This is a genomic window from Bradyrhizobium ganzhouense (genome assembly GCF_049949285.1).
In the GTDB taxonomy this organism is placed as follows: domain Bacteria; phylum Pseudomonadota; class Alphaproteobacteria; order Rhizobiales; family Xanthobacteraceae; genus Bradyrhizobium; species Bradyrhizobium ganzhouense.
Map to the genome: position 1 here is coordinate 113259 of NZ_CP181318.1, position 909435 is coordinate 1022693.

Below are 909435 nucleotides of genomic sequence, written 5' to 3' on the forward strand. Positions count from 1 at the left end.
TACGGCTACGCTTCGGCCGGCGGTGACATCGCCGAACGTGCGGCGATCTCGGGTGCGCTGTCGCTGTACCTGAACTTCATCAACCTGTTCACGCTGCTGCTGCAGCTCCTTGGCCAGCGCGACTAAGCGCCAGACCTGAGAGAACGGACACGAACCCCGGCCGAAAGGCCGGGGTTTTTGTTTGCCCGCGGCCTCTCCTCGGCAATGACGGGGTGTGGCAGCAATGCTGCCTCTTCCAGCGGCCCCAGGAAGCCTTTATTCTTCCCCCATGTCCGCACCCGAAATCAGGCCCACCCTTGAGGCCGACCTTCCCGCCATCACCGCCATCTATCAGCAGGCTGTCCGCGAGGGCACCGCGACGTTCGAGCTGGAGCCGCCCGACCTCGCCGAGATGACGCGGCGCTATCGCGCGCTGGTCGACGGCGGCTATCCCTATTTCGTCGCCATCCTCGACGGCCGCGTCGCCGGCTACGCCTACGCCGGCGCCTACCGGCCGCGGCCGGCCTATCGCTTCACGGTCGAGAACTCGATCTATCTCGATCCCGGCTTCCACCGTCGCGGCATCGGCTCGCTGCTGCTGGAGCGGCTGATCACCGAATGCGAGGCGCGCGGCTTCCGCCAGATGATCGCGGTGATCGGCGATTCCGCCAATGCCGGCTCGATCGGCGTGCACACCAGAGGCGGCTTCAAGATGATCGGCACGCATCCGAATGTCGGCCTGAAATTCGGCCGCTGGCTGGATACGGTGATGATGCAGCGGGATCTGGGCGAAGGCGCGAAGACAGTGCCGGGGAAGTAGGTTTCGTAGGGTGGGTTAGCGAAGCGTAACCCACCTCTTGTGTTTCCACGTCAACAGAAGTGGTGGGTTACGCCTTCGGCTAACCCACCCTACGGCACCACCCGCGCCGCTACACCACCGCCAGCTTCCGGTCGATCACCAGCAGCACGCGGTCGAGCTCGTGGCCGCGGCGCAGGATCAGTCCGGTCGCCGAAATCACGCTGTATATGCCCTGTTTGCGGGCCAGCCGCGGATCCTTCTCGATGCGATAGATCGGCACTTCGGAGGCGCGGCGATAGACCGAGAACACCGCGCGGTCCTTCAGGAAGTCGATGGCATAGTCGCGCCACTCGCCGTCGGCGACCATGCGGCCATAGAGATTGAGAATTCGGTTCAGCTCGAGCCGGTTGAACGTCACCCGGCTCAGTTGGGAATTCGCAGCGGCGGAGCGCGCCACTGCGCGCTGCTCGCTCGGATCGGCATCCTCCGGCGTCAAACTCATGCAGCGCCTCCTGTCGCATCAGCATGACCCGCCTCCGCGAAGACCGTCCCCGGAGCCGCGGTTCATGACAATTGCATGATTGCGCCAACTGTTCCCCGCCGCAAGAGGCTCTTGTAACGCTCTTGGAGGGCTGTTGAAGGACCGCGGCTCACTTCGCCGGCCGGTTGCGAATCATGACACACGCAACGGTGGAACTTCTCAGCGGCAAACCGTCACGGGAACGTTAGCAGGAATCACAGGATCGCCGCTTTTCCGCCCACCGCCCGCCGCCCTGCATTGCGAAAAGGCTTGTGTGCGTTGACCCGGTCCTTTCGGTTCCGGATTCCTCAGCCCCCAGCCCCCCGGGGTCGGACAGGATCGGGTCTGTACGCGCGACAAGGAGGGCCAACGCAAGTTGGTCCTTTTTTGTTTGCGTCGGAGTGTTGCTCTCCGCTGTCATTTCGGGGCGTGCGAAGCGCGAGCCCGGAATGACGAAACCAATTTCCTAGGAAGATCTGAGTGCGCTTCAGTGCAGCGACGTGTACGCCGCGCCCAGCATCGCACCGGGCTTCTCGCGGCTGCCGTCCTGGACATAGACCACCGCGCCGTCAACGCCATCGCGCGACGTCAGATTTTCGATCGGGACGGTCCAGGTTTCCGGATGTCCGTTCCAGTCGCCGACCTTGAGCAGATTGCGCACCACGTTGTGGTAGGTGATCTGCTGTCCGCGGTTCTCGCCGCGGCTGATCTCGATCGGCACCGATTTCATGATGGAGCAGATCCAGACCTCGCCATGCGAGATCGCCGGTTCGTTGCTCGCGGCCACCGACACGCTGATCTGCTTGCCCGCGAGCGACATCGTCACCGGCACGCTCATCACGCCCGTGCCCTTGTCGGTCTTGCCGATCGCGCTTTCGATGCCGGCACGGTCGCTGCCGATAACATGGGCTTCGCCGTTGACCACGACCTGCGGCGTATAAACCTCGCGGTCACCGCGCATGCGTGAATAGGCGCGCTGCCGCGCCGAGAAACGTGAATCTGCCAGCGTGTCCTTCCAGCCGAGATAATCCCAATAGTCGATCGGCATGCTGAGCGCGATGATCGAGGGATCCTTGGCGAGGTCGCCGATGACCTTGTCGGCGGGCGGGCAGGAGGAGCAGCCCTGCGAGGTGAAGAGCTCGACCACGGCGCGGGGATCGGCCTGGGCGGGACGGATGACGGCGACGATGGCGCAGATGCCGAGTGCTCCCGACCAGAGTGCGCCGGACCATCGCGAAACCAAATGAGAAGCCATCATTCCAGTCATGTCGAACGTCACATCTCGTATTCGGGGAGGGATATCCTATCGCCTGATGGTCACCGTAGTCTTACGGGCACGGCACATTCGACCGTCCGATGCGAAGTATTCGCCGGGCGGGCCCATCTGAAGCATGCCGTAATGCACGAAGGCGGCCTTGTGATAGGCCGCCTTCGTTTAACCTTCTACTCACGTCGCGGTGAGCCACCGTTCACAAATTCGCGCTCAGGCCGCGAGCTTGCGCAGCACATAGTGCAGAATGCCGCCGTTCCGGTAGTAATCGAGCTCGTCCAGCGTATCGATGCGGCAAAGCAGCGAAACGCGCTGCAACGAACCGTCGCCGGAGACGATCTCCGCGGTCAGCTTCTGGCGCGGCTTCAGGTCGCCGACGAGGCCACGCAGCGTGACCTTCTCGTCGCCCTTCAGGCCGAGCGACGACCACGAGGTGCCCTCCTCGAAAGTCAGCGGCAGCACGCCCATGCCGACCAGGTTGGAGCGATGGATGCGCTCGAAGCTCTGGCAGATCACGGCGCGCACGCCGAGCAGACGCGTACCCTTCGCGGCCCAGTCGCGCGACGAGCCGTTGCCGTATTCGGCGCCGGCGAACACCACCAGCGGCACCTGCTCCTGCTGGTACTTCATCGCCGCGTCGTAGATCGACATCTGCTCGCCGTCGGGCCAGTGCTTGGTGAGACCGCCCTCGGGAATGTTTCCATCCGCGCCCTTCAGCATGAAGTTCTTGATGCGGATGTTGGCGAAGGTGCCGCGCATCATCACCTCATGGTTGCCGCGGCGCGTGCCGTACTGGTTGAAGTCGGCGGGACGCACCTGATGCTCGCTGAGATATTTGCCAGCGGGCGAGGTGAGCTTGATCGAACCAGCCGGCGAGATGTGGTCGGTGGTGATCTTGTCGCCGAACATGGCGAGGATGCGCGCCTCGACGATATCGGTGACCGGCTCCGGTTCCTTCTTCATGCCGTCGAAGTAGGGCGGGTTCTGCACATAGGTCGACGACATGTTCCAGCGATAGGTTTCGCTCTCGACCGTCTTGATCTTGCGCCAGTTGGTGTCGCCCTTGAACACGTCGGCATACTTCTTCTTGAAGATCGCCGCGGTCACGAACTTCTTCATGAAGGCGTTGATCTCCTTTGACGTCGGCCAGATGTCCTTGAGGTACACCGGCTTGCCGTCCTTGCCTTCGCCGAGCGGTTCGACGGCGAGGTTCTTGGTCACGCTGCCGGCGAGCGCATGCGCAACGACCAGCGGCGGGGAAGCAAGATAGTTCGCCTGCACGTCCGGCGAGACGCGGCCTTCGAAGTTGCGGTTACCGGAGAGCACGGCGGCGGCGACGATGCCGTTGTCGTTGATCGACTTCGAAATCTCTTCCGGCAGCGGGCCGGAATTGCCGATGCAGGTGGTGCAGCCGAAGCCGACGAGGTTGAAGCCGACCTTGTCGAGATCTTTCTGCAGACCGGAATCGGCGAGATAGCCCGCGACCACCTGGCTGCCCGGGGCGAGCGAGGTCTTCACCCACGGCTTGGCCTTGAGGCCCTTGGCCGCTGCGTTGCGCGCGAGCAGGCCAGCCCCGATCAGCACGCTCGGGTTCGAGGTATTGGTGCAGGAGGTGATGGCGGCGATCACGACGTCGCCATGGCCGAGGTCATACTTCTCGCCTTCGACAGCAAAGCGCTTTTCCGGCTCTTCGGCCTTCTTGTACTCGCTGCTGAGCGCAAGCGAGAAGCCTTCGGCCACCGACGGCAGCGCGATGCGGCCTTCCGGGCGCTTCGGACCGGCCATCGAGGGAACGACGTCGGCGAGGTCGAGCGTCAGCGTTTCCGTGAACACCGGATCGGCCGACTTGGCGGTGCGGAAGAGCCCTTGCGCCTTCGCATAGGCCTGCACCAGCGCGACGCGCGCCGGAGCGCGGCCGGAGGTCTTGAGGTAATCGATCGCGGCGGCGTCGACCGGGAAGAAGCCGCAGGTCGCGCCATATTCGGGCGCCATGTTGCCGATCGTCGCCTTGTCGGCGACGGAGAGGTTGTCGAGGCCGGGGCCGAAGAACTCGACGAACTTGCCGACCACGCCGAGCTTGCGCAGCATCTGCGTCACGGTCAGCACGAGGTCGGTCGCGGTGACGCCTTCCTTCATCGCGCCCTTCAGCTTGAAGCCGACGACGTTGGGCAGCAGCATCGACAGCGGCTGGCCAAGCATGCAGGCTTCGGCCTCGATGCCGCCGACGCCCCAGCCGAGCACGGCAAGACCGTTGACCATGGTGGTGTGGGAGTCGGTGCCGACGAGCGAGTCGGGGTAGGCGACCTCGAAGGTGCCGGTCTTCTTGCCGACCGTCATCTTCTCTTTCTTGGTCCACACCGTCTGGGAGAGATATTCGAGATTGACCTGGTGGCAGATGCCGGTGCCGGGCGGCACGACGGAGAAGTTCGAGAACGCCGCCTGGCCCCACTTCAGGAACTCGTAGCGCTCCTGGTTCTGCTTGTATTCCTCGGTGACGTTCTTGGCGAAGGCCTTGTTGTCACCGAAGAAGTTCACGATCACGGAGTGGTCGATGACGAGATCGACGGGGACCAGCGGGTTGATCTTCTCGGCATCGCCGCCGAGCTTCTGCATCGCGTTGCGCATCGCGGCGAGATCGACCACCGCTGGCACGCCGGTGAAATCCTGCATCAGCACGCGCGCCGGGCGGAACGCGATCTCATGCTCCAGCGACTTCTTGCGCAGCCACTTCGAGACCGCGACGATGTCCTCTTTCTTGACCGAGCGTCCGTCCTCATTGCGGAGGAGGTTCTCGAGCAGGACCTTCATCGAATAGGGAAGTTTCGAAATCCCCTTCAGACCATTCTTCTCGGCCGTGGGCAGGCTGTAATAGACATAGGTCTTGGCGCCGACCTTGAGGGTCTTTTTGCATTTGAAGCTGTCGAGCGAGGTCATGTAGGAAATCCCAATTGTTAGTTATACCCGGCACAGGGTATTTTAACACCGTCAGCGAATCCGGCTGGGGTCGCTTGCAGGGGCAGGTTGAGTTGCTGCATCAAGTAGTTCCGGGCTTATAGAAGCTTTCTAACCGCGCCGCCACAGCCACAATCGAACCCAGCAAGTCGCGAGCCAAAAATTCTGATGCGCTACCCCAAGATTTCCTGAGGCCCGGCTTTGAACGGGTTGGTACCAGGCCAGATGCAGCTGTCCGGACGCGGGGTGACTTGCGTGCGGGGCGGCCGCGAGGTGTTTTCGGGGCTCGCTTTCGAGGCGGTCTCCGGCGAAGCCGTGGCGGTCACGGGGCGCAACGGATCAGGCAAGACCTCGCTGCTGCGGCTGATTGCCGGCCTGCTCATTCCGGCCGGCGGAACAATCGCGCTCGATGGGGGCGATGCCGAGCTGACGCTGCCCGAGCAGTGCCACTATCTCGGCCATCGCGATGCCCTCAAGCCCGCGCTGAGCGTGGCTGAAAACCTGTCATTCTGGGCTGATTTTCTCGGTGGCGAGCGCGGCGACGCCGCTGAAAGCCTCGCCATCGTCGGCCTGGACCACGCCACCGATCTGCCCGCGGCCTTCCTGTCGGCCGGCCAGCGCCGCCGGCTGTCGCTGGCCCGGCTGCTAACGGTCCGCCGCCCGGTCTGGCTGCTGGACGAGCCGACCAATGCGCTGGATGCCGCCGGCCAGGACATGTTCGGCGGGCTGATGCGGGAGCATCTCGGACGGGGCGGCCTGATCATCGCGGCGACACATGCCCCGCTGGGGATCAATTCGCGGGAGCTGCGGATCGGGGGAGTGGCGTGAGGCAGCCCGACCCTCAGTTTTCCAAGCGGCCGGGCTCGGCTCTCTCCGTTCCCTCCCCCCTTGTGGGGGAGGGGCAGGGAGGGGGGTGCCACACGGCAAGACCTAACCGTTCTAGCGTCGTAGCGACGGGCGCTCTGATGCTGGCGGACCGGAGACGACAGGCATCCCTCCCGGGGCTACCCCCCTCCCTAGCCCTCCCCCACAAGGGGGGAGGGAACGCAGTGTGCCCGGGGCTCGCGGCAGATGCTCTCCCAACCGCTGGGAGCCCCCCATGACCGCCCTCTCCGCCCTCATCCGCCGGGACATCAAAATCGCACTCCGCGTTGGCGGCGGGGCCTTGATTGGCGTGCTGTTTTTCCTGACCGTCGTCGTCCTGATGCCATTCGCGGTCGGGCCGGACCTGGCGCTGTTGTCGCGGCTGGGGCCGGCCATCCTGTGGCTCGGCGCGCTGCTGGCGAGCCTGCTGACGCTGGACCGGCTGTTCATGGCCGATCACGAGGACGGCTCGCTCGATTTGATCACAATGAGCCGGACGCCGCTGGAACTCGCATGCGCGGCCAAGGCGCTGGCGCATTGGCTGGCCGCGGGCCTGCCGCTGATTGTCGCAACCCCGGTGCTGGGCCTCTTGCTCAACCTCGACATGATGGCGACCGGCGCGGTGGCGCTGACGCTGCTGGCGGGCACGCCTGCGTTGACCTTTACCGGCATGATCGGCGCGGCACTGGCGGTGACGCTGCATCGCGGCGGGCTGCTCATGGCCGTGCTGGTGCTGCCGCTGTCGATTCCCGTCCTGATCTTCGGGGTTGCGGCCTCGCAGGCGGCGATCACCGGGCCATTGTCATTCGGCGCGCCCTTCTCGATCCTTTGCGCGCTGTCGCTGGTCAGCCTCGTGATCGGCCCGTTTGCGGCGGCGGCGAGCCTGAAACATGGACTGGACTGACCTTGACCCCGATCAACTTTCGCTGCGTGGTTCCGTGCTGATTGCGTGAGCCACCAGCGGTGATTATCAGGATACCATGACGCTGATCGACCTCGCCAACCCCACAAGGTTCCTCGCGCTGAGTGCGCGGGTGCTGCCGTGGCTCGCGGCCGCGACCGTCATCCTGCTCACGATCGGCCTTTATCAATCCGCCTATGCGCCCGACGACTATCAGCAGGGCGCGACTGTGAAGATCATGTTCATCCACGTGCCCAATGCGTGGCTATCGATGTTCGTCTGGGGCGTGATGAGCATCGCCTCGCTCGGCACGCTGGTGTGGCGGCATCCGCTCGCCGACGTCGCCGCCAAAGCCGCCGCACCGATCGGTGCCAGCTTCACCTTCCTCGCGTTGCTCACGGGCTCGCTGTGGGGCCGGCCGATGTGGGGCACCTATTGGGAATGGGATGCGCGCCTGACCTCGGTGCTGATCCTGTTCCTGATGTATCTCGGCCTGATGGCGCTGTGGCGCGCGGTGGAAGATCCCTCACGCGCGGCACGCGCCGCGGCCGTGCTGACGCTGGTCGGTGCGATCAATCTTCCCATCATCAAATTCTCTGTCGACTGGTGGAATACGCTGCATCAGCCGGCCTCGGTGATGCGCCTGGGCGGCTCGACGCTCGACAAATCGTTCCTGATTCCGCTCCTGGTGATGGCGGTCGCATTCACGCTGCTGTTCGTCACGCTTCACTTGGCTGCCATGCGCAACGAGATTTTGCGACGCCGTGTCCGCTCCTTGCAGATGATGCAGGCGAGCCAGAAAGCCGCATGATGATCTCGCTTGGTCCCTACGCGTCCTTCATCGTGACATCTTATGCCGCCGCGGCCGTCGTGGTTGCGATCCTGATCGGCTGGGTCGTGTTCGACTATCGCAACCAGACGCAGCGTCTGCGCGAGCTCGACCGCAGCGGCGTCACCCGCCGTTCGGGCCGCAGTGCCGTGGACACACCATGAGCGAGCGATCGACCCCGGCAGCGCCGCAACGCCGCACCTTCCTGATGGTGCTGCCGCTGCTCGCCTTCACCGCCCTTGCCGTGCTGTTCTGGTTCCGGCTCGGCAGCGGCGATCCGTCGCGGATTCCGTCCGCGCTGATCGGCCGGCCCGCGCCGCAGACCACGCTGCCGCCACTCGAAGGATTGCAGGCGGACAATGCGCAGATCCCGGGCCTCGACCCGGCCGCCTTCAAGGGCAAGGTCAGCCTCGTCAATGTCTGGGCGTCCTGGTGCGTGCCGTGCCACGACGAGGCACCGCTCTTGACCGAGCTTGCGAAGGACAAGCGCTTCCAGCTCGTCGGCATCAATTACAAGGACGCGCCCGACAATGCGCGGCGCTTCCTCGGCCGCTACGGCAACCCGTTCGGCCGCGTCGGCCTGGATGCCAACGGCCGCGCCTCGATCGAGTGGGGCGTCTATGGCGTGCCGGAGACCTTTGTCGTCGGCCGCGAAGGCACCATCGTCTACAAGCTGGTCGGCCCGATCACGCCGGAGAATTTCCGCAGCGTGCTGCTGCCGCAAATGGAGAAGGCGCTGGGGCCGGGATCTTAGTCTCGTGCCCCGGACGCGGCGCAGCACGAAGTGATGCACCGCAGAGCCGGGGTCCATATCGCCACGACCGCGCTTCTGGAGAGAGACTGGGTCCCGGCTCGCGCTTCGCGCGTCCGGGACACGAGACCGTCACCCCTTCCGCACATCTCCCGCCTCGGCCTCGCTGGTCTCCAGCGAGACCGGCTCGACGCCGTAGCGCTTGGTCAGCGGCATCTGGGCGATGGCGAAGATCATGGTCAGCGGCGTGACGCCGAACACCTTGAAGTTCACCCAGAAATCCGTGCTCTGGGTGCGCCAGACGATCTCGTTCAGCACCGCCATGCCGGCGAAGAACAGTGCCCAGCGCAGCGTCAGGATGCGCCAGCCCTGCGGCGTCAAATTGAACATCTGGTCGAACATCACGGCGATGAAGGAGCGGCCGAACAATAGCCCGCCGCCGAGGATCGCGGCGAACAGGCCGTAGATGATGGTCGGCTTGACTTTGATGAAGGTCTCGTCGTGCAGCACCAGCGTCAGCGTACCGAACACCAGCACGATCACGCCGGTGACGATCGCCATGATCGGGATGTGGCGCGTCACCACATAGGAGGCGATCATCGCCGCCACGATCGCGACCATGAAGGCGCCGGTCGCGGCGAATAGATTGAACTTCGCATTCACGAAGAAGAACACGAGCAGCGGACCGAGCTCGGTCGCAAGCTTGAACAGCGGATGCGGCTGGGTCTTGTCCATTCTCTAGCTTTCGATTCCGGCGATCGCGCGGGCGAAATCGCGCGCGGTAAACGGCGCGAGATCGTCGACGCCTTCGCCGACGCCGATGAAATGCACCGGCAGTTTGAATTTTTCGGCGAGCGCCACCAGAATGCCGCCGCGCGCGGTGCCGTCGAGCTTGGTCATCACAAGGCCGGTGACCCCGGCGGTGCGATGGAAAGCCTCGACCTGCGACAGCGCATTTTGACCGACGGTCGCATCCAGCACCAGCAGCACGGCATGCGGCGCAGTGTCATCCACCTTGCGGATCACGCGCACGACCTTCTCGAGCTCGTTCATCAGCTCGGCCTTGTTCTGCAAGCGGCCGGCGGTGTCGATCAGGAGCACGTCGATGGCCTGCTCCTTCGCTGCCGTCAGCGCATTGAAAGCGAGGCTCGCCGAGTCCGAGCCCTGCGCGCCAGCGATCACGGGCGTCCTGGTGCGCTCGCCCCAGACCTTGAGCTGCTCGATCGCTGCTGCGCGAAACGTGTCGCCGGCGGCCAGCATCACCTTGCGGCCTTCGGAGGCAAATTTCTGCGAGAGTTTTCCGATGGTCGTGGTCTTGCCGGAGCCGTTGACGCCAACCACGAGGATCACAAACGGCTTTTTCGCCGCGTCGATCTCGAGCGGCTTGGCGACCGGCGACAACACCTTTTCGACCTCGGTCGCGACCACGTCCTTGACCTCGTCGGCCGAGATCGCCTTGTCATAGCGCCCGGTGCCGACGGCATCTGCGATCCGCACCGCGACCGAGGTGCCGAGGTCGGCGCGCAGCAGCACGTCCTCGATGTCGTCGAGCATGGCGCGGTCGAGCTTGCGCTTGGTGACGAGGTCGGCAACCGCGGTCCCGAGCGAGGACGAGGTGCGCTTCAGCCCGTTGGACAGGCGGCGCCACCAGCTCAGCTTGGGGGTCTCTTGGGTGGTATCGTTCATGGTGGCGGTGTGTTAGCCGTTCCCGCTGTTAAACGAAAGTCTTGTCCGAAGGTCCTGCAATTGCTCGATGTTCCCGAATTGACCGCTGAGGAGATCCAGTCGCGCGTGCTCCATCGCGACGGGCTGATGCTGGTCATCGACAAGCCGGCCGGCCTGCCGGTGCATCGCGGCCCCAAGGGCGGCGCCAATCTGGAAGCCTCCTTCAACGCGCTCTGTTTCGGCCTGCCGCGGCCGCCGGTGCTCGCCCACCGGCTGGACAAGGACACCTCCGGCTGCCTCGTGCTCGGCCGCCATCGCAAAGCAACCGCGTCGCTCGGCCTCCTGTTCAAGCACGGCAAGATCGGCAAGACCTACTGGACCGTGGTCGAGGGCGGCCCTGCCGAGGACGAAGGCACGATCGACATGCCTCTAGGTCGGCTCAATGCCGAGCGCGGCTGGTGGCAGAAGCCTGACCCGGAGGGGCAGAAAGCCGTGACGAAGTGGAAGGTGATGGGTCGGGGCCACGGTTTCACCTGGGTCGCCATGGAACCGGTGACCGGCCGGACCCATCAATTGCGGGTGCATTCGTCGGCAACAGGCTGGCCGATCTTCGGCGATAACATTTACGGCAACGGCCCGCGTTTCGGCGAGCCGAAGCTGCACCTGCATTCCCGCGAGATCGTGGTGCCGATCTCCCGGAACAAGGAGCCGGTCCGCGTGGTCGCGCCCGCCCCGCCTCATATGCACGAAAAACTCCGCGCCTGTGGCTGGAACGGGGAATAGTGGCGGCCCGAAGGCATGGTTTACGAAACGTTCAGTGCTCGTGTCTAAAGATTGCGGTTGCTTAGAACAAGCTTCCGTCACCCGCTCAGGACGAGCAACGCGTCATGTCCACGGCCGAACTATCGATTATCGACGAGGTCGAAACCGCCATTCGCCTCGGCTCGGCCGAAAAGGGCCTCGAAACGGCCCGGCGCGTCACCGACCTGTTCCTGTCCTCCGCCGGAAATTTTGACGACGAGCAGATCGCGCTGTTCGACGACGTGCTCGGGCGCCTGATCGGCACCATCGAGCTGCGCGCCATCGCCGACATGGGAGCACGCGTCGCGCTCGCCGAAATCAGCGCCCAGCTTGCGCCGATCGCTCAGGCGCCGCCTTCCGTGATCCGCCGCCTCGCGAACAATGACGAGATCCGCATCGCCGGCCCCGTGCTGCAGGAGTCCGCGCGCCTCGACGACCGCGAGCTGGTGAAGATTGCCTCCAGCAAGGGCGAGCCGCATCTGCTCGCGGTCGCCGGCCGCTGGTGGCTGAAGGAGATCGTCACCGACGCACTGCTGGCGCGCCGTTACCCCAGCGTCAGCCGGCGTCTCGCCGCCAATCCCGGCGCGCGTGTCTCGGGCAACGGCTTTGCCGTCATCGTCGGACAGGCCGAGTCCGATCCTGAGCTCGCCGTCAGCGTCGGCGTCCGCGTCGACTTGCCGTCGGACCTGCGCCGTCAATTGCTGCGCTCAGCAACGGACACGGTTCGCACGCGATTGCTGTCGCGCGCGCCGCCCGATCTGTTCGATGAAATCCAGAGCGCGATTGCTGCCGTCACCGTCGGCGTCGAACGCGAGATGTCGGGTGTCCGCGATTTCGAGGGCGCCAAGCGCGCGATTGCGAATCTCAAGGCATCCGGCCAGCTCAACGAGGCGACGCTGCTCGGCTTCGCAAGGCACCGACGCTACGAAGAGGCTGTGGCGGCGTTGGCGGCCCTGTCAGGATCGACCGTCGAGGTGATTCGTCCGCTGATGCAGAGCCTGCGCGAAGACGGCCTGCTGGTGCCATGCAAGGCAGCGCAGCTGAGCTGGGAAACCACCGCCGCCGTACTCGAAAGCCGCTTTGCGACGGGTGCCATGAAGCCGGCGGATGCTGCGAGGGCGCAGAGCAATTTTGCCCGCATGTCGCCGGAGAATGCGCGGCGCACGCTGCGCTTCTGGCAGGTAAGAGCTTCGTAGACTGCTCGCGACTTAAGCACTCAGCATCCACACCCTCGGTGTCGTCCCGGCGAAGGCCGGGACCCATAACCACAAGGAGTAGTGTGGCGAAGATTCGTGCTCAGCTTCGTTGGGACAAGCACCCCTCGCGATCGATAGATCACGCGGTATGGGTCCCGGCCTTCGCCGGGACGACAGCTGAGTATGTGGTCAGCCGCTTACCATCACTGCCGGCGATCCTGAGCGGCACCACACTCCCCACGCGCTCGCCAGCGATCGCCACCGGCAGATAGTGCTCGGTGCGTCCCTGCCCCTCGCTCTCGATCAGCACCTCGCGCATCGCGCCGATCTCGGCCTGCAGCCGCTGGCGTAACGCAGCCTCGCCCACTGCGCGCAGCCGCTTCGCGCGTTGCTTGATCGCTGCCCCCGCGACCTGCGGCATCCGCGCGGCCGGCGTGCCGGGGCGCGGGGAATAGGGGAAGACGTGCAGAAACGTCAGGCCGCATTCCTCGACCAGATCGAGTGAACGCGAAAACATTTCCTCGGTCTCGGTCGGGAAGCCCGCGATGATGTCAGCGCCGAAGACGATGTCCGGCCGCAGCCGACGCACCTGATCGCAGAACGCGATCGCGTCCTGCCGCAAGTGCCGCCGCTTCATGCGTTTCAGAATCATGTCGTCGCCGGCTTGCAGCGACAGATGCAGATGCGGCATCAACCGCGCATCGTTGGCGATGGCATCTAACAGATCGGCGTCGGCCTCGATCGAATCGATCGAGGAGATGCGCAGCCGCTTCAGCTCCGGCACATGCCGCAGGATCCGCTTCGTCAACATGCCGAGCTTTGGTACGCCCGGCAGATCGGCGCCGTAGCTGGTGAGATCGACGCCGGTCAGCACGATCTCGGCATGCCCGCGCTCCACCAGCGCCCGCACCTGATCGACCACCGCGCCCATCGGCACCGAACGCGAATTGCCGCGGCCGTAGGGGATGATGCAGAAGGTGCAGCGATGGTCGCAACCGTTCTGCACCTGCACGAACACCCGTGGCAGGCCGCTCGCATAGCCGTCGATCAGATGCGGCGCCATCTCCTTCACGGCCATGATATCGCTGACGGCGACCTTCTCGTTTGTGCCGAGATCGAAGGCGTCGCGCGCCTCCCGCCACGCATCGCCGCGCATCTTGTCGTCATTGCCGACGACGCGATCGACCTCGGCCATATCAGCGAACATGCCGCTCTGCGTCTGCGCCGCGCAGCCGGTGACGACGATGCGCGCACCGGGCCGTTCGCGCTTCAACTTGCGGATCGACTGCCGCGCCTGCGCCACCGCCTCGTTGGTGACGGCGCAACTGTTGATGACAATGGTGTCTTCGAGCCCGGCGCCCTCCGCTTCGCGGCGGATCACCTCGGCCTCGAAGGCGTTGAGGCGGCAGCCGAAGGTGACGACCTCGACAGCCATTACCCGGCCGGCGCGAACAGCGCCGGATCGAAATTGCCTTCATATTCGAAGGTCGCGGTACCCGTCATCAGCACGTGGTCGTCGCGCTCGCGCCATTCGATGCCGAGCTTGCCGCCCGGCAGCGTCATCTCGACCTTGCGCTCGGTGCGCTTCAGGCGCGCAGCCGCAACCGCGGTCGCACAGGCCGCCGAGCCGCAAGCCCTGGTGAGACCCGCGCCGCGCTCCCAGGTGCGCATCGTGATGTGCTCGCGATCGACGATATGGGCGAGCGTGATGTTGGCGCGATCGGGGAAGATCGGATGATTTTCCAGCAGCGGACCAAAGCGCGCGAGATCATAGGCATCGACATCGTCGACCCAGAAGATCGCGTGCGGATTGCCCATGCTCACCACAGACGGCGAATGCAGGATCGGGTTGTCGATCGGCCCGATCTGCAATTCGATATAGCGGGTGTCGCGAAACTCTTCCGCCAGCGGAATGTCCTGCCAGCCGAATTTTGGCGCACCCATGTCGACCGTGTAGAGGTCCGGCGCAGGGCCCTGCCAGGCATTGAGCAGACCGGCCGCGGTCTCGAACGTGACCGTGGCCTGCCCGGTCTTCTCGAAGATGCGGCGGACCACGCAGCGCATTCCATTGCCGCAGGCGCCAGCTTCCGAGCCGTCATTGTTGTAGATGCGGATGAAGGCCTCGGTGCCGTCGAGCCGCGGCTTCTGGAGCACCATCAGCTGGTCGTAAGGCACGCCGCCTTGCGCGGACGCTACCGCGCGGGCATCGTCCGGCGTGACCTTCCCTGCGGAATCCCGCATGTCGACAACGACGATCTCGTTGCCGATGCCGTTCATCTTGGCAAATGCGTGGTTGTCCAGCGCGCTCATGAAAATTCCTGAATTCCGCCCGTCTTATATGGCGATCCTTGGCGGCTTGGCCAGTAATTTGGCTGCGGCAGCGGTTGGACTGCCATGACGCATCTGTCATGGGACGAATTCGACGGTCGCGTGTTAGAACGGCGCAGTTCGCGCGAACCGGGATGCGCGGCCGGGTTAAGGCCTTGGTGGGCAAGGTCTGGGGAGAATAAAATGAATACTTTTCGTCGTCTCGCTTTGGCCACGCTGATCCCGGTAGCAGCCTTATCGCTTGGCCTGTCCGGCGCTCTCGCGCAGACCCCGAGCCCGGCGCCCGCCGCGTCGGCCAGTCCCTCGCCGGCCCCGTCAGCCACGCCCTCCCCGGCCACAAGTGCCTCGCCTGCACCCGCAGCGACTCCTTCGCCGGCACCATCGCCTGCGGCCAGCGCCTCACCGAGCCCGGCGGCACCCCCGCCGGCCGCGGCCGCCAATCCCGCCCCGGTTCAGACCGCCGATCCCTTCGGCCTGGAGACCACGCTCGAGGCCAAGAAGGTCGTGATGGTCAAGGGCACCGCCAATTGGGATTCGGCCTTCGACACCCTGGTCGACGCCTTCAAGGCGCTGAACGCGCTGCTCGACAAGCAGGGCATCAAGCACGCCGGCAATTCGATGATCGTCTACACTTCGACGGACGACACCGGTTTCACGTTCCTCGCCGAGATCCCGGTCGAGCAGGATCCGAAGAACCTGACCAAGGACATGAGCATCGGCAAATCGCCCGAGGGCAAGGCACTGAAATTCGTCCATCGCGGTTCCTACGACAATATGGACAACACCTATGAGGCGATCACCAATCACCTCGACGACAAGAAGCTGGAAGCCAAGGACACGTTCATCGAGGAGTACCTCACCGATCCGCTCAAGACGGCCGAGGACAAGCTCGTGATCAACGTGTTCGTGCCACTGAAGTGAGACCGATGAAAAAGCCCACTGCCCTCGCCGCAATCTTCGCCGCCACCCTGCTGGCATCGCCCGCGCTCGCCGACGATTTTCCGTCCGCCATCACCGTCAGCGGCGAAGCGACCGTTTCGGCGGCGCCCGATCTCGCCCAGATCGATGCCGGCGTCGCCAATGATGCCAAGACGGCGAAGGAAGCGTCCGACGCCAACAACGCCGCGATGGGCAAGGTGCTGCTGGCGCTGAAGGGCGCCGGCATCGCCGAGAAGGATTACCAGACCTCGCGCCTGTCGCTGCAGCCGCAATATGCGCCGAACCGCTCGAACGGCGTCTCGCCCGTGGTCAGCTTCCGCGCCTCCAACCGCGTCACCGTAAAAATCCGCGACGTGACCAAGGTCGCCGGCATCATCGACACGCTGGTCAATGCCGGCGCGAACGATATCGGCAACATCTCGTTTGAAGTGACGCAGGCCTCAAAACTGCTCGACGACGCCCGCGTGCAGGCGGTCGCCGATGCCCGCCGCAAGGCCGAGATCTACGCCAAGGCCACCGGCGTCACGCTGGGCGCGCCGCTCATTGTCTCCGAAGGCGGCGCTCCCATGCCGCTGTTCAAGGGCCGCATGGCCGCAGCCCCGATGGCCGCGCCTGCTGCCGTTGCGCCGGGTGAGGAAACGCTGTCGGTTACGGTGAATGTGAGCTGGGCGATCAAGGCCGGGCAGTAAGGACGTAAGACGCACACTGCCGCAACACCAATAGTGTCGTCCCGGCGCAGGCCGGGACCCATAACCACAGGGAGTGGTTTGGCGAACGCTGGCAGTGATCCATCACAGCGCGGTACTGCTAGCGAATCATCACCGATAGATCACGCGGTATGGGTCCCGGCCTCCGCCGGGACGACAGCGGAGCTAAATCTCCACCACCTGCCCCGGCTTCATCGCCACGAACCGCTCCTGCGGAATCCTCGCGGCACCGAGCGCTTCCGCCAGCGCCTTGGCCGGCGCGTCGATCGCTTCATCGGTCAGCTGGAACGTGCCGTGATGATGCCCGAGCGCGGCTTGCGCGCCGCAATCATCTAGTGCCTTCACCGCATCCTCCGGGTTCATGTGCTGATCACGCATGAACCAGCGCGGCTCGTACGCGCCGATGGGAAGAATCGCCAAGCGTAGCGGACCATGCTTCTCGGCGACGCGGCGGAAATGTCCGCCATCGCCATAGCCGGAATCGCAGACGACGTAGATTTTCCCCGCAGGCGTCTCCAGCACAAAGCTCGCCCACAGTGCCTTGTTGCGGTCGAACATGCCGCGCGCCGACCAGTGCCGGGTCGGCACCAGCGTCACGGCGACACCATTGCCGAGCTCGACGCGGTCGTGCCAGTCGAACGCCTCCGCCTTGATCGTGGAGTCGGCGCTCCGCATCGTCACGTCATTGCCGAGCGGGGTGACCACGCGCGGCGCAAAATTCTTCGCGAGCCGCGACAACGTCGCGAGATCGAGGTGATCGTAGTGGCCGTGCGAGACCAGCACGATGTCGATCTTCGGCAAATGATCGAAGGCGATGCCGGGATCGTTGTGCCGCTTCGGCCCGGCAAAATTGACCGGCGACACCCGCGAGGACCAGACGGGATCGACGAGGATGTTGAGGCCGCCGGTCTGGATCAGCCAGCTGGCGTGGCCCACGAAGGACAACCGCGCCTTGCCACCAGCGACCCGCGCCGGCGGGGTGTCGGCATAGGGGCTTGGTGCCCAGTCGGGCCAGCTCGCGCGCTGCCCCCGGCCACCGAATTGCCAGCGCAACACCTCCCCGAGCGATCTCGGCGGCGCGCCGTCCGGATCGAAGAAGTGCAGGCCGTCGAAATGGTCGGAGACTGGGCCGTCATAGGTTTTCATGCGGGACATCCAGAAGGACGGGACGCCAACCAGCGCGCCGACACCGGCAAGCAATCCGAAAAGGCTGCGGCGGGTGATCGGCACGGGGCGGACTTTAGGGATGGTCGGGGCGGTAAGACATCACCGGCTATATGGGCGGGGTCGCCGAAAAAGGAACCCATCGCGGGAAACGCCCTGTTTTCAAGGCCTTGCCCTGGCAAAGGCGTCCCGCCACCCTAACTTTCCTTGACTTTTGGGCGCGAGCGGCGTTTAACCCCGCCACTTTCTCGGAAAGGCTTTCTTTTCGACCCGCCGCCTGGCCCTCGAGCCGGAGGTCAACGCCCGACAGCGCTATGCGCCCTCGGGCGCAAAGGTGTTTGGACTTTCTTCTCCCTCGCCCCGCTCTTGCGGGGAGAGGGTCGGGGTGAGGGGCTCTCTCCGCGTGTGGCGCGCGTGGATAGTCCCGTACCCCCTCACCCGCCGCGTAAGGACGCGGCGACCTCTCCCCGCAGGCGGGGCGAGGTAAAAAAGGACAATGGCATTGTTCGACAATCTGTCGGAACGGCTTGGCGGCATTCTCGATCGTCTGACGGGGCGCGGTGCGCTGACCGAAAAAGACGTCGACGCCGCGATGCGCGAGGTGCGCCGCGCGCTGCTCGAGGCCGACGTCGCGCTCGAGGTCGTGCGCAGCTTCACCGAACGCGTCCGCGAGCAGGCGATTGGTGCCACCGTCGTCAAGTCGGTCACGCCCGGCCAGATGGTGGTCAAGATCGTCCATGACGAGCTGATCAACACGCTCGGCGCCGAAAGCCAGACCATCGACGTCAATTCCGTGCCGCCGGTGCCGATCATGATGGTCGGCCTGCAAGGCTCCGGCAAAACGACGACCACTGCGAAGCTCGCCCGCCGCCTGGTCCAGCGCGACAAGCGCAAGGTGCTGATGGCCTCGCTTGACGTCTATCGCCCGGCGGCGATGGAGCAGCTGGCCGTGCTCGGCCGCGACCTCGACATTCCGACGCTGCCGATCGTCGCCGGCCAGCAGCCGCCGCAGATCGCGAAGCGCGCACTCGAAGCCGGCAAGCTCGGCGGCTACGACATCGTGCTGCTCGACACCGCCGGCCGCACCACGCTCGACGAAGAGATGATGGCGGAGGCCGCAGCGATCAAAGCTGCTGCAAACCCACATGAAGTGCTGCTGGTTGCGGACTCCCTGACGGGTCAGGACGCGGTCAATCTTGCGCGCGCCTTCGATGAGCGCGTCGGCCTCACCGGCATCGTGCTGACGCGCGTCGACGGCGACGGCCGCGGCGGCGCTGCGCTGTCGATGCGCGCCGTCACCGGCAAGCCGATCAAGCTGATCGGCACCGGTGAAAAAACCGATGCGCTGGAGGATTTCCATCCCGACCGTATCGCCGGCCGCATCCTCGGCATGGGCGACGTGGTCTCGCTGGTCGAACGCGCCGCCGCCAATATCGACGCCGAAAAGGCCGCGCGCACCGCCGAGCGCATGCGCAAGGGTCAGTTCGATCTCAACGACATGCGCGAGCAGCTGCTGCAGATGGCCAACATGGGCGGCATCAGCGGCCTGATGGGCATGATGCCCGGCATCGCCAAAATGAAGAACCAGATCGCGGCCGCCGGGATCGACGACAAAATCCTGAAGCGCCAGGTCGCGGTGATCGATTCCATGACGCGCGACGAGCGCCGTCATCCCGACCTGCTCAAGGCCAGCCGCAAGAAGCGTATCGCTGCCGGCTCCGGCCAGAGCGTCGAGCAGGTCAACAAGCTCCTGAAGATGCACCGGAACATGGCCGACGTGATGAAGGCCATGGGCTCCGGCAAGCGTGGCCCGCTCGCCGGCATCGCGCAGGCGATGGGCTTTGGCGGCGGCATGAAGCCGCCCTCGCCCGAGGAGATGAAGGCGTTGCAGGAAAAAATGCAGGGTGGCGGACAGGGTCTGCCCAGCCTGCCGAAGGATATGCCGGCAGGTCTTCGCACCGGCCTGCCGAACGTTCCCGGACTGACCGGGCTGAGCGGCAAGCCGACGCTGCCGGGCCTCGGCGGTTTTCCAGGCAAGAAGAAATGAGGAATTCGTCGCGAGGGATCGCACCGGTCTCACGCAACGCGGAATACCAATCAACCGAACAAAACGTACTTTGAAGGAGAACTAGATGTCCGTCGTTATCCGCCTCGCCCGCGCAGGTACCAAGAAGCGTCCCGTCTATCACGTCGTCGTCGCCGATTCGCGCTTCCCCCGCGATGGCCGCTTCATCGAGCGTCTCGGCTATTTCAACCCGCTGCTGCCGAAGGACAACGAGACCCGCCTGAAGCTCGACATGGACAAGGTGAAGGCGTGGCTCGCCAAGGGCGCGCAGCCCTCGGACCGCGTGTCGCGTTTCCTCGATGCCGCCGGCGTCAAGAAGCGCGAAGCGCGCAACAACCCCGAGAAGGCCGTGCCGCGCAAGGAGCGCAAGGCGCAGGCCGAAGCCGCTGCGAAGGGCTAAGGCTCATCCATGTCGGCGCTGATCTGCGTCGCGCGGATCGGCGCCGCGCATGGTGTGCGCGGCGCGGTCAAATTGTGGACCTTCACCGAAGATCCCTTTGCCGTTAAGCGCTACGGTCCGCTTCTCTCCAAGGATGGCAAGCGCCAGTTCGAGCTGGCGCAGGCCCGTGAAGCCAAGGACCATCTGGTCGCGACCTTCAAGGGCGTCACGACCCGCGATGAGGCCGAGCGCCTCAACGGAATCGAACTCTATGTCGCGCGCGAAAAGCTGCCCGCGACCGATGAGGACGAATACTACCACGCCGATCTGATCGGGCTCGCCGCCGTCACCACGGCAGGCGATGCGCTCGGCCGCGTGCTTGCGATCCACAATTTCGGCGCCGGCGACATCATCGAGATCGCGCCGCTCAAGGGCGCGACGATGCTGCTGCCGTTCACCAACGCAGTGGTGCCTGAGGTCGATATCGCCGGCGGCCGCGTCTTGATCGCGCTGCCTCAGGAGATAGAGGGCGACAGGGACGGAGACGAAGACCCCTCTCCGAGTCGTCCCGGCCTAGTGCGCAAATCGCACGGGGGCCGGGACCCATAACCACAGGACGTGGTTTTTGGCTAAGCTGATGGCTCCAGCCGTCGCAAAATTAACTGCGGTGGCTATGGGTCCCGGCCTTCGCCGGGACGACGGATTTTAGAAGCACGATGACCACCTCCTCATCCTGGCGCGCGACGGTGCTGACGCTGTTTCCGGAGATGTTTCCGGGACCGCTCGGCGTGAGCCTGGCCGGCCGCGCGCTGGCCTCGGGCCTCTGGGAGATCGAGGCGCGCGACATCCGAGCCTCCGCCACTGACCGCCACCGCAGCGTCGACGACACCCCGGCCGGCGGTGGCCCAGGCATGGTGCTCCGGGCGGACGTTCTGGCGGCGGCGATCGACGCCGTGGAAATTGCCCCGGACCGGCCAAAGCTGCTGATGAGCCCGCGGGGTCGGCCATTGACCCAGGCCCGTGTCGCCGAGCTCGCCCAGGGCCCCGGTCCCCTGATCGTTTGTGGGCGGTTCGAGGGGATCGACCAGCGGGTGATTGACGCGCGCGGCCTGGAGGAGGTCTCGATCGGCGATTACGTGCTGTCAGGGGGCGAAATCGCCGCGCTAGCCCTGATCGACGCCTGCGTCCGGCTGCTGCCGGGCGTCATGGGCAAGGAAGCCTCGGGAACCGAGGAGAGTTTTTCCGACGGCCTGCTCGAATACCCCCAATACACCCGGCCGCAGCTGTTCGAGGGGGTTCCGATCCCGGAGATCCTGACCTCGGGCGACCATGCCAAGGTCGCGGCCTGGCGGCGGGCGCAATCCGAGGCCCTGACGGCAGCCCGGCGGCCCGATTTATGGGCCGAAATCCCGCCCAAAGCCCCGAATCGGCCCGGACGCCAAAAAACGCCAAAAAACAAGACAGACGGGTGACAAACGCTCCGGCTTGCCTTATAGGAGCGGCCACATCCGCAATGGCTGGATAAACGAATTTCGCGCAGCCCCCGTTACCAAGGCTGGGCGCGCCGATGGAGATTTACCCATGAACCTGATCAAGCAGCTCGAGCAAGAGCAATTCGACAAGCTGTCCGCCGGCAAGGACATTCCGGAATTCGGTCCCGGCGACACCGTGATCGTCAACGTGAAGGTCGTCGAAGGCGACCGCACCCGCGTGCAGGCCTATGAAGGCGTCTGCATCGGTCGTTCCGGCGGTGGCCTCAACGAGAGCTTCACCGTCCGCAAGATCTCCTACGGCGAAGGCGTGGAGCGCGTGTTCCCGGTGATGTCGCCGATGATCGACTCGATCAAGGTGGTGCGCCGCGGCAAGGTGCGTCGCGCCAAGCTCTATTACCTCCGCAATCTCCGCGGCAAGTCGGCCCGCATCGTCGAGAAAACTGAGCACGCCAAGGCCGTCAACGAGTAAGCTTTCGCTTACCGACGAGTTTCGAAAAGCGCGGGGCCAAACGCCCCGCGCTTTTTTGTTGCGTCAGCCGTGCGCGTCAAAGCCCTCGCGCTTCCAAATCGGCCTGCTATATATTCCTGGAATGTTTCCAGATCTGACCAGCTTCGTCACCCCCCAGCGCGTCGTCATCGACGATCGCTCGCGGCTGCCTGGCCGGTTCTTCGGACGCTTCGCGACCTCGGCAACGTCAGAGCTTAGTCCCGCAGCTTAAAGGCTGCGCTGAAGACGATTGCCCCGCGCGAGCCCGCGCATTTCGCTGACACACATTGTTCGGAGCTGAAGCTCATGTCCAAGCCGACCACATTGTACGACAAGATCTGGAACGATCATCTGGTGCACGAAGCCGATGACGGCACCTGCCTGCTCTATATCGACCGCCATCTGGTGCACGAGGTGACCTCGCCGCAGGCGTTCGAAGGCCTGCGCGCCACTGGCCGCAAGGTGCACGCGCCCGAGAAGACGCTCGCCGTCGTCGACCACAACGTGCCGACCACCGATCGCACCAAGCCGAACCCGGATCCGGAGAGCATCGAGCAGATCAAGGCGCTCGCCGACAACGCCAAGGAATTCGGCATCGAATATTACAACGAGTTCGACAAGCGCCAGGGCATCGTCCACGTCATCGGCCCCGAGCAGGGCTTCACTCTGCCCGGCACCACCATCGTCTGCGGTGACAGCCACACGTCGACGCATGGCGCGTTCGGCGCGCTCGCGCACGGCATCGGCACCTCCGAGGTCGAGCACGTGCTGGCGACGCAGACGCTGATCCAGAAGAAGGCGAAGAACATGCGCGTCACCGTCGACGGCAAATTGCCTGATGGCGTGACGGGCAAGGACATCATCCTCGCCATCATCGGCGAGATCGGCACCGCGGGCGGCACCGGCTACGTGCTGGAATATGCCGGCGAAGCGATCCGCGCGCTCAGCATGGAAGGCCGCATGACGGTCTGCAACATGTCGATCGAAGGCGGCGCGCGCGCCGGTCTGGTCGCGCCCGACCAGAAGGCGTTCGACTTCCTGCACGGCCGCCCGAAGGCACCGAAGGGCGCGGACTGGGATGCGGCGATGCGCTATTGGGAGAAACTGCGCTCCGACGAGGGCGCGCATTTCGACCACGAGCTGCGGCTCGATGCAGCAAAACTGCCGCCGATCGTGACCTGGGGCACAAGCCCCGAGGACGTGATCTCGGTGACCGGCTTCGTGCCCGATCCGGACAAGATCACGGATGAGGCCAAGCGTCTGTCGAAGCACCGCGCGCTGAAATATATGGGCCTGACCGCGGGCACGAAGATCACCGACATCAAGCTCGACCGCATCTTCATCGGTTCCTGCACCAACGGCCGTATCGAAGATTTGCGCGCCGCCGCCAAGATCGCGGAAGGCAAGCAGGTCTCCGGCCATGTCAACGCCATGGTCGTGCCGGGCTCCGGCATCGTGAAGGAGCAGGCCGAAGCTGAAGGCCTGGACAAGATCTTCATCAAGGCCGGCTTCGAATGGCGCGAGCCGGGCTGCTCGATGTGCCTTGCGATGAACCCGGACAAGCTGAAGCCGGAAGAGCGCTGCGCCTCGACCTCGAACCGCAACTTCGAGGGCCGCCAGGGCTTCAAGGGCCGCACCCATCTGGTGTCGCCGGCGATGGCGGCGGCGGCAGCGATCGCGGGTCACTTCGTTGACGTCAGGGAATGGCGCTGAGCCGATCTCCAACATTCGCGTGACTGCGGCAAGACTCGCTTCAGGCCGCGCGACAAACAAAGGGCGCCTCGAGGGCGCCCTTTTTATTTGCCTGCCTACCAATAGCGGTACGGATAGTGCCAGCGGCAGATGCGGCGGGGACCGTAATAGGTCCAGACGATCCGGCAGCGGCGCGGATAGTGATAATAGGGATAGTAGCCACCGTAGTAATAGCGCCGGTGGAAGTGGCGATAGCCGTAATAGGAGCGATAGTAGCCGCCCCAGTGGCGGTGATAGCCATATCCGCCATAGCGGTGAAATCCGCCGTAGCGATAGCCGCCGCCGTGGAAGGCCGGCGCAGCGCGGAAACCGCCGCCATGAAAACCACCACCGTGGAAGCCGCCGAAATGCCCGCCACCACCATGGAAGCCACCGCCGCCGTGGAAGCCTCCACCTCCGCCATGACCGCCGCCACCACCGCCATAACGAACCTGCGTGATCACGTCGTCGGTCGCAGCCTTCGCCGCCGGCAGCGCCGTCGGATTGATGGGAGTCATAGCTTCAGCGCGACGCGCAGTCCCGGCCGACAGCATCAGCATGGCAACGGCCGCAAGTCCGAGCAGGCGCATCGAGCTTGTCCCGAGACAAGACATCCTCAGCATGGAATTCTCCCTGAATCCGGACAGCGAGTCGCGATGCTCGTTCCCGGCTCGCGTTACCCTTATTCGTTTGCTGTCGCTCCCAACATAAATTAGGGACAGCGACGTGAATGCCTCGTGAATGAACGACGTCCGCGCACCGCGCGTGACATCACCACCACGGCCCATAGCCGAACACGAACGGCGCAGGAACGCCGTAGGGATAAGGCCGATAGTAGACCGGCCGCGCGTAATAGTGCGGATCAGGGCGCGGAGTGTATCGCGCAACATCGTATTGCACGTGTCGCCGCCCATCGAACACCGCGCGGCCTGCGGACGCATCCGGCAGCTTCGTCACTCTCTGCGCGGCAGAAGCGGGAGACAGGCCTGCGGCAAGCCCAACAACAACGGCCAATGCAATCCATTTCGCCATCACGACCTCCACGCCCGCAGCATGCGGGCTTCACGAGGCCGTCTGCAAGTTAAAACAGGCCCGTCATGCGGGCCCGTTCTCAACTCGACCGACGCGGCGAACAGGCAAGTTCCTGCGCATCGGCGCAACATTTCAGGCGCCACGAAAACCAGCCGTCATCCACGCACGTATCTTCTGGTCGAGCGAATGCAGGAGATGGTCATGGCACAGTTTCGAGCATTGCGGATATCGCACCTCGCGATCACGGTGAGCGTCCTGCTCGGCGCGAGTTCAGCACTGGCCTCGCAAGGGCCTGGCGTCCATGGCGGCACGGCAAGTCCGCTGACGCAGCTCGTGATGGCGATCCTGGTCTATGGCGCCTCTGCGCTCGTCGTCGGTGCCGGGCTGATCGGCGCGCTGCGCAGGCACTGAGCGCGTATCAGCCGCGACGCCAGTAGCAGCTCATATGCGGCACGATCACCGTGCCGCTCGGCCGGAATTCCTGCACATAGGTGGCGTTGCACTCGCGGACCGCGTCCGGGCCCGGGTTGTAGCGCGGATAGACGCCGTCAGGCGTGTAGTAGGGCGTGACGCGGAGGCGGGTCTGGGGCCGCCTGCGCGGCGGCGGGACGTCGTCGGGCGAGGCGGCCTGGGCCATACGGACCACAGTGCCAGCAGTCTGCGCATGTGCGCCACCAACGCAAACTTGCGAAAACAACCCCATGCACAGTAGCGTCAGCGCTGTTTTTGCTCGCATTTTACCGCCCACCCGAACCATCCCCATCGAGGCCCCAAGCTCCCCGTTTTGGCGGCGCCCGTCAACCTCGCAGCCCTTATAAAGCCGGATGCATCGCTGCGGAACCCACGCTAAGACAGGCGCATGTGGACGGACCTGAAGGCGCCCTCGCTGGCCGAGATGGAAGTGACGGCGCACGACATTTTCGAGCGCCTGCCGGCGGAATTTCGAAGGCTGTGTGAGGGCCTGATCATCCGCGTCGATGACTTCCCCACCGAGGAGGTCCTGGACGAGATGGAATGCGAGAGCGAGTTCGACCTGCTCGGCCTGTTCCAGGGCGTCGGCCTGCCCCAGCAGAGCCTTGGCGACGTGGCGCGGCTGCCCAACATGGTCTGGCTCTACCGCCGGCCAATCCTGGACTATTGGGCCGAGCACGACGAAAGCCTCGGCCACATCGTCCGTCACGTGCTGATCCACGAGATCGGCCACCATTTCGGCCTCTCGGACGACGATATGGCGGCGATTGAGGCTCAAGAGACGGGTTAAGCAGACGAGATCTGCCCAAATCGGCCTAGGATTCGGCCCCCGATCGCGATAAATACGCGGTCCCTAACCACCCTCGGGAAGCGCAACCATGGACAAGTTCACCACGCTGGAAGGCGTCGCGGCGCCGCTGAAGATCATCAATGTCGACACCGACATGATCATTCCGAAGCAGTACCTCAAGACCATCAAGCGCACGGGGCTTGGCAAGGGGCTCTTCTCCGAGCAGCGCTACAAGGACGACGGCAGCGAGAACCCGGATTTCGTCCTCAACCAGCCCGCCTATCGCAATTCGAAGGTGCTGGTCGCCGGCGACAATTTCGGCTGCGGCTCGAGCCGCGAGCATGCGCCCTGGGCGCTGCTCGATTTCGGCATCCGCTGCGTGATCTCGACCTCGTTCGGCGACATCTTCTACAACAACTGCTTCAAGAACGGCATTCTGCCGATCCGCGTTGCCCAGGAAGACCTCGACAAGCTGTTCGACGACGCCGAGCGCGGCGCCAACGCGACGCTGACGATCGACCTGCCGAACCAGGAGATCCGCGGTCCCGACGGCGGCAAGGTCAAGTTCGAGATCGATCCGTTCCGCAAGCACTGCCTGATCAACGGCCTCGACGACATCGGTCTCACCATGGAGAAGAAGTCGTCGATCGACACCTACGAGGACAAGCTCAAGCGCGAACGCGCCTGGGCCTGAGTTCATATTTTTAAGCATGATCTATTCGGAAAACCGCTGCACACTTTTCCGGATCATGCTCTGATTTTCGTTCGAGCCCCGGCGCGTCAACCGCGCCGGGGCTTTTTCTTTGCCCGCGATATCCCGTATAGCTGCACGCATGCTGCCCGAGATCGTCACCTTCTGGCATGGCCCGATGGACGCGCTGCGCCAGACCTGTCTGCGCTCGCAGCTCGCTGCCGGTCACAAGGTCACGGTCTACAGCTTTGACACCATCCCGGGTCTTCCGGCGGGCGTCGGCAATGCCGATGCCGAAGCGATCTTGCCGCACGCGTTCTCTGAACGGCTGCGGCCGCCGCAGCCGGACGGCAGCTGGCGCGACTGGACCACGCTGCAGTTCAGCGACTTCTTCCGCATGAAGCTGATGGCGAAGAGTGCCGGTCTCTGGCTCGATGCCGACGTGCTGTTGCTCAAGCCCGTCGAGATCGATCCGGCAAAACCGTACTTCGCCTGGGAGCGGCCGCGCCAGCTCGGCAACTCCGTGATCTACCTGCCGCCGCAGCACGGCATCGTCGCGGCCTTCGAAGAGCTCATGGAGCAGGAGGAGTTGACGCCGAACTGGCTGTCGGTGCGCCACCGCATCACCTTTGCGATGCGTCGCCTGCGCGGCGGCTCGAACCGTCTCTCTGATATTCGCGTCGCGATCTTCGGGCCGGCGGCACTCACCGCGCTCGCGCGCCGCACCGGTGAGTTGAGATTCGCGCTGCCGAAGCAATCGTTCTACGCCGTGCACGCCGAGCCAAAACTGTTCTTCGATCCCTCGAGCTATCTCGGCCTCGTCACCAACCCTGACATCATCGGCCTGCACATCTCGCCCAAGGGACGAGGTGGCGAGAAGCCGATCCCCGGCAGCCTGTATGCGTGGGCGACGGAGCGGTTCAGCTGAGCTCTCTCCGCTGTCGTCCCGGCGAAAGGCGGGATCATAACCACAGGGAGTAGTTTGGCGAAGATCGGCAGTTCAGTACGCCTACTGCCCACAACCGAAAGATCACGCGGTATGGGTCCCGGCTTTCGCCGGGACGACAGCGGTGGTTGTTCGCGCGGCGCCGCGTCCGGGGTACGAGAGCGGCGTCTCTCACCTCATTCTCAATTTGATCCAGCGCAACGCGCTCCTGCACCATTGTGCCTAGTCTTGCTCTCATCGCATGACCCAATGGAGCTTCGCCATGAGCACCGCAAGCAGGCCTTATCCCATCGTCCAGGACCTCATCGAGTCCTTTGCCGGCTGGCTGAAGCATCGCCGCGAGCTGAGCGAGTTGCGGCAGCTCGATCGCTCCGATTTCGATCGCATCGCCAACGATCTCAGGATCGCGCCCGACGATCTGGAAGAACTGGTCCGCCATGGCCGGCACGCGGCCGACGAGCTGCCGCAAATGCTGGAGCAGCTTGGCATCAGCGCAGAACGGCTCGGACAGGCGCAACCGCTGTTGCTGCGCGACATGGAACGCGTCTGCTCGCTGTGCCATCACAAGGCACGCTGCAATCTGGAGCTCGTCACCGGCACGGTCGTCGAAAATTTCCACGGCTATTGCGGCAATGCCGCGACGCTGGAGTCACTCGACCGCGCCGACGTCGCGCCGCGCTAACGCGGCGCAACGAATCTGTTCCGCTTTAGAAATCGACTGACATGGACAGCCACAGCGTCCGCGGCATGCCGCTGATCACGTAGCCGGTCGGATTGCCGATCCAGTAGCGATTGTCGAATAGATTGGTAACGGAAGCGCGGAACGTCGTGGGCCGCCCCGCCAGACTGGTCGCATAACGCGCACCGATGTCGAAGGTCATCCAGGCCGGCACGCTTTGGATGTTGTCGGCGCTGACATAGGCCCGGCTGGTGTAGATCGTGCGCGCCGTCGCCGTCAGTCCGGGCAGGAATGGCGCATCCCACTCGATGCCGAGATTGCTCTGCCAGCCTGGAGCACCGATCGCATGATTCCCGTCGTAGAGGTGCCCATCGGTCTTCGTGAGACGCGCGTCGAGATAGGTCACACCGCCCAGAACCCGAAGGCCAGGGCCGATTTCTCCGAAAGTATTGAGCTCGATGCCGCGATTTCTCTGCTCGCCGTCGAGGCTGTAGATCTTGGTGATGGGATCAGTGACCCCGCTGGGCAGGCTGATCTGGAACGCCGCCAGGCTCGCGCCGAAACGTCCGAGATCGAGTTTGGTACCGACCTCGTACTGCCTGGTCTTGAACGGAGCGAACACCTGATTGGTATTAGCTGCGCCGGAGGGAGGCGTCGGCCCGGGCGTGAGACCTTCGATGTAGCTTGCATAGAAGGACACTTCCTTGATCGGCCGCACCAGCAGGGCCACGGAAGGCGATGTGGCGCTCTGATCGTAGTGGGTCGTTTCCAACCCACTGACAGTGTCGTAGCTGTTCGCGATGACCTGTTGCTGCCGGGCTCCGACGATCACCTGGAGCATTCCGTTCATCATCGACAGGGTGTCAGCAACACCAACGCTTCGAAGCCCAAGAAAGGCCGACTTGCCTTCCGGAAACGAAGATACCGGCGTACCCGGGCTCGCCAGGATTGTTGGTGTGTAGATATTCGTCAGATAGTTTCCGTAGTTGGTCTGACCGAGCCAATCCGTGCGGTTCAAGGCGCTGCCGCTGACAACCACCTCGTGACTGACCGGACCCGTGTCGAAACGGGCCCGGACACCGGCTTCGCCGGACACGCCCTCGGACTTTCCGGTCTGGAAGCGCGACGTTGACAGCGCATCGCCCGAGGTCGTGCGGAGCGTCGCTCCCGGCGCCTCGCGCTTGTCGTAACCGAACTGGTTGCCGCCGATGGCGCCAAACAGAGTGACGTTGTTCGACAAATCGTACTCGGCGCGCGTCAGACCCGTGAGACTCTTTGCTCGGGCATAGTCGAAGGGCTGCGCGAGGTTGATGCGAGGATCAGGCGCATTCGGCACCGCGATGCCCTTGACCGGCGTATAGCCACGAGCCGCCGCCTTCATCCAGTCGTCCTGATAGATGACGTCGGCCGACCATCGGAAGCGCTCGCCCCGATAGTCGACGCCGAGCGAGCCAACACCGTCACGCACCGATTGGCGATCGATCGTCGTGTTTCCGCCGTCGAACCCGCCATTGAACCGGACGCCCCATTCCTTCTGATCCCCGTAGCGGCGCGCCACGTCGACCTCCGTGCCGAAGCGGGCGTTCGACATGTAGCCAACGGTCAGGCGCGTCAGGTCGTCGTAGGCACGCTTGGTCACGACATTGACGCTGCCGCCGATGCTTCCCTGCGGGGCCATACCGCTGAGGAACGCCGCCGGGCCTTTGAGCAATTCAATGCGTTCGATCGGCGCCGGATTGATGCGATAGGCCGGCACGAGACCATACAGCCCGTTCAATGCGATCTCGCTGTTTTCGACACGGAAGCCGCGAATGGTCAGCGCGTCATAGCGGTTGCTGCTGCCGATTGCGGCACGTACGGACGGATCGGAATTGGTCAGAACTTCGGCGACGCTGGTCGCCTGCTGGTCGCGAATGGTCTTCTCCGTATAACTGGTGAGGCTGTACGGCGTTTCCATATAGTCTTTGTTGCCGAGCAGGCCGAGCTGGCCGCCTCGCGCGACTTGTCCGCCGACATACGGCACCGGCAATGCGGCACGCTGCGCACCGACCGTTGCGGCTGCGCTTGCCGCCGGCGCGCTCTGGCGTCCGTCGGCCTGATGCCTCGTGCGCGCTGAGTTCGACGCATGCTGTCTCCGGACGGGCGCAGCGCGGCGTTCCGGTGCGGATACGGTCACTGGAGGAAGCGACTGTCCGGGTCCCGCCGGCGGTCGAAGGTTGGATTGCTGTGCGAACGACGATGTCGTGGTCAACAGCACAGACACGCACACGGGCGCAAATGCGCGTGCGCAATTCAAGTCGCGAATCATAAAACCCCGACGTCTTTTCTTTTTGCCCCGTCTCATCGCGTCGATGAGACGGGGCGTGGAATAAGTGACGCGGAGCGTTTAGCCAAATGGAAGGCATCTAATGTTTTGAGAGTAATCCTGGTGCCTCGCGCAGAAGAGAACGTCATCGGCTGACGTTTTGATTCCACGCAACGACAAGCGCCGGCAAGCATGACGCCTTGAATCCCGCGTACATTCGCGCGACACGCCTCCGCGCAACATCGGCTCGAAGCCCGCATCGAGAGGCTGCGGTCCGGCGGATGCGAGTAATTGTCGCAGCTCGCCAGATGAGGGATTCGAAGCGCGAGATGAGGTTGCTCGATCGCTCCGATTTCGATCGGATCGCGAACGATCTCAGGATCGCGCCTGACGATCTGGAAGAACTGGTCCGCTACGGCCGGCACGCGGCCGACGAACTCCCGCAACTGCCGGAGCAGCTTGGCATCGACAGCGACCGCCTGCAGCGCGCGCAGCCGCTCCTGCTGCGCGACATGGAGCGGGTCAGCTCGCTATGCCAAAGCACGCTGCAATCTTGAGCTCGTCACCGGCACGGTCGTTGAAAATTACCACGGCTATTGCGGCAACGCCGCGACGCTGGAATCGCTTGATCGCGCTGACGTCGTGCCGCGCTGAAGCTGGGGCCCGTGGTTTCCCTGCACGAAAGCGGGATTTACTTCACTCTCAGCAGCGGACTTATATCAGCGGCGTCCACGACGCCGAGCATCCTTCCTAATTCGAACGCAAGCGGCAGGACCCAAAACGGAGAGTCGGGATCAAATGGCGCCGGCTCACCAGAGATGTTGTAGAGCGTCTTGGCGCAAACCTCTTCGAATGAATACTGAGCGAGAGCCAGCTGATCATTGCGCTGCTCCGCCGCCAATGTCTTTCGCCTGATCTCGGAAAACAGGACATGAGCCTCTTTGCGCCGCGAGCGATCATTCGCCAGCGCAATCAGCTTTCGAAGCGTTTCCTTGTCCGTGCATCGCCCCTCAAAGAAGATAAGCGGTGCGAGCATGGCCGCGACGGTCGGGCGGCTTGTCATGAAGACATCATATCTCAGCCTTTCCCCATCGCCGCGATCGCATCCGCGATCTCGATCGTACGCCGCGCCATGTCGGCGTGCAGGCGCTCCACCATGGCGCCATCGAGACGGATCGCGCCGCGCGAGACGTTCTCCGGCAGCTCGAACGCCGCGATGATCTTTCGGGCGCGCGCGATGTCTTCCTCCGGCGGCGTGAAGATCGCGTTGCAGGCCTCGATCTGCGATGGGTGGATCAGCGTCTTGCCGTCGAAGCCGAGATCGCGGCCCTGCGCGCATTCGGTGGCAAAGCCATCGGGATTGTTGATGTCGCTGTAGGGGCCATCGAGGATCTCGAGGCCGGCGGCGCGCGTCGCCAGGATGCAATGGGTGATCATCGGGATCATCGCGGCGCGGCCGGGCATCATCTTGATGCGGGTCTCGCGCGAGATGTCGTTCGGGCCGAACACGAAACCAGCGAGGCGCGTCTTCGGATCGCGGCCGGCCACGGCCAGCTCCTCGGCATGCAGCACGGCGCGCGCGGTCTCGATCATGGCCCAGACCTTCAGTGTCGGCGCGGCGCCGAGCTCGGCGAGATGGTGGCCGATGGTCTGGAGATCCTCGATGCTTGAAACTTTCGGAACCAGGATGCCATCCGGCGACGCCTTGGCCGCCATCGCGACGTCATCGGCCCACCATTGCGTGTCGAGGCCGTTGGTCCGGATCAGGATCTCGCGCCTGCCGAAACCCTTAGCCGCGATCGCAGCGGCAATGCCGTCGCGCGCCACTCCCTTGGCATCGGGGGCGACGGAATCCTCGAGGTCCAGGATGAGGCCGTCGGCGGCGAGATTCCGCGCTTTTTCAAGGGCGCGGGGATTGGAGCCGGGCATGAACAGATGGCTGCGGCGCGGGCGGGTCATGCTACGTTCCTTCCGGTTTGCTCGTCTCTATATTATGGCCGAAGCCGATAGCATCTGGCCTGCCTATTCGAAAGGCTTGTTCACGATACCGGTATATGATTAGGCATAGGCCATGATCACATTCCCGAAGCATTTGCTGGAAGGCTACAACGCCTTCGCCACTCAGCGGTTGCCGGCCGAGCAGAACCGCTATCGCGAGCTGTCGGTGAAGGGACAGTTCCCGGAAGTGATGGTGATCGGCTGCTGCGATAGCCGTGTCGCGCCGGAGACCATTTTCGACGTCGGCCCGGGCGAATTGTTCGTGGTCCGCAACATCGCCAATCTGGTGCCGGTGTATCAGCCCGACGGCAACGCGCACGGCGTTTCGGCCGCGCTCGAATATGCCGTGACGGTGCTGAAGGTGAAGCACATCGTCATCCTCGGTCACGCGCAATGCGGCGGCATCCGCGCCTTCGTCGACAAGATCGAGCCGCTGACGCCCGGCGACTTCATCGGCAAATGGATGCAGATGTTCATCAAGCCGGGCGAGGTGGTCGAGCAGCGCAACCACGAAACCATGGCGCAATTCGTCGAGCGCATCGAGAAGGCCGCGGTGTTCCGCAGCCTGGAGAACCTGATGACGTTCCCGTTCGTGCGCAAGGCCGTCGAGAGCGGCCAGATGCAGCTGCACGGCGCCTATTTCGGCGTCGCCGAGGGAACGCTGTTCGTGCTGGACCAGGCGAGCAAGGAATTCAAGAGCGCGCGGAGCGTGGTGTAGGCCGATTTCGTAAGCTGCCGCGTCAAACGAGATCGTCGCCCCGGACAAGCGCAAGCGCAGATCCGGGACCCATACGCCGCAGCAATAATTTTGCGAAGACCCGGAGTTACGAGCTTCGCGCCAAACCACGTCCTGTGGTTATGGATCCCGGATCTGCGCGCGCCTATGGCGCGCTTGTCCGGGATGACGGGAGAGAATTCCTTACGCCGCCTTCTTCTTCGCGCTGATCAGCTTGCGGTTGATCAGCACTTCCGCGATCTGGATCGCGTTGAGCGCGGCACCCTTGCGCAGATTGTCCGACACGCACCAGAGCACGAGACCGTTCTCCACCGTCGCGTCCTCGCGGATGCGGCTGATGTAGGTTGCGTCCTCGCCGGCCGCTTCATACGGCGTGGCGTAGCCGCCCGCCTCCTGCTTGTCGATGACGAGACAGCCGGGCGACTTGCGCAGGATATCGCGCGCTTCGTCCGCACTGATCGGATTCTCGAACTCGATGTTGACGGCCTCGGAATGGCCGACGAACACCGGCACGCGCACGCAGGTCGCGGAGAGCTTGATCTTGGGATCAAGAATCTTCTTGGTCTCCGCCATCATCTTCCACTCTTCCTTGGTATAGCCGTCCTCCATGAAGACATCGATGTGGGGGATGACGTTGAAGGCGATACGCTTGGGAAACTTCTTACTGACCAGTTCCTGGTTGGTGTAGACGGCCTTGGTCTGCGAGAACAATTCGTCCATGCCGTCCTTGCCGGCACCCGACACCGATTGATAGGTCGAGACCACGACGCGCTTGATGTTGGCCTTGTCGTGCAAGGGCTTCAGCGCGACCACGAGCTGCGCGGTCGAGCAGTTCGGGTTGGCGATGATGTTCTTCTTCTTGAAGCCGGCGGTCGCATCCGCGTTCACTTCCGGCACGATCAGCGGCACGTCCGGATCCATGCGCCAGGCGGAAGAGTTGTCGATCACGACCGCGCCGGCGGCGCCGATCTTCGGCGACCATTCCTTCGACACCTCGCCGCCGGCCGACATCAGGCAGATGTCGACATCGGAGAAATCATAATGTTCGAGCGCCTTGCACTTCAGGGTGCGGTCGCCATAGGAGACCTCGACGCCGACGCTGCGGCGTGACGCCAGGGCCACGACCTCGTCCGCGGGGAATTTGCGCTCATCCAGAATGTTGAGCATTTCCCGTCCGACATTGCCGGTCGCGCCGACGACTGCGACTTTGTAACCCATCGTTCACTCTCCGATGAAAAAGCCCGTTCCTGAAGCTGACGCTTAAACAGGAAGAGCAGCGCTTCTATGCGAGAACCGGCCTCAAGACAACGTTGGACCATGCCTGAAGGCCATGGATGCAGTCGCCTGAGGCCAGCACGGCCGCAACGCCCACCCAAATCCATTTAGCGCTCGCCAATTTCGCCGACGAAGTGGTCGGCACGCTGGCGCGCCTGTTCGCCTATGTGGGGACGCTGGCGCTGTTTGCCATCCTCGCGCTTGCGGGTCTCGGCCAGCTGCCGGATTTGCGCGACGATGAGCCCGCTGCGAGGCCGGGCTGGGCTGTCGCGGACCGGTCGCACCCGGCCTTTGCGCTCAGCCGGCTCGATTCATCAGAGAAAACAGCCTCTTACACCATCTTCAGGCATCCCGAAGGCGGCCGGCGCGACGTGATGCACTGGACTGGCGATGCGGACAAGCCCATGGCCGAGCTCGATATCTACCGGGAAGGCAGCGAATTCGACGTGACGCGGCCGGCGACCGCAGGCCTCGCCGTCCAGATGGGCCTGGGAGCGGCCACCGCGCTCGAGCAGGCCGGCCTGATCGACACCAAATTCGGCCCCGTCGTCCTGTTCCGGCCAACCGTCGCGGCGGATGGGACACCGGCCTGCCTCGGCTACCTCAAGCGCAACGAGGAGCCTGGCTTGCAGATCTCCGGCTTCTCCTGCCAGGGCGACAGCATGCCGGCCCGGCGTGCGGCGATCGCCTGCACGCTGAACCGGCTGACGCTGCTGACCTCGGGCAACGAGCCGAAGCTCGCGGAATTGTTTGCCCATGCCGAGCTGAAGCGCCGCGCCTGCGATCCCGCCGGCTCTGCCGACTGGCTGCTGGGCGCCGCCAACGCACAATTGCGTGGCGCGCTTTGATCCTTATCAAGCTCAAGTAGCTGGTATCCATGCAACTTTTGCCGGCACGCACGATTATTCCGGCGCGGTGTGACTGAATTGACCTAGTTGCGGCCACCCCGGCCGGGCTAGTATGGGGCGAAATCGACTGGCGGCTTGCCGCCTGAAGGGGACGTGATGAGCTCGAATTTCCTTACCGCGAACAAACTGGCGACATTGCTTGCGGCGGGCGCCGCGATTGCCGTGGCCTTCGCGACGCCGGCTTCGGCCGACACCAGGACCAAGCAGCAGCGCTATGACGATCGCGGCCGGCCCGTTTACGGCCCGAGCGGTCCCAATGCGGTCTATCAGCAGGGCCGCACCCGTATCTATGTGAGCAAGCGCTCCTGGCTCGACGGCGGCACCGAGGTCAATCCGGGCGATCGCAAGTTCAGCGACTACGCCTTCCCGCCGGCGGTGGGCTATCCGTCCTTCGCCCGCGAGAACAACAACCGCCCGATCGATCGCCAGCCGCTGCCCACGCCGTCCGATCTCGGCGGCTATCCGCAGAATTTCCCGCTGTACTGAGGCGGACGTATCGACCGAATCAAAAGGCCGGGCTCACGCCCGGCCTTTTTGTTTTTGGAAGGTGCGTCCGCTTCACGCGTTGGCCGCCGGATCGTAACGCCGGCAAAACTCTTCGATCGCCTCGGAGCGGAAATCGGCGAGGCGCTCGAAGATCAGCTCATCCGGCCAATCCCACCAGGCGATGCGGCGCAGGCTTTCCGCGACGGCATCATCAAAGCGCTTGCGGATCGGGCGCGCGGGGACGCCGCCGACAATCGTGTAGGGCTCGACATCGCGGCTGACCACCGCGCCCGCGGCGATCACCGCACCGTCGCCGACGCTCACGCCCGGCAGCAGGATCGCGGCGTGGCCGATCCAGACATCATTGCCGACGATGACACGGTCGCCGCGGCGATCCGCGAAGAAGTCGCGATCGCGGCTCGCCGTCGCGTCGTAATATTCGGGGACATAGGTGAAGCGATGCTGCGACGCGCGGCCCATAGGATGGTTCGGCGCGCCAATCCGCACCGAGTTGGCGATGGCGGTGAATTTTCCGATCAATGCATCGGCAACGTCGCAGTTCTCGCCGAGATAGGAGTAGTCGCCAAGCGAGGCATATTCGATGCGCGTGTGGCTGAGGATCTCGCAGCGCCGCCCGATCTGCGCTTCGCGCTGACGCACCGTTTCATGGATGATGGTTTCCGCGATCTTGGGGCGGGAAGAGGCGTCCATGAGGCGGGCTCCGATGACGGACCGTAGGGTGGGTTAGCCGAAGGCGTAACCCACCGCTTTAGTTTCCAAGGAGGCAGAAGAGGTGGGTTACGCCAAGCGGTCTGCGCTTCGCGCAGTCCGCAAGGCTAACCCACCCTACAAGAGCTGTGCCCGCCTCACGCGTGCAGCTTCTGCAATTCCTTCAAGATCGCTTCGCCCATCTGCGTGGTCGAGGCGGCCGTGGTGCCTTCCGACTTGATGTCGGCGGTGCGCAGGCCGCTTGCGAGCACAGCGGCGATCGCGGCGTCGACCTTGTCGGCGAGCGCGCCCATGTCGAAGGAATAGCGCAGCGCCATGCCGAACGACGAGATCATCGCGATCGGATTGGCGAGACCCTTGCCCGCGATATCAGGCGCCGAACCGTGCACCGGCTCGTACAGCGCCTTACGCTTCTTGCTCTTGACGTCGACTTCGCCGAGCGAGGCCGAGGGCAGCATGCCGAGCGATCCGGTCAGCATCGCCGCGATGTCGGAGAGCATGTCGCCGAACAGATTGTCGGTGACGATAACGTCGAATTGCTTCGGCGCCTTCACCAGCATCATGCCGCCGGAATCCGCGAGCTGGTGCTCGAGCGTGACGTCCGGGTATTCGCGCTTGTGGACCTGGGTCATCACCTCGTTCCAGAGCACGCCCGACTTCATGACGTTGCGCTTCTCCATCGACGTCACCTTGTTCTTGCGCTTCCTGGCAAGCTCGAAGGCGACGCGGCCGATGCGCTCGATCTCATAGGTGTCGTAGACCTGGGTATCGATGGCGCGCTTCTGGCCGTTGCCGAGATCGGTGATGGTCTTGGGCTCGCCGAAATAGACGCCGCCGGTGAGCTCGCGCACGATGACGATGTCGAGACCCTCGACCGCCTCGCGCTTCAGGCTGGAGGCATCGGCCAGCGCCGGATAGCACACGGCCGGGCGCAGGTTGGCGAACAATGCGAGATCCTTGCGCAGGCGCAGCAGGCCGGCTTCGGGGCGCACCTCGTAGGGCACCGCATCCCACTTCGGGCCGCCGACCGCGCCGAAGATGATGGCGTCGGCGGCCAGCGCCTTGGCCATATCGCCCTCGGAGATCGACACCTTGTGGGCGTCATAGGCGGAGCCGCCGACGAGGCCGGTATCGGTCTCGAATTTGGCGATCCCGGCCGAATTGAGCCAATCGATCAGCCGCTTCACCTCGCCCATCACCTCGGGGCCGATACCGTCGCCGGGGAGCAGCAGCAATTTATGGGTCGCCATGGTCGTTTCCTCTGAGATCGAAATTCGGCCGGAGTGCTAGAGCGGCGTTGCGCGCTTGGCAAGACACCATTGCCGCCGCGCGGCTGTGCAAAGCGGGCAGGGCCTGCCACACTGCACAGGCCGGAGTATCCCTTGCACGCCCCTGAGCGCCCCCCACCCGACGCACACACCGCGCGGCTGATCCTGACCCTGTCGCTGGCCGCGACGGTCGGGCTCGGCATCGGCCGCTTTGCCTATGCGCTGGTGCTGCCGGACATGCGGGAGAGCCTCGGCTGGTCCTATTCGGCGGCCGGTTTCATGAACACCATCAACGCCGTCGGCTATCTCGTCGGCGCGCTTGTGGCGTCCCGGCTGATCCAGCGCGTCGGCTGGGCGGCGGCAATCCGCGGCGGAACCCTGGCTTGCCTCGCCGCGCTTGCCACTTGCGCGCTGACCGGCAATTTCGTCGCGCTGAGCCTGGCGCGGCTCGTGCTCGGCCTGGGTGCTGCGGCCGGCTTCGTCGCCGGCGGCGCGCTGGCGGCGACCATCGCGCAGTCGCAGCCCGCGCGGGCCAATTTCCTGCTCAGCCTGTTCTACGCGGGGCCGGGCGTCGGCATTCTCGCCTCCGGGCTGATCGCGCCGTTCACGCTGCAGCATTTCGGCCCGGGCTCGTGGTGGATGGTGTGGTGGGCGCTGACATTGCTCTCCGCCGTGATGACCGTGCCGCTGTTCCTGATCCGCATCGAGAGCAGGGCGCGCTTCACGCAAGCCAGCCACGCCTCCTTCGCGATCCTTCCGGTGCTGATCTATCTCGCCGCCTATTTCCTGTTCGGCGCCGGCTACATCGCCTACATGACCTTCATGATCGCCTATGTGCGCGACAGCGGCGGCGGCGCCGCGGCGCAAGCGGGATTCTGGGGCTTGATCGGCATGAGTGCGTTCGTGACGCCCTGGGTCTGGCGCCGCGTGCTCGCGCTCGACCGCGGCGGGCTTGCGACCACCATCATTCTCGGCACCAACGCGATCGGCGCCGGCCTGCCGATGCTCGGACATTCGACCGCTTGGCTTGCGACCTCGGCGGTGGTGTTCGGCGTCGCCTTCTTCGCGGTGGTCGGATCGACCACCGCCTTTGTCCGATTCAATTATCCGCATGAGGAATGGCCGACCGCGATCGCGGCGATGACGATCTCGTTCGGCGTCGGCCAGACGCTCGGCCCGATCGTGGTGGGCGCGATCACGGATGCGCTGGGGAGCTTGAGTTACGCGCTGAATGTGTCGGCGGCATTGCTGGCGTTGGGGGCGGTGCTGGCGTTGTGCCAGCGGAAGGTGGGGCCGACGCCTAGCTCCCACTAAACGAATTATACCCCTGATCTTCCCAATAACCGCCCTTGTAGTCGTTGGTGACTTCCATCGAGATCACGTATTTCGGGTTCTTGAAGCCGAGCTTGGTCGGCACGCGGATCTTCATCGGGAAACCGTAGGCGCGCGGCAAAATCTCGCCCGCGTATTTGAACGTCATCTGGGTCTGCGGATGCAGCGCGGTGCGCATGTCCAAGGGCGAATTGTAGCCGTCCTTGTCGGCGCACTGGAACCAGACATATTTCGCGCGCGTGTCGGCGCCGATCAGTTTCAGGAAATCGCGCAGCGGCGTGCCGGTCCAGCTGCCGATCGCGCTCCAGCCTTCGACGCAGATGTGGCGGGTGATTTGCGTGAACTGCGGCAGCTTGGTGAGCTCGGGCAGCGTCCAGGACTTCTTGTTGTCGACGAGGCCGCGCACTTCGAGCTTCCAGGCATCGCCATCGACCTCCGGCGCATCGTCGAGATCGTAATAGGCGTTGAACGGGAACGGCTTTGTAATCGCGCTCTCGGGAAACGTCGGCGCCAGCGCATCGGGATTGAAGATGAAATCCTGCACGGCGTCGTTGAATTTCGACACCTTTGCCAGCAGCGCATCGGCGGACGAGGAATCGACCACGTCGCAGCCCGTGAGCAGCGTCAGCGCGCCGAGGCTGGCGCCGCCTGCGATGAAGCGGCGGCGGGTGACATCAGGCATCGTCTTGAGCGAGTCCTTGATCAGTAGCCGCTTGTCGACGCCGGGGATCAGGAATGAACGCTTGGCCATGTGTCTTCTCCCTCAGCGGCCGATGATCATCGCGCGCAGGCTCTTCGGCACCAGCAGCGCAAGCAAGACGTGGATGACGAGGAAGGCGCAGATCGCGGCCATGCAGAAGAAATGGACGTAGCGCGCGGTCGGGTAATCGCCGAACAGCGTGACCAGCCAATGCAATTGCACCGGCTTCCACATCGACAGGCCGGACAGCACGATCAGCACGCCGACCAATATGATGCCGGCATAGAGCGCGCGCTGCACGTAATTGTAGACGCTGAGATCGTCATGGCTGAGCTTGAAGGTCAGCGCCGCCTTGACGTCGTGGATCACGCCCGCCGGCGTGATCGGCAGCAGCTTCTTGCGGAACCGGCCAGTCGCGAAGCCAGTCACGAGATAGGCGAGGCCGTTAACCATCAAGAGCCACATCGCCGCAAAATGCCAGAGCAGGCCCCCGCCGAGCCAGCCGCCGAGCGTGTACTCGCGCGGGAAGCTGAAATTGAACAGCGGCGAGGCGTTATAGATCTGCCAGCCCGACAGGATCATCAGGATCATCGCGACCGCGTTGGTCCAGTGCATGACCCGGACCCAGGCCGGCTGTATGGTCTTGGCCGGGGTGGCACCCACATGCTCATCGACTGTGACTAGGCTCGACATGGTTCCGTCCTGTGAGATCGCGTTGACGATGATACGCCAGCCGCCTGCGTTCGTTACGCCCGCAAATCTGCGAATCTGACGACAGCTTCTCACAATAAAGCGAGCCAGGGGTACCCCCGGCTCGCCTTGCCGTTCATCCCTGCTCAGGGGGACTAAACAGGGTTGCGCGGTGTTAGGTCGCCGGCATCAGCACGGTGTCGACCACATGGATCACGCCGTTTGACTGATTGACGTTGGCGATCGTCACCATCGAGGTGCCGCCCTTGGCGTCGACGATCCAGGTCTTGCCGTCCTGCTTCTTGACGGTGAGTTCCTCGCCCTCGACGGTCTTCAGCTTCTTGCCGTCGGTGAGGTCGGAGGCCTCGAGCTTGCCGGCCACGACATGGTAGGTCAGGATCTTGGTCAGGGTCGCCTTGTTCTCAGGCTTGACCAAGGTGTCGACGGTGCCGGCCGGCAGCTTGCCGAAGGCGGCATTGGTCGGCGCGAACACCGTAAACGGGCCCTTGCCTTCCAGCGTCGGGACGAGACCGGCCGCCTTCACCGCCGCAACAAGCGTGGTGTGGTCCTTCGAATTGACGGCGTTCTGGACGATGTTCTTCGACGGGAACATCGCGGCGCCGCCGACCATGACGGTCTTTTCCTCGGCACGGGCCGGCGCGACGACGGTCGCGGTGATGGCCAGCGCGCTGAAGGCTGCGGCGGTGAGATAGGCAATGCGCTTCGACATGGAGAAACTCCCGATTGGATTGTGGCCGGCGATTGCCGGCGTTCGTTGGGGCAACAACGGCGGCTGCGACAGTTTGACGTGAGGCTGTCGCGCGTCGTTGATCCGAACTACGGGAGGGTCTGCGAAGTGGTTTCGAACAATAATTTATCGTGATGCGTGAAACTATGCGCGGGGGAGGCCGTGTGTGAGCGAACGCGCCACACACTCCGCTGTCGTCCCGGACAAGCGCAGCGCAGATCCGGGACCGGGACGACGAGGGGAGAATGACGCGCTCTGCGTCTCAATCCCTGTTGTGCGGCGTCTGAATGAACCCGCGATTGTGCGTCGGGCTGATCAGGAGCTCGTTGATGCAGACGCGCGGCGGCATGGACGCGATGAACGCGATGGTGCGGCCGAGGTCTTCGGATTGCAGCATCTTTGCCTGCTCCTCCTCGCTCGGCACCACCGGGCGGAGTTTCAGGATCGGCGTCGCCACTTCGCCCGGCATCAAACAGCAGGCGCGCAGGCCGTTGACGCATTCGTCCATGTTGAAGGAATGGGTCAGGGCCAGCACCGCATGCTTGGTCGTGGTGTAGGCCGGGCCCGGCATTTTCGAGACGTGGCGGCCGGCCCATGACGAGACGTTGATGATCGAGCCGTCCTGCTGCTTGCGCATCGTCGGCAGCACCGCGCGCATGCAATAGAGCACGCCGTTGAGATTGACCTGGACCAGCTTGTCCCAGCCGTCCAGTTCCATGTCCTTCCAGCTGCGCTTGGGGACATTGATGCCGGCATTGTTCACGAGCAGGTCGATCCGGCCGTGCCTGGCGACGATGTGATCGGCCGCCTTCTGGGCCTCAGTGGCGCTGGACACGTCCAGCGCAAGCGCCTCGGCGGTCCCGCCCGCCTTGCCGATCTTCGCGACCACGGTCTCCAGGGCGTCCTTGCGGCGGCCGGAGACCACGACGATCCAGCCGTCGGCCGCGAGCGCCTCGGCGCCGGCTTCCCCGATCCCGCTGCCGCCGCCCGTGACCCAGGCCACGCGTTTCCCGTTTTTTGCCATGCCAACTGTCTCCGTTGCTTCATTGGGGCGGTTTTTGCTAATCCAGCCCTCGGTTTTGACCGGCCTTGTTTGCCTTGCGGTCGAGGAAATCTTGCATGAACCAAGCAGCCAGTGCCAATCTGTTTTCCCGCCTGTTCGACGGCCTCGACGATCCCAAACGTCTCGCGATCGAGACGCAGGACGGCGCCCATATCAGCTATGGCGATCTGATCGCACGGGCAGGCCAAATGGCGAATGTGCTGGTCGCGCGCGGTGTGAAGCCCGGCGATCGCGTCGCGGTTCAGGTCGAGAAATCAGTCGCCAATATCGTGCTGTATCTCGGCACGGTGCGGGCCGGCGCGGTCTACCTGCCGCTCAACACCGCCTATACGCTGAACGAGCTCGATTATTTTATTGGCGATGCCGAGCCGTCGCTCGTTGTTTGCGATCCCGCCAAGGCCGAAGGGCTCGCCCCGATCGCGGCCAAGGTGAAGGCCAAGGTCGAGACGTTAGGGCCTGACGGCAAGGGCTCGCTGACGGATGCCGCCGAGACGGCGAGCAGCGAATTCGCGACCGTTCCGCGGGCGAGCGACGATCTCGCCGCGATCCTCTACACGTCCGGCACCACCGGCCGCTCCAAGGGCGCGATGCTCAGCCACGACAATCTCGCGTCGAACTCGCTCTCGCTCGTCGGCTACTGGCGCTTCACCGACAAGGACGTGCTGATCCACGCGCTGCCGATCTACCATACCCACGGCCTGTTCGTGGCGACCAACGTGACGCTGTTTTCGCGGGCGTCGATGATCTTCCTGCCAAAACTCGATCCGGACCTGATCATCAAGCTGATGGCACGTGCCACGGTGCTGATGGGCGTGCCGACGTTCTATACGCGCCTCTTGCAAAATCCCGCGCTGTCGCGCGAGACGACCAAGCATATGCGGCTGTTCATCTCGGGCTCGGCGCCGCTGCTGGCCGAGACTCATCGCGAATGGTCGGCGCGCACGGGCCACGCGGTGCTCGAGCGCTACGGCATGACCGAGACCAACATGAACACGTCGAACCCCTATGACGGCGAGCGCGTGCCCGGCGCGGTCGGCTTTCCCCTCCCCGGCGTCTCCGTGCGCGTGACCGAGCCTGAAACGGGCAAGGAGCTGCCGCGCGACGAAATCGGCATGATCGAGGTCAAGGGCCCGAACGTCTTCAAGGGCTACTGGCGCATGCCGGAGAAGACCAAGTCGGAATTCCGGCCCGATGGTTTCTTCATCACCGGCGATCTCGGCAAGATCGACGGCCAGGGCTACGTCCATATTCTCGGCCGCGGCAAGGATCTCGTGATCTCCGGCGGTTTCAACGTCTATCCGAAGGAAATCGAGAGCGAGATCGACGCCATGCCGGGCGTGATCGAGTCCGCCGTGATCGGCGTGCCGCATGCCGATTTCGGCGAGGGCGTCACGGCAGTGCTGGTCTGCAACAAGGGCGCCGATGTGACTGAAGCTGCGGTGCTGAAGGCGCTCGACGGAAGGCTGGCAAAATTCAAGATGCCCAAGCGCGTCTTCGTTGTCGACGAGCTGCCGCGGAATACGATGGGCAAGGTGCAGAAGAACGTGCTGCGGGATACGTACAAGGATATTTTTGCGAAGAAATAGGGGCGACGCTCTCGCGCCGTCATTGCGAGGAGCCCTTGCGACGAAGCAATCCAGACTGCCGCTGCGGATGGATTCTGGATTGCTTCCGCCTTCGCCGAAGGCTTCGGCGGACAAGTCGCTGCGCTCGCAATGACGGAGTTTGTGGCGACTACTGTCCGCCCACCAGGCTTATCACAAACCGGCTGCCGACGATAAACAGGTAGCAGCCGAACGCCATCTCCAGTGTGCGTTTCGACATCGCATGCGCGGCCCTCACGCCGAGCGGTGCTGTGACCAGGCTCATCGGCATCACCAGCACGGCCCCGATCAGCGAGACGTAGCCAAGCGCGAAGGGGATCTGCAGCGCGGAGACGCTCGGATAGGTCGCGGCTGCCGGCCAACCGGCATAGACGTAGCCGAGCGCGCCGGGGATCGAGATTAGCACCGCGAGCGCCGACGAGGTCGCGACGGCCTGATGAATCGGCCGGCCGTAGAACGTCATCAGCAGATTCGAGAACAGGCCGCCGCCGATGCCCATCAGCGTCGACAAGATGCCGACGCAGAAGCCGTAGACGCGCATCAACGGTCCCTGCGGCAAGTCGTCGCCGAGCTTCCAGGTCTCGCGCGCGAAAATCAGGCGCACGGCGGCCGAATAGGCGACGCAGACGAACACGATCTTGAACAGCCGCTCCGGCGCATAGCGCGCGATCACGCTGCCGGCGACGACGCCGATGACGATCGGCAGCCACCAGACGCGCAGGATCGACATGTCGACCGCACCACGCTTGTAATGTGCCTGGAACGAACGGATCGAGGTCGGGATGATCACGGCGAGCGAGGTGCCGACGCAGAGCGGCATGCGCACCTCGAGCGGCACGCCGGCGATGCGGAAGCATTCGTAGAACACCGGCACGAGAATCGCGCCGCCGCCGATGCCGAACACGCCAGCGAGGAATCCTGAGAGCGCGCCGACTGCGATCAGCAACAGCGCGAGCTCGACGAGCTCCTTGATATCAAGACCTGCAATCATCCGGACCTGCCCCGCAACCCCTCCGATTCGTCCGTTCGGAATGAGCCGCGCAGCAAGCTGTAGGCGATCCGATTTGCGTGGTCGACACGCCCTGCCTTCCGGCTGGGGTGGAATGCAGGATGTGCATATCCGCCGCCTGACGGAAAATCGATGCGTAAGGTGGAAATTGGAAACGACGCATCGCCCAGCTACGCGGCCTTGGCCGTCATGAACTGACTGGTTCGAACGGTGACCACCGATCGGTGGCTTAGAGCCGTTCCAATAGTGATTTCAATGCGCCTTGGCGGTCGTCGCAAGAGATGAATTTATATTCTATCCTTGGTCGGTGCACCATCGCTCTGGTATACCAAGCCCCTGATTGGCTTGTTGCATCAACGCCGTAGAGCTGAACCCAGGTTCCATTTATGGCGATTTGGTGATTGCGCAGGCGAAATCGACTCCGTAAATAGAACCGACCTCTCGCGATCCCCGCGTGCCCTCTGCTGGGCCGCCATAAACATCAAAAGCCCATGACCGCACGGATCGAACGACCGCTTTCCCCACACATGCAAATCTACCGCTGGACGTTGACGATGGCGCTGTCCATCGTCCACCGTGCCACCGGTATCGCCCTCTACGTCGGAACCCTGCTGCTAGTCTGGTGGCTGGTTGCGGCGGCCTCCGGCCCTGCCGCCTACGCCAACGTCCAGGCCTTCACCGGCAGCATCATCGGCCGCCTGATCGTGTTCGGCTACACCTGGGCGCTGATGCACCACATGTTGAGCGGCATCCGGCACTTCGTGTGGGACCTCGGCTACGGCTTCAAGGCCAATGAGCGCGAAGCGCTGACCTGGGGCGCACTGATCGGCGGCATCGCCCTGACGGTGCTGATCTGGATCATCGCCTACGCGATCGGAGGTGGACGATGAGCACTGCCGACACCCCGAAGCGCAGCATGCGCACCCCGCTCGGCCGCGTCCGCAATCTCGGCGCCGCGCATTCCGGCACATCCGATTTCTGGCGCCAGCGCCTCACGGCCGTGGCGATGACGCTGCTGATGATCCCGGTGATCGTGATCATCATGATGCTGCTCGGCCGCAACCAGGCCGGCGCCAAGCAGATCCTCGGCTCGCTGCCGGTCGCCATCATCATGCTGCTCTTCATCGTCGCCAGCGCCTGGCACATGAAGATCGGCATGCAGGTCGTGATCGAGGATTACGTCCACAACGAGAAGCTGAAGCTCGCTTCGATCATGCTCAACAATTTCTTCGCGGTCGCGGTTGCGCTCGCCTCGATCTACGCGATTCTCCAACTGTCATCCGGAGTGTAAGCCATGGCCAACGAGACGAATGGCAAGGGCAACGGCGCTCCCGCCACCAACGGCAAAGCCTATCCGATCGAAGACCACACCTATGACGTCGTCGTGGTCGGCGCCGGTGGCGCGGGCCTGCGCGCCGTGGTCGGCTGCAGCGAGGCCGGCCTGAAGACGGCCTGCATTACAAAAGTGTTTCCGACGCGCTCGCACACGGTTGCGGCGCAGGGCGGCATCTCGGCTTCGCTCGGCAACATGCACAAGGACGACTGGCGCTGGCACATGTACGACACCGTGAAGGGGTCGGACTGGCTCGGCGACCAGGACGCGATCGAATACATGGTGCGCAACGCGCCCGACGCGGTCTACGAGCTCGAGCATTGGGGCGTGCCGTTCTCGCGCACCGAAGACGGCAAGATCTACCAGCGTCCGTTCGGCGGCATGACCATGGACTACGGCAAGGGTCAGGCACAGCGCACCTGCGCCGCCGCCGACCGCACCGGCCACGCCATGCTGCACACGATGTACGGCCAGTCGCTGCGCCACGCGGCCGAGTTCTTCATCGAGTTCTTCGCCATCGACCTGATCATGGACGACCAGGGCACCTGCCGCGGCGTCATTGCGCTCAAGCTCGACGACGGCACGCTGCACCGCTTCCGCGCCCAGACTACGATCCTGGCGACCGGCGGCTACGGCCGCGCCTACGCCTCCTGCACCTCGGCGCATACCTGCACCGGTGACGGCGGCGGCATGGTGCTGCGCGCCGGCCTGCCGATGCAGGACATGGAGTTCGTGCAATTCCACCCGACCGGCATCTACGGCTCGGGCTGTCTCGTCACCGAAGGCGCGCGCGGCGAAGGCGGCTATCTCGTCAACTCCGAGGGCGAGCGCTTCATGGAGCGCTACGCACCCTCCGCAAAGGATCTGGCGTCACGCGATGTCGTCTCGCGCGCGATGACCATCGAGATCCGCGAAGGCCGCGGCGTCGGCAAGAAGAAGGACCACATCTTCCTTCATCTCGACCATCTCGATCCCGCGGTGCTCGCCGAACGCCTGCCGGGCATCTCCGAATCCGCAAAGATCTTCGCCAATGTCGACGTGACGCGCGAGCCGATCCCGATCGTGCCGACCGTGCACTACAACATGGGCGGCATCCCGACGAACTATCATGGCGAAGTCCTGACCAAGAAGGATGGCGACGACAACGCCATCATCCCGGGCCTGATGGCGATCGGCGAAGCCGCCTGCGTCTCCGTGCACGGCGCCAACCGCCTCGGCTCGAACTCGCTGATCGACCTCGTCGTGTTCGGCCGCGCCGCTGCGCTGCGTCTCGCCGAGAAGCTGACGCCGAACGCCAAGCAGCCCGAGCTGCCGGCGAATTCGTCCGATCTCGCGCTCGGCCGCCTCGACCATTACCGCTACGCCGCGGGCGGCACGCCGACCGCAAAGCTGCGCGAAGGCATGCAGCACGTGATGCAGAACAACTGCGCCGTGTTCCGCACCGGTGACATCCTGAGCGAAGGCCAGAACCTGATCGAGAAGGTCCACAGCGGCATCACCGACATCGCCGTGTCCGACCGCTCGCTGGTGTGGAATTCGGATCTCGTCGAGACGCTCGAATTCGACAATCTGATCTCGCAGGCGGTGGTGACGATGAATTCGGCCGCCAACCGCACCGAGAGCCGCGGCGCGCATGCGCGCGAGGACTTCTCCGCGCGCGACGACAAGAACTGGATGAAGCACACGCTGGCCTGGCTGGACGATGCCGGCAAGGTCAAGATCGAGTACCGCCCGGTTCACGACTACACCATGACCAACGACGTGCAGTACATCCCGCCCAAAGCGCGCGTGTACTGAGCGAACAGCGAAAGCTTTATCGAAATGGTTGAATTCGCACTTCCGAAGAACTCCAAGATTACCGGCGGCAAGACCTGGCCGAAGCCCGCGGGCGCGACCGACGTTCGCGAATTCCGCGTCTATCGCTGGAATCCGGACGACGGCAAGAATCCGAGCGTCGACACCTATTACGTCGACACCCATGATTGCGGTCCGATGGTGCTGGACGGCCTGATCTGGATCAAGAACCACATCGATCCGTCGCTGACTTTCCGCCGCTCCTGCCGCGAAGGCGTCTGCGGCTCCTGCGCCATGAACATCGACGGCCAGAACACGCTGGCCTGCACCCGCTCGATGCACGACGTGAAGGACGGCGCGGTGAAGATCAATCCGCTGCCGCATCAGCCGGTGGTGAAGGACCTGGTCCCCGACCTCACCAATTTCTACGCCCAGTATGCCTCGATCGAGCCGTGGCTGAAGACGACCTCGCCGACGCCGCAGAAGGAATGGCGCCAGAGCCACGAGGATCGCGAGAAGCTCGACGGCCTCTACGAGTGCATTCTCTGCGCCTGCTGCTCAACCTCGTGCCCGAGCTATTGGTGGAACAGCGACCGCTATCTCGGTCCCGCCGCGCTGCTCCAGGCCAACCGCTGGGTGTCCGATTCGCGCGACGAGGCCACCGGCGAGCGGCTGGACAATCTCGAAGACCCGTTCCGGCTCTATCGCTGCCACACCATCATGAACTGCGCCAAGGCCTGCCCGAAGGGCCTGAACCCGGCCGAAGCCATCGCCGAGCTCAAGCTCAAGATGGTCGAGCGCCAGATCTAAGCGCCTTCATGCTGCGATCCCGGGCCGGAATGCCCGGGACGTTCTGCCGTTGCTGCGATTTTGGGTAGAATTCACCCCAACCCGCGTTACGCGCGAACTCGAGAACCACAACCTCCGGTTCAAACTACAAGCCACTTCCTTCCCAGCGCGAGATTCTAGTAAGCTTCCGGTCGGGGGACCGGAGCGACCGTGCAGGGCGCACAACGCAACTCGCTGAGACTCTTGCAGTGGATGATGGCCGCATCCCTGGCGCTGCCGATTGCGCTGTTCGCCATCGCTTCCACGATCTCCTACAATTCGACGCACGACATCGCCGACCGTGAGATCGAGCGCACGGTCGATGTCGCGCATGAGCACGCGCTCAAGGTGTTCGAGACCATCGATCGCAGCCTCGCCGAGCTTAACGAGGTCATACGCGACCTTCCCGACGATATGATCCGGTCGCGGGAACCAGTGCTGCACCGGCGCCTGAAGCAGCTGACCGATGCGCTGCCGCAGCTCAAATCGGTCTGGATCTTCGACGCGAACGGAAAGTCGCTGGTCAACAGTCTCGCCTCGCCGCCGCCGGATCAGAGCTTTGCCGATCGTGACTACTTCTATGCCCATGTAGACCAGAACATCGGCACCTACATCGGCGCTTCGCTGACGCCGCGGCCACCCTACCAGGGCGCGCGCTTTTTCGGCGTCAGCCGCCGCCGCAACTCCGACGACGGCAGCTTCATCGGCGTGATCCAGGCGTCCGTTCTGCCGGAATATTTCGAGAGCTTTTACGCCAGGATCGGGACTGATCCCGGTAGCTTCTTCGCGATGGGACGCGCCGACGGCGTGCTGCTGGCGCATTTCCCGCGGCTTGATCGCGATTTCAGGCTCGATCCAAACGGTCCTGTCGGCCGAGGCATCGCAGCCCATCCCGATCATGGGCTCATGACCATCGCCTGGCCATCGGATGGGATCGAGCGGCGCATCGGCTACCGGCGCGTCGCCGAATATCCGATCTATGTCAGCGCCGGCCTCGAAACGTCGGCGATCCGCGCGCGCTGGCTCGCCACCATGAGCCAGCATCTTGTGTTCGGCGTGCCCGCGACCGCGCTGCTGTTCACCCTGCTGGCCTTCGCCTTCCGCCGCACCCAGCATCTCCAGACCGAGGCCGCCAAGCGGCGCGAGGCCGAGGAGGCGCTCAAGCACAGCCAGCGGCTGGAAGCGCTGGGCCAGCTCACCGGCGGCGTCGCGCACGACTTCAACAACCTCCTGACCGTGATCCGTGCGTCCGTCGATCTCTTGAATCGCCCGCAAATCAGCGAGGAGCGGCGGCAGCGCTACATCACCGCGATTGCCGAGGCGGTCGCGCGCGCGGCCAAGCTGACCTCGCAGCTCCTGGCTTTTGCGCGGCGCCAGACCTTGAAGCCCGAAGTGTTCGACATCGGCGATCGCATGCAGTCGCTGCGCGATATGCTCAGCACGCTGCTCGGACCGGCAATCGAAATTGTCACGGAGTTGCCGGCCGAGCCCTGCCTCGTCAATGCCGATGCCGGCCAGTTCGAGACGGCCATCATCAACATGGCGACCAACGCGCGCGACGCCATGCAGGGCAAGGGCCGGATCGTCGTCACCGTGCACGCGGCGGCGAATGTTCCGGACACGCTCGCGCACCTCTCCGGAAACCAGACCTTGAAAAATCCTGGCTTCGTCTGCGTCGCCGTCAGCGATAGCGGCATCGGCATTCCCGCCGCGCAATTGGGCCGCATCTTCGAGCCGTTCTTCACCACCAAGCGGGTCGGCCAGGGCACCGGCCTCGGCCTGTCGCAGGTGTTCGGCTTCGCCCGGCAATCCGGCGGCGAGGTGACCGTCATGAGCGAGGTCGGCCAGGGCAGCACCTTCTCGCTCTATCTGCCGCGCGTACCGGCGGATCGGTTGCCCCGGAGCCAGGCGCCGACCACCGCACCGGCCGTCGCGGGCAGCGGCATGTCGGTGCTGGTCGTCGAGGACAATATCGAGCTTGGCAATTTCGCCGCCGACGGGCTGACCGAGCTCGGCTACAGCATCACGCTGGTCGACAACGCCACCGACGCGCTCGCCGAGCTCGTCGGCGATGCCGATCGCTTCGATGTCGTATTCTCCGACGTCGTCATGCCGGGGATGACCGGCCTCGATCTCGCGCAGGCGATCCGCGATCGTTGCATCGGTGTGCCGATCGTGCTGACCACGGGCTATAGCGAGGCGCTGTCGCAAGGCGGCGGCGCCGGCCTCGATCTCGTGCAGAAGCCCTATTCGATCGAGGAGCTGTCGCGCGTCCTGCACCACGCTGCGCGGCTCAAGCGGGTGCCCCGCGGCGCCGCCGAGTGATCAGGCGGCGGCGAAAAAGGCGGCGTGAGGCACTCTCCGTCGTCCCGGGCTCGCTTCGCCCCCGGGACGACACCGAAATTGTAGCCCTCGGCAAAACCGGCTAAGCATGCGCCGCCTGCAACGAGGACCGCCTGCTTGACGCCCGACAATGCCCTTTCATCCGCGCCATTCGGCGCGTTTGCGCCGAACGCAGCGCAGGCCGCGATCATTCGCCTCGCGCAAGGATCGGGGCTGAAGCGCGGGGCGTTCCGGCCCTGGATGTCGCGGCTGGTCAATCTGCTGCGCGGCGGCCCGGTCGACGTGCAATATCAGGGCGCCTCGTTCCGCTTCTATCACCAGGGCAGCGCGACCGAACGCGGCGCGCTGTTCAACCCCGACTACAATCTCGACGAGCTCGATTTCCTGCGCCAGCACACGCAGGCCGGCGGCACGTTCGTCGATGTCGGTGCCAATGTCGGCACCTTCGCATTGGTCATGGCGCGGCATGTCGGCAGCAATGGCAAGGTGATCGCGATCGAGCCGCATCCGCTGACCTTTGGACGGCTCTCGTTCAACCATGCCGCATCGAACGCGACGCAGGTGCGCCTGGTGCAGGCCGCCGCGGGCGACAGCGACGGCGAGCTGATGATCGAAAGCGGCGGCGGCAATCTCGGCGCCACGCATGTCGTCACCGGCGCTGCCAGCAATGATGCGATCAAGGTGCCGTCGCTGCGACTCACGCGCATTCTGGAAGAGGCCGGCGTCGGCCAAGTCGATTCGCTCAAGATCGACGTCGAGGGTTTTGAGGACCGCGTGCTGATCGGCTTCTTCCGCGACGCACGGCAAGCGCTGTGGCCCCGCGCGGTCGTGATCGAGCATCTGTCACAAAACGAATGGCAACAAGATTGTATCGCCGACATGGTCGCGCGCGGCTTTACCATCGCGCGCAAGACACGAAGCAATACGTTCCTGTCACGCTGACGATGAACCACGGAGGTTACGATGATCGATCACCTGGGCCTCTCCGTCTCCGACTATGAGGGCGCGAAAGCGTTCTACAGCAAGGCCCTGGCGCCGCTCGACTACAGCCTGATCATGGAAGTGACGGCTGAACAGACCGGACACGCCGCGGCAGCAGGTTTCGGCGCCGGCGGCAAGCCGGATTTCTGGATCGGCGGCGAGGGCGCGATGAACAAGCCGGTGCATGTCGCGATCCTCGCGAAGGACCGCGCGACCGTCGACGCCTTCTACAAGGCTGCGATGGCCGCCGGTGGGCGCGACAACGGGCCGCCCGGCCTTCGCCCGCATTATCACGCGTACTATTATGGCGCCTTCGTGCTGGACCCCGACGGCCACAACATCGAGGCAGTCTGTCACGCACCAGAATAGCGCGGCGCAACGGGGAACATCGGCACGGCGTCATCGTTGTCGTTCTCCTGACAACTGATCTTTGTGATGCCGATTGAACCGCCCGAGATACCGCCATCGACACCCGGCACGCCCACCGAGCCACCGCCCGGAATTCCGCCGGGCAATCCGCAGCCTGAAATCACGCCGCCGGTGCGCGAGCCCGGCGAATCACCGCGGCCCGATGAATTGCCGGGTCGCATGCCTGAAGAGATTCCATCGCACGGACCGAACGGTCCGCTCACGCCGAATCCCGCGACGGATGCCAAATCGTCGCAGGATCAGATGTGAGACGAGAGCGATCACATGTGAGGCGATTGCAACCGGCGTCTGAATGCGCAATGAACGTTGTCATAGTGACGTGATTTGCGTGCAGAAATAAATCGGGCCGCGACCGCTTCGCCCGCCACAATGCGGCCTAACGCGTAGACGTTCATTCCAACACTTCGTCACACCAACACTTCGTCACACCAAGACTTCGTCAAAGAACCTTCCGGGGAAGTTGAACCACATGACCAACCTTCGTTTCGTGCTGCTTGCCACGACCGCTCTGACTGCGATGCAATTTGCAAGCTCCGCATCACATGCGCAAAGCGCGCCGCCGCTCGTGGTCGCGCAGGCCCAGCCAGAATTGGGCCCTGACGGAAAACCGAAGCAGCCTCCGAAGGAAGCGCCGAAGGGTCCGCCGCCCGCCGCGCACCCGGCAGCGCCGCCTCCGCCTGCTGCGCCCAAGGCACCGGCCGCACCGCCGCCGGCGGCTGCCCCGCCGCATCCGCCCGCCGCGCCTCCGCCCGCTGCTGCGCCGGCACGCCCGACGCCGCCGCCCCCGCCGCCCGCGACCCATCAGGCTCCGCCGCCACCCCCGCCGCCGCCTGCTGCACCCAAGGCGCCGACGCCGCCTCCGGCCGCGGCTCCGCAGCAACATGCACCGACACCGCCGCCTCCTCCGGCAGCAGCTCCGCAGCAGCACGCACCGACACCGACTCCGCCGCCGCCCGCGGCAGCACCGGCGCGTCCGGCTGCCCCGCTGACACCTCCGCCTGCTGCAGCCACGCCACCGTCAGCGGCCCCTGCGGCACGGCCTGCGCCGGCGGCAACGCCAGCTCCGACCGCAACGCCCACGCCATCGACCGCAGCGCCGGCAGCTCGCCCGGCCACGACGCCTGCGGCCCCGACAGCCACACCCACACCGTCCACGACGCCAGCGCCTGGCACTACACCGCCCGGACGCCCCGGCGCTCCGCCGGCCGCAGGAACACCGGCTCCGGGAACACCGGCTGCAGGTGGCACGCCGACGCCAGGTGGCACCCCGACGACCCCGCCCGGACGTCCGGGCGCTCCGCCGGCCGCAGGAACCCCGGCTCCGGGAACACCGGCTGCAGGCGCCACGCCGACGCCAGGTGGCACCCCGACGACGCCGCTCGGACGTCCGGGCGCTCCGCCGGCTTCAGGAACACCGGCTCCGGGTGCAACCCCGGCTCCGACGGCGACGCCGGCTCCCGGCGGCGCGGTGACGCCGCCCGGACGTCAGGGTGGAACACCGCCTGCGGCGCCGCAGGCGGGTGCCCTGCCCCGGCCCGCAGCTCCTCCGCCGGGCGTCGCGGCGCCGTCGGTAGTCCCTGCCACGGCGGCCGCTGCACCGCCGCCGAACCAGGCGCAATACGCGCCGCCGACGGTTCAACCGGCCTTCCGCGCAGCTCCGACAGTTGTCGCCCCGCTACCGCCTCCGCCGCCTCCGCCGCAGCGTGACCTGACGCCGCTTGCGTTCGGCGCGGGCGTCGTGGCCGGTGCCGTGATCGGCGCCACCATTGCCGACTACCGCAATCAGCGGCAGGAAATCGTCGAAGGCGGCCGCACCGTCTACACCGAGCCGGATCGCATCATCATCCGCGACCCGGGCGGGCAGGAATACGTCCGCGGCAACGATCTCTATCGCTTCCGCTATGGCGCCCGCGACATCCGCACCGAGACCATCGGCGGCGAAACCCGCACCGTCGTGATCCGTCCCGATGGCAGCGAGATCATCACCGTGGTCGGTCCGGACGGTTCGCTGCTGCGTCGAATCCGCAGGGACCCCGGCGGACGCGAGCTCGTCATCATCGACAACAGCTATCGCGATCCGCGCGCGGTCGGCGGCTTCTATGTCGACGTGCCGCCGCCGGTCGTGAACATCCCCTACGATCGCTACATCGTCGATGCCCAGGAAGCGTCGCCGGACGTGATCTACGAGACCATGGAGGCACCGCCGGTGCAGCGGATCGAGCGGCGTTATTCGCTCGATGAGATCCGCTACTCGCCGAACGTCCGCATGACGATGCCGAGCATCGACGTCAACACGATCAACTTCGAGACGGGGTCGTGGACCATTCCGCCGGACCAGGCGGCGCGGCTGCAGGCAATTGCCGACGGCCTCAACCGTGCGATCCAGCGCAACCCGCGCGAGGTGTTCCTGATCGAGGGACACACCGACGCGGTCGGCAACGACGTCGACAATCTGTCGCTGTCGGATCGCCGTGCGCAATCCGCAGCCGAATTGCTGACCCAGCAGTTTGGCGTGCCCGCGGAGAACCTGACGTCGCAGGGCTACGGCAAGCAGTATCTGAAGGAGCAGACCGACGGCCCGAGCCGCATCAACCGGCGCGTCACCGTCCGCCGCATCACGCCGCTGCTCAACGGCGGCCAGGCCTCGCTGCCGCCGCCCCCGCCCGGCGTCACGCCGCCGCGCTGAGGCGACGCCCACAAATGCAAAATGGCCGGGAGCAATCCCGGCCATTTTTGTTTTGGGGTCCGTAGCCCGGATGGAGCGAAGCGCAATCCGGGATTTCGACGCTCGGCAAGATTCCCGGATTTCGCTACACTCCATCCGGGCTACGAGGGCCTCAATCCTTGTCGTTCTCGAGCCTGAAGATCTGCGAGCCTTCGCTGCCCGACAGCAGTCCGGTCTTCGAATAGAGACCGAGCTTGGTGCGCGTGTCGGCGATGTCGAGATTGCGCATGGTGAGCTGGCCGATGCGGTCGGCGGGCGTGAAGGCGGCGTCCTCGACCTTCTCCATGCTGAGCCGCTCCGGCGCGTAGGTGAGGTTCGGGCTCTCGGTGTTGAGGATCGAATAGTCGTTGCCGCGGCGCAGCTCCAGCGTGACCTCGCCGGTGACGGCGCGTGCGACCCAGCGCTGCGCGGTCTCGCGCAACATCAGGGCCTGCGAGTCGAACCAGCGGCCCTGATAGAGCAGACGTCCCAAGCGCATGCCGCTGATGCGGTACTGCTCGATCGTGTCCTCGTTGTGGATGCCGGTGACGAGACGCTCATAGGCGATGTGCAAGAGCGCCATGCCGGGCGCCTCGTAGATGCCGCGGCTCTTGGCCTCGATGATCCGGTTTTCGATCTGGTCGCTCATGCCGAGGCCGTGACGGCCGCCGATGACGTTGGCTTCGAGGAACAGCGCAACGGGGTCGCTGAAAGTTTTGCCGTTCAACGCGACGGGCTGGCCTTCCTCGAAACGCACGACGACCTTCTCGGCCTTGACGTTGCAGTCGTCGCGCCAGAACGGCACGCCCATGATCGGGTTGACAATCTTGATGCCGCTGTCGAGGCTTTCGAGATCTTTTGCTTCGTGCGTGGCACCGAGAAGGTTGCTGTCGGTCGAGTACGCCTTCTCGGCGCTCATCTTGTAGGCGAAGCCTTGCGCGGTCATGAACGCCGACATCTCGGCACGGCCGCCGAGCTCGTCGATGAACTGCTGGTCGAGCCAGGGCTTGTAGATGCGCAAGGATGGATTGGTCAGCAGGCCGTAGCGGTAGAAGCGCTCGATGTCGTTGCCCTTGAACGTCGAGCCGTCGCCCCAGATGTTGACGCCGTCTTCCTTCATCGCCGCGACCAGCATCGTGCCGGTGACCGCGCGCCCGAGCGGCGTGGTGTTGAAATAGGTGATGCCGCCGGTCGAGATGTGGAAGGCGCCCGACTGGATCGCGGCGATGCCTTCGTGGACGAGCTGCATGCGGCAATCGACCAGCACGGCCTTCTCGGCGCCGAACGCTTCCGCCTTGCGCGGGATCTCGTTGTAGTCGGCTTCGTCAGGCTGGCCGAGATTGGCGGTATAGGCGTAGCAGCGCGCGCCCTTCTGCTTCATCCAGAGCAGCGCCGCACTGGTGTCGAGGCCGCCCGAAAACGCGATGCCGACTTTCTCACCCTTGGGCAGGCTTTTCAGGATCGTGGTCATGGCGCTTCCAATCGGGTCTCAGGGGGCTGATGGCAAAGGCTAATGGCTTGTGCGGTTTGACCGCGCGAATATCAAATTTCGCGAGGCTCAGCACGCATTTAATGGCTCAAATCGACGGGGCCGGGCCGGTCTTGCCGCCGAACAGGCGCTTGCGGAGCCGGTAGGCGGGCATGTTCAGTCGGGTCAGGGCGGCATCGACCGCCGCGTCCGAAAACCGGGTCCGTGGCCAGCGGTAGATCAGCGCGTAGCCGAACCAGATCACGACGAAGCTGACGAGGCCCGCGGTCGCGACATCAGTGAAGAAGTGCCCGCCAAAGGCCATGCGGAGCCCGCTGGTCGCGGCGCCGAACACCACCGCGCCGGCATAGGCGAGCGGCCGCCACGCCGGGGGCGCCAACGCGGCAGGAGCTATTGTCCAGAACGCGGTCGCGCCTTCGCCCGAGAAGAACGAGCAATTGCGCGCACAATCGCCGCGCGGATCCCACCACGCCACGAACTGCTGGTCGCCGGCAAACTCGGTCACCACCACCGGCCGCGGCCGGCCCCAATAGGTCTTGAAGGTGAGGTTGGTGAGAATGCCGGCCGACAGGATCATCGTGACGAGCAGGAACACGATCGCGCGCCCCGACACCATCAAGGGACGATCGGGCCGGATCATCTTGGCCACGAGTGCGACCAGCGGAGGCAACATGAAGGCCCAGGAGACCCACATCGCAGCGTCTCGCGCGACGCCGGCCCAGCTATTCAGCTTGACCGGAAACGTCTTGGTCTCGGGGTCGAAGAACAGCGCAGCGAGCTTGAGATCAAGCTCGGGATAGAGGCCGAAAACGACGCCGATCACGAGCCACAGCGCCAGGGCGATGAAGAGTCCAGTCCGGTTCATGGCGCGCGGTTTAGCGGAGGCGAGGAGAGATGGAAACCCCGGAATCGGCCGCGGCTGGCGATGCCGGCCGATCATGATGTTGTCGAAACGCAATGCGTCTCAGCGAGACTTGCCGTCACGGCGCGTCGGGCCGCGAATGCGATGGCAGCGGTGGAGGCGGCTTGCCTGGCGGCGGCGGCGGCAGGCGCCAGGCGCCGGCATTGCGGCCGGCGATCAGCCAGTAGACGAATCCGGCGACGATGCCCGCACCGGTCATGATCTCGAGGTGACGGCGCACGATGCCTTCGAACTGCAACGTGTCGGAGTGGAAGGGAACGAGGCCGAGATAGCAGGCGAGCCCGACGAGGCCGCCGCCGACGGCATAGGCGAGCGCACTGCGGATATAGAGCGCTTCGGTGATCGCCACGATCACAGCGGCCGGCACCAGCGCAAAGCCCGAGACGAAGATGAATCCGAAGCCGAGCAGGATGTCGATCGCTCCCTGATCGACGGGACCGGCGCCGAGATCGGAGAACTCCGGAAACAGCAGCGCACCGACGACGATCATGCCGCCGACGAAACAGGCGGCGAGAAAGCCGAAGAAGATGACGATGAGGCGGCCGATCAGGGACATGACGCAAAAACCACCACTGCCGTCATTGCGAGGAGCCCGCGACAAAATTACAAAGCAATTTTGCGCTGGTGCGACGAAGCAATCCAAACTGCTTCCGCGGCGACATTCTGGATTGCTTCGCTTCGCTCGGAGGCGACAGCGCGCACATATCTTACTAATCCGTCATAGCCATGGCGCGCAGCGCCTGGCGTTCGCGGGCCGAGAGCTTTTCGGTCTCCGACTTGAGCTGGCCGCAGGCGGCGAGAATGTCGCGGCCGCGCGGGGTGCGCACCGGCGAGGAATAGCCGGCGTTGAAAATGTATTCGGAGAATTTTTCGATCTGGTCCCAGTCCGAGCATTCATAGGCCGTGCCGGGCCAGGGATTGAACGGGATCAGATTGATTTTGGCGTGAATGCCCTTGAGCAGCTTCACCAGCAGCTTGGCGTCGTCGAGCGAATCGTTGACGCCCTTGAGCATCACATATTCGAAGGTGATGCGGCGCGCGTTGGAGGCGCCGGGATAGTCGCGGCAAGCCTGCAGCAGCTCCTTGATCGGATATTTGCGGTTGAGCGGCACCAGCTCGTTGCGCAGCTCGTCACGCACCGCATGCAGCGAGATTGCGAGCATGACGCCGATTTCTTCGCCGGCACGCACGATGTTCGGCACCACGCCGGAGGTCGACAGCGTGATGCGGCGGCGGGAGATGCCGATGCCTTCGTTGTCACCGACGATCAGCAGCGCATCGCGCACCGCGTCGAAATTGTAGAGCGGCTCGCCCATGCCCATCATCACGATGTTGGTGACGCGGCGCGTGCCGTCCTCGCGATCGGCCCAATCATTGAGGCGATCGCGCGCGACCATGATCTGGCCCACGATCTCGCCGGCGGTGAGGTTCCGCACCAGGCGCTGCGTGCCGGTGTGGCAGAACGAGCAATTCAAGGTGCAGCCGACCTGCGAGGAGACGCACAGCGTGCCGCGATCGGTCTCGGGGATATAGACGCACTCGACTTCATGCGCCTTCTCGACATTGTCGCCGCTTGGCAGACGCAGCAGCCATTTGCGGGTGCCGTCGTTGGAGATCTGCTCGGCCACGACTTCGGGCCGGTCCACGGTGAAATGCTGGGCGAGTTCGGCGCGAATGCCCTTCGAGATCGAGGTCATATCGTCGAAACTCTGGGCACCGCGGAAATAAAGCCAGTGCCACAATTGCTGCACGCGCATCTTGCGCTGCGCGGGCGCGACGCCGATGTCGCCGAGGCGATCTGCGAGCTCGGTGCGTGACAGACCGATCAGCGATGGCTTCGCCGGCGGCACATAGGTTTCGAGTGGAGTCTTCTCCACCAGGATTGCGTCGCGCGGCTCGGTCATCGGTTGCATTGAATGGACCTAATGGCTTGGTCGTTCCGGCACGGTCCAAAGGACCCGACCCGGAACTTCGAGATTCTCAGGTGCGCAATTGCGCGCCATAGTTCGATGCCGCGCATCGCCCCGGAATGACGGCGAAAAACTTGGAACCGCCTCTATATAGCAACCGGAACCGCCGATTGCGACCGTGGCTATTACTTAGCCCTAAAGGCTTAAGCCCGCAGGCTTAACGCCTGCAATCTTTATCGTCGGCAGTCTTGCGAAATCCGGTCGAGCGCCTGGGCGAGGCCCTTCAGCGAGAACGTGTCGGTCGTCTCCGTTCCCTTGGCCGAGACGCCCTTGACCACGAGATCGGCGGATTTGCGCATGGCTTCCACCATCCGCTCCTCTTCCGCTGCATTCTTGATCCAAAGGCCGTCGCCCTGCGTGTACATCGCAAACGCAGCGCCGCCGACCTCGACCGAGGATTCCGAGCCCGGCTTCAGCGCATAGCCGATCATGACCGAGACTTCATTGTTCACCTTCTCGGCCGGGCGGGTCGAGACGAAGGCATAGGCGGGATCGCGCGGCCGGTTCGGCGGATTGGTCTTCGACGACGAGGGCTTTGCCAGCGCAAAGCAGACCTTCTTGCCGTTGGGCGTCGCCGAATAGGCGCCCCAGGTGCCGAACTGGCCGATCAGGGTCGGCTCTGCGCCGCCCGCAACCGCCGCGGCAGGAGCAACCGGCTTGCTCTCGGGCTTGGCGGCAGTCTTGGCCGCCGTCTTGGCGGCAGCAGCAGCTGGCTTTGCCGCCGCCTTCGGCGCCGGTTGCGCCGTCTGCGCCCACGCGGAATCGGTGATTCCACAGGCCGCTACGCCAGTCATCAAAGCTAAAATCAGCACCCGCCACATGCTGGAGTGGTTCCCTCAATATTGTGACTGGAAGATGGCTCGGTCCTGCTTTGTCCCCGTCGCAGGGATAACCGGGAAAGTCCAATTTGGGAAGGCAGTTAGCGGTCAGACTTTGGATCGCGCGGCGCGTTGCTCGGACCATTGTGCATCGGTCCAGCGCAACAAATCTTCAGCGCCGGAACTCCGTAAATGTGCGCCACCGTCGATCACCACCATCTCGCCGTTGATATAGCCGGCGCGGTCCGAGACCAGGAAGCTGGCGAGATCGGCGAGCTCGCCGTGCTCGCCCGTGCGCCCCATCGGGTTTCGCGCGGTCCAGCCTTCGTCGCGGCCCTCGGGGCGGAGCTGACCCGATGCGCCGGCGGTCGGGAACGGTCCGGGCGCGATCGCGACGGTGCGGATGCCTTTCGGGCCCCACTCCACCGCGAGGCTCTTCGTCATCGCCAGCACGGCCGATTTCGCCATCGCCGAGGGAACCGTGAAGGCGCGGCCGGTGATGGTCGAGGTCGAGAGGATCGAGAGCACGACACCGTTGTGCTTGCCATCGATCCAGCGCTTCCCGGCGGCGAGCGTGCAGTACATCGCACCGTGCAGCGTCGGAGCCAGGATCGCGTCCGCGGCGCGGAACGACAGATGCTCGCTCTGCGCGATGAAGGTTGCGGCAGCGTTGTTGACGAGAATGTCGAGCGGTGCCTCGCGCCAGATCGTATCCATCATGTCATCGACAGCGCCGCCATCGCGAACATCGCACGCGATGGTCGTGACCTTGCCGCCGGTCTCTTTGCGCATCTCACTCGCAGTTGTCTCCAGCCGGTCGAGCTTGCGGCCGCAGATGATGATCTCGGCGCCGAGTGTGAGGAAACGGCGCCCCATCGCAGCGCCGAGGCCCGAGCCGCCGCCGGTGACGAGGATACGTTTGCCCCTGAGCAGACCTGTTTCAAACATCGTTTGAATCCTTCTCTTCCATCATTGCGAGCGCAGCGAAGCAATCCAGTGTCCGTACTGCGGAAATAGTCTGGATTGCTTCGCTGCGCTCGCAATGACGAGGATAGGCCCGTGCGCTCCTCAGACAAAGAATCCTGATTGTAGGGTAGCCCCAAATCCGGCAAAACCGGCCAACTATAATTCCGTCCCGAAACGCCAAGTTCTCTCAAGAAGGTGCCGCCATGAAAGCCATCCTCTGCTCGCAATATTGCCAGCCCGACGATCTCGTGCTCGCCGATGTGCCGGATCCGGTGGCTGGTCCCGGTGAAGCCGTGATCGCGATCAAGGCTGCGGCGCTGAACTTCTTCGACATCCTGATGATTCAGGGCAAGTACCAGATCAAGCCGCCGTTCCCGTTCTCGCCGGCCGCTGAAGTCTCGGGCGTGATCGAGAGCATCGGCCCTGGTGTCACTGACCTCAAGGTCGGTGATCGCGTGGTCGCCTCCTGCGGCCACAACGGCGCGCGCGAGAAGATCGCGCTGCCGGCGGCAACGATCGTGAAGATTCCCGACAATCTCGATTATGACCGCGCGGCCGGCATCATCATCATCTACGGCACCGCGCTGCATGCGCTGGAGGACCGCGCGAGCCCGAAGCCGGGCGAGACGCTCGCAGTGCTTGGAGCTGCGGGCGGCACGGGCCTCGCTGCCTGCGAGCTCGGCAAGTTGATGGGCCTGAAGGTCATCGCCTGCGCCTCGTCGGACGAGAAGCTCGAATTCGCCAAAGCGCACGGTGCCGAGCTGACGCTGAACTACGGCACGGAAGACCTGAAGGAAGGCTTGCGAAAACTCACCGGCGGCAAGGGCGTCGACATCATCTTCGATCCGGTGGGCGGCGCGTATGCCGAGCAGGCGCTGCGCTCGATCGCCTGGGAAGGCCGCTTCCTCGTGATCGGCTTTGCCGCCGGCGACATTCCGAAGATGCCGCTCAACCTCGCGCTGCTGAAGGGCTGCGACATCCGCGGCGTGTTCTGGGGTGCCTGGACCCGGCAGAATCCGGAAAAGAACCGCGCCAATCTCGAGAAGCTCGTGAAGTGGACGGCGGAAGGAAAGATCTCCTCCCATGTCGACCGCACCTTCCCGCTGGCGCAAACCGCCGACGCATTGAAGGTGCTCGCGGGACGCCAAGCCATGGGCAAGGTGATCTTGCATCCGTGAGGATGCGATAACGAAGACCGCCTCCGCGAGTCGTCCTGGCGAAAGCCAGGACCCATACTGCGGAATCTATCGGGAGCAGTCGGTCTGCAATACCGAACGACGAGTCTTCGTCAAAGCCCCCCTTGGGATAATGGGTCCTGGCTTTCGCCAGGACGACATCGGAGCGTGCCGTTGCGCCTCCGCTTCCTTCACGCCGCCCTTCAGGACGGCGCGCGCGGCTTCGCGATGCTCGATCGTGATGCGGCCAACTCCCGCTTTCTGCCGGAATAGCGCGCCGCCGTGTGGTAGAGCCTTTTCAACCACCATCGTCAAAATTGCGGTGCGTTCCGCGCCCTCGCCCAAATCAAACCCAAATATCTCCCGATTCGCGCCAACCGCCGTCGTTTTTTGGGCTGATTCAAATTGCGATTTACCGGTTCCAGTTTGCAGGGCGCTCCTGGACAACAACAAGAAAACTGAAACCGGCATTGCCCCGCGTTGCATCAGTATTGGGGAGCATCACCATGGAGACGACGGTCAACCGTCCGTCCGGGGGGTCGAGCGCGCTCGACTCCGATCAAGTCGCATTACATCAACCCACGGCGTCCTACATCCGTGCACGCGCCGCGCGCGCCGAACTTTCTCCGGATGATCCGATTCCACTCTTCCTGTCCGACCCGCTCAGCCCGCCGGATCCGCGCGAATTCGCGCCACGCGAATTGCGCACCGGAGCCAGGATCGTCCCCCGCATTCTCGCCGCCATCGTGGCGGCGGCGGCCATCGCGGTTCCGGTCGCGCTGTTTCAGTCCGAAATCAACCGGCTGCTCTCCGTCAACGCCAAGTCGTGGATGGGCGCGGCCGCGGACGAGGCCGCACCTTCGGCCAATCCGCCTACCGCACGGCAGAGTCCGGTCAAGGATGCCGCGCGCGTGACCACCGCGATGCTGGCGAGCGCTGACGCACGGGACATTCCTGCGTCAACGGCGCCGAGCCGCGAGGCGATCGCAACCGCCTATCAGACCGCGCTACAGGCTCAGGCGCCCGTGCCTGTACCGGCGCCCGTCGCTGCACAACCCGCGCCACCGCCGCCGGCCAAGACCCTCGACGCCGACACGCTGGCAGGGCTGATGACGCGCGCAAAGAGCCTGATCGGTATCGGCGACATCGCTGCGGCACGTCTGCTGCTCGAACGCGCGGCCAATGCACAGGATGCAGCGGCGGCACTCCTGCTGGCGCAAACCTATGATCCGGCCGTGCTCGGCACACGCGACACGCGGAGCGTCAATGCCGACGCCGCAGCGGCGCGCGACTGGTACCAGAAGGCCGCAGCACTCGGATCGCCTGAGGCGGAACAACGCCTCGCTCTTCTCTCGAACTAGAACGCCTCAGGGGAAATCATGCGTAACGCTTTGAAAATGGCGCTTGCCGCCATCATGACCATCTGTGCCTTCGCGGCACGCGCCGAACAGACCGAATATGATCCGGCAAAAGTCTCGGACGGCCTGAAGGCCATCTTCCAGTTCGGCTCGACCTCGACCAAGCAGGCGCTGAACGCCAATACCGTCACACTGATCACCGGCACGATCGGCGGCACCTATGTGCAGTTCGGCGCCGATCTCGCTTCCGTGCTCGACGATGGCAACAAGATCCGCGTGCTGCCGATCGTCGGCCGCGGCTCGGTGCAGAGCGTCGCCGACATCCTGTTTTTGCAGGGTGTCGATCTCGGGGTCGTGCGCGCCGATACGCTCGACTATCTCGAACGCAAGGGCTTTGCGAAAGACATCAAGCGGCAATTCACCTATGTGACGAAGCTCTACAACGAGGAGATGCAGGTGATCGCGCCGAAATCGGTCGCGACGCTGAAAGACCTCGAAGGCAAGACGGTGAGTGTCGACCTGCCGAACGGCGGCACCTTCGTCACCGCGCTCACTGTGTTCGAGCGGCTCGGGATCAAGGCGAAATTCGTCTATGTCGAGCAGCGCATCGCGATGGAGAAGCTGAAAGCGGGCGAGATCGATGCCGTGATCGTGGTCGGCGGCAAGCCGTACAAATCGGTCTCGACCTTCAGCAATGACGGCCGCTTTCACCTTGCGAAGGTCGCCTATGCAAAGCCGCTCCAGAGCGACTATCTGCCGGCGACGCTGTCGGCCAAGGACTATCCCAACCTGATCAAGGACGGCGAGAGCGTGGACACCATCGCGGTACCGGCGGTGCTCGCGGCCTATAATTGGGCGCCCAACACCGAGCGCTATCGCAAGCTCGCGCTGTTCGTGGACGCATTCTTCACCAAATTCCCGGCGCTTCAGAACCCGCCGTTCCATCCCAAATGGAAGGAGGTTTCGCTCGCGGCGCCTCTGTCCGGCTGGAACAGGTTGCCGGTGGCACAGCAATGGCTCGACCGGCACGGCGTCGAGCCGGTGACACAGCAACGCTTCGAGGCATTTTTGAAGCAGAGCCCAACGGCCGCAAAAGTGTCAGACGCGGACAGGGAAACGCTGTTCAGGCAATTCCAGGCGTGGGATGCGGAGAAGGCGCGGGCGGAGAAGAAGTAGCAACGCCTCGTCTCCACAAACTCACTGTCATCGCCCGGCTAGACCGAGCGATTCAGTACTCTGAGACGCCGGTGATTGAATCGAGAGGCCGCGGCGTACTGGATTCCCCGCCTTCGCGGGGAATGACAGCGGAATGCGTGGCGATAACTGCTACGCTGCTTCTGCTCCCGCCTCCGCCTCATCCGCCCCGCGCTTCAGCGCAGCGCGCGCCGCCTCGCGGTGCTCCGACGTGATGTGGCTCGCGACCATGCGAATGGCGGTGGCGAGCACGGCGGCATCATCGGTGAAGCCGAGGACCGGCATCACGTCCGGAATGAAGTCGAACGGCAGGATGAAATAGGCGATCGCACCCAGCAGCGACGCCTGGACATGGCGCGGCGTCTGCCGGTCGAACGCACAGTAATAGGCGGCGAGCAGATCTTCGGCGAACGGCAGATGCGCGGCGACGCGCTTCAGCTTGCGCCAGAAGCGGCGGCGCACGCTTTCACGATCTTCCGCGAGCCGATCAGCCGGCTCGAAGCCGACACTGTGTTCGGCGACCATAGTCGAAAACTCCCGTTCAGCCCGGCGTGGCCGTTGGCCGCATCCGATGTCGATCACAAGATGGGGATGCGCTCCGTCGCTGCAAGGCGTCAGCCCTGCGTCAGCTTGGCGATCGCGTTCATCGCCGTGGCGAGCGTGATATCGAGCTTAGTGACGCCGCCAGCGTCATGGGTCGACAGCACCACCTCGACCGTCTTGTAGACGTTGCGCCATTCGGGGTGATGATCCGTCTTCTCGGCGACCAGCGCCGCCCGGGTCATGAAGCCGAAGGCCTCGTTGAAATCCTTGAAGACAAAGGTCTTCCCGATCCCTTTGCCGTCCTGGACCTCGGCCCAGCCCGGGATACCGCCCAGCGCCTGCTTGCGTGCGTCTGCCGATAGAAGCTCTGCCATGATGGCCTCCGTTCAATGGAACTTTACCCTAACACCGTGCTTACGCCCCGGGTTCATGCGGGATTTCGCCGATCCGCTAACCATGACGGAGATGTAACCCTGCCGGACAAGAAATTTGCTACAATTGCGGGCGTAAATCGCCGGCCAAGATGAAACTGAGCCTGAAGCGCCTGTTTGGGAGATCGATGACCGGGGACTCGAACCTGGCCGAAACGCCCTCTCCGCCTTCGCCGCGATCCGCGGCGCGGAAGACGGCGCTCGTGTCTCTGGCGCTGGTGCTCGCCATCGTCGGCGCACTCGCCGGCGGCTACTATTTCGCGATGAGACCGGTGACGCTGAAGATCGCGGTCGGTCCCGCCAACAGCGACGACGTCAAGGTGGTGCAGACACTGACGCAGGCCTTTGCGCAGAGCAAAGGCTTCGTGCGGTTGCGCCCAGTCCAGACCGACGGCGCCACCGCCAGCGCGGGTCTGCTCGCCGAGGGCAAGGCCGACCTCGCCATCGTGCGTGGCGATCTCGATGTCCCCAAGAACGCGCAAGCCGTCGCGACGTTGCGCAAGAACGTCGTGGTGCTGTGGTCGGTGCCCGGCAAGGGCAAGAAGAAGGGCGCGAAGATCACCAAGATCGCGCAGCTCGCCGGCCGTCGTGTCGGCGTGGTCGGCCGCACGCCGGCCAACGTCAATTTGCTCAAGGTGATCCTGCAGCAATACGGCGTCGATCCCGCCAAGGTCGAGATCGTGCAATTCCCGGCGAGCGAAGTTGCCGAGGCGATCAAGACCCAGAAGGCCGACGTCTATCTCGCAGCCGGCCCCGTCAACAGCAAGATCACATCGGACGCGATCGCCGCCTCCGCCAAGGATGGCGGCACGCCGACCTTCCTCGCCATCGATTCGGCGGATGCGATCGCCCAGAACCATCCGGTCTATGAGGCATCGGAGATCCCCGCCGGCACCTATGGCGGCTCGCCCGATCGTCCCGAGGACGAGGTCAAGACCATCAGCTTCTCGCACCACATCGTGGCGCGCAAAGGCTTGTCCGAGACCACGGTTGCGGCCTTCACCCGGCAGCTCTTCGCGGTGCGCCAGCAATTGCTGACCGATTTCCCGCAGGCCGCGAAGATCGAGACGCCCGATACCGACAAGGACGCGGTGATCCCCGTGCATCCGGGCGCAGCCGCCTTCGTCGACGGCGAGGAGAAGACCTTCCTCGACAAGTACAGCGATTACATCTGGTGGAGCCTGATGGCGCTCTCGGCCACGGGCTCGATCGGCGCATGGTTCGCGGGCTATCTGAAGAAGGACGAGCGCGACAACAACAGCCATCTGCGCGAACGCCTGCTCGACATGCTCGCCGCGGCCCGCAAGAGCGAGACGGCCGACGAGCTCGACCAGATGCAGGCCGAAGCCGACGAGATCTTGCGCGACACGCTGCGCTGCTACGACCACGGCGCGATCGAGGAAGGCGCACTGACCGCCTTCAACATTGTGCTCGACCAATTCCACGCCGCGGTTGCCGACCGCAAGGCGGTGCTGTTCAGCATGCCGCAGAACCTGCAACGCACCGGCGCGCAGTTCCGGGCCGCCGGCAACGCATAAGCGCCTGCGCGCGTAATTGCCGCGTCACATTGTCCCAATATAGCCTCTAGCTTCATCCTGGCGACCGCTCGGCGGACCCGCCGCGCGATATCGAGAGCATCGCCATGAAGATCAAATTCTCCCGCCGTAGTTTCCTCACCTCCAGCGCCGGCGCGCTTGGCGCGATCGCGATGCCGCATCTGTCGCGGGCAGCCGACCGGCCGGCGGTCACCCACGGCGTGCAGTCCGGCGATGTCACCGTCGACGGCGGTGTGGTCTGGGCGCGGACTGACCGGCCCGCGCAGATGCTGGTCGAGGTGGCGACGACAGAATCGTTCAAGGACGCCCGCGCGCTGCCGCCGATCGCCGCCCTGCCCGAGAGCGACTTCGCCGCGAAGATGCTGGTGGACAATCTTCCGGGCGGTCAGGACATCTTCTACCGCGTCCGCTTCCGCGATCTCTCCCACACCGCGATCGAAGGCGAGCCGGTGGTCGGCCGCTTCCGCACCGCGCCGGCCGACCGCCGCGACGTCAGCTTCGTCTGGGGGGGCGACGTCGCCGGCCAGGGCTGGGGCATCAATCCCGATGACGGCGGCATGGTCACCTTCGCAGCCATGCGAAAACACCGGCCGGACTTCCTGCTGCATTCCGGCGACACCATCTACGCCGACGGCGTGATCCCCTCCGAGGTCAAGCTTGCCGACGGCAAGATCTGGAAGAACGTCACGATCCCCGAGAAGGCCAAGGTCGCCGAGACGCTGGACGAGTACCGCGCCGCGCACAAATACAATTTCACCGACGACAATGTCCGCGCCTTCAATGCCGAGGTGCCGATCTTCGTGCAGTGGGACGATCACGAGGTGACCAACAACTGGTCGCTGTCGAAGGATCTGCCGGCGGCCTACAAGGTCCGTGACATCTCGCTGCTCGCAGCGCGCGCGGGCCGCGCCTTCCACGAGATGTATCCGATGCGCGAGAGCATCGTCGAGCCGGGCCGGGTCTATCGCAAGATCTCCTACGGTCCGCATCTCGACGTGTTCGTGCTCGACGAGCGCAGCTATCGCGGCCCGAACGGCGCCAACCTCGAGACGGAGTACGGCCCGGCTAGCTATTTCCTCGGGCCCGAGCAGATGGCCTGGCTGAAGCGCGGCCTGCTCAATTCGCGCGCGACATGGAAGGTAATCGCCTCCGACATGCCGCTCAGCCTGATCGTCTATGACGATGCCACCAACAAGAAGGGCTCGGAAGCTTTCGCGCAAGGCGACGGCCCGGCGCGCGGGCGCGAGCTCGAGATCGCCGACATCCTGCGCTTCATCAAGACGGCGCCGATCAAGAACACGGTGTGGCTGACGGCGGACGTGCACTACGCCGCCGCGCATTATTACGATCCGAACAAGGCGCAATTCCAGGATTTCGAGCCGTTCTGGGAGTTCGTCTCGGGTCCGCTGCACGCCGGCACGTTCGGTCCGAACGAGCTCGACAACACGTTCGGCCCCGAGGTGCGCTTCATCAAGGCACCCGGCCCCGACAAGCAGAACCTGCCGCCGTCCGCGGGCATGCAGTTCTTCGGTCACGTCAAGATCGATGGCGCCTCGGGCCAGATGATTGTGACGTTGCGCGACCGCGCCGACGTCGCGCTGTGGTCGACCACGCTCGATCCGAAATTCGCGTGAGGCGACCGCGCCGTCACGCGCCGCGCGTCTGCAACGCCGCCTCCAGCGCATCGCTGGAGCACGGCTTCTGCAGCCGCGGACGTGCAGCAAATTGCTGGGGAATGCTGGTCTCCGCGCCGTAACCGGTGACGAAGACGAAAGGAATGTCCAGGGCTGCGAGCCGCTCGGCGATCGCAAAGCTCTTCTCGCGGATCAACTCGACATCGAGCAGCGCGAAGTCGGGCGCACGTGCCGCGATCGCATCAAGCGCCTGCGCCACCGAACCCACGGTGCGCACGCTCGTGACGCCAAAGCCGAGCAGGCGATCCTCGAAATCGATGGCGATGATCGGATCGTCCTCAACGATCAGAACATCGCCAGGAATTTCGGCCGAGCCGTCCGGGAAAGCGGGTATCATGATCCTGGCTGCTATCGAGGGCTGCATGTTTTCACCGATCTGGACAGCCTCATCCCGACGCCTGCGCCCAGCGCATCGGAGGGTTCCCGGAACGAAACTCACCACAGAACAGTTTTGACGTCGGTCCACATGTGCACACAACGGACGAACGGAACTGGCTAGTGTCGAAAGGGAGAGCAGAGGATTTGCGATGGATGTGCGTATCAGCAAGGCAAACGAGGTCGAGGGCCGACCCGCCAACAATCTGCTGCGGCGCCTGAATCCGGCGGACTACGCGCTGCTCGCACCCCATGTTGCCGTTGACGACGTCAGCGCGCACCATCTGCTCTACAGTCCCGGCGACGATGTCCAGGTCGTGCACTTTCCCTGCGGCCCGTCGCTTGCGACGTTTCTCGTCCCGAACGAAGACGGCCGCGATGTCGAGACCATTCTGGTCGGCCGCGAAGGCGCGGTGGGCGGCATCGTCAGCGAGGGATTTCTGCCGGCCTATACCCGCATCTGCGTGAAATTCGGCGGCCCGTTTGCGCGCATTCACGTCGGCAAGCTGGAGGCGGCCAAGGCGCGCTCGCCGTCGCTGCGCAACATCTTCGCCCGCTATGCCGACTGCATGCTGGCGCAGATTTTTCAGTCGACCGCCTGCAACGCCATCCATTCGATCGAGCAGCGCACGGCCAAATGGATCATCGCCGCGATGGAGCGGACCGGCGACGAAAGCAGCGTGCCGCTGACGCATGAGCAGCTCGCCACATTGCTCGGGGTGGGGCGCAGCTATGCGAGCCGCGTGCTGCAATCGTTCAAGGCCGACGGCGTGCTCGACACGCGGCGCGGCTCGATCCTGGTCCGCAACCATGACGGCCTGCGCCAGCGCGCCTGCCTCTGCAACGACGCCGTGAAGATGCACTTCGAGGAGGTGCTGCGCGGGGTCTATCCGACCGAGGAGCCGAACAGCGGCTCGGCGCAGGGCTGATCCAGGGCGCCGGCAGCCGATTTAAGGCCCAAATCGTCCCTAAGCCCCGGGGATTCCCGGGCAAAATTCAATCAACCAACCCCGAAAGAACGCATTGTTTTTTGGCGTTTTTTGCCTATATTGCGGCGCAAACGCACAGGCTAACCCGGTCGATATGGCCGGATTTCCTTTTTGGGCGTAGCAGGCCCCGTTTTCCACGTTTCCAGCGTTGTCCGTGAAGAGGTCCCGGCTTGACCGGCGAGATCGCGCTTAACCCATTGTCCGACCGCAAAGAAGCTCACTCATGAATCTCCGCAACGTCGCCATCATCGCCCACGTCGACCACGGCAAGACGACCCTCGTCGACAAACTCCTCCAGCAGTCCGGTACGTTCCGCGAGAACCAGAAGGTGACGGATCGCGCCATGGACTCCAACGACCTGGAGCGCGAGCGCGGCATCACCATTCTGGCCAAGGCGGCCTCGGTGCAGTGGAAGGACACGCGCGTCAACATCGTCGACACCCCCGGCCACGCCGACTTCGGCGGTGAGGTCGAGCGCATCCTGAACATGGTGGACGGCGCGCTGGTGCTGGTCGACGCCGCCGAAGGTCCGCTGCCGCAGACCAAATTCGTGGTCTCCAAGGCGCTCAAGGTCGGCCTCAAGCCGATCGTCGTCATCAACAAGGTCGACCGCCCCGACGCGCGCCCGACCGAAGTCATCAACGAGGTGTTCGACCTGTTCGCGGCGCTCGACGCCAGCGAGGAGCAGCTCGACTTCCCGATCCTGTACGGGTCGGCCAAGCAGGGCTGGATGGCCGAGAGCCCCGAGGGTCCGCAGGACAAGGGCATGGAGCCGCTGTTCGACCTGATCCTGCGGCACGTCGCGCCGCCGAAGGTCGAGGAAGGTCCGTTCCGCATGATCGGCACCATCCTGGAGGCCAACCCCTATCTCGGCCGCATCATCACTGGCCGCATCTCGTCCGGCGTGCTCAAGCCGAACCAGCAGGTCAAGGTGCTGCATGCCGACGGCAAGCTGGTCGAGACCGGGCGCATCACCAAGATCCTGGCATTCCGCGGTCTTGAGCGCACGCCGCTCGATGAAGCCGAAGCCGGCGACATCGTCGCCATTGCCGGCCTGACCAAGGGCACCGTCGCCGACACCTTCTGCGATCCGACCGTCGAAGTGCCGCTGCCGGCGCAGCCGATCGATCCGCCGACCGTGTCGATGTCGTTCATTGTCAACAACTCCCCGCTCGCCGGCACTGAGGGCGACAAGGTGACGAGCCGCATGATCCGCGACCGTCTCTTGCGCGAAGCCGAAGGCAACGTCGCGTTGCGCGTCGTCGAGGCCGCCGACAAGGACGCAATGGAAGTGTCCGGCCGCGGCGAATTGCAGCTCGCGATCCTAATCGAGACCATGCGCCGCGAAGGCTTTGAGCTCTCGGTGTCGCGCCCGCGCGTCGTTTACCAGAAGGACGAAGCCACCGGCGGCGCCATGGAGCCGATCGAGGAGGTCGTGATCGACGTCGACGAGGAGCACTCCGGTGTCGTCGTGCAGAAGATGAGCGAGCGCAAGTCCGAGCTGGTCGAGATGAAGCCGTCCGGCGGCAACCGTCTGCGCCTGGTGTTCTACGCGCCGACCCGCGGCCTGATCGGCTACCAGGGCGAACTGCTGACCGACACCCGCGGCACCGCGATCATGAACCGCCTGTTCCACGGCTATGCCCCGTACAAGGGCGAGATCCAGGGCCGCCGCAACGGCGTGCTGATCTCCAACGACCAGGGCGAAGCGGTGGCTTACGCCATGTTCAAGCTGGAAGACCGCGGCCCGATGATGATCGAGCCGGGCTGGAAGGTCTACAAGGGCATGATCGTCGGCGAGCACACCCGCGACAACGATCTCGAGATCAACGTGCTCAAGGGCAAGCAGCTCACCAACATCCGCACGACGTCGAAGGACGAAGCCGTGCGCCTGACCCCGCCGATCCGCATGACCCTGGAAAAGGCGCTCGCCTATATCGAGGACGACGAGCTCGTCGAAGTTACCCCGAAGTCGATCCGCCTGCGCAAGAAGCACCTCGACCCGAACGAGCGCAAGCGCGCCGAAAAGTCCAAGGAAGCGGTGGCGTAAGGCCACCGGTCTCGTGCCCCGGACGCAGCGCAGCACGATAGTGATGCGCTGCGGAGCCGGGGCCCAGCATTCTCACCACCTGCGCATCGCCATGGGTCCCGGCTCTGCGGAGCGGCGTTACACGCCGCACCGCGTCCGGGACACGAGAACGGCATATCTGGCCTGCTTCAGCGCGCTCAGCGAACGTGCTAGATCGCACCCATGTCCTTCCCTTCCTCCGTCGACGTCGCGATCATCGGCGCCGGTGCTGCCGGCCTCGGCGCAGCGCACGCGCTGCACGGCTCCGGCCTCTCCTTGATCGTGCTGGAGGCACGCGACCGGCTCGGCGGCCGCGCCTGGACCGTGCAGGCCTCGCCTGACGTCACCTTCGACGTCGGATGCGGCTGGCTACACTCGGCCGACAAGAACTCGTTCGTTCCAATCGCGCGCCAACTCGATTTCGAGCTCAACAAGGACCTGCCGCCCTGGCGCGAGCGCGCCTATGGCAATGCCTTTCCGCAAAGCGAGCGCGACGATTTCATGCGCGCGATGGACGCGTTCTACGAGCGGCTCTGGCAGGCCGCGCAGAAGGGCAAGGACGCGCCCGCGAGCCTGGGCCTCGAGCCCGGCAATCGCTGGAATCCCATGATCGACGCGGTCTCGACCTACATCAACGGCTGCGAACTCAAGGACATGTCGACGCTCGACTGGGACGCCTATGAGGACAGCGAGCTCAACTGGCGCGTCCGCCGCGGCTATGGCGCGCTCATCGCGGCCTATGGCGCGCCCTGCCCGGTGGCGCTGAACTGCAACGTCACCCTGATCGATCATTCGAACAAGTGCGTCCGCATCGAGACGTCGCAGGGCACGCTGACCGCGGACACGGTGATCGTCACGGTGCCGACCAATTTGATCGCCGATGAAGCGATCCGCTTCTCGCCGCCGCTTCCATCCAAGGTAAGCGCGGCAGCCGGCCTGCCGCTCGGCGTCGATGACAAGGTGACGCTCGCGCTTGACGATGCCGAAGCCTTTCCGAAAGAAGGCAATTTGCGCGGTGCCACCATGCGCACGGAGATGGGCACCTACCACATCCGCCCATTCGGCCAGCCCTGCATCGAAGGCTTTTTCGGCGGCAGTTTTGCGCGAGCGTTGGAAACTGCCGGCGAGGGCGCCATAACAGCGCACAGCATCGACGAAATCGCAGGCTTCCTCGGCAACGACATCCGCCGCAAGCTGAAGCCGCTGCACGAATCGCGCTGGGGGCACGATCCGTTTGCCAGAGGCTCCTATTCGCACGCGCTGCCTGGGCACGCCGGCGACCGCGCGGTGCTGGCTGCGCCGGTGGATGGGCGGTTGTTTTTTGCGGGAGAAGCGACGTCGCCGAATTTTTTCACGACGGCGCATGGAGCGCGGGATAGCGGCGAGCGGGCAGCGAAGGAAGTGCTGGCGGCTCTGGGCAAGTGTTAGGGAACGGCCTCGCTGCGGCGTCATCCTCCAGCGTCGTCCCGGCGAACGCCGGGACCCATACCGCGTGATCTATCGGTGAAGCTAGGTATCAGCATCGCTCGGTGATCCCTAAACTGCCAGCCTCCGCCAAACTTCTCCCTGTGGTTATGGGTCCCGGCGTTCGTCGGGACGACATCGAGTTTGTAGCTGCTGCGCTCGCTACTCAATCACCCTTGCCCGCAAATCCACATCCGGCACGAAGCACGCATCATACTTCCCAAAAATGCGATAGCGGTTGCGCGCGATGAGGCTGTAGACCGCATTCCGCAGCGGTTTCGGCACGGCGAACAGCGCCTGCGTCCAGCTCCAGCCTGGAAGATGCGAGAGCACCGTCAGCGCCGCATCCGACTTCATGAACACCTCGCCACCGTGAACCACCGCGTTGGTGTCGGGATCATCGGGATCGATGCCGAACGTCCGCGCGAGCCTCGCGCCGTAATCCGACTGGATCGGCGTGAAGCGAAACCGCTTCGCCGTATCGCGTTGCGCGACGAAGCGCACCCAGCGTGAGCAGAAGATGCAAACGCCGTCGAACAGGATCACGTCGTCGTCCGGCCACTTGCTCATCAGCGATTATCCAGCATCAGAAGCGCCACCAGCATCAGCACGATCGCCGGCCCGGTCTTCACCAGCGCGCCGAGCGGCTCGATCCAGAGATCCGGCGTCAGGATCGCTGCACCGACCATATAGCCGAGCGAGGCGATGATACCTGCAACGAGCCCGATCGCTGCCGTGCGGCGGAAGGCGATCAGCACGCCGATGCTCATGTCCATCAGGCTGGTGCCGATGGTGATGGGATCGACCAGTGCCGGCGGGAAGTTGTGCGCGGTCAAGATCCCGGCCGCGGCACGGTAGGACACGAACAGCGCGATGAAGCCGGAGACCAGCCAGAACGCGACCAGGCTCGCAAAGATCAGCGCCTTTATCAGGAACAGCCGCGCGAACCATTTGTCCTGGATGGTGGCGGGATGACGCCCGATCGCATCAGTCAACGTCTTCGGCGCAATGCCGGTCGCGGCAATCCACGCCGAGGGATCACCGCTCACGCCACGGCGCAGCTCGGTGATGGCCGTGGAGCGCATCGGGGGCATCCAGCCGAGAGTGTTGGCGAGATCGCCGATTTTGGCACCGAGATCGAGCATGAAGGGCGGCATCGCGACGTGTGGCCAGCCGGCCGTCCCGAACGCGAGCCGGAACTGCTTGGTGACGCCAGCCATCGTGATCGGCTCGGATTGCATCAGGTCCCAGTTCACCGCTTTCACGGACGCATCGTCGACATCGCGTGCGGCCAGCCAGGCGATGGTTGCGGAGATATCCTCGACCGCGACGGATTGGAATCGCGTTGCCATCTCCTTACCCGGCAGGTCGAGCGGGAAGGCGGCGAGTGCGCGCAGCATGGCACTGCCGCCATAGGCTGACGGTGCGACCACGAAACCGGGCCGCAGGATGGCGTGGGGAATGTTCGATGCCGCGATCAGACGTTCGGCCTCGCGCTTGGTCGTGGCGAACGCAGTACGATCTGCCTCGGGGATCCCGGGGATCGAGATTTGCACCAGCCGGATCGCACGGCCGCTGCCGGCGATCGCCTGAAGCAGGCGCGCGACAAAATCGCGATGCACGGCGTTGGTGTCGCTGCCGGGACCATCCTGGAGCACGCCGAGGCAGTTCACGACGACATCCACTTCATGCTCGCTCAGCAAGCGTGTCAGCGCGGTCGCGTCGAGGATGAGGATCGGCAGCTCGATATCGAGCGCGCTCATTGTCTGCGCCGGTGACAGGCGGCGCGCGAGACCGACCACGCGAAAGCCTCGTGTGCGCAAATCGTCGGTGACGAAGCGGCCGATCAGGCCGGAGGCGCCGAGCACCAAGATGGTTCGCTGGTTCATCGCGTCCTTCAAAACGGTTTTGCGATCATCAACCAGAGGATCGCCATCGTGGCGCCGAAACCGGGGAAACCGAACACGAACCAGCGGCGGAACAGGGTGTAGTAGCGCTCCGGCAGCGCGAGGCGCTGCCCGGCGGCCTTGCGCGCGAGATCGCGCATCTCGATCTGCATGAAGACGACGGGGACCCAGAACAGGCCTGCAAGGACGTACAGCGCGAGCGAGGCCAGCAGCCAATTTTCGGTGATTGGCGTCGCCGAGAGCATCATCAGCAGGCCGCCGGTGACGGGCTGCAGGATCACGGCCGACAGCGTGAAGATCGCATCCGCAATCACCACCACCGACGCCGTGCGCGCAATGAACGCCGCGTCGTTCGTGCGATGTGCCATCAGCATGAAAAAAGCGATGCCGGTTCCGGTGCCGAGGATGATGATGGCGCCGAGCACGTGCAGATATTTGACCAGGAAATACAGCGTCATGGCTTCTTGATCGCAACAGGTTTGGGCAGGTTCAGCGCGCGCGCAAGCTCGTTGCTTGCGGCCTGGACGCCAGCCTCGGTCTCGACCATCCAATGGCCTTCGCTGCCCGCGGCCGGCAGGATGCGAACATCGTCCTTGCCTCCGCCGCTGCGAAACGCATTCGCCAGCTCTTTCGAAAATGCCGGCGCGAAATAGCTGTCATTGGCCGCAACCAGCGATATGACAGGAATGCGCGCCGCCTTGCCGAATTCGGCCGCTGCCGCGAGAAGCGTATGTGGCGCGCAGACCTTGTTCGGTTCGTCATTGGCGTGACCGCCGCGTCCTGGCGCAAATACCGTGATCGCGGAGATCGCCTTCGGATCGGCACCCGCAAGTGCCAGTGCACCCCAGCCGCCTGCCGAGTGCCCGATCACGACCGCGGCATCCTTGCGGATAAAATCCTGCTTTTGCAGATAGTCCAGCGCGAGCGAGATTTCCTCCGCGGTGGCGCGGCCCGCGCGAGCGTAGTCCGCCTCGTCGCAGCCACCCTGGTCCTCGACATAGCGGCCACCGGTCGCGCCATGGCCGAGCCGCTCCGGCACCAGCACGGCAAAGCCGCGCGCGACGAGAAACGCTGCGAGTGCGCGATATTCCGGCTGCGGCATTTGCGCGCGACGCAACACGTTCTGCGTCGACGCATGTGCGATCACCGCGAGCCGGAACGGACCGGAACCGGCCGGACGAAACAGCAGCGCGCGGGCGGCAATGTCGGTATCCGGCGACGGCACCCGCCATTCCTGGCGGCGGAACGGCTCGCTCTCTGCGCCCGATGCCCCGAACGTGACCTGGGCACACAGAGGCTGCGCCGTCAGCAGGGACAGCAGAAGCAGGCGAGCAGGCGTGTCGAGAAGCCGCATGAATAGCCGAGGACGAACACGGATAACGCAGGTCAGATTAGTCGGAACGAATCACACTTGGCGGACTTTTCTGCGTTGCCATCGGCGTTCATTCGTTGAGACCGCGAAGTTTTGCACCGGCGCATGGCAGACCGCCGCCGCACGAAATGGCGTCTTGTCTTTTTTCGGCACAACATGGTTAAAATACTGATGCAGAAAGTCCACAGGTTAACCGATAATTAACGATAGGTCTTGCCGCCAGCGCGGCGACTTGGTTTGATCGCCTCCATGAGCACAACCCTGATCGAGGTCCGGCCGGCCAAAGCTGCAGATGCAACTGCGGTGGCGTCCACCCATGACGAAGCCTGGCGTTCCGCCTATCAGGGCATCATTCCCGGCGCCGAGCTGGAGAAGCTGATTAACCGTCGCGGTCCGCAGTGGTGGGACAGCGCGATCCGCAAGGGCAGCCGCGTCAGCGTGCTCGTGTTCGGCGACAAGATCGCAGGCTACGCCAACTACGGCCGCAACCGCGCCCGCAGCCTGCATTTCGACGGCGAGATCTACGAGCTGTACCTGCGCCCCGAGTTTCAGGGCCTCGGCTTCGGCCGCCGCCTGTTCACCGCGGCCCGCCGCGACCTCATGCAGAGCAATCTGAAGAGCATGGTGGTGTGGGCGCTCTCGGACAACGATCCGGCGACCGAGTTCTACCGGGCGCTGGGCGGCCGCATGGTGGCGCGCTCCTCGGAGCGATTCGGGCCGAAGGCGCTCGACAAGGTTGCCTTCGCTTGGACTAATTGAGCTGCTGAAAGCCTAATCGGCAGCGTTTCCCATCCGCCGATACCGCCCGCCTTTTGCGCCGGTGGTCGCTGGATTCATTATTTCACAAAAACACGATGGATCGGGGGGCCAAGCCCGCGTATGACAGCGCCAAAATCGCTGCCGGGCGAGATTTAACTTCGGCAAATAACGGAGCCTTTCTAATGCGTATCGATGCGGTCTCGATCGGAAAAAACGTCCCAGAGGACGTCAACGTCATCATTGAAGTCCCCGTGGGCGGCGAACCGATCAAATACGAGATGGACAAGGAAGCCGGCACGCTGGTGGTCGACCGCTTCCTCTACACGCCGATGCGTTACCCCGGAAACTACGGCTTCATCCCGCACACCCTGTCCGATGACGGCGACCCCTGCGACGTGCTGATCATCAACACCCGCGCCATTATCCCCGGCGCCGTCATGAGCGTGCGCCCGGTTGGCGTGCTGTTCATGGAGGACGAGGCCGGCGGCGACGAGAAAATTCTGGCGGTGCCGTCGTCAAAGCTGACGCAGCGCTACGACAAGGTGAAGTCGTATTCCGATCTGCCCGACATCACGCTGCAGCAGATCCAGCACTTCTTCGAGCACTACAAGGATCTCGAGAAGGGCAAGTGGGTGAAGATCACGCGCTGGGGCGGCCCCGAGGAAGCGCAGAAGCTGATCCTCGAAGGCATCGAGCGCGAGAAGAAAAAGAAGGAGTAAGCCTTAGGCCCCGGACACAGTCCGCTCCCTCGCCCCGCTTGCGGGGCGAGGTGAAGAAATCTACACCGACGGCTTCGGCAAACCCGCGATCGCACAAGCCGCGCGCAGCGTATTCACGAGCAGGCAGGCGACCGTCATCTGGCCGACGCCACCCGGCACCGGCGTCACCGCACCGGCAACGCCAAGCGCTTCCTGATAGGCGACATCGCCGACGAGGCGGGTCTTTCCGTCTTCCTTCGGAATGCGATTGATGCCGACATCGATCACGGTAGCACCCGGCTTCAGCCAGTCACCACGCACCATCTCCGGCCTGCCGACCGCGGCATAGACGAGATCGGCCTGCTTCACGAGCGCGGGCAGGTCGCGCGAGCGCGAATGCGCGATGGTCACTGTGGCGTTCTCGTTCAGCAGCAATTGCACCAGCGGGCGGCCAACCAGATTGGAGCGGCCGATCACGATGGCGTTCATGCCCTCCAGCGAAGGGTGCACGGTCTTGGTCAGGATGATGCAGCCGAGCGGCGTGCAGGGCGACAGCGCCTCGAAGCCGCCGGCAAGCCGGCCGGCATTGTTCGGATGCAGGCCGTCGACATCCTTGGCAGGATCGATGGCATTGATCACGGCCTCGGTGTCCAGGCCCTTGGGCAACGGCAATTGCACGAGAATGCCGTGCACGGCGGGATCGCGATTGAGCTTTGCGACCACTGCCAGCAGATCGGCTTGCGAGACGTCCGCCGGCAGCTTGTGCTCGAACGAGGCCATGCCGGCTGCCTGGGTCTGCGTATGCTTGGAGCGGACATAGACTTCGCTGGCGGGATCGTTGCCGACCAGAACCACTGCGAGGCCGGGCACCAGATTGTGCTCGCGCTTGACGCGGGCGACCTCGTCGGCGACGCGGGCACGAAGGTCCGCCGCGATGACTTTTCCATCGATGATCTTGGCCGTCATGTCAGTTCCTTATGCCTGTCTATTTGACCGAAGCGAGCTCGCGCAACGCCTCGGTAAGCCGTGCCGGATCACCCGCGATGGCGACCTGCTTCAGCCGCGACGTCGCCCCCGACAACAGACTGACGCTGGCCTTGGGCACGCCAAGCGATTTCGCCAGCAGCAAGAGCACCGCGCGATTGGCCTCGCCGCCATCGGCGATGGCACGCACGCGTACCTTCAAGACGCTGCGGCCGTCGGACAGCTGCTCGATCCCGTCGACGCCGTCACGTCCGCCACGCGGCGTCACGCGTAGCGCAATGCTGACGCCCGTGGTGGAGATGCGCCAAGGCTCCATCGAAGGTCCATCGAGGCTCAACCACGGTTCCGCTGGGCTACGGCACGTTCGGATAGACGTACTCGGCGAGATAGAGCTGGATCAGCCAAAGCACGAAGAAGGCGACGATCGGAGACAGATCGAGCCCGCCCATCGCCGGCAGCCTGCGCCTGATGGGGCCGAGGACCGGCTCGGTAATCCGATAGAGAAACTCCCAGACCGCGCCGACGAACTGGTTGCGCGTGTTCACGACATTGAACGCGATCAACCAGGACAGGATTGCCGATGCGATCAACAGATAGATGTAGAGATTGATGATCTGGATCAGAATGAAGACTATCGGGCGCATCAGCGAAACACTCTCTGGGCCAGTGTCATTGGGGCAGTGTTTGGGACGGTCATGGCTAGATATCGGTTCCCCCCGGCCCAAACAAGGGAAGTCGGTGCTAGGGACGGCTAAAACCGCCTTACACCCGTCCTTGACTTGACCTTGGCGGGGACTTAAATGGCGCCCGGTTGTCGGCCGCGTTTACCAGAGCGGCCAGCAAAGGGGCCATAGCTCAGCTGGGAGAGCGCGTCGTTCGCAATGACGAGGTCGGCGGTTCGATCCCGCCTGGCTCCACCAGCCTTCGCTCGCTTCGCGAGCTACGGCTCGGCAAGCCAGCCGAGCTCTTACGTAGCGAAGAGAGCGAAGGCTGTCCCGCCATAGCCCGCAGGGCGACGGCGGACCCTCTCCACAAATCGCGGGCCCCTACTTCCCCGTAAACCGCGGCGGCCGCTTCTCCATGAAGCTCGCGACACCCTCCCGAAAATCGCTGCCGTTCAGTGCCACCATCATCTCCCGGTTGGCCTCGATGGTTGCCTCGGCCAGCGTCTGGAACGGCACGTCGTAGAGCTGCCGCTTGATCACGGCCATCGCGCTCGGCGAGACGAAATCGGCGAGATCGCGGGCATAGGCGTAAGTTTCCTCGCGCAGCTTCTCGGGCGAGCAGAGCCGGTTGACCAGCCCGATCCGCAACGCCTCCTCGCTTGAAACACGACGCGCCGAGAGCAGCAGATCCATTGCGTTGGCATGACCGACAATGCGCGGCAGCATCCAGCTGATGCCGTGCTCGGCAATCAGGCCGCGCCGCGCGAAGGCCGTCGTGAACACGGTGTTGTCGGCGGCAAAGCGCAGATCGCAATAGAGTGCGTGGACAAGACCGATGCCGGCCGTCGCACCGTTGATCATGGCGATGACCGGCTTTCCGATCGACGGATAGAAGCCGTAGCGCGTCTGCCAGTCCGGCCGGCGGTTCATGTCGAAGGGCGGCAGGTTCGAGGCGCGCCTGACGTCGTTGGGATCGAGTCCTTTCAGCGCGTCCATGTCGGCGCCGGCACAGAACGCGCGGCCCGCGCCTGTCAGCACGATGACGCGGACATTGTCATCGGCGCTCGAGGTTTCCATCGCGTGGCGAACGTCGCGCTCCATGACAGGCGTCCACGCATTCATGCGATCGGGGCGATTGAGCGTGATGGTGGCGATCTTGTCGCTCACCTCATAAAGAATGTGTTCGTAAGCCATGGCGCTCTCCCTCTGTCTTCCGGCACGCGTTCGCCCGCGCTCGTTAGGAACGAGCCTAGCATATCCAATGGAGAGGCAAGGGCTTGCGCGGAGGCGCGATCACTCGGCGGCTTGCGCCAGCACTTGTCGGCGCGCCAGCCAACCCTTGACGAAATGATCGAGCCAGGCGCGTTCCGCGGCGTCATAGACGGCACGGTCCGCAAAATGATGATGCCGCTCGCGTGCACCGGGCGCGCTGAGGCCGTCATAGCCGCGCGTGGTCCAGCAATGCATCATCGCGTAGGTCACGTCGGGATGAAACTGCACGCCGAAGGCATTGCCGGTGCGAAACGCTTGGATCGGAAAATCATCGCCTTCCGCCAGCAATTCAGCGCCGGCAGGCAACTGAAATCCTTCGCGATGCCAGTGATAGACCTGCGCCGGCCAGTCCGGGCAGAGCGCGTGGCCAGCCGCAGTCGGGCGGATCGGGTAGTAGCCGATCTGGGTCAGCGCCTGCGCATGCGGCGCGACGCGTGCGCCGAGCTGCATCGCCAGCATCTGCGCACCCAGGCAGATGCCGAGGAACGGTCGCTGTTCGCGGAGCGGAATTTCGATCCAGTCGATTTCGCGACGAACGTAGTCGTCGGGATCGTTGGCGCTCATCGGGCCGCCGAAGACCACGGCGCCGGCATGCCGGGCGAGCGTGTCGGGCAGGGGATCGCCGAAGCGCGGCCTGCGAATGTCGAGACGATGGCCGAGCGCGCGCAGCGCGTTGCCGACGCGGCCGGGTGTCGAGGATTCCTGGTGGAGGACGATCAGAACCGGAAGGAGGGGCTCGGAGGCGGCCGCGCGCGGCGTCCTTCTTGGGAAGGGCACCAATTCTGCGCCACCAAACCTGTCCGTCCGAAACGACATGGCCTCTGCGAGTGCTATCGGTTCAAGCCGCCAGCATAGCTAAGCGACGGTTAACATCGTGTGAGTTTGCGCACACATGCCCCGATATCTAAGCAAGCTCCGGGCCACTACGGATGCCTCGGGCGGGCTCTAGTGTCTTTGCCGCTGGAACCGGCTGGTGGCGGACAGGATGAAGCCGCGCGGGAAGAAGCGCAGTGCGAACGGTACGATCTTGATGCCGAAACCGGGCAGCACTGCCCGTTTGTTCGCCATCAGGCCACGATAGGCCTGCCGTGCGACATCGGCGGCCGGGACATTGAGAATCGCCGTATCGTGCCCGGAGCCGACGCCGGCGCGCCCCTGGAATTCGGTCTGCACCGGCCCCGGGCACAGCACGGTGACGCGAACGCCGCGCGGCGCGAGCTCCGCCCGCAAGGCCTCGGTGAGTGAAATCACATAGGCCTTGGACGCGTAATACACGGCCATGCCGGGCCCCGGCAGAAAGCCCGCGACGGAGCCGACATTGAGCAGACCGCCTTTGTTCCTGATCAGCTGATCGGCAAAGCGCAGCGACAGATCGGTCAGCGCGCGGACGTTGACATCGATAATGCGGACCTGCTCGTCGCGGTCGCGCTCGATGGCATCGCCGAACACGCCGAAGCCGGCATTGTTGACGAGATTGTCGAGCTCGACCTCTTCGGCAGCGAGCGCAGCGGCGATTTTTTCGCCGGCATCGGCCGCCTGGAGATCGCAAGCGATCACGATCGGCTTCTTGCCGCACTTGGAGGTGAGCTCGTTTGCGAGCGCCTCGAGCCGGTCGGCACGTCGCGCCGTCAGCGCGAGCCGGTGTCCGTTCGCGGCAAACACACGCGCCAGCTCCGTGCCTATGCCCGCCGAGGCACCGGTGATCAATGTTACCAGCTCAGTCACGATCGCAGTCTCTTGAATTGAAGCTTTTTGGCCGCGTAATGGCGAGACTGGAGCATAGGCCGCGCGCGGCAGGCAAGCGGCACTGGCAGCATGGCCGCCTGAGCGGGCAACAGGGAGCAGGAAAAACCGCAGTTTTGCGGGGGAATCCGGAACCGGGCGGTCCGGCGACTACATTAAAGTTTCGTCATGTGGTCCATACAACCGGGAATCATGCCGCGTCGGCGATAGCTCAGCCGCCGACTGCGTTGTCATTGACCTGATCGCCGGCGCGGTCCGCGACGGCGTGCTTGAGATCGATCCGGTCGCGCTGGGAAATCCCGAGCAGGTCGGAGGCGCGCCAGACGACGTTGTCCTCGAACTCGGTGACCTGGCCGTCGGCATAGACCAGCTCCCACATCATCTGAACGATGCGCCTGCGGCCCTCTTCGTCGAGCGAGCGCATGATGACGCTGGTAAAGTGATAAAGATCGACCGCCTCGCCCTCGACCTGAGTCGCATCCGCAATCAGCCGGTCGGCCGTGCCCCGATCGAGCTTGAAATGGCTTTCGATCAGATTGTGCAGCTTGCTCTGCTCGGCCTGCGTCGGCTGGCCGTCCAGCGACACCACGTGGACCAGCAGCGCGGTGGCCGCCAGCCGATAATCGCTGTCGCCGAAGGCGCGGTCCTGGGCATGAGGAGCAACAATGTCGGCGATGAATTGGCGCAGGCCGTCGAGCATAAGATCCTACCGAAATCGATGACGCCGCAAGGAATGCGGCAGCTGTCAACATTATATGAGCGGGAAACTCAACCGGCGCAACGTGCGTCAGTTCCGCGCGCTGCATTACGTTTCGGCAATCTGGAGTGGGGGCGGTTGTCGACTTCCTCTGGTGTCGTCCTGGCGAAAGCCAGGACGACACCAACTACGGTATCTCGTACACCACCATCTTGTCGGCAATGCCGCGCAGCGCCGCCTGTTTCTGGATCGGCTTGATGGCACGCTGCTGCAAAACCTCGGCGACCGCTGGCGCGTCCAGCACCGGGCCGGTGATGTGGATCTCCTGCGCGGTCGACAGGCTCTGCACGCGCGCGGCGATGTTGACGGTCTGGCCGAAATAATCCTGCCGCTCATTGAGCATCACCGCGAGGCACGGACCTTCATGGATGCCGATCTTGACAATGAGATCGTCGGTGCCGCGCTGCTTGTTGAGCACGTCCATCGCCGCGCGCATCCGCAGGCCCGCGACGATCGCGTGCTCGGGACGGACGAAGGTCGCCATCACGGCATCGCCAATCGTCTTCACCACCGCGCCCTTCTCGGACGAGATGATCTCCAGCAACGCGTGGAAATGCGCACGCACGAGATCGAACGCGGCGAGATCGCCGACGCGCTCGTAGAGCGCGGTCGAGCCCTTCAGATCGGTGAACAGGAAGGTCAGCGACGTGATCTGGAGCCGCTGGTCGAGACTGAGATTGTCCGCCTTGAACACATCGCGAAAGGTCTGGTTCGACAGCATGCGCTTGGCGGTGAGGAACGGCTTGCGCTTGCCGATCAGGTGATGAAGCGCCTCGGCCGCGATGAACACCGACGGCAGCACGCGCACGCCGGCCTGGTTCTCCAGCGACAGCCGCAATGGCCCGGGCCGCATCGTCGTGGTTCCCGTCGGGGCCTGCACCTTGTTGTACATGATGGCGAGCTGCTGGCGGTCCTTGGTCGGCTCGCCCTGGACGTCGATGAAGTGCGCGGCGTGCGTCACCGGCTCGAAAATGATGATGAAGTCGCTCGGGAGTTGCAGCGACATGGTCGCCTTCTCGCCGGCCGGCAGCTCCATCGTATCCAACGTCACTTCATCGGCCAGCGTCGCAAACGATTCCTTGTTGAAGTCGACGCCGGAACTCCAGAACACCTGCTTGAAATACTCCCACACCGGAAGCGTGTTGGGGTCGTGCGCGGCGATCCGCCGGACGCGCGAATTGACGGTGAAGGAGACCTCGACCTGGTCGTCGACGGAAGCCTTGTAGCCGCAGGCGCAGAGCGCGCAGTGGTAATCGTCGGGCTTGAGCGCCTTCAACGTCGTATGGGCGCCGAGCACGCCGCCGCAGCCAGGACACAGCACGTTCCAGCCGAGATCGAACAACCCCAGCCGCGCCGCATGCAGGAAGGCGGAGATCGCGTGCTCTTCATCGACGCCGTGCTGCGTGGCGAAGTCGAGGACATTGACGCGGTTGAGTTCGTGATCCTCGCCGTCCTCGATGAGGCGCGCGATCGCATCGACCACCTTCGCGTCGGCGGTCTGGTTCAGAACGGATAACTGGGCCTGGATGTCGCTCATGACGCAACTCTATTTGGGGTGGATCACGCCAACGGCCAGAGCCTGTCACCGGCGCGTGATGCGGAACAGGGGTGAGTGGTCAGGCTGGGTCGTGACGACGCCATACGGAATGACCGGCGTCGCGTCCGCCAGTTCGACGCGGAACGCGCCGATCAGCCGGGCCAGCGCCAGCACGGACTCGGCCTGTGCGAACGGTGCGCCGATGCAGACGCGCGGGCCCGCGCCGAACGGCAGATAGGCGAAGCGATCGGGCGCCTCTTTCGACATAAAGCGTTTTGGAACGAACGCGTTCGGCTGATCCCACAGCTTCTCGTGCCGGTGCAGCAGCCAGGGCGCGATCATGATGACATCGCCCTTGCTGATCTCAGCTCCGCCCACATTGTCCTTGTCGCGCGCGGCGCGGGCGATCAGGAAGGCCGGCGGATAGAGCCGCATGGTCTCGTCGATCACGGCGCGGGTGAATTTTTGCCGATCGATGTCGGCCATGCTGTCGAGATGCTCGCCGCGGGTCTCGGACGCAACCTCCTCCTGCGTATCAGGATCGAGCGCCAGCAGATACAGCGCCCAGAACAGCGCGGTCGCGGTCGTCTCATGACCCGCCAGGATCATGGTCGCGACCTCGTCGACGAGTTGATCGTCCGAAAAACCCTTACCCGTTTCGGGATCGCGCGCCTCGTCCATGAGATCGAACAGATCGCGCGGCGGCGCGCCGTCCTTCTTGCCCGCCGCACGCCGCTCGGCGATCAGCATCGCCACGAACTCGACCCAGCGCTTGCGGAAGCGAGCCCGGGCCCGATCCAGGGGCGTCGGCCAGGAGACCGGCAGCACCATGTCGAGGAAGTGCGCCCGTGCAAGCCGTTCGCCATATTCCGTGACGAAGTTGCGCAAGGTCGGGCCATGCTGGTCCATGCCGAACGAGAACATCGTTCGCCCGGCGATCTCCAGCGTCATGCGCTGCATGATCTCGCGCAGATCAACCGGCTCGCTCGTGCGCGCATCCAGCTTCGCGATGGTCTCATCGAGCACTGCCGTCATATGCGGCACGAGATTGGCCGTAGCGCGCGGCGTAAAGGCGGGCGACAGCGTGCGGCGTTGAAATGTCCAAGAGTGGCCTTCGGCGAGCAGCAGACCTTCGCCGAGCACCGGACGCAGCATGCGGATGCCCGCCGGCGTCCGCGTGTAGTTCTCGTAATTGCTGAGCAGGACGTGCCGGATCGCATCCGGCTGGTTCAGGATGAAGCTCTTGTGCAGGAAGAGGCGGCCCTGGATGATCTCTTCCTCATAGGCGCGCTGCCCCCAGGTGGCGATCATGTTCTGCCTGATCACCGCAAGCCGGCCGAAAAACGACAAATTGTCCGGCGCGCGCGGCGGGGTCGGGGGGATGATGGGCCGACGCACATTGGCGATGTTCATGGCTCTCTCCCGCAGATCTCGTCGCAGTCAAGGCTGGCGCAGGCAAATAGCTAATAAGTCATCTCGGCAACCGCAATCCTGTTCTCGGAGGCCGGCCAGGCGCGTGCCACAATTCGTTCTTCGTTGAACTGGGCCACGACGTTACGCCGCCCCTCGCTGGCCGGAAGGCGCAAGGTTGCTGTCGCATCCGTGGGCACGCCCGGATGGACGTCGGCGGGCTCCCGGCCGTCGAACAGGACGGTGTCGCGCGGCAGGCCGAAATAGCCGCGGGGGCGCGACATGATCAGGACCGCACCGGCATCCTTGTCCGCGGGAGTGAGCGGGCGCGCGGCGCGCAAATGCACGACGTTGGAGGAGCGCGGGAAGGGGGAGCGGTAGAAATGCGTCGTCGGCGCGTCGGGTGAGGTCAGGACGATCTCGATCGGCGAGGTCGGATCGACCTCGGCCGCCCCCCAACGGCCGTCGGCGCCCGTCGTCGAGCGATGCATCACGCCCCTGCGCTCCCCGCTCTCGCGGTCGACATGGTTGACCTCCACCACCGCCCCGGCCACCGGGCGATTGGTCGGTACGCCGTCCACCGCGCCCGTAACCAATCCGCTGATGCGAACGGTCTGCTCCGGCGTGATCGCGATGCGCGCAGGCTCGCGGCCGGCGATGAACTTGTAGATCTCGCGGAACGCGCGCGGGTGATACGCCGTCTCGCGATGGTCGATCGTGCCGAGCACGAGATTGGTCGCGCCCTTCAGCTCCGGTCCCTCGGCGGTGACATTGGTCGCCACGCCCGGCTTGCCCATGAAGCGGCCGTCGGGTTGCGCATATTTGTCCATGCCGTCGCTGCGCAAAGTGAGGAAAGCTGTGCCCGGCGTCACCTCGCTGTCGCCGCCGTTCAAGCCGCGCAGGAACGGGCCGCGTCCGTTGAACTCGCTGCCGAGGAGATCATCGAGCGCAAACACACCGTGATTGGGCGTGCCGCACAGGACCGCGTGACTGACATCGGCGGCGCCGCCGTTCTTGATGACGTTGCGGATGGAGTTACCGCCGCGCGAATTGCCAACCAGCGCGACGCGCGCCGCGCCGGTGCGGCGTTTCAGCTCGGCGATGGCGGCGGCAAGCTCGCGGCGCTGATCCTCGGTCGAGGAGCGGTTGGCCTGTTCGACCGCATCGTCGGTGCGCGCCGTGGGATTGGTGAAATTGATCGCCATCATGCGGTCACGCGCGATGCCGTTGGATTCCATCCGCCACAGCGTCGTCATCCAGAGCGCGTCGTAGTCACCATTGCCATGAACGAACAGGATCGGCGGCACCTCAGGATTGTTGTCAGGATTCTTGGCCGCGGACGGCGCTTGCGCCAGCGCACCGTTGCGGAAGCTCGCAACCGCGAAAGCCAGGCTACCTGCACCCTGCAGGATCGTCCGTCGTGACAGCTTCATCTGCTTCTCCCCGTCAAAACCATGTCTTTGCACCGCTTATAGCGGCCTAACCACTGGACAGCGAAGGACTTTCGCGGGCATCACTGGACCTGCCGGAATCATTGAAGCCATTTCTGCCAGAGGACTTGGAAGGGGATATGACCGAGCAGACGAACCGCCAGAGACGTGCCGCCGACGGCATTACGGCCCCTCTGCGGTACACCGTGTTCCGGCGCATCTGGCTCGCGAGCCTGCTTTCCAATCTCGGCCTCCTGATCCAGGGCGTGGGCGCGGCCTGGGCGATGACGCAGATGGCGGCCTCCGCCGACAAGGTGGCGCTGGTGCAGACCGCCCTGATGCTGCCGATCATGCTGATCTCGATGCCGGCCGGCGCCATCGCCGACATGTATGACCGCCGTATCGTGACGCTGGTCTCGCTCATGATCGCGCTGACCGGCGCGACTGCGCTCACGATCCTGGCCGGGCTCAAGCTCATCACTCCCGAAACGCTGCTCGCCTTCTGCTTCGTCGTCGGCAGCGGTAACGCGCTGTTCGGACCGGCCTGGCAGTCCTCGGTCAGCGAGCAGGTGCCTCCCGAAGCCCTGCCATCGGCCGTCGCGCTGAACGGCATCAGCTACAACATCGCACGCAGCTTCGGTCCCGCAGTGGGCGGCGTCATCGTCGCCGCGCTCGGCGCGGTGGCCGCCTTTGCCTGCAACGCCATCCTCTATCTGCCGCTGCTGGTGGTGCTACTGCTCTGGCAGCGAACCACCGAGCCCTCGCGCCTGCCGCGGGAAAGGCTCAACCGCGCCATGGTCTCGGGCTTCCGCTACATCACCAATTCGCCGCCGATCAAGATCGTGCTGTTGCGCACGCTGGTGATGGGCCTGTGCGGCGGCGCCGTGATGGCGCTGATGCCGCTGGTCGCGCGCGACCTCTTGCATGGCGGCGCGCAGACCTACGGCATCATGCTGGGTGCCTTCGGCATGGGCGCCGTCGTCGGCGCGCTCAACATCCACGAGCTGCGCAAGCGCATGAGCGGCGAGTCCGCGATCCGCGCCTGCACGATCTCGATGGCGTTCGCGATGGCGGCAGTTGCGCTGAGCACCGAACCGGTGCTGACCGCGGCTGCGCTGGTGCTGGCCGGCGCGGTCTGGATGGCTTCCGTCGCGCTGTTCAATATCGGCGTGCAGCTCTCGGCGCCGCGCTGGGTCGCGGGACGATCGCTTGCGGCCTTCCAGGCCTCGATCTCCGGCGGCATCGCGATCGGCGCCTGGGGCTGGGGCCATCTCACCGACTATGCTGGCGTCGAGGTCGCGCTGCTGGTGGCCGCCGGTCTGATGCTGGTCTCGCCGCTCCTGGGAATCTGGCTTGCGATGCCGCGCGTCGGCGCCCGCAACGAGGACGCCGACGTGCTGGCCGACCCCGAAGTCAAGCTGTCACTGACCGGGCGCAGCGGACCGCTGGTGGTGGAGATCGAATATCGCGTCGCCCAAGAGAACGCGCGCGCCTTCCACAATGTGATGCAGGACGTGCAGCTGTCCCGGCAGCGCAACGGCGCCTATGGCTGGTCGATCGCGCGGGACATCGCCGATCCAGAATTGTGGACCGAGCGCTATCACTGCCCGACCTGGTTCGATTATCTACGCCAGCGCAACCGTTCGACCCAGTCCGAACGCGCGCTGCATCAGCAAGCGACCGATTTCCACATCGGCCCCGATCCGGTGCGGATCCGCCGCATGCTGGAGCGGCCGTTCGGCTCGGTGCGCTGGAAGGAAGAGACGCCCGACCGCGCCAACGCCGAGGTGCTGCCGGTGGTCGCGACTGCGGCGGGCAGCAGTACGTAGGCCTTACTGCCCGTGATCCGTCAGCACCTTGTCGCAGGCCTTGCTCAGCTTGGTGCGGTTCTGCTTCAGGCAGGCGAGCACGGCGCTATCGCCATTATTCATCACGGCACGGCAATGACGCGTGACGTCGCGCGCGCAGGCGTCCTGGCCGGGCCGCTGCTGCGCTGACGCGCCGGATGCGCACAGAATCAAGCAAACAACGAAGAGAAATCTGGTCATCGCGTAAGGCCTCGTACCCGGAAAATGTGAGCGCGAAGCTAGAGGGGCGCCGCCAATGCCGCAACGGCTTTGTTGACAGATGGACTGCTGCCCCGGCTTCACGCCGGGATGCATCATGCGGGGAGCTTGGGCTACGCAACGCCAAGTTTATGGCGTGTCCGCTTACTGGTTGTTCTGGGCGTCAACGACCTTGTTTGCGGCGCCGCCGCCAAGATCCTTTTCCACCGCAGCGCGGCAGCCCGCGCTCAGTTGGGACTTACGTTGCATCATGCACGCGGTGGTCTTCTGGACGTTAGGGATCTCCGACGCGCAGAGGCGGAAGGCGTCGCTATAACATGCCTGCTTCGTAGCCTCGGAGAAGGCGAAGCTCGAGCTGCTCGAGATGATCGAGACGATGGCGGCAAAGCCGAGAGCCAGGCTGGTGTCGCGGATCTTTGCCGTCAAGGACTTGATCAAGGGCTTGGCGGTGAACGACTTCGTCATTTGGAGCTCCCATTGGCGCCGCGTGAACGGGCCCATTGTTGATGGGAACGACGATGCACCAGGGGAACCGTTTCCACTGTGATGATGGTCACAGGCCGGATCCAAACCGTGACATCGGTCACTTTGGCGCACCCACCTGAAATTCCACCGCAACCGCTGTCGCGTTGGTGTCACGTTAACTGTTCCTTCGCATTAATGGCTGGGTGCGCGGGAGATTCCGCCGGTTTGGTTGCGTATTTGGAAAGAGTAGCGATGCGTAATGCGTTGGGCCTGATGCTGGCCAGTGTCCTTGCGGCGGTCGTGATCGCCGGAGGTTGGTATTTTTATTCCTCGCGCGCCGACCAGGGCGCTCCCAAGACAACAGCCGCCCGTGCCGCCGATCCCCTGCCGGCGCCGGCCAAGCTTGCCGCCAGGGACGACGTCGAGACCACTGCGGCGATCGCGGGCAAGCCCGCTGCTGTTGCCGCCGCACCCGCTCCTGCGCCCGCACCGGCAGTGGCACCGGTTCAGCAAACGACGACCTGCACCAATCCGAATGCGCTGGGCGTCTCGCGCGTGGTCGAGATCGACACCACCGGCGGTCCGGGCTTTGGCTTCGAGCAATTCAAGCAGTTTGATTTCCTCGCGGACAAGGAAGTCGTGCTGACCTTCGACGACAGTCCGTGGCCGCACAACACGCCGGCCGTGCTGAAGGCACTGGCAGATGAATGCACCAAGGGCCTGTTCTTCTCGGTTGGCAAGCACGCCACCTGGCATCCGGAGATCCTGCGCCAGGTTCTGGCCCAGGGCCACACGGTGGGCACGCACACCTGGTCGCACGTCAATCTCAACGGCAAGAAGATGACGGAGCAGCAGGCCAAGGACGAGATCGAGAAGGGGTTCAGCGCGGTGAAATGGGCCCTCGGCACCAATCCGTCGCCGTTCTTCCGCTTCCCGCAGCTTCAGCAGAATCCCGCGCTCGTGAGCTATCTCGGCAGCCGCAACGTCGGGATTTTCTCGACTGACCTCGACTCCTTCGATTTCCGCAAGGAGAGCACGCCTGACAAGATCATCAGCAACGTGATGACCAAGCTCGACAAGCTCGGCAAGGGCATCGTCCTGATGCACGACTTCCAGAAGCGCACCGGCGAAGCGCTGCCGACGCTGCTCGCGCGCCTCAAGGCCGGCGGCTACAAGATCGTGCAGATCAAGGCGAAGACGACGTTCGACTCGCTGCCCGAGTATGACGAAGCGGTGCTAAAGGAGCTGAAGGTGCCCGCGTCCAATGCGACGAACGCGCGCCCGGTCTCGAGCGTGGTGCAGACGATCTCGCAGCGCTAGGCGCGTCAGCTCGCCACTTCAGTAAGCATGATGGCCGGGCTCGCGCCCGGCCATTTGCGTTCAAGACGAACGACAGCTTACCAATAGATGCCGTAGCGATGCAGTTCGGCGATGACGCGGCGTTCGGTCCAGTATGGCTTGTGCTTCGGTTTGCTCACCCTTGCCGTCCTGGCGGGCTTGACGGGCTTGATCGTCGACGCTGGTGCCGCACCTGTGGTCGTGGCAGGCGCCGCCGCCACAACGGGCGAGGGGGTCGAGACTGCCGGCGGACGGTCCACATACTTCGGAGCTTGGGCGGCCGGAGCCACTTCGCTGGTGTGCGTCGCGGGGGCGACGGTCGTGGTGGCTTGCGGAGCGGAGGACTGCTCGGTCACCGGCGCCATCGACAGGCTGCGGTCGCCCGCAAACGCCGATGCGGAAACCAGGACCATGGCGGCAACCAGAATGATCTTGCGCATGTGAAATCTCCCCGTGTTTGCGTGACCGGGACACTAGGGGAGAGCCGCGCGAGGTTATGTGAGAGAGATCACGCAGATCGCCATCTTCGATTTCAGCAGCGCATCGCATTGACACAAGCGTCGAGCACAATCGCGCAGGGAGGTGGCTTGTGACGATCGGATGAATTGAGCGCTGGTGCCGCAAGAGGGACTCGAACCCCCGACCCCGTCATTACGAATGACGTGCTCTACCAGCTGAGCTATTGCGGCGAACCCTGCCGGGCCCGGGCGATGCCGGCCCCGATACGCGCGCTCCTGATATCGGGCATGGCCCGAATTGGCAAGGACAAGCGGCAGGCGAAATGGGCCTCACGCGCCCCAGCGGGACCAGAATCCGCGCCAACCGCCGGCCTGGACCTTGGGCGTGCCGATTTGTTCCGTAAATTCATCGCTCGGACCGTCGTCATCGATACCGGGATCATCCGGCGCGCGGATGATCGGGATGACGGCCTGGATCGGCGCCTGTGTGGGCTTGCCGAGGTCGGCCCGGGTCCGGAACACCGGGGTTGCTGCCACCGGCGATGATTCGGCGGCCTCAGGGGCCGGATTGACCGGCTCGGCAGGTGTCGCCACCGGCTCTTCCTTGGCCGCCGGGGGCGCGTTGTCCTGCGCGGCCGGAGCAGGGGCTGGGGTCTCGACCGGCGCGATCACGGCCGGTTCCGTCGGCGCCTCGCTGGCCACCGTCACCCGCTTCGGCGGCGGGGCCGCGAGCATGGCTTCCTCAAAGGCCGAGGACTCGATCGTCGTGCCCTTGCCCGACGGCAGGCTCGCCACCGGCGTCTGCCACTGGAAGGCGTCGAGCCGGCCGGTGACCGGGGAGACCGGACGCCAACGGTCGCTGACATAGCCGTCCGCGGTCCAGGCCGGGTCGTGACGGGCGCGCACCGCACGCAAGGTCCAGGCACGGGCGCGGCCGCCGTCGCCGTGCTCGGTGCGCTCAAGCTCGGCCATCAGCAGCGCCACCCGTTGGGTCGGATCGTTGACGTAAGGCGCCAGCACCGCGCGCGCGCGGGCGAATTCGGAGGCATCGATCGCGGCGCGCGCGATCGCGAGCTGTCCCTCGACATGGCCGGCCTTGTCGGCCGGCGTTTTCGCCGCGAGCGTCTCGACCCGCTGCAGTCGCTGCCGCGCGGCATCGCCGAGCCTTACATGCGCATACGCATCCGCAAGGTCGGGATGCGGATTGGCGAGCCAGGCGGCCTCGACCAGCTTCATAGCGCGGCGGACCTGATGCGCCTCGCTCTCGAATTTCGCGGCGAGCACCGCCGCCGGCACCAGGGTCGGCGCGAGCTTGACGGCTTCCATCACGCTCTCGCGCGCGACGTCGCGGTCCATCGTCTCCAATTCCAGCGCGCGCGCCGCCAGCAGCACGCCGCGCTGCCGGCGATAGCCTTGCTTGTCGATCAAGCCCGCGGACAAATTCGAATCCAGGATCGCGAGCGCGCCGCTCCAGTCGCCGCGCGCACAGCGGAAGCCGAGCACCGCATGCGAGGCCCAGGTCGAGGACGGCGACAGCTTGATCGCTTCCTCCGCGATCATCACGGCGCCGACTGCATCGTCGGCGCGCTGCGCCTCGATGAACAGACCCCGCAGGCCGAGCAGCCGCGTATCCTCGCGCTCGGCCATGGCGCGGAAGGCGCGCTGCGCCTCGTCGCGATTGCCGTCGAGCTGGGCCGATTGCGCGTGCAGGAGAAGCGCGAGCGGATCGTTCGGCGCGTGTCGCCGCGCCGCTTCGGCGTGCCGGCGGGCAAGCGCCGTGTCGCCATGGCCGATCGCGAGCAGGCCGTGGGTGATGGCGTGGCGGCCGCGGGCGTGACGCTTTTCATGGCGGCGGCGGCGCATCCGCCCCGGTGCGCGCCAGATCACGGTCAGGATGCTCCAGAGCAAGACGATCAGGACCGCGAATAGGCCGAGGCAGAGCACGAACACCGGAATGCTCGGTGAGGCCCGAAAACCGCCCCAGGTCAGCACGACGTCGCCGGGCTGATCGGCAACCCAGGCCGCGCCGGCGCCTGCGAGCGCAATCAGAACAAGGAAGAGGACGATGCGAAGCATAGCTATCCCTATACGCGCGGATTGTTGCGCGAGTCTTATTGAGCAGGCTTATTGACCGGGCTTGGCGAGACCAGCCAGGGCGTCGTCGGCGAATTTGCGGGAGGCCGCGAGCGCGGCATCGCGCGCGTCGGCCTTGTCGAGCCAGGCTTGTGCCGGCACGCGATCGGCCTCCGGCAGCGTCTTCAGCTCGCGGCGTGCCTCGACGAAATCGCTGCGTAGCGCCGCGGCCGTGACCCGCGTGACAATGGCGCCGCGGTCATTGCCGACGCCGTCGGTGCGCTCGATGCGGACGAGCTTTGACGCTCCCGCCTGAAGGCGCTCGACGATGCCGGCACTGCTGCTCGGCGCCTCCGGCGGCGGCGACAGCTTCGGCACGATGTTGAGGAGCTCGCGGGTCAGCGCGACCGGCGTTGGAATGCCTGACGCGGCAAACGCTTCGAGCGGCTTCAGCAGTTCGGGCTTGGTCGCGAACGACCGCGCGGCAGTGAGCTGCGCGTCGTAGGGATCGTTATGGCGAACGGCGACGTCGAGCAGCGTGGCGGCGACCACGTAGCGCAACGGCTTGTCGTCCATCACCCTGGCGCCGGCGATCTTTTCGCTCTGCTGCGCGAGCTCCGCGCGCGCGGTGGCGCTGGCGCGCTCGAGTTGGGAGATGCGATCGTCGAGGGCGGCAAGGCCGGACGAGGCCGCCGCATCGCGCGGCGCGGATTTCGCATCGCTCAATGCGCTCGCCGTCTTGTCGGATTGCGCGCGCAAATTGGCGATATCGCCGCGCAGGGTGCCGACGGATTTCTCCAGCGCATCGAGCCGTGCGACGATGGCCGGATCAGCGACGGGCTTGCCCGCTTTGGTTTCGACTGCGGCGACGCGTCCGCTCAGCGCATCGACCGTGGCACTCGTCACTTGCGGTGTGGCCGGCGGCGCCTGCACCGCGGGCCAGCCCAGCGCCCAGCCGACCGCGATCACGACCGCGGCGGCAGCGGCCCCGGAAAATGGCGCGATGACCCAGGGAGAAATGGCGCCCGATGCAGCGGCCGCTTGCGCCTCGCTATGCTCCGGCTCGGTCTTGGCTGTCTCGACCTTGGCCATCTCGACCTCAGAGTCTGCGGCGCCCGCCTGCTCGGCGTTGGCCTGCTCGGTCGAAGGCTGCGCCTCCGGCTCAACCGCCAAATCCTGCGGCTGGGTGGAGACTTCGGTCGCCTCGAGGTCGATGGTGGGCGGGGTGCGTTTGGCACGGCCGGACTCGGGGGCCAATCCTGCGTCTTCAGGCTTGTCGTCGGCCATCGTGACGGTTCCTCACACTTTCATACCAGAGACGAGCCCGATTGCCTCGGATTCGGCCCGTCCTCTTACGCCAAACGGGTCCGCAAAGCACGCTCCAAGGCGTCAAACAGGGCATTTTCGTCCGGGGTCGCGGCCACCAGGACCTGCGATGCCCCGGCATCACGCAGCACGCTGGCGACCGTCTCGGACAGGCAGCATTGCGGGATCGCCAGCGCCGAGATTTCGACGCCTTCGTCCCGGGCCGCGTCCAGGAAGGCTCGCGCACTGCGCCGGGAGTAATGCAGCACCGCCTCGATGCCATGCGCGGCAAAGCCGTCGCACACGTCGCGCGGCAGAAGCTTGACCGGAGCCATACGGTAGGTCGTCTGGGTAACCACGCTGAACCCTTCCGCGCCGAGCTCGCCGCCGAGATCCCGCGACAGGTCGGCGCCCGCAAGATAAAGCAGCGTACTCTTTTTCTTCAGCACCTTGTCGCGCGCGCTCTGCATCACCTTGTCGCGCAAGGAAGCGGCATCGCCGCCGGCGACGATCACATCCGCGAAACCGACTTCGCACGCCACGGAAGCCGTGTGCTCGCCGACCGCGAACAGCGGCAGCTTCAGCAGGCCGAGATCCCGCAATTGCGGCACGACGGCGCGGATCGCATTGGCCGATGTCACGATGATGGCGCTATAGCCCGCCTCGCTCTCGTCATGGAAAGCCACCGGCTCGAACTTGAGCACTGGCGCGAGCAGCACCACATGTCCCCGCGCGCGCAGATTTCCCGCCGTCGCCTCATTGTCGGGATGCGGCCGTGTGACAAGAATGGACATCGCTTGTGTTCCCGGACCGCGTGGCGGCGACGCATTCAAGGGATGGCGGCGCGTGACGATTGCGCAAGCCGACCCCGGAATGCTACCGCGTTACCAGAACTCTGCTTTACGGATGAGCGCAAGGGCGCAAATTGGATAACAATTCGCCAATGCTGGTACTAGGCATCGAGACCACCTGCGACGAGACCGCGGCGGCCGTCATCGAGCGCGCGCCTGATGGGAGCGGCAAGATCCTGTCCAATATCGTGCGGTCGCAGGTCGAGGAGCATGCCCGCTTCGGCGGCGTCGTGCCCGAGATCGCGGCGCGCGCCCACGTCGACGTCCTCGACGGCATCATCGACCGTGCCATGCACGAGGCCGGCATCGACTATGCCCAGCTCGACGGCGTCGCGGCCGCTGCGGGACCGGGCTTGATCGGTGGCGTCATCGTCGGACTCACCACCGCAAAGGCGATCGCGATGGTGCACGACACGCCACTGGTCGCGGTCAACCATCTCGAAGCGCATGCACTGACGCCGCGCCTGACCGACGGTGTCGAATTTCCCTATTGTCTGTTCCTCGCCTCCGGCGGCCACACCCAGATCGTCGCAGTCACCGGCGTCGGCCAATATGTGCGGCTTGGCACCACCGTCGACGACGCGATCGGCGAGGCCTTCGACAAGGTCGCCAAGATGCTGGGCTTGCCCTATCCAGGCGGCCCGCAGGTCGAACGCGCGGCAGCAAGCGGCGATGCGGCGCGCTTCGCCTTCCCGCGGCCGATGCAGGGGCGTCCCGATGCCAACTTCTCCCTGTCGGGACTGAAGACGGCGGTCCGCACCGAAGCGAGCCGGCTGGCTGAGATCGCGCCGCAGGACATCAACGATCTCTGCGCGAGCTTTCAGGCCGCAGTGCTGGATTCCACGGCCGACCGGCTGCGGGTCGGTCTCAGACTTTTCCGGGAGCAATTCGGCGCGCCGTGCGCGCTGGTCGCGGCCGGCGGTGTCGCCGCCAATCAGGCGATCCGCGGCGCGCTGTTTGACGTTGCCAGGGAAGCGCAGACACAGCTGATCATGCCGCCGCCCGCGCTCTGCACCGACAATGGCGCGATGATCGCCTGGGCCGGCGCCGAGCGCCTCGCGCTCGGCATCACCGATACGATGGAGGCGCAGCCGCGCGCGCGCTGGCTGCTCGACGCCAACGCGACCGCGCCGGCAGGCTACGGCAAGACGCGGGCGGGATACTAGCATGACCGCGTTCCAGTCCGTCGCGGTGATCGGCGCGGGCGCCTGGGGTACGGCGCTGGCGACGGTGGCCGCACGCGCCGGACGGAACGTGACGCTGTGGGCGCGCAACGCGGAGCATGCGACGCGGATCGCTTCGACCCGCGACAATCCACGGCTGCCGGGCGTGCAGCTCGCGCCTGACATCGTGGTGACGAGCGAGCTGTCGCTCGCCGCACGCGCCGACATGCTGCTGATCGCAACACCTGCGCAGCATCTGCGCGGCGCGGTCAACATGCTGGCCTCGCATGTCACGAAGGCTGTGCCGGTCATCGCCTGCGCCAAGGGCATCGAGCACGGCACCCACAAGTTCATGACCGACGTGATCGCCGAAGCCGCACCCCACGCGCAGCCCGCAATCCTGTCGGGCCCCAGTTTTGCCGACGACGTCGCGTGCGGCCTGCCGACGGCTGTGACGCTCGCGGCCAGGGATGATGCGCTTGCGAGCGGCCTCGTGCAGGCGCTGGGCTCCCCGACGTTCCGTCCCTATCACTCGACCGACATCCGTGGCGTCGAGATCGGCGGCGCCGCCAAGAACGTGCTGGCGATTGCGGTCGGCATCGCGGTCGGGCGAAAGCTCGGCGCTTCCGCGCAGGCTGCGCTCACGACCCGCGGCTTCGCCGAGCTGACGCGCCTCGGCCGTGCGCTCGGCGCGCGCAGCGAGACGCTCACCGGCCTGTCCGGTCTCGGCGATCTGATCCTGACCTGCTCAAGCCCGCAATCGCGCAATTTCGCGCTCGGGCTCGCGTTGGGCCGTGGCGAGCAGCCACCCGCCGGCAAGCTTGCCGAGGGCGAGTTCACCGCACCGGTGCTGATCGAACTCGCAGCTTCGCAAGGCATCGAGATGCCGGTATCAGAAGCGGTCGCTTCGATCCTGGGCGGCCGAAGCACGATCGACGCAGCGATCTCCGGGCTTTTGACACGGCCCTTCAAGGCAGAGGAATGAACATGGCGTACTGGCTGGTGAAATCCGAACCATCGGTGTGGTCCTGGGACCAGCAGGTCGCGAAGGGCGCCAAGGGCGAGGCCTGGACCGGCGTGCGCAATTACACAGCACGCATCAATCTCGTGAACATGAAAAAGGGCGACAAGGCGTTCTTCTATCATTCCAACGAGGGCAAGGAGATCGTCGGCATCGCGGAAGTCATCAAGGAGGCCTATCCGGACCCGACCGACAAGACCGAAAAGTTCGTCTGCGTCGACATCAAGGCCGACAAGCCCCTGAAGACACCGGTGACGATGGCGGCGATCAAGGCCGAGAAGAAGCTTGCCGATATGGCGCTGGTGAAATATTCGCGCCTGTCGGTGCAACCGGTGACGGCCGAGGAATGGAAGCTGGTTTGCAAGATGGGCGGGATGTAATTCGCTCCAATTGAAGGCCGACCTGTGACAGCTTTGTGATAGCGCGATAGCCCCGTCACAACCATTGATCTCCGCAGACAGAATTCCTAAATTCGGCGAAGGAACGGACGTTCAACAGGTCTTCTCGCGTCATGGCGATGCAGGAAAGGGACGGCGGCGAGCAATCGCCAGGGTCCACGGACAGCCCCACCGGGGCTCTTCCATTCCGTTCCCGACAAGATGCTTCATCGATGCTGGCGATGCTGCTGGCCGGCGCGGCGGTGATCGGGGTCATCATGGGATGGTTCTTGACCACGCGCGCGGAGCCCGACGCACCCGTCATCGCGCTGGTGCCGCAGGAGCAGGTGGCTGATGCCATCCCGACCCTCACCCCGGATGGCCAGCGGGTCGCGCAATCCGACAGCCGGCAATGCCGTTACCCCATCGCATTCATCACCGTGTCCACGCCGGGCAATCCGGCCGGCGGGACCGTCACGTTTCGCACCAGCAAATACCGCTCACCTTCGTTCCACGTCACCGACCAGCCGCAGAGAATTGCCCTGCCAAACCCGCTGCCTGACAGCGGCGGGCTCGACCCGCTGACCGCGGACGGTGACGCCAAGGGTTTGCTCGTATCCCTTTATCCGACGGCACGGATGGAGCCGGTCAGCGGCTCCAACACCGTCACGGTGCGATGGCCTGCGCGGCCGCCATGCAAGTGAGATTTGCGTGCACGTGAGATTTGCAAGTGAGTCTTGAATGCAGAATTTTCTGAACGCGCGCTTCATCCTCGCCTTCATCCTGATCGGCGTGGCGACGGCAGGGGTCAGCGCGCTGCTGTTCAATCCGCAGGTCGGCTTTTTCAGCTGGATCGGCTCGCTCTTCTCCGAGATGACCGCGCTGCGCTTCGTCGGCGTCGCGCTGACGATCGTCTCCGCGACCGGCGTCGGCTACATCGCTTCCCGCCTCGGAGCCGACCCCACGGCGTCGGGCTTCGTCCCGATCGGAAGCGGCTACACCTATGGCCGCAGGCTGACGACCGATTCCGCGACCGGCGAGACCCGGATGGTGACACGCACCGCGGACGACGCACTTGACGACCTCGACATGATGGTCGGGCTCGCATCGGTCAAGACCGAAATCAACAAGCTGCTCGCGAGCCTGGAGGTCGAGCGTCGGCGGCGCGAGCAGGGCCTGCCGGTGTTCGCAACGAGCCGGCACATGGTGTTCACCGGACCTCCCGGCGTCGGCAAGACCGTGGTGGCGCGCGCCATCGGCGACATCTATCGCTCGCTCGGCGTGCTGCGCAAAGGCCATTTGATCGAAGCCGACCGCAGCCAGCTCGTCGCGAGCTATGTCGGCCAGACCGCGCCGAAAACGCTCGACGTCTGCCGCTCCGCGCTCGACGGCGTCCTGTTCATCGACGAGGCCTACAGCCTGAGCGCGGCGGAATGGAAGGGTGATTTCGGCCGCGAGGCCATTGAGGCGCTGCTGAAATACATGGAAGATCACCGCGATCGCCTGGTCGTGATCGTCGCCGGCTATCCCGCCGAGATGCACCGGTTCATCGCCAGCAACCCAGGGCTTGCCAGCCGCTTCACCAAGACGATCGACTTCCCGCCCTACGACGGGCTCGAGCTGTGCGAAATCTTCCGTGCCATGGCGTCCGAGCAGCAATATCTGCTGCCGATCGGCTTCGAGGCGTCGCTCGCTCCATGGATCGATTCGCAACGCGACGACCCGCAATGGGGCAACGCGCGCTCGATGCGAACGCTGCTCGAAAAGACCCGCGAGGCGCATGCCCTGCGCACGTCGCGAGACCCCAATGCGAACGTCGCCGAGTTCGAACTCAGCGACATTCAATCGGCGATCCGGGACAGCTGACATGAAGACGTCAGCCCGCATCGTCGCGCTGCACGGCGCATTGTGGAGCGTCGATCCCTGGTATCGATGGTCCTGGTACGCGTGGCCCGCCGCAATGGCCGTGCTGATCACCGGCTGGATCCTGATCAGCAAGCCGGTCAATACCGGCGCCTGGGGCAATGCCGGAGCCTGGGCCAAGCCGATCGCGCAGAAGGCGGCAACGTCGACCGCCACCCCGGTTAAGACAACGACGATCAATCCTGTCGACCTCGAGATGATGAGTTGCTTTGCCAATCGCGGCACGGCCTCGGAAAGCGCCTGCACCAATTTGATCAATGGCGGCAAGATATCCGGCGCGAAGCTGGCGTCGGTTTATACCCAGCGGGGCTTCATGCGGCGCGACGGAGAGCCGGACAGCGCAATGTCCGACTTCAATGCCGCGCTGAAGATTCAGCCCGATTACGCCGCAGCCCTCAACGACCGCGCCTGGATTTACATGACTCGCGGAGAATACGACGCAGCACTTCAGGACCTGAACAAATCGGCCAGCCCGACGACCACCTGGCTGACAGCAGCCGTCGCTTACTACTATCGGGGCTTTGCCTACCTGCGGCTGAAAGACTATGCGAAGGCGGTGGCCGATCTGAACGAGGCGATCAGGCGGCAGGCCAACAATGCCGACTACTATTTGGCGCGCGGCGAGGCCCAGCAGGCTCAAGAAAACTATGACGCCGCCTTGCGCGACTTCGATGAGTTCAGCAAGCGCGCACCGAAAGATCCGCGCGGCCTGCTGGCGCGGGCCGTGATCTTCGAAACCACGGGCAAGCCGCGCGACGCCCTGACGGCGTTGGAAAGCGCGGTCACGCTGGCGCCCGACAACGATTTCGCCAGGTCGGAACGCGACCGGCTTCGTGGGCAAGTGAAGGACAATGATCCTGCGAAGAGCAATCCCGGCGAGCTGCCGCCGACCTGACGTTCACACCGCCGCGGTCGCGACGACCTCAGGTAAAAGCTGCTCCATCCGGGCTACGATATCCGTCCTTGCGCCTCCGGCAGCGTAAGCACCTCGCATGGCGAGGCGATGCCGCGCAGCTGATGCGGTCCGAGCGCGACCAGAGGCATGTCCGTCTCGGCGGCGAGCGCGCCCGAGACCAGCACGGTCCTGCCGAGCGGCTTGCACAGGCCTTCGAGCCGGCTGGCGAGATTGACGGCGGGACCGATCGCCGTGAAGTCCAGCCGATTGGCGGCGCCGATATTGCCCCAGAGCATCTCGCCGAGATGAAGCGCGGCACCAAACGCGAGCGGCGGCAGTCCTTGCGCGCCGCGTTCGGCGTTGAGATACGCCATCCCGGCTTCGGCTGCAGCTGCGGCACGCAGAGCGGCGTCGCAGGCGCGACGCGGTGACGCCTCGACCACCGGAAAGATCGCCAGCACGCCGTCACCGATGAATTTCAGCACCTCGCCGCCGAAGGCGTGAACGGCACCGGCAATGCGATCGAACCAGGCATCGAGCGCCGCGATGACATCGGCTGGCGAACTGGTTTCCGACAACGTCGTGAAGCCGCGCAGATCGGCATAGAGCAACGCAGCCTGGATGGTCTCGCCGAGGTCGCGCCGCAACGGCGCCGCCAGCACGCGCTCGGCGCTGCGCTTGCCGAGATAGGCCTCCAGCGTCGCCCGCAACGTAGCGCGCGCCGCGAGCACGGCGAGCGGTGTCGCGGCAAAACGCGCGGCCTGGCGCAATTGCTCGATGTCGTCGGCAGTGAAAGGGCGCGTCCCGATCCAGCCCAGCAACGGGCCATCGCGCCCGACAACGTCTTCGTGCACCTCGCCACCCGCGATGTCGCGCAGCCAGCGACGCCCGGCATCGGTTGGCGGATCGGGCGCGAGGCCGCCCGGCGCAAAACCAAGCGCCTCGATCACAGAGCCGCTTTCGGCACGCCACAGCCAAGTCCGCTTCGCGATCAGCGGATGCGGCACCTCAAGCGTCAGGCTGCCTGCCATAAGCGGCACACCGTCGGCGAGCAGGTGCGCGCCAAGTTCCGCAAGCAGGCGGTCGGCGCCGGGACTGTCCAAGGCGGCATCGACCAGCCAGGCGAGGGTCGGAGAGAGTTGCATGATCCGATGATGGCGAATGAGGGCCGGCTTTGTCACGGGCAATCCTTGACGGGGTGCTTTGGCGCCGCCATGTGCCAAGTTCACCTCAGGGATGATCGCCGATGACCGAGCAGTTCGTATTACGACGCGAGACCCAGATCGCAGCCCCGCGCGCCACCGTCTTCGCCTATTTGACGGATCCTGAGAAAATTCTGAGCTGGATGGGCTCGGATGCGACCACCGAGCCGCATCCCGGCGGACTCTATCTGCTCAAAGGCATCGGTCCACGTGCCAGCGTCGCCCGCGGCGCTTTCCGCGAGGTCGTGCCGGTGCATCGTCTGGCCTACACGTTCGGCTGGGAGGGCGGTCAAGAAGTGCCGCCCGGCTCGAGCCTGATCGAGATCGATTTGATCGAACGCGATGGTGGCACGCTGATGCGCATGACACATAGCGGGTTGCCGACTGAGGAACAGATGGCCGCGCACGCGAAGGGGTGGGCGCATTATCTGGAGAGATTGACCATCGCAGCCGCCGGCAACGATCCCGGTCCGGATAAGGGTATCTCTGACAAGATGTAGCTCTCGTAGGGTGGGCAAGGCGACCTGTCCGCCGTAGCTCGAAGAGCGAAGGCGGAAGCGTGCCCACGCATTTTTGCGACCGAGAGAGACGGTGGGCACGGCGCAAGCGCGCCTTTGCCCACCCTACGGAACCGCCGCTTAGACAGCCGCAGTCGCGACGACCTGCTGCAAAAGCTGCTCGCGCCTCGCCTGCGAGCGCTGGCCCTTCATCGTCGCGGCGAAGCGCTCCAGGATGCCGTCCTCGAAGGCGGTGACGATGGTGTCGTGGACATAGCTCTTACGGCAGATCGCCGGCGTGTTGGAGAGCTTGTCGGCCGCGGCGCGGATCGCGTCCAGCACCTGCTTCTTGCGGCCACGCTGGCTGGTCGCGGGCGTGATCCGCGACAGCGATTCCACGACGACGGCCGAGGCCATCAGCGTGCGAAAATCCTTCAGCGAAATCTTGATGCCGGCGATCTCGCGCAGGAACGCATTCACCTGCGTGGTGCTGACCGCGCGCACGATGCCGTAGGCATCGCGATACTGGAACATGCGCTTGCCGGGAACGCCGTTGAGGATGCCGATGGCGCGCACCAGCTTGGCCGCGTCGCACTCCTTGCGCACGGCCTTGCCGCCCTTCGCCTTGAAGGTCAGCACGAAGCTGTCGTCTTCCAGCGTGACGTTGGACTTCAGCATCGTGGTGGCACCGCGGGTGCCGTTGAGGCGGGCATAGGACTCGTTGCCGGGGCGAATCGCGGTGCGCGCGATCAGCTCGATCACCGCCGACAGCGCGAATTCGCGGGTCGGCTCGTCGCCCGACAGGAACGCCGACACCTTACGCCGGATCTTTGGCAGCGCGCCGACGAGCTTTTCCAGGCGATGCGCCTTGCGGTGCTCGCGGACCTTCTCCCAATCGGCGTGATAGCGGTATTGCAGCCGGCCCGCGGCATCGCGACCCACCGCCTGAAGATGCGTGCTCGGATCGGCCGAGTAGCGCACCTCGCGGTAGGCCGGCGGCACCGCCATGGCGTGGAGCCGGCGGATGGTGCGGGCGTCGCGGATATGGGCGCCGTTGGAGCGGACGAAGGAATAGCCCTTGCCGCGACGGATGCGGCGAATGGTCAGCTCGTTCTGATCGCCGAGCCGCAGGCCGAGCTCCTTGGCCAGCGCCTCGACCGTCGCCGCGGGCGCCGAATCGAACACTTTTTTGGGGCTGAGGCGGGTGGAACCGGCCGATTTCGGCCACTGTCCGAGGGCTTTGGCGAGCGCAATGGCAGCAGGATCGGCCGAAGCGGGCCGCATCGTCCCGAGATTCTGCTGATCCATCATAGTCTTAAGCCTTAGCCTGTCTGCTACCGGTCAATGCCGCTGTTCTGATTATTGTTCCAAGGGGTCTCTTTGGGACCCGGGTTGGCCATTTAGGGTGTTCCGAACGGCATTGCGAGTCCCGAATCAGTGAAGGGCGGTTCCTAAATACCGCCTGCGACGCATGGGCGCTCTGTGCAGGGCTATTCCGGGGATTTGGGTCAAGAGCCGAAAAGCTCTCCCCGGCCCGTTTCAGATTTGCGACAGCCGGCTTTGGCCGCTTGATTCTCCGCATGGCCGGCCGCTCACCGAAGGTCCAGCTTGTGCTCCTTGTCGGGTCCGGTTAGCCCGACGCATAATCGGTTCAACGATCAAGTCGGCTTGCGCATCGCCAGCGTTTGGCTTGCCGTATGTGGAGAGAAACATGTCCGAGAAGATTTACGACGTCCCCGCGGAATGGGCCAAGCGCGCCTGGGTCGACCAGGCCAAGTACAAGGACATGTACGCCCGCTCGATCGCGGACCCGAACGCCTTCTGGGCCGAGCAGGCCAAGCGCATCGACTGGATGCACGCGCCGACCAAGATCGAGAACGTCTCCTTCGCGCCCGGCAACATCTCGATCAAATGGTTCGAGGACGGCATCCTCAACGTCGCCCATAATTGCATCGACCGCCACCTGCACAAGCGCGCCAACCAGACCGCGATCATCTGGGAAGGCGACGATCCCTCGCAGTCCAAGCACATCACCTACAAGGAGCTGCACGACGAGGTCTGCCGGATGGCCAACATCCTGCGCACCCGCAACGTCAAGAAGGGCGATCGCGTCACCATCTATCTGCCGATGATTCCGGAAGCCGCCTACGCGATGCTGGCCTGCGCGCGGATTGGCGCGATCCACTCGGTGGTGTTCGCCGGCTTCTCGCCGGACTCACTCGCCCAGCGCATCAACGACTGCCAGTCCAAGGTCATCATTACCGCGGATGAAGGCCTGCGCGGCGGCAAGAAGGTGCCGCTGAAGGCCAATGTCGACGCGGCGCTCGCCAAGGCCGACGGCGTCGACTGGGTCGTCGTGGTCAAGCGCACTGGCGGCACGGTCGAAATGAATCCCTCGCGCGATCTCTGGTACCACGACGCCGCCAAGATGGTGACGACCGAATGCCCGGCCGAGCACATGCACGCCGAGGACCCGCTGTTCATCCTCTACACTTCGGGCTCGACCGGCCAGCCCAAGGGCGTGCTGCACACCTCGGGCGGCTATCTCGTGTTCGCGTCGATGACGCATCAATACGTCTTCGACTATCACGACGGCGATATCTACTGGTGCACCGCCGACGTCGGCTGGGTCACGGGCCACAGCTACATTCTCTACGGGCCGCTCGCCAACGGCGCGACCACGCTGATGTTCGAAGGCGTGCCGAATTACCCGGATAATTCGCGATTCTGGAACGTCATCGACAAGCACAAGGTCAACATCTTCTACACCGCACCGACCGCGATCCGCGCGCTGATGCAGTCGGGCGACGAGCCCGTGAAGAAGACCTCGCGCGCGAGCTTGCGCCTGCTCGGCTCGGTCGGCGAGCCCATCAATCCAGAAGCCTGGGAGTGGTATTACCGCGTCGTCGGCGACGACCGCTGCCCGATCGTCGACACCTGGTGGCAGACCGAGACCGGCGGCATTCTGATCACGCCGCTGCCGGGCGCAACCAAACTCAAGCCGGGCTCGGCGACACAGCCGTTCTTCGGCGTGGCGCCTGAGATCGTCGACGCCGACGGCAAGGTGCTGGACGGCGAGACATCGGGCAATCTCTGCCTGACCCGTTCATGGCCGGGCCAGATGCGCACCGTCTATGGCGATCACGCCCGCTTCGAGCAGACCTATTTCTCGACCTACAAGGGCAAATACTTCACCGGCGACGGCTGCCGGCGCGACGCCGACGGCTATTACTGGATCACCGGCCGCGTCGACGACGTCATCAACGTCTCCGGCCATCGCATGGGCACGGCGGAAGTCGAGAGCGCGCTGGTCGCGCATGAGAAGGTGTCGGAAGCCGCCGTGGTCGGTTACCCGCACGACATCAAGGGCCAGGGCATCTACGCTTATGTGACGCTGATGGCCGGCGTCGAGCCGAGCGACGAATTGCGCAAGGAACTCGTCACCTGGGTGCGTAAGGAAATCGGCCCGATCGCCGCACCTGACCAGATCCAGTTCTCGCCCGGCCTGCCCAAGACCCGCTCGGGCAAGATCATGCGCCGCATCCTGCGCAAGATCGCCGAGGACGAGCCGGGCAGCTTGGGCGACACCTCGACCCTCGCCGATCCCGCCGTGGTCGACGATCTCGTGAAGAACCGGCAGAACAAGAAGACGGCCTAAGCACGCTCCAGTGCCCCAGACGCAGCGCAGCGCCACCTGGCGGTGCGCTGCAGAGCCGGGGCCCATCTATCCACGCAGAAGGGCTGGGTCTCGGCTCTGCGGAGCAGCGTTGCGCGCTGCACCGCGTCCGGGACATGAGACCGCATCCCGCGCAAGCGCCCCCTGAAACAACCCCCGTTCACACCCTCACGCGTTTGTCAGGGCGGGCGCCGGCGCGGCCGTATCTTTCCCGCCAAGTGTTGTTTTCAAGTCATTTACTTTATTTCGAACTTTTCCTTTGTTCCCCCTGCTGGCTCGCCCTTGGCGGCCGCGCGTGGAAACCATCCGGTTAACAGGCGCGGTCAAGAATGTCTGGGCAGGCCGGCTATTGCCGGTTTTGCGTAAATTTGGACGATCCGTTCGGGGTAAGGGGAAAATTGATGTCGATGAAGATTGCACTGGCGCTGGCCGCCACCATCGGGGCTGGGATCTTGATGTCGACGGCGGCAGAGGCGCGGCCGGAAATGGTGGGGACGCACGTCGCCAACTATTCGCCCGGCACCATCGTGGTCAAAACCAGCGAGCGCCGGCTCTATCTCATTCTCGATGACGGCCACGCCGTGCGCTATCCGGTCGGCGTCGGCAAATCCGGCAAGCAGTGGGCCGGTACCACCCGCATCGACGGCAAGTACCGCAATCCGGCCTGGTCGCCGCCCGCCGAGGTGAAGCGCGACAAGCCGCAGCTTCCCGACGTCATCCCGGGTGGCTCGCCGCGCAACCCGATGGGCGTTGCGGCGATGACACTGGCCGGCGGTGAATATGCCATCCACGGCACCAACGTGCCGGGCTCGGTCGGCGGCTTCGTCTCCTATGGCTGCATCCGCATGCTCAACGACGATATCACCGATCTCTACAGCCGCGTCTCCGTCGGCACGACGGTGGTCGTGGCGCGCTGATCGTTGCAACCAGAACAGAGATTGAAAGAGCCGCGTTTCGACGCGGCTTTTTTTGTTACCAGAAACGCCAGCCGCGCGCGCACCAGCCGTCGCGATGACCGCCATTGTAGCTGCGCGCGAAACCGCCCGCGAGCATCGCCGCCGAGACGTTGGCGGTCCGTTTGGTCGCGACATCGGCGAGAACGCGCCCGTATTTCTCCGAGCCGAGATTGTAGAGGGTGACGCCGCCCTGTCCGAGCAGATTGCGCAGCGCCCCGGTGGCCGCTTCCGCCTTGTCCAGCTCGTCCCGACAGGACGCCTTCATCTCGGGCGCATCGATGCCGCGCAGACGAACCCTTGCGACGAGATCGCGCCCGTCGCGTTGATGCACGCGCGCAAGAAAGGTGTCGCCGTCGATCGTGCGGATGACGTCGATCGGCAGGTAGCTGTCGGGATTGCCGGACTGCTGCAGGATGATCTCGGCGTCCTGCGTGCGTTCGTCAGCCGGATGCGGAACGGGCCAGTTCGTCCCGTGCCGGAAGGCGAGCACCACCGCCACTACGATTCCGACCACGAACATCCACGGCAACAGCCCGGAGAAACGGCGGCCGAATGGCGAGCCGTTGTACGAAGACCGGTAGGAATGACTGGGGTCGAAGCGCGACATCCGCGCACGCTAGGGCTGAGTCGGCAACGCGGGCAAGAGAGCCTAGAAGTCCGAGGCGATGCCTTTGCGTTCCCAGTCGCCGTAGCGTGTGGGCTCGGGTCCCTTCGGCCCCTGCAATTCCTTCGGCGCCGCCCTGGCATCGTCTTTGGCGTGCGCCGCCGCTGCCCGGCGGCGCGCCTCAGCTTCGGCAAGCGCGCGTTGGGCTGCCGGCGGCAAGGTCTTGCGGTCGCGAGCGGGCGGCTGGTCGTTCATCGTCCGGGGTCCTAGCTCGGAATCGCGACATGCGCGACGTCCAATTACGCATTGCAGAAATGGCCGCGACGGGCTGAAATCGCCAGAGGCCATTCTTACATTTGGCATATTCGCATGCCACAGCTGGTGTTCTTAAGGCATGCGCCCATATCGGCGGAACTGCCGCTCGCTCAGAACCTTACTTCCGCATGCCATCTCAACGTTTTGCCCCTCCATCCGAAGTGCCCGGTCTTGCGGCGCGGCGGATCGCTGCCGACATCGTCGACGGCGTATTGCACAAGCACCGCACGCTCGATGACCAGCTCGACGGCTCCGGCGCCCATCCCGGACTGAAGACGCTCGCCGATCGCGACCGCGCGCTGATGCGGCGGCTGGTCGCGACCATCCTGCGTCGCCTCGGCACGCTCGGCCATGTGCTGTCGCGCCTGCTCGACAAAGGCATTCCCTCCGACGCACCGCGCGCGCAGAGCGCGCTCCTGATCGGCGCCGCCCAGATCCTCTGGATGGACGTGCCCGATCACGCCGCGGTCGATCTCTCGGTTCGCCTGGTGCAATCCGACCGGCGCGCCGCGCGCTATGCCGGCCTCGTCAACGCCGTGCTGCGCCGCTGCGCGCGCGAAGGCCAGGCGCTGGTCGAGGAGGTCGCCACGCAATCGCTGGACCTGCCGCCCTGGTTGCTGGCGCGCTGGAGCGCGCATTACGGCGAGGCGACCGCACGGGACATGGCGCTCGCGCTCGGCCACGAACCGTCGCTCGATCTCACCGTGAAGTCCGACGCCGCACAATGGGCGAGCCGGCTGCATGGCGAAGTGCTGCCGACCGGATCGGTGCGCACGCTGCTGCACGGCGCGGTGACGATGCTGCCCGGCTTCACCGACGGACAATGGTGGGTGCAGGACGCCGCCGCCGCGCTGCCGGTCCGGCTGTTCGGCGACATCAAAGGTAAATCGATTGCCGATCTCTGTGCTGCGCCCGGCGGCAAGACCGCGCAGCTGGTGCAGGCCGGCGCGCATGTCACGGCAATCGACCGCTCACCCGCCCGGGTTGCGCGCCTGCGTGAGAACCTCAACCGGCTGTCGCTCCAGGCCGAGACTGTCGTCGCCGACGCCGTGGAATGGGCGGGCCCGGTGGATGGCCTCGATGGAATCCTGATCGATGCGCCCTGCACCTCGACGGGGACGATCCGTCGGCACCCCGATGTTGCGTGGCTGCGCCAGGAGTCGGACGTTGCTGCGATGACCGTTCTCCAGCAGCGGCTACTGCGCAAATCCGTCTCGCTGCTCAAGCCCGGCGGGATGCTGGTCTACTGCACCTGTTCGCTGGAACCCGAAGAAGGCGAGCAGGCCGTCGCCACGCTGCTGGCCGCAGAGCCTGCGCTCCGCCGCGTGCCGATCGAGGCCAGCGAGGTCTTCGGGCTCGGCGAGATCATCACCCCCGAGGGCGATCTCCGGACCCTGCCGAGCCACCTGCCGCATGTCGACCCGAAGCTCGGCGGGCTCGACGGATTTTTCGCGGCCCGGCTCGTTAAATCCTGATTTTGCACCGGTTTTTCCCGAAGCGACCCTGATTCGGGGTCTTTCAAGGTGGTGTCCGCGGTCCGATTTTGGGATTAATAAGGATTCGTCGGAATCCTCTCCCCCTTCAAGGCAAGGCGTGTCGGTCGCTAAACGCAGACGTATCTCGACGCTGGTGATGAACCGCTTCGCGCGGAACATGCTCGCGCGCGCGAGCGGCGGCTCCGTTGCGCTGTCGCGGGTCTGGCCCGGCCGCACCGATCGGCTGATCATCGCGCCGCATGATCTGCGCACCGCGGATGCGACGCGCGCCGCCGAGATCTATGCCGGGCGCTTCGTGTTCGCCGGCAAGATCGTCAACTGCCACGGCCGCTCGATCTTCGATCTCGATCCGCCCTCGGAGGATTGGGAGGTCGCGCTGCTCGGCTTCGGTTGGCTGCGGCATCTGCGCGCCGCCGACACCGCGCTGACCCGAGCGAATGCGCGTGCGCTGGTCGAGGACTGGATCAGCAACCCCGCCAACAAGCGCCGGCCCGTCGCCCGCCGCGCGGATGTGCTGGCGCGGCGCGTGATCTCGCTGCTGTCGCAGGCGCCGCTAGTGCTCAACGACACCGACAACAAATTCTACCGCCGTTACTTGCGCGCACTCGCGCGCGAGATCCGCTTCCTGCGCTTCACCATGGTCAACATTCCTGACGGGGTGCCGAAGCTCCAGGTGCAGATCGCGCTGTGCTACACAACGCTCTGCCTCGCCAACCAGGCCCGTCACATCCGCAGCGCGTCGAAAAAGCTCTCCGACGAATTGCAGCGGCAGATTCTCCCCGACGGCGGCCACATCTCGCGCAACCCGGGCGCGCTGATCGAGCTGCTGATCGACCTGTTGCCGCTGCGGCAGACCTTTGCCGCGCGCAACATCGCGCCGCCACCGGCGCTGCTCAATGCGATCGACCGCATGATGCCGATGCTGCGCTTCTTCCGGCATGGCGACGGTAATTTCGCCCTGTTCAACGGCATGAGCGCGACGCCGTCGGATCTGCTGGCTACGCTGCTCGCCTATGACGACGCCCATGGCGCGCCGATGGCGAACATGCCGCACACCGGCTTCCAGCGCCTCGATGCCGGCCCGACCACGCTGATCATCGACACCGGCCCGCCGCCGCCGCCTGGCGTCAGCCACGACGCGCATGCCGGCTGCCTGTCGTTCGAGCTATCCTCCGGCATCAGCCGCATCGTCACCAATTGCGGCATGCCGACTACGGGCCGCGACAATTGGCGGCCGTTCGCGCGCGGCACCGCGGCGCATTCGACGCTGACTTATCACGAGACGTCGTCCTGCCAGTTCGTCGAGATGTCGGCGATGAAGCGGCTGCTGCACGGCGCTCCGATCACCAGCGGCCCCCATGAGGTCGAGAGCTATCGCGAAATCGTGCAGGAGGGCACGCTGCTCACGACCTCGCATGACGGCTATCTCGCCAAGTTCGGCGTGGTCCATCGCCGCGTGTTGATGATGGCCAATGACGGCGCGCGGATCGACGGCGAAGACACACTGTCGCCGCCGCAGGGCGCGCGCCTCAAGGGCGCCGATGCCGATTTCGCGCTGCGCTTCCATCTGCATCCCGCCGTGAAGGCGAGCCGGCTGTCGGATGCCCGCGGCGTCATGCTGGTGCTGCCGAACCGCGACGTCTGGACCTTCGAGGCGCTCGACGACAAGGTCGATCTCGAGGACAGCGTGTTCCTGGCCGGCAATGATGGCCCCCGCCGCACCGCGCAGATCGTGATCCGCCAAGACGCCCGCCAGGCGCCCTCGATCCGCTGGAGTTTTGTCCGCTCCACCGCCTCGCCGGCGGTCACCAATGCCCGCCGCAACGCGCGGCGAGAGCCGGAACTTCCGCTGTAAAGAGCTGCGATTCGGCCCTATCTGATCGTTGTGAATGGCCTTGAAAACTGCTATCGAGCGCTCGTTCGCGCGACTGGCGACCTTGGATGGAGCACCATCGGGAAGCGCGACACATATCCGCCGCGCGCCTGGGCATAGACACTCCTTAAGACAGAGGATCTTGCTCATGACTGACCATCCCCGCCGCGTCACCCGCGCCCTGCTCTCCGTCTCCGACAAAACCGGCCTGATCGAATTCGCCAAGGCGCTTGCCGCACATGATGTCGAGCTGGTCTCGACCGGCGGCACTGCGAAAGCGATCGCCGCCGCCGGCCTCAAGGTGAAGGACGTCTCCGACCTCACCGGCTTCCCCGAGATGATGGACGGCCGCGTCAAGACGCTGCATCCGAAGGTGCATGGCGGCCTGCTCGCGATCCGCGACAACAAGGAGCACGCCGAAGCAATGAAGGCGCACGGGATCGCGCCGATCGACCTCCTCGTCGTCAACCTCTATCCGTTCGAGGCGACCGTCGACAAAGGCGCGGGCTTCGAGGATTGCATCGAGAACATCGATATCGGTGGCCCCGCGATGATCCGCGCCGCCGCCAAGAACCATGACGACGTCGCCGTCGTGGTCGAGGCAGACGATTACAAGGCCGTGCTCGACGAGCTCGCCGCCAACAAGGGCGCGACCACGCTGAAGCTGCGCCGGCGCCTTGCCGCGAAGGCCTATGCGCGCACCGCAGCCTATGACGCTGCGATCTCGAACTGGTTCAACCGCCAGCTCGAAATCGATGCGCCCGATTTCCGGGCCTTCGGCGGCAAATTGATTCAGTCGCTACGCTACGGCGAGAACCCGCACCAGACCGCGGCGTTCTATGCGACGCCCGACAAGCGACCGGGCGTCTCGACCGCGCGGCAGCTGCAAGGCAAGGAGCTCTCCTACAACAACATCAACGACACCGACGCCGCCTATGAGTGCATCGGCGAGTTCGACACCAAGCGCACCGCGGCCTGCGTCATCGTCAAGCACGCCAACCCCTGCGGCGTTGCCGAAGGCGCGAACCTCGTCGACGCCTATCGCAAGGCGCTCGCTTGCGATTCCACCTCGGCCTTCGGCGGTATCATCGCGATGAACCGCGCGCTCGACGCCGACACCGCGCGCGAGATCACGAAAATCTTCACCGAGGTGATCATCGCACCCGACGCCAGCGAGGAAGCGATCGCCATCATCGGCGCGCGCAAGAACCTTCGTCTGTTGCTCGCCGGCGGCCTGCCGGACCCGCGCGCACCGGGCCTCACCGCCAAGACCGTGGCCGGTGGCCTGCTCGTACAGAGCCGCGACAACGCTGTTGTCGACGACATGACCTTCAAGGTCGTGACCAAGCGTGCGCCGACCGATGCCGAGATGCGCGACCTCAAATTCGCGTTCCGGGTCGCAAAACACGTCAAGTCGAACACCATCATCTACGCCAAGGATCTCGCCACCGTCGGTATCGGCGCAGGCCAGATGAGCCGCGTGGATTCAGCGCGGATCGCCGCTCGCAAGGCGCAGGATGCGGCCAATGAGCTGAAGCTCGCGGAGCCGCTGACCAAGGGTTCGGTCGTGGCGTCGGATGCATTCTTCCCGTTCGCCGACGGCATGCTCGCCTGCATCGAAGCCGGCGCCACCGCCGTGGTGCAGCCCGGCGGCTCGATGCGCGATGACGAGGTGATCAAGGCCGCCGACGAGCACGGCATCGCCATGGTGTTCACCGGCACGCGGCATTTCAGGCACTAAGCCTCACCACATGCGTAGCCCGGATGGAGCGTAGCGAAATCCGGGTTTCGCAACTCAGCGGCAGTGGTCCCGGGTTGCGCTGCGCTCCATCCGGGCTACGAGCTACTCCCGCACCCGCATCAGCAGCGCGAACCCTGTGACGAAAAACACGACCAGCACGGCCATACCAGCCTTCTGGCTGGCGGTTGCCGCGGTGATCACGCCGATCAGCAGCGGTCCGATGAAGGACGTCACCTTCCCGGTCAGCGCGAACAGACCAAAATACTGCGCGATGCGATCCTTCGGCGCGAGGCGGATCAGGAGCGTGCGTGACGCCGCCTGAAGCGGACCGCCAGCCGCGCCGATCAGGCAGCCCAGCACGATGTAGGCGCGCTCCGCGGCGGCAGCGAACATCGGGCCGCCGGGCTGGGGCGGTGCGACCTTGACGAACAGCACGCTGTCCTTGTCGACGAGCAGGATCGCGGCAACCGCGAGCAGCAGGATCAGCATGCTGCCGGCGATGACGCGCTTCGGACCGAGGAAATCGTCGAGCTTGCCACCCAGCCACGCACCGAATGTGCCGGCGATGGCGAGGATGATTCCAAACGTGCCGATCTGGATCGTGTGCCAGCCGAAGGTGCCTGCGGCATAGATGCCGCCGAACGCGAACAGCGACACCAGGCCGTCCGTGTAGATCATGTTGGCGAGCAGAAATGCCGCGAGCGATTTCTGTTGCGGCAAATCCTTCAGCGACCGCTTCAGGTCAGCCAAGCCTTCATGCAGCGCCTCGCGCACCGGACGCTTCGCCGGATAATCCGGCGTGAACAAGAACATCGGCGTCACGAAGATGATGAACCACAGCCCGGTCAACGGTCCCGCCGCACGATCGCCTTCATGGGTGGCGGGATCGAGCCCGAACAGCGGCGAGAAGCCGAGCAGCGTACGGCCGGTCTCAGGATTGGCGGCGAGGAAGCCGAGCACGATGATGAGGCTGACAATGCCGCCGATGTAGCCCGTGGCCCAGCCGGTGCCGGAGAGACGGCCGATGCGCTCCGGCGGCACCAGGGTCGGCATCATCGCGTTGTTGAAGACGGTGGCGAACTCCGCGCCGACGCTCGCAAGCGCGACCGCGATCAGCAGCGGTGGAATGATGGCGTGATCGCCGGGCTTGCCGATCCACAGCGCGCAGGACGCCAGCACGAGCACCGCGCCGAACGCAGCGATCCACGGCTTGCGGCGGCCCGAGGCATCCGCGATGGCACCAAGCACGGGTGACAACAGCGCGATCGCCATGCCAGCTGCTGCCATCGCAAAACCCCAGAGCGACTGGCCCGTGGCGGGATCTGGCGCGATGCTGGTGGCGAAATAAGGCGCGAACACGAAGGTCGTGATCAGCGTGAAATAAGGCTGAGCGGCCCAATCGAAGAAGATCCAGCTGACGACAGCGGCGCGCGGCGGATAGGTCCGCGAGGCGCCGCCCATGCACGCCCCCGGGGCAATCGTCGTCATCACGCTGTCCTCATCACAAACAGTTTTGCCTCTCTTAGCGCAATCCGTATAGCATTATAGCAACGCGTTTGAACTGGCCTGAAGGCCCCGCGGAAATATGATAATGGCGGCATTTTCGACACGGCGGACTTTTTTCGCACTCATCGCCACTCTGGCGTTTGGTCTTGCATCGGCCACCGCGCAGGATGCGCGGCGGGCCTATGTCCCGCCGGCGCTCGACACCGTGCACGCGATCCCCGCCGAGCACGGCATGGTGGTGGCGCAAGAGAAGATATCTGCGCGGGTCGGCGCCGACATCCTGCGACGTGGCGGCAATGCCGTCGACGCGGCCGTCGCGACTGGCTTTGCGATGGCGGTGACCTATCCGCGTGCCGGCAATATCGGCGGCGGCGGCTTCATGGTGATCCATTCCGCCGAGCGCAATAAAGACATCGCGATCGACTATCGCGAGACCGCGCCGGCGGCGACCACGGCGCAGATATTCCTTGGAGCCGACGGCAAGCCTGATCCCGCCAAGTCGCGCGATTCCGGACTTGGCATCGGCGTGCCCGGCACGGTCGCCGGCCTGGCGCTCGCACTCGAGAAATATGGCTCGGGCAAGTTCACGCTGGCGCAATTGCTCGAGCCTGCGATCGGGCTCGCGCGCGACGGATTTATCGTCACCGACGACATCGCCGACACCCTGCCGGGCTGGTACCCGCGGCTCGCACGCTGGCCGTCCTCGGCTAAAATTTTCGCAAAGCCCGACGGCACGCCGTTTGGCGAAGGCGACAGGCTGGTGCAGAGCGATCTCGCCGACACACTGGCGAATGTCGCATCGCAAGGGCCGCGCGGCTTTTACGAGGGTCCGGTGGCGGAGAAGCTCGCCAAGGCCGTGTCCGACGCCGGCGGCATCATGACCCCGGCTGATCTGAAGACCTATCAGGCCGTGATCCGTTCACCGGTGCGCGGCACCTATCGCGGCTATGACATCGTCTCGATGCCGCTGCCATCGTCCGGCGGCGTCGTGCTGGTGGAATCGCTCAACATTCTCGAAGGCTTTGAGCTCGCCGATTTGAAGCAGGGCTCACCGGCATCGCTGCATCTGCTGATCGAGGCCATGAAGCGCGGCTATGCGGATCGTGCGCGCTATCTCGGCGATCCCGCCTTCGTCAAGGCACCGATCGAAACGCTTACGGCGAAGACCTATGCGGCCGAACTGCGGGCGAATATCGCGACTGATCGCGCGACGCCGTCGAAAGAGATCGTTTCCGCCGCGCCCGCGCCGCCCGAAGGCAGCAACACCACGCATTTCTCCGTCGTCGACAGCAGCGGCAACGCCGTCAGCAACACCTATACGCTGAACTTCAGCTACGGCGTTGGCCTCGTTGCCGATGGCACCGGCGTGCTGCTCAACAACGAGCTCGACGATTTCACCGCTGCCGTCGGCGCCTCCAATGCCTATGGCCTCGTCGGCTATGAGCCCAATCTGCCCGGGCCCGGCAAGCGGCCGCTGTCCTCGATGTCACCGACAATCGTGCTGAAGGACGGCAAGCCGGTGCTGGTGACCGGCTCGCCCGGCGGCAGCCGCATCATCTCGACCGTGCTCCAGGTGATCGTGAACGTGCTCGACTACAAGATGGACGTGGCGGCCGCGGTGGCTGCGCCGCGGCTGCATCATCAATGGCTGCCGGACGAGGTGCGCGTCGAGCGCGGCTTTTCCGACGATGTGCTGTTCGAGTTGAAAGCGATGGACCATCTCATCGTCGAGCCGATGGGACAGACCTCGGCCAACTCGATTCTCGTGACGCCGAACGGACCGCTTGGCGCGCCCGATCCGCGTACGCGCGGAGCGGAAGCCGCAGGACAGTAACTTGGCCGCTGCATTGCACGATGGCGCGCTCCGGCTTGCGCTGGCTGCCGCGCGTGCTACCACCGTCGGACACAAGAAAATTGCCGGGGGAACGCACATGAGCACAGCCGATTCATCGCAGCGCATCGAACGCGCCGAGATCGAAGACACCAGCCTTCTCGCCTTCTATCGCGACATGAATGCGCCGGAGCGGCGCACGTTCTGGGCCTGCGCGTCGGGCTGGGCGCTCGACGGCATGGACTTCATGATCTACCCGCTGGTGATCGGCACCATCATCGCGCTGTGGAAGGTCGATGCGGCCTCGGCCGGTCTTGCCGGCACGGTGACGCTGCTGGCCTCCGCCATCGGCGGCTGGCTCGGCGGCTATCTCTCCGACCACATCGGCCGGGTCAGGACACTCCAGATCACCATCATCTGGTTCTCGTTCTTCTCGCTGGTCTGCGCGGTCGTGCAGAATTTCGAGCAGCTGTTGATCGCACGCGCCGTGCTTGGTCTCGGCTTCGGCGGCGAATGGGCCGCGGGCGCCGTGCTGATGGGCGAGGCGATCCGGCCGCAATATCGCGGACGCGCGGTCGGCTCGGTGCAATCGGGCTGGGCGGTCGGCTGGGGCCTCGCCGTGCTGTCGCAGGCGATCCTGTTCTCTGCTCTGCCGGCGGAGACGGCGTGGCGCTGGATGTTCGTGATCGGCGCGCTGCCGGCGCTGCTGGTGTTCTATATCCGCCGCTCCGTCACCGAACCCGAGATCGCTGCCGAGGCACGCGCGAAGCAAGCCGCGAGCGGCGACCGCCCTGCGCTCTGGGAGATCTTTTCGGGCCCTATTCTGAAGACTACGATTCTCGCGTCACTCGCCGCAACTGGCTGTCAGGGCGGCTACTACGCCATCACGTTCTGGGTGCCGCAGTTTCTGACCAAGGAGCGGCATCTGTCGATCGTCGGCTCGACCGGCTATCTCTCGACGCTGATCATCGGCTCCTTCATCGGCTATCTCGTCGGCGCCTGGCTCGCCGACCGGATCGGACGGCGCAACCTGTTCCTGATCTTCTCGATCGGCGCGATGGCGATCGTGCTGCTGTACACGCAGCTGCCGCTTACCAACGAGATCCTGTGGGTGCTTGGATTCCCGCTCGGTTTCTTCGCCTCGGGCTATTTCTCCGGCATTGGCGCGTTTCTGACCGAGCTCTATCCGACGCGACTGCGCGGCTCCGGCCAGGGCTTCTGCTACAATTTCGGCCGTGGCATCGGCGCGCTGTTCCCGTTCCTCGTCGGCGCGCTGTCGGCGTCGACATCGCTTGCCAATGCGATCGCGATCTTCGCGGTGGTGGCTTACGCGCTGTTCTTCATCGCCGCCTTCGCGCTGCCGGAGACGCGCGGGCGCGTACTGCACGCGGACTGACAAGTCCTCGCGGGGCGGTGAGGGGACTTACCGCCCCACCTGGTACGGCCCACCCCTCTCGAGGGCACGCGCATAGGCCGGCCGCGCGTGAATGCGCTCCAGAAATGCCATCGCCTTCGGATGGCCCTGCTCGAGCCCGCCGCGCGCTTGCGCTGCTTCAAGCGGAAAGCTCATCTGGATATCGGCCGCGGTAAACTCGCTGCCGGCGAACCATTCGCTCTTGCCCAGTTCGCCTTCCCAATAATCCATGTGCTGCTTGAGCTGCGGATTGACCAGCGCGGTGAGCGCCTGGTTCGAGACCTTGCGCACCAGCGGGCGAAGCAGCGCCGGCGCGCGCTTCGGCATCAGCGTGAACAGCAGCTTCAGCAGCAACGGCGACATCGCGGACCCTTCCGCATAGTGCAGCCAATAGGTAAAGCGCAGCCGTTCCGGCGTGTTCGGCGGCGGGATCAGCCGGCCATTGCCGTAGGTCGCGATGAGATATTCGATGATCGCACCGGACTCGGCGATGGTGTTGCCGTTGTCGGTGATGACGGGCGACTTGCCGAGCGGATGGATCGCGCGCAGCTCTTTCGGCGCACGCATGTCGGGCTGGCGCTGATAGCGCACGATCTCGTAGGGCACGCCCAACTCCTCGAGCAGCCACAGCACCCGCTGCGAACGCGAATTATTGAGGTGGTGGACGGTCAGCATCGCGAGATCCTCAGGGCTGGGCGTGGTCGGTCGGCCGCGTAGGTGCCAGCCCGGGACCGCAATGTCGAGCCATCCGGATGGATATTTTCACCCGGGTATATTGACGTTGGCAATTTACCCGGATATTAAGGTGGCCCACGTCTTCAATATGGCAATGATTTCAATGCAGAAAACTTTCACCGCCTTCCAGGGGCCGCGTCGCCTGGTGTCCGGGCCGGCGGGAGAGGTCGCGCTGGTCGTCAAGCGGGTGGCGCCACGGCCGGACGAGCCCATCATCATCTTCGAGGACGCCACGGGCCGATCGATCGACTTCGATTTGCGCGGCGGCGACCGCGAGGTGCTGGCGCGCCTGGCGAAGCTGATCCCGCCGCCAGTTGAGGAGACCGCTCGACCAACCGAACCGCGCGGCCGCGGCCGGCCGAAACTCGGCGTGGTCGCGCGCGAGGTGACGCTGCTGCCGCGACACTGGGAGTGGCTCGGCGCGCAGCCGGGCGGCGCTTCGGTCGCGTTGCGAAAACTCGTCGACGAGGCGCGGCGCGCGAGCGGCGACAAGGATCGCGAGCGGCAGGCGCGCGATGCGGCCTATCACTTCATGTCGACCATGGCCGGCAATCTGGCGCAGTTCGAGGAAGCTTCGCGTGCGCTGTTTGCAGATGACCGGCGGCGCTTCACCGGACTGATCGCCGACTGGCCGGCCGACATCCGCGACCACATCGTCAAGCTCGCCTATAGCGACCGCGCGTAAACCGCGCGCCGCTCTCCAACAACCCCATCGACGGCCAAGCCGCACGTGCGTCGCGCGGCAACGGCTTTGCACGCCCTGATGAAAGGCACATCCATGTCCGCTCCAAAACCGCTCTGGAAAAGCTTCCTGCGCTTCCTCGCGCCGTTGATGCTGAGCAACGCGCTGCAATCTCTGTTCGGTACCGTCAGCAATGTCTATCTCGGCCAGATGATCGGCGTGGATGCCCTCGCGGCGGTCTCGACATTCTTCCCGGTGTTTTTCTTCCTGTTCGCCTTCGTCATGGGCCTGAGCACCGGGGCCACCGTACTGATCGGCCAGGCCTTTGGTGCGGGCGAGCATGGGAGGATCAGAATTGTCGTCGCCACGACGCTCGCGGTCGGCCTGCTGCTCTCGATATCTGTCGGACTGGTCGGCGGGCTCTTCAGCCGGCCATTGATGATGGCGCTCGCGACGCCCGCGGACATTCTCGATCAGGCAAGCGCCTATGCCCGCATCATGCTGCTGACGATGCCGCTCGGATTCGTGTTCCTGCTAATGACGGCGATGATCCGCGGCGTCGGTGATGCGGTGACGCCGTTGCTGGCGCTGGCATTGTCGACAGCGATCGGCCTGATCCTGACGCCGATGCTGATCCGTGGCGCATTCGGACTGCCGGCGCTCGGCGTCACCAGCCCGGCCTGGGCGGCTGCGATCTCCAACGCAGTGACGCTCATCGTGCTGGCCGTCTACTTGCTGCGGAAAAAGCACGCGCTCGCGCCGGACGTCGCACTGCTGCGCCATATGCGGCTCAATCGCGCCGTGATCGGACAGATCCTCGGCATTGGATTGCCCAGTGCGGTCGGCATGGTCGTGATGGCGATCGCCGAGCTGGTTCTGCTCGGCCTCGTCAACGGCTTCGGCTCGGATGCGACCGCGGCCTACGGCGCGGTCAATCAGGTGATGGGCTACACGCAGTTCACTGCGATGTCGATTTCGATCGCGGTCTCGATCCTCGGCGCGCAAGCCATCGGCGGCGGCGATAGAGGCCGGCTCGACGGCATCGTCCGCATCGGCCTGACGTTCAACCTCGTGCTGACCGGCGGGTTGGTCACACTGATTTACCTGATGCCGCGCGCCGTGCTCGGCATCTTCATCACCGACAGCGCCGTGCTCGATCTGGCGAAAGGGCTGCTCTTCATTGCCCTGTGGAGCTCGGTGCCGTTCGGCCTTGCGACAACGTTTTCCGGCGCGATGCGCGCCGCCGGCGTTGCGCTGACGCCGATGCTGCTATCGATCTTCGCCATTGTCGCGATCGAGCTGCCATCCGCGGTGATCCTGAGCCGCACCATCGGCCTCGGTGGCGTATGGGCCGCCTATCCGATCGTGTTCTGCGCCATGTTCCTCTTGCAGATGGGCTATTACCTCCTGGTGTGGCGCAAGAAAGCGATCCGGCGCCTGATCTGATCGTCAAGATATTATGACCGTCATTAAACGGTGGACCTGTGGCGCGCCCTGCGCCACAATGGGCGAAAAGTGACGTCAGGGAGAACGAATTTGACCCGCACAGCCCCGCAGTTCCTGTTCGATTTCGGCAGCCCGAACGCCTATCTCAGCCATCTAGCGATCCCGGCGATCGAGCAGCGCATCGGCGTCAAATTCGAATATGTGCCGATCCTGCTCGGTGGCATCTTCAAGTCGACCAACAACAAGTCACCGGCCGAGACGCTCGCCGGCATCAAGAACAAGCGCGAATTCCAGCAGGTCGAGACCGAGCGCTTCGTCAAGCGCTTCAAGGTCCAGCCTTACGTCTTCAATCCTAACTTCCCCGTCAACACGCTGAACCTGATGCGAACCGCGATCGCGGCGCAGCTCGAGGGCGTGTTCGAGAAATACGTGGATGCTGCCTTCCACCACATGTGGCGCGAGCCGAAGAAGATGGACGACCTCGAGGTCGCAGCGAAGGCGCTAGAGTCCTCCGGTCTCGATGCCCAAAAGCTGTTCGCCCGCGCCCAGGAGCCCGAGGTGAAAGGCAAGCTGATCAAGAACACCGAGGAGGCGGTCGCCCGCGGCGCGTTCGGCTCGCCGACCTTCTTCGTCGGCAACGAGATGTTTTTCGGCAAGGAGCAATTGCGCGAGGTCGAGGAATTGGTGCTGGAGAAGTGATTTTCGGATCATAAGCAAATGAGCTAACTCTCTGGTGTCGTCCTGGCTTTCGCCAGGACGACGGAAGAAAAGCAATAAGGACAATCCCATGCGTATCCTCGTGGTCGGCGCCGGTGCCATCGGCGGCTATTTTGGTGGCAGGCTGTTGCAGGCCGGCCGCGACGTCACTTTCCTGGTCCGGCCGCGGCGCGCCAGCGAGCTCGCAAGCGACGGCCTCGTCATCAAGAGCCCGAATGGCGATGTGACGCTGAAGAATCCGCCGACCGTGCAGGCCGATGCGCTCAAGGAAAAGTTCGACGTCGTGCTGCTGAGCTGCAAGGCGTTCGACCTCGACGACGCCATCACCTCGTTCGCTGCCGCAGTCGGCCCGAACACCGCGATCATCCCGATGCTCAACGGCATGAAGCATCTCGACACGCTCGATGCGAAATTCGGCAAGGAGCGCGTGCTCGGCGGTCTCTGCGCCATCGCCGCGACCTTGAACGAGAAGCGCGAAGTGGTGCAGCTGCAGCCGATGCAGTCGATCAACTACGGTGAGCGCGACGGCAAATTGTCGGACCGCGTCAAGGCGATCGACGAAGCCTTCAAGAGCGGCATCAAGGGCGCCGCCGCAAGCCAGAACATTATGCAGGACATGTGGGAGAAGTGGGTGTTCCTGTCCTCGCTCGCCGCATCAACCAGCCTGATGCGCACCTCCGTCGGCAACATCCTCGCCGCGCCGGGCGGCCGGGACTTTTTGCTCGGCATGCTCGATGAAACCAGCGCGATCGCCACCGCGTCGGGCTACGCGCCGGGCGGTCCGTTCTTCGACCGCGTGAAGGGCAACCTCACCACCGAGGGTTCACCGATGACGGCCTCGATGTTCCGCGACATCAAGGGAGGCTTTCCCGTCGAGGCCGATCACGTGATCGGCGACCTCATCGCACGCGCCGATGCCGCCAAGGTCCCGGTGCCGAAACTGCGCATCGCGTACACGCATCTGAAGGCGTATGAGAAGCAGCGGGCAAGCTAGTCGTACTCACTCACCGTCCCGGATCTGCGCATCGCTTGTCCAGGACGACAGTGGAGTTTGCGACTACACCCAGCGCTATTTGAAATACGCGAGATAGTGCGCGACGGCGGTGATTTCCTCGTCGCTCATGTGATAGGCGACGTCGGCCATCGCGGCGCCGCCACCGCCGACGCGCTGGCTGGTCTTGTAGTCGCGTAGCGACTTGACCAGATATTCCTCGCGCTGACCTGCGAGCCGCGCGACGGCCTTGGTGCCGGCAAAGCTATCCGTGTGGCATGAGGCGCAGCGGCGGCCGAGGGCCACTTGCGTGCCTTTTTTCGACAGGTCCGGATCCTTGTCTTCCGCTGCCTTCGGCGGCGTCATGGCCGCGAAATAGGCGCCGAGACTGCGGACGTCCTCGTTGGTGATCTCCTCGGCAATCGGCTGCATCTGCTCGTTCTTGCGCGAGCCGGCGCGGAAGAACACGAGCTGCCATTGCAGGAATTGATCGGGCTGACCGGCCAGCGAGGGAATGTTCTCGGTCTGCGAGATACCGTTCTCGCCGTGACAGCCGGAGCAAACCGCAGCCTTCTCCTGGACGGCAGGATTGTCGGCGGCGCTTGCAGAGAGCGCGCCAAACATGAGGAGCGCAGCCGCGCTGATTGCGTGCGAGATGAACTGCCGGCGCATGATGAGGATTCCGATCTGTCGACTGCGTCATTCCGGGGCGCCTGAAAGGCGAGCCCGGAATCCATAACCACGAGTCGGGGTTATGGGTTCCGGACTTGCGCTGGCGCGCAATCCGGAACGACATCGAAGTTGAAATGAAAGAGGCTGCGGCGCCTTTCGAGCACCGCAGCCTCTCTGTCACGTCGCGCTACTTCTTGCTGTAGCTGATGCGATAGATCGCGCCGGCCCAATCGTCGGCGACGAGGATCGAACCGTCCTTGGCGAGGATGATGTCGTCGGGACGGCCGAGATAGCCCTGGTCACCTTCGATCCAGCCGGAGGCGAACACCTCCTTCTTGGCGTTCTTGCCGTCGGGCCCGACGATCACGCGCGTGATGTTGCCACCCTGGTACTTGTGACGGTTCCAGGAGCCGTGCTCGGCGATCAGGATGTTGTTCTTGTACTCGGCAGGGAATTGGTCGCCGGTGTAGAACTTCATGCCGAGCGGAGCAACGTGCGCGCCAAGATTCAGCACGGGCGGTGTGAACTCGGAGCACTTGTGGCCCATGGCGAACTTCGGATCGGGAAGGTCGCCCTGGTGGCAATAGGGATAGCCGAAATGCTCGCCCATCTTCGAGATCATGTTCAGCTTGTCGGAGGGCAGATCGTCGCTAACCCAGTCGCGGGCATTCTCGGTGAACCAGTACTTTCCGGTGCGCGGATCGACGTCGCCGCCGACCGAGTTGCGAACGCCGAGCGCCACGGTTTCAGCGTTGCCGGTCTTGGGATCGACGCGCCGGATCTGCGAGACGCTGGTCGGGGGAATGCCGATGTTGAAGGGAGGTCCGAACGGAATGTAGAACCAGCCGTCCTTGTCGGCCGCAAGGTACTTCCAGCCATGCGCGGCATAGGACGGCATGTCGTCATAGACGACCTTGCCCTCGCCGGGATTGTCGAGCTTGTTTTCGATGTCGTCGTAGCGGATCAGCTTGTCGACCGCGATGACGTAGAGCGCGCCGTCCTTGACGGCCAGACCCGTGGGCATGTTCAGCCCCTTGAGGATGGTCTTGACCTCTTTCTTTCCGTTGTTGTCCTTGATGGCATAGACGTTGCCGAGGCCAAACGAGCCGACGAACAGCGTGCCCTTGTCACCCCAGGCCATCTGCCGCGCGGCCAGCACGCCGGAGGCGTAGACCTCCATCTTGAAGCCCGCCGGCAGCTTCACCTTCTTGATGATGTTGGCGAGCTCGGCATCGGAGGCGCCGGTCGGCGGACCCGAGGGCGGCGCGAGGCCCTTCTGCGCCTCGGTCTCGTCGCCGAGGAACCAGTCATCCGGCGGATGGGTCCAGAAGTCCTTGGTGCCGGATTCGTACTTCTTCAGAGCCCGGTTCTTGTCCTGCTGCTGCGCGCTGGCGACGCTTGTCCCTGCGAGTAGGGCAACCGCTGCAAGCGCCAAGACGGATTGATGGAATTTCATCGCGTCACTCCCCTAAGGCAGCCGTCAGGGCTGCACGTTCTTTGTTTTGATGTTCGAATAGGCGAAGTCCGGAGTCTGTCGAACTGACAGACGCAAAAAGGTTAGCACATCTGCGAGCGGTGAGAAGCGCGTCGCGTGCGCTGCAGTTGCGCTCAATAAGGCGGCGACAACGGTCTCGCTGCAACGCGAAATCGCAATGACGCGCGCCTCATTTGCAGGCAACTAAATGGTCGACCAATCCAAAAACGCGAAAACAACCCCATGCACAGTAGAACGGCCAAGACCGGATGGTGCGCGGTGATACCTGCCACAGATCTGAAACATCGTGCGAATTGACAAAAGCGGCGACTATTTGGCGACGGGATACGGTCCATCGCCAAATTGCGTGTCGTGATAGAATTTCGCTCCCACCTCGCGCGCCAGAGAGCTGCGGAAATCGGTGCCAGCGCGCAGGCTGCGCAGCACATGGGCGAAATCGAACTCCGGATGCCAGCCCAGCTCGCGCCGTGCGCGGTCGTTGACATAGACGCGGTCGATCTCGGGAAAGAGCCGCCAGCCGCGCGACGCATAGAGCTGGGCGCAATCCGGATAGAGCTCGTGCACGACGCCGGCCACGTTGCGCGACAGCATAGCAAGGTGTTTTGGCTCGAACGGGGTTGTAGCCGAGACAATATAACGGCCAAAACCGCGCTCCGGACCGCGCTCGACGGCAAGCAGATGGGCGCTCACAGCGTCCGCTATATCCAGCCGTCTATAGAGCAGCTCGTTGGCCTGCGCATTCTCCAGCGCGTAAGCCGACCGCATTGCGGGATCGTCATCATCCTCCGGAAAGAACCGCGAGGTCCGCAACACGACGACCGGCAGCCCGCGCTCGCGAAAGAACAGCTCGCACAGGTTCTCCGCCATCAGCTTTGTGGCGCCGTAAATGTTCTTGGGCACCGACGGCAGATCCTCGGTGACCCACACCGCCGCCTGCCCGGCCTCGGGCCGGAGCTGCGAGCCGAACGCGCTGGTGGTGCTGGTGAAGACAAAACTCTTCACGCCAGCGGCGACCGCCGCCTCGAGCAGATTGAGCGTGCCGGTGACGTTGGTATCGACAAAGGCCTGCTTGCTGTGGGTCGCCACATGCGGCTTGTGCAGGGTCGCGGTGTGGATCACGGCGATGACGCCGTCCATCTGCGCCCGAACGAAGCCGGAATCGCCGATCGAGCCGACCGCATCGGTGAAGGGCGATGCCTTCAGGTCGATCCCGCGCGCCGGCAACCCTCGACGCCGGAGCGTCCGAAGAATGGCCTCCCCGAGGTGGCCAGCACTGCCGGTAACCAGAATTGTCATGTGAGACCAAAGCCAGCCGCCAGCGGTGTGGAAAACCACGGCCCGCCCTGATTTGGCTGGATGCTCGGGAAAAAATTGGAGCGGGCGAAGGGGCTCGAACCCTCGACCCCGACCTTGGCAAGGTCGTGCTCTACCACTGAGCTACACCCGCATCCTGTGTCGGTCGCGTGACGCGCCGGCAACGGCTGTCGTATGCCAAAAGCGGGCGGCGAATGCAACAGCTACCGACGGCATAGATTCGCTTTCGGAGCCCCAATATGAGCCCGAACCCGGCCGAATCGCCCGCAAACGCCCCGGAATCGCCGAATCGGCAGCCATGGATTGAAATTCGGCCGCCCTGGCCCAATTTTAGGGCCGACAACGAAGCATATGCGATGGCGACGTGCTAAAGACCCGCCATTCCAGACATCAGACGAGGGGATCCCGTGACGATCATCGACCAGGGTAACGGCGCGAGCCCGGCTGCAGCCGATCTGATCAAGGACACCACCACCCAGACCTTCGTGAAGGACGTCATCGAGGAATCGAAGCGCCAGCCGGTGCTGATCGACTTCTGGGCGGAGTGGTGCGGCCCCTGCAAGCAGCTTACCCCCGCGCTGGAGAAGGCGGTCAAGGCGGCCAAGGGCAAGGTCAAGCTGGTCAAGATGAACATCGACCAGCATCCGGCGATCCCGGGCCAGATGGGCATCCAGTCGATCCCGGCCGTGATCGCCTTCGTCAACGGCCAGCCCGCCGACGGCTTTATGGGCGCCGTGCCGGAGAGCCAGATCAATGCCTTCATCGAAAAGGTGACCAAGGGCGTCACTGCGCCCGGCGAGCCCAACATCGCCGAGATTCTGCAGGAAGCCGAGGCCGTTCTCGCCGAAGGCGACGCCGCAGCGGCCGCGCAGATCTACGCCGAAGTGCTCCAGTACGATTCGACCAACATCGCAGCGCTTGCCGGCCTCGCCAAATGCTATGTCACCTCCGGCGCGATGGAGCAGGCCAAGCAGACACTGGCCATGGTGCCGGAATCCAAGCGCAACGATCCCGCCGTGAAGGCCGTGCAGGCCGCGATCGACCTTGCCGAGCAGGCCGAACAGCTCGGGCCCATCACTGAGCTGGAACAGAAAGTCGCCGCAAATCCGCTCGATCATCAGGCACGCTTCGACCTCGCCACCGCGCTGAACGCGCAAGGCAACCGGGCCGCCGCCACCGAGCAGCTGCTCGCGATCGTCAAGCGCGACCGCAAATGGAACGACGACGGTGCCCGCAAGCAGCTGGTGCAGTTCTTCGAAGCCTGGGGCGGTGCAGACGAAGCGACCGTCGAGGGGCGCAAGCGCTTGTCGACGATCCTGTTTTCATAAGGAAAACGTCGTTATTGCTGGAGCATGACCTTGTCGGAAAACCGCTTCGCACTTTGCGCTAACGCGGCCCTCCGGGTCCGGATCGTGCTCTAGCGACGTCAGCGGGGACCAGATGCCGATCAACATCGAATATCGCGGCCCCGCCGACCTTCCGGAAATCATCCCGGTGTTTCCGCTGCCGGGCGCGCTGCTGCTGCCGCGCGGCCAGATGCCGCTCAACATCTTCGAGCCGCGCTACCTCGCGATGGTCGACGACAGTTTTCGCGATGGCCATCGCTTGATCGGCATGATCCAGCCGGACGCGGCGCATTCGCCGAAAAATTCCGACAAGCCGGCGCTGTTCCGTGTCGGCTGCGTCGGCCGGATCACCCAGCTCGCCGAATCCGGCGACGGCCGCTACATCCTCGAGCTCACTGGCGTCGCGCGCTTCAAGGTGATCGGAGAGCTCGGGGTGCTGACCGCCTACAGACAGTGCAAGGTGGACTTCTTCGCCTTCGTCGACGACTTCACCGCGCGCAAGGGCGAGGACGAGGTCGATCGCGAGGCGCTGCTGACGGTGCTGGCGGATTTCCTGAAGGCCAACAATCTCAAGGTCGACTGGGAAGGCGTCGAGAGCGCGCCCAACGAGGCGCTGGTCAATGCTCTGGCGATGATGTCGCCTTACGGCCCCGCCGAGAAGCAGGCGATGCTGGAAGCGCTGGATTTGAAGACCCGCGCCGAGATATTGATCGCGGTGACCGAGATGGATCTCGCCAAGAAGCGCACCAGCGGCGATCCACCGTTGCAATAGCACGGGCCTGCAGGACGCTACCGTGGCTCCCGTCGACCCAGCCAGATGTGAAGCGGAAGCATCAGGGCCAACGAGAATCCGGTGCCCAGGTGGATCCAGCTCATCCAGGGCCGTACCGCTTCTGATCCCAGGTAATAGAGCCCGAACGCCGTCGCGATCAGCACGGCGTTGAACGACGCCATGACCGATCCGGAAACGACATTCTTGCCGCTCCGCCAGGAGCGCAACAGGTGCACCGGAATGAGGGCGCCAAGCAGCAGCAGCGCCAGCATTGCGACACCGCCATGGATCATCAGCATATTGGCGGCGATCTGCTGCCATACCTCGTCGCCGGCAGCGTCCTTCTGCCAGTCCGCCACGAGCCAACCGGCGCCGGTCAGAATCAGCGCCGCGAACGCCGCGTAGATTGCGTAGCGAAATGATGTTCTAAGCCGCAAGGTGCACCGCGTGATGCCAGTCGGAGGTGATCTGAATGTCGCCGTCGGCCGGGATCAGCAAGGCGCCGGCCTGGTAATGTTCAAGCAGTTGGCCCGCATCGGTCCCGGAGATCATGACGATCTTGGTCAAGGCGTCGGCAATCATGCAGGAGGGCGCGCGAATCGAGACGCCGTCGATCAGACTTGCCGGCCTCTGAGTTGCGGGATCAATCACCGCCGAACAGCCCGGCTCACTGCTTTCGAATGGCTCGACGCGACGCGCCGTTGAGGCCAGGGCTTCATCTGTAACGTCGATGCGGCAGATCGATCGGCCTGGGTCGCGGGGATCGCGGACGTGAACTGCGCGCGGCTCCGCGCCAAAGGCCCGAAGGTCGCCACCCGCATTCACCATGCCGCCTGGAACGCCAAAATCGCGCAGCGCGGCCACCGCTCGGTCGACGGCGAAGCCCTTGGCTATGCCACCAAGGTCAATGGTGACATCGGTCGATCGAAAGCGGGCCTTGTGGTCCGGAAGCAGCTCAATCGCGTCGGCGAAGCCCGCAACCGGCGTCGACGCCGGCTTACCCTGCACGAGCGGCAGCAACCCCATCGTCTGCAACGCCGGTGCGATCGTGATATCAAAAAGCCCGCCAGAGCGGCGATGCAGCTCGACGGCGGTCTCCAGCACCTCGAACGTCCACGCATGAACGCTCAAGGGGCGAGTGCCGGCTTCGCGGTTGAGCCGGCTGACGTCGCTATCCGGCTCATGAAAGCTCATCAGCCGATGCACCTGCGCAATGGCGTCAAATGCGGCGTCGATGGCGCCGTCCATGTCGGACCTGCGAGCGCCCGCAACCTCGATTTCCACGAAGGTGCCGAGCAGCGGCCTTGCGCGACGAATGCTATCGGAGACGATTGCCATAGGCTGCCAATATTCTTTTCACGCCTTCGGTGACATGGGTCGATGACAGCGTCGCGCCGGCGATGTTCCTGATGTCGCCGTTGATCTTGAGCGCACTGCCGCTGGTCTTGCCGACGAATTGTCCGAGCCAGCTCGGGCTCCTGATGTCGCCGCCATAGGATTCCCGATATTCCAGGATCTCGATCTTGTGGACGGCACCCGCCGGGGTCAGCGACACTGCGTAGTCGATGAAGAGGTGCTTGCCGACGACCCGGTCGAACACGAAGAAGCCGACAACCTTGCCGCCGGCCTCGGCCTTCCAGACGCGGCCCGCCTGAACTTCGGAAAAATGTGTCGCGGACGGAAAGGCCTCTTTCTGCGCTTCCTCAATCGACAGATACCGAACGGCATAGGCGGGAGAGGCAGCAGACAAGATCGCTGCAGCCGGCAGGGAGTATCGAACCCAATTCATAGTCACCTCGTTCCTGGCCCTCTCATCAGGCCTCGCAATGTTGTCCCAAGCGACGCTGTCGGCATCAAAAGAAGAACCCGACGCCGCCGAGGAATGAATCCGAAAGCGCGCCGGTCGCGCTCTTGTCGATCACACGCTGGTAGGTCGCCTTCAGCACAATCTTCGGGGAGGGGAAGACCGCAAAGCCGGCGGTGTGATACTGCCGCTGTCCCTGACCGGTCGGCAGATTGGCGTCGGTACCGGCGAACCCGCCGGTTTGCAGGTTCATATAGGTATAGCGATAGAACGGCACCGCCTCCCACTCGCTGTTCAGGATGGTCCCGAGCGGCACGTGATAGGCGATCTCGCCGGAATAGCCGTACATCGACTTGCCGACATTGTTGGTGGGGTCGGAGTCGTTGTTGGCACGCAGATTCTCCGGATGTCCGAAGTCCACGCGGACATATTCACCGCGAAGCTCGAGGCCCGTGTCAGGCACGCGGTAGCGGAACTCGGCGTCGAACATCGCGAGGCTCGACTTGCCGAGGAAGTTGCCGAGATCATCATGCGCACCGCGCGGCGTCGTATTCGGCGAGAAATAGGCGCTGACGCTTCCCGCGAAGCCCGGCCAGAATGTCGGCGTGAAATCGAGTCGACCTGACACGGCGGTCGCATTGTTGAGCTGCTGGAAGTCGCCAAGCGGGGGCCTCGAAAACCCGAGCGCGTTCATGCCATCGATGCCCGCGGCATACGACGTGCCGGGAAGAGGGACAGTCTTTGCGGCGGTGCGATTGTCGAACGAGTCGCCGAAATCCTCGTTGCTGGTGCTGACCATCACCTGGTATTTGACGTCCTCGGTGATGGTTCCATAGACGCTGCTGGACGGGACCTTCCAGGTCGACGGAATCAGACCGTTGTAAAGCTCGGGCCGGCCGACACTGTAGAATTGCGTCGGCTCGTGATGCTGGTTGATGTATCCGATCGGGACGAGATCGACGCCCGGCGAACGCCAGTTGAATTGATCGATGATCTTGAAATCGACCCAGACCTGTTCGATCTCGGCGGTACCGTGCAGCTTGTCGTCGTTGTCGAAGCCTGCCCCCGCGTGCTCGAATTCGATCTCGGCGTTGAAGATGATGTTCGGCGTGATCGCATAGGTCGGCAGAAGAACGAATCTTTGCGCATCAAACCCCTTCTGCCACTGGCCGCCGGCGGCGGGATTTTGCACCGTGCCGAACTTGATCTCCCCGTATGCTCCGATGCTGAGACCCGCGACCGGAGAATCGGCGAGGCCAAGAATGGGTTTATCCGGTGAGGACGGTAAGGGCGGCAAGGCGCTCCACTCTTTCGAACCGGGCCTGCTCGACTTCTCGGACTGTTGCACATCAGGCTTGGCTTGCGTGTCCTTTGGTTCAGGCGCTGACGCAGCTGCGTTGGCACTCCTGACTGTGGCCGATTTTGCGGCTGGCTTTGCGCCTGCATCGGCCATCGGGCGATCCTGTTTCTGCTTCAGCTCGCCCTCGAGCTGCTGGATGCGCTGCTCCATCTTCTCGAGCTTCTTCAGCAACAATTCGTTCGAGCCGCCGTCCGCAGCGAAAGCCGTGCCAGAACTCACGATCGATATAGCGGTGGCTGCGAGCAAGACCGACCTGCCGCAATACCGGCGGCGTTCGAGTTGCGACGTGAGTGGACCGGCGGAAACGTCCGATGACATGTGAGCCCCCAAGGAATTGCGACATCCGGACGCAGGAAAAGCTGGCAAGCGCGCTCTTGGGAAGCGGAAACAGTCAGAAATGTTCAGTAGTGAAGCTAGAATCGCTCCACATTAGAATTAGAATAAGTCTACGGGCTTATGTCGCCCTGCGCCGAGCCGAGCAGACCATGCTGGAGGCGCCGGACCTCAAGACCCGAGCCGAGATCTTGATCGCGGTGACCGAGATGGATCTCGCCAACAAGCCCACCTCGGGCGATCCGCCGCTGCAGTGACCGCCTGAATACTCACGCAGCGCGGATAGCTGTCTTTACAGTTTGCCTGGCACCTCGCCGCAGCATTTTCGCGACGCTGGATGCAGGCATCGGCCGGCTGAGATGGTAGCCTTGGGTTTCAACGCACCTCTCTTGGCGGAGAATGTCCAGCTGCTCCTTCGTTTCGACGCCTTCGGCGGTCGTCGTCTTGCCGAGGCTGACCGCGAAACGAACCACGGCTCGCGCGAGATGCTGCGCCTCTTTGCTCGCGCTGGACAGGTCGTTGACGAAGCTGCGGTCGATCTTGATCTTGTCGAACGGGAATCTTTGCAGAAAACTCAACGATGAATAGCCGGTGCCGAAATCGTCGAGCGCGATTCGTACGCCGAGCTCGCGCAGTTGACCGAGTGTTGCGAACACAGCTTCGCTGTCATGCATGATCACCGTCTCGGTCACCTCGAGCTCGAGCCTGTGCGGCGCAACGCCCGAATTCGCCAGCGCGCCGATGATGACCGGGACAAGCTCCTTGCTCCTGAATTGAGCCGGAGACAGGTTGATCGCGATCCTGAGATCGGCAGGCCATTTGGCGGCTTCTGCACAGGCGGTCCTCAAGACCCATTCTCCCAGCGGCACGATCAAGCCGGTCTCTTCCGCAAGCGGGATGAATTCGCCGGGCATGACCAGACCTCGCTCCGGGTGATGCCAGCGCAGCAGGGACTCGAAGCCGCGGACTTCGCCGGTCGCGGCATCGAAGATTGGCTGGTAGTGAAGCTCGAATTCACCGCCGGCAATCGCATCCCGCATGTCGCGTTCCAGATTGCGTCGCGCATGCATGAGCTGATCGAGTTCAGGCTCGAAGAAACGGAACGCACCACGTCCGCCACTCTTGGCCGAGTAGAGGGCAAGATCCGCGCTCTTCATCAGAACGTCGGAATCCTCGCCGTCGCGCGGCGCGATGGCAATGCCGATGCTGGTGCCCACCGTGACCCGATGATCGCCGAGATCGAAGGGTTCGCAAAGCGCTTTTCTGATCTTCTCGGCGAGGGAGGCGGCCTCCACAGCCGGGTTGGTCACGTAGTCGATCACAGCGAACTCGTCGCCGCCCAGTCGGGCGATCAACGCGGTTTCCGTGCTGCAATCGCGCAGACGCGCAGCTACGGCGCACAACAGGGAATCGCCCGCCGGATGTCCTAGCGTGTCGTTGACTTCCTTGAAGCGATCGAGATCGAGCATGAGCACCGCAAGATCGAGACCGCCATTGCGCGTAACTGCAAGGGCATGCTCCATCCGCTCTCTGAGCAGCACCCGGTTCGGCAGATCGGTCAGCGCGTCGTGCTGCGCCATATGAGTGATCTTGGCCTCGGATCGGCGTTGCTCGGTGACGTCAAGATGCGTGGCCACCCACCCGCCGCCGGCCATTGGCTGCCGCATCACGCAGATCAACCGACCGTCCGCGAACTCGTCGATTCTGCTCGAGACTGCGTCGAACGGCAACGCGGCCAGTTTCGAGACGAATTGCTCGGCTGCGCCCTCGTTGGTACCACCCTTGAGGATACCGTTCACAACGCGATGCCGGATGATGTCGGCGTGCGGTGTCCCCGTTCTCAGCAATTCCGGCGGCAACTGGTAGAGCCGGGCATAACGCTCGTTGCAGACGACAAGTCGCTTCTCCGCATCGAACATGCAAACACCCTCAACCATATTGTTGATGGCGGTATCGAGCCTGAGCTTCTGCTCCTGGAGCTCTCTTTGCGAACCTTCGAGCTGCTGCCGGGCGATCGACAGCTGGCCGATGATTTCCTTGAACCTGCTGGTTCTGGTCGCAAGGTGCTGATCCGCCAGCACGCCGACAAGACTCATCCCCAGCACCGACAGTGCCACACCGGCGATCGCCACGGCGAGAAAGGCGGGCGAAAGCAACAATGTATCGTTGTTCAGCGTCGGGTCCGGAACGATCAGCACGGCCCCCATGGCCGTAAAATGATGCGATACGATGGCGAGCGTCAGCAGCAATGCGGCGACGAAGGTCCCCCACTTGCCACTACGACCCAGAGCGACCGCGAGTGCCGCGTAGCCGAGGACCATGCCAAGCGCGATCGAGACGAACACCAGACCCAGCGACCAGGTCACGTGGCCCGGCACTTCGAGGGCCCACATGCCGAGATAGTGCATGCTCGCGATACCAGCGCCGATGATGCCGCCGCCGGCAGCCGCGCGCCATCGGCCGGCGCTGCTGACGGCAACGCCAAAACCGGCCGACGTCAGGATCATCGCCACAGCGAGCGACAGCGCCGTCAGCGCGATGCCGTAACCGGTCGAGACGCCAGGCTCGTAGGCAAGCATTGCTACAAAATGCGTGGCCCAGATTCCGTAGCCGATGGCGGCGCCGGCGATCGCAATCCAGATCAGCCGCCTCTTGGCTCGCGATGCGATCGCGCGATGAAAGATGCTGACGGCGACGATGCTCGCAGCAAAGCAAATCAGACCGGCGAGCAAGACAAGCCGCCAATCATGCTCTGCCGTAAGGCAGGTAAAAACGCGGAACATCGAAATCGCTCCCTCGTCAATGCTTCGACAATTGATCCGAGAGGACTTTCTCCACGTTTAATTTTCTACAATGCCCGGTTGCATGCCTATCGTGAGGTAAACGTTGCTCGGCGATGACGCAAATGGGCGGTAATTTGGTGCGGGTGAGAGGTCCAATTCCCGTGAAACCACGTGGCCTGTATGCGCGGCGGGATAACGGCGGTGCAATCCTTCCGTCCAGGACAACACATCCCACTCAGCGATGATGACGGATGCGCTTTCGTCCGGTGAACATCGCGCGGACCAGGTTTTCGCGTTGAAGCATCCCCATCAGCACCACGCCCACGACGTGCAGCACGACGAGGATGATGACGGCGTCGGATGCGTAGGCGTGGGTGTCCTCGATCCACCACACGCCGAAGAAGGTGACGGTCACCGACAGCGCGCCCGTGATCGCCGAGACGGCGAGCGACAGCAGCAGCGCCACCAGCATCAAGGTGCCGGCCGGATTGAGCCCGATATAGCGGCCGGTGATGCCGCGGCGCAGATTCCAGAGATAGCCTGGCGCTGCGTGAAGCCTGACGCCGACCATGCGAAACCGCGAATAGCGACTTCCCAGAAAACCCCAGACGAGACGAAAGGCGAGAAGCCCGAGTACCGCATAGCCGACGATGCGATGAAGCCTGTCATAGATCGTCGGGGTGAACCACGCGACCACAACGCTGGCCGCGAGAGCCCAATGCCAGAGGCGCAGCGGGAGATCCCAGACCGCGACCGTTCGATCCGCGGGGGTCCGATTGGGCACCCCGCGCGTGTCTGGCATCGCTTTGTCGTTCAAGCCGTAGCTGCCCTCAAGGATGACCTGGTCAGATCACTTGGCGATCGTGTGCTTCAGGCTGAGATCTTCCGGGCTGTAGAACAGCTCGTAGAGCTTGCCTTCCTTGACGCCGTAGACCTCATAACACGAGCCTTCGATCTTGGAGCGCCGCACCTCGTAGCCGGCCGCCTTGGCCTTGGCTTCGGCATCGCTCGCCGGCTTCCACGACGCCTTGTCGAGCTTGGTGCAGTCTTTGAAACCGTCGGCCATCGCAGTCGACCCCACGCCGATCCAGACCGTCAGTGCAATGGCAAGAACACGAATGACTCTCACGAATGTCTCCTTCTCTGTCGTGTGCGCGAAGCGCGCCCGAAGGAAGCAAAGGAGGAGGTGAAGTCAATCGGGGTACGGAGCCGCGATGCCTTAGAGATATTCTAACGGGAGCCAAAAGATCAGCGCTCTCCGCAAGCAGTGCGCGTTTGCAGCAACGCTGCGGCCTTAAGTCTCATGACGTCAGTAGCCGGCCACTGCCATCACCACGACCACGCTCAGCGCCATCCAGCCAAAATGCCGGCCACGCGTCGCCCATGCGTTGGCGCAGGCGGAGAAGCCGAACACGCAGACCATGGTGATGACGATCCAGCGGCGCGCCGGCGCGGAGTCCATCCAGGGCGTCGCGATCAGGAGCACGCCGCACCCGATCCACGCGACGGTCGAGGCCTGCCAGACCAGGCGGATCAGGGTACGGAGCCGCGGTGGCTCGATCGTGGCGCGGGGAAAGACCTTGGTCTCGCCGAGGATGCCATGGATGAGGGCCACCACGATGGCGAGGAATCCGGCGCACTGGAGCAAGAGATCACGCATCAAGGTCTCCATACATATGTGTATGGTGGGATAGACTCTGGCGCGACACCTGTCAATACACTAGTGTACGGTCAGAATTTCGGAACCCGACATGACCGACCAGCTTTCCGCCGACGACTGGATCAGCCAGGGCATCAAGGCACTCACCAAGAGCGGCTTTACCGCGCTGAAGGCCGATCCATTGGCAAAGGCCATGGGCGTCTCCCGCGGCAGTTTTTACTGGCATTTTGCCGATCTCGGCGCGTTCCACGCGGCCGTGCTGAAACGCTGGCGAGAGATCGCGGCCGAAGAGATCATCGCCGGTGTCGAGGCCGACAGCGACGAGCCGCTGACGACGCTGCTGCGCAGGACCTTTGGCGCCCGGCTCGATCTGGAGCGCGCGGTGCGCAACTGGGTCGCGTTCGATCCAGCGGCACAAGCGGCCGTGCGCGCCATCGACCGGCGCAGGCTCGATTATATCGAGGCCCTGCTGCAACGACGCGGATTCTCCGCGGCCATCGCGCAGGCACGCGCGCAGATCCTGTACTGGACGTTTTTGGGCTATGCGCTCTCGAGCCCCCAGCTGCCGGCTGCACGGCTGCAGGGCCTGCTCGACGAGATCCAGCGGATGGTATCGGCATAGCCCGCGATGGGCGTGCGCAATTTTCTATGCTACAGGCAGCCGATCGCCGGAGACCACGATGAACGCGCCCACCGAACGCCCCGAAAACAGCGTCGATCCCAAACTGCTGGAGACCCTGGTCTGCCCGCTGACCAAGGGCCCGCTGGAATTCGATTCCACTAGGCAGGAGCTGATCTCGCGCAGCGCCAAGCTCGCCTATCCGATCCGCGACGGCATCCCGATCATGTTGCCGGAAGAGGCGCGCAAGATCGATTGAGCAATTCGCAGCCCGGATGGAGCGCAGCGAAATCCGGGGCACCGCAAATGACGCACCAAACCCCGGATTGCGCTTCGCTCCATCCGGGCTACGAATCGGCGCTACAGCGCCTCGCCCTTCAGCAATTTCGGGATCTCACCCGTCAAACCCGCCGCCTGGCGGATGAAGAGATTCTTCAGCGGCGGGGTGCGGTCGACGATGCCGAGGCCGATGTCGCGCACTGTGCGCAATAGCGTCGACTGGTTCGAGAACAGGAAGTTCAGCGAGTTGGTGGCCACCCCCATCGCCATGGTGTCGAAGCGGCGCCAGCGCTGGTAGCGCTCGAGCACGTCGGCGCCGCCGAGATCCATGCCGAGCCGCGCGGCATCGACCACGACCTCGGCCAATGCGGCGACATCCTTCAGGCCCATGTTGAGGCCCTGTCCGGCAATGGGGTGAATGACGTGAGCGGAATCGCCGACCAGCGCGAGGCGCTCGGCGACGAAGGAGCGCGCCACGAAATAGGACAGCGGGAACGCACGCGGCTTGTCGAGCGCCTTGATCTCGCCGAGATGCAAGCCAAAACGCTGCTCGAGCTCGCCGTGAAATTCCTCGTCGCTTAAGCCAATGATGCGCGCGGCCGCTGCGCGGCGCTCGGTCCAGACCAGCGACGATCGCTTGCCGGTCAGAGGCAGGATCGCAAACGGACCCGCGGGCAAGAAGTGCTCTTCAGCACGGCCTTCGTGATCGCGCTCGTGGCCGACGGTGACGACGATGCCGGATTGATCGTATTCCCAGCCATGGGTGGCGATGCCGGCACGCTCGCGCAACTTCGACTTCGCACCATCGGCCGCGACGAGCAGGCTCGCGGCAATCCTGCTGCCATCGCCGAGCGTCACATCCACGCCATCGGCGCTCGCGTCGTAGGACGCAACAATCGTCGCGCGGAGATCGATGCCTTCAGCTTCGGCGCGGACCACCAGTGCATCGATCAGGCGGCGGTTCTCGACCATATGCGCAAAGGGCTCGCCGGGGGCGACATCGCCGGCGAAATTCAGAAACGCCGGACGCGTGGCGTCCTCGAGCTTGGAATCGGTGACGACCATGTCGAGGATCGGTTGGGCCCCGGCCTTGACGTCGTCCCAGACGCCGAGCGCCTCGAACAGGCGGCGGCAAGCCGCGACGATGGCGGTCGCGCGGGGATCGCGGCTCGGCCGTGTGGCGAACGCAGGATCGGCGACGATGACGGGAATCTCGGGTCCGAGTCCCTGGCGCAGCGCCAGCGCCAGCGCCAGACCCGCAAACGCGCCGCCGCCAATGACTATGCTATTCTGTGACATACCAAATTCCCGGCCAACTCTTGGTCTTGCTAGCAGACTTGAGGTGGGCGAAACAGTGCGGTGAAACAAGGGCGGAACGGCCCAGATGTGTCATTCCGGGGCGGCTCTCGCCCGGACATGACGGCAAGAAAGCACCACCATGTCCAAAAGCCTGATCGACCTGATTTCGATCCTCGATATCGAGCAGCTCGAGGTGAATCTGTTCCGCGGCAACAGCCCGAAGACGAGCTGGCAGCGGGTGTTCGGCGGGCAGGTGATCGGACAGGCGATGGTCGCGGCCTGCCGCACCGTCGAGGGCCGGCTGCCGCATTCGCTGCATTGCTATTTCATCCTGCCGGGCGATCCGCAGATCCCGATCATCTACCAGGTCGAACGGCTGCGCGACGGCAAGAGCTATTCGACCCGTCGCGTCACCGCGATCCAGCATGGCAATGCGATCTTCTCGATCATGGTGTCGTTCCATGCCGAGGAAGAGAGCGCGTTCGACCACCAGGAGAAGATGCCCGACGTGCCGCCGCCGGAAAAGCTCACGGCGGAGGAGGTGGCGAAGCAGCCGATGTTCCGCGAGATGCCGGACTTCATCCGCCGCTACTACGAATCCGATCGCCCGATCGAGCTGCGCCCGGTCGAGCTTGGCCGTTACTTCGGCCAGAAGATCGAGGACGGCCGCATTCATGTCTGGATCAAGACGGCGGCCACGCTCCCGGACGATCCGGCGCTGCACATGTGCGCGCTCGCCTATGCCTCGGACTTCTCGCTGCTCGATGCGATCATGGCGCGCTATGGCCGCACGCTGTTCGACAAGCGCATGATGCCGGCGAGCCTCGACCACGCGATGTGGTTTCACCGCCCGTTCCGCGCCGACGAATGGCTGCTTTACGCGCAGGATTCGCCAAGCGCGCAAGGCGGCCGCGGCTTGACCCGCGGCTCGATCTTCAAGCCCGACGGTACACTGGTCGCCTCCGTCGCGCAGGAAGGCTCCGTGCGCGAGCGGAGAAGCTGATCGCCCCAAGCGCGATCAATCGCGCTCGGGGCTGGTCGGGTCGTGCTTACATCGCGCCGCGCGGCGCGAGCTCGGTCTGCGATGCGAACCAGTTCATGATCCAGCGATAGACCCACGGGATCGGGATGATGAAGCCGCACAGGATCGCGGCCACGATCCCCCGCCAGAGAATCCCGAGTCCGCTGCCCCTGAAGATGATCTCCCGACGCGTGCCCTGGATGTTGCGATACATCCAGCGCAGCTGGGCTGCGGCGACCCAGGCCCATCCGATGATGGTGATGATGGAGATCGCGAACAGCAGGTTCCAGCCGATATAGCCCAGCACCGAACCGGTGAAGCTGAGGCCGAGCGGTTGCCCGTTGGAGGCGATGTTCGCAACCATCCATTTGAGCAGCATCCAGTAGAGAACGATCTGGACGACGTAGAGCGCGGTGCTCAGGATCTGGCTGCCGGTGTAGCCGACGACAATCGCCACAACGATGAAGCCGAAGAACCATGGCACCAGCGCCATCGCACTACCGGTGAAGGAGAGGTTCGGCCGCCCCGGAACCTTCACGCAGGACACGATCCATTGCGTGTACCAGACGAAAAGCCACGGAATCGGGATGATGAAGCACGAGCCGATCAGCATCACCAGCGTGCGCCAGGTGAAGTCGAGGATGCCGAAATCGACCGACAGCGATCCGCCGGCAGTACTGCCGGCACCGGTGTAGCCGCCGCCCATCATCGGCGGGCCTCCGGCGGGAATGATCGGCGCGCCGCCACCTGTCATCAGACCGGGAATTTCGGCGGCCCTCTGCCAGCCGGCCATGCCCTCGGACCACACCAGCGTATCGCCGCGCACCACGCCCTGGGCGATCAGGTCGCGGAATTGCCCCTCCGGATAGGGCCCTTGCTGCTTGCCCTCGGATGCGTAGAACCAACTCGCCATGAAGCGCCCCCCAAAATACTTTTGTACCGCTGGGCAGGTGCGGGTTCACCGCATCCATGCCAAAAATGCATTGTGAAGGATGAACCGTTGCCCTGTACAGAGGCGGCCGTTCACATGACCGCCCTTGGCCAAACGTTTTTCCGCTTCAATCTGCAAGTTTTTTGTGCCATTTGCCCGGAAAGATGCCAGATTGACGCAGCGCCGGGGACATGCGGCGCGGCGCATCCCCGGGGAATAGGCCTGACCATGAAACTCGTCGTCGCGATCATCAAACCCTTCAAGCTCGATGAGGTCCGTCAGGCCCTGACGGCGATCGGCGTCCACGGCATGACCGTGACCGAGGTGAAGGGCTACGGCCGCCAGAAGGGTCACACCGAAATCTATCGCGGTGCGGAATATGTCGTGAACTTCCTGCCCAAACTGCGGATCGAGATCGCGGTCGCCTCCGACATCGCCGACAAGGCGGTCGGCGTGATCACTGCCTCGGCGCGCACCGGGCAGATCGGCGACGGCAAGATCTTCGTCACACCGATCGACCACGCGCTGCGCATCCGCACCGGCGAAACCGACAGCGACGCGCTCTAAACACCTCTTCTGTGATCGCACCGGGCAACGATGCCACGCGTGCGACGCCATCACCATGCCGGGGGAAATGACATGGCGGGATTGTTGCGCCGCGCAGCTCGTATGGCTGCGCCGATCGGATTTGCCTTGGTCATGGCCGCGCCGGCGCGTGCCGCGACGGGCGAGATCAACACCGCCGACACCGCCTGGATGATCGTCGCCACCGCACTGGTGCTGATGATGACGATCCCGGGACTTGCGCTGTTCTATTCCGGCATGGTCCGCAAGAAGAACGTGCTCGCGACCATGGCGCAGAGCCTTGCCGCGGTGACGATCATCTCCATCCTCTGGGTCGCGTTCGGCTATTCGCTCTGCTTCGTCGGCGGCGGCCCGTGGATCGGTTCGCTCGACCGCTGGTTTCTCGCCGGCATGACCATGGACAGCGTCAACCCGGCAGCGAAGACCATCCCGGAAGCGCTGTTCATGCTGTACCAGATGACGTTTGCGATCATCACGGTGGCGCTGGTCGCGGGCTCCGTCGCCGACCGGATGCGGTTCTCCGCCTATCTCTTGTTCTCCGTCGCCTGGTTCATCTTCGTCTACATTCCGCTGGCGCATTGGGTGTGGGGCGGCGGCTTCCTCGCCAACATGGGCGTGCTGGATTTCGCGGGCGGTCTGGTCGTGCATCTGTCAGCCGGCACGGGTGGTCTCGTCGCGGCGAAGGTGATGGGGCGGCGTCACGGCTACGGCACCGAAAATCTATCGCCGTTCGATCTCTCGCTCGCGGTGATGGGCACCGGCCTGTTGTGGGTCGGCTGGTTCGGCTTCAACGGCGGCTCGGCCGGTGCCGCCAATTCGCGCGCTGTGATGGCGATCATCGCGACGCATCTGGCGGCCTGCTCCGGCGCTCTGACCTGGGGCGCGATCGAATGGTCGACGCGGCGCAAGCCGTCGGTTCTCGGCATGATCTCGGGCGCGGTCGCAGGCCTCGGCACCATCACGCCGGCTTCCGGCTTCGTCGCACCGTGGCACGGCATCGTCATCGGCATCGCCGCAGGCGGGATTTGCTACTGGGCCTGCACCTGGCTGAAGCATCGCTTCAATTACGACGATTCGCTCGACGTGTTTGGCGTCCACGGCATCGGCGGACTGACCGGCACGCTGCTCGCCGGCGTATTCGCGACCAGCGCGATCGGCGGCACGGCCGGCCTGCTCGAGGGCCATCCGCAGCAATTGCTGATCCAGTTCTACGGGGTCGCCGTCACCTTCGTCTGGTCGGCGGGCGTGAGCTTTGTCCTGCTCAAGCTGGTCGGCCTGTTCGTGCCCTTGCGTGTCTCGCGCGAGCACGAGCTCGAGGGGCTCGACATTTCACAGCACGGCGAGGCTCTCCAGTAAGAGCTTGCGCAACACATAAGCACGTGCTTATGTGTTGCCATGATCGAAGCCGATATCTTCAAAGCGCTGGCGGACCCGACGCGCCGAAAGGTCTTTGAGAAGCTCGCTGGCGGAAGCCTGAATGCCAGCGCCTTGCGCGACGGTCTGGAGATCAGCCAGCCGGCGATGTCGCAGCATCTTTCAGTACTGCGCGCGGCAGGCCTCGTGCGCGAACAGCGGCAGGGCCGCTTTGTGAATTACGAAGTCGACCCGGACGGAATCGTGGCCATCGGGGCATGGCTTGCGCGCTATCGCGCCTATTGGCCGAAGCGCATGGACGCACTCGCCGACCTCTTGAAGGACATGGACCAATAAGGATCTGGATCAATGAGCGACGCAGCAAAGCCTGATCCCACCGATGAAGCCCTGGTACGCGAAGAAGCCTTGGTGCTCGAATATGAATTCGAGGCGCCGCCGGCCAAGGTCTGGCGTGCCGTGACCATTCCGGCCTTGCGCGAGCGCTGGCTGCCGGATTGCGACCTTGCGGGCGCCGAGCCGGAATCAACCATCGCAGGCGCAGAGGTGCGTTACCGGCTTCGCGATCCAGAGCCGCCGTTTCGCGAGAGCCACGTCATCTTCCGGATCGAGCCGAACGAGGACGGCGGCACCCGCTTTCGCATCATCCAGCAAGCTTGCGACGAACCTGCAAAGCTGCCGAAGCCAGCCAACAGCAATTGCTGCCTGATGCGCGCGGCGGCCTAACAACAAACCAACGTCATCACCTGCAGACATGGAGGTCGCCGATGCGCGACATGCTTCAGCTCGTCCCTATGGTCGTCGAACAATCCGCACGCGGCGAACGATCCTTCGACATCTACTCGCGGCTCCTGCGCGAGCGCATCATCTTCCTCAACGGCGAGGTCAATGATGCGATGTCAGGCCTCGTCTGCGCACAGCTGCTGTTCCTGGAGGCGGAGAATCCGAACAGGCCGATCAATCTCTATATCAACTCCTATGGCGGCGTGGTCACCTCTGGCCTCGCCATGTACGACACCATGCAGTTCATCAAGGCGCCGGTTCATACGCTGTGCATGGGCACCGCACGCTCGATGGGCTCGTTCCTGCTGATGGCCGGCGAGCCCGGTCACCGCGCAGCCCTGCCCAATGCGAGCCTTCACGTGCATCAGCCGCTCGGCGGCTTCCAGGGCCAGGCGTCCGACATCCTGATCCATGCCAATGAAATGCAGGAGACCAAGCGGCGCATCACCCGGCTCTATGCGCAGCATTGCGGGCGCACCGAGGCGGAGGTGGAACGGACCCTGGACCGCGACCACTTCATGACCGCGCAGCAAGGGGTCGAGTGGGGATTGATCGACCGGGTCTTTGCGGAGCGCGAGGCCGCCTGATGGTCCAGGTTGGTCGCGCGTATCCCGCGAGCACCCGTGAGCCGCTTCGTTATTTCGCAGTGCGGCGAGGGCCTTCGGCCACCATCTTCTGTAATTAAATACCTCCATGCTGCCCGACACGTGAGCAACAATTGTGTCGGCAGCCTGTCATGCCTTCTTTTTGATCAGGTATGACCATGGATTGAGCGCGACGTAATAGCGCACTGCACCGCAATACCCGTCAAACGCGAAAACCCCCGTTTTCATAGTCCGTTAGGCAAGCCGCCCGATCTGGCACGGCATTTGATTCTAAGGGTCCCGGCTGTGCCCGCGTAGTGAACTTCTCCCTCGTGGCGAACCAGTCGAGAAACGCCCGGCCACGTCCGGACCGGGCCCAAGCGGGGATAGGACCCATGAAAATTGTTATGGCGATTATCAAGCCATTCAAGCTGGAAGAAGTCCGTGACGCCCTGACCGCCATTGGCGTTCACGGTCTCACGGTGACGGAAGTCAAGGGGTATGGCCGTCAGAAAGGCCATACGGAAATCTACCGCGGCGCCGAATATGCCGTGAGCTTCCTGCCCAAGATCAAGATCGAAGTCGCTGTCGCCTCCGAGCAGGTCGACAAGACCATCGACGCCATCACGTCGGCTGCGAAAACCGGACAGATCGGCGACGGCAAGATCTTCGTCATCAACCTCGACCATGCGGTCCGCATCCGCACCGGCGAGGCCGACGCTGCGGCCCTTTGATTTCGCGCTCAACCAAAATTCAATCAGGAGTAAATGAAATGACGTTTAAGCGTCCCTATGGCGCGGGATTGGCGGCTCTCGCAGTCGGCCTGTTCGCTGCGACCGCAGCCTATGCCGAGCCAACGGTCAACAAGGGGGATAACGCCTGGATGCTGACATCGACAGTGCTCGTGCTGTTGATGACGATCCCGGGTCTCGCGCTGTTCTACGGCGGCCTCGTTCGTTCCAAGAACATGCTCTCGGTCCTGATGCAGGTGTTCTACACCGTCTGCGTCGTCACCGTGATCTGGGCCGTGTACGGCTACAGCCTCGCCTTCACCGGCGGCTCCGACTTCATCGGCGGCTTCTCCAAAGCCTTCATGATGGGCGTCACCACCGACTCGAAGGCCGCGACCTTCTCGGTCGACGCCAACATCTCGGAGCTCGTCTATGTGTGCTTCCAGATGACGTTCGCGGCGATTACGCCCGCCCTCATCGTCGGCGCCTTCGCCGAACGCATGAAATTCTCGGCGATCGCCCTGTTCATCCCGCTCTGGGTCACGCTGATCTACTTCCCGATCGCGCACATGGTCTGGTACTGGCCCGGCCCGGACGCGATCCAGGATGCGGCCAAGGCTCTGGCTGCTGCGGCTGACGGAGCGGCGAAGACCGCGGCTCAGGCCAAGCTCGACGAGATCAACGCCGACGCCGGCTGGATCTTCAAGAAGGGCGCGATCGACTTCGCTGGCGGCACCGTGGTGCACATCAACGCCGGCATCGCAGGTCTCGTCGGCGCTCTCCTGATCGGCAAGCGCACCGGCTACGGCAAGGAGCTGATGGCTCCGCACTCGCTGACCATGTCGATGATCGGCGCCTCGCTGCTCTGGGTCGGCTGGTTCGGCTTCAACGCCGGCTCCAACCTCGAAGCCAACGGCGGTGCTGCCCTCGCCATGACCAACTCCTTCGTCGCCACCGCAGCCGCCGCGCTGTCGTGGATGTTCGCGGAGTGGATCGTGAAGGGTCATCCGTCGGTGCTCGGCGTCATCTCCGGCGCTGTCGCGGGCCTCGTGGCCGTCACGCCTGCCGCCGGCTTCTCCGGCGTGATGGGTGCGATCGTCCTCGGTCTCGTGGTCGGCGTGGTCTGCCTGTTCTTCTGCACCGTCGTGAAGAACGCGCTCGGCTACGATGACTCCCTCGACGTGTTCGGCGTGCACTGCATCGGCGGCATCGTCGGCGCCCTCGGCACCGGCATCCTGGTCAACCCGGCCCTCGGCGGCGCGGGCATCATGGACTACACCGCGATCCCGCCCAAGGTCGCCGATTACGACTTCGCCGCGCAGATGATCTCGCAGGTCGAGGCCGTCTGCACCACGCTGGTGTGGTCGGGCATCGGTTCGGCGATCCTCTACAAGGTCGTCGATGTGATCGTTGGCCTCCGCGCCAATGTCGAGACCGAGCGTGAAGGCCTCGACATCACCGAGCACACCGAGCGCGCCTACAACATGTAACCGGTCCTCCCGGACGCGATCTCTCCTCGGGGATCGCGTCCACAACTACGGTTTGGGCACATACCCGGCAATGCCCCGACCGTTGAGGGGCTCCAGCGCAAGTTGGAGCCCCTTTCTTTTTGCGCCGCGCCTGGAAGAAAAAGATTGCCATTCGAGATCGCCGGCGCAGAAATAACGACCACAACAAACAACAAAACGGGAGGTCGTCATGCGTCTGGAAGGCGGATGCTATTGCGGCGAAGTACGCTACGTGGCCGAGGGCGATCCGATGATGCAGGCCCAATGTCACTGCCGCGAGTGCCAGTACATCACGGGCGGCGCGCCCAACACGTTCATCGCGATGCCGGCCGCAGGCTTCAGCTACATCACCGGCCATCCCAAGCAGTTCACCCGCAAGGACCTCGAGCGCGCCGTGACACGGGAATTCTGCGCCGAATGCGGCACCCATCTGGTGACCAAGGTTCCGGGACTGCCGGCCACGATCGTGAAGGTCGGCACGCTGGACGAGCCAAAACAGTTCCATCCGCAGATTGCGATCTACACCTGCGACAAGCAGGAGTTCCACGCGATCCCCGCCGGGATGACAACATTCGAGAAACTGCCGGCGCACTGAACGGACCTATATCCGGAAACTCGTCATGCCCGGGCTTGTCCCGCCTGCGCGGCCGAAGCCGCTTCGGCGAGGCGAAGGCCCGGGCATCCACGTTCTTGGTACGGCAGGAAAGGCCGTGGATGGCAGGTGACAAGCCCGGCCATGACGTCGCGTCCCGTGCGACGAGATGCGAGGGTCTTGAGACCCCCGCATCCCGTTGTTATCCGGCGTCATTATTCCCGCTCTGGACGGGCCGGCCGACCGATGGTTAATCGCGTCTTAACCTCGCCCTATCTATGGTGAACTGAACCGCTTCCCGCCGGCGCTTTCGTGCGACCGGCTGTTCCAAGAGTGCTGGCGCCCAGAATGGCTATGACCGCTTCATCCCGTGCGCCGCTAGCCGGTGGAAGCTCCGACAACGAACGCTCGCCCTTCGTCCGGCTGAACGAGCTGTTGGCGCCGCATCAACCCGGCAAGCCCTTGATTTCTCTTGCAGTCGGCGAACCGCAGCATCCGGTGCCTGACTTCGTCGGCCCGGTGCTCGCCAAGCACATCGCCGATTTCGGCCGTTACCCGATGAACCAGGGCACCGAGCCGTTCCGCCAGGCGGCGAGCGCCTGGTTGTCGTCGCGCTTCAGGCTGCCGCGGCCGCTCGATCCCAAGAGCGAGATTCTGGTCCTCAATGGCAGCCGGGAAGGGCTGTTCCTCGCCGCGATCGCAGCAGCCCGCTATGTCGGGCCGAAGCCCGGCAAGCCCGCCATCCTGATGCCTAACCCGTTCTATCCGGTCTATGGTGCCGGCGCCGGTGCCGCGGCTTGCGAGCCGGTCTATCTGCCGACCACCGTCGAAAACGGCTTCCTGCCTGATCTCGACGCCATCGACGAAGCAACGCTCGCGCGCACGGTGGCGTTCTATCTGGCGTCACCCGCCAATCCGCAGGGCTCGGTCGCGTCGCGCGATTATTTCACGCGCCTGAAGAGCCTCGCCGATCGCCATAACTTCGTGATCCTCAGCGACGAGTGCTATTCCGAGATCTACACCCGCGAAGCACCGGGCAGCGCGCTCGAATGTGCGGGCCCCGATTTCACCCGCGTGGTCGCGTTCCAGTCGCTGTCGAAGCGATCCAACCTGCCGGGCCTGCGCGTCGGCTTCACCGCCGGCGACAAGAAGCTTATCGGCATGTTCCTGGAGCTGCGCAACATCGCGGCGCCGCAGGTGCCGGTGCCGCTGCAGCATGTCGCGACCGTTGCCTATGGCGACGAGGCGCATGTCGAGGAGAACCGCAGGCTCTACCGGATCAAGTTCGATCTCGCCGACCAGATCATCGGCAATCGCTACGGTTATCGTCGGCCCGACGCCGGCTTCTGCGTCTGGCTCAATACGTCCGAGATCGGCGACGATGTCTCCGTGACTCTCAGGCTTTTCAAGGAAGCCGGCGTGCGCGTGGTGCCCGGTTCCTATCTGGCGCGGCGTCAGCCCGACGGCTTCAATCCCGGTGCCGGCTACATTCGCCTGGCGCTGGTGCAGGACAGTGAGACCACGGCGCAGGCGCTGCACCGGCTGGTCGAAACTCTGGGTTAGGCGGGCCCATGAGCATGTCGGCAATCGAACGTGTGATTCCCCTGGTCGGCCATCTGCCGCCCTCGATCCGCGAGGCGCTGAGCCGGCGCGTGCGCGAGCTCACCGGCTTCGGCCTGATCACGCTGTCGGGTGTCGCGTCCGCCGCGCTGATGACCTGGTCGGTGCAAGACCCGAGCCTCAGCCACGCGACCTCGCGGCCGATCCGCAACATTCTCGGCTATGCCGGCGCCATCGGCGCCGACCTCGCGATGCAGATCCTCGGCCTCGGCGCGATCATGCTGATCCTGACCGTCGCGGTGTGGGGCTGGCGCATGATGACCCATCGCCCGTTCGACCGCGAGGCGCTGCGACTCGGCTGCTGGATTCTCTGCACCGTGATCGCGGCGGGCTTTGTCAGCTGCTGGCCGCATGGTGGCGCCTGGCCGCTGCCGACCGGACTTGGCGGCGTGGTCGGCGATGCGCTGGTGCGCGCGCCCGCGGTGATCTTCGGGCCGCCCGGCGTGATCTATCGTATGGTGCTCGGAATCATCCTGTTCATCGCGCTGGCTGCGACCTTCCTGATCGCTTGCGGGCTTGGCGCACGCGAGCATGACGCCGAGCTCGCGGAGATCGAGGACGACGACCAGCCGCTCGACGAAGACGAGGAGAGCGATCGTGGCTCGGTGTCGCTGGGCTGGCTGTTCCACGCGCTGATGAGCACCAAGGCGCGGTTGATCTGGCTGTTCGGCGCTGCCTATCGCTCGCTGGTCTCGAGCGGATCGAAGACCAAGGCCGTTTCGTTCAGCCGGCAGGAACCCAATCTCGGCGGCCGCGCCGCGCCCTCGATCTCGCCGCAGTCTGAGGACGAAGAGCACGAGGACGAGCACGAAGAAGAGGAAGACGAGGAGGAGGAAGAAGAGGAGCCGGCCGCGCGCGCTCCGCGCAAGAAGGCCGCACCGAAAGCCGCTTCCAAGAAATCCTCCGACAAATTCGAGCTTCCGTCCGTGTCCGTGCTGGCTGCGCCCAAGGCCGGCGATCGCCAGCCGCTCAGCAAGGCCGAGCTGGAAGCCAATTCGCGTGCGCTCGAGGGCGTGCTTCAGGATTTCGGCGTGCGCGGCGAGATCGTGAAGGCCAATCCGGGTCCCGTCGTCACGCTGTACGAACTCGAACCGGCGCCCGGCATCAAGTCGTCGCGCGTGATCGGGCTTGCCGACGACATCGCGCGTTCGATGAGCGCACTGTCGGCGCGCGTCGCCGTCGTACCCGGCCGTAACGCCATCGGCATCGAGCTGCCGAACGCACATCGTGAAAAGGTCTATCTGCGCGAGCTGCTGGTCGCCAAGGAGACGATCGACACCGTTGCCAAACTGCCGCTCTGCCTCGGCAAGACCATCGGTGGCGATCCCGTTATCATCGACCTCGCGCGCACGCCGCACATGCTGATCGCCGGTACCACCGGCTCCGGTAAGTCGGTCGCCATCAACACCATGATCCTCAGCCTGGTCTACCGGCTGCGCCCGGATCAGTGCCGGCTGATCATGGTCGATCCGAAGATGCTCGAACTCTCCGTCTATGACGGCATTCCCCATCTGCTCACCCCCGTCGTGACCGATCCGAAGAAGGCGGTGGTCGCGTTGAAATGGGCCGTGCGCGAGATGGAGGAGCGCTACAAGAACATGGCCAAGCTCGGTGTGCGCAACATCGACGGCTACAACACCCGCCTGGGCGAATTGAAAGCCAAGGGCGAGGAGCCGACGCGCACGGTGCATACCGGCTTCGACAAGGAAACCGGCAAGGCGATCTACGAGGAAGAGAAGCTCTCGCTCGATCCGCTGCCCTACATCGTCATCATCGTCGACGAAATGGCCGACCTGATGATGGTCGCCGGCAAGGACATTGAAGGCGCGGTTCAGCGTCTCGCGCAGATGGCGCGCGCCGCCGGCCTGCATGTGATCCTCGCGACGCAGCGTCCATCGGTCGACGTCATCACCGGCACCATCAAGGCGAACTTCCCGACCCGCATCGCCTTCCAGGTCACTTCGAAGATCGACAGCCGCACGATTCTCGGCGAGATGGGCGCCGAGCAACTGCTCGGCCAGGGCGACATGCTCTACATGGCCGGCGGCGGCCGCATCAGCCGCGTGCACGGCCCGTTCGCCTCGGACGATGAAGTCGAGAAGGTGGTGCGCCACCTCAAGACGCAGGGCCAGCCCGAATATCTCGAGGCGGTTACGGCCGAAGAGCCGACCGAGGACGAGGACGGCGGCGCCGTATTCGACGCCAGCGGCATGGGCGCGGATGGCGGCGGCGACCTGTTCCAGCAGGCCGTCGCCATCGTCAAACGCGACCGCAAGGCCTCGACCAGCTACATTCAGCGCCGTCTGCAGATCGGCTATAACCGCGCCGCATCGCTGATGGAGCGAATGGAACTGGAAGGCATCGTCGGACCCGCCAACCACGCCGGCAAGCGCGAGATTCTGGTCGAGGAAGAAGACAGCCATATGTGAGGCGAGCCGCCTCAAAGTCCTATTTCACGCAAAAACGTTATCTGCTTTTGCCCGAAATCACGCTAAAACGACGCCCAGCCACACAGGACGACGCGTTGACCCAACATCCGGACATTCGATTCGCGGCCTCTTTCGCGGCGCGCAGCGCACGCGCGGCGGGCGTGCTGCTCGTCACCGCCGCGATGATGACCACAGCGTCGACGGCGCAGACCGTGCCCGTGCCGAAGCCTGCGCCGAAGGCACGCGACGCGGCCCCGCCGTCAGGCGGACCGTCGATTACAGGCGCGACGCAGGCGCCGCCGAATCCTGTCATCCCCGATCCGCGCCGCAACGTGCCGAGCAGCATCTTCCAGACGTTCGACGACAAGCAGAAGGCGCAGGCGGCCAAGGTCAGCGCCTACCTGTCCTCGCTGTCGACGCTGGTCGGAAACTTCGTCCAGGTCGGCCCTGACGGCAGCAAGACGCAGGGCGATTTCTACATCCAGAAGCCGGGCAAGCTGCGCTTCGAATATGATCCGCCGAGCCCGATCGACATCGTCGCCGACGGATCGTCGGTGGTGGTGCGCGACCGCAAGCTCGCGACCCAGGACGTCTATCCGCTGTCGCAGACGCCGCTGCGCTTCCTGCTGTCGGACCGCATCGACCTGATGAAGGACACCAACGTCGTCAACGTCACCGCCGACGATCTCTTCATCAGCGTCACCATCGAGGAGAAGCAGGCGCTGGTCGGCACCAGCCGCCTGCTGCTGATGATCGGCGCCAAGGACGGCCAGCTGAAGCAATGGACCGTCACCGATCCGCAGGGCTACGACACCACGATCGCGGTCTACAATCTCGATGCGAGCAAGAAGCTCGATCCCAATATGTTCAAGATCGACTTCACCAATTACAGCGTGCCGTCACCGGGGTAAGTCCCGTGGTGCCGTGGGGTGGGCAAAGGCGCAAAGCGCCGTGCCCACCATCTCTCCATTCATGCGAGAGAATTGGTGGGCACGCTTCCGCCTTCGCTCTGCGAGCTACGGCGGACGAGCCGCTTTGCCCACCCTACGAGACTGCTCCTGTGGACAAGCGTTTCGCCCACGCCAATCCATGCTAAGACGCAAATCCCATGCGTCTTTCCCTGACAACCTGGAACATCAATTCGGTGCGGCTGCGCATCGATCTGGTCGCGAAGTTTCTCAAGAGCGCGCGGCCGGACGTGCTGTGTCTCCAGGAGACAAAATGCATCGACGACGCCTTCCCGCTGAAGCGCTTCAAGCGGCTCGGCTACGAGCACGTCGCGCTGAACGGGCAGAAGGGCTATCACGGCGTCGCCATCGTCTCGAAGATTCCGTTCGAGTCCACGGACATCCGCACCTTCTGCGACAAGGTGGATTCGCGTCATATCTCGGTGTCGTTCGGCGAGAAGGCCAACATCGCAAAGCCGCTGGTGCTGCATAATTTCTACGTGCCCGCCGGCGGCGACATTCCCGATCCCGCGCTGAACGAGAAATTCGACCACAAGCTCCGCTTTCTCGACGAGATGAAGGCGTGCGAACCACTGCATCCGCGCGGAGAAGATCGCCACATCCTGGTCGGCGATCTCAACGTCGCGCCGCACGCGAACGACGTGTGGTCGCACAAGCAGTTGCTGAAAGTCGTCTCGCACACGCCGATCGAAACCGAAAAGCTGCAGGCCGCGCTCAGCGCCGGCGAATGGATCGACGTCGCGCGCGACCGTATCCCGATGTCGGAGAAGGTCTATACGTGGTGGAGCTATCGTTCCGCCGACTGGACCGTCGGCGACCGCGGCCGCAGGCTCGACCACATCTGGGTCTCGCGCGCGCTGAAAGACGCGGTCCAGGATTTCAAAATCTTGCGCGATGCGCGAAGCTGGGAACGGCCGTCGGACCACGTGCCGGTGACGGTGACGCTGGACGTTTAGGCCTTCGGAGACGACGATGGGCACGCCTGCACCGTCAGAGCACACGGAACCACCGGTTCGTGCATGGTGGAATTCCCGTTTCGTCGTCCCGGGATTGATGTTGCTGAGCACGATACCCTTCTGGTTCGTGCACACGCCGCCGCTGATCGATTTCCTCGCCCATATTGGCCGCTACCAGGTGCAGCTGCATCTGGCGGATTCGCCAGCGCTCCAGCAGAACTGGGATTTTCACTGGCAGCTGGTCGGCAATCTCGGCGTTGAATTGCTCGTCGCTCCGCTGGCACCGATGCTCGGTCTCGAACGCGCGGCCTGGGTGATTGCGCTGGCGCTTCCGCTCCTCATGATCTCCGCGATCGGGCGCATCAGCAGAGCGGTGCATGGAGAGCTCACGCCCTTCGCCATCGCGGCGGCATGGTTCGCGATGTCCTATCCGTTCCAGCTTGGCTTTGTGAATTATTGGCTTGGCTGTGCGCTCGCGTTTCACGTTTTCGCATCCTGGATCGAGACGACAGGGAAGAATGGCTCGGTGATGCAAGCCGCGCTGTTCGCGGCGGCCGCCTGCCTGGTCTGGCTCGCTCACGCCTATGGCTGGGTTGTCCTGGTCGTCCTCGTCGGCGCCTTCGAGCTCTGCCGCAGCTGGAATCGTGCGCCGGCAACGTGGCCTTCCATGGTGCTCGTCGTTTTGCGACGCGCCTGGCCCGTCATGATTCCCGCCGTGCTCATGATCGTCTGGCGGCAAGGCAATGGCGCCGCCGCGACGGGACATTTCTTTGACATCGGCACCAAGATCCTAGGACTGGTATGGACGCTGCGTGACCAGAATATCTGGCTGGACACGCCGAGCCTGCTGCTCGCCATCGGCCTGCTATACTTTGGAATCCGCAGCCGTGACGTCAGGGTGAATCCACCCCTGCTGGTCGGAGCAGCGAGCTTCCTCATTCTGATTCTGTTGATGCCAGGCCAGATGTTCGGCGCCGTCTATGCCGATGTCCGGCTATGGCCCATCTTCTTCATCGTCGGTCTCACCGCCATCGCACCCACCGACGGCATGCAGCGCGGCTCCGCTGTCATTGCCGGCATGGCGCTGGCTGTTTTTGCCATTCGCATCGTTGCCATGGCTGTTGGGTTTACGGCCTACGATTCCGGTTACGCGCAACATTTGCAGGCCCTGAACGACGTCCCGCGCGGCGCAAGCATCGCTGTCCTGACACGGCCACCGACCTGCGAGCGATGGCGTGCACCGCGTGTCGCGCATCTGGGGTCGCTCGCCATCGTCCGGCGGGACGCCTTCGTCAATTCGCAATGGGATGCATCGGGTGGCCAACAACTGCTGACACCGCTCCATGCGCGCGGCACCGCGTTCAACGCAGATCCGTCTCAGTACACCGAGGTCGCCCCAGGCGACTGCGACGGCGATCTGAGCGCCACGCTCGCGCAAAGGATCGCGCAAATTCCGCGCGATCGCTTCGACTATGTCTGGTTGCTCGACGTCGATGCGGCGCACCTGGCCGTCATGCCGGGACTGCGGCGGCTTTACCAGGACGATCGCAGCGCGCTGTATGAATTCAACAAGGGATGAAATCTGCGGGGGAGGGCCCGGCTAAATCCGCCCCGCTCAGGTAATCAGCTTCGCACCGGCCATCAGTATGTCGCTCGCGATCTGACTGGAGCGAACCGCGAATTCGTCGCGGAGGCGGAGTGCGGCGGCAGGGTCGCTTTCCAGCACACGCTGAAACAGGCTTCGCGCGACGCGGATGACGGAGGAATGCTCCAGCGCCACCGCGCCCGAGGGCCGCTTCATGGGCACGACCAGCGCGAGCTCGCCAATCAAGGTGCCGGGACCTGCGATCATCTCCGCGCCGGCGCCGTCATCGACGCGAAAGGCGCCGCGCTGGACCACGAAGCCGGCGTCGGCATCGTCGCCGAGATTGAACAGGATGTCACCGCGGACGAAATCACGCTGCTCGGAGCCGATCGCCAGCATGCGCAACGAGGCGTCTCCCAACAGGCGCAGTGTCGGGACACGCTCGAGCAGCGCTACGTCATCGTCGATCGACATTCCGGTCCGAGGCTCGTGGAACGCGCTAATTTACGTCGAATCGCGCGCTCCTGGAACGTATCACGGCACCAGCTTGTAGCCACCGGCTTCCGTCACCAGGATTTCCGGGTTGGCGGCGTCCTTCTCGATCTTCTGGCGAAGGCGGTAGATGTGCGTTTCCAGCGTGTGGGTGGTGACGCCGGAATTGTAGCCCCAGACCTCCTGGAGCAGGGTCTCGCGCGAGACCGGCATCTGGCCGGCCCGGTAGAGGAAGCGCAGGATTGCCGTTTCCTTCTCGGTGAGGCGGACCTTGCGCGCATTGGCAGCGGTCAGCATCTTCGAGCCCGGACGGAAGGAATAGGGGCCGACCGAGAACACCGCGTCCTCGCTGGCCTCGTGCTGGCGCAGCTGGGCGCGGATGCGGGCCAGCAACACGGCGAAACGGAAGGGCTTTGCCACATAGTCGTTGGCGCCGGATTCCAGGCCCAAAATCGTGTCGGAATCGGTGTCATGCCCCGTCAGCATGATGATCGGCGCCTTGAAGCCGCCCTTGCGCAGCGAGCGGACCACTTCGCGACCGTCGGTGTCGGGAAGGCCGACATCCATCAGTACGAGATCGGGGGCGTTGGCCTTTGCGGCGCTGGCGCCCTTGGCGCCGGTATCGACGGCGGAAGCTTCAAATTCTTCGTGTAGCGATAATTGCTCCACCAACGTGTCGCGCAGATCGGTATCGTCATCCACGATCAGGATCTTGCGGGCATTGGCCATGGGGGATCATCCTTTTGGAGTCGACCAGGCGCGCATGCATGCCGCACCCAGCCGTGATGGGAAGTTTAAAGGGTCGCTGTTTTTATTGTTGTTCGTGTTGAAGTAGTGGGCTGTTACCGATTCACAAGCCGGAATTACTCTAACCCAGAATAGCAGGGCGTTTAGATGAATGTCCTGTAATGAATTCGACACCGCGCGTTCACATGAAAACTAACGCCAATTCAGATGCTTATACCATGATTCGACGCGTCCAGCAGCTCTCGGCGATCCGCGTTAAGCCTGCCGCCGGCAATCCGCGCCGGGGCTGGCTGACGGCCGGGCAGCTGACGATCCCGGTGGCGCTGGGGCGCGGCGGTATTCTGGCCAACAAGCGCGAGGGCGACGGCGGCACCCCCAGGGGCAGCTTTCGGCCTCGACGATTGTGGTGGCGGGGCGACCGGCACAGCCGTCCCAAGACGTTTCTGCCCGCCCGGATCATCACCGGCGCGGACGCCTGGTGCGAGGACCCCGGCGATCGCCACTACAACCAGTGGATCCGGCGCGGGGAGGGCGAGGGCGGCGACCGGCTCAAGCGCGCCGACCAGCTCTATGACTTCATCATCGAAATCGACCACAACACCAGGCCACGCATCGCCGGCCGCGGCAGCGCCGTGTTCCTGCATCTGGCACGCGACAATTTCGGCCCGACCGCGGGCTGCGTCTCCATGACCAAGGCGGCGATGCTGCAATTGCTGCGGCTGATAGGACCAAGAACAAAAATCATCATCGGGTGAGGACACATGCTCGACAAGGATCAGATCGCCGCCGCCTCGCAGGTCCTCGTTCAACATTGGCGCGACGGCAGCAAGCTTGACGCGCTGGAGACGCGGCTTCGGCCGCAGAGCCGCGCTGACGGTTACGCCGTGCAGGCCGCGCTTGGCGGTGAAGTGTTCGGCTGGAAGATCGCCGCGACGAGCGAGGCCGGACAGAAGCACATCAATGTCGCAGGACCGTTGGCTGGCCGCATCATGCGCGACACCGTGATCGCCGACGGCGGCGCCGCATCGATGAAGGGCAACGCGATGCGCGTTGGCGAGCCGGAATTCTGCTTTCGCATGGGGCGCGATCTGGCGCCGCGGGCGGCACCCTATGGCATCGACGAGGTGCTTGCGGCCGTCGACACGCTGCATCCCGCAATCGAGATTCCCGACTCGCGCTTTGCCGATTTCACCAGCGCCGGCGAGGCGCAGCTCATCGCCGACAATGCCTGCGCGCATCTGTTCGTGCTGGGTGCCGCGACTGGAGCGAACTGGCGCGCGATGGATCTCGTCGAGGAGCGGCCGCAGATCACGCTGCGCGGCGAGCGCTATGTCGGTCACGGCAAGAACGTGCTCGGCGATCCCCGCGTGGCGCTGGCCTGGCTCGCCAACGAGCTGCGCGGACTCGGCATCACCTTGCGGGCAGGGGAGGTGGTGACGACGGGCACGTGCCATCCGCCACTGCCGATCCAGGCGGGCAATCATTTCGCAGCGGATTTTGGGGTGTTGGGAAAGGTGTCGGTGGGGTTCGAATAGGCCTCCACCGTCGTCCTGGCGAAAGCCAGGACGACCAAAAATGAATCCGCCGATGATTACCGATGCCCGAAGATCGCGCTGCCCACGCGCACATGGGTGGCGCCGAGCATGATGGCGGTGGCATAATCCGCGCTCATGCCCATCGACAAATTCTGCAAACCGTTGCGCGCGGCGATCTTGGCGGTCAGCGCGAAATGCGCCGCCGGCGGCTCGTCAACCGGCGGGATGCACATCAGGCCGGAGATCGTCAGCCGATAGGTGTCGCGGCAGCTCGCGAGGAAGGCGTCGGCCTCGCTCGGAGCGATGCCGGCCTTCTGCGGCTCCTCGCCGGTGTTGATCTGGACGAAGAGTTGCGGGTGCTTGTTCTGGGATTCGATTTCTTTGGCTAACGCCTGGCAAATGCTCGGACGGTCGACCGAATGGATGGCATCGAACAGCGCTACCGCCTCTTTCGCCTTGTTGGATTGCAGCGGCCCGATCAGATGCAGCGCGATGTCCGGGTAAACAGACGTTAACGCCGGCCACTTGCCTTTGGCTTCCTGCACGCGATTCTCACCGAACACGCGCTGTCCAGCGCCGATAACCGGAATAATTGCATCCGCCGCGAAAGTCTTGGACACCGCGATCAGCGTCACGGAGGCGCGATCGCGCCGCGCATCCTTGCAGGCGCGTGCAATCTCCGCTTCGACGGCGGCGAGCGCATTTGGTGAATCGCCGGTTACCGGCACGGCGTTTTCTTCTGTCATGACGTCGATCAACTGCAGGAGTAACGGAGGTAGTTCCAATTTTACCAAGTTCAAGAAAGAGTTTTTGAACCCTTCGCTTTACCTTGCCCGCGGGGTGGGTAGTGAAGATGGCCAACGTTAGTTTCAACCGCAAACGAGCAAAACTCAAGCAGGTCCTTGGCATCAGGGCCCGGCTTGCATTGCTCGCGGTGATTCTGGTCGCGCCGTTGATGCTCGATCGCATTCGTTCGCTTGAGGACACCCGCACCAAGCAGATTGCGCAGGCCACGGCCGAGTTCACCACGGTGGCAAGGCATAGTGCGGACGCGCAGCGCGAAGTGATCTCGTCGGTCGAGACCATCCTGAAATCGGAAGCCTTCATCCGCGCCTCCGCCGGCGGCGTCAGCAAGAGCTGCGACGTGTTGCGCGCGAGCCTGCCGACGAGCCTTCCCTGGATCCGCACGCTCCTGATCGCCGGCCAGGACGGCCGCATCCAGTGCGCGACCAACAACATGTATGTCGGCCTCGATCTCTCCGACCGGCCCTATTTCCAGCAGGCGCAGGAAACCGGCCGCTTCGTGCTGTCCGACTTCATCCTGTCGCGGCCGGTGCAGTCGCCGACCGTTATGGCGGTCTATCCGGTCTCCGCGTTCAGCGGCGTCGCCGACGCAGTCGTGCTCGCCACCGTTAACCTCGACTGGATGTCGAAGGTGATGAACAATCTGGGCGGCCGCGCCGGCATCACGGCGGTGCTGGTCGACAGCGCCGGCACCGTGCTGGCAGCGCCCGCCGACCAGCGCAGCGCGGTCGGACGTCCGCTCGACAACATGCCGCTGATGTCGGCGATTGCCGACATGGCCTTGCGCTCCGACCAGGACGAAGGCTCGCTGTCGTTTCTCGCCGCCGACGGCTCCCGTCGCGCGGTCAGCTACACCCGCATCGCCGGCACCAATGCCCGCCTGATCGCCAGCATCGACGAGGACAAGGTATCCGCCGCGGTCAGCCGCGACATCCGCACCGCCTATCTCCAGCTCGCCTTTGTCGTCGTGTTCGTGCTGCTCGGCGCGCTGATCGCTGCCGAGAAGCTCGTGATCAAGCCGATCGAGATGCTGGCCGACATGGCCAAGCGTCTTGGCGAGGGCGACCTGTCGGCCCGCGCGGCGCGCAACCGGCTGCCGTCCGAATTCGTGCCGCTGGCGCGCGCGTTCAACGCGATGGCCGCGCAGCTCAGCCAGCGCGAGCGCGAGCTGATCGCGACCAATGACCGGCTGACGGTGATGGCGTCGATCGACATGCTGTCGGGCCTTGCCAACCGCCGCGGCTTCCAGAGCCGTCTCGACTTCGAATGGATGCGCGCGCAGCAATATGGCAGCGAGCTCGCGCTGTTGATGATCGACGTCGACCATTTCAAGCTGTTCAACGACACCTACGGCCATCTCGAAGGCGATTCCTGCCTGACACGGCTCGGCGAGTCGCTGTCCGGTATCGCCGCCGACACGATGGGTTTTGCAGCGCGCTATGGCGGCGAAGAATTCTGCCTGCTGCTGCCGAACACCGACGTGAACCGCGCCGTCGAGATCGGTGAACTCGTCCGCGCTGCGGTGCTGAAGCTTTGCCTGCCGCACATCACTTCCGCCCACATGGTGGTCACGGTGTCGATCGGCGTTGCGGCGACACGGCCGAACGAGGCCTTGCGTCCGGGTGATCTGATCGAAGCCGCCGACGCTGCGCTCTACGCCGCCAAGCATCGCGGCCGCAACAATGTCGTCGAGCACGGCATTCTGCGGATCGAGGGCACTACCGCCGAAATCGCGATGGCGGGCTAGTCGCTAACTTGCAGCCTCGGCCCGACCGAGCTCGCTCTCCGTCACCACGCGATTGCGGCCGCCGCCCTTGGCGAGATAGAGCGCGCGGTCACAGCGCTCGACGAGATCGGCAATCGCTTCACCCACGCGATACTGCGCGACGCCGATCGACACGCTGATGCCAGGCAGCACTTCTCCGGTCGAACGACGCGTGATCTTTGCGTCCGTGATCGCGCGCCTGATGCGCTCGGCGATCTCGGCGCAAGCCGCAAGATCGGCATCCGGCAGCACCGCGATCAGCTCCTCGCCGCCATAGCGCGCCGGCAAATCCTGCGGGCGAACCTTTTCGCGCAACACCTTCGCCATCAGGCGCAGCACCTGGTCACCGACGCCATGGCCGAAATTGTCGTTGAAGGTCTTGAAGTAGTCGATGTCGAGCATCAGCACGCTGAGCGGCTCGCCCCAATCCGCAGTCGTCTGCGCCTTGCGCAGGAATTCATCCAGCGCCCGGCGGTTCGGCAGCCCGGTGAGCGTATCGGTCAGGGCGCGCTCTTCGGATTTGGTCAGCGAGTCGCGAATCACGTCGAGCTCGCGGGTCTTTTCGGCAAATCCCGCTTCAAGTCGGGTCGTCCGGGTGGCCGCCCGCGCCAGCTCGTTCATGAGCTGGGCGACCAGCGTCTTCGGATCGACGCCGGCCTGGCCCTGGTCGGCAACCTGGCTGATCGCCTGCATCTGGGAGCGATTGTCGGCAATCGCGGTGGCCAGAAACTCCTTCGCCGCGCCCATCAGGGCGTGCAGCCGCTCGGACGTGTGGACCACGACGGCGCTTACCTGGGGCGCGATATAGGTCTCGAACAGGTCCTGATTGGTCCGGCTGTCGAACGGGCGGTTGTGGTCGATCAGGAGGTCGATCGCGTTGCGCAAATCGTCGTGGCTGCCGGCATAATACTGGAACCAGATGGCGAAATTGGTCGGCGTCGGCGGAATCCGCTGTTCGGCCATGCTCCGCACCGCCCGTCCGGCGATGGACGCGGCATAGTCGTAATCGGGATCGTCGAAATCTGAGGCCATCGCCTGACGCGGGGTGCTGTTGGCGGCCAACCTCGCACCGACCCCTTAATCCGATCCCAATACCCTTATCCGTACTTTTGCGGAGCAGCATTGCGGGGCGCCACGTCCAGTGGCAACCCATTGACCCCCCGAGGACTTCTATGGCCTAGTCCGGCCTCTTCAGCCGGCCGAAACCACGAAAACGCAACGGTTCCATGACCTCCGAACGCTATAACGCCCGCGACGCCGAACCGCGCTGGCAACGCCAGTGGGACGAACAGGCGATCTTCGTCTCGAAGAACGACGATTCGCGGCCGAAATACTATGTGCTGGAGATGTTCCCCTACCCGTCCGGGCGCATCCATATCGGCCATGTCCGCAATTACACACTCGGCGACGTGCTGGCCCGCTTCATGCGCGCCAAGGGTTTTAACGTGCTGCACCCCATGGGCTGGGATGCCTTCGGCCTGCCGGCCGAGAACGCCGCCATCGAGCGCAAGGTCGCGCCCAAGGCCTGGACCTACGACAATATCGCCGCGATGAAGAAGCAGCTCCGCTCGATCGGGCTGTCGCTGGACTGGTCGCGCGAGTTCGCAACCTGCGACCCCAGCTACTACAAGCATCAGCAGAAGATGTTTCTGGACATGCTCGCCGCCGGCCTCGCCGAGCGCGAGAAGCGCAAGCTCAACTGGGACCCGGTCGACATGACCGTGCTCGCCAACGAGCAGGTGATCGACGGCCGCGGCTGGCGCTCGGGTGCCGTTGTCGAGCAGCGCGAGATGAGCCAGTGGGTCTTCAAGATCACGAAGTACTCGCAGGAATTGCTGTCCGCGCTGGATGGGCTCGACCGTTGGCCCGACAAGGTGCGGCTGATGCAGCGCAACTGGATCGGCCGCTCCGAGGGCCTGCTGATCCGCTTCGCGCTGGACCAGGCGACTACGCCTGCCGGCGAGAGCGAGCTGAAGATCTTCACGACGCGCCCGGACACGCTGTTCGGCGCGAAGTTCATGGCGATCTCGTCGGATCATCCGCTGGCGCAAGCTGCCGCCGCGAAGAACCCGAAACTTGCGCAGTTCATCGCCGACATCAAGAAGATCGGCACCGCGCAGGAGATCATCGACACCGCGGAGAAGCAGGGTTTCGACACCGGCATCCGCGCGGTGCATCCGTTCGACCCGAGCTGGAAGCTGCCGGTCTATGTCGCGAACTTCGTGCTGATGGAATACGGCACCGGCGCGATCTTCGGCTGCCCCGCGCATGACCAGCGCGACCTCGACTTCGTCAACAAGTACAATCTCGGCAACGTTCCGGTCGTGTGCCCCGAGGGCCAGGATCCCAAGACGTTCGTCATATCAGACACCGCCTATGACGGTGACGGCCGCATGATCAACTCGCGCTTCCTCGACGGCATGACCATCGAGCAGGCGAAAGAGGAAGTTGCGAAACGCCTCGAAGGCGAGCTGCGCGGCAACGCGCCGGTTGGCGAGCGCCAGGTCAATTTCCGCCTGCGCGACTGGGGTATTTCGCGCCAGCGCTATTGGGGCTGCCCGATTCCCGTCATCCACTGTCCCAAGTGCGACGTGGTGCCGGTGCCGGATGCCGACCTGCCGGTGGTGCTGCCGGAGGACGTGAGCTTCGACAAGCCGGGCAATGCGCTCGACCATCATCCGACCTGGAAGCACGTCACCTGCCCGAAATGCGGTGGCAAAGCTCAGCGCGAAACCGACACCATGGACACCTTCGTGGACTCGTCCTGGTATTTTGCGCGCTTCACCGATCCCTGGAACGAGAACGCGCCGACGACGCCTGCGGTCGCCAACCGGATGTTGCCGGTCGACCAGTATATCGGCGGCGTCGAGCACGCGATCCTGCATCTGCTCTACAGCCGCTTCTTCACCCGCGCCATGAAGGCAACCGGCCACATCGCGCTGGACGAGCCGTTCGCGGGCATGTTCACGCAAGGCATGGTGGTGCACGAGACCTACCAGAAGGCCGACGGCACCTGGGTGCAGCCGGCCGAGGTGAAGGTCGAGGTTGGCGGCAACGGTCGCCGCGCCACGCTGCTCAGCACAGGCGAGGACATCCAGATCGGCGCGATCGAGAAGATGTCGAAGTCGAAGAAGAACACGGTCGACCCCGACGACATCATCGCGACCTACGGCGCCGACGTTGCCCGCTGGTTCATGCTGTCGGACTCCCCGCCCGACCGCGACGTGATCTGGAGCGACGAGCGCGTCCAGGGTGCCTCGCGCTTCGTGCAGCGGCTGTGGCGGCTGGTGAACGACGCGGTTGAACTCGGCAAAGCCGCCCCGGCGACCCGGCCGGCCTCGTTCGGCGACGACGCGACCGCCTTGCGCAAGGCCGCACACGGCGCGCTCGACAAGGTCACGACCGGTGTCGAGCGGCTGCACTTCAACGTCTGCCTCGCCCACATCCGTGAATTCACGAATACGTTCTCGGAGGTGCTGCAGCGTCCCGGCCAGCCGGCGGCCGATTTGGCTTGGGCGATCCGGGAGGCCAGCCAGATCCTGGTCCAGCTGTTCTCCCCGATGATGCCGCACTTGGCCGAGGAGTGCTGGCAGGTTTTGGGCCAATCCGGACTGGTTTCCGAGGCCAATTGGCCGCAAATCGAACGTGATTTGCTGGTCGAAGACAGCGTGACCCTGGTGGTTCAGGTCAACGGCAAGAAACGGGGTGATGTCACGGTTGCAACAGCGGCCCAGAATCCGGAAATCGAGGCTGCCGTTTTGGCCCTCGATGCGGTAAAACTGGCGCTGGACGGCAAGCCCGTCCGCAAGGTGATCATCGTCCCCAAGAGGATCGTGAATGTTGTCGGCTAGGATCCGCATCGCAGCCCGCTTGCTGGCGGTGGCCGCATTGGCGGCGCTGACGGCTGGCTGCTTCCAGCCGATGTATGCCGAGCATACCGACGGCACCCCCGGCCTGCGTGAAAAGCTGATGGGCGTCGAGCTGCCGCCGATCGACAAGCCGAACGCCTCGCGCGAAGCCCGGGTCGGCGTCGAGGTCCGCAACGCGTTGGCGTTCAAGCTCTACGGCTCGGCCACGGGCATGCCGCCGACCCATCGCCTGGTGATCCGCTTCACCTCCAGCAAGTCGTCCTTGATTGTCGATCCCAACACCGGCCTGCCGAACAGCGAGAACTACGGCATCGACTGCCAGTACAACCTGGTCGAGGTCGTGACCGGCAAGTCGGTGATGACCGGCACGACGTTCTCGCGCGTGTCCTACGACATGCCCGGCTCCTACCAGCGCTTCTCCCGCAACCGCGCGGTGCGTGACGCCGAGGATCGTGCCGCCAACGAGATCGCCGAGAACATCAACACAAGGCTCGCCGCGTTCTTCACCGCAGGCACCTAGCCTGTCATTCCGGGGCGCCTGACGGGCGAGCCCGGAATCTCGATTCATATTGGGCCCGATGGTCGCGCTGCGCGGAAAAGAGATCGATGCCTTCCTCGCCCGTCCTGACGCGGGCCGTCCGATCATCCTGCTCTATGGCCCCGATGCCGGCCTTGTGCGCGAGCGCGCCGACGCGCTGATTGCGTCCGCCGTCGACGATCCCAACGATCCCTTCTCGCTCGTCAAGCTCGACGGCGACGAGCTCTCCGCCGAGCCGTCGCGCCTGGTCGACGAAGCCATGACCGTGCCGCTGTTCGGCGGCCGCCGCGCCATTCGCATCCGCGCAGGCTCGCGCAGCTTTGCCAGCGGCGTCGACACGCTGGCCGAGATGCCCGTGAAGGATTGCCGCATCGTGATCGAGGCCGGCGAGCTGCGCCCGGAATCGCCGCTGCGCAAGGCCTGCGAGAAGGCAAAGACCGCGGTGGCTATCGGTTGCTACCCCGACAACGAGCGCGACCTTGCGAAGCTGATGGAGGACGAGCTCCGCATCGCCAATTTGCGCATCACCCAGGATGCCCGCGCCGCGCTGATGTCGTTCCTCGGCGGCGACCGCCAGGCCTCGCGCAACGAGCTGCGCAAGCTCACGCTCTATGCTCACGGCAAAGGCGAGATCACGCTGGATGACGTGATGGCCGTCGTCGCGGATGCGTCCGAGTTGAAGCTCGATCCGATCGTCGACGGCGCCTTCGCCGGCCGGCCCGATATCGTCGAGACCGAATTCGCAAAGGCCATGATCGCCGGCACCTATCCCGGCGTGATCATCTCGGCCGCGCAGCGCCAGGCCGCGTGGCTGCACAAATCCGCGCTCGCGATTGCCGACGGCCAGCCTGCCTCAGCCGTGCTCGACGGCGGATATCCGCGGCTGCATTTTTCACGAAAACCCATGGTCGAAACCGCGCTACGCAATTTCAGCGTGGCGAGGCTCACCGCCATCATCGAGCAGCTTGCGACCGCAGCGCTCGACACCCGCAAGCAATCGACCCTCGCCGCCGCCATCGCCCAGCGCACGCTGATGGCGATCGCCGCGAATGCGAAGCGGCGGGGGTAAGACCGCACTCTCTCCACGTCATTGCGATGCGCGCGAGCGGCGAAGCAATCCAGGATAGCCAAATCCGTCATCCTGAGGTGCGAGCCGCGCGGCGCAACGCGGCGTGCGGAGAGCCTCGAAGGATGAACGGCCCCGATGCGGCCGGGCCGTCGCCCTTCGAGGGCCGCTGAAGAAGCGGCCACCTCAGGGGGACGGTGATAGAGATTCGAGGCGGCTACAGCGCACCCTTCGCCAGCCGCTTCATCACCTCGTCGAGCTGATCGAGGTTGCGGTAGTTGATCTGGACCGAGCCGCCGGGATCGCGATGATTGACGGTGACCTTGAGACCGAGCGCGTCGCTGACGCGCTTCTCCAGATCGATCGTATCAGGATCCTTTTCCTTGCCCGCGGTGGCGCGCGCCTTTTGCGGCTTGCGCTCCGGCACGCCCTCTTCATGCGCGAGCGCCTCAGTCTGGCGGACATTGAGGCCCTCCGCGACGATGCGCTTGGCGGCGGCGAGCGGATCGGGCACGCCGATCAGCGCACGGGCGTGACCGGCGGTCAGCTCACCGCTCGCGATGAAGGCCTGCACCTCGGCCGGGAGTTTTGTCAGCCGCATCATGTTGGCGACGTGGCTGCGGCTCTTGCCGACGACTTTTGCGATGTCGTCCTGGCTGCGTTTGAACTCGTTGGCGAGCGCGTGATAGCCCTGCGCCTCTTCCATCGGGTTGAGATCTTCGCGCTGCACGTTCTCGACGATCGCGAACTCCAGCGCATCGCTGTCGCTGATGTCGACCGGCACGATCGGCACTTCATGCAGGCCGGCCATCTGCGAGGCGCGCCAGCGCCGTTCGCCGGCGATGATCTCAAAGCGATCCTGCGCACCCTTCACGGGACGCACGACAATCGGCTGGATCACGCCGTGCTGCTTGATTGATTCGGAGAGCTCCTTGAGCTCGGTGTCCGAAAAGGTGCGCCGCGGGTTGCGCGGATTGGCCTTGATGAATTCGATCGGCACCTTGCGCTGCGCGCGCGGACGGTCGACATGCTGAGCCTCGCCGCCGACATCACCGATCAGACTTGCAAGACCCCGGCCCAGTCGCGAACGCGCTTCGTCGGCCATCGCCAGCTCCCTTGGATTCACGCTGCAGCACTCCAGAACTGAATTATCGAATCGTAGGGTGGGTTAGCACCGCAGATGCGCTCCGCGCATCTGCTCGGCGTAACCCACCTCCTCTGTTTCCGCGGAGATGGACGTTGGTGGGTTACGCCTTCGGCTAACCCACCCTACGGCACCGCTAATGCGAGACCCGCAGCTCGCGCTCACGCTGGATCACTTCGGTGGCGAGCCGCAAGTAAGCTTCGCTGCCGACGCATTTGAGATCGTAGACCAGCACCGGCTTGCCGTAGGACGGCGCTTCCGAAATGCGCACGTTGCGCGGGATCATTGTCTTGTAGACCTTCTCGCCCATGAACTGACGAACGTCGGCGACGACCTGGTTCGAGAGGTTGTTGCGCGAGTCGAACATGGTCAGCACGATGCCGTGGATCGACAGGTTCGGGTTGAGCGTCGAGCGCACCTGCTCCACCGTCTGCAGCAATTGCGACAGACCTTCGAGCGCGAAGAACTCGCACTGCAGCGGCACCAGGATCGCGTCCGACGCGGCCATCGCATTGACCGTGAGCAGGTTGAGCGAGGGCGGGCAATCGATCAGCACGTAGGTGTAATCGGCCTCCGGCGAGACGTTGTTGTTGAGCGCGCCGATCGCATCGCGCAGCTTGAAAGCGCGGCCGGGCGTGGTGCCGAGCTCGAGCTCGAGGCCGGAGAGATCCATGGTTGAGGGCGCGATATGCAGCCGCGGCACCGCGGTCGAGACCACCGCTTCGCGCAAGCTCGATTCGCCGATCAGCACATCATAGGTCGAGCAAGAGCGATTGCGGCGATCGATGCCGAGGCCGGTCGAGGCGTTGCCCTGCGGATCGAGATCGACGATCAAAACGCGCTCGCCAATCGCTGCGAGTGCCGTTCCGAGATTGATCGCTGTGGTTGTTTTTCCCACGCCGCCCTTCTGATTCGCCAGCGCCAGGATGCGCGGGTGACCATGCGGCACGTCGGCGGCTTGCTCTTGCTGCGGCTCGTCAATCACGGTCATCGAAATCCCCCACTCAACCCCTGAACGCTCACCCGCGCCGTTCAACTGAAGTCAGCTCGACGATCCACCCGTCACCCGTCCGACTTCGGTGGAGCTGCGGCTGAATATTCCAATATTTAGCGGCTTCGGTCAATTCAGCCTCTACATCTTGACCCTTCGGAAACAACGCCTTTGCGCCCTGGCGCATCAGCGGCTCCGCAAAGCCGATGAGTTGATGTAGCGGAGCCAGCGCGCGGGCGGTGACGCAATCGACGGGGCCGGTGATTCTATCCACATTATCCCCGATCTCAGCGAGATGTACGACCCCTGGAGATGTGGTGACGCGAATCGCTTCGCGCAAAAACGCGGCCTTCTTGGCGATTCGTTCGACGAGGTGGACGCTGCCGCCCGGCGTCCCGGCCATGACGCAGGCCAGCACGACGCCGGGAAAGCCGCCGCCGCTGCCGAGATCGGCCCAGCGCTTTGCGGCCGGCGCGAGATCGACGAGCTGAAGCGAATCGGCGATGTGACGCGTCCAGAGCTGCGGCAGGGTCGAGGGCGCGACCAGATTGATCTTGGCCTGCCACTCCCGCAGCAGTGCGATGTACCGATCGAGGCGAGCTTCCGTTTCATGTGAAACGGGAGCGAGCTTCAACGCCTCGCGCTTGTCGGCCGCGATGATGGAGTCGAGCGCCTGATCGTTGGCGCTGGCCTTGTCGATCTTCGGCTTGGTCGGTGGAGATTCGGATCGACGACTGGCGCCCTCGCCTGCTCCGGGTCGTAGGGTCAGCGGTTTGTCCCCGCCCGGTCCGCGCTGTTTCACGTGAAACGCCTATGCGATTGCCTTGGAAATCTTGCGCGCCTCGCGACGGAGATAGGCCGCGAGGATGCCGAGCGCTGCCGGCGTCATGCCGTCGATCCGGCCGGCCTGGCCGACCGTGAACGGCCGCGCCTTCTCCAGCTTGGCCCGGACTTCATTGGAGAGACCCGGGACGAGGCTGTAGTCGACCTCCGACAGCACCATCCCTTCGTCGCGCCGGAAGGCTTCGACGTCAGCGCTCTGGCGTTCGAGATAGACATCGTACTTGGCGTCGATCTCGAGATGGGTGGCGATGACGGGATCGATGGCGGACAGCTCCGGCCAGATTGCGCGGACCTGGCTCCAGCCGATATCCGGATAGGCCATCAGCTCAAAGGCCGAACGGCGCTGGCCATCCCGGTTCAGGGACAGCCCGTGCTTGATCGCCTCGTTCGGGGTGATGGTCAGCGACTTCGACAGCGTCCGCGCCGCATTCAGGGCGTCCATCTTGGCGCGATGATGCCGGGTTCGGCTACTCCCAACACAACCCAGCGCAATCCCCTTCTCGGTCAGGCGCTGATCGGCGTTGTCGGCCCGCAGGGTCAGCCGGTACTCGGCCCGCGAGGTAAACATCCGATAGGGCTCGCTGATCCCGCGGGTGACGAGGTCGTCGATCATGACCCCGAGATAGCCATCAGCACGGTCGAACACCGTCAGCGCAGTCCCGCCGGCGGAGAGTGCCGCGTTCAAGCCGGCCACGATGCCCTGTCCGGCGGCCTCTTCATATCCCGTCGTGCCGTTGATCTGCCCGGCCAGGAAGAGACCGCGCAGACGTTTGGTCTGGAGGGTCGGATCGAGCTCCCGGGGATCGATGTGGTCGTATTCGATGGCGTAGCCCGGCCGGACCATTTTCACCCGCTCCAAGCCGGGGATGCTGGCGAGGATCGCGAGCTGGACCTCCTCCGGCAGCGAGGTCGAGATGCCGTTGGGATAGACCGTGGTGTCGTCGAGCCCTTCCGGCTCCAGGAAGATCTGATGGCCGTCGCGGTCGCCAAAGCGGACGATCTTGTCCTCGATCGACGGGCAATAGCGCGGGCCGGAGCTCTTGATCTGGCCGGAGTACATCGGGGACCGATGAACGCTGGCCCGGATCACCTGGTGGGTGGCGGCCGTGGTCCGGGTGATACCGCACTGGATCTGCGGGGTCGTGATCCGCTCGGTCATGACCGAGAAGGGCTCCGGCGGCTCGTCTCCGGGCTGCATTTCGACCGCGGACCAGTCGATGGTGGAGCCATCCAGACGCGGTGGCGTCCCGGTCTTCAATCGTCCAAGGGTGAAGCCGGCGCGCTCAAAGGAGGCCGAAAGACCCATCGCCGGGGCCTCGCCGACGCGGCCGGCGGGCCAGTTCTTCTCGCCTAGATGGATCAGACCGCGGAGAAAGGTGCCGGTGGTGACGACCACAGCCCCTGCCCGGAGCTGCCGACCGCCCGCCAGGCGCAGTCCGGTGATCCGGCCATCGACCACGATCAGCTCGTCGGCCTCACCCTCGATGACGGAAAGACCTTCGGTCTCCTGGATCGCGGCCTGCATGGCGGCGGCGTAAAGCTTCCGGTCGGCCTGGGCCCGCGGACCACGGACGGCGGGGCCCTTGCGACGATTGAGAACACGAAACTGGATCCCACCGGCATCGCCAACGCGGCCCATCAGACCATCGAGCGCATCGACCTCGCGCACCAGATGGCCTTTGCCGAGACCTCCGATGGCCGGATTGCAGGACATCGCGCCAACAGTCGAGAAACGGTGCGTCACCAGAGCGGTCGCCGCACCCATCCGGGCGGAAGCGGCCGCGGCCTCACAGCCGGCGTGGCCGCCGCCAATCACGATGACGTCGAAACTCTCTCGCTCTGTTCGCATGCGCCGACTTCTAACTCAGCGGCAGGAAAGCCGGAAGTGGAAACTGGGTGAGCCGGTGTTTCACGTGAAACGGGGCGGCAGGAGAGCCGGCGCAGTTCTACGAAAACAACCCCATGCACAGTAGGAAGCGCGTTGGGATGGTTGCTGTTTCACGTGAAACAAGGTGACCACAGGCGCAGGTCGATGAGGCGCAGGGCGTTTGCTCCAGACCCCGTCATTGCGAGCGGAGCGAACCAATCCAGGTTGCCGCTGCGGGAACAGCCTGGATTGATTCGTCGCAAGGGCTCCTCGCAATGACGAGCTTAAGGCGCCGATCAAGGCTCACCCACGTTTCACGTGCAACAGAGTGAAGCCCCACCGCCCCGCGTTTCACGTGAAACACAAGCAATGGGACAAGCGCTAGTTCTACACTAAAGAACTAGCGCTACTTTCCGATGCAGAATTTCTGAAAAATGGCCCCAAGGACGTCCTCGACGTCGACCCGGCCGAGCAGACGGCCCAGGGCATAAGCGGCAGATCGCAGCTCTTCGGCGGCGAGTTCTTCGCCCTCTTCTACAAGCTCCAGACTCCGGCGCAAGCTGTCCGCGGCCCGACCCAACAGATCCCGTTGCCGGGCCCGCGTCACCAGGGCTCCCTCGGTGGTTCCGAAAAAGTCAGCCGCGAATTTGACGAGGGCCTCGACCAGCTCGGGAATGCCGTCACCTCGGCTCGCCGAGATCCCGAACTCGCCGGTTGACCCTGTTCGCCCGAGATCGATCTTGTTGCGGAGGATCCAGACCTGGCTACTGGGCAGATCGACGGCTCGCTCGCCCTCCACCAGCCATAGCACCAGGTCGGCGTCTTCGGCCCGCGCCCGCGCCCGGCGCACGCCTTCTTGCTCGACGGGGTCATCGGTCTCTCGAATGCCCGCGGTGTCGATGACGGTGACGGGATAGCCGTCGAGATCGAGCTGCACCTCGATCACGTCACGCGTGGTGCCGGCGTGGGGCGAGACGATCGCCACCTCACGGCGCGCGAGCTGATTCATCAGCGTCGACTTGCCGACATTCGGCTCGCCTGCGATGGCAACCACCAGGCCATCGCGCAGGCGTTCAGAATGTCCCTGTGTCGCAAGGACTTTTGTGATTTCGTCGTGCAGCGCTTTGATCGCTTTCACGGCCGGCGCCATCAATTCCGCGGGCACATCGCCTTCGTCGGAAAAATCAATGCCGGCCTCGATCAGCGCCGACGCCTCGATGATGCGCTCGCGCCAATCGCGCGCCCGATTGCCGAGCAGGCCCTGCAACTGCCGCAGTGCCTGGCGGCGCTGGCGATCCGTGTCGGCGTGAATGAGATCGTCGAGGCCCTCGGCCTCGGTGAGATCGAGCTTGCCATTCTCGAAGGCGCGCCGCGTGAACTCGCCCGGCTCAGCCGCGCGAGAATTCGGAATTATCGAAATAGCGGCGAGGAGCGCGGCGAGCACCGCGCGACCCCCATGGACGTGGAATTCGGCGACGTCCTCGCCGGTCGCACTCCCCGGCCCCGGAAACCAGAGTACGACCGCATCGTCGATCGGCTGGCCCGCGGCGTTCCGAAGCAGCCGGCGGCTGGCCTGCCGCGGCGCCGGTAGCTTGCCCGCGAGCGTCGTCAGCACCAGGCCGGCTTGCGGGCCCGAGACGCGTACCAATGCGATCGCGCTCGGCGGACGGCCGGACGACAGCGCAAAGATGGTCTGGTCTCGCGGGTGCATGGCCTATTTGTCCGGCTGGCGGGGAAAAGGCAAACGGCCGTTCTCGTGTAATCGAAACCCGTTTTGCTGCGTTCCAATTTGCAGCAATAGCAATATTGCACTGCAATATGGACCACAGCAGCTTGCTGCAAAAAAAATGGCTCCCGGCGGCTAGATCCGGCTGGGCCAGAGCTAAGTATTATTTTGATATATCAACGTACTAAGGGAAATTCGGCTCTGACGCGAAGTCCGCCTCAATGCTGCATTTTCCCCGCAGCAAAGCCGCACAAATAAATAAAAAGGGCGCCCGAAGGCGCCCTCAAAGCTCTTGCTGCACCCTGGATCAGGTGTTCATGGAGTCGAAGAACTCCGAATTGCTCTTGGTCGAGCGCAGCTTGTCGAGCAGGAAGTCGATCGCGTCCATCGTGCCCATCGGATTCAGGATACGGCGGAGCACGTACATCTTCTTGAGCACCTGCGGATCGGTGATGAGCTCCTCCTTGCGGGTGCCGGAGCGCGAGATGTCGATCGCCGGGAAGGTGCGCTTGTCCGAAACCTTGCGGTCGAGGATCAGTTCCGAGTTACCGGTGCCCTTGAACTCTTCGAAAATGACTTCGTCCATGCGGCTGCCGGTATCGACCAGCGCGGTCGCGATGATGGTCAGCGAGCCGCCCTCCTCGATGTTGCGGGCGGCACCGAAGAAGCGCTTCGGGCGCTGCAGCGCATTGGCGTCAACACCGCCGGTCAGCACCTTGCCGGATGACGGCACCACGGTGTTGTAGGCGCGACCCAAACGCGTGATCGAATCGAGCAGGATCACGACGTCGCGGCCGTGCTCGACCAGGCGCTTTGCTTTTTCGATCACCATCTCGGCGACCTGGACGTGACGCACCGCCGGCTCGTCGAAGGTCGACGACACGACCTCACCCTTCACCGAGCGCTGCATGTCCGTGACTTCTTCCGGACGTTCGTCGATCAGAAGAACGATCAGATAGCATTCGGGATGATTGTGCGTGATCGAATGCGCGATGTTCTGCATCAGCACGGTTTTACCCGTTCGCGGCGGCGCGACGATCAACGCGCGCTGGCCCTTGCCGATCGGGGCGACAATGTCGATCACCCTTGCAGACAGGTCTTTTCGGGTGGGATCGTCGATTTCCATGCGGAAACGCTGATTCGGAAACAGCGGCGTGAGGTTGTCGAAATTGACCTTGTGCTTGGCCTTTTCCGGGTCCTCGAAATTGAGCGTGTTGACCTTCAGCAGCGCGAAATAGCGCTCGCCCTCTTTGGGGCTGCGGATGTGGCCTTCGATGGTGTCGCCGGTGCGCAGGCCGAAGCGGCGGATCTGCGACGGCGAAACGTAGATGTCGTCCGGGCCCGGCAGATAATTTGCATCGGGCGAGCGGAGGAAGCCGAAGCCGTCGGAGAGCACCTCGACGACGCCCTCGCCGACGATGTCGGTTTCGGCCAGCGCAAGCTGCTTGAGGATGGCGAACAGCAGCTCCTGCTTGCGCATGGTGCTGGCGTTCTCGACCCCATTCTCTTCCGCGAACGAGACGAGCTCGGCCGGCGTCTTCGACTTGAGGTCCTGGAGTTTAATTTCCCGCATTGGGGTGGTCCTGTGGGGTAACCTTGGGAGGGGGTGCGAGGAGGCTCTGAAATGCGGACGCGAGAAGGTAAGGTCCGCAGGTCTGGGGCAAGGAGAGCGCCGGTGGGGGCTTCAAACCTGATGCGGCGTCCGGCCTTCAAAAAGCTCGGACACAACCACATCCGCCTGCGTTGGGTGGGATATCCTCAATATAGAAAATCGCTTCCCACTCCGCAAGCCGAAGCGCTGAGCGATCGTTCACGATTCCTGCCTAGAACGGCTTCACGATCACCATGATGACGATGATGATCATCAGGACGGTCGGCACCTCATTGATAATCCGGAAGAATTTCTGACTGTGCAGGCGCTTGTCGGCAGCGAAGTCCTTCACCCAGCGCGAAAAAAAGCCGTGGACCCCGGACATCGCCAGCACGAGTGCCAATTTTACGTGCAGCCAGCCGAAGGTGAACCAATGACCGGCCCAGGCGAGATAAAGCCCGACCAGCCAGGTGACGATCATGGCGGGGTTGATGATCGCCTTGAGCAGGCGGCGTTCCATCACCTTGAAGGTCTCGGACTGTTTCGAGCCGATCTCGGCTTCGCAATGATAGACGAACAGCCGCGGCAGATAGAGCATGCCGGCCATCCAGGCGATAACCGCGATCACGTGCAGCGCCTTGAGCCAGAGGTAGACGTCTTCAAACATGTCCGGCGTCCACCTTTGCGCCCAGCCGTTCAGCGATCTGGGGATAGTAAGAACTCGTTAAGGTCTCACCTGCACACATATCTCTCTGGAGCGCCCTTCTCCAATAAAGAATCTTAGATTCTTAGAGTCTGAGTCTAAGTGACAGTGGATTGGACTCACACAATGCCGTCCGCTGCTTTGCGGACGCTTGTTCACATCCATCAACATGTCCAACGTGGTTCCGGTCTGACCGGATAAGTCGCTCAGGCTCAAAGGCTTGCGCGTTTTAATCCGCGGTCTATCAAGAGACTTGTCCGCGCAATCCCGTTTCCCTCTCGGAAGGCTCCCGGAGTTGTTCCGACGGGCAGTGGTGTGAAGAAAATTGGCACTTGTCCCGCCCCTGGTGTCGCAGAACCCTTTCCGAGGCGTTAAGGTCCACAGAAATCCACAAACCACACCGCCCTCATACAAAGAGTTTTTGTGCCGACCTCGAGCAATTATTTCCATCTGCACCTCGTCTCCGACTCGACCGGCGAGACCCTGATCACGGTCGCGCGCGCCGTTGCCGCGCAGTACGCAAACGTCACCCCGGTCGAGCATGTCTATCCGCTGGTGCGCAGCCAGAAGCAGCTCGATCGCGTGCTCGACGAGATCGAGGAAGCGCCGGGCATCGTGCTGTTCACGCTGCTGGAGAAGGACCTGGTCTCGCGGCTCGAGGACAAATGCAAAAACATCAATGTTCCGAGCCTCTCGATCATCGGCCCGGTCATGCAATTGTTCGAAGCCTATCTCGGTGCTGCGACGACGGGTCGCGTCGGCGCACAGCACGTGCTCAATGCCGAATATTTCAAGCGTATCGATGCGCTGAACTACACGATGATCCACGATGACGGCCAGCACGTCGACGGGCTCGAGGACGCCGACGTCGTCCTGGTCGGCGTGTCCCGCACCTCGAAGACGCCGACGTCGATCTATCTCGCCAATCGCGGCATCCGCACGGCCAATGTGCCGCTGGTGCCGGGCATTCCGGTGCCGGCGCAATTGGAGACGCTGACGCGGCCGCTGGTGGTGAGCCTGCATGCGACACCTGAACGTCTGATCCAGATCCGTCAGAACCGCCTGCTCTCGATGGGTGCCGAATCCGGCAGCGGGAGCGACACCTACACCGACAGGCAGTCGGTTACCGAGGAGGTCGCGTTTGCGCGCAAGCTGAGCGCCAAGCACGACTGGCCGCTGCTGGACGTCACGCGGCGCTCGATAGAAGAAACCGCTGCCGCGATCATGAAGCTCTACAGCGATCGCCAGCGCAACCGGCCTTCGGAATAGTTTTCGAACATGGGACTTTGGCGCGGCACATCTCCGTTGATCCTGGCCTCGCAGAGCGGCGCACGCAAAATGCTGCTGGCGAATGCCGGGCTCGAATTTGAAGCAGTCACCGCTGACATCGACGAACGCGGCATTCAGGATGCTTCAAAACTTTCAAGCCCGCGCGAAATCGGCCTGTTGCTGGCGCGCGAGAAAGCGAAGGCAGTCTCGGCCAATCATCCCGGAAGCCATGTGATCGGCGCCGACCAGACGTTGGCGCTTGGCGAGCGTCTCTTCAACAAGCCCGCCGGCCGGGCAGAGGCGCTGGCGCAATTGCGCGATCTGGCCGGCCATAGGCACGAGCTGAATTCGGCCGTCGTCGTGGCGCGTGACGGCAAGATAGTTTTCGAGGATGTGTCGGTCGCTCACATGACGATGCGGCAGATGTCCGAGGCCGAGCTTTCAGCCTATCTCGATGCCGCCGGCGACGCTGTCACCACCAGCGTCGGCGCCTATCAGCTCGAAGGCCTCGGCATCCATCTTTTCGAGCGCATCGAGGGCGATCATTTCACTATTCTGGGCTTGCCGTTGCTGCCGCTGCTTGCGTTCCTGCGGCGCGAGCGGCTCATTGCGGTGTGACTGACAGGGATGGTGTTGCGCTGATGCGGATTCTCGGACTGACCGGCTCGATCGGGATGGGCAAATCCACCACCGCGAAACTGTTCGCGGAGGCCGGTGTGCCCGTCTACGACGCCGATGCTGCCGTCCACCAGCTCTATGAGGGTGAGGCCGCGCCCGCGATCGAGGCCGCCTTCCCCGGCACCACCGCGAACGGCAAGGTCGATCGTCCCAAACTGTCTGCGCGCGTGGTGCACGATCCGGCCGCGATCAAGCAACTCGAGCAGATCGTTCACCCCATGCTCGGGGCCTCCCGGCAGAAATTCTTTGCCGATGCCGAAGCCGCTAAGGTGCCGGTCGTGGTTCTCGACATTCCCCTGTTGTTCGAAACCGGCGGCGAGAAGCGCGTCGATGCCGTGGTCGTGGTCTCGACCTCGCCGGAAGTCCAGCGCGAACGTGTGCTGGCGCGGGGAACCATGAACGAAGCAAAACTCGACGCCATCATCGCCAAGCAGACGCCCGATGCCGAAAAGCGCAAGCGGGCCGATTTCGTCGTGGATACCTCACACGGACTCGAGCCGGTGCGCGCGCAAATCACGCATATCCTGGCCGAGGTCGTTAAGATGCCGCAGCGGCGGAGCTGATTCGCCGACTTACACGGCTTCTTATACGGCGCCTCAAAATCATGCGTGAAATCGTTCTCGATACCGAAACCACCGGCCTCGATCCGCTCCGCGGCGATCGCCTGGTCGAAATCGGCTGCGTCGAGATATTCAACCGCATGCCGACGGGACAGACGTACCACGTCTATATCAATCCCGAGCGAGATATGCCGGCGGAAGCCTTTGCCGTGCACGGGCTGTCGGCTGAGTTTCTGTCGACCAAGCCGCTGTTCCACGAGGTCGTCGACGCGTTTCTGGAATTCATCGGCGATGCGCCGCTGGTGATCCACAACGCCTCGTTCGACATCAGCTTCATCAATGCCGAGCTCGACCGGATCAAGCGTCCCGCGATCCCGCGTGAGCGGCTGGTCGATACGCTGCTTTTGGCGCGGCGCAAGCATCCCGGTGTGTCGAACCGGCTCGACGACCTCTGCTCGCGCTATTCGATCGACAATTCGCACCGCACCAAGCACGGCGCGCTGCTCGATTCCGAACTGCTCGCAGAGGTCTATGTCGATCTGGTCGGGGCGCGGCAGTCGCAGCTGCTGCTGGCGTCAGACTCCCAGGAGATTCGCGTCAATGCCGCTGGCGATGCGCCGCGGCGGCAGCGGTCTGTGCCGCTCGCGCCGCGGGTTTCAGACGCCGAGCGCGAGGCCCATCGGGCTTTCATCGCAACGCTCGGCGACAAGGCGATCTGGAACGAGTTCTTGCCCGCTCCAGCCGTGCCTCCTGCTGGCTAGCCTATCAGTTAGGCTTGGCCTGCCTGACCACCGGCGGCCATTTGCCGCTCCATGTTCTGGCGATAAAGACCGACGAAATCGACCGGGTCCAGCATCAGCGGCGGGAACCCGCCGTCGCGCACGGCGGTTGCGATGATCTCGCGGGCGAACGGGAACAGCAGGCGCGGGCACTCGATCATGACCAGCGGGTGCAGGTTCTCCTTCGGCACGTTGACGATCCGGAACACGCCGGCATAGGCGAGCTCGAACGAGAACATCACCTTGCCCGCGTTCTCGGCCTTGCCCTCGACCGACAGCGTCACCTCGAACTCGGCTTCGCTGAGGTTGTTGGCGCTGACATTGATCTGGATGTTGATCTGGGGCGCCTGGCTCTGCGGCTGGAGCGAGGTCGGTGCGTTCGGATTTTCGAACGAAAGGTCCTTGGTATATTGTGCCAGCACGTTGAGCTGGGGAGCCTGGGCCGCCTCGGGAGGGGTACCGTTACCGTTGGTCATCGAAGTGTCTCCTTACCCGATTTGGGCTGAATTTCGCGGCGGTTGGCTAACATAGGGCCGCCTCATTCCACAAGGACGAACGGCCCCGGAGGGTCGATCCGGGCCACGCCCACAACTGTGACGTTTGGCCCGCCCCGAACCCGAAATCGCACGTTAAACGCTTGAAGATGCGCGATTTCCGGGCAGGATCGGGTTTCCCCTTAAGCATAAAACGCGCTACACTCCGCGATGTGCCAAAAGGCGCCATTGGCCGGGCCAAATTTCGTGCCTACATCCGGCGGACGTGACGCGCGGACCCAAAATGGTGATGTAGACTTGCCGTTCCCGTATGGAACGGTCTACTGGCCGGATCGATTTTCCCGGCGACGGCCCCCTTCTCGAGAAGACCAGAAAGCGAATACCACGTGGACATCTACACCATCATTTTCCTGGCGCTGGCGGTCTTTATTTTCCTGCGGCTGCGTAGCGTGCTGGGGCAGCGGACCGGCAACGAGCGGCCGCCGTTCGACCGCACGGCTCGCAATGCGCTGGGTGGTGCCCCGGACAAGAACGTCGTGACCATGCCGGGCAAGGTGATCGACCAGGCGCCGGTGGCACCGACGGCCGAGCCGACCCCGCCCTCCGATCGCTGGAAGGGCCTGACCGAGCCGGGCACCGCGCTCGCCCAGGGCCTCGATGCCATCGTCGACAAGGATTCCACCTTCGATCCGCGCCACTTCATCTCGGGCGCCCGCGGCGCCTATGAGATGATTGTGCTGGCCTTCGCCAATGGCGATCGCCGCGCGCTGCGCGACCTGTTGTCGTCCGAGGTCTATGAGAGCTTCGACGCCGCCATCAAGGACCGCGAGAAGAACGAGCAGAAGACCGAGACGCGCTTCGTCTCGATCGACAAGGCCGAGCTGGTCGGCGCAGAGCTGCGCGACCGCACGGCACAGCTGACCATCCGCTTCGTCTCGCAGATGATCTCGGCCACCCGCGACAAGGCCGGCAACATCGTTGACGGCAGCGCCGACAAGGTCGCCGATATTACCGATATCTGGACTTTCGCCCGCGATACCACCTCTCGCGATCCGAACTGGAAGCTGGTTGGCACCGGAAGCGCGAATTAAGGTCTTTCTGAAGAACAGCGCGACGGCGCTTTGCGCAGGTGCCGTCGTGCTGGCTTCGTTTTCGCTTGGCGCCGAGGCTGCGCGGCGCCACTACCGCAGCCATTACCATCACCTTCCCGAAGTCGCCGCGATCCCGCCGCGCGCCTTGCCCTATCCGCAGCTCCCTCTCCCGTTCGAGATTCCCGGCGCGCAATATTTGCCGCTGGCCTGGACCGACGTGAAGGGCTGGAGCGACGACGATCATCTTGCGGCCTACAAGACCTTTCGCGCCAGTTGCCGCTCGATCAATGCGCAGACCGGCGCTCCTGAACAGAAGGCACTGGGCGGCTCGTTGAGCGAACCGTGCCGCGCCGCCAAGTCGCACGAGCCGGCCGACGACGCGCAGGCAAAGACTTTCTTCGAGGAGAATTTTTCGCCCCTGCGGATCTCGCGCCTCGGTGAGCCCGACGGCTTCGTCACCGGCTATTACGAGCCGGTGCTGGAGGGATCGCGCACCCAGACCGATGTGTCCAACGTCCCGGTCTATCGCCGCCCCTCGAACCTGTTCGTGCGCGGCTTCAATCAGGCCTCGGTCAGCCTGCCCAACAAGGGATCGGTCTACCGCAAGATCGGCCGCCGCAAGCTCGTGCCCTATTACGACCGCGGCGAGATCGAGGACGGCAAGATCGCCGGCCGCGGGCTCGAGATCGCCTGGCTGAAGGACCCGACCGATTTGCTGTTCGCCCAGATCCAGGGCTCGGCGCGGATCAAGTTCGACGACGGCAGCACCCTCCGGCTCAACTACGATTCCTACAACGGCTATCCCTACACGGCCGTGGGGCGTGTCCTGATCGAGCGCGGCATCATTCCGAGGGAAGAGATGTCGATGCAGAAGATCAGGGAGTGGATGGCGCAGAACCCTGACGGCGCCAAGGAGCTGCGGCGCCAGAACCGCTCCTACATCTTCTTCCACGAGGTCAATCTGTCCGACAAGGACGAGGCGGTCGGTGCGCAGGGCATCCCGCTGACCGCCGGCCGTTCGATCGCGGTCGACAAATCGCTCCATGTCTACGGCACGCCGTTCTTCATCGAGGGCGAGCTGCCGATCGAGTCCGACCGCGCCAAGACCCCGTTCCATCGGCTGATGATCGCGCAGGACACGGGCTCCGCCATCGTCGGACCGGCCCGCGCGGATCTCTATTTTGGCGCGGGCGCTGACGCCGGCCGTGTCTCGGGCCGGCTGCGCCATCCCATGCATTTCGTGATGCTGGTGCCGAAGAGCCTCGATCCCGGCGTGCGCGCGGCGCGGCTCCCGGTGCCGGATCCGCGACCGTCGGAGAAGATCGCAAAACTGTTTCCGCAGACCGGTCCCAAGGACCCGGCGAAGGGCGAGACCGTCGCAATTGCCGGCCCGGTGCCGCTGCCGGCGCCGCGTCCTGTGATAGAACCTGTCCGCGAACCGCGCAGGCACATGAAAAGTCGTCCCCACCAGCAATGAAGCGATCGTCCCGTCCGCCCGTGCTGGATCCTCCGCGTCCCTCGCCGCGCCGTCGTGTGCTCACCGAGGAAGATCGCGAACTGTGGGAGCTCGTTGCAAAACAGGTCAAGCCGCTGCGGAAGCATCGCGTGACGAAGCTGCACACCGCGCCGCGCGCCGAGCCTTCGCCTGCAGCGCAGGTTGCCAAGCCCGCGCTGTCGCCACGGCCGTTGGCTGCTACGGCCGCCCCGCGTCCATCAAAGCCGGCGATGCCGCCGCTCGCCCCGCTCGGCAAGCGCGAGCGCACAAAACTGTCGCGCGGCCGCAGCGAGATCGAGGCGCGGCTTGATCTGCACGGCATGACCCAGACGCGCGCCCATCGCGCGCTGACCGGTTTCCTGCACCGCGCCCATCACGACGGCCTGACCTTCGTGCTGGTCATCACCGGCAAGGGAAGGAGCGGCGGCGAAAGTGGCGTGCTGCGTCGGCAGGTGCCGGAATGGCTGAGCCTGCCGGAGTTCCGTGGCTTCGTGGTCGGGTTCGAGGAAGCCGGCATCGGCCATGGCGGCGAGGGCGCGCTTTATGTGCGGATCAGGCGGGCGCGGTTTTAACCGCGGGCTCGCTGCAACCTCTCCCGCAAGCGGGAGAGGGAGCGCACCTCCTAAAACGGACGCACGATTCCGACGCGAGGGATCAAGGTGATGATCAGGCCGAAGATATTGGTCTTCTGGTCCTCGGCCGGGATCAACGGCGCTTCCTTGCTGGCCGGCAGCATCTTCACCGCATGCAGGATCAGGAACATGCAGACCGCCCAGTTCGAGATCCAGCGCGAATAGTCGAACACCATCGCGAACATCACGAGATAGGCGAGGCTGACGCCGATCAGCGCCGCGATGACGAGACGACGGTGCGCCTCGTCGGCGAGCCTGCCGATCAGGTTCGCGAAGAATCGCCATAGCGGCGTGTGCAGCCAGATCAGCAGCGCGAACACGGGAATGCCGAGGCTGTTGTGGGGCAGGCGGCCCCAGGTATCGGAAATCTCCTTCGCCAGCGGCTGGTACCAGATGTAGCTGAACTGCAGCAGATCGGTGCGCGAGGGATCGACCATGCGGGTCTTCAGATACGCGACGAAATCCGCTTCGGGGATCGGCATCGTTCCGAGGAACTGCGCGGCAAAGAACAGCGCAGAGACTGCGGCGAGCGCGACGATGCCGAACGCGACATTGCTGCGATTGAGGCCGTAAGCGAGATAGTGCCTGGTCACGACGATGGTGATGATCGTCGGCACATACATCAAGAGATGAATGTGGTGGATCAGGACGAGGATGATCGAGAACAGCGCGGCCGTCGCCACGAACAGCAATGAGCGCGCCGGCATCAGCAGCAGGATGATCGCCAGTGCACAGCCATAGATGTCGAAATGGCCGAGCGTGTGCATGAAGTTCTTGAGGAAGAACGGCGATCCCGCGATGAAGACGAACAGGGGTAGCGTCTTCGCCGTGAAGCCGAACGTCTTCTGAAACAGTTTTGCGTATAGCCCGAGCGTCACCAGCCACGTCACCCCGCCGAGCGCGAACACGGACCATACCGGCACTTTGGTCGTGAACAGCGCGACGATCGCCCCGATCAGCGCGCGCTTGATGAAGCCGAAATGGTAGTCGACGAGGAGGTGGATGTAGGGAACGTAAGGCGGCAGCTGGATCTTGTGAACGAACACGCCGACGATCATTGTGGCGTTGATCGCGAGCAGAAGGCGCCAGGGGTTTTGCAGGACGCTAGCGGGCATGTGTCACCCGGCGCGCACAAAACTCCGCTGTCGTCCCGGACAAGCGAGCAGAGCGAGCGCAGATCCGGGACCCATAACCACAGGATGCCGTTTGAGCCGAGATCGGGGCCGCCATCTTGTTTCAACAATATCCGCTGGTGGTAATGGGTCCTGGCTTTCGCCAGGACGACAGCGGATAGATAGCTGACCCCGGCCGATTTACAAAATGAACCGGCTCAAATCCGCGTTCTTGGCGAGGTCGCCGATGTGCTTCTGCACGAAATCGGCATCGACCCGGACGGTCTCGCCGTTGCGGTCGGGGGCGGTGAAGGAAATCTCGTCCAGCACCCGCTCCATCACGGTCTGGAGCCTGCGTGCGCCGATGTTCTCGACGGTGGAATTGACGGCGACCGCGATGTCGGCCAGCGCGTCGATGGCGCTGTCGGTGATGTCGAGCGTGACGCCCTCGGTCTGCATCAAGGCAACATATTGCTTGATCAGCGAGGCCTCGGGCTCGGTCAGGATGCGGCGCATGTCGTCGCGGGTCAGCGCCTGCAATTCGACGCGGATCGGCAGGCGGCCCTGCAATTCCGGCAGCAGGTCGGACGGCTTTGCGACGTGGAAGGCGCCCGAGGCAATGAACAGGATGTGGTCGGTCTTTACTGCGCCATGCTTGGTCGAGACCGTGGTGCCCTCGATCAGCGGCAGCAGGTCGCGCTGCACGCCTTCGCGCGAGACGTCGCCGCCGACGCGGCCGTCGCGGGCGCAGATCTTGTCGATCTCGTCGAGGAACACGATGCCGTTGTTCTCGACAGCGCTGATCGCCTCCAGCGTCAGCTGATCGGTATCCAGCAGCTTGTCGGACTCTTCGTTGACCAGGATGTCGTGCGAGTTCTCCACCGTCAGCCGCCGCGTCTTGCTGCGGCCGCCCATCTTGCCAAAGATGTCGCCGATCGAGATCGCGCCCATCTGCGCGCCCGGCATGCCCGGGATCTCGAACATCGGCATGCCGCTGCCGGACGACTGCGTCTCGATCTCGATTTCCTTGTCGTTGAGCTCGCCGGCGCGCAGCTTCTTGCGGAAGGATTCCCGCGTCGCGGCGCTCGAATTGGCGCCGACCAGCGCATCGAGCACGCGCTCCTCGGCGGCAAGCTGGGCGCGCGCCTGCACGTCCTTGCGCTTGCGCTCGCGCACCTGGGAGATCGCGACCTCGACGAGATCGCGCACGATCTGTTCGACGTCGCGGCCGACATAGCCGACCTCGGTGAACTTCGTTGCCTCGACCTTCAGGAACGGCGCGTTGGCGAGCTTTGCCAGTCGTCGCGCGATTTCCGTTTTGCCGACGCCGGTGGGCCCGATCATCAGGATGTTCTTCGGCAGCACTTCCTCGCGCAAGGAACCGGTGAGCTGCTGCCGGCGCCAGCGGTTGCGCAGCGCGATCGAGACGGCGCGCTTGGCGTCGGTCTGGCCGACGATGAAACGGTCGAGTTCGGAAACGATTTCGCGGGGAGAGAAGTCTGTCATGGGACCTTAGCTAGGATTAGAAGCCGGCGGCGACAAGCCGCTTTTTTGACCGTCAGATGATCGGCGGACCGGATTGCCATTGCTTCACGGCCTCGATCGGGTGGATGAGCATCAGGACGTTGAGCGTCAGATTGTCGCGAATGTGCAGCGCCAGCATGATCTCGAAGGCGAGCCCGAGCACGACGGTTGCGGGGATCGGAAGCACCCGCGCGGTGAGGAACCCGAGCATCATGAACAGCGTGTCCGAGACCGAGTTGACGATGCTGTCGCCGTAATAATCCAGCGAGATCGTGCCGGCGCGGTAGCGCTCGATGATCACAGGCGAGTTCTCGACGATCTCCCAGGCGCCCTCGATCAGCATCGCGATGATCAGCCGTGCCGGCCAGGAGAGGCGCCGCGAGAACAGCAGCCACGTCAGCCCGTAGAACAGGAAGCCGTGCAGAACATGCGAAAAGCTGTACCAGTCGGCGATGTGCTGGGAATTCTCCGAGCTGTTCACCACGCCATGCCAGAGCTTGACATAGCCGCAGGTGCAGATCGGCACCCGCCCCATCGCAAACAGGATCGAAGCCTGCAACGCCAGCAGCAAGAGCGCGATGCCGACCCAGGCGAACGGCGGCAACGCGGGTTGGGTCGGACTGGCGCTGCGGGCCAATGCCATCCGCTCAGCCGGCCGTCAGCGCTTCGATGGTGACGTTGCGGTTGGTGTAGACGCAGATGTCGGCGGCGATATCGAGCGAGCGGCGGACGATGGTCTCGGCGTCCTTGTCGGTGTCGATAAGGGCGCGGGCCGCGGCGAGCGCATAATTGCCGCCGGAGCCGATCGCCATGACGCCCGCCTCGGGCTCGAGCACATCGCCGGTCCCTGTCAGCACCAGGGAGACGTCCTTGTCGGCCACGATCATCATGGCCTCCAGCCGCCGGAGATAGCGGTCGGTGCGCCAGTCCTTGGCGAGCTCCACGGCCGCCCGGGTCAATTGCCCCGGATATTGCTCGAGCTTGCTCTCCAGCCGCTCAAACAGGGTGAAGGCGTCGGCGGTGGCGCCGGCAAAGCCGCCGATCACGTCGCCCTTGCCGAGTTTCCGGACCTTTTTGGCATTGGACTTGATCACGGTCTGGCCGATCGAGACTTGGCCGTCGCCGCCGACCACCACCTTGCCGCCCTTGCGGACCGTCAAAATCGTGGTGCCGTGCCATACCGGCGAGCTGTTCTGGGATTCCTGCATAATAACCCTCGTTGTCTGGCCTGATTTAGGGGCTCCGGAGCGGGGGCACAACGGGCCGTTCCGGCCCTAGATTTCGCTCACCATAGGCGGAAGTGCTGCCCTGCCGAAGCGTTCCCGCAGTAGCGAAGGTGTCATTTGGCTGTTAATAGACTGGCGTTTTCGGCCCTCAAGCCAGGATGGAAACCAGCTTTCAATGCGCACCGCGACGATCAAGCGCAAGACCAAGGAAACCGACATCGAGGTCACCGTGAACCTCGATGGCACCGGCGTGGCCAATATTGCGACCGGCATCGGCTTTTTCGACCATATGCTCGATCTCCTCGCCCGCCATTCCCGCATCGACCTCACGGTCAAGGCGGTTGGCGACCTGCACATTGATCATCACCATACCACCGAAGACACCGGCATCGCGCTCGGCCAGGCGGTCAGGCAGGCGCTCGGCAATATGGCGGGCATCACCCGCTATGCCGGCGTGCACATGCCTATGGACGAGACGCTGTCGCGCGTGGTCATCGACATTTCGGGCCGCCCGTTCCTGGTGTTCAAGGCCGACTTCCCCCGCGACAAGATCGGTGAGTTCGACACCGAGCTGGTCCGTGAGTGGTTCCAGGCCTTCGCCATCAACGCCGGCGTGACTCTCCACGTCGAGACCCTATATGGCGAGAACAGCCACCATATCGCCGAGTCCTGCTTCAAGGGCTTGGCGCGGGCGCTGCGCACGGCGGTTGCGATCGATCCCAAGGCGGCGGGTGAAATCCCGTCCACCAAAGGCTCGCTTGGCGGCTGACATCTCCGTCTCGGCGGCCAAGCGCCGCCGGCGGCATCATTGAATTCTCGAGAACGGGGCATCGAAAATGCCTGTCTATACAGTTCATGCTCCCACCCCAGGCGGGGCCGATCTGCGCGCGACCGACAGATTCGTGTTCGTGCGCGACGGTTTCCATTTCTGGGCGATGGTGTTCGGCCCGTTCTGGCTGGCCTGGAACAGGCTCTGGCTGGCCCTGATCGGCTGGATCGTCTTTCTCGCCGCGTTCGATGCCGGGCTGCATAGCCTCGGCGTCGGCCGCAGCTCGATCTTCTTTGCCAACATCATCGTTGCGCTGCTGATGGGTTTCGAGGCCTCCAGCCTGCGCCGCTGGACTTTTTCGCGCGGCAGCTGGCGTCAGCTCGATGTCGTTGTTGCCGATGACGAGGACACCGCCGAGCGGCGCTTCTTCGAACGCTGGAGCCAGAAACAGCGCGGCATCGTCAACGATCAATGGGCCGTCGATCGCGGCGGCCCGCCGCCGACCCGCAACGTGCCGGGTCAGCAATTTTCCAACCCGCCGCCGATTCCGGCCGGCGGCATCATTGGATTGTTTCCAGAACCGGGAGGGTCAAGATGAGCGTCGCCATCATCGATTACGGTTCCGGAAATCTGCATTCGGCCGCCAAGGCGTTTGAGCGCGCCGCGCGCAGTATGGAGAATCCGCAGAAGGTGTTCGTCACCAGCGATCCGGACCAGGCCTATGGCGCTGACCGCTTGGTGCTGCCGGGTGTCGGCGCCTTCGCCGATTGCCGGCGCGGCTTGGACGCCGTCAACGGCATGGTCGAAGCGATCACCGAAGCGGTGCGCGTCAAGGCGCGGCCGTTCTTCGGCATCTGCGTCGGCATGCAGCTGATGGCGAGCCGCGGCAAGGAACATGTCGTCACCGAAGGCCTGAACTGGATCGGCGGCGACGTCGAGAAGATCACGCCGCGCGATGAAAGCCTGAAGATCCCGCACATGGGCTGGAACACGCTCGACGTGCTGCAGGAGCATCCGGTGCTGAACAAGCTGCCGCTCGGCCCCAAGGGCCAGCACGCCTATTTCGTGCACTCCTACCACCTCAACGCCGCCAACGAGGCGGACGTGCTCGCGCGCGCCGACTATGGCGGGCCCGTCACCGCGATCGTTGCCAAGGACACCGCCATCGGTACGCAGTTTCACCCCGAGAAGAGCCAGCGTTTCGGCTTGGCCCTGATCTCGAACTTTTTGCGATGGAAACCGTGATTCTCTTTCCTGCCATCGACCTCAAGAACGGCCAGTGCGTACGTCTCGAGCAAGGCGACATGGCGCGCGCGACCGTGTTCAATCTCGATCCGGCCGCGCAGGCGCAGAGCTTTGTCACGCAGGGCTTTGAGTATCTCCACGTTGTCGATCTCGACGGTGCGTTCGCCGGCAAGCCGGTGAATGCGCAGGCCGTCGAGGCAATGTTGAAAACCATCAAGATTCCGGTTCAGCTCGGCGGCGGCATTCGTGATCTCGCGACGGTCGAAGCCTGGCTCGAAAAAGGCATCACCCGCGTCATCATCGGTACCGCTGCGGTCCGCGATCCCGAACTGGTGAAGGCGGCCGCGAAAAAATTCCCCGGCCGCGTCGCGGTCGGGCTCGATGCCCGCGACGGCAAGGTCGCGGTCGAAGGCTGGGCAGAGACCTCGCAGGTCACGGTGCTCGAGATCGCGCAGCGTTTCGAGGATGCCGGCGTTGCCGCCATCATCTTCACCGACATCGCGCGCGACGGCCTGCTCAAGGGCCTCAACCTCGATGCGACCATTGCGCTCGCGGACGCCATCTCGATCCCGGTGATCGCTTCCGGCGGCCTCGCCTCGATCGACGACGTCAAGGCGATGCTGACGCCGCGCGCCAAGAAGCTCGCCGGCGCGATCGCCGGCCGCGCGCTCTATGACGGCCGGCTCGATCCCGCCGCCGCCCTCACTTTGATCCGCAACGCGCCACCCAGGAGCTGACATATGTTCAAGGTGCGCGTGATCCCCTGCCTCGACGTCAAGGACGGCCGCGTCGTCAAGGGCGTCAACTTCGTCGACCTGCGCGACGCCGGCGACCCCGTCGAAGCCGCGATCGCCTATGACGCCGCCGGTGCCGACGAGCTCACATTCCTCGACATCACCGCGACCCATGAGAACCGCGGCATCATGCTGGACGTGGTCCGGCGCACGGCCGAGGCCTGCTTCATGCCGGTCACCGTCGGAGGCGGCGTGCGCAAGGTCGACGACATCAAGACGTTGCTGCGCGCCGGTGCCGACAAGGTCTCGATCAACAGCGCTGCGGTGGCGCGACGCGAGTTCGTCAAGGAAGCCGCCGAAAAATTCGGCGGGCAGTGCGTCGTGGTCGCGATCGACGCCAAGCGGGTCAAGCGCGCGGGCGGCGGCGAGCGCTGGGAAATCTTCACCCATGGCGGCCGTAACTCGACTGGCATCGACGCCATCGAATATGCCCAGGAAGTGGTCTCGCTCGGCGCTGGTGAAATTCTGCTCACCTCGATGGACCGCGACGGTACCAGGCAGGGCTTCGATATCCCGCTGACCCGGGCGATCGCCGACAGCGTTCCCGTTCCCGTGATCGCCTCGGGCGGCGTCGGCAATCTCGACCACCTCGTCGATGGTATCCGCGATGGTCGCGCTACCGCGGTGCTCGCCGCCTCGATCTTCCACTTCGGGGAATTCACTATCCGTGAAGCCAAGGAGCACATGGCCCGGCGCGGACTACCCATGCGCCTGGATGCCTGACGACTCCCGTTCATAAAAGTGCTACATCAACCGGCGGGGACTGGCCCAACCGGCCAGACGCGCGTTTCGAGTATTCAGTATGCCGCGTTTCACGATCCACGATCTCGCCATCACCATCGATGCCCGCGCGGCCTCCGGTGGCGAGGGCTCCTATACCCGCAAGCTCCTCGACAAGGGCGCCGAACATTGCGCCAAGAAGTTCGGTGAGGAAGCAGTCGAAACCGTAATCGCAGCAGTCGAAAACGATCGCGATCATCTGATCGCCGAGGGCGCTGACCTGCTCTACCATTTCCTTGTGCTGCTCAAGTCGCGCGGCGTAAAGTTGGAAGAGGTGGAAACGGCGCTGGACAAGCGTACGAATATGTCCGGGTTGGAAGAGAAGGCGTCTCGCAAGAGCGGCAGCTAGCCGAGCTTTTACGGAGAAGGTCGCGTCATGGATATCCGCGCACCCGAGCAACAATATAATCCATACCGCGTCTATTCGCGCGAAGAATGGGCGCGTTTGCGCGACGATACGCCGATGACGCTGGAGCCGGGCGAGTTCGATCGGTTGCGTTCGCTGCACGATCGCCTCGATCTCAAGGAGGTCGAGGACATCTATCTGCCGCTGTCGCGACTGCTCTCGATCTATGTCGATGCGATGCAGCGCCTGTACTACGCGGAGCGCCAGTTCCTCAACATCCGCGACCGCAAGATGCCCTACATCATCGGCGTCGCCGGCTCGGTCGCGGTCGGAAAGTCCACCACGGCCCGCGTGCTCCAGGCGCTGCTGGCGCGCTGGTCGCCGCGGCCGAAGGTCGAGCTGATCACGACGGACGGATTCCTTTACCCGAAGGCCCTGCTCGAGCAGCAAGGCATTTTGCAGAAGAAGGGCTTTCCGGAGAGCTACGACCTGCCGCTGTTGCTCAACTTCCTGTCCGACATCAAGTCGGGCCGCCGTCATGTGCGCTCGCCGGTCTATTCGCATCTGACCTACGACATCGTGCCGAACGAATGGGCCGAGATCGACCAGCCCGATATCCTGATCGTCGAGGGCGTCAACGTGCTGCAGACCGGCAAGCTGCCACGCGACGGCAAGGCGGTGCCCGTGGTCTCCGACTTCTTCGATTTCTCGGTCTATATCGACGCCGACGAGGCGGCGCTGCGGCGCTGGTACATCAAGCGCTTCCTGGCGCTGCGCGACACCGCGTTCACCAATCCAAAATCCTACTTCAACCGCTATGCGCTGTTGTCGGACGAGGAGGCCACCGCCACGGCCACCGCGATCTGGGAGCGCACCAACCTCGCCAATCTCGAGGACAACATTCTGCCGACCCGCCCGCGTGCGACGCTGATCCTGAAGAAGGCCGCGGATCACGCCGTGGAGAGCGTGGCACTCAGGCGGCTGTAAACAGCGGTCTCGTAGGGTGGGCAAAGGCGCAAAGCGCCGTGCCCACCATCTCTCCGCAAAACCGGATATAATCCGTGGGCACGCTGCGCTTTGCCCACCCTACGATATCTGTGCTGGGGCGCGCCTGCCTCCACATCGTCATTGCGAGCGAAGCGAAGCAATCCAGAATCTTTCCGCGGATGCAGTCTGGATTGCTTCGTCGCTTTGCTCCTCGCAATGACGATGGAGAGAGCTCGGGCTACACCACAAGCTGCCGCGCGGCGGCCAAGCCGGCCAACGCCTCGTCGAGCTTTTCGCGATCGAGTGGCTTGATCAGAAATCCATTCATGCCCGCCTCGAAGCAGGCGTAGCGATCTTCCACCAGCGTGTTCGCGGTGAGCGCGAGGATGGGCGTGTGATGGCCGCCTGTGGTGGCCTCATGGGCGCGGATGCGTTTTGTTGCCTCGATGCCGTCGAGCTGCGGCATCTGGATGTCCATCAACACCAGATCATAGGGCGTGCCGGCCGAGCTGGCCGCAAGCCAGGATTCCAGCGCGGCCTCGCCATGGACCGCGATGACGACGCGGTGACCGAGTTTTGTGAGAAGCGACCGCATCAACAGCGCGTTGATCTCGTTGTCCTCAGCGACGAGGATCGAAAGACCTCTTGCGGGCGTTCTGATCGCGGCGGGCTCGACAGGCTCGGGCGCGAGATCGGGCGAGGCGACTTCCGGCGCCAGCGCGAGACGCGCGGCGAGGGAGGCTGCGCGCAACGGCCTGACCAGAAAGCCGGTGAAGGCCGGCGAAAGCTTGTCATGGCGCGAGCTCGGCGTCAGCAGCACGAGCCGCTGCGTCGCGTGCGCGCGGGCAACTTCGCCCAGGCGATCGGCCACAGCCGGACCGAGCGCACGATCGACCAACACCGCATGCCATGAGCGCTCCGGCAGCAGCGCTTCGGCAACAGCCGAGTCTGCGACCAGGCAGGTCTGGCCGCCCCAGCGTTCCAGCCGCCGCGCGATCAGGGACGCCTCGATGCCGTCAGCGACCAGCAGGATCGACTTGCCGGCGAGGTCCGGACTTGGAAACGCGGTTTGTCCGGCGTCGCCCTGTGACGGTGCGAGCGGGATTGCGACCTCGAAGGTCGAGCCCTGAGTCGGCGCGCTCTCCAGGGTGATGCGGCCGCCCATGCGCTTGACGATGCGCTCGCTGATGGCGAGGCCAAGCCCGGTGCCGCCATAGGTGCGGGCGATGCGGTCGTCGGCCTGCTCGAATTCGCGGAAGATGCGCTGCTGCGCGTCCGGCGCGATCCCGATGCCGGTATCGCGGACCAGAAAGCTGATCTCGTTCGGCCAGATGCCGGGCTCGACGATCAGCGCCACGCCGCCGCTCGCAGTGAATTTGATGGCGTTGCCGGCGAGGTTGAGCAGCACCTGGCGCAGCCGTGCGGCATCGCCAACGACTTCCAGCGCAAGGCGCTCGTCGACGTAAGCCGCGATCTCTAGGTTTTTCGCCTGCGCGCGCGGCGCCAGCAGCTCGGTGACCTCCTCGATCAAGGTCGAGAGCGCAAAGGGACGCTGGTCGAGATCGAGCTTGCCGGCTTCGATCTTGGAATAGTCGAGCAGCTCCTCGATCAGCGCCATCAGGGCTTCGCCCGAGGTTTTCACCGCCCTGGCGTAAGTCGTCTGCTCCGGCGTCAGCGTAGTGTCGAGCAGCAGCCCGCCCATGCCGATGATGCCGTTCAGGGGTGTGCGGATCTCGTGCGAGGCCATCGCGAGGAAGCGCGATTTGGCGCGGTTGGCGGCGTCGGCCTGGTCGCGGGCATCCGACAGCGCGCGTTCGGTCTCGGTGCGATCAGTGACGTCGCGGCCGACGCTCTGCAGCTCGGCGGGCTGGCCCGCGTCGTGCCGCACAAATCCTTCGCGCCAGGCGATCCAGCGCGCGCCGACGGGCGTTGCGATCTTCTGATCGTGGATGCGGGTGCCGTTGCTTTCGCGGGCGCTATCGCCCTGCTCCAGCACGTCGAAATCAAAGCGTGTGCCGACCAGCGCGCTGCGCGCCTGTCCGGCCAGCGCGCAATAGGCGTCGTTGGCAAAGGTGATGCGGCCCTGATGGTCGCGCAGCACGATCAGATCGCCCTGCGATTCGAACAGGCTCCGGGCGCGCTCTTCGGCTTCCTTCAGCTCCCAATTGCGGTCGATCAGCGCCTCGTTGTGGACGGCGAGCTTCTTCATCCGCTTGTTGACGAAACGCAGCCGCATGCTGAGCGTCGCGAGGCCAAGGCAGGCCAGCGCAAACAGGAAGCTCGCGCCGATCGCAAAGGTGTTGGGATCGTAGCCGGAATTCGGCGCGCGGCTGCCGGTGACGAAGCCATAAGCACCGCCGAACGTCGCCGAGAAGATCATGAAGGAGCGGATCGCGAAGGCAATTCGGGGGTACTGCCGCCTGAAGCGGCGCATGCGCACCTTGATCCGGAACGTCCGACCCATTGCCACCGACCCTTGTCCGAACCTGCCACCGCCGTGCGCGACGATGTCCCCACCGACCTTGCGAACAGTTTGAGGTTTTGGCGCCGTCTCGAAACAGGGTTGACGAGGTGTTAACGCCTTAGAGCGATGCGGCCTGGAGGGGGAGCGGATGGCCGCCGCGGGCGCCGACGATCAGGGCTGCCGCTTCCTTCTGCGAGAACGTCTTCGAGCGCACATAGATGCGGTAATCGGCCGGGCCATCAGCGGAGAGATAGATCACCGGACCGCCGTCGACGGGCTGCGCGGCAATCGTAATGAGGCGGGTCGACGGATTGCCCTGGCAGGCGCCCGGCTCGTCGCTTGCGCCATCGTCGACGATCGCGAAGTCGGCAGCGTCCGCATCGTCGGTGATTTGAACCCGCACCGTGGCCCGCTCCGGATCTTCGGTGAAGGCGACATGCACGCCGGCCGTCCAGAACAGGGATGTCAGCTCGACCGAGGTGTCGCCGAGGGCGATGCAGGGATGCGAGACCGATACGATCTCGTTGCGGGCGAACACCGCCGCCGCCAACAGAGGAACCACTGAGGCCAGGATCTTGAAACGCAACATGACACGCTACTCGCCGGGCCCGGACTGGAACTTGTGGGCCTTATGGTTTGCAGAGCGTAAAGGAAACTCGTTACCGCCGGGTTGATGCGCCGGATGATCATGCCAGCTGGCGTACATCCTCCGCGAGTGCGCGGTAGGACAGCGCTTCGGCGAGATGCAGCCGGCCGATCTTGTCGGCGCCGTCGAGGTCGGCGAGCGTGCGCGCCACCCGCAGCACACGGTGATAGCCGCGCGCCGACAGCCGCATGGTCTCGGCGGCATCGCGCAGCAGCTTTTGTCCCTGCGCGTCCGGCTTGGCGATGTCCTCCAGCACCGACGCCGGCGCCTCGGCATTGGTGCGGACCTGCGGCAGGCCGGCATCCGCATAGCGCGCGAGCTGGATGTCGCGCGCGGCTGCCACGCGCGCGGCGACTTCGGCGGAGCCTTCGGCCGGCGGCGGCAGGATCAGATCGGCCGCGGTCACGGCCGGGACTTCGATGCGAAGATCGATGCGGTCCATCAGCGGGCCGGAGATGCGCGCCTGGTAGTCGCCGGTGCAGCGATCGATGCGGCCGCGCTTGCAGGCATAACCCGGCTCGAACGCATTGCCGCAGCGGCAGGGATTCATGGCTGCGATCAGCATGAAGCGCGCAGGGTAAGTCACGCGGTGGTTGGCGCGGGACACCGAGACCTCGCCGTTCTCCAGCGGCTGGCGCAGCGAATCCAGCACGCGCGGATCGAATTCGGGCAGCTCGTCGAGGAACAGCACGCCCTGATGCGCCAGCGAGACCTCGCCGGGCTTTGCGCGCGCGCCGCCGCCGGTGAGCGCGGCCATGCTGGCGGAATGATGCGGCGAACGGAACGGCCGCTGCGACGTCAGCGCGCCGCCCTCGATCTCGCCGGCGACGGAGGCGATCATCGAGACCTCGAGCAATTCGCCCGGCGACAGCGGCGGCAGGATCGAGGGCAGGCGCGCTGCCAGCATCGATTTGCCGGCACCGGGCGCGCCGATCATCAGGAGGTGATGCCCACCTGCGGCCGCGATCTCCAGTGCGCGCTTGGCGCTCTCCTGGCCCTTGATGTCGCGCAGATCGAGCGGCGAGGCGACTGCCTCGTGCACCTTCGGCACGGGCCGGGACAGCACTTGCGTGCCCTTGAAATGGTTGGCGATCTGAATCAGCGAATGTGCGGCGACGATCTGGATATCCGGGCTCGCCCACGCCGCTTCCGAGCCGCAGGCCGCGGGGCAGATCAAGCCTTCTTCGCGCACATTGGCGCCGATTGCGGCTGGCAAAACGCCGGCCACCGGCGCGATCGAGCCGTCGAGGCCGAGCTCGCCGAGCACGGTAAAGCCGGTCAGCGCATCCGGCGGGATCGCGCCGATCGCCGCCATCAGCCCGAGCGCGATCGGCAGGTCGTAATGGCTGCCTTCTTTCGGGACGTCGGCGGGCGCGAGATTGACGATGATCCGCCGCGCCGGCAGCGCCAGCCCCGAGGCGATCAGCGCCGAGCGGACCCGCTCGCGCGCCTCCGACACCGCCTTGTCGGGAAGGCCGACGATGGCGAAGGCCGGCAGGCCGGGCGCGACCTGCACCTGCACGTCGACCGCGCGGGCCTCGATCCCCTCAAAGGCGACTGTCGAAACCCGCTGAACCATGCTGCTCCCCTCGCACAATTAGGGGTAGCAGAGCGGCATCGGTTTGACAAGAACAATACGGGAACGACGGCGCGGACGCCCCCCGATTCCTAACCAGCGGTAAACGGGACGAAGACACTAAGCTTCGACTATGCCTCGAATACGACCGGCTACGCTCAGCACATTCCAACGAATGTTCGCTACTCCTAAGGCTGCGGGATGGGCCGTGATCTAACGGGTGAACAATTCAAATGCTTGCAAATCGCCGCAGAAGCGAACGCCGGGTGTGCACGCGGCTGGCCAAGATCCACTTTGGCGCGGGGTCGCTGCCGAGGGACTGCACGATCACGGATATCTCGGACGGGGGTGTGAAGGTCGTGGCGGAATTCCTGGAAGTGCCGCCGCAATTCACCATCATCTTCGCACCCGATTATTCCCGCCAATGCCGCCTGCGCTGGCGCATCGGTTGCGAATTCGGTGCGGAATTCACCGACTAGTCTCCACCGGCGCATTTCCTTAACCGGACTTTAGCGTTAATCGGCAAAGCATCTCTGATCAGTCCGCCGGCGGTGATCAGAGTATGTCCAAGCGTTCGTCCCTTGCCTCTCCCCCGGCGAGATTTCTGCTTCCCGCGCTTCTGGTGCTCGCCCTCGGTGGCTGCCAGACGACGAGCCTCGAGGATGTGACCGGCGCACTCGGCGGCAGGTCTGAACCCGTCGCCACGGCCGACGGCAGGCCAGACATGGACGTCTTGCGCGAGCGCTATCGCGCCAAGCCCAGCGATCCCAATATCGTCCTCGAATACGGCAAGGCGCTGCGCGAAACCGGCCAGCGCGCCCAGGCGGTCGCCGTCTTCGAGCAAGCCGTGCTGGCCCATCCCAGCAGCAAGGCGCTGCTCGCCGGCTACGGCCGTGCGCTCGCTGACAACGGCAATTTCCAGCAGGCTTTCGACGTGCTGAGCCGCGCGCATACGCCCGAGGATCCCGACTGGCACATCCTGTCGGCTCAGGGCGCGGCGCTCGACCAGCTCGGCCGCAACGAGGAAGCGCAGCAATATTACGCCGCGGCGCTGAAGATCGTGCCCGACGAGCCGACTGTGCTGTCCAATCTCGGCCTGTCCTATGTGCTGCAAAACAATCTGCCGAAGGCCGAACAGGTGCTCGGCCGCGCCTATCAGCGCAATCAGAACAATGCGCGGGTCCGTGCCAATCTCGCGCTCGTACTGGGATTGCAGGGCCGCGAGACCGAGGCTGAAATTCTCGTGAAAGCAGATCTGCCGCCGGATCAGGCGGCGGCAAAGGTCGCGGCGCTGCGTCAATTGCTGTCGAAGAAGCAGCAGCAGCAGCGGGCGGAGAAATAATTCTCCGCCGCCTGGAGCCTTGTTCGTCCGAAAGCGCTCTTGAGCTTACGACGCCTTGCGATGCGGCGCGGATCCGCGTCCGGACCTGCCCTTCAGCTTCTTCAGCAACGGTCCGAGCAACGAGCGCTTCGGTTTCTTCACCTCACCGCGCCCGGCGAGCCGGTTGGCCATGTTCTGGAACAGCGCGGTGGTGCGGTGGCTCTTGGAGACCTCCGCGATCATCTGGCCGTTGTTGGCTGCGGTCGAGAACAGCTTTGAATCGAACGGGATCACCGCGAGCGGCTGGCTCTCCATGGTCTTGGCGAACGACTTGACGTCGATCTCGGCGCGCTTGTGCATGCCGACCTGGTTGATGCAGTAGAGCGGCGGACGGTCGTTCGGCCGCGCTGATTTCAGCACCGTCAGCATGTTCTTGGTGTTGCGCAGGTTCGCGAGGTCCGGCTCGGCCACGATCACGATGTCGTCGGCATTGACCAGCGCGCGCTTGGTCCAGGCCGACCATTGATGCGGTACGTCGAGCACGATGCAGGGTGTGGTCATGCGCAGCGTATCGAAGATCGCATCGAACGCCTCCGCGCCGAAATCATAGACGCGATCAAGGGTCGCAGGTGCCGCAAGGAGGCTGAGGCGCTCGGTGCATTTGGCGAGCAGGCGCTCCATCAGCGCCGTGTCCGGCCGGTCCTGCGACAGCACCGCGTTCGCAATGCCCTGCGCCGGATCCTGGTTGTAGTCGAGACCGGCGGTGCCGAAGGCGAGGTCGAGATCAATCACGACGGAATCGAGCGCGAGGTCGCGCGCGATGGTCCAGGCCACGTTGTGCGCGACGGTGGAGGCGCCGACGCCGCCCTTGGCCCCGACCACCGCGATGACGCGGCCGGTGATGATGGCTTCGGAAGCCGAGAACAAGCTGCAGATCGAGCGCACGACGTCGAGGGTCTCGACCGGCCCGACCACGTAGTCGTTGACGCCGCGACGCACCAGCTCGCGATAGGGCGCGGTGTCGTTGGGATTGCCGATTACGACCACGCGGGTGCCGGGATCGCAGACGCCAGCGAGGTCGTCGAGGCCCTCGAGGATGTCGCGCGTGCCGTCGGATTCGATCACGATGACGTTCGGCGTCGGCATCGTGTCATAGACTTCGATCGCCGCGGCGAGGCCGCCGCTCTTGGCGGTGAGATGGGCCTTGGCGAGACGGCGGTCCTGGCCAGCCGCGGTGATCGCGGCGAGCGTCTGCTCGGTCTCGCAAAAGGCCTGCACCGAGATACGGGGAACCGGCGCAATGTGTTCCTCGGGATGCTGCGGATCGTCCGCCTCTTCGTCGTGGATGCCCGTCATTTGCCTGTGTCGCTGAGTTTGGCCTTGTCAGCCTCGGGATAAGTGGTCGAGGTGGAAGCGCCCTTGCGGTAGCGGTCGAACGCGATGTCGCGCCGTGCGGTGTAGGCCGGCGTCTCCGCGCGCGGCTGCTCGAGGTCGGCGGGGTTGTCGATCATCGCGGCAAGATTGCGCTGGGTGGCGCAGCCGAAATTGAAGTAGGGCCGGTTCTCGTTGTAGCCGGGGTCGAGGATGGACGGCCCCACGTCTTCGGGCCACAACCCGCACGGGCCGGCCACCGCCGCGATCTTGGAATAGCTCAGCCGGATGGTCGGCAGCAGGGCGGGATCTTCGGGACGATAGGGATGCTGGACGATGGCGCGCGACGGCACGCCGCCGCTGCCGAGCACGGCGCGGATTTCGCGATAGGTCGCAGCCGCCGCGCGGGAATTCGTGGTGTCGATGGGCACGTCGACGACGACGGAGCCGGTGCCTTCACGCACCCAGTCCTGGGCAATGCCCATCACGTCGGCGTGCTGCGCGGTCGAGAGTCCGCCGCGCGCCTTGCCGACGAAGATCACGATCGAGCGCTTGCCTTCCTGCACCGCGATCGGGTGACGCATGCGGTAGTCGGTCGGCACCGTCTGGGTGGTGACGACCTCGCCCGTGGTGTTGCACGCACCCAGAACGACGGAAAGCCCCGTCAGTGCGAGCGCGATACGCAATTTGCGACGTCGATCGGTTGTCTTCGTCATCGCCTGGTCCCCTCTTGCCCCGTTTCTCGCCCGTGCCCCAAACAGTCCGCTCGCGTCAGTCGATGATGAAGCCGAAATCGCCCTGGTTGCCGTCCATCGGATCGACGCGGCGGGCGATGCCATAGAGGCGGTTCATGCGGCCGAGCAGCGCCGACTGCGCATCCGAGGACGGCGCGAAGCCGTCATCGGGCCGCGACAATTCCTTCTGGGCGACCGCGCGCACCACATAGGGTGTCACGATCACCATCAGCTCGGTCTCGTTGTTGACGAAGTCCTGGCTGCGGAACAGCGCGCCGAGGATTGGCACCTGGTCGACGCCGGGCAGGCCGTTGATGGCCTGCTTGGTCTGCTGCTGGATCAAACCGGCCATCGCCATCGAGCCGCCGGAGGGAATTTCCAGCGTGGTCTCGGCGCGACGGGTCTGGACCGAGGGGATGGTGATCGAGTTGGTCGTGCTCGAGGACAGCGCTTGCGACACCGTGATCGCGTTCTGGCTCGACAGCTCCGAGACCTCGGTCATCACCCGCAGGCTGATCCGGCCCTCGCTGAGCACGACCGGGGTGAAGTTCAGGGAGATGCCGAACTTCTTGTAGGTGATCTGGGTGGTACAGACATGCGTGGTCGGATCGCAGGAATAGCCTCCGGGAATTGGAAATTCGCCACCGGCGATGAAGGTCGCCGATTCACCGGAGATCGCCGTCAGGCTCGGCTCGGCCAGGGTGCGCATCACGCCGGCGGATTCCATCGCGCGCATGGTGGCGCTGACGGTGGCAACGCCCTTGGCGAGGCCGGCAACGCCGAGCCCGTTGCCGCTGACCAGCGGTCCGCCGCTGGCCGAGAACGGGTTGGAATTGTTGAAATTCACCACCGCGGTGCCGGCATTGAGGCTGGCGCTGAGATCGACGCCCAATTGCTTGACGATGTCGCGGCGCACTTCGCCGACGACGACTTTCAGCATCACCTGGTCGCGGCCGCGCACGACGATGTTGTTGACGACCTTGTCGGCGCCGCCGACGAGCTTGGCGGCGACGTCGCCGGCCTGCTGGGCCTCGACCGGGCTCGACACCGAGCCGGTCAGCATCACGCTGTCGCCGACGCCTTCGATCTGCACGCCCGGCAGCGATGAGCGCAGCGCCGTGCGCATGCCGTTGAGGTCGCGCTTGACCGCGATGTCGTACGACGCGACCTGCTGGCCGTCGGCGGTGAAGAACACCACGTTGGTCTGGCCGACCTGGCCGCCGATGATATAGGCGCGCTGCGCCGAGCGGATCACCGCATTGGCGATCTTGGGATCGGCCACCAGCACGTCCTTGACCTCGCGCGGCAGGTCGATGACGACCGACTTGCCGACCCCGAGCGACAGTGAACGCGTCCGCGCCGGTGCGATGGTCGCGACCGGCGATACGCCGAGATCCGGCGCCTGCATCGGCGCCTGGTCTCCGACCGGCGCGTCCGCAGCCCGGACGAGATCTGGGGCTGCGACCAGCCCCAGTATCAGCATTGCCCCTGCCCAGAACGAGCCGGCGCGCTTCCCCCGAATGCGCAGGCCCATCCGATATTCCCCGTAGTTCATCATGTCCCCATCACTTCTGTGACGTCAGTTGTCGCGTCTGCACGCCGTATCGGATCACGTTGACGCCGCCGAGCCGCTTCGCCTGGTCTTCGATCGCAACCTCCGACGCGTTGGCATCGGCGATGCTTCGCAGTGCGAGTGTGAGCGTGCCGCCCTGGCGCGAGGCCGAGAGCGTGGCGACCTGGTCGGGCCTGAGCTCGAGCGTAACGGTCTTGCCGAGCACGGTGTTCTGACCGTCCTTTTCCTTCGGCGCCTGATCGATCGCGAGCACGCGGATGTTGGTCAGGACGACCTCTGACAGGATCAGGTCATTGCCACCGGTCGAGCCGTTGGCGCCGTCGGGATTCTTCAGGCGTCGCGTCAGGACGATGTCGACGCGGTCGTTCGGCAGGATGAAGCCGCCGGCGCCGGTCTCGGCTGAAATCTCGGTCGACACGGCCCGCATGCCGGACGGCAGGATCGCGGCCATGAAGCCGGAGCCGTCGGCTCTCACCAGCTTCTGCTCGCGGATCGGCTCGCCCTGCATCAAGGGCACGCGCGCGATCGAGCCGGCGATCTGGGTCTGTGCGTCGGGCCTGCTGTCGCGGCGGATGAAGGCGCTGCTTGCGGTCGATTGCGGCCAGGTCTGCCATTGCAGATCCTCGGCCTTCACGGCCTGGCCGAGCTGAATGTCGGATTTGGCGACGAGCACCTCGACCGTCGGCAGCTTCTCGGCCACCGGGAGCGCGGGCGCGGGCTTGTTGTCGTAGCCGCTCGCCAGATATGCAGCGACGCCGCCGGCGCCCAGCGCGATGACGAGAACGACAATGCGTGCGGTGTTCATACGCTTCTACTCTTACGCGGGGCACTCGAACCGCACGTGGCGGGTTCCCCCGCGTCGATGAGTAGGGAGTAAAAGTATAAGGGGTGTTGCGAGACCGAGTGTGATGGTCAGTGATGCTGCTGGTTTTGGGCAGATGGTGAATGCCGCGTTAGCCGCTCGGCCGGTGGCCCCGTAGATTCACCCAAGCGCGCGCGTGCGTTCGCGTGAGGCGCGGGCCGTCATGGTGAATGGGTGGTTAGTGAAGCGCGACGTTAAGAGTGCCGTCCGCGACGACGGTGGCGGACCGTCATCCTGAGGTGCGAGCTCTTGCGAGCCTCGAAGGATGCACGGCCATGATGCCTCGACACCGCCACCAGCCGGGCCGTCGCCCTTCGAGGCTCGCCGAAGAGGCTCGCACCTCAGGGTGACGGTGATGGATTGAGTATCCGTGCGACGACGCGCGAGCCTCTACTTCGCCCGCTTCTGCTCGATCACGTCCCAGATCCTGGCCGCCACGTCCGGGCCGCCGAGCCGCGCGATGGCGCGGATGCCGGTGGGCGAGGTCACGTTGATCTCGGTGAGATTGCCGTTGATGACGTCGATGCCGACGAACAGCAGGCCGCGCTCGCGCAGCGCCGGGCCGACGGTGGCGCAGATCTCGCGCTCGCGCGGCGTCAGCTCGGTCTCCTTTGCCGCGCCGCCGCGGACCATGTTGGAGCGGAGGTCGTCGGCGGCCGGCACGCGGTTCACCGCGCCTGCGAACTCGCCATTGACCAGGATGATGCGCTTGTCGCCGAGCTTCACCTCGGGGATGAACTGCTGGATCACCCAGGCCTCCTTGAAGGTGACCGAGAACATGTCGAACAGCGAGCCGAAATTCATGTCCTGCGGCATCACGCGGAAGACCGCGGCGCCGCCATGGCCGTGCAGCGGTTTCATCACAACGGCACCGTGCTTGTCGCGGAACGCGTTGATCTCATCGAGGTCGCGCGAGATCAGGGTCGGCGGCATCAGCTGCGGAAAATTCATCACGAACAGCTTTTCGGGCGCGTTGCGCACCGAAGCGGGGTCGTTGACGACCAGCGTCTTCGGGTGAATGCGCTCGAGCAGATGCGTCGAGGTGATGTAGGCGAGGTCGAATGGCGGATCCTGGCGCAGCAGCACCACGTCAAAACTGTTCAGCGCCTCGCGCCTGGGCTCGCCGAGGGTGAAATGATCGCCGGGCTCGTCGCGTACGGTCAGGAGCTGCACCGGGGCGACGATCTCATCGCCGACCATCGAGAGCTTGTCGGGCGTGTAATAGGACAGGCCGTGGCCGCGCTTCTGCGCCTCCAGGAGCAGCGCAAAGGTGGAATCGCCCTTGATGTTGATGCGGGCGATGGGGTCCATCTGGACGGCGACGTTCAGTTTCATGGTCTGCCTTTCAGGTCGAGGCGTCGAATGCCGCCAACACATGGCGTGGAAGTGATCGCGGCGCAATCAGCATGGCGTCGAATCGCAATTCGAATTCCGCATGCTCGGGATGCGTGGCAAGCCAGCCCTGCGCGGCGTCGATGATGCGCTGCTGCTGGCGCGGCGTCACCGCATAGGCGGCCTCATCGAGACTGGCGCGCGCCTTGACCTCGACGAAGGCGATCAGGTTGCGACGCCGCGCCACGAGGTCGATCTCGCCATGCGCCGTGCGGTAGCGCCTGGCCAGGATACGGTAGCCCTTCGCCATCAGATAGGCTGCGGCGCGGCTCTCGGCCGAGATGCCGGTGCGGAACGCGGCGACGCGTTCGGGCGAGGCCACTTTTGATTCCGCTGCGTCCTTAGTCTTCGCCATCGCCGCCCCGCAAATCTCTTGCGAGCTCGAGCGCGCGGGCATAGACCTCGCGGCGCGGCCGCCCCGAGAGCGCGACTGCGTGCGCGACGGCGTCCTTGACGCTATGCGTTGCGAGCTGCTCGCGCAGGACATCGTCCAGCGCATCCGACGTCAGCACGTCGGCACCCGCGGCAGGCGGAGCGATCACCAGCACGAATTCGCCGCGCGTCTCCAGCGTGTCCGCCTCGCGCGCCAGCTCGTCGAGCTTCGCGCGCGAAATCTCCTCGTGCAGTTTTGTCAGCTCGCGGCAGATCGCGGCCTCGCGTGTGCCCATGATCTCGGCGAGCTCGGCGAGTGTGTCCTGCACCCGATTGCCGGATTCGAACATCACCAGCGTCGCATCGATGCGGGCAAGTTCAGTGAGGCGCGACCGCCGCGCGGCGGATTTCGCCGGCAGAAATCCCTCGAAGAAGAAACGATCGGTCGGCAGGGCCGCAACCGACAGTGCCGCCAGCACCGAGGATGGGCCGGGCAGCGCATAGACCGCGTGGCCGGCCGCGCAGACCTCGCGCACCAGCTTGTAGCCGGGATCGGAGATCAGCGGCGTGCCGGCATCCGATACCAGCGCGACCGAGCCGCCAGCGGCAAGCGCCTCCAGGATCTTCGGGCGGGCGGCCTCGGCATTGTGCTCGTGATATTGCTTGAGCTGCGCCGAGATGTCGTAGCGCTCGGTCAGGCGCCGCGTGATGCGGGTGTCCTCGCAGGCGATGACGTCGACCCCGGCCAGCGTCTGCAGGGCGCGCAGGGTGATGTCGCCGAGATTGCCGATCGGGGTCGCGACCAGATAGAGGCCGGCCGCCGGCCTCGGCGCCACGAGCCGATGGGCGTCAATGGAGAAACCGCGCGGGGCGGCGTCTGTGCCTTCAGGCGTATTTATCGGGGCCGGCTTTGCGCGCATAATGGATCGAACTTAGGCATGATCCCCGGGGCTGGGAACCGGTCCCTTGAAAAAGATCATACCGGGTGAGGGGCGAGGAAGGACTGGAATGTGATCCATCCGGCATCACATTCCCTAGGGAATGAAGCGTCTGCGCCATATTCGCGGCGGAAACCCCGCTTTGATGCTGGATGATGGACGGCGAACAGCCAGCCAGGAACCGAGGGCAGCCGCGTTAAGCGGTCATTATCCTTTTGTTTTGGTTAACTATTTGCCGACAATATGCCCGAATCCGCGGCTTCTGTCGCGGCAAGATTTGCTGTGATCGGCCGGTGACGGAAGATCAGAAGAAGAGCTGCCATGGTGGGCCCGCGTGATCTGAAGTCTCCCGTTGAGGGGCCCCGTCTCTCGGGCGCGACCCGGCGGAGTGCGCTTGGCCTGCTGCTCGGCACGCCGCTGCTGTCGGCCTGCGCCGGCGTACAGCAGAGCCTCAGCCAGTTTTCCAACCCGTTCTCGAGCTCCTCTCCGCCGCCGGCCCAGCCGGCCGGCCCGCCGCAGCAGGCGACCACCGCAGGCACCGGCGGCGTGAAGGTTGCCGTGATCCTGCCGCTCTCGGCTGCCGGCAATGCCGGGCTCGCCGCGCAATCCATGCGCAACGCCGCCGAGATGGCGCTGGCCGAGTTCCAGAACCCGAACATCCAACTGCTGATCAAGGACGACAATGGCAGCCCGCAGGGCGCGCAAGCCGGCGCGCAGCAGGCGGTCGACGAAGGCGCCGAGATCATTTTGGGGCCGCTGTTCGCACAGTCGGTCCCGGCGGTGGCGCAGGTCGCGCGCACGCGCGGCATCTCGGTGATGGCGTTCTCGACCGATTCGAGCATCGCCGGCCGCGGCGTCTATCTCTTGAGCTTCCTGCCGGAGTCTGACGTCAATCGCATCGTCGAGTATTCCGCCAGCATCGGGAAACGCTCCGTCGCCGTGCTCGTGCCCGATAACGCCTACGGCAACGTCGTTGAAGCCGCGGTGAAGGCCGCGGTGCCCCGGCGCGGCGGACGCATCGTCGCGTTCGAGAAATACGGCGCCGATCGGGCCACACCCGCGCGCACTGTCGCGCAGCAGCTCGGCAGCGCGGATGCACTCTTCATTGCCGATGACGGCGATGCCGTCGTCGCGGTGGCGGATGCGATGACCGCAGCGGGCGCGAATCTGCGCAACATCCAGCTGCTCGGCACCGGCCTCTGGGACAGCCCACGCGTCTATGCCAGCCCGGCGCTGCAAGGCGGCCTCTACGCCGCACCGGATCCGGCCGGCTTCCGCGCGTTCTCCGGCCGTTACCGCACCAAATACGGCGCAGAGCCGATCCGCACCGCAACGCTCGCCTATGACGCGGTCGCGCTCGTGGCAGCACTCGCGCGCACGCAGGGCACCACGCGCTTCTCGTCCGATGTGCTCACCAATCCCTCGGGCTTCGCCGGCATCGACGGCCTGTTCCGTTTCCGCGCCGACGGCACCAATGAACGCGGGCTCGCGGTGATGAAGGTGACGACGGGCGGCGGTGTCGCGGTCGCGGGCTCGCCGAAGAGTTTTGGGGCTTGATGGCTTCGTAGCCCGGATGGAGCGAAGCGAAATCCGGGATTGAGCAGCCGGAGAGACCGTTCCCGGATTGCGCTTCGCTCCATCCGGGCTACGGCAGTTCGCTACGCCGCCAGATCCGCGACAACCGCATCCAGCACCGGGAATCCGCTGCTCGTGACGCGCAAACGGCCCGTTGCGTCCACCGTGATCGCGCCTTCCTCACGCAAGAGCGCGATGCGTTTGGGGTCGAGCGGGCGGCCGGAGAGCGCGGTGTAACGCTCGGGGTCGATACCTTCGGCCAGGCGCAATCCCATCAGCAAGAATTCGTCGGCGCGTTCTTCGCTGTTGAGGAGATCGTCGGTGACGACGCCGTCGCCATTGGTCTCGACGCGCATCAGCCAGGCCTCGGGGCGCTTCTCGGTGGCGGTGGCATGGCGCACGCCGTCGATGTCGAGGCGGCCATGCGCGCCAGGACCGATGCCTGCATATTCCTCGCCGCGCCAGTACCCGAGATTGTGCCGGCACTCGGCACCGCGCCGGGCGTGATTGGAAATCTCGTAAGCGGGTAGCCCCAGCCTGTCGCAGGTTTCCTGCGTCACGTCGTAGAGCGCGCGTGCGACGGCTTCGTCCGGCGTCTTCAATTTGCCGGCCTGGTGCAGGCCGAAGAACGGCGTGCCTTCCTCGATGGTGAGCTGATAGAGCGACAGATGCTCGGCCGCCTCATCGATGGCGAGCCGCAGCTCATCGGCCCACATTGCCGGCGTCTGGTCCGGGCGGGCGTAGATCAGGTCGAACGAATAGCGATCGAATGAGCGGCGCGCGATCGCGACGGCATCGAGCGCTTCGCGCGCGCTGTGCAGGCGGCCCAGCGCTTTCAGCGAGGCGTCGTCGAGCGCCTGCACGCCGAGCGAGACGCGGTTGACGCCGGCGGCGCGATAACCGGCAAAACGCGTAGCTTCGACACTGGTCGGGTTTGCCTCGAGCGTCACTTCGACGTCGTTGGCAACTTTCCAGTGCTTGCCGATGGCGTCGAGCACGGCGCCGACGGTTGCCGGTTGCATCAGCGAGGGCGTACCGCCGCCGAGGAAGATCGAGGTGACCTCGCGGCCGGGCGAGCGCTGTGCGGTCGTTTCGATCTCGCGGGCGAAGGCGGATGCAAAGCGCGTTTCGTCGATCGCGGCGTGGCGAACGTGGCTGTTGAAGTCGCAATAGGGGCACTTCGACAGGCAGAACGGCCAGTGCACGTAGACGCCGAAGGCTTCCTTAGCGCGGCTCAAGGCAGATCTCCGCCAGTTTCACGAAGGCGCGGGCGCGGTGCGACAGGCCGAGGCCGAGCGGCGGCAGGCCGTGCTTCTCGATGCTGGTCATCTCGCCGAAGGTGCGGTCGTAACCATCCGGCAGGAACATCGGATCGTAGCCGAAGCCGGCGGTGCCGCGCGGCGGCCAGACCATCGTGCCGTCGACGCGGGCCTCGACCTCTTCGAGATGACCGTCAGGCCAGGCGACGCAGAGCGCCGAGACGAAATGCGATTTGCGCTTGTCGGGCGTGGTGGCGCCACGCTCCTGCAACAGGCGTTCGATCTGTGCCATCGCGGCAGCAAAATCTTTGCTCGGACCAGCCCAGCGTGCGGAGAAAATGCCGGGCGCGCCGTCGAGCGCATCGACCACGATGCCGGAATCATCGGCGAAAGCAGGAAGCTTGGTCGCCTGCGCCGCCGCCATCGCCTTGATCGCGGCATTGCTGCGGAAGTCGTTGCCGGTCTCTTCGGGCTCGGGCAGGCCGAGCTGGCCGGCCGATACCACCTCGATGCCGTGAGGCGCGAGCAGCTCCTTCATCTCGGCGAGCTTGCCGGGATTGTGGGTCGCGATGACGAGCTTTCCGGTGATTCGGCGGTGCATGGGCCTATTGACTACGCGACAGCGAGTTTCTGCAAGTCCACGAGGCGCGCGATGCCTTTTTGCGCCAAGGCGATCAGCGCCAGGAACTCGTCCTGCGTAAACGGCTCGCGTTCTGCGGTGCCCTGCACCTCGATGATGCGGCCATCGCCGGTCATGACGAAATTGGCGTCGGTCTCGGCTTCGGAATCCTCGGCATAGTCGAGATCCAGCACCGGCTTGCCCTGATAGATGCCGCAGGAGATCGCGGCGACGTTGTCGCGCATCACGTTGGCCTTGATCATGTTGCGCGTCTTCATCCAGTTGATGCAGTCGGCGAGCGCGACCCAGGCACCGGTGATCGAGGCGGTGCGGGTGCCGCCGTCGGCCTGGAGCACGTCGCAATCGACCGTGATCTGGCGCTCGCCGAGCGCTTCGAGATCGACGATGGTGCGCAACGAACGCCCGATCAGGCGCTGGATCTCGACGGTGCGGCCGCTCTGCTTGCCTGCGGCAGCTTCGCGGCGGGTGCGTTCGGAGGTCGCGCGCGGCAGCATGCCGTATTCGGCGGTGACCCAGCCGCGGCCCTGGCCCTTCAGCCAGGGCGGCAGGCGGTCTTCCAGCGTGGCGGTGACCAGCACATGGGTGTCGCCGAATTTCACGAGGCAGGAGCCTTCCGCATACTTGACCACGCCACGCTCAAGCGTCACGGGGCGCAATTCGTCGGGCGCACGGCGGCTTGGCCGCATGGGAAATCCTCCAAAACTCGCAGGTAAGGGCTATTCGCGGTGCTTGTAGGTGGGGTGAGGGTGGGCGGCAAGGGGAAAGGACAAGGCTTTTTCACCCCCGGTTTTCCACCCCGCAAACGCCACGCTTGTCAGAACCCTCAGGGATGGACAAATTATGAGTATCTGAGAGGAGTTACCGTCTGTGGCCCATCACGATCCGATCCATCTGATCGCGCCGCGCGCAGGCCTCGCCCAGCTCAACGAGCGTTCCCGCGACATCTTTCGTCAAATTGTCGAAAGTTACCTCGCCACCGGCGAGCCGGTGGGCTCGCGCAACATCTCGCGGCTGATCGCGATGCCGCTATCGCCGGCCTCGGTCCGCAACGTCATGGCCGATCTGGAACAGCTCGGCCTGATCTATGCCCCGCATACGTCCGCCGGCAGGCTGCCGACGGAACTCGGCTTGCGATTCTTCGTCGACGCGTTGATGCAGGTCGGCGATCTCAACGAGGCCGAGCGGCAGTCGATCCAGAGCCAGCTGACCTCCGTCGGCCAGGCGCAGTCGGTCGAGGCGGCGCTCGATCAGGCGCTGACGCGGCTGTCGGGTCTTACCCGCACCGCTGCTGTCGTTTTGACGCCGAAATCGAATACGCGGCTGAAACACATCGAATTCGTGCGGCTGGAACCAGAGAAGGCGCTGGTGATCCTGGTCGGCGAAGACGGCCAGGTCGAAAACCGCGTGCTGGCGCTGCCGCCGGGAGTTCCCTCCTCGGCCATCACCGAAGCCGGCAATTTCCTCAATTCGCGGATCCGCGGCCGGACGCTCGCCGAGGCGCGGCTCGAGCTGGAAACCGCGCTCGCAGAGGCTCGCGCCGAGCTCGATCAATTGACGCAGAAGGTGATCTCGGCCGGGATTGCGAGCTGGTCCGGCGGCGAGAACGAGGACCGCCAGCTCATCGTCCGCGGCCACGCCAATCTGCTGGAAGATCTGCACGCGCTGGAGGATCTCGAGCGTGTTCGCCTGCTGTTCGACGATCTCGAGACCAAGCGCGGCGTAATCGACCTGCTCGGGCGCGCCGAAACCGCCGAAGGCGTGCGGATTTTCATCGGCAGCGAAAACAAGCTGTTTTCGCTGTCGGGCTCCTCCACCATCATCTCGCCCTATCGTGATGCCGCCGGCCGCATCGTCGGCGTTCTGGGCGTGATCGGGCCGACGCGGCTGAATTATGCCCGCGTCATCCCGACCGTGGACTACGCCGCCCGCATCGTCAGTCGCCTGCTGGGGGGCTGACCGGCATTTGAGGCGATCACGGGCGCTTGATTTTCAGCGCCCGAAGCACGATATCCGGGCCAGCAAAATCCCGTAAGACGAGTTTGAAAAGAGAGCCGATGACCGATCGAGACCGGCAACCCGAAGACACGACTGCCGCGACCGGCGAGCCCGTGGTGTCGAAACCCTACATCATGCCCGACGATCCCGAGCCGGGTTCGGTGGAATTGCTGCAGAAGGAAGCCGCCGAGGCGCGCGACCGCATGCTGCGGACGTTGGCCGAGATGGAAAATCTGCGCAAGCGCACCGCCAAGGAGGTCGCTGACTCCAAGCTCTACGGCGTCACCGGCTTTGCCCGCGACGTGCTCGACATCGCCGACAATCTCCAGCGCGCGCTCGACGCCGTTCCGGCCGAGACCCGCGCTGCGGCCGATCCCGGCATGACCGCTTTGATCGAGGGCGTCGAGCTCACCGAGCGCTCGCTGCTCAACGCGCTGGAAAAGCACGGCGTGAAGAAGTTCGATCCGCAGGGGCAGAAGTTCGATCCGAACTTCCAGCAGGCGATGTACGAGGTGCCGGATGCGTCGGTGCCGGCAGGCACCGTCGTTCAGGTCATGCAGGCCGGTTACACCATCGGCGAGCGCGTGCTGCGCCCGGCGCTGGTCGGCGTCGCCAAGGGTGGCGCGAAGGCGGCGCCCGCGGCGAACAGCAACGAAGCGAACTGATTGATCTTCATCCCGAGGAGCGCGCTCGCGCGCGTCTCCTCGCCTTGAGGGTTTGTCAGACGTGCGCGCCTTACGCGCTGACCGCGATATCAGCAGACTGAATCCGCTTCACGCCGGCCTTGGCCATGTCAGCCCAGGCTTTTGCGAGCGAGCCCTGATTGTCGATGCCGCGGCAGGCGTCTTCCACGACATAGACCTCAAAGCCTGCCTTGCGCGCGTCGAGCGCGGTCCAGGCGACGCAGAAATCCGTTGCGAGACCCGCAACGAACACGCGCTTGATCTTGCGGCCCTTCAGATAGCCGGCAAGGCCGGTCGAGGTCTTGCCGTCGGCTTCGAGGAACGCCGAATAGCTGTCGACGTCCTTGTGAAAGCCCTTGCGGATGATGAGCTCGGCTTGCGGGATCGAGAGGTCCTTCGAGAGCGAGGCGCCGTCGGTGCCCTGCACGCAATGGTCGGGCCACAGCACCTGCTTGCCATAGGGCAGGTCGATGGTCTCGAACGGCTTCTTGCCGGAATGCACTGACGCGAACGAGACGTGGCCGGGCGTGTGCCAGTCCTGCGTCATCACCACGTTCGAAAACGCTTTCGCGATTCTGTTGATGACGGGCACGACCTGCTCGCCTTCCTTCACCGCGAGGCTGCCGCCCGGCAGGAAGCAGTTTTGGACGTCGATCACGAGCAGCGCGGAGGTGTCATCCGGCTTGATCGTGGCCGCTGCGAAAAGTGCTGATGGAGCAAGGCTCGCGAGCGCCGTGGTCCCCAGCGCCGCCAAGATTTGTCGTCGATCCAGCATCGTCCGCCTCCCCTCAAGGTTGATCCAATGGAGGCAAAGCCTAATTCCGTTCGTGTACGAACAAAAGCCCGAAAATGCAGCCGGCTTTGGTCAGGGCTTGGGCGTGCTCCTTATCTCGTCGTCCCGGCCTAGTGCGCAATTGCGCACTAGGCCGGGACGACACCGAGTTTGTGGGACGAGCGCGCCTAACCCTTCGGCTGGATGCCGTCGCGCACAGCGCGGAAGCGGGTGAAGGCGTCGGGCCACTGGTCGCGCGGGGCGCTGGCGATGATGCGCAGCGAGGTGCCGCCGCCGAAGCGGATCCACTGCACCACGGTCACCGGCGTCTTGTCCTTGCCGCTGACGCCGTCGATCCGGGTCTCAAAGCCCGGCTGGCCGTTGATGCGGATCGGCTCGGACATGGTGACGCGGGACTCGCGCACGCCGGGGATCTGGAGCGCGGCCTCCTGGGCGAAGCGGGCGCGGTCGTCGGCCTGCTGCGGGGTCGCGCCGATCAGGCCGAGGATGATGAACGGCTTCGATTCATAGCCCGAGCTCTCGTTGCCGTCGGCCAGGATGAGGCTCGAGCCCGGCACCAGCGTGCGGATGTCCTTGAAGCCGGCGAGATCGGTGATCTTGAACGGCATCAGCCCGATCTGCTCGTCAGCCGACACCTCCTTGCGGGTGGCGGCGGTCGCAAACATCTGCCGCACCGCCTCGTCGGTGTAGATCTTCGACGCGTTCTCGGGGACCTGCACCGCGACATAGCCGGAGAAGCCGGTGCCCGGCACGATCATCGAATAGCGCTTCACCGGGGTCGTGCCGGCCTTGCCGCTCTCGGTGGTGAAATAGGCAAGGCCCGCTTGCGTCTCGATCTTGTCCGGCTTGACGCCGTTGTTGCCGGCCGGATTGGCGTTGAAGGCGCCCACAACCTCGCCATAGGCGGCCGGCGGCAGCTCGGTGATCAGCACCTTGACGCTGCCGTCCTCGCTCTCAAAGCCCGGAAAGGTTTTTGCCGTGTTCAGCCCGACCAGCGGCACCATGCCGAGGCGCAAGCCAGGCGGGAAGACCGCATCGGCGGCGAACGCCGGAAGTGCCGTGGCAACGAGGAGGGCGAGCGCGGCGAGGGGGCGGGTCAGCTTCATGGGCACTCTGATTGGTTCACATTGAGGCCGTTCAATGGTCGGCGATTGGGCCGCTTTGTCGCGCGAAGCAGCCCCATGACGAGGCTGTCCGGCCGGTCGGCCTTTTAGCGGGTTTGGCGCGCCGGTAACAGGGCCGGGCCCATCACGGCGGCGGGGGCTGGCGGATCGCCGAACCTGTTAATATTTCCTCACCCGCAAGGGCGGTTGCGCCCGGATATGATCTTCCAAAACCCAATGTTTTCACGGCCGAAACTTGCGTTCGGTCCTTGCGGGCCCCTCCCCCCCTCCTATATGAGCGTCAACCATCGCAATATCGCGAATGTTTGATCTTAGGGGGTTTCGGTTCGGGTGCCTTCTGGGCCCAGCCAACCTGCCGCAAAAACAAGGATATCAGGACCATGGGAAAGGTCATTGGGATCGACCTCGGCACCACGAATTCGTGCGTCGCCGTAATGGATGGCAAGAACGCCAAAGTCATCGAGAATTCCGAAGGCATGCGCACGACGCCTTCGATCGTCGCCGTGACGGACGACGGTGAGCGCCTCGTCGGCCAGCCTGCCAAGCGCCAGGCCGTGACCAACCCAGAGCGGACGTTCTTCGCAGTGAAGCGCCTCATCGGCCGCCGCTACGACGACCCGATGGTCGAGAAGGACAAGAAGCTCGTTCCGTACAAGATCGTGAAGGCTTCCAACGGCGACGCCTGGGTCGAGGCCGACGGCCAGACCTACTCGCCCTCGCAGGTCTCGGCCTTCATCTTGCAGAAGATGAAGGAGACCGCGGAAGCCCATCTCGGCCAGAAGGTCGACCAGGCCGTCATCACCGTTCCCGCCTACTTCAACGACGCCCAGCGCCAGGCGACCAAGGACGCCGGCAAGATCGCGGGCCTTGAAGTGCTGCGCATCATCAACGAGCCGACCGCGGCGGCGCTGGCCTATGGTCTGGACAAGACCAAGACCGGCACGATCGCCGTGTACGATCTCGGCGGCGGCACGTTCGATATCTCCATTCTCGAAATCGGCGACGGCGTGTTCGAGGTGAAGTCGACCAACGGCGACACCTTCCTCGGCGGCGAAGATTTCGACATGCGCCTCGTGGGCTATCTGGCCGACGAGTTCCAGAAGGAGCAGGGCATCAACCTGCGCAACGACAAGCTCGCGTTGCAGCGCCTGAAGGAAGCGGCTGAAAAGGCCAAGATCGAGCTGTCGTCGACGACGCAGACCGAGATCAACCTGCCCTTCATCACCGCGGACCAGACCGGCCCGAAGCATCTGACGATGAAGCTCACCCGCGCCAAGTTCGAAGCGCTGGTCGACGACCTCGTCCAGAAGACCGTCGAGCCCTGCCGCAAGGCGCTGAAGGACGCCGGCGTCACCGCCGGTGAGATCGGCGAAGTCGTTCTGGTCGGCGGCATGTCGCGCATGCCGAAGGTCCAGGAAGTCGTGAAGCAGCTGTTCGGCAAGGAGCCGCACAAGGGCGTCAACCCGGACGAAGTCGTGGCGATCGGTGCCGCGATCCAGGCCGGTGTGCTCCAGGGCGACGTCAAGGACGTGCTGCTGCTCGACGTGACCCCGCTGTCGCTGGGCATCGAGACGCTGGGCGGCGTGTTCACCCGCATCATCGACCGCAACACCACGATCCCGACCAAGAAGAGCCAGGTGTTCTCGACTGCCGAGGATAACCAGAACGCGGTCACCATCCGCGTCTTCCAGGGCGAGCGTGAAATGGCGGCCGACAACAAGATGCTCGGCCAGTTCGACCTGATGGGCATTCCGCCGGCTCCGCGCGGCATGCCGCAGATCGAGGTGACCTTCGACATCGACGCCAACGGCATCGTCAACGTCTCGGCCAAGGACAAGGCGACTGCGAAGGAGCAGCAGATCCGCATTCAGGCCTCCGGCGGTCTGTCGGAAGCCGACATCGACAAGATGGTCAAGGACGCCGAGGCCAATGCCGCGGCCGACAAGCAGCGCCGCGAGGCGGTCGACGCCAAGAACCACGCCGATGCGCTGGTGCACTCCACCGAGAAGGCACTGGCCGAGCATGGTTCGAAGGTCGCCGAGACCGAGCGCCGTGCCATCGAGGACGCCGTCAGCGACCTCAAGGAGGCGCTGAAGGGCAACGATGCCGAGGCGATCAAGGCCAAGACCAACACGCTGGCCCAAGCCTCGATGAAGCTCGGCGAGGCCATGTACAAGCAGCAGGCCGAGGCCGATGCGGCCAAGGACCCTGCGAAGGACGACGTCGTCGACGCGGAATTCACCGAAGTCGACGACGAGAAGAACAACAAGAAGTCTGCATAAGCCCCGAGAGGGTATGATGCGGACGGCTTGGACCCCACACACTCTCAAGGCCTCCCCCTTCAGGGGGGAGGCCCTCGTGTCGGGCTCGACGGGACGAGTGCCCGTTACGATCAATCAATTCCCAGAAGCTATGCTCAACGCTGCCATGCAGCCCTCTGCCGCTGGGCGGAAGGCTGCCTATATCGTTGCGTGGCGACGTTGTTTCGCTCCGACTTGAATCGCGATTGGATAGACCGAGTTGAACATGTCCACGTCCGCCAAGCGCTGCTACTACGAAACCCTCGAAGTCGAACGCTCTGCCGACGATTCCGTGCTGAAATCGTCCTTTCGCAAGCTTGCGATGAAGTTCCACCCCGACCGCAATCCCGGGGACGACACCAGCGAGATCAAGTTCAAGGAAATCAACGAGGCCTACGAGGTCCTGAAGGACAAGGACAAGCGCGCGGCCTATGATCGCTTCGGCCATGCCGCTTTCGAGCAGGGCGGTCCGGGCGGCGGTGGCGCCGGTTTCGGCGCGGGCTTCGCCTCTTCCTTCTCCGACATTTTCGAAGATCTGTTCGGCATGGCCGGACAGCGCGGCCGCGGCGGCCGCGAGCGTGGCGCGGACCTGCGCTACAACATGGAAATCACCCTCGAGGAAGCCTTCGGCGGCAAGACCGCGCAGATCGAGATTCCGGTCTCGGTCACCTGCGAGGCTTGCTCGGGCATCGGCGCCAAGGCCGGCACCAAGCCCAAGACCTGCTCAACCTGCGGCGGCGCCGGCCGCGTGCGGCAGTCGCAGGGGTTCTTCACCCTCGAGCGCACCTGCCCCGGCTGCCAGGGCCGTGGCCAGATGATCGAGGACGCCTGCCCGTCCTGCTCGGGCCAGGGTCGCGTGACCCGCGAGCGGAATCTGTCGGTCAATATTCCGCAAGGCGTCGAGGACGGCACCAGGATCAGGCTCGCCGGCGAAGGCGAGGCCGGCGTCCGCGGCGGCCCGCCCGGCGACCTCTACATTTTCCTGTCGCTGGCCCAGCACCAGTTCTTCCAGCGCGACGGCGCCGATCTGCATTGCCGTGTGCCGATCTCGATGGTGACCGCCGCGCTCGGCGGTGAATTCGAGGTGCCGACCATCGACAAGGGCAAGGCCAAGGTGAAGGTCCCCGCCGGAACCCAGTCCGCCCGCCGGTTCCGCATTGCATCAAAGGGCATGCCGGTGCTGCGCTCGCGTCAGATGGGCGACATGTACGTCCAGGTCGTGGTCGAGACCCCGCAGAACCTCACCAAGAAGCAGCAGGAATTGCTGGCCGAGTTCGACAAGCTCTCCTCCGGCAACACCCAGCCGGAATCCGAGGGCTTCTTCACCAAGGTCAAAGATTTCTTCGGTAATCGGGCGAGTTGAGCCGTCTTGACCGTACCGTCTTCGGCCTATACCTGTTTATGACCATTTTCTGACACGCCGCGGTCACGCGGTCTCGTCCCGTCCGGTCCAGACATGCCATTGCCGTCGTCCGCGCGTGCGTTGAAGAAGCCCCGTCTTGATGACGAGGTGCGCTTTCTCAGATCGTGGATCGAAAAGCCCCTCCACATGGGCGCGGTGATGCCGTCGGGCAAGCTGCTCGCCCGGACCATGGCCCATTACGTCGACGTCAATTCGGAGGCTCCGGTGGTCGAGCTTGGACCCGGCACGGGCGCCATCACCTCGGCGCTGGTCGAGCGCGGCGTCGATCAGAAGCGCCTTGTGCTCGTCGAGTACAATCCCGGCTTCTGTGCGCTTTTGCGCGACCGCTATCCGCAGGCCAAGGTGGTGCAGGGCGATGCCTATCGCTTGCGCGACACGCTCTGGAACGTGCTGAGCGCGCCGGCCTCCGCCGTCGTCTCCGGCCTGCCGCTTGTCACAAAACCGATGCTGACGCGGCTGCGGCTCATTCGCGACGCCTTCACGGCGCTCGCGCCCGGCGCGCCCTTCGTCCAATTCACCTATGCGGTGGTGCCGCCAATCCCGAAATCGCTGCCCGGCGTGTCCACAGAGGCTTCGGAACGGATCTGGATGAACCTTCCGCCGGCCCGCGTCTGGGTGTATCGCAAGGACTAATTCCGCCGGCTTCCTCTCATGCGCGGCGGGCTCGTTTCGCCGAACGTATGGAAGAGGATGTCAGCCCCGAATATCCTGGTCATTCCCGGCTCGCTGCGCACCGGCTCGCATAACGCGAAGCTGGCGGCGGTTGCCGCCTATGAATTCGCCCAGGCTGGCATCGAAATCACCCGCATCTCGCTCGCCGATTTTCCGCTGCCGATTTACGATGGCGATCTCCAGGCCAAATCGGGCGTTCCCAAGCACGCGATCAATCTCAAACGCATGATCGGCGCGCATCATGGCGTGCTGTTCGTCTCACCTGAATACAACGCCTCGGTGCCGCCGCTGCTGAAGAACGCGATCGACTGGGTCAGCCGCGTGCAGGATCCGCACGAGGCGCGCGGCGACGTGTTCCGCAACCGCGCCTTCGCGCTTGCCGGTGCTTCGCAGAGCCGGCTTGGCGCCGCTCGCGCGCTGCAGGCGTTGCGCCTGATCCTGACTTCCTGCCACGCCAATGTGATCGCCAGCCAGTTCACGCTCGCCTTTGCCGACCAGGCCTATGACGATATGGACAGGCTCAAGAGCCAGGCCGATAGCGATGGGCTGAAGGAGATGGTGCGGCAGTTGATCGACATTTCCCAACGCATGATGTGAGGTGACATGACGCCAGCCGAAATCGCTCCGAAAGACCGCCTGATCGTTGCGCTCGATTTGCCCAGCGTCGATGCCGCGGAGGCGATGATCGCAAGGCTTGGCGACAGCGTCACCTTCTTCAAGATCGGCTATCGCCTTGCTTATGCCGGCGGCTTGCCGCTGGTCGCCAGGCTCGCCGACAAGGGCAAGAAGGTCTTTCTCGATCTCAAGCTGCACGACATCGGCAACACGGTGACGCAAGGCGTCGAGAGCATCACGAAGTTAGGTGCGACCTTCCTCACCGTGCACGCCTATCCGCAGACCATGAAGGGCGCCGTCGAGGGCCGTGGCAGCTCGAAGCTGAAGATCCTCGCCGTCACCGTGCTGACCTCCTACAACGAGGACGATCTGCACGCGGCCGGCTACCGGCTCGGCGTCTCCGAGCTCGTCGAAGCGCGCGCGCAGCAGGCACAGGTGCTCGGCATCGATGGCCTCGTGTCCTCGCCCGAGGAAGTCGGAAGCCTGCGCAAGATCGTCGGCCATCAGATGCATCTCGTCACCCCCGGCATTCGCCCGGCGGGTTCGGCAACCGGCGATCAGAAACGTATCATGACACCCGGCCGCGCGATTGTCGCAGGCGCGGATTATCTCGTCGTCGGGCGGCCGGTGGTGGAAGCCGCGGACCCCAAGGGGACTGCAGAAGCCATCCACGCTGAGATCGCGCAAGCGCTCGGCTGAGTAACAACCAAGGAGAAGAACAATGGCAAAAGGCTACTGGATCGGACGCGTCGACGTGAGCAATGATGAGGGCTACAAGCCTTACGCCGTCGCCAATGGTCCCATCTTCAAGAAATGGGGCGGCCGCTTCGCCGTCCGCGCCGGCAAGTTCACCACTGTCGAGGGCGCCAGCCGCACCCGCAACGTCGTGATCGAATTCCCGGACTACCAGACCGCGATCGCCTGCTACAACTCGCCGGAATACCAGGCCAACATCAAGGTGCGCCAGCCGCACTCCATCGCCGACCTCATCATCATCGAGGGCTATGACGGCCCGCAGCCGTCGGACGGTTGAGATCCACTGTCATTCCGGGGCGCCCAAAGGGCGAACTATGGTGCGCAATTGCGCACCTGAGAATCTCGAGATTCCGGGTTCGATGCTGCGCATCGCCCGGAATGACGGTTGCGTTGGTCCCCCCCCCTCGGTTGCCGGAACTGCATCCCGCCGCTACAACGGCCCTGAGAGGATCGCACCATGTCAGACATGCGCTTGATTGTTGCTGGAGCCGGCGGCCGGATGGGTCGCGCGCTGGTGCGGGCGATTGCCGACACCCAAGGCGCGGTGCTGGCGGGGGCGCTGGAGGCGCCGGGCTCGGAGCTGCTCGGCAAGGATGCCGGCGTGCTCGCAGGCCTGCCGGCCAATGGTATCAAGCTGTCCGCTGACCTCTGGGCGATGTCGAAAGACGCCGACGGCATCCTCGATTTCACCGTGCCGGCCGCGACCATCGCCAATGTCGCGATCGCGGCCGAGCGCGGCATCGTGCACGTCGTCGGCACCACTGGCCTGTCGGCTTCCGATAACGCCGTGATCAAGAGCGTCACCAATCGCGCCATCGTCGTGCAATCGGGCAATATGAGCCTGGGCGTCAATCTGCTCGCCGCAGTGGTCAAGCGCGTCGCCAAGGCGCTCGACGAGAGTTTTGACATCGAGATCGTCGAAGCCCATCACCGCATGAAGGTCGATGCGCCCTCCGGTACCGCGCTGATGCTGGGACACGCGGCCGCGGCCGGCCGCGGCATCTCGCTCGAGGACAATTCAGAACGCGGCCGCGACGGCATCACCGGCGCACGCAAGCAGGGCGCGATCGGCTTTGCCTCCTTGCGCGGCGGCACCGTCGCCGGCGAGCACAGCGTGACCTTCCTGGGTCCGTTCGAGCGGTTGACGCTGTCGCATCTTGCCGAGGACCGCATGCTGTTCGCGCACGGCGCGCTGAAGGCGGCGCTGTGGGCGCATGGCAAGAAGCCGGGACACTACTCGATGGCCGACGTGCTCGGCCTTGCCGACATCTGAAATTAGGTAACGGAAAGCAGTCAATGAGCGAACGTCTTCTCGTGCTGGTGCGGCACGGTCAGAGCGAATGGAATCTGAAGAACCTGTTCACCGGCTGGAAGGATCCTGACCTCACCGAGCTCGGCGCGAAGGAGGCCAGTGAGGCCGGCCGCAAGCTGAAGGCACAGGGCCTCGTGTTCGACGTCGCCTATACGTCGGTCCTCACGCGCGCGCAGCACACGCTCGATCTCATTCTCGACGAGCTCGGCCAGAAGGGCCTGCCGACATCGAAGGACCTCGCGCTGAACGAGCGCGACTACGGCGATCTCTCCGGCCTCAACAAGGACGACGCGCGCAAGAAGTGGGGTGAGGACCAGGTGCTGATCTGGCGCCGCTCCTACGACGTGCCGCCGCCCGGCGGCGAAAGCCTGAAGGACACGCTGGCGCGGGCACTGCCGTACTACGTTCAGGAAATCCTGCCTGGCGTGCTCAACGGCAAGCGCACGCTGGTTGCCGCCCACGGCAATTCGCTGCGCGCGCTGATCATGGTGCTGGAGAAGCTCTCGCCCGAAGGCATTTTGAAGCGCGAGCTCGCCACCGGCGTGCCGATCATCTACCGCCTCAATGCGGATTCGACGGTGGCGTCGAAGCTGGATCTGGCGTCGTAGCCGTTCGGGAGCTGGTGCGGAGCGGCGCAGAAAGGGCGGGCTTCCATGGACGGTTCGGCACGGAACGGAATCTCCCGACGTGAAGCCGCCAAGCTCGGCATTGGCCTTGGTTTGATGTCGGTCGCCGGCGCCGGAAAGGCGGCCCAGTCCTACGAGGTGATCCTCGAAGCCAAAATCATGGTGCCGATGCGCGACGGCATCAGGCTTGCCACCGATGTCTACCGCCCCGCGCTGAACGGGAAGGCGCTGCCCGGCCCGTTTCCTGTCATTCTCGAGCGGACCCCCTACGGCCGCAATATCGTCAGTCGATCCGAATTATCCGTCGCGGAGCCGAAGCCGAAATCGCGTGCCGAGGTCGCGGCGTTCTTTGCAAGGACCGGCTATGTCGTGATCTATCAGGACTGCCGCGGGCGCTATGATTCCGAAGGCGAGTTCGTCAAATATCTGAGCGATGGAAACGACGGCTACGATTGCTGCAAATGGATCGTGGCTCAGCCGTGGTGCAACGGCAAGATTGGCACCATGGGGCTATCCTACGCGGCTCATACCCAGGGCGCGCTCGGCTGCACCAACCCGCCAGGCATTGCCGCGATGTTTCTCGACAGCGGCGGCTTCTCCAATTCCTACCAGGGCGGGATTCGCCAGGGCGGAGCCTTCGAGCTGAAGCAGGTGACCTGGGGCTTCAACAACGGAATCGTCAGCCCAGCGGTTCAGAACGATCCGGTCCGGCTCGCCGAAATGAAAGCGATCGACCTGAAGGCCTGGTTCGCGCGCATGCCCTGGAAGCGCGGCCATTCTCCGCTGACGCCCGCTCCCGAATACGAAAACTACGTCTACGATCAGTGGGAACACGGCAATTTCGACGATTACTGGAAACAGATCGGCATTCACGCGGCCGGCTATTACGACCAGTTCAGCGACGCGCCGATGGTGCACATGTCGGCCTGGTATGATCCCTATCCGCGCACGGCGAGCGAAAACTACATGGGTCTCAAGGCCCGCAAGAAGGGTCCGGTCAGGTTGATCCTTGGCCCCTGGACACATGGCGACCGCTCGCTGACCTATGCAGGCGACGTCGATTTCGGGCCCGCCGCCACGCTCGACCGCAATCTGGCGCAGGACTATCTGAGCCTGAGATTGCGCTGGTTCGACGCCTGGCTGAAGGGCGAGCCCAACGGGGTGGCCGAAGAGCCGCCGGTGCGGATCTTCGTCATGGGAGGCGGCTCCGGCCGCCGCAACGCTGCAGGCCGGCTCGACCACGGCGGGCGCTGGCGCGCCGAAAAGGACTGGCCTATCCCGGACGCGCGCAATACGCCCTACCACCTGCATGGGAACGGCCGGCTGGCGCCGGAGCCGCCTGTGGCCGCAGCCGAGCCGCTGACCTTCGATTTCGATCCAGCGCATCCGGTGCCGACGATCGGTGGCACGGTGACTTCGGGCGCTCCCGTGATGGTTGGCGGGGCGTTTGACCAGACCGAGGGGCCGCGCTTCTTCGGCTCGCACGAGCCCTATCTTCCGCTTGCCGCCCGCCCCGACGTGCTGGTGTTCGAGACGCCGGTGCTCGATCGGGACATCGAAATCACCGGGCCGATCCTGGCTCATCTCTGGGTTTCGTCCGACCAGCCCGATACCGACATCACCATCAAGCTGATCGACGTCTATCCGTCGTCAGACGATTATCCGCAGGGCTTCGCCATGAACCTGACCGACGGCATCCTGCGGCTGCGCTATCGCAATTCCTGGGAGAAGCCCGAGCTGCTCCACCCGGGCGAACCCGTTGCCGTGACGGTCGAGGCCTTCCCCACCGCCAATCTCTTCAAGCGCGGGCACCGCATCCGGCTCGATGTCTCGTCGAGCAACTTTCCTCACTTCGACGTCAACCCGAACACCGGCGCAGCCGAGGGCAAGGGCCTCTCGCGCCGGGTGGCTCGCAACAGCATCTATCTGGACCGCGATCGCCCGTCGCACGTGGTCTTGCCGGTCATCCCCGAGCGATCGTGACCCGCTGGCGGTCGAAGCCGCAAGCGGGAGGCATCGAGGTGTGCGGCGATTACTGCGCGACTTGCCCGGCCTCCCAGCCCAGCATCGCCTGCTTGCGGGTGATGCCCCAGTGATAGCCGGTGAGCGTGCCGCTCTTGCCGAGCGCGCGGTGGCAAGGCACGACGAAGGAGACCGGGTTCTTGCCGACGGCCGCACCGACGGCACGTGAGGCCTTCGGCTTGTTGATGTTGCAGGCGATGTCGGAATAGGACACCGCGCGTCCCATCGGGATTTTCAACAGCGTCTCCCACACTCGCACCTCGAAATCGGTGCCGATCATTACCACCCGCAGCGGCTGGTCCGGCCGCCACAGTCTTGTGTCGAAGATGCGCTGCGCCAACGGCGCGGTGCCTTCGTGATCCTCAATGTAAGTTGCGTTCGGCCAGCGCCGCATCATGTCGGCCAACGAAGCCTTCTCCTCGCCGGGATCGGCGAAGGCGAGACCCGAGAGGCCGCGATCGGTCGCGATCACGATCGCGGTGCCGAATGGCGAGGGATGGAAGCCGTAGCGCAAGGTCAAGCCCGCGCCGCCGTTCTTCCATTCACCCGGCGACATCGCTTCGTGCGTAACGAAGAGATCGTGCAGCCGGCCCGGCCCCGAGAGGCCTGAGTCGAGCGCGGCGTCGAGGATGCTCGCGGAGTCCCGCAGCAACCCCTTGGCGTGGTCGAGCGTAAGCGCCTGCATAAAGGCCTTCGGCGTGATCGAGGCCCAGCGGCGGAACAGATGGTGCAGCTCATCCGGCGTGACGCCGGCCGCATCCGCCATCGCCTCGATAGTCGGCTGCGCGCGCCAGTTCTCCGAGATGAACGCGATGGCCCGGCGCACGGAATCATAGTCGCGCAGCGCGGCGTTCTGGGGGCCCGGCTTGGCCAGGCGCTGGTCATGTATGGCGAGTGTCATCATGACCTGAAATGTAGGCGCGGCGGGGGTGCGAAACCACCCGATTTCCGACGGCGCGTCAGGTTACGGGGTTGTAGGTCGGGCCGCGCTTGGCGGCGTTGAGTGCCTCAATCAAGCCCTTGTAAAAGCTTGCTTTTTCATCCGGCCCCAAAAAGCGGGCGATCTGGATCTGGTGGCCCCGCGAGATCAGATAGAGATGCTCGATGCCAAAATCCTCGTCGACTTCCATGTCGAGGCGGACCCAGAGCGGATTGAAGGTCCATTCGGCGACCTGGCCGCGATGGCTGACGCGCCGCACGCGCAATTCGGATGCAGTGACCGTGATCTCCTCACGCGCCCGCGCGCTGCGGAAATTGGCCTTGAAGGCCCACCAGACCACCAGCACGTCGAGGCCGAAAAAGCCGAACACCGGCCAGGCGCCCTTCATCAGGAAGACAATGCCGGTGACGAAGCTGACGACGCTCAGGAACAGCATCACGGCGAGAAAGCCGGTGCGGTTCAGCGAGCGATGCGGCGTCAGCAGCGCGGAGAAGATCTGCTGCTGGGCATGACCTTCAAGATCCTGGCGCTCAATTTCGTTGCCTGTGCTCATGGTCCCTCAGTATATCCCGATCATGGCGAAAATCACCCGCAAGCCGGCCCCGCGCAAAGCGGCGGTGCCGAAGAAAAAGGCAAAGGCAGCCAGCGCGAAGCCGAAAGCGCCGGCGAAGAAATCGATCAAGGCTGCTAAACCCTGGACGCCGGCCGAAGTTCATGAGGTCTTCAGCCGTTTCCGCGCGGCCAATCCCGAGCCGAAGGGCGAGCTCGAGCACGTCAATCCCTTTACGCTGCTGGTTGCCGTGGTGCTGTCGGCACAGGCGACCGATGCCGGGGTCAACAAGGCGACACGCGCATTGTTCGAGATCGCCGATACCCCGCAAAAAATGCTCGACCTCGGCGAAGAGTCCTTGCGCGAATACATCAAGACCATCGGCCTCTATCGCACCAAGGCGAAGAACGTGATCGCGCTGTCGGCAAAAGTGCTCAGCGATTTCGGCGGCGAGGTGCCGCGCACGCGTGCCGAGATCGAGTCGTTGCCGGGCGCAGGACGCAAGACCGCCAACGTTGTGCTCAACATGGCCTTCGGCGAGCACACCATGGCGGTCGACACGCATGTTTTCCGCGTCGGCAATCGCACAGGACTTGCGCCCGGCAAGACGCCGCTTGAGGTCGAGCTTGGTCTCGAAAAGGTGATACCGTCCGAGTTCATGCTGCATGCCCATCATTGGCTGATCCTGCACGGCCGCTATACTTGCCTCGCGCGCAAGCCGCGCTGCGAGGTTTGCCTGATCAACGATCTCTGCCGGTGGCCGGAGAAGACGGTGTGAGAACTACGTTCGGGTAAAGTGGTTTCGGGGGCCTATCGTGAGTCAGCAGGAACAAGCTTCGTCGCCGCCGCCGGCTCCCACACCGGCTCCGCCGCCCAAGCCAACGCAGCCGCCAGCGAGCTCGCTCTGGAGCCGGCTCGCGATCCCGCTGTTTGCCGTGGTCGTCGCGCTCGCCTTCGTCGCGCTGGCGACGCTGCGGTTCGACGAATGGGTCGGCAATGCCGTGGTTCAGACCACCAATGACGCCTATGTCCGCGCCGAGCTGACGCGGCTTGCGAGCCGCGTCTCCGGCGAGGTGCTGACCGTCGCGGTGACCGACTTCCAGCGCGTCAAGGCCGGCGATCTCCTGATCCAGATCGATCCCGCCGATTACGAGGCTCAGGTCGCGCAGGCCCAAGCCGCGGTCGCCGCCGCGCAAGCCGTGCTCGACAATCTCGCCAACCAGATCGAGCTGCAATATGCGACCATCGCGCAGGCCGAGGCCGCGCGCCTGTCGGCGGAAGCTCTGGAAGTCGAGGCCAAGCAGGAACAGGAGCGCCAGCAATCGCTGACGCAGACCGAATCCGGCACGCGGCAGCGGTTCGAGCAGGCGGTCGCAGGCCTTGCCAAGGCGCAGGCCGACGTGCGCGCCAGCCGCGCCGTGATCGCGGCCCAGCAGCATCAGCTCGAAGTTCTCCAAGGCACCAAGAAGCAGCGCGCTGCCGATCTCGACGCCACCAAGGCGACGCTGGCGAGCGTCAAGCTCAAGCTCGGCTACACCAAAATCACGGCGCCGTTCGACGGCGTCGTCGGCGAGCGCCAGGTGCAGCCCGGCGATTACGTCAATATCGGCACCAACCTCATCAACGTGGTGCCGCTGCCGAAGGTCTATGTGATCGCGAACTACAAGGAGACCCAGCTCACGCACGTGGTGCCGGGCCAGCCGGTCGAGATCACCGTCGACAGTTTCCCGCGCGAGAAGCTGCGCGGCAAGGTCGAGCGCATCGCGCCCGCGACCGGCGCGCAGGTCGCCCTGCTGCCGCCTGATAATGCGACCGGCAATTTCACCAAGGTCGTGCAGCGCATTCCCGTCCGCATCCAGTTCGACGAGAACCAGCCGCTGCTGGCGCGGCTGGTGCCGGGCATGTCGGTCGTCATCAGCATCGACACGAAGGGCGCGGATGGCGGAAAATGACGACGCCAGTCGCGGCCCCGTCTCGCGCGGCGGCGTCGCGCCACAGCCTCTGTTTGCCGTGGCAGCCGTGCTGCTCGGCTCGTTCCTCGCCAATTTCGACAGCCGCCTGACCACCGTCGGCCTGCCTGACTTACGCGGTGCGTTCGGGCTTAGCTTCGATGAAGGTGCCTGGCTCTCCACCGCCGGCATCGGCTCGCAGATTTTCATCGCGCCGGCTGTGGCGTGGCTCGCGACCGTGTTCGGCCTGCGCCGCGTGCTCGGCATCCCGAGCCTCGTCTATGCCGTCATCTCGCTGATCGTTCCCTTCGTGCGCGACTATACGACGCTGATCGCGCTCAGCGTCGTGCACGGCCTGCTGCTCGGCACCTTCGTGCCAGCGACGCTGATGATCGTGTTCCGTAATCTGCCGATCCGCTGGTGGCTGCCGGCGATCGCGCTCTATTCGATCCGCGTCGGCTTTGCGCTCGACACATCGAGCTCGCTGGTCGGCTTCTACGTCGACCATCTCGGCTGGCAATGGGTGTACTGGCAGAGCGTCGTGATCGCGCCCCTGATGGGCCTGATGGTCTATCTCGGCACGCCGAACGACCCGGTCAATCGCGCGCTGCTGCGCGAGGCCGATTGGGGCGGCATGCTGTTGCTCGGTGCCTCCGTCGGGATGATCTATGCCGGCCTTGATCAGGGCAATCGCCTGGATTGGCTCGGCTCCGGCACGGTGATGGCGCTGCTCGTCGGCGGTGGCGTGCTGTTCGTGGCCTTCCTCATCAACGAGGTGTTGGCGCGTCAGCCCTGGGCGCATGTGAACGTGCTGTTCTCGCGCAATGTCGGATTGTCGCTGGTCGTCATTCTGCTCTACACGCTGACCTCGCTCTCCAACTCGTCGCTGGTGCCGAACTTCCTCGGTAACGTCGTCCTGCTCAGGCCGGAGCAGAGTGGGCTCTTGCTGCTCACCTATGGCGCGCTGCCGATGTTCGTGCTGGTGCCTGCTTCGATCTGGCTGCTCCGCCATTTCGATGCGCGCGCGGTGACGGTGGTGGGATTTGCCTGCTTCGCGGCCGCCAATCTCTGGGGCACCCAGCTTACTCACGACTGGGCGCGCGAGGATTTTATCGGCATCGTCCTGCTGCAGGCCGTCGGCCAGTCGACGACGCTGCTGCCGCTCATCATCATCGCGCTATCGAACTCCGATCCGAGCCGTGCGACCTCGTTCGCCGCCTATATCCAGATCATGCGGCTCGGCGGCGCCGAGATCGGCGTAGCGCTGATGGGGACGTGGCTGCGCGTTCGCGAGCAGGTCCATTCCTTCTATATCGGCCAGAACCTCGAAGTCGGCGACGTCAATGTGGTGCGCGCGCTGAAGCAGCTCGCCGATCACTTCGCCGCCCACGGCGCCGGCTCGGCATCGGCGCGCGCCGTCGGCACGCTTGCGAGCTTCGTCGCGCGCGAGGCCAATGTGCTCGCCTATATCGACGGCTTCTGGCTCTGCTTCTGGCTGGCCATGGCCGCACTCGGCTTCATTGCTTTGATCACCCGCGCGCCGCCGGGCCCATTCACCCCGGCGCCCTTCGGCTTCGCCAAGATGCTGCTGCGAAAATGGGGGGTGTCGGTGACTTAGTCGCCGTCACCGCATCTGCCGCGCGGGCTCGATCAGCTCGGGCCGCGACCCGGACAGGCGCTTGTGCATGTGAACCATGAAGGCCATGCCGAAGATCGGCGTCGCCAGATTGACGATCGGGATCGAGACGAAGGCTGCGATGAAGAGGCCCGCGGTGAAGATGGTCGCGGCATTGTCGCGGCGCATCGCCTTGGCGTCCTCCGGAGAGCGGAAGCGCATTGCCGCGAGCTCGAAATATTCGCGGCCCAACAGCCACGCGGCGGCGAGGAAGAAGATCAGGAAACCGGCGCCGGCCAGGAACACCAGCGGCAGTGCGACCAGATAGACCAGGATGGTCAGCAGCGCGGTCTTGATGCCCTGGAGGATCGACTGGTTGAACGGCAGTGCCGTGCCCGGCCGCTCGGCCGGATAATATTCGCGTTCGACGACGTCGGCGACGTCGTCGACGAAGAAGCTCGCCACCAGCGAGGTGATCGCCGGCATCAGGAATACGCTGCCGAACACGACGCCGAGGCCGGCGGCGATCGAGATGATCCAGGTCAGCACCTCCAGCGACGAATGCCAGCTCGGCCCGAGCAGGCCTTCCAGCCACACCCCGCCATAGGTCGCGAACCAGCTCAGCAGCCGTTGCAACCCGATCGCGAGCACGACAATCAGCACCAGCGCAAGCCCGATCGATCGCCACAGGATCGAGCGCATCGGCGGCGACATCATTTGCGACAGCGCCTTGACGGCGGCATCCAGCATGGGAACCTCTCACTAAACCACCCGCGAGACGTAGACACCCCGGACCGCTTCGGCAAGGGAGGCTGACCCGGTCTGATTGCGTCATAAGCACCCTCACCCCTCGTTCTGAGGAGCTTGCCTAGCAAGCGCCTCGATGGATCGCCTGGAGCTGGCAGGACACGGCTACACCGTATCCAGCGCCTTGCCGCGCACGTTCGGGCCGAACAGCGCCATCGCGATCACCACGATCAGCATGGCCACGGTGATCAGGCCGAACACGCCGATGACGCCGGCCTCCTTCAGCATGTAGGCGACGATGAATCCGGAGAATGTCGCGGAGAGCCGGCTCATGGAATAGACGAGGCCGGACGCTTGCGCGCGGATCTGGGTCGGAAACACCTCGGTCTGGTAGGCGTGATAGGCGTAGGACATCGTCGTGTTGCAGGCCGTCAGCAGCACGCCGCAGACGATCAGCAGTCCCGGCTCGGTCAATTGCGCGAACGCCATGCCGAACACGATGATGGCGATACAGGCGCCGGCGATGATCCATCGGCGTTCGAACTTGTCGGCGAAGCTTGCGGCCAGCAGCGGCGCGATCGGATAGGCGAAGGCGACGATGAAGGAATATTGCAGGCTCTTGGTGACGGTGATGCCCTTCTCGACCAGCAGCGTCGGCACCCAATTGGCAAAGCCGTAGAAGCCGAACGCCTGGCAGAGATTGAACACCATGAACAGGACGACGAGCGGGAGATAGGGCGGACGGAACAGGTCGGCAAAGCCGATGCGTGCGGCTGTTTGCGTCGCTGGTCGTGCGAGCGAAGCTGCGGGGCCCGGCGCGGCGGCTCCGCCTCGGGCTTCCAGCGCCGCGAGGATGCGAAAGGCTTCCTCGGTGCGGCCATGACGCGCCAGCCAGAGCGGGCTCTCGGGCAGGAACAGCCTGAGCACCCAGATGATCATGCTGGCGGCGGCCCCGATCAGCACCACCCAGCGCCAGCCCTCGACGCCATAAGGCGCGAGCGGCACCAGCCACCAGGCGAGGAAGGCGACGATGGGCACGGCGATGAACATGATCGACTGGTTCACCGCAAAGGCGCGTCCACGAATCCGGCTCGGCACCAGCTCGGTGATGTAGGCATCGATGGTGATGACCTCGACGCCGATGCCGATCCCGGCGAGGAAGCGCCAGAGCAGCAGGCCTTCCGAGGAGGTCTGACAGGCCATGATCACCGATGCCGCCGTGTAGCCGAGGAGTGCGTAGGTGAAGATCGCGCGGCGGCCAAAACGGTCGGCGAGGAAGCCGAGGAAGAAGGTGCCGACGAACAGGCCGGCGAAGGTCGCAGCGACGAAGGCGCCGATGCCGGAGAAGCCGAAGAAGGCCGTTGTCGTCGTGCTCATCAATCCGCTGCGGCTGAGCCCCGGCGCGATGTAGCCGGTCAGGAACAGATCGTAGATCTCGAAACAGCCGCCGAGCGAGAGCAGGATGACGAGCCGCCAGACATAGCCCGTCGCCGGCATCGCCTCGAGCCGTCGCGAGATCTCGTCCGGTCCGGATGGCGCAGCGCCGAGTTCAAAGCCTGTGTCGATGCCGACAACGCTCATGATGTCCTCCCCGTGGCGCGCGGATCGCACGCTGATCCCGGCGGCTCATCTTTGTTTTTTGCGAGCCTTGTTCGTGAGTCTTGCCGGACCGCGCCATGTTGGCGGGTCGAGGGCGGAAATCCAGAAGAACATATCGATGGAAGCGTTCGAGATTTTCGAACTCGTCGGTCGTCTCCCTCTCCCCGCGAAGAGCGGGGCGAGGGAGCGCGCCGTCGTTGGAGAGGCATCACCCCGCCAGCGTCGCCTGCCACGCGCCCGCGCGCACCTGTTCGGCGATCAGCGCCAGCATCAGCCGCCGCATTTCTTCCATGGCGTAGGTCATCGGGCGGTTGCGCAGGCGGCAGAGATAGAGCGTGCGGGTGAGTTTCGGGGCGATCACTTCGCGCGCGACCAGGCGGCCGGCGGCGAGCTCCTCCCGCGCGAACAGCTTTGTCGCGATGGTGCAGCCGAGCCCTTCCACCAGCGCGCCGGTCATGCCCGTGATCGAGTTGGCGTGCAGGATCGCGCTGCCCTCCAGCCGTTTGAGCAGGACCGGATCGTCGAGCAGCGCGCGCGAGGACAGGCCAAGGCCGTAGCGCAGCAGGATCAGCGGCAGCCGGCTCAGCTCCTCGAAGCGGATCGGGGTCTTGCTCTTGCCGACCAGTTTTGGAATGCCGACGAGGAACATCTCCTCTTCGAGAACCGCTTCCGTAATCAGCTCCTTCTCCGACGGCGGATTGTAGACCAGCGCCAGATCGACATTGGAGATCATCAGATGCATCAGCGTCGCGCCCGATAGGCTCTCGGTCAGCGACAGCTTGAGCTTGGGATATTTGGTCAGCACCGTGCGCATCAGCTCGACGCCGATCGCCTTGACGCCGGAATTCGCCATGCCGATCGAGATCTCGCCGGCAATGACGCGGGCGCCCTCGCGCACCTCGGTCTCGGCTTCCGCCATCGCGCGCAGGATGATGCGGGCGTGCTCGTAGAGCCGTTCGCCGGCCGCGGTCGGGTCCATGCCGCGCGACTTGCGCTCGAACAGCGGCGTTGCGAACTCGGCCTCCAGATTCGAGATATGATGGCTGAGCGCGGATTGCGCGACATTCACCTGGTCGGCCGCGCGCGACAGGTTCCGTTGCTCGTAGACGGCGATGAAATAGCGGAGCTGGCGCGAATCCATGTCGGTCTGCGTTCTATAAGCGCGAAGGCAATCTTCGACAGATTATATTTTTAAGAAGGCTTGTGAAGGCCTAGTCTTCGAGCCGAACGGACAGGGAGTGATGTATGGCTGAGACCGGATTGCCGCTCGAAGGCGTGCGGGTCGTCGAGATGACCCACATGGTCATGGGCCCGACCTGCGGCATGATCCTCGCCCAACTCGGCGCCGAGGTGATCAAGGTCGAGCCGCCCGCCGGCGACAAGACGCGGAGCCTCGGCGGCATGGGCACGGCGTTTTTCCCGCTGTTCAACCGCGGCAAGCGCAGCGTGGTGCTGGACTTCGAGAAGCCTGAGGATCGCGACACCATGCACCGGCTGCTGGAAACGGCCGACGTGTTCCTCGAAAACTTTCGCGATGGCCAGCTCGAGAAGCAGGGGCTTGGCGCCGAAGAACTGCGCCGCCTTCATCCGCATCTGATCATCGCCGGTCACAAGGGCTTTCTGTCCGGTCCCTACGAGCACCGTCCCGCGCTCGACGAGGTCGTGCAGATGATGTCGGGGCTCGCTGCGATGACAGGCACCAAGGAGAAGCCGCAGCGCGTCGGCTCCTCCGCCAACGACATCATGGGCGGCATGTTCGGCGTGATCGCGATCCTGGCAGCGCTCTATCAGAAGCGCGGGAGCAAGCGCGACGGCGCCGATATCCGCATCGGCCTGTTCGAGAACTGCCTGTTCCTGGTCGCCCAGCACATGGTCGAGTACGAGATGACCGGCAACAAGCCGCGCTCGATGCCGGAGCGCGAGCACGCCTGGCCGATCTACGACATCTTCGATGCCGCCGGCGACGGCCGCATCTTCATCGGGGTCGTCACCGAGGGCCATTGGCAGGCGTTCTGCCGCGAGTTCGGCCTGACCGAGTTTCTCGACGATCCCACCTTGCGCACCACCACCGATCGCATCCTGGCGCGGCCGCGGATCCTCCCGCGCGTGGCCGAGATCATCCGGCAACGGGACGTGGCGGAGCTGTCGCAAAGGCTCGACGCGCTCAACATCTGCTTCTCGCCGATCAACCGGCCGGAAGACCTCCTCACCGATCCGCATGTGCTGCGGCCGGGTGGCCTCGTCACCAATATCACCGCCGACGGCAAGCCATTTCACGTGCCGACGCTGCCGCTTGAATGGAACGGCAGCCACTTTGGCGAAGGCCTGAAGGTCGCACCGCTCGGCGCGGACACATCGGCCGTTCGCGCCGAGATCGACAACAACGACGTTACGTCAAAAGCCGCTGGGAGGCGCGCATGAGCCGGATCGAGACCATCTACCCCGCGGACCGCGTTGCCTTACGCGAAGTCGGCCTGCGCGACGGGCTTCAGCTCGTGAAGAAGTTCCCGTCAACCGCGGCCAAGCAGCGCTGGGTGCGCGAGGAGTATGCGGCTGGCGTCAGGCATTTCGAGGTCGGCTCGTTCCTGCCGGCGAAGACCTTTCCGCAATTCGTCGATGTCCGCGATGTCATCGCGACGGTGGCGAGCCTGCCCGGCGCCCATGGTGTTGCGCTCGCGCTCAACGAACGCGGCGTCAACGAAGCGCTGGAATCGGGCGTCGGCGAGATCGCCTCGGTGGTGTCCGCAACCGAAGAGCATAGCCAGGCCAACGCGCATCGTTCGCGCGACTCCGCAATCGCCAATGTGAAGCGCCTTTGCGAGATGCGCGATGCCAGCGCCCACAAGCCGCTGGTGAACGCCGCGATTTCGATGGCGCTGGGTTGCTCGATCACCGGCGCGGTCGATCCCAAAGAGGTGCTGCGGCTCGTCGACAAATGCCTCGAGGCCGGCGTCGATTTCGTCGCGATCGCCGACACCGTCGGCTATGCCGGACCGAAGCAGGTGGGTGAATTGTCGCGCGCCGCGGTCAAGCTCGCGGGGAAAAAGCCGATTTGCATCCATCTCCACGATACCCGCGGCATGGGCATCGCCAACGCCGCCGCGGCGCTGGACGAAGGCGTCCGCATCCTCGACGGCTCGCTCGGCGGCCTCGGCGGCTGCCCCTTCGCGCCCGGCGCGACCGGCAATGTCGTGTTCGAGGACCTCGTGTTCCTGTGCGAGAGCAAGGGTTTTGCGACGGGCATCGATCTCGACCGGTTGATCGCGGTCCGCAAGATCCTGCGCGAGGAGATGCCGAACGAGCAGCTCTACGGTGGCCTCGCGCGGGCCGGGTTGCCGGGTGGGAGTGCTGCGAAGGCGGCGTGATCTTCGCCTCTCACCGTAAGACCGGGGTGAGGGAGAAGCCTCAGTCATGCCGATGCCCGTGCTTCCTTGCCTTGGGCGGTTTCCCTTCTCCCGTCGGAATCATCACCACACGCCCATAACGCACGCCACGCTCCGCGATGATGTGGTCGGCAAAGTGGCTGACCTCGGCAGCATCGCCCTTCAGCGCCGTCATCTCCATGCAATTGTTATCGTCGAGATGGACGTGCAAGGTCGCGAGCGCGAGGTCGTGATGGCCGTGGAATTCCTCCACCAAGCGCTTCGAGAGATCGCGCGCGGCATGGTCGTAGACATAGACGAGGCCGGCGACGCAGGGGCCGCTCTGCGCCGTGTCCTTGCTCGACTGCTGCAGCCCGGCGCGGGCAAGGTCGCGAATGATCTCGCTGCGGTTCTGGTAGCCGCGCGCTTCGGCTGCGGCATCGATCTCCGCCAAAAGATCGTCCTCGATCGTGATCGTTATCCGCTGCATCAGATAGTCCCCGCGTCTCGGCTGTGTCCCGTGAACCGTAGCCCGGATGGAGCGAAGCGCAATCCGGGACGGTGCCAATATGTGGCCAGGACCCCGGATTTCGCTTCGCTCCATCCGGGCTACGAAGGCCCCTATAACCGAGTCCCGCGAAGCCGCAACGCGTTCCCGACCACGCTGACCGAGGACAGCGCCATCGCGGCCGCCGCGATGATCGGCGACAGCAGCACGCCGAAGGCGGGATAGAGGATTCCGGCGGCAATCGGAATGCCGGCGGCGTTGTAGATAAAGGCGAAGAACAGGTTTTGCCGGATGTTGCTCATCGTTGCCTGCGATAGTTTTCGCGCCCGGACGATGCCGGTGAGGTCGCCCTTGAGCAGGGTGATGCCCGCGCTTTCCATCGCCACGTCCGTGCCGGTGCCCATGGCGATACCGACCTCGGCCGCCGCCAGCGCCGGTGCGTCGTTGACGCCGTCACCGGCCATCGCGACACTGCGGCCGGCCTTTTGCAGCTTGGTCACCACCGCGCTTTTCTGGTCCGGCAGCACCTCGGCTTCGACGTCGGCGATGCCGAGCCGCCGTGCCACGGCTTCGGCCGTGGTGCGGTTGTCGCCGGTCAGCATGATCACCTTGATGCCTTCGGCGGCGAGCGCTTTCAGCGCCTCCGGGGTCGAAGCCTTGACCGGATCGGCGATGGCAAACAGACCGGCGAGCCGGCCGTCGATCGCCATGTTGATGACGGTAGCGCCGTCGCCGCGCAGGCGCTCGGCCTCCGCGTCAAGCACGTTGGTGTCGATTCCGATCGATGTCAGATACTTTGCGTTGCCGAGCACGATGGTCTTGCCATCGACCTTGCCGGTCGCGCCCTGTCCCGTCGGCGAATCGAATCCTTCGACCTGGCTGAGCGCAAGCTGCTTCTCCTTTGCCGCGCGCACGACAGCGTCGGCGAGCGGATGCTCACTGGCGCGTTCGACGCTGGCTGCAAGCCGAAGGATGTCATCCTCGGCAAAGCCGCCCGCCGGGACGATCGCCACCACCTTGGGCTTGCCTTCGGTCAGGGTGCCGGTCTTGTCGACCACCAGCGTGTCGATTGTCTCCATCCGCTCCAACGCTTCGGCATTCTTGATGAGCACGCCGGCATGCGCGCCGCGGCCGACGCCGACCATGATCGACATCGGGGTCGCCAGGCCCAGCGCACAGGGGCAGGCGATGATCAACACACTGACGGCGGCGACGAGGCCGAAGGCGAGCCTCGGCTCCGGGCCGAACCAGGCCCAGGCCGCGAAGGCGATGATAGCAACAGCGATGACGGTCGGCACGAACCAGCCGGCGACGTGGTCCGCCAGCCGCTGGATCGGCGCGCGCGAGCGCTGCGCATCCGCGACCATCTGCACGATCTGCGACAGCAGCGTCTCGCGACCGACCTTCTCGGCCCGCATGATGAAGCTGCCGGACTGGTTGAGCGTGCCGGCGATGACTTTTGCGCCAACCTCCTTGGTGACAGGCATGGATTCGCCGGTCACGAGCGATTCATCGAGCGAGGAGCGGCCCTCGAGAATAACGCCGTCGACCGGCACTTTTTCGCCGGGACGTACGCGCAAGGAATCGCCGGCGTGCAGAGAGTCGATTTCGACCTCATGCTCATTGCCGTCGGTATCGACGCGGCGCGCGGTTTTTGGCGCGAGTTGCAACAGCGCCTTGATTGCGCCCGACGTGGCATCGCGGGCGCGCAGCTCCAGAACCTGGCCGAGCAAAACCAGGACGGTGATGACCGCGGCGGCCTCGAAATAGACGGCGACCGCGCCCTCATGGCCGCGGAAGGTCGCAGGGAAAATCTGCGGCGCGATGGTGCCGATCAGGCTGTAGACATAGGCAACCCCGGTGCCCATCGCGATCAGCGTGAACATGTTGAGGTTGCGCGTGACGAGCGATTGCCAGCCGCGGACGAAGAACGGCCAGCCGGCCCAGACCACCACGGGCGTCGCGAAGACGAGCTGGATCCAGTTCGACAGCACAGGCTCGATCCAGTTGTGCGGACCCGCGAGATGTCCGCCCATCTCCAGCACCACGGGCGGCAGCGCCAGCGCGCCGCCGATCCAGAACCGCCGCGTCATGTCGGCGAGCTCCGGATTCGGTCCGGTCTCCAGGCTCGCGACCTCCGGTTCCAACGCCATGCCGCAGATCGGGCAACTGCCGGGTCCGACCTGGCGGATCTCCGGATGCATCGGGCAGGTGTAGATCGTGCCCGCCGGCATCTCCGGCTCTGGCACCTTTTCCTTTGCGAGATATTTGGCGGGATCGGCAGCGAACTTCGTGCGGCAGCCGGCCGAGCAGAAATGGAAGGTCTCGCCGTGATGCTCAAAGCGGTGCTTTGACGTCGCGGGATCGACGCTCATGCCGCAGACGGGATCGAGGACCTTTGTCGCAGCTGCGCTGTGGTCATGACCGTGATGATGGGCATGATCGCCATGCCCGCTGCAGCAGGACGAGGCCGCAGGCTTCGGGGGCGCCGCGGTCTTGGCGGAGCAGCCGCATCCGGAATGCGTGTCCGCGTCGTGATGATGCTTGTGGTCCGCGTCGTTCATTTCCATGCTCCGGCCCTTGTACCAGGGTACTTGCAACCCATACCCGGTAGGGGTATATAGACCGCATGCGCAAGGACATCAAGGCATCCGTCGGAAAACGTCTTGGCCGGATCGAGGGCCAGGTTCGCGGCCTCTCGAAAATGGTCGAGGAGGATCGCTACTGCATCGACATCGTCACGCAGATCTCGGCGGTGCGTGCCGCGCTGCGCCGGGTCGAGGAAGAGGTTTTGAAAGACCACGTCGCCCATTGCGTCGAGCACGCCATCGCCAGTGGTGATAAGGCGGATCAGCGCGAGAAGATCGCGGAACTGATGGCGGTGATCGGGCGGGCGGAGCGGTAGGGTTTCCCTGTTGTCCCGGCGAAGGCCGGGAGCCATAACCCCAGGGAGAAGTTTGGCGAAGATCAGAAGTTGATCTCTACCGCGGTACAAAGGCCGCAGGTGACGGATAGATTCCGCGGTATGGTCCCGGCCCCCCCGTGCGCAATTGCGCACTAGGCCGGGACGACACCGAATATGTTGGACGGCGGTCGCGTTACATTTTTCCCGATGAGAGCTACGCTGCCCTCTCCCGCGAGCGCCCCCGGCGCCTCGGGCGGTACATCGCGATTCTCTTCAGCAGCAAAAAGTGCTCCGAGATGGTGACGCGTTCGACCATTTCGGCGGGCTGTGCACTTACTTGCTCAGCCGGAACTTCAGCCGGCGTCTCTTCGTCAGTCGCTTCAGGAACGAGCGGCGGCGCACGGAGCGTTTCTGGAAACACACCGAATGAGCCCGCTACCTCCTCGAGCGGCTTTTGCTTGTCGGCCCAGTGCAAGGCTGTGTAGTCGAAGCCGTGCACGATGGTGGGTTTGACCACTTCGAAATAGGGCGAGATGTCGAAGTCGCGGGGCATGTAGAGCGAGGAATCGCGGATGTGCAGAATCTCGCGGCGGGCGGCGCGGCTGCCGGCCTTGGTGATCTTCGGCAGGATCGGATAGCGCACCGCGTCGAACGCCTGCGCGATCAACGCCGAGCAGATGATCTTGGTCGGATCGCCCGACCCGATCGCAATCATGCGCCGCCGCCATCGCTGCGGGATCGGCAGTGGAAACAGGAAGCGCATCAGATCGATGATGTTCTTGGTGTCGTAGCCGAAGCCGATGCGGTTGATCGCATAGCGGCACACCGTGGTGCGGTCCTCATAGGACAGCCCGACGGGCCGGCAGACGCGGGTGTGGTAGGGGAAATACTTCGACAGCGGGGCGCAGGTGACGCCCTCGCCGATATTCGCCTCGATCAGCACATGCGGCTCGCCGCCGGGCTCAATGGCGCCCTCGATGGGGCCGACATAGAGCGCGGCATGCGACCAGGTCGACTGCGTCAGATATTTGATGATGCCGGAGATGCGGTTGTTGCCCTCGACCAGCAGCACGTCGCCGGGCTCGATGACGCCGCGCAGGTGCTCCGGGTCGCTCGGCGTGAACGGCTCGTAGCCCGGCACCTCCTTCGAGAGGTACGCGGCAATCAGCTTGCCGACTGAATCTAGGACCGTCCCCATGAACTCCCCCAGGCCTTTTCTGGCCATCTTTTTTTCCATCTGTATCATGGTCCAAACCTGTTGCAATTCAGTTCATGGCTCTGTGACTTCAAACACGATTGATTCACCATGATGGTTGCTGCGCAACATCAGATGCGGCAAGGTTCGCTGGCTGTTCCCGTTCGCCGCAAGTCCCCGGAAACCATGACATGACAATCACGCGCCGCAGCTTCCTATCGGCGTCCGCGGCCTTTGCCGCAACACCGATCCTGCGCGCGACCGCTGCGCCCTTGCCGCGCGATGCTGACATTGTCGTGATCGGTGCGGGTGCGGCCGGAATCGCTGCAGCGCGGCGCGTCATGGCGGCCAATCGCAAGGTCGTCGTGGTGGAAGCGGCGTCGCAAATCGGCGGGCGCTGCATCACTGACAGCACCACCTTCGACGTGCCGTTCGACCGCGGCGCGCGCTGGATGCACAATCCCGACACCAACCCGATGATCCGGCTGGCGCGCAGTGCCGGGCTCGATGTCTCCCCGGCCCCATCGGGCCAGAAGATGCGGATCGGCCGCCGCAATGCGCGCGCGGGCGAGACCGAGGAGTTTCTGGCGGCGCTGGTGCGCGCCAACCGTGCCATCGACGAGGCGGCGCGCGGCAAGCTCGATACGTCCTGCGCGTCGGTCCTGCCAAAGGATCTCGGCGATTGGGCGGGCGCCGCCGAATTCGTGCTCGGCGCGAGTTTTGCCGGCAGGGACCTGAAAGAGCTGTCGGCGATCGACAAGGCGCGCGCGCAGGACCGCAACGCCCCGATCGCATGCCGCCAGGGCCTGGGCACGCTGATTGCCAAGCTCGGTGAGCAGGCGCCGGTTGCGCTTGCGACCCCGGCAAGCCGGATTGTCTGGAGCAATCGCGACGTCAGCGTGGAGACCCAAGGAGGCAAGATCGCCGCGCGCGCGGCCATCATCACGGTCTCGACCAACGTGCTCACCGGCGGCGCGATCAAGTTCGCGCCTGACATCCCCAAGCGCACGCTCGATGCGGCGTCAAAGCTCACGCTCGGCAGCTACGATCACATCGTGCTGCAGCTGCCGGGAAATCCGCTCGGGCTCTCGCGCGACGACATCCTGATCGAGCAGAGCAACTCGACGCGCACCGCGCTGATGTTCGCCAATATCGGCGGCTCCTCGCTGTGCTCGATCGACGTCGGCGGTTCGTTCGGCCGCGATCTCTCTGAGCAGGGCGAGAAGGCAATGGCGGCCTTCGCGAAGGAGTGGATCACGAAGCTGTTCGGCAGCGAGGTGGCAGCCAACATACAGAAGACCGCTGTGACGCGCTGGAATGCGTCGCCCTATGTCATGGGCGCGATGTCGGCAGCCTCGCCCGGCGGCCAGTTGTCGCGAAAAGTCTTGACCGAGCCGATCGGCAACATGTTCCTCGCCGGCGAAGCCACGCATGAAACGCTGTGGGGCACGGTCGACGGCGCCTGGGACAGCGGCGAGCGCGCCGCGGACGCCGCGCTCCGCAAGATCGGTGCGCTGAAGGATGGGCCGGCCGAGGTGCCGACGCAGTCGACGAAGCGGCGGCGCGCACCGCGGCAGTAGAGCAACGAAGCCACAACAAACTCCGCTGTCGTCCCGGACAAGCGAAGCGCAGATCCGGGACCCATAACCACAGGGAGTAGTTTGGCGAAGACCCGGAGTTATCGCCTCGCCTGATCACCTCTCCCTGGGGGTATGGGTCCCCGCGTTCGCGGGGACGACAGCGGAGATTACCGCAACACCCCGTCCAGCACCGGCAGCCCCGCGATCACCGCGATCGCGATCAGCGCGTAGCAGATGCCGCGGAAGATCGTCTCGCTGGCGCGGCCGAACAGCGACGCGCCGAAGGCGACGCCGATCGCATAGACCGGGCCGACGATCAGCGACAGCACCAGCGATTCGCGCGAGATCAGGCCGGTCGTGGCATAGCTGACCATCGAGAAGAGATCGGACGCGCCGAAGAACAGCACGATGTTGGCGCGGGCCACGATCGGAGCAATGGGGCGGCCGAGCCAGTAGCCGACGATCGGCGGCCCGCCGGTCTGCGCCAGTCCGCTGCAGAAGCCGGAGAGGCCGCCGATGCCGACCGAAAGCCAGGCGTGGTCCTTGCCGCGATAACGCCAGCCCGACAGCAGCAGCAGAAGCAGCGCGGCGACGAAGCAGGAGATAATCCAGCGCGTGGTGACGGGCTCGAGCACGCTGAGGAAATAGGTGCCGACGGGCACACCGACCAGCGCGCCCAGCACGATCACGGCCGTCGCCTTGCGATCTGCTTTCCGCCATGCGTCTGGCAACAGCGGCGCGGCCGCGACGAAATCGATGACGAGGAGCAGTGCCGCGACCAGCCGCGGCCCAGCGATGCTGCTCGCCAAGGGCATGAAGATCAGCGCCGAGCCGAAGCCGGAGAAGCCGCGCGCGGTGCCCGAAACGAAAGCGATGGCGCAGAGCGCCATCGCGATGGTGAGGCTGACGTCCTTGGGAAGGAAGTCGGCAATCGTCATGCTCTCAACGTGCCGCCGGTCTTCTTGGTGACCTCTGCCACGATCTTCGCGGCAACAGCTTCGATTTCCTGATCGGTCAGCGTCTTCTCGCGCGGCTGGATCGTCACGGCGATGCCGATTGACTTCTTGCCGTCGTCGATGCCCTTGCCCTCGTAGACGTCGAACACGTTGACGCCGGTGATCAGCTTCTTGTCGACGCCTTGCGCGGCGCGCACGATGTCGCCGGCCTTCACAGTGCGATCGACAATGAAGGCGAAGTCGCGCGACACCGGCTGGAACGCCGAGAGCTCGATCAGCGGCTTGGCGCGGGTCGGCTTCTTCTTCGCTTCAGGGATACGGTCGAGGATCACCTCGAACACGACAAGCGGGCCGTCGGCGCCGAGCGCTTCCAGCGCGCGGGGATGCATCTCGCCGAAAGTGCCGAGCACGTTCTGCGGACCGATTTGGATCGTGCCGGAGCGGCCCGGATGCAGCCAGGCCGGACCGCCGGCGACGATCTGGAGCGCCTGCATCGGCGCGCCGGCCGCGGCCAGCACCGCCAGCGCATCGGCCTTGGCGTCGAAGACATCGGCCTGCGCCGAGCCCGACCAGTGCCGTCCCAATCGGTCCGACGACGCAAGGCCGCGGCGCACGCCGCTCGCGGCCATGAACTGATCCTGCGGGCGATCGCCCTTGAACACCTGGCCGACCTCGAACAGCACCACATCGCCAAAACCGCGATCGGCATTGGCTTGCGCGGCTGCGACCAGACCCGGCAACAGGCTCGGCCGCATGTCGGAGAGGTCGGCGGCGATCGGGTTGGCGACCTCGAGCTCGCGCTGGCCGCCGCCGAAAAGCTTTGCCGCAGGCTTTGTGATGAACGACCACGTCACGGCTTCGGTCATGCCGCGGCTCGCGAGCGCGCGCCTGGCGCGGCGGGTGCGGAGCTGCAGCGGCGTCAGCACCGGCTTGCGCGCATCCTCGCCGCGCTCGAACGGCGTCATCGGCACCTTGTCGACGCCGTAGATGCGGATGACTTCCTCGACGATGTCGGCCTTGCCATGCACGTCGGAGCGCCACGACGGCACCGCGACCTTCACCACGGGGCCCGGACCCGCCATCATGAAGCCGAGATGAGACAGGATACGCTTCATCTCGACCTGCGGCACCTCGATGCCGGAGAGACGCTTGACTTCGGTGAGCGGGAAATCGATCACGCGATCGTCGCCGAAGGTTTTGCCGACCACGACGTTCTCTGACGGCGTGCCGCCGCACAGCTCCAGCACAAGCTTGGTCGCGAGCTCCAGCCCCGGCACCATGAAGGCCGGATCGACGCCACGCTCGAAGCGGTAGCGCGCATCCGAATTGATGCCGAGCTTGCGGCCGGTCTGGGCGACGTTGATCTCGTTCCACAGCGCCGATTCGATCAGCACGTCGGTGGTGTTTTCGTCGCAGCCCGAGGCTTCGCCGCCCATGATGCCGGCAAGCGATTCGACGCCGTGCTGATCCGCGATCACGCAGATCGAGGGATCGAGATTGTAGGCGCGGCCGTCGAGCGCGAGCAGCGCCTCGCCGTCGCGGGCGCGGCGCACCACGAGATTGCCCACCACCTTCTTGGCGTCGAACACGTGCAGCGGACGCGCGCGGTCGAAGGTCATGAAATTGGTGATGTCGACCAGCGCGTTGATCGGGCGCAGGCCGATCGCGGTCAGCCGCTTCTGCAGCCAGTCAGGCGACGGGCCGTTCTTCACGCCGCGCACGAGGCGCAACGCAAAACCCGGGCACAGCACGGCGTCCTCGACCGTGACCTTCACCGGGCAGGGGAATTCGCCCTTGATCGGCTTGATCGAGGCGTCCTTGAACTTGCCCATGTCGGCGGCGGCGAGGTCGCGCGCGATGCCGTGCACGCCGGTGCAGTCCTGCCGGTTCGGCGTCAGATTGATCTCGATCACGGGATCGCCAAGGGCTGCCCATTCGGCATAACCCGCGCCGATCGGCGCGTCCGCCGGCAATTCCATGATGCCGTCATGGTCGTTGGAGATCTGCAGCTCGGCCGCCGAGCACAGCATGCCGCGGCTCTCGACGCCGCGGATGGTGCCGACGCCGAGCGTGATGTCCTTGCCGGGAATGTAGGTGCCGGGCGGCGAGAACACGCTGACGAGCCCGGCGCGCGCATTCGGCGCACCGCACACGACCTGCACCGGCGCGCCACCGTCGCCGGTGTCGACCATGCAGACGCGCAGCCGATCGGCATTGGGATGCTGCTCGGCCGAGATCACCTTCGCAATGGTGAAAGGCTTCAGTGCCTTCGCCTTGTCCTCGATGTTCTCGACCTCGAGCCCGATCATGGTGAGCTTGTCGGCAAGCTTTTCCAGCGGCTCGTCGGTGTCGAGATGATCCTTCAGCCAGGAGAGGGTGAATTTCACGAGCTCAGCCCTCCGGCAAGTGTCGGCACTTCGAGCGGCTTGAAGCCGTAATGGTTGAGCCAGCGGACGTCGCTGTCGAACAGCTGGCGCAGATCGGCGATGCCGTATTTCAGCATGGCGATGCGGTCGATGCCCATGCCCCAGGCAAAGCCCTGGTACTCGTCGGGATCGATGCCGCAGGCGCGCAGCACGTTGGGATGCACCATGCCGCAGCCGAGAATCTCGAGCCAGTCCTCGCCTTCGCCGAAGCGGATCTCGCCCTTGTCGCGGCGGCACTGGATGTCGACTTCGAGCGACGGCTCGGTGAACGGGAAGAACGACGGCCGGAAGCGCATGTTGATGTGGTCGACCTCGAAGAATGCCTTGCAGAACTCGTGCAGGATCCATTTGAGGTGGCCGAGATGCGAGTGCTTGTCGATGACGAGCCCTTCGACCTGGTGGAATTGCGGCGTGTGGGTCGCGTCCGAATCGATGCGGTAGGTGCGGCCCGGGCAGATCACGCGGATCGGCGGCTTCTGGGTGAGCATGGTGCGCACCTGCACCGGCGAGGTGTGGGTACGCAACAGCATGCGCGAGCCGTCCTCCTTCGGATGGAAGAAGAACGTGTCGTGCATCTCGCGCGCCGGATGGCCTTCCGGAAAATTCAGCTTGGTGAAGTTGTAGTCGTCGGTCTCGATATCGGGGCCTTCGGCGACCGAGAAACCCATGTCGGCGAAGATCGTGGTCAGCTCGTCCCAGACCTGGCTGAGCGGATGGATGCGGCCGACTTCGGCTGCCGCATCGCGCAGCGGCAGCGTGACGTCGACGGTCTCGGATGCCAGCCGCGCATCGAGCGCTGCGGATTTCAGCACATCGCGCCGTGCGGCGAGCGCCTCGGTGACCTTGTCCTTGGCCTGGTTGATCGCGGCGCCTTGGGTCTTGCGCTCGTCGGGCGACATCTTGCCGAGCGTGGCAAGCAGCGCCGAGATCGAGCCCTTCTTGCCGAGGGCTGCGACGCGCACCGCTTCGAGCGCGGCTTCATCGCCGGTGGCGGCGATCTGGTCGAGGATGGATGTTTCGAGCGTTGCGAGGTCGGACACAGTCAAATCCTTGCTGCCAAATTCGGCTGGGTTGTCGCCGCCCGAAGGCCGTAACGTCAAGCAAAAAGCCGGTCATTTCGGGCATGGGACCAGCTGGGTTGAACCTCGCGCGGGGGCCGGGCACCAAGGGGGATACGAGGAGACCTTTGCGATGCTTTCGAAATCCTGTTTCGCCGCTCTCGCCGTCGTTCTGTCGGTCGTAGGCCACCCGGCGCGTGCCATGGTCTGCATGGACAAATCCATGACGCTGGACGAGGTCGCCGACACCATCAGCGCGCAGAAGGGCTGCGAAAGCGCGATGAAGGTCTTCAAAGATTGCGAACTGACCGCGAGCGGCGATGTCGCGCTCGGTGCCGCCGTCGAAAAGAAATGCGAGGCGGACTTCAAGCCCGGCCTCAGCGCCGCGCAGACACAGGCCTACAAGCGCGAGATGGACGCATGCGACATCAAGTACCGGAATAAGTCCGGCACCATGTATCTCTCGTTCACGGCATTCTGCCGGGCGGAGGTCGCCCAGCGTTACTCGCAACGCGCGCTGAAGGCTGCGGGCCAGAAGGCCCGCTAGCGCCGGCCTAATTAGGCTGCGAGCGCAGCCTTGGCCTTCTCGGCGATCGCCTGGAACGACGCGGGCTCGTGGATCGCGAGATCCGACAGCACCTTGCGGTCCACGGTGATGCCCGACTTGGCGAGACCGTCGATAAATCGGCTGTAGGTCAGGCCGAACGGACGGACGGCAGCGTTGAGACGCTGGATCCAGAGCGCGCGGAAGGTACGCTTCTTGCGCTTGCGGTCACGGAATGCGTACTGCTGGGCCTTCTCGACGGCCGGCTTGGCAGCGCGGATGGTGTTCTTGCGGCGGCCGTAGAAGCCCTTGGCGGCCTTGTAGACTTTCTTGTGCTTGGCGTGAGCGGTCACACCGCGTTTGACGCGAGACATGACAAAAATCCTTCAGAGATGACTTAGGTTTCGGATCGCCGCGAAAGACGCGGCGCGGATGGCAATGATCGTGGACGCGATCAGGCGTTCGGCAAGAAGTACTTCTTGACGTTGTCGCCGTCGGTCTTGAACAGCACGGCGGTGCCGCGCAGCTGACGGATCTGCTTCTTCGTCCGCTTGATCATGCCGTGACGCTTGCTGCGATGAGCGAACATCACTTTGCCGGTGGCAGTCACCTTGAAGCGCTTTTTAGCGCCCGATTTGGTCTTCAGCTTGGGCATTTGGCTCTCCTAATGGCCACAGAATTCCGCCCGCGAAGGCGGCTGGCCGTCAAAAATGCTCGTTAGAGCGTTGATTGTGCTCAGGTTTTGCGAACAAGCGCGAAACCCGCACGGAACACCGCCACGGCAGCCCTTAATCAGCCGGGCGATGAAGGCCGGGCTTATGACAGAGAACGGGCGAATTGGCAACGATGAACCGCCAGAACCTGGCCGCCGACTATTCGGAATTGCTACCATCCTTGTCCAAGTCGTGTCGCTCGAAGCAGGACCAAAATGGCTCATTTTTCCCAATCCGTTTCGTCTGTTGTCGCCCGTCCGCGCTATCTGGCGCTGTTCGCCGTGCTTGCCGCGGCCGCTGTTCCATCGACAGCCGATGCCCGCATCGGCGGCTATGACGGCGTCTGGAATGTCACCTTCGCCACCACCCGGGGTAATTGCAGCTCGGGCTACAGCGTGCCCTTCACCGTGACCGGCAGTCGGGTGTCGTCGGCCGGCGGCGGCCGGGTGTCCGGTACGGTCAATCGTGGCGGTGCCGTCGCGGTCCAGGTGTCGGTCGGCGCCTCCCACGCCAGCGGCGGTGGCCGGCTTGGCAGCGCGGCGGGGGGTGGCTCTTGGCGCGGCATCATTTCCGGAGACCAGTGCAGCGGCACCTGGCAGGCGACGCGGACTTGAAAACAAAACGGCCCGCCGGAGATCCGGACGGGCCGTTGAAACTTCAACTGCAGTGAGCTGGCGCTCAGCGCGGCGCCAGGACCATGACGACCTGACGGCCCTCGAACCGGGCGTCCTGCTCGACCTTGGCGAGCTCGGCAACGTCGGTCTTGATCTTGTCCAGCAGCTTGGTGCCGATCTCCTGGTGCGCCATTTCGCGGCCACGATAGCGCAGGGTGATCTTGACCTTGTCGCCCTCTTCGAAGAACCGCAGCATCGCGCGCATCTTCACGTCATAGTCGTGATCGTCGATCATCGGGCGGAGCTTGATCTCCTTGATCTCGACGGTCTTCTGGCGCTTGCGGGCTTCGGCGGCTTTCTTCTGGGCGGAATACTTGTACTTCCCGTAGTCCATGATCTTGCAGACGGGAGGGCTGACATTTGGCGAAATCTCGACCAGATCCATGCCGGCTTCCTGGGCCATCTTGATGGCAAGCATCGTCTCGACGGTGCCTTTGTTGTCACCGGTCTGATCGATCAGCTGGATCTGCGCATTGCGAATATCATCATTGATGCGCGGCCCGTCTTTGGCGGCAGGGGCCGGGGCTCTATTGGGACGGCGAATGGGTGGTTCTCCAAAGTTGTGAAAGGAAGCGGCTACTGTGCAGGAAGATGCGTTTGCCGGCAAGCAAGTCGCCCTGCGGGGAGCGAAAAACCCTCAAATGCGAGGCATTTTGGTCACGCCCATCGGCACGGTGCTCGACTTAGACACCTTGCACCTGTTCCGCAAGCGTCCCAAAGGGCCAATACCAATATAGGGTTGCTTGGCGGAGTGCGCCCGGACCGCTCAAACCCCACAGCCAGAGTAAACGTTCCATGACCCCAGCAATTCCCGATGCCGTGCTCGACTTTATCGAATTGGGCGAAGGCCCGTCGGCGCGCCGGATCGCGGTGCGCCGACGCGCCGGCCAAGGGCCTGGCCTGGTCTGGCTTGGCGGCTTCAAGTCGGACATGCAGGGCGGCAAGGCGGTGGCGCTCGACGGCTGGGCCGGCGAGCATGGTCGTGCCGCGGTCCGGTTCGACTATTCCGGCCATGGTGAATCCAGCGGCGATTTCGCCGATGGAACCATCGGAAGCTGGCTCGAGGACAGCGTTGCGGTGTTCGAGCGGTTCTGCACCGGTCCGCAAATCCTGATCGGTTCCTCCATGGGCGGCTGGATGGCGCTGCTGCTCGCGCGCGAGATCAAGAAGCGTTCGGGAAACGCCTCGCTCGCGGGCCTGGTGCTGATCGCACCGGCGCCCGACTTCACCGAAGAGCTGATGTGGAAGAATTTTTCGCCCGAGGTGAAGAAAGAGATCGAGACCAAGGGTTTTTGGCTGCGTCCGTCCGAATATGGCGACGGCACGCCCTATCCGATCACGCGCAAGCTGATCGAGGAGGGACGCGACCATCTCGTGCTCGGCAGCGCCATCGATCTCGGCTGTCCCGTCCGAATTCTGCAAGGTGCGCAGGATCCCGACGTGCCGTGGCAGCACGCGTTTGCGCTGACGCATCGGCTGCCGGCCGACGATGTCGTGCTCACCATGATCCAGGACGGCGACCACCGCCTGTCGCGTCCGCAAGATATCGCGCGCATTCTTGCCGCGGTGGCCGAGATCGGATGACGTGCCTCTCAGCACTCAATGTCGTCGCCCGCGAAAGCGGGCGATTGGAGGAGAACTACGGCGGCGGCTTTGCCATCGGCTTGCGCTGCGCCAGCGCTGCCACCGTCGCTGTGCCGATCGGGCCCTGCTCGTCATAGAGCCAGCATTCGCCGATCGCCACACCGTCGGTGGCCTGGTGGTTCACAACGTCAAAACCGATCCAGTTCGTCACCGGCAGCCGGTGCAGGTAAATCGTCACGTCGCTGTTGATGTAGCCGAGCCCCTTGTCGCCAGCATTGGCAAACGGGCTCGCGAAGTCGGCGCCGGTGGCGACATGGACGAACGGCGTCATCGGCACGCCCGCAACGAGCTCGCGCACCTCGCTCATCCACAGCCGGCGCGGTCCGAGTGAGCCCATATGACCGACGATCGGCCGTGTCGTCCATTTGCCGTTCATGCCGAGCCTGGGATCGGTCGGCTTTGGAATATCGTCCGGCTTCGGCACGTCCCAGTTCGGCGCCGACCAGACATTGCCATCAGGGTTTTGCGTCCGCCGCAACAGCTGGCACGAGGCGCGCGCCATGCCGACGCCGCCGGAGACGAACTCCGCCTCGATCACGCGGATGCGCAGTCCGTCGCGCACCAGCCGCGTCGTCACTTGGATCGGCTTATCGATCGTCGGCAGCCGAAACATGTCGACGGTCAACCGTGCCGGCACGAATTCAGGACCGGAATGGCGCTCCTCGATGGCGAAGCCGAGCAGGCCGATGATGACGCGTCCGTGCAGCGATTTCGGATCCCACGGGCCGTTGGCAACTTCCGTCGGATGGAATGTATCGCCGTCGCGGGTGAAGAAAGGCATGTTTGTCATGACGCGCGACCTTGAAGGAACGGGTGGGGAAATCAAGGTCCACGATCCTCACACTCCGCTGTCATCGTCCGCGAAGGCGGACGATGCAGTATTCCAGAGACGGCAATGATTGAATCGAGAGGCCGCAGCGTACTGGCTGCCCCGCCTTCGCGGGGCGTGACAGCGGAGGGTTAGGAAGCGGCTTGCCACTCCACGCGCACGGCATCATCTTGCTCGCGGTCGAACATATTAAGCCTCAGCGCTGCGAACTCTTCATCGGACAGCAACTGCGCCAACGCCCACACGGCAGCCCCGCGCACCAGCGCGCTCTCATCATCCAGCAATCGCCGGGCCTCAACCGCCAGCATCACATCGCCCGAGTTACCGATCGCAATCAGCACATTGCGCAAGAAGCGATCGCGACCAATCCGCTTCACCGGTGACTTCGTGAACAGCGCGCGAAACGCGGCATCGTCGAGTCGCGAAAGCTCGGCAAGACCAGGCGCGCGCAATTCATCGCGCGCGGCGAGCTTGGCCTCACGTCCCTCCTGCGCAAACTTGTTCCAGGGGCACGCCGCGAGGCAGTCGTCGCAGCCATAGATGCGGTTGCCGATGGCTTTGCGAAATTCCGGCGGGATCGGTCCCTTGTTCTCGATGGTGAGATAGGAGATGCAGCGCCGCGCATCGAGCTTGTAGGGCGCGGGAAACGCCGCGGTCGGGCAGATGTCGAGACACGCCTGGCACGAGCCGCAATGGTCGATCTCGGCGCCGTCGCGCGGCAAGTCGAGCGTGGTGTAGATCGCGCCGAGAAACAGCCACGAGCCGAATTCGCGCGAGACCAGATTGGTGTGCTTGCCCTGCCAGCCCAGATGGGCGGCCTGCGCGAGCGGCTTCTCCATCACCGCCGCGGTGTCGACGAACACTTTCACCTCGCTCGGCGCCGTCGCGACCAGCCAGCGCGCCAGCGCCTTCAGCCGCTTCTTGATGAGGTCGTGATAGTCGTCGCCCTGGGCATAGACCGAGATCGCCGCGCGTGTGCGCTGTTGCAGGATTTTCAGCGGATCAGAGTCGGGGCCATAGTTGACACCGAGCATGATCACGCTGCGCACGTCAGCCCACAGCCCGCGCGGATCGACCCGGCGCTCCGGCTGGTTCGCGAGCCAGTCCATGTCGCCATGGCCGCCCGAGGCGATGAATTCGAGGAAATGCTTTCCGGCGTTCTCGATCGTGCCCGGCTCAGTGATGCCGATGCAGTCGAAGCCGAGCGCGCGCGCTTCGCGCGCCAGCGCCGCCTTTAGTTCAGTCGGATCGGAGTTCAGAAATCCAGGTCCACGTAGGTCCGCGACGCCGGCACGCCCGCCAGCCATTCGCTCAGCAGCGGACGGAACGACGGGCGGGATTTCACCCGCGCGTACCACGCCTTTGCTGCGTCGTCCTCGCTCCATGGCACGTCGCCCAGATAGTCGATCGCCGAGAGATGCGCTGCGGCGGCGAGATCCGCGTAAGTGGGCCGGTCGCCGGCGAGGAAGTTACGCGTCTGCGCCAGCCAGCCGATATAGGCGAGATGATAGCGCACATTGGCCTTGGCGGCGCGCATCACGTCGGGCGAGGGCGGCCCGCCGCCATTCTCCTCGCTCATGAAGCGCTTGTAGATGCGCTCGGTGACGAGCGGATGAGAGACTTCCTCGAAGAATTTTTCGTTGAACCAGGCCATCAGCCGGCGCACCTCGACGCGCTCGGCGATCGTCTCCGGCATCAGGCGCTTGGGGCCCATCTCGGCGCCATAGGCTTCATCGAGATACTCGGCAATGATGGCCGCGCCGGGGATCGGCGGCTGTTCGTCGTCCACCAGCAACGGTGTCGTGCCGGCCGCGTTGAGCAGCAGAAAGGCCTCGCGCCGTTCCCAGCCGCGTTCCTCGACCAGCTTCAGCTCGAGCCCGTATTCGCCCGCGATCAGGCGGATGAAGCGCGAATGCGGACAGAACGGATGATGGAACAGAGTAAACATGAAGCCTTTGACTATTTGATGGTGCTTAAGAATCCATCAATGTTTGTGCGGCGCCACACTAGTCCTTCAAAACCGCGAGGCAAGGCCGCGTTAGCGCATTTTGCGATTGCGAGCGAGGGGGGAATAGGCGAGAAGAACCCCGCTTTTCCAGCGGAAATGGACCGTAAATATGTCAGATGCAATACGGGCAGTGATCCTCGGCATCATCGAGGGTGTGACCGAGTTCCTTCCTGTCTCCTCCACCGGCCACCTGCTGCTAGCGGAGCGTTTCTTCGGCCTCGGCGAGGGCGCTTTCTGGGATTCGTTTACGGTTTTGATCCAGCTCGGCGCGATCCTCGCGATCGTCGTGCTGTACTTCAAGAAACTGTGGGACGTGGCGATCGGCATGTTCACCGGCGATGCCTCTGCGCGCCGCTTCGTGATCGGCGTGCTGGTGGCGTTCCTGCCTGCGGTGATCGTCGGTCTCATCGCCGGCAAATACATCAAGAGCGTGCTGTTCAATCCGTGGGTCGTGTGCTTCTCGCTGATCGTCGGCGGCGCCATCCTGTTGTGGGTCGATCGGCTCAATCTCAAGGCGCGCGAGCACGACGCCACCAAATTTCCGCTGTTGATGTATCTCTATATCGGCATGGCGCAGTGCGTTGCGATGATCCCGGGCGTGTCGCGCTCCGGTGCCAGCATCGTCGCGGCTATGTTCCTCGGGGCCGACAAGCGGGCGGCGGCGGAGTTCTCGTTCTTCCTCGCCATCCCCACCATGATCGGCGCGTTCGCCTACGATTTCTACAAAAGCCGCTCCGAGATGACGATGGACCATATGGGCATCGTCGCGATCGGCTTCTTGGTGTCGTTCATCACCGCGCTCATCGTGGTGAAGGCGTTCCTCGGATACGTCACCCGCCACGGTTTCGTGCTGTTCGCCTGGTGGCGCGTCATCGTCGGCACGCTCGGCCTGATCGCGCTGGCGCTCGGCCGTTAACCTTCGACAATCTGCTGACGCGCCTCAACGCAATATCAGCTTTTGACCGGTAGGCAGTGTCCGGAGCGGGTTGGCCCGCAGGCGGAGCTGAACGATGACCCTCGTCAGCGGCTGGGGGCGCTTCCCGGTCGTCGATAGCGAAGTGTTGCGGCCGCGGTCGTTCGAGGCCGTGGGTGCGGCTGTCGCTGATGTGACCGGCTCCGTGGCCCGGGGCAATGGCCGCGCCTATGGCGATGCCGCGATCGGCGCCGTCAGGACCGTCGCCATGACCGGGTTCGACCGGGTCAGATCGTTCGATCCAGTGACGGGCCGCATCCGCCTCGAAGGCGGCGTGCTGCTGTCTGACCTCATCGACACCTTTGGCCCGCGCGGCTTCTTGCCGTTCGTCGTACCCGGCACGCGGTTCGTCTCGGTCGGCGGCGCCATCGCGGCCGACGTGCATGGCAAGAACCATCATGGCGAGGGCGGTTTTGGCCGCTATGTCGACAGCATCTTGCTGCGCACCGGGGCGGGCGAGACCATCGAGGCCTCGCGCGAGCAGAATTCCGATGCCTTCTTCGCGACTGTCGGTGGGATGGGGCTTACCGGAGTCATCCTCGAAGCGACGGTGCGGCTGCGCCCCGTGGAGACCGGCTGGATCCGCGAGCGGGTGATTTCTGCATCCGATCTCGACGCTGCAATGCGCGCACTCGATGCCGGTGACTCCGCAACGTACTCGGTGGCGTGGATCGATTGCGCGGCGCGAGGGCGCGATCTCGGCCGCGCGCTGATCTATCTCGGCGAGCACGCCCGCGCCGACGAGCTGACTGAGGGCGCCGATCGCTTTCCAATCGGCAAACATCCCGGGCTCGCCGTGCCGATCGATCTGCCGTCGATGACGCTGAACCGATACAGCATCCGCGCCTTCAACGAGCTCTATTACCGCATGGGCACGAGGCGCGCCGGCGGCGACCGTGTGGTCTCGCTGTATCCGTATTTCTTTCCGCTCGACAGCATCGCTGACTGGAATCGCATCTACGGACGGCGCGGCTTCCTCCAGCATCAATGCGTGGTTCCGGAAGCCAGCGCGCGCGCCGTGCTCGGCGACATCCTCGATCGTGTCTCGAAGCGCGGCGATGCCTCCTTCCTCGCGGTGCTGAAGAAGCTCGGCCATGGTGATGGCCTGCTGTCGTTTCCGCTGCCCGGCTACACGCTGGCACTGGATTTCCCGATCAGGGGCGACATCCTGAATTTCCTCGACGAGATCGACCGTCTCGTGGTCGCCGCCGGCGGGCGGCTTTATCTCGCCAAGGATGCGCGCCAGTCGCGCGCGACGTTCGAGGCCGGCTATCCCGCGCTGCCGCGCTTCAACACGATCCGCAGATCGCTCGATCCCGCCAAAAACATCCGCTCAAAGCTTTCACAACGCCTGTTCGATGAGGTTTAAGCCGTGACGTCACGCAAGACCGTTCTGGTGCTCGGTGGCTCCTCCGATATCGGCCGCGCCGCGGCACGCGCCTTTGCCAGGGCCGGCTACGATGTCGGCCTCGCCGGCCGCGATGCCGCCGCGCTCGAGCCTGACGCCGCCGATCTGCGCGCGCGCTACAATATCGAAGCGAGCACAGGGACATTCGACGTGCTCGACACCGCCTCGTTCGATGGCTTTGTTGCCGGCCTTCCCGCGTTGCCCGACGTCGTCGTCTCGATCATCGGCCTCCTGGGCGTGCAGCCAAATGCCGAGAGCGATCTCGCGCACGCCACCACGATCATGCGCTCGAATTACGAGGGTCCTTCACTGATCCTCGGCCTGTTCGCCGAAAAGTTCTTGGCGCGCGGCAATGGCACGATCGTCGGCGTGTCGTCTGTGGCGGGCGATCGTGGCCGCGCCTCGAACTATGTCTACGGCTCGGCGAAAGCCGGCTTCTCCGCCTACCTGTCGGGCCTCCGCGCCCGCGCCAGCCGCGGCGGCGTGCATGTCGTCACTGTGAAACCCGGTTTCGTCCGCACCAAGATGACGGAAGGCATGAAGCTGATCGGCCCGCTAACCGTCGATGCACCTGTCGTCGGCGATGCGATCCTCAGCGCCGTCGAGAAGAAGACCGACGTCGTCTATGTCAGCGGCAAATGGCGTCTCGTGATGCTCATCATCAAGACGCTGCCGGAGGCGGTGTTCAAGAAGCTGAAGTTTTGAGCTGTAGCCGCGGCGGCGGTCTGCTCCTTCGCCCCGTTCTTACGGGGAGAGGGTCGGGGTGAGGGGCCTCTCTCAACACGCGAGGTCGTAGAGAGATCTGTACCCCCTCACCCGGATCGCAAGAGCGATCCGACCTTTCCCCGCAAGCGGGGTGAGGTTAAAAAATCACACGCTCTTGCGCTGGAACTGGCCCGCCGCACGAAAACGCCAGAGATATTGCGGGGCGATCGCTTCCAGCGAATCGGCTGATATGCCGAGGCCTTCCAGCGTCAGGCCGGCGGCCTTGGCCGCATCCGACACGACATTGTCGCGCTCGAGCAACGTGACCTGGTCCGGCGTCAGCTTCAGCGCGCCCGGCGCGAATTGCAGGAAGTTGGCCTGGAAGCGGGCGAGGCCGAACGGCAGCGGCACCAGCGTCGGCTTGCGGTCGGCGATGGCGACGATGGCCTCGATGATCTCGCGCATGGTCAGCACTTCCGCACCCCCGAGCTCGTAGGTCGCGCCCGCCTTGGCCTTGCCGTCGACGGCCTCCGCAATCGCGGTGGCGACGTCGCCGACGTAGACCGGCTGCATCTTCGTCTCGCCGCCGATCAGCGGCAGCACCGGCGACAGCCGTGCCAGCGCGGCAAAGCGGTTGGTGAACTGGTCCTCGGGGCCGAACATCACGGAGGGGCGGAAGATCGTGGCCGACGGCACGGCCGCCATCACAGCCGCCTCGCCGGCCGCCTTGGCCTTGGCATAGCGCGAGGGTGATTCGGCATCGGCGCCGATGGCCGAGACATGGATCAGCCTTGCGCCGACGGCGGCCGCCGCCTTGGCGACGGTCTCGGCGCCCTTGGCCTGGACGGCGTCAAAGGTCTGCCCGCCGCCCTCGGTGAGGATGCCGACCAGATTGATCACGACATCCGAATCACGCACCGCCGCCTCGACCGAGGCCGGATAGCGCAGATTGGCCTGGATGGTGTGGACCTGGCCGACCCTGCCGGAGGGCTGGAGGTATCCGGCGAGTTCCGGCCGCCGCACCGCGACCCGGACCCGGTAATCCCGCCGGCACAGCGCGCGGACGACATTCCGGCCCAAAAACCCCGATCCGCCGAAAACCGTGACGAGAGTTTCCAGATTCGATGCCATGGGTCAGATCCTGCAGGAAGAGTGCGTGTTATCAGGCTTGTATCGGCCCGGTTTGCAATGCGCAATCGGCATCCCGAACCATGAATTGACAACGGCGTCACTGAACCGTAGTAACCGCCTCCGTGCCCCAAACGGCATGCCCAGGTGGTGGAATTGGTAGACGCGCTGGCTTCAGGTGCCAGTGGCTTAACGGCCGTGAAGGTTCGAGTCCTTTCCTGGGCACCAGCTTTTTCTGGATATCCAGCATTTCCAGATAGATAAACCGCATCCCTGTGTTGCGTGACCCCGGCTAGGCAATGAAGGGCTGCGGCCCCGCCGATTGTTCTGGGACGGGTTTCCCTCGGTCATTCGCGCAGCGCATTCCGCCCGAATTGTCGGCGCCTACCATCCCGGACCTGATGACCGTCTGGCTTGCGCGGACGGCAGATTAGCGCTCATCTCAACGCGGACTTCGGCGATCGCTCATGCGATGTCGCGCGTCATTCGTGTGGATAGCGAGCCGTTCGCTCACGCCGCGCTGAACTGCCATTGCGATGTTACCCTTCCAGCGATCCATCTGCTCGATGTTTCACCGTTTCCAATTCGCACGACAATCTCCAGAGCCGAACGGCCGACATCAACGATGTTGAAGACGATTGGCTGCCCGTCGCGGTAACACAAGCGAAAGGCAGCGTGCGCGGGGCTGCCCCTGTGGATCATGCAACACAGGTCTGTGATTGATGTCCGACGCAAAACTCGGATAGCCTTCGAGAAGGCCTAACCCCGATCGGGAGTATGCTTCGTTGAAGAATGATCAAGCGCCAAGGCTTCTTCGACGTGATTTGCTTCGGCTGACAATCGTCGGTGCCGGTGCGTTAGGTGCCGGCCAGCTGTTGCCGACGGCGGCTTCCGCGAAGCCCGTTGATCTCGATCAGAAGCGCAGAGCTCGCTACAGACCTGACTCTCAGGAAGTCCGGAATTTCTATCGCGTCAACAGCTATCCTGCTCGATAGGAGACTTCCGTGCTGATCAGGAAGTCCGATCGTCGTCCGGAGCGTGCCAGGCTTTTCGATGCGGCGGCCGACGAAGCATCGGCGAAGTTGGACCGACGGACGTTCCTGAGGCGCTCCGGACTCACGGCTGGCGCATTGGCGGCGGTAGGTGAACTCGCGTTGCACGGCGTGCGGAAGGCCGAAGCCGGACCGCCACCGCCTGTCGGTGCGCCGGTCACGACCCGCAAGAACATCTGCACGCACTGCTCGGTCGGTTGCTCGGTGATCGCCGAGGTCTCAAGGGGCGTATGGATCGGGCAGGAGCCCGACTACGACAGTCCGATCAATCGCGGCTCGCATTGCTGCAAGGGTGCGGCAGTTCGCGACGACGTGTTGAATGAGCGGCGCCTGCGCTACCCCGTCAAGCTCGTCAACGGACAGTGGACACGCATCTCCTGGGAGAAGGCGATCGACGAGATCGGCGACAAGCTGCTGGACATTCGTCAGAAGGCCGGCCCCGACTCGGTGTATTGGCTCGGCTCCGCCAAGTTCACCAACGAGGCCGCTTATCTCAATCGCAAGCTTGCGGCGTTCTGGGGCACCAATAATTCCGATCATCAGGCGCGGATCTGCCACTCCACGACGGTCACAGGCGTAGCCAATACTTGGGGCTACGGCGCGATGACCAATAGCTACAACGACATCCGCAACGCCAAGACCATTTTGTTGATGGGTGGCAATCCTGCCGAGGCCCATCCGGTTTCCCTGCAGCACATTCTTGAAGGCAAGGAGCTCAACCGCGCCAACATGATCGTGGTCGATCCCCGGATGACGCGGACCGCTGCGCACGCGACCGAGTACGTTCGGGTTCGCCCCGGCACGCATATCGCCACGATCTACGGCATGCTGTGGCACATCTTCGAGAATGGCTGGGAAGACAAGGAATTCCTCAGCCAGCGTGTCTACGGCCTGGATGAGGTCCGAAAGGAAATTGCGAAGTGGCCTCCCAAGGAGGTCGAGCGTGTGACTGGCTTGCCCGAAGCACAGGTCAAACACGTCGCACAGCTGTTCGCGACGCAGAAGCCGGCCACGCTGATCTGGGCGATGGGACAGACTCAGTTCACCACCGGCACCGCCAATGTCCGCGCCAGTTGCCTGTTGCTGCTCGCCACCGGCAACATGGGGCAGCCTGGTGCCGGCGCCAACATCTTCCGCGGCCACACCAACGTGCAGGGCGCAACCGATCTCGGTCTCGATGTCACGTCGCTGCCGCTGTACTACGGGCTTGCCGAGGAGGCCTGGCGGCATTGGTGCCGGGTATGGGAGGTCGATTACGACTGGATGAAGTCGCGCTTCCCCGACAAGAAGCTGATGGAAACGCCTGGCATTCCCAGCACGCGCTGGTTTGACGCAACCTTGCTGCCAAAGAACCAGATCAGCCAGCCCAATCCGGTGCAGGCGATGTTCATCATGGGGCATGGTGTCAATACCATCACCCGGATGCCCGAGGCGGTGAAAGGCATCGAGAAGCTTGAGCTGCTGGTGGTCTGCGATCCCTATCCAACCGCATGGTCGGTGCTGTCGGAACGCAAGAACGGCACCTACCTCCTGCCGGCCTGCACGAGCTTCGAGATGGAGGGCTCGCGCACCAACTCCAACCGGTCCCTGCAATGGGGTGAAAAAATCGTCGATCCGGTCTTCGAGGCGAAGAACGACTACGACGTGATGTACATGTTCGCGCGCAAGTTTGGATTCGCCGACCTGATGTTCAAGAACATCAAGGTCGAGAACGGCGCAGTTTCGGCGGAGGACATCCTCCGCGAAATCAACCGCGGCGGATGGTCGACGGGCTATTGCGGACAGTCGCCGGAGCGGCTCAAGGCCCACATGAGGAACCAGCACAAGTTCGATCTGGTGACGCTGCGGGCGCCGAAGGACGATCCCGAGGTTGGCGGGGAATATTACGGCCTGCCGTGGCCGTGCTGGGGCACGCCGGAGTTCAAGCATCCGGGTACGCCGATCCTCTACAATACCAATCTTCCAGTGAAAGAGGGCGGCGGAACCTTTCGCGCGAGGTTCGGCGTCGAACGCGTCGTCAAGCGCAAGGTGATGGAGAACGGGCAGGAGGTGGAGCGGGAAGATCACGATAATCTTCTTGCCGAGGGCTCGTACTCTGTCGGCTCGGAGATCAAGGACGGGTATCCCGAGTTCACCCTCGGCGTGCTGAAGAAACTCGGCTGGGACAAGGACCTCACCCCGCAAGAGAGCGAGGTGATCGCGCGCATCAATCCGGCCGATCCCGACAAGGTGTCATGGTCGACCGATCTGTCCGGCGGCATCCAGCGGGTCGCGATCGAACACGGCTGTTCGCCCTACGGAAACGCCAAGGCGCGCATGATTGCGTGGAATCTACCTGACCCGGTTCCGATGCATCGCGAACCGATCTACACGCCGCGTCCGGACCTCGTTGCCGACTATCCGACCCTGCCGGATGCGAAGCAATTTCGGGTGCCCAATATCGGCTTTTCCGTGCAGAAGGCCGCTGTCGACCGCGCGATAGCGAAGCAGTTCCCGCTGATCCTGAGCTCGGGCCGTCTGGTTGAATACGAAGGCGGTGGCGAGGAAACGCGGTCCAATAAATGGCTCGCCGAACTCAAGCAGCACATGTACGTCGAGATCAATCCTGCGGACGCAGCCGAGCGCGGCATCGTCGATGGCGGCTGGGTTTGGGTGACGGGTGCTGAGAACAGCTCGCGTGCCCGGATGAAGGCGCTGGTGACGGAACGCGTCGGCAAGGGCGTTGCCTGGATGCCTTTCCATTTCGCCGGTTGGTACGAGGGAGCCGACCTTCGGGCGAAATATCCGGCGGGAACCGATCCCATCGTGCTCGGTGAGAGCGTCAACACGCTGACGACCTATGGCTATGATCCTGCTACCGGCATGCAGGAGCCGAAAGCCACGCTGTGTCAGATCAGGGCCGCATGAGAGGTTAGACCGATGGCACGCATGAAATTCCTGTGTGATGCGGACCGTTGCATCGACTGCAATGCCTGCGTGACCGCCTGCAAGAACGAGAACGAGGTGCCTTGGGGCATCAATCGACGTCGCGTCGTCACCATCAATGACGGCAAGCCGGGCGAGCGGTCGGTCTCGATGGCCTGCATGCACTGCACCGACGCGCCTTGCGCGTCGGTGTGTCCGGTCAAATGCATCTATCCGACCGAAGACGGCATCGTCCTGCACAACAAGGATCAGTGCATCGGCTGCGGCTATTGCTTCTACGCCTGTCCGTTCGGAGCGCCGCAATATCCCCAGGTCGGGAATTTCGGCTCACGGGGCAAGATGGACAAGTGCACCTATTGCGCGGGCGGCGGCGGACTGGAGGCGCCGGGCAGCGCCGAAGAATATGAGAAGTACGGGTCGAATCGCTTCGGCGAAGGCAAGCTGCCGATGTGCGCCGAGATGTGTTCGACCAAGTCACTGCTCGCTGGCGATGGCGACATCATCGCGCAGCTCTACGAGGAACGCGTCGAGAAGCGCGGCTATGGCTCCGGAGCCTGGGGTTGGACGACGGCCTACCATGAGGACGTCAAGACGTAAGGGGCTCAGCGCTCACGCGACGATCAGGCACGAAGATTGGGTATCCGTCATGACGGCTCTCGCACGCTTTCGCTTCGCAGCGCTCTTGTTGATGCTGTTCGGTCTCACGACAGCATCAGTGCTCGCTCAGAAGCTCGGTCCTGATGGGGCACCCAATCCGACCGCCAGCGTGACCAACCAGAGGACGCTTCTGGAGCAGGCGCCACGTATCCAGGGCCGGATCGACATTCCCGATGTCAAAGCCAGCGTATTGATGCAGCCGGCCGGACGGACCTGGGATTATTTCCACGAGGTCCTGCTGCACTGGGGCGGGGCGGTGGTGATCGTCGGCATGCTTGCAGTGCTCGCACTCGCCTATCTGATCATGGGCCGGCTTCGTATCGAGGCGGGGCGCTCCGGCCAGACGATCGTCCGCTTCAAGGCCTTCGAGCGGTTCGCGCATTGGCTGACAGCGGTTTCGTTCGTGCTGCTCGGGTTGACCGGCCTGAACATCACCTTCGGCAAGGTCCTGCTGCGACCTCTCGTCGGCCCGGATCTATTCTCGGACATTTCCCAGGTCGCCAAGTACGTGCACAATTTCACGAGCTTCGCCTTCGTGGCGGGCCTCGTTCTGATCACGGTGTTGTTCTTCAGGGACAATATCTTCAAGCGGGTCGATATTGACTGGGTCAAGCAAGGTGGCGGCTTCATCAAGTCGAAGCATGCGCCTGCAGGACGATTCAATCTCGGTGAGAAGATGGTCTACTGGCTGTCGGTCGCAGCCGGCCTCGCGGTATCAGCATCGGGATTCGTGCTGCTGTTTCCCTTCTACGGCACCAACATTGCGGACATGCAGATCGCGCAGGTCGCGCACGCCGTCATCGCGATCCTTTTCATCGCGCTAATCCTGGGACACATTTATATCGGCACGCTCGGCATGGAAGGCGCGTTCGAAGCGATGGGTACAGGCGAGGTCGATATCAATTGGGCGAGAGAGCATCATGATCACTGGCTCGCCGAAAAGCTTGAGGCGGAAGGCCGGCAGGCTTCCGCAACGCCGGCTGAATAAAGCGATGCCGTGCAGGCTATCCCGAACCGGATAATTCAGTTGGTGCGGCCGTCCGGGTCCCGCTTCGGCTCCCGCTCGCGCAAGTAATCATCCGTGGTGCGGACGGACGGGCCAGGTGCGCCGTAAGATTCAAAGCCCTGTTCAGCCACGAAGCCGACGCGGCAGTCGCCGCACATCTTGATGGCGTCGAGCCGTTGCGCCGACCCGGAATACATCCAGTGCTGGCCTTCGAGCTTCGCCACCACGCGCTCGATGCTGCTCTTGACGCCGAACGGCTTGCCGCAGCGGATACAGCAAAACGGCTCCTCTTCCTTGAGAACCCGGGTTGGTGCCCGGCTGGCTCGGAAGTCGATTTGCGGAACCAGCGTGATGACTTTCTCCGGGCACGTCGTGCGGCACAGGCCGCACTGGACGCAGGAGTCTTCGACGAACCGCAACGCCGGGCGTTCGGGGTCGTCGCGCAGGGCGCTCGTCGGACAGGCCGACACGCAGGATAGGCAAAGCGTGCAGCCGGCAGCATCGATCTCGACGGCTCCGAACGGCGCGCCGTCGGGCAACGGAATGACGTCGACCGGGGCAGGCGCCGCGCGGTGCAGTTCGGCCAGTGCAAAGCGCAGCACGTCGCGCTTGCCGCCCACGGCACGGAAGCTCGCAGGGCGCGGAGCCGGCGCGTCGGCCGGCGCGGCGCGGAGCGCTTCGATCAGATGGTCCGGATCGTCGGTCGCTATCACGGAAAGCCGGCCCGGGCCGAAGCCGAGCCCGGCAAGGATCGGATCGGCCAGCGCGATCGTCCGCGTCAATCCCGAGACGTCGTGGCGCGGGTTGGCGCGTAGCAGGAAGCGTACCGCCGATACGCCATATGCAAAGGCCGCGGCGATGCTCTCCAACCCGATTTGCGTGACCTCGTTGACCACAAACGGCAGCACGTTTGCGGGCAAGCCGTCGCCGAACCGCGCCAGCGCGTCGATCAGCGGCGTGCCATGGCTTTCGTCATGCACGAGGACAACGGCCCGCTCACCGCCGGCCTGTCGATAGGCGAGCAGCATGGCACGCAGCTTTCTGACCAGCGCGTCCTCCGCCGGTAACGCATAGGACGCAGCACCCGTAGGACAGGCCGCCGCACATTGGCCGCAGCCCGCGCAGATGTCGGCGTCGATCGCCACATGGTTGCCGGCAGGTGTGATCGCGCCGGCAGGGCAGGAATCGAGGCAGCGGGTGCAACCGGTCCGGTTCGAGCGCGAATGCGCGCAAAGTCCGGCGTCAAAGGTGATGTAACGCGGCTTCTCGAAGGTCCCGACGAGGTCGCGCGCTTTCAGCACGGCCTCGAGGATTGCCGAGCGGCTACCGGGATCAGCACGCAGATAACCGTCGCGCAAATCGGCGGGAAGCAGCGCGGGCTCACCGGTCAAGTCGAGGACGACGTCGCATGTCGAACGGGCATTATTGCGCGATGGGCCAAACGTCAGGACGCGACGCGAAGACGGGGCAGCTTCGGCGAAATCGTTGACCACCAATTGGAACGCGCCCAGATGTCCCGTGAGAGCACTTATCCGGCCCTTGGCGATCGGAAAATCAACGATGCGTGGCGGTGCGATCGCGGCTGGCGGCGCTATCAGCACGGTGACGTCGAGATGCTCCTTCAGCAAATCACCGGCCTCGATCGCGGCCTCGTCGCGGCCGTAGATCAGGATGATTCCGCTGCTTTCCAGCTGGACCATCGGCGCGGGTGCTGCCACTTCGGCCGCGGCGGCGAGCAGCGCGGCCATCTTCGGCCCAGCGCGGTCGGCATCGTCGGACCATCCGGCGGTCTCGCGGATGTTGGCGAACTGCATCGAATTCGCACGATTATTTTCGGCCGCGACCTGCGAAAACAGTGCTGCCTGCTGCGTGCAAGCGACTGTGAGCGGACCATCTTCGGCGGCGACAGCCTTGAATCGGCCGAGTTCGGCGCCGCAGAGCTGCGTCGCCGCCGTCACTTCACCGCGGCAGCCCTGGCGAATTGCGTCCACATCGAGCGGCATCGTCCCATCGCATGAGCAGATCAGGAGGCGCCTGCCGGTGTCAGATATGACGGTCACAATATCTCGCGGCTCCCAAAATAGAGCGGCCACCCACTGGCCCGTTCATCCCCGAAGTATATACTCCCGATATCGGAAAAGACGACGCCCGTATCAGGAGCGCACGATTACCGCTCTTGCCGGGGCCAGCTTCGCTCGATTGGATTCGGGAAACAGGAACCGCACCTCGATCTTGAGAGGGTACATTGATATCGACAAGTCTTGCACGCATTGCTGTCGGTGTCGCGATCGAACGGCGCAAAGCCAAGAGTGCGTGGGTCGATTTTCTGTGGCGGCCCGTCTCGGTGTTTGCGGGAGAGCCGTCCGCGAAGCCGTGGACTCCGATTGGAGGCGAAGGCGAGGTCACGTTGTTCTATGCAGGTGATGCCGTGATCGAGCTGCACCGGACCGAAACCACCAACTATCGCGAAAATCTCGCATCGGGCTCGCCCACGCTGTGGGTCAATTTGCGGCCCACCGGTTCCGAGCCGCCCTACGAACTGCTCGCGGTCACGGCCGATCCTGCGGAGGGCGAGGCCTTTACCGACGCAGGCAGCAATCTGGTCGAAGCCGTGCCGATGCCCGCCGGCATCTCCGAGATCGTCGGCCGTTTCATTGCCGAGCATCATGTCGAGCGTCCCTTCGTCAAACGGCAACGCAATCGTTAGCAAGGACAAGAGAGATCGGTGTCAGACAGTAACGTCTTCGTTCGCTGGGCACGGCTCAAGCAGGCTTCAAGAAGCCTGAACGCTGAACGTGCTCCGGCCGGCGGCGAGCAGGCGGCCGAGCCGTCCGTTGCGAATGGCGAGATCGATCCGCCTTTCGATCTCGCCAGCCTGCCGTCGATCGAATCGATCACCGCTCACACCGACATTGCGGCGTTCCTGCGCACCGGCGTTCCAGCCGAATTGACGCGCGCGGCATTGCGCCGAGCCTGGGCGGCCGATCCTGCAATTCGCGACTTCATCGGGATCGCGGAGAACCAGTGGGATTTCAACGACCCCAACGCAATTCCCGGATTTGGCCCGCTCGATCCCGCGGACAACGTCGCCGATCTTGTCGCCCGGATGTCGAAGGGGTTGGAGCCGGTGCGTGACGTGCTGGCGGACGTGCCGCCGCCGGCCAGGCTCATTCCGCAAGGCCGGCCCGATGCCGAACAGCCTGGCCTCGAACCGGCGACATCGGCCGCTCAATCGTTACCCGACGATACCGCGGAGCGACCCGACCCGGATCGGAATGCGCGCATTCTGCCCGACAGTCCTGCCGCCGGAGAGCCCCCCTCGCTGCGAACACGACGTCATGGCAGCGCGTTGCCACGTTAGCAGCCGGCAGGATTGTATGTTTTGCGCGACCGAACGATGATGGATCCAGCCTCGAAGACCGCTTCAGTGCATACCGTCGATGAGTTCGACCTCGCCCGGGCGCAGGAATATGCGCTGTTGGCGGCGTTGCTGACGCGCAGCCCGGACGCGCAGCTGCTGCGCAATATCTCCGCTTTGCGCGGCGATGCCAGTGCGATGGGCGTGGCGCACATGGCGCTGGCGGATGCAGCGCGCCGGACAGATGAGCAGGCCGCGGCGCGCGAGTTCTTCGACCTCTTTGCAGGGTTGGGTAAGGGAGCACTGCTGCCTTATGCCTCGCACTATTTATCCGAGACCCTGTATGGTCGTCCGCTCGCGCGATTGCGGGAAACTCTGGGGGGGCTCGGTGTCGAAAAGGCTCCGGAGCGTATGGAGCCCGAGGATCACGCGGGATTTCTCTGTGAGGTCATGGCAGGCCTCGCCAGCGGAAGCATTTTGGCGCCAGCGGGCGCCGAGCGCCTCTTCTTTGATCAGCATGTCTCTCGCTGGATCAGGCGCTTTTTCGTCGATCTTGAGCGAGCGAGCTCGGCGGATTTCTATGCGGCCGTGGGTGCGCTCGGGCGGACGTTCATCGACATCGAGGCGGAGGCCTTCGCGCTTCCGGGCTGAACACGGTGTTTTGTACGGGCGCTGCACGAATCCGGACAGAAACGTGCTAGACTGCAAAGGCAGGGATCAAAGAATGCGCGTTTTTATTATTGCCTGTCTGCTCGCTGCTGTTGTCGCACTCGGTGCTGCCAGCATCCTTGATCGTTTCGTGCAAGAAACGGTCACAACGGCGTTCGCCGAGTCGAGTGCCCGCGTTTAGCGGTCGTTATTGTTTGTTAAGCTTTCTGTTCTCCACATAGACGTGGGAGACGCCATATGCGCCAATTGCTGATTGCTTGTTTCGTCGTTGCAGCTTTGCTCGCAGCTACTGTCGTGATCTTCAGGGGGCAGCCTCGCGCGGTCGAGCTGTCCGCCGCGGCCATGCCGTCCTTGGTCGAGCTGCATGCCATGGCGGGTGTCCATCAGCTGCCGGACCAGGACATCGACGATCAGTCACTCATTTTCCCGACCCGGGTCAAGCAATAGCCTGCCCTCAAACCACGCTTCTCCCGACCCTCTCCGCCACCGACCTCTGCACAAAATACATCGCGACCAGCGTGATGATCGTCGTCGTGACGACGACGTAGCCGATCCGCTCGAAATGCAGCAGCGAACCGTCAGGTTGTTGCGAGATGATCGCAGCCGCAAGCACCGAGCCGAGCCCGCCGGAGAATTGCTGGAGCGAGGCGCTGACCGCGCTGAACGAGCCGCGCTGGCTCTGATCGGGGATCGCCGAGATCAGCGCCTGCGACGGGATCATGCGCGAGAAGATGCCGACGAACATCAGCACGTTGACGACGATCGCGGTCACCAGCGAGACGTGGCCGAGATGGGTGTAGATCAGCACCATGACGACGGTCATGGCGCAGCCGAACACGAAGGTCGGATATTTGCCGAAGGCGTCGCTGGCGCGGCCGACCAGCGGGCCGGTGACGATGCTGAACAGGCCGGAGACGAGATAGATCGTCGGCAGATGCGCGATGTCGATGCCGATATTGTTCACGGTGAACGCGCTGGAATACGGCATCAGCATGTAGCCGCCCGTCGCCAGCAACGTCGTGACCGCGAAAGCCAGCGTGTAGCGCGGCTGGAAGATGGTCGCGACCAGATGATGGAACGGGTTTCTGTCCTGCTTCAATTTCAGATGCCCGTCGACCGGTGCCATCGCGAAGGCGATGACGGCAATCGCCAGGATCGACAGGCCGACGATCGCAAAGAAGCAGACATGCCAATCCCAGCGATTGGCGAGAAACAGCCCGGCGGGAACGCCGAGCACCTGGCTTGCGGCGAAGGCGGTCTGGACGAAGCCCATCACGCGGCCGCGTAAATGCAGCGCGAACAGATCGGTGACGATGGCGAGTACGATCGATCCGATCACGCCGCCGAACAATCCGGTCACGATCCGGCCGAGCAGCAGCACGTGGTAGTTCTGCGCCAGCGCGCAGAGCAGCGTTCCGAGCGTGAAGCCGACATAGAAGAACAGCAGCAGCCGCTTGCGGTCGAACCGGTCGGCAAAGCCGGCGGCCAGGATGCCCGACAGTCCGGCGCTGAACGCATAGGCCGACACCGCGACGCCGAATTGCCCGGTCGTGATGTTGAGCGAGGGCATCAGGATGGCGCCGAGCGGCGACATGATGATGAAATCGAGGATGATCGTGAACTGGGCGAACGCGAGCAGCGCCACGAGGAGTGACTGGTAGCGCGAAAAGCCGCGCTGGCGTTCCTGCTGATCGTCGATCGGCGCGGCGAGCGTCTGGTCTGTCATGGCACCTGATGTGTGGTGAGAAGCTGGGCTCAGATAGGGTGGGCGCGGCCGATTTCCACGGGCGCGGGCCTTAAGTTCCGCTGGTATATCGCGCGGGTGCCGGATTGTGGGATCCCTGCAACAGGCTGGCCGCGACCCCTCCCGGCCGCCATTCGTCCGGCCGAATTAAGCCGCCCTTAGCGAATGCTCCCTAGGCTCGCGGCCGTCCATTTTCCTGCTCCCCGGCCGAACGCCGGTCATGCTGCGGTCAGTGGGGAGCGCTTTCGTCCGAAATTCCAAATTGTTCTTGGGCCGCCGGAAAAAGGAAAGGGCCGCCTACTCACGAGCGGCCGCAATCCGATCGATACAGGGGCTATGCGACGGCTTTGCCCAGCTTGGTCACGCTGTAAACCGCGGCCACGGTGCTATCGGCGAACTCATAAGCGCTGATATTTTTCCCGACCTTCTGTGGATCCAACTGTGCCATGTCGAGGACCAATCGGTAGCTCTTCATGATGTCGACCAGGTGTTTGCTCAAGAATGCCTGCGGGTTCGTACTCCAAATCAGCAATCCATCCTTGTCGACCGTCAGGAGCGCCCGGAGCCCGTAGAGCAACGGAACGATGTATCCATCAGGACAGGTGGATTGAGTAGTCTTCTCGTAGAAGGGTGTAGTTGGCTTGGAACGCAGGTACTTCGGATTTTTTTCGGCGGCTTTCTCGGGATCGTAAATCTTAACCGCCGAGATTTTGCCGAAGCTACCACCGGCCTTGTTGTAGGCGTTGGGAATATCCTCGAAGAGTATGTCGTATAGCTCTGGGAACGCGCCGGCGATCTGGAGAGCGCTCTTCACCGCCTTGTTGTGCAGTGTGTGCTCGTACCCACCTTGAGTTGGTGTGGAGACTTCGCCATGCTCCAGCAGCTTATTGAAGGCGGCCACGCAGACCGCCTTGTTGCGGTAGATCTGATTGGGATTGACACGGATCCCACCAGGAAGCTCCATTTTTGACAATGGGATCCAAGCCAAGGCGATGACGTCACGGACCTTAATGCGGCCGCCATCATTCGTTTTCCACTCGACCGCGTCGGCCAGTGAGTTCGGCAAGTGTTCCTTGAAAACGTCGTAGAACCCTTTTTTGTTTGCCTTGGTCTCCTCAGTCAGCTGCACGTTGTTGTTGCGCGCAGCTCCGATTTCGAGAAGTGAGCTACGAAAGGTCTCAACGAGATCTTCATCGTGCATATTTGCCGGCACCTGAACTTCAACCGGCATTTCGAACGCCAGCACATCGGCAATCTCGCCGATAGCATTCCGGTTCTCGGTCCAGGCAGTCCGGAAGTCGTCCCAATCCTTGATGCGATTCAGATCACGATCTGACAACCCTGCTTCGCGCAGGATGTGTCGCCCAGCGGCAAATGCGTTATGACCGCCGTCAAGGATTCCCTCACAATCGGGATCGACGAAACTGAACTGATACCGGTCGCGGTCCATCGCCTTGTAGGACGACGAGGCGAGCAAGATTCCCTTTGTTTTCGCCGGGAAAAGTTCGGGTTCCTTGAGGCTGCCCTCGATATCGGCAGTCACGGATCCCTTCTTTGCAGAGCGCGGATTGGCCGCAAGATCATCCGCGTCCAACAGCTGAATGACGGACTTCGGCGGAAGCAGCCCATAGAGCTTGCGCACAGGGCCAACCACCTGCTCGCCGCACTGATTGATCTTGATGGTAAGAGATTTATTCATGAGGTCCTCTGAGGTCATAGAGGACCGATCCCGGCAAAAGGGGGAAGCGCGGCACGGTCGCCGCCATTCTCACTATTCCGAAACCAGTCCAGGTTTCTATCCGGCTCCCATCCGGGAGCCAAAAACCAATCTGATGGATTCGGGGTGTGAATGCAAGGCCAGGTTGAAAGAAGATTGGCTTCTTCGCCCTCGGTCTAGCCTCCCGCGAATTAAGCCCGCCTTAGCGAATGCTCCCTAGGCTCGCGGCCGTCCATTTTCCTGCTCCCCGGCCTCCCCAGCCCTTGGGCCGGCCGTGTCGCGGTCAGTCAGAGCGTTTTCGGATGGAGCGGCCCGTCAGGCAGTACGATCGGAGTGAGGCCGCGCCGCAGGCCACGATGGCGCCTGCCCGCACCCTCGTCATCGATCTCGAAGCCGCCCTGCTGCGCTCCGAGCTGCTGATGGAGGCGCTGTTCTCGAGCCCCGCGCGCATGCTGGCCCGTTTTGGTGCGGGCGGACGCGCCGGGATGGCGGCGCTCACGGATATTCTGGCGCGCGCCGAGCTCGACTACGCCCACCTTCCCTATGATGCCGACGTGCTGAACCAGGCACTGGTGGCGCGCGTGCGCGGCGCGAAGATTTTCCTGGTCGCGGGCCGCTTCGCCGATCATGCCGCGGGCATCGCCGCGCATCTTGGTTTTGACGGCGTCGTGACCCCGGCCGATCTTGCTGCGGGCAGCAATCTGCCGTTCGATCGCGCCGCGATCGAACGCATCGAGCCCCGAAGCCGAGGCCGCGCCACTCTCAAGACCTGGGCGAAGGCGCTGCGGGTCTATCAATATGCCAAGAACACGCTGGTGTTCGTGCCCGTCATCACCGCGCATCAGATCAATGTCGCCACGCTCGGCTCGACGCTGCTGGCGTTCCTGGCGTTCTCGGCCTGTGCGTCGGGCGCCTATCTGTTGAACGATCTGCTCGACCTCGCCGCCGACCGTCAGCATCCGACCAAGCGCCATCGCGCGCTCGCGGCAGGCGACTTGCCGATCTCCTCGGCGCTAGCGGCGATCCCTGTGCTGTGGCTGTTCGCCGTCGCTGCCAGCCTCTGCATCTCCTTGACCTTCCTCGGCGTGCTCGCCGCCTATCTTGCCACCACCATTGCCTATTCGCTGGTGCTCAAGCGCAAGATGCTGGTCGATGTCGTCACGCTCGCTGGTCTCTACTGCTTGCGCATCGTCGCCGGAGCCGTCGCGGCCGGCGTCATGCTGTCGGAATGGCTGATGGTGTTCTCGCTGTTCGTGTTCACCTCGCTGGCGCTGATCAAGCGCTTCAGCGAGCTCAGCATGCGCCAGGGCGAGGGCCTCGCCGATCCCTCCAACCGCGACTACCGCATCACCGACCTGCACATCATCGCCGCGATGGCGGCGGCGAGCGCCATGAATGCGGTGACGGTGTTCGCGCTCTACGTCTCGTCCTCCGCGGTGACGCCGCTCTACAGCCGGCCCTGGATGCTCTGGCTGCTCGCGCCCTTGCTGCTCTACTGGTTCGGCCGCGCCCTGATGATCGCGCATCGCCGCGAGATGCCCGACGATCCCATCATCTACGCCTTCCGGGACAGCGCCAGCCGCACCACCGTGGCGGCGATGGTCTGCATCATGCTGGCGGCGATCTGATGAGTGTGACGACGTCGGGCCCCGGCGCGGCCAGCCGAGGCGGCTCGCTGACGATCTCGCCTGCGATCGTCGAGACCCTGGTGATCGCGGCGCTTGCTGCGGCCTTGTCCCTGCTGCGCACCGGTTTCGTGTTCGGCATTGAGAACAACCTGTTCCACTTTCCGATCGTGGCCGGGCTCGGCAACGCGCCGCAATTTCACGACGATGCGTTCATCCAGTCGCTGCGTTACTTCGCCTCCGGCGTCTGGATCCTGCTAAACGACACCCAGAAGGACGTTGGACAGACTGAGCTCCTGTTCTTCGTCCTGAACTATTTGTCGCGGCTATTGTCCTTCACCGGCTTCCTCTGCTGCGCCTCGCTGCTCGGAATCGTCACGCGGCGCGACAAGATCGTCTTCAGCCTGATTCTGTGCGCGATCGGATTCCTCGACGGTTACAGTCGGGCCGGCGGCATGGGCGGGCTGTTCGTCAACTATTTCACGCATTCGGAGATCGCCAACGGTACTGTCCTGCTCGCGATCTATTTCGCAGCGCGTCGGTGGTTCACATCGGCAGCCGTTGCGTGCGGCGTTACCTTCTTTGTCAATGCCTTCGTGGCCGTCTGGCTTGCGCCGCTGCTCGTTCTCGTCGCGGTCACCTCGATCCTCAGAGGTGAAACGACACTGCGAGCCGTCTGCCTGCGGACATTTGCGGGGCTGGTGATCTCTTTGCCCATTGCCTATCCGGTTCTGCACGCCGTTCTCGGCAATCCCGAGTTCGGAACGCCGCCCGGCTTCGACTATCCGGCCTATCTCCGCGAATATTACGGCGGCCATTCGCTGATCACGTCCGTGGCATTGGACGACATCTTCGTCATGGTGGCGGTGATCGCTGTCGGCGCCGCCGCCCTTGCCTGGTTCGGCGCCCGGGCGCGGGCGTTGCAGGCGGCCTATCTGGGAGCGATCCTGGTCTATGCGCTCGGCATCGTCATCCCGTCTCTCTCCGGGGCGAATCTCGTCCTCAATCTCCAGCTGCTGCGTTCGGGAACTCAGATTGACCTGCTGGCCGGGCTTGCCGTGGCGGCGCTCGCGACAAGCTGGTTGAGCAGCGACCGCGCGACCACCTTCCTTCCGGGGTGTCTGATCGTGCTTTGCCTCGGCATCAACGGGATCGCGGTCGCGCTCGTCGTTCCGCTGGTCCTGGTCATGAGCTTTCAGGGGTCGGTGACGGATGGCGCGCCCGTCGCGCACCGCCGGCTCGGCTATGCGGCCTTGGCCGTGGCCGGTGTGGTGCTGTGGCCGCTCGCGGTCTGGCAGAATGTCGTCGTCAATCGCTTCTTCAACGATGCGGTCGGCGAGTGGCGAGACGTCGCCAATTGGGCCAACGCTGCGACGCGTATCGATGCGATCTTCCTGCCGCCACCTCATCGTCCGGAGGTCGCAACGGCAGATCCCGCCGACCTGGCACTGGCACGGGCGACAATCTTCGAATTCGTGTCTCATCGCCGCATCTGGGTTGACTATAAGCGCGGCGCGGCCGCGATGTGGACACCATCCTATTACCGGATCTGGCACGACCGGATGGCCGAGACGGAGGCGCTCGAGTCCCATGCTGCACGGATGGCCTATGCCGTGGGACACGGCATAGGCTATGTCGTCGATCGTTGCGAGACATTGTCCTCGCAGCACGACGTGATCTTTCGAACGAGACGGCTCTGCGTCTGTGCAACCGAGCGCGCGCCGGCCGGCTGAGACAGGCGCCGCCGGCGCTTGCGCCGGTTGGGGCCAGCCGCTACATCGCGGCGCGCGGGCTACCGGCAGATATTCAGCCCGGCCGGCCCTCGCCAGTTCCCATTCCCGGCACTAATTTGATCCAGTGCTGATTCGATTGAGGGTTTGAAACGCCATGACCGTACGCCTGCATCGCGGCGACCTGCCTGATCTCACCCGCTACACCGGGGCGGTGGCGATCGACACCGAGACCATGGGGTTGAACCCGCATCGTGACCGGCTCTGCGTGGTCCAGCTCTCGCCCGGCGACGGCAGCGCCGACGTGGTGCAGATCCCCAAGGGCCACACCGATGCGCCGAACCTGAAGGCCCTGTTGGCCAATCCCGCCATTACGAAAATCTTCCATTTTGCGCGGTTCGACGTCGCGGTGCTGTACCAGAGCTTCGGTGTGATGACCGGGCCGATCTACTGCACCAAGATCGCCTCCCGCCTGACCCGCACCTATACCGACCGCCACGGCCTCAAGGACCTCGTCCGCGAGGTGCTCAATGTCGACCTCTCCAAGCAGCAGCAGTCCAGCGATTGGGGTTCCGACAGCCTGACCGAGCCGCAGCTGGCCTACGCCGCCTCCGACGTGCTGCATCTGCACGCCCTGCGCGAGCGGCTCGATGCCATGCTGGTCCGGGAAGGCCGCACGGCGTTGGCAAAGGCCTGCTTCGACTTCCTGCCGACCCGCGCCCTGCTCGACCTCCAGGGCTGGGAGGAGGAGGACATTTTCGCGCATTCCTGAGCGCTCTGGCGGCCGCTACGTTCAGGTTGCCGCCCCGTTTCGGACACTTTCGTAACGGCCTGTCCAAAGCTGATGTGCCCAAGGCTGCCTATTCCAAAGGCTGCATATTCCCGAGGTCGCGGGTACAATGGGGCGCCCTCGATTGGAGCCTTCTGACCAGGCAAGCGATGCCCCCGGAGCAGCGGTGAACTCGGCCCAGTTTTCCACCTACGACGCCGCGCTTGCGGCGAAGTTTGCCACCGCGGCGCGCCACAGCCGCCTGGTGCGGATTCTGCGCATCGCCGTGCCGGTGACCGTGGTTCTGGCCATGGCCTCGATCGTCGCGGTCTCGACCTTCCTCAACCCTTTCACCATGATCCCCGTGAAGGTCGATTCCGGAAACCTCGTGGTCACCGGCACCAAGATCACAATGGAATCGCCGCATATGTCCGGCTTCACGCCGGACCAGCGGCCCTATGAGCTCTGGGCCAAGACTGCAACGCAGGACATCACCGATCCAGATCACGTCGATCTCGCTGATCTGCGCGCGAAGGTGCTGATGGAAGACCAGTCGACCATGTTGCTCGATGCCCGCACCGGCCGCTTCGACAACAAGCAGCAGCAGCTCGATCTGCACAAGGACATCTTCCTGCGCACCTCGACGGGCTACGAGGCGCGGCTGAACTCGGCCTTCGTCGACATGGCCAAGGGCACGGTCTCCTCCGATGACCATGTCGACGTCAAGCTGACCAACGGCACGCTGACTGCCGATCGCTTACGCATCACCGAAGGCGGCGACGTCATCCGCTTCGAAGGCAATGTCGTGATGCATCTGGACAAGATCAGCACGGATGACGCGACGCCAGCGCCGGTCGAGCAGCCCGCGCCCGCGCCTGTGCCTGTGAAGTCCAAGAACAAATCTGCGAACTCAAAGTGATTTTCATGGCTCATTTTTTTCGTCGCAACGACAGCAAGCGTCGCGCCATCGTCGCAGCGGTCGCGCTTGGTGGCGTTGCGCTGATTGCGGCGGGGGCCGCCGTCGCACAAAGCACTATGCAAGGCGTGCCCAATGCGATGCAGGGCTTTTCGCAGAACCGCGATCAGCCGATCCAGATCGAGGCCGCCTCGCTCGAGATGCGCGACAAGAAAAAGGAAGCGACCTTCGCGGGCAATGTGAAGGTCGTGCAGGGCGATACCACCATGACCTCGAAGACGCTGGTGGTGTTCTACGAATCGAGCAGCGACAAGGCGGCCGCGCCGCAAGCTGCGCCGGCGCAATCCGCTTCTGCAAAAGGCCAGAAAGGGGCGCCGATGCAATCGGCGACACCGGGGCCGGGCGGCGCCTCCTCGATCAAGCGGCTGGAAGCGCGCGGCAATGTCGTCGTCACCCAGAAGGACCAGGTGGTCACCGGCGAGACCGCAGTGTTCGACACCAAGACCAACCTCATCACCATGCTCGGCGGCGTGGTGCTGACGCAGTGCCAGAACGTGCTGCGCGGCGACCGCCTCATGGTCGACATGACCACCGGCGTCTCCCGGGTGGAATCCGACAGCGGCAAGGTGCAAGGCCTCTTCATCCAGACCCAGGGTGGCGCGAACGGCAAATGCGGAACGCCGGTCGCCCCTGGCGCGGGCTCGCCTTTGCAATTGCCTGGTTCAGGTAAACAAAAGTAAATTCAAGAGCTTGGCTCAGATGCGGCCGATCCGAGGTTGAAGCTTGCTAGGTGAGACTGTATCTAGCGGCAGGGCTTTCGAAACGGGGTCCGCCGCTTTTCGGGCGTGTTTCACTGGGCATGAGACATCCCTACATTCATGCTGCGTCGGCGAAGCAAGAGGCCGGCGCGGCAGACCGCGCGAGCACCGCGCAGGATCCGTAGCAGGCTAGAAGGCGGGGATGGTCGATCTATTCAGCATGTTCCGTCGGCGCCCCGCCAAGCGCGGCCGGCCAGGATTTGCCCGTCAGGACATCACCGCGCTCGGTGACAGCGTCGGCGGCTTGGTGGCGAGCCCAGTGCGCGACGCGCCGCCGATTGCCCGTGACCAGCCTATGCAGGCCTCGGACCCCTATGGCGTCGAGGCGCCGCCGCGGGCGCGTCAGCCGGCCACTCAACCGCCCAAAGCCAAATCCAGCGCGAAGCCTGCCGCTAGGTCCAACGGCACCGGCGGACCGCAGCTGTTGCGGCGGCCGGGCTTCCTGGCTGTGCATAGCGTGGAAAAGAGCTTTGGCAGCCGCCAGGTTGTGCGCGGCGTCAGCATCTATGTGCGGCGCGGCGAAGCGGTCGGCCTGCTCGGCCCGAACGGCGCCGGCAAGACCACCGTGTTCTACATGATCACCGGGCTGATCAAGGCCGATCGCGGCGCGATCGAGCTCGACGGCCACGACGTCACCAAGTTGCCGATGTATCAGCGCGCGCGGCTCGGCATCGGCTATCTGCCGCAGGAAGCCTCGATCTTCCGCGGCCTCACCGTCGAGCAGAACATCCGCGCCGTGCTCGAAGTGGTCGAGCCCTCGCGCAAGAAGCGCGAGCAGCAGCTCGACTCCCTGCTCGACGAATTCAACATCACGCGCCTGCGGAAATCGCCGTCGATCGCGCTGTCCGGCGGTGAGCGCCGCCGCGTCGAGATCGCGCGCGCGCTCGCAACGCGTCCGAACTACATGCTGCTCGACGAGCCCTTCGCCGGCATCGACCCGATTGCTGTTGGCGACATTCAGGACCTCGTCCGCCATCTCACCAATCGCGGCATCGGCGTGCTGATCACCGACCACAATGTGCGCGAGACGCTCGGTCTCACCGACCGCGCCTATATCGTCTATGCCGGTGAGATATTGACTGAGGGCAGCCCGGACGAGATCGTCGCTGATCCGGATGTGCGCCGCCTTTACCTTGGCGAGGAATTCCGCCTCTAGCCCTTTTTTCCATTTCGTCAAGGCGTGTACATCGGGCCAGGACTAAGATAAGCAAGAATCGGACCAATTTTCGGGAACGGTTCTTGTTAGATGGCGCTTACGCAGAGATTAGAGTTCCGGCAATCGCAGTCGCTGGTCATGACGCCGCAGCTGATGCAGGCGATCAAGCTGCTGCAATTGTCCAATCTCGATCTCACGACCTTCGTGGAAGAAGAGCTCGAGCGTAATCCCCTGCTGGAGCGGGCCAATGACGAGGCCCCCGGCGGCGAAGCCCCGGCCGAGGCCGGCCAGTTCAGCGACCGCGATGGCGATGATTCAGGCAGCCAAGGTGACGGTCATGGTGCCGATGACGGCTTTGGCGGCAGCGGCAACGCCTTCGAGCCCGGCCAGGAAGAATGGATGAGCAAGGATCTCGGCACCCGCGCCGAGATCGAGCAGACCCTGGACACGGGCCTGGACAACGTCTTCTCCGAGGAGCCCGCCGAGGCGGCGGCGCGCAACGCCCAGGACGCCGCGCCGACCACCTACACGGAATGGGGCGGCGGCGCCTCCGGTGACGAGGACTACAATCTCGAAGCCTTCGTTGCCGCGGAAACCACGCTCAGTGACCATCTTGCCGAGCAGCTCTCGGTTGCCTTCACCGGCCCGGCGCAGCGCATGATCGGGCAGTACCTGATCGACCTCGTCGACGAGGCCGGCTATCTGCCGCCCGATCTCGGCCAGGCTGCCGAGCGTCTCGGCGCGACGCAAAAGGACGTCGAGGACGTTCTTGCCGTGCTGCAAAAATTCGATCCGCCCGGCGTCTGCGCGCGTAACTTGAGCGAATGCCTGGCGATCCAGCTCCGCGAGCTCGACCGCTACGATCCGGCGATGCAGGCGCTGGTCGAGCATCTCGATCTCCTCGCCAAGCGCGACATCGCCGCTCTTCGCAAGCTCTGCGGCGTCGATGACGAGGACATCGCCGACATGATCGGCGAGATCCGCCGCCTCAATCCCAAGCCCGGCATGAAGTTCGGCTCGGCGCGGCTGCAGACCATGGTGCCAGACGTCTATGTCCGCCCGGGTCCGGACGGCGGCTGGCATGTCGAGCTCAACAGCGACACCTTGCCGCGCGTGCTGGTGAACCAGACCTATTATTCTGAGCTGTCGAAGAAGAAAGGCAAGGACGGCGACAAGTCGTATTTCACCGACGCACTGCAGAACGCGACGTGGCTGGTGCGCGCGCTCGACCAGCGCGCCCGCACCATCCTGAAAGTTGCGACCGAGATCGTGCGCCAGCAGGACGGCTTCTTCACCCATGGTGTCGCGCATCTGCGGCCGCTGAATCTGAAGGCCGTTGCCGACGCCATCCAGATGCATGAATCCACGGTGTCGCGCGTCACCGCCAACAAATACATGGCGACAAATCGCGGCACATTCGAGTTGAAATATTTCTTCACGGCGTCGATCGCCTCGGCCGACGGCGGCGAGGCGCACTCCGCCGAAGCCGTGCGTCACCACATCAAGCAGCTGATTGATTCGGAAGCGCCGGCTGCGATCCTGTCGGATGATACAATCGTGGAACGCTTGCGCGCCTCGGGCATTGATATTGCCCGCCGCACGGTCGCGAAGTACCGCGAAGCCATGCGCATTCCGTCCTCGGTGCAACGCCGTCGTGACAAGCAGAGCGCTCTTGGTAACGTCCTTTCCACCGCAATGCCCGATCGCTCCCGCAACACCGAGCCGGCCTGATTGCGCTGGCGCGAAATCGCGCTACTCTCACTGTCCCACCAAGACCGATCCAAGCTGGGCACTTAAAACCAAGCGAGGCATCAGATGACTCTTCGAATCTCGGGCAAGAGCGTCAGCGTCGGCGACGCCCTGCGCGGCCGCGTCACCGATCGGACCGAAGAGGTCCTGCGCAAATATTTCGACGGCAATTATTCCGGCCACATCACGCTCAGCAAGGACGGCCTCGGTTTCCGCACCGACTGTTCGCTGCATCTCGATTCCGGCATTACGCTGGAAGCCGATTCGAACGCGCAGGACGCCTATGCCAGCGCCGACCAGGCGCTTCTGATGATCGAGAAGCGGCTCAAGCGCTACAAGAGCCGGCTCAAGGACCGTTCGGCCCGCAAGGCCCACGTCGCCTCCGCGGCGCTGGCCGCCATGGACGCCACGGCTTACGTACTGGAGGCCCCTGGCGAGGGTGACGATGAGGACGAGGTCACCGGCTACAGCCCCGTGATCATCGCCGAGGCCACGACGTCGCTGAAGCAGATGTCGGTCAGCGAAGCCGTCATGGAACTCGACCTCAGCGGAGCACCCTGCCTGGTATTCCAGCACGGTTCCTCGGGCCGGGTGAACATCATCTACCGCCGCGCCGACGGCAATGTCGGCTGGATCGACCCGCCGGGTGCCAAACCGGGCGGCTAGGGTGCCCCCGTATCAACCACAGGTCTTAACAATGACCGTGGCAAAGCCGCACGCGGGAGTTGGCACCGGGATTGCGTTGGAGTAGAAGCGCCCCACATCAGGATCGGGGCTAAGTCCGCCTCCTGCTTCACCTTCTTGACGCCGGCCGGGCTCGATCTGATCGAGCCGGCCAATTCGGAACCTGACGGTTTAATTCACCTCGGAACACTTCCATGCCGATTACCGATCTGGTCGCCCCGGAGGCGATTCTCCCGGCATTGAAGGTCAACAGCAAGAAGCAGGCGCTCCAGGAACTCGCGGCCAAGGCCGCCGAGCTGACCGGTCAGAACGAGCGCTCCGTCTTCGAGGTGCTGCTCCAGCGCGAGAAGCTCGGCACCACCGCGGTTGGCTACGGCGTCGCCATTCCCCACGGCAAGCTGCCCAAGCTGGAAAAGATCTTCGGCCTGTTCGCCCGGCTCGATCGCCCGATCGATTTCGAGGCGATGGACGGCCAGCCGGTCGACCTCGTCTTCCTGCTGCTCGCCCCCGAAGGCGCCGGCGCCGATCATCTGAAGGCACTCGCCCGCATCGCCCGCCTGCTGCGCGACCAGGACATCGCCAAGAAGCTCCGCGCTTCACGCGACGCCCAGGCGATCTACTCGGTGCTGGCGCTGCCGCCGGCGACCGCGGCGTAATCGCTCGCTACTGAGCGCGTAGCTCTCTCAACGCCGTCATTGCAATGACGATGCGGAAACATCATCGCGCAAAATGAAGCCGGGCACGCCTTCGTGCGAAGGCATCATTCCGGCAGGCCCGCCCGCCGCAGACCTTCGCCGTACCGCCAGGCATCGTCCGGCCGCCGGTAGGGTCCGAATATGGCTTCGAGGTTGGAGACGCGCTCGTCGGGATTGATGTGCAGCAGCCGGGCCACCGCCTTCTGCGCCGGCTCCATCTGCCCGGCGAACGCATCCGCCGCCGCACCGATGCGCAGCGCCGGCAACAATCTTGGCGTGCCGCGCAAGGCCGCCGTCGCCCAGGAGGACGCCTCGCCATAACGGCCGGCGAAGAAATGCGCGTGCGCCATCGCCACCTGCATCAGCGGCATCAAGGGATCGACGGGGCTGAGGCGCATCGCCAAAGCGAGATGCGACGTGGCTGCCTCCGGCTCGCCCATCCAGCTCTTGATGAAGCCGGCGAAGTAGCACGCCCACATCATATTGGGATTCACTTGAAGCGCCTGGTCGATGCAGGCAGCGCCGGTGTCGAGATCGCGCACCACATAGGCCAGCGCGCCGGCGCCGGTTGCCAGCGCGAGCGCATCGTCGCTGCCGAGACGAATCGCATGCCGCGCCAGCCGGTCGGTCTCGGCGATGTCGCGCGCGAGATCGTCGGTCGGCCACCGGTTGGTCCTGTCCTTGACGTAGCAATAGGCGGCCATGCCGTAGGCGGCCGCAAATTCCGGATCGAGATCGATGGCGCGCCGAAACATCTGCAACGCCTCGACATTGGCCTCGCGGATGGTGAAGCGGTAGATCGCCGCCGTGCCGCGCAGATAATATTCGTAGGCGCCGAGGCTCTCCGTCGGCTTGCGCTTGGCGCGCTCGATCGCGGAGTGCTCGAGCTTCGGCACCAGCAGGCCCACCACCTGCCGCGCGATCTGGTCCTGCAAGTCGAAGATATCAGCGAGCGCGCCGTCGAACCGGTCTGCCCACAGATGCGCACCGGTCGACGCATCGATCAGCTGGGCGGTGATGCGCACCCGGTCGGCCGATCTGCGCACGCTGCCTTCGAGCACGAAGCTGACGCCCAGTTCGCGTCCGATCTGCTTCACGTCGACGGAGCGGCCCTTGTAGGTAAAGCTGGAATTGCGCGCGATGACGAACAGCGAGCGAAACCGCGACAGCGTTGTGATGATTTCCTCGACGACGCCATCGGCGAAATACTCCTGCTGGGGGTCGTCACTCATGTTCTGAAACGGCAGCACCGCGACGGCCGGCTGGACCGGAAACGGAAGCGCTTCGGTCGCAGCGGAAGACGACGCAGCAATGGAGGCTTGGCTATCGAGGCTCACCGGGCCGACAAACCGATAGCCGTATTTCGGCATGGTCTCGATCCAGTGTTCGCCACCGGGCTCTTCACCGAGCGCCCGGCGCAGCGCTGCAATCTGGACCGGGAGATTGCTCTCTTCGACGATGAGGCCGGCCCAGGCGGATTTGATCAGCGCATCCTTGGAGACCGGCGCTCCCGCCCGCTCCGCGAGCACGCGGAGCACGGCGATGGCGCGCTGGCCGAGCGCGACGGGAGAGCTGCCCCGAAACAGGATCGCAGCGTCTCCATCAAGTCGGAACGGACCGATGATGTAACCCGTGGCCATGGGGTGATGCTTAAGAACTTTTTTAGAACGACACCATGACTTTCGGTCGAGCCGGGCGCAGAAATCAACCACCCTGATTATAGGGCTGTCTACCCTGGCCGGATTTCAGTCGCAAAATCAAGCAGGTGCCGCGCGTCGTCCCAATTTCCAGACGCGTGAAGTCGCCTGGCATTTTCGGTGCGCAATGGCCGCGCGACCGAACGACCAAAGAAAGGAAATCACACATGGCACTCGCACTCAATGACATCGCGCCGGATTTCGAAGCGCAGACGACCGACGGCGATATCCGTTTTCACGACTGGATCGGCGATTCCTGGGCGGTGCTGTTCTCGCACCCGAAGGATTTCACGCCGGTCTGCACCACAGAGCTCGGCACCATGGCCGGCCTCAAGAGCGAGTTCGACAAGCGCAACGTCAAGATCATCGGCATCTCGGTGGATCCGGTCGAGAACCACAACAAGTGGAAGGGCGACATCCAGAAGGCCACGGGCCATGCGGTCAACTATCCGATGATCGCCGACCGCGACCTCAATGTCGCCAAGCTGTTCGGCATGCTGCCGGCTTCTGCGGGCAACACGTCGGAAGGGCGCACGCCGGCCGACAACCAGACGGTGCGCTCGGTGTTCGTCATCGGCCCCGACAAGAAGGTCAAGCTGGTGCTGACCTATCCGATGACGACCGGGCGCAATTTCCGGGAAATTTTGCGCGTCATCGATTCCATGCAGCTCACCGCCAGGCTGCCGGTTGCGACACCCGCCGACTGGGCGCCGGGCGAAGATGTCGTGATCGCGGCGTCGGTCTCGGATGAGGATGCTGCGAAGCGTTTTGGCAGCTTCGTCACCGTGCTGCCCTATCTGCGCAAGACCAAGCAGCCGTCGCTCTGACCGCCGTCAAAGCAAAGCGGGCACGCCTTCGCGTGAAGGCATGCCCGCTCAAAACTCCATGACCTTCGCCGGCGCTGCTCGTGCGCTTCAGCAGACCGTCGGCAGCAGGCGCCGGACTTCGTCGAGCAGTTCGGGAATCGCCGTCTTGTCACCCGCGAGGTGCTTGAGCAGCGCACTCTGGAATAGACCGTCGAACAGCGCATAGAGCGCAGCCGGCGACGACGCCGGCCGCTTGCGGCCGAGCTCGGCATAGCGGGAGGCGATGCGCCAGATCATCGCTTCCAGGCTCTTGTCGATCTCGAGCACATCCTTGCGAAAGGCCGCCTCGAACATCGCCTGCGAGCGCAAATCGTACCACAGGCGGTGCATACGGGCTTCGTTCTGCAGCGTTGCTGCGAGCTTGGCGAGGAAACCCTCCGTCAATTCGTCGCGGCTCGCTGCTGTCGCGACGACATCGTCATATCGCGTCACGCACTTCGCCTTGTAGTGGCGGACGCAGCAGCAGATCAGGTCGAGCTTGTCGCTGAAATAATAGTGGAACACGCCGTGCGTGAATGCCGAGTTTTGCGCGATTTCGCGCAGGCTGGTGCGTGCGAAGCCGAGCTCTCCAAGCGTCTCTAACGCGGCCTCGGCAAGCTCGACGCGCCGCGCGTTGAACTTCTCGTCGCGCAGCACCTCGGCCGCATCAGCCACACGCCGGGCCGCTCCCGTCACCTGCCGCGCCATCTCGTCCCTTCCTCAGTCCCGTTCTTTCAAGGACTTATACCGCGTCGACCGCGGAATGCTCTATCCCCGAACAACCACTTCCTTTGACAACTGTCAAATTCGTTCTTGACAAGTGTCAAGATTCTGGCGGAGGTTCGCACCAAGAATTTGGACAGTCGTCAAGACGTCCGACCATGGAGGAACGCTTCGCTGGGTGCCGCCGAAAGGCCTGCGCCCATCGATCTGGTGCGCGCCGATGGGCGCAGCACGAAACGATCAATCACCAGCAACGGAGGAGTGCGTCATGAGTGGGAAGAGCCTTGCAGGCAGGAAAGCCCTGGTCACCGGCGGTGCGCGAGGAATCGGCGCGGCCATCGCGCAGGCGTTGGCGCGAGCCGGCGCCGCGATCATGATTGCCGACATCCTCGAAGAGACCGGCCGCGCCAGCGCAGCCGCTATCGCGAAGGAAGACGTCGCAACGGGCTTCGTCCAGCTCGACGTTACCGATGACGCCCAATGGGAGCGGGCGGTCGCCGCGACGGTCTCAACCCTCGGCGGCTACGACATTCTGATCAACAATGCCGGCATCGAGATCACGTCGCTGATCTCCGAGGTCAAGGCCGAGGACGCGCGGCGGATGTGCGACGTCAATATCGTCGGCACCGTGCTCGGCATGAAGCACGCATTCCGCGCGATGCGCCCGGGCGGGCCGGCCGGCAAGGGCGGCGCCGTCGTCAACATCGCCTCGGTTGCGGCAACGATCGCCTTCCCGAGCATCGCGGTCTATTCGGGCACTAAATCCGCGGTCGACCGCATGACGCGGGTCGGGGCGATGGAAGCCGGCAAGCTCGGCTTCGGCGTGCGCGTGAACTGCATCTATCCGGGCTTGATCCCGACCGACATGGGCATGCAGCTCGCCAACGACATCGTCAAGGTCGGGCTCGCGCCTGACGTCAACGCCGCAGTCGGCTCGGTGGTGGAGCAGACCCCGCTCGGCCGGCTCGCCGAGGTCTCGGACATTGGCGATGCCGCGGTGTTCCTGTGCTCGAACGAGGCGCGCTTCATCACCGGCATCGGCCTGCCGGTCGATGGCGGTATGGGCATGTAACAACAAAGCCGACAACAAGCATTTTGGAGGAACGCAATGAGCGAGAAGAAGCCCGTCATCGTCTATGGCGCTTCCGGCTATACCGGCCGGCTGGTCTGCGAATACTTGCGCGAATACAACATCCCCTTCATCGCCGCCGGCCGCAGCAATGAGAAGCTCAACGCCGCGATGAAGTCGAACGTGGCCGGCATCGAGACCGCCGACTACGAGGTGGTCAAGGTGCCGCACACCGTGGCCGCGTTGACTGAACTGTTCAAGGGCGCCTCGGTGGTGCTCAACACCGTTGGCCCCTTCGCCAAGTTCGGCGGCGAGGTCGTGCAGGCTTGCCTCGCTTCCAAGTGCCACTACACCGACACGACCGGCGAGCAGGACTGGCTGATCACGCTCGAGCACGAGTTTGGCACGAAGTTCGCCAATGCCGGGCTACTGCTGGCGCCGGGCATCGCGCAGATGTACACCACCGGCGAGATCGCCGCGCAGCTGTGCCTGGAGACGCCCGGCCTCGACACGCTTGATATCGCCGTGTTCTGGGGTGGCAGCCCGACCATCGCATCGACGCAGACCATCCTGGTCAACGCCGCGATGGCCAAGGCCTACTATCTGGAGCAGAACAAGTACGTCGAGCACCAGCCCGATGCCGGCCTCTACAACCTCGCCATCCCCGGCCAGCACGAGCTGGCGTTGGCGCTGCCCTGGGGCGGCACCTCGCACCCGGTGTGGTTCAAGCGCGATCCGCGCGTGGCCAACGTGAAGGTGCTGGGCGGCGTGTTCAATCGCGCGCTGATGCTGGGCGTGCCGCAGATCGTCGCCGCCGCGCTGGAGGCGACCAAGGACATGAACCCCGACGACCGCTACGCCGCGTTGGCGCAGACCGCCGCCGGTGTGATGAACACCATGCCGCCGCGCGAGAACCCGCGCGTCAACAAGTCCTTGGATTCGGTGTATGCCTCCGGCCCGTTAGGGCGCGCACACTGCATCATCTACGGCAACAGCAACTACAAGCAGACCGGCATGTTGCAGGCCTATGCCGCGGCGCACCTGCTGCAGCAGCCGCCAAAGCGCGTGGGCTTCGCCTCCGGCTGCCAGGCGTTCGGCCATCACGAGCTGCTCGGGCAATTGCGCAGCTTCGGGCTGGTCAGCAAGCCTGTTCTGACCGTGCACGATTAAGTCAATCGCGGGTGGCGCGGTCCTCCGCGTCACCCGCTGCCGCTTCGGGTGTTGATCATGCGCTTCATCGATTACCTCGACAAAGGGGCCTCGCTCGGCGCTGATGCGCCGTGCCTGACCATGGACGGACGCGACCTCAGCTATGGCGAGGTGCAGCGGCTGAGCTACCGCGTCGCGCGCGGGATCGCGCGATCGGGTATTGCCGCCGGCGAGAAGGTCGCAATCCTCTCCGGCAACGATCCGGTCGCGTTTGCTTGCGTGTTCGGCATTTCCCGCGCGGGCTCGGTCTGGTGCCCGATCAATCCGCGTAACGAGGCGGCCGAAAACCGGCTCATCCTCGAGCAATTCGACTGCAGCCTGTTGCTGTTTCATTCAAGCTTCGCACCGATGGTCGAGGCGGTGCGTGCGGAGCTGCCAAAGCTGCGCGCCCTCGTCTGCCTCGATGCTGAGTTATCCTTCGCGCCCTCGTTCGAGAGTTGGCTCGCCGGCCTCTCCGACGACCACTATCAACGCGGGACGGTCGACGATCTCGCGATGATTCCCGGCACCGGCGGCACCACCGGCAAGCCGAAAGGGGTCATGCTGGCGGGCCGCAATATCGAGGCCATGACGGCACTGACGCTGATGGGCTATCCCTTCAAGGGACGTCCGGTCTATCTCGCGCTCGCGCCGCTGACCCATGCGGCCGGCGTGCTGTGTTTCCCGATCATGGCGCTCGGCGGCCGCATCGTGATCATGCATCACCCCGACATCGTCGAATTCCTCGATCTGATCGAGCGCTACCGTGTCACGCACACCTTCCTGCCGCCGACCGTGATCTACATGCTGCTCGATCATCCGAAGCTCGACTCCGCGAAGCTCGGGTCGCTGCAATGCTTCTGGTACGGTGCGGCGCCGATCTCGGCCGCGCGGCTTGCGGAGGCGCTCCAGCGTATCGGGCCGATGGCGCAGTTGTTCGGTCAGACCGAAGCGCCGATGATGATCTCGATGATGGCACCTGGCGAGCATTACAATGCCGACGGCACGATCGCGATGGAGCGGCTCGCCTCGGCCGGGCGGATCAGCCCGCTGGTGCAGGCCGGCATCATGGACGGCGACGGCAATTTGCTGCCGACCGGCGCTCGCGGCGAGATCGTGGTCCGCGGTTCGCTGGTGATGGAGGGCTATTACAAGAATCCCGAGGCCACGGCGGAGGCCTCCGCGCATGGCTGGCACCACACCGGCGACATCGGCTACATCGACGATGACGGCTATCTCTATATCGTCGATCGCGCCAAGGACATGATCATCACCGGCGGGTTCAACGTCTACTCGATCGAGGTCGAGAACGCGCTGCGGGCGCATGAGGCGGTGCAGGATTGCGCCGTGATTGGGTTGGCGGACGAGAAATGGGGTGAGCGGATCGTCGCCGTCGTGCAGCCCCGCGCCGGCCAAAGCGTCGATGCGACGGCGCTGGCGGCCTTCGTCAAGCAGCGGATCGGCAGCGTCAAGACACCGAAGCAGATCGAAGTCTGGGACGATCTGCCGCGCTCCAAGGTCGGCAAGGTGCTGAAGCCGGACATCCGCGCGCGGCTGTCAGATCGCTCAGGCGAGTAGACCGTGATGGGTGTAGGTTGATCGAGTTCGGCCGCTCTCTCCGTTCCCTCCCGCCTTGTGGGGCCGGCATGCCCCGCAAGAACGGTGCCCGCGCTCGCGCCGGCTACGAAACCATTAAGGCGGCCAGTGGCAAAATCGGTGCCGAGCTCTTCGCCGCGTGCGCGACCAGCTAGTCCGAAAGCCGCTCCAGCACGTCGCGCACCAGCCCTTGCAGAAGATCGAGCTTGTAGGCCGTCATCGGCAATGGTTTGGCACCCGAGGTCGCCGCTTTCGCCGCTTCTGCGATCGATGCCGCATTGGTAACCTTGCCACTGAGCGCGACTTCTGCGGCGGTGAGGCGAAGCGGCACGGGCGCGACGCCGCCGGCAGCGAGACGCACGAGCTGGAACTTGCCGCCGGCGATCACGACGCGGGCGCAGAGCTCCACTAGCGGCCATTCCGCATAGGTCCGGCTGATCGCCCGCTTGTAGGAAGCGTGCTCGCCCGCAAGCGGAGCAGGCAGCGCAATGCTCTTGATCATCTCGCCTGCCGCGAGTGTATGATCGGCGTGCGAGACCGAGCCATCGCCGAGCAGGTCGGCAATCGTCAATCCGCTGCGCCGGTCCGTGGTGATGGTCGCATCATAGGCGAGCAGAGCCGCCGCCATGGTCGAGGGATGCGGCGCGACGCAGTCGCCGAGATCGAAGGCAACGCCATAGAGATGATTGCCTGTTCGGGCAGGGCAGGTGCTGCCGCTTTTCTTCAAACAATCGATGTCGGCCCGGCGGAAATACCAGCAGCGCGAACGCTGCGCGAGATTGCCGCCGAGCGTTGCAACCTGGCGCACCTGTGGCGTGGCGAGGCCTTGCGCGCTCGCCGCAATGCCGGGATAGGCAGCGGCGATGCGCGCGTCCGTCGCGATCGTGGCGATGGTGGTAAGTGCGCCGATCTGGGCTGCTCCGTCGGCGTCCCAGGTGATCGCCTTGTAGCCGGTGGCCGAGATATCGATCAGCATTCCCTGCGACACGCCGCTGCGGCGGCGTTCGCTGAAGTCGGTGCCTCCGGCGCGGAATTCAGGCGTGGGCTTGGCGGTCATGACGGCGACACTCATGCTGCATCCCTCCCTTTCAGCGCGGCCACCAGGCGATCGGGCCGGAACGGAATTTCGGTCAACCTCACGCCGATCGCATCGCGGATGGCGTTGGCGATCGCGGGCGAGGTAGGCACTGTGGCGACTTCGCCGATGCCGACGCTGCCGCCCGGCACATGCTCGAAACCGGCCTCGTCGAAATGCACTTCCAGTTTCGGCATGTCGGCAATCCCAGGAATGCGGTAATCCTCCATGCTGCCGCTCAGGATGTGGCCGCTCAAAGGATCGGTCTCCCGCGCTTCATAGAGTGCGTAGCCGATGCCCTGGATCACCGCGCCCGCGGCCTGGCTTCGCGCCAGCGTCGGCGCGGCGAGCTTGCCGATCGCGAGGCCCGTATAGGCGTTCAGCACGCGCACATGGCCGAGCCAGGTATCGACCTCGACTTCCATCACCTGCACCGAGCTCGGCACGCCGGCGCCGACCACCATGTGGTTCATCAGGCGCAGCACCCAACCGAACACCCGGCCCATGATGCCCGCCTCGTGCAGCGCGGGCCTGACGCCGGGCGGCGGCTTGCCGTCCTCCTGGCGTCTCGCCGAGACGGCGATGTTGGGAGAAGCCGCAATCATCTCGCGCCACGGCGCGTTCGAGCCCGGAGCAGGTGTGCGAGACGCGGTGCGCTTGATTTCCGCTTTCAGCTTGTCGATGGCGAACAAGGTCGGCGGCACCACCGAAGCGGTGACGCGGCTACCGCCGGAGCCCGGACCGGGCGGCAGGTTGGAGCGGCCGATGCGAACTTCCACATCCTGCGGCTCGAGATCGAACGCCTTCGCGACGGTGTTCGCGATCACGCTGCGCGTGCCTGTGCCGATATCCTGTACCGCGCAGCTTGCGACGATGCGGCCGCCCTCGACCGCGAGTTCGACCGAGGAGCCGGTCTGCCAGAGATAGAGCCAGTAGCCGGTGGCGACGCCGACGCCGCGCCGGTAGCGGCCGGTCTGCGAGGCGGCCAGCTTGCGGTTCTTCCAGACGTCGAGGCCGGCGGCCCAGTCGTACAATCGCTGGCGGTTGGGATCGGGGTCCCAGAGCTTGCGCAGGTGAATCGGGTCGACCTTCATGCGCAACGCCGCTTCGTCGACCGCCTGCTCCAGCGCAAAGGCCATCGGCGGACCGCCGGGGCCGCGGAACGGCGCGCCGGGCGGCAAATTGCTGAGCACGTCGAAGTCGACGAGCTCTTTTGCTTCGGCCGGATAGATCAGCCGCGCCAGGCCGGCGATCAGCGAGTTCACGGCGGCGCCGGTATCGGCATGCGCGGTGAGCGACAGCGCCTTGAGGCGGCCTTCCGTCGAAGGCAGCAAGGACAGCTTCAGCTCGGCGGCCGGACGATAGCCGGTGACGGAAAGCTCCTCTTCACGATCGAAGGCGACACGCACCGGCGCCTTCGCGGCGCGCGCAAGCTCGATCGCGGCGATGGTCTCCAGCCCAATGCTGCCCTTGGAGCCGAACCCGCCGCCGACATGATCGGCGATCACACGCACCTTGTCGTGCGGAAGGCCATAGCGCTTGGCGATCTTCTCCATGCTCTCGTGAATGGCTTGCGTCGAGATGTGCAGGGTGAGCTGATCGCCATCGAACCTGGCCACGGCGGCATGTGGTTCGAGGCTTGCGTGCTGTTGCGTCGAGACGCGGAAGGTTTCCTCGACCAGCAGCGGATTGCGTTGCTGGCGCGCCTCGTCAAGCCAGCTCTTGGCCTGCTTGGCTTTCTGCGAGAACGGCGCCGAAGGCCCGCGTACATTGCCCTTCCACGACACCGGAGCGCCGCCGGCGCCCTCGGACACGTTGCCGGCACGCTTGCGGTCCCTCTTTTCGAACACGACGGGCGCATCGTCGCGTCGCGCTGCATCGAGCCCGATCACCGCGGGAAAAGGCTCGGGCTTGAAGGTGATCGCGGCGATTGCCTTCAGTGCGGTGCGGCGATCCTTGGCCGCGACTGCTGCAATCGGCGCGCCGACGAACCGGATCATGTTGTCATCGTCGAGCAGCGGAACGACCGCGGCAACACCGGCAATGGCGCGCGCCGGCGCCAGATCAAGCCCGGTGATCCTCGCATGCGCGACGTGCGCGCGCAGGATGACGCCTTCGAGCTGGCCGTCATGGTGGATGTCGACGGTGTAGCGGGCCAGTCCCGTCACCTTGTCGCGGGCTTCCAACCGCGGCGCGATGGGATCGTTGCCGTCGAAGCGGCCCGAGCATGCTTCGGCGACGGCGCGATAGATGCCTTCATAGGCGCCGCAGCGGCAGAGATGTCCCGATAGCGTGGCGGCGATCTCCTCGCGCGAGGGTGTCGCCGCGCCCTTGGTCGCGCGCCAGCTGTCATGGAAGGCGGTGGCTTCGACGACAAAGCCGGGCGTGCAGAAGCCGCATTGCAGGGCGTCGTGCGCCATGAACGCCTTCTGCACCGGATGCAATCCGGCTGCTCCGACGCCCTCGATGGTCGTCAGCGATTTGTCGGCGGCCGCCTGCGCCGGCAACAGGCAGCTCACGACGGGTGTGCCGTCGAGCAGCACAGTGCAGGCGCCGCAGACGCCGGAGCCGCAGACGAGTTTGGTGCCGGTGAGGCCGCCATCGCGGATCACGTCGATCAAGAGCGCATCCGGATCGTCGGGTAGCACCAGAGGCCTTCCATTGATGGTCGTGGTGGTCATTTTCGAACTCCCGTTTTGCGTAGGGACTTCTTCGCGGACGGCGCCATCGCGCCGGCGATCAGCATGCGCAGCATGGTTTCGAGCTGTTTCAGGAACGCGTCGACCGGCTGCATGGAAGGGAAAGCGGATTTGGTGCCCTTGATCGCCATCTCGACGCAGCGCGCGAGCTCGCGCACGCTGACACCGCTTTCGAGCGTGAGCTTTCGCTTGCGGCACACCCGCGCGATCGTGGTTGCGATCTCGTCGGCGAAACGGTTGGAATAGCTCTGGTAGAGGTCGCGCGCCTGCGCGAGGTGCTCGGAAAACAGCTCGTCGGTATGGGGCGAGTCCTTGAGCGACGCGAGCAGCGACTGCATCCGCGCGCCGATCTCGGCGACCAGGATGTCGGCAAGCTCGAGGCCCGCTTCTTCCGCCGCCTTCGCTGCCGCGATTTCGGCAGCGAGCCCCTGCTCATAGAGCCGCTCGAGCACGGCGCGAAACAGCGCCTCCTTGGAGGCGAAGTGATGATAGAGCGCCTGCCGCGTCAGTCCGGCCTCCTCCGCCGCCTGCTCGATCGAGGAGCGGCGGAAGCCGTGGCGCCGGAACACGCGCATGGCGGCGTCGAGGATACGGTCCTGGGGAAGGGCCTTGGCCTGCATTTTGTCAGATTTTACAAATATGAATTAAATGTCAAATCACGGATTGATGACGGTCTCCTGCGCGCACTAGCTGAGGTCGCCCCGAATCGAAGCGGTATCCCGTCAGTGTCCGGAGGTGGGCTGCCTCCGAGGGGTGATCCGGATCGAGGGAACGATTGGGTTGCTTCGCGGCGCCTATCGTCAGGCCGCGCTGTGCGCGGACCCGTTGGCCGGCGATAGCGACGCGAAAACATCACCTCCCAAAGCAAAACGGGCATGCCTTCGTGCGAAGGCATGCCCGTCAAAACTCTAGTCGTGCGACGTGCGTGCGCTCAGTGCACGCTCACCGCTTGCAGCTCGTTGCTCCAGGCATTCGCCACTGCGGCTTCGCGGCTGTCGGTCAGCATGATCGGCGTGCCGTCGGCGGCGTGAAGCGCGAACAGCTTGAGGCCGGGCGCGATCTTCGGGGCCTCGGGGAACAGGCCGGGCACATCCTCGGAGCGGATCTGCTTCACATAGGCGATGTGGCCTTCGCCGAGGGTTGCCAGCGTCTCGGGCGAGACGGCCTTGGCTTCGTATTCGAACGCAACGTGACCTTCACTCATGGTCTCGACTCCTTCACAGAAACTAAGCGGTCGAGTCCGCTACTCGTTCCATTATTCGTGCTCATTGATAGCGATTGTCTTAACGATCCTCTCCGGTTCTGGCCGGGCAAGATCGACTGACAGCAGCCCGTTCTTCAGATCCGCACCCAGCACCAGCATCCCCTCCGCCAGCACGAACGTGCGCTGGAAGTGGCGCGCGGCGATGCCGCGATGGATGTATTGCCGGGTCTTGTCGTCCTGCTGCCGCCCGCGGATGACGAGCTGGTTTTCCTCAATGGTTACATCGAGTTGGTCGCGGGTGAATCCGGCAACCGCCAGCGTGATCCGCAAACGCTCGGGCTGGCCGTCCGACCGGTCGCACCTCTCGATATTGTAGGGAGGATAACCGTCGGCGCCTTTGACGACGCGATCGAGCACGCGCTCAATCTCGTCGAAGCCCAGAAGGAACGGACTGGATAACGTGGGAACACGAGACATAGTTTACAAAGTCCTCTCGAAGCGACTTTGGCATTTCAGGGCCCGGAAGCGGCGCCCCTTGGTCAGCAATATGGGCATATCGCCGTGTGGGTTCAAGCACCTAGCATGGGGCTGTGGATTCACTGTTTCCGGGGGCGTCCGGCTATGACGAATTTGCGGGGCGATTTATCCTAATGAAAACAGGGCCCCTTCTACTGTGCATGGGGTTGTTTTCGCCTCTTTTGCCGGCTGGTCCTATCGGAACCGGTCAGGCCTCGATCCGCGTCCGTCCGTCGCCGCTGAACAAATGCAGCTTTTGGCGTACCGCCGCGACCCGAATCTTCTCACCGATCGCCGGAGCCTCGGTTCCGGGGATGCGAACGATGACCTCGCCCGGCGGCAGCTCACCCGGCGTGGCGGCGACGCGCTGCTCGTCCTGGGCGCGCGAGCCGTAGATGAAAGTTTCGGCGCCGACGCGCTCGATCGCTTCCACCGTTAGCGGCAATGCGACGCCGCCGGCCGGGGTCTGGTCGGTGATGACAAAATCTTCCGGACGGATGCCGAGGATGCCGGCCTCATTCGCGCTGCCGCCAAGCTGCGATTTGATTTCCTCAGTGCGCGTCGACATCAGATTCATCGGCGGCGCGCCGATGAAGGAGGCGACGAAGGTCGTGGCCGGCTTCTCGTAGATGGCCAGCGGATTGCCGACCTGCTCGACCTGGCCGCCATTCATCACGACCAGGATGTCGGCGAGCGTCATCGCCTCGAGCTGGTCGTGGGTGACGTAGATCGACGTGGTGTTGAGCCGGCGCTGCAATTTGCGGATCTCGACGCGCATCGCGATGCGCAGCTTGGCGTCGAGGTTCGACAGCGGCTCGTCGAACAGAAACACTTTTGGCTGGCGCACGATGGCGCGGCCCATGGCGACGCGCTGGCGCTGGCCGCCGGAGAGCTGGCGCGGCTTGCGCTCCAGCATGGCCGAGAGCTCGAGCACGCGCGCGGCTTCCTCGACGCGGGTCTTGACCTCGGCCTCCTTCATGCCGCGATTGCGCAGGCCGTAAGCCATGTTGTTGAACACGCTCATATGCGGATAAAGCGCGTAGTTCTGGAACACCATCGCGATGTCGCGATCGGCGGGCTCGACCTGGTTGACGACGCGGCCGCCGATGTCGATCTCGCCGCCGGTGACGGTCTCGAGCCCCGCGACCATGCGCAGCAGGGTCGACTTGCCGCAGCCGCTTGGTCCGACCAGCACGCAGAACTGGCCGTCGCCGACATCGACGTTGACGCCCTTGATGGCCTCGAAGCCGCCGGTGTAGGTCTTGCGGACGTTGCGCAGGGTGACGTTCGCCATAACTCTCTACTTCTCCGTCTCGACCAGGCCGCGCACGAACAGTTTCTGCATGGCGACGACGACGAACACCGGCGGCAGCATGGCCAGCACGGCGGTCGCCATCACGACCGGCCATTCGGTCAGCGCGTCGGTGGTGGTGATCATCTTGCGGATGCCGACCTGGATGGTCTGCATGTCGTCGCGCGTGGTGATCAGCAGCGGCCAGAGATACTGATTCCAGCCGAGGATGAAGAGGATCACGAACAGCGCCGCCATGTTGGTGCGCGACAGCGGCAGCAGCGTATCCCAGAAGAAGCGGAGCGGACCGGCGCCGTCGATGCGCGAGGCTTCCAGGAGTTCATCCGGCACGGTCATGAAGAACTGGCGGAACAGCAGCGTCGCGGTGGCGGATGCAATCAGCGGCAGCGCGAGGCCCGCATAGCTGTCGAGCATATGCAGGTCGGCGACGATCTTGTAGGTCGGATAGATGCGCACCTCGACCGGGAGCATCAGCGTAATGAAGATGATCCAGAAGATCGGCATCCGGAACGGAAAGCGGAAATAGACGATCGCATAGGCCGAGATGATCGAGATCGCGATCTTGCCGACCGCGATCAGCAGTGCCATCACCAGCGAGTTCAGCATCATGTTGCCGACCGGCTCGCGGGTCGAGCCGCTCGTGCCGACGAAGATGGTCTGATAGTAGACCTCGAAGAAATGCCCGCCCGGCAGCAGCGACATCTGCCCGTTGGCGATCAGCGCGTTGTCCTGGGTCGAGGCGACGATCGCGATGTAGACCGGGAACGCGACGATCGCGATCCCGATCCACAGGATGATATGAGCGACGTAGCGTCGAAAGCCCTCTTGCTCGACCATCAGTAGGTCACCTTGCGTTCGACAAAGCGGAACTGGATTCCCGTGAGCACGATGACGAGGATCATCAGGATGACGGATTGTGCCGCCGAGCTGCCGAGATTTCCGCCGAGCAGGCCGTCGGTATAGACCTTGTAGACCAGCGTCACTGTCGATGTGCCGGGTCCGCCGCGGGTCATGGTGTCGATGATGCCGAAGGTGTCGAAGAAGGCGTAGACGATGTTGACGACCAGCAGGAAGAAGATGGTCGGCGACAGCAGCGGGAACGTCACGGTCCAGAACCGCCGCATCGGGCGCGCGCCGTCGATTGCGGCGGCCTCGAACACGCTCTTCGGAATGGCCTGCAGGCCGGCGAGAAAGAACAGGAAATTGTACGAGATCTGCTTCCAGGCGGCGGCCAGGATGATCAGCGCGGCGGCCTGGTTGCTGTCGAGCAATGGATTCCAGTCGACGCCGGCGGCGCGCAGATATCGCGCGAGCACGCCGAGCGAGGGATGCAGCATGAAGATCCAGAGCACGCCGACGACCGGCGGGGCAACCGCATAGGGCCAGATCAGGAGCGTGCGGTAGAGCATCGAGCCGCGCAGCGGCTTGTCCGCCATCACGGCGAGCAGCAGCGCGAAGGACAGCGACGACACGGCAATCGCAAACGAGAAGATGAAGGTCCGGACGATCGCTTCAAAATAGGCGGGGTCTTTGAACAGCTCGATGTAATTATCGAACCAGACGAAGTTCGACGAGAGACCGAAAGCGTCCTGGAGCAGGAACGACTGGATCACCGCCTGCAAGGCCGGCCAATAGAAGAAAATCAGAACCACTGCCAGTTGCGGGGCAACCAGCAAGTACGGCAATAGCTTTGATTGGAAAATCGCTTGCTTTTGCATGATGGGGTGGCGCCGGCGGGCCGCTGATCGTGCGGCACCGCCGGCGCCTTCGCCTTATTTCACGGCGGTCTTTTCGAACTGACGCAGCATCGTGTTGCCGCGCTCGACCGAGGCATCCAGCGCCTGCTTGGCGGTCTTCTTGCCGGCCAGCGCCTGCTCGATCTCTTCCGACCAGACGTCACGCAGCTGAACCATGTTGCCGAGGCGCAGGCCGCGGGAGTTCTCGGTCGGCTCCTTGTTGGTCAGCTCGAGCAGCGGGGTCTCGAGATAAGGCTGATCCTTGTAGAAGCCTTCCGCCTTCGCCTTTTCATAGGCGGCCTTGGTGATCGGCAGATAGCCGGAGGCCTTGTGGATGTAGACCTGACGATCGGTGTCGGAGAGGAACGTCAGGAACTTTGCGACGCCCTTGTATTCGTCGGCCGACTTGCCGCCCATGACCCAGAGCGAGGCGCCGCCGATGATCGAGTTCTGCGGCGCGCCCTTGACGTCAGGATAATACGGCATCGGCACGGCGTTGAAGTTGAACTTGGCCTGCGCCTTGACGTTGCCGAAGAAGGACGACGAGGTCAGGTAGATTGCGCACTCACCCGAGGTGAAGCGGCCTTCACCCTGGCTGGTGCGGCCGGCGTAGTCGTAGGTCTTGTCCTTCTGGAGCTCGACCAGCTTCTCGAGATGCTTGACCTGGAGCGGTCCGTTGAACTCGAGCACGGTGTCGAAGCCGTCGAGGCCGTTGGCCTTGCTGGCGAGCGGCACGTTGTGCCAGGCGGAGAGCTGCTCGAGATTGACCCAGGTGACCCAGGAGCCGGAGAAGCCGCAGGTCGGATGGCCGTTGTCGTGCAGCTTCTTGGCGACCTCGAACACTTCGGGCCAGGTCTTCGGGATCTCGGCGTTGACCTTCTTCAGCTCGTCGAGGTTGACCCACATCACGGTCGACGACGAGTTGAACGGGAAGGACAGCATCTCGCCCTTCGAGGTCGAATAGTAGCCGGTGATCGCGGACAGATAGTTCTTCGGATCGAACTTCTCGCCGGCGTCGGCCATCAGCTTGTAGACGGGCTTCACGGCGCCGGTCGCGGCCATCATGGTCGCGGTGCCGACTTCGAACACCTGCATGATGTGCGGTGCGTTGCCGGCGCGGAAGGCGGCGATGCCGGCGTTCATGGTGTCGGGATAGCTGCCCTTGTAGGTCGGGATGACCTTGTAGTCGCTCTGCGACGCATTGAAGTCGTTGGCGAGCTTGACGATGACGTCGTTGTTCGCGCCCGTCATCGCATGCCACCACTGGATTTCAGTCACGGCCAGCGCCGGCGAAGCCGTCATGCCAACCGCGATTGCAACAGCGGCAGCCGCCCCAAAATGTCGAAGAGCCATCAAGTAACCTCCCTTGGCCGTCAAAAAGATCGCTTGCGCTAGCAGCGCCATATGACGTTCACATGACTGTGTAAGCGGCCGAAACGAAAGCGGCAAGCGCCGGAAAAGGGAAGCCATCAAATAGGCGAACGCGCCGCGCGCAGCCTCCTCCGTTCGCGGTGCACACCAGTGCCCGCGCCGCACTGCGGCATTTGCAGATCTCTCTAAACCTCTCCCGCTTGCGGGAGAGGGAGCGCACCGCCGTGAAGGCTTAGCGCTTGCGCTCGGGCCCGCAGACCACGCCGCTCTTGACCATCGCGTCGATCTCCGCCTGTGAGTAGCCGAACTCGCCCAGCACCTCCACGGAGTGCTGGCTGAACTTCGGCGGCAGGCGGCGCAGGCTCGGCTTGCTGCGATCGAGCCGGATCGGCGAGGCCACACCCTTGTACCAGTCCTTCTCGATGACATCGCCGCGCGCGATCGTGTGCGGGTTGGACAATGCCTGGTCGATCTTCTGCACGGGACCTGCGGGCAGGCCTGCGGCGAGCAGGCGATTGCACAGCGGCTCGGCCTCGTGCTGGCTGAACACCGCGGCAAGCTCCGCGCGCAGCGCGTCGCGATTGGCGATGCGGTCCTTGTTGCGGGCAAAGCGCGGATCGGTGCCGAGCTCGGGCTTGCCGATCTCCTTGGCGAGCTTGCGGAAGGTGCCGTCATTGCCGACGCCGATGAAGATGTTGTCGGTTTTGGTCGGGAAGATCGCGTAAGGAACGAGGTTCGGATGCTCGTTGCCGGTAAGTCCCGGCGGCTTGCCATGCATGAAATAATTCGCGGTGTGCGGATGCATGATGGCGAGGCCGGTCTCGTACAGCGTCGTCTCCAGGAACTGGCCCTTGCCCGAGCGCTGCCGCTCCGACAGCGCCATCAGGATGCCGATCGCCGCGTAAAGACCGGTGGTGATGTCGACCAAGGGCACGCCGATCCGCATCGGCCCGCTCTCGGGCGAGCCGGTCGCCGCGATCATGCCGGTCATGGCCTGGATGATGGCGTCATAGCCGGGATTGCCGCCGCGCGGGCCGTCGGCGCCGAAGCCGCAGATCCGGCAATGCACGAGGCGCGGATATGTCTTGCTGAGCACATCGTTGCCGATGCCCCATTTCTCCAGCGTGCCCGGCTTGAAATTCTCGATCAGGACGTCGGCCGTCTCCAGCATCTTGAGCAGCACGACACGGCCGCCCTCGGAGGCGAGGTCGAGGCCGATCGAGCGCTTGTTGCGGTTGATGCCGACGAAATAGGCCGCGTCGTCCTCGTGGAAGGGAGGACCCCAGTCGCGTACCTCATCGCCCGCGGGTGGCTCGACCTTGATCACGTCGGCGCCATGGTCGGCGAGGATCTGGGTGCAGTAGGGACCGCCGAGCACGCGCGTGAGATCGATGACGCGCAGTCCGCTCATTGCGCCGGTTGCGGGTTCAGTCATGCCTTCGCTTCCCCTGTGTCGATAATTGACCACAGGCCTAGCGAGGTTCGTCCAAGCCAGCAATGGCTTGCCGCGTGGGGGCGTATGCGTCGCCGCGCAATCCCGCGGCATGGCAAATCAAGCGGAAGCGGCCGGCCCGAGGGGGATCTCGGGCCAGCCAATCCACCGTCAGATCAGACGACCGTCAGGCGAACGTCGACATTGCCGCGGGTCGCGTTGGAGTACGGGCACACCTGGTGCGCCTTCTCGACCAGCGCCTCGGCGTCGGCGCGGGACAGGCCCGGCAGCGAGACGGCCAGATCGATGTCGAGGCCGAAACCGCCGGCCGAGCGCGGGCCGATGCCGACCGTCGAGGTGACGGAGGCGTCAGCCGGGACCTTCGGGCCGCCCTGCGAGGACACGAACTTCATCGCGCCGATGAAGCAGGCGGCATAGCCGGCCGCAAACAGCTGCTCGGGATTGTTGCCGGCGCCACCGCCGCCGCCGAGTTCCTTCGGCGTGGTGAGCTTGACGTCGAGTGCGCCGTCGAGGGTCGCAGCATGGCCGTCACGGCCGCCGGTGGCTTTTGCGCTGGTCTTGTAGAGGACGTTCACGGACATTTTCGTCTCCCTTGGGGTCTTCGGGTTGGGGTGCATCCTCTATCGCAAACAATTAGATTGTGCGCAATTGAAATTTGCATGCCTCACATTTAATTGTTCGCAATTGAATGTCGGCCCGCCCGGTCCCACAATGCGGGTCAATCTCGTGAGATTCTCTATGGCCCGGAAATTATCGACCCTGGATCCGCAACGCCTCGACAACCAGATCTGCTTCGCCGTCTATTCGGCCGCGCATGCCTTCAACCGCGTCTACAAGCCGCTGCTCGACCGGCTCGGCCTGACCTATCCGCAATATCTGGTGATGCTGGTGCTGTGGGAGCGCGACGACGTGCCGGTCAAGGATATCGGCGAGAGGCTGTTTCTGGATTCGGGCACGCTGACGCCGCTGCTCAAGCGGCTCGAAGCCGCGCACCTCGTCAAGCGCACGCGCTCCAGCGAGGACGAGCGTCAGGTCCTGATCGCGCTGACGCCGCAGGGCCACGCGCTGAAGGACAGGGCGCGCAGCGTCCCGCAGTCGATCCTGGCCGCGTCGGACTGCTCGGTGCCGGAGCTGGTCGCAATGAAAGACGAGATCGTCGCGCTAAGGGACCGGTTGAATGCGGTGATCGGGGAGTAGGAATCAGAGGCGCTTCTTGGCGAACGCTCGGCCTGACGCTGACTTCAGGTATTTCTCGAATGCGACGGCCTGCTTCTCGTCGCTGAAAGCGATGTAGGTCTTGATGCGCCACGGGCCGTACTTTGATGTGTGGGGCACCTCGCCGGCGTTGTGCTTTGCGAGCCGGGCCCGAAGGTCGTCAGTGATGCCGATGTAGAAATGGCCGGAATCGAGGCTCTCGAGAATGTAGACATACTTCATCCTATCCCCCGCCTTGCGCAGTGGACGGATAGTATCTCAGGACGAGTATTTGCCGAGAGCCCGGCTTCGCCCTTCGGGCTACGCCGCGGCAGCCTTCGCTAGCTTCGCTACGATAGAGCGGAGCTGGCTTGCCGAGCCGAAGCTCGCGAAGCGAGCGAAGGCTGGTGGAGCCAGGCGGGATCGAACCGCCGACCTCTTGCATGCCATGCAAGCGCTCTCCCAGCTGAGCTATGGCCCCTTAAGTCCTGGGACGACCCTGGCGGGTCATTCCCGACCGGCGAGCCTGGTGACTCGCGCGGTGCACCCTTTTTCACAGATCAGGGCTGATCTCAAGTCTCTTCATCACCTCCGACATCACCAATGATGTCGGTCACGTCCTCATCGCCCTCTTCTTCGTCGGCAATGAAGGTCGAATCATCGTCATCGTCGTCGTCGAGGGTCTCGTCGACCTCGATATCGTCCTCGGATTCGGGGACGACGGCCTTGACCTTGCCGGTGTTCTCCTCGGCATCGGCCTCCTCGAGCGAGACCTCTTCGACTTCTGCCGGCTCCGGCGTGGTGTCCGCCGCGGCCGCATGACGGGCTTCGGCGCCGCGGGTGGCGCGCGCCGGCGCCACAGGCGCGATCGGGACCACTTCGCCGGTATAGGGCGAGATCACCGGATTCTTGTTGAGGTCATAGAATTTCTTGCCCGTCGTTGGGCAAATGCGTTTGGTTCCGAGTTCGGACTTGGCCACGGCAGAGGAATCCTGGGATGTCTGAAAAGCGGTGTTTCACTTGGCTAGTTGGCGGCCCGCTGTCAATAGCGCATTACGACAGAAAGACATGCTCGTGACGGCGGGGAGACCATGTGGTAGGTGCCCGCCAGCCTTTGAGTGCATCTAAGGACACAATCTTGACCCATTCCGACAAGCCGACGCCGCTGAAGTCGCGCTCAAGCGGCCCCCTGACCGGGAAAGTACGGGTGCCCGGGGACAAGTCGATCTCCCACCGCGCCCTCATCCTGGGCGCGCTAGCTGTCGGCGAGACCCGGATTACGGGTCTTCTCGAGGGCGAGGACGTCCTCAACACCGCCAAATCCATGCAGGCCCTCGGCGCCAAGGTCGAGCGCACCGGCGATTTCGCCTGGAAGGTGCAGGGCGTGGGCGTCGGAGGTTTTGCACAGCCCAAGGCGGCGCTGGATTTCGGCAACTCCGGCACCGGCTGCCGGCTGGTCATGGGTGCCGTCGCCGGCTGCCCGATCTCGGCCGTGTTCGATGGCGATGCCTCGCTGCGCAGCCGCCCGATGCGCCGGATCCTCGATCCGCTCGAAAAGATGGGCGCCAAGGTCGCTTCTGCCGCTGAGGGTGGCCGCTTGCCGCTGACCGTCCAGGGCGCGCGCGATCCGCTGCCGATCACCTACAAGACCCCGGTCGCCTCGGCCCAGATCAAGTCGGCGGTGCTGCTGGCGGGCCTGTCTGCGCCGGGCACCACGACCGTGATCGAGAACGAGGCCAGCCGCGACCACACCGAGCTAATGCTTAAGCATTTTGGCGCGGACATCACCTCGGTGGTCGAGGGCGCTCACGGCCGCCGCATCACGCTGGTCGGCCAGCCCGAGCTGCATGGCGCCACCGTCGTCGTGCCCGCCGATCCGTCCTCAGCGGCCTTTCCGGTTGTCGCGGCGCTGATCGTCGAAGGCTCCGATGTCGTTCTGTCCGACGTGATGACCAATCCGCTGCGCACCGGCCTGTTCACGACGCTGCGTGAGATGGGCGCCTCCATCGAGGAAAGCGAAGTGCGCGGTGACGCCGGCGAGCCGATGGCGCAGCTGCGCGTGCGCGCGTCAAAGCTGCGCGGTGTCGAAGTGCCGCCGGAACGCGCGCCGTCGATGATCGACGAATATCTCGTGCTGGCGGTCGCCGCCTCCTTCGCCGAAGGCACGACGATCATGCGCGGCCTACAGGAGCTGCGCGTCAAGGAATCCGACCGGCTCGAGGCCACCGCGGACATGCTCCGCGTCAATGGCGTGAAGGTCACTGTCTCCGGCGACGATCTGATCGTCGAGGGCCGCGGTCACGTCCCCGGCGGCGGCACTGTCGCCACGCATATGGACCACCGCATCGCGATGTCCGCGCTGGTGATGGGCTGCGCGTCCGATCAGCCGGTGACGGTCGACGACACTGCCTTCATCGCGACCAGTTTCCCGGATTTCATTCCGATGATGCGGTCGCTGGGGGCCGAGTTTTCATGAGGCCGCGGCCATGAGCGCAGCCTTCGATCGCGACGCCCTGCTGGATGCCTTCGATTCGATCGGCCGTGCTGCGGCCGACGCCGGAACCAAGCTTCAGATCGCGGTCTATGGCGGCTCTGCCCTCATGCTTGCCAGCAATTTCCGCTTCGCGACCGAGGATGTTGATGTTTCGAAGCTCGAGCGGCCGCTGCCTGATTGGCTTGAGAGGACAATTAGCGAGCTTGCGGCAAGAAATGGATGGGACGCCGACTGGTTCAACGATCAGGTCGTATTTCATCTTAGTCCGTTGGCGGATCGCGCCGCGGATCATCTCGAATTTGGCACATTCCCGCGCGACGGCACGTCACCGGGGCTTGAGGTCTCGGTGCCCTCCGCGGCATATCTTCTGGCACTGAAATTGAAGGCATTCCGGATCACGGATCCTGTTCGCGGGGAGACGGAACGGCTGGATATCTTGAATCTGATGAAAGTAGTTGGAATCTCGACCATCGAAGAAGCCATTGCCCTGCTCGGTCGGTATTTTCCGGTGAGCGCGGCTTCCTCTGAGAAGCAGCGCTTTCTGCTGAAGAATATGGACCTGGAGGGAGGAGCCGATGCGCCCAAATACCCTCGCTGAAGCAGTCGATCGCATTCGCGCCGGCGCGCCGCAGGACGCGACCCTGGCCGAATTCTTGGACACCTTCGACTTAGCGGGAACCAGCCGGGCTCAATACGACACGATCGAAGACGAGCCGGCCTTAACGCGGGACGATCGGCTTGATGCACTCGTCGGCGCGATCGCCGAATATCTGGCAAAGCAACGTCGTCTCGGCCGCGTACCGGCGTGGGTTTGCGATCCGGCGCGGCGCCTTGCCGAACCTTGGTTCACCGCGTCGTCTCCGTCCGACGCAATGCGTGAATATCTCACTTTTGCGAGCCCCGCCGAGTTCGCGTCCCGCAACATTTTTACTGAAGAGCGGCCATTGCGACGCGCGCGCGGTCCTCAAACAGCTGAGACACAGTGACATGATCATCGCTATCGATGGACCCGCGGCCTCGGGCAAGGGCACGCTCGGCAAGCGCCTCGCCCATCATTACGGCTATCGTCACCTCGATACCGGCGTGATCTACCGCGCGGTCGCCTACGCCCTGATGCAGTCCGGCCAGGATCTCCGGGACGAGGCGGCTGCGGTGCAGGCCGCGCTGGAACTCGATCCTGAAAAGTTCGGCAATCCCGCCCTCAAGACCCAGACGGCCGGCGAGGGCGCCTCCATCGTTTCGGCGATCCCCAGGGTTCGCGAGGTTCTGCTCGATTTCCAGCGGCAGTTCGCCGCCGGCCCGCCCGGCGCGGTGCTGGACGGCCGGGACATTGGAACCGTGATCTGCCCCAATGCCGACGTGAAGATTTTCGTCGTGGCTGACCCGAAAGTCCGCGCCCGCCGCCGCACGATGGAGGCGAGGGCGCGGGGCGAGGAGGCGGATGAGGCGGCGGTGCTGGCCGACATCATCCAGCGCGACGAACGGGACAAGAACAGGCCGATTGCACCGCTAAAACCGGCCGCAGATGCTTACTTGCTTGATAACTCCCAACTGGATATAGAAGGCGGCGTCCGGGCCGCCATCGACATTATCGAGGCCGTCCGAGCGGGCCGGTCGCGGGGTTAAGCCGCAGCCGTCATTGGAGGAAGCGCCCGCTCCCGCTCTTTGAGGTCGATACCCTCGGTCCCTGTTTGGGGCCGACGCGATCCAGGCTCCGGACACAACGATTTCCACGTATCGAACGTGCGGGCCCAGCCGGCCCGCTTGCGCTGTTCCGGTCTTTGGACCGGAGCAACGAGCGGTCGCTCGAAGGTTTTGTGGACCTTCCGACACTGCGCGTCCGATACGCCCAAAAACCCAACGGCCGGCAAGACATCCGCAACTGGAGAACAAATGGCTTCGACTTCCGCTGATACCTATAGCCCGTCGCGCGACGATTTCGCCGCGATGCTCGACGAGTCCTTCGCAGGTGGCAACCTGCAGGAGAGCTCGGTCGTCAAGGGCAAGGTGGTTGCAATTGAAAAGGACATGGCCGTCATCGACGTCGGCCTGAAGACCGAGGGCCGCGTCGCCCTGCGCGAATTTTCCGGCCCCGGCCGTGAGAGCGAGATCAAGGTCGGCGACGAGGTGGAAGTGTTCCTCGATCGCATCGAGAACGCCCTCGGCGAAGCCGTGCTGTCGCGCGACAAGGCGCGCCGCGAAGAGAGCTGGGGCAAGCTCGAGAAGGCGTTCCAGAACAACGAAAAGGTCACGGGCGTCATCTTCAACCAGGTCAAGGGCGGCTTCACCGTCGACCTCGACGGTGCCGTTGCCTTCCTGCCGCGTTCGCAGGTCGACATCCGTCCGATCCGCGACGTTGCGCCGTTGATGAACAACGCGCAGCCGTTCCAGATCCTCAAGATGGACCGCCGTCGCGGCAACATCGTCGTCTCCCGCCGCACGGTTCTCGAAGAGACCCGCGCCGAGCAGCGCCAGGAGCTGGTGCAGAACCTCGAAGAGGGTCAGGTCATCGACGGCGTGGTCAAGAACATCACCGATTACGGTGCGTTCGTTGATCTCGGCGGCATCGACGGCCTGCTGCACGTCACCGACATCGCGTGGCGCCGCGTCAACCACCCGACCGAGGTGCTCTCGATCGGCCAGACCGTGAAGGTCAAGATCATCAAGATCAACCACGAGACGCACCGCATCTCGCTGGGCATGAAGCAGCTGCTGGACGATCCGTGGCAGGGCATCGAAGCCAAGTACCCGCTGGGTGCCCGCTTCACCGGCCGTGTCACCAACATCACCGACTACGGTGCGTTCGTCGAGCTCGAGCCGGGCATCGAAGGCCTGATCCACGTCTCCGAGATGTCGTGGACCAAGAAGAACATGCACCCCGGCAAGATCGTGTCGACCTCGCAGGAAGTCGATGTGCAGGTGCTGGAAGTCGATTCCGTCAAGCGCCGCATCTCGCTCGGCCTCAAGCAGACCATGCGCAACCCGTGGGAGGTCTTCGTCGAAGGTCATCCGACCGGTTCGACCGTCGAGGGCGAGGTCAAGAACAAGACCGAGTTCGGTCTGTTCCTGGGTCTCGAGGGCGACGTCGACGGCATGGTCCATCTCTCCGACCTCGACTGGAAGCTTCCGGGCGAGCAGGTGATCGACAACTACAAGAAGGGCGACATGGTGAAGGCCGTGGTGCTCGATGTGGACGTCGAGAAGGAGCGTATCTCGCTCGGCATTAAGCAGCTCGAAGGCGACCCCTTCGCCGAGCCGGGCGATGTCAAGAAGGGCGCTGTCGTGACCTGCGAAGTGCTCGAAGTGAAGGAAAGCGGCATCGAGGTGAAGATCACCGGTACCGACTTCTCGACCTTCATCAAGCGCTCGGAGCTCGCGCGTGACCGCAACGACCAGCGCGCCGAACGCTTCGCCGTCGGCGAAAAGGTCGATGCCCGCGTGATCCAGTTCGACAAGAAGGCCCGCAAGGTTCAGGTGTCGATCAAGGCGCTCGAAGTCGCCGAAGAGAAGGAAGCCATCGCGCAGTACGGCTCCTCGGATTCGGGAGCGACGCTCGGCGACATCCTGGGCACCGCGCTCAAGAACCGCGACAGCAAGTAAGCGAAACGTAAGTTTCACTGACATCAGAGCCCCGGCGCAAGCCGGGGCTTTTTTGTTGCTATCGTCGTCCCGGCCTTCGGCGGGACGACAGCGGAGTATGTGGCAGCGTCCAGGGCCTACCCGGCCGCAGGCCTTGTTTTCTTCAAATTGCGCCGCAATTGATGTATCCAGACAAGCCATTGGTCACGTTGTGACGGCACAACGCCAAGCGGCCTTTCATTTGGAGATATTCCGATGTCGCTCGATTCGGACATCATCGTCGATCGCCGCAGGATCCGCCGCAAGCTGACGTTCTGGCGCGTGATGGCCGCGCTGATCGCGATCGCTGCGATCGCGGGCTTCGCACTGATCGCGACACCCGGCGCGCGCAGCAGCTTCGCCTCTGCAGGCTCAATCGCGCGTGTGCAGATCGATGGCCTGATCCGCAGCGATTCGGAGCGCACGCGGGCGCTGGAGCGGTTGGAGAATTCGCAGGCCGCCGCCGTGATCGTTCACATCAATTCGCCGGGCGGCACCACCGCCGGCTCCGAGCAGCTCTATGATTCCCTGACGCGCCTGAAGGCGAAGAAGCCGCTGGTCGTCGTGGTCGAAGGTCTTGCGGCGTCCGGCGGTTACATCACCGCCATTGCGAGCGACCATATCATCGCCCAGCAGAGCTCGCTGGTCGGCTCGATCGGCGTGCTGTTCCAGTTTCCGAACGTCTCGGAGCTCTTGAAGACCATCGGCGTCAAGGTCGAGGAAGTGAAGTCCACGCCGCTGAAGGCCGCGCCCAACGGTTTTGAGCCGACCAGCCCGGAGGCCCGGGCCGCGCTGGATGCGCTGGTGAGGGATTCCTATGCCTGGTTCAAGGATCTGGTGAAGCAGCGCCGTGGCATGGATGACACGCAGCTCGAAAAAGTCGTCGATGGCCGCGTCTTCACCGGACGCCAGGCAATCGATCTCAAGCTGATCGATCAGCTCGGCGACGAGAAAACCGCCGTGACCTGGCTCGAGGAGCAGAAGGGCGTCAAGAAGGGTCTCAGCGTGCGCGATTACAGGCTGGAGCCGCGCTTTGGCGATCTGCCGTTCCTCAGGACGGCGGCCGCCGTGACGCTGGAAGCGCTTGGATTCGGCTCGATTGCGCACCAAATCGCGCAAACCGGCGTCGTGCAGGCGGTCGATCGTGTCGGGTTGGATGGAATGCTGGCCCTGTGGCAGCCGGCTGCGTCGAATTGACCGGGAACAAGCGGGAACAACGCGAGTTTCAGAGCTTTTTCCCGCCCGGCGGGTAGCCGTGCAGCCTGCTTTTTCGGCATTTGTCACGCACTTTCGCGACGCTCAACCTTCATTTAGCGTCTTGACAGATCACAGTATTTTCACGGAAATGGTCATCCGCACGCTCCCGGGTCCTATCTCTCGATGATCAAATCCGAACTTGTTCAGCGTATCGCCGAGCACAACCCGCATCTGTACCAGCGGGATGTCGAGAACATTGTGAATGCGATTCTCGAGGAGATCGTAGCGGCACTCGCACGCGGCGACCGCGTCGAGCTGCGCGGCTTCGGCGCTTTCTCGGTGAAGCACCGCCCAGCGCGCGCCGGCCGCAATCCGCGCACCGGCGCCCATGTCCCGGTCGATCAGAAGAGCGTTCCGTTCTTCAAGACCGGCAAGGAAATGCGCGAGCGGCTGAATCGCGATCATCCGGATCCGGGCGCCCCGGACTAAAGTCTGTCGTCCGGGCTTAACCGAACGGCCGCATGATGCGGCAGCAAGCTTGATTCAAGACGAGCGCTCGCGATGCGAAAATTCCTGACCGCGCTGATCGTGATTCCGCTGGCCCTGATCCTGGTGACCTTTGCGGTGGCCAACCGGCATTTCGTCACCGTCTCCTTCGATCCCTTCATGGCGGCCGATCCGGCCCTGTCGGTCACGCTGCCGCTGTTCCTGCTGCTGATCCTGGTGGCTGCCCTCGGCGTCATCGTCGGCGGCTGCGCGGTCTGGTTTGGCCAGCGGCACTGGCGGCGCGCTGCGCGCCGGCATGAGGCGGATGCACGGGCCGCCCGGGACGAGCTGGCCGATCTGAGGGCCCGGACGGCCCCGGCCAAGCCCGAGCTCCGGCACCTCCCGGTACCCACCGGCGTGGGCCTTTACGGGGCCGTTGGGCGAGACAAGCAGCGCGCGACGTTGTAGAAGCGGCCCGACCGAAAAACCCGTTTCCCGGCCCCCGCTTGCGGCCTCCACCCGCTTTGAGACCATGTCCCTGCTCGTCAAAATCTGCGGCCTGTCCACGCGTGAGACGCTCGAAATAGCGCTCGACGCGGGCGCCGACATGGTGGGATTCGTGTTCTTTCCGCCCTCGCCCCGGCATGTCTCGCTGGAGACGGGGCGGGACCTCGGCCGGCAGGTGAAGCAGCGCGCGCTCAAGGTCGCGCTCACGGTCGATGCCGACGATGCCACGCTCGACAACATCATGGACGCGCTGTCGCCGGACATTTTTCAGCTCCACGGCAAGGAAAGCGTGGCGCGGCTGCGCGACATCAAGCAGAAGTTCGGCCGCCCGGTGATGAAGGCGGTGCCGGTCGCAACATCAGCCGATCTCGCCGTGTTGCCCGGCTATGCCGCGGTCGCCGACCGCATCCTGTTCGACGCTCGCGCGCCGAAGGATGCGACCCGGCCCGGCGGCCTGGGTGCGCCCTTCGACTGGCACTTGCTCGAACATCTCGATCTGAAACTGCCCTACATGGTCTCCGGCGGGCTTCACGCCGACAACGTCGCGGAAGCCCTCCGCGTCACCGGCGCCGGTGGCGCCGACGTGTCCTCGGGGGTCGAGAGCGCCCCAGGCGTCAAGGATCCCGAGCTGATCAAGGCCTTCATTCGCGCCGCGCGCGCCACCCAAGATGCAAGTCAAAAGTTGAGCGTTCGATGAACATCGTCAAACCAAACTCCTATCGCAGCGGCCCCGACGAGCGCGGCCATTTCGGCATCTTTGGTGGACGCTTCGTCGCCGAAACCCTGATGCCGCTGATCCTCGACCTGGAGAAGGCCTACAGCGCGGCCAAGGCCGATCCGGCCTTCCAGGCCGAGATGAACGGCTATCTCAAGAACTATGTCGGCCGGCCCTCTCCGCTCTATTTCGCCGAACGCCTCACCGAGCATCTCGGCGGCGCCAAGATCTATTTGAAGCGCGAAGAGCTCAACCACACCGGTTCGCACAAGGTGAACAACGTGCTCGGCCAGATCATGCTGGCGCGGCGCATGGGCAAGAAGCGCATCATTGCCGAGACCGGCGCCGGCCAGCATGGCGTCGCCACCGCGACGTTATGCGCGCGCTTCGGCCTCGAATGCGTGGTCTATATGGGCGCCGTCGACGTCGAGCGGCAGCAGCCGAACGTCATCCGCATGGAGATGCTGGGCGCAAAAGTCTTTCCGGTGCAGTCGGGCACGCGCACGCTGAAGGACGCCATGAACGAGGCGCTGCGCGACTGGGTCACCAACGTGCACAACACGTTCTACTGCATCGGCACGGTGGCGGGTCCGCATCCCTATCCGACGCTGGTACGCGACTTCCAGTCGATCATCGGCAACGAGACCAGGGCGCAGATGCAGGAGGTCGAAGGCCGCCTGCCGGATTCGCTGGTCGCCTGCATCGGCGGCGGCTCGAACGCGATGGGCCTGTTCCATCCGTTCCTCGACGACCCCTCGGTCGAGATTTTCGGCGTCGAAGCCGCGGGCCACGGGCTGACGCAGTTGCATGCGGCGTCGATCGCGGGCGGCCGTCCCGGCGTGCTGCACGGTAACCGCACTTATCTCCTGATGGATGCCGACGGCCAGATCCAGGACGCGCATTCGATCTCGGCCGGCCTCGACTATCCCGGCATCGGTCCCGAGCATTCCTGGCTGCACGAGATCGGCCGCGTCAATTATCTCTCCGCGACTGATGATGAGGCGCTCGCCGCGTTCCAGCTGCTCTCGAAGCTCGAAGGCATCATTCCGGCACTCGAGCCCGCGCACGCCATCGCCAAGGTGATGGAGCTCGCGCCGAAGCGGCCGAAAGACCACCTGATGGTCGTCAATCTCTCCGGCCGCGGCGACAAGGACGTCCCGCAGGTCGGCGACATCCTGAAGGGCAAGAGCAAGTGACCACACGTATCGACACCCGTTTCGCCGAGCTGAAAAAAGCCGGCCGCTCGGCCTTTGTCACCTATGTGATGGCCGGCGATCCCGATCTCACGACTTCGCTCAATATCGTCAAGGCGCTGCCCAAGGCGGGCTCCGACGTCATCGAACTCGGCATTCCCTTCACCGATCCGATGGCGGATGGCCCCTCGATTCAGGCGGCAGGTCTGCGCGCGCTCAAGAACGGCATGACCTTGAAGAAGACGCTGGAGCTGGTGCGCGGCTTCCGAAAGGACGATGACGTCACGCCGCTGGTGCTGATGGGCTATTACAATCCGATCTACATTTACGGCGTCGACAAGTTTTTGGCGGATGCCAAGACGGCCGGCGTTGACGGCCTGATCATCGTCGATTTGCCGCCGGAGGAAGACGACGAGCTCTGCATTCCCGCGCTGAAGGCGGGCCTGAACTTCATTCGCCTCGCGACCCCGACCACCGACGACAAGCGCCTGCCGGCGGTGCTCGCGAACACATCAGGCTTTGTCTATTACGTCTCTATCGCCGGCATCACCGGTGCAGCAGCGGCGGACGCGAATGCCGTCGGTGAAGCTGTCGCGCGCATCAAGCGGCATACCAAGCTGCCGATCTGCGTTGGTTTTGGCATCCGCACGCCGGAGGCGGCGCGCGCCATTGCCGAGAAGGCCGATGGTTCGGTGGTCGGCACCGCGCTGGTCGACGCACTCAAGAACAGCCTCGATGCCGAGGGCCGCGCAACCGCCAAAACCGTTAACGCCGTGGCCGAACTGACGGCGGCGCTGGCCCAGGGCGTCAGGGCTGCGAAACAAGCGGCCGAATAGGCCATAATTCCGCTGCCAGGGCGGACGACACGTCGGCTTGCCGGGCAAGGGCCCGCCCGCCATATAGTCCTTCAGGCGATCCCCTGCGGGTTCGCACATCGGAGCAAACCATGAACTGGCTTACCAATGTGGTCCGGCCGAAGATCCGCAACATGCTGCGGCGGGAGACGCCGGAGAATCTGTGGATCAAGTGCCCGGATTCCGGACAGCTCGTGTTCTACAAGGACGTCGAGGCCAACCAGTTCGTCATCCCCGGCTCGAACTACCACATGCGCATGGGCGCGGTGGCGCGGCTGAAGTCGATCTTCGACAACGAGACCTGGTTCGACGTGGCCGTGCCCGACGTCACGCCCGATCCGCTCAAGTTTCGCGACGAGAAGAAATACGTCGATCGCATCAAGGACGCGCGCGCGCGCACCAATCTGAACGATGCGGTCAAGGTCGGCTACGGCAAGCTCGAAGGCGCCGGTGTTGTCATCGCCGTGCAGGATTTCGATTTCATGGGTGGCTCGCTCGGCATGGCTGCCGGTGAAGCCCTCGTGCGCGGGCTCGAGCTCGCGGTCGAGAAGAAGTCGCCTTTCATCGTGTTCGCAGCAAGTGGCGGCGCGCGCATGCAGGAAGGCATCCTGTCGCTGATGCAGATGCCGCGCACCACGGTCGGCGTGCAGATGCTGCGCGAAGCAAAACAGCCCTATATCGTCGTGCTGACCAACCCGACCACTGGCGGCGTCACGGCGTCCTATGCGATGCTCGGCGACGTGCAGATCGCCGAGCCCGGCGCGCTGATCGGCTTTGCCGGCGCACGCGTGATCGAGCAGACCATCCGCGAGAAGCTGCCCGAGGGTTTCCAGCGCGCCGAATATCTGAAAGAGCACGGCATGGTCGACATGGTCGTGCATCGCCACGAGTTGCGTCCGACCTTGGCGCGGCTGTGCCGTCTGCTGACCAGGGCGCCGGCGCAGGAAGGCGCGTCGAAATCGGTGCAACCGGTCGTCAGCCCGGCGCAGATCGTATCGGCCCCCGAGACGGCGCCGGCTGCGCCCCACGCGTGAACGCGCCCTCTGACAGCGCAAAGCCGTCGCTCGATGCATTGATCGGGCGGCTGTCGGCCCTGCATCAGAAGCGTATCGATCTCGGGCTCGAGCGGATGCATCGCCTGCTCGAAGGGCTCGGCCATCCGGAACGCAAGCTGCCGCCGGTGATCCACGTCGCCGGCACCAACGGCAAGGGCTCGACGGTGGCCTATCTGCGCGCGACGCTGGAGGCCGCCGGCCTGCGCGTCCACGCCTACACCTCGCCCTATCTCGTCCGCATCAACGAATGTTTCCGCCTCGGCCGCGCCGGCGGCGGCGTGCTCGTCTCCGACGACGAGTTGCGCGCGGCGCTGGAAGAGGTCGAGCGCGTCAATGCCGGCGAGCCTGCGACTGTCTTCGAACTCAAGACTGCCGCCGCCTTCCATCTGTTCGCGCAAAATCCTGCCGACGCGGTGCTGCTCGAGGTCGGCCTCGGCGGCCGACTCGATTCGACCAATGTGGTCGATACACCTGCGGCCTGCGTGATCACGCCGATCAGCATGGACCACATGGATTTTCTCGGCGACACCCTGGCGTTGATCGCCGGCGAGAAGGCCGCGATCATCAAGCGCGGCGTGCCCGTGGTGTGCGCGGAGCAGACGGGCGAGGCGATGGCGGTGATCGAGGCGCAGGCCAAGCGCATGCGCGCGCCGCTGTTTGCCGCGAACGAGAGCTGGCACGTCAATGTCGAGCATGGACGTCTGGTTTATTCCGACGAGCGCGGCCTGATGGATCTCGCGGCGCCGCGCCTGTTCGGCCGCCATCAGTTCGACAATGCCGGCCTTGCGATCGCGACGCTGCGGGCGATCCCGACTTTCAAGATCAACCAGGCGGCATGCGAGGCCGGCATCGTCGGTGCCGAATGGCCGGCGCGGATGCAGCGGCTCACCTCGGGCGAGTTGCTCTCCTGGGGTCCGCAAGGCAGTGAGATCTGGCTCGACGGCGGCCACAATGCCGAAGGCGGCCGCGTCGCCGCCGCCGCGCTCGGCGACCTCGAGGAGCGCGTGTCGCGGCCGCTGGTTGTCATCGCCGGCATGATGGCCAACAAGGATGCGCAGGCGTTTCTGGCCAATTTTGCCGGCCTCACCCGCCACATCATTGCGGTGCCGATTCCGGACACCGAGAACGCGATGCCGGTCGATCGTCTTGCGGACGCAGTCCGCAGCCTCGGCATGCGCGTCGAAATCGCCCCCGGCGTCGAGGCCGCATTGCGCGCTCTGTCGAAGCTCGCCTACGAAGTGCCGCCGCGCATCCTGATCACTGGCTCGCTTTATCTTGCCGGCCATGTGCTGGGGCTCAACGGCACGCCACCTGCATAAGCTCTCGTGTCCCGGACGCGGTGCTGCGTGCAACGCTGCTCCGCAGAGCCGGGACCCAGAATGCCGCCACATAGGCCCCGGCTCAGCAGCGCACCACTAACGTGCTGCGCTGCGTCCGGGGCAAGAGAGAAGCCAATGCGTTTTGCCGCGATTGCCGACATCCACGGAAACTATCTCGCGCTGGAGGCGGTGCTTGCCGACATCCGCGCCCAGGGCATCGACGACATCGTCAATCTCGGCGACATGCTGAGCGGCCCGCTCGATGCGCAGCGCACCATCGAGATCCTGATGACGCTCGATGCCGTGCACGTGCTCGGCAACCACGACCGCCATCTGCTCGACCGTCCGCCGGAGAAGATGGGCTCGTGGGACCGGCCTGCCTACGACGCACTCAATGCCGCGCAGCTCGACTGGCTGCGCGCACAGCCGATGATTCGTGTGTTCCGTGATCAGGTCTTCCTGTGTCACGCGACACCCGAGAATGACGAAGTCTATTGGCTCGACACTGTGCACCCCGACGGCACCGTGGCGCTATCGCCGCTCGATCGGATCGAGCAATTCGCGCAAGGCGTCACGCAGTCGCTGATCCTCTGCGCCCACACCCATCTTGCCCGCGCCGTGCGCTTGCGCGACGGCCGGCTGATCGTCAATCCCGGCAGCGTCGGCAGTCCCGGCTATCGCGACGTGCATCCGTTCCCGCATCTGGTCGAAGCCGGCACGCCGCACGCGCGCTATGCGATCCTCGAACACGTTGGCAGTGCCTGGCAGGTCACGTTCCGCCAGATCGCCTATGACCATGAAACGATGGCTGCGCTGGCCCGCCGCAACAATCAGCCGGAGTTGGCGAATGCATTGGCGACGGGGTGGATGAAGTAGGGCAAAACAAAACGGCCGGCTGTTCGCCGGCCGTCGCACAAATCTAATCGGACGCGACGCGGATCAGACCGCGGAGGTGATCCACTGCTGGAGCTTCGCCTTCGGCGCTGCGCCTACCTGGCGGGAGGCCATCTCACCGCCCTTGAAGATCATCAGGGTGGGGATCGACATCACGCCGTACTTCGACGCGGTCTTCGGGCTCTCGTCGACGTTGAGCTTGACGATCTTGACCTTGTCGCCCATCGCGCCGGCGATCTCGTCGAGGGCGGGTGCGATCATGCGGCAGGGGCCGCACCATTCGGCCCAGAAATCGACGACCACGGGGCCGTTCGCCTTGAGCACTTCGGCTTCGAAATCGGTATCGGAAACCTTGCCAACGGCCATTGGAGTACCTCACTCGGTTGAAAGAGAATCGGCGCGACGTGGAATCGCGCCCGGGATCATGGGCCCAACCTATGAACGGCCCCTTGCCGGGTCAAGGACGCTCACGCCGACATGAAGGGATGCCAGCGCCGCGTCCAGCGCGGGGGCTGAAATCTCCATATATTCAAGGGCCTCTGTCCAGAGCAGGACGGCGCGGATCGGCTTTTGGGGATAGAGCCGCGACAGCACCGCCCGGTACAGCGCAAGTTGCCGGACATAGGCGGCGGGGGCTTCCGCAGCGCTTTTGGGGGCGGTCTGGTTGGTCTTGAAATCGACGATCAGAACCTCGTCCGGACGAACCACCAGCCGGTCGATCTGCCCCGACACCAGCGCCGGCGGGCGGCCCGGCCGGTCGAGTTTCCCGACGATGGCGACCTCCGCCCGGCTGCCCTCGGCAAACACCGGGGCAAAGCGCGGCTCGGCGATCAGGGCGAGCACCTTGTCGGCCAGCAAGACGCGATCGGCATCGAGCCAGTCGCCGGCATTGCGGGTCATGAAGCCAAGTGCGGCCTCGCGCCGGCGCGCGGCGGCGATGTCGGGCAGAGACTGCAGCAACCGGTGCACCAGCGTGCCGCGCTGCAGCGCCAGGGCGCGGGACTGGACTGATTCGCTTGATCGTACGCTGCGGCCTTCCTCGGCCGGCTGGCCGGAGGGACGCACCAGATCGTCGTCGATGGTCTCACGCGGCGCCGGTGTCCGCAGCCAGTCCGGCAGAGTGATGGTCCGGTCCACGCTTGTCGCCGGCGTGCCCAGCGCCGCGACGTCCTCCGGACGGGCGAATCGGGTCACCTTGCCGAGCGGCGTTTCTATCGTCTGCTTGTCCAGGCCGGAGCCGGTGAGCCCGGTGTCGATCAGGTCGTACCAGCTCAGCTTTCGGACGGTTCTCATGTTGCCGGGCAGGCAGCCGCCGACGATCAGCCGATCGGCCGCGCGCGTCATCGCGACATAGAGCAGGCGGCGATATTCGTCCTCGGTCTCCTCCAGCATCGCCTTGCGCGCGTCGGCGACGGGCTTGGGATCGTCCGCCTTGCGCCCGGCCCAGACCACGACCTCGCCACCATTGCCGCGCGGCACGTGGATCAGCCGGACCCGCTGCGAGTCCGCGGGCGACGACGTGGTGTCGACCATGAATACGACCGAAGCCTCGAGACCCTTGGCGCCATGCACCGTCATCACCCGCACCTCGTCGCGGGTGATTTCCATGTCGCGCTTCACCTCGGTGTCGGCCGAGCGCAGCCAGGCCATAAAACCCTGCAGCGAGGCCGGTGCCTTGCGCTCGCAGTTCAGCGCCAGTTCCAGAAACTCGTCGAGCGCGTCATTGGCCTCATGGCCGAGCCGGCGCAAAATACGCGCGCGGCCGCCGTCACCGCCGAGCAGCCAGGCATAGAAGGCGAACGGCGTCTCCTCGCGCGCACGGATCTCGCAGGCCTCGAGGCGTCGCAGCACGGTCGCGAACTTCTCGCTTCCAGCTGCATGCTCGCAGAGCGCGCGGCGCAGCGATCCCTTGCGGTCATGGGCGAGCTGGAACAAATCGTCGTCATCGAGACCGAACAGCGGGCTCTTCAGCGCCACCGCCAGCGCGAGATCGTCCTGCGGCAGCAGCAGCGCGTCGGCAAGATTCATCAGATCGATGATCGCGATGTGCTCGGTCAGCTTCAGCCGGTCGGCACCGGCGACGGGAACGTTGGCATGCTTCAGCGCCTGGATCACGGCGTCGAACGCATTGCCGCGCCGGCGCACCAGGATCAGCATGTCGCCGTAGCGTAAGGGCCGCCGCTCGCCCTCATGTCCCGTCAGCGTGCCGCTCTCGACCAGCCGCTTGATCTCGGCCTGGATGCGGCGGGCAAGCTTGACCTCGGGACTGGTGACGGCGACGCCGTCGAACGGCGCGCGCCAGCCCTCGATCTCCTGCCTGTCGTCGGCCTCGGCAAGATCCCACAGCTCGATCACGCTCGGGCCGGCATCGGCGAGCGCATTGTGCAGGGGATGGCCGATATCGACCGAATGGATGCTCTTGTAGATTGCGGGCTCGCGGAAGACGTGGTCGACCGAGTGCAGGATCGCGGCGCCCGAGCGGAACGAATAGGTGAACGCGACCGGATCGAATTTCAGCCCTGCGGCCGTGAACTTGCGGTGAAGCTCGCGCCGGCGCGTGTCGAATTCCCGGGGCTCGGCGCCCTGGAACGAGAAGATCGACTGCTTCTCGTCTCCGACGGCGAAGACCGTGCGGTTCAACCCTTCGCGCGCGCCTTCTCCGGCCGTGAACTCAGAGATGATGTGCGCGACGATGTCCCATTGCCGCGGGCTCGTATCCTGCGCCTCGTCGATCAGCACGTGATCGACGCCACGGTCGAGCTTGTAATGCACCCAGCCTGAGGAGATGCGGTTCAGCATCGCCAGCGTCTTGTCGATGAGGTCGTCGTAGTCGAGCAGCCCGCGTTCCTGCTTCTCGCGCCGGTAGTTTGCGGCGGCGGCCGTTGCGATGTGTAGCAGGGCCGCGGTGCGGTCGCGCATGGTCACCGCGCGGCGTCTCTCGATCAATCCACCGAGGCGGGACACTTCGTTCTCGAACATCTTACCAATCGCTTGGTTTTTTGTCGCGAAAGTGTTGGTAATCACAGTCGCACGTGGTGTTCGATCGGCATCAGTCAAAAAGACGCTTAGGTAGGCGTCTACTTGGTCGGAGCCTGAGTACGACAGTGCACCACGTAGTCGATCGGCCTGCTTTTTGTCTGCGTTGGTGCTGGTATCAAGAATCTCGGCGGTTTGAGCCCATCTTGTTCTTGGTAGATGCGGACCGTTTAGTATTTCGGTCTCGACGTCCTCGATGCGGTCGCTCGCATCAACACCCAGCACGACGGCCATCTGTTCAGCCGCGGCGCCGGCGTTGCCGGCATCGTCAGTCCAGGCCATGAAGTGGTCGCGGCTCAGGCACGCCTCGCGCACGACCTCCTTGAAAGTGACGTCGGCGGCGCTCGCCATTGCCGTCAGTAGCGCGCGGCCGGTGACGGTCTCCGGATCGCGCGCTGCCTCAAGCAGCACTTTCAGATTGGCGCGCTCCATCATGTCGGTCTGGTCGCGCTCGTCGATGACGGAAAAGCGCGCCGGCACGTTGGCCTCGAACGGAAACTGCCGCAGCAGGCGGGTGCACAGCGCGTGGATGGTCTGCACTTTCAGCCCGCCTGGTGTCTCCAGCGCGCAGGCGAACAGCTTTCGCGCTTCGCGGCGCAGCTTTGCGCTGGGATGCGGGATGCCGACGGCGCGGATCGCGGCATCAAGCCCGGTGTCGTCAAGTGTCACCCAATGACCAAGCGTGGTGAACACGCGCTCGGCCATGTTGGCGGCGGCGGCCTTGGTGAAGGTGATGCAGAGGATCTTCTCAGGCGGCACGCCGGAGAGCAGCAGGCGGATCACGCGCTGCACCAGCACATGTGTCTTGCCCGAGCCGGCGTTGGCCGACACGAAGGCGGACGCGGTCGGGTCGGAGGCCCGCGCCTGCCGCGCGCGCACTTCATCCGGGATGGGACGCGGAGCCTTTACCATTCCTCGATCCCCAGGCCGCCGGCCGCGGACCATTCCTTGATCCGGGCGAGATCGTCATAGGCGCCGTAGCGGTTCGTCCACATCGGCAGGTTCAGCGAGGTGTAGGGCTGGTTCTCGTCGTCGAAGGCGCGGATCAGCGCTTCCAGCTTGGCTCGCGCCTCCGCTGCAGCAGTGTCCGGCGGCTGCGGCTCATCGCCCGGTTTGTACTTGAGCTCGAGAATGCGCTCTTCGCCCGGCGGATTGTTGCCGCTCAGGCGGACATAGACGAGCTGACTGACGGATGCGCCGGCGTCGATGTCGCGGAAGCCTCCCTCGCGCAGGATCGCCGCTTCCAGCGTGAGCTGCGGCGACAGGCCCATGCGGACCTGCTTGCCTGTCGGTGGTTGGCCGGTCTTGTAGTCGAGAATGGCGTAGCCGCCGCCCTGGCGCTGCTCGATGCGGTCGGCGCGGGCGGTGAGAACAAAGCTGCGCTCATGGTCGAGCTTGATCGAGATTTCGCCGTGCGTTTCCGCGGTGATGGCCTCGATGACGTCACGCCGCGCCGTCTCCCATTCGCCAAACCAGCGCGCGATGCGCTGGAAGCGCGGCCACCACAGCGCCCGCGCCTCGGGCCGTTCCATCAGCGGTGTAAAATACTTCTCGCCGATCGCGCGCAGCACGCGCGCGGGATCGTCGGGCAGGCGCGCAGCATAGGTCTCCGTGAATTCGCCAAGTGCATCGTGGATTGCCGAGCCGCGATCGGCGGCCGAAAGCGGCATGTCGACGGGATCGAGCGCATCGAGCTTCAGGATGCGTTTGGCGTAGATCGTGTAGGGATCGCGCAGCCAGTCCTCGATCGCTGTGACCGACATCTTCAGCGGCCGCGTCGCGCGCGGCGGCCGTGGCTCCGGTTGCTTGACCGGCGTGACCTCGGCGGGCTGGTCCAGCGCGCCCGCGAACCGCACGTATTTTTCGCCAGCGCGAACCGCCGCCTTCCAGAGTTCGTCGCCCGCGACAGCCTCTAACCGGTGCAGGAAGCGCGAGGCCACCGCCGGCGCGCCGCCGGCCTTGGCGGAATGGGTGAGGATCACCTCGTCGCCGCCGAGCAGCTGCGCGAAGTCGTGCGCCGAGAGGCCGATACGCCGCTCCGGCAGATCGAGACCAAGCTCGTGCCGCATCGGGCGGCTGAGCCAGGGGTCGATGCGCGGTGCTGGCGGCCAGACGCCTTCGATCAGCCCGCCGATGATGATGCGGTCGGCCTGCATCAGGCGCGATTCCAGCGGGCCGTAGATTTGCAGCCGCGCGCCCGGCTTGTCCCGCCGCCGTACCGCGCGATCGCTGAACGCGGTCTGGAAGACGTCGGCGTAGTCGGGCAGCGTCACCATCAAGCCGCTGGTCATGCCGCCGCGCAGGAGATCGTCGAAGGCGCTGGCGAGCGCCAGGCCCTCGCGCTCCTCGAAGGCGAGCGGAATGCCCTGCTCGTCGCGCGACAGCTCGATCATGATCTCGCGGTGGCGATGCGCAAGCTCGGCGAAGTCGAACGGCTTTGCCGACGCGAGACTTTCGATCGGCGCCAATGCCTTTTGCAGGGCGTCGATCAGGGCCTGGATGCGATCGAGGTCCTCCGGCTTGAGGCGTGCGCGAGGTTCGGCGTGGTGCAAGGCGGAGACCTCGCTGCGCCACAGCTTTGCCAGCTCTTCACGAAAGCGGTTGAACTCGCGCAACAGGCCGCCAGTGCCTGCCGGCGGGCGGGTGCCGCGCAACACAGCGAGCTCCAGGCCTTCAATCGCCGCCTTCCACGCGCCGGGCGCGCGGCCAAGCCGGCACAGCGGATGCTTCAGCATCGCCAGCAGCGTCGGCGGCTCCAATCCCTTGGTTGCCGCTTCCGCCGCGAGGCGGGCAAAGACGCCGGCGGAGGTTTCCATCAAGACGTCGCCGCCGGAATCATCAAAGGCGAGATCCCACCGGGTCAGCGCGGCCATCACCCGCCGCGCCAGCGCGCGATCCGGCGTCACCAGTGCTGCCGATTTGTCGAGATGCCGCGCCTCGCGCATGGCGATGGCGATGGCGAGCGCCTCCATTTCCGGATTGGGGGCTTCGACCACCGCGAGATTGTTCATGCCGCCGGCAATCTTCGCGGCCACGTCCGGCTGCTTCAGCCGGTCGTGCCAGACTTCAGTCCTGGCGGAGGGGCGCATCGATTCGGAGGCCAGCAGGTCGCGACCGCCGTCGGCAGGCGGCTGGAGGATCTCGACGTCGCTGCGCCTGATGCCAAAGCGGTCCAGCAGCGCGTGCATGGCATATTGCGGATGGTTCGAGGCCGGATGCTCCGCGAATTTGCCGAGCGAATCGCGCACGCCGCCGATGGTGCGCCAGGCGTCGTCGTCGAGATCGGTGTCGAGGCCGGGCAGCACCACGGCGCCATGCGGCAGCGAGGCAACGGCATGCAGGAATTTTGCGGTGGCCGGCATCGAACCGGTCGAGCCGGCCGCGATCACGGGGCCATGGGGATGCGCGGTCAGGCGCTTGGCTTCCGCCGCGATCAGGAGGTCGCGTCGCGCCGCGGGCTCGATCCGGTTGATCTCGGCGAGATGGCTGGGCCAGGCGATGCGGGCGATGCGCAAGAATTCGAGCGAGTGCTGCCAGTAGCGATCGAGGTTATCAGGAACAAGCCCATCGAGCGCGCTCCAGTCGACGCCGCGCGTGACCATGTCGTCGATCAGGCGGGCGAGGTCGCCGGCCAGCGCCAGTGTCGAAGCGGGGCCGCCGACCACCAGCGGCGCCAGCACCGGGCCCTTGGCCCAGGCGGCAACGAGTTGCGCCAGCGTCAGCCGCCGTTCGAGCTCGCCGAGCCGCGGTGGAATCTCGATCGGCGTTGCGCCTGAAAACTGCTCGCCTTCGTCGGCGAAGGCGAGCTCGTCCTCGTCGATATCGCCGAGCGCAACGATGCGCGGCAGCACCACGGCCTCCGCCTTCATCTCGTCGAGGAAGATCTCCCGGACGACGCGCATCGCGCGCCGGGTCGGCAGATACAGCGTGGCGTCCGCGAGTCGCGCCGGTTCCTTGCGCGCCTCGAACCCGTCGACCAGCCGGCCGTCGAGCAGGGCGGTGACGATGGTGCGCAGGAATGGAACTGAGAGGGGAACGCTGAAAACGCGCATGAGCCGCCTGATTCGAGAATCAGGCGCCAATATAGGGAGGCGGACTCAAATGGACATGGGCCGGGGCGAAATCGTCCCCGCTGTTCGCTTTACACCGCTCTCGTGCCCCGGACGCGGCGCAGCACGCAGTGATGCGCTGCTGAGCCGGGGCCCAGGTCGCTTCGTTCCGCAAGTGCAGATGAAGTGGGTCCCGGCCCTGCGGAGCGGCACTTCGCGCCGCACCGCGTCCGGGACAAGAGAGCGGCCTACGCCACGCTCTCCAAAAACGCCTCTTCCGCGGCATGCACCGCATCCGGCGTGCCGACATGCATCCAGACGCCGTCGAGGCGGAGGCCGAACAGGCGCTCCTGCTCATTGGCGCGGTCGAACATTTTGGTCAGCGAGAACTCGCCTTGCGGCGCATCAGTGAAGATCGTCGGCGACAGAATGGCCGCGCCCGCATAGACGAACGGGACGATCTCTTTTTCCTTGCGCTTGCGAAGCGCACCGTCGGGCAGCATGCCGTAATCGCCGCGACCGCTATAGCCGATGCTGGTTGCCGTCGGCGCCATCAGCAGCAGGATGTCCATGCGCTCGGGGTCGAAGTTTTCCGCAAGCCGCGTCAGATTGGAGCGAACGCCGTCGATCCACAGCGTGTCGGAATTGACGTGATAGAACGGCGCATCGCCGAGCAGAGGCAGCGCCTTGACCACGCCGCCGCCGGTGCCGAGCACCTGGTCGCGCTCGTCCGAAATGATCACGCGTGGATGCTGGCGCGTTGCGGTGTGATCGATGATCTGGTCCGGCAGATAGTGCACGTTGACCACCGCCTCGGTCACGCCAGCCTGAGCGAGCTTGTCGAGCACGTGGTCGAGCAGCGGCTGGCCCGCGACCGGCACCATCGGCTTCGGCATCTTGTCCGTCAGCGGACGCATGCGCACGCCGAATCCTGCGGCGAGCACCATGGCTTTGGTCGGTTTGACGGACATGCTTCGCTTCTCGAACCTCTGAAATTCGCGTTTGCAGCAATCCTAGCACGGACCGGACTCGACCGCACTGCATCTCAACGGCCTTAACCACCCGCCGTGACGGTTGTACGACGTGTGTTGCCCTCACGCCCCGACGGCTGTGGAGCGCGACTTTTTCTTCTTGTCGCCTTGCTTGAGGAAATTGACGCCGATCTGGTCGCCATTGACCCAGGCCAGTTCGCAGCGCCGGTAGGCCAATCCGGTGGACGACAGGACGAGAAAAAATTCCTTCAGATGCAGACCTTCGACCGAACCGTCGATGGTCAGCTTGGCGCCGCTCTCGGAGACGTCTTCCATTGTGCATTCGCGCCGCCAGGTGCCGTCGATCCCCATCATCTGGGCCGGTACTCCACGTTCGAAAACAACCCGACTGTTCCCGCGCTGGTCCGTCTTGACCGCCATCTGCCCTTGCTCCAGCTCCAATCTGTGCGGCTGCCTGCGGGCGATGATACCGGTGCGACGGCTAACAGCCGGTAAACCGGTTCCGGCTCAGGACTGGGGCGGCGGGACGTTAGCGAGATACCAGTCGCGCAAATGCTCAAGGGCCGGATGCGCCAGCGAACGCTGCAGATAGGTCCATATCCGCGGCTGGTGGCGCAGATAATGCGGCTTGCCGTCGCGGCGGTTGAGCCGGGCGAAGGTGCCGAGCAGGCGCGTGTTGCGCTGCGCCGACATGATGGCATAGAGCTCGGCAAAACCAGCCGGATCGAAGCTTGCATCGTCAACGCGGCGCGCCTTGATGTAACGCGACAGCAGTGTCAGCTCGAGGGCTTCGGGCACGTCGATGCGGGCGTCCTGAAGTAGCGACACCACGTCATAGGAGTGCGGCCCGAGCACGGTGTCCTGGAAGTCGATCACGCCGACGCGCGCCACGCCGGTGCGGTTCGCAAGCCAGATCAGATTCGGTGAGTGGTAGTCGCGGATGATCCAGGTTTTTGGCGCGGCGAGCGGCTTCTTCAGCAGCTCGCGCCACATCGCGAAAAATTCCGCGCGCTTCTCGTCGCTCAGCGGTGCGTTGCGATCGGGCAGATACCATTCCGGCATCAAGCCGATCTCGATCAGCAGCGCGTCGGTGTCCCAGGCGGGAATGGCATGGGTTTGCCCGTCCAGCGGCAGCGTCTCCGGCAGCGTCTTACCGTGCAGCACGGCGAGCACGTCGGTCGCGGCTTCATAGCGCTCAGTGATCGGGCGTGGCGGATCGACTTCGATCACGCCTTCGCTGCCGAAATCCTCTGAGATCAGAAAACCGTGGTCGAGGTCGACATGGTGGATCGCTGGCGCCGAGATGCCTGCCGCGCGCAGGCCTTCGTCGATGGCGACGAACGGCTTGATGTTTTCCGCAAGATGCACCACGGCGCTGTAGGATTTGCCGTTGTAGATCGCGGCACCATCGGGGCGCTGCGGCGAGTTCATGAGGATGACGATTCCGTCGTCGCGGATCAGCCGCGCATAGGAACGCGTCGAGGCGTCGCCGGCCATGCGCTTGCGGCCTGCGTCGATATAGCCGGACGCGGCGAGGAATTCCCGCAGCGCCTTCAGCCGCGCGACAGTGGCGGCGGCCCTGCCATGGCCGGTGATGTCGGCGGCGCGCGCATTCGAGCCGAGCGCCGGGCGATGCGTCAGCGTGATGTCGATCCGGTCCGCGGGCATTGCCGAGGGCGCACGCTCGGGCCATTCGATCAGCACCAGCGTCGCATCCGGCAGCGGCGACAGCCCGATCTCCTCGAGCTCGCTCTCATCCTCGACGCGATAGAGGTCGGCATGCATCACGGCAAATGCCGGCAGCTCGTAGCCCTGCACCAGCGTGAAGGTCGGGCTTGGCACTTCCAGGTCGGCGTCATCGGCGAGGTAACGGATCAGGCTGCGCGCCGCCGCTGTCTTGCCGGCGCCGAGATCGCCGGTGAGCGTGATGACATCGCCGGGACCGACCAGCAGCGCGAGGTCGGCCATCAATTGCCCGGTCGCCGTCTCGTTGTGGAGCGCGACGGAGAATGTGGCCGGCGCGATCATTCGGCGGCGTCGCGATGCGCCGCCTGGTCGGTCGGGAAATCGCAGATCACGACCGTGCCTTTGCCGACGACCGAATCCACCTGCACCTTGCCGCCATGCAGCTCGACAAAGGAGCGCACCAGCGACAGCCCGAGCCCGGCGCCGCGATGACGCGAGCCCTGCGAGCGGCTTTCGAACCAGTTGAACACCTTGTCCTTCATGTCGGCGGGTATTCCAGGACCGGAATCTGTCACAATGAAGACCACGCTGCGCTCGGTGCGGCGCGCACTGATCCCGACGGTGGAATCCTGCGGCGAGAAGCCGACGGCGTTGGCGAGCAGATTATAGAGCACCTGCACCACGCGCTTCTCGTCACCGACGAAGCTGCCGACATCGGGCGCGATCTCGACCTTGAGGCGGATGCGGTCGGTGGCGAGCCGGTCCTGGATGCCCTCGGCGGCGAGCTCGATGGTCTTGCTGACGTCGACCGGGCCGAGCTCCAGCTTCATCGCGCCGGCGTCGATGGTGGCGAGGTCCAGGATGTTGTTGGTCAGCGCCAGCAGCGCATTGGTCGATTTGGTGACGTAGTCGAGATATTCGGCCTGCTTCGGGGTCAGCGGCCCGGTGGAGGGATCGCTGAGGAAATGCGCGAAGCCGATGATGGTGGTGAGCGGCGAGCGCAGCTCGTAGGAGACGTGGTGGACGAAATCCACCTTCATCTGGTCGGCGGTCTCCAGCGCCTCGTTGCGCTCACGCAGCGCGCGCTCGACATTCTCGGTGTCGGTGATGTCGAGGAAGGTCAGCATGGTCGCGCCGTCCGGCAGCGGACGGATCATGCCGTCGAGCACGCTGCCGTCCTTGCGCTCCAGCTTGATCGGCACGTCGGCGCGGTTCTCGATCGAGGTGATGGCCTCGCGGATCTGGCGCCAGACCGCGGGGTCGTCGAACAGCTGATGGCACCAGCCCTCGACAGTCTGGATATGCGGCTCCTCGCGCATGGCGTCGTTCGAGAGCTTCCACATCCGCAGGAACGCCGGATTGAACAGCTGCGCCTTGCCATTGCTGCCGAACACAGCGACGCCCTCGGCGAGACTGTCCAGGGTCTCGCGCTGGACCCGGATCATGCCGTCGAAGCGGCGGGCCAGCTCGAGGCTCTCGGTGACGTCGTCGAACAGATAGGTGACGCCGCCTTCGGGATTGGGCGTGGTGACGACCGACAGCGCGCGGCCGTCGGGCAAATACCAGGTGTCCTTGGCGGCCTCGACCGCGCGATAGGCCTCGTGCAGCTTGGCCTTCCAGGCGCGGAAGTCCGGCTGCTCCTGCAGTTTGCGCGCGGCGCGGAGCTGGTCGAGCACGCTGGAATCATCGGGATGGGCGTCGAGGAAATTGCGGTCGAGGTCCCACAGCCGCCGGTAGGAATCGTTGTAGAAGGCAAGCCGGCGCTGGCCGTCGAACACGGCAACGCCGGAGGAGAGCTGGTCGAGCGTGCGGCGATGCGCCTCCGCCATCCGCACCAGGGCCGCGCTCAGCGCATCGGCCTCGCTCGCGTCGATCGCGACACCGACGCTGCCATTGCCGACATTGACGGCCCGCACGTCGTACATGCGCCGCTCGCCGCCAGTCACGATCGGCAGCCGCGAGGTGAAGTGAGCTGCCTCCTTCAGTCTGCGCTCCATGGCGGTGCGGTCGGCGCTGTCGAGCAGCTCGAGCTTGCGCGCCTGGGCGTCGGCGATGCTGGTTGCTTCCGTGGCGCGCGCATAGGCCGGATTGGCGAAGGTCAGCGCGCCGTTCTCGCCCTTGGCCCAGATCGGCCACGGCGCGGCAGCGGCGAAACCGCGCAGCATCTCGGTTTCGTCGGAGAGCGCCTTGTAGCGCAGATTGGTCTCGGCCAGATCGCGGCGCAGGCCGGAGAGTTCGCGAATCCGAACAATGGCCTGGCCACCGATGGCGCGGCCGATCGCTTCCAGCGTGCGGCCGTTGGCGGTGGTCAGCATGAGCTGGAAGCCGTCACCGCGCTCACGCAGCGCATCGACAGCGTGATCCATCTGCAGCGCCGGTTCCGGCGGCAGCCAGGTTCCGAAGGCAAGTACGCGCTGCGGCGACGAATCGCGCGGCAGCACCATGGAGATGTCGCCCGAGATCTGCGCGCGATCGTCGCCAGCCGGCCAGGAGATCAGGACCTGCGGCTCGGCAAACAGCAGCGCGCCGAAGCGGTCCGACTGCAGCTGGAGTTCCCGGATCCGCGCGTGCAACGCCGCCTCAGTCTTGGCCTTGCCGACGCGCGTACGCATCAACAGGATCGCGGCCACCACCGAGAAGCCGAGCAGAGCCAGCGCGGTGGCCAGCACCGCGAGCTCCTGCCGGTTGAAGTCCAGCAATATCGAGAGTGTGTCGACGAGGTCGGCGGCCTCAGCCGGCGCAGCCGGCAGCAGAGCTGCGAGAGCACCTCCCAACAAGCCGTTGCGCGCCAACGAAGTGCACGACAACAGCGTCCGACGCATCGACACGATCACGCCTGACATAGTTGCCCCAAGACCGCACGAATTTGCGCGCGGCGACCCCCGCCGCACGCGAATCAAACGACAATACCCTCACCGTGACTCCACCGGTAAGAGTCCAGACCGTGAACGCAAAGGTGGCCCCAAAAAAATGCCGGGCGCGGGGTTCCAGCCCACGTAGTTCTTCGGGATGATTCGGTTGGGATTCCCGCGGGCTAGCGTGTCGTGCGGATTGCTTGCCACAAACTCGGTGCGCTCCCTCCCCCGCCTGCGGGGGGAGGGTTGGGGAGAGAGGGTGTCTCCGCAACGGGACGCTCCCCCAGAGCAAAGAGCCCTCACCCGCCACGCTCTGCGAGCGTGTCGACCTCTCCCGCAAGCGGGAGAGGTAAGAAAAACTAGCGCCCGGTCGAGCCGAAACCGCCGGCGCCACGATCGGTCGAGGACAGGGTCGGTACCGGAACCAATGCAGCCTGGACCACCGGCGCGATCACCATCTGCGCGATGCGCTCGCCGCGCTTGATCACGAAGGGGGCGGCGCCGTGGTTGATCAGGATCACCTTGATCTCGCCGCGGTAGTCGGCGTCGATCGTTCCCGGCGAATTCAGCACGGTGACGCCGTGCTTGGCGGCAAGCCCCGACCGCGGCCGCACCTGGGCCTCGTGTCCGGGCGGCAAGGCAATCGCAAGCCCCGTCGGCACCAGCGCATACTGGCCGGGCGCCAGCGTCATCGGCTCGCTGTCCGCCACCGCCGCCATCAGGTCGAGGCCGGCGGCTTCGGTCGTCTGATAGGCCGGCAGCGGCAGGCCTTCCGCGTGGGGCAGGCGCTGCAGTTCGACCGTGACTTTGCTGCTCAAGATGCCGGCTCCTGGACTTTGCCGGTCACGCTTTTGGCGATATGCGCGACCAGTTCGATGGCGACCTGTTCCTTGGTCATCACCGGCCAGGAATCAACTGTGATCTCGCCGTTGTTCTCAGCATTCTTGCTGATGAGGTGCACGGTGTTGCGATCGCCGCCCATCACGCCCGTGGCGGGCGAGACGTCGTTGGCGACGATCCAGTCGCAGCCCTTGCGGGCGAGCTTTGTCTTGGCGTTGTCGATGAGGTGCTCGGTCTCGGCGGCAAAGCCGATCACCAGCGGCGGACGCTTGTCGGCGAGTTTTGAGATCGTGGCGAGGATGTCGGGGTTTTCGACCAGCTGAAGCGGCGGCATGCCGGCCGAAGTCTTCTTCAGCTTCTGCTCGCCTTCATTGGCAACGCGCCAGTCGGCAACGGCGGCGGCGAAAATCGCGATGTCGGCGGGAAGCGCGGCCTGCACCTGCTCCAGCATCTGTCGCGCCGATTCCACACGCTTCACCGTCACGCCCTGCGGATTGTCGAGGTCCACGGGGCCGCTCACCAGAATCACCTCGGCGCCCGCGGCCTGCGCGGCGGCGGCAATGGCAAAGCCCTGCTTGCCGGAGGAGCGGTTGGCGATATAGCGAACCGGATCGATCGGCTCGTGGGTCGGACCTGCAGTGATCAGCACGCGCTTGCCGGCGAGCGGGCGCGGCACCGGCGGCCACAGCAGCCGCTCGGTGGCAGTGGCGATCTCGATCGCCTCGGACATGCGGCCGACGCCGGCTTCGCCCGCTTCAGCCATCTCGCCGGAATTGGGGCCGATCAGCAGGACACCGTCGCGCTGAAGCTGCGCGACATTGCGGCGCGTTGCGGCGTTGTTCCACATCAGCGGATTCATCGCCGGCGCCAGCAGGATTTTTCGGTTGGTCGCGAGCAGGATCGCGCTGGCGAGATCGTCGGCATGTCCGTTGGCCATCTTGGCCATCAGGTCGGCGGTCGCCGGCGCCACCACGATCAGATCGCAGTCGCGCGCCAGGCGGATATGGCCGGCGTCGAACTCGCTCTGGGGGTCGAACAGGTCATTATAGACGCGCTCGTGGGAGAGGGCGCTGACCGAGAGCGGCGTGACGAACTGCTCGGCCGCCTTGGTGAGCACGCAGCGGACCTCGATGCGCCGCTCCTTCAGCCTGCGGATCAGGTCGAGCGACTTGAAAGCCGCGATCCCGCCGCCGATGATCAGGGTGACGCTGGCCTCGGGGACGGCGCTGGAGCGCGCCGAGGCGGGCGCAGGAGATGCCTCGGGCGGTACCGCAAACGGCGTCAGCGGCTCCTCGCGGCCCTCGATCAGCTCCCGCAGGATGACCCGGACCTCTTCCTCGACCGACCTGTGGTTCTTGGCCGAGCGCAGCCGCAGGTAGGTTTTGACGTGTTCGTCGAGCTTGCGGATGGTCAGGCTTGCCACGACGCCCCTCTAGCACGGAATGATATCGATGCTATCACTGATGTGATTGCAGTGCAATCATAGATTCCGGACGGCGATCAGGATGCCGATGAAGGTCGCGGCGATGATCCAGAGCGCCACGGTACGCCAGCGGTTCTTGCGGCCCTCGCTGCGGCCCATTGCGGCGATGCTCTCCGGCGACAGCTGAATGCCCTCTCGCGTCATGGTCTCGAGCTGCTCCAGCACCGCGACCGAGCGCTGCGCGATATCAGGCAAGCGCATCAGCACGCGGGCGAGGTCGCCGCCGCCGGCGAGCGCGCCCTGCACGCGGCCGATCGGTCCGAGATTGCGCTCGATCCATTCGCGCACGACGGGATCGGCGACCTTCCAGATGTCGAGCTTGGGATCGAAACCGCGCGCCACGCCCTCGACCACGACCATGGTCTTCTGCAGCAGGATCAACTCGGGCCGGGTCGTCATGTCGAACAGGCCGGTGACCTCGAGCAGCAGCGTCAGCAAGCGCGCCATCGAGATTTCCTCGGCGGTGCGGTTGTGAATGGGCTCGCCGATGGCGCGGATGGCCTGCGCAAAATTCTCGACCGAGTGATGCGCGGGCACATAGCCCGCCTCGAAATGCACCTCGGCGACGCGGCGGTAATCGCGCGTGATGAAGCCGAGCAGGATTTCGGCGAGGAAGCGCCGCTCCTTCATGCCGAGCCGGCCCATGATGCCGAAATCGACCGCGACGAGACGGCCGGCATCGTCTAGGAACAGATTGCCCGGATGCATGTCGGCGTGGAAGAAGCCGTCGCGCAGCGCGTGGCGCAGAAAACTCTGGATCACCTTGCGGCCGAGATCGGGCAGATCGACCTGCGCCTCCGCCAGGCGCTTGTGATCGTTCAGCGCGATGCCGTCGATCCACTCCATCGTCAGCACGTTGTGCGTGGTGCGATCCCAATCGACCGTCGGCACGCAGAAGTCAGGATCGTCCTGAGTGTTCTCCGCCATCTCCGACATTGCAGCCGCTTCCAGCCGCAGGTCCATTTCCATAGCGACCGAGCGCGACATCGTATTGATGACTTCGATCAGGCGCAGCCGCCGCGCCTCGCTCGAATAGGTCTCGGCCTTGTGCGCAACGTAGAAGAAATCGGAGAGGTCGCGGCGGAAGCGTGAGGCTACGTTCGGCCTGAGCACCTTGACCGCGACCGCCTTGCGGACGCCGTCACGCAGCACCTCGCCGCGATGCACCTGCGCGATCGAGGCGGCCGCGACCGGCGGGCCGAGGCTCGCGAATACGTCCTTGAGCGGTCGCTCCAGCGAGGTCGCGATCGCAGCTTCTGCTTCGGCTTGCGAAAACGGCGGCAAGCGATCCTGGAGGCTTTCCAGATCACGCGCCATGACAACGCCGACGACGTCGGGACGGGTGGCGAGGAACTGCCCGAGCTTGAGGTAGGCCGGGCCCATCCGGGTCAGCGCACGCGACAGGCGCGGTCCGTGCTTTGGTCCGCGCCGTTCGATGATACGCGCAAGCTTCAGCGCAAGCTGCCCGGGCGGCGGCACCAGGCTCGGATCGACGGAGCCGAACACGCCCTCGCGGGCGAACACGAACGCGGCGCGGATCAGGCGCGAAATGTGGGTGATGGCAGAGATCACAAACGCCAGCCCGAATGCAATGCGACGATGCCGCCGGTCAGGGTCTGAAAGCTGACGCGGGAAAAGCCGGCGTCGCGGATCATGTCGGCGAAGGTGTTGGGCTTCGGAAACTTGCGGATCGATTCGACCAGATATTGGTAGGATTCGGCGTCGCCGGTCACCATGCGCCCGAGCGGCGGGATCACCTTGAACGAGAACAGATCATAGATCTTGTCGAGGCCGGGCATCTCGACGGTGGAGAATTCCAGGCACAGGAAGCGGCTGCCGGGCTTGAGCACGCGATAGGCCTCGCGCAGCGCCTTGTCGATCTGGGGCACGTTGCGAATGCCGAAAGCGATCGTATATGCATCAAAGCTGCGATCGGCAAAGGCGAGCGCCTCGGCATTGCCCTCGACGAAATCGACCTGGGTTTCGAGATGGCGCTTGGCGGCACGCTCGCGGCCCACCGCCAGCATGTCGGAATTGATGTCGCAGACGGTGGCATGGAAGCCCGGACCTGCCGCCTTGGTGGCCCGGAACGAGATATCGCCGGTGCCGCCGGCAACGTCGAGCAACGCAAATGGGCGATCGCTCCGCGGCGGGGCGAGCGCGTTGATCATGATGTCCTTCCAGACCCGGTGCAGGCCGCCGGACATCAAGTCGTTCATCAGATCATAGCGCGACGCCACGCTGTGAAACACATCGTTCACCAGCGTCTGCTTGTCCCCCAGGGGAACGTCTTTGAAGCCAAAATGCGTGGTTTCGCCCGGCCGATCCATTACTCTACTCCACGACGCCGACCATAGCGCGGCCGCCGCAATGGCGCTATCACACCGCCCTCATAAGGTGAATGCCTGACCATGCCTGAATTGCCCGAAGTCGAGACTGTCCGCCGCGGCCTTCAGCCCGTCATGGAGGGGGCGAAAATCGTCGTCGCGGAGGCCCGCAGGCCCGATTTGCGCTTTCCGTTCCAGCCGGACTTCGTGGCCCGGCTCCAGGGGCAGATCGTCACGGGGCTCGGCCGCCGTGCAAAATATCTCATGGCCGATCTCGGCTCCGGCGACGTGCTGCTGATGCATCTGGGCATGTCGGGCTCGTTCCGCGTCATCAAGCCGGACAACGAGGCCGCGCCCGGCGAGTTTCATTATCCTAGGGGTAAGGACTCCGCGCACGACCACGTGCTGTTTCGGATGTCCTCGGGCGCCGACATCGTCTTCAACGATCCGCGCCGCTTCGGTTACATGAAAGTGATCGCGCGCAACGCGCTCGAAGACGAGCCGCTGCTGCGCGACCTCGGCCCCGAGCCGCTCGGCAACGAGTTCGATGCCGCAATGCTGGCGCGCTCCTGCCAGGACAAGACCACGAGCCTGAAGGCCGCACTGCTCGATCAGCGCGTGGTCGCAGGCCTCGGCAACATCTATGTCTGTGAAGCGCTGCATCGCTCGCATCTGTCGCCGCGCCGGATCGCCGCGACGCTATCAACAAAGAAGAGCGAGCCGACCGATCATGCCAAGCGGCTGGTCGGCGCGATCCACACCGTGCTGAACGACGCCATCAAGGCCGGCGGCTCGTCATTGCGCGACCATCGCCAGACCTCGGGCGAGCTCGGCTATTTCCAGCATTCGTTCAAGGTCTACGACCGCGAAGGCGAGACCTGCAAGACACCGCGCTGCGGCGGCATCGTGAAGCGCTTCACCCAGAACGGCCGGTCGACCTTCTGGTGTCCGAAATGTCAGAAGTGACGTAGCACCGTAGCCCGGATGGAGCGCAGCGAAATCCGGGACCTTCGCGCGACGGATGCCGCTGCCCCGGATTGCGCTGCGCTCCATCCGGGCTACGAAAATCGAACCTTCAATTCGGACGACGAAACGCGAAGCGAAGCAATCCGGCCGGGCTGGTGGCCGGATTGCTTCGTCGCCCGGGCTCATTCACCGGATGGCGAAGAGCCCATTTGGCGCCTGAGCGATTGCCCCGCTCAGGACGCCAAGATTGTGGCTTCGTCCGCCGCGCGTTCAGCGACGACGTGCAACATCCCGTTCGCGGCCGAGATGACCTGGTCGATCAGCACATTGGTCGCCGAGATGTTCAGTCGGGTCTCGACCCACTGCCAGAGGCCGCGGATTTCCTCGGTCGACTTGCCATTTGGCGCGAATTCGCTGACGGCGAGGCCGCTGGCCAGCGAATCTTGGTGATCATTGCGCATCACGATCAGCGGGCGCGCAAGCACGTCCGCGAGATCGAGCGCGGCTTCCTCGGCGAGCGCGTTGGCCGCGTTGTCGATGCGCTGGCCGCGGATTGGCGTCTGGTTCAGCACGAAACTGTAGGGCCGCTTCCAGGCGCGCGCCACGCTCAGCGTCGAAGCGGTCGCTTCGATGTCGGCCACAGTCGGGCGCGACGGGATCAGGCAGAGGTCGGAATAGCGGATCGCGGCGGTGGTGGCGGCGCTGAGGCCGGCGGCGGTGTCGACGATCGCGAGCTGGAGACCGCTTTCGGCCAGCATCTTCAGCCGCGGCTCGAAATCGGCGGCGTGATAGATCGGCTCGACGACGATATCGTCATTGTTGCGGCGATGCGCCCAGTTGGAGAGGGTGCCCTGCGGGTCGGTCTCGATCAGGCGGACGGTGAAGCCGGCCTGCTTGGCCGCCAGCGCGAGGCCGATGGCAAGCGTGCTCTTGCCACTGCCGCCCTTTTGGGTGGCCAGTACGATCGTATGCATGGAAAGTTGAATCCTTTGGAGTGCCTGGGTCTAGGGGTAACGCCACGCGAACGTGCATCGCTTCTCGATGCTGAGCTCTTCTCGCTCAGGACGTGCCCTGCCCGATCCAAAGGGGACCGCGGATGTCCGAATCAACGGTAACGATGATGGCAGAATCGGGAATGCCAGCCAATCCGTACCAACACTGGACCCGTCATCGCGCGCATGATGTGCTCGCCGCCGTAGATAAGAAGGATAAGCGGCATGAGCAGCAACTGGCGCGACCGGACGGCAACCACCTTTGATTGCCAGAAGCTGCCGGCGGTATCGAGCCGCGGCATGGTGGTGAGCAATCACCCACTGGCCTCCAGCGCCGGGGCCGAGATGCTGGCGGCCGGCGGCAACGCCATCGATGCTGCGATCGCGACGCTGTTCACGCTGACCGTGGTCGAGCCGATGATGGTCGGCATCATCGGCGGCGGCATGGCCCATATCCGGCTCGCCGACGGCAGCCATCGCTTCATCGACGGCCAGAGCACCGTGCCCGCGGCGGTGCGCGACACCACTTACACCTCCAGGCCGGGTTCGGCTCACGACGTATTCGACACCGTCGGTGACGAGAACCTCAACGGCCCGAAGGCCGTCGCCACGCCAGGATCGCTGAAAGCCTGGTGCGAGACGCTGCGCCGGTTCGGCACCATGAGCCTCGCCGATGTCACGCAGCCCGCGATCAAGCATGCCGCGCGCGGCTATGCGGCGACGCCGTACTTGCACGAATGCATCAGCGAGAGCGCCGCCGAGATGCGCAAGGACAAGCCGATCGCGGCAATTTACCTGCCGAACGGCGAACCCTTGAAGGTCGGCGAGCGCGTGGTGCAGGCAGAATACGCCGAGACGCTGCGCCATATCGCCGACCATGGCGAGAAGGCGCTCTACCAAGGACCGCTCGGCGACATACTCGTCGACTACATGGAGAAGGCCGGTGGCTTCATCCGCCGCGGCGATCTCACCAATTACAAGACGGTCGAGCGGCAGCCGATCCGCGCCGACTATCGCGGCTGGACCATCCTTGGCCCGCCGCCGCCCGCGGCCTCCGGCGTGCATATCGCGCAGATGCTGAACATTCTGGAGGGCTACGACATCGGCGCCCTCGGCTTCGGCACGACGGAGACCATCCACTATCTCGCCGAGGTCCTTAAGATCGCCTTCGCCGATCGCGCCGCGGCCAGCGGCGATCCCGACTATGTCGGCGTGCCAGTGGAGCAGCTGACGTCAAAAGCCTATGCCGAGGCGCGCCGCCGCGCGATCGATCCGGCGCGGGCGCAGGCTTTTGGCGCCGGCGTGACGCAGCTCGAAAGCGCGCACACCACGCACATGACGGCGGCAGATAGCTTCGGCAACGTGGTCGCGACCACGCAGACCATCAACAATCTCTTTGGTGCGAAGATCATGATCCCGGGTCTGGGCGCCATCGCCAACAATTACATGAACCTGTTCGACCCGCGCCCGGGTCATGCGCTGTCACTGGCGCCGGGCAAGCGCGTCACGACCTCGATGTCGCCGATGATGGCGCTCTGCGATGGCAAGCTGCGCTATGCGCTGGGCCTGCCCGGCGGCAAGCGCATCTTCCCAAGCGCGATGCAGGCACTCGTCAACCTGATCGACCATGGCATGAGCTTGCAGGAAGCCGTCGAAGCGCCGCGGGTCTGGACCGAAGGCAATGCGCTCGAGGTCGAGCAGAAGATACCGGAGAGCGTGCGTACGAAGCTTACAGCGCTCGGCCACAAGGTTCAGCCGGTCGCAACGGTCGCGGGCGGCATGAACGGCATCGCCTTCCACGACGACGGCACCATGACCGGCGCCGCCTGCTGGCGCGCGGACGGCACGCCGGTCGGGATCTCTGGCGGCCTCGCCAAGAGCGGGGTGCGATTCAGGCTGGACTAGGTCTCGTGCCCCGGACGCTGCGCAGCGCGAAGCGGTGCGCCGCACAGCCGGGGCCCAGAAATTTCGTGCACCGAATTTGAGGCGGTATGGGTCCCGGCTCTGCGCAGCAACGCTGGTGCGTTGCAGCGCGTCCGGGACAAGAGGGTTACTTCCGCACGCAGATCACGCGCACGATGGCAGCTTTCGCATCGGTCGACGTGCCGTTCGCAGCGACGGCGTTCGCCTTCAGGAAATCGCGCACTGCATCAGGGGAAACCATCACGGCTTGTGATGCCGGGGCCGCCGTTGCAGGTCCCGCAATCATTGCCGGCTTCGACAGTGCAACGCCCGCGAATTTGCCGTCGCTGTCGATCGTCGGCCCGCCGGAAAACCCAACCGCAGGCGGCGGCGATAGTGCAGCATCGCCGCCACCGACCGATGCCAGCGCAGCCTTGACGCTCGACACGCCGGCCGCGCCGCCCTGGCTCTGCGGATCGGCGATGCCGATGACGTCGACGTTGGTTTTCACCGCTCCGCCGGCGAGGCTGAGCGGCTTCAATCCCCGCGCGCCATAGATGTGCAGCAGCGCGAGATCGTGCTCCTTGTCCTCGGCGAGACGATCGGCATTGCCGTAACCGCCGATGGTGATGGCGAGACAGGAATCCGTGACGAGACGGTCGGCCAGAATCGCACCGTCGTCGCTGACGACGATGCCGGTGCCGTACTCGACGGTTTTTCGCGGCGGCGGCCCTGGCTGCGGTCCCGTTGGAAACGCATTGAACGCACTCGACATCGCGATCACGACAGGCTCGACCGTGTTCTCGGTCGCCTGATCGTACAAGATCGTCATGATGCGGACTTCGTCGCCCTTGAAGGTGCCGCGCACGTAGAATTTCTTCAGGCCCTGCAATCCCGACAGCACGAAGAAGTCGGGCTTCACCACGGTGTAGTCGACCTTGCGTCCGGCCGGCTCCTTCTTCTCGGCCTCCGCGAGTTTTGCGGTCGTCGGGTTCGCCTCCTTGCGCCGGCTCAGCAGCACCTGCACCGTTCCGGTCGGCGAACTCCATTTCGAGCCGTTCGCATCTGTGGCCTGCTGCGGCACCAGTTTTGAGGGAATGCCGAGCCGCGCGCCGCTGGTCATCTCCGTCACGATTTTCCAGCCGACGCTGTCCTGCTTGCGTCGAGCGGTCTCGGCGAGCGCGGCGCGCTCCTGCGGATTGAGCACGCCGGTCGGCTTGCCGCCCTTGACTTTCTGGTACTCCTTGATGGCGTCGACCATGCGCGAGCTGACGTCGCCGGTAATCGCGCCATTATATTCGCCGACCCAGGCGAGATCGGACTGAAGCGACAGCCGCTCCGCCTGTGCCATCCCATCCGCGGTTTCCGACGGCGTTTGCAGGGCGGGCGGCTTGATCGGAACGGTCTGGACCACTTTCGGCTTGGTGCCGGGGAGCTGTGGCGTCGTCATCTGGGCGCTGGCGCCTGTGGCAGACGCCAACATCAGTGTTGCCGCAAGCATCGATCTCATGACAAATCCAGCCAGCCCATTGAACGCGCTGCCATTGAAGCACATCTCGTTGGTCGCGAACAATGTTGGGGTGGTTCAGGAGTAAGAGAAGGTGCTGAGCCCGGACGAACTCGAACGCTATGCCCGCCATATCGTGCTGCGCGATGTCGGCGGTCCCGGCCAGGCTGCGCTGAAGCGGGCCTCGGCGCTGGTGATTGGCGCCGGCGGGCTCGGCGCGCCGGCTCTGATGTATCTGGCTGCGGCCGGCATTGGCACGCTCGGCGTGGTCGATGACGATGTCGTGTCGCTGTCCAACTTGCAGCGCCAGGTCATTCACACCACGCCTGACATCGGCCGGCACAAGGTCGAGAGCGCTGCCGAGCGGATCGCGGCGCTCAATCCGCATGTCCGCTTCGTCGGTCACGCCACCTGGCTCAATGCCGACAATGCGCTGAGCCTGATCGGCGACTACGACCTCGTGCTCGATGGTTCCGACAATTTCTCGACGCGCTATCTTGTCTCGGATGCCTGCTTCTTTGCGAAGCGGCCGCTGATCACTGCGGCGCTGGGCACGTTCGACGGCTCGCTCACCACCATCCGCGCGCATGAGACAAACGAGCAGGGCGAATTCAACCCGACCTATCGCTGCCTGTTTCCGGAGGCGCCCCCGCCCGGCACCGTGCCGGCCTGCGCCGAGGCCGGCGTCATGGGCGCGCTTGCGGGCGTGATGGGCTCGATGATGGCGCTGGAGGCGATCCGAGAGATCGTCGGTTTCGGCGACGGGCTGGTCGGCCGCCTCCTGATGATCGATGCGCGCGCGATGCGCTTCGAGACGCTGCGCTATGCGCGCGATCCGGCCAACCCGCTCAATGGCGATGGTCCGGTCATGACTGACCTCAGCGGCCATCGCACCTGATTGAAGCCGCTACTTGGTCGCCGGCTTCTCACTGTCGAGATGCGCCATCTGATCGGCCGCATAGCGGGTGCCGGCGGCAACGTTCGGCGGGAAGGCCTTTGCCAACGCGGCCAGATGAGCCGGCGCCAGCGTTACCTTGGTCGCGCCGAGCGCTTCGGTGAGACGGGTGCGGGTGCGGGCGCCGATCAGCGGCACGATCTCCTTGCCTTGCGCGGCGACCCAGGCGATCGCGACCTGTGCAGGGGTTGCGCCGATCTCACCGGCGATCGCGCGCAGCTGCTCCACCAGCGCGAGATTGGTATCGAGGTTCGATCCCTGGAAGCGCGGCGTCATCAGACGGAAGTCCCTGCCGACCTTGCCGCTGTCCTTCGACCAGTGGCCGCTGATCAGCCCGCGCGCCAGCACGCCATAGGCGGTGATGGCGATGCCGAGCTCACGGCAGGTTTTCAGTATATCGCGTTCGATGCCGCGCTCGATCAGCGAATATTCGATCTGGAGATCGACGATCGGATGCACGGCGTGTGCGCGGCGGATGGTGTCGGAGCCGACCTCGGACAGGCCGATATGCTTGACGTAACCAGCCTTCACGAGATCAGCGAGACCACCGATCGTCTCCTCGATCGGAACAGTGGGATCGAGCCGCGCTGGCCGGTAGACGTCGATGTAGTCGGTGCCGAGGCGCTGCAGCGAATAGGCCAGAAAATTCTTGGTTGCAGTTGGCCGCGTATCCATTCCGATGAAGTCACCGGCGGGACCGCGCAGCGCGCCGAACTTCACGCTGATCTGCACTTTTTCGCGTGCGACATTTTTCAGCGCCTCCCGCACCAGCATCTCGTTGTGACCCATGGCGTAGAAATCGCCGGTGTCGAGCAGCGTGATGCCGGCATCGAGCGCTGCGTGCACCGTGGCGATGGCTTCGCCGCGATCGGCGGGGCCATAGACCTCGGACATGCCCATGCAGCCGAGGCCCAGGGCGGAGACGTTGGGGCCGGTCGAACCGAGTTTGCGCTGTTCCATGATGGCTCTCCTCGAAAAGGCGGCGGCTGATGGCGCCGCCTGACGAGCCAGATGTGCGCCTGCCTGATTGCCGCGATAAGCTGGACAATGCGGAATAGCTTGTTCACACTAGCGAACAATGGCCGATCCCGACCTGCGCGATCTCGACGCCTTCGTGGCGGTCGCCCGCACCCGCAATTTCCGCCGGGCGGCGGTCGAAATTCGCGTGTCGGTGTCGAGCCTTAGCCAGCGATTGCGGGATTTGGAGGAGCGCCTCGGCGTCCGCCTAATGAACCGCACCACCCGCAGCGTGGCGCTGACCGAGGCGGGGGAGCTTTTGCTCTCTCGGGTGGCTCCGGCGTTGCGGGACGTCGGCGATGCTCTGGATCAGGTCCGGGGCCTGCGCGAGGTGGCTTCAGGCCGCTTGCGTATCAACGCGCCGCCGCCGGCGGTGGATCTCGTGCTGGCGCCGATGGTCGGACCGTTTCTTAGCGAGCATCCGCAGGTCGATCTCGACATCGTCTCGGAGAGTGGTTTCGTCGATATCGTGAGCGGGGGCTACGATGCCGGTGTGCGCTATGGCGAGCATCTCGCGCAGGACATGGTGGCGGTTCCGCTGAGCGGCCCGCAAAGCTACGTCGTGGTCGCGTCGTCTGCCTACATTGCAAGGCGTGGCCGACCAAAGCATCCAAAGGATCTGCTCGAGCACGATTGCATTCGCGCGCGCTATTCGAGCGGCGTCATGCACGATCTGGAGTTCGAGAAGGCCGGCCAGGTCGTGAAAGTCGATCCGCCGGCAAAACTGATCTCGACCAATATGGGCCTTGCGATGCGCGCCGCGCTCGATGGCGTCGGCATCTGGGCGACGATCGATGGCTATGTCGGTGATGCCGTGAAATCCGGTGCGCTGGTCAGCCTGATGGAAGATTGGTGCGAGCCGTTTCCGGGCCCGTTCCTGTATTATCCAAGCCGGCGCCAGGTGCCGCCCGCTTTGCGGGCCTTTATCGATTTCGTCGCCGACTGGCGCAAGCGCAGCAAATAAACCTCAGAGCATGCTCGGCAGCACGCGATCCGGCGGCTTGTGGGCGTCGAGGAAGGTGCGGATGTTGATGATCACCTTCTCGCCCATCTCGACGCGGCCTTCGATCGTGGCCGAGCCCATATGCGGCATCAGCGTCACCTTGCCGGCCCTCGCGAGTCGCACCAGCTTTGGATTGACCGCCGGCTCGTGCTCGTAGACGTCGAGGCCGGCGCCGCCGATCTCGCCGCCTTCGATCAGCTTGATCAGCGTGTCCTCGTCGGTGACCTCGCCGCGCGCGGTGTTGACGATGTAGGCGTCCTTGCGGATCAGCTTCAGCCGGCGCGCCGAAAGCAGGTGATAGGTCGCCGGCGTGTGCGGACAGTTCACCGAGATGATGTCCATCCGCGCCAGCATCTGGTCGAGGCTTTCCCAATAGGTCGCACCGAGCTCTTCGGCGATCTTCGGCGCGACGGGACGGCGGTTGTGATAGTGGATCTGCAGGCCGAAGGCGCGGGCGCGCCGTGCGACCGCCTGGCCGATGCGGCCCATGCCGATGATGCCGAGGCGTTTTCCCCCGATGCGGTGGCCGAGCATCCAGGTCGGCGACCAGCCGGCCCAGGGTTTTCCTTCCGTCAGCACGGAGGCGCCTTCGATCATCCGGCGCGGCACCGCCAGGATCAGCGCCATGGTCATGTCGGCGGTGTCTTCGGTCAGAACCTTTGGCGTGTTGGTGACCGTGATGCCGCGGGCATGAGCGGCCTCGACGTCGATATTGTCGACGCCGTTGCCGAAATTGGCGATCAGGCGGAGCTTGCAATCGGGCTGATTGACGATGTCCGCGCTGATGTGATCGGTGACGGTCGGAACCAGGATGTCGGCGGTGCGCGCGGCTTCGGCGATCTGCTCGGCCGACATCGGTGTGTCGTCGAGATTGATGCGGGCGTCGAACAGCTCGCGCATCCGGGTCTCGATCGAGTCCGGCAGCTTGCGCGTCACCACGACGAGGGGCTTTTTCTTCACCGACATGTCCTGCCCTCATGAGGCGTTGCAGGCCGCCTCTGTCACCAAAGGCCGGCCGTTGAGGCCTCATTAACCCGGTTGTTCGACACTGCCCTGGCCGTGTCGTCCCCGGCGTTTCCTTCAAGCTTTCCCCCCACTTTCCGGCCGGAAAATCGGGGCAAACTGGTTGTTCAGATGTCCGTCCTCTCTAGCAGAAGGCCGGGCCAAGACAAGAACCACGGGATTGGCTTTGGGAACACCCGCGTGGGGCGGGAGCGGGGTTTGCACGGCAGGTTTTGGAATTTGGGGTGAGGACCTGGCTCAGGCCGAGGTCTTCGACAGGAGACGGGTTGATGGCGTTGGGGCGTTTTTGTTCGGTGATGGCGCTCGTTTGCACCTGGTTGAGCGCCTCGGTCAGCCCCGGGCACTCGGCCAAGGACAACACCCCTCAGACGGCCAGCGGCCTTCCGGTGCCGCGCTATGTCAGCCTCAAATCGGATCACGTGAACGTCCGTGCCGGCCCCACCAAGGACAATGATGTGGCCTGGGTCTACACCCGTTCCGGCCTGCCGGTTGAAATCACCGCCGAGTTCGAGAACTGGCGCCGGGTGCGCGATTCCGAGGGTGCCGAGGGCTGGGTCTATCATTCGCTGCTGTCGGGCCGCCGCACTGCGGTGGTCACCATGAAGAACAAGGACGACCTCGCGCCGATCTATGACCGCGCCGATGCCGACAGTGCGGTGGCCGCAAAGCTCCAGGCTGGCGTCGTCACGCAGGTGAAAAAGTGCACCACAAGCTGGTGCCACGTCACCGGCAACGGCTTTGACGGCTGGATCCAGCAGGAGCGCCTCTGGGGCGTCTACTCCGACGAGCAGGTCAATTGACGGCCTGAAACGACAATGGCCGGGACAAGCCCGGCCATGACGACAAGTTCAACGATTTTGGATCGATCTCAGCGCTTCTTGCGCAGGCGCACGACCATGTCGATGCGCGCGATCTCGTAGCCTTCCGGCACCTCCGGCATCTTGGACAGCGCCAGATGCGGATCCTCGATATCGACCAGCTCGTGGCTGTTCTCGAGGTAATAGTGATGGTGCGTCGTCACGTTGGTGTCGAAATAGGTCTTGGTGCCGTCGACGCTGACCTGACGCAGCAGGCCGGCATCGGTCAGCTGGTTCAGCGTGTTGTAGACGGTCGCGAGCGAGACCGGGACCTTGGCCAGCGTCGCTTCCTCGTAGAGCATTTCAGCCGTGAGGTGGCGTGCACCCTTGCCAAACAGCAGCCAGCCCAGCGCCATGCGCTGGCGCGTCGGGCGCAGGCCGGCAGACTGGAGCATTTCATTGACGTCGTGCCAGGGGCAGCCGGTCAGGGCCGGCTGGCGGCCGGACAGAAGGGCCGCCGCGTGGGCGTCGTCGTCGTGACGGGTGACGTTGTTTTCGCTCATTTCCAGAATTCGGGCACGCGTGAACACTATCTATTTGCAATATATGGACAGATAGATGCAGATGCAAGTTTCTCGCAACTAGAGTGGTTCTAATCAGCAGAGGAACCGAGCCGGGTCCCGGTCACTTTACCTTCGTGGGACCGCTTTGCCACCCGAAAAGGCCTGTGTTAGAGAGCGCGCGGTTCCGCTTAGCCGATTGTGGCGCGGCCGGGCATTGAGGCCAGGTTCGCATGTCCATCCGGGCTCTCGGCATTCGCGCCTGACGACGGCAATTGGCGTTGCTTTCCGAACGAAGCGGGGCCCATTTTTGCCAGAAACGCCGCTCAATCGGGGTTCAAACAGAGGCTTCCGCATGCTGAACAGGCGCAACGGTTACGAATACGAAGATCTGCTGGCATGTGCCCGCGGCGAGATGTTCGGCCCTGGCAATGCCCAGCTGCCGCTGCCGCCGATGCTCATGTTCGACCGCATCACGGAAATCAACGACAATGGCGGCGAGTTCGGCAAGGGCATGGTGCGCGCTGAGCTCGACGTGAAATCCGACCTCTGGTTCTTCGGCTGCCACTTCAAGAACGATCCCGTAATGCCCGGCTGCCTCGGCCTCGATGCGCTGTGGCAAATGGTCGGCTTTTTTCTGGGTTGGACCGGAGGCGAAGGTCGCGGCCGCGCGCTCGGCTTGAACGAATTAAAGTTCAGTGGCCAGGTGCTGCCGGAGGCCCGCAAGGTTGTGTACAACGTCGATATCAAGCGCGTGATGCGTTCAAAGCTCGTGCTCGGCATTGCCGACGGATGGCTTTCGGTCGACGACCAGATTATTTATCGCGCCAAGGATCTGAAGGTCGGCCTGTTCAAGCAGGGCACGAGCCTGGGCTAACGCGCATCACCAAGAAGACAACGATATAGGGCGAGGCTGTCATGAGGCGGGTTGTGGTCACCGGGATGGGTATCGTCTCGTCGATCGGAAACAACACCCAGGAAGTGCTTGCGAGCCTTCACGAGGCGAAATCGGGCATTTCTCGGGCTGAGAAATATGCCGAGCTCGGCTTCCGTTCGCAGGTGCAAGGTGCGCCGACGCTCGATCCTTCGACAGTGGTCGACCGCCGCGCGATGCGCTTCCTCGGCCAGGGCGCGGCGTGGAATCATGTCGCGATGGAGCAGGCGATCCAGGACTCCGGTCTGTCGCCTGAGGACGTCTCCAACATCCGCACCGGCATCATCATGGGCTCCGGCGGTCCCTCGGCGCGCACCATCGTCGAGTCCGCCGACATCACCCGCACCAAGGGACCGAAGCGCGTCGGTCCGTTCGCAGTGCCGAAGGCGATGTCGTCCACGGCCTCGGCGACGCTCGCGACCTGGTTCAAGATCAAGGGCGTGAACTATTCGATCTCCTCGGCCTGCGCGACGTCGAACCATTGCGTCGGCAACGCCTATGAGACGATCCAGATCGGCAAGCAGGACGTCATCTTCGCCGGCGGCTGCGAAGAGCTCGACTGGTCGCTGTCGGTGCTGTTCGACGCCATGGGCGCGATGTCCTCGAAATACAACGACACGCCCGCCACCGCTTCGCGTCCATATGACGTCAACCGCGACGGTTTTGTCATCGCCGGCGGCGCCGGTGTGCTGGTGCTGGAAGAGCTCGAGCATGCCAAGGCGCGCGGCGCGCGCATCTACGGCGAGATCGTCGGCTATGGCGCGACCTCGGACGGCTACGACATGGTCGCGCCGTCAGGTGAGGGCGCCGAGCGCTGCATGCGCATGGCGATGTCGACGGTGAAGACCAAGGTCGACTACATCAACCCGCACGCCACCTCGACGCCGGCAGGCGATCCGCCGGAAATCGACGCGCTCCGCCGCGTGTTCGGCGCCGGCGAAAAGTGTCCGCCGATCTCGGCGACCAAGGCGCTGACCGGCCACTCGCTGGGCGCGACGGGCGTGCAGGAGGCGATCTATTCGTTGCTGATGATGAACAACGGTTTCATCTGCGAAAGCGCGCACATCCAGGAGCTCGATCCCGTGTTCGCCGACATGCCGATCGTGCGCAAGCGCATCGACAACGTCAAGATCGGCACCGTGCTGTCGAACTCCTTCGGCTTCGGCGGCACCAACGCCACGCTGGTGTTCAGCCGGCTGGATGTGTGACGTCACTGTCGTCGACCGATAATTATTTCGTCATGGCCGGGCTTGTCCCGGCCATCCACGTCTTAGGTTCTGGCTGCAAAGGGCGTGGAAGCCCGGGCATGACGAAGAGCGGAGAGTAGTTTCGCGATGGAAGGTTTGATGCAAGGCAAGCGCGGTCTGATCATGGGCATCGCCAATGATCATTCGATCGCCTGGGGCATGGCGAAGACGCTGCATGCCCACGGCGCTGAGCTCGCCTTTACCTTCCAGGGCGAGGCTTTGGGCAAGCGCGTCAAGCCGCTGGCGGAATCGCTTGGGGTTGATCTGGTGCTGCCTTGTGATGTCGAGGACATCGCCAGCGTTGACGCCACGTTCGACGTCTTGCGCGAAAAGTGGGGCAAGCTCGACTTCGTCATCCACGCGATCGGCTTTGCCGACAAGAACGAGCTGAAGGGCCGCTATGCCGACACCAGCCGCGAAAACTTTTCGCGCACCATGGTGATCTCCTGCTTCTCCTTCACGGAGGTGGCAAAGCGCGCTGCCGAGCTGATGACGGAGGGCGGCAGCATGATCACGCTGACCTTTGGCGCCTCAGAGCGATCGATGCCGAACTACAACGTGATGGGCGTGGCCAAGGCGGCACTCGAAGCCTCGGTGCGCTATCTCGCCTCCGATTTCGGACCGCGCGGCATCCGCGTCAACGCGATCTCCGCTGGTCCTATCCGCACGCTCGCCGGCTCCGGCATCGGCGAGGCGCGCGCGATGTTTGCCTTCATGCAAAAGCACTCGCCGCTCCGCCGCGGCGTCACGCTCGACGAGCTCGGTGGCTCGGCGCTGTATCTGCTGTCGGATCTCTCCGGCGGCGTGACCGGCGAAATCCACTATGTCGATTCCGGCTACAACATCGTCCTGATGCCGAGGCCGGACGATTTGAGAACGCCGGATTAGCCCGCCGCGATCTTCTCCGCGCGCTGGAATGCCGGCCGCGCCATGCAGCGCGCGATATAGGCATCGAAGGCCGGGCGTGTCGGCACCATCTTGAACAGGCGCACCGCGAAATTCAGGCCCGAGCCGATCGTGATGTCGGCCGCGGAAAACTCCTCGCCGAGAATCCACGGCCCCTTTTCGAGCGCCGCTTCCAGCACGTCGAACACCTGCGTCGCGCTGCCCCAGGCCGCGGTCGAGGTCGGCACTTCGATCTTGGTGAAGATCTGGATGATCGCAGGCTCAATGCAGCTCGGCGAAAAGAACAGCCATTGCAGATAGCGCGCGCGGCGCGGATCGGTCACTTCTGGCGCGAGCTTCGTTTCGGGATAGCGGTCGGCGATATAAGCGCAGATCGCAGCGGCCTCGCCGAGCGCGGCATCGCCATCGCTGAGCGCCGGCACCTTGCCCATCGGATTGACCTTCAAATAGTCCGGTGCCTTCTGCGCACCCGTGGAAATATCGGTCAGCACGCGCTCATAAGGAAGTCCGCTCTCTTCCATCAGCCAGAGCGCCGAGAACGAACGCGAGCGAGGCGACCAGTAGAGCTTGATCATGGCATTGACCTTTCATTGGCACGAAGCGAGCAGAGGCAGATTCATGGCGCGCCTGTATCGAATCCGCAATGCACTACGCCTAGGTGCAGATGGTCCGGGGTTCGGCGACATCTTGGTCAATCTGTTTCGTCGCTGCGACAATAGCGGCGAATCGGCGCGACGATGATTGCGCCACTCAATCTCGGCCGGAATCAATGCTGCGGCTCAGTCTTCCTTGAGATAACCGGGCAGGCCCCGATCGAGCCTGTCCGCGACAAGTGCCCGCGTCCTCTCACGCAGCGCCGCATTGGCCGAAGCTGCCGCGGGTGGGTCAGGGAATAGCGAGTTGTCGAGCTTGGTGAGCGGGTCTTCGGTCAGTCGCATGCTTGCGGCGAAGTTGGCGCCGAAATTCACAAAGGGGCGCTTGATCTCCTCGTAGCTTCGCCCATCGATCAGCGTGATCGCAACATTGGCGAAAAGATGAGAGTGCCGGAGGATGCCGCCGAGGCCCTGATTGTAGGTGCCGATCCCGTTCAGCGTCATGTGCGTGTTCGGCAGCTCCGCCTTGAAAGTCGTCGCGACAAGATAGCGTTCGCAATTCGCGTTCGCGGTGAAGCTCCGCACGATCACGGGGAGGCGTTCTCCGGGATCGCGGATCAGGATCGTCTTCGGATTATAGAAGGGCTCGAAGACGCCCTTGGGATAGGCGATCCTGCGCAATGCGGGATCGTTGTTCGTTGCCGCGCGCACCCGCGCAAAGACGAGATCATCGAGGCCCCAGTCGATTGGGACCTCGCTTGCCTCATTCTCGAAGATCGTGAGGCCAAATTTCTGTACGGAGTAGTGGTCTCCGATCACCGAGATCACGCCAAGCCGGCACGGGCCGTTCTCCGCCGCGACCGGTTGCTTCGCAACTGGCTTGGCTTTCGGCGCCGCCTTCTTGGCAGCCGGTTTTGCCGGTGCGGGAGGCGCGGTGGTTGCGGGAGGGGTTTGCGCGACTGCCGAGCTCAAAAGGGACAGCAGCGCGATCAGCGAAACAGCAATTCGAGCCATGGATTCCGGGAGATCAGCGGCAGGAGGTCATCGGTCGCGCCAGACTAGGGTGGGATCGTGACAACCGCAAGCTGCGTCCAGAGGTCGGTGCCTACCCGGTGAGCCGCTTCCACCGGTAGTACTTCATCATGAACCCGTTCGATGGTTCGATCTCTTCCCCCTCGAACACAAAGCCCTCGCGCTCGTACCAGCGCCAGGCCTTTTCGTTCTCGCGAACGCAGCGCAGGTACATTTCATCCGGCATTTGCGTGCGCGTGAAGGCGAGCAGCTTCCGCCCGAGCGATTGCCCTTGATAGGCGGGCCCGACGAACAGCATGTCGAGGTAGAGCTTTGGCAGATGCAGCGCGAGCATCGCGGCGATGGTGCCGTCGTCGTCGGCGACGAACAGGGTCCAACCGTTCTCGATCTCGCGCCGGATGCGCGCGCGCAGGTTTGCCAGCAGGAATTCGCTGGCTTCGGCGAGCCCGGTCGAGACCCAGCTCTCCATCCAGACGCGGGCAATCTCGTCATATTCCTCAGTGCGCGCGAGGCGGATGATCGGATCAGGCATTGGTGCTCAAGCCCGTTGGCTACGCGGGGCCTGCCGCGGGCGCGCCTTGCCGGCCGACAGGCACACCACCTCGGAGATCTGGAGCAGCTGCCGCGCCAACGGGCTGGTCTTGCGCCAGACCATGCCGATGGTGCGCGAGGGCTCGGGGTCGAGGAATCGCGACAGCGAGACCGAGGCCGATCGCGTCTCCACCGACACCGCCATTTCCGGGATCAGGGTGACGCCGATGCCGGCGCTGACCATCTGGACCAATGTCGACAGCGAATTGGCATCCAGCATCTCGCGCGGCGGCGCCGACTGCATGTTGCAGAACGACAGCGCCTGGTCGCGGAAACAATGGCCCTCTTCGAGCAGCAACAGCCGCATCTCCCGCATCATCTCGCGCGACGGCACCGGCGTGCCCGCATCCGTACCTGGCCGCACCAGCAGGAATTTCTCCTCGAACAGGGCGACCTCGGTGAGCGAGGGTTCAGAGACCGGCAGTGCGACGATGGCGGTGTCGAGCCGGCCCTCGACCAGTTCCTGGATCAGCCGCGGCGTCATCGTCTCGCGCACGCGGATGTCGAGCTCCGGATGCATGCGCGTGAGATTCTTGGTGATCTTGGGCAACAGATAAGGCGCGATCGTCGGGATCATGCCGATGCGCAGGCGGCCCGCAAAACGGTCTTGCGAGGCGCGGGCGAAATCGCCGAGCTCATCGACCGAGCGCAGGATGTCGCGGACGCGCTGTGCGAGTTCCTCGCCGAACCGGGTCAGCGCGACCTGGCGCGCGCTGCGCTCCAGCAGCAGTCCGCCGAGCGCCTCCTCCAGTTCCTTGATCTGCATCGACAGCGCCGGCTGCGAGATGGAACAGGACTCGGCGGCGCGGCCGAAATGACCATGACGCGCCAGCGCGTCGAAATATCGCAGCTGGCGCAGCGTCACGTTGATCATCAGAAAATCCTATCGCAGCGATCACTAAAGTCAACTTCCCCTGATCGGATGCGGCGCCTAGAGTGGTTCTACCTGGTCAAAGGCGCCGTCGGACGCCACCAGAGGAGGTAATCATGGACGACACTTCGAAGTGCCCGTTTTCGGGCGGAAAACGCGTGCCAGCGAACCGCGACTGGTGGCCAACTCAGCTCAGCATCGAGATGCTGCACAAGAATTCCGGCCTCTCCGATCCAATGGGCAAGGAATTCGACTACGCCAAGGAATTCAAGACGCTCGATCTGAACGCGGTCATCAAGGACTTGACTGCCTTGATGACGGATTCGCAGGAATGGTGGCCCGCCGATTTCGGTCACTATGGCGGCCTCATGATCCGCATGGCCTGGCACAGCGCGGGCACCTATCGCATCACGGACGGTCGCGGCGGCGCCGGTGCCGGTCAGCAGCGTTTCGCTCCGCTCAACAGCTGGCCCGATAACGCCAACCTCGACAAGGCGCGCCGGCTGCTCTGGCCGATCAAGCAGAAATACGGCCGCAAGATTTCCTGGGCCGATCTGATGGTGCTCGCGGGCAACGTCGCGCTGGAGTCGATGGGCTTCAAGACGTTTGGTTTCGCAGGTGGTCGCGCCGACGTCTGGGAGCCGGAAGAGCTCTATTGGGGTCCCGAAGGCACCTGGCTGGGCGATGAGCGCTACAGCGGCGAACGCCAGCTCGCCGAGCCGCTCGGCGCGGTGCAGATGGGCCTCATCTACGTCAATCCGGAAGGCCCGAACGGCAAGCCTGATCCGGTCGCCGCGGCCAAGGACATCCGTGAGACCTTCTTCCGGATGGCGATGAACGACGAAGAGACCGTCGCGCTGATCGCGGGCGGGCACTCTTTCGGCAAGACCCATGGCGCGGGCGATCCGTCGCTGGTCGGTCCGGAGCCGGAAGCGGGCGCGCTGGAAGATCAGGGCCTCGGCTGGAAGAGCAAGTACGCGTCGGGCCTGGCGGGTGATGCCATCACCAGCGGTATCGAGGTGACCTGGACCGCAACGCCGACGAAGTGGAGCAACAATTTCTTCGAGAATCTGTTCAACTACGAATGGGAGCTGACGAAGAGCCCGGGCGGTGCGAACCAGTGGACCGCCAAGGGTGCCGACGCCATCATTCCGGACCCGTTCGACAAGTCGAAGAAGCATCGGCCGACGATGCTGACGACCGACCTCTCGCTGCGCATGGATCCGGCGTATGAGAAGATCTCGCGGCACTTCCTCGAGCATCCCGATCAGTTTGCGGACGCGTTCGCCCGCGCCTGGTTCAAGCTCACCCACCGCGACATGGGCCCGATCCAGCGCTATCTCGGCCCGCTGGTGCCGAAGGAGACGCTGATCTGGCAGGATCCGATTCCGAAGGTGAACCACGAGCTGGTCAGTGATCAGGACATCGCTGCGCTGAAGACCAAGATCCTGGCTTCGGGCCTCTCGGTTTCCGAGCTGGTCTCGACCGCCTGGGCGTCGGCCTCGACGTTCCGTGGTTCGGACAAGCGCGGCGGCGCCAACGGTGCGCGCATCCGTCTTGCCCCGCAGAAGGACTGGGAGGTGAACCAGCCGGCCCAGCTCTCCAAGGTGCTCGGCAAGCTCGAAGCGATCCAGAAGGACTTCAACGCCTCGGCAGGCGCCAAGAAGGTCTCGATCGCCGACCTGATCGTGCTCGGCGGTTCTGCCGCGGTCGAGAAGGCCGCCAAGGATGCCGGCGTCGACGTCAAGGTCGCGTTCACCCCGGGCCGCATGGATGCTTCGCAAGAGCAGACCGATGCAGCTTCGTTTGCGCCGCTGGAGCCGCGGGCAGACGGCTTCCGCAACTACGTCGGCAAGCGCCAACAGTTCCTGCACCAGGAAGAGGCCCTTATCGATCGAGCGCAGCTTCTGAAGCTCTCGGGCCCCGAACTAACGGTGCTCGTCGGCGGCCTGCGCGTGCTCGGTGCGAATGCAAATGGTTCGAAGAACGGCGTCTTCACCGCGAAGGTGGGCACGCTCTCCAACGACTACTTCGTCAACCTGCTCGACATGAGCACGCAGTGGACGCCGGCTGCTGACGGCTCCTACGAGGCCCGCGACCGCAAGACCAATGCGGTGAAGTGGACCGGCACGCGCGCCGATCTGATCTTCGGCTCGCACTCGCAGCTCCGTGCCTTCGCCGAGGTCTATGCCTCGTCGGACGCGAAGCAGCAGTTCGTGCAGGATTTTGCCAAGGCCTGGACCAAGGTGATGAACCTCGACCGGTTCGATCTCGCGGCGTGAGTTGCTTCACCTCTCCCGCTTGCGGGAGAGGTGACTTCTCGTAGCCCGGATGGAGCGCAGCGCAATCCGGGACACTGGTCCCGCATTCTGCTTCGCCTCATGCGGGCTACGGACTGCGGAGACGCGATACGTCAAGCACAAACAAAAAAGGGCGGCCGCGAGGCCGCCCTTGGTGTTTCTGGGGTCGCGGAGCGATTACTCGCCAGCCGCTTCGCGCGGGGCCTTCTCGCCGTCGCCGCCCTTGCCTTCGAGGTCTTCGCCGGTGGTCTGGTCGACGACCTTCATCGACAGGCGGGTCTTGCCGCGATCGTCGAAGCCGAGCAGCTTGACCTTGACCTTGTCGCCTTCCTTGACGACGTCGGAGGTCTTCTGCACGCGCGCCGAGGCGAGCTGGCTGATGTGGACGAGACCGTCCTTGGAGCCGAAGAAGTTCACGAAGGCGCCGAACTCCATCACCTTGACGACAGTGCCGTCATAGATCTGGCCGACTTCCGGATCGGATGCGATCGACTTGATCCACTTGATCGCGGCCTTCATCGCCTCGCCGTCGGAGGAGGCGACCTTCACGGTGCCGTCGTCCTCGATGTTGACCTTGGCGCCGGTCTTCTCGACGATCTCGCGGATCACCTTGCCGCCGGTGCCGATCACTTCACGGATCTTGTCGGTGGCGATCTTGAAGGTCTCGATGCGCGGCGCGTATTCGCCGAGCTCGGCGCGGGCGTTGGTGAGCGCCTTCGCCATCTCGCCGAGGATGTGGATGCGACCTTCCTTGGCCTGGCCGAGAGCGACCTTCATGATCTCCTCGGTGATGCCCTCGATCTTGATGTCCATCTGGAGCGAGGTGATACCCGCTTCCGTGCCGGCGACCTTGAAGTCCATGTCGCCGAGATGGTCCTCGTCACCGAGAATGTCCGAGAGAACCGCGAAGCGCTTGTCTTCGAGGATCAGGCCCATCGCGATGCCCGCGGTCGGCCGCTTCAACGGCACGCCGGCGTCCATCAGTGCGAGCGATGCGCCGCAGACCGAAGCCATCGACGAGGAGCCGTTGGACTCGGTGATCTCGGAGACCACGCGGATCGTGTACGGGAACTCGTGATGTGGCGGCAGCACCGGGTGGATCGCGCGCCAGGCGAGCTTGCCGTGGCCGATCTCGCGGCGCTTGGTGCCGCCGAGGCGGCCGGTCTCACCGACCGAGTAGGGAGGGAAGTTGTAGTGCAGCAGGAACGTCTCTTTGTACGTTCCCGACAGCGCGTCGATATACTGCTCGTCCTCGCCGGTGCCGAGCGTGGTCACGACCAGGCCCTGGGTCTCGCCGCGGGTGAACAGCGCCGAGCCGTGGGCTCGGGGCAGCACGCCGACTTCGGCGACGATGTTGCGCACGGTCTTGCTGTCACGGCCGTCGATGCGCTTGCCGGTGTCGAGGATGTTCCAGCGAACGATCTTCGCCTCGAGCTCCTTGAACACGGCGCCGATGCGCAGCTTGTCGTATTTCGGCTCCTGCCCTTCAGGGAAGTAGTGAGCGATCACCTTTTCCTTGACCTTGCCGACCGCCGCGTAGCGATCCTGCTTGACCGGAATGGCGTAGGCGGCGCGCAGCTCCTGCTCGACGAGGCCGAGCATTTCCTTCTCGAGCGCGGCATTGTCGATGACGGTGACTTCGCGCGGCTCCTTGGCGGCCTTCTCGGCGAGCTCGATGATCGCGTTGATGACCGGCTGGAAGTGGCGGTGACCGAACATCACGGCGCCGAGCATGATGTCTTCGTTCAGCTCCTTGGCTTCCGATTCCACCATCAGCACGGCGTCGGCGGTGCCGGCGACGACCAGGTCGAGCTGGGTGTCGACCATCTCGTCGAGCGTCGGGTTGAGGATGAACTCGTCATTGGCGAAGCCGACGCGGGCAGCGCCGATCGGGCCCTTGAAGGGCGCGCCGGACAGGGTCAGCGCGGCCGAGGAGGCTACCAGCGCGACGATATCGGGATCGTTCTCCATGTCGTGCGACAGCACGGTGGCGATCACCTGGGTCTCGTTGCGCCAGCCGTCGACGAACAGCGGACGGATCGGACGGTCGATCAGGCGGGAGACCAGCGTCTCCTTCTCGGTCGGACGGCCCTCGCGCTTGAAATAGCCGCCGGGAATGCGGCCAGCTGCGTAGGTCTTTTCCTGGTAGTCGACGGTCAGCGGGAGGAAGTCGACGCCTTCACGCGGCGCCTTCGCCGCGACGACGGTGGCGAGCACCACGGTCTCGCCATAGGTGGCGAGGACGGCGCCGTCGGCCTGGCGTGCGATCTTGCCGGTTTCGAGCTTGAGAGGGCGTCCGCCCCAGTCGATCTCGACTGAATGCTTATTGAACATAGAGGTCTTCTTTCATGGTTTCTCGAAAGAAGGGACGGCTCGAAAAACAAAAACCATGTCAAGATTGCAGGACGCTGATCGGAGCGGGCGATCAGCGTCCTGCGATCCTGCCATGGTTTTTGGATGTCGGATGGCGTCCATCCTTTCGGGTCATACGGGCACCTTGCCCGTTGCGCCCAGCCGCCGGATTGCTGCTGGACTGTCAGTCGGCACGCGCGCGAACACCGAACCGCGGTCTTCGCTCATCGTGCCCCCGGATGCGAAGCAGCCTTGGCCCGCACCGGACGTACGCGTGAGGCTCGATCAAAAACCTTAAAATAAGCGCTTTCGCTCGAAATCACGCGCAAAAACGCGCGCCGGTGGCGCGCGCAAGAACTCTTAACGACGAATGTTGTGCTTCTCGAGCAGCGCCTTGTAACGCGCCTCGTCCCGCTTCTTGAGGTAGTCGAGGAGCGAACGGCGAGTCGAGACCAGCTTCAAGAGGCCACGACGCGAATGGTTGTCCTTCACGTGGGTCTTGAAATGGTTGGTCAGGTTGTTGATGCGTTCCGACAGGATCGCGACCTGAACCTCCGGCGAGCCGGTGTCGCCGGCCTTGGTGGCATTCGTCTTGATGACTTCCGCTTTGCGTTCTGCGGCAATCGACATCGTCAATTTCTCTCGTTGCGACCGGTTGAGGCAGTCAAGCCGGTCAGGTTGAACACACGCTTGGGGATGATTTCGCCATTGCCGACTTCAGCAAGCGCCAAAAGACGGCCTGCTACCGTGACATAGACTGTGCCGCTACTTGTGGGCGCATCCCGTCCGCGCAACAAAACGGCCTGGCCCCGATGGAGCCTTGCCGCATCAGCCCGAGTGACGGCCAGTGCCGGGATGTCGTCCAGCGCGGTCTCAACGGGCATCAGCGCGTCGGCGAGGCTTCCCTCGCCGGACGCGGCTCTATCGCACAAAGCCTCCAGCTGATCCAGCGGAATCATGTCGTTTTCGCCAAACGGGCCGACCAGGGTCCGCCGCAGCGCGCAGATATGGCCGAAAGTGCCGAGAATCCGGCCCATATCGCGGGCGAGCGCCCGGACATAGGTGCCCTTGCCGCACTCGGCTTCGAACACGGCCCGGTCGTTATCCGGTTGATCGACAAGGGTTAAATGGTGAATTTCGACCGGCCGAGGCGCCAGTTCCACGATCTCGCCGTCACGGGCGAGGTCATAGGCCCGCTCGCCCTGGACCTTGATCGCCGAATAACGCGGCGGAACCTGCTCGATCACCCCGGTGAAGCGGGGCAGCAGGGCTTCGATGGCCTCGCGGGTCGGGCGCTGGTCCGAGGTCGCGGTGACCTGGCCTTCGATGTCGTCGGTGTCGCGCTCCTGGCCCCAGCACACGGTGAAGCGGTAGCGCTTGCGGCCGTCCATGACAAAGGGAACCGTCTTGGTGGCTTCGCCGAGCGCAATCGGAAGACCGCCCGAGGCGAGCGGGTCGAGCGTGCCGGCGTGACCCGCGCGCTTGGCATTGAACAGACGCTTGAGCACGGCAACGGCCTGCGTCGAGGTCATCCCGATCGGCTTGTCGAGCACGACCCAGCCGTGCACGTCGCGCCGGTCGCGGCGCGGCTGATTGCCCTTCTGCTTATTGGCGCGCGGATCGTTGTTGACGCGACGCGCCTCCTGATGCGGCTGAGCATCGCCGCCGACATCCGCAAAATTATTTTTCTGCAGGTCGCGCGTATCGGCTTCTTCGCTGCCGATCGTGCCGTGAGCCGGGTCCATCATCATTGCTCTTCTTCCCGATCCGAGTCCGGATCCTGTTCCAGGTCCTTCTGCACCGCAGGTGTTCGCAAAAGCTTCTCGATCCGTTCCGCTTCGTCGAATCGCTCGTCGACGCGGAAGCGAAGGTCAGGTGCAAATTTCAGGTTAACGCGCCGCGCGACTTCGCCGCGCAGGAATTTCTTGTTGCGATCGAGCGCAGTGATGACGAGCTCGGTGTCGCGGCCACCAAGCGGCATCACGTAGATTGTCGCGAGCTTCAGGTCAGGCGACATCCGCACCTCCGGCACGGTGATGATGTGGCCTTCGAGGTCCGCATCATGCACGCTGCCTTGCGCCAGAATCTCGGCTATCGCGTGGCGAACCTGCTCGCCGACGCGCAGTTGACGCTGCGAGCCGCCGGGCGCGGAACTTTTTTTCTGATGATGGCGCGGCATAGTCGAAAATCACCTTGTCGTGCCCGCGTTTGGGACACGAGCATTGTCATTTATCCTGTTGAAACGAATGCGGTGCGATGGCCGGAAAAAATCCGGCCATCGCACTCCCGCAATTTCAGCTCAAAAAGATCCGGGCGCTTCGGTAAGATTTGGACTTACAGGGAGCGCTGGATCGTCTCCACGCGATAACACTCGATCACGTCACCGGCACGCATGTCGTGATAGTTCTCGAAGGCCATGCCGCATTCCTGACCGGACTGGACTTCCTTCACTTCGTCCTTGAAGCGCTTCAGCGTCGACAGCTTGCCTTCGTGCACGACGACGTTGTCGCGGATCAGGCGCACATTGGCGCCGCGTTCCACGGTGCCGTCGGTGACGCGGCAGCCGGCAACCTTGCCGACCTTGGAGATGTTGAAGATCTCCAGGATCGAGGCATTGCCCAGCATGGTTTCGCGCAAGGTCGGCGCGAGCAGACCGCTCATCGCCTTCTTCACGTCGTCCACGAGGTCGTAGATGATGTTGTAGTAGCGGATCTCGATGCCGTTGCGCTTGGCGGCGGCGGCAGCCTCCTTGTTCGCACGAACCGAGAAGCCGATGATCGCGGCGTTGAAGCCTTCCGCGAGCGTCACGTCGGATTCCGAGATGCCGCCGACGCCTGCATGCAGGATGCGGGCGGCGACTTCGTCGGTGCCGAGCTTCTCCAGCGAGCCGAGGATCGCTTCCAGCGAGCCCTGCACGTCGGCCTTGATGATCAGCGGGAATTCCTTGCGGCCCGCCGTCTTCAACTGCGACATCATCTGCTCGAGCGAGCCGCGCATGCCGGAGATCGAGGCAGCCGCGTTCTCGCGCTTCTGGTGCGCGCGGTAGCTCGTGACCTGGCGGGCGCGGGCTTCGTTCTCGACCACCGCGAGACGATCGCCGGCTTCCGGCGGGCCGTTGAAGCCGAGCACTTCGACCGGGACCGAGGGACCAGCTTCCTGAACCGTCTCGCCCTGATCGGAGATCAGCGCGCGGACACGGCCCATTTCTGCGCCGGCGACGATGATGTCGCCGACACGGAGCGTGCCGCGCTGGACCAGCACGGTCGCGACCGGACCACGGCCGCGATCGAGCTTGGCTTCGATCACGGTGCCTTCGGCCGGGCGCTCCGAATTGGTCTTCAGGTCGAGGATATCGGCCTGAAGCGCGATCATCTCGAGCAGCTTGTCGAGATTGGTCTTGTTCTTGGCGGACACTTCGACGTCGACGACGTCGCCGCCGAAGGATTCCACCTGCACTTCGTGCTGGAGCAGCTCGGTGCGGACGCGCTCGGGCCTGGCATCGGGCTTGTCGATCTTGTTGATGGCAACGATGATCGGCACCCGCGCCGCCTTGGCGTGGTTGATGGCTTCGACGGTCTGCGGCATGACGCCGTCATCGGCCGCGACCACCAGCACGACGATGTCGGTGACCTTGGCGCCGCGGGCGCGCATCGCGGTGAACGCGGCGTGGCCGGGCGTGTCGATGAAGGTGATCTTCTTGCCGCTCTCGGGCGACAGCACCTGATAGGCGCCGATGTGCTGGGTGATGCCACCGGCTTCGCCGGACACCACGTTGGCATGGCGGAGCGCGTCGAGCAGCGACGTCTTGCCGTGGTCGACGTGGCCCATCACGGTCACGACGGGCGAACGCGTCTCGGTGTCGGTGGAATCGTCGGTCGCGTCGAACAGGCCTTCTTCGACGTCGGACGCCGCCACGCGCTTCACGGTGTGGCCGAGTTCTTCTGCGATGAGCTGCGCGGTGTCGGCGTCGATCACGTCGGTGATCTTGTGCATCGCGCCCTGCTTCATCAGCATGCGGATGACATCGACCGCGCGCTCGGCCATGCGGTTGGCGAGCTCCTGGATGGTGATCGCTTCCGGAATGACCACCTCGCGGATGAGCTTTTCCTTCGGCTCGTTCGAGGCGTGGCCCTTCAGACGCTGGGTGCGGCGGCGGAACGAGGCGATCGAGCGCTCGCGCACCTCGTCGGCATTGAGCGCGGTGACGACGGTCAGGCGGCCACGCTCTTTCTGCGGGCCGGGCTTATGGGTGGGTTTGGGCGCGACCACAGGACGCGCGGCGCCGCCGGGGCCACGACGGATCTGGCGCGGACCATCGTCCTCGTCCGGTCCGGCCGCGACTGCGGGAGCACGACCCACAGGGCCACCCGGCCGCGTCGTTGTGGTGGTCGCCGGACGGGCTGTCGTCGTCGCTCCGGGGCGCGTCGTCGCGGTCGGCGCGGGGCGCGGAGCGCTGGTTGCCGGGGCGGCCGCTGCGGGACGCGCGGCAGCCGGCTGCTCACCTTCGCCAAAACGCTTCTTGGCTTCGGTTTCGGCCTTGCGCTTGGCCTCGTCCTCGTGACGGTGACGCTCTTCCTCGGCCTTGCGGCGGGATTCGGCGGCTTCGCGCTCAGCGCGTTCGGCGGCCTCGCGAACCGTGCGGCGCTGGGCCTCTTCCTCGGCCTGGCGGCGCTCCTCGACTTCGCGCACCTTGGCGTCAGCGAGCGCGCTGGCGCGAGCGGAACGTTCATCCTCGGTCAGCGTACGCAGCACCACGCCGGAGCCGGCGTTGCGTTGCGGCGCAGGGCGTGATGGGGCGGGCGCAGGTGCAGCCGGCGCCGGCTTCGCAACAACCACGGGGGCCTGCGGCTCAGGGCTGCCGTCGATACGGCGCTTGCCGCGCTTCTCGACCACGACCTGCTTGCTGCGGCCATGGCTGAAGCTCTGGCGCACAGTGCCCGTTTCGACGCGCGGCTTGAGCGATAGCGTCTTGCTCGGAACGCTCAGCTTCTTGTCGTCAGGGGTCTTGGTATCAACCATTCAGCAGTCCTAATCCTGATTTATCAGTGTTGTGCGTTGCCGCACCGTCTTATCGGGTCGTCGTTATCTTCAGAAATCCTGGCCGGGCTTTTCGGCAATCTTGTCAGCGTCCGCCATCCGGTATCGGACCAGCATCTGGCTACGTGACAGGAATGACTTGCTCGCCGGGCCCGCGAGCAGGGCAGCATGTATCACATTTGACCGGGTAAGTGCCAAATCCAATTCTATCGATTTCAAGGCCGTGATGACCGGAATCTGCGGCTCGGCACCGCGATTTCCGGCATTTTGACGCGCCAGCATGTCCAATTTGCGGATTCCGTCCGCGGCCCCGTCGCTGGCGTGGATCAGGACCTCGACCGTGCCTTCCCGCAGGGCGCTTTCGACCTTGCCGAAGCCGGCAACGATCTGGCCCGCCTTGGCGGCAATCCCAAGGGCTTCGGTCACGCTCCGAACCAGGAGCGCATCGATGTCGTCGGGTAGCGTCAGGGGAATGCGCAGATCGCGCTTGAAGGCCTTGGTAAATTGGTGACGACGGACGGCTTCCGCAACCACCTGTCGCGATGCCGTGACCCACATGCCCCGTCCGGGCAATTTGCGCTTGAGATCGGGAACTATGTCGCCTTGCGGCGATACGACGAAGCGGATCAGCTCGTCGATCGGCCGGACCTCGCGGCTGACAGCGCACATGCGCATGGTCGCGGACCTTTCGGTCCGCGGTCCATGGTCGAGTTCGTTGTCAGTGCTGGCATGCATCCGGGCGACATTCTCCTTTGCCCTTAAGCCGGCTGATCTTCGGTCGCGTCAGCCTCTTCAGCCGGCTTGGCGAGGTCAGCCTCGGTGATCCAGCCGGCCTTGACGCGGGCCTGCATGATCATGGCTTCGGCATCGTCGCGGGAGACGCCGAGACCGTCGAGCGCGCCGGCGAATTTGGTCTGCTCGCCGCCTTCCTTGCGCTCGGTCCAGCCGACCAGATCGTCGGTGGCGCAGCCAGCGAGGTCCTCGACCGACTTGATGTCGTTCTCGCCGAACTTCACCAGCATCTTCGAGGTGACGCCGGGCACGTCCTTCACGGCGTCCTCGACGCCGAGTTCCTTCCGGCGGGCCTCGATCTCGGCTTCCTGCTGATCGAGATATTCGCGGGCGCGGTTCTGGAGCTCCTGCGCGGTCTCTTCGTCGAAACCCTCGATCCCGGCGAGTTCCTTGAGATCCACCATCGCGAGTTCCTCGACCGAAGTGAAGCCTTCGGACGCGAGCAGCTGGCCGACCACTTCGTCGACATTGAGCGATTCCATGAAGACGCGGGTGGAGTTCTCGAAGTCGGCCTGGCGGCGCTCCGATTCCTCCTGCTCGGTCAGGATGTCGATGTCCCAGCCGGTGAGCTGCGAGGCGAGGCGGACGTTCTGGCCGCGGCGGCCGATCGCCAGCGAAAGCTGGTTGTTGGTGTCGGGCACCACGACCTCGATGCGCTCGCGGTCTTCGTCGATGACGACCTTGGAGACTTCAGCCGGCGCCAGCGCGTTGACCACGAAGGTCGCGATGTCGGGCGACCAGGGAATGATGTCGATCTTCTCGCCCTGCAATTCGTTCACCACGGCCTGCACGCGCGAGCCGCGCATACCGACGCAGGCGCCGACCGGATCGACCGAAGAATCGCGGGAAATCACGCCGATTTTCGCGCGCGAGCCCGGATCGCGGGCGACAGCCTTGATCTCGACGATGCCGTCGTAGATTTCCGGTACTTCCTGCGCGAACAGTTTCGCCATGAACTGCGGATGGGTGCGGGACAGGAAGATCTGCGGACCGCGGGTCTCGCGGCGGACATCGAAGATGTAGGCGCGGACGCGGTCGCCGTTGCGGAACACTTCGCGCGGCAGCATCTCGTCGCGGCGGATGATGGCTTCACCGCGGCCGAGATCGACGATGACGCTGCCATATTCGACGCGCTTGACGACGCCGTTGACGATGTCGCCGATGCGGTCCTTGAATTCCTGATACTGCCGGTCACGCTCGGCCTCGCGCACCTTCTGCACGATCACCTGCTTGGCCGACTGCGCGGCGATGCGGCCGTATTCCAGCGGCGGCAGGGTGTCGGCGATGGTGTCGCCGACCTGGGCGCCGGGATTGGCGCGCTGCGCATCGACCAGCGAAATCTGGTTGGAGTGGTTCTCGACCTTCTCGACCACCAGCATGTGGCGCGACAGCCGCAGCTCGCCCTTCTTCGGGTCGATCTCGGCGTGAACGTCAGTCTCGCTGCCGTAACGAGCCCGCGCCGCCTTGGCGATGGCATCTTCCATCGCCGCGATGACGATGCCGCGGTCGATCGATTTCTCGCGGGCGACGGCGTCGGCGATCTGAAGCAATTCAAGTCGATTGGCGCTGACTGCCATGGCTAGTCTCCTTCGTCAGGCTCGATCTCGCCGCGCCGCGCGCGTTCGGCGGCAAGGCGATGTTTCTTCGTATTGGTCGGGGCCGGCTTCTTTTTCGGCTTAGTATTCTTGGTGATCTTCGCACTGATCTCCGCGTGCGGTGCCTGCGGCGGCTCGAGGCCGAGATCGCGGCGCATCTTGCGCTCCTCGGCCTTGCCGCGGCGCATGGATTCCGCGATCAGCTCATCGGTCAGCACCAGCCGCGCCTCGCCGATATCTTCCATCGTCAGGAGCACGTCGGCATCGTCGTTTGCCTTGGCGTCGTCGCGATGCAGATGCACGCGGTCGCCCTCGACGGCACCGAGGGTGCCACGGAACCGCTTGCGCCCCTCATGGGCAACCGCCATGTCGATCTTCACCAGATGGCCGGAATAGCGCTCGAAATCGGAGCGGCGCACCAGCGGACGGTCGATCCCGGGCGAGGAGATCTCGAGCCGATAGGCGCGATCGATGGGGTCGGCGACGTCGAGCACGGGCGACAGCGCCCGCGAGATCGCCTCGCAATCCTCGAGCTGCATCGAGCCGTCCGGCCGCTCGGCCATGATCTGGACGGTGCAGCCGGCTTCGCCGGAAATGCGGATACGCACCAAGCGATAACCCATGCCCTCGAGCACCGGAGTCGCGACCGCAGCCACCCGCGCCGCCGCGCCCGGCTCGACCACGAGCCTCGGCTCGGCCAGCAACTCGGCATCGGTGGAACCAGTGTTCGGTTCGGTCATATCAGGGGTCAAGGCGCTCGATAGTCTCGATGGTTAAGGCTTGGTTAAAACGTCAAAGCCCGCTTCGGAACTTTCCCGACACTCCGTCGGGCCGCATCTTCCGCCAAGCCGCGTTCAGGTAATAAAAAAGAGCGGGTCCTTTCGGGCCCACTCTCACTACGCGGATCGTATGAGAAGATGAATTGGCGCTGATATAGCCCTTTCCGCCCTCCCGGACAAGGCCCATCGCAGGCGGGTGCAGGCTTTTTGCGATCCGGCAGGCCCCCGGGAGCAACGCTTCTTTCATGAAGCGGGCCTAAATTTCCCGGTTGTGGGGCGGCTTGAGCCTATGGCGCGCCCACGGCGTGCCAGAATCGAGTTGCGTTCCATGACCGTTGCCACGTCGCTCATTCCCGGACTGGACGATATCGTCAAACGCGGCGATCCCCGGCGTCGTGGCGAGATCGCGAGCGCCATCGCTGCGCTGTTCTTTCAGGACGCCTCAAGACTCCGTCCCGAGCTCGTCGATCTCTTCGACAATCTCCTGATCGATCTCGTCCCGCATGCGGAGCTTGCCTCGCGCGTCGATCTCGCCGAGCGCTTCTCGCGGCTGGACAATGCACCGCCTCATCTGGTCGGCCAGCTGGCGCGTGAAAACGAAATCCTGGTGGCGGGCCCGGTGCTGCGCCATTCGCCCGTGCTCGATGAAGCTGCGCTCGTCGAGATCGCCCGGCTGAAGGGCCAGGGCCATCTGCTGGCGATGACGGAACGGCCGACCCTGTCGACTGTGATCACCGACGTGCTGGTCGAGCGCGGAGATCGCGATGTGGTGCGTCGCGCCGCCGGCAATGCCGGTGCGATCTTCTCAGCCGGCGGCTATTCGGAGCTGATCAAGCGCGCGAGCCAGGATGGCGTGCTGACGCTCAAGATCGGCCAGCGCGAGGATCTCTCCGGCGAGCGCCTCAAAGAACTCCTGGACGGCACGCTCGATGTCATTCGCCGTCGCCTCTCCAGCGTGGTCAATCCGACGCGCCAGGTCGAGATCAAGCGCGCCATGGCTTCGATCGAGGAAGCCGCGCTGCCGCCCGGCCCGCGGCGTGATTTCTCCGCCGCGCAACGTACGGTGCTTGGCCTGCATCGCGGCGGCCATCTCGGCGAAAGCGCGCTGCTCAGCTTTGCCAAGGCGCACAAATACGAGGAATCGGTCGCCACGCTCTCGGCGATGGCCGGCGTCAGGCTTTCGATGCTCGATCGCCTGATCGCGGGCGACCGCTACGATCCGATCCTGATCCTCGGCCGTGTCCTCAATCTCGGCTGGCCCACGGTGCGCGCGCTGATCCTGATGTGGTATGGGCCGCATCGCATGCCGGCCGATGCCGATCTCGAGCAGGCGCGCACGAATTTCACCCGCCTGATGCCGGCGACCGCCGAGCGCGTCGTGAATTTCTGGCGCAACCGGCGAACGATCTAGCGCCTGCGAAACCGCAAGTAAGCCGCCTTGCGCCCTTCGCGCGCGGCTTTTCGTCCATAGCGCGTCATGGTGTAGCCGGCCCAGGGCTGCCGAAAATCATCGGCGCGTTCCGCCAGCCACTGAAAGTCCGGTGCGCGCGCAAGATGCGAAAGCGTCCAGGCGCAGTAATCGTCGATATCGCAGACGAAACGGAATTCGCCGCCGCTCCTAAGCACGCGCGCCATGGCGACGATCGTCCGGTCCTGAACGAAGCGCCGCTTCCAGTGCCGCCGTTTCGGCCAGGGATCGGGATGGATCAGATCGATCCGTGATAGCGATGCGTCCGGCAGCCACGCCAGCAGTTCGGCGGCATCACCGGCGAACAGGCGGATGTTGGCGATGTTGGCGGCCTCGATCTGCGCGAGGATCTTTGCCATGCCGTTGACATAGGGCTCACAGCCGATGAAGCCGGTCGTCGTGAAGTTCTGCGCTTCCGCGGCGAGATGTTCGCCGCCGCCGAAGCCGATCTCGAGCCGCAAATCTTCGGCTGCCGGATCGAAGATCTCGGCGGCGTTCGCCGGCCTCTCCGTCGTGATGTCGAGCGAAAGATGCGGCAGCAGATGATCGACCAGCTCGGCCTGGTGCTGCCTGAGCTTGTGGCCCTTGCGCCGTCCGAAGAAGGCGCGCTCGCCGTCCGCGCGATCGGGATCTGATTTGCGTTCGCTCATCGCAGCGTCTGGTACAGGCGGTAAAGCAACCGCGCGCGCGGTTCGAGCGAGGAGACGTAGAGCTGCTCATAATGGGTGTGCGCGCCCTTGCCGTCGACGCCGAGCCCGTCGAGCGTGCCGGTATGCGGCGCGGTGAAATTGCCGTCCGAGCCGCCGCCGGTGTGGGTGTCGATCAGCTCGAAGCCGATCTCTGCGGCGATGGTCTTGGCGTGCTCATAGAGTGACGCGCCCGCATTGCCCTTTTCATACGGCGGACGATTGAGTTCACCGGTGACGGTGACGGTCACGCCGTCGGTCTTCGATGTCAGTCCGAGGATCTTGCCGACGAACTCTTCCGCATCGTTGACGCTCGGCACGCGCAGATCGACCTCGGCATAGGCATCTTCCGGCGTGACGTTGGGCCGCGTGCCGCCGCGGACCACGCCGACATTGATGGTGACGCCGCGCTTCAGATCGTTCATCCCTTCCAGCGTCTGGATGACATTGGCGAGCTCGCGCACGGCGCTGCGGCCGTCTTCGGGCCGCGAGCCGGCATGTGCGGGCACGCCCTTGATGTCGATCTTGAATCGTCCGACGCCCTTGCGTCCGGTGACGATCTTGCCGCCGTCGCGCGCCGGTTCCGTCACCAGCACGTGTTTGGCCTTGCGCCCTTCCGCCTCGATGAGCGCGCGCGAGGTCGGGCTGCCGATCTCCTCGTCGGAGGTGAACATGTGGGTGATGCCGAGCGGCGGACGATCGGGCGCCGCGCAAAGCTCACGAAAGGCGTGATAGGCGATGTAGGCGCCGCCCTTCATGTCGTAGATGCCGGGACCGAACGCGCTGTCGCCTTCGACCTTGAATGGCAGACGTTCGATGAAGCCCATGGGATGAACGGTATCGAGATGGCTGAGCACCAGGATACCGGGCCGGTCCTGGCCCCAGGTCGAACGCACCACGAGATGATCGCCGCAGCCATCGACGCCGGCGACGCGTTCGAGCGTGACGGGCAGATCGCGGTAATGGTCGGCAACCACGGAGACCAGCCTGTTGACTTGATCAGGCACTTCCGTCGGCGTCTCGATCTCCACCCAGCGGCGGATACCAGCGAGAATAGTTTGGGAATCGAACGAGTTTGAGTTCGCCATGGACGTATCTGTGCCTTCGAATCGCATCATCTAAGCGGAGGCGCGGTGAAGAGCGCCGACAAATGACGACATAGGCCAGATTTGGCGCAGTCTCAAATCGGAATGAGATGGCGAGTCAGCGCTTGTCCGGGCCTTCGCGGGCGGCGATCTGCTCGACGAGATCGACGATCGAACGGCGCAGCTTCGAATCGGCGATTCGGGTGAACGCCTTGGTCAGCGCGAGCCCTTCGGAGGTCGCGAGGAAGTCGGAGACATAAGTGGGCGATGCACCTTCCGCGAAGCCGCCGGGGCCGGCGACGCCGCTCGGTCCGCCCTCGAACAGGAACGACACCGGCACCTGCAGAATCTCGGCGATCTGCTGGATTCGGCTTGCTCCGACGCGGTTCGTGCCCTTCTCGTACTTCTGAATCTGCTGGAAAGTCAGGCCCAACGCTTCACCGAGCTTTTCCTGACTCATGCCCAACATGATGCGGCGCATGCGCACGCGACTGCCGACATATTTGTCAACAGGGTTGGGCGCTTTCGACATTTCCTCAGCCCTCCAAACACCACCGTCGGCGCAATGAAAGTATTGCCTGTGGTGACAGCAACGTCAAAACTTCACCCTCATTGGGGAAACATTGCGGAGAAATTTAGCAATGCACCGCTGTCTTGCGCAGCCGGCGCAGAATGAGGAGCCCGCGTGCAGTCTGTCAACCGTGGGACTACGGTTGTCAAAGGTTTCCGGCCGCCTCGCTGGAAAGCGCTAGCGACGGTGCGATCAGGGGTGCCGTTTGGCAACACGTCGTCGCACCGCCAAAATCACAGCCAGCGCGACGAGCATGGCTGCGGGGATGTCACCGACTCTCGCATAGATCGTGGGCGGGATTGCGGTGGGCAGGCTTGCATCCAAAATGCCTTCGATTCCGAGACCGAGGCTGGCCACCGTGCGTCCCACCGGATCGATCACGGCCGAGACGCCGGTGTTTGCGGAGCGCACCAGCGGTAGTCCGAGCTCGACGGCGCGCATCCGCGCCTGCTCCAGATGCTGGTACGGACCGGTCGAGATGCCGAACCAGCCGTCATTGGTGAGGTTCACCATCCAGCCCGGGCGCTCGTCGCGCGTCCCGACCTCGCCGGGGAAGATCGCCTCGTAGCAGATCAGCGGCAGCGCGGGCGGTGCCCCTGGTATCGGCAGCACGTGGCGCACCGTGCCGGGAATGAAGCCGCCGCGCATCCGCGTCAGTTGCTCGAAGCCGAGCTTCTCCATCAAATTCTGGTAGGGAAGAAATTCGCCGAACGGAACCAGGTGCAGCTTGTCGTAGACCGCAAGCACGCTGCCGTCGTGATCGATCACGTAGATCGAATTATAGGCCCGCGTGATCGGCGTGCCCGGCGGCAGATCGGGGGCGCGGACCGATCCGGTGATCAGCACCGTGCCCTTGGGCAGCAGCTCGGCGATTTGCGCCATCGCGTCGGCTTCGCGGGTCAGGAAGAACGGAAAGGCGGATTCCGGCCAGATCAAAATCGTGGCAGCGCTCACGCCGGTCGATTGCGGTCCGGAGGCGCGGTCCGACAGCGCGAGATATTTCTTCATCACCTCCGCCTTGGCGGAGTAGTTGAATTTCAGGTCCTGCTGCAGGTTCGGCTGCATCAGGCGAAGCTTGGCACCCGCAACCATCGTGGTCGGATGCAGCGCCATTCGGATGGCGCCGAAGATGCCCATGACGACCAGCAGCGCGACGGCGCCGGCCGGCACGCGCCACGCCAGGCTGCGGTCGCGGGTGCGGTCGATCAGCACCGCTGGGCTCGCGAAGATCGCGACGGTGAGGAACGTCATGCCCCACTGGCCGATCAGCGAGGCCGTCTGCGCCAGTTGCAGCGGCTCCGAGAGCGCATAGCCGAATGCGTTCCAGGGAAAGCCGGTCAGCACGTGCCCGCGCAACCATTCGCTGACGGTAAGGCTCGCGGCGAGCGCGAGAATGCGGGTGGCATCCTTGGTCCAGAGCAGGCGGGCCAGCGCGAAACCGATCGCGGTGAAAATGGAGAGATAGGCCGGCAGGCCCAGCACGGCGAACGGCGTCAGCCAGGCAAACACATCGGCGTCGACGAAGAAGGCGATGCCGATCCAGTAGAGGCCGGGGACGAAATAGCCGAGCCCGAACCAGTAGCCGGTCAGCGCCGCGGCGGGGACGCCGCGATATCGTCCGGCCCCGGCGCCATCGATCAGCCAGACCATCACGGGGAAGGTGATGAACAGCACCGGAAAGAAATTGAACGGGGCGAGAGCCAGCACCGACAGCGCACCGCAGGTCATCGCAAGCAGCGCGCGCTTCCACCCCCAGGTCAGGATGATGGCAAGCGCAATCTGCCGAAGTCGCTGAAACGCGCTCACTGCGGGCCGGTCCCGTCGGCTGGCGGCGGGGTCGGCGTGTCGCCGGCCGGCGGCTGACCGCTCTCGGGCGCGGCCTCGCGGCGGCGGCTCTCGCGCTGGGTGCGCGGCGCGGGGCGTTCCTTCCGCGTCGAGATGCGCAGCCGTTTGACGCGGCGCGGATCGGCATCGAGCACTTCGACCTCGTAATGGCCCGGGCCCGAGATCACCTCGCCGCGCACCGGCAGGCGGCCGACGAAGCTGACGAGATAGCCGCCGAGCGTCTCGACTTCCTCGCCGGCCTCGCCGGTGACGAAGTCCTCGCCGATCACCGTGCGCACGTCGTCGAGGCTGGCGCGGGCATCGGCGATGAAGGCGTTGTCGGGCAGCCGCACGATCGACGGCGGCTCGTCGCTGTCATGCTCGTCGTCGATTTCGCCGACGATCTGCTCGACGATGTCCTCGAGCGACACCAGCCCGTCACTGCCGCCATATTCGTCGACGACAAGCGCCAGGTGAATGCGCGTGGCCTGCATCTGCGCGAGCAGGTCGATCGCCCGCATTGACGGCGGCACATAGAGCAGCTTGCGGATGATGCGCGCGTCCTGCAGCGGCAGCGCGAGGTCCACGGCCTTCAAATCGAGCCCGGCCGGCAGCGGCTTCTTGCGCTTGGTCTTGGTGGCCTCGGACACGCGCGCACGCGCGGTCATGAAGGCGAGCAGGTCGCGGATGTGGACGATGCCGACGGGATCGTCGAGCGTCTCGTTGTAGACCACGAGGCGCGAATGGCCGGCGCTCTCGAAGCGGTCCATCAGTTCGCCGAGCGGGATGTCGCGCTTCACCGCGATGATGTCGGCACGATGCACCATGACGTCGGCGATGCGGCGCTCGTGCAGGCCGAGGATGTTGCGCAGCATCGTGCGCTCGACCGCGGAGAAGCCGGTGTCGTCGGGTGTCGTCGCATCGAGCACGACCTGGAGGTCGTCGCGCACCGATCCGGCCTTCCAGCCGAACAGCGTGCGGATGGCACGCAGCAGCCAGCCATCCGCCGTCGGGCGCATGACCTCGCCGGGCGCCACCACGGCCGGCAGATTGGCCGTGTTGCGCGGATTGTCGTGAATAGGCTCTGAGTCCGGCATCTCAGTGCGTCCCCGCGCGATCTGCATAGGGATCGGGGATGCCGAGCTGAGCCAGGATCTCGGTTTCGAGCGCTTCCATCTCTTCCGCGTCGGCGTCGTTCTCGTGATCGTAGCCGATCAAGTGCAGGAAACCATGCACGGCGAGATGGCTCAAATGATGATCGAACGGCTTGTGTTCCTCGTCCGCCTCGCGGCGCATGGTCTCGTAGGCGATCGCGATGTCGCCGAGCATGCGCGGCGCATCGCCTGGCTTCCATTCGCCCTCCGGCTGGAGCGCGGGGAATGACAGCACGTTGGTCGGCTTGTCCATGCCGCGCCAGTTGTTGTTGAGCGTGCGAATGCCGGCATCATCGGTCAGCATCACGGCCACTTCCGCGTGGGCAACGTCTTCGTCGACAGATTCGGCGGCGGCCGCAACGGCACGCTGGATCACGGCTTCGGCGTCGGGCTCGCTCTGCCAGCAATCGGCGACGACGAGGACCTCGGTCATGGGAAGGTTGGGATGTGACATTGTCTTTGTTCGGAACGAAAGGGCGCTTCGTCCGCGCCCGTAGGATCCGGCTTTTGTCCCGTCAGGATTTGTTGCCAGCGGGCGGCCGCTGCGGCTGCCCTTCGTAGGCGGAGACGATTCGTGCCACGAGCTCGTGGCGGATCACGTCCTCGGCTTTGAAACGAACTTGCGCAATGCCTTCGACGCCATCAAGCAGACGGGTCGCTTCGGCTAGCCCCGAGGTCTGGCCATTCGGCAAATCGATCTGCGAGGGGTCGCCGGTCACGATCATGCGGCTGTTCTCGCCGAGACGGGTCAGGAACATCTTCATCTGCATCGATGTCGTGTTCTGCGCCTCGTCCAGGATGATCGCGGCGTTGGTCAGCGTGCGGCCGCGCATGAAGGCGAGCGGCGCGATCTCGATTTCGCCGGTTTGCAGCGCGCGCTCGACGATGCGTGCGTCCATCAGGTCGTAGAGCGCGTCGTAGATCGGGCGCAGATAGGGATCGACCTTCTCGCGGAGGTCGCCGGGCAGGAAGCCGAGCCGCTCGCCGGCTTCGACCGCCGGACGCGACAGGATGATCTTGTCGACCTCCTTGCGCTCGAACAATTGCGCGGCGTGCGCGACCGCGAGCCAGGTCTTGCCGGTGCCGGCGGGGCCGATGCCGAATACGAGCTCATGGCGCTTCAGCGCGCGGATGTAGGAGTCCTGCGCAGCGGTGCGTGCGCGCACAGGGCGCTTGCGCAAGTTGATGCTGTCGAAGGCCGACTTCGCCGACTTTGCGTCGAACTCGAACAGCGACCCTTGGGCGATCACGGCGCGGATCGCGCCTTCGACCTCGCCCTGGTCGACATCCTGCCCCTTCACGGCGTGCGCGTAGAGCGTCTCCAGCACGCGGCGTGCCGCGTCGCAGCCGTCGCGCGTGCCGCCGATGGTGATGTGATTGCCCTTGGAGTCCACCACGACGCCGAGCCGACGCTCGATCTGCGCCAGGTTCTGGCCGTAGGGGCCGACCAGCGCGGATGCGGCGCGGTTGTCGTCGAAGTCGATGACGACCTGGGTCTCGGGTGGAACTTGCATGTCGCGGTCAAATTTGCGGCTGGGAGCGATAGAAGACGAATCCGATGCGCTTTTTGGCAAGGGTTCAGGCTCCAGTGGCGATGGATGATAAAGCGGGCTCGCGCGTGCGTGGCGTGGCGAGCTCGCCGAGGAAGCTGTAGCGCTCGAGGCTGTCGATCCGCACCGGCAGGATTTGTCCGATGATGTCGGGCGAGGCCATCACATGTGCAGGCTGAAGGAAGGCGGTGCGGCCGACGATCTGGCCGTCCTTGCGCGCCGGACGTTCGAACAGCACGTCGACCGTTGAGCCAATCGCAGCCTTGTTGAAGGCCGATTGCTGGCTGTCGATCAATTCCTGGAGCCGCTCCAATCGCTGGTCCATCTCGGCGGGGGACACCGTCTCCTGCATATCCGCGGCCGGCGTTCCCGGCCGGGCGGAGTATTTGAACGAATATGCGGCAGCGTAGCCGATTTGCGTGACAAGCGCGAGTGTGGCGAGAAAATCTTGCTCGCTCTCGCCGGGGAAGCCGACGATAAAATCTGATGAAAAAGCAATGTCTTGGCGCGCCGACCGGAAACGGTCGATGACACGCCGGTAATCATCGGCGGTATGTTTCCGGTTCATGGCGGCGAGAATCCGGTCCGAACCCGACTGCACCGGCAGGTGCACGAACGGCATCAGTGCATCGAGATCGCGATGGGCTGCAATCAAGCTGTCATCGACGTCGCGGGGATGACTGGTCGAATAGCGCAGCCGCGCGATGCCGGGAATCCCGGCCAGGCGCTCCAGCAATTGGCCGAGTCCCCAGCTTTTTCCGTCCGGTCCGTCGCCGTGATAGGCGTTGACGTTCTGGCCGATCAGCGTGAGCTCGCGCACGCCGTTGTCGGCGAGGCGCTTCACGTCGTCGATGATCTTTGCCACCGGGCGCGAGACTTCCGCGCCGCGCGTATAGGGCACCACGCAGAAGGTGCAGAACTTGTCGCAGCCTTCCTGCACCGTGACGAACGCGGAAATGCCGCGCGCGCGGATCGCATCGGGCCTGGGCTGGGCGAGGAAGCCGAATTTGTCCGCGGCTGGAAACTCGGTCTCGATTGCGCGGCCTTCATGACCGGCGCGCTTCAAGAGCTCGGGCAGGTGATGATAGCTCTGCGGACCGACCACGACGTCGACCGTGGGCGCGCGGCGCACAATCTCCTCGCCTTCGGCCTGCGCGACGCAGCCCGCCACCGCAATCTGCATGGTGCGGCCCTCGCGTGCGGCCTCGTCCTTGGCGACGCGCAGGCGGCCGAGCTCGGAATAGACCTTTTCAGAGGCCTTTTCGCGAATGTGACAGGTGTTGAGGATGACGAGATCGGCGTCCTCGGCGTTATCAGTCTCCACGAATCCTTCCGGAGCCAGCGTGTCCACCATGCGCTGGGCATCGTAGACGTTCATCTGGCAGCCATATGATTTGATGTGCAGCTTGCGCGGCGGCTTCATGGAACCCGGAATTGAGGTGGAGGACGGCTCTCAGATATAGGCTGGGGGCCCGAAAATCCAGCGATTGGGGCCTGAAAGGGGCGTTCCAGGCTACGACGCAGCCGAGAAGTGCGGAATCGGGAGATTTGGCGCCGGATTCAGCCCGTCAGGGCCTCCACTGCGGCCCGCCGGACCAGTTCAGGCAATTGATGCATGTCCGAGAAGGTCAGGTCGGCACCGGCCTCGCGCAGGGTCTCGGCATGGCCGGCCCCGCAATGGCTGCCACCGTAAAAGCCGAACACTTTCATCCCCGCCGCCCGCGCCCCGGCGATGCCGGCGAGGCTATCCTCGACCACGACACAGCGCTCGGGCGGGATGCCCATTTGCTTCGCCGCAAACAGGAACAGATCCGGCGCAGGCTTGCCGTTTGTCACCTGCGAGGACGAGAAGATGTTCGGCGCGAGACGGTCGTAGAGCCCGGTGCTCCCCAGGCTCACTTGCATGCGCTGATGCGAGCCGCTGGAAGCGACGCAGACGGCTTGCGTGACGACATCGAGTACGTGGTGAATGCCGCGGATCTCCTCGAGGCCGGCCTCGAATGCGCGGAACAGCTCGTCCTGCAGATCGCCGTGATAGGCCTCGGGCAGCTTGCGGCCGAGTTCGGTTTCGATCTCGAGATTGGCCTGTTTTGTCGAGCGGCCAAGGAAGCGCTCGGACACCTGCTCCGATGTGATCGGATAGCCGTGCCGGGTCAGCACGTCCGCATGCGCACGACAGGAGATCACCTCGCTGTCCACGAGCACGCCGTCGCAATCGAAGATGATGAGATCAACGGCCACTAGATCAAGACGTCGGCTTGTCGTCGTCGAGCGGAACGCAATAGAGCTCGAGCCGGTGATCGACCAGCTTGTAGCCGAGCTTGCGGGCGATCTCCGCCTGGAGCTTCTCGATCTCTTCCGAGGTGAACTCGATCACCTTGCCGTCGCGCAGATTGATGAGGTGGTCGTGATGGCTGTCGCGCATTGTCTCGTAGCGCGCGCGGCCCTCGCGGAAATCGTGGCGCTCGATGATGCCGGCATCCTCGAACAGCTTCACGGTGCGATAGACGGTCGAGATCGAGATCTTGTCGTCGACGGCGACACAGCGCCGGTACAATTCCTCGACGTCGGGGTGATCGACCGCTTCCGCAAGCACGCGGGCGATGACGCGGCGCTGCTCGGTCATGCGCATGCCGGTGGCGGCACAGCGCGCCTCGATGCCGGATGCCTTGGATGCGGGAGAAGGTTTAAGTCCAGTCATGTGATGTCTGCCTGACGGGCGCTTTCTGCCATCGATATTACGACAAGTCACGTCGCATCAGAAGTGCGTTCAATTGTTCCCCGTTGGCCTGCTTATAGTAGCGTTCGCGGCGCCCGACCACCACGAATCCGCCTCTGTCATAGAGCCGTCGTGCCGGCTGATTGTTCTCCTCGACCTCCAGAAATATCGTGCGCACGCCTCGCCCTGCGAGGTGACCGAGATGGGTCATCAGCAGCGTGCGGGAAAGGCCGCGGCCGCGATGGGACTGGTCGACCGCGACCGAGAGGATTTCGGCTTCGTCCGCACCGATCCGCGACACTGCAAAGCCGATCGTCTTGCGCCCCAGGCGCAAGCGGTGGACGAGCGTGTTGCGCTCGCTGAGCATGGTCTCGAACTCGCTTTCACCCCAGCCGTGCGCGAAGGAGGCGCGGTGGAGCTGCGCCAGCCGCGCCGCGTCGCGCGCGGACGCCGGTTCGACGGCAGCGGTGCCGCCGCGCCACCATTCCGAAAACCATCTCATCATGACGTTGCGGCTTGAGCTGCGAGCAGCGGCTGGGCCGCCGGCTTTGCATCGGGGGCCTTCAGATAGAACGGCCGCGCCGGATTGGTGTCGGGATTTGCCGCGGCGCCGAGCCAGGCGACCCAGCTGATGTCAGGCGCGGGCTGCGCGTCGACCGAAACAGGTTGCGGCACATCCTTCGGCCAGCGTTCGGCGAGAATCTTCGCAGCATTGCCGACCAGATGCGGCGCGCCGAATTGCGAGGCCGCGATCGCCTCGTCGATGGGAGCGACGGCCGGCCGCACCAGCAAACTGCCGTCGCCGGCGACGATCTGGAAATAGACGTGATCGTGTCGCGCATCGATCGCCGAGATCACCGGCGCCGGTCCGCTCTGGCCGACAATGGCGGCCGCATAGGCCGACAAGGTCGTCAGTCCGACGGCCGGCCGCTTGGCCGCGAGCGCAAGACCGCGGGCTGCCGAAATGCCGACGCGCAAGCCGGTGAAGCTGCCGGGGCCGACCGTGACCGCGATGCGGTCGAGCGCCGTGAAACCGAGATCGGCCGACTGCATCGCGCGCGCGATCATCGGCATCAGCGCCTCGGCATGGCCGCGCTTCATCAGCTGTTGCTCCTGCGCGAGGAGCTCACCGGCGTCGGTGTCGAGAACGGCAGCCGCGCACGCCTCCAGCGCGGTATCGATGGCAAGGATCAGCATCGAATCAGCTTAGTCGGTTCCGCTCCGGTTGAACCAGTGCAAGTTTGATTTCTCGACAGGCGCATGATCGGACCCGTAATTCTACGTACACGGGAACTGGCAAAATTTTCACGCCCTTCTTGGGAGGCGAATGCACGGATCTGCAACCTCTGGGATAGCTAAGTATTTGAAATATTTAAATTTTAAGAAAGCGTTAGGAATCAAATGCCACTTTCCGTGCATAGCAAAAAAGCGAGTCAACGACGACCCGGACGATGCATTTGGGCAAATCAGGCCGCGCGAGGTCCGGGCATTCGCAATGGGGTTCATTAATGTCTTTTTGGCGAAGCGGCTCCTCGGCACGGGAGGCTTTGGCTCAGGTCACAGCGCTCGGTAAATCGCAGGCAGTGATCGAGTTCAATCTCGACGGCACCATCATCACCGCCAACCAGAACTTCCTCGACGCTGTCGGCTACCGGCTCGACGAGATCAAGGGCAAGCACCATGGCATGTTCGTCGTGCCGGAAGTGCGCAGCAGCCCAACCTATCGCGAGTTCTGGGCGCGTCTCGGTCGCGGCGAACATCAGTCCGCCGAGTACAAGCGACTTGGCAAGGGCGGCCGCGAGATCTGGATCCAGGCGTCCTACAATCCGATCATCGACAAGGCCGGCAAGCCGGTGAAGGTCGTCAAGTTCGCGACCGACATCACCGCGCGCAAGATTCGCAGCCTGGAAGATGCTGGAAAGATTTCCGCGATCGGCCGCGCCCAGGCGGTGATCGAGTTCAATCTCGACGGCACCATCATCACCGCCAATGAAAACTTCCTGGCCACGTTGGGCTACCGGCTCGACGAGATCCAGGGCCAGCATCACAGAATATTCGTCGGCGCCGGCGAGCGCGACAGCGCCGCCTATCGCGAGTTCTGGGCCAAGCTTGGCCGCGGCGAATTCCAGTCCGGCGAGTACAAGCGCATCGGCAAGGGCGCCAAGGAGGTGTGGATCCTCGCTTCCTACAATCCGATCCTCGACGACGCCGGCAAGCCGTTCAAGGTGGTGAAGTTCGCCACCGACATCAGCGCGCAGAAGCTGTCGAACGCGAATTTCGCCGGCCAGATCGAGGCCATAGGCAAGTCGCAGGCCGTGATCGAGTTCGATATGGACGGCAAGGTCCTGACCGCGAACGAAAACTTCCTGGGCGCGCTCGGCTATGCGCTGTCCGAGATCGTCGGCCGGCATCACAGCATGTTCGTGGAGGCCGAACAGCGCGACAGCGACGCCTATCGCGCCTTCTGGACCCGGCTGAACGCCGGCGAATTCCAGTCCGGCGAATATCAGCGCGTCGGCAAGGGTGGTCGCGAGGTGTGGATCCAGGCGTCCTACAATCCGATCCGCGATCTCAACGGCAAGCCATTCAAGGTGGTGAAATACGCATCCGACACGACAGCGCAGGTGATCGCGCGCAAGCGCAGCGAGAAGGTGCGCAGCATGATGGAATCGGTCGCCGCCGGCGCCGAGGAGCTGAATGCCTCAGTGCGCGAGATCGCCGAAGCGATGACGCGTTCGCGCGAGACCGCATCGACCGCGGTCGATCGGGTCGAGGCGGCGGATCAGCAGGCGCAGCGGCTGACGCAGGCGGCTGAATCGATGAGCTCGATCGTGCAGCTGATCGGCAACATCACCGGTCAGATCAACCTGCTGGCGCTGAACGCCACCATCGAATCCGCGCGCGCGGGCGAGGCCGGTCGCGGCTTCGCGGTGGTCGCATCCGAGGTGAAGAACCTTGCCAATCAGGCCAAGCAGGCGGCTGACCGGATCGAGCAGGAGATCGGCAATCTGAACGGCATCTCGGGCGACGTCGTCTCCGCGCTGGACGCGATCAAGAGCGCGATCCAGGGTGTCAGCGAATACGTCTCGTCAACGGCCGCCGCCGTCGAGGAGCAGAGCACCGTCACCCAGGAGATGTCGACGAGCATGCGCAAGGCGGCCGAGGAAGCCGCGAATATTGGGCAGGCGGCGTAGGAAAATCTCGTAGGGTGGGTTAGCCGAAGGCGTAACCCACCACGTCTGCCGCGCAGGAAGGAGAAGAGGTGGGTTACGCCGAGCAGATGCGCTTTGCGCATCTGCAGGGCTAACCCACCCTACGGCACCGTGCCTACATCGGCCGGACTTCGACCACGTCAGGCACGAAATGCTTCAGCAGATTCTGGATGCCGTGCTGGAGTGTCGCGGTCGATGACGGGCAGCCGGAGCAGGCGCCCTTCATGTTGAGATAGACGATACCGTCCTTGAAGCCGCGGAAGGTGATGTCGCCGCCGTCATTGGCGACCGCCGGCCGCACGCGCGTCTCGATCAGATCCTTGATCATGTCGACCGTCTCGGCATCGGCCTCGTCGAAGAACTCGTCCTCGTCGTCGAGATCGACATCGGCTTGCGCAGCGCCATCGGCGAGCAGCGGGGCGCCGGACATGTAGTACTCCATGATCGCGCCGAGGATCGCGGGCTTGAGCTGCTGCCATTCACCGTTCGCCTTGGTGACGGTGATGAAGTCCGATCCATAGAACACGCCGCTGACGCCGGGCACCTCGAACAGCTTTTCCGCGAGCGGCGAACGTGCCGCCGATTCGCGGCTCGAAAACTCCATCGGGCTGCCGTCGACCACGACGCGGCCGGGAATGAATTTCAACGTAGCGGGATTGGGGGTGGCTTCGGTTTGAATGAACATGGTTTTCTCCAGACGTCGCCGGTTCAAGGCCGGCGCGTGCTCCATCCAGTAGCAGATGGCGACGGCGAACGCACGGTCAAGGGGATGGGCCGTCGTTTCGCTGTTATTTCAGCGGGTTAGGATGGTGCCGATCCTCCGCCGGAGGCTACGCCAGCGAATCCACGCTTCCGTCGCTCAGCGCACCTGAAATGACGGTCACCGGCACCGGAAACGTGCCGAGCGCGTGCGTGAGCAGCGCCACCCACGGGCCCGGCCCTTCCGCGCCGGGGCTGGCGGCGAGCACGAGCATGGCGATGTCAGGGTCTTCGTCGATCACCGCAAGCAACTGTTCCATCGCGGCGCCCTCGCGGATGAGCCGTTCCGGCGTGATCGCGGCAATGCCGTTGGCGCGGCCGGCGGCGCGGTCGAGCGCGGCTTCCGCCGCTTCATGCGCCTCGGCGCGCATGATGTCGGCGACACCCAGCCATTGCTGGTTCTGATCCTCGATCTCGATGATGCGCAGCATCACCACGCCGCCGCCGGCGCGGATCGCCCAGCGGCTGGCGTAATAGACCGCGCGATCCCATTCGGCGGTGTCGTCGACGATGACGAGGCATTTGGGCTTGTGACCCGGCTCGAAGCAAAGTCGCTTGCTGGTCATGCCTATCCCGGAAGGTGCACAGGGCGCATGCTGCCACGACGCGGCCGTTTTCGACAAGCGGCGTCGCTTAGGCCGAACGATCCCAGGGGATCGGCACCGGCGCCTTCGCGGCTGCAACACTTTCCGCGTCGCCGGGCGTCACCGCAATGATGTGCCGGTATTCGAACGGAAGCTCGGTTCCGTACCAGAACTCATTGTTCTCGGCCACGGAATGCGGTTGATTGGCGAGCATGCCGACATAGCCATCCGGTGTGTGCTCACGGATAATGACCCACATCCGTTCGACGGCGGGATATTCGTCGCCCTCTACGGTGATTTCGAAGATCAGCTTGGCGTAGTCACCCACTCGGAGCATCTTGCGGAGAGCAAGGTCCGGAATGAGAAAGGTCGCGGGAGCTTCGCGGTGACGCTGCTCGCCGTCGTCGAGGCGCCAGCCGTCTTGACGAAGGTCTGGCGCTCTCATCGATATATTCCCTCTAGCGCCGGCGGATGAAGCCGACGATGTCCTTGGAGAGGTTCATGGTCTCCTCGGCGAGGGCGCGGGCCCGATCGGAACCATCGTTCAGGATGGTATCGATATGGCTGGGGTCGGCGACCAGGCGCTTCATTTCGCCGGCGATCGGCGCGAGCTTGGTGACGCACAGCTCCGCCAGCGCGTTCTTGAAGCTGGAGAACTGGCCGCCGCCGAACTCGCTGAGCACGCTGGCTTTCGATCGGCCGGACAGCGCGGCGAAAATGCCGACGAGATTGTCGGCCTCGGGACGCGTTTCCAGGCCCTTCTCTTCGCTCGGCAAAGGCTCCGGATCGGTCTTCGCCTTGCGGATCTTCTGCGCGATGGTGTCGGCGTCGTCGGTCAGATTGATGCGCGAATTGTCCGACGCATCGGACTTCGACATCTTCTTGGTGCCGTCGCGCAAGCTCATCACGCGCGTCGCCGGCCCCTGAATCAGCGGTTCCGGCAGCGGGAAGAACAGTCCGTCATTGGAGCCGTGGCTGCGGATCGAGTCGCCGAAATCATTGTTGAACTTCTGCGCGATGTCGCGCGAGAGCTCAAGATGCTGCTTCTGGTCCTCGCCGACCGGAACGTGGGTGGCGCGGTAAAGCAGAATGTCGGCGGCCATCAGCACGGGATAGTCGAACAGCCCGACCGAGGCGTTCTCGCGGTCCTTGCCGGCCTTCTCCTTGAACTGGGTCATGCGGCCGAGCCAGCCCATCCGCGCGACGCAGTTGAAGATCCAGGCGAGCTCGGCGTGGCCGGAGACCTGGCTCTGGTTGAACACGATGTGCTTCCTGGGATCGATGCCGCTGGCGATGAACGCCGCGGTCACCTCGCGGGTGTTGCGCGCGAGCTCGGCCGGGCCGCCCCAGACGTCCACGCCTTGCGTGATCGCGTGCATGTCGACGACGCAATAGATGCAATTGTGGGTTTCCTGCATCTTCACGAAGTTGACGATCGCGCCGAGGTAGTTGCCGAGGTGCAGATTGCCGGTCGGCTGGACGCCCGAAAAAACCCGTTCAACGAATGGCATGGGGAGTGTTCCTGGAGGTATTCGGGCCGTCGTTTCCAACAGCGGCGCTGCCCCGTCAAGGGTAATTCGCGGGCCTAACGGTCAGGCGGGCCGCTTCAGGGCATTAACCGCCTCGCGCCAGGACGCCGCGCCGAGGATTTGCAGGAGCAGGCCATAGACGGCGATTCCGGCGCCAATCTGCAAGCCCAGCACGATCAAGCGGACGAGGCCGTGGGCCTCGACCGGCATCAGCCCCGTCGTCAGCCAGAGCAGGGCGCCCATGGCGGCAGCCGCAAGCACGATCCGCGGCAGCCGCGCGCGGGCGGCAGCGTCGACCGAGAAGCCGAATTCGCTGGTGCCGTTCCGAAGCAACGAGAATGCGCTGCTCCAGGCGCCGGCGGCGATGCTCGCGGCGATCCCGCTCGCGCCGAAGAAGTGCCCAAGCAGCACAGCGAGCGCGACTGCGACCACAAAGCCTTTGGCGGTTGCGAGCAGCGGCGTCATCGTGTCGTTGCGGGCAAAGAAGGCCGGCGACAGCGCCTTGATCAGCACATGCGCCGGCAGGCCCAGCGCCAGCCACATCAGTGCGTGTGCGGTCGCTGTACTATCCTCTGCGCCGAAGGCGCCATGCTCGAACAACAGCCGCACGATGGGTTCGGCCAGTACGGCAAGGCCCAGCGTGGCGGGCAGTGCGAGCCCGGTCGCAAGCTCCAGCGCGCGTGACTCCGCATGGGCCACCGCGTCGCGATCGCCGCTCCCAACCGCGCGTGTCAATTCCGGCACGAGCACCGTGCCCATGGCGACGCCGACAATCCCGAGCGGCAGTTCGATCAGGCGATTGGCGAAATAGAGCCAGGACACGGCGGACGGCGTCGCGGAAGCGATGATCGCGCCCGCCACCATCAGCCATTGCGGGCCCGAGCTTGCAATCATGCCGGGAATCGCCTTGGCGAAGAAGCCGCGCATCTCCTTGTCGAAACTTGCGCGCAACGGTGACGCGAGATGCGCACTTCGCTGTGACACCAGCATCAGGAGTTGCAGTAGGCCGGCAATGCCGACGGTCGCCGCCAGCATCCATGCGGCGAGGGACGCATCGGCGTGCCAGACAAGCAGCATCGCGATCGTCGCAATCAGCGCGATGTTGAACAGCAGCGGCGAGAACGCCGTGAGCGCAAATCTCTCTTGCGCGTTCAGCAGCCCCATCAGCACCGTGACCGGGCCGGCAAAGGCGAGATAAGGCAGCATCAGCCGCGCGTTCTGGACGGCGAGATCGAGCGTGGGGCTGCCGACGAAGCCCGGCGCGATGATCATGATGATCAGCGGCATCAACAGCGCGATCACGATGGAGATCACGATCAAGGCCGCGCTGACCGTGCCGAGCACGCGTCCCGCAAATGCGGCGGCGGCCTCTTCGCCATCGCGGTCACGGACGCGCAGCCAGGCCGGGATCAGCGCCGCATTGAGTGCCCCTTCGCTGAGCAGGCGCCGCACCACATTGACGAGCTGGAAGGCGGCCAGAAAGGCATCCGCCACGGCGCCGGTGCCGAGCAGCGCCGCGATCAGGGAGTCGCGGGCAAAGCCCAGCAGCCGCGAGGCCAGTGTTCCCGTCGAGACGGTCAGGAAGGAGCGGATCATCGGCTGTTATAATACCGTTGCTTGCTCGGGCCCGGCGGAACGTGATAGGCCGCCAGCTACATTTTCAGGCGGACAGGAAGCGGATTTTCCGCAACTCCGCAATCGGGCAACGGGATCAAAGTGAATGGCTGACGTGAAATATGACGTTCTCGGCATCGGCAACGCGCTGTTCGACGTGCTGGTCCGGACCGATGAAGCCTTTTTGGTCAAGCACGGCATGGCCAAGGGCAGCATGTCCCTGATCGATGAGGCGCGGGCCGCCGCGATCTATGCTGACATGGGCCCGGCGACCGAAGTCTCGGGCGGCTCGGCCGCCAACACCATCGTCGGCATCGGCAGCCTGGGCGCGCGTGCCGCTTATGTCGGCAAGGTCAAGGACGACCAGATCGGCAAGCTCTATGTCCACGACATCCGCGCCGCCGGCGTCGCCTTCAACACGCCGCCAGCGAAGGACGGCCCGGCCACCGGCTGCTCCTACATCCTGGTAACCGGCGACGGCGAGCGCACCATGAACACCTATCTTGGCGCGGCGCAGGATCTTTCGCCGGCCGACATCGATCCGGCCGAGATCGCGGCCGCCAAGATCGTCTATCTCGAAGGCTATCTCTGGGATCCGCCGGGCGCCAAGGAAGCCTTCCTCAAGACCTCCAAAATCGCCCACGAGGCCGGCCGCAAGGTGGCGCTGACGCTGTCGGACTCCTTCTGCGTCGGCCGCTATCGCGACGAATTCCTTGGGCTGATGCGCAACGGCACGGCCGACATCGTGTTCGCCAACGAGTCCGAGCTGCACTCGCTCTACGAGACCTCCGATTTCGACACCGCGCTCAAGCAGCTGCGCAACGACGTCAAGCTCGGCGTGGTCACCCGTAGCGAGAAGGGCTGCGTGGTGGTGACGCCGACGGATGCCGTCGCGGCTCCAGCCTCGCCGATCGCGCAGCTGGTGGACACCACCGGCGCCGGCGATCTGTTCGCGGCCGGCTTCCTGTACGGCCTCTCACGCGATCTGTCGCACAAGCAGTGTGGCGAGCTCGGTGCGCTTGCGGCAGCCGAAGTCATCCAGCACATCGGCGCGCGCCCGCAAGTCTCGCTGAAGGAATTCGCGCAGCAGCGCGGGCTGACGGTTTAGGGTAGGGCCGCCTCTCTCCCCGTCATTGCGAGGAGCGCAGCGACGAAGCAATCCAGAGTCTCTCCGCGGAGGCAGACTGGATTGCTTCGCTGCGCTCGCAATGACGATCGGCCTCACGCCGTCTTCGCCGCCTTCAGTCCCAACCGCTGCTCGACCGCTTCGCGCATCACGAACTTCTGGATCTTTCCGGTCACGGTCATCGGAAATTCGTCGACGAATTCGACGTAGCGCGGGATCTTGTTGTGGGCGATCTGGTCATCGCAGAAGGCGCGGACTTCCTCTGCGGTCAGCTGCTCACCTGATCTGACACGGATCCAGGCGCAAAGCTCTTCGCCGTAGCGGGTGTCGGCCACGCCGAAAATCTGCACGTCCTGGATCTTCGGGTGACGGTACAAGAATTCCTCGATCTCGCGCGGATAGAGATTCTCGCCGCCGCGGATCACCAGGTCCTTGATGCGGCCGACGATGTTGCAATAGCCCTCGTCGTCGATGGTGGCGAGATCGCCGGTGTGCATCCAGCCGTTGGCATCGAGCACGTCGCCGGTCTTTTCCTTCTCCTCCCAATAGCCCAGCATGACGCTGTAGCCGCGGGTGCAGAGCTCGCCGCGTTCGCCGCGCTTGACGATCCGACCTTCGAGATCGACGACCTTCACCTCGACATGCGGATGAATCCGGCCGACGGTGGAGACCCGCCGCTCGAGCGGATCGTCTGTCGCGCTCTGGAAGCTGACCGGGCTGGTCTCGGTCATGCCATAGGCGATGGTGACCTCGCGCATGTTCATCTCGGTGTTGACGCGCTTCATCACCTCGATCGGGCAGGGCGCGCCGGCCATGATGCCGGTGCGCAGTGATTTCAGATTGAACGTCGCAAACTCGGGATGATCGAGCTCCGCGATGAACATGGTCGGCACGCCGTACAGCGCGGTGCATTTCTCCTGCTCGATCGCGCGCAGCGTCGCGAGCGGATCAAAGCCCTCGCCGGGATAGACCATGGTCGTGCCGAGCGTGACGGAGGCGAGGTTGCCCATCACCATGCCGAAGCAATGATAGAGCGGCACGGGAATGCAGATGCGATCCTGTTCGGTCAGGCGCATCGCGCGGCCGGTGAAATAGCCGTTGTTAAGGATGTTGTGGTGCGTCAGCGTCACGCCCTTGGGCGAGCCGGTGGTGCCGCTAGTGAACTGGATGTTGACGGGATCGTCGAACTGAAGCGCCGCGCCAAGCGCGGCGAGCTGCTCGCGATGCTCGGCCCCACCCATGTGCGCGACGTCCTCGAAGGGGATCGTGCCCGATGCCGGGGGGCCGCCGATCTGGATCACCATGCGCAGGGCCGGCAGCCGCGCCGCCTGCAGCTGTCCGGGCCTCGCGCTCGCCAGCTCCGGCAGCAGCGTGTTGAGCATCTCCATGTATTGGCTGGTCTTGAACGCCGTCGCGGAGACGATCGCCGCGCAGCCGACTTTCTTCAGCGCGAACTCCAGCTCGCTGAGCCGATAGGCGGGATTGATCGTGACCAGGATCAGGCCGGCCTTGGCGGCGGCGAACTGGGTCAATGTCCATTCCGGCCGGTTCAGCGACCAGATGCCGATCCGCTCACCGCGCTCGAGACCAAGCGCGAGAAAGCCCGAAGCGAGCGCGTCGATGCGTTCGGCGAATTCGGTCCAGGTCCATCGCACGCCGTGGCTGGGTGAGACCAGCGCCTCCCGCGTACCCCAGCTCCGTACCGCATGGTCGAGGCTGCGACCGATGGTGTCGCCGAGCAGCGGCGTGTCCGAGATGCCGCAAACGTAGCTGTCGGCTTGGCTTGCATGAACGTCCGCCAAGTTCGCCTCCTCAAAATTGTTGCCTCGTGCCCGAAGCCGATGGCGTTGGGGCACGAGGTTATCCCTTGCCGCGAAGGCGCGCGCCTCATACTAAGGGGTTAGGCCGCTTTCTTCCCGCTGCCCGCATCGAGCCCGGCATAGACGCCACGCTCGAAGCCCGCGAACGCCTGCAGGCATTTCGCATCGGCAAACGGCAGCACCTGCATCAGGATCACGCCGGTGACGTCACGCGCCGGGTCGATCCAATAGTAGGTGTTGGCAAGGCCGGCCCAGGCGAGGCTGCCGGCGCTACGGCCCTCCGCGGTCTTGGCGGTGTTGATCATGAAGCTGAGGCCCCACTTCTTCGCCTGATCCGGATAGAGATCGACGTCGTTGGTGTAGGGCGGCGCCGCCGTCGTCATCTTGGTCATGTTGAGATCGCCCATCTGGTTCTGCCCCATCATGGCGATCGTCTCGGGCTTCAGCACCTGGTTGCCGTTGCCGCGGCCCTTGTTCAGGATCATCTGGGTAAATTTGATGTAGTCACCCGCGGTCGAATAGAGGCCGCCGCCGCCCATGTGGAATTCCGGGTTCTGCTCGAGCTCGAACGGGATCGCGGCGAGCTGGCCGTCCTCACCGCGGGCATGCATGCCGACCAGACGCTTGCGCATGTCGTCGGTGATCTTGAAGCCGGTGTCGGACATGCCGAGCGGCGCGAACAGATTGTCGCGCAGATAAGCATCGAGACGCTTGCCGCTGACGGCTTCGACGGCTTTGCCGACGAAATCGATATTGGTGCCGTATTCCCAGCGCGTGCCGGGATCGGTCATGATCGGCGTCTTCAGCGCGGCATTCTGGCAGGTGGTGATCGCAGGGATGCCGGTCTTCTCAAGATAGACCGCGAGATCGCCGTTCCACATGTTGTAGGCGAAACCGGCGGTGTGGGTCATCAACTGGCGCAGCGTGATTGCGCCCTTCGCCGGCCGTAGCTTTGGTTCGCCCTTGGCATCAAAGCCTTCCAGCACCTGCGGCTTGGCCAGATCAGGCAGCAGCGATCCGATCGGCGCATCGAGCGAGAGCTTGCCCTGTTCGACCAGCTGCATCGCGCCGGCACTCGTCACCGCCTTCGTCATCGAGGCGATCCAGAACACGCTGTCCGCAGTCATCGCATCCGGCTTGGACAGATCGCGCTTGCCGAACGCGCCCTGATACAGAACCTCGTTGCCGCTGGCGGCGATCGCAACAACGCCGGGAATCTCCTTGGCGTCGCTCGTCTTGCTCAGAATCCCGTCGATCTCAGCTTTGCCTTGCATACGCGTTTCCTTCGGTTTGATTATTGTTGGAAGCGATCGATTGTCCTCCCGCATCCGCTGCACGGCAAGCGTGGCCATATGCACCCTGTGGTCGCGATGTCGTGACTTGACGGTCCCTGCGTGGCGCGGGACGACTGATTTGCAACACGTCTTTACAATCTGCGGTGGATGGCCGCAGTTCGCCGTGACCATGGATGGGCTCAGGCGATATGTTTCGAGCGTTTGAAGCACTTGAAACATTTTGTGCGTTGCGGCGTTCGGCATCTGGCCCAATGGGCGGCTGACGTTAAGACTTGAAGCAAATTTGGCGGCCGCTTAACCGGCCGCGAGGGGACCTGAGATGATTTCGACCTGGAGCGAATGGAAGCGCTATCCCCGTCCCGGACGGGGCGACAATCTCGAAGCGCCGATCTCGCCCGGTATTTACGAGGTCCGCATCGCCGGCACCGGCGCGCTCTATTCCTTCGGTGCTGTCGACAATCTGGCGCAAGCGCTGGCGCTGCTGCCGGTCGGCTCGAAGTCCTGGTTCGGCCGCCGTGATACCTCCGATACGCCGGATCTCGAATATCGGACGTGTGCGACCTCCTCGAAGGCCGACGCCAAGGCGGCCGCCGAGCGAATGATCGGCCGGCGCGAGACCTATATGAGCGGCGCGGCGTAACCTTCCCGCTCCGAGTTTAGCTCCCAGCAGATGTGCGTTGCGGGACGGTGCATTGCGCGCCGTATGTCCCTATATTCGGGGCCGATCCGATCGCGCCCAAATGATCGCCCGAGGAGTAACGCCATGACGCCGACCGCCGCCGCACGCGCCCAGCACGCCACCGCCATCCTGCGTGACCGGTTGAAGGACCCTTCGCTGCTGAAGGAGGCCTGCTACATCGACGGCGCGTGGGTCGGCACGCCCGTCTTCGCCGTGAACAATCCCGCCACGGGCGTCGAGATCGCAAAAGTCCCGCAGCTTGGCGCGGACGATACCACCAAGGCGGTTGAAGCTGCCCAGCGCGCCTTTCCGGCCTGGGCCAAGCACACCGCCAAGCAGCGCTCCAACATCCTGCGCAAATGGTTCGAGATCATCACCGCCAACCGCGAGGACCTCGCGCTGATCCTCACCTCCGAGCAGGGCAAGCCGCTGTCGGAAGCGCTCGGCGAGGTCGATATCGGCGCCGCCTATATCGAGTTCTTCGCCGAGGAGGCCCGCCGCGTCTATGGCGAGACCATCCCGACGCAACGGCCCGATGCGCGGCTGCTCGCGATCAAGCAGCCGATCGGCGTCTGCGGTGCGATCACGCCGTGGAATTTCCCGAACTCGATGATCACGCGAAAAGTGTCGCCGGCGTTGGCCGCGGGCTGCACCGTGGTGCTGAAGCCCGCCAACGAGACGCCGCTTTCGGCCTTGGCGCTGGCCGTGCTCGCCGAGAAGGCCGGCATCCCCAAGGGCGTGCTGAACATCATCACCGGTGATGCGCCGCCGATCGGCAAGGTGCTGTGCGAGCATCCGGCGGTGCGCTTCGTCGGCTTCACCGGTTCGACCGCCGTCGGCAAGATCCTCTACCAGCAGGCTTCCGTCGGCGTGAAGCGGCTCGGCCTCGAGCTCGGCGGCAACGCGCCGTTCGTCGTGTTCGACGACGCCGACATCGACGCCGCAGTCGAGGGCGCGATGGTCTCGAAATATCGCAACATGGGCCAGACCTGCGTCTGCGCCAACCGCATTTACGCCCAGGACAAGATCTACGACGAGTTCGTCAAGAAGCTCTCGGCCAAGGTCGCGGCCATGAAGATCGGCGACGGTACGGAAGCCGGCGTCACGCAAGGCCCGCTGATCAACATGAAGGCGATCGACAAGGTCGAACGTCACATTGCCGATGCCGTCAAGCGCGGCGCCAAGGTCGTCACCGGCGGCAAGCGCAGCGAGCTCGGACGGTCCTTCTTCGAGCCGACCGTGCTCGCCGACGTCAAGCCGGACTCACTGGTGTCGCAGGAGGAGACTTTCGGCCCGCTCGCGCCGGTGATCCGCTTCAAGGACGAAGCCGACGTGATCGCGATGTGCAACGCCTCGCCGTTCGGTCTGGCTTCGTACTTCTACTCCCGCGATCTCGGTCGCGTCTGGCGCGTCGCCGAAGCGCTGGAATCCGGCATGGTCGGCGTCAACACCGGCCTGATCACGACGGAAGTCGCGCCCTTCGGCGGCGTCAAGGAAAGCGGCCTCGGACGCGAAGGTTCGCGCCACGGCATGGAAGAATATGTCGAGATCAAATACGTGATGATGGCGGGGGTGTAGCCCCCGTCGTTGTTGTCGACGATGCTTCTTCTCAAGGTGCGCTGATCCACGGACTGTTCGCGTCGGCGATGATGCTCTTCGCCCAATCGATGAACACCCGCACTTGCGGAGCTAAATGCTCGCGCGCGGGAAACATGATCGACAGCGGGCGATCGACGGGCCGTAGCTTGGGCAGGACCCGCACGAGCCTTCCGTCGTTCAGGTATTCCTTGACGACGCAGCCGGGCACCTGGATCAGCCCCATCCCTGCGAGAGCGCAGGCAACGAAAGCCTCCGTGTCGTTCACGAGGATGCCGTTTTCGAGGCGAAGTTCGCGCTCGCCGGTCCCCCGCGGGAGACGCCAGGGTATGGCGACATGGCCCCGGCCTGAAAAATAGTTGACCGCGCGATGGCGACGCAGGTCCTCGACACTTTCCGGAATGCCGAACCTGTCGAGGTAAACCGGTGACGCGCAGATCAACATGGCCATCTTGGCGAGAACGCGCCCAACGAGACTGCTGACCGGCAGGTCGCCAATCCTCAGAACACAATCGATGCCCTCCGCAATCAGATCGACCGGCTGATCGCTGACGCCGAGAATGAGGTCGATATCCGGGTATTTATTCTGGAAGTCCGGAAGATTGGGAATGATCAGCGGTCTCGCGATCGCGACCGGGATGTCAACCCGCAAGCGTCCCTTCGGCGCATCGCCCGCGCCGCCAAACAGGTTACGCGCTAGCCCGACCTCGTTCAGGATTGCGACCGAGCGATCATAGAACAACCGCCCTTCACTCGTCAGGGAGGTCTGGCGGGTCGTTCGATGCAGCAGTCTTGCACCGATCGACTTTTCCAGTTCGTTCACGGCGTTCGTCACCGTTGGACGGGTCGCGCGAAGGGCCTCGGCCGCGCGGGTGAAACTCTTGTTCTCCGCGACAGCCACGAAGACCCTCAATTGCTGCAGAAAATCCACGAATCTCCTCCGCCCGGGCCGATCAAGTCCGCCTTTAATTGTTATCAAGAAATATAACAATCAAGTTCGAATTTCATCACTTCTGACTAACAGAGGGTGAGGCTATGTCCGGAGCCGCCGAATAGTCCGGAAAGACAGCAGATGGCTCGCGTTGTTCGCTTTCACGAATATGGTGACGCCGATGTTCTCAAGATCGAGGACATCGAAGTCGCCGCTCCCGAAGCCGATGAAGTGCAGATCGACGTGCGCGCGATCGGGCTCAATCGGGCCGAGGTCATGTTTCGGCGCAACGCCTACGTCCAGCAGGCGCAGTTTCCCAGCCGATTGGGCTATGAGGCGGCCGGTGTCGTCAAAGCGGTCGGCGCGTCGGTGAGCGATTTCCGCCCGGGCCAGTCGGTGAGTGTCATTCCGACCGAAGACATGGCGCGATGGGGCACATACGGCGAAGTCATCAATATTCCGGCCCGCCACGTGGTGGCGCACCCCAAAAACCTCACCTTCGCGCAAGCCGCTGCGTCATGGATGCAATATGTCACCGCGTGGGGGGCGCTGATCGATCAAGCGAAGCTGAAGGCGGACGACGATGTGATCGTAACGGCCGCATCGAGCAGCGTCGGGACTGCGGCGTTTCAGGTCGCGCGCGCGGTGGGCGCGAGAGTCATCGCGACGACGCGGACCAGCGCCAAGAGCAAGGCGCTGCTGGACGCCGGTGCCCATTGCGTGGTCGCAACCGCCGAAGAGGATCTCGTCTCGCGGGTGATGGAGATCACGAGCGGCAAGGGAGCGCGCGTCGGATTCGATCCGATTGGCGGTCCCGCCATCGCGCAGTTGGCGAATGCGATGTCTCATCGGGGAATTCTGCTCGAGTACGGCGCCTTGAGCCCGGACACGGGCGCGTTCCCTCAGTTCGCCGTGCTCGGAAAGAGCCTCACGATCAAGGGATACCTATACAACGAAGTTGTCGATGACGACGACGTGCTGGCGCGCGCGAAGAGATTCATCTCGGAAGGCCTTTCATCCGGGACGCTGAAGCCGCTGATCTCCCGAAGTTTTGAGTTCGAGCAGATCCAGGAGGCGACGCGCTTCCTGGAATCGAATGAGCAGATCGGAAAGATCGTCGTCACGGTCTGAGACACCCAGCGCAGTTAGGGGTGATGGAATGACGAATTCGAACCACTGGCAGGCTCCCGGCCTGAACCGACGGAAAATCGGCGACTACATTGTCACCGCGATCGTCGACGGCATTGTCGCTGTGCCGTTCGACCTCCTATCCGGAATAGGACCTGATGAGGCGATGCGCATGACGGTGGCGACGGGACGTCATCCGTCGTCTGCTATGACCGTCAGCGCCTATCTGATCGAGGGACAAGGCCGGGCCATATTGGTGGATGGCGGGGGCGGTGGCATCAACGGTTGGGGAGGGCGGCTGCACGCGTCGCTTGCCGCGGCCAACGTCAACCCGCTTGCAATCGACCAGATCCTCCTGACCCATGCCCATCCGGATCACATCGGAGGCCTCGTCGGAGCCTTGCCGTCGGCACCCCTGTTTCCGAACGCCGAGATTGTGATGCACGACGCCGAATTCGCCTTCTGGTCGGATGATGCGAATCTCACTCAGGCGCCGGAGGCGATGACGCCGTTCTTTCACGCCGCCCGTAGCGTCTTCGAGGCCTATGCCGCGCGGCGCCGCACGGTCAGCGCAGGGCAAGTCGCGCCTGGCATCGTGATTGAGCATCTTCCCGGCCATACGCCGGGACATAGCGGCTACCGGATCGATGGCGGCGCGGCGTCCCTGCTCATCTGGGGAGACATCGTTCACTATCCGGATATCCAGGTGTCCAGACCCGAGGTGACGATTGCGTTCGACGCGGATCCGCAGGCGGCCGCAGCGACCCGAAAGAAAATCCTGGATAGGGTCTCCGCGACCGGAGAACTCGTCGCCGGAATGCACCTGAATTTCCCCGGCTTCGCGAGATTGTCGAGAACAGGACAGTCGTTCGAGATCCGTCATGAGCCCTGGTCTGCGGAACTCATCTGACGCGAGACGCGTCGGGCCTCTCCTTCGTCGTCCTGGCGTAAGCCAGGACGGCACCGAGGTTGTGGCGTGCAGTTTCCATGAAACGCGATCGCCCTACCGCCGCAACACCGCAATCGTCCGGTTCGCGAACGTCAGCCGCTCGGCCATGACCGATACGAAATAGGTCAGCAGCTTCTGGCTGAGCGCGGGGTCTTCTTCCCGGATCGCGCCGAACTGGTGGGTGTTCAGCACGTACAGGACGCTGTCGACCTCGGCCTGGATGGTGGCGCTGCGCGGCGTCTGTGACACCAGGCCCATCTCGCCGATCGTGGTGTAGCGCCCCAGGCTGCGCACGCGCGTGGTGCGGTCGTCGTCGGCGGGGACCATGATGCCGACGCGGCCGTCGAGGATGAAGTGCATGGAATCGGCGGGATCACCGGCCTCCACGATGACCTCGCCGGCCTCGACCTCGATGCGCTGGCAGCGGCGGATCAGCTCGTCGGCGTCGTCCTCGCTGTCGAGAATGCTTGCGAACCAGTCGCGCAGGCTCGCCGCTTCCTGCGCCAGGCCCTGGTGCTGCGAGATCAGTTCGTTCTCGCACCATTCCAGCGCGTGATCGAGCTCGGGAATGATGGTGACGCCGTCGCCGACGAAGTCGCTGGAGCGCAGCACCTTCTCGGCCGCGGCCGACAGATGCACGAGGATCAGCTCGACGCCGAGATCGGCTGCGCTGCGCTTGATCTGCGCGAAACTGTAGGCAGCCGAGGAATCCACACCGGTGACGAGCTTGAAGTCGAACAGCAGATAGCGGCACTCCGGACGCTCATGGAGCAATTGCTTGACGTGCTGGTAGAGCCGGTTGGCGGAGCCGAAGAACAGATAGCTCTGGAGATTGAGTCCCTGGATCTTGCCGCCATGGGCCAGCAGCACCTCCTGGTCGTCGCGCGAGCGGTCGAGCGAGGAGCGATATTCAGAGCCGTCAAAACTGTACTTGATCGATTCGACCCGCGCCGCGCTGAAGGCAAAGGTCGCGCAGCCGATGATGACCCCGATCAGGATGCCCGGCACGAAGCCCCAGGCCACGATGATAACGATGATGGCGACCAGCGACAGATATTCGAGCTTCGAAAGCCGCTTGCGCGACTCGATGATCCATTTGTGCAGCTGGTCGGCGCCGAGATAGAGGAGCAAGCCGCCGAGCACGAATTTCGGAATGAAGCCGAGCAGCTCGGGCGCGACCGCGAGCATCAGCAGCGACAGCGCCGAGGCGGTGAGGCCGGACAGCCGTCCGCGGCCGCCGCTGGAGAGGTTGAGGATCGAGCGGCTGATCGAGCTGCAGCCGGTATAGCCGCCGAGCACGCCGCTGAGGATGTTGGCCGCGCCCGTGACATTCAGCTCGCGCTCCAGATTGGCTTCGCGGTGCACGGCGACCTCGATGCCGGTGGTGTTGAACAGCGTGCTCGACGCCGTGACGAAGATGACGGCGACGAGATTGCCGAGCAGGTCCGGCACGGCAAACCAGGGATATTGGGCGAGTTCGTCGGTGTGCCAGGGCAGCATGAACGCGGCCTGCGGCGGCGGCTGAAACGTCCAGCCCAGGGACCGGGCCTGGTCGAGCGAGACACCCGAAATCCAGAACGCCACATGTGCCGTGATCACGCCGCCGACCAGGATGATCGGCAGACCGAACGGATTCCGCGAGCGGTGCCAGGTCAGGTACAGCACCAGCGCCATCGCGCAGGCGGCGCCGAGCTCCAGCAGCGTGGTGCCGTTGGCGAAGCGGGGCAGTGTCGAGAGCTGCACCGGGTAATTGGTGATGACCCTGATCGCACCGAGAGCGATGAGAAGTCCGGTGGCGCCGAGGAAGCCGCCGACCACGGGATAGGGCACGTAGCGGATGGCGCGGCCCATCCGCGTCAGGCCCAGCCCGCACAGCACGACGCCAGTGAGTATGGTCGACAGGCCGAGCGTGATCAGGACCGGCGAGAGCAGCGGTGCCGACGGATTGGCCGACTCGATGTGCTCGACCAGCGAGGCCGCCAGGATTCCTGTGACGGCGGCGGTCGAACTGTCCGGCGCGGCAATCGCGAAGGGCAGGGAGCTGCCGAGCCCGATCACGGCGGCAAGCACCGCGGAACTGATGAAGGTCGCAGCGATGCCGTAGGACAGATAGGGCGAGAGAGGGCCGGCGAAGATCAGCAGCGAATAGGACAGCCCGAACGTGACGGTGAGGACGCTCGCAGCACTTCCCCCCAACATATCATTCAGTGCACGCTTGACGGACGGATTGATCCCCGCGACCGGACCAAAGCCAATTGCCGGATCTGTCATGCCCTGAAACTCGCTCATGAAAATGCCTGCCCGGAGAGGTAGACGAGTGCGAGCCTAGCGCAACAGGATTCTTGCAAATATGAAGTATCCGACAGTTCTGCGGCGTTCCGCGTGTGAACGGTCGATCATATGGTCGATGGAAAAACCGAAATGCACACTCTGATGTCGTCCTGGCGAAAGCCAGGACCCGTTACCCCAGGGAAGAGTTTGGCGAAGATTGGTTGTTCGGGATTGGCACTGCCCGCGATCGAGACACCTCGCGGTATGGGTCCCGGCCTTCGCCGGGACGACAATAAACAGCGCGGCTAAATCTTCAGCTCCGTCCCCGTCACGCGCCGATACGCTTCCAGATACCGCTTGCTGGTTGCATCCACGACGCTCGCGGGCAGCGGCGGCGGCGGGGCGTCGCCGTTCCAGCGTCCGGCGCGGCGCTCGACGTCGAGATAGTCGCGCAGCGGCTGCTTGTCGAAGCTCGCTTGCGGCTGGCCGGGCTTATAGGCATCGACGGCCCAGAACCGCGACGAATCCGGCGTCATGACTTCGTCGATCAGGATGATGCGGCCGTCCTTGTCGCGGCCGAACTCGAACTTGGTGTCGGCGATGATGATGCCCTGCTCGCGCGCCAGCTCTTCGCCGAGCGTGTAGATCGCACGCGTCATGCTTTCGAGCGTGGTGGCGACGTCGTCGCCGACGACTTCGCGCATCCTAGCGATGGTGATGTTCTCGTCATGGCCGGTCTCGGCCTTGGTCGCCGGGCTGAAGATCGAGGGCTCGAGCTTCTCGCTCTCGACGAGGCCGGCCTTCAACTTTTCACCCGCAAGCGTGCCGGAGCCGGCATATTCCTTCCAGGCTGAGCCTGAGAGATAGCCGCGGATCACGCATTCGATCGGAAACACGGTGGTGCGGCGGGACAGCATGGCGCGGCCGAGGATTTCGGCACGATGGGCTTTAAGCGCCGGCACGGCTGCGATGATCTCGTCGGTGTCGGCGCTGATCATGTGATGCGGCACCACGCCTTCGAGCTTTCTGAACCAGAACCCGCTGATCTGGGTCAGCACCGCGCCCTTCATCGGGATGGTCTCGCCCATCACGACGTCGAAGGCGCTGATGCGGTCGGTGGTGAGCAGCAGCAGGCGGTCGTCGTCGACAGCGTAGATATCGCGCACCTTGCCACGCCCGATCTTGGTCAGGGGCAGGTCGCTGGACAGCATCGTGGTCATCGCAAAGCTTTCGCAGACTTGGCTTTCGCGCAGGAAATCCGGCCGCGCCGGACAGCGCGACCGGACACCGGATTAGCCTATTCCGGCAGCGGAATGAACTCATGTTCCTGCGGAACCGCGGTGAAGCGGCCGGTTTTCCAGTCCTGCTTGGCCTGCTCGATCCGCTCCTTGCTGGAGGAGACGAAATTCCACCAGATGTGGCGCGGGCCCTCCAATGCATCGCCGCCGAGAAACATCATCCGCGTGGCCTTCAGCGCCTTCACGGTGATGCGGTCGCCGGGCCGGAAGATCAGCAGCCGCGGCCCTTCGTAGCGCTCGTTCGCGATCTCGACCTCGCCATCGACGATGTAGATCGCGCGCTCCTCGTGGTCAGGGTCGAGCGGCACGGTCGCGCCGGCGACCGCCGTGACCTCGGTGTAGAACCAGGGCGAGACCATCTTGACCGGCGAAGTGATGCCGAAGGCGGATCCGGCGATCACCCGCGCGGTGAAATCGCGCTCGGAGATCATCGGCAGTTCGCCCGCCGCATAGTGCTGGAACGAGGGATCGATCTCTTCTGATCCAGCCGGCAGTGCGATCCAGCTCTGCAGGCCGAGCATCTTCTGGCCCGCGGCGCGCTGCGCGTCCGGCGTGCGCTCGGAATGCGCGATGCCGCGGCCCGCCGTCATCAGATTCATCGCGCCGGGCGCGATCTCCTGCACGTTGCCCTCGCTGTCGCGATGCATGATGGACCCGTCAAACAAATAGGTGACGGTGGCAAGCCCGATATGCGGATGCGGCCGCACGTCCATGCCCTTGCCGGAGACGAACTGCACCGGTCCGAAATGATCGAAGAAGATGAACGGCCCGACCATCTGCCGCTTGCCATGCGGCAGCGCGCGCCGCACCTCGAATCCATCGCCGAGGTCGCGGGTGCGCGGCACGATGACGAGATCGAGCGCGTCGCAGGACATGGGATCGCCGAGCACGGGATCGTTGGAGGGTTGCCAGCTCATGGTGGACTCCTGTTTGACTTTCTTGAATTCGATCATAGCAGAATTTCGCATCGCCGTCGCAACAATGCCTGAAGCACATCCTCCGCTGTCATGCCCCGCGAAAGCGGGGCATCCAGGACGCCGTGGCCCATCGATTCGGTCACAACCGTCTCGGAGTACTGGACCGCCCGGTCGGGCCGGGCGATGACAGTTGCTGTGAGGATGGTCCTTGAAAAACTGAGCCTGACGGACGATGTTCGGGCCGCTCACACTACTCACGCGCAGCATTCGATGACAACAGCCGCCCTCGATCTCGCCTTTCGCGCCGCCAGCGTCGCGCTGCTGCTGATGCTGGCGGCGTCGCTGTTACGGGACTTTCGCAAAGTGCTCACAGCTCGCCTCGGCGTGGCCTTCGCGCTCGGCTCGGCCGTGCATGCGGTGAGTTATTCGGTGGATGTCACGTCACGGATCCCGCTCTGGCATGCACCGCTGATCGCGTTGTCGACCGGCGACATCGTGGTGTTCTGGCTGTTCACGCGCTCCCTGTTCGACGACGAGTTTCGTCTCCGCTGGTGGCACGGAGGCATCTGGGCGCTGGTGGCGGCCTTCAGCTTCGCAGGCTGCGTCTGGATTGCACCCAGCGGCCATGTGCGGTTCTCGGTGACGGTGGTCAATCTGATCGTGCTTGGTTTCATCGCGCTGGCGGTCGGACAGATGATCGCATCCTGGCCGGCCGACCTGGTCGAGCGCCGCCGCCGCGTTCGCGTCTTCGTCGTCTGCGCAATCGCGCTGTACGGCGGGCTGAACGCGTTGCTCCAGATCGCCGTCGCCGGCCACCACGTCGGCGATGTCGCCGAAACCATCAATGCCGGCGTGCTTACCTGTACCGTCGCTGCGATCGTCTATGCCATGATGCGCGTTGACGGGGCGGATCTCTTTCCGGCAGCAGTGGAGCTCACACCGCCGATTGTTTTCAGTCAGCCTGCGGCCGATGACGCCGCCGATCAAAGGCTGATCGACGCCCTGATGCGGCTGATGGCGGACGACCGGATCTACCGCCAGGAGAACATCACCATCGGCGTGCTGGCAGGCCGGCTGAAGATTCCGGAATACCGGTTGCGCCGGCTGATCAACCAGCGGCTCGGCTATCGCAACTTCAATGTGTTCCTGAACAACCACCGCATCGAGGAGGCCAAGGCCGCGCTGGCCGACCCCACCCAGGCCGAGGTTCCCGTCATCACCATCGCGATGGACGCCGGCTTCCAGTCCCTCGGCCCGTTCAACCGCGCCTTCAAGGCGGTGACCGGGGTCACGCCGACGGAGTACCGGCGGCTCAAGGCCGATGCAGCCTAAGTTTTCTTAACCTCTCCCCGCCTGCGGGGAGAGGTCGAATTCGATCGCAGATCGAATTCGGGTGAGGGGGTACAGGTCGGCCGGCAGTCTCATGTAAGAACGGGGCGAGGGAGCGCAGTACGTCGTGGCGATGCGGTGATCTTAAGGGATTGGAATCACGTAGGAATTTCGAAATCGAACAGTCCTGATCAGTTTCGACGAGGTCGCTTTTCAAATCCGGCGAGCGTGGTTCGCCCGGATCCGGCCTGCTCTGCCGCACTCGTCCCGCAGCCGGAGAAAGCCCGTGACCCGTCGCCGCCAGATCGTCCTCCTCACCACCGCCATCGCCTGTGCCGGCCTCGCGCTCGGCGCGGCGCGGGCGCGTGACGTGCCCAAGGTTGCCACCGGCTTCATCGCCGACACGCTCTGCTCGGAGACGTTCGTCTCCGGCCTGGATCCCCAGCGCAACCTCGCCGAGACCACCGACGCGATGCCGGGCACCGGCCTCCTGACCTGGGCAATGAATTTGCAGATCGATCGCACCCGCAAGGATGTCACCGTGACGCTGTTCGGCATCGGCCGCAGCCGTGCCGTTTATCGCGAGGGGCTTGGCTGCACGCTCGAGCACGGCCAGGGGATCACCGACGTCGCGTTGCCGCCGGATGACAAACAGCCGGCGTTGCTCCCTGAGATCGCCGGTCCGGGTCTCGTATCGCCGCAAAGCGAGGAACTGTCGGCCGCGCTCGACCGCGCCTTCGCCGAGCCCGCGCAGCCGCCGTATCGCCGCACCCGCGCGATCGTCGTCATGAAGGCCGGCGGCATCATCGCCGAGCGCTACGCCGAAGGTGTCGGGCCGGAGACGCAGCTGCTCGGTTTCTCCATGACGAAGTCGGTGATGTCAGCGCTGACGGGCATCCTCGTGCGCCAGGGCAAGTTGAAGCTCGACGGGCCCGCGCCAATCGCCGCCTGGAAAAATCCGGATGACCCGCGCCATGCCATCACGGTCGATCAGCTGCTGCGTCACACCGCAGGCATTGCGCTCGGAAGCTCTCTGCAGGCCTCGCTCGGCTCCGTGCTCGAGCCGGTCAATGTCATGAAATACGTCGAGGACGACATGGCCACCTATGCCGCGAGCATGCCGCTCGCCACCGCGCCGGGCACGGTGTGGAATTATCACGACGGCAACACCATCATGATCGCGCATCTGATCCGCAACGCCGCCGGCGGCAAGCCCGAAGATGCGCTGCGTTTTGCGCGCCGTGAGTTGTTCGCACCGCTCGGCATGAACCACGTCACGCTCCAGCTCGACGGTGCCGGCACGATCGAGGGCTCCGGCGAGATGCTGGCCTCCGCGCGCGACTGGGCGCGCCTCGGCCAGCTCTATCTCAACGACGGCGTTGCCGGTGGCCAGCGCATCCTTCCCGAGGGCTGGGTGAACTATTCCGCGACGGCTACGCCAAATGCCTGGGTCGGCATCGGCGCCGGCTTCTGGACCAACCGGGGCGACAGCCTTGGCGCAAAGTTTCGAATCAAGCACGGCTGGCCGCGCGATGCCTTCTTCGCCAAGGGCACGATTGGGCAGTACACGATCGTGATCCCGTCGGAGCGGCTGGTGATCGTGCGCCTCGGCCGCTCGCCGAACGCGCCGCCGGACGCCGATGGTGTGTTCGATCTCGTGCGCGATGTCGTGGCGATAACGCGCGAGAAGGGGAAGCTGGCGGGCGCGAACTAGGCGGCTACTGCCGCCCCAGCTCCGTCGCCTTCGCCACGCGATCGAATCGCTCCAGCGTCATGATCGCATCGGCGAACTTGTCGGCCCGCGCATTCAGCACCGGCCGCGCCAGCGTCAGGAATTTTTGCTGCATCGCCTGCGCATCCGGGAACGATGTCGGCTCGCCCGAGGGATCGGCGTAGAGGCGCTCGTGCACACCATCATCCGTGGTGATGCTGACGCGCGCGCCAAAGGGATGGGTGCGGCCGACCTCGAGCCGGTCGTCCTGAACCACATCGAACTTGTCGGCGAGCGCGTCGATCGCGGCGTCGCCGAGGCGGTTGTAATCGTCCCAGCCGAACGAGCCCTGGTCGAGCGCGAGCGCGCCGGTGAAGAACATCGAGAACTGGCCGCCGACGATCGAGGTCGGATGCCGCTTGGTGGCGGCATCGCCGGTCAGCGTGATGCCGTTGCGGTGCAGGCCGATCTCGACGCGCTTGACCTGATCGGGCGTCAGATTGTGCTCGCGCCGCATCGCGATCAGCGCGTCGATTGCGGCATGGGTGTAGCGGCAGCTCGGATACGGTTTGACGCCGATCTTCATGGTCTCGTAGGTCCTGCCGAGCCCGGCGACCGCCTTGTCGGGATGCGCGTCGTCGGTGTAGCCGGCGAGCAGGCCGTGCTTGCCTTCGACCGATTCCGTCGCGCCGACGAAATCGTTGCGCGCCAGCGTTGCGGCGATCACGCCGTTCATCGCGGCAGCGCCGACCTGGTAGCGCTTGTTCCAGGCGCCGTTCATCAGGAATTGCAGCGAGCCCGCCGCCTGGCTGCCCGCGACGCCGAAGGCGGCGATGATCTGCGCCTCGGAGAGGCCGTACAGCTTGCCCGCCGCAGCAGCCGCGCCAAAAGTGCCGGCAGTCGCGGTCGGATGAAAGCCGCGCGCATAATGCGAGGTCGGGTCGAGCGCGTTGCCAAGCCGGCAGCAGACCTCATAGCCCGCGACGATCGCGGTCAGCACGTCGCGTCCGGAGGCGCCGACCATCTCGCCGACGGCGAACGCGGCCGGAACCACCGGAGCGCTCGGATGCAGCGAGGAATCCGCATGTGTGTCGTCGAAATCGAGGGAATGGCCGAGCGCGCCGTTGAGCAGGGCCGCCACCGCCGGTGTCCAGGTCTTGGCATCGCCGAACACGGTGGAGTCGCCCTTGGTGTCGAGCGCGAGCGCTTCCAGCATCTTCAGGATCGACGGGGTCGATTCCGCCTCGCTCCGCGCCCGGATGGCGCTGCCGAGGAAATCCAGCGTCAGCACCTTGGCGCGATCCAGCACCTCCGCCGGAATATCCTGATATTTCAGGTTGGCGACATAGGCGGCAAGCGTTGCGGTTTCGTGAGCCATCGTGTTTCCTCGTTTTGGCCGGCAAATTAGGCGGGCTGATTTTGCCTTTCAAGCGGCCTTGGGGCCGCGGGCATCAGCTATGCTTTGGGCTGGTTACGAGGATCGGGACGTTTGACGATGGCATTCGCAGGACAGCTGTTCGACTGGGTCGGGGCGCGAAAGACGCAATTGGGGCTGGCGGTCCGGGTCACGGTCGCGGCCACCGCGGCCTATGCACTTGCCACCGCTCTGCATCTGCTGTTGCCGCTCTGGGCCGTCCTCACCTCCATCATCGTGACCCAGATGAGCGTCGGGCGCTCGCTGAAGGCGACGCGCGACTACATGCTCGGGACGATCGGGGGCGCGGTCTATGGTGGCGCTATCGCAATCCTGATCCCCTACTCCAGCGAACTTGGTCTTCTGGGTTTGCTGGTGCTGGCCGTTGCGCCGCTTGCTTTTCTCTCGTCGCTCTATCCGAACCTGAGCTCTGCAACGGTGACGGCCGTGATCGTGCTCGTGCTTCCGAGCATGCATCACGCCGATCCCATGGCCTCGGCGATCGATCGCGTCAGCGAGGTTTCGGTCGGCGCCATCACCGGGCTTCTGGTCTCGTTCCTGGTACTGCCATCGCGCGCGGTACGGCAGATCCGCGCCAGCGCGGCAAAGCTGCTCGAGCTGATCGCGGAAGCTTTTACCGAGCTGCTCGCGGGCCTCACCCGCGGCCGCGACAACGATGCGCTGCACCGGATCCAGGACGGCATCGGCACCGCCATGGTGGGCATGAATGCGATCGGTGCTGAGGCCGAGCGTGAGCGTTCGGCGCGGCTGTCGGGCGGTCCCGACACCGGCCCGCTGCTGCGCACGATCCTGCGGCTGCGCCACGACGTCGTGATGATCGGCCGCGCCACCGTGGTGCCGCTGCCGGTCGAGGTGCAGGTCAGGCTCGCCGGCCCGCTGGCAGAAGTCAGCACGGCGATCCTGCGCTTCCTGAGAGCGGCGGCCGAAGCCTTGCGCGAGGGCGCCGGTGCGCCGCCGATCCATCCCGTGCACGTCGCGCTTCAGCATTATTCCGAGGCGGTCGCGGCCGTGCGCCAGGATGGCGTGATCCGCGGCCATCCCGGCGACACCGCCGAGCGCTTCTTCGCACTTGGCTTCTCGCTGGAGCAGATGCACCAGAATCTCTGCGATCTCGACCGCGTCGTCGGCGAATGGTCGGAGGCAGCAGTGGATGGGCCGGTGAAGGTCGGGGAGTGAGCTATCTTCTCGTCAGGCCCTTGCCTTGCAGGCGCCAGACGAGGAGATCGATGCGGTCCTGGCCGAAGAACGGCTCGTTTGCGAACACGAAGGTCGGCACGCCCCAATGGCCGGAGGCGGCATGATCCCTCTCGTTCTCCGTGATCACCTGCTCGTAGCGATCGGGATCGGCGCTGATGGCGGCATCCATCACGGCGAGATCGAAGCCGGCTTTCCCGGCGGCGCGCGCGAGGTGATCGCCTTCGTTCCAGCCCGCGACCGAGCCGTCCCACAGAACGCGCGCGATCGCGTCAGCGAACGCAAGCGAGCGGCCCTCGAGCTGCGCCATCGCACCCAGTCGGGTCAGGCGGTGGATATAGGGCTGCTCGGCCGCGACATCGAGCGTCGTCATGTCCTGGACGATAGGATCGGGCCGCGGAAAGCGAAATGGAATGCCCGCATGCTCGGCGACGCGGCGGCTATCCAGCACGATGTAGCGCGCGAATTGCGGGCTGGCCTTCTTGAAGAAACCGGGCACGCGCACCGCAATCGGATAGACCGGCCGCAGGTTGACCGCGAGATCATACTCCTCGACCAGCTTCAGCGTCCTCGGCAGCGCCAGATAGCTGTACGGGCTGCGAAAGGAAAAGAAGAGGTCGACGGACAGCGTCATCGCGCCGGCTCCACGATGCATCCCATAATGCTGCGGGCCACGAGCTTGTGGAACGGCGTGATGAGTGTGAGGTAAGTTCGTCCGAGGAAATTATTCGTCTTCACCAGAGTGGTCACCGTGACGTGGCGAAGCATCGCTTCGCCGGCGACATCAACCACGATACGGAAATCGAGATGATAGTCGTCGAAGCCGGCGACCAGCCGCTCCGGCGTCTCGCTCAGTACCGGAAACAGGCCAATGAGGCCGCCGGGCGCGTAGGCGCCTTCGCCCGATTTTTTCAAGCCGAAGGGCGTCACTAGGATGTTGCGCAAGCGCGTCAGCGCATCGACCCAGCGCGGCCCATGCAGCATCATTCGGGTGCAGGCCTCGCGGGCGCTCAATTGCGTCGCGCCGACCTCTGCACGAAACGCGTCGATGAACTGCGCGCCCGATAGCACCGCGCCGGCATCGACATTGGGGGTGATTTCGTGAACTTGTCCGGTCATCCCACCAGTTTGCGCGTCAGCATACGGAATCGCAAGATCAAGAGTCCGGCATAGACGAACGATCCGACCGACAATCCGACCCAGACGCCGACCGCGCCGAGGCCGGCGTGGAAAGCCAGTGCCCAGGCAATGGGGAAACCGACGCACCAATAGCCGATCGCCGCGAACACCAGTGTCATCCTTGTGTCATTGATGCCGCGCAGCGCGCCGGCCATGATGGTCTGCAGCGCGTCCGCAATGAAGAAGGTTGCGCCGACCAGCAAAAGTGTTGCGGTCAATTCGACGGTCGGCGCGCTGGCCTCGCTGCGGCCGAAGAACAGCCGTCCCAGCTCATAGCGGCCGAGGATGATGGCAACCGTCAGGCCTGCGACGAACGCGATCCCGAGCACGGCTGCGACGAGGCCCGCGCGTCGGACGCCGGCCGGCTCGTTACGGCCAAAGGCATGGCCGACCCGCACCGTCGCGGCCATGCCGATGCCGAGCGGAACCATGAACAGCACGGCCGTGACCTGAAGGGCGATCTGGTGCGCGGCCAGCGCAGTGGTCGAGATCAGTCCCATCAAGAGCGCTGCCGAAGAGAACAGGCCAAATTCCAGCAGGAGGGAGAACGAGATCGGCGCGCCGATCGCGATCAGCTCACGCATCAAGGGCCAGTCGATCCGCCACAGATGGGCTAGGAGGTGATAGTCGGCGAACGGCTTGCGCCACGCCGCGATGGCGAGCGCGGCGATGAAAGTGCCGAGATTGACGAGCGCCGTTGCCAGTCCCGCGCCGAACAGGCCGAGCTCCGGCAGGCCGAGCAGGCCATGGATCAGGCAGTAGACCAGCGCTAAATTCGCGGGGATCGCCGCGAGCGTGATCCACAGCGGCGCCTGCGGCCGGTTCACCGCGCTCATCATGCTGCGCAGCGCGATGAAGCCGAGTGCCGGCGCGATGCCCCAGGCGAGGCCATTCAGATAGCGCTGCGCGAGCGCGGCCGAATGCGGCGCCTGTCCGAGCGCAATCAGGATGTGCTCGCCATAGAGCGGCGAAGCCATCATCGGCAGCGAGATCAGCAGCGCGACCCAGAGGCCGGCGCGCAGGGACAGGCGGATGCGTCTGACGTCGCCGGCGCCGAACGCCTGCGCGGCCAGCGGCGAGACCGCAGCCATTAACCCAAGCCCAAATGTGAAGCTGACGAAATAGACGGTGTGCGCAAGTGCCGCAGCGGCGACCGCATCCTCGCCGAGCCTCCCGATCAGCGCGAGATCGCTCGTGATCATCGCGATCTGCCCGAGCTGCGTCAGCATCATCGGCACGGCCAGCCGCAACGTCTCGACGAACTCCTGCGCGAGATGGCCTTGCACGCCGGCCTGCGGCTGCTGCTGTGGTTGGATCGTGTCGAGCATGGCGGGTGAAATAGCACAGCCGCGCGACCAAAACATGGCTCTCGTGTCCCGGACGCGCGAAGCACGAGCCGGGACCCAGAAGCCACAGGCGCTGCGCTCGACCGCATGGGCCCCGGCTCAGCAGCGCATCACTGACGTGCTGCGCTGCGTCCGGGGCACGAGACCGGTATCAGATTGAAAGCCGCCTCAGCCCTTCCGTTCCGGCACGCGCCGGATTTTCGCACCCAGCGCGTTCAGCCGCTCGTCGATGCGCTCATAGCCGCGCTCGATCTGGTCGGCGTTGTTGATGGTGGAGGTGCCCTCGGCGCAGACCGCGGCGAGCAGCATGGCCATGCCGGCGCGGATGTCGGGCGAGCTCAGCGTCGCGCCATGCAGCCGGCTGGGGCCTGCGATGATGGCGCGATGCGGATCGCACAGCACGATGCGCGCGCCCATCCCGATCAGCTTGTCGACGAAGAACATCCGCGACTCGAACATCTTCTCGAACATCAGGATCACGCCTTCGCACTGCGTGGCGGTGACGATCGCGATCGACATCAGATCGGCCGGGAAGGCCGGCCAGGGCTGGTCCTCCAGCTTCGGCACGTGGCCGCCAAAATCGTCCTGGATTTTCAGCGTCTGGTTCGACGGCACGATGAGATCGTCGCCCTCGACGCGGCAGACGATGCCGAGCCGCTCGAAACCCATGCGGATCGAGCGCAGATGCTCGACGCCGGCACGCACGATGCGCAGGGGCGAGCGCGTCACGGCGGCGAGACCGATCAGCGAGCCGACCTCGATATGGTCGGGCTGAATCCGGTAGGTCGTTTCGCCCAGCGTCGCCGGACCATGCACGATCATGGTGTTGGTGCCGATGCCCTCGATCTTGGCACCGAGCGCGACCAGGAAATTGGCGAGGTCCTGCACATGCGGCTCGGAGGCGGCGTTGCGCAAATAGGTAACGCCATCAGCCGCGACTGCCGCAACCAGCGCGTTCTCGGTCGCGGTGACGCTCGGTTCGTCCAGGAACACGTCGGCGCCGGTGAGCTTGGGGCAGCGGAATTCCAGCCGGTCGGTCGCGGTGACTTTTGCGCCAAGCTGTTCGAACGCCAGCACATGGGTGTCGAGCCGGCGCCGGCCGATGACGTCGCCGCCTGGCGGCGGCAGCATCACCTCGCCGCAGCGCGCGAGCAGGGGGCCTGCGAGCAGGATCGAGGCGCGGATGCGTACGCAGAGCTCGGGATCGAGATCGGCGGCGCGGATGCTCTTGGCGTGGATATGAAGCGTGTTGCGGGCGGTCCATTCCGCGGCCGCGCCGACGGAACGGACCAGCTCGACCAGCGTCTCGGTGTCGCGGATCCGCGGCACGTTCTCCAGCGTCACCGGATGCTCGGTGAGCAGGGCAGCCGCGATGATCGGCAGCGCCGAATTCTTGTTGCCGGCCGGCTCGATCGAGCCCGAGAGCCGGTGACCGCCCTCGACGATGTACTGAATGGGCGCCACTTGGTTCTCTCCGTCCTGTTGCGATGGGGCGGGCTGCTTTGGAGGCGGAAACTACCGAGATTTGGGCACGGTAGCAATTCGGGCTTGATGGTCGTCACGAAGGAGGCGTGCTTCCCTCTCCCGCTTGCGGGGGAGGGTTGGAGTGGGGGTGCTTCCGCGATGGGGGTGTCGAAATCTACGGAGAAGACCCCCGCGAGGAGAGAGCCCCCACCCGGCGCTTCGCGCCGACCTCTCCCGCAAGCGGGAGAGGTGCAGCGAGCGCTAGATATCGATCGTCGCGCTCAGCGAGTGTTCCTGGATGAAGTCGCGGCGCGGTTCGACCACGTCGCCCATCAGCTTGGTGAAGATGTCGTCGGCCTCGTCGACCTCCTTGACCTTCACCTGCAACAGCGAGCGCGCATTGATATCCAGCGTCGTTTCCCAGAGCTGCTCCGGGTTCATCTCGCCGAGACCTTTGTAGCGCTGGAGCGTGACGCCCTTGCGGCCGGCGTCGGTGACTGCTTCGAACAGGTCGACCGGGCCGTAGACCATGTGCTCGACGTCCTTGCGCCGCAGCTTGCCAGGGCGGGCATAAACGTCCTGGAGCTTCATAGTGTATTCGTCGAGCTTGCGGGCTTCGACCGAGCCGAGGAAGGCGTCGTCGATGACCGCGGCTTCCTTGACGCCGCGCACCGTGCGCTCGAACTGGAAACCCTGGCCTTCCACGTACTGGCCGAGCCAGCCGCGCTCGACCTCCTCGGACTGATTGTCCAGGCGGCCGGCGATGTATTGCGCGGCCGCGGCGGCCTTCTCGGGATCGCCGTAGATCGCCTTGTTCAGCACGCCGGTGATCGCGGCCTGCTCGATCACTTTGCGATTGTAGCGGCTGTGCAGATTGCGCAGGACGCTGCGGACCGTGCGGGCGTCGTCGACCAGCGAGCGCAAATCGCGGCCGGTACGGTCGCCGCCGTCGCCGGGAATGAACACGCAGTCGTCGAGGCCTGTGTCGATCAGATAATCCTCGAGCGCCCGCTCGTCCTTCAGATATTGCTCTGACTTGCCACGCGAAACCTTATAGAGCGGCGGCTGGGCGATATAAAGATAACCGCCGTCGATGATGTCGCGCATCTGCCGGTAGAAGAAAGTGAGCAAGAGCGTGCGGATGTGGGCGCCGTCGACGTCGGCGTCCGTCATGACGATGATCTTGTGGTAGCGCAGCTTCTCGATCGAGAACTCGTCGCTGATGCCGGTGCCGAGCGCCGTGATCAGCGTACCGATCTGCTCGCTTCCCAGCATCTTGTCGGGGCGCACGCGCTCCACGTTCAGGATCTTGCCGCGCAGCGGCAGCACCGCCTGGAATTCGCGGTTGCGGCCCTGCTTGGCGCTGCCGCCTGCCGAGTCACCCTCGACGATGAAGAGTTCCGACTTGGCCGGATCCTTTTCCTGGCAGTCGGCGAGCTTGCCGGGCAGCGAGGAGACCGACAGCGGGCTCTTGCGCGTCAGCTCGCGCGCCTTTCGCGCAGCTTCGCGCGCAGCCGCCGCCTGGATCACCTTGCCGACGATCATCTTGGCTTCAGACGGATGCTCCTCGAACCAGGCCTGGAGCGCCTCGTTGAGCACGTTCTCGACCACCGGCCGCACTTCCGAGGACACCAGCTTGTCCTTGGTCTGCGACGAAAACTTCGGGTCCGGCACCTTCACCGACAGCACGGCCGTCAAGCCTTCGCGGCAGTCGTCGCCGGTCAGCGCGATCTTTTCCTTCTTTGCATTGGCCTCGGCATAGCCGTTGACCTGGCGCGTCAGCGCGCCGCGGAAGCCGGCGAGATGGGTGCCGCCGTCGCGCTGCGGGATGTTGTTGGTGAAGCACAGCACGTTCTCATGGTAGCTGTCGTTCCACCACAATGCGGCCTCGACGCCGATGCCATTGGCTTCCGCGCGCACCATGATCGGTGCCGGCACGATCGCCTTCTTGTTGCGGTCGAGATATTTGACGAATTCCTCGACGCCGCCGGAATAGTGCATCTCCTCGCGCTTCTCGACTGCGTGACGCATGTCGGAGAGGGCGATGTTGACGCCGGAATTGAGGAAGGCGAGCTCGCGCAGCCGGTGCTCCAGCGTGGCGAAATCATATTCGATGTTCTTGAAGGTCTCGGGGGAGGCGTGGAACGTCACCTCGGTGCCGCGCTTGCCCGGCGCATCGCCGACGACGGCCAGCGGTGCAACCGCATCGCCATGCGCGAACTCGATGTAGTGCTCCTTGTTGTCGCGCCAGATGCGCAAGCCGAGCTTGCTCGACAGCGCGTTGACGACGGAGACGCCGACGCCGTGCAAACCGCCGGAGACCTTGTAGGAGTTCTGGTCGAATTTTCCGCCGGCGTGCAGCTGGGTCATGATGACCTCGGCCGCCGAGATGCCTTCGCCCTTGTGGATGTCGACGGGAATGCCGCGGCCGTCGTCGCGCACGGTGACGGAATTGTCGGCATTGAGCACGACGTCGACGCGGGAGGCGTGTCCTGCCAGCGCTTCGTCGATGGCGTTGTCGACGACCTCGTAGACCATGTGGTGCAGGCCCGAGCCGTCATCGGTGTCGCCGATATACATGCCGGGACGCTTGCGAACGGCATCGAGCCCCTTGAGCACGCGGATCGATTCCGCCCCGTAATCGCTCGGATTTGAGGGCTCGTTTTCGGCAGGCGTCTGCCGAGCAGGTTCTGTCATGAGAGGCCTTCGAGATGTCGCCCGAATCAGCCGCGCAAAAGGCGCTGATTTGCAGGCTATTTGTGCCATGAAAGACCGCTTGCGCCTAGCGCAAAGTATCTTCCAGCAACCCTTTGAGAAAGTAGGGATTTTTGGCCGATTTTCAAGGCCTCTGAAGGCCGATTCCGGGCGCCGCAAAAAGCGCGATTCGGGGCTATTTTTCGCGTCGAAAATGACCGCATTTCCCCGGTGTGCGGGGGCTTGCGTCCGGGGCCTATCGCCGGGCGGAAACGCGCCCGCTCTCGACGTCAAAGACTTCGCCGCCGGCGCCGATCTCGGCAAACGCGGCCGGGTCCGCGCCGGTGAGCCAGACCTGCGCGCCGAGCTTGCACAGCTCCTCGAACAGCGCCGCGCGCCGGTTTGGATCGAGATGGGCGACGACCTCGTCGAGCAGCAGCAGCGGCACGATGCCGGTCATCTCGGCGACCAGCGTCGCATGCGCCAGCACGAGGCCGATCAAGAGCGCCTTCTGCTCGCCGGTGGAGGCATCGCGCGCGGGCATGCTTTTCGGCGCATAGATCACCTGGAGATCGGTCAGATGCGGGCCGTCGGTAGTGCGGCCGGCAATCGCATCGCGCGGGCGGTTGTCGCGCAGGATCTGGCGGTAGCGGTCCTCGACCGAGGTCGCGGTTTCGGTCAGCAGCGCGTTCTCCATCCAGCCGTCGAGCGCGATCTTTGCCGACGGAAACGCGGATGCCAGCGCGCGCGTGTTCAGCATGCCGGTCAGCCGCGCCGCGGTCTGGCCGCGCGTGGCGGCCACCGCGACCGCGAGCTCGGCGGTCTCGCGCTCGATCGCGTCACACCAATGGTCGTCGTAATTGCGCGTCTCGAGCAAGCGGTTGCGCGACCGCAGCGAGCGTTCGAGCGCGTTGATGCGGCTGGAATGCTCGCTGTCGATCGCGAGCACCAGGCGGTCGAAGAAGCGCCGCCGCTCGGAAGCCGCGCCCATGAACAGTCCGTCCATCGCCGGCGTCAGCCACACCATGCGGAGATGGTCGCCGAACGCGGCCGCCGAAGTCACCGGCTCGCGGTCGATGCGGCAGCGCCGGCTGACCGCGCTGTCCGCGCGCGGCGGCTCGATGCCGGTGCCGAGCGTTGCCAAGCCTAAAGCGCCCTCGACCTGCGCGGACACTGCCCAGGAGCCGTCGCCCTGGTTGTCGGCGACGTCCTCCAGCGTGGCGCGCCGCAGGCCGCGCCCGGGCGACAGGAACGAGATCGCCTCGATGCAATTGGTCTTGCCCGCCCCGTTCGGCCCGACCAGCGCCACCATGTCAGCCGCCGTCTCGAGCCCCGCCGCCCGATAATTGCGAAAATGCGTCAGCGTCAGGCGATGAATGCGGGAGGGGGTCATGGGATCCGCTTTTCGTCATGCCCGGCCTTGTGTCGGGCATCCACGTTCTTGGCTCTTAAGACGTGGATGGCCGGGACAAGCCCGGCCATGACGGATGTAGTTAGTACGTGGAGAGGCCGGTAGCCCTTACACCCGCATCGGCATCAGCACGTACAGCGCGCTCTTGTCGTCGCGGTCTTGCACCAGGGTCGGCGAGCCGGGATCGGCGAGCTTCAGGGTGGCGACGTCGCCTTCGATCTGGGCGGCGATGTCGAGCAGATAGCGGGAGTTGAAGCCGATATCGAGCGCGTCGGAGGCGTACTCGACCTCGATCTCTTCGGTGGCGCTGCCGGAATCCGGGTTGGTCACCGACAGCACCAGCTTGCCCGGCGACAGCGACAATTTTACCGCGCGGCCGCGCTCGCTGGAGATGGTGGAGACGCGATCGACCGCGTTCTCGAAATCCTTCTTGTCGACCACGAGCTCCTTGTCGTTGCCCTGCGGAATGACGCGGCCGTAATCGGGGAAAGTGCCGTCGATCAGCTTCGAGGTCAGGACCACATTGCCGATGGTGAAGCGGATCTTGGCCTGCGACAGCTCGATCGTGACCTCGGCATCGTTGTCCTCGATCAGACGCTGCACCTCGCCGACGGTTTTCCGCGGCACGATCACGCCGGGCATGCCCTCGGCGCCCTTGGGCTGGACCAGGTCGAGCTGGGCGAGGCGGTGGCCGTCGGTGGCGACGCCGCGCAAGGTCGCGGCCTTCGCGGTGCCGGCAGCGTGCAGATAGATGCCGTTGAGGTAATAGCGGGTCTCTTCGGTCGAGATCGCGAACTGGGTGCGGTCGATCAGCCGCTTGACGTCCTTGGCGGCGAGCGAGAACGAATGCGACAGGTCGCCGGCGGCGAGATCCGGGAAGTCGTTCTCCGGCAGGGTCTGCAGCGTGAAGCGCGAGCGGCCGGCGCGGATCGCGAGCACCGCGCGATCGCCGTCGGCTTCCAGCACGATCTGCGAGCCATCCGGCAGCTTGCGCACGATGTCGTAGAACATGTGCGCCGGCACGGTGGTGGAGCCGGCCGTGGCGGTTTCCGCGGGCAGCGTCTCGGTGACCTCGAGGTCGAGGTCGGTCGCTTTCAGCGACAATTTCGCGTTCTCGGCGCGGACCAGCACGTTGCCCAGGATCGGAATCGTGTTGCGGCGCTCGACCACGCGATGGACATGGCCCAGCGACTTCAGGAGTTGCGCGCGTTCGACCGTAACCTTCATTGCACTACTCGCCCGATCCCCAAAGACGGAAAAAGCCGGGCGGAGGAAAGCGCGCCGCGGCACCGAAGACCCCGGAAAGCCGGATCATCCAGCCAATATGACCAAAGCCGTCAGGGTCGCGCAAGGTGGCGCGGATGGCCCCCGGATTCAAGGGATTGGGGAGCAGTTCCCCACGATTTACAGGCGAAAACGAAGCCGCCGCCCAGGCATGGCCGGGGCGGCGGCAGAACGGCAGGAGCCGTAGGCGTTTATTCCTGAAGCTGGCGCTTGAGCGACTCGACCTCCTCGGACAGCGCATTGTCCTTGGAAACCAGTGCCTCGATCTTGCGCACGGCGTGCAGCACCGTGGTGTGGTCGCGGCCACCGAAGCGGCGGCCGATCTCGGGGAGCGAGCGCAGGGTCAGCGTCTTGGCCAGGTACATCGCCACCTGGCGCGGACGCACCACATTGGCGGTCCGGCGCGAGGACAGCAGGTCGGAGCGGCTGACATTATACTGCCGTGCCACCACGCGCTGGATGTCCTCGATCTTGATCCGCTTCGGCTCCTGCGGCCGGATCAGGTCGCGCACCTCGCGCTCGGCCATCTCCAGCGTCACCGGCTGGTTGTTGAGCTTCGAGTGCGCCAGCAGGCGGTTGATCGCGCCTTCGAGGTCGCGGCCGTTATGGGTGATGGTGCGCGCCAGATAATGCAGCACCTCTTCCGGCACGTCGAAGGTCGCATGATGGGCGCGGGCGGCTGCGACGCGCGATTTGAGAATGCCGTGGCGCAGCTCTTCGCCGAGCGAGCCCATCTCGACCACGAGGCCGCCGGCCAGACGCGAGCGGACGCGGTCATCCAGGCTTTCGAGATCGGACGGCGGACGGTCGGCCGCGATCACGACCTGACGGCCGGCATCGATCAGCGCGTTCAGCGTGTGACAGAACTCGGCCTGCGTCGACTTGCCCTGCAGGAACTGGAGATCGTCGATGACGAGCACGTCGATGCCGCGGAGCGCTTCCTTGAAGGCGAGCGCGGTCTGCGTCTTCAGCGCGGCGACGAAGCCGTACATGAATTTTTCCGCGGTGAGATAGAGCACCTTGCGCTCGTTGCCGGAATTGCCGGCCCAGGTCACCGCCTGCAAGAGGTGCGTCTTGCCGAGGCCGACGCCGGCATGGATGTAGAGCGGGTTGAACATGACGGGATCGCCTCGGCGGCCTTCGGCGACCTGACGCGCGGCGGCATGCGCCAGCGTGTTGGAGCGGCCGACGACGAAGCTTGCAAAGGTCAGGCGCGGATCGAGCGGCGAGCCGCCGAGCGCATCATGATTGGCGGAGACCGGCGCGGTCGCCGTCGAGCGCAGTTCAGCCGCCGGCGCACGACGCGTCTCGACCGGCGCGGGCGCTTCCTTCGGCTGCACCACGGGGCGCACCGCGGAGCGGACGGTGAGATCGATGCGATGCACTTCCGGCATCTCGGCCTGCCAGCACGTCAGCACGCGCTCGGCATAGTGGGCCTGGATCCAGCTCTTCAGGAAGCGGGTCGGCACCGAGAGACGCACGCTCTCCTCCTGCACGCCTTCGAGATCCATGCGCGCAAACCAGCTCGTATAGACGTCTTCGCCAACGTTCGAGCGCAGCCGATTCTTCACGCGTGACCAGCGATCCTGTTCCGATGTCGTCATCATTTGAGAACTTTTCTTGAGAGGTAAGTTTGCGTTGTGAACGCCATGCAGAGTTCCTGCCATCAGGGTTTCTGCAATGGCGCGACCTCAAGCGAGGCCATCGTCGGGCATAGCTCTGCCGTTCGGCGCGAACGCCGCGGTCAGATCAGCGATGTCAGAGATGGAGTGTTCGCGAGGTCAGCGCGTACTCGGCGCCCCGTCACACGCGGGAGGCTGGAGGTCCGACGGATCCAGAACGGCATCGGTGGAAATGGATGCTTGTTTCAATACCGCGTAGAGTCCGTAAGACATGATACCTCCCCGTCCTGCCGTGATTACTCACGGCAAGGTCCTGCGTGTCCTAGAAGACAACAGCGACTGAAGTCGCCGATGCCCCGCCCGTCTGCACTGTTCGTCCGCTCGGCTACGCCATCATGCGTGTCGGGGTAGCTTCATGACGTCCCTCATTTTGCGCCTGGCGCGAGCGAGATTGAGAAAAATCCCGCCTGGAGACATTCAGACAAAAAGCCACCGGTCCCACATTGCTGTAGGTTTTGATCCGACAATCGCTTGTTGAAGCGTCGCCTACGTGCACACCGCCGCCGATTTGCACGCCGCCCCGTTTCTAAAACCGCGCTGGTCTCAAGATCGTGGGCGCCGCGAACGACTTAAGGAATACACCAAGCGGAAAGACTCGCAACGAAATTGATTCACACTTGAGGCGTTTAAAATCTTGACCAGCGTTAACGCCGCGCACGAGTTGTTCACAGGCTTGAGAGCAAGTTTTTGGATTCGTGCACAGATTCGAAAATGCGACGCGTCATGTGACAATTCTCAGCCACGACCAAAAATTTTTTACAAAAGCGTCACGCGCGTGCCGTGTGCACGAATTTTCCAAATGCTTGGCGCTGCTATGTCGATAAGTGATTAGCGAGACATCGTTTTTTGAGTCTCGTTTCGCAGGGTAACCCCATCGCGAAGCATGTCCCGGGAAAACTACGGTGTGCAGAACTCGCGTGTGCGAGAATTCAACTTAAGCCCGCCCCGCAGCGGCTCTTCGCAGCGCAGTGAAAGTTTCCGCTGTTGCAAAAACAACGGCAGGCAAATTTACCGGCGCAGCATGGCGAAGACGACAAGTATCTTCCAACGGAAGCTTGGCCGCCCAAAGACCGCAAGCGGGAATTGTGACAGGCAACAAAAAGCCCGGCGCGAAGCCGGGCCGATTGACCTGTGCGATGTTCGCCTCAGCCGATCCGATGAGACGATCGGGTCGCGTTGACGAGCTTACTTGGCGAGCTTGGCGATCTGCGCGGTGAGGCGCGAGACTTTGCGGCTGGCGTTGTTCTTGTGAATGATGTTGCGCTGGGCGGCGCGCATCAGCGCGGGCTCGGCATTGGCCAGCGCCTTGACGGCGGCGGCGCGATCGCCGGTCGCGATGGCTTCCTCGACGTGACGCACGGCACCGCGCATCTGGGTGCGGCGCGACTTGTTGACGGCGGTGCGGCGGGCGATCTTGCGCGTCGCTTTCTTGGCGGAGGTAGTGTTGGCCATGGTCTCAATGTCCTTTGCGGGTACCGGTCGCGTCTTGGTCGGGTAGCGCCGGCAGCTTGACCGCGGAATCGACGCTCGGATTTAGGGTGTTCGGTTGCTGGGCCGTTCCCGGAACATGAGCGATAAGCCTTGCGGCCATCTCTGAGGCTCAAAAGAGCCTGCAACTGCTCAAAGAACAGCGGCGGCAGGATTGCGCCCACCGCCAGTTGGCGCCCTTATAGAGGGGGTCTTTGGCACCGTCAACGCTTTAGGGACTGGAAAAGCAGGCCCAAGGGCCCGCCGAGGGGGCCGTAACGCCCTGATGAGGTTGAATTTCTGCCGTCTCCCGGCTATTGCCTGACGGCATTCCGTCAGCGTTTCCAGGGGTCGTCCGACCGGATGGCCGTAGAGGGTAGGGCATGATCCGCGGCTTTTTCCGACTGATTGGCTTGTTGCTGCTCGCCGGCGGGTTCTTCTTCATGGTCTATGACGGTGCCCGCTGGGTGGCCGACCAGTCCCTGCGCTTCACCCGGTTCGGGCAGTTCTGGAACGATATCAACCAGGCCAGCCAGTCGGCCTTCCGGACCTGGGTCGAGGCCAAGGCGCCCTGGCTCTGGACCTCGGTGATCCGCCTGGTGCTGGACCAGCCGGTTTTCGCAGTCCTCGGCCTCCTCGGCATTTTGCTGATGATCCTGTTCCGCCCGCGCAAGCCGCTGATCGGCTATTCCCGGGATTGATCTTCAATTCCCGCCGGGATTGATCTTTCAATTCCCGCCGGGACTGACCTGAGACGAGGCGCGCGGCGTAACAACACTGCCGCTTGCTGCGTAAAGACTTATATTCCCCACTCGATCGCGAGCACGCCGCCTCAGCACCTGGCTCAGGCGCGCGAAGCTCGTTTCTTCGGAGATCCGATCATGCTGTTCATGCGCAAGACCACCGCACTGCCGAGCGCAGCTGACGCGCTGCCCGGTCGTGCGCAACCGATTCCGACCGCGAGCATCCATTTCGTCAACGGCGCGAAGCTCGCGCCGCCTTATCCGGCAGGTCTCGAGCAGGCCGTGTTCGGGCTCGGCTGCTTCTGGGGCGCCGAGCGCAAATTCTGGGAGCTCGGCGACGGCATCCATGCGACCGCCGTCGGCTATGCCGGCGGTCATACGCCGAACCCGACCTATGAAGAGACCTGTTCGGGACGCACCGGCCACACCGAAGTGGTGCTGGTCGTGTTCGATCCGAAGAAGATCTCTTACGAGAAGCTCCTGAAGACGTTCTGGGAGAACCACAACCCGACGCAGGGCATGCGCCAGGGCAACGATGTCGGCACGCAGTACCGAAGCGCGATCTACACTTACTCCGACGCGCAGAAGAAGGCGGCCGACGAGTCGAAGGCGCTCTATCAGAAGGCGCTCGGCGCGAAGGGTCTCGGCGCCATCACCACCGAGATCGCGCCGGCCGGCCCATTCTATTTCGCCGAGGACTATCATCAGCAATATCTGGCAAAGAATCCCGCCGGCTATTGCGGTCTGGGCGGCACCGGCGTCTCGTGTCCGATCGGGGTTGGCGTGAGCGCCTGATCCAAACGCAAGCTCTCGTCATGCCCGGGCCTTCGCCGCGCCGAAGCGGCTTCGGCCGCGCAGGCGGGACAAGCCCGGGCATGACGGAGTGTGCGGCTCGCATTGTCGCGCCCAAACCCCCCTCAACCCTTTGTTAACCATACCGGGTGCATCACTGAAGCTGTCTCGTTTTCAGGGATGGTCCGGTGCCGGTTGCACGCGCGTTTCGATGGTCGATCTTGGCAGCGTCCGCCGCGCTGGCCCTGGGCGGCTGCATGCAGACCACCGGCCCCGTCGCTTACGTGCAGACCCGTCCCGATCTCGACGCCATGGCCTATGGCCAGCCCTATAGCGCTCCGCAGCCCGTCGTCGTTGCCAACAGCGGCGGCGGCGCCATTGCCGCGCTCAGCAATTCCTTTGCGTCGGGTCCCGGCCCCGAGCCGGTCGCCTATGCGGCGCCGATGGTGGCACCACCCGTGCGCTACGACGCCTCCTATCACCTCGATGCCGGCGACAAGCTGCGCGTCGTGGTCTATGGCCAGGAAGGTCTCACCAACAGCTACGCCATCGATGCCGGCGGCTCCATCACCATGCCGCTGATCGGCGCGGTGCCGGCGCGTGGCCGCACCACCGCAGGGCTCGCTGGTGAAATCGCCGCGCGCCTGCGCAACGGCTACATCCGCGAGCCGTCGGTCGCTGTGGAGATCGAGTCCTATCGGCCGTTCTTCATCCTCGGCGAAGTCGCAGCACCTGGCCAATACCCCTACGTGCCCAACATGACGGTCGAGAGCGCAGTGGCGATCGCCGGCGGTTTCTCGCCGCGCGCCAAGCGCGACGTGGTGACTGTCACGCACACGGAAGGCGGCGGCGCCATGCGCGCCGTCGTGCCGCTCGGCACACCCGTCAGCCCTGGCGACACCGTGTTCGTCGGCGAGCGCTGGTTCTAGCTCGCTGTCATTCCGGGGCGCGACGAAGTCGCGAGCTATGGTGCGCAATTGCGCACCTGAGAATCCATCCCTCCACCGTCTCTGCCGCACAATGGATTCTATGACGCGCAATTGCGCGTCATAGCTCGCGCTACGCGCGCCCCGGAATGACGACGGAGTGTCACCTTCGAAAATCGAGCCGCCCGTTCGGAAAGCATCCGTCGATGCGCGTGGCATCGACAACAAGTCCGACCCATGGCCGCATGATCGCGGGATTGGTCAGGTTGATGTATTTCCCGACCAGACGATTGCCGCTCTCGCGGCGCGCATCGATCAGTCCGTGCCGTCGGCCACTGTCCCAATCGAACCGCAGGTAAATCCGCTCGCCCATGACGCGGACCTCCGCGCGGCCCTGCTTCCATGTCTCCGGCGTATCGCCGGCGATGGTCGGATCGGCGCCGCCGTTCCAGCGGCTCGCCCAGATGCCGTCGAGCGGGTCGGAGAGCGCGAGAACGGGAGCCCAACTCCCCGCATTGCCGTCGGCGGCATTGCCGGCCAGCGAGGCGGTTGCGGCATAGTCCATGACTTCGGAATTGCCGGGCTCCGGCACGTCCATGGTGCCGAAAGGATTGCGGATGACGAGGTTCGTGTTGGCCTGCTGCATGACGCTCTCCCGGCGTGACCTGGCTTGATCAGCCAGCTCTATCGCCGCGCGCCGCGATGCAGCCACCCGATTCCTGCTTCGAGAGGCGGCGCAACTCTCTCCTCTCGTCATTCCGGGGCGCGACGAAGTCGCGAGCCCGGAATCCATAACCCCGGCTTGTGGTTATGGATTCCGGGCCTGCGCCTGACGGCGCATCCCAGAATGACAGTGGTGAGAGGGCGCCCGCGCTACTTCGTCAAATGCTTCGCGAAAAACGCCATGCTGCGCGGCCAGGCGATATCCGAGCTGGCCTTGTCGTAGCTCGGCCGCTCGTCGCAATGGAAGCCGTGCTGCGCGCCGGGATAGATGAAGACCTCGACATCGGGCCGCTTTGCCTTGACGGTCTCGACGTCGGTCAGCGGAATGCCGGCATCCTTCTCGCCGAAATGCAGCTGCGTCGGCACCTTCGGTTTCTCGTCGGCAAAGCGCACGACAGCGCCGCCGTAATAGCCGATCGCGGCCGTCAGGCCGGTGAGCCGCGTCGCCGCGACAAAGGCGATGCTGCCGCCAAGGCAGAAGCCGATGATGCTGACCGGGCCGACGCTCTTCACCGCATCGATCGCGGCCTGGGTGTCGCGCAGCATCGCCTCCCAATCGGGATTGGCGACGAATTTTCGCGCCTCGGCGATCTCATCGGGCGTGTAGCCCGACTGGAAGCCCGGCGCGGTGCGATCGAAGATCGACGGCGCGATCGCGACATAGCCTTCGCCTGCGAGGCGGTCGCAGACCGAACGGATGTGGTGATTGACGCCAAAAATCTCCTGGATCACCACCACCGCGCCCTTCGGCGCGCTGGCCGGATCGGCGCGATAGGCGCCGAGCTGGAATTTGTCCGACGCTGTCAGCTTGATGTCTTGTCCCACGCGGGTTGTCCTTCTTGCTTGTCGATCTGAAATCTCAACTCCTAACCCTCATCCTGAGGAGCGCGTCAGCGCGTCTCGAAGGATAGAGGCCGAGATGTAGCAGCCGGGGGCCTTCATGGTTCGAGACGGCGCTCACGCGCCGCCTCACCATGAGGGGATAGGGCTCACTCCCACATCCAGTTCTCGCCGTAGTCCTCCTTCCATCCTGCCAGCCGTCCATGACGGAATTGCAGGAACAGGCGGTGGCGGTATGGCACCAATCCGCTGCCGCCGACGTCGCGAAGCGCAAGATAGATCTCGTTGCCGGGGCGCCCTTTGACGTATTGCAAGGGCTGTCCGAGGACGTGCGCGGTCTGCTCCGCATCCATCCCGAACGCCAGGGGCGTATTGTTCGACAAGGTGTCGACGAAGGGGCGGCGCAGCGGCACCGTCCCGAACGGCTCGGCTTGCACCGACGCTGCCATTGAGAGAAGCGCTGCGCCTGCAGCCAAGATTGCCCGCTTCATAGCCGTGATCCCTGTATGACCGCCTATCCCGGCAAGTTCTTCAGGAAAGGCACCACGGCGTCAACAAAAGCTTGGGGCTGATCGATGTTGACGGCGTGTCCGGCCGCGGGGATCACGACCTTTTGTGCGCCGGGGATTTTTGCCGCCATGTAGTCCGACGCCGCCAGGAACGGCGTGTCGTCGGCGCCGACCACGATCAGCGACGGCACCTTGATGTCGGGCAGCAGCTCCATCACTTTGGCATCGCGCTGGGTCAGCATGCCGCGCGCGGCCAGTGCCAGTCCCTTGGCGTCGCGATGGCTGGCGGTGGCGCGCTCGCGGGTCGCGGCTTTCAGCACGTCGAGGCCTTCACGATCGAGCTTGTCGGCGGTGGCGAGCGCGCGCGCATTCCAGGTCTCGCGCGCGTCGTCTTTCTTGAAGCCGGGACCGGTGTCGATGATCAGCAGTGCTCGCGTGCGGGTCGGATGGGCGCGGTAGAACGCGAGCGACATGTAGCCGCCGAGCGAGAGCCCGCCGATGATGGCGCGCCTGGCGCCGACGGCATCGAGGATCGCCGCCATGTCGCCGACCGTGAGCGCTTCGCTGTAGGCTTTGGGATCATCGGGATAATCGGACTGGCCGTGGCCGCGCATGTCCCACAGGATCAGCTTGTGGTCCTTCGAAAGTGCATCGACCTGCCCATGCCACATCGCCGAGGTCGAGGAATAGCCGTGGGTCAGCAGCAGCGGCGGCCCGTCGCCATGTACTTCGTAATAGATTCCGACGCCGTCCCGATTGATCCTTGGCATTGCACCCACCCTTGTTTTTCTAGGCCGTGAACCCATAAATCGGCCGAGCTGACGGCTCGCGAGAGTCCGCTATGCCCCGGTAGCGATCAAATTCCGTATCGCAGCGAAATGACGCGATGGGCCAGATGCAGACGCTCGACAGTAGCCCAATTCGACGCCGACGAGCATCGGGCTTCTGTCAAAAGATTGTCGCGGCATGGCCGTCGCATCTCAACATATCCTCGCATTGTCGCTCTCGTCGCAAATGTGGCCGGGCACGCCCCGGACCGACGGACCGAACCATATTGGAATGCCCTCCCAGACAATCCAGCAGCCGCCGGGGCCGGTATTGAATATATGACAGGGTGTGCCGTGTACTGTGATGCGCGTTCGCCCGGCTGCGAATTTCTCGCGAGCCATGGCGGTCGTTGTAAGCATGGTGATCGCGATCACTCCAGTTGCCAAGAGCTTGATTGTGGTCATCGCGCTTGTCCTTTCAACCCTTGATGGCGCTGCGACCTTAGCCTGTTTCCACAGCCAGTGAAGGACAGGATACGCTTGCTCGTCCGCATCCTGCCCGACGAAGTTCCCCGATGTTGCCCGTGGCGACGTCACGGGTCACTGCGCCTGTGGGATGCCGTGGTGCTTGAGCCAAGGTCGGCTAAGGGGCAGTCGCGTCATTTTGGGTCGGTTGGCTGGTTGTCCGCTTAGCCCCCAACAGCGAAGCTACAGCAGACATTCCGGGACCGCCGCTTCGGCCAACGCGACATTCCCGGCCTCGATTCATTACACCGAGATCATTACGCGGTAACGATGCGAGCCCATCCGCCGAGAACCGACAGTGTTGCTTGCAAAACCTGAACCAAAATCAATCGATGAAGACAAACTTTCATCGAGATCGCATTGAGATTCGCTCCCCAACCGTCGCTCGATACATGCCTCTTGGACATTTCAATCACTATGGAGGTAGCCCATGCCGATCGTGCAATTTACTCGTTTCAAAACCGACAAGCCCGACGAAATGATCCAGATTGTTAGGCGGGCGAAGACAATCTTCGAAAAACATGGTGCTGAATTTCTTCGGCTATCCCGTTTCCACACTGGCACGTGGGCAGGAGAGTTGCTGGTTGCGACGCGCTACTCCAGTTGGGAAGTTTACGGCAAAGTGCAGGAGGCCGTAGCAAAGGACCCGGAGTTCGCGCAGGTGCAGGCTGACGGAATGAAGATTGCCGAACTACAGGGCCGTAACATCGCTGTTGGCATCGATCTCTAGTCGGGGGCGCCGCCCAGCGAACGACGTTAAGTGCGAAGGCCGCTGGACATATTGCCAGTGGCCTTATTCAATTTCGATGGATTGCACAGGGTTACTCTGCCCTCGCCAACCAATGTCGGCTCAGGTCAAAAGCAGCAGTCAGCCGGCGCGGCCGAGCAGCCGCTCAATCATTTCGTCTCGCCCGCAGCCAAGCGTAGCCCCTCCAGGAAGAACTCTCGTTGCTTTTGGACACGCCAGTGTTCGGCTCTGGGAATTACCGCAGGGGTGATATCCCGCAGCCGCTCGATGATCGCTCGCGCCTCGTCGAGGCGCCCCAGATGCGCGCAACAGGAAGCCAGAAAGCGATAGCACGGCGGCCAAGTCGGGTTTTCCTGCAGCGAGAGGCGCATCATCATCGCCGCACTTTCCAGGCGGCCAGCGAAGAAGTGACCGACGGCGATCCCGAACGAAGCTGGGGCCGGCCGCAGTGGATTCAAGCGCAGGGAGTTTTCGAAGTGCTCGATGCCGAGGTCGATTTGTCCGGCCCAGAGCCTGAGCCATCCGCTCCGGAACCAGCCTATTGCAAAGCTCGGATTGAGCTCAAGAGACCGGTCGATCAAAACGATCGCCGGCTCGATATCGTGCTCGAAGTAGCCGACCACGAACGCGGCCTCGCCGAGGACATAGGGGTCATCACCGGAAGCTCGAAGCCCACGGCGAGCAAGTTCGATACTTTGTTGGCGTTCGCTTTCCGCGTCCCCGCCCCAGTCGTTCAAATGAAGATTTTGATGGCACTGAGCTGCCAGCACCAGCGCCGGTCCGTAATAGGGGTCGAACTCCATCGCTCGCCTGAGTAGATCGAGTGCGCGAAGCAATCGGTGCTTTTCCCACGCCATTGCCTCGGCGCGGGCGCGGAGAAAGAGGTCGTAGGCCGTGACGTGGGTGGTCTGTCGTTGAATCGATCGACGTATTTCGGCCGCCACCAGCGCGGGCTCGATAACGCCAGCAACAGCTATTGCGACCTTATCCTGAATGTCGAAAACATCATCGAGCGGACCGTCGAAGTGGTCGGCCCAGAGATGAGCGGCGCTGACCGCGTCGATCAACTGGCCGGTGATGCGTATGCGGCTTCCGGCCTTACGGACGGACCCCTCCAAAACATAGCGAACGCCAAGTTCGCGGCCGACTTGCGTCACGTCTACGGCACGACCTTTATACGTGAAGCTTGAGTTGCGCGCGACCACAAAAAGCCAGCGGATGCGGCTGAGCGCAGTGATGATCTCCTCGACCATTCCGTCGGCAAAATACTCCTGTTCGCGATCGCCGGACATGTTCTGGAACGGGAGAACGGCGATAGACGGTTTGTCTGGGAGTGGAAGGGCCGCGCTTGGTCCTTCGGTCGCCGCGCAATGCGCACCAGCGCGTACCGCGTAGGTGTGGACCGGCCTGGAGATGTTTTTGAGCAGCTGCACGCCACGATCCTCGAAGCCAACGTCCACTTTGCCTTCAACTTCGCTGTATACCTTTTCAGAAATCAGGATGCCGCCCCGATCGGCGATCCCCTCCAACCGGACAGCAATGTTGATCCCCTCGCCGTAAAGGTCACCGTCCTGGCCAACGATAACGTCACCAAGGTTAAGCCCGATACGTAACCTTAGCGGACTGCTGCCCGAGGCGAGATGGTCCTGCATCTCAACCGCGCATCTCATGGCGGATAAGGGACTCGCGAACTCTGCGAGCGCGCCATCGCCCGTTGTCTTGATCAGGCGGCCTTCGTGGCGGGAGAGGCAAGGCTCGATCAATTCTCGCTTGAACCGCTCGAACTCGGCGTAGGTGGCTTCCTCGTCGCGTTCCATGAGCGCGGAATAGCCGACCACATCAGCGGCCAGGATCGCCGCCAATCGCCTATGAACCCGCTGCTCAGTCACGGCACCCTCGAAACGACCAGACTAACCACGCCGGAGGGACGGCAAGCAGTTTAGCACTTTGTTTCGCTTCTGTGAGCGGTAATTACAGGACCAGTCGCAAGCTGCATTTGGCGACCTGCGCAAAGCCCAGAGACGGGCAAAGGCTTTGGGCTTGGGTTCGAGGTTCGTACGCAGTGGGACGGACTCCACGGCCAGGACCTTTGGGTTCAGAGTCGGCTTGGGGTCAATCGCGACAGGGCCGGGCCAGCAGCAAGTCCGACAATGTCCCTTATGCCGCCGGAAGCGGAAGTAAATTCAGAGCATTAGCAAGGCCGCGACCGGCCATTGCGGGTTGGTGGCGCTGCCCGAGACGTGATTCAAGCTCAAAAACCGGAGCCTCGAATCATGCGCTGCGAACTCAGCGATTACGAATGGACTGCCATCAAACCGATGCTGCCGAACAAACCGCGTGGGGTTCGGCGTGTGAACGACCGTCGCGTGCTCAGTGGCATCTTCCGGGTCCTCCGCTCAGGTGCTCCATGGCGCGACCTGCCCGAGACCTATGGTCCCCGCACCACTTGTTACAATCGCTTCGTGCGGTGGCGGCGTGCTGGCGTCTGGGACCGGATCATGGATGCGCTGGCCGCCAGTCATGATGCGGCGGTGCAGATGATCGATACCTCCGTCGTGCGCGTGTACCAGCACGGAGGTATCTCAGGCAACAATCACCAACCTATGGGGCGCTCGCGAGGAGGCCTCAAACTCGCAGCCAACTATCTGGCGTTCGTCAAGCTCGCATCAATCCGAATTTGGCTGCGCGCTAGCGAGTCCACGCCCTAGTTTCTCATTCATCCTAGCCCGCGTGGTTACTCGGAGGAAACCGTCGCGGTCGCGATAGCATGCATGCTGAACGCACTGCATGTTGTGTCCAGTCGCTAGCATCCGCGTCGTTGTCGCAACGCACAACAAGTAGCTGCCGAGATAGCTTCGATCGATCCCAAATTGCATTTGCCTCCGCGCGCGAACCCGATCATTCTCGCGCGCAAGGCGGCCGCCGATCCGGTGGGCGTCCGCTACACAAGTTGCCGCCGTAAGCGGCTTCATGCACCGGCAGGGGAAGACGCCTTATGCCAACACTCACGATCAACGGGCGGAGTATGTCCGTGGATGCGGCAAATGACACGCCGCTCCTTTGGGCCATCCGCGAACAATTGCAGATGACCGGCACGAAATTCGGCTGCGGTGCCGGCCTGTGTGGTGCCTGCACCGTGCACGTCAACGGCGAAGCCGTGCGGTCGTGCCAGACCATGGTCGGCGACGTCGCCGGCAAGAAGATCACCACCATCGAAGGCCTTTCCGCCAAGGGCGATCACCCCTTGCAGAAGGCGTGGGTCGCCGAGCAGGTGCCGCAATGCGGCTACTGCCAGTCCGGGCAGATCATGCAGGCGGCTTCGCTGCTGGCGAAGAACGCCAATCCGACCAAGGAAGAAGTCGTGGCCCATATGGACGGCAATCTCTGCCGTTGCATGACCTATTCGCGGATACAGAAGGCAATCATGCGCGCCGCCACCGAGATGCGCACCGCATCCGCCGCCGGCAACGAGCGGAGGCCCACATGAACAAGCACGTGAAAAACGTCACGTCAGGGACATCAGATCTCAGCCGCCGCTCCTTCCTGGTCGGCACCGCCGCCACCGGCCTCGTGCTCGGCTATGCCGGCGTGCCCGGCATCAGTGAAGCGCTCGCTGCGGCTCCTGCCAATTTCGAGCCGAGCGTCTGGTACGCGATCTCGCCCGATGGCCTGGTCACCGTGACCTGCGGCAAGGCCGACATGGGCCAGCACATCGCCTCCACCATGGCGCAGATCGTCTGCGAGGAGCTGGGCGCGAAGTGGAGCGATATGCGGGTCAACCTCGCCTCCAACGATCCAAAATTCAACGACCCCGTGCTGGGCGCGCAGATCACCGGCGGCAGCTGGTCGACCATGATGAGTTTCGACGCGATGAGCCGGGCGGGCGCCGCCGGACGCATGGCGTTGACGGAAGGTGCCGCGGCCGCGATGGGCGTGCCGGCAGGCGAACTCGCAGTGCGCGACTCCATGATCATGCATGCGAAGTCGAAGAAGCAGATGTCGTTCGCCGACGTCGTGAAGAGCGGCAAGGCGACGAAAACCTTCACGCCCGACGAGCTGAAGGCGATCAAGCTGAAGGCGCCGGATCAATACACCATGATCGGTGTATCGGTGCCGCAGATCGACATCCCCTCCAAGACCAACGGCACGGCCAAATACGGCATCGACGTGATGATTCCGGGCATGGCCTATGGCGCGGTGGTGACGCCGCCGGTGCGCTACGGCGCCACGGTGAAATCGGTCGACGACAGCGATGCGAAGAAGGTGCCGGGCTTCATCAAGGCCGTCACCCTCGACGACAAGACCCAGACGACGACGGGCTGGGTGGTTGCGGTTGCCAACACCTACGCCAACGCCAAGAAGGCGGCAGCGGCGCTGAAGGTCAGCTATGACGGCGGGCCGAATGCGAAGGCATCGAGCGAGTCGCTGCTCGAGGAGGCCAAGCGGCTTCAGAAGCTGGACGATTCCGGCCAGTTCTTCGTCAAGGACGGCGATCCCGCAGCAGCCCTCGGCACGGCGGCCAAGGTGTTGGAGGCGGAATACACCACCAGCATCAACATCCACGCGCCGATGGAGCCGATGAACGCCACTGCGGAGTTCAAGGGCGACATCCTGCACATCTATTCCGGCAACCAGTTCGCGACGCGCTCCGGTGCTATTGCGGCCGGTGCTGCCGGGATCGATCCAAAATTCGTGGTGATGCACCAGATGTGGCTCGGCGGCGGCTTCGGCCGCAGGCTGGACGCCGACATGATGGTGCCGGCGGTGCAGGCCGCGAAGGCGATTGGCAAGCCGGTCAAGGTGATCTACACGCGCGAGAACGACATGACGATGGATTTCTCGCGTCCGCTGACCTACCAGAAAGTGAAGGCCGGCTTGGACGGCGACGGCAAGCTCACAGCGCTCAGCCACGACGTGGTCTCGGCCTGGCCGACCCAGCGCTGGGGCATTCCCGACTTCCTGTCGCCCTCGGTCGACAAGAAGGGGCCGCTCGATGCGTTCGCGGTGAACGGATCGGACTTCTTCTACACGGTACCCAACCATCACGTGCGGGCGATCAAGAACGAGATGGCGCACAACGCCACCCCGTCCGGTCAGCTCCGTTCGGTGGCGCCGGGTTGGACCTTCTGGGCGGTCGAGAGCATGATCGACGAGGTCGCAAATGCTGCCGGCAAGGATCCGGCGCAATACCGCATCTCGTTGCTCGACGGCGCCGGCAAGAACGACGGCGGCGCGCAGCGGCTGCGCAACACGCTGCTCGCGGCGATGGGCCTCGCCGGCTACGGCACCAAGAAACTCCCCAAGGGAGAAGGCATGGGCGTGGCCTGCGTGTCGTCGCAGGAACGCGCGACCGCAAGCTGGACCGCTTGCGTCGCGCATGTCGCGGTGGCGCCGTCGGGCGAAGTGACCGTGAAGAAGCTCACGGTCGCAACCGATGTCGGCACGCAGGTGCATCCCGACAACATCCGGGCCCAGGTCGAGGGCGCGGCGCTGTGGGGCCTGTCGCTGGCCTTGTACGAGAAGGCGACGCTGAAGGACGGTGGCATCGAGCAGACCAATTTCGATGGCTACACGCCCTTGCGCATGAGCCAGATGCCGGAGGTCGCGGTTGCCGTGATTGCCAATGGCGAGAAGGCCACCGGCGTCGGCGAGCCCGCGGTAACGGTGGTGGCGCCTGCCATCGGCAACGCCATCTTCAACGCCTCCGGCGCCCGCGTCCGGGCGCTGCCGATCACGGCCGAAGCCGTGAAGGGGGCGATGAAGGCGTAAAGCCGGGACACCATCGCGAGGAAAAACGATCCGCCGGAGGATAACCTCCGGCGGATTTGTTTTAGCTCTCCCGAAAGGAATTGTGGACTTCACAAACCCGTGCGCTCGCTTGCGCGAATTCCGCAAATCAGCACTGAGTAGTCATCGCCGCCATCGGCATCCCTCCTGTGATCCGACCTCACCGTCGGAGGCTCAGCTAGTCGCATCCCTGCGTTCCGGGATGAGCCTGCAAGGCAGTACGCCTCGCGCAACAGAAAGGAATGGGCCATGGCAAATGGCACCAGATCGAAGACAGTTTTTGTGAATGCGTATGTCCGGTTACGCTACGGTAGATTGGAGCAAGTCTGCGCCCACTTCCGATCGCTTCCCGGTCAACTGTCCTTCGACTTTTGATGAGGGGAGGCACCGGTCTTCCCAGCATCCGCCGATGGCGGCGACTTGTTCTGGCTTGCTTCTCGCGGGGATTTGTCCAGGTTTTCCAGTGTTGTGTTGAATGCGTTCTCGAAATCGTCGGCTCCCTCACGGGCGGCCGGTCGAAATCCACCGATTTGAGATTTCCACTTCGCTATACGGTCAATCTAATGGGCTCAGAACTGATGAACAGGGTACCTACTCAGGACGAACTTCAGGAGCGGATGCAGTTTTACGCAACCGTTGGCCAAGGCATTTCGAACTGGGCACGAATGGAAGGGCGTATCATCAACCTTGCCGCTTACCTGCTCGACACCAATGTCCAAAAGGCTGGCGTCGTTTTCTACTCGATGAACTTCAATCTTTGGCTCAACGTAATCGACGATTTGTTGCTGCTGGATAAACACTTAACCAACATCAGAAAGAGGCATTGGTCGCCAGTTTCTTCCGAATTGCGCAAGCTGAACGATATCCGGGTCAGGCTGGCCCATCACACCACTTGGCAGGCTCCAGCGGCCGGCTCCGGGGTTTATTTGCGGCCAGCGCGAGAGGATCAGCGCTCCAGATCACGGGCGTATCCCATTCTTACAGCGGACGAAATTCTCAAGTTTACAAGTGACACAACCGATATCGGCCACAGGATTTTAGATGTTGAACAACAATTGCGCGCTGCGCGCATGACTATGTAGAGCTTCTTGCAATCATCAAAACGATCCGCGCCTTGAAGCGGATGTTCTACGGCACAGTGTGCATGCAGCACCTCGGCGCCGGTCTCACTGCTCGGTCACCGTACCAGCGAATAGCTCGTGCTGCGGCCGCCGGCGGCGTCCTTTTGAAGGACACCCTTCTCGATCAGGTCTTCGATGTCGCGGGCAGCGGTCGCTTGCGAGACCTTGACGATCTGGGCCCATTTCGAAGAGGTGAGCTTGCCCTCAAAACCATCGAGCAGGCGGTTCAACATCAGCCGCTGGCGATCATTGAGGGAGCGCGCGCGATGGCGCTCCCAGAACCTTGCCTTGAGCAAGACGTTTCCGATGATGGTTTCGGCGCCGTCGAAAGCGCGATCGAGACAGTCGAGAAACCATTGCAGCCAATTGGTGATGTCGAGCGTTCCGCGCTGGGTTCTTTCGAGGATGTCGTAATAGGCGTTGCGCTCTTTGCGGATTTGCGACGACATGCTGTAGAAGCGCTGCGCGCTCTGTTCCGAACGTGCGAGGACGAGATCGGTTATCACGCGCGCAATGCGGCCATTGCCGTCCTCGAACGGATGAATGGTCACAAACCAGAGATGCGCAACCGCGGCCTTGATGACAGGGTCTGATTCCCGATCGGCGTTGAACCAGTCCAGGAATGTTTTCATTTCATTGTCGAGCCGCTTGGCGGCGGGCGCTTCGAAATGAACGTGCTCGCGGCCGACTGGGCCAGAGACGACCTGCATGGCGCCCGACTGTTCGGTGCGCCACCCGCCAACGACTATTTTCAACATCCCGCTCCGACCTGTCGGGAACAGGGCGGCGTGCCAGCCGAACAAGCGCTCGGCGGTGATGGGCTGATCGAATTTCTGGGTGGCGTCGAGCGTCATATCGACGACGCCATCGACGTTTCGTTCGACATGCGTGAGCGCGCCGATATCGATGCCGAGCCGTCGGGCAATCGACGACCGGACCTGATTGCGATCGAGGATCTCGCCTTCGATCTCGCTTGATTTGACGACATCTTCCGTGAGCGTCTGGAGCGAGGCCTCTGCCTTCAAAGTGAAGCCGAGACTTTCCATCCGGCCGAGCAGGCGGCCCTGCTTGTGACGTACCTGGGCCAGCCGCGCCGCCAGCCGGTCTGCGCTCCACTGAAACGTCGGCCAGTCAGCTCTGTCGTGGATATAGACCATATTCTCTGCATCCTGTGACGAGTAAATGGGGCCTGATCTCGTCATGGTCAAGCTATTCTCGTCACTTTCCGATGAAAATGACTTGGCCTGTCTACTGTGCATGGGGTTGTTTTCGCCATTTTGCTGGAGCCGCCGCGGGACCCCGAATCCGTAAAATTGCGCGCAATTCCGGCAGGTTCCATTGAGCACGCCTCTTAAGGGCCGGAGAACCTGATCCGGCTTAGGCTGACGCCAAATACACTCCCGTGCTTTTGGGGAAGCCATGAACGCGCCAGCCAAATCCGCCGCCAAACGCCGGCTTCTGCTTGCCTCCGACCGGAGCGATGCGAGCACCGAGCTCGCCAGCATTTTGAAGGCGGTCGGCGATGTCTCGACGGTGACGACGCAGGAAATCCCCGAGCAGCCGTCGCGCGATCTCTCCGGCCTCGTGGTCGACATCAACCTGCGTGCGCCCGAGAGCGTGCAGCGGGTGCGCAACAAGCTGCGCGGCGAGGGCTATCGTTCGATGCCGCGTTTGTTCGTGCTGGCGGATGCCCTGCACCACGGCACCATGCAGGCCTGGGCGCTCGGAGCCACCGACACCATCTCGCGGCCGCTGCAGCCCGAGGCGATCCTGCAGCGCATCCGCGCCGCGTTCCCCGATACGGCGACCTATGACGCGACCGATCGCGGCAAGACGCTCAACCGCGGTGTCGAGGCGGCGCATGCGGTGCTGAAGAAGATGTTCGAGAAGCTGCCGCTCGGCGTGCCCCTGACGTTCGACGACGTCATCGCGGCCGAGAGCAAGATCCTGAAAGCGATCAAGCACTCCTCGCTGCGCGAATGGCTCACCACCGTCGGCTGCCATCATGTCGGCAGCTACCGCCACTGCCTGTTCGTCACCGGCTTTGCGGTGTCCTTCGCACAGCATCTCGGCATGCGCGAGGATGACCAGCGCCGACTGACCCGCGCCGCTTTGCTGCACGATGTCGGCAAGGCCTTCGTTCCCTCCGTGCTGCTCGACAAGCCCGGCAAGCTCACCGACGAGGAGATGGCCGAAGTCCGCCAGCATCCGCGCCGCGGCTATGATGCGCTCGCAGCGCAGGGCGGCTTCCCGCCGGAGATGCTGGATGTCGTGCTGCATCACCACGAATTCCTCGACGGCAGCGGCTATCCTAACAATCTGTCGTCGAACCAGATCAGCGACATCGTGCGGCTGACGACCATCGTCGATATCTACGCAGCCCTGGTGGAGAAGCGCGCCTACCGCATGCCCTTCACCCACTCGCGTGCGTTCACGATGATGGAAGGCATGGGCGGCAAGCTCGACCAGCAGCTGCTGCAGGCGTTCCGCCCGGTGGCGCTGGGATCGTTCTGATCCGGCGCCGCTATCCCAGCATCTTCCGCAACTCCGCCTTCGCCACCTTCTCCAGCGTCGAGCGCGGCATGTCGTCGACAAGCCTGATCTCGCGCGGCACCTTGAAGTCGGCGAGACCCGTGCGGCAGGCGGCCATCACGCGGTCCTGAAGATCCGGCGCTGCGCCTGCGACGCCGCCATGCGGGATGATGAAGACCACCGGCACCTCGTCCAGCATCGGATGTTTCTTGGCCACCACCGCGGCTTCGCGCACGCCGGGCACGATTGCGATCACCTGCTCGATCTCGGAGGCCGCGACGTTCTCGCCGCCGACCTTCAGCATGTCCTTGGCGCGGTCGCCGAACCTGATGAAGCCGTTCTCCAGCAGAGTGACGCGATCGCCGGTGATGAAGAAGCCGTGCTCGTCAAAGCTCTCGCGCGTCGCCTTCTCGTTGTGCAGATATTCGGCAAACAGCGACAGGCCGGGGATACCCTTGATCGAGAGATTGCCGGTGTCGCCGGCTTCGGTCGGCCGTCCGTCATCGTCGGTAATGCGGATCTGGTATTCCGGCGCGGCGCGGCCGATCGACATCGGGATGTTGGGCTGGTCGACCTCGCCGATGATGCCGTGGGTGATCGTCTCGGTCATGCCCCACCAGCCGATGATCTTGACGCCGAAGACGGCAAAGGGTGGTGGCTCGTTCACCGCCGTGCCCCACAGGCGGAATTTGTGATCCCGCGGGATCTCCTGCTCGAGCAGCGCCTTCATGCAGAAGGGGATCGTCGAGGTCCATGTCGAGCCGTGCTCGCGCGCGATGCGCCAGAACCGGCTCGCGGAAAACCGCGGCTGGATCACGCAAGTCGCCCCGACCCAAAGCGTCGCCAGCATGGAATAGGCCAGCGCATTGGTGTGGAACAGCGGCAGATAAGTCTGGTGCACGTCGCCTGCGTGAAGGTCTTCATGCGCCGCATTGATCTTGGCACCCCACAGCGCGTTGGCATGGGTCCAGAGCACCGCCTTCGGCCGCGATGTCGTGCCTGACGTGTACTGCACGCTGCATGGCGCGAGCGGATCGGTCGCGCGCTTCGGGCGGTCCGCGCTGTCGGCGAACAGCGCCTCAAAGCTGTCGCCGCGTGAAACGCTCTGCGCGGGCGCGGCGCCGGCGTCGTGTGAGGTCACCGCCATCCAGCGAATGTTGCGGCAGTTTTGCGCGACAATCTCCGCATAGGCCGGCTGCGTGATCGCAGCGACCGCGCCGCAATGGTCCGCGAAATATTCGATCTCCGCTGGCGCTGAGCGCGTGTTGGTGGTGACCGCGATGGCGCCAAGCTCGACGCAGGCAAACCAGGCCAGCAGCGCCTCGATGCAATTGTCGAGATGTATGAGCACGTACTCGCCGGGCTTGATGCCGCGCTTCGCGAGTCCGGCCGCGAGCGCGCCGACCCGCTCATGAAACTCGCCGTAGCTCCAACGCCGCGCCGGCGCCTCGAACGGTGCCCAGATCAGGAACGGATGTGAACTGCGCACCTCGGCGCGCATCTTCAGCAGCCACGGCACGTCGAGCCCGTCGAACGGGCCCACGATCCCGGCTGTATTTTGTTGAAGTGACATGAATCCTCCCGTGCTGCCTGCATCTTGATGGCGGCTGCGTTTTGATTATTGCGTCTTCCTGCCATCGGATAGCGTGGGGCGCAAATCGGGGGAGGAGCGGGGCCGTCAGCTCGTCTTGGCGCGCTAATCCTCGTACGACGAAATCTCGATCAGGCTGCCATCCGGATCCCGGCAATAGACCGAGCGCAGCGTGCCGCGGGAGCCTTGCTTGGGAACCGGGCCTTCCTCGATCGCGACGCCATGTGCCTTCAAATGCGCCACCACCTCGTCGGGCGTCGCCGAGGTGAGGAAGCACAGATCCTCGCTGCCGGCGGTCTGGTGGTCGGCGGTGAACCACTCCACCTTGTCGGCATCGCGCGGCCGGACGTTGATCTTCTGTTGACCAAACTGAAGCGATGTCCGCGGCGCTTTGCCGCCGCCGGGGTCCGACACCTTGACTTCCATGCCGAGGATCTTGCGATACCACGCGGAGGTCACTGCGACGTCGGCGACGTTGATCACGAGGTGATCGAGAGCCTCAACCTTGACCGCCATGCCTTATCCTTTCGTCGCCATGGACGTTGCGTACTTTCCGCGCGTGGCGGGCTTTGTTACAACGCCGCTGACGCCACGATCAAGAACAACGCCCCTTTTTAAGAACAACACTTGGGAGAACCCTTGAGATGATCACTCGCCGTTCCGCGCTTGGCCTGCTCGCCGCCAGCCCGCTTGCAGCCAGCCCGCTGTCGAAGGCCTTTGCAGCGGATTATCCGTCCCGGCCGGTGAAGTTCGTGGTCGGCTATCCGCCGGGCGGCGCCACCGACATCCTGGCGCGCTTGATCGGCCAGCGGCTGTCGGAGCGGCTCGGCCAGCAATTCGTGATCGAGAACAAGCCGGGCGCCGGCAACAATATCGGTACCGAATCCGTGATCAACGCCGAGCCCGACGGCTACACCGTCTTGCTGGTCAATCCGGCGAACTACATCAACGCCACGCTCTACGCCAATCTCAAGTTCAATTTCGTCCGCGACATCGCGCCGATCGCCGCGTTCCAGCGCACACCGAACGTGATGACCGTCAACAAGGACGTGCCGGCCAAGACCGTCGCCGAATTCATCGACTACGTGAAGGCCAGCCCCGGCAAGGTGAACATGGCCTCGTCCGGCAACGGCACCTCGGTGCATCTGTCCGGCGAGATGTTCATGTCGATGACCGGCTGCAAGATGCAGCACGTGCCCTATCGCGGCGCGGCGCCCGCGATCACCGACATGCTCGGCGGCCAGGTGCAGGTGATCTTCGACAACATGCCCTCGATCATCCAGCACATCCGCTCCGGCTCGCTTCGCGCGCTCGGCGTCACCACGGCACAGCGATCGCCGCAGCTGCCGGACGTGCCCGCGATCGGCGAGACCGTGAAGGACTACGAGGCGAGCGCGCTGTTCGGCATGGGTGCGCCGAAGAACATGCCCAAGGACATGATCGCCAAGCTCAACAACGAGATCAACACGCTCATGAAGGAGCCCGACATGACCAAGCGCCTGGTCGAGCTCGGCGGCGATCCGCTGGTCGAGACGCCGGAGGCGTTCGGCCAGGAGATCGAGGCCGAGACCGCGAAGTGGAAGAAGGTCGTCGAGTTCGCCGGTCTCAAGGTCGAATAACGATCTCAGGAATGACCGGAAATGGAGCCCCGCCGGAAGGCGGGGCTTTTTTGTTGCGTGGTTCCCGCTTGACGGGATGGCGTTTGGGTCTATACTAAACCTTATGGTTAAGTATCAAGACGAGACGCTCGATCGCACCTTTGCGGCGCTGTCCGATCCGACACGGCGGGCGCTGCTCGCGCGTCTCGGCGACAAGGACAGCCTGTCGGTGAGCGAGCTGGCGGCGCCGTTTTCGATTTCGCTGCCGGCGATCATGAAGCATCTCGACGTGCTTACGGATGCGGGCCTGATCGCGCGCGAGAAGACCGGACGCACGGTCTCCTGCCGGCTCACCGCGCAGCCGATGGAGCAGGCGATGAACTGGCTCAATCGCTACGCGCAATTCTGGTCCGAGAGTTTCGACCGCCTTGCCGCTTTTGTGGAGGACAAACCATGGTCAACGCAGCCGCCAACACCGCCGAACGCGCAACCGAAGGTCCAAGCCTCACGCTCACGCGCCGGCTCCGCGCGCGGCCGGAAAAGGTCTTTGCCGCCTGGACGCAAGCCGCGCAGCTAGTGCAATGGTTCGGGCCGCCGAACATGAAGCCGGCGACGCTGAAGGCCGAGCTCGATGTTCGCTCCGGTGGCCGCTACCGCATCTCCTTCACGCGCGAGGACGGCGAATATTTCGAGGCGGGCGGCCTCTATCGCGAGGTCGTGCCGAACGAGCGGCTGGTCTTCACCTGGGCCTGGCACTCGACGCCGGAGCGCGAATCGCTGGTGACGATCACGCTGAGGCCGGACAGCGCCGGCACGCTGATGGTTTTTCATCACGCCCAGTTCTTCGACGAGACCGCGCGCGACAACCACCAGCGTGGCTGGAGCTCGTTCTTCGACAAGCTCGACACTTTTGTCGCCTGACCGCAAGGAGGATATCATGCAGCCACATCAGATCGTCTCGCGCGAGCAATGGGTCGCCGCCCGCAAAGCCCATCTGGCCCATGAGAAGGAGTTGAGCCAGGCCCGCGAACGCCTGGCCGAGGAGCGCCGCGCATTGCCCTGGGTGAAGGTCGACAAGAGCTATGTATTCGATGGACCGAACGGCAAGGTCGCGCTCGGCGATCTCTTCAAGGGCCGCCCGCAGCTCGTGGTTCAGCACGTGATGTTCGCGCCCGATTGGGAGGCCGCCTGCAAGAGCTGCTCGTTCTGGGCCGACGGTTTTGAGCGCATGGTGCCACATCTGGCGGCGCGCGACACCACCATGGTCGCGATCTCGCTGGCGCCGGTCGAGAAGCTCGAGGCGTTCAAGAAGCGCATGGGCTGGAGTTTTGACTGGGTGTCGTCAGGCCACAACGACTTCAACTATGATTACGAGGTCTCATTCACGCGCGAGCAGATCGACCAGGGCGTCCCAAAATACAATTTCGGCACCACGCCGTTCTATGGGCCGGAGCTGCCTGGCATCAGCGTGTTCTATCGCAACGAGGCCGGCGAGATCTTTCACACCTATTCTTGCTTCGCCCGCGGCCTCGACATGATGAACGCCGCCTATCAATATCTCGACCTCACTCCGCTCGGCCGTCACGAGGAGGGTCTGCCCTATCCGATGGACTGGGTCCGCCTGCGTGACCAGTACGAGCCGCAGGCAAAGGGCGCGTGCTGCCACGGGTGAACTGATGCCGCGGTGAACCCTGCATCACCGTCACTCTGAGGTGGCCGCTCCTTCAGCGGCCCTCGAAGGGCGACGGCCGGGCTGCATCTCGGCCGTTCATCCTTCGAGGCTCCTCATGGGACGCGTTGCGCCCCATGCCTCGCACCCCAGGATGACGGGTTCGGCAGTATCGGCCCGCTCTATTTCTTCGCGTCAGCTTGCTCCGTGCCGGTACACGAGATCAGCATCGTGTAGGCGCGCGCATTGCCGGCGATGTCCGTTGTCTTCAACTCGCCTTTCGGCTCGGCCGTCTGGTACGGCACCACGGAATTGTCGAGGAAGTCGCGCAGCGCGCCGGTCTTGATGGCGAAATTGATGTTTTCCGGGATGCTGCCGGTTGCAACGGCGACCCGCAATCCATCGAGCTTTCCGGTGACGACGCCGACGATCTGACCAGTCGTGTCGAACAGCGGACCGCCGCTATTGCCGGGCTGCACCGGTGCACTGATTTGCAGGAAGCGCGAATCGTTGCGCATGCCGCTAAGCGAGCTCACAATGCCCGTCGTCACCGTGAAGTCCGAGGTCAGCAGTCCGTGGAAGGGAAAGCCGATCGCGACCACGGAATCGCCGGAGCGGATCGAGCGATCGCGGATCCGGGCAAACTCCTTGAATGTCGCGGTCGACGGCGCCTGCAACAAAGCGAGATCGTTGTTCGCGTCGCTCGAGACGACGCGCAACACCATCGCGGCCTCGCCGGTGAGATTGCCCTTGAGCTCACTACACCCGTCGATCACGTGGTTGTTGGTCACGATGTGCCCAGCAGCGCTGACCACGAAGCCGGTGCCAAAGCCCGAGCTATTCTTGGCGCCTTTGCCGGTTTTGCCGGCTGGCGGTGGGCCTTGCTTGTCTGCGGTGGTCGCCGGCCTCGCCGCCCCCTTGGTGAAATCGCCGGCCTTGCTGAGCCCGTCGGCCTTCACCTTGGTCACGCAATTGGCCAATGCCGCGATCACCGGCCCGGTCGAGGTCAGGTCGAAATTCAGAACGGCGTGGCCGGCTGTCGCCACCATCAGGCTCGCCTTCTGAAACGTACGCACGACATTGAGCGGCATGATGGCCGTGAGCATGTTGGACTGGTACGCGGTGGCGTAGAGCCTGGCCCGCTCCTGCCCGTCAAACGTCACATCGATCGCGGCGTTCTCGCCCTTGTTGAAGTGGTAGCCGGGACTCGCAAAGGCGAGCGACCATGTGCCGGCGGCATTTTGGCTCACGACGAGGATGACACCGCTCGCGTACGGCGTCGTTGCGGCACAATGCGAGAAGGCGCCCGTTTCATCATTGCTGAAGGCGCCACCGATCCAATTGCCGACATTGACGGAACCGAACGGTCCCGCCGCTTGCGCCAATCCGGCAAGACTCAGTTGCAACAGGGACGCAACGACAAACGACTTTAACCACATGACTTTCCCCCAGAACGCTTGGGTCGCATCTTATCTGCGCGGGCAGGTATCGCGCAACCGACAGTTGTCCGATCGGATCGCGTCCCTTGCGGACGACTTTCAGGCTTGCCTTTACTTTGTCGCGCGGTATACTTTGCATCACAAAGTGACTGGGCAAGCCGGTCGTGAACTGGGTGGAGCGGAGTTTTGGCGTTGCCGATGCGCGATCTGGACAAGGCGCTGGCCGACATCGTGGCGATCCGCAGCCAGATTGCGGCCGGTACGGCGTTCCGCGGCTACGGTCCGGCGACGATAGCTGCGACCGGCGCGGTCGCGCTTGTCACCGCAATCCTGCAATTCTGGCTGCTCAGCGATCCCACGACCGAGCCACTCGGCTTCTTTTTCGGCTGGTTCGTTGCGGCTGCGCTGTCCGGCCTGATGATCTGGATCGAGATGCGCGCGCGTTCGCGCCGTCATCATTCGGGCCTCGCCGACGCGATGATCCACCAGGCGGTCGAGCAGTTCTTGCCCGCGGGCGTCGCCGGAATCCTGCTCGCGGTGGTGATGTGGAAGTTCGCCGCCGAGACGCTCTGGCTCCTGCCGGGACTGTGGCAGATCCTGGTGTCGCTCGGCATTTTCGCCTCCATCCGCTCGCTGCCGCGCAGCGTGGCGTTCGCTGGCGCCTGGTACTTCATCTCGGGTTTTGCCGTGGTGGCGCTGGCGAGCCGGACTCACACGCTGTCGCCATGGACCATGGGACTGCCTTTCGTGATCGGCCAGTCGGTGATGGCCGCCATTCTGTATGTTGCGTCCGGAGAGAATGATGTCGAAGACTGACAGCGCGCCTTTCTCCTATGAAGGGCTCGATCGTGTGATCCACGAGAAAGCCAGGCTCGGGCTTCTGACCTCGCTGATGGCCCACCCGAAGGGGCTTGCCTTCGCCGATCTCAAGCAGCTCTGCGGCCTCACCGACGGCAATCTCAGCCGGCACCTCGCCGTGCTTCAGGAGGCCGGCCTGGTCGAGGTGACCAAGGGCTATGAGGGCAATCGCCCGCACACCACCTGCCGTCTGACCAAGACCGGCCGCCGACGCTTCCTCGACTATCTCGCCGTGCTCGAGCGTCTCGTGCGCGATGCCGCCAAGGCCGCCGGCCGCGAGGCACCGCCGCTTGGCCGCCTCGGCATTCTCCCGACCTGATCGTCCCCCCTTTTTTGACTGGAGACTTTGCGATGCAAAGTGACGTCACGTCCCCCAACGAGAAGCTTCATGTCGGCATCATCATGGACGGCAACGGACGATGGGCGACGCGGCGCGGGCTGTCGCGCGTGCGCGGCCACGAAGCCGGCGTCGAGACCATACGCCGCATCGTCGAGGCGGCGCCCAAGCAGGGCATCGGCACACTGACGCTCTATGCGTTCTCGACCGACAATTGGCGCAGGCCCAGGGCCGAGGTCGCTGCCCTGATGACGCTGCTGCGCTTCTATCTTGCCAATGAGGTGCAGAGCCTGGTGAAGAACGGTGTGCGGCTCAACGTGATCGGCCGCCGCGACCGCTTGCCGGACGGCATCGCCACGGCCATCGCGCGCGCGGAGGCCTCCACTGCCCAAGGCACCGCGCTGAATCTGCGCATCGCCGTCGACTATTCCGCGCGCGACGCCATTCTCAATGCCGCAGCGAAGGCTGCCGCGCTGACCAGCCTCACCCGCGAAGCCTTCTCGCAACTGGTCACCGGCGAGGCCGGCTTGCGTGACGTCGATCTCATCATCCGCACATCGGGCGAAAAGCGGCTGTCGGACTTCCTGCTCTGGGAAGGCGCCTACGCCGAGTTGCATTTCACCGAGCGGATGTGGCCCGAATTCGATGCGACCGATCTCGCCGCGGCCTTGGCCTCTTTCCGCGGCCGCGAGCGCCGCTTCGGCGGGTTGCAGGCGATCATGCCCGAGGAGGTGCCGTCACTCTCCCGTGCGTAACGCGACATGATTTGCCGCGTGGCACGGATCGTGCTCTAGTAGCTCCTGCGACAGGAGCCACTAGAGCACGATGCGCGCGGTTCTGGATTATTGCACCGGTGGAACTGAGCGGCAGGTTGTGGCCGGCACGCATCTGGTGACCGAAGGCGGGGCCTCCGGGCATCTCTATGTGCTGATGCAGGGGAAGCTCGAGGTGCTCGAGGGCGAAATGGTGGTCGCCACCATTGCCGAGCCCGGTGCTGTGCTGGGCGAGATGTCCGTGTTGCTGGGATTGCCGCATACGGCAACGGTACGGGCCTGCTCCGACACGGTCGTTTGCGAATTCGAGGATGCTGCCTCACTCCTCAAGCAGGAGCCGGAGCTCGCGCTGCTGCTCGCGCGCATGCTGGCGCAGCGGCTCAACGTCGCCAACACCTATCTCGCCGATCTCAAGCGCCAGTATGCCGGCCACGGCACGCAGCTCGCCATGGTCGGCGAGGTGCTGCAGAGCATGATCAACCTGCCGCCGCTCGAGGTCTCGCCAGGCTCGGATCGGCAATCCGACCCAAGGATGTAAGCCAGTCAGGTGGATTCTCGATAGTGGCGGCCGGTCGCTTTAGCGGCGCGTCGAGATCGATCCACTGCGCCGCGCCCGCCGCTAGCCAGAACGCCTTGTTCTCATCCAGGTCCAGCACGATGTGCGTCGGCGGCCGTCCCGGTTGCTTCCCCGCGTTGAACACCCAGGTCTGGCCCAGCCGATCGAACCATGAGCCGTCCTTGATGAAGGGCGATTGATGCACATGGCCCGAGATCACCATCGACGGCTGATACTGCATGATCCACTGCACCAGCTCGACATCGCCGAAGAAGCGCTTGCCGCCCCAGCTCGTCGGCGAATTGGCCGGCGGCGCATGATGCGCCCAGATCCATCGCTGCGGGCGATTGAGTGAGGCATCGCGCAGCTGGTCGGCGATGCGTTGCTTGACCAGCGGCCCGTCCCACCAAGGGCACACCGTGAACAACGTGTCGCCGATGGTCAGATTGTCGCCGTCGCAGGCGATGCCAAGCTCGCGCACTTCCGAGATCCAGCGCGAGATCTTCTCGCCCTCCGCATTGCGCTCGTCGAGATCGTGATTGCCGGAGCAAAGGATCACGCGGGTCTGCGCCGTGACCAGCGCGAGGTACTTCTTCACCACCACGATCTGCGCGCGGAAATCCACCATCGAGCCGATGTCCAGCACATCGCCGGCGAAGATCACAAGGTCGAATTGCGGCGCCGCGCTGACCAGCCAGTCGAGCTGCGGCAACGAGTAGTGCAGATCGGCCACGACCAGGCAGCGCATTGAGATTCCGTCGGCGAGAGCGTGAAAATATCTGGGAATTCCAAATTGTTATCAAGCAAGAAGCGGACCAGCGCGGCGGCCTCGTTCCGCTAAATCCGGCAAGGACGAAGCATGCTGCGACGCGTGGGACCGCGCAAGTGCAGGTGCGTCGCAGGACTGGACCGGATCGTCGAATTCTGGTGTCGTGGCGCGCCTTCAACGCGGGTAATCGCATGACCTCCTTCAAGACCATTCGTGCCCGTGCCGAGAAGCGCAAGGGCGGGCCCAAGGCACTCGACAGGCTGATGCCTGACAAGCCCGATCTGAAGGGGCTCGCAAAACTCGGCGACGATCGCATCCTCGCGGAGATGACCAGGCGGGTGTTTTGCGCGGGCTTCGCCTGGAGCGTGATCGACACAAAGTGGGACGGTTTCGAAGACGCCTTCCTGCGCTTCCAGCCGGCCAAGCTCGGCTTCCAGCCCGAAGATTATTGGGAAGGCCTTCTGCGTGATACGCGGATCGTGCGCAACGGCGCCAAGATCATGTCGGTACGCGACAACGCCGCCTTCGTGCAGGAGATCGCGAAGGAGCACGGCAGCTTCGGCAAGTTTCTGGCGAAATGGCCGCCGTCCAACGAGATCGGCCTGCTCGATCTCCTGACCAAGCGCGGCAGCCGGCTCGGCGGCAACACCGGCCAGATGCTGCTGCGCTTCGTCGGCTGGGACGGTTTCGTCACCTCGAAAGACGTCGTCGCCTGTCTGCGCGATGCCGGCCTCGACATCGCCGAAGAGGTCAAGTCGAAGGGCGATCTCGCCAAGGTGCAGGCGCAGTTCAACGCCTGGGCGGAGGAGACGGGGCTGCCCTACACCTATCTGTCACGCATCTGCGCGCTCTCGGTTGGCGAAAACCGGAGCGAGCACTAGCGCTCATCGATCAGATCGTGGACATCGTGTGGCGATCTCGCGCCGTCGGCGCGGCAGGCGCAATGCGCGATCACGAAATCCATTTCGCAGGAACATTTGTGCGCAGCACCCGTTCGGGAGTTTGAGCCAGGCGACACAGGGCAGGGAACACGCGCTCCGGCCAAACCTTGGTTCAAGCCATGAAACTCGAACGACAGAACGGAGCAGCTCATGAAGCTCACATCCGAACAGGTGAAGCAGACCGTCGACCAGCTCGGCGCCCAGGTGTTGCCCGACGAGCATCCCGCCATGCCCCAGCTGAACAGCATGTTCGGGGAACACACCTTCTTCGTCGACGAGATGGGACTGAAAGTTCTCGAACCAACGCCGTCGCTGAGCGCGGAACGTCAAACCGGTGAAGTCGTCAGCCTCGCCGACTGGAGCGATGCGGATCTGACGCGCCTGATGGCGCACGAGCCCGAGCCGACCGGCGTGATCGTGGTGTTCGAGCATGTCAGGCATTGAGATTGCGAGGATGAGGGCCGCGTACGGCCCTCATCCTGAGCCATGTTCTGCTTAGCAGTCTCCTCATTTCATATCGCGCAGACCATTCCGCGCGATGCGAGAAGAATGATGCGGGCCAAGCCGCGCCGCCGTGACGCGGGACACAGAAAAGAACAACCACCCTTCCAGCCACCTTTCGGGGTGTCGAAGGGTGGCTGGATCAGACCTATGGTGCGTCGCCGATATCAGATCCGGTCGTTGAGCAGGACGCCGGACAGCGAGGGGTCGGAGGGATTGGACGTGCCGCTCGATCCCGTCCCGCTGTAGGTCGAATCCGCAAGCGAGGCTTTCAGCGACTCCAGGAATTTCTCAAGCAGGTCCGCGGTCGAAGTGGCGGTCGACGAGCTGTCGGTTCCCTCGGAGGGCGGCGGTCCGCCTGCTCCACCTGGCCCGTGCGAGAACGCAGACTTGAAGATGCCTTGCAGCTCGGTGGCCTGCTGGTCGGTCAGCTTGCCGGACGACACTTCCTGCTGGATCAGATCATCGATCTTCGACTTGATGCCGTCAGGTCCGCTGCCGCTGGATTGATCGCTTGTCCCGTCCGATTGCAGGGAGGAGCCGATATCGTTGAGCGCGGAGGACAGCGCCGACTGATCGGACGCGCTGATCGTGCCGGAACTGACTTCCGATTGCAGCTCGTCTTGCAGTTGCTGCAACGGTGATGTGTGCTGGTGGTGATGAGTGGAGAGCGCCGAAATCGAGGTCATGGTTGCTTTCCGTGCTTTTGGTGGACTCGGGCTGGTATTGCCGAAGTCACATCCAGTCCTGGGTTCGCAGTCCTGAGTTCACCTTGGCGGTTGGATTTGCCCGGTCGGGCGATGGTAGGCACGGGAGCTGGCGCGGAGCCGTCGGAGCCGCGATCCGCCGGTTGCTCAATGTTGCCGTTGAATGATCAGAAATGTTCTGAAACAAAAATCCGGCGAGCGGCCATTCAGGCCGGAGGCGGATGCCGTCCGGCAGATCCGTTCGAAGTCACTGCAGGTTCAAACTCCTACTGCACCATAAAGCGCGAGTGATACGGTAGGTTGGCTGCGCCCACTGCCTTTGGTGCAACAGAGTTCGCACCGTAGAGGAAGTCCACCTCGGGTACCTCCTCATGAAGTTCGGAGCATAGCGTCTGTCCGAGTTTCGGCGGTGCGTAACTCGATACGACCACTGAGTTGAAACTGACAAAGCTCAGGAGTGAGCGGACCGCCCCGACGAGGTGGCTGCAGCACAGGCGACGCCATTCGGCGTAGTACTCTGCGGCAGCCGTCGGCAGCGTTTCCCGTCCGATGTCACTCAGCACGAGCCCATGCCGCTTCAATTCCTCGCGCAGGCGCAGCAGTCCGACGTCATGACTCATGCCGAACCTGCCACTGTGGATTTGATAGTTCAGGACGAGTCGGCTGTGCAGGTGAGAACCCAGATAGAAGAAGAGAAAATCGGGCAGCGAGCGCGCTACGCCGAACAGGCTTTCCCCGCCCGCAGCCGCCGTTATGTCATCCTGGATGTATACGGAAAGATTAAGAGCGCTCTCAATGCCAGCCTGCAGACTTGGCAGGTCGCTCCCCAGGAGGTCTCTCAGATGATGTGGTAAGCCTGCTTCGTTGGGAGCCGCCAGTCCGATGCCGGCCACTCGGGTTCGGCTCGTGGGCGGAAGCGCCTTGAGAGTTTCCTCGATCTTCGCGGCGAGCGCGCCGGATCCCTGCAAGGCGGAATATGGATGCGCAGCGTGGTGCTGCACCTCGCCGACGAAATCGATGACGGCAATATCGGCCGCGCTCTCGCCGAAGCTAACGCCGATCGAGAATGCTCCCTCGGGATTGAGGGAGAGGGGAATCGTCGGCGGCCCGACTCGACCACGCTGGGCCTCACCTTTCGAGACAAGGCCTTCCTGCTCGAGCGAACGCACGATGACAGATACGGTCTGTGCCGAAAGACCGGTTTTCTCACCGATCTCGAGGCGAGAAATTCCAGAGCTCTGCAACAGCAGTGAGAGTACAAGGCGTTCATTGTAGCTTCTCACGCTAGGCGCATTCAGGCCGCTCGCCCGATCTGCGATCCGCAGCGGGTTCGGTGGCGCAAATCGCATGTCAGGCAAGGAACTGCTCCTCTCTGAAGAACTCAGGCGGGATTTCACTCAGCGCTGAGACTCGCTAGGCCATCCGATCGCGTCGATCTCCTGCGCCAGCGCTGCCCCCAGCGCACGATGCGCCTCGGCGTTTAGGTGAAATCCGTCCGCTTCATCGCATTGGCATATCGCCCCCGCGTTGAAGAAATGCACGCCCAGGGAATCCGCCATGATTTCGAATTCAAGGGCAAGCTGTCGTGACTTCTCTGGTCCCCCTGCAAAGATTGATTTCCACTCCTTGATGTCGTCGAGCATTGGAGGAGGTGCAACGATCATGATCTCGGGTACGCTTCCTCCGGGCCCTGGCGCCAGTTCTCGTATGTCGTAAATCAGGCACCCCATTCCCATCGCGACCTCCGAAGGTGGCTTGTTGAAGCGCACCTTGAGGTCATTGGTGCCGAGCATGATGATCACGAGGTCGAGAATGGTGTGGCTCTGGATGCACGGGCGCAGATAGGTCCGGCCGTTCTTGTGCGCTCCCTCTATGGGATCGTCATGAACGGTCGTCCTTCCGCTCAGACCTTCCTCGACGACGTACCAGTTCGGCCCCAGCTCGGCCTGAAGCACACCCGGCCACCGGGTGTGTCGATCGAAGCGTTCAAGCGGCCCGCGACCCGGTATTTGGCCGTGGGTATTGGAGTCTCCGAAACATAGAACCGAACGCACCCGCATCGTCCTGAATCCCTGTGCTTTTTCGGCGCCATCATTGTCTTCGCAGTCAAGAATCTGCAACAGATCAATTGATCATTCAATCTGAATAACTATTGACACGGAGAGTGACGCTGTGCATCGTAGGCTCGCGGCGGACTGAAAAGCCTGCCAGCACAGGGAGTAGAACGCCAAGAGGCAAGCTCTTCGTCCAGAGGAGCCGATCCATCAACTTGAATGGATGCGACAACGTACGCCGTGCTGCGGCGGACGCGCGCTGACCTGCGCTCTGCTTTCCCTACCAAAGAGAATTGGCGCTTCCACTGCGTTGAAGGAGGGATTCATGCACCAGGGACTTAAGCTTCTCGGAATTGGACTTGTCGCCGCGACGTTGGCTGCCTGGACGCAGGCTCGCGCCCAGGAAGTCAACCTGATGAATGGGGTCACGCCACGGCCGGGCGATGAGCGCACGACGGCACCGAACCAGTTCAAGAAGGACGGGCCATGGAAGATCGGGATGAGCCATTTTGGCGTGAACGCCAACACCTGGACGGTCCAGATGGCGCATGACGCGGAAGCGGCCGCTAAGCTCGACAAGCGAGTTGGTCAATTCATCCTGCTCGACGCCAACATCAGTCAGGCCAAGCAAGTCGCCGACATCGAAGATCTGGTTGCGCAAAAGGTCGATGCGATCATCGTGACACCGCTGACGCCAACCTCTGCCGATGCCGGTATTGAAAAAGCCGTCGCCGCCGGCATTCCCGTTATCGTCCACACAGGCCTGACCGAGACAGACAAATACACTGTCGACATCCAGGGCGGAGGTGTCCACTTCGGAAAGGTGATGGGAGACTTCCTTGTCAAGCAGCTCGGCGGCAAGGGAAAGATCTGGGTCTTGCGTGGGCTTCCGGCGCACCCTGAGGATATCAATCGCTACAAGGGGCTTCTGGAAGCGATCAAAGGTACCGACGTCAAGATCATCGCCGAAGACGCCGGCAAGTGGCAATATGACGTCGGCAAGCAGGTCTGCGAGACCCTCTATCTGAATAATCCGCAGGTCGATGGCATCTGGTCATCGGGTGCCGATATGACCCGCGCCTGCGTCGATGTCTTTCAGCAATATGGCGCAAAGATTCCGCCTATCACTGGCGAAGGCAATAACGGCTTCTTTGCCAGGTGGATTGAGCTCGGCTTCCCTTCCATCTCGCCGGAGTATGGTCCGGAACAGGGTGCTGCCGGCGTGCGCGCCGCGGTCGCTCTGCTCGAGGGCAAGCAACTCCATAAGCGCTACATCTATGAGCCCGAAGGCTGGGATCTGGAGAAAGCCAAGAAATATTATCGCAGGGATCTGAGCGCGAATGCCTGGTTCCCCACGAGCCTGAGCGAGCAGGATCTGCAGAAGTACTACGGCAAGCACTGATCTCCGTTGGTGCCGGCGCCCATTTGGTGCGCCGGCATCCCTTCCACTTATTCCGCTTTGGATCGAAGCGATGACCATGCAGCCGCTTGTCCAGATGACATCCGTCTCGAAATCTTTCGGGGGGATTGCCGCGCTCGAGAACGTCGATTTTCAACTGCTTCCCGGATCCGTTCACGCGCTCATGGGAGAAAACGGCGCCGGCAAATCGACCCTCATGAAGATCTTGGCTGGCGTCGTTCAGCCCGACGGCGGCATGATTCGGAAGAACGGGCAGATCGTCCGCTTCGCCTCGCCTCGCGAGGCGCTCGATGCAGGTGTATCGACAGTGTTTCAGGAACATTCGCTGCTTCCCAATCTGTCGATTGCCGAGAACATGTTCCTTGGCAAGGAGCCAGTCACAAGGTTCGGCGTAACCGACAGGGCCCGGATGGAGCGGGAAGCGAAGGAGGTTTTGTCCGGCCTTGGCCTGAAACTAGATCCAGCGGCCCTCGTCGGAAATCTCTCGATCGCCGAGAGGCAGTTTGTGGAGATCGCCCGCGGCATTTCGGCACGCGCCGACGTGGTCATTCTCGACGAACCAACGGCCGCGCTCAATGCCGCGGACGTCGAAGTTCTCAATACTCAGATTCTGTCGCTCAAGAAGCAGCAGAAGGCTGTCGTCTACATCTCGCACCGCATGGAAGAGATATTCAAGGTCTGCGACACCATCACCGTGCTGAAGGATGGTCGCAACGTGGACACCGTGCCGGTTTCGTCAATCCGTCCCAAGCAGCTGATCGCGATGATGGTCGGCCGCGAGCTGAGCGAGCTATTCCCGCCAAGGCCGGATCAAACGCAGCGCGAGGTCGTTCTCTCGATTGAGGGGCTTCGACTGACTCCCGACGCGACGCCGTGTTCAATCGTGCTCCGGCGCGGCGAGATCGTCGCGCTTGCAGGTCTGGAAGGGCAGGGGCAGAGGGAGCTCGTCAGGTCGCTCGTCGGCGAATACGTGCCCCACGGCGGCAAGGTCGCCGTCAGAGGACGCGAGTTCGCCTTCCCGCTCTCAGAGGAGCGCGGCATTCGCGAGATGCAGGCGCTAGGCCTCGGCTTTGTGCCCGAGGACAGAAAGCTCGAAGGCTTGTTTCTTGATCTTTCGCTCGCGCACAATCTCACCATCGGACTGCACAGCCGGCATTTCGAACTGAAGCCGGCTGTGGCTCATCGCGAGGTGATTGCAAACTCGATGAAGAGCCTTTCCATAAAGGCTGCAAGGCCGTCGCTGCCGGTGAACGCGCTGTCTGGCGGAAACCAGCAGAAGGTTCTTCTGGGACGATATCTGGCCCTGGGGGCCGACATATTGATCATTGAAGAGCCGACACGAGGTGTCGACGTCGGCGCGAAAGCAGAGATCTACAAGCTCCTTCGCGACTATGCGAACGCCGGCGGTTCAGTCGTTGTCCTCTCGCGAGAGACCCTGGAGCTGATTGGGCTTTGCGACCGGCTATACGTGATCCATGACAAACATGTCGTTGCCGAGATGCCGGCCAAATCGGCTACCGAGCACGCCATTCTCGAAGCCGCCCTGCATGGTTGAGGGGAACACAACAGCGATGAGCCAACTTGGTCGCATGATTCTGGGAGCAAACTCGCGGGACGGGTTGTGGACGGTCCCGTTGATCGTCGCTCTAGCCTGTTGTGCAGGCCTGGCCTTCTCGACGGCTGAGTTCGCGAGCTCACAGAATATTCTCAACCTGATCGCACAGGCGGCGCCGCTCATCCTCGTGAGCATCGGACAGATGATCGTGATCCTTGTCAGAGGCCTCGATCTATCAGTCGGCTCCGTCGTAAGTCTGACCACGGGGATTCTGTCGCTTAATGTCCCGGTCTACGTTTCGGTGCCCGCGGTGATGCTCGCGGCCGCAGCGATAGGCCTCCTGAACGGGATCTCGGTAACCACGTTCAGAGTGCACCCAATCATCGCAACCCTCTCCATGATGGGCATCGTGCAGGGCGTTACGATGTTTGTCAGGCCCTCCGCTGGAGGCACAGTCCCACCGGAGATTCTTGCTCTCGTGAGCGGCCGGCTTTTTGGCATCTACATGCCGGTGATATGGGTGATCGTTGCAATATTGGTGGCGTGGAAGGTGGTGCACGGCTCCCGTTTCGGTTTGCACCTCTTCGCGATCGGCGGAGGCGAAACGGCAGGTACCTTCGGCATCGCCGAACAGCGCAATGTCCTCGCCGCATATGTCCTGAGTTCCTGTTTCGCCGCCGTGGCCGGCATCTTTCTGGCGGGTCGCATCGTTTCGGGGGACCCAAACATCGGGACGCAATATGCGGTCGACTCGATCACCGCCGTTGCGCTTGGCGGCACCCAGCTTGCGGGGGGAATCGGCAGCCTCCACGGCACTGTCATCGGCTGCGCGCTTCTGGCGGTCATCGCAAATGGCATGAACCTGCTCAACGTCTCAGCCTTCATCCAGACCATCGTGAAAGGTCTGATCCTGCTTGCCGTGATCTCGCTCCAGCCCCGCAAGACGATTGGCCTGTAGGTCATGAACAGACTTTCCAATCTGTCCCGCGCGGCTTTGCGAGTGCCGCCTTCCTATATCGTTTTCGCAGTGCTCCTTGTCACCCTGTGGGCGATGCGGCCCAACCTGATGAACGTCGCGATCCTCGGTACGTTTGCGCGTCAGGTCGTGCCGCTCGGTATCGTCGTTCTCGGACAGCTCCTTGTAATCTCCTCGCGCTCCATCGACCTGTCCGCGGGCGGTGTCATTCTGCTCGTCAACTATCTGATATCTTCCGGCCTTCTTTACGACTGGCCCGTTTGTCTGGTCATTCTTCTGTGCCTTGGTGTCGGGTTGTCGGCCGGTCTTGCGAATGGCCTGCTCGTGGGCAAGCGCAGAGCCTCCGCCGTCATCGTGACGCTTGCGCTGAACATCATTCTTATCGGATTGGTCGAATATCTCGCGAACGGCAAGCCGCCGGGAGATGTGCCGAAGTATTTCCGCGAGCTCTATAACCTGAGGTTCTGGACGCTGCCGGCCCCGGTCATCTTCTGGTTCGCGCTCGCCGGACTTATGAGCGCGTTTCTCGGTAGATCCGTGTTCGGCAGATTCGTCTGGTCGATCGGTAGCAATCCGATATCCGCACATTTCTCGGGCGTGCCCGTCGAACGCACGGTCGTGCTTGCGCACACGATCTGTGGACTCATGTCTGCCGTGGCCGCGCTGGTTCAGACGTCCTCGATCGCGGTCGGGAGCGTGCGATTCGGACCCGAGCTCGTCATGAACTCGATCGCGGCGACCATATTGGGCGGCGTGGTTTTCGGCCGACCTGCGCTTGTGTGGGGCCCGTTCGTCGGTGTCCTCTGCTTCGCCCTTCTGTTCGTGGTCATGACGACCATGGGCGTGCAGGAGCCAGGCAAGCTCATCGCTCAGGGGCTGATCATCCTTCTCGCCGCGATCTTCTACGGCGTTCGTTCCAAATCAAACTCATGAGGGACCGATGACGAAACGTATCCTGTGCTTTGGAGACTCGCTCACCTGGGGATGGGTTGCCGTCCCCGAAGGCTCGCCCACGACCCGTTTTCCCTATGTTGAGCGATGGACGGGCGTCATGGCCGCGAAGCTGGGACCCGACTACGAGATCATCGAGGAGGGGTTAAGCGCACGTACGACATCGATCGATGATCCGGCTGATCCGCGACTGAACGGTTCAGCCTATCTTCCATCAGCTCTCGCAAGCCATCTTCCGCTGGATCTCGCCATCATCATGCTCGGGACCAACGATACCAAGAGCTATTTCCGCCGCACGCCTTACGAGATTGCGGTCGGTATGTCGAAGCTGGCGGGACAGGTGCTCACTTCGGGCGGCGGAGTCGGCACCATCTATCCCGCGCCCAAAGTGCTCATCGTCTCGCCGCCGCCACTCGCCAAATTGCCGGACCCGTGGTTCCAGGGAATGTTTGAGGGAGGGCACGAGAAGACCATCGAACTCGCCAATCAGTATCGTGCGCTCGCCGCCTTCATGAAGGTCGACTTCTTCGATGCTGGAAGCGTGATCTCAACCGACGGTGTGGATGGAATTCACTTCACCGCCAAGAACAACGCGGACCTTGGAAGAGCGCTTGCCGGGAAGGTAGCCGATATCTTTGCCGCCACCGCGAAACGCGAGAAGGTCCTAACGTAATCTGTATCCACGCCAGACAAGATGGTGCCTCAACTCAAGGGATCAGTTGCCATCAGCCGCATTTGCGAATTGCGTCGCGGTCTCGCCGCGTGCGCTCCGTGGTCCCGCATGGGACGTTCCTCCCGAAACTGGTCATGACCTTCATGACCGAGCCCGCACTTCCCGCAAGTGCGGGCTTTTTTCGGAGCGCCGGCCGAACATGCGGTTTGGCCACCTGCATTCAAAGGTGCGAGCGTCTCTTCGAGGAGCGCATCCAGCTCAATCAAGGCACCTCTCTACGGACCGTCCAACAACTCCGCCGATCTGCCACTGACCCATCCGGATTTGACTTAGAAGGGAGCTGGCATAAGATCGAATGAAGGCGTCTTGTCGCCCGGTGCCCATCTGCCGAGAACTTCGCCAGGCGTAGGCCGGTGAGATGGGAAGTCGGAATCGGGAGGAGTTGTTGGGCACACAAAGCCAGGAAGCGTGGCATGCCCCCGCCCTTGCAGAGGATATCCGCGAGGATGTCTTTGCAGCGCAGCGGAAGCTGCGTACCCAGCTTCTTGATCGCGGTGCAATCCGCTACGCCCATGCGCGCGATCTGGCCGCCCACATGCTTCTTCATCTTGATGACCTGTCGGACTGCTGGTCGATCGCCACCAACTGGCTGCGGGCCGAACTTCGATGCCAGCGTGTCGACACCGGTTTCGGAATGCGCGAGGCAAGGGACTATTTCCCCGGTTTTGCGGAAGCAAAGGACACGAACTACGATGTTCCCTCGTTCGGCGGCAAAGCCGTCGACAATCGGGATGCCGCGATGCAGGCGATGTGGCTGGGTCCGCGCCCGGTGATCTTTGCCGATATCAAGCAGGATAGCCGCATCACGATGCGACTTCGGCAAAGGCTTTCGGGCGCCCGGACAAAATCAAAGTTCGCCTGGGCGCTTCGGACCGGACGCGGCGGCTACGGCCTGATCTGCGCCGATTGGACCGAGCATTTTGCCCCTTGGGAATCCGGCCTTTATGATTGCTTCGAGCAGACCGTTGTCGATGTCCTTAACCCGATCGTTGCCGTTGCCAAAGAGATTGCCGATCGAGACCCGACGCGTCGGAATGCGGAGGCGCAGGGTAGCTATCTATTGACCTCATCGATGGGCGTTTCAGCGACGGCCTGGCTGGCAACGCTTACGGACTCAGAAATCGAGGTTGCCAGGCTGGTTGCGAAAGGCCTGAGTTACAAGGAAATCGCCAGAATTCGCCGCAGGTCCTTTTCCACGATCGATCATCAGCTGCGAAGCATCCGGCAGAAGACCGGAGTTTCAAGCACCTCCGCCTTGGTCAGCCTGCTTGCGCGGACCGACGCGCTGATGGCCTGAAGAACCGCGGGCGTCGCGCGGACATAGGTCGCATTTCGTAAGGTCGGGCAGCGAACGTCTCCTCCTGACGAAAACCAGCATTCCCAAGATGCTAGATCGATGGAGCGGTGCTCCACGATCCTGACCGGCATCGCGAACCTTCGCGATAGATGGCTCCGCACGTCTCTTGGTAAACGCCTATTGCACGTAAATCATCGTGCCGCGCTGAACCATCTCAGACGGGTGGTTTTGCGAAGGGAAGGGCGGGGAGACGAAATGACGAGACAATTGCTCGCGGCAACATCAGGCGCGGACTTTGTGCCCGGCCTTGTGGCGTTTGCAGGCGGCCTACCCATCAAGACCGGGGCGGGCGATGTCGTCGGCGGGATCGGTGTCAGCGGCGCCAGCGAGGATCAGGACGAAAGCTGCGCGCAAGCGGGCCTCAATGCAGTTTCAGAAAGCCTGAACTGAGTGGCGTCATGATCGAGAACCCGTTTTACAGCCGCGAAACGCAAGGCGAGTTCAAGCTTTACGAACTCGGCAATTTCATCCTTGAAAGCGGCGAAACACTGCGCGGTACAAAGATGGCCTACCGCACATTCGGCAAGCTGAACGCAGAAAAATCCAACGCCATTCTGGTGACAACCTGGTTCTCGGGAACCGGCAAGGTGATGGAGGACGTATATGTCGGCCAGAACCACGCGCTTGATCCGGACCGGTACTTCATTGTCATCGTGGATCAGCTCGGCAGCGGCGTGTCGTCGTCGCCGCAGAACACCCCCGCGCCACAGGCGATGGCGAAGTTTCCGAAGCTGACAATTGGCGACGATGTCCGCGCTCAGCGCCAGATGTTGACAGACCTGTTCGGGATCGAACGGCTAGCCCTTGTGATCGGTGGTTCGATGGGTGGGCAACAGGTTTATGAATGGATTGTCGCTTATCCGATGATGGTTGAACGGGCGGCGCCGATTGCTGCGACGGCCCGCATTTCGCTGCACCAGCAGGTCTTTGTCGAAACTCTGCAAGAGGCGATCATGTCCGACCCTTGCTGGAACGGCGGCTGGTATGCCTCGGGCCTCGCTGTGCGCGAGGGCATGGACCGGATGGCGCGGATCGTGGCGACACTGGGCTGGTCTCCGCAGTTCTACCAGGAGGAACGTTGGCGCAGCATAATCGGCATGTCGTCGCTCGACGATTTCATCAACGGCGTGATGAAGGCCTACTTCGAGCCGATGGACCCTAATGTCCTGTTGTGCGAGATGCACAAATGGCAGCGGGCTAACGTGTCGCGGCACACCGCGGGCGACCTCGCCCGCGCCTTGGCGCGGGTCAAGGCAAGGACGATGGTCATGCCTATCAGCCACGACGGCTTTTTTCCCCCACACGAATGCGAGGCCGACTGTCGACTTGTGCCGGGCGCTCTGTTTCGAGTGATCGAATCGCCCGAAGGTCACATGGGCCTGAACGGATTCGAGCCGGGATACATGGAGCAGGTCGATCGTCACCTGAGTGAACTGCTCGCCATCTGACGATTTCGAAAATCGGTTTTGAACCGCCCCCGCGCTGTCGCTGCGGGGAACGGAGGGGCATGTCCCGACCATCGCGCCGGAGGACGCGTGCAAGATGCAACAGACCAAGGGCAAGGCGCTCAACGTCAGGGGCGCAACCAAGATCTACAGGACGCAATCGGGCGAAGTTCACGCGCTGAAGGACGTCGATCTGACGGTGCGGCAGGGCGAATTCATCGCCGTCGTCGGACCCTCGGGTTGCGGCAAGACCACGCTGCTCTGGTCGATCGCGGGATTGCACAAGCTGACCTCAGGCGCCATCGCGCTTGGCGAGGAATGGATCACCGGCCCGCATCCCAGTATCGGCATGATGTTTCAGGATGCGAATCTTCTGCCTTGGCGGACGATCCGCAAGAACATCGAGCTTCCGTTTGAGATTCGGGGAACGCGCCCAGATGCCGCGCGGATCGATACGTTCCTGCAGCGGGTCGGGCTAGGCGGTTTCGGCGACAAGATGCCTCGCGAACTGTCGGGAGGGATGCAGCAGCGCGCATCCATCGTGCGCGCGTTGGCCAGTGATCCCGCGGTCCTTCTGATGGACGAGCCCTTCGGGGCGCTCGACGCCTTCACCCGCGACGAGATGAACAAGCTGGTGGAGGAGATCTGGCTGGAATCCCGCAAGACGGTGATCCTGATCACCCACTCTATCGCAGAGGCGGTGTTTCTGGCCGACAAAGTTTACATCATGAGCGCGCGGCCAGGCCAAATCGCGCGAATGGTGGACATTCCGTTTCCGCGGCCAAGGTCTCTCGACCTGATGGAATCGCGCGAGTTCTTCGACCTCGTCAACATGATCAAGCACGACATTCAGCACCAACGGCCGGCCACGCCAGCTGCCGTCCTGGCACGATGAGGGGTACCACCATGAGCCAGACAACTCAGACCGGTGCCGGCATCGCGGGCGCAACGGGAATTGCCCGCGGGCTTGGCGACCAAGGGGGCAAAGAAGTCGCCGCGATCATCGCGGTGGCCCTGCTCGTCATCGGCGGAGGAGAGCTGCTTCTGCGTCTGTTCGAGGTGCCGCGCTACATCCTGCCCACCCCCTCGGCCATCGCCAGCGTGTTCTTCTCGCACGAGATCGCGACCATCTGCGAGCATTATTCCTACACGCTGATCGAGCTTTTTGCAGGCTATGCCATCGGAGCGTCGATCGGGTTGGTCCTGGCTGCGGTCATCACGCAATTCCCGTTCGTGGAGAAAGTGATCACACCCTACATTTTGTTGCTGGTGACCACGCCGATGCTGGCACTCGTGCCGCTCTTGATCCTGAACTTCGGCTTCGGATTTACACCGAGGGTCATCGCTGTCGCTCTTGCGGCTGGTCCGATGGTGATGATCAACGCAGCCACCGGATTTAGGCGCGTCGACGCGATGAAGATTGCGCTGGCGCGATCCTGCGGGGCATCGACCCTGCAGATCTTCACAAAGATCCGCATTCCGATGGCAATGCCGATGGTGATCGTAGGCCTGATGATCGGGGCGATCTTCGGCATGATCACCGCGGTTGGCGCCGAGATGTCGGGCGGTGGGTTCGGGCTTGGCAGTCGCCTGACGACCTATTCTTCAACGCTTCGAATGCCGGAGTTCTTTGCTTGCATCGTGATCCTCGCTGTCACCGGGATCACGATCTACGCCTTTTTCTTCTGGCTCGGAAAAAGGCTGGCCGGCTGGGAAAGCTGACCAGGAACGGGCGAAACGCCGCGCTCGACCCGGGAAATACAATCACTGCGGCCCAATCAACGAGGGAGGAGACCTTATGACTCACCAAATGATGACGCGTCGGCGGCTGCTGCAAGTCAGCGCCACCGGCCTTGTGACCACCACCGTTCTCGGCGGCTGCCTGCTGACCCCGGGTACGGCTCAAGCCAAACCCTACAAGTCGCCCTTCACCTGGATCTCGCCGCGCGGCACAGTCGAGGTGATGGACGACTACCCTTACTGGGTGGCCAAGAAGATGGGCTACTTCGGGGACCTCGGCGCTGAGACCGGTATGGAGCCAGGTCCTTCAGACGGGACCGCGGTGGTGAAATTCCTGGCGGTGCAACAGGCCGACATCGGTTTTCCCTCGCCGGGCGTCCTGTCGTTCGGGGTCAACGCGGGTATGGATCTTGTTTCGGTCTTCGGCAGCGGCTTTCTCGATCTCTTCAACGTCGCCTTCCGCAAAGGCGAGGGGGTCAAGGATCTGAAACAGCTCGAAGGCAAGACCGTGCTTGTGGGGTCGGCAGCTTGGCAGTCGATCTGCGACCCAATGTTTGCCGCCGTCGGCGTGAATCCCAAGAAGATCACCTATGTGGAGGCGGGCTGGCCGACCTGGACAACTGCGCTTGCCAGCGGACAGGGTCATGCCTGCCTCGCCTGGGAGGGTCTAAGGGCCGATCTGGGCGCGAAGGGTCTCAATTTCGACTACTGGCTGGGCATGCGCGGCTCACCCCTGCCGTCGAATTCGTTGGTCGTGCGCAGGTCCGATCTGCAGGATCCCGATCGGCTGACGTTCCTGAAGAAGTACCTGAAGGGCTGGGCTATGGGCAGCGAATTCGCCGACCGCAACCCGCGCGCCGCCGCAGATATCGTGTTCAATGCGTTGCCGACGACCAAGGCAAACTACGGTCCGCGAGCAGGCACTGAAAGCCTCATGCAGATCCACCGCACCTTCAAGGGCAACATGGCGGCACGCGCAGGCTGGGGAGAGCACAACATTCCGGCTTGGGATAGTTTCTTCAAGATCCTCAAGACCATCGGCCAGTCGAGTATCGACATCGATACCACCCGCTATGTCACCAATGAATTCATCGCAGGAGCGAATGACTTCGACAAGGCGAAGGTTCATGCCGATGCCGATGCTTATGCGCTGCCTAAGGAGCTCGCGGCGATCGACATGCCTGACGTCGAAGCGAAATTCTACAACAACGTGATCAACTGACAGAACCAGCGGCGCTGGCGGCGTGCGTACCGAAGCGTGGCGCGATCTCGGTCACACAAAGGACCGGGCACAGGCATCGGCCACGCCACCTCGCCGGGCACTTACCTCCCAGTGCCCGGCGAGGAGTTGGATTCGGGCCTGATGTCCCAAACAAAGAGACAATCGGAATGGCGCAATTCATCAACTCCAAGGAACACATCGTTCAAGAGGCACTCGACGGCTTGGTTGCCGCTTCTGGTGGCCAGCTAGTCAGGTTGGACGGTTACCCATTTGTACGCGTGATCGCTCGGTCGGATTGGGATCAGTCCCGCGTAGCCGTGATCTCGGGCGGCGGGTCTGGGCATGAACCAGCCCATGCTGGCTTTGTCGGCCCGGGCATGCTGACGGCGGCCGTTTGTGGCGACGTCTTTGCCTCTCCGTCCGTCGATTCGGTATTGGCAGGAATCCTGGCCGTGACAGGAGCTGCCGGCTGTGTCCTCATCGTCAAGAACTACACCGGCGATCGCCTGAACTTCGGTCTTGCCGCTGAGCGGGCACGTGCATTGGGCAGGAAAGTGACCATGGTCATTGTCCAAGACGATATCGCCATCCCGGACATCAGCCGCCCTCGCGGCATTGCTGGAACTCTCTTCGTGCACAAGCTCGCTGGCGCGGTGTCCGAGAGTGGAGGCGACCTGGAGGCAGTGACTGCAGCGGCGCGTCGCGCCGCGTCGAATGTCATGAGTATCGGGATGTCGTTGGACACCTGCACGGTGCCTGGTTCGCCCAAGGAAAGCCGAATCAGATCGGGAGAGATTGAGCTAGGGCTTGGCATTCACGGCGAAGCTGGTGCTGCGAAGTTTCCCTATCTTGGCGCACGTCAGGCGATGGCTGATGCCGTCGCAAGATTTATCCCAAGGATGAACGGGAATAGCTATGCGGCGCTTCTGAACAATCTCGGCTCCACGACGGCCCTTGAAATGTCGGTCCTTGCAGAAGAACTGCGGCAGTCCTCCATCGGTCCTTCGGTTTCCCATATCATTGGTCCTGCCGCGATGATGACGGCACTCGACATGCATGGCTTTTCGCTCACGCTTTATTCGCTGAGCGCCGAGGACGAAAAACTGCTGACCACGGAAACGCCACTGCGTACCTGGCCGGGGCTCAAGCCTTTCGTGGCACCTCGCATCGTGCCGTTGCCCGATGGGTTAGCTCGCCCGCGGCCAACTCCTTCCGCCGATCCAGCAACAGAGGAATTCCTCATCCGATGTTGCAAGGCGCTGATCGCCGCCGAGGCAGATCTGAACGCGCTCGATGCCAGAGCAGGAGACGGCGACACCGGAACAACCCTTGCGAGCGCGGCGAGCGCCTTGATCCAAAACATTGGTCAGCTTCCGCTGTCGGACCACACGCAACTCTATCGCGCATTGGGGCAGGAACTCAGCCAGACCATGGGGGGCTCTTCGGGTGTGCTGCTGGCGATCTTCTTCGCTGCCGCAGGGGATGCAGTATCAAACGGGCACGGCCTGATAGGCGCGCTCAAGGTTGGATTAGCAAGGATGCAGGAAGTGGGCGGCGCGCAGCCGGGTGACAGAACCATGATCGACGCGCTCCTGCCCGCCCTCGATGCCTTGCCGCAGGGGCTGGCCTACGCAGCCCGCGCCGCAAGAGAGGGGGCGAACCTGACGGTCACGATGTCCAAGGCGCATGCTGGAAGAGCTGCCTACATCAGCGCGGAACAATTGCTAGGGCATCCCGATCCTGGGGCGGAGGCCGTTGCGAGATTGCTTGAGAGCTTGTGCTAAGCTGTTCGCATCCTCCGGCGCTCAATACTCTCGTGCACGGCGGCGAGTTCGTCTTGATCGCCGGCGAGGATGGCCAGCCATGGATCGACGCGGCGCGAAAGCAGGCGGACAAACTGCGCATTGATCTCGTGGCGGTTCGCGTCCTGGCCATCACGACTTGGCACGACCACCTTTCTTCTTCTGCTTACCGGATGTCTTCGAAGGCTTCCGGCCCGGCTTTGCCGTTATCGTCGCATTCGGAACCTGGCTTTCGAACCGCGCAATGAGCCAGGCAGCGGCAGGGCCGGGTGGCGTATCGGCCCGATAGATGGCCTCGAGGCTATAGATGCCCCCTTTGGTGTCGGGCAAATCGAGATGAACCAATCGTCCTGAATCGAGATCTTCCTGCACCATCGGCACCGGCATGTTGCCCCAGCCAATGCCCGCCTTCAGCAGCATGTGCTTGGATCCGAGGTCGGCGAGACGCCATGTGCGCGGACTGACCACGGCGAAATCGGTCTTGCCCGTGAGGAGCGAACGGTCCGTCAATACGAGCTGAACGTGATCCCGTCCCGCCCCGGGCTTGTTCTTGCCAGCGCGCGCCAAAGGGTGATCCGGCGAGGCGACGGGGATCAGAACGACGTTGCCGACGCCGATGCGTTCGACGCCGGTCACGCCCGCGTCACCGGGCAGCGGTCCGCTCACCCCGATCGTCGCGACCCCATCGAGCAGCAGTTGTGTGACCCCGCCCAACGCCTCCATGTGCAGGCGGAGAGTGACGGTCGGAAACTCGGTGCGGAATGCCTTCAATGCATCGACGATGCGCGTAGTTGGCAGCATCACATCAAGCGCGAGATGGACCTCGGGCTCAAGGCCCTGAAGGAGGCCTTTCACCTTGGCGCGAAGCCCGTCGATTCCGTTAGAAACAGTTCGAGCCTCCGCAAGTACGGTGCGACCGAACTCGGTCAATTGAGGCTTCCTCGTCGATTCGCGGTCGAACAGCGTGACTCCGAGTTGCGCTTCAAGATTGGCAATCGAATAGCTGATCACGGAAGTCGCGCGGTTGAGCTTCCGGGCCGCCCCGGCAAAGCTCCCGACGTCGACGACGGTCAGAAACACCTTTAGCTGATCAAGGGTCGGCGTGCCGGGGTCGGTGCTCATATCTATTTTCTCGAACGTTTCGATCCATATTATACCAGTTATATCGATAAGAAAAATCGCTTTAGATCGGCGTCTCAAGAATTCAGGAGCGTCCGATGCCTAAAGTTCTCGTCCTCTACTACTCGTCCTACGGCCATATCGAAAAAATGGCCGAAGCTGTCGCGGAAGGCGCGCGCAGCGCCGGAGCCCAGGCCGACATCAAGCGCGTGCCGGAGACTGTTCCGGAAGCGATTGCCAAGGGCGCGCATTTCAAGCTCGATCAGGTTGCCCCGATCGCAACCGTGGCCGATCTGGAAAACTACGATGCGATCATCGTCGGGACCGGCACGCGCTTCGGGCGGATGTCGTCTCAGATGGCGGCCTTTCTCGATCAGGCCGGCGGCCTGTGGGCGAAGGGTGCGCTGCACGGCAAGGTCGGTGCCGCCTTCGCATCGAGCGCCACGCAGCACGGCGGCCAGGAAACGACGCTGTTCTCGATCCTCACCAATCTTCTGCATTTCGGCATGACGATCGTGGGGCTTCCCTACAGCCATCAAGGGCAGATGAGGGTCGACGAGATCGTCGGCGGTGCGCCCTACGGTGCCACCACGATTGCCGGCGGTGACGGTTCGCGCCAGCCGACCGAGACCGATCTGGCCGGTGCACGCCATCAGGGCGAACTGGTCGCCAGGACGGCAGCCAAGCTTTTCGGCTGATCGACAACAATCACCGCGGCGCTCGACCGGACTGCGTGCGCAAAACGAATTCAGGCTGACAGGAGATCATCATGACCAACGTCATCAGCGAAGCGGCAAAGGCCGTGGTTCGCCGTAACACCGAAGAAGTGCAGGGTGGAGGAAACTGGGCCTTGTTCAACGAACTTTTTGCGGAGGACTTCTTCGATCACACGCCACAACCCGGCGGCACCCGCGACAAGGCGGGCGTGCTCGTCCTCTACAAGCGGCTGCGCGAAGCTTTTCCCGATTTCACGCCGGAGATTCATTGGCAGCGCGTTGATGGCGACGTGGTCACCACCTTCAAGACCTATCATGGCACCCATCGGGGGAACTTCCTCGGCATTCCCGGCAAAGGCACCAAGGTCAGCTTCGAAACCGTCGATGCGATGCGCGTCATCAACGGCAAGATCATCGAGCACTGGGGCGTAGCGAACCTCTATTCGGTCATGCAGCAGGTGGGTGCGATCGCGCCTCTGCCGCAGGCCTGAGGGATTGGGTCACTTCTCTCGCTAAGCAATCGAGATCATCAGGAGAATATCATGTCTGTCGTCATCCGCATGCGGCGCACCGGCGAGCCGTCGGTCCTTGTTTCTGAGGAAGACGTTGTTGGCGTCCCCGGTCGAGGTCAGGTCAAGCTCCGACAGGAAGCGATCGGTGTAAACTTCGTCGACACAATGTTCCGCTCAGGAGCCTTCAGTGCCGACCTTCCGTTTGTGACCGGTGTCGAGGCCTCCGGCGTGATCACCGAAGCCGGCCCAGAGACCGACGGCTTTGCGGTCGGCGATCGTGTCGCCTATTTCTTCGCACCCGGTGCCTATGCCGCCGAGCGGCTCATCGACATCGCTCCCCTGGTGCATTTGCCGGCCGACGTGCCTTCCGAAATTGCCGCTGGTCTTATGACCAAAGGCGTGACGGCATGGCTGGCAGTCAAGAAGCTGCACGAGGTCAAAGCTGGCGACAGGGTTTTGGTTCAGGGGGCGACGGGCGGCGTCGGTACGTTGGTCACACGCTGGGCGAAGGCTCTGGGCGCAACCGTGGTTGCGGTGGGCTCACGGTCCAAACTTGCACGCATTTCGGCTGACGCGGATCACGTTCTCGCCTCCGACGAGGCCAACCTTGCTGACCGGATACGCGCCGTCGTCCCCGAGGGTGTAGACGTCGTCTACGAGTTCGTTGGAAAGGCAACCTTTGCGGCCTCCGTTCACAACGTGCGGGATGGCGGAGCAATCTTCACCATTGGCGCCGCCTCGGGTTCGCCCGACGTCGATCAGAAAATACTGACAGCGCGCGGCCTGAAGGTCAGCCACGCCAGCGCGGCCGCGACCGTGAAAGGCGCCATGCTCGCCCGGGCGGCGACTGAGGTCTTCAATCAGTGGAGAGACGGCATCTTCGGCGAGATAGAACTTCAGCGCTACCGCCTCGCTGATGCGGCACAAGCGCATGCGGACTACATCGCGCGCAAGATTGGCACAAATCCCATTCTCGTGCCCTGAGGCTGCGCGATGCGACCTCGGTCATCGGAGAACGGCACGCGATCCATCCGAGCCACGCGTGCATCCGAACTTACCTTGGGTATTCGAATGCCCGCGCAATCATCCAGAGCCTATAGAGGAGAGAACAGTGAGCGACATTCTGAAGGGCAAGGTCGTCGTCGTTACCGGCGCTTCGAGCGGGATCGGGCGTGCTATCGCGATCGGCGCAGCACAACACGGAGCGAAGGCTATCATCGTTTCCGATGTGACCGAAGCGCCGCGAGAGGGAGGTGAACCGACGGTGGCGGAGATCGAAAAACTCGGCGTGGCTGCTCGGTTTCATCGCACCGACGTCAGCAAACAATTTGAAAACGATGCGCTCGTGGATGCGGCGAGCGAGTTCGGCGGCGTCGACGTGTTCGTCGCTAACGCCGGTATCACATTGCGGTCGGATGGCGCGAACGTTCCTGAGGAAGATTACCGGCGGCTCATGTCTGTCAATCTCGACGGGGTTCTGTTTGGCGCACAAGCTGCGGCCCGGCAGATGAAGGCGCTCAAAAGGTCCGGCAGCATCGTGCTGATGGCGAGCATGGGTGGAATTGCCGGTGCGGGAATCACTGTCGCATATTCGACCAGCAAAGGCGGTGTCGTGCTTATGGCGAAAGCGTTAGCCGATGCTCTCGGGCCGGACGGGATTCGCGTGAACGCCGTGGCTCCCGGGACAATCGATACACACCTGCTCCGGACGACACCGGATATCGCGGAAGCGTCTGAAGGTTTTCGCCGGCGTACACCGCTTCGGCGTCTCGGCAAGCCGTCGGAAGTCGCCGATACCGTTGCCTATCTTGGCTCGGATCTGTCGAGCTACGTGACCGGTACTGCGCTTCTTGTCGATGGTGGACTGCTGTCGGTGATCTAGCCGCAACCGAATTGATTGGAAACCAGGACGTCCGCAATGATTGGACGGTTTCGGGTGGAGCGCGTGGCCCCACCCGAAAGCCGGACTAGCCGATTTTCACGCTCATGCCGCCGTCGGCCATGACCACTGAACCGACCATGAAACTCGCTCTGTCGGAAGCCAGGAACGCCACGACCTCGGCGATCTCGTTTGCCTCCGCGGCGCGGCCGATTGGCGCCTTGCCGCCGTGATTGGCCAGGAAGCCCTGTCCGTTTTCCATTTTGCCAGCCCAGATATTCGTTACCACATCGCCGGAGCCGACGGCGTTGACGCGAATGCCGTGTTCGATGGCTTCCAGAGCCAACGTCCGCGTCAGTTGCACCAGTGCACCCTTGGACGAGGTGTAGGCCGAGATCTGCGGGAAGGCGAAATAGGCGGCATAGGAGGCAATGTTGACGATCGCGCCGCTCTTGTTGGGTATCATCGCCTTCATGGCCTCGCGCGAATGCAGGAAGGCGCCGCTGACGTTCACCGACATGATCGCATTCCAATCGTCCAGGGTCATGTCGACCACGAGCTTGCTCATGATACGTGCGGCGTTGTTCACGAGAATGTCGAGCTTGCCGAAGTGCTCGATCGCCAGCGCGACGGCCTTGCTGGCGGCATCCTCCCGCGCGACATCCGCTACGAAAGGCACGATGCCGGGCTTCCTCAGACGCTCGACGTCGGGGTTGATGTCCTCAGCGATCACCTTGGCCCCGCGGGCATGCAACAACTCTGCAATGGAGCGGCCGATGCCGCTAGCGGCTCCGGTCACGATGGCGACCTTGCCTTCGACTTCATTTGCGGCCGTTAAGATGGCAGTCATTGTAGTCTCCTTAGCTTGCGGTTCTTTCGGCACGCTTGAGAGAGCGATAGGGGCTTCGATGCCGAATGATCGGAAGCTAGGAGGTGAACGCGCGAGATATAATCCGTTCTGGACCGCATGGGTTGTTTAGGTTCAGATACATAAACGATTCAATTCCTTGGATTTTTGAATGCGGGCTACCGGAAACACCGATCTTCGTGCCTTCGTCGCCGTCGCCGAGCAGGGGAACTTCTCCAAAGCTGCCGAACAACTGGGGCTCTCCCCGTCTTCTCTCAGCCAGATCATCCGCACCTTCGAAGAACGGCTGGGCGTTCGTCTGATCCATCGCACGACCCGCAGCGTCTCACTGACCGAAGCAGGCGAACGGCTGCTGCTGCGCATCAGGCCCGCTCTTGCCGAACTCGATGCGGCGCTTTCCGATGTCGGGCATTTCCGGGATCGGCCCGCCGGGATCGTGCGGGTCCGATGCTTGCGCCACGCCTTCCGGATCTACGTTGCGCCGATCCTTTCCGCTTTCCACGCGGCCTATCCCGACATCAAGCTCGATATCCTGGTGGACGACGCGATCGTGGATTTGGTCGCGGGCGGCTTCGACGTTGGATTTACCCTCGGCGAGGTTTTGGAAAAGGATATGGTCGGCGTGAAGCTCGGCGGCGAGATGCGACAGATTGCCGTAGCATCGCCCGACTACATTGCCCGCCACGGCCGTCCCGAAGCGCCGAAGGATCTGCATTCGCACAAATGCATACGCTGGCGCTGGTCGGGCCGGGTGACTCCCTATAATTGGGAGTTCTTCAAGGACGATGCTTGGTTCGAGGTCGAGGTTGATGGTCCGCTCATCCTCAGCGAACAGACCATGACCATTGACGCGGCGGTTCAGGGGATGGGAATTGCCTTCTGGATCGAACAGGAGCTCAAGCCCTTGATTGAGCAGGGCAAGCTTGTCGCGCTTCTTGAGGAGTACTCGGCCCCTTTTCCGGGATTTTACGTCTGCTATCCGCAGCAACGCCAGATGGCGCCCGCTCTTCGTGCCTTCATCGACTTCGTCAAGGCGAACGCAGCCGGGCGCTGATGCCAACTCGCCCGATTATGCGGCTGAGCTGAAAGGCCCGTCCGGAATTCCCGCGATTATCGGATCGGTCGCGCCCGACTAGTTTCCCCTCAGCACCGGCCGACAAGTCGGCCGTTCGCAGCTGAAAAGGGGAATCCCATGGTTCAGAAAGTCTGGCTCATCACTGGCATCGCGCGGGGGCTCGGCCATGCGCTCGCCAAGGCCGTGTTGGCCGGGGGTGACTTGGTGATCGGCACCACCCGCAGCGGCGAACAGCCCGTCGGCCTCGCCGCGGACAATCTCACGGTCCTACCACTGGAGATGACTGACCGCGATCAGATCGCGCGCACCATTACAGCGGCATTTGCTTGTCATGGTCGGCTCGACGTGATCGTCAACAATGCTGGATACGGCCTGCTCGGATCCATCGAAGCCTCGACCCCGGGCGAAGCGGATCACGTCTTCGCGGTCAATTTCTTTGGTCCGCTCGCACTCATTCGCGCGGCGCTGCCGCGGCTGCGCGAGCAACGGCGCGGGCACATCGTCAACATCTCCTCGATCGCCGGCATTGCGCCCACGCCCGGAGCCGGCCTCTACGCTGCCACGAAATCCGCTCTGGACAGCATGTCATACAGTCTGGCGCAGGAAGTCGCGCCGTTCGGCATCTGGGTGACCGTGGTCAATCCCGGGGCGTTCCGGACCGAGTTTCTGTCGATCCGTTCGGTGCTTCGCACATCCTGCAGCATCGACGACTACGCCGTCACAAGCGGGCGCGCCGTTGATGGGCTCCTGACCAGGGATGGGCGGCAGCTCGGCGACCCCGATCGCGGCGCCACGGCGATCATGGAGGCTGTCGAGTCAGACGAGCCGCCGCTGAACCTTGTGCTTGGCAGCGATGCGCTCGATCGAGCCAGGGGACGTCTCGACCGCTTCGAGGAAGACCTCATTCGCTGGGAAAGTCTCACGCTCAGCACCGATTTCACCACCCAAACAGGAGCCAACCGATGACCAAAGTGACAAATATCGCCTTCATTCGCGCAAAATCCGGCCAATCCGAAGAGCTGGGCCGCCAGTTGCTGGCGCTGGTCGCGCCATCTCGCCAGGAGGCCGGCTGCATCAACTACGACCTCCATCGTTCCGATGCCGACGCGGACATCTGGTGCGTCTACGAGAACTGGCGCTCTGCCGACGACCTCGCGACGCACTTCACGCTCCCGCATATGCAGGCATTCATCGCGCTGATTCCGACCCTCGTGGAAGGTGAGCTCGATCTGCGGCGCTTTTCGATGGTCTCGCTGCCGGCATCGCAAGACGCGTAACCATCAAGCAAGGAAGAACGGGAATTAGTCATGTCCAACATCAGAGGAAAAGTTGTCACCATCACGGGGGCCTCGAGCGGCATCGGCGAGTCGACGGCGAAACTGCTCGCTGCGAACGGCGCGCATGTGGTGATCGGCGCTCGCCGGATAGATCGTCTCAAGGCGCTGGCCGAGACCATCGCCGCCGCCGGCGGATCGGTTCGGATGCGTGCCCTCGACGTCGTCAGCCGTCAGGACACACAAGCATTTGTCGATTACGCCAAGGAGCAGTTCGGGCGTGTCGACGTGATGGTCAACAACGCCGGCGTCATGCCGCTCTCGCCGCTCGCCTCGCTCAAGGTCGACGACTGGGACCGGATGATCGACGTCAACATTCGCGGCGTCCTGCACGGCATTGCTGCCGTCCTGCCGGGGATGCAAGCCCAGGGTTTTGGGCAGATCATCAACGTCTCGTCGATCGGCGGCCTCCGCGTGACGCCCACGGCGGCGGTCTACTGCGCGACCAAATTCGCGGTCCGGGCCATCTCGGATGGGTTGCGTCAGGAGACCGATAAGATCCGTGTGACGGTCGTGTGCCCCGGTGTCACCGAGTCGGAGCTCGCCGAAAGCATTTCCGACGAAGTGGGCCGCAACGAAATGAAGACGTTTCGCCGGATCGCGATTCCCGCGGATGCCATCGCCCGGGCGATCGCTCACGCCATCGAACAGCCCGATGACGTCGACGTCAGCGAGTTGGTCGTTCGACCGACTGCAAGTCCTTTCTGATATCGGGAAGCTTGAGCGATGACATCGCACCTCTATGACAGACGCGTTGAACCTCCGGGTGCGAGCCCGGAGGGAACGACGTTTCGCGAGCAGAGCAGGCTCAGAGTGAGCGGCGGACGTTTGCTGCTGGCGGTTCCGAGAATCGTGTTTCCGCTGATCCTGGCACTGTTAACCGCCGCCGCAGCTGGATGAGGGAGCCGCGGAGAGATTCTAGTTTAGAGCCATCATGCGAGATGGCGCGCCACGGCAGATGAAGATGGGCACCATTGCTACGCCGTGGCGCTATGATGCAACGTTCAATTTTGCTCGACTGCTGCCCAGGGCGGACGTGAGCTGCCGATGATACTGCTATGATGATCACCCGGATTTTGGATGGGGCCACCGCCTAATTCCGCTGAACGCGCTGACGGGACATGGTTACACTAACCTTGCGACAGGACGGGAAGGAGGTACCGTGCCGAAAACGATCGCGATATTGGGCTCCGCCCTCTTCTTTGCGGTTGCGCCCACCACGGTGGCGGGGCTCATTCCATGGTGGATTACACATTGGGAGTTTCGGCCGCCCTTCTTCGATCTCGACGCAACGCGCGCCGTCGGGATCGTGTTGATCGTCGCCGGACTACCCGGCATTGTCGACTCGTTTGCACGCTTTGCGCTGCAAGGATTGGGCACGCCGGCGCCGATCGCACCGACGCAGAACCTCGTGGTGACGGGTCTTTATCGCTACGTGCGCAATCCTATTTACGTTGCCCTTGTCGCCGTCATTCTGGGCCAAGCCGCCTTGTTCGGCGACCAGCGCCTTCTTGCGTACGGTGCGTTAGCGTGGCTTGTCTTCCACGCGTTTGTCGTGTGGTCCGAGGAGCCGGCGCTCGTTCGTACGTTCGGAACGGAGTACGAGGATTTCCGGGCCAACGTCCCGCGCTGGATTCCGCGGCTCACGCCCTGGCGAGCCGCACGACGCCGGAATAATTCGTGACGCGGGCGCCGCCGCGGGAAGGGCGTGGTAGCGTGCCCTGTCGTGAACTGGCGCACCACTAAGAACAAAACGGCGAACTCATACATCATTGAAATATCTATAAACGCCCCCATTTCATCGACCGCATCAGAGGTACCGGACAGGTTTCCGGAGCAGCCGCGCATCAATGCGCGCAACGTCACCGATTGAGGTCATAACCCAGCAATTCCTCTCGCCTTCCCACCTTGTTGCAGTTCTCGTCGTTTGAAACGAAGTGAGAATGTTCGGATTCGGAGTAGCAGCGGTATAATGGTCGCGTATTGGGCTGAGCCGTCGAGTAAACGAAGCCGGCCGTGCGAAGAGGCTTGTAGCCACTTTGCTCACAGACGCCCTTCCTTGTTAGGATACGATCCAGAGGGCCGGCGGCCTTACTGATACATTCTTCGAGTTCAACAGTGGGTTCGGCGGGGTCGGCGGTGGTCATCATATAGCCAAGCTGGGCAACGAGACGGTAAGACGTGTAATTCCCGGGCACGGGTGCGATAGTGACCCAGTGGTCGTGATGGATTGCATCGTACCAGTGCGTGAGCATTTCACCCACCACGGGTTCGCCGGGCGCGCGAGACCAAGAGATGTCGACGGGCCGGAAGATCAAATAGCGCTTGGCGAAGCCTTCGCCCGGGCTAAGGTACATGTATGCGAGGAGCCAATGGTCGCCGAGTTGGTTGAGCCCCGTTTTTGCGTCGATGAGATCGGGATAGGAGATAAGTTCCAGACCGTCATGGCGTCCCCAGTCGCCACCCGTGACCAGCATGAGAGGCTGAGGAAAAAGGGGTGTGAAGTGCAGGCGATCGGCCGACACTTGAAGTCCGATGCCTCCTCGAGCCCAGTTTAAGCTAATCGTTTGATGCGTTGTCGTCCAATAGGCGACCCCGAGTCCATCGATGGGGCTTGATTTGCCGCCAACTCCTGGCTCCGACCAGGCACCGTTGAAGAACTTCTTCCACTGGCTAGCAGCCAGGTTGGAGGCCGGTGCCCGCGCGATAAATGTGTAACCGCCGTTCCATGATTGCCCGCCATTGCGCAAACAATAGGCGTAGTAATAACCATCTTCCCCTTTCACCACTGAAGGACAACTGTCGCCCGTGAACTTGCCGGCGACTGGCGGGTCAGTGCCCACGATGATCGGTCCTTCCATCTTCCAGGTAAGCCCATCGTCGGAGGAGGTCGCGATGGTCATGGATGCGTGCGTCTGCCCCTTCGCGTAGTTGCAGGCAGTTTCGTCGTGGACCCAACCGTAGAGCGTCTTGCCCACCAGTTCGACATGCTGGATCCATTGCCCGCAGGTAGCTGAACTGCCTGGCGGTCCCGCTTTCAGCACTGCGGTACCCGGACCGCTCATTTCGTAGGGGTGATGGCCGTCGATGGCCCAGCTGACCCCGCCAGCGGTGAAACCGCGGAACCGCCCGTCGGGCAGCCCGATTTCGGTAAACCAATTGTCCGCAATATCGCCGGCCGGTCCGCGGGCAACCAGAGGCGTTCCTACCCGGACTCTGATCTTGTCATTCAAGCCCACAACAATGTCTTCGGCGTGCACCACACCGGGTAGGAATGCGAGAAGCGACAGAATTACGTGCACCAAGCGGCTCATGTTTCGCCTCGCCATAACCCCAATGCCGTATCCCATCGGCGGATGTCCGGATGCCTCGCCGCTTCACTGCTGCCTACTAGGGTGACGGCATGAACCCGTTGTGAACGCACGAGTTCACGCGCGATCACGAAATCGCGCGGCGCCGGGATTGGTCACGGTAACGGATTGCAGCCATATCGCCCTGTTCACGCCAGCTTCAGGATAGGCCTGCGACGATGCCGGTCGGAGCTGAGCGTGGCACTAATACTGCTTGGACGGAACGTGAGAGTATCGAGTACCTGTTCTCGTTACACACTAACGGCCCTTTCCTTACTATTTTCGATTGGCTGCGGACTCGACCTTTGCCTTGAGGATCCGGGCGCGGGCGGCACCTTGCCCCAAAACCATTGCGATCCTGCGGCCGCGAGCCAAAGATTCTTGCTGGTCGATTGAACACAGTCGTTCTCCCAGGGGTACCGAAATGGATGGTTGCTTCCAGTGCTCTTTCCTACCTCCAACATCAGGAAAATTGCGGCGAGAGAGACCGGAACGGATCGGGCGCCTTGCGTGGTCGCGGTCAAGGAAGGTCGGCGCCCGTGTGGCGGTCGCTGGCCCGGCAGTCATCGCCGCTTTAATCGTTGCAAGCCTGATCGGCGCTAGCGCCGCGCATGCCGAAACGATCGGACAGCGGCCTTGTGATATCTACGCGGCCTATGACACGCCATGCGTCGCGGCGCACAGCACAGTGCGATCGCTCTACGCCAAGTATGACGGCGCGCTCTATCAGGTGAAGCGTGCGTCGGACAACGCGATTGAAAACATCGGCTTGCTTTCGGACGGCTACGCCAACGCGACGGCGCAGGATGCATTCTGCAAAAGCTCTACCTGCATCATTACGAAAATCTACGATCAATCACCCCACCACAACGACCTCGCGATCGCCTCCGGCGGACACTATAGGGGACCCGGTCCGGATGGTTCCGACTTCGGTGCCGCGGCGGACGCATTGCCTGTCACAGCAGGTGGTCACGAGGTCTACGGCGTCTCGATTTCGGCCGGGATGGGCTACCGGAACAACCAGACGTCGGGCGTTGCGGTCAAGGGAAAACCGGAAGGGATGTACATGGTTGCTTCCGGAACCCATTTCAATTCGGGCTGCTGTTTCGACTATGGAAACGCCGAGACGAGTGGCAACGACACTGGTGCCGGCCACATGGATGCGGTGAATTTAAGTAGAGACTTAGAGTGGCCCAATTGCCACCCCGGACCAGGGCCCGGGGTTCATGCCGACCTGGAAAACGGAATATTCCACTGGGATAAACGCAGCTGCAATCCGGCCGCGGAAATCAGTGGCGGACCACGACCCTTCATCTCGGCATGGTTGAAGAACAATGGCGAGACCAGATTTGCGCTGAAGTGGGGCGACGCACAGTCGGGCGGGCTCAACACCATCTATGCCGGCGTCCTTCCAAGCGGATACGCGCCGATGCACCAGGAGGGCGCCATCATCCTCGGCATCGGAGGCGACAACAGCCATGCCTCCATCGGCTCTTTCTTCGAAGGCGCGATGACGGCCGGTTTTCCCGGCGACGGCGCCGACAACGCGATCCAGGCCAACATTGTCGCAGTCCACTATGGCGCACCCACTGGCGTGTCCGAAACGCTGGCACCGGGCGCGGAAATCTCGCTGCAAGCGACCACACCATGCTGCACCGGAGACTATGTCCGCAACCAGAACGGCACCGCCGTCATCGCGCCGATCACGTCCACCAGCACCGGACAAGACAAGTCCGATTCGACTTGGATCGTCCGCCGCGGCCTTGCCGACGCTTCATGCATCTCGTTCGAGTCGAAAAACAATCCGGGCGACTTCCTGCGGCATCAATACAATGCGCTGCGGATCCAGTCGTTCGACGGCACCGACCTGAACCGCTCTGACGCAACCTTCTGTCCGCAGCCGGGCAAGGACGGGAAAGGACATTCGTTCCGCGCGCTAAGGTACCCGACGAAATTCATTCGCCACTACTACGGCAAGGTTTATATCGCGAGCAACAGCGGCACGAACCCCTGGGACACCACCGCTCTTTGGGCCAGTGACACCAGCTTCATCGTCGGCGCCCCCTGGTCGCCTTAGGACCGGGAATGCTCAGAGCGGATCGTCCCACCCAGCCGAATATATTGTTCGCAGTTCATTCTGAGTGGTGGAGATTTTGGCGCACCCGACACGATTCGAACGTGTGACCTTTGCCTTCGGAGGGCAACGCTCTATCCAGCTGAGCTACGGGTGCAGCGAGGGTTCATGTAGCCGATTGGCGAGGGGTGGGCAACCGGTCTCGCCGCGGCAATCGTCGCGCTTTAGGCCGATTTGCGCGGGGCCAGGCCAGGAACCGGACCGCTGACCGGCACATTATCCCGGCCGAGGCCTGCGAATTCGGCCAGGATACGTTCTGAGCAGACGACACGGTTGCGGCCGAGCCGCTTGGCGGCATAGAGCGCCTGGTCGGCCGCACCCAGCAGCCGGTCGGGGGCGCCGTCGGCCTCGCCGGGGATGTGACTGGCGACGCCGACACTGAGGCTGACATGGTTGCCGGCCCCATGGGCGCCGTGGGCGATCGCTAGGGCCATGACGGCACAGCGGATCTCCTCGGCGATGGCGCAGGCATCGTCGCAGCTCATGTCGGGCAGGATCAGCGCAAATTCCTCGCCGCCATAGCGGCTGGCGAGGTCGAGCGGACGCACCGCGTGGCGGCTGACGACGCGCGCCACCTCGCGCAGGCATTCGTCGCCGGACTGGTGGCCGTGCGCGTCGTTGAACAGCTTGAAATGATCGACGTCGACGAACAGCAGTGCCAACGGCTTCTGCGTCCGCTGCGCGCGCGCCCATTCGGTCATCAACATCTGGTCGAAGGAGCGGCGGTTCGACAGCCCGGTCAGCCCGTCCTTGGTGGCGAGCTCCTTCAGCGCCATCTCGGCGCGCTTCTGGTCGGTGAGGTCGCGCAGCGTCTCCACCACGGCGATTAGATTGCCGGCCTCGTCATGAATGGGGCCCGCGTCGATCGCAAGATAAAGCTGGCTGCCGAGTTTCGGCATCACGCACCAGTTCTCCGCGCTGAAGCCGAGCCCGTTATGGCCGCGTGCGGCATATTCCGAATAGAACTCCGGCAGCTGTTCGGGCCGGTCGAGCGCGACCAGATCGGCGAGGCAGGGACGCTTGGTCTCGTAGAAGGCCTGCCAGTGCTTGCTGGTGCCGATCACCTCGGAGGCGGCAACGCCGGTCAGCCGCTCGCACGCCCTGTTCCAGATCACGACGCGGCGCTTCGGGTCGATCACGAAGGTCGGCACCACCAGGTGCTGCATCAGCCGCACCGCGTAGGAATCCGCGACATCGATGGTTTTGGGTGACTTCGCCATCTCAGGCCACCGCCGCCACTGGCATGGTGTCGCCCGGGCCGAACAGCTCGCGCACCTCTACCGCCGGCTTCGGCTTGCTGAACAGATAGCCCTGCATCTCCGTGCAGCCGAGCGCGCGCAGCATCTCGCGCTGGGCTTCGGTCTCGACGCCCTCGGCGACCGTGGTCATGTTGCTGGCGGAGGCGATGTTCACCACCGCCTGCACGATCACGGGTGACCCGCTCGCATCGGCGATGTCGGCGACGAAGCAGCGGTCGATCTTGATCTTGTCGAATGGGAAGCGCTTCAGATAGCTCAGCGAGGAATAGCCGGTGCCGAAATCGTCGAGCGCGATGCGCACGCCGATCGAGCGAAGCTGGTGCAGGATCGAGAGGGCTGCCTCGTCGTCGCGGATCAGCACGGCCTCGGTGATCTCGAGCTCGAGCCGCCGCGGCTCAAGCCCGGAGGCGGCCAGCGCCCCCGCGATCCGCAGCGCCAGCGTGTCGCATTTGAGCTGGACCGGCGAGACGTTGACGGCGACGCGCACATGAGCAGGCCAGGTCGCGGCCTCGTTGCAGGCCGTGCGCAGCACCCAGTCGCCGATCTCGTTGATCAGGCCGGTATCCTCGGCGATCGGAATGAATTCGGCCGGCGAGACCATGCCGCGCTCGGGATGGCGCCAGCGCAGCAGCGCCTCGCAGCCGGAGACCTCGCCCGAATGCAGATTGACCAGCGGCTGGTAGTGAATCTCGAAGCCGCCGTCGATCAACGCCTGGCGCAGATCCTGCTCCAGGGTGAGGCGGGCCTTGGCGCTCGCATCCATCTCCGGCACGAAGAAGCGGTAGGTGCGCCGCCCTTCCGCCTTGGCGCCGTACATTGCGAGGTCGGCATTCTTGATGAGCTGATCGAGATCGGCGCCGTCCTGCGGCGCCAGCGCGATGCCGATGCTGGCGTCGGTGGAGAGCTGGTGGCCGAGGCAATGATAGGGGCGGCGGATCGCTTCATGGATCCGCGTCACGAAGGACAGCACGTCGGCGGACGATTCGATTCCGGTCTGGATCACGGCAAACTCGTCGCCGCCGAGCCGCGCGATCAGGTCGCCCGGCCTGAGGCAGGCGCGGATGCGTCCGGCAATCGCCTTCAAAAGCTCGTCGCCGACATGATGGCCGAGCGAATCGTTGATGCCCTTGAACTCGTCAACGTCAATATAGAGCAGCGCGAATTGCTCGCCGCCGGCGACCTTGCCCAGTTGCCGTTCGATCTGCTCGCGGAACAGCGTGCGGTTCGGCAGGTCGGTCAGCGCATCGTAATGCGCCATATGCGCGATCTTCTCGGCGGCCTTGCGCTGTTCGGTGACGTCCTCGATAACGTTGATGATGTAGCGCGGCTCACCGGCCTCGCCGCAGATGCCGATGCGCTTCGAGATGGTATGACGCTGGCCGTCAGCCTGGGTCTTCCAGCTTTGCTCCTTTTGCAACAGCCGCTCTGGCGATTGCAGCACGGCGTCGTCGTCGTGTGTGACGATCTCGGCGTCCGATTCGGGCAGGATATCGGCTGCCGTCTTGCCGACGATCGTCTTGCCGTCTTCACCGAAGATATCTTCGGCAATCCGGTTGACCAGCAGGTAGCGCCGCGTATGGGCGTCCTTCACCGTGATCTGCGACGGGATGTGGTCGATGATCTCGCGGAGGAAGGTGTAGTTGCGATCGCGCTCCTGCTCCAGGTTGCGCCGCTCGGTGATGTCCTCAAATGTAGCGACCCACCCGCCCCAAGAGAGCGGCGTGTTGGTGATCTGCAAAGCGCGGCCGTTGGGCAGCTCATGGATCCTGGAGGAGACCTTGCCTTCGGCGACAATCCTCATCACTTCGGCGCAAAAGGCTTCGACATCGCCACTCAACGCGCCACGCTCCTTGCGGTGGCACATCGCGTCCTTCATGTGGCAGCCAGGCTTGATGATATCGCTGGAGAGGCCGAACATATCGATATAGCGCCGGTTGCAAGTGACGATATGTCCCGAGGCGTCGTACAGGATCAGGCCCTGCGACATGTTATTGAGTGCGGTGTCGAGCCGTTGTCGCTCCGCTTCGAGGCGTCGCTGGGCCTCGCGGTTCTGCCGGTTGATCTGGCGGATGATCATGAAGAGGATCAGCGCGATCACGGCCGCTGAAAGCGTCGCGGTGGTGACCATGAAGCCGGTCTGCTGCCGCCAGTCGGCAAGCGCCGACGACATGGTGTTGGTGGCCACGATGACCAGCGGGAAATGCGTGAGCGACGCAGCCGAGCCGAGCTTCTCCTCGCCGTCCACCGGGCTCTTGACGCGCATCGTGTGCTGGCCGCCGCGGGTCAGCACCTTCTGCATCAGCGGCGCACTCTTGTAGCTGGTCCCGATCATCGCTTCGACATTCGGGTAGCGCGCCAGCATCACGCCTTCGCGGTCAAACAGCGAGATGGCCGCGCCATCGGCCAATGCGACCGAGGCGAAGAAGCGTCGATAGCTGTCGGGATCGATCCGCCGCACCAGCGCGCCGACGAAGGTGCCGTCCGGCAGGCTCAGCCGCCGCGCCACGACCGTGGTCCATTTCCCGATCAGGAAGCTGCGCACGGATTCCAGCAGCACCGGCTCCGACATCGCATTGGTTTTGAACGTCTGGAAGTAGGCGCGCGAGGAGACGTTGATCTTGGGCAGCGGCTGCGCGCGCGACCAGGAGATCAGGTCGCCGTCGGCATCGTAGATCGCGATGTCACCGAGATAGGAGACCGCGCTGACCTTGCCTCTCAGCATGCGGTGGGCCTCAGGCCCCGACATGCGCTCGCGGAACATTTGCGGCGAGGTGATCTCCGGCAGGTGCATCTGCCCGATCAAGTCGGCGGCGACGACGTCGGAATCCTCAAACTGCTGATCGAAGTGCCGTGCGATCAGCTGCACGGTGTTTTTCAGTTCGCGCTCGCGGTTGGTGAGCGTCTTCTCGCGAAACTCGCCGACAGCCATCGCGGTCACGGCGAAGATGCCGGCGACCAGCAACGCGCCCGAGAGCGTCAGCCACAGCACGGGTCCGCGCCGCATGGCAGCGTCCCAGCCGCTTTTCGCGGCTGAGAATATCGCAGCTGCCATCCCTGAAAAAACCTGGCGCATCCCACTCCCCTGGAGGAACAGAAATACTACGGACAGATGGCGCAATGCTTAGGAAAGCCGGTTACTCATGGCTTAAACCGGTTGCGGATTTATACGGATATCCACCCACGCGGGAATCGCGGCGTGTCACGCCACGGTTGTACGTGGCGCGCACGGCGCGCTGCGCTGCATCGTTAATCGAAGCTTAATGCGAAGCGCCCGCGCTCTTGTCGCCGCCGCCATTGCGCAGCCGCCCGACCACGCCGGTCGGGAAGAAATAGACGCTGGCGATGAAGAGCAGCCCCAGCCAGAGCAGCCAGCGGTCGGGATGGAGCAGGCCCGGCAGTAACGGTAGGCCGGCCTCAGACGCCGCCTTGGAGGCGACGCCCATCAGCGATTGCAGATAGTTCTGTGCGAGGATGAAGATCGTTGCGCCGATGATCGCACCGTAGATCGTGCCCATGCCGCCGATCACGACCATCAGGAGAATGTCCAGCATGATGGAGAAGCTCAGCGAGGTGTCCGGCCCCGCATAGCGCAGCCACAGCGCATTGAGGATGCCGGCACCGGCGGCGACGAGTGCGGCGAGGCAGTTGGCGTAGGTCAAGTGGAAGACGGTGCGGAAGCCGAGGGCCTCGGCACGAAAGCGATTCTCGCGAATCGCCTGGAGCACGCGCCCGAATGGCGAGTTCACCACGCGCAGCAGCGCGAGGATCATCAAGGCGGAGACTGCGAACACCAGATAGAAGGTGAGGATGCGGCCGTTGATCTCGAAGCCGAACAGGCTTTTGGCGATCAGCACGGTGCCGGGCCGGAGCAGTTCGGGCAGCTGGAAGCTGCGGCCGTCCTCGCCGCCGGTCAGCCAGGAGAGCTGCGAAGCGAGCACCTGGAAGGCGGAGGCGACCGCGAGCGTGATCATGGCAAAGAAGATCGCGGCCACCCGCAGCGAGAACAGGCCGATGGCCAGCGCAAGCAGCGCGGCCAGCGGCAGGCCGACGACGATGCCGGTGGCGACCGCGGTCCAGTTCGGGCCCATGCCGTACAGCGCGATCGCGATCGCGTAACTGCCGATGCCGTAGAACATGGTGTGGGCGAACGACACCGATCCGGTATAGCCGAGCAGCAAATCGTAGGACGCCACCAGCGCGGCGAAGACGCAGATCTTGGCCGCGACGTTCAGCGCTTTCGCACCCGGGAACAGGAACGGCGTTGCCGCCAGCGCCAGGATGATGACGACGAGGAGGAGCGTGAGCACACGGCTCCGCGGCGGATCGCCCGACAGGATCATCATCGGCTGGTCACCGCATAGAGGCCGCGCGGCCGCCACATCAGAATGGCGACCATCAGCAGGATGTTGGAGACGAGGGCGAGTTTTGGCACCAGGAAGCCGCCGTAATTGGCGACCATCGCCACCAGGATCGCGCCGATGAAGCAGCCGCCGATCGAGCCGAGCCCGCCGATGATGACGACGACGAAGATCAAGACGGTGAGCTCGTCGCTCATGGAGGCGTGGACCTGCTCGCGATAGAGCGCCCACATCACGCCGCCGAGGCCGGCCAGCGCCGATCCCGCCATGAACACGCCAAGGAACAGGCGGCGGATGCGGTAGCCGAGCGCCTCGACCATCTCGCGGTTCTCGACGCCGGCGCGGATCAGAAGGCCGAGCTTGGTGCGGTTGAGCACGAGCTGGATCGCGATGAAGACGGCAAGCCCGATCAGCGTCGCCAGCACGCGGTATTTGGCGATCGCGACGTCACCGAGGATGAAGGAGCCGCGCAGCGAAGTCGGCAGCGGCATCGGGATGATCTGCGGCCCCCACAGCGCATAGAGCGTCTGTTCGGCGACAATCAGGCCGCCCGTTGTCATCAGGATCTGCTTCAGATGCTGGCCGTACACGGGAAGGATCAGCACGCGCTCGACCACCAGCCCGAGCGCGCCTGATACCGCCATCGACAGCAGCGCTGCGGGCGCCAGCACCGCAAGGTTCACCCAGAGCGAATCCGCCTGCACCGAGGTTGCGAACGGCGCGAACACCAGCGTCGCGATGTAGGCACCGACCGCGATGAAGGCGCCGTGGCCGAAATTCAGCACGTCCATCAAGCCGAACACCAGCGTCAGACCAGAGGCCATGATGAAGATCATCATGCCCATCGCGAGGCTTGCCGCCGTCAGCGTCAGCCAGGTGCTGGGCGAGCCAATCAGGGGTATCGTGACAAGCGCGAGCGCGATGGGCAGCAGGATCGGCGCGATATCGCGCTTCGGCTTCGGCAGCGGATCGGTTGCGGCAAGGTCAGTCACTGATGCGCCTCCAGGCTCAGGCCGAGCAGCCGCTCCTGCAGCGGCACGTCGGCGGCGAGCGCCGCCATCTCGCCGCGGTGGACGATGGTGCCGTTGTCCATCACCAGCACGTTGTCGCCGAGCTCACGAGCGGCAAAGAAATTCTGCTCGACCAGCAGGATCGTCGCGCCCTTGCGCTTGATCTCCTTCAGGCACTCGATCAGCGCCATGACGATGGCGGGTGCCAGCCCCTTGGTCGGCTCATCGATCAGCAACAGCTTGCGCGGCTCAATGATCGCGCGCGCGATCGACAACATCTGCTTCTGTCCGCCCGAGAGGCTGCCCGCGCGCGACAGCCAGAACCGGCGCAGCGCCGGGAAGAAGCCAAAGATCCATTCCAGCTGCTGGTCGTCCATCATCCCGTCGCGGGCAGCGAGGACGAGGTTCTCTTTCACGGTCAGATCGGAGAACACGGCCATGCTCTCGGGCACATAGCCGACGCCGAGCCGGGCGATGTCGGGCGTGGCGCGGCTCTCGATGCGTTTGTCGCCGAGCGTGATCTCGCCGGAAGATGCCTGCCAGAGACCCATGATGGTGCGCAGCGTCGTGGTCTTGCCGGCGCCGTTGCGGCCGAGCAGCATCGTGACTTGCCCTTGCGGGACCGCGAGATCGATGCCCTGGAGGATGTGGTAGCGGCCGATATGCGTGTGCACGCTGGAGAGCTTCAAAAGGTCGGTCATGCGGCACCCTCTGCAACTTTCTTCGGGGCGACGCCGAGATAGGCTTCCTGCACGATCGGCGAGGCGATCACCTCGGCCGGCGGGCCATCTGCAACAAGTTGGCCGTTATGCAGCACGATGATGCGGTCGGCGAGCGAGCGCACCACGTCCATCTTGTGTTCGACCAGCAGGATGATCTTGCTCTTGTCCTGCTTGAGCTGCGCAATCAAGTTGAGGACAACCGGCACCTCGTCGATGCTCATGCCCGCGGTCGGCTCGTCGAACATGAAGACTTTCGGCTCCAGCGCGATCATCAGCGCCACTTCGAGCTTGCGCTGGTCGCCATGCGACAGCGCGGTCGCGGCGACGCCGCGGCGGTTGCCGAGCGCGACCTGGTCGAGGATGGCATCGGCGCGCGCAATCAGGTCGCGGCGGACCATCCAGGGCCGCAGCATGTCGTAATGCGTGCCGTTGGCCGCCTGCACCGCGAGGCGGACGTTCTCCTCTACTGACAGGTTCGGGAAGAGGTTGGTGAGCTGGAACGCGCGTCCGAGACCCGCACGGGTTCGCAGCGGCGCGGAGTGCTGGGTGATATCGGTGCCGTCGAACAGGATGCTGCCGCTGGAGGCGCGGAGCTGACCCGAGATCAGGTTGAAATAGGTGGTCTTGCCGGCGCCGTTCGGCCCGACGATCGCGGTGAGCTCGCCCGGGCGGAACGTGCAGGTGACGTTGTTGACCGCGACATGGCCGCCGAAGCGGATGGTGAGGTCGCGGGTTTCGAGAGTTAGCGCCATGGGTCTGGTAAATAATGAGAGGAGAATGCTTCCACGATCACACTGCGCTCCCTCCCCCGCTTGCGGGGGAGCGGTGGGGAGAGGGTGTTTCCGCGGGCGAGAACCCCCAAGAGGTGAGAGCCCTCTCCCGGCCTCTCCCGCAAGCGGGAGAGGTGAAGAAAGATCAGCGCTTGTTTTTAACCGGAACGTCCATGTCCTCGATCTTCAGCTCGCGCACCGGCTCGAGCACGGCCCAGGCGACGTTCGGATCAACGTTGACCTTGAAGTGATACATGCTCTGGAGCGCCTGATGGTCTTCCTTGCGGAACACCATCTTGCCCTTCGGCGTGTCGAACTCCAGGCCTTCCATCGCCGTGATCAGCTTCTCGGTGTCGGTCGACTTCGCCTTGGTGACGGCGGCGACGACGGACATCGCGGCTGCAAAGCCGCCCGCGGTGAAGAAGTCCGGCGGCGCGTTGAAGCGCTTCTGGTGCTCGGCGACCAACCAGTCGTTCACCGGGTTCTTCGGAATGTCGTAGTAATAATAGGTCGCGCCTTCCATGCCAGGCAGGCCCTTATAGGCGGCGAGCGCCGGCAGGATGTTGCCGCCGGTCGACAGCTCGATGCCGTAGCGCTTCGGGTCCATGTCCTGAAGCTTGGCCAGCGGATTGCCGGCGCCGGCCCAGATCACCCAGATCACCTTGCGGCCCGGCTTATCTTTCAGCGCATCAAACAGGCGCTGGCCGACCGCGGTGAAGTCGGTGGTCGAGGTCGGAGCGTATTCTTCCGCAGCGAGCGTCGCGCCGGTCTTGGCGAGCGCCTCCTTGAAGGCGGCGACACCGTCGCGGCCGAAGGCGTAGTCCTGCGCCAGGGTTGCCACGGTGACGCCCTGCTTGCCGATCGCGACCGCGTTCGAGATCGCGTCCTGCGACGAATTGCGCGCCGTGCGGAAGATGTAGCGATTCCACTTCTCGCCGGTAATCTGGTCCGCGACTGCGGGCTCGACGATCAAAATCTTCTTGTTCTCCTCGGCGACGGGGAGAATGGCAAGCGCGGCCGCCGACGAGGTCGTGCCGATCGCGATGTCGGCCTTGTCGTCCTGATAGGCTTCCGCGAGCGCGGCCTTGGACAGGTCCGGCTTGCCCTGGTCGTCCTTGGTGATGATGACGATCTTGCGGCCGTCGAGCATCATCGTGCCCTTGGTGGCGTATTCAAAGCCCATCTGCAGGCCGGTCTCGGTCTGCTTGGCATAGGCCTCCAGCGGACCGGTCTTGCCGTAGATCAGCGCGACCTTGAGGTCGTCGGCTCGCGCGGAGCTGTTCGCGGCCAATCCCATGATGGCGGCTGTGAGAATGAGCGATCGACGCACGGTGGTTCCTCCCAAAATGAATTGCCTTGATCACAGCGATTTGCACACATGTGCAAACATTGCAATTCCACCTTCCGGCGGAGCTTGCATGAAGCGCATGTGACAGTCGCTCGTTGTCAGGAGTCCGAGACTTCAGACAGGCGCTGTCTCGAAACTCAGACGGGTGGTGATCCCGACGCCAGCCCGAACTTGGCGAGCTTCTTGTAGAATGTCGCGCGCGAGATCCGCAGCATCCGTGCGGCCTCCGTGATCTGCCCGTTGCTGGCGGCGAGCGCGTGTTCGAGCGTCTGTTTCTCGAACTCCGCCTCGGCTTCGGCATAGGGCACGACCGAGCCGGTCATCCGCTGCGCCGGCGCGGGGTGCGCATCCGTGCTGCCCGGCAGGATGTGCGCGAAATCGTCGTCGGTCAGGCGTCCGGAATCGCTCAGGATCAGTGCGCGTTCCAGGATGTTGCGGAGCTCGCGGACGTTGCCGGGCCAATCGTAGCGCGCGAGCGCTGACAATCCGCTCGGCGTGATCTTCGCGTTGACGAAATCGCCGGAGGCGCTGATGTCCTCGATCAGCCGTGCGCAGATGTCAGGGAGATCGTCGAGGCATTTGCGAAGCGGCGGCAAATCGATCGAGAGCACGTTGAGCCGATAATAGAGATCGGCGCGGAAGGCGCCGTCGCTGACGCGCTTGCGCAAATCCACATTGGTCGCGGCGATGACGCGTACATCGACCTTGGTGATCTTGTCCGAGCCAAGCGGCTCGATCTCGCGCTCCTGCAACACGCGCAAGAGCTTCGCCTGTAATTGCAGCGGCATCTCGCCGATCTCGTCGAGGAACAGCGTGCCGCCGTCGGCAATGCGGAATTTGCCTTCGCGTCCCCTGCGATCGGCGCCGGTATAGGCGCCGGGCGCGGTGCCGAAGAATTCGGATTCGATCAGCGTCTCCGGAATCGCCGCAACATTGACGCTGACGAACGGCTTTTCCGCGCGCGAGGAGGCGTTGTGGATCGCCTGCGCCAGCAATTCCTTGCCGGTGCCGGTCTCGCCGGTGAGAAGCACGGTCACGCTTTGCCGCGCCGCGCGCCTGGCAAATTCCTTGGCCTGCGCGATCGCCGGCGTGGTGCCGACGAAATCCGCCAATGCGAAGCGCGCCGCGCGGACGTTGGACAATTGCCGCCGCGCCAACCTCAGATCGGCCTCGAGCTGGGTGACGCGCGCGAGCAGCGCTTTCAGGCTCTCGATGTGGTCATAGAGCACGAAGCCGATCGCGCCGATGACGTTGCGCTCCTCATCCTCGATCGGCATGCGCGTCACCACGAGCTGCTCGCCGCCGAGCTCCATGATGTCGAGCAGGATCGGCTCGCCGCTTTCGGCGACATTCCGCATCAGGCTATTCGGGATGATCTCTTCGATCGGCCGGCCGATCGCCTCCGCGGTCCGCTTGAGGCCGAGCGAGGTGAGGTATTTCTCATTGACGTAGATGACCTGCCCGCTGCGATCGATCGCGATCGCGCCCTCGCACAGATGCTCCAGCCGCTCGAACAGCGTCACCATCGCCCGTGCGCGGACATAGGCGGGATCGCTGACGTTGGAGGAGGAGTTGGACATTGGCGTGCCCCAGGGGAGGTCCGCATGTCTATTACCAAAAGCGCAGTAATTTCAAAGGGAAATCGGTGCGACGGGGTTAACGCCGATACCCACTCGCGCGCGATCTAGCTCCCGTCACCCTGAGGTGGCCGCTTCTTCAGCGGCCCTCGAAGGGCGACGGGCCCGGCTGGCAGCTCGGCCGTTTATCCTTCGAGGCTCCGCCCACAATGCTTCGCATCGCGGGCCTCGCACCTCCAGCGACAATGGCTTCGCCATTGCGCGGGGATGACGGAACGATCAGCGGATCGCGTGATCAAGGAAGACGCCCTACCGCCGATAGCCGCTCGCCCGCGAATAGCCCTGGCGGTTCTGCTGCATCGGGCGGGCGGAGACGCTGGCGCGGGACTCGCTCGAGGCGGGCGTGGCGAGCTTCAGCTCCTCCAGGAAGATCGGGCGGGCAAAATAATAGCCCTGCGCGTAGCGGATCTTGGTCGCGGCCTGGAGATAGGCGAGTTCCTCGTAGGATTCGAGGCCTTCGGCGATGACGGTCATGCCGAGCGCTTCGCTCAGGGATTCGATCGCCCGCAGAATGCCCTGGCTGCGCGGGCGCTTATGGATGTCGGTGATGAAGGAGCGGTCGATCTTGATCTCGTCGGCGGTGATGTCGGCGAGCGCCGACAGCGACGAATAGCCGGTGCCGAAATCGTCGATCGAGATGCCGACCCCAAGCTTGCGGAACATCGGCAGGATTTCCGACTGGAAGTGACTCTTGGCAACGAAGGCGTCTTCGGTCACCTCGATCATGAAGCGTTGGGGGAAGCCGGTGCCGTCCAGCGCCTGCGCGAAGCTGCGCATGAACTCGGGATTGCCGGCCTGCTTGGCGGCGACGTTGATGCTGATGGTCGATCCCGCGCCAAAGGTGTCGTTGATCAGGTCGATCGACTTGACGATCTCGGCCAGCACGAGATGGGTGAGCTCGTCGATCAGCCCGAGCTCGCTCGCCAGATTGATGAATGAGCCCGGCGCCTGGATCACGCCCTCGTCGTCGCGCAGGCGCACCAGCGCCTCGATGCCCTTCACGGCCTGGGTGCGGATGTCGACCTTGGACTGAAAGGCGCAGCAGAAGCGCTTTTCGAGAATGGCGAGCCGCAGCGACTGCTCGATCTTCATCCGCGCCAGGGCCTCGCGCTCCATGCCGGCGTCGAAGAACGCCGCCATTCCCTTGCCGTCATTCTTGATGCGGTACATCGCGATGTCGGCGTTCTGACGCAGTGTCTCGAAGCTGCGGCCGTGATCGGGATAGAGGCTGACGCCGACCGAGGTGGAGGCGAAGACCTCCGAATTGTCGATGAAGAATGGCGCGGTCAGCCGCTGCAGCGTCGCTTGTATGAATTCGGCGACTTCCTCCTGGCTCTGGATCGGCGAGAGCAGCAGCAGGAATTCGTCGCCGGAGATGCGCGACAGCATGTCGGAATCGCGCAGGTCGCGGCCGAGCCGCTTCGACAGCTCGACCAGCAGCGCGTCGCCGACGGTGTGGCCGTAATAGTCGTTGATGTGCTTGAAATTGTCGACGTCGAGAAAGGCGAGTGCAAAACGCTCGCCGCCGTGATCGCGTGCGAGCAGGCTGTTGGCGCGATGCTCGATCACGCGCCGCGAAGGCAGCCCGGTCAGCTCGTCGAAATAAGCCGAGCGAAACAGCTGGTCCTCGAAATTTTTCTGCTCGGTGATGTCTGCTGATGCCGAGATCAAGAGCTCGCGGCCGGCGAGCTGGACCGGCCGATGGGTCGTCAGCAGCACCTGGCGTGCGGCGCCGACCTGGAGCGCTTCTTCGGCGGTGACCGGCTGTCCGGCCCTCAGCGCGCGCTCGCAGGCCTCGCGGCGCTGTGCAAGGTCCGGCGACGGACGGCTGCCGTCCATGCCGAGCTGGGCAGCCGCGACGTCGTTAACCAGGAGAAGCTTGCCTTGCGCGTCCTGCACGGTCAGGCCGGCAGGCAGCATTCTAACGATTTCCTTGAGGAATCCGAGTTCGGCTTCGCTCGCGCCGTTATGTACATTATCGTTCATAGAATTCATGAATCTTGTTGTTTCAGCGCGACTTTACAATGAGCGCGATCATGCCCAGCTCCCTCTTAGGTTTGGTTAAGGGGTCCGAAGAAATACGGGGGTGTTTTGCGAGAAACTTGCGACGTTGCGACGCGCGCCGCCGATCGTCATTAACAGGAGGTCAACAGCGCTCGCGATAGCGCGAGCGTAGCGCGCGAATCTCTTTCGTTTGAATCGATGCGAGCCGTAGACGTCACCTCTCCCGTCGGGAGAGCTAACCCACCTTCACTCGCCCTTGGGGATGCGGCATTGCATGATGCAATGCAGTCCGGTCTTCAAATACGAGACTTCGGTCTTGCCGTCGAAGGCGGACAGCGCCGACTTCAGCAACTCGGTGCCGAAGCCGGGCTCCGAGATCTTGTCGATGCTCGGTCCTTCGGTTTCGTCCCACGTGATGGCCAGGCGATCGTCGCTGACGTTCCATGACACCTGCAGTAATCCGCGCGGTGAGGAGAACGCGCCGTATTTACCGGCGTTGGTGGCGAGTTCGTGAAACATCAGTGACAGCGTCACCGCAAGCTTCGGCGGCAGGAACAGCCGGTCGCCATTGAGGGTGAAGCGGACATGGCCGTAAGGGCCGAGCTCGGAGATCAGGAGGTCGCGGATGTCGCAGCCGGCTTTGTCGATCCGCGAGATCAGATCGTCGGTCGCGGCCAGCGAGCGCAGCCGCGGGTCGATCCGGGCCCAGACTTGCGGCTGGTCGTGCAGCACCTGGTGCAGCACGGCGTGCACGGTCGACAGCTTGTTCTTCAGCCGGTGCTGGAGCTCGTCGACCAGGACCTTGCGATAGTCTTCTTCCTCGATCAGGCGCTTGGAGATCCGTCGCTGCTCCGCCAGCATCGTGCGATAGTGCTCGACGCCCCAGATCGTCAGCGCGGAGACGCCCCAATAGAGAGTCAGCAGCGCGAACCGCGCGCGATCGGCAAACGCATCGCCGAAATTCACGACGACGCCGAGCACGCCGCCGACCAGCGCCGTCACAACGCCGATCCGAAGGCCTCCGAAGGCGGCTGCAAAGAACACGGCCGGAAAATACGGCGTGAAGAAGACGTCGGGGCGCACATGCGCGAGCCCCCAGCGCGCCAGGGTCGCGACCAGCAGGCAGGCCACCGCGAACGCAATGCTCAGGCCGAGCGAAGGCGGTGCCACGCCCTGCCAGCCCTTGCGGAATTCGTCGATCAGCTTCCTCATGCGCGGCCCGGTTGCGACAGAAGTCCGGAAATCGAGAGACGGGCCATGATGTTACGCATCTCGCATGCGCAAGCAAAGCTCGCCTTGTCGGGAGCCGGCAGGAATAGTGATTGTTGCGGCGCCGATTGTCGTGGAGACGTCATTGATCGGTGTCCGCCATTTGGCTTCAAATCATTCGAAAACAGGGAGATTCCACGGGCAGGCTTGACGGCAAGGTTGCGGTGATCACGGGTGCGACGAGCGGTATCGGATTGCGTACTGCGGAAGTCTTCGTTGCCGAAGGTGCCAAAATTGTGATCGCGGGCCGCCGTCTACCGGAAGGCGAGCGCTGGCGACGCAGCTCGGCGCTTCCTGCGTTTTCCGCCAGACCACCATCGATGTTCAGATGTGGAGAGGCATGGTGGGCACGCTTCGCTTTGCTCACCCTACGAAACCGGGTTTCCGTCATTGCGAGGAGCGAAGCGACGAAGCAATCCAGAGTCTTTCCGCGGAAAGATTCTGGATTGCTTCGCTTCGCTCGCAATGACGGCTGTGGCGCTAAACCGCCTTCACCCGCACCTTCAACCCATCCTTCGGTTTCGGGATCGGCCACATCTGCCAGTCCGGCTTGTAGCCGGGCTCCAGCGACACCTCGATATTCTGCAGGAAGTGCCGGGCAAAACATTTCGCCTGCATGTAGGCGAAGTGCAGGCCCAGGCACATATGTGCGCCGCCGCCGAACGGCACCCAGGCGAAGCGGTGACGGTTGCGCTGGGCCTCGTCCGTGAAGCGCAGCGGATCGAACCGATCCGGCTCCGGCCAGATGTCTTTCATATGGTGCGTGTAGAGCGGATTGACGCCGACCGACGTGCCGGCGGGAATGTCGTAGTTCCTGAACGTGAAGTCGCGCACCGCGCGACGTGGCATCGACGGCACCGGCGGCTTGATCCGTAGCGCCTCCTTGAAGGCCATCTCCGTGAACGGCATCTTTTCGAGATCGTCGAAGCTGCTCGGCGCATCCGGGGCGAGCCCGAGCGCAAAAACTTCCGCGCGCAGCCTGCTCTGCCACTCCGGATTGGCGGCGAGCTCGCCGATGAAGGACGTCAGCGACGAGGTCAGCGTGTCGTGCGCCGCCATCATCAGGAAGCTCATGTGGTCGATGATGTCCTGCTCGGACAGCAGCGCGCCGTCTTCATGAGTGGCGCGGCAGAGTTGCGAGAACAGATCATCGCCGCCGTGATTGCCGCGGCGCAGCGGGATCTGCTCGCGGAAATAGGCGATGATGCGTTTGCGTCCGTTGACGCCGCGCGCCATCTGGGTGCCGGGGAAGGGGCGGCGGATCGGCGCGACGGCGGCCGCGACCATATCGACAAAGGCGCGGTTGATCTCATCGACCTCCGGCCCGATGTCGGCGCCCAGGAACGACGTCGCGGCGAGGTCGAGCGTGAGCTGTTTCATCGCGGGATAGAGCTGCATCACGCCTGGCCTCGCCCGCCATGTTTGCACCCGTGCCGCAATGCCCTTGTCGAGTTCGGCGAGATAGGATTTCATCGGCCCCGATTTGAAGGCGATCGACAGCGTCTTGCGGTGCAGTCGGTGCTCTTCGAAATCGAGCAGCATCAAGCCGCGCGGAAACAGCCGTCCCAGCACAGGGTTCCAGCCATGCTCGGACGAGAACTGCTTCTGTTGGTCGAACATCACGAGCTCGTTGGCCTCGGGCCCGAGCAGCACCACGCTGGTCTCGCCGAATACATGGGTGCGATAGACCGGGCCGTATCTCCGTCCGTTCGCCTCGATATGGCCCTTGGGGTCGGCTAGCACCTGGAGGGTCTTGCCTATGATCGGCCAGCCCTCATCTCCCGGAATGTGCTTCAACTGATTGCGCTTGGGCGGTGTAGGCCCAGCTTGCATCGACATGACGATTGCTCCGGTTGGCTGACCGACAGGAATCGCGCGACCGCGGCAACAATTCGGCCTGCGCCAGGCTGACCAGGTCAGCATAGCACGGGCCGGGATGTCTTGCTTGTGAACGTCGCTACAAGTGTGGCACCGAAGCCTATCGCTTCGCCGCTTCCTTCTGCAGATCCGGCGCGTTGACGGCGGGAATGGCGACGCGTCCGGGGCCGGTCACCTTCAGCGCCTCGGCGGCTTTCTCGTTCTGCATGATCTTGGCCATCACGGCCTGGCCCGCACGCTCGAAGATCGCGCGGTTCTCGATCACGAATTTTTGCGACCTGCGCAGGCCATCGATGTAGCCGTTGATCTCCGGCACGACATAGCGCGCGACCATGTCCCAGCTTCGGCGCGTCGCTTCCGGATTGGCCCAGTCGTGCACGAAGCCGATGACGGCGCCGACGCCGCCGGACACGTCCATCACGTTCTTGATGGTTTTGACGAGATCGTCGGGCGTGCCGATGGTGGAGGCCGCGCCCTCGACGAAGGCGGTCTTGTCCACGGCCTCGTCGGGCGAGGAGAACGCCTCGAGGCCCGGCCGCTGCAGCGTCCCGACATTATATTCGTTGTGCCAGCGCATCAGCCCGGCGCCGGCCTCTTTGCGGGCCTGCTCGCGGCTCTCGGCGATGTGGAAGCTCAGCAGCACGCGCCAGTCGGCGCGGTTGACCGTGGTGCCGTGCTTCTTGGCGGCATCCTCGGCGAACTGCCATTGCTGCTGCAGCGACATCAGCCCCTGCGTCGTCATCGAGCCCAGTGAGATGATGCCGATGCCGTATTTGCCCGCGAGCGTCATGCCCGACGGCGAGATCTGCGAGGCCACCACGAACGGCATTTCCTCCTGCAGCGGCAGGATCTGCAGCGCGGCGTCGTTCATGGTGAACCAGTCGGTCCTGGCGGTGACGCGCTCGCCGTTGAACAGGCGGCGGATCACGCCGATCGCCTCGTCCTGGCGGTCGCGCTGCGTCATCGGGTCGATGCCGAGCGTGTGCGCGTCCGACGCCAGCGCGCCGGGGCCGGAGCCGAAGATGGCGCGGCCGCCGGTCATGTGGTCGAGCTGCACCATGCGCTGGGCGACGTTGAAGGGATGGTGATAGGGCAGCGACACCACGCCGGTGCCGAGCCTGATCCGCTTGGTGCGCTCGCCGGCCGCGGCCAGAAACATCTCGGGCGAGGCGATCATCTCCCAGCCGGAGGAATGATGCTCGCCGCACCAGAACTCGTCATAGCCGAGGCTATCCAACTGCTCGACCAGGTCGAGATCGCGCCGGAACTGAAGCATCGGATGCTCCCCGATCGGGTGATGCGGGGCAAGGAAGGCTCCAAACTTCAGGCGCGCCATGGCGTTCTCTCCGGCTGTCATTTTCTGTTTGTTAGGTCAGTGGAGGCTACGTGCACGGAGGCACGAACGCAATCGCGCGATGTCCCGTGCAGCGGAATGCAGGCATGCGCGGATACGACGCGAGGCGCGATGCTTCGTCTCCCTCTCCCCGTTCTTACGGGGAGAGGTAAAAGAAACTACCGCGTCATCCTGTTCCACGCATCCAGGCCGGCGATCTTGTACGCCTCGGCCAGCGTCGGATAGTTGAACGTGTTCTGGATGAAATAGTCGATGGTGCCTTTGAGGTTCAGCACGGCCTGGCCGATATGGATCAGCTCGGTGGCGCCTTCGCCCAGAATATGCACGCCGAGCAGCCGGCGGGTCTTGGTCGAGAAGATCATCTTCATCATGCCGCTGTTCAGCCCCATGATGTGGCCGCGCGAGGTCTCGCGGAAACGCGCGATGCCGACCTCATAGGGAATGCCGCGCGTCCGCACCTCTTCTTCCGTCAGGCCCGCGGTCGAGATCTCCGGCACCGAATAGATGCCGTAGGGGAAGAATTCCGGCGGCGCCAGGGGCTCCATGCCGAGCGCGTGGCAGGCTGCGACGCGGCCCTGCTCCATCGAAGTCGAGGCGAGGCTCGGAAAGCCGATCACGTCGCCGGCCGCGTAGATGTGCGGCACGCTGGTCTGCAAGGTCACGGGATCGACCGAGATGCGGCCGCGATGGTCGACGACGATGCCGGCCGCCTCGAGATTGAGCCGGTCGGTGGCGCCGACGCGGCCCGCCGCGAACAGCAGCATTTCCGTGGTGACGTGGCGCCCGTCGGAGAGGTTCGTCACGATGGTGCCTTGCGCGGTCTTCTCGATCGACGTGACCTTGGAGCCGAGCCGCAGCGCGACGTTGCGGTCGCGCAATTCGTGCATGAACTCGTCGATCAATTCCTTGTCGATGAAATCGAGGAAGGTCGGCCGCGGCTCGATCAAGGTCACGGGCACATCGAGTGCGCTGAAAATGGTGGCGTATTCGACGCCGATCACGCCGGCGCCGATCACAGCTAGGCTGCGCGGCAGCTTTGGCAACTCGATGATCTCGTCGCTGTCGAGCACAGTCTGGCCGTCGAACGGCACATAGTCCGGGCGGAACGGGCGGGTGCCGCAAGCGATCAGGATGAAGGCGGCGGACACAACCTTGGTCTCGCCGATCGCGCTGGTGATCTCGACCTCGTGCGGCGAGACCAGGCGCGCTTCGCCATTGGCGGTGCGGACGAGGTTGCGGCTGAACTGATGCTCGAGCACCTCGACTTCGTGGTCGAGTGTCTTCTGCAGCCGCGTCATCAGATCGCTCGCGGCGATGTCCTGCTTCACCCGGTAGGAGCGGCCATAGAAGCCGCGTTCGCGCCAGCCGGAGAGATTGAGCACGGTCTCGCGCAGCGTCTTGGAGGGGATCGTGCCGGTATGGACCGAGACGCCGCCGACCCGCCGGCCCTTTTCCACCACCAGCACGGCCTTGCCGAGCTTGGCACATTGCACCGCGGCGCGGCGCCCCGACGGGCCCGAGCCGATCACCACCATGTCGTAGTCGTACATCGGATTTGCTTCCAAAGGATTTGCCTTCAAAGCCTTGCAAAATCAGCGGGAACCGACATGCAGCAATCGGGCCACAGCGGCAAGTCCTACCTCTGAGGTAATCGCGCCGGTGACGCCGATCTGCGAGCCTCGCGCGCAAATAAATCGACGAGGGTTCGCGCGAAAATGCATCAAACCGTCACAAAGCCTGTCGATTCAACCCGCCGCTGGTGGGTGCTGGCGATTGTCGTCGCCGCGCAGTTCATGTTCGGCGTCGACGCCTTCATCGTGAACGTCGCGATTCCCACGATCGCGGTCGACCTGCACGCGACACCGGCGCAGATCGAATCCGTCATTGCGATCTATCTGATCGCCTATGCGACGCTGGTCGTCACCGGCGGCCGCCTCGGCGACATCCATGGCACCAAGAACGTCTTTCTCGCCGGCGTGCTCGGCTTCACGGCGACCTCACTGTGGTGCGGGCTGGCGCAATCCGGTGCGGAGCTGATCATCGCGCGGCTGGCGCAGGGCGCGACCGCCGCGCTGATGGTGCCGCAGGTTCTGGCCACGCTGCATCTGCTGTTCACGGACGAGTCGCGCAGCCGGGCCTTCGGCATCTACGGCATCGTGCTCGGGCTTGCCGGCGCCGCAGGCTTTTTGCTCGGCGGGCTTTTGGTGACGATCGACCTTGCCCACACCGGCTGGCGCGCGGTGTTTTTCGTCAACGTGCCTTGCGGGCTCGTCATCGCTTTCGCCGCATGGCGCATCATGCCGTCGGTGCCGCGCCGGGCCGGCACCAGGCTCGACATCAAGGGCAGCGTGGTGCTGTTCGCAGGACTGTTGTGCCTGATCGGCCCGCTGCTGTTCGGTCACGATGCAGGCTGGGCGCCGTGGCTGTGGGCCGTGATGGCGATCGGCGGCGCGATCCTGTTCGCGTTTCTGAAGCTCGAGCACGTCGTTGCGCGCGCGGGCATGCCGCTGATCGATCTGACGCTGCTGGCGGACACAGCTTTCCTGCGCGGGCTCGGCGCGGCCTTCTTTTTCTTCGTCGCCAATCTCTCGTTCTATCTGGTGATGACGCTGTTCATGCAGCGCGGGTTGAGGATCCCGCCGCTCGCCGCCGGCCTCGCCTTCGTTCCGCTCGCGCTCGCTTTCGTCGTGGCCTCGCGCCACAGTGGCGCGCGAGCAAGACATCGCGGCACCAAGGTGTTGATCGAGGGCTGCGCGTTGCAGATCGCGGGCCTCGCCGCGCTCGCGCTTCTCGCAGGCTTGATCGAAGCGCCGAGTCCGATCGCGCTTGCGTTCATCATGCTCATCTTCGGATACGGCCAGGGCTTGGTGATGGCGCCGCTCTCCGGCGCGGTGCTCTCAACCGTGAAGCCCGTCGCAGCGGGCTCTGCGTCGGGCATGTACGGCACCATTGCGCAGATTGGAAATGCGGCCGGAGTGGCCGCAATCGGTGCGGTGTTCTTTGCGGTGCAAGCGTTGCAATCAGCGCGCGCAGGATTTCTTGCCTCGCTCGCGCTGTTTGCGGCGTTAATCATGATCTGCGCCGCATTCCTGACGTGGATGCGCCGCGCATCTGCACGAAGTTAAGGCACTGCGGTTAATACGTGCGGAAATCTGCTGGATTTTGCGCGGTTCCCGGCATGTTGACAGCACACGGCCTTTTCATTTTGCACTGCAGCAACTATCTGGTCTGGGTAAACGTTGAAAGACGCCCACCAGGAATTTGCCGTGTCGCTAGCCCGTAATGTCAATCTGTTGAGACATCTGCCAAGGATGGATGGTCTGCACTTGCCCGACTTTGGCGCGAGCGCCGATGCTTCCAGTCCGCTGGAGGAAGTCACAGGTTTCGGCGACAATCCCGGAGCCTTGCGCATGTTCGCGTTCGTGCCGGCGCAATTGCAGAAGCCGCGCGCGCTCGTCGTCGTGCTGCACGGCTGCGGCCAGACGGCTTCTAGCTATGATCTCGGTGCAGGCTGGTCGACGCTCGCGCGTCACTATGGCTTTGCGCTGGTGATGCCCGAGCAGCAGCGCATCAACAACGGCAACACCTGCTTCAACTGGTTCAATTCGGAAGACACCGCGCGGGATAGCGGCGAGGCGCGCTCGATCCGCGAGATGGTCGCGCATATGGTTCTGACGCACCGCATCGATCCCAGGCGGATCTTCATCACCGGCCTGTCCGCCGGTGGCGGCATGGCCTCGGTGATGCTCGCGACCTATCCAGAAGTCTTCGCGGCCGGTGCGATCATCGCAGGCCTTCCTTACGGCATCGCGTCGAATTTGCGCGAGGCGCTGGACGGCATGTTTCATTCCCCGACGCGGCCCGAGCGCGAGCTCGGCGATTTCGTGCGGCGGGCGTCCAATCATCGCGGGCCCTGGCCGAAGATTTCGGTGTGGCACGGCAGCGCCGACCGCACCGTCAATCCCGGCAATGCCAACGAGATCGTCAAGCAGTGGCTCGATCTGCACGATCTGCCGACGACGCCGATGGCCGAGACCAATGTCGACGGCTATCCGCGCCAGGCCTGGTGGAACAAGGACGGCGAGACGCTGGTCGAATCCTACGCCATCACCGGCATGGCCCACGGCACGCCGCTGGGGCTCGCCGACAACGATCAGCGCTACGGCATCGAAGGCGCGTTCCTGATCGAGGCCGGCATTTCGTCGTCCTATCATATCGCCAAGTTCTTCGGTCTGACCGGCTGGATTCCGGACGCGGCGAAGAAGAAGGCAGAGAAGCCCGCGCTAACCTCCGCCCCGCATCTCGCCCGCTCGATCCGCGCCGCGGTTGCGGAAGAGCAGGCCGAGTCGAAGCGCGAGCAATCCCGCGGCTTCGATCTCGGCCAGATCATCACGCGCGCGCTGACCGCCGCGGGATTGATGAAGTAAGTCAGACCGCGAGCGAAGCATATTCCGCTGTCGTCCCGGATCAGCGCTTCGCTCGAATCAACACTGCGCGTTGTCCAGAGCTACGCTTGTCCGGGACGACAGCGGAGCTTGTGGCGGCGCTATCGCGCGCCAGGCCTACATCTCGCCGGTGATGAACGGGTTGGTCATCCGCTCCTGGCCGATGCTCGAGCCGGCACCGTGGCCACAGATGAAGCCGACGTCGTCGCCGAGCGGCAACAGCTTTGTCATGATCGAGTTGATCAGCGTGGCGTGACTGCCGCCGGGCAGATCGGTGCGCCCGACCGAGCCCGCAAACAGCACGTCGCCGACATGAGCAAACCGCAAGTCCTTGTTGAAGAACACCACGCTGCCCGGCGAGTGGCCGGGGCAATGCAGGATGTCGAACGTCAGACCACCGATCGACACGGTATCGCCCTCGTCGAGCCAGCGGTCCGGCTCGAAATTGCGCACGCCCGTCATGCCAAAGCGCGCGCCGCTTTCCACGACGTTGTCGAGCAGATATTTGTCCGCGACATTCGGGCCCTCGATCGGCACCTTCAGCGCGTCGCGCAATTCGGCTGCACCGCCGACATGGTCGATATGGCCGTGGGTCAGCCAGATTTTCTCGACGGTGACACCGGTCTGCTTGATCGCCTCGAGGATTTTCGGCACGTCGCCGCCGGGGTCGATCACCACGGCCTTCTTGCCGGGTTCGTCCCAGATGATGGTGCAGTTCTGCTCGAACAGCGTCACGGGGACGATGATCGCGCCGGCTTTGGCTTGCGAGGACTCTTGGGTGTCATTTTGCTCGGTCATGGGCTCACAATGCCGATTTTTGCTGCGCGGCCAAGCAAAATAGTCGTGGTTGGCCTGCGGAACAACCGCGCCCGCCGTCACACGGTCGTCCCAATTCGCGCGGCTGTTTGAACCGGAGCGTTGCTTCCGCGTTCTCTCGCGCAAGGACAATTTCAAGGCACAGATTTCCGGGTGGGTTTTCCGACATGGCTCAGGGCGGCGAGAACTGGTGGCGCGACGGCATCTTCTATCAGATCTATCCACGCTCCTTTCAGGACAGCGACGGCGACGGCGTCGGTGATCTCGCCGGCATTTCGCGGCGGCTGCCTTATGTGAAATCGCTCGGCGTCGACGCGATCTGGCTGTCGCCGATCTTCCCCTCGCCAATGGCCGATTTCGGCTATGACATCTCCGACTATACCGGCATCGATCCCCTGTTCGGCACGATGGCGGATTTCGATGCGCTGCTCGCGGCCGCGCATGATGTCGGCCTCAAGCTGATCCTCGACCTCGTGCCGAACCACACCTCCGACCAGCATCCCTGGTTCGTCGAGAGCCGCTCCTCGCGCGACAATCCCAAACGCGACTGGTACATTTGGCGCGATCCGGCCCCCGATGGCGGCGTGCCAAACAATTGGTTGTCCGAATTCGGCGGCAGCGCGTGGCAAGTCGATGCGGAGACCGGTCAATATTACTACCACGCTTTCCTCGCCCAGCAGCCGGACCTGAACTGGCGCAATCCGGACGTCCGCGCCGCGATCTACGACGTGATGCGGTTCTGGCTGGAGAAAGGCGTCGACGGCTTTCGCGTCGACGTGATCTGGCACCTGATCAAGGATGCCGAGTTTCGCGACAACCCGCCCAACCCGCATTATGTCGAGGGCCGGCCGCCGAACGAAAAAATCCTGACGCAATATTCGACTGACCAGCCGGAGGTGTTTGACGTCATCGCCGAGATGCGCCGCGTCACAAATGCCTATGATGCGCGCGTGCTGATCGGCGAGGTCTATCTGCCGCTGCACCGTCTCATGGCCTATTACGGCAACGACCTTACCGGCGCGCAGATGCCGTTCAATTTCGCGCTGCTCTCGACCTTCTGGAGCGCGCGCTCGATCGAAAAGATCATCGACGACTACGAGAAGGCGCTGCCGAAGGGCGCGTGGCCGAACTGGGTGCTGGGCAATCACGATCGCCCGCGCGTCGCCAGTCGCGTCGGCCCCGAGCAGGCCCGCGTTGCCGCGATGCTGCTGCTCACTCTGCGTGGCACGCCGACGCTATATTACGGCGATGAGATCGGCATGCATCAGCTCGCCATTGCGCCGGAGGATGTCCGCGATCCCTTCGAGAAGAACGTCCCCGGCATCGGGGTGGGGCGCGACGGCTGCCGCACGCCGATGCAGTGGGATTCGTCCAACTTCTCCGGCTTCTCGGAAGCGAGGCCGTGGCTGCCGTTGCCCGAGGATCATATCCACGAAAACGTCGTCAATCTCGAGGCCGACACGCGCTCGATCCTGAGCCTGTACAAACGCCTGATCGCGTTGCGCAGGACCTGCCCGCCGCTGGTCGCCGGCGACTATCATCCGATCGCCACGCAAGGCGATCTCCTGATCTACCGCCGCGAGGCCGAGGGCAGGGCGCTCATCATCGTGCTCAATCTCGGCCCCGAGCCGATCGCGGTGACGACCAGCGCGATCAGGTTCGGCAGCGAGATCTTGCTGTCGACGTTTCTGGATCGCGAGAGCGAGCGGCTGGAAGGCGTGCTGGATCTGCGCGGGAATGAAGGCGTGGTGGTAGCGCCACCGTAAGATGAGGGTGAAGCGGTTGCGTCATGCTCCGCTGTCGTCCTGGACAAGCGAAGCGCAGATCAAGGACCCATTACCCCAGGGCGTAGTTTGGCGAAGGCTGGTGGTTATCAGCTCGTGCTATGACAACCCCTTGGGGTAATGGGTCCCGGCCTTCGCCGGGACGACAGCGAGCGCGGAATCGGCTAATCTCCCTCCAATGGACAGCCCCGCCCGCAACATCACCCTTGTTCCGCCGCCTGACCGCCGCCAGTCGGAAACAGCGCTCGCGATCGCGCGCGGCACCGCGCGGCTGTTGCGCTCGCTAGGGTTCACTTGCATCAGCGAATTGCCGCTGCCGTCAGGCCGGCGCGCTGATCTCGTGGCGCTGAACGAGCGCGGCGAGATCTGGATCGTCGAGATCAAATCGTCGGTGGAGGATCTGCGGGCCGATCAGAAATGGCACGAATACCGCGCCCATTGCGACCGGCTGTTCTTCGCCTTCACGCAGGATCTGCCGTGCGAGATTTTCCCCGAAGGCACCGGCCTGATCATCGCGGACGCCTATGGCGCGCACATGCATTGCGAGGCGCCCGAGCACAAGATCGCAGCCGCCACGCGCAAGCAGATAACGGTGCGGTTCGGAATGGCGGCAGCGTTGCGGATCAACCGCCTGGTCGATCCGCAAGGGCATGCGGATTTTTGGGAGTAGTAGCGAGCGGAACTGCCGACCCGTCATCCTGAGGTGCGAGGCTTGCGATGCGTTCGCATCGCAAGGGGAGCCTCGAAGGATGAACGGCCCCGATGCAGCCGGGCCGTCGTCCTTCGAGGCTCGCCGAAGAGGCGAGCACCTCCAGCGACAACCGTTTCGCGGTTGCGCGGGGGTGACGGGGAGAGAGTTGTGATTACCGGAGTTACCTTGGCGCGCGCTTGGCCAAAATCCGCTGCAGCGTACGGCGGTGCATGTTGAGCCTCCGCGCCGTCTCCGAGACGTTGCGGTTGCACATTTCGTAGATGCGCTGGATGTGCTCCCAGCGGACGCGATCGGCCGACATCGGGTTCGCCGGCAGCTCGGATTTGTCCGTGCCGGTCGAAAGAAGTGCGGCGACGACGTCGTCGGCATCCGCGGGCTTCGAGAGATAATCGATCGCACCCATCTTCACCGCGGTGACGGCGGTGGCGATGTTGCCATAGCCGGTCAGCACGATGGCGCGGGCTTCGGGGCGCTTCTTCTTCAGCGCGGAGACGACGTCGAGACCGTTGCCGTCACCGAGGCGAAGATCGACCACGGCGAACGCCGGCGCAGACTTGCCGATCTGGGCGAGACCATCCGAGACGGTGTCACATGATGTCACCGCGAAGCCGCGCGTTTCCATGGCGCGCGACAAACGCTCCAGAAACGGCTTGTCGTCCTCCACGATGAGCAGCGAGCGGTCGGTCTGTTCGTTCAATTCGGCGATGGCGTTCAAGGTTTTGTCCTCTCTCCAGCACATCTATATATGGCGTCGCAATCAGGCGGTGCCAAGGCCGCCAATAGTCGATCCGCCCTCACGTGCGACGCAAGGTCGCGCCCTATCCTATTGTTTCTTCAAAGGTCTCGATAGTCTCAAAACGCTCCTTCGGCCACGCGATCTGTACCACTGCACCGTGTTCCGGGAAGGTCCGATTGGTAAACGAGACCTTGGCGCCGGTGCGTTCGAGCAGCGTGCGGGCGATGAACACGCCGAGCCCCAGCCCGCCGCCGGCATCCTGGGTGCGCCGTCGCGACAAATAAGGCTCGCCGATCCGCTTCATGAGATCGGGTGGAATGCCCGGGCCGTCGTCGGAAATTACGATCTCGATCGTCTCATTGTTCCACCATGCGTTCACCTCCACCGTGGAGTTGGCGAAATCGACCGCGTTCTCGATGATGTTGCCGACGCCATAGAGCACCGCCGGATTGCGCGATCCGACCGGCTCGGCCACAGCCGCGATCGCAATCCGCACCTTGATGTCGACGCCGAAATCGCGATGCGGTGCCACCACCTCTTCGATCAGCTCCGACAGCTTCATGCGGTCGAACGGCGCGCCGGTGGAGGACAGCTGGGTGATTTTGCTCAAAATGTCGCGGCAACGTTGCGTCTGCTCGCGCAACGTCTTGAGGTCCGCCGCGAAGACCGGATCCGTCACGGTCTTTTCCAGTTCGCGCGAAATCAGGAAGATGGTCGCAAGCGGTGTGCCGAGCTCGTGGGCGGCGGCGGCGGCCAATCCGTCGAGCTGGGTCAGATGCTGTTCGCGCGTCAGCACCAGTTCGGTCGCGGCCAATGCGTCGGCGAGCTTGCGTGCCTCCTCGGTCACCTGGAACGAGTAGAGACTGGTGACGCCGATCGCGAGCACGATCGAAAGCCAGACGCCGAGCAGATAGATCGGCGGCAGCACCACGGGATCTTCGGCATCCCACGGCAGCGGGAAATGGAAGAAAAACAGGATCGAGGCGCAGGCCACGGCCAGCAGGCCGAGAGCGAAAGTCAGCCGCGCCGGCAGCGCGGTGGCTGAAATCAACACAGGTGCGAGAAACAGGAACGAGAACGGGTTCTGCAATCCGCCGGTGAAGAACAGCAGCCCGGCCAGTTCCACGATGTTCAATGCCAGTAGCCCGGCCGCGTGAAGCGGCTCCAGCCGCTGCATCGGGTTGGCCACGGTTTGCAGAGCCAGGTTGAGCGCCGCCGACAGGCCGATGATGCTGACACAGGGGACAATGGCGACGTCGAACTCGAGCCCCTGCGCCACGATGAAGATCGCGGCGAGCTGGCCCAGCACGGCGAGCCAGCGCAGCCGCAGGATGGTGTCCAGGCGGATGTGTCGTTGCGACGGGCGGAAGTCGGAGGCGGTGGTCTCGGTCATGACAGGCCAATCTAGCGGTGCGCGTGTCCTATCACAAACACGCTGGCCCACTGATTCCAACGAGTTACAAGCCTTGGACCTACAAGCCTCGGGGTTACAAGCCTTGGAGTTACAAGCCTTGCACTCCGCCGCGCAATGGCCGAAGAACGCCCCTAGCATGACTGAGAACTCCAGGGCTTCAAGTCGGCCGACTGTCGCGGACAGCACATTGTCCGTGGCCATCGAGGTCGATCGCCTGGTCAAGCTCTACAAGCAGACCCGCGCGGTGGATGGCATCTCCTTTACGCTTCCCCGCGGCAGCATCACCGGGCTTTTGGGCGGCAACGGCGCCGGCAAGACCACCACCATCGCGATGATCATGGGCCTGGTGCTGCCGACCTCCGGCCGTGTGCAGGTGCTTGGGCATCCGATGCCCGAGGAAAGCGCGGCCGTGCTCGGGCGGATGAACTTCGAAAGCCCCTATGTCGACATGCCGATGCGGCTCACGGTGCGGCAGAACCTCACCATTTTCGGCAAGCTCTATGCGGTCAAGAACCTCGCCGATCGCATCGCGAAGCTGGCCGAGGATCTCGATCTCAACGACTTCATCGACCGTGCCAACGGCAAGCTCTCGGCAGGGCAGAAGACCCGCGTCGCGCTGGCGAAGGCGCTGATCAACCAGCCGGAGCTGTTGCTGCTGGACGAGCCGACCGCCTCGCTCGACCCTGATACCGCCGACTGGGTGCGGGCGCATCTTGAGCGCTACCGGCGCGACAACAACGCCACGATCCTGCTGGCCTCGCACAACATGCTCGAGGTCGAGCGGCTCTGCGACCGGGTCATCATCATGAAGCGTGGCCGCGTCGAGGACGACGACACGCCCGACGCCATCATGGCCCGCTACAACCGCACCACGCTGGAGGAGGTGTTCCTGGACGTCGCGCGCGGGCGGACCAATGGTGCCAGAGAGGACGCGGCGCGATGAGCGAGCTTTCCCTCAACCGCGGCATCTCGGCGCAACGCATCGGCGCGATGATCCTGCGCTACTGGTATCTGTTGATGTCGTCCTGGCCGCGGCTGCTCGAGCTGCTGTACTGGCCGGCGCTGCAGATCATCACCTGGGGCTTTCTTCAGCTCTACATCGCCCAGAACGCCAATTTCTTCGCGCGCGCCGGCGGCACCCTGATCGGCGCTGTCATCCTTTGGGACATCCTGTTCCGCGGCCAGCTCGGCTTCTCCATCTCCTTCCTGGAGGAGATGTGGGCGCGCAATCTCGGCAACCTCATGATGAGCCCGCTGAAGCCGATCGAGTTTCTGCTGTCGCTGATGGCGATGAGCCTGATCCGGCTGGCGATCGGCGTCATCCCGATGACGCTGCTTGCGATTGCGTTCTTTCATTTCAATGTCTACAGCCTCGGCCTGCCGCTGATCGCCTTCTTCTGCAATCTGATCTTCACGAGCTGGTCGGTTGGCATTTTCGTCTCGGGCTTGGTGCTGCGGAACGGGCTCGGCGCCGAGAGCATCGTCTGGACCTTGATGTTCGCGATCATGCCGCTCGCCTGCATCTATTATCCGGTCAGTGTCTTGCCCGGCTGGCTGCAATATGTCGCCTGGTCGCTGCCGCCGACTTACGTGTTCGAGGGGATGCGCGCACTCCTGATCGAAAATACCTTCCGGACCGATCTGATGCTGGATGCGCTAGCCATCAACACAGTGCTTCTGATTGCTTCTTTTTGGGCATTCCTTGCCCTTTTGCGCAGCGCCAGAAAGCACGGCTCGCTGCTCGCGGGCGGCGAATAGCTTCACTTTCCCGTGGATTTCGGCTGGTTTAGCCCTTTCGGCTACGTACATGTACGGAAGCATGCATTGACGCAATATTACGCATTCGGCAGTATGCTGCGATGCGAAGAGGAATTTGATCATGCCGATTGGTGAGTTTGGCGGCGTACCGCTCCAGGCTAATGAAGGCAGCCCGGTCCTGACGACGCCGATGTACTGGATGTACGAGATGGCGCAGGCCTCTCTCAATCCGGCACGCGCCGTCACCGATGCGACCAAGCTGCTGTTCCAAAACCCGCTGAATCCCTGGGCGCGCACCGAAGTCGGCAAGTCAGTCGCTGCGGCCTGCGAACTGTTCGAGCGCACCACGCGCCGCTACGGCAAGCCGGAATGGGGCCTCAACGACACCGAGGTCAACGGCATCCGCGTCCCCGTCGAGGTCCGCTCGGTCTGGGAAAAGCCGTTCTGCAAGCTGCTCTACTTCGATCGCAAGTTCGCCCGTCCGCTGCGCAGCCCGCAGCCGCGCGTGCTGATCGTGGCGCCGATGTCCGGCCATTACGCGACGCTGCTGCGCGGCACGGTCGAGGCCTTCCTGCCGGCGCATGAGGTCTACATCACCGATTGGGCCGACGCCCGCATGGTGCCCTTGAGCGAAGGCCGCTTCGATCTCGACGACTACATCGACTACGTCATCGAGATGCTGCATGTGCTGGGCGGCAATACCCATGTGCTGGCGGTGTGCCAGCCCTCCGTGCCCGTCGTCGCTGCCGTCTCGATCATGGAAGCGCGCCGCGATCCTTTCGTACCGACCTCGATGACGCTGATGGGCGGCCCGATCGATACCCGCCGCAATCCGACCGCGGTGAACCAGCTCGCGCAGGAGCGCGGCATCGACTGGTTCCGCAACACCGTCATCACCAAGGTGCCGTTCCCGCATCCGGGCATGATGCGCGACGTTTATCCGGGCTTTTTGCAGCTCAACGGGTTCATCAGCATGAACCTCGACCGCCACATGGACGCTCACAAGCGCCTGTTCGCCAATCTGGTGAAGGGCGATGGCGACCTCGTCGACAAGCATCGCGACTTCTATGACGAATATCTCGCAGTCATGGACCTCTCGGCCGAGTATTATCTGCAGACGGTCGACACCGTGTTCGTGAAGCATTCGCTGCCGAAGGGCGAGATGATGCATCGTGGAACCCGCGTCGATCCTTCCAAGGTGACGCGCGTTGCGTTGATGACGGTCGAAGGCGAGAACGACGACATCTCAGGTCTCGGTCAGACCGAAGCAACGCACACATTGTGTAGTGCGATCCCCGATCATCGCCGCGTTCATTACGTCCAGAAGGGCGTTGGACATTACGGCGTGTTCAACGGCTCGCGCTTCAAGTCGGAAATCGTGCCGCGCATCCATGATTTCATGGTCTCGGCTGCGAATCCGAGCTCGTTGCAGGCGCTTGCAGCTGAATAGAAAACGTTTTCAAGCGAAGTGGGTACCGGTTCGCGTAAAGAAAACGCGTCAAAACTAGAATCTGGAGGCATATCCGTTCCGATTTCATCGGAACGGGTGTGCCTCTAGACGAATTTCGGCTTTCCCGTCAGAAAGTCAGGCCCTGCCGAAGGCCCCGGGAGGGCTTGGTTCCCGCCAGATTCGAGGTATTTAGGTAGTCTTATAGGAGTGAGTCATCCCTCACCCCTTGGGGGTGCCACATGCGTCCGGTGGGGGCGAAAAAAGCGGGTTCCAACCCCAGTCTGTAGGGTCTCCCGGACGCCAGACCCCTGTATATTGGGCAAATGATTTGTTTTTGCGCCGAGCGCTTTCCCTGGCGGCGGTTATGGCAGAATCCGGGCGAACTCTTGCTCCCTGGACTGACAGACATGGCCACACGCGCGCTCCTCTATCGGCGGCCCCACGAACCGAAGACCCTCGTCATCACCCATGGATCGCAATTCTTTGCGATTCGGCTGCGCAGGCACCGTCGAGCGCGCCGTTACACGCTCAGAATTCATCCCAGCGACCGCGAGGCGATCCTCACGATCCCGCCGCGGGGCACGCTCGCCGAAGCCAAGGATTTTGCGCAGCGTCACGGTGCGTGGATCGCGGCTCGTCTTGGTCGTCTGCCGAAGGCCGCGCCGTTCCAGCCCGGCACAGTGATACCGCTGCGCGGTGTGTCCCACCGCATCGTGCATCGCGCCGGCGCGCGCGGCACGGTGTGGACCGAGACGCGCGACAGCGGTGAACGCATTCTCTGCGTCGCCGGCGGCCTCGAGCATGTCGATCGCCGTGTCAGCGACTTCCTCAAGCGTGAGGCGCGCCACGATCTGCAGCGTTCGGCGCAGACCCATGCCGCCGAGCTCGGCGTCAAGGTGAAGCGGCTCTCGATCCGCGATCAGTCCAGCCGCTGGGGCTCCTGCACCTCGGCCGGCTCGCTGTCGTTCTCCTGGCGCCTGATCCTCGCGCCGCCCTACGTGCTCGACTACCTCGCCGCGCATGAGGTCGCCCATCTCGTCGAGATGAACCACTCGGCCCGCTTCTGGCGCGTCTGCGGCAAGATCTGTCCGTCGATGGAGCGCGCCAAGAAGTGGCTCGATACGTACGGGAATGATCTGCACCGCTACGGGGTCGAGGATTAACCCAGCAAAAGCTGTCATCGCCCGCGAAGGCGGGCGATCCAGTATTCCAGAGGCCGTTGTTGTCGAACCGAGAGGCCGCGGCGTACTGGATTGCCCGCTTTCGCGGGCAATGACGACGGAGAGAGCGCGCCTTGCGCCACGTGGCCGATTTGCTCCGCCGCATCAACGCCTTCAACCAATCCACCACGCATCATGCCGGACCACGCCGCCTACTGTGCATGGGGTTGTTTTCGCGTTTTTGTCGTGAGGCCACGACGACGTCCGGCCGAAGCTTACCGATTTCCGCCAAACAGCCGGTCCATCAGCCAGCCATCAAGCCCCGCGGCAGCCTCCGGCCGCGCATTGGCGCGCGTCGGCGGTGGAGCGCGATAGCCGCCATTGCTGACCGGCGCCGGTGCGGGGCCAAGACCAGCTCCTGGCGCCGCCGCCTGTGTCGGCGGCGACACCTGCGATGAGATCTGTACAAGGTTCGCCGGCCCCCAATTGCTTTGCAGGTTCGGCAGGGCCGCCACCTGCACGCCCTCGTGCGCGGTGCGCATGAAGCGGGTCCAGACTTCCACCGGCAGGCCGCCGCCGGTCGCCTTCTTGGTCGGCGAGTTGTCGTCATTGCCGAGCCAGACGCCGGTGACGAGGTTCGACGTGTAGCCGATGAACCAGGCGTCGCGGTAATCCTGGCTGGTGCCGGTCTTGCCGGCCGCCTGCCAGCCGGGGATCTCGGCCTTCTTGGCGGTGCCGGAGATCAGCGTCTCCCGCATCATCGTGTTCATCATGCCGACATAGCGCGGCTCGATCACCTGGTTATGCTCATCGGCCGGCCGCATGTAGAGCAGCTTGCCGTCGAGCGTCCGGATCCGCGTCACCACATGCGGCGTGGCCGCGAAGCCGCCATTGGCGAACGGCGCATAGGCGCCGACCATCTCGACCACAGAGACTTCCGAGGTGCCGAGCGCGATCGAGGCGTTGGGCTCGAGCTTGGAGGAGATGCCGAGCCGGTGCGCCGTGCGCACCACGTTCTTCGGCCCGACCTCGAGGCCGAGGCGGATGGCAACGGTGTTGAGCGACATCGCCAGCGCCTGCGTCAGCGTCACCGCGCCGAAATATTCATGGGTGTAGTTCTCGGGCTTCCAGCCCTTGACCTCGATCGGCGCGTCCTGGCGGACGGTGTCAGGCGTCAGGCCCTGCTCCATCGCGGTCAGATAGACGAACGGCTTGAACGAGGAGCCCGGCTGGCGTTTTGCAGTGACCGCGCGGTTGTACTGGCTGTCGGAGTAGTTCCGGCCGCCGACCATGGCGCGCACCGCGCCGTCGGGCGTCATCGCCACCAGCGCGCCCTGGCTGACATTGAACTTCACGCTCTTGGCCGCGAGCTCGTCGATGACGGCGGTCTCAGCCACGGCCTGGAGCTTTGGATCGATCGTGGTCTCGACCTTGATGCTGTCGTCGATCTGGCCGACGAGGTCGTCCAGCACCTCGCCGATCCAGTCGGCGACGTAGTTCACGGTGCCGGCGCCGACCGGCTTCACATTGTAGGAGGGGTGGCCGATCGAAGCCTGGGCCTGCGCGTCTGTAATGAACTTGGCATCCGCCATCGCCGCGAGCACGATTTGCGCGCGCTGCTCGGCTCCTTCCGGATTGCGGTTCGGCGCAAGCCGCGAGGGCGATTTGACCAGGCCGGCCAGCATCGCGGCCTCGGCGATCGTCACGCTCCTGGCCGGCTTGCCGAAATATTTTTGCGCGGCGGCCTCGACGCCATAGGCGCCGGAGCCGAAATAGACGCGGTTGAGATAGAGCTCCAGAATCTCGTTCTTGGAATGCTTGCGCTCGAGCCAGATCGCGAGCTCCGCCTCCTGGAGCTTGCGCGCCATGGTGCGTTCCTGGGTCAGGAACAGGTTTTTCGCGAGCTGCTGCGTCAGCGTCGAGCCGCCCTGCGACACGCCGCGATGAAGCACGTTGGTCACGAGCGCACGCAGGATACCGACGGGATCGATGCCGAAATGCGAATAGAAGCGGCGGTCTTCGATCGCGATGAACGCCTTCGGTAGATACGGCGGCAGGTCCTTCAGCGACACGTTGGCGCCGGCCATTTCGCCGCGCTGCGCCAGCAGGCTGCCGTCCATGCCGACGATCTGGATCGTCGGCGGTCGCTTGGGAATTTCCAGCGACTGGATCGGCGGCAGATGGGCGCCAACCCAGATCACGACGCCGATCACGGCGATCACACCCCACAGGCTCAGCACGGCGCCCCAATAGAAGAGGCGGCCGAGGCCGGCGCTGAAGGATGATTTCGACCGGCGCTTGCTGCCGCCGCTCTTGGCCTGCGCCTTGCGCTCGCGCGGCGGCTCGTCGTCGGATGGTTCGGCTTTGCGCTTGCTGGCGGATTTTTTCGGTTTGTCGTCGCCGCCGCCGGGAATGCGATCGGCCGCGGTCAGGCGCAGATCGGCGAGCGCCGCGGGCAAGCCGAACAACGGCTCCTTCCGCCCACCCTTTTTCTTTCCCGACCCCATACGCAAACGCCCGGTCACCCCGCCCCGCCGCACGCTAGCGGTCGGGGTTTAAGGCCCGGTTACCCCGCCCTTAACGTCTGATTAGGAGGTGGGGCATTCCCAGGCTGCAGTTCCGCTCCTTCCACGGCAGAGCTAGGATCGCGGCCATCAAGAAGAGGGAACCCCACGCATGGGCCACATCGATCCGACCAAGGAGATCTTCGCGCAATTCCGGGAGAACGACCGTCCCGGCCCGATCCACATGCTCAACCTGGTGCGCCTGCGCAAAGAGGCGGCGTATCCCGATGGACGGAAAGCTTCCGGCGCGGAAGCCTATGCGGCCTATGGTCGCGAAAGCGGCCCGGTCTTCGAGCGCCTCGGCGGTCGCATCGTCTGGCAAGGCAGGTTCGAGCTGATGCTGATCGGCCCGCAGGACGAGCGCTGGGACCACTGCTTCATCGCCGAATACTCAAGCGTCGCCGCCTTCGTCGAGATGATCCGCGACCCCGTCTATCGCGAAGCGGTGAAGCACCGCCAGGCCGCGGTAGAGGATTCGCGCCTGATCCGGCACGCGGTGCTGCCGGTGGGGAAGAATTTTGGGGAGATACCGAAATAGGTCTCTCCAAATCGGCGATCTCTCTCCGTCATCCTGAGGTGCGAGTTCTTGCGAGCCTCGAAGGATGCACGGCCACGAGCCGGGCCGTCGCCCTTCGAGGGCCGCTGAAGAAGCGGCCACCTCAGGGTGACGGTGATGGATGGATGAAGCAAAAAAAAATCGGCGGCCATCAGGCCGCCGATCGCATTTGAGAATTCAGACGACCACTAACCCGCCGGACCTGCGTCCTCCAGGATCGGGCCGAACAGCTCCCAGCGCTCGCCGTTGAACTTCATCATCTGAAGCTGCTTGTTGACGCGGTAGTCGGTCGCCGAGGTGGTGGCCTTGATGCCGGGCAGTGCGGTGTCGGTCGCAAAGCCGTTCAGTGAAGTGGCCTGCTTCATGACGTTCTCGCGCGTCAGGTTGTCGCCGCACTGCTGCAGCACATGGACCAGCAGCTGCGCGGTGCTGTAGCCGTAGGTGTTGAAATTCGAGTCCTTGTCGCCGTCCGGATAGTACTTGGCCATGAAGTCGAAATACTTCTTCAGGCCCGCGTCGTCCTTCCAGGTCGGATCCAGCGGCTCCTTGCCGTAGTTCACGCTGATCAGGCCCTTGGCGGCATCGAGGCCGGCGGGCTTCAGCACCGCGCCGACCGAGGTGGCGTTGATGTCGACGATCTGGGTCGGATGCCAGCCCATCTCGGCGATTTTCTTGATCGCCTGCGCAGCCTGCTTCGGCGTCGTCGCGCTGTAGAACAGATCGGCGCCGGCATCCTTGATCTTGAGGATCTGCGAATCGACGGTCGGATCGGACACCTCGTAGGACGCTTCAGTTACGATCATCTTGGCGGCCTTGTCGCCGAGGCCGGCCTTGAGGCCGTTCAGATAGTCCTTGCCGAGGTCGTCGTTCTGATAGAGCACGCCGATCTTGGCGTCAGGATGCTCCTTCAGAATGTACTGGCCGTAGATGCGGCCTTCGACGAAGTAGTTCGGGTTGAAGCCCATGGTCCACGGGAAGTTCTTCGGATCAGTGAACCGCGAGGCGCCGGTCGCTGCGAACAGCTGCGGCACCTTCTTGGAATTGAGATATTTTTGCACGGCTGCGTTCACGGGCGTGCCGATGATCTGGAAGGTCAGCAGCACCTCGTCGCTCTCGACGAGCTTGCGGATCTGCTCCACGGCTTTCGGCGGCGAATAGGCATCGTCATACTGGATCAGGTTGATCTTGCGCCCATTGATGCCGCCCTGGTCGTTGATCATCTTGAAATAGGCGGCCTGGGTCTTGCCGATCGACGAATAGGCCGACGCCGGTCCCGAAAACGGCATGGTCTGTCCGACCTTGATCTCGGTGTCACTGGCGCCCGGATCGTATTTCTTCTGGGCATTGGCCGCAGAGATCGACAGCGCCAGGGTCAGCGCCGTTGCCGTGGCCAGATGCAGAATTCCATTCCTCATTCGCAATTTCCTCAGCTTGTTTATTTGCGGATGGTCTGCCGGGCGCACTGTGCGTCCGGCGCCATCGCTGAGGGCGAGTGTGGCGGAGTGGTTGCTGCAACGCAAGGTGGGGAGGTGCTGGCCGTTCGTAGGGTGGGTTACATAGCCCACCCTACGCAACGACTAGCCAGCCGGGCCTGAGTCCTCGATGATCGGTCCGAACAGCTCCCAGCGCTCGCCGTTGAACTTCATCATCTGCATCTGCTTGTTGACGCGGTAGTCGTTCGGCCCGGTGTTGATCTTGATGCCGGGCAGCGCAAAGCTCGGGGTGAAGTCCTTGATGTTGGCGACCTGCTTCATCACGTTCTCACGCGACAGGTCGTCGCCGCATTGCTTCAACACCTGCGTCAGCAACTCCGCCACCGAATAGGCGTAGGTGTTGACGGTGTTGAGCTTGTCCCCTTCCGGGAAATACTTGTCCATGAAGGCGAAGAAGGCTTTCACGCCGGGATCGTCCTTCCACTGGGGATCGCCCGGCTCCTTGCCGTATTGGGTCGAGATGATGCCCTTGGAGATGTCGAGGCCGGCCGGCTTCAATGTGGCCGAGATCGGACTCGCATTGATGTCGAGGATGTGCACCGGCGTCCAGCCGAGCTCGGCCACCTTCTTGATTGCCTGAGCCGCGAATTTCGGTGTCGAGGCATCGTAGAAAAGATCGGCACCCATCGACTTCAGCTTGACCACCTGTGAATCCACCGTCGGATCGGTGACCTCGTAGGAGACCTCGCCGACGATCATGCTGGCGGCCTTGTCGCCGAGGCCGCTCTTGAGGCCTGCGAGATAGTCGCGGCCCATGTCGTCGTTCTGGTAGAGCACGCCGATCTTGGCGTTCGGATGCTCCTTGAGAATGTACTTGGCGTAGATGCGTCCCTCGGAGATGTAGTTGGGATTGTAGGCGATAGTCCAAGGGTAGTTCTGCGGATCGTTGAAGCGCGCAGCGCCTGTCGAGGCGAGAAGCTGCGGGACTTTCTTGCCGTTGAGATATTTCTGCACGGCTGCATTGGCGGCCGTGCCGATGATCTGGAAGGTGAACAGCACTTCGTCGCCTTCGACGAGCTTGCGGACCTGCTCGACGGTCTTCGGCGGCGAATAGGCGTCGTCATACTGGATCAGGTTGATCTTGCGGCCGTTGATGCCGCCCTGGTCGTTGATCATCTTGAAATAGGCGGCCTGCGTCTTGCCGATATTGGCGTAGACCGAATAGGGGCCGGAGAACGGCACGGTCTGGCCGATCTTGATTTCGGTGTCGCTCGCGCCGGTGTCGTATTTCTTCTGGGCGAGAGCTTGACTGGCGGAGAACGCGAAGGCGAGCGCCGCCGTGGCAGCTAGATAGGCTCTGCGAGTCTTCATGTTGTTTGTTCCTCCTGGCGGAATTTTCCGGCCGACGGTCTTTTCCCGTTGGTTGCAACGGTCGCCATCGCTGCCGAAGAGTGTGGAGGAAGGGCAGGCGCGGCGCAAGGATCGCGGTGCCGCGCCAGAGCGTCTCAGGCTAAGGTCTTAGGCCAAGAGTTCAGGCCAGGAACAATGCAGCCAGTGCGATTGCGGCCGGCAGCGCCTGCACGATCAGGATGCGCGTGCTGACGGTCGCCGCGCCATAGGCGCCGGCCACGATCACGCAGAGCAGAAAGAACACCTTGATCTGGAACGCGAAGGCCGGGTTGCCGTGGACGAGACCCCAGACCAGGCCTGCGGCGAGGAAGCCGTTGTAGAGCCCCTGATTGGCCGCGAGCACTTTCGTGATCTCGGCTTTCTCGGGCGTATTGCGGAAAGTCTTCAAGCCAAGCGGCCTGTCCCAGAGGAACATCTCGAGGATCAGGAAATAGGCGTGCAGTGCGGCGACCAGCGCCAGCAGGATATTGGCGATTAGAATCAAGTTGAGCTCCCCCAAAAGCGTCAGCTTTCGGGTGGACGCTAGCATGGCCGGCATGGCAAGTGCGAACGTGTTTCGATGCAAGGTGTCGCGATGGCCGCTCGACCAACCAGGACTCCCGAACGTTTCGGCCTCGATCGGCTGGCGACGCCGATCGGGGTTGCGTTGCTCGCCACCGATGCCGACGGCGCGTTGCGCGCGCTCGACTGGGATGATTACGAGCACCGCATGCGCGAGCTCTTGCGCCTGCATCATGGCGCGGTGGATCTGGTCGATCGGCCGGCGCCGACCGGGATGAAGACCGCGCTGTCGGGCTACTTCGCGGGCGATCTCGGTCAACTCTCACGCATTGAATGGCGCATCGCCGGCACGCCATTCCAGCAAAAGGTCTGGACCGCGCTGGCAAGAATCCCCGCCGGCACCACGATGAGCTACGGCGCACTCGCCGCGAAGATCGAGATGCCCAAGGCCATTCGCGCCGTCGGTCACGCCAATGGCTCCAACCCGATCAGCGTGGTGTTGCCGTGCCACCGGCTGATCGGCGCGGATGGTTCGCTGGTGAAATATGGCGGCGGGCTGGAGCGGAAGAGGTGGTTGCTCCGGCATGAGGGGGTAGAGGTTTAGGTCTCCGCTCACACCGCCGGCTGAACCGCCTTGTCAGCGGCCATAACATGAGTGAGCGCGCTCTTGATCGCGGATTGCCGCGTCGGGGCGTTGATCTGCGCGCCCAGGAGGTCGGTGACGTAGAACACGTCGCGGGCGCGCTCGCCGAAGGTCGCGACATGGGCCGAGGCGATGTTGAGGTTAAGCTTCGAGATCGCGGTGGTCAGCTCGTAGAGTAGGCCGGGGCGATCGAGGCCGGAGACCTCGATCACGGTGTAGCGGTCGGACCATTGATTGTTGATGGTCACTTCCGGCTCGATCACGAAAGGCCGCGCCTTGCTGCGTACGGTGCGCCGCGCCACCACTTCGGGCAGACGCAGCTTGCCTTCCAGCACGTCCTCGATCATCTCGCCGATGCGGGTGGCGCGCCGGCCTTCGTCCTCGTCGCGGTCGTATTCCCGGGAGATCGAGATCGTGTCCAGCGCGCGGCCGTCGGTCGTGGTGTAGATCTGGGCATCGACGATGTTGGCGCCGGCTGACGCACAGGCGCCGGCGATGATCGACAACAGCCAGGGATGGTCGGCGGCGAAGATCGTCAGCTCGGTGACGCCGCGCACCTCGTCGAAGCCGACATTGATCGCGAGCTTGTGGCCGGCCTGTTCGCTCGACCGCACAAAGCGGGCATGGCGAATCTTGCGCGGCAGCTCGACCTTGAGCCAGTAGGCCGGATAGTGCCGGCCGACATAGGCGTCGAGCTCGTCCGCCGGCCATTCGGCGAAGGCGTGCCGGAATTCGGCGTAGGCGGCCGTGAGGCGCTTGCCGCGGTCGACCTCCGAGAAGCCGCCGGTCAGCACCGGTTCGGTCTCGTAATAAAGCGAGCGCAGCAGCTGCGCCTTCCAGCCGTTCCACACGCCTGGACCGACGCCGCGGATGTCGGCGGTGGTCAGGATGGTGAGCAGCTTCATCTGCTCAACCGACTGCACCACGGCGGCGAAATTCTCGATGGTCTTGCGGTCGGAGAGATCGCGCGACTGTGCCACCGTGGACATCGTGAGATGTTCCTCGATCAGCCAGGCCACGAGCTCGGTGTCGGCGGCGCTGAAGCCGAGCCGCGGGCAGAGCCGGCGCGCGACCTTGGCGCCTGCGATCGAATGATCCTCGGGCCGTCCCTTGGCGATGTCGTGCAGCAGCGTCGTGATGTAGATCACCGAACGATGCTCGGGACGAATTTTGCGCATCAGGTCGCTGGCGAGCGTGAACTCCTCGAAGCCGCCGCGCTCGATGTCCTGGAGGAAGCCGACGCAGCGGATCAGATGCTCGTCGACCGTGTAGTGATGATACATGTTGAACTGCATCATCGAGACGATCTTGCCGAAGGCGCGGATGAAATGACCGAGCACGCCGGTCTCGTTCATCCGCCGCAGCACGATCTCGGCGTTGTCGGAGGTCAGGATCTCCATGAACAGCCGGTTGGCCTCGGGATTCTCGCGCATCTGTGCGTTGATCAGGCCGAGCGAGCGCGTCACGTCGCGCATCGCGTCCGGGTGGAAGGCGAGGTTGTTCTTCTGCGCCAGGCGGAAGATGCGGATCAGATTGACCGGATCGTGCTTGAAGACTTCGGGCGCGGCGACGTTGATGCGGTTGTTGTCGACGATGAAGTCGTCGCTGTCAGGGACGCGCCGCTTCACGGGCGTGGGGCGAAGCCTCGCCATCATCCGGCTCAGCACCGGTGCGGGCTTGGCCTGCTGGTCCTCGAGCTTGGCGCAGAGGATGGCGGTGAGGTTGCCGACTTCCTTGGCGATCAGGAAGTAGTGCTTCATGAAGCGCTCGACGTCCTGCATGCCGGGATGCGAGGTGTAGCCGAGCCGGATCGCGATCTCGCGCTGGAGGTCGAACGACAGGCGCTCTTCGGCGCGGCCGGAGTAGAAATGCAGATTGCAGCGCACCGACCAGAGGAAGTCGGCGCAGCGGCGGAAGCTGCGATACTCCTGCGCGTCGAACACGCCGCGCTCGACCAGCTCGTCGGTGTCGCGGACGCGATAGACGTATTTTGCGATCCAGAACAGCGTGTGCAGGTCGCGTAGCGCGCCCTTGCCGTCCTTGACGTTGGGCTCGACCAGATAGCGCGACTGGCCGCCGCGGCGATGCCGCTCCTCGCGCTCGGCGAGCTTTGCGGTGACGAATTCGGACGCGGTGCCCTGCACCACTTCCTTGTCGAAGCGCGCGACCAGCTCGCCATAGAGCGGCTGGTCGCCGGTGAGGAAGCGCGTCTCCAGGATCGCGGTGCGGATGGTCATGTCGCCGCGCGCCTGCCGGATCGATTCATCGACCGAGCGTGTGGCGTGGCCGACCTTCAGCCCCATGTCCCAGAGGCAATAGAGGATCGCCTCAGCCACCTGCTCGCCCCAGGCCGTCTGCTTGTAGGGCAGGATGAACAGGAGATCGATGTCGGATTCGGGGGCCATCAGGCCGCGGCCATAGCCGCCGGTCGCGACCACCGCCATGCGCTCCGCGCCGCTCGGGATCGGCGAGCGGTAGAGATGCCGGGTCGCGGCCGAATAGAGGATGCGGATGATCTCGTCCTGCACGTGGCACAGCCGCTCGGCACAGCGGCGGCCGTGGCGGTCCTTCAGCAGGATCGCTTGCGCCGCGGCCCGCGCGGCGAGCAGCTCGGCCTTGAGCAGTTGTGCGGTCGCGGTGCGGAAGGTGTCCTCGCGGCCCTGATGCTTTTCCGCAAGCGCATCGACCGCGGCGGTGATCCGCGCGGTGTCGAAGCGATCATCCACCTGTGGCCTATGCTCGGTCGCAACGCTGTCCATGTCTCACCGGATATAAGAGGTGACAGGCGCTGTCACCCGCCATTCTCTGGCAATAGTTGTTCCATGCTGGAAAAGGCCGGCATCGAGCAAAATTGTTCTCAGGCCGCACGCTTTCGAGGGTGGGATTTTCTCGTTGACCTCTAGATATAACTCATTGAAAAACAATGAAGTTTTGGAGGAGGCTGGGCATGACCAACATCACACGACGTATTCTCTTGGCGGGAGCCGTTGCGCTCGCCGTGACCCCCGCGGCACGGGCTGCCGATCCGCTCAAGGAAATCCGCATCGACTGGGCGACCTACAATCCGGTGTCGATGGTCCTGAAGCAGAAGGGGCTGCTGGAGAAGGAGTTCGCCAAGGACGGCATCACCATCACCTGGGTACAGTCGGCCGGCTCCAACAAGGCGCTCGAATTCCTCAATGCCGGTTCGATCGATTTCGGCTCGACCGCGGGTTCGGCAGCTCTGGTTGCGCGCATCAACGGCAACCCGATCAAGTCGATCTATGTCTATTCGCGCCCCGAATGGACCGCGCTGGTCACGGGCAAGGATTCCAAGATCGCAAGCGTTGCCGACCTCAAGGGCAAGCGCGTCGCGGTAACGCGCGGCACCGATCCGCACATCTTCCTGGTGCGCGCGCTGCTCGGCGCGGGTCTCACCGAAAAGGACATCACCCCGGTGCTGCTCCAGCACGCCGACGGCAAGACCGCGCTGATCCGCGGCGACGTCGATGCCTGGGCCGGTCTCGATCCGATGATGGCGCAGGCCGAGGTCGAGGAGGGCGCAAAGCTGTTCTACCGCAAGGCGGACGCCAACACCTGGGGCATCCTCAATGTGCGCGAGCAGTTCCTGAAGGACTATCCGGACGCCGCCCGCCGCGTTCTCGCGGTCTACGAGGAAGCGCGGAAATATTCGCTGGCGAATTACGATGATCTCAAGAAGACCTTCATCGCCGTCACCAAGCTGCCGGAAGCTGTCGTGGACAAGCAGCTCAAGGAGCGCACCGAGCTCACCCACAGCCGCATCGGCGCGCCGCAGCGCGAGTCGATCCTCGCCGCCGGCCTTGCCCTGCAACAGGCCGGCGTCGTCGACGCCAAGGTCGACGTGAAGGCGACGCTGGATGCGTTGATTGACGATCAGGTGCCGCTGCCGACGAATTAGTTCGGCAAGCGCGCGCAACAAACTCCGCCGTCGTCCCGGGGCGCGAAGCGAACCCGGGACCCATAGCCACAGGGAGTGGTTTGGTGCAGCGTTAGTAACTCCGGGTCCCCGCAACCACATCTTCCTGTGGTTATGGTCCCGGATCTGCGCTTCGCTTGTCCGGGACGACAGCGGAGAGTGCAGAAAGAGTAGTGTTGCAATCTCACACGAGACGCGCTTCCTACCGGCCATGATCTCCGATGCGCCAGTTTTGCAGCAATCTTCGGAACCGGCCGAGAGCGCGGCCGCGCCGTCGCGGCTGTCGCGTTATGCGCGGCCGATGCTGGGGTTGCTCCTGCCCTTGATCTTCGCGCTCGGCTGGGAGCTCGTGGTCTGGCTCGGCTGGTCCAATGGCCGGCTGGTGCCGCCGCCCTCGCGGGTCTTTGCCACCATCGCCGATCTCGCCCGCTCCGGTGAGCTGCTCCGCCACATCGCTGCGACGCTGTGGCGTGTCGGGCTCGGCTTCGGTTTCGGCGTGGTCGCAGGCACGCTGCTCGGCGCCATCTCCGGCTATTGGTCGCTGGCGCGGCGGCTGCTCGATCCGACCGTGCAGGCATTGCGTGCGATTCCGTCGCTGGCCTGGGTGCCGCTGTTCATCCTCTGGCTCGGCATTTTCGAGACCTCCAAGATCGCGCTGATCGCGGTCGGGGTGTTCTTCCCGGTCTATCTCGGCGTGATGGGCGCGATCTTGTCGGTCGATCGCAAGATCGTCGAGGTCGGCCGCACCTTCCGTCTCTCCGGCTTCGCGATGATCCGCCGCATCCTGCTGCCCGCGGTGCTGCCGGCCTACGTCGTGTCCTTGCGTGTTGGCCTTGGTCTCGGCTGGATGTTCGTGGTGGCGGCCGAGCTGATCGGCGCCTCCGAAGGCCTCGGCTATCTCCTGCTCGACGGCCAGCAGCTCGGCAAGCCCGCGCAGATCCTCGCCGCCATCGTGATCTTCGCCATTCTCGGCAAGTTGACCGACTGGCTGATCGAGGTCTCTGCCGCGCCGTTCCTGCGCTGGCAGGACGCCTTCGGGCGCGCGAAGGGAGCGTAACGCGATGCTGGCGCTCGACCGGGTCAGCAAGACCTACCCCAACGGCGTGCAGGCATTGGCGCGCTTCACCGCCGAGATCAGGCAGGGCGAGATCCTCGCCATCATTGGCGGCTCCGGCTGCGGCAAATCAACATTGCTCCGCGCCATCGCCGGCCTCGATCGCGCCAGCTCCGGCACGGTGACGCTCGACAGCGAAGCGATCGCCTCGCCGCACGCCAAGATCGGCATCATCTTCCAGGAGCCGCGGCTGCTGCCCTGGCTCAGCGTCGCCGACAATATCGGATTTGGATTAGCCGAGCTGCCTTCGGCTGAGCGACGCGAGAAGGTGACGCGTGCGCTCGCCCGCGTTGGCCTTGCCGACAAGGCGCAGGCCTGGCCGCGCGAGCTCTCCGGCGGGCAGGCGCAGCGCGTCGCGATTGCGCGGGCGCTGGTGCCGCAGCCCGAGGTGCTCCTGCTCGACGAGCCGTTCTCCGCGCTCGACGCCTTCACCCGCCGGGACCTGCAGGATCATCTGCTTGACCTCTGGGCCGATACGCGGCCGACCTTGATCCTCGTCACGCATGACGTCGACGAGGCCGTTGTGCTGGCCGACCGCGTGCTGGTGATGCGGCCGCGGCCGGGCCGGCTGTTCGACCAGATCGAGATCAATCTGGGCCGGCCGCGCGATCGCAATTCGCCGCTGTTCGAGAATTTCAAGCGAAGTGTGCTGACGTCACTCGACCGTTCGCTCGACCGCAACGTGCCCGACCGTGACGCAACCCAGGGTCCCGGTCAGGCCATGTGGTGGTGACATTTTCGCTTCAAGCCGGTACATCGAGGGGCAATTTTCCGGGAGAGAACAAGATGGACGCCGCAGAACTGCGCCAGATGCAGGCCCCGATCAAGGAACGCTACAAGACCGATCCCAAGACCGCGATGATCACGCTGAGGGCCAAGGGCTCGACCGACAGCGAAGGCATCGCCTGCAAGGTCGAGACCGGCCGCGCCATCGCGCTTGCCGGCCTGCATCCGGCCACCGGCGGCTCCGGCCTCGAGCTCTGCTCCGGCGACATGCTGCTGGAAGCGCTTGTGGCCTGTGCGGGCGTGACGCTGAAATCGGTCGCGACCGCGATCGAGGTGCCGCTCAAGACCGGTAACGTCTACGCCGAGGGCGATCTCGATTTTCGCGGCACGCTCGGCGTCGACAAGGAGACCCCGGTCGGCTTCGCCGAGATCCGCCTGCGCTTCGAGGTCGATACTGACGCACCGCAGGACAAGCTCGATCTGCTGCTCAAGCTCACCGAGCGCTATTGCGTGGTCTACCAGACCATCAAGAACGGCCCGAAGGTTTCGGTGTCGATGCAGCGGGTTTAGATGTCGTCCCGGCGAAAGCCGGGACCCATTACCCCTGACGCCGATTGTCTTGCCCTGCTGATAACTCCGACCGTCTAACACAGCGAAGCCTGTGGTTATGGGTCCTGGATCTGCGCTTCGCTTGTCCAGGACGACAAAAGCAAAAATGCCCCCCGAACTCTCCTACATCCTCTTCCTTCTTCTGCGCATGGCGGTTGCGGCCGCCTTCGTGGTGTCGGCGTCGATCATTACCGAGCGCTCCGGCCCGGTGATCGGTGCGCTGGTGGCGACGTTGCCGATCTCGGCAGGGCCCTCCTACGTCTTCCTCGCGCTCGACCATGACGCCGCCTTCATCGCGCAGGGCGCGCTGTCGAGCCTTCCGGTCAACGCGGCAACGATCTTCCTCGGGCTGACCTACGTCGTGCTGGCGCAGCGACACAGCTTTGCCGTGAGTGCCGGAAGCGCGGTGGCGGTGTGGATCGTGCTGGCGTCCATCATCCGCCTGTTCGACTGGACCTTGACGGCCGGGCTCGCCGTCAACCTGGTCGCCTTCGGCATCTGCATTCCGCTGCTCGCAAAATACCGCCATGTGAAGATGCCGCTGGTGACGCGTCGCTGGTACGACATTCCGTTCCGCGCTTCGCTGGTCGCAACCCTTGTCGCGATCGTGGTCTCGACCTCGAGTTGGGTCGGCCCTCGCGTCTCCGGTGTGATCGCGCTCTACCCGATCGTCTTCACCAGCATGATGGTGATCCTGCATCCCCGCATCGGGGGACCGCCGACAGCGGCGGTGCTCGCGAACTCCGCCTGGGGCCTGCTTGGCTTCGGCATGGCGATCGCGGTGCTGCATCTGGGGGCCGCGAATTTCGGCTCCGCGGTTGGCCTCAGTCTGGGGCTTGCCACCTGCATCGTCTGGAATCTGACGCTGTGGTGGAAGGGGCGGAGGAAGCGGCTTGAACTTCGTAGGGCGGATTAGCGAAGCGTAATCCGCCATCTTCTCAGCCGCGGAAACAAAAGCGGTGGGTTACGCCTTCGGCTAACCCACCCTACGGCAGCACCGTCATTGCTTCGGCAGCTTCGCCTTCAACGCATACAACGCATCCAGCGCCTCGCGCGGGGACATCTCGTCCGGGTGCAGCGCCTTTACAGCGTCCATCAATAGCTCGGCCTCGCTCGGCGGTGCGGCTTCCGCGGCGGCACGCGAGGGCACGGCGAACAGCGGCAGATCGTCGGCGAGCGCGCGGGCGGTCTGGCCGCGGTCCTGGGCTTCGAGTTTCGCCAGCACCGATTTCGCGCGCGTGATCACCGCCGGCGGCAGGCCGGCGAGCTTGGCCACCTGAATGCCGTAGGAGCGGTCGGCCGAGCCCGGCAGCACCTCGTGCAGGAACACGACGTTGCCCTGCCACTCCTTCACCCGCACCGTCGCGTTGAACATCCGCGGCAGCTTGGCCGAGAGCGCGGTCAGCTCGTGATAATGCGTCGCGAACAGGGTGCGGCAGCGGTTGCTTTCATGCAGATGCTCGATTGCGGCCCATGCAATGGAGAGGCCGTCGAATGTCGCGGTGCCGCGGCCGATCTCATCGAGGATCACCAGCGCCCGCTCGCCGGCCTGGTTGAGGATCGCAGCCGTCTCGACCATCTCGACCATGAAGGTGGAGCGGCCGCGGGCGAGATCGTCGGCGGCGCCGACGCGCGAGAACAGGCGGTCGATGATGCCGATCCGCGCGCGCGTGGCCGGCACGAAGCTGCCGATCTGCGCCAGCAACGCAATCAGCGCGTTCTGGCGCAGGAAGGTCGATTTACCCGCCATGTTCGGGCCGGTCAGCAGCCAGAGCTGGCCGGATTTTTGCGCGGGGCTAGGCGAGAGGTCGCAGGCATTGGCAATGAATGGCTCGCCGTTGCGCTTCAGGGCCTGCTCGACCACGGGATGACGGCCGGCTTCGATCGCAAAGCCGAGGGAACCATCGACCTCGGGCCGCACGTAGTTTTCATCGACCGCGAGCTTGGCCAGCGACGTCGCAACGTCGAGCAGCGCAAAGCCTTGCGCTGCAGCGCGCAGATCGTCGCTGATATCGAGTGCCTTGGCGCAGAGCCGCTCGAAAATCTCAAGTTCGAGCCCCAGCGCGCGGTCGCCGGCGTTCGCGATCTTGGCTTCGATCTCGCCAAGCTCGGACGTCGTGAAGCGCACCTGCCCCGCCAGCGTCTGGCGATGAATGAAGGTGGCGTTCAGCGGCGCCGACATCAGCTTGTCGCCGTGCTGCGCGGTGACCTCGACGAAATAGCCGAGCACGTTGTTGTGGCGGATCTTGAGGCCTTTTACGCCGGTGTCGTCGGCGTAGCGGGCCTGCATCGAGGCGACAACCAGGCGCGAGGCATCGCGCAGGTTTCGCGCTTCATCAAGCGCCGGCTCGTAGCCGGCACAAACGAAGCCGCCGTCGCGTTTGATCAGCGGCAGCTGCTCGTCGAGCGCGCGGGCAAATTCGGCCGCGAGCTCGCGCGAGGGGCGCTTGAGTGCCGCCATCACCGCGGCGATCTCCTGTGGCGGCTGGTCGAGCTCGGAGAGCCGCGCCAGCACCTGATCGGCGGCGATGATGCCGTCGCGCAGACCTGCGAGATCGCGTGGGCCGCCGCGGCCGACCGAGAGACGGGCGAGCGCGCGCGACATGTCGGGCGCGCCGCGCAGGATGCTGCGGATGTCCTCGCGCGTGGCTGAATCCGCGACGAAGGCGCTGACGGCATCGAGCCGCCGCGCGATCGCCGGCGCATCGGTCAAGGGTGCGGCGAGCCGTTGCGCCAGCAGGCGCGAGCCCGCTGACGTCACCGTGCAATCGATGGCATCGAGCAGTGAGCCGCGGCGCTCGCCGGCGAGCGTTCGGGTCAATTCGAGATTGGCCCGGGTGGCGGGATCGATCGCCATGGTCGCGCCCGAGGCTTCGCGTGCGGGCGGCGACAGCGGCGGGTGCTTGCCGACCTGGGTGCGGTCGACATAGGTGACGGCGGCGGCAGCGGCCGTGGCCTCCAGCCGCGAGAGCTGCGCCAGCCCGTCCATGGTCGCGACGGCGAAATAGTCGCAGAGGCGCTTCTCCGCGGTGGCGCCATCGAAGACGTCGCGGGTCACCGGCGTGACCGCCGGCAGCTCGCGCAAGGTTTGTCCGAGCTCGTTATCACTATAAAGCGCGTCGGTGACGATGGCCTCGTTCGGATTGATGCGCGCGAGCGTCGCGGCGAGCTCGCCGCTAGAGCATTCCGTCACCGTGAATTCGGCGGTCGAGATGTCGATCCAGGCGAGACCAAAGCGGTCGCCGCCGGCGGACGAACGCGCGCGCGCAATCGCCAGCAGATAGTTGTTGGCGCGCGCATCGAGCAGCGTGTCCTCGGTCAGCGTGCCCGGCGTGACCAGCCGGACAACGCCGCGGCGCACGACGCTCTTGTTGCCGCGCGCTTTCGCAGCGGCGGGGTCCTCGGTCTGCTCGCACACGGCAACCCGGTGGCCGGCGCTGATCAGGCGATGCAGATAATCCTCGGAGCGCTCGACCGGCACACCGCACATCGGGATGTCGTTGCCCTGATGCTTGCCGCGCTTGGTCAGCACGATGCCGAGCGTCTTCGAGGCGATCTCGGCGTCTTCGAAGAACAGCTCGTAGAAATCGCCCATCCGGTAGAACAGCAAGAGGCCCTGATGCGCCGCCTTGATCTCCAGATACTGTTCCATCATCGGCGTGACGCGCGCGGCGGCTTCTGCCTGCGGCACGGCGGTAGGTTCGGGCTCTGGCGATTGGATGGGCTGTTGCATGGTCATGGGCGGCGCAACCTACAAAATTTCGCCTCCTGCTCCTATCGCTTTGGCCGGGGAGGGGAGGTTTTCCACGTTGTCCGCACCGCGGCATGCGCTGGCGGCGTGGATACCCCTCGGAACAAGCAAGAAACCGTCAATTGACCTGCCGCGGGCGCCCTCCTAAAACTCCGCCGACATTGAAGAATTTCGCCGGACCGCGGCATTCAGGGAGAACAACGATGCGTGACGTCTTTATCTGCGATGCCGTGCGGACCCCGATCGGCCGTTTCGGCGGCTCCCTTGCCAAGGTGCGCGCCGACGACCTCGCGGCGGCCCCGATCAAGGCGCTGATGGCCAAGCACCCCAATCTCGACTGGGCGCAGGTGGATGAGGTGTTCTTCGGCTGCGCCAACCAGGCCGGCGAGGACAACCGCAACGTCGCGCGCATGGCTCTGCTGCTTGCAGGGCTGCCGGACTCGGTTCCCGGCCAGACCCTGAACCGGCTCTGCGCCTCCGGCCTCGATGCGGTCGGTGCTGCGGGGCGCGCCATTCGCTCCGGTGAGATCGAGCTTGCGATCGCCGGCGGCGTTGAATCCATGACCCGCGCGCCGTTCGTGATGGGCAAGGCGCAGGAAGCCTTCTCGCGCTCGGCCGAGATCTTCGACACCACGATCGGCTGGCGCTTCATCAATCCGCTGCTCAAGGCGCAGTATGGCGTCGACGCCATGCCGGAGACCGGCGAGAACGTTGCCGAGGAATTCCAGGTCTCGCGTGCCGATCAGGACGCCTTCGCGATCCGCTCGCAGCAGCGCGCGGGTGCGGCGATCGCCTCCGGCTATTTCGCGGAAGAAATCACGCCGATCACCATTCCCGGCGGCAAGGCCGGCCCTGTGACCATCGACAAGGACGAGCACCCGCGCCCGGAGACCACGCTGGAAGGTCTCGCCAAGCTCAAGCCGATCGTGCGCAATCCCGGCACGGTGACGGCCGGCAATGCGTCGGGCGTCAACGACGGCGCCGCCGCGATGATCCTGGCCTCCGAGGCCGCGGTGAAAAAGCACGGCCTGACGCCGCGCGCCCGCATTCTCGGCCTTGCCTCGGCCGGCGTGCCGCCGCGCATCATGGGCATCGGCCCGGTGCCCGCGACCCGCAAGCTGATGGAACGTCTGGGCAAGAAGATTACTGATTTCGACCTGATCGAGCTCAACGAAGCCTTCGCCTCGCAGGGCATCGCCTGCATGCGCCAGCTCGGCGTCGCTGACGATGCCGATTTCGTCAATCCGCACGGCGGCGCCATCGCGCTCGGCCATCCCCTCGGCATGAGCGGCGCGCGCCTCGCGCTCACCGCGGTGCACGGCATGGAGAAGCGCGGCGGCAAGCTCGCGCTCGCCACCATGTGCGTCGGCGTCGGCCAGGGCGTCGCCGTTGCGATCGAGAAGCTGAATTAAGACTCTGTCCTCTCCCTCTCCCCGTTCTTACGGGGAAAGGGCAGGGGTGAGGGGCCTCTCTCCGCGGATGAGATGGCCGCGGGACCTGTACCCCCTCACCCGGATTGCTTCGGACGATGCTTCGCATCGCCGAGCGCAATCCGACCTCTCCCCGCAAGCGGGGCGAGGTGAAGAGTCTGAGTTCGCTCGCTTCTCTCGCGCCCCGATCTGAGAGGGAGAAAATGTCAGCATGATCATCGAGCGCGAGCAGGACGTCACGGCCGCCGCTCTAGCGGTGATGGAGCGGACGTCTGATCCGCGGATGCGGCAGATCATGGTCTCGCTCGTCAAGCATTTGCACGGCTTCGTCCGTGACGTGCGCCTGACCGAGAAGGAATTCCGCGACGCCACCGCTGTGATCGCCGAGCTCGGCAAGCTGACCACCGACACGCATAATGAAGTCGTGCTGATGGCGGGCTCGCTCGGCGTCTCGCCGCTGGTGTGCCTGCTCAACAATGGCGATCAGGGCAACACCGAAACCGATCAGTCGCTGCTCGGGCCGTTCTGGCGGCTGAACTCGCCGCGGGTCGAGAATGGCGGATCAATCGTCCGGTCCGAGACGCCGGGCGCGCCGCTGTTCGTCAGCGGCCACGTCGTCGACAAGGACGGCCGCCCCGTCGCCGGCGCGGAGGTCGACGTCTGGCACGCCTCGCCGGTCGGGCTCTATGAGAACCAGGACCCCGAGCAGGCCGACATGAATCTGCGCGGCAAGTTCACGACCGATGCCGACGGGCGCTTCGCCTTCCGCTCGGTGATGATGGTCGGCTATCCCATTCCCACCGACGGTGTCGTCGGCCGTCTGTTGGAAGCGCAAAGCCGCCACCCCTATCGTCCCGCGCATCTGCACGCCCTGATCTTCAAGCCGGGATTCAAGGTGCTGATCTCGCAGGTCTACGATCCCAACGACCCCCACATCGATAGCGACGTGCAGTTCGGCGTGACACAAGCGCTGATCGGCAAGTTCCTGCGCCACGAGACGCCGCACCCGACCGCGCGTGACGTTTCGACGCCATGGTATTCGCTCGACCACACCTATCGGCTCGAGGCCGGGGAGGCCGTGCTGCCGCGTCCGCCGATCAAGTAAGGCTTCGTGACGGATCGTGTCGGGTTCGCGGGAGGCCGCTAAACCTGCTTCCCTAGATTAGTTATATTCTATAATGATTGACGGAAGCGTTGACCGGCTGGACCAAAATGGCCGGGGAGGAGTTCGCCGATGACATTCATCTATCCCACTGACAGCAACAAGGCGCATCCGCTGCCGCTGTCGCCCGAATACAAGAGTTCGATCAAGCGCGCGCCGAACAAGCCCTTGATCCCGATGCGCCACACGCTGTCGGAACTGACCGGCCCGGTCTATGGCCACGAAACCGTGCGCGACGGCGACAACGATCTCACCACTCAGCACAAAGGCGAGCCGCTCGGCGAGCGCATCATCGTGCACGGCCACGTCCGTGACGAGGACGGCCGCGGCGTCCCGAACTCGCTGGTCGAGATCTGGCAGGCCAATGCCTGCGGCCGCTACGTCCACGTCCGCGATCAGCATCCGGCGCCGCTCGACCCGAATTTTACCGGAGCGGGCCGCACCCAGAGCGACGCCTCCGGCTACTATCGCTTCGTCACCATCAAGCCCGGCGCCTATCCCTGGGGCAATCACCACAATGCCTGGCGCCCCGCCCACATCCACCTGTCGGTGTTCGGCCATTCCTTCGTCACCCGCCTCGTGACGCAGATGTATTTCCCGGGCGACCCGCTGTTCCCGTTCGATCCGATCTTCAACTCGGTCCCGGACGAGAGGGCGCGGATGCGCATGGTCTCGTCGTTCGACCTGGAGAATACCAAGCCGGAATGGGCGCTGTGCTATCGCTTCGACATCGTGTTGCGCGGCAAGGATGCCACCCCCATGGAGAACCACTAACGTGCAGGACTCTGTGAAGCCCGATGGTATCACCCCATCGCAGACCGTCGGTCCGTTCTTCAAATATGGCCTGACGCCGACCGGCGATTACGCCTGGAACGACGCGTTCACCAATTCGACGCTGACGCCCGACGTCACCGGCGACCGCGTCCGCATCGAGGGCCGGGTGTTCGACGGCGACGGCGCCATAGTGCCGGATGCCATGTTGGAACTTTGGCAGGCCGACGCGCAAGGGCGCTACGCCGATCCGCAGGACAAGCGCGCGCTGCCGAACGCCAGCTTCCGCGGCTTTGCCCGCTGCGGCACCGACAAGGACGGCAATTATTCCTTCGACAGCATCAAGCCGGGCGTCGTGCCCGATCCCGACGGCAAGCCGCAGGCGCCGCACATCGTTCTGGCGGTGTTCGCGCGCGGCATGCTGCGGCATCTCTATACCCGCATCTATTTCAGCGACGAAGCCGGCAACGCCGCCGATCCCGTGCTGGGATTGGTCCCTGCCGACCGCCGCGCCACGCTGATCGCGGTGCGCGAGGCCGGCAAGCCGGTCTATCGGCTCGACCTGCGCCTGCAGGGCGACAACGAGACGGTGTTCTTCGACGTGTAGCCCCGACGTCGTCCCGGCGAAGGCCGTCCGGGACGACGAGAGGAGGGTGTGGCGCTTCCCCGAGTGTTCATGCAGTATGGCTGCGGCACCGGGGGGCGCGACTCATGACATCCTCACAACTGCCGGCGGTCGCTGAGCCCGGGTACCTGACGGCTGCGCTACGCAAGGCTGGTGCGCTGGACGCCGGCGCCGTGCGCGAAGTGAAAGTGCTGGATGAGCGTGACATCCTCGTGTCGCACATCACTCGGCTCGGCCTGCGCTATGTCGGGGAGTCCTCTGGTTCTCCGCAGACGCTGATTCTCAAGACGCCGCATCCCAATTTTGCCAAGACGCTCGCGCATGGCGGCCGGCACGAGGTGGCCTTCTATGCGAAGCTTGCACCGAAAATGCCCTCGGGGCTGATGCCGCGCTGTTTCGACGGGCGCTTCGACGAGGAGAGCACAGATTGGCATCTCCTGCTCGAAGACCTCACCGACAGCCACGAGATCGCGACGCAATGGCCGCTGCCGCCGTCGCGCGATCAGGCGATGACCATCGTCACGACACTCGCAAGCTGGCACGCGGCGTGGTGGGACCACGCCGGCCTTGGCGACACCGTCGGTACCTGGATGAGCCCTGAAGAGAGCGCGCAGCGTATGGAGATTTTCGCGGGCCACTACGATCGCTTTGCCGATCTGCTCGGTGATCGCCTGAGCGAGGAGCGCCGCATTCTCTATCGCCGGCTCATCGATCAGTCGGCCGGCCTGTCCGAGCGCTATTTTTCGCGGCGCCATCTCAGCATCACCCATGGCGACGCGCACAGCTGGAATTTCCTGCTGCCACGCGCCGGTGTCGTCGACACCGTGCGCATTTTCGATTTCGACCAGTGGCGCATCAACGTGCCGGCCTCGGACCTCGCCTACATGATGGCGATGCAGTGGTATCCGGAGCGCCGACAGGCGCTCGAACGTCAGCTGCTCAATCATTATCACGAGACGCTGCTCGCGCACGGGGTGGTCGGCTACACCCGAGGTGCGCTCGACCAGGACTATCGCCGGTCGGTGCTCTGGCACATCACCAAGCCGGTCTGGCAATGGGCGATCAACATCCCGCCGCTGATCTGGTGGAACAATCTGGAGCGGGTGATGATGGCGGTCGAGGATTTGGGGTGTGAGGAGTTGTTGTAGCGGACGGTGGAGCGCGACGGCGGCTCAACAATCCCGCTGTCGTCCCTGCCTAGTGCGCAATTGCGCACGGGCGCAGGGACCCATAACCACAGGGAGGAGTCGTGGCGCGAGCTGGCAACTCCGAGTCGTCGCCAAACCTCTCCCTGTGGTTGGGTCCCGGATCTGCGCTTCGCTTGTCCGGGACGACAGGGGAGATTGCCGTTCGACTGCAACTACTCCATCACCGCATGTTCCGGTGCTGCGGTCTGCTTGCGCAGCATGGCCTTGGTCGAGCCGATCATCAGCGCCAGCGGGATGGTGCAGAGGATGAAGAACATCACGAGCTGGTAATCGCGCGCAAAGGCGATGATCTGTGACTGGAGGCCCACGATCCTGTCGGCCATGGCGCGGCCGGCATCGGTCGAGAGGTTGATCATGCCGCTCACGTCGGGCATCTGCAGCGCGTGGTTGAACGGGTTGATGTGCTCGGACAGGATCGCATAGGTCTTGCGCGTACCCTGGGTCAGCTGGGCGATGACGATGGAGATGCCGACCGAACTCGCAACGTTGCGGAGCAGCGTCAGCATCGAGGTCCCGTCGGTCCGCAAATGGTTCGGCAGCGTCATGAAAGCGACCGTCGAGAGCGGCACGAAGACGAGGCCGAAGCCAAAACCCTGGATCACGCTGACGATGATGATCTCCGGCACCTGGGTCTGGTCGGTCCAGCCGGTCATCTGGAACAGCGACGCCGCCGTCAGCGTCAGGCCGGAGATGATCAGCGTGCGCGCCTCGATGTAGCGCATGATGCGGCCGACCATCATCATGGCAAAGAAGGTGCCGAAGCCACGGCTCGCGAGCAGGCCGCCTGCGGTCATGATGGGATAGCCGATGACGTTCTGCAGGTAGGGCGAGGCCAGCGCCATGGTCGAATACAGCACGAGCCCCATCACCGTCATGAAGATGCAGCCGGTGAGGAAGTTGCGATCCCGGAACAGTGCGAACTGGATGAAGGGACGTGAGGTCGTGAACGAGTGCGCGAAGAAGTAATAGAAGGCGATTCCCGAGACGACGAACTCGGTCACGATCTCGATCGATTCGAACCAGTCGAGTTGCTCGCCACGGTCAAGCGCAAGCTGCAGCGCGCCGATCCCGACCGCGAGCGCCGCAAAGCCGAACCAGTCGAATTTGAGGGTGGTATCCTGCTTGGTCTCGTCCATGAAGATGCTGAGTCCAAGCACGGTGATCGCGCCGAACGGCAGATTGACGAAGAACACCCAGTGCCAGGAATAGGTCTCGGTCAGCCAGGCGCCGAGCGAGGGGCCCATGATCGGGCCCATCATCACGCCCATGCCCCAGATCGACATCGCCTTGGCGCGTTCCTGCAGCGTGTAATAGTCGAGCATCACCGACTGCGACAGCGGCACCAGGGCTGCGCCGAACACGCCTTGCAGCAGGCGGAACAGCACCATCTGGTTGATGTCCTGCGCCAGCCCGCACAGCACGGAGGCGAAGGTGAAGCCGGCGGCGCAGATGATGAAGATGCGCTTGCGGCCGAAGCGGTTGGAAATCCAGCCTACCGGCGCGGTCATGATGGCGGCGGCGACGATGTAGGAGGTCAGCACCCAGTTGATCTGGTCCTGCGAGGCCGACAGCGTGCCCTGCATATAGGGCAGCGCGACGTTGGCGATGGTGGTGTCCAGCGCCTGCATGATGGTCGCCGTCATGGCGCAGATCGTCACCATGTTCCGGCGCAGGCCGGGGACCATCAGGGCAGGGTTGGACTCCGCCATCGGATCAGTCCTAGTCCTGATCTTTGTCTTGGCCGGCCGTCGCCGATAGGCCGAGCAGGCCGGCGAGCGAGCGCTTGTGGCCGGTGTCGATGGTGGCATAGACGCTCATGCCGGCCTTCAGCTTCTTCACGTATTTGTCGCTCTCGTCGAAATAGATCCGGACCGGCACGCGCTGCACCACCTTGACGAAGTTGCCGGTGGCGTTCTGCGGCGGCAGGATCGCGAATTGTGCGCCGGTGCCGGGCGACAGCGAGCCGATCTTGCCCTTGAAGACGTGGTTCGGGAACGCATCGACCTCGAGCGTGACCGCTTGTCCCTCGGTGACGTGGGTGAGGTCGCTCTCCTTCGGATTGGCGTCGACCCAGGGATGGGCGACGTCGATGATGGAGAACACCGCCATGCCGGCGGAGACGTAGCGGCCAAGCTGAATCTGCTCCACCTGCGTTGCCACGCCGCCCATCGGCGCCCGCACCACGGCGTGGTCGAGATTGCGCTCGGCGTTCTCGAGCTTGGATTTGGCCTGGGCGTAAGGCGGGAATTTCTCCAGGGGCAGGTCGGTGTCGCCGAGCAACTGGGTCTTGGCGGTCGAGATCTGCTGCTTGACGTATTGTGCGATCGAGCCCGACGTGACCAGCGCGTTCGAGGCGTTGTCGAGATCGAGCTGCGAGCCGTAGCTGTTCTTCACCAGCGCCTGCTTGCGCTCGACGTCGCGTTGCTTCAGGTCGACGCCCTTCTGGGCGAGATCGAGCATGTCGCCGTAAATCTTGATGTTGGCGCGGAGATTGTCATAGGTCGACTGCGCCTGCATCAGCTGCGCCCTGGCCTCGTCCACCGCGAGGCGGAACGGCACTGGATCGATCTCGAACAGCTCGTCGCCCTGCTTGACGAGCTGGCCCTCCTTGACGACGACTTTTTGGATCTTGCCGGAGATGTCCGGCGTCACCAGCACCTTCTGCGCACCGACATAGGCGTCGTCGGTGCCGACATAGCGGCCGCCATTGAGATAGAAGGTCAGACCGGCGATCACGGCCACGATCGGCAGCACCACCATCAGCAGGAAGCGGCGATAGCGGCGCAGGCCGGCGACGAAACGGCGGCGCGGGTCGGTGCCGGCCTTCTTGGTCGGCTTGCCGCTGTCGATCTTCTGCTCGGGCTGGAATTTGAGAACCTGATCAGCCATAGCGCTGCTCCTTACGCGCCTGTTCCGCTCCGCTATTCTGGATCGCGTTACGCACGTTTTCCTTGATGGTTTCGAGTTGGGTGAGGAGACGGTGGGCGTCAGCCGGGCTGATGCCGTCGAGCGCGTTCGCCGTGAGTTCCGATTTCAGGCCGCTCATCTTGCCGAGCAGTTGCCGCCCGGCCTTCTTCAGATAAAGGCGCTTGACGCGGCGGTCCGAGGCGTCGCTGCGGCGCTCGATCCAGTCGCTGTCGCACAGCTTGTCGATCAGCCGCGTCAGCGTGATCGGCTGCATCTCCAGCAGTTCGGCGAGTTCCGACTGTTTCATGCCCTCGCTGCGCTCGACCTTGGCCAGCACCGCCCATTGCGCGCGGGTGATGCCGAAACGCGAGGCCTCCTTGTCGGCATAGACGCGCAAGAGCCGGTGGAGCTCGCCGAGCGTGAACAGGAAGTTATGGTCGACAGACCCGCGGGTCATGAGTTTCGCCCCCCAATAAGCTTCGCTATAATAAGCAAGCTTATGATTATTTCATGGCGGAAGAATGCGGTGCTGTCCCGCAGCAAAAGCATGGCTGACCGCCGCAGCGCCGGTCGTGCTTTGGGTTCCCCGGCCGAAATGCTAGAAGGCGGGCCGAATGACCCTCGCAAAGCCGACATTTCCTGCGCCCGACCACGATCACGGCCGCTGCACCGCGGACGCGCTGGCGCATGCGGAAGCGGTTTGCGAGCAGCGGGCGCAGAAATTCACGCCGATCCGCCGCCAGGTGCTGGGTGCACTGCTTTCCAGCCATCGGCCGCTGGGCGCTTACGAGGTGATCGACGAATTGGCAAAATCGATGGCGCGACCGGCGCCGATCACGGTCTACCGTGCTCTCGATTTTCTGATGGCGAACGGCCTCGTGCACCGCATCGAAAGCCGCAACGCCTATCTCGCCTGCGCCGCCCACGACCATGACGCGACCTCGGCGGTCGCGTTCCTGATCTGCGAGCGCTGCGGTCTTGTCGGTGAAATTCCTTCAGCGTCCTTTGCCAAGGACCTCAACGCCGCCGCGCGAGCGTCAGGCTTCGCGCCAAAGCTGTCCGTGGTCGAGATCACGGGCATCTGCACCCATTGTCAGAAGACGTCTTGAAACAACAACGGCGCAAAGCCGGATTCCAGGAAGAAATGTCCTCACCTCAAGCCAACCCGTCCGCCGCGCGCCCCCTCAGTGCCGGCGCCATCGCCCTGATGCTGATGCTGTGCCTGACCTGGGCCTTCAACCAGATCGCGGTGAAGCTGGTGCTGCCGGATATCCCGCCGATGCTCCAGGCGATGATCCGCTCGATGGGCGCGCTGCCGGTGCTGTTCATCATGGGCAGCTTGCGCGGCGTCAAATTCTTCGAACGTGACGGCACGTGGAAGCCCGGCCTGATCGCCGGGCTGATGTTCGGCATCGAGTTCGTGCTGATCTTCCAGGGCCTGCGCCTCACCTCCGCGTCGCGCGCGGTGGTGTTTCTCTATACCGCGCCGTTCTTCGTCGCGCTCGGCTCCTATCAGGTGCTCGGCGAGCGCCTTGGCAGCACGCAATGGCTGGGGCTGGCGATCAGCTTTGCCGGTGTCGCGCTCGCAATCGGCGTGCCGCAGGCCAATGTCGATACGCACGTCCTGCTCGGCGATCTCATGATCGTCGCCGGCGCCTCGCTCTGGGCCGCAACCACGCTGGTCGCCAAGGGCACTCGGCTGCGCTTCGCCGCACCGGAGAAGGCGCTCGGCTATCAGGTCGCTACCTCAATCCCGATCCTGGGCGCGGCGGCGCTGCTGTCCGGAGAATCCATCACCCGCACCCCGTCGCCACTGTCGTTCGCGTTGATGGCTTTCCAGGCCATCTGGGTGGTTGGAACCACGTTCACGCTTTGGTTCGCGCTGGTGAAGACTTATTCGGCCAGCAAATTGTCGGCTTTTACCTTCATCACCCCTTTGTTTGGCGTGGTGGGTAGCTATTTCATCATGCACGATCACCTGAGCCTGGCTTTCGGGGCGGCAGCCGTCCTTGTAATTGCTGGGCTTTTTCTGGTTAACCGTCCGAGCCAAACGGCGGCGGCGCCAGCTGATGCATTGCTGAACGTCACCAAAACCTGATATTTGGACCCCATGAACAAGCTCGAAAACACCATCGATTCCGACGTCGCAGGCCCGGCTCCGCGTCACCGGACCACCCAGGTCAAGGTCGGCGACGTTGCCGTCGGCGGCGGTGCGCCGATCGTCGTGCAGTCGATGACCAACACCGACACCGCCGACATCGACGGCACCATCGCCCAGGTCGCAGCGCTCGCGCGCGCCGGCTCCGAAATGGTCCGCATCACCGTGGACCGCGAGGAGGCCGCTGCCGCCGTTCCGCACATCCGCGACGGTCTGGCCAAGCGCGGCATCACCACGCCGCTGATCGGCGACTTCCACTACATCGGCCACAAGCTGCTCGCGGCCTATCCGGCCTGCGCCGAGGCGCTCGCCAAATACCGCATCAATCCCGGCAATGTCGGCTTCAAGGACAAGCGCGACACTCAGTTCGCCGACATCATCGAAATCGCGAACAAGAACAACAAGCCGGTGCGCATCGGCGCCAATTGGGGTTCGCTCGACCAGGAGCTTTTGACCAAGCTGATGGACGAGAATGCCGCATCCGCCGATCCGCGCGACGTGCGCGCGGTGACGCGCGAGGCCATGGTGCAGTCGGCGCTGCTCTCGGCCGCGCGCGCCGAAGAGCTCGGTATGCCCAAGAACCGCATCATCCTCTCGGCCAAGGTCTCGGCCGTGCAGGATCTGATCGCGGTCTATCAGGATCTCGCGTCGCGCTCGGACTACGCCATCCATCTCGGCCTCACAGAGGCCGGCATGGGCACCAAGGGCATCGTGGCGTCTTCGGCCGCGCTCGGCATCCTCTTGCAGCAGGGCATCGGCGACACCATCCGCATCTCGCTGACGCCGGAGCCCGGCGGCGACCGCACCCGTGAAGTGCAGGTCGGCCAGGAACTGCTGCAGACCATGGGCTTCCGCACCTTCGTGCCGCTGGTTGCGGCCTGCCCCGGCTGCGGCCGCACCACCTCGACCACGTTCCAGGAACTGGCGCGCTCGATCCAGGATTTCATCCGCGACGAGATGCCGGGCTGGAAGACGAAATATCCGGGCGTTGAAGAGCTCAACGTCGCGGTGATGGGTTGCATCGTCAACGGCCCCGGCGAGTCCAAGCACGCCAATATCGGCATCTCGCTGCCCGGCACCGGCGAAGCGCCGGCCGCGCCGGTCTTCGTCGACGGCAAGAAGTTCCGCACGCTGCGCGGGCCGACGATCTCTGCCGACTTCAAGGCACTGGTGATCGACTACATCGACCAACGTTACGGCGCCAAGGTGCCGGCGCCCGCGGCGGAGTGATTTAACTCCGCTGCTGCTTCGCACTCAGCTGTCGTCCCGGCGAAGGCCGGGACCCATGACCCCAGGGAGAGGTTGTGGCGCGAGGTCGGCAACCCCGAGTCTTCACCAAACTACTTCCTGTGGCTATGGGTCCCGGATCGGCGCTCCGCTTCGCTGCGCTTGTTCGGGACGACGAGTTCAGTTTGCGGCGTAGATTGCGCTTCTGCCGCTAAGAGCTACCATGCTCCCAATCAAGATGATCGGGAGACACGCCATGAGCTCACTCGCCGGCAAGCAGGGTCCGCGCTACCGCCACACGGCGGACGACGGCGCACCTTACGAAACCATCGCGGTCGAAAAGCTCACCCCCATCATCGGCGCGGAAATCTCCGGTGTCGACATCGGCAAGCTCGTCTCCGACGATGCCCGTTCCAACCAGCAGATGGACGAGATCCACCGCGCGCTCGCCGAAAACCTCGTGATCTTCTTCCGCGACCAGGAGATCACGCCGAAGCAGCATCTCGCCTTCGGTCGCAAGTTCGGCGAGCTGCATTTTCATCCCGCCGCACCGCATGAGGACGAAGACCCGGCGCTGATGAAGATCTATGCCGACAAGAATTCGCCGCGCGCCAACGGCGAGGGCTGGCATTCCGACGTCTCCTGCGATCTCGAGCCGCCGATGGGCTCGATTCTCTACATCAAGCAGTGCCCGCCGCGCGGCGGCGACACGCTGTTCGCCAACATGTACGCCGCCTATGAAGCGCTGTCGGATCGCATGAAGGCCTATCTCGACGGCCTCACCGCGCTGCATGACGGCGAGCCGATCTATCGCGGGCTTTACGCGAACTACGGCGTCGCCGATCGCCCGTCCTATCCGAGCGCCGAGCACCCGGTGGTACGCACCCATCCGGTCACGGGCAGGAAGGCGCTCTACGTCAATCGCGGCTTCACCCGCCACATCAACGGCATCCCGCGCGACGAGAGCGACGCGATGCTCGCCTATCTCTACCAGCACGCCGAGAACCCGCTGTTCCAGTGCCGCTTCCGCTGGACCGAGAATGCCATCGCCTTCTGGGACAACCGCTGCACCCAGCACCGCGCGATGTGGGATTACTGGCCGCATACGCGCTCGGGCACGCGGGTGACGGTGAAGGGGGAACGGCCGGTGTGAAAATATCGTGGCGCATCACCGCCGCTATCGCTGTTTCGCTGATCCCGCTTTTGGTTTTGCCGGCTGACCAGGGCGAGGCGGCTGCTGCGCGCAAGGCCGCGAGAGCCAGGACCAAGCCGCCTGCGCCGGAGACATGCGAGCCGCGCAAATTCAAGATCATCCTCGATGTCGGACACACCTCGGAATCGCAAGGCGCGACCAGCGCGCGCAACGACGTGGAATTCGGCTTCAACCTGCATTTGGCGCGGCTGATCGGAGAGCACTTGAAATCGGCGGGCTTTGCCGCGACCCGCGTGCTGGTAACCGAAGGCAAGGCGCGGGCAAGCCTGCTCAAGCGTGTCGGCACCGCCAACGCCGCACATGCTGACTTTTTCCTGTCGATCCACCATGATTCGGTGCCCGACAAAATGCTCGAGGAATGGGAGTTCGAGGGCGCCAGGAGCCATTTCAGCGATCGCTTCAGCGGCCATTCGCTGTTCGTGTCCGAGCGCAATCCGCGTTTCGCCGCCAGCCTCGCCTTTGCCCGGCTGCTGGGCCGGGAGCTGAAGGAGAAAGGCCTGCAATACGCCACACAATACAGCCTGCCGCTGATGGGGCGTTATAGGCATCCATTGCTCGACAAGGATGTTGGGGTCTACCGCTATGACGGGCTCGTGGTGCTCTCGCAAACGATCAGCGCCGCGGTGCTGCTGGAAGCCGGCTCCATCATCAACCGCGACGAGGAGATGGCTATGAATTCGCCGGAGCGGCAGGAGCTGGTTGCGGCGGCCGTGGTGACGGCGATGCGGGCGTATTGCGAGAAGCGGTAATTTGCTGCGTTCGAGGCGCTACAGCGGCGCGCCCTGATACTCCCGGTTCGCCAGGCTTGCCTCCTCCAGGTCCAAATCGCGTTCGATTCTCCGTCGCGTCTCGTCGGTAATCTGCCCGTCGCGGAGCAGGTCGTGGATGAACTTGCGTTCGGCGGCGATCAGCTCGCGGGTCAGTGCGGTGCCGGCGGCGGAGACATCGTGGTGGGCGGGATCGAGTGAATCAGGAAGCTGGTTGACGCGGATCTCGTGGCGCGCGCGCAGGAGCCGCATCACTTCGTCCGACACCTCTTTTTCTTCGGTCAGCGCGTCCAGCGATTTCAGCGCGGCGTCGAGCGCCTCGCGCCGTGCCGCGATCTCGGCCTCGTGCTCGGCGACGTGCTCGTTACGGCCGGCTTCCGCGATGCCGAGCCAGCGAACCACCGGCGGCAGCGTCAGGCCGACGCCGATCAGGGTGATGAAGATGACGCCGAAGGCGACGAACAGGATCAGGTCACGATACGGGAAGGCGTCGCCGTCGGGCAGCGTGAACGGCAGCGCCAGCGCGGCGGCCAGCGACACCGCGCCGCGCACGCCGGTGAAGGCGAGCGCGAACGGCCATTGCCAGGGCGGCGACGGATCGCGTGTGCGCAGCGACTTGCTGAGCATCCGCGGCAGATAGGTCGCGGGGTAGAGCCAGGCGAAGCGCGCGAGAACGATGATGACCATGACCACAGCGGTCGCGATCATGATGTCGTCGAGCGGGAACGCTTTCGATTTCTCGTAAAGCGCGCGCATCTGGAAGCCGGTGAGCAGGAACAGCAAGCCCTCGATCAGATAGATGATGAGGTCCCAGAAGAAGATGCCTTGCAGGCGCGTCGACGCCGAAATCAGCAGCGGCCCGTTCCAGCTCACATAGAGGCCGCAGGCGACGGTTGCGATCACGCCGGAGCCGCCGACATGCTCGGGCAGCCAGTAAGAGACATAGGGCGTGATCAGCGACAGCGTCAGCTCGACCCGCGGCTCGCAGGACCATTTGCGGAAGCGCAAAGATAGCCAGCCGACTCCGATGCCGAAGGCGATTTCGCCAGCGACGATGAGGGCAAATTCGCCGGCCGCCAGCGGTAGCGAGAAATGCCCGACCATGATCGCAGCGAGCGCGAAGCGATAGAGGATCAGCGCGGTGGCGTCGTTGGCGAGGCCTTCGCCCTCGAGGATAACCAGGAGCCGGCGCGGCATGTTCAGCCGGCGCGCGATCGCGAGCGGCGCCACCACGTCGGGCGGCGCAACGATGGCGCCCAGCAGGAAGCCGATGCTCCAGGGCAGGCCGATCACGTAATGGGTGGCCGCCGCGACCAGCGCCGCCGTGAAGATCACGGCGCCGACCGCGAGCAGCACGATCGGACGCAGATTGTTCCTGAACTCGCGCCAGCTCATCGCGACGCTCGCCGAGTAGATCAGCGGCGGCAGCACCATCAGCAGCACCAGTTCCGGCGGCAGTTCCACCGGCGGCATACCCGGTACGAAAGCGAGGCCGACGCCGGAGAGCATCAGCAAAATGGCCGGCGCCAAGTTGAAGCGGCGGGCGACCAGCGCGGTGCCTGCCAGGACAGTGAGCAGGATAAGGAAGGTCTGGAATTTCGCTGCGATCATGGCCTGTCTTGGCCCGGAACCGGCCAAGAGGTCAATGCGAAGCGGCTTACACCAGCCGCTCGGCCACCATGCGCCCGATCCGCGCGAACACCGCCTCGATCTGCGTTGGGTTCGGCGTGCCGCCCTGGGTGTAGGCCGCGATCAGGATCGGTGCATCCGGTTTGGCCCAGGCGACTGCGATATCGCCCGACGCGTCCTTGCCGTTGTTGCCGGTCTTGTCGCCGATCTTCCAGCTGGCCGGCAGGCCGCCGCGCAACCGGTTCGCGCCGGTCTTGCAGCCCACCATCCATTCGGTGAGCTGGGCCCGCGAGGCCGACGAGAGCGCTTCGCCCGTGACCAGCCGCTTGAGATTGCCGGTCATCGCCACCGGCGTCGTGGTGTCATGGGGATCGCCGGGCGGCGAGCGATTGAGCTCGGGCTCGTTGTGGTCGAGCCGCGAGGTTGTGTCGCCGATCGATCGCCAGAACGCGGTGAGTGCGGCGGGGCCGCCGATCCGCGCGAGCAGCAGATTGGCGCAGGTGTTGTCGCTGAGCTCGACGATCGCCTTGCACATGTCCGCGACCGACATCGCGCCGGCCGACAGGTTTTGCTTCGCGACCGGCGCGTACTCCAGCAGGTCGGTCTTGCCATAAGGGATCATCGCAGCCAGCTTCTCCTCGCCGCGATCGACCCGCGCCAGCACGCAAGCCGCGAGCGAAGCCTTGAACGTCGAGCACATCACGAAGCGCTCGTCGGCCCGCCAGGCGAGCTTTGCGCCGGTGGCGAGATTCTCCGCGTAGACCCCGATCCGTCCGCCGCTCTCGCGCTCATAGGATTCGAGCTCGGGCGGTGCGTCCGCGCCGAGAGCCGGAGAGGCGGCCATCCAGCAGAGAGAGGCGAGCAGGGAACGGCGGTCGAGCAGCATGGGGGACTCTCGGGGGGAGGTGACAGAGCAACGACGTACGCACTATCCGCGCCCGTCATTGCGAGCGCAGCGAAGCAATCCAGTCTGTCACCGCGGCGGGATTCTGGATTGCTTCGCTGCGCTCGCAATGACGGAGAAATGCGAGACGATTGTGCCTGATTTCAGGCAGCGAAAGCCTCACTCCTTCAGATCATACCGATAGGATTTCGATACGATCTGCCAGCCGTCGGCGAGCTTCATGGCCACCAGATAATCCGTGAAAAAACGTGGAGGCAGCTGGCATTTGACCTTGATGAAGGCGGTCTTGTCGTCCGAGCGGTCGATGGTGACGATGAAATCTTCGCGCGGTTTGCCCTCCGCCTTGGCCGAGGCGCGCTTGCGCACGCGGTCGAGCCAGTCGGGCACGGTCAGCACCTGCAGCTCGCCCTTTTCCACCCAGCGCAGGTCGGCGGACGGATGGAAGATCGCACCGAGCTTTTCGGCGTCGCCCTCGTAAAGCCCGTCGAAATAGGATTGCACGACGGCTTCGACGCTCGAACGATTGTGGCTCATGGGTCATCCCCTTGAATGATGGCGCGGCGCGAATTTAGTGGCACGCATCGAATTGCGCTATGGGTGTCCTCCGCTATTTGTGCGAGGGCACCGTCATGACCGGATCAGAAACATCGAACGCTCGCATCCTGGCCGGCGAATGTTATTGCCGCGCCGTCCGCTACGAGGTGGCGGATGCGTTCTCCTATGCGTTGAACTGCCACTGTTCGAACTGCCGCCGGACCACCGGTTCCGCCTTCAAGCCGTTCGCGGGCATCGCGTACAGTCGGCTCCGCCTCGTCAAGGGCGAGGACCAGCGGATGATTTACGGGGACGACACCACCCACGACGCGCACTGCGCCCGCTGCGGCTCGCTGCTCTATTCGCGGGTCCGCGAAGGAAAATGGGCCCATGTCGCCATGGGAACCTTGGTCGATGCCCCCACGATCCGGCCCAGCGCCCACATTTTCGTCGGTTCGAAGGCGCCGTGGCACGAAATCACGGACAATCTGCCGCAGTATCGGGGGCACGTCGGGAACGACTGAGAAAACCCGGCGCGGGTGCGCTTGCCAGCGAACCGCCAACGCTCTGGGGCGACTAACAAAAAGGGAGTCCTCGGCATCTCGCGGCGCTGTCTTCGTGACCTCCATCACAAGCGCAGGCAGCGGATCTTGCTAAGGCTAATCCCTGAGGGTGTGAACTGCCCCGAGCATTTGGATGTCGTGTCATGCGCAATTTGTTCAGGCTTTGCCCGTTTCTCCTCGCTGCAGCGTTGATGTTCGGCGCCGGTCCCGCCTTTGCCGGAAAGCGAGTCGCGCTGGTGCTCGCCAACTCGGCCTATCAGCACGCGCCCTTGCTCGCCAATCCCGTCAACGACGGTGCGGTGATGGCGAAGACGCTGAAGGATGCCGGCTTCGATATCGTCGATTCCCGCCACGACCTGACGGCGCTCGACACGCGGCGCGTGCTGCGCGAATTCGCTGATTCAACCCGCGATGCCGATATCGCGGTCGTCTACTATGCCGGTCACGGCATCGAGGTCGAAGGCTCCAACTATCTGATCCCGGTCGATGCCAAGCTCGAGCGCGACACGGACGTCTATGACGAGGCGCTCTCGCTCGATCGCGTTCTGGTCGCAGTCGAGCCGGCGAAGCAGCTTCGCCTGGTGATCCTCGATGCGTGTCGTGACAATCCGTTCGGCAGAACCATGAAGCGCACGCTCGCCTCGCGCGGCATCGGCCGTGGTCTGGCCCAGGTCGAGCCGACCAGCTCCAATACGCTGATCGCCTATTCGGCCAAGGCCGGCTTCACGGCGCAGGATGGCGACGGCGCCAACAGCCCGTTCACGATCGCGCTGTCGAGGCATCTGACGACGCCGGGCCTCGATGTCCGCCGCGCCTTCGGCTTCGTGCGCGACGACGTGCTCAAGTCGACCGGCAACAAGCAGGAGCCGTTCGTCTACGGTTCGCTCGGCGGCGAAGACGTGCCGCTGGTGCCGGTGAAGGCGACGCCCGTGACCGCAGCGGCGCCCGCACCCGCGGTCAATCCGCAGGCCGACATGCGCCGTGACTACGAACTCGCGCTCCAGGTCGGCAACAAGCCGGCATGGGAAGCCTTCCTGGCCCAGCACCCGGACGGCTTCTATGCGAACCTTGCCAAGCTTCAGCTCGACAAGATCCAGGCCGAGCAGGTTCATGCGGCGGCGATCGAGAAGGCGAAGCAGGCCGACGCCGAACGCGACCGTCTCGCCGCGCTTGGCGCGCAGAAGGACGCCCAGGCCAAGGCTGCGGCAGACGCGAAAGCAGCCGAGCAGGCCCAGCTTGCCGCGCAGAAGGCCAAGGAGCAGGCGCAGCAGCAGGCCGCCGCCGCCGAGCAGCAGCGCGTCAATCTGGCCGCGACGGCACCGACCGCCGCGCCGGCCAGCACGGCGAGCCCTGCCGGCACCAATGTCGCTTCGCTGACGCCGGCCACCACGCCGGCCGATCTCAGCCGCTCGGTGCAGACCGAGCTTGGCCGCGTCGGCTGTTTCTCCGGACAGGCTGACGGCAACTGGAACACGTCCGCGCAGCGGTCGCTGTCGCAGTTCAACCGCTATGCCGGCACCAAGCTCGATGTGAAGGTCGCAAGCACGGATGCGCTCGACACGGTCAAGTCAAAGCAGTCGCGCGTCTGCCCGCTGGTGTGCGATCACGGGTTCAAGGCCGACGGTGACAAGTGCACCAAGATCGTCTGCGGTGACGGCTATGTGCTAAATGACGACAATGAATGCGAGAAGCAGCGTGCCGGCAAGGCGACCAAGCCTGCAACCGCCAAGCGCGACGACGGCGATGACCGGCCCGCACGGCAGCGTCGTCAGTCCGGTGGCGCGGCGGGCGGCATCGCTGCGGCCGGCGCGGGTCGCGCCTCGGGTGGCGGTGGTCAGATTTTTTGCAACGATCTGCTCTGCCGTCCGGTCCAGAAAGGCTGCCACCTCGTGTATCGCGGTGGCGGAGGCCCTCACGTTGATGCCAATGCCGAGGTCTGCAACTGAGGCGGCCGATTCCTGCGACGATGCCGCGGGAATCAAGTCGCGATCGCGCTCGCCGCGATGTTCACCGTCAGCGCCAGCAGCGCCGTGTTGTAGATGAAGGACACGATGCCGTGCGCCGTGGCGGTGCGGCGGATGGTCTTGTCGGTGATGCCGACGTCGGAGACCTGCGCGGTCATGCCGATCACGAACGAGAAATAGACGAAGTCCCAATAGTCAGCGTGGTCTTCCTTGTCGCCGCTCGGGAACTGCAATCCGCCCGGCGGATGGCGGTAATAGTCATGGGCATAATGCAGCGCGAAGGTCGTATGCACGGCGGCCCAGGACAGCGCGATGGTCGCGATGGCGATCGTCAGCTCCACAGTGCCACGGTGCGGCGTGCCTAGCTCGTAGACAATCGCGGCGATGCTGGCGAACGCGCCGATCGCCGTCACCAGCAGGATCACGAAACGGCCGTCGTCCTGCATCGCGGCGCTACGGCGGATGTGCTGGTGGTCGTTGCTCAGCATCATGCTGTAGACCAGCACAAGATAGATCGCGATCAGCGCATCCCAGCCGAACAACAGCCGCGTCACCAGCCGGTGCGAGCCGGGGACGAGCAGGCAGACGAGGATGCCGACGCCGAGCGAGATGAAGGTCCGCGGCCGTGCGTAGATCAACCGCATCGGCCGCGACATCTGGCGGAAGCGGGCGAGGACGGGGTCTTCTTTGTCGGTGGCCATGATGGCTCCAGCCCTCTCGCTCAACTCGCGTTGTCGCCGCATCGTAGGTGCGCTCTCTCCCCCGCTTGCGGGGGGAGGGTTGGGGAGAGGGTGTCTCCACAATCGAGAACCCCCCAAGAGGAGAGAGCCTTCTCCCGGCGTTTCGCCATAGCCGAGGCTTCGCCTCGGCGTCTTAAAAGGACGGCCGCTAGGCGGCCTATGCCTCTCCCGCAAGCGGGAGAGGTGAAGGAGCCCGGAGTTACTAGTTCTTGCGTTCGGCGACGAAGCGCGCTGCGGCTTGCAGCACGGCGGCGCGATCGCCGAAGATCGAGACGGCGCTGTCGGCGCGCGCCAGCAGATCACGCACGCGCTGCTTGGCGCCGTCGATGCCGAGCTGGGTGACGAAGGTGGTCTTGCCCAGCACGGCGTCCTGGCCCGAGGGCTTGCCGAGCGCTGCCGCGTCGCCTTCGACGTCGAGCAGATCGTCGGCGATCTGGAAGGCTTCACCGAGCGCGCGGCCATAATCGTCGAGCGCCTGATATTCCGCCTTCGAGGCTTGGCCGAGGATCGCGCCGGCGATGCAGCCATAGCGCAGCAGCGCGCCGGTCTTCATCTGCTGGATGCGCGCGACATCGATCGGCTCTCGGTCGCCAAAGCGGCCTTCACCGGCGAGATCGAGGATCTGGCCGCCGACCATGCCGCCGATGCCGGCGCAGCGCGCCAGCGCCCGCGTCAGCAACAGCCGTACATTGGCGTCGCGATGGATCTCGTCGCGGGTGACGATATCGAAGGCGATCGTCAGAAGGCCGTCGCCGGCGAGGATCGCCGTGGCATCATCGGTCTTCTTGTGCAGGGTGGGGCGGCCGCGGCGCAGGTCCGAATTGTCCATTGCCGGCAGATCGTCATGGATCAGCGAATAGCAGTGGATGCATTCGAGTGCGGCACCCACCAGCAGCGCCGCTTCGCGGGGAACACCGAACACGGCCGCGCTCTCGACCACCAGGAACGGCCGCAGGCGCTTGCCGCCATTCAGGCTCGAATAGCGCATTGCGTCCATCAGTCGCTTGGGACGGGCGATCTCATCGTGCAGGATGTCGTCCGACAGGAGGCGCCCGAGCAAGGCTTCGGTGTCATCAGCGGTCTTGTCCAGGCGTTTGGCGAAATCGGACGGGGACGTGCCGGTCATCAAGAAAGGCTCCAGAACAAAAATTCGGCGGGACAATCCTTTATGAGCCGGTCCCAGTCAATCGTTTGGAAGGCCTAAAAAGTGCTGGAAAAGGCCCGAATTATCACAGACTTAATGCCGGGCCGTGAGCCGCGTTTCATTTTGCGCCGGAAAGGTCGATTTGCGCATCGTCAAAATCCTGCTGCTGGCGCTCGCGGTCGTGGCCATCGCGCCCTATGTGGTCGCGCCGTTCTACCGCAGCGGTCATCCGGTTTCGACGCTGATGGTCTGGCGCTCGCTGACGGGCGCGCCGATGCATCGGGAATGGATCGATCTGGCGGCGATGTCGCCGTATTTGCCGCGCTCGGTAGTGGCGGCCGAGGACGCCCATTTCTGCAAGCACCACGGCATCGACTGGGGCGCGCTGCGCGAGGCCATCGACGATGCCAGGGAGGACGGCACCGCCTTCCGCGGCGCCTCCACCATCACCCAGCAGGTGGCGAAAAACCTGTTCCTCTGGCAAGGGCGGGATTTTGTCCGCAAGGCGCTGGAATTCCCGCTGGCGCTCTGGATCGATTTCGTCCTGCCCAAGCACCGGATCCTGGAAATTTACCTCAACATCGCCGAGTTCGGCCCGCAGGGCCAGTTTGGGGTCGAGACAGGCAGCGCCTACGCCTTCGGCAAGTCGGCGGCCAACCTCTCCCCCCGGGAGGCGGCCCTTCTGGCCTCGATCCTGCCGAATCCAGTCAAACGCAGCGCCAGGACCCCGGGGCCGGGTGTCCGGCGGCTGGCCGGGACCTATGTGGCCAGGGGGCAGGCCTCCTCGCTTTTGACCTGCTGGCGGGAAAATCGCTGATTTCGGGCCCTTTTCGGGCGGATTTTCCGGCCCAAGAGCCTAGCTTTACGGCCAGCCTTCCTCTATAAGCCCGGCCTTGATCGGCATTTCGCTCGCCCCGTTTGGGTGCTGAGCCGTCTCCTCGCGGACGATGCCCTGATGACACCAATCCCTAGAGGATATTGAAATGGCCGTTCCGAGAAGAAAAACCTCGCCGTCGCGCCGTGGCATGCGCCGCTCGGCGGACGCCATCAAGAAGCCGACCTATGTGGAAGACAAGGACTCCGGTGAGCTCCGTCGTCCGCACCATCTCGACCTCAAGACCGGCATGTACAAGGGCCGTCAGGTCCTGAAGAAGAAAGAGTCCTAAAGACTCTTCTCAGGCAGGGTTATCCTCAATCAGGATAGCGTGACCTGCCTGATTTCGGCCAATCCATGAGATATGACGGTGACGGCGGCGGAGCAGATGCTTCGCCGTCGCATTGTCTTGCCCGGACATATTGATCGAGAAGGCGCTTTGCCGATGGTCGGTTTCCCGCTGCTTCTGATTCCGCTCGCGGTCTACAACATCATTGCCTTCCTGATGCCCAGCGTGTCCTTCTCGGACGTGCTGTTCAAGGTGCCGATGATTACCGGCGAGACCTGGCCGGTGACGCTCGCCGACCTCCTGCTGGCGCTCGGCGTGCTGCTGCTGCTGCTCGAAGTGGTCAAGGGCGCGCGGCCCGGCGCGAAATTCCTGATGGATCATCTGCTGTCGCTGATCCTGTTCGGCGCGGCCGCGGCCGAATTCGTGATGTGGCCCAAATTCGGCAACTCCACTTATTTCCTGCTGGTGCTGCTGGCGATGGCCGATTTCCTCGGCGGCATCGCCCAACGCGCACGCCGCCGCATCACCTATGTTGCCGCAGAGACCGTGGCGGTGCCGCGCAAGGCGAAGCGTCAGGCCGAGGCGCCGGCACAAGCAACGGTGTTCGAGCCGAAGCTCGATCCCACGCCCGCACCGCAGCCTGAGCCGCCCGCACCTTCGGCACAATCGGTTGCCGAATCCGTTTTGATGGATCATCCCGCGCCGAAGCCGGGCATCATACCGTCGCCGGAAATTCCCTCGCCGCATTTGCAGCCGGGCAACGGCACGCCGTCCTCGCCCGAAGAGCCGCGCTGATCTTGCCGCAATGCCGGTGCGCTCCCTCTCCCCGCAAGCGGGGCGAGGTGAAAGGTCGCTGCGCTGATCGGCGCTACGCCATCTGGCGCGTGCGTGCGGTCACGCTGGGAAGCGGGCCTTTGCCGCCATAGGCCATGCGCGCGTCCTCGGACGAGCCGCGGCGCAGCCGGTTTGCTTGGGGCAGATGCTCGGCATTGGCGATCAGCTGGGTGACGAAGCTCGGATCGGGGCGCGTCAGCGGCACCTTGCGGACCAACTGCAAAACGGGCGTCAGCGGTACCAGCGCGGTACTCGCTTCCCGCGTTGCCTCTTCGATCTGGTCCACGTTCGCCATCGCAACACCGCTAATCCGGTTGAACTGGCGCGTTTTGGGACGCTCGCGCCGGTGCATGTGATGGTCTCGCAAGGCCTATGCCGGCCGAGCCTATTCTGTTCCAAGGCGCCCGAAAACGTGGTTTCCAAATTGTTTATGAACTTGGCCTAGGGTCGGAGACGAATCTGGCCGTATTCTGTGCCGGCTCAGGACTCCCCGCTGTCCCGAAACGAGGCGCTTTTGACCCCAGCATTGCCGCAAGCCTCCGAAATCCTGGCCGCTCTCGGCCAGGCCGTATTCGTCTGGGATCTCGCCAGCGACGCCATCGTCTGGGGCGAGCAGGCCGGTGTCATCTTCCCCGGCATTCCCCTCGAGCGCCTCGCGACCGGCGCCGAGTTCGCCAAGCTGATCGAGCCCGTGCAGACGCTGCGGAGCGCGGCGCTGGCGCAGACATCCGCCGTACATGGCACCGACGGCACGCCCTACCGGGTCGAATATGGCGTGCGCATGAGCGCCTCCGATCCCGTGGCCTGGATCGAGGAGACCGGCCGCTGGTTCGCCGGTGCCGACGGCCGTCCAATGCGCGCCATCGGCTCCGTCCGCATCAACAATGAGCAGCACGCCCGTGACGAGGAGCTGACCAAGCTTGCCCGGCTCGATCCCCTGACCGGCGAGTTCAACCGATCTCACCTGATCGCGGCGCTGGCCGAGGCAATCGAGGAGACGAGCCGCTTCCGCTCGACCGCAGCCTTCCTGCTGGTCGGCATCGATCATCTTGCCCGGGTCAACGACGCCTTCGGCTTCGACGTCGCCGATGCCGTGATCCTCGACGTCGCCAAGCGCATTCGCGTGCGCTTGCGCGGTGGTGACGTGCTCGGCCGCTTCTCCGGCAACAAGTTCGGCCTCATCCTGAAGAACTGCTCCGTCGACGACATGAACGTCGCCGCGGAACGCTTTCTCGCCGGCGTCCGGGATGAGGTGGTGCCGACCAAATCCGGCCCGGTCTCGGTCACCGTCTCGATCGGTGCGGTCAGCCTGCCGCGCTATGCCCGCAATACCGACGAGGCTATCAACCGCGCCCACGAGACGCTGGATGCCGCCAAGCGCCGCCGCGCCGGCTCGTTCGCCGCCTGGCGTCCGAATGCCGAGCGCGACGCGCAGCGCCGCGTCAACATTCGCGTCACCGACGAGATCGTCACCGCGCTCAACGAGCGCCGCATCAAGCTCGCTTATGAGCCGGTGGTATCGGCTGCCACGCGCGAGGGCGCGTTCCACGAATGCCTGGTGCGGATGGACCAGGGTGACGGACAGGTGCTGCTCGCGCCCGACATCGTGCCGGTCGCCGAACGGCTCGGCCTCATCCGCCTGGTCGATCACCGCGTGCTCGAGCTCGTGGTTGCCGAGCTCGCGGCCGCGCCCGACATCCGCCTCAGCCTCAACATCTCGCCGGATACCACGATGGATCCCGACTGGTGGGCCGGAATCGAATCGCTGATGCGCGCCCATCCCGGCGTCGCCGAGCGGCTGATCGTCGAGATCACCGAGACGGTCGCGATCCAGGACATCGACGACGTCCGCGCCTTCGTCGGCCGCCTCAAGAATTTCGGCAGCAGGATAGCGATCGACGATTTCGGCGCCGGCTACACCTCGTTCCGCAATTTGCGCAAGCTCGGCGTGGATATCGTCAAGATCGACGGCGCGTTCGTACAGAACATTACGCATTCCGCCGACGACCGCGCCTTCGTGCAGACCTTGATCGACCTCGCCCGCCGCCTCGACATCAAGACCGTCGCCGAATGGGTGCAGGACGAGGAGGCCGCCAACATGCTGCGCGACTGGGGCTGCGACTATATCCAGGGCCGCCTGATCGCGCTGGCGTCAACCGATCGCCCGTGGGGCGCGCCGCCGGATAGCGTGCTGCCCGCAGCGGGGTAAACTGCGTCCTCGCATCGCTCAGTGATGACGGGTTTGCGGCAAGCGCTCGCTATCCACATGCTGGCTGTCATCGCCCGCGAAGGCGGGCGATCGAGTACTCCGCGGCAGGAGTTGTGTGCACCAACTATTGCCGCGGCGTACTGGATGCCCCGGTCAAGCCGGGGCATGACAGCGGAGCGGGTGACGCGCTGCTACGTCACGCAAATGCCGGGCACCGCGACCTTCTGAAACAGATGCGGGCTCGCGACGGCGGAAGCGGGATAGACCGCAATCTTCGCGCGGAATTCGGGATGCGTGAATGCCGCACGGAAATGCGCGTTGGATTCCCATACCGCGTAGTTGAGATAGGTCGGACTGTCGCCGATGGCGCGGTGCAGCTGGGTTGAGATGAAGCCCGGCTGCCGCTTCATGAAGGCGGCATCGTCCTGCCAGCTCGTCAGGAAGCTGTGCTCGTCGGCCGCATCGAGCGTGAACAGGTTCACCAGCACCACGGGGCCGGCGTCGAGCGCGATCTGGCGGTCGATCGGGAAGCTCGGGTCGAGCGGGCGCATCTGGGGCATGACATCACTCCGTGCAATTTGGTATCATCATGTCAATCCGACAAGGTATGACATAGATATTTGACATGATAATGTCAATAAGGAATGATCGTTTCGAATGAGCAGAACCAAGCGAACCGCGGCGGGCGAGGCCCTGACCGGCCTCATCCTCGACCTGTTCCGGGCCAACGGCCTGCTTCTGACGGCCGGTGACCGGCTGGTGGCGTCGCTCGGCCTCACCAGCGCGCGCTGGCAGATCCTGGGGGCGATCGTCGATGCCGAGCGCCCCGAGCCGGTGGCCTGGCTGGCGCGAAATCTCGGCGCCAATCGCCAGAACGTGCAGCGTATCGTCAACGACCTCGAACGGGATGGCCTCGTCGTGTTCGAGACCAACCCGCATCATCGTCGGGCGCAGCTTGTGGTGCTCACCGACAAGGGCCGGCAGATCTACGATGCCGCCGGCCGCTTGCAGGTCCCGTGGGTCAATGGCCTGTCGGATGGATTGTCGGTCAGGGAGATCGAGACGGCTCACCGCGTGATCGGCGCCCTGCGCGATCGGCTCGAAGGAACCGGCGAGGACTGATCAAGCCACGCGGCGGACTGCGTTCAGCCGCTCGATGGCGCGCTCCACCTCCGCCGCAGGGCATGGCCTGCCGAAATAATAGCCTTGCACCGCGGTGCAGCCGCATTCGCGGACGAATTCGAGCTGCTCCACCGTCTCGACGCCTTCCGCCGTGGTCTCGACGCCGAGCACGGAACCGAGGCTTGCGATGGTGCGGACGATGGCAACGCTCTCGGGGCTCTCGCCGAGCGTGCCGACGAAGGAGCGGTCGATCTTGATGCGGTCGAACGGAAATTTGCGCAAATAGCTCAGCGAAGAATAGCCGACGCCGAAATCGTCGAGGCTGACCCGCACGCCGAGGGCGCGGAGCTGGTGCAGGATCTCGATCGTCGCCTCGCTGTCATCGAGCAGCGCCGTCTCGGTGACCTCGAGCTCGAGTCGCTGCGGCGGCAGGCCGGCTTCCGCAAGCGCGCTCGTCACCATCGCCACCAGTCCGCGCGAGCGGAACTGCACCGGCGACAAATTGACCGCGACGGTGACATCCGGCCATGAGGCCGCTGTGGCACAGGCTGTGCGCAGCACCCATTCGCCGATCGGAACGATCAACCCGTTCTCTTCGGCGATCGGAATGAACTCGGCCGGCGAGACGAAGCCGCGCGACGGATGCTTCCAGCGCAGCAGCGCCTCGAAGCCGGTCAGCTCGGTGGTGTCGAGCCGCACCTGCGGCTGGAACACCAGATGGAATTCGCTCGCTCCCAGCGCGCTGCGCAGGTCATGTTCCAGCGCGTGCCGGCTGCGCGCCTCTTCTTCCATTTCGGGCTCGAACAGCTGATAGGCGCCGCGTCCCTTGGCCTTGGCCTGGTACAGCGCGAGATCGGCGCATTTCATCAGCTCGTCGGCATCGAGGCCGTGGTCGGGCGCGATCGCGATGCCGACGGAGACGCCGACATGGATCGACTGGCTCTCCAGCGGCGGCGGGTGACCGATGATCTCGACCAGGCGTCGTGCAAGCCGCTCCGCCGATTGCGGCTGCGGTCCGCGCTGGAGCACGGCGAACTCGTCGCCGCCGAGACGTGCGACGGTGTCGTGCTCGCCGACATTCTCCTTCAGCCGCGACGCGACCCAGCGCAGCAACCGGTCGCCGGCGGCGTGGCCGAGCCGGTCATTGACGGTCTTGAAATTGTCGAGGTCGAAGCACAGCACGGCCATGGCGCCGCCGGCGATCGCGACCTGGTTCAATCCCTCGCCCATCTTCTCGCGGAACAGCGTGCGGTTGGGCAAGTCGGTCAGGGAGTCGTGCCGCGCCATGTGCGCGACCCGGGCCTGGGCCTTGTGACGCTCGGTAACGTCCTCATAGGTGACGACCCAGCCACCATGCTCCATCCGCTTGTGGTTGAGCTTGATGATGCGGCCGTCGCTCAAATGGCGGTGCAGCGTGTGCTCGCCCTCGCGCAGCCGCTCGACATAGTCGGCATAGATCTTGGCGGCGGTCGTGTTCGGATGGATGCCGAGATCGCAGCTGTGCTCCATGATCTCGCGCATCGAGACGCCTGGCTTCACGATGTCGGGCGATAGGCCGTACATCTCGATGTAGCGGCGGTTGCAGACGATCACGTGCAGGCTCGCATCGAGCATGCACAGGCCCTGGCTCATGTTGTTCAGCGCTGCGTCGAAGCGGCGATACTGCTCACTCAGCTCCTCGACCGCGCGTTCGCGCTCGGTGATGTCCTCATAGGTGGCGACGAAGCCGCCCTCGGGCAGCGCGCAATAGCGCACCGAGATCACAGTGTCGTTGGTCATGCTCCGCCGCATCGGCGAGGTGTCGCGGTTTGCGATCCGGATGCGGGCGGCTTCCAGGATCTGCTGCGGGCTGTATTCGGAGGCGAAGGCGCCGTTCGCCATCGAGCGCTCGATCAGCTCGGCGAGATGCGAGCCGGGCCTGCTCTCCTCCGGCGACAGCCGGTAGATCTGCTGATAGGTGGAATTGCAAATGCGCAGGCGCATGTCGCTGTCGTAGAACGCGAGGCCATGCGCCATGTTTTCGAGCGCGGCATCCAGCATGAGATTCTGCTGCTTCAGCGTCTCTTCGTGCTGCAGCCGCTCGGTGACGTCCTCATGCACCGTGACCCAGCCGCCGTCGGGCATGAACCGGGAGATGGCCTGTACCCTGCGGCCGTCATAGCGCGTCACGAGAACGGTCTTTGGGCTCCTGGTCTGGACGTCGTTCATCCGGGTATCGCGGAACTCGTCGCCGGACATGTCCGCCTTGTTACCGCGCGACAGCCAGTGCTCGATGGCCGTGCTGTGCGAGACGCCCGGTCTCACGATCCTGGGGTCGAGGTTGTAGAATTGCAGGAAGCGCTCGTTGCAGACGACCACGCGGCTGTCAGCATCATACATGATGAGGCCGTGCGACATGTGGGCGAGGGCGTGCTGGCTGCGCTCGGTCTGAAGTTGCAGCTCGGTCTCGAGCCGCGCGAGGCGGCTGACATCGTCGCAGATCGTCATCCAGCCTCCGCCGGGAAGCGGCTTCAGCTCGAGCGTGATGACAAGGCCGCTCGCGAGTGTCTGCCGGGTACGGAATGGCTTGCCGGCCGCGATCAATGCGATCCGCGCAGCGTAGAGTGCGTCGAGCTCGCTCGCCGGGATGTTGCCGAGCGCCACGCTGTGGGCGAGCACGTCGCGGTAGCGCGTTCCGAGTCGGACGATGTCGGCCGACATGTCGAACAGCTCGATATAGCGGCGGTTGACCAGCACGATCCGGTTGTCGGCGTCGTAAACGCAGACGCCCTGTTCCATGCCGTCGAGCGCAAGCTGGCTCAGTGCGAGCAGGCCGTCCTGGCCTTGCTCGCGGCGTTCACCGAGCTTGTTGTCGCGGGTCGACGTCATGGGACCAGTGGATCTCGGTGGCAATAGACTTAACGCAACGTAATTCAGCCACTGAGCGTAGCGAAGAGGCGGGAAAATTCCCTTAAGCGCCGTAGTTTACGGAGGGTGACCGGCGATACGAAGAGTGCAGGCCGAGCGCGTGCAAAGAACTACGGCCCGTAGAGCACCAGTTCCGTATCCGTGAGGTCGGCCAGCCGCGGGCGGTGCGGGCCCTTGAAATATTTGCGGCCGCGCCGCTCGGTATAGATACCGACAAGGCCGGGGACGGGCTCGTTGGAATCGACGATCACCGAGACCTTGCCGAGCCGCAACAGCAGCCGGCCGATGCGGCCGGCGCAGGCGGCGTATTCGGCAGCGCTGCGGCAGTAGATCAGCTGCATCGCCGGCGGTGCGATGAACCCGCGGCGGATGCGCACCGGTTGCAGAATGAAGGGGAAGACGCCCTTCGGCGTACGGCAGACCAGGCTGAGGCAATTGTAGCGCGCGTGCCGCGTCAGCAGCTCGGTCTCTTCGTCGGAGAGCCCTTCGATCTGCTTGGTATGCTGCGAGATGACCTCGATCTTGCTCCAGCGCGGGGCGCGCGACAGCGCCGGCACCGAGAAGAACAGGCCGCGGCAATAGGCGCGAAAGCCCTGCGTCTCGATGATCGGCCAGGTCCAGACGGCCGGGCTGATGTTGAGATAGGTCACGTGCTTGTGCCGCTGCGCGATCTTGGTCAGCAGCGGCGCGTAATTGCGATAGGCCGGCTCGACGTACCAGCTCGACAGGTTGCAGTGGATGGCGGTCTCCTCGCCATCCTTACGCGTCGTGTAGATCAGCAGCAGCACGCCGACAGGGGTGCCGTCATTGTCGAGCATGTAGCCGAAGCGCGGATAGCCCTCCGGCACCGGCCGGAAGGCCTGCCGTCGCAGGCCCTGGATCCAGTAATTGCGCGAGCGGCCGACGAAGCCGCGCGTCAACAGGTCCGCGACCGCATCGACGTCGGCTTCGGTGATCTCGCGGCATCGGACCTTGGTGTGGATCACGCTCGTCTTACCCGTGGTAATGATCGGCCTCTTACCTTAGCGCCAGCCTTCGCCGTGGGCGTCAGCCGGAGTTAGCGGCTGCATGCCCAGAATGTCCCGCACCTTTGCGGGCCACGCGGAGAGATCGGTGCCGTGGGTGTGGAACATCGCGACGGCCAGGCGATCCATGCCGAAGGCAACGCAGCCGGTGTGCGCGGGCTCGCCGTTGGCGTCCTGAATGCCCCAGGTCGTGCCGAAATGTTCGCGATGATAGTTGAAGCTCATGCAGGCGGTCGGCTGCTCTTCCGAACGCAGCGGGATCAGCAGCTCGAACTTGAGCTGCTGCTGTTTCTGGCTCACCGCCTTTATCTGGCCGACGCGACCGAAGAAGGGGTCGCTGGCATAGTCGACGCGGAAGGTCAGGCCGAGATCGGTCGCGATCGCCTGCGCGCGCACCATCCAGCGCTCGCGGAAATCGGCGACGTCATCGGGCGTGCCGATGCAGACATATTCGCGCATGCGGAACGATTGCAGCCGGTCGAGATGCCTTGACGGCTCGCGGCGGAAACAGTCGGCCGCGACGTCGAAGCGCAGGCCGCCCTTCGGCAAAGGTCCGCGGCTCGCCGCGATCGGATAGACGGGATAGCAGGCAGCGGGCGACAGCACGAGGTCGGCCGGCGACAGCGACGAGGTCCAGTCGCCTCCGGCATCGAAACGGCTCACCGCGGCGTTGATCTCGCGTTCGGTGCCATGCAGGCCGCAGACGCAGCCGAGCAGGTTCGGAAAGCTCTTGAGGTAGCCGGATTTTTCCAGCTGGGCACGGCTCATCACCGGCGGGAACCGCATCACCTCGGTGCCGGCTTCGCGGTTGCTGGTGATCAGCGCGGCGAGCTTCTCGACGATGCCCTCATAGAGCGCGGTACGGGCGTAGACGCCGTCCGAGCCCATGCGGTGGAACAGTTTTTCGGCGAGATGATCAAGCGGATCGACGATCTGCGGCGCGGTCTCGGGCGAATTGGGGAGAACAGCAATGTTCATGTTCGACTTCCTGTTATCTGCAAATGTTTTCGTTAGTCACGAAGGCTCGTCGGCACGCCGCTCATCAGGGTCGAGGTGGCGGCGTTGGCCAGAATGCGGTCGTTGTTGATCATGATCGGCGACGACAGCACGTCGCGAAGATGACGGCCCATCGTGAACTCGCCGTCGTTACGGTAGCCGGAGAGGCCGGCGGTGCGCATCGCATGCATCACGGTCTCGACCGCGAGCTCCGAGGCCTGCACCTTCAACAGCGTGATCGAGGACTGGAAGTCGAGCGAGCCGAGCGCGCGCTCGTCATGCTCGGCGCGGGCGAAGGCGTCGAGATTGGCCGATATCAATGCGCGCAGTTTGGCCAGCGACATTCTCGCGGCGGTGAAGTGCGCCGCCGCCGGCGGCATTTGACCACCGGAGCTGCGGGCCGCCTTGCGAACGAAAGCCTGCGCTCGCGTGACCGAGGCGGCGGCAATGCCGGCCCAGGTCGACGACCAGCACAGATGCGCGAATGGCGTCATGGTTTGGGCGTGGATCTTGTCGTAGGCTTCCGGGAACACGCGGTCGGCGGAGCAATCGACCTTCAGCTCGAAGCCGGTCGAGCAGGTGCCGCGCATGCCGAGCGTTTCCCAGCCCTGCGTCTGCTTCAGTGAATAGTCGTCCTTGGCGAGCGCCAGCAGAACCTGGTCGGAAGCCGCGGCCTCGGTGGCGCGGCGGGCGATGGTGACGAGGCCGTCGGCTTGGGCGCCGTAGGAGATCACGGTGGCGTCGCGTACCAGCGAGACGGTGTCGCCGGCGTGATCGACCGCGGCCGCGCTGGCGCGGATGTTGCCGCCGTTCTGGCCTTCGGTGGTGGAGGAGGCGAGCAGCCATTGGTCGCGGGCGACCCGGCGCATCATGGTTTCCATCCAGGGAATGCCGTGGCCGTGGCGCATCACGCAGGCGACCTTGGTCGTATGCATCGCGTAGATCATCGCGGTCGAGGCGCAGGCGCGTCCGAGCGTGTAGCAGATGTCGGTGACATCGTAGATCGAGGCGCCAAAGCCGCCGAACTCAACCGGGATCATGACGCCGAGCAGCTTCTGCTCGCGCGCGGTATCGAAAGCCTTGTGGGGGAAGCGGGCGTCACGATCGACGCCGTCGGCGTCGGCCGCAGCCACGGTGGCGGTGCGCGCCGCACGCTCGATCAAGGAGGGACCTTCGAGAAGGCTCGCTTGCGTCTCGTCGACAGTCAGGACTGCTTCACGCACGTTCATGCTCGTCCGCCTCCGTTTCGCCGTTCAAGAGCGCAGGCATCATTTTGCGATGCCGTTCGCGATCATCCGACCATCTTTGCTTGTGATTGGAGGCTACGGATTTAATTCAAATTCGTCGATGAAATAGAGGGTAAACGAACCGCAATTCCGAATGAACAGTTAAGACCCGGTTGGTTGCACCGCCGAGAATCCCGGTGTCGTGTTAGGAATTTGGAAGAAGCCGGAATTCCAGACAATCTGAGTCATCGTTTACTAAGAAACGCGAAGTAATGGTGCCGCCCATTGCGGGATCGGCCCGTGGTGCCCATCGTAACCGGCAAACGACCGACCTTTTATAGACAGATGGAAATTTGCCGATGCAGGCCTTCGATACCGATTTGCGCAATCGCATCACCAAGCTGGTGAAGGGCATCCTCGCGCAGAACTCGCTCACCGCCGATGTCACGCCGTCGACGAAACTCGTCGATGCCGGCCTGACCTCGATGGACATGGTCAATCTGATGCTGGGCGTCGAAGCCGAGTTCGACTTCACCATCCCTCAAACCGAGATCACGCCGGAGAATTTCCAGTCCGTCGAGACACTGGAACGCATGGTCGCGACCCAGCTGCAGCCAGCGACCGCGGCTTAGTTAAAACGACCGGTGTCGTCCCGGCGAACGCCGGGTCCCATACCGCGGAATCTATCGGCTGCGGATGGTCGCAGTCCCGAACGACGAGTCTTCACCAAATTTCTGACTGGGGTTATGGGTCCTAGCCCCCCGTGCGCAATTGCGCACTAGGCCGGGACGACATTGAGTGTGAGGCCCGCGCCGCCGCCCTTCATAGTCCGGCCGCCCCATCCCCGTTCCAAAACCGCCGCAAAACTGGCATAGCTTAACCATGTCGCACGTGGCGCACAGGGTGGAGCAGGCATGACGCAGGCGGTATTGGGCATCATCGGCGGCTCCGGCATCTACGATTTGCCGGGACTCGAGGGTGCGCACGAAGAGGTGATCAAGAGCCCCTGGGGCGAGCCGTCGGCGCCCGTGCGCCGCGGCACCATCGCGGGCCTGCCGATCGTATTCCTGCCGCGCCATGACAAGGGGCATCGCCTGTCGCCCTCCGACATCAACTATCGCGCCAATATCGACGTGCTGAAGCGCGCCGGCGTCACCGACCTGATCTCGCTGTCGGCCTGCGGTTCCTTCAAGGAGGAGATGCCGCCCGGTACCTTCGTTCTCGTCGACCAATTCGTCGACCGCACGCACAAGCGCGAGAGCTCGTTCTTCGGCAAGGGCTGCGTTGCGCATGTCTCGATGGCGCATCCGGTCTCGCCGCGGCTGCGCATCCATCTGGCGGCGGCCGCCGAGGCCGAGGGCATCGCGATCGCCCGCAGCGGCACCTATGTCTGCATGGAGGGGCCACAATTCTCCACCTACGCGGAGAGCATGACCTACAAGACGCTGGGCTATTCCGTGATCGGCATGACCAACATGCCCGAAGCAAAGCTCGCCCGCGAGGCCGAGATTTGCTACGCGACCGTCGCGATGGTGACCGATTTCGATTGCTGGCATCCCGATCATGACGCGGTCACCGTGCAGGACATCATCCGCGTGCTGACCTCCAACGCCGACAAGGCCAAGGCGCTGGTGGCGCGGCTGGCCAAAGATTTTCCGCGCGAGCACGAGCCGTGCCCGATCGGTTCGGACCGTGCGCTCGACACCGCGCTGATCACCGCGCCAGAGGCGCGCGATCCCGAGCTTCTGAAGAAGCTCGATGCGGTGGCGGGACGCATCCTGCGCGGTTGAGACGAAAGGCAGAATCCCATGAAGGTCGACGGTAAGCATTTCCGAAGCATCTGGCGCGAGCGCGACGGCTGGTCGGTCGGCGCGATCGACCAGCGCCGGCTGCCGCATGAATTCATCGTTGCAAAGCTGACCTCGTGCGAAGACGCGGCCGTTGCGATCCGCGACATGCTGGTGCGTGGCGCGCCGCTGATCGGCGCGACGGCGGCTTACGGCATGGCGCTCGCGATGCGCGAGGATGCGTCCGATGCCGGCCTCAAGCGCGCCTACGAGACGCTGGTCGTGGCGCGGCCGACCGCGATCAATCTGAAATGGGCGCTGGACGAGATGCGTGCGACGCTCACACCGATCGATCCGGTCGAACGGGCCGAAGCGGCGTACGCCCGCGCCGACGAGATCGTCGAGCAGGACGTCGAGATCAACCGCGGCATTGCCAGCAATGGCCTCGCGCTGATCGAGGCGATCGTCGCGAAGAAGAAGCCGGGCGAGACGCTCAACGTCCTGACCCATTGCAACGCCGGCTGGCTCGCCACCGTCGACTGGGGGACCGCGACCGCGCCGATCTATCTTGCGCATGAGCGCGGCATCAAGATCCATGTCTGGGTCGACGAGACCCGGCCGCGCAACCAGGGCGCTTCGCTCACCGCCTGGGAGCTCGGTCATCATGGCGTGCCGCACACGGTGATCCCCGACAACACCGGCGGGCATCTGATGCAGCATGGCATGGTCGATCTCGCCATTGTCGGCACCGACCGCGTCGCCGCCAACGGCGATGTCTGTAACAAGATCGGCACCTATCTGAAGGCGCTCGCCGCGCATGACAACAACGTGCCGTTTTACGTCGCGCTGCCGTCGCCGACGATCGACTTCGCGGTCGATGACGGCATTCGCGACATTCCGATCGAGCAGCGCAGCGGCACGGAGGTTACCGACATGACCGGCCGCACGGCCGATGGCCGATTGGAAACGGTGCGTATCGTGCCGGAGGGCTCGCCGGTCGCGAACTATGCATTCGATGTGACCCCGGCGCGCCTCGTCACCGGTCTCATCACGGAACGCGGCGTGCTGAAGCCGGATCGTGCCTCGCTTGCGGCCGCATTTCCTGAACGGATTGTTGCTGCGGCCGAGTAGGGCGTTTGGCGAAGAACGTTGCCCCGATCTCGTCATTGCTAGCGAAGCGAAGCAATCCAGAGTCTTTACCCGCGGAGGCAGTCTGGATTGCTTCGCTGCGCTCGCAATGACCGGGATGGACTACCCCAGCTTCAACCCCGTCGCCGCCTCGAGCTCGGCGATCGCCTGCGCGCCACTGGTGACCTTGATCGTGGTCATGCCCATCTCGCGCGCGGGCTTCAAATTGACGCCGAGGTCGTCCAGATAAACGCACTTCTTCGGATCGACCTTCAGCGTCTGGACCATGAGCTGGTAAATGCGCGGGTCGGGCTTGCGCAGGCCAATCTTGGCGGATTCGATGACGTGGTCGAACAGCACCATGACCTCGGCGACGTAGAGCGAGCGCCCGGTCATGCTGCCGATGGCGTTGGCCGGAAGGTTGTTTGTGATGCAGCCGGTCTTGAATCGCGTCTTGATGCGCTTCAACGCTTCGACCATCTCAGGGCGCAGATCGCCCTGGAGCAGAGGCAGCACGTCGCGCCCGCGCACTTCCGCACCGAGCGCGCGCGATTCCTCGGCGAACAGCTTGTCGAAGGCATCGATATCGACTTCGGCGCGTTCGAACTTCGCCCAGGCGTTTTCAAGGTGATTGGCGGCGTTGGTGCGCCGGATGATGTCGACGGGCAGGCCGCGCTCCTGCTCGAACCGCGAAAACGCCTCGAACGGCGAGCTCGTCAACACGCCGCCAAAATCAAAGATCACAGCCTCGATCGCCACTATCCTGCCCTCGTCAATTCCTTTCCAAGAGGGCTAGCATGCGCTATCCGCAAGGGCCAGTCCTGCCGACGCTCGAGCGTGTTCCCATGAAGAAGCTCGCTACTCTCATCGTGTCCGCGCTGCCGCTCGCCACGCCCGCTCATGCCATCGTCGGCGGCGGCACGCCGCAGACGGATGGTGTCGCGCGCGCCGTCGTCACCATCGTGGGCTCGCGCGGCAATTTCTGCACCGGCAGCCTGATCGCACCGAAACTGGTGCTCACCGTCGCGCACTGCGTACAACCCGGCGCCGACTACAAGATCGTCGATCGCAGCGTCGACGGCGCGCCACAGCTGCTGAACGTGCGCACTGTCGCGATCCATCCCGGCTTCAATATGCAGGCGATGCAGGCGCATCGCGCCACGGCCGACGTGGCATTGCTGCAACTGGAAATTCCACTGAAGGGAAAATCGACGGTGTCGGTCGGTATGCCGAATATTCCAATCCAGGTCGGCGGCCGTTTCACGATTGCCGGTATCGGCGTCACCGTGCGCGGCGATGGCAAGAGCGGCGGCACGACGCGCGTTGCCAGTCTCGCCGCCACAGGCCAGCCCGGCACGTTCCAGATCCGCCTGGTCGATCCGGTAACCAACGGTGTTCGCGAGGGAATCGGCGCCTGCACCGGCGATTCCGGCGGCCCCGTGTTCGAGGACAAGCCCAATGGCGCCGTGCTCGTCGGCGTCATCAGCTGGTCGACGGGGCCAAATGGTACCGCCGGATGTGGCGGATTGACGGGGGTCACGCCACTGACGCTCTATCGCGACTGGATATTGCAGACGGCGCGGAGCTGGGGCGCGGCGTTGTAGTTTGATCGCGACCTGATCTATGTCATTTTGCAGAGGAAGCGCGGTCGGCAACCATGCCGTCGCGGAGGAAACGCGTCGCCAGTCAAAGGCGGCCTGAAAAAGACAAGGCATAGAAGCAACAATGAATGTCGCTGTTCGCACTCACGCCACGGCCAAACAGGCTTCAGAACATTTCGACGTGCTGATCGTCGGCGCCGGCATCTCCGGCATCGGCAGCGCTTATCACGTCACCAAGCAGCTTCCGGGCACGAGCTACGTCATTCTGGAAACGCAGGCGACATTCGGCGGCACCTGGAGCACGCATCGCTATCCCGGCATTCGCTCGGACAGCGATCTTCACACCTTCGGCTATAGCTTCAAGCCCTGGGTCGGGCCGCCGATCGCAACCGCCGAGGAAATCCTCGCTTACATGAACGAGGTGATCGACGACAACGATATCGCCCGCCACATCCGCTACAAGCACAAGATCATTTCGGCGAGCTGGTCGAGCGAGCAGAATCTCTGGACCATCGAGGCGGTGACGACCGACGCCGGCGAGGCAAAGACCTTCACCGCCAATTTCCTCTGGATGTGCCAGGGCTATTATCGCCATTCCGAAGGCTACACGCCGGAATGGAAGGGCACGGACCGCTTCAAGGGACGTATTGTCCATCCGCAGACCTGGCCGGAAGACATCGATCTTAGGGACAAGAAGGTCGTCGTGATCGGCTCGGGCGCGACCGCTGCGACGCTGGTGCCGAACATCGCGGACACATGCGCGCATGTCACCATGCTGCAGCGCTCGCCGACCTATTTCCGCCTGGGCCGCAACGCCATCGAGATCGCCGAGGAACTGCGCCGGCTCCAAGTCGACGAGGCCTGGATCCACGAGATCGTCCGCCGCAAGATTTTGTTCGAGCAGGATGCGTTCACAAAGCTCTGTTTGTCCAAGCCGGAACAGGTGAAGAAGGAGTTGATCGGCCAGATCAGCGCTGTCCTCGGCCCGGACTACGACGTCGAGACGCATTTCACGCCGAGCTATCGCCCGTGGCGGCAGCGCATCGCCTTCGTGCCCGATTCCGATCTGTTCAAGGGCATTGCCAGCGGCAAGGCCTCGGTCGTCACCGACGAGATCGAATGCTTCGTCGAGAACGGCATCCAGCTCAAATCCGGCAAGCTGCTGGAGGCCGACGTCATCGTCACCGCGACCGGCTTCAACCTGTCGGCGCTCGGCGACATCGCCTTCGAGATCGACGGCAAGCCGCTCGCGTTCGGCGACACCGTGACCTATCGCGGCATGATGTTCACGGGCGTGCCGAACATGGTCTGGGTGTTCGGCTATTTCCGCGCCAGCTGGACGCTGCGCGTGGATCTTGTTGCGGACTTTGTCTGCCGGCTGCTCGGCCACATGAAGGAGAAGGGCAGCAAGAAGGTCGAGGTGAGCTTGCGCGCCGAAGACCACAACATGCCGATCCTGCCCTGGATCGATCCGGAAAACTTCAACCCCGGCTATATCATGCGCGACATGAACCTGCTGCCCAAGCGCGGCGACAAGCCGGAATGGCAGCACAGCCAGGACTACTGGACCGAGAAGGACGAGATCCCGAAGACGGATCTGGATGACAAGGCATTTGTGTATGGGTGAGGGGGCCTGGCGTCGCCACATATTCCGCTGTCGTCCCGGCGAAGGCCGGGACCCATAACCCCAGGGAGTAGTTTGGCGAAGGCTCGTGGTTTGGTATTGCTGTCGCCCAAAATCGAGAAATCACGCGGTATGGGTCCCGGCCTTCGCCGGGACGACACCGCCTGTTGAGTAAGCGGCGTCTCAATACATCCGCAGGTACGGCTACGAATTCCTTCGCGTCGCATTGGTGGCAATCGCCGCCGCGGCTGTGCGGTTCTCCACACCCAGCTTGGCGTAAATCTGCTCCAGATGCTTGTCGACGGTGCGCGGGCTCAAGCCCAAAATCTGTGCGATATCGCGATTGGTCTTGCCCTTGCTGAGCCAGGCCAGCACCTCGCCTTCGCGGGTGGTGAGGCCGAGCTCGCTGGTGAACTCCGGCGGCAGCGCGGTGCCGGATTCCTTGGAGAGCCGCAGCAGGAACTCGTTCGGCGCGGTCTCGCCCATGTAATAGAAGCGGAGTTGCGGATTGTCAGGCAGGGAAGCGGCTTGTGACTTCGCGCTGCCCTTGCCCTTCGTCTGTTCCAGCCATTGCAGCAGCGACGGCGGCAGGACGAAGTCGTCGGCCTGCGCGCCGTGATGATCGGCCAGCAGCTTCTGTGCCTGCGGCGTCGCCCACAGGATGTGGCCCTGGCGGTTGACCGCGAACAGGAAACGGCCGGAGACGTCGAGCGCAGTGCGCGCGCTCTGGGTCAGCCGCGCATTGCCGAGATGGACGCGGATGCGCGCCAGCATCTCCTCGATCACGATCGGTTTCGTCACATAGTCGACGCCGCCGGCTTCCAGCCCGCGCACGATGTGCTCGGTCTCGGCGAGGCCCGTCATGAAGATCACGGGGACATTGGCAAGGCCTGCGTCGCGCTTGAGCCGCCGGCAGGTTTCGAAGCCGTCCAGCCCGGGCATCACGGCGTCGAGCAGCACGATGTCGGGTGTGATCTGGTCGACGATGCGCAGTGCGCTCGCGCCGTCGAGCGCCACCATCACCGTCATCCCGGCGCCGTCGAGTGCGTCGGTCAGCAGCCGCAGCGTCTCGGGAGAGTCGTCGACAACGAGCGCGACGTCGCGCTTTTTCGGCTCAATGCTCATAAGCATGCAGTGTTTTCAATGTTGCCATGTACTGGTCGAGATCGAAGCGGTCGACCAGCGATCGCATCTCCGCGACGAAGTCGGCATGCTCAGGATGCTCGCTGCCGATCTCGTCCAGCTTCAGCTGAATCGCCTTGACGTAGCCGATCTGGCCGAGCCCGATCAGCGCCTCGATATGTCTGACCGGCGGCCGCGAGCCGCTGTCCGGCCGCCACAGCGGCACGACGATCTCGTCGGAGCCGTATTGCCATTCGATCTTGAGCAGTTGGCGAATGGTTTCCAGCAGCCGCGGGATGTCGATCGGCTTCATCAGATAGCCGTCGTGGAAAGGCTGTGCGAGCGGTGCGCCGTGCGCCTCCAGCGCGCTCGCCGACACCATCAGGATGCGCGCCTGGTGGTGGCCGTCGGCGCGCAGCTGTTCCGCCACGGTCCAGCCGTCCATGCCCGGCATCGAGATGTCGAGCAGGAACAGGTCGGGCCGGCAATGCTGCGCCAGCGCAAGACAGCCTGGGCCGTCGGCGGCACTGAGCAAGATAAAGCCGAGCGGCGTCAGCACCTCACGCAGGAGATCGCGATGCACCGGATCGTCGTCGGTGATGAGAATGGTCTTGCGCGCCCCGTGATAGCCGGAGACCGGCGCCTCCACCGGCGCGATGCGCCTGGGGTTGCTGACCTCCGATAGCAGCATCTTCACCTTGAACGTACTGCCGCGTCCAACGGTGCTGGCAACCTTGATGTCGCCGCCCATCACACCGGCAAGCAACCGGCTGATGGTGAGCCCCAGTCCCGTGCCCGTCTGCGGTTGCGACACTCCAAGCGCGCCGCGCTCGAACGGCGCAAAAATGCGTTCGAGATCGTCGCCCTGGATGCCGGGGCCGGTATCGGTCACCTCGAACTCTGCGACGGGACTCCGGTAGTGCACGACGAACTGGACGCTGCCGGTCTGGGTGAACTTGATGGCGTTGGAGAGGAGGTTGATCAGCACCTGACGCAGCCGCTTCTCGTCGGCATAGACCACCGTCGGCAATGTCGCCGGACGCCGGAACACGAAGTCGATCCCCTTGGCGCCGGCCTGGAGACGGAACATGCCGACGAGCTGGTCGAGGAACTCACTTAAGCGGACCTCGTCGCGAGAGAGATAAAGCCGTCCCGCCTCGATCTTGGAAATGTCCAGGATGCCGTCGATCAGGCCGGAGAGGTGATCGGCGCTGCGGCGGACGACGCGGACCTGGTCGCGCGGCTTGGTGTTGAGCGTCGCGTCCTGCTCCAGCAATTGCGCATAGCCGCTGATCGCATTTAGCGGCGAACGCAGCTCATGGCTCAGGCCCACCACATAACGGCTCTTGGCGAGATTGGCGGATTCGGCAACCTCCTTGGCGCGCTGGAGCTCTGCGTCGGTGCGCTTGTGCGCGTCGATTTCCTGGATCAGCAGCGTCGTCTGCCGCCGTGTCTCGGCCTCCGCCGCGCGGCGACTCTGCTGCGCCAGCACGAACAGCCAGGCGACCACGCCGATGATGATGCTGAGCGAGAAGAACACCTTCCATAGCACGTTGGAGACGAGCGAGTTCTCGCCATGCACGCTCGCCGACGTCTGCAGATAGATCAGCCCGAGCACCAGTGCGACGAGACCGGCGGAGACCACGAATACGCCGATATAGTGGCCGAACTGCGAGTTGATCCGTTGATAGATCGGCTGCGGCAGTATCCTGCTGAGCGCGTCCGAAAACTGTACCTGCGCCCGCGCATGCGGTTTGCAGAGGTCGTGGCAGCGTGCATCGAGCGAGCAGCACAAGGAACAGATCGGGCCGGCGTAAGCGGGGCAGGACGTCATGTCCTCCGGCTCAAAACTGTGTTCGCAGATACAGCACTGGATCGCCTCGATACTGGCCCAGCTCCGCTTCGGCTTGCGCGCGATGTAGAACTTGCCGTCGGTCAGCCACGCAATGATCGGCGCGGTGACGAAGGCCACCGTCAGTGCGACGAAGGCGGCGAGCGCCTTCATGGTCGGGCCGAACAGGCCGTAGAACGCCGCGATCGACACGATGATCGCGAGCGTCATGGCACCGACGCCGACGGGATTGATGTCGTAGAGATGCGCCCGTTTGAATTCCACTTGCGGCGGACGCAGGCCGAGCGGCTTGTTGATGACGAGATCGGACACCAGCGCGCCGACCCAGGCGATCGCGACGTTGGAGTACAGCGCGAGCGTCTGCTCCAGCGCCTTGTAGACGCCGATCTCCATCAGCAGCAGCGCCACCATCACGTTGAATACCAGCCAGACCACGCGCCCGGGATGGCTGTGCGTCAGGCGCGAGAAGAAATTCGACCAGGCGATGGAGCCGGCATAGGCGTTGGTGACGTTGATCTTGATCTGCGACAGCACGACGAAGAAGCCGGTCAGCGCCAGCGCGAGGTCCGGGTCCGACAGCACGTAGCGAAAGGCCACGAGATACATATGCGCGGGCTCGGCCGCCTCCTCGGGCGGCACGCCGTGGCTCAGCGCGAAGAAGGCGAGGAACGAGCCGGCCAGAAGCTTCAGCGCGCCGAGCACGATCCAGCCAGGCCCAGCGCTCATCAGGGCGATCCACCACGACGCTTTGGAGGTGCGGCGGTCGCGCGGCAGAAATCGCAGGAAGTCGACCTGCTCGCCGATCTGCGCCACCAGCGAGAACACGACGGAGGATGCGACACCGAACAGCAACAGATCGAAATGGCCGCCGAGGTCGCCGTGCTCGCCGGCGAATTTATGCCATTCCGTGAAGGAGTGCGGGCTCGCCCATGCGATCGCGGCAAAGGGCAGGATGTGCAGGACGACCCAGAGCGGCTGCGTCCAGAGCTGGAAGCGGCTGATCAGCGTGATGCCATAGGTCACGAGCGGGATGATTGCGACCGCGCTGATGAGGTAGCCGATCGGGCGCGGGATGCCGAGACACATCTCCAGCGCGGTCGCCAGAATCACCGCCTCGATCGCGAAGAAGATGAAGGTGAAGGAGGCGTAGATCAGCGAGGTGATTGTCGAGCCGATATAGCCGAAGCCGGCGCCGCGCGTGAGCAGGTCAATGTCGATGCCGCATTTGGCTGCATAATAGGCAATCGGCACGCCGCAGCAGAAGATGATGGTGGAGACGACGAGGATCGCGGCCGCGGCGTTGGTGACGCCGTAATTGAGGGTGATGGTGCCGCCGATTGCCTCCAGCACCAGGAAGGAGATCGCACCGATGGCGGTGTTGGCGACGCGGGCGGCGGACCAGCGCCGCGCGCTTTTGGCGGTGAAGCGCAGCGCGTAGTCTTCCAGCGTCTGGTTGGCGACCCATTGATTGTACTGGCGCCTGACGCGGTCTATTCGCTGCCGCCCTGCCACTTAAACCCACTCCCGAACTCGTCCGAACCTCTCGTGAACTCGCAAATCCCGTACCAAAAGCCTACGTCGGTATTTTGCGGTGCAGTATACGCGATCTTGCGTATGCTTGCGGTGCACAAATTCGAGCCATCCTCACGGCACCAATCGCGTGTCCTCGAACAAACAGTGGGGTGCTCATGTCAGACGAAACCAACAAGGGGCTGTTGTCGCCGCTCCGGCGCAAGTTATTGATGGGAATGGCGGCCGTGCCGGCCATCACGATGCTGCCGCGGGCGTCATTTGCCCAGGCCCCGGCGACCTCGGCGGTCAATACCACCGGCCTCGCGGTCACCGACACCGAGGTGACGGTCGGCATCCTGCATTCGGCGACCGGCACCATGGCGATCTCCGAAACCGGCTCGATCGAGGCCGAAAAGCTGGCCATCGAGCAGATCAACGCCGCCGGCGGCGTGCTTGGCCGCAAGATCAAGTTCATCCAGGAAGACGGCGCCAGCGACTGGCCGACCTTTGCCGAAAAGGCCAAGAAGCTGCTCGTCAACGACAAGGTCGCGGCGATCATGGGTTGCTGGACCTCGGCCTCGCGCAAGGCGGTGCTGCCTGTCGTCGAGCAGTACAACGGCATGCTCTACTACCCGACCTTCTATGAAGGCCTCGAGCAGTCCAAGAACGTGATCTACACCGGCCAGGAGGCGACCCAGCAGATCCTCGCGGGCCTGAACTGGATCGCCAAGGAGAAGGGCGCGAAATCGTTCTTCTTCATCGGCTCCGACTACATCTGGCCGCGCACGTCGAACAAGATCGCGCGCAAGCACGTGGAGAACGTGCTCAAGGGCAAGGTCGTCGGCGAGGAATATTATCCGCTTGGCAACACCCAGTTCAACTCGGTCATCAACAAGATCAAGCTGACCAAGCCGGACGTGATCTTCACTGACGTGGTCGGCGGCTCCAACGTCGCCTTCTACAAGCAGCTCAAGGCCGCCGGCATCGACCTCTCGAAGCAGGCGCTGCTGACGATCTCGGTCACCGAGGACGAAATCGACGGCATCGGTGGTGAGAACATTGCGGGCGCCTATGCCTGCATGAAGTACTTCCAGTCGCTCGACAATCCGAACAACAAGGCCTTCGTGCCGGCGTTCAAGAAGATGTGGGGCGAGAAGACCGTGATCGGAGACGTCACCCAGGCTGCCTATCTCGGCCCGTGGCTGTGGAAGTTGACGGTGGAGAAGGCGGGCTCCTTCGACGTCGACAAGATCGCGGCGGCTTCGCCCGGCGTCGAGTTCAAGGGTGCGCCGGAAGGCTATGTGCGCATCCACGAAAACCATCACCTCTGGTCGAAGACCCGCGTGGGCCGCGCCAAGCTCGATGGCCAGTTCGAGCTGATCTACGAGACCGCCGATCTCGTCGAGCCGGATCCGTTCCCGAAGGGCTATCAGTAAGAAGCGCGGCAACTGCCGCAGTTTCTCTCAAGCTCAAGCTGCTCCCTGGCGTGGATTGCAAGTCCATGCCCAAGACCCCCGCGTCGCGAATCTGCTCGCGACGCGGGACCCTATTCCCCGACGGAGGACATCGATGTTCGGCGACTACTCGCTTGGTGACCTTGGCTCCATCTTCGTCATGCAAGGTTTTGCAGGACTGATCCTGTTCTCTGTCTACGTGCTGATGGCGCTCGGTCTTGCGATCATCTTCGGCCAGATGGGCGTCATCAACATGGCCCATGGCGAGTTCATGATCCTCGGGGCCTACGTTACCTGGATGACCTCGAATTTCTTCCAGGCCTATCTGCCGAGCCTGTTCAGCGGCTACTTCTTCCTCGCGATGATCCTCGCCTTTGTCGCATCGGGTGCGCTGGGAATGCTGGTGGAATGGGTGCTGATACGGCATCTCTACAAACGCCCGCTCGACACGCTGCTCGCGACCTGGGGCCTCAGCCTGATGCTGCAGCAGGCCTATCGCTCCGTATTCGGCGCGCGCGAGGTCGGCGTCGAGCTGCCGCAATGGATGCTCGGCTCGCTGCACGTCACCGACAGCATCGAGGTGCCGATCAACGGCGTGTTCGTGATGTGTCTGACCGTGCTGATCACCATCGGCGTCGCTTATGTCATGTACAAATCGCGCTGGGGCCGCCAGGTCCGCGCGGTCGTGCAGAACCGCATCATGGCCGGCGCGGTCGGCATCAACACCGAAAAGGTCGACCGCTACACCTTCGGTCTCGGTTGCGGCATTGCCGGTGTCGCCGGCAGTGCCTTCACCATGATCGGCTCGACCGGGCCGACCTCCGGACAGCTCTACATCGTCGATACGTTCCTGGTGGTCGTGTTCGGCGGCGCGGCTAGCCTGATCGGAACCATCGCCTCGGCCTTCTCGATCTCGCAGACGCAATCCACTCTCGAGTTCTTCATGTCGGGCTCGATGGCCAAGGTGCTGACGCTGCTCGCCGTTGTCGGAATCCTGATGCTGCGGCCGCAAGGGCTGTTCGCCCTCAAGGTCCGCAAGTGAGAAACGGAAGGCTGATGCAATGACCGACAATCGGTTCTTCAATCGATCGGAGCTGATCGGAATTCTGGTGCTCGCGGTCTTCCTGGTGGTGGTGCTGCCGCTCACGCTCGACGTCTTCAGGCTCAACCTGGTCGCAAAATACCTGACCTATGCCTTCGTCGCGCTGGGGCTGGTGATCTGCTGGGGCTATGGCGGCATTCTCAGTCTCGGTCAGGGCGTGTTCTTCGGGCTCGGCGGCTACTGCATGGCGATGTTCCTCAAGCTCGAGGCGTCGAGCGTGGAGAACACCAAGATCCAGTCGACCCCCGGCATTCCGGATTTCATGGACTGGAATCAGATCACCTCGCTGCCGCTGTTCTGGAAGCCGTTTCACAGCCTCACCTTCACGATTGCCGCCATCATCCTGGTGCCCGGCATCTTCGCCCTGATCATCGGCACCGCGATGTTCAAGCGCCGCGTCGGCGGCACCTATTTCGCCATCATCACCCAGGCGGTCGCGGCCATCCTCACCATCCTGATCGTGGGCCAGCAGGGCTACACCGGCGGCATCAACGGCATGACCGATTTGCGCACGCTGAAGGGGTGGGACATCAGGCCCGACCACGCGAAGGTCGTGCTGTACTTCTTCGAGGTCGGATGCCTGCTCGTCTGCATCATGATCGCGCAATTCGTCCGACACTCCAAGCTCGGACGCATTCTGGTGGCGATGCGTGAGAAAGAAGACCGGGTTCGCTTCTCCGGCTACAGCGTAGCGAACTTCAAGATCTTCGCCTTCTGCATCGCGGCCGTATTTGCCGCGATCGGCGGTGCGATGTTCGCCCTTAATGTCGGCTTCATGTCGCCGTCCTTCGTCGGCATCGTGCCGTCGATCGAAATGGTGATCTACACCGCTGTCGGCGGCCGGCTGTCGATCCTCGGTGCCATCTACGGCACGCTGCTGGTCAATTTCGCCAAGACCAGCCTGTCGGAAACGTTCCCCGAATTGTGGCTGTTTGGCCTCGGCGGCCTGTTCATCGCCGTGGTTCTCGCCTTCCCGAACGGTCTTGCCGGGATCTGGGGCGACTATGTGCAGCCGCGCATCGACCGCCTGATCTCGTCGCGCAAACCCAAACCTGAAGGGTGGACCGACAGCTCGGTCGCCGACGGCGCCCCGGCCGAGTGAGGAGATCATCATGCTCGTAGGTCATCACGATGCCGATGCCACGCTGGCAGTGAGGAGATAGATCATGCTCGTCGGTCATCACGATGCCGATGCCACGCTGGCGGTGAGGAGATAGATCATGCTCGTCGGTCATCAGCCCAAGGAATTCCTGCTCGCGGTCGAGGCCCTGACGGTGTCGTTCGACGGGTTCAAGGCGGTCAACGATCTCTCCTTCTACGTCGACGAGAACGAGATCCGCGTCATCATCGGTCCCAACGGCGCCGGCAAGACCACCGTGCTCGACCTGATCTGCGGCAAGACCAAAGCAACGTCCGGCTCGATCCAGTTCCGCGGCAAGGAGCTGACGCGGATGAAGGAGAACGAGATCGTCAAGACCGGGGTGGGGCGCAAATTCCAGAACCCGTCGATCTACGACGATCTCACGGTGTTCGAGAACCTGGAGATCTCCTATCCGCGCGGCCGCTCGGTGTTCGGCGCGCTGACCTTTACCCGCGATGCCGCCGTGCGCGACCGAGTGCATGAGGTCGCGGAAATGATCTTCCTGAAGGACAAGCTGAACATGAGCGCTGATCTGCTCAGCCACGGCCAGAAGCAATGGCTCGAGATCGGCATGCTGCTGATCCAGGATCCGGACCTTCTGATGCTGGACGAGCCCGTCGCCGGCATGAGCGTCTCCGAGCGTGCCAAGACCGCCGAATTGCTCAACCGCATCATCAAGAACCGCTCGGTGCTGGTGATCGAGCACGACATGAAGTTCGTCGAGGATATCGCGCACAAGGTCACCGTGTTGCACCAGGGCCAGATCCTCTCCGAGGGAACGATGGAGAAGGTGCAGAACGATCCCAAGGTTATTGAAGTCTACCTCGGTCACTAAGGAGCGCGATGATGCTGGCAATTTCCGATCTTCACGTCGCTTACGGCCAGAGCGAGGTGCTGCACGGGCTCAACGTCAAGGTCGCGCCCAACGAGATCGTTGCGATCATGGGCCGCAACGGTATGGGCAAGACCACGCTGATGAAATCGCTGATGGGCATCCTGCCGGCGAAGAGTGGCTCGGTGACCATGGACGGCGCCGAGCTCGGCGGCCTGCCGAGCTATGCGCGCGTCGCCAAGGGCCTCGCTTATGTCCCGCAGGGCCGCATGATCTTCTCCACCATGACGGTGAAGGAGAACATCGAGACCGGCCTCGTCGTCTCTGGTGGGACCGAGGTGCCGGCTGACATCTACGAGCTGTTTCCGGTTCTGTTGGAGATGAAGGGCCGCCGCGGCGGCAATCTCTCCGGCGGGCAACAACAACAATTGGCAATCGCCCGCGCGCTCGCGACAAAGCCGAAAGTGTTGCTGCTGGACGAGCCGACCGAAGGCATTCAGCCATCGATCATCAAGGAGATGGCGCGCACGCTGAAGCGCATCCGCGACGAAAAGGGGCTGTCGATCGTCGTCTCCGAACAGGTCCTGAGCTTTGCGCTCGATATCGCCGACCGCGTGCTGGTGATCGAGAACGGCGCGATCGTGCGTGATGACCCGCGCGACAGCGTCGATGCTGCGCAGGTCTCGAAATATCTGTCCGTCTAACCAACCGTAGTAAAGGGGAGCTTCTCGATGCCAGAGACACTGATCAAGGTCGATCTCACCAAGTCGGCTTACGAAAATGACATGGTGCACAACCGCTGGCACCCCGACATCCCGATCGTGGCCTGGGTCAATCCCGGCGACGATTTCATTATCGAGACCTATGACTGGACCGGCGGCTTCATCAAGAACAACGATTCCGCCGACGACGTGCGCGACATCGATCTCTCGATTGTGCACTTCCTCTCCGGTCCGATCGGCGTGAAGGGCGCCGAGCCCGGCGACCTCCTTGTGGTGGACTTGCTCGACGTCGGCCCGATGAAGGAGAGCCTGTGGGGCTTCAACGGCTTCTTCTCCAAGCAGAACGGCGGCGGCTTCCTCACCGACCACTTCCCGTTGGCGCAGAAGTCGATCTGGGACATCAAGGGTCTCTACACCTCGTCGCGCCACGTGCCCGGCGTGAACTTCGCCGGCCTGATCCATCCCGGCCTGATCGGCTGTCTGCCCGATCCGAAGATGCTGGAGACCTGGAACAAGCGCGAGGCCGAGCTGATCTCGACCAACCCGACCCGCGTGCCGGGCCTTGCCAATCCGCCGTTCGCAGCGACCGCCCATGGCGGCCGTGCCAAGGGCGACGTCAAGGCCAAGATCGGCGCCGAAGGCGCACGCACCGTGCCGCCGCGCGAGCATGGCGGCAATTGCGACATCAAGGATCTGTCGCGCGGCTCAAAAATCTACTTCCCGGTCTATGTGCCCGGCGCCGGTCTCTCGATGGGCGACCTGCACTTCAGCCAGGGCGACGGCGAGATCACCTTCTGCGGCGCGATCGAAATGGCCGGCTGGCTGCATCTCAAGGTCGAGGTGATCAAGGACGGCATGTCGAAATACGGCATCAAGAACCCGATCTTCAAGCCGTCGCCGATCACGCCGAACTACAAGGACTATCTGATCTTCGAAGGCATCTCGGTGGATGAAGCCGGCAAGCAGCACTATCTCGACGTCCATATCGCCTATCGCCAGGCGTGTTTGAACGCCATCGAGTATCTGAAGAAGTTCGGCTACTCCGGCGCCCAGGCCTATTCGATCCTCGGCACTGCGCCGTGTCAGGGTCACATCTCCGGCGTGGTCGACGTGCCCAATGCCTGCGCCACGTTGTGGCTGCCGACCGAGATCTTCGACTTCGACGTGATGCCGTCGGCGGCAGGTCCCATCAAGCACATCACCGGCGATATCCAGATGCCGATCTCGCCGGATAAATGACGCAGCGCTCCCTCTCCCCGTTCTTACGGAGAGAGGTGAAGCGGACTAAGCGCGAAGGGATACGAGATGCCGGTCTATGAATATCTCTGTGACGATTGCGGTCCGTTCAAGGACCTGCGCCCGATGGCGGAATGCGACGATCCGCAAAACTGCCCGCACTGCGCGACGATGGCGCCGCGCGTCATCCTGACCGCGCCGAACTTCTTCTGCATGCCGGCCGAAAAGCGCAAGGCCCATGTCGTCAACGAGCGCAGCACGCACGCGCCGCAGACGCTCGCGCAATACAAGGCCTCGCACGGCCCCGGTTGCGGCTGCTGCTCGTCGGGCAAGACCGTGAAGGACAAGAACGAGTCCGACAAGAAGAAGCCGGCGCGGCTGGTGACCAAGACTAGAAGCGGCGCCAAGGGCTTTCCCACCGCGCGGCCCTGGATGATCAGCCACTAACGCCACGCGCCAACATCAAACGAATAAAGTACAGGAGCGGCCCAAATGCTTCACGGCGATATTTCCAGCAGCAACGACACCGTCGGCGTCGCGGTGGTCAACTACAAGATGCCCCGCCTGCACACCAAGGCCGAGGTGCTCGACAACGCCCGCAAGATCGCCGACATGCTGGTGGGCATGAAGGCCGGCCTGCCCGGCATGGACTTGGTGATCTTCCCGGAATACTCCACGCAAGGCATCATGTACGACTCCAAGGAGATGTACGAGACCGCCTCCGCGGTGCCCGGTGAGGAGACCGCGATCTTCGCCGAGGCCTGCCGCAAGGCCAAGGTGTGGGGTGTGTTCTCGCTGACCGGCGAGCGCCATGAGGAGCATCCGCACAAGGCGCCCTACAACACCCTGATTCTGATGAACGACAAGGGTGAGATCGTGCAGAAATATCGCAAGATCATGCCATGGGTGCCGATCGAGGGCTGGTATCCCGGCAATTGCACCTATGTCTCCGAAGGCCCGAAGGGGATGAAGGTCAGCCTGATCATCTGCGACGACGGCAATTTTCCTGAGATCTGGCGCGACTGCGCCATGAAGGGTGCCGAGCTGATCGTGCGGTGCCAGGGCTACATGTATCCGGCCAAGGAGCAGCAGGTCCTGATCTCCAAGGCGATGGCGTGGGCGAACAATGTCTATGTCGCTGTCGCCAATGCCGCCGGCTTCGACGGCGTCTATTCCTATTTCGGTCACTCCGCGATCATCGGCTTCGACGGCCGCACACTCGGCGAGTGCGGCGAGGAGGAGTACGGCATCCAATACGCCCAGCTCTCGAAACATCTGATCCGCGACGCGCGCCGCAACGGTCAGTCGCAGAACCATCTCTACAAGCTGGTCCACCGCGGCTATACCGGCATGATCAATTCCGGCGAAAGCCCGCGCGGCGTCGCGGCCTGTCCCTATGACTTCTACAAGAACTGGATTGCCGATCCCGAAGGTACGCGGGACATGGTCGAGGCGATGACCCGCTCGACTGCTGGCACGGCCGAATGCCCGATCGACGGCATTCCGAACGAGGCCGCGCCGAGCAATTACTAGGTCACGACGATGCCGCAGATCCGCAATGGGGCTCCGGAATCCTGCTTAGGGATGTGAATGGCTGTACACATGGTCGGACATTCTGACGCAGCTTTGTGTGCGCGGACTGGGAGCTGATGGTGTCAAAACGTGGCGCGGTTGCAACAACATGTGTCGAATCTGCCTAGGTTGCAGCCTCAGAGGCGGATTCTGACCGGCCCGTAGTTCAACCGGCCGCCCCCATGTCCTAGGTTCCCCACGGCGCCGCTGAGAGCGCCGTGAATAAGGGGCTGAATGTGGGGGCGGGGTTGCCATCGAGCGGGCAGGGTTGCGCACGCCGGAGTGGTGCCGCGGTTGGCGCGGCACTCTGGCTCAGCCTTGCCATGAGCGTGGCCGTTGTGGTGACCCCCGCATCCGCGCAGCAAATCTTCAACGGATCGCAGACCACGCCCAACGGTTCGGTCAACGGTGGTGGCGGCGTCTGGGACAACACCACGACCAACTGGACCAACTTCTTCGGCTCGACCAGCACGGCCTATGATCCCACGTCAGCCGGCACGCTGTTTGGCAGCAGTGGTCCCTCGACGCCGGCGACGGGCGGCACGGTTACGGTTACGCCAGGCGGTGTGCAGCTCACCAGCCTCGTGGGCTTCGACCTCACCGCTGATGGCTCGATCTACACCATCCAGGGCGGTGACCTCAGACTGGCCCCGGGCGGCACCACGTTCTTCACCAATGATGTGACCGGTACGGGGAATCCCTCGGCCGTGATCGCTTCCCGCATCGTCGGCACCGGCGGCATCTCCGTACAAGGGCCCGGTTTCCTGACCTTGCTCGGCGCCAATACCTATACCGGCGACACTTTCATCTGCACCTGCGGCTCACTGCAGCTTGGTGACGTGACCCATACCGCCAGCATCATCGGCGCCGTCACCAATGAGGGCTTCTTCAAGATCGTCAACGCCGACATGTCGGGTGTCACGTCGCTCACGAACGCTGTCTCCGGCGTGACGATGTTCCTCAATGCGACCTCCGCCAGCTCCATGGCGATCACCAACAATGGCCAGCTGTTCTTCGGTGATCCGACCGGGGTCGCCACCGCGACCGCGACGGCCGGACGGGCGACGATCACAAATGTTGGCGGCTTGATCATCTTCTTTAGTCAGACCAATGCGGGCTCGGCCAGCATCACAAACCAGAACAGCGGTACCACCGCATTTATCGATCAAGCTTCGGCGGGCTCGGCGACCATCGTCAATAAGAATTTCGGCGGCACGACGTTCGGTGCCGGGCCTGGCAGCACCGCGACCGCCGCCAATGCAACGATCACCAATGAAGCCCACGGCTTCACCGATTTCGGTACGTTCTCGACCGCCGGCAATGCGACGATCGTCACCAAGAGTGGCGGCCAGACCTCGTTCTTCGACAACGCCACCGGTGGCACCGCGCGCTTCATCACCACCGGCACCGGCATCGTCGATTTCGGCGGCGGCACCGGCCCGGCCGGCGACGGTCGCATCACCGCCGGATCGATCCAGGGTAGCGGCCTCTACTACATTGGCGGCGGCAATACGCTCGTTGTCGGCAGCAATAATCTCTCGACCGAAGTCAGCGGCGTCATCGGCGATTTCAATCCCTGCGGCTGCGGCGCCGCCGGTCCCGGCTTCCTGGAAAAGGTCGGCAGCGGAATGCTGATCCTCTCCGGCACGAATACGTACACCGGCACGACAACCGTGAATGGCGGTATCCTGCGTGTCGACGGCGACATCTCCGCATCCAGCCTGACCACTGTGAATGCAGGCGGCGCGCTCTACGGTGCCGGCATCGTTGGCAACACTGTCATCGCCAACGGTGGCATCTATGCGCCCGGCAACGGTGTCGCCGGCTCAAGCATGCAGGTTCAGGGCAATCTCGGCCTTGCGGCCGGCTCAGTTTATGCCGTGCAGGTGGGCAGCGTATCCAGCACGAGCCATGCGGTCGTTGCCGGCAATGTCGCGCTGAACGGCAACGTCGGCGTCGCGCTGTCGCCAGGCAGCACCGTGACGAAGCACTACTCGATCATGGATTTCACCGGCACGGCCACCGGCAATTTTGCCGGCGTGGCCGCGCCAGGGGGACTCATCGGCACGACGACCGTCGGATCGAACCAGGTCTTTCTCGACTTTACGCTGAACTATGGCGCGAAAAACGCGCTCAACATCAACCAGCAGAATGTCGCCACGACGCTTCAGAATTTCTTCAACGCCAACGGCGGCCTGCAAGCCGAATTCGCAGGGCTCAGCCCCAGCGGTCTGACGCAGGCCTCGGGCGAGCCGGCCACGGGATCGCAGCAGACAACGTTCAATGCGATGAACCTGTTCATGAGCCTGCTGACCGACGTCTTCGGCGGAGGACGCAGCGGTGCTTCCGGCGCGACGCCGTACGCCGACGAGACCAGCGCGACTGCCTATGCTGCATCCGGCAAGCGTCCGAGCGACGCCTTTGCCTCGATCTATCGCAAGGCGCCGTCGCCGACATTCGAGCAGCGCTGGGATGTCTGGGCGGCCGGGTACGGCGGCTCGCAGACCACCGACGGCAATGCGGCGCTCGGCTCGAACAACACCACGAGCAGCGTTTACGGCACGGCGGTCGGTCTCGATTATCGCTTCTCGCCATCGACGATCGCGGGCTTCGCGCTCGCCGGCGGTGGCACCGGCTTCGGCGTCAACGGACTGGGCTGGGGCCACTCGGATCTGTTCCAGGCCGGCGCGTTCGTTCGCCACAATGCCGGGCCTGCCTATGTCACGGCCGCGCTGGCCTATGGCTGGCAGGATGTCACCACCAACCGCATCGTCACGGCCGCCGGCACCGATCAGCTGCGTGCGCAGTTCAATGCCAACGCCGTTTCAGGACGTATCGAGGGTGGCTATCGCCAGGCGACGCCGTGGATCGGGCTAACGCCCTATGCCGCGCTCCAGGCTACAATGTTCAGCCTGCCGAGCTATTCGGAATTCGCCGTGGTGGGCAACAACGCCTTCGCGCTCAACTATGCCGCCAAGGACGTGACCAGCACCCGCACAGAGCTTGGCCTGCGGGCCGACAGATCGTTTGCCGCCGCCGGCGGCGTGCTGACGCTGCGCGGCCGCGCCGCCTGGGCGCATGATTTCAATCCGGATCGCACGGTCGGCGCGGTTTTCCAGACGCTGCCAGGATCGGCCTTTGTCGTGAACGGTGCCGCGCTGGCGCGCGATTCCGCGCTGACCACGGCGTCGGTACAGATGAACTGGATGAACGGCTGGTCCGCGTCGGCAACCTTCGAGGGCGAGTTCTCGAACGTCACGCGCTCCTACGCCGGCAAGGGCGTCGTGCGCTACACCTGGTAGGCTCTATCGCTTCTGCTGCGTTGGCTTGCGCGGCGGACGCGGGGCGGCGGCGGGCGCGGGCGTCCCGCTCATCTTGCTTGCGGCTTCACTGACGTCGAGTAGCGAGCGGCGGGTGTCCTCGAGGAAGCTTGCCGATTTCTTCTTCATGGTATCGGCGAGCTCGTGCAGCCCCCTCACCTTGTCGAACAACTCGTCGGCCTTGCCGTCGACGAAGCCGGGGACCACGCCCTCGATCTTCGTGACCGCCTTGTCGAAGCCCGCAAATGCATCGTCAACCTTGAGCATCACCGCATCGATCTGGTCACCCTTGCCTCTGAGGTCGGCGGTATGGTTTTCGAACGTGCGCAGGCCGTCCTTGATCGCCGGCGCGTTGCTGACGATGGTGCGATCGACGCTGTGGAGTGTGTCGACGATGGATTCAGCGTCGCTGAGATCGGCGGTCAGCACGGGAATGCCGTCCGAGTCCAGCGGCACCGGTGGCGCGGATGGGGCGCCGCCGATCAGTGAGACCGCCGCGACACCGGTAAGACCCTGGAACTCGATGCCGGCGACCGTGTCCTGGCGGATCGGCGCGGTGTTGTCGAGCGACACCAGCGCCACGACCTTGCGCGGACTGTCCAGCTTGATCGACAGGATCTGGCCGGCGGGCACGCCATCGAAATTGACCGGACCGCCGCGGCGCAGGCCGCTCGCGGAACCGCCTTCGAACACGACGCGCAACTGGCTGCGGCTCTGGATGGTGCGCCACTTCTGTAAGCCGAGCAGGCCGCCGAACGCTACGGCGATCACCGCCAGCGTCGTCGTTCCGATCACCAGATTGCTCGCGCGTGCCATGCGTGCGATTTTACGACCAAAGCGGGAAAGTTGGAAGGAGCCCGGATGGCCGCAATGTTAACGGGGGCGGGTTAACGACTTGTCCGCCCTACGCGGACAACTAATGTCCGGCGGCGTGCTTTGCCGCGGCATTGTTCAACACGATAAGTGCATCCACAGCGACGCCGGTTTTGGCATTGATCAGGAACGGATTGACGTCGATCGATGCGATCCGGTCGCCGGCATCGGCGATCAGGTTGGACAGGCCGACCAGTGCCTTCACGGCCGAGGCCTCGTGCAATGCCGGCTTGCCCCGATAGCCGCGCATCTTGATGCCGGCCTTGGTGCGGCCGATCAGGAGCCGCGCCTCGGCCTCGTCCAGCGGCGCACCGGCAAGGGCCACGTCCTTCATCAGCTCGATATCGATGCCGCCGGTGCCGAACAGCACGACCGGCCCCATCTCGGCATCGAGCGACGCGCCGACCACGAGCTCGAGGTCGGCCTTGACCTGCTGCGCGATCAGGATGCCGTCGAGCTTCGGCCTGCCCTTCAGCTTCCTCACCCGCGCGGTGATGTCGGAAAAGGCCTTCTTCACCTCGGCAGCGCTATTGAGGTTCAGCACCACGCCGCCGATGTCGGATTTGTGCAGGATCTCGGCGCTGACGAGTTTGGCCACGACCGGAAAGCCGATTTGCTTGGCAATCTTCACGGCCTCCGCCGCCGTCTGCGCGATTCCCTCCTTCGAGACCGGGATGCCATAGGCCTTCAGCAGCTTCTTCGAGGCGACCTCGTCGAGCGCGGCGCCGCTCGCCGATGCCAGCGCTTTCTCCAACACGGTGCGCGCGGCGGGCTTCGAGCTCGATACGATGTCGGGTACTTCCTTGCGTAGTCTGGCATAGGCGAGCAGCGATTTGATCGCGGTCACCGCGCGGTCCATGCCCTGCATCACCGCGAGATGTGGCAGCGATTTGCGCAGTCCTTTGGTAAACTCGGTGAAGCCGATCGACATCGCGCTGATATAGATCACGGGTTTTGCGGCCCGGCTCGCCATCTCGTTGACGATGCGCAAATTGCGCTCGCGCTGCTCGTGCGGCGCTTTTGGAAACTCGGCGTCGACGATGACGATGTCGATATCAGGGTCGTCGATCATCAGCTTGATCGACTTCATGTAGACCGAGGGATCGACCACCGCCGCAAAGCCGGCGTCGAGCGGATTGCCGACAATCGAGCCCGGACCGAGCATCTTCGCAAGTTCGCTGCTGACATGTGGGCTGAGCGGCGCGAAATTCAGGCCTTCTGCATAGAAGGCATCGATCAGCATCCCGCGCTTGCCGCCGGACAGTGTGACTGCGGCGAGCCGGTCGCCCTTGGGCACGGCGGCATGAACGAAGCATTCGGTGGTCTCGATCAATTCGTCGAGTCCGCTTACGCGGATCACGCCTTCGCGGGTTGCGATCGCGTCGAACGTCTCGATCGAGCCAGCCAGCGCACCGGTGTGCGCCATCGCCGCGGCGCGGCCGCCTTCCGATGATCCGAGCTTGAGCGCGATCACCGGCTTGCTCGCCGCACGCGCGGCCTTGCAGGCGTCGCGAAACGCTTTGGTATTGCGCACACCTTCGAGATAGACCACGATCACCTCGACGCTCGGATCTTCGGCGAAATAGCGCATCAGGTCGGGCGTCTCGAGCCCGGTCTCGTTGCCCGTCGTCACCATGTAGCCGACACCGACGCCGCGATCTTCCAGCGCCTGCCGGATTGCCATGACGATGGCGCCGGATTGGCCGGCGATTGCCACCGCGCCCCGCTCCATGGTGACGATGCGGTCGTCGATATTGGTGAAGAGCTTCTCGCCGGCGCTCAAATTGCCGAGGCAGTTGGGGCCGGTAACGGCGAGCCCGGTCTCGCGCACGGCCTGTTGCAGCTCCATGGCAAGCTTCTGGCTCTCCTGATCCTGCAATTCGCTGAAACCCGACGTGACGATGGTGGCGGACCGCGCGCCGGCAGCGGCGGCGTCGCGGATCACCTGCACGGCAAAGCGTGCGGGCACCAGCACCAAAACGTGATCGGGCTTCTCGGGGAGGCTCGCAAAATCCTTGTAGCAGGGCACGCCCCAGATGGTTTCGCGCTTGGCGTTGACCGGATAGAGCCCGCCCTCGAAGCCGTATCTGACCAGATTGTTCCAGATGCGCTCGGCGTAATTGCCCGGCTTGTCGGTCGCGCCCACCAGCACGATGTTGCGCGGATGCAGCATAGCGTGGATGCCCTTGACGATGTCGCTGGCATCGGGCGGCGGAGACCATGGGCGCGGCGAAACGGACGCGGCAGAGACCTTGGCTTTAGCGACCTGGGCTTCCATGGTGTGACCTCACCTGTTGTTCTTCTTGGTGGTGCGTCACGTGGTTGTATGGCGAGTTGCGCGGAGTGGCAACCGGCAGGGCTGCATGCCGCACGGCGGAATGCGCAGCGATGAATTCGGATCGCAATCGATGAATTCAATCGTCGGCTGGGGCGGGCCGATCGTGAACGCTCATCAATCGGTTCCAATCAGCGTGGCATGAAGGATGTAGCGCTCGGGACCGGGCGTGATGGCATCGAATGGCCAGCAGGTTGTTAACACCAATTCAAAATCCTGCGTTGCTAGATCAATGCCCGGCGCGTCGAAGCGAACTACGCTGGAGGCGTCCGCGCGATAGCGAAAGTGCTTGCCATCGCTGCGCGTGATCTCGATCACGTCACCGACGGCAACGTTCCGCAAGAAGCGGAAATGCGTGTCGCGATGCGCGGCATATACCGCAACACCGCGCTCGCCGGCATCAACTGTTTGGTCGATATGACCAGGGCCGAAGGCAAGCGCCTGGCCGCTCGTCCCAGCGAGCACGATGGCGCTGGCGCCGATCCGCTTCACCTCGATCCGCGCGATCGGCCAGGTATCGGCCCAGGACCATGGCTTGACCGCCTGGCCGGTCGCAACGCTCCTGTCGAATGCGCGCTCCAGCAATACCTGCGCGAGCCACGCCTTGGCGTGGATGTAGGCGCCGTCGCCGAAGAGGATCGTTCCGACAAGCGCCAGGACCAGAGGCGAGATGAGGCGGGACATTGTTTTCAAAGCCGTCATTGCGAGCGAAGCGAAGCAATCCAGAATCCTTCCGCGGCGGCAGTCTGGATGCTTCGCTGCGCTCGCAATGACGAGAAGAAAAAAGGCGCGCGCGGCCGTTGGTATCGGGACGGGCAGCCGCGCGCGCCAAGCAAGAGGAGTTCGGGGGGCTCCTCTCTCAAGCGGCATCAGTGAGCAAGTGCTGACGCCGGCTGAACACGAACAGGATCAGGGCGAGGACGATCATGATCAGGCCTGCGATCATCTTCAGCGCGGCCGAAGTCGCTGTCTTGGGCAGGCGGATCGCATCGGGCGTGACAGGAGCCGGACGCCTTGCCGCAGGCTGGCCTGCATCGGCGTGACGCTCGCGCAACTGCGTCGGCGTCAGCTGCGGCCGTTCGCCGAACACCTTCGCGAAATCCCAGCCCGCCGGCAGGTTGATCGGAAGCTCGCTGAGCTTGAGCGGCTGGCCTTCGGGACGGCTCGGCGTCTTGTCGACCGCGACGAGACTGGTCAGTCGCGTGACGATCTGATGGTCGAGCGCCAGCGCAAGGATCGTCTTGTCCGTGTCCTCCGGCGTCATCTCGCGGAGCGTCCGGGCCACCTCGGCATCGCCGATCTTGCGCCTGGCCCAGAGTTTTGACAGGCCCTTGCCTTCGGCGGCATTTTGCAGCGGCAGCGTCACCGACCACGGCCGGTCGCCGACGCGACCCTTGATCTCCAGCGAGCCTGCAAGGTTGTCGAGCTTTGCTACGAGCACCAGCGGCTCGTCGCGATAGATGTCGGGAATGATCGCGGGCGTAACGTCGGCCTTGGCGTCCGAGAATTTCGCGGTGAGGCCGGTCACGGCGGGATTCTCCAACTTGGCGAACAGGCCGCGCATGCGCTCCTCGACCTGCTCGACGGAGCCGATATGGGTGAAGGCGCCGCGGCCGAGCTCGGAAGCTCGCGTCATCAGATAAGTGTTGGGCGCGGAGCCGATGCCGACCATGAAGATGCGCGAGCGGCCGCGCATCGCGGTGATCGTCTCGAACAATTGCTGCTCGTTGCCGATCGCGCCGTCGGTCAGGAACACGATCTGGCGAACCATGTTGGTATCGCCGATCTTGTCGGTCAGTGCCGCACGCATCGCCGGCACCATCTCGGTACCGCCGCGCGCCTGCAATGCGCCGACGAATGACGTCGCTTCACCGACATGCGCGGTATCGGCCGGCACCGAGGCCGGAAACAGCACGTCCATGGTGTCGTCGAAACGGATCACGTTGAAGCGGTCGCTCGGCTGGAGGCGGCCGAGCGCATAGAGCAGGCTCGCCTTGGCCTGCTCGATCGAGGTGCCGCCCATCGAGCCGGAATTGTCGATCACGAACACCACTTCGCGCGGTAGCGGCTTCTGCGTTGCTTGCTCGGCGGCCGGCGGCGTGACGAAGGCGAGCAGATAGTCGGCATCGCCGACATGCTCGCGGAACAGCCCGACCGACGGCGCCTTCTCCGCCGCCGGCTTCCATGTCAGCTCGAAGTCGCGGTCGGCCGGCACGGTGCCGTCGGCAAGCGTCACGACGCGCGTCGTGTTGTCCGGGCTCTCGATCCTGACGTTGTGATGGTGGCTCTTGACCTCGCCAAGCGCAAAGCCGGCTTTCAAGTGCACCGTGATGCTGGTCGGATTGATCGGCGCATTCTTGGCCGGATCGAGCACCGGCGGCGAGAAGCGGTCACGGTCGGGCACCGGGTCTGAATTGGTCGCGCCCCAGCCGGAGCCGTCCTTGCGGAAGTCGACGCTTTGTACGATCGGCGCCGGATTGTAGCGCGGCCCGACCACGAGCGGCACGCGCAGCGAATATTCATTGCCGGACTGATGCACCGGCTCCTGATATTCGATCTGCACCAGCACGGTTTCGCCGGGACCGATATTGGCGACCGAGTTGGTGAAGATGTTGGGCCGCTCCTGCTCGGTGAGCGCGGCCTTTTGTCCGTTGCGGCGCGCCTGCTCGTAGATTGCGCGTGCCTGCTGACGCTCCTTGATGTCGCCGACGATGACGCGGTCGCCAACCACCATCTTCAGCGTGTCGACGGCGCCATCGGTGGCCAACGGATAGACATAGGTCGCCTCGACCCAATCCTTGGTCGGGTTGCGGAAGATCTGCGTGACGCGCGTGCGCAGCGTCGGGCCTGATACCGTGATGTCTACGTCGATTCCGAGACGGATGGCTTCGGTGTAAGCGCCGTCTTCCTTCAGGAGGAGGCTGCCGGACTTGGCATCGCCGGGCTGGAGCAGGCTTGCCTGCTCGGTCGTCGCCGACCAGCTCGGCGCGAAGCTCACCAGCAGGGCCACGAAGCTGACCAGGAGCACGGCAATGCCCTGCGCCAGGAGGAATAGTCCGACCTTGATCAGCCTGCCGAGCCAGGGGTGCCCGTTGCTGTCGACCGTATCGTAGTTGCTCATTTGGCCCGCTCCCGAAGGATGTTTGATGACGCCGAGCATCGGTCGGAAGGGAGCGATTTCGCGAGCAGAATGATCGGCAATGTTCCGCCGTGGCTGGCTCGGGCGGGCCGCCGCCTTGGCGACGATGTCCGGTTTTGTGCTGATTTGTCCGCCCTGCTAGACTGGTGCCCTTGAAGCGGGGCTAACGATGCAGACGCCGGATAAACTCAACGACGGTCAGCTTTCGGACGAGCAAAGCCGCGAGGTCGCGGAGACGATCCGCGAGGAAATCGCCAGACGCCGGATTTCGCGGCAGGCGCTGGCCGAGCAGGCCAAGCTCAGCCTGTCGACGCTGGAGAAGGCGCTCGGTGGCCGCCGCCCGTTCACGCTGGCAACTACGGTCCGGCTCGAGCAGGCGCTGGGCGTGTCCCTGCGCAAGAGCACCGTCGCGCCGTCGCCCGCGGCCGGCAACGATGTCGCGCCCGACAGCCTCGGCTCCTATTCGCATCGTGCGGTGAGCTGGCTCGAGGGTGTCTACATCACGCTGCGGCCGTCCTTTGGCGACAAGGATGCGATCTTCGCCTATCGCACCGAGATCGTCTGGGAGCCGAAGGTCTCTTCGCTGGTCTTCCGCGAGGGCGAGCGGACCGATGCGGCCTATGAGCACACCGGCGAGGTCGCGGTGCCGCATCAGTCGGGGTTCATCTACCTTGTCATCAACAAGCACGGCCAGCATCGTGTGATCACGGTGTCGCGGCCGACCGTGACTGGCGCGATGTATGGCATCATCTCGACGCTGCGCGCCGGCGCCGGCTCGCAACTGACGCCGGTCGCGGCGCCGATCGCCTATGTGCCGCTCAAGAATGTCCCGACGCCGTCGCTGGGGCGGGTCGCGCCTGCCGACGCAAACCATGCACTCTATCGCGATCATTTGCGCCGCACCGTCGACGAATCGTTCGCGCTCTTCCTGCCGGGATAGTTCGTCCTCGCGGCTTGCACAAAAAATAGCGGCCTTGCGGCCGCTATTTCCTCGAGCTGCGCACGCTCGTCGCGAACTAGCCGCTCGGCTCGGCGCTGATGATGGGACCGAACAGCTCCCACTGGCCGCTCTTGAATCGCCACATCTTGAGCTGCTCGATCGGCGCGAAGTCGGTGGCCGAGGTGTTGATCGTGATCCCCGGGATCAACGTGTCCGGGGTGAAGTCCTTCAGGCTGGCGGCCTGCTTCATCACGTTCTCGCGGGTGAGATTGTCGCCCGCCTGCTTGAGCACCTGCACCATGGTCTGGGCCGCGGCGTAGCCGTACACCAGATTGGCGTCCGAGATATTCGCGCCGGGCATGTACTTCTCGATGAAGGCCATGAACTTCTTCATGCCGGCATCGTCCTTCCACTGCGGATCCGAGGCGTCCTTGAGGTAGCCGGCCGAGAGCACGCCCTCGGAGGCTTCGAGGCCGGCGGGCTTCATCACTGCGCCGATCGAGACCGAGACGTCGGTCATCAGGTGCATCGGCTTCCAGCCGAGCTCAGCGATCTTCTTGATCGCCTGCGCCGCGAACTTGGGGGTCGCGATGTTCACGAAGACATCGGCGCCGGTGTCCTTGAGCTTGACGATATGAGCATCGATCGATGGCTCCGACGTCTCGTAGCTCTCTTCGGCCACGATCAGCTTCGATGCCTTGTCGCCGAACACGTCCTTGATGCCGGCAAGGTAGTCTTTGCCGAAATCGTCGTTGGCATAGAAGATCGCGACCTTCGCGTCCGGTCTCTCCTTCAGAATGTATTTCGCGAAGATCCGTGCCTCGACCCGGTAGCTCGGCTGGAAGCCCATGGTCCAGGGGAAGTTGTGCGGATCGTTCCACTTGCTGGCGCCGGTGGCGAGAAACAGCTGCGGCACCTTCTTCGAGTTGTGATACTTCTGTACGGCGGTCTGGGTCGGCGTGCCCAGCGCGTTGAACACCAGGAAAACCTCGTCGCTCTCGATCAGCTTGCGGATCTGCTCCACCGTTTTCGGCGGCGAGTAGCCGTCGTCATAGGAGATCCAGTTGATCTTGCGGCCGTTGATACCGCCCTGATCGTTGATCATCTTGAAATAGGCCTCCTCGGTCTTGCCGATGACGCCGTAGGCGGAGGCCGGTCCCGAATAGGCCTCGACATTGCCGATCTTGATCTCGGTGTCGGTGACGCCGGTGTCGTACGCCTTCTGCGCGGAAGCGCCCTGGGCGGTGAACAATGTCAGCGCCGTTGCCGCGGCAAGCAGGGGGAGTTTCTTGTTCATGAAAATTCCTTGGGGTTCTTGGTTGGAGCAGGCACGTCAGAAAACGAAAAAGCGCCCGCGAGAGGGGCGCTTTGATCAGGCGTTGGCGACTTTCTTGTCGACTTCGGAAGCGGCTGAGAATTCCTTGCGCAAGGTCGGCTTGTGGATCTTGCCGGTGGCGTTGCGCGGCAGCGCGTCGACGAAGCGAACCTGGCGCGGGCATTTGAAGCGCGCGAGATTGGCCGCGCAATGCGCAAAGACATCGGCCTCGCTCAGCCGCTGGCCTTGTTTCACAGCAACGATGGCGAGGCCGACCTCGCCCCATTGCGGGTCGGGAATGCCAATCACGGCCGCTTCCGCGATCGCGGTGAGCTGGTGCAGGACGTTCTCCACTTCAGCCGGATAGACGTTCTCGCCGCCGGAGATGTACATATCCTTCCATCGGTCGACGATGTAATAGAAGCCCTCGTCGTCAACGCGCGTGGCATCGCCCGTGTGCAGCCAGCCGTCGGTGAAGGAGGCTTTGTTCGCCTCCGGCCTGTTCCAATAGCCGGGCGTGATGTTCGGTCCCTTGACCCAGAGCTCGCCGAGCTCGCCGACATCGGCATCGCTGCCATCGGGGCGGACGATGCGGACTTCGGTGTGCAGCACCGGCTTGCCGGCGGAGCCGGCCTTGCGTGCGGCGTCCTCGCGATCGAGCACCAGCACGGCAGGCGACGTCTCGGTCATGCCATAACCCTGCTGGAGCGCGACCCCGCGCGCCTCCCACACCTTGAGCAGCGGCACCGGCATCGGCGCGCCGCCAACGCCGCAGACGATCAATCGCGAAAGGTCGGTCGTTGCGAAGGCCGGCTGCTGCGCCATGAACTGGTAGATCGCGGGCACGCCGAAGAACACGTTGATGCCCTGGGCGGGATCGTTGATCAGGCCGAGCGCCGCGCCGGGATCGAACGCGCGCATGATCATTACGGTGCCGCCGGCATGCAGCACGGGATTGGTGTAGCAGTTGAGCCCGCCGGTGTGGAACAGCGGCAGGACGGTGAGCAGCACCGAGGACGGCCCGATGCAGGCGGGACCGCCGAGATTGACGCAATTCCAGAACGTCATGCCATGCGTGATGGTCGCGCCCTTGGGGTGTCCCGTGGTGCCCGAGGTGTACATGATGGTCGAGACGTCGTCGAGCGTGACCTCCTCGGCGCGCTCCAGCGGCTTGGCAGAAGCGATGCCGGCCTCATAGGCGCCGCCGGGGCCAAGTAGCAGGCTGGTCGCGACGTTGCAGAGTTTTGCGACGGTCAGCGCCGTCTCGGCCAGATCAGTATCGTGGATCATCACCTTCGGCGCGCAATCGCCGGTGATGAACTGAAGCTCGGGGACGGTGAGGCGGGTGTTTAGCGGTACGAAGACGGCACCTAACCGTCCGCAGGCAAACTGCACCTCCAGCGTATCGGTCGTGTTCAATGCCAGCACCGCGAGGCGGTCGCCGCGTGAAATCTTCAGCGTGTGGCGGAGGAACGAGGCGAGGCGCGAGACGCGGGCGTCGAGCTGCGCATATGTGAAACGGCGCTGGCCCGCGAGGTCGATGGCCGCAACCTTGCCAGGCGAGCGGCGCGCATGATGAGCGATCCAGTCGTAGTAACGAACGGCCAACAATCCCTCCCTCGGCGGTCTTGTGCCGCCTGGCTTTTTGTTGCTTCGCACCATGCCCGGCGTGGCCCCGAGAGGCCAGCCGGAGTTTTGTGCAGCAGTCTTTTTTTGATTTGGAGTTGGCCTGCGAGGGGTGAAAACCGTCTTGCGTTGAGTTGCTAGGCTGAGGCTCGATCGGGGTAGGCTCGCGCATTCGACGCATTTTGCGGTTGGTGACCCAGCTTTTCGTATCGCTGAGACTTTCGAGTTGGCATTTCAGAGGGTACTTTGATCCTGTTGCCCTTACTGCGTGTAGAATGGATTGAAGAATAAAATGGAATATCAAGATACGTGGTTGTGGCAGCGGGCATTTGTTCAGCCCCGCACAGACGCGACCAAATCTGAGCAACAATACTTCCAGGAACGCTATTTCTCGATGAGGGAGAAGGCGGTGGCGTTAGTCGGTAGGATTCAGACCGATATGCCGAACATGACAGTCCATGACGCGTCTCATCTCGATTCACTTTGGGAGATGGGCTCAATTTTGGCGCGGGATAGGGTCGATCTCAATCCGCCGGAAGCTTTTGTGTACGGAGGCGCTATACTTCTGCACGACGCTGCGATGACTGTTGCGGCTTATCCAAACGGATTGGAAGGCTTGAAAGAAACGCTGGCGTGGAAGGATAGCTACGCGAGAATTGCTATGAACGCTCAGGATGCGCTGGGTGAATCTCCAAACGATAAGCTAATCGAGGATCTCGCGACGGCGGAAGCGCTTCGCATAATGCACGCACCGCAGGCTGAAAAGCTGCCGTCGATGTCTTGGAAATCGTCTTCAGGCGGCGATGAACTCCTGATTGATGATACAGAAGTCAGAAATTTTTACGGACCCAAGATCGGCCAGCTTGCCCATAGCCATTGGTGGCCTATCAGCCGGGTTGAGGACGATCTAGCAAATGACCTTGGTCCCCTTGGAGGGAGGACCGGAAATCGCATTGATCTAACCAAGATCGCCTGCCTTCTGCGAACGTCGGACGCTATGCATATTGATCGTCGTCGGGCGCCCGCATTCTTAAGAAAGCTTCTGAACCCGCGCGGCATATCTGAGCAACATTGGGCCTTTCAAGAACGAATGGCAGTGCCCTTCATTGACGAAGAAGCACTAGTTTACACTGCGGCTCCGCCTTTTGAGCTGAGCGTCGCTGACGCATGGTGGCTCGCGTATGACACGCTTCTACTCATCGACAAGGAGCTTCGTGGAGTCGACCATCTTTTGCAGAAGCGAAGCACAGGTCGTCTTAATGCAAATCGTGTGAGGGGAATTGATGGGCCGAGCGAGCTTGCAAAGCTTGTAGAAACAGCGGGCTGGGTCCCCGTTGACAGCACAGTCCGAGTCTCCGATGTGCCGAAGATAGTGTCGACGCTTGGAGGACGAAAGTTATACGGCGACCAACCGTCTGCGGCGCTCAGAGAATTGATTCAGAATGCGTCGGACGCTGTGTCTGTTCGCCGAAAACTCCAAAAGAGGTCCCAGACGTGGGGGCAGGTGACCATCAGCCTAGAGAGGCGCGGAGCCGAAACTTGGCTCGTCGTAGAGGATAACGGCGTCGGCATGTCGCCGAATGTCTTAACGGGGCCTCTAATCGACTTCGGCAACTCATTTTGGCGGTCGCCCTTAGCGGCTCAGGAGTTCCCCGGCATTCAAGCTTCTGGCCTCTCGGTTCGGGGAAAGTTTGGCATAGGTTTTTTCTCCATTTTTATGCTCGGAAAGAGAGTAACAGTCACCTCTCGGCGGTACGACAAAGCGTCCGACTCGGCCCGAACATTGGAGTTTCAGCACGGATTGGGATCTCGTCCGGTTCTCTATGAGACCAATCCGAGCGATTACCCGATGGATGGTGGAACTCGGGTTTCGGTTTGTCTTGATAAAGAGCCCACATTGCCAGCAGGGCTTTTGCACCCCGACAGGTATGGAAGCGCAACTCCACTACTGTATCTTGCTGCATCAATAGCGCCCAATCTTGACGTTGAACTTGTGGTCAAAGAGGGGGCGTCCGAAGAAAGCGTCGTTCGACCGAAGGACTGGCTTACTCTCGGCGAGAGTCAGTTTTTTGCACGCCTCTCAGCCTTAGCTCTTAACGAGAAAGACTCAAAAGGCGACGATCATTCGCGGTTGAGAATCCTGTCTCGTGATGGACAGATTTATGGTCGCGCGATGATCGAAACCGCACGGTCTGGGAGCGGGGCACGCGGCTGTATTACAGTGGGTGGTCTTCGCGCAAGAAATATTGGCTATATCTGCGGCGTTCTCGCGGGAAGAGAAGTTACAGCAGCTCGCAATGACGCACTGGCCTTGGTGCCTCCAGATGTCCTATCAGACTGGGCCACTCAGCAGGCCAATCTGATAACTCAAGCTCGAATTAGCGACGATGGAAAAGCGCGCGGAGCGCAAACGGTCCTGACTTGCGGCGGCGCAATTGGAGATTTGCCGATTGCGAGATTGAATGGTGATTGGCTCTCGACCAGCGACCTTATTGAACTTCTATCCAGTCGGGAACAGCTGGATGTCTATTTTGGTGAAGTTGAGTATGACTCAGACTCGGATGAGGTTCATCCGAAGGAATTTGAGAATTCTTTCGAAGAAGATCCGCTGGTGCTATTTGTGCCAACCGATTATGCAGGGTACAGTCGAATGAGCATATCGGGGTACTTCTCGGAGGTCCGTCAGATCGAAGCGCCGTCAAATCTCGAAGACCTTGTTCGCAGTCTAATTGGGCAAGCTTGGGATCCGTGGAGGAGCGACGAAGATGTTTCGGTTGGTTCCGTGAATGGGAGTGAGATCATCCGAGGAGTCGTAAGATACGAGAAAGATACTGATGGCGCCACTTAGGCGCATCCACAACAGCAGTTTAGCTCGCAGCAGTGTTTTATGCAGCTACTCCGCGCAAGTGAGTTGTGCGGCTGTCGGCCATGGTTCGCTAGAATAATCGCCGTCAGCGAAAGCGCCATGAAGAGCCCGTTCTATACCGCCGAGCACGACGCCTTCCGCGACATGATGCGGCGCTTCGTGGACAAGGAGATTGCGCCGTTCGCCCATGACTGGGACGAAGCGGGCGAATTCCCCCGTGCGCTCTATCGCAAGGCGGCCGAGATCGGTCTGTTGGGGCTTGGATTCCCCGAGGAATATGGTGGGATCGCCGCCGACCAGTTTATGAAGATCGTGGCCAGCCAGGAGCTGGCGCGGGCCGGGGCCGGCGGCGTCAGCGCCAGCCTGATGAGCCACACCATCGGCTCGCCGCCGATCGCACGCGCAGCGCGGCCGGAGGTCAAGGCGCGCGTGCTGCCGCAGGTGCTTTCCGGCGAGAAGATTTCTGCGCTCGCGATTACAGAGCCGGGCGGCGGCTCGGATGTCGCGAATCTGCGAACCCGCGCGCGGCGCGACGGCGATCACTACGTCGTGAGCGGGGAGAAGACCTTCATCACCTCGGGCGTGCGTGCCGATTATCTGACCGTTGCGGTGCGTACCGGTGGTGAGGGCGCCGGCGGCGTCAGCCTGCTCCTGATCGAGGGCGATACGCCCGGCCTGTCGCGCACCAGGCTGAAGAAGATGGGCTGGTGGGCTTCCGACACTGCAACGCTGCATTTCGATGATTGCCGCGTGCCGGCCGAAAATCTGATCGGCGAGGAGGGGCAGGGCTTCAAGATCATCATGCAGAATTTCAACAGCGAGCGCATGGGCATGGCGGCTGGCTGCACCGCCTTCGCCCGCGTCTGCCTCGACGAGGCTGTCGCCTATGCCAAGGAACGCAAGACTTTTGGCAAGCCGCTCGCCCAGCACCAGGTGATCCGCCACAAGATCGTCGACATGGCGCAGAAGGTCGCAGCCTCGCAAGCCATGCTGGAGATGCTGGCTTGGCGGCTGGAGCAGGGCGAGAGCCCGGTCGCCGAGATCTGCATGATGAAGAACCAGGCGACGCAAACCATGGCGTTCTGCGCCTCGGAAGCCGTGCAGATCTTTGGCGGCGCCGGCTTCATGCGCGGCATCAAGGCCGAGCGCATCTACCGCGAGGTCAAGGTCAACGCCATCGGCGGCGGCACCGAGGAGATCATGAAGGATCTCGCCAGCCGGCAGATGGGGCTGTGACTGAGGTGTCATTCCGGGGCGCGCAGCGTAGCGGAGGGAGCCCGGAATCCATCGAGCCGCAGATGCCGTAGAGGAATGGATTCCGGGCTCATCGCTGCGCGATGCCCCGGAATGACGAAGGATGAGACATGCTGTTTACCGCCGATCACGACGAGATCCGTCGTTCCTTGCAGAAATTCATCGCCAACGAGATCAATCCGCATGTCGATGAATGGGAGAAGGCCGACATCTTCCCGGCGCATGCGCTCTTCAAGAAAATGGGCAGCCTCGGCTTTCTCGGCCTGAACAAACCGGTCGAGTTCGGCGGCTCCGGCCTCGACTATTCCTATGCGCTGATGATGGCCGAGGAGTTAGGGGCCATCACCTGCGGCGGCGTGCCGATGGCGATCGGGGTGCAGACCGACATGGCGACGCCGGCGCTGGCGCGGTTCGGTTCGGACGAGGTGCGGCGCGAATTCCTGGCGCCCTCGGTCTCCGGCGACTACGTCGCCTGCATCGGCGTCTCCGAGCCCGGCGCAGGTTCGGACGTCGCCTCGATCAAGACCAGTGCGCGCTCGGACGGCGACGACTACGTCATTGAGGGCGGCAAGATGTGGATCACCAACGGCACTCAGGCCGACTGGATCTGCCTGCTCGCCAATACCGGCGATGGCCCCGTTCACCGCAACAAATCGCTGATTTGCGTGCCCATGAAGGCCAAGGGCGTCACCGTCGCCCGCAAGCTCGACAAGATGGGCATGCGCTCGTCCGATACCGCGCAAATCTTCTTCGACGATGTCCGCGTGCCCAAGCGCAACCGGATCGGCGAGGAGGGCAAGGGCTTTAGCTACCAGATGATCCAGTTCCAGGAGGAGCGGCTCTGGGGCGCGGCGGCCTGCCTGAAAGCGCACGAATACATCATCAACGAGACCATCGACTACACGCGCAACCGCAAAGCGTTTGGCCAGAGCATCCTCGACAACCAAGTCGTGCACTTCAAGCTCGCGGAGATGCAGACCGAGGTCGAGCTGCTGCGCGCGCTGATCTATCGCGCCGCCGAGCAGCTGGTCGCCGGCGAGGACGTCACGAAGCTTGCGACCATGGCCAAGCTGAAGGCCGGCCGGCTCGGCCGCGAGCTCACCGACGCGTGCTTGCAATATTGGGGCGGAATGGGCTTTACCAACGAGACGCCGGTCAGCCGCGCCTATCGCGACAGCCGCCTGACCTCGATCGGCGGCGGCGCCGACGAGGTCATGCTGATGGTCCTGTGCAAGATGATGGGTACGCTGCCCGGCAGCAAAGGAAATTCCCGATGATCACGCTCTATCATTGCGACGCCGCGCGCTCGTTCCGTCCGCTCTGGATGCTGGAGGAGATGGGGCTGCCCTATGAGCTGAAGATGCTGCCGTTCCCACCGCGGGTCTTCGCCAAGGAATATCTCGCGCTCAATCCGCTGGGCACGATTCCCTTCATGGTCGATGGCGACACCAAGATGACGGAGTCCTCCGGCATCTGCCACTATCTCGGCGTCAAATATGGCCCCACGCCGCTGATGGTGGGTCCCGAGGATCCCGCTTATGGCGCCTTTCTGAACTGGATGTATTTCAGCGACGCCACGTTAACCTTCCCGCAAACGCTGGTGCTCCGCTACACCCAGCTCGAGCCGGAAGAGCGCCGCAATCCGCAGGTCGCGACCGACTATGCAAAGTGGTTCCTGGGTCGGCTGCGCGCCGTGGAGGCAGCGACCGCGAATACTGAGGCCTTGTGCGCCGGCCGCTTCACCGCCGCTGACATTGTCATCGGCTATGCGCTTCGCCTTGCTACCAGCATCGGGCTCGCCAAGGATTTTGGGCCGAATGTCGCAGCCTATTGGGCGCGCCTGCAGCAGCGCGATGGTTTCAAGCGCGCGGTTGCCGCAGAGCAGAAGGCCGGCGCCGAGCAGAATGTTGCGCCGCGCGTGAGGGCGTAAGGCCCCATCGTCGTTCTGGCGAAAGCCAGGACCCATTACCCCAGGGAGTGGTTTGGTAACCGCGAGTCTTCGTCAAACTCCTCCCTGGGGTAATGGGTCCTGGATCTGCGCTTCGCTTGTCCAGGACGACATCCCTGCCAAAGTTCCGGGACGACTGATCGTCGTCCCGAAAATGGTAATCTTTTGCGCGTCATGACAGCGCTATCCCGTCGTGACAGCGCCCAAATTTCCGCTAAGGTGACCTCCGTCCGCAGCGGCCAAAGAGCCGCGCGAGGAGGACCCCCATGGAAGATAAAGGTCGCGAATCCGACCATTTGATGCTGATCACGCCGGAACGGGTGTTTTATGCCGGCCTGCTCGGCCGCCCTCGCAAGCGCATTCCCGGTTGCTGCCAAGTCTATGTCGCGGTGAAGGGCAATCTGCATCTGACGATCGATGACGGCCAAGCCACCGGCGAGCTGTTCGTCACCCTGCCGAACCAGCGGCACTCCATCGCCAGCGACTACCGCACTGCAATCAGCGTGACGCTCGAGCCAGAAAGCATGCCTGATGGTGTGATCGAGGCTTTGGCCCAGCGGCTGATGGGACCCGACCGGGCCGTCTATGCCCGAAAAATCCTCGCCGCCTACGCGCTGCTGCGTCAGCGCCGTTATGGCGACATCAACACCGCTGAATTCGACGAGATGTGCTTTGGCGAGGCGCTGCCACGCCGTGTGCTCGACCCGCGGGTCATGCGCGCTGTCGCCCGCATCGGGCGCTTCACGGGCGAGCCGGTGACGGCGGATACGTGCGCGGCCGAAGCAGGGCTCTCTGCTTCGCGCTTCCTGCATCTGTTCAAGGAAGAGACCGGCATCTCGTTCCGCTCGTTCCGCGCCTGGAAGCGTGCGCGGCATCTGTTGCACTTCGCCAATCAGGACCTCAACCTCGCGCATCTGGCGCAAGACATCGGCTATCCCGACTCGACCCATTTCAGCCATTCGATCCGCCGCTTCTATGGATTGAAGCCGCGCGCGATCTTCGTCGGCTCGCGCGACCTTGCGATCTATCGCAGCAGCGAGACGGTGAGGCTCGCGGAGGCGAGCTAGCACCGCTCTCGCTACGATAAGCGTGTCTTTAGCTAGCTTCTCCGCGCAAGAAGCCGTATGCCCGTGCATCACATGATCGCAGGCGTTGAATTCTCAACGTGCGAGACATGAGTGGTATGAGCGACAAGGCCGTCATCACCTGCGCGCTGAACGGCGTGCTCACCGACCCGAAGCAGCACAACGTGCCTGTGACGCCCGAGCAGATGGCACGTGAGGCCAAGGCTGCGTTCGATGCGGGCGCGTCCATCATGCACATCCATTTGCGCCAGCAGGCGCCGAACAAGGGGCATCTGCCGTCCTGGGAGGTGGCTGTCAGCAAGGAGATCCAGCAGGCGATCCGCGAGGCCTGCCCCGGCGTCATCATCAACCACACCTCGGGCGTATCAGGGCCGAACTACTCTGGCGCGCTCGATTGCATCCGCGAGACCAGGCCGGAGATCGCAGCCTGCAACGCCGGCTCGCTGAACTATCTGAAGGTCAAGGCCGACAATACCTGGGCGTGGCCGCCGATGATGTTCGACAACGCGGTCGAGAAGGTGAAGGACTATCTGGACGTCATGAACGCGGTCGGCACCATCCCCGAGTTCGAATGTTTTGACGTCGGCATCGTCCGCTGCGTCGGCATGTACCACCAGGTCGGCATGTACAAAGGCCCGCTCGAATACAATTTTGTGATGGGAGTCGCTTCGGGGATGCCATCGGATCCCGATCTGCTGCCGATCCTGATCAAGCTGAAGCGTCCCGAGGCGCATTTTCAGGTCACGGCGATCGGCCGCGAGGAGATTTGGCCGCTGCACCAGCGCTGCGCCGAACTTGGCGGACATCTGCGCACTGGCCTGGAGGACGCCTTCTACCTTGCCGACGGCAAGAAGGTGACGTCGAATGGCCAGCTGATCGAGGCCATCGCCGCCTGCGCCCGCCGCGCCGGCCGCGAGATCGCGAGCCCCGCCGAGGCGCGGAAGATATTTGGGACGAACAGGTAAGGTATCGCCTCACCCGTCATTGCGAGCGAAGCGAAGCAATCCAGAGTCTCTCCACGGATGCAGTCTGGATTGCTTCGCTACGCTCGCAATGACGAGCAGGATCAAGTCATGTCCATTCTCGAAAACACCATTTCCCCCGGGAGCACGGCCTTCCACGCCAACCGCGACGGCATGCTTTCGCTGATTGATCGCATGCGCGCACTCGAAGAGCGCACGCGCGCGGCGTCCGCGGCAGCAAAGGACCGCTTCCACAAGCGCGGCCAATTGCTGCCGCGCGAGCGCGTCGCGCTGGTGCTGGATCCCGGCGCGCCCTTTATCGAGCTGTCGACGCTCGCCGGCTACATGTTCGACGTGCCGGATGCGAGCAAGAGCGTGCCCGGCGGCGGCGTCATCGCCGGCATCGGCTTCGTCTCCGGCATTCGCTGCATGGTCAGCGCCAACGATGCCGGCATCGACGCCGGCGCGCTGCAGCCCTACGGCCTCGACAAGACGCTACGGGTGCAGGAGCTCGCGCTAGAGAACAAGCTGCCCTACGTGCAGCTCGTCGAAAGCGCCGGCGCCAATTTGCTGCGCTATCGCGTCGAGGATTTTGTCCGCGGCGGCAACATCTTTCGCAATCTCGCGCGGCTCTCGGCGGCGGGGTTGCCGGTCGTCACCGTCACGCACGGTTCGTCCACCGCCGGCGGCGCCTACCAGACTGGTCTTTCCGACTACATCGTCATGGTGCGCGGCCGCACCCGCGCCTTCCTTGCGGGGCCGCCGCTGCTGAAAGCCGCGACCGGCGAGATCGCCACCGAGGAAGAGCTCGGCGGCGCTGAGATGCACACGCAAATCTCCGGCCTCGGCGATTATCTCGCCGAGGACGATCGCGACGCCCTGCGCATCGCGCGCGAAATCATGGCGGCACTGGAATGGGAGCGGCCGGGCAGGGCGGCTCCCGAGTTCAAGCCGCCGCGCTACGACCAGGACGAACTGCTCGGCATCATGCCGATGGACCACAAGCGCACCGTGGACATGAAGCAGGTGATCGCGCGCATCATCGATGATTCCGATTTCACCGAGATGGCGCCGAACTACGGCCCCGCCACCGTCTGCGGCCATGCCCGCATCGAGGGCCAGGCCATCGGCATCATCACCAACAACGGCCCGCTCGATCCTGATGGAGCCAACAAGGCGACGCATTTCATCCAGGCCTGCTGCCAGACCCGCACGCCGATCCTCTATCTCAACAACACCACCGGCTACATGGTCGGCAAAGCCTACGAAGAAGCCGGCATGATCAAGCATGGCTCGAAGATGATCCAGGCGGTGACCTCGGCAACGGTGCCGCAGATCACCATCTATTGCGGCGCCTCGTTCGGCGCCGGCAATTATGGCATGTGCGGGCGCGGCTTCCATCCGCGCTTCTGCTTCTCCTGGCCCAATGCCAAGACCGCTGTGATGGGCGGCGAGCAGGCCGCCGAGACCATGGCGATCGTGACCGAGGCCGCCGCCGCGCGCCGCGGCAAGCCGGTCGAGAAAGAAAAGCTTGACGCCATGAGGGCGCAGATCATCGGTGTGTTCGATGGCCAGATGGACGTGTTCTCGACCAGCGCGCGCGTGCTCGACGACGGCGTGATCGATCCGCGCGACACCCGCGCGGTCCTGTCCGAAGTGCTCGCGATCTGCCGCGAGGGCGATGCGCGCACACCCCAGCGCATGCAATTCTCGGTGGCCCGGCCATGAGGAACGGATCAGTGCAGCACCGGCCGTTCTTTAAGGTCCTGGTCGCCAATCGCGGCGAGATCGCATTACGCGTGATGCGCAGCGCGCGGCAGCTCGGCCTCGGTGTGGTTGCCGTCTATTCGGATGCGGACCGCGATGCGCTTCATGTGCGGCAAGCTGATCAGGCGGTGCGAATCGGCGAAGCCCTGCCGGCGCAATCCTATCTCAACATCCCCGCGATCATTGCCGCGGCCAGGGCGAGCGGCGCGGATGCCGTGCATCCCGGCTATGGCTTCCTTGCCGAGAACGAGGACTTTGCAAAGGCCTGCAAGGATGCCGGTCTCGTCTTTATCGGCCCGTCGCCGCAAGCGATCGAGGCGATGGGCAACAAGGCTGGCGCCAAGGAGATCATGAAGAAGGCCGGCGTGCCTATCGTGCCCGGCTACCAAGGCGTCGATCAGGGCGATGAGGTGATGCTCGCGGAGGCCAAGAAGATCGGCTTCCCCGTGATGATCAAGGCCGTCGCGGGCGGCGGCGGTCGCGGCATGCGGCTCGTGACCGACGCCGCATCCTTCGCCGATGCCCTGCGCAGCGCGCGGTCGGAAGCGAAGGCGGCGTTCGGCGATCCCACCGTGATCCTCGAACGCGCGATCCAAAATCCCCGGCACATCGAGATCCAGGTGTTCGGCGACAGCCACGGCAACGCCATCCATCTCGGCGAGCGCGATTGCTCCGTGCAGCGGCGGCATCAGAAGCTGATCGAGGAGGCACCGTCGCCAGCGGTGACGCCGGAATTGCGTGCGGAGATGGGCGAGGTCGCGGTCGCGGCCGTGAAAGCGTTGCGTTACGAGGGCGCGGGTACGCTGGAATTCCTGCTCGACGCCAGCGGCGAGTTCTATTTCATGGAGATGAACACGCGCCTGCAGGTCGAGCACCCCGTGACCGAGGCGATCACCGGACTCGATTTGGTCGAGCTGCAGCTGCGGGTCGCGCGCGGCGAGCCATTGCCGGTGAAGCAACAGGACATCCGCTTCGCAGGTCACGCCATCGAGGTGCGGCTCTGCTCGGAAGATGCCGCGCAGGATTTCATGCCGCAGTCCGGCCGCATGGCGCGCTGGCAGGCACCTGACAACATCCGCGTCGAGCACGCGCTGCAATCGGGCTCGGAGATTCCGCCGTTCTACGATTCGATGATTGCCAAGGTCATCAGCCACGGCGCTACGCGCGAGGAGGCGAGAGGGCGGCTGATCGTCGGCCTGGAGCAGCTCACGGCGTTTGGCGTGACAACCAATCAGGCGTTCCTGATGTCGTGTCTGCGTCATCCCGGCTTTGCCAGGGGCGAGGCGACGACGGCGTTCATCGGCGCGCATCGCGACGAGTTGCTGGCGCCGAGCGCGGTCGCTGCATTCGATACGGCGCTGGCGGGCCTGCTGCTCTACGTGACGAATCCGCGCGCGCCGGCGTGGCGTAGTGGCCGGAGCTTGTCGGCTACGTTCCCGCTGCCGGCGAAAATCGAGATCGCGGGTCACGCGCATGAGCTCGACGTCACGCGTGAGCGCGACGGTAGTTACACGGTTGCTACCGACGGTCGCCAGGACAGGTTCGAGATCGATCAACTCGATCCCGACTTCATCCGCTTCCGCCATGACGGCGTAATGGACAGCGCAAAATTTCTGCGCGACGGCGATCGGCTCTATCTCCAGCACCGCGGCGTCTCGCTCGCGGTGACCGATCTCACCCTCGCCGCACCGAAGGCCGCCGCAAGCAATGGCGGCGACGGCAAGGTCCGCGCCGCCATGAACGGCCGCGTCGTCGCTGTTTTGGTCAAGCCGGGCGACCGCGTCACCACCGGCCAGCCGGTGCTGACGCTGGAGGCGATGAAGATGGAGCACGTCCACAAGGCCGGTATCGACGGCGTGGTGACGGGGATCGATGTCGCCGAGGGCGAGCAGGTGACCACGGGCAGGATCGTGGTGGAGATCGGGGTGGGGTAGGGCGCGCCTCAAACTCAACTCGTCGTCCCGGCGAAGGCCGGGACAACAGCGGAACTATTGGCTCCGCCCCGTCCCCTCATTCAACAAGCACGCCACCTGATGCCCGGCGCCCGCATTCATCAGGACCGGCCGCTCCGCCTTGCACCGCTCCATCGCAAACCGGCAGCGCGTGTGAAACGCGCAGCCGGGTGGCGGATTGACCGGGCTCGGCACGTCGCCGTCGACCAGCGGCGCGAGCTTCTTCGCCAGCGGATTGGCGACCGGCACGGAGGCGAGCAGGGCCTGCGTGTAGGGATGTCGCGGGTTGCGGAACAGCTCGTCCTTGTCGGCGATCTCGACGATGCGGCCGAGATACATCACGGCGACGCGATGGCTGATATGCGCGACCACGGCGAGGTCGTGCGCGATGAAGAGATAGGAGAAGCCGTGCTGCTTTTGCAGGTCGATCAGCAGATTGATCACCTGCGCCTGGATCGAGACGTCGAGCGCGGACACCGGCTCGTCGCAGACGATCAGGCGCGGCTCCAGCGCCAGCGCCCGCGCGATGCAGATGCGCTGGCGCTGGCCGCCGGAGAATTGATGCGGGAAATTGCGCATCTGGTCGGGCCGGAGGCCCACCTGCTCGAACAGCCTTGCGACGCGCGCTTCCAGCGCCTTGCCGGTCGCGAGACCATGGACCGCGATCGGTTCGCCGACGATATCGCCCGCGGTCATGCGCGGGTTGAGCGAGGCGAACGGGTCCTGGAATACGATCTGCATCGAACGGCGATGCCGACGCAGCGCCGTCTTGGACAGATGCGTGATGTCCTCACCGTCGAGGCGGATCTGTCCCGAGGTCGGTTCGACCAGCCGCAGCACGCTGCGGGCTACAGTCGACTTGCCACAGCCGGATTCGCCGACCAGGCCCAGCGTCTCGCCCGCGCCAAGCGAAAACGAGACGCCGTCGACCGAGTGCACGGTGCCGACTTGCCGGCGCAGCACGCCGGCGCGCACCGGGTAATACTTCCTAAGGTCGGTGACTTCGAGCAGTGCGTCGGTCATGCCACCTCCGCCACGTCAGCCGCGCGCCAGCAGGCGGCGAGATGGCCGCCGCCCCAATCGATCAGCGGTGGATATTCGGCCTCGCACCGCTTGACGGCAAGCTTGCAGCGCGGCGCGAAGGCGCAGCCTTTCGGCAGCCGCACCAGCGAGGGCACGGTGCCGGGAATCTCGTTCAGCCGCTCCTGCGCCGCGACGCCGGATGCCGGCACCGCGGGGATCGAGGCCATCAGCCCGCGCGTATAAGGATGCTTTGGCGCGGCGAACAATGCCTCGACGCTTGCTTCCTCGACCTTCCGGCCCGCATACATCACGATCACGCGCTGCGCGGTCTGTGCGACGACGCCGAGATCGTGCGTGATCAGCACGAGGCCGGTGCCGAGCTCCTTCTGCAGATCGAGGATCAGCGCCAGGATCTGCGCCTGGATGGTGACGTCGAGCGCGGTGGTCGGCTCGTCCGCGATCAAGAGCGCCGGCCGGCAGGCCAGCGCCATCGCGATCATTGCACGCTGGCGCATGCCGCCGGACAGCTGGTGCGGATATTCGCGCGCGCGCCGCGCCGGTTCGGGGATGCGCACCAGGCTCAGCATTTCGACCGCGATGGTCTGGGCCTCTTTCGAGGAGACCTTCCGGTGTAGTCGCACCGCTTCCACGATCTGATCTCCGATCCGCATCACCGGATTGAGCGAGGTCATCGGCTCCTGGAAGATCATGGAGATGCGATCGCCCCGGATCTTGCGCATCTCTGCCTCGTTCAACGCCAGCAGATCGGTGCCTTCGAGCGTGACGGTGCCGCCGACGATACGACCCGGCGGATCGGGCACCAGCCGCATCAGGGAGAGTGCGGTAACGCTCTTGCCGCAGCCGGATTCGCCGACGATCGCGAGCGTTTCGCCGCGGCTCACGGTGAAGGAGACGTCGTCGACCGCCTTGAACAGTCCCGAATTGGTGAAGAACACCGTCTTCAGGTTCCTCACGTCGAGCACGAGATCGGAGGTGTCAGCCATCAGCCGCGCTGCCGGGGATCGAGGATGTCGCGCAAGGCATCGCCGAACAGATTGGCGCCGAACACGGCGAGGCTGATCGCAATGCCTGGGAAAATCACCAGCCACGGCGCGGTGCGGACATATTCGGCGGCGGATTCCGACAGCATGCGGCCCCAGGACGGATAAGGCTCGGGAATGCCGAGACCGAGGAAGGACAGCGAGGCTTCGGTCAAAATGGTCGAGCCGAGCTGGGCGGTCGCGAGCACGATCAGCGGTGCCAGCGTGTTCGGCAGCACGTGGCGAAGCGCGATGCGCACCTCGCTCATGCCGATCGATTTCGCCGCTTCGACGAACGGCTGCTCCCGCAGCGCCAGCGTATTGGCGCGGGTGACCCGTGAGACGGTCGGAATCAGCGGAATGGCAATCGCGAGGATGACATTCGGCAACGACGGACCGAGCGCGGCGGTCATGATCAGGGCAAGGACCAGCAGCGGCAGCGCCTGCAGGATGTCGGAGATGCGCTGGAACACGAGATCGACCCAGCCCGAGAGATAGCCGGAGGTGAGGCCGACGATCACGCCGATTGTGCCGCCGAGCGCCGTCGAGCCGATGCCGACCGCGAGCGAGATCCGCGCGCCATGAATGATGCGGCTGAACACGTCGCGGCCGAAGGAATCCGTGCCCATCCAGTGCGCCAGACTCGGGCGCATCAGCGCGTGGGCGGAATCGACGCTCAGGGGATCGTAGCGTGCGATGAAATCGGCGAAGATCGCGGTCAACACGAACACGATCATGATGACGAGCCCGGCCGCGCCCAGCACGTGCCGCTGCGCCAGGAACAGCACGCGCCGCCAGCCGCCGGTGGCATGCGCACCGGCCCGCCTCAGTTCAACGTCAAAGTCGATCGCGGCCAAGCTGATCTCCTAATCCGTGTATCTGATACGTGGATCGAACACGGCGTAGAGCATGTCGACGATGAAATTTGCGCTGACCACCACCACGGCAATCAGCATCACCAGGTTCTGCACGATCGGATAATCCCGCCAGCGGATCGCCTCGACCAGGAAGCGCGCGACGCCGGGGATGTTGAACACGGTCTCGGTGACGATCAGGCCGCCGATCAGGAACGCGGCCTCGATACCGATCACGGTAATGACGGGCAGGATCGCGTTCTTCAGGGCGTGCTGATAATTCACGGCAGCGTCCGAGGCGCCCTTGGCGCGCGCGGTGCGGATATAATCCTGCCGCAGCACCTCCAGCATGGAGGAGCGCGTGATACGCATGGTCAACGCCGCGCTGCGGAAGCCGACGGCGGCAGCGGGCACGGCATAGGTCGCGAACGCCTCGAGCCAGGTGGCCGGATTGGGATTGAAGATCGGTATCTGGCCGAACATCGCCACCGACGCGGTGAGGATCAGCAGGCCGAGCCAGAACGAGGGCAGCGACAATCCGCTCAAGCTCACCACGCGCAGCGCGTAGTCGAGCCGCGTGCCCTGCTTGACCGCGCTGATGACGCCCAAGGGAATGCCGATCGACGCCGAGAACAGCAGCGCGAGACCGGCGAGCCGCGCGGTGATCGGGATCCGCGGCAGGATTTCCTGAAGCGCCGGCTTCTCCGAGACATAAGAGTAGCCGAAATCACCGCGCAGAAAGCCGCTGATCCAGTGCCAATATTGCACGATCAGCGGCTGGTCGATGCCGAGCTCTTTCTCCAGATTGGCCTTGTCTGCGGGATCGACGTAGCCAGCCGCCGCGAACAGGATATCGACGATATTTCCGGGCACGATGCGCAACAGGAAGAAGATGACGATCGAGATCCCGAACAGGGTCACGAGCATCAGGAACAGGCGCCGTACCAGATAGGCAAACATTCGCGCCCTCCCGCCGAGTTGTCTCGCCCGTTCGCTGCGCTACTTGTCCATCCAAAGGTCTTCGTACCGGTACCCATTATAGGAGCTGTTGGTCATCACAGTCACGCCCTTGACGTAGGGCTGCCAGCACGTGCCGGTGCGCGCGTGGAAGATGATCGGGCGAGCGACGTCCTCTTGCAATTTCTTGTCGATGTCCCACACCAGCGTCTTGCGCTTGGCGATGTCGGTCTCCTGCGATTGCACGTCGAACAGCTTCTCGATCTCCTTGTTGCAGTAATTGGTGTAGTTGCGCTCGGAGCCGCAGGAATAGTTCTCGTAGAAGGACTGGTCGGGATCGTCGACCGCGTTGCCGGTGAGGTTGAGCCCGAGCATGTAGTCCTTGCGCGCGATCTTCGGGAACCAGTTCGCGGTCTCGACCACGTCGAGCTCGCCGTCGATATAGATGCTCTTGAGCTGGTCGATCAGGATCACCGCGGGATCGCGATAGACCGGGATGTTGCGGGTCGAAACCTTGACCGCAAGATGCTTGTCCGGGCCGTAGCCGGCCTTCTGCATCAGCTTCTTGGCTTCCTCGCGGTTGGCGTTGATGTCGGGACCGTAACCGGGAATGGTCTCCAGCATCTCCTTCGGCATGCCCCACAGCCCGTTCGGTGGCGGCAGCATGGTGCCGCCGACGTCGCCCTGGCCCTCGAACATGATTGAGATGAACGCCTTGCGGTCCAGCGACAGCGCCATCGCGCGGCGGATATCGATATTGTCGAAGGGCGGCGCGGATGAGTTGACGATGATATTGGTCGCGACATTGTTCGGCTCGACCTCGCAGATCGCGTTCGGCGCCTGCGACTTCACGTCCTTCAGCAGCGGAATGCTCACCTCGGTCGGGAATGTCATGTCGAACTTGCCGGCGACGAAGGCGAGGATCGCGGTCGAGCGGTTCGGGATGATGGTGAACTCGATGCCGTCGAGATAGGGCCGGCCCTTGCGCCAATAGTCGGTGTTGCGCGTCAGCTTGATCGATTCATTGGCCTTGAACTCGACGAATTTGAACGGGCCGGTGCCGATCGGATGCGTGCGCATGTCGCCGGGCGAGACGTGGCAGGGATAGACCGGCGTGTAGCCGGACGCCAGCAGCGCCAGCAGCGACGGCTGTGGCCGCTTCAGATTGAAGGAGACCTCGAAATCGCCATTGATCGAGATGTCGTTGACCTGGTCGTACCAGCTCTTGCGTGGGTTCTGCCGGAACTTCTGCTGCGACTTGCCCATCAGCATGTCGAAGGTGCATTTGACGTCGGCCGAGGTGAACGGCTTGCCGTCGTGCCATTTGACGCCCTGGCGCAGCTTGAAGGTCAGCGTCTTGTTGTCATTGACCCAGGCCCAACTCTCCGCGAGTTCCGGCACGATGTTGTTCATCGTGTTCTGGGGCTCGTCCTGCTTGTAGATGACGAGGTTGTTGAAGACCGGCATGAAGGGAACATTGACCGAGTAGGTCGCGCCTTCGTGGATCGAGGCGTTGCCAGGGCTGTCGCGGTGATACATCCGCAGGATTCCGCCCTGTTTGGGCTCACCGGCGAATGTCGTGGTCGAAAACGCCAGCAAAGATAGCGCCGCCGTCGCGGCGAGCGCCCACACGCTCCGCATCCTCTGTCCTCCCTGGACATCAGCCTTTTTGTGGCCGTTTGTCAGGACGATAGCGACGCGGGTGCGGTGAGGCAACCGGCAAGGGCTGCTACTCTCTCGACAATTCGGATGACGGAAAGCCGCAGGCTCCGGTGTCGTCCCGGCGAAGGCCGGGACCCATACCGCGTGATCTTTCGATCTTAGTAGGTAGGAGTACCGAAACGCTAATCTTCGCCAAACTACTCCCTGGGGTTATGGGTCCCGGCCTTCGCCGGGACGACACCGAGTGTGCGGCGCCAGCTTGCGTAAGCAACGTGGCAGACGGGACTCACACAATCCGCGACGTCTTGTTGCCCCAATACCGGTCACGCAGCAGCCGCTTGTAGAGTTTCCCCGTCGGCAGCCGCGGCAATTCCTTCTCGAAGTCGACCGAGCGCGGCACCTTCTGCCGCGACAGCGACGCGCCGCAGAACGCGATCAACTCTTCCGCGAGCGCCTCGCCTGGCATCACGCCCGGCATCGGCTGCACCACCGCCTTCACCTCCTCGCCGAGATCGGGGTTGGGCACGCCGAATACCGCGGCATCGGCGACCTTGGAGTGGGTGATCAGCAGATTCTCGCATTCCTGCGGATAGATATTCACGCCGCCGGAGATGATCATGAAGGTCGCGCGGTCGGTGAGATAGAGGAAGCGGTCGTCGTCGACATAGCCGACGTCGCCGACCGTGCTCATGCTGCCGTCGGCCGAGCGCGCCTCCTTGGTCTTCTCGGGATCGTTGAAATATTCGAACGGCGATCCGGTCTTGAACCAGACCTGGCCGGGCGTGCCGGTCGGGCACGGCTTCATGTTCTCGTCGAGAATGTGGAGGTCGCCGAGCAGCACCTTGCCGACAGTGCCGCGATGGCTAAGCCATTCCTCGCTGTTGCAGGCCGTGAAGCCGAGGCCTTCGGTGGCGCCGTAATATTCGTGGATGATCGGCCCCCACCATTTGATGATGTCGTCCTTCACCAGCGCAGGGCAGGGCGCGGCAGCGTGGATTGCGATCTCCAGCGAGGACAGGTCGTAGCGTCCGCGCACCTCCTCCGGCAGCTTCAGCATCCGCGAAAACATCGTCGGCACCAGCTGGCTGTGGGTGATGCCCCATTGTTGCACGAGCTGGAGGTAACGCTCGGGGTCAAAGGTCTCCATGATGACCACGGTGCCACCCATGCGGATCGTCAGATTGACTGCAGCCTGCGGCGCGGAGTGATAGAGCGGCGCCGGCGACAGATAGACCATGCCCTCGCGGTAGTGCCAAAGCTTGGTGAGAAAATCGAACAGCGGCAGATTGTGCTTCGGCGGCTCTTCAGGGAGTGGTCGCAAAATGCCTTTCGGTCGTCCCGTCGTGCCGGAAGAATAGAGCATCGCAGTGCCGAGCCACTCGTCTGCGATCGGCGTCGTCGGCAGATCGGCGGTGACGTCCGCAAGGCCGACGATACGATCGCTCTCGCCCGGGCCGTCCGCGACGATGCAGAGCTTGATTTCTGGGCAGGCCTGAATCGCCTCGCGCGCAATGGCGAGTTTTGCCACCGACGTGATCAAAATCTTCGACTGGCTGTTGACGAGGAGATAAGCGAGCTCGCCCGGCGTCAGGAAGGAGTTGATGCAGGTGTAGTATAGGCCGGACCGTTCGCCCGCGCCGCAGGCTTCGAGATAGCGCGAATTGTTCTCCATGAAGATCGAGTAGTGATCGAGCCGCCTCAAGCCGTGCTTGCGAAACAGATGCGCCAGCCGGTTGCTGCGTGCATCGAGCTCGCGATAGGTGATGGTCTCGCCAGTCGCCGCCATGATGAAGGCGGGTTGCAGCGGGCGCAGGCGGGCGTGCAGACCTGGATACATCAGTCCTCCGGCTTTGGGATCATGCGGCGAGAAGCAGGATTTCTCGTATCTGCGCCGGGCTCTCGATCTTGCGTGGATTGCGAGGAATCCAGTTCGTGCGCATCGCCTGTTCGGCGATGGCGTCGAAATGCTCCGGCGAGACGCGGACGTCGGCTAGGCTGCGAGGCATGCCGAGCGAGCGGATGAAGGCATCGAGCACGTCGGCGGCATTATGGCCGGGAAATCCCATCGCGGCCGCGACGATCATCTGTCGCTCGGCGTTTGCGCTCGCGTTCCAGCGCATCACCGCCGGCAGCATGATGCAGGAGGTGTAGCCGTGCGGCACGCCGAAGGCCGCACCGAGCACGTATCCGATGCCGTGGCTCGCGCCCATCGGCACGCCGGCGGCGAGTGCGCCCATCGACAGCCAGGTGCCGATCTGCGCATCCATCCGCGCGTCGAGATCGGTGGGGTCGGCCTTCACCCGCGGCAGTGCGTCGGCGAGCATGGCAAGCCCCTTCACCGATTGCGCGTCGGCATAAGGATGGGTCTCGCGCGAGCAGATCGCCTCGACGCAATGGTCGACGGCGCGGATGCCGGTCGAGAGAAACAGCCATTCCGGCGTGTGCACGGTGATGGCGGGATCGAGGATGGTCGCGCGCGGCACCGTCAGCGGATGCCGCAGCATCTGCTTCACATGTGTGCTGCGGTCGGTCACGCCTGCGATCGAACTGAACTCGCCGCCGGCAATCGTGGTCGGCACGCTGATTTGGCGTACCGTCGGCGGCTTCATCTCCGGTGCGACGCCCTTGTGCACGCGGATATGCTCGATGCCGTCGATATTGTCGATGCCGTTGGCGAGGCAAAGCTGCACCGCCTTGGCGCCGTCGGTGATCGAGCCGCCGCCCACGGTGACGATCAGATCGGCGCCGGCCTCGCGCGCCGCGTTGGTTGCCGCGATCACCGCCTCGCGCGGTGTGTGTGCGGGCATGGCATCGAACAGCCCGGCGCAGCGCGGTCCCAGCGCCTGGACGATTTTTGCGATCTCGTTGGTCTGGCGGTTCAGCGTGCCCGAGACCATCAGGAAGGCGCGGTGGGTGCCGAGCCGGTCCATCTGCGCGACAATGGCCTTAGTCGCCGGATGGCCGAACACGACTTCCTCGATCGCGCCGTAAACGACACGTCCCTGATGCACGCCTGTCCTCCCCGGACAATTCGTCTTGTTTTGTATGAGGTAATCTAGCCGAGTGGTCAGCCTCCGTCATGTGCGAAGACGCTGGCGCTCTTTCGTCTCCCTCTCCCCGTACTTACGGGGAGAGGGCGGGGTGAGGGGCTCTATCGGCTGGGACGGTGACAGTTGGACTCGCGGAGAGTCCCCCTCACCCGGATCGCTGTCGCGCTCCGGCCTCTCCCCGCAAGCGGGGAGCGGCGAAGAAGGCCCTGTCAACCCCGTCATCCGGTTAGGACGTCGTGCCGGGCATTGCGTGCGCAATCGTCTTGAAGATTTCATCAGGGTGACCCATGTTGTGTCCCCCGCGGGTAGGCGCTTACCCTGCTTTCCGCGCGGCTCTTATGCGAGGACCTGGGATGACTGGACCGGACGGAAGCGAGCAATTTGCCAAAACGCACGATTTCGTTCAGCCCAGGCCCTATGTAGTGCCTTACGCCATAGCCGGCCTTCTCGCAGCCGCGTTCGCGCTCAGCGGTTGCGGGCAACCGACCTCGCAAGCGGCAGCACCTCCGCCTCCGCCGGTGACGGTCGCCCAGCCGGTCAAGCGCACCGTCACCGATTGGGATGAGTACACCGGCCGGTTCGAGGCGGTCGAGGAGGTGCAGGTGCGCCCCCGCGTCGGCGGCTTCGTCAACTCCGTCGAGTTCCAGGACGGCGCGATCGTGCATCAGGGCGATCTGCTCTACGTCATTGACCCGCGCCCGTTCGAGGCCGTGGCCGAGCAGGCGGACGGCCAGCTCTCCGACGCCCGCGCCAAGGTGGAGCTGGCCAAGCGCGAGCTCGATCGCGGCCTGAACCTGGTGCAGACCAGCGCGGTGTCCGAGCAGGTCGTCGACCAGCGCCGCCAGGCCCTGCAGGCCGCGCACGCATCCGTGACCCAGGCCGAGGGCGCATTGAAGGCCGCCCGGCTCAATATCGAGTTCACGCATGTGACCGCGCCGCTGACCGGCCGCGTCAGCCGCCATCTCGTCAGCCCCGGCAACCTCGTGCAGGGCAGCGACACCGGCACCTCGACGCTGCTGACCTCGATCGTCTCGCTCGACCCGATCTACGTCTATTTCGACATGGATGAGACGACCTTCATCAAATACAGCAAGCTCTGGTTCGAAGGTAAGCGCCCGAGCTCGCGTGACACCGCCAACCCGGTGCAGGTGACGCTCGCTGGCGAGACAAAACCGTCGCATGACGGCGCCATCAACTTCCTCGACAACCGCCTCGATGTCTCCACCGGCACGCTGCGCAGCCGCGCCGTGGTCAAGAACACCGATCTGTCGATCCTGCCCGGTCAGTTCGGCCGCGTCCGCCTGATCGGCAGCGCGCCTTACGAGGCGCTGCTGATTCCCGATGTTGCGGTCGCGACCGACCAGTCGCGCAAGATTGTGTTCGTGGTGAAGCCTGACGACACCGTCGAAGCGCGCCCCGTGGTGCTTGGTCCCCTCGATGACGGCTTGCGCGTGATCCGCGAAGGGCTGAACGCCGACGACCGCGTCATCGTCAACGGCATCCAGCGCGCCCGCGTCGGCGCCAAGGTCGCCCCGAAGACCGCTCAAGCGCCGGCCGGTGGCAAGTCATGAATCTTGGCCGTCTGTCCATCAACCAGCCCATCCTGGCGATGGTGCTGTCGATCGTGCTCCTGATCGTCGGCGCGCTCGCCTACTCCACGCTGCCGGTCTCCGAATATCCGCAAGTGGTGCCGCCGACCGTCGTCGTCACCACGCAATATCCGGGCGCCTCGGCGCAAACCGTGTCCGACACCGTCGCTGCGCCGATCGAGCAGCAGATCAACGGCGTCGAGGACATGCTGTATCTCTACAGCCAGGCGACATCGAACGGCCAGCTCACCATCACCGTCACCTTCAAGCTCGGCACCGACCTCGACAAGGCGCAGGTGCTGGTCCAGAACCGCGTCGCGATCGCGCAGCCGCAGCTGCCGGACGAGGTGCAGCGCAACGGCGTCGTCACCCGCAAGAACTCGCCCGACATTTTGATGGTCGTGTTCATGCTGTCGCCCGACGACACGTTCGACCAGCTCTATATCTCCAACTACGCGCTGCTTCAGGTCCGCGACCAGCTGCTGCGCATCGACGGCGTCGGCGACATCCAGATCTTCGGCGCGCGCGACTATTCGATGCGGCTGTGGCTCGATCCCGATCGTATCGCCAATCTCGGCCTGACCTCGACCGACGTAATTGCCGCGATCCGGGCGCAGAATGTGCAGATCGCCGGTGGCCAGATCGCCGAGCCGCCGATTGCGGACCGTGCCTTCCAGCCGAACCTCGTTTTCACCGGGCGCCTGAAGGACCAGAAGCAGTTCGAGGACATCCTGATCAAGGCCGGCTCGGACGGCCGCACGGTACGTTTGCGCGACGTTGCCCGCATTGAGCTCGGTGCGCTGGCCTATTCGACCAACAGCTTCCTGCTGCGCAAATCCGCCGTCGCCATGCTGGTGACGCAGCGGCCAGGATCGAATGCGCTCGCGACGGCAAAGAGCATCTCCGATACGATGGCGACGCTCAAGCAGGGTTTCCCGAAGGGGCTCGACTTCAATATCGGCTACAACCCGACCGAGTTCATCGCGCAGTCGGTCCACGAGCTGATCAAGACCATCTACGAGGCGATGCTGCTCGTGGTCATCGTCGTGCTGGTGTTCCTGCAAGGTTGGCGGCCTGCAATCATCCCGATCGTCGCGATTCCCGTGTCGCTGGTAGGCACTTTCGCGGTGATGGCGGCGCTCGGCTTCTCCATCAACAATCTCACGCTGTTCGGGCTGGTGCTCGCCGTCGGCATCGTGGTCGACGATGCCATCGTCGTGGTCGAGAATGTCGAGCGGCATCTCGAGCATGGCCTCAGTCGGCGCGACGCCGCGCTGAAGACCATGGAGGAGGTCGGCGGCGCACTGGTCTCGATCGCGCTGGTGCTGTGCGCGGTGTTCGTGCCGACGGCGTTCCTCGGCGGTATTTCAGGGCAATTCTTCCAGCAATTCGCCGTGACCATCGCGGTTGCGACCGCGATTTCCTGTTTCTGCTCGCTGACGCTGTCGCCGGCGCTGGCCTCGCAGATCCTCACCCCGCATGAGGAGAAGCGGCCGCCCGCCGCCTGGAATCTGCTCGCGCGCGGTTGGAATGCCTTCACGGGCGCCTTCAATCGTGTCTTCGATCGGCTCTCGCATGGCTATGCCGGCCTCGCCAATTTCGTGATCCGGCACGCGGTGGTGATGCTGCTGATCTATGTCGTGCTAATCGGCAGTGCCGGCTGGCTGATCGGGACCACGTCGCAGGGCTTCATCCCCGCGCAAGACCGCGGCTACGTCATCATCTCAGTGCAGTTGCCGGGGGCGGCATCGCTGGCGCGGACCACCGAGATTGTCCGAGAGATCGAGCGGATCTCGCTGGACACGCCAGGCATTATCCGCGTGGCCGCCTTCGCCGGCTTCTCGGGCGCGACACGAACACAGGCCGGCAATGCGGCGGCGCTCTTCCCTGTGTTCGATGAGCCCGAGGTGCGGCTGAAGAAGGGCCTGACCGCGAGTGCCATTACGGCCGAGCTGCGCAAGCGCCTCGCCGCGATCCAGGGCGCCTTCATCATCGTCATTCCGCCGCCCGCCGTACCCGGCATCGGCACGGGCGGCGGCTTCACCATCCGCATCCAGGACCGCCAGGGCCGAGGGCCCGAGCTGCTGGCATCCGCGACCGACGAGCTCGTCGCCGCCGCCCGCAAATCGCCCTCGCTCCTTGGCCCCACGGTGTTCTCGCCGTTCTCGGCCAGTACGCCGCAGCTGTTCGTCGACATAGACCGCACCAAGGCGCAGAAGCTCGGTGTTCCCATTGCGAACATCAACGACACGATCCAGACCTATTTCGGATCGACCTATGTCAACGACTTCAACCTGTTCGGCCGCACTTATCACGTCACCGCGCAGGCTGATTTCCCGTTCCGCAAAGAGCCCGCCGACCTCTCGCGGCTGCGCACGCGCAACGCATCCGGCGACATGGTGATGCTCGGCAGCGTGGTCGACTTCAAGGATGTCTCGGGCCCCGATCGCGTCGCGCGCTACAATCTCTACGCGGCGTCCGAATTGCAGGGCGAGCCGGCGCCGGGCACCAGCTCGACCACGGCGCTCAACGCCATCAAGAAGCTCGCCGACGACACCTTGCCGAGCGGCTTCACCTTCGAGTGGACCGACCTGTCCTATCAGCAGGTCTCCGGCGGTAACTCCGGCCTCTACGTGTTCCCGATCTGCGTGCTGTTCGTCTATCTCGTGCTCGCCGCGCAGTATGGCAGCTGGACATTGCCTTTCGCGGTGATCCTGATTGTGCCGATGTGCTTGCTCGCTGCCACCATCGGCGTGCGCATCATGGGCCAGGACGTCAACATCCTCACCCAGATCGGCTTCGTCGTGCTGGTGGGATTGGCGGCGAAAAATGCGATCCTGATCGTCGAGTTCGCGCGCGACATCGAGAAGGAAGGCAAACCTCGACTGGAGGCCGTGATCGATGCCTGCCGCCTGCGCTTGCGGCCGATCCTGATGACGTCCTTCGCCTTCATCCTCGGCGTGCTGCCGCTGGTGATCTCGTCAGGCTCCGGCTCGGAGATGCGGCAGGCCGTCGGCGTCGCCGTGTTCTTCGGCATGATCGGCGTCACGTTGTTCGGCCTGCTGTTCACGCCGATCTTCTATGTGGTGGTGCGGAACCTGGCCGAAGGGCGGAACGAGAAGAAGCCGGAGGCGGCGGCTCCATAAGTATTGGTGGTGGCCACCAACGCTTCAACATTCACGCTGTCGTCCCGGCCCCCGTGCGCAATTGCGCACTAGGCCGGGACGACACCATTTGTTTGGTACACATTGCGCCCATACCAACGGCCTACGCAAAACCAATGGGCACGCGCGCCGTTCTTCACTACACTCCGCGCGATTTCAGAACAGAACACTGCTGGGAGTTAACAGATGAAATCAGTACTTTTGGCCGCTGTCGCAACGTCGGCTCTGTTGCTGGCCGCGCCGGCCTCCGCGCAAGGCGTCAAGATCGGCATCCTGAACGATCAGTCCGGCGTCTACGCCGATTACGGCGGAAAATATTCGGTCGAAGCGGCGAAGATGGCGATCGAGGATTTTGGCGGCGAGGTGCTCGGCCAGAAGATCGAGATGGTCACCGCCGATCACCAGAACAAGCCTGATCTCGCCACCTCTATCGCGCGGCGCTGGTATGACGCCGACAATGTCGACATGATCACGGAACTGACGACGTCGTCGGTGGCGCTGGCGGTGCAGGACCTGTCGAAGGAAAAGAAGAAGATCGACATCGTCGTCGGTGCGGCCACGTCGAGCATCACCGGTTCTGCGTGCTCGCCTTATGGTTTCCACTGGGCGTTCGACACTCATGCGCTTGCGGTCGGCACCGGCGGCGCGTTGACCAAGGCCGGCGGCGACAGCTGGTTCTTCCTCACCGCGGACTATGCCTTCGGCTACGCGCTCGAAAAGGACACCAGCGAAATCGTCACCGCCAATGGCGGCAAGGTGCTGGGCTCGGTCCGCGTGCCCCTCAACTCCTCGGACTTCTCCTCCTTCCTGCTGCAGGCGCAGAGCTCGAAGGCGAAGATCGTCGGCCTCGCCAATGCCGGCCAGGACACCACCAACTCGATCAAGCAGGCGGCCGAATTCGGCATCGTCCAGGGCGGACAGAAGCTTGCCGGTCTGCTGATGACGCTCGCCGAGGTGAACGGTCTTGGCTTGCAGGCGGCGCAGGGCCTGGTGCTGACCGAAGGCTTCTATTGGGATCATAACGACACCACGCGGGCCTTCTCCGAGCGCTTCTTCCAGCGCACCGGAAGGATGCCGAGCATGATTCACGCCGGCACCTATTCGGCGACGCTGAGCTATCTGAAGGCGGTGAAGGCTGCCGGCACCAAGGACACTGAAGCCGTCGCCAAGAAGCTGAAGGAGCTGCCGGTCGACGACGCCTTCGCCAAGGGCAAGGTGCTCGAGAACGGCCGCATGGTCCACGATATGTATCTGTTCGAGGTCAAGAAGCCCTCGGAATCGAAGAAGCCGTGGGATTACTACAAGGAACTCGCGACCGTCCCCGGCGACAAGGCCTTCTTCACCGCCAAGGAAAGCGGCTGCCCGCTGACGAAGTAGCGGGAAGAGGCAACGCTGGCGCTACACTCTCGGTGTCGTCCCGGCCTAGTGCGCAATTGCGCACGGGGGCCGGGACCCATACCCCCAGGGAGGAGTTGCGGCGCGAGCTGGTAACTCCGAATCTTCGTCAAACGACATTATGTGGTTATGGGTCCCGGCCTTCGCCGGGACGACGGCGGAAGGTGTGGAGGCGCAGTCGCCTCACACCAATCTCAACACCACCGCCCCCAGAGCCCCCGCCCACAGAGCGATGGCGGCGAGGCCCTGGATCGCAAAGCCCGGGCCGCGCTTGGCGGCGGCCTGCGTATAGCCGATGAAATAGACGATGCGGCCGATGATCCAGACCGCGCCGATGCCGGCCGCGATCGCGTCGCTGATGTAGATCGCGAACAGCCAGAGCGACGGCAGGAAGATCGGCATCCATTCCAGCGTGTTCATCTGGATGCGGAAGGCGCGCTCGAAATCCGGATGGCCCGACATCGCCGGCACCTTGACGCCGGTCTTGGTGCGCGACCGCGAGACGTTGATGCAGGTGAAGAAGAAAAACAGGATGGCGAGCAGCGTGACGAGTGCGGTCAAATGGTACATCGAAGCCTCCGGCGGTCAGATGCAGCTCAATAGCCGGTCAGCTCGAGATAGCCAACGCCGTCATGCGTGCCGGCAAAGCTGATCGGCCCTTCCCAATAGGAGAACCCGGTCCCCATCCACGCCCCGGGATTGAGCGGCTTGCAGACAATCGAGAATGATCGTGACGGGATCGCGATCTGCCATTCCACCGGCAGCTTGCGGCCGGCGACGTCCGCCGTTGCTTTCGGCGTCATCTGGATGTCGCTACCCGCTATCATCTGCGTCCCGCCCGTGGCGCTGATCCAATTGCCGAACGGATAGTCCTTGCCGTCCTTCTGGCGCAGCCGGTACAGCATCAGCTTGTCGCCGGAGGAAAGATGCAGCGACAGCCAGTCCCAGCCGGTCTGGTCGGTGTCGAGCGGCTGGCTGCTCCATTCGCGGTCCATCCAGGCCTGGCCGGAGACATCGACCGGCTTGTCGTCGATGGTGAGCGTGCCGCGCGCACGGTAGAACGGCTGGCTGTAATAGTAGGATGCTTGCCCGCGTTCGGACTTGCGGCTGTAGCCGCCGTCGCCCTGCAAGACGACCGGGCGATCCGCTTCAAGCGTGAGCGCGTAGCTGAAATCGGTGCCGGATGCCTTCAGCGTGACCGGCGCCAGAGTACGATCGTCGGTGCGCTCAAGCCCCTTCATCTCCCAATCGTCGATCCACGCTGCGAACGGTTTTGCCTCGACGTTCGCCTGCCCGGTGCCGCCGCGCGAAAACAGCTCGTTGAAACGGTGGGTGTCGGCGCGCGTCACCGCAGCATGCGCCATCCAGATCTGCTGGTTGGCCCAGCCCTCGGCTTGCGGTCCCGGCTTTGCGGCCTGGCGAAACAGCGTCCATTGCAACCCGCAGGCCGCGCCGCTGCTATCGACGAGGTTAGCTGTCAGATACCACCACTCGATACGAAACGCCGGATGTGGCCCGTGATCGGCGGGGAAGGTGAATGACTTTCCAGCCGTGACCTTCGCAAAGCCATCGGCTGTCTCGCCGAGCCCGGCATAGCCTTGCGCATGTGCGCGACGCGCAAGGGCGAGCGCGGCGATGCCGCCGGCAAAGGCGCGCCGCGAGACCTTCTCAGCGCTCATTGGCAAACACCTTGACGAGGCTCGCCGGCTGCATCCGCGCCAGCCGGATCATCGGCAGCAGCGCAGCAAGTAGCGAGGCGACCAGTGCGACCGCAACCAGCTCGAGCAGTTGCAGTGGGAAGACATGGAACGGCAGCCGCCAGCCGAACGCCTTGACGTTGACGATCGCGATCAGGCACCACGCTACCAACAGCCCGAGCGGCACGGCGAGCAGCGAGGTGAACAGCGCCACCGACAGCGTCTTGGTCAGCTCGATCGCGGCAAGCCGCGGCCGTGTGATGCCGATCGCCCAGAGCGGTGCGAGCTGCGGCAGGCGCGAGTTCGCCAGTGTCAGCAGGCTGGTCAGCAGCGCGATGCCGGCGACGCCGAGCGTGAAGGCGTTCAGCGCCGACGTCACCGCAAAGGTGCGCTTGAAGATGCGGATCGATTCCGCCTTCACGGTCGCCTGGTCCGCAACGCTGCGGTCATCGAGCGTAAATTGCTTCTGGAGTGCCGCGATCAATCCCGGAATCTTGTCGCGCGGGACAATCAGGCCGATCCGCGTCTGTGGCGTTTGCGGAAACTGCCGGATCAGCGCCGCGACGTTCACGGCAAGCTGCCCCTTGGGGTTGCCGTAATCGGCATAGATGCCGACGATGTCGAGCTCCCAGGTCCCGCCCGGCGCAGGCACCTCGATGACATCGCCGACGCGGACGTTGAGGCGGCGGCTCAATTGCTCGCTGATGAAGGCGGCATTGCCGGGCACCAGTTGCGTCCAGGCGCGCGGCGCGGTCTCCAGCAGCGGCCAGCGCTCGCGATAGAGCGCGTGATCGGGCAGGCCGAGCAATTCCACCGGTTGGCCCTGCACCTGCGTCTCTGCACGCCCGCCCGACAGGATCGCCTGCACCTCGCTGCGATCCTTCAGCCAGTTGCGGATCGCAGTGCCTTGCGCGTTGTCGGCGGCGCTGATGTAGACGTCGGCGGCGAGCCGTCCATCGAGCCAGCCGACAAAGGTGCGGCTGAACGTTTCCACCATCGTGGACACCCCGACATTGACGGCCAGCGCGAGCAGCAGCGCCATCAGCGCCAGCGACAATCCCGAAAGCTGCTGCCGGCTGTCCGCCCAGAACCACAGCGCCAGCGGCCCGCGCGCAAAACGCTGGCCCGCGAGCAGCAGGATCTCGAGGAAGGCGGGCAGGATCAGCGCCGCACCCAGCATCAGCGCCGCCAGCAGACCAAAACCCGCGATCAGCGATTGCCCGTATTGGAGCAGCAGCAGCGCGATCGCAAACACGATGCAGGCAGCAAGACTTTGCAGGATCAACCAGCGGCGTTGTCGCTGCTGCCAGGCGTGCGGCTGCGCCGTCGCCAGCACCGGCATTCGGACGGCCTTGATCAGGCTGGTCGCGGCCGCCACGATCGCACCCGCAACACTGATGCCGATGCCTGCGAGCCACCATTCAGGCCGGAGCGTGAGCTGCCCAGGAATTTGCGCGCCATAGAGCCCGCGCAGCGATGCCGCGACATCAGGCAACAGCGCCGCCGCGATGACATAGCCGCAGACGAGCCCGATCAGGCCTGCGACCAGCGCCAGCGCCACTAGCTCGATCACCAGCACCGTGTTGACCAGCCGCGCCGAGGCGCCGCAGGCGCGCAAGGTGCGCAGCATCGGCAGTCGTTGCTCGAAGGCGAGGCCGACGGCCGAATTGACGATGAAGAGGCCGACGAAGAACGACAGCAGGCCGAAGGCGGTGAGGTTGAGATGGAAGCTGTCGGTCAGTCGTTCCAGCTCGGTCTCGGCGCTCGGCTCGACCCGCTGCAACTGATCGCCAATGATGCCTTGCAGCGGCGCCGGCTTGCCCTTTGCCTTGCCGATCAGCAACCGCGAAACCTGATCCGGCTTGTTCAGGAGCCGCTGCGCCACGCCGATATCGACCACCAGCACCTCTGGCACGAGCTGCGGCAGCACATGCAGCGGCGGCAGCTTTGCGCCGCTGCTGATCGCGGGCGTCGCGCCGTCTTGCTCGTGCAAATCGTTCAGCGTCTCCTGCGTCACCAGCGTCTGGCCGGGCGCGGCAACAAAGCTGCCGAGATCCGCCGCCCCGAGGCGCGGTGCGTTGCCGACGTCAGCGGGCAGCGTCACCGGCTCGATGCCGAGCAGCCGCATCGAGCGTCCATTGATCTGAACCCGGCTTTCCAGCACCGGCGAGACCGGCCAGCCCGCGCGGCGGAGTTTTATGAACAGCTCTTGCGGAAAGGTCGCCGCATTGGGCGCGACCAGCATCGCTGTGCGGACGCCACCAAACGTCGCCGCCGCGCGGTCATAGGCGCTGCGGGCCTGCTGGTTGATCGCCTGCACGCCACTCCACAGCGCGGTCGCCGCGATCAATCCGATCAGCAGCGTCGCGAACTGCATCTGGTGCCGTCGCCAATGGCTGAGCAGCACCGCGAGGACCCACAGCGCGCGCCTCATGCGATCCGCCCTGCATGGAGAACGATGTGACGGTCGAGCGTGCCGGCCAGATGCAGGCTGTGTGTCACCATCAGGAAGCCGCAGCCGGTGCGCGCGACGAGGTCGCGTGTCAGCGCCAGCACGTCGTCGGCGGTGGCCTCATCGAGATTGCCAGTCGGCTCGTCCGCGAGCAGCAGCGATGGTTTTGTCGCCAGCGCCCGTCCGATCGCGACCCGCTGCTGCTGGCCGCCTGATAATTGCTCTGGATAACGCTTGAGCAGGCTGCCGAGCCCGAGCCGTTCGGTCAGCTCCCTGGTCCAGGCCGCATCGTGCCGTCCGGCGATGCGCGCCTGGAAGGCGAGGTTGTCGGCGACCGACAGGCTCGGGATCAGGTTGAACTGCTGAAAAACCAGGCCGACCCGGTCACGCCGCAGCTCGGCGCGGCCGGCATCGGAGAGCCCGGTGACCTCGGTGTCCTCCAGGCGAATCGTGCCGCCATCGGCGGCATCCAGCCCGGCGATCAGGTGCAGCAGCGTGCTCTTGCCGCTGCCGGATTCGCCGGTCAGCGCGACGCGCTCGCCCGCCTTCAGGTCGAGATCGACGCCGCGCAGCACATGGACCGGCTCGGCGGCCGAGGAGAAGGTTTTGGAGAGGTTTCGGATGCTCAGCAAGATCAGTGCGCCAGACGGAATTAACTCAATGCTGCGTAGCACACTTGCCGTGGAAATGCCGGGGTTGCGTTGCCGTTCAAGCCGTTGTTAGCTCGCAAGACGGCCAAATCAAAAGTGCCGACAAGAAGACATACGGGGAGAACGATGAGCATTCAGGGAACGCCCAGCGCGGCGGGCAGGACGGCAGGGGTGTCCCAAGGGACCACAAAGGAAACGCCGAAGGGCGCCTGGACCGTCACTTTTCTCCTCTTTCTCTTCATGGTGGTGAACTTCGCGGACAAGATCGTCGTCGGCCTCGCCGGCGTGCCGATCATGACCGATCTGAAGCTCGAGCCTGCGCAATTCGGCATGCTCGGCTCCTCGTTCTTCATCCTGTTCTCGGTCTCGGCCATCGTGGTCGGCTTCATCGTCAACAAGGTGCCGACGCGCTATGTGCTGCTGACGCTCGCGGTGATCTGGGCGCTGGCACAGTTTCCGATGGTCGGCACCGTGTCCTTCACCACGCTGCTGATCTGCCGCATCGTGCTCGGCGCGGGCGAAGGGCCGGCCTTCTCGGTCGCCGCGCATGCGATCTACAAATGGTTCCCGGATGAGAAGCGTACGCTGCCGACCGCGATCCTGTCGCAGGGCTCGGCGTTTGGTGTCATCCTCGCCGTGCCCGCGCTGAACTGGGTCATCGTCAATCACTCCTGGCACTACGCCTTCGGTGCGCTCGGTGTCGTCGGCCTGATCTGGGTGTGTGCCTGGCTGGCGCTCGGCAAGGAAGGCCCGCTCGAGGACACGAAGGCGCTCGCGGCCAACGAGCTGAAAATTCCCTACATCCAGCTGCTGACCTCGCGCACCTTCCTCGGCTGCGTGATCGCGACCTTCGGCGCCTATTGGGCTCTGTCGCTGGGGCTGACATGGTTCACCGCGTTCATCATCACGGGTCTCGGCTTCTCGCAGCAGGAGGCCGGCTACATCTCGATCCTGCCCTGGGTGTTCGGCGCCACCATCGTCATCCTCACAGGCTGGATCTCGCAGGTCATGATGGCACGCGGCTACACCACGCGCATCTCGCGCGGCGTGCTCGGCTCGGTGCCGCTGATCATCGGCGGCCTGATCCTGGCGATGATGCCGCACGTTCAGGGCGCGGGCCTTCAAATCGCGCTGCTCGTCGTCGGCTCGGGCCTCTGCGGTGCGATCTATGTGGTCTGCCCGCCGATGCTCGGCGAATTCACGCCGGCTTCGCAGCGCGGCGCCATCATCGCGATCTATGGTGCGCTCTACACGCTCTCGGGCATCATCGCGCCGATGGTGATGGGCACCGTGATCCAGCGCGCCGGCAGCATGCTCAACGGCTACATGACCGGCTTCACCATCAACGCGGTGGTGATGGTCGGCTCCGGCGTCATCGGCCTGCTGCTGCTCTGGCCGAACACGGAAAAGGCCAGGCTGACGCGTGGTACGGCGCCGCGGGAAACCGAGCTGAAGGGCGTGGTGTCGCCGACGTAAGGGGGCTTCCGAACCCTGCCACAGCCACAATTGTCGTCCCGGACAAGCGCAGCGAAGCGGAGCGCTGATCCGGGACCCATAACCACAGGAAGCGGTCTGAGGCAAAGCCGGTAACTCCGGCTCTTCGCAAAATGATTGCTGCGGCGTATGGGTCCCGGCCTTCGCCGGGACGACAGCGAGAATGAGGCGCGCCCTTCACGCCTCACACGCAGCCGCCGCCTAATTCACCCCCTGCGCTCCACGAACGAGCTTCCCCGGCCGCTTTCCCGTCGCCTCGCCCTGACGCCGCGTCACCACGCCCGACACGATCGTGGCCTCATAGCCGTCGACATCCTGCAACAGCCGCCGCCCGCCGACCGGCAGATCGTAATGCACCTTCGGCGGATGCAGATGCAGCCGGTCGTAATCGATCACATTGACGTCGGCCTTGTAGCCGGGCGCAACAAGCCCGCGATCGGTCAGACCCACCGACAGCGCCGTCTTGCGCGACTGCGCCGCGACCACGAAGGGAATCGTAAGCTTCTCGCCGCGCTTGCGGTCGCGGGTCCAGTGCGTCAGCAGATAGGTCGGGAAGCTGGCGTCGCAGATGATGCCGCAATGCGCCCCGCCGTCGGAGAGGCCGGGCACTGACTGCGGATCGATCAGCATCTCGCGCGTCGCATCGAGATTGCCGTCGGCATAATTGAGGAACGGCACGTAGAGCATGCCCTTGCCTTCGTCAGATAGCATCGCGTCGTAAGCGAGTTCCTCCGGCTGCCGACCCTGCTTGCGCGCCTGCGGACCTAGTGCATTCTCCGGCGGCTGTTCGTAGTCCGGGGGATCGCCGAGCAAGAACATCTTGTCGTAGTTGGGCCGGAAGAACAGCGGATCGTCGGTCGACGTCGCCGTCTCGCTCAAAATCGCCTTGCGCACCTCGCTCTGATGCAGTCGCGCGAGCCGCTCCTTCAGCGGCAGATGCGCGATCGCCTTGTAGCTTGGATGGGTCTGGAACGGGTTGCGCGATAGCTCGAGGCCGAGCAGCAGGCCGACCGGGCGCGCCGCGATCTGCGCGGTGATGGAGAGGCCGCGCTTCGCCGCCGCATTGATCTCGTCCAGCGTCTGGCGCCAGCGATTGGGCGATTTGTCGTTCTGCGTGATCGAGAACGAGATCGGGCACCTTGTGCTGTCCGCCACCCGCAGCATCATCGGCAGATCTTCGTGGATGGTGGAAAGATCGAGCACGAATTGCAGCACGCTGCGGCCCTGGCTGTGCATCGCGCCGGCAATCGCGGTGAGCTCGTCTTCGCCTGCCTTCAAGGTCGGCGTGTAATCACCCGTCGAGGTGCGGTGGTTGAGCGTGCGCGATGTCGAGAAGCCGAGCGCGCCGGAGCGCACGGCCTCGCCGGCGAGCTTCGCCATCGCCGCATTGTCTTCCGCGGTCGAGGGATCGCGGCGCGCGCCGCGCTCACCCATGACATAGACCCGCAGCGCCGCATGCGGCAGCTGCGCGCCGACGTCGATGTCGAAATCGCGCTTGGACAGCCAGTCCATGTAATCCGGAAAGCTCTCCCATGCCCAGGGAATGCCGGCGCTCAGAACGGGCTCCGGAATGTCCTCGACGCCTTCCATCAGTTGGATCAGGCGGGTGTGGTCGGCCGGCTTGCACGGCGCGAAGCCGACGCCGCAATTGCCCATGATCGCGGTGGTGACGCCGTTCTGCGACGACGGCGTGATGTCCTGGCTCCACGTGACCTGGCCGTCATAATGGGTGTGCACGTCGACGAAGCCCGGCGTCACCAGCTTTCCGCGCGCGTCGATTTCTTCGGCGCCCTTGGCCTCGACCTTGCCAACCTCGCTGATCCTGCCGCCGGTGATGGCAACGTCAGCCTCGAACAGCTCGCCGCCATTGCCGTCCGCGACGGTGCCGCCGCGGATCACGAGATCAGGGGTGCTCATGGTGTTTCTTCCCGTTTGTTGTTGTTGCTTCTTGTCGTCCCGGCGAAGGCCGGGACCCATAACCACGACTTTTAGTTTGGCGAAGACTGGCAATGACCAGCTCGCGCCACAACTACTTTCGTGAGTATGGGTCCCGGCCTTCGCCGGGACGACAGTTGAGGTTGCAGCTACGCCGCAGCTTTCGCCCGCCGTTCCGTGAACGGCGACAGCACGACCGTTGCGACCATGAAGATCACGGAAGCGCCGAACACCCAGTGCGGTGCGCTCTGGTCCATGATCCAGCCGAACAGCAACGGGCTGACGATGCCGCCGAGATTGAAGCCGGTGGAGACGATGCCGAAGGCGCGGCCGGCTGCACCCGGAGGCGCAGCGTTGCGCACCAGCATGTCCCGCGACGGCGCGATCACGCCGGAGAGGAAGCCCGCGGTCGCCATCGTGGCGGTCAAGGCCCAGCCCGGCAGCGTGACCAGCGCGATCAGCAGCACGATGGCCGCATTGGCGGCAAAGCAGGCGGCGGCGACATAGCCATGGCGCTCGGTGTGGTCGGCGAGGAAACCGCCCGCGAGCACGCCGGCGGCGCTGCAGCCGAGGAACGCCGTCAGCGCGACGTTCGCGGCGGAATAGGTCGCGCCGTAGCCGCTCATCAGCGCCACCACGCCGAAATTGTTGATGCCGGCAACCGACAGGCTGAGCAGCATGAACAGCGCGGTCAGCGTGATCAGCGCCGGCGTGATGACGGCCTGCTTCGGCATGTCCGCGTTGCCCGGCTTGGTTTTGTGCGCGCCGGCATCGGGAATGTTCATGGCGACCAGCAGCAGCGCCACCAGCACGCCGATCGCGCCCGAGGCGATCAGCGCGCCGACGCCGCCGGACACCGCGATCAGTGCCGCGACGATCGCCGGCGCAACGGCGCCACCAAAATAGCCGGCAAAGGTGTGGATCGAGAAGGCGCGGCCCATCCGCGCCTCGTCCATGTGCTCGGCCAGGATCGCGTAATCGGCGGGATGATAGACGCTGTTGGCGAGGCCAAGCAGCACGGCGCAGGCGATCAACGAGGTGTAGCTCAAATGCAGGCGGAGCATGATCAGCGCGAGCCCGCCGAGCGTCAGCCCGCCAAGCAGGATTCTGCGCGCGCCAAAATGGTCGACGAGATAGCCGGTCGGCGCCTGCGTCAGCCCGGAGACGACGGCCGACACGGTCAGCGCGAAGCCGAGCTCGACATAGCCGACGCCAAGCTGGCCCTTGAGGAACGGGAACAGCATCGGCAGGACCAGCAGATGGAAATGGCTGACCCAATGCGCGATCGAAATCCCGGTCAGCGTGCGCAGCGCGCTGTCCGCCTTGCCCTGTTGCGGTGCGGCGAGAACGTCGACCATTGCAGTTCCGTTTCAGTCTCAGGAAGCGCGCAAACTATCGGGGACAGCGGTTATTTGTCCATGAACGCAGGCGCATGGCAGGTAGTGCGGGTGGGGGCGTGGGTATGAACGGTGGTGCAGTGAGGCACACTGCGCTCCCTCCCCCCTTGCGGGGGAGGGCGGGGGAGAGGGGTAGCCCAGCAAACGGTCTATCCGTCGTCGATGCAAGGATCGCCGCGCTCTCGAAAGAGTGTGCCGTGCGGCACCCCTCTCCCTAACCCTCCCCCGCAAGGGGGGAGGGAACGCACCGTTCGTGAGGCGAGCTTCATGCTCTCACAACGGCTCGTCATCATTCCCGTAACGATCGCGCTTTGGCGTGGCGATGTCGCCGTCCTCGTCATCGTCGTCGGTGTCGCGCCGCAGCTTCGGCTTCTTCGCCTTGTCGTCCGCGGTCTTCGCCTTCGGCGGCGCGCTCGGCTTGGCGGTCGTATTCCCGGTCTTGGCCATGACTGATCCCGGATGGTGATGCGTCATCCGATCCTACCCGCAAACGCTCCGCGGTTCCTGACTTATCTCAAGGCCGCGACGATGGTGTCAGGCGTGCACCACCGGCCCGCCCGCCTTCTTCCAGGCATCGATGCCGCCGGCGATATGCGCGGTGTTGGTAAGGCCGGCCTCCTTGGCGGCGGCAACAGCCATCGCCGAGCGCTCGCCGAAGGCGCAGAAGAACACGACGCGGCGGCCAGTGGCGGCCGCGACCTCACGCAGCATGCCGCCGGGCTTGAGGCTCTCCTCGACGCTCGGATAGGGCGTATGCAGCGCGCCTTCGAGCATGCCGTGCTTCATCCGCTCATTGGTCTCGCGCAGATCCACCAGCAGAATATCGGGCCGGCCGAGCGAGCGGATCGCTTCGACGGCGCTGAGCGCACGGCCCTCTTTCTCCAGCTCTTCCTGGTGCAGGCCGACCCGCATGTTGGCCGGCACCGCCACGTCCATCATCTTCGGATTGGGCAGCTTCAGGTTCGCCATCAGCTCGATATATTCGTCGACCGAGCGCACCTGGAGCCGTGGATTGTAGCGCTTCTCCTCGCCGATCGTGGAGACGGTGTCGCCCTTGTAGTCATGCGCCGGGAACACCATCGTCTCATCCGGCAGCTTCAGCAGCCGGTTGAAGATCGACTCGTACTGCGCGCGCGACGAGCCGTTCTGGAAATCGGTCCGGCCGGTGCCGCGGATCAAGAGCGTATCGCCGGTGAAGACGCGGTCGCCCATCAGATAGGAATAGGAATCGTCGGTGTGGCCCGGCGTGTACATCACGTCGAGCGACAGACCCTCGATCGTCACCTTGTCGCCGTCGGCGACCCGCATCGCTACCACGTCGGCCTTGGTCTGGTCGCCCATCACGGTCATGCAATGGGTGCGGTCGCGCAGCTCGCCGAGCCCGGTGACGTGGTCTGCATGCAGATGCGTGTCGACCGCCTTGACCAGCTTGAGGTCGAGCTCGCGCAGCAGCTGGCAATAGCGGTCGACCTTCTCCAGCACGGGATCGAGGATGAGCGCCTCGCCGCCGGGGCGGCTGGCAAGGACGTAGCTATAGGTGCCCGAAACGCTGTCGAAGAGCTGGCGAAAGATCATGGCAAGACCCGGCGTGAACTGATCTCGAGGATTCTACTACGCCGGGGGACGAGAAGAGAAGTAATGTGCTGTTGAAATAAGAAAATTTAGAAGATTTTTATTGCCCGAGAGGGGCTTTGGCGAAGCGTTCGGGCAGCCGGCGCCGGGACGACGGCGGAGGGTGTAGCCGGCAGCGTCCCTACGGCCGCTGACCTGCAATACCCGGATTGCCATCAACGCCCTTCAGCGTGACGCCGGTGCCGAGGCGCTCCTGAAACATCCGGCCCGAGCGCAGATATTTGCCGACGACGTCCCACACCGGTGCGCCCTGCTGGCCGTTGACCGAGGCCCAGCCCGCGACCTTGTAGTGCCTGCTAGCGCTGAGCGCCTTGCCATTGGTGAGCGTGAGCTCGGAGATGCGGCTGCCGATCGCGTTGGTGGGGTTGCAGGCGTAGCTGAGCCCGCCGGCGCGCACCATGTCGCCGCCCTGCTGGTAATAGGGATCGGCGTTGAAGAGATTGTCGCAGATGTCTTCCAGCACGTCCTTGATTTGGGCGCCGGTCATCTCCTGCACATAGGTTTCGGGATAGGTGATCGCGGTTTCCGCGAGCACATCCTCCATGGTCAGCGGCTGGCCTGAGAGCGCGGTGACGCCCCAGCGGAAGCCCGGCGACAGCGCGATCTCGGCGTCGAGCTCGGTGCGCAGCGCCGTGCAGATCAACTCGTCGATGGGGCCGGCGAAATTGTCGCGGCGATAGAGCAGACGGTCGGGCGTTGCAATCTTCTCCGACCAGTCGGTCACATGCGGCGCGCGCAGCTTTCCGATCAGCTCGGCCATCGCAGGGTCGGGCTTGAGTAGCTCGGAATAGACCGGCAGCAAATGATAGCGGACATCGCTGACCTTGCCCTTGTCGAGCGCGAGATCGAGCACGCCCAGAAATTTCCCGTTGGAGCCGGCATTGGTGACGAGCGTCGTACCGCCAGCGTTCTTCACGGGAAGCGGTTGCGGCACGGCATCATGGGTGTGGCCGCCGAGGATGACGTCGATGCCGGCGACGCGGCTCGCGAGCTTGAGGTCGACGTCCATGCCGTTGTGCGAGAGCAGGATGACCGCATCGGCCTTGTCGTTGCCGCGCAACGCATCGACATGCTTCTGCAGCTCTTCCTCGCGGATGCCAAAGCTCCAGTCCGGCGTGAAGCGCTTGGGATGCGCGATCGGCACGTAAGGAAAGGCCTGGCCGATGATCGCGACGCGATGGCCGCCGATCTCCCTGATGGTCGACGGCTTGAACACGCGCCCCGTCGCCTTGTCGAAGGCAGCGGCGTCGTTGAACGCGGCTTCCTCGGTCAGGAAGACGTTCTGCGCCAGAAACTCGCCCTTGAAGCGTTCGAGATTGTCGCGCAGCGCCTGCTCGCCATAGGTGAATTCCCAATGCCCGGTCATCGCCTCAATGCCGAGCAGATTGGCGACCTCGACCATGTCGCGGCCCTGCATGATGTTGGCGAGCCCGGTGCCCTGCCAGAGATCGCCGCCGTCGACCAGCATGGCCTGCTTGTCGCCGACATCGCCGCGCAGGCGGTCGATCAGCGTCTTCAGATGGGCGAAGCCGCCGAGTTTGCCGAAACGGCCGGCGGACTTCTCGAACTCGACACAGGTGAAGGCATAGGCGTCGGCGCTGTCGGGCCGGATGCCGAAGTGCTCCAGGAAAGCGCGACCGACCAGATGCGGCGGCCGTCCCGCCATCTCGCCAATGCCGATATTGACGCTGGGCTCGCGGAAATAGACCGGGTTGAGCTGCGCATGCGTGTCGGTGAGGTGGAGGATCCGTGCGTTGCCGAACCGCTCGATGTCGTAAATGCTCGCGGTCTCGGTACCGCGCGCGAACCGCGGCAGCACAAGCGATGCGGCAGCAACGGCTGAGCTCTTCAGGAAATCGCGGCGGCGGATCGCCATCCCTAATTCTCCGCGCCTATTCTCGGCAGTTCGACGGTTCCACTGTCATGAAGTCTAGCGGATTTCCATCGCCTTCCAGGCCTCTTTTTCAGAGGTCGCCTGGAAGACGGATGCTTTCGCCAGTGCTTCAGCCTCTTTGGCTGCGACCACGGCGCGGTCGAAATCGCCGCCATCGCCCGCCTTCTTGGCGGCCGCCAGCGTCGAGACGGTCGTGGTCCACTGGTTGCGCATGCCGGCTGCCTCCTTGGACGCAGCCTCCGCGGCAGCATAGGCCGCCTTGTAGTCTGCCTCGGTTGCCGCGCGCGCCATCGGCGCGAAGCTCAGGGCCAGCAACATGGCCAAGGTAAGTGACCGCTTCATGGCCGCGCTCCCGGTCCCGAAATCGGCAGGCCGTTGGCGACGTAGGACAGGAAGTATTCAACGTCGCGATATTCATCCGCCTGCGGCTCCAGCGGAACTGCGCGGGTCTGGCTGTTGCAAGTGATGAAGCGGCGGCTGGTGGTGCCCATGCCGCTCCATTCGGAGCGGTAGATCGGCATCGCGTTCAGGATGCCGAGCGCCGGCGCCAGGATCTCGGCGCGGATGCGCTCGCCAGGGCTCTGCACATGGCAGCTCGCGCAGGAGAAGTTCATCTGGCCGCGGCGGGTGTAGAAATAGCGCTTGCCGTTCTCGAACGCTTCCAGCGCGCGGGGATCGTCGGGAATCTTGATATCCATCGGCTTGCCGCGCGAGGTGAAGGCCATGTACGCCGTGAGCGAGGCCATCTCGTCCTTGACGTAGGAGTAGGGCGCCTCGCCATTGGCTTCGCGGCAACGATTGAGCGCGAGCTCGAGCGTGACGACCTTGCCTTCTTTCGTGTCGAAGTAGGGATAATTCTGGCGAATGCCGATGCCGCCGTTCGGGAAGCAATCGGCATAGGTCTTGCCGTTCTTGAACGGCGTCGAAAACATCTCCTTGCCGGCATCGAGCGCGAACTCGTAAGGCGGAAACTCTTCCTTCTCCTGCCACTGCCGCTTCATGTCCTCATTCATGGAATAAGGACCGTTAACGAAATCCTCGTGCTTCACGTTCGGAAACTTCCGGAAGAAGAAGTTCTGGAACGCTTTGGCATCGGCGACGGGATCGACCTTGTCGGCGGCAATCACGCGCGGAGAGGTGAGTGCGAGCGCGACCAGCGCGGCGCTCAACGAGCCAAGCAGGAGGGCAGTGCGGGCCTTCATCACGCGATCTTCGCGGTGGTCTCGTCGGAGCCACCCTTGTTGTCGGTCCAGGAGATCTTGAGATCGTCGCCCTTCTTGGCGCCCTTGAAGCTGAACTTGACGTAGGGGTCCTTGGAGATCGCGGTGCCCCAATTGGCGACGAACACGTCCTTGCCGTTACATGCGAACTTCAGCACCTGGATATAGTGCGCGGGAATCAGCTCGCCCTTGGAATCTTTGACCAGGCCGGTGTCCATGGGGTGCTGGATCAGCGTCTGCACCTCGGTGATGTCGCCGTTGGATGTTGCGCGGACGCGAATGCTGGATGCCATCTTGCTTCTCCTAGCCGCCGCAGCCGCCGACGGTGACCTTGACTTCCTTGGTCGCGCTGTAAAGCTTGCCGTCGGCTTCCACGATTGCGGTCACGTTGCTGGTCTTGGCCATCTTCAGGCGGTTGGCGATGCTTGGCATCGTGCCATCCGGAATCTTGTAGGATGCCGCCAGCGCGTTCGGGTTCTCGGCCACGAAGAGCGAGATCGAGGTGACCTTGTCCAGCGTCGTCGTCACCGCGATCGGCACCACGCCGCCATTCTCGGCAATCTCGGGCGCATCGAGCTTGACCTTGTCGGAGGGCTCGGCGGTGTTGCCATAGAGCGCCTTGATCGCGTCGGCCTCGTTCTTCAGCTTGAACGCCTCTTCCGGATATTTGTCATTGGCCGCGGCGCGTGCGGGCGCGAACGGCAGATTGCCGAGGCCGATCAGCGCGACGCAAGTCGCGCCCTGAAGGATCAGGCGCCGCGTCGGATGAGGGCCGGTATGTGCAGTCATCTCAAATCTCCTGGGCCTACCGTTAAAGCGTCTTCAGGAAATCAACGATCGCGTTGATCTCCTGGTCGGTCAAAAGCCGGTTGCGGCCGAACGGCGGCATCATGGTTTGCGGGTTGCGCTTGGTCTCGTCGAACAGGATTGCGACCAGCTCGTTGCGGTCGGGGTATTTTGCCTTGATGTCCTTCAGCTCCGGCCCGATCGTGCCCGGCAGATCGCCACCCTTGATGACGTGGCAGGTCAGGCAATTGCCCTTGCCGCGGTCGAAGGCGAGCCTCTCACCGTCGGCGATTGCGGACTGAGCCCAGGCCGGGTGCGCGGCGAGGCCCGTGAGGACGGCCAGCGCGAGGAGCAGGGCGGGCTTGCGAGGAAAGGCGGTCAAGGCGTCATTCCGAGGCTAATATGTCTGCAAAAGATAGTGTTCAAAAGCACAAAGGGCATGCCGTGACAATCAAGACTATGCAGGGCGCAAAATGGCGTTAATATCTTCCGCATTGCAACTGACGAGATAAATCGTTCATCAAGCCGGCTTTCACCGGCAAAGTCTGGGGCGTTTTGCCCTTGTTGCGTTTTCGTCTGCTTTCTCTTTTTCCGGGGACATGAATTGGCTGAATATGTCGTTGAATTTGGCAGGGACGGTGGGAGGGTCGAATCCGACGGCCGTCTCGATGCTCCGGCCTTCCATCGCAATCACGAACCGCTCTGGGCGGCGCTCGAAAAGCACCTCGCCGGGCGGTCGGGCGATGTGGTCGAGGTCGGCAGCGGAACCGGCCAGCACGTGGTCCATTTCGCCCGCCATACGCCCGATCTGGTCTGGTGGCCGAGCGATCTCAACCAGCGCCATGTGAAGAGCATCGAGGCCTGGCGCGTGCATTCGGGCCTGACGAACATCCGCTCGCCGCTGCGGATCGATCTTGTCGATCCCGACTGGTGCCCGGAGATGAAGAGCGGGCAGGGGCCAAATAATCTCGCGGCCGTGTTCTGCGCCAACGTCATCCACATTGCGCCCTGGACCGTGGCCGAGGGCCTGTTCGCCGGCGCTGGCCGTTACTTGCGGTCCGACGGCCAGCTTTTCCTCTACGGCCCGTTCAAGCGCGACGGCAAGCACACCGCACTCAGCAACGCCGTGTTCGACACCTCCTTGCGCGAAGGCAATCCCGAATGGGGCGTGCGCGACGTCAGTGATGTCGAGACGCTGGCGCGCGGTGCGGGCTTGAGGCTGGTCGATACCATCGACATGCCCGCGAACAATCTGACGCTGGTGTTTGGGCGCGGGTGAGACGCGAGCAGATGAGATTCGGAGCGTCGCCGCGATGAAGGTGCGCTCCCTCCCCCCTTGCGGGGGAGGGCGGGGGAGAGGGGTAGCCCAGCAAACGGTCTAACCATCTGCGACCGTGCCGCGCTCGCAATTCGAGAGAGTCCCCGAGTAAACCCCTCTCCCTGCCCCTCCCTCGCAAGGGGGGAGGGAATGAGAGAGCGGTGCCAGCCTCACGTCGTGATGCAACCAAAGCTTCGCGTTGTCGCCCTCACACCTCGCCGTCCTTCCACCCGATCTTCTCCTTCAAGAACTGAAAGCCGAGCACCTGGAAGCCGGCGCGTTCCTTGTTGTCCTTGCCGTAGCCGTGGCCGCCGGCGGCCGGCTCGTAGAACCAGGCCTCATAGCCCATCGCCTGCAGCTTTGCCGCCATCTTGCGCGCGTGGCCGGGATGGACGCGGTCGTCGCGGCGTGTCGTGGCAATCAGGATCGGCGGATAAGCTTGGCCGGGTTTGGCGTTGTGATAGGCGGAGTAGGTCTTCAGCCACTCCCATTCCTCGGGCTTGTCGGGATCGCCATATTCCGCGATCCAGCTCGCGCCCGCGAGCAGCTTTGTGTAGCGGCGCATGTCGATCAGCGGGATGGTGCAGAACAGTGCGCCGAAGCGTTCCGGATATCGCACCAGCATGTTGGTAATGAGGATGCCGCCGTTCGATCCGCCTTGTGCTGCGATTCGTTTCGGCTGCGTGACGCCACGTCGCACGAGATCGGCAGCCACGGCTGCGAAATCGTCGTGCGAAAGCCGCTTGCCGGCGTATCGCCCGGCATCGTGCCAGCGCGTGCCGAACTCGCCGCCGCCGCGCAAATTGGCCTGCACCGTGGTGCCGCCACGCTCCAGCCAGAGCTTGCCGAGCGACGAATTGTATTGCGGCTTCACCGCGAGTCCGAAGCCGCCATAGGCGCTCATATAGACCGGTGCATCGCCGGTCTCGCCTGCCGGGCCGGTCTGCACATAGGGAATGCGTTCGCCGTCGATCGAGATCGCCTCGTGCTGGGTCACCACGAGGCCGTCGGCGTTGAACGTCTTCGGCGCCTGCTTCAGCACCGTTGGACTTTCGACGCCGCGCTCGATCAGCAAGAGCGACGGCGGCGTGAGCGGATCCTGCACATTGGCGAGCAGGTCGCCATTGCTCTCGGATTCATGATGATCGAAGCGCCAGACATCGACGACGCCGATCCCGGGGAGCCCGCGCAGGGTTTCGCGGCTCCAGCCCGAGGCCGACGGCGTGCAGATCTCGAAGACCGGCCGCAGCTCGTCGAGAATGGACAGCAGCAGCTTGCCGTCGGCCCAGGAAAATCCCTGCAGCGCGCGGCGCGCGCTTGGCTCGAACAAGACGGTGAAGTTGCGATCGCCGGCCAGGAAGGCCGACAGCGACATGCCGAGGACACTGTCCGCGGCGTGGGTGACGCCGGCAACGGTCCACACCGAGCGCAGCTTGATTGCGAACCAGTCACGGTGAGCCTGCAGCCAGATATCGGAGGGAAGGTCGAGCTTGACGGTCGCGCCGGTTTCGGTGCCCAGCCAGACGTCGAAATTGAAGAAGTCGAGCCGGTCGATGAACCAGAACCGCGGCGTCTCGCCGGTGCGGTCGACCTCGCATGAGGCGCTCATGCGATCCGGCGTGGTCTCGAATACCACGCGAGCATTCTCGACAGGCTCGCCGCGCCGCCACAATCGCACCGTCCGCGCATAGCCGGAGCTGGTCGCCATGTCGTCGCCGCCATAAGCGCTCGACAACAGCAGCGTGTCGGCATCGACCCAATCGACGCCGCCCTTGGCTTCCGGCAGCGTGAAGCCTCCGGCAACGAAGCTCTTCGTGTTGAGGTCGAACTCGCGCAAGGTGACGGCGTCACTGCCGCCGCGCGACAGGCTCAGGATCGTCTGCGGCGCGTCGCCGGGCAGCGAGCTCGACCAGTTCAGAAGCCAGTCCTCGCCTTCATCCGCCGCGAGTTTGTCGATATCGAGTAGCGTCTCCCAGGAGGGTTCCGCTTTGCGAAATTCCGCCATCGTGGTCCGCCGCCACAGGCCGCGCGGATTTTTCGCGTCCTTCCAGAGATTGTAGAGCAGGCCGTCGCTGCGGCTGACATACGGAATGTTGTCCGATCGGTCGTAGATCGCCGCGAGGATGTCGCGGTCGCGTTCGAACGCCGCGCCGCCGAATTTGTCCAGCGTCAGGCGGTTCTGCTGCTCGACGAAATCGAGCGGGCGGGCGCCTTCGATCTCCTCCAGCCACAGCCAGGGATCGTCGTCGGGAGCGTTGAGCGTGGGCCTGTCGTCGACGGACATGAACGAAACTCCCTGAGATCGCGCGGCGGATAGGATTTGATCGGGCGCAGGCCGTCAAGAGCGCGGGCCGTGTATCATCGGCCCGATTGCGTCAGAGGCATGGCCTGCGCCCGTTTGCGCCGGTTGCCCGACCCCCTTCATCTCTCCATAGTGCCGGGAATCAACAAGGGCCTTCGGGCGGAAATGCCGATGCTGGACGTGACGACTGCCAACGAGATTACCGATGACGCGCGCGTGCGTGCCAATGTGGTGCGCCTTGCGGCAGCCCAGGCGCTGACCGGCGCCAATTCGGCGGTGATCTTCGCCACCGGCGCGATCGTCGGGGCCACGCTCGCGCCCGACATGTCGTTCGCGACCGTGCCGATCTCGATGTATGTGGTGGGCCTCGCTGCCGGCACGCTGCCGACCGGCGCGATCTCGCGCCGCTTCGGCCGTCGCGCGGCCTTTGTTGTCGGCACCGGCCTCGGCACGCTCACCGGTCTCATCGGCTCGTTCGCGATCCTGCACGCCTCGTTCTCGCTGTTCTGTCTGGCGACCTTCCTCGGTGGCCTCTACGGCTCGGTGGCGCAATCCTATCGCTTCGCGGCCGCCGACGGCGCCAGCGCGGCCTACCGGCCGAAAGCCGTGTCGTGGGTGATGGCGGGCGGCGTGTTCGCCGGTGTGCTCGGTCCGCAACTGGTGCAATGGACCATGGACGTCTGGTCGCCCTATCTGTTCGCCTTCAGCTTCCTGGTCCAGGCGGCGGTCGCGCTGGTTGCGATGGGCATCGTCGCCGGCGTTGACATGCCGAAGCCGGCGCCGGCCGATCTGCATGGCGGACGGCCCCTGCTCACCATCGTGACCCAGCCGCGCTTCATCGCGGCTGCCCTTTGCGGCGTCATCTCCTATCCCATGATGAACCTGGTGATGACCTCGGCACCGCTCGCCATGAAGATGTGCGGCCTCAGCCTGTCCGATTCCAATTTCGGCATTCAATGGCACATCGTCGCCATGTACGGCCCGAGCTTCTTCACCGGCGCTCTGATCGCCCGTTTCGGTGCGCCGAAGATCGTTGCCGCCGGCCTGCTGCTGGAAGCGGGCGCGGCCGGCATCGGTCTCTCCGGCATCACCGCGATGCATTTCTGGGCGACGCTGATCGTACTCGGCGTGGGCTGGAATTTCTCCTTCATCGGCGCATCCGCTCTGGTGCTGGAGACGCACCGCCCGCAGGAGCGCAACAAGGTGCAGGCCTTCAACGATTTCCTGGTGTTCGGCATGATGGCGATCGGCTCGTTCTCCTCGGGGCAGCTGCTCGCCAACTACGGCTGGTCGGCCGTGAACATGGTGGTGTTCCCGCCGGTCGTGCTCGGTCTCGCGGTTCTCTCTTTCGCGTCCTTTGCCCGCCGCCGCAGGGCGCGGCTGGACGCGGCGATGGGCGAGTTCCCAGACGCGATTTGAGTGGCAGGAGACTGTCAGCAACGTTGATACTTCGATCCCGGTCGAAGTGATTTTCGGGTGCGAGTTATTAGTTGATGCGTCATGGCCGGGCAAAAGCGCGAAGGGCGTCTTCACGCAAAATGTCCCGGCCATCCACGTCTTAGACGCGCGATCGAAGAACGTGGATGCCCGGGACAAGCCCGGGCATGACGGAGTAAGCAGCATGCTAGACAATCCACAGCACACAGCTCCCCACGACGAATCCTCTCTCCGCTACGAAGGCTGGCGCATCGTCGCGGTCTGCTTCCTGCTCGCGACCTTCGGCTGGGGGCTCGGCTTCTACGGCCAGAGCGTCTATGTCGCCGAGCTCCAGCGCGCGCGGGGCTGGCCGGCCTCGCTGATCTCGTCGGGCACGACGTTCTTCTATCTGTTCGGCGCGCTGCTCGTCGTCTTTGTCGGCGAGGCCGTCAGGAAGTACGGCCCGCGCCTTTGCCTGATCGCCGGCACGCTGGCGATGGCGGCCGCTGCGGTCGCGATCGGCGCGGTGCGCGAGCCCTGGCAGCTTTATCTCGCCGATGCCGTGCTCGCCTTCGGCTGGGCCGGCACCAGCCTCGCCATGATCACCAACACGATCAGCCTGTGGTTCGACCACAAGCGTGGCATGGCGATCAGCCTGGCGCTGAACGGCGCCAGTTTTGGCGGCATCGTCGGCGTACCGCTGCTGGTGACGATGATCAGCCATATCGGCTTCGGAAACGCGATGTTCGCCACATCAGGCGCCATGCTGGTGCTGCTCCTGCCGGTGATCTTGCTGGTCGTGGGCCGGCCGCCCGATCTCCATGGCTGGCATGGGGCGGCGAAAGCAAAACCGCAATCATCGGCAGAGATCCGCTCCCGCGCGCTGCGCGATGTCGGCTTCCTCACGGTGACGATTGCCTTTGCGCTGGTGCTGTTCGCCCAGGTCGGCTTCATCGTGCACCTGATCTCGTTCCTCGATCCTGTGATCGGGCGCGAACGCGCCGCCGTGGCCGTCGCGGTGCTCACTGCGATGGCGGTGATCGGCCGTGTCCTGTTCTCAATGGTGATCGACCGCCTCAACCAGCGGCTGGCATCCGCGCTGTCATTTCTGAGCCAGGCCGCCGCGCTGGGCGTCGTCATCAATCTGCACAATGATTACGTGCTGATCGCGGCCTGCGCCGTGTTCGGCTTCTCCGTCGGCAATCTCATCACCCTGCCGTCGCTGATCGTGCAGCAGGAATTCGATTCCGCCTCGTTTGGCGTGCTGATCAGCCTCAACACCGCGATCAACCAGGTGACCTACGCGTTCGGCCCCGGCGTGGTCGGCTTGCTGCGCGATTGGTCCGGTGGGTACGCGCTGCCGTTCTATCTCTGCATTGCGCTGGAGGTGATGGCCGCGGCGCTGATCATGGTGCGGGGGACGCCCCGCGTGAAGGTGGCCTAGAGTCGCGACGGCGTCTCAACAAACTCCGTCATTGCGAGGAGCCCTTGCGACGAAGCAATCCAGACTGTCTCCGCGGAAAGATTCTGGATTGCTTCGCTGCGCTCGCAATGACGAGGAGAGAGCGGAGCTCACCCCTCCCGCTGCTTCAGCAACCCCTCGACGTCCAGCCGCTTCGTGAACATCGCGAGCTTGCCATCCGCCCCGAACGGCCATTGCTCCCTCGGCTTGTCCCAATACAGCTCCACGCCATTCTCGTCGGGATCGCGCAGATACAGTGCCTCGGACACGCCGTGGTCGCTGGCGCCATCCAGCGCAATGCCGGCCGTCAGCACCCGGTGCAGCGCATCCGCCAGCGCCGGCCGGGTCGGATAGAGGATTGCGGTGTGAAACAGCCCGGTGGTGCCTGGTGGCGGCGGTGAGCCGCCCTTGCTTTCCCAGGTGTTGAGCCCGATGTGGTGATGATAGCCGCCGGCCGAGATGAAGGCCGCGCCCGAGCCCATCCGCTGCATCACCTCGAAGCCGAGCACGCCGCAATAGAAGCCGAGCGCCCGATCAAGGTCGGCGACCTTGAGGTGGACGTGGCCGATTCTGGTGCCGGGGGCGACGGCTGGGGTTTGCGCCATGGTGTTGCTCCGTTACTGCCATCCACATAGGTCCGGCTTCGGGACAGCGCTACTGGCTGATCCCGAAACCCATCGTTTCCGGAGACGAAACTACGACAGCTCCGGCACCTCGCCCTCGGGCAGCTCGAACTCAAACGTGTTCAGCGTCATCGATACCATCGTGTAATAGCCGCACAGCCCGATCACCTCGACGACGCCGCGCTCGCTGAGCAGCTTCACGGCCTCATCGTAGAGCCCCTTCTCGACGCCGTGGCCTTCGTGCAGCGACTTCGCGAGGTCGTAGATCATCTTCCCCTTGGGATCGTCGAACTCCGGCGTGCGGCGGTCGCGGATCGCGTCGATGATGTTCGGATCTATGCCGCCCGCAAGCGCGAGGCGCTTGTGCGCATACCATTCGTAATGCGCGGTCCAGTGCCGTGCCGTCACCAGGATCGCGATCTCCGAGAGCTTTGCCGGGAAGATCGTGTCGTAGCGCAGCACTTCGCCGAGCCGTGTGGCGTGACGCGCCATATCGGGGCTGTTGAGCCAGGCCATCATCGGCGCCGGCGGCTTGCCGCGTTTGCCGGCAATCGACTCGTCATAGGTCTGCCGCTGGCTCTCGTTCATTTCGCCAGGCGAAAGAAGTTTCAGGCGCATTCTCGTTTCCTCTTTGTTTTCAAGCACCGTCGCGGTCGCGACTATAGCGGATGACGCGACACGGAAGTGGTTGAATTCCGCAGTGCGATGGCCCAGAGTCGCGCCCAACAAGTCGATTGTGATTGATGGAAACGACCAATGACTGACTCCAAAACCAGTGAAGCTGAGAACGACGATCTCGAAACATTCCGCGGCGAAACGCGCGCCTGGCTTGAGGCCAACTGCCCGCCGGAAATGCGCAAGCCCGCGACGTCAGACACCGACGTGTTCTGGGGCGGACGCAACGCAAAGTTTTCGTCCGAGCCACAGCGCGTCTGGTTCGAGCGCATGCGCGACAAAGGCTGGACCGTGCCGGACTGGCCGAAGGAATACGGCGGCGGTGGCCTCAGTGCGGCCGAGCACAAGGTGCTGCGTTCCGAGATGGCGAAGATGGGCGCGCGCCCGCCGCTGTCGAGCTTCGGCATTTGGATGCTCGGACCCGCGTTGCTGAAATACGGCAACGAGGCGCAGAAGAAGGAGCATCTGCCGAAGATCGCGGCCGGCCTGATCCGCTGGTGCCAGGGCTATTCCGAGCCGAACGCCGGCTCCGATCTCGCCTCGCTGCAGACCCGCGCCGAAAGCGATGGCGACGATTTCGTCATCACGGGGTCGAAGATCTGGACCTCCTACGCCAACTACGCCGACTGGATCTTCTGCCTGGTGCGCACCGACTCGGCCGCGAAGAAGCACGACGGCATCAGCTTCATCCTGTTCGACATGACGTCCAAGGGCGTGACGACCAAGCCAATTCTCTTGATCTCCGGCTATTCGCCGTTCTGCGAGACCTTCTTTGACGGTGTCCGCGTGCCGAAATCGCATGTGGTCGGCACCGTCAATCGCGGTTGGGACGTCGCAAAATATCTGCTCCAGCACGAGCGTGCGATGATCTCCGGCATGGGCGAGCGCGGCGTCGGCCGTCCACTCGGCCAGATCGCGGCCGACTCGGTCGGCTCCGATGCGCTGGGGCGGCTCGACGATTCCATGCTGCGTGGCCGGATCGCGAGCTTCGACGTCGATGAGGCAGCCCTTGCGGCCTGCGCCGAGCGTGCCGTCGATCTCGCCAAGGCGGGGCAGGCGCATCCGGCGTTCTCGTCCGCGATGAAATATTACGGCACCGAGCTCAACAAGCGCCGCTACGAGATCCTGATGTCGGCCGGCGGCGTCGACGCGCTGGAATGGGAGAGCGAGCGCTCGCGCCAAGGTGCCCGCCCGCGCGCCTGGCTGCGCACCAAAGCCAACTCGATCGAGGGCGGCACGTCCGAGGTCATGCTCGGCATCGTCGCCAAGCGCATCCTGGATTTGCCGGGGGCGTAAGGCGCGCTCTCACCACCCGTCATTCCGGGGCGCGCAACGCGCGAGCCCGGAATCCATAACCACCAGTCGGGAGTATGGATTTCGGGCCTGCGCCTACGGCGCATCCCGGAATGACGAAGACAAATAGATTTCGAATCGGAAACAACCACCATGGCCCTCGTCCTCACCGAAGAACAATCGATGCTCCGCGACAGCGCGCGCGGGCTGATCAGCGACAAGGCGCCGGTCTCGCACCTGCGATCCTTGCGCGACAGCAAAGATCCCGCCGGCTTCTCCAAGGAGCTGTGGCACTCCTTTGCCGAGATGGGGTTTGCCGGCTTGCTCGTGCCGGAAGAGTTCGGCGGCAGCGGCCTCGGTTTCATGGAAGCAGGCGTCGTGATGGAGGAGATCGGCCGCACCTTGATGCCGTCGCCCTTCCTTGCCACCAGCGTGGTCGCGGCCTCAGCGCTGAACCGCGGCGGCAATGCCGCGCAGAAATCCGAGTATCTGCCAAAAATCTCGAACGGCTCGCTGCTCGCGACGCTCGCGATCGATGAGGGCGCAAAGCATCGCCCGCTGCAGACGAATTTGCAGGCCGTGCGCGCCGGCAACGGTTTTAAACTCTCGGGCGCCAAGGCACTGGTGGTCGACGGCCATGTCGCCGATCTCTTCATCGTCGCGGCGCGTACCGCTGGCTCGACCGGTGAGCGCGACGGCCTGACGCTGTTCCTGGTCAATCCCAAAGCCAAGGGCGTCGCGATCGAGCGCACCATCATGGTCGACGCGCACAATGCGGCGCGGATCGAGCTTGCCAATGTCGAGGTCAATGCCGACAGCGTGCTCGGCGAGGTCGATCAGGGCGCGGCGCTGCTCGACGGCGTGCTCGATATCGGCCGCGGCGCGGTCGCCGCCGAAATGGTGGGCCTCAGCGATGAAGTCTTCAACCGCACCGTCGAGTATCTCAAGAACCGAAAGCAGTTCGGCAAGCTGATCGGCGAATTCCAGGCGCTGCAGCATCGCGCCGCCGAGCTCTATGTCGACATCGAGATCACCCGCGCCGCCACGATGAAGGCGCTGCAGGCGCTGGATACCGATATCGCCAAGGCCGCCTCAGCCGTCGCCGTGGCAAAGGCGCGCGCCGGCACCACCGCCACCCGCGCGGTGCAGGAAGGCGTGCAGATGCATGGCGGCATGGGCATGACCGACCAGTTCGACATCGGCTTCTTCATGAAGCGCGCAAGGGTGTGCGAGGAGCTGTTCGGCGATGCGAATTACCACACCGAACAGCTCGCGCGGGCGCGGGGGTATTGAGGCGAGGGGTACAGTAGCGCCTGAATATCAGGTGTCGTCCCGGCGAAGGCCGGGACCCATAACCCCAGGGAGTAGTTTGGCGAAGACTCGCAGTTGAAGGGTCTTCGCGCGGTACTGTTAGCTGCGCTTATCGATAGATCACGCGGTATGGGTCCCGGCCTTCGCCGGGACGACACCGGAGAGTCCCGCGACCCTTACCGCATCGGCGGTGCATACTGCACGCCACCCGCGTTCCACAGCTGGTTCATGCCGCGCGGGATCTTCAGCTGTGATTTCTCGCCGATATTGCGCTCATACATCTCGCCGTAATTGCCGACGCGGCGGATGATGCGCACGGCCCAGTCCTTGGTCAGGCCGAGCTGCTCGCCGTAATTGCCCTCGGTGCCGACCAGCCGCATCACTTCCGGCTTCTTCGACTTCAGCGCTTCGTCGATGTTCTCCGAGGTGACGCCGAGCTCTTCAGCGTTGATCATGGCGTAGAGGGTCCACTTCACGATCATCATCCAGTCGTCGTCGCGCTGGCGCACGACGGGGGCGAGCGGCTCCTTGGAGATCACGTCGGGCAGGATCATGTGATCGCCGGGCTTGGACATGTTCAGCCGCAGCGCATAGAGCTGCGAGACGTCGGCGGTCAGCGTATCGCATTTGCCGGTGTCGTAAGCCTTCACCACGTCTTCCAGCTTGTCGAACTTCACCAGCTCATACTTCATGTTGTTGGCACGGAAGTAGTCGGCGAGGTTGAGCAGCGTGGTGGTGCCGGCCTGCACGCAGACCTTGCTGTCGGCGAGGTCCAGCGACGTCTCCTTGTTGCGGGAGCGTGGCACCATGAAACCTTCGCCGTCGTAATAGGCGACGGCCGGGAAGTAGAGATCGTAGTCGAGCTCACGCGACATGCTCCAGGTCGAGTTGCGCGAGAGGATGTCGACCTTGCGGCTCTGCAATTCCTTGAAGCGCTCGCTGGCGTCGAGCGGCACGAAGCGCGCCTTGCTCGGATCGTCGAAGATCGCAGCCGCCACCGCGCGGCAGAAATCGACGTCAAAACCGGTCCAGTTGCCCTTGTCGTCGGGGATCGAGAAGCCCGGCAGGCCCTTGTTGACGCCGCACAGCACTTCGCCGCGGCGCACGGTGCGCTTCAAGGTGCGGGTGTCGTAGAATTCGTAGGTGATGGCCAAGGCAGCGACCAGCACGGCGACCGCGAGCCCGATCAGCAGGCCGCCTCGAAATGTGCGCATCATGTTGCTCTCTCGAATTTATCGGGAAAAGGAATTCTGGAAGAGGCGGGATATTTAAAGTTCAGGCTTCTGCCGGATGACGACTTTGGTCCCGACCGGGACGCGATCGTAGAGGTCGGCGACGTCGTTGTTGACGAGACGGAAGCAGCCCGAGGATACCTTGGTGCCGATCGTATCAGGACGGTTGGTGCCGTGGATGCGGTAGACCGTGGTGCCGAGATACATGGCGCGGGCGCCGAGCGGATTGCCGGGACCGCCGGCCATGAAGCGCGGCAGATAGGGCTGGCGCTGGATCATTTCCGACGGCGGCGTCCAGTCCGGCCACTCCTTCTTGTTGGTGATGTTCACCAGCCCCTGCCACTGAAAACCGTCGCGGCCGACGCCGATGCCGTAGCGGATTGCGCGCCCGCCGGGCTGCACCAGATAGAGGTGACGCTCCGAGGTCGAGATGATGATCGTGCCCGGCGCCTCGGTCGTGCGGTAGTAGACGACCTGCTTCTGCCATTCCGGATCGAGCTGGTAGCTGTCGTCCGCGATCAGGCCCGGCTCGTCGCCGCGGTCGGGCTGCTGGGCGAAGGCCTGCGGCGCGGTCAGGATCAGGCCGATCACAGCCACAAACGCCCCGGTCAGGCGACGAAAATCCGTCATTTCAAGCTCTCCCCGCTGCAACAGCGCAAATCGTCAGGAACCATCTGAACTCAGGGGCAGCTTCGTGGCAAGTTCAAGGCGCTGCCCTCTGATATGTCACGAGAATGCTTTGGTTTTTTGACGAGGCCCGGCAATGCCCTGAACGGGGGGATGGCGCGAAAAGCCCAGATTGCTGCCGCGAAGGTAGTGCGCTCCCTCCCCCGCTTGCGGGGGAGGGCCGGGGAGAGGGTGTTTCCTCAATGGGACAATCCCGATGCGGAGAGAGCCCTCACCCGCCGCTGCGCGGCGACCTCTCCCGCAAGCGGGAGAGGCTCAGATCGAACTCGGGGCGAGATCGATTCCAACCAATTGGCGCTGGATGCCAGCTAAATCTGACTGGCCTCCGCCCCGATCCCAAGCCGCCGGACGATCTCGGCGCCCACGGCGCGGGCCTCGTTGCGCGAGCCGATGCGGGGGCTGCGAAACCGTCGTCCGGACTGCAACCGGATCGCCACGATGCAGTGCTCATCCTCGGACCGGCCGCGGCGCTCGACCGTGATCGCTTTCACGTTTTGCCCGTCGATGTGGTCCGCGCGCGGCGTGCCATTGCCCCACAGGCGTTCGACGCGGATATCGCCTTCGCGAATGATCCAGAAGGCGCCGGTCAGGAGATTGGCAAATCGATAGACGCCGAACGCGGCGACCACGCCAAGCGGCAGCAGCGTATAGTCGATCCATTGGGGCTGCAGGCCACGCCAGAGCCTGTAGGCATAGGGCGCGACACTCAGCGCGACGGCGATCAAGGCCGCGATCCGGATGTCTCTCTGGGAAAACGGCTCGACGGGGTCGCCAAGACGCATCTCGGGATTGCTGGCATCGAGCGGATTGATCGGGGCCTCGACGTCGGGAACATCGAATTGCGCCGCGATCCGGGCCACGGTGTCGCGCACATGCGTGACGTCGGAGAGAGGCGGCGATGTCAGGCGCTCGCCCGAGGCCAGCGTGAAGGCCAGCTGGAAGCGAGCCTTGGACGTCTTGCTGCCGGGAACCTGTAATCCGAGGATGTCGCCTTTCGTGACGATCCTGGTCTGGAGCTTCCCGAACGGACGTTGCCGTCCGATCAGGATTTCATCCGGCGTGATGATCCACACCACCGCCGGGGTCAGCATGACGGCGCCGACAAACGCGGCGCCCGCCAGCAGCGCGACCACGGAGATGATCACTTCGAGGATGTCGTGCGTGAACAGTCCCGGCGTGAAGCACAGCGCAACGGCCGCCGCCGAGCCGGCCACGACCAGCCGCTGCGCGATCGAGGAGCCTTCGCGAAGGCGGATATCGTTGCGGGTGGTCGCGTCGTCCATAGCGGCGGCTGATTTGTGTCGCGGCGAACCTCCACGGAGGGGGCCGTGGAGTCAAGCAACAACGCAGGGCCGCGGCATGCGGCATCAGCTGCTGGCGTTCAGCAGCTTGGCCACGGCGCGGTCGATCTCGTCATAGCGGCCTTCGCCTTCGTGCTGGAACACGATCTTGCCGCTCTGGTCGATGATGTATTGCGCCGGCCAATATTGGTTGCGGTAGGCGTTCCAGGTTTTGGAATCATTGTCCTGCGCCACCGGATAGGTGATGCCGTGGCGCTTCAGTGCGGCCTGCACATTGGAGGCGGAGCGCTCGAACGGGAATTCCGGCGTGTGCACGCCGACCACGACGAGGCCCTTGTCCTTGTACTTGGCGTAGAGGTCGGTGACGTGCGGCAGCGTGTTGACGCAGTTGACGCAGCCATAGGTCCAGAAGTCGACCAGCACGACCTTGCCGCGAAGGTCGGCGATGGTCAGTGGCTTCGAGTTGAACCAGTTGCTGATGCCGGTGAAGTCCGGCGCGGTCCCTTGGGTCGCGGCCGCGACGGTGATCGGCGCCGCGCGCGCGGCCTCGTCGCAGATGCCGGGGATGACGGCGCCGGTGACTGCGAAGCCGATCAGGGCGGCGGAGACGGCAAGCAGTTTGAAGGTCATGGACATGTTCTCCGTTGAGAGGTGAAGCGATCACAGGCCGATCTGGCCGGTGGGGTAGAAGCCGGTGAGCCACGCCACGATCAGCGTGTCGTACTGGAAGTAGGCGGCGAGCGCGAAGGCGATCACGACCACGCCAAAGCCCTGCTGCAGCCGCGGCGAGATGCGTGCGAGGCTGCGCACGCGCGTGGTCGCGGCCTGTCCGCCATAGGCGATCGCCAGCATCGGGATCGCAGCGCCGATCGCGTAGGCCACCAGCAGCGTGCCGGCCCAGGCCAGGTTCTTCGAGGTTGCGACCAGCGTCAGGATCGAGCCGAGCACGGGGCCGGCGCAGGGCGTCCAGACCAGGCCGAGCGTAGTGCCGAGCACGAGGCCGCCGAACGCGCTTTCGCGCTGCACGCCGCCGGCGGCGCCGAAATTGAGCCAGCCATTGAGCCGGATCGACAGCCACTCAAACGGCGCCGGCCACAGCATCAACAGGCCGAAGCCGATCAGCAGGATCGAAGCCGCCTCGCGCAACACATTCGGATCGAAATCGAATGCCCGCGTCAGCGCGCCGAGCAGCAGCGCGACCGCCGAGAAGGAGACGACGAAGCCGAGCGCGATCATCGCCGGGCGCAGATGCGACGTGCGCCCGATCGAGGCGCCGAGCAGGATCGGCAACATCGGCAGCGTGCAGGGTGCGGCGATGGTGAGGATGCCGGCGAGGATAGCGAAGAGGAGTTCGAGCATGGGGCACTCGTGATGGGGGTCACGAGGGCAGTTCGGGATGGAGGCGGGAATCGTTACGCGGCGTCACACGTTCGTGACGGGAGCGACCCTACCTACCCCCCAAATACAAAACGACCCGGAGGGGGGCATCCCGTCCGGGTCGCTGGAGGTCTTGGGAGGTTTAACGAAACCGTATGTGAGCTTTATAGGGACGAAGTTTTTCCGCCCCATGTTGTGGTTTGTTTCATTTGTTTCGTCGGCGGTAACTCTTTCGTGTCCCGGGATGGGGCCGGTAGTCCGGCCCTATCCCATTGAAATCCTTGGCCTCAGGCGGCGAACCGGTCGACGCCGCAAGTCTTAAGCAGATCGGCGAGCTGCTTGCGGGCGTAGAACATCCGGGTCTTCACCGTGCTCTGGGGGATGCCGATGATCTGCCCGACCTCCTCCACCGACTTCTCATGGTAGTAGACGAGGGTGATGATCTCGCGATGCGCCGGTGACAGTTTTTGCACGCAGGCGCGCAGGATGGCGCTGGTGTCGCTGCGGTCGAGCGAGGTCTCGGGCGTGTCGTTGCCGTCCGGGATCTGCCGCACGTCCTCCTGGTCGATGTCCTCGAACCGGCGCTGGCGCATCGCGGTCAGCGCCTTGAAGCGGGCGATCGACAGCAGCCAGGTCGAGACCTGCGAGCGGCCCTGGAACTGGCCGGCGGTCCGCCACACGTCCAGGAACACCTGGCTGACCAGGTCTTCCGCCGTGGTCGCGTCACGCACGATGCGCAGGATGAAGCGATAGACGCGCACGTTATGACGGCAATAAAGGATGTGCATGGACGTCCGGTTGCCGTCGGCAATGCTCTCAAGGAGCATGTCGTCCGAGGTCGCCTGAGCGGCAATGATGCCCTGGCTGGCTTGGGCGTTGATGGCGATGACGTTCGGCATTGACTTAGCTCCCCGTAGCGCCGCAACCGAGCGGCGTTTCCTTGGATCAAAGTGTTAATGAGCCAACGTTTCGGGACGTCTGCACGAAAAGCGGAAAATGGTTTCGTGCGCCGCCAAATTGTTTCGTCGGAAAGGCCGCGACGAAACATTCGAGGCAAAAAGGCGTGTAATTTCAATATGCGGAAAGTACTGGTGTGCGGATTTGGACTGGGAGGAACGAATTTCCGGGGCTTGCGTTTGGTCGCGCTACACCCTTCGCCGGGACGACGGCAGAGGGATGCCGCGTCCCTTACGCCTTTTCGCCCGCCGGCGAGAACAAATAGCCGCCGCCGCGGATGGTGCGGATCACGGCGGGCTTGGTCGGGTCGGGCTCGATCTTGCGGCGGATGCGCATGATGCGCAGGTCGACGGCGCGGTCGAAGGCTTCGGCGTCGCGCGCATTGGCCAATTCCAGCAGGCGCTCGCGCGAGAGCACACGCTTCGGATTGGCCGCAAACACTTTCAACAGCCCGAATTCGGACGCGGTCAGCGGATGCTCGTTGCCTTCGTCGTCGCGCAAGGCTTGCGCTTCGAGATCGAGCCATTTGGTGCCGAAGCGCACCAATTGATCCTTGTCGGATTTTGCCGCCGCCGTTTCCGCCGCCGCGACCTTCACCGGCGCGCTCCGCCGCAAGACCGAGCGGATGCGCGCCATCAGCTCGCGCAGCTCGCAGGGTTTTGCGACGTAATCGTCGGCGCCGAGCTCGAGGCCGACGACGCGGTCGATCGGGCTCGCGGTCGCCGTGAGCATGATGACGGGAACGTTGATGCGGCTCTTGAGGTCGCGAATGATCGAGAGGCCGTCTTCCTCGGGCATGTTGAGGTCGAGCACGACGAGGTCGGGCATGCTGCCGTCGATCGCGGTGCGCAAGCTCTTGCCGCCGTCGCACAGCGTCACGGTGAAGCCGTGCATCTTGAGGTAATCGCCGACCATCTCCCGAGCCGGGGCCTCGTCGTCCACGATCATGATGTGCTGGCTTTGTGTCATGTCACTCAGATCTCGGTACTCAAATCACGGCATCTCGGTCGCGGGCAGGGTGATGGTGAAGGTCGAGCCCTGGCCCGGCCCGTCGCTTTCGGCGGTTACCTCGCCGCCATGCATGTCGATAATACGCTTGACGATGGACAACCCAAGCCCCGTCGAGCTCTCGCCGCCGGTCGGTTTTGCGGATAGCCGCTGGAACCGGCCGAACAGGCGGCCGAGATCCTCCGGCGACAGCCCGGCGCCCTCGTCGCTGACGCGGATGACGGTGTTGTTGCCCTCATGCGTGACCGCCACGGTGATCTTGCCAGCGATCGGCGAGTATTTGATGGCGTTGCTAATCAAATTGTCGATCGCCTCGCGGATGCGGTCGGTGTCGCACATGGTGACGATGTTGGCCGGCGCGGTGACTTGGATGGCCTGCTGCTTGTTGACGGCGAGCGGCTGATTGGCCTCGGCGACCTCCTTCACTAGGGCCGCAACGTCGACCGGCTCGCGGCGGATGGTGATGTCGAAGGCGTCCGCCATCGCGTCAGAGATCAGATGATCGACCATCGTGGTCAGGCGCTTGGTGGCATCGCGGATGTGGTCGACCTGGGCGACCACGCCGCTCGCCGACGCGCCGGTCGAGATCAGCTCCTTCAGCATCTCGGTGCGGCCGAGGATGACGCCGAGCGGGTTCTTCAGATCGTGCGCGACCGTGCCCAGAATCTCGTTCTTGAAGCCGTTGGCGCGCTGCAGCCGCAGCCATTGCGCCGAGAGCCGGCGATTGGCCTGCATCAGCGCGCGGGTGCGCTGGGCGACGCGGTCTTCCAGCTGCGTGTTGGCGTCCTGGAGCTGCTGGTAGAGGATGACGTTGTCGAACGCGATCGAGAGCCTAGAGGAGAAGATCTCGACCAGCGAGCGGTCGGTCTCCGACAGGTCACGCTCGGACTGCAGCAGCACCACGACCTCGCGGCCAGATCCGGTGCGCAGGTAAATCACGCTGCGATGGTCGGCGAATTCGTTCTTGCGGCGCTGGAACGCGTCCTCCACCAGCTGGCGCAGATCAGGGTCGAGCGCCTTCGATGAGGTCGTGCCGATGAAGCGGCTGTAGCAGCCGCTGCCCGCGAGCACCGAGAGCTCGGGATCGACGCCGCCATTGTCGCGCAGGACCAGTATACCGGCGCAGTCGACATTGAGCAGCGAGGCGAGCTGGGTCAGCACGCCCTCGGCGAGCCGCTGCATCGACTTGAAGTCGTACAGTGTGGATGCGGCATCGATGATGATCTCGAGCCCGCGCCGCGTCTGCACCATGCGCTCGAGCTGCTGGTAGGAGCGCAGCGCGGCGGTCAGCGAGGTGAACAGCTTGTCGGCGGTGAGCTCGGTCTTGGCCTTGTAGTCGTTGATGTCGTACTGCACGATCACGCGCCGCTCCGGCGCCTGGCCTGGCTGTCCGGTGCGCAGGATGATACGCACGGTCTCGTTCTTGAGTACGTTGCGGATGTATTCGACCAGCTCGAGGCCCGCGACGTCGGTCTCCATGATGACGTCGAGCAGCACCGCGGCGATGTCGCTGTGCGCGGCCATCAGCTTGCGACCTTCCGCCGCGGAATGGGCGGAGAGGATTTCCAGGCCCTGGCCGTTCAAGCTGTAGTCCGAGAGCGCAAAACGCGTGCCGTCATGCACGGCCGAATCGTCGTCGATGACGGCGATCTTCCATTTCCGGGCGTCCATATCCTCCGACGCGGTACCGGTGTCGTCGATCAGGTGGAGGACATCGTCCTGTTCGGCCATTGCGAAGTCCCGTCGCTTTCTGTGCTTTGCGCGCCGCCCTTGGCGATCCGCGGCATGATAATCCGAAAGGTAGTGCCTTGTCCCAGCTTGGATTCCAGCATCATCCGCCCGCCGAGCTGCTGGGTGACGAGGTTATAGACGATATGAAGCCCCAGTCCCGTGCCACCTTCATTGCGCCGGGTGGTAAAGAATGGGTCAAAGGCCTGGCGCTGCACGTCGGGGGTCATGCCGGCCCCGTCATCGGCGAAGATGATCTCGATATCCTCGGTGCCGCGCGGCTTTGCTGCGATCGTGATGGTGCCGGCGCGCCCGTCGGCGAAGGCGTGGTTGGCGGCGTTGAGGAACAGATTGGTCAGGATCTGGCCGTAGGAACCGGGATAGCCGTCGAGCAGGAGCCCCTCCGGCACGTCGACCTGGAGCGTGATCGGCGAGCGCTTCAGCACGGGCCTCAAGCTCGCGATGATCTGGTCGGTAGCTTCGCTCAATGAGAACTGCCGCCGCTCGGCATGGGAGCGGTCGACCGCGACCTGCTTGAACGACTGGATCAGCTCGCCGGCGCGGGTGAGGTTGGCGACCAGTTGCTGCGAGGCGTCGCGCGAGGCCTGCACGAATTCTTCCAGCTGCGAGCGGCGCAGGCCGCCGTCGCCCTTGAGCTGGGCTTCGAAGATCTCGCTGCGCCTCGCAAAGCTCGAGGCCACGGTCAGGCTGATGCCGATGGGGTTGTTGACCTCATGCGCGACGCCGGCGACGAGGCCGCCGAGCGCTGCGAGCCGCTCGGCGTCGATCAGATTCTGCTGCGCGGTGTTGAGCTCGAGCAGCGCGCTCTCGGCCTTTTCCTTCGACGCCCGCAGCTCGTCCTCGGTCTGGCGCTTCGCGATCGCATTCTCGCGGAACACCTCCACCGCGCGCGCCATCGCCCCGACTTCGTCTCGCGCCTTGGTGCCCTGCACCTCGCGGCCGAGATCGCCCAGCGTGATCGCGCGCATCGCCGCCATGATCTGCTGCAGCGGCAGCCGGATCGACAGTGCGATCAGCACGCCGGCAGTCAGGATGATGCCTAGGAAGATCACGGCGATCGACAGCACCCGGCGCGAGATATCCGCCAGCGTGCGGTCAAACGTCTCCTGCGCCTTCTGCTCGCGCTGGCGCATTTTTGTCGAGAGGTCGTCGATGGCGCCGATCGCCTCGGCCTGGCTGGCGTCGATGGTGTTGCGCAGGAGTTCGGTGCGGCTCATCAGCTGCTCGGAGAGCTTTGCAAAGCCTTCGCGCAGCGCCATGGTGCGGGCGCTGAGCTTTTGCAGCGCCATGCGCTGCAAATCGTTGTCAGCCAGATCGATCATGACCGGAATGGTCGTCTCGATCGTCTCGGTGTTGCGGCGCGCATCGTCGGCGGCGCCGGGCGACAGCGACAGATAATAGGAGTTGGCTGCGACCAGCATCGCCGTGAAGGCCTCGCGCGACTTGCCGAGCGAGGGCCAGATCAGCGCGTCGCGATGGCCGGTGGCGCCCTCGATGATGGAGTACAGGCCCGCCATGTCCTTGGCCGGGCCCTGCACCTGCTCCTCATAGGTCCTGGCGATGGTCGCCTGCACGCTGCGCAGCTCGCCAAAGCCGTTGAGGAAACGGTCGGTGGTGCGCTCCAGCTCCTCGACCGAGCCCGACAGCATCGGGTCCTTGGCGGCGCGGTCGGTCAGCGTGCCGAGCACGGCCTCGCGCAGCAGCAGGATCTCGGCGAACAGGTCCGGGCTCGGCTGGTTGATGTAGCGGTGGATCAGGTTCTGCAGGCGTCCGGTCTCGCTTTCGAGCAGCGCCAGAATGCGATCGGATTCGCGCACCTGGCGGACGTCGTCCCAGGCCGAGCCCAAGACCTGCGCGCCGTTCCAGATCATCGCCACCAGCACGATCACCACGGCGGAGTTCAGCGCCGCGATCGACAGGATGCGCCAGCGGATCGGCACCGCCCGCAGCAGGCCGACCAGCCGCGCACGCATCCGCCCGATCGGGCCGTGCGGCCGCTCTGCGAGTTCGCTGTGTCCGGGCGCGATCAAGCAGCCTCACTCCACCTTGCGAATGCGTTCGATCAGCGCGGCCGCGGCGGGATCCTTCGCGGCCTTGGCATAGATGGGCGCCATCGCGTCCTCGAACGGCTTGCGGTCGATGTCTTTAATCACCGTGATGCCGGCGGCCTCGGCCTTGCGCTGCGACCGCTCCTCGAGATCGCGCCACTTCTCGCGCATGAACTTGCTGGAGCGCAGCGCGGCTTCCCTGAAGATGGTCTGGTCGTCGGCCGATAGGCTGCGCCAGGCCTTGAGCGAGATCACCAGGACCTCCGGGCTCATCGTGTGCTCGGTCAGGGTATAGTAGCCGGCATATTTGTAATGGTCTGTCGTCACGAAGGATGGCCAGTTGTTTTCGGCGCCGTCGATCAGATGGGTCGCGAGCCCCGTGAGCACCTGCCCATAGGGCAATTCGACCGGCTCGGCGCCGAGCGAGCGGATCATCTCGCTCATCAACTCCGATTGCTGCACCCGGATTCGCAATCCCTTGAGATCGGCGATGCTCTTCACGGGGCGGACGGCATTGTAGATCGAGCGTGCTCCGGAATCGTAGAAGGCGAGCCCGACGAAGCCATAGGGCTCGAAGCTGCCCAAAATCTCGTTGCCGATCGGCCCGTCCAGCACCTTCTGCATGTGCTCGATCGACCGGAACAGGAACGGCATGGCGAGCACGTTCATCGCCGGAACGAAATTGCCGATCAGGGCCACATTGGTCCGGTTGAGGTCGATCGCGCCAGCGCGGGTCTGCTCGATGGTCTCCTTCTCCTCGCCGAGCTGGCGGGAGTGAAACACCTTGATCTCGTGCCGGCCACCGGTGCGCTCGGCGATCAGCGCGCCCATGTAGCGCAGCGCCTGGACGGTCGGGTAATCCTCGGTCTGGGTGTCGGCGGCGCGGAATTCGCGCGCAGCAGCTCCCGTCGCGCAGATGGCGAGCAGAAGCGCGACGAAGATCACCCCGGTCCGTGAGAGTTCGGCACGGTTTAGCACTGGCACACTCAACCCCTCAGAGATGGAGTCTATGGCGGGACAAAAAGGTTCAATGCAATCTAAAGCGTTTTCAAGCGAAGTGGATACCGGTTCGCGTCAAGAAAACGCGTCAAATCAGGAATCTGGAGTCCGTCCCGATCGGAACGGGCTCCAGCAGATGATTATGGGAAGGCCATCTCGCCGGGGGCCCCGGAGCGATTGTGCGGCGCAGCCCGCCTTCATTCCCGGTTGAAACCGCTTGTGCCGCGCCTTAAGCAGGGTGCGGTCGCCTTTTGCCGCTTGATCCGGGAAGAGCCATCGTGACTTCAACATCGCGCCTTTTGCAGGTCGCCGCCGCCACCCTGGCCCTCGCCTTGAGCTGCGAAGCGCACGCCGCCACCGACATCGCGTGGTGGCACGCCATGTCGGGCGAGCTCGGCAAGCAGCTCGAAAAGCTCGCCTCGGATTTCAACGCCTCGCAGTCCGATTACCGCGTCGTGCCGACCTACAAGGGCAACTACACCGAGACGGTGACGGCTGCGATCTTCGCCTTCCGCTCGCGCAGCCAGCCGGCGATCGTCCAGGTCAACGAGGTCGCAACGGCCACGATGACGGCAGCCAAGGGCGCGATCTATCCGGTCTACAGCATGATGCGCGACATGGGCGAGCCGTTCTCGCTCAACGACTATCTTCCGGCGGTCTCCGGTTATTACACCGATGCGAGCGGCAATCTGCTGTCGTTCCCGTTCAACTCGTCGACGCCGATCCTCTACTACAACAAGACCATGTTCCGCGACGCCGGCCTCGATCCCGAGACGCCGCCGAAGACGTGGCCCGAGCTTGGCGCTGCTGCAAAACGGCTGCGCGACCGCGGCGCCGTCTGCGGCTTCACCACGTCCTGGCCATCCTGGATCCATGTCGAGAATTTGTCGGCGTTTCACAATCTGCCGCTGGCCACGCGCGCCAATGGCTTTGCCGGCCTCGATGCGGAATTGACCATCAACAACCCGGTCGTCGTGAAACACATTGCCCAGCTCGCCGAATGGCAGAAGACAAAATTGTTCGACTATAGCGGCCGCGGCCAGTCGGCCGAGCCGCGCTTCCAGAACGGCGAATGCGGCATCTTCATCGGCTCCTCGGCGACGCGCGCCGACATCAAGGCCAATTCGAAATTCGAGATCGGCTACGGCATGATGCCGTACTGGCCCGACGTGAAGGGTGCGCCGCAGAATTCCATCATCGGCGGCGCCACGCTGTGGGTGCTGCGCGACCGGCCGCGCGAGGAGTACAAGGGCGTGGCGCGGTTCTTCGCCTATCTGTCGCAGCCCGGTGTGCAGGCCGCCTGGCACCAGAACACAGGATACCTGCCGATCACCCGCGCCTCCTTCGAGCTGACGCGCGCGCAAGGCTTTTACGAGCGCAATCCGGGCTCGGCGATCTCGTTCGAGGAGATTACGCTGCATCCGCCAACCGAGAATTCGAAGGGCATAAGGCTCGGCTCCTTCAACCTGATCCGCGGCACGATCGAAGAGGAGCTGGAGCAGGCCTTCTCCGGCCAGAAAAGCGCGCAAGCCGCGCTCGATGCCGCGGTCGTGCGCGGCAACAAACTCTTGCGCCAGTTCGAGCGCGCCAGCCCTGAGCGGTAGCGGGTGGGATGGAAGCCTGGTTACTTGGAGCACGAGACCTTTCCACATCGTCATGGCCGGGCTTGTCCCGGCCATCCACGCCTTGGCCGCGGCTCGAAGAACGTGGATGCCCGGGACAAGCCCGGCCATGACGAACTCAAACGTATCAAGCGCGCGATGTCGATAACACTACCTCACTTCGCCGACGCGCAGTCCTTCCGCGCCTTTCGCTCCGATCCGCCGCAATGGCTGCCGGTCGCGCTCGACATCGTGCGCGGCCACGGCATCGACGTCAGCGCGCCGCATGTGTTCTCGACCGGCACCAATCTCGTGGTCGGGCTCGGCGAGACGCTGATTCTGAAAATTTTCCCGCCGCTGCTGCGTGCGCAATTCGTCTCCGAGCGGGGCTCGCTGATGCAGCTGAAGGGCCGGCTTCATCTGCCGATCCCCGAGATCGTCGCGGAGGGGATGCGCGACGGCTGGCCTTATCTGGTCATCACGCGCCTCGCCGGCACGCTCGGCTCGGAGGCGTGGCCGCAACTCGCGGAAGCGCAGAAGGAGCGCGTGCTGCGCCAGATTGGCGAGACCATTGCCGCCGTGCAGCGCGCGCCACTCGGCCCGCTCGCGCAAATCGAACCGCGCTGGAGCGACTTCATGCGCGCCCAGATGCAGGGCTGCCGTGCGCGGCACACCCGCCTCGGCCTTGCGCCGAAATTCCTGGCCGGCCTCGACGATCTGCTGCGTGACGCCGCGACGCTGATCCCGATGGACGCGCCGCCGGTGATCCTGATCGGCGAATACATTCCGGAAAACTTCCTGCTCGCCTGCCACGACGGCGACTGGTCGCTCGCCGGCCTGTTCGACTTCGGCGACGTCAGGGCCGGGTGGCGCGATTACGATCTGCTCGGCCCGAGCGCCTTCATGTCGGCGGGCCGGCCGGGGAGGGTGCGCAGCCTGCTCCAGGGTTTTGGTTACGAGAAGCTGGACTACGCGCTGAAGCGCCGCCTGATGGCGTTGATGCTGTTGCACCAGGCCAGTGACCTCAACAGCCACATCTGTATCGAGGGCTGGCAGGACAACGCGGACGATCTGGTCGCGCTGCAGGAGTTGATCTGGGCTGAGTAGGAGAGCGAAGGTCGGCGTCCCAACCACCGTCGTCGTCCTGGACAAGCGCAGCGGAGCGGAGCGCCGATCCAGGACCCATTACCCCAGGGAGGAGTCATTGCGCGAGGTTGGTAACCACGAGTCTTCGCCAAACCACTCCCTGGGGTAATGGGTCCTGGCTTTCGCCAGGACGACGGCTGAGGTCGACGAATCGCCCATCAAATAAGCCGATGCAAACAGTAGTCTATTTTATGAGCAAATTAGCATCTTTGTATGCAATTCCCATAGCCTGAGCGTTTGAGCTTCGCCCGTCAAACTCTTTGCTTTATTAGTAATATCAATGCATTAAGCCGCAGGTAAGGCCTCATTAAGCCTTGGCACGAACCTTGCGAATCCAGTTCCAACCAGAAACTTTTTGAGTTGGAGCATCCTCATGAAGCGCCGCGATTTCCTCAAATCCGTCTCCGGATTGGCCGCCGGCGCGGCGCTGCCGGCGATGCCACAGGTCATCTCCTCGGCCTATGCCGATGCGCGCTCGGAGACGCTGCTGATCGTCTCGGAGGGCGGCCCCAACAATCTCGACATCCATGGCGTCGGCACCAACGTGCCCGGCTATGAAGTGTCCTGGAATTGCTACGACCGGCTGATCAGCCACGAGATGAAGGTCGGTCCCGGCGGCGTGCCCTATTACGACCGCGACAAGTTCAAGCCCGAGCTCGCGGAGGAGTTCAAGATCGACGACATGTCGGTCACCTTCAAGCTGCGCAAGAACGCCAAATTCCACGACGGCACGCCCGTCACCGCCAAGGACGTGAAGTGGTCGCTCGATCGTGCGGTCAGCGTCGGTGGCTTCCCGACCTTTCAGATGAGCGCGGGCTCGCTGACCAAGCCGGAGCAGTTCGTTGTCATCGACGACCACACGGTGCGCGTCGACTTCCTGAAGAAGGACAGGCTGACGGTCCCCGACCTCGCGGTGATCGTGCCCTGCATCGTCAACTCCGAGCTCGTCAAGAAGAACGCAAACGAGAAGGATCCCTGGGGTCTCGAATTCACGAAGCAGCAGACCGCGGGCTCCGGCGCCTACAAGGTGACGAAGTGGACGGCCGGCACCGAAGTGATCATGGAGCGCAACGAGGATTGGGTCTGCGGTCCGCTGCCGAAGATCAAGCGCGTGATCTGGCGCATGGTGCCGCAGGCCGGCAACCGCCGCGCACTGCTGGAGCGCGGTGACGCCGACATCTCCTATGAGCTGCCGAACAAGGATTTCCAGGAGATGAAGGCGAACGGCAAGCTCAACGTGGTGTCGCTGCCATTCTCCAACGGCATCCAGTATATCGGCATGAACGTCACCAGGCCGCCGTTCGACAATCCAAAGGTCCGCCAGGCGGTGGCCTATGCGCTGCCCTATCAGAAGATCATGGACGCCGTGATGTTCGGGCTGGCGAATCCGATGTTCGGCGCGCCCAAGGACAAGCCGACCGAAGTCGCCTGGCCGCAGCCGCACAAATACAATACCGACATCGAGAAGGCGAAGGCGCTGATGGCGGAAGCAGGCCTCGCTGGCGGCTTCGAGACCACGATCTCCTTCGACCTCAATTTCGCCGGCGTCAACGAGCCGCTCTGCGTGCTGGTGCAGGAGAGCCTTGCCCAGATCGGCATCAAGACCACCATCAACAAGGTGCCCGGCGCCAACTGGCGCACCGAATTGAACAAGAAGGAGATGCCGCTCTTCACCAACGTATTCTCGGGCTGGCTCGATTACCCCGAATACTTCTTCTACTGGTGCTATCACGGCAACAATTCCGTCTTCAACACCATGAGCTACAAGTCGGCGGAGATGGACAAGCTGATCGACGGCGCGCGCACCGCGGCTGCCATCGGCGACACCGCGACGTACGATGCCGACGTGAAGGGCTTCGTCGATCTCGCCTACACCGACATGCCGCGCATCCCGCTGTACCAGCCCTTCGTCAACGTCGCGATGCAGAAGAACATCAGCGGTTACCAATACTGGTTCCACCGCCGTCTGGATTATCGCGCGCTGGCGAAGGGGTGAGGCGTCATGCTGATCGTCGGCGACGCATCGGCACCTGTCCGCTTCGTTGATTCGAGTGAGGCAGCCACCACTCTCTCGCTCCCTCCCCCCTTGCGGGGGAGGGTCGGGGAGAGGGGTGGCCACAAACTCAGACCTTCGTTGGGGCTACCCCTCTCCCTAACCCTCCCCCGCAAGGGAGGAGGGAACGCGACGGAGTGCGTTGCGCGATCTCATTTCAAAGCGAAGCGCGAGAGGACATCATCATGCTCACCATGATCGGCAAGCGCCTGATGTTCGCGATTCCCTCGCTGATCGGCGTCGTCATCGTCACCTTCCTGCTGACGCGCGCGCTGCCGGGCGATCCGGCGGCGTATTTCGCCGGCCCCGCCGCCACCAAGGAAGCGGTCGAGCAGATCCGCAAAAAGCTCGGCCTCGACAAGCCGCTGATCGAGCAGTTCTTCCGCTACACCAACGATCTCGCGCATGGCGATTTCGGCAACTCGCTCACGACAGGCCAGCCGGTCGCAGCCGAAATTCGCAACCGACTTCCGGCGTCCGCCGAGCTGACACTGCTCGGCCTGATCGTCTCTATCGTCATCGCCATCCCGCTTGGCGTGCTCGCAGCAACGCGACCAGGGTCATGGGTCGACCATTTATGTCGCATCACCACAACCGCGGGCGTCTCGCTCCCCGTCTTCTTCACCGGCCTGGTGCTGGTCTATTTCTTCTATTTCCGGCTCGGCTGGTCACCCGCGCCGCTCGGCCGGCTCGACGTCTTCTACAGCGCGCCGCCGACGGTCACCGGCTTCTATCTGATCGACACGCTGATCGCGCGTGACTTCGAGGCGTTTCGCTCGGCGCTCAGCCAGCTCATCCTGCCGGCGACGACGCTCGCGATCTTCTCGCTGGCGCCGATCGCGCGCATGACCCGCGCCTCGATGCTGGCGGTGCTGGCGAGCGAATTCGTCCGCACCGCGCGCGCCAGTGGGCTATCGCCGACGACCGTCATCGTCACCTATGCGTTTCGCAATGCCATGCTGCCTGTCATCACCACGCTCAGCATGGTGTTCTCGTTCCTGTTAGGGGCCAACGTGCTGGTCGAAAAAGTGTTCGCGTGGCCCGGCATCGGTTCCTATGCGGTGGAAGCGCTGATCTCGTCGGACTTCGCGCCGGTGCAGGGGTTCGTGCTGACCATGGCGGTGATGTACGTGCTGCTCAATCTCGTGATCGACATTCTGTACGGCGTGATCGATCCGCGCGTCAGGTTGGAGGGCTGAACCATGAGCTCCGTTGCGCCTGCCGTTGAACCCGTTGGTCCCGCCCGCACGTCGGGACTAACCGCGATCCTCGAACAGACCCGCTACGTTCTCAGCGAGAACAAGGTCACGGGCTTTGCCTTCGCCTTGTTGGTCGTGATCCTGATCGCCGCGATCTTCGGCCCCTATGTGGTGCCCTATGATCCGCTCGCCTCCGACACCGCCGCGGCGCTGAAACCGCCGTCCGCAGCTCACTGGTTCGGCACCGACCAATTGGGCCGCGACATCTTCAGCCGTGTCGTGGTGGCGACGCGGCTCGATACCTTCATCGCGGTCGCCTCCGTCGTGCTGGTGTTCCTGATGGGCGGGCTCGCCGGCATCGCCGCCGGCTATTTCGGCGGCTGGACGGATCGCATCGTCGGCCGCATCGCCGACACCATCATGGCCTTCCCGCTGTTCGTGCTGGCGATGGGCATCGTCGCCGCGCTCGGCAACACCGTGCAGAACATCATTCTAGCCACGGCCATCGTCAACTTCCCGCTCTATGCACGCGTTGCGCGCGCCGAGGCGAATGTCCGCCGCAATGCCGGCTTCGTGCAGGCGGCGCGTCTTTCGGGCAACGGCGAATTCCGCATCCTGCTGGTGCACATCCTGCCGAACATCATGCCGATCATGATCGTGCAGATGTCGCTGACCATGGGCTACGCCATCTTGAATGCCGCTGGCCTCTCCTTCATCGGCCTCGGCGTCCGCCCGCCGACCGCCGAATGGGGCATCATGGTCGCCGAAGGCGCGGGCTTCATGGTGTCGGGCGAATGGTGGATCGCGCTATTCCCCGGCCTTGCGCTGATGATCGCCGTGTTCTGCTTCAACCTCCTCGGCGACGGCCTGCGCGACATCGTCGACCCCCAGCGGAGGACGTGATGACCCATTTTCCGCGAAAATTCTTCAACGATTCCAACGCCATTCTACTGTGCATGGGGTTGTTTTCGAGCTCTTTGAGTGAGGGGAGGTATCCATGACCGCCCAACCGCTGCTCGACGTCCAGGATCTCACCGTCGAATTCACCACCCGCCGCGGCATCGTCAAAGCCGTGCAGCACGTCAACATCTCCGTCGCCAAGGGCGAGACGCTCGCCATCGTCGGCGAGTCCGGCTCCGGCAAGTCGGTAACGTCCTACGCGGTGATGCGTATCCTCGACCGCGCCGGCAAGATCGCCGAGGGCTCGGTGATGTTTTCGGGCATCGACGTCAAGGCCGCGACCGAAGACCAGATGCGCGACCTGCGTGGCCGCGAAGTCTCGATGATCTTTCAGAACCCGCGTGCGGCACTCAACCCGATCCGGAAAGTGGGTGACCAGATCGAGGACGTGCTGCGCACCCATGTGCAGCAGGCCCAGGTTGCCGATCGCGGCGAGAAGGCGATCGAGGCGCTCGAGCAGGTCAAGATCGCCCGCCCGCGCGAGCGCTATCACGCCTATCCGTTCGAGCTGTCCGGCGGCATGTGCCAGCGCGTCGTCATCGCGCTCGCGCTCGCCTGCAATCCGCAGCTGCTGATCGCGGACGAGCCGACCACCGGGTTGGATGTCACTACGCAAAAGGCGGTGATGGACCTGATCGTCGAGCTGACCAAGCGCCGCGCGATGTCGACCATCCTGATCACGCACGATCTCGGTTTGGCGGCCGCCTATTGCGACCGCGTCGTCGTGATGGAAAAGGGCCGCGTGGTCGAGACCGCCAAGGCCGCCGACATCTTCGCCAACCCGCAGCACCCCTACACCAAGAAGCTGATGCGCGCGACGCCGCGGCTCGGGGTGTCGTTGCGAGACTTGCTGCCCGAAGAGGAAGCCGTTGCTCCCACGGAGTCTGCTCCAGCGGCCGCAGCAGGCGCACAGGGCCAAAAACCCCTCCTGCTCATCGAAAAGCTGGTCAAGGAATATCCCCGCCAGGGCGCCACCGCGACGCTCGGAAAACTGTTCGGCCGCAAGCCGCCCGTCGAGCCTGATGTGTTCCGCGCGGTCGACGGCATCAGCTTCTCGATCGGCCATGGCGAGAGCGTCGGCCTGGTCGGCGAGTCCGGCTGCGGCAAATCGACCACGTCGATGATGGTGATGCGCCTGCTCGACCAGACCTCCGGCCTGATCCAGTTCGACGGCGAGGACATCGGCGGCATTGCGCCTGCCGCCTTCGCCCGGCTGCCGCAGCGCAGCCGTATCCAGATGGTGTTCCAGGACCCGACCGACAGTCTCAACCCGCGCTTCACCGCCGCGCGCGCGATCGCCGACCCGATCATGCAGCTCGGCGATATCAGGGGGCGTGACGCGCTCCGCGCCCGCTGCGAGGAGCTGGCCACCATGGTCGGTCTGCCGCACAATCTGCTGGATCGCTTTCCGCACCAGCTCTCCGGCGGCCAGAAGGCCCGCGTCGGCATCGCCCGTGCGATTGCGCTGCATCCCAAGCTCGTCATCCTGGACGAGCCGACCGCGGCGCTTGACGTCTCGGTGCAGGCGGTGGTGCTGAACCTGCTCCAGGATCTGAAAGCGCGCCTAGGTATGAGCTATCTGTTCGTCTCGCATGATTTGAATGTAGTGCGCTTGTTGTGCGATCGTGTCATTGTGATGCGGACGGGGCGGATCGTCGAGGAAGGTTCTTCCGAGAAGGTCCTGAGCGATCCGCAGGACGACTACACCAAGGAACTGCTGACGGCGATCCCGCATCCGCCGTTGCAGGTACACTGAGCGATTGTTTGGGAGCGTGATGGCCGAGCCGCTGGACGATTATATCGACGCCGTATCGAAAGCGCTGGCGCTGCCGATCGAGGAGGCCTGGCGGCCCGCGGTCCGCGCCAATCTCGAAGTGTCGCTCCGGCTCGCCCGCCTGGTCGACGAATTCGCGCTGCCGGACGAGACCGAGCCGGCGCCGATCTTCACGGCCTGATGCTGCCATGACCACCAAGCCAGAGATGACGGCCTCGGAGATCGCGAATGCGGTCGCGGGTCGCAAGATGTCCGCGCTCGATGCCACCGAAGTGGCGCTCGCGCGCATCAAGCAACACGACACCATCCTCAATTCCTTCACCGACGTCACCGCCGATCGCGCCCGCGCGAAAGCGCGTGCGATGGATGCCGACATCGCCGCCGGCAAGACCGTCGGCCCGCTCGCCGGCGTGCCCTTCGCTGTGAAGAACCTGTTTGATGTCGCGGGTCTGCCCACGCGAGCCGGCTCGAAGATCAACCGCGATCTCACACCGTCCAGGCGCGACGCGACCTTGATCGAGCGGCTGGAAGCGGCCGGGGCCGTGCTCGTCGGCGCGCTCAACATGGGCGAATACGCCTATGACTTCACCGGCGAGAACATTCACGACGGCCCCTCGCGCAATCCGCATGACACGACGCGGATGACCGGCGGCTCCTCCGGCGGCTCGGGCAGCGCCGTTGGCGGCGCGCTGGTGCCGATCGCGCTCGGCTCGGACACCAATGGCTCGATCCGCGTGCCGTCCTCGTTCTGCGGCATTTTTGGGTTGAAGCCGACCTATGGCCGGCTGTCGCGGGCGCGCTCCTTCCCGTTTGTGGCGAGCCTCGATCATCTCGGCCCGTTCGCACGCTCCGTCACCGATCTCGCGCTCGCCTATGACGCGATGCAGGGCCCGGATGCCGACGACGGCGCCTGCACCGCGCGCGGTCTGGAGCCGACGCTGCCGCTGCTCGCCAATCCGGTCTCGGATTTGCGTATCGCGATCGCCGGCGGGTACTTCCAGAAGAACGTGTTCCCTGAAGCCGTCGAAGCCGTCAGCCGTGTGGCCAAGGCGCTCAACGCGACCAAAGTCGTCGACGTGCCTGAAGCCTCGCGCGCCCGTGCGGCGGCTTATGTCATCACCACCACCGAAGGTGCCTCGCTGCATCTCGATCGTCTGCGCAAGCGCCCGAACGATTTCGATCCCGCCGTGCGCGACCGGCTGATCGCCGGCGCCATGGTGCCCGCACCGCTGGTCGACCGCGCGCAAAAATTCCGCCGCTGGTATCGCGCGCAATTCGCCGAGATCTTTAAGTCAGTGGACGTGCTGATCGCCCCGGCAACGCCCTGCACCGCGCCAAAGTTGGGCCAGGTGAATTTCACTCTCGACGGCGTCGAGCTGCCGGTGCGCGCCAATATCGGCATCCACACCCAGCCGATCTCGTTCATCGGACTGCCGGTGGTGGCAGTGCCGGTGCCGCTCGAGCCGCTGCCGATCGGCGTGCAGATCATTGCTGCGCCCTGGCGCGAGGACATCGCGTTGCGCGTCGCGCACGCATTGGAGCAGATGGGCGTGGTCGCCGCGCCGTCACCAAAAGGATTCTGAGATGGAGATCGATCTCCCCGACGTGATCGCGGAAGTCAAAGCCGCGTTCGAGCGCTATGAGCAGGCCCTGGTCAGCAACGACGTCGCTGTGCTCGGCGAGCTGTTCCGCAACGATCCCCGCACGCTGCGCTACGGCATCGGCGAAAATCTCTACGGCTATGAGGCGATCTCCGGCTTCCGCGCCGGCCGCTCGCCGGTCGGCCTCAACCGCCGCACCGCCAGGACGGTGATCTCCAGCTATGGCCGCGATACGGCTGTCGCCTCCACCCTGTTCTATCGCGACACGGCTCCCGGCAAGGTCGGCCGGCAGATGCAGACCTGGATTCGCTTCCCGGAGGGCTGGCGCGTTGTCGCTGCCCATGTCAGCATCATCGACGAGTCGAAAGAGACCTGACCGTATGACGCTTGACGATTTTCCGCCCGGGACACTGCCGGCCGAGCCGGTGGTGCCGCGCGTCGACCGTGCCTCGCCATCGGTGCAGAAGGTCACGCGCGCCGAGGAGCTGCGTCTTCAGCTTGCCGACGAGATCGTGCGTGGAACTCTCGCGCCCGGCGCGCCGCTGGACGAGACCGATATCGCGCGGCGCTTCAGCGTCTCGCGCACGCCGGTGCGTGAAGCGCTGCGGCAACTGGTCGCGAGCGGCCTGGTCGAGGCGCGACCGCATCGCGGCGCGGTGGTCGCGCAGCCGTCGATCGAGCGGCTGACGAGCATGTTCGAGGCGATGGCGGAGCTGGAGGCGCTGTGTGCCGGCCTTGCCGCCGAGCGCATGTCGGCCGCCGAGCGCCATGGTCTCGAAGCGATCCACGAAGAGCTCCGCGTTCTCAGCTACGCCGGCAATCCCGATCGCTTCCACGAGGTCAACGAGCGTTTTCATAACGCGATCTATGCCGGCTCGCAGAACGGCTACATCGCCGAGATCACGCTGGCGACGCGGGTCCGCGTGCAGCCATTCCGCCGCGCCCAGTTTCGCAATCTCGGCCGATTGGCAAAATCGCAAGCCGAGCACGACCGCGTCGTCGTCGCCATCATGCGCGGCGACAAGCAGGGCGCCGCGGCCGCGATGCGCGCGCATATCGAGCTGGTGCGCGGGGAGTATGAGATTTACGCGGTGTCGGTGTAGCCAACGCTGGGGCTACACCTTCGCTGTCGTCCCGGCGAAGGCCGGGACCCATAACCACAGGGAGTGGTTATGGGTCGAGCTGGTAACTCCGAGTCCTCGCAAAACTATTGCTGCGGCGTATGGGTCCCGGATCGGCGCTCCGCTTCGCTGCGCTTGTCCGGGACGACGGCGTTGTTGGGCTTACGTCGTCGCAGCTTCCTTCGTATATGCGCGCCAGCCGCCATACGCTGTGATATCGCGCGCCTCGCCAAGCACTTCCGGCTCGACGAGAAATCCCTTCACGCTACGGCCATCCGCAAGTCGAACCGTGCCGATCGCCATCGGCGCAGGAATCGCATTCACAAACTTGCCGAACGCCGACGACGACAGCGACCAGATCTCCAGCTCGATCGACGCGCCCTTGCCGGCCTCGACGCGCAGCATGCCGGGCTTTGGCGGCGTGGTTTGAAGCGCAAAGAGCTTGTAGTCCGGTGCGGTCTTGGTCACTTCGATCAAGCGCGCGCTCAGCGCCTTCAATTCGCCGTTGAGCGCCATGCCGGAGAGATGTGCACCGACCACCGCAATCGGAATCTCGTCGGCGCCGCTTGCGGTGAGCTGTGCGGGCGGTGCTTGCGCCACGCTTTTCGCACCAACCGTCAACTTCGTATCGGCATGGAACACGCGGCCGATGCTCGCGAGCAGCGCGTCGCGTCCCGCGGGCGCGAGCAGCGTGATCCCGAACGGAATGCCGTCCGCGCGCATTGCCGCCGGCACGGCAAGACCGCAGAGGTCAAGCAGATTGACGAAATTGGTGTAGGTGCCGAGCCGGCTGTTGAGCTCGATCGGATTGGCCAGCACTTGGGCCGTCGTATAGGCTGTCGGTGCTGTCGGCAGCACCAAGGCGTCGATATTCGCAAACGTTCGCTCGGCGATCTTGCGCAGACCCTGCAGACGATAGAGTGCGGAGAAGGTCTCCGCCGCTGTCAGCCGTGCGCCGGCCGCGGTGATCTCGCGTGTGACCGGATGGATCGAGTCCGGGGCCGAGGCGAGCAGATTTTTGATCACGAGATAACGTTCGGCAACCCAGGGACCTTCATAGAGCAACCGCGCCGTCTCGTAGAACGGCTCGAGGTCGAATTCGACCAGTTCAGCGCCGAGTGCGGTCCAGCGCTTCAAGGCTTCGCCGTAGGCGGCTTCCGCCTTCTTGTCGCCGAAGAAGATCAGCTGCCCGTTGCGCGGCACGCCCAGGCGCAGATTTGCCGGGAAGGGCGTGAGCCCGCCCAGCGGCCGGTCGCGCGAGAACGGATCGGCCTGATCGGGCCCAGTCATCACCGACAGCGCGAGCGCGGCATCATCCACCGTCAGCGCAAACACCGAAATGCAGTCGAGCGTGCGACACGCCGGCACGAGACCTGCGGTCGAGATCATGCCGAGGCTCGGCTTCAGCCCGACGATGTTGTTGAGCATCGCCGGCACGCGGCCGCTGCCGGCCGTGTCGGTGCCGAGTGACAGCGGCACGAGGCCCGCGCCGACGGCGGTGGCTGAGCCCGAGCTCGATCCGCCCGGAATGAGATCGTCACGGATCGAATTCCTGGGAATGCCATAGGGCGAACGCACGCCAACGAGGCCGGTCGCGAACTGGTCGAGATTGGTCTTGCCGATGATGATCGCGCCGGCGGCGCGCAGCCGCTCCACCGCGGTCGAGTCGTGCGCGGGCGTATAGGAGAAAGCCGGGCAGGCCGCCGTGGTCGAAAAGCCCAGCGCGTCGATATTGTCCTTCACGGCGACCGGCACGCCATAGAGTGGCAGGCCGGCGGCATCCTTCGCGGCAAGCTTTTCGGCCTCCGCGATCGCGTCCTTCTCGTCGCGCAGGCTGATGAAGATGGCGGGATCGTTGTGATCGCGAATGCGCTGATAGGTCCGCGCGACCGTCTGCGCCGGCGTCATCGTGCCCGCCCGATGCGCGGCCACGATCGCGGCGATCGTTTCAGGCTGCTCAGCCCCCATTTCAGCCTTCATGGCGATAAAACTCCGGCAACTTGCTTCACCCGGAATGAAGCAAGCGATGTGCCATTGTGTACATTATCCGGGCAGCGCGGCCGCTCCGGATATTATCGAAAGATCAGCAGCTTGTGGGATTTCTCGATGATCGATTGGGCGGCCGTGCCAAGGCCCTGTTGCGGGCATTTGCCCAAATCATGAGCAGTTCGGATCAAGTGAAGCCAGCGAGGATCTGAAGCAGCCGTTCCCGGTTGGCCTTGCCGATCTTGTCCTCGACATGCCGCTCGTGCTCGGCGGCGAGGCGCTTGAATTTGGCCAGCGCCGTCTCGCCTTGGCCAGTAAGATGCAGTGCATGCGAGCGCCGATCCTCTTTCGACTTGATCCGCTTCACCAGCTTGCGCTGCTCGAGGCTGTCGAGCAGATGCACCAGCCGGGCACGCTCGATGCCGAGGCGTTTTGCCACTGCCATCTGCGACAAGCCTGGATTGGCGCCGATCACGGTCAGCACCGAATATTGCGTCGGCCGGATGTCGACGTCGCCGAGCGTCTTGATGAAGTCCTGAAAGATCCAGATCTGGAAGCGCCGCACCGCGTAGCCGGCGTGGCCGACCAGGGCGTCGAGCCCGATATCGTCCGCGTCGATCCGTCGCGCCGCGCCATTGCCGGCGCGTTTGCGGGGGGAAGTCTGGGCTGCGCTGGCTGTCATATCGCGTCTCCTGCCGCGCGAGCTTAGCGCCTCGGGGGTCCTGGCGGAAGATTGTTGTTGACGACAACAATTGTCCTGCCCAACATTATGGCCAAAGCAGCCCGGAACGAGGCTGCGCCGATCCGGAGATCCGGGCGAGGAGGAAACCATGACGTCAGCCACTCGCGATGACGCTTCGAGCCTGTTCGCAGCGCCAAAGACCGTCGCCGAGCATCGCGCCGACGGCAGCATCGTGCTGCGCTCGCCAGATCCCTTGTGCGACAGCGCGCGCTGCGTCGGCGACTGGCTGGAGCATTTTGCGCAGCAGACGCCGGACACAATCTTCCTCGCCGAGCGTGACAGCGCCGATACGCCCTGGGCCACCGTGACTTACGCGGGCGCCCTGCGGCGCGTACGCGCCGCAGCGTCCTGGATCCTGACGCAGGGGCTCAGCGCGGAGCGCCCCGTCGTCATTCTCTCCGACAACAGCATCGACCACGCGCTGCTTGCGCTGGCCGCCCAGCATGTCGGCGTACCCTCGGCCGCGATCTCGCCGGCCTATTCGCTGATGTCCAGGGATTTCGACAAGCTGAAAAGCATGATCGCGCTGCTTGAGCCCGGTGCGATCTACGTTTCCGGCACCAAGCCGTTTGCAGCGGCGCTCGCTGCGATCAATCCGCTGCACAAGGCGCAGATCGTCAGTGGCAACGCTGGCGACGCCGATGCGCTTGCCTTCCGCGATATCGCGGCCACGGCCGAAACGCCGGACGTCGCAAAGGGCTTCGCCGCAGTGACGCCCGATACGATCGCAAAATTCCTGTTCACTTCGGGCTCGACCGGAACGCCCAAGGCGGTCATCAATACCCAGCGCATGCTGACCTCGAGCCAGCAGGCCAAGGCGCAGACCTGGACCTTTCTCGAACAGTCCGACGATCTCGTCATTCTCGACTGGCTGCCCTGGAGCCACACCTTCGGCGCCAACCACAATTTCAACCTCGTGCTGCGCAATGGCGGCTCGCTCTATATCGACGGCGGCAAGCCCGCGCCGGGACTGTTTGCGACGTCGCTGGCCAATCTGAAAAGCGTGATGCCGACGGTCTATTTCAACGTGCCGCGCGGCTTCGACATGCTGATTGCGGCGCTGCGCGGCGATGAGGAACTTTGCCGCCGCTTCTTCGGCGAGGTGAAGTTCGCCTTCTATGCTGGCGCAGCATTGCCGCAGAATCTGTGGGACGCGCTGGAAGAGCTTTCGATTAAGACTGTTGGTCGTGCGATGCCGATGGTCTCGGCCTGGGGCTCGACCGAGACCTCGCCGCTCGCAACCGATTGCCATTTCCTTGCCGAGCGTTCCGGCAATATCGGTGTGCCGATTCCCGGAACAGAGCTGAAGCTCGTTACCTCCGGCGACAAGCTGGAGGTACGGGTACGTGGCCCCAACGTCACGCCGGGCTATTGGAAGGCACCGGAGTTGACCAGGCAGGCCTTTGATGAAGACGGCTTCTATCTTATCGGCGACGCCGTGAAGTTCGCCGATGCCGATCGGCCGGAGCGCGGCTTGTTCTTCGACGGGCGCGTGGCGGAAGATTTCAAGCTCAATTCCGGCACCTGGGTCAGCGTCGGCACGCTGCGCGTCGCCGGCATCGCCGCGCTTGCGCCGTTGGCGCAGGACGTCGTTGTCACCGGTCATGGCGGCGACGAGGTGCGGTTTCTGGTGTTTCCGAACATCGCCGCCTGCCGTGCACATGCCGGCCTGTCTGAGACTGTAGGCGCGAATGATGTGCTCGCGCATGACAAGGTGCGGACAGCGATCGCGCAGGGGCTCTCAAAGCTGAAGCAGCAGGGCGCCAATTCCTCCGGCCACGCCACGCGCGCGCTGCTGCTCGCCGAGCCGCCGTCGGTCGACGGCGGCGAGATCACCGACAAGGGCTACATCAACCAGCGCGCGGTGTTGACGCGGCGTGCCGATGCTGTGGCGCGGTTGAACGATGATGCGTCGGGTGAGTGGATCGGGTGTAGGGCCTAGTTAGCGAAGCCACACTCCGCTGTCATTCCGGGGCGCGCCCCTTGGCGCGAGCCCGGAATCCATTTCACCGCAGGGGTGTTGCACGATGGATTCCAGGTTCGCGCTGCGCGCGCCCCGGAATGACGAGCGGGATACGCCAGCCATTCTGCCGCATTCTCGCGCTCGATTCTTTTGTTGCCGAAGCAACTAATTTGTGCGAACCGTTCCAGACAAGGATGACGGCGGGGAAACCGCTGCGCCTGATCTCGGAGGAAACAATGCTCGGCAGGAAGGGTGCCGCGGGCAAGCGCCGGCGTATGCTCAGGAACGACAGGGGATCGCACCCGGCGCGTGATCCGTCAGGCCTCGCTGCCGCCGGTCACTGCGCCGAGATTTTCGTGCAATCGGCGCAGCAGGTCGATCAGCACCTCGCGCTCGTCCTTGCTCAGACAGGACAGCAGCCGCCGCTCCCGTTCGAACGCCGCGACGATCACTTTGTCATGGGTGGCGCGCCCCTTCGCGGTCAGCGAGATCGAATGGGTGCGGCCGTCGTTCGGATCGGTGCGGATCGACACATGTCCGCGCTTCTCGAGGCCCGCCAGCGTGCGGCTCACCGGGCCCTTGTCGAAGCCGATGACGTGGCAGATGCGCGAGGCGGGAATGCCGGGCTCGATCGCCAGCAGCGACATGATCCGCCACTCCGTAACGTTGACGCCGAACTGCCGTTGATAGAACGCGGTCGCGCTGTTGGAGAGCTTGTTGGCGATGAAGGTGATGAACGCCGGGACGTAACGATCGAGATCGAGCGTCGGCCCGACTTCAGCGGGCGCAGGCTTTTGGCGGGATCTGGTCGAAGGCGGCATATCGGGAATCTGTCTCGCGGCGTGCCCAAAGACCTAAGGGCAAGCGGCGCCCTTTCACAAGATCAAAATGAGGGAGGACCTTCATGAGCGCAACAGGCTCGATCGCAAACGGTGTCCCGCATCTCGATGTCGATCCCTTCGACATGAACTTTTTTGCGGACCCCTATCCGACGCATGAGCTGCTGCGTGAGACGGGCCCGGTCGTCTATCTCGACAGATGGAAGCTCTATGGCGTGGCTCGCTATGCCGAGGTTCATGCGGTCCTGAACGATCCCACGACGTTCTGCTCCAGCCGCGGCGTCGGCCTGTCCGACTTCAAGAAGGAGACGCCGTGGCGGCCGCCGAGCCTGATCCTCGAGGCTGATCCTCCCGAGCACACCCGCACCCGCGCCGTGCTGTCAAAGGTGCTGTCGCCGACCGTGATGAAGGGGCTGCGCGACCGCTTTGCCGCCGCGGCCGAGGAGCGGGTCGACGTGCTGCTTGAAAAGCGCAGCTTCGACGCGATCACGGATCTTGCGGAGGCCTATCCGCTCTCGATCTTCCCAGATGCGCTTGGGTTGAAACCCGAGGGTCGCGATCATCTCATTCCCTATGCGAGTCTGGTGTTCAACGCCTTCGGTCCGCCGAACCAGCTGCGCCAGGACGCGATCGCGCGCTCGGCGCCGCACCAGGCTTATGTCATCGAGCAGTGCCAGCGCGACAACCTGACGCCGGGCGGCATCGGCGCCTGCATCCACGCCCATGTCGACGAGGGGGCTATCACAGCGATGGAGGCGCCGCTGCTGGTACGCTCGCTGCTCTCGGCTGGTCTCGATACCACGGTCAACGGTATCGGCGCCGCCGTCTATTGCCTGGCCCGCTTCCCCGATCAGTGGCAGCGCCTGCGCAGCGATCTTACGCTCGCGCGCAACGCGTTCGAGGAGGCCGTGCGCTTCGAGAGCCCGGTGCAGACCTTCTTCCGGACCACGACGCGCGAAGTCGAACTGTCAGGCGCGACCATCGGCGAGGGCGAGAAAGTGCTGATGTTCCTCGCCGCCGCCAACCGCGATCCCAGGCGCTGGGACAAGCCTGACAGTTACGACATCACGCGCCGGACGTCCGGCCATGTCGGCTACGGCTCGGGCATCCACATGTGCGTCGGCCAGTTGGTGGCGCGGCTCGAAGGCGAGACGATGCTCTCAGCCCTGGCGCGGCGCATCGCGAAGATCGAGATCACCGGCGAGCCGAAGCGCCGCTTCAACAACACGCTGCGCGGGCTCGACAGCCTGCCGGTGACGATCACGCCGGCCTGACGCTGTCGGCGACGAAAACAATAACGGGGAGGGACCAATGAAGAACTTGAAGTGGACGCTCGCGCTCGCGGCGAGCCTGATCGGTGGCGCAGCGAGCGCCGAGATATCTGACAACGTCGTGCGCGTCGGCGTGCTCAACGACATCTCCGGCATTTTTCAGGACACCAATGGCATGGGCTCGGTCGAGGCCGCGCGCATGGCGGCCGAGGATTTCAACGGCGGGGCTAAGGGCATCAAGGTCGAGATCGTTTACGCTGATCACCAGAACAAGGCCGATGTCGGCAACGCCATCGCGCGCAAATGGCTCGACGTCGAAGGTGTCGACGCCATCGTCGACGTGCCGAACTCGGCCGTCGGCCTCTCCGTCAACACGCTGCTGCGCGACAGCCGCATGACGTTCCTGGCGTCGTCGACCGCGAGCGCCGATCTCACCGGCAAGGCCTGTTCGCCGAACACCATCCAGTGGGTCAACGACACCTGGGCGACCGGCAACACCACTGCCGCGGCGATGATGTCGCGCGGCGGCAAGGACTGGTATTTTTTGACGGTCGACTACGCGCTCGGCAAGGGCATCGAGGCGGAGGCGCAGAAATACATCGAGGGCCACGGCGGCAAGGTGCTCGGCTCCTCAAAACATCCGCTCGGCACCTCCGACTTCGCCTCGTTCCTGTTGCAGGCGCAGGGCTCGAAAGCGCAGGTGATCGGCCTTGCCAATGCCGGCGGCGACACCATCAACGCCGTGAAGCAGGCGGCCGAGTTCGGCATCCAGCAGAGCGGCCAGAAGCTCGTCGCATTCCTGCTCTTCATCAACGATGTTCACGGCATGGGCATCAAGGTCGCGCAGGGCCTCCAGCTCATGGAGGCCTTTTACTGGGACATGAATGACGATACCCGTGCCTTCGCAAAGCGCTTCGCGGCGCGGCCCGGCATGAATGGCAAGATGCCGAGCGGCAACCAGGCCGGCGTCTATGCCTCTACACTCGCTTATCTCAATGCGGTCGCCGCGACCGGCAGCGACAATGCCAGGGACGTCGTGCCCGAGATGAAGAAGTTCAAGGGCAAGGACAAGTTGTTCGGCGACACCGCGATCCGCCAGGATGGCCGTGTCGTGCATCCGATGTATCTGTTCGAGGTGAAGAAGCCGGAGGAGTCGAAATATCCGTACGACTATTACAAGCTGGTCTCGACGATTCCCGCGGAGCAGGCGTTTCGCCCGATGGCGGAGGGTGGGTGCGAGCTGGTGAAGTAGGGAGGCGGTTGCTGCGGGTGCCGCTGCACCCTCTCCCCCTGTGGGAGAGGGTGGCTTCGCGCTAGCGAAGCCGGGTGAGGGGTTCTCTCCACGAGCACATCTCTTGCAGTGAATTCGCGGAAGCAACCCCTCATCCGGCGCTTCGCGCCACCTTCTCCCACAAGGGGAGAAGGAAGAAAAACAGTCACCCCACCACCTTGCTGCTTCCCTGCGTGATCAACCGTGCCGCGCGCTGGTCGCGGGCGTAGATCCAGAGCCAGCTGAGCGCCACGCTGAGGCGGTGGCGCAGGCCGATCAGGAAGTAGATGTGGGCGATACCCCAGATCCACCATGCGATGGTGCCGCGCAGCTTGATGCGACCGAAGTCGATCACCGCGAGACGCTTGCCGATCTGCGCGAGGCTACCGGAGTGCTTGTAGCGGAACGCGCCCTTGCTCTCGCCGCGCAGCCGCGCCTTGATGGTTTCGGCGACGTGACGGCCCTGCTGCTTGGCGGCCGGCGCGATGCCGGGTACCGGCTTGCCTTCCCAGGCGTTGATATTGATGGTGTCGCCGATCGCGAAGATTTCGGGATGGCCGGGGATGGTGAGATCGTCTTCGACCTGCACGCGCCCGGCGCGATCGGCCGGTGCGTCCAGCCATTCGGCGGCGGGCGAGGCGCGCACGCCGGCGGCCCAGATCCGGGTCTTGGCCTCGAGCAGCTTGCCGCCGAACACCACGCCCTCACGATTGATCTCGGTCACGGCCTGCCCGAGCACGACCTCGACGCCGATCTTTTCCAGCGAGGCCTGCGCATAGGCCGAGAGGTCCTCGGGAAAGCCTGCGAGCACGCGCGGACCAGCTTCGATCAGAACGACGCGAGCCTTGTGGGTATCGATGTTGCGGAAGTCCGCTGGCAGCGTGTGATGCGCCATCTCGGCGATGGTGCCGGCGAGCTCCACGCCCGTGGGCCCGGCGCCGACGATGACGAAGGTCAGCCGCGCCGCGCGCTTTGCCGGATCGGTCTCGCGCTCGGCGCGCTCGAACGCCACCAGGATGTGGCGGCGCAGCGTGGTCGCATCCTCCAGCGTCTTCAGGCCAGGCGCAAACTGCTCCCACTCGTCATGACCGAAATAGGCGTGGCGCGCGCCGGTCGCGAGCACCAAGGTGTCGTAGGGCACCTCGCTGCCATCATCGATCAGCACGCAACGTCGCTCGGCATCGACGCCGCTCACCGTGGCGAACAGCGTCGTCACTTCGCGGCGGTCGCGCATGAGATGGCGAACCGGCCAGGCGATCTCGCTGGTTGCGAGCGAGGCGGTCGCGACCTGGTAGAGCAGCGGCTGAAACAGATGGTGGTTGCGGCGATCGATCAGCGTGATCTCGACCGGCGCGCCCGCCAGCCGGTGGGTGGTCTCCAGCCCGCCGAAGCCGGCGCCGACGATGACGACGCGATGCGGTGTCGTGGTCATGATGTACCCTCGAATCTCGCTGCTTGATTTCCTCATTAAGTGCGGATTGGGAGCGGCAGTCCAATAGCCGTCATCAATCGGGGAATAGGCCTGATGTATCGATCGGGCGCGAAAAAGCGCCGCAGCCCTAGGCCGGCCTCGGTCGAAGTAAGTAGAATTATATTTCTTGCCATCGACGATTGGGGCGAAATATGGTGCAGGGGCGGGCGCTGAGCCATTGGCGGCGCGACAGATTTTGCGTTCAATAGAGACAGGCCCGGGGCGGCGATCACCTCGTTTCCGGGATCAATAATAAGGAGGGGAGTGGTTATGAAGACAGCATTCTGGCTGGCGGGTGCGGCTGCGCTCGCGCTGGCAGGCCCGGCGTTCGCCGGCGACACCATCAAGATCGGTTTCGTCTCGACGTTCAGCGGCCCGACCGCCGTGATCGGCAACGACATGCGCAACTCGTTCGAGCTCGCGCTGGATCACATGGGCCGCAAGATGGACGGCAAGCCGGTCGAGGTGATCTACGAGGACGACGGCCAGAAGCCCGATGTCGGCAAGCAGAAGACCGAAAAACTGGTGCAGTCCGACAAGGTCGATTTCATCGTCGGCTATATCTGGTCCAACGTGCTGCTGGCGTCGCTGAAGACCGCGGTCGACTCGCAGACCTTCCTGATCTCGGCCAATGCCGGCCCGTCGCAGCTCGCGGGCGAGCTGTGCAGCCCTTACGTGTTCTCGACCTCCTGGCAGAACGACCAGACGCCGGCCGCCATGGGCCTCTACATGAACCAGAAGGGCGTCAAGAGCGTGTTCCTGATCGGGCCGAACTACGCGGCCGGCAAGGACATGCTTGCGGGCGTGAAGAGCACGTTCAAGGGTGAGGTCAAGGGCGAGGAATACACGGTCTGGCCGAGCCAGCTCGACTTCTCCGCGGAGCTCTCCAAGGCGCGCGCCTCAGGGGCCGAGTCGATCTTCGTGTTTTATCCGGGGGCTGCCGGCGTGCAGTTCCTCAACCAATATGCGCAGGCAGGCCTAAAGAGCACGATGCCGCTCTACACCGCCTTCACCGTCGACGAGCTGTCGCTGCCGCTGCAGAAGGAGAATGCGCTCGGCGTTCCCGGCGCGCAGGAATGGGTCAACGACCTCCCCAACGAGCAGAACAAGCGCTTCGTCGCCGATTACCGCAAGAAGTACACCGGATTGCGTCCGACCTATTACGGTGCCCAGGCCTATGACGCGGCCCAGCTCATCAACAGCGCTGTGGTCGCGGTGAAGGGTGACACCAGCAAGAAGGACGCGATGAGGGCCGAGATGGAGAAGGCCAACATCAAGTCGCTGCGCGGCCCGTTCAAATACGGCAAGAACCACATCCCGGTGCAGAGCTTCTACCTGCAGGACGTGGTCAAGGACGGCGAAGGCCAGCTCTCGCTGAAGACCGTGGCGACGATCGTGGAGAACGACCAGGATCGCTTCCACGACAAGTGCGTGATGAAGTAAGTTCCCCCCCTCTCTCCCCCCGCAAGGGGGAGAGAGGCTCTCAGCTCTCTCTTCCGTCATTGCGAGCGCAGCGAAGCAATCCAGAATCCCTCCGCGGAAAGACTCTGGATTGCTTCGTCGCTGCGCTCCTCGTAATGACGACGATCCTACACCCGCGGCATGCTCGCGGGGCGTACCTCCCGGGCCTGCGCCGCGAGCCTGATCCCGGCATTCGCTGCGCCAAATCCCTGGTAGCTTCGTCGCTCAATGATCTCGAAGAAGAAGCGCTCGTCGAAGATGTGGGTGTAGACTTGGAAGAACTCGCCGTCGCCCTCGCGGTCGTAGAGGATGTGGTTGGCCCGAAGTTTTGCCATCACGTCGGGCGCCAGATCGTACTTGGCCTCGATGTCGTCGTAGTAATTGTCAGGGATATCCAGGAAGTCCGCGCCGCGGGCGCGCATCGCGGCGACGGTGGCAAAGATATCCTCGCACGCGAATGCAACGTGCTGCACGCCTGAGCCGAAAAACTCCGAGATGAAGCGCGCCGGCAGCGTGCGGTTGGCGGAGGAGCCGTTGAGCACGAAGCGCAGGCTCTGGTCGCCATTGATGACGGCCTGGCTCTGCACGAGACCCCGGGGGTCGGCGATCTCCATCTGCGGCAGGCGCTTGAGGTCGAGAATGCCGGTGTAGAACAGCAGCCAGGACAGCATCTCGTCATACGGCATCGACTGCGCGATGTGATCGATGGCGAGCAGCGCATCCGCGCTTGCGTCGCTCGCGACCGGCGCAAAGTCCGTGTCCCAGTTCTTGCCGGCCTGGTCGAGGAAATAGAGCAGGCTGCCGCCGACGCCGTGGATCGCGGGGATCTCCAGCTCGCCCGGCCCGACCGGCTGGTAGAAGGTGCGCGCCTTCAGCGTCTCTGCCCGTTGCATGGCAAGGCCTGCATTGTCGACGTCGAGCGCGATGGCGCAAACGCCGGGACCGTGCGTGACATAGTGCGAGTGTGCAAAGCCGTCGCTCTCGGAATTGATCACGAGCTCGACGCTGCCCTGCGACCAGCGCTCCACGGCCTTGCTGCGATGCTTGCCGGTCTTTCGGAAGCCGAGCTGTGAAAACAGATGCGCGAGCTCTCCGGCCTTGGTCTCGTTGACGGCGAACTCGATGAAGCCCGTGCCGCTGCTCCTGGCCTTCGGTGCCAAGGGCTCGCCGACGAGCTTTGGCCAATCCGGGGCGAGCTGGTCCTGCAACAGGATCAGCGAGCGCAGGCCGTCGACCGCGGTCTGCGCCGCCGAGCCGGCGCGGAACTGGTCGTTGAAGATCTCCAGCGACCACGGACCGGAATAGCCGGTCGCCGCGATCGCCTGCATGAACTCGCCGACCGGCAGGTCGCCCTGCCCCGGGAATGAGCGGAAGTGCCGGCTCCACGACAGGATGTCGAGCTCGAGCTTTGGCGCGTCGGCCAGCTGCACGAGAAAGATCTTGTCGCCGGGGATCGAGGCCATCGCCCGCACCGGGAAGCCCGGCGCCAGCGCGTGAAAGCTGTCGAGGATGACGCCGATCGCGGGATGATCGGCGCGGCGCACGATCTCCCAGGCGTCGCGGTAGTCGTTGACGTGGCGGCCCCAGGCCAGCGCCTCGTAGCCGACGCGCAAAGACCGCTTGGCGGCGCGATCGCCCAGCTCGCGAAAATCATCGGCCGCGCGGTCGATACCGCCGAGCGAGTGAGGGGAGACGTTGGAGCAGATCAGCAGCAGATCGGTGCCGAGTTCCTGCATCAGATCGAATTTGCGCTCGGCGCGGGCAAAATTGCGCGAGCGCTGCGGCTCCGGCATGCCCTCGAAATCGCGGAAAGGCTGGAATGCGCAGATCTCGAGATTGAGGTCCTTGCAGAGTTGCGCGACCTCACGCGGGCCGGAACCGAACGACAACAGGTCGTTCTCGAAGATCTCGACCGCGTCGAAGCCGGCCGAGGCGATGGCGCGCAGCTTTTCGTCGAGTGCGCCGGAGAGAGAGACAGTTGCGATCGAGCGCTTGGTCATGCTGCGTTGTCCTCCATGGCGCCGCCGAGGAAAAGCTGGCCGATCCGTGGATCGTTCAGGATGCGCTTTGCGCCGTCGATCATGCGGGTCTGACCGAGCTCGAGCACGATGCCGATATCGGAGATCTCCAGCGCCGAGCGCGCGTTCTGCTCGATCATCAGGATCGTGACGCCGCGGTCGCGCAAGGATTTGAGGATGTCGAACGTCTGCTGCACCATCAGCGGCGACAAGCCGATCGAGGGTTCGTCGATCAGAACGAGCTTCGGTTCGAGCAGCAGCGAGCGGGCGATCTCGAGCTGCTTCTGCTCGCCGCCGGAGAGCGTCGAGGCTTGCTGTGTCGACTTGCGGCGCAGCGCGGGGAACAGGTCGAGTGCGGCCTCGATGCGCGTCGGCAGGTCGATGCCCTTGCCGGCGGCGACGCCGCCGAGCTCGATGTTGTGGCGGACCGACAGTTCCGGAAAGATGTTGCGGCCTTGCGGCACGTAGCAGATGCCGGCGCTGAGCAACGTGCGCTGGCTCAAATTGGTGACGTCGCGGCCGGCAAAATTGACCTTGCCCTCGCGCAGCCTCAACAAGCCAAAGATCGCCTTGAACACGGTCGACTTGCCGGCGCCGTTGGGGCCGATGATCGTGGTGATTGTCCCCGGCGGCACCGAAAATGTCGTGCCGTTCAGGATCGTCATCTTGCCGTAGCCGCCGACAAGGTTGTGAACCGAGAGGATCGGATCGCTCATGGCTCGCTTTCCCTAATGTCCGAGATAGGCTTCGATCACGGCGGGGTTCTTGCGGACTTCATCCGGCCGCCCCATCGCGAGCACCTTGCCTTCCGCCATCACCATGACGCGCGAGCACAACGACATCACGAACTCCATGTTGTGCTCGATCACGACGAAGGTGGCGTTCTTTTCGCGGTTGATCGCGACGAGCCGTTCCTTCAGATCCGACAGCATCGTCGGATTGACGCCGCCGGCGGGCTCGTCAAGCAGCACCAGGCGCGGGCCGCCCATGAAGGCCATGGCGGCGTCGAGCAGCTTCTGCTGGCCGTAGGAGAGGCCGCCGGCAGGTTCCGCGGCGAGATGATCGAGCTTGAAGAAGCCGATCATCTGGTTGGCGGTATCAGTCAGCCCGGCATCGGATCGGCCGACGAGGCGCGAGGCCATGTTGCCCTGATGCTCCTGGCCCGCGAGAATCAGGTTCTCGCGCACCGAGAGTTTTGGAAACACCTGCAGGAGCTGGAAGGTGCGGCTGACGCCGAGCTTGTTGAGCTCGGAGGGGCGCAGGCCGGTGACGACTTTGCCGTCGAGCTTGACCTCGCCGCCTGATGGCGTGAGCTGGCCGAGGATGCAGTTGAACAAGGTCGACTTGCCGCAGCCGTTCGGGCCGATCAGGCCGAGGATCTCGCCCTCGCGCACGTCGAAAGAGACGCCGTCAACCGCGGTGATGCCGCCAAAGCTCTTCTTGATGTCGGTGACTTCGAGGACCGCACTCATTGCGCCGTCTCCAGGCGGGACTTTGCGACGGCGCGCAGTGCGGAGGCCGCCTTGGTGCGGCGCTCGGCGAGATAGCGGTCGAGGATTCCCAAAATGCCTGTCGGCGACCAGATCAGCAGTCCCATCACCGCGATCGCGTAGAGCATCAGATAATAGCCTTCCGTGAAGCGCAGCCATTCCGGCAGCAGCACCGCGATCATCGCCCCCAGGAAAGGACCGAAATAGAAACCGGCGCCGCCGACGATCACCATCATCAGGAGATCGAGCGAGAGCGACAGGTTGAACGGTACGGGGTCGATATATTGCGTCAGCGGCGCATAGAGCGCGCCGGCGACGCCGCCGAGCGCCGAGCCGATCGCGAATGCCATCAGCGTGTAGCGGCGGGTATCGATGCCGAGCGATTGAGCCCGCAGCGGGTTTTCACGCAGCGCCATGAAGGCGCGGCCCCAGGGCGAACGAATCAGCCACCAGACCGCGACGGACACGATCGCGAGCGAGCCGAGGCAGACATAGTAGAACGGCAGCGGCTTGTTGGTCGGGATGCCGAAAAAGTGGGGGCGCGGAATGTTGGAGATGCCGTAGATGCCGCCGGTCAGCCAGCTCTCGTTGCGGAACACCAGGAAGGCCAGCGTCGAGAAGGCGAGCGTGACGAAGGCAAGGTAGTGGTGCTGCACGCGCAGCGCAGGATAGCCGAGCACCCAGCCGACGCCGAAGCTCAGCATGATCGCAACCAGGATCGCGGCCGGCAGCGGCCAGCCATGCGTCGTCATGATCGCAGAAGCATAGGCGCCGATGCCGACGAAAGCGCCCTGCGCCAGCGAGACCTGTCCGGCATAGCCGAGCGTCAGGTTGAGTCCCATCGCGGCGATCGTCATCACCGCCCACTGGCTCAGGATGAACAGGCCGTAACGATTGAAGTTCATGGGCACGACGATCAGGCCGGCAATGACGATGAGGCCGAGCGCGATCTTCAAGGGTTTGGCGAAGCCGCTCATACCGTGCGCTCCTCGGCGCGGCCGAGCAGTCCTTGCGGCCGGAACAGGATGACGGCGATCAGAAAGATCATCGGCACGGCGGCGCGGTACTGCGTCGACACGTAGGCGGCCGCGAGATTGTCGAGCACGCCGATCAACAGGCCACCGGCGATCGCGCCGCGCACCTGGTTGAAGCCACCGACGATCGCCGCGATGAAGGCGGCCTGGCCGAGCACTTCGCCGCTCGAAAATTTTGCCAGATAGATCGGCGTGATCAGCAGCGAGGCCAGCGCGACCAGGAAGGCGTTGATCAGGAAGGTCAGCAGGATCATGCGCTCGACCGGCACGCCGATGATGCGCGCAACCGTCGGGTTTTGGGCTGCCGCCTGCATCTGGTGGCCGAGCGAGGTGCGGTTGAGCAGTGTGGTCAGGCCGAACACGGCAAGGATGGCGACGACGAGCACGCCGATGCTTTGCAGCGACACGGCGTGGCCGAGGATGGAGATGTCGCCGGTTGGCACGATCGACGGAAAGGGCGAAGCCTCAGCGCTGAAGAACTGTTTGACGGCTTCCTTGATGCCGATCGCCAGCGCCATGGTCGCGATGGCCAGCGGCAGCACGCCATGGCGCATCATCGGATCGACCAGCAGCATCTTGAAGGCCAGCCCAAGCAGGATCATCGACAGGAGGATGCCAAGGATGATCGCGAGCCAGAATGGCGCGCCGGCATGCATCGCCGCCAGCATCAAGAACGCCGGCAGCATCACGAACTCACCTTGCGCGAAATTGATGGTCTGCGAGGTCTGCCACAGCAGCGTGAAGCCAACCGCGACCAGCGCATAGATCGCGCCGGTGGCCAGTCCCGCGACCAGAAGATCGAACAGATTGGACATTATCCTCTCTCGTGTCCCTCACGCCGCTCTGTCGTCTCCCTCTCCCCATCTCTCTTTCTTCTCCCTCTCCCGTTCTTACGGGGAGAGGGTTGGGGTGAGGGGCTGTCTCCGCGAGTTCGATTGTCACCGTAGCCGCGGAAGCAGCCCCTCACCCCGCCCTCTCCCCGCGAAGGGCGGGGAGAGGGAGACGAAAGATCTCCCCCCGCGAAGAGCGGGAAGGGGAGGAAGAACGCCTCACTTCACCTTCGGCAGCACCTGCTTCACGACCTGCTTGCCTTCGACCACTTCCACCAGAAAACTCTGCCGATCGATGTCGCCGTTTGCATCGAAGGTGACGTCCATCAAAATACCCGGCTCGTCCGCGGCCTTGATGGTCAAGCCATGCAGCGTGTCGGCGAAGGCCTTGGAATCGACCTTGCCCATCTTCTCGGTGGTGGCCTTCACCATGTAGACGGCGAGATAGCCCTTCAGGCCGTTATGGTCGGGCACGTAATTGTACTTCTTGGAGAAGCGGTCACGGAATCCCTTGATCAGGTCGACCGGGGCATCCGTGGTGAGGCCGACATGGCCGCGCGCTCCATTGGCGGCATCGCCGGCGAGCTCGATCACCTTCTGGCCGATCAGCGTGGTCTCGCCCATCAACGGAGCGGTGACGCCCTGGCGCTTGAGCTCCTTGAGAATACGCGCGCTCTCTTCCTCGTTCAGATAGACGAACACGGCGTCGGGATTGGCGGCCTTGATCTTGCCGACGTCGGCGGCGAAATCGGCTTGTCCGGCTTCGGTCGAGAGATCGGCGACGACCTTGGAGCCGAGGCGCTCGAGCTCCTTGATCACGACGTCGCGGCCGCCGCGGCCGAAGTCGTTGTTGACCCAGACCACCGCGACCGACTTCGCCTTCATGTCGTCGTGGATGTACTTTGCGACCTTCGGCATCGAGGACTGCTGGCCGAACGAGGTGCGGAACAGGAACTTGTTGCCGGCCTGGGTCAGCTCGGCGGCTTCCCCGCCCATGATCTGCGCAATGCCGGCTTCGGCGGCGAGCGGGGCGGTGACTTTCACCGAGCCGGAATAGCCGGGCCCGAGCAGCACATAGGGCTCGGCGTCGAGCGCCTTCTGCACCTGCGCGCGCGCCACGCCGGGGTTGGACTGCGAGTCGGCATGGGTGACTTCAAGCTTGCGGCCGAGCACGCCGCCCTTGGCGTTGATCTCGTCGATCGCGAGATCGATACCGTTCTTCCAGTTGGTCCCGACGGTGGCGCCGCCACCCGAGAGTTCGGCGACGTCGGCCAGCTTGATCGCCTGTGCAAAGGCACCCGATGTCGTGATTGCGGTGAGCAGCGCGCCCACCAGTAGCGTTGATTTCATCGTCCTCTCCTCCCGGTTCAATTTTGCAAGCGGCCTTGTGTCCGGCCGCTTCGTCTCAAGCTGCCTGATAGGCGGCGCTGCGCGCGGCCATCACGGCGTCAAAGGCCTCTCCCATGACTTCGGTCGACGGGGCAAGGCCTGTGAACAGTTCGAAGGCGTCGGCAGCCTGGTAGATCGCAAGCTCCCTCCCGGTCATGATCCGCGCGCCCTTCTCTCGCGCTGCGGCGAGTAGCGGCGTGATCAGCGGAGAATAGACGGCGTCGGCAACCCACAGGCCCTGGCGCAGCAGCGCCGGCGCGACCGGGGTGTCCCGGTTCGGCAGCATGCCGACCGGTGTGCCGTTGACGAGGCCGGTTGCGCCGTCGAGCGCGTCCTCGACGCTCTTGGCCACCCGCGCGCCGCCATGCCTGGCCAGCAGCGCTGCGAGTTTTTCGGCCCGCGCCGGCTCGCTGTCGAAGATGCGGAGGTCAGCCACTTCCAGGCTCGCCAGCGCAAAGGCGATCGCCTTGCCGACTCCGCCGGTGCCGATCACGGCCACTGCATTTCCGGAAGGAGCGAGCAACGGCTTGACGGCGCGCGCAAAACCGGTGGTGTCGGTGTTGTGGCCGATCAGGCGGCCGTCCTTGGCGACGACGGTGTTAACCGCTGCCATGGTATCAGCAGTCGTGGCGAGCTCGTCGAGCAGCGGGACGACGGCCTCCTTGTAGGGAAAAGTGACGTTGACGCCGGCAAAGCCGAGCCGCCGCACGCCCTCGAGCATCATGCTGAGCCCGGTCGCATCCGCGCCGGCGACCTCGATGAGCTGATAATGGCCGCGCAGGCCAAGCGCCTCTGCGGCGCGCTCATGCATGGCGGGGGAGGCGGAATGGGCGATTGGCGCGCCGATCAGGCCGGTCAGGAGTTTTTTGGGGGCGATGGGTCCGCGGCTAGACATGATCCACTATCGTCTCTTGAGGCGCGCGTTGAGGTCCGGCCATTAGCGGGGAAATCCACGCTATTCCAAGAGGGACGATAGTCTTTCCCCTGCCTAACACAATTACCCATTTATCCGACAAACCTAACATCATGTTATCTTTTGCGCCCGCGCCCCGAGGCAGCCTTGCCGTTGCCGCGGGACGGCTCGACCGCGCGCATCTCGGCACGCAGGGACTCGATGAAATACTCGACATGGAGCGACAGCGGCGCGCCGTGCTTGACCGCAATATAGGTGTCGAACCGGGTCGGCTCGGTGATCTTCAAGAGCTCGATGCCGGGATAGCCGCCATGGGCCACCGTGAACTGGTCGATGATGGCAATGCCGAGCCCGGCCTTCACCAGCGCGCAGACCGTGGTGCCGAACCGCGCGCGGATGGTGATGTTGTACTCCAGCCGGTTGCGCGCAAAAATCTCGGCCATGATGCGGCCGTAAGGGTCGTTCGGATCGATGCCGATCAGCGGATAGCGGGTGATCTCGGCCGCGGAGACCTGCTTGCGGCCGGCAAGCTCGTGGCCGGGCGGCACGATGCAATAGAGCTCGCCCGAGGCGAGCGGCATGAAGTCGAGGCCGGAATGATCCAGCCGGTAGCTCATCGCCACGCACTCGCCGCGGCCGAGCATGAGATAGTCGATCGCTTCCTCGAGCTTGAGGATGTTGATGTCGATGCCGAGATCGGGATAGCGGCGGCGGACGCGCTCGATCGCGCGCGGCACCATCACCTGCGAGATGCTCGGCACCGAACCGATACGCAGCTCGGACAATCCGCCGCGGCCGATCTTGGAGATGATCTCGGAGAGGTCGTCGACCTTCTTGTAGACGCCATTGATCTGCTCGAAAATGTTCTCGGCTTCCGGCGTCGGGAAGTAGCGGCCGTTCTGGCGCTGGAAGAGGCGGATGCCGAGCGAGCGCTCGGTGTATTTGACCAGCCGGCTGATCCCGGGCGCCGACACGTTCAACAGCTTCGCCGCGCCGCCAATGGTGCCCGTCACCATCACGGCACGGATCACTTCAACCTGGCGCAGAGTCATCATGGTCTTGAAATATCCCTGGCATCCGAAAGACGATCGTGGCGGCGATCATCTCACGACAGCCGTGATGTCATCCAGCGGCAAGTGCGACTCTAGTGAAGGCGGATGAGGACGGGTAACGTCGCAGTCAGGGGTATTTCGACCAAAAGCAGCGCGCTCAAATCAAAAGACATCATCGCCCGATCGGTTGCATCGGCGCCGTCTGCTGCGGCCTGTGTGCTAGCCCGCAGGGTTTTCCGGTGAGGCGCTGTCGACGAGCTTGGGGCGCTCGCTTTGCAGCACGTCGCGCGCGAACTCTATGATCTTCTGCTTGTTTGTCGTATCGCGCACGGCGAAAAACACGCGGTTCAATTCCAGGCCGAGCACGCTGTTGAGGGCGATGTTCTCGTCTTCCATCGTGGCTTTCCCGCTCTAGACGCCATAGGTGTAACTTGACGTCACCTCCTCCACAAGTAGATCTTCGGTGCCAGTGCCCGCACCGGGAAATTACGGACGCGGTGAATTGAGGCAGTCCCCAAAGACGTGCTATACGGAACGGCGAGGGTCAGGAAACGCACCGATGTCCGCCGTGGATTATGGCCGGGAGGCGCTGGACTTCATCGAAGGGCTGGGAGCCTATGGCAAGGTCCCCGACGCGATGGACGCGCTCGCTGTTGCGTTTGGCCGCTACGGCTTCGAGCACATCATCGTCACCGGATTGCCAAATCCCGATCAGCGCTTTTCCCAGATGGTGCTGGCCAAGAAGTGGCCGGCGGAGTGGTTCAGCCTCTACACCGAAAAGAGCTACGACCGCGTCGATCCCGTGATCAGGAAGTGCCGCCACACGGTCAATCCGTTTGAATGGTCGGAAGCGCCTTATGACGCGGAGCTGGAGCCGGGCGCGGTGGAGGTGATGCGGCGCGCCGCCGATTTCCGTATGTCGCGCGGTTTCGTCGTGCCGATCCACGGCCTGACCGGGTATGAGGCCGGCGTCTCGCTCGGCGGCGTTCATCTCGATCTCAATGCGCGCAGCAAGCCGGCACTGCATTTGATCGCGATGTATGGCTTCGACCACATTCGCCGTCTGCTTGCCCCATCGCCGCATCCGTCGGCGCGCCTGACCCCGCGCGAGCGCGAGGTGATCGCCTGGGCGTCGCAGGGCAAGTCCGCCTGGGAGATCGGCGAGATCCTGAACATCACCCAGCGCACTGCGGAAGAGCACCTTGCAACCGCTGCGCGCAAGCTCGGCGCCGTCAACCGGACGCACGCGGTCGCGATCGCGATCCGCCAGAGAATCATCAATCCCTGAAAGCTTCGCCTATTGGGAAATTTCCCAATAGTCGATCTTGGCGTTTTCGCTGAGGCTGCCCCCATTTCAAGCCATGGGGGAGTTCATGATTCATGTCATTTCTGCCGAGAACCGGCACCTCTACGATGACGTGCTCGAGCAGCATTTCAGGGTACGTCACGAGATTTTCGTCGAAGAGCGGAAGTGGGAGGAGCTGCGCAAGCCCGACAGCCGCGAGGTCGACGCCTACGACAACGAGGACACGATCTACTTGCTGGCTCTCGAGAACCGCCGCGTTCTCGGCGGCTCCCGCCTGTATCCGACCACCAAGCCGACCATGACGAGCGAGGTCTTCCCCTATCTCGCTGCGGTGCGCGGCTGCCCGGTCGATCCGCAGGTCTGGGAGTGGTCGCGCTTCTTCGTGACGCGCGAGCGCCGCGACGGCGCGTTCAATCTGCAACTGATGGCGGCGGCACAGGAGTTCTGTCTCGATCAGGGCATCGAGCGGCTTTGCCTCGTCATGGAGACGTGGTGGCTGCCGCGCTTCCACGACATCGGCTTCGTCGTCACGCCGCTGGGATTGCCCGCACTGGTCGAGGACTCCTGGACCATGGCCGCGACCATCGAGATCCGCCAGGAGTCACTCGACGTCGTGCGCGACAGGATCGGGATGAAGAACCTCGTCCAACAGGACGGACCGCGTCTCGATTGCATCGCCCGTGCCAACCTTTGCGGCCGCACCGCCGCGCAACGAAAGAGCGCCTGAGATGTCGAACATGATGCGAGACAGCCAGATCATGGCGCAAACCAAGGACGAGAATCTCGGCTACATGTCCGACATGGCACTCGAGCTGGCGCAGATGGCCGAAGACACCGGCCTGGCGACGCTCGCCTACCTGTTCCGGATGGCGGCGCTGGAGGCCTCGACGGCCAATAGCGGGGTCAACGAGCCGGATGACCTCCCCCGCCAGATCACGTCGCACTAGAAATATCTTCATCCCGACGAGTGGCGCACCCTCTTCCCCGGAAACGGGGGAGAGGGTGATCGTTTGGGTGCGGCAGGCTGACCCACCCTGCGCGGCAGTCTTCTTGCAAGGCCGGTTTTGCACGGCCCGATTTTGATCGCATGCACCGGCATGCAACAAAGTGCATGCTTGGCGCGGAATCGCTCTTGCCTCGGAACGATACTGCCATTACCCATTTTTCCGCCTTGAAGAGGCAGGGGGAGCTCTTTCACTGATGGCGACTGTGTTCGAACATCGGCGCGCGTCTGCATGCGCCTGAAAGAGTTTTGATGCTGCTCGTCGTCGAACAGTTCTTGAACGGATTGCAGTTCGGCCTGCTGCTGTTCCTGCTCGCCGCCGGCCTGACGCTGGTGTTCGGGATCATGGATCTCGTCAACCTCGCGCACGGCTCGCTCTACATGATGGGCGCCTATTTCGCCGCGACCTTCGCGGCGTGGACCGGCAGCTTCCTGCTCGGCGCGCTGCTGGCGCTAGGTGCTACCCTTGTGCTCGGCATCGTGCTCGAAATGAGTGCGCTGCGGCATCTCTATGGGCGCGACCATCTCGACCATGTGCTCGCGACCTTCGGCCTGATCCTGTTCTTCAATGAAGCGGTGCGGCTGATTTGGGGGCCGGCGGGCCTCGCGCTGCCGTTGCCGGCCTGGCTCACGGTGCCGGTGCCGATCCTGCCCGGCATTCACTATCCGGCGTACCGCCTCGCCATCATCGTCGTCGCGCTGCTGGTGGCGCTGCTGCTCTACCTCGGCGTGATGCGCACCCGCATTGGCATGCTGATCCGCGCCGGCGCCTCCAACCGCGAGATGATCGGCGCGCTCGGCATCAACATCAAGCTGCTCTACACGCTGGTGTTCGGCCTCGGTGCGGCGCTCGCTGGGTTGGCCGGCATGATGCAGGCGCCGATTCTCACCGTGCAGATCGGCATGGGTGAGAACATCCTCATCCTCGCCTTCGTCATCATCGTGATCGGCGGCATCGGCTCGATCCGCGGCGCGTTCCTTGCTGCGATCTTCGTCGGCATGATCGACACGCTCGGCCGCGCCTTCCTGCCCAATCTGCTGCGGCAGGTGCTGAGTGGCGCCGCTGCCTCCACGGCCGCGCCCGCGCTGTCGTCCATGCTGATCTATCTGCTGATGGCGATCGTGCTGGTGGTGAGGCCGGAGGGGCTGTTTCCGGCCAACCGTCGATGAAGACTTTCTCGGTGAGCAAGGCCGTCACGGCCCTGATGCTGGCGGGCCTCGTGCTGCTGCCGCTCTATTCGTATCTGTCCGGCAACATCTTCATCATGACGCTGTTCACCCGCATCGTCATCCTGGCGCTGGCGGCGGCAAGCCTCAACCTCATCATGGGGTTTGGCGGCATGATGAGCTTTGGCCATGCCGCCTATCTCGGCATCGGCGGCTACGCGGTCGGCATGCTGGCGCAAGAGGGCGTGGGCTCCGGCTTCATCCAGTTTCCGGTCGCGCTCGCAGCGTCTGCGATCTATGCGCTGGTGATCGGCGCGCTCTCCCTGCGCACCCGCGGCGTCTATTTCATCATGATCACGCTCGCCTTCGCGCAGATGGCCTATTACGTCGCCTCGGGCCTTGCACGTTATGGCGGCGATGACGGCCTCACCGTCTACAAGCGCAGCGACTTCTCCGGGCTGATCAACCTGTCGAACCGCACCCAGTTCTATTATCTCTGCCTGGCCTGCCTGTTCGCGGTGATCTTCCTGATCTGGCGCATCGTCAATTCGCGCTTTGGCCTCGTGGTGCAGGGCCTGCGCTCCAATGAGCAGCGCATGCAGGCGATCGGCTTCCCGGCAAAGCGCTACCAGCTGGTCTGCTTCGTCATTTCGGGCACGATGTGCGGCCTCGCCGGCGCGCTGCTCGCCAACAACACCGATTTCGTCAGCCCGGCGGTGATGTACTGGACCCGCTCCGGCGATCTCATGGTGATGGTGATCCTGGGCGGCATGGGCACGCTGTTCGGCCCCGTCGTGGGGGCGGTGGTCTATCTGCTGCTGGAAGAGTTTCTGTCGCAGATCACCGAATATTGGGCGCTGATCATGGGCCCGCTGCTGCTGCTGATCGTGCTGTTCGGTCGTGGCGGCATCATGGGCCTGCTGGGGAGGCTCAATCGTGGCTGAACCGCTGCTCCGCGTCGAAAAGCTGGTGCGCCGCTTCGGCGGCATCACCGCGACGGATAACGTCTCCCTCGACGTCGCGAGCGGCGAGCTGCACGCCATCATCGGGCCGAACGGCGCCGGCAAGACCACACTGATCAGCCAGCTCACCGGGCATCTCGAACCGCATTCCGGCAGCGTTTCGCTGGGTGGGCGCGACATCACCTATCTGCCGGCCTATCGCCGCTGCGCGCTGGGCCTCGCACGCTCGTTCCAGATTACCTCGCTGCTGCTCGACTTCACCGCCGCCGACAATGTCGCACTCGCCGCGCAAGCGCATGCCGGCACCTCGTTCCGCTTCTTCGCCAATGCGCGCAGGGAGAAGGGCCTGCGCGATGCCGCCCATGCCGCGCTCGATCGCGTCGGGCTGGCTCATCGCGCCGATGTTCTGGTGTCGAAGCTCAGCCACGGCGAGCGGCGCCAGATCGAGCTAGCGGTCGCGCTCGCCAGCAAGCCGAAATTGCTGCTACTCGACGAGCCCATGGCTGGTCTCGGCGTCACCGAATCCCAGGGCATGGTGAAGCTGCTGCAAGAGCTGCGGAAAGAGGTCTCGATCGTGCTGGTCGAGCACGACATGCCCGCAGTGTTCGCGCTGGCAGACCGCATCTCGGTGCTGGTCTATGGCCGCGTCATTGCCTCCGGCGATCCCGCCGCGATCCGTGCCAACGAAGACGTCAAGCGCGCCTATCTCGGCGACCAGCACGTGGTGACGCATCATGGCTGATACGCTGCTCGACGTCGACAGTATCGAGACCTGCTACGGCCTCAGCCAGGTGCTGTTCGGTCTGTCGCTGTCGATCAAGCCTGGCGAGATGGTCTCGCTGATGGGCCGCAACGGCATGGGCAAGACCACGACAATCCGCTCGATCATGGGGCTGACACCGGCGCGTTCGGGCACGATCCGCTTTGCGGATACCGAAGTCCGGCAGATTCCGTCGTACCGGATCGCCAAGCTCGGCATTGGCCTGGTGCCTGAGGGCCGCCAGATCTTCCCGAACCTCACCGTGCGCGAGAATCTGATTGCGGCCGCCGCCGACCGCTTCCACAGCGCCAATCCCTGGACGCTCGCTGCGATCTACGTGCTGTTCCCGCGGCTCGCCGAGCGCGCCGCCAACATGGGCAACCAGCTCTCCGGCGGCGAGCAGCAGATGCTCGCCATCGGCCGCGCGCTGATGACGAACCCAAAGCTTCTGATCCTGGATGAAGCGACCGAGGGGCTGGCGCCGCTGATCCGCGAAGAGATATGGAACTGCCTGTCGCTGCTGAAGAGCCGGGGACAGTCGATCCTGGTCGTCGACAAGAACGTCGATCACCTCGCCCGCATCTGCGACCGCCACTTCATCATCGAGCGCGGCAAGACCGTGTGGAGCGGAACGTCGGACCAGCTGATGGCTGAGCCGGATCTGCAGCATAAATATCTGGGGATTTGAGCCCCCGCTCTCTCACCAATAAATCCCGTGCCGATGCAGTTCGCGGATCACGCGGGCCTCTGTCGACGGTTGGCGGCGCGGCCTGGTCACTTCGCTCGTGCTGACGACTGGCGTGACGGTGGGCCGAGCCGGCGTTACGGTCGGAGCCGTCGCGCCTTGTGGTGCTGCCGCCGGGGCAGCCAAGGCCGGTGTTGTGGTTGCTGTCTGGACATTTGCGGGCGGCGTTGCCGCTGGAGCCTGGGTTACCTGCGGCGCGACTGCTGCCGTCGTGGCAGGGGGCTCGGCCGCTTGCCGGCTCGCATCTGTCGTCGCAAGGCTGAGGCTCCGCGTGCCACCGGCAAAGGCCTGCGTTGCGAGCAACGACATCGCAGCAATCAGAATGAACTTGCGCATGGGACGAATCCCTTATCTGGTCAATCCACCTTACCCAATTGGGCGCTGGTCGGCCGCTAGATTTTGCGCGCCAAATGGTGCGTGCCGATGTTGATCAGCGTAGCCCGGCAGGACAATCGATAGATCAGGCTGAATAATCGACCCCACATGACCGAACTCCATTGTTCATCATGAAGGGCAATCATGGACCGGATGTCTTTCCAGCGGCTTTCGTCGCGTGCGGAAAATGGCTTCGTCGGGCGGCTATGAGATGTCGTCGGAACAGAATGGATGAAGCCGCCTCACGGGCGCGTGAGGCGGATCTTCGTCAAAACGCCTCGAAATATTCGCGATGCTCCCAGTCGGTCACCTCGGCCAGGAAGCGGTCGATCTCGGCGTTCTTGATGTGGGTGTAGTAGTCGACGAACTCAGGCCCGAACTTCTCGCGGAAGAACGGATCGTCCTTCAGCACGCTGACGGCATCCCGCAGCGATTTCGGCAACAGCGGCGCCATGGTCTCGTAGGGCGTGTCGGCGGAGGGGCCGGGATCGAGCTTGCGGTCGACGCCGTCGAGGCCCGACAGGATCTGGGCGGCCATATAGAGATAGGGATTGGCGGCAGGCTCGCCGACGCGGTTTTCCAGGCGCGTTGCGGTATCGCCCGCGCCACCGAGCACGCGGATCATCACGCCGCGATTGTCGCGGCCCCAGATCGCGCGGTCCGGCGCCAGCGAATAGGAGCGGTAGCGCTTGTAGCCGTTGATGGTCGGCGTGGTGAACACGGTGGCCGCATGGGCGTGATCGAGTAGCCCGGCGAGCCAGGCCTTGCCAAATGCGCTGAGTGGTTCGCCGCCTTCCTTGGCCGATCCCTTGGCCATGAACTGGTTCTCGCCGCTTGCGCGCGAGACGATCGATTGATGCAGGTGCCAGCCGCTTGCAAACAGGTTCGGCAGTTTCGGCCGGCACATGAAGGTGGCGTGATAGCCATGCCGGCGCGCGATCTGCTTCACGGCGCTGCGAAACAGCACCATGTTGTCGGCGGGCTCCAGACCCTTCTTCGGTGCAAAGGTGAATTCGCACTGGCTCGGCCCGAACTCGACCTCGACCGAGCGCAATGGCAGCCCGAGCGCGACGATGTCGCGCCGCAGGATCTCCAGCACGGGCTCCATCTGATCGAAACGCTGCTCGGTGAGGTATTGATAGCCGTGAGAGAGCAGGCTCACCGATGGCGGCGTGCCGGGTTGTCCCGCGTCCTCCGGGCGCATGTGCGGATCATCGAGCCTGAAGATATGGAATTCGACCTCGAGGCCCGCGACGAAATCGTGGCCGCGGCGGCCGAGCTCGTCGAGCACCTTGCGATAGAGGCCGCGCGTTGCGAACGGCACCGGACGACCGTCATTGAAATAGAGGTCGCACAACACCCAACCTGTGGCCGGCGCCCAGGGCAGCACGCGAAAGGTGGTGGGATCGGCGACCATCAGCACGTCGGCCGCGCCCTCCATCTCCTTCACACCGAACCCGCCGCCGGCGGTAAACACCGGAAACACCGTACGGTGCGAGGTGTCCTTGGCGAGCATCGTCGTGGTGATGGAGCAACCGCTTTCCAGCGAGGCGATCGCTTCTGAGGCGATGATGGTCTTGCCGCGCAAAATGCCGTGTTGGTCGGGGAAGGCGAGGCGGATGACCTCGAGGTTCTTTTCCTCGACGATGCGGCGCATGCGCGCTGCGGCGTCTGTCTGCTCGTCCGACCACAGCGCATGACGCGCGACGAAAGTCACTGTGTTGCTCCTTTAGTCCTCGCTGTCATCGCCCGCGAAGGCGGGCGATCCAGTGTTCCAGAGACGGCGACGTATCCACGAGAGGCCGCGGCGTACTGGATGCCCCGCTTTCGCGGAGCATGACAGCGGAGAATGTGGAGTCGCTGTCGCGACCCGCCAGCGGCGAACGACACTCTCACTCCGCCGCCGTCAGCCGATGCACGTTGTCGGCGATCTCCTTCGGCACCGGCGCGGTCCACGGCGCGCCGCGGCGGCGCTTGACGTCGACTTCCATCCAGTAGGTCTCCCAGCCGCGCGTCGGTCCGATGCCGTCCATCGTCGCCGGCCCCTGGATGCTGCGCGCATTGGCCTCGTCGAGGAACAGCATCGGCTTCTCGCCGCCGCCGACCTTCTCGATTTCCTGCCGCAGCAGGCGGCGATATTGCACGATCGCCTTGTCGCTCGAGCCGAGATGCTCCCTGGTGCGGTCCTGGATCGCGCCCATCGATTCCACCGCCCACTGGTCGTGGACGTTGATGTCGTTGCCCATGCCGGTATAGGTCGCGGTCTGCTGCTCATGCGGATCGAAGCCGTAATCGTTGCTGCGGTTCTTGCGCGACTTGTAGTCGGGCAGCTCGTAGAGCTCGAGCCGCTGGTCGCGCATTTTCTTCTTGTCGACCGGGTTCGAATAGCTGGTGAAGATCGCGTACCAGTAGCAGTTCTCGTCATCGACCGGCACGTGCCACTGCGTGATCGTCATCTCCGTGCTCATGGGAATGACGAAGCCGTGCGGAAAGAGCTGGTTGGTGACGCGCACATGCGTCCGCTCCTCGTCGATCTCGCGCAGCGCGATCAGCCGCAGGCCATATTCGGTGTGCTCGACATTGATGATCGGGCGATCGTATTCGCGCAGGATTTTCGTCATCGGCAGATCCGAACCGGCCGAGGCGCCGCGGAACTGCTTGCCGTAGGCGGTGGAGGTGTCCTCGTCCTCGAAGAAGCGATGCAGATAAGAGGCGTGCGCGGGATCGATGCCGACCTCGAGCGCTTGCAGCCAGTTGCAGGCCATGTGGCCCTTGAACGCAAAAATATGCGTGCCGGGCGCAACGAAGCAGTCGAGCTCCGGAAATGCCGGCGGGGCGCCTTCGCCGAGATAGGCCCAGAGGATGCCGCTCCTCTCCACCACGGGATAGGAGCGCTGGCGGATGTTCTGGCAGAGCTTTGAATCCTTCGGCTCGGCCGGCGTCTCGATGCACTGGCCGGTCGCATCGAACAGCCAGCCGTGGAAGGCGCAGCGCAGGCCGCCATGTTCGAGCCGCCCGAAGGCGAGGTCGGCGCCGCGATGCGCGCAATGGCGGTCGATCAGGCCGTAGCGCCCCGTCTCGTCGCGAAACAGCACCAGGTTTTCGCCGAGCAGTTTGACCGGACGGATCGGCCGCGCGCCCTCCAGCTCATCGACCAGCGCCGCCGGCTGCCAGTAGCTCCGCATCAGCTTTCCGCAGGGGTCCTTCGGCCCGGTGCGGGTGATCAGGTCGTTCTGCTCCTGGCTCATCATGGCGGTCGCGTCCTTTTCGAGAGGGGCGTTTTGTTCGCTTATTGAACGAATGGGCGAATTATGCCATGCTTTGGATTGGCAGCAAGCACTATTTTGCAGGACTTTCCCGAACCCATGCCCAAGCTGAAGCGGAGCGAGACCGACGAGCGCGCGACGGATTTTGTCGAAGCCCTCGATCGCGGCCTGCGCCTGCTGCAATGCTTCGGCACCAACGCTGGCCCGATGACCTTGAGCGATCTCGCTCGCGCCGCTGACCTGCCGCGTGCCACCGCACGGCGCATGCTGTTCACGCTCCAGCGCGGCGGCTTCGTTTCTGGCGACGGCAAGCTGTTCTCGCTGACGCCGCATGTGCTGACGCTGGCGGCGTCCTATCTGCGCTCGAACCAGCTCGTCGCCGTCGTGCAACCGGTGCTCGATCGCGTCGCGACCGCCGCCAATGAGATCTCCTCGCTCGCGGTGCTCGATGGCGACGACGTCGTGTTCATCGCCCGCAGCAGCCCGGCGCGGATGTTCTCCGGCGGATTGGAGATCGGCTACCGCCTGCCCGCTTTCTGCACCTCGGTCGGCCGCGCCATGCTCGGTCAGCTCGACGATGCCGATCTTGCCGCGCGCCTGAAGGCAGCGAAACGCGAGGCGCTGACGCCGCAGACAGTGACCGATCCCAAGACGCTGCTCGGGCGGATCGCCGCCGATCGCGCGCAGGGCTATTCGCTGGTCGACCGCGAGGCGGAGCCGCATTTCCGTTCGATCTCGGTCCCCGTTCGCCGCTACGACAATGTGATCGTCGCCGCCATCAACATGGGGGCCCATGTTGACCGTGTGCCGGCGCAGGAATTGATCGAGCGGTTCCTCCCGTTGCTGCGGGAGGGCGCGGAGTCCGTGCGGTCGCAGCTGCTGTAGCAACGATCATTGGCGCCGCGCGTCCGCGGGCCTATAATCTCGTCACGCAAGCCAACAGGGAGGACGCCATGAAACACACCATGGTTCCCAGTGATCGCGTGGAGCACGTCTGCGTCTACGGGCGCGACGGCGCGAAGCTCGGCACGATCGAGCGGCTGATGCTCGACAAGGTGACCGGCACGGTCGCCTACGCCGTGATCAAGACTGGCGGGCTGCTCCACACGCACCACCATTGTCCGGTGCAGTGGAGCGCGCTGAAATACGATCCCGCGCGGCAGGCCTTTCGTGTCGAGGTGACGCTGGACGAACTCGCCAGCGGACCTTGCGAGTTCGATGGCGACGAATTCGACTGGGGCGATCGTTCGCGGCCCTACGCGCACCCAAATTATTGGTCGATCTGACGGCGCGATTGCGTCAGGCGTCGCGCGCTGAGCCGCCTCACTTGGTCGCGGTGCGCCGGCGGGCTCGCTGTGTCAAAAGGCAAAAATGCCGCATGACACGCCTCTCATCGCCACCATCGTCGTCGGACTTGGACTCGCTTTCGTATTTGGAACCATAGCGCAACGGTTCCGCATTCCGCCGCTAGTCGGCTACCTGCTTGCCGGCGTTGCCGTCGGCCCGTTCACGCCGGGCTTCGTCGCCGATCAGGCGCTTGCGACCGAACTCGCCGAGCTCGGCATTATCTTGCTGATGTTCGGCGTCGGCCTGCATTTCTCGCTTCAGGATCTGCTAAGCGTCCGCAACATCGCGGTCCCTGGTGCCGTCGTTCAAATCGCCGTTGCGACGCTGATGGGGCTCGGCCTTTCATGGCTGATGGGCTGGAGCGTCGCCGCGGGACTCGTGTTCGGACTGGCGTTGTCGGTCGCGAGCACCGTCGTCCTGCTCCGCGCGCTCCAGGAGCGGCGCCTGATGGAGACCGATCGTGGCCGCATCGCGGTCGGCTGGCTCATCGTCGAGGACCTCGCGATGGTGCTCGTGCTGGTGCTGTTTCCGGCGATCGCAAGCCTTCAGGGCGGCAGCGGCGACAAGCCGGCATTCGAGCCGCTGGCCGCACAGGCCGGCTTCGGGCTTGCCGGCATCGTGATGCTGACCCTGGCCAAGATCATCGTGTTCATCGGGCTGATGCTGGTGGTGGGGCGCCGGGTGATCCCCTGGATCCTGCATTACATCGCACATACCGGCTCGCGCGAATTGTTCCGTCTTGGCGTGCTTGCGATCGCACTGTGCATTGCATTCGGGGCGACGAAGTTGTTCGACGTCTCGCTCGCGCTCGGCGCCTTCTTCGCCGGCATGATGCTGCGGGAATCTCCGCTCAGCGCGCGCGCCGCGCAGGAATCGCTGCCGCTGCGCGATGCCTTCGCCGTGCTCTTCTTCGTCTCGGTCGGCATGATGTTCGACCCAATGAGCGTGGTCCGCGAGCCCTGGCCGCTGCTGGCGGCGCTCGCGATCATCATGCTCGGCAAGTCGATCGCCGCGTTCCTGATCGTGATCCTGTTCCGCCATCCGGTCGCGACTGCACTCACGATCTCGGCCAGCCTGTCGCAGATCGGCGAGTTCTCCTTCATCCTGGCCGAGCTTGGCGTCGCCTCTCAGATCCTGCCGCGCGACGGCCGCGACCTGATCATGGCCGGCGCGATCCTCTCCATCATGCTCAACCCGCTGATGTTCGCGGCCGCCACCTGGCTCGCGCCGCGTCTCGATTCGCGGCGGAATTCGCCGGAAGCTGCAGCCGCAGTGCCTGAACCGATCCGGACCACCGACCTGATCGACCATACGATCGTGATCGGCTATGGCCGCGTCGGTGCGCTGGTCGGCGCGGCCTTGAAGCAACGGAAACTGCCCTTTCTCGTCGCCGAGGTCGGGGAGGGGGCGCTGGCGAAGCTGAAGCAGGGTGGCATCGAGACCGTGATGGGCAATGCCGCGCAGCCGGAAATCCTCGGTGCCACCAATCCGTCGCGGGCGCGGCACGTCGTGATCGCGATCCCCGAGGCGTTCGAGGCGGGGCAGATCGTGCAGCAGGCGCGCGCGGCCAATCCGGACATCCGCATCATCGCGCGGGCGCATGCAGATGCCGAGGTCGATCACTTGAGGGGGCTGGGGGCGGACGTCGTCATCATGGGCGAGCGGGAAATCGCGCGCGGCATGATCGAAGAGCTGGAGAGGAGATATCCGGATGCTGCCGAGCAAGATTCCCGCGCGCTCGCGGTTGGTTCGATCGTTTGACCTGATTACGCCTGCCGGCCGGGTCTACCACTTTCCGCCGCCGTCGTTGTTGCAGCGCGTGTTGAGGCTGGCGGTCGCGCATGCCGAGACGATTGCGATCTCCGCGGTCATCCTTGCGTTGATTTATGTCGCGGGCTTCGCCGCCGATGCGCTGGATCGTTCGGCGTTTGACGCGTGCAATGAACGGATCGGGATGCGTCGGGTGGGCTAGCGTCTGCCTCGTGAGAGGCGCAGTCGTGCCGCCGGGCAGGCTGGGCTCCCTCCCCCCTTGCGGGCAGGGCTATCGCATGTGGCCGAGGAGCTCAAAAAGAAAGGCATCGTTCCAGCCGGCGCGCTTGAGCTTGAGGCGCAAGGAGGTGGTGGTGTCGGGGTGAGCCCTGGCCACATTGAGGGCAAGTCTTCTGAGTACGGCAAGGTTGGCCGGGCCGTTGTCCTTGCGGTTGCGGGCCAGATCCTCGTCGAGGATGACATCGAGCGGCCAGTGCAGGCCGTTTTCGATGGTCCAATGGGTGCGAACAATGCGCAGAACCTCCGTGCGACTGTAGTTTTGGCTCATCAGGAAGTAGCGCTCGACGGCTTTGTCCTTGCCGCGCTTGCTGCTGATCTGCGCGACGGCTTTGAGGCCAGGGAAGTTGTGCGTCTTCTCCATGTCCTTGACCGGCACGACAAGCGCGCTACGCTTTTCCTTGCGCCCATGATCTGCATCGGTGGTGGCAACCGGCTTCTTGCCCTTGCGGGCCGCTGCGGCAATCGCCGCCTTGGCGTCGGCCAGCAGAGCGGGCTGGTTCTCCTTCACTGCCAGCACGTAATCGCCGCCCCGTGCCACGATCTGCTTGGCCATCTCGCGATGACAGTGCAGCGCATCGGCTGTCACGATGCACCCCTTGAGTTGCAGCAGTTCGAGCAATTGCAAGGCGCCGGCGGCTTCGTTGTTGTTCGGCGCCAGAACATTGGCCAGCGCCATGCGCGTCTGCGCCGCCCACGCCGTCACCATGATCGGCGGCATGTGGCTTTTGCCGCGCTCGTAGCCCCGCCGCAGCGCCTTGCCATCCAGTGCGATCACGCCCTGCGGCCGTGCGATCTTCGCGCCCTCGGCGAAGGCTTCCATAAAGCGCCGGAACGCTGTCTCGAACGCCTTTGGATCGAGCATACGGAACACGCGACTGAACGTGTCATGACTTGGCAGCCCATGCTTGAGCACCAGCACGTCCTGCCAAAGATAGGCCTTCAGCCGTGCAAACAACGCCATGTCGGTGCAACTCGTCGCTCCGCACAACGTCGCCATCAGCGCAATGAACAAAAGCTCTGTCAGATCATGCAGCGCATTGTCCGCCCGCGGGTCAGGCAGGTCTTCGAAGCACTCCGAGAATCGATCCATCGGCCGCTCCTGCCAATTCAGGAGCCTCCTTCAGAATCGATTTCTGTCCAAATCGCAATGCCTTACAGAGAACGCTCACATGCGATTCCCCTGCCCGCAAGGGGGGAGGGAACAGAGCGCGCGCTCGGTAAGAGGATTGCCCCAAAATCTCACCGCTCCGCCGCTTCGTGCTCCATGTCGCGGCCCGTGAGATCCTCGCCCTGCATGTTGGCGTATTCGCGCGCCATCTCGCGCATTAGAAACTTCGCCGGCACGTCGTGATAGGTGCCGCGGTCGTTGACATATTGCATGTAGGCGCGGCCTTCGCCGTTGAAGGGATGCAGCAGCGCATCGGAGTGGCCGTCGAAGTCGAGTGGCGCCACGCCGACCTTGGCGCAGAGCGTGTCGTTGAAGGTCGGCGTCGCCTTGCGCCAGGCGCCGTCGACATGCACTTCGGTAAAACCATGCCAGGTGAAGATATCCGTGCCCATGCTGGCACGCAGCTTTTCGGTGGTGAGATGGTTCTTCACATCGGCAAAGCCGACTCGGGCGGGAATGCCGTGGACGCGGCAAGCGGCGGCATAGAGCGATGCCTTGCCGACGCAATAGCCTTGCCCCGCAGCAAGTACGCTCGATGCGCGGAAGGTCTCGGCGACGCGCATGCTGACATAGGGGTTGTAGCGGATGCCGTCGCGCACCGCCTTGTAGAGCACGCTCGCCTTTTCCCGCTCTCTCGCGTCCGCGCGCACGGCGGTCTCGGCGAACTGCTGCACGGCGGGATGGTCGCTGTCGATGTACTCGCCGGGATCGGTGTAGAGGCGGCGGATGGTGTCGGGGAGGGGCTCGGTCATGCCTTCAGCCTAGCAGGTGATTTGCGCAGAACTCAAATCGTGTGGCGGCAGTACTCACTGCCGGTTGCGCATCCAGTCGGCAAGGCCGGACAGCGCCTTGTCGAGATCCTGCCGCGCGGTGGCATCAGTGACGGTCTCCTCCATCGCGCCGCGCATGCAAGTCAGCCATGCGTCGCGCTCGGCATCGCCGATGGCAAAGCCGAGGTGCCGCTGCCGCAGACGCGGATGGCCCTTCTCGACGGAATAGAGTTTTGGCCCGCCGGTCCACTCGGTGAGATAGCGCTTCAGCACGTCCCTGATCAGGCCGAGGTCGTCGGCATGCATGGCGCGGATGATCTCCGCCTCCGGCAGCATGTCCATGCGGTCATAGAAGCGGTCGACCAGCCGGTCGATCGTGGCCCTGCCGCCGATCCTCTCGAACATGGAGATTGTGATGTCGCTATCGGTCATGATGAATTCCGACCTACAGGGCCACGCTGCGCAATCCGAAACTGCGGGCCTCGTTTTGCAGCACCGGCCGCACCGCATCGATCAGCCGCGCAGCCGCGGCGTCGACGCTCAGCCCTGCCGTATCCACCACTGCCGTCGCACGTGAATATAGCGGCTCGCGGCTGAGCAGAATGTTGCGCAGCTCCGCCATCGCGGAGCGGTCGTCGGCCATCGGGCGCAAATCGCCCTGGCGGCGGACGCGGGCCATGTGCTCTTCCGGCTCGGCCTTCAGCCAGATCGTGTAGAACGACGACAGGATCTGGTCGAAGGTCAGGGGCTCGGAGACGATGCCGCCGCCGGTCGCCAGCACCATCAGCTCGTTGCGCGCGAGCAGCTGTTGCAGCGCCGCCTGCTCCATGCGGCGAAAGCCTTCCTGGCCGTAGAGCGCGATGATCTCCGCGACCGAGAGCCCGTTCTGCTGCTCGACTTCCTTGTTGAGCTCGACGAAGCTCCAGCCGACCTTTTTCGCGAGGATCTTGCCGAGCGTGGATTTGCCGGCGCCGCGCAGGCCGATCAACGCGATGCCGCAGAATGGCGCGCGCCGCGGCGCGGATGCACTGCCGCCGGCGAGCAGATCCTTGGCCTGCGCGATCTGCGCCGGCGTCGCCTTGCGCAGCAGATCGCGAAACATCTGCCAGTCCGGCGTCGGATCGGCTGAGGGAAGCAAATCTTCCAGATGCGCGCCCATCGCGTCGGAGACGCGGCGCAGCAGCACGATCGAGACGTTGCCCTTGCCGCTCTCGAGCTGCGCGATGTAGCGCTCGGAAATTCCTGATACCTTGGCGAGCACCTTGCGCGACATGCCGCGCAGCGCGCGCATGGTGCGCACGCGCTGGCCGAGCTGTTCGAGAAAGCGGGATTCGGCGTCGGGACTGTCGGTCATGAGCCTTCTTTAGCGGATGCCTTCTTGAACGGAGGTCCTGCGGCGCGTTTTAATGAAACATAGTGCCTGCTGGCATTGACAGCAAGCTGTCACAGTGTCTTTCTATGAATTATAATTCTAAATTCGGGGGAGACGACCGTGAGCGAGGGATCCTACAACGCGGTGACCTGGCTGCTCGACCGTAACGTCGAGGAAGGCCGGGGCAACAAGCTCGCCTTCGACGACACCGTCTCGCAGCTGACCTATGGCGAGCTCCAGCGCGAGACGCGCCGCGCCGCCAACATGCTGCGCCGGCTCGGCGTCCGCCGCGAGGAGCGCGTGGCGATGATCATGCTTGATACGATCGACTTCCCGATCGTGTTCCTGGGCGCGATCCGCGCCGGCATCGTGCCGGTGCCGCTCAACACGCTGCTGACCGCGGATCAATACGCCTACATCCTCGCCGACTGCCGTGCGCGCGTCCTGTTCGTGTCCGAAGCGCTCTATCCCGTTATCAAAGACGTCGTCGGCCGCATGCCTGATCTCGAGCATGTCATCGTCTCCGGCGCCAAGCAGAATGGGCACAAGCAACTCGCTGAGGAGATCGCGGGCGAAAGCGATCAGTTCACCACGGCTGCCACGCATCCGGACGAGCCCGCCTTTTGGCTCTATTCCTCCGGCTCGACCGGCATGCCCAAAGGCGTTCGCCATCTGCATTCGAATCTGCAGGCGACTGCGGACACCTACGCAAGGCAGGTGCTCGGTATCCGCGAGAACGATATCGGCCTCTCCGCCGCAAAACTGTTCTTTGCCTATGGGCTTGGCAATGCGCTGACCTTTCCGATGTCGGTCGGCGCCACGACCATTCTGAACAGCGAGCGCCCGACGCCGTCGCGGATGTTCGACCTCATGAACCGCTACAATCCGTCGATCTTCTACGGTGTGCCGACGCTGTTTGCGGCGATGCTCAACGACGACACGATGAAGAGCGAGCGCGGCGGCAAGTCCTTGCGCATCTGCACCTCGGCCGGCGAGGCGCTGCCGGAATCCGTCGGCAATAGCTGGAAATCGCGCTTCGGCGTCGACATTCTCGATGGCGTCGGCTCGACCGAGCTGCTGCACATCTTCCTCTCGAACGCGCCGGGCGACATCAAATACGGCTCGTCCGGCAAGCCGGTGCCGGGCTATGCAGTGCGGCTCGTCAACGAGGCCGGCCAGGACGTCGCTGACGGCGAGGTCGGCGAGCTCCTGGTCGATGCGCCCTCGGCCGGCGAAGGTTACTGGAACCAGCGCCACAAGAGCCGGCGCACGTTTGAGGGCCCATGGACCCGCACCGGCGACAAATATGTTCGCGACACCGATGGCCGCTACACCTTCTGCGGCCGCGCCGATGACATGTTCAAGGTCTCCGGTATCTGGGTCTCGCCGTTCGAGGTCGAGAGCGCGCTGATCACGCATCCGGCGGTGCTGGAAGCCGCCGTCGTGCCGGAAGCCGATCCGGAAGGCCTCTTGAAGCCAAAGGCTTTCGTCGTGCTGCGCCCGGGCGTGAAGACGGCGGATCTGCAGGAGATGCTGAAGGAGCACGTCAAGCAGAAGATCGGCCCGTGGAAATATCCGCGCTGGATCGACGTGGTGGATTCGCTGCCGAAGACGGCGACGGGCAAGATCCAGCGGTTCAAGCTGCGCGAGGGCGCGAATTGATGATGGGCATGCAGCGCACGGCTGTCACCGCAAACTCAACTGCGCTCCTTCCCCCGCAAGGGGGGAGGGAAAGACTGAGCCTGCGGAAGCATCTTGTCCGATCGCTGAAAGAAGACTGCGCATGACCAACCTCACCCCCACCGGCTTCCTCAGCATCGGCACGGCCAGCCTCGAATACAAATGGCTCGCGCCGCAATCCGCCGACACGCCGACGATCGTCATGCTGCATGAAGGCCTCGGCTCCGTCGGCCTGTGGAGCGATTTTCCGGAGAAGCTCCAGCAAGCGACCGGCGCCGGCATCTTCGTCTATTCGCGTGCGGGCTATGGCCAATCAAGCCCGGCGACGCTGCCGCGGCCGCTCGACTACATGCAGCGCGAGGCGCTCGACGTGCTGCCGAAAGTGCTGGACGCCATTCCCTTCAAACGCGGCCTGTTGCTCGGCCATTCCGACGGCGGCTCGATCGCGGCGATCTATGCCGGCGCGCATCAGGATCATCGCCTGCAGGGCATCGCGCTGATCGCGCCGCATTTCGTCGTCGAGGACATCTCGGTGAAGTCCATCGCCGCGATCAAGACCACGTACGAAACCACCGATCTCAAGGCAAAGCTGTCGCGCTGGCACAAGGATGTCGACAACGCCTTCTACGGCTGGAACGGTGCCTGGCTCGATCCGAAATTCCGCGATTGGGACATCTCGGAATATCTGGCCTACATCCGCGTTCCTGTCCTGGTCGTGCAGGGAAGGGATGACCAATATGGGACGCTGCGACAGGTCGAAATCGCGCAGGAAGAGTGCTACTGTCCGGTAGATTTGAGAATTATTTCAGACGCGGGCCATTCCCCGCATCGTGAAGCGCCCGGAGCGACGCTTGACGCGATTGAGCAATTTGCAAAAGCGGCCCTGCGCGACGATCAGGGACTCCAGGGGCGAGCCGCATGATCACGCGGAGGCGCATCTGTGAATGTGCCTTCACATGTGACCGGGCCATTGCCATGGCCGCGCTGGGCCTATGTGCCGGGCGAGACCGCCGAGGTCGATGCGGACTATGAGACGCTCGATATGGCCAAGGCGTTGGTGCCCCCGGCGTTCCGCGGCTACGTGCCGGCGCGCCATCCGGCATTGCGCTATGGGCTCGCACTGAACGACCGCGGCTATTTCTGGGAATCGCAGGAGGTGCTGGAGGCGCTGTGGGCCGCAGCCCCGCAAGGCGGCCGCGAGCGCATTTTGCTGCGGGCCTGCATCCATGTCGCCAACGCCAATCTGCGGCTGCGCATGCAGAAGGCGCATTCGGCCGCGCGCCTGTTTGGAGATGCCCTCACCGAATTGCGCGCACTGACCTCCCGCAAGGCGGCCCCGGCCGGCGACGGCTTCGTCGAGAGCTTTCCGGTGCCGGCGCTGACAGCCTTGCTCCAGGCCAAGCTCGGCCGCGCCCATCTCACCAAGGCCGACTGGATCGCGCTCAGCGCCATCGTGCGGTCGCAGCCCCTTGCATGAAACAAAGTGCATGTATCGGCGATTAGAGACTAGACGCGCTCACCAACATGCATTATTGTGCATCTAACGGTAAAACCAAGACGAGCTCAAGGGTGGCCCATGGCCGGGGAAGATCGGCGCCTCGCAGGCGGCGCGACATTCATCGATTTCCAGACCGAACCGTCCCGCTACAAGCACTGGAAGCTGGCGGTCGATGGTGACGTCGCGACGCTGACCATGGACGTCGACGAGAACGGCGGCCTGTTCGAGGGCTATCTGCTCAAGCTCAATTCCTACGATCTCGGCGTCGACATCGAGCTTGCGGACGTGGTCCAGCGGCTGCGCTTCGAGCATCCGGAGGTGAAGGTCGTGGTGATGCGCTCGGCCAAGAACCGCGTGTTCTGCGCCGGCGCCAACATCCGCATGCTCGCGGGCTCGACCCATGCGCACAAGGTGAACTTTTGCAAATTCACCAACGAGACCCGCAACGGCATGGAGGACTCTTCGGAGAATTCCGGCCAGCGCTTCATCACCGTGGTGAACGGCTCGGCCGCCGGCGGCGGCTATGAGCTCGCGCTTGCAACCGACCACATCATCCTCGCCGACGACGGCGCCTCCGCCGTCGCGCTGCCCGAAGTGCCGCTGCTCGCGGTCCTGCCGGGCACGGGCGGCCTGACGCGTGTGGTCGACAAGCGAAAAGTGCGCCGCGACCACGCCGATTTTTTCTGCACCATCGAGGAAGGCGTAAAGGGCAAGCGCGCCGTGCAGTGGCGCCTCGTTGACGAGATCGCACCGAACTCCAAGCTGGAAGCCAAAATCGTCGAGCGCGCCAAGGAATTTGCGGCCGCCTCGAAACGCGCCGGCAGCGGCAAGGGCATCGCGCTTTCCCCACTCAAGCGGACGATCGACGAGACCAGCATCCGCTATGGTTTTGTGACTGTCGATATCGACCGCGCCGCGCGCATCGCCACTATCTCGATCAAGGCGCCGGAGACGGCCGCCCCCGCCGACATCGACGGCATGATGGCGCAGGGGGCTGCATTCTGGCCGCTGCAAGTGGCGCGCGAGCTCGACGATGCCATCCTTCACTTGCGCATCAACGAGCTCGAGATCGCGATGCTGGTGTTCAAGAGCCATGGCGACCGCGCCCATGTGCTCGCATCCGACGCCTTCCTCGAAGCCAACAAGGCGCACTGGCTGGTCAACGAGATCCGCCACTACTGGAAGCGTGTGCTCAAGCGCATCGACGTCACCTCGCGCACGCTGGTGACGCTGGTCGAGCCCGGCTCCTGCTTCGCCGGCACGCTCGCCGAGCTCGTCTTCGCAGCCGATCGCTCCTACATGCTGATCGGAACGCGCCAGGGCGACAACCAGCCGCCGCCGTCGATCGAATTGTCGGCGATGAACTTTGGCCCCTATCCGATGAGCCATGGCCTGACGCGGCTGGAGTCGCGCTTCCAGGCCGATCCGGCCGATGTGGAGCGCGCAGAAGCTACGCTCGGCACCAGCCTCGACGCCGAGCAGGCCGAAGAGCTCGGCCTCGTCACCTTCGCGCTCGACGACATCGATTGGGACGACGAGGTCCGTGTGTTTCTCGAGGAACGCGCCAGCTTCTCGCCTGACAGCCTCACCGGCATGGAAGCGAGCCTGCGCTTCGTCGGCCCCGAGACGATGGAATCAAAAATCTTTTCGCGCCTGACTGCCTGGCAGAACTGGATCTTCCAGCGCCCGAACGCCGTCGGCGAGGAGGGCGCGCTGCGCCGCTATGGCAGCGGCCAGAAGCCGAAATTCGATATGACGCGGGTTTAACGATTTTTCTTGTCCCGGGCGCGCTGCGGCACGAAGTGACGCTGCGCAGAACCGGGACCCACGATGGACCAGACAATGGGTCCCGGCTCTGCAGCGCACCGCTTCGCGCTGCGTCCGGGACACGAGATCGCAAGGAGCACGGCCATGAACATGAACATCATGAACGTCGACTACTCGACCAAGATTCCGAACAACGTGAATCTCGCCGAAGACCGCCAGGTGCTGAAGGCGCTGGAAGGCTGGCATCCCGGCTACATGGATTGGTGGAGCGACATGGGGCCGGAAGGTTTCCAGGAATCGCTGGTTTACTTGCGCACCGCGTATTCGGTCGATCCGCGCGGCTGGGCCAAGTTCGACTATGTCCGCATGCCCGATTATCGCTGGGGCATTCTGCTTGCGCCGCAGGAAGAGAACCGCGTCGTGCCGTTCGGCGAGCACTTTGGCGAGCCGGCCTGGCAGGAAGTCCCGGGCGAATACCGCGCCATGCTGCGCCGCCTGATCGTGATCCAGGGTGACACTGAACCTGCTTCAGTCGAACAGCAGCGCCATCTCGGCAAGACCGCGCCCTCGCTCTACGACATGCGCAACCTGTTCCAGGTCAATGTCGAGGAAGGCCGCCACCTATGGGCGATGGTCTATCTGCTGCAGAAGTACTTCGGCCGCGACGGCCGCGAGGAAGCCGATGATTTGCTGCGCCGTCGCTCCGGCGATGCCGACGCGCCGCGTATGCTCGGTGCCTTCAACGAGGCGACGCCGGACTGGCTGTCCTTCTTCATGTTCACCTATTTCACCGACCGCGACGGCAAGATGCAGCTGCACTCGCTGGCGCAGTCGGGCTTCGATCCGCTGTCGCGCACCTGCCGCTTCATGCTGACGGAGGAAGCGCACCACATGTTCGTCGGCGAGACCGGCATTACCCGTGTCGTGCAGCGCACCTGCGATGCGATGCGCGAAGCCGGTATCACCGATCCCACCGATATCGCAAAAGTCCGCGCGCTCGGCGTGATCGATCTTCCGACCATCCAGAAGAAGCTCAACCTGCACTACACGTTGTCGCTCGATCTGTTCGGTTCGGAAGTCTCGACCAACGCGGCCAATGCCTTCAACACCGGCATCAAGGGCCGCTATCACGAGACCCAGATCGACGACGATCACCAGCTCAAGAACGCCACCTATCCGGTGCTGAAGTTCATCAACGGCGAGATCAAGCTGGTCGACGAGCCGGCGCTGACCGCGCTCAACATGCGCCTGCGCGACGATTACAGCCAGGACTGCATCAAGGGCATGTTGCGCTGGAACAAGGTGATCTCGACCGCGGGCTACGACTTCAAGCTGACCCTGCCGAACGTCGCCTTCCACCGCCACATCGGCGAGTTCAAGGACGTGCACGCCACGCCCGACGGCCTCTTGATCGACGACGCCACCTGGGCCAAGCGCAAGGACGAGTGGCTGCCCTCAACCGCCGACGGTGACTTCATCACCTCGCTGATGCAGGCCGTCACAGAAACCGGCAAGTTCGCGTCGTGGATTTCGCCGCCGAAAGTCGGCATCGACAACAAGCCGGGTGATTTCGAGTATGTGAAGATCGAGTCGTAATGGCTCTTTCTTAACCTCTCCCCGCCTGCGGGGAGAGGTCGACGCGCGCAGCGCGGCGGGTGAGGGGGTACAGGTACGTCGGCTGTCTCTCCCGCGGAGAGAGGCCCCTCACCCCAACCCTCTCCCCGTAAGAACGGGGCGAGGGAGCGCACCGAATGCGCCGCGCTAGCTCGCGTCGCCTACCCCGCGATCTCCAGCCCCGCATTCGCATACACCACGCCGCCATCGACCGCGATGGTGTTGCCGACCACATAATCGCCCGCCCGCGAGGCGAGGTAGATCGCAACGCCCGCCATGTCCTCGTCGGTGCCGATGCGCCGCGACGGGATCCGCTTGGCGACGTCGTCCGAGTGGTCGCGCGCAGCGCGGTTCATGTCGGACTTGAATGCACCCGGCGCGATCGCGGTGACGTTGATATTGTCCTTGATCAGCTTCGTCGCCATGCGCCGCGTCAGATGGATCACCGCGGCCTTGCTCGCGGCGTAGGAATAGGTCTCGCCCGGATTGACGAAGATGCCGTCGACGGAGGCGATGTTGATGACCTTGGCGGGCCGCTCGTGCGAGGCCGCCGCGCGCAGCGGCTTGGCCAAAGCCTTGGTCAGGAAGAACAGCGATTTGACATTGAGGTCCATCACCTTGTCCCAGCCGCTTTCGGGGAATTCGTCGAACTCCGCGCCCCAGGCCGCACCGGCATTGTTGACGAGGATGTCGAGCTTCGGCTCCAGCTTGATGATTTCGGAAGCGAGCTTGTCGCAGCCTTCGACGGTCGAGATGTCGATCGGCAGGGCGATGCACTCACCGTCATATTGCGCCGAGAGCTCTTTCGCCGTGGCTTCGCAAGGGCCCGCCTTGCGCGCGGTGATGTAGACCTTCGCAGCTCCTGCGCCGAGGAATCCGGCCGCGATCATCTTGCCGATACCGCGCGAGCCGCCGGTCACGAGTGCGATGCGGCCTTTGAGCGAAAACAGATCGTTGGACATGGTGCCTCCCTTGACGCTTTCCTTGGGTTGGCGACGTTTTGAGCGCCGCGGGGAGGGGAGTCAACTCGGTGTTGTCCCGGCGAAGGCCGGGACAACAGTCAAGCCGCAGCGAACCGGCGAAAGCCGTTCCACATCGCGGTTGCGGCGCCCGAGGTCAGCACCGGCAGAATGCGCGCGTCCTGATAGTTGCCGTTGAGCGAGACGCGCGACAGCGCGGTCATGTGGCCGGCGTTCTCGGCGAACAGCATGCCGGGCCGTGTCGTCACCGCGGTCTTGAAGCCGGCGGACGCGGCAAGTGTGAACTCACGTTCGCCCGCCGCATCGCGGTCGCCATAGGGATAGGCGAGATGCGCCACCTGGCGATCCAACGCCTGCTCGATCCGCACCCGGCTGACGGCCATCTCCTGCGCCGCGATCTCCTCGCTCTGCTTGGCGAGATTGCAATGGCTGATGGTGTGGGCGCCGATCGTGATGAGCGGATCGGCAGAGAGCCGCCTCACCTCGTCCCAGGACAGGCACAGGCTGCGGCACAGCGCTTCCATGTCGACGCCGTGCGCGGCGCAGAGCGCCTCGATCTCGCGCTTCAGATCGTGTTCGCCCGGTAGGGCCCGGAGCCAGTCGTGCAGGCGGTCGAACGCTGCCTGCTTGGCGGCTGGCGTGCTCGCATCGAGCCGCAGCGCGGAATGGCCGATCTGCACGTCGATCTGCTCGGCCTTGGCGATGACGGCCTCCAGCGCAATCCACCACAGCCGTCCGGTGCCATCGGCGAAGTCGCTGGCGACATAGATGGTCGCGGGCGCGTCAAATTCGCGCAGCACCGGAAGGGCGTGCTCCCGATTGTCGCGATAGCCGTCGTCGAGGGTGAAGGCGGCGATGCGGCGGTCGAAGCGACCCTGCAGCAGCCGTTCGTGCAGCTCGTCCATGCTGACGATGTCGATCTCGCGCGAGCGCAAATGGCACAGCGTCGCCCGCAGGAAATCGGGGGTGACCTCGAGATGCCGGTTCGGCTGGAACTCGCCCTCACGGGCCGGCCGCACATGGTGCAGCATGAAAATGGCGCCGACGCCCGACAACAGCGGGCGCAGCAGATGGTGCGCTCCGCTGAAATAGAGTGCTCCCAGCCCGGCGCGAATGACGTTGTTACGGAGTTGTTTCATGACCGGCTGGCCGCCCCTGGGCATTCCGCGGTCAACTTAGGGTGTGACCCTTGAAGAAAAAGTTATTCCAATTGTCGACACGTGGCCCTCGGAGCGCCGCCATTTCCGGTTTGACAGCCCGCCAAGGGTTTGTTTTGTCTCCGGTTCCAGAGTTCGGGTCGTCGAATGCAGATGCTTTTCAGGTGGGCCAGCAAATGGTGGCCAGGGCTGATTCCCCTGGCCGTCATGTGGGGATTTGCGGCCTGGAATAACACCTTGCCGGTCGAGGCCGACCTGTCGGCCCGCAGCTCGGCCGCGCTCAAGGACACCGTGCTGGACAAGACCCGGATCGCGGTGGACGGCCGTGACGTCAGTCTGGCCGCGGATGCCTTCTCCGAGGAGGGGCGCCGCGACGCCGTGACCACGGTCGAGATGGTTCCCGGCGTCCGGCTGGTCGATGACCAGACCCGCCTTGTTCCCGAGGCAAAGCCCTTCGTCTGGAGTGCCGAGCGTGACGTGGTGCGGGTGACGCTGTCGGGCTCCGCGCCGCTGCCATCGATGAAGGCGCGCCTGACCGAAGCCGCACGCAAGGAGGTCAACGGGACCGAGGTCACCGATCAGATGGGCCTGGCCCGCGGCGCGCCGGCTCGTTTTGAGCCGGCCGCGATGCTGCTGCTCGACCAGATCGGCAAGCTCAAGGACGGCAAGATCACGATAACAGACACCAAGGTCAATCTGTCAGGCATGGCGCGCGATCTCGGCGGCCGCGAAGCGATTGCAGCCGCGCTGAAGAACCTGCCCGAAGGCTTTTCGATCGCCGCCAACGAGATCAAGGCGCCGCCTTACATCTTCCAGGCCTACAAGGATCCGGTCGCCGCCACCGTGACGCTGACCGGCTACGTACCCGACAACAACGTGCACGACGCGATCGCGACCAGCGCGTCGCGAAAATTCTTCACCGAGAAGGTCGTCGACAATCTCAAGGCCAGCGTCGGTGCGCCCAGCTCCTTCAACACTGCGGTGGTCGCAGCGCTCGGCGCATTGTCGCGGCTGTCGACCGGCACGCTCGTGGTATCGGATCGCGAAGTGAAGCTGTCGGGCGATGCGCTGTACGAAGGTGCGGCCAACGACATCCGCGCAGGCCTCGGCAAGGACTTTCCGAGAAACTGGCAATACAAGCCCGAAATCACGGTGAAGCCCGCGGCGGGGCCGGTCGACGGCACCGTCTGCCAGCAATTGTTCTCGGAGCTGCTGGCCAAGGGCAAGATCCGCTTCGCGTCCAAGCGCGCCGACATCGATCCCGACTCCGCCGGCATTCTCGATCATCTGATCGAGACGGCGCTGCGTTGTCCCACCACCAATATCGAGGTCGCGGGCCACACCGATGCGGACGGCGAGGATTCCTTCAACCAGGCGCTCTCCGAGAAGCGCGCGCAGGCGGTGATCAATTATCTGGTCAAGGCGGGCCTGCCGGCGGACCGCTTCACCGCGGTCGGTTACGGCAGCACGCAGCCCGTCGCCGGCAACGACACCGACGACGGCAAGGCGCAAAACCGCCGCATCGAATTTCTGGTGAGGTGACGATGCCCTATCTCGTCTCGTTCCATATGGGCTGGCTGATCGGCTCGGCGCTGCTGGGCTTCTGCATGGGTTGGATCTCGGTGGTCCAGCGCGGCAACGGCACCTCGAAGGTGACCGCGCGCTGGCTCGCGGTGCTCGTCGCGGCCCTGGTCGCGGCCGCGTTCGCGCATGTGGTCCCGGGCCGCTTCGGCTACTGGCTCGACCTCGGCCTGATCCTGTTCGCCTGCTACCTCGTCGGTTGCACCATCGGTGCGTGGCTGCGTTATTGGGTGGTCTTGCGGAGCCAGCCGGCGGCCTGAACCGCGATCCGCTGGCGGGCGATCGATTGTCTCAAATTCCGATAAGTGACTGATCGGCATGCAGATCGCCGGCGTCGCGAGTTACTGCTTGACAACAATACGTACGTACGTATTATTCGCTCATGCCAAAGCCCTCGCTCAAAGACGCTATCCTCGACGCCGGCCTCAAAGTCATGTTCCGGACCGGCTATCACGGCAGCAGCGTGCGCGACGTCACCGCTGCGGCGGGCGCGCCGCAGGGGTCCTTCACCAACCATTTCCGCTCCAAGGAGGCGTTCGCCTCCGAGGTGCTCGACCGCTATTTCGACGTCACCAGGGGGCTGGTTGCCGAGGCCCTGGACGACACCTCCCTCACGCCGCGGGCGCGGCTGCGGCGCTATCTCGACATCATCACCGGCCGACTCGAGGTCGATGGCTACGGCCGCGGCTGCCTGATCGGCGATCTCAGCCTGGAGGCATCGGGCAGCAGCGAGCTGTTGCGCGCGCGTCTTGCGGCGATCTTCGCCGAATGGCGCGCGCCGTTCGCTGTCTGCATCAGGGATGCCCAGACCAGCGGCGAGATCGCATCCGATTTCGAGCCTGACGAGCTTGCCGACTTTCTGCTCGCGTCCTGGCAGGGCGCGATTCTGCGCATGAAGGTCGACCGCAATCCCAAAGCGCTCGAGCGTTTCAAGACCATCGCATTCCAAACCGTGTTCAAGGAGACGACATGAGCAAGCAGATCGAGATTCGTGAAGCGTCCGTCCTGGGAAGCAGCATAGCCTGGCGCGAGACAGGCGCGGAAGGTGCGCCAGTCGCGCTGTTCCTGCACGGCAATCCGACCTCGTCGCACATCTGGCGCAACATTTTGCCGCTGGTGTCGCCGGTCGCGCATTGCATTGCGCCTGACCTCATCGGCTTCGGTCAGTCCGGCAAGCCCGACATCGACTATCGCTTTGTCGATCACGTCCGCTATCTCGACGCCTTCATCGAACGGCGCGGCGTCAAGTCGGCCTATCTCGTCGCGCAGGATTGGGGCACGGCGCTCGCATTTCATCTGGCCGCGCGCCGGCCGGATCTTGTGCGCGGACTTGCCTTCATGGAGTTCATCCGTCCGATGCCCACCTGGCAGGACTTTCACCATACCGAACGCGCGGAAGAGCAGGACCACGCTGAGGCTGCGCGAGCGGTGTTTCGCAAGTTCAGGACGCCGGGCGAGGGTGAGGCCATGATCCTCGAGGCGAATGTGTTCGTCGAGCGCGTGCTGCCCGGCGGCATCGTGCGCAAGCTCAGCGATGACGAGATGGCGCCCTATCGCGCGCCGTTCCCGACGCCGGAGAGCCGCCGTCCTGTTCTTGCGCTTCCGCGCGAGCTGCCGATCGCGGGCGAGCCCGCCGATGTCCATGAAGTACTCCAATCCGGGCACGCCGCGCTGGCCGCATCATCCTATCCAAAGCTGCTGTTCTCAGGCGAGCCCGGTGCGCTGGTTGCTCCGGAATTCGCCGAGACGTTTGCGGCGTCGTTGAAGCACTGCACGCACGTTCGTCTCGGTGCCGGGCGGCACTTCCTTCAGGAGGATCACCCCGAGGCAATCGGCCGCTCCGTCGCCGGCTGGATCGCCGGCATCGAGGCGGTGCGTCCGCAACTTGCAGCCTGAGCAGACCGCTTCCTTCGCACTGCACGCTCGCGTCGGGCCCGCACCGGCGCGGGCCGCGACAGCACCCGCCTCTGTGATCTCGCGGCGCGACCGGTTGTCAGGTACCAGGCCTCAGCCGCGCGATTGCCGCGCGGCTATTTGTGCTGCAGCCGGCCGGAGCGGATCGCCCCCCTCTTTCAACACGCCGGCGCCGCCCATAGATTGATTTCGGCTTAAGGCGCGGCGGAACATTGTCCGGTCGAAATCATCAAAACTTCACTGCCCCTGCGCAGGATTGCCATGGAGATTCGCGTCAGCCTTGCCGCCGAAAGCGCCAAACCGTGCACCTTGAACCCGCAAACCTGCCTAAAATATTGAAGGCACGTGATTTTGTTCACATTGGCGAATTCCACTCCGCCGCAAAACGCGCTAGTGGAGGGGCGGGGGGCATGCGCGAGGCCGGAGCCGGCGGCAAGGGTTCGTTGAGGGCTCGTTCGTCAAGTGCCTGTGCGTCGTCCGCCTGTTCGCCGGCCACCCTGGCCGTTGCAGCGTTGTTCGAGGTCTAGATGCTGGAAGCCATACGCAGGGCGATGACGTTTCTGCGCCAGAAGCAAATCCTGCATAAGCTTGGAGTTGTGATCAGCGTCGCGGTCATCGGCATCGCTTGCTATGTGCTCTACCACATGCTGCGCGGCATCGACATGAACGAGGTGATCGAGGCGATCAAGAGCACCGAGCCGCGCCAGATTGCGATGGCCGCGCTGTTCGTCGCCGCAGGCTATTTCACGCTGACCTTCTACGACCTGTTCGCCGTGCGCGCGATCGGCCATACCCACGTGCCCTATCGCATCAACGCGCTCGCGGCCTTCACCAGCTATTCGATTGGCCACAATGTCGGCGCCAGCGTTTTCACTGGCGGCGCGGTGCGCTACCGCATCTATTCGGCCTATGGGCTGAACGCGATCGACGTCGCAAAAATCTGCTTCCTCGCCGGTCTCACCTTCTGGCTCGGCAATGCCGCCGTGCTCGGCCTCGGCATCTCCTATCACCCGGAGGCGGCCGCCTCGATCGACCAGTTGCCGCCCTGGCTGAACCGGGCGTTCGCGATGATGATCCTCGCAGCGCTGGTCGGCTATGTGGTCTGGGTCTGGACCCAGCCGCGGGTGGTCGGACGCGGCCCCTGGACCGTGGTGCTGCCGGGCGGTCCGCTGACGTTGCTGCAGATCGCGATCGGCATCATCGATCTCGGCTTCTGCGCGCTCGCAATGTACGTGCTGGTCCCCGACGAGCCCAATCTCGGCTTCGTCGTCGTTGCGGTCATCTTCGTCTCGGCGACGCTGCTTGGCTTCGCCAGCCATTCGCCCGGTGGGCTCGGGGTGTTCGACGCCGCCATGCTGGTCGGCCTCTGGCAGATGGACCGCGAGGAACTGCTCGGCGGCATGCTGCTGTTCCGGGTCCTCTATTATCTGTCGCCCTTTGTCATCTCTGTAATCTTGCTGACGTTTCGCGAGGTTATCATCGGTGCCCGATCGAAGCGCCTGCAGCAGGCGGCGCTCAAGCTCGATCCAGGCCCACCGCCTGAAGCCGCTTATGTGAGAAAGCGCAGCGACAGCGGCGCCTGACCGGCGCAAAAGGCAACAAGGAGAAGCCCGCCCCGATGGCGATCGACGCTCCCTCGTCTCCCACTGTGCAGCCCTGGTCCGACCGGCTGCGGCACTCGACCGTCATCCTGATCGCTGCCGCGCTGGCGCTGTCGGTCGTGGTCTCGCTCGGCGAATTGTCGGTGGTGCGGGCGGTGACGGTGTTCCTGTGCATCGCGGCCGCCGCCCTGATCCCCTGGCGGCTGCATGATACCGCTGCCTCGCGCGAGGACACCCGCCGCGTTAATCCGGTCGAAAGCGCGGCGGTGGCCGCGGTCGTCGCCGGCATGCCGGACCCCGCGGTGCTGCTCGATCGCGCCGGCCGCGTCATCCACCTCAATGCCGCCGCGGCCCAGCTTGCGCCGGCGCTGCGCAAGAACGAGCTCGCCCAATTCGCGCTGCGCTCGCCGGAGATCATCATGGCGCTGCGCGAGTCCATTGCGACCACCGAGCCGCGTCGCGCGACCTACCTCGACCATGTGCCGGTCGATCGCTGGATGGAGCTGATCATCACCCCGGTGCCGGTGCCGACCACTTTCGGCGGCGCCGACAAATGCATGCTGATGACCTTCCACGACCAGACGCCGCTGCGCCGGGTCGAGGAGATGCGCGCCGACTTCGTCGCCAATGCCAGCCATGAATTGCGCACGCCACTGGCTGCGCTCTCCGGCTTCATCGATACGCTCCAGGGCCAGGCCAAGGACGATCCCAAGGCGCGCGAGCGCTTCCTCGGCATCATGCACAACCAGGCCACCCGCATGGCGCGCCTGATCGATGATTTGCTGTCGCTATCGCGGGTGGAACTGTCGGCCCATGTGCGGCCGGACACGCTGGTCGATCTGCTGCCGATCATCTTCCAGGTCGCCGACGGGCTCGAGCCGCTGGCGCGGGAACGCCAGGTCGAGGTCGAGACCCATCTGCCGGAAGCGCCTGTCATGATCGCAGGCGACCGCGAGGAGCTGCTGCGCCTGTTCGAGAACCTGATCGAGAATGCGCTCAAATACGGCGCTTCCGGCGGACGCGTCATCGTGTCGTTGACGGCGACCCCGGCCACCGATGGAACTCAGGAAATCCGGGTCATGGTGCGCGATTTCGGCCCCGGCATCGCGCCCGAGCATCTGCCGCGCCTGACCGAGCGGTTCTACCGGGTCGACGTCGGCGACAGCCGTTCCCAGGGCGGGACCGGACTTGGTTTATCGTTGGTGAAACATATTCTTAACCGTCACCGCGGCCGTCTTCTGATCGAAAGTGTCCCTAAGCAGGGCGCCACTTTCACCGCCTGTTTTCCCCAGGCCAAGACTCCGGCTTCGAACTGAAACTCAAGCGATTTCAATCGCTTGAAGACGTCATCCGACTGTCACGAAACCTTCGTAAAAGCACAGCCGACCGCTCCTAAAGGGGCGGCGCGGGGAGCGCGATCGGGCGCTGATGGCGCTTCGTTCCCCTGTATGGAGACCAGCATGAATTTCATCAAGACGATCGTCGCTGCCGGCTTGGTCGCCGCAACGACGACGGCGGCTTTCGCTGCCGACATCACGGGTGCAGGCGCGACCTTCCCGTTCCCGATCTATTCGAAGTGGGCTGACGCCTACAAAAAGGAGACCGGCAACGGCCTCAACTACCAGTCGATCGGTTCCGGCGGCGGCATCAAGCAGATCCAGGCCAAGACCGTGACATTCGGCGCCAGCGACGCGCCGCTCAAGGCCGAGCAGCTCGAGAAGGACGGCCTTGCGCAGTGGCCGATGGTGATGGGCGCCATCGTTCCCGTCGTCAACCTCGAGGGCGTCAAGGCCGGTGAGCTGGTGTTCGACGGCGAGACGCTCGCCAACATCTATCTCGGCAAGATCACCAAGTGGGACGACGCCGCGATCAAGAAGCTCAATCCGAACGTGAAGCTGCCGTCGGACGCGATCACCGTGGTCCGCCGTTCCGACGGTTCGGGCACCACCTTCAACTTCACCAACTACCTCTCCAAGGCCAGCGCCGACTGGAAGAGCAAGGTCGGTGAGGGCACCGCCGTCGAGTGGCCGGTTGGCGTCGGCGCCAAGGGCAACGAAGGCGTGTCGGGCAACATCAGCCAGACCAAGAACTCGATCGGCTATGTCGAGTACGCCTATGCCAAGCAGAACAAGCTGACCTACACCGGCCTGATCAACAAGGCTGGCAAGCCGGTGCAGCCGACGGTCGAAGCCTTCCAGGCGGCCGCTTCCAACGCCGACTGGGCCAAGGCTCCCGGCTACTACGTCATCCTGACCGACCAGCCCGGCGACAAGTCCTGGCCGATCACGGCGGCGACCTTCATCCTCATGCACAAGGAAGCCACCGACAAGGCGGCCTCGCAGGAAGCCATCAAGTTCTTCCGCTGGGCCTTCAAGAACGGCGGCAAGGCGGCTGAAGAGCTCGACTACATCCCGATGCCCGAGAGCGTCGTGACCCTGATCGAGAAGACCTGGGCTGCCGAGATCAAGAGCTAAGCTCTTCTCCAAGCGCGGCGCGGCCTTCCAGGGCGCGCCGCGACCCACACGATTTCGACCCCGGATCAGCGTCGCGCTGCATCCGGGGCGCCGGACCGACAACAAGCGTATATAATTTGGTACAGGGGATCGGCGTGGCAGAGATGGCCGTTCAGAGCGATATCGTCGACGACGCCGGACCGTATGACCGCGCCAAGGCCTTGAGCGCATTCAAGCTCGGCGACGTCACCTTCTACTGGATCACGCGGCTCAGCGCGATCTCGGTGCTCCTCATCCTCGGTGGCATCATCCTGTCGCTGATCGTCGGCGCCTTCCCGGCGATGAAGGAATACGGCTTCGCGTTCCTGTGGACGCAGCGCTGGGCGCCGTCGGCGGATCCGCCGGTGCTCGGCGCGCTCGGACCGATGTACGGCACGCTCGTCACCTCTTTCATCGCGATGCTGATCGCCATTCCGGTTGGTCTGGGCATTGCCATCTTTCTGACCGAGCTCTGCCCGCAATGGCTGCGCCGCCCGATCGGCATGGCGATCGAGCTGCTCGCCGGTATTCCCTCGATCATCTACGGCATGTGGGGCTTCTTCGTGCTGGGTCCGTTCCTGGCCAACACGTTCCAGCCCTTCATGATCAAGATCTTTGACGGCGTTCCGGTGCTGGGCGCGATCTTCGCAGGTCCCCCGTCCTATCTCAGCCTGTTCAATGCCGCGCTGATCCTCGCGATCATGGTGCTGCCCTTCATCACCTCGATCTCGGTCGACGTGTTCAAGACGGTGCCGCCGGTGCTGAAGGAAGCCGCCTACGGCGTCGGCTGCACCACCTGGGAGGTCGTCCGCAGCGTGGTGATCCCCTACACCCGCGTCGGCGTCATCGGCGGCGTCATGCTGGCGCTCGGACGCGCGCTCGGCGAGACCATGGCGGTGACCTTCATCATCGGCAACTCGTTCCGCATCTCGGGGTCGATCTTCGCCCCCGGCACCACGATTTCGGCCGCGATCGCATCCGAATTCGCCGAAAGCGACGGTCTGCACCAGTCCGGCCTGATCCTGCTCGGCCTGCTGCTGTTCGTGCTGACGTTCTTCGTGCTCGCCGCGGCGCGGCTGATGCTGATGCGGCTGGAAAAGAAGGCGGGGAACTGACGCCATGAACCCGATCTATTCACGCCGCCGCCGCAAGGACATCGTCGTCCGCGGGCTCTGCATGGCCGCCGCCGCCTTCGGCGTGACCTGGCTCGCTCTGATCCTGATCACGCTGCTCTACAACGGGTTGGCGGGCCTGAATCTTGAGATATTCGTCGCGGACACTCCGCCTCCGGGCTCGACTGAAGGCGGCCTGCGCAACGCGATCATCGGTTCGGTCATCATGACCGTGATCGGCGTTGGCATCGGCGCGCCGCTCGGCCTGTTCGCCGGCACCTATCTCGCCGAGTACGGTCGCAACGACAAGCTGACCTCGGTGATCCGCTTCATCAACGACATCCTGCTGTCGGCGCCCTCGATCATCATCGGCCTGTTCATCTACGGCGCGGTGGTGGTGCCGATGCGCGGCTTTTCGGCGATCGCAGGCTCGCTCGCGCTTGCCGTCATCGTGATCCCGGTGGTGCTGCGCACGACCGAGGACATGCTGCTGCTGGTGCCGAACGCACTGCGTGAGGCGGCTTCCGCCCTCGGCCTGCCGCGCTCGCTGGTGATCAAGCGGATCGCTTATCGCGCCGCCCGCTCGGGCCTCATCACCGGCGTGCTGCTCGCGACCGCCCGCGTCGCCGGCGAGACCGCGCCGCTGCTCTTCACCGCGCTGTCGAACCAGTTCTTCAGCCTCGGCCTGACCAAGACGATGGCGAACCTGCCGGTCACCATCAACAACTTCGTCCAGAGTCCTTACGCCTATTGGAAGCAGCTCGCCTGGAGCGGCGCGCTGCTCATCACCCTGACCGTTCTTGCTCTGAATATTGGCGCGCGCATTCTTGGCGCCGAGAGGACCGCAAAATGAGTGATCTTTCCGTATCGATGAGCGCAGCGGGCGGCCTGCCCCAGTCGCCGGTGCTGCCCGAAGCGCCCGCCAAGGTGACGGTACGCAACCTCAACTTCTATTACGGCGAGCACCACGCGCTGAAGAACATCAATCTGGCGCTCGGCACCAACCGTGTCACGGCGTTCATCGGCCCGTCCGGCTGCGGCAAGTCGACCCTGCTGCGCATCTTCAACCGGATGTACGACCTCTATCCGGGCCAGCGCGCTACCGGTCAGCTGATGCTCGACCAGACCAACATCCTCGACCCCAAGCTCGACCTCAATCTGCTGCGCGCCCGCGTCGGCATGGTGTTCCAGAAGCCGACGCCGTTCCCGATGACGATCTACGAGAACATCGCCTTCGGCATTCGTCTCTATGAGAAGATCTCGAAGTCCGAGATGGACGACCGTGTCGAGAAGGCGCTGCGCGGCGGCGCGCTGTGGAACGAGGTCAAGGACAAGCTCAATGCCTCCGGCCTGTCGCTCTCCGGTGGCCAGCAGCAGCGCCTCTGCATCGCCCGCACCGTCGCGGTGCGGCCCGAGGTGATCCTGTTCGACGAGCCCTGCTCGGCGCTCGACCCGATCTCGACCGCCAAGGTCGAGGAGCTGATCCAGGAGCTGTCCGAGAACTACACGATCGCGATCGTGACCCATAACATGCAGCAGGCAGCGCGCGTTTCTGACAAGACCGCCTTCATGTATCTCGGCGAGCTGATCGAGTTCGACGACACCAGCAAGATCTTCACGTCGCCGACCGACCGGCGCACGCAGGATTACATCACCGGCCGGTTCGGCTGAGGAGACGGCACATGGGTTCTGAACATACCGCAAAGGCCTTCGACACCGACCTCCAGGAGCTCACGCGCCTGGTCGCCGAGATGGGCGGCATCGCCGAGCGCATGATCGTCGATTCCGTCGACGCGCTGATCCGCCGCGACGTCGCGCTCGGCCAGCGCGTTGTGACCATCGACGCCGAGCTCGATACGCTCCAGAAGAAGATAGAGGAGCGCGCCGTGCTCACCATCGCTCGCCGCCAGCCGATGGCGGTGGATCTGCGCGAGATCGTTGGCGCTATGCGCGTCGCCACCGATCTCGAGAGGATCGGCGACCTCGCCAAGAACATGGGCAAGCGCGTCGCGGCGCTGGAGACGGATTTCCATCCGCTCAAACTGTTCCGCGGCCTCGAGCACATGACCGACCTCGTGCAGCAGCAGGTCAAGTCGGTGCTGGACGCCTATGCCGCGCACGATCTGCCGGCGGCGATGGCGGTATGGAAAGGCGATGAGGAAGTCGACGCCATCTGCACCTCACTGTTCCGCGAGCTCCTCACCTACATGATGGAGGATCCGCGCAACATCTCGTTCTGCATCCATCTGATGTTCTGCGCCAAGAACATCGAGCGGATCGGCGACCACGCCACCAACATCGCCGAGACCGTGTTCTACATGATCGAAGGCCAGGCCATCACCGACAAGCGACCGAAGGGCGACATGACGACCTTCGCCACGACGGTCCCCAATACTTGAATCCTTAAGGAGCGACGACCCCATGGGCGCACGCATTATGGTGGTTGAAGACGAGGAAGCTCTGACCGAGCTGCTTCGCTACAACCTCGAGGGCGACGGCTATGACGTCGAGACGGTGATGCGCGGCGACGATGCCGACACCCGTCTCAAGGAGCACATCCCCGATCTGATCGTGCTCGACTGGATGCTGCCGGGCCTATCCGGCATCGAGCTGTGCCGCCGGCTGCGGGCGCGGTCCGACACCAAGCAGCTGCCGATCATCATGCTCACCGCGCGCGGCGAGGAGAGCGAGCGGGTAAGGGGTCTTGCGACCGGCGCCGACGATTACATCGTCAAGCCGTTCTCGGTGCCCGAGCTGCTGGCCCGCGTGAAGGGCCTGCTGCGGCGCGCAAGCCCCGAACGGCTCGCCACGGTGCTCGCTTTTGGCGACATCGAGCTCGACCGCGAGAAGCGCCGCGTGGCGCGCTCGGGCCGGCCGATCGATCTCGGCCCGACCGAATATCGGCTGCTCGAGTTTTTCCTGGAGCATCCCGGCCGCGTGTTCTCGCGCGAGCAGCTGCTCGACAGCGTCTGGGGCCGCGACATCTATATCGACGAGCGCACCGTCGACGTGCATATCGGCCGCCTGCGCAAGCTGCTCAATCTCGGCCGCGAGCAGGACCCGATCCGCACCGTCCGCGGCGCCGGCTATGCGCTCGACGATCGCTTTGCGAAGGCCGAGCAGGCCTAAGGCTCTTGCCAGCAAGCAAAGTAAAAGCGCGCCGAATGGCGCGCTTTTCTATTCCCCCTACCGTCCCGGCCTTGTGCCGGGACAAGGTTGCTTGAAGCTGAGCTTACCGCGGCGGCTTCGCCGGCGCCCGCCTGCGATCCGCTGCCGGCTGATACGCCACCCGCGAGTGCTGGGCGCAATAGGGCAGGCCGGAGAGCGCCTTGCCGCCGCAGAAGAAGAAATCCGCGCTCGAGGGATCGCCAACCGGCCAGTGGCAGGTCGCCTCGTTCAGTTCGAGCAGCGACAGGCGCTGGCTCATCGGCACCACGTTGTCGTAGGTGACCGGTTCAGCCTCGACCTCGACCTCGAAGGCCTGCGCCAGCGCGGTATTGCCGCGTGCAATGGGCCTGCTCACCCGCATCATGTGCTGCGCGGGACGCGCCTTGCGCGGCCGCGGAGCTGCCGAAGACGGGCTCTTGGCGCGGCCCGACAGGCCGAGCCTGTGCACCTTGCCGATCACGGCGTTGCGGGTGACATTCCCAAGCTCAGCGGCGATCTGGCTGGCCGAAAGTCCGGCCTCCCAGAGCTTTTTTAACTGCTCGACGCGATCGTCGGACCAGGTCAAAACCGTCATTGTAACCTTTCCTTCGCCGCGCGCCCGCCATCCTGGGTTCGCACAACGAATGCCTAAGCCTCGAAAAACCCGTGCCGCCGGAATCCCTTAAGGCTCGCCGGGCGCAGTGAGACGCCCGAACGTTTACGCCGGTACATGAGGACTTTTGGGATCAGAACCGCTGCACGAGATGTCGTATCTGACAAGCCAAACGCTACAATATGGCGTGACTCACGCGCAAGAGTCCGCCGACTCGCTTCCACATGTTCCGTGGCCAAAAACCCGCAAATCTGGCACCGCAAGACTACGGAATCAGAGTTTCGCGAGGCTTTCCGGGCGGCATTGACACCCGTGGTGCCAGGCATAAGATGGTGACGCGTGCCGCCCTTAAAAGGCGGCACGTTTCGTTTTCCGGACCAATGATGCGCTGCGCAACGCACGTTCAGGCCGTCCGAAACATCCAAAGAGACCATCATGACCAACAGCGCAGCGCCGCATTTGCTCCCCGTTTTCGCCAGGGCCGACATCGGCTTCGAGCGCGGCGAAGGCGTCTGGCTCATCGCAACCAATGGCGATCGCTATCTCGATTTCACCTCGGGCGTGGCGGTCAATGCGCTCGGCCATGCCCATCCCGCGCTGGTCAAGGCGCTGCAGGAGCAGGCCACAAAACTCTGGCACATGTCGAACCTGTTCCAGAGCCCGGACGGCGAGAAGCTCGCCGCGCGCCTCTGCAACGAGAGCTTTGCGGACTTCGTGTTCTTCTGTAATTCCGGCGCCGAGGCGCTGGAGGGTGTGATCAAGCTGGTCCGCCATCATCACTTCTCCAAGGGGCATCCGGAGCGCTACCGCATCATCACCTTCGAGGGCGCCTTCCACGGCCGCACGCTGGCGACGCTGGCGGCGACCGGCTCCGCAAAATATCTCGAAGGTTTCGGTCCGCCGATGGACGGTTTCGACCAGATCCCGCATGGCGACATCGAGGCCGTGAAGAAAGCGATCGGTCCGCAGACCGCCGGCATCCTGATCGAGCCGATCCAGGGCGAGGGCGGCGTGCGTTCGGCGCCTCCCGGCTTCCTCAAGGCATTGCGCCAGCTCTGCGATGAGAAGGGCCTGCTGCTCGCCTTCGACGAGGTGCAGACCGGCATGGGCCGCACCGGCGATCTCTTCGCCCATCGGCGCACCGGCGTCACGCCTGACGTGATGTCGCTGGCGAAAGCGCTCGGCGGCGGCTTCCCGATCGGTGCGGTGCTCGCGACCGCGGACGCGGCTTCCGGCATGGGGCCCGGCTCGCACGGCTCGACCTTCGGCGGCAATCCGCTGGCGATCTCGGCTGCGAATGCCGTGCTCGACGTCATGCTCAAGCCCGGCTTCTTCGACCACGTCCAGAGGATGTCGCTGCTGCTCAAGCAGAAGCTCGCTTCCGTGATCGACCGTCATCCCGATATCGTCAGCGAAGTTCGCGGCGAGGGGCTTCTGATCGGCATCAAGGCCGTGGTGCCCTCCGGTGACCTGGTCGCAGCGCTTCGCAACGAAAAACTGCTCACCGTGGGCGCCGGCGACAATGTCGTGCGCTTCCTGCCGCCCTTGATCGTCACCGAAGCCGAGATCGAGGACAGCGTCGGACGGCTCGAACGCGCCTGCACTGCGCTGTCCGGCAACAAGCGGGCGGCAAGCTGATGAGCAAGACGCCAAAGCACTTCCTGGATATCAACGAGCTGCCGCTGTCGGAGCTCAAGAGCATGCTCTCGGCCTCCTCCGCCATGAAGGCGAAGCAGAAGGCGCATCAGCCGGTCAAGCCGCTCGAAGGCAAGACGCTGGCGATGATCTTCGAGCGCCCGTCGACCCGCACGCGCGTCTCGTTCGATGTCGCCATGCGCCAGCTCGGCGGCGAGCCGATCATGCTCACCGGTGCCGAGATGCAGCTCGGCCGCGGCGAGACCATTGCCGATACCGCGCGTGTGCTGTCGCGCTATGTCGACGCCATCATGATCCGCATCCTCAATCATGAGGCCCTGCTGGAGCTCGCGGCGAACGCGACCGTGCCCGTGATCAACGGCCTGACGCGGCGCTCGCATCCCTGCCAGGTGATGGCCGACCTCCTGACCTATGAAGAGCATCGCGGCCCGATCGAAGGTCGCACCGTGGCCTGGACCGGCGACGACAACAATGTGCTGGCGTCCTGGGCTCATGCCGCCGAGCGCTTCAAATTCAAGCTCAATGTCGCAACCCCGCCGGAGCTCGCCCCGAAGAAGGTGATGCGCGATTTCATCAAGGCCACCGGTGCGCCGATCGTGCTCGGCACCGATCCCGAGGCCGCCGTGAAGGGTGCCGATTGCGTCGTCACCGACACCTGGGTGTCGATGGGCGACAAGGAAGGCGAGCACCGCCACAACGTGCTCAAGCCCTACCAGGTCAATTCGAAGCTGATGTCGCTGGCCAAGCCCGACGCGCTGTTCATGCACTGTCTGCCCGCCCATCGCGGCGAGGAGGTCACCGACGAGGTGATCGACGGTCCGCAATCGGTCGTGTTCGACGAGGCCGAAAACCGCCTGCATGCGCAGAAGGGCATTTTGGCCTGGTGTTTTGACGCGGTGAAGTAAGGCACGCGTGGTGTTAATCGTCGTCCTGGCGAAAGCCAGGACCCATTACCACCCAACCGTAGTTTGGCGAAGATCGGCAATTGCGATCTCGCGCCACAACTCCTCCCTGGGGTTATGGGTTCTGGCTTTCGCCGGGACGACACTGAGTTTGTCGTGCGTGCGTACGATCCATTCTGCATTCCGGATGCGCCCCTGCGCCCCCTTCCATTTTCACCCTCCGACCCCAGATAAAGCGCCATGGTTTCCCAATCCCCTGACATGAAAACCGGGCCAGAGGGCCCGGTTCGCGCGCCATCCGCGGTTCCGATCGATGACGCCGTGCTGCCCTACGAGGTCGACGCGCTCGATGTGCGCGGGCGGCTGGTTCGGCTCGGCCCCGCGCTCGACGAGATCCTGACCAAGCACGATTATCCCGCGCCCGTCGGCAAGCTGCTCGGTGAGGCCATCGTGCTGACGACGCTGCTCGGCTCGGCGCTGAAATTCGAGGGCCGATTCATCCTGCAGGCACAGACCGACGGGCCGGTGTCGTTTCTGGTGGTTGACTATCAGGCGCCGGATCGCCTGCGCGCCTATGCACGCTTTGACGCCGAGCGCCTCGGTGGCACCAGGGATTCCGGCACGCTGCTCGGCCGCGGCCATCTCGCCATGACCATCGACCAGGGGCCCGATATGAGCCGCTACCAGGGTCTGGTCGCGCTCGACGGCGGCAGCCTGGAAGATGCCGCCCACGAATATTTCCTGCGCTCCGAGCAGATCCCGACGCGCGTGCGCCTCGCGGTCGGCGAGGAGTGGCGCTCGAGCGACGGCGGCAAGCATCGCTGGCGCGCCGGCGGCATGCTGATGCAGTTTCTGCCGAAGGCGCCGGAGCGCGCGCGTCAGGCCGATCTGCACCCCGGCGATGCGCCCGAAGGCGCCAAGGTGCACAGCATCGCTGAAGACGATGCCTGGGTCGAGGCGCGCTCGCTGATCGAAACCGTCGAGGACGTCGAGCTGATCGATCCCGATCTCTCCGGCGAGCGGCTGCTCTATCGCCTCTTCCACGAACGCGGCGTGCGCGTGTTCAATCCGTTGGTGTTGAAAGCACAATGCTCCTGCTCGCGCGACGCGGTCGGCGCCATGCTGAAGAGCTTTTCGCCTGACGACCGCGCCGCCATGGTCAAGGACGACAAGGTCGTGGTGACGTGTGAGTTCTGCAGCTCGGTGTACGAGTTCACGCCGGATGAAGCGGGCGTCGAGGACGCGTAGGCGTCGGCACCGTCGCCCGCCTCTAATTCAACACCCGCTTGTTGTCCGGGCTATCCAGCGAAAACGTCGGCACGTCGATCTCGAAACGTTCGCCGCTTTCGCTGACCATCTGGTAGCGGCCGGTCATGAAGCCGGAGGCGGTCGAGAGCGGCACGCCGGAGGTGTATTCGAAGCGCTCGCCGGGGGCGAGCGTCGGCTGCTCGCCGACCACGCCTTCGCCCTTGACCTCCTGCTGCCGGCCGGAGGCGTCGGTGATGATCCAGTGCCGCGTCTTGAGCTGCACGGTCTCTTCGCCGGAATTGGTGATGACGATGGTGTAGGACCAGAAATAGCGCGAGCGGTCGGCCGACGACTGCTCCGGAACAAAGTTCGGCTCGACGGTCACTTCGATCTGGCGGGTCACGGCGCGGTACATGATTGCCATCATAACGAAAACCCGGCCGGGAACCAAACGCCGCAGGCGGCTTTCGCGACATCGTCCCGCCAGAATTCACGAAGAAGTAGACCCCAATGTGATCCGGCCGCTTTGCGAGGCGATGACTGGACCGGTACACTCCTCAAACGTCGCGATTTGCGGAAGGGTTTTTGGGCCCCGATGACCATTGCCGATCAAGTGACGGGATCGACGATCGCGGGAACCGCGGGTGCCAAGCCTGCGGACGTCAAGCCCGTGGAAGCCAAACCCGTGACCGCGGAGCCGCGCGCGCCGGCGATCACGCTGCCCGCCATCGGCGAGCGCGAGCTCAGGCTCGACCTGTTTCGGGGCCTCGCGCTATGGCTGATCTTCATCGACCATCTGCCGCCGAATTTGCTGACCTGGTTCACGATCCGCAATTACGGCTTCAGCGACGCCACCGAGATCTTCATCTTCATCTCCGGCTACACCGCCGCCTTCGTCTATGGCCGCGCGATGCTGGAGAGCGGCTTCGTCATCGCCACCGCGCGCATCCTGCGCCGGGTCTGGCAGATCTATGTCGCCCACGTCTTCCTGTTCACGATCTTCCTCGCCGAGATATCCTACGTCGCAACCAGCTTCGAGAACCCGCTCTACACCGAAGAGATGGGGATCATGGATTTCCTCAAGCAGCCCGATGTCACCATCGTGCAGGCGCTGCTGTTGCGCTTCCGTCCGGTCAACATGGACGTGCTGCCGCTGTATATCGTCTTGATGCTGGCGCTGCCGCTGATCCTGTGGTCGATGAAGTGGCGGCCCGACGTGACGCTCGCGCTCTCGGCGCTGCTCTACGCGGCGACCTGGGAATTCGACCTCTACTTCTCGGCCTATCCGAACGGCTTCTGGGCGTTCAATCCGCTGGCCTGGCAGCTGCTGTTCGTGTTCGGGGCATGGTGCGCGCTCGGAGGTGCACGACGCATGTCGCGCATTCTGGCGTCACCGATAACGATGTGGATATCGATCGCCTATCTCGTCGCGGCGTTCTACGTGACGTTGACCTGGTACGTGCCGCAGCTTGGCCATCTTATGCCGAAGCGGCTCGAGCAGTGGATGTATCCGATCGACAAGACCGACCTCGACGTGCTGCGCTTCACGCATTTCCTGGCGCTCGCCGCGCTCATCGTGCGATTCCTGCCGCGGGAGTGGCCGGGCCTGACATCGCCGTGGTTGCGGCCGCTGATCCTGTGCGGCCAGCATTCGCTTGAGATCTTCTGCCTCGGCGTCTTCCTGGCCTTTGCCGGCCATTTCATCCTGGCCGAGGTCTCCGGTGGACCGGGCATGCATGCGCTGATTAGTCTCTCCGGAATCCTGATCATGTGGGCGGTTGCCTGGGTGATTTCGTGGTACAAGCGCGTCGCTGACAAGAGCGGTGCGAAAACCAAAAACGCCGTCGGCAACGCCGATATGGCGGGAGGGGGCTGATGAAGGCGAAGGTTCTCCTGAGCCTGGTCCTGTTATGCGGGTGCCTCGCCGCGCCTTCGGCGCGCGCGGGCGAAGCTGTGCCTCCTGCGCCCGCAGCCTGCGAATTACCGCCCTATCTGCTCGCCACCGACAGCCAGCTCCACAAGGTCGCTGAGACCGTCAAGGCCGGCAAGCCGCTCGAGATCCTGGTGATCGGCAGCCGCTCCACCACCATTCCATCTTCGGAGGACAGCTCCTATCCGGCGCGCATGCAGGCCATTTTGAAGGACAAGCTGCCGCCTGCGGAGACCGTGCACGTATCCGTAGAAATACAGAGCAAGAAGACTGCGGAGGAGGCCGCCGGAACCTTCGTTAAGCTGATGGAAGCAAAAACACCTACTTTGGTCATCTGGCAGACCGGGACCGTGGATGCTATCCGGTCCATCGATCCCGACGATTTCCGCGGCGCCGTGACCGAAGGGGTCACTGCGTTGCAAAATGCAGGGGCTGACGTCGTCTTGATGAATTTGCAGTACAGCCCGCGTACCGAAACCATGATCTCGGCGCCGCCTTATCTCGATAATATGCGGGTGGTGGCGCAGGAGCATGATGTCCCGCTGTTCGACCGTTTCGCGATGATGCGGCAGTGGAATGACCAGGGTCAGTTCGACCTGTTCAGCCCCTCCCGCGGCCCTGAGCTCGCGAAGCAGGTCCATGATTGCATCGGCCGGGCGTTGGCACAGTTTGTGATCGACGCTGCCCATCTGGGCCCGGCCCAGCAGCAAAATTGAGGTCTAGCGTTAATGAGTTCTCTCCGCCCTTTTGGCCTGTCGACTTGGCTGGCCGCGCCCGCAGCGGCGGCGCTGCTGATGCTGACGCCCGTGTTGCGGGCACCTGCTCACGCTCAAGCCGCCCAGGCGACGCCCGCGCCGGCATCGCCGTCTCAGACGACCGTCGCCGCGACGTCGCCCGCCGATCAGCGCGGGCTTACCTCGCGCGCCATCGACAAGGTGAAGCAGGTCGCGAAATCCGCCGGTGACATTTTCAGCCGCGTGCCGTGTCTCGCGCCGAAGGGCATCTCGAAGACGATGGGCTCGCTGCCGCATGTCGCGAACAAGTTCGCCGCCGGCAAGCCTGTCGTGATCGTCGCGTTCGGCTCGTCGTCGACCGCGGGCTATGGCGCAAGCTCGCCCGACTTCAACTATCCGAACCGTCTTGCCGCGCAGCTGCGCCGGCAATATCCGACCGCCGACATCACCGTCATCAATGCCGGAATCGGCGGCGAGGATGCGCCCGAGATGATGAAGCGCCTCCAGAAGGAGGTGATCGACGTGCATCCGGATCTCGTGATCTGGCAGGTCGGCACCAATGCCGTGCTGCGTAATCTCGATCCCGGCGATACCGCCAAGATGGTCGAGGACGGCATCACCCGCATCCAGGCCGCCGGCGATGCCGACGTCGTCCTGGTCGACCCGCAATATTCACCGCGCGTCACCGAGCGTCCCGAAAGCGCAAGCAAGATGGTGAAGCTGCTCGGCAAGGTCGCCGAGCTCCGTCACGTCGGCATCTTCCCGCGCTTCGAGGTGATGCGCGAATGGCACGAGAAGCAGGCGCTCCCGGTCGAGAGCTTTGTCATCGCCGACGGCCTGCACATGAACGATTGGGGCTATGCCTGCTTCGCCCAGCTGCTCGGCGACGACATCATCCGCTCGGTGGGACAGATCAAGCTCGGCGTCAACGTGCCCGCGGACGTGCGGACGTACCGGCCGATGTGAATTGTCGTCCCGGCGAAGGCCGGGACCCATACCGCGTGATCTACCGCGTGATCTATCGATGGCGCGCGGCGTTCATACCGCCGCGTGATCGTCTACTACCATCCTTCGCCAAATTGCGCCCTGTGGCTATGGGTCCCGGCCTTCGCCGGGACGACAATAACCTCACGCCTTCTCCAGCGCCGCCGTCAGATCCTCGATCAGATCATCCGCATGCTCGAGCCCGGCCGAGAAGCGGATAAAGCCTTCGCCGATCCCGAGCTCGGCGCGCACTTCCGGCTTCAGCCGCTGATGCGTCGTCGTCGCCGGATGGGTGACGAGGCTCTTGGCGTCGCCGAGATTGTTCGAGATCTTTGCAAGCTTGAGTTCGTTGAGCACGCGGAAGGCAGCCGCCTTGCCGCCCTTGACCTCGAAGCCGACCAGCGTCGAACCGCCGCGCATCTGCTTTTTCACCAGCGCCGCCTGCGGATGATCGGCGCGGCCGGGATAGACCAGCCGTGCAATCTTGGGATGGCTCGCCAGCACGTCGGCGATACGCGCCGCAGTGTCGGTCTGCGCGCGCACGCGCACGCCGAGCGTCTCCAGGCCCTTGAGCAGGACCCAGGCGTTGAACGGCGAGATCGACGGGCCGGTCTGGCGCATGAAATTGTGGATGTGCTCGGCGATGAAGGCTTCCGAGGACAGGATGATGCCGCCGAGACAACGGCCCTGGCCGTCGATGTGCTTGGTCGCGGAGTAGACGACGACATCGGCGCCGAGCGCGAGCGGGCTCTGCCAGATCGGCGTGGCGAACACGTTGTCGACGACGAGCCGCGCGCCGCCGCTGTGCGCGATCTCGGCAATCGCGGGAATGTCGAGCACGTCGAGCGTCGGATTGGTCGGGCTCTCCAGGAAGAACGTCTTGGTGTTCGGCTTCAGCGCACGCTGCCACTGGTCGAGATCGGCTCCGTCGACCAGCGTGGTCTCGATGCCGTAGCGCGGCAGCAGGTCCTGAATGACGTAGAGGCACGAGCCGAACAGCGCGCGCGACGCGACGACGTGATCGCCGGCCTTGAGCGGCGCCAGGATCGCAGTCGTCACCGCCGCCATGCCTGTTGCCGCCGAACGCGCGGCCTCTGCGCCCTCGAGCTCGATCATGCGGCGCTCGAACATCGCGATCGTCGGGTTCGAGTAGCGCGAGTAGATGAAGCCGGGGTCCTCGCCCTTGAACCGCGCCTCGCACTCCTCGGCGCTGTTGTAGACATAGCCCTGGGTCAGGAACAGCGCCTCCGACGTCTCGCCATATTGCGAGCGCAGAGTGCCGGAATGGACCAGGCGGGTTTCTGGACGGTATTGCGTGGTGGACGCCGGGGACTTCGACATAGGCTCTCCTCTGCGTGACCATCGAAAATGGTCACAAAAAAACCGGCCTGGATAATTTCCACGGGCCGGGATCACAGAGGTCCCCGGCCTGTTTAGCGACTTATTTAACGTGGCTGCAAGCCGGCCGGCTCAAATCACCACGGGATAAGTGATGCTCATATTCCGCAATGCCCTTTTCGTCAAGGCGTCCATCGGATAGCCGTAAAAGGCTAGTATTTCCCGCATGTCCGGATGTATTTGACCCCCGATGAGGACCCCCGGTTGACGTTCACGGTTGCCGCCGACGCCAATGGTATCCTGCCCGACCGCATGATCGCGGCGATGGCGGACGCGGGCCTCATCCTGCCTGCCTACGATTTCGTCGAAAGCCAGATCCAGCCGGCGAGCCTCGATTTGCGCCTCGGTGACGTCGCCTATCGCGTGCGTGCGAGCTTCCTGCCCGGCCCCGGTGCCACCGTCGCCGAGCGCATCGACCAGTTGAAGCTGCACGAGTTCAGCCTCGCCGACGGCGCGGTGCTCGAGACCAACTGCGTCTACATCGTGCCGCTGCTGGAGAGCCTGGCGCTGCCGCCGGAGATCGTCGCGGCCGCGAACCCCAAAAGCTCGACCGGCCGGCTCGACGTCTTCACCCGTGTGATCGCCGATGGCACGCGTCGTTTCGACATGATCGGCGCCGGCTATCACGGCCCGCTCTACGCAGAGATCAGCCCGAAGACGTTTCCGGTGCTGGTCAGCGAAGGTTCGCGGCTGTCGCAGGTACGCTTCCGCACCGGTGATGCGATCCTCAGTGCCGACGCGCTTGATGCGCTGCATGCGTCCGAGCGTCTCGTCGACATCGACGATGCGGATCTGGCCGGCGGCGTCGCCGTCTCCGTCGATCTCTCCGGCGAGAAGGGCACGGGCTTCGTCGGCTACCGCGCCAAGCGTCACACCGGTGTGGTCGATGTCGATCGTCGCTCCGGCTACGCGGTGGAAGATTTCTGGGAGCCGATCTCGGCGCGTCCCGACGGCAGCCTGATCCTCGATCCCGGCGAGTTCTATATCCTCGCCTCGAAAGAGGCCGTGCAGGTGCCGCCCGATTACGCCGCGGAGATGGTGCCGTTCGATCCGCTGGTCGGCGAGTTCCGCGTGCACTATGCCGGATTCTTCGATCCCGGATTCGGCTATGCCGGCGCCGGCGGCCAAGGCGCGCGCGCCGTGCTGGAGGTGCGCTCGCGCGAAGTGCCATTCATCCTCGAGCACGGCCAGATCGTCGGCCGCCTCGTCTACGAAAAGATGCTGGCGCGCCCCGACGCCATGTACGGCCAGCGCATCGGCTCGAACTACCAGGCGCAGGGCCTGAAGCTGAGCAAGCATTTTCGGGTGTAGTGCAAGCTCCGTCCTCCGCCGTCGTCCCGGCGAAGGCCGGGACCCATAACCACAGGGAGTAGTTTGGCGAAGGCTCGTGGTTGCGAGCTTCCCGCAAAACTACTCCCTGTGGTTATGGGTCCCGGGTCTGCGCTTTCGCTTGCCCGGGACGACGGGGTAGAGTGTTGCGGCACCAACGATAACAACAAGCCGGGAGCAAACATGACCGCATCTGACGCCGCGCAGGACGCGCAATGGAAACGCTGGCGGGCGGTCGCCGATCTCTATCATGCCTACTTCACCGGGCTCATCCTCACCGTGGTCACGCGCCGCGGCACCGCGGATGCGGCCGAATTCGTCTTCCGCGTGTTCCGCCGTCAGCAGCAGGAGCGCTTCCTGCCGGGACTCGAAAAGCTTGGACTCAGCCGTCTGCCGCCGGCGGTCGCGGCTGCGCAATATCACTACCTCTCTAACTGGATCGGCGGCGTCCACGTCGAATACATGTATGAGAGCGACACCAAGGCCTGGATCCGTTATCCGCCGCCGCGCTGGATCTGGAAGGGCACCGCGATCTGTGGCGTGCCCGGCGAGGTCAGCCGCGCGATGTTGCGCGGCTGGCACGCCAACAACGGCGTCGCGCTCGGCGATCTCCGCCTGGGCTTCGTCTGCACCAAGCAGAGCGTCGACGGCCAGGATGGGCTCGAAGGTTACTACCATCAATACGATCATCCGCTCGAGCTCGACCAGCGCCTGGTCTTCGCACGGCACCTCGAAGCGCCGCTGTTCGACGCGAAGACGGCGCCAGCTCTGCCAGTGTCGAGCTGGCCGAAGCCGCGGCTCGAAAAGGCCTATCGTAACTACGCGATGGAATATGTGCGCACCGCAGCACCCGTGATGGTTCAGCTGTTCGGGCCGGAAGATGCCGGCTATCTGCTGCATCTCACCGGCAAGCTGATCGGCATGCAGTACTTCGATGAAGTCGCAGCAGCGCTGTCGATGAGCCGTGGCGGCGCCAACGAGTTCGCATCATTCCTCAAGGCACTGTTCGCCGCGCAGGACGACGCGGCCGAGGCAACGAGCTCTGAAGGCACGTTCGAGATCCGCCAGCAGAGTTGGAAGCTCATGGACGATGTCCCTGACTATCACCGCGCTTGCGCGAAAGTGCTGGAGGGCCTGTTCGAGGGGCTAGCCGCTGGATGTGGGCGACACATCGGCGTTCACCTGCGCCCGACCGCAGGCGGTCGTCCTCCGCTGGTCTGGACGATCGGGTAATTCCACCACTTGAAATGCGCTGTCGCAGGGCACGCCTGCGCCGGGCGCAGGAGGAATCGGCAATTGCCGTGCTAACAAACGGCTCGCCGCGCCCTATGCGCGAAGAAATCGATTGGCACACCTAGATATTGCTGCGCCGCATTTGGCGCCCGTGCCCGGGAGAGGAAATGTCCGACATCGCCGAAATCCCGGCCGTTGAAGAGGAGCGTCTGCTGCCGCCGCCCCCGCGTCCGGTGCGGAGCGCGCTGACTGACGGGCCGATCCTGCGCACGCTGCTCAGCCTCGCCTGGCCGAACGTGGTCGCGCTGTCGGCGGGCACCTGCGTGGTGATCGCGGAGACCTCCTATATCGGACGGCTCGGGGTGGAAGCGCTGGCTGCGATGGCGCTGGTGTTTCCGACCGTGATCCTGACCATGACGATGTCCGGCGGCGCCATGGGCGGCGCGGTCGCTTCAGCCATCGCACGTGCGCTTGGCGCCGGCGATCGCGATCGCGCGGGCACGCTCGCCGCGCATGCGCTGCTGATCGGCATCACCTTCGGCGTCGTCTTCATGCTGGGTATGCTGATCTTCGGGCCCCAGGTGCTCACGATGCTCGGCGGCCGCGGCACTGTGCTGACGCATGCGATCGCCTATACGCAGGTGTTTTTCGGCGGCGCGGTACTGCCATGGCTGCTCAACACCATGGCCGGCGTTTTGCGCGGCACCGGCAACATGAAGCTGCCGTCGCTTCTCATTCTCAACTCCGCGGTCTGGCAGATCGTGCTCGGTGGCACGCTGGGCCTCGGGCTCGGACCCATGCCGCAACTCGGCATGCGCGGCGTCGCCGCCGGCGCGCTGATCGCCTACTCCATGAACATTTGCGTGATGGGCTGGTATCTGTTTTCGGGCCGCGCGCGCGTCGTTCCAAAACTGCGGGGCTTGCGCATCCAATGGGCGATGTTCTTCGACATCCTGAAGGTCGGCGCGATCGCCTGCTTCTCGCCGCTGCAATCGGTGCTGACGATTTCGATCTTCACCCACCTGCTGGCGAAGTTCGGCACCGCGATCCTCGCCGGCTATGGCATCGGCGCGCGGCTCGAATTCCTGCTGACCTCGATCGCATTCTCGTTCGGCATCGCCTCGGTGCCGATGATCGGCATGGCAGTCGGTGCCGGTCGTATCGGGCGCGCCCGGCGCATCGCCTGGATCGCAGGCGCGAGTGCCTTCGTCGCTGTCGGTGCGCCAGCCTGCCTCGTGGCGCTGTTCCCCGACCTCTGGGTCAACATTTTTACGGACAGCGCCACGGTGCGCGCGACCAGCCACCAATATCTGTCGACGGTGGCGCCGTTCTACGCCTTCATCGGCCTCGCCTCGACGATGTATTTCTCGTCGCAGGGGGCGGCCAAGGTGATCGGCCCGGTGCTGGCGCAGACCGCGCGACTGATCTACATCGCGACCTGCGGCTGGTGGCTGTCGACGCACGATGCGACGGCGCAAAACTTCTTCTGGCTCGCCGCGAGCTCGATGGTCGTGCTCGGCCTGCTCTCATGCTCCAGCGTGGTGCTGACCCGCTGGGGGCCGCGCGAGAACAAGGTCGCTATCCGTCCTGCGCTGATGAGCTAGTCACGCTAGTGATGCTTGCGATGTCGGTGGCCGCCGCCGCCGAAATTCGCCATGCTCATCAGTTGCGGGATCATCGCCATCATCTGGCTGCCACCGGCTCCGCCGAGCATGTTCATCATGTCGCCGCCGCCCATGCCGCCCATGCCCATGCTGCCAAAACCGGCCGGCATCATGCCGCCACCCATCCCGCCCATCATGCCGCCGAGGCCGCCGCCGCCACTGCCGTCCATCATAGGGCCCATGGTCTGCATCAGCGCGGCGAAGCGGCGCTTACCCATCTTTGCCTTCATCATCTCCAGCATCGGGGCCATCTGGGTCATCATGTCCGCGCCGCCGGCACCTCCGCCGCCGCCGAGGAACTGCGCCTTGGCCGGTACGCTCGAAATCGAAAACAGCAGCAGCACGGCGGCTGCCTGGCAGATCAGCTTGTTCGCACCTCTCATGGCATGCTCCTCGCGTGCGTGGCGTCGCCGGGAGAGCGAGGCCAACCGGACGCACGCGGCCATGGTTACGGCTGAGGAAGCGATCGCTCTGTGAGGAAGATCACGTAGTAGCAGCGGGAAATGCCTTGTGCATCGTGGCTAAGGCCTCCTTGGTCTGCCCCTGGACGTAAGGCGCAAGCTCGTTCGGCAGCATATCAATGATCCAGACCAGGCGGCATCTCGCCTCGCCGTCGGCGATCACCTGCACTGAGGCGCTGTAGTGCTTCAGCCGCTCATTGTTGATCGCGTAGACGAGGCGCTGCCGCGCATCGTCGCAATCGACCAGCACCTCGCGCGCCACCGAGCCGTTCGCGAACGTGACGATGCGTGCATCACCGTCGAGCGTGCAGGCGGTGACGAAGCCCGGCACCAGCCGCCGAGGCAGCGCGCCGAAATCACGCACCGCATCCCAGACGTCGCGGGCGGGGACGGGAAGGGGGATGTCATTGTGGATGGAGGCCATGGGGAAGCTGTCCTTGATTGTGTAAGGTCGTCACCACAAGCAGCGTCATTGCGAGCGCAGCGAAGCAATCCAGAGATGTCTCTGCGGAAGCAGTCTGGATTGCTTCGCTGCGCTCGCAATGACGCGTGGAGAAATCTCACGTGCAAACCGCCTCGACATTGTTGCCGTCGGGATCGATCAGAAACGCCGCGTAATATGTCGGGCTGTAATCCTTGCGCGGACCCGCCCCGCCATTGTCGCGGCCGCCGCTCCTCAGGCCTTCGCTGTGAAACGCCTTCACCGCGTCGTGGTCCTTGGCGCGAAACGCGATATGCGCGCCGTCGGCCTTGCGTCCCTTGTTCAGATGCAGCCAGAGCGCCGGCTCGCCCTTCGGCCCGAAGCCGGCATAGCCGTCGCCGCTCGAGCACAGGACGTAACCGAGCGGGGCCAGCGCCGCGGTGTAGAAACGCGTGGCGGCGTCGAGGTCGGCAACCCGCAGTCCGATATGGTCGTACATGGTCATCTCCATTGCAAAGCGCGCCGCGTGGTGGCGCGCGCCGGAGACGACCCTAGTCAGTTGAGGGCAAGCTGCACTTGGAGAATCTTGCGCTTCCCCTTTGACGCCTGCCGGAATTTCGTCGGCGACATGCCGGCGGCGCGGTGGAAGGTGCGGACGAAGTTGGAGAGGTCGCCGAAGCCGACGTCATAGGCGATGTCGGTGACGGCGATGTCGTCGTCAGCGAGCAGGCGCGCCGCGTGCCGCAGCCGCGAGCGCACCAGATATTGATGCGGGGTGACGCCGAGCACGTTGGAAAACAGCCGCAGGAAATGGAACGGGCTCAAATCCGCCAGGCGCGCGGCTTGTTCGAGGTCGATCTCGGCATGCGAGTTGTCGTCGATCCACAACGCGGCCTCGACCGCGCGGCGGCGGTCGCGTGCCGTCGGTGCCACCTGCTTGCGCGGCTTGCCCGAGACCACATCGACAAAGCGGCTCGCAAGAATCTGGCCGACCTCGTCGAGGCCCAGATCGCTGTTGCCATCTGCCGCCGTCTGGGCGAGCTCGCCCAGCACCATCAACTGGGGCAGTGGCGGCGTGGCGCCGACCTGCCACGTCTCGCGCCGCCCGCCGAGCGCCTCGACCAGGTCCTCGCTGAAGAAGAACGACAGGCAGACGTCGCCGCAGACATGTTCATGCGTGCAGGTGTATTCGTCGCCGGGCGCGCCGACCAGCAGCGAGCCCGCGACAAGCTCGAAGAAGCCGGCGCGGCAATGGCAGCCAAAGCTTCCCGAACGGACATAGGCGATGGAATGACCGGTGCGGCACTCGGCAAACGGCTTGTCGCCCGGTCCCGCATCGCAGCGAAACTCGGAGACCGTCATCGATTGTGACGTCAGCAGCCTGGTCGCATCCATTTCACCTATCTAGGTGGGGGAGCGTGGCGGGGCAACGGGCAGCAGCACCTCGAACAGCGTCTTGCTGGCGATCGGATGGGCGCCCTCGAGCGCGAGCAACCGCCGCTTGGAAATCACCCCGCCGTAAGGCGAGATCCGGTCGGCGTAGCCGCCGGCCTCCAGCACCCGGTGGCAAGGCACGATGATCATGTAGGGATTCCGGCAGATCGCCTGCGCCACCGAATGCGCGGCGCCGGAAGCACCCAGCGCCTTGGCGATCTCGTGATAGGTGCGCGTCTCCCCGCGCGGGATGGTGCAGGCATATTCGTAGACCCGCCGGTTGAAGGCGGGCACGTCGCCGGCGTCCAGGCTGACGTCGGAAAAGTCGGGATCGCCGCCTTGCAGCAGGGTGACGATGCCCTCGATCGCCAGCTCTGTATTGAGCGGTACCGCCTGCTCGCGCGCCTCGGGATGGACCTGAAATATCCGGCGGCGGGTGTCGATCTCCCGCGCCTCCGGCAATTGCACGGCCACCACGCCGGAATTGCTCCAGACGATGCCGCAACGGCCTATGGCCGTGTCGAATATCGCGTAAGCACGCCCCACCATGCACACGCCCCACTCAGTGCACGCTTCTCCCCAGACATGACGATCATAACACCGCCACAATTCGGCGCACCTGGAATCTTACCGAGACGTTAACAACCGTCCGGCCTGACGCGCCAAAGCGCTTGGCGCCGGACACCGTCTCGGCTAATCAGGACGGGCGTGGAACACGCGCATTAGGCGGGCGTAGTTCAATGGTAGAACGGCAGCTTCCCAAGCTGCATACGAGGGTTCGATTCCCTTCGCCCGCTCCAAATCCCTAAATCGCATAGAATTCCCTGAGGGCATGGACATGCTCGAGACCGTCGCTATGGCCTGTGATCACGGGGGCTTTGGCCTCAAGGAAGCGCTGAAGGTCGCGCTGCCCGATGTGAAGTGGCTGGACCTCGGCACGGATAGCGCCGAGTCCGTCGACTACCCCGATTTCGCCGGCAAGCTGGCCGATGCGATCAGGGACGGCAAGGCCGCGCGCGGCATTCTGATCTGCGGGTCGGGCATCGGCATTTCGATCGCCGCCAACCGCCATGCGCACATCCGTTGCGCACTCGTCCACGATGTCACGGGCGCGCGGCTGTGCCGCCAGCACAATGACGCAAACGTTCTGGCGCTGGGCGGACGGATGATCGGCGAAGCCGTCGCAAAGGAATGCGTCGAAGCGTTCCTGAGCACGGCCTTCGACGGCGGTCGCCATCAAAAGCGCATCGACAAGCTGGGATAGCGGCTGTCCTTAGTTGGGTAAGCTCTGCAAGAAGTCGAGGAGCGCCGCGTTCACCTCTGCCGGCCGCTCCTGCTGCGTCCAGTGTCCGCAGCCCGGCAGCATCTTGATCTCGCGCAGTTGCGGCACCCATTGCTTCATGTTGGCGATGTGCTCGGCCGCGCCGGGGAAGGCGATGACCATGTCGTGGTCGCCGGCGATGAACAGCGTGGGCACGATCACCTTCACGCCCTCGAACGCGCCCATCAACTCCCAATTGCGGTCGATGTTGCGGTAGTAGTTGAGCGGTCCGCGGAATCCGCTGCGGGCAAATTCGCCGCCGTAATAATCGAGGTCGGCGGCGCTGAGCCATGACGGCAGCGGCACCTGCATTTTTGGCAGCAAGCCGTCCTTGCGCGAAACCATGCCGACGCCTTTTGACGGCTGTCCGCTCGCAGCGGCCATGGCGCGAATGGCGGTGACGCCCTCGCCGGAGCCGCCGAACAGCATCGCGGCGAGTGTTTTGCGCGGGTCCGCCTCGAACTCCGCTTCGGCGACGCCAGGCTCCTGAAAGTACAGTTGATAGAACTGGGCTTCCTCAGTCTGCGGCATCACGCTGGTCGGGCGCGCCGGACTGCGCGGGCGATAAGGCACACTGAGAATGGCAGCGGCGCGAAAGCGGTCGGGGCGCAGCCGCGCCGCATGCCAGGCGATCCCCGCACCCCAGTCATGGCCGACGATGATGGCGCTCTTTGCCTCGAACACGTCGAGCACGCCGACGAGATCGCCGGCCATATGGAAGATCGTGTACTGGTCGATCGCCTCGGGCTTGTCGCTCTTGCCGTAGCCGCGCATGTCGGGCGCAACCGCGTGGTAGCCGGCCGCGGCCAGCGCTTCGAGCTGGTGACGCCACGAATACCAGCTCTCCGGAAAGCCGTGGCAGAACAGCACCAGCGGGCCCTCGCCCTGTTCGGCGACGTTGAGGTTGATGCCGTTGGCCTTGATGATCCGTTGCGTCGGTCCGCTCATGTCATCGCCTCCCTGATGCATTGTCGTTTGGCGCATCCTAAACGTTGCTGCCCGGCGAGCAAAGATTCCAATATATTAGCCCCTCGATCCCGGCACGCACCGCCCCTCCGGCCTAAGCTCCTTCCGTCCGGCGGATGCGGTCCATGCGCCGGGCAATGTTCGGATCAGAGGACATGGACCAGCAAAAACTCGACAGGGCGATCGGTCGCCGATTGAAGATTCTGAGGACGCAGGCCGGCATGACCTTGAACGAACTCGCGAGCCGCTCCGGCGTCAGCCGGGCCATGATCGGGCGGGTGGAGCGGGCCCAGAGCAGTGCCACCGCGGCGCTGCTCAACAAGCTCTGTGCGGCGCTCGACGTCTCGCTCAGCGACGTCGTCGCACTCTCGGAGAAACCGCCGGAGCGGCTGACGCGGCTGGCCGACCAGCCGCAATGGCGTGACCCCGACAGCGGCTACCGGCGGCGTCATGCCTCGCCGGCCGATGCGGCAAGCGGCATCGAGATCATCGTCGTCGACCTGCCGGCCGGTGCGCGCGTGGCCTACAGCCCCTGGGGCCGCAACGCTTTCACCCAGCAGTTGCTGATGCTGGAGGGCGCGGTCTGCGTGCATATCGACGCCAAGGCGGTGCGGCTGCGAGACGGCGACTGTCTCGACTTCGACGTCATGCGCTCCGTGACCTTCGAGAACGAAACCAAACAGGATGCCCGCTACGTCATCATCACGCGGCGCGGCACGTCTTACGGGAAGATGTGATGTCGCTGATCGTACGGGACGCTACGCTCGAGGATGCCGGGGATATCCTCGCCATCTACAATTTTGCCGCGATCAACACCACGGCGGTCTGGACCGACGGGCCGGCCGATCTCGACTCGCGGCGCGACTGGATCCACGCACGGCAGCAGGCTGGCTATCCGGTGCTGGTCGCGATGAAGGGCAAGGACGTCGTCGGTTTCGCCTCGTTCGGCGATTTCCGTCCCTTTCCCGGCTATCGCCACACCGTGGAGAATTCGGTCTATGTCGACGAGCGGCATCATCGCGCAGGCATCGGCCGCAGCCTGGTGGCTGCGCTGATCGAGCGCGCCGTGGCGCTCAACAAGCACGCCATGATCGCTGGGATCGAGGCCCTCAATGCCGGCTCGATCGGCTTGCATGCCTCGCTCGGCTTCACCGAGGTCGCCCGCATGCCGGAGGTCGGCTGCAAGTTCGGCCGCTGGCTCGATCTCGTCTTCATGCAGAAGCTGCTTGCGAGCGATGTGAAGCCATGACGATGCAGATCCGCACCGGCGACACCTTCGATCCGCGCGTTGTCGCGCTGCTCGACCATCACGTCACGGCGGCGCGGGCGCAGACCGCACCGGGCAGCGCGCATGCGCTCGATCTCGCGGGGCTTCGCGCCAGTGATGTCGCGTTCTGGACCGGCTGGGACGGCGAGACGCTGGTCGCGACCGGCGCGCTGAAGACGCTTTCCGCCGGCCACGGCGAGGTGAAATCGATGCACACGCTCCAGACGACGCGCCGCCGCGGCTTTGGCGGTCTGATGCTCCGCCACATCATCGCCGAGGCGCGCAAGCGCGACATCAAGCGGTTGAGCCTCGAGACCGGCTCGTGGGACTATTTCAAGCCGGCGCACGCGCTCTATCAGGCGCACGGCTTCGTGCCTTGCGCGCCGTTCGAGGGTTATGTCGAGGATCCCAACAGTCTGTTCCTGACACTCGATCTGAGCGGCCGTTAAGACGCGGCGCAACCGGGGCTCGAAAAGATCGTCTTGCCCCTCAAAATGAGTTGCGTACCTCAAAATACCTCTGCTAGCCTTCAGGCATGGCCGAAGAGACCATCTCCGCCGCGCTGACGCTGAAGGACATCGCCCGCGAGGCGGGTGTCAGTTTGGCGACGGTCGATCGCGTCCTGCACAATCGCCCCGGTGTCCGGCCGGATACGGTCCGGCGCGTCCAGGAGACGATCGCGCGCAACGCCTTCCAGCCGCATGTGGCCGCAGCCGAACTTGCCCGCGGCCGCGCCCGCCGGTTTGCCTTCGTCATGCCGACGGGGGCGAACCCGTTCATGCAGCAGATCGAGGCCTATCTCGGCGAGATGTCGGCCTGGCTTTCGGCCCGCCGTCTCAGCGTCGAGTTGATCAATACGGATGTGTTCGATCCGTCCGTGCTCGCAGTCTCGCTCGAAACGCTCTCGGGCGATTACGACGGCGTTGCCGTGGTGGCGCTGGATCATCCCGGCGTTCGCGCTGCGATCAACGATCTCGTCGATGGCGGCACCAAGGTGGTGACGCTGGTCTCGGACGTGCCGTCGTCGCGCCGCCACCATTATGTCGGCATCGACAACATCGCCGCGGGCCGCACCGCCGGCGCGCTGGTCGGGCGGCTGGTCGGCCAGAAGTCCGGCAAGATCGCCATCATCGCGGGATCGCAGGGCCTGCGCGACCATGCCGAGCGCATTTTTGGCTTCAATCAGGTGATGGCGTCGGAATTTTCGCACCTCGACATACTGCCTCTACTCGAGGGGCGCGACGAGGACGACCGCTCCGAGCAGCTGATATCGCGGCTGCTCGACAAGCATCCTGACATCATCGGCCTCTACAATGTCGGCGCCGGCACGCAAGGCGTGGCCAAGGCCCTGACCGAGGCCGGCCGCGAGAAGCAGATCGTGTTCATCGCGCACGATCTCACCGCGATGACGCGAAGACTGCTGCTGCAGGGCACGCTGGATGTCGCGATCTCGCAGAACCCGGGGCACGAGGCGCGCGCCGCCGTGCGCGTGCTGCTGTCGCTTGCGCGTAACGAGCCGATCTTGAGCGAACAGGAGAATATCCGCATCGACATCTTGATGAGGGACAATCTGCCGTAGCCGCAAGGCGCGCGGTGCTTTGTGTTTTGAAGTGAGTGATTGCGGAAAGCGCGACGTCAGTTCGTGCACCGCGGCAGCGTGAACCGGAAAAGTGGTTTCCGAACAGATCACGCTCAAACGAAGAGGGAGGGACGAGTTTGTATCTCGGATTGGACATCGGCACGTCCGGTGTGAAGGCGGTGCTCGTGAACGAAACCGGCGCGGTCGTCGCGACGGCGTCGCGCGAGCTTGCGCTGTCGCATCCCGCGCCGCTGTGGTCCGAGCAGGACCCCGATTCCTGGGTCGATGCGGCGATCGGCGCGGTCGACGATCTCGCGCAGCATCACTCCAGTGAGGTCGCGCAAGTGCGCGGCATCGGGCTGTCAGGCCAGATGCATGGCGCGACGCTGCTCGGCGCCGACGGACGCACGCTGCGGCCTGCGATCCTCTGGAACGATGGCCGCTCGTACGCCGAATGCATCGAGCTTGAGCGCCGCTGTCCCTCGCTGCACGCCATCGCCGGCAATCTGGCGATGCCCGGCTTCACCGCGCCAAAGCTGCTCTGGGTGGCGCGGCACGAGCCCGATATTTTCAAACGCGTCGCAAAGGTGCTGCTGCCAAAAGCCTATGTCCGCTATCGGCTCACCGGCGAGATGGTCGAGGACATGTCGGACGCTGCCGGCACGTTGTGGCTCGATGTCGGCCGGCGCAGCTGGTCGGCGGAGCTGCTGCATGCCACCGGGCTCGACCTGCACCACATGCCGCGCCTCGTCGAAGGCAGCGAGGTGAGCGCAGTGCTGGCGGACGAATTCGCACAGCGCTGGGGCATGGCGAAGGACGTCGTGATCGCCGGCGGCGCTGGTGACAATGCCGCGAGCGCGATCGGGCTTGGGGCGATCGCGCCCGGCGATGCGTTTCTGTCACTGGGTACCTCAGGTGTGGTGTTCCGCGTCACCGATCGCTTTGCGCCGGCGCCGGCCTCGGCGGTGCACGCGTTCTGCCACGCGCTGCCGGGTCTTTGGCACCAGATGGGCGTGATGCTGTCGGCGGCCGCCTCGCTCGCCTGGCTTGCCGGCGTGATGGAGACTCCTGCAGCGGCCCTGCTGGCGCCGCTCGGCGAGCGCGTCGACGGGCCGAGCCCGGTCAAATTCCTGCCCTATCTCGACGGCGAGCGCACCCCGCACAACGATGCCGCCGCGAGCGGCGCCTTCGTCGGCCTGCGCGGTGTGACCGGCCGCAGCCAGATCGTCCAGGCCGTGCTCGAAGGCGTCGCCTTCGCCGCACGCGATAATCTGGCGGCGCTGAGCGCGGCGGGCGGAGCGATCACTGAAGTCGATCTCGTCGGCGGCGGCTCGCGCTCGCCGCTGTGGGCGCAGATCTGCGCCGACGTGCTCGGCATTGCGGTGCACCGCGTCGAGGAGGGCGAGGTCGGCGCAGCGCTCGGCGCCGCCCGGCTCGGCCGGCTGGCTGCGACCGGTGACGATCCCGCGCAAATCTGCACCCGCCCGCGACGGCTCGCCAGTTTCGTGCCCCGTGCCTCCGCAGCGTCCGCCTATGACGAGGCCTATCGCCGCTGGCGCGAGCTTTACCCTGCCTTGAAGGAGAGTCTTTAAGTGAACGCGTCAGCCAAATTCTTCGATGCCAGCGCACCCGTCGCCTTTGCCGGCAAGGATGCAGGAAATGCACTCGCGTTCCGCTGGTACGACAAGGATCGCATGGTTCACGGCCGCAGGCTGGAGGACCATTTGCGCTTTGCAGTCTGCTACTGGCATTCGTTCTGCTGGCCAGGCGCCGATCCCTTCGGCGGCGAGACGTTTCTGCGGCCCTGGCATCACGGCTCCGATCCGATGGCAATGGCGCGTGCCAAGGCCGATGTCGCCTTCGAGCTGTTCCGCCTGCTGGATGTGCCCTTCTTCACCTTCCACGATGTCGACGCGGCGCCCGAAGGCGCCTCGCTCGCCGAATCCGTCGCCAACCTCAACGGCATCGCCGATCTCTTCGAAGCGAAGATGGCCACGGCAAAAGTCCGCCTGCTCTGGGGCACGGCAAACCTGTTCACGCATCGCCGCTATATGGCGGGTGCCGCGACCAATCCGGATCCGGAGATCTTCACCTATGCTGCCGGTCAGGTCCGCGCCGCGCTGGAGGTGACGCATCGGCTCGGCGGCCAGAACTATGTGCTGTGGGGCGGCCGCGAGGGCTACGAGACGCTGCTCAACACCGATCTCAAGCGCGAGCTCGACCAGCTCGGCCGCTTCGTCTCGCTCGTGGTCGAGCACAAGCACAAAATCGGCTTCAAGGGCCCGATGCTGATCGAGCCGAAGCCGAAGGAGCCGACCAAGCATCAATATGATTTCGACGTCGCTACCTGCTACGGCTTCCTCGCGCGCTACGACCTGCTCAAGGACGTCAAGCTCAACATCGAGCAGAACCACGCCATCCTCGCCGGACACTCCTTCCATCACGAGGTCGCGCTGGCCGAGGCGCTCGGCGTGTTCGGCTCGCTCGACATCAACCGCGGCGACGATCTGCTCGGCTGGGATACCGACCAGTTCGCGATGAACGTGGGCGAGCTGGCGCTGGTGTTCCATGAGATCCTGAACCGCGGCGGCTTCACCTCGGGCGGGCTGAATTTCGACGCCAAGATCCGCCGTCAGTCGATCGACCCCGATGATCTCATTCATGCTCATGTCGGCTCGATGGACGCCTGCGCGCGGGCGTTTCTCGCTGCTGCGGACATGCTCGATGCCGGTGCGCTCACGGCGCCGCTCGCCGACCGCTATGGTGGATGGGCAGGCGCCGAGGGCCGTGCCATTCTCGGCGGCCAGCGCTCGCTCGCCGATCTCTCCGATCGCGCGCTGGGGCCGGGCTTCGACCCGCAGCCGCGCTCGGGACGGCAGGAATATCTGGAATCGCTGGTCAACCGTTACGTCTGAGGTCGCTGATGGCAAGTGCTGACACAACACCGGTGCTCGAACTCTCCGGCATCGGCAAAGAGTTCGGCGCCATCCGCGCGCTGCATAGCGTCGATATGCATGTCCGCCCGGGCGAGGTGGTCGGCCTGATGGGCGACAACGGCGCCGGCAAGTCGACGCTGGTCAAGATCATCGCCGGCAATTTCCGTCCAACCCATGGCGAGATACGCTTTGGCGGCAACGCGGTCCATTTCAGCCGGCCGATCGATGCCCGTGCGGTCGGGATCGAGGTCGTCTATCAGGACCTTGCGCTGGCCGACAATCTGACCGCCGCCGCCAATGTGTTCCTTGGCCGCGAGCTGAAGCGCAAGTTCGGTCCCCTCGCTTTGCTCGACCACAAGGCGATGGCATCGCGCGCGCTCGATTTGTTCGGCGAATTGCGCTCGGAGACGCGCCCCGGCGATCTCGTCAAGCAGATGTCGGGCGGCCAGCGCCAGGCGGTCGCGATCGCGCGGACGCGGCTCTCAAACGCGAGGCTGGTCATGATGGACGAGCCGACGGCCGCGATCTCGGTCCGCCAGGTCGAGCAGGTCCTGGGCCTGATTCACCGGCTGAAGGAGCAGGGCGTCGCCGTGATGCTGATCTCGCACCGCATGCCCGACGTCTTCGCGGTGTGCGACCGTGTGATCGTGATGCGCCGCGGCGAGAAGCGGGCCGACAAGCCGATCCACGAGACGTCCCCCGAGGAAGTCACCGCCCTCATCACCGGCGCGAAGGAGGCGGCGTAATGGCCATGCCCCTGGAATCTCCTGTCACGTTCTCCAACGTCGGCAAGACCAAATGGTGGCGGCGCGGCATCTTTGCTTCGCAGACCGGCTACGTGCTGGCGGCGCTCCTGGTGCTGATGCTCGTGATGCATTTTGCCAGCCCCTATTTCTTCACCGAAGGCAACATGCAGAACGTGGCGAAGAACTTTTCCTTCATCGCCATTGCGACGCTCGGAATCACTTTCGTCATCATCACCGGCGGCATCGATCTCTCCGTCGGCTCGATGATGTGTTTTTCTGCGATGATCACCTCCATGGTCATGGTCGAGCTGTCGGCGCCGGGATCGGCGTTCGTCCATTTGGCCGCCGACGGCAAGACTGTCGTCGCCAATGTGCCCGGATTGATCCTTGTGATCTCGGTGCTTGCGGGGCTGTGCGCCGCGTTGATCGTCGGGCTCGTCAACGGCTTCTGCATTGCGGTGCTCGGGCTGTCGCCCTTCGTCACCACGCTCGGCATGCTCTCGATCGTGCGTGGGCTCGCCTATGTCGTCTCGAACGGCCGCGGCAGCTTTCCGGGCGGGCCCGATGCCGATTATTTCTACGCGCTGACCTCGGGTGATGTGCTCGGCCTGCCCGCTCCTTTCATCTATCTGATGATACTCGCCGCCGTGATGGCGGTCGTGCTGCATCACACCAGTTTCGGCCGCCACGTCTTCGCGCTCGGCGGCAATGAGAAGGCAGCGGAGCTCACGGGCATCCCGGTCGTGCGGGTGAAGATCGAGGTCTACGTGATCTGCGCTCTCGCCGCGGGTCTCCAGGGCATCATCATCTCCGGCTGGCTCGGCTCGGCCCCGGCCAACATGGCGACCTCCTACGAGCTCAACGTGATTGCGGCCGCCGTGATCGGTGGCGCCAATCTGGCCGGCGGTATCGGCGGTCCGCTCGGTGCCATCGTCGGCTGTGTGTTGCTCGAAGTGATCCGCAACGGCCTCGTGCTCGCGCAGGTCAATTCCTACTGGCAGCAGACGCTGGTCGGCGTGATCATCATCCTTGCCGTGCTGGTCGACCGTATCCGCTCGCGCATGACTTAACCAGTTACTCCGGAAGGACAACGAAACATCGTCTATCCGCCTGCCGGGGCATCACATCACAAATGGATAGGCAACAAAGTGTGGAGGGAAGAAATGAAGAAGCTTCTGTTGGCCGGCGTGACCATCGCGATGATGGCGACCCCGGCATTTGCCCAGACCTACAAGTTCGCCGTCGTGCCCAAGGCGATGAACAATCCGTTCTTCGACGTGGCGCGCGACGGCTGCATGAAGCGAGCCAAGGAACTCGGCAATGTCGAGTGCATCTACAAGGGGCCGATCGAGCACGAGCCGGCGACGCAGGCGCAGATCATCCAGGACTTCATCACCCAGAAGGTGGATGGGCTCGCAATCTCGGTTGCCGACGTCGCGGCGATGACCAAGTCGATCGACGCAGCGGCTGCAGCCGGCATTCCCGTCATCACGTTTGACGCGGATGCGCCGGGTTCCAAGCGGCAGGCCTATATCGGCACCAACAACAAGGACTTCGGCGTCGCGCTTGGCAAGCAGCTGCTCCAGCTTCGGCCCGAGGGCGGCAAATATGCCATGGTCTCCGGTGGCCCGGGTGCCAAGAACCTTGCCGAGCGCGTCGATGGCGTTCGCGAAGCGCTCAAGGGCTCGAAATGGGTCGAGGTCCAGGGTTCGCCGACCTTCTGCAACGACGATTTCACGCTCGCGATCCAGCAGATGTCGGACCTGCGCACCGCAACGCCCGACCTTGCCGCGATCATCCCGGTCGGTGGCTGGCCGATGTTCGCGCCGGAAGGTTTCAAGGCTTTCGTCAACAAGAACAAGAAGGATATCGACGCCGGCAAGTTCACGCTCGTCGTCGCCGATACGCTGAAGATGCAGCTCGAACTGCTGCGCGACGGCTACTCCAACGCGCTCACCGGCCAGCGTCCGTTCGAAATGGGCGAGAAGTCGATGGACACCCTGCTGGCGATCAAGAAGGGCCAGAAGGTTCCGGAAGTGATCTATACCGGCCTCGACCTGGTGACGAAGGATAACGTCGCTCAACTGTTGAAGTAGGAATGTTACCAGCCCAACGTTCCTGCGCTGACCACCCTCTCCCCTTGTGGGAGAGGGTGGCTTCGCGTAGCGAAGCCGGGTGAGGGGTTCTCTCCGCGAATCCAGCTCGTATGATATGCGCGGAGAGAACCCCTCATCCGCCTTGCCTTCGGCAAGGCACCTTCTCCCACAAGGGGAGAAGGAAGGGAGCTCGCAAGGTGAATAAGATGAAAAAGGCGCGGCTAGCTAACAATCTCGACGTCACCGCAATCGGCCTCGGCTCGGCGCCACTCGGCGGCCTGTTTTCGGCCGTCAGCGATGCAGACGCGGAAGCCACCGTCGCGAAGGCCTGGTCGCTTGGCGTCCGCTTCTACGACACCGCGCCGCTCTACGGCTTTGGCCTCGCCGAGCGCCGCTTGGGCGCTTTCCTGCGCCAGCAGAAACGGGACTCCTTTGCCATCTCGACCAAGGTCGGTCGGCTGCTGCGTCCGGATGCAAGTTCGCCTGAGGATGATCACTACAAGGGCGCGCCGGCGCTGCGGCCGCAATTCGATTTCAGCTATGATGGCGTGATGCGATCGGTCGAGGAAAGTCTCGACCGCCTCGGGCTCGATCGCGTCGACGTGCTGCTCGTGCACGATCCCGACGATCACTATGACGCGGCCATCAATGGTGCCTTCCGCGCGTTGATGCGCCTGCGCGACGACGGTACGGTCAAGGCGATCGGTTCCGGCATGAATCAGTCGGAGATGCTCACGCGTTTCGCCGAAGCCGTGCCGGTCGACTGCTTCCTGCTCGCCGGCCGCTACACGCTGCTCGACCAGGGCGCGCTGGATGCACTGTTTCCGGTCTGCGCGGCCAAGAACATCGGCATCCTGCTCGGCGGCATCTACAACAGCGGCATTCTGGCCAATCCGCACACCGGCGCGAAGTTCAACTATCAGGACGCCGACGCGGCGCTCGTGGCGCGCGCGCTCGCGCTTGACGAACTCTGCCGCAAGCACGGCACCGAGCTGAAGGCCGCTGCGCTTCAGTTCTGTATGGCCAATCCGGCCGTGACGGTCGCCGTGATGGGCGCGCGCAACGCTGCAGAGGTCGCCGACAACATCGCAATGTCGGAGCGCGCGGTGCCGCAAGCCTTCTGGCAGGAGCTGCGTGCGAAAAACCTCGTCGACGCGCGATCGCCGCTGCCGGGCGGAGCATGACGCATGCTCATCGACGCCCACCAGCATTTCTGGGATCCCGCGCGCGCCGACTATCCCTGGATGGAGGCGCCTGAGCTCACGCCGATCCGCCGCGCCTTCGGCCCCGCCGATCTTGCTCCGCTCTTGAAGGCGAACGGCATTGACGCAAGCATCGTGGTGCAATGCCGCTCGTCGCTCGCGGAGACCGAGGAATTCTTGCGGACCGCGCATGCCACGCCCTCCGTCATCGGTGTGGTCGGCTGGGCCGATCTGACCGATGCCGCGCTCGGCGATACGCTTGATCGGCTACGCGGCTTGCCGGGCGGCGCAAAGCTGGTCGGTATCCGCCACCAGGTCCACGACGAGGCCGATCCCGACTGGCTGTTGCGCGCGGACGTCCAGCGGGGACTGGCGGCCGTGTTCGCCCGCGATCTCACTTACGATCTTCTGGTCCGTACCCGCGAGCTCCCCGCCGCGATCGCAACCGCAAAAGCCTTTCCGCAGGCACGCTTCGTGCTCGACCACGCCGCAAAGCCGCCGATCGCCGATGGCGGCAGTGCCGAATGGTCCGACCGCATCGCGTCGCTTGCGGCCTGCAGCAATGTCTGGTGCAAGGTCTCGGGTCTCGCGACGGAAGCCAAATGGACCGACTGGGACGCCGAGCGGCTGTTTCCGTTCGTCCAGCATGTCGCGAATTGCTTTGGCGAGGACCGCCTGATCTTCGGCTCGGACTGGCCGGTGTGCCTGCTGGCGGGCAGCTACGGCGAGATCAAGAGCGCGCTGGAGGCGTGCCTGGCGAAGCTGGGTGCAAGCGTGCGCGAGAAGGCGTTTGGGGTGAACGCGAAGCGGGCGTATCGGCTGCCAGTTAGCTGAGCCGCGAATTCGCTGCCCCTTCTCCCCCTGTGGGAGAAGGTGGCGCGAAGCGCCGGATGAGGGGTTGCCTCAGCAAACTCCAATGTAAGAGGTTCACTCGCAGAGAGAGACCCCTCACCCTAGTGCGTCCGTGTCTATGAGCGGAGCTGCCCTCTCCCACAAGGGGAGAGGGCGCAGCAATGAACATCGCTCACGCGCCAGCAGGCACCTGATCCAGAAATCCCGTGATGCTCTTGATCCGCCCGTCTTTCAGCACGGCGAAATCCGTGCCCTTGATCGGGCTGTCGACACCATCGGGACCAAGTCCCCACGAGAAGCGGACATGGTCGCCGTAGCCGTTGGGCTCGCCGATCAGGCTGAACTTGAAATCCGGAAAGCGCTGCTGCACGCCTGATATCAGGGCATCGATGCCGTCCCGGCCGTCCCCCTTCATCAGCGGATCGACATAGCTCGCATCCGCCGTCCAGTTCTCGCTGAGCAGCTCGCGGCGGCGATTTTGTGCGCGCTCGTTCCAGAGATCGATGTAGCTTTGGGCGATGGTGGCGTGGTCGGTCATGAGACTCTCCTTCGATAGCGCCGTGTGGTTCGGCTGACCTGACTATCGAAGCTTCGCACGCGAGGATCGATTACCTCGGAGATCATGCGGCCGCAAAAAAAAAGGAGCGCGATGATGGTCTCATCGCGCTCCTGTCGCATGTTGGTTCCGCGCGAATTTACTTCGCAGCGGTCACCATGATCTCGACCGTGTATTGCGGCGCGGCCAGCTTGGCTTCGACGGTGGCGCGGGCCGGGGTGTTGCCGGGCGACACCCAGCCGTCCCACACGGCGTTCATTTCCTGGAACGTCTTCATGTCGGTGATGTAGATCGTGGCCGACAGCAGCTTCGACTTGTCGGTGCCGGCCTTGGCGAGATGGCCGTCGATGGTCTTCAGGATGTCCTGGGTCTGCTTGGTCACGCTTTCGCCGGCCGCGTTGTTGGCGACGACACCGGCGAGATAGACGGTGTTGCCGTGCACGACGACCTGGCTCATGCGCGGGCCGGTTTCAAAACGCTGGATGCTCATTGGGGGGATCTCCTAGTGGGAATGGCGGCCCTGTCTAGCCCAGCACCCCGCGCGGTGCCACCCCGCCAGTGCATGCACCACGAGCAACGCATGCGTTCATTCAACGAAACTGGCTGAAGAAAGCCCAAATCGTCTCGGCGCCGTCGATATCGCCGTTCTGCGGCCCGAGCAGGCCGGTTGCGACCTTCATGATCTATCCCACCGCTTTCGCCGCCGCGCGGCCCGCATTGCGGCCCGAGAACAGACAGCCGCCGAGAAACGTACCCTCCAGCGAGCGATAGCCGTGCACGCCGCCGCCGCCGAAGCCGGCGGCTTCGCCGACCGCATAGAGGCCGGGAATGATCTGTCCCTCGCTGCCGAACACGCGCGAGTCGAGATCGGTCTCGAAGCCGCCCAGCGTCTTGCGGGTGAGGATGTTGAGCTTGACCGCGATCAGCGGCCCCTGCGCCGGATCGAGAATGCGGTGCGGCGACGCCGTGCGGATCAGTCTGTCGCCGATGTAACGCCGCGCATTGTGGATGTTCATCACCTGAGCATCCTTGACGTAAGGGTTGGCGATCTCGCGGTCCCGCGCCTCGATCTGCATCCGGATCTCATCGAGCTTGAGCAGATCATTGCCGGAGAGCTTGTTCATCTCCGCAACGAGATCCTCGATCTTGTCGCGCACGATGAAGTCGACACCATGGCTCTTGAACGCCTCCACCGGCGCCGGCGCGCCCTTGTTGGTGGCGCGGCGCAAGGTCATCCGCCAGCTCTTGCCCGTGAGATCCGGATTCTGCTCCGAGCCCGACAGCGCAAATTCCTTCTTGATGATGGCCTGCGTCAGGACGAACCAGGAATAATCGTAGCCGGTCGACATGATGTATTTGAGCTGGCCGAGCGTGTCGGAACCGGGGAACAACGGCGCCGGCAACCGCATGCCTGTGGCGTCGAACCACATCGAGGAGGGGCCGGGCAGGATGCGGATGCCGTGGCGCGGCCAGATCGGTGACCAGTTCTGGATGCCCTCGACATAGTGCCACATGCGGTCGCGGTTGATCAGCCGCGCGCCTGCCTTCTCGGTGATGCCGATCATGCGGCCGTCGACATGCTCGGGCACGCCCGAGATCATGAACTTTGGCGGCTCGCCGAGCCGCTTCGGCCAGTTCGCGCGCACCAGATCATGATTGCCGCCGATGCCGCCGGACGCCACGATCACGGCTTGCGCCTTCAGCGCAAACTCGCCGACGACGTTGCGTGACGAGCTCTTGCCGCGCTCGACATTGTCGGGCGCGAGAACGGCGCCGCTGACGCCGTCCACCGTGCCGTTGGTGATGGAGAGCGCGTCGACGCGATGGCGGAACTTGAAGATCAGCCGTCCGCTGTTGGCGGCCTCGCGCGCGCGGCGCTCGAACGGCTCGACGATGCCGGGGCCGGTGCCCCAGGTGACGTGAAAGCGCGGCACCGAATTGCCGTGGCCCATCGCGTCGTAGCCGCCGCGCTCGGCCCAGCCGACCACCGGGAAGATGCGATGCCCCATCGCGCGCAGCCAGTCGCGCTTCTCGCCGGCCGCGAACGCCACATAGGCCTCGGCCCATTTGCGCGGCCAAAAGTCCTCGTCGCGGTCGAAGCCGGCGGTGCCGAGCCAGTCCTGCATCGCGAGGTCGACGGAGTCCTTGATGCCGAGCCGGCGCTGCTCCGGCGAGTTCACCAGAAACAATCCGCCGAATGACCAGAACGCCTGGCCGCCGAGCGACTGCTCGCCCTCCTGGTCGACGACGATCACACGCTTGCCGGCATCGGCAATCTCGGTCGCCGCCACCAGTCCCGATAGTCCTCCGCCGACGACAATGACGTCAGCCTGCTCAGTCGAATGCCCGGCCATGAGTTCCCCCCTGTAGTTGCCCGGATTGAAGCCAGCGGTTGCAACTGAGATCAAGGGCTTGTCGCGTAAGACATCGTTAACTTGTTCCACTTTGGGATTGGGCGAGCCTGAGTGCAGCGCGGACGCAACACTGGATTTGAATTTGTTTTGAGTGAGCTGGCGTGCCTAGACAAAACCACGGAGTCGACCGACGCTAGGCGCGCATCACCACCTGACGCGCAGATTCGAAAACGACTGGGGCGGGGGCCAATGAAGTTTCTGATGGGGTTGCTTGCGGCGGTTCTCCTGGTCGCTTGCATGGGGGCGTCTCACGCTGTGGTCCGGATCGCGGATGACCGCGGCGGCCGGATCGGAACCTACGTCGACAAATACCAGGACCTGCGCCAGTCCGGCGACACCGTCATCATCGACGGCCTCTGCGCCTCAGCCTGCACCATCGTCCTCGGCGCCATCCCGCACGACCGCATCTGCGTCACCTCGCACGCGACGCTCGGCTTCCACGCCGCCTGGGATTTTGGCACCAATGGTCGCGCCGTGACCAACACTGAGGCGACCCAGATGCTCTACGCGATGTATCCCTCGCAGGTGAAGCGCTGGATCTCGCAGCGCGGCGGCCTCACGCCGCACATGCTGTTCCTGAAGGGCAGGCAGCTCCAGGCCATGTACAAGCCCTGCTATCTCGACGCGCAGGCTTCGGCGATCAAGCCCTCGGCCAGGTAAGCTCTCACACTCATTCACCGCTCTTGCTCTCCCTCTCCCCGCTTGCGGGGAGAGGGAGAGCACCACCACGTGATCTCCGCTGGTCCCGTTCCGCTTGCCCGCTCGCGCGCGAGCGCCTATTTCAAAGGCAGGGAACCCGATCCTTGTCATGGCTCAACCAGCGCAACCGGCACATTCGCTAGAGGACAATTCGCCCAATGCCGGGCGCACGTCTTCCGTGCTGTTGTGGGCCGGCGCTTGTGTCGGTGGGGTGATGGTGACCGGCGCGCTCGCGCTCTGGTTCCATTACGGCTCCCAGGTGTTCTTCGAAATGATCAGGACCGGCTTTGCCGCCTGCTTCTGATCCGCGACAGGAAGTTTTCGTTCATGAGCTCCACTGCCCGTCCGCTGGTGATCGCGACCGCCTTCGCCTCAAGCCTCGTCGTCGGTCTGCTGGTGCTGTTCTGGGCCATGGGCGGGGTCAGCAAGGTGGCGCAGCCGGCCGCGATCGGCGGCCCGTTCCAGCTCACCGATCAGGCCGGCAAGGCCTTCACGGACAAGAATCTCAAGGGCAAGCCGACCCTGATCTTCTTCGGCTACACCCATTGCCCTGACGTCTGCCCGACCTCGCTGTTCGAGATGTCGGAAGTGCTGCGGGCGATGGGCAAGGATGCCGACAAGGTCAACGCCGTCTTTATCTCGGTCGACCCCGAGCGCGACACGCCCGCGACCATGAAGGACTACCTCTCGAGCTTCGATCCGCATCTTGAGGGGCTGAGCGGCGATCCCGCCGAGACCGCCAAGGTGATCACCTCCTACCGGGTCTACGCCAAAAAGGTCCCGACCAAGGATGGCGACTACACCATGGACCACACCGCGCTGATCTACCTGATGGACCGCGACGGCCGTTTCGTCTCGCCGTTCAACCTGAAGCGGACCCCGGAAGAGGCCGCGACCGAGCTGAAGCGGTATCTCTGAGGCCTCCAGCTAACTGCAATCGGCGCTCGCGTTCCCGGCCGGATGGTCTATAAGGCCCTCCGATCCCAATGAAATTCGTTTATTTCCGGCCGATGGCTCCATCGCAACAGGCGAAATCGTCCAAATCTGCCCGTGGCTTGCTGAGGGGGCTGACTGTCGCGGCGTGCCTGCTCGCGAGCCTGCCCGGCGCACGCGCGCAGGCGCCTGCCAAGCAGCCGCCGGCGGCGCCTCAGGCCACGACCCAAGCCGCGCCTCAAGCCGGGCCTCAAGCCGCCCCCCAGGCCGTGCCCGGCTTCTGGGACCCGCGGCGGCGCCCGGAACGGCCCGACCTGTCGCGTCTGACCGTGATCCGCTTCCTGACCGAGACCGACTACCCGCCGTTCAACTACACCGGCGCCGACGGCAATCCGGCCGGCTTCAACGTCGATCTCGCGCGTTCTCTTTGTGAAGAGATCAAGGTCACCTGCACCGTGCAGATGCGCCGCTTCGAGACGTTGGTCGATGCGCTCACCTCGAACCGGGGCGATGCGATCATTGCGTCCATGGCGGTGAGCCCGCAGCTGCGCGCGCGCGTCGATTTCACCGATCCCTATTACCGCGTGCCGGCGCGTTTCGCCTCGCGCAAGGATGCGGTGATGCCGGAGATCCGGCCCGAATATCTCGAAGGCAAGAAGGTCGGCGTCATCGCGGGCTCCGCGCATGAGGCCTATCTCAAGGCGATGTTCACCGACGCCGAGCTGCACGGCTATCCTAACGACGATGCGTTGCGCGCCGCGCTCCGCAAGGGCGAGGTCGATTTCATCTTCGGCGACGCCATCTCGCTGGCGTTCTGGATCAACGGCACCGATTCCGGCGATTGCTGCGCCTTCTCCGGCGGCCCCTTCGTCGAGAGCCGCTTCTTCGGCGAAGGCATCGGCATCGCCGTGCGCAAGGGCAACGACGTGCTGCGCCAGGCGCTGAACTGGGCCCTGTTCCGTATCTGGGAAAAAGGCCGCTACACCGATCTGTGGCTGCGGTATTTTTCGGTGAGCCCGTTTTGAATTCTTCGCCTCTCCCCGCGTGCGGGGAGAGGCCGGAATTTGCGAGAGCAAATTCCGGGTGAGGGGACTCTCCGCGAGTCCAATTCTCACCGTCATTGCGGAAGCAGCCCCTCACCCCAACCCTCTGCCCGTAAGAACGGGGCGAGGGAGTAAGAGCGGCGACCGCCGCACCAACTTTTGCATTCTGCCCGGAAATCGCTATTTTCCGCGGCCCGGAGGCCCCTTGATGTCCGTTATCGATCCTAACATGAGCCCGAGCGATCTTCGTGCGCTTGCTGAACAATCCAACGCCTGGCCGTTCGAGCAGGCGAAGGCGATTGTCGCGCGCCTAAAGAAAAGCCCGAAGGACGAGGTGCTGTTCGAGACCGGCTATGGTCCGTCCGGTCTGCCGCATATCGGCACTTTCGGCGAGGTCGCGCGCACCTCGATGGTGCGCCATGCCTTCCGCGTGCTGACCGAGGACAAGATCAAGACGCGCCTGCTCGCCTTCTCCGACGACATGGACGGCTTCCGCAAGGTGCCGGACAACGTGCCGAACAAGGATCTGCTGGCGCAATATCTGGGCCGGCCGCTCACCGCGGTGCCCGATCCCTTCTCGAACGAGCATCCGTCGTTCGGTGATGCCAACAACGCGCGCCTGCGCGCGTTCCTGGATCATTTCGGCTTCGACTACGAGTTCGCCAGCTCGACCGTCTATTACAAGTCGGGCCGTTTCGATGCGACGCTGCTGAAGATGCTCGCCGCCTACGACAAGGTGATGGAGATCATCCTGCCGACGCTCGGGCCCGATCGCCGCGCCACCTATTCGCCGTTCCTCCCCATCAGCAAGACGTCAGGCGTGGTGCTGCAAGTGCCGATGATCCGCCGCGACGTCGCTGCGGGCACCGTGACGTATGTCGACCCTGACACGAACGAGGAAGTCGAGACGCCCGTCACTGGCGGCAACGTCAAGTGTCAATGGAAGGCCGACTGGGCGATGCGCTGGGTCGCGCTCGGCGTCGACTATGAGATGGCCGGCAAGGACCTGATCGATTCCGTAAAACTCTCCGGCGCGATTGCGAAGGCGCTCGGCGCCACGCCGCCCGAAGGCTTCAACTACGAGCTCTTCCTCGACGAGAAGGGCCAGAAGATCTCGAAGTCGAAGGGCAATGGCCTCACCATCGACGAATGGCTGCGCTATGCCTCGCCGGAATCGCTGACGCTGTTCATGTATCGCGAGCCGAAGGCGGCGAAGCGGTTGTTTTTCGACGTCATCCCGCGCCAGGTCGACGATTATCAGCAATTCATTGATGGCTTCCCCAAGCAGGATGACAAGCAGCAGCTCGGCAATCCCGTTTGGCACATCCACCACGGCCATCCGCCGCAGGGCGACATGCCCGTGACGTTCCAGCTTCTGCTGACGCTGGTGTCGTCGTCCAATGCGGAGAATGCAGAGACTCTGTGGGGCTTTATCGGCCGCTATCGTCCCGGTGTAAGCCCCCAGACGCATCCGAAGCTCGATGCGATGGTCGGTTATGCCATCAACTACTACCGCGACTTCGTTGCGCCGACGAAGCAGTTCCGCCAACCGACCGACGTCGAGCGCGCCGCGCTGCAGGATCTGCGCGACGCGCTGTCGCAGCTGCCGCAGGAATCCTCGGCCGAGGACATCCAGAACGTCGTCTACGAGATCGGCCGCCGCGAGCCGTTCCTCGACCAGGTCAAGAAGGGCAAGGACGGCCGCCCCGGCGTCACGCTCGACTGGTTCAACATGCTCTATCAGGTGCTACTCGGCCAGGAGAAGGGCCCGCGCTTCGGCTCGTTCGTCGCGGTGTATGGCGTGCAGAACGCGGTCAACATGATCGACGGCGCGCTGGCAAGGAGTGCGTGAGGGAGAGTTGCTCGTCGCTCCATACTCCGCTGTCGTCCCGGCGAAGGCCGGGACCCAAACCGCGTGATCTACCGAGGAATGGCGGTCTTCATACCGAAGAGAGCGTAACTGCTACTCTTCGCCAAACTTCTCCCTGTGGTTATGGGTCCCCTGAGTTCGCCGGGACGACACCGAGCGTGTGGCGGCTGCTGAACGTCTCCTCACTGGCTCGCCCACACGATCCTTGCGATCCAGGCGACATCACCCGCCGCCATCGTGCGCTCTCCTTGCGTCGCGTCCAGCGGCTGTAATTCCACTACCTTCGCCGAGCGGCGCCTGAGCACGGCGAGCATCACCTCGCCCGCCCTCGTCTTCACCACCACACGATCGCCCTTGCGGATCGGTGCGCCAGGCGAGACCAGGATGACATCGCCGTCGCGATAGGCGGGCGCCAGTGCGTCGCCGGAAATCTCCAGCGCAAAGGCGTGGTTGTCCTCGGCGGTCGGCAGCGCGATCTCGCTCCAGCCTTTGCCGGATGGAAAGCCGGATTCGTCGAATGCTCCGCTCACAGCGGCCTGCGCGAAGCCGAGCAGCGGCACGACGCGGCCGTCGCCGCTATCGTCGCCGATCAGCCTGGCGAAAATGTCGATCGAGGACTCCGCGGCCGCCAGTGCCTTCGCGATCGATTCGGTCGAGGGCCAGCGCGCGCGGCCGTCGGAGGTGACGCGCTTGGACTTGTTGAAGGTGGTGGGGTCGAGCCCGGCCCTCTTGGCGAGGCCGGATGACGACAGCCCGGCGCGCGCGGCCAATAGGTCCAGCGCGGCCCAGACCTGGTCGTGGGTCAGCATCCTCTGCGCTTTGGCCTGTTTGACCATGGAAGGTCCAGCCCGTCGCAACTCAGGAAAACTGTCCTCAAATCAACCGGTTTTCCGTTTTTCGCGCAAGGGGCGATGGCAAACTCTTGAGTTCGGAGGGAGCGGCCTTTACGGTCGCGCCGGGTTTTAGACCCGCAAGAGACGAAAAACCCCAAGAGACTCAAAGGGCTCCGCTAGCGGTGGTCAAGATCTACAAAATCTGTCCGGCCTCGGCCTGGCGCGAGGCGGAACGGCAGGGCGTGTACAGCGGCAGCGCGGATGACGCGCGCGACGGATTCATCCATTTCTCGACGGCCGCCCAGGTTCCGGAGACCCTGCGCAAGCATTATTTCGGCCAGCGCGCGCTGTTCCTGGTCGAGGTCGACGGCGACGCGCTCGGCCGCGAACTGCGCTGGGAGCGCTCACGCAATGAGGAGCTGTTTCCGCACCTCTATGGCGAGCTCGATCTCGGCGCGGTGCTCTCGGTGATGAACCTCAACATGCGCTCCGATGGCGGCCACGACACCCCGGAGCTTGCCCCGTGATCCGCGCTTTCGATGCATTCTCGCTGCCGGTGTTGCGCTGGCTCGATCCGGAAGATGCGCACCGGCTCGCCATCCAGGGCCTGCGCTTCCTGCCGCCGGTGAAGCCGCGCACCGATGATCCCAAGCTTGCGGTGCGCGCTTTCGGGCTCAACTTTCCCAACCCGATCGGCATGGCTGCGGGCTTCGACAAGAGCGCGGAAGTGCCCGATCCGCTGCTGCGGCTCGGCTTCGGCTTCGTCGAGATTGGCTCTGTCACGCCGAAGCCGCAGGCCGGCAATCCGCGTCCGCGGCTGTTTCGGCTCGAGCGCGACGAAGCGGTCATCAACCGCATGGGCTTCAACAATGACGGTGCCGAGGTCGCATTGCGCCGACTCGCCGCGCGCGCGGCGAACGGCGGCATCGTCGGCGTCAATGTCGGCGCCAACAAGGATTCGCCTGACCGTGTCGCCGACTACGTCAAGCTGATCGAGACCTTTGCGCCGGTGGCGAGCTATTTCACCGTCAACGTTTCCTCGCCGAACACGCCGGGCCTGCGCAATTTGCAGGAAGGCGCGCTGCTCGACGATCTGCTCGGCCGCGTGATCGACGCCCGCGAACGTGTCAGGCAGAAGGCCGGCGATACGCCGGTGCTGCTGAAGATCGCGCCTGATCTGAGCCTCGCCCAGCTCGACGACGTCGTGCAGGTCGCGCGCTCGCGCAAGGTCGACGGCATGATCGTGTCGAACACGACGATCGCGCGGCCGAGCACGCTGCGCGAGGAGATGCGCGCGAAAGCGCAGGGCGGCCTGTCGGGCCGGCCGCTGTTCCGCCTGTCGACGCGCATGGTCGCGGAGACCTATGTGCGCGTCGAGGGCGCATTCCCCTTGATCGGTGTCGGAGGCGTGGACTCCGGCGGAGCCGCGCTGACGAAGATCCGCGCGGGCGCGAGCCTGATCCAGCTCTATTCGTCGCTGGTCTACAAGGGCCTCGGCCTCGTCGACGAGATCAAGCGCGATCTGACGTCGACGCTGTTGCGCACAGGGCGGGATTCGCTGTCGGAGATCGTCGGTGCCGATGCGGCGACGCTGACGGCGGAAGACTGGCCGGGGATGTAAGCTCTTCGCCTCTCCCCGCGTGCGGGGAGAGGCCGGAATTTGCGAGAGCAAATTCCGGGTGAGGGGGACTCTCCGCGAGTCCAACTCTTACTGTCCTCGCGGAGAGTCCCCCTCACCCCGACCCTCTCCCCGCAGGCGGGGCGAGGGAGAAGAGAACGTCGCCCGGTATAGCGCCGGATACCGCGCGCCCTGCAATCCGCCGCGCGCGACATAGAACGCAATCAGCGCGCACCATAGCCCGGCATTGCCGTAGGATTGCAGCGCCCACCACACCCCTAAGAAAATCGCGAGCGAGGCCAGCATCAGATTGCGCATCTCGCGCGCCCAGGTCGCGCCGACAAAGATGCCGTCGAAGCCGAACGCGAACACGCCGGGGATCGGCGCCAGCACGATGAACGGCAGGAAGTCCCGCGCGGCGCGGCGGACGTCCTCGCTCGCGGTCATGAAATTGATCAGGTTCGGCCCGAACAGCGCGAACAGCACCGCGACGACCATCGCGAAGCCGAGGCCCCACAGCAGCACCAGCCGGGTCGAATCGGCAAAGCCTTTGGCATCGCGGGCGCCAAAGGTGCGGCCGCAGAGCTGCTGGGCGGCGTTGGCAAGGCCGTCAAGGAAGAAGGCGCTGACCAGCAGGAAATTGTTGAGCACGGAGTTCGCCGCCAGCGTGACGTCGCCGGCGCGCGCGCCCTTGGCGGTGAAGAACAGGAACACGGTGATCAGCGCCGCGGTGCGGATCATGATGTCGGAGTTGACAGCCAGCAGCCGCATCAGCTTGGCGCGATCGAACAGCGTTGCGCGGGGAACGGCAAAGCCGCCATGCGCATAGCGCCGGCAGACGATGACGCCGAGCACGAAACCGATGCCCTCCGACAGCAGCGCGGCGATCGCAGCGCCGGCGATTCCGGTGTCGTAGACCAGCACCAGCAGAATCGTCGCGGCCATGTTGATGAGGTTGATGACGACCTGAAGCGCGAGCGCCGGATTGGCGCGGGCCTGTCCGACCAGCCAGCCGAGAATGACGTAGTTGGCGAACGCGAACGGCGACGACCAGATCCGGATCATGAAATAGGTTTTCGCGGCGCGCGTCACGCCCTCGCTGCCGCCCATCAGATCGAACAGTGCGCCGGCCAGCGGCAATTGCAGCGCAATCAATGCGCCGCCGATCAGGCCGGCGACGATGAAGCTGCGCACCAGGATCACCGTCTGCTCGCGGGTCTCGCCCGCGCCGAGCGCCTGCGCGGTGAAGGCGAGCGTGCTCATGCGCAGGAAGCCGAACAGCCAGAACAGGCAGTCGAAGATGACGGAGGCCATCGCGACGCCGCCGAGCAGCGCGGCATCGTCGAGCCGGCCGATCGCGGTGGTCGAGACCACGCCGATCAGCGGCGTGGTGAGGTTCGCGACCATCGCAGGGCCCGCGATGGTGAAGACCTGGCGACTGCCGATTTTGGGATGAACGGGCGCGTGCATCAGCTTCGTCTACCCGACCAAACGCCCGATTGCACCATCACGGCCGACATGGTGCAATTGCATCGCCCGCGCTCTTCGGCTAGCGGCCGCGCGGCGAGCCGAACACGCGCATCAGCAGCCAGATCGGGATCACGATGACTGCGCCGAGCAGGAAGTAGCGCCACAGCCAGTTCACGGCATCGAAGCCGAGATCCCACAGCCGCTGGAACAGCAGGCGGATGCTGTAGATGATGTTCCAGGGATCGAAGCCGATCGCGGCCAGCACGACGCCGACCAGGATCGAGAGCAGCACCAGGCGAAACGCGACCGCCAGCGGCGAGCCGCCGAGAAAGCGGTGCAGGCCATCACTGCGGCCGGCCGGCAAATCTCTGACGTCGTGGGCCATCTCAAACTCCTTGGGCGGATTCGCCCGGATTATAGGTCACGGCGGGGGACATGGGGAACCCCGACCGGACCGTCAATCAGCTTACCGCGTTTTAATTGTAGCCCGGATGGAGCGCAGCGAAATCCGGGTTCGTGCAGCAGGCGAGAGGGGCCCCGGATTGCGCTGCGCTCCATCCGGGCTACGGCGTTGCTGTTTTCGGGCAAGCGGGAGAGGGGGCGCACCTGCCACGCCTCAAGCCTCAACCTCCGCCGCCTCCGCTTTCAACATTTTTTCCAGCGTTTCCAGTCGGTCGGCTTCCCGCGGCGGCTTGTCCCAGCGCAAGCGACTGATACGGGGAAAGCGCATCGCGACGCCGGATTTGTGCCGCGGCGAGCGCTGCAGCCCCTCGAAGGCGACCTCCAGCACCAGCCCCTTGTCGCCCTCGTGCACGACATGGCGGACGGGGCCGAACTTTTCGGTTGTGTTGCGGCGGACGAAGCGGTCGATCTGGAGCAGCTCCTCGTCGGTGAAGCCGAAATAGGCTTTTCCGACCGGCACCAGCTCGTCGCCGTTCTCGGTCTCGGTCCAGACGCCAAAGGTGTAATCGGAATAATAGGACGACCGCTTGCCGTGGCCGCGCTGCGCATACATCAGCACGGCATCGATGATGTGCGGATCGCGCTTCCACTTCCACCACTGCCCCTTCGGCCGTCCCGGCAGATAGGGCGCATCGCGCCGCTTGAGCATCACGCCCTCGACAGCGTCGGCATCCTCGCCCGCGCCGGCGCTCGCGGGATCGGCGCGCGCGGCGGTCAGCGCCTGCCAGCTCGCGAAGGTGATCGTCGCTGAGAGGTCGATGCGGGGGTTGTCGAGCTTTGCGATGAAGGCCTCGAGCCGTTCTCGCCGCTCGGCGAACGGCAGCTCGCGCAGGTCGTTTTCGTCATCGCCGAGGAGATCGTAGGCGCGGAGGTGGATCGGAAACTCCTTGATCAGCTTTGGCGACACGACCTTGCGGTTAAGGCGCTGCTGCAGAACGTTAAAGCTCTGTACGCGACCTTCGCGCAGGATCAGCAGCTCGCCGTCGATCGCGCCGGGCAGGCGCAGCGACGGCACCAGATCCGGAAAGCTCCGCGTGATGTCCTCGCCGGTGCGAGAATAAAGCCGAGCCGTGATCTGCCCGTGCTCGTCACGGCCCGCGACCGCCTGCACGCGGATGCCGTCCCACTTCCATTCGGCGACGTAGTCGGCGGGATCGAGGTTTTGGAAATCGCTGTCCTCGATCGCATGCGCCAGCATCACCGGCCGGAACGGTGCGGGATCGCGATTGACCGGCTTTTCGGTGCGCCCTTCCAGCCAGGCGAACAGGTCGAGATAAGGCGGCGCGAGACCCGGCCAGATCAGCTCGACCTCATGCGGGTCCTTGTCGCCGAGCGCGGCGGCCGCGGTCTTCGCCAGGCGCGCGGAGATGCCGATGCGCAATGCGCCGGTGACGAGCTTCAGCAGCGCCCAGCGGCCGGTCTCGTCGAGCTCGTCGAGCCAGCGTTCGAGCAGCTTTGGCAACTCGGTCTTCCCGAGCGTGCGGAGTGTGGTGACCACTTCGGTGAGGCTAGGGGGCGGCGGGTTATTGTGGGCGGCCATCGCCGCCTTCGGCCACATCAGCGCCACCGTCTCCGAGAGATCGCCGACGTAATCGTAGCTCAACCCGAACAGCACCTCATCCGTGCGCGACGCGATGAGGTCGCGGATCAGCGCGGGCTTGGCGTGCTTGAAGCTCAGCGCGCCGGTGAGCGCGGCCAGTGCATAGCCGCGGTCGGGATCGCCGACCTCGCGGAAATAGCCGGTGATCAGCCGCAGCTTGTTGTTGCGCCCGGGCTCATAGGCGAGGCGGTCCAGGAGTTCGGCGAAGCGGTTCATGCCTCGGCCTCGCCCCGAACCGGCGGCTCGCTTTCCTCCTCCTCGCCATAGCCGACGAGATCGAGCGGCTGTGCCCGCAAACCCTGCGACTTGCACCAATGCACCAGCGCGTCTTCCTGGCCGTGGGTGACCCAGATCTCGCCCGCGCCGGTTGCCGCGATCGTCGTGGTGAGACCGTCCCAATCGGCGTGGTCGGAGATCACCAGCGGCAATTCGACGCCACCCTGTCGCGCGCGGGCGCGCACGCGCATCCAACCCGAGGCGAAGGCGGTGACCGGGTCGGGGAAGCGCCGAGCCCAGATATCAGACGTCGCCGACGGCGGTGCGAGCGTGATGGTGCCGGCCAGCGCCGCCTTCTTCATGCCCGCCGCCGGCCGCAGCTCGCCGAGGCCGATGCCGCGGCTCTGGTAGTAGGACGTGATCTTCTCCATCGCGCCGTGCAGGTAGATCGGCGCGTCATAGCCGGCAAGGCGCAGCAGCGCGATTACGCGCTGCGCCTTGCCGAGCGAATAGGCTCCGACGAGATGCGCGCGCTCGGGAAACAAAGCGGCGGAGGCCAGCAGCTTCTTCACCTCAAGGGCCGCATCGCCATGGCGAAACACCGGCAGGCCAAACGTGGCCTCGGTAATGAAGACGTCGCAGGGCACCAGCTCGAACGGGACGCAGGTCGGGTCGGGCGCGTCCTTGTAGTCGCCGGAGGCGACGATGCAGGTGTCTTTGCAGGTGACGGCGATCTGCGCCGAGCCCAGCACATGGCCGGCCGGGTGGAATTTGACGGTGACGTCGCCGAGCCGGATCTCCTCGCCATAGCTGATGGCCTGCGTCGAGCCAGCAAAATTCTCGCCATAGCGCAGCCGCATCATGTCCAGCGTTTCCTGCGTCGCCAGCACCGCGCCATGGCCGGCGCGGGCATGGTCGGAATGGCCGTGGGTGATCACGGCCCGGTCGACCGGGCGGACGGGATCGATATGGAAGCCGCCGGATTTGCAGCACAGGCCGTCAGCAGTTGGCAGCAGGATGTCTTGCGGGCGCATGGCCTGATATATAGGTCGCACCACCGCATCTTCGAGTCATCACACGCTTCGCTTCCTGGTTCCCAATGCCGCTCCGCCTGTTTCTGACCTCCGGCGATCTCATGGCCGACCGCCGTTTCGAGTTCGCGCGCGACCTCCAGCTCAAGGGCGATTTGCCCGCCGCCGCCGATCTCATCGAACAGGCGATCGAGCTGGCGCCGAATTTCACCTCGGCCTGGTTCACGCTCGGCGAAATCCGCCAGCAGCTCGGCGAGCGCGACAAGGCGATCGCAGCATTCCGCAAAGCGCGCGAGTCCGACCCCGGGGATCAGCACGGCGCCGGCCTGCATCTGATACGGCTCGGCGACACAGAGATGGCGGAGATGCCCAAGGCCTATGTGCAGGCGCTGTTCGACCAATACGCGCCGCGCTTCGAGCACGCGCTGATCAACGATCTCGGCTATCGCGCGCCGTCGCTGATCTTCAAGGCGGTGCTGGCCGCGCGCGTCGCCGCGAAGAAGCCCGCGTTTTTCAAGCGCACCATCGATCTCGGCTGCGGCACTGGGCTTGCGGCGGCCGCGTTCGCAAAACAGGTCGATCATTTCATCGGCATCGATCTGTCGCCCGGCATGATCAAGGAGGCGCGCGCCACCGGGCTCTATGCCGAGCTCGAAGTCGCCGACATGATCGATGGCCTGCAGGGCAAGGCTGATGCAAGCGCGAATCTCGTCGTCGCCGCGGATGCGTTCGTCTATCTCTCCGATCTTGCGCCGGTGCTGACTGAGGCCAAACGCGTGCTCGCATCAGGCGGCGTGCTCGCCTTCACGCTGGAGACGCATGACGGCGATGGCATCGTTCTCGGTGAAGGCCTGCGCTATGCCCACTCGGCGGAATATGTGCGCGGTGCGATCGCCAAGGCGGGACTGAAGCTGCTGACGCTCGAGCCGGCATCACCGCGCATCGAGAACAACGAGCCGGTGCGCGGTCTCGTCGTCGTTGCCGAGAAAACTTGAGTCTAGGCGCTAAGCTTCCCGCAATTTAAGCGTCATTGCGTCGCTCAGCGACGAACTTCCTACTTGCGAGCGAAGCTGCGAAGCCAGCACAATGCGCGCACCAGGGAGAGAAACAACAATGACGAAGAATCCATCGCGGCGCGATGTCAGCGCCGCCGCGCTCGCCACCATTGCCGCATCCGTTCTGCCCGCGCCTTACGTCTGGGCCGCCGAGAAGAAATACGATGCGGGCGCCAGCGACACCGAGATCAAGGTCGGGCAGACCGTGCCGCATTCCGGTCCCGGCTCGCTCTATGGCGTGCTCGGGCGGATCGGCGAGGCCTATTTCCAGATGCTGAACGAGACAGGCGGCATCAACGGGCGCAAGATCAAGTTCCTCACCATGGACGACGCCTATAGCGCGCCGAAATGCGTCGAGGCGACGCGTCGCCTGGTCGAGCAGGAAGAGGTGCTCGCACTCTACGGCTCGCTCGGCACCGCGCCGCAGACCGCCGTGCACAAATACCTGAACTCCAAGGGCGTGCCGCAGCTGCTGCTCAACACCGGCGCGTCGAAGTGGAACAACCCGAAAGAGTTCAAATGGACGATGGCGGGCCTGCCGCTCTATCCGACCGAGGCGCGCATCCTGGCGCGCCACGTGGTCAGCGTGAGGCCGAACGCGAAGATCGGCATCCTCTACCAGAATGACGATTTCGGCCGCGACTTCCTCGGTCCGTTCAAGAAGGTGCTGGCCGATGCCGGCGGCACCGCATCGGTGATCATGGAGCAGACCTACGATCTCACCGATCCGACCGTCGATTCCCAGCTCATCAATCTCTCGAAATCGGGCGCGGACGTTTTCTACAACATCACCACCGGCAAGGCGACGTCGCAGTCGATCCGGAAAGTGGCCGAGCTCGGCTGGAAGCCGTTGCAGCTGTTGTCGGCCGGCTCGACCGGCCGCTCCATCCTCAACGCCGCGGGGCTGGAAAACGCCGCCGGCATCGTCGCCATCCGCTACAACAAGGAGGTCGGCCTGCCGAAATGGGAAAAGGACCCGGACGTGATGGCGTTCGAGGAGCTGCGCAAGAAGTACATCCCGACCATCGACCCCGACAACACCATCGCCTTTGCCGGCTACGGTCAGGCGGTCACCATGGGCGAGATCCTGCGCCGCTGCGGCGACGAGCTCACCCGCGCCAATGTGCTGAAGCAGGCCTCCACGCTCAAGGGCTTCCACTCGCCCTATTTCCTCGACGGCGTTACCTACGACTATACGCCCGAGGACTACACGCCGATGAAGACACTGTTCATCTCGATCTTCAGCGGCAAGGACTGGGACATCTCGGATAAGCCGATGTCGGAGTAGGGACCTCCCCACCCCTCGACGAACCCGCCCGCACGGCTTACCTGTGATGCCGTGCCGCCCCGCATCCTCAAAATATCGGCCGAGCCGGCCACCCTGCTGCCCGAGCGCTTCCAGGCGTGGTTTTCGGCTCGCGGCTGGTCGCCGCGCGAGCATCAGCTCGCGCTGCTGGAGAAGGCGCGTGAGGACCGCTCGGCCTTGCTGATCGCGCCGACCGGCGCCGGCAAGACGCTGGCCGGATTTTTGCCGACGCTGGTGGAGCTGAGTTCTCCACCCGCTGCTTCCACCAAGTCCATCGTCTCCACCGGCCGGGCCGTCCAGCGTAGCGCCGGCCTGCACACCCTCTACATCTCGCCGCTCAAGGCGCTCGCCGTCGACATTGCGCGCAATCTCGAACGGCCCGTCGCCGAGATGGGGCTGCCGATCAAGATCGAGACCCGCACCGGCGATACGCCGGTGTCGCGGCGCCAGCGCCAGCGCCGCTATCCGCCGGACATCCTGCTGACGACGCCCGAGCAGCTTGCGCTGCTGCTGTCCTCCGATGACGCGCCGTTCCTGTTCTCCTCGCTCAAGCGCATCGTGCTTGACGAGCTGCATGCGCTGGTGACGTCGAAGCGCGGCGATCTGCTCTCGCTGGGCCTGGCGCGGCTATGGCGTCTCGCGCCGCAGATGCGTGCGATCGGGCTATCGGCGACGGTGGCCGAGCCGGAATCGCTGGCGCGTTTCCTGGTGCCACAACCGAAAGACAAAGCCTGCTCCGCCGACATCGTCGTCGCCGGCGGCGCTGCGCCGCCGCAGGTCGAGATGCTCGACACAAGCGAGCGGCTGCCCTGGGCCGGCCACAGCGCGCGCCACGCGCTCCCGGAAATCTACGAGCTGATCAAGGCGAACAAGACCGCTCTGGTCTTCGTCAACACTCGCAGCCAGGCCGAGATGCTGTTCCAGAATCTCTGGAGCATGAACGACGACAACCTCGCGATCGCGCTGCATCACGGTTCGCTCGACGTCGCTCAACGCCGCAAGGTCGAGGACGCGATGTCGGCCGGCAAATTGCGCGGCGTGGTCTGCACCTCCTCGCTCGACCTCGGCGTCGACTGGGGCGACGTCGACCTCGTCGTCAATATCGGCGCGCCCAAGGGATCGTCACGGCTGATGCAGCGCATCGGCCGCGCCAACCATCGCCTCGACGAGGCCTCGCGCGCCGTGCTGGTGCCGGCCAATCGTTTCGAGGTGCTGGAGTGCCGCGCCGCGATCGACGCCATCGCCGAGAATGCGCAGGACACGCCGCCGTTGCGCACCGGCGCACTCGACGTGCTGGCCCAGCACGTGTTGGGGTGCGCCTGCGGTGAGCCGTTCTTGAGTGACGAGCTCTATGACGAGGTCCGCACGGCGGCGCCTTACTCAAGTCTTGCGCGGCAGGATTTCGACGACGTCGTAGATTTCGTCGCCACCGGCGGTTACGCGCTGAAAACCTATGAGCGCTTTGCCCGCATCAAGCAGGACAAGCAGGGCCGCTGGCGCGTCGCCAATCCAAAAGTGCGGCAAAGCTATCGACTCAATGTCGGCACTATCGTCGAGGAGCCGATGCTGAAGGTGCGGCTGGTGCGCTCGCGCGCAGGCGGCACCGGTTCGACCGGCGCGATCGCGCGCGGCGGCCGCGTGCTAGGGGAGATCGAGGAATATTTCATCGAGGGCCTGACCGCCGGCGATACGTTTGTGTTCGGCGGCGAGGTCGTGCGCTACGAGGCGCTGGCCGAAGACCAGGTCTATGTCTCCCGCGCCAACGACAAGGATCCGAAAGTGCCGTCCTATATGGGCGGCAAGTTTCCGCTCTCGACCTATCTCGCCGAGCGCGTGCGCCGCCTGCTTGATGACAAGCGCGCCTGGAACGGCCTGCCCGAGCAGGTGCGCGACTGGCTGTCGTTGCAGAAAGACGTCTCGCGCGTGCCCGGCGTCCGCGAGCTCCTGGTCGAGACTTTTCCACGCGGCAGCAAGCATTACCTGATCTGCTATCCCTTCGAGGGCCGGCTCGCGCACCAGACGCTCGGCATGCTGCTGACGCGTCGTCTGGAGCGGATGCGCGCCCGGCCACTCGGCTTCGTCGCCAATGAATATGCGGTGGCGATCTGGGGGCTGGGCGATGCCTCCTTCATGATCCGCAATGGCGAGCTCGATCTCGATGCGCTGTTCAATCCGGACATGCTTGGCGACGATCTCGAAGCCTGGCTCGCGGAGTCCGCGCTGATGAAGCGCACCTTCCGCAACTGCGCGCTGATCTCCGGCCTGATCGCGCGCCGCTTCACCGACGAGGACAAGAGCCGCCGCCAGGTGCTGTTCTCGACCGATCTCGTCTACGACGTCCTGCGCAAGCACCAGGCTGATCACGTGCTGCTGCGCGCCGCGCGCGCCGATGCGGCCACCGGCCTGCTCGATCTGCGCCGCCTCGGCGGCATGCTCGAGCGCATCCAGGGTCGCATCACCCACCGGGAACTCGACCATGTCTCCCCGCTCGCGGTCCCTGTGATGCTGGAAATCGGCCGCGAGTCAGTTTATGGCGAAGCTGGCGACGAGCTGCTGGCGGAAGCCGCCGACGAGCTCGTCAAAGAGGCGATGTCGTAGAGAATTTGCCAGTGAGGCGCGCTGATCCACCCACATCGTCATGCCCGGGCTTGTCCCGGGCATCCACGTCTTTCTTGCGAAGCCAAGAACGTGGATGGCCGGGACGAGCCCGGCCATGACGGAACAAGTTGCACTATCGATCACGTCAACGCTCGCGCTGGACGTTGCCGGCGTCTCGCTCCACACCGATCTCTCCGGCGCGCTGTTTTGGGACGAGCAGCGCCTGCTCGTCGTCTCCGATCTGCATCTGGAAAAAGGTTCCAGCTTCGCCACGCGCGGCGTGCTGCTGCCGCCCTACGACACGCTGGCCACGCTGAGCCGCCTCGCTGCTGTCATCTCCCGCCATAACCCAAAAATCGTCATCGCGCTCGGGGACAGTTTTCACGATCGCTCCGCGCATCAGCGTCTGTCCGCGGATGACCGCGACGCCGTCGCCGCGCTTCAGACCGGCCGCGACTGGATCTGGATATCAGGTAACCACGATCCGATGCTGCCGCGCGATCTCGGCGGCACCGTTGCCGATGAAGTCGCGATCGGCCAAATCACCTTCCGCCACGAGCCGACCGGCGCGCATGGCGAGATCGCCGGCCATCTCCATCCCAAGGCCCGCGTCTCCGCGCGCGGCCGCTCGATGGAGCGGCGCTGCTTCGCCAGCGACGGGATGCGCGCCGTGATGCCCGCGTTCGGCGCCTATGCCGGCGGTCTCAGCATCCGCGATGCAGCGTTCGCAAAGATCTTTCCGAAGAACGGTTTTGTCGCGCATCTGCTCGGCGACCGCCGCGTCCACGCGATCGCGGCGTCGCGGTGTTATTAGGCCGCGCTCCATTTGGGCTGACCACTCCCGCCACGCGCACAACTGCGCTCCCTCCCCCCTTGCGGGGGAGGGCGGGGGAGAGGGGTAGCCCGGGAGATGGTCTATCAGTGAGTCGTCGCGCGAACTGAGAGAGTCCCCGTGTGGTACCCCTCTCCCTAGCCCTCCCCCGCAAGGGGGGAGGGAACAGACCGACCTCTTGGCAACTACGCCGCCTTCGCCTGCACGGTCTCGCAAAACTCCGCCAGCCGATCCGCCAGCCGCAGCGTCGCGGAGCTGGCGTTCGGTGCGGCCATCAGCGCCACCTCGGTGCGGTTGATCGGCGCAAAGCCGTCCTTCGCCGTCAGCACGCGATGGTCGGCCTGGATCGACATCTCCGACAGAATGCTGAGGCCCATGCCGGCGGCGACGGCGGCCTGGATGCCGGCGAGGCTCGATGACGAATAGGACATGTGCCAGGCGCGACCGGCGCTTTCCAGCGCATGGATCGCGCCGGCGCGATAGAGGCAGCCGAGCGGAAATCCGATCAGCGGCACCGAGGATACGTTGACGTCGACCGGATGACTCTTGCTGGTGACCCAGTGCACCTCCTCCGGCCACACCGCGATCGCGCCCTTCGCGCCGGCCTCGCGCTTGAACAATGCAAGGTCGAGCTCGCCGCGTTCGAGATCGCGGGCGAGGTTCTTGCTCTGGTCGGCGCGCACGTCGAGCCGCAGATTCGGATGCGAGCGTGAGAACGCGCCCAGCAGCTTTGCCAGCCGATACGCCGCAAAATCCTCGGGGATGCCGAGCCGGATCGCGCCTTCGCCTTCGTCGCGCAGCACGTCGCGCGCCTCTTCCGCAAGCGTCAGCAGCCGTCGCGCATACGAGAGCAGCCGCTCGCCGGCCTCAGTGGGGCGCACGTCCTTGCCGTCGCGGTGCAGCAGCACCTGGCCGACATCCTCCTCCAGCCGCTTGATCTGCTGGCTGACGGTCGACTGCGTGCGGTGGACGCGCTCGCTCGCGCGGGTGAAGCCGCCGGCCTCGACCACCGAGACGAAGCTGCGCAGAAGCTCCAGATCGAGCATGGACGCCTCCATTCGAAAATCGACTGATTGTGAGTTAATCATTTAATTTCCAAATAGCAAGCTGCGTCCCTAGATCGAGGGCTCAGGAGAAATGCCCTCATGTCCCTCGCTCCCTCAATTTCGCTCCCCCGCAGCCGCTTCAACACGTTGCCGCTCGCCATCGGCGTGTTTTGCCTGCTCTGGAGCTATGCCTTCGTCGCCGGCAAGATCGGTGTCACCCATTGCCCGCCGCTGATCCTGCTCGCCGCGCGCTTCTCGCTGGCCGGCATCCTGATCCTCGGGGCCACGATGATCCGCGGCGACTGGTCGTTGTCATGGCGCGACGCGTTGATCTTCGCCGTGCTCGGCATCGCCAACAACGCGCTCTATCTCGGGCTCGGCTACACCGGCCTGCAATCGGTCTCCGCCGGCCTCGGCGGCCTGATCGTGTCCGCCAATCCGGTGTTCACGGCGGCGCTTGCGGCGCTTTTGCTCGGCGAGGGCATGACCTGGCGCAAGGCGAGCGGCCTCCTGCTCGGCATCATCGGCGTCACCCTGATCGTCTGGCATCGCCTCTCGGTCGGCACCGACAGCCTGCACGGCATTCTCTTCACCCTCGCCTCGCTCGCGTCGATCGTCGCCGGCACCATCCTGTTCAAGCTGCTTGCGCCCAAGGGAAGCCTGTGGATCGGCAATGGCGTGCAAAATCTCGCCGCCGGCATCGTGCTGACGCCGGTTGCGCTCACCCTCGCCGATGTTCATGCGATCGATGTCACCCCGAGCCTGATCGGCGCCTTCGCGTTCCTGGTGCTGGGCGGCTCGATCCTGGCCTACTGGCTCTGGTTTCATCTCCTGAAAGTGTGTGGCGCCACCGCTGCCAGCGCCTATCATTTCCTGATGCCGCCGCTCGGCATGCTGTTCGCCTTCCTCGTGCTCGGCGAACACGTCGAAGCCCGCGACCTGCTGGGGATCATTCCGGTGGCGCTCGGCATTTACCTGGTGACGCGCCCGGCAAAGCCCGTCGCGTAAGAGGAGCTTTCCATGCCTGTTTCCATCACCCTGATCGGCGGGCCCACCGCGCTAATCGAGATCGACGGCTTTCGCCTGCTCACCGATCCGACGTTCGATGCGCCCGGTGCTTATCAGCTGCCGCATGTGAAGCTGGAGAAGACCATCGGCCCGGCGATCAAGGCCGATGCGATCGGCCCGATCGATGCCGTGTTGCTCAGCCACGACCAGCATTCGGACAATCTCGACAATTCCGGCCGTGACTATCTGCTCAAAGTCAGGCGCGCGCTGACGACGGAAGCCGGCGCAAAACGTCTCGGCGGTCATGTCGAGGGCCTCGCGCCCTGGGCGACCACGCATCTGAAGGACGGTGACGGCAACACGCTGACCATCACCGCGACGCCGGCGCGTCACGGCCCGGCCGGCATCGAGCCGCTGTCGGGCGACGTCATCGGCTTCGTGGTGCAGTCGAGCCGCAAGGACACGAGCGCTGTTTATATCAGCGGCGATACCACCTGGTTCGACGGCGTCGCCGAAGTCGCGCGCCGTTTCAAATGCGGCGTGGTGATGCCCTTTGCCGGCGCTGCGCAAACCCGCGGGCCGTTCCATCTCACCATGGACACCAACGACACCATCGAGACCGCGCGCGCCTTCCCCGACGCGATGATCGTGCCCTTGCATACCGAAGGCTGGGCGCACTTCCGCCAGAACAGCGAGGATTTGCGCAAGACGTTTGACGTGCTGGGATTCGGAACGCGGTTGCGGTTGCTCGAGCCCGGCGTGCCGACGGTGGTTGAGGCGCCGTAGCCGTCATTCCGGGGCGATGCGAAGCGTCGAGCTCTGATGCGCAATTGCGCATCTGAGAATCCATCGCGCCACCAACTCCGCCGATCGATGGATTCCGGGTTCGCGCTTCGCGCGCCCCGGAATGACAACCCTCAATCCTTCCGAAACACGATCGACGCCATCCATCCCGTCATCAGCGCCATGGCCGCCGTGACGAGGCCATAGACCAGCCCGTTCTGCCGTGCGGTGTTCGCCACGAACTGCTCGAACCCGACCTTGACGATCTCGAACGCGGTCTCGGTCTTGCCGATGAACGCGCCATTCGCGAACAGCTTGATTTCGACCTCATAGGTCCCGATCGGGACCTCCGCCGGCAGCGGGATGCCGGTGCGGAACAGCGTCGGCGTCAGGAACGTCACCGCGCTCGCATCCTCGCGATAGAGCCCGCGCTGGGTGCGCAGGCGGATGAAGGCGGAGCGGAACGCGTCGTTCGGCACCACGTCGGCGTAATCGCCGCTGACGCGCTGGGTCAGCAGCACGTTGTTTAGCCCGATCTGCTGCCGCCGCGCGATCTCGGGCGAGGTGATGCGGTCGAACGGGCGGTTGGCGAACAGCGCCAGATAGCTCGGCACCTGCAGGAACTGCCGGTAGTCAGTGTTGATCCAGATGCCGAAGGTGCGCTCCTTGCGTCGCGTCACCATGTCGGCGCGCGGGCCCATCACGGTGACCACGAGGTCGTAAGCCGTGCGGTCGGCAGGCGTGGCGGCGTCCTTCTCCACCGAGCCGAACAGCACCAGCTCCTCGCCGGAATAGTTTGGCGTCACCGTGACGCGATGGTTGGAGACCGACACGATCAGCCGCTCGGCCCGCGCGGACGCGCCGAGCAGCAGGACGAGAAGCGATGCGAGAAGAACGCGCATCATCCGCTCACCCCGAGCTCACGGATGGTGAAGAGGTCCTCGGGGCGGATCACCAGCTCGACCGCGAAGCGGACACCGACCGATAGGATCAACAAGCCCAGCAGCAACCGCAGCTGCTCGCCGCGGATCTTCTGGCCGGCGCGGGCGCCGAATTGCGCACCGGTGACGCCGCCGACCATCAGGATCAGCGCCAGCACGGCGTCGACGAGGTGATTGGTCACCGCGTGCAGCATGGTCGCGAACAACATCGTGACCAGCGTCAGCACCATCGAGGTCCTGATCACCGTCGAGGTCGGCACCCTCAGGATATAGATCATGATAGGGACCAGGATGAAGCCGCCACCGATGCCCATGATCGCGCCGATGAAGCCGATCACGACGCCGATGATCACCACGGGGATGACCGACAGATAGATCTTCGAGCGCTTGAACCGCATCTTCAGCGGCAGGCCGTGAATCCAGTTGTGCGTTCGCCGTGGTGGCACGGCGCCGCGCCGGGTCCGCATCAATGCGCGCAGGCCCTCGGAGAACATCAGGCTGCCCACCGTGGTGAGCAGCACCACGTAAGAAAGCGCGATCATCAGGTCGAGCTGGCCGAGCGCGCGGAGCTGCGTGAAGGTCCACACGCCCAGCGCCGTTCCGCTCACGCCGCCGCACAACAACACGCTCGCCAGCGCCGGATCGATCGCGCGCCGCCGCCAATAGGTGAGGGCACCGGAAAATGACGAGGCCGCGATATGGCTCGCGACCGAGGCAACCGCGACCGCCGGCGTGATGCCGATGAAGATCAACAGCGGCGTCATCAGGAAGCCGCCGCCGATCCCGAACATGCCGGAGACGAAGCCGACGGCCGCGCCCATCGCCAGCACCAGGAACACGTTGACCGGAAGATCGGCGATCGGAAGGTAGAGCTGCATCGGACCCACGCTCCGGCGAGACGGATCGATTTCGCGGAGCGCTCGCAGGAAGGGCATGCCGCGCCCTTCATTAGCGGAATTTGGTGCGGGACGGGACCGGGAAATTTGCGCGTGGTGAATGAGAGTGACCGAGGCGCCTTAGCTCTCCAACGTCGTCCTGGCGAAAGCCATTACCCCGACTGGTTGTTGTCCCGACAAGCTGTGGCGACGGCGTCCGTCAACAACGACTGCTTGTGGCAACGGGTCCTGGCTTTCGCCAGGACGACGTAGAGAGAGTTGTCGTCAGAAACGGTTGAGTGACCGCTCTTAATGCGCGGCCGACGCCGACTTCTTCGTCGCAACCGGCTTCGGCGCGGGCTTGCCGGCCGCCTGCGGTGCGCTGTCCCAGCCGCCGGCGGGGGCCTGGACGTTGACGGCGTCGTCGGGCTGCGGCTCGGCGCTGAAAGTCTGGATCGCGAGCTTGGCAGCGGCGAGCGATTGCGGGTCGAGGCGCTTGGCGACGTCGTCGCGCTTGGTTGCTGCGTCCGCGTCGCCCTGCGCGGCCGCGAGGGTGAACCATTTGTAGGATTCGGCGAGGTTCTGTTCGACGCCGATGCCGCGGGCATAGAGGATGCCGAGGTTGAACTGGCTGTCGGCGACGCCGCGGTCGGCCGCTTTCCGGAACCACTGCGCCGCGCTCTTGTAGTTGGCGCCGCGTCCACCGCCGTCGGCGTCGAGCACCGCGAGATTGTGCATCGCCTTGGCGTTGCCGCGCTCGGCGGCCTGCGTGTAGTAGCGGCGGGCGATGTCGGCGTCTTTCTTCACGCCCAGGCCCTTTTCGTATAGCGTGCCGAGACGGAAGGTCGCGGGCACGACGCCGGCCTGTGCCGCGCGGTCGTACCACTTCGCCGCTTCGTCGTAATTCGCGGCCACGCCCTTGCCCTCGGCAAAGCGTACGCCGATCTCGTAGGCCGCGGTCGCATCGCCCTTCATCGCGGCGGTGCGCAGGCCCGGGCCGGCGATGCCGTCAGGCAGCTTCTCGCTCGGCGGCACCTGGACGACGCTGAGCCGCGCACGGCTCGCGCCCGACAGCGCGCCGGTCACGTCGCTGGCGGCCGCCGGTGGGGTCGGCGCTGCGGCAGGAGCGGGCGGAATTTCGACCGACGCCGTATTGCCGGAGCTCGTTGCGGGCGCCGGTGCGGCATTGTTCAGGGACTGCTTCCCGATCGGCGTCGGCGAGGTCATTGACGGCGTGACCTGCTCGGGCGTGGCGGGCTTGTTCTCGACCGGCGGCGGCGCCTGCGGCGCGGGCTGGCTCGTATTCTCCATCGCCTGCGGCGCCGGCTGCGTGCTGCCGCCTTCAAGCAGGTTCATCGCCATCTTGAAGGTGCCGAGCACGATGACAACCACGCTTGCGCCGACCAGCAGCGAGCGGATTTTTGACGTGATGGTCGAAGCGCCTTCCTGGCCTTGAACCTTGGCCTGGCCTTTGTCTTTGGTGCGAGCCGCGATCGCGGCTTTGACGCCGCGGGCGGGCTTCTCCGGCGGCTGCGCGGCGGCAGCTTGGGCGGCACGGCGCGCGGCCGCGATGAAGCTCGACGACGACACCGGCTCCTTCGGCGCGGCGGGGATTTCGCTGATCGCGCTTTCGGACGCGGCAATGCGCTCGGACGGCGTGGCGGGCCGGCCGTTCGGACGCGTGCCGGGCTCGAGCGGATGATCCGGCGGCAGCTCGGGCGCGATCGCGGCGCGGGCGGGCGCCGTGTGCGGCTCGAGGATCTCGCTGATGGCACGCGGCGGCACCGGCGGCGGTGCTGCGGGCGCGGCAGCATGGAATTCACGCGGCGCGGCGACGAAGGTGGAGTGCGCATGTTGCGCGGCGGCAGGATTTTGCAGCTCGGGCTTCGGATCGTATTTCGGCTGCTGTGGCTGTGGCTGCTGCTCGCGCGCCATCGGGGCCGGCTCAGCCGGTGCCGCCATCGACGTTTGCGCGGGCATGGCCGCAGCCATCGGCATCGGCGCAGGGGCCGGGGGCGCGGTACGCACCGCGCGCAGATCCCCCTCGATCATCGAGAGACGATCGACGACATGGCCGAGCGTGTTGTGCACGGCCTCCAGCGAATCCTGCGTGCTGCGGTTGGTTTCGGCCTGGCTGTAGCGGATGTCGGACAGCTCGCGCTTGAGCAGGTCGGCCACGCCGGAATCGGACGGTGGTGCGGAGCTTCGGCTTTCGGCGAGTGCGGAGTAGGTGGCCTGCTGCCGTTCCAGGTGGCGCAGGATGTCGTGCAGACCGTCCTCGACGCGGCTCAGGTTTCCGCCGCGCGAATCGGAATTGCTCTCGATCCGCTCCAGCAGATAGGAGACCCGCTGCTCGAGGTGAGCGAAGGTCGAGGCCGAGTCGTTGCCGACCTGCATGCGGTCGAAACGGTCGGACAGCGCGCGGATCGCGCTTTCCAGATGTTCGGTGCTCTCGGCCGGTTGCGGCCGCTCGCGCGTTTCCAGTGCGGCGGTGAGCGCGGCGATGCGCTGCTCCAGCACGGCGAAGCTGTCGCCGCGGTCTGAGGGGCGATTGACCTGGTCGACCTTGGACGACAGCAGCTGCACGTCCTCGGAAAGCCGTGCCAGCGCTTCGTTGGAGGCGACGTTCGAGACGATGCCGCGCAATGCCGAGATCGCGCCTTCGAGCTGGCGCACGGTCGAAGGGTCGTCATTGGCGCGCAGGATCAGATCGAGCTTGGCGCCGAGATTGCGAATCGCCTCGTCATAGCCGGTGAGCTGCTCGGCCGGTGTCAGCGTGCGCAGCACCTGTTTGATGTCGGCGAGTGCGCGCTCGATGCCCGAGAGCACCTGGCCGTCGGTGCCGTTGGAGCGGGTCTCGTCGATGCGACGGTGCAGCGAGCGGATCTCGTTCTCGATGGATTCGATCGCGCGGCGCGGCATCGCCTCGGTGATGGCGTTGCGGATCTCGGCGAGCTCTGCGCGGAAGCCGTTGATCGCCTGCTCGGTATTGTCAGGACGCTGCAGCGACTCGATCTGGCTCGTGATCTTGAGCAGATGGCGTTCGAGCGACGAGAAATCCGGCCCCGGCTGCGGTGGCGGCGGAGCATAGACAGGTGCAGGCGGCGCCATCGGTGGAACATAGGGAGTTGCGGAGGGCGCGATCGACGGTGCGGCGCGCGGTGGCACCTGACGCGGCGCAAAGCCGTCGAGCTCGCTCTGCCGTGCGGTGATCTCGGCAACCGCGACGTCGAACGACGCCGGGCTCAGGGGAGGCGAGCTGCGATAGACTTGGGCTGCTGCACGCTCGACCGCATCGGCCTGGCGCTGGCGCGTCTCGACCGGCGCGGGCCGCGGCGGCTGCGGCTGCTGCGCTTGTGGCTGCGGCTGCGGGGGTCGCGAGATCTGCGACAGGCGGGCATCGAGCCGCGAGATCGCGTCGTTGAGCTGGCGAGCGGCGCCCTGCTCGCGCGACACGTCTCTTTCACGAGAAGAGTCCTGGCGCGGCGCGGCGGGCTTCGAAATCCGTTCGATCTGCTGGGTGATCGCGTCGAGCCGCTGATGGATGTCGGCGACTTCGCGGCTCTCCTGGCTCGGCATCTGCTGAGCGCGCGGATCGGGACGCTGGTCCTGACGCGGGTCGTAAGGCCCGCGAAAGTTCGGCGGGGCAGCTTCGCCGAGCGTGGAGTTCAGCCAATCGTTGAGTGACATGCCGGCGCGACGCGCAGCAGCTTCGGCCCGCTCCCTGACGGATGGATCGATACCGTCAACACTCCACGATACGCGCGAATTCATGACTCTGTCCGGTTCCGACTCCGGCGCCCCACCCGGCGCCTCCAGTCTCCCCACGCGTGCCGGTTGCAAGACAATCGAATTCGGCGCGGGTCGTCTGCCTCGAAAACCGACTTTTTCCTGTTACGGTAAATAACGGGTTAAGGAACGCAGTCCCGGTGTCTTAAAGTTGGGCGGCGGGAACCGGGGGCGGCACCGCGTGAGGCTGCGTAGCCCGGATGGAGCGCAGCGAAATCCGGGTTTCTTGCGGCTTGCATCGGTCCCGGATTGCGCTGCGCTCCATCCGGGCTACGGGGACAGACAAAAATTTTCGCCGCGGCCTTCATCGGGCCGTCTCAGGGATAGACAGCGCCGCGTTCGGCGCTCTGCCTGAGCCGATTGTTGCTGACATGAAATGGTTGCTCGTGGCCGCGATGGCGGCCGGACTGGCGTCGTCCGCCTTTGCCGCTGATGCCCCGGCGGCAAAGCCCGTGGTCAAGGCGCCGGCACCTGCCGGGTTCAACTGGACCAGCTGCTATGTCGGCGTCCAGGGTGGTGGCTCCTGGGGCAAGAGCGAGCACGTCGCGCGCGCCGGCAACGCGTCCGGCTCCACGATCACAGGCACATTCAACCTGACCGGCGGCGTCGCGGGCGGAGCTTTCGGCTGCGATTTCCAGATCGAGAAGACGGTGGTCGGTTTCGAGAACGATGCGTCCTGGACCAACCAGCACGGCTCCGCGCCGGACATGCCGCCCTTCAACGGCGCGGCGACGAGCCGCACGCGGGAAAAGTGGATCGACATGTTTCGCGGCCGCGTCGGCTACGCGCTCGATCGGTTTCTGATCTACGGCACCGCCGGCGTCGCCTTTGCCGGCACCGATGTCTCCGTGTCCAATCCGGCGGGGCAAGTCACGGACTCCAAGACCCGCTCCGGCCTCGCGGCCGGGCTCGGCGGCGAATGGGCGGCGTGGACCGATAGCTGGGGCGCGGTGAGCTTCAAGCTCGAATACGTTCACGTCGATTTCGGCAGCAAGCGATATGTCGATCCGGCCGTCCCGATTGGCGCATTCACCGTCATCACGCGCGATGTCAGGCTGACTGACGATATCGTCCGCGCCGGCGTGAACGTGCGCTTCAACTGGGACAGCCCCGTCGTCACAAAAGACTAAAGCGGGTCGCCTAACCCTTGCCTTCGCGCTTGCCGTCGTCCAGCGGGACCACCGTGCCCTTGCCGCTCATCGCCGACAGCGCATCGAGCGCTTCCTCGCAAAAGTCCGCGACCATCTGCTCGTGCCGCGCGCCGAGGCGGAGCAGCAGCAGATTGCCGAGATCGAGCACGCCCGATGCCGTTCCTTCGGGAAAACGCTTTTTCAGGATCCGCTCGTAGTTCTCGTGCCGGTCGCGGTGATGCTCCAGGCGGTCCATCAGATCGGTCCGGATGGGCTCGATGTCGATGCTGTCGAGGGCATGCAGCCGGACCAGGAGGTCGTCTTTGATGGAAGGAGGGGTGCTCGGTCGCGCGGCCCAGTGCCGCAGCGCTGTTCGTCCTTCCGGAGTGAGCGTATAAATGAGCTTATTGGGCTTGCCGGATTGGACGACCTCACGGCCCTGGATGTAGCCGCGGTCGCGCAGCTTGGAGAGCTCGCGATAGATCTGCTGGTGGTCGGCCTTCCAGAAGAAGCCGACCGAGGAATCGAATGTCTTGGCGAGCTCGTAGCCCGTCATCGGACGTTCCGTCAGGCATGCGAGGATCGCGTCGCCCAGCGCCATGTGACCTGCCTCCCTGTGACCTTAACCAAGCAGCTTGACTTTATGCGTATCGACGCATATGCGTCAATGTGCATATAGGGTGATCCAAGGTCGGGGCGCAGAACCGACCAGAAAACCCAGCGGAATCAACCTCCTCGCTACTGTGCATGGGGTTGTTTTCGGGTTTTTGCCAGGGCCTTTGATCCAAGGCCTTTGATTCACGGGAGGACCTGACAATGACCGGTCTCGATTCCTGGTACGCCTTCATGAAGTCCCAAGATCGCAGCGAAGCTGCGAAAGCGCTCTGGGACCTGCTCCATCCTGACGCCGTGTTCGAAAGCCCCGTCGTGCATTCGCCGCAGCGTGGGCGCGACATCACTTTCAAATATCTTGCCAGCGCCGAGAAGGTGCTCGGCGGTCCCGGCTTCACCTATGTCGGCGAGTGGACCAACGCCAACGGTGCCGTGCTCGAATTCAAGAATGTCATCGACGGCATCGAGATCAACGGTGTCGACATCATCACTTTCGATGCCGAGGGACGCATCACAAATTTCAAGGTGATGGTGCGTCCGCTCAAGGCCATCAACATGCTGCACCGCCTGATGGCGGAGCAGCTCGCCGCCCAATCCTAGATTCCATCACTTCCAAGCCCATGTAACTTCAAGACTTGCCGGGAGACCGCAATGCCGATCTACAAAGCCCCCGTCGAAGATGTGAACTTCCTGCTCAACGACGTTTTCCAGATCGACCGCTACGACAATCTCGCCGGCTTCTCCGATGCGTCGAGCGACGTGCGCGAGGCGATCCTGGGTGAAGCCGCCAAGCTCTCCGAAGAGGTGCTCCAGCCGCTCAATCGCGTCGGCGACCTCGAAGGCTGCAAGCGCGCCGACGACGGCAGCGTCACCACGCCGAAAGGTTTCAAGGAGGCGTTCAAGCAGGTGGCCGAGGGCGGCTGGCTCGGTCTGTCGGCCCCGACCGAGTTCGGCGGCCAGGGCCTGCCGGTGACGCTGAGCCAGGCGGTCAACGAATTCCAGATCTCCGCCAACATGGCGTTCTCGATGTATGGCGGTCTCACCATGGGGGCGACCGCCGCGCTGATCGTTCACGGCTCGCCGGAGCAGAAGCAGACCTACGTGCCGAAGATGGTCGCCGGCGAGTGGACCGGCACCATGAACCTGACCGAGCCGCAATGCGGCACCGATCTCGGCATGCTCCGCACCAAGGCTGTGCGCCAGGCGGACGGCAGCTTCAAGATCACGGGCACCAAGATCTTCATCTCGGCCGGTGAGCATGACCTCGCCCCGAACATCATCCACCTCGTGCTCGCCCGCATCGAGGGCGCACCCGCCGGCATCAAGGGCGTGTCGCTGTTCGTGGTGCCGAAATTCCTGGTGAATGCCGATGGTTCGGTGGGGCAGCGCAACGGCGTCGTCTGCGGCTCGATCGAGCACAAGATGGGCATCCACGGCAATTCGACCTGTGTGATGAACTACGACGGCGCCACCGGCTGGCTGATCGGCGAAGAGAACAAGGGCATGCAGGGCATGTTCGTGATGATGAACGAGGCCCGCCTCGGCGTCGCCGTTCAGGGCCTCGCGCAGTCCGAGGTCGCCTATCAGAACGCGGTCGCCTACGCGCGGGAGCGCATCCAGGGCCGTTCGCTGACCGGCGTGAAGGCGCCGGACAAGCCGGCGGATCCGATCATCGTGCATCCGGACGTCCGCCGCACGCTGCTGTCGATCCGTGCCTTCAACGAAGCCGCGCGCGCCTTCGTGATGTGGACCGCGCTGAAGAGCGACGTCGCCCACCGCTCCGAGGACCCGAAGGATCGTCAGGCCGCCGACGACCACATGGGCCTGATGACGCCGGTGCTGAAAGGCTTCCTCACCGACTACGGTTTTGCCAATGCGGTGCAGGCGCAGCAGATGTATGGCGGCCATGGCTACATCGCCGAGCAGGGCATGGAGCAGTTCGTGCGCGATGCGCGCATCGCCATGATCTATGAAGGCGCCAACGGCATCCAGGCGCTCGACCTCGTCGGCCGCAAGCTGCCGCGCGACGGCGGCCGCGCCATCATGGCCTTCTTCGGCGAGGTCATGGCCTTCGCCAAGGAGAACGGCGGCGACGAGGCGCTGAAGCCCTTCATCGCCCCGCTTTCGGCCTCTCTCGGTCATCTCCAGCAGGCCACGACATGGCTGATGCAGAACGCGATGGCCAAGCCCGACAATGCGGGGGCCGCCGCGACCGACTATCTGCATCTCTTCGGCTTCGTCGCGCTGGGCTACATGTGGGCGAAGATGGCCAAGGTCACCCAGGCCAAGATTGCCGCCAGCGGGGCGACGCCCTATCTCTCGACCAAGCTCGTGACCGGCCGTTTCTTCATGGAGCGGATGCTGCCGGAGACCGCGGCCAATCTCGCGCGCATCCAGTCCGGCTGCGCCACCATCATGGAACTGCCGGCGGAAGCGTTCTGAGCCCGCTTCTGCGCTATCAAAATTCGAACAACAGATCAGGAGGGCGTCATGCCTGAGGCATTCATCTACGATCACGTTCGCACCCCCCGCGGCCGCGGCAAGGCGGACGGCGCACTGCACGAAGTCACGGCGCTGGCGCTCGCCACCGTGCCGCTGAAGGCGCTGAAGGACCGCAACAACCTTCCCGAAGACTCTGTCGATGACGTTATCCTCGGTGTAGTCGATCCTGTCGGCGAGGCCGGCTCCGACATCGCGCGCTTCGCGGCGCTCAAGGCAGGCCTCGGCGAAGCCGTCCCGGGCGTGCAGATCAGCCGCTTCTGTGCCTCCGGCCTTGACGCCGTGAACTTTGCCGCCGCGCAGGTGATGAGCGGCCAGCATGAACTCGTCATCGGCGGCGGCGCCGAATCCATGAGCCGCGTCGGCATCGGTGCCTCCGGCGGCGCCTGGCCGATGGACCCCTCGATGGCCGTGCCGGCCTACTTCATGCCGCAGGGCGTCTCGGCCGATCTGATCGCCACCAAATACGGCTTCTCCCGCGACGACGTCGATGCCTATGCCGTGCAGAGCCAGCAGCGTGCCGGCAAGGCCTGGGATGAAGGCCGCTTCAACAAGTCCGTCGTGCCGGTGAAGGACATTAACGGCCTCACCATCCTCGCCAAGGACGAGCACATGCGTCCCTCGACGACGATGCAGTCGCTGGCGCAGCTGCAGCCGTCGTTCACGATGATGGCGCAGATGGGCGGCTTTGACGGTGTCGCGGTGCAATCGCATCCCGAGATCGAGCGCGTCAATTTCGTGCACCACGCCGGCAACTCGTCGGGCATCGTCGACGGCGCCGGTGCGGTGCTGCTCGGCAGCAAGGAGGCGGGCGCGAAGTACGGCCTCAAGCCGCGCGCAAAAATCCGCGCGTTTGCCAATGTCGGCTCGGAGCCGGCGATGATGTTGACCGGCCCGGTCGACGTCACCGAGAAGCTGTTTGCGCGTTCCGGCATGAAGAAGTCGGATATCGACCTGTTCGAGCTCAACGAGGCCTTCGCCTCGGTGGTGCTGCGCTACATCCAGGCCTTCGACATCGACAACGCCAAGATCAACGTCAATGGCGGCGCGATCGCGCTCGGCCATCCGCTTGGCGCCACTGGCGCGATGATTTTGGGCACCGTGCTCGACGAGCTCGAGCGCACCAACAAGTCGACCGCCCTGGTGACGCTGTGCATCGGCGGCGGCATGGGCACCGCGACCATCATCGAGCGCGTCTAAGGGTAGGGGAGCAACCAACATGACTTACAAGAACTTCAAGGTTGAGACCGATTCCGACGGCATCGCGCTCGTCACCTGGGACATCCCGGGCCGTTCGATGAACGTGCTCGACGAGACCTCGACCAGCGAGCTCGACGCGATCGTCAAGGCAACCACCGCTGATGCCGCGGTGAAGGGCGTCGTCATCACCTCGGCCAAGGACGCCTTCTGCGCCGGCGCGGACCTCTCCATGCTCGAAGGCATGAACCAGGCCTATGCCAAGGTTCTGAAGGAGCAGGGCGAGACTGCCGCGAACCAGATGCTGTTCGAACAGAGCCGCCGCTTTTCGCAGGTGCTGCGCTCGATCGAAACGTCAGGCAAGCCGTGGGCGGCCGCGATCAACGGCCTCGCGCTCGGCGGCGGTTTCGAGATCACGCTGTGCTGCCACTATCGCGTGGCGGCCGAGAATCCCAAGACGCGTCTCGGCCTGCCCGAGGTCAAGGTCGGCCTGTTCCCCGGCGCCGGCGGCACGCAGCGCGTGCCGCGTCTGGTGCCGCCGCAGGACGCGATGACCATTTTGCTCAAGGGCGATCCGGTCGCGCTCGACAAGGCCAAGCAGCTCAACCTTATTCACGCCATCGTCCCCGCTGCTGATCTGATCAAGGCCGCGAAGGACTGGATCAAGGGCGGCGGCAAGGCCGTCGCGCCCTGGGACGAGAAGGGTTTTAAGCTGCCCGGCGGTCCGGTGTTCTCCAAGGCCGGCATGATGATGTTCCCGGCCGGCAACGCGATCTATCGCCGCGAGACTTACGACAACTATCCGGCCGCGCGTGCGATCATGAGCTGCGTCTATGAGGGCCTGCAGTTGCCGATCGACGCGGCACTGCGCGTCGAGTCGCGCTACTTCACCTCGGTGCTGCGCTCGAAGGAAGCGGCTGCGATGATCCGCAGCCTGTTCCTCTCGATGCAGGAGCTGAACAAGGGCGCGCGGCGTCCGAAGGACGTGCCCGCGACCAAGGTGAAGAAGATCGCCGTGATCGGCGCCGGCTTCATGGGCGCGAGCGTCGGCTACGTCTCGGCTCGCGCCGGCCTCGACGTCGTGCTGATCGACCGCGACCAGGAGAGCGCCGACAAGGGCAAGGCGCATGCGCAGAAGGTGATCGAGGACCAGATCAAGAAGGGGCGCGCCAAGCCGACCGACGCCGAGGCGCTGCTCGCCCGCATCACGCCGACCGCGGACTATGCCGCGCTGAAGGACGTCGACCTCGTGATCGAGGCTGTGTTCGAGGACCGCAAGGTCAAGGCGGAAACGTTTGCCAAGGCGCAGGAGTATCTCAAGCCCGACGTGATCTTCGCCTCCAACACCTCGACGCTGCCGATCACCTCGCTCGCCGAGTCCTTCAAGGACCAGGACAAGTTCGTCGGCATCCACTTCTTCTCGCCCGTCGAGAAGATGATGCTGGTCGAGATCATCAAGGGCAAGAACACCGGCGACGTCGCGCTCGCGACCGCGCTCGACTACGTCCGGCAGATCGGCAAGACGCCGATCGTGGTCAACGACTCCAGAGGCTTCTTCGCCAATCGCTGCGTCGGCCGCTACGTCGCCGAAGGCAACGAGATGTTCCTCGAAGGCGTGCCGCCGGCAATGATCGAGAACTGCGCCAAGATGGCCGGCATGCCGGTCGGCCCGCTCTCGCTGTCTGATGAAGTCGCGCTCGATCTCGGCCTCAAGATCATGAAGGCGACCGAAGCCGATCTCGGCCCCAACGCCATCAACCCCGACCAGAAGAAGCTGATGGTCGAGATGGTCGAGAACCAGGGCCGCCTTGGCCGCAAGAACAGCAAGGGCTTTTACGACTATCCCGAGAAGGGCAAGGGTCAGAAGAGCCTGTGGCCGGGCCTGTCCGCGCTGCAGCCGAAGCAGCTCGATCCTGACACGCTCGACATCGAGGAGCTGAAGCAGCGCTTCCTGGTCGTGCAGGCAGTGGAAGCCGCGCGCACGGTCGAGGATCACGTCATCACCGATCCGCGCGAGGCGGATGTCGGCTCGATCCTCGGTTTTGGCTTTGCGCCGTTCACTGGCGGCACGCTGTCCTACATCGACTTCATGGGCGCGAAGAAGTTCGTCGAGCTCTGCCACAGGCTCGAGGCGAAATACGGCTCGCGCTTCACGCCGCCGAAGCTTCTGGAGGAGATGGCCGCGAAGGGTGAAACTTTCTACGGCCGCTTCGCACCGAAGAAGGCGGCTGCTGCCTGATCGATCGCGTTCGCTTGAAACGAAAGGCCGGATCGTCGATCTGGCCTTTTTGTTTTCCAGCGCCATCATCACGGTTACATCGGATTAGTTCCCAGGTTGTGGAACTGGTCACAAAATCCGGGTAGGAACCGTGCCAGAGTCTCGCTGCCACACTGTCGCGCAATTGTCATAGGCGCGTCAAAGCGGCGCCGTTCTTTTGCTCGGCCCTGGCATCACTCTTGCTAACCAGTCGGGTGACGAACCCTTGGGACACTTGCCGCTCCATCGGCAAGTTGAAGACGAAAAAAGAAAGTGTCCTTGATGAACTCTTTGGTGCTGCGGAAGACCGCGCTCGCTCGCGATGTCTCCGCGAAATATGCCGTTGCGCCTGCGCTCGGCCGCGCTCTGCCGGCGCAAAAGCTCGCGCGTCTGCGTCGCAAGGGGCCGTTGTTCTGGGTCGCTATGGCGCTACTGGTGCTCTCGGCGGATTTTCTGCTCGCTCTCCTCGCCTGGCTGGCCGTCGACTTCGTCATGCGGTGAGACGTCCCGCGCGTAGCGCAGATAGGTTGTCGCGAAGTAGGCGAGCTGGGAGGCGGCAAGACAGATGGCTATGACGGTCACGCCCGCCATCATTCCGAATTCGTAAACGCGAAGAACGATCGCCGCGAAAACTGCGATAAAGGGCGAAAGCACGACCAGCGCCCAGATCCTGAAAACACAGCCTGTCGCTATTCCCGCCAATGCGCTTGCAGCGATCAGGACGATGGCAATCGTCAAGTTCAACCCCGATGCGAGTCCGAAAATTCTTCAATCAATTACGTCAAGCTCGCCCGCTTTGCGGGTACTGACAAGACAGCACCACTTACATTCGGCGAACAGTAGTTCATAAGTCTAATGAGAGGTATGATAGTCCGGCGAAAGGATTTCGCGACCGGCGTCGCCTTACTTACTGCCAATAAGAAAGGCCGGATCGCTTGATCCGGCCTTTTGGCTCGCTGCGTGTTGCGGGCGGTCACGCGGCCTGCGCCAGCCCTTCCTTCTTCAAGGCCTCCTGCACCTTCGGCCGTGCGGCGACGCGGGCCTTGTAGGCGGTGAGGTGGGGCATCGCCGAGAGGTCGAATTTCATCCGATCGGCCCAGGTCAGCATCGTGAAGAGATAGCCATCGGCGACCGAGAACTGCTTGCCCATGAGGTAGTCGCGGCCGGCGAGCTCGCTGTCGATGTGCTTCAGCTTGCCCATGACACGGTCCTTGAAGAACGCCTTGGCGTCGTCGTTCAGGGCCGGTGCGAACAGCGGACCAAAGCTCTTGTGCACCTCGGAGGTGAGGAAGTTCAGCCATTCGAGCAGCCTGTAGCGCTCGGAACTGTCGCGCGCGGGCGCCAGCGACTTGGCCGGGGCCTTGTCGGCGATCATCTGGACAATGACCGGGCCTTCGGTCACGATCTCGCCGCTGTCGAGGCCCAGCGCGGGGACCTGACCCTTAGGATTCACTTTCAGATAGTCGTCTCCGTTATCGAGCTTCTTGGCCCGCAGATCGACCTTGACCAACTCATAGGGCAGGTCGGCCTCCAGGAGTGCGATATGGGGGGACAGCGAGCAGGCGCCGGGCGAGTAATACAGTTTCATGGAATTTCCTCCTCTTGACGCTTGGTTGGGGCGAAAGAACGCCTACATGCACCTGCATGCAATAGTCAAGATTGATGCAGGTGCATCGAGTGGAGTAAGAAGCGGGCGACGAGTTTGAGCGGGACCATGAAACGTAAACCATCGACCGAGGCAACCAGTGCCTGGATCCGCCTGATGCGGGTGCAGAGCCGTGTGCTCGACTGTGTCGAGCAGGACCTAAAGAAGGCCGGGTTCCCGCCACTGGCATGGTACGACGCCCTGCTGGAATTGTCGCGTGCGCCGAGCGGAGAGCTGCGCCCGGTGGAACTCGAGCGGCAGATGTTGATCCCGCAATACTCCACCTCGCGCCTGATCGACCGCCTGGTCGATGAGGGGCTCGCCTCCCGGCGCGAATGCAAGATCGACAAGCGCGGCCAATTCGTCGAGATCACGGAGGCCGGCCGCGAGCTGCAGAAGCGGATGTGGGGCGCGTACTCGGCTGCGATCGAGAAATATGTCGGCTCGAAACTGTCCGATGCCGATGCCATCAAGCTCAGCGGTCTGCTCGACCGCCTGGGCTGCTCGTGCGGCGAGATGAAACTGCCGCCCGTCGTCAACGTCAACGAAACCTCGCCGTCGCGATGACCGCGCGGCAAACCAGCATGTCCGCGCGCCCGGTGGGTTCGCGGACCATCCCGTCACCCGCGCGCATTCGATCGAAGCGCTTCTGATTAGAGTTTGATATGGCGCGAGACCAGATCGATATGACGCCGCTGCAATCGCGCGACGAGCTCGTTGCGTGGTTCGAGGCCGGCTGCAAGGACCCGTCCGAATTCCGGATGGGCACCGAGCACGAGAAGACGCCGTTCACGCTCGAAGGCCACCGTCCGGTGCCTTATGAGGGCGCGCGCGGCATCGGCGCACTGCTCGAAGGCATGAAACTCCTGCTCGGCTGGGAGCCGATCATGGAGAAGGGCAACATCATCGGCCTCTACGACGTCACCGGCGGCGGCGCGATCTCGCTCGAGCCCGGCGGACAGTTCGAGCTCTCCGGTGCGCCGGTCGAGAACGTGCACCAGACCCAGAGCGAGCTGATGGCGCATCTGGCGCAGGTGCGCGAGATCGCGACCCCGCTCGGCATCGGTTTTCTTGGTCTCGGCATGACGCCATCCTGGTCGCGCGCCGACATCCCGGTGATGCCCAAGGGCCGCTACAAGATCATGACGAATTACATGCCGAAGGTCGGCCAATACGGCCTCGACATGATGTACCGGACCTGCACGGTGCAGACCAATCTCGACTTCTCGTCCGAAGCCGACATGGTCAAGAAGCTGCGCGTCTCGCTGGCGCTGCAGCCGGTTGCGACCGCTCTGTTCGCCAACTCGCCCTTCACCGAAGGCAAGCCGAACGGCTTCCTGTCCTTCCGCTCGGAGATCTGGCGCGACACCGACAATGCGCGCGCCGGCATGATGCCATGGGCGTTCGAGGACGGCATGGGTTTCGAGCGCTATGTCGACTATGCGCTCGACGTGCCCATGTACTTCGTCAAGCGCGGCGACGATTACATCGACGTGTCGGGCTCCTCGTTCCGCGCCTTCTTTGACGGCCGCAACAACAATCTGCCCGGCGAGCGTCCGACCCTGTCGGACTGGGCCAACCATCTCTCGACGATCTTCCCGGAAGTGCGGCTCAAGCGCTACCTCGAGATGCGCGGCTCCGATGGCGGCCCGTGGGGTCGTCTCCCGGCGCTGTCTGCGTTCTGGGCCGGGTTGCTCTATGACGACGTATCGCTCGACGCCGCCTGGGATCTGGTGAAGCACTGGACTGCGCCCGAGCGTCAGGCTCTGCGCGACGATGTGCCGCGCTTCGGCTTCAAGGCGCGGATCAAGGACCGCTATCTGTTCGAGATCGCCAAGGAATGCCTCGTTCTGGCACATGCGGGCCTGCGTCGCCGCGGTCGCATCGACGCGATCGGCCGCGACGAAACGCGGTATCTGGAGCCGCTCGATCGCATCATCGATTCCGGCCGAACCCCGGCCGAGGAGATGCTCGAGAAGTTCAACGGCGCCTGGAAGGGCTCGGTGGAACCAGCCTACACGGAATACGCGTTCTAGTTATATCGGCTACGACCAGGATTTAGGCCGTTCATCGCCCATACAGGTTTGCGGCGATCAAATGACCGGCCGAAAAACCTGAGCGCCGTCAATAACTCGAAAGCTGTTCCGATGGGGAAGGGCCGCCTGCCTGGGGCCGTCATGGCCAAGGTCTTGGCCAGCGTCGTGGCTTGCGTCACGCTACTCTCGCTCGCCTTTGCGAGCGGGCCTGCGCGTGCCCAGACCGCGTTCGACCGGCCCGGCGGTGATTATTTCAACACGCCGATCACGTCAGGCGATCCCGAGGATTGCGCGCTGCTGTGCGAGCGCGATCGCAAATGCCGCTCGTGGAGCTTCAGCTATCCCGACATCGACGGTGCCGCGGCGGTCTGCTGGCTCAAGAATACCGTGCCGCCGCGACAGCCCGCCAATTGCTGTATCTCAGGCGTGCGTGGCGCCGGCGTGATCGAGCCGCGCGTCGAGGGCGTGGAGACATCGATCGACCGCCCCGGCGGCGATCTGCGCAATTTCGACCTCAAGGAAGGCGAAGGCGAGGACGTCTGCAAGGCCGCCTGCACCGCCGACAACAAGTGCCGCGCCTTCACCTATGCGCGTCCCGGCTATACGGGCCGCGAAGCGCGCTGCTTCCTGAAAAAGGACATCAAGCCACCGCGGCGGAAGGCGGGGTTCACGTCGGGCGTGGTGAGATAGCGCGCGGCTGTCACCGCCGTCATTGCGAGCGTAGCGAAGCAATCCAGACTGGTTCCGCGGAGAGATTCTGGATTGCTTCGCTACGCTCGCAATGACGAGGAGGATGAAGCGGGCAATTCACTCCGCCGTAATCACCGTAATCTCCGGCCACAGCGCCTTCCATCGCGCGGCCTTGACTGCGTAACTCGCCGCGGAAAAATTCGGGCCTGGATTAGGCCGCGCGATCAGCCCTGCAACATCGTCAAAACCATGCGGCGCATAGACCTCGTAGCCCTCGCCTGCGCGTCTGACGCCGATCTGCGTGTTCTGTGTGAGGAAGCGGTCGATGCCACCCGTCGAGCACCTCAGGGGCGGATAGGGCAGGCCATGCTTGCCGGGGTACCAGAGATGCACGCGCGCCTGGTTGCGGGTTTCGATCTTGACGCCGAGATGTCGGAGACGCGCTTGCAGCGTGCGGATCACCGCGTCTTCCGCGTCCCAGGACGTGTCAGGATCGAAGTAGAATATGTCGTAATCGGCAATGCCGTGATCGATGGCGCGGCCGGTGAGGACATTCCACGCCGTTTGCACCAGGCACCCCGAGACCAGCCACGCATCCGGCAGCGCGAGGCGGTGGAGCTCGTCGATGATCGCAACGTTGATCGGGTTCTTCAGCGCCAACGCAAGGAAGCGCGCCTTATCCATTGCGCCACTCACGCGCCCTCGCGCGCATCATAATCCGCTCGCGCCGCCTTCGATGCCAGCGCGCGCCAACGCCGGCGCAGGAGCGGTTCGACGATCGCGCGCCTGGCCTTGGACAGACGGATCAGCACGATCGGATAATCGGCGTAGTGATCGGTGAAATAGAAGATCTTCGGCTGGCTTTCGACCAGCATCGCGCGCTCGTCGATCGGGACATCCGGCATCACCAGGCTGTCGCTATCTTCTTTCAGGCGCGCCAGCATCTTCTTGCGCACTTTCAGCGCCGGCGTGCCGTAGGAGGTGCCGTCCTCGACCTCCGGCCACGTCAGCGCGAATTTTCTGACGTCGTCGAAGGTCATGAGCTCGGCTCAGTGCACGGCGGTGAAGAACCGCGCGAGGCGGAAGCCGGAGAGCCAGGTCCAGACCGGCTGGCCGCGCATGCCGAGATCCCAGGAGCCGAGCACCGCATCGGCACGGCCGACGAGATTGTCGATCGGCAGCAGGCCGACGCCGCCGGAGCGCAGCGGCACGCGGCTGTCGGCGGAGTTGTCTCTGTTATCGCCGAGCACGAACAGATGTCCGGCCGGTACCGTCACTTCCTGCGTGTTGTCGAGCGGACCGTTGTCGCGCATCTTGAAGATCAGGTGCTTGACGCCGTTCGGCAGCGTCTCAACATAGCGGTAAGCGGGCTCGCTGCCGCCATTGTCGTCTTCGGCGGCACCAACGCCATCCGGCTTCAATTCGGCGGGGCGATCGTTGATGAAGAGCTGGCCCTGCCGCATCTGGATGCGGTCGCCGGGCAGCCCTACGACGCGCTTGACCCAGGCCTGCGAGCGGTCGCCGGGCCAGCGGAACACGACGACGTCACCTTGCTTCGGCGTTTCCGCAAAGACGCGGCCGGTTTCCGGCAGGTTGATCTGGATCGGCAGCGACGAGGTGCCGTAGCCATAGGGGAATTTCGAAGCCAGCAGGGCGTCGCCGATCAGCAGCGTCGGCTCCATCGAGCCCGACGGCACGTAGAACGGTTCAGCCAGCGCGCCCTTGGCGATGAAGACGGCGGCGACGATGCCGGCGAGCTGCACCAGCTGTCCGCCCCAACCGCTGCTCTTCCGCTTGGTGCTGACAGTTACTTTTTCAACGCTCATGCGCCCGTTCCACCCACCGTAATGCGTTCCATCAACAGCGACGGCTGGCCGACGCCGACCGGCACGCCCTGCCCGTTCTTGCCGCAGGTGCCGATGCCGGTATCGAGCGCGAGATCGTTGCCGATCATGCGGATGCGATGCAGGTCGGTCGGCCCGTTGCCGATCAGCATGGCGCCCTTCAGCGGCGCGCCGATCTTGCCGTTCTCGATCTTGTAGGCCTCGGTGCACTGGAAGACGTATTTGCCCGAGGTGATGTCGACCTGTCCGCCGCCGAAATTCGCGGCGAACACGCCGTTCTTCACCGACGCGAGAATCTCGGCCGGGTCGCGGTCGCCCGCGAGCATGTAGGTGTTGGTCATGCGCGGCATCGGCACGTGGGCATAGCCCTGGCGGCGGCCGTTGCCGGTCGGCTTCATGTTCATCAGCCGCGCGTTCTGGCGGTCCTGCATGTAGCCGACCAGGATGCCGTCCTCAATCAACACGGTGCGATTGGTCGGTGTGCCCTCGTCGTCGATCGACAGCGAGCCACGCCTTGAGGCGATGGTGCCGTCATCGACCACGGTGACGCCCTTGGCCGCAACCTGCTGGCCCATCAAGCCAGCGAAGGCCGACGTCTTCTTGCGGTTGAAGTCGCCCTCGAGGCCATGACCGACCGCTTCATGCAGCATCACGCCGGGCCAGCCGGCGCCGAGCACGACGTCCATCTCCCCCGCGGGAGCCGGAATCGATTCCAGATTGACCAGCGCTTCGCGCAGCGCGCCGTCGGCGGCGTCGCGCCAGGACTTGCTCTCGATGAATTCGGCATAGCCGGCGCGGCCGCCGTAACCCTTGCTGCCGCTCTCCTGGCGGTCGCCCTGGCCGGCGACGACGGAGACGTTGACGCGCACCAGCGGGCGGATGTCGCGATAGCTCTCGCCGTCGGGCCGCAGGATCTCGACCACCTGCCAGGTCGCACCCAGGCTGACGCTGACCTGCCGCACCCGCGGATCCTTGTCGCGCAAGTAGGCGTCGATTTCGGCGAGCAGCTTGACCTTGGTCTCGAAGCCCGGCGCGTCCAGCGGATTGTCGTCGGAATACAGCCGCACATTGGTGTGCGGGGGCGGGGCGGCAAAGCTGCCCGAATAGCCGCCGCGGACGCCGGCCACCGCGTCGGCGGCGCGAATCAGCGCCGGCAGCGACACGTCGGAGGAATGCGCATAGCCGACCGCATCGTCCTTCACGGCGCGCAGGCCAAACCCTTGCGAGGTGTCATAGGTCGCCTGCTTCAGCCGCCCATTGTCGAACATCAGCGCTTCGGTCTGGCTGTATTCCAGGAACAATTCGCCGTCGTCAGCGCCGGCAAGGCCGCGCGCGACCTCGTGGCGAACCTGGTCGCGGTCGAGATTGGCGCGGTCGAGCAGGGAGGTTGTGGCAGGGTTGGTCATCGATCACCCATTGTCGGAGAGATGTCGGGCAAGATAATGGCTTCGTAGCCGTTCGGCGAGAGGGCGGACCGTCACATTACCGAAACGACATGATTGAAATCATTGCCATATCCGAAACGCATATCGAAAGCTTCCACCGCGCGCTCGACACCGTGTCGCGCGAACGCCGGTATCTTGCATTCCTGGAAGCGCCGCCGATCGAATCAACGCGGGCCTTTGTTCTGGACAATATCGCGAATGGCCATCCCCAGTTTGTCGCGATTTCGGCGGGGGAGGTGGTTGGCTGGTGTGACGTGGTTCGCAAGGCGCGGCCAGTGCATGCGCATTGCGGCGTGCTCGGGATCGCCTTGCTGCCGCCGTTCCGGCGGCAGGGGCTTGGCGAGAGGCTGATGCTCAGGGCGCTCGCCGCCGCGCAGGCGGCGGGCATGACCAGGGTCGAGCTGACGGTTCGTGAGAACAATTTGAATGCGATCGCGCTCTACAAAAGGGTGGGCTTCGCCGTCGAGGGATTGTCGCGCAATGCCGTCAAGATCGATGGCGTGTATGAGAGCGTGATCCAGATGGCGGTCCTGTTCCAGGGCGACCAAACGACTTGAGGCCTCGGATCGTCGCGAGATCAGTTTCAAACGATCAGCTTAAGCCGATATTGATGAGTTTTGGCTATGTCGGCGCGTCCCTGCCAGTCTGCGAGACGCGACGCATGTGGAAGCCCTTCCTGCCGCTGGTTGATTTCATCGATCGGTATCAAGGCCTGATCATTGGCTTTGCCGTGCTGGGCTTCTTCCTGCTGCTCAATCAGGTCATCTACCGCCTGTTCTGGACCTCCTATCCCTCGCGCGAAGACTATCTCGCCGCTCATCCCGGCTGCGCCTCGGCGGATGGCGTTCTCTGCGCGACGTGTGGGCAGAAGGCCGTCAGCATGGCCGTGCGGGGAAGTGGCCGTATGTTCCGCTGCACCTGGTGCGATGCGGAGCTTTTTCGCGTCGACAGGGGGTAAGGGGCGCCCTACGGCAGCTTGTCGTAACCCTCGCCGAGCCCGTTCAGGCTGAGCGGGAAGCCGATGCCTTCCTCGGGCGTCTCGAAGATGATGAAGGTCGCGGTCTTGGCGCTGCGGAGCTGGCCGAGCAGCTTGTCGTCCATGACGACCTCGGCGACGCAGCCATTGGGCAGGCAGCGGACGAAGCCGGCGCGGCCGACGTCCTGGTTGTCGAGCTTCAGCCCGAGGCCGGAGGGCAGGAGGACGCCCAAGGGGGCGACCACCCGCATCAGGCGGCTCTTCTGGTCGGCGGTCTTGAGCACGATCACGGTGAGGCCGGCGTTGGAGCGGTCTTCCGCCACCACGCTCTGGATCAGGGCGCATTGCTCAGCCTGGGCGCCCGGCGGGGTGTCGCAGCGGATCTGCCAGTCGCCATGGACGGAGCGCACCGCGCCCTGCGCATGGGCGAGGCCCGGCAATGCAAGGAGAAGGGCGGCGGACAGCAGGCCGATCAGGACCGTGAGGCGGTTAGTCGTCCTTGCCATGCATCTCGAAAGCCCCATCGGGGTCGGTCCCTCTGCTCGCCCGGGTCGCTCGCGCTGGTGGACTGATACGGCAATGACGGCGTCTTGAAGGCAATTCCCAAGCAAATCCCGCGCCGCCTTGGCCCGCCACCGCCGGCACGAATCAGGTTCCTGCGCAACTGTCCGCCAGTGCGTACCGCGGGCAATTCAGCTGTCAAGGCGCGGCATCCCGGGAAACGGTATTTTTGTCTGATGTTGCTGGGAAATATCTTGCGGGTGATGGCTGACAGAGGGGGCTCAAGACTGCATTGCGATAGATCAAGAATTATGGTTTGAGAGGCTTGATTTCGGCGTTTGAGCGATCTGGCCCCAATTCCTCTTAGAGGTATTCTTGCGCGGCGGTTTGTCGGACGGGCGGGTCGAATAAGCATTTCCCGGAAATAGGGCAATGCACTTGGGGTGATTTCGTAAGGGGAGCGCGAGCGGCATGAGGATGTCGAAGAGTCGGGTGGGCCGGCATTTGCTGGGATTGGCCACCATCGCCTTGGTGGCGGCTGGCATCACGCTGGCGACGGGCGGTTCGGCATTTGCTGAGCTCGGGCAGCCTGAGCCGTGGGAATGGCACCTTCAGGCCTCCGGGTCTCCGGTGATGGACAATATCGTCTGGTTCCACGACTTCCTGTCCGTACTGATCATCGTGATCACGCTGTTCGTGCTGGCGCTGCTCGTGGTCGTGGTGGTGAAGTTCAATTCGAAGGCCAATCCGGTGCCGTCGCGGACCACCCACAACACGCTGATCGAGGTGGTGTGGACGCTGGTGCCGGTGCTGATCCTGGTCGGCATCGCGGTGCCGTCGTTCCGCCTGCTGTTCCTCGAGCTCGACGTGCCGAAGGCGGATCTGACCATCAAGGCCACCGGCAAGCAGTGGTACTGGTCTTACGCCTACCCGGATAACGGCAAGTTCGAGTTCGACTCGCTGATGGCCCAGGACAAGCAGCCCCGTCTGCTCGGCGTCGACAACGAGATGGTGGTGCCGGTCAACAAGGTGATTCGTGTTCAGGTCACCGGCGCCGACGTCATCCACGCGTTTGCGCTGCCGGCTTTTGGCGTCAAGATCGACGCCATTCCGGGGCGGCTGAACGAGACCTGGTTCAAGGCCACCAAGACCGGCATGTTCTACGGCCAGTGCTCGGAGCTCTGCGGCAAGGACCACGCCTTCATGCCGATCGCCATACGCGTGGTGAACGACCAGGAGTTCGCCTCCTGGGTCGAATCGGCAAAGAAAAAATACGCGAGCGGCGGCACCAGCACTTTCGCCTCCGCAGCCGGCCCGACGCAGTAAGCGCCGGGCGACGGCTTGAGGGACTGAAAGCGACATAAAGGGCGGGACCTCCAAAGGTCCGAATGGGACGCAAGGCAGGATTTGAAAATGGCAACCAGCGCAGCGGCACACGGCGATCACGCGCATGACCACGAGCACGCCCATCCGACCGGATGGCGGCGCTACGTCTATTCGACCAACCACAAGGACATCGGCACGATGTACCTGATCTTCGCGGTCATCGCGGGCATCATCGGTGCCGCGATGTCGGTCGCGATCCGTGCCGAGTTGATGTATCCGGGCGTGCAGATATTCCACGAAACGCACACCTATAACGTATTCGTGACCTCGCACGGCCTGATCATGATCTTCTTCATGGTCATGCCCGCGATGATCGGCGGCTTCGGCAACTGGTTCGTGCCGCTGATGATCGGCGCGCCGGACATGGCGTTCCCGCGCATGAACAACATCTCGTTCTGGCTGCTGCCGGCCTCGTTCGGTCTGCTGCTGATGTCGACCTTCGTCGAGGGCGAGCCCGGCGCGAACGGCGTCGGCGCCGGCTGGACCATGTATGTGCCGCTGTCGAGCTCCGGTCACCCGGGCCCGGCCGTCGACTTCGCGATCCTCTCGCTCCATCTGGCGGGCGCCTCGTCGATCCTCGGCGCCATCAACTTCATCACCACCATCTTCAACATGCGCGCGCCGGGCATGACCCTGCACAAGATGCCGCTGTTCGTGTGGTCGATCCTGGTGACGGTGTTCCTGCTGCTGTTGTCGCTGCCGGTGCTCGCCGGTGCGATCACCATGCTGCTCACCGACCGCAATTTCGGCACGACGTTCTTCGCACCCGACGGCGGCGGCGATCCCGTGCTGTTCCAGCATCTGTTCTGGTTCTTCGGCCATCCCGAGGTGTACATCCTGATCCTGCCCGGCTTCGGCATGATCAGCCAGATCGTCTCGACCTTCTCGCGCAAGCCCGTGTTCGGCTATCTCGGCATGGCCTATGCCATGGTCGCGATCGGCGGCATCGGCTTCGTGGTGTGGGCGCACCACATGTACACGGTCGGCATGTCCAGCGCGACGCAGGCCTATTTCGTCGCCGCCACGATGGTGATCGCGGTCCCGACCGGCGTGAAGATCTTCTCCTGGATCGCCACGATGTGGGGCGGCTCGATCGAATTCCGCGCCCCGATGATCTGGGCGGTGGGCTTCATCTTCCTGTTCACGGTCGGTGGTGTCACCGGCGTCGTGCTGGCGAACGCCGGCGTCGACCGCGTGCTGCAGGAGACCTACTACGTCGTCGCGCATTTCCACTACGTGCTGTCGCTCGGTGCGGTGTTCGCGATCTTCGCCGGCTGGTACTACTGGTTCCCGAAGATGACGGGCTACATGTACAACGAGACGATCGCGAAGGCGCACTTCTGGGTCACCTTCATCGGCGTCAACCTGGTGTTCTTCCCGCAGCACTTCCTCGGCCTGTCGGGCATGCCGCGCCGCTATGTCGACTATCCGGATGCGTTCGCCGGCTGGAACCTGATCTCGTCGATCGGCTCCTACATCTCCGGCTTCGGCGTGCTGATCTTCCTCTACTGCGTGATCGATGCCTTCATGAAGAAGGTCCCGGCGGGCGACAATCCTTGGGGCGCGGGCGCCACCACGCTGGAATGGACGCTGTCCTCGCCGCCGCCCTTCCATCAGTTCGAAGTGCTGCCCCGCGTGCAGTAAGCCAACTCCCGCGGCGCCCGAGACGGGCGCCGCGGCTCTGTAATGAAGCGAGTTAAATTAGTGTCCGTCCTCGACCACAACGCCCTCGACATCAATCCCCGCATCTCCGAGGCGGAGGTTGGCGACTACCTCGCGCTGCTGAAGCCGCGGGTGATGTCGCTCGTGATCTTCACCGCGCTGGTCGGGATGGCGATGGCGCCGGGACACTTCCACTGGGTGCTGGCGATCACCTCGCTGCTCTGCATCGCCGTCGGCGCCGGCGCGTCCGGCGCGCTCAACATGGCGCTCGAGGGCGACATCGACGCCAAGATGTCGCGCACCGCGAACCGCCCGATCCCGCGCGGCCGCATCACCCGGCCCGAGGCGATGGCGTTCGGCATGACGCTGGCCTTCTTCTCGGTGATGACGCTCGGCATCCTCGTCAACTGGATCGCGGGCGCGCTGCTCGCCTTCACCATCTTCTTCTACGTCGTGATCTACACGATGGGCCTGAAGCGCTGGACCGCGCAGAACATCGTGATCGGCGGCGCCGCCGGTGCGCTGCCGCCGGTGGTGGCCTGGGCCGCCGTGACCGGCAGGGTTGACGTCGAGCCGCTGCTGCTGTTCGCCATCATCTTCTTCTGGACGCCGCCGCACTTCTGGGCGCTGGCGCTGTTCCGCTCCGACGACTATGCGCGCGCCGGCATTCCGATGCTGCCCAATGTCGCCGGCCCCGACGCGACCCGTCTCCAGATCCTGCTTTACACCATCGTGCTGATCGCAGTGGCTGCGGCGCCCTGGGCGCTTGGCTATTTCGACGCGATCTACGGCGTGACCTCGCTGGTGCTCGGCGCCGGCATGCTGGTGCTTGCCATCAACGTCTATATCCGCCGCGAACGCAGCCAATCGTTGCGCGCGACGCGAAAACTGTTTGCCTTCTCGATCCTGTATCTGTTCGCGCTGTTCGCGACCTTGCTGGCCGAGGTCGTGTTCCGGGCACTTGCTCCGATGGTTGGGGGCGCATGAGGCAGGAATGGCTGACAAACCCGAGCCAGATGGAATCGTCCTCACCGAGGCGCAGAAGAAGAGCCGTCGTCAGCGCTCGATTGCGATCGCGCTTGCGCTCGGTGTTCTCGTCATCCTGTTTTTCGCCGTCACCATGGTCAAGGGACCGGCGGTTCTAGTTCGGCCAATGTGAGAGAGATGGATCGAGAACCGACTATATCGCAGGACGTGACCCCAAAGCCGGTGCGCCGTGGTTTGGGTCGTGACGCATTGGTCGCATCGATCTGCGGCGGCGTGGTCGCGCTGATGGTCGGTGCCTCCTATGCGGCGGTGCCGTTCTACAACTGGTTCTGCCGCGCCACCGGCTTCAACGGCACGACCCAGGTCGCGACCTCGGCGCCTGCCACGGGCCCGATCGCACGCAAGATCGCAGTGCGCTTCGATTCCAACGTCGCGCCCGGCCTGCCCTGGAAGTTCGAGCCTGAGCAGACCGAGGTTGAGGTCAATATCGGCCAGGTCACCACCATCTACTACACCGTGACCAACCAGGCCGCGCGCACCACCTCCGGGCAAGCCGCCTACAACGTCGCGCCGCTGACGGTCGGGTCCTATTTCGAGAAGATCAACTGCTTTTGCTTCACCGAGCAGACCATGGCGCCCGGCGAGAAGCGCGAGATGCCCGTGGTGTTCTATGTCGATCCGTCAATCGTCGACGACCACGACAATGACGGGCTCGGCACCATTACGCTGTCCTACACGTTCTATCCGGTGAAGGATCCGGTGGTGAAGCCGCTTGCATCCGGTGATGACGACAAACGTAAGGGAAATCTCCAGCCGCCGGGTTGACGCTCAGGGTTGGAATAAGGGGATAAGTGCCGGACAGGCACGGGATTGAGGAGACAGACCGCAATGGCTACCGCGCAAGGCAAGCATCACGACTACCACTTGGTCGATCCCTCTCCGTGGCCGGCGGTCGGCTCCGTCTCGGCCTTCATCATGGCGGTCGGCGCGATCACCTGGATGCACCACATGGTCTCGGCCGCGCCGATCATCTTCGGCATCGGTACCGTTGGCGTGCTCTACACCATGGCGAGCTGGTGGGGCGATGTGATCAAGGAAGCCCAGTACAAGGGCGACCATACAAGGGTCGTGCAGATCAGCCATCGCTACGGGATGATCCTGTTCATCGCCTCCGAGGTGATGTTCTTCGTTGCCTGGTTCTGGGCCTATTTCAACGCCGCATTGTTCCCGGCCGACGCCGTCCACGCCACCCGCGACGCCGTGTTCGGCTGCGGCCTTGGCACTGCGGCCGGCGCGTGCACCGCGCCGGGCACCTGGCCGCCGCATGGCATCGAGACCTTCGATCCCTGGCATCTGCCGCTGCTGAACACGCTGATCCTGCTCACCTCCGGCACCACGGTCACCTGGGCGCACCACGCGCTGCTCGAGAACGACCGCCAGGGCCTGAAGTACGGCCTGATCCTCACCGTCCTCCTGGGCGCGACCTTCACCTGCGTGCAGGCCTATGAGTACAGCCACGCGGCGTTCTCGTTCGGCGGCAACGTCTATGGCGCGACCTTCTTCATGGCGACCGGCTTCCACGGTTTCCACGTGCTGGTCGGCACGATCTTCCTGATCGTGTGCCTGGCGCGCGCCTATGCCGGCCACTTCACGCCGACGCAGCACCTCGGCTTCGAGTTCGCCGCCTGGTACTGGCATTTCGTCGACGTGGTGTGGCTGTTCCTGTTCCTGTGCATCTATGTCTGGGGACACGGCGCCGAGACCATGGCCCACGGCGCGCACTGAGCCGCAGCCAATCGATCTGGAAAGGGCGGCCGCAGGGCCGCCCTTTTTCTTTCCGATGGCCGAGGCCTAACTGAAACTGTGATAGACTTGCGTGTCATGAACGAAACCGCCGGCACACCCGAGACCCAATCCACCGTCCTGCAAAGCGCACTGCGCGGGCTCGCCTGCAAATGCCCGCGCTGCGGCGAGGGCAAGCTCTATGCGGGCTTCCTGACGCTCGCGCCATCCTGTGACCGCTGCGGCCTCGACTACGCCTTCATCGACGCCGGTGACGGCCCGGCGATCTTCATCATCATGCTGGCCGGTGCGATCGTGGTCGGCTGCGCGCTCGTCGTCGAGGTCAAGTACCAGCCGCCGTACTGGCTGCATGCGGTGCTGTGGCTGCCGCTGATCCTCGCCACCACGCTGCTGCCGCTGCGCGCCATGAAGTCGCTGTTGATCGCGTTGCAATTCCACCACAAGGCGGCGCCGGGCCGGCTGGTCGACCGCGCGAAATGAACGACGCTGCGCGCACGCCCCGCGTGGCCGGCTTCGCGCTGTTCACGCTTCTGCTGACCGCGGCGTTCGTCGCGCTCGGTGTCTGGCAATTGCAGCGCCGCACCGCCAAGCACGAACTGATCGCCGCACTCACCGAGCGCCTCGCAGCAGCACCCATCGCGCTGCCGCCGCCGGCACAATGGGCGGCGCTGACGCCTGCACGCGATGAATTTCGCCGCGTCAGCTTCACGGCGACCTATGCGGCTTCGCCGGATGCGATGGTCTATTCGTCCGGCTCCGCCGTGCGCAAGGATGCCTCCGGCCCCGGCACCTGGGCCTTCCTGCCGGTACTTCTGCCGACCGGCGAGATCGTCGTGATCGATACGGGCTTCGTCGAGAACACGATGCAGGATCGCAGCGTCGAGGATCGCGCCGTGAAGAAGCTCGTCACCGGTGCGCCGGTCGCGCTCACCGGCTATCTGCGCTTTCCGGAAGCACCGGGTTGGCTGACGCCGGCCGAAAACCGCGACAAGCGGCTATGGTTCGTGCGCGATCATCCGGCGATCGCAAGCGCGCTTCATTGGGGCGCGGTCGCGCCGTTCTACGTCGACCTCGAGCAGCCGGCGCCCGAGAACAACATTCCACGTCCGGGGCCGCTCGACGTGAATCTGAAAGACGACCATCTGCAATACGCGATCACCTGGTTCGCGCTCGCGGGCGCGGTGCTGATCGCATTTGCGGTCTGGGTGAGGGGACGGCGAAAGAGCGAACCCAGTCCGTAAGTTCCCGGTGCGAACCCGGTATCGCCCGGTCTTTATTATTCAGCCCATATTCACGAGGGTGATCCTAAGCGCCTCTGAATTTTTCCGTGGCAAACAGGATTGCTGGCGTGCGCGATTTCGATCAGATGGGACTTGTTGTCGATTGGGTGGATGCCTGCCGCAAGGGTGACCTTGCGACGCTGCTCGACCTCTATGCTGACGATGGCGAGGTGGAATGCGCGTGCAACGGCACGCATCGCTATCGCGGCCGGCGCGAGCTCGAAACCTATTGGGGACCGAAACTCAGCGCCTTCTCCTCGGCGGGCTTCGGCCTGGAGGAGATCCATCCCGCGCAGAGCGGCATCGATCTCGAATATTCCGTCGCGGGCGCGCTGCGCATCCGCGCCTCGTTTCGCTTCAGTGCGGAAGGCAAGATCCACAGCACGGTGTGCGAGCCGGCGCGGCAGGGCCCGCACGATTGCGGTGCGTGCTAACTGGTAATCGCGTTGCGGGCGTCCCCAAGCGGCAGGCGGCAGCGCACATAGGTTCGTTCGTCCGCGCGCAGGAGTGACAGCGATCCGCTGAGTGCGCGGACGCGCTCATGCATTCCGGTCAGACCGCGGCCGAACACGTTCTCAGCGGGAAAGCCGCTGCCGTCATCGGAGACTTCGACGGCGAGCGCATCGCCCGCAATGGTCGCCTCCACATGGGCGTTGACATGGGCGTTGCGCGCCCCGGCGTGACGCAGCACGTTGGTCAAGGCCTCCTGGATCACGCGGTAGACGGTCTGGGCCAGCGGCCCGTCGATCTCGTTGAGATCAGGGGCGATCGTCGCAGTAAGGCCGATATGCGGCGCCTGCCTGCGAAAACTCCGGAGCAGCGTCTGCACGCTGGCCTCGAGCCCCAATTCCTCGATGTAGAGCGGCCGAAGCCGGTCGAGGATGCGACGGTTGGTCTGCTGCAGCGCCTCGACCGATCGCATCACTTCTTGCGCGGAATTGCCGAGATTTCCCGTTTGCGGCGAGGCCTCGCTCAACGCGATCGTGCCGGCGCGGATGCTGAACAGCAGCGGCCCAAGCTCGTCGTGCAGCTCGCGGGCGAGATCGCGCCGCTCATTGTCCTGCAGCGACACCAGCCGATGCAACAGGTCGCGATTGTCCTGGCTCAATTGAACGAGTGTCGTTGCCAGCGCGTTGGCTTCCTCGCAGCTCTGTCGGATTTCCGGCGGGCCGGCGACCGGAATAGGCATCGCATAATCGCCGCGCCGGATGCGGGTGAGGCCCGCGCCGAGATCGTGCAGCGGACGTAGCGCGGATCCTGCGAAAAGATGGGCGATCGTTCCGGTCAATACCATCAGCACGGCGATGAGGCTCGTCAGGGCCAGAAGGCCGATCCATTTCTCGAACAGGTCGGCCGACAGGTCGGGCACGAAGACGATGTCGCCAACGCGCCTGCCGTCGATGATGACGGGAGATGCCGCGTCGATGTCCGGAATGGCGATCAGGTTCACGAACCATTGCGGTACGCCATGCACATCTCGCAGGCCGTCCCTCACGGACGGCGAGGGACCCTCCTCCACAGGACGGAACTGGATATCAGAGGAGGTGCCCAAAGAATTGACAAAGGCGTCGAGCATCTTCCGCGGATTGTCTGATGCGCTCAGGGTGCTGTTGAGCGCGACAGCGACTGTCCGGGTTGAGCTTCGACCGGGCTCATTCTCGTCGGCCAGTTGGCCGGCAGCAAAAGTCTGGAGTAACACGCCGCCCATGGCCAGCGCGGCAACAAAGCTCACGCCGAGCGGAAGAAATAGCTGGGTCCTGAATGAGAGTCGTTGCCACATTAGGTCAATTCTAACGCGCATTGGCGGGGTTTTCTCTTTCCATTTGTTCCCGCCGGTCTATGAGTCCAGAGAACAAGAGAGCGCGCGATGCAAGATACCGCCAAGCCGGCGACCAGGGTCCTGATCGTCGACGACCACCCCGTGGTGCTGTCAGGATGTCGCACCCTGTTTTCGTCCGACCATTCGATCCGGATCGATGAGGCGACCGACGCGAAATCAGGCCACCGCGCCTATATAAGCAAGCGGCCCGATGTGACCGTGATCGACATCAGCCTGCCCGATGTCTCCGGCTTCGAACTGATGCGCCGGATCCGCAAGGACGATCCGGACGCCAAGATCATCATGTTCAGCATGAATGATGATCCGGCCTTCGTGGTGCGCGCGGTGGAACTGGGCGCGCAGGGCTATGTCTCCAAGGGTGATGATCCCCGGATCCTGCTCAAGGCCGTGCGCAAGGTGGTCGCTGGCGACAACTTCATTTCGCCGCAGCTTGCGGAGGCCGTGACGTTCTCCGGCGCTGCGATCAAGGCCAATCCAGCCTCGCAGATGACGCCGCGGGAGCTCGAGATTCTCCGCCTGCTCGGTCGCGGCAACAAGATCGTCGAGGTCGCCGAGGCGCTTGGCATCTCCTACAAGACCGTGGCTAACACCACGTCCCTGCTGAAGCAGAAGCTGGGCGCCAAGAACCACTCCGACCTGATCCGGATCGCGGTGGAAATCGGGATGAACTGACACCGTCAGGAGCCGAACCGGCTGCTCCAGGATGCAGCGGGTTCGGCCGACGGATCGGTGCCGCGCGTCCGGGCAATGGGTGGACGACGGCTGATACCATCCGCCGACACAATGGGCCGGCGAGGCGTTCGTTCCTTATCCGCTGCATTGATTCGGGAAAAAGAGGCAACAGGACCGGCGGCCTGGCAGTTTAATGGTCGGCTCCGCCGGGACATATCGGGAAAAAATGGAACATTCGGCGTTGCGCGCCGTTTTTCTCCTTGACGATCTCGTGACAGGTGACGATAGCTCGAACGAACGATTTTCGGGGCAGGCGTCCCAACGCGGAAAACCGGGTCTGCACACGTCAACGACAGACCTTCCAAGAGAGGGGCTGCGGCATCGCCGCAGCCCTTTTTCGTTGGGATGGTGCGGCCCCGCAAAACACTCTATGGTGCCGCAAAGCCTCTGGCTATCAACTAGGAACATCATAAAATCAAAGGCTTAAGGCCCGCATTCAGGTCGGGGCGGCCTTTGGAGGGCAGTTTGACTCGTTATATTTCGACCCGGGGTGAGGCCCCTGAGCTTGGCTTCTGCGACGTGATGCTGACCGGGCTTGCCCGCGACGGCGGCCTGTATGTGCCGGTGACCTGGCCGCAGCTCTCGGTCGAGACCATCGCCGGTTTCTTTGGTCGCCCCTATTGGGAGGTCGCGGTCGACGTCATCCGTCCATTTGTTGGCGGCGAGATTTCCGACGCGGACCTCGGCCGCATGGCCAACGAGGCCTATGCCACCTTCCGTCATCCGGCCGTGGTGCCGCTGCGTCAGATGTCGCCGCATCAATTCGTGCTGGAGCTGTTCCACGGTCCGACGCTCGCCTTCAAGGATGTGGCGATGCAGCTGATCTCGCGGCTGATGGATCATGTGCTGGCCAAGCGCGGCCAGCGTACCACCATCGTGGTTGCGACCTCCGGCGATACCGGCGGCGCCGCTGTTGATGCGTTTGCCGGGCTGGAGAATGTCGACCTCATCGTGCTGTTCCCGCACGGCCGCATCTCCGAGGTGCAGCAGCGCATGATGACGACGACGGGCGCCGCCAATGTCCACGCGCTCGCCGTCGAGGGCAATTTCGACGACTGCCAGGCGCTCGTGAAGGGGATGTTCAACAACCATCGCTTCCGCGATGCGACGTCGCTGTCCGGGGTCAACTCCATCAACTGGGCCCGCATCGTCGCGCAGGTGGTCTATTATTTCACCTCCGCCGTCGCCGCCGGCGCACCGGCGCGCGCGGTGGATTTCATCGTGCCGACCGGCAATTTCGGCGATATTTTTGCAGGCTATGTCGCCAAGCGCATGGGTCTTCCCGTGCGAACCTTGCGCATTGCCGCCAACGTCAATGACATCCTCGCCCGCACGCTCAAGACCGGCATCTACGAAGTGCGCGAGGTGCACGCCACCGCCTCGCCGTCGATGGACATCCAGATCTCCTCGAATTTCGAGCGGCTGCTGTTCGAAGCCAGCAAGCGCGATGCGGCCGGCGTGCGCCGGCTGATGGATTCGCTGAAGCAGTCGGGCCGTTTCGTCCTGCCCGACGCCACGCTCGCTGCGATCCGCGAAGAATTCGACGCCGGCCGCGCCGACGAGACCGAAACCGCGGCTGCGATCCGCGCCGCCTGGCGCGAGGCCGGCGAGCTCGTCGATCCCCATACCGCCGTGGCGCTCGCGGTCGCCGATCGCGACACCACCGACACGACCGTGCCCAACATCGTGCTCTCGACCGCGCATCCGGCCAAGTTCCCTGACGCCGTGGATGCGGCCTGCGGCCAGCGGCCGCAACTGCCGGCCTGGCTCGACGGTCTCATGACCAAATCCGAACATATGAAGGTCATGAAGAACGATCAGGCCGAGGTCGAGCGGTTCGTGCTGTCGGTCAGCCGCGCCGCGAAACAGGGAGTTGCCGGATGAGCGTCGAAATCTCCAAGCTTGCCTCCGGCCTGACCGTCGTCACCGACAACATGCCCCATCTCGAGACTGCCGCGCTCGGCGTCTGGGCCGGCGTCGGCGGCCGCGACGAGAAGCCGAACGAGCATGGCATCTCGCATCTGCTCGAGCATATGGCGTTCAAGGGCACGACGGGGCGCTCCTCGCGCGAGATCGTCGAGGAGATCGAGGCGGTCGGCGGTGACCTCAATGCCGGCACCTCGACCGAGACCACGTCCTATTATGCCCGGGTGATGAAGGCCGACGTGCCGCTGGCGCTCGACGTGCTTGCCGACATCCTGGCCAACCCCGCCTTCGAGCCCGAAGAGCTCGAGCGCGAGAAGAACGTCATCGTGCAGGAGATCGGCGCGGCCCAGGACACGCCCGACGACGTCGTGTTCGAGCATCTCAACGAGCTCTGCTATCCCGACCAGCCGATGGGCCGCTCGCTGCTCGGCACCGCCAAGACCCTTCGCGCCTTCAACCGCGACTCGCTGCGCGACTATCTCTCGACGCATTACCGTGGGCCCGACATGGTGGTGGCGGCGGCCGGCGCCGTCGATCACAAGCAGGTGGTCGCCGAGGTCGAGAAGCGCTTTGCGAGTTTTAACGCGACGCCGGGGCCGAAGCCGCAGGCCGCTCAGTTCGGCAAGGGCGGCGCCAAGGTCGTGCATCGCGAGCTCGAGCAGGCGCATCTGACACTGGCGCTGGAGGGCGTGCCGCAGACGGACTCGTCGCTGTTCTCGCTCCAGGTCTTTACCAACATCCTCGGCGGCGGAATGTCATCGCGGCTGTTCCAGGAAGTGCGCGAAAAGCGCGGCCTCTGCTACTCGATCTACTCGTTCCACGCGCCCTATACCGACACCGGTTTCTTCGGCCTCTACACCGGCACCGATCCCGCCGACGCGCCGGAGATGATGGAAGTCGTGGTCGACATCATGAATGAATCGGTCGAGACCCTGACTGAGGCCGAGATCGCGCGCGCCAAGGCACAGATGAAGGCGGGCCTTCTGATGGCGCTGGAGAGCTGCTCCTCGCGCGCCGAACAGCTCGCCCGGCACGTGCTGGCCTATGGCCGGCCGCAGACGGCGCAGGAACTGGTGGCCCGGATCGACGCCGTCAGTGTCGAATCGACCCGCGACGCGGCGCGTGCACTGCTTTCGCGCAGCCGCCCTGCGGTAGTTGCATTGGGCAGCGGCAGGGGTCTGGACACGGCGGTGTCTTTTGCGGAAGGATTGACGAAGGCGCGCGCCAAGGCCCGGCTGCATTAGGAGCCGCGCTGGGCGACCCGCCCCGGGAAGCATCACCATGGCCCTCTTTCGCCTGCCATCCAGTGGACCTGCTGCTCTCGCCCCCCGCGGCAACGGGTTGTTGCTGCGTGCGCCGCAGATGTCGGATTTCCTGCAGTGGGCGCATCTGCGCGAGACCAGCCGCGATTATTTGACGCCGTGGGAGCCGATCTGGCCGTCGGACGACCTGACCCGGTCCGGCTTCCGTCGCCGCCTGCGCCGCTATTCCGAGGATATCGCCGCGGACCGCTCTTATCCCTTCCTGATCTTCCGCGAGCTCGATGGCGCCATGGTCGGCGGCATCACGCTGGCCAATGTCCGGCGCGGCATCGTCCAGGCCGGCACCATCGGCTATTGGGTCGGCCAGGCCCATGCCCATCGCGGCTACATGACGGCGTCGCTGCGGGTGCTGCTGCCGACGCTGTTCGGCGAGCTCAACCTGCACCGGGTCGAGGCCGCCTGCATCCCCACCAATGCGCCGTCGATCCGGGTGCTCGAGAAGTGCGGCTTCTCGCGCGAGGGGCTGGCGCGCCGCTATCTCTGCATCAACGGGGTCTGGCAGGACCATCTGCTGTTCGGCCTGCTGCACGAGGATTTTCGCGGCTGAACGCGTGCTATCGTCAGCTTTTTCCTGCCTTGGGATCGCCGATTTTGGCGATATAACCCGGAACCAATCGGCGATCGGCCGGGATTTTGTCATGGAGTACAGGCGTTGATGAACGAGCTTCGATCATTGCGGAAGGCGCTGCGGCGGGGTCCGTTGATCGCACTGGCGCTGTCGGTGTCATTCGTATCCATCTCGCCGGTCGAGGCGCAGTCGCTGACCGATCGCTTCAAGAGCCTGTTCGGCGGCAAATCCGACGAGCCGGCCAAGCCGGCGCCCGCGCCGGGCCAGCCGGCGGCCGATGACGATGTGGATTGTCCGCAGGTCACGGTGCGCGCCGGAGCGTCCACCTACGGGGTCGGGGCGACAGGCAAACCGGCCGTCGGCAACGACGTGCGTTTCCAAGCCTCGATCACCAAGATGGCGCGCGAATGTGTCCGCAATGGCAGTGAGATCACCGCGCGCATCGGCATCCAGGGCCGTGTCATCGCAGGCCCCGCGGGTGCGCCGAACTCCGTCGAGGTGCCGCTGCGCGTCGCCGTGGTGCAGGGCGGCGTTGGCGAGAAGGTGATCGCCTCGAAGGCCTACCGGACCACGGTCGAGATGTCCGAGAGCGGCAGCGTGCCCTTCACCTTCGTTGCCGAGGACCTGTCCTATCCAGTGCCGTCAGCCGCAGTCGCCGATACCTACATCTTCTATGTCGGCTTCGACCCGCAGGTTCTGTCGCCTGAGCCGAAGGCGCGCGGGAAGAAGAAATAGGGGCGGGACGGTCGGATTTCGCGGTCATGCCCCCAGCTTGCGGGAAGCCGACCGCTCTGCGTCATTGACCTGGATTATTGACCTCGCAGCAATTCGCGATCCAGCCTGGCGCGCGCGGTTATGAAGTCCATCACGGCGCGCATTGAGGGCAGCTCGATCAGGTCGGGGTGCGCAAGCAGCCACATGTCGGAAAGGCCGGCGAGCTTGCGCGGCGCGACCCGCACGAGTTCATCATGAGCGTCGCCGACGAAGCACGACAGCACGCAAATGCCGAGCCCGGCCTGAATGGCCGAAAGCATGTCGGCCTGAGAGGAGCAGCGCATGACGACCGTGCCGGCGCGTGTCACGTGATCGCTCCAGCGCCCGAGCTCGGCGTTGGCGCGGTCGTCGGCGAACGCGATGACCTGATGACCGGCCCAATCGCGGTGATGATCCGGCAGCCCGTTCCTTGCGGCATAGCTGCGCGCAGCATAAAAGCCGACGCCGAGCCGTGCGATCTTGCGCCCGATCAGATTCTCGTCGCCTGGCTGCGTGATGCGGATGACGAGGTCCGCCTCGCGCCGGCGCACGCTGACCGGAAATGGATGCGTGATGAGGTCGATCTCGATCTGCGGGTGACGCTGCAGAAACTCGCGCATATGCGGCATCAGCCAGTAGGCGGCGAGCGTCGGCCCGATCGAGAGCTTCACCGAGCCGCGCGTGGCGACGCCGCGCGCGCCGGCTGCGGCTTCCGCGCCTAGGGCCGCCGCAGCCATCGCGTCGGCGTGCCGCTTGAAACCCGTGCCTTGGGCAGTCAGCGCCAGGCCTTCATTGGTTCGGATGAAGAGACGCGTGCCGAGCCCGGCTTCCAGCGCCGCGATCTGGCGTGCCACCGTCGGGTGGCTGCTGCGCAGCCGCCGGGCGGCCATGACGTAGCTTCCGGTCTCGGCGACGGCGATGAAGGTCTTGCAGAAGTCCCAGTTCATCGCATTGCATCCCGTCTGTTCAATTATGACGTTTGGCCCGTTCAATATTGAATGGGCCGGTTCCGGGCGTCCAGTCGTATGATGCGACCGGTCGCAGGAGGAGCGGGATGAGATCTTTGCGCTTGGTGTTGATCCTATTGGTGGGCGTGGCGATGCGGTCGGTCCCGACGTTCGCCGCCGACGGCCCTTGGAGCTCGTTCGAAAAGAACACGCTCAATCCCGGCGAGCTATCGCAAGCGACGCCCGCCGACGTCGGCGTGCCCTTCGAACGGGTCTCGATTCCGAGCAACGGCCGCCGGCTCGACGGCTTCCTGGTCCGGGCAGAGGCATCCTGTGCGCCCGCGCTGGCCTTGCTCATCTTTCACGGCCGCAACGAGACCGTTGCGGATTGGATTGGTGTTCAGAAATTCCTCCAGGGCAAGTGCATCTCCTCACTCGTCTTCGACTATTCCGGGCACGGGAGAAGCAGTCCTCCGGGAACCATCGACAATATGAATGAAGACAGCGTCGCGGCGGTCGATGCATTCCTGAAGGCTTTTCCCTCCACCATGCGTCGCTGCCTGCTCAGCCACTCGCTCGGCGGCGGTCCGCTGCTTTACGCAGCGACGCACAGTGCAGCCATGCCCGACTGCGTCATCGTTGCGAGCCCGTTCTCGTCCCTGCGTGATGTCGCCATTCGCGGTGGTGCGCCCGAGCAGGTCATTCTGAATTTGCCGGATGTCTGGAACAATGTCGAAGCCGCGCGCAGCCTGTCGCTTCCCTTGCTCTGGGTTCACAGCCGAACGGACAAGACGATCCCCTTCGATCTCGGACAGCGGGTTTACGACGCGAAGGCGGGAGCGAAGGCTGCCGACGTGATCGAGGGCTTTGATCACAACGCCATCTACAAGGAGATGCCCGACGCAATCTGGTCGCCCATCATTGGGTTTGCGAAGGGAATGTGAGCGGTCACAGGCCGCTGGTCGGAAGGGCCCACCGCCAACAAAAAAGCCGGCGCTCATCGCGCCGGCTTTTTGATTGGTGAGGACGAGATCCCTCAGTTCAGCTTCTGCCGAACCTCGGTGATGCCCTTGGCGAGCAGATCGTCGGCGACCTGGCCCTTGACCGACTGCGACAGGATCGTGGAGGCGGCCTGGACGGCGGCTTCCGCGGCTGCGGCGCGAACATCGGCCACCGCCTGGGCCTCGGCGAGCGCGATCTTGCTCTCCGCGGTCTTGGTGCGGCGGGCGACGAAGTCTTCCACCTTCGCCTTGGCCTCGGTCGCGATGCGTTCGGCTTCGGACTTGGCGTTGGCGATGATGTCGGCAGCCTCGCGCTCGGCCGCGGCGCTGCGTGCCTTGTAGTCGGCAAGCACCTTGGCGGCTTCCTGCTTGAGGCGCGTCGCGTCGTCGAGCTCGGCCTTGATGCGGTCGGCGCGATGGTCGAGCGCAGCCATCGCCTTATTGAAGACCCCGAGATAGCCGAACACGACCATCAGGATCACGAAGGCGATGGCGACCCAGGTTTCAGGATCGAAGAACATATCGACTAACCCTTCAAGGACGCATCAACGGCGGCATTGACCGACGCTGCATCCGGAACGACGCCCGTAAGCTGCTGCACGATGGTGCCTGCCGCATCGGCCGCGATGCCGCGGACGTTGCTCATGGCGGTCGCGCGGGTCGAGGCGATGGTCTTCTCCGCCTCGGCGAGCTTGGCCGCCAGCTGCTCTTCCAGCGCCTTGCGCTCGGCGTCCGCCTGCGCATTCGCCTTGTCGCGGGATTCGTTGCCGATCGCCTGTGCCCGCGAACGCGCCGAAGCGAGCTCGCCTTCATAGGCCTTCAGCGCCGCGTCGGACTGGTCCTTCAGCGTCTGCGCCTCGGCGAGGTCACCCTCGATCTTGTTCTGACGCGCTTCGATCGCACCGCCGACCTTCGGCAGAGCGAGCTTGGACACGATCACGTAAAGCACGACGAAGAAGATCGCGAGCGACACCAGCTGCGAAGCATAGGTGCTGCTCTCGAACGGCGGAAAGCCTCCACCGTGACCGCCTTCGGTCTCGGTGTGGGCGCCCGCCGCCGGACTTTTCGCCCCGCCATGACTCTCAGCCATGGAGTACTCCTGTTGCTGTCAGGCGCGCCGCTTCGGTCGAAGCGGCGCGAAGAACGTCGTCCTCAGAGCGGAACGAACAGCAGCAGCAGTGCGATCAGCAGCGAGAAAATGCCGAGCGCTTCGGTCACGGCGAAGCCGAAGATCAGGTTGCCGAACTGGCCCTGAGCAGCCGACGGGTTGCGAACGGCCGCGGCGAGGTAGTTGCCGAAGATCACGCCCACGCCGACGCCCGCGCCGCCCATGCCGATGCATGCGATGCCCGCGCCGATAAGTTTTGCTGCTGCCGGATCCATTTTAGACTCCTTGGAAGATAGATTGGGTTTTGGGTGGAAATTCCCCGGACCGCTTAGTGTCCCGGATGAATGGCGTCGTTGAGGTAGATGCAGGTCAGGATCGCAAACACATAGGCCTGCAGGAACGCGACCAGAATCTCGAGTGCGTACAGCGCGACCGTGAGCGCCAGCGGCAGCACGCCGCCGAACCAGCCCAGCGCGCCGAGCGAGAAGCCGAGCATGGCGACGAAGCCCGCGAACACCTTCAGCGCGATGTGGCCGGCCAGCATGTTGGCGAACAGACGGACGCTGTGGGAGACCGGCCGCAGGAAGAACGACAGGATCTCGATGAACATCACCAGCGGCAGGATATAGCCGGGGACACCGTGGGGCACGAAGATCGAGAAGAATTTCAGGCCGTTCTTGGCAACGCCGTAGATCAGGACCGTGAAGAAGACCAGGAGCGCCAGCGCTGCCGTCACGATCAAATGGCTCGAGATCGTGAAGGTGTAGGGAATGATGCCGATCAGGTTCGAGACGCAGATGAACATGAACAGCGAGAAGATCAGCGGGAAGAACTTCATGCCTTCCGAGCCGGCGGTCGAACGGATGGTCGAGGCGACGAACTCGTAGGAGATCTCGGCGACGGACTGGAGGCGCCCGGGAACCAGCTGCGTACCGCTGGCAAGCATCAGCAGCGAAATGATCGCGACTGCCACCAGCATGTAGAGCGATGAATTGGTGAAGGCGATCGTTTGATTGCCGATATGGCCGATCGTGAAGAGAGGCTCGATGTTGAACTGGTGGATCGGATCGATTTTCATCGGCGCGGCATCTCTTGGTCTGCCGGGCTAGCCGGCGTGTCTCGGTCTGCCGGCCGGGCCGGCCCGCACCGGCGAAGCCGGCGCGAAAATTCCTCTCCTGTTCGGATCGGCTTTAAGAACCACCGCGCCTGTTCTGACCCGCGCCCGCCGTTCTCACCACATTCACCACGCCGGCCACGAAGCCCAGCAGCAGGAATACGATAAATCCGAAAGGCGACGTCGACAGCAAGCGGTCGAAACCCCAGCCAATCCCCGCTCCAACGACAACCCCGGCGACCAACTCGGAGGATAACCGAAAACCAAGCGCCATCGCCGAGGCTCTGGCCGCTCCGTCTCCACCGTCACCTGCGGGTTGCTCGGTCTTGACGTGGCGGCCGCGAAGTTCGGACAACCGCTGATCAAGACTCCCGAGCCGTTCGGAAAGCGCAGCTTCCTCGGGCGATCTATCGCGATCTCCATTCTCGCTGTGTCCCGTGTCTTGAGCCATGCCACGAAGACCCGAAACGCTGCGGTTGAATGGAAATTACGCCCGCCACCCTCAAAAGCCGCGCGGACCATACTGACCGCACATAATCAAGTCAAGCCAAGTCACGATCGCGTCGTGTTCGATTATGTATCTGATTTAATTGACAATATCGCCTTGCGCGCCAGCGCTGCACACAGCGTGACGCCGCACCGCAGCAGCTCTCCGCGCGATCCGCCGATATGGCCGGGATTTCGCCGCAGCTTTCGGGATCCAACGCACTGCCGCCGTCGTTGATTGCGCGGATGCGTTTTTTGGTGGCGGATTGGAGCGACCGAGCGATGCGCCGTCGCTCGCCCGGGTGTAGAATTCGAACGATGGGCCGCCGGCGCGTCGTGGCGGAGAGCGCGATGAGAGCAGTGAAATCATCCACAACATCATGGCTTGCGGCGGTGGCGATTGCCGCAGTGGTGACCACCAGCGGCGGCCCGGTTGCCGCGCAATCAGCCCCCGACGGCGACAACGGCCGCTACAGCATGACGCCGATCCCTGAGGGCGTGCTACGGCTCGACACCCGCACCGGCACGGTCTCGACCTGCACCAGGAATGACGCCGGCTGGGCCTGCTACGCCGTGCCCGACGAGCGCTCCGCACTCGATGCCGAGATCGGCCGGCTCCAGGCCGAGGTCGAGAAGCTGAAGGGACAGGCCGCCGGTCCGACCGTCTCCGGCAAGATCGACGAGGCGCTGCCGAAATCCGATTCCCTGAAGAAGGGCGAGCCAAAGGTCGCCGAGGGGGATCGGAAGATCGAGATCCCGCTGCCCAGCGACCAGGACCTTGATCGCGCCATGTCGTTCCTGGAAAAGGCGTGGCGGCGGCTGATCGACATGGCCAACCGCGTGCAGAAGGACGTGTCGGGGAAGATCTAACGACGCGGTGCCGTGGGCAAAGGCGCAAAGCGCCGTGCCCACCACCTTGATGTAGTTGCGTGGATTGGTGGGCACGCTTCCGCCTTCGCTCTTCGAGCTACGGCGGACAAGTCGCTTTGCCCCCCCTACGGCAGCTTTCGAGTTGAGAGACCTTTCATGACATCAGCCAAATCTGTCACGCGCTCGGCCCCATCGTCAGTGCAAGCCACCACGATCGTATCGTCGCTGCTCACCGCGCAGACGCAAGGTCGCGGCTTCACCGATCTCACCAGTGAGGTCGCGAAATTTGTCTCGGAAGCCCGTGCTCACGACGGCTCACTGACGCTGTTCATTCGTCACACCTCGGCGTCCCTGACGATCCAGGAAAACGCCGATCCCTCCGTGCTCGTCGATCTCACCACTGCGCTGTCACGGCTCGCGCCGGAAAATGTGCCGTGGACGCATGATACCGAAGGGCCGGACGACATGCCCGCGCACGTCAAGACCATGCTGACGCAGACGTCGCTGCATGTGCCGGTGCTTGGCGGCAGGCTTGCGCTCGGCACCTGGCAGGGAATCTATCTGGTCGAGCACCGCGCGCGCCCGCACCGGCGCGAAATCGTGCTGCAATTCATCGGCGGCAATAAATAATGTTCAAAAGCAAACCGGCCGCGGATCGCTCCGCGGCCGGCTGATCAGACGCGTTGTGACGCGATCAGGTCTTGGTGATGTCGACGTCCTTGGTTTCGGGCACGAAGATCAGGCCGACGATGAAGGTCATCGACGCGATCGCGATCGGGTACCAGAGACCAGCGTAGATATTACCCGTCGCGGCGACCAGAGCGACCGCAATCGGCGGCAGCAAACCTCCGAACCAGCCGTTGCCGATATGATAGGGCAGCGACATCGAAGTGTAGCGGATCCGCGTCGGGAACAGCTCGACGAGAGCGGCCGCGATCGGGCCGTAGACCATGGTCACGAGGATCGCGAGATAGGTCAGGACCACGATCAGCAGCGGCATATTGATCGCGGCCGGATCGGCGCCCTTGACCGGGTAGCCGGCTTCGCCGACTGCAGCGGTCACGGCGGTCGTGAACGCGGTGCGGGCAGCTGCGAACGCTTTCGGATCGGCGCCAGCGCCGTTCACGGAATCGAACGTCTTGCTGCCGACGACGACCTTGGCCAGGCTGCCGGGCGCGCCGGGCTCCAGCTTGAAGTTCACCGACGAGGCGATCAGCGCGTTGCGGGCGACGTCGCAGGAGCTGGTGAACACCCTGCCGCCGACCGGGTCGAACAGCACGTTGCAGTCCTTGGGGTCGGCGACGACGGACACCGGCGCATTGGCCAGTGCCTTCTCGAGCGCCGGGTTGGCGGCCGTTGTCAGCAGGCTGAAGGCGAAGTGATAGGTCACGGCGCCGAGCAGGCAGCCGGCCAGGATGATCGGCTTGCGGCCGATCTTGTCCGACAGCCAGCCGAAGAACAGGAAGCCGACGGTCGCGATCGCCAGCGCGATGATGAGCGCGATGTCAGCCGAGTTCGCCGGGACCTTGAGCGTGTTGACGAGGAAGACGCGCGCGTAGAACTGCCCGCCATACCAGATCACGGCCTGACCCGCGGTGAGGCCGAGCAGGGCGATCAGCGCGATCTTTCCGTTCTGCCAGTTGCCGAAGGCTTCCGTCAGAGGCGCCTTGGACGCCTTGCCTTCGTCCTTCATCTTCTGGAACAGCGGCGATTCCGACAGCTGCATGCGGATCCAGATCGAGATGCCGAGCAGCAGGATCGAGAGCAGATAGGGGATACGCCAGCCGCCCGAGAGGCTCGAATCGCTGAATGCATCGGCGCTCATGCTGTTGCGGACGATGTAGACAACGAGCAGCGACAGGAACAGGCCGATCGTCGCGGTGGTCTGAATCCAGGACGTGTAGAATCCACGGCGGCCCTGCGGCGCGTGTTCGGCCACGTAGGTGGCGGCGCCACCGTACTCACCGCCGAGCGCGAGACCTTGCAGAAGGCGCAGACCGATCAGGATGGTCGGAGCCAGCCAGCCGAGCGTCTGGTAGCCCGGTGTCAGGCCGACCAGGAAGGTCGACATGCCCATGATGGTGATGGTGACGAGGAAGGTATATTTGCGGCCGACGAGGTCGCCGACCCGGCCGAACACCAGCGCGCCGAGGGGGCGAACCAGGAAGCCCGCCGAAAAGGTCAGGAGCGCGAAGATGAACTGTGTATTGGCGTCGAACGCCGAATAGAACGCCTTGCCGATCTGGGCTGCGGTCCATCCATACAGATAGAAATCGTACCATTCGAACACGGTACCGAGTGAAGATGCGAAGATGACTTTTTTCTCTTCGCCGGTCATTCCCCGCGCCCCGACGCCGCCGGTGGCCGCTGCCATTGTCATAGTTGGACTCCCCGAATTTCGTTTCCTCGCGTCCCGGCTGTCCGGGCATGCCGGATCAACCAAGGTCTTGCCCCCAAGGTAACATCGGCGTGAAACCGGCCCCAATACGACTTTCGGCCTTGCGCACCGACACGCAACTGACGGTGTGGATGGACAGTGCCGCGCCGCGGCGCAGGGCTTGCGGATTAACCCCTTTCCCGCAAAGGAATAATGTGCCCTTGCATGCCACGGCCGGCCGGGGAAGAATTGACCATTGCGCCGGTCCGGACTACTGGCGCTGACGTGAACGACAGCAAGAGATCGATGAGCGCTCCCTCCACCCATCTCGTCATTGCCGATGACCATCCGCTGTTCCGCGATGCGCTGCGGCAGGCGGTGGCCGGCGTCCTGAGCACGGCGAAGATCGACGAGGCCGGGTCGTTCGAGGATCTGACGAAACTGCTGGAACAGACCTCCGACGTCGACCTGGTCCTGCTCGACCTCTCGATGCCCGGCATCTCCGGCTTCTCCGGGCTGATCTATCTGCGTGCGCAATATCCGGCCATCCCGGTGGTGATCGTCTCGGCCTCCGATGACAGCGCCACGATCCGCCGCTCGCTCGATTTCGGCGCCTCCGGCTTCATACCGAAGCGGTTCGGCGTCGAGACGCTGCGCGACGCCATCCTCAAGGTCATGGACGGCGACATCTGGGTTCCGGCCGACACTGACCTGTCGGCTGCCGCCGACCCCGACATGACGCGCCTGCGCGATCGCCTGGTGACACTGACGCCGCAGCAGGTGCGGGTGTTGATGATGCTGTCGGAGGGGTTGCTGAACAAGCAGATTGCCTACGAGCTCGGCGTCTCCGAGGCCACCATCAAGGCGCATGTCTCGGCCATCCTGCAAAAGCTCGGCGTCGAGAGCCGGACCCAGGCGGTGATCGCCGCCGCCAAAATCGCTGGCGGCCAGTGGAAGCAGGGCACGCCCACGGGGTGATGCGCTCACTCACGACCGCGCGGATGTCCGATCTTCAGGGCAAAGCGGAATGATTTGGCTCGTTCAGAGCATCACCGGTTTTGACCCATGGCCGACCAAACAGTGGGATGCTCTAACTCGACTTGGCATATCCGCGAGGATACCAAATGCCTCGCCAATTCGGGCTCTCCATATTTGGAAGGATGTGGCCTGCATCGAGCTTCGAAATATCTACGTCGGCTTGCAGGGCAAATGGCGGCATAGGTTCGCCACCGAAAACATCAAGTTGCACAATCTGCAAAGCATCGCTTTCGTTCCATGCCGTCACGCCATAGCCCAGTCCGTGACGCAAGTTGTCACCATCGAACTTCAACCAGAAGCAACGCAGTTTTGCTGACATCGGAAAATCACTCTGAAGGCACCTGACGGCCTCTCTTATATCATTGACCAGCCTGCCATGTCCCTGTTGGCCCAACCCGGAAGCCCGGCGACGTTCGTTTTTGCGCGGCTGTTGGAGGATAAGCGGACGTCGAGCGGATGTTCTTCAAGCATAGATTGTACGAGTACGTGCCCTCGTCGCCCACAAGTCCTGGGGCCGTTTGTCGGGCGAAACAGCAACGGCTCGGTCAATCGGCGCGTTCAAAAATATTCCACTTTACCGAAATTCGGATTTGTCGTATGTGTCGCCCAACCTGATCCGGCGAAAAGGGGCGGTCGTACGTCGTCACGAGCCGCGGATCGGGCTGCGGTGGACGCTGGGCAGCGCCGTCGCGGATGTGAGTTGCAGGGCGGGGCGATGGATTGAGCCGAACCCCGTGAGCATCTCGCAAGCCGCGTTGTACGAACGGCGCCTTGTCCTGCGAAGCCTCTTGGCGAAGCAGGATTGCTTGCGTACGGCAAAACCGTGTGGTCCCGGCCGTCGTCGCTACGGCCAAGCCTTGTGAATGCGGCATTGGCGTCAACCGGCGCGGTGTCGGCGAATTTCGTGAGGCGAGGGAGGCCAGAAGGAACTCGGCTCCCGGGAGAGCACGGCATAAGCCGTCCAACCACTGCGCAGGGAAGGCCGTGTGTTCGGCTTCACCTGTATGCCGCTGTGCAATTCTTTTTGCGCTACACGCGCACAGCGGACCGTGGGTGCCAGCCGGCACCCGGCCTTCCCTGCGCCCTTTCTTCGAGAGGGCGTGACGCGGAGAGCAAAACTCGGGCGGACTATGCCGCGAGAGGGCGAAAGTGCGCCCGTTGTTTGAGATGTGAATTGGAGAGCGACGGCCTCTCTACTTGCTGCGCTCGCAATGACGCGGTGAATGTCCCGAACGCTGTGTTGCTGGAGCAGGCCCGGCCGGCTCGGTCATCACGAGATCTTGCTCATTCGTGAAACCGGATGGCTACGGGGCAGCGATTCGGAAAGGCCGGCTTTGGATCGGCATGAGACCGCGTTTGCACGCCGCTTAACCGGGTTCCCTGCCGGCCTCACAACTTCTCACAACTCCAAACGCGCTTCCCGCGGCAGGCGCTGATAGTCAGTTTTCCGTCGATCCGATCTGACGATTCCGACAACCATCAACGAGGCAAGAGATCATGACACAGATTATCGACCAGCATCGGCGCCAGTTCCTCGGCATCGCAGCCGGAACCGTCGCCGTCGGTCTCGGCGTGATCGACCTCGCGCGCGCCGAAACCGAGCCGCCGCGATCCGCCGCGACGAACGCATCCTTCGGCACTATCAAGCAGATCAATGCCGGCGTGCTGAATGTCGGCTACGCAGAAGCCGGCCCGGCGGCCGGACCGGTCGCGATCCTGCTCCATGGCTGGCCCTACGACATTCACAGCTTCGTTGATGTCGCGCCGATCCTGGCGCAGGCCGGCTATCGCGTCATCATTCCCTACCTGCGCGGCTACGGCTCGACGCACTTCCTCTCCAGCGAGACGCTGCGCAACGGCGAGCCGGGCGCGCTGGCCGTCGACATCATCGATCTGATGGATGCGCTCGACATCAAGAAGGCCGTCCTTGCCGGCTTCGACTGGGGCGCGCGCACCGCCGATATCATCGCGGCGCTGTGGCCGGAGCGCTGCCGCGCGCTGGTCTCGGTCAGCGGCTATCTGATCTCCAGCCAGGCTTCGGGAAGCGCGCCGCTGCCGCCGGCGGCGGAGCTGCAATGGTGGTATCAGTTCTATTTCGCGACCGAGCGGGGCCGCGCCGGCTACGAGAAGTACACGCACGATTTCGCAAAGCTGATCTGGAAGCTGGCCTCGCCGCAGTGGAAGTTCGACGACGCCACCTTCGATCGCAGTGCGAAGGCCTTCGAGAACAAGGATCATGTCGCGATCGCGATCCACAATTACCGCTGGCGGCTCGGACTTGTTAAGGGCGAGGCGAAGTACGAGGAGATCGAAGAGAAGCTCGCGGCTGCCCCCATCATCAGCGTGCCGACGATCACGATGGAAGGCGATGCCAATGGCGCGCCGCATCCCGATCCCAGCGCTTACGCCAAGATGTTCTCGGGTCGCTACGACTTTCGCCTCGTCACCGGCGGCATCGGTCACAATTTGCCCCAGGAAGCACCGCAGGCCTTTGCCAAGGCCGTCATCGACGTCGACGGTGCCGCCTGAGAATTTTCGATGGCGGCGGCCTGTCTTATTCCGCCGCCACCATCTGCTGCGTGCGCCACTGTCCGAGCAAGGCGCGCAGCGAAGCTGGCTTCACCGGCTTGTTCAGCACCGCGATCTGTTCCTCGCGTGCGGCCGTCTGCACGGCGGGACTGCGGTCGGCGGTGATCAGGATCGCGGGGATGGTGTCGCCGAAGCGGCGGCGGATCTCGCGGATGGCGGCGACGCCGTTGCCGCGGTCGAGGTGATAGTCGACAAGGAGGCCGGTGACGCGCCGGCCGGCGGCTTCGATCGCTGATATCGCGCCTTCGGGATCGGCGACCGCGATCACCTCCGCGTCCCAGGCCTTCAGCAGCGTCCGCATGCCGTCGAGGATCGCGGCGTCGTTCTCGATGCAGACGATCAGCGCGCCGGAGATCGACGTGCGCGCCAGCGGCGTTGCACTGGTCACCGCCGCGGTCAGCGTCACGGCCTTCGCCGTTGGCACCGTCACCGAGAACAACGAGCCGCGGCTCGTGTTGGCGTCGATGGCGATGCCGTGGTTGAGCACGCGCGCCAGCCGCTCGACGATCGACAGCCCCAGCCCCAGCCCGCGCGCAATCCGCGCGCCCTGTTCGAGGCGGTGGAATTCCTTGAAGATCTCACCGCGCTTGGCCAGGGGTATGCCGACGCCTGTGTCGTAGACGCCAATCTTGAGCGAGGGGCCTTGGCGGCGGCAACCGACCAGCACGCGCCCGCGCGGGGTATATTTGATCGCGTTCGAGATCAGGTTCTGGAGCAGCCGCCGTAGCAGCAGCCGGTCCGATTCGACCGGCAGCGAGCAGGGTACGAAGGTGAGATCGAGGCCCTTGGCGCGCGCGATCGGGGCGAACTCGATCTCCAGCGAGCGCATCAGATCGGCCATCTTGAAGCTGGAGATCGAGGTTGCCATCGCGCCGGCATCGAGCCTGGAGATGTCGAGCAGCGCGCCGAGGATTTCCTCGATGGCTTGCAGCGATTCGTCGATGTTCTCGACCAGCCGCGTCTCCTCGCCAGTGTGCTGGCGCTCGACCAGGCTCGTGACATAGAGCCTTGCTGCGTTCAGCGGCTGGAGAATGTCATGGCTGGCGGCCGCGAGGAAGCGCGTCTTGGAGATGCTGGCGTCCTCCGCGCTGCTCTTGGCGAGCGCCAGCTCGGAATTCAGCCGGGTCAGCTCCTCGGTGCGGTCGCGTACGCGCTTCTCCAGCGTCGCATTGGCGCGCTCCAGCGCTTCCGCCGCCTCGAAGGTCGGCGTGACGTCGGTGAAGGTGATGACGAAGCCGCCGCCGGGCATGCGGTTGGTGAGCACCTCGATCACCATGTGGCGTTCCGGGAGGCGTTCGAGATAGGGCTCGCTGTCGGTGGTGTAGGCCACGAGCCGCTGCTCGATCATCGCCTCGCGGTCGGCCTGATCTGCGGGATCGCTGACGCCCATGAACTCCAGGATCTCGCGGAGCGGCGTGCCGAACTGGATGAAATGCGGGGGGACGTTGAGCAGATCGCCGAACTGCCGGTTGGAGCAGATCAGCTGCAAATCGGCGTCGAACACCGCGATGCCCTGGCGCACATGGTTGAGCGCGGTCTGAAGGATCTCGCGGTTGAAATGCAGCGCCGCATGGGAATCGTCGAGCAGTTTCAGCGCGGCTTTCGCGGATACGGTTCGCTTGCGCAGCAGCAGCGACATCACGAGGCGGGAGGACGCAGCCCCGATCGACGAGGCGATCAGGTGCTCGGCGTGCTGCAGCAGCTCGAAATCGGCGGGTGCTCCGGATTCCAGCCGCATGTTGCGCCGTGCCGAGAACGCCTCGAACGAATGCCGGGCGCGATCGGGCCCGAGATATTGCGCGACCGTGGTCTGGATGTCCTGCACCGTGATGGTGGTGCGCCAGCGGCGGAAATTCGGGGCGATCGGCGCGAGCGTGTTGGGCACGAACAGATCGGCCTGCACCAGCTCGATGGACGAGGGCCGCCGCGCCAGCGACAGCAGCACGTAGGTGAGGATGTTGAGCGAGAGCGACCAGACGACGCCATGCATCAGCGGCGGCAGGTCGGCGCCGAACAGCGCCTGCGGCCGCAGCGCCTCGATGCCGAACGGGCCGTGCTGCAGCAGCAGGATCCCTGCGGTCGAGGAATCCATGAAGCTCGGTATGAACAGCGTGTAGAGCCATACGGCGAAACCGACCATCATGCCGCCGATGGCGCCCCGCCCGGTCGCCCGCCGCCACAGCAGGCCGCCGAAGAAGGCGGGCGCGAGCTGCGCGATGGCGGCAAAAGACAACAGGCCGATCGCCGCGAGCTGGGTGTTGCCGAGCGCGCGGTAGTAGAAATAGGCCATCACCATGATGGCGAAGATCGCAAGCCGTCGCGACCGCAGCAGGAAATCGCCGAAATCGGTGGAGCCGGCGCGCCCTTCGGGCCGTCGTTGCAGCACCAGCGGCACCACGAGGTCGTTGGAGACCATGATGGAGAGCGCCACGCATTCGACGATCACCATCGCGGTGGCTGCCGACAGGCCGCCGACGAAGACGGCGACACTGAGCAGTCCCGCGCCGCCCTCCATCGGCAATGCCAGCACGTACATGTCGGGGTCGACCGCGCCGAACGGGAAGCTGACGAGGCCGGCGAGCGCGATCGGAATCACGAACACATTGATGGCGACGAGATAGAGCGGAAACAGCCAGCGCGCGCGGCTGACCTCGGCATCCGAGGAATTCTCCACCACGCTGACGTGAAACTGCCGCGGCAGCAGCATGACCGCGCACAGCGACAGCAGTGTCATCGTGAGAAAGTTGCCGATCGAGGGTGAATAGTCGATGGCGCGCACCGCCTCCGGCGTCTTCATCGCGCGCTCGATCAATTCGTGCGGCGAGAACATCCAGAAGGTGACGAAGATGCCGGCGCTGAGGAAGGCAACCAGCTTGACGATGGATTCGGTCGCGACTGCCAGCATCAGGCCGTGCTGATGCTCGGTGGCGTCGGTCTGCCGCGTGCCGAACAGCACCGCGAAGGCCGCCATCGCCAGCGTCACCATCAGCGCCATGTCGCCGAGGATCGGGATATGGGAGAACGCCTGGTCCTCGCTCAGGATGACTTCGAGCGAGGAGGCGACCGCCTTGAGCTGGAGCGCGATGTAGGGCACCGAGCCGATGATCGCGATCAGCGCCACGGTTGCGGCCACCGCCTGGCTCTTGCCGTAGCGCGCGCCGATGAAGTCGGCGATCGAGGTGATGTTGTGCGCTTTCGCAAGCTGGATCACGCGGCGGAGCACGCCGGCGCCGAGGCCGATCATCAGGATCGGGCCGACATAGATCGCGAGGAAGTCGGTCGAGGTGCGGGTGGCGAAGCCGACCGAGCCGAAGAAGGTCCAGGAGGTGCAATAGATCGCCAGCGATAGCGGATAGATCAGCCCGGACGCGCGGCCGTGGCCGGCCGGCGAGCGGCGGTCGCCATGGCTCGCCACCAGGAACAGGAAGCCGATATAGCCGAAGGCGGCAGCGATCACGCCCCAGTCGTGCAGCATGGCGAGCGTGCTTCTCCCATGGGCGCGGTAGCGCCCTATCGTCCTAAGGCGCTGGTCGCGCCCGATCTCATTTTCCCTGCAAATCTAGCGCGTTAGGCGGATGGAGGCGACAGCGAAATGCCCGGTGGGGGCGGAAACTGGGGTTGTCGTTAAGCACGGAGAGAGTCCCCGTGGGATACCCCTCTCCCTGACCCTCCCCCCGCAAGGGGGGAGGGAACGGAGGGAGCGTTGCTCGTTGCAACAGGGATCAAGCTCCGCGATGTACGGTTGCGCCTAAGCGATGTGAGGTGAGCAGACTGTCTCGCTCCCTCCCCCCTTGCGGCAGGGCTATCGCATGTGGCCGAGGAGCTCAAAAAGAAAGGCATCGTTCCAGCCGGCGCGCTTGAGCTTGAGGCGCAAGGAGGTGGTGGTGTCGGGGTGAGCCCTGGCCACATTGAGGGCAAGTCTTCTGAGTACGGCAAGGTTGGCCGGACCGTTGTCCTTGCGGTTGCGGGCCAGATCCTCGTCGAGGATGACATCGAGCGGCCAGTGCAGGCCGTTTTCGATGGTCCAATGGGTGCGAACAATGCGCAGAACCTCCGTGCGACTGTAGTTTTGGCTCATCAGGAAGTAGCGCTCGACGGCTTTGTCCTTGCCGCGCTTGCTGCTGATCTGCGCGACGGCTTTGAGGCCAGGGAAGTTGTGCGTCTTCTCCATGTCCTTGACCGGCACGACAAGCGCGCTGCGCTTTTCCTTGCGCCCATGATCTGCATCGGTGGTGGCAACCGGCTTCTTGCCCTTGCGGGCCGCTGCGGCAATCGCCGCCTTGGCGTCGGCCAGCAGAGCGGGCTGGTTCTCCTTCACTGCCAGCACGTAATCGCCGCCCCGTGCCACGATCTGCTTGGCCATCTCGCGATGACAGTGCAGCGCATCGGCTGTCACGATGCACCCCTTGAGTTGCAGCAGTTCGAGCAATTGCAAGGCGCCGGCGGCTTCGTTGTTGTTCGGCGCCAGAACATTGGCCAGCGCCATGCGCGTCTGCGCCGCCCACGCCGTCACCATGATCGGCGGCATGTGGCTTTTGCCGCGCTCGTAGCCCCGCCGCAGCGCCTTGCCATCCAGTGCGATCACGCCCTGCGGCCGTGCGATCTTCGCGCCCTCGGCGAAGGCTTCCATAAAGCGCCGGAACGCTGTCTCGAACGCCTTTGGATCGAGCATACGGAACACGCGACTGAACGTGTCATGACTTGGCAGCCCATGCTTGAGCACCAGCACGTCCTGCCAAAGATAGGCCTTCAGCCGTGCAAACAACGCCATGTCGGTGCAACTCGTCGCTCCGCACAACGTCGCCATCAGCGCAATGAACAAAAGCTCTGTCAGATCATGCAGCGCATTGTCCGCCCGCGGGTCAGGCAGGTCTTCGAAGCACTCCGAGAATCGATCCATCGGCCGCTCCTGCCAATTCAGGAGCCTCCTTCAGAATCGATTTCTGTCCAAATCGCAATGCCTTACAGAGAACGCTCACATGCGATTCCCCTGCCCCTTGCGGGGGATGGTTGGGGAGAGGGGTAGCTCCGGGGATAGTGCGGATGAGTTAGGGAGCAGCTAACAGCCTACTCCGCCGCCAGCGACTTCTCGCGCAGCCGCAGGCCCAGACGGTCCCACACCTGCAGCAGCGCTTCGGCGAGCTGATCGATCAGGCCATCGTCGTGATAGGGCGAGGGCGTGATGCGCAGGCGCTCGGTGCCCTTGGCGACGGTCGGATAGTTGATCGGCTGGATATAGATGCCGTGATCCTCGAGCAGCATATCCGAGGCCTGCTTGCACTTCTCGGGGTTGCCGACGAACAGCGGCACGATGTGCGTGTCGTTCGACATCACCGGCAGGCCGGCAGCATTGAGGATCGCCTTGACGCGCGCGGCGCGGTCCTGGTGGCGCTCGCGCTCCCAGCTCGAGGTCTTCAGGTGCTTGATCGCGGCGGTCGCGGCCGAGCAGATCGCCGGCGGCAGCGCGGTGGTGAAGATGAAGCCCGGCGCGTAGGAGCGCACGGCGTCGATGATCTGGCCGTTGGCGGCGATGTAGCCGCCGAGGCAGCCGAACGCTTTCGCCAGCGTGCCTTCGAGAAGGTCGATGCGATGCATCACGCCGTCACGCTCGGCGATGCCGCCGCCGCGCGGGCCGTACATGCCGACGGCGTGAACCTCGTCGACATACGTCATCGCATTATATTTTTCGGCGAGATCGCAGATCTTGGCGAGCGGCGCGACGTCGCCGTCCATGGAGTAGAGGCTCTCGCAGGCGATCAGCTTCGGCCGGTTTGGACCGGCCGCCTTCAACAGCGCTTCGAGATCGGCGAGATCGTTGTGGCGGAACACTTGCCGCTCGCAGCCGGACTGGCGGATGCCCTCGATCATCGAATTGTGGTTGAGCTCGTCCGACAGGATCAGGCAGTTCGGAATGAGCTTTGCGATGGTGGCGATGCCGGTCTGGTTCGAGACATAGCCCGACGTGAACAGCAGCGCCGCTTCCTTGCCGTGGAGGTCGGCGAGCTCGGCTTCGAGCTGTACCAGCGGATGATGCGTGCCGGCGATGTTGCGGGTGCCGCCTGCGCCGGTGCCGACGCGGGTTGCGGTCTCGACCATGGCGCCGACCACTTTCGGGTGCTGGCCCATGCCGAGGTAGTCGTTGGAGCACCAGATCACGACGTCGCGCTTGCCCTTTGGCGAGTGCCAAACCGCATGCGGGAACCGGCCGGCCGTGCGCTCCAGATCGGCGAACACGCGGTAGCGGCGCTCGGTATGGAGGCGATCAAGGGCGGAATTGAAGAACTGGGCGTAATCCATCGGTGCAACCTGGGACGGAACTGACCAAAAGGGCGCATCTACTTAGAGCTTTTCCAGCTCTAGTGTCTACGCGCTATCCCACATTTGGGCGTGAGGGGCATCTGGGCAAAATGCCCTATCGTGCGATTTGAAACTTGATCCCGATCAAGTCCCCGCGACCTGTAATGCTGCTTTGCAGCATCAGTCTGTTCCCTCTCCCCCGCAGCAGGGCGAGGTGAAGACAACGCTCACGTCGTCCTGAACCGGAGCACGCCGTCCCTGGTCTCGGCGGTCAGCCGTCCCTCGACAATCATGTAGTTGACGTGGGCAACGAGCTCGCCGGCGGCAAAGCCCATCTGGTGCTCGTCCAGCACGTGCTTGTTGAACACCACAGGCACCAGCGCGCGCGAGGTCTGCGGCACCTCGCGGCAGGCTTCCGCGATCAGGCGGCACCGCTCCTCGTGGTGGTCGGCGAGCTGCTTGATGCGGGTCTTCAGTCCGTAGAACGGCACGCCGTGGCCGGGCAGCACCAGCAGATCATAGGGCAGGGTGGTGGTGAGGCTCGCGAGCGACGCCAGATATTCGCCGAGCGAGTTCTGGTCGGGCTCGACGGCCCACACGCTGACGTTCGGCGAGATCTTGCTCAGCACCTGGTCGGCGGAGAGGAACAGCTTGTCGTCGGCGCAATACAGCATCACCTGGTCGAGCGCATGGCCGCCGCCGGTGATCACCTTGAAGCGGCGCGTGCCGATCACGACCTCGTCGCCGTGCGAGATGCGGCGGTAGGACGGCGGCAGCACCGAGACGCGCTTGAGATAATCCTGGCCGCGGCCGAGCAGCTTTTCGGTGAGCGACTCGTCCATGCCGTGACGGCGGAAGAACAATCGCTGCGCCTCGCGCCGCTCCTCGGTGCCGCGGTTCTGGTGATAGACCGATTGCAGATATTCGACCTGCGACATCACCAGCGGACAGTTGAACCGTTCGACGATCCATCCGGCAAGGCCGACATGATCGGGGTGCGAGTGGGTGACGATGAGGCGCGTGATGTTAACGCCCTTCAGCGGGCCCTCGAACAGTTTTGTCCAGGCCTCGATCGTCTCCTCGTTGCCGAAGCCGGCATCGACCATCGCATGGCCGTCGCCATCGGCGAGCAGATAGATGTTCACATGGTTGAGGCGGAACGGCAGCTTCAGCCGCGCCCATAATACGCCGGGCCTGACCTCCACGACCTCTTCGTGGCCGGGATGCTGGTCCCAGGGATAACGCAGGGCCTCGGCCGAGGACTGCACGGTGTCGGTTTTTGCGTTCATGCTACCGGCTTAAACCCAGCGCGGGCGGGGCGCCAGCCGAAAAAGGGCGCGCGGCGGCCATCGCATGGCCGTCATACCGGCAGATTTTCCGTAGCCCGGATTGCGCTGCGCGAAATCCGGGCCACGGGACGGCGTCCTTACGCCGCCCGCATGTTGTTGAGGAACGCGTCGATCTCTCCGCGCAGCATGTCGGCCTCGCGACGGAGGGCGTCCGACGCACTCAGCACCTCGGTCGCCGCCGCACCGGCTTCGGCCGACGCCGTGGAGACGCCGACGATATTGCTGGAGACTTCGCTGGTGCCGCCGGCCGCATGCTGGATGTTGCGGGCGATCTCGCGGGTCGCTGCACCCTGTTCCTCGACGGCAGCCGCGATGGTGGTGGTGACGTTGTCGATCTCGCCGATGATCCGGCCGATGCCCTGGATGGCGCCGACGGCCGAGGTCGTGACCTGCTGCATGCTGGCGATCTGGGTGCGGATCTCTTCCGTCGCCTTCGCGGTCTGGCTGGCGAGGCTCTTCACCTCGGAAGCGACCACCGCAAAGCCGCGGCCGGCCTCGCCCGCGCGCGCCGCCTCGATGGTGGCGTTGAGCGCGAGCAGATTGGTCTGCGACGCAATGGTCTGGATCAGATCGACCACGACGCTGATGCGGCTTGCGCTGTCGGCGAGGCTCTGCACCGTGGCGTCGGTGGCACCGGCTTCGTCGACGGCCTTCTTGGCAATCGCGGCCGAGGTGACGACCTGCTTGCTGATCTCCTCGATCGAGGACGACAGCTGCTCGGTGCCTGATGACACGGTCTGCACGTTGACCGAAGTTTCCTCCGCGGCCGAGGCGACCGCGTTCACCAACGCATTGGACTGATCGGCTGTCGTCGACATGCTCTGCGCGGTCGACTGCATCGAATTGGCCGACTGCGCGAGATTGTCGAGCGCGGAGCGCACCGTGCCCTCGAACTCGGCGATCTTGGCCTCCATCTGCGCAGCACGCTCGGCCTTGACGACACGATCCTTGTCCTGCTCGCTGGCAAGCGCCCGGGCCTCGATCATGCTGTCGCGGAATACCGTCAGCGTCTCCTTCATCGCGCCGATCTCGTCATTCTGCCGGGAGCGGACGATCTCGGTGTCGAGGTCGCCGGCCGAGAGCAGCTGCATGGCACGCTGAAGCTCGCGGATCCGGCGCAGGATGTTGCGGCCGACATAGAGCCAGACGAACAGGGCCGAGCCGACCAGCGTCAGCGCGCCCAGTGCCAGCACGCTCGAGGTCGCGAGCGAGATCTCCTGGCGCGCCTGGAAGGTCGACGCGTTGGTTTCCTTCTGTACACCGTCGACGAGCGCCTGCACGCTGATGCCGAGCCCGACATTGAGCTTGCGCGTCTCGTCCAGGATGGTCTGGCCGTAGTCGATGGCGTCGAGCTCTTTCTCGCGGATCTTGAACACGCCGGTCTTGCCCTCGCCGTAAGCGAACAGCTTTTGCGCGGCGTCGCGCACGGGCTGCATCGAGGGAAAGTTCGGAAGGTCCTCGAGGTTCGACTTGACGCGGTCGCGAGTCGCCTTGAACTCCTTCTCGATTGCTTCGAGCGTGTCGCTGTTGTTGGCCGAGAGCGCCGCCATCATGTCGGCGGCCATCAGATTGCCGTTGGCGGAGACGGTCGAGATCTGGGCGACGGTGCGGGCGGCTTCAGAGGCATCGTCCGCGGAGAGGTCGGCGGCGCCGAGGATTGCGCTCAGGCGCGTCTGCGCATCCAGCATTGCGGGGCCGGCGGCGCCGACGAAGGCGAGCTGTGCCTTTCGCAGCGCGTCATACTGTTTGTCGTGTAGCGCGCCGGTGTCGAGCCGTTCGCGTGCGGCCGACACCAGGCTCTGCGTCGCCTCGTCGATGCTCTTGACGGTGTCGCGTAGCGCGCTTGCGGTCTGCTGGTCGGCGCCGAGCTCGATGATCTCGCCGAGCTTGGCCATCGCGAGCTGCTGGATCTCCTGCACCTTCTTGGTGCGCTCCTTCAGCGCCTCGTCGGACGGCGATGCCAGCAGGCCCGGACCTTGCGCCGCGAGCGTTGCGCTCTGCGAGGCGAGCTGAAGGCTTGCGGAGAGGCGCGGGATGTCGCGGCCGCTCAGATCCATCATGGTCGACCCCAGATGGTTGAACACGAAGCCGGCGCCGGCTGCGATCACGAGGCCCATGCCTGCAATCACCGCGAACGCCGCAAACAGGCTGCCGCGCAGGCCCCATTTCGGCATTTTGAAACGAGGTTTGAAACGGCCAACGCTGAGACGGATCGCCATCGAAAATTCCCCCACGCCCTTAATCTTATAATTTCGCCGCGGAGTATCCTTGGCGCGGGTTAAAAAATCGCAAGTTGCACAATTGCTTGGCTAGTTCCGCAGAGCGAAAAAGAAAGGGCCGGCAGTGCTGCCGGCCCTTGATAGCGAAGGGATATTGTAAGGCGCGATCAGTAGCGCGCGACCATCGGGCTCGCCCAGTTGAAGCGGTAGTTGAGGCCGGCCTTAAAGGTGTGGTCGTCGGTGGTGAAGTTGCCGGTGCCGACCAGCGGACCCGCGGTGAAGTGCGCGTCGCCGAAATTGTAGTACTGGTACTCGGCCTTGGCCGACCAGTTCGGCGCGAACATGTATTCGAGGCCGGCGCCGACGGTGTAGCCGTTGCGGTGATCGCCCGTGATGATGAAGGCGGCCGGCACGCCGCCGATCGTCACCTTCTCGTTGTTGTCGGAATAGGCATAGCCGCCCTTCACGTAGACCAGGCCCGGGCCCCAGGTGTAGCCGACGCGACCGGTGATCGAGCCGAGGCCGCGCTGGTCGTTGGTGTAGGCCACGCCGCCCGGGAACACCGCGCCGACATTGCCGGAGAGCCAGGAATACTGAGCTTCAGCGCCGACCACGAAGTTCGGGTTGACCTGCCAGTCTGCACCAGCCTGCAGACCACCGAGGAAACGGCCGTTGCCGTTGTTGCCGGTGGAGAGGCCGTTGAAATTGTTGTCGCTCGAGAACGCGCCGCCGACATGCGCGCCGATATAGAAGCCGGTCCAGTTGTAGATCGGCGCGGCATAGGCCGGCGCCTTGTTGTAATAGGGGCGGGCGCCGAGATCGGCACCGATGGCCGGCGCAGCCGCGCCCAATGCCAGCAGCGCAACGGTCGCAAACAGAATCTTCTTCATAGTCCTAACTCCAACACTAAGGTCCCCGGCAAGCGCGCTGTCCGCGCCGCGTTGGTTTTGCAGATAGCTCGCTTTTAACGAAAATGCTGTCACATGCATGGCACAGCGGCGCCCAACCTAACTTATTGGGGGCTAAATGATTTTCGTGATTAATGCCGGCTTAAGAAGTGGTGAAGGAAGGCTTAACTCAGGAGCCGCCTGGTAACCTGCGCGCGCGTCTCGTTAACCAAGACGCCGCAGCACCTCGTCGCGCATCTGCGCGCGGAACGCCGCGCGCTTCGCTGGCCGGTCCTCCACGCGCACGTCGTGGCGATCGAAGATGTCGAACTTCTCCAGGATCGGATAGCGCTCGCTCGCCATCGCAAGCACGCGCAGCACCTTGGTCGCGGCCTGCGTCGGCCCGCTCACCTCCCAGCGCCGGATCGTGTCGGCACCGCTCTTTTCCGGCAAGGCACACAGTTTCGCCATGTCGGCCGCGGTGAGCTTGCGCGCGATGGCGTCGGAGAGGTCGGCGCGGAGTTGCTTCAGTTCAGGACCCGTCATGTCACCTCAAGACGCGAAGTCGTCGAAGCGCATGCAGTACCGCTGATTCGGGTCGATCCGAAGGCGGGCATGATCGTGGTCATGTGCCCGAGCCGGTGCGGCGTCATCGCGCTCCGGCACATTTCCGCGCACACGGAGTTATGAACGGCGGCCTATGGGAATTCTTCGATGAATGAACACATTGCCCAACAAGCCAGCAGCGAACGAAGGGATCAGTCATGACAACGACCAGGCTCGTCATTGCCGCACTCATCACGACTGGACTGCTTGCCGCGCCGTTCGCGGCTGAAGCGAAGAAGGTCCGATCGAGCAGACACCACTACAGCACGAGCGTGACGGCCCCGAGCTATGGCGGCGCCGGATCGGCGGCGGTGCAGCCGAGGGCGTCTTACGGGTCGTCCGGCCAGACGGTCGGGACGGTCACGGCGCCATCGATCGGAACGTATAATTGGCCCTCGGTCGGCGTCACCAACGCGGTCCCGACCTGGAGCAACACCAATCCGAAGTAAGAGGGCTAGTCTCTGCGCGAGGGACGTTGCAGCCTAGCCTTGACGGACGTGGCCTATGTTCCGCCTATCCGCCGAAGTGCAGGCTCACCTGGCGTCGGAACAGCACTCTCACATAGGGTGACGCTGCAAGGCCGGCTCAGGCGCGGAGGCGGCGGTGATCGATACCTCCAGCGGCGAACGCTGCGCGATCCACCGCCGATATTGTCGCGTCCGGAATGCGGTGGCGGCTTGTTGCAGGATCAATGCCCGTAGCGGCGACACCTTTGGATCCGGTCCTCGGCCTCGGCTCAATCGCCGCAACTGGAATTTGACGACGGCCATGTTCGCGAGCGAAGCCAGAGTCTTGTTCTTCCAGGTGATCGGCGGAAGCCGGGGCGCACTGTCCTTGCCGAGACGCCAGTCGCGCGGCAGATGCGGGTCGATCGCCAGCGCGGTGCCGATACCGACCATGTCGATCCCGCTGTCGAGCACCTCGTCGGCAACCGCGCGACGACGGATGCCTCCGGTGATCATCAGCGGCATCCTCGCCACCGTCTTGATGTCGCGGGCAAACTCCAGAAAGTAGGCCTCGCGGGCGAGTGTCCTTCCATCGCGCGACTGCCCCTGCATTGCCGGTGCTTCATAGCTCCCGCCAGAGAGCTCCACGAGGTCCACGCCGAGATGGTTGAGCATCTCCACCACTTGGTGAGCGTCATCGCTGCTGAAGCCGCCGCGCTGGAAGTCGGCGGAGTTGAGCTTGACCGCGACCGCGAAGCCCGCGGATACCTTGGCGCGAACGGCCTTCACGATCTCCAGCAGCAGCCGCGCCCGGTTCTCGAGCGAGCCGCCCCATGCATCCGTTCGTCGGTTGGCGAGCGGCGACAGGAATTGGCTGAGCAGATAGCCGTGAGCGGCATGAATCTCCACCCCGGTGAATCCGGCCTGCTCTCCCAGTTGCGCCGTTCGTGCAAACCGCCTGATGACGTCAGCGATGACATCCTCGGTCATCGCCTCCGGCACGGCGAAACGGTTGGACATCTTGCCGAGATCCATCGCGACCGCCGAGGGTGCAAACGTCTTCTGCCCAAGGTTGGCCTGCATCTGGCGGCCCGGATGGTTGATCTGAAGCCAGACTTGCGCGCCTCCTGCGCGGCCGATCTCGGCCCAGCGCCTGAACCTGTCCAAATGTCTGTCGTCTTCGAGCACGACACCGCCCGGACCCGTCATCGCGCGCCCGTCGACCATCACATTACCGGTGATGATCAGGCCGACCTCGCCATCGGCCCAGGATGTGTAGAGCCGCATCAATTCTTCCGACGGCGCCTGGTCCGCGTCGGCCATGTTCTCTTCCATTGCTGCCTTGGCGATACGGTTAGGGATGACCGAACCGTTGGGGAGCGTCAGCTTCTCGAACACTTTCATGGAACCCATCTCGTCGAAACCTTGTCTTGATCGTGGTCCGACCCTACCCTTAAAGTTAACTTTAAGGTCAACCCCCCTTCGAGGTTCGGCATGAGGATTGGAGAACTGGCGACCCGCAGCGGCCTGACCGCGTCGCGCATCCGCTTTTACGAAGCGAGCGGCCTGATCAGCGCCGTCGAGCGTGGCGCCAACAATTATCGCGACTACACGCCGGACGCTGTCTTGCTGTTGGAGATCATCACCAGCGCGCAGAATGCCGGGTTCTCGCTCGAAGAGATTCGCCGTCTGATGCCGCTGAGGTTCGATGCCTGTCGCCATGACGAGCTCGTCGGCGCGCTCAGGCGGAAGGTTGCCGAAATCGAGGCACTGCAAGAGCGTCTGGCAGAAAGCCGGGAACGCCTGCACGCCATCATCGAGACCATCGAGACCAAGCCGGAGGGGTTGAGCTGCGGCGACAATGCGAAGCGGGTGATGACCCGCTTCCGCAAACAGAGCGTGCCGGCGCCAAAGACGCGAAGAGCGCCCCGCACAAGGTCGTCCTAGCCGGAACGGTTCAACGTTAGCCTTCCGCGCTGCCTGCCGTGATCCCGAACACGAGGCAGGTCGTGGTCGCATGCGCGATCAGCCGGCCTTTGGCATCGGTAATGCGCGCTTCGGCGGTGGCGACGCGGCGGCCGGCATTGAGCACCCGGCCTTCGGTGCGGACTGTGCCGCTGGCTTCGCTCATGCCGCGCACGAACGAGATCTTGAATTCCAGCGTGGTGTAGCCGGTGCCCGCAGGCAGCGTGCTCTGCACCGCAAGTCCCATTGCGGAATCCAGCAGGATCGCGGCATAGCCGCCGTGAACCGAGCCGATCGGATTGTAATGACGCAGGCCCGGCACGCTATGGATCACAACGGCGCCCGGCTCGGCCGTGCAGTCGAACGGCTCGACTGTCTGCATGATCGGCGGCTCCGGCAATTGCCGTGCGAAGATGGCGCGGACGAAATCGAGCCCCGGCATCGACGCCATCACCTCAAGAGGCACGACACCGTATTCGGTTGCCTGCTTGCCGGAACTGCCGTCGACCATCGCTAGCCTCCACAGCGTCATGCCCGGACTTGGTCCGGGCATGTTCATTCTTCCGAAGGATGCGTTGGCGGGTCAAGACCGAGAGCGGATCTAGGCTCCCCGGCCGCCCTGCTGGCCGATCACGCAGCGCCATCCCGCCAGCCGCTCGGCCGGATGCTGGTTCATCCATTCGGCGAGCTGTGGCGCGCCCATCATGCAGGACTGCATCGAGACGTCGGCGAAGTCCGACGTGGTGACGATCTGCTCGTGGCAATTTCCTGGAGTCGAGAGACTGCAGAGCACAGCAATGATCTTGATCACGCCAGATTTCCCACGTCGCCGCCGGCCGCACGGCTGATCGTCGTCGTGTCCTGCCGCTCGCCAGCCGGATCGGCCGGCGGGAAAATGCTGTCGTAGATCGCGCGGGCCTCCTGGATGAGACGAATGCGCTCGCGCTCGGATTTCGAGATAAACTGAATAACCTGGCCCATGTCGGCCTCCAAATAGATCCTCGCTCCATCATCAGATGATGGAAATCATTCCATTCGAATATGGTGTGCCGGCTTCAGCTTTGCAGCTGTGCGGGCGGTCACAAGGGATAAAAAGGCCGTGACCGCCTTGCGCCTAAGGCGGACCGGGATACCAAAGCGATAGGCCGACCTTTGCAACGTATGTGTTCGGCCGAAGTCGCTTCGCGAAGTGTTGAGCGCCGCAATGAGATGGCGTGGCGGCACATTTTTGCGCGCGTGGCGTTGTAAGGTTGCTCAGTGCACGAGCGGTTCGACGAGGGAACGGCCGACGCGGCTGAGGGACCACGCCCGAAAGGATCAGCCATGAAGAAAATAAGAAACTCCGTTGCCGCCTTGATTGCTCTCGGATTTGCAGCATCGCCATTCGCCGCAAGCGCGCAGACGTCCGCGGTGGGCACACCAAACAACACGAGCGGAAGCTCCGGAGCGCCAGCAACGCAAGGCAGCGCGACGTATGGGAGTTCCGGACAGACCGTTGGGACCGTTACGGCACCATCGATCGGATCCTATAACCGGCCCTCGGTCGGCGTGACGAACTCGGTCCCCACCTGGAACAACACCAATCCGCAGGCCAGGTAGTCGCCGCAATCAACCGCTTCACGCCGCCGGCGCGCGCTCCTTCTGCCCCGGCACCGCCGCGAGCAACTCGCGTGTGTAGGGATGTTCCGGCGCGGCGAAGAGCTGCGCGGTCGGCTTCAGTTCGACGATGGCGCCACGCTGCATCACCGCGATGCGGTCGCAGATCTGGGCAGCCACGCGCAGATCGTGGGTGATGAACAGCATCGAAAGGCCGAGGCGCCCCTTGAGGTCTTCGAGCAGCCGCAGCACCTGCGCCTGCACGGAGACGTCGAGCGCGGAGACGGCTTCGTCGGCGACGACGATCTCGGGCTCGAGCGCGAGCGCGCGCGCAATGCCGATGCGCTGGCGCTGGCCGCCGGAGAATTCATGCGGATAGCGCTCGAGCGCGCCGGCGTCCAAGCCCACCATCTTGAGGAGATCGCGAGCGCGGTCGAATGCGACCTTCGGATCGGTGCCGGCCGCGATCGGGCCGTCAGCGATGATGTGGCCGATCTTGCGGCGCGGATTGAGCGAGGCGAACGGATCCTGAAAAATCATCTGGATGCGATGGCGCTCGGCACGCAGTCCCTTGCCCGAAAGCTGCGTGAGATCGGTGTCGCCGATCCGCACCGTGCCGCGATCGGCCTCGATCAGCCGCATCACCAGGCGTGCCACCGACGATTTGCCGGAGCCGGATTCGCCGACGAGGCCGAGCGTCTCGCCCTTGAGGATGTTGAAGTTCACCGCGCGCGCGGCATCGACGCGACGGTCTTCGCGAAACCAGCCGCCCGAGGTCACGTAGGTCTTGTCCAGCCCAATCACCTCGACAGCTCTCGCCTGATCGTCGAGCGGCGCGCGCGCCGGCGGCTGCATCGACGGCACGGCCGCAAGCAGCGCCTTAGTGTAATCGTGCTGTGGTTCGTTGAAGACGGTCGCGGCCGGGCCTTCCTCGACGACCTTGCCGTGCCTGAGCACCACGACCTGGTCGGCGATGTCGGCAACGACACCAAAGTCGTGGGTGATGAACATCACCGCCATGTTGCGATTGCGCTGGAGGTTGCGGATCAGTTTCAGGATCTGCGCCTGCGTGGTGACGTCGAGTGCGGTGGTCGGCTCGTCGGCGACCAGCACGGCCGGCTCGAGTGCGAGCGCCATTGCAATCATGGCGCGCTGGCGCTGGCCGCCGGAGAGCTGGTGCGGATAGGCACGCACGATGCGTTCGGGGTCGGGCAGGCCGACCTCGCGCGCCAGCGACAGCGCCTTCGCGCGCCGCTCCCTGGGCGTGAGCAGGCCGTGCGCCTCGAACATCTCCGCCATCTGGTCGCCGATCCGCATCAACGGATTGAGCGCGGTCATCGGCTCCTGGAAGATCATCGCGAGCCGGCGGCCGCGCAAATCGCGCCAGCCGTCATCATCGAGCTTGAGCAGGTCGCGCCCTTCGAACTGGATCTCGCCTGAGGTGATACTCACAGTATCGGGCAGCAGGCCCATCAGCGCATGCGCGCACATCGACTTGCCGGAGCCGGATTCGCCCACGACGCAGACGATCTTGCCGGGCCGGAGATCGAGCGAGACGCCGTCGACGGCGAAGGGACGTTCGGCGCCCTTGGGCAAGGCGATCCGCAGATTCTTGATGGAGACGGCGGGCGGGGCGGTCATCATCAGCGTCCCTCGCGTGACAGGCGCGGATTGAGCGCGTCGTTGAGGCCTTCGCCGATCAGGTTCAGTCCGAGCACCGAGATCAGGATCGCGACGCCGGGAAACACCGTGATCCACCAGGCCTGGCGGATCACGGTGCGACCGGCGCCGACCATGTAGCCCCAGGAGATCAGATTGGGATCGCCCAGCCCGAGGAAGGACAGCGAGGATTCCAGGAGGATTGCGGTCGCCACCATCAGCGAGGCCAGCACGATCACCGGCGACAGCGCGTTGGGCAGGATCTCGCGCAGGATGATCCAGGTGTTGCTCTGTCCGGTGACCACGGCGGCCTGGACATATTCGCGCGTGCGCAGCGACAGCACCTCGCCGCGGACGAGGCGCGCGACAGGCGGCCAGCTCACCACCGCGATCGAGGCCACGATCGAATAGATCGACGGCTGCAGAATCGCGACCAGCACGATCGCGAGCGCAAAACTCGGAATGGTCTGGAAGAACTCGGTGAAGCGCATCAGCGCGTCGTCGACCTTGCCGCCGAAATAGCCGGCCATGGCGCCGATGGGAACGCCGACGACCAGTGCGACCAGCGTGGACACGAGGCCGACCAGCAGCGAGACGCGTGCGCCAAAGATCATGCCGGCGAATACGTCGCGGCCAAGCGCGTCGGTGCCGAGCGGCACGGCCGCGAGCGTGAAGGGCGGGAGGAACGGCCGCTGCACCATGCGCCAGGGCGAGTTCGGGAACAGCAGCGGCCCGAACACCGCAACCGAGATGGCAAGCAGAAGGATGACGAGTCCGATGACGCCGCTCGGGCTCTTCAGCATCGATTTCCAAAACTGTTTCATGCGGCGAATTCGATGCGTGGGTCGACCAGGCGATAGACGAGGTCGGTGATGAGGTTGAAGATCAGCACCATGACCGAGCAGGTCACGAAGACGCCGAGCAGCAGATTGTAGTCACGCTGCAGCAGTGCGTCGTACATCAGCCGCCCGATGCCGGGCCAGGCGAACACGGTCTCGGTGATGACGGCGCCGCCGATCAGCGTGCCGGCATGCACGCCGGCGAGCGTCACGACGGGCAGCAGCGCGTTGCGCAGCACGTGGCGGCGCTGGATCACGGCATCGCTGAGGCCTTTGGCGCGGGCGGTCTTGACGAAGTCGAGCCGCTTCACCTCCAGCATCGAGGCGCGCGTCATGCGGGTGTAGGTCGCCATGAAGAACAGGCCGAGCGTCATCGCCGGCATGATCAGGTGCTTTGCGACGTCGACCACATGGGCAAGGCCGGTGAGGTTGGCGCCGACCGTCTCGTAACCGAAGCTCGGCAGCCAGTCGACCGTAACCGAGAACAGCAGGATTCCCATCAGCGCCACCCAGAAGATCGGCATGGCGTAGAAGATCAGCGCGAAGATGGTGATGGCGGTGTCGAGGAAGGTCCCGGCGAAGCGGGCGGCGAAGGTGCCGAAGAGAACCCCGAGCGCGAGCGAGATCGCGAAGGCGGTCAGCGTCAACAACAGCGTTGCCGGCAGCCGTTCCAGGATCAACTTCGACACCGGCGCCTGCTGGCGGAAGGAGAAACCGAGGTCGAAGGTCGCGATGCCCTTGACGTAAATGAACAGTTGCTCGGGCAGCGGCTTGTCGAGGCCGAACTTTTCGCGGAGCTGCTGGACGAAGACCTGGTCGCTGGCACCGGCCTCGCCCGCCATCACGACGGCGGGGTCGCCGGGTGCAAGCCGGATCAGGAAGAAATTGAGGACGACGATCGCGAGCAGGACGATCACGCCCTTCACGACACGCTGAGCGACGAAGGAGAGCATCTTAGAGAGACATATCTTGTAACGTGACCTGGAGCCGCGGTGATGGTGGGCTCCCTCGCCCCGCGTGCGGGGAGAGGGTTGGGGTGAGGGGGACTCTCCGCGAGGGTATCAGCAGTTGGATTCGTGGAGACTCCCCCTCACCCGAATGTGCGCTAAGCGCACGTTCGACCTCTCCCCGCACGCGGGGAGAGGTGAAGAAGAGAGCGGCGCTCACTTGTCGAGCCATGCGTCCTTGAAGCCGTCATTGACCCCGATCCCGGTGGTGATCAGGTTCTTGACCTTGCAGCGCGTGATGGTCGGGAATTGCAATTCCAGCATCCAGGCCACCGGCACGTCCTCGACCAGGATCTTCTGCGCCTTCTCGTAGATCTCCTTGCGCTTGGAGTCCGGGGTCGCGACCGCGCCGTCGGCAAACAGCTTGTCGATCTCGGGATTCGAATAGCCCTCGACGTTGTTGAACACCTGGCCCTTGGCGATGGCGCTGGAGACGTAGTTGCGCCCGACCCCGAGTGCGGGATCGCCGTACTGGTAGAGATAGGTGAAGGCGATGTCGTAATCCCAGTCGCCGATCTTCTGGTTGCCGCCGGCAACGTCGGTCGAGATGGTCTCGATGTTCATGCCGACGTCCATGAGGTTCTGCTTCACGGCTTCACCCCAGCGCTGCCAGGTCTCGCCATAGGCGAGCGGCAACAGTCGGATCTTCTCGCCCTTGTAGCCGGCTTCCTTCAGCAGCGCCTTGGCCTTGGCCGGATCGTACGGATATTTCGGCACGTCGTCGGTGTAGAACTTGATGGTCGACGCGGACGGGCCGGTCGCGACCTTGCCGAGCCCGTTCCAGATCACGTCCTTGGCGAAGTCGCGGTCGATCGCATACATGACCGCCTGGCGGACCCGCTTGTCGGCGAGCGGGCCCTGGCGGTTGTTCAGCCACAGCCACGCCAGCGGCGAGAAGAACTCCCAGCCCGCGCCGGTGACGCAGGTGTCCTTCAGCTTGGACAGCCGGGGCACGTCAAAGTTCTCGACCGAGCCGCCGGGCAGCACGTCGACCTTGCCGGTCTCATAGGCCACCGAACGCGCGGCGGCGTCGGGGATGATCTGCCAGTAGATCTCGTCGATATAGGGCTTGCCCTTCTCGTAATAGTTCGGGTTCTTGACCAGCCGAATGAACGAGCCCTTCTGCCATTCCTTGAACATGAAGGGGCCGGTGCCGACCGGCGCGTTGTTGTAGGGATTGGTCTTCCAATCGGTGCCGTCATAGAGATGTTTTGGCACCATCGGCATCGAGCCAACCTCGAAGATGCCGAGGAACGGGCCGAACGGCTGCTTCAGCGTGAAGACGACCGTGTAATCGTCGGGCGCCTCGACCTTGTCGACCTGCGCAAGGTTGTTGCGGGCGCGCGCGTGCGTCTGCTTGAGCATCTCGACCGAGAACAGCACGTCGGCCGCGGTGAAGGGCTTGCCGTCATGCCAGGTGACGCCCTTCCGGAGCTTGAAGGTGTAGGTCTTGGCGTCCTCGCTGACGCTCCAGCTCTCGGCGAGTTCCGGAAGCGGCTCGAGCTTGGGGCTGTAGCGCAGCAGGCCTTCGAAGATGTTGCCCGACACCATCTGGGTCGGACCGTTCTGAATCATCGCAAGCATCAGGCCGGGCGGCTCAGGCTGGATCACCGCGTTGATCACACCCCCCGTCTTCGGCTCTTGCGCCAGTGCCGAGGCCGTGAGGCCGCAAGCCAGGAGGAGACCAAGCAACACTCGTTTCGACATGTCGTATCTTTCTCAAGCGAGACCGGCCGCAAACGCTTCGCGACGTCCTCGCGCGCGAAGCCACGGCCGGCCCATCCCAGTCCCCATCCATCATCGAGGCTCACATAGTCTCATTCCGCGCCGCAAGATGAAAGTCTCAACAGTGTTCGCACAAAAAATGTACAGCACGTCCTGTTTTCACTTGATTCATTGTCCTGTCACGGAGACAAGTCGGCCCATGGACAACGCCACCCGCTCCGAACGATCCCGCAATGCTGCGCTCGAAGCAGCCATCGCGATCATCGCGCGCGACGGCCCCGGCCGGCTGACGCTCGATGCGATCGCGCGCGAGAGCGGCCTGAGCAAGGGCGGCGTGATGCACCAGTTCCGCACCAAGGAAGCGGTGCTGAAGGCGCTGCTCGAGCGGCAGATGGCGCATTTCGAGGAATTCTCGACCCGCTACATGGCGAAGGTGAGCGCAACCTCGGCGAATCCCAATCTGGCGACCCAGCTTGCCACCGTGCGGGAAGCGGCGACATCGCCGAATTCCGCCGCGCTGGCGCTCGTTGCGGCCATGGTCGAGAACCCCAGCCTGATGATGTTGCCGCGTGAGCGGGAGATGAAGCGGGTGGCGGCCATCAAGGCGGAGTCCGCCGATCCCGACCTCGCGCTGCTGCGCTGGGCTGCGGCGCGGGGATTGCTGTTGAGCTCGCTGTTCGGCATGTCGCCGCTCAGCAAGGACGAGCATGATCGCCTGTTCGCGCGTTTGCTCGACGATGGGCAGTGGGCCGGCGTCGAACAGCCGGCCAAGGAACGGCCGGCCAAGGAACAGCCGGCCAAGGAACAGCCGGCCAAGACACGCGTCGCCAAATCCGCGGCGCCTGCGGCAAAGGCCGCAACCCCGCGCAAACGCGCCTGATTCATCGTTAACAAAGTCCGACCGACCGCTGCCCAAAGCCGCGCCTGCGGCCAAATGCGCCAGGGCGTCGTCTTCGCACTTTACAAACCAACTGGTCGGTTTTATAAATGGAAGCACTGAGGCGGCCCAAGGCAACTGACATGGCCCCGGACGATGCCTTGGGTTGGCAATGGTGAGCGCCGCAGCCGCGTCTGGTCCCGCACGCGGCTGCGGTCGCCTTTGCCGTTCGACAAGCCGCAAGAGGAGTGCCTGGAATGGATCGCTCGATCGCGCTGCGCGGTCTGGGAACGCTGATGCTTGGCGTGGCCGTGACCGGCTGCGCCTCTGTCGCGCCCGTGCCCTATTCGGAGATGGCGTCCTCGGCCTACATGGCGCCGGACAAGTCGGACGCCTCCGGCCGCGTGCCTTACCGCTATTCCACGCCGGTCGACTGGCGCGCTTATAACAAAGTGATCCTCGAACCTGTCGTGGTCTATCGCGGCAAGGATCATCAGTTCGGCGACATGTCCGACCAGGACAAGGCGACGCTCGCCGCCTACATGCAGACCCGCTTCGCTGAGCGACTGCGTGGCCGCTTCATGCTGGTGCGCGAGCGCGCGCCGAATACCCTGCGGATAAGGCTGACGCTCACCGGCGCGGTCACCAACACGCCGGTGCTCGGCACGCTCTCCCGCTTCGACATGGCCGGCGCGGTCTACAACGGTGTGCAGGCGGCGCGCGACGGCGAGGGCATGATGACCGGCTCGGTCATCTACGGCGTCGAGATCTTCGATGCGTCGACCTCACGCCTGATCAGCGCCTACGTCACCAAGCAATACCCCGGCGCCTACGACATCAAGGCCAGCGTCGGCGCGCTCGCGGCCGCCAATGCCGGCGTCGACAAGGGCGCCGACGCGCTGATGGCGCAACTGAACTGACGCCGCAACCCAATCAACGAAAGGTGCCGCTGATGAACCTCCTCCTACGCTTCGTGCTGCGCGTCGCCATCACCATCGCGATGATGATTCTTGGCGGTCGCGTCGGCGCCGTCACGCCCAACGATCCCAGCGGCACCTGGCTCGTCGAGGATGGCCGCGCCCGCATCAGGCTCGAGCGCTGCGGCCCGTCGCGCGACCGCATCTGCGGCTTCATCGTCTGGATGAAGGAGCCGGCCGACAAGCGCGGCCAGCCTCTTCGCGACAAGGAAAATCCCGACCTCGACAAGCGCGCCCGTGCGCTGCTCGGCCACCAGTTGATCATGGGCCTGCAGGCGACGCCGGAGGGGCGGTTCGCCGGCGACATCTACAACGCCGAGGACGGCAAGTTCTATTCGGTCTCGCTCTGGCGCGAAACCGCCGACCGCCTCAAGCTCAAGGGTTGCCTGATCAAGCTGTTGTGCCAGACTCAGACCTGGCAGCAGACCCTCGACGTCCAGCCCGGCCAACTCATCGGCCTCACCGGCGATCTCAATGGTCCCCGTGCCGACAAGGAATGGGCGCAAGTGCCGCCGCCAAAGCCGATGCAGGCCAAGGCGAAGTAGGGGTAGGTCCGCACGGTCTCCCTCTCTCGGCCGAGTCCGGCAGCGTCGCCACGAATTCCGTCATTGCGAGCGCAGCGAAGCAATCCAGAATCCCTCCGTGGAAAGACTCTGGATTGCTTCGCTACGCTCGCAATGACGATGTGGAGACAGTTGTGTGCGAACCGGCGGTGGCGTTGCCGAGCGCGGCGTGCCAGATTGGTTCGCAATCAACACTAAGAAACATACCGGTGCCACATGACCGACCAATCATTTCCCGGTTCAAATCTACGTCCGTTGCACTTGCAGCTGGGCGCGCAGACCATTGCGGGCTTTGAAAGCGCAGGCACGGGACGCCCGATCCTGCTGATCCACGGCAATTCCTCCTCGTCCCGGATCTGGCAGAAGCAGTTGCAGGGGCCGCTCGGCGCCAAATACCGCGTGATCGCGATCGATCTGCCCGGCCATGGCGCCTCGTCGCCGCCGTCCGATCCGGAAAGGGATTATTCCGGTCATGGCTACGCCGCGGCGATCGCCGCCGCTGCCGGCGCGCTCGATCTCACGAGTGTAATCGTCGTCGGCTGGAGTCTCGGTGGTCATGCGGTGCTGAATGCGGCTGCGTCGCTGCCGATGGCGGCCGGGCTGATGATCTTCGGGACGCCGCCGATCGGCAGCGGGCCTGCGGGCTTTGCCGGCTTCAAGAACCTGTCGCCCACCGCCTTCACGGCCGCGCCGACCGAGGCTGAGATCGAGGAGTGGATGCATACGGCCTTCGCGCCGGGCTACACGCCGATTCCCGGCTTCGTCGGGGAGGATTTCCGCAGGACCGACGGCGATGCGCGCGCCTGTCTCGGCGCCGTCGCGCAGAGTGGCGGTCTTGTCGACGAAACCGAGATCGTGCGCAACCTGAAGATTCCGCTGGCGATCGTGCAAGGCGCGGAAGAGCAGATTGTCGATCTCGGCTGGCTGCAGCGCCTGGCCGCGCCGACCTTGTGGCGCGGTGCGGTTCAGGTCGTCGACGGCGCCGGCCACTCCACGCAATGGGAAAAGCCGGAGGCTTTCAACGCGCTGCTCGACGCGTTCGCGTCGGGGGTGTGACCGTCTTCATCTCAACCCAGCGCGCCGAAATCCTTCCAGATAGTGCTCGCGATCCGCGTCATTGGCCCACGGCAGCTGCGTCGCAATCCAGTCCAGTGAGATATTGGGCTGGGTGCGGCGGAGCTCTCCCAGCGCCATGCCCGCAAGCGCCTGGTCGCCGGTCATGCCGGCGGAGACCGCGAGCACGCGATAGGCGCCGGTGAGATCGCCGCGATGGCGGATCGCCTCACGCGCCAGCGCGATGGCCTCTTCATATTGCCGTTCGGTGAAGCGCGCATAGCCGGCGATGCCGTAATAGATCGCCAGCGACGGATCGCGCGGCGAGAGCCTGATCGCCTTTTGCGCCGCCTCGAACGAGTCGCCGGGTCGTCCGGCATAGGACAGCGCCAGCGCGTAATAGCCCTGCGCCAGCGAGAAGTTCGGATTGAGCGCGAGCGCCTGTTCGAACTCGGACAGCGCGTCGGCAAGCCGGCTCGTCGAGAAGCAGACGCTGCCGAGCGCGGCATGGGCCCAGGCATTCTCGTGGTCGCAGCGCATCGCGGCGAGCGCGGCGTTCTCTGCGATCGGCGCCGTCGTCGCAAGCTCCGCCCAGCCCAGATGCACGCCGAACATGTGGCTTGCCGCCAGCACCGCCAAGGCCTGGCCGTAATCCGGATCGATCGCGATCGCGCGCTCGAGCAGCTTTTGCGCCGCGGCGTGGTCCTGCGGCGTGATCCGCCAGTAATGCGATAGCGCCTGCATCAGCAGATCCCAGGCATCCAGGCTCGATGGTGGCTTTCGATGCGTACGAAAATTCTCCGCGGCGTGGATCTGCGGTTCGATCGCCGCGACGATTCGCTCGGTGATCTCGTCCTGCACGGCGAAGACATCGACCAGCTCGCGGTCATAGCGCTCGGCCCAGAGATGGCCGCCGGTGGTGGCGTCGTTGAGCTGTGCGGTGATGCGCACGCGGTTGTCCACCTTGCGCACGCTGCCTTCGACGATGTAGCGGACGCCGAGCTCCTCGGCGATCTGCTTGAGGTGGACCGCGCGGCCCTTGTAGGTGAAGGACGAGTTGCGGGCGATCACGATGAACCAGCGCTGCTTCGACAGCGCGGTGAGGATGTCCTCGCTGATCCCGTCGCCGAAATATTCCTGGGCGGGATCGCCGCTCATGTTCTCGAAGGCGAGCACCGCAATGCCTGGACGCTCGGTCGCGACGCGCGGGGAACCCGGCGTGAGCTCGGCCGGAACAGGCCTTGCTGCCACTTCTTCCCGGACTTCGCCGACGAAACGAAAGCCCTTGCGCGGGATCGTCTTGATCAGCCGCTGCGTCGCGCCGTCGTCGCCGAGCGCCTTGCGCGCGGCGTTGATCCGGCTGTTCAGCGCGGAATCCGAGACGATGCGGTCGCTCCAGATCTGGCTGATCAGATCGTCCTTGCTGACGACGCGGGCGCGTTCCGCGACGAGGTAAAGCAAGAGATCGAACACCTGCGGCTGCAGCGGCACGGTCGTCCCGGCGCAGGTCAGTTCGCGCAGGTCGCCGTCGAGCACGTTGTTTTCAAAGAGGAATCGCACGTTTCTGTTGTCTCAAGCAAAAATCAAAGTCGTCTCAGGCGAAAATCAATCGTCCGCGAAAGTCTTCCGCCGTCCGGTCCGGCATGGTGCAGAGACCAAACAGTGCCGATGCCTCGGCACAACGGAGCTTTCTATGACCCAACTCGATCATCAGGTGCATTCCATGAGCCCGGAGGTTGCGGGCTCACGCATTTTCAAGTTCATCGCCTTTCTTTACGGAATTGCGGCGTATCTCGTTTTTTTCGTTACGATTGTCTACGCGATCGGCTTTGTGATGGGGCTGGTGGTGCCGAAGACCATCGACACCGGGCCCGACACCCCGACGACCGAGGCCGTGATCATCAATCTGCTGCTGATGACGCTGTTCGCCGTTCAACACAGCGTGATGGCGCGCAAGCGCTTCAAGGCGTGGTGGATGCAATTCGTCTCCAAGCCGGTCGAGCGCTCGACCTACGTGCTGTTCGCGAGCCTGTCATTGCTCCTCCTGTTCTGGCAGTGGCGTCCGTTGTCGTCGGTCATATGGGACGTCGCCGATCCGGATCTTGCCGTGACGCTGGTCACGCTGTCGTTCGCGGGCTGGGTGCTGGTGTTCACCTCGACCTTCATCATCAATCATTTCGAATTGTTCGGATTGCATCAGGTGGCCAACCATCTCGTCGGCAAAGAGGCCGAGCCGCCGCGGTTCAAGACGCCGCTGCTCTACAAATTCGTCCGTCATCCGATCTATCTCGGCTTCATCATCGCCTTCTGGGCGGCACCGACAATGACCGCAGGCCATCTGCTGTTCGCGGCCGTGACCACGGCCTACATCTTCGTCGGCATCGCGCTGGAGGAGCACGATCTCGTCGATCTTTTCGGCGACGAATACCGGCAGTACAAACAACGGGTGTCGATGCTTATTCCCTGGCGCCGGTCAGTCTAGCCGCCGCGCGACGGGACTTCAGTTGTAATCCAAGGAATTCAATCCCAATTTCCATCTCAGGAGACGACCAAGATGAAACATGTCGGACACTGCTTCTGCGGCGCGGTCACGATCGAGGTCACGGGCGAACCAGCGGCGATGGGCTATTGTCATTGCCGCTCCTGCCGCTCGTGGTCGGGCGGGCCGGTGAACGCTTTCAGCCTGTGGAAGCCGGAAGCCGTGCGCATCACCGAAGGCGCGCAGAACGTCGAGACCTTCGTCAAGACGCCGCTGAGCCAGCGCAAATATTGTGGGAAGTGCGGCGGTCATCTCATGACCAATCACCCGCCGCTCGATTTGATCGACGTCTTCACCGCCACCATCCCGACGCTCGCCTTCACCCCCGGCGTCCACGTCAACTATTCCGAGACGGTGCTGCCGATGCGCGACGGCCTGCCCAAGCTGAAGGATTTTCCCGCCGAGTTCGGCGGCAGTGGCGAGATGATGCAGGAGTAGGAAGACTTCCCTCTCCACTCGCGGGGAGAGGGAGATCTTCGTTATCTCATCCCCGCGCGCCGAAATCCTTCGAGATAATGCGCGCGGTCCTCTTCCCGCAGCATCGGCAGCTCATGCGTGATCCAGGCGAGCGAGATGCCGGGCTGGGTGCGCCGCAATCCTTCCAGCGCGGCAGCGGCAAGTGCGGGATCGCCGGACATGCCGGCGGCTGCCGTGAGCACGCGATGCGCGCCGACGAAATCGGCCCGCTGCCGCATCGATTCCCTCGCCATCTGCATGGCGTCCTCGTAGTTGCGCCCGATGAACTGGGCGTAGCCCGCAACGCCGCAATAGATCGCAGCGAGCGGATCGCGCGGGCTGAGCTGCAGCGCGCGGCGTGCCGCGGCGTCGCCGTCCTGCCATCGCCCCGCGTAGCACAGCGTCACCCCGTAGAAGGCGTGCGCCATCGCGAAGTTCGGATTGAGCTTCAAAGCGAGCTCGAACTCCGCCAGCGCGTCGTCGAAACGGCGGCGGAACAGATAGGTATAGGCGAGGCCGTGATGGGCCCAGGCATCCTCGCGGTCGCCCTCCACCGCCGCAAGCGCCGCGCGTTCGGCGATCGGGACAGTCGCGGCCATGTCGGCCCAACCCATATGCGCGCCAAAAATGTGGCTGGTCGCGAGCAGGCCCAGCGCCTTGCCATAGGCGGGGTCGATCGTGATCGCCTGCTCCAGCAGTGCCTGCGCCGATGCATTGTCCTCGCGCGTGATGTGCCAGTAATGCGACAGTGCGCGCATCACGAAGTCCCAGGCATCGAGACTGCCCGGCGGCTTCTGCTGGGCGCGAAAGTTTTCGGCGGCGTAGAGCTGCGGTTCGATCGCGGCGACGATGGCTTCGGTGATCTCGTCCTGTACAGCGAAGATGTCGGCAAGCTCGCGGTCGTAGCGTTCGGCCCAGAGATGGCCGCCGGTCGAGACGTCGTTGAGCTGGGCCGAGATGCGCACGCGATCGCCGCTTCGCCGCACGCTGCCCTCAAGCACGTAGCGGACGCCGAGCTCGCGCGCGATCTCGTGGAGATGCACGGCGCGGCCCTTGTAGACAAAGGACGAGTTGCGCGCGACGACGAAGAACCAGCGCAGCTTCGACAGTGCGGTGATGATGTCTTCGCTGATGCCGTCGGAGAAATAGTCCTGCTCGCGATCGCCACTCATATTGGTGAAGGGCAGCACAGTGATCGCGGGGCGATCAGGCAGCGCAGGTGCCGTGTGCGACGTTGTGGCGCTGCGGCGCGGTTCCACCGGTGCCGCGGCGGACTTGGTCTCGACATCGCCGACGAAGCGAAAGCCCTTGCGCGCGATGGTGCGAATCAGCGCCTGGTTCGCGCCGCTGTCGCCGATCGCCTTGCGCGCAGCATTGATCCGGCTGGTTAAGGTCGATTCGGAGACGCTGCGGCCGTGCCAGATCTTGTCGATCAGCTCGTGCTTGCTGACGACCCGGTCGCGGTTTTCCATGAGATGGACGACGAGGTCGAAGACCTGCGGTTCCACGGACACGGGAACCTGCTCGCGGCTCAGCTCGCGCCGGTCGGTATCGAGAAGGTGGTCCCGGAACAGAAACTGCACGTCGAAAACTCGGGCCTCACAACGACTTCAGGCAAAGATGAAATCAAAATGGATTTCGCCTTGAAGTCTGTGAGTCCACCGGGAGGTCCGCCCGGTTCACTGCGACCGCTGGATAGCTGCTATGCTATTTGCGCGGAGGAATGCAACTTGAGTTTGATAGTGCAAGTGAAGAGGTGCGCTGAGTTAAAGTTTGGACGGGAATGAAGTGATGCAGGCGAGAGCGCGCACGCGATCACCTCGTCGTCGTCCTGGCCAAAGCCAGGACCCGTACCGCGGAATCTCTCGGGTGAGAGTGGTAGCAGTACAGAACAACGAGTCTTCGCCAAACCTCTGCTGGGGGTAATGAGTCCTGGCTTTCGCCAGGACGACATTGGTTGTGTGGTTAGGTCTGAATGTCCATTGCCGAACACCGCGGCCCGCGTAAGCTGCCTCCCACACATAAACAGCCGCAAAGAAACGCCCATGCCCGCCTTTCCCGCCGCGACCACCGTGCTCGACTCCATGCTGTTTCGCGATGCCTTCGGCACGCCTGCGATGCGGGAGGTGTTTTCCGACGTCGCGCTGGTTGCGCGCTATGCCGAGGTCGAGGTGGCGCTGGCGAAGGCGGAGGCGCGATGCGGCGTGATCCCGCAAGCTGCCGCCGACCAGATCGCGGCGCGGACCGATGTCACAGCACTCGACTTCGATCTGCTGCGGCAGGAGACCGACATCGTCGGCTATCCGATCCTCCCTTTGGTGCATCAGATGGTGAAGCAGTGCGGCGAGGCTGGCCGCTACGTGCATTGGGGCGCGACCACGCAGGACATCATGGACACCGCGGTGGTGCTTCAGTTGCGCGCCGGGCTCGAGATCATCGAACGCGATATCGCCGAACTACGAAAAATTCTCGCCGGTCTGTCCAGGCGTCATCGCGACACGCCGATGGCCGGCCGCACCCACCTCCAGCAGGCGCTGCCGGTGACCTTCGGCTACAAGACTGCGATCTGGCTCGCGATGTTCGACCGGCACGCCGAGCGCCTTGAGCAATTGAAGCCGCGGGTTCTCGTCGGGCAGTTTGCCGGCGCCGCCGGCACGCTGGCCTCGCTGGGCGACAAGGGGTTGGAGGTGCAGGAGGCGCTCTGCGCCGAGCTGCAGCTCGGCGTCCCCGCCTCCACCTGGCACGTCGCGCGCGACGGCTTTGCGGAAGCCGTGAATTTCCTCGCGCTCGTCACCGGCTCGCTCGGCAAGATCGCGCTCGACATCATGATCATGGCCTCGACCGAATTCGGCGAGGTCTACGAGCCCTTCGTCAAGGGGCGCGGCGCCTCCTCGACCATGCCGCAGAAGCGCAACCCGATCTCCTCGGAGCTGATGCTCGCAGCAAGCAAGACGGTACGCCAGCACGCCGGCTTGATGCTCGATGCCATGGTGCAGGATTTCGAGCGCGCCACCGGTCCGTGGCACGCCGAATGGATGGCGATCCCCGAAAGTTTCGTGCTGACCGCCGGCGCGCTCCATCAGGCGAAGTTCGCGCTCGCAGGCCTCATCGTGGACGAGGCAAAGATGAACGACAACCTCGCCCTTAGTCGGGGGCTGATTGTGGCCGAAGCGGTCATGATGGGGCTCGCGCCGCAGATGGGCCGGCAAGACGCGCACGACGTGGTCTATGACGCCTGCCGGCTCGCCAACGAGAAGGGCATCAGCCTTGCCGATGCGCTGTCGGCCGATCCGCGAGTCGCGGCCCAAATCGATCGTGCAACCATCGAGGCCCTCACTTCACCGAAGAATTACCTCGGTCTCGCGCCTGATATGGTCGACCGGGTGCTGAAATCGGCAACGCGTTGAAAACCAAACTGCGTGAAACTGCGTATCTTTCATGGTCCGCAAGACGCTCGCACACTTGTGTCTCGTGATGCTAGACTTAGATTAAACGAGAGATTCCGACAGAGGACACCGCATGACCGATCTCCGCGATTCCGCCACTCCCATCGATCCCGTGAAACTCGACCGGCTGGCCGAGGTGGCGGTGAAGGTGGGACTGGGCTTGCGGCCGGGACAGGACCTTCTCTTGACGGCGCCGGCGATCGCGTTGCCGCTGGTTCGCCGGATCGCTGCGCACGCCTACAAGGCCGGTGCCGGCATCGTGACGCCGATCCTCTCAGATGAAGAGATGACGCTGGCGCGCTATCGCCACGGCCACGACAACAGCTTTGATCGCGCCGCCAACTGGCTTTACGAAGGCATGGCGAAGGCGTTCTCGAACAACACCGCGCGGCTCGCCATCGTCGGCGACAATCCGATGCTGCTGTCGGGCGAAGATGCTTCCAAGGTCGCGCGCGCCAGCAAGGCCAATTCCATGGCGTATCAGCCGGCGCTGGAAAAGATTGTCAATTTCGACACCAACTGGAACATCATTGCCTATCCGAGCCCGTCCTGGGCGAAGCAGGTCTTTCCGGACGACTCCGAAGAGGTCGCGGTTGGCAAGCTAGCGGACGCGATCTTCGCGGCGTCACGCGTCGATCGCGAGGACGCCACGGCCAATTGGGCAAGTCACAATGCGGTGCTGCGCGAGCGCACCAACTGGCTCAACGGTCAGCGTTTTCGCGCGCTGCAATATTCAGGGCCTGGCACCGATCTCACCATCGGCTTGGCTGATGGCCATGAATGGGAGGGCGGCGCCTCGCTCTCCAAGAACGGCATCAGCTGCAACGCCAACATTCCGACCGAAGAGGTCTTCACCACGCCGCACTGCCGGCGGGTCTATGGCCATGTCGTGAGCTCGAAGCCGCTGTCCTATCAGGGCACGTTGATCGACAACATCGCGGTGCGCTTCGAGGACGGCAGGATCGTTGATGCCAAGGCCTCGCGCGGCGCGGAGGTGCTGAACAAGGTGCTCGACACCGACGAGGGCGCACGCCGGCTCGGCGAAGTGGCGCTGGTGCCGCATTCCTCGCCGATCTCGCAGAGCGGGTTGTTGTTCTACAACACGCTGTTCGACGAGAACGCGGCGTCCCACATCGCGCTCGGCCAGTGCTACTCGAAGTGCTTCATCAACGGCGCGCAGCTCACGCAGCAGCAGATCGCAGCCCAAGGCGGCAATCAGAGCCTGATCCATATCGACTGGATGATCGGTTCGGCCGAGACCGACATCGACGGCATTCTGGCAGACGGCAGCAAGGTGCCGGTGTTCCGCAAGGGCGAGTGGGCGAAGTAAAACTTCCGCTTACGCCGCCGCGTTGCGCAGCATCGGGTTGCTGTCGATGCTGAAACGGTTGAACAGTGTCGTGAACGGGCTGCCGTCGGTGGCCCGCACGATGGTGTCGGACGCCGCGACCGCCTCGTAGAGCGCGCCGACCGGATCGTCCGCGTCCGGCAGGTCGAGGCGCATGCGGATCTCCTCTCTCGCCTCGTTGATGTCGTCCTGATCGTCGCGTGTCGCCTCCAGCGCATCTGCGGCGCGCCGCATCTCCTGGAGATCGCCGCCGGCGGAAAATTTGAGGATGTCGAGCCAGTAGGGGCGGGCGACGACGAGCTGGATGAACGCCTCGAAACTCCCGGCGATAACGCCAGCGCGTCCCTCCGATGAGATGTAGAGCACATTTTGCGACGGCAGCAGCACGAAGGCGCCGCCAGAGCCATCGCTGCCGATCTGCCGGGGGCTTTCGACGCCGTCGATCGTGAACCAGGGCTCCTCGTCCTGCGCGAACGAGACATCGAGGCTACTGAGCCAGGCGACGACCTCGCCTTGGGCTGTCAGAACCTCTGGGGTCAGGGGCATCGATGGGGCTCCTTCTAGGTCGTTCCGCGCACTTTGTCGCACCCTGGAAAAGATGGGTTCATGTGCGCGAATTCGCAGGGAAATCTCGACGTTAACCGCTTCGCATCTGCAACTTGCGGCTGATTGTCGGTGCCTGCGTAAGGAAGAATTAAAAACCGCCTACTAGCGTTCCCAGCATCTTTCGAAACAATCCGGGATTAAGCCCGGTTAATCATATTGTACCTTCTGGGGAAGCAGATGTCGCGGGCATTGATTGAAATCGGTAGTTGCAACGTGGAACTGGAGCTGCGGCCGATCGAGCCGGCCTGGATCATCGAGGGCAACCCGGTCTCGCGCTCCCACATCCTGTCGACCAGCTCGGACGGCACCTCCTCGACCATCATCTGGTCCTGCACCGAAGGCCGCTTCAACTGGTACTATGATTTCGACGAGACGATCATGATCCTGGAAGGATCGATCGTGCTCGAAAGCGACGGCATGCCGCCGAAGCGCTACGGCGTCGGCGATGTCATCTTCTTCCGCGATGGTGCGCATGCCAAATGGCATGTCGAAGGCCACGTCAAGAAGATCGCCTTCTGCCGCAAGACCAACCCGGCTGTCATTGGCTTCATGATCCGCGTCGTCAACAAGCTGAAGCGGATGTTCCTCTCGCCCGGCGAGCGCCGCCCCGCAACCCTGATGGGTGCCGGCTAGTTTCTTTATCGCTTTCAAGGACGCTTCCCAGCGGCCACGACGGAAGAGGGGGCGGGACCAACATCCCGGCCCCTCTTTCGCGTCATGACGGCAGTTTGCGCGCGCCAGTTTGGGGGTGTCCCCACAGAGAGATTCCCAATGTGGAGAGAGCCCCCACCCGCAAGCGGGAGAGGTTGCAGCGAGCTCGGAGCCGACTGATTCAAGATCCATTCTATCTTAAGCCTTGCGCCGCGTCGCCCTCACATCCACCACCAGCCGCCAATCGGCCGCCGTGGCGGGCTTGACCTCGCCGAGCCAGTGAAAGGAATCATCCGTGATTTCAACGAAACTCCAGCGCGTGAGCTCGCCGGCTTCGGTCGTACCCTCCTGCACGATATCCTCGCCGCGCGGACGGCCGATCTGCTGACGGAACACACCGCGCCCAGGATCGAACCAGGAAATCCGCCACCCGGAAATGGAGGGATCGTAGACCCGCAGCGTCGTGCCGCACCAATTGCCGGCGATCGGGAAGGCCGGCGCACCCGCGGGACGGGGAATGATCCAGACGTCCTGGACGGCGCGCCCTTCCAGCACCCAGCCGAAATGGATTTCGCCGGCTGCTGTGTGCTTCGTTCCATCGGCGCCGCGGGCTGTGATCTCAGCGTCCCAGTCGCCGACGAAGCGGCCATAGAGCTGAAGCGCCGCCGCGTGTTCGGGGTTGGGTCCGTCGGCGTGCAGCAATCTCGCAAGGTCAGTCATGTCGATCTCCTGTTGTCTGGAGATCAGCACGATTGGCCGGCGGCCGACTTGGAGAAAATTGCGCGTCAGACCCCGTCGAGGATGATCACCGTCGGCGTCGTAGGAAGCGTATCCCGCGATATCCGCAAGGAACGCTCGGTGCGGCGGTCGATTTCGAACTGCTGGCCGATGCGGCGCATGAACTCGTCGAGCGGGGTGGCGAAGCGATGCATCGGTAGCACCACCGAGGCGCGCAAGCGCTTGGTGATCTCCGAGACGCCGTCGAGCGACATGGTGTAGGTGCCGTCGATCGGGACCATCACGATGTCGAGCCGCCCGATCTGGGCGAAGCGGCTCTCGTCGAGCTTGTGGTGCAGATGGCCGAGATGGCCGATGCAGAGGCCCGCGACCTCGAAGATGAAGATCGAGTTGCCGTCGCGGATCATGTCCGTGCCGGAATCGTCGCCAAAGTAGCGGCGGATGTCGGTCGTGACGTTGCGGATGAAGGTGTCGCCGATACGTTCAGACACGATGGCCGGCTTGCCGTCGTCGCCCCAGCCGTGCAGCACATGGGGAATGCGCTTGTCGGGATTGAGAGAATAGTGGGTGCTGTGGGCCCGATTCATGGTGACGACATCGGGCAGCCGGCCGACCTGATAGGCGCCGCTATAATCGGTAGCGATCCGCACGCCGCCCGGCGTGTCGATGAAATAGGTGGAGTGGCCGGCATAGGTGATCTCGACCTCGGCCGCAGCGGCCGCCTGCCGGAATGCGACCGGTACCGCGCGGGGCGCGGCATTCGCCATCGCGAGGCATTCGCTGCGCTGTGGCTGCTGGGCGAGGGCAGGTGTAGCCAGCCAGCCGAGCAACGTAAAGGCCGTCAGCAATAGTCGAAACATGCACAACCGTCCGCCGCTCATCGACGATCTGCTGAGTGTATCTACGAATTATCCTCGCGTCATGTGGAGCCAGCCAGCCGCGCCAATCCGCCGCCTGCCTCAATCAGTTTCACGGCCTTCTTGTCGAAGGATACGAAAGTGTCGGCTCCAAGCCAGTTGCCTTCGTGGGCGATGATGCCATCGGCGAAATCGCCCCCAGCATCGAGGAGCGCCAAGCCAGCTTCGGCCGCCGGCCGGTCGACGACCGCATTGGAGGCATTGATCAAGTGCCGGATCGAGGCCGCGATATTCACAGCTGAAGTTTTGTAGCCTCGCGAGAGGACCCAGACCAATTCGCACAATGCGGAAATCGAGATGGCGACTACGTCAGCCTTCTTGAGAAGGGCTTCGGCCGCCTTGCTCTGTTCGGCGTTATCCCCGACCAGAACCCGTACCAGGACGTTGGTGTCGGGTGTTATCTTCATCGCTTGCCGGCCCAGCCGTCGGCAATGATCTCGTTCATCTCTTCGATCGACAGCGACCGACCGTTCGTTTTTCCTTTCAGGAAGCCGAAGGCGTCCGAAATCTTTCCGGTGGGCCGAACGGCCTTCACCTCGACTCGCCCCCCCGGGAGCTTTTCTATCGAGATCTTGTCGCCCGGATGCACACCGAGGTGGTCCAGGAGATCCTTCCGCAAAGTAACCTGGCCCTTTGCCGTGACGGTGAGTGTGCCCATGGGATACTCGATGATTGATGTCACCTAAAAGTAAGGCAACTTAGCCTTACTTTCAAGGGCGCCGAACCGAGATATCTCACTCCCTGCGTGGGCTGAACTTCCAGGTCATCGCCACCAGCCCCGCGGTGATCAGGCCGCTGACGATGCCGGCGGTCGGGAGCGTGAGCAGCAGCGCGGCGGTGGCGGCCCAGCCGATCGAGGAGAAGGCTTCGGCGAAGGTCGCAAGCCGCGACGAGGTCTGGCGGCGGCGGAACTGGCTGCGCCGGGCCTGGACGCGGAACCAGAGCTGGATCGCGGTGGCGGAGGCCGCACCGATGATGATCGTGGCGGCCGTGACCGCAGCCTGGAATGGCGAGGCGAAAACCAGCGCCGCCACCAGCGGGCTGAAGATGACGGCGATCGCGATCAGCACCACCTCGATCTTGGCACGGATGACGCTCAACGGCGTCAGCGGCGCGGTCGCGACCAGGTCAGGCGCGTCTTCGCCGGAGATCGTCAGCCAGGCGAGCCCGCCGGCGAGCTGGCCCGCCGCCATCACGATGACGGGCGAGATCAGCGTCAGCGCTGCAGAGCTGTCGCCAAAGCTGCGCCATAGCAGCAGCGCCGGCGGCACCAGATAGAGCAGCTGCATCAGGGTCTGCGAGATCAGCCAGGGATCGCGACAGAGCAGCACGAATTCCTTTCGCCGCAGCGCCTGCTGCCGCGATCCGCCGCGGAACGGACGTTCCTTCGTGTGCTTGCGGCTGGATGTGCCGTAGGCGGCAGCATCGATCGCGGTGTCGGCGAAGCGGCCCGAGAAGATCGCCATCACGCATCCGAGCAGTACCAGCCCGAGGGCGAGGAGCAGCAGCAGCGCCTCGCTGTCGCCCATGGTCGCTCGTGCCGGCCACCACCAGATGCTGTCGACGTCCGGCGCGTGCGCGGCGAGCGTGCCTGAGGTCAGGATCGTGAAGCGCGACAGCGTGCCGTAGGAGATGATCGCCGCGACCTGGAGCGCGATGACGAAACCCGCGCCGATGATCGCAGCCAGGATCTGGGCCACGAAGCGCGTGCGCGCCGGGCCGATCAGGCGAAACAGGAGGATGGTGACGGCAATCGCGATCGCGGCAGCCGACAGGCCCATCGCGATGACGACGCCGAAGGCGGCAAGCCACCGCGCGCCGCCGCCGATCACCAGCACGTCGATGAAGGGCGTCGAGAACAGCAGCGCCATCGTCGTGACGGTGAGCGCGATCGCGGCGATACGCACCGAGAACAGATTGGCCAGTGTCGCCGGTGAGGACATGATGAGATCGAGATCGGCGCGGGCGTAGAACACCCGCGTCACGGATTCGATCGCCTGCGACAGCATCAGGGTCCAGGCGAGAAAGATCGTCGCCGAGATCACGATCAGCGAGGACTTGTCGAGCGGCAGTTGCAGATTGGCGAAGCGGCCGATCACCGCCCAGGCCGGCACATGCAGCAGTGCGGCGAAGAACAGCAGGCCGATCACGGCGGCACGGGCGCGCCTGCGCCGGCCACCCGTCATCATGCTGAACCATTCGCGCCAGGCGAGCCGAAGCTCGTGACGGGCAAACCACGAAAGAGCGGTCGCCGAGCTCATGCAGCTTCCTGGAGCGTCACCAGTGCGATGAAGAGATCTTCCAAGCTGGTGTCGGCATGACCGTTTTGCTGGCGCAGCTCGGTGAGCGTGCCCTCGGCGACCAGGCGGCCCGCGGCGATCACGCCGATGCGGTCGGCCATGCGCTCGGCCACCTCCAGAATATGTGTGGTCATGATGATGGTGCAGCCGGCCTGAACACGCTCGCTCAACAGGCCCTTCACATGGCGGGCAGAGACGGCGTCGAGGCCAGTCAGCGGCTCGTCGAGGATGATGAGGCGGGGATCGTGCACCAGCGCGCCGGCAAGCGCCACCTTCTGGCGCATGCCCTTGGAGAACCCTTCGCAGCGTTCGTGCCGGTGCGGCTCGAGCCCGAGCGAGCTCAGGAGTTCCTCGGCGACCGGTTTCGAAGCGGACGGCGCGATGCCCCAAAGGCCGGCGACGAATTCGAGATATTCGAGCGGGGTGAGCTTGTCGTAGATCATGGGCTCGTCGGAGACCCACGCCATCACCTGCTTGGCCGCGACCGGATTCTTGAGCGCATCGATCCCGAAGATCGAAACGCCGCCGTCATCGGGCCGCAGCAGGCCCGCAACCATGCGTAAAGTGGTGGTCTTGCCGGCGCCGTTGGGGCCGACCAGCGCATAGAATTCGCCGGCATGGATGGTGAGATCGAGGCTATCGACCGCCAAACGGTCAAAACGCTTCGTTAACCCTCGGACTTCGAGCGCCAAGCTGTCCGGCTTCATGACGGCCACACCATCCGGTTTTGCATCGGTCGCGACCATGACCCGAAGATGTTTCGGCACGGTGAATCGCACTGCCGCAAATTCCGGCATTTGTCTTGGACTAAAGGCAAGATACCTAACAAGTCACCGTTTGTTGACAGGGCTCGGGCGTTCAGGCTGAATTGGTGACGGGACAAAGGGCGGCTAACGCGGCGAAACGACTGCGTAGCCGCCGGACACAAGATGCGGCAAGGCGGTCGTCAAGAACCGCTGGTTGCATCGGGAGGACGCGGCGATGCTGGATTTCGTTCAGCAGCTGGTCAGCGGTGTTGCGCTCGGCTGTGTCTACGGCCTGATCGCACTCGGGTTCGTGCTCGTCTACAAGGCCACCGAGGTCGTCAATTTCGCCCAGGGCGATCTGATGATGCTCGGCGGCTTCTTCGCCTTCACCTTCATCGGCATGATGGGCCTGAACTACTGGATCGGTTTTGCCGGTGCGGTGGCCGCGATGGCGCTGTTCGGCATGCTGGCGGAGCGGATCGTGGTGCGGCCGATCCTCGGCTATCCGCAATTCTCCATCATCATGGCCACCATCGGGCTCGGCTATTTCCTGCGCTCGGTCGCCGGCATGATCTGGGGCACCGACGATTTCAAGATCGAGACGCCGTTCAGCCAGGGCGTGCTGCGCATCGGCTCGCTGGTGCTCGCTCATGACAAGCTCTCGGTGATCGCGGCGACGGTCATCCTTTGCGCGCTGCTCTGGCTGTTCTTCAACAAGACCACGCTCGGCACGGCGATGCGCGCCAGCTCCGAGAACATGCTGGCGGCCTATTACATGGGCATCCCGGTCAAGCGCGTGGTGTCGATCGTCTGGGCCATCAGCGCAGCGGTCGCGACCTGCGCCGGCGTGCTGCTGGCGCCGATCACCTTCATCCACTCCAATGTCGGCCTCGTGCTCGGCCTCAAGGCGTTTCCGGCCGCCGTGCTCGGCGGCTTCGGCTCGATCCCCGGTGCGGTCGTCGGCGGCGTCTTGATCGGCGTGATCGAGAGCATGGCCGGGTTCTATCTGCCGGAGGGCTGGAAGGACGTCGCGCCCTACCTCGTGCTGCTGGCCGTGCTGCTGCTGAAGCCCGAAGGCCTGTTCGGCCTTCACGCCCGCAAGAAGGTCTGAACGCATGCGCTTCCTGTTCAAGACCGACTATGAGGACGACATCAGGCTCTTCCCGCATTCCGGCTATGTCGTCTCCTATGGCCTCCTGCTCGCGGTGCTGCTGATCGCGCCCTACGTGCTCTCCAGCTATCTGATGAGCCAGCTCGTCTTCGTCTGCATCTACGCAACCGTCGGCGTGGCGCTGATGATTCTGACCGGCTTTACGGGGCAGGCCTCGCTCGGCCACGCCGCGTTCCTCGCGATCGGCGCCTACACGGCTGCATATTTGCAGAAATACAATGTGCCGTTCCCGGTCTATTTCCTCGCCGCCGGCGTCCTGACCGGCTGCATCGGCGCGCTGGTCGGCTTTCCGGCGCTGCGGCTGCAGGGCATCTATCTCGTCATCGCCACGATCTCGTTCGCCTTCATCGTCGAGGAGATTCTGGCGCGCTGGGAAAGCGTCACCAACGGCAATGAGGGCTTGCGGGTCAAGGCGCTGTCGCTGCTCGGCGTGACGGTCTCGCGCGACAGCCCGACCTTCTATTTCCTCTGCCTTGCGGTGCTGGTGCTGACCATCGTCGGCACACTCAATCTCTTGCGCTCGCCGACCGGGCGCGCCTTCGTCGCGATCCGGGACTTAGAGACCGCGGCGCGCAGCATGGGCGTCAACGTCGCACTCTACAAGGTGAAGTCGTTTGCGATCTCGGCGGCGATCACCGGCTTTGCCGGCGTGCTGTTCGCACACAAGCTCTCCTTCATCTCGCCCGAGATGTTCACGCTGCAGCTCTCGATCGAGTTCATCATCGTGATCCTGATCGGCGGCACCTTCAGCCTGCACGGCGCCGTGCTCGGCGCGATCTTCATCGTGATGATCGATCCGTTCCTGACCTATCTGAAAGACGACATGCCCGGCATCATCGCCGGTATCGCGGCGACGTTCGGCGCGGGCACGGCCACAGCGGCCAACATCGAGTCCAAGGTCGCGGCCTTTGCCTCGCTGAATGGCCTGAAGGGCGCGATCTATGGCATCATCATCATGCTGTTCGTGCTGTTCGAGCCGCTCGGCATCTACGGCCGCTGGCTGAAGATAAAACTCTTCTTCCAGCTATTCCCGCTCTACAAGCGCGCGACCTTCAAGCGGCAGAAGATCTACGTGAAGTCGGAGCGGAACCGATGAGCTATTTCCGCGCAGAGAACCTGTCGCTGCATTTCGGGGGCCTCAAGGCCGTCGATGCGGTGTCGTTTGCGGTCGAGAAGGGCGAGATCCTCTCGATCATCGGGCCGAACGGCGCGGGCAAGAGCTCGATCTTCAACCTGATCTCGCGGATCTACCGGCCGACCTCGGGCCGCATCTTTTTCGAGGATCAGGACATCACAGAACAACCGCCCTACGATATCGCAAAACTCGGCATCGCCCGCACTTTCCAGAACATCGAGCTGTTCGAGAATGCGACGGTACTGTCCAATCTCCTGGTCGGCCGACACCGGCATTCCACCACGCAGCTCTGGCAGGAATTGCTGTTCCTGCCGAGCGTGCGCGCGGGCGAGAAGGTGCACCGCCGCCGGGTCGAGCAGGTCATCGAGTTCCTCGATCTCGAACCTTACCGTGATAAATTGATCTCGGGCCTGCCCTACGGCGTGCGCAAGGTGATCGAGCTCGCGCGCGCGCTCTGCTCGGAGCCGAAGCTGATCCTGCTCGACGAGCCGTCCTCCGGCCTCAACGTCGAAGAGACCGACGATATGTCGTTCTGGATCCGCGACATGAAGAGCGAGCTCGGCGTCACCGTGCTGATGGTCGAGCACGACATGTCGCTGGTCAACCGCGTCTCGGACCGCGTCATCGCGCTGAACTACGGCCGCGTGCTGGCGATGGGCTCGCCCACTGAGGTTCAGCAGCACCCCGACGTCGTCGCCGCGTATCTGGGAGCTTGATGCATGGATGCGACCCCGGCGCCCGATATCATCTTAAGACTCTCCAACATCGAGAGCTATTACGGGCCGATCATAGCGATCCGCGGCATCTCGCTGGAGGTGCCGCGCGGCCGCATCGTCACGCTGCTTGGGGCCAACGGTGCCGGCAAGACCACGGTGCTGAAGACCATCTCGGGCATTCTCGATCCGCAAAAGGGCTCGATCGAGTTCATGGGCAAGCCGATCCAGCGCATGGAGGCCGATCGCATCGTGCGGCTCGGCCTCAGCCATGTGCCGGAAGGGCGTGAGGTGTTCCCGTTCCTCTCGGTGCTCGAGAATCTGATGATGGGCGCCTATCCGCGCGGCGATCGGGACGGTGTGGCGGAGGATATGGAGCGGGTCTACGGCTATTTCCCGCGATTGAAGGAGCGCATCAACCAGCCGGCTGGCCAGCTCTCCGGCGGCGAGCAGCAGATGCTCGCGATCGGCCGCGCACTGATGAACCGGCCGACGCTATTGCTGCTCGACGAGCCGTCGCTCGGCCTGTCGCCGATCCTGGTGAAGGAGATTTTCACCATCATCCGCCGCGTCAACGAGGAGCAAGGCATGTCGATCCTGCTGGTCGAGCAGAATGCCCGCGTGGCGCTGGAGACGGCGCACTATGGTTACGTGCTGGAGATCGGCCGCGTCGTGATGAACGACAGCTGCGACCGCTTGATGCATTCCCAGGACATCCAGGAGTTCTACCTTGGCGCCAAGGAAGCCGGCGCGCGCGGCGAGCGGCGCTGGAAAAAGAAGAAGACTTGGAGATGAAGAGCCTGGCGATGACGAACTAAGCGGCAACGAGGAGACGCGCATGGCCCGACCGGCGGTGCTGACGGTCGCTGATACGATCGCGAGGAGCTTTTTGCGCGCAGCGGAGGTGCGCGGCGACAGGCCTGCGATCCGCGAGAAGACGTTCGGCATCTGGCAGCCGACCAGCTGGCGCGAATGGCTGCAAATCTCCAAGGAGATCGCCTACGGCCTCCGCGCCATCGGCTTCATGCCCGGAGACGTCGCCTCGATCATCGCCAACGCGGTCCCGGAATGGATTTACGCCGACATGGGGATCCTGTGTGCCGGCGGCGTCTCGTCGGGCATCTATCCGACCGACGCGTCGGCCCAGGTCGAATATCTCCTCAATGATTCCGCGACGCGGGTGATCTTCGCCGAGGACGAGGAGCAGCTCGACAAGATCCTCGCCTGTCGCGCACGCTGTCCCAGCCTGCAACGGATCGTCGTGTTCGACATGGAAGGCCTCAGCGGCTTCTCCGACGACATGGTGATGTCGCTCGACGAGTTCCGCGCGCTCGGTCGCAACCACATGGTGGGCCGCGAGGCGCTGTGGCAGGAGATGATCAACGCCCCTCAGGCGGAAGATCTTGCGGTGCTGGTCTATACCTCCGGCACCACCGGCCCGCCCAAGGGCGCGATGCACTCCAACCGCAGCGTCACGCACCAGATGCGGCATGCCAACGACTTCATTCCGGCGCGCGAGGACGAGGACCGGCTGATTTTCCTGCCGCTCTGCCATGTCGCCGAGCGGATCGGCGGCTACTACATCTCGGTCGCGCTCGGTTCGGTGATGAATTTTGCCGAAAGTCCCGAGACAGTGCCGGACAACTTACGCGAGGTGCAGCCGACCGTGTTCCTCGCGGTGCCGCGCATCTGGGAAAAATTCTATTCCGCGATTACCATCGCGCTTAAGGATGCGACGCCGCTCCAGCAATGGGTCTATCGCCGCGCCATCGCGATCGGCTACCGCATGGTCGATTGCCGGATCGAGGGCAAGGCGCCGTCGCTGGCGTTGCGTGTCGCCAACCGCGTCGCGTACCAGCTCGCCTTCCGCAACATCCGCCGCATGATCGGGCTCGACCGCTGTCGCATCGCCTTCACGGGTGCGGCACCAATCGCGCCGGATCTGATCCGCTGGTACCTCGCGCTCGGTATCGACATGCATGAGGTCTACGGCCAGACCGAGAATTGCGGGGTCGCGACCATGATGCCGGGGTCGCGCATCAAGCTTGGCTCGGTCGGCACGGCGGTGCCCTGGGGCGAGGTCGCGCTGTCGCCCGACGGCGAGATCCTGATCAAGGGCGACTTCCTGTTCATGGGCTATCTGAACCAGCCAGAGAAGACGGCGGAGGCCATCGATATCAGCGGCTGGCTGCACACCGGTGATGTCGGCACCATCGACAATGAGGGGTTCGTCCGCATCACCGACCGGATGAAGGACATCATCATCACCTCCGGCGGCAAGAACATCACGCCGTCGGAGATCGAGAACCAGCTCAAATTCTCGCCTTACATTTCGGATGCCGTCGTGATCGGCGACAAGCGACCCTATCTCACCTGCCTCGTGATGATCGACCAGGAGAATGTCGAGAAGTTCGCCCAGGACCACGACATCCCCTTCACCAATTACGCCAGCTTGTGCCGGGCTAGCGAGATTCAGGACCTAATCTGGCACGAAATCGAAGGCGTCAATGCGAACTTCGCGCGCGTCGAGACTATCAAGAGATTCTACCTGATCGAACGCCAGCTCACCCCGGAGGACGAGGAGCTGACGCCGACCATGAAGCTGAAGCGCAATTTCGTGAACAAGCGCTACGCCGCCGAGATCGACGCGATGTATCTCGCGCGCGCGGTCGCCTGAGTCTCGCTTGGAAAACGGCGAAGGAGCGATGGCCACGCCCTTCGTGCAACATAGGCCTAAGGAGGAGACGTCAATGTCGAAATCGTTGAAAGCGTTCGGCCTTGCTGTGGGTGCGGTCGCGCTCACCTGTCTGCCGGCCGCGGCGCAAACCAAAGTCACTAACGAAGGCATCTCGGCGGGCGAGATCGTCATCGGCACTCATCAGGATTTGTCGGGCCCGATCAAGGTCTGGGGCGTGCCGGTCTCCAACGGCATGAAAATGGCGGTCGAGGAGATCAATGCGGCCGGCGGCATCCAGGGCCGCAAGATCAGGATGATCCTCGAGGACAACGGTTATGATCCGAAGAAGGGCGTTCTGGCCTCGCAGAAGATGGTCGAGCGCGACAAGATCTTCGTCATGATCGGCTCGATGGGCTCGGCGCCGACGCTGGCCGCGCAGGACATCCTGTTCGATGCCGGAGTGCTCCAGCTGTTTCCGCTGACGGCTGCCGAGTTCACCTTCAAGTTCGACCAGGCCAAGCCGCAAGAGCGGCTCAAGTTCAACAATTTGCTGCCTTACGTCGAGAGCACCCGGGCCGCGCTGAAATACATGATGGAGTGGAAAGGTTTTCAGAAGCCCTGCATCATGCATCAGGACGACGAGTACGGAAAGAACGTGCTCGACGGCTTCAATCAGCAGCTTGCCGCGATGAAGGTGCAGCCCGCCTCGATCACGAGCTACAAGCGCGGCGCGTCTGATTTCAGCGCGCAAGTGGCCAAGATGAAGTCCGACGGCTGCGACCTCGTCGTGCTCGGCACCGTGATCCGCGAGACCATCGGCGCGATGACGGAGGCGAGGAAGCTGGGCTGGGACGTCACCTTCCTCGGCGCCACGCCGACCAACGTGCTGGAGGTGCCGACGCTGGGCAAGGAGGCGGTCGAGGGCCTCTATGCGGCCTCGGGCTTCGAGATCCCTTATGAGGACACCGCCAAGGGCAAGGTCCACGACTGGCTGATCAACTACAAGAAGATGTTCAACACCGACGCCAACACGCAGGCGATCATCGGCTACAACGCGGTGATGACGTTTGCGTTCTACGCCGACAAGGCCGGCAAGGATCTGACCGGACAGAAGATGCTGGACTCGCTCGAGTCCGGCGAGAAATTCCTCGACATCTTCAACTCGCCGCCGACCAAGTTCTCCAAGACCGACCACCTCGCCAACACCATCACCCAGGTGCAGCAGGTCAGGGGCGGTCGCTGGGTGCTGGTGAAGGACAATCTGATGTTTTGATTTTTCGCCTCTCCCCGCGTGCGGGGAGAGGCCTGAATTTGCACAGCAAATTCCGGGTGAGGGGGCTCTCCGCGAGTCTAACTGTCACCGAATTCGCTGAAGCAGCCCCTCACCCCGACCCTCTCAGCGCGAGCGAAGCTCGTCGCGGCCCCGTAAGAACGGGGAGAGGGAGAGAAGAGCAACCCTACGGCCCCCCGCCCGCGGTGCCCGAGTTCACGGGCGCCAGCTCGTCTTCGCGGCAACGCCAGCCGTCGGCGGCCTTCACGAACGCAAAGGTCCGCTGGATCCGCAGGCGGCGCGTGACGTTGAAGGCCGCTGCGGAGCGCTCCTTGTTGGCGGCTCCCGGTTGCGGACGGCCGGTGCTGGCGTCCCAGCAGGTGCCGGTGCAGGTCGAGGCGACCTTGCTACAGGTGGTGAACGGCGCCAGCACGACCATCTCGATCTCGCCGGTGACCTGCGCCTCCTGATCCGTCACCTGGCTGTCGAGCGCATACACGCGGTTGATGCGGAGGAAATTGCCGCACGAATTGGCGGCGTGGATGCGCGCGGCGCAGAAATCGACGGCATCGGTGTCGGGCTCCCTGGCTGCCACCTGCCGGCCGAACACCTTCTTCGGATCACCCTTGGCGGCCGCGATCTCGTCGGTCTTGCGCTTTAAATAATCGGCGAGACAATCTTCCGCGGAGCCAAGCTCCTGGGGCGGCACGTTCTCCTTGCCGACCAGATTGCACTTGCGATCGCGCTCGCGCGTCCAGCGGCCGTATTCTGCGAAGGCAAAGCGTGCCGCGGTCGGGTCAAGCTTGCCGATCAGTGCGAGCACCTGGCTGTTGAGCTCGGTCTCGGTGAGCGCCAGCGACGGGTCTGCGCAGATCAGCGCGCCTGCCGCGGTGTTGGCTGCGAGACAGTCGAAATCCGGATCCCGCACGATCGCGGCGCGATCCTCGGTCACTTTGAGAAGGCAGGCCTTCACCCGCTCGAAATCCTCAGTGCGGATCGCGGTCTGGCCGACGATGCCGCAACCGAGATTGCGCTGGCGGATCCAGATCGCGTTCTCTTCGATCGCAGGCAGGCGATCGGGCAGGCGGGCGAGCCGCGCCTCGATTGCGGTGTTGAGCTTTTCGGCGGCGGCAGACAACTCGGGATCACCGCAGAACAATTGATTGCCGGGATCGCGGATCTGCTGGCAATTATTCCCAGCGAACAGCGGCAGCCGGTCGGCAACGGAGCGGTCGGATGTGCCGGATTGCGCGAAGCCTGGCGCTGCCGGCCAAGTCAGCAGCGCAAGCACAGTCAGCACGATCAACCGCATTCCAATTGTCCCCAGCATGGCCGCGGCTATGCTAGCGTCCCGGATCGCGCGGCGAAATGGGTTTGTGGCGGGTGGTTACACCCGGATCACCGCGCGTCGGCCTCGGCCGACACCATCGACACCCGCTGGCTCTCGCCCCGCACGGGTTCGCCGGCATATTTCAGCACGGCGGATTGATGGAGCACGTACAGCGGCTGGTAGTTGCGCGCGTCGTCATCCTCGACCATGGCCATGCGGCGGTTGTCCAGCATCAGCCAGTGGCCGTCGAGCTTTGCCGAGGCAACCGCATGGCCTTCGCCATTGCGGGTGTCGCGCACCACGACGAGGCGGAGGTCCTCAGCGGCGACACCGGCAAGCCGCAGCGCGGCCAGCTTGGCGATGGCGTAATCCTCGCAATCGCCGGCGCCGCGATCGAAGGTCTCGAGCGGCGAGCTCCAGATGTCCTCGGCGCCGTCATTTTCGGCGCGGATGGCGAGATTGATGGCGCGGTTGGTCTCGCCGAGCAGCGCGCGGCCGTCGCGGGTGCGGGCCTGGTCGACGATGGCGAGCAGCTTCAGCGCCGCGGGCGAGGCGCAATTGTCGCGGTCGCCGTCGCACAGCGCGAGCTGCACCATGTCGTCGTCGAGCTTCTCTTTCAGCGCGAACCATTTCTGCCGCAGGCCACCGGTGGAAATGGCGAAGGCGAACACGCCGAACGGCTCGGCCGATTTGCGCACAAGCACGCCTGCGCCGGGCGACAGCAACGTGCCGGCACGAACGTCGGCGGCCGATCCGCACAGGATCAATCCGCACAGGACAAGGATAGCGCGCCAGGCGCGCGAGCGAGCAGCGGTCTCCATCTGACATCCCCTTATCCGGCTTCGCCAGGTCCCCCTCGACCTTGACGTGCCGGGCTTGTTGCTTTCGCGGAGATAGTGCGAGGTGGGCCGTTTTGTTCTGCTTAATGCGCTTGGGCGGGGCGCCAAAACCACGGGGCAGGCTGAACCGGGCCTGCCCAATTCGCGTAAAGTTTTACGAGTCGCCGGCTCAGAGGTGCCTCGATGCCGCAAACAGATTAAATTACAGGCAAAAATTGTAGGTGTGCCGATTCTGCACCTATGGCTAATGACCCGCTATTTCACGGGTTCTGTTAATTGGATCACAGATTTAACTCCGTATTTGCCGCAGGATGTTGCGGGGCACTACGAAGAAAAGATGACACAAGTATCTGTGGCCAGATCTGCACAGATAATTACTTTGAACGACTGGAAATGTGCGCAATATACCGGGTTTGACTTAAAAATATTCGAAAAAATACTTCAGCATATCTGTGGATGTCGCCATAGGCATAGTCGTGGGCGACCAAGTGATGCGAAATCACACAAGCAATGGACGGTTTCGCTAAGGACTTGGTAATGCTATGCAAGCTTAGGCGCTCGATACTTACTTAGATTTTAACCCTTTTTACGGTGCCCGGTTGAATTACGCTGGCAAATTTGACGCCGCGCTCTCCTTGGATGGCCAATTAGATGGCCAAGGTTCCCGTTCGCCGGGCTACGGCCATGTCGATTCCTTTACCGCCAAGGCGCATGGCCACGTGCCCGAAGGCGCGATCGTCATTGCCGACCCCAACCTGATCTTCAACGGCGAGTTCAAGCGCACGGGTGTCGATCTCGTGCTGTCGCACGATGGCCATGAGTTCGTCGTTCACGATTATTTCAGGGGTGACAAACGCGCGGCGATCGCCTCGCCCGACGGCGCCCATCTCACCGGCGACATCGTCAGCGCGCTCACGGGTTACGTCCAGGTCGCGCAGGCCGCGCCCGGCGCCGCAGCGGCGCAGGTCATCGGCCACGTCACCAAGCTGACCGGCAGCGCGACTGCGATCCGCAACGGCGTCTCGGTCATCCTGAACAACGGCGACAACGTCGAGAAGGGCGACGTGGTCTCGACCGGTTCGGATTCAACGCTTGGCGTCACCTTCATCGACGGCACCGTGTTCGGCCTGTCCTCCAATGCACGGATGGTGCTGAACGAGATGGTCTACGACCCCAACGGGTCGAACAATTCCTCGCTGCTCAGCTTGGTCGCGGGCACCATCACCTTTGTCGCCGGCGAGACCGCCAAGCACGGCGACATGAAGATCGACACGCCGGTCGCCACCATGGGCATCCGCGGCACGGCCGTGCTGACCGAGATCAACTTCGTCGTTCCCTCCGGTGGCGGCGATCCGCAGCCGCAGGCGAACTTCCAGGTGCTGGTCGAACCGAACGGCACCACCGGCTCCTACATCCTGTTCGACAAGCTGACCCTGCTGCCGATCGCGACGGTCAACCAGGCCGGACAGATGATCCAGATCAGCGGTGGCAACGTCTCGGTCACCAACGGGCTGCTGTCGCCGGAGGTGCAGAAGCTGATCACGGACGTGTTCACGCTGAAGTTCACGGACAACAACACCAACACCAAGCTGACCACGAACTTCACCGACACGATCACGCAGAACGGCAACATCGTCCTGATCAAGACGGACACCGGTGCCACCGCAACCGCGACCTTCACCAACACCGTCAACACTGGCAACGGCCCTGGGCAGGGCGGGGCGGACAAGGGGGTCGACCGCATTCCCGGCCCGCCGACTGCGCGCAGCCTCGATCTCAACGGCAACGTGACGTCGATATTCAAGCTGACCGAGCACGTTAACGCGACCGGTGACCGCGCGGACACTACATCCGACGCCGTGCCTCCCGACACGATCTCCGGCCGGATCACCTTCGTCGACCAAAACCTGGGCGACCGGCCGACGGTGTCGGTGAATCTCGCTCAAGCGCCGAACTTCGTCTACCAGAACGCTGGCCAGCAGGATGTCACCGGCTCGCTCACCGCGCTGCAGAGGCAGGACATCGCAGCTACGCAGATCCAGATCAGCGTTGTTCCCGATGGTGGCAACAACAACAACGGTTCTGCGGTCTGGACCTACACGATCCCCGACCACGTCTTCGACTTCCTCGCGGCCGGCGAAACGTTGACGCTGACTTACATCGTCAGCATCGACGACAATTTCGGGGTCAACCCTGAAACCACCACCATCCCCATCACCATCACGATCACGGGCACCAACGACAAGCCTGTGATCACCACCAGCGTCCCGACCATCACCTTTTCCGGCGGCACCAGCGTCCCGGGCGGCCCGCTCACCACCAAGGTGCCGACGTCAGGCACGCTGACCTTCACCGATGTCGATCTCACTGACACCCACACGGTATCGGTGTCCAAACTCAGCGCGGTTCTGCCAGGCGGCACCGTGCCCCAGAGCATCTACAACTTCTTCGCCAATGATCTCTCGGTCTCGATCGCGTCCGGTCATGACAGCACCGGGTCCGGCACCGGAACGATCAATTGGTCGCTCGGAGATATCCCGGTCTACCTCGCCGACTTCATCCCGAAGGGCCAGGTGCTGACCCTGACCTACACCGTGACGGTCAAGGATTCGCAGGGCGCGACCTCGGACCAGACCATTACGGTCACGATCACCGGTACTGACGCTCCTGCCGTGGTGTGGATCGCGACGAATGCTCCGGGAGCTCCTTCGGGGGGCTTCTGGAAGGACGGTGCGAATTGGGAAACCGGCAACGCGCCGGCGATCGGTGACGACGTCATCGTCATCACCGATCAGCTGCATGGGCTGACGCCGTCCTATCCCGTCACCATCGACGCAGCCGCGTACGCCAATTCGCTGACGATGAACGACTTCGACACCAACGCGGGCCATAAGGCCCCGGAAGTGATCAACAAGAGTTCGTTGACGATCGCCACGACGCTCACGCTCGGCGCCGATTCAAAGCTCACCAATCTGGCGGCAGGCAGCATCTCGGTCGGCGGCAAGGCCGAGTTTTCGGGCACGAGCGTGCTCGCGAATGCCGGGTACCTGACGCTTGCGCACGGCGGCGATTTCTCGAGCGGGACGTCGATCACCAATTCCGGCACGATCGAGCTGTCGGGCGGCACGCTGACGACGCTAACCGAAATCCACAATGCAGGCGGCACCCTCAAGGTCGATGGCGGCACGACGACGCTGATCGTCAACGCTGCGACGGTCGACGGCGGCACCGTCACCATTTACGGCGCGTTGGAGCTCGACGGCACCAGCCTGATCGAGAACGGCACGCTGAACAATTTCGGCGCGGTCAACGTCAAGGGAGCGGCGGAGTTCGCCAACGAAACCGTCGACAACAAAGCCAGCGGCGCGCTTGAGGTGTGGGCAGATCATGCGCTGACGATCGACCAGGGCTCTCGCGTCAACAACGCCGGCAACGTCAAGGTCGACGCCAGCGGCAAGCTGACCGTCAATGGCGCAACGATCGACGGTGGCGCGATCGCTGTCCTTCCCGGGACGCCGGTGGTCGACGGCAGTCCGGGCGAAGCCGGCGGTAGCACGATCATCTTCGTGACGCCGAGTATCGGCACGGTTACGAACAATGGCGAACTCGACCTCACTGGCAACGGAGTGCTCAGCAACGGGATCCTCAAGAACAACGGCACCCTCAATGTCAGCGGCACCGGCAATGCGCTGAACGGCGAAACGGTCACCAATGCTGGCACCATCGAGGTGCTCGCAGGCGCACTCGCCATCGGTCCGGGGTCTGTGGTCGACAATTCCAGCGGCAACGTCATTGTCGATGCCGCGTTGACCCTGAACGGCGCCACGATCAGCGGCGGCACCATCAACAATTATAGCAGTACGTCGGGCGGCACGATCGCCGTCACCGGCGACAGCACGATCGACGGCAATGCGGCGCTGAACAAGGGCGGTGTCAAGGTCGCGAGCGACGTCACGCTGACATTCGGCGATGCGACGGTGTCGTCGAGCGGCATCAACAATGGCGGCACCGTCAAGGTCGAGACCGACAAGAAGCTGACGCTTGTCGGCGCCAGCCTGACCGGCGGTGCGCTCACCGTCGCCGGGACGCTCGCTTCGTCCGGTACCACCACGATCACCGATGCCAATATCTCGAATACTTATCTGATCGATGCGATCGGCGGCCTCTTGACGCTGGCCGCGACGACGTCCGCGCCTGTGATCACGAATGACGGCGGCACGATCCGGGCCAACAATGCCGAGCTCGACATCAACGGCGAAGCCGTCACCAACACCGGGACGCTGGCTGCGATCAACGACGGAACGCTGAAGCTGATCTCGAACAAGGTGACCAATACCGGTGGTACCGTATCGGTCGAACTTGGCTCGACGCTCGATCTCTCCAGCGCAATCGTCAAGGGCGGCACGCTGACCATTGCCGGCGCGCTGCAATCCACCGGCACGAGCGCCATCACCGACGCCGACATCACCAACACCGGCACGATATCAATCACCAGCGGCACGCTGACGATCGATCCGATCGTGCTCCATACGATCACCAACAGCCACCTGATCCAGGCCAATGGTGGCGAGCTCGACTTCTCCGGCGAGCACATCGTCAACACCGCCGATATCAAGGCGATCGGTGGCGGCATCCTGAAGCTCACCTCGCTGGCCGTCGCCAACGACGGCGGAACGTTCACGGTCGACGGTACGTCGAAGCTCTATCTGACCGGCGTTTCGATCAATGGCGGCAGCCTGAGCAATTCAGGCATTCTCTACGGCGTCTCCGGCCCCAACGCGATCTCGGCCGGCGTCACCAACACCGGCACCATCGAGGTGCAGGCGGGTACACTGAACCTCTCCGGCGGTCTTACCGGCGCGGGTTCGCTGGTCATCGATGACGGCGCGACGCTGGAGCTCGCGGGGGCGACAGCGCAAATCGTGACCTTCGCCGGCGGCACCGATACGCTTCAGCTCGACAAGGTTGCCGGCCAGAGCTTTACGGGCACCATCGCCGGCCAGTCGTCGAACGGTGGCACGTTCACGATCACGGGCGCGGCCGATATCACGACGTCAAGCGGCGACGCGCTCGACTTCACGGCGTCGGGCGGCACGCTCGGCAAGCCCGCCGGCATCGTTCTCACGCCCACCGGCGCACTGAAGGGCACAGCCAATGGCGTCGTCGTCACCCAGAACGGCACCGGGGCTATCTCGCTGACGGCAACAAACGACATCACGGGTCTTGCCGGCAACGGCATCACGCTGCGTGATAGCGCGACCGGCGCCGGCGGTATCACGGTCAATGATCTCACCGGCAAGGCAACCGGTACCGGTGCGGATTCGGTCGGCGTCCTCGTCGAGAATTTGAACGCCGCCAATGCCGGTGGCATCTCGATCACCCAGCTCGGCGGCGCCGTCGGTGGCGCTTACGGCATCGATGCGACGACGCAGGGCGACGGCGACATCACCATCGACGCCGGCGGCAGCATCACCGGCAGCTCGATCTACGGCATCCGCGCGCGTAGTTACGGCGCGGGCAGCGAGACCGTCACCACTGAGGCCGGCAGCGTCGTCACGTCAGGCAGCTCCGGCATCGTTGCGGTCAATCGCGCGATGTCGCTCGATGCGTCATCGACCAGCACGATCACGGTCAATGCCCACGGCTCAATCAGTTCAGGCAGCAGCCTGAATCAGGGCGGCAACCCGCCGGCCGGCATCCAGGCCGGCTACGCCGGTGCGACCACCGGGGCCAGCGCCAACACCGGCGTCAACGGCACGGTCGTCGTCAACAATTACGCTAACATTACTGCTGCGGCCGGCTCCGGCATCGACGCCTATAATTACGGGAATGGCGACGTTACGGTGAACAGCTTCGCCGGCACGACGATTTCCGTCGCCGGCACCCAGAGCTACGGTATCGAGGCCTCTGCCCAGAGCGGCGGCACCGGCAACATCACGGTCACGCTGGGCGCGAACGTCACGATCTCGGGTGCGACGGCCTATGGAATCAAGGCCTACAGCATCGATGCAGGCAACATCAGTGTCACGGTCGCGAAGGGCGACAGCATCACGTCCGGCAGCTCGGGCATCGTGGCGGTCAACTACGCGACCGGGATCGGAAGCGGTCTGAACAGCACCATCACCGTCGAAGCGAATGGCACGATCCATTCCGGCGCGACGCTGAACAACGATGGCACCACGCCCGGCGCGATCATCGCCGGCTACAAGCCGGGCGGCACCGCGGCTTTCTCGAGCGCGGTCAATGGCGACGTCATCGTCGGCAGTGACGCGACGATCACCGCGGATGCCGGCTACGGCATCGATTCGTTCACCTGGGGCGCCGGCAAGGTTACGGTCACGACCGGCACGACCTCGCAGATCACCGCCGCTGGCACCGCGATCGGCGCCTTCGACCATGGCGGTGGCGACGTCAGCGTCACCAATGAAGGCTCCGCGACCGGCGCGGTCGGCCTGTCCGCCCTTGCCACCGGCGCGGGTAACGTCACCATCGTCAATGACGGCCACCTCACCGGAACGAGCTCGACCGGCATCACGGTCACGCAGGATGCAGCGGGCGCGACCGGCTCGACGCACATCACCAACACAGGCTCCGTGGTCGGCACCGACACAGGCTCGGTGATCGGCGCCGCCGGTCACGCGGCGATCTCCATTCAGGAGAACACGTACGGCACCGCGCTGATCGACAATTCCGGCACCATCGGGCCCGACTCCGCGAGCGTGACCTCGACGACCTATGCCATCTTCGAGACCGGCGGCGCCATCACGATCAACAACACCGGCCACATCAACGGCAACATCTCGGTCGCAAGCGCCACGTTCGACAACGAGGCGAGCGGCACCTGGACGGTCTCCGGCACCAGCGTGTTCGGAAACCTGTCCTCGATCGACAACGATGGCGCCATCGATCTGCTCGATGGTGCCTCGATTTCCGGGTCCGGGCTGAGCATCGACAATTCCGGCGAGATCTACAGCTGGGGCACCACGTCGATCACCGGCACCATCACCAACACCGGCGCCATCGAGGTTCACACCGGGACCCTGTCGCTGTTCGGTTCGCTGTGGGGCGCAGGCTCGGTCACCATCGACGCTGGCGCGACGCTCGATGTCGACGGCGCGGTTTCGCAGACCATCACTTTCTCCGGCGGCGGTGCCGAGCTCCAGATCGACACTACGAGCTTCGGCGGATCGGTTGCCGGCTTCGCCGCGACCGACAAGCTCGACCTGTCGACCATCAAGTTCGACGGGGGCACTTCGGCAACCTACGACCCCGAAACCGGCGATCTCGTCGTCAGCGATGCCTACGGCCACAGCATCACGGTGAAGCTCACCGGCGGAGATTACAGCAACGCGCATTTTGCCGGCAGCAGCGACGGCCATGGTGGCACGCTGATCACGTACAACGCCACGGACGACAAGCCGACCTTTACCGTCGCCGAGACCTCGCAGAGCGCAGTCGTGACGGAGCAGCCGAACCTCACCGGCGCCACGACGACGATGGACCAGTCGACGCCGACTGGCGGCACGATCCATTTCACCGACATCGACCTGACAGACCGGCCGACGGCGACGATCACCGACCACGCCGTGACCGGGCTCGCTGCCGATGGTACAACGCCTCTGACGCTGACGCCGGACGAGGTCACGGCGCTTGAAAACGCGCTGTCGCTTCAGCTGACCGGCAAGAACAACGGCGCCGTCAGCTGGATCTATTCGATCGCCGACAGCACGCTGGATTTCCTCGGCGAGGGCCAGACCGCGAAGGTGGTCTCCACCACTACGCTGGACGATGGCCACAAGACCGACACGGCTCAGGTCACGATTACGATCACTGGCGCCAACGACGCGCCGGTGATCACGACCGGGACCAACGACACCGCCAGCGCAACCCTGCCCGAGACCAATGCCGGGCTGACCAAAAGCGGCACGCTGACGGTGTCCGACGCCGACGCGACCGATCACGTGACGGTGGCGCTCGACCACGTCACCGTCTATCTCGACGGCGTCTTGCAGGCGGATGGGATCGACGGGCTGACGAACGCGGACCTGTTGAACTATCTGACCGTGCAGTCCGGCGACATCCTCAACGGCACCGCCACCCACGCCCAGTTCTCGTGGGACTTCAATTCCGGCAACCAGGCGTTCGACTTCCTCGCCGCGGGCCATACGCTCTCGCTGCAATACGCCATCGTGCCCAATGACGGCCACACGGCGACCGGCACCGGCAATGGCATCGTCACCATCAACATCGCCGGCACCAACGACTCCCCGACGCTCGACAACGCGACGCTGGCCTCGGTCGCCGGCAACGACAGCAATCCGGCCGGCGACACCGTCAGTCATCTCTTCGCGGGCAAGTTCCACGACGCCGACGATGGCGCGAGCCTGAAGGCCGTCGCCGTGACGTCGGACTCGGCTGCGACCACCGAAGGTGTCTGGCAATACGAAGTCGCCGGCACCCATCAGTGGGTCGATATCGGATCGGTCGGCGATACGCATGCGCTGGTGATGGGCCCCGACGCGCTGATCCGCTTCGTGCCGGCCAACGGCTACACTGGCACGCCCGATCCGCTGGGCGTTCACGCCCTCGACAATACCTACACCGGCGCCATCACGACCTCCGCGTCACCGGCGACGATCGACATCACCAGCATGAGCACCGACGGTACGGCCCCGGTGTCGAGCAAGGCCGCGACGATCAGCACGGATGTGACCGCTCCTGCCAGTGGCCCCGTCATCGACACCGACAATTTCGTTGTCTCGCACAATCACGACCTCAACACCGACACCATCACCAATCTCTCGGTCGTCGACACCGATTCCAACGCCTCGACGGATAGCTTCACGGTCACGGCGGAGGCCGCGAATTCGCCAGCTGGCAGCGTCGATCTGTCGCCGATGACCGGCTTGCTCGCTGACATCAACACGGCCTTCCAGAACGGTGTCACTTACACTCCCGGCTCCCCGCCGCCGGACACCGACCGGATCACGCTCACGGTGACGGATACGACCACCGGTCTCTCCGATACCGTCAACTTCATCTTCAACGAGCACGGCAATACGGAGAACGGCATCACGCTGACCGGCACCAGCGGGAAGGACGTCATCTTCGCGACGACGACCGGCGACACGCTGTCCGGTGGCGGCGGCAAGGACCAGTTCGTCTTCGCGCCGGGCTCGGCCGGGTATGACGACGAGGGGCATCCCGTCGCCGACTACGCCCACACCATCACCGATTTCATCGAAGGCATGGACAGGATCGACCTGCGCCAGTTCTCGGGCGTCAGCTCCATCAGCAACCTCAGCATCACCCAGCAGAGCGGCGATACGTTGGTTGCGTGGCAGCAGCAGCTTGGCACGGGCGTTAGTTCGGTCACGGAACATGAGTCGCTGCTGCTGAAGAACGTGATCACCGCAAATCTCAAGGCTAGCGATTTCATCTTCCACATCACCTGATGGCCGCCGGACTGGCGAACGGCTGGCCTGCTGGCGACCGGCGCGTATCTTGACCGCGGCAAAAAATCCATAATTCTGCGCTACCAGGGAATGGCCAATCGCGCGCCGACGCTCCATGATCGGTCCGAGTATGTGACGCGCGGCAGGAAGCTCGATTGACATGAAACGTCTCAAAATCCTGCGCCGATGGTTTACGCGAAGATTCGGCTTTGCGCGGCTGGTGTGCCTTGCGCTGCTGATCGTATTCGCGGGCTTGCGCGTCTGGGATCCGCCGCCGGTCCAGGAATTGCGTCTGCGCACCTTCGACCTGTTCCAGCTGGTCGATCCCCGTCACAAGGCGGCGCGGCCGGTCACCATCGTCGACATCGACGACAGGAGCCTCGCCAGGTTTGGCCAGTGGCCATGGTCGCGCACGCGGATCGCGGACATGATCATCAACCTCACCAACAACGGTGCGGTGGCGATCGGCTTCGACGTGGTGTTCTCGGAACCAGACCGGCTCAATCCGGATCTGGTCGCCAACCAGATGCGCTATCTGGACGACGTCACCCGCACCAAGCTACGCGAGCTGCCGAGCAACGACCAGATCCTCTCGGAAGCGATCAAGCGGTCGAAGGTGGTGCTGGGCGAGACGGGACAGACGGCGATAACGTCGGAGATCGACAAGACGCTGCCCTTCACCGGCGTCGCGACGGTCGGCGAGGAGAATGCCGAGAAATTCCTGTACGAATTTCCCGGCCTGTTGCGCAACGTGCCAGTGATCGAGAAGGTCGCGGCCGGCCGCGGCCTGTTCACGATCAAGACCGAGCGCGACGGCCTGATCCGGCGCGTGCCGATGATCATGCGGGCCCAGGGCACTATCATGCCCTCGCTCAGCCTCGAGATCCTGCGGGTCGTCACGGGAACGCCGACGCTGCTGGTTCGTACCGACAAGACCGGCATCCGCGCCATCCGCCTCAAGGGCGTCGAGATCCCGACCGACAAGAACGGCCAGCTCTGGGTGCACTACGCGCGCCAGGACTCGTCGATCTACGTCTCCGCGGCCGACGTTCTCGACAATACGGTGCCGCCGAACAGGATCGCCGGCAAGCTCGTGCTGATCGGCACCTCCGCGGTCGGGCTGAACGACCTCAAGACCACGCCGGTGTCCTCGACCATGCCGGGTGTCGAGATCCATGCCCAGGTACTCGAAAGCGTGCTGAGCGGCGCGGTGATCTCCCAGCCGAACTACGCGCTCGGCGTCGAGCTGCTCGCCGCGCTGATCATCGGCGTCCTCGTCATCATCTTCACGCCGAATCTCGGGCCGGTGCGGCTGGTGCTCGCGGGCGCGATGTTTGCCGCGGTGCTGGTCGGCACGTCCTGGTTCTTCTACTGGAAGTACCGCTACCTCATCGATTTCACCTATCCGCTGTTGTCGACCACCGCGATCTACCTGACGTTCATCTTCTCGAGCTTCGTGCGCGAGCAGCGGCAGCGCGTGCAGATCCGCGGCATCTTCGCGCAATATATGTCCCCGGTGTTGGTCGAGCAGCTCGCGCAATCTCCGGAGAAAGTCGTGCTCGGCGGCGAGGAGCGCGAGCTGACGATCATGTTCTCCGACGTGCGCGGCTTCACCTCCATCTCGGAAAGCTACAAGCACGATCCGCAAGGGCTCATCACGCTGATGAACCGCTTCCTGACGCCGCTCACCGACGTCATCATCGAAGAGAAGGGCTACGTCGACAAGTACATGGGCGACGCCATCATGGCGTTCTGGAATGCCCCGCTCGACGATGCCGAGCACCAGGTCAACGCCTGCGAGGCAGCGATCCAGATGCTCGAGAAGATCGACGTCGTCAACAAGGAGCGCGAGCAGGAGGCCACCGATGGCGGCCATGTCTACATCCCGCTCAACGTGGGCATCGGCCTCAACACCGGCATCGGCGTGGTCGGCAACATGGGCTCCGATCTCAAGAAGAATTATTCGGTGCTCGGCGACAGCGTGAACCTGGCGTCGCGCCTGGAAGGCCAGACCAAGGAGTACGGTTTTCCGATCATCGTCGGCTCCCGCACGGCGCTCGCCGCCAAGGACAAGTTCGCGATCCTCGAGCTCGACTTCATCATGGTCAAGGGCAAGACCGAGCCGGAGGTGATCTATGCCATCGCCGGACGCGAGGATGTGATGCAGTCAGCCGCGTTCCAGCGCCTGCGCAACATCACCATCGAGATGCTTGGCTGCTATCGCAACCGCGACTGGCAGGGCGCACTCGACGCCATCGAGCGCGGCCGTCGCAGCGAGGATGCCGACACGCTGGATAAGCTGTTCAAGCTGTACGAAGCGCGCATCAAGGAGTTCAAAGTCAATCCGCCGCCGGAGGGCTGGACGGGCGCGTATGCGCTGCTGACGAAGTAGGGATGCGGGAGACATTCCAGCTGCTGCCTCAGTGATGGTGTCGTCCCGGCGCAGGCCGGGACCCATACTCCGCAGCAGAAGTTATTGCGCGAGATCGGAGTTGGCTGTCGTCGCCAAACCCAATTTCGTGGGTATGGGTCCCGGCTTTCGCCGGGACGACAGTGTCGTTTGACGCAGGCAGGCCTGCCGCCTCACTCCACCCCGATCGTCGTCAGGTCCTGGAACCAGTGCTGCGCCTGCACGAACTGCTTCACCTTCGGCGACAGCGCGTGCGGGTTGGTGTCGTGGACGACCCAGACCAGCACGGCGTCATCGACGATCAACGCATGCGCCTGGGCGATCAGATCGTCCTGCTTGGCGGTGTCGAAGGTCTGCTTGGCCTCGTTGATCAGCGCGTCAACCTTCGGGTTCTTGTAACCGCCCCAGTTGACGCCGACCGGCGCGATCTGGTCGGAGGCGAAGAAGCGGACGATGGCGTAGAGCGGATCTGAAGTGACATAGGCGATGTTGTTGGCGGTGATACCGGCGTTCATCTCGTCGGCCGCGCCTTTGCGCCAATGCGTATAGAGCGTCTCGAGCTCGACCACCTTGAAGTCGATGTCGATGCCGATCTCCTTGAAACTCTGTTGCAGGAACTCGTTCATCGGCAGCGACAGCATCTGACCGGTGCCGCCCTGCGCGATGATGAACGTCGTCTTCAACGGTTTTGCCTTGGAGTAGCCGGCCTCCTCGACCAGCTTCTTGGCGGCAGCGAGATCATACTTGATGTCGAAGCTCGGCTTGCCGAACCACGGGCTCGACGGGTCGACCTGGCCCTTGGCCGGTTTGGCGAGGCCATTCATCAGGCCGACGACCTCGTCACGGTTGATCGCGAGGTTGAGCGCCTTGCGCAACCGGATGTCGGTCCAGGGCGAGCCCGGCAACACGCTCAGATGATAGTTCCAGACATGCGGCGTGACGTTGTCGACGATCTTCATGCCGGCCGCTTTCAGCTGCGGCACGGCATCGGGCGCCGGCGTCTCGATCAGATCGACTTGCCCTGCGAGCAGTGCATTGGTGCGCGTCAGCGCCTCCGGCATCGGCACCAGCACGATCTTGTCGACCTTCGGAATGCGCTTGGCGTTCCAGTAGTCCGGATTCCTGCTGAGCTCGGCGAGCTCGCGCGGCACCAGTTTTGTCAATTTGAACGGTCCGGTACCGGAGGGCTGGCTGGCGAACTTGTCCCAATCCTTGCCGAGCTTGTCATATTGCGCCGGGCTCGACACCAGGAACCACAGCATTTGATAGGGAAAGAAGGAGTCGACCGTCTTGGTCGTGATCTCCACGGTGAAGTCGTCGATCTTGGCGTAGCTCGCGACGGAAGGCAGGCGGGTCTTCACCTGTGCGCTCTGCCGCTTGTCGAATTGCGGCGCCTTGTCGTTCAAGACCTTGTCGAGATTCCAGATCACCGCGTCGGCGTTGAACTCGCTGCCGTCGTGAAACTTCACGCCCTTGCGAAGCGCGAAGCGCCATTTGGTCTTGTCGGTGTCATCAACCTTCCATTCGGTCGCGAGGCCCGGCACCAGCTTGCCCGGGCGGTCGGCGACGTCCATTTCCCACGCCACCAGCGGATCGTAGATCGTGTACGCCGTGAACTGATAGGCGCCGGCGCCGCGATCGGGCTGGCCCGTCGTCAAAGGAATGTCCGCCATCGAGATGCCGTAGCGCACCACCGTTTCAGCGCGCGCCGGGATTGCGAATGACGCCAGCGCAAGCACGGCGAGACAAGTCGATAATCGGATACGCATGGCCCAAAGCTCCCAGGGAAAAGTCAGGGCCAAACTTGCAATCTTGATGCCAGAATAGGCAGCGCGGCTGCTCTGCCTTCCCGCGATCACAAGGACTTGTCGTCGCAGGGCTAATTTGCAGAATGAGTTTCTCCTTGGCATAGCCATTGCATACGTTTGCATCAAAATTAATCATCGAAAGCCGGAAGAGGACTAAGGCGATGCTTATCAAGACAACGACCCGCGCGGCGCTGATTGCTGCGCTGGCCCTGACGACCGCGGCCGCGTGGCCGCGCGCGGCCAGCGCCGAAACCGTGCTGCGCATCGGCATGACCGCTGCCGACATTCCGCGCACGCTCGGCCAGCCCGATCAGGGTTTTGAAGGCAACCGCTTCACCGGCGTCACCATGTATGACGCACTCACGGGGTGGGATCTGTCGTCGGCCGACAAGGCCAGCGTGGTGATCCCCGGGCTTGCCACCGAGTGGAAGGTCGACGATGCCGACAAGACCAAATGGACCTTCAAGCTGCGTCCCGGCGTCACTTTCCATGACGGCACGCCGTTCAATGCCGATGCGGTGGTCTGGAACGTCGATAAGGTCCTGAAACAGGACGCACCGCAATTCGACGCCAGCCAGGTCGGCGTCACGGCGTCGCGCATGCCGACGCTGGCGTCTGCAAAGAAGATCGACGACATGACGGTCGAGCTCACCACCAAGGAGCCCGACAGCTTCCTGCCGATCAACCTCACCAATCTGTTCATGGCGAGCCCGGCGAAGTGGCAGCACTTCTACGACAAGGCCGAAGGCGCCGACGCCAAGGCGAAGTCGCAGGCCGCCTGGACCGCCTTCGCCAAGGACGCCGCGGGCACCGGCCCGTGGAAGATGGCGAGCTTCACGCCGCGCGAGCGGCTCGAGCTGGTCAAGAACGCTGACTATTGGGACAAGGCCCGCGTACCCAAGATCGACAAGATGGTGCTCTTGCCGATGCCGGAAGCCAACGCGCGCACCGCAGCGCTGCTCTCCGGACAGGTCGACTGGGTCGAGGCGCCGGCGCCCGACGCGCTGCCCGAGCTCAAGCAGCGCGGCTTCAAGCTCTATGCCAACGAACAGCCGCACGTCTGGCCGTGGCAGTTCTCGCGCGTCGAAGGCTCGCCCTGGAACGACATCCGCGTCCGCAAGGCCGCAAACCTCTGCGTCGATCGCGAAGGTCTCAAGGACGGACTGCTTGCAGGGCTCATGGTGCCGGCGACCGGCACCTTCGAGCCCGGCCATCCCTGGCGCGGCAAGCCGGCCTTCGAGATCAAGTACGACAAGCCGGCTGCGCAAAAGCTGATGCAGGAGGCAGGTTTTGGTCCGAACAAGAAGCTGACGGTGAAGATCCAGACCTCTGCATCAGGGTCTGGCCAGATGCAGCCGCTGCCGATGAACGAATATCTCCAGCAGGCGCTCGCCGAATGCTATTTCGACGTGCAGCTTGACGTCATCGAGTGGAATACGCTGTTCACCAACTGGCGCCGCGGCGCCAAGGATCCCAGTGCCAACGGCTCGAACGCGACCAACGTCACCTATGCGGCGATGGACCCGTTCTTCGCGCTGGTGCGCTTCCTGCAATCGAGCATGGCGCCGCCCGTCTCGAACAATTGGGGCTTTATCAACAACCCCAAGTTCGACGAGCTGGTGAAGAAGGCGCGGCAGACCTTTGATCCCGCCGCGCGCGACGCCGCGCTCGCCGAGCTGCACGCAGCTTCCGTCGACGACGCAGCCTTCCTCTACGTCGCCCACGACGTCGGCCCGCGCGCCATGAGCCCGAAAGTCACCGGCGTCATCCAGCCGAAGAGCTGGTTCATCGACTTCTCGCCGATCTCGATGCAGTAGTGAGGCGAGCACGCTGGTAGGGCTCCCCTCCCCCTTGCGGGGAGGGGTTGGGGAAGGGGGGTCACACGGGCGGTCCCTGTGTGGCCACCCCTCTCCCTAACCCTCCCCCGCAAGGGGGGAGGGAACCCTCTCATCGCGCGTCCCTTACTGCAGCCCGCGCACCAATCGTGCGACATCACGTCAGGTCAACCAGTGCTCGCCTACATCGCCAGACGCATCGTCTATGTCATCCCGATCGTCATCAGCGTGGCGCTGGTGTGCTTTCTGCTCGTACACATCACGCCGGGCGATCCGCTGGTCGCGGTGCTGCCGGCCGATGCCTCGCAGGAGCTCGCCGCGCAGCTTCGCGCCGCCTATGGTTTTGACCGGCCGCTGCCGGTGCAGTTCGGTCTCTGGCTGCTGCGCGCGCTGCATGGCGATCTCGGCAATTCCATCGCAACCGGGCGCCCCGTGCTCGCCGAAGTCATGCGCGCGGTCGGCAACACCGTCACGCTGGCAATTGCGGCCGCCATCATCGGCTTCACCATGGGCATCCTGCTCGGCCTGATCGCCGGCTATTTCCGCGAGACCTGGATCGACAAGGTGGCAACGTCCTTTGCCATCGCCGGCGTCTCGGTGCCGCATTACTGGCTCGGCATGGTGCTGGTCATCATCTTCTCGGTGGAGCTGAACTGGCTGCCCGCAGTCGGCGCCGGGCCGAACGGCTCCAGCTCCTGGGCCTGGGACTGGGCGCATCTGAGATATCTCGTGTTGCCGGCGATCACGACGTCGGTGATCCCGATGGGGATCGTCACCCGCACCGTGCGCGCGCTCACCGGCGATATTCTCAGCCAGGATTTCGTCGAAGCGCTGCGCGCCAAAGGCCTGCATGAAACCGGGGTGTTCCGCCACGTCATCAAGAATGCCGCGCCGACCGCGCTCGCCGTAATGGGGCTTCAACTCGGCTACATGCTCGGCGGCTCGATCCTGATCGAGACCGTGTTCTCCTGGCCGGGCTCGGGCTTCCTGCTCAACTCGGCGATCTTTCAGCGCGATTTGCCGCTGCTGCAGGGCACGATCCTGGTGCTGGCCCTGTTCTTCGTCTTCCTCAATCTGCTGGTCGACATCGCGCAAGCCGCGATCGACCCGCGCATCAAGCGGGGCTAGCGATGAGGTGCCACACATTCAGTGTCGTCCCGGCGAAGGCCGGGACCCATAACCCCAGTAAGCGGTTGTGGAACGTGACGGCAACCACGAGTCCTCGTCAAACCATCATTCGTGGGTATGGGTCCCGGCCCCTCCGTGCGCAATTGCGCACTAGGCCGGGACGACGTTGGAAATTGCGCCAATGAGCGAGCTTCCGCTGTCCGCGACCGCCGACGCCGCGCTTCAGGCCGCGCCCGCCACCAAAGCGCGCGGCTATTGGGCGACCGTTGGACGCCGTATCGCCCGCGACAAGGTCAGCATGGCCTGCGCACTCGTGCTGCTGCTGATCTTCGTCTCCGCCATTCTGGCGCCGTGGCTCGGTCTCGAAGATCCCTACAAGGGCTCGATGATCCGCCGCCTTCGCCACATCGGCACAGTCGGTTATCCCCTCGGCACCGACGAGCTAGGCCGCGACATGCTGGCGCGGTTGATCTATGGCGGGCGGCTGTCGCTGGTCATCGGCATCCTGCCGGTCATCCTCGCCTTCTGCATCGGCACCTCGCTCGGCCTCGTCGCCGGCTATGTCGGCGGCAAGCTCAACACCGCGATCATGCGCACGATCGATGTGTTCTACGCCTTCCCCTCCGTGCTGCTGGCGATCGCGATCTCCGGCGCGCTGGGCGCCGGCATCCTCAACTCCATCGTGTCGTTGACCGTCGTGTTCGTCCCGCAGATCACCCGTGTCGCCGAAAGCGTCACCACCGGCGTGCGCAACATGGATTTCGTCGAGGCCGCGCGCGCCTCGGGTGCGGGGCCGTTCACCATCATGCGCGTGCACATCCTCGGCAACGTGCTGGGCTCGATCTTCGTCTATGCCACGAGCCTGATCTCAGTCTCGATGATTCTGGCGGCAGGTCTCTCCTTCCTTGGCCTCGGCACCAAACCGCCCGAGCCGGAATGGGGCCTGATGCTCAACACCTTGCGCACAGCGATCTACGTCAATCCCTGGGTTGCAGCATTGCCGGGCGCGATGATCTTCGCGGTCTCGATCTGTTTCAATCTGCTTTCGGACGGCCTGCGCAGCGCCATGGACATCAGGAACTAGGCCATGAGCGAGACCAACACCTCAGTCGCCATGCTGGAGCCGGTCGAGGACATCGGCGGCGTCGCGCAGCCGCTGCTCCAGGTCAACGGCCTGACAAAACATTTCCCGGTGCGTGGTGGGCTGTTCGCCGCTAAGCGCACCGTGCGCGCCGTCGACAACGTCTCCTTCTCGGTCGCCAAGGGCGAGACGGTCGGCATTGTCGGCGAATCCGGCTGCGGCAAGTCGACCACCGCGCGGCTCCTCATGCATCTGATGCCGCGCGATACCGGCGCCATCATCTATGACGGCATGACCGTCGGCCAGTCGCTGTCGCTGCGGGAACTCCGCCGCGGCATGCAGATGGTGTTTCAGGATTCCTACGCCTCGCTCAATCCGCGCCTGACCATCGAGGAATCGATCGCCTTCGGCCCGAAAGTGCACGGCATGGCCGATGGGGCAGCACGTACGCTGGCACGCGAGCTGCTCGGCAAGGTCGGCCTGCGTCCTGAAAACTTCGCCAACCGCTATCCGCACGAGATCTCCGGTGGCCAGCGCCAGCGTGTCAACATCGCGCGGGCCTTGGCGCTGTCGCCGCGGCTGGTGATCCTGGACGAAGCCGTCTCCGCGCTCGACAAATCCGTTGAAGCGCAGGTGCTCAATCTGCTGGCCGATCTCAAGCGCGAGTTCGGCTTGACCTATCTCTTCATCAGCCACGACCTCAACGTCGTCCGCTACATCAGCGACCGCGTGCTGGTGATGTATCTCGGCGAGGTCGTCGAGCTCGGCCCGGTCGACCAGGTCTGGGATCAGCCCGCGCATCCCTATACGCGTGCGCTGCTGGCTGCGATGCCGTCGTCCGATCCTGATAGCCGCACCGAGAAGCCGCCGATCTCGGGCGATCCGCCCAATCCGATTGATCCGCCGTCGGGCTGCCGTTTCCACACGCGCTGCGCGTTTGCGGAGCCGCTCTGCGCAAATGCTGCACCAAAGCTCACGGCCGTGGATAGAATGGGCCACGAAGCCGCGTGCTACATGGCGATACCGGGTTCAGGCCATAGCCGCGCGCCGGGAGAGGACATCGCATGACGAGACCAACGACAAAAGAGATCCAGGCGACGGCGCAAGTCGCCGGTATTCCCGTGAACGACGAGATCGCGACGCGCATCTCCAATTCCATCGGGCCCGCATTCGAAGGCTTCGCCGCCATCGCCGGCACGCTGCCGTTCGACCTCGAGCCTGCGCTCTATCCGCTCGCGCAGACGCAGAAGGTGTCGAAATGAGCACTGAGCCTGCCTTGATGACGCTCACCGAGGTCGCGCGTGCGATCGCGATGAAGCAGGTATCCTCGCATGAGGTGACGCGCGCGCTGCTGCACCGCATCGCGCAGTGGCAGCCGCATCTCAACGCCTTCATGTCGATCGAGTCGGAGGCGGCGCTGAAGGCGGCCGATGTCGCCGACGCCGACCTCGCCAAGGGCACTGTCCGCGGTCCGCTGCATGGCGTGCCGCTCGCGCACAAGGACATGTATTACGACGCAGGCCACGTTGCGACCTGTGGCTCGCTGATCCGCCGCGATTTCGTGCCGACGGTGACATCCACGGCTTTGCAGCGCTTGAAGGACGCCGGCCAGGTTCGCCTCGGCACGCTGCATCTGGCCGAGTTCGCCTATGGCCCGACCGGCCACAACGCCCATTACGGCGCGGTGCGCAATCCCTGGAACGTCGCGCATATCACCGGCGGCTCGTCATCAGGCTCCGGCTCGTCGGTCGCGGCGCGGCTGACTTATGCGGCGCTGGGCTCGGACACCGGCGGCTCGATCCGCATGCCCGCGCATTTCTGCGGCGTCACGGGGCTGAAGACCACGGTCGGTCGCGTCAGCCGCGCCGGTGCGATGCCGTTATCGCAATCGCTCGACACGGTCGGCCCGCTCGCGCGCACCGCCGAGGACTGCGCGCTGCTGCTGGCGCTGATGGCCGGTCCGGACCGCGAGGATTCGACCACAAGCCACGAGCCGCTGTCGGGCTATGTCGCGGCGACCAAGGGCTCGCTGAAGGGCCTCAAGATCGGCGTGCCTGCGTCCTTCTATGTCGACGATCTCGATAGCGAGGTCGCGCGCGTGCTGGACGAGACCATCGCGGTGCTCAAGCGCGAGGGCGCCGGCATCGTCAGGGTCGAGCTTCCGGATCAGCGGCAATTGTCGTCGGCAAGCCAGCTCGTGCTCGCGGCTGAAGCTGCCGCCTTCCACAAGCGCTGGATGATCGAGCGGCCGCAAGACTATGGCTCGCAGACACTGATGCGGCTTCAGAACGGCCTCGCCGTTCCCGCCATCACTTATCTCGAGGCGATGCGCTGGCGTGGCCCGGCCCTCGCCGCGCACAATGCGGCCGCGGCAGGCGTTGACGCGATCATCGCACCGGCATCGCCCATCCCGGCGCCGACAATCGAGGAGAGCGATGTCGGCGGCGGGCCGAACGCGCCGGCGCTGTTGCAGCGGCTGACGCTGTTCACCCGTCCGGTGAATTTTTTGGGCCTGCCGTCGCTCACCGTTCCCTCCGGCTTCACCAGGAGTGGCCTGCCGATCGGCATGCAGCTGATCGGCCGCTCCTTCGATGAAGCGACCTTGCTCACCATCGGCGCCGCCTTCCAGCGCGTCACCGATTATCACGACCGGGTACCCAAACTGCCGTCATGACACAGCTCGTCGAGATCTCAGGCCTCAACATCCGCTTCACGGGCGAGCGCACGGTCTATGCCGTGAACGATCTCAGTCTCTCGCTCGGTGATGGCGAGGTGCTGGGCCTGCTCGGCGAGTCCGGTTCGGGCAAGAGCGTGACCCTGCGTGCGCTGATGCGGCTGTTGCCGAAGAAGCGTACGCAGATCTCCGGCAAGGTCAACGTCATGGGCCGCGACGTGCTCGCAATGAACGACGAGGATCTGTCGGCGTTCCGCGGCCAGACTGTGTCGATGATCTTTCAGGAGCCGGCGCTGGCGCTCGATCCGGTCTACACCATCGGCGCGCAGATCGCCGAAAGCGTCGTGCGTCACGAAGGCAAGTCTCATGCAGAGGGGCGCGCGCGGGCATTGGAGATGCTCGAAATCGTGCGCATCCCGTCTGCAAAGCGGCGGCTGGACGCCTATCCGCACGAAATGTCCGGCGGCATGCGCCAGCGCGCGATGATTGCGCTTGCGCTCGCCTGCCGGCCCAAGATTTTGCTCGCGGACGAGCCGACCACCGCGCTCGATGCCACCGTGCAGATCCAGATATTGCTGCTGCTGCGCGAGCTGCAACGCGAGTTCGGCATGTCCGTCATCTTCGTCACCCATGACATCGGCGTCGCCATCGAGATCTGCGACCGCGTTGCGGTGATGTATGCCGGCCAGATCGTGGAGCAGGGCACCCTGCGCGACATCGTCCGCTCCCCGGTCCATCCCTACGCCAAGGGCCTGCTCGCCTCCACGATCCACGGCGCAAAGCGGGGCGCCCGCCTGGAGACCATCCCCGGCACCCCGCCATCGCTGTCTGAGAAGCCCCACAACTGCTCCTTCGCCCCCCGCTGCAAGCTCGCCGAGCCGCGCTGCCTGGAGCAATTGCCGCCGAGTGTCGAAGTCGGCCCCGGCCGGGCCGCGAGGTGTGTGCTGGCGGAGCCGGTGGCGGCGATCTAATTCGTTCGTTGTCCAGCTGAAGTCCATCCCTGCGCACAACTGCGCTCCCTCCGCCCGTGCGGGGGAGGGCGGGGGAGAGGGGTAGCCACGAACTCAGACCTCGCTTGCGGCCACCCCTCTCCCTGCCCCTCCCCCGCAAGGGGGGAGGGAATAAGGGTTCAGCGCGTCCCTAACGTCGTTTGCGGCTTCTCGGAAAATCCCCTTCGCCAGCATGCCGTTGTCACGATCCACCGGGCGCGTCGCGGCGGGGCCGTTCTACTGTGCATGGGGTTGTTTTCGCGATTTTTGTCTGAGCCGTCCGTCCGGGAACACTATTCAGACCCCATTCATCCCGATTGCGGTTCCATGCCGGCGTTCACGGAGAGGGACTTCATCTTATGTATATTTCTGGTCAAAGCCTTATCGTCATCCTGTTCGTCGGCCTGGTTGCCGGCTGGCTCGCTGGCAAGGTTGTGCGCGGCGCCGGGTTCGGCATCATCGGCGACATCGTGATCGGCATCGCCGGCGCGTTCGTTGCGACGTTCCTGTTCCCGAAGCTCGGCATCCATATTGGCGTCGGGCTGGTCTCTGAGATCATCTATTCCGCTATCGGCGCCATCATCCTGCTGCTGGTGGTCCGGCTGATCCGCGGCGGCGGCCGGTTCTAGCGGTTCGACCGATCGGAACCTTCCGCCTCTCCCCCGTGACCTGGGGGAGAGGCGCTTGTTGCTATAAAAAGCCGCAAAGACTGTGAAATACCGGACTTGCGGATCGGGCTGTCCGCGGTAGATGTGACGAGGGCCCGGATTAATTCGGTTGCGTTGCACACGGGAAGAACCCGATATTAATCCGGGGCGAGTACGCCTCCATTTGCCTTGGCAATCAGGGGTTTTGCCCCTTACCCGAAAGAGATCAGACTGATGGCAGCCGTTCCCGGCCTCCGCCGTTCAGAGCTCAGTGACGCGCTGCGTGCCTGCCGCACGGCGTTCGTCGGCGTCGGCTTCATGAGCTGCATGATCAACCTGCTCTATCTGACCGGGTCGATCTTCATGCTGGAGGTCTACGACCGGGTGCTGCCGAGCCGCAGCATTCCGACCCTCGTCGGCCTGATCGTCCTCGCCAGCGGCCTTTATATGGCGCAGGGCGTGCTCGACATGATCCGCAGCCGCATCCTGGGACGGGTGGGCACCGCGCTCGACGAAGCCCTGAACAAGCGCGTGTTCGACACCATCGTTCGCCTGCCGCTCTTGGTCGGCAACCGCAACGAGGGGCTGCAGCCGCTGCGCGACCTCGACAATGTCCGCTCGTTCCTCGGCGGCATGGGCCCGAGTGCGTTCTTCGACCTGCCCTGGCTGCCGCTCTATCTCGCCATCTGCTTCGCCTTCCATGTCATGATCGGCGTGACCGCTTTGGTCGGCGCCATCATCCTGGTCGGCTTGACCCTGGTCACCGAGTTCCTGTCCCGCCAGCCCGCAAAGGAAGCGATGGGCCTTGCCGCTCAGCGCAACGATCTCGCCCAGTCCAGCCGCCGCAACGCCGAGGTGCTGGTGTCGATGGGCATGGCCGGCCGGCTGAACGCGCGCTGGAGCGAGGCCAACGAAAAATACCTCGCCGGCAATCAGCGCGCGAGCGACGTCGCCGGCGGCCTCGGCGCGGTCGCAAAGGTGCTGCGCATGATGCTGCAATCGGCGGTGCTCGCGGTCGGCGCCTATCTCGTCATCCACCAGGAGGCGACCGCCGGCATCATCATCGCGGGTTCGATCCTCTCGGCCCGCGCACTGGCGCCGGTCGACCTCGCGATCGCGCATTGGAAATCCTTCGTCGCGGCGCGCCAGAGCTGGCACCGCCTCAGCCGGCTGCTGGAACAGATGCCGGCGCAGGCGATGCCGACCCAGTTGCAGGCGCCCACCAGCCGCCTCTCGGTCGAAGGCGTCGCCATGGTGGCGCCGGGCGACCAGCGCCTCATCGTGCAGGACGTCAATTTTGTGCTCGAAGCCGGCAACGGCCTCGGCGTGATCGGGCCGAGCGGTTCCGGCAAATCCTCGCTGATCCGCGCACTGGTCGGCGTCTGGTATCCGGTCCGCGGCAAGGTCCGGCTCGACGGCGCGGCGCTCGACCAATGGTCGAGTGACGTGCTCGGCCGCCACATCGGCTATCTGCCGCAGGACGTCGAGCTGTTCGGCGGCACCATCGCGCAGAACATCAGTCGTTTTGATCCGGAGGCGACCTCCGACGCCATCATCTCCGCGGCCAAGGAAGCCGGCGTGCATGAGATGATCATCAAGATGCGCGAGGGCTACAACACGCAGGTCGGCGAGCAGGGCACGTCGCTGTCTGCAGGCCAGGCGCAGCGTGTGGCGCTGGCGCGCGCGCTCTACGGCAAGCCGTTCCTGATCGTGCTGGACGAGCCCAACTCCAATCTCGATACCGAAGGCGACGAGGCGCTGACCCGCGCGATCCGCAGCGCGCGCGAGCGCGGCGCCATCGTCATCGTGGTGGCGCACCGGCCGATCGGCGTCGAGGCGGTCGATCAGATCCTGGTGCTGCGCGACGGCCGTATGCAGGCCTTCGGTCCGAAGGAGCAAGTGCTCGCCCAGGTGCTCCAGCCCCGCGTCGCGCCGCCGGCGCCGATCAAGATCGTCAGCGAAGGCGGAGTGGCCAAACCATGAGCACGATGACGGTTGGTGGCACGAAGCCCGCCGCGAAAAGGACGGTGCGGGAGTCGATCCGCTTTCACCTGATCCTCGGAATCTCGATTGTGCTGGTGCTGGGTCTTGGCCTCGGCGGCTGGGCCTCGACGGTGCTGATCTCCGGCGCGCTGATCGCGCCGGGCCAGATCGTGGTCGAATCCAACGTCAAGAAGGTGCAGCACCCGACCGGCGGCGTGGTCGGCGAGGTGCGCGCCCGCGACGGCGACGTGGTCAAGGCCGGCGACATCGTGGTGCGGCTCGACGACACCGTCACCAAGGCCAACCTCGCCATCGTCACCAAGAATCTCGACGCCGCGCAGGCACGTGCGGCGCGCCTCCAGGCCGAGCAGCGCGGTCTCGACAAGATTGAATTTCCGGCATCGCTGCTCGATCGCGGCGACGATCCCGACGTCAAGGCGCTGCTCTCTGCCGAAACCAAGCTGTTCGACGTCCGGGTCAACGGCCGGGCCGGCCAGAAGGCGCAGCTGCGGGAGCGCATCCAGCAGCTCAACGAGGAAATTGAAGGGCTCTCCGCGCAGGAGAAAGCCAAGGACAAGGAGATCGCGCTGGTGCAGCAGGAGCTCATCGGCGTTCGCGATCTCTATGACAAGCACCTGGTGCAGATCTCGCGTCTGACCACGCTCGAGCGCGACTCCGCCCGCCTCAACGGCGAGCGCGCGCAGTACATCGCCTCGCGGGCGCAGGCCAAGGGCAAGATCACCGAGACCGAGCTTCAGATCATCCAGGTCGACAAGGACATGGTGAGCGAGGTCTCCAAGGATCTGCGCGAGACCAACGACAAGAGCGGCGAGCTGATCGAGCGCAAGGTCGCGGCCGAGGACCAGCTCCGTCGCGTCGACATCCGCGCGCCGCAGGACGGCATGGTGCTGCAATCGACGGTGCATACCGTCGGCGGCGTCGTTACTGCCGGCGATGCGCTCATGCTGATCGTGCCGCAGGCCGACGACCTCCAGGTCGAGGCCAAGGTCAATCCGGTCGATATCGACAAGCTCCAGATCGGCCAGAAGACGCTGCTGCGCCTCTCCGCCTTCAACCAACGTACCACGCCCGAGCTCACCGGCGTCGTCAGCCGCGTCTCGCCCGACGTCACCACCGACCAGCGCACGGGCCAGAGCTACTATACCATCCGCGTCTCGCTGTCGGCGGAAGAGGTCGCCAAGCTCGGCGACTCCAAGCTGATCCCCGGCATGCCGGTGGAAGCTTTCGTCCAGACCGGCGACCGCACCATGCTGTCATACCTGTTGAAGCCGCTGCACGACCAGTTCATGCGGGCCTTCCGGGAGAAGTGACGCGCGAAAGCGCGTCATCCCGGAGCGCGCTTAGCGTGCATCCGGGATCTCGATCGGCAGACGCGATCTCGCAGGTTGGGCAAAGGCGAGGCGCCGTGCCCACTATTCCCTGCAAGACGACGAAGATCGTGGGCACGCTTCCGCCTTCGCTCTTCGAGCTACGGCGGACAAGTCGCTTTGCCCACCCTACGGCACTTTTTTCTTTGCTATAGTTCGACTCAAGCCCCAACAACCCGGCGGTCGAACAATGCAATCTCCACCCTCCATCGCCACAAAATCCTTCACCGACGCTGGCCTCGCCGTCGCCCGTCTCGAAGAAATCTACGAGCGCAACACAAAGTTCCTGCGCGACCGGTTCGAAGCCTATGTCTCAGGTGAGGCGATCACGACGCGGGTGCGGGCCTATTATCCCTTCGTCCGCCTCACCACCGCGACCCATGCACGGCTGGATTCGCGTCTCGCCTATGGCTTCGTCGCGGGGCCCGGCGTGCACGAGACCAGCGTGACGCGGCCGGATCTGTTCCGCGCCTATCTCACCGAGCAGATCGGCCTCCTGATCCAGAACCACGGTGTGCCCGTCGAGATCGGCGAGTCCACCGAGCGGATCCCGATCCACTTTGCCTATCGCCGCGACATCAACATTGAAGCCGCCATCAGCACCAGCGAGAATTCGCCCGTCACGCGCTCGCTGCGCGATGCGTTCGACGTGCCTGATTTGGCCACCATGGACGACTCGATCGCCGACGGCACGTTCGAGCTTCGCCCGGGCGCACCCGAGCCGCTGTCGCTGTTTCGCGCAGCCCGCGTCGACTACTCGCTGCGCCGGCTCTATCACTACACCGGCACCGATCCCGAGCATTTCCAGAACTTTGTCATTTTCACCAACTACCAGTTCTACGTCGATGCCTTCGCGCAGATGTGTCAGCAGCGGCTTCAGTCAGGTGAGGCTGGTCTCGAAGCTTTCGTCGCGCCCGGCAACGTCATCACGCGCAGCGGAGGCGCGACGATTGGCGACGCGCCCACGCGTATTCCGCAGATGCCGGCGTTCCATCTGGTCATGCCCGGCTACCGCGGCATCACCCTGATCAATATCGGCACCGGTCCGTCCAACGCGCGCAACGTCACCGATCACGTTGCGGTGCTGCGGCCGCATGCCTGGCTGATGCTCGGGCATTGCGCCGGCTTGCGCAACACGCAGCGGCTCGGCGACTACGTGCTCGCGCACGGCTATGTGCGCGAGGACCACGTGCTCGATCGCGAGCTGCCGCTATGGGTGCCGATCCCGGCGCTGGCCGAAATGCAGGTCGCGCTGGAGCAGGCGGTCGAGGACGTCACGGGTCTCGAAGGTTTCGAGCTCAAGCGCCTGATGCGCACGGGGACGGTCGCCAGCGTCGATAACCGCAACTGGGAGATCTCCGGGCCCGAAGTCATTCGCCGCATGTCACAATCGCGCGCAGTCGCGCTCGACATGGAATCGGCCGCGATCGCCGCCAACGGTTACCGCTTCCGCGTGCCCTATGGCACTTTGCTCTGCGTCTCCGACAAGCCACTGCATGGCGAGATCAAGCTCGCCGGCATGGCCAGCGAATTCTACCGCCGCCGGGTCGGCCAGCATCTGGAGATTGGCCTGAAGGCGCTGGAGCGGCTCAAGCAGCAGGAATCGGAGCGGCTGCATTCGCGCAAGCTGCGCAGCTTTGCCGAAGTCGCGTTTCAGTAAAGGACAACAGAACTGTCGTACGAACGCTGACGTCTCTGTGCGCACAGCGTCCCGGAATATTGATGCCGAGGCAGGGTTATCAATTGGTCCGGGGCCGCTTGAAATCGCACAGGAGATGGAGATGTTCACGAGGATGATCAGGCTCGTCACGCTGGGGACATTTGCGGCAGCATTATTGAGCTTGCCGGCGTTTGCAGCGGGTGGAGGCGGCGGTGGTGGTGGAGGCGGTGGCGGAGGTGGCGGCATCGATCCTTTTGCGAGTACCTATTCAGCTCCGAGCACGGCCCAACCGACCTATCCGAAGCGCTCGGGAACGAAGGCCACGCAAAAGAACAAGAAGCCCAACAACCAGTCCAGTATCGACGATCCCGCATTTGCGGCCGGCTACCGGACGGCCTATGACACCATCTACGAGCGCAACGACTATGCGACCGCGATCGCGCAGTTGAAGTCGCTTGGCCATGACGACCATCCGAACGTGGCCAACCTTATCGGCTACTCCTACCGCAAGCTCGGCGACTACGAGCAATCGCAGGTCTGGTACGAGCGTGCACTGAAGGCGGATCCGAACCACGTTCTGACATGGCAGTATTACGGGCTGTGGCAGCTCGAGCGGGGTAACCGCGAGCAGGCGCTCTATCATCTCAGCCGAATTGCAGCCATCTGCGGGACGGATTGCGAGGAGTACAAATCGCTGGCCGCGGCGCTGGAGAAGCCGACCGGGACTGCGCTCGCCTATTAGCGGGCCGCAGCTCGTCTTGCGGCCAAGGTGACAAGCCGCCAGATTTTTTGCATTGTCCCGTTCGGGGGTGCGAACGGGACAATGGGATGCCGCTGGCGCGCGACAAGATCATCGGCCATGACCTTGAACGGCTGGCCTTCCGCTTCACGATGATGTGTGAGGACGAGGTCGTGCAGTGTCAAATCAGCGACGCCGCGATGGACGAGCTTGCCGGCATGCAGGGCACCGAAAGCAGCGCGCGCCAGGCGCAGTTCCTGTCCCTGCGTGAGACCATCGAGCGTCTCGCCTCAGACCTCTACGACGAGGCGCCGCGATTCAGGGGCTACGTGGTACGGATTTTTACGCGGCATTTGGGAAGATAGTGCCCCAGTGTCGTCCTGGCTTTCGCCAGGACGACACTGAAGTTGAGGTGAAAGCTTTCGCTCTCCTTCGAGGAGTGCTGCGGCTACCCCTCCAGCTTCTTCAACAGCAACTTCAGCGCCGTCGCCGCGAACACCTGCATGTTGGCGAACCGGTCGTGACTGCCCGTCTCCAGCGTCATCACCTCGGCCGCGGGCCCCGCCACCGCCATGCAGCTATGGCCGGCGGCGTCGCCGTAACGGTTGCCGGTCGGGCCGGCTGCGCCGGTCTCGGACAGGCCCCAGTCGGAGTTGAAACGGCCGCGCATCTGTTCGGCCAGCAGTTTCGCGTAGGGCTCCGAGGAGGAGCGAAAGCCCTTCATTCCTTCGTCCGAAATATCCATCAGCACACGCCTGGCGTCGCGGGTGTAGACCACCGCGCCGCCGAGGAAATAGGCGGAGGCGCCGGGCACCGCGAGCAGGCTCGCCGCGACCAGGCCGCCGGTCGAGGATTCCGCGACCGCAATGGTCTGCTTGCGCGCGATCAGTTTTGCCGCGACCTGTTCCGCAATGCCGACGAGCTCTTTCATCTCGATCACCCCTCATTCCTTCGCAACTGAGCTCAGCCTTCCTAGCATATGACAGAAGCCTTGGCCGAGTTGCGGGCGGAGGGCAGGCCTGCTTGAATGGTAGACAAGACGAAGCGGCCAAGGGCCGCCCGCGACAAGACACGACGAGGAAACGTGAGAAGAGAGACGTCATGGCGTCCCTGATCGCCGGCGGGGTGGATTGCGACGTGCATCCGGCCGTGCCGCATCTGACCAGCCTGCTGCCGTACCTGAACGACTATTGGCGCGATCAGGTGACGACGCGCGGCATGGTCGATCTCGTCTCGCAATCCTATCCGAAGAACTCGCCGATCGTGGCGCGGCCCGATTGGCGCCCCGAGACTGGCAAGCCGGGCGAGAGCCTGGAGGACATGCAGCGCCATGTGCTCGATCCCTTCCAGCTCACGCACGCCATCTGCAACCCGCTTTACGGCGTGCAGATGGTGTTTTCGGAAGATTTGCAGGCCGCGTTCTGCGGCGCGCTGAACCAATGGCTCGCGAAGGAATGGCTCGACCGCGATTCCCGGCTGCGCGGCTCGATCGTGATCCCGACGCAAAGCGTCGAGAAGGCCGTTGCCGAGATCGAGCGCTGCGCCCAGGACAAGCGCTTCGTGCAGGTTTTGATGCTGGTGATGGGCGACACGCCGCTCGGCAAGCGCGCGCTGTGGCCGATCTACGAGGCGGCGGAACGACACGACCTCCCGGTCGGGATCCACGCCGGTTCCGCCTATCACAATCCGCCGACCGCGGTGGGCTGGGGTTCCTACCACATCGAGGATTATGTCGGTCAGGCCCAGGCTTTCCAGGCCCAGCTTACCAGCCTGATCGTCGAGGGCGTGTTCGCGAAATATCCGCGGCTGAAGATGGTGATGCTGGAATCCGGCGTCTCCTGGATCTCGCCCTATCTCTGGCGCCTGCACAAGTTCTGGCGCGGGGTGCGGATGGAGACACCCTGGGTCGATCGCGCACCGCTGGAAATTGTGCGCAGCAACATCCGCTTCTCGTTACAACCATTTGATGCGCCGCCGGACGAAGCGACATTAATTCGCCTGTTTGATCATATGCAGTCCGACGAATTGGTCCTATTCTCCACGGACTATCCGCACTGGCAGTTCGACGGCCTGGACGCGCTGCCTCAAGGTCTGTCCCCCGATCTCGTGCGCAAGATCATGATCGACAATCCGCATGCAACCTATCCCCGCCTGACGTGAGCGCGCTGCCAAAGGAGGCAAGGCGATGAATATCCAATTCCGCGAGAGCCTAGAGGCCGCTTCCCCCCCGACGACCAAGACCGCGATTGCGGACTGCGACATCCATCCGGCGCGCGCGACCCGGACCGAGCTTTATCCCTATCTCGCCAAACGCTGGCAGCATCACCTCGAGATCTACGGCGTTCATGCCTATCAAGGCATGATGGAAGGCCCGCCCTATCCGAAGGCGCAGCCCAATGCCTCGCGCCGCGATGCCTATCCGCCGGAGGGCGGACCGCAGGGCTCATCGCTGTCTTTCATGCAGAAGCAACTGCTCGACCCCAATAATGTGCAACTGGGCGTGCTCAATCCGCTCAACTCCGGGCAGGGCATCCGCAATCACGAGCTCTCGGCGGCGCTCTGCTCGGCGATCAACGACTGGCAGATCGACAAATGGACCAGCAAGGACAAGCGGCTGAAGGCGTCGATCGTCGTCGGCAATGAGGACGGCCTGTCGGCCGCTGCCGAGATCCGCGAACGTGCCGGCGACAAGAATTTCGTCCAGGTACTGCTGCTCAGCCGCAATGTCGAGCCGCTCGGCCAGCGCCGCTACTGGCCGATCTATCAGGCCGCGGAGGAGGCGGGTCTTCCGGTCGGCGTCCACGCCTTCGGCTTCGGCGGCAACCCGATCACACCGTCGGGCTGGCCGTCCTATTACATCGAGGAGATGGTGGGACACTCGCAGTGCCAGCAATCGGCGCTGGCGAGCCTGGTCTTGGAAGGCGTGTTCGAGCGCTTCCCGAAGCTGAAGATGGTGATGATCGAGGCCGGCTTCGGCTGGGCGCCGTCGCTGGCGTGGCGGCTCGACAAGGCCTGGCAGCGGCTCAGGAGCGAAGTGCCGCATGTAAAACGGCCTCCGTCAGAGTATATCCGCGAGCAGGTGTGGTGGACCACACAGCCGATGGAAGATCCGGAGCGGCGCGAGGATCTGTTCGACGTCATCAACTGGATCGGCTGGGATCGTCTGCTGTTCGCGACCGACTATCCGCATTGGGACTATGACGAGCCGTCGCGTGTGCTGCCGGCGGGCGTCAGCGACGCCAATCGCGAGGCGTTTTATCTTGGCAACGCGAAGAAGCTGTACGGGATCAATTGATGGCGCGGCATGTGATTGCCGCGGTCGATGAGCTTCCGCCGGGCACGCGAAAATTCCTGGAGATCGAGGGACGGCCGATCGCGGTCTTCAACATCAAGGGCGAGTATTTCGGCCTGATGAACCGCTGCCCGCATCAAGGCGCGGCGCTGTGCGAGGGGCCGCTGATCGGGCTCGCGCAATCCAGTGACCCCGGCGAGATCGAGTATACAAAACTCGGCGAGATCATCCGCTGTCCCTGGCACGGCTGGGAGTTCGATATCCGCACCGGCCAGTCCTATTGCGATCCCCGCCGCTTTCGCGTGAAGGCCTATCAGGCTCATGTCGAGCCGGGCGCGACTGTTGTGAAGGGACCGTATGTCGCCGAGACTGTCACGGTGAAGGTCGAGAGCGATTACGTGGTGGTGGAGCTGTAGTCTCTACTGTCATTCCGGGGCGATGCGAAGCATCGAGCCCGGAATCCATCGTGCGTCAGCAATGCTGGGAGAAATGGATTCCGGGCTCGCGACTTCGTCGCGCCCCGGAATGACGATCAATGTCCCGTCGCCGGCTCCGCTGCCGTGTCATACGTCGGCACAGCCCTGCCGCCGCCGCGATAGACGACCAGCGCCGCGATGATGCCGAGCGCAGCCGCGAACATCAGCCAAAGACCAGGCGCAGCCTTGTTGCCGGTGTAGTCGATCAGCAAGGTCGAAGCGAACGGCGTGAACGTGCCGAACAATGCCGCGGCGAGCGCGAAGGCCAGCGAGAAGCACGTCGTGCGCACATGGGCCGGGACGATCTCGACCAGTGCGCCGAGCATGGTGCCGCTGTACATGCCGAAATAGAACGAGAACATCATCTCGACCGCGAGCAGCTTGCCGAAGGTCGGCGCTGCCACCAGCCAGCTCAGCGCCGGATAGGCGGTGAGCAGCGCCAATGTGGCGATGGCGAGCAGCACCGGCTTGCGGCCGATGCGGTCGGACAGTGCGCCGCCAACCGGATTCCAGATGAAGTTCGTGACGGCGACCAGCAGCGTCACCAGCAGCGCATCCTGCGTCGACAGTTTCAGCACGGTCTTGCCGAAGGTCGGCGTGTAGACGGTGACGAAATAGAACGTCGTGGTGGTCAGGATCGCGATCATCATGCCGAGAATGACGATACGCCAGTTGGCAAGCGCGGAAGCGAACACCTCGCTCGCCGTCGGGTGCTTCTTCATCGCGAGGAAGGCCGGCGTCTCCTCCAGCGTGCGCCGCAGGAAGAAGATCAGGGGAATGATCAGGCAGCCGACGAAGAAGGGAATGCGCCAGCCCCAGGCGGCAACGGTGTCGGCCGGCATCACCTCGGACAGGATGTAGCCGAGGATCGACGCCACGAAGATCGCGACCTGCTGGCTCGACGACTGGAACGAGGTGTAGAAGCCGCGATTGCCGGGCGTCGAGATTTCCGCGAGATAGACCGACACGCCGCCGAGCTCGACGCCGGCGGAGAAGCCCTGCAGCAGGCGTCCGATCAGCACGATCACGGGCGCTGCAATGCCGATCGTGGCGTAGCTCGGGCAGAACGCGATCACGACCGTGCCGATGGCCATGATACCGAGCGTGACGATCAGGCCCTGACGGCGGCCGATGCGGTCGATATAGGCGCCGAGCACGATCGCGCCGACCGGGCGCATCAGCGCGCCAAGCCAGAAGACGCCAAAGGTGTTGAGCAGCGATGCGGTTTCGTTGGTGGAGGGGAAGAACGCCTTGCCGATCGCGGCGGCATAGAAGCCGAACAGGAAGAAGTCGAACTGTTCGAGGAAATTGCCGCTGGTTGCGCGCAGGATCGCGCCGACGCGCGACTTGATTGCGGGCGGATTGGTTGATGCTGCTGGTCCAGCCATTGACGTTGCTCCCCTGGAAGACGTGGCCGGACCGGAACTCATTTTCACGGCAAGGCGACAGATTGTTGCTGTGACAATCTGCCTAACCCCTCTCGCGCAGGGCCTTTCGAGTCAACCCATTTTGCTGCGGAAGCTGATGATTTTTCAGGCTTTATTCTGCGTTGCAGCGATCATCCATTGGCGGAACGCGGCAAGCTTGGGCGCTTCGCGGCGGCCCTCCGGCGAGACCAGGTAAAAGCCGGCATCGGCCGGCAGCGCGATCTTGAAGGGAACCACGAGCCGGCCCTTGGCGATGTCGTCGCTGACGTAGGAGGTCCGGCCCATCGCCACACCCATGCCGTCGATCGCCGCCTGAACTGTCACGAAGGTCATGTCGAAGGTGACGCCGGGTTGCCGCGAAATGTCGGTCGGCAGACCCGCCGCCGTCAGCCAGAGCCGCCAGTCGTCGCTGCTGTTGGTGTGGAGCAGCACGTAATCCCTCAGGTCCTCGGGCGTGCGTAGTGGCTGGTCGCAGCGCAGCAACGATGGACTGCACACCGGAAACAACTCGTCCGCCATCAGCCAGTCGGCGCGCAGGCCCGGCCACTGGCCTCGGCCATAGCGGATCGCGGCGTCGACATTGTCACGCTGGAAATCGACGAGGCTGGTCGAGGTGGTAATGCGGACGTCGATGCCGGGATGTGCCTCCTGAAAATCGGTCAGCCGCGGCAGCAGCCACTTTGCGGCGAGCGAGGCCAGCGTCGAGACCGTCAGCACCTTGTCGTCGTCCTTGCGCAGCAGCCGGTCGGTCGCAAGGCGGAGGTCGTTGAAAGCGGCGCGGACGCCGGGGAGGTAATCGCGCGCCTCCGGCGTCAGCGCCAGCGCGCGGTTCTGCCGGATGAACAGGCGGATGCCGAGCTCCTCCTCGAGCCGGCGGATCTGATGGCTGATTGCGGTTTGCGTCACGTTCAGCTCGCCCGCCGCCAGCGTGAAGCTGAGATGGCGCGCTGCGGCCTCAAACGCCCGCAATCCGTTCAGGGAAGGCAATCTGGCAGTCATTTGGCAGCATGATGCATGAGCTTAATTCATGCGAAGAGGTACAAATTGTCGTTTGTCGAAGGACGCGAGCAGGCGGATATTCGGTCTAAATTTAGCTCGAGGAGCTGAAAATGTCTACCTGTACTGACAATTCGATGACAAATCATCATGCACCCGGCCTGCTCTACCAGATCGGCGAGACGCTCCATGTCTGGCACGAGCGCTACCGGACCCGTCGCGAACTGACCAACTGGACCGCCCGCGATCTTCACGACGTTGGCCTGTCCTGGACCGACGTCGCGTACGAAGCCGACAAACCCTTCTGGCGGGCCTGATAGGCCGCCAGGCCGGCGCCGCCTGATCACAGGGGCGCCGGCGGTCCCTTTTCCTCTTGAGGCTCGTGTCATGAGCACCCTCCGCCTGGAAGACCTGAAGCAATATTCGGACGTGCTGCGCACCCGGAAGGGCGACGCAATCAACGTCCGCTTCATCGAGCCGCGCGACACCGAGGAGCTTCAGCACTATTTCCGCTCGCTCTCGACCCGCTCCCGCTACAACCGCTTCTTCGGCGCGCTCAGTGAATTGCCGAAGGGCCTGCTGAGCGAATTCCTCGATGTCGGAGCGCGCGAGCGTTTTACCGTTGTCGCGACAAAGATGGTTGACGGCTTCGAGACCATTGTCGCCGAGGCGCGCTACGCCTTCCACGTCGAGACGTCGACGCTCGAATTCGGCCTCTCGGTCGACGACCGCTGGCAGGGTCACGGCATCGCCACCGCGCTATTGAGAAATCTCGAATGCCGGGCCGCCGCGCTTGGCGCCGAGCACATCTTCGGCGACACGCTGCGCTCCAACCAGACCATGATCTCGCTCGCGCGCAAATCCGGCTTCGATTTCGTCAATCATCCTGACGACTGGAAGCTGGTGCGTTTCGACAAGGAGATCCACGTCGCGCCGAAGGACATTCCCTGCGCCAGCTGGCGCCTCGCAGCACTTTCCCGTCAGGCCGATAGCCCCTCAGCCTCGGCCTGACACCACTCCGAGCCCGGTTCTGGTCATTCAGAGCCGGGCATTTTTTTGTCCTTACGCACGATCCGTCATCCTGAGGCGCTCGTTCTGCGCTCTTCCGCAGAATGAGCCTCGAAGGATGAACGGCCCCGCTGCTTGCGACTCGCTTTCCCGGAGCCACAGTCGGGCCGTCGCCCTTCGAGGGCCGCTGAAGAAGCGGCCACCTCAAGGTGACGGTCAACGATCTTCGATCTGCTACCTCCCCGAAAACACGGCCTTCCGCTTCTCGATGAAGGCCTGCACCGCTTCCTTGTGATCGGCGGTCGTGGTCAGGCGGACCAGCCGTTCGGCTTCGTGGTCGCGGGCGGTCTCGAAATCGAACAGCAGGGCTTCGTCGAGATTGTCCTTCATGTAGCGCAGCGCAAGCCGCGGGCCTTCGGCGAGTGACTTTGCCAGGGCGAAGGCTTCGGTCTGCAATTTGTCGTCGGGGACGACGCGGTTGACGAGGCCGATGGCCTCGCAGCGTGCCGCATCAACCTTGTCGCCGGTGAACATCAGCTCGCGTGCCCGGGCGGTGCCGACGAGGCGCGTCAACAACCAGGCGATGCCGTAATCGCCGGAGAGCGCGATGCGCGCATAGCCGGTGGCGACGAAGGCCGATTGTGCGGCGATGCGGATATCACAGGCCATGGCGAGAGCAAGCCCGGCGCCGACCGCGGGGCCGGGAAGGGCGGCGATGGTCGGCTTGCGCACCGACACCAGCGCGCCGGTGAGCAGCCGCTGCCGCTCCTGCAGATCGGCGACGCGGTCTTCGAGCGACATCTCCAGCTTTTTGGGATCGCGATGCGCGCCCATGCCCTTGACGTTGCCGCCGGCGCAGAACGCCTCGCCGGCGCCGGTGATGAGCAGCGCACCGACATCGGGATTCTCGCCGCAGGTCCGGATCATCGTACGCAGCGCCGGCGTCAGCGTGTCCGACAGCGCGTTGCGTGCCTCCGGCCGGTTCAGCGTGATGACAGCGACCCGGTCGCGGATGACGCAGAGGAGTTCGTTAGTGCCGGTGTCGATGGTGGTTTCGGTGGTCATTGTCGCTCCCTACTCTTGTAGGGTGGGCAACGCGAAGCGTGCCCACCATTTGTTGTTCTCGTTATTGAGGGTGGGCACGGCGCTACGCGCCTTTGCCCACTCTACGGCAGTCGCGCTCAAAACTTCTCCACCCACGGCCGCAGCTCGAGCTCCCAGCTCCAGGCGCTGCGCGGCTGCTGCAGGACGTTCCAGTAGCTCTCAGCGATCGCGTCGGGATCGAGCATCGAATCCGGCTTGTCGGGTGCTTCCGTACGCGCGGCGCTGCGGATGCCGCCGTCGATGACGAAATGCGCAACATGGATGCCTTGCGGCGACAATTCGCGCGCCATGCTCTGTGCGAGTCCGCGCAGCGCGAACTTGCCCATCGCGAACGGGGCGGACTGCGCGTAGCCCTTCACGCTTGCCGACGCGCCGGTGAACAGGATCGCGCCATGCTTGTTTGGCACCATGCGCCTGGCGGCCTGCTGCGCCACCAGGAAGCCGCCATACCCGCTGACCGCGATCGCGTTGGCGACATCCGCCGGGACGAGATCGACGAACGGGCCACGCGCGCGGCCAGAGGCATTATAGACGACGAGGTCGGGCGTTCCGATCTCGCGCTCGACCAGGCCGAACAGGCGTTCGACCTCCTCTGGCTCGGTGGCGTTGCAGGCATAGGCCTTGGCACCGGTCTGGCTACAGAGCGCGCCGAGTTTTTCGATTTTGCGCGCGGCAAGGGCAACGCGGATGCCTTGCGCGGACAGCAGCCGTGCCAGCGAGGCGCTCAGGCCTTCGCCGGCGCCGACGATGAGGGCGATCTTGTATTTCGGATGTTCCATGGCGTGATCTCTCGGGGGCGGGACGCCGTTGATCTATGCACGGCCTACGCGGACAACCAGCCAGGCCGATCACAATTCCGCAGAGCGAATTGCTCCTTCACGGCGATCATGCCTCCCTGACAATTTGCGGCTTTATCGCCTCTCGCGATGGGAGCATGATCGACATCATCCCAAGCGGCAAGCAATAAGAATGCCGTCGGGCGGAAACGAAGAGGACGATCATGCACAAGCCGGTCACAGCGCAGCCGAAAAATGTCGCGGCGGCACCGTCGGGCCTGCTGGCGCCCGATACCACCGGCATGAATTTCTACCGTGCCGATCAGGCGCTGACGGACCTCCTGCGCATCCACCTGCCGGAGACGCTATTCCGCCACATCGAGCCGCACCTCGATCGCCTCGGCGAACTGGCCGGCGGCCGCCTCGACGACTGCGCACGCCTGGCCGACCGGCACACACCGGTGCTGCATCAGCGCGACAAGTTCGGCCGCGACGTGCAGTGGATCGAATATCACCCGGCCTATCGCGAGCTGGAGAATGCCGCCTTCGGCGAGTTCGGCATCCACGCGCTCTCGCTCCGCAAGGGCATCATGGGCTGGCCGGACAAATATCCTGTGGTGGCAAAACACGCCTTCACTTTTCTGTTCAACCAGACCGAATTCGGCATGGGCTGCCCGATCAACGTCACCGATGGCTGCGCAAAGCTGCTCGCGAATTTCGGCAGCGACGCACTGAAGGCGAAATATCTCGACGGCCTGACCTCGACCGACATGAGCAAGCTGACGCAAGGCGGTCAGTTCATGACCGAGAAGGAGGGCGGCTCCGATGTCGGCACGCTGACCACGCGCGCTGTGCAGGAGGGCGACCATTGGCGCCTCCACGGCGAAAAATGGTTCTGCTCGAATGCCGATGCGAAAGTGGTGATGCTGCTGGCGCGCCCCGAGGGCGCCGGCCCCGGCACGCGCGGCGTCAGCCTGTTCCTGATGCCGCGCTTCCTCGACGACGGTTCGCAGAACCACTACCGGATCGTGCGTCTCAAGGACAAGCTCGGCACCCGCTCGATGGCCTCGGGCGAGATCAAGCTCGAAGGCGCGATCGCCTATGCCGTCGGCAGGCTCGATCGCGGCTTCGTGCAGATGGCCGAGATGGTGAATTCGTCGCGGCTCTCCAACGGCGTCAAATCGACCGCGCTGATGCGCCGCGCCTATCATGACGCGATGACCGTCGCTAAGAACCGCGTTGTGTTCGGCAAGCGCATCATCGACCTTCCGCTCGGCCGGCGCCAGATGCTGAAGATCATGCTGCCGGTCGAGCAGGCGCTGTCGATGAGCTTTCTCACCGCCGATGCGCTCGACCGTGCCGAGGCCGGCAGCCAGGATGCGGCGGCGCTGCTGCGCATCCTCACGCCGACCCTGAAATTCCGTGCCACGCGTGATGCGCGAAAGGTCTGTGGCGATGCGCTCGAGATGCGCGGCGGCATCGGCTATATCGAGGAGTTCGCCACGCCGCGCCTGCTGCGTGATGCGCATCTCGGCTCGGTCTGGGAAGGCACCGGCAACATCGTCGCGATCGATGCGCTCAGGCGCGCCGTTGGTCGCCACGGCGCCGAGTCCGCGCTATCAGCCGATCTGCATGCCCGCCTCGACGATAGTGCCTCGGTGCCGCAGGCCTGGCGCGACAATTTGCGCGGCTTCGTCGATCGCGCCGTCGGCTTCGCGCGCGAGGTCGCAGGCAAGTCAGAGAACGAGGCCGACGCGCGGCGCGCAACGAGCCTGCTCTATCATGTCGCCAGCGCCGTTGCGCTGGCCTGGGAGGCGCATCGCATCCACGACATGCGCGGCGATGCGCGCCGGCTGCTGCTGTCGCGGCTGGTGATCGATCATCGCGTGGCGCCGAGCGATCCGTTCCGGCTGACGGAAAATGCCACGCAGGCGAAGATCGCAGCACTTCTACTCGGCGACAGCTCAGCCGGCATGAGCGAGGTTGGCGAACTGGTTCTGGCAGCGTAGGCTGCACGCCACGATCAAACAAGAAATGCGATAGGGAGTGCTCGATGAAGGCCGCCGTCCTCTATGAAGTCAATCAGCCGCTGGTCATCGAGGATGTCAGCCTGCCGAAGCCCGGCCCGCGCGAAGTGCTGATCCGCACGTCAGTCGCTGGGCTCTGCCACTCCGATCTGCACTTCATGGAAGGCCTCTACCCGCATCCGCTGCCCGCGGTGCTCGGACACGAGTCCGCCGGTGTCGTCGAGCAGGTCGGCTCCGACGTCACCTATGTGAAACCCGGCGACCATGTCGTCACATGCTTGTCCGTGTTCTGCGGCACCTGCGACAATTGCACCACGGGCCGCACCGTGCTCTGCACCGACACCACCGTAAAACTGCTGCCGGGCGCGTCGAACCGGATGCAGTGGAATAAGCCTGAGAAACTGCACCAGTTCCTCAACCTCTCGTCCTTTGCCGAACAGATGCTGGTGCACGAGAACGCCATCGTCAAAATCCGCAAAGAAATGCCGCTCGATCTTGCCGCGCTGATCGGCTGCGGTGTTATCACCGGCTACGGCGCGGTGGTGAACACGGCGAAGGTGACGGCGGGCGAGACCGTCGCTGTGATCGGCTGCGGTGGCGTCGGCATGGCCGCGATCAACGGCGCGCAGATCGCCGGCGCCGGCCGCATCATCGCCATCGACACCAATCCGGCAAAGCTCCAGCTTGCGACAAAGCTCGGCGCCACCGACATCATCAATCCTGCCGACGGCGACGTGGTGAAGCAGGTGCGCGATCTCACCAATGGCGGTGTGCATCATTCCTTCGAGGTGCTCGGCCGCAAGGAGACCGCCGAGCAGGCCTTCGGCATGCTCGCCTCCGGCGGCACCGCCACCATTGTCGGCATGATCCCGTTCGGCCAGAAGATCGAGCTGCACGGTTTCGACTTCCTTCGCGAGCGCCGCATCCAGGGCTCGTCGATGGGCTCCAACCATTTCCGCGTCGACATGCCGCGTCTGGTCGATTTCTATCTGCGTGGCCGGCTGCATCTGGAGGACTGGATCTCGGCCAAGCTGAAGCTGTCCGAGATCAACGAGGGCTTTGCCAACATGAAAGCCGGCAAGACGCTGCGCAGCGTGATTGTGTTTGATAGCTAGCGCTTTGAGTCCGTAGCCCGGATGGAGCAAAGCGCAATCCGGGGTGCTTATTCCATGCAAGTCCGTCCCGGATTACGCTGCGCTCCATCCGGGCTACGGAGCATCAATCGTCGAACATCTTCGGCGGCACGAACCCGCCGAACTCGCGCTCGATCAGCTCGGCCAGCTTCAGCGGCGTGCGGTCCTCCAGCCACGGGCCGACGATCTGGACGCCGACCGGCAGGCCGTCCGGCGCAAAGCCGGTCGGGATTGCCGTGGAGGGCAGTCCGGGCAGCGTGGCGATGCCGGGCCAGGCGAGCTGGTCGGGATAGACGTGCGGCTTGCCGTCGATGGTGATGCGCCGGGTTTCCTGGTCCGGCGAATGGTCGTGCGGATAGGCCGGCGTCGGCATGATCGGGCAGATCACAGCGTCGTATGTCTTGAACAGTTCCCGCCATTGTGCCCGCAGCCGCGTGCGTCCGGCGTTGGCCGCCACCCAGTCGCGGTGGCTGAGTGCGACGCCGCGCAGCCGCTCGGCGGCGAGGCTGTTGTCGCCCTCGGGAAGCGCCGCCGCAGCCGCCCTGGCGCCGGCATAGACGTCGGGCGCAAAACTCGCGGCCAGGAACGACAGCAGCATGCGCATATAGAGCCGCGAGGAGGCCGCGAAATCCGGCAGCAGCGGACTGCTGCGCTCGATCTTGACGCCGGCCTTGGCGAGATTGTCGGCGAGGGTATTGATGGTGCCGCGTACGGCGGTGTCGGTCGGCAGCACCGGATCGGTGTCGATCACCAGCACGCGGAAGTCCTTGAAGGCTGTGTGACGCGCCGCGGGGAGCTCCAGCTTGTAGGCGATACCTGCCTCGATCGGATCGGGCCCGGCCATCACGTCGAGCACCAGCGACAGGTCGGCTGCACTCCGCGCCATCGGACCAATCACCGAGAGGTCGCGCTCGAATGGCAGCGGCGGCGCCGGTGGCGCAACATGCCCACGCATGGCGACGAGGTTAAAGGTCGGCTTGTGTGCATAGACGCCACAATGGAAAGCCGGCACGCGCAGCGAGCCGCCGATGTCCGAGCCGATCGACAGCGGGCCGTAGCCTGCGGCAAGCGCCGCCGACGAGCCGCCGGAGGAGCCGCCCGGCGTGCGGCCAAGATCATAGGGGTTGTTGGTGGTGCCGTAGATGTCGTTGTAGCTCTGCCAGTCGGCGAGCACGAGCGGGACATTGGTCTTGCCGATGACGACGGTGCCGGCGTCCTTCACCCGCGTGACCGGCAGCGAGTCTTCCTTGGCAATAAAGTCCTTTTGCGCAGGAATACCCCACGTGGTGGGCAGGCCGGCGATATTGTAGGATTCCTTCACAGTCATCGGCAGGCCGAGCAGCGGCTTGCGCTCGCCGCGGGCAAGTGCCGCATCCGCGTCACGCGCCGCGCTCAGCGCGCGATCAAAATCCCGGACGCAGATCGCGTTGACCTTGCCGTCGTGACGCTCGATGCGGTCGATCGCGTCCTGCGTGAGCTCGACAGCGGAGACCTTCTTCGCCGTCAATGCAGCCGACAGCTCGACCGCGCTCTTGTAACTCCATTCCGATTTCGCCACGACATGCTCCTGCGCTTCACTGGAGGGATGATGCGCAGTTTTACCCGATGCCGCAACCGCCGTTTGATCGCGGTTGATCTGTCCTGAATGCTACCCGGGCAGCATTCGCTGCATGACGCGGTCGCGATAGATGAAGACATGCGCGAGCGCGGCCGCGACATGAATGGCGATAGTGACCAGCAGCGCCCATTCCATCGCCTGGTGGAGTCCGTCGATGGTGCGGCCGGCGGCTGGGTTGTCGGACGCGAGCATCGGCAACGGCACGAGATAGAAGAACGAAACGGACCATCCGCGAAAGGACGCAAACAGCCAGCCCGAGATCGTCGTCGCCAGCACCAGCGCGTAGAGCAGCCAGTGCACGGCCTCCGAAGACACGCGCTGCCAGGCGGGGAGAGAGCTCTCGGGCGTGACGAGGTGGGTGACACGCCAGACGAGGCGCAGAGCGGTCAGTGCCAGGATCGTGATCCCAATCGACACATGAAACGTCATGCCGGCGCCCGGGCTCATGCCCTTATGGATATCCGGCATGAGCCAGCCGATTGGGTATTGCACGGCCAGCATCACGACGATGAGCCAGTGGAAGACCTTGGCAGGCGTGGCGTATTGAAGATGGACGGTCATGTGGATCCTGGCGTTGAGCGCCCGCGCCTGTCAGGGCTGGAAGCCGCGTGCTGCTGCGTGGGTGAACGGATTGACCGGCCCGCTGCTCATGCGCGTGTTGCCGTCCGATTTCTGCCCCGGCACTGGAAAGGCGTAGCCGATGATGGTCTTCACCACGAGGCGGTCGGACGCCGGGGTCAATCCGTAGCCGACACCGAAATTCACATCGAACACGCCGGCCTTGAAGTCGGTGACCGCAAACAGCGTGTGCTGCTGGTCGGGGAGCTTGCTGAAATTCCCGATTTCGCCGAAATCGGCATAATATTCGAAGCCGGCGAACACATCGTTGCCGAAGTTGCGCGCCAGCCGGGCGGCGGGCGCGAAATCGGCTTCGCCCTTGCGGCCGAAGCCGATATCCACGATCGGGTTCACGATGAACTCATACTGCGAATTGCGCACGCCGATGATCGGGCGGATCTCCAGTCCCCATCGGGTCTGCGCGAATTTGGGCATTTCGTAGCTCAGCTCGAAATTCACGCCGTAGAAGAAATTGCGCTGCTCCGCATGCGGCGAGACGAACAGCGTGCGCAGCTTGAAGGCATCGGACAGGAATTGCCGGTCCTGCACGGCGAACGGCAGATAGAGCCCGAGCTCCCACCAGTCGGTCATGCCATAGGCGAATTCCGGCGTGCCGTTGAGGCTGTGGTTGGAGGGGAAGCCGCCCGGGAATGGCGGGTCCTTCTGTCCGAGCGCGACATAGTTGAGGTGCTGCTGGATCGTGAATTGGCCGATCGCGGCAATGCCGGCGTTGTAGACCTGGATCTCGTCGGTGGCGTGTGCGTCGCTTGATGCAAGGATCGAAGCGGCCAGGCTTGTCACCGCGACGGCACATGAACGGAGTCTCGTCATCGCCGTCGCCTACGCCGCCCCGATCAAGATCCCGACCGCCAGCACGATGGCGCCGCCGAGCACGATCTGGAACACCGCCTGCAGGAACGGCGTGTCCATGTAGCGCGCGCGGATGAAGGCGATCGCCCACAATTCGAAGAACACGACGATGCCGGCGATTCCCGTGGCGATCCAGAACGCATTGGCCCAGTGGTCGGGCACGAGATAGGGCATGGTGTGACCGAGCCCGCCGAGCGTCGTCATCGCGCCGCAGGTGATGCCGCGCAGCCAGGGCGAGCCCCGGCCCGTCAGCGAGCCGTCGTCGGACAGCGCCTCCGCAAAGCCCATGCTGATGCCGGCGCCGATCGAGGCGGCGAGGCCGACGAGAAAAGTCTGCCAGTTCTGGTGTGTGGCGAAGGCGGCGGCGAACAGCGGCGCCAGCGTCGAGACCGAGCCGTCCATCAGGCCGGCGAGGCCCGGCTGTACATATTGCAGCACGAACATCCGCCGCCGCGTGCGGTCTTCTTCCGCGCGCACGTCGGGCTTCAAAATCTCGTCAGTCAGCGTGACCGCGCGGTTCTCGTGATGCTTCTCCTCCTCGGCGAGATCGCCGAGCAGGCGGCGGACACCGACATCCTCGGCCTGCTCGGCGGCCTTCGCGTAAAAACGCTCGGCCTCGAGCTCCATAGTCTCGACTTCCTTGCGGATCGTGTCGAGCGGCAGGTTTTTGGTCAGCCAGATCGGACGCCGGCGCAGAAAGCCTTTGACGTCCTCGCGGCGGATCGGCGGCAGATGCTGGCCGAAACGCTCTTCATAGAGCTTCAGCAGGCGATGCCGATGGCCGCTTTCTTCCTCGGCCATCTCCTCGAAGATCTTGGCCGTGTCCGGGTAGCGTTCCCGCAGGTCCTCGGCGAAACTCATATAGATGCGGCTGTCTTCCTCCTCGGAGGAAATTGCCACCGCGAGCACCTCGCGTTCGGTCAAATCGGCAAAATTCTTCACTGACTGCGTCCGGTGTTGTTTAGAACGATTCTAAAATTGATATAGGCTGCAATTCGTTCAGGGTCAATTCACGCGAGCCGAGCGAACGCTTGCGAAGGGCCGTCACAAGGGCGCATGGAACCGGATTCCGACGGACAGGTTCAAATCTTTGAAATGTGGGTGGACGGGTGAATGATGGACAAGGTCAAGTTTCGTCTGAACGATCCGCGGTTGGCGCCGCGCCGCACCAAGCTCGAAATCCCCGGATGGGCGGGCAAGCGCGAACCTCGCGCGAATGGTTCGCGTGAGCAGGTCTGGCACTGCGTGCCCTTTTCCGAGGGCGCGCAATACGGCATCGAGCTGTTCTATCCCTATGATTTCGAGCTTCACGTCACGACCAGGGAGGGTCACTTGATCCTCGATGCCGATTGGGGCGAGCCGCCGGAAGGGGGCGCGGAATGGCCGCCGTTTCGCAAGTTTGGTGACGCCTTCTACACCTATCAGATCCTGCTCGATCTCAAGGTCGAGAAAGGTATGGCGATTCGCACCGAGCCGCACCCGCGCTTCTATGCCGATCCGACTGACACCGTGCCGATTGCCGTCCCTGCGCTGATCCGCAATTGGTGGCCCATGATGTTCTTTTGCGTCTTCAAGGCGCCGGCCGAGGGCCGAACGCACATCTTCCGACCCAACGAGCCCTTCGCGCAAATCATCGTGATTCCCGAGGAAGCGAACTTCGAACTCGAACCTATGGGCGAGGAGGAAGCGGCAGAGCGCGAGCTGCAGGCCCGCCGAATCTACACCAATCGGCCCAAACTGGCGGCCGGCACCGAATGGACCTCTTCGTCCGATACGGTGTTCGATGGCACTTACCGGCACTTGCATCGCGCGGCAAAGGAGAAAGCTCGTAACGAATAGGGTGGGTGACCATTCCTGGCCAATGCGCGATTTTTGCCTAACTTTCCCGATTTCTCGTCACCAAAAGCAAACAGGACCCGCAGGTCCTGTTCATCTCATTCCTGGCGTCGCGACCTCAGTAGTCGCGGCGATAGAAGCTGTGATGGTGGTGGTGATGATGGTGATGATGGTGGTGATAATACCGCCGATATCGCGGGACCACCACGACCGGGGCGTCGTAGTCGTAATAGCGACGACGATAGAAGCTGTGGTGGTGATGGTGATGATGATGGTGGTAGTAATACTGAGCGACCTGAACATTCTCGCTGGTTTTTGGTGGGGCCGCTTCATCGATCGCTTGCAGCAGGGCGCTGGCGTTTGCAATCGGCTCCAGCAGGTCGGCGTATGAGTTCGCCTGCAGGACGTCCGTCGGTGCGGGCGCTGCCTGGGCGGTACCGAGCGCTCCGAGCGCGGCCACCGCTCCCAATAGTCCGGCGATCTTCTTGTCCAATGTCGTTCTCCATAGTCGCCGGACCCAGCTCCGGTATCTCGCAACGTCAGACATTGCCGGATGTTCCCTGAACCGCCGATTAATGCCTTGTGGCGAGAGAGTGACGTCGCTTCAGGCTGTGGCGGCGCGGTGGAGAAATTGCAGCAGCAACCGGCTCACTTCGGCGGGCTGCTCCTGCTGCACCCAATGGCCGGCGCCGTCAACGAGATGGCAACCGAGCATTCTGGTGCAGCCGCGTCCCTGCATCGCCTCGAACACGCCTGGGCGCTGATAAGTGCCCCAGTCCTGCTTGCCCGAGATGAAGCACGAGGGCACGTCGATGCTGCGGCCCGCAAACAGCTGCATCTCGTTGGTGAGCATGCCCGTCGTGCCGTAGCGATACCACTGCAGCCCGCCCTGGAATCCGGTGCGGCCATATTCGGCGCTATAATAGGCGAGGTCGCTGTCCGGCAGCCATCGATTGGCGGCGATCGCGGCCGGCGAGGGCATCTCTTTCGCGACCGTCTCGGCCATGGTCTCGCCGAGGTCCATCACGTAATAGGTCGGCAGCTTTGCGAGCTCGCCTGCAGACCATGATTTCAGCGGATAAGGCTTGTTGTCGATCCAGTCCGCGCTCTTGTGATGATAATAGGCGCGCAGGAAATCATGCACGCCCTGCGGTGCGTGCTGCATGTCGGCGTTCGCCGCGCGCGTCGCGTAGTACCATTGATAGTGGATCCGCGGGCGCGGCAGCGCGGCGAGCTCGCGATGAACAGGGTCTTCGACCGCAGGCTTCGCGGGACTATCGACGGTGTTGAAGGGTAACGGCGGCGCTCCGCCGAACGGCGCGCTCATCAGCGTCACCGAACGAAACACGTCGGGCCGGATCAGCGCGCACCACGCCGCGACCGGGCTGCCGAAATCGTGTCCGGCAAGATCGACCTGCCTGTAGCCAAACGCCGACACCAGCGCGAGCGCATCGCGCGCGAGGTTGAGGAGAGAGAACGGCGTCAGATCGCCGTCGTAGTCCGCGGTCCAGCCGGTGGTGCGGCCATAGCCGCGCTGGTCGGGTGCGAGCACGTGATAGCCGGCAGCCGCGAGCACCGGCATCACCTTGCGCCAGGAGAACGCGAGCTCGGGAAAGCCATGCAGCAACAGGATGCAGGGACGGCCCCTGGTCTCGAAGCCGGCTTCGAGCACATGCATGCGCAAGCCATTGATGCCGTCGACGTACCGCGAGCGGATGCCTGCGGGGAGCGGGATGTCGGGGAGTGTTGTCATGATGTTTCCTCGTCATGGCCGGGCTTGTCCCGGCCATCCACGTTCTTTGTTGCCGTTGATTGTAAGAACGTGGATGCCCGGGACAAGCCCGGGCATGACGGAAAGAAAGTTGCTCTACATCGCCGCACACACGAACGCGTTGCGCTCAACGCGCGTCGCGCACGGATGGAATGACGATGTTGGAGAGGATGTCGATCGCGGCCAGCCCTTCCTTCGGCTGGCCGTATTGGGCAGCGGTGGTCATCATGACGAGATCAAGCTCGGGCACGATGAAGATGCGCTGGCCGCCCCAGCCGAAGGCGGCAATCCATTTGATTTCCTTGCCGCCGGCCAGCGAGCGGCCAATCCACCATTGATAGCCATAGAACTGCGTGCTGCCGAAAAGGCCGATCGCCTGGAAGCGCGGCGTGATCGATTGCGCGATCCATTCGGCGGAGACAACCTGTTGGCCGTTCCACTGGCCGCGATTGAGCACGAGCTGGCCGATCTTCGCCGCATCGCGCGGCCGCAAGCGCAGGCCTGAGGCCGCTGCGATCTTGCCGTTCTTATAGGCCTTCCACTCGAGATCGGCGATTCCGAGCGGCTGGAACAGCACCTCGCGGGCAAACGCCTCCAGCGGTTTGCCCGAGACGCGCTCGAGGATGTTGCCGAGCAGTTCAGTCCCGCCGCCATTATAGGTCCACAGCGCATCCGGCGGCGCGGCGACCGGCTTTGCGAGCACATAGCCGATCGGATCGGCTTCAAAGGTGAGATGCGGCTCATCATTTTTTGGATCAGTCCAGGCTCGCGCCTCGTCCCATTTGATGCCGGAGGACATCGTCAGCAGATGGCGCAGCGTGATGGCGTCCCATCCCGGTTGCTTCACTGCTGCGGTGTCAGGGAAGAATTTCAGAACGGGCTCATCGACGCTCGCGATGAGCTTGCGGTCGATCGCTATTCCCACCAGCAGTGAGGTCACGCTCTTGGTTGCCGAGCGCATGTCATGCTTCGTCGTTGCGGTGAATTCGTACTGGCCGTCGGGTTGTCCCCAAGGCTGGTCGTAGCCGGGAAAATATTGCTCGAAGACGAGCTTGCCGTGGCGCGCGACGACAGCCGAATGGACCGAGGTCGCGCGTTGCTCTAATCGTGCAGCGATGCCGCAGAGTTGCGCACCGTCCATGCCGACGCTGTCGGGCGACGCAGTTATCCAGCCGTCGTCGATTGACGATGGCGATCCGCAGGTGTCTGCCTGCACGGGAGTGGCTGAGACGGCGAACGCGAGCACGAGGCTCGCGCCGAGAATGCTGAGGCGGGGGAAGCGATCGCGCATCGTCTTTCTCCCCGCTGTCCCGGTACTACACCGCTGGCGGCACCGAAATCTTCACCGACGGCCGCTCCAGCATCTTCTGATGGAAGGCGTCGAGCTTGGGATAGGCCTTGCGCCAGCCGCAATCGGCGAAGCGGAAGTCGGCATAGCCGAGCACGCAAACGAGGCCGATCTGCGAGATGTCGAACGGACCGTTCAGGACATCGGGCATGTTCTCGAAGCGCGCCATGCCGGTCCAGGCCCGGTTCCAGTGGTCGTCCGACCACGCCTGCCATTGCAGGCCCTGCGGCCGCACCATCTTCTCGTAGCGGCACAGCAGCATGGAATCGAGCATGCCGTTGATCAGCGAGTGATTGGTCTTGGCCTTCCAGCGCCGCGGACCGTAATCCGGGATCAGGCTGCCGCCGGCCATCTCGTTGAGATATTCGACGATGACGTACGAGTCCAAAATCACGTCGCCGTCATTGGTGATCAGCACCGGCAGCTTCTTCAGCGGTGTGATCTTCGAATAGTCCTCGTTGGCCTGGCCCGGGGCGACGGTTGCAGGCGTGAATTCGATCTTGTCGATCAGCCCGAGCTCGATCGCGGCGATGCGCACCTTGCGGGCGAAGGGCGAGGCGGCGGAGAAGGAGAGTTTCATGGGGAAATGTCCTACGGGATGACCGGCAATTGGTTTCGTCATTGCGAGGAGCCCGCGACAAAATTGCGAAGCAATTTTGCGCTGGCGACGAAGCAATCCAGTCTGCTTCCGCGGAGAGGTTCTGGATTGCTTCGCTTCGCTCGCAATGACGGTGTTGCGACAGAGGTCGTCGCGGCTTACGCCGCAACGATCTCCTGGCGCTGCTCGCCGAGGCCTTCGATGCCGAGCGTGACGACGTCGCCGACATTGAGGAAGGTCGGCGGCTTCATGCCGAGGCCGACGCCGGGCGGGGTGCCGGTGGTGATGATATCGCCCGGCAGCAGCGTCATGAACTGCGAGACGTAGGAGATGCACTTGGCCATCGAGAAGATCATCGTCTTGGTCGAGCCGGTCTGGCGGCGCTGGCCGTTGACGTCGAGCCACATCGACAGGTTCTGCACGTCCTTGATCTCGTCCTTGGTGGCGAGCCAGGGGCCGACCGGGCCGAACGTGTCGTGCGACTTGCCCTTGGTCCACTGACCCAGGCGCTCGGTCTGGAAGTTGCGCTCGGAGACGTCGTTGCAGACGCAGTAGCCGGCGACGTAGTTCAGCGCATCGGCTTCCGAGATGTATTTTGCCCGCGTGCCGATGATCGCGGCGATCTCGACTTCCCAGTCGAGCTTGGTCGAGCCGCGCGGCTTCTCGACCTTATCGTTTGGGCCGGACAGCGAGGTGTTGGCCTTCATGAAGATGATCGGCTCGGTCGGAATGGCGGCGCCGGTCTCCTTGGCGTGGTCGCTGTAGTTGAGGCCGATCGCGACGAATTTCGAGATTCCGGTGACGGGCGCGCCGAACCGCGGCTTGCCGGAGACGGCGGGCAGCGACGCCGGGTCGAGGGCGGCGAGCTTCTTCAGCGAGTCCGGCGAATAGGCCTCGCCGGTGAAGTCATTCACATGCGCCGACAGGTCGCGCAACTGGCCGGATGTGTCGATCAGGCCGGGCTTTTCCGCACCCTTTTCGCCGTAACGAACAAGCTTCATTCTCGTTTCTCCCTTGGGATGGACTGATCGGTTAAATAGCTTCATGGAACAGGGCGGCGGGAAATTCAACCGCTCAAAAGGGGGCGCATTGCAGCCCTCTCAATTCGGTGGGCGGGCTGTCGGTCTCGTGCCCCGGACGCTGCGCAGCGCCAAGAGCGCGTTTACGCGCGTCTTCGACGCGCTATGGTGATGCGCTGCAGAGCCGGGGCCCATGCTGCGGCATTCTGGGTCCCGGCTCTGCGGAGCAGCGTTGCACGCTGCACCGCGTCCGGGACACGAGATCATCCTAACGGTTCGAACCTGAACGCATCCCCTTCCCGCCGGATATGCCCGGCCGAGAAATGCCCGCCGATCACCAGCGTCGGCGTATCGGCAAACCGGCCGAACAACGCGGCCCGCGTCGCGGCTGATTGTTTCTGGTCGGAATCCGCGGTCGAGGACCAGTCGAGATGCGCCATCTGGCAGGGGTGATGGGCGACGTCGCCGGTCAGCAGCCCCTGCTCGCCGTCGGACTGGATCAAGATGCTCATGTGCCCGGGGCTGTGGCCGGGGCTCGGGATCACGCTGATCTCGTCGCTGAGCCGATGGTCGCTCGGGATCAGATCAGCGCGGTCGGCATCGACGATCGGCTTCACGGAATCGTTAAAGACGGCCTGCTTGTCCGGTTCGGTCGAATGGTCGCGCCAATGCTCGTATTCGGCGCGGCCGAACACGTAACGCGCCTTCGGGAATGTCGGCACCCATTTGCCCCCGACCAGCCTGGTGTTCCAGCCGACGTGATCGACGTGAAGATGGGTGCACAGCACGGTGTCGATGCTGTCTGGCTCGAAGCCTGCCGCCGCCATCATCTCGGGGAATGGCGTGTTGCGGTTATTCCAGGTCGGGACGTTGCGGCCCTGCT

Annotated in this window: 836 protein-coding genes, 7 tRNA genes, 5 pseudogenes and 2 riboswitches (2 of these 850 running past the window's edge); of the genes and pseudogenes, 446 read left to right on the forward strand and 402 right to left on the reverse strand. The window is 64.1% G+C overall.

Features of this window, described 5'->3' with window-relative positions; genetic code table 11:
* Positions 1–126 carry the 3' end of a Bax inhibitor-1/YccA family protein gene (locus tag ACLFLU_RS00495; RefSeq protein WP_092233985.1) on the forward strand. 666 nt of this gene lie to the left of the window's left edge, so only the last 126 of its 792 coding nucleotides appear in the window; its start codon lies off the left edge, out of view; its stop codon occupies positions 124–126.
* 142 nt (positions 127–268) lie between these two features.
* The gene (locus tag ACLFLU_RS00500; protein WP_426410437.1) at positions 269–799 is read left to right on the forward strand and encodes an N-acetyltransferase family protein; all 531 of its coding nucleotides are present in this window, start codon (positions 269–271) and stop codon (positions 797–799) included.
* 109 nt (positions 800–908) lie between these two features.
* Here the strand turns inward: ACLFLU_RS00500 and ACLFLU_RS00505 are convergent, their stop codons facing one another.
* The 3 genes from ACLFLU_RS00505 to acnA all read right to left on the reverse strand — a co-directional run bounded on the left by ACLFLU_RS00505 (position 909) and on the right by acnA (position 5502).
* Positions 909–1280 carry a DUF2794 domain-containing protein gene (locus ACLFLU_RS00505; RefSeq protein ID WP_426410438.1) on the reverse strand — a complete coding sequence of 124 codons (372 nt, stop codon included), beginning with the start codon at positions 1278–1280 and terminating at the stop codon, positions 909–911.
* A 505-nt stretch (positions 1281–1785) separates the two neighbouring features.
* On the reverse strand, positions 1786–2565 hold the full coding sequence (locus ACLFLU_RS00510) for a DUF1223 domain-containing protein (protein ID WP_426410439.1): 780 nt from the start codon (positions 2563–2565) through the stop codon (positions 1786–1788).
* 216 nt (positions 2566–2781) lie between these two features.
* Entirely contained in the window at positions 2782–5502 is a 2721-nt protein-coding gene (acnA, locus tag ACLFLU_RS00515; RefSeq protein ID WP_426410440.1) for an aconitate hydratase AcnA, read from the reverse strand.
* A 243-nt stretch (positions 5503–5745) separates the two neighbouring features.
* Between acnA and ccmA the strand changes: the two genes are divergently transcribed.
* The 5 genes from ccmA (at position 5746) to ACLFLU_RS00540 (ending at position 8868) form a co-directional block, all read left to right on the forward strand.
* The gene (gene ccmA / locus ACLFLU_RS00520; RefSeq protein WP_426410441.1) at positions 5746–6348 is read left to right on the forward strand and encodes a heme ABC exporter ATP-binding protein CcmA; all 603 of its coding nucleotides are present in this window, start codon (positions 5746–5748) and stop codon (positions 6346–6348) included.
* Between the two features lie 271 nt (positions 6349–6619).
* A complete protein-coding gene (gene ccmB / locus ACLFLU_RS00525; RefSeq protein ID WP_426410442.1) occupies positions 6620–7288 on the forward strand; it encodes a heme exporter protein CcmB in 669 nt (222 codons plus the stop codon).
* A gap of 76 nt (positions 7289–7364) precedes the next feature.
* Positions 7365–8096, forward strand: a complete 732-nt coding sequence (locus ACLFLU_RS00530; protein WP_426410443.1) for a heme ABC transporter permease — start codon at positions 7365–7367, stop codon at positions 8094–8096.
* Positions 8093–8278 (forward strand): heme exporter protein CcmD, encoded by a 186-nt coding sequence (ccmD, locus tag ACLFLU_RS00535; RefSeq protein ID WP_426410444.1) that lies wholly within the window; start codon positions 8093–8095, stop codon positions 8276–8278. The genes ACLFLU_RS00530 and ccmD overlap by 4 nt, the downstream gene beginning before the upstream one ends.
* Positions 8275–8868 carry a DsbE family thiol:disulfide interchange protein gene (locus tag ACLFLU_RS00540; RefSeq protein ID WP_426410445.1) on the forward strand — a complete coding sequence of 198 codons (594 nt, stop codon included), beginning with the start codon at positions 8275–8277 and terminating at the stop codon, positions 8866–8868. The genes ccmD and ACLFLU_RS00540 overlap by 4 nt, the downstream gene beginning before the upstream one ends.
* A gap of 129 nt (positions 8869–8997) precedes the next feature.
* On the opposite strand, the gene ACLFLU_RS00545 is transcribed toward ACLFLU_RS00540, so the two are convergent.
* Both ACLFLU_RS00545 and ftsY read right to left on the reverse strand, forming a co-directional pair.
* Positions 8998–9600, reverse strand: a complete 603-nt coding sequence (locus ACLFLU_RS00545; RefSeq protein WP_148778471.1) for a septation protein A — start codon at positions 9598–9600, stop codon at positions 8998–9000.
* 3 nt (positions 9601–9603) lie between these two features.
* Positions 9604–10551: a signal recognition particle-docking protein FtsY gene (gene ftsY / locus ACLFLU_RS00550; protein ID WP_426410446.1), complete on the reverse strand. Its 948-nt coding sequence runs from the start codon at positions 10549–10551 to the stop codon at positions 9604–9606.
* A 60-nt stretch (positions 10552–10611) separates the two neighbouring features.
* On the opposite strand from ftsY, the gene ACLFLU_RS00555 reads away from it, so the two are divergent.
* Together ACLFLU_RS00555 and ACLFLU_RS00560 are read left to right on the forward strand one after the other, a co-directional pair.
* Positions 10612–11313 (forward strand): RluA family pseudouridine synthase, encoded by a 702-nt coding sequence (locus tag ACLFLU_RS00555; protein ID WP_426410447.1) that lies wholly within the window; start codon positions 10612–10614, stop codon positions 11311–11313.
* Positions 11314–11417: 104 nt separating this feature from the next.
* Positions 11418–12527: a DUF2336 domain-containing protein gene (locus ACLFLU_RS00560; RefSeq protein WP_426410448.1), complete on the forward strand. Its 1110-nt coding sequence runs from the start codon at positions 11418–11420 to the stop codon at positions 12525–12527.
* A gap of 139 nt (positions 12528–12666) precedes the next feature.
* Here the strand turns inward: ACLFLU_RS00560 and mtaB are convergent, their stop codons facing one another.
* Together mtaB and dapF are read right to left on the reverse strand one after the other, a co-directional pair.
* Positions 12667–13962 carry a tRNA (N(6)-L-threonylcarbamoyladenosine(37)-C(2))-methylthiotransferase MtaB gene (mtaB, locus tag ACLFLU_RS00565; protein ID WP_426410449.1) on the reverse strand — a complete coding sequence of 432 codons (1296 nt, stop codon included), beginning with the start codon at positions 13960–13962 and terminating at the stop codon, positions 12667–12669.
* Positions 13962–14837, reverse strand: a complete 876-nt coding sequence (gene dapF / locus ACLFLU_RS00570; RefSeq protein WP_426410450.1) for a diaminopimelate epimerase — start codon at positions 14835–14837, stop codon at positions 13962–13964. Before dapF ends, mtaB begins: the two co-directional genes overlap by 1 nt.
* Positions 14838–15038: 201 nt before the next feature.
* On the opposite strand from dapF, the gene ACLFLU_RS00575 reads away from it, so the two are divergent.
* Both ACLFLU_RS00575 and ACLFLU_RS00580 read left to right on the forward strand, forming a co-directional pair.
* Entirely contained in the window at positions 15039–15776 is a 738-nt protein-coding gene (locus ACLFLU_RS00575) for a GyrI-like domain-containing protein (RefSeq protein ID WP_426410451.1), read from the forward strand.
* A 5-nt stretch (positions 15777–15781) separates the two neighbouring features.
* Positions 15782–16483 carry an SIMPL domain-containing protein gene (locus ACLFLU_RS00580; RefSeq protein ID WP_426410452.1) on the forward strand — a complete coding sequence of 234 codons (702 nt, stop codon included), beginning with the start codon at positions 15782–15784 and terminating at the stop codon, positions 16481–16483.
* A 183-nt stretch (positions 16484–16666) separates the two neighbouring features.
* On the opposite strand, the gene ACLFLU_RS00585 is transcribed toward ACLFLU_RS00580, so the two are convergent.
* Positions 16667–17731, reverse strand: a complete 1065-nt coding sequence (locus ACLFLU_RS00585) for an MBL fold metallo-hydrolase (protein ID WP_426410453.1) — start codon at positions 17729–17731, stop codon at positions 16667–16669.
* 436 nt (positions 17732–18167) lie between these two features.
* On the opposite strand from ACLFLU_RS00585, the gene ffh reads away from it, so the two are divergent.
* The 6 genes from ffh to leuC all read left to right on the forward strand — a co-directional run bounded on the left by ffh (position 18168) and on the right by leuC (position 23802).
* Positions 18168–19712, forward strand: a complete 1545-nt coding sequence (gene ffh / locus ACLFLU_RS00590) for a signal recognition particle protein (RefSeq protein ID WP_426414185.1) — start codon at positions 18168–18170, stop codon at positions 19710–19712.
* A gap of 85 nt (positions 19713–19797) precedes the next feature.
* The gene (rpsP, locus tag ACLFLU_RS00595) at positions 19798–20130 is read left to right on the forward strand and encodes a 30S ribosomal protein S16 (protein WP_014438992.1); all 333 of its coding nucleotides are present in this window, start codon (positions 19798–19800) and stop codon (positions 20128–20130) included.
* 9 nt (positions 20131–20139) lie between these two features.
* Positions 20140–20718 (forward strand): ribosome maturation factor RimM, encoded by a 579-nt coding sequence (gene rimM / locus ACLFLU_RS00600; protein ID WP_426410454.1) that lies wholly within the window; start codon positions 20140–20142, stop codon positions 20716–20718.
* Between the two features lie 107 nt (positions 20719–20825).
* On the forward strand, positions 20826–21581 hold the full coding sequence (trmD, locus tag ACLFLU_RS00605; protein ID WP_426410455.1) for a tRNA (guanosine(37)-N1)-methyltransferase TrmD: 756 nt from the start codon (positions 20826–20828) through the stop codon (positions 21579–21581).
* A 109-nt stretch (positions 21582–21690) separates the two neighbouring features.
* Positions 21691–22071: a 50S ribosomal protein L19 gene (rplS, locus tag ACLFLU_RS00610; RefSeq protein WP_092233923.1), complete on the forward strand. Its 381-nt coding sequence runs from the start codon at positions 21691–21693 to the stop codon at positions 22069–22071.
* Between the two features lie 324 nt (positions 22072–22395).
* A complete protein-coding gene (gene leuC / locus ACLFLU_RS00615; RefSeq protein WP_426410456.1) occupies positions 22396–23802 on the forward strand; it encodes a 3-isopropylmalate dehydratase large subunit in 1407 nt (468 codons plus the stop codon).
* A gap of 95 nt (positions 23803–23897) precedes the next feature.
* Here the strand turns inward: leuC and ACLFLU_RS00620 are convergent, their stop codons facing one another.
* Together ACLFLU_RS00620 and ACLFLU_RS00625 are read right to left on the reverse strand one after the other, a co-directional pair.
* Positions 23898–24443 carry a hypothetical protein gene (locus ACLFLU_RS00620; protein ID WP_426410457.1) on the reverse strand — a complete coding sequence of 182 codons (546 nt, stop codon included), beginning with the start codon at positions 24441–24443 and terminating at the stop codon, positions 23898–23900.
* Between the two features lie 148 nt (positions 24444–24591).
* Positions 24592–24852, reverse strand: coding sequence for a hypothetical protein (locus tag ACLFLU_RS00625; protein ID WP_426410458.1), 261 nt, complete (start codon positions 24850–24852; stop codon positions 24592–24594).
* Positions 24853–25053: 201 nt separating this feature from the next.
* On the opposite strand from ACLFLU_RS00625, the gene ACLFLU_RS00630 reads away from it, so the two are divergent.
* Positions 25054–25263 carry a hypothetical protein gene (locus tag ACLFLU_RS00630; RefSeq protein ID WP_426410459.1) on the forward strand — a complete coding sequence of 70 codons (210 nt, stop codon included), beginning with the start codon at positions 25054–25056 and terminating at the stop codon, positions 25261–25263.
* A gap of 7 nt (positions 25264–25270) precedes the next feature.
* On the opposite strand, the gene ACLFLU_RS00635 is transcribed toward ACLFLU_RS00630, so the two are convergent.
* Positions 25271–25555: a hypothetical protein gene (locus tag ACLFLU_RS00635; protein WP_426414186.1), complete on the reverse strand. Its 285-nt coding sequence runs from the start codon at positions 25553–25555 to the stop codon at positions 25271–25273.
* 156 nt (positions 25556–25711) lie between these two features.
* Between ACLFLU_RS00635 and ACLFLU_RS00640 the strand changes: the two genes are divergently transcribed.
* The 4 genes from ACLFLU_RS00640 (at position 25712) to ACLFLU_RS00655 (ending at position 28432) form a co-directional block, all read left to right on the forward strand.
* Positions 25712–26113 (forward strand): metallopeptidase family protein, encoded by a 402-nt coding sequence (locus ACLFLU_RS00640; protein WP_426410460.1) that lies wholly within the window; start codon positions 25712–25714, stop codon positions 26111–26113.
* A gap of 88 nt (positions 26114–26201) precedes the next feature.
* Positions 26202–26807 (forward strand): 3-isopropylmalate dehydratase small subunit, encoded by a 606-nt coding sequence (gene leuD, locus ACLFLU_RS00645; protein ID WP_254147245.1) that lies wholly within the window; start codon positions 26202–26204, stop codon positions 26805–26807.
* A gap of 139 nt (positions 26808–26946) precedes the next feature.
* On the forward strand, positions 26947–27732 hold the full coding sequence (locus ACLFLU_RS00650) for a hypothetical protein (RefSeq protein WP_426410461.1): 786 nt from the start codon (positions 26947–26949) through the stop codon (positions 27730–27732).
* Between the two features lie 280 nt (positions 27733–28012).
* Complete coding sequence (locus tag ACLFLU_RS00655; RefSeq protein ID WP_426410462.1) at positions 28013–28432, forward strand: hypothetical protein; 420 nt, start codon at positions 28013–28015, stop codon at positions 28430–28432.
* Positions 28433–28457: 25 nt separating this feature from the next.
* On the opposite strand, the gene ACLFLU_RS00660 is transcribed toward ACLFLU_RS00655, so the two are convergent.
* Positions 28458–30605, reverse strand: a complete 2148-nt coding sequence (locus ACLFLU_RS00660; protein WP_426410463.1) for a TonB-dependent receptor — start codon at positions 30603–30605, stop codon at positions 28458–28460.
* A gap of 440 nt (positions 30606–31045) precedes the next feature.
* On the opposite strand from ACLFLU_RS00660, the pseudogene ACLFLU_RS00665 reads away from it, so the two are divergent.
* Positions 31046–31388 (forward strand): annotated as a pseudogene (locus ACLFLU_RS00665) (hypothetical protein); the annotation flags it as partial.
* A gap of 37 nt (positions 31389–31425) precedes the next feature.
* Here the strand turns inward: ACLFLU_RS00665 and ACLFLU_RS00670 are convergent.
* Both ACLFLU_RS00670 and ACLFLU_RS00675 read right to left on the reverse strand, forming a co-directional pair.
* Positions 31426–31797 carry a hypothetical protein gene (locus ACLFLU_RS00670; protein WP_426410464.1) on the reverse strand — a complete coding sequence of 124 codons (372 nt, stop codon included), beginning with the start codon at positions 31795–31797 and terminating at the stop codon, positions 31426–31428.
* A gap of 14 nt (positions 31798–31811) precedes the next feature.
* Positions 31812–32693: an HpcH/HpaI aldolase/citrate lyase family protein gene (locus tag ACLFLU_RS00675; RefSeq protein ID WP_426410465.1), complete on the reverse strand. Its 882-nt coding sequence runs from the start codon at positions 32691–32693 to the stop codon at positions 31812–31814.
* A 112-nt stretch (positions 32694–32805) separates the two neighbouring features.
* Between ACLFLU_RS00675 and ACLFLU_RS00680 the strand changes: the two genes are divergently transcribed.
* Positions 32806–33450: a carbonic anhydrase gene (locus ACLFLU_RS00680; protein WP_426410466.1), complete on the forward strand. Its 645-nt coding sequence runs from the start codon at positions 32806–32808 to the stop codon at positions 33448–33450.
* A gap of 201 nt (positions 33451–33651) precedes the next feature.
* Here ACLFLU_RS00680 and ACLFLU_RS00685 read toward each other — a convergent pair whose 3' ends face one another.
* Entirely contained in the window at positions 33652–34686 is a 1035-nt protein-coding gene (locus ACLFLU_RS00685; protein WP_426410467.1) for an aspartate-semialdehyde dehydrogenase, read from the reverse strand.
* Positions 34687–34802: 116 nt separating this feature from the next.
* Between ACLFLU_RS00685 and ACLFLU_RS00690 the strand changes: the two genes are divergently transcribed.
* The gene (locus tag ACLFLU_RS00690) at positions 34803–35591 is read left to right on the forward strand and encodes a hypothetical protein (protein WP_426410468.1); all 789 of its coding nucleotides are present in this window, start codon (positions 34803–34805) and stop codon (positions 35589–35591) included.
* A gap of 156 nt (positions 35592–35747) precedes the next feature.
* The gene (locus ACLFLU_RS00695) at positions 35748–36137 is read left to right on the forward strand and encodes a hypothetical protein (RefSeq protein WP_426410469.1); all 390 of its coding nucleotides are present in this window, start codon (positions 35748–35750) and stop codon (positions 36135–36137) included.
* Positions 36138–36209: 72 nt separating this feature from the next.
* Here the strand turns inward: ACLFLU_RS00695 and ACLFLU_RS00700 are convergent, their stop codons facing one another.
* Positions 36210–36848, reverse strand: coding sequence for a DapH/DapD/GlmU-related protein (locus ACLFLU_RS00700; protein WP_426410470.1), 639 nt, complete (start codon positions 36846–36848; stop codon positions 36210–36212).
* A 155-nt stretch (positions 36849–37003) separates the two neighbouring features.
* Positions 37004–38116 carry a 3-isopropylmalate dehydrogenase gene (gene leuB / locus ACLFLU_RS00705; RefSeq protein WP_326897751.1) on the reverse strand — a complete coding sequence of 371 codons (1113 nt, stop codon included), beginning with the start codon at positions 38114–38116 and terminating at the stop codon, positions 37004–37006.
* Positions 38117–38248: 132 nt separating this feature from the next.
* Here leuB and ACLFLU_RS00710 point away from each other — a divergent pair, with 132 nt between their 5' ends.
* On the forward strand, positions 38249–39448 hold the full coding sequence (locus ACLFLU_RS00710; protein WP_426410471.1) for a YbfB/YjiJ family MFS transporter: 1200 nt from the start codon (positions 38249–38251) through the stop codon (positions 39446–39448).
* On the opposite strand, the gene ACLFLU_RS00715 is transcribed toward ACLFLU_RS00710, so the two are convergent.
* From ACLFLU_RS00715 to ACLFLU_RS00730, 4 genes are all read right to left on the reverse strand, one after another.
* Positions 39435–40217: a molybdopterin-binding protein gene (locus ACLFLU_RS00715; protein WP_426410472.1), complete on the reverse strand. Its 783-nt coding sequence runs from the start codon at positions 40215–40217 to the stop codon at positions 39435–39437. The two genes, ACLFLU_RS00710 and ACLFLU_RS00715, sit on opposite strands and share 14 nt — an antisense overlap.
* 12 nt (positions 40218–40229) lie before the next feature.
* The gene (locus ACLFLU_RS00720) at positions 40230–40859 is read right to left on the reverse strand and encodes a cytochrome b/b6 domain-containing protein (protein WP_426410473.1); all 630 of its coding nucleotides are present in this window, start codon (positions 40857–40859) and stop codon (positions 40230–40232) included.
* A 172-nt stretch (positions 40860–41031) separates the two neighbouring features.
* Positions 41032–41586 (reverse strand): fasciclin domain-containing protein, encoded by a 555-nt coding sequence (locus ACLFLU_RS00725; protein ID WP_426410474.1) that lies wholly within the window; start codon positions 41584–41586, stop codon positions 41032–41034.
* A 280-nt stretch (positions 41587–41866) separates the two neighbouring features.
* On the reverse strand, positions 41867–42628 hold the full coding sequence (locus tag ACLFLU_RS00730; RefSeq protein WP_426410475.1) for an SDR family oxidoreductase: 762 nt from the start codon (positions 42626–42628) through the stop codon (positions 41867–41869).
* A gap of 95 nt (positions 42629–42723) precedes the next feature.
* Between ACLFLU_RS00730 and ACLFLU_RS00735 the strand changes: the two genes are divergently transcribed.
* Positions 42724–44253, forward strand: coding sequence for a malonate--CoA ligase (locus tag ACLFLU_RS00735; RefSeq protein ID WP_426410476.1), 1530 nt, complete (start codon positions 42724–42726; stop codon positions 44251–44253).
* Between the two features lie 148 nt (positions 44254–44401).
* Here the strand turns inward: ACLFLU_RS00735 and ACLFLU_RS00740 are convergent, their stop codons facing one another.
* A complete protein-coding gene (locus tag ACLFLU_RS00740; RefSeq protein WP_426410477.1) occupies positions 44402–45262 on the reverse strand; it encodes a sulfite exporter TauE/SafE family protein in 861 nt (286 codons plus the stop codon).
* A 509-nt stretch (positions 45263–45771) separates the two neighbouring features.
* Between ACLFLU_RS00740 and sdhC the strand changes: the two genes are divergently transcribed.
* The 9 genes from sdhC (at position 45772) to ACLFLU_RS00785 (ending at position 55674) form a co-directional block, all read left to right on the forward strand.
* On the forward strand, positions 45772–46170 hold the full coding sequence (sdhC, locus tag ACLFLU_RS00745; RefSeq protein ID WP_426410478.1) for a succinate dehydrogenase, cytochrome b556 subunit: 399 nt from the start codon (positions 45772–45774) through the stop codon (positions 46168–46170).
* Complete coding sequence (sdhD, locus tag ACLFLU_RS00750; protein WP_426410479.1) at positions 46167–46571, forward strand: succinate dehydrogenase, hydrophobic membrane anchor protein; 405 nt, start codon at positions 46167–46169, stop codon at positions 46569–46571. The genes sdhC and sdhD overlap by 4 nt, the downstream gene beginning before the upstream one ends.
* Positions 46572–46574: 3 nt before the next feature.
* Complete coding sequence (gene sdhA / locus ACLFLU_RS00755) at positions 46575–48410, forward strand: succinate dehydrogenase flavoprotein subunit (RefSeq protein ID WP_426410480.1); 1836 nt, start codon at positions 46575–46577, stop codon at positions 48408–48410.
* Between the two features lie 24 nt (positions 48411–48434).
* Positions 48435–49217: a succinate dehydrogenase iron-sulfur subunit gene (locus tag ACLFLU_RS00760; RefSeq protein ID WP_426410481.1), complete on the forward strand. Its 783-nt coding sequence runs from the start codon at positions 48435–48437 to the stop codon at positions 49215–49217.
* A gap of 189 nt (positions 49218–49406) precedes the next feature.
* Positions 49407–51560, forward strand: coding sequence for an ATP-binding protein (locus ACLFLU_RS00765; protein ID WP_426410482.1), 2154 nt, complete (start codon positions 49407–49409; stop codon positions 51558–51560).
* A 135-nt stretch (positions 51561–51695) separates the two neighbouring features.
* Complete coding sequence (locus ACLFLU_RS00770; protein WP_426410483.1) at positions 51696–52520, forward strand: FkbM family methyltransferase; 825 nt, start codon at positions 51696–51698, stop codon at positions 52518–52520.
* Positions 52521–52541: 21 nt separating this feature from the next.
* Positions 52542–52928, forward strand: a complete 387-nt coding sequence (locus ACLFLU_RS00775; protein ID WP_426410484.1) for a VOC family protein — start codon at positions 52542–52544, stop codon at positions 52926–52928.
* Between the two features lie 66 nt (positions 52929–52994).
* Entirely contained in the window at positions 52995–53237 is a 243-nt protein-coding gene (locus ACLFLU_RS00780; protein ID WP_426410485.1) for a hypothetical protein, read from the forward strand.
* A gap of 220 nt (positions 53238–53457) precedes the next feature.
* Positions 53458–55674, forward strand: a complete 2217-nt coding sequence (locus ACLFLU_RS00785) for an OmpA family protein (RefSeq protein WP_426410486.1) — start codon at positions 53458–53460, stop codon at positions 55672–55674.
* Positions 55675–55825: 151 nt separating this feature from the next.
* Here the strand turns inward: ACLFLU_RS00785 and argG are convergent, their stop codons facing one another.
* The 6 genes from argG to ACLFLU_RS00815 form a co-directional block, all read right to left on the reverse strand.
* Positions 55826–57163, reverse strand: a complete 1338-nt coding sequence (argG, locus tag ACLFLU_RS00790; protein ID WP_426410487.1) for an argininosuccinate synthase — start codon at positions 57161–57163, stop codon at positions 55826–55828.
* A 106-nt stretch (positions 57164–57269) separates the two neighbouring features.
* Positions 57270–58046, reverse strand: coding sequence for a phosphatase PAP2 family protein (locus ACLFLU_RS00795; protein WP_426410488.1), 777 nt, complete (start codon positions 58044–58046; stop codon positions 57270–57272).
* 115 nt (positions 58047–58161) lie between these two features.
* Entirely contained in the window at positions 58162–58659 is a 498-nt protein-coding gene (locus ACLFLU_RS00800; protein WP_426410489.1) for a hypothetical protein, read from the reverse strand.
* A 154-nt stretch (positions 58660–58813) separates the two neighbouring features.
* Positions 58814–60016 (reverse strand): 23S rRNA (adenine(2503)-C(2))-methyltransferase RlmN, encoded by a 1203-nt coding sequence (gene rlmN, locus ACLFLU_RS00805; protein WP_426410490.1) that lies wholly within the window; start codon positions 60014–60016, stop codon positions 58814–58816.
* A gap of 230 nt (positions 60017–60246) precedes the next feature.
* Entirely contained in the window at positions 60247–60894 is a 648-nt protein-coding gene (locus tag ACLFLU_RS00810) for an invasion associated locus B family protein (RefSeq protein ID WP_426410491.1), read from the reverse strand.
* A gap of 105 nt (positions 60895–60999) precedes the next feature.
* Entirely contained in the window at positions 61000–61839 is an 840-nt protein-coding gene (locus ACLFLU_RS00815) for an SDR family oxidoreductase (protein ID WP_426410492.1), read from the reverse strand.
* 221 nt (positions 61840–62060) lie between these two features.
* Between ACLFLU_RS00815 and ACLFLU_RS00820 the strand changes: the two genes are divergently transcribed.
* The gene (locus tag ACLFLU_RS00820; RefSeq protein WP_426410493.1) at positions 62061–63035 is read left to right on the forward strand and encodes an NADPH:quinone oxidoreductase family protein; all 975 of its coding nucleotides are present in this window, start codon (positions 62061–62063) and stop codon (positions 63033–63035) included.
* Between the two features lie 66 nt (positions 63036–63101).
* Here the strand turns inward: ACLFLU_RS00820 and ACLFLU_RS00825 are convergent, their stop codons facing one another.
* Positions 63102–63503, reverse strand: a complete 402-nt coding sequence (locus ACLFLU_RS00825; protein WP_426410494.1) for a hypothetical protein — start codon at positions 63501–63503, stop codon at positions 63102–63104.
* Between the two features lie 35 nt (positions 63504–63538).
* Here ACLFLU_RS00825 and ACLFLU_RS00830 point away from each other — a divergent pair, with 35 nt between their 5' ends.
* Positions 63539–64393 carry a hypothetical protein gene (locus ACLFLU_RS00830; protein ID WP_426410495.1) on the forward strand — a complete coding sequence of 285 codons (855 nt, stop codon included), beginning with the start codon at positions 63539–63541 and terminating at the stop codon, positions 64391–64393.
* A gap of 18 nt (positions 64394–64411) precedes the next feature.
* On the forward strand, positions 64412–65566 hold the full coding sequence (locus ACLFLU_RS00835) for a TAXI family TRAP transporter solute-binding subunit (protein WP_426410496.1): 1155 nt from the start codon (positions 64412–64414) through the stop codon (positions 65564–65566).
* 150 nt (positions 65567–65716) lie between these two features.
* Here the strand turns inward: ACLFLU_RS00835 and ACLFLU_RS00840 are convergent, their stop codons facing one another.
* Positions 65717–66109 (reverse strand): YkvA family protein, encoded by a 393-nt coding sequence (locus ACLFLU_RS00840; RefSeq protein WP_426410497.1) that lies wholly within the window; start codon positions 66107–66109, stop codon positions 65717–65719.
* 89 nt (positions 66110–66198) lie between these two features.
* On the reverse strand, positions 66199–66501 hold the full coding sequence (locus ACLFLU_RS00845) for a 4a-hydroxytetrahydrobiopterin dehydratase (RefSeq protein WP_426410498.1): 303 nt from the start codon (positions 66499–66501) through the stop codon (positions 66199–66201).
* Between the two features lie 149 nt (positions 66502–66650).
* Between ACLFLU_RS00845 and ACLFLU_RS00850 the strand changes: the two genes are divergently transcribed.
* Together ACLFLU_RS00850 and ACLFLU_RS00855 are read left to right on the forward strand one after the other, a co-directional pair.
* Positions 66651–68096, forward strand: a complete 1446-nt coding sequence (locus ACLFLU_RS00850) for a TAXI family TRAP transporter solute-binding subunit (RefSeq protein ID WP_426410499.1) — start codon at positions 66651–66653, stop codon at positions 68094–68096.
* Between the two features lie 104 nt (positions 68097–68200).
* Positions 68201–69748 carry an alkaline phosphatase D family protein gene (locus tag ACLFLU_RS00855; RefSeq protein ID WP_426410500.1) on the forward strand — a complete coding sequence of 516 codons (1548 nt, stop codon included), beginning with the start codon at positions 68201–68203 and terminating at the stop codon, positions 69746–69748.
* A 13-nt stretch (positions 69749–69761) separates the two neighbouring features.
* Here ACLFLU_RS00855 and ACLFLU_RS00860 read toward each other — a convergent pair whose 3' ends face one another.
* The gene (locus ACLFLU_RS00860; protein WP_426410501.1) at positions 69762–70145 is read right to left on the reverse strand and encodes a response regulator; all 384 of its coding nucleotides are present in this window, start codon (positions 70143–70145) and stop codon (positions 69762–69764) included.
* A 190-nt stretch (positions 70146–70335) separates the two neighbouring features.
* Between ACLFLU_RS00860 and ACLFLU_RS00865 the strand changes: the two genes are divergently transcribed.
* The 3 genes from ACLFLU_RS00865 to ACLFLU_RS00875 all read left to right on the forward strand — a co-directional run bounded on the left by ACLFLU_RS00865 (position 70336) and on the right by ACLFLU_RS00875 (position 74668).
* Positions 70336–71112, forward strand: coding sequence for a Crp/Fnr family transcriptional regulator (locus ACLFLU_RS00865; protein WP_426410502.1), 777 nt, complete (start codon positions 70336–70338; stop codon positions 71110–71112).
* Positions 71113–71395: 283 nt separating this feature from the next.
* Complete coding sequence (gene typA, locus ACLFLU_RS00870) at positions 71396–73222, forward strand: translational GTPase TypA (RefSeq protein WP_426410503.1); 1827 nt, start codon at positions 71396–71398, stop codon at positions 73220–73222.
* A gap of 201 nt (positions 73223–73423) precedes the next feature.
* Complete coding sequence (locus tag ACLFLU_RS00875) at positions 73424–74668, forward strand: flavin monoamine oxidase family protein (protein ID WP_426410504.1); 1245 nt, start codon at positions 73424–73426, stop codon at positions 74666–74668.
* 198 nt (positions 74669–74866) lie between these two features.
* Here the strand turns inward: ACLFLU_RS00875 and ACLFLU_RS00880 are convergent, their stop codons facing one another.
* Genes ACLFLU_RS00880 through ACLFLU_RS00895 form a run of 4 tightly spaced genes read right to left on the reverse strand, consistent with a single transcriptional unit; the run spans position 74867 to position 77965 of the window.
* Positions 74867–75274 carry a thiol-disulfide oxidoreductase DCC family protein gene (locus ACLFLU_RS00880; protein WP_426410505.1) on the reverse strand — a complete coding sequence of 136 codons (408 nt, stop codon included), beginning with the start codon at positions 75272–75274 and terminating at the stop codon, positions 74867–74869.
* On the reverse strand, positions 75274–76593 hold the full coding sequence (locus ACLFLU_RS00885; protein WP_426410506.1) for an SDR family oxidoreductase: 1320 nt from the start codon (positions 76591–76593) through the stop codon (positions 75274–75276). Before ACLFLU_RS00885 ends, ACLFLU_RS00880 begins: the two co-directional genes overlap by 1 nt.
* A gap of 8 nt (positions 76594–76601) precedes the next feature.
* The gene (locus ACLFLU_RS00890) at positions 76602–77069 is read right to left on the reverse strand and encodes a DUF2269 family protein (RefSeq protein ID WP_426410507.1); all 468 of its coding nucleotides are present in this window, start codon (positions 77067–77069) and stop codon (positions 76602–76604) included.
* On the reverse strand, positions 77066–77965 hold the full coding sequence (locus ACLFLU_RS00895) for a dienelactone hydrolase family protein (protein ID WP_426410508.1): 900 nt from the start codon (positions 77963–77965) through the stop codon (positions 77066–77068). The genes ACLFLU_RS00890 and ACLFLU_RS00895 overlap by 4 nt, the downstream gene beginning before the upstream one ends.
* Positions 77966–78232: 267 nt before the next feature.
* Between ACLFLU_RS00895 and ACLFLU_RS00900 the strand changes: the two genes are divergently transcribed.
* Together ACLFLU_RS00900 and ppa are read left to right on the forward strand one after the other, a co-directional pair.
* Positions 78233–78742 (forward strand): GNAT family N-acetyltransferase, encoded by a 510-nt coding sequence (locus tag ACLFLU_RS00900; protein ID WP_128963308.1) that lies wholly within the window; start codon positions 78233–78235, stop codon positions 78740–78742.
* A 182-nt stretch (positions 78743–78924) separates the two neighbouring features.
* Positions 78925–79461, forward strand: a complete 537-nt coding sequence (gene ppa, locus ACLFLU_RS00905) for an inorganic diphosphatase (RefSeq protein WP_426410509.1) — start codon at positions 78925–78927, stop codon at positions 79459–79461.
* A gap of 60 nt (positions 79462–79521) precedes the next feature.
* On the opposite strand, the gene folD is transcribed toward ppa, so the two are convergent.
* From folD to ACLFLU_RS00920, 3 genes are read right to left on the reverse strand one after another with little or no spacing between them, the layout of a single operon-like run.
* On the reverse strand, positions 79522–80406 hold the full coding sequence (gene folD / locus ACLFLU_RS00910; protein WP_426410510.1) for a bifunctional methylenetetrahydrofolate dehydrogenase/methenyltetrahydrofolate cyclohydrolase FolD: 885 nt from the start codon (positions 80404–80406) through the stop codon (positions 79522–79524).
* A gap of 19 nt (positions 80407–80425) precedes the next feature.
* Positions 80426–80740 (reverse strand): DUF167 domain-containing protein, encoded by a 315-nt coding sequence (locus tag ACLFLU_RS00915; protein WP_426410511.1) that lies wholly within the window; start codon positions 80738–80740, stop codon positions 80426–80428.
* A 37-nt stretch (positions 80741–80777) separates the two neighbouring features.
* Positions 80778–81068 (reverse strand): YggT family protein, encoded by a 291-nt coding sequence (locus ACLFLU_RS00920; protein WP_148752825.1) that lies wholly within the window; start codon positions 81066–81068, stop codon positions 80778–80780.
* Positions 81069–81268: 200 nt separating this feature from the next.
* Between ACLFLU_RS00920 and ACLFLU_RS00925 the strand changes: the two genes are divergently transcribed.
* Positions 81269–81344: transfer RNA gene (locus ACLFLU_RS00925), tRNA-Ala, on the forward strand.
* 126 nt (positions 81345–81470) lie between these two features.
* Here the strand turns inward: ACLFLU_RS00925 and ACLFLU_RS00930 are convergent.
* The 7 genes from ACLFLU_RS00930 to ACLFLU_RS00960 all read right to left on the reverse strand — a co-directional run bounded on the left by ACLFLU_RS00930 (position 81471) and on the right by ACLFLU_RS00960 (position 89241).
* Positions 81471–82283 (reverse strand): enoyl-CoA hydratase, encoded by an 813-nt coding sequence (locus ACLFLU_RS00930; RefSeq protein ID WP_426410512.1) that lies wholly within the window; start codon positions 82281–82283, stop codon positions 81471–81473.
* Between the two features lie 99 nt (positions 82284–82382).
* Entirely contained in the window at positions 82383–83177 is a 795-nt protein-coding gene (locus tag ACLFLU_RS00935) for a glutamine amidotransferase (RefSeq protein WP_426410513.1), read from the reverse strand.
* Between the two features lie 129 nt (positions 83178–83306).
* Positions 83307–84086, reverse strand: coding sequence for an SDR family NAD(P)-dependent oxidoreductase (locus ACLFLU_RS00940; RefSeq protein WP_426410514.1), 780 nt, complete (start codon positions 84084–84086; stop codon positions 83307–83309).
* A gap of 229 nt (positions 84087–84315) precedes the next feature.
* Positions 84316–84804: a TerB family tellurite resistance protein gene (locus ACLFLU_RS00945; RefSeq protein ID WP_426410515.1), complete on the reverse strand. Its 489-nt coding sequence runs from the start codon at positions 84802–84804 to the stop codon at positions 84316–84318.
* 184 nt (positions 84805–84988) lie between these two features.
* The gene (locus ACLFLU_RS00950; protein ID WP_426410516.1) at positions 84989–86398 is read right to left on the reverse strand and encodes an adenylate/guanylate cyclase domain-containing protein; all 1410 of its coding nucleotides are present in this window, start codon (positions 86396–86398) and stop codon (positions 84989–84991) included.
* Positions 86399–86443: 45 nt separating this feature from the next.
* Complete coding sequence (locus tag ACLFLU_RS00955) at positions 86444–87811, reverse strand: cytochrome P450 (protein WP_426410517.1); 1368 nt, start codon at positions 87809–87811, stop codon at positions 86444–86446.
* A gap of 50 nt (positions 87812–87861) precedes the next feature.
* Positions 87862–89241 carry a hydrolase gene (locus tag ACLFLU_RS00960; RefSeq protein ID WP_426410518.1) on the reverse strand — a complete coding sequence of 460 codons (1380 nt, stop codon included), beginning with the start codon at positions 89239–89241 and terminating at the stop codon, positions 87862–87864.
* A gap of 137 nt (positions 89242–89378) precedes the next feature.
* Here ACLFLU_RS00960 and ACLFLU_RS00965 point away from each other — a divergent pair, with 137 nt between their 5' ends.
* Positions 89379–91067 carry an MFS transporter gene (locus ACLFLU_RS00965; protein WP_426410519.1) on the forward strand — a complete coding sequence of 563 codons (1689 nt, stop codon included), beginning with the start codon at positions 89379–89381 and terminating at the stop codon, positions 91065–91067.
* A 3-nt stretch (positions 91068–91070) separates the two neighbouring features.
* On the opposite strand, the gene ACLFLU_RS00970 is transcribed toward ACLFLU_RS00965, so the two are convergent.
* Both ACLFLU_RS00970 and ACLFLU_RS00975 read right to left on the reverse strand, forming a co-directional pair.
* On the reverse strand, positions 91071–91286 hold the full coding sequence (locus tag ACLFLU_RS00970) for a hypothetical protein (protein WP_426410520.1): 216 nt from the start codon (positions 91284–91286) through the stop codon (positions 91071–91073).
* A 162-nt stretch (positions 91287–91448) separates the two neighbouring features.
* Positions 91449–91769, reverse strand: coding sequence for a hypothetical protein (locus tag ACLFLU_RS00975; RefSeq protein WP_426410521.1), 321 nt, complete (start codon positions 91767–91769; stop codon positions 91449–91451).
* 252 nt (positions 91770–92021) lie between these two features.
* On the opposite strand from ACLFLU_RS00975, the gene ACLFLU_RS00980 reads away from it, so the two are divergent.
* On the forward strand, positions 92022–93089 hold the full coding sequence (locus ACLFLU_RS00980; protein WP_426410522.1) for a polysaccharide deacetylase family protein: 1068 nt from the start codon (positions 92022–92024) through the stop codon (positions 93087–93089).
* A 77-nt stretch (positions 93090–93166) separates the two neighbouring features.
* Here the strand turns inward: ACLFLU_RS00980 and ACLFLU_RS00985 are convergent, their stop codons facing one another.
* From ACLFLU_RS00985 to ACLFLU_RS01005, 5 genes are all read right to left on the reverse strand, one after another.
* On the reverse strand, positions 93167–93547 hold the full coding sequence (locus ACLFLU_RS00985) for a hypothetical protein (RefSeq protein WP_426410523.1): 381 nt from the start codon (positions 93545–93547) through the stop codon (positions 93167–93169).
* A gap of 173 nt (positions 93548–93720) precedes the next feature.
* Positions 93721–93796: transfer RNA gene (locus tag ACLFLU_RS00990), tRNA-Thr, on the reverse strand.
* Between the two features lie 99 nt (positions 93797–93895).
* A complete protein-coding gene (locus tag ACLFLU_RS00995) occupies positions 93896–95641 on the reverse strand; it encodes a heme biosynthesis HemY N-terminal domain-containing protein (RefSeq protein ID WP_426410524.1) in 1746 nt (581 codons plus the stop codon).
* A 48-nt stretch (positions 95642–95689) separates the two neighbouring features.
* Positions 95690–96925: a COG4223 family protein gene (locus ACLFLU_RS01000; RefSeq protein WP_426410525.1), complete on the reverse strand. Its 1236-nt coding sequence runs from the start codon at positions 96923–96925 to the stop codon at positions 95690–95692.
* Positions 96926–96990: 65 nt separating this feature from the next.
* Entirely contained in the window at positions 96991–97737 is a 747-nt protein-coding gene (locus ACLFLU_RS01005; protein WP_426410526.1) for a uroporphyrinogen-III synthase, read from the reverse strand.
* 149 nt (positions 97738–97886) lie between these two features.
* Here ACLFLU_RS01005 and tsaD point away from each other — a divergent pair, with 149 nt between their 5' ends.
* From tsaD to ACLFLU_RS01035, 6 genes are all read left to right on the forward strand, one after another.
* Positions 97887–98960 (forward strand): tRNA (adenosine(37)-N6)-threonylcarbamoyltransferase complex transferase subunit TsaD, encoded by a 1074-nt coding sequence (tsaD, locus tag ACLFLU_RS01010; protein ID WP_426410527.1) that lies wholly within the window; start codon positions 97887–97889, stop codon positions 98958–98960.
* Position 98961: 1 nt separating this feature from the next.
* Entirely contained in the window at positions 98962–99942 is a 981-nt protein-coding gene (locus ACLFLU_RS01015; protein ID WP_426410528.1) for an NAD(P)H-dependent glycerol-3-phosphate dehydrogenase, read from the forward strand.
* Positions 99943–99944: 2 nt separating this feature from the next.
* Complete coding sequence (locus ACLFLU_RS01020) at positions 99945–100358, forward strand: EVE domain-containing protein (protein WP_426410529.1); 414 nt, start codon at positions 99945–99947, stop codon at positions 100356–100358.
* A 230-nt stretch (positions 100359–100588) separates the two neighbouring features.
* Positions 100589–101059 (forward strand): hypothetical protein, encoded by a 471-nt coding sequence (locus ACLFLU_RS01025; protein ID WP_426410530.1) that lies wholly within the window; start codon positions 100589–100591, stop codon positions 101057–101059.
* 37 nt (positions 101060–101096) lie between these two features.
* Complete coding sequence (locus ACLFLU_RS01030; protein WP_426410531.1) at positions 101097–102221, forward strand: AAA family ATPase; 1125 nt, start codon at positions 101097–101099, stop codon at positions 102219–102221.
* Between the two features lies 1 nt (position 102222).
* Positions 102223–103173, forward strand: coding sequence for a tetratricopeptide repeat protein (locus tag ACLFLU_RS01035; RefSeq protein ID WP_426410532.1), 951 nt, complete (start codon positions 102223–102225; stop codon positions 103171–103173).
* A 53-nt stretch (positions 103174–103226) separates the two neighbouring features.
* Here ACLFLU_RS01035 and ACLFLU_RS01040 read toward each other — a convergent pair whose 3' ends face one another.
* The gene (locus ACLFLU_RS01040) at positions 103227–104318 is read right to left on the reverse strand and encodes an adenylate/guanylate cyclase domain-containing protein (RefSeq protein WP_426414187.1); all 1092 of its coding nucleotides are present in this window, start codon (positions 104316–104318) and stop codon (positions 103227–103229) included.
* A gap of 101 nt (positions 104319–104419) precedes the next feature.
* Here ACLFLU_RS01040 and ACLFLU_RS01045 point away from each other — a divergent pair, with 101 nt between their 5' ends.
* Positions 104420–104875 carry an SRPBCC family protein gene (locus tag ACLFLU_RS01045; RefSeq protein WP_426410533.1) on the forward strand — a complete coding sequence of 152 codons (456 nt, stop codon included), beginning with the start codon at positions 104420–104422 and terminating at the stop codon, positions 104873–104875.
* A gap of 138 nt (positions 104876–105013) precedes the next feature.
* Here the strand turns inward: ACLFLU_RS01045 and ACLFLU_RS01050 are convergent, their stop codons facing one another.
* Positions 105014–106183, reverse strand: coding sequence for a DNA topoisomerase IB (locus ACLFLU_RS01050; RefSeq protein ID WP_426410534.1), 1170 nt, complete (start codon positions 106181–106183; stop codon positions 105014–105016).
* 400 nt (positions 106184–106583) lie between these two features.
* Here ACLFLU_RS01050 and acs point away from each other — a divergent pair, with 400 nt between their 5' ends.
* The gene (gene acs, locus ACLFLU_RS01055) at positions 106584–108530 is read left to right on the forward strand and encodes an acetate--CoA ligase (RefSeq protein ID WP_426410535.1); all 1947 of its coding nucleotides are present in this window, start codon (positions 106584–106586) and stop codon (positions 108528–108530) included.
* 419 nt (positions 108531–108949) lie between these two features.
* Positions 108950–109465, forward strand: coding sequence for a L,D-transpeptidase (locus ACLFLU_RS01060; RefSeq protein ID WP_426410536.1), 516 nt, complete (start codon positions 108950–108952; stop codon positions 109463–109465).
* Between the two features lie 55 nt (positions 109466–109520).
* Here the strand turns inward: ACLFLU_RS01060 and ACLFLU_RS01065 are convergent, their stop codons facing one another.
* Together ACLFLU_RS01065 and ACLFLU_RS01070 are read right to left on the reverse strand one after the other, a co-directional pair.
* Positions 109521–110111, reverse strand: a complete 591-nt coding sequence (locus tag ACLFLU_RS01065) for a thermonuclease family protein (RefSeq protein WP_426410537.1) — start codon at positions 110109–110111, stop codon at positions 109521–109523.
* Positions 110112–110153: 42 nt separating this feature from the next.
* Positions 110154–110363 carry a DUF1674 domain-containing protein gene (locus ACLFLU_RS01070; RefSeq protein WP_426410538.1) on the reverse strand — a complete coding sequence of 70 codons (210 nt, stop codon included), beginning with the start codon at positions 110361–110363 and terminating at the stop codon, positions 110154–110156.
* A gap of 188 nt (positions 110364–110551) precedes the next feature.
* On the opposite strand from ACLFLU_RS01070, the gene ACLFLU_RS01075 reads away from it, so the two are divergent.
* The 3 genes from ACLFLU_RS01075 to purH all read left to right on the forward strand — a co-directional run bounded on the left by ACLFLU_RS01075 (position 110552) and on the right by purH (position 115533).
* Positions 110552–111898 (forward strand): RsmB/NOP family class I SAM-dependent RNA methyltransferase, encoded by a 1347-nt coding sequence (locus tag ACLFLU_RS01075; protein WP_426410539.1) that lies wholly within the window; start codon positions 110552–110554, stop codon positions 111896–111898.
* Positions 111899–112055: 157 nt separating this feature from the next.
* A complete protein-coding gene (locus ACLFLU_RS01080) occupies positions 112056–113774 on the forward strand; it encodes a heparinase II/III family protein (RefSeq protein ID WP_426414188.1) in 1719 nt (572 codons plus the stop codon).
* A gap of 59 nt (positions 113775–113833) precedes the next feature.
* A riboswitch (ZMP/ZTP riboswitch) is annotated at positions 113834–113915 on the forward strand.
* Between the two features lie 25 nt (positions 113916–113940).
* Positions 113941–115533, forward strand: a complete 1593-nt coding sequence (gene purH / locus ACLFLU_RS01085; RefSeq protein WP_426410540.1) for a bifunctional phosphoribosylaminoimidazolecarboxamide formyltransferase/IMP cyclohydrolase — start codon at positions 113941–113943, stop codon at positions 115531–115533.
* Positions 115534–115635: 102 nt separating this feature from the next.
* Here the strand turns inward: purH and ACLFLU_RS01090 are convergent, their stop codons facing one another.
* Complete coding sequence (locus tag ACLFLU_RS01090) at positions 115636–117021, reverse strand: MFS transporter (RefSeq protein ID WP_426410541.1); 1386 nt, start codon at positions 117019–117021, stop codon at positions 115636–115638.
* A gap of 103 nt (positions 117022–117124) precedes the next feature.
* Here ACLFLU_RS01090 and ggt (ACLFLU_RS01095) point away from each other — a divergent pair, with 103 nt between their 5' ends.
* Both ggt (ACLFLU_RS01095) and ACLFLU_RS01100 read left to right on the forward strand, forming a co-directional pair.
* Positions 117125–118873: a gamma-glutamyltransferase gene (ggt, locus tag ACLFLU_RS01095; RefSeq protein WP_426410542.1), complete on the forward strand. Its 1749-nt coding sequence runs from the start codon at positions 117125–117127 to the stop codon at positions 118871–118873.
* Between the two features lie 97 nt (positions 118874–118970).
* A complete protein-coding gene (locus tag ACLFLU_RS01100) occupies positions 118971–120266 on the forward strand; it encodes an MFS transporter (protein WP_426410543.1) in 1296 nt (431 codons plus the stop codon).
* Positions 120267–120293: 27 nt separating this feature from the next.
* On the opposite strand, the gene ACLFLU_RS01105 is transcribed toward ACLFLU_RS01100, so the two are convergent.
* On the reverse strand, positions 120294–120959 hold the full coding sequence (locus ACLFLU_RS01105; protein ID WP_426410544.1) for a glutathione S-transferase family protein: 666 nt from the start codon (positions 120957–120959) through the stop codon (positions 120294–120296).
* Between the two features lie 148 nt (positions 120960–121107).
* Between ACLFLU_RS01105 and ACLFLU_RS01110 the strand changes: the two genes are divergently transcribed.
* From ACLFLU_RS01110 to panE, 4 genes are all read left to right on the forward strand, one after another.
* Entirely contained in the window at positions 121108–121704 is a 597-nt protein-coding gene (locus tag ACLFLU_RS01110; protein WP_426410545.1) for a DUF2239 family protein, read from the forward strand.
* Positions 121705–121797: 93 nt separating this feature from the next.
* A complete protein-coding gene (locus ACLFLU_RS01115) occupies positions 121798–123147 on the forward strand; it encodes an MATE family efflux transporter (protein ID WP_426410546.1) in 1350 nt (449 codons plus the stop codon).
* A gap of 90 nt (positions 123148–123237) precedes the next feature.
* On the forward strand, positions 123238–123846 hold the full coding sequence (locus tag ACLFLU_RS01120; protein ID WP_426410547.1) for a 2-hydroxychromene-2-carboxylate isomerase: 609 nt from the start codon (positions 123238–123240) through the stop codon (positions 123844–123846).
* Between the two features lie 88 nt (positions 123847–123934).
* Positions 123935–124858: a 2-dehydropantoate 2-reductase gene (gene panE, locus ACLFLU_RS01125; protein WP_426410548.1), complete on the forward strand. Its 924-nt coding sequence runs from the start codon at positions 123935–123937 to the stop codon at positions 124856–124858.
* A gap of 75 nt (positions 124859–124933) precedes the next feature.
* Here panE and ACLFLU_RS01130 read toward each other — a convergent pair whose 3' ends face one another.
* The 4 genes from ACLFLU_RS01130 to ACLFLU_RS01145 all read right to left on the reverse strand — a co-directional run bounded on the left by ACLFLU_RS01130 (position 124934) and on the right by ACLFLU_RS01145 (position 128469).
* Complete coding sequence (locus ACLFLU_RS01130; protein ID WP_426410549.1) at positions 124934–125527, reverse strand: c-type cytochrome; 594 nt, start codon at positions 125525–125527, stop codon at positions 124934–124936.
* A gap of 187 nt (positions 125528–125714) precedes the next feature.
* Positions 125715–126983: a PQQ-dependent sugar dehydrogenase gene (locus ACLFLU_RS01135; RefSeq protein ID WP_426410550.1), complete on the reverse strand. Its 1269-nt coding sequence runs from the start codon at positions 126981–126983 to the stop codon at positions 125715–125717.
* Positions 126984–127331: 348 nt separating this feature from the next.
* Positions 127332–128318 (reverse strand): NAD-dependent epimerase/dehydratase family protein, encoded by a 987-nt coding sequence (locus ACLFLU_RS01140; RefSeq protein ID WP_426410551.1) that lies wholly within the window; start codon positions 128316–128318, stop codon positions 127332–127334.
* Positions 128319–128394: 76 nt separating this feature from the next.
* A tRNA-Gly gene (locus ACLFLU_RS01145) sits at positions 128395–128469 on the reverse strand.
* Positions 128470–128743: 274 nt separating this feature from the next.
* Here ACLFLU_RS01145 and trxA (ACLFLU_RS01150) point away from each other — a divergent pair.
* Both trxA (ACLFLU_RS01150) and ACLFLU_RS01155 read left to right on the forward strand, forming a co-directional pair.
* Positions 128744–129664, forward strand: coding sequence for a thioredoxin (gene trxA / locus ACLFLU_RS01150; protein WP_426410552.1), 921 nt, complete (start codon positions 128744–128746; stop codon positions 129662–129664).
* A 112-nt stretch (positions 129665–129776) separates the two neighbouring features.
* The gene (locus ACLFLU_RS01155) at positions 129777–130454 is read left to right on the forward strand and encodes an LON peptidase substrate-binding domain-containing protein (protein WP_426410553.1); all 678 of its coding nucleotides are present in this window, start codon (positions 129777–129779) and stop codon (positions 130452–130454) included.
* Positions 130455–130471: 17 nt separating this feature from the next.
* Here ACLFLU_RS01155 and ACLFLU_RS01160 read toward each other — a convergent pair whose 3' ends face one another.
* The 4 genes from ACLFLU_RS01160 to ACLFLU_RS01175 form a co-directional block, all read right to left on the reverse strand.
* Complete coding sequence (locus ACLFLU_RS01160; RefSeq protein WP_426410554.1) at positions 130472–130891, reverse strand: hypothetical protein; 420 nt, start codon at positions 130889–130891, stop codon at positions 130472–130474.
* Positions 130881–131702, reverse strand: a complete 822-nt coding sequence (locus tag ACLFLU_RS01165; protein WP_426410555.1) for an FAD:protein FMN transferase — start codon at positions 131700–131702, stop codon at positions 130881–130883. Before ACLFLU_RS01165 ends, ACLFLU_RS01160 begins: the two co-directional genes overlap by 11 nt.
* Positions 131703–131772: 70 nt before the next feature.
* On the reverse strand, positions 131773–132243 hold the full coding sequence (locus tag ACLFLU_RS01170) for an FMN-binding protein (protein WP_426410556.1): 471 nt from the start codon (positions 132241–132243) through the stop codon (positions 131773–131775).
* A 64-nt stretch (positions 132244–132307) separates the two neighbouring features.
* On the reverse strand, positions 132308–133864 hold the full coding sequence (locus tag ACLFLU_RS01175) for a hypothetical protein (protein ID WP_426410557.1): 1557 nt from the start codon (positions 133862–133864) through the stop codon (positions 132308–132310).
* 230 nt (positions 133865–134094) lie between these two features.
* Here ACLFLU_RS01175 and ACLFLU_RS01180 point away from each other — a divergent pair.
* Positions 134095–134208: pseudogene (locus ACLFLU_RS01180) on the forward strand (LON peptidase substrate-binding domain-containing protein); the annotation flags it as partial.
* Positions 134209–134220: 12 nt separating this feature from the next.
* Here ACLFLU_RS01180 and ACLFLU_RS01185 read toward each other — a convergent pair.
* From ACLFLU_RS01185 to ACLFLU_RS01200, 4 genes are all read right to left on the reverse strand, one after another.
* Positions 134221–136734 carry an EAL domain-containing protein gene (locus ACLFLU_RS01185; protein WP_426410558.1) on the reverse strand — a complete coding sequence of 838 codons (2514 nt, stop codon included), beginning with the start codon at positions 136732–136734 and terminating at the stop codon, positions 134221–134223.
* Between the two features lie 235 nt (positions 136735–136969).
* A complete protein-coding gene (locus ACLFLU_RS01190) occupies positions 136970–137536 on the reverse strand; it encodes a cytochrome b/b6 domain-containing protein (RefSeq protein ID WP_426410559.1) in 567 nt (188 codons plus the stop codon).
* Positions 137537–137584: 48 nt separating this feature from the next.
* Positions 137585–137863: a PepSY domain-containing protein gene (locus ACLFLU_RS01195; protein ID WP_426410560.1), complete on the reverse strand. Its 279-nt coding sequence runs from the start codon at positions 137861–137863 to the stop codon at positions 137585–137587.
* Between the two features lie 180 nt (positions 137864–138043).
* A complete protein-coding gene (locus ACLFLU_RS01200) occupies positions 138044–138394 on the reverse strand; it encodes a hypothetical protein (protein WP_426410561.1) in 351 nt (116 codons plus the stop codon).
* Between the two features lie 91 nt (positions 138395–138485).
* Here ACLFLU_RS01200 and ACLFLU_RS01205 point away from each other — a divergent pair, with 91 nt between their 5' ends.
* Both ACLFLU_RS01205 and ACLFLU_RS01210 read left to right on the forward strand, forming a co-directional pair.
* A complete protein-coding gene (locus ACLFLU_RS01205; RefSeq protein ID WP_426410562.1) occupies positions 138486–139016 on the forward strand; it encodes a TetR/AcrR family transcriptional regulator in 531 nt (176 codons plus the stop codon).
* A 58-nt stretch (positions 139017–139074) separates the two neighbouring features.
* Positions 139075–139272 (forward strand): Trm112 family protein, encoded by a 198-nt coding sequence (locus tag ACLFLU_RS01210; RefSeq protein WP_426410563.1) that lies wholly within the window; start codon positions 139075–139077, stop codon positions 139270–139272.
* A gap of 101 nt (positions 139273–139373) precedes the next feature.
* Here ACLFLU_RS01210 and ACLFLU_RS01215 read toward each other — a convergent pair whose 3' ends face one another.
* Positions 139374–140591, reverse strand: a complete 1218-nt coding sequence (locus ACLFLU_RS01215; RefSeq protein WP_426410564.1) for a ubiquinone biosynthesis hydroxylase — start codon at positions 140589–140591, stop codon at positions 139374–139376.
* 139 nt (positions 140592–140730) lie between these two features.
* On the opposite strand from ACLFLU_RS01215, the gene tesB reads away from it, so the two are divergent.
* A complete protein-coding gene (gene tesB, locus ACLFLU_RS01220; RefSeq protein ID WP_426410565.1) occupies positions 140731–141594 on the forward strand; it encodes an acyl-CoA thioesterase II in 864 nt (287 codons plus the stop codon).
* Between the two features lie 46 nt (positions 141595–141640).
* Here tesB and ACLFLU_RS01225 read toward each other — a convergent pair whose 3' ends face one another.
* Entirely contained in the window at positions 141641–142525 is an 885-nt protein-coding gene (locus tag ACLFLU_RS01225) for a DUF4339 domain-containing protein (RefSeq protein ID WP_426410566.1), read from the reverse strand.
* A 246-nt stretch (positions 142526–142771) separates the two neighbouring features.
* Here ACLFLU_RS01225 and ACLFLU_RS01230 point away from each other — a divergent pair, with 246 nt between their 5' ends.
* The 13 genes from ACLFLU_RS01230 to ACLFLU_RS01290 all read left to right on the forward strand — a co-directional run bounded on the left by ACLFLU_RS01230 (position 142772) and on the right by ACLFLU_RS01290 (position 156249).
* Entirely contained in the window at positions 142772–143110 is a 339-nt protein-coding gene (locus ACLFLU_RS01230; protein WP_027535359.1) for a P-II family nitrogen regulator, read from the forward strand.
* A gap of 72 nt (positions 143111–143182) precedes the next feature.
* Positions 143183–144484 carry an ammonium transporter gene (locus tag ACLFLU_RS01235; RefSeq protein ID WP_426410567.1) on the forward strand — a complete coding sequence of 434 codons (1302 nt, stop codon included), beginning with the start codon at positions 143183–143185 and terminating at the stop codon, positions 144482–144484.
* 39 nt (positions 144485–144523) lie between these two features.
* Complete coding sequence (locus tag ACLFLU_RS01240) at positions 144524–144838, forward strand: ArsR/SmtB family transcription factor (RefSeq protein ID WP_426410568.1); 315 nt, start codon at positions 144524–144526, stop codon at positions 144836–144838.
* A 12-nt stretch (positions 144839–144850) separates the two neighbouring features.
* A complete protein-coding gene (locus ACLFLU_RS01245) occupies positions 144851–145225 on the forward strand; it encodes an SRPBCC family protein (protein ID WP_426410569.1) in 375 nt (124 codons plus the stop codon).
* Between the two features lie 41 nt (positions 145226–145266).
* Positions 145267–145869 carry an ATP-dependent Clp protease proteolytic subunit gene (locus tag ACLFLU_RS01250; RefSeq protein ID WP_038932646.1) on the forward strand — a complete coding sequence of 201 codons (603 nt, stop codon included), beginning with the start codon at positions 145267–145269 and terminating at the stop codon, positions 145867–145869.
* Positions 145870–146261: 392 nt separating this feature from the next.
* A complete protein-coding gene (locus ACLFLU_RS01255) occupies positions 146262–146600 on the forward strand; it encodes a P-II family nitrogen regulator (RefSeq protein ID WP_027535364.1) in 339 nt (112 codons plus the stop codon).
* Between the two features lie 38 nt (positions 146601–146638).
* The gene (locus ACLFLU_RS01260) at positions 146639–148087 is read left to right on the forward strand and encodes an ammonium transporter (RefSeq protein WP_426410570.1); all 1449 of its coding nucleotides are present in this window, start codon (positions 146639–146641) and stop codon (positions 148085–148087) included.
* Between the two features lie 208 nt (positions 148088–148295).
* Positions 148296–148700 carry a GFA family protein gene (locus tag ACLFLU_RS01265; protein WP_426410571.1) on the forward strand — a complete coding sequence of 135 codons (405 nt, stop codon included), beginning with the start codon at positions 148296–148298 and terminating at the stop codon, positions 148698–148700.
* 345 nt (positions 148701–149045) lie between these two features.
* Positions 149046–150260 (forward strand): aminotransferase class I/II-fold pyridoxal phosphate-dependent enzyme, encoded by a 1215-nt coding sequence (locus ACLFLU_RS01270; protein WP_426410572.1) that lies wholly within the window; start codon positions 149046–149048, stop codon positions 150258–150260.
* 8 nt (positions 150261–150268) lie between these two features.
* On the forward strand, positions 150269–152746 hold the full coding sequence (locus ACLFLU_RS01275) for a DNA translocase FtsK (RefSeq protein WP_426410573.1): 2478 nt from the start codon (positions 150269–150271) through the stop codon (positions 152744–152746).
* A gap of 182 nt (positions 152747–152928) precedes the next feature.
* Positions 152929–153657 (forward strand): outer-membrane lipoprotein carrier protein LolA, encoded by a 729-nt coding sequence (locus ACLFLU_RS01280; protein WP_426414189.1) that lies wholly within the window; start codon positions 152929–152931, stop codon positions 153655–153657.
* 197 nt (positions 153658–153854) lie between these two features.
* Positions 153855–154670, forward strand: a complete 816-nt coding sequence (xth, locus tag ACLFLU_RS01285) for an exodeoxyribonuclease III (protein ID WP_426410574.1) — start codon at positions 153855–153857, stop codon at positions 154668–154670.
* A gap of 16 nt (positions 154671–154686) precedes the next feature.
* Positions 154687–156249, forward strand: coding sequence for a hypothetical protein (locus tag ACLFLU_RS01290; RefSeq protein ID WP_426410575.1), 1563 nt, complete (start codon positions 154687–154689; stop codon positions 156247–156249).
* Between the two features lie 36 nt (positions 156250–156285).
* Here ACLFLU_RS01290 and ACLFLU_RS01295 read toward each other — a convergent pair whose 3' ends face one another.
* Together ACLFLU_RS01295 and ACLFLU_RS01300 are read right to left on the reverse strand one after the other, a co-directional pair.
* Positions 156286–156729: a cyclic nucleotide-binding domain-containing protein gene (locus ACLFLU_RS01295; RefSeq protein WP_426410576.1), complete on the reverse strand. Its 444-nt coding sequence runs from the start codon at positions 156727–156729 to the stop codon at positions 156286–156288.
* A 60-nt stretch (positions 156730–156789) separates the two neighbouring features.
* Positions 156790–157476, reverse strand: coding sequence for a response regulator transcription factor (locus ACLFLU_RS01300; RefSeq protein ID WP_007598630.1), 687 nt, complete (start codon positions 157474–157476; stop codon positions 156790–156792).
* Positions 157477–157679: 203 nt separating this feature from the next.
* On the opposite strand from ACLFLU_RS01300, the gene ACLFLU_RS01305 reads away from it, so the two are divergent.
* Positions 157680–158249, forward strand: coding sequence for a L,D-transpeptidase family protein (locus ACLFLU_RS01305; RefSeq protein ID WP_426410577.1), 570 nt, complete (start codon positions 157680–157682; stop codon positions 158247–158249).
* A 6-nt stretch (positions 158250–158255) separates the two neighbouring features.
* Positions 158256–159029: a 2-keto-4-pentenoate hydratase gene (locus tag ACLFLU_RS01310; protein ID WP_426410578.1), complete on the forward strand. Its 774-nt coding sequence runs from the start codon at positions 158256–158258 to the stop codon at positions 159027–159029.
* Positions 159030–159085: 56 nt separating this feature from the next.
* Here the strand turns inward: ACLFLU_RS01310 and ACLFLU_RS01315 are convergent, their stop codons facing one another.
* On the reverse strand, positions 159086–159775 hold the full coding sequence (locus ACLFLU_RS01315) for a YggS family pyridoxal phosphate-dependent enzyme (protein WP_426410579.1): 690 nt from the start codon (positions 159773–159775) through the stop codon (positions 159086–159088).
* A 107-nt stretch (positions 159776–159882) separates the two neighbouring features.
* Here ACLFLU_RS01315 and ACLFLU_RS01320 point away from each other — a divergent pair, with 107 nt between their 5' ends.
* Entirely contained in the window at positions 159883–161580 is a 1698-nt protein-coding gene (locus tag ACLFLU_RS01320; RefSeq protein WP_426410580.1) for a diguanylate cyclase domain-containing protein, read from the forward strand.
* A 3-nt stretch (positions 161581–161583) separates the two neighbouring features.
* On the opposite strand, the gene ACLFLU_RS01325 is transcribed toward ACLFLU_RS01320, so the two are convergent.
* Positions 161584–162630 carry a GGDEF domain-containing protein gene (locus tag ACLFLU_RS01325; RefSeq protein WP_426410581.1) on the reverse strand — a complete coding sequence of 349 codons (1047 nt, stop codon included), beginning with the start codon at positions 162628–162630 and terminating at the stop codon, positions 161584–161586.
* A gap of 194 nt (positions 162631–162824) precedes the next feature.
* Between ACLFLU_RS01325 and leuS the strand changes: the two genes are divergently transcribed.
* From leuS to holA, 3 genes are read left to right on the forward strand one after another with little or no spacing between them, the layout of a single operon-like run.
* The gene (gene leuS, locus ACLFLU_RS01330) at positions 162825–165449 is read left to right on the forward strand and encodes a leucine--tRNA ligase (RefSeq protein ID WP_426410582.1); all 2625 of its coding nucleotides are present in this window, start codon (positions 162825–162827) and stop codon (positions 165447–165449) included.
* Positions 165436–165987 carry an LPS assembly lipoprotein LptE gene (gene lptE / locus ACLFLU_RS01335; RefSeq protein ID WP_426410583.1) on the forward strand — a complete coding sequence of 184 codons (552 nt, stop codon included), beginning with the start codon at positions 165436–165438 and terminating at the stop codon, positions 165985–165987. The genes leuS and lptE overlap by 14 nt, the downstream gene beginning before the upstream one ends.
* 58 nt (positions 165988–166045) lie before the next feature.
* The gene (gene holA / locus ACLFLU_RS01340; RefSeq protein WP_426414190.1) at positions 166046–167074 is read left to right on the forward strand and encodes a DNA polymerase III subunit delta; all 1029 of its coding nucleotides are present in this window, start codon (positions 166046–166048) and stop codon (positions 167072–167074) included.
* Between the two features lie 214 nt (positions 167075–167288).
* Here holA and ACLFLU_RS01345 read toward each other — a convergent pair whose 3' ends face one another.
* The 7 genes from ACLFLU_RS01345 to hemJ all read right to left on the reverse strand — a co-directional run bounded on the left by ACLFLU_RS01345 (position 167289) and on the right by hemJ (position 175900).
* Positions 167289–168176, reverse strand: a complete 888-nt coding sequence (locus ACLFLU_RS01345; protein ID WP_426410584.1) for a ParB/RepB/Spo0J family partition protein — start codon at positions 168174–168176, stop codon at positions 167289–167291.
* Between the two features lie 175 nt (positions 168177–168351).
* A complete protein-coding gene (locus ACLFLU_RS01350) occupies positions 168352–169206 on the reverse strand; it encodes a ParA family protein (protein WP_426410585.1) in 855 nt (284 codons plus the stop codon).
* Between the two features lie 28 nt (positions 169207–169234).
* Entirely contained in the window at positions 169235–169975 is a 741-nt protein-coding gene (gene rsmG / locus ACLFLU_RS01355) for a 16S rRNA (guanine(527)-N(7))-methyltransferase RsmG (protein WP_426414191.1), read from the reverse strand.
* A gap of 42 nt (positions 169976–170017) precedes the next feature.
* Complete coding sequence (gene mnmG / locus ACLFLU_RS01360) at positions 170018–171898, reverse strand: tRNA uridine-5-carboxymethylaminomethyl(34) synthesis enzyme MnmG (protein WP_426410586.1); 1881 nt, start codon at positions 171896–171898, stop codon at positions 170018–170020.
* 424 nt (positions 171899–172322) lie between these two features.
* A complete protein-coding gene (gene mnmE / locus ACLFLU_RS01365; RefSeq protein ID WP_426410587.1) occupies positions 172323–173627 on the reverse strand; it encodes a tRNA uridine-5-carboxymethylaminomethyl(34) synthesis GTPase MnmE in 1305 nt (434 codons plus the stop codon).
* A gap of 322 nt (positions 173628–173949) precedes the next feature.
* Complete coding sequence (gene rho, locus ACLFLU_RS01370) at positions 173950–175215, reverse strand: transcription termination factor Rho (protein WP_166811593.1); 1266 nt, start codon at positions 175213–175215, stop codon at positions 173950–173952.
* A gap of 250 nt (positions 175216–175465) precedes the next feature.
* On the reverse strand, positions 175466–175900 hold the full coding sequence (gene hemJ, locus ACLFLU_RS01375) for a protoporphyrinogen oxidase HemJ (RefSeq protein ID WP_426410588.1): 435 nt from the start codon (positions 175898–175900) through the stop codon (positions 175466–175468).
* 459 nt (positions 175901–176359) lie between these two features.
* Between hemJ and ACLFLU_RS01380 the strand changes: the two genes are divergently transcribed.
* Genes ACLFLU_RS01380 through dnaQ form a run of 4 tightly spaced genes read left to right on the forward strand, consistent with a single transcriptional unit; the run spans position 176360 to position 179204 of the window.
* Complete coding sequence (locus tag ACLFLU_RS01380; RefSeq protein WP_426410589.1) at positions 176360–177205, forward strand: pyruvate, water dikinase regulatory protein; 846 nt, start codon at positions 176360–176362, stop codon at positions 177203–177205.
* A gap of 9 nt (positions 177206–177214) precedes the next feature.
* Complete coding sequence (locus tag ACLFLU_RS01385) at positions 177215–177823, forward strand: Maf family nucleotide pyrophosphatase (protein ID WP_426410590.1); 609 nt, start codon at positions 177215–177217, stop codon at positions 177821–177823.
* Positions 177824–177846: 23 nt separating this feature from the next.
* Positions 177847–178446 carry a dephospho-CoA kinase gene (gene coaE, locus ACLFLU_RS01390; protein ID WP_426410591.1) on the forward strand — a complete coding sequence of 200 codons (600 nt, stop codon included), beginning with the start codon at positions 177847–177849 and terminating at the stop codon, positions 178444–178446.
* Between the two features lie 41 nt (positions 178447–178487).
* The gene (gene dnaQ, locus ACLFLU_RS01395) at positions 178488–179204 is read left to right on the forward strand and encodes a DNA polymerase III subunit epsilon (RefSeq protein ID WP_426410592.1); all 717 of its coding nucleotides are present in this window, start codon (positions 178488–178490) and stop codon (positions 179202–179204) included.
* A gap of 8 nt (positions 179205–179212) precedes the next feature.
* On the opposite strand, the gene secB is transcribed toward dnaQ, so the two are convergent.
* On the reverse strand, positions 179213–179698 hold the full coding sequence (secB, locus tag ACLFLU_RS01400; RefSeq protein WP_426410593.1) for a protein-export chaperone SecB: 486 nt from the start codon (positions 179696–179698) through the stop codon (positions 179213–179215).
* Positions 179699–180102: 404 nt separating this feature from the next.
* Here secB and ACLFLU_RS01405 point away from each other — a divergent pair, with 404 nt between their 5' ends.
* From ACLFLU_RS01405 to ACLFLU_RS01415, 3 genes are read left to right on the forward strand one after another with little or no spacing between them, the layout of a single operon-like run.
* Entirely contained in the window at positions 180103–180807 is a 705-nt protein-coding gene (locus ACLFLU_RS01405) for a Tim44/TimA family putative adaptor protein (protein WP_426410594.1), read from the forward strand.
* Positions 180785–182284: a murein transglycosylase A gene (mltA, locus tag ACLFLU_RS01410; RefSeq protein WP_426410595.1), complete on the forward strand. Its 1500-nt coding sequence runs from the start codon at positions 180785–180787 to the stop codon at positions 182282–182284. Before ACLFLU_RS01405 ends, mltA begins: the two co-directional genes overlap by 23 nt.
* Positions 182281–182874, forward strand: a complete 594-nt coding sequence (locus tag ACLFLU_RS01415; RefSeq protein ID WP_426410596.1) for a Smr/MutS family protein — start codon at positions 182281–182283, stop codon at positions 182872–182874. The genes mltA and ACLFLU_RS01415 overlap by 4 nt, the downstream gene beginning before the upstream one ends.
* Positions 182875–182924: 50 nt before the next feature.
* Here ACLFLU_RS01415 and ACLFLU_RS01420 read toward each other — a convergent pair whose 3' ends face one another.
* The 4 genes from ACLFLU_RS01420 to hslV all read right to left on the reverse strand — a co-directional run bounded on the left by ACLFLU_RS01420 (position 182925) and on the right by hslV (position 186778).
* A complete protein-coding gene (locus tag ACLFLU_RS01420; protein WP_426410597.1) occupies positions 182925–184049 on the reverse strand; it encodes a hypothetical protein in 1125 nt (374 codons plus the stop codon).
* A gap of 198 nt (positions 184050–184247) precedes the next feature.
* Positions 184248–185552 (reverse strand): ATP-dependent protease ATPase subunit HslU, encoded by a 1305-nt coding sequence (hslU, locus tag ACLFLU_RS01425; protein WP_426410598.1) that lies wholly within the window; start codon positions 185550–185552, stop codon positions 184248–184250.
* 52 nt (positions 185553–185604) lie between these two features.
* On the reverse strand, positions 185605–186213 hold the full coding sequence (locus ACLFLU_RS01430; RefSeq protein ID WP_426410599.1) for a DUF2585 domain-containing protein: 609 nt from the start codon (positions 186211–186213) through the stop codon (positions 185605–185607).
* A 4-nt stretch (positions 186214–186217) separates the two neighbouring features.
* Positions 186218–186778 carry an ATP-dependent protease subunit HslV gene (gene hslV, locus ACLFLU_RS01435; RefSeq protein ID WP_426410600.1) on the reverse strand — a complete coding sequence of 187 codons (561 nt, stop codon included), beginning with the start codon at positions 186776–186778 and terminating at the stop codon, positions 186218–186220.
* A gap of 193 nt (positions 186779–186971) precedes the next feature.
* Between hslV and hisB the strand changes: the two genes are divergently transcribed.
* The 7 genes from hisB (at position 186972) to coaA (ending at position 191717) form a co-directional block, all read left to right on the forward strand.
* Entirely contained in the window at positions 186972–187565 is a 594-nt protein-coding gene (gene hisB / locus ACLFLU_RS01440; protein ID WP_426410601.1) for an imidazoleglycerol-phosphate dehydratase HisB, read from the forward strand.
* Between the two features lie 67 nt (positions 187566–187632).
* Positions 187633–188163 carry a DUF2628 domain-containing protein gene (locus ACLFLU_RS01445; RefSeq protein ID WP_426410602.1) on the forward strand — a complete coding sequence of 177 codons (531 nt, stop codon included), beginning with the start codon at positions 187633–187635 and terminating at the stop codon, positions 188161–188163.
* Positions 188160–188810 carry an imidazole glycerol phosphate synthase subunit HisH gene (gene hisH / locus ACLFLU_RS01450; protein ID WP_426410603.1) on the forward strand — a complete coding sequence of 217 codons (651 nt, stop codon included), beginning with the start codon at positions 188160–188162 and terminating at the stop codon, positions 188808–188810. Before ACLFLU_RS01445 ends, hisH begins: the two co-directional genes overlap by 4 nt.
* Positions 188798–189547 (forward strand): 1-(5-phosphoribosyl)-5-[(5-phosphoribosylamino)methylideneamino]imidazole-4-carboxamide isomerase, encoded by a 750-nt coding sequence (gene hisA, locus ACLFLU_RS01455; RefSeq protein ID WP_426410604.1) that lies wholly within the window; start codon positions 188798–188800, stop codon positions 189545–189547. Before hisH ends, hisA begins: the two co-directional genes overlap by 13 nt.
* Before the next feature lie 3 nt (positions 189548–189550).
* On the forward strand, positions 189551–190327 hold the full coding sequence (hisF, locus tag ACLFLU_RS01460) for an imidazole glycerol phosphate synthase subunit HisF (RefSeq protein WP_426410605.1): 777 nt from the start codon (positions 189551–189553) through the stop codon (positions 190325–190327).
* 79 nt (positions 190328–190406) lie between these two features.
* Positions 190407–190733, forward strand: coding sequence for a phosphoribosyl-ATP diphosphatase (locus ACLFLU_RS01465; protein WP_426410606.1), 327 nt, complete (start codon positions 190407–190409; stop codon positions 190731–190733).
* A gap of 27 nt (positions 190734–190760) precedes the next feature.
* Entirely contained in the window at positions 190761–191717 is a 957-nt protein-coding gene (gene coaA, locus ACLFLU_RS01470) for a type I pantothenate kinase (protein WP_426410607.1), read from the forward strand.
* A gap of 238 nt (positions 191718–191955) precedes the next feature.
* Here the strand turns inward: coaA and ACLFLU_RS01475 are convergent, their stop codons facing one another.
* The 3 genes from ACLFLU_RS01475 to ACLFLU_RS01485 all read right to left on the reverse strand — a co-directional run bounded on the left by ACLFLU_RS01475 (position 191956) and on the right by ACLFLU_RS01485 (position 196406).
* Entirely contained in the window at positions 191956–194181 is a 2226-nt protein-coding gene (locus tag ACLFLU_RS01475) for an ATP-binding protein (RefSeq protein ID WP_426410608.1), read from the reverse strand.
* Between the two features lie 118 nt (positions 194182–194299).
* The gene (locus tag ACLFLU_RS01480; protein WP_426410609.1) at positions 194300–194770 is read right to left on the reverse strand and encodes a hypothetical protein; all 471 of its coding nucleotides are present in this window, start codon (positions 194768–194770) and stop codon (positions 194300–194302) included.
* Between the two features lie 97 nt (positions 194771–194867).
* Positions 194868–196406, reverse strand: a complete 1539-nt coding sequence (locus ACLFLU_RS01485) for a YifB family Mg chelatase-like AAA ATPase (protein WP_426410610.1) — start codon at positions 196404–196406, stop codon at positions 194868–194870.
* Positions 196407–196636: 230 nt separating this feature from the next.
* Here ACLFLU_RS01485 and ACLFLU_RS01490 point away from each other — a divergent pair, with 230 nt between their 5' ends.
* Both ACLFLU_RS01490 and ACLFLU_RS01495 read left to right on the forward strand, forming a co-directional pair.
* Positions 196637–196882 (forward strand): PilZ domain-containing protein, encoded by a 246-nt coding sequence (locus ACLFLU_RS01490; protein WP_027534981.1) that lies wholly within the window; start codon positions 196637–196639, stop codon positions 196880–196882.
* An 83-nt stretch (positions 196883–196965) separates the two neighbouring features.
* A complete protein-coding gene (locus tag ACLFLU_RS01495; protein WP_426410611.1) occupies positions 196966–197745 on the forward strand; it encodes a tetratricopeptide repeat protein in 780 nt (259 codons plus the stop codon).
* 45 nt (positions 197746–197790) lie between these two features.
* On the opposite strand, the gene ACLFLU_RS01500 is transcribed toward ACLFLU_RS01495, so the two are convergent.
* The 7 genes from ACLFLU_RS01500 to rsmI all read right to left on the reverse strand — a co-directional run bounded on the left by ACLFLU_RS01500 (position 197791) and on the right by rsmI (position 204948).
* On the reverse strand, positions 197791–199080 hold the full coding sequence (locus tag ACLFLU_RS01500) for an AAA family ATPase (protein WP_426410612.1): 1290 nt from the start codon (positions 199078–199080) through the stop codon (positions 197791–197793).
* On the reverse strand, positions 199077–199811 hold the full coding sequence (locus tag ACLFLU_RS01505; protein ID WP_426410613.1) for a CpaD family pilus assembly protein: 735 nt from the start codon (positions 199809–199811) through the stop codon (positions 199077–199079). Before ACLFLU_RS01505 ends, ACLFLU_RS01500 begins: the two co-directional genes overlap by 4 nt.
* A gap of 55 nt (positions 199812–199866) precedes the next feature.
* Complete coding sequence (locus ACLFLU_RS01510) at positions 199867–201384, reverse strand: type II and III secretion system protein family protein (protein WP_426414192.1); 1518 nt, start codon at positions 201382–201384, stop codon at positions 199867–199869.
* 10 nt (positions 201385–201394) lie between these two features.
* The gene (gene cpaB / locus ACLFLU_RS01515; RefSeq protein WP_426410614.1) at positions 201395–202207 is read right to left on the reverse strand and encodes a Flp pilus assembly protein CpaB; all 813 of its coding nucleotides are present in this window, start codon (positions 202205–202207) and stop codon (positions 201395–201397) included.
* 447 nt (positions 202208–202654) lie between these two features.
* A complete protein-coding gene (gene gshB, locus ACLFLU_RS01520) occupies positions 202655–203599 on the reverse strand; it encodes a glutathione synthase (RefSeq protein WP_426410615.1) in 945 nt (314 codons plus the stop codon).
* A 10-nt stretch (positions 203600–203609) separates the two neighbouring features.
* A complete protein-coding gene (locus ACLFLU_RS01525; protein WP_426410616.1) occupies positions 203610–204011 on the reverse strand; it encodes a YraN family protein in 402 nt (133 codons plus the stop codon).
* Positions 203998–204948 carry a 16S rRNA (cytidine(1402)-2'-O)-methyltransferase gene (gene rsmI, locus ACLFLU_RS01530; protein WP_426410617.1) on the reverse strand — a complete coding sequence of 317 codons (951 nt, stop codon included), beginning with the start codon at positions 204946–204948 and terminating at the stop codon, positions 203998–204000. The genes ACLFLU_RS01525 and rsmI overlap by 14 nt, the downstream gene beginning before the upstream one ends.
* A gap of 339 nt (positions 204949–205287) precedes the next feature.
* On the opposite strand from rsmI, the gene ACLFLU_RS01535 reads away from it, so the two are divergent.
* Positions 205288–206523, forward strand: coding sequence for a penicillin-binding protein activator (locus tag ACLFLU_RS01535; RefSeq protein WP_426410618.1), 1236 nt, complete (start codon positions 205288–205290; stop codon positions 206521–206523).
* Between the two features lie 101 nt (positions 206524–206624).
* Here the strand turns inward: ACLFLU_RS01535 and hemW are convergent, their stop codons facing one another.
* The 3 genes from hemW to rph are packed head-to-tail and all read right to left on the reverse strand — an operon-like array spanning position 206625 to position 209126.
* Complete coding sequence (gene hemW / locus ACLFLU_RS01540; protein WP_426410619.1) at positions 206625–207779, reverse strand: radical SAM family heme chaperone HemW; 1155 nt, start codon at positions 207777–207779, stop codon at positions 206625–206627.
* Entirely contained in the window at positions 207766–208401 is a 636-nt protein-coding gene (rdgB, locus tag ACLFLU_RS01545) for an RdgB/HAM1 family non-canonical purine NTP pyrophosphatase (RefSeq protein WP_426410620.1), read from the reverse strand. The genes hemW and rdgB overlap by 14 nt, the downstream gene beginning before the upstream one ends.
* 11 nt (positions 208402–208412) lie before the next feature.
* Positions 208413–209126 (reverse strand): ribonuclease PH, encoded by a 714-nt coding sequence (gene rph / locus ACLFLU_RS01550; protein WP_148777231.1) that lies wholly within the window; start codon positions 209124–209126, stop codon positions 208413–208415.
* A 181-nt stretch (positions 209127–209307) separates the two neighbouring features.
* Here rph and hrcA point away from each other — a divergent pair, with 181 nt between their 5' ends.
* Positions 209308–210396, forward strand: coding sequence for a heat-inducible transcriptional repressor HrcA (gene hrcA, locus ACLFLU_RS01555; protein ID WP_426410621.1), 1089 nt, complete (start codon positions 209308–209310; stop codon positions 210394–210396).
* 98 nt (positions 210397–210494) lie between these two features.
* The gene (gene grpE / locus ACLFLU_RS01560) at positions 210495–211100 is read left to right on the forward strand and encodes a nucleotide exchange factor GrpE (RefSeq protein WP_426410622.1); all 606 of its coding nucleotides are present in this window, start codon (positions 210495–210497) and stop codon (positions 211098–211100) included.
* 70 nt (positions 211101–211170) lie between these two features.
* Here grpE and pncA read toward each other — a convergent pair whose 3' ends face one another.
* Together pncA and ACLFLU_RS01570 are read right to left on the reverse strand one after the other, a co-directional pair.
* Positions 211171–211893 (reverse strand): bifunctional nicotinamidase/pyrazinamidase, encoded by a 723-nt coding sequence (gene pncA, locus ACLFLU_RS01565; RefSeq protein WP_426410623.1) that lies wholly within the window; start codon positions 211891–211893, stop codon positions 211171–211173.
* 185 nt (positions 211894–212078) lie between these two features.
* Positions 212079–213017 carry a hypothetical protein gene (locus ACLFLU_RS01570; protein WP_426410624.1) on the reverse strand — a complete coding sequence of 313 codons (939 nt, stop codon included), beginning with the start codon at positions 213015–213017 and terminating at the stop codon, positions 212079–212081.
* Positions 213018–213415: 398 nt separating this feature from the next.
* Between ACLFLU_RS01570 and dnaK the strand changes: the two genes are divergently transcribed.
* From dnaK to ACLFLU_RS01615, 9 genes are all read left to right on the forward strand, one after another.
* Entirely contained in the window at positions 213416–215317 is a 1902-nt protein-coding gene (dnaK, locus tag ACLFLU_RS01575; protein ID WP_426410625.1) for a molecular chaperone DnaK, read from the forward strand.
* A gap of 244 nt (positions 215318–215561) precedes the next feature.
* A complete protein-coding gene (gene dnaJ / locus ACLFLU_RS01580; RefSeq protein WP_426410626.1) occupies positions 215562–216698 on the forward strand; it encodes a molecular chaperone DnaJ in 1137 nt (378 codons plus the stop codon).
* A 93-nt stretch (positions 216699–216791) separates the two neighbouring features.
* Positions 216792–217391 (forward strand): class I SAM-dependent methyltransferase, encoded by a 600-nt coding sequence (locus ACLFLU_RS01585; RefSeq protein WP_426410627.1) that lies wholly within the window; start codon positions 216792–216794, stop codon positions 217389–217391.
* 57 nt (positions 217392–217448) lie between these two features.
* Positions 217449–218027 (forward strand): NADPH-dependent FMN reductase, encoded by a 579-nt coding sequence (locus ACLFLU_RS01590; protein WP_426410628.1) that lies wholly within the window; start codon positions 217449–217451, stop codon positions 218025–218027.
* A 6-nt stretch (positions 218028–218033) separates the two neighbouring features.
* Complete coding sequence (gene pyrF / locus ACLFLU_RS01595) at positions 218034–218744, forward strand: orotidine-5'-phosphate decarboxylase (protein WP_426410629.1); 711 nt, start codon at positions 218034–218036, stop codon at positions 218742–218744.
* A 22-nt stretch (positions 218745–218766) separates the two neighbouring features.
* Positions 218767–219078, forward strand: coding sequence for a DUF1330 domain-containing protein (locus ACLFLU_RS01600; protein WP_426410630.1), 312 nt, complete (start codon positions 218767–218769; stop codon positions 219076–219078).
* A gap of 180 nt (positions 219079–219258) precedes the next feature.
* The gene (gene dapB / locus ACLFLU_RS01605; RefSeq protein WP_426410631.1) at positions 219259–220074 is read left to right on the forward strand and encodes a 4-hydroxy-tetrahydrodipicolinate reductase; all 816 of its coding nucleotides are present in this window, start codon (positions 219259–219261) and stop codon (positions 220072–220074) included.
* 23 nt (positions 220075–220097) lie between these two features.
* A complete protein-coding gene (locus ACLFLU_RS01610) occupies positions 220098–220721 on the forward strand; it encodes a 2,3-bisphosphoglycerate-dependent phosphoglycerate mutase (protein WP_426410632.1) in 624 nt (207 codons plus the stop codon).
* Positions 220722–220766: 45 nt separating this feature from the next.
* Positions 220767–222722 carry a CocE/NonD family hydrolase gene (locus ACLFLU_RS01615; RefSeq protein WP_426410633.1) on the forward strand — a complete coding sequence of 652 codons (1956 nt, stop codon included), beginning with the start codon at positions 220767–220769 and terminating at the stop codon, positions 222720–222722.
* 49 nt (positions 222723–222771) lie between these two features.
* On the opposite strand, the gene ACLFLU_RS01620 is transcribed toward ACLFLU_RS01615, so the two are convergent.
* Together ACLFLU_RS01620 and ACLFLU_RS01625 are read right to left on the reverse strand one after the other, a co-directional pair.
* A complete protein-coding gene (locus tag ACLFLU_RS01620) occupies positions 222772–223665 on the reverse strand; it encodes a methylated-DNA--[protein]-cysteine S-methyltransferase (RefSeq protein WP_426410634.1) in 894 nt (297 codons plus the stop codon).
* A gap of 55 nt (positions 223666–223720) precedes the next feature.
* Positions 223721–224254, reverse strand: coding sequence for a DUF2244 domain-containing protein (locus ACLFLU_RS01625; protein ID WP_426410635.1), 534 nt, complete (start codon positions 224252–224254; stop codon positions 223721–223723).
* Between the two features lie 22 nt (positions 224255–224276).
* On the opposite strand from ACLFLU_RS01625, the gene nth reads away from it, so the two are divergent.
* From nth to ACLFLU_RS01640, 3 genes are read left to right on the forward strand one after another with little or no spacing between them, the layout of a single operon-like run.
* Entirely contained in the window at positions 224277–225029 is a 753-nt protein-coding gene (gene nth / locus ACLFLU_RS01630; RefSeq protein ID WP_426410636.1) for an endonuclease III, read from the forward strand.
* A 37-nt stretch (positions 225030–225066) separates the two neighbouring features.
* Positions 225067–226203 (forward strand): HlyD family secretion protein, encoded by a 1137-nt coding sequence (locus ACLFLU_RS01635; RefSeq protein WP_426410637.1) that lies wholly within the window; start codon positions 225067–225069, stop codon positions 226201–226203.
* On the forward strand, positions 226190–227818 hold the full coding sequence (locus ACLFLU_RS01640) for an MFS transporter (protein WP_426410638.1): 1629 nt from the start codon (positions 226190–226192) through the stop codon (positions 227816–227818). The genes ACLFLU_RS01635 and ACLFLU_RS01640 overlap by 14 nt, the downstream gene beginning before the upstream one ends.
* A gap of 6 nt (positions 227819–227824) precedes the next feature.
* Here the strand turns inward: ACLFLU_RS01640 and ACLFLU_RS01645 are convergent, their stop codons facing one another.
* The 3 genes from ACLFLU_RS01645 to ACLFLU_RS01655 form a co-directional block, all read right to left on the reverse strand.
* Positions 227825–228565 carry a sulfate transporter family protein gene (locus tag ACLFLU_RS01645; protein WP_426410639.1) on the reverse strand — a complete coding sequence of 247 codons (741 nt, stop codon included), beginning with the start codon at positions 228563–228565 and terminating at the stop codon, positions 227825–227827.
* A 162-nt stretch (positions 228566–228727) separates the two neighbouring features.
* Positions 228728–230143: an MFS transporter gene (locus tag ACLFLU_RS01650; protein WP_426410640.1), complete on the reverse strand. Its 1416-nt coding sequence runs from the start codon at positions 230141–230143 to the stop codon at positions 228728–228730.
* 226 nt (positions 230144–230369) lie between these two features.
* Positions 230370–231302: a LysR family transcriptional regulator gene (locus tag ACLFLU_RS01655; RefSeq protein WP_426410641.1), complete on the reverse strand. Its 933-nt coding sequence runs from the start codon at positions 231300–231302 to the stop codon at positions 230370–230372.
* A gap of 104 nt (positions 231303–231406) precedes the next feature.
* Here ACLFLU_RS01655 and ACLFLU_RS01660 point away from each other — a divergent pair, with 104 nt between their 5' ends.
* Both ACLFLU_RS01660 and ACLFLU_RS01665 read left to right on the forward strand, forming a co-directional pair.
* The gene (locus tag ACLFLU_RS01660; RefSeq protein WP_426410642.1) at positions 231407–232582 is read left to right on the forward strand and encodes a CoA transferase; all 1176 of its coding nucleotides are present in this window, start codon (positions 231407–231409) and stop codon (positions 232580–232582) included.
* Positions 232579–233526, forward strand: coding sequence for a hydroxymethylglutaryl-CoA lyase (locus tag ACLFLU_RS01665; protein ID WP_426410643.1), 948 nt, complete (start codon positions 232579–232581; stop codon positions 233524–233526). Before ACLFLU_RS01660 ends, ACLFLU_RS01665 begins: the two co-directional genes overlap by 4 nt.
* A 40-nt stretch (positions 233527–233566) precedes the next feature.
* Here ACLFLU_RS01665 and nikR read toward each other — a convergent pair whose 3' ends face one another.
* Positions 233567–234013, reverse strand: coding sequence for a nickel-responsive transcriptional regulator NikR (gene nikR, locus ACLFLU_RS01670; protein WP_426410644.1), 447 nt, complete (start codon positions 234011–234013; stop codon positions 233567–233569).
* Between the two features lie 131 nt (positions 234014–234144).
* Positions 234145–236595: a heavy metal translocating P-type ATPase gene (locus ACLFLU_RS01675; RefSeq protein WP_426410645.1), complete on the reverse strand. Its 2451-nt coding sequence runs from the start codon at positions 236593–236595 to the stop codon at positions 234145–234147.
* Positions 236596–236660: 65 nt separating this feature from the next.
* Between ACLFLU_RS01675 and ACLFLU_RS01680 the strand changes: the two genes are divergently transcribed.
* On the forward strand, positions 236661–236936 hold the full coding sequence (locus ACLFLU_RS01680; protein WP_007598521.1) for a metal-sensitive transcriptional regulator: 276 nt from the start codon (positions 236661–236663) through the stop codon (positions 236934–236936).
* Between the two features lie 214 nt (positions 236937–237150).
* On the opposite strand, the gene ACLFLU_RS01685 is transcribed toward ACLFLU_RS01680, so the two are convergent.
* Complete coding sequence (locus ACLFLU_RS01685; protein ID WP_426414193.1) at positions 237151–238134, reverse strand: YiiX/YebB-like N1pC/P60 family cysteine hydrolase; 984 nt, start codon at positions 238132–238134, stop codon at positions 237151–237153.
* A gap of 188 nt (positions 238135–238322) precedes the next feature.
* Here ACLFLU_RS01685 and ACLFLU_RS01690 point away from each other — a divergent pair, with 188 nt between their 5' ends.
* Complete coding sequence (locus ACLFLU_RS01690) at positions 238323–239711, forward strand: flavin monoamine oxidase family protein (RefSeq protein ID WP_426410646.1); 1389 nt, start codon at positions 238323–238325, stop codon at positions 239709–239711.
* A gap of 167 nt (positions 239712–239878) precedes the next feature.
* Here ACLFLU_RS01690 and ACLFLU_RS01695 read toward each other — a convergent pair whose 3' ends face one another.
* From ACLFLU_RS01695 to pheS, 3 genes are read right to left on the reverse strand one after another with little or no spacing between them, the layout of a single operon-like run.
* On the reverse strand, positions 239879–240649 hold the full coding sequence (locus tag ACLFLU_RS01695) for a sulfite exporter TauE/SafE family protein (RefSeq protein ID WP_426410647.1): 771 nt from the start codon (positions 240647–240649) through the stop codon (positions 239879–239881).
* Positions 240646–243054 carry a phenylalanine--tRNA ligase subunit beta gene (gene pheT, locus ACLFLU_RS01700; protein ID WP_426410648.1) on the reverse strand — a complete coding sequence of 803 codons (2409 nt, stop codon included), beginning with the start codon at positions 243052–243054 and terminating at the stop codon, positions 240646–240648. Before pheT ends, ACLFLU_RS01695 begins: the two co-directional genes overlap by 4 nt.
* On the reverse strand, positions 243051–244133 hold the full coding sequence (gene pheS / locus ACLFLU_RS01705) for a phenylalanine--tRNA ligase subunit alpha (RefSeq protein ID WP_426410649.1): 1083 nt from the start codon (positions 244131–244133) through the stop codon (positions 243051–243053). The genes pheT and pheS overlap by 4 nt, the downstream gene beginning before the upstream one ends.
* A gap of 151 nt (positions 244134–244284) precedes the next feature.
* Here pheS and ACLFLU_RS01710 point away from each other — a divergent pair, with 151 nt between their 5' ends.
* Positions 244285–244698, forward strand: coding sequence for a hypothetical protein (locus ACLFLU_RS01710; protein ID WP_426410650.1), 414 nt, complete (start codon positions 244285–244287; stop codon positions 244696–244698).
* Between the two features lie 11 nt (positions 244699–244709).
* On the opposite strand, the gene rplT is transcribed toward ACLFLU_RS01710, so the two are convergent.
* Together rplT and rpmI are read right to left on the reverse strand one after the other, a co-directional pair.
* Positions 244710–245069 carry a 50S ribosomal protein L20 gene (gene rplT / locus ACLFLU_RS01715; protein ID WP_014490867.1) on the reverse strand — a complete coding sequence of 120 codons (360 nt, stop codon included), beginning with the start codon at positions 245067–245069 and terminating at the stop codon, positions 244710–244712.
* An 80-nt stretch (positions 245070–245149) separates the two neighbouring features.
* Entirely contained in the window at positions 245150–245350 is a 201-nt protein-coding gene (gene rpmI / locus ACLFLU_RS01720; RefSeq protein ID WP_007598540.1) for a 50S ribosomal protein L35, read from the reverse strand.
* A 273-nt stretch (positions 245351–245623) separates the two neighbouring features.
* Between rpmI and ACLFLU_RS01725 the strand changes: the two genes are divergently transcribed.
* On the forward strand, positions 245624–246022 hold the full coding sequence (locus ACLFLU_RS01725) for a hypothetical protein (RefSeq protein ID WP_426410651.1): 399 nt from the start codon (positions 245624–245626) through the stop codon (positions 246020–246022).
* Positions 246023–246086: 64 nt separating this feature from the next.
* On the opposite strand, the gene infC is transcribed toward ACLFLU_RS01725, so the two are convergent.
* Complete coding sequence (gene infC, locus ACLFLU_RS01730; protein ID WP_148778009.1) at positions 246087–246626, reverse strand: translation initiation factor IF-3; 540 nt, start codon at positions 246624–246626, stop codon at positions 246087–246089.
* A 251-nt stretch (positions 246627–246877) separates the two neighbouring features.
* Between infC and ACLFLU_RS01735 the strand changes: the two genes are divergently transcribed.
* Positions 246878–247666: an alpha/beta hydrolase gene (locus ACLFLU_RS01735; protein ID WP_426410652.1), complete on the forward strand. Its 789-nt coding sequence runs from the start codon at positions 246878–246880 to the stop codon at positions 247664–247666.
* Between the two features lie 55 nt (positions 247667–247721).
* On the opposite strand, the gene ACLFLU_RS01740 is transcribed toward ACLFLU_RS01735, so the two are convergent.
* The 3 genes from ACLFLU_RS01740 to ACLFLU_RS01750 all read right to left on the reverse strand — a co-directional run bounded on the left by ACLFLU_RS01740 (position 247722) and on the right by ACLFLU_RS01750 (position 250503).
* Entirely contained in the window at positions 247722–248516 is a 795-nt protein-coding gene (locus ACLFLU_RS01740; protein WP_426410653.1) for an acyl-CoA thioesterase domain-containing protein, read from the reverse strand.
* Between the two features lie 170 nt (positions 248517–248686).
* Complete coding sequence (gene queG / locus ACLFLU_RS01745; RefSeq protein WP_426410654.1) at positions 248687–249862, reverse strand: tRNA epoxyqueuosine(34) reductase QueG; 1176 nt, start codon at positions 249860–249862, stop codon at positions 248687–248689.
* Complete coding sequence (locus ACLFLU_RS01750) at positions 249811–250503, reverse strand: glutathione S-transferase family protein (RefSeq protein WP_426410655.1); 693 nt, start codon at positions 250501–250503, stop codon at positions 249811–249813. Before ACLFLU_RS01750 ends, queG begins: the two co-directional genes overlap by 52 nt.
* 169 nt (positions 250504–250672) lie before the next feature.
* Here ACLFLU_RS01750 and ACLFLU_RS01755 point away from each other — a divergent pair, with 169 nt between their 5' ends.
* The 3 genes from ACLFLU_RS01755 (at position 250673) to ACLFLU_RS01765 (ending at position 253649) form a co-directional block, all read left to right on the forward strand.
* Complete coding sequence (locus tag ACLFLU_RS01755) at positions 250673–251479, forward strand: undecaprenyl-diphosphate phosphatase (RefSeq protein ID WP_426410656.1); 807 nt, start codon at positions 250673–250675, stop codon at positions 251477–251479.
* Positions 251480–251573: 94 nt separating this feature from the next.
* Positions 251574–252905, forward strand: a complete 1332-nt coding sequence (locus ACLFLU_RS01760) for an FAD-binding protein (RefSeq protein ID WP_426410657.1) — start codon at positions 251574–251576, stop codon at positions 252903–252905.
* A gap of 3 nt (positions 252906–252908) precedes the next feature.
* The gene (locus ACLFLU_RS01765) at positions 252909–253649 is read left to right on the forward strand and encodes an SDR family oxidoreductase (RefSeq protein WP_426410658.1); all 741 of its coding nucleotides are present in this window, start codon (positions 252909–252911) and stop codon (positions 253647–253649) included.
* 165 nt (positions 253650–253814) lie between these two features.
* Here the strand turns inward: ACLFLU_RS01765 and ACLFLU_RS01770 are convergent, their stop codons facing one another.
* Positions 253815–254780, reverse strand: coding sequence for a complex I NDUFA9 subunit family protein (locus ACLFLU_RS01770; RefSeq protein ID WP_426410659.1), 966 nt, complete (start codon positions 254778–254780; stop codon positions 253815–253817).
* Between the two features lie 138 nt (positions 254781–254918).
* Here ACLFLU_RS01770 and ACLFLU_RS01775 point away from each other — a divergent pair.
* The 4 genes from ACLFLU_RS01775 (at position 254919) to ACLFLU_RS01790 (ending at position 260399) form a co-directional block, all read left to right on the forward strand.
* Positions 254919–255005: transfer RNA gene (locus ACLFLU_RS01775), tRNA-Leu, on the forward strand.
* Positions 255006–255781: 776 nt separating this feature from the next.
* A complete protein-coding gene (locus tag ACLFLU_RS01780) occupies positions 255782–258736 on the forward strand; it encodes a formate dehydrogenase subunit alpha (protein WP_426410660.1) in 2955 nt (984 codons plus the stop codon).
* A gap of 12 nt (positions 258737–258748) precedes the next feature.
* The gene (gene fdh3B / locus ACLFLU_RS01785; RefSeq protein WP_426410661.1) at positions 258749–259351 is read left to right on the forward strand and encodes a formate dehydrogenase FDH3 subunit beta; all 603 of its coding nucleotides are present in this window, start codon (positions 258749–258751) and stop codon (positions 259349–259351) included.
* A gap of 49 nt (positions 259352–259400) precedes the next feature.
* Positions 259401–260399: a formate dehydrogenase subunit gamma gene (locus ACLFLU_RS01790; protein WP_426410662.1), complete on the forward strand. Its 999-nt coding sequence runs from the start codon at positions 259401–259403 to the stop codon at positions 260397–260399.
* A 35-nt stretch (positions 260400–260434) separates the two neighbouring features.
* Here the strand turns inward: ACLFLU_RS01790 and ACLFLU_RS01795 are convergent, their stop codons facing one another.
* Positions 260435–262420, reverse strand: coding sequence for a 4Fe-4S binding protein (locus tag ACLFLU_RS01795; protein WP_426410663.1), 1986 nt, complete (start codon positions 262418–262420; stop codon positions 260435–260437).
* Between the two features lie 242 nt (positions 262421–262662).
* On the opposite strand from ACLFLU_RS01795, the gene ACLFLU_RS01800 reads away from it, so the two are divergent.
* The 5 genes from ACLFLU_RS01800 (at position 262663) to ACLFLU_RS01820 (ending at position 264891) form a co-directional block, all read left to right on the forward strand.
* Positions 262663–263124 (forward strand): DUF3305 domain-containing protein, encoded by a 462-nt coding sequence (locus ACLFLU_RS01800; RefSeq protein WP_426410664.1) that lies wholly within the window; start codon positions 262663–262665, stop codon positions 263122–263124.
* Between the two features lie 18 nt (positions 263125–263142).
* The gene (locus tag ACLFLU_RS01805; protein WP_426410665.1) at positions 263143–263778 is read left to right on the forward strand and encodes a DUF3306 domain-containing protein; all 636 of its coding nucleotides are present in this window, start codon (positions 263143–263145) and stop codon (positions 263776–263778) included.
* A gap of 36 nt (positions 263779–263814) precedes the next feature.
* Positions 263815–264426: a TorD/DmsD family molecular chaperone gene (locus ACLFLU_RS01810; protein WP_426410666.1), complete on the forward strand. Its 612-nt coding sequence runs from the start codon at positions 263815–263817 to the stop codon at positions 264424–264426.
* A 73-nt stretch (positions 264427–264499) separates the two neighbouring features.
* On the forward strand, positions 264500–264625 hold the full coding sequence (locus tag ACLFLU_RS01815; RefSeq protein WP_426410667.1) for a hypothetical protein: 126 nt from the start codon (positions 264500–264502) through the stop codon (positions 264623–264625).
* Between the two features lie 56 nt (positions 264626–264681).
* Positions 264682–264891, forward strand: a complete 210-nt coding sequence (locus tag ACLFLU_RS01820; RefSeq protein ID WP_426410668.1) for a hypothetical protein — start codon at positions 264682–264684, stop codon at positions 264889–264891.
* 7 nt (positions 264892–264898) lie between these two features.
* Here the strand turns inward: ACLFLU_RS01820 and ACLFLU_RS01825 are convergent, their stop codons facing one another.
* Together ACLFLU_RS01825 and ACLFLU_RS01830 are read right to left on the reverse strand one after the other, a co-directional pair.
* Positions 264899–266170, reverse strand: a complete 1272-nt coding sequence (locus tag ACLFLU_RS01825) for an MFS transporter (RefSeq protein ID WP_426410669.1) — start codon at positions 266168–266170, stop codon at positions 264899–264901.
* 352 nt (positions 266171–266522) lie between these two features.
* The gene (locus ACLFLU_RS01830; RefSeq protein ID WP_426410670.1) at positions 266523–267887 is read right to left on the reverse strand and encodes a hypothetical protein; all 1365 of its coding nucleotides are present in this window, start codon (positions 267885–267887) and stop codon (positions 266523–266525) included.
* 320 nt (positions 267888–268207) lie between these two features.
* On the opposite strand from ACLFLU_RS01830, the gene ACLFLU_RS01835 reads away from it, so the two are divergent.
* From ACLFLU_RS01835 to ptsN, 9 genes are all read left to right on the forward strand, one after another.
* Positions 268208–269533, forward strand: coding sequence for a UbiA family prenyltransferase (locus ACLFLU_RS01835; protein ID WP_426410671.1), 1326 nt, complete (start codon positions 268208–268210; stop codon positions 269531–269533).
* Positions 269533–271263: a hypothetical protein gene (locus ACLFLU_RS01840; protein WP_426410672.1), complete on the forward strand. Its 1731-nt coding sequence runs from the start codon at positions 269533–269535 to the stop codon at positions 271261–271263. Before ACLFLU_RS01835 ends, ACLFLU_RS01840 begins: the two co-directional genes overlap by 1 nt.
* A gap of 154 nt (positions 271264–271417) precedes the next feature.
* Positions 271418–272032, forward strand: coding sequence for a ribonuclease D (locus ACLFLU_RS01845; protein ID WP_234682484.1), 615 nt, complete (start codon positions 271418–271420; stop codon positions 272030–272032).
* Positions 272033–272216: 184 nt separating this feature from the next.
* Entirely contained in the window at positions 272217–272948 is a 732-nt protein-coding gene (gene lptC, locus ACLFLU_RS01850; RefSeq protein ID WP_426410673.1) for an LPS export ABC transporter periplasmic protein LptC, read from the forward strand.
* Positions 272949–272953: 5 nt separating this feature from the next.
* The gene (locus ACLFLU_RS01855) at positions 272954–273685 is read left to right on the forward strand and encodes an LptA/OstA family protein (RefSeq protein ID WP_426410674.1); all 732 of its coding nucleotides are present in this window, start codon (positions 272954–272956) and stop codon (positions 273683–273685) included.
* Positions 273686–273905: 220 nt separating this feature from the next.
* Entirely contained in the window at positions 273906–274919 is a 1014-nt protein-coding gene (lptB, locus tag ACLFLU_RS01860) for an LPS export ABC transporter ATP-binding protein (protein WP_426410675.1), read from the forward strand.
* A 90-nt stretch (positions 274920–275009) separates the two neighbouring features.
* Positions 275010–276650, forward strand: coding sequence for an RNA polymerase factor sigma-54 (rpoN, locus tag ACLFLU_RS01865; protein ID WP_426410676.1), 1641 nt, complete (start codon positions 275010–275012; stop codon positions 276648–276650).
* An 84-nt stretch (positions 276651–276734) separates the two neighbouring features.
* Positions 276735–277334 carry a ribosome hibernation-promoting factor, HPF/YfiA family gene (hpf, locus tag ACLFLU_RS01870; RefSeq protein ID WP_426410677.1) on the forward strand — a complete coding sequence of 200 codons (600 nt, stop codon included), beginning with the start codon at positions 276735–276737 and terminating at the stop codon, positions 277332–277334.
* Between the two features lie 212 nt (positions 277335–277546).
* Positions 277547–278008, forward strand: coding sequence for a PTS IIA-like nitrogen regulatory protein PtsN (ptsN, locus tag ACLFLU_RS01875; protein ID WP_008141251.1), 462 nt, complete (start codon positions 277547–277549; stop codon positions 278006–278008).
* 104 nt (positions 278009–278112) lie between these two features.
* On the opposite strand, the gene ACLFLU_RS01880 is transcribed toward ptsN, so the two are convergent.
* The gene (locus tag ACLFLU_RS01880; RefSeq protein ID WP_426410678.1) at positions 278113–279687 is read right to left on the reverse strand and encodes a winged helix-turn-helix domain-containing protein; all 1575 of its coding nucleotides are present in this window, start codon (positions 279685–279687) and stop codon (positions 278113–278115) included.
* 224 nt (positions 279688–279911) lie between these two features.
* Here ACLFLU_RS01880 and ACLFLU_RS01885 point away from each other — a divergent pair, with 224 nt between their 5' ends.
* A complete protein-coding gene (locus ACLFLU_RS01885) occupies positions 279912–280571 on the forward strand; it encodes a peroxiredoxin (protein WP_426410679.1) in 660 nt (219 codons plus the stop codon).
* Between the two features lie 87 nt (positions 280572–280658).
* Here the strand turns inward: ACLFLU_RS01885 and ACLFLU_RS01890 are convergent, their stop codons facing one another.
* The gene (locus ACLFLU_RS01890) at positions 280659–281297 is read right to left on the reverse strand and encodes a TetR/AcrR family transcriptional regulator (protein ID WP_426410680.1); all 639 of its coding nucleotides are present in this window, start codon (positions 281295–281297) and stop codon (positions 280659–280661) included.
* Between the two features lie 283 nt (positions 281298–281580).
* Between ACLFLU_RS01890 and ACLFLU_RS01895 the strand changes: the two genes are divergently transcribed.
* From ACLFLU_RS01895 to ACLFLU_RS01905, 3 genes are read left to right on the forward strand one after another with little or no spacing between them, the layout of a single operon-like run.
* Entirely contained in the window at positions 281581–282384 is an 804-nt protein-coding gene (locus tag ACLFLU_RS01895) for an SDR family NAD(P)-dependent oxidoreductase (RefSeq protein ID WP_426410681.1), read from the forward strand.
* A 36-nt stretch (positions 282385–282420) separates the two neighbouring features.
* Positions 282421–283551, forward strand: a complete 1131-nt coding sequence (locus ACLFLU_RS01900) for a DUF5938 domain-containing protein (RefSeq protein WP_426410682.1) — start codon at positions 282421–282423, stop codon at positions 283549–283551.
* A gap of 57 nt (positions 283552–283608) precedes the next feature.
* Complete coding sequence (locus ACLFLU_RS01905; protein WP_426410683.1) at positions 283609–285147, forward strand: AMP-binding protein; 1539 nt, start codon at positions 283609–283611, stop codon at positions 285145–285147.
* Positions 285148–285316: 169 nt separating this feature from the next.
* On the opposite strand, the gene ACLFLU_RS01910 is transcribed toward ACLFLU_RS01905, so the two are convergent.
* The 11 genes from ACLFLU_RS01910 to ACLFLU_RS01960 form a co-directional block, all read right to left on the reverse strand.
* Positions 285317–286237, reverse strand: a complete 921-nt coding sequence (locus ACLFLU_RS01910) for an FAD binding domain-containing protein (protein ID WP_426410684.1) — start codon at positions 286235–286237, stop codon at positions 285317–285319.
* Positions 286234–288921: a molybdopterin-dependent oxidoreductase gene (locus ACLFLU_RS01915; RefSeq protein WP_426410685.1), complete on the reverse strand. Its 2688-nt coding sequence runs from the start codon at positions 288919–288921 to the stop codon at positions 286234–286236. The genes ACLFLU_RS01910 and ACLFLU_RS01915 overlap by 4 nt, the downstream gene beginning before the upstream one ends.
* A complete protein-coding gene (locus tag ACLFLU_RS01920; protein WP_426410686.1) occupies positions 288918–289559 on the reverse strand; it encodes a TetR/AcrR family transcriptional regulator in 642 nt (213 codons plus the stop codon). The genes ACLFLU_RS01915 and ACLFLU_RS01920 overlap by 4 nt, the downstream gene beginning before the upstream one ends.
* A gap of 311 nt (positions 289560–289870) precedes the next feature.
* Entirely contained in the window at positions 289871–290143 is a 273-nt protein-coding gene (locus ACLFLU_RS01925) for a DUF1150 family protein (protein ID WP_097663320.1), read from the reverse strand.
* Between the two features lie 51 nt (positions 290144–290194).
* Positions 290195–290620 carry an Hsp20 family protein gene (locus tag ACLFLU_RS01930; RefSeq protein ID WP_014438749.1) on the reverse strand — a complete coding sequence of 142 codons (426 nt, stop codon included), beginning with the start codon at positions 290618–290620 and terminating at the stop codon, positions 290195–290197.
* Between the two features lie 247 nt (positions 290621–290867).
* Complete coding sequence (locus tag ACLFLU_RS01935) at positions 290868–291953, reverse strand: sn-glycerol-3-phosphate import ATP-binding protein UgpC (protein WP_426410687.1); 1086 nt, start codon at positions 291951–291953, stop codon at positions 290868–290870.
* Between the two features lie 6 nt (positions 291954–291959).
* The gene (gene ugpE / locus ACLFLU_RS01940; protein ID WP_426410688.1) at positions 291960–292808 is read right to left on the reverse strand and encodes a sn-glycerol-3-phosphate ABC transporter permease UgpE; all 849 of its coding nucleotides are present in this window, start codon (positions 292806–292808) and stop codon (positions 291960–291962) included.
* Complete coding sequence (ugpA, locus tag ACLFLU_RS01945) at positions 292808–293689, reverse strand: sn-glycerol-3-phosphate ABC transporter permease UgpA (RefSeq protein WP_426410689.1); 882 nt, start codon at positions 293687–293689, stop codon at positions 292808–292810. Before ugpA ends, ugpE begins: the two co-directional genes overlap by 1 nt.
* 54 nt (positions 293690–293743) lie before the next feature.
* Positions 293744–295060, reverse strand: a complete 1317-nt coding sequence (gene ugpB, locus ACLFLU_RS01950) for a sn-glycerol-3-phosphate ABC transporter substrate-binding protein UgpB (RefSeq protein ID WP_426410690.1) — start codon at positions 295058–295060, stop codon at positions 293744–293746.
* Positions 295061–295310: 250 nt separating this feature from the next.
* On the reverse strand, positions 295311–296513 hold the full coding sequence (locus tag ACLFLU_RS01955) for a CaiB/BaiF CoA transferase family protein (protein WP_426410691.1): 1203 nt from the start codon (positions 296511–296513) through the stop codon (positions 295311–295313).
* A 173-nt stretch (positions 296514–296686) separates the two neighbouring features.
* The gene (locus ACLFLU_RS01960; protein WP_027531600.1) at positions 296687–297112 is read right to left on the reverse strand and encodes an organic hydroperoxide resistance protein; all 426 of its coding nucleotides are present in this window, start codon (positions 297110–297112) and stop codon (positions 296687–296689) included.
* 157 nt (positions 297113–297269) lie between these two features.
* On the opposite strand from ACLFLU_RS01960, the gene ACLFLU_RS01965 reads away from it, so the two are divergent.
* Positions 297270–297728: a MarR family winged helix-turn-helix transcriptional regulator gene (locus ACLFLU_RS01965; RefSeq protein WP_426410692.1), complete on the forward strand. Its 459-nt coding sequence runs from the start codon at positions 297270–297272 to the stop codon at positions 297726–297728.
* A 3-nt stretch (positions 297729–297731) separates the two neighbouring features.
* Here ACLFLU_RS01965 and ACLFLU_RS01970 read toward each other — a convergent pair whose 3' ends face one another.
* From ACLFLU_RS01970 to ACLFLU_RS01980, 3 genes are all read right to left on the reverse strand, one after another.
* Complete coding sequence (locus ACLFLU_RS01970; protein WP_426410693.1) at positions 297732–297968, reverse strand: GIY-YIG nuclease family protein; 237 nt, start codon at positions 297966–297968, stop codon at positions 297732–297734.
* A gap of 162 nt (positions 297969–298130) precedes the next feature.
* Positions 298131–298206, reverse strand: a tRNA-Ala gene (locus tag ACLFLU_RS01975).
* 91 nt (positions 298207–298297) lie between these two features.
* Positions 298298–298705: a TIGR02300 family protein gene (locus tag ACLFLU_RS01980; RefSeq protein WP_234682465.1), complete on the reverse strand. Its 408-nt coding sequence runs from the start codon at positions 298703–298705 to the stop codon at positions 298298–298300.
* A gap of 158 nt (positions 298706–298863) precedes the next feature.
* Between ACLFLU_RS01980 and aroA the strand changes: the two genes are divergently transcribed.
* The 14 genes from aroA to ACLFLU_RS02050 all read left to right on the forward strand — a co-directional run bounded on the left by aroA (position 298864) and on the right by ACLFLU_RS02050 (position 312039).
* Positions 298864–300201: a 3-phosphoshikimate 1-carboxyvinyltransferase gene (gene aroA, locus ACLFLU_RS01985; protein WP_426410694.1), complete on the forward strand. Its 1338-nt coding sequence runs from the start codon at positions 298864–298866 to the stop codon at positions 300199–300201.
* A 10-nt stretch (positions 300202–300211) separates the two neighbouring features.
* Positions 300212–300817, forward strand: coding sequence for a hypothetical protein (locus tag ACLFLU_RS01990; protein ID WP_426410695.1), 606 nt, complete (start codon positions 300212–300214; stop codon positions 300815–300817).
* Between the two features lie 55 nt (positions 300818–300872).
* Positions 300873–301205, forward strand: coding sequence for a hypothetical protein (locus ACLFLU_RS01995; protein ID WP_426410696.1), 333 nt, complete (start codon positions 300873–300875; stop codon positions 301203–301205).
* Position 301206: 1 nt separating this feature from the next.
* Positions 301207–301845 (forward strand): (d)CMP kinase, encoded by a 639-nt coding sequence (gene cmk / locus ACLFLU_RS02000; protein WP_426410697.1) that lies wholly within the window; start codon positions 301207–301209, stop codon positions 301843–301845.
* A 267-nt stretch (positions 301846–302112) separates the two neighbouring features.
* A complete protein-coding gene (rpsA, locus tag ACLFLU_RS02005) occupies positions 302113–303819 on the forward strand; it encodes a 30S ribosomal protein S1 (RefSeq protein ID WP_426410698.1) in 1707 nt (568 codons plus the stop codon).
* Positions 303820–304053: 234 nt separating this feature from the next.
* The gene (gene sppA, locus ACLFLU_RS02010) at positions 304054–305034 is read left to right on the forward strand and encodes a signal peptide peptidase SppA (RefSeq protein ID WP_426410699.1); all 981 of its coding nucleotides are present in this window, start codon (positions 304054–304056) and stop codon (positions 305032–305034) included.
* Between the two features lie 183 nt (positions 305035–305217).
* Positions 305218–305523, forward strand: coding sequence for an integration host factor subunit beta (locus ACLFLU_RS02015; protein ID WP_007598410.1), 306 nt, complete (start codon positions 305218–305220; stop codon positions 305521–305523).
* A 72-nt stretch (positions 305524–305595) separates the two neighbouring features.
* The gene (locus ACLFLU_RS02020; protein WP_426410700.1) at positions 305596–305988 is read left to right on the forward strand and encodes a lipopolysaccharide assembly protein LapA domain-containing protein; all 393 of its coding nucleotides are present in this window, start codon (positions 305596–305598) and stop codon (positions 305986–305988) included.
* A 64-nt stretch (positions 305989–306052) separates the two neighbouring features.
* The gene (locus ACLFLU_RS02025; protein ID WP_426410701.1) at positions 306053–306724 is read left to right on the forward strand and encodes a phosphoribosylanthranilate isomerase; all 672 of its coding nucleotides are present in this window, start codon (positions 306053–306055) and stop codon (positions 306722–306724) included.
* On the forward strand, positions 306721–307938 hold the full coding sequence (trpB, locus tag ACLFLU_RS02030; protein ID WP_426410702.1) for a tryptophan synthase subunit beta: 1218 nt from the start codon (positions 306721–306723) through the stop codon (positions 307936–307938). The genes ACLFLU_RS02025 and trpB overlap by 4 nt, the downstream gene beginning before the upstream one ends.
* On the forward strand, positions 307935–308771 hold the full coding sequence (gene trpA / locus ACLFLU_RS02035) for a tryptophan synthase subunit alpha (protein WP_426410703.1): 837 nt from the start codon (positions 307935–307937) through the stop codon (positions 308769–308771). The genes trpB and trpA overlap by 4 nt, the downstream gene beginning before the upstream one ends.
* A gap of 110 nt (positions 308772–308881) precedes the next feature.
* Positions 308882–309823, forward strand: coding sequence for an acetyl-CoA carboxylase, carboxyltransferase subunit beta (accD, locus tag ACLFLU_RS02040; protein ID WP_426410704.1), 942 nt, complete (start codon positions 308882–308884; stop codon positions 309821–309823).
* The gene (locus tag ACLFLU_RS02045; protein ID WP_426410705.1) at positions 309820–311163 is read left to right on the forward strand and encodes a bifunctional folylpolyglutamate synthase/dihydrofolate synthase; all 1344 of its coding nucleotides are present in this window, start codon (positions 309820–309822) and stop codon (positions 311161–311163) included. Before accD ends, ACLFLU_RS02045 begins: the two co-directional genes overlap by 4 nt.
* A 135-nt stretch (positions 311164–311298) precedes the next feature.
* The gene (locus tag ACLFLU_RS02050) at positions 311299–312039 is read left to right on the forward strand and encodes a metallophosphoesterase family protein (protein ID WP_426410706.1); all 741 of its coding nucleotides are present in this window, start codon (positions 311299–311301) and stop codon (positions 312037–312039) included.
* A 63-nt stretch (positions 312040–312102) separates the two neighbouring features.
* Here the strand turns inward: ACLFLU_RS02050 and trxA (ACLFLU_RS02055) are convergent, their stop codons facing one another.
* From trxA (ACLFLU_RS02055) to ubiE, 11 genes are all read right to left on the reverse strand, one after another.
* Complete coding sequence (gene trxA, locus ACLFLU_RS02055) at positions 312103–312423, reverse strand: thioredoxin (RefSeq protein ID WP_007598398.1); 321 nt, start codon at positions 312421–312423, stop codon at positions 312103–312105.
* 69 nt (positions 312424–312492) lie between these two features.
* Positions 312493–316005: a double-strand break repair helicase AddA gene (gene addA, locus ACLFLU_RS02060; protein ID WP_426410707.1), complete on the reverse strand. Its 3513-nt coding sequence runs from the start codon at positions 316003–316005 to the stop codon at positions 312493–312495.
* Positions 315999–319145 (reverse strand): double-strand break repair protein AddB, encoded by a 3147-nt coding sequence (addB, locus tag ACLFLU_RS02065; protein ID WP_426410708.1) that lies wholly within the window; start codon positions 319143–319145, stop codon positions 315999–316001. Before addB ends, addA begins: the two co-directional genes overlap by 7 nt.
* Before the next feature lie 245 nt (positions 319146–319390).
* A complete protein-coding gene (locus tag ACLFLU_RS02070; protein WP_426410709.1) occupies positions 319391–320113 on the reverse strand; it encodes a nucleotidyltransferase family protein in 723 nt (240 codons plus the stop codon).
* Between the two features lie 123 nt (positions 320114–320236).
* Positions 320237–320554: a PilZ domain-containing protein gene (locus ACLFLU_RS02075; protein ID WP_426410710.1), complete on the reverse strand. Its 318-nt coding sequence runs from the start codon at positions 320552–320554 to the stop codon at positions 320237–320239.
* Positions 320555–320641: 87 nt separating this feature from the next.
* On the reverse strand, positions 320642–322162 hold the full coding sequence (gene tsaE, locus ACLFLU_RS02080; protein ID WP_426410711.1) for a tRNA (adenosine(37)-N6)-threonylcarbamoyltransferase complex ATPase subunit type 1 TsaE: 1521 nt from the start codon (positions 322160–322162) through the stop codon (positions 320642–320644).
* On the reverse strand, positions 322159–324663 hold the full coding sequence (locus ACLFLU_RS02085; protein ID WP_426410712.1) for a PAS-domain containing protein: 2505 nt from the start codon (positions 324661–324663) through the stop codon (positions 322159–322161). The genes tsaE and ACLFLU_RS02085 overlap by 4 nt, the downstream gene beginning before the upstream one ends.
* A gap of 371 nt (positions 324664–325034) precedes the next feature.
* Positions 325035–325493 carry a dUTP diphosphatase gene (gene dut / locus ACLFLU_RS02090; RefSeq protein ID WP_426410713.1) on the reverse strand — a complete coding sequence of 153 codons (459 nt, stop codon included), beginning with the start codon at positions 325491–325493 and terminating at the stop codon, positions 325035–325037.
* On the reverse strand, positions 325490–326938 hold the full coding sequence (gene coaBC / locus ACLFLU_RS02095; protein WP_426410714.1) for a bifunctional phosphopantothenoylcysteine decarboxylase/phosphopantothenate--cysteine ligase CoaBC: 1449 nt from the start codon (positions 326936–326938) through the stop codon (positions 325490–325492). Before coaBC ends, dut begins: the two co-directional genes overlap by 4 nt.
* A 57-nt stretch (positions 326939–326995) precedes the next feature.
* Positions 326996–328570 (reverse strand): 2-polyprenylphenol 6-hydroxylase, encoded by a 1575-nt coding sequence (gene ubiB / locus ACLFLU_RS02100; protein ID WP_426410715.1) that lies wholly within the window; start codon positions 328568–328570, stop codon positions 326996–326998.
* Complete coding sequence (ubiE, locus tag ACLFLU_RS02105) at positions 328567–329328, reverse strand: bifunctional demethylmenaquinone methyltransferase/2-methoxy-6-polyprenyl-1,4-benzoquinol methylase UbiE (RefSeq protein WP_426410716.1); 762 nt, start codon at positions 329326–329328, stop codon at positions 328567–328569. The genes ubiB and ubiE overlap by 4 nt, the downstream gene beginning before the upstream one ends.
* An 81-nt stretch (positions 329329–329409) precedes the next feature.
* Between ubiE and mutM the strand changes: the two genes are divergently transcribed.
* A complete protein-coding gene (gene mutM / locus ACLFLU_RS02110) occupies positions 329410–330291 on the forward strand; it encodes a bifunctional DNA-formamidopyrimidine glycosylase/DNA-(apurinic or apyrimidinic site) lyase (protein ID WP_426410717.1) in 882 nt (293 codons plus the stop codon).
* Positions 330292–330524: 233 nt separating this feature from the next.
* Here mutM and ACLFLU_RS02115 read toward each other — a convergent pair whose 3' ends face one another.
* Complete coding sequence (locus ACLFLU_RS02115) at positions 330525–331265, reverse strand: AAA family ATPase (protein WP_426410718.1); 741 nt, start codon at positions 331263–331265, stop codon at positions 330525–330527.
* A 122-nt stretch (positions 331266–331387) separates the two neighbouring features.
* Between ACLFLU_RS02115 and ACLFLU_RS02120 the strand changes: the two genes are divergently transcribed.
* Both ACLFLU_RS02120 and ggt (ACLFLU_RS02125) read left to right on the forward strand, forming a co-directional pair.
* The gene (locus tag ACLFLU_RS02120) at positions 331388–331549 is read left to right on the forward strand and encodes a hypothetical protein (protein ID WP_426410719.1); all 162 of its coding nucleotides are present in this window, start codon (positions 331388–331390) and stop codon (positions 331547–331549) included.
* Complete coding sequence (gene ggt / locus ACLFLU_RS02125) at positions 331509–333188, forward strand: gamma-glutamyltransferase (protein ID WP_426410720.1); 1680 nt, start codon at positions 331509–331511, stop codon at positions 333186–333188. Before ACLFLU_RS02120 ends, ggt (ACLFLU_RS02125) begins: the two co-directional genes overlap by 41 nt.
* A gap of 145 nt (positions 333189–333333) precedes the next feature.
* Here the strand turns inward: ggt (ACLFLU_RS02125) and ACLFLU_RS02130 are convergent, their stop codons facing one another.
* Entirely contained in the window at positions 333334–334695 is a 1362-nt protein-coding gene (locus ACLFLU_RS02130) for a serine protease (RefSeq protein WP_426410721.1), read from the reverse strand.
* A gap of 91 nt (positions 334696–334786) precedes the next feature.
* Here ACLFLU_RS02130 and ACLFLU_RS02135 point away from each other — a divergent pair, with 91 nt between their 5' ends.
* Positions 334787–335590, forward strand: a complete 804-nt coding sequence (locus ACLFLU_RS02135; RefSeq protein ID WP_426410722.1) for a HesA/MoeB/ThiF family protein — start codon at positions 334787–334789, stop codon at positions 335588–335590.
* Positions 335591–335599: 9 nt separating this feature from the next.
* Here the strand turns inward: ACLFLU_RS02135 and ACLFLU_RS02140 are convergent, their stop codons facing one another.
* Complete coding sequence (locus ACLFLU_RS02140; protein WP_426410723.1) at positions 335600–336607, reverse strand: aldo/keto reductase; 1008 nt, start codon at positions 336605–336607, stop codon at positions 335600–335602.
* A gap of 118 nt (positions 336608–336725) precedes the next feature.
* On the opposite strand from ACLFLU_RS02140, the gene ACLFLU_RS02145 reads away from it, so the two are divergent.
* The gene (locus ACLFLU_RS02145) at positions 336726–337628 is read left to right on the forward strand and encodes a LysR family transcriptional regulator (protein WP_426410724.1); all 903 of its coding nucleotides are present in this window, start codon (positions 336726–336728) and stop codon (positions 337626–337628) included.
* A 3-nt stretch (positions 337629–337631) separates the two neighbouring features.
* Here the strand turns inward: ACLFLU_RS02145 and ACLFLU_RS02150 are convergent, their stop codons facing one another.
* On the reverse strand, positions 337632–338633 hold the full coding sequence (locus ACLFLU_RS02150; RefSeq protein ID WP_426410725.1) for a 2-hydroxyacid dehydrogenase: 1002 nt from the start codon (positions 338631–338633) through the stop codon (positions 337632–337634).
* A gap of 326 nt (positions 338634–338959) precedes the next feature.
* Here ACLFLU_RS02150 and ACLFLU_RS02155 point away from each other — a divergent pair, with 326 nt between their 5' ends.
* On the forward strand, positions 338960–339490 hold the full coding sequence (locus ACLFLU_RS02155; protein ID WP_426410726.1) for an SH3 domain-containing protein: 531 nt from the start codon (positions 338960–338962) through the stop codon (positions 339488–339490).
* 68 nt (positions 339491–339558) lie between these two features.
* Here ACLFLU_RS02155 and irrA read toward each other — a convergent pair whose 3' ends face one another.
* Positions 339559–340050 carry an iron response transcriptional regulator IrrA gene (irrA, locus tag ACLFLU_RS02160; protein ID WP_426410727.1) on the reverse strand — a complete coding sequence of 164 codons (492 nt, stop codon included), beginning with the start codon at positions 340048–340050 and terminating at the stop codon, positions 339559–339561.
* A gap of 352 nt (positions 340051–340402) precedes the next feature.
* On the opposite strand from irrA, the gene fabA reads away from it, so the two are divergent.
* The 3 genes from fabA to fabI all read left to right on the forward strand — a co-directional run bounded on the left by fabA (position 340403) and on the right by fabI (position 343116).
* Positions 340403–340924, forward strand: coding sequence for a bifunctional 3-hydroxydecanoyl-ACP dehydratase/trans-2-decenoyl-ACP isomerase (gene fabA / locus ACLFLU_RS02165; protein WP_426410728.1), 522 nt, complete (start codon positions 340403–340405; stop codon positions 340922–340924).
* 41 nt (positions 340925–340965) lie between these two features.
* Positions 340966–342189 carry a beta-ketoacyl-ACP synthase I gene (gene fabB, locus ACLFLU_RS02170; protein ID WP_426410729.1) on the forward strand — a complete coding sequence of 408 codons (1224 nt, stop codon included), beginning with the start codon at positions 340966–340968 and terminating at the stop codon, positions 342187–342189.
* Between the two features lie 126 nt (positions 342190–342315).
* On the forward strand, positions 342316–343116 hold the full coding sequence (gene fabI, locus ACLFLU_RS02175; protein WP_426410730.1) for an enoyl-ACP reductase FabI: 801 nt from the start codon (positions 342316–342318) through the stop codon (positions 343114–343116).
* On the opposite strand, the gene ACLFLU_RS02180 is transcribed toward fabI, so the two are convergent.
* The 4 genes from ACLFLU_RS02180 to ACLFLU_RS02195 all read right to left on the reverse strand — a co-directional run bounded on the left by ACLFLU_RS02180 (position 343113) and on the right by ACLFLU_RS02195 (position 346224).
* A complete protein-coding gene (locus ACLFLU_RS02180; protein ID WP_426410731.1) occupies positions 343113–343709 on the reverse strand; it encodes a glutathione S-transferase family protein in 597 nt (198 codons plus the stop codon). The two genes, fabI and ACLFLU_RS02180, sit on opposite strands and share 4 nt — an antisense overlap.
* Before the next feature lie 204 nt (positions 343710–343913).
* On the reverse strand, positions 343914–344741 hold the full coding sequence (locus ACLFLU_RS02185; protein ID WP_426410732.1) for a hypothetical protein: 828 nt from the start codon (positions 344739–344741) through the stop codon (positions 343914–343916).
* 91 nt (positions 344742–344832) lie between these two features.
* Entirely contained in the window at positions 344833–345291 is a 459-nt protein-coding gene (locus ACLFLU_RS02190) for an N-acetyltransferase family protein (protein ID WP_426410733.1), read from the reverse strand.
* Positions 345292–345297: 6 nt separating this feature from the next.
* Positions 345298–346224 (reverse strand): LysR substrate-binding domain-containing protein, encoded by a 927-nt coding sequence (locus ACLFLU_RS02195; protein WP_426410734.1) that lies wholly within the window; start codon positions 346222–346224, stop codon positions 345298–345300.
* Between the two features lie 113 nt (positions 346225–346337).
* On the opposite strand from ACLFLU_RS02195, the gene katG reads away from it, so the two are divergent.
* Positions 346338–348503: a catalase/peroxidase HPI gene (gene katG, locus ACLFLU_RS02200; protein WP_426410735.1), complete on the forward strand. Its 2166-nt coding sequence runs from the start codon at positions 346338–346340 to the stop codon at positions 348501–348503.
* 195 nt (positions 348504–348698) lie between these two features.
* Here the strand turns inward: katG and pnp are convergent, their stop codons facing one another.
* The 8 genes from pnp to rimP form a co-directional block, all read right to left on the reverse strand.
* Positions 348699–350855 carry a polyribonucleotide nucleotidyltransferase gene (gene pnp, locus ACLFLU_RS02205; protein WP_426410736.1) on the reverse strand — a complete coding sequence of 719 codons (2157 nt, stop codon included), beginning with the start codon at positions 350853–350855 and terminating at the stop codon, positions 348699–348701.
* A gap of 378 nt (positions 350856–351233) precedes the next feature.
* The gene (gene rpsO, locus ACLFLU_RS02210; RefSeq protein WP_018644188.1) at positions 351234–351503 is read right to left on the reverse strand and encodes a 30S ribosomal protein S15; all 270 of its coding nucleotides are present in this window, start codon (positions 351501–351503) and stop codon (positions 351234–351236) included.
* A 2-nt stretch (positions 351504–351505) separates the two neighbouring features.
* A complete protein-coding gene (truB, locus tag ACLFLU_RS02215; RefSeq protein ID WP_426410737.1) occupies positions 351506–352624 on the reverse strand; it encodes a tRNA pseudouridine(55) synthase TruB in 1119 nt (372 codons plus the stop codon).
* Positions 352621–353052: a 30S ribosome-binding factor RbfA gene (gene rbfA / locus ACLFLU_RS02220; RefSeq protein ID WP_426410738.1), complete on the reverse strand. Its 432-nt coding sequence runs from the start codon at positions 353050–353052 to the stop codon at positions 352621–352623. Before rbfA ends, truB begins: the two co-directional genes overlap by 4 nt.
* A gap of 155 nt (positions 353053–353207) precedes the next feature.
* Positions 353208–355892: a translation initiation factor IF-2 gene (infB, locus tag ACLFLU_RS02225; RefSeq protein WP_426410739.1), complete on the reverse strand. Its 2685-nt coding sequence runs from the start codon at positions 355890–355892 to the stop codon at positions 353208–353210.
* Positions 355893–355961: 69 nt separating this feature from the next.
* Positions 355962–356645: an RNA-binding protein gene (locus tag ACLFLU_RS02230; protein WP_426410740.1), complete on the reverse strand. Its 684-nt coding sequence runs from the start codon at positions 356643–356645 to the stop codon at positions 355962–355964.
* A 23-nt stretch (positions 356646–356668) separates the two neighbouring features.
* Entirely contained in the window at positions 356669–358279 is a 1611-nt protein-coding gene (nusA, locus tag ACLFLU_RS02235) for a transcription termination factor NusA (protein WP_426410741.1), read from the reverse strand.
* Between the two features lie 2 nt (positions 358280–358281).
* Positions 358282–359037, reverse strand: coding sequence for a ribosome maturation factor RimP (rimP, locus tag ACLFLU_RS02240; protein ID WP_426410742.1), 756 nt, complete (start codon positions 359035–359037; stop codon positions 358282–358284).
* A gap of 367 nt (positions 359038–359404) precedes the next feature.
* Here rimP and ACLFLU_RS02245 point away from each other — a divergent pair, with 367 nt between their 5' ends.
* Positions 359405–360487, forward strand: coding sequence for a DUF2336 domain-containing protein (locus ACLFLU_RS02245; protein ID WP_426410743.1), 1083 nt, complete (start codon positions 359405–359407; stop codon positions 360485–360487).
* Here ACLFLU_RS02245 and ACLFLU_RS02250 read toward each other — a convergent pair.
* The 12 genes from ACLFLU_RS02250 to tsaB all read right to left on the reverse strand — a co-directional run bounded on the left by ACLFLU_RS02250 (position 360484) and on the right by tsaB (position 371330).
* Positions 360484–361194, reverse strand: a complete 711-nt coding sequence (locus ACLFLU_RS02250) for a tRNA (guanine(46)-N(7))-methyltransferase TrmB (protein WP_426410744.1) — start codon at positions 361192–361194, stop codon at positions 360484–360486. The genes ACLFLU_RS02245 and ACLFLU_RS02250 overlap by 4 nt on opposite strands.
* Positions 361191–362348: a M20 family metallopeptidase gene (locus ACLFLU_RS02255; protein WP_426410745.1), complete on the reverse strand. Its 1158-nt coding sequence runs from the start codon at positions 362346–362348 to the stop codon at positions 361191–361193. Before ACLFLU_RS02255 ends, ACLFLU_RS02250 begins: the two co-directional genes overlap by 4 nt.
* Positions 362349–362433: 85 nt before the next feature.
* A complete protein-coding gene (locus ACLFLU_RS02260; protein WP_426410746.1) occupies positions 362434–362847 on the reverse strand; it encodes a helix-turn-helix domain-containing protein in 414 nt (137 codons plus the stop codon).
* 231 nt (positions 362848–363078) lie between these two features.
* The gene (gene lnt / locus ACLFLU_RS02265) at positions 363079–364692 is read right to left on the reverse strand and encodes an apolipoprotein N-acyltransferase (protein ID WP_426410747.1); all 1614 of its coding nucleotides are present in this window, start codon (positions 364690–364692) and stop codon (positions 363079–363081) included.
* Positions 364689–365807, reverse strand: coding sequence for a hemolysin family protein (locus ACLFLU_RS02270; RefSeq protein WP_426410748.1), 1119 nt, complete (start codon positions 365805–365807; stop codon positions 364689–364691). Before ACLFLU_RS02270 ends, lnt begins: the two co-directional genes overlap by 4 nt.
* A 1-nt stretch (position 365808) precedes the next feature.
* Positions 365809–366318, reverse strand: a complete 510-nt coding sequence (gene ybeY / locus ACLFLU_RS02275) for an rRNA maturation RNase YbeY (protein ID WP_426410749.1) — start codon at positions 366316–366318, stop codon at positions 365809–365811.
* A gap of 61 nt (positions 366319–366379) precedes the next feature.
* The gene (locus ACLFLU_RS02280) at positions 366380–367378 is read right to left on the reverse strand and encodes a PhoH family protein (protein ID WP_426410750.1); all 999 of its coding nucleotides are present in this window, start codon (positions 367376–367378) and stop codon (positions 366380–366382) included.
* A 64-nt stretch (positions 367379–367442) separates the two neighbouring features.
* Positions 367443–368837 carry a tRNA (N6-isopentenyl adenosine(37)-C2)-methylthiotransferase MiaB gene (miaB, locus tag ACLFLU_RS02285; RefSeq protein WP_426410751.1) on the reverse strand — a complete coding sequence of 465 codons (1395 nt, stop codon included), beginning with the start codon at positions 368835–368837 and terminating at the stop codon, positions 367443–367445.
* A 137-nt stretch (positions 368838–368974) separates the two neighbouring features.
* Positions 368975–369655: an HAD family hydrolase gene (locus ACLFLU_RS02290; protein ID WP_426410752.1), complete on the reverse strand. Its 681-nt coding sequence runs from the start codon at positions 369653–369655 to the stop codon at positions 368975–368977.
* Positions 369656–369659: 4 nt separating this feature from the next.
* Complete coding sequence (locus ACLFLU_RS02295; protein ID WP_148773494.1) at positions 369660–370115, reverse strand: Fur family transcriptional regulator; 456 nt, start codon at positions 370113–370115, stop codon at positions 369660–369662.
* Positions 370116–370152: 37 nt separating this feature from the next.
* The gene (gene rimI / locus ACLFLU_RS02300) at positions 370153–370638 is read right to left on the reverse strand and encodes a ribosomal protein S18-alanine N-acetyltransferase (RefSeq protein WP_426410753.1); all 486 of its coding nucleotides are present in this window, start codon (positions 370636–370638) and stop codon (positions 370153–370155) included.
* Positions 370635–371330 (reverse strand): tRNA (adenosine(37)-N6)-threonylcarbamoyltransferase complex dimerization subunit type 1 TsaB, encoded by a 696-nt coding sequence (gene tsaB / locus ACLFLU_RS02305; protein WP_426410754.1) that lies wholly within the window; start codon positions 371328–371330, stop codon positions 370635–370637. Before tsaB ends, rimI begins: the two co-directional genes overlap by 4 nt.
* 311 nt (positions 371331–371641) lie before the next feature.
* On the opposite strand from tsaB, the gene ACLFLU_RS02310 reads away from it, so the two are divergent.
* A complete protein-coding gene (locus ACLFLU_RS02310) occupies positions 371642–373327 on the forward strand; it encodes a methyl-accepting chemotaxis protein (RefSeq protein ID WP_426410755.1) in 1686 nt (561 codons plus the stop codon).
* A 133-nt stretch (positions 373328–373460) separates the two neighbouring features.
* On the opposite strand, the gene ACLFLU_RS02315 is transcribed toward ACLFLU_RS02310, so the two are convergent.
* From ACLFLU_RS02315 to murJ, 5 genes are all read right to left on the reverse strand, one after another.
* Positions 373461–374030 carry a NifU family protein gene (locus ACLFLU_RS02315; protein ID WP_426410756.1) on the reverse strand — a complete coding sequence of 190 codons (570 nt, stop codon included), beginning with the start codon at positions 374028–374030 and terminating at the stop codon, positions 373461–373463.
* 145 nt (positions 374031–374175) lie between these two features.
* Positions 374176–374670 (reverse strand): universal stress protein, encoded by a 495-nt coding sequence (locus ACLFLU_RS02320; protein WP_426410757.1) that lies wholly within the window; start codon positions 374668–374670, stop codon positions 374176–374178.
* Between the two features lie 67 nt (positions 374671–374737).
* Positions 374738–375133, reverse strand: coding sequence for a hypothetical protein (locus ACLFLU_RS02325; protein ID WP_426410758.1), 396 nt, complete (start codon positions 375131–375133; stop codon positions 374738–374740).
* Positions 375134–375146: 13 nt separating this feature from the next.
* On the reverse strand, positions 375147–376199 hold the full coding sequence (gene trpS, locus ACLFLU_RS02330) for a tryptophan--tRNA ligase (RefSeq protein ID WP_426410759.1): 1053 nt from the start codon (positions 376197–376199) through the stop codon (positions 375147–375149).
* Positions 376200–376280: 81 nt separating this feature from the next.
* Positions 376281–377813, reverse strand: coding sequence for a murein biosynthesis integral membrane protein MurJ (murJ, locus tag ACLFLU_RS02335; protein ID WP_426410760.1), 1533 nt, complete (start codon positions 377811–377813; stop codon positions 376281–376283).
* Positions 377814–377937: 124 nt separating this feature from the next.
* On the opposite strand from murJ, the gene ACLFLU_RS02340 reads away from it, so the two are divergent.
* Positions 377938–378939, forward strand: coding sequence for an adenosine kinase (locus ACLFLU_RS02340; protein ID WP_426410761.1), 1002 nt, complete (start codon positions 377938–377940; stop codon positions 378937–378939).
* A gap of 113 nt (positions 378940–379052) precedes the next feature.
* Here the strand turns inward: ACLFLU_RS02340 and ACLFLU_RS02345 are convergent, their stop codons facing one another.
* Both ACLFLU_RS02345 and ACLFLU_RS02350 read right to left on the reverse strand, forming a co-directional pair.
* Positions 379053–380759 (reverse strand): AMP-binding protein, encoded by a 1707-nt coding sequence (locus tag ACLFLU_RS02345; protein ID WP_426410762.1) that lies wholly within the window; start codon positions 380757–380759, stop codon positions 379053–379055.
* A gap of 98 nt (positions 380760–380857) precedes the next feature.
* Entirely contained in the window at positions 380858–382051 is a 1194-nt protein-coding gene (locus tag ACLFLU_RS02350; RefSeq protein WP_426410763.1) for a serine hydrolase domain-containing protein, read from the reverse strand.
* Positions 382052–382391: 340 nt separating this feature from the next.
* Here ACLFLU_RS02350 and ACLFLU_RS02355 point away from each other — a divergent pair, with 340 nt between their 5' ends.
* Both ACLFLU_RS02355 and ACLFLU_RS02360 read left to right on the forward strand, forming a co-directional pair.
* Positions 382392–382712 (forward strand): hypothetical protein, encoded by a 321-nt coding sequence (locus ACLFLU_RS02355; protein WP_426410764.1) that lies wholly within the window; start codon positions 382392–382394, stop codon positions 382710–382712.
* A 123-nt stretch (positions 382713–382835) separates the two neighbouring features.
* A complete protein-coding gene (locus ACLFLU_RS02360; RefSeq protein WP_426410765.1) occupies positions 382836–384329 on the forward strand; it encodes an NAD-dependent succinate-semialdehyde dehydrogenase in 1494 nt (497 codons plus the stop codon).
* A gap of 31 nt (positions 384330–384360) precedes the next feature.
* Here the strand turns inward: ACLFLU_RS02360 and ACLFLU_RS02365 are convergent, their stop codons facing one another.
* Positions 384361–385278 carry a LysR family transcriptional regulator gene (locus ACLFLU_RS02365; RefSeq protein ID WP_426410766.1) on the reverse strand — a complete coding sequence of 306 codons (918 nt, stop codon included), beginning with the start codon at positions 385276–385278 and terminating at the stop codon, positions 384361–384363.
* A gap of 141 nt (positions 385279–385419) precedes the next feature.
* Between ACLFLU_RS02365 and ACLFLU_RS02370 the strand changes: the two genes are divergently transcribed.
* Both ACLFLU_RS02370 and ACLFLU_RS02375 read left to right on the forward strand, forming a co-directional pair.
* Positions 385420–386409: a zinc-dependent alcohol dehydrogenase family protein gene (locus tag ACLFLU_RS02370; RefSeq protein ID WP_426410767.1), complete on the forward strand. Its 990-nt coding sequence runs from the start codon at positions 385420–385422 to the stop codon at positions 386407–386409.
* 169 nt (positions 386410–386578) lie between these two features.
* Positions 386579–387316: an MBL fold metallo-hydrolase gene (locus ACLFLU_RS02375; RefSeq protein ID WP_426410768.1), complete on the forward strand. Its 738-nt coding sequence runs from the start codon at positions 386579–386581 to the stop codon at positions 387314–387316.
* A 93-nt stretch (positions 387317–387409) separates the two neighbouring features.
* Here ACLFLU_RS02375 and ACLFLU_RS02380 read toward each other — a convergent pair whose 3' ends face one another.
* The 3 genes from ACLFLU_RS02380 to ACLFLU_RS02390 form a co-directional block, all read right to left on the reverse strand.
* Positions 387410–389626: an SLC26A/SulP transporter family protein gene (locus ACLFLU_RS02380; RefSeq protein ID WP_426414194.1), complete on the reverse strand. Its 2217-nt coding sequence runs from the start codon at positions 389624–389626 to the stop codon at positions 387410–387412.
* A 305-nt stretch (positions 389627–389931) separates the two neighbouring features.
* Entirely contained in the window at positions 389932–390846 is a 915-nt protein-coding gene (locus ACLFLU_RS02385) for a phosphoribosylaminoimidazolesuccinocarboxamide synthase (RefSeq protein ID WP_426410769.1), read from the reverse strand.
* Between the two features lie 77 nt (positions 390847–390923).
* Entirely contained in the window at positions 390924–391841 is a 918-nt protein-coding gene (locus ACLFLU_RS02390) for a pirin family protein (RefSeq protein WP_426410770.1), read from the reverse strand.
* Positions 391842–392111: 270 nt separating this feature from the next.
* Here ACLFLU_RS02390 and ACLFLU_RS02395 point away from each other — a divergent pair, with 270 nt between their 5' ends.
* A complete protein-coding gene (locus ACLFLU_RS02395; RefSeq protein ID WP_426414195.1) occupies positions 392112–393173 on the forward strand; it encodes a helix-turn-helix domain-containing protein in 1062 nt (353 codons plus the stop codon).
* A gap of 283 nt (positions 393174–393456) precedes the next feature.
* Positions 393457–394884, forward strand: coding sequence for a serine hydrolase domain-containing protein (locus ACLFLU_RS02400; RefSeq protein ID WP_426410771.1), 1428 nt, complete (start codon positions 393457–393459; stop codon positions 394882–394884).
* 4 nt (positions 394885–394888) lie between these two features.
* On the opposite strand, the gene ACLFLU_RS02405 is transcribed toward ACLFLU_RS02400, so the two are convergent.
* Positions 394889–396259, reverse strand: a complete 1371-nt coding sequence (locus ACLFLU_RS02405; protein ID WP_426410772.1) for an MmgE/PrpD family protein — start codon at positions 396257–396259, stop codon at positions 394889–394891.
* Between the two features lie 117 nt (positions 396260–396376).
* On the opposite strand from ACLFLU_RS02405, the gene ACLFLU_RS02410 reads away from it, so the two are divergent.
* Complete coding sequence (locus ACLFLU_RS02410; protein WP_426410773.1) at positions 396377–397492, forward strand: FUSC family protein; 1116 nt, start codon at positions 396377–396379, stop codon at positions 397490–397492.
* Between the two features lies 1 nt (position 397493).
* Here ACLFLU_RS02410 and ACLFLU_RS02415 read toward each other — a convergent pair whose 3' ends face one another.
* From ACLFLU_RS02415 to rpsT, 9 genes are all read right to left on the reverse strand, one after another.
* Entirely contained in the window at positions 397494–398144 is a 651-nt protein-coding gene (locus ACLFLU_RS02415) for a 2-hydroxychromene-2-carboxylate isomerase (protein ID WP_426410774.1), read from the reverse strand.
* Positions 398141–398629, reverse strand: coding sequence for a DUF2867 domain-containing protein (locus tag ACLFLU_RS02420; RefSeq protein WP_426410775.1), 489 nt, complete (start codon positions 398627–398629; stop codon positions 398141–398143). The genes ACLFLU_RS02415 and ACLFLU_RS02420 overlap by 4 nt, the downstream gene beginning before the upstream one ends.
* Positions 398626–400017: an MATE family efflux transporter gene (locus ACLFLU_RS02425; RefSeq protein ID WP_426414196.1), complete on the reverse strand. Its 1392-nt coding sequence runs from the start codon at positions 400015–400017 to the stop codon at positions 398626–398628. Before ACLFLU_RS02425 ends, ACLFLU_RS02420 begins: the two co-directional genes overlap by 4 nt.
* A gap of 186 nt (positions 400018–400203) precedes the next feature.
* Complete coding sequence (gene murA / locus ACLFLU_RS02430) at positions 400204–401499, reverse strand: UDP-N-acetylglucosamine 1-carboxyvinyltransferase (protein ID WP_426410776.1); 1296 nt, start codon at positions 401497–401499, stop codon at positions 400204–400206.
* 261 nt (positions 401500–401760) lie between these two features.
* Complete coding sequence (gene gyrB / locus ACLFLU_RS02435; protein WP_426410777.1) at positions 401761–404196, reverse strand: DNA topoisomerase (ATP-hydrolyzing) subunit B; 2436 nt, start codon at positions 404194–404196, stop codon at positions 401761–401763.
* A 253-nt stretch (positions 404197–404449) separates the two neighbouring features.
* Positions 404450–405586: a DNA replication/repair protein RecF gene (recF, locus tag ACLFLU_RS02440; protein WP_426410778.1), complete on the reverse strand. Its 1137-nt coding sequence runs from the start codon at positions 405584–405586 to the stop codon at positions 404450–404452.
* A 126-nt stretch (positions 405587–405712) separates the two neighbouring features.
* The gene (gene dnaN, locus ACLFLU_RS02445) at positions 405713–406831 is read right to left on the reverse strand and encodes a DNA polymerase III subunit beta (protein WP_426410779.1); all 1119 of its coding nucleotides are present in this window, start codon (positions 406829–406831) and stop codon (positions 405713–405715) included.
* A gap of 248 nt (positions 406832–407079) precedes the next feature.
* Positions 407080–408492 carry a chromosomal replication initiator protein DnaA gene (gene dnaA / locus ACLFLU_RS02450; protein WP_426414197.1) on the reverse strand — a complete coding sequence of 471 codons (1413 nt, stop codon included), beginning with the start codon at positions 408490–408492 and terminating at the stop codon, positions 407080–407082.
* 1263 nt (positions 408493–409755) lie between these two features.
* Entirely contained in the window at positions 409756–410022 is a 267-nt protein-coding gene (gene rpsT / locus ACLFLU_RS02455) for a 30S ribosomal protein S20 (protein ID WP_426410780.1), read from the reverse strand.
* Positions 410023–410420: 398 nt separating this feature from the next.
* Here rpsT and ACLFLU_RS02460 point away from each other — a divergent pair, with 398 nt between their 5' ends.
* The 3 genes from ACLFLU_RS02460 (at position 410421) to ACLFLU_RS02470 (ending at position 412501) form a co-directional block, all read left to right on the forward strand.
* Positions 410421–410738: a hypothetical protein gene (locus ACLFLU_RS02460; RefSeq protein ID WP_426410781.1), complete on the forward strand. Its 318-nt coding sequence runs from the start codon at positions 410421–410423 to the stop codon at positions 410736–410738.
* 180 nt (positions 410739–410918) lie between these two features.
* Entirely contained in the window at positions 410919–411575 is a 657-nt protein-coding gene (gene msrA, locus ACLFLU_RS02465) for a peptide-methionine (S)-S-oxide reductase MsrA (RefSeq protein WP_426410782.1), read from the forward strand.
* 185 nt (positions 411576–411760) lie between these two features.
* The gene (locus ACLFLU_RS02470) at positions 411761–412501 is read left to right on the forward strand and encodes a polysaccharide biosynthesis/export family protein (protein ID WP_426410783.1); all 741 of its coding nucleotides are present in this window, start codon (positions 411761–411763) and stop codon (positions 412499–412501) included.
* 160 nt (positions 412502–412661) lie between these two features.
* Here ACLFLU_RS02470 and ACLFLU_RS02475 read toward each other — a convergent pair whose 3' ends face one another.
* The 5 genes from ACLFLU_RS02475 to ACLFLU_RS02495 all read right to left on the reverse strand — a co-directional run bounded on the left by ACLFLU_RS02475 (position 412662) and on the right by ACLFLU_RS02495 (position 415802).
* Positions 412662–413144 carry a hypothetical protein gene (locus ACLFLU_RS02475; protein WP_426410784.1) on the reverse strand — a complete coding sequence of 161 codons (483 nt, stop codon included), beginning with the start codon at positions 413142–413144 and terminating at the stop codon, positions 412662–412664.
* Positions 413145–413371: 227 nt separating this feature from the next.
* Positions 413372–414046: a dienelactone hydrolase family protein gene (locus ACLFLU_RS02480; protein WP_426410785.1), complete on the reverse strand. Its 675-nt coding sequence runs from the start codon at positions 414044–414046 to the stop codon at positions 413372–413374.
* A gap of 164 nt (positions 414047–414210) precedes the next feature.
* The gene (locus ACLFLU_RS02485; RefSeq protein WP_426410786.1) at positions 414211–414552 is read right to left on the reverse strand and encodes a hypothetical protein; all 342 of its coding nucleotides are present in this window, start codon (positions 414550–414552) and stop codon (positions 414211–414213) included.
* A 23-nt stretch (positions 414553–414575) separates the two neighbouring features.
* A complete protein-coding gene (locus tag ACLFLU_RS02490) occupies positions 414576–415340 on the reverse strand; it encodes an alpha/beta fold hydrolase (RefSeq protein WP_426410787.1) in 765 nt (254 codons plus the stop codon).
* 210 nt (positions 415341–415550) lie between these two features.
* Positions 415551–415802, reverse strand: coding sequence for a hypothetical protein (locus ACLFLU_RS02495; RefSeq protein ID WP_426410788.1), 252 nt, complete (start codon positions 415800–415802; stop codon positions 415551–415553).
* Between the two features lie 490 nt (positions 415803–416292).
* On the opposite strand from ACLFLU_RS02495, the gene ACLFLU_RS02500 reads away from it, so the two are divergent.
* Complete coding sequence (locus ACLFLU_RS02500) at positions 416293–416592, forward strand: hypothetical protein (RefSeq protein ID WP_426410789.1); 300 nt, start codon at positions 416293–416295, stop codon at positions 416590–416592.
* 167 nt (positions 416593–416759) lie between these two features.
* Here the strand turns inward: ACLFLU_RS02500 and ACLFLU_RS02505 are convergent, their stop codons facing one another.
* Entirely contained in the window at positions 416760–418499 is a 1740-nt protein-coding gene (locus tag ACLFLU_RS02505; RefSeq protein WP_426410790.1) for an adenylate/guanylate cyclase domain-containing protein, read from the reverse strand.
* Between the two features lie 384 nt (positions 418500–418883).
* On the opposite strand from ACLFLU_RS02505, the pseudogene ACLFLU_RS02510 reads away from it, so the two are divergent.
* From ACLFLU_RS02510 to ACLFLU_RS02525, 4 genes and pseudogenes are all read left to right on the forward strand, one after another.
* Positions 418884–419237 (forward strand): annotated as a pseudogene (locus ACLFLU_RS02510) (IS5 family transposase); the annotation flags it as partial.
* 368 nt (positions 419238–419605) lie between these two features.
* The gene (locus ACLFLU_RS02515) at positions 419606–420097 is read left to right on the forward strand and encodes a (2Fe-2S)-binding protein (protein WP_148777577.1); all 492 of its coding nucleotides are present in this window, start codon (positions 419606–419608) and stop codon (positions 420095–420097) included.
* The gene (locus tag ACLFLU_RS02520) at positions 420094–422379 is read left to right on the forward strand and encodes a molybdopterin cofactor-binding domain-containing protein (protein ID WP_426410791.1); all 2286 of its coding nucleotides are present in this window, start codon (positions 420094–420096) and stop codon (positions 422377–422379) included. The genes ACLFLU_RS02515 and ACLFLU_RS02520 overlap by 4 nt, the downstream gene beginning before the upstream one ends.
* 581 nt (positions 422380–422960) lie before the next feature.
* Positions 422961–423479 (forward strand): hypothetical protein, encoded by a 519-nt coding sequence (locus tag ACLFLU_RS02525; RefSeq protein ID WP_426410792.1) that lies wholly within the window; start codon positions 422961–422963, stop codon positions 423477–423479.
* A gap of 95 nt (positions 423480–423574) precedes the next feature.
* Here ACLFLU_RS02525 and ACLFLU_RS02530 read toward each other — a convergent pair whose 3' ends face one another.
* Entirely contained in the window at positions 423575–424675 is a 1101-nt protein-coding gene (locus tag ACLFLU_RS02530) for a Fic family protein (protein WP_426414198.1), read from the reverse strand.
* A 262-nt stretch (positions 424676–424937) separates the two neighbouring features.
* Here ACLFLU_RS02530 and ACLFLU_RS02535 point away from each other — a divergent pair, with 262 nt between their 5' ends.
* Positions 424938–426032, forward strand: a complete 1095-nt coding sequence (locus tag ACLFLU_RS02535; protein ID WP_426410793.1) for an HD domain-containing phosphohydrolase — start codon at positions 424938–424940, stop codon at positions 426030–426032.
* A gap of 10 nt (positions 426033–426042) precedes the next feature.
* On the opposite strand, the gene ACLFLU_RS02540 is transcribed toward ACLFLU_RS02535, so the two are convergent.
* The gene (locus tag ACLFLU_RS02540) at positions 426043–427623 is read right to left on the reverse strand and encodes an ATP-dependent acyl-CoA ligase (protein ID WP_426410794.1); all 1581 of its coding nucleotides are present in this window, start codon (positions 427621–427623) and stop codon (positions 426043–426045) included.
* Positions 427624–427746: 123 nt separating this feature from the next.
* Positions 427747–428157, reverse strand: a complete 411-nt coding sequence (locus ACLFLU_RS02545; RefSeq protein ID WP_426410795.1) for a VOC family protein — start codon at positions 428155–428157, stop codon at positions 427747–427749.
* 128 nt (positions 428158–428285) lie between these two features.
* Between ACLFLU_RS02545 and ACLFLU_RS02550 the strand changes: the two genes are divergently transcribed.
* The 4 genes from ACLFLU_RS02550 (at position 428286) to ACLFLU_RS02565 (ending at position 430911) form a co-directional block, all read left to right on the forward strand.
* Entirely contained in the window at positions 428286–429260 is a 975-nt protein-coding gene (locus ACLFLU_RS02550) for a Bug family tripartite tricarboxylate transporter substrate binding protein (protein WP_426410796.1), read from the forward strand.
* A gap of 103 nt (positions 429261–429363) precedes the next feature.
* A complete protein-coding gene (locus ACLFLU_RS02555; RefSeq protein WP_426410797.1) occupies positions 429364–429816 on the forward strand; it encodes an ArsR/SmtB family transcription factor in 453 nt (150 codons plus the stop codon).
* Positions 429816–430160 carry an SRPBCC family protein gene (locus ACLFLU_RS02560; protein ID WP_426414199.1) on the forward strand — a complete coding sequence of 115 codons (345 nt, stop codon included), beginning with the start codon at positions 429816–429818 and terminating at the stop codon, positions 430158–430160. Before ACLFLU_RS02555 ends, ACLFLU_RS02560 begins: the two co-directional genes overlap by 1 nt.
* Positions 430161–430176: 16 nt before the next feature.
* Entirely contained in the window at positions 430177–430911 is a 735-nt protein-coding gene (locus ACLFLU_RS02565; protein ID WP_426410798.1) for a DUF899 domain-containing protein, read from the forward strand.
* 179 nt (positions 430912–431090) lie between these two features.
* Here the strand turns inward: ACLFLU_RS02565 and ACLFLU_RS02570 are convergent, their stop codons facing one another.
* Positions 431091–432347, reverse strand: coding sequence for a S1C family serine protease (locus ACLFLU_RS02570; protein WP_426410799.1), 1257 nt, complete (start codon positions 432345–432347; stop codon positions 431091–431093).
* A gap of 198 nt (positions 432348–432545) precedes the next feature.
* On the opposite strand from ACLFLU_RS02570, the gene ACLFLU_RS02575 reads away from it, so the two are divergent.
* The 4 genes from ACLFLU_RS02575 to ACLFLU_RS02590 all read left to right on the forward strand — a co-directional run bounded on the left by ACLFLU_RS02575 (position 432546) and on the right by ACLFLU_RS02590 (position 434853).
* Entirely contained in the window at positions 432546–433163 is a 618-nt protein-coding gene (locus ACLFLU_RS02575) for a hypothetical protein (protein ID WP_426410800.1), read from the forward strand.
* The gene (locus ACLFLU_RS02580) at positions 433150–433524 is read left to right on the forward strand and encodes a transcriptional regulator (protein ID WP_194465100.1); all 375 of its coding nucleotides are present in this window, start codon (positions 433150–433152) and stop codon (positions 433522–433524) included. The genes ACLFLU_RS02575 and ACLFLU_RS02580 overlap by 14 nt, the downstream gene beginning before the upstream one ends.
* A 32-nt stretch (positions 433525–433556) precedes the next feature.
* Entirely contained in the window at positions 433557–434297 is a 741-nt protein-coding gene (locus tag ACLFLU_RS02585) for a di-trans,poly-cis-decaprenylcistransferase (protein WP_426410801.1), read from the forward strand.
* Positions 434298–434367: 70 nt separating this feature from the next.
* Positions 434368–434853 (forward strand): Crp/Fnr family transcriptional regulator, encoded by a 486-nt coding sequence (locus tag ACLFLU_RS02590; protein WP_426410802.1) that lies wholly within the window; start codon positions 434368–434370, stop codon positions 434851–434853.
* Here ACLFLU_RS02590 and ACLFLU_RS02595 read toward each other — a convergent pair.
* Positions 434792–435619: a metallophosphoesterase family protein gene (locus ACLFLU_RS02595; protein WP_426410803.1), complete on the reverse strand. Its 828-nt coding sequence runs from the start codon at positions 435617–435619 to the stop codon at positions 434792–434794. The two genes, ACLFLU_RS02590 and ACLFLU_RS02595, sit on opposite strands and share 62 nt — an antisense overlap.
* Positions 435620–435831: 212 nt before the next feature.
* Between ACLFLU_RS02595 and ACLFLU_RS02600 the strand changes: the two genes are divergently transcribed.
* Both ACLFLU_RS02600 and ACLFLU_RS02605 read left to right on the forward strand, forming a co-directional pair.
* On the forward strand, positions 435832–436521 hold the full coding sequence (locus ACLFLU_RS02600) for a DNA-3-methyladenine glycosylase I (protein WP_426410804.1): 690 nt from the start codon (positions 435832–435834) through the stop codon (positions 436519–436521).
* Between the two features lie 210 nt (positions 436522–436731).
* The gene (locus tag ACLFLU_RS02605; RefSeq protein ID WP_426410805.1) at positions 436732–437025 is read left to right on the forward strand and encodes a hypothetical protein; all 294 of its coding nucleotides are present in this window, start codon (positions 436732–436734) and stop codon (positions 437023–437025) included.
* 224 nt (positions 437026–437249) lie between these two features.
* Here the strand turns inward: ACLFLU_RS02605 and ACLFLU_RS02610 are convergent, their stop codons facing one another.
* The 3 genes from ACLFLU_RS02610 to ACLFLU_RS02620 all read right to left on the reverse strand — a co-directional run bounded on the left by ACLFLU_RS02610 (position 437250) and on the right by ACLFLU_RS02620 (position 439849).
* The gene (locus ACLFLU_RS02610; RefSeq protein WP_426410806.1) at positions 437250–437771 is read right to left on the reverse strand and encodes a hypothetical protein; all 522 of its coding nucleotides are present in this window, start codon (positions 437769–437771) and stop codon (positions 437250–437252) included.
* A gap of 284 nt (positions 437772–438055) precedes the next feature.
* Complete coding sequence (locus tag ACLFLU_RS02615) at positions 438056–439138, reverse strand: ROK family transcriptional regulator (protein ID WP_426414200.1); 1083 nt, start codon at positions 439136–439138, stop codon at positions 438056–438058.
* A 48-nt stretch (positions 439139–439186) separates the two neighbouring features.
* Complete coding sequence (locus ACLFLU_RS02620) at positions 439187–439849, reverse strand: SGNH/GDSL hydrolase family protein (RefSeq protein ID WP_426414201.1); 663 nt, start codon at positions 439847–439849, stop codon at positions 439187–439189.
* A 304-nt stretch (positions 439850–440153) separates the two neighbouring features.
* Between ACLFLU_RS02620 and ACLFLU_RS02625 the strand changes: the two genes are divergently transcribed.
* From ACLFLU_RS02625 to ACLFLU_RS02680, 12 genes are all read left to right on the forward strand, one after another.
* Positions 440154–441245, forward strand: a complete 1092-nt coding sequence (locus ACLFLU_RS02625) for an ABC transporter substrate-binding protein (RefSeq protein ID WP_426410807.1) — start codon at positions 440154–440156, stop codon at positions 441243–441245.
* 76 nt (positions 441246–441321) lie between these two features.
* The gene (locus ACLFLU_RS02630) at positions 441322–442818 is read left to right on the forward strand and encodes a sugar ABC transporter ATP-binding protein (RefSeq protein WP_426414202.1); all 1497 of its coding nucleotides are present in this window, start codon (positions 441322–441324) and stop codon (positions 442816–442818) included.
* 16 nt (positions 442819–442834) lie between these two features.
* Positions 442835–443776: an ABC transporter permease gene (locus ACLFLU_RS02635; RefSeq protein WP_426410808.1), complete on the forward strand. Its 942-nt coding sequence runs from the start codon at positions 442835–442837 to the stop codon at positions 443774–443776.
* A gap of 3 nt (positions 443777–443779) precedes the next feature.
* A complete protein-coding gene (locus tag ACLFLU_RS02640) occupies positions 443780–444727 on the forward strand; it encodes an ABC transporter permease (protein ID WP_426410809.1) in 948 nt (315 codons plus the stop codon).
* A 7-nt stretch (positions 444728–444734) separates the two neighbouring features.
* A complete protein-coding gene (locus ACLFLU_RS02645; RefSeq protein ID WP_426410810.1) occupies positions 444735–445418 on the forward strand; it encodes an SGNH/GDSL hydrolase family protein in 684 nt (227 codons plus the stop codon).
* Positions 445419–445863: 445 nt separating this feature from the next.
* Entirely contained in the window at positions 445864–446775 is a 912-nt protein-coding gene (locus tag ACLFLU_RS02650; protein WP_426410811.1) for a response regulator transcription factor, read from the forward strand.
* Between the two features lie 255 nt (positions 446776–447030).
* The gene (locus ACLFLU_RS02655) at positions 447031–447225 is read left to right on the forward strand and encodes a heme-binding protein (protein WP_426410812.1); all 195 of its coding nucleotides are present in this window, start codon (positions 447031–447033) and stop codon (positions 447223–447225) included.
* Positions 447226–447233: 8 nt separating this feature from the next.
* Positions 447234–448283 (forward strand): alpha/beta fold hydrolase, encoded by a 1050-nt coding sequence (locus ACLFLU_RS02660; protein WP_426410813.1) that lies wholly within the window; start codon positions 447234–447236, stop codon positions 448281–448283.
* Between the two features lie 94 nt (positions 448284–448377).
* Entirely contained in the window at positions 448378–449175 is a 798-nt protein-coding gene (locus ACLFLU_RS02665; protein WP_426410814.1) for an ABC transporter ATP-binding protein, read from the forward strand.
* An 11-nt stretch (positions 449176–449186) separates the two neighbouring features.
* Positions 449187–450002: an ABC transporter permease gene (locus ACLFLU_RS02670; RefSeq protein ID WP_426410815.1), complete on the forward strand. Its 816-nt coding sequence runs from the start codon at positions 449187–449189 to the stop codon at positions 450000–450002.
* 76 nt (positions 450003–450078) lie between these two features.
* Positions 450079–451242 carry an ABC transporter substrate-binding protein gene (locus ACLFLU_RS02675; protein ID WP_426410816.1) on the forward strand — a complete coding sequence of 388 codons (1164 nt, stop codon included), beginning with the start codon at positions 450079–450081 and terminating at the stop codon, positions 451240–451242.
* Between the two features lie 167 nt (positions 451243–451409).
* Positions 451410–453026, forward strand: coding sequence for a dihydroxyacetone kinase subunit DhaK (locus ACLFLU_RS02680; protein WP_426410817.1), 1617 nt, complete (start codon positions 451410–451412; stop codon positions 453024–453026).
* Here the strand turns inward: ACLFLU_RS02680 and ACLFLU_RS02685 are convergent.
* Entirely contained in the window at positions 453023–453196 is a 174-nt protein-coding gene (locus tag ACLFLU_RS02685) for a hypothetical protein (RefSeq protein WP_426410818.1), read from the reverse strand. The genes ACLFLU_RS02680 and ACLFLU_RS02685 overlap by 4 nt on opposite strands.
* Positions 453177–454166, reverse strand: a complete 990-nt coding sequence (locus ACLFLU_RS02690) for a LysR family transcriptional regulator (RefSeq protein ID WP_426410819.1) — start codon at positions 454164–454166, stop codon at positions 453177–453179. The genes ACLFLU_RS02685 and ACLFLU_RS02690 overlap by 20 nt, the downstream gene beginning before the upstream one ends.
* A 95-nt stretch (positions 454167–454261) precedes the next feature.
* Between ACLFLU_RS02690 and wrbA the strand changes: the two genes are divergently transcribed.
* The 4 genes from wrbA (at position 454262) to ACLFLU_RS02710 (ending at position 457273) form a co-directional block, all read left to right on the forward strand.
* Positions 454262–454861 (forward strand): NAD(P)H:quinone oxidoreductase, encoded by a 600-nt coding sequence (gene wrbA / locus ACLFLU_RS02695; protein WP_426410820.1) that lies wholly within the window; start codon positions 454262–454264, stop codon positions 454859–454861.
* Positions 454862–454932: 71 nt separating this feature from the next.
* Positions 454933–455370 carry an ester cyclase gene (locus ACLFLU_RS02700; RefSeq protein ID WP_426410821.1) on the forward strand — a complete coding sequence of 146 codons (438 nt, stop codon included), beginning with the start codon at positions 454933–454935 and terminating at the stop codon, positions 455368–455370.
* A gap of 51 nt (positions 455371–455421) precedes the next feature.
* Positions 455422–456375 (forward strand): zinc-binding dehydrogenase, encoded by a 954-nt coding sequence (locus tag ACLFLU_RS02705; protein WP_426410822.1) that lies wholly within the window; start codon positions 455422–455424, stop codon positions 456373–456375.
* 127 nt (positions 456376–456502) lie between these two features.
* Entirely contained in the window at positions 456503–457273 is a 771-nt protein-coding gene (locus ACLFLU_RS02710) for an SDR family NAD(P)-dependent oxidoreductase (RefSeq protein WP_426410823.1), read from the forward strand.
* Positions 457274–457358: 85 nt separating this feature from the next.
* Here ACLFLU_RS02710 and ACLFLU_RS02715 read toward each other — a convergent pair whose 3' ends face one another.
* A complete protein-coding gene (locus tag ACLFLU_RS02715; protein WP_426410824.1) occupies positions 457359–458120 on the reverse strand; it encodes an SDR family NAD(P)-dependent oxidoreductase in 762 nt (253 codons plus the stop codon).
* Between the two features lie 169 nt (positions 458121–458289).
* Between ACLFLU_RS02715 and ACLFLU_RS02720 the strand changes: the two genes are divergently transcribed.
* The 5 genes from ACLFLU_RS02720 to ACLFLU_RS02740 all read left to right on the forward strand — a co-directional run bounded on the left by ACLFLU_RS02720 (position 458290) and on the right by ACLFLU_RS02740 (position 462231).
* Entirely contained in the window at positions 458290–459192 is a 903-nt protein-coding gene (locus tag ACLFLU_RS02720) for a LysR family transcriptional regulator (RefSeq protein ID WP_426410825.1), read from the forward strand.
* Positions 459193–459330: 138 nt separating this feature from the next.
* Positions 459331–460179, forward strand: coding sequence for an SDR family NAD(P)-dependent oxidoreductase (locus ACLFLU_RS02725; RefSeq protein WP_426410826.1), 849 nt, complete (start codon positions 459331–459333; stop codon positions 460177–460179).
* Positions 460176–460490, forward strand: coding sequence for a putative quinol monooxygenase (locus ACLFLU_RS02730; RefSeq protein WP_426410827.1), 315 nt, complete (start codon positions 460176–460178; stop codon positions 460488–460490). The genes ACLFLU_RS02725 and ACLFLU_RS02730 overlap by 4 nt, the downstream gene beginning before the upstream one ends.
* A gap of 30 nt (positions 460491–460520) precedes the next feature.
* Positions 460521–461255 (forward strand): SDR family oxidoreductase, encoded by a 735-nt coding sequence (locus ACLFLU_RS02735; RefSeq protein ID WP_426410828.1) that lies wholly within the window; start codon positions 460521–460523, stop codon positions 461253–461255.
* 454 nt (positions 461256–461709) lie between these two features.
* Positions 461710–462231, forward strand: a complete 522-nt coding sequence (locus tag ACLFLU_RS02740) for a methyltransferase family protein (RefSeq protein ID WP_426410829.1) — start codon at positions 461710–461712, stop codon at positions 462229–462231.
* 178 nt (positions 462232–462409) lie between these two features.
* Here the strand turns inward: ACLFLU_RS02740 and ACLFLU_RS02745 are convergent, their stop codons facing one another.
* Positions 462410–463861, reverse strand: a complete 1452-nt coding sequence (locus ACLFLU_RS02745) for a hypothetical protein (protein WP_426410830.1) — start codon at positions 463859–463861, stop codon at positions 462410–462412.
* A 577-nt stretch (positions 463862–464438) separates the two neighbouring features.
* Here ACLFLU_RS02745 and ACLFLU_RS02750 point away from each other — a divergent pair.
* The gene (locus ACLFLU_RS02750) at positions 464439–465974 is read left to right on the forward strand and encodes an alpha-L-arabinofuranosidase B (RefSeq protein WP_426410831.1); all 1536 of its coding nucleotides are present in this window, start codon (positions 464439–464441) and stop codon (positions 465972–465974) included.
* Positions 465975–466051: 77 nt separating this feature from the next.
* Here the strand turns inward: ACLFLU_RS02750 and ACLFLU_RS02755 are convergent.
* From ACLFLU_RS02755 to ACLFLU_RS02805, 11 genes are all read right to left on the reverse strand, one after another.
* Positions 466052–466128 (reverse strand) — tRNA-Arg (locus ACLFLU_RS02755).
* 67 nt (positions 466129–466195) lie between these two features.
* The gene (locus ACLFLU_RS02760; protein ID WP_426410832.1) at positions 466196–467251 is read right to left on the reverse strand and encodes a sensor domain-containing diguanylate cyclase; all 1056 of its coding nucleotides are present in this window, start codon (positions 467249–467251) and stop codon (positions 466196–466198) included.
* A 1-nt stretch (position 467252) separates the two neighbouring features.
* Positions 467253–470363: an EAL domain-containing protein gene (locus tag ACLFLU_RS02765; protein WP_426410833.1), complete on the reverse strand. Its 3111-nt coding sequence runs from the start codon at positions 470361–470363 to the stop codon at positions 467253–467255.
* A 184-nt stretch (positions 470364–470547) separates the two neighbouring features.
* Positions 470548–471633: a branched-chain amino acid ABC transporter permease gene (locus tag ACLFLU_RS02770; RefSeq protein ID WP_426410834.1), complete on the reverse strand. Its 1086-nt coding sequence runs from the start codon at positions 471631–471633 to the stop codon at positions 470548–470550.
* Positions 471630–472640 (reverse strand): branched-chain amino acid ABC transporter permease, encoded by a 1011-nt coding sequence (locus ACLFLU_RS02775; protein WP_426410835.1) that lies wholly within the window; start codon positions 472638–472640, stop codon positions 471630–471632. The genes ACLFLU_RS02770 and ACLFLU_RS02775 overlap by 4 nt, the downstream gene beginning before the upstream one ends.
* Positions 472637–473359: an ABC transporter ATP-binding protein gene (locus ACLFLU_RS02780; protein WP_426410836.1), complete on the reverse strand. Its 723-nt coding sequence runs from the start codon at positions 473357–473359 to the stop codon at positions 472637–472639. Before ACLFLU_RS02780 ends, ACLFLU_RS02775 begins: the two co-directional genes overlap by 4 nt.
* Positions 473356–474132 carry an ABC transporter ATP-binding protein gene (locus ACLFLU_RS02785; protein ID WP_426410837.1) on the reverse strand — a complete coding sequence of 259 codons (777 nt, stop codon included), beginning with the start codon at positions 474130–474132 and terminating at the stop codon, positions 473356–473358. Before ACLFLU_RS02785 ends, ACLFLU_RS02780 begins: the two co-directional genes overlap by 4 nt.
* Positions 474133–474295: 163 nt before the next feature.
* Entirely contained in the window at positions 474296–475480 is a 1185-nt protein-coding gene (locus ACLFLU_RS02790; protein ID WP_426410838.1) for a substrate-binding domain-containing protein, read from the reverse strand.
* 155 nt (positions 475481–475635) lie between these two features.
* Positions 475636–477078 carry a sigma-54 interaction domain-containing protein gene (locus tag ACLFLU_RS02795; RefSeq protein WP_426410839.1) on the reverse strand — a complete coding sequence of 481 codons (1443 nt, stop codon included), beginning with the start codon at positions 477076–477078 and terminating at the stop codon, positions 475636–475638.
* Between the two features lie 306 nt (positions 477079–477384).
* Complete coding sequence (locus tag ACLFLU_RS02800; RefSeq protein WP_426410840.1) at positions 477385–479121, reverse strand: putative bifunctional diguanylate cyclase/phosphodiesterase; 1737 nt, start codon at positions 479119–479121, stop codon at positions 477385–477387.
* Between the two features lie 264 nt (positions 479122–479385).
* On the reverse strand, positions 479386–480351 hold the full coding sequence (locus tag ACLFLU_RS02805; RefSeq protein WP_426410841.1) for a sensor histidine kinase: 966 nt from the start codon (positions 480349–480351) through the stop codon (positions 479386–479388).
* A gap of 173 nt (positions 480352–480524) precedes the next feature.
* Here ACLFLU_RS02805 and ACLFLU_RS02810 point away from each other — a divergent pair.
* Positions 480525–480736, forward strand: a pseudogene (locus tag ACLFLU_RS02810) (SDR family NAD(P)-dependent oxidoreductase); the annotation flags it as partial.
* A 152-nt stretch (positions 480737–480888) separates the two neighbouring features.
* Here the strand turns inward: ACLFLU_RS02810 and ACLFLU_RS02815 are convergent.
* The 3 genes from ACLFLU_RS02815 to sthA all read right to left on the reverse strand — a co-directional run bounded on the left by ACLFLU_RS02815 (position 480889) and on the right by sthA (position 485190).
* Positions 480889–482247, reverse strand: a complete 1359-nt coding sequence (locus ACLFLU_RS02815; RefSeq protein ID WP_426410842.1) for a cytochrome P450 — start codon at positions 482245–482247, stop codon at positions 480889–480891.
* 139 nt (positions 482248–482386) lie between these two features.
* Positions 482387–483622 carry an LLM class flavin-dependent oxidoreductase gene (locus ACLFLU_RS02820; RefSeq protein WP_426410843.1) on the reverse strand — a complete coding sequence of 412 codons (1236 nt, stop codon included), beginning with the start codon at positions 483620–483622 and terminating at the stop codon, positions 482387–482389.
* A 176-nt stretch (positions 483623–483798) separates the two neighbouring features.
* A complete protein-coding gene (gene sthA, locus ACLFLU_RS02825) occupies positions 483799–485190 on the reverse strand; it encodes a Si-specific NAD(P)(+) transhydrogenase (RefSeq protein WP_426410844.1) in 1392 nt (463 codons plus the stop codon).
* 165 nt (positions 485191–485355) lie between these two features.
* Between sthA and ACLFLU_RS02830 the strand changes: the two genes are divergently transcribed.
* Both ACLFLU_RS02830 and ACLFLU_RS02835 read left to right on the forward strand, forming a co-directional pair.
* The gene (locus tag ACLFLU_RS02830) at positions 485356–486765 is read left to right on the forward strand and encodes an MFS transporter (protein WP_426410845.1); all 1410 of its coding nucleotides are present in this window, start codon (positions 485356–485358) and stop codon (positions 486763–486765) included.
* A gap of 141 nt (positions 486766–486906) precedes the next feature.
* On the forward strand, positions 486907–488067 hold the full coding sequence (locus tag ACLFLU_RS02835; protein ID WP_426410846.1) for an extracellular catalytic domain type 1 short-chain-length polyhydroxyalkanoate depolymerase: 1161 nt from the start codon (positions 486907–486909) through the stop codon (positions 488065–488067).
* Positions 488068–488202: 135 nt separating this feature from the next.
* Here ACLFLU_RS02835 and ACLFLU_RS02840 read toward each other — a convergent pair whose 3' ends face one another.
* Positions 488203–488883 (reverse strand): MBL fold metallo-hydrolase, encoded by a 681-nt coding sequence (locus ACLFLU_RS02840; protein ID WP_426410847.1) that lies wholly within the window; start codon positions 488881–488883, stop codon positions 488203–488205.
* Between the two features lie 185 nt (positions 488884–489068).
* On the opposite strand from ACLFLU_RS02840, the gene ACLFLU_RS02845 reads away from it, so the two are divergent.
* Both ACLFLU_RS02845 and ACLFLU_RS02850 read left to right on the forward strand, forming a co-directional pair.
* A complete protein-coding gene (locus tag ACLFLU_RS02845; protein ID WP_426410848.1) occupies positions 489069–490667 on the forward strand; it encodes an alpha-amylase family glycosyl hydrolase in 1599 nt (532 codons plus the stop codon).
* Between the two features lie 196 nt (positions 490668–490863).
* Positions 490864–491355: an MmcB family DNA repair protein gene (locus ACLFLU_RS02850; RefSeq protein ID WP_426410849.1), complete on the forward strand. Its 492-nt coding sequence runs from the start codon at positions 490864–490866 to the stop codon at positions 491353–491355.
* Positions 491356–491557: 202 nt separating this feature from the next.
* Here the strand turns inward: ACLFLU_RS02850 and ACLFLU_RS02855 are convergent, their stop codons facing one another.
* Together ACLFLU_RS02855 and ACLFLU_RS02860 are read right to left on the reverse strand one after the other, a co-directional pair.
* On the reverse strand, positions 491558–492112 hold the full coding sequence (locus ACLFLU_RS02855; RefSeq protein ID WP_426410850.1) for an ActR/PrrA/RegA family redox response regulator transcription factor: 555 nt from the start codon (positions 492110–492112) through the stop codon (positions 491558–491560).
* Positions 492113–492215: 103 nt separating this feature from the next.
* Positions 492216–493526, reverse strand: coding sequence for an ActS/PrrB/RegB family redox-sensitive histidine kinase (locus ACLFLU_RS02860; RefSeq protein WP_426410851.1), 1311 nt, complete (start codon positions 493524–493526; stop codon positions 492216–492218).
* A 157-nt stretch (positions 493527–493683) separates the two neighbouring features.
* Here ACLFLU_RS02860 and ACLFLU_RS02865 point away from each other — a divergent pair, with 157 nt between their 5' ends.
* The 4 genes from ACLFLU_RS02865 to ACLFLU_RS02880 all read left to right on the forward strand — a co-directional run bounded on the left by ACLFLU_RS02865 (position 493684) and on the right by ACLFLU_RS02880 (position 497918).
* The gene (locus ACLFLU_RS02865) at positions 493684–494490 is read left to right on the forward strand and encodes an ABC transporter ATP-binding protein (protein WP_426410852.1); all 807 of its coding nucleotides are present in this window, start codon (positions 493684–493686) and stop codon (positions 494488–494490) included.
* On the forward strand, positions 494487–495305 hold the full coding sequence (locus ACLFLU_RS02870) for an ABC transporter permease (protein WP_426410853.1): 819 nt from the start codon (positions 494487–494489) through the stop codon (positions 495303–495305). The genes ACLFLU_RS02865 and ACLFLU_RS02870 overlap by 4 nt, the downstream gene beginning before the upstream one ends.
* Before the next feature lie 121 nt (positions 495306–495426).
* Positions 495427–496755 carry a polyhydroxyalkanoate depolymerase gene (locus ACLFLU_RS02875; RefSeq protein WP_426410854.1) on the forward strand — a complete coding sequence of 443 codons (1329 nt, stop codon included), beginning with the start codon at positions 495427–495429 and terminating at the stop codon, positions 496753–496755.
* A gap of 323 nt (positions 496756–497078) precedes the next feature.
* On the forward strand, positions 497079–497918 hold the full coding sequence (locus tag ACLFLU_RS02880) for a M48 family metallopeptidase (protein WP_426410855.1): 840 nt from the start codon (positions 497079–497081) through the stop codon (positions 497916–497918).
* Positions 497919–498190: 272 nt separating this feature from the next.
* On the opposite strand, the gene ACLFLU_RS02885 is transcribed toward ACLFLU_RS02880, so the two are convergent.
* Positions 498191–500422, reverse strand: a complete 2232-nt coding sequence (locus ACLFLU_RS02885) for a transglycosylase domain-containing protein (protein WP_426410856.1) — start codon at positions 500420–500422, stop codon at positions 498191–498193.
* Between the two features lie 169 nt (positions 500423–500591).
* Between ACLFLU_RS02885 and ACLFLU_RS02890 the strand changes: the two genes are divergently transcribed.
* On the forward strand, positions 500592–501017 hold the full coding sequence (locus tag ACLFLU_RS02890) for a DUF1330 domain-containing protein (protein ID WP_426410857.1): 426 nt from the start codon (positions 500592–500594) through the stop codon (positions 501015–501017).
* Positions 501018–501223: 206 nt separating this feature from the next.
* On the opposite strand, the gene ACLFLU_RS02895 is transcribed toward ACLFLU_RS02890, so the two are convergent.
* The 3 genes from ACLFLU_RS02895 to ACLFLU_RS02905 all read right to left on the reverse strand — a co-directional run bounded on the left by ACLFLU_RS02895 (position 501224) and on the right by ACLFLU_RS02905 (position 504407).
* Entirely contained in the window at positions 501224–502450 is a 1227-nt protein-coding gene (locus tag ACLFLU_RS02895; protein WP_426410858.1) for an ABC transporter substrate-binding protein, read from the reverse strand.
* 162 nt (positions 502451–502612) lie between these two features.
* Positions 502613–503839 (reverse strand): ABC transporter substrate-binding protein, encoded by a 1227-nt coding sequence (locus ACLFLU_RS02900; RefSeq protein WP_426410859.1) that lies wholly within the window; start codon positions 503837–503839, stop codon positions 502613–502615.
* 160 nt (positions 503840–503999) lie between these two features.
* A complete protein-coding gene (locus ACLFLU_RS02905; RefSeq protein WP_426410860.1) occupies positions 504000–504407 on the reverse strand; it encodes a DUF1304 domain-containing protein in 408 nt (135 codons plus the stop codon).
* A gap of 45 nt (positions 504408–504452) precedes the next feature.
* Here ACLFLU_RS02905 and ACLFLU_RS02910 point away from each other — a divergent pair, with 45 nt between their 5' ends.
* Positions 504453–504983 (forward strand): methylated-DNA--[protein]-cysteine S-methyltransferase, encoded by a 531-nt coding sequence (locus ACLFLU_RS02910; RefSeq protein ID WP_426410861.1) that lies wholly within the window; start codon positions 504453–504455, stop codon positions 504981–504983.
* Between the two features lie 8 nt (positions 504984–504991).
* On the opposite strand, the gene ACLFLU_RS02915 is transcribed toward ACLFLU_RS02910, so the two are convergent.
* Complete coding sequence (locus tag ACLFLU_RS02915) at positions 504992–507781, reverse strand: [protein-PII] uridylyltransferase (RefSeq protein WP_426410862.1); 2790 nt, start codon at positions 507779–507781, stop codon at positions 504992–504994.
* 188 nt (positions 507782–507969) lie between these two features.
* Here ACLFLU_RS02915 and ACLFLU_RS02920 point away from each other — a divergent pair, with 188 nt between their 5' ends.
* The 5 genes from ACLFLU_RS02920 (at position 507970) to ACLFLU_RS02940 (ending at position 512324) form a co-directional block, all read left to right on the forward strand.
* Positions 507970–508941, forward strand: coding sequence for an aliphatic sulfonate ABC transporter substrate-binding protein (locus tag ACLFLU_RS02920; RefSeq protein WP_426410863.1), 972 nt, complete (start codon positions 507970–507972; stop codon positions 508939–508941).
* Between the two features lie 229 nt (positions 508942–509170).
* On the forward strand, positions 509171–510016 hold the full coding sequence (locus ACLFLU_RS02925) for an ABC transporter permease (RefSeq protein WP_426410864.1): 846 nt from the start codon (positions 509171–509173) through the stop codon (positions 510014–510016).
* 4 nt (positions 510017–510020) lie between these two features.
* Positions 510021–510806 (forward strand): ABC transporter ATP-binding protein, encoded by a 786-nt coding sequence (locus ACLFLU_RS02930; protein WP_426410865.1) that lies wholly within the window; start codon positions 510021–510023, stop codon positions 510804–510806.
* Between the two features lie 53 nt (positions 510807–510859).
* Positions 510860–511369: an OsmC family protein gene (locus tag ACLFLU_RS02935; RefSeq protein WP_426410866.1), complete on the forward strand. Its 510-nt coding sequence runs from the start codon at positions 510860–510862 to the stop codon at positions 511367–511369.
* Between the two features lie 145 nt (positions 511370–511514).
* On the forward strand, positions 511515–512324 hold the full coding sequence (locus ACLFLU_RS02940; protein ID WP_426410867.1) for a hypothetical protein: 810 nt from the start codon (positions 511515–511517) through the stop codon (positions 512322–512324).
* Positions 512325–512408: 84 nt separating this feature from the next.
* Here the strand turns inward: ACLFLU_RS02940 and mutS are convergent, their stop codons facing one another.
* Complete coding sequence (mutS, locus tag ACLFLU_RS02945; RefSeq protein ID WP_426410868.1) at positions 512409–515147, reverse strand: DNA mismatch repair protein MutS; 2739 nt, start codon at positions 515145–515147, stop codon at positions 512409–512411.
* Positions 515148–515362: 215 nt separating this feature from the next.
* Here mutS and pcaF point away from each other — a divergent pair, with 215 nt between their 5' ends.
* From pcaF to ACLFLU_RS02970, 5 genes are all read left to right on the forward strand, one after another.
* Positions 515363–516571 carry a 3-oxoadipyl-CoA thiolase gene (gene pcaF, locus ACLFLU_RS02950; protein ID WP_426410869.1) on the forward strand — a complete coding sequence of 403 codons (1209 nt, stop codon included), beginning with the start codon at positions 515363–515365 and terminating at the stop codon, positions 516569–516571.
* A gap of 229 nt (positions 516572–516800) precedes the next feature.
* Positions 516801–517694, forward strand: coding sequence for a dioxygenase (locus ACLFLU_RS02955; protein ID WP_426410870.1), 894 nt, complete (start codon positions 516801–516803; stop codon positions 517692–517694).
* A gap of 129 nt (positions 517695–517823) precedes the next feature.
* The gene (gene pcaH, locus ACLFLU_RS02960; RefSeq protein ID WP_426410871.1) at positions 517824–518525 is read left to right on the forward strand and encodes a protocatechuate 3,4-dioxygenase subunit beta; all 702 of its coding nucleotides are present in this window, start codon (positions 517824–517826) and stop codon (positions 518523–518525) included.
* A 1-nt stretch (position 518526) separates the two neighbouring features.
* The gene (pcaG, locus tag ACLFLU_RS02965) at positions 518527–519129 is read left to right on the forward strand and encodes a protocatechuate 3,4-dioxygenase subunit alpha (RefSeq protein WP_426410872.1); all 603 of its coding nucleotides are present in this window, start codon (positions 518527–518529) and stop codon (positions 519127–519129) included.
* Between the two features lie 104 nt (positions 519130–519233).
* A complete protein-coding gene (locus ACLFLU_RS02970; protein WP_426410873.1) occupies positions 519234–520295 on the forward strand; it encodes a phosphotransferase in 1062 nt (353 codons plus the stop codon).
* Positions 520296–520507: 212 nt separating this feature from the next.
* Here the strand turns inward: ACLFLU_RS02970 and ACLFLU_RS02975 are convergent, their stop codons facing one another.
* From ACLFLU_RS02975 to ACLFLU_RS02985, 3 genes are read right to left on the reverse strand one after another with little or no spacing between them, the layout of a single operon-like run.
* Positions 520508–522064: an MDR family MFS transporter gene (locus tag ACLFLU_RS02975; RefSeq protein WP_426410874.1), complete on the reverse strand. Its 1557-nt coding sequence runs from the start codon at positions 522062–522064 to the stop codon at positions 520508–520510.
* A gap of 10 nt (positions 522065–522074) precedes the next feature.
* On the reverse strand, positions 522075–523244 hold the full coding sequence (locus ACLFLU_RS02980; RefSeq protein WP_426410875.1) for an HlyD family secretion protein: 1170 nt from the start codon (positions 523242–523244) through the stop codon (positions 522075–522077).
* A complete protein-coding gene (locus ACLFLU_RS02985; RefSeq protein ID WP_426410876.1) occupies positions 523237–523719 on the reverse strand; it encodes a MarR family winged helix-turn-helix transcriptional regulator in 483 nt (160 codons plus the stop codon). The genes ACLFLU_RS02980 and ACLFLU_RS02985 overlap by 8 nt, the downstream gene beginning before the upstream one ends.
* Before the next feature lie 157 nt (positions 523720–523876).
* On the opposite strand from ACLFLU_RS02985, the gene ACLFLU_RS02990 reads away from it, so the two are divergent.
* From ACLFLU_RS02990 to ACLFLU_RS03010, 5 genes are all read left to right on the forward strand, one after another.
* A complete protein-coding gene (locus ACLFLU_RS02990) occupies positions 523877–524371 on the forward strand; it encodes a Fur family transcriptional regulator (protein WP_426410877.1) in 495 nt (164 codons plus the stop codon).
* Between the two features lie 35 nt (positions 524372–524406).
* Complete coding sequence (locus ACLFLU_RS02995) at positions 524407–525360, forward strand: DMT family transporter (protein WP_426410878.1); 954 nt, start codon at positions 524407–524409, stop codon at positions 525358–525360.
* 12 nt (positions 525361–525372) lie between these two features.
* Positions 525373–526650 (forward strand): flavodoxin-dependent (E)-4-hydroxy-3-methylbut-2-enyl-diphosphate synthase, encoded by a 1278-nt coding sequence (gene ispG / locus ACLFLU_RS03000; protein WP_426410879.1) that lies wholly within the window; start codon positions 525373–525375, stop codon positions 526648–526650.
* A 253-nt stretch (positions 526651–526903) separates the two neighbouring features.
* Positions 526904–527800 carry a TauD/TfdA dioxygenase family protein gene (locus tag ACLFLU_RS03005; RefSeq protein ID WP_426410880.1) on the forward strand — a complete coding sequence of 299 codons (897 nt, stop codon included), beginning with the start codon at positions 526904–526906 and terminating at the stop codon, positions 527798–527800.
* Positions 527801–527802: 2 nt separating this feature from the next.
* A complete protein-coding gene (locus ACLFLU_RS03010; protein WP_426414203.1) occupies positions 527803–528609 on the forward strand; it encodes an N-acetylmuramoyl-L-alanine amidase in 807 nt (268 codons plus the stop codon).
* A gap of 18 nt (positions 528610–528627) precedes the next feature.
* Here ACLFLU_RS03010 and ACLFLU_RS03015 read toward each other — a convergent pair whose 3' ends face one another.
* The 3 genes from ACLFLU_RS03015 to ACLFLU_RS03025 form a co-directional block, all read right to left on the reverse strand.
* On the reverse strand, positions 528628–530238 hold the full coding sequence (locus ACLFLU_RS03015; RefSeq protein ID WP_426410881.1) for a Na+/H+ antiporter: 1611 nt from the start codon (positions 530236–530238) through the stop codon (positions 528628–528630).
* Between the two features lie 46 nt (positions 530239–530284).
* Positions 530285–531142 (reverse strand): class A beta-lactamase, encoded by an 858-nt coding sequence (bla, locus tag ACLFLU_RS03020; RefSeq protein WP_426410882.1) that lies wholly within the window; start codon positions 531140–531142, stop codon positions 530285–530287.
* Positions 531143–531319: 177 nt separating this feature from the next.
* The gene (locus ACLFLU_RS03025) at positions 531320–531694 is read right to left on the reverse strand and encodes a nuclear transport factor 2 family protein (RefSeq protein WP_426410883.1); all 375 of its coding nucleotides are present in this window, start codon (positions 531692–531694) and stop codon (positions 531320–531322) included.
* Positions 531695–531789: 95 nt separating this feature from the next.
* Here ACLFLU_RS03025 and ACLFLU_RS03030 point away from each other — a divergent pair, with 95 nt between their 5' ends.
* Together ACLFLU_RS03030 and ACLFLU_RS03035 are read left to right on the forward strand one after the other, a co-directional pair.
* Positions 531790–532218 (forward strand): GFA family protein, encoded by a 429-nt coding sequence (locus ACLFLU_RS03030; RefSeq protein ID WP_426410884.1) that lies wholly within the window; start codon positions 531790–531792, stop codon positions 532216–532218.
* 182 nt (positions 532219–532400) lie between these two features.
* Complete coding sequence (locus ACLFLU_RS03035; protein WP_426410885.1) at positions 532401–534203, forward strand: caspase family protein; 1803 nt, start codon at positions 532401–532403, stop codon at positions 534201–534203.
* Between the two features lie 32 nt (positions 534204–534235).
* Here the strand turns inward: ACLFLU_RS03035 and ACLFLU_RS03040 are convergent, their stop codons facing one another.
* Both ACLFLU_RS03040 and ACLFLU_RS03045 read right to left on the reverse strand, forming a co-directional pair.
* On the reverse strand, positions 534236–534922 hold the full coding sequence (locus tag ACLFLU_RS03040; RefSeq protein ID WP_426410886.1) for a DUF1345 domain-containing protein: 687 nt from the start codon (positions 534920–534922) through the stop codon (positions 534236–534238).
* Positions 534923–535163: 241 nt separating this feature from the next.
* On the reverse strand, positions 535164–536087 hold the full coding sequence (locus ACLFLU_RS03045; RefSeq protein WP_426410887.1) for a polyprenyl synthetase family protein: 924 nt from the start codon (positions 536085–536087) through the stop codon (positions 535164–535166).
* A 160-nt stretch (positions 536088–536247) separates the two neighbouring features.
* Between ACLFLU_RS03045 and mtgA the strand changes: the two genes are divergently transcribed.
* The 3 genes from mtgA (at position 536248) to ACLFLU_RS03060 (ending at position 538063) form a co-directional block, all read left to right on the forward strand.
* Complete coding sequence (gene mtgA, locus ACLFLU_RS03050; protein WP_426410888.1) at positions 536248–536922, forward strand: monofunctional biosynthetic peptidoglycan transglycosylase; 675 nt, start codon at positions 536248–536250, stop codon at positions 536920–536922.
* A 166-nt stretch (positions 536923–537088) separates the two neighbouring features.
* Entirely contained in the window at positions 537089–537271 is a 183-nt protein-coding gene (gene rpmF, locus ACLFLU_RS03055; protein WP_007598106.1) for a 50S ribosomal protein L32, read from the forward strand.
* Between the two features lie 153 nt (positions 537272–537424).
* Positions 537425–538063 (forward strand): hypothetical protein, encoded by a 639-nt coding sequence (locus tag ACLFLU_RS03060; RefSeq protein WP_426410889.1) that lies wholly within the window; start codon positions 537425–537427, stop codon positions 538061–538063.
* Between the two features lie 73 nt (positions 538064–538136).
* Here ACLFLU_RS03060 and ACLFLU_RS03065 read toward each other — a convergent pair whose 3' ends face one another.
* Entirely contained in the window at positions 538137–538397 is a 261-nt protein-coding gene (locus tag ACLFLU_RS03065) for a hypothetical protein (protein WP_426414204.1), read from the reverse strand.
* A gap of 219 nt (positions 538398–538616) precedes the next feature.
* Here ACLFLU_RS03065 and ACLFLU_RS03070 point away from each other — a divergent pair, with 219 nt between their 5' ends.
* Entirely contained in the window at positions 538617–540311 is a 1695-nt protein-coding gene (locus ACLFLU_RS03070; protein WP_426410890.1) for an EAL domain-containing protein, read from the forward strand.
* Between the two features lie 191 nt (positions 540312–540502).
* Here the strand turns inward: ACLFLU_RS03070 and ACLFLU_RS03075 are convergent, their stop codons facing one another.
* Positions 540503–540871 (reverse strand): antibiotic biosynthesis monooxygenase family protein, encoded by a 369-nt coding sequence (locus tag ACLFLU_RS03075; protein ID WP_426410891.1) that lies wholly within the window; start codon positions 540869–540871, stop codon positions 540503–540505.
* A gap of 97 nt (positions 540872–540968) precedes the next feature.
* On the opposite strand from ACLFLU_RS03075, the gene ACLFLU_RS03080 reads away from it, so the two are divergent.
* Positions 540969–541433 carry a MarR family winged helix-turn-helix transcriptional regulator gene (locus tag ACLFLU_RS03080; RefSeq protein WP_426410892.1) on the forward strand — a complete coding sequence of 155 codons (465 nt, stop codon included), beginning with the start codon at positions 540969–540971 and terminating at the stop codon, positions 541431–541433.
* On the opposite strand, the gene ACLFLU_RS03085 is transcribed toward ACLFLU_RS03080, so the two are convergent.
* The 4 genes from ACLFLU_RS03085 to ACLFLU_RS03100 form a co-directional block, all read right to left on the reverse strand.
* Positions 541434–544301, reverse strand: a complete 2868-nt coding sequence (locus tag ACLFLU_RS03085; protein WP_426410893.1) for a PAS-domain containing protein — start codon at positions 544299–544301, stop codon at positions 541434–541436.
* Between the two features lie 149 nt (positions 544302–544450).
* A complete protein-coding gene (locus ACLFLU_RS03090) occupies positions 544451–545326 on the reverse strand; it encodes an acyl-CoA acyltransferase (protein ID WP_426410894.1) in 876 nt (291 codons plus the stop codon).
* Positions 545327–545362: 36 nt separating this feature from the next.
* Entirely contained in the window at positions 545363–546343 is a 981-nt protein-coding gene (locus ACLFLU_RS03095) for an amino acid--[acyl-carrier-protein] ligase (RefSeq protein WP_426410895.1), read from the reverse strand.
* Positions 546344–546375: 32 nt separating this feature from the next.
* Positions 546376–547590 carry an acyl-CoA dehydrogenase family protein gene (locus ACLFLU_RS03100; RefSeq protein WP_426410896.1) on the reverse strand — a complete coding sequence of 405 codons (1215 nt, stop codon included), beginning with the start codon at positions 547588–547590 and terminating at the stop codon, positions 546376–546378.
* A 356-nt stretch (positions 547591–547946) separates the two neighbouring features.
* On the opposite strand from ACLFLU_RS03100, the gene ACLFLU_RS03105 reads away from it, so the two are divergent.
* The 3 genes from ACLFLU_RS03105 to mtnA all read left to right on the forward strand — a co-directional run bounded on the left by ACLFLU_RS03105 (position 547947) and on the right by mtnA (position 550505).
* Positions 547947–548219, forward strand: coding sequence for a phosphopantetheine-binding protein (locus tag ACLFLU_RS03105; protein WP_148777482.1), 273 nt, complete (start codon positions 547947–547949; stop codon positions 548217–548219).
* 282 nt (positions 548220–548501) lie between these two features.
* The gene (locus ACLFLU_RS03110; RefSeq protein WP_426410897.1) at positions 548502–549377 is read left to right on the forward strand and encodes an S-methyl-5'-thioadenosine phosphorylase; all 876 of its coding nucleotides are present in this window, start codon (positions 548502–548504) and stop codon (positions 549375–549377) included.
* Positions 549378–549395: 18 nt separating this feature from the next.
* On the forward strand, positions 549396–550505 hold the full coding sequence (gene mtnA, locus ACLFLU_RS03115) for an S-methyl-5-thioribose-1-phosphate isomerase (protein WP_426410898.1): 1110 nt from the start codon (positions 549396–549398) through the stop codon (positions 550503–550505).
* Positions 550506–550625: 120 nt separating this feature from the next.
* Here the strand turns inward: mtnA and ACLFLU_RS03120 are convergent, their stop codons facing one another.
* Positions 550626–551261 (reverse strand): HAD-IA family hydrolase, encoded by a 636-nt coding sequence (locus ACLFLU_RS03120; protein ID WP_426410899.1) that lies wholly within the window; start codon positions 551259–551261, stop codon positions 550626–550628.
* Positions 551262–551347: 86 nt separating this feature from the next.
* On the opposite strand from ACLFLU_RS03120, the gene ACLFLU_RS03125 reads away from it, so the two are divergent.
* Complete coding sequence (locus ACLFLU_RS03125; RefSeq protein ID WP_426414205.1) at positions 551348–552106, forward strand: S1 family peptidase; 759 nt, start codon at positions 551348–551350, stop codon at positions 552104–552106.
* 121 nt (positions 552107–552227) lie between these two features.
* Positions 552228–553730 carry a flavin-containing monooxygenase gene (locus ACLFLU_RS03130; protein ID WP_426410900.1) on the forward strand — a complete coding sequence of 501 codons (1503 nt, stop codon included), beginning with the start codon at positions 552228–552230 and terminating at the stop codon, positions 553728–553730.
* Positions 553731–553931: 201 nt separating this feature from the next.
* On the opposite strand, the gene ACLFLU_RS03135 is transcribed toward ACLFLU_RS03130, so the two are convergent.
* Complete coding sequence (locus ACLFLU_RS03135) at positions 553932–554858, reverse strand: response regulator (RefSeq protein WP_426410901.1); 927 nt, start codon at positions 554856–554858, stop codon at positions 553932–553934.
* Positions 554842–558213: a hybrid sensor histidine kinase/response regulator gene (locus ACLFLU_RS03140; RefSeq protein WP_426410902.1), complete on the reverse strand. Its 3372-nt coding sequence runs from the start codon at positions 558211–558213 to the stop codon at positions 554842–554844. The genes ACLFLU_RS03135 and ACLFLU_RS03140 overlap by 17 nt, the downstream gene beginning before the upstream one ends.
* A 176-nt stretch (positions 558214–558389) precedes the next feature.
* Here ACLFLU_RS03140 and urtA point away from each other — a divergent pair, with 176 nt between their 5' ends.
* From urtA to ACLFLU_RS03185, 9 genes are all read left to right on the forward strand, one after another.
* Positions 558390–559649, forward strand: a complete 1260-nt coding sequence (urtA, locus tag ACLFLU_RS03145) for an urea ABC transporter substrate-binding protein (protein WP_426410903.1) — start codon at positions 558390–558392, stop codon at positions 559647–559649.
* Positions 559650–559782: 133 nt separating this feature from the next.
* The gene (gene urtB, locus ACLFLU_RS03150; RefSeq protein WP_014491162.1) at positions 559783–560709 is read left to right on the forward strand and encodes an urea ABC transporter permease subunit UrtB; all 927 of its coding nucleotides are present in this window, start codon (positions 559783–559785) and stop codon (positions 560707–560709) included.
* Between the two features lie 19 nt (positions 560710–560728).
* Complete coding sequence (gene urtC, locus ACLFLU_RS03155) at positions 560729–561871, forward strand: urea ABC transporter permease subunit UrtC (RefSeq protein ID WP_426410904.1); 1143 nt, start codon at positions 560729–560731, stop codon at positions 561869–561871.
* A 118-nt stretch (positions 561872–561989) separates the two neighbouring features.
* A complete protein-coding gene (gene urtD, locus ACLFLU_RS03160) occupies positions 561990–562745 on the forward strand; it encodes an urea ABC transporter ATP-binding protein UrtD (protein WP_426410905.1) in 756 nt (251 codons plus the stop codon).
* 11 nt (positions 562746–562756) lie between these two features.
* On the forward strand, positions 562757–563446 hold the full coding sequence (gene urtE / locus ACLFLU_RS03165; RefSeq protein ID WP_426410906.1) for an urea ABC transporter ATP-binding subunit UrtE: 690 nt from the start codon (positions 562757–562759) through the stop codon (positions 563444–563446).
* A gap of 27 nt (positions 563447–563473) precedes the next feature.
* Positions 563474–564703: a formamidase gene (gene fmdA / locus ACLFLU_RS03170; protein WP_018316778.1), complete on the forward strand. Its 1230-nt coding sequence runs from the start codon at positions 563474–563476 to the stop codon at positions 564701–564703.
* Between the two features lie 66 nt (positions 564704–564769).
* The gene (locus tag ACLFLU_RS03175) at positions 564770–565147 is read left to right on the forward strand and encodes an FmdB family zinc ribbon protein (protein WP_426410907.1); all 378 of its coding nucleotides are present in this window, start codon (positions 564770–564772) and stop codon (positions 565145–565147) included.
* A 45-nt stretch (positions 565148–565192) separates the two neighbouring features.
* On the forward strand, positions 565193–566233 hold the full coding sequence (locus ACLFLU_RS03180) for an aliphatic amidase (RefSeq protein WP_212241148.1): 1041 nt from the start codon (positions 565193–565195) through the stop codon (positions 566231–566233).
* A gap of 362 nt (positions 566234–566595) precedes the next feature.
* Complete coding sequence (locus ACLFLU_RS03185) at positions 566596–569574, forward strand: autotransporter domain-containing protein (RefSeq protein WP_426410908.1); 2979 nt, start codon at positions 566596–566598, stop codon at positions 569572–569574.
* A 3-nt stretch (positions 569575–569577) separates the two neighbouring features.
* Here ACLFLU_RS03185 and ACLFLU_RS03190 read toward each other — a convergent pair whose 3' ends face one another.
* The 4 genes from ACLFLU_RS03190 to ACLFLU_RS03205 all read right to left on the reverse strand — a co-directional run bounded on the left by ACLFLU_RS03190 (position 569578) and on the right by ACLFLU_RS03205 (position 575921).
* Positions 569578–570408, reverse strand: coding sequence for an MlaD family protein (locus ACLFLU_RS03190; RefSeq protein ID WP_426410909.1), 831 nt, complete (start codon positions 570406–570408; stop codon positions 569578–569580).
* A gap of 100 nt (positions 570409–570508) precedes the next feature.
* Complete coding sequence (locus ACLFLU_RS03195) at positions 570509–572743, reverse strand: acetate--CoA ligase family protein (protein ID WP_426410910.1); 2235 nt, start codon at positions 572741–572743, stop codon at positions 570509–570511.
* Between the two features lie 174 nt (positions 572744–572917).
* Positions 572918–573484: a class GN sortase gene (locus tag ACLFLU_RS03200; RefSeq protein ID WP_426410911.1), complete on the reverse strand. Its 567-nt coding sequence runs from the start codon at positions 573482–573484 to the stop codon at positions 572918–572920.
* A 175-nt stretch (positions 573485–573659) separates the two neighbouring features.
* A complete protein-coding gene (locus ACLFLU_RS03205) occupies positions 573660–575921 on the reverse strand; it encodes a marine proteobacterial sortase target protein (RefSeq protein ID WP_426410912.1) in 2262 nt (753 codons plus the stop codon).
* 187 nt (positions 575922–576108) lie between these two features.
* On the opposite strand from ACLFLU_RS03205, the gene ACLFLU_RS03210 reads away from it, so the two are divergent.
* Entirely contained in the window at positions 576109–576879 is a 771-nt protein-coding gene (locus ACLFLU_RS03210; protein WP_426410913.1) for a helix-turn-helix domain-containing protein, read from the forward strand.
* A gap of 76 nt (positions 576880–576955) precedes the next feature.
* Here ACLFLU_RS03210 and ACLFLU_RS03215 read toward each other — a convergent pair whose 3' ends face one another.
* A complete protein-coding gene (locus ACLFLU_RS03215; RefSeq protein ID WP_426410914.1) occupies positions 576956–578176 on the reverse strand; it encodes an ABC transporter substrate-binding protein in 1221 nt (406 codons plus the stop codon).
* Between the two features lie 75 nt (positions 578177–578251).
* On the reverse strand, positions 578252–579802 hold the full coding sequence (locus ACLFLU_RS03220) for an acyl-CoA synthetase (RefSeq protein ID WP_426410915.1): 1551 nt from the start codon (positions 579800–579802) through the stop codon (positions 578252–578254).
* Positions 579803–580112: 310 nt separating this feature from the next.
* Between ACLFLU_RS03220 and ACLFLU_RS03225 the strand changes: the two genes are divergently transcribed.
* From ACLFLU_RS03225 to ACLFLU_RS03260, 8 genes are all read left to right on the forward strand, one after another.
* Positions 580113–582668 (forward strand): HD domain-containing protein, encoded by a 2556-nt coding sequence (locus tag ACLFLU_RS03225; protein ID WP_426410916.1) that lies wholly within the window; start codon positions 580113–580115, stop codon positions 582666–582668.
* Positions 582669–582785: 117 nt separating this feature from the next.
* On the forward strand, positions 582786–583922 hold the full coding sequence (locus ACLFLU_RS03230; RefSeq protein WP_426410917.1) for an acyl-CoA dehydrogenase family protein: 1137 nt from the start codon (positions 582786–582788) through the stop codon (positions 583920–583922).
* A 128-nt stretch (positions 583923–584050) separates the two neighbouring features.
* A complete protein-coding gene (locus ACLFLU_RS03235; protein ID WP_426410918.1) occupies positions 584051–585217 on the forward strand; it encodes an acyl-CoA dehydrogenase family protein in 1167 nt (388 codons plus the stop codon).
* Complete coding sequence (locus ACLFLU_RS03240) at positions 585214–585870, forward strand: glutathione S-transferase family protein (protein ID WP_426410919.1); 657 nt, start codon at positions 585214–585216, stop codon at positions 585868–585870. The genes ACLFLU_RS03235 and ACLFLU_RS03240 overlap by 4 nt, the downstream gene beginning before the upstream one ends.
* A gap of 284 nt (positions 585871–586154) precedes the next feature.
* Complete coding sequence (locus tag ACLFLU_RS03245) at positions 586155–586955, forward strand: helix-turn-helix domain-containing protein (protein WP_426410920.1); 801 nt, start codon at positions 586155–586157, stop codon at positions 586953–586955.
* Positions 586956–587071: 116 nt separating this feature from the next.
* Complete coding sequence (locus ACLFLU_RS03250; RefSeq protein ID WP_426410921.1) at positions 587072–587938, forward strand: 3-keto-5-aminohexanoate cleavage protein; 867 nt, start codon at positions 587072–587074, stop codon at positions 587936–587938.
* A 108-nt stretch (positions 587939–588046) separates the two neighbouring features.
* Positions 588047–589663: an acyl-CoA carboxylase subunit beta gene (locus ACLFLU_RS03255; RefSeq protein ID WP_426410922.1), complete on the forward strand. Its 1617-nt coding sequence runs from the start codon at positions 588047–588049 to the stop codon at positions 589661–589663.
* Positions 589660–591636 carry an acetyl/propionyl/methylcrotonyl-CoA carboxylase subunit alpha gene (locus tag ACLFLU_RS03260; RefSeq protein ID WP_426410923.1) on the forward strand — a complete coding sequence of 659 codons (1977 nt, stop codon included), beginning with the start codon at positions 589660–589662 and terminating at the stop codon, positions 591634–591636. Before ACLFLU_RS03255 ends, ACLFLU_RS03260 begins: the two co-directional genes overlap by 4 nt.
* Positions 591637–591690: 54 nt before the next feature.
* On the opposite strand, the gene ACLFLU_RS03265 is transcribed toward ACLFLU_RS03260, so the two are convergent.
* The 7 genes from ACLFLU_RS03265 to ACLFLU_RS03295 all read right to left on the reverse strand — a co-directional run bounded on the left by ACLFLU_RS03265 (position 591691) and on the right by ACLFLU_RS03295 (position 600201).
* Entirely contained in the window at positions 591691–592677 is a 987-nt protein-coding gene (locus ACLFLU_RS03265; RefSeq protein WP_426410924.1) for an ABC transporter ATP-binding protein, read from the reverse strand.
* Complete coding sequence (locus ACLFLU_RS03270; protein WP_426410925.1) at positions 592674–593681, reverse strand: ABC transporter ATP-binding protein; 1008 nt, start codon at positions 593679–593681, stop codon at positions 592674–592676. The genes ACLFLU_RS03265 and ACLFLU_RS03270 overlap by 4 nt, the downstream gene beginning before the upstream one ends.
* Positions 593681–594574: an ABC transporter permease gene (locus ACLFLU_RS03275; protein ID WP_426410926.1), complete on the reverse strand. Its 894-nt coding sequence runs from the start codon at positions 594572–594574 to the stop codon at positions 593681–593683. The genes ACLFLU_RS03270 and ACLFLU_RS03275 overlap by 1 nt, the downstream gene beginning before the upstream one ends.
* Positions 594575–594583: 9 nt before the next feature.
* Positions 594584–595531, reverse strand: a complete 948-nt coding sequence (locus ACLFLU_RS03280; protein WP_426410927.1) for an ABC transporter permease — start codon at positions 595529–595531, stop codon at positions 594584–594586.
* Positions 595532–595570: 39 nt separating this feature from the next.
* Complete coding sequence (locus ACLFLU_RS03285) at positions 595571–597169, reverse strand: ABC transporter substrate-binding protein (protein ID WP_426410928.1); 1599 nt, start codon at positions 597167–597169, stop codon at positions 595571–595573.
* Positions 597170–597476: 307 nt separating this feature from the next.
* Positions 597477–599027 carry an AMP-binding protein gene (locus ACLFLU_RS03290; protein WP_426410929.1) on the reverse strand — a complete coding sequence of 517 codons (1551 nt, stop codon included), beginning with the start codon at positions 599025–599027 and terminating at the stop codon, positions 597477–597479.
* A 19-nt stretch (positions 599028–599046) separates the two neighbouring features.
* Entirely contained in the window at positions 599047–600201 is a 1155-nt protein-coding gene (locus ACLFLU_RS03295; protein WP_426410930.1) for an iron-containing alcohol dehydrogenase, read from the reverse strand.
* A gap of 392 nt (positions 600202–600593) precedes the next feature.
* On the opposite strand from ACLFLU_RS03295, the gene ACLFLU_RS03300 reads away from it, so the two are divergent.
* The 3 genes from ACLFLU_RS03300 to ACLFLU_RS03310 all read left to right on the forward strand — a co-directional run bounded on the left by ACLFLU_RS03300 (position 600594) and on the right by ACLFLU_RS03310 (position 606370).
* Positions 600594–601811 carry an efflux RND transporter periplasmic adaptor subunit gene (locus ACLFLU_RS03300; protein WP_426410931.1) on the forward strand — a complete coding sequence of 406 codons (1218 nt, stop codon included), beginning with the start codon at positions 600594–600596 and terminating at the stop codon, positions 601809–601811.
* Entirely contained in the window at positions 601808–604975 is a 3168-nt protein-coding gene (locus ACLFLU_RS03305; RefSeq protein WP_426410932.1) for an efflux RND transporter permease subunit, read from the forward strand. The genes ACLFLU_RS03300 and ACLFLU_RS03305 overlap by 4 nt, the downstream gene beginning before the upstream one ends.
* Before the next feature lie 204 nt (positions 604976–605179).
* A complete protein-coding gene (locus tag ACLFLU_RS03310) occupies positions 605180–606370 on the forward strand; it encodes an ABC transporter substrate-binding protein (RefSeq protein WP_426410933.1) in 1191 nt (396 codons plus the stop codon).
* A 201-nt stretch (positions 606371–606571) separates the two neighbouring features.
* On the opposite strand, the gene ACLFLU_RS03315 is transcribed toward ACLFLU_RS03310, so the two are convergent.
* The 4 genes from ACLFLU_RS03315 to ACLFLU_RS03330 are packed head-to-tail and all read right to left on the reverse strand — an operon-like array spanning position 606572 to position 611169.
* Positions 606572–606958: an MAPEG family protein gene (locus ACLFLU_RS03315; protein ID WP_426410934.1), complete on the reverse strand. Its 387-nt coding sequence runs from the start codon at positions 606956–606958 to the stop codon at positions 606572–606574.
* A gap of 26 nt (positions 606959–606984) precedes the next feature.
* Positions 606985–608067: a lipocalin-like domain-containing protein gene (locus ACLFLU_RS03320; protein ID WP_426410935.1), complete on the reverse strand. Its 1083-nt coding sequence runs from the start codon at positions 608065–608067 to the stop codon at positions 606985–606987.
* On the reverse strand, positions 608057–610519 hold the full coding sequence (locus tag ACLFLU_RS03325) for an FtsX-like permease family protein (RefSeq protein WP_426410936.1): 2463 nt from the start codon (positions 610517–610519) through the stop codon (positions 608057–608059). The genes ACLFLU_RS03320 and ACLFLU_RS03325 overlap by 11 nt, the downstream gene beginning before the upstream one ends.
* Positions 610516–611169, reverse strand: coding sequence for an ABC transporter ATP-binding protein (locus tag ACLFLU_RS03330; RefSeq protein WP_426410937.1), 654 nt, complete (start codon positions 611167–611169; stop codon positions 610516–610518). Before ACLFLU_RS03330 ends, ACLFLU_RS03325 begins: the two co-directional genes overlap by 4 nt.
* Before the next feature lie 144 nt (positions 611170–611313).
* On the opposite strand from ACLFLU_RS03330, the gene ACLFLU_RS03335 reads away from it, so the two are divergent.
* Positions 611314–612663 carry an MFS transporter gene (locus tag ACLFLU_RS03335; protein WP_426410938.1) on the forward strand — a complete coding sequence of 450 codons (1350 nt, stop codon included), beginning with the start codon at positions 611314–611316 and terminating at the stop codon, positions 612661–612663.
* Between the two features lie 219 nt (positions 612664–612882).
* On the opposite strand, the gene ACLFLU_RS03340 is transcribed toward ACLFLU_RS03335, so the two are convergent.
* From ACLFLU_RS03340 to soxX, 10 genes are all read right to left on the reverse strand, one after another.
* Positions 612883–614598 (reverse strand): N-acyl-D-amino-acid deacylase family protein, encoded by a 1716-nt coding sequence (locus tag ACLFLU_RS03340; protein ID WP_426410939.1) that lies wholly within the window; start codon positions 614596–614598, stop codon positions 612883–612885.
* Between the two features lie 167 nt (positions 614599–614765).
* Positions 614766–615974: an MFS transporter gene (locus ACLFLU_RS03345; protein ID WP_426410940.1), complete on the reverse strand. Its 1209-nt coding sequence runs from the start codon at positions 615972–615974 to the stop codon at positions 614766–614768.
* Between the two features lie 312 nt (positions 615975–616286).
* Positions 616287–616460: a hypothetical protein gene (locus ACLFLU_RS03350; protein WP_426410941.1), complete on the reverse strand. Its 174-nt coding sequence runs from the start codon at positions 616458–616460 to the stop codon at positions 616287–616289.
* 87 nt (positions 616461–616547) lie between these two features.
* The gene (locus ACLFLU_RS03355) at positions 616548–617588 is read right to left on the reverse strand and encodes an MBL fold metallo-hydrolase (RefSeq protein WP_426410942.1); all 1041 of its coding nucleotides are present in this window, start codon (positions 617586–617588) and stop codon (positions 616548–616550) included.
* Between the two features lie 178 nt (positions 617589–617766).
* Positions 617767–619521: a thiosulfohydrolase SoxB gene (gene soxB, locus ACLFLU_RS03360; RefSeq protein ID WP_426410943.1), complete on the reverse strand. Its 1755-nt coding sequence runs from the start codon at positions 619519–619521 to the stop codon at positions 617767–617769.
* Between the two features lie 54 nt (positions 619522–619575).
* Positions 619576–619881: a hypothetical protein gene (locus tag ACLFLU_RS03365; RefSeq protein ID WP_426410944.1), complete on the reverse strand. Its 306-nt coding sequence runs from the start codon at positions 619879–619881 to the stop codon at positions 619576–619578.
* Positions 619878–620741: a sulfur oxidation c-type cytochrome SoxA gene (gene soxA / locus ACLFLU_RS03370; RefSeq protein ID WP_426410945.1), complete on the reverse strand. Its 864-nt coding sequence runs from the start codon at positions 620739–620741 to the stop codon at positions 619878–619880. Before soxA ends, ACLFLU_RS03365 begins: the two co-directional genes overlap by 4 nt.
* Positions 620741–621052 carry a thiosulfate oxidation carrier complex protein SoxZ gene (gene soxZ / locus ACLFLU_RS03375; protein WP_426410946.1) on the reverse strand — a complete coding sequence of 104 codons (312 nt, stop codon included), beginning with the start codon at positions 621050–621052 and terminating at the stop codon, positions 620741–620743. The genes soxA and soxZ overlap by 1 nt, the downstream gene beginning before the upstream one ends.
* Positions 621053–621062: 10 nt before the next feature.
* Positions 621063–621548, reverse strand: a complete 486-nt coding sequence (gene soxY, locus ACLFLU_RS03380) for a thiosulfate oxidation carrier protein SoxY (RefSeq protein WP_426410947.1) — start codon at positions 621546–621548, stop codon at positions 621063–621065.
* Positions 621549–621570: 22 nt separating this feature from the next.
* A complete protein-coding gene (gene soxX / locus ACLFLU_RS03385; protein ID WP_426410948.1) occupies positions 621571–621927 on the reverse strand; it encodes a sulfur oxidation c-type cytochrome SoxX in 357 nt (118 codons plus the stop codon).
* Between the two features lie 222 nt (positions 621928–622149).
* On the opposite strand from soxX, the gene ACLFLU_RS03390 reads away from it, so the two are divergent.
* Positions 622150–622824 carry a DUF938 domain-containing protein gene (locus ACLFLU_RS03390; RefSeq protein ID WP_426410949.1) on the forward strand — a complete coding sequence of 225 codons (675 nt, stop codon included), beginning with the start codon at positions 622150–622152 and terminating at the stop codon, positions 622822–622824.
* A gap of 247 nt (positions 622825–623071) precedes the next feature.
* On the opposite strand, the gene ACLFLU_RS03395 is transcribed toward ACLFLU_RS03390, so the two are convergent.
* On the reverse strand, positions 623072–625147 hold the full coding sequence (locus ACLFLU_RS03395) for a prolyl oligopeptidase family serine peptidase (protein WP_426410950.1): 2076 nt from the start codon (positions 625145–625147) through the stop codon (positions 623072–623074).
* Positions 625148–625336: 189 nt separating this feature from the next.
* On the opposite strand from ACLFLU_RS03395, the gene ACLFLU_RS03400 reads away from it, so the two are divergent.
* On the forward strand, positions 625337–626584 hold the full coding sequence (locus ACLFLU_RS03400; protein ID WP_426410951.1) for an MFS transporter: 1248 nt from the start codon (positions 625337–625339) through the stop codon (positions 626582–626584).
* Between the two features lie 202 nt (positions 626585–626786).
* A complete protein-coding gene (locus ACLFLU_RS03405) occupies positions 626787–628025 on the forward strand; it encodes an MFS transporter (protein ID WP_426410952.1) in 1239 nt (412 codons plus the stop codon).
* Between the two features lie 128 nt (positions 628026–628153).
* Here ACLFLU_RS03405 and ACLFLU_RS03410 read toward each other — a convergent pair whose 3' ends face one another.
* Together ACLFLU_RS03410 and ACLFLU_RS03415 are read right to left on the reverse strand one after the other, a co-directional pair.
* Positions 628154–628648, reverse strand: a complete 495-nt coding sequence (locus ACLFLU_RS03410; protein WP_426410953.1) for a VOC family protein — start codon at positions 628646–628648, stop codon at positions 628154–628156.
* A 90-nt stretch (positions 628649–628738) separates the two neighbouring features.
* Positions 628739–629284 (reverse strand): carboxymuconolactone decarboxylase family protein, encoded by a 546-nt coding sequence (locus tag ACLFLU_RS03415; RefSeq protein ID WP_426410954.1) that lies wholly within the window; start codon positions 629282–629284, stop codon positions 628739–628741.
* Between the two features lie 138 nt (positions 629285–629422).
* Between ACLFLU_RS03415 and ACLFLU_RS03420 the strand changes: the two genes are divergently transcribed.
* Entirely contained in the window at positions 629423–630637 is a 1215-nt protein-coding gene (locus ACLFLU_RS03420) for an acyl-CoA dehydrogenase family protein (RefSeq protein ID WP_426410955.1), read from the forward strand.
* A 150-nt stretch (positions 630638–630787) separates the two neighbouring features.
* The gene (locus ACLFLU_RS03425; protein ID WP_426410956.1) at positions 630788–631927 is read left to right on the forward strand and encodes an acyl-CoA dehydrogenase family protein; all 1140 of its coding nucleotides are present in this window, start codon (positions 630788–630790) and stop codon (positions 631925–631927) included.
* Positions 631928–632121: 194 nt separating this feature from the next.
* On the opposite strand, the gene ACLFLU_RS03430 is transcribed toward ACLFLU_RS03425, so the two are convergent.
* The 10 genes from ACLFLU_RS03430 to ACLFLU_RS03475 form a co-directional block, all read right to left on the reverse strand.
* Positions 632122–633159 carry an amino acid ABC transporter substrate-binding protein gene (locus tag ACLFLU_RS03430; protein ID WP_426414206.1) on the reverse strand — a complete coding sequence of 346 codons (1038 nt, stop codon included), beginning with the start codon at positions 633157–633159 and terminating at the stop codon, positions 632122–632124.
* Positions 633160–633213: 54 nt separating this feature from the next.
* Positions 633214–633807 carry a L,D-transpeptidase gene (locus tag ACLFLU_RS03435; protein WP_426410957.1) on the reverse strand — a complete coding sequence of 198 codons (594 nt, stop codon included), beginning with the start codon at positions 633805–633807 and terminating at the stop codon, positions 633214–633216.
* Positions 633808–634172: 365 nt separating this feature from the next.
* Positions 634173–635147: a hypothetical protein gene (locus ACLFLU_RS03440; protein ID WP_426410958.1), complete on the reverse strand. Its 975-nt coding sequence runs from the start codon at positions 635145–635147 to the stop codon at positions 634173–634175.
* Between the two features lie 84 nt (positions 635148–635231).
* Positions 635232–635795: a redoxin domain-containing protein gene (locus ACLFLU_RS03445; protein WP_426410959.1), complete on the reverse strand. Its 564-nt coding sequence runs from the start codon at positions 635793–635795 to the stop codon at positions 635232–635234.
* Positions 635796–635825: 30 nt separating this feature from the next.
* The gene (locus tag ACLFLU_RS03450; RefSeq protein WP_426410960.1) at positions 635826–636524 is read right to left on the reverse strand and encodes a cytochrome c biogenesis CcdA family protein; all 699 of its coding nucleotides are present in this window, start codon (positions 636522–636524) and stop codon (positions 635826–635828) included.
* Positions 636525–636829: 305 nt separating this feature from the next.
* On the reverse strand, positions 636830–637441 hold the full coding sequence (locus ACLFLU_RS03455) for a sigma-70 family RNA polymerase sigma factor (protein WP_426410961.1): 612 nt from the start codon (positions 637439–637441) through the stop codon (positions 636830–636832).
* Between the two features lie 289 nt (positions 637442–637730).
* Entirely contained in the window at positions 637731–638468 is a 738-nt protein-coding gene (locus ACLFLU_RS03460; RefSeq protein WP_426410962.1) for a response regulator, read from the reverse strand.
* 24 nt (positions 638469–638492) lie between these two features.
* Positions 638493–640238 (reverse strand): ATP-binding response regulator, encoded by a 1746-nt coding sequence (locus ACLFLU_RS03465; protein WP_426410963.1) that lies wholly within the window; start codon positions 640236–640238, stop codon positions 638493–638495.
* A complete protein-coding gene (locus ACLFLU_RS03470) occupies positions 640208–642229 on the reverse strand; it encodes an ATP-binding protein (RefSeq protein ID WP_426414207.1) in 2022 nt (673 codons plus the stop codon). The genes ACLFLU_RS03465 and ACLFLU_RS03470 overlap by 31 nt, the downstream gene beginning before the upstream one ends.
* 63 nt (positions 642230–642292) lie before the next feature.
* The gene (locus tag ACLFLU_RS03475) at positions 642293–643288 is read right to left on the reverse strand and encodes a TRAP transporter substrate-binding protein (protein ID WP_426410964.1); all 996 of its coding nucleotides are present in this window, start codon (positions 643286–643288) and stop codon (positions 642293–642295) included.
* 314 nt (positions 643289–643602) lie between these two features.
* Between ACLFLU_RS03475 and ugpB (ACLFLU_RS03480) the strand changes: the two genes are divergently transcribed.
* The 10 genes from ugpB (ACLFLU_RS03480) (at position 643603) to ACLFLU_RS03525 (ending at position 654740) form a co-directional block, all read left to right on the forward strand.
* The gene (gene ugpB / locus ACLFLU_RS03480) at positions 643603–644907 is read left to right on the forward strand and encodes a sn-glycerol-3-phosphate ABC transporter substrate-binding protein UgpB (RefSeq protein WP_426414208.1); all 1305 of its coding nucleotides are present in this window, start codon (positions 643603–643605) and stop codon (positions 644905–644907) included.
* Positions 644908–645063: 156 nt separating this feature from the next.
* Positions 645064–646011 carry an aminoglycoside phosphotransferase family protein gene (locus ACLFLU_RS03485; RefSeq protein ID WP_426414209.1) on the forward strand — a complete coding sequence of 316 codons (948 nt, stop codon included), beginning with the start codon at positions 645064–645066 and terminating at the stop codon, positions 646009–646011.
* A gap of 412 nt (positions 646012–646423) precedes the next feature.
* Positions 646424–648046 (forward strand): ABC transporter substrate-binding protein, encoded by a 1623-nt coding sequence (locus tag ACLFLU_RS03490; protein ID WP_426410965.1) that lies wholly within the window; start codon positions 646424–646426, stop codon positions 648044–648046.
* A 242-nt stretch (positions 648047–648288) separates the two neighbouring features.
* Positions 648289–649302 carry an ABC transporter permease gene (locus tag ACLFLU_RS03495; RefSeq protein ID WP_426410966.1) on the forward strand — a complete coding sequence of 338 codons (1014 nt, stop codon included), beginning with the start codon at positions 648289–648291 and terminating at the stop codon, positions 649300–649302.
* A gap of 3 nt (positions 649303–649305) precedes the next feature.
* On the forward strand, positions 649306–650205 hold the full coding sequence (locus ACLFLU_RS03500; protein ID WP_426410967.1) for an ABC transporter permease: 900 nt from the start codon (positions 649306–649308) through the stop codon (positions 650203–650205).
* Positions 650206–650299: 94 nt separating this feature from the next.
* Complete coding sequence (locus ACLFLU_RS03505; protein ID WP_426410968.1) at positions 650300–652018, forward strand: dipeptide ABC transporter ATP-binding protein; 1719 nt, start codon at positions 650300–650302, stop codon at positions 652016–652018.
* Between the two features lie 19 nt (positions 652019–652037).
* Positions 652038–652217 carry a DUF4089 domain-containing protein gene (locus ACLFLU_RS03510; RefSeq protein WP_165637650.1) on the forward strand — a complete coding sequence of 60 codons (180 nt, stop codon included), beginning with the start codon at positions 652038–652040 and terminating at the stop codon, positions 652215–652217.
* Between the two features lie 7 nt (positions 652218–652224).
* A complete protein-coding gene (locus tag ACLFLU_RS03515; protein WP_426410969.1) occupies positions 652225–653619 on the forward strand; it encodes an AtzE family amidohydrolase in 1395 nt (464 codons plus the stop codon).
* A gap of 1 nt (position 653620) precedes the next feature.
* Positions 653621–654013, forward strand: coding sequence for an oxalurate catabolism protein HpxZ (gene hpxZ / locus ACLFLU_RS03520; protein ID WP_148777405.1), 393 nt, complete (start codon positions 653621–653623; stop codon positions 654011–654013).
* 4 nt (positions 654014–654017) lie between these two features.
* Positions 654018–654740, forward strand: a complete 723-nt coding sequence (locus ACLFLU_RS03525; protein ID WP_254134995.1) for a GntR family transcriptional regulator — start codon at positions 654018–654020, stop codon at positions 654738–654740.
* Between the two features lie 180 nt (positions 654741–654920).
* Here ACLFLU_RS03525 and atzF read toward each other — a convergent pair whose 3' ends face one another.
* Both atzF and ACLFLU_RS03535 read right to left on the reverse strand, forming a co-directional pair.
* A complete protein-coding gene (gene atzF / locus ACLFLU_RS03530) occupies positions 654921–656726 on the reverse strand; it encodes an allophanate hydrolase (protein WP_426414210.1) in 1806 nt (601 codons plus the stop codon).
* A 205-nt stretch (positions 656727–656931) separates the two neighbouring features.
* Entirely contained in the window at positions 656932–657426 is a 495-nt protein-coding gene (locus ACLFLU_RS03535) for a MarR family winged helix-turn-helix transcriptional regulator (protein ID WP_426410970.1), read from the reverse strand.
* Positions 657427–657574: 148 nt separating this feature from the next.
* Between ACLFLU_RS03535 and ACLFLU_RS03540 the strand changes: the two genes are divergently transcribed.
* A complete protein-coding gene (locus ACLFLU_RS03540; protein ID WP_426410971.1) occupies positions 657575–659428 on the forward strand; it encodes a feruloyl-CoA synthase in 1854 nt (617 codons plus the stop codon).
* 338 nt (positions 659429–659766) lie between these two features.
* Here ACLFLU_RS03540 and ACLFLU_RS03545 read toward each other — a convergent pair whose 3' ends face one another.
* Complete coding sequence (locus ACLFLU_RS03545; protein ID WP_426410972.1) at positions 659767–660270, reverse strand: MarR family winged helix-turn-helix transcriptional regulator; 504 nt, start codon at positions 660268–660270, stop codon at positions 659767–659769.
* 83 nt (positions 660271–660353) lie between these two features.
* Between ACLFLU_RS03545 and ACLFLU_RS03550 the strand changes: the two genes are divergently transcribed.
* Both ACLFLU_RS03550 and ACLFLU_RS03555 read left to right on the forward strand, forming a co-directional pair.
* A complete protein-coding gene (locus ACLFLU_RS03550; RefSeq protein WP_426410973.1) occupies positions 660354–661562 on the forward strand; it encodes a cytochrome P450 in 1209 nt (402 codons plus the stop codon).
* Between the two features lie 37 nt (positions 661563–661599).
* Positions 661600–662811: an ABC transporter substrate-binding protein gene (locus ACLFLU_RS03555; RefSeq protein WP_426410974.1), complete on the forward strand. Its 1212-nt coding sequence runs from the start codon at positions 661600–661602 to the stop codon at positions 662809–662811.
* 184 nt (positions 662812–662995) lie between these two features.
* Here the strand turns inward: ACLFLU_RS03555 and ACLFLU_RS03560 are convergent, their stop codons facing one another.
* Entirely contained in the window at positions 662996–664261 is a 1266-nt protein-coding gene (locus ACLFLU_RS03560; RefSeq protein ID WP_426410975.1) for an NAD(P)/FAD-dependent oxidoreductase, read from the reverse strand.
* A gap of 309 nt (positions 664262–664570) precedes the next feature.
* Here ACLFLU_RS03560 and ACLFLU_RS03565 point away from each other — a divergent pair, with 309 nt between their 5' ends.
* A complete protein-coding gene (locus tag ACLFLU_RS03565) occupies positions 664571–665743 on the forward strand; it encodes an ABC transporter substrate-binding protein (protein ID WP_426410976.1) in 1173 nt (390 codons plus the stop codon).
* Positions 665744–665889: 146 nt separating this feature from the next.
* Here the strand turns inward: ACLFLU_RS03565 and ACLFLU_RS03570 are convergent, their stop codons facing one another.
* The 9 genes from ACLFLU_RS03570 to ACLFLU_RS03610 all read right to left on the reverse strand — a co-directional run bounded on the left by ACLFLU_RS03570 (position 665890) and on the right by ACLFLU_RS03610 (position 674883).
* Positions 665890–667761, reverse strand: coding sequence for a bifunctional sugar phosphate isomerase/epimerase/4-hydroxyphenylpyruvate dioxygenase family protein (locus tag ACLFLU_RS03570; protein WP_426410977.1), 1872 nt, complete (start codon positions 667759–667761; stop codon positions 665890–665892).
* The gene (locus ACLFLU_RS03575) at positions 667758–668495 is read right to left on the reverse strand and encodes an ABC transporter ATP-binding protein (protein WP_426410978.1); all 738 of its coding nucleotides are present in this window, start codon (positions 668493–668495) and stop codon (positions 667758–667760) included. Before ACLFLU_RS03575 ends, ACLFLU_RS03570 begins: the two co-directional genes overlap by 4 nt.
* A gap of 12 nt (positions 668496–668507) precedes the next feature.
* A complete protein-coding gene (locus tag ACLFLU_RS03580; protein WP_426410979.1) occupies positions 668508–669251 on the reverse strand; it encodes an ABC transporter ATP-binding protein in 744 nt (247 codons plus the stop codon).
* A complete protein-coding gene (locus tag ACLFLU_RS03585) occupies positions 669248–670246 on the reverse strand; it encodes a branched-chain amino acid ABC transporter permease (protein WP_426410980.1) in 999 nt (332 codons plus the stop codon). Before ACLFLU_RS03585 ends, ACLFLU_RS03580 begins: the two co-directional genes overlap by 4 nt.
* Entirely contained in the window at positions 670243–671118 is an 876-nt protein-coding gene (locus ACLFLU_RS03590) for a branched-chain amino acid ABC transporter permease (protein ID WP_426410981.1), read from the reverse strand. The genes ACLFLU_RS03585 and ACLFLU_RS03590 overlap by 4 nt, the downstream gene beginning before the upstream one ends.
* A 234-nt stretch (positions 671119–671352) precedes the next feature.
* The gene (locus tag ACLFLU_RS03595; RefSeq protein ID WP_426410982.1) at positions 671353–672483 is read right to left on the reverse strand and encodes an ABC transporter substrate-binding protein; all 1131 of its coding nucleotides are present in this window, start codon (positions 672481–672483) and stop codon (positions 671353–671355) included.
* A 55-nt stretch (positions 672484–672538) separates the two neighbouring features.
* A complete protein-coding gene (locus ACLFLU_RS03600) occupies positions 672539–673417 on the reverse strand; it encodes a shikimate dehydrogenase (RefSeq protein WP_426410983.1) in 879 nt (292 codons plus the stop codon).
* A 134-nt stretch (positions 673418–673551) separates the two neighbouring features.
* Positions 673552–674490, reverse strand: a complete 939-nt coding sequence (locus ACLFLU_RS03605) for a LysR family transcriptional regulator (RefSeq protein WP_426410984.1) — start codon at positions 674488–674490, stop codon at positions 673552–673554.
* A 216-nt stretch (positions 674491–674706) separates the two neighbouring features.
* Complete coding sequence (locus ACLFLU_RS03610; protein WP_426410985.1) at positions 674707–674883, reverse strand: hypothetical protein; 177 nt, start codon at positions 674881–674883, stop codon at positions 674707–674709.
* Positions 674884–675046: 163 nt separating this feature from the next.
* Here ACLFLU_RS03610 and ACLFLU_RS03615 point away from each other — a divergent pair, with 163 nt between their 5' ends.
* The 7 genes from ACLFLU_RS03615 to ACLFLU_RS03645 all read left to right on the forward strand — a co-directional run bounded on the left by ACLFLU_RS03615 (position 675047) and on the right by ACLFLU_RS03645 (position 680373).
* Positions 675047–675775 (forward strand): LuxR family transcriptional regulator, encoded by a 729-nt coding sequence (locus ACLFLU_RS03615; RefSeq protein WP_426410986.1) that lies wholly within the window; start codon positions 675047–675049, stop codon positions 675773–675775.
* Positions 675776–675860: 85 nt separating this feature from the next.
* A complete protein-coding gene (locus tag ACLFLU_RS03620; protein WP_426410987.1) occupies positions 675861–676520 on the forward strand; it encodes an acyl-homoserine-lactone synthase in 660 nt (219 codons plus the stop codon).
* Between the two features lies 1 nt (position 676521).
* Positions 676522–676740 (forward strand): hypothetical protein, encoded by a 219-nt coding sequence (locus ACLFLU_RS03625; RefSeq protein ID WP_426410988.1) that lies wholly within the window; start codon positions 676522–676524, stop codon positions 676738–676740.
* A 308-nt stretch (positions 676741–677048) separates the two neighbouring features.
* A complete protein-coding gene (locus tag ACLFLU_RS03630; protein WP_148777384.1) occupies positions 677049–677966 on the forward strand; it encodes a branched-chain amino acid ABC transporter permease in 918 nt (305 codons plus the stop codon).
* Complete coding sequence (locus ACLFLU_RS03635) at positions 677963–678907, forward strand: branched-chain amino acid ABC transporter permease (RefSeq protein WP_426410989.1); 945 nt, start codon at positions 677963–677965, stop codon at positions 678905–678907. Before ACLFLU_RS03630 ends, ACLFLU_RS03635 begins: the two co-directional genes overlap by 4 nt.
* On the forward strand, positions 678900–679667 hold the full coding sequence (locus tag ACLFLU_RS03640) for an ABC transporter ATP-binding protein (protein ID WP_426410990.1): 768 nt from the start codon (positions 678900–678902) through the stop codon (positions 679665–679667). Before ACLFLU_RS03635 ends, ACLFLU_RS03640 begins: the two co-directional genes overlap by 8 nt.
* Positions 679660–680373 carry an ABC transporter ATP-binding protein gene (locus ACLFLU_RS03645; RefSeq protein WP_426410991.1) on the forward strand — a complete coding sequence of 238 codons (714 nt, stop codon included), beginning with the start codon at positions 679660–679662 and terminating at the stop codon, positions 680371–680373. Before ACLFLU_RS03640 ends, ACLFLU_RS03645 begins: the two co-directional genes overlap by 8 nt.
* 12 nt (positions 680374–680385) lie before the next feature.
* Here ACLFLU_RS03645 and ACLFLU_RS03650 read toward each other — a convergent pair whose 3' ends face one another.
* From ACLFLU_RS03650 to ACLFLU_RS03660, 3 genes are all read right to left on the reverse strand, one after another.
* Positions 680386–680766 carry a hypothetical protein gene (locus ACLFLU_RS03650; RefSeq protein WP_426410992.1) on the reverse strand — a complete coding sequence of 127 codons (381 nt, stop codon included), beginning with the start codon at positions 680764–680766 and terminating at the stop codon, positions 680386–680388.
* 307 nt (positions 680767–681073) lie between these two features.
* The gene (locus tag ACLFLU_RS03655) at positions 681074–682522 is read right to left on the reverse strand and encodes a glutamine synthetase family protein (protein WP_426410993.1); all 1449 of its coding nucleotides are present in this window, start codon (positions 682520–682522) and stop codon (positions 681074–681076) included.
* 175 nt (positions 682523–682697) lie between these two features.
* Positions 682698–684056, reverse strand: coding sequence for a Rieske 2Fe-2S domain-containing protein (locus tag ACLFLU_RS03660; protein WP_426410994.1), 1359 nt, complete (start codon positions 684054–684056; stop codon positions 682698–682700).
* Between the two features lie 114 nt (positions 684057–684170).
* On the opposite strand from ACLFLU_RS03660, the gene ACLFLU_RS03665 reads away from it, so the two are divergent.
* The 4 genes from ACLFLU_RS03665 (at position 684171) to ACLFLU_RS03680 (ending at position 687390) form a co-directional block, all read left to right on the forward strand.
* A complete protein-coding gene (locus ACLFLU_RS03665) occupies positions 684171–684956 on the forward strand; it encodes an IclR family transcriptional regulator domain-containing protein (protein ID WP_426410995.1) in 786 nt (261 codons plus the stop codon).
* Positions 684957–685024: 68 nt separating this feature from the next.
* Positions 685025–685357, forward strand: a complete 333-nt coding sequence (locus tag ACLFLU_RS03670; protein WP_426410996.1) for a PRC-barrel domain-containing protein — start codon at positions 685025–685027, stop codon at positions 685355–685357.
* A gap of 85 nt (positions 685358–685442) precedes the next feature.
* Entirely contained in the window at positions 685443–687179 is a 1737-nt protein-coding gene (ybaL, locus tag ACLFLU_RS03675; protein WP_426410997.1) for a YbaL family putative K(+) efflux transporter, read from the forward strand.
* A complete protein-coding gene (locus tag ACLFLU_RS03680) occupies positions 687130–687390 on the forward strand; it encodes a hypothetical protein (protein WP_426410998.1) in 261 nt (86 codons plus the stop codon). The genes ybaL and ACLFLU_RS03680 overlap by 50 nt, the downstream gene beginning before the upstream one ends.
* A gap of 69 nt (positions 687391–687459) precedes the next feature.
* Here the strand turns inward: ACLFLU_RS03680 and ACLFLU_RS03685 are convergent, their stop codons facing one another.
* The 4 genes from ACLFLU_RS03685 to ACLFLU_RS03700 form a co-directional block, all read right to left on the reverse strand.
* A complete protein-coding gene (locus ACLFLU_RS03685) occupies positions 687460–688557 on the reverse strand; it encodes an ISAs1 family transposase (protein WP_426408912.1) in 1098 nt (365 codons plus the stop codon).
* Between the two features lie 149 nt (positions 688558–688706).
* Complete coding sequence (locus ACLFLU_RS03690; RefSeq protein ID WP_426410999.1) at positions 688707–689387, reverse strand: transglutaminase-like domain-containing protein; 681 nt, start codon at positions 689385–689387, stop codon at positions 688707–688709.
* A gap of 54 nt (positions 689388–689441) precedes the next feature.
* The gene (locus ACLFLU_RS03695; protein ID WP_426411000.1) at positions 689442–689837 is read right to left on the reverse strand and encodes a group II truncated hemoglobin; all 396 of its coding nucleotides are present in this window, start codon (positions 689835–689837) and stop codon (positions 689442–689444) included.
* A 13-nt stretch (positions 689838–689850) separates the two neighbouring features.
* Positions 689851–690759, reverse strand: a complete 909-nt coding sequence (locus ACLFLU_RS03700) for a helix-turn-helix transcriptional regulator (protein ID WP_354227074.1) — start codon at positions 690757–690759, stop codon at positions 689851–689853.
* A gap of 138 nt (positions 690760–690897) precedes the next feature.
* On the opposite strand from ACLFLU_RS03700, the gene ACLFLU_RS03705 reads away from it, so the two are divergent.
* From ACLFLU_RS03705 to boxB, 5 genes are all read left to right on the forward strand, one after another.
* Entirely contained in the window at positions 690898–692439 is a 1542-nt protein-coding gene (locus ACLFLU_RS03705) for a benzoate-CoA ligase family protein (protein ID WP_426411001.1), read from the forward strand.
* 121 nt (positions 692440–692560) lie between these two features.
* A complete protein-coding gene (locus tag ACLFLU_RS03710) occupies positions 692561–693379 on the forward strand; it encodes an alpha/beta fold hydrolase (RefSeq protein WP_426411002.1) in 819 nt (272 codons plus the stop codon).
* An 18-nt stretch (positions 693380–693397) separates the two neighbouring features.
* Positions 693398–693934 (forward strand): DUF309 domain-containing protein, encoded by a 537-nt coding sequence (locus ACLFLU_RS03715; RefSeq protein ID WP_426411003.1) that lies wholly within the window; start codon positions 693398–693400, stop codon positions 693932–693934.
* Positions 693935–694033: 99 nt separating this feature from the next.
* Positions 694034–695722, forward strand: coding sequence for a 2,3-epoxybenzoyl-CoA dihydrolase (gene boxC / locus ACLFLU_RS03720; RefSeq protein ID WP_426411004.1), 1689 nt, complete (start codon positions 694034–694036; stop codon positions 695720–695722).
* A 144-nt stretch (positions 695723–695866) separates the two neighbouring features.
* Positions 695867–697318, forward strand: a complete 1452-nt coding sequence (gene boxB / locus ACLFLU_RS03725; protein ID WP_426411005.1) for a benzoyl-CoA 2,3-epoxidase subunit BoxB — start codon at positions 695867–695869, stop codon at positions 697316–697318.
* A gap of 179 nt (positions 697319–697497) precedes the next feature.
* Here boxB and ACLFLU_RS03730 read toward each other — a convergent pair whose 3' ends face one another.
* Both ACLFLU_RS03730 and ACLFLU_RS03735 read right to left on the reverse strand, forming a co-directional pair.
* Positions 697498–698298 carry an SDR family oxidoreductase gene (locus tag ACLFLU_RS03730; RefSeq protein WP_148779012.1) on the reverse strand — a complete coding sequence of 267 codons (801 nt, stop codon included), beginning with the start codon at positions 698296–698298 and terminating at the stop codon, positions 697498–697500.
* 98 nt (positions 698299–698396) lie between these two features.
* Positions 698397–699455 carry a polysaccharide deacetylase family protein gene (locus ACLFLU_RS03735; RefSeq protein ID WP_426411006.1) on the reverse strand — a complete coding sequence of 353 codons (1059 nt, stop codon included), beginning with the start codon at positions 699453–699455 and terminating at the stop codon, positions 698397–698399.
* A 165-nt stretch (positions 699456–699620) separates the two neighbouring features.
* Here ACLFLU_RS03735 and ACLFLU_RS03740 point away from each other — a divergent pair, with 165 nt between their 5' ends.
* The 12 genes from ACLFLU_RS03740 (at position 699621) to phoB (ending at position 711302) form a co-directional block, all read left to right on the forward strand.
* Positions 699621–701015: an OmpA family protein gene (locus tag ACLFLU_RS03740; protein WP_426411007.1), complete on the forward strand. Its 1395-nt coding sequence runs from the start codon at positions 699621–699623 to the stop codon at positions 701013–701015.
* A gap of 2 nt (positions 701016–701017) precedes the next feature.
* The gene (locus tag ACLFLU_RS03745; RefSeq protein WP_426411008.1) at positions 701018–701314 is read left to right on the forward strand and encodes a hypothetical protein; all 297 of its coding nucleotides are present in this window, start codon (positions 701018–701020) and stop codon (positions 701312–701314) included.
* 122 nt (positions 701315–701436) lie between these two features.
* Positions 701437–702027, forward strand: a complete 591-nt coding sequence (locus ACLFLU_RS03750) for a TetR family transcriptional regulator C-terminal domain-containing protein (protein WP_426411009.1) — start codon at positions 701437–701439, stop codon at positions 702025–702027.
* Complete coding sequence (locus ACLFLU_RS03755; RefSeq protein ID WP_426411010.1) at positions 702024–702950, forward strand: haloalkane dehalogenase; 927 nt, start codon at positions 702024–702026, stop codon at positions 702948–702950. Before ACLFLU_RS03750 ends, ACLFLU_RS03755 begins: the two co-directional genes overlap by 4 nt.
* A 545-nt stretch (positions 702951–703495) precedes the next feature.
* Complete coding sequence (locus ACLFLU_RS03760) at positions 703496–704551, forward strand: lysylphosphatidylglycerol synthase domain-containing protein (protein WP_426411011.1); 1056 nt, start codon at positions 703496–703498, stop codon at positions 704549–704551.
* Between the two features lie 35 nt (positions 704552–704586).
* Positions 704587–705885, forward strand: coding sequence for an ATP-binding protein (locus ACLFLU_RS03765; protein WP_426411012.1), 1299 nt, complete (start codon positions 704587–704589; stop codon positions 705883–705885).
* A gap of 144 nt (positions 705886–706029) precedes the next feature.
* On the forward strand, positions 706030–707043 hold the full coding sequence (pstS, locus tag ACLFLU_RS03770; protein WP_426411013.1) for a phosphate ABC transporter substrate-binding protein PstS: 1014 nt from the start codon (positions 706030–706032) through the stop codon (positions 707041–707043).
* Between the two features lie 143 nt (positions 707044–707186).
* Positions 707187–708176 (forward strand): phosphate ABC transporter permease subunit PstC, encoded by a 990-nt coding sequence (gene pstC / locus ACLFLU_RS03775; RefSeq protein WP_426414211.1) that lies wholly within the window; start codon positions 707187–707189, stop codon positions 708174–708176.
* 4 nt (positions 708177–708180) lie between these two features.
* Positions 708181–709026: a phosphate ABC transporter permease PstA gene (gene pstA / locus ACLFLU_RS03780; RefSeq protein WP_426411014.1), complete on the forward strand. Its 846-nt coding sequence runs from the start codon at positions 708181–708183 to the stop codon at positions 709024–709026.
* A complete protein-coding gene (pstB, locus tag ACLFLU_RS03785; protein ID WP_426411015.1) occupies positions 709023–709844 on the forward strand; it encodes a phosphate ABC transporter ATP-binding protein PstB in 822 nt (273 codons plus the stop codon). Before pstA ends, pstB begins: the two co-directional genes overlap by 4 nt.
* Before the next feature lie 11 nt (positions 709845–709855).
* On the forward strand, positions 709856–710572 hold the full coding sequence (gene phoU / locus ACLFLU_RS03790) for a phosphate signaling complex protein PhoU (protein ID WP_212302857.1): 717 nt from the start codon (positions 709856–709858) through the stop codon (positions 710570–710572).
* Positions 710573–710594: 22 nt separating this feature from the next.
* Positions 710595–711302 carry a phosphate regulon transcriptional regulator PhoB gene (gene phoB, locus ACLFLU_RS03795; RefSeq protein WP_027533133.1) on the forward strand — a complete coding sequence of 236 codons (708 nt, stop codon included), beginning with the start codon at positions 710595–710597 and terminating at the stop codon, positions 711300–711302.
* A 103-nt stretch (positions 711303–711405) separates the two neighbouring features.
* Here the strand turns inward: phoB and ACLFLU_RS03800 are convergent, their stop codons facing one another.
* Complete coding sequence (locus ACLFLU_RS03800; protein WP_426411016.1) at positions 711406–711915, reverse strand: GcrA family cell cycle regulator; 510 nt, start codon at positions 711913–711915, stop codon at positions 711406–711408.
* 453 nt (positions 711916–712368) lie between these two features.
* On the opposite strand from ACLFLU_RS03800, the gene ACLFLU_RS03805 reads away from it, so the two are divergent.
* The 3 genes from ACLFLU_RS03805 (at position 712369) to ACLFLU_RS03815 (ending at position 715739) form a co-directional block, all read left to right on the forward strand.
* Positions 712369–713571 (forward strand): aspartate aminotransferase family protein, encoded by a 1203-nt coding sequence (locus ACLFLU_RS03805; RefSeq protein WP_426411017.1) that lies wholly within the window; start codon positions 712369–712371, stop codon positions 713569–713571.
* Positions 713571–714494, forward strand: coding sequence for an ornithine carbamoyltransferase (argF, locus tag ACLFLU_RS03810; protein ID WP_426411018.1), 924 nt, complete (start codon positions 713571–713573; stop codon positions 714492–714494). The genes ACLFLU_RS03805 and argF overlap by 1 nt, the downstream gene beginning before the upstream one ends.
* Positions 714495–714731: 237 nt before the next feature.
* Complete coding sequence (locus tag ACLFLU_RS03815) at positions 714732–715739, forward strand: Hsp33 family molecular chaperone (protein WP_426411019.1); 1008 nt, start codon at positions 714732–714734, stop codon at positions 715737–715739.
* A gap of 22 nt (positions 715740–715761) precedes the next feature.
* Here ACLFLU_RS03815 and apaG read toward each other — a convergent pair whose 3' ends face one another.
* Complete coding sequence (gene apaG / locus ACLFLU_RS03820) at positions 715762–716154, reverse strand: Co2+/Mg2+ efflux protein ApaG (RefSeq protein ID WP_426411020.1); 393 nt, start codon at positions 716152–716154, stop codon at positions 715762–715764.
* A gap of 180 nt (positions 716155–716334) precedes the next feature.
* Between apaG and ACLFLU_RS03825 the strand changes: the two genes are divergently transcribed.
* From ACLFLU_RS03825 to ACLFLU_RS03835, 3 genes are read left to right on the forward strand one after another with little or no spacing between them, the layout of a single operon-like run.
* Positions 716335–717615, forward strand: coding sequence for an OpgC domain-containing protein (locus tag ACLFLU_RS03825; protein ID WP_426411021.1), 1281 nt, complete (start codon positions 716335–716337; stop codon positions 717613–717615).
* Complete coding sequence (locus ACLFLU_RS03830; RefSeq protein WP_426411022.1) at positions 717615–718385, forward strand: SGNH/GDSL hydrolase family protein; 771 nt, start codon at positions 717615–717617, stop codon at positions 718383–718385. The genes ACLFLU_RS03825 and ACLFLU_RS03830 overlap by 1 nt, the downstream gene beginning before the upstream one ends.
* 12 nt (positions 718386–718397) lie before the next feature.
* Positions 718398–719369: an SGNH/GDSL hydrolase family protein gene (locus ACLFLU_RS03835; protein ID WP_426411023.1), complete on the forward strand. Its 972-nt coding sequence runs from the start codon at positions 718398–718400 to the stop codon at positions 719367–719369.
* Between the two features lie 162 nt (positions 719370–719531).
* Here ACLFLU_RS03835 and ACLFLU_RS03840 read toward each other — a convergent pair whose 3' ends face one another.
* Positions 719532–720728 carry an O-succinylhomoserine sulfhydrylase gene (locus ACLFLU_RS03840; RefSeq protein WP_426411024.1) on the reverse strand — a complete coding sequence of 399 codons (1197 nt, stop codon included), beginning with the start codon at positions 720726–720728 and terminating at the stop codon, positions 719532–719534.
* A 71-nt stretch (positions 720729–720799) separates the two neighbouring features.
* Positions 720800–720879, reverse strand: a riboswitch (SAM riboswitch).
* An 80-nt stretch (positions 720880–720959) separates the two neighbouring features.
* Between ACLFLU_RS03840 and ACLFLU_RS03845 the strand changes: the two genes are divergently transcribed.
* The 3 genes from ACLFLU_RS03845 (at position 720960) to ACLFLU_RS03855 (ending at position 724951) form a co-directional block, all read left to right on the forward strand.
* Positions 720960–722096 carry a 2'-deoxycytidine 5'-triphosphate deaminase gene (locus ACLFLU_RS03845; RefSeq protein ID WP_426411025.1) on the forward strand — a complete coding sequence of 379 codons (1137 nt, stop codon included), beginning with the start codon at positions 720960–720962 and terminating at the stop codon, positions 722094–722096.
* A gap of 201 nt (positions 722097–722297) precedes the next feature.
* Positions 722298–723347, forward strand: a complete 1050-nt coding sequence (locus tag ACLFLU_RS03850) for a hypothetical protein (protein ID WP_426411026.1) — start codon at positions 722298–722300, stop codon at positions 723345–723347.
* A 167-nt stretch (positions 723348–723514) separates the two neighbouring features.
* Entirely contained in the window at positions 723515–724951 is a 1437-nt protein-coding gene (locus ACLFLU_RS03855; protein ID WP_426411027.1) for an MATE family efflux transporter, read from the forward strand.
* 5 nt (positions 724952–724956) lie between these two features.
* Here ACLFLU_RS03855 and ACLFLU_RS03860 read toward each other — a convergent pair whose 3' ends face one another.
* From ACLFLU_RS03860 to ACLFLU_RS03880, 5 genes are all read right to left on the reverse strand, one after another.
* Entirely contained in the window at positions 724957–725394 is a 438-nt protein-coding gene (locus ACLFLU_RS03860) for a hypothetical protein (RefSeq protein ID WP_426411028.1), read from the reverse strand.
* Positions 725395–725494: 100 nt separating this feature from the next.
* Positions 725495–725896 carry an SRPBCC family protein gene (locus tag ACLFLU_RS03865; RefSeq protein ID WP_426411029.1) on the reverse strand — a complete coding sequence of 134 codons (402 nt, stop codon included), beginning with the start codon at positions 725894–725896 and terminating at the stop codon, positions 725495–725497.
* A 136-nt stretch (positions 725897–726032) separates the two neighbouring features.
* Positions 726033–726392 carry a VOC family protein gene (locus tag ACLFLU_RS03870; protein WP_426411030.1) on the reverse strand — a complete coding sequence of 120 codons (360 nt, stop codon included), beginning with the start codon at positions 726390–726392 and terminating at the stop codon, positions 726033–726035.
* 56 nt (positions 726393–726448) lie between these two features.
* A complete protein-coding gene (locus ACLFLU_RS03875) occupies positions 726449–727288 on the reverse strand; it encodes a helix-turn-helix transcriptional regulator (protein ID WP_426411031.1) in 840 nt (279 codons plus the stop codon).
* Positions 727289–727297: 9 nt separating this feature from the next.
* The gene (locus ACLFLU_RS03880; RefSeq protein ID WP_426411032.1) at positions 727298–727876 is read right to left on the reverse strand and encodes a methylated-DNA--[protein]-cysteine S-methyltransferase; all 579 of its coding nucleotides are present in this window, start codon (positions 727874–727876) and stop codon (positions 727298–727300) included.
* Positions 727877–728053: 177 nt separating this feature from the next.
* Here ACLFLU_RS03880 and ACLFLU_RS03885 point away from each other — a divergent pair.
* Together ACLFLU_RS03885 and rpiB are read left to right on the forward strand one after the other, a co-directional pair.
* Positions 728054–728127: transfer RNA gene (locus tag ACLFLU_RS03885), tRNA-Gly, on the forward strand.
* A gap of 38 nt (positions 728128–728165) precedes the next feature.
* Positions 728166–728591 carry a ribose 5-phosphate isomerase B gene (gene rpiB, locus ACLFLU_RS03890; protein ID WP_426411033.1) on the forward strand — a complete coding sequence of 142 codons (426 nt, stop codon included), beginning with the start codon at positions 728166–728168 and terminating at the stop codon, positions 728589–728591.
* 9 nt (positions 728592–728600) lie between these two features.
* Here the strand turns inward: rpiB and ACLFLU_RS03895 are convergent, their stop codons facing one another.
* Positions 728601–729596, reverse strand: a complete 996-nt coding sequence (locus ACLFLU_RS03895) for an alpha/beta fold hydrolase (RefSeq protein WP_426411034.1) — start codon at positions 729594–729596, stop codon at positions 728601–728603.
* A 173-nt stretch (positions 729597–729769) separates the two neighbouring features.
* Between ACLFLU_RS03895 and ACLFLU_RS03900 the strand changes: the two genes are divergently transcribed.
* The 11 genes from ACLFLU_RS03900 (at position 729770) to ACLFLU_RS03950 (ending at position 740274) form a co-directional block, all read left to right on the forward strand.
* Complete coding sequence (locus ACLFLU_RS03900; RefSeq protein WP_187437087.1) at positions 729770–730351, forward strand: helix-turn-helix domain-containing protein; 582 nt, start codon at positions 729770–729772, stop codon at positions 730349–730351.
* Positions 730351–730863, forward strand: coding sequence for an N-acetyltransferase family protein (locus tag ACLFLU_RS03905; protein WP_426411035.1), 513 nt, complete (start codon positions 730351–730353; stop codon positions 730861–730863). The genes ACLFLU_RS03900 and ACLFLU_RS03905 overlap by 1 nt, the downstream gene beginning before the upstream one ends.
* Before the next feature lie 2 nt (positions 730864–730865).
* Positions 730866–731330 carry a GNAT family N-acetyltransferase gene (locus tag ACLFLU_RS03910; RefSeq protein ID WP_426414212.1) on the forward strand — a complete coding sequence of 155 codons (465 nt, stop codon included), beginning with the start codon at positions 730866–730868 and terminating at the stop codon, positions 731328–731330.
* Between the two features lie 86 nt (positions 731331–731416).
* The gene (locus tag ACLFLU_RS03915; protein ID WP_426411036.1) at positions 731417–732460 is read left to right on the forward strand and encodes a LacI family DNA-binding transcriptional regulator; all 1044 of its coding nucleotides are present in this window, start codon (positions 731417–731419) and stop codon (positions 732458–732460) included.
* A gap of 137 nt (positions 732461–732597) precedes the next feature.
* Positions 732598–734052 (forward strand): xylulokinase, encoded by a 1455-nt coding sequence (gene xylB, locus ACLFLU_RS03920; protein ID WP_426411037.1) that lies wholly within the window; start codon positions 732598–732600, stop codon positions 734050–734052.
* Entirely contained in the window at positions 734053–735375 is a 1323-nt protein-coding gene (xylA, locus tag ACLFLU_RS03925) for a xylose isomerase (protein ID WP_426411038.1), read from the forward strand.
* 8 nt (positions 735376–735383) lie between these two features.
* A complete protein-coding gene (locus tag ACLFLU_RS03930; RefSeq protein WP_426411039.1) occupies positions 735384–736142 on the forward strand; it encodes an ATP-binding cassette domain-containing protein in 759 nt (252 codons plus the stop codon).
* Entirely contained in the window at positions 736142–737212 is a 1071-nt protein-coding gene (locus tag ACLFLU_RS03935) for an ABC transporter permease (RefSeq protein WP_426411040.1), read from the forward strand. Before ACLFLU_RS03930 ends, ACLFLU_RS03935 begins: the two co-directional genes overlap by 1 nt.
* 93 nt (positions 737213–737305) lie before the next feature.
* Positions 737306–738238, forward strand: coding sequence for a sugar-binding protein (locus ACLFLU_RS03940; RefSeq protein ID WP_426411041.1), 933 nt, complete (start codon positions 737306–737308; stop codon positions 738236–738238).
* A gap of 206 nt (positions 738239–738444) precedes the next feature.
* Complete coding sequence (locus ACLFLU_RS03945; protein ID WP_426414213.1) at positions 738445–739422, forward strand: aldo/keto reductase; 978 nt, start codon at positions 738445–738447, stop codon at positions 739420–739422.
* Between the two features lie 3 nt (positions 739423–739425).
* Positions 739426–740274 (forward strand): amidohydrolase family protein, encoded by an 849-nt coding sequence (locus ACLFLU_RS03950; protein WP_426411042.1) that lies wholly within the window; start codon positions 739426–739428, stop codon positions 740272–740274.
* A 190-nt stretch (positions 740275–740464) separates the two neighbouring features.
* Here the strand turns inward: ACLFLU_RS03950 and ACLFLU_RS03955 are convergent, their stop codons facing one another.
* The 3 genes from ACLFLU_RS03955 to ACLFLU_RS03965 form a co-directional block, all read right to left on the reverse strand.
* Positions 740465–740830, reverse strand: a complete 366-nt coding sequence (locus ACLFLU_RS03955; RefSeq protein ID WP_426411043.1) for a nuclear transport factor 2 family protein — start codon at positions 740828–740830, stop codon at positions 740465–740467.
* Between the two features lie 157 nt (positions 740831–740987).
* Positions 740988–741338: a RidA family protein gene (locus ACLFLU_RS03960; protein WP_148774597.1), complete on the reverse strand. Its 351-nt coding sequence runs from the start codon at positions 741336–741338 to the stop codon at positions 740988–740990.
* 193 nt (positions 741339–741531) lie between these two features.
* Positions 741532–743202 carry an FAD-binding dehydrogenase gene (locus ACLFLU_RS03965; protein WP_426411044.1) on the reverse strand — a complete coding sequence of 557 codons (1671 nt, stop codon included), beginning with the start codon at positions 743200–743202 and terminating at the stop codon, positions 741532–741534.
* Positions 743203–743451: 249 nt separating this feature from the next.
* On the opposite strand from ACLFLU_RS03965, the gene ACLFLU_RS03970 reads away from it, so the two are divergent.
* From ACLFLU_RS03970 to ACLFLU_RS03990, 5 genes are all read left to right on the forward strand, one after another.
* Complete coding sequence (locus tag ACLFLU_RS03970) at positions 743452–743922, forward strand: hypothetical protein (RefSeq protein WP_426411045.1); 471 nt, start codon at positions 743452–743454, stop codon at positions 743920–743922.
* Between the two features lie 148 nt (positions 743923–744070).
* Positions 744071–744265, forward strand: coding sequence for a hypothetical protein (locus tag ACLFLU_RS03975; protein WP_426411046.1), 195 nt, complete (start codon positions 744071–744073; stop codon positions 744263–744265).
* Between the two features lie 23 nt (positions 744266–744288).
* Positions 744289–744879, forward strand: a complete 591-nt coding sequence (locus ACLFLU_RS03980) for an SCO family protein (protein ID WP_426411047.1) — start codon at positions 744289–744291, stop codon at positions 744877–744879.
* A 92-nt stretch (positions 744880–744971) separates the two neighbouring features.
* Positions 744972–745919: a transporter substrate-binding domain-containing protein gene (locus ACLFLU_RS03985; protein WP_426414214.1), complete on the forward strand. Its 948-nt coding sequence runs from the start codon at positions 744972–744974 to the stop codon at positions 745917–745919.
* A 226-nt stretch (positions 745920–746145) separates the two neighbouring features.
* Positions 746146–747789, forward strand: coding sequence for a lysine--tRNA ligase (locus ACLFLU_RS03990; protein ID WP_426411048.1), 1644 nt, complete (start codon positions 746146–746148; stop codon positions 747787–747789).
* A 200-nt stretch (positions 747790–747989) separates the two neighbouring features.
* Here the strand turns inward: ACLFLU_RS03990 and ACLFLU_RS03995 are convergent, their stop codons facing one another.
* Positions 747990–748643, reverse strand: a complete 654-nt coding sequence (locus tag ACLFLU_RS03995; RefSeq protein WP_426411049.1) for a S24 family peptidase — start codon at positions 748641–748643, stop codon at positions 747990–747992.
* A 179-nt stretch (positions 748644–748822) separates the two neighbouring features.
* Between ACLFLU_RS03995 and ACLFLU_RS04000 the strand changes: the two genes are divergently transcribed.
* Positions 748823–749167 carry a DUF952 domain-containing protein gene (locus tag ACLFLU_RS04000; protein WP_426411050.1) on the forward strand — a complete coding sequence of 115 codons (345 nt, stop codon included), beginning with the start codon at positions 748823–748825 and terminating at the stop codon, positions 749165–749167.
* On the forward strand, positions 749164–750261 hold the full coding sequence (locus ACLFLU_RS04005; protein ID WP_426411051.1) for a quinone-dependent dihydroorotate dehydrogenase: 1098 nt from the start codon (positions 749164–749166) through the stop codon (positions 750259–750261). The genes ACLFLU_RS04000 and ACLFLU_RS04005 overlap by 4 nt, the downstream gene beginning before the upstream one ends.
* 87 nt (positions 750262–750348) lie before the next feature.
* Here ACLFLU_RS04005 and ACLFLU_RS04010 read toward each other — a convergent pair whose 3' ends face one another.
* The 4 genes from ACLFLU_RS04010 to ACLFLU_RS04025 form a co-directional block, all read right to left on the reverse strand.
* A complete protein-coding gene (locus ACLFLU_RS04010) occupies positions 750349–751728 on the reverse strand; it encodes an MATE family efflux transporter (protein ID WP_426411052.1) in 1380 nt (459 codons plus the stop codon).
* 79 nt (positions 751729–751807) lie between these two features.
* Entirely contained in the window at positions 751808–752113 is a 306-nt protein-coding gene (locus tag ACLFLU_RS04015; protein ID WP_426411053.1) for a DUF6460 domain-containing protein, read from the reverse strand.
* Positions 752114–752344: 231 nt separating this feature from the next.
* Positions 752345–754006, reverse strand: coding sequence for an ATP-dependent DNA ligase (locus tag ACLFLU_RS04020; protein ID WP_426411054.1), 1662 nt, complete (start codon positions 754004–754006; stop codon positions 752345–752347).
* On the reverse strand, positions 754003–755040 hold the full coding sequence (locus ACLFLU_RS04025) for a ligase-associated DNA damage response exonuclease (RefSeq protein WP_426414215.1): 1038 nt from the start codon (positions 755038–755040) through the stop codon (positions 754003–754005). The genes ACLFLU_RS04020 and ACLFLU_RS04025 overlap by 4 nt, the downstream gene beginning before the upstream one ends.
* 65 nt (positions 755041–755105) lie before the next feature.
* Here ACLFLU_RS04025 and ACLFLU_RS04030 point away from each other — a divergent pair, with 65 nt between their 5' ends.
* From ACLFLU_RS04030 to pdeM, 4 genes are all read left to right on the forward strand, one after another.
* On the forward strand, positions 755106–756032 hold the full coding sequence (locus ACLFLU_RS04030; protein ID WP_426411055.1) for a methyltransferase domain-containing protein: 927 nt from the start codon (positions 755106–755108) through the stop codon (positions 756030–756032).
* 118 nt (positions 756033–756150) lie between these two features.
* Positions 756151–757380: an ABC transporter substrate-binding protein gene (locus ACLFLU_RS04035; protein ID WP_426411056.1), complete on the forward strand. Its 1230-nt coding sequence runs from the start codon at positions 756151–756153 to the stop codon at positions 757378–757380.
* A gap of 51 nt (positions 757381–757431) precedes the next feature.
* A complete protein-coding gene (locus ACLFLU_RS04040; protein WP_426411057.1) occupies positions 757432–759996 on the forward strand; it encodes a ligase-associated DNA damage response DEXH box helicase in 2565 nt (854 codons plus the stop codon).
* Positions 759997–760111: 115 nt separating this feature from the next.
* On the forward strand, positions 760112–760810 hold the full coding sequence (pdeM, locus tag ACLFLU_RS04045) for a ligase-associated DNA damage response endonuclease PdeM (RefSeq protein ID WP_426411058.1): 699 nt from the start codon (positions 760112–760114) through the stop codon (positions 760808–760810).
* 203 nt (positions 760811–761013) lie between these two features.
* Here pdeM and ACLFLU_RS04050 read toward each other — a convergent pair whose 3' ends face one another.
* Complete coding sequence (locus ACLFLU_RS04050; protein ID WP_426411059.1) at positions 761014–761874, reverse strand: LysR family transcriptional regulator; 861 nt, start codon at positions 761872–761874, stop codon at positions 761014–761016.
* 99 nt (positions 761875–761973) lie between these two features.
* Here ACLFLU_RS04050 and ACLFLU_RS04055 point away from each other — a divergent pair, with 99 nt between their 5' ends.
* A complete protein-coding gene (locus ACLFLU_RS04055; protein ID WP_426411060.1) occupies positions 761974–762882 on the forward strand; it encodes a DMT family transporter in 909 nt (302 codons plus the stop codon).
* Between the two features lie 12 nt (positions 762883–762894).
* Entirely contained in the window at positions 762895–763668 is a 774-nt protein-coding gene (locus tag ACLFLU_RS04060; RefSeq protein ID WP_426411061.1) for an MBL fold metallo-hydrolase, read from the forward strand.
* A 131-nt stretch (positions 763669–763799) separates the two neighbouring features.
* Here ACLFLU_RS04060 and ACLFLU_RS04065 read toward each other — a convergent pair whose 3' ends face one another.
* From ACLFLU_RS04065 to ACLFLU_RS04075, 3 genes are all read right to left on the reverse strand, one after another.
* Positions 763800–764570 (reverse strand): TIGR02186 family protein, encoded by a 771-nt coding sequence (locus ACLFLU_RS04065; protein WP_426411062.1) that lies wholly within the window; start codon positions 764568–764570, stop codon positions 763800–763802.
* Complete coding sequence (locus ACLFLU_RS04070) at positions 764567–765484, reverse strand: sulfite exporter TauE/SafE family protein (protein WP_426411063.1); 918 nt, start codon at positions 765482–765484, stop codon at positions 764567–764569. The genes ACLFLU_RS04065 and ACLFLU_RS04070 overlap by 4 nt, the downstream gene beginning before the upstream one ends.
* 306 nt (positions 765485–765790) lie before the next feature.
* A complete protein-coding gene (locus tag ACLFLU_RS04075) occupies positions 765791–769255 on the reverse strand; it encodes a hypothetical protein (protein ID WP_426411064.1) in 3465 nt (1154 codons plus the stop codon).
* Between the two features lie 386 nt (positions 769256–769641).
* Between ACLFLU_RS04075 and ACLFLU_RS04080 the strand changes: the two genes are divergently transcribed.
* Positions 769642–770400, forward strand: a complete 759-nt coding sequence (locus ACLFLU_RS04080) for an outer membrane protein (RefSeq protein WP_426411065.1) — start codon at positions 769642–769644, stop codon at positions 770398–770400.
* A gap of 10 nt (positions 770401–770410) precedes the next feature.
* Here ACLFLU_RS04080 and ACLFLU_RS04085 read toward each other — a convergent pair whose 3' ends face one another.
* Positions 770411–771001 carry a PadR family transcriptional regulator gene (locus ACLFLU_RS04085; RefSeq protein ID WP_426411066.1) on the reverse strand — a complete coding sequence of 197 codons (591 nt, stop codon included), beginning with the start codon at positions 770999–771001 and terminating at the stop codon, positions 770411–770413.
* 215 nt (positions 771002–771216) lie between these two features.
* Here ACLFLU_RS04085 and ACLFLU_RS04090 point away from each other — a divergent pair, with 215 nt between their 5' ends.
* Genes ACLFLU_RS04090 through ACLFLU_RS04105 form a run of 4 tightly spaced genes read left to right on the forward strand, consistent with a single transcriptional unit; the run spans position 771217 to position 776947 of the window.
* The gene (locus ACLFLU_RS04090) at positions 771217–771612 is read left to right on the forward strand and encodes a nuclear transport factor 2 family protein (RefSeq protein ID WP_426411067.1); all 396 of its coding nucleotides are present in this window, start codon (positions 771217–771219) and stop codon (positions 771610–771612) included.
* Positions 771613–771663: 51 nt separating this feature from the next.
* Complete coding sequence (locus ACLFLU_RS04095) at positions 771664–773454, forward strand: acyl-CoA dehydrogenase C-terminal domain-containing protein (protein ID WP_426411068.1); 1791 nt, start codon at positions 771664–771666, stop codon at positions 773452–773454.
* 48 nt (positions 773455–773502) lie between these two features.
* Positions 773503–774711: an acetyl-CoA C-acetyltransferase gene (locus tag ACLFLU_RS04100; RefSeq protein ID WP_426411069.1), complete on the forward strand. Its 1209-nt coding sequence runs from the start codon at positions 773503–773505 to the stop codon at positions 774709–774711.
* 19 nt (positions 774712–774730) lie between these two features.
* Positions 774731–776947 (forward strand): FAD-dependent oxidoreductase, encoded by a 2217-nt coding sequence (locus tag ACLFLU_RS04105; protein WP_426411070.1) that lies wholly within the window; start codon positions 774731–774733, stop codon positions 776945–776947.
* Between the two features lie 447 nt (positions 776948–777394).
* Here the strand turns inward: ACLFLU_RS04105 and ACLFLU_RS04110 are convergent, their stop codons facing one another.
* Positions 777395–777703, reverse strand: coding sequence for a hypothetical protein (locus tag ACLFLU_RS04110; protein WP_426411071.1), 309 nt, complete (start codon positions 777701–777703; stop codon positions 777395–777397).
* 235 nt (positions 777704–777938) lie between these two features.
* On the reverse strand, positions 777939–778553 hold the full coding sequence (gene gstA / locus ACLFLU_RS04115) for a glutathione transferase GstA (RefSeq protein WP_426411072.1): 615 nt from the start codon (positions 778551–778553) through the stop codon (positions 777939–777941).
* Between the two features lie 126 nt (positions 778554–778679).
* Here gstA and ACLFLU_RS04120 point away from each other — a divergent pair, with 126 nt between their 5' ends.
* The 3 genes from ACLFLU_RS04120 to ACLFLU_RS04130 all read left to right on the forward strand — a co-directional run bounded on the left by ACLFLU_RS04120 (position 778680) and on the right by ACLFLU_RS04130 (position 781336).
* Positions 778680–779177, forward strand: coding sequence for a MarR family winged helix-turn-helix transcriptional regulator (locus ACLFLU_RS04120; protein ID WP_426411073.1), 498 nt, complete (start codon positions 778680–778682; stop codon positions 779175–779177).
* A gap of 98 nt (positions 779178–779275) precedes the next feature.
* Positions 779276–780646, forward strand: a complete 1371-nt coding sequence (locus tag ACLFLU_RS04125; RefSeq protein ID WP_426411074.1) for a glutamate--cysteine ligase — start codon at positions 779276–779278, stop codon at positions 780644–780646.
* A gap of 111 nt (positions 780647–780757) precedes the next feature.
* On the forward strand, positions 780758–781336 hold the full coding sequence (locus ACLFLU_RS04130) for a PAN domain-containing protein (protein ID WP_426411075.1): 579 nt from the start codon (positions 780758–780760) through the stop codon (positions 781334–781336).
* 117 nt (positions 781337–781453) lie between these two features.
* On the opposite strand, the gene ACLFLU_RS04135 is transcribed toward ACLFLU_RS04130, so the two are convergent.
* From ACLFLU_RS04135 to tldD, 4 genes are read right to left on the reverse strand one after another with little or no spacing between them, the layout of a single operon-like run.
* Positions 781454–782020, reverse strand: coding sequence for a nucleotidyltransferase family protein (locus ACLFLU_RS04135; RefSeq protein ID WP_426411076.1), 567 nt, complete (start codon positions 782018–782020; stop codon positions 781454–781456).
* Between the two features lie 8 nt (positions 782021–782028).
* A complete protein-coding gene (locus tag ACLFLU_RS04140) occupies positions 782029–782376 on the reverse strand; it encodes an MmcQ/YjbR family DNA-binding protein (protein ID WP_426411077.1) in 348 nt (115 codons plus the stop codon).
* Positions 782377–782385: 9 nt separating this feature from the next.
* A complete protein-coding gene (gene lepB, locus ACLFLU_RS04145) occupies positions 782386–783162 on the reverse strand; it encodes a signal peptidase I (protein WP_426411078.1) in 777 nt (258 codons plus the stop codon).
* A complete protein-coding gene (gene tldD, locus ACLFLU_RS04150) occupies positions 783159–784586 on the reverse strand; it encodes a metalloprotease TldD (RefSeq protein WP_426411079.1) in 1428 nt (475 codons plus the stop codon). The genes lepB and tldD overlap by 4 nt, the downstream gene beginning before the upstream one ends.
* Positions 784587–784675: 89 nt before the next feature.
* Here tldD and ACLFLU_RS04155 point away from each other — a divergent pair, with 89 nt between their 5' ends.
* Both ACLFLU_RS04155 and ACLFLU_RS04160 read left to right on the forward strand, forming a co-directional pair.
* Entirely contained in the window at positions 784676–785182 is a 507-nt protein-coding gene (locus ACLFLU_RS04155; protein ID WP_426411080.1) for an N-acetyltransferase family protein, read from the forward strand.
* Between the two features lie 104 nt (positions 785183–785286).
* A complete protein-coding gene (locus ACLFLU_RS04160; protein ID WP_426411081.1) occupies positions 785287–785583 on the forward strand; it encodes a hypothetical protein in 297 nt (98 codons plus the stop codon).
* A gap of 8 nt (positions 785584–785591) precedes the next feature.
* On the opposite strand, the gene ACLFLU_RS04165 is transcribed toward ACLFLU_RS04160, so the two are convergent.
* Positions 785592–786125, reverse strand: a complete 534-nt coding sequence (locus ACLFLU_RS04165) for an invasion associated locus B family protein (protein WP_426411082.1) — start codon at positions 786123–786125, stop codon at positions 785592–785594.
* A 448-nt stretch (positions 786126–786573) separates the two neighbouring features.
* On the opposite strand from ACLFLU_RS04165, the gene coxB reads away from it, so the two are divergent.
* From coxB to ACLFLU_RS04210, 9 genes are all read left to right on the forward strand, one after another.
* Positions 786574–787428, forward strand: a complete 855-nt coding sequence (gene coxB, locus ACLFLU_RS04170; protein WP_426411083.1) for a cytochrome c oxidase subunit II — start codon at positions 786574–786576, stop codon at positions 787426–787428.
* Between the two features lie 87 nt (positions 787429–787515).
* Positions 787516–789132, forward strand: a complete 1617-nt coding sequence (gene ctaD, locus ACLFLU_RS04175; protein WP_426411084.1) for a cytochrome c oxidase subunit I — start codon at positions 787516–787518, stop codon at positions 789130–789132.
* Positions 789133–789192: 60 nt separating this feature from the next.
* The gene (locus tag ACLFLU_RS04180; RefSeq protein WP_426411085.1) at positions 789193–790137 is read left to right on the forward strand and encodes a heme o synthase; all 945 of its coding nucleotides are present in this window, start codon (positions 789193–789195) and stop codon (positions 790135–790137) included.
* A gap of 7 nt (positions 790138–790144) precedes the next feature.
* Complete coding sequence (locus ACLFLU_RS04185) at positions 790145–790309, forward strand: CoxF protein (RefSeq protein WP_148754405.1); 165 nt, start codon at positions 790145–790147, stop codon at positions 790307–790309.
* Positions 790310–790314: 5 nt separating this feature from the next.
* Positions 790315–790962, forward strand: a complete 648-nt coding sequence (locus tag ACLFLU_RS04190) for a cytochrome c oxidase assembly protein (protein ID WP_426411086.1) — start codon at positions 790315–790317, stop codon at positions 790960–790962.
* Between the two features lie 63 nt (positions 790963–791025).
* The gene (locus ACLFLU_RS04195) at positions 791026–791922 is read left to right on the forward strand and encodes a cytochrome c oxidase subunit 3 (RefSeq protein WP_426411087.1); all 897 of its coding nucleotides are present in this window, start codon (positions 791026–791028) and stop codon (positions 791920–791922) included.
* A 96-nt stretch (positions 791923–792018) separates the two neighbouring features.
* Positions 792019–792420: a DUF983 domain-containing protein gene (locus tag ACLFLU_RS04200; RefSeq protein WP_426411088.1), complete on the forward strand. Its 402-nt coding sequence runs from the start codon at positions 792019–792021 to the stop codon at positions 792418–792420.
* Positions 792417–793181 carry an SURF1 family protein gene (locus ACLFLU_RS04205; RefSeq protein ID WP_426411089.1) on the forward strand — a complete coding sequence of 255 codons (765 nt, stop codon included), beginning with the start codon at positions 792417–792419 and terminating at the stop codon, positions 793179–793181. Before ACLFLU_RS04200 ends, ACLFLU_RS04205 begins: the two co-directional genes overlap by 4 nt.
* A gap of 107 nt (positions 793182–793288) precedes the next feature.
* Complete coding sequence (locus ACLFLU_RS04210; RefSeq protein ID WP_426411090.1) at positions 793289–793654, forward strand: nuclear transport factor 2 family protein; 366 nt, start codon at positions 793289–793291, stop codon at positions 793652–793654.
* On the opposite strand, the gene ACLFLU_RS04215 is transcribed toward ACLFLU_RS04210, so the two are convergent.
* Positions 793651–795000, reverse strand: coding sequence for a histidine kinase (locus tag ACLFLU_RS04215; RefSeq protein ID WP_426411091.1), 1350 nt, complete (start codon positions 794998–795000; stop codon positions 793651–793653). The genes ACLFLU_RS04210 and ACLFLU_RS04215 overlap by 4 nt on opposite strands.
* Positions 795001–795087: 87 nt before the next feature.
* On the opposite strand from ACLFLU_RS04215, the gene ACLFLU_RS04220 reads away from it, so the two are divergent.
* The 5 genes from ACLFLU_RS04220 to ACLFLU_RS04240 all read left to right on the forward strand — a co-directional run bounded on the left by ACLFLU_RS04220 (position 795088) and on the right by ACLFLU_RS04240 (position 800343).
* Positions 795088–795732 (forward strand): response regulator transcription factor, encoded by a 645-nt coding sequence (locus ACLFLU_RS04220; RefSeq protein ID WP_426411092.1) that lies wholly within the window; start codon positions 795088–795090, stop codon positions 795730–795732.
* 525 nt (positions 795733–796257) lie between these two features.
* On the forward strand, positions 796258–797676 hold the full coding sequence (gene thrC / locus ACLFLU_RS04225) for a threonine synthase (protein WP_426411093.1): 1419 nt from the start codon (positions 796258–796260) through the stop codon (positions 797674–797676).
* A complete protein-coding gene (locus ACLFLU_RS04230; RefSeq protein ID WP_426411094.1) occupies positions 797673–798962 on the forward strand; it encodes a M16 family metallopeptidase in 1290 nt (429 codons plus the stop codon). Before thrC ends, ACLFLU_RS04230 begins: the two co-directional genes overlap by 4 nt.
* Positions 798963–798999: 37 nt before the next feature.
* Positions 799000–799587, forward strand: a complete 588-nt coding sequence (locus tag ACLFLU_RS04235) for a GNAT family N-acetyltransferase (RefSeq protein ID WP_426411095.1) — start codon at positions 799000–799002, stop codon at positions 799585–799587.
* Between the two features lie 105 nt (positions 799588–799692).
* The gene (locus tag ACLFLU_RS04240; protein WP_426411096.1) at positions 799693–800343 is read left to right on the forward strand and encodes a hypothetical protein; all 651 of its coding nucleotides are present in this window, start codon (positions 799693–799695) and stop codon (positions 800341–800343) included.
* Positions 800344–800417: 74 nt separating this feature from the next.
* Here ACLFLU_RS04240 and ACLFLU_RS04245 read toward each other — a convergent pair whose 3' ends face one another.
* Entirely contained in the window at positions 800418–801308 is an 891-nt protein-coding gene (locus ACLFLU_RS04245; protein ID WP_426411097.1) for a LysR family transcriptional regulator, read from the reverse strand.
* Positions 801309–801415: 107 nt separating this feature from the next.
* Here ACLFLU_RS04245 and ACLFLU_RS04250 point away from each other — a divergent pair, with 107 nt between their 5' ends.
* The gene (locus tag ACLFLU_RS04250; RefSeq protein WP_426411098.1) at positions 801416–802252 is read left to right on the forward strand and encodes an alpha/beta hydrolase; all 837 of its coding nucleotides are present in this window, start codon (positions 801416–801418) and stop codon (positions 802250–802252) included.
* Between the two features lie 92 nt (positions 802253–802344).
* Here ACLFLU_RS04250 and ACLFLU_RS04255 read toward each other — a convergent pair whose 3' ends face one another.
* From ACLFLU_RS04255 to ACLFLU_RS04275, 5 genes are all read right to left on the reverse strand, one after another.
* Positions 802345–802830, reverse strand: a complete 486-nt coding sequence (locus ACLFLU_RS04255) for an ATP F0F1 synthase subunit B (protein WP_334534310.1) — start codon at positions 802828–802830, stop codon at positions 802345–802347.
* Between the two features lie 5 nt (positions 802831–802835).
* Complete coding sequence (locus ACLFLU_RS04260) at positions 802836–803399, reverse strand: F0F1 ATP synthase subunit B' (RefSeq protein ID WP_426411099.1); 564 nt, start codon at positions 803397–803399, stop codon at positions 802836–802838.
* Between the two features lie 62 nt (positions 803400–803461).
* On the reverse strand, positions 803462–803692 hold the full coding sequence (locus ACLFLU_RS04265; RefSeq protein ID WP_007599451.1) for a F0F1 ATP synthase subunit C: 231 nt from the start codon (positions 803690–803692) through the stop codon (positions 803462–803464).
* Between the two features lie 53 nt (positions 803693–803745).
* Positions 803746–804495, reverse strand: coding sequence for a F0F1 ATP synthase subunit A (locus ACLFLU_RS04270; RefSeq protein ID WP_148754389.1), 750 nt, complete (start codon positions 804493–804495; stop codon positions 803746–803748).
* 112 nt (positions 804496–804607) lie between these two features.
* The gene (locus ACLFLU_RS04275) at positions 804608–804982 is read right to left on the reverse strand and encodes an AtpZ/AtpI family protein (RefSeq protein ID WP_426411100.1); all 375 of its coding nucleotides are present in this window, start codon (positions 804980–804982) and stop codon (positions 804608–804610) included.
* A gap of 386 nt (positions 804983–805368) precedes the next feature.
* On the opposite strand from ACLFLU_RS04275, the gene ACLFLU_RS04280 reads away from it, so the two are divergent.
* Both ACLFLU_RS04280 and ACLFLU_RS04285 read left to right on the forward strand, forming a co-directional pair.
* Positions 805369–805887 (forward strand): hypothetical protein, encoded by a 519-nt coding sequence (locus ACLFLU_RS04280; RefSeq protein ID WP_426411101.1) that lies wholly within the window; start codon positions 805369–805371, stop codon positions 805885–805887.
* 156 nt (positions 805888–806043) lie between these two features.
* Positions 806044–806517: a secondary thiamine-phosphate synthase enzyme YjbQ gene (locus ACLFLU_RS04285; RefSeq protein WP_426411102.1), complete on the forward strand. Its 474-nt coding sequence runs from the start codon at positions 806044–806046 to the stop codon at positions 806515–806517.
* A 64-nt stretch (positions 806518–806581) separates the two neighbouring features.
* Here ACLFLU_RS04285 and ACLFLU_RS04290 read toward each other — a convergent pair whose 3' ends face one another.
* On the reverse strand, positions 806582–808267 hold the full coding sequence (locus ACLFLU_RS04290; protein WP_426411103.1) for an MFS transporter: 1686 nt from the start codon (positions 808265–808267) through the stop codon (positions 806582–806584).
* Positions 808268–808570: 303 nt separating this feature from the next.
* Between ACLFLU_RS04290 and ACLFLU_RS04295 the strand changes: the two genes are divergently transcribed.
* Entirely contained in the window at positions 808571–809242 is a 672-nt protein-coding gene (locus ACLFLU_RS04295) for a response regulator (protein ID WP_426411104.1), read from the forward strand.
* A 112-nt stretch (positions 809243–809354) separates the two neighbouring features.
* On the opposite strand, the gene ACLFLU_RS04300 is transcribed toward ACLFLU_RS04295, so the two are convergent.
* The gene (locus ACLFLU_RS04300; protein WP_426406661.1) at positions 809355–809621 is read right to left on the reverse strand and encodes a hypothetical protein; all 267 of its coding nucleotides are present in this window, start codon (positions 809619–809621) and stop codon (positions 809355–809357) included.
* Between the two features lie 1178 nt (positions 809622–810799).
* Between ACLFLU_RS04300 and ACLFLU_RS04305 the strand changes: the two genes are divergently transcribed.
* Positions 810800–811831, forward strand: coding sequence for an alpha/beta fold hydrolase (locus tag ACLFLU_RS04305; protein WP_426411105.1), 1032 nt, complete (start codon positions 810800–810802; stop codon positions 811829–811831).
* A 25-nt stretch (positions 811832–811856) separates the two neighbouring features.
* Here the strand turns inward: ACLFLU_RS04305 and ACLFLU_RS04310 are convergent, their stop codons facing one another.
* From ACLFLU_RS04310 to ACLFLU_RS04340, 7 genes are all read right to left on the reverse strand, one after another.
* Entirely contained in the window at positions 811857–815366 is a 3510-nt protein-coding gene (locus tag ACLFLU_RS04310) for a PAS domain-containing hybrid sensor histidine kinase/response regulator (RefSeq protein ID WP_426411106.1), read from the reverse strand.
* Between the two features lie 327 nt (positions 815367–815693).
* Positions 815694–816791 carry an ISAs1 family transposase gene (locus tag ACLFLU_RS04315; protein WP_426408912.1) on the reverse strand — a complete coding sequence of 366 codons (1098 nt, stop codon included), beginning with the start codon at positions 816789–816791 and terminating at the stop codon, positions 815694–815696.
* Positions 816792–816958: 167 nt separating this feature from the next.
* Entirely contained in the window at positions 816959–818188 is a 1230-nt protein-coding gene (gene hemA / locus ACLFLU_RS04320; RefSeq protein WP_426411107.1) for a 5-aminolevulinate synthase, read from the reverse strand.
* 227 nt (positions 818189–818415) lie between these two features.
* Positions 818416–819477 carry an MBL fold metallo-hydrolase gene (locus ACLFLU_RS04325; RefSeq protein ID WP_426411108.1) on the reverse strand — a complete coding sequence of 354 codons (1062 nt, stop codon included), beginning with the start codon at positions 819475–819477 and terminating at the stop codon, positions 818416–818418.
* 137 nt (positions 819478–819614) lie between these two features.
* On the reverse strand, positions 819615–821756 hold the full coding sequence (locus ACLFLU_RS04330; protein WP_426411109.1) for a methyl-accepting chemotaxis protein: 2142 nt from the start codon (positions 821754–821756) through the stop codon (positions 819615–819617).
* 167 nt (positions 821757–821923) lie between these two features.
* Entirely contained in the window at positions 821924–822646 is a 723-nt protein-coding gene (locus ACLFLU_RS04335) for an outer membrane protein (RefSeq protein WP_426411110.1), read from the reverse strand.
* 222 nt (positions 822647–822868) lie between these two features.
* Complete coding sequence (locus ACLFLU_RS04340; RefSeq protein ID WP_426411111.1) at positions 822869–823189, reverse strand: hypothetical protein; 321 nt, start codon at positions 823187–823189, stop codon at positions 822869–822871.
* Positions 823190–823407: 218 nt separating this feature from the next.
* Here ACLFLU_RS04340 and ACLFLU_RS04345 point away from each other — a divergent pair, with 218 nt between their 5' ends.
* Positions 823408–823698: a hypothetical protein gene (locus tag ACLFLU_RS04345; protein WP_426411112.1), complete on the forward strand. Its 291-nt coding sequence runs from the start codon at positions 823408–823410 to the stop codon at positions 823696–823698.
* A gap of 108 nt (positions 823699–823806) precedes the next feature.
* Here ACLFLU_RS04345 and ACLFLU_RS04350 read toward each other — a convergent pair whose 3' ends face one another.
* Positions 823807–825099 (reverse strand): NADH:flavin oxidoreductase/NADH oxidase family protein, encoded by a 1293-nt coding sequence (locus tag ACLFLU_RS04350; protein ID WP_426411113.1) that lies wholly within the window; start codon positions 825097–825099, stop codon positions 823807–823809.
* A gap of 90 nt (positions 825100–825189) precedes the next feature.
* Between ACLFLU_RS04350 and ACLFLU_RS04355 the strand changes: the two are divergent.
* Positions 825190–825333: pseudogene (locus tag ACLFLU_RS04355) on the forward strand (MerR family DNA-binding transcriptional regulator); the annotation flags it as partial.
* Between the two features lie 54 nt (positions 825334–825387).
* The gene (locus tag ACLFLU_RS04360; RefSeq protein ID WP_426414216.1) at positions 825388–825642 is read left to right on the forward strand and encodes a hypothetical protein; all 255 of its coding nucleotides are present in this window, start codon (positions 825388–825390) and stop codon (positions 825640–825642) included.
* Positions 825643–825658: 16 nt separating this feature from the next.
* Here ACLFLU_RS04360 and ACLFLU_RS04365 read toward each other — a convergent pair whose 3' ends face one another.
* The 3 genes from ACLFLU_RS04365 to ACLFLU_RS04375 form a co-directional block, all read right to left on the reverse strand.
* Positions 825659–826171 carry a PaaI family thioesterase gene (locus ACLFLU_RS04365; protein WP_426414217.1) on the reverse strand — a complete coding sequence of 171 codons (513 nt, stop codon included), beginning with the start codon at positions 826169–826171 and terminating at the stop codon, positions 825659–825661.
* 90 nt (positions 826172–826261) lie between these two features.
* Entirely contained in the window at positions 826262–826471 is a 210-nt protein-coding gene (locus ACLFLU_RS04370; protein WP_426411114.1) for a hypothetical protein, read from the reverse strand.
* The gene (locus tag ACLFLU_RS04375; RefSeq protein WP_426414235.1) at positions 826468–826653 is read right to left on the reverse strand and encodes a hypothetical protein; all 186 of its coding nucleotides are present in this window, start codon (positions 826651–826653) and stop codon (positions 826468–826470) included. The genes ACLFLU_RS04370 and ACLFLU_RS04375 overlap by 4 nt, the downstream gene beginning before the upstream one ends.
* Positions 826654–826983: 330 nt before the next feature.
* Here ACLFLU_RS04375 and ACLFLU_RS04380 point away from each other — a divergent pair, with 330 nt between their 5' ends.
* Positions 826984–827259: a hypothetical protein gene (locus ACLFLU_RS04380; RefSeq protein ID WP_426411115.1), complete on the forward strand. Its 276-nt coding sequence runs from the start codon at positions 826984–826986 to the stop codon at positions 827257–827259.
* 18 nt (positions 827260–827277) lie between these two features.
* On the opposite strand, the gene ACLFLU_RS04385 is transcribed toward ACLFLU_RS04380, so the two are convergent.
* From ACLFLU_RS04385 to ACLFLU_RS04400, 4 genes are all read right to left on the reverse strand, one after another.
* The gene (locus ACLFLU_RS04385; RefSeq protein WP_426414218.1) at positions 827278–828897 is read right to left on the reverse strand and encodes an ABC transporter ATP-binding protein; all 1620 of its coding nucleotides are present in this window, start codon (positions 828895–828897) and stop codon (positions 827278–827280) included.
* A 2-nt stretch (positions 828898–828899) separates the two neighbouring features.
* Positions 828900–829739 (reverse strand): ABC transporter permease, encoded by an 840-nt coding sequence (locus tag ACLFLU_RS04390; protein WP_426411116.1) that lies wholly within the window; start codon positions 829737–829739, stop codon positions 828900–828902.
* On the reverse strand, positions 829736–830707 hold the full coding sequence (locus tag ACLFLU_RS04395; protein WP_426411117.1) for an ABC transporter permease: 972 nt from the start codon (positions 830705–830707) through the stop codon (positions 829736–829738). The genes ACLFLU_RS04390 and ACLFLU_RS04395 overlap by 4 nt, the downstream gene beginning before the upstream one ends.
* A gap of 210 nt (positions 830708–830917) precedes the next feature.
* The gene (locus ACLFLU_RS04400) at positions 830918–832468 is read right to left on the reverse strand and encodes an ABC transporter substrate-binding protein (protein ID WP_426411118.1); all 1551 of its coding nucleotides are present in this window, start codon (positions 832466–832468) and stop codon (positions 830918–830920) included.
* Between the two features lie 217 nt (positions 832469–832685).
* On the opposite strand from ACLFLU_RS04400, the gene ACLFLU_RS04405 reads away from it, so the two are divergent.
* The 4 genes from ACLFLU_RS04405 to ACLFLU_RS04420 all read left to right on the forward strand — a co-directional run bounded on the left by ACLFLU_RS04405 (position 832686) and on the right by ACLFLU_RS04420 (position 835959).
* Positions 832686–833366: a TetR/AcrR family transcriptional regulator gene (locus ACLFLU_RS04405; protein ID WP_426411119.1), complete on the forward strand. Its 681-nt coding sequence runs from the start codon at positions 832686–832688 to the stop codon at positions 833364–833366.
* A gap of 254 nt (positions 833367–833620) precedes the next feature.
* On the forward strand, positions 833621–834283 hold the full coding sequence (locus tag ACLFLU_RS04410; protein ID WP_426411120.1) for a DUF3313 domain-containing protein: 663 nt from the start codon (positions 833621–833623) through the stop codon (positions 834281–834283).
* Positions 834284–834315: 32 nt separating this feature from the next.
* Positions 834316–834885: a DUF2147 domain-containing protein gene (locus tag ACLFLU_RS04415; protein ID WP_426411121.1), complete on the forward strand. Its 570-nt coding sequence runs from the start codon at positions 834316–834318 to the stop codon at positions 834883–834885.
* A gap of 234 nt (positions 834886–835119) precedes the next feature.
* Positions 835120–835959, forward strand: coding sequence for an alpha/beta fold hydrolase (locus ACLFLU_RS04420; protein WP_426411122.1), 840 nt, complete (start codon positions 835120–835122; stop codon positions 835957–835959).
* Positions 835960–835965: 6 nt separating this feature from the next.
* On the opposite strand, the gene ACLFLU_RS04425 is transcribed toward ACLFLU_RS04420, so the two are convergent.
* A complete protein-coding gene (locus ACLFLU_RS04425) occupies positions 835966–837516 on the reverse strand; it encodes a winged helix-turn-helix domain-containing protein (RefSeq protein WP_426411123.1) in 1551 nt (516 codons plus the stop codon).
* Between the two features lie 133 nt (positions 837517–837649).
* On the opposite strand from ACLFLU_RS04425, the gene mddA reads away from it, so the two are divergent.
* A complete protein-coding gene (mddA, locus tag ACLFLU_RS04430) occupies positions 837650–838438 on the forward strand; it encodes a methanethiol S-methyltransferase (RefSeq protein ID WP_426411124.1) in 789 nt (262 codons plus the stop codon).
* A 72-nt stretch (positions 838439–838510) separates the two neighbouring features.
* Complete coding sequence (locus ACLFLU_RS04435) at positions 838511–838933, forward strand: GFA family protein (protein ID WP_254134828.1); 423 nt, start codon at positions 838511–838513, stop codon at positions 838931–838933.
* A 41-nt stretch (positions 838934–838974) separates the two neighbouring features.
* On the opposite strand, the gene ACLFLU_RS04440 is transcribed toward ACLFLU_RS04435, so the two are convergent.
* On the reverse strand, positions 838975–840534 hold the full coding sequence (locus ACLFLU_RS04440) for a winged helix-turn-helix domain-containing tetratricopeptide repeat protein (RefSeq protein WP_426411125.1): 1560 nt from the start codon (positions 840532–840534) through the stop codon (positions 838975–838977).
* A 462-nt stretch (positions 840535–840996) separates the two neighbouring features.
* On the opposite strand from ACLFLU_RS04440, the gene pcaB reads away from it, so the two are divergent.
* Positions 840997–842358 carry a 3-carboxy-cis,cis-muconate cycloisomerase gene (gene pcaB, locus ACLFLU_RS04445; protein ID WP_426411126.1) on the forward strand — a complete coding sequence of 454 codons (1362 nt, stop codon included), beginning with the start codon at positions 840997–840999 and terminating at the stop codon, positions 842356–842358.
* A 112-nt stretch (positions 842359–842470) separates the two neighbouring features.
* Positions 842471–843727, forward strand: coding sequence for an aminopeptidase (locus ACLFLU_RS04450; RefSeq protein WP_426411127.1), 1257 nt, complete (start codon positions 842471–842473; stop codon positions 843725–843727).
* Positions 843728–843736: 9 nt separating this feature from the next.
* On the opposite strand, the gene ACLFLU_RS04455 is transcribed toward ACLFLU_RS04450, so the two are convergent.
* A complete protein-coding gene (locus tag ACLFLU_RS04455; RefSeq protein ID WP_426411128.1) occupies positions 843737–844291 on the reverse strand; it encodes a hypothetical protein in 555 nt (184 codons plus the stop codon).
* Between the two features lie 237 nt (positions 844292–844528).
* On the opposite strand from ACLFLU_RS04455, the gene ACLFLU_RS04460 reads away from it, so the two are divergent.
* The gene (locus ACLFLU_RS04460) at positions 844529–844984 is read left to right on the forward strand and encodes a cupin domain-containing protein (RefSeq protein WP_426411129.1); all 456 of its coding nucleotides are present in this window, start codon (positions 844529–844531) and stop codon (positions 844982–844984) included.
* A gap of 216 nt (positions 844985–845200) precedes the next feature.
* Here ACLFLU_RS04460 and ACLFLU_RS04465 read toward each other — a convergent pair whose 3' ends face one another.
* The 6 genes from ACLFLU_RS04465 to ACLFLU_RS04490 all read right to left on the reverse strand — a co-directional run bounded on the left by ACLFLU_RS04465 (position 845201) and on the right by ACLFLU_RS04490 (position 849664).
* Positions 845201–845722, reverse strand: a complete 522-nt coding sequence (locus ACLFLU_RS04465; protein ID WP_426411130.1) for a hypothetical protein — start codon at positions 845720–845722, stop codon at positions 845201–845203.
* Between the two features lie 65 nt (positions 845723–845787).
* Entirely contained in the window at positions 845788–846600 is an 813-nt protein-coding gene (locus ACLFLU_RS04470) for an MBL fold metallo-hydrolase (RefSeq protein WP_426411131.1), read from the reverse strand.
* Between the two features lie 59 nt (positions 846601–846659).
* The gene (locus tag ACLFLU_RS04475) at positions 846660–847064 is read right to left on the reverse strand and encodes a type II toxin-antitoxin system VapC family toxin (RefSeq protein WP_426411132.1); all 405 of its coding nucleotides are present in this window, start codon (positions 847062–847064) and stop codon (positions 846660–846662) included.
* Positions 847061–847315, reverse strand: a complete 255-nt coding sequence (locus ACLFLU_RS04480) for an AbrB/MazE/SpoVT family DNA-binding domain-containing protein (RefSeq protein ID WP_426411133.1) — start codon at positions 847313–847315, stop codon at positions 847061–847063. Before ACLFLU_RS04480 ends, ACLFLU_RS04475 begins: the two co-directional genes overlap by 4 nt.
* A 76-nt stretch (positions 847316–847391) precedes the next feature.
* The gene (locus ACLFLU_RS04485) at positions 847392–848918 is read right to left on the reverse strand and encodes a permease (RefSeq protein ID WP_426411134.1); all 1527 of its coding nucleotides are present in this window, start codon (positions 848916–848918) and stop codon (positions 847392–847394) included.
* Complete coding sequence (locus tag ACLFLU_RS04490) at positions 848915–849664, reverse strand: ABC transporter ATP-binding protein (protein ID WP_426414219.1); 750 nt, start codon at positions 849662–849664, stop codon at positions 848915–848917. The genes ACLFLU_RS04485 and ACLFLU_RS04490 overlap by 4 nt, the downstream gene beginning before the upstream one ends.
* 274 nt (positions 849665–849938) lie before the next feature.
* On the opposite strand from ACLFLU_RS04490, the gene ACLFLU_RS04495 reads away from it, so the two are divergent.
* The 6 genes from ACLFLU_RS04495 (at position 849939) to ACLFLU_RS04520 (ending at position 856672) form a co-directional block, all read left to right on the forward strand.
* Positions 849939–850814 carry a branched-chain amino acid ABC transporter permease gene (locus ACLFLU_RS04495; RefSeq protein WP_426411135.1) on the forward strand — a complete coding sequence of 292 codons (876 nt, stop codon included), beginning with the start codon at positions 849939–849941 and terminating at the stop codon, positions 850812–850814.
* Between the two features lie 4 nt (positions 850815–850818).
* Complete coding sequence (locus tag ACLFLU_RS04500) at positions 850819–851970, forward strand: branched-chain amino acid ABC transporter permease (RefSeq protein WP_426411136.1); 1152 nt, start codon at positions 850819–850821, stop codon at positions 851968–851970.
* The gene (locus ACLFLU_RS04505; RefSeq protein ID WP_426411137.1) at positions 851967–852725 is read left to right on the forward strand and encodes an ABC transporter ATP-binding protein; all 759 of its coding nucleotides are present in this window, start codon (positions 851967–851969) and stop codon (positions 852723–852725) included. The genes ACLFLU_RS04500 and ACLFLU_RS04505 overlap by 4 nt, the downstream gene beginning before the upstream one ends.
* 3 nt (positions 852726–852728) lie before the next feature.
* Positions 852729–853517, forward strand: coding sequence for an ABC transporter ATP-binding protein (locus ACLFLU_RS04510; RefSeq protein ID WP_426411138.1), 789 nt, complete (start codon positions 852729–852731; stop codon positions 853515–853517).
* Between the two features lie 43 nt (positions 853518–853560).
* Positions 853561–855399, forward strand: coding sequence for an AMP-dependent synthetase/ligase (locus tag ACLFLU_RS04515; RefSeq protein ID WP_426411139.1), 1839 nt, complete (start codon positions 853561–853563; stop codon positions 855397–855399).
* Between the two features lie 73 nt (positions 855400–855472).
* Positions 855473–856672 (forward strand): ABC transporter substrate-binding protein, encoded by a 1200-nt coding sequence (locus tag ACLFLU_RS04520; protein ID WP_426411140.1) that lies wholly within the window; start codon positions 855473–855475, stop codon positions 856670–856672.
* Positions 856673–856856: 184 nt separating this feature from the next.
* Here the strand turns inward: ACLFLU_RS04520 and ACLFLU_RS04525 are convergent, their stop codons facing one another.
* Together ACLFLU_RS04525 and ACLFLU_RS04530 are read right to left on the reverse strand one after the other, a co-directional pair.
* The gene (locus tag ACLFLU_RS04525; RefSeq protein ID WP_426411141.1) at positions 856857–857981 is read right to left on the reverse strand and encodes a lysozyme inhibitor LprI family protein; all 1125 of its coding nucleotides are present in this window, start codon (positions 857979–857981) and stop codon (positions 856857–856859) included.
* Between the two features lie 86 nt (positions 857982–858067).
* On the reverse strand, positions 858068–858820 hold the full coding sequence (locus tag ACLFLU_RS04530) for a transglutaminase-like cysteine peptidase (RefSeq protein ID WP_426411142.1): 753 nt from the start codon (positions 858818–858820) through the stop codon (positions 858068–858070).
* A gap of 82 nt (positions 858821–858902) precedes the next feature.
* Between ACLFLU_RS04530 and ACLFLU_RS04535 the strand changes: the two genes are divergently transcribed.
* The 3 genes from ACLFLU_RS04535 to ACLFLU_RS04545 all read left to right on the forward strand — a co-directional run bounded on the left by ACLFLU_RS04535 (position 858903) and on the right by ACLFLU_RS04545 (position 870685).
* Positions 858903–859376, forward strand: a complete 474-nt coding sequence (locus ACLFLU_RS04535) for a hypothetical protein (RefSeq protein WP_426411143.1) — start codon at positions 858903–858905, stop codon at positions 859374–859376.
* Between the two features lie 97 nt (positions 859377–859473).
* A complete protein-coding gene (locus ACLFLU_RS04540) occupies positions 859474–868293 on the forward strand; it encodes a VCBS domain-containing protein (protein ID WP_426411144.1) in 8820 nt (2939 codons plus the stop codon).
* Between the two features lie 160 nt (positions 868294–868453).
* Positions 868454–870685 carry a CHASE2 domain-containing protein gene (locus ACLFLU_RS04545; RefSeq protein ID WP_426411145.1) on the forward strand — a complete coding sequence of 744 codons (2232 nt, stop codon included), beginning with the start codon at positions 868454–868456 and terminating at the stop codon, positions 870683–870685.
* A gap of 191 nt (positions 870686–870876) precedes the next feature.
* Here ACLFLU_RS04545 and ACLFLU_RS04550 read toward each other — a convergent pair whose 3' ends face one another.
* Positions 870877–872472 (reverse strand): ABC transporter substrate-binding protein, encoded by a 1596-nt coding sequence (locus tag ACLFLU_RS04550; RefSeq protein ID WP_426411146.1) that lies wholly within the window; start codon positions 872470–872472, stop codon positions 870877–870879.
* A gap of 200 nt (positions 872473–872672) precedes the next feature.
* Here ACLFLU_RS04550 and ACLFLU_RS04555 point away from each other — a divergent pair, with 200 nt between their 5' ends.
* From ACLFLU_RS04555 to ACLFLU_RS04615, 13 genes are all read left to right on the forward strand, one after another.
* Positions 872673–874328, forward strand: coding sequence for an ABC transporter substrate-binding protein (locus ACLFLU_RS04555; protein ID WP_426411147.1), 1656 nt, complete (start codon positions 872673–872675; stop codon positions 874326–874328).
* 192 nt (positions 874329–874520) lie between these two features.
* Positions 874521–875474 (forward strand): ABC transporter permease, encoded by a 954-nt coding sequence (locus ACLFLU_RS04560; RefSeq protein WP_426411148.1) that lies wholly within the window; start codon positions 874521–874523, stop codon positions 875472–875474.
* 181 nt (positions 875475–875655) lie between these two features.
* Positions 875656–876558 (forward strand): ABC transporter permease, encoded by a 903-nt coding sequence (locus tag ACLFLU_RS04565; protein ID WP_426411149.1) that lies wholly within the window; start codon positions 875656–875658, stop codon positions 876556–876558.
* A gap of 3 nt (positions 876559–876561) precedes the next feature.
* The gene (locus ACLFLU_RS04570) at positions 876562–877623 is read left to right on the forward strand and encodes an ABC transporter ATP-binding protein (RefSeq protein WP_426411150.1); all 1062 of its coding nucleotides are present in this window, start codon (positions 876562–876564) and stop codon (positions 877621–877623) included.
* Positions 877620–877817: a hypothetical protein gene (locus ACLFLU_RS04575; protein WP_148754995.1), complete on the forward strand. Its 198-nt coding sequence runs from the start codon at positions 877620–877622 to the stop codon at positions 877815–877817. Before ACLFLU_RS04570 ends, ACLFLU_RS04575 begins: the two co-directional genes overlap by 4 nt.
* Positions 877814–879229, forward strand: coding sequence for an amidase (locus tag ACLFLU_RS04580; RefSeq protein WP_426411151.1), 1416 nt, complete (start codon positions 877814–877816; stop codon positions 879227–879229). The genes ACLFLU_RS04575 and ACLFLU_RS04580 overlap by 4 nt, the downstream gene beginning before the upstream one ends.
* A complete protein-coding gene (locus ACLFLU_RS04585; protein WP_426411152.1) occupies positions 879226–880200 on the forward strand; it encodes an ABC transporter ATP-binding protein in 975 nt (324 codons plus the stop codon). Before ACLFLU_RS04580 ends, ACLFLU_RS04585 begins: the two co-directional genes overlap by 4 nt.
* A gap of 377 nt (positions 880201–880577) precedes the next feature.
* The gene (locus ACLFLU_RS04590; RefSeq protein ID WP_426411153.1) at positions 880578–880847 is read left to right on the forward strand and encodes a GlsB/YeaQ/YmgE family stress response membrane protein; all 270 of its coding nucleotides are present in this window, start codon (positions 880578–880580) and stop codon (positions 880845–880847) included.
* Between the two features lie 252 nt (positions 880848–881099).
* Complete coding sequence (locus ACLFLU_RS04595) at positions 881100–882848, forward strand: type I secretion system permease/ATPase (protein ID WP_426411154.1); 1749 nt, start codon at positions 881100–881102, stop codon at positions 882846–882848.
* Positions 882845–884179: an HlyD family type I secretion periplasmic adaptor subunit gene (locus ACLFLU_RS04600; RefSeq protein WP_426411155.1), complete on the forward strand. Its 1335-nt coding sequence runs from the start codon at positions 882845–882847 to the stop codon at positions 884177–884179. Before ACLFLU_RS04595 ends, ACLFLU_RS04600 begins: the two co-directional genes overlap by 4 nt.
* Positions 884180–884426: 247 nt before the next feature.
* Positions 884427–885896 (forward strand): AMP nucleosidase, encoded by a 1470-nt coding sequence (locus tag ACLFLU_RS04605; protein ID WP_426411156.1) that lies wholly within the window; start codon positions 884427–884429, stop codon positions 885894–885896.
* 121 nt (positions 885897–886017) lie between these two features.
* On the forward strand, positions 886018–886638 hold the full coding sequence (locus ACLFLU_RS04610) for a tetratricopeptide repeat protein (protein WP_426411157.1): 621 nt from the start codon (positions 886018–886020) through the stop codon (positions 886636–886638).
* 86 nt (positions 886639–886724) lie between these two features.
* The gene (locus ACLFLU_RS04615; RefSeq protein WP_426411158.1) at positions 886725–887000 is read left to right on the forward strand and encodes a DUF1488 family protein; all 276 of its coding nucleotides are present in this window, start codon (positions 886725–886727) and stop codon (positions 886998–887000) included.
* 83 nt (positions 887001–887083) lie between these two features.
* Here ACLFLU_RS04615 and ACLFLU_RS04620 read toward each other — a convergent pair whose 3' ends face one another.
* Positions 887084–887566, reverse strand: coding sequence for a CinA family protein (locus ACLFLU_RS04620; protein WP_426414220.1), 483 nt, complete (start codon positions 887564–887566; stop codon positions 887084–887086).
* A gap of 170 nt (positions 887567–887736) precedes the next feature.
* Here ACLFLU_RS04620 and ACLFLU_RS04625 point away from each other — a divergent pair, with 170 nt between their 5' ends.
* Genes ACLFLU_RS04625 through ACLFLU_RS04635 form a run of 3 tightly spaced genes read left to right on the forward strand, consistent with a single transcriptional unit; the run spans position 887737 to position 890343 of the window.
* A complete protein-coding gene (locus ACLFLU_RS04625) occupies positions 887737–888795 on the forward strand; it encodes an amidohydrolase family protein (RefSeq protein ID WP_426411159.1) in 1059 nt (352 codons plus the stop codon).
* A 25-nt stretch (positions 888796–888820) separates the two neighbouring features.
* Complete coding sequence (locus tag ACLFLU_RS04630; protein WP_426411160.1) at positions 888821–889930, forward strand: amidohydrolase family protein; 1110 nt, start codon at positions 888821–888823, stop codon at positions 889928–889930.
* Positions 889930–890343 carry a Rieske (2Fe-2S) protein gene (locus ACLFLU_RS04635; RefSeq protein WP_426411161.1) on the forward strand — a complete coding sequence of 138 codons (414 nt, stop codon included), beginning with the start codon at positions 889930–889932 and terminating at the stop codon, positions 890341–890343. The genes ACLFLU_RS04630 and ACLFLU_RS04635 overlap by 1 nt, the downstream gene beginning before the upstream one ends.
* 116 nt (positions 890344–890459) lie before the next feature.
* Here the strand turns inward: ACLFLU_RS04635 and ACLFLU_RS04640 are convergent, their stop codons facing one another.
* Both ACLFLU_RS04640 and ACLFLU_RS04645 read right to left on the reverse strand, forming a co-directional pair.
* Complete coding sequence (locus tag ACLFLU_RS04640) at positions 890460–891791, reverse strand: MFS transporter (protein WP_426411162.1); 1332 nt, start codon at positions 891789–891791, stop codon at positions 890460–890462.
* A 144-nt stretch (positions 891792–891935) separates the two neighbouring features.
* A complete protein-coding gene (locus ACLFLU_RS04645; RefSeq protein WP_426411163.1) occupies positions 891936–892829 on the reverse strand; it encodes a transcriptional regulator GcvA in 894 nt (297 codons plus the stop codon).
* A 110-nt stretch (positions 892830–892939) separates the two neighbouring features.
* On the opposite strand from ACLFLU_RS04645, the gene ACLFLU_RS04650 reads away from it, so the two are divergent.
* Both ACLFLU_RS04650 and ACLFLU_RS04655 read left to right on the forward strand, forming a co-directional pair.
* Entirely contained in the window at positions 892940–893143 is a 204-nt protein-coding gene (locus tag ACLFLU_RS04650; RefSeq protein WP_254134788.1) for a DUF1127 domain-containing protein, read from the forward strand.
* A 70-nt stretch (positions 893144–893213) separates the two neighbouring features.
* A complete protein-coding gene (locus ACLFLU_RS04655) occupies positions 893214–893837 on the forward strand; it encodes an N-acetyltransferase family protein (RefSeq protein ID WP_426411164.1) in 624 nt (207 codons plus the stop codon).
* A gap of 231 nt (positions 893838–894068) precedes the next feature.
* Here the strand turns inward: ACLFLU_RS04655 and ACLFLU_RS04660 are convergent, their stop codons facing one another.
* Entirely contained in the window at positions 894069–894899 is an 831-nt protein-coding gene (locus ACLFLU_RS04660; protein WP_426411165.1) for an enoyl-CoA hydratase, read from the reverse strand.
* A gap of 116 nt (positions 894900–895015) precedes the next feature.
* Entirely contained in the window at positions 895016–895717 is a 702-nt protein-coding gene (locus tag ACLFLU_RS04665) for an SDR family NAD(P)-dependent oxidoreductase (protein ID WP_426411166.1), read from the reverse strand.
* 221 nt (positions 895718–895938) lie between these two features.
* Between ACLFLU_RS04665 and ACLFLU_RS04670 the strand changes: the two genes are divergently transcribed.
* Positions 895939–897723 carry an acyl-CoA dehydrogenase family protein gene (locus tag ACLFLU_RS04670; RefSeq protein WP_426411167.1) on the forward strand — a complete coding sequence of 595 codons (1785 nt, stop codon included), beginning with the start codon at positions 895939–895941 and terminating at the stop codon, positions 897721–897723.
* Between the two features lie 44 nt (positions 897724–897767).
* The gene (locus tag ACLFLU_RS04675; protein WP_426411168.1) at positions 897768–898856 is read left to right on the forward strand and encodes a Zn-dependent alcohol dehydrogenase; all 1089 of its coding nucleotides are present in this window, start codon (positions 897768–897770) and stop codon (positions 898854–898856) included.
* A gap of 103 nt (positions 898857–898959) precedes the next feature.
* On the opposite strand, the gene ACLFLU_RS04680 is transcribed toward ACLFLU_RS04675, so the two are convergent.
* From ACLFLU_RS04680 to mbfA, 4 genes are all read right to left on the reverse strand, one after another.
* Complete coding sequence (locus tag ACLFLU_RS04680; RefSeq protein WP_426411169.1) at positions 898960–900432, reverse strand: amidase; 1473 nt, start codon at positions 900430–900432, stop codon at positions 898960–898962.
* Positions 900433–900522: 90 nt separating this feature from the next.
* Positions 900523–901053 (reverse strand): cytochrome b, encoded by a 531-nt coding sequence (locus ACLFLU_RS04685; RefSeq protein WP_426411170.1) that lies wholly within the window; start codon positions 901051–901053, stop codon positions 900523–900525.
* A gap of 30 nt (positions 901054–901083) precedes the next feature.
* The gene (locus tag ACLFLU_RS04690) at positions 901084–901941 is read right to left on the reverse strand and encodes a hypothetical protein (RefSeq protein ID WP_426411171.1); all 858 of its coding nucleotides are present in this window, start codon (positions 901939–901941) and stop codon (positions 901084–901086) included.
* A 9-nt stretch (positions 901942–901950) separates the two neighbouring features.
* The gene (gene mbfA, locus ACLFLU_RS04695) at positions 901951–902922 is read right to left on the reverse strand and encodes an iron exporter MbfA (protein ID WP_426411172.1); all 972 of its coding nucleotides are present in this window, start codon (positions 902920–902922) and stop codon (positions 901951–901953) included.
* Between the two features lie 174 nt (positions 902923–903096).
* Here mbfA and ACLFLU_RS04700 point away from each other — a divergent pair, with 174 nt between their 5' ends.
* A complete protein-coding gene (locus tag ACLFLU_RS04700) occupies positions 903097–903819 on the forward strand; it encodes a hypothetical protein (RefSeq protein ID WP_426414221.1) in 723 nt (240 codons plus the stop codon).
* 115 nt (positions 903820–903934) lie between these two features.
* Here ACLFLU_RS04700 and ACLFLU_RS04705 read toward each other — a convergent pair whose 3' ends face one another.
* From ACLFLU_RS04705 to ACLFLU_RS04730, 6 genes are all read right to left on the reverse strand, one after another.
* Positions 903935–904309 (reverse strand): hypothetical protein, encoded by a 375-nt coding sequence (locus ACLFLU_RS04705; protein WP_426411173.1) that lies wholly within the window; start codon positions 904307–904309, stop codon positions 903935–903937.
* A 111-nt stretch (positions 904310–904420) separates the two neighbouring features.
* A complete protein-coding gene (locus ACLFLU_RS04710) occupies positions 904421–905569 on the reverse strand; it encodes an alpha/beta hydrolase (protein ID WP_426411174.1) in 1149 nt (382 codons plus the stop codon).
* 145 nt (positions 905570–905714) lie between these two features.
* On the reverse strand, positions 905715–906878 hold the full coding sequence (locus ACLFLU_RS04715; protein ID WP_426411175.1) for a serine hydrolase domain-containing protein: 1164 nt from the start codon (positions 906876–906878) through the stop codon (positions 905715–905717).
* Between the two features lie 25 nt (positions 906879–906903).
* Positions 906904–907515 carry a glutathione S-transferase family protein gene (locus ACLFLU_RS04720; protein ID WP_426411176.1) on the reverse strand — a complete coding sequence of 204 codons (612 nt, stop codon included), beginning with the start codon at positions 907513–907515 and terminating at the stop codon, positions 906904–906906.
* 176 nt (positions 907516–907691) lie between these two features.
* Entirely contained in the window at positions 907692–908534 is an 843-nt protein-coding gene (locus ACLFLU_RS04725) for a fumarylacetoacetate hydrolase family protein (protein ID WP_426411177.1), read from the reverse strand.
* A gap of 281 nt (positions 908535–908815) precedes the next feature.
* On the reverse strand, positions 908816–909435 hold the 3' portion of the coding sequence (locus ACLFLU_RS04730; RefSeq protein WP_426411178.1) for an MBL fold metallo-hydrolase. The gene runs 229 nt beyond the window's last position; only the last 620 of its 849 coding nucleotides appear in the window; its start codon lies off the right edge, out of view — the gene reads right to left on this strand; it ends in the stop codon at positions 908816–908818.

Bases quoted from the DNA above. Each gene is read 5' to 3' on its own strand.
- bla (WP_426410882.1), bottom strand. From the start codon at position 531,142: ATGCTGCTCGACCGCCGTTCCCTGCTCGCCTCTCTCTGCTGGATGGCC.
- ACLFLU_RS02780 (WP_426410836.1), bottom strand. From the start codon at position 473,359: ATGACCGACCTTTTGAAGCTCTCCAGCGTGCACACGCATATCGGCCGC.
- mnmE (WP_426410587.1), bottom strand. From the start codon at position 173,627: ATGCACCCGCGAGACCAGACCATCTTTGCGCTGTCGTCCGGCCGTCCG.
- dnaQ (WP_426410592.1), top strand. From the start codon at position 178,488: ATGCGTGAAATCGTTCTCGATACCGAAACCACCGGCCTCGATCCGCTC.
- ACLFLU_RS04475 (WP_426411132.1), bottom strand. From the start codon at position 847,064: ATGAAGATAACACCCGACACCAACGTCCTGGTACGGGTTCTGGTCGGG.
- ACLFLU_RS01020 (WP_426410529.1), top strand. From the start codon at position 99,945: ATGGCGTACTGGCTGGTGAAATCCGAACCATCGGTGTGGTCCTGGGAC.
- ACLFLU_RS01735 (WP_426410652.1), top strand. From the start codon at position 246,878: ATGACCCCAGCAATTCCCGATGCCGTGCTCGACTTTATCGAATTGGGC.
- ACLFLU_RS03285 (WP_426410928.1), bottom strand. From the start codon at position 597,169: ATGCGGAGCGTGTGGGCGCTCGCCGCGACGGCGGCGCTATCTTTGCTG.
- ACLFLU_RS01970 (WP_426410693.1), bottom strand. From the start codon at position 297,968: ATGAAGTATGTCTACATTCTCGAGAGCCTCGATTCCGGCCATTTCTAC.
- ACLFLU_RS01675 (WP_426410645.1), bottom strand. From the start codon at position 236,595: ATGAACGACGCGGACCACAAGCATCATCACGACGCGGACACGCATTCC.
- ACLFLU_RS03680 (WP_426410998.1), top strand. From the start codon at position 687,130: ATGCTGCCGAGCAAGATTCCCGCGCGCTCGCGGTTGGTTCGATCGTTT.
- ACLFLU_RS02020 (WP_426410700.1), top strand. From the start codon at position 305,596: ATGCGAAAATTCCTGACCGCGCTGATCGTGATTCCGCTGGCCCTGATC.
- gshB (WP_426410615.1), bottom strand. From the start codon at position 203,599: ATGAAACTGAACGTCGCCGTCCAGATGGACCCCATCGCCCGCATCAAC.
- acnA (WP_426410440.1), bottom strand. From the start codon at position 5,502: ATGACCTCGCTCGACAGCTTCAAATGCAAAAAGACCCTCAAGGTCGGC.
- ACLFLU_RS04460 (WP_426411129.1), top strand. From the start codon at position 844,529: ATGTCGCGGGCATTGATTGAAATCGGTAGTTGCAACGTGGAACTGGAG.
- ACLFLU_RS04185 (WP_148754405.1), top strand. From the start codon at position 790,145: ATGGCTGACAAACCCGAGCCAGATGGAATCGTCCTCACCGAGGCGCAG.
- ACLFLU_RS03335 (WP_426410938.1), top strand. From the start codon at position 611,314: ATGAGCATTCAGGGAACGCCCAGCGCGGCGGGCAGGACGGCAGGGGTG.
- ACLFLU_RS01620 (WP_426410634.1), bottom strand. From the start codon at position 223,665: ATGATGACACTCGCCATACATGACCAGCGCCTGGCCAAGCCGGGCCCC.
- ACLFLU_RS04530 (WP_426411142.1), bottom strand. From the start codon at position 858,820: ATGGAGACCGCTGCTCGCTCGCGCGCCTGGCGCGCTATCCTTGTCCTG.
- ACLFLU_RS04385 (WP_426414218.1), bottom strand. From the start codon at position 828,897: ATGACCGCCCCGCCCGCCGTCTCCATCAAGAATCTGCGGATCGCCTTG.
- ACLFLU_RS03895 (WP_426411034.1), bottom strand. From the start codon at position 729,596: ATGAGCGGACCGACGCAACGGATCATCAAGGCCAACGGCATCAACCTC.
- typA (WP_426410503.1), top strand. From the start codon at position 71,396: ATGAATCTCCGCAACGTCGCCATCATCGCCCACGTCGACCACGGCAAG.
- ACLFLU_RS03495 (WP_426410966.1), top strand. From the start codon at position 648,289: ATGCTCACCATGATCGGCAAGCGCCTGATGTTCGCGATTCCCTCGCTG.
- ACLFLU_RS03305 (WP_426410932.1), top strand. From the start codon at position 601,808: ATGAATCTTGGCCGTCTGTCCATCAACCAGCCCATCCTGGCGATGGTG.
- ACLFLU_RS04270 (WP_148754389.1), bottom strand. From the start codon at position 804,495: ATGAAAATCGATCCGATCCACCAGTTCAACATCGAGCCTCTCTTCACG.
- ACLFLU_RS04235 (WP_426411095.1), top strand. From the start codon at position 799,000: ATGGCCCTCTTTCGCCTGCCATCCAGTGGACCTGCTGCTCTCGCCCCC.
- ACLFLU_RS03195 (WP_426410910.1), bottom strand. From the start codon at position 572,743: ATGGAAGCCCAGGTCGCTAAAGCCAAGGTCTCTGCCGCGTCCGTTTCG.
- leuB (WP_326897751.1), bottom strand. From the start codon at position 38,116: ATGGCGACCCATAAATTGCTGCTGCTCCCCGGCGACGGTATCGGCCCC.
- ACLFLU_RS02875 (WP_426410854.1), top strand. From the start codon at position 495,427: ATGCCGATTGGTGAGTTTGGCGGCGTACCGCTCCAGGCTAATGAAGGC.
- ACLFLU_RS00540 (WP_426410445.1), top strand. From the start codon at position 8,275: ATGAGCGAGCGATCGACCCCGGCAGCGCCGCAACGCCGCACCTTCCTG.
- urtA (WP_426410903.1), top strand. From the start codon at position 558,390: ATGTCAGACGAAACCAACAAGGGGCTGTTGTCGCCGCTCCGGCGCAAG.
- ACLFLU_RS01290 (WP_426410575.1), top strand. From the start codon at position 154,687: ATGGGCACGCCTGCACCGTCAGAGCACACGGAACCACCGGTTCGTGCA.
- ACLFLU_RS02860 (WP_426410851.1), bottom strand. From the start codon at position 493,526: ATGACCGAGACCACCGCCTCCGACTTCCGCCCGTCGCAACGACACATC.
- ACLFLU_RS04625 (WP_426411159.1), top strand. From the start codon at position 887,737: ATGGCGTCCCTGATCGCCGGCGGGGTGGATTGCGACGTGCATCCGGCC.
- ACLFLU_RS03990 (WP_426411048.1), top strand. From the start codon at position 746,146: ATGTCCGTTATCGATCCTAACATGAGCCCGAGCGATCTTCGTGCGCTT.
- ACLFLU_RS00930 (WP_426410512.1), bottom strand. From the start codon at position 82,283: ATGGCTTACGAACACATTCTTTATGAGGTGAGCGACAAGATCGCCACC.
- ACLFLU_RS04505 (WP_426411137.1), top strand. From the start codon at position 851,967: ATGAGCTATTTCCGCGCAGAGAACCTGTCGCTGCATTTCGGGGGCCTC.
- ACLFLU_RS04470 (WP_426411131.1), bottom strand. From the start codon at position 846,600: ATGTTTCGACTATTGCTGACGGCCTTTACGTTGCTCGGCTGGCTGGCT.
- ACLFLU_RS02910 (WP_426410861.1), top strand. From the start codon at position 504,453: ATGGCCGCTCGACCAACCAGGACTCCCGAACGTTTCGGCCTCGATCGG.
- ACLFLU_RS00915 (WP_426410511.1), bottom strand. From the start codon at position 80,740: ATGGAGCCTTGGCGCATCTCCACCACGGGCGTCAGCATTGCGCTACGC.
- ACLFLU_RS03710 (WP_426411002.1), top strand. From the start codon at position 692,561: ATGACCAACCTCACCCCCACCGGCTTCCTCAGCATCGGCACGGCCAGC.
- argF (WP_426411018.1), top strand. From the start codon at position 713,571: ATGAGCAAGACGCCAAAGCACTTCCTGGATATCAACGAGCTGCCGCTG.
- ACLFLU_RS03855 (WP_426411027.1), top strand. From the start codon at position 723,515: ATGTCCGACATCGCCGAAATCCCGGCCGTTGAAGAGGAGCGTCTGCTG.
- ACLFLU_RS03950 (WP_426411042.1), top strand. From the start codon at position 739,426: ATGCTCATCGACGCCCACCAGCATTTCTGGGATCCCGCGCGCGCCGAC.
- ACLFLU_RS04465 (WP_426411130.1), bottom strand. From the start codon at position 845,722: ATGACTGACCTTGCGAGATTGCTGCACGCCGACGGACCCAACCCCGAA.
- ACLFLU_RS04070 (WP_426411063.1), bottom strand. From the start codon at position 765,484: ATGCAGCTCTACCTTCCGATCGCCGATCTTCCGGTCAACGTGTTCCTG.
- ACLFLU_RS02805 (WP_426410841.1), bottom strand. From the start codon at position 480,351: ATGAGGAAGCTGATCGACGAATTCCGCAAGGGCTGGCAGGGCGTGGCA.
- ACLFLU_RS02015 (WP_007598410.1), top strand. From the start codon at position 305,218: ATGATCAAATCCGAACTTGTTCAGCGTATCGCCGAGCACAACCCGCAT.
- dapF (WP_426410450.1), bottom strand. From the start codon at position 14,837: ATGAGCGCGCTGGACAACCACGCATTTGCCAAGATGAACGGCATCGGC.
- ACLFLU_RS03345 (WP_426410940.1), bottom strand. From the start codon at position 615,974: ATGGTCGACGTTCTCGCCGCACCGCAACAGGGCAAGGCGGACAGCGCG.
- ACLFLU_RS02230 (WP_426410740.1), bottom strand. From the start codon at position 356,645: ATGCATGCCAGCACTGACAACGAACTCGACCATGGACCGCGGACCGAA.
- ACLFLU_RS02460 (WP_426410781.1), top strand. From the start codon at position 410,421: ATGATCCGCGGCTTTTTCCGACTGATTGGCTTGTTGCTGCTCGCCGGC.
- ACLFLU_RS03660 (WP_426410994.1), bottom strand. From the start codon at position 684,056: ATGATGAGCCAGGAGCAGAACGACCTGATCACCCGCACCGGGCCGAAG.
- ACLFLU_RS04340 (WP_426411111.1), bottom strand. From the start codon at position 823,189: ATGACGGGTCCTGAACTGAAGCAACTCCGCGCCGACCTCTCCGACGCC.
- ACLFLU_RS01070 (WP_426410538.1), bottom strand. From the start codon at position 110,363: ATGAACGACCAGCCGCCCGCTCGCGACCGCAAGACCTTGCCGCCGGCA.
- ACLFLU_RS03200 (WP_426410911.1), bottom strand. From the start codon at position 573,484: ATGTCCCGCCTCATCTCGCCTCTGGTCCTGGCGCTTGTCGGAACGATC.
- ACLFLU_RS01855 (WP_426410674.1), top strand. From the start codon at position 272,954: ATGGCTCATTTTTTTCGTCGCAACGACAGCAAGCGTCGCGCCATCGTC.
- ACLFLU_RS01655 (WP_426410641.1), bottom strand. From the start codon at position 231,302: ATGGATTCGCGCCAGCTCCGCTATTTCATCGCCGTCTACGAGCAACGG.
- ugpE (WP_426410688.1), bottom strand. From the start codon at position 292,808: ATGGTCGAGCAAGAGGGCTTTCGACGCTACGTCGCTCATATCATCCTG.
- ACLFLU_RS03965 (WP_426411044.1), bottom strand. From the start codon at position 743,202: ATGGCCGGGCATTCGACTGAGCAGGCTGACGTCATTGTCGTCGGCGGA.
- ACLFLU_RS04105 (WP_426411070.1), top strand. From the start codon at position 774,731: ATGACTTACAAGAACTTCAAGGTTGAGACCGATTCCGACGGCATCGCG.
- ACLFLU_RS03265 (WP_426410924.1), bottom strand. From the start codon at position 592,677: ATGACCGACGCACTGCTCGAAGTCACCGACCTTAGGAAGTATTACCCG.
- ACLFLU_RS04075 (WP_426411064.1), bottom strand. From the start codon at position 769,255: ATGAATTCGCGCGTATCGTGGAGTGTTGACGGTATCGATCCATCCGTC.
- ACLFLU_RS03610 (WP_426410985.1), bottom strand. From the start codon at position 674,883: ATGGAAGACGAGAACATCGCCCTCAACAGCGTGCTCGGCCTGGAATTG.
- nusA (WP_426410741.1), bottom strand. From the start codon at position 358,279: ATGGCAGTCAGCGCCAATCGACTTGAATTGCTTCAGATCGCCGACGCC.
- ACLFLU_RS03805 (WP_426411017.1), top strand. From the start codon at position 712,369: ATGACCAACAGCGCAGCGCCGCATTTGCTCCCCGTTTTCGCCAGGGCC.
- ACLFLU_RS02120 (WP_426410719.1), top strand. From the start codon at position 331,388: ATGTCCGAATCAACGGTAACGATGATGGCAGAATCGGGAATGCCAGCC.
- ACLFLU_RS03600 (WP_426410983.1), bottom strand. From the start codon at position 673,417: ATGTCTAGCCGCGGACCCATCGCCCCCAAAAAACTCCTGACCGGCCTG.
- rplS (WP_092233923.1), top strand. From the start codon at position 21,691: ATGAACCTGATCAAGCAGCTCGAGCAAGAGCAATTCGACAAGCTGTCC.
- ACLFLU_RS03430 (WP_426414206.1), bottom strand. From the start codon at position 633,159: ATGCGCACATTTCGAGGCGGCCTGCTGATCGGGCTCGCGGTCGCCGTG.
- ACLFLU_RS04205 (WP_426411089.1), top strand. From the start codon at position 792,417: ATGAACGACGCTGCGCGCACGCCCCGCGTGGCCGGCTTCGCGCTGTTC.
- atzF (WP_426414210.1), bottom strand. From the start codon at position 656,726: ATGGGGGCTGAGCAGCCTGAAACGATCGCCGCGATCGTGGCCGCGCAT.
- ACLFLU_RS03315 (WP_426410934.1), bottom strand. From the start codon at position 606,958: ATGTACCATTTGACCGCACTCGTCACGCTGCTCGCCATCCTGTTTTTC.
- ACLFLU_RS04260 (WP_426411099.1), bottom strand. From the start codon at position 803,399: ATGGCTGAGAGTCATGGCGGGGCGAAAAGTCCGGCGGCGGGCGCCCAC.
- mtaB (WP_426410449.1), bottom strand. From the start codon at position 13,962: ATGGCTGTCGAGGTCGTCACCTTCGGCTGCCGCCTCAACGCCTTCGAG.
- ACLFLU_RS04300 (WP_426406661.1), bottom strand. From the start codon at position 809,621: ATGTCAGCAAAACTGCGTTGCTTCTGGTTGAAGTTCGATGGTGACAAC.
- ACLFLU_RS01475 (WP_426410608.1), bottom strand. From the start codon at position 194,181: ATGGGTCGGACGTTCCGGATCAAGGTGCGCATGCGCCGCTTCAGGCGG.
- ACLFLU_RS03555 (WP_426410974.1), top strand. From the start codon at position 661,600: ATGAAGAACTTGAAGTGGACGCTCGCGCTCGCGGCGAGCCTGATCGGT.
- ACLFLU_RS00980 (WP_426410522.1), top strand. From the start codon at position 92,022: ATGCGTAATGCGTTGGGCCTGATGCTGGCCAGTGTCCTTGCGGCGGTC.
- ACLFLU_RS00680 (WP_426410466.1), top strand. From the start codon at position 32,806: ATGATCACATTCCCGAAGCATTTGCTGGAAGGCTACAACGCCTTCGCC.
- ACLFLU_RS02605 (WP_426410805.1), top strand. From the start codon at position 436,732: ATGAAGCTCACATCCGAACAGGTGAAGCAGACCGTCGACCAGCTCGGC.
- ACLFLU_RS02355 (WP_426410764.1), top strand. From the start codon at position 382,392: ATGATTTCGACCTGGAGCGAATGGAAGCGCTATCCCCGTCCCGGACGG.
- sdhD (WP_426410479.1), top strand. From the start codon at position 46,167: ATGAGCACTGCCGACACCCCGAAGCGCAGCATGCGCACCCCGCTCGGC.
- ACLFLU_RS03845 (WP_426411025.1), top strand. From the start codon at position 720,960: ATGTATTTGACCCCCGATGAGGACCCCCGGTTGACGTTCACGGTTGCC.
- ACLFLU_RS03665 (WP_426410995.1), top strand. From the start codon at position 684,171: ATGCCCAAGCTGAAGCGGAGCGAGACCGACGAGCGCGCGACGGATTTT.
- ACLFLU_RS02735 (WP_426410828.1), top strand. From the start codon at position 460,521: ATGTCCAACATCAGAGGAAAAGTTGTCACCATCACGGGGGCCTCGAGC.
- ACLFLU_RS02665 (WP_426410814.1), top strand. From the start codon at position 448,378: ATGCAACAGACCAAGGGCAAGGCGCTCAACGTCAGGGGCGCAACCAAG.
- ACLFLU_RS03515 (WP_426410969.1), top strand. From the start codon at position 652,225: ATGACCACCAAGCCAGAGATGACGGCCTCGGAGATCGCGAATGCGGTC.
- ACLFLU_RS00700 (WP_426410470.1), bottom strand. From the start codon at position 36,848: ATGGACGCCTCTTCCCGCCCCAAGATCGCGGAAACCATCATCCATGAA.
- ACLFLU_RS03205 (WP_426410912.1), bottom strand. From the start codon at position 575,921: ATGAGCAACTACGATACGGTCGACAGCAACGGGCACCCCTGGCTCGGC.
- ACLFLU_RS01075 (WP_426410539.1), top strand. From the start codon at position 110,552: ATGCCATCTCAACGTTTTGCCCCTCCATCCGAAGTGCCCGGTCTTGCG.
- ACLFLU_RS01905 (WP_426410683.1), top strand. From the start codon at position 283,609: ATGCGCTTCATCGATTACCTCGACAAAGGGGCCTCGCTCGGCGCTGAT.
- ACLFLU_RS02565 (WP_426410798.1), top strand. From the start codon at position 430,177: ATGCAGCCACATCAGATCGTCTCGCGCGAGCAATGGGTCGCCGCCCGC.
- ACLFLU_RS03525 (WP_254134995.1), top strand. From the start codon at position 654,018: ATGACGCTTGACGATTTTCCGCCCGGGACACTGCCGGCCGAGCCGGTG.
- ACLFLU_RS03765 (WP_426411012.1), top strand. From the start codon at position 704,587: ATGGCGATCGACGCTCCCTCGTCTCCCACTGTGCAGCCCTGGTCCGAC.
- ACLFLU_RS02395 (WP_426414195.1), top strand. From the start codon at position 392,112: ATGACAACAGCCGCCCTCGATCTCGCCTTTCGCGCCGCCAGCGTCGCG.
- ACLFLU_RS01640 (WP_426410638.1), top strand. From the start codon at position 226,190: ATGGCGGAAAATGACGACGCCAGTCGCGGCCCCGTCTCGCGCGGCGGC.
- ACLFLU_RS02905 (WP_426410860.1), bottom strand. From the start codon at position 504,407: ATGCTAGCGTCCACCCGAAAGCTGACGCTTTTGGGGGAGCTCAACTTG.
- ACLFLU_RS01090 (WP_426410541.1), bottom strand. From the start codon at position 117,021: ATGACGACGATTGCCCCGGGGGCGTGCATGGGCGGCGCCTCGCGGACC.
- ACLFLU_RS02820 (WP_426410843.1), bottom strand. From the start codon at position 483,622: ATGGCGCGCCTGAAGTTTGGAGCCTTCCTTGCCCCGCATCACCCGATC.
- ACLFLU_RS03755 (WP_426411010.1), top strand. From the start codon at position 702,024: ATGAGCAAGCAGATCGAGATTCGTGAAGCGTCCGTCCTGGGAAGCAGC.
- ACLFLU_RS01000 (WP_426410525.1), bottom strand. From the start codon at position 96,925: ATGGCCGACGACAAGCCTGAAGACGCAGGATTGGCCCCCGAGTCCGGC.
- ACLFLU_RS03505 (WP_426410968.1), top strand. From the start codon at position 650,300: ATGACCGCCCAACCGCTGCTCGACGTCCAGGATCTCACCGTCGAATTC.
- ACLFLU_RS01910 (WP_426410684.1), bottom strand. From the start codon at position 286,237: ATGAGTGTCGCCGTCATGACCGCCAAGCCCACGCCTGAATTCCGCGCC.
- ACLFLU_RS01465 (WP_426410606.1), top strand. From the start codon at position 190,407: ATGCCGCGTTTCACGATCCACGATCTCGCCATCACCATCGATGCCCGC.
- sdhC (WP_426410478.1), top strand. From the start codon at position 45,772: ATGACCGCACGGATCGAACGACCGCTTTCCCCACACATGCAAATCTAC.
- ACLFLU_RS02255 (WP_426410745.1), bottom strand. From the start codon at position 362,348: ATGATGCGATTCGAAGGCACAGATACGTCCATGGCGAACTCAAACTCG.
- ACLFLU_RS03955 (WP_426411043.1), bottom strand. From the start codon at position 740,830: ATGACCGACCACGCCACCATCGCCCAAAGCTACATCGATCTCTGGAAC.
- ACLFLU_RS03910 (WP_426414212.1), top strand. From the start codon at position 730,866: ATGCAGATCCGCACCGGCGACACCTTCGATCCGCGCGTTGTCGCGCTG.
- ACLFLU_RS04345 (WP_426411112.1), top strand. From the start codon at position 823,408: ATGACAACGACCAGGCTCGTCATTGCCGCACTCATCACGACTGGACTG.
- ACLFLU_RS03130 (WP_426410900.1), top strand. From the start codon at position 552,228: ATGAATGTCGCTGTTCGCACTCACGCCACGGCCAAACAGGCTTCAGAA.
- ACLFLU_RS01645 (WP_426410639.1), bottom strand. From the start codon at position 228,565: ATGCTGGATGCCGCCGTCAAGGCGCTGTCGCAAATGATGTCGCCGCCG.
- ACLFLU_RS01935 (WP_426410687.1), bottom strand. From the start codon at position 291,953: ATGGCGAACGTCACCCTGCGCAACGTCCGCAAGACCTACACCGGCGGC.
- ACLFLU_RS02385 (WP_426410769.1), bottom strand. From the start codon at position 390,846: ATGACCACGATGCTGTCCAGCGACCTGCCCCTGACCAAGATCGGGCGT.
- hpf (WP_426410677.1), top strand. From the start codon at position 276,735: ATGACTCTTCGAATCTCGGGCAAGAGCGTCAGCGTCGGCGACGCCCTG.
- ACLFLU_RS04515 (WP_426411139.1), top strand. From the start codon at position 853,561: ATGGCCCGACCGGCGGTGCTGACGGTCGCTGATACGATCGCGAGGAGC.
- trxA (WP_007598398.1), bottom strand. From the start codon at position 312,423: ATGGCCGTTGGCAAGGTTTCCGATACCGATTTCGAAGCCGAAGTGCTC.
- ACLFLU_RS01030 (WP_426410531.1), top strand. From the start codon at position 101,097: ATGCAGAATTTTCTGAACGCGCGCTTCATCCTCGCCTTCATCCTGATC.
- ACLFLU_RS00695 (WP_426410469.1), top strand. From the start codon at position 35,748: ATGAGCTCGAATTTCCTTACCGCGAACAAACTGGCGACATTGCTTGCG.
- ACLFLU_RS03060 (WP_426410889.1), top strand. From the start codon at position 537,425: ATGGTCGGTTTCCCGCTGCTTCTGATTCCGCTCGCGGTCTACAACATC.
- ACLFLU_RS02885 (WP_426410856.1), bottom strand. From the start codon at position 500,422: ATGGGGTCGGGAAAGAAAAAGGGTGGGCGGAAGGAGCCGTTGTTCGGC.
- ACLFLU_RS00985 (WP_426410523.1), bottom strand. From the start codon at position 93,547: ATGCGCAAGATCATTCTGGTTGCCGCCATGGTCCTGGTTTCCGCATCG.
- rph (WP_148777231.1), bottom strand. From the start codon at position 209,126: ATGCGGCCAAGCCGCCGTGCGCCCGACGAATTGCGCCCCGTGACGCTT.
- ACLFLU_RS03900 (WP_187437087.1), top strand. From the start codon at position 729,770: ATGGACCAGCAAAAACTCGACAGGGCGATCGGTCGCCGATTGAAGATT.
- msrA (WP_426410782.1), top strand. From the start codon at position 410,919: ATGCTGTTCATGCGCAAGACCACCGCACTGCCGAGCGCAGCTGACGCG.
- recF (WP_426410778.1), bottom strand. From the start codon at position 405,586: ATGACCCCCTCCCGCATTCATCGCCTGACGCTGACGCATTTTCGCAAT.
- ACLFLU_RS03915 (WP_426411036.1), top strand. From the start codon at position 731,417: ATGGCCGAAGAGACCATCTCCGCCGCGCTGACGCTGAAGGACATCGCC.
- ACLFLU_RS03570 (WP_426410977.1), bottom strand. From the start codon at position 667,761: ATGACCAAGCGCTCGATCGCAACTGTCTCTCTCTCCGGCGCACTCGAC.
- ACLFLU_RS02990 (WP_426410877.1), top strand. From the start codon at position 523,877: ATGACCCTCGCAAAGCCGACATTTCCTGCGCCCGACCACGATCACGGC.
- ACLFLU_RS01205 (WP_426410562.1), top strand. From the start codon at position 138,486: ATGACCGACCAGCTTTCCGCCGACGACTGGATCAGCCAGGGCATCAAG.
- ACLFLU_RS01350 (WP_426410585.1), bottom strand. From the start codon at position 169,206: ATGACCGTGATTGACGAGCCGCAGCAAGAGCAAGCCGCCGACGTGCCG.
- ACLFLU_RS04400 (WP_426411118.1), bottom strand. From the start codon at position 832,468: ATGTCGAAACGAGTGTTGCTTGGTCTCCTCCTGGCTTGCGGCCTCACG.
- ACLFLU_RS04360 (WP_426414216.1), top strand. From the start codon at position 825,388: ATGCCGCTGAGGTTCGATGCCTGTCGCCATGACGAGCTCGTCGGCGCG.
- ACLFLU_RS03875 (WP_426411031.1), bottom strand. From the start codon at position 727,288: ATGGATGCGACCAGGCTGCTGACGTCACAATCGATGACGGTCTCCGAG.
- ACLFLU_RS03980 (WP_426411047.1), top strand. From the start codon at position 744,289: ATGAGCTCCACTGCCCGTCCGCTGGTGATCGCGACCGCCTTCGCCTCA.
- ACLFLU_RS01230 (WP_027535359.1), top strand. From the start codon at position 142,772: ATGAAACTCGTCGTCGCGATCATCAAACCCTTCAAGCTCGATGAGGTC.
- ACLFLU_RS04555 (WP_426411147.1), top strand. From the start codon at position 872,673: ATGCTTATCAAGACAACGACCCGCGCGGCGCTGATTGCTGCGCTGGCC.
- ACLFLU_RS03320 (WP_426410935.1), bottom strand. From the start codon at position 608,067: ATGAGCGCTGAGAAGGTCTCGCGGCGCGCCTTTGCCGGCGGCATCGCC.
- argG (WP_426410487.1), bottom strand. From the start codon at position 57,163: ATGACCACGATCCTGAAAAGCCTGCCCAAGGGTGAGAAAGTCGGCATC.
- ACLFLU_RS03535 (WP_426410970.1), bottom strand. From the start codon at position 657,426: ATGACAGCCAGCGCAGCCCAGACTTCCCCCCGCAAACGCGCCGGCAAT.
- coaA (WP_426410607.1), top strand. From the start codon at position 190,761: ATGGATATCCGCGCACCCGAGCAACAATATAATCCATACCGCGTCTAT.
- ACLFLU_RS01830 (WP_426410670.1), bottom strand. From the start codon at position 267,887: ATGAATAAATCTCTTACCATCAAGATCAATCAGTGCGGCGAGCAGGTG.
- ACLFLU_RS04035 (WP_426411056.1), top strand. From the start codon at position 756,151: ATGACGAAGAATCCATCGCGGCGCGATGTCAGCGCCGCCGCGCTCGCC.
- ACLFLU_RS02610 (WP_426410806.1), bottom strand. From the start codon at position 437,771: ATGACCTCGATTTCGGCGCTCTCCACTCATCACCACCAGCACACATCA.
- ACLFLU_RS01590 (WP_426410628.1), top strand. From the start codon at position 217,449: ATGTCAGCCCCGAATATCCTGGTCATTCCCGGCTCGCTGCGCACCGGC.
- ACLFLU_RS03255 (WP_426410922.1), top strand. From the start codon at position 588,047: ATGTCCATTCTCGAAAACACCATTTCCCCCGGGAGCACGGCCTTCCAC.
- ACLFLU_RS03560 (WP_426410975.1), bottom strand. From the start codon at position 664,261: ATGACCACGACACCGCATCGCGTCGTCATCGTCGGCGCCGGCTTCGGC.
- ACLFLU_RS03300 (WP_426410931.1), top strand. From the start codon at position 600,594: ATGACTGGACCGGACGGAAGCGAGCAATTTGCCAAAACGCACGATTTC.
- ACLFLU_RS01495 (WP_426410611.1), top strand. From the start codon at position 196,966: ATGTCCAAGCGTTCGTCCCTTGCCTCTCCCCCGGCGAGATTTCTGCTT.
- ACLFLU_RS01270 (WP_426410572.1), top strand. From the start codon at position 149,046: ATGGCTATGACCGCTTCATCCCGTGCGCCGCTAGCCGGTGGAAGCTCC.
- ACLFLU_RS02515 (WP_148777577.1), top strand. From the start codon at position 419,606: ATGCCAACACTCACGATCAACGGGCGGAGTATGTCCGTGGATGCGGCA.
- ACLFLU_RS04510 (WP_426411138.1), top strand. From the start codon at position 852,729: ATGGATGCGACCCCGGCGCCCGATATCATCTTAAGACTCTCCAACATC.
- ACLFLU_RS03025 (WP_426410883.1), bottom strand. From the start codon at position 531,694: ATGAGCCACAATCGTTCGAGCGTCGAAGCCGTCGTGCAATCCTATTTC.
- ACLFLU_RS00825 (WP_426410494.1), bottom strand. From the start codon at position 63,503: ATGCCGGTTTCAGTTTTCTTGTTGTTGTCCAGGAGCGCCCTGCAAACT.
- ACLFLU_RS04580 (WP_426411151.1), top strand. From the start codon at position 877,814: ATGAGCACTGAGCCTGCCTTGATGACGCTCACCGAGGTCGCGCGTGCG.
- ACLFLU_RS04565 (WP_426411149.1), top strand. From the start codon at position 875,656: ATGAGCGAGCTTCCGCTGTCCGCGACCGCCGACGCCGCGCTTCAGGCC.
- ACLFLU_RS01770 (WP_426410659.1), bottom strand. From the start codon at position 254,780: ATGGCATCGAATCTGGAAACTCTCGTCACGGTTTTCGGCGGATCGGGG.
- ACLFLU_RS02655 (WP_426410812.1), top strand. From the start codon at position 447,031: ATGACGAGACAATTGCTCGCGGCAACATCAGGCGCGGACTTTGTGCCC.
- ACLFLU_RS02615 (WP_426414200.1), bottom strand. From the start codon at position 439,138: ATGCGATTTGCGCCACCGAACCCGCTGCGGATCGCAGATCGGGCGAGC.
- ACLFLU_RS04025 (WP_426414215.1), bottom strand. From the start codon at position 755,040: ATGCGCCCGCAAGACATCCTGCTGCCAACTGCTGACGGCCTGTGCTGC.
- ACLFLU_RS00880 (WP_426410505.1), bottom strand. From the start codon at position 75,274: ATGAGCAAGTGGCCGGACGACGACGTGATCCTGTTCGACGGCGTTTGC.
- mutM (WP_426410717.1), top strand. From the start codon at position 329,410: ATGCCTGAATTGCCCGAAGTCGAGACTGTCCGCCGCGGCCTTCAGCCC.
- ACLFLU_RS00890 (WP_426410507.1), bottom strand. From the start codon at position 77,069: ATGACGCTGTATTTCCTGGTCAAATATCTGCACGTGCTCGGCGCCATC.
- soxZ (WP_426410946.1), bottom strand. From the start codon at position 621,052: ATGGCATCCAGCATTCGCGTCCGCGCAACATCCAACGGCGACATCACC.
- rimP (WP_426410742.1), bottom strand. From the start codon at position 359,037: ATGACCGAACCGAACACTGGTTCCACCGATGCCGAGTTGCTGGCCGAG.
- ACLFLU_RS03040 (WP_426410886.1), bottom strand. From the start codon at position 534,922: ATGGCCACCGACAAAGAAGACCCCGTCCTCGCCCGCTTCCGCCAGATG.
- ACLFLU_RS01200 (WP_426410561.1), bottom strand. From the start codon at position 138,394: ATGCGTGATCTCTTGCTCCAGTGCGCCGGATTCCTCGCCATCGTGGTG.
- ACLFLU_RS01845 (WP_234682484.1), top strand. From the start codon at position 271,418: ATGACCGTACGCCTGCATCGCGGCGACCTGCCTGATCTCACCCGCTAC.
- ACLFLU_RS01045 (WP_426410533.1), top strand. From the start codon at position 104,420: ATGACCGAGCAGTTCGTATTACGACGCGAGACCCAGATCGCAGCCCCG.
- ACLFLU_RS01820 (WP_426410668.1), top strand. From the start codon at position 264,682: ATGCGCCAATTGCTGATTGCTTGTTTCGTCGTTGCAGCTTTGCTCGCA.
- ACLFLU_RS02745 (WP_426410830.1), bottom strand. From the start codon at position 463,861: ATGAGCCGCTTGGTGCACGTAATTCTGTCGCTTCTCGCATTCCTACCC.
- ugpB (WP_426410690.1), bottom strand. From the start codon at position 295,060: ATGGCTCTTCGACATTTTGGGGCGGCTGCCGCTGTTGCAATCGCGGTT.
- ACLFLU_RS01140 (WP_426410551.1), bottom strand. From the start codon at position 128,318: ATGACAATTCTGGTTACCGGCAGTGCTGGCCACCTCGGGGAGGCCATT.
- ACLFLU_RS01615 (WP_426410633.1), top strand. From the start codon at position 220,767: ATGGACGGTTCGGCACGGAACGGAATCTCCCGACGTGAAGCCGCCAAG.
- ACLFLU_RS02640 (WP_426410809.1), top strand. From the start codon at position 443,780: ATGAACAGACTTTCCAATCTGTCCCGCGCGGCTTTGCGAGTGCCGCCT.
- ACLFLU_RS03135 (WP_426410901.1), bottom strand. From the start codon at position 554,858: ATGCTTATGAGCATTGAGCCGAAAAAGCGCGACGTCGCGCTCGTTGTC.
- ACLFLU_RS00500 (WP_426410437.1), top strand. From the start codon at position 269: ATGTCCGCACCCGAAATCAGGCCCACCCTTGAGGCCGACCTTCCCGCC.
- ACLFLU_RS02350 (WP_426410763.1), bottom strand. From the start codon at position 382,051: ATGCAAGGCAAAGCTGAGATCGACGGGATTCTGAGCAAGACGAGCGAC.
- ACLFLU_RS03830 (WP_426411022.1), top strand. From the start codon at position 717,615: ATGAAGGCGAAGGTTCTCCTGAGCCTGGTCCTGTTATGCGGGTGCCTC.
- ACLFLU_RS02870 (WP_426410853.1), top strand. From the start codon at position 494,487: ATGAGCGAGCTTTCCCTCAACCGCGGCATCTCGGCGCAACGCATCGGC.
- ACLFLU_RS01835 (WP_426410671.1), top strand. From the start codon at position 268,208: ATGGAGCGGCCCGTCAGGCAGTACGATCGGAGTGAGGCCGCGCCGCAG.
- ACLFLU_RS03440 (WP_426410958.1), bottom strand. From the start codon at position 635,147: ATGGACGACGCGACCACCCGCAACGATATCCGCCTTCGCGAAGGCTCC.
- ACLFLU_RS03880 (WP_426411032.1), bottom strand. From the start codon at position 727,876: ATGGTGGGGCGTGCTTACGCGATATTCGACACGGCCATAGGCCGTTGC.
- ACLFLU_RS02915 (WP_426410862.1), bottom strand. From the start codon at position 507,781: ATGGACAGCGTTGCGACCGAGCATAGGCCACAGGTGGATGATCGCTTC.
- rplT (WP_014490867.1), bottom strand. From the start codon at position 245,069: ATGTCTCGCGTCAAACGCGGTGTGACCGCTCACGCCAAGCACAAGAAA.
- ACLFLU_RS01260 (WP_426410570.1), top strand. From the start codon at position 146,639: ATGACGTTTAAGCGTCCCTATGGCGCGGGATTGGCGGCTCTCGCAGTC.
- ACLFLU_RS01060 (WP_426410536.1), top strand. From the start codon at position 108,950: ATGTCGATGAAGATTGCACTGGCGCTGGCCGCCACCATCGGGGCTGGG.
- pstC (WP_426414211.1), top strand. From the start codon at position 707,187: ATGGCCGTTCAGAGCGATATCGTCGACGACGCCGGACCGTATGACCGC.
- ACLFLU_RS04050 (WP_426411059.1), bottom strand. From the start codon at position 761,874: ATGCTCGATCTGGAGCTTCTGCGCAGCTTCGTCTCGGTGGTCGAGGCC.
- mnmG (WP_426410586.1), bottom strand. From the start codon at position 171,898: ATGCGAACAGAGCGAGAGAGTTTCGACGTCATCGTGATTGGCGGCGGC.
- ACLFLU_RS02705 (WP_426410822.1), top strand. From the start codon at position 455,422: ATGTCTGTCGTCATCCGCATGCGGCGCACCGGCGAGCCGTCGGTCCTT.
- ACLFLU_RS01755 (WP_426410656.1), top strand. From the start codon at position 250,673: ATGTCAGATGCAATACGGGCAGTGATCCTCGGCATCATCGAGGGTGTG.
- accD (WP_426410704.1), top strand. From the start codon at position 308,882: ATGAACTGGCTTACCAATGTGGTCCGGCCGAAGATCCGCAACATGCTG.
- ACLFLU_RS01235 (WP_426410567.1), top strand. From the start codon at position 143,183: ATGGCGGGATTGTTGCGCCGCGCAGCTCGTATGGCTGCGCCGATCGGA.
- ACLFLU_RS02070 (WP_426410709.1), bottom strand. From the start codon at position 320,113: ATGTCCGTCAAACCGACCAAAGCCATGGTGCTCGCCGCAGGATTCGGC.
- tsaD (WP_426410527.1), top strand. From the start codon at position 97,887: ATGCTGGTACTAGGCATCGAGACCACCTGCGACGAGACCGCGGCGGCC.
- pnp (WP_426410736.1), bottom strand. From the start codon at position 350,855: ATGTTCAATAAGCATTCAGTCGAGATCGACTGGGGCGGACGCCCTCTC.
- tesB (WP_426410565.1), top strand. From the start codon at position 140,731: ATGTCCAAAAGCCTGATCGACCTGATTTCGATCCTCGATATCGAGCAG.
- ACLFLU_RS02295 (WP_148773494.1), bottom strand. From the start codon at position 370,115: ATGACTGGACTTAAACCTTCTCCCGCATCCAAGGCATCCGGCATCGAG.
- ACLFLU_RS04010 (WP_426411052.1), bottom strand. From the start codon at position 751,728: ATGCACGCGCCCGTTCATCCCAAAATCGGCAGTCGCCAGGTCTTCACC.
- ACLFLU_RS02485 (WP_426410786.1), bottom strand. From the start codon at position 414,552: ATGAAGCGGGCAATCTTGGCTGCAGGCGCAGCGCTTCTCTCAATGGCA.
- sthA (WP_426410844.1), bottom strand. From the start codon at position 485,190: ATGTACGACTACGACATGGTGGTGATCGGCTCGGGCCCGTCGGGGCGC.
- ACLFLU_RS02180 (WP_426410731.1), bottom strand. From the start codon at position 343,709: ATGATCAAGCTCTACTGGTCGCCTCGCTCGCGTTCGTTCTCGGCGCTC.
- ACLFLU_RS03750 (WP_426411009.1), top strand. From the start codon at position 701,437: ATGCCAAAGCCCTCGCTCAAAGACGCTATCCTCGACGCCGGCCTCAAA.
- ACLFLU_RS02050 (WP_426410706.1), top strand. From the start codon at position 311,299: ATGCGTTTTGCCGCGATTGCCGACATCCACGGAAACTATCTCGCGCTG.
- dnaK (WP_426410625.1), top strand. From the start codon at position 213,416: ATGGGAAAGGTCATTGGGATCGACCTCGGCACCACGAATTCGTGCGTC.
- ACLFLU_RS03550 (WP_426410973.1), top strand. From the start codon at position 660,354: ATGAGCGCAACAGGCTCGATCGCAAACGGTGTCCCGCATCTCGATGTC.
- ACLFLU_RS01025 (WP_426410530.1), top strand. From the start codon at position 100,589: ATGCTGGCGATGCTGCTGGCCGGCGCGGCGGTGATCGGGGTCATCATG.
- rpsP (WP_014438992.1), top strand. From the start codon at position 19,798: ATGTCCGTCGTTATCCGCCTCGCCCGCGCAGGTACCAAGAAGCGTCCC.
- ACLFLU_RS01300 (WP_007598630.1), bottom strand. From the start codon at position 157,476: ATGGCCAATGCCCGCAAGATCCTGATCGTGGATGACGATACCGATCTG.
- ACLFLU_RS00810 (WP_426410491.1), bottom strand. From the start codon at position 60,894: ATGTGGCGGGTGCTGATTTTAGCTTTGATGACTGGCGTAGCGGCCTGT.
- hisB (WP_426410601.1), top strand. From the start codon at position 186,972: ATGCGCACCGCGACGATCAAGCGCAAGACCAAGGAAACCGACATCGAG.
- ACLFLU_RS00935 (WP_426410513.1), bottom strand. From the start codon at position 83,177: ATGTCGTTTCGGACGGACAGGTTTGGTGGCGCAGAATTGGTGCCCTTC.
- ACLFLU_RS00720 (WP_426410473.1), bottom strand. From the start codon at position 40,859: ATGTCGAGCCTAGTCACAGTCGATGAGCATGTGGGTGCCACCCCGGCC.
- ACLFLU_RS04020 (WP_426411054.1), bottom strand. From the start codon at position 754,006: ATGAACCGCTTCGCCGAACTCCTGGACCGCCTCGCCTATGAGCCCGGG.
- ACLFLU_RS03490 (WP_426410965.1), top strand. From the start codon at position 646,424: ATGAAGCGCCGCGATTTCCTCAAATCCGTCTCCGGATTGGCCGCCGGC.
- holA (WP_426414190.1), top strand. From the start codon at position 166,046: ATGGTCGCGCTGCGCGGAAAAGAGATCGATGCCTTCCTCGCCCGTCCT.
- ACLFLU_RS04060 (WP_426411061.1), top strand. From the start codon at position 762,895: ATGCCTGTTTCCATCACCCTGATCGGCGGGCCCACCGCGCTAATCGAG.
- ACLFLU_RS03365 (WP_426410944.1), bottom strand. From the start codon at position 619,881: ATGAAGCGGTCACTTACCTTGGCCATGTTGCTGGCCCTGAGCTTCGCG.
- ACLFLU_RS01680 (WP_007598521.1), top strand. From the start codon at position 236,661: ATGCGCAAGGACATCAAGGCATCCGTCGGAAAACGTCTTGGCCGGATC.
- ACLFLU_RS02660 (WP_426410813.1), top strand. From the start codon at position 447,234: ATGATCGAGAACCCGTTTTACAGCCGCGAAACGCAAGGCGAGTTCAAG.
- ACLFLU_RS04650 (WP_254134788.1), top strand. From the start codon at position 892,940: ATGTCTACCTGTACTGACAATTCGATGACAAATCATCATGCACCCGGC.
- ACLFLU_RS03850 (WP_426411026.1), top strand. From the start codon at position 722,298: ATGACCGCATCTGACGCCGCGCAGGACGCGCAATGGAAACGCTGGCGG.
- fabI (WP_426410730.1), top strand. From the start codon at position 342,316: ATGGAAGGTTTGATGCAAGGCAAGCGCGGTCTGATCATGGGCATCGCC.
- ACLFLU_RS02620 (WP_426414201.1), bottom strand. From the start codon at position 439,849: ATGCGGGTGCGTTCGGTTCTATGTTTCGGAGACTCCAATACCCACGGC.
- ACLFLU_RS03940 (WP_426411041.1), top strand. From the start codon at position 737,306: ATGAAGAAGCTTCTGTTGGCCGGCGTGACCATCGCGATGATGGCGACC.
- ACLFLU_RS03870 (WP_426411030.1), bottom strand. From the start codon at position 726,392: ATGTACGACCATATCGGACTGCGGGTTGCCGACCTCGACGCCGCCACG.
- ACLFLU_RS02025 (WP_426410701.1), top strand. From the start codon at position 306,053: ATGTCCCTGCTCGTCAAAATCTGCGGCCTGTCCACGCGTGAGACGCTC.
- tsaE (WP_426410711.1), bottom strand. From the start codon at position 322,162: ATGATCGCGCCGGCCACATTCTCCGTCGCGCTCCACAACGAGACGGCG.
- ACLFLU_RS04725 (WP_426411177.1), bottom strand. From the start codon at position 908,534: ATGAAGCTTGTTCGTTACGGCGAAAAGGGTGCGGAAAAGCCCGGCCTG.
- miaB (WP_426410751.1), bottom strand. From the start codon at position 368,837: ATGAAGCCGCCGCGCAAGCTGCACATCAAATCATATGGCTGCCAGATG.
- ccmD (WP_426410444.1), top strand. From the start codon at position 8,093: ATGATGATCTCGCTTGGTCCCTACGCGTCCTTCATCGTGACATCTTAT.
- ACLFLU_RS00970 (WP_426410520.1), bottom strand. From the start codon at position 91,286: ATGACCAGATTTCTCTTCGTTGTTTGCTTGATTCTGTGCGCATCCGGC.
- ACLFLU_RS01490 (WP_027534981.1), top strand. From the start codon at position 196,637: ATGCTTGCAAATCGCCGCAGAAGCGAACGCCGGGTGTGCACGCGGCTG.
- ACLFLU_RS04085 (WP_426411066.1), bottom strand. From the start codon at position 771,001: ATGGCGCTGGGCGACGCGATCCTCGCATGCCTGACGGAACGTCCGATG.
- ACLFLU_RS04685 (WP_426411170.1), bottom strand. From the start codon at position 901,053: ATGACCGTCCATCTTCAATACGCCACGCCTGCCAAGGTCTTCCACTGG.
- cmk (WP_426410697.1), top strand. From the start codon at position 301,207: ATGATCATCGCTATCGATGGACCCGCGGCCTCGGGCAAGGGCACGCTC.
- ACLFLU_RS04250 (WP_426411098.1), top strand. From the start codon at position 801,416: ATGAGATCTTTGCGCTTGGTGTTGATCCTATTGGTGGGCGTGGCGATG.
- ACLFLU_RS00510 (WP_426410439.1), bottom strand. From the start codon at position 2,565: ATGACTGGAATGATGGCTTCTCATTTGGTTTCGCGATGGTCCGGCGCA.
- ACLFLU_RS03825 (WP_426411021.1), top strand. From the start codon at position 716,335: ATGACCATTGCCGATCAAGTGACGGGATCGACGATCGCGGGAACCGCG.
- ACLFLU_RS03240 (WP_426410919.1), top strand. From the start codon at position 585,214: ATGATCACGCTCTATCATTGCGACGCCGCGCGCTCGTTCCGTCCGCTC.
- ACLFLU_RS01245 (WP_426410569.1), top strand. From the start codon at position 144,851: ATGAGCGACGCAGCAAAGCCTGATCCCACCGATGAAGCCCTGGTACGC.
- fabB (WP_426410729.1), top strand. From the start codon at position 340,966: ATGAGGCGGGTTGTGGTCACCGGGATGGGTATCGTCTCGTCGATCGGA.
- ACLFLU_RS03395 (WP_426410950.1), bottom strand. From the start codon at position 625,147: ATGTCCGTCGACGACAGGCCCACGCTCAACGCTCCCGACGACGATCCC.
- ACLFLU_RS00845 (WP_426410498.1), bottom strand. From the start codon at position 66,501: ATGGCAGAGCTTCTATCGGCAGACGCACGCAAGCAGGCGCTGGGCGGT.
- ACLFLU_RS02865 (WP_426410852.1), top strand. From the start codon at position 493,684: ATGACTGAGAACTCCAGGGCTTCAAGTCGGCCGACTGTCGCGGACAGC.
- ACLFLU_RS01345 (WP_426410584.1), bottom strand. From the start codon at position 168,176: ATGGCCGACGAAGCGCGTTCGCGACTGGGCCGGGGTCTTGCAAGTCTG.
- apaG (WP_426411020.1), bottom strand. From the start codon at position 716,154: ATGTACCGCGCCGTGACCCGCCAGATCGAAGTGACCGTCGAGCCGAAC.
- ACLFLU_RS03210 (WP_426410913.1), top strand. From the start codon at position 576,109: ATGCAGACGCCGGATAAACTCAACGACGGTCAGCTTTCGGACGAGCAA.
- ACLFLU_RS04520 (WP_426411140.1), top strand. From the start codon at position 855,473: ATGTCGAAATCGTTGAAAGCGTTCGGCCTTGCTGTGGGTGCGGTCGCG.
- ACLFLU_RS00505 (WP_426410438.1), bottom strand. From the start codon at position 1,280: ATGAGTTTGACGCCGGAGGATGCCGATCCGAGCGAGCAGCGCGCAGTG.
- ACLFLU_RS02270 (WP_426410748.1), bottom strand. From the start codon at position 365,807: ATGCCGGACTCAGAGCCTATTCACGACAATCCGCGCAACACGGCCAAT.
- ACLFLU_RS04055 (WP_426411060.1), top strand. From the start codon at position 761,974: ATGTCCCTCGCTCCCTCAATTTCGCTCCCCCGCAGCCGCTTCAACACG.
- ACLFLU_RS00875 (WP_426410504.1), top strand. From the start codon at position 73,424: ATGTCCTTCCCTTCCTCCGTCGACGTCGCGATCATCGGCGCCGGTGCT.
- ACLFLU_RS00630 (WP_426410459.1), top strand. From the start codon at position 25,054: ATGGCACAGTTTCGAGCATTGCGGATATCGCACCTCGCGATCACGGTG.
- ACLFLU_RS00735 (WP_426410476.1), top strand. From the start codon at position 42,724: ATGAACCAAGCAGCCAGTGCCAATCTGTTTTCCCGCCTGTTCGACGGC.
- ACLFLU_RS04620 (WP_426414220.1), bottom strand. From the start codon at position 887,566: ATGAAAGAGCTCGTCGGCATTGCGGAACAGGTCGCGGCAAAACTGATC.
- ACLFLU_RS04545 (WP_426411145.1), top strand. From the start codon at position 868,454: ATGAAACGTCTCAAAATCCTGCGCCGATGGTTTACGCGAAGATTCGGC.
- ACLFLU_RS04280 (WP_426411101.1), top strand. From the start codon at position 805,369: ATGAGAGCAGTGAAATCATCCACAACATCATGGCTTGCGGCGGTGGCG.
- ACLFLU_RS03045 (WP_426410887.1), bottom strand. From the start codon at position 536,087: ATGACCGGCACGTCCCCGTCCGATTTCGCCAAACGCCTGGACAAGACC.
- soxY (WP_426410947.1), bottom strand. From the start codon at position 621,548: ATGACTGCACATACCGGCCCTCATCCGACGCGGCGCCTGATCCTTCAG.
- ACLFLU_RS00740 (WP_426410477.1), bottom strand. From the start codon at position 45,262: ATGATTGCAGGTCTTGATATCAAGGAGCTCGTCGAGCTCGCGCTGTTG.
- ACLFLU_RS04720 (WP_426411176.1), bottom strand. From the start codon at position 907,515: ATGAAACTCTCCTTCTCCGCCGCCTCGCCCTTCGCCCGCAAGGTGCGC.
- ACLFLU_RS02075 (WP_426410710.1), bottom strand. From the start codon at position 320,554: ATGGCGGTCAAGACGGACCAGCGCGGGAACAGTCGGGTTGTTTTCGAA.
- ACLFLU_RS00560 (WP_426410448.1), top strand. From the start codon at position 11,418: ATGTCCACGGCCGAACTATCGATTATCGACGAGGTCGAAACCGCCATT.
- ACLFLU_RS01040 (WP_426414187.1), bottom strand. From the start codon at position 104,318: ATGCAACTCTCTCCGACCCTCGCCTGGCTGGTCGATGCCGCCTTGGAC.
- ACLFLU_RS02530 (WP_426414198.1), bottom strand. From the start codon at position 424,675: ATGGTCTATATCCACGACAGAGCTGACTGGCCGACGTTTCAGTGGAGC.
- ACLFLU_RS02405 (WP_426410772.1), bottom strand. From the start codon at position 396,259: ATGGCTCACGAAACCGCAACGCTTGCCGCCTATGTCGCCAACCTGAAA.
- ACLFLU_RS04500 (WP_426411136.1), top strand. From the start codon at position 850,819: ATGCGCTTCCTGTTCAAGACCGACTATGAGGACGACATCAGGCTCTTC.
- ACLFLU_RS02550 (WP_426410796.1), top strand. From the start codon at position 428,286: ATGATCACTCGCCGTTCCGCGCTTGGCCTGCTCGCCGCCAGCCCGCTT.
- ACLFLU_RS04255 (WP_334534310.1), bottom strand. From the start codon at position 802,830: ATGTTCTTCGATCCTGAAACCTGGGTCGCCATCGCCTTCGTGATCCTG.
- ACLFLU_RS03460 (WP_426410962.1), bottom strand. From the start codon at position 638,468: ATGACACAAAGCCAGCACATCATGATCGTGGACGACGAGGCCCCGGCT.
- ACLFLU_RS04265 (WP_007599451.1), bottom strand. From the start codon at position 803,692: ATGGATCCGGCAGCAGCAAAACTTATCGGCGCGGGCATCGCATGCATC.
- ACLFLU_RS04605 (WP_426411156.1), top strand. From the start codon at position 884,427: ATGCAATCTCCACCCTCCATCGCCACAAAATCCTTCACCGACGCTGGC.
- ACLFLU_RS01815 (WP_426410667.1), top strand. From the start codon at position 264,500: ATGCGCGTTTTTATTATTGCCTGTCTGCTCGCTGCTGTTGTCGCACTC.
- ACLFLU_RS04310 (WP_426411106.1), bottom strand. From the start codon at position 815,366: ATGCTGCACGACTGGGGCGTGATCGCTGCCGCCTTCGGCTATATCGGC.
- ACLFLU_RS01890 (WP_426410680.1), bottom strand. From the start codon at position 281,297: ATGGCGCGGCAGGTGACGGGAGCGGCCCGGCGTGTGGCTGATGCGGCC.
- folD (WP_426410510.1), bottom strand. From the start codon at position 80,406: ATGACGGCCAAGATCATCGATGGAAAAGTCATCGCGGCGGACCTTCGT.
- urtD (WP_426410905.1), top strand. From the start codon at position 561,990: ATGCTCGTCGGTCATCAGCCCAAGGAATTCCTGCTCGCGGTCGAGGCC.
- addA (WP_426410707.1), bottom strand. From the start codon at position 316,005: ATGGTAAAGGCTCCGCGTCCCATCCCGGATGAAGTGCGCGCGCGGCAG.
- ACLFLU_RS01240 (WP_426410568.1), top strand. From the start codon at position 144,524: ATGATCGAAGCCGATATCTTCAAAGCGCTGGCGGACCCGACGCGCCGA.
- ACLFLU_RS03435 (WP_426410957.1), bottom strand. From the start codon at position 633,807: ATGACGGATTTTCGTCGCCTGACCGGGGCGTTTGTGGCTGTGATCGGC.
- ACLFLU_RS03310 (WP_426410933.1), top strand. From the start codon at position 605,180: ATGAAATCAGTACTTTTGGCCGCTGTCGCAACGTCGGCTCTGTTGCTG.
- ACLFLU_RS04550 (WP_426411146.1), bottom strand. From the start codon at position 872,472: ATGCGTATCCGATTATCGACTTGTCTCGCCGTGCTTGCGCTGGCGTCA.
- ACLFLU_RS03500 (WP_426410967.1), top strand. From the start codon at position 649,306: ATGAGCTCCGTTGCGCCTGCCGTTGAACCCGTTGGTCCCGCCCGCACG.
- ACLFLU_RS00575 (WP_426410451.1), top strand. From the start codon at position 15,039: ATGAATACTTTTCGTCGTCTCGCTTTGGCCACGCTGATCCCGGTAGCA.
- ACLFLU_RS01790 (WP_426410662.1), top strand. From the start codon at position 259,401: ATGACGGCTCTCGCACGCTTTCGCTTCGCAGCGCTCTTGTTGATGCTG.
- ACLFLU_RS00800 (WP_426410489.1), bottom strand. From the start codon at position 58,659: ATGTCCCTGATCGGCCGCCTCATCGTCATCTTCTTCGGCTTTCTCGCC.
- ACLFLU_RS04380 (WP_426411115.1), top strand. From the start codon at position 826,984: ATGAAGAAAATAAGAAACTCCGTTGCCGCCTTGATTGCTCTCGGATTT.
- ACLFLU_RS03035 (WP_426410885.1), top strand. From the start codon at position 532,401: ATGCGCAATTTGTTCAGGCTTTGCCCGTTTCTCCTCGCTGCAGCGTTG.
- ACLFLU_RS01250 (WP_038932646.1), top strand. From the start codon at position 145,267: ATGCGCGACATGCTTCAGCTCGTCCCTATGGTCGTCGAACAATCCGCA.
- ACLFLU_RS01325 (WP_426410581.1), bottom strand. From the start codon at position 162,630: ATGGCCTCAGATTTCGACGATCCCGATTACGACTATGCCGCGTCCATC.
- ACLFLU_RS00715 (WP_426410472.1), bottom strand. From the start codon at position 40,217: ATGGCCAAGCGTTCATTCCTGATCCCCGGCGTCGACAAGCGGCTACTG.
- ACLFLU_RS01750 (WP_426410655.1), bottom strand. From the start codon at position 250,503: ATGTTTACTCTGTTCCATCATCCGTTCTGTCCGCATTCGCGCTTCATC.
- ACLFLU_RS03935 (WP_426411040.1), top strand. From the start codon at position 736,142: ATGGCCATGCCCCTGGAATCTCCTGTCACGTTCTCCAACGTCGGCAAG.
- ACLFLU_RS04435 (WP_254134828.1), top strand. From the start codon at position 838,511: ATGAAACATGTCGGACACTGCTTCTGCGGCGCGGTCACGATCGAGGTC.
- ACLFLU_RS03225 (WP_426410916.1), top strand. From the start codon at position 580,113: ATGGAATATCAAGATACGTGGTTGTGGCAGCGGGCATTTGTTCAGCCC.
- rpsT (WP_426410780.1), bottom strand. From the start codon at position 410,022: ATGGCCAACACTACCTCCGCCAAGAAAGCGACGCGCAAGATCGCCCGC.
- sdhA (WP_426410480.1), top strand. From the start codon at position 46,575: ATGGCCAACGAGACGAATGGCAAGGGCAACGGCGCTCCCGCCACCAAC.
- ACLFLU_RS02815 (WP_426410842.1), bottom strand. From the start codon at position 482,247: ATGTCGATGCAAGCTGGGCCTACACCGCCCAAGCGCAATCAGTTGAAG.
- ACLFLU_RS02795 (WP_426410839.1), bottom strand. From the start codon at position 477,078: ATGTCCAACTCCTCCTCCAACGTCAGCGATCCCGCCTATGTCCGCGCA.
- ACLFLU_RS04275 (WP_426411100.1), bottom strand. From the start codon at position 804,982: ATGGCTCAAGACACGGGACACAGCGAGAATGGAGATCGCGATAGATCG.
- ACLFLU_RS01825 (WP_426410669.1), bottom strand. From the start codon at position 266,170: ATGACAGACCAGACGCTCGCCGCGCCGATCGACGATCAGCAGGAACGC.
- ACLFLU_RS00545 (WP_148778471.1), bottom strand. From the start codon at position 9,600: ATGGACAAGACCCAGCCGCATCCGCTGTTCAAGCTTGCGACCGAGCTC.
- ybeY (WP_426410749.1), bottom strand. From the start codon at position 366,318: ATGTCACATCCCAACCTTCCCATGACCGAGGTCCTCGTCGTCGCCGAT.
- ACLFLU_RS03575 (WP_426410978.1), bottom strand. From the start codon at position 668,495: ATGAGCGATCCGATCCTCTCGGTTCACAACCTTGTCGGCGGCTACGGC.
- rimM (WP_426410454.1), top strand. From the start codon at position 20,140: ATGTCGGCGCTGATCTGCGTCGCGCGGATCGGCGCCGCGCATGGTGTG.
- ACLFLU_RS01320 (WP_426410580.1), top strand. From the start codon at position 159,883: ATGGCCAACGTTAGTTTCAACCGCAAACGAGCAAAACTCAAGCAGGTC.
- ACLFLU_RS02730 (WP_426410827.1), top strand. From the start codon at position 460,176: ATGACCAAAGTGACAAATATCGCCTTCATTCGCGCAAAATCCGGCCAA.
- ACLFLU_RS04485 (WP_426411134.1), bottom strand. From the start codon at position 848,918: ATGAGCTCGGCGACCGCTCTTTCGTGGTTTGCCCGTCACGAGCTTCGG.
- ACLFLU_RS01990 (WP_426410695.1), top strand. From the start codon at position 300,212: ATGAGCGCAGCCTTCGATCGCGACGCCCTGCTGGATGCCTTCGATTCG.
- irrA (WP_426410727.1), bottom strand. From the start codon at position 340,050: ATGAGCGAAAACAACGTCACCCGTCACGACGACGACGCCCACGCGGCG.
- ACLFLU_RS01665 (WP_426410643.1), top strand. From the start codon at position 232,579: ATGAGCCGGATCGAGACCATCTACCCCGCGGACCGCGTTGCCTTACGC.
- ACLFLU_RS03690 (WP_426410999.1), bottom strand. From the start codon at position 689,387: ATGACCGAGCCCCTCCCCGACACCATCCGCCGCCTCTACACCGATCCC.
- ACLFLU_RS03290 (WP_426410929.1), bottom strand. From the start codon at position 599,027: ATGTATCCAGGTCTGCACGCCCGCCTGCGCCCGCTGCAACCCGCCTTC.
- ACLFLU_RS02590 (WP_426410802.1), top strand. From the start codon at position 434,368: ATGCGCGCGGTTCTGGATTATTGCACCGGTGGAACTGAGCGGCAGGTT.
- ACLFLU_RS04690 (WP_426411171.1), bottom strand. From the start codon at position 901,941: ATGACGAGACTCCGTTCATGTGCCGTCGCGGTGACAAGCCTGGCCGCT.
- ACLFLU_RS02420 (WP_426410775.1), bottom strand. From the start codon at position 398,629: ATGACCGGACAAGTTCACGAAATCACCCCCAATGTCGATGCCGGCGCG.
- ACLFLU_RS02585 (WP_426410801.1), top strand. From the start codon at position 433,557: ATGCAAAGTGACGTCACGTCCCCCAACGAGAAGCTTCATGTCGGCATC.
- ACLFLU_RS02085 (WP_426410712.1), bottom strand. From the start codon at position 324,663: ATGTCAGGCGTGATCGTGTCGATGCGTCGGACGCTGTTGTCGTGCACT.
- ACLFLU_RS04090 (WP_426411067.1), top strand. From the start codon at position 771,217: ATGACCGGTCTCGATTCCTGGTACGCCTTCATGAAGTCCCAAGATCGC.
- ACLFLU_RS03815 (WP_426411019.1), top strand. From the start codon at position 714,732: ATGGTTTCCCAATCCCCTGACATGAAAACCGGGCCAGAGGGCCCGGTT.
- ACLFLU_RS04700 (WP_426414221.1), top strand. From the start codon at position 903,097: ATGGACAAGGTCAAGTTTCGTCTGAACGATCCGCGGTTGGCGCCGCGC.
- dnaN (WP_426410779.1), bottom strand. From the start codon at position 406,831: ATGAAGGTTACGGTCGAACGCGCGCAACTCCTGAAGTCGCTGGGCCAT.
- ACLFLU_RS01415 (WP_426410596.1), top strand. From the start codon at position 182,281: ATGAAGCGATCGTCCCGTCCGCCCGTGCTGGATCCTCCGCGTCCCTCG.
- ACLFLU_RS04215 (WP_426411091.1), bottom strand. From the start codon at position 795,000: ATGTGGCAACGACTCTCATTCAGGACCCAGCTATTTCTTCCGCTCGGC.
- ACLFLU_RS03350 (WP_426410941.1), bottom strand. From the start codon at position 616,460: ATGGCCAAGACCGGGAATACGACCGCCAAGCCGAGCGCGCCGCCGAAG.
- ACLFLU_RS03245 (WP_426410920.1), top strand. From the start codon at position 586,155: ATGGAAGATAAAGGTCGCGAATCCGACCATTTGATGCTGATCACGCCG.
- ACLFLU_RS02715 (WP_426410824.1), bottom strand. From the start codon at position 458,120: ATGACTGCCATCTTAACGGCCGCAAATGAAGTCGAAGGCAAGGTCGCC.
- ACLFLU_RS02880 (WP_426410855.1), top strand. From the start codon at position 497,079: ATGATTTGTTTTTGCGCCGAGCGCTTTCCCTGGCGGCGGTTATGGCAG.
- ACLFLU_RS01760 (WP_426410657.1), top strand. From the start codon at position 251,574: ATGACCCTCGTCAGCGGCTGGGGGCGCTTCCCGGTCGTCGATAGCGAA.
- wrbA (WP_426410820.1), top strand. From the start codon at position 454,262: ATGCCTAAAGTTCTCGTCCTCTACTACTCGTCCTACGGCCATATCGAA.
- ACLFLU_RS03425 (WP_426410956.1), top strand. From the start codon at position 630,788: ATGGCCCTCGTCCTCACCGAAGAACAATCGATGCTCCGCGACAGCGCG.
- ACLFLU_RS01275 (WP_426410573.1), top strand. From the start codon at position 150,269: ATGAGCATGTCGGCAATCGAACGTGTGATTCCCCTGGTCGGCCATCTG.
- ubiE (WP_426410716.1), bottom strand. From the start codon at position 329,328: ATGGATCGGCCGGGCGAAACCACGCATTTTGGCTTCAAAGACGTTCCC.
- ACLFLU_RS00620 (WP_426410457.1), bottom strand. From the start codon at position 24,443: ATGCTGAGGATGTCTTGTCTCGGGACAAGCTCGATGCGCCTGCTCGGA.
- ACLFLU_RS03835 (WP_426411023.1), top strand. From the start codon at position 718,398: ATGAGTTCTCTCCGCCCTTTTGGCCTGTCGACTTGGCTGGCCGCGCCC.
- rpiB (WP_426411033.1), top strand. From the start codon at position 728,166: ATGCTCGAGACCGTCGCTATGGCCTGTGATCACGGGGGCTTTGGCCTC.
- ACLFLU_RS04315 (WP_426408912.1), bottom strand. From the start codon at position 816,791: ATGGATCGATTCTCGGAGTGCTTCGAAGACCTGCCTGACCCGCGGGCG.
- ACLFLU_RS03695 (WP_426411000.1), bottom strand. From the start codon at position 689,837: ATGACCGATAGCGACATCACAATCTCCATGTTCGAGAGGATCGGCGGC.
- ACLFLU_RS02315 (WP_426410756.1), bottom strand. From the start codon at position 374,030: ATGTTCATTCAAACCGAAGCCACCCCCAATCCCGCTACGTTGAAATTC.
- ACLFLU_RS00785 (WP_426410486.1), top strand. From the start codon at position 53,458: ATGACCAACCTTCGTTTCGTGCTGCTTGCCACGACCGCTCTGACTGCG.
- ACLFLU_RS00965 (WP_426410519.1), top strand. From the start codon at position 89,379: ATGACCGAGCAGACGAACCGCCAGAGACGTGCCGCCGACGGCATTACG.
- cpaB (WP_426410614.1), bottom strand. From the start codon at position 202,207: ATGAACACCGCACGCATTGTCGTTCTCGTCATCGCGCTGGGCGCCGGC.
- ACLFLU_RS01510 (WP_426414192.1), bottom strand. From the start codon at position 201,384: ATGAACTACGGGGAATATCGGATGGGCCTGCGCATTCGGGGGAAGCGC.
- pyrF (WP_426410629.1), top strand. From the start codon at position 218,034: ATGACGCCAGCCGAAATCGCTCCGAAAGACCGCCTGATCGTTGCGCTC.
- ACLFLU_RS04335 (WP_426411110.1), bottom strand. From the start codon at position 822,646: ATGAAGAAGATTCTGTTTGCGACCGTTGCGCTGCTGGCATTGGGCGCG.
- ACLFLU_RS02185 (WP_426410732.1), bottom strand. From the start codon at position 344,741: ATGGCTCGAATTGCTGTTTCGCTGATCGCGCTGCTGTCCCTTTTGAGC.
- ACLFLU_RS02600 (WP_426410804.1), top strand. From the start codon at position 435,832: ATGACCTCCTTCAAGACCATTCGTGCCCGTGCCGAGAAGCGCAAGGGC.
- ACLFLU_RS03670 (WP_426410996.1), top strand. From the start codon at position 685,025: ATGAAACACACCATGGTTCCCAGTGATCGCGTGGAGCACGTCTGCGTC.
- ACLFLU_RS02930 (WP_426410865.1), top strand. From the start codon at position 510,021: ATGCTGGCGCTCGACCGGGTCAGCAAGACCTACCCCAACGGCGTGCAG.
- ACLFLU_RS00530 (WP_426410443.1), top strand. From the start codon at position 7,365: ATGACGCTGATCGACCTCGCCAACCCCACAAGGTTCCTCGCGCTGAGT.
- ACLFLU_RS04305 (WP_426411105.1), top strand. From the start codon at position 810,800: ATGACACAGATTATCGACCAGCATCGGCGCCAGTTCCTCGGCATCGCA.
- ACLFLU_RS03185 (WP_426410908.1), top strand. From the start codon at position 566,596: ATGAGCGTGGCCGTTGTGGTGACCCCCGCATCCGCGCAGCAAATCTTC.
- rpmI (WP_007598540.1), bottom strand. From the start codon at position 245,350: ATGCCCAAGCTGAAGACCAAATCGGGCGCTAAAAAGCGCTTCAAGGTG.
- ACLFLU_RS03645 (WP_426410991.1), top strand. From the start codon at position 679,660: ATGGCTGATACGCTGCTCGACGTCGACAGTATCGAGACCTGCTACGGC.
- ACLFLU_RS00635 (WP_426414186.1), bottom strand. From the start codon at position 25,555: ATGGGGTTGTTTTCGCAAGTTTGCGTTGGTGGCGCACATGCGCAGACT.
- ACLFLU_RS03405 (WP_426410952.1), top strand. From the start codon at position 626,787: ATGCTAGACAATCCACAGCACACAGCTCCCCACGACGAATCCTCTCTC.
- mutS (WP_426410868.1), bottom strand. From the start codon at position 515,147: ATGACCATGCAACAGCCCATCCAATCGCCAGAGCCCGAACCTACCGCC.
- ACLFLU_RS02245 (WP_426410743.1), top strand. From the start codon at position 359,405: ATGACCGTTGCCACGTCGCTCATTCCCGGACTGGACGATATCGTCAAA.
- ACLFLU_RS01930 (WP_014438749.1), bottom strand. From the start codon at position 290,620: ATGTCTCGTGTTCCCACGTTATCCAGTCCGTTCCTTCTGGGCTTCGAC.
- ACLFLU_RS04525 (WP_426411141.1), bottom strand. From the start codon at position 857,981: ATGCGGTTGATCGTGCTGACTGTGCTTGCGCTGCTGACTTGGCCGGCA.
- ACLFLU_RS00820 (WP_426410493.1), top strand. From the start codon at position 62,061: ATGAAAGCCATCCTCTGCTCGCAATATTGCCAGCCCGACGATCTCGTG.
- trmD (WP_426410455.1), top strand. From the start codon at position 20,826: ATGACCACCTCCTCATCCTGGCGCGCGACGGTGCTGACGCTGTTTCCG.
- ACLFLU_RS01570 (WP_426410624.1), bottom strand. From the start codon at position 213,017: ATGAAGCTGACCCGCCCCCTCGCCGCGCTCGCCCTCCTCGTTGCCACG.
- ACLFLU_RS00830 (WP_426410495.1), top strand. From the start codon at position 63,539: ATGGAGACGACGGTCAACCGTCCGTCCGGGGGGTCGAGCGCGCTCGAC.
- ACLFLU_RS03415 (WP_426410954.1), bottom strand. From the start codon at position 629,284: ATGCGCCTGAAACTTCTTTCGCCTGGCGAAATGAACGAGAGCCAGCGG.
- ACLFLU_RS03080 (WP_426410892.1), top strand. From the start codon at position 540,969: ATGAGCAGAACCAAGCGAACCGCGGCGGGCGAGGCCCTGACCGGCCTC.
- ACLFLU_RS02310 (WP_426410755.1), top strand. From the start codon at position 371,642: ATGTCTTTTTGGCGAAGCGGCTCCTCGGCACGGGAGGCTTTGGCTCAG.
- mddA (WP_426411124.1), top strand. From the start codon at position 837,650: ATGACCCAACTCGATCATCAGGTGCATTCCATGAGCCCGGAGGTTGCG.
- ACLFLU_RS01740 (WP_426410653.1), bottom strand. From the start codon at position 248,516: ATGACAAACATGCCTTTCTTCACCCGCGACGGCGATACATTCCATCCG.
- ACLFLU_RS03930 (WP_426411039.1), top strand. From the start codon at position 735,384: ATGGCAAGTGCTGACACAACACCGGTGCTCGAACTCTCCGGCATCGGC.
- ACLFLU_RS03615 (WP_426410986.1), top strand. From the start codon at position 675,047: ATGTCCGCCGTGGATTATGGCCGGGAGGCGCTGGACTTCATCGAAGGG.
- ACLFLU_RS00920 (WP_148752825.1), bottom strand. From the start codon at position 81,068: ATGCGCCCGATAGTCTTCATTCTGATCCAGATCATCAATCTCTACATC.
- murJ (WP_426410760.1), bottom strand. From the start codon at position 377,813: ATGATCCGCTCCTTCCTGACCGTCTCGACGGGAACACTGGCCTCGCGG.
- ACLFLU_RS01505 (WP_426410613.1), bottom strand. From the start codon at position 199,811: ATGACGAAGACAACCGATCGACGTCGCAAATTGCGTATCGCGCTCGCA.
- ACLFLU_RS03280 (WP_426410927.1), bottom strand. From the start codon at position 595,531: ATGTTTGCCTATCTGGTACGGCGCCTGTTCCTGATGCTCGTGACCCTG.
- ACLFLU_RS02800 (WP_426410840.1), bottom strand. From the start codon at position 479,121: ATGAACGATAATGTACATAACGGCGCGAGCGAAGCCGAACTCGGATTC.
- ACLFLU_RS03260 (WP_426410923.1), top strand. From the start codon at position 589,660: ATGAGGAACGGATCAGTGCAGCACCGGCCGTTCTTTAAGGTCCTGGTC.
- ACLFLU_RS00675 (WP_426410465.1), bottom strand. From the start codon at position 32,693: ATGACCCGCCCGCGCCGCAGCCATCTGTTCATGCCCGGCTCCAATCCC.
- ACLFLU_RS04200 (WP_426411088.1), top strand. From the start codon at position 792,019: ATGAACGAAACCGCCGGCACACCCGAGACCCAATCCACCGTCCTGCAA.
- ACLFLU_RS02720 (WP_426410825.1), top strand. From the start codon at position 458,290: ATGCGGGCTACCGGAAACACCGATCTTCGTGCCTTCGTCGCCGTCGCC.
- ACLFLU_RS04190 (WP_426411086.1), top strand. From the start codon at position 790,315: ATGGATCGAGAACCGACTATATCGCAGGACGTGACCCCAAAGCCGGTG.
- ACLFLU_RS03975 (WP_426411046.1), top strand. From the start codon at position 744,071: ATGGCTCAACCAGCGCAACCGGCACATTCGCTAGAGGACAATTCGCCC.
- ACLFLU_RS03230 (WP_426410917.1), top strand. From the start codon at position 582,786: ATGAAGAGCCCGTTCTATACCGCCGAGCACGACGCCTTCCGCGACATG.
- ACLFLU_RS04080 (WP_426411065.1), top strand. From the start codon at position 769,642: ATGAAATGGTTGCTCGTGGCCGCGATGGCGGCCGGACTGGCGTCGTCC.
- ACLFLU_RS01915 (WP_426410685.1), bottom strand. From the start codon at position 288,921: ATGACCACCACGACCATCAATGGAAGGCCTCTGGTGCTACCCGACGAT.
- ACLFLU_RS04120 (WP_426411073.1), top strand. From the start codon at position 778,680: ATGAAACGTAAACCATCGACCGAGGCAACCAGTGCCTGGATCCGCCTG.
- ACLFLU_RS02575 (WP_426410800.1), top strand. From the start codon at position 432,546: ATGCGCGATCTGGACAAGGCGCTGGCCGACATCGTGGCGATCCGCAGC.
- ACLFLU_RS04675 (WP_426411168.1), top strand. From the start codon at position 897,768: ATGAAGGCCGCCGTCCTCTATGAAGTCAATCAGCCGCTGGTCATCGAG.
- ACLFLU_RS04715 (WP_426411175.1), bottom strand. From the start codon at position 906,878: ATGCGCGATCGCTTCCCCCGCCTCAGCATTCTCGGCGCGAGCCTCGTG.
- ACLFLU_RS03730 (WP_148779012.1), bottom strand. From the start codon at position 698,298: ATGTCCAACGATCTGTTTTCGCTCAAAGGCCGCATCGCACTCGTGACC.
- ACLFLU_RS04590 (WP_426411153.1), top strand. From the start codon at position 880,578: ATGTATATTTCTGGTCAAAGCCTTATCGTCATCCTGTTCGTCGGCCTG.
- pcaH (WP_426410871.1), top strand. From the start codon at position 517,824: ATGACATTCATCTATCCCACTGACAGCAACAAGGCGCATCCGCTGCCG.
- ACLFLU_RS04665 (WP_426411166.1), bottom strand. From the start codon at position 895,717: ATGGAACATCCGAAATACAAGATCGCCCTCATCGTCGGCGCCGGCGAA.
- ACLFLU_RS01280 (WP_426414189.1), top strand. From the start codon at position 152,929: ATGATGACCACAGCGTCGACGGCGCAGACCGTGCCCGTGCCGAAGCCT.
- ACLFLU_RS00625 (WP_426410458.1), bottom strand. From the start codon at position 24,852: ATGGCGAAATGGATTGCATTGGCCGTTGTTGTTGGGCTTGCCGCAGGC.
- ACLFLU_RS01295 (WP_426410576.1), bottom strand. From the start codon at position 156,729: ATGTCGATCGACGATGACGTAGCGCTGCTCGAGCGTGTCCCGACACTG.
- lptB (WP_426410675.1), top strand. From the start codon at position 273,906: ATGGTCGATCTATTCAGCATGTTCCGTCGGCGCCCCGCCAAGCGCGGC.
- ACLFLU_RS00865 (WP_426410502.1), top strand. From the start codon at position 70,336: ATGGATGTGCGTATCAGCAAGGCAAACGAGGTCGAGGGCCGACCCGCC.
- ACLFLU_RS04155 (WP_426411080.1), top strand. From the start codon at position 784,676: ATGATTGAAATCATTGCCATATCCGAAACGCATATCGAAAGCTTCCAC.
- ACLFLU_RS04405 (WP_426411119.1), top strand. From the start codon at position 832,686: ATGGACAACGCCACCCGCTCCGAACGATCCCGCAATGCTGCGCTCGAA.
- tsaB (WP_426410754.1), bottom strand. From the start codon at position 371,330: ATGCTGATCCTTGCCATCGATACCGCGCTGGAGGCGTGCGCGGCTGCC.
- leuC (WP_426410456.1), top strand. From the start codon at position 22,396: ATGTCCAAGCCGACCACATTGTACGACAAGATCTGGAACGATCATCTG.
- panE (WP_426410548.1), top strand. From the start codon at position 123,935: ATGCGTATCCTCGTGGTCGGCGCCGGTGCCATCGGCGGCTATTTTGGT.
- ACLFLU_RS02340 (WP_426410761.1), top strand. From the start codon at position 377,938: ATGGCTGACGTGAAATATGACGTTCTCGGCATCGGCAACGCGCTGTTC.
- ACLFLU_RS02920 (WP_426410863.1), top strand. From the start codon at position 507,970: ATGACCAACATCACACGACGTATTCTCTTGGCGGGAGCCGTTGCGCTC.
- pcaF (WP_426410869.1), top strand. From the start codon at position 515,363: ATGCGTGACGTCTTTATCTGCGATGCCGTGCGGACCCCGATCGGCCGT.
- ACLFLU_RS04160 (WP_426411081.1), top strand. From the start codon at position 785,287: ATGTGGAAGCCCTTCCTGCCGCTGGTTGATTTCATCGATCGGTATCAA.
- ACLFLU_RS01035 (WP_426410532.1), top strand. From the start codon at position 102,223: ATGAAGACGTCAGCCCGCATCGTCGCGCTGCACGGCGCATTGTGGAGC.
- dnaJ (WP_426410626.1), top strand. From the start codon at position 215,562: ATGTCCACGTCCGCCAAGCGCTGCTACTACGAAACCCTCGAAGTCGAA.
- ACLFLU_RS04495 (WP_426411135.1), top strand. From the start codon at position 849,939: ATGCTGGATTTCGTTCAGCAGCTGGTCAGCGGTGTTGCGCTCGGCTGT.
- ACLFLU_RS02595 (WP_426410803.1), bottom strand. From the start codon at position 435,619: ATGCGCTGCCTGGTCGTGGCCGATCTGCACTACTCGTTGCCGCAGCTC.
- ACLFLU_RS03445 (WP_426410959.1), bottom strand. From the start codon at position 635,795: ATGACCTTCAAACTGCTTGCCGTCTCCGCCGCCCTGATCGGCTTCGCA.
- ACLFLU_RS03485 (WP_426414209.1), top strand. From the start codon at position 645,064: ATGTCGATAACACTACCTCACTTCGCCGACGCGCAGTCCTTCCGCGCC.
- soxB (WP_426410943.1), bottom strand. From the start codon at position 619,521: ATGGCGATCCGCCGCCGCGATTTCCTGAAGAGCTCAGCCGTTGCTGCC.
- ACLFLU_RS04140 (WP_426411077.1), bottom strand. From the start codon at position 782,376: ATGACCTTCGACGACGTCAGAAAATTCGCGCTGACGTGGCCGGAGGTC.
- ACLFLU_RS00945 (WP_426410515.1), bottom strand. From the start codon at position 84,804: ATGCTCGACGGCCTGCGCCAATTCATCGCCGACATTGTTGCTCCTCAT.
- ACLFLU_RS01420 (WP_426410597.1), bottom strand. From the start codon at position 184,049: ATGCCCGCTAGCGTCCTGCAAAACCCCTGGCGCCTTCTGCTCGCGATC.
- ACLFLU_RS02670 (WP_426410815.1), top strand. From the start codon at position 449,187: ATGAGCCAGACAACTCAGACCGGTGCCGGCATCGCGGGCGCAACGGGA.
- ACLFLU_RS01920 (WP_426410686.1), bottom strand. From the start codon at position 289,559: ATGCAGGCCAAGGCCCTTCCCCAGGACCGTATCCTCGACGCCGCCATG.
- ACLFLU_RS02425 (WP_426414196.1), bottom strand. From the start codon at position 400,017: ATGCTCGACACGATCCAACCACAGCAGCAGCCGCAGGCCGGCGTGCAA.
- truB (WP_426410737.1), bottom strand. From the start codon at position 352,624: ATGATGATGGACCCGGCTCACGGCACGATCGGCAGCGAAGAAGCCGAT.
- ACLFLU_RS00895 (WP_426410508.1), bottom strand. From the start codon at position 77,965: ATGCGGCTTCTCGACACGCCTGCTCGCCTGCTTCTGCTGTCCCTGCTG.
- dnaA (WP_426414197.1), bottom strand. From the start codon at position 408,492: ATGACGACATCGGAACAGGATCGCTGGTCACGCGTGAAGAATCGGCTG.
- ACLFLU_RS03985 (WP_426414214.1), top strand. From the start codon at position 744,972: ATGGCTCCATCGCAACAGGCGAAATCGTCCAAATCTGCCCGTGGCTTG.
- ACLFLU_RS02475 (WP_426410784.1), bottom strand. From the start codon at position 413,144: ATGCAGCAGGCCAACACGAACCTCGTCATCCGCAATCCTTTCGGCACC.
- ggt (WP_426410720.1), top strand. From the start codon at position 331,509: ATGAGCAGCAACTGGCGCGACCGGACGGCAACCACCTTTGATTGCCAG.
- ACLFLU_RS01925 (WP_097663320.1), bottom strand. From the start codon at position 290,143: ATGAGTGAAGGTCACGTTGCGTTCGAATACGAAGCCAAGGCCGTCTCG.
- ACLFLU_RS04390 (WP_426411116.1), bottom strand. From the start codon at position 829,739: ATGAAACAGTTTTGGAAATCGATGCTGAAGAGCCCGAGCGGCGTCATC.
- ACLFLU_RS04015 (WP_426411053.1), bottom strand. From the start codon at position 752,113: ATGGCCCACGACGTCAGAGATTTGCCGGCCGGCCGCAGTGATGGCCTG.
- ACLFLU_RS04220 (WP_426411092.1), top strand. From the start codon at position 795,088: ATGCAAGATACCGCCAAGCCGGCGACCAGGGTCCTGATCGTCGACGAC.
- ACLFLU_RS04065 (WP_426411062.1), bottom strand. From the start codon at position 764,570: ATGATGCGCGTTCTTCTCGCATCGCTTCTCGTCCTGCTGCTCGGCGCG.
- ACLFLU_RS04245 (WP_426411097.1), bottom strand. From the start codon at position 801,308: ATGAACTGGGACTTCTGCAAGACCTTCATCGCCGTCGCCGAGACCGGA.
- mtnA (WP_426410898.1), top strand. From the start codon at position 549,396: ATGAAGGTCGACGGTAAGCATTTCCGAAGCATCTGGCGCGAGCGCGAC.
- ACLFLU_RS01650 (WP_426410640.1), bottom strand. From the start codon at position 230,143: ATGAGCGTTGTCGGCATCGACACAGGCTTTGAACTCGGCGCTGCGCCA.
- ACLFLU_RS03545 (WP_426410972.1), bottom strand. From the start codon at position 660,270: ATGCCGCCTTCGACCAGATCCCGCCAAAAGCCTGCGCCCGCTGAAGTC.
- nth (WP_426410636.1), top strand. From the start codon at position 224,277: ATGGCGAAAATCACCCGCAAGCCGGCCCCGCGCAAAGCGGCGGTGCCG.
- ACLFLU_RS03635 (WP_426410989.1), top strand. From the start codon at position 677,963: ATGAAGACTTTCTCGGTGAGCAAGGCCGTCACGGCCCTGATGCTGGCG.
- ACLFLU_RS04415 (WP_426411121.1), top strand. From the start codon at position 834,316: ATGAACCTCCTCCTACGCTTCGTGCTGCGCGTCGCCATCACCATCGCG.
- ACLFLU_RS01050 (WP_426410534.1), bottom strand. From the start codon at position 106,183: ATGATGGATCAGCAGAATCTCGGGACGATGCGGCCCGCTTCGGCCGAT.
- ACLFLU_RS01185 (WP_426410558.1), bottom strand. From the start codon at position 136,734: ATGTTCCGCGTTTTTACCTGCCTTACGGCAGAGCATGATTGGCGGCTT.
- urtB (WP_014491162.1), top strand. From the start codon at position 559,783: ATGTTCGGCGACTACTCGCTTGGTGACCTTGGCTCCATCTTCGTCATG.
- ACLFLU_RS02940 (WP_426410867.1), top strand. From the start codon at position 511,515: ATGCCCCCCGAACTCTCCTACATCCTCTTCCTTCTTCTGCGCATGGCG.
- ACLFLU_RS01225 (WP_426410566.1), bottom strand. From the start codon at position 142,525: ATGGCGAGTTGGTTCTACGCATCCGAGGGCAAGCAGCAAGGGCCCTAT.
- ACLFLU_RS02190 (WP_426410733.1), bottom strand. From the start codon at position 345,291: ATGCCTGATCCGATCATCCGCCTCGCGCGCACTGAGGAATATGACGAG.
- ACLFLU_RS04365 (WP_426414217.1), bottom strand. From the start codon at position 826,171: ATGGTCGACGGCAGTTCCGGCAAGCAGGCAACCGAATACGGTGTCGTG.
- ACLFLU_RS01880 (WP_426410678.1), bottom strand. From the start codon at position 279,687: ATGGCCACGGGTTACATCATCGGTCCGTTCCGACTTGATGGAGACGCT.
- ACLFLU_RS03235 (WP_426410918.1), top strand. From the start codon at position 584,051: ATGCTGTTTACCGCCGATCACGACGAGATCCGTCGTTCCTTGCAGAAA.
- gyrB (WP_426410777.1), bottom strand. From the start codon at position 404,196: ATGACAGAACCTGCTCGGCAGACGCCTGCCGAAAACGAGCCCTCAAAT.
- ACLFLU_RS01100 (WP_426410543.1), top strand. From the start codon at position 118,971: ATGAGCACAGCCGATTCATCGCAGCGCATCGAACGCGCCGAGATCGAA.
- ACLFLU_RS01190 (WP_426410559.1), bottom strand. From the start codon at position 137,536: ATGCCAGACACGCGCGGGGTGCCCAATCGGACCCCCGCGGATCGAACG.
- ACLFLU_RS04230 (WP_426411094.1), top strand. From the start codon at position 797,673: ATGAGCGTCGAAATCTCCAAGCTTGCCTCCGGCCTGACCGTCGTCACC.
- phoU (WP_212302857.1), top strand. From the start codon at position 709,856: ATGGGTTCTGAACATACCGCAAAGGCCTTCGACACCGACCTCCAGGAG.
- ACLFLU_RS04130 (WP_426411075.1), top strand. From the start codon at position 780,758: ATGGGGAAGGGCCGCCTGCCTGGGGCCGTCATGGCCAAGGTCTTGGCC.
- ACLFLU_RS00795 (WP_426410488.1), bottom strand. From the start codon at position 58,046: ATGAACCGGACTGGACTCTTCATCGCCCTGGCGCTGTGGCTCGTGATC.
- ACLFLU_RS02150 (WP_426410725.1), bottom strand. From the start codon at position 338,633: ATGTCGGTGAAGAAAAAGCCCCTCGTCGTGGTGACGCGCAAGCTGCCG.
- ACLFLU_RS04630 (WP_426411160.1), top strand. From the start codon at position 888,821: ATGAATATCCAATTCCGCGAGAGCCTAGAGGCCGCTTCCCCCCCGACG.
- ggt (WP_426410542.1), top strand. From the start codon at position 117,125: ATGGCGGCATTTTCGACACGGCGGACTTTTTTCGCACTCATCGCCACT.
- ACLFLU_RS00840 (WP_426410497.1), bottom strand. From the start codon at position 66,109: ATGGTCGCCGAACACAGTGTCGGCTTCGAGCCGGCTGATCGGCTCGCG.
- ACLFLU_RS03470 (WP_426414207.1), bottom strand. From the start codon at position 642,229: ATGCGTGCGCGGCTGGTCGGCCTGCTGCGGGCGGTGCCGATCCGCTGG.
- rpsA (WP_426410698.1), top strand. From the start codon at position 302,113: ATGGCTTCGACTTCCGCTGATACCTATAGCCCGTCGCGCGACGATTTC.
- ACLFLU_RS00760 (WP_426410481.1), top strand. From the start codon at position 48,435: ATGGTTGAATTCGCACTTCCGAAGAACTCCAAGATTACCGGCGGCAAG.
- ACLFLU_RS03270 (WP_426410925.1), bottom strand. From the start codon at position 593,681: ATGGCTGACACCTCCGATCTCGTGCTCGACGTGAGGAACCTGAAGACG.
- trpS (WP_426410759.1), bottom strand. From the start codon at position 376,199: ATGCCATTCGTTGAACGGGTTTTTTCGGGCGTCCAGCCGACCGGCAAT.
- hemJ (WP_426410588.1), bottom strand. From the start codon at position 175,900: ATGTTTGAAGACGTCTACCTCTGGCTCAAGGCGCTGCACGTGATCGCG.
- ACLFLU_RS03735 (WP_426411006.1), bottom strand. From the start codon at position 699,455: ATGAAACAACTCCGTAACAACGTCATTCGCGCCGGGCTGGGAGCACTC.
- ACLFLU_RS01900 (WP_426410682.1), top strand. From the start codon at position 282,421: ATGAGCGAGAAGAAGCCCGTCATCGTCTATGGCGCTTCCGGCTATACC.
- ACLFLU_RS03065 (WP_426414204.1), bottom strand. From the start codon at position 538,397: ATGGCGAACGTGGACCAGATCGAAGAGGCAACGCGGGAAGCGAGTACC.
- ugpA (WP_426410689.1), bottom strand. From the start codon at position 293,689: ATGCAAAAGCAAGCGATTTTCCAATCAAAGCTATTGCCGTACTTGCTG.
- gstA (WP_426411072.1), bottom strand. From the start codon at position 778,553: ATGAAACTGTATTACTCGCCCGGCGCCTGCTCGCTGTCCCCCCATATC.
- ACLFLU_RS02975 (WP_426410874.1), bottom strand. From the start codon at position 522,064: ATGGCGGAGTCCAACCCTGCCCTGATGGTCCCCGGCCTGCGCCGGAAC.
- ACLFLU_RS00975 (WP_426410521.1), bottom strand. From the start codon at position 91,769: ATGACGAAGTCGTTCACCGCCAAGCCCTTGATCAAGTCCTTGACGGCA.
- ACLFLU_RS03015 (WP_426410881.1), bottom strand. From the start codon at position 530,238: ATGATCGCAGCGAAATTCCAGACCTTCCTTATCCTGCTCACTGTCCTG.
- ACLFLU_RS02900 (WP_426410859.1), bottom strand. From the start codon at position 503,839: ATGAAGACTCGCAGAGCCTATCTAGCTGCCACGGCGGCGCTCGCCTTC.
- ACLFLU_RS03945 (WP_426414213.1), top strand. From the start codon at position 738,445: ATGAAAAAGGCGCGGCTAGCTAACAATCTCGACGTCACCGCAATCGGC.
- ACLFLU_RS04595 (WP_426411154.1), top strand. From the start codon at position 881,100: ATGGCAGCCGTTCCCGGCCTCCGCCGTTCAGAGCTCAGTGACGCGCTG.
- ACLFLU_RS03340 (WP_426410939.1), bottom strand. From the start codon at position 614,598: ATGAGCACCCCTGATCTCGTGATCCGCGGCGGCACCGTCGCGGACGGC.
- ACLFLU_RS03685 (WP_426408912.1), bottom strand. From the start codon at position 688,557: ATGGATCGATTCTCGGAGTGCTTCGAAGACCTGCCTGACCCGCGGGCG.
- ACLFLU_RS04655 (WP_426411164.1), top strand. From the start codon at position 893,214: ATGAGCACCCTCCGCCTGGAAGACCTGAAGCAATATTCGGACGTGCTG.
- ACLFLU_RS00960 (WP_426410518.1), bottom strand. From the start codon at position 89,241: ATGAAGCTGTCACGACGGACGATCCTGCAGGGTGCAGGTAGCCTGGCT.
- ACLFLU_RS03100 (WP_426410896.1), bottom strand. From the start codon at position 547,590: ATGAACGTGCGTGAAGCAGTCCTGACTGTCGACGAGACGCAAGCGAGC.
- ACLFLU_RS03595 (WP_426410982.1), bottom strand. From the start codon at position 672,483: ATGAAATCAACGCTACTGGTGGGCGCGCTGCTCACCGCAATCACGACA.
- ACLFLU_RS03840 (WP_426411024.1), bottom strand. From the start codon at position 720,728: ATGTCGAAGTCCCCGGCGTCCACCACGCAATACCGTCCAGAAACCCGC.
- ACLFLU_RS03250 (WP_426410921.1), top strand. From the start codon at position 587,072: ATGAGCGACAAGGCCGTCATCACCTGCGCGCTGAACGGCGTGCTCACC.
- ACLFLU_RS03580 (WP_426410979.1), bottom strand. From the start codon at position 669,251: ATGAGTGCGGTCCTCGAAGTCACCGACATCAAGAAGAGCTTTGGCGGC.
- ACLFLU_RS03650 (WP_426410992.1), bottom strand. From the start codon at position 680,766: ATGCGCAAGTTCATTCTGATTGCTGCGATGTCGTTGCTCGCAACGCAG.
- ACLFLU_RS02840 (WP_426410847.1), bottom strand. From the start codon at position 488,883: ATGACCGAGCAAAATGACACCCAAGAGTCCTCGCAAGCCAAAGCCGGC.
- trpB (WP_426410702.1), top strand. From the start codon at position 306,721: ATGAACATCGTCAAACCAAACTCCTATCGCAGCGGCCCCGACGAGCGC.
- ACLFLU_RS02495 (WP_426410788.1), bottom strand. From the start codon at position 415,802: ATGACCACAATCAAGCTCTTGGCAACTGGAGTGATCGCGATCACCATG.
- rimI (WP_426410753.1), bottom strand. From the start codon at position 370,638: ATGATGAGATGGTTTTCGGAATGGTGGCGCGGCGGCACCGCTGCCGTC.
- ACLFLU_RS02895 (WP_426410858.1), bottom strand. From the start codon at position 502,450: ATGAGGAATGGAATTCTGCATCTGGCCACGGCAACGGCGCTGACCCTG.
- ACLFLU_RS04195 (WP_426411087.1), top strand. From the start codon at position 791,026: ATGGCTACCGCGCAAGGCAAGCATCACGACTACCACTTGGTCGATCCC.
- hisF (WP_426410605.1), top strand. From the start codon at position 189,551: ATGTTCAAGGTGCGCGTGATCCCCTGCCTCGACGTCAAGGACGGCCGC.
- leuS (WP_426410582.1), top strand. From the start codon at position 162,825: ATGACCTCCGAACGCTATAACGCCCGCGACGCCGAACCGCGCTGGCAA.
- ispG (WP_426410879.1), top strand. From the start codon at position 525,373: ATGAACAAGCTCGAAAACACCATCGATTCCGACGTCGCAGGCCCGGCT.
- ACLFLU_RS02630 (WP_426414202.1), top strand. From the start codon at position 441,322: ATGCAGCCGCTTGTCCAGATGACATCCGTCTCGAAATCTTTCGGGGGG.
- ACLFLU_RS00690 (WP_426410468.1), top strand. From the start codon at position 34,803: ATGCAGTCGCCTGAGGCCAGCACGGCCGCAACGCCCACCCAAATCCAT.
- ACLFLU_RS00670 (WP_426410464.1), bottom strand. From the start codon at position 31,797: ATGACAAGCCGCCCGACCGTCGCGGCCATGCTCGCACCGCTTATCTTC.
- ACLFLU_RS04640 (WP_426411162.1), bottom strand. From the start codon at position 891,791: ATGGCTGGACCAGCAGCATCAACCAATCCGCCCGCAATCAAGTCGCGC.
- ACLFLU_RS03740 (WP_426411007.1), top strand. From the start codon at position 699,621: ATGCAGATGCTTTTCAGGTGGGCCAGCAAATGGTGGCCAGGGCTGATT.
- ACLFLU_RS00780 (WP_426410485.1), top strand. From the start codon at position 52,995: ATGCCGATTGAACCGCCCGAGATACCGCCATCGACACCCGGCACGCCC.
- infB (WP_426410739.1), bottom strand. From the start codon at position 355,892: ATGGTTGATACCAAGACCCCTGACGACAAGAAGCTGAGCGTTCCGAGC.
- ACLFLU_RS02320 (WP_426410757.1), bottom strand. From the start codon at position 374,670: ATGACCAGCAAGCGACTTTGCTTCGAGCCGGGTCACAAGCCCAAATGC.
- ACLFLU_RS03760 (WP_426411011.1), top strand. From the start codon at position 703,496: ATGCTGGAAGCCATACGCAGGGCGATGACGTTTCTGCGCCAGAAGCAA.
- ACLFLU_RS01960 (WP_027531600.1), bottom strand. From the start codon at position 297,112: ATGTCCGTGAACGTCCTCTACAAGACCAGCGCAAAAGCCACCGGCGGC.
- ACLFLU_RS04295 (WP_426411104.1), top strand. From the start codon at position 808,571: ATGAGCGCTCCCTCCACCCATCTCGTCATTGCCGATGACCATCCGCTG.
- pcaB (WP_426411126.1), top strand. From the start codon at position 840,997: ATGCCCGCCTTTCCCGCCGCGACCACCGTGCTCGACTCCATGCTGTTT.
- ACLFLU_RS02850 (WP_426410849.1), top strand. From the start codon at position 490,864: ATGGACAGCCCCGCCCGCAACATCACCCTTGTTCCGCCGCCTGACCGC.
- katG (WP_426410735.1), top strand. From the start codon at position 346,338: ATGGACGACACTTCGAAGTGCCCGTTTTCGGGCGGAAAACGCGTGCCA.
- ACLFLU_RS01135 (WP_426410550.1), bottom strand. From the start codon at position 126,983: ATGAAATTCCATCAATCCGTCTTGGCGCTTGCAGCGGTTGCCCTACTC.
- ACLFLU_RS03030 (WP_426410884.1), top strand. From the start codon at position 531,790: ATGACCGGATCAGAAACATCGAACGCTCGCATCCTGGCCGGCGAATGT.
- ACLFLU_RS00900 (WP_128963308.1), top strand. From the start codon at position 78,233: ATGAGCACAACCCTGATCGAGGTCCGGCCGGCCAAAGCTGCAGATGCA.
- ACLFLU_RS04615 (WP_426411158.1), top strand. From the start codon at position 886,725: ATGCCGCTGGCGCGCGACAAGATCATCGGCCATGACCTTGAACGGCTG.
- queG (WP_426410654.1), bottom strand. From the start codon at position 249,862: ATGGCTGGCGGGCGTGCCGGCGTCGCGGACCTACGTGGACCTGGATTT.
- ACLFLU_RS01965 (WP_426410692.1), top strand. From the start codon at position 297,270: ATGGCCCGGAAATTATCGACCCTGGATCCGCAACGCCTCGACAACCAG.
- ACLFLU_RS03745 (WP_426411008.1), top strand. From the start codon at position 701,018: ATGCCCTATCTCGTCTCGTTCCATATGGGCTGGCTGATCGGCTCGGCG.
- ACLFLU_RS03175 (WP_426410907.1), top strand. From the start codon at position 564,770: ATGCCGGTCTATGAATATCTCTGTGACGATTGCGGTCCGTTCAAGGAC.
- ACLFLU_RS04600 (WP_426411155.1), top strand. From the start codon at position 882,845: ATGAGCACGATGACGGTTGGTGGCACGAAGCCCGCCGCGAAAAGGACG.
- ACLFLU_RS01795 (WP_426410663.1), bottom strand. From the start codon at position 262,420: ATGCCGCTCGATGTGGACGCAATTCGCCAGGGCTGCCGCGGTGAAGTG.
- ACLFLU_RS01685 (WP_426414193.1), bottom strand. From the start codon at position 238,134: ATGGGGACGGTCCTAGATTCAGTCGGCAAGCTGATTGCCGCGTACCTC.
- ACLFLU_RS00950 (WP_426410516.1), bottom strand. From the start codon at position 86,398: ATGAGCGACATCCAGGCCCAGTTATCCGTTCTGAACCAGACCGCCGAC.
- pstS (WP_426411013.1), top strand. From the start codon at position 706,030: ATGAATTTCATCAAGACGATCGTCGCTGCCGGCTTGGTCGCCGCAACG.
- ACLFLU_RS01690 (WP_426410646.1), top strand. From the start codon at position 238,323: ATGACAATCACGCGCCGCAGCTTCCTATCGGCGTCCGCGGCCTTTGCC.
- rlmN (WP_426410490.1), bottom strand. From the start codon at position 60,016: ATGCAACCGATGACCGAGCCGCGCGACGCAATCCTGGTGGAGAAGACT.
- ACLFLU_RS02520 (WP_426410791.1), top strand. From the start codon at position 420,094: ATGAACAAGCACGTGAAAAACGTCACGTCAGGGACATCAGATCTCAGC.
- ACLFLU_RS04030 (WP_426411055.1), top strand. From the start codon at position 755,106: ATGCCGCTCCGCCTGTTTCTGACCTCCGGCGATCTCATGGCCGACCGC.
- ftsY (WP_426410446.1), bottom strand. From the start codon at position 10,551: ATGAACGATACCACCCAAGAGACCCCCAAGCTGAGCTGGTGGCGCCGC.
- ACLFLU_RS04670 (WP_426411167.1), top strand. From the start codon at position 895,939: ATGCACAAGCCGGTCACAGCGCAGCCGAAAAATGTCGCGGCGGCACCG.
- ACLFLU_RS02925 (WP_426410864.1), top strand. From the start codon at position 509,171: ATGATCTCCGATGCGCCAGTTTTGCAGCAATCTTCGGAACCGGCCGAG.
- ACLFLU_RS02250 (WP_426410744.1), bottom strand. From the start codon at position 361,194: ATGAGCGAACGCAAATCAGATCCCGATCGCGCGGACGGCGAGCGCGCC.
- ACLFLU_RS02260 (WP_426410746.1), bottom strand. From the start codon at position 362,847: ATGTCGAAAGCGCCCAACCCTGTTGACAAATATGTCGGCAGTCGCGTG.
- rho (WP_166811593.1), bottom strand. From the start codon at position 175,215: ATGCGGGAAATTAAACTCCAGGACCTCAAGTCGAAGACGCCGGCCGAG.
- xth (WP_426410574.1), top strand. From the start codon at position 153,855: ATGCGTCTTTCCCTGACAACCTGGAACATCAATTCGGTGCGGCTGCGC.
- ACLFLU_RS01430 (WP_426410599.1), bottom strand. From the start codon at position 186,213: ATGGCATTGGCCCGCAGCGCCAGTCCGACCCAACCCGCGTTGCCGCCG.
- ACLFLU_RS01445 (WP_426410602.1), top strand. From the start codon at position 187,633: ATGCCTGTCTATACAGTTCATGCTCCCACCCCAGGCGGGGCCGATCTG.
- ACLFLU_RS04330 (WP_426411109.1), bottom strand. From the start codon at position 821,756: ATGGCGATCCGTCTCAGCGTTGGCCGTTTCAAACCTCGTTTCAAAATG.
- ACLFLU_RS02500 (WP_426410789.1), top strand. From the start codon at position 416,293: ATGCCGATCGTGCAATTTACTCGTTTCAAAACCGACAAGCCCGACGAA.
- ACLFLU_RS02145 (WP_426410724.1), top strand. From the start codon at position 336,726: ATGGCCGATCCCGACCTGCGCGATCTCGACGCCTTCGTGGCGGTCGCC.
- ACLFLU_RS03005 (WP_426410880.1), top strand. From the start codon at position 526,904: ATGAGCTCACTCGCCGGCAAGCAGGGTCCGCGCTACCGCCACACGGCG.
- dapB (WP_426410631.1), top strand. From the start codon at position 219,259: ATGTCAGACATGCGCTTGATTGTTGCTGGAGCCGGCGGCCGGATGGGT.
- ACLFLU_RS04570 (WP_426411150.1), top strand. From the start codon at position 876,562: ATGAGCGAGACCAACACCTCAGTCGCCATGCTGGAGCCGGTCGAGGAC.
- grpE (WP_426410622.1), top strand. From the start codon at position 210,495: ATGACCGATCGAGACCGGCAACCCGAAGACACGACTGCCGCGACCGGC.
- secB (WP_426410593.1), bottom strand. From the start codon at position 179,698: ATGACCAACGGTAACGGTACCCCTCCCGAGGCGGCCCAGGCTCCCCAG.
- ACLFLU_RS02540 (WP_426410794.1), bottom strand. From the start codon at position 427,623: ATGTCACTTCAACAAAATACAGCCGGGATCGTGGGCCCGTTCGACGGG.
- ACLFLU_RS03630 (WP_148777384.1), top strand. From the start codon at position 677,049: ATGCTGCTCGTCGTCGAACAGTTCTTGAACGGATTGCAGTTCGGCCTG.
- ACLFLU_RS01130 (WP_426410549.1), bottom strand. From the start codon at position 125,527: ATGCGCCGGCAGTTCATCTCGCACGCAATCAGCGCGGCTGCGCTCCTC.
- ACLFLU_RS00955 (WP_426410517.1), bottom strand. From the start codon at position 87,811: ATGAACATCGCCAATGTGCGTCGGCCCATCATCCCCCCGACCCCGCCG.
- ACLFLU_RS01885 (WP_426410679.1), top strand. From the start codon at position 279,912: ATGGCACTCGCACTCAATGACATCGCGCCGGATTTCGAAGCGCAGACG.
- ACLFLU_RS03970 (WP_426411045.1), top strand. From the start codon at position 743,452: ATGAAGTTTCTGATGGGGTTGCTTGCGGCGGTTCTCCTGGTCGCTTGC.
- rdgB (WP_426410620.1), bottom strand. From the start codon at position 208,401: ATGCACCGCCGAATCACCGGAAAGCTCGTCATCGCGACCCACAATCCC.
- ACLFLU_RS00685 (WP_426410467.1), bottom strand. From the start codon at position 34,686: ATGGGTTACAAAGTCGCAGTCGTCGGCGCGACCGGCAATGTCGGACGG.
- ACLFLU_RS01485 (WP_426410610.1), bottom strand. From the start codon at position 196,406: ATGGTTCAGCGGGTTTCGACAGTCGCCTTTGAGGGGATCGAGGCCCGC.
- tldD (WP_426411079.1), bottom strand. From the start codon at position 784,586: ATGACCAACCCTGCCACAACCTCCCTGCTCGACCGCGCCAATCTCGAC.
- ACLFLU_RS03355 (WP_426410942.1), bottom strand. From the start codon at position 617,588: ATGATCTTTCGCCAGCTCTTCGACAGCGTTTCGGGCACCTATAGCTAC.
- pdeM (WP_426411058.1), top strand. From the start codon at position 760,112: ATGACGGAACAAGTTGCACTATCGATCACGTCAACGCTCGCGCTGGAC.
- ACLFLU_RS03995 (WP_426411049.1), bottom strand. From the start codon at position 748,643: ATGGTCAAACAGGCCAAAGCGCAGAGGATGCTGACCCACGACCAGGTC.
- ACLFLU_RS01080 (WP_426414188.1), top strand. From the start codon at position 112,056: ATGAACCGCTTCGCGCGGAACATGCTCGCGCGCGCGAGCGGCGGCTCC.
- ACLFLU_RS02535 (WP_426410793.1), top strand. From the start codon at position 424,938: ATGAACGCGCCAGCCAAATCCGCCGCCAAACGCCGGCTTCTGCTTGCC.
- ACLFLU_RS03800 (WP_426411016.1), bottom strand. From the start codon at position 711,915: ATGACGGTTTTGACCTGGTCCGACGATCGCGTCGAGCAGTTAAAAAAG.
- urtE (WP_426410906.1), top strand. From the start codon at position 562,757: ATGCTGGCAATTTCCGATCTTCACGTCGCTTACGGCCAGAGCGAGGTG.
- ACLFLU_RS02980 (WP_426410875.1), bottom strand. From the start codon at position 523,244: ATGGCTGATCAGGTTCTCAAATTCCAGCCCGAGCAGAAGATCGACAGC.
- ACLFLU_RS01310 (WP_426410578.1), top strand. From the start codon at position 158,256: ATGCTCGACAAGGATCAGATCGCCGCCGCCTCGCAGGTCCTCGTTCAA.
- ACLFLU_RS03400 (WP_426410951.1), top strand. From the start codon at position 625,337: ATGCTGGACGTGACGACTGCCAACGAGATTACCGATGACGCGCGCGTG.
- ACLFLU_RS01710 (WP_426410650.1), top strand. From the start codon at position 244,285: ATGCTTTCGAAATCCTGTTTCGCCGCTCTCGCCGTCGTTCTGTCGGTC.
- ACLFLU_RS03420 (WP_426410955.1), top strand. From the start codon at position 629,423: ATGACTGACTCCAAAACCAGTGAAGCTGAGAACGACGATCTCGAAACA.
- ACLFLU_RS02760 (WP_426410832.1), bottom strand. From the start codon at position 467,251: ATGGCGAAGTCACCCAAAACCATCGATGTCGCGGATTCCTACGCGGTG.
- ACLFLU_RS01170 (WP_426410556.1), bottom strand. From the start codon at position 132,243: ATGAATTGGGTTCGATACTCCCTGCCGGCTGCAGCGATCTTGTCTGCT.
- hslV (WP_426410600.1), bottom strand. From the start codon at position 186,778: ATGCAGGAATCCCAGAACAGCTCGCCGGTATGGCACGGCACCACGATT.
- ACLFLU_RS01305 (WP_426410577.1), top strand. From the start codon at position 157,680: ATGAAAACTAACGCCAATTCAGATGCTTATACCATGATTCGACGCGTC.
- nikR (WP_426410644.1), bottom strand. From the start codon at position 234,013: ATGCAGCGGATAACGATCACGATCGAGGACGATCTTTTGGCGGAGATC.
- ACLFLU_RS01660 (WP_426410642.1), top strand. From the start codon at position 231,407: ATGGCTGAGACCGGATTGCCGCTCGAAGGCGTGCGGGTCGTCGAGATG.
- ptsN (WP_008141251.1), top strand. From the start codon at position 277,547: ATGCCGATTACCGATCTGGTCGCCCCGGAGGCGATTCTCCCGGCATTG.
- addB (WP_426410708.1), bottom strand. From the start codon at position 319,145: ATGCGCGTTTTCAGCGTTCCCCTCTCAGTTCCATTCCTGCGCACCATC.
- ACLFLU_RS01840 (WP_426410672.1), top strand. From the start codon at position 269,533: ATGAGTGTGACGACGTCGGGCCCCGGCGCGGCCAGCCGAGGCGGCTCG.
- ACLFLU_RS01895 (WP_426410681.1), top strand. From the start codon at position 281,581: ATGAGTGGGAAGAGCCTTGCAGGCAGGAAAGCCCTGGTCACCGGCGGT.
- ybaL (WP_426410997.1), top strand. From the start codon at position 685,443: ATGCCGCATGACACGCCTCTCATCGCCACCATCGTCGTCGGACTTGGA.
- ACLFLU_RS00885 (WP_426410506.1), bottom strand. From the start codon at position 76,593: ATGAACCAGCGAACCATCTTGGTGCTCGGCGCCTCCGGCCTGATCGGC.
- hslU (WP_426410598.1), bottom strand. From the start codon at position 185,552: ATGACAGACTTCTCTCCCCGCGAAATCGTTTCCGAACTCGACCGTTTC.
- ACLFLU_RS00580 (WP_426410452.1), top strand. From the start codon at position 15,782: ATGAAAAAGCCCACTGCCCTCGCCGCAATCTTCGCCGCCACCCTGCTG.
- ACLFLU_RS01810 (WP_426410666.1), top strand. From the start codon at position 263,815: ATGATGGATCCAGCCTCGAAGACCGCTTCAGTGCATACCGTCGATGAG.
- rpmF (WP_007598106.1), top strand. From the start codon at position 537,089: ATGGCCGTTCCGAGAAGAAAAACCTCGCCGTCGCGCCGTGGCATGCGC.
- ACLFLU_RS04660 (WP_426411165.1), bottom strand. From the start codon at position 894,899: ATGACCACCGAAACCACCATCGACACCGGCACTAACGAACTCCTCTGC.
- ACLFLU_RS02725 (WP_426410826.1), top strand. From the start codon at position 459,331: ATGGTTCAGAAAGTCTGGCTCATCACTGGCATCGCGCGGGGGCTCGGC.
- ACLFLU_RS02770 (WP_426410834.1), bottom strand. From the start codon at position 471,633: ATGATGATCCTGTCGGGCGATCCGCCGCGGAGCCGTGTGCTCACGCTC.
- ACLFLU_RS01210 (WP_426410563.1), top strand. From the start codon at position 139,075: ATGAACGCGCCCACCGAACGCCCCGAAAACAGCGTCGATCCCAAACTG.
- ACLFLU_RS00850 (WP_426410499.1), top strand. From the start codon at position 66,651: ATGAAACTGAGCCTGAAGCGCCTGTTTGGGAGATCGATGACCGGGGAC.
- ACLFLU_RS03865 (WP_426411029.1), bottom strand. From the start codon at position 725,896: ATGGCCTCCATCCACAATGACATCCCCCTTCCCGTCCCCGCCCGCGAC.
- ACLFLU_RS03450 (WP_426410960.1), bottom strand. From the start codon at position 636,524: ATGCTCGAACTCCTCTTCGCTATCCTCGCCGGCATCCTCACCATCGCC.
- ACLFLU_RS03180 (WP_212241148.1), top strand. From the start codon at position 565,193: ATGCTTCACGGCGATATTTCCAGCAGCAACGACACCGTCGGCGTCGCG.
- fdh3B (WP_426410661.1), top strand. From the start codon at position 258,749: ATGGCACGCATGAAATTCCTGTGTGATGCGGACCGTTGCATCGACTGC.
- ACLFLU_RS03075 (WP_426410891.1), bottom strand. From the start codon at position 540,871: ATGCCCCAGATGCGCCCGCTCGACCCGAGCTTCCCGATCGACCGCCAG.
- ACLFLU_RS03410 (WP_426410953.1), bottom strand. From the start codon at position 628,648: ATGGCGCAAACCCCAGCCGTCGCCCCCGGCACCAGAATCGGCCACGTC.
- ACLFLU_RS03700 (WP_354227074.1), bottom strand. From the start codon at position 690,759: ATGACCGACAGTCCCGACGCCGAATCCCGCTTTCTCGAACAGCTCGGC.
- ACLFLU_RS03905 (WP_426411035.1), top strand. From the start codon at position 730,351: ATGTCGCTGATCGTACGGGACGCTACGCTCGAGGATGCCGGGGATATC.
- coaE (WP_426410591.1), top strand. From the start codon at position 177,847: ATGCGGATTCTCGGACTGACCGGCTCGATCGGGATGGGCAAATCCACC.
- ACLFLU_RS04285 (WP_426411102.1), top strand. From the start codon at position 806,044: ATGACATCAGCCAAATCTGTCACGCGCTCGGCCCCATCGTCAGTGCAA.
- ACLFLU_RS01525 (WP_426410616.1), bottom strand. From the start codon at position 204,011: ATGGCGAAGACTAAGGACGCAGCGGAATCAAAAGTGGCCTCGCCCGAA.
- ACLFLU_RS01215 (WP_426410564.1), bottom strand. From the start codon at position 140,591: ATGTCACAGAATAGCATAGTCATTGGCGGCGGCGCGTTTGCGGGTCTG.
- ctaD (WP_426411084.1), top strand. From the start codon at position 787,516: ATGGCAACCAGCGCAGCGGCACACGGCGATCACGCGCATGACCACGAG.
- ACLFLU_RS02490 (WP_426410787.1), bottom strand. From the start codon at position 415,340: ATGCCAAGGATCAATCGGGACGGCGTCGGAATCTATTACGAAGTACAT.
- ACLFLU_RS01500 (WP_426410612.1), bottom strand. From the start codon at position 199,080: ATGACGGGCATCCACGACGAAGAGGCGGACGATCCGCAGCATCCCGAG.
- ACLFLU_RS02690 (WP_426410819.1), bottom strand. From the start codon at position 454,166: ATGAGCACCGACCCCGGCACGCCGACCCTTGATCAGCTAAAGGTGTTT.
- ACLFLU_RS01155 (WP_426410553.1), top strand. From the start codon at position 129,777: ATGCCGATCAACATCGAATATCGCGGCCCCGCCGACCTTCCGGAAATC.
- ACLFLU_RS04100 (WP_426411069.1), top strand. From the start codon at position 773,503: ATGCCTGAGGCATTCATCTACGATCACGTTCGCACCCCCCGCGGCCGC.
- ACLFLU_RS00725 (WP_426410474.1), bottom strand. From the start codon at position 41,586: ATGTCGAAGCGCATTGCCTATCTCACCGCCGCAGCCTTCAGCGCGCTG.
- ACLFLU_RS04135 (WP_426411076.1), bottom strand. From the start codon at position 782,020: ATGGATAAGGCGCGCTTCCTTGCGTTGGCGCTGAAGAACCCGATCAAC.
- ccmB (WP_426410442.1), top strand. From the start codon at position 6,620: ATGACCGCCCTCTCCGCCCTCATCCGCCGGGACATCAAAATCGCACTC.
- leuD (WP_254147245.1), top strand. From the start codon at position 26,202: ATGGACAAGTTCACCACGCTGGAAGGCGTCGCGGCGCCGCTGAAGATC.
- ACLFLU_RS01005 (WP_426410526.1), bottom strand. From the start codon at position 97,737: ATGTCCATTCTTGTCACACGGCCGCATCCCGACAATGAGGCGACGGCG.
- ACLFLU_RS00815 (WP_426410492.1), bottom strand. From the start codon at position 61,839: ATGTTTGAAACAGGTCTGCTCAGGGGCAAACGTATCCTCGTCACCGGC.
- ACLFLU_RS04585 (WP_426411152.1), top strand. From the start codon at position 879,226: ATGACACAGCTCGTCGAGATCTCAGGCCTCAACATCCGCTTCACGGGC.
- ACLFLU_RS04290 (WP_426411103.1), bottom strand. From the start codon at position 808,267: ATGACAATGGCAGCGGCCACCGGCGGCGTCGGGGCGCGGGGAATGACC.
- ACLFLU_RS02635 (WP_426410808.1), top strand. From the start codon at position 442,835: ATGAGCCAACTTGGTCGCATGATTCTGGGAGCAAACTCGCGGGACGGG.
- coxB (WP_426411083.1), top strand. From the start codon at position 786,574: ATGAGGATGTCGAAGAGTCGGGTGGGCCGGCATTTGCTGGGATTGGCC.
- ACLFLU_RS01255 (WP_027535364.1), top strand. From the start codon at position 146,262: ATGAAAATTGTTATGGCGATTATCAAGCCATTCAAGCTGGAAGAAGTC.
- ACLFLU_RS04420 (WP_426411122.1), top strand. From the start codon at position 835,120: ATGACCGACCAATCATTTCCCGGTTCAAATCTACGTCCGTTGCACTTG.
- ACLFLU_RS03325 (WP_426410936.1), bottom strand. From the start codon at position 610,519: ATGAGGCGCGCGCTGTGGGTCCTCGCGGTGCTGCTCAGCCATTGGCGA.
- pstB (WP_426411015.1), top strand. From the start codon at position 709,023: ATGAGTGATCTTTCCGTATCGATGAGCGCAGCGGGCGGCCTGCCCCAG.
- ACLFLU_RS00650 (WP_426410461.1), top strand. From the start codon at position 26,947: ATGCTGCCCGAGATCGTCACCTTCTGGCATGGCCCGATGGACGCGCTG.
- ACLFLU_RS03590 (WP_426410981.1), bottom strand. From the start codon at position 671,118: ATGTCCAATCTGTTCGATCTTCTGGTCGCGGGACTGGCCACCGGCGCG.
- ACLFLU_RS02785 (WP_426410837.1), bottom strand. From the start codon at position 474,132: ATGGCGCTAACTCTCGAAACCCGCGACCTCACCATCCGCTTCGGCGGC.
- ACLFLU_RS02280 (WP_426410750.1), bottom strand. From the start codon at position 367,378: ATGCAAGTTCCACCCGAGACCCAGGTCGTCATCGACTTCGACGACAAC.
- pstA (WP_426411014.1), top strand. From the start codon at position 708,181: ATGAACCCGATCTATTCACGCCGCCGCCGCAAGGACATCGTCGTCCGC.
- acs (WP_426410535.1), top strand. From the start codon at position 106,584: ATGTCCGAGAAGATTTACGACGTCCCCGCGGAATGGGCCAAGCGCGCC.
- ACLFLU_RS00640 (WP_426410460.1), top strand. From the start codon at position 25,712: ATGTGGACGGACCTGAAGGCGCCCTCGCTGGCCGAGATGGAAGTGACG.
- ACLFLU_RS04165 (WP_426411082.1), bottom strand. From the start codon at position 786,125: ATGGGGCTTTCGAGATGCATGGCAAGGACGACTAACCGCCTCACGGTC.
- ACLFLU_RS02675 (WP_426410816.1), top strand. From the start codon at position 450,079: ATGACTCACCAAATGATGACGCGTCGGCGGCTGCTGCAAGTCAGCGCC.
- ACLFLU_RS01480 (WP_426410609.1), bottom strand. From the start codon at position 194,770: ATGTTGCGTTTCAAGATCCTGGCCTCAGTGGTTCCTCTGTTGGCGGCG.
- ACLFLU_RS04645 (WP_426411163.1), bottom strand. From the start codon at position 892,829: ATGACTGCCAGATTGCCTTCCCTGAACGGATTGCGGGCGTTTGAGGCC.
- ACLFLU_RS04325 (WP_426411108.1), bottom strand. From the start codon at position 819,477: ATGAACGCAAAAACCGACACCGTGCAGTCCTCGGCCGAGGCCCTGCGT.
- ACLFLU_RS02130 (WP_426410721.1), bottom strand. From the start codon at position 334,695: ATGAGATCGATGCTTGCGGCAACACTGATGTTGGCGTCTGCCACAGGC.
- ACLFLU_RS02370 (WP_426410767.1), top strand. From the start codon at position 385,420: ATGGCTCGCGTTGTTCGCTTTCACGAATATGGTGACGCCGATGTTCTC.
- ACLFLU_RS00860 (WP_426410501.1), bottom strand. From the start codon at position 70,145: ATGATACCCGCTTTCCCGGACGGCTCGGCCGAAATTCCTGGCGATGTT.
- ACLFLU_RS01110 (WP_426410545.1), top strand. From the start codon at position 121,108: ATGGCAATGATTTCAATGCAGAAAACTTTCACCGCCTTCCAGGGGCCG.
- ACLFLU_RS03455 (WP_426410961.1), bottom strand. From the start codon at position 637,441: ATGCCGAACGTCATCGCCATCAACGCCCAAGCCAGCCAGGGCATCATT.
- soxA (WP_426410945.1), bottom strand. From the start codon at position 620,741: ATGAAGGCCCGCACTGCCCTCCTGCTTGGCTCGTTGAGCGCCGCGCTG.
- ACLFLU_RS02845 (WP_426410848.1), top strand. From the start codon at position 489,069: ATGGCTCAGGGCGGCGAGAACTGGTGGCGCGACGGCATCTTCTATCAG.
- ACLFLU_RS04095 (WP_426411068.1), top strand. From the start codon at position 771,664: ATGCCGATCTACAAAGCCCCCGTCGAAGATGTGAACTTCCTGCTCAAC.
- ACLFLU_RS02115 (WP_426410718.1), bottom strand. From the start codon at position 331,265: ATGCATACGATCGTACTGGCCACCCAAAAGGGCGGCAGTGGCAAGAGC.
- lptE (WP_426410583.1), top strand. From the start codon at position 165,436: ATGTTGTCGGCTAGGATCCGCATCGCAGCCCGCTTGCTGGCGGTGGCC.
- rsmI (WP_426410617.1), bottom strand. From the start codon at position 204,948: ATGCGCGCAAAGCCGGCCCCGATAAATACGCCTGAAGGCACAGACGCC.
- fmdA (WP_018316778.1), top strand. From the start codon at position 563,474: ATGCCAGAGACACTGATCAAGGTCGATCTCACCAAGTCGGCTTACGAA.
- ACLFLU_RS03095 (WP_426410895.1), bottom strand. From the start codon at position 546,343: ATGAACATTGCTGTTCTCCCCAATTCGCCCGAGACCGCGCCGCAGATC.
- ACLFLU_RS03960 (WP_148774597.1), bottom strand. From the start codon at position 741,338: ATGAGCATCCAGCGTTTTGAAACCGGCCCGCGCATGAGCCAGGTCGTC.
- ACLFLU_RS03585 (WP_426410980.1), bottom strand. From the start codon at position 670,246: ATGAGCGGCTTCGCCAAACCCTTGAAGATCGCGCTCGGCCTCATCGTC.
- ACLFLU_RS04610 (WP_426411157.1), top strand. From the start codon at position 886,018: ATGTTCACGAGGATGATCAGGCTCGTCACGCTGGGGACATTTGCGGCA.
- ACLFLU_RS00835 (WP_426410496.1), top strand. From the start codon at position 64,412: ATGCGTAACGCTTTGAAAATGGCGCTTGCCGCCATCATGACCATCTGT.
- ccmA (WP_426410441.1), top strand. From the start codon at position 5,746: ATGCAGCTGTCCGGACGCGGGGTGACTTGCGTGCGGGGCGGCCGCGAG.
- ACLFLU_RS04480 (WP_426411133.1), bottom strand. From the start codon at position 847,315: ATGGGCACACTCACCGTCACGGCAAAGGGCCAGGTTACTTTGCGGAAG.
- ACLFLU_RS02680 (WP_426410817.1), top strand. From the start codon at position 451,410: ATGGCGCAATTCATCAACTCCAAGGAACACATCGTTCAAGAGGCACTC.
- ACLFLU_RS02700 (WP_426410821.1), top strand. From the start codon at position 454,933: ATGACCAACGTCATCAGCGAAGCGGCAAAGGCCGTGGTTCGCCGTAAC.
- ACLFLU_RS04575 (WP_148754995.1), top strand. From the start codon at position 877,620: ATGACGAGACCAACGACAAAAGAGATCCAGGCGACGGCGCAAGTCGCC.
- ACLFLU_RS02830 (WP_426410845.1), top strand. From the start codon at position 485,356: ATGCATCAAACCGTCACAAAGCCTGTCGATTCAACCCGCCGCTGGTGG.
- rpoN (WP_426410676.1), top strand. From the start codon at position 275,010: ATGGCGCTTACGCAGAGATTAGAGTTCCGGCAATCGCAGTCGCTGGTC.
- ACLFLU_RS02195 (WP_426410734.1), bottom strand. From the start codon at position 346,224: ATGATCAACGTGACGCTGCGCCAGCTGCGATATTTCGACGCGCTGGCG.
- ACLFLU_RS01955 (WP_426410691.1), bottom strand. From the start codon at position 296,513: ATGACTGAACCCGCAACCGGCGCAATGAGCGGACTGCGCGTCATCGAT.
- ACLFLU_RS02890 (WP_426410857.1), top strand. From the start codon at position 500,592: ATGGGCCACATCGATCCGACCAAGGAGATCTTCGCGCAATTCCGGGAG.
- ACLFLU_RS01315 (WP_426410579.1), bottom strand. From the start codon at position 159,775: ATGACAGAAGAAAACGCCGTGCCGGTAACCGGCGATTCACCAAATGCG.
- ACLFLU_RS01725 (WP_426410651.1), top strand. From the start codon at position 245,624: ATGGCTCATTTTTCCCAATCCGTTTCGTCTGTTGTCGCCCGTCCGCGC.
- rbfA (WP_426410738.1), bottom strand. From the start codon at position 353,052: ATGCCGCGCCATCATCAGAAAAAAAGTTCCGCGCCCGGCGGCTCGCAG.
- ACLFLU_RS02325 (WP_426410758.1), bottom strand. From the start codon at position 375,133: ATGAGAGCGCCAGACCTTCGTCAAGACGGCTGGCGCCTCGACGACGGC.
- ACLFLU_RS04395 (WP_426411117.1), bottom strand. From the start codon at position 830,707: ATGCTCTCCTTCGTCGCTCAGCGTGTCGTGAAGGGCGTGATCGTCCTG.
- fabA (WP_426410728.1), top strand. From the start codon at position 340,403: ATGCTGAACAGGCGCAACGGTTACGAATACGAAGATCTGCTGGCATGT.
- ACLFLU_RS04125 (WP_426411074.1), top strand. From the start codon at position 779,276: ATGGCGCGAGACCAGATCGATATGACGCCGCTGCAATCGCGCGACGAG.
- ACLFLU_RS03085 (WP_426410893.1), bottom strand. From the start codon at position 544,301: ATGACGTCGACCCGCGACAACAAGCTCGGTGAACGCCGCGAGCAAGGC.
- ACLFLU_RS01015 (WP_426410528.1), top strand. From the start codon at position 98,962: ATGACCGCGTTCCAGTCCGTCGCGGTGATCGGCGCGGGCGCCTGGGGT.
- ACLFLU_RS03190 (WP_426410909.1), bottom strand. From the start codon at position 570,408: ATGGCACGCGCGAGCAATCTGGTGATCGGAACGACGACGCTGGCGGTG.
- ACLFLU_RS01585 (WP_426410627.1), top strand. From the start codon at position 216,792: ATGCCATTGCCGTCGTCCGCGCGTGCGTTGAAGAAGCCCCGTCTTGAT.
- ACLFLU_RS03860 (WP_426411028.1), bottom strand. From the start codon at position 725,394: ATGAGAGGTGCGAACAAGCTGATCTGCCAGGCAGCCGCCGTGCTGCTG.
- ACLFLU_RS03510 (WP_165637650.1), top strand. From the start codon at position 652,038: ATGGCCGAGCCGCTGGACGATTATATCGACGCCGTATCGAAAGCGCTG.
- ACLFLU_RS01115 (WP_426410546.1), top strand. From the start codon at position 121,798: ATGTCCGCTCCAAAACCGCTCTGGAAAAGCTTCCTGCGCTTCCTCGCG.
- ACLFLU_RS01535 (WP_426410618.1), top strand. From the start codon at position 205,288: ATGGTGGGCCCGCGTGATCTGAAGTCTCCCGTTGAGGGGCCCCGTCTC.
- ACLFLU_RS02580 (WP_194465100.1), top strand. From the start codon at position 433,150: ATGTCGAAGACTGACAGCGCGCCTTTCTCCTATGAAGGGCTCGATCGT.
- ACLFLU_RS02380 (WP_426414194.1), bottom strand. From the start codon at position 389,626: ATGACAGATCCGGCAATTGGCTTTGGTCCGGTCGCGGGGATCAATCCG.
- ACLFLU_RS01265 (WP_426410571.1), top strand. From the start codon at position 148,296: ATGCGTCTGGAAGGCGGATGCTATTGCGGCGAAGTACGCTACGTGGCC.
- ACLFLU_RS02525 (WP_426410792.1), top strand. From the start codon at position 422,961: ATGGGCTCAGAACTGATGAACAGGGTACCTACTCAGGACGAACTTCAG.
- ACLFLU_RS03465 (WP_426410963.1), bottom strand. From the start codon at position 640,238: ATGGCCGAACAGGACGATGTCCTCCACCTGATCGACGACACCGGTACC.
- ACLFLU_RS03125 (WP_426414205.1), top strand. From the start codon at position 551,348: ATGAAGAAGCTCGCTACTCTCATCGTGTCCGCGCTGCCGCTCGCCACG.
- ACLFLU_RS03110 (WP_426410897.1), top strand. From the start codon at position 548,502: ATGACGCAGGCGGTATTGGGCATCATCGGCGGCTCCGGCATCTACGAT.
- ACLFLU_RS02555 (WP_426410797.1), top strand. From the start codon at position 429,364: ATGGTTAAGTATCAAGACGAGACGCTCGATCGCACCTTTGCGGCGCTG.
- ACLFLU_RS02970 (WP_426410873.1), top strand. From the start codon at position 519,234: ATGACATCCTCACAACTGCCGGCGGTCGCTGAGCCCGGGTACCTGACG.
- rpsO (WP_018644188.1), bottom strand. From the start codon at position 351,503: ATGTCGATTGCCGCAGAACGCAAAGCGGAAGTCATCAAGACGAATGCC.
- ACLFLU_RS01165 (WP_426410555.1), bottom strand. From the start codon at position 131,702: ATGGACGGCGCCATCGACGCCGCATTTGACGCCATTGCGCAGGTGCAT.
- lepB (WP_426411078.1), bottom strand. From the start codon at position 783,162: ATGAGCGTTGAAAAAGTAACTGTCAGCACCAAGCGGAAGAGCAGCGGT.
- ACLFLU_RS01105 (WP_426410544.1), bottom strand. From the start codon at position 120,959: ATGCTGACCGTCCACCACCTCAATAATTCGCGTTCGCAGCGGGTGCTG.
- ACLFLU_RS04635 (WP_426411161.1), top strand. From the start codon at position 889,930: ATGGCGCGGCATGTGATTGCCGCGGTCGATGAGCTTCCGCCGGGCACG.
- ACLFLU_RS02155 (WP_426410726.1), top strand. From the start codon at position 338,960: ATGGCGTTGGGGCGTTTTTGTTCGGTGATGGCGCTCGTTTGCACCTGG.
- ACLFLU_RS01065 (WP_426410537.1), bottom strand. From the start codon at position 110,111: ATGTCGCGCTTCGACCCCAGTCATTCCTACCGGTCTTCGTACAACGGC.
- ACLFLU_RS04450 (WP_426411127.1), top strand. From the start codon at position 842,471: ATGACCGATCTCCGCGATTCCGCCACTCCCATCGATCCCGTGAAACTC.
- ACLFLU_RS03540 (WP_426410971.1), top strand. From the start codon at position 657,575: ATGACGTCAGCCACTCGCGATGACGCTTCGAGCCTGTTCGCAGCGCCA.
- ACLFLU_RS02955 (WP_426410870.1), top strand. From the start codon at position 516,801: ATGATCATCGAGCGCGAGCAGGACGTCACGGCCGCCGCTCTAGCGGTG.
- ACLFLU_RS02360 (WP_426410765.1), top strand. From the start codon at position 382,836: ATGACGCCGACCGCCGCCGCACGCGCCCAGCACGCCACCGCCATCCTG.
- ACLFLU_RS04350 (WP_426411113.1), bottom strand. From the start codon at position 825,099: ATGAAAGTGTTCGAGAAGCTGACGCTCCCCAACGGTTCGGTCATCCCT.
- ppa (WP_426410509.1), top strand. From the start codon at position 78,925: ATGCGTATCGATGCGGTCTCGATCGGAAAAAACGTCCCAGAGGACGTC.
- ACLFLU_RS02570 (WP_426410799.1), bottom strand. From the start codon at position 432,347: ATGTGGTTAAAGTCGTTTGTCGTTGCGTCCCTGTTGCAACTGAGTCTT.
- ACLFLU_RS02995 (WP_426410878.1), top strand. From the start codon at position 524,407: ATGTCCTCACCTCAAGCCAACCCGTCCGCCGCGCGCCCCCTCAGTGCC.
- ACLFLU_RS02935 (WP_426410866.1), top strand. From the start codon at position 510,860: ATGGACGCCGCAGAACTGCGCCAGATGCAGGCCCCGATCAAGGAACGC.
- ACLFLU_RS03215 (WP_426410914.1), bottom strand. From the start codon at position 578,176: ATGAACAAGAAACTCCCCCTGCTTGCCGCGGCAACGGCGCTGACATTG.
- ACLFLU_RS02545 (WP_426410795.1), bottom strand. From the start codon at position 428,157: ATGGCGGTCAAGGTTGAGGCTCTCGATCACCTCGTGATCAACGTCGCC.
- pncA (WP_426410623.1), bottom strand. From the start codon at position 211,893: ATGCTGGATCGACGACAAATCTTGGCGGCGCTGGGGACCACGGCGCTC.
- ACLFLU_RS02375 (WP_426410768.1), top strand. From the start codon at position 386,579: ATGACGGTGGCGACGGGACGTCATCCGTCGTCTGCTATGACCGTCAGC.
- ACLFLU_RS04455 (WP_426411128.1), bottom strand. From the start codon at position 844,291: ATGCCCCTGACCCCAGAGGTTCTGACAGCCCAAGGCGAGGTCGTCGCC.
- hisH (WP_426410603.1), top strand. From the start codon at position 188,160: ATGAGCGTCGCCATCATCGATTACGGTTCCGGAAATCTGCATTCGGCC.
- ACLFLU_RS00995 (WP_426410524.1), bottom strand. From the start codon at position 95,641: ATGCTTCGCATCGTCCTCTTCCTTGTTCTGATTGCGCTCGCAGGCGCC.
- ACLFLU_RS03620 (WP_426410987.1), top strand. From the start codon at position 675,861: ATGATTCATGTCATTTCTGCCGAGAACCGGCACCTCTACGATGACGTG.
- ACLFLU_RS03105 (WP_148777482.1), top strand. From the start codon at position 547,947: ATGCAGGCCTTCGATACCGATTTGCGCAATCGCATCACCAAGCTGGTG.
- hpxZ (WP_148777405.1), top strand. From the start codon at position 653,621: ATGGAGATCGATCTCCCCGACGTGATCGCGGAAGTCAAAGCCGCGTTC.
- ACLFLU_RS02645 (WP_426410810.1), top strand. From the start codon at position 444,735: ATGACGAAACGTATCCTGTGCTTTGGAGACTCGCTCACCTGGGGATGG.
- ACLFLU_RS02765 (WP_426410833.1), bottom strand. From the start codon at position 470,363: ATGCGCCAGGTTTTTTCAGGGATGGCAGCTGCGATATTCTCAGCCGCG.
- urtC (WP_426410904.1), top strand. From the start codon at position 560,729: ATGACCGACAATCGGTTCTTCAATCGATCGGAGCTGATCGGAATTCTG.
- ACLFLU_RS04710 (WP_426411174.1), bottom strand. From the start codon at position 905,569: ATGACAACACTCCCCGACATCCCGCTCCCCGCAGGCATCCGCTCGCGG.
- ACLFLU_RS03565 (WP_426410976.1), top strand. From the start codon at position 664,571: ATGAAGACAGCATTCTGGCTGGCGGGTGCGGCTGCGCTCGCGCTGGCA.
- phoB (WP_027533133.1), top strand. From the start codon at position 710,595: ATGGGCGCACGCATTATGGTGGTTGAAGACGAGGAAGCTCTGACCGAG.
- ACLFLU_RS03625 (WP_426410988.1), top strand. From the start codon at position 676,522: ATGTCGAACATGATGCGAGACAGCCAGATCATGGCGCAAACCAAGGAC.
- ACLFLU_RS02410 (WP_426410773.1), top strand. From the start codon at position 396,377: ATGGCATTCGCAGGACAGCTGTTCGACTGGGTCGGGGCGCGAAAGACG.
- purH (WP_426410540.1), top strand. From the start codon at position 113,941: ATGACTGACCATCCCCGCCGCGTCACCCGCGCCCTGCTCTCCGTCTCC.
- ACLFLU_RS01600 (WP_426410630.1), top strand. From the start codon at position 218,767: ATGGCAAAAGGCTACTGGATCGGACGCGTCGACGTGAGCAATGATGAG.
- ACLFLU_RS02390 (WP_426410770.1), bottom strand. From the start codon at position 391,841: ATGAGCTGGCAACCCTCCAACGATCCCGTGCTCGGCGATCCCATGTCC.
- ACLFLU_RS04410 (WP_426411120.1), top strand. From the start codon at position 833,621: ATGGATCGCTCGATCGCGCTGCGCGGTCTGGGAACGCTGATGCTTGGC.
- ACLFLU_RS00855 (WP_426410500.1), top strand. From the start codon at position 68,201: ATGAAGATCAAATTCTCCCGCCGTAGTTTCCTCACCTCCAGCGCCGGC.
- ACLFLU_RS00775 (WP_426410484.1), top strand. From the start codon at position 52,542: ATGATCGATCACCTGGGCCTCTCCGTCTCCGACTATGAGGGCGCGAAA.
- ACLFLU_RS00730 (WP_426410475.1), bottom strand. From the start codon at position 42,628: ATGGCAAAAAACGGGAAACGCGTGGCCTGGGTCACGGGCGGCGGCAGC.
- sppA (WP_426410699.1), top strand. From the start codon at position 304,054: ATGTCGCTCGATTCGGACATCATCGTCGATCGCCGCAGGATCCGCCGC.
- hisA (WP_426410604.1), top strand. From the start codon at position 188,798: ATGGAAACCGTGATTCTCTTTCCTGCCATCGACCTCAAGAACGGCCAG.
- ACLFLU_RS01625 (WP_426410635.1), bottom strand. From the start codon at position 224,254: ATGAGCACAGGCAACGAAATTGAGCGCCAGGATCTTGAAGGTCATGCC.
- ACLFLU_RS01610 (WP_426410632.1), top strand. From the start codon at position 220,098: ATGAGCGAACGTCTTCTCGTGCTGGTGCGGCACGGTCAGAGCGAATGG.
- ACLFLU_RS04490 (WP_426414219.1), bottom strand. From the start codon at position 849,664: ATGAAGCCGGACAGCTTGGCGCTCGAAGTCCGAGGGTTAACGAAGCGT.
- ACLFLU_RS01695 (WP_426410647.1), bottom strand. From the start codon at position 240,649: ATGACGATTGCCGACTTCCTTCCCAAGGACGTCAGCCTCACCATCGCG.
- boxC (WP_426411004.1), top strand. From the start codon at position 694,034: ATGGCCGGGGAAGATCGGCGCCTCGCAGGCGGCGCGACATTCATCGAT.
- ACLFLU_RS03605 (WP_426410984.1), bottom strand. From the start codon at position 674,490: ATGATGACTCTGCGCCAGGTTGAAGTGATCCGTGCCGTGATGGTGACG.
- boxB (WP_426411005.1), top strand. From the start codon at position 695,867: ATGAACATGAACATCATGAACGTCGACTACTCGACCAAGATTCCGAAC.
- ACLFLU_RS02140 (WP_426410723.1), bottom strand. From the start codon at position 336,607: ATGGAACAGCGCAAACTCGGTTCGACCGGCCCCAACGTCTCCGCCCTG.
- ACLFLU_RS00655 (WP_426410462.1), top strand. From the start codon at position 28,013: ATGAGCACCGCAAGCAGGCCTTATCCCATCGTCCAGGACCTCATCGAG.
- ACLFLU_RS02415 (WP_426410774.1), bottom strand. From the start codon at position 398,144: ATGACGCTGTCCGTCGACCTCTTCTTTTCCTTTCGCAGCCCGTACAGC.
- ACLFLU_RS02985 (WP_426410876.1), bottom strand. From the start codon at position 523,719: ATGACCCGCGGGTCTGTCGACCATAACTTCCTGTTCACGCTCGGCGAG.
- ACLFLU_RS01385 (WP_426410590.1), top strand. From the start codon at position 177,215: ATGGGACTTTGGCGCGGCACATCTCCGTTGATCCTGGCCTCGCAGAGC.
- hemA (WP_426411107.1), bottom strand. From the start codon at position 818,188: ATGGATTACGCCCAGTTCTTCAATTCCGCCCTTGATCGCCTCCATACC.